At 64.7% G+C, this 915,130-nt stretch carries 862 protein-coding genes, 22 tRNA genes, 3 rRNA genes, 1 other RNA gene, 3 pseudogenes, 1 CRISPR repeat array and 4 riboswitches (2 of these 896 only partly in view); of the genes and pseudogenes, 355 read left to right on the top strand and 536 right to left on the bottom strand.

Annotation, left to right across the window (positions count from 1 at the left end; all coding sequences use genetic code 11):
- The 8 genes from OLW90_RS04700 to OLW90_RS04735 form a co-directional block, all read left to right on the top strand.
- Positions 1-414, top strand: partial view of an ABC transporter ATP-binding protein gene (locus OLW90_RS04700; RefSeq protein WP_319651596.1) — the 3' end only. Its footprint begins 420 nt before the window's first position; 414 of the gene's 834 nt are visible here — the last part of the coding sequence; the start codon falls outside the window, past its left edge; it ends in the stop codon at positions 412-414.
- 25 nt (positions 415-439) lie between these two features.
- Complete coding sequence (locus tag OLW90_RS04705) at positions 440-1,219, top strand: NUDIX hydrolase (protein WP_319651597.1); 780 nt, start codon at positions 440-442, stop codon at positions 1,217-1,219.
- Positions 1,220-1,225: 6 nt separating this feature from the next.
- The gene (locus tag OLW90_RS04710; RefSeq protein WP_319651598.1) at positions 1,226-2,380 is read left to right on the top strand and encodes a THUMP-like domain-containing protein; all 1,155 of its coding nucleotides are present in this window, start codon (positions 1,226-1,228) and stop codon (positions 2,378-2,380) included.
- A gap of 64 nt (positions 2,381-2,444) precedes the next feature.
- Entirely contained in the window at positions 2,445-3,233 is a 789-nt protein-coding gene (locus tag OLW90_RS04715) for an electron transfer flavoprotein subunit beta/FixA family protein (RefSeq protein WP_319651599.1), read from the top strand.
- Positions 3,234-3,264: 31 nt separating this feature from the next.
- Complete coding sequence (locus OLW90_RS04720) at positions 3,265-4,200, top strand: electron transfer flavoprotein subunit alpha/FixB family protein (RefSeq protein WP_319651600.1); 936 nt, start codon at positions 3,265-3,267, stop codon at positions 4,198-4,200.
- On the top strand, positions 4,197-5,321 hold the full coding sequence (locus OLW90_RS04725; protein ID WP_319651601.1) for a cysteine desulfurase family protein: 1,125 nt from the start codon (positions 4,197-4,199) through the stop codon (positions 5,319-5,321). Before OLW90_RS04720 ends, OLW90_RS04725 begins: the two co-directional genes overlap by 4 nt.
- An 80-nt stretch (positions 5,322-5,401) precedes the next feature.
- Positions 5,402-6,589 (top strand): alpha/beta hydrolase, encoded by a 1,188-nt coding sequence (locus tag OLW90_RS04730; RefSeq protein ID WP_319651602.1) that lies wholly within the window; start codon positions 5,402-5,404, stop codon positions 6,587-6,589.
- Positions 6,586-9,015: a DUF2156 domain-containing protein gene (locus OLW90_RS04735; protein ID WP_319651603.1), complete on the top strand. Its 2,430-nt coding sequence runs from the start codon at positions 6,586-6,588 to the stop codon at positions 9,013-9,015. Before OLW90_RS04730 ends, OLW90_RS04735 begins: the two co-directional genes overlap by 4 nt.
- Here OLW90_RS04735 and OLW90_RS04740 read toward each other — a convergent pair.
- Together OLW90_RS04740 and OLW90_RS04745 are read right to left on the bottom strand one after the other, a co-directional pair.
- On the bottom strand, positions 8,972-10,993 hold the full coding sequence (locus tag OLW90_RS04740; protein WP_319651604.1) for a glucose PTS transporter subunit IIA: 2,022 nt from the start codon (positions 10,991-10,993) through the stop codon (positions 8,972-8,974). The genes OLW90_RS04735 and OLW90_RS04740 overlap by 44 nt on opposite strands.
- 73 nt (positions 10,994-11,066) lie before the next feature.
- Positions 11,067-11,900, bottom strand: coding sequence for a fused MFS/spermidine synthase (locus OLW90_RS04745; protein WP_319651605.1), 834 nt, complete (start codon positions 11,898-11,900; stop codon positions 11,067-11,069).
- A 137-nt stretch (positions 11,901-12,037) separates the two neighbouring features.
- Here OLW90_RS04745 and mnmA point away from each other — a divergent pair, with 137 nt between their 5' ends.
- Both mnmA and OLW90_RS04755 read left to right on the top strand, forming a co-directional pair.
- Positions 12,038-13,120, top strand: a complete 1,083-nt coding sequence (mnmA, locus tag OLW90_RS04750) for a tRNA 2-thiouridine(34) synthase MnmA (protein ID WP_319651606.1) — start codon at positions 12,038-12,040, stop codon at positions 13,118-13,120.
- On the top strand, positions 13,120-14,013 hold the full coding sequence (locus OLW90_RS04755) for a hypothetical protein (protein WP_319651607.1): 894 nt from the start codon (positions 13,120-13,122) through the stop codon (positions 14,011-14,013). Before mnmA ends, OLW90_RS04755 begins: the two co-directional genes overlap by 1 nt.
- Here the strand turns inward: OLW90_RS04755 and OLW90_RS04760 are convergent.
- The 3 genes from OLW90_RS04760 to OLW90_RS04770 all read right to left on the bottom strand — a co-directional run bounded on the left by OLW90_RS04760 (position 13,983) and on the right by OLW90_RS04770 (position 15,611).
- Positions 13,983-14,207: a heavy-metal-associated domain-containing protein gene (locus OLW90_RS04760; protein ID WP_319651608.1), complete on the bottom strand. Its 225-nt coding sequence runs from the start codon at positions 14,205-14,207 to the stop codon at positions 13,983-13,985. The two genes, OLW90_RS04755 and OLW90_RS04760, sit on opposite strands and share 31 nt — an antisense overlap.
- Positions 14,208-14,366: 159 nt before the next feature.
- On the bottom strand, positions 14,367-14,783 hold the full coding sequence (locus OLW90_RS04765) for a hypothetical protein (protein ID WP_319651609.1): 417 nt from the start codon (positions 14,781-14,783) through the stop codon (positions 14,367-14,369).
- 153 nt (positions 14,784-14,936) lie between these two features.
- Positions 14,937-15,611: a 3'-5' exonuclease gene (locus OLW90_RS04770; RefSeq protein WP_319651610.1), complete on the bottom strand. Its 675-nt coding sequence runs from the start codon at positions 15,609-15,611 to the stop codon at positions 14,937-14,939.
- A gap of 44 nt (positions 15,612-15,655) precedes the next feature.
- Between OLW90_RS04770 and ligA the strand changes: the two genes are divergently transcribed.
- On the top strand, positions 15,656-17,710 hold the full coding sequence (ligA, locus tag OLW90_RS04775) for an NAD-dependent DNA ligase LigA (protein ID WP_319651611.1): 2,055 nt from the start codon (positions 15,656-15,658) through the stop codon (positions 17,708-17,710).
- Between the two features lie 38 nt (positions 17,711-17,748).
- On the opposite strand, the gene OLW90_RS04780 is transcribed toward ligA, so the two are convergent.
- A complete protein-coding gene (locus tag OLW90_RS04780; protein ID WP_319651612.1) occupies positions 17,749-18,726 on the bottom strand; it encodes an alpha/beta hydrolase in 978 nt (325 codons plus the stop codon).
- A gap of 264 nt (positions 18,727-18,990) precedes the next feature.
- Here OLW90_RS04780 and OLW90_RS04785 point away from each other — a divergent pair, with 264 nt between their 5' ends.
- A complete protein-coding gene (locus OLW90_RS04785; RefSeq protein ID WP_319651613.1) occupies positions 18,991-19,596 on the top strand; it encodes a DUF4956 domain-containing protein in 606 nt (201 codons plus the stop codon).
- A complete protein-coding gene (locus OLW90_RS04790) occupies positions 19,593-20,366 on the top strand; it encodes a polyphosphate polymerase domain-containing protein (protein WP_319651614.1) in 774 nt (257 codons plus the stop codon). Before OLW90_RS04785 ends, OLW90_RS04790 begins: the two co-directional genes overlap by 4 nt.
- Before the next feature lie 59 nt (positions 20,367-20,425).
- On the opposite strand, the gene OLW90_RS04795 is transcribed toward OLW90_RS04790, so the two are convergent.
- Positions 20,426-21,094, bottom strand: a complete 669-nt coding sequence (locus OLW90_RS04795; protein WP_319651615.1) for an amino acid-binding ACT domain protein — start codon at positions 21,092-21,094, stop codon at positions 20,426-20,428.
- A gap of 136 nt (positions 21,095-21,230) precedes the next feature.
- Here OLW90_RS04795 and gatC point away from each other — a divergent pair, with 136 nt between their 5' ends.
- Together gatC and gatA are read left to right on the top strand one after the other, a co-directional pair.
- A complete protein-coding gene (gene gatC / locus OLW90_RS04800) occupies positions 21,231-21,524 on the top strand; it encodes an Asp-tRNA(Asn)/Glu-tRNA(Gln) amidotransferase subunit GatC (RefSeq protein ID WP_319651616.1) in 294 nt (97 codons plus the stop codon).
- 5 nt (positions 21,525-21,529) lie between these two features.
- The gene (gatA, locus tag OLW90_RS04805) at positions 21,530-23,017 is read left to right on the top strand and encodes an Asp-tRNA(Asn)/Glu-tRNA(Gln) amidotransferase subunit GatA (protein WP_319651617.1); all 1,488 of its coding nucleotides are present in this window, start codon (positions 21,530-21,532) and stop codon (positions 23,015-23,017) included.
- Positions 23,018-23,086: 69 nt separating this feature from the next.
- Here gatA and OLW90_RS04810 read toward each other — a convergent pair.
- Positions 23,087-23,410, bottom strand: a pseudogene (locus OLW90_RS04810) (hypothetical protein).
- 97 nt (positions 23,411-23,507) lie between these two features.
- On the opposite strand from OLW90_RS04810, the gene OLW90_RS04815 reads away from it, so the two are divergent.
- From OLW90_RS04815 to mgrA, 5 genes are all read left to right on the top strand, one after another.
- Positions 23,508-24,539, top strand: a complete 1,032-nt coding sequence (locus OLW90_RS04815) for a 6-phosphofructokinase (RefSeq protein WP_319651618.1) — start codon at positions 23,508-23,510, stop codon at positions 24,537-24,539.
- Positions 24,540-24,676: 137 nt separating this feature from the next.
- Complete coding sequence (locus OLW90_RS04820; RefSeq protein WP_319651619.1) at positions 24,677-25,717, top strand: bile acid:sodium symporter family protein; 1,041 nt, start codon at positions 24,677-24,679, stop codon at positions 25,715-25,717.
- Positions 25,718-25,816: 99 nt separating this feature from the next.
- A complete protein-coding gene (gene gatB, locus OLW90_RS04825; protein WP_319651620.1) occupies positions 25,817-27,325 on the top strand; it encodes an Asp-tRNA(Asn)/Glu-tRNA(Gln) amidotransferase subunit GatB in 1,509 nt (502 codons plus the stop codon).
- 150 nt (positions 27,326-27,475) lie between these two features.
- Positions 27,476-28,771 carry a hypothetical protein gene (locus OLW90_RS04830; RefSeq protein ID WP_319651621.1) on the top strand — a complete coding sequence of 432 codons (1,296 nt, stop codon included), beginning with the start codon at positions 27,476-27,478 and terminating at the stop codon, positions 28,769-28,771.
- 19 nt (positions 28,772-28,790) lie between these two features.
- Positions 28,791-29,858 carry an L-glyceraldehyde 3-phosphate reductase gene (mgrA, locus tag OLW90_RS04835; protein ID WP_319651622.1) on the top strand — a complete coding sequence of 356 codons (1,068 nt, stop codon included), beginning with the start codon at positions 28,791-28,793 and terminating at the stop codon, positions 29,856-29,858.
- 28 nt (positions 29,859-29,886) lie between these two features.
- On the opposite strand, the gene OLW90_RS04840 is transcribed toward mgrA, so the two are convergent.
- Entirely contained in the window at positions 29,887-30,579 is a 693-nt protein-coding gene (locus OLW90_RS04840; RefSeq protein WP_319651623.1) for a LysE/ArgO family amino acid transporter, read from the bottom strand.
- 133 nt (positions 30,580-30,712) lie between these two features.
- Here OLW90_RS04840 and OLW90_RS04845 point away from each other — a divergent pair, with 133 nt between their 5' ends.
- The 3 genes from OLW90_RS04845 (at position 30,713) to OLW90_RS04855 (ending at position 33,502) form a co-directional block, all read left to right on the top strand.
- The gene (locus OLW90_RS04845; RefSeq protein WP_319651624.1) at positions 30,713-31,585 is read left to right on the top strand and encodes a LysR family transcriptional regulator ArgP; all 873 of its coding nucleotides are present in this window, start codon (positions 30,713-30,715) and stop codon (positions 31,583-31,585) included.
- A gap of 43 nt (positions 31,586-31,628) precedes the next feature.
- Positions 31,629-32,306: an HNH endonuclease family protein gene (locus OLW90_RS04850; RefSeq protein ID WP_319651625.1), complete on the top strand. Its 678-nt coding sequence runs from the start codon at positions 31,629-31,631 to the stop codon at positions 32,304-32,306.
- A 71-nt stretch (positions 32,307-32,377) separates the two neighbouring features.
- On the top strand, positions 32,378-33,502 hold the full coding sequence (locus OLW90_RS04855; protein ID WP_319651626.1) for a DoxX family membrane protein: 1,125 nt from the start codon (positions 32,378-32,380) through the stop codon (positions 33,500-33,502).
- Here OLW90_RS04855 and OLW90_RS04860 read toward each other — a convergent pair.
- The 3 genes from OLW90_RS04860 to OLW90_RS04870 all read right to left on the bottom strand — a co-directional run bounded on the left by OLW90_RS04860 (position 33,486) and on the right by OLW90_RS04870 (position 37,210).
- The gene (locus OLW90_RS04860) at positions 33,486-34,751 is read right to left on the bottom strand and encodes a glycosyltransferase family 87 protein (RefSeq protein WP_319651627.1); all 1,266 of its coding nucleotides are present in this window, start codon (positions 34,749-34,751) and stop codon (positions 33,486-33,488) included. The genes OLW90_RS04855 and OLW90_RS04860 overlap by 17 nt on opposite strands.
- Positions 34,752-34,777: 26 nt before the next feature.
- Positions 34,778-36,619: a dihydroxy-acid dehydratase gene (ilvD, locus tag OLW90_RS04865; RefSeq protein ID WP_319651628.1), complete on the bottom strand. Its 1,842-nt coding sequence runs from the start codon at positions 36,617-36,619 to the stop codon at positions 34,778-34,780.
- Positions 36,620-36,703: 84 nt separating this feature from the next.
- The gene (locus OLW90_RS04870) at positions 36,704-37,210 is read right to left on the bottom strand and encodes a PH domain-containing protein (RefSeq protein ID WP_319651629.1); all 507 of its coding nucleotides are present in this window, start codon (positions 37,208-37,210) and stop codon (positions 36,704-36,706) included.
- A 413-nt stretch (positions 37,211-37,623) separates the two neighbouring features.
- On the opposite strand from OLW90_RS04870, the gene OLW90_RS04875 reads away from it, so the two are divergent.
- The 11 genes from OLW90_RS04875 to OLW90_RS04925 all read left to right on the top strand — a co-directional run bounded on the left by OLW90_RS04875 (position 37,624) and on the right by OLW90_RS04925 (position 52,949).
- Positions 37,624-39,450, top strand: a complete 1,827-nt coding sequence (locus tag OLW90_RS04875; protein WP_319651630.1) for an acetolactate synthase large subunit — start codon at positions 37,624-37,626, stop codon at positions 39,448-39,450.
- On the top strand, positions 39,450-39,974 hold the full coding sequence (gene ilvN / locus OLW90_RS04880) for an acetolactate synthase small subunit (RefSeq protein ID WP_319651631.1): 525 nt from the start codon (positions 39,450-39,452) through the stop codon (positions 39,972-39,974). Before OLW90_RS04875 ends, ilvN begins: the two co-directional genes overlap by 1 nt.
- Positions 39,975-40,121: 147 nt before the next feature.
- Positions 40,122-41,135 carry a ketol-acid reductoisomerase gene (ilvC, locus tag OLW90_RS04885; protein ID WP_319651632.1) on the top strand — a complete coding sequence of 338 codons (1,014 nt, stop codon included), beginning with the start codon at positions 40,122-40,124 and terminating at the stop codon, positions 41,133-41,135.
- A gap of 54 nt (positions 41,136-41,189) precedes the next feature.
- On the top strand, positions 41,190-42,089 hold the full coding sequence (locus OLW90_RS04890; protein ID WP_319651633.1) for a cation diffusion facilitator family transporter: 900 nt from the start codon (positions 41,190-41,192) through the stop codon (positions 42,087-42,089).
- A gap of 24 nt (positions 42,090-42,113) precedes the next feature.
- The gene (locus tag OLW90_RS04895; protein WP_319651634.1) at positions 42,114-43,889 is read left to right on the top strand and encodes a DUF262 domain-containing protein; all 1,776 of its coding nucleotides are present in this window, start codon (positions 42,114-42,116) and stop codon (positions 43,887-43,889) included.
- Between the two features lie 19 nt (positions 43,890-43,908).
- A complete protein-coding gene (locus OLW90_RS04900) occupies positions 43,909-45,687 on the top strand; it encodes an MBL fold metallo-hydrolase (protein ID WP_319651635.1) in 1,779 nt (592 codons plus the stop codon).
- 83 nt (positions 45,688-45,770) lie between these two features.
- A complete protein-coding gene (gene serA / locus OLW90_RS04905) occupies positions 45,771-47,357 on the top strand; it encodes a phosphoglycerate dehydrogenase (RefSeq protein WP_319651636.1) in 1,587 nt (528 codons plus the stop codon).
- A gap of 60 nt (positions 47,358-47,417) precedes the next feature.
- On the top strand, positions 47,418-48,428 hold the full coding sequence (locus OLW90_RS04910) for a 3-isopropylmalate dehydrogenase (RefSeq protein WP_319651637.1): 1,011 nt from the start codon (positions 47,418-47,420) through the stop codon (positions 48,426-48,428).
- Between the two features lie 58 nt (positions 48,429-48,486).
- A CRISPR array of direct repeats spans positions 48,487-51,077; the repeat unit is 28 nt; unit sequence GTGTTCCCCGCGCTAGCGGGGATGAGCC.
- A 219-nt stretch (positions 51,078-51,296) separates the two neighbouring features.
- Positions 51,297-51,605: a hypothetical protein gene (locus tag OLW90_RS04915; RefSeq protein WP_319651638.1), complete on the top strand. Its 309-nt coding sequence runs from the start codon at positions 51,297-51,299 to the stop codon at positions 51,603-51,605.
- A gap of 276 nt (positions 51,606-51,881) precedes the next feature.
- A complete protein-coding gene (locus OLW90_RS04920; protein ID WP_319651639.1) occupies positions 51,882-52,460 on the top strand; it encodes a hypothetical protein in 579 nt (192 codons plus the stop codon).
- A 279-nt stretch (positions 52,461-52,739) separates the two neighbouring features.
- Entirely contained in the window at positions 52,740-52,949 is a 210-nt protein-coding gene (locus tag OLW90_RS04925; protein ID WP_413464536.1) for a helix-turn-helix transcriptional regulator, read from the top strand.
- A gap of 47 nt (positions 52,950-52,996) precedes the next feature.
- On the opposite strand, the gene OLW90_RS04930 is transcribed toward OLW90_RS04925, so the two are convergent.
- Positions 52,997-53,731, bottom strand: a complete 735-nt coding sequence (locus OLW90_RS04930) for a hypothetical protein (RefSeq protein ID WP_319651641.1) — start codon at positions 53,729-53,731, stop codon at positions 52,997-52,999.
- Positions 53,732-53,830: 99 nt separating this feature from the next.
- Complete coding sequence (locus tag OLW90_RS04935) at positions 53,831-55,369, bottom strand: sodium:proton antiporter (protein ID WP_319651642.1); 1,539 nt, start codon at positions 55,367-55,369, stop codon at positions 53,831-53,833.
- Between the two features lie 92 nt (positions 55,370-55,461).
- On the opposite strand from OLW90_RS04935, the gene OLW90_RS04940 reads away from it, so the two are divergent.
- Entirely contained in the window at positions 55,462-56,247 is a 786-nt protein-coding gene (locus tag OLW90_RS04940) for a fumarylacetoacetate hydrolase family protein (RefSeq protein WP_319651643.1), read from the top strand.
- Between the two features lie 23 nt (positions 56,248-56,270).
- Here OLW90_RS04940 and OLW90_RS04945 read toward each other — a convergent pair whose 3' ends face one another.
- Positions 56,271-57,455 carry an alpha/beta fold hydrolase gene (locus OLW90_RS04945; protein ID WP_319651644.1) on the bottom strand — a complete coding sequence of 395 codons (1,185 nt, stop codon included), beginning with the start codon at positions 57,453-57,455 and terminating at the stop codon, positions 56,271-56,273.
- Positions 57,456-57,554: 99 nt separating this feature from the next.
- Here OLW90_RS04945 and gltX point away from each other — a divergent pair, with 99 nt between their 5' ends.
- The 6 genes from gltX (at position 57,555) to OLW90_RS04975 (ending at position 61,024) form a co-directional block, all read left to right on the top strand.
- Positions 57,555-59,030, top strand: a complete 1,476-nt coding sequence (gene gltX, locus OLW90_RS04950) for a glutamate--tRNA ligase (RefSeq protein ID WP_413464489.1) — start codon at positions 57,555-57,557, stop codon at positions 59,028-59,030.
- A 93-nt stretch (positions 59,031-59,123) separates the two neighbouring features.
- Positions 59,124-59,195: transfer RNA gene (locus OLW90_RS04955), tRNA-Gln, on the top strand.
- Positions 59,196-59,213: 18 nt separating this feature from the next.
- A tRNA-Glu gene (locus OLW90_RS04960) sits at positions 59,214-59,286 on the top strand.
- A 61-nt stretch (positions 59,287-59,347) separates the two neighbouring features.
- Positions 59,348-59,884, top strand: a complete 537-nt coding sequence (locus tag OLW90_RS04965; RefSeq protein WP_319651645.1) for a YagU family protein — start codon at positions 59,348-59,350, stop codon at positions 59,882-59,884.
- Between the two features lie 67 nt (positions 59,885-59,951).
- A tRNA-Glu gene (locus tag OLW90_RS04970) sits at positions 59,952-60,024 on the top strand.
- Between the two features lie 115 nt (positions 60,025-60,139).
- On the top strand, positions 60,140-61,024 hold the full coding sequence (locus OLW90_RS04975) for an alpha/beta hydrolase family esterase (protein ID WP_319651646.1): 885 nt from the start codon (positions 60,140-60,142) through the stop codon (positions 61,022-61,024).
- Between the two features lie 6 nt (positions 61,025-61,030).
- Here the strand turns inward: OLW90_RS04975 and OLW90_RS04980 are convergent, their stop codons facing one another.
- Complete coding sequence (locus OLW90_RS04980; RefSeq protein WP_319651647.1) at positions 61,031-61,738, bottom strand: IclR family transcriptional regulator; 708 nt, start codon at positions 61,736-61,738, stop codon at positions 61,031-61,033.
- Positions 61,739-61,864: 126 nt separating this feature from the next.
- Here OLW90_RS04980 and leuC point away from each other — a divergent pair, with 126 nt between their 5' ends.
- Both leuC and leuD read left to right on the top strand, forming a co-directional pair.
- Positions 61,865-63,286 carry a 3-isopropylmalate dehydratase large subunit gene (gene leuC / locus OLW90_RS04985; protein ID WP_319651648.1) on the top strand — a complete coding sequence of 474 codons (1,422 nt, stop codon included), beginning with the start codon at positions 61,865-61,867 and terminating at the stop codon, positions 63,284-63,286.
- 30 nt (positions 63,287-63,316) lie between these two features.
- Positions 63,317-63,922: a 3-isopropylmalate dehydratase small subunit gene (leuD, locus tag OLW90_RS04990; protein ID WP_319651649.1), complete on the top strand. Its 606-nt coding sequence runs from the start codon at positions 63,317-63,319 to the stop codon at positions 63,920-63,922.
- Here the strand turns inward: leuD and OLW90_RS04995 are convergent.
- Positions 63,900-64,865 (bottom strand): NUDIX hydrolase, encoded by a 966-nt coding sequence (locus OLW90_RS04995; RefSeq protein WP_319651650.1) that lies wholly within the window; start codon positions 64,863-64,865, stop codon positions 63,900-63,902. The genes leuD and OLW90_RS04995 overlap by 23 nt on opposite strands.
- Before the next feature lie 293 nt (positions 64,866-65,158).
- Here OLW90_RS04995 and OLW90_RS05000 point away from each other — a divergent pair, with 293 nt between their 5' ends.
- Together OLW90_RS05000 and OLW90_RS05005 are read left to right on the top strand one after the other, a co-directional pair.
- The gene (locus OLW90_RS05000) at positions 65,159-66,157 is read left to right on the top strand and encodes an NAD(P)H-dependent glycerol-3-phosphate dehydrogenase (RefSeq protein ID WP_319651651.1); all 999 of its coding nucleotides are present in this window, start codon (positions 65,159-65,161) and stop codon (positions 66,155-66,157) included.
- A 6-nt stretch (positions 66,158-66,163) separates the two neighbouring features.
- Positions 66,164-67,234 (top strand): D-alanine--D-alanine ligase family protein, encoded by a 1,071-nt coding sequence (locus tag OLW90_RS05005; RefSeq protein ID WP_319651830.1) that lies wholly within the window; start codon positions 66,164-66,166, stop codon positions 67,232-67,234.
- A gap of 15 nt (positions 67,235-67,249) precedes the next feature.
- On the opposite strand, the gene OLW90_RS05010 is transcribed toward OLW90_RS05005, so the two are convergent.
- Positions 67,250-68,134: a DUF3515 domain-containing protein gene (locus OLW90_RS05010; RefSeq protein ID WP_319651652.1), complete on the bottom strand. Its 885-nt coding sequence runs from the start codon at positions 68,132-68,134 to the stop codon at positions 67,250-67,252.
- Positions 68,135-68,164: 30 nt separating this feature from the next.
- On the opposite strand from OLW90_RS05010, the gene OLW90_RS05015 reads away from it, so the two are divergent.
- Genes OLW90_RS05015 through coaD form a run of 6 tightly spaced genes read left to right on the top strand, consistent with a single transcriptional unit; the run spans position 68,165 to position 74,205 of the window.
- On the top strand, positions 68,165-69,121 hold the full coding sequence (locus OLW90_RS05015) for a thiamine-phosphate kinase (protein ID WP_319651653.1): 957 nt from the start codon (positions 68,165-68,167) through the stop codon (positions 69,119-69,121).
- A gap of 3 nt (positions 69,122-69,124) precedes the next feature.
- Positions 69,125-69,784 carry a uracil-DNA glycosylase gene (locus OLW90_RS05020; protein WP_319651654.1) on the top strand — a complete coding sequence of 220 codons (660 nt, stop codon included), beginning with the start codon at positions 69,125-69,127 and terminating at the stop codon, positions 69,782-69,784.
- Between the two features lie 10 nt (positions 69,785-69,794).
- Positions 69,795-71,093, top strand: a complete 1,299-nt coding sequence (locus tag OLW90_RS05025) for a DAK2 domain-containing protein (protein WP_319651655.1) — start codon at positions 69,795-69,797, stop codon at positions 71,091-71,093.
- On the top strand, positions 71,094-73,148 hold the full coding sequence (locus OLW90_RS05030) for an ATP-dependent DNA helicase RecG (RefSeq protein WP_319651656.1): 2,055 nt from the start codon (positions 71,094-71,096) through the stop codon (positions 73,146-73,148).
- A gap of 11 nt (positions 73,149-73,159) precedes the next feature.
- Positions 73,160-73,729: an RsmD family RNA methyltransferase gene (locus OLW90_RS05035; protein WP_319651657.1), complete on the top strand. Its 570-nt coding sequence runs from the start codon at positions 73,160-73,162 to the stop codon at positions 73,727-73,729.
- Positions 73,726-74,205, top strand: coding sequence for a pantetheine-phosphate adenylyltransferase (coaD, locus tag OLW90_RS05040; RefSeq protein WP_319651658.1), 480 nt, complete (start codon positions 73,726-73,728; stop codon positions 74,203-74,205). Before OLW90_RS05035 ends, coaD begins: the two co-directional genes overlap by 4 nt.
- Before the next feature lie 189 nt (positions 74,206-74,394).
- On the opposite strand, the gene OLW90_RS05045 is transcribed toward coaD, so the two are convergent.
- The 6 genes from OLW90_RS05045 to OLW90_RS05070 form a co-directional block, all read right to left on the bottom strand.
- Entirely contained in the window at positions 74,395-75,162 is a 768-nt protein-coding gene (locus OLW90_RS05045) for an amino acid ABC transporter ATP-binding protein (RefSeq protein ID WP_319651659.1), read from the bottom strand.
- 2 nt (positions 75,163-75,164) lie between these two features.
- Positions 75,165-76,097: an amino acid ABC transporter permease gene (locus OLW90_RS05050; RefSeq protein WP_319651660.1), complete on the bottom strand. Its 933-nt coding sequence runs from the start codon at positions 76,095-76,097 to the stop codon at positions 75,165-75,167.
- Entirely contained in the window at positions 76,090-76,995 is a 906-nt protein-coding gene (locus OLW90_RS05055; protein WP_319651661.1) for an ABC transporter substrate-binding protein, read from the bottom strand. The genes OLW90_RS05050 and OLW90_RS05055 overlap by 8 nt, the downstream gene beginning before the upstream one ends.
- The gene (locus tag OLW90_RS05060; protein WP_319651662.1) at positions 76,992-77,843 is read right to left on the bottom strand and encodes a DUF368 domain-containing protein; all 852 of its coding nucleotides are present in this window, start codon (positions 77,841-77,843) and stop codon (positions 76,992-76,994) included. The genes OLW90_RS05055 and OLW90_RS05060 overlap by 4 nt, the downstream gene beginning before the upstream one ends.
- Positions 77,844-78,087: 244 nt before the next feature.
- Positions 78,088-78,570, bottom strand: coding sequence for a hypothetical protein (locus OLW90_RS05065; protein ID WP_319651663.1), 483 nt, complete (start codon positions 78,568-78,570; stop codon positions 78,088-78,090).
- Positions 78,571-79,201: 631 nt separating this feature from the next.
- Positions 79,202-79,275, bottom strand: a tRNA-Leu gene (locus OLW90_RS05070).
- 93 nt (positions 79,276-79,368) lie between these two features.
- On the opposite strand from OLW90_RS05070, the gene polA reads away from it, so the two are divergent.
- The 7 genes from polA (at position 79,369) to OLW90_RS05105 (ending at position 89,419) form a co-directional block, all read left to right on the top strand.
- Positions 79,369-81,939, top strand: a complete 2,571-nt coding sequence (gene polA / locus OLW90_RS05075) for a DNA polymerase I (RefSeq protein WP_319651664.1) — start codon at positions 79,369-79,371, stop codon at positions 81,937-81,939.
- Positions 81,940-82,122: 183 nt separating this feature from the next.
- Positions 82,123-83,574 (top strand): 30S ribosomal protein S1, encoded by a 1,452-nt coding sequence (rpsA, locus tag OLW90_RS05080; RefSeq protein WP_152823388.1) that lies wholly within the window; start codon positions 82,123-82,125, stop codon positions 83,572-83,574.
- A gap of 149 nt (positions 83,575-83,723) precedes the next feature.
- On the top strand, positions 83,724-85,748 hold the full coding sequence (locus tag OLW90_RS05085; RefSeq protein ID WP_319651665.1) for a glucose PTS transporter subunit IIA: 2,025 nt from the start codon (positions 83,724-83,726) through the stop codon (positions 85,746-85,748).
- A 3-nt stretch (positions 85,749-85,751) separates the two neighbouring features.
- Positions 85,752-86,348, top strand: a complete 597-nt coding sequence (gene coaE, locus OLW90_RS05090) for a dephospho-CoA kinase (RefSeq protein ID WP_319651666.1) — start codon at positions 85,752-85,754, stop codon at positions 86,346-86,348.
- A 25-nt stretch (positions 86,349-86,373) separates the two neighbouring features.
- The gene (uvrB, locus tag OLW90_RS05095) at positions 86,374-88,458 is read left to right on the top strand and encodes an excinuclease ABC subunit UvrB (RefSeq protein WP_319651667.1); all 2,085 of its coding nucleotides are present in this window, start codon (positions 86,374-86,376) and stop codon (positions 88,456-88,458) included.
- A 29-nt stretch (positions 88,459-88,487) separates the two neighbouring features.
- Entirely contained in the window at positions 88,488-88,937 is a 450-nt protein-coding gene (locus tag OLW90_RS05100; protein WP_319651668.1) for a universal stress protein, read from the top strand.
- A gap of 38 nt (positions 88,938-88,975) precedes the next feature.
- The gene (locus OLW90_RS05105; protein WP_319651669.1) at positions 88,976-89,419 is read left to right on the top strand and encodes a universal stress protein; all 444 of its coding nucleotides are present in this window, start codon (positions 88,976-88,978) and stop codon (positions 89,417-89,419) included.
- On the opposite strand, the gene OLW90_RS05110 is transcribed toward OLW90_RS05105, so the two are convergent.
- The 3 genes from OLW90_RS05110 to OLW90_RS05120 all read right to left on the bottom strand — a co-directional run bounded on the left by OLW90_RS05110 (position 89,416) and on the right by OLW90_RS05120 (position 93,013).
- Complete coding sequence (locus tag OLW90_RS05110; protein ID WP_319651831.1) at positions 89,416-91,557, bottom strand: HelD family protein; 2,142 nt, start codon at positions 91,555-91,557, stop codon at positions 89,416-89,418. The two genes, OLW90_RS05105 and OLW90_RS05110, sit on opposite strands and share 4 nt — an antisense overlap.
- A 104-nt stretch (positions 91,558-91,661) precedes the next feature.
- Complete coding sequence (locus OLW90_RS05115) at positions 91,662-92,354, bottom strand: DoxX family protein (protein ID WP_319651670.1); 693 nt, start codon at positions 92,352-92,354, stop codon at positions 91,662-91,664.
- A gap of 59 nt (positions 92,355-92,413) precedes the next feature.
- Complete coding sequence (locus OLW90_RS05120; RefSeq protein ID WP_319651671.1) at positions 92,414-93,013, bottom strand: MBL fold metallo-hydrolase; 600 nt, start codon at positions 93,011-93,013, stop codon at positions 92,414-92,416.
- A 93-nt stretch (positions 93,014-93,106) separates the two neighbouring features.
- Between OLW90_RS05120 and uvrA the strand changes: the two genes are divergently transcribed.
- From uvrA to xerD, 37 genes and pseudogenes are all read left to right on the top strand, one after another.
- A complete protein-coding gene (gene uvrA / locus OLW90_RS05125; RefSeq protein WP_319651672.1) occupies positions 93,107-95,953 on the top strand; it encodes an excinuclease ABC subunit UvrA in 2,847 nt (948 codons plus the stop codon).
- A gap of 48 nt (positions 95,954-96,001) precedes the next feature.
- Positions 96,002-96,859, top strand: a complete 858-nt coding sequence (locus OLW90_RS05130) for a hypothetical protein (protein ID WP_319651673.1) — start codon at positions 96,002-96,004, stop codon at positions 96,857-96,859.
- A 278-nt stretch (positions 96,860-97,137) separates the two neighbouring features.
- Entirely contained in the window at positions 97,138-97,659 is a 522-nt protein-coding gene (infC, locus tag OLW90_RS05135; protein WP_186337484.1) for a translation initiation factor IF-3, read from the top strand.
- A 36-nt stretch (positions 97,660-97,695) separates the two neighbouring features.
- Positions 97,696-97,890 (top strand): 50S ribosomal protein L35, encoded by a 195-nt coding sequence (rpmI, locus tag OLW90_RS05140; protein ID WP_018118582.1) that lies wholly within the window; start codon positions 97,696-97,698, stop codon positions 97,888-97,890.
- 52 nt (positions 97,891-97,942) lie between these two features.
- Positions 97,943-98,332, top strand: a complete 390-nt coding sequence (rplT, locus tag OLW90_RS05145; protein WP_319651674.1) for a 50S ribosomal protein L20 — start codon at positions 97,943-97,945, stop codon at positions 98,330-98,332.
- A gap of 74 nt (positions 98,333-98,406) precedes the next feature.
- Positions 98,407-98,730, top strand: a complete 324-nt coding sequence (locus OLW90_RS05150) for a TM2 domain-containing protein (protein ID WP_319651675.1) — start codon at positions 98,407-98,409, stop codon at positions 98,728-98,730.
- 20 nt (positions 98,731-98,750) lie between these two features.
- On the top strand, positions 98,751-99,569 hold the full coding sequence (locus tag OLW90_RS05155) for an RNA methyltransferase (RefSeq protein ID WP_319651676.1): 819 nt from the start codon (positions 98,751-98,753) through the stop codon (positions 99,567-99,569).
- A 43-nt stretch (positions 99,570-99,612) separates the two neighbouring features.
- Entirely contained in the window at positions 99,613-100,671 is a 1,059-nt protein-coding gene (gene pheS, locus OLW90_RS05160) for a phenylalanine--tRNA ligase subunit alpha (protein ID WP_319651677.1), read from the top strand.
- Positions 100,672-100,688: 17 nt separating this feature from the next.
- Positions 100,689-103,166, top strand: coding sequence for a phenylalanine--tRNA ligase subunit beta (gene pheT, locus OLW90_RS05165; protein WP_319651678.1), 2,478 nt, complete (start codon positions 100,689-100,691; stop codon positions 103,164-103,166).
- A gap of 128 nt (positions 103,167-103,294) precedes the next feature.
- Complete coding sequence (argC, locus tag OLW90_RS05170; protein ID WP_319651679.1) at positions 103,295-104,323, top strand: N-acetyl-gamma-glutamyl-phosphate reductase; 1,029 nt, start codon at positions 103,295-103,297, stop codon at positions 104,321-104,323.
- A gap of 15 nt (positions 104,324-104,338) precedes the next feature.
- The gene (gene argJ, locus OLW90_RS05175) at positions 104,339-105,490 is read left to right on the top strand and encodes a bifunctional glutamate N-acetyltransferase/amino-acid acetyltransferase ArgJ (protein WP_319651680.1); all 1,152 of its coding nucleotides are present in this window, start codon (positions 104,339-104,341) and stop codon (positions 105,488-105,490) included.
- Positions 105,491-105,504: 14 nt separating this feature from the next.
- On the top strand, positions 105,505-106,404 hold the full coding sequence (argB, locus tag OLW90_RS05180) for an acetylglutamate kinase (RefSeq protein WP_319651681.1): 900 nt from the start codon (positions 105,505-105,507) through the stop codon (positions 106,402-106,404).
- On the top strand, positions 106,397-107,590 hold the full coding sequence (locus OLW90_RS05185) for an acetylornithine transaminase (protein ID WP_319651682.1): 1,194 nt from the start codon (positions 106,397-106,399) through the stop codon (positions 107,588-107,590). Before argB ends, OLW90_RS05185 begins: the two co-directional genes overlap by 8 nt.
- Positions 107,587-108,069 carry an arginine repressor gene (locus OLW90_RS05190; RefSeq protein WP_319651683.1) on the top strand — a complete coding sequence of 161 codons (483 nt, stop codon included), beginning with the start codon at positions 107,587-107,589 and terminating at the stop codon, positions 108,067-108,069. Before OLW90_RS05185 ends, OLW90_RS05190 begins: the two co-directional genes overlap by 4 nt.
- A 20-nt stretch (positions 108,070-108,089) precedes the next feature.
- The gene (locus tag OLW90_RS05195) at positions 108,090-109,286 is read left to right on the top strand and encodes an argininosuccinate synthase (protein ID WP_319651684.1); all 1,197 of its coding nucleotides are present in this window, start codon (positions 108,090-108,092) and stop codon (positions 109,284-109,286) included.
- On the top strand, positions 109,287-110,708 hold the full coding sequence (argH, locus tag OLW90_RS05200) for an argininosuccinate lyase (RefSeq protein WP_319651685.1): 1,422 nt from the start codon (positions 109,287-109,289) through the stop codon (positions 110,706-110,708).
- Positions 110,709-110,719: 11 nt separating this feature from the next.
- A complete protein-coding gene (locus OLW90_RS05205) occupies positions 110,720-110,905 on the top strand; it encodes a Trm112 family protein (RefSeq protein WP_319651686.1) in 186 nt (61 codons plus the stop codon).
- Entirely contained in the window at positions 110,902-112,164 is a 1,263-nt protein-coding gene (gene tyrS / locus OLW90_RS05210) for a tyrosine--tRNA ligase (RefSeq protein ID WP_319651687.1), read from the top strand. The genes OLW90_RS05205 and tyrS overlap by 4 nt, the downstream gene beginning before the upstream one ends.
- Positions 112,161-113,006 (top strand): hypothetical protein, encoded by an 846-nt coding sequence (locus tag OLW90_RS05215; protein ID WP_319651688.1) that lies wholly within the window; start codon positions 112,161-112,163, stop codon positions 113,004-113,006. The genes tyrS and OLW90_RS05215 overlap by 4 nt, the downstream gene beginning before the upstream one ends.
- Positions 113,007-113,015: 9 nt before the next feature.
- Positions 113,016-114,656, top strand: coding sequence for a sodium:solute symporter family protein (locus OLW90_RS05220; protein ID WP_319651689.1), 1,641 nt, complete (start codon positions 113,016-113,018; stop codon positions 114,654-114,656).
- A gap of 14 nt (positions 114,657-114,670) precedes the next feature.
- A complete protein-coding gene (locus OLW90_RS05225; RefSeq protein WP_319651690.1) occupies positions 114,671-114,898 on the top strand; it encodes a cell wall anchor protein in 228 nt (75 codons plus the stop codon).
- Positions 114,891-115,964, top strand: a complete 1,074-nt coding sequence (gene galT / locus OLW90_RS05230) for a galactose-1-phosphate uridylyltransferase (protein ID WP_319651691.1) — start codon at positions 114,891-114,893, stop codon at positions 115,962-115,964. Before OLW90_RS05225 ends, galT begins: the two co-directional genes overlap by 8 nt.
- Positions 115,955-117,085: a galactokinase gene (galK, locus tag OLW90_RS05235; protein WP_319651692.1), complete on the top strand. Its 1,131-nt coding sequence runs from the start codon at positions 115,955-115,957 to the stop codon at positions 117,083-117,085. The genes galT and galK overlap by 10 nt, the downstream gene beginning before the upstream one ends.
- Positions 117,086-117,490: 405 nt before the next feature.
- Positions 117,491-119,014, top strand: a 16S ribosomal RNA gene (locus tag OLW90_RS05240).
- A 249-nt stretch (positions 119,015-119,263) separates the two neighbouring features.
- Positions 119,264-122,336: ribosomal RNA gene (locus OLW90_RS05245) — 23S ribosomal RNA — on the top strand.
- A 94-nt stretch (positions 122,337-122,430) separates the two neighbouring features.
- A 5S ribosomal RNA gene (gene rrf, locus OLW90_RS05250) occupies positions 122,431-122,549 on the top strand.
- Together the 16S, 23S and 5S rRNA genes form the textbook arrangement of a ribosomal RNA operon.
- Positions 122,550-122,635: 86 nt before the next feature.
- Positions 122,636-123,406: pseudogene (locus OLW90_RS05255) on the top strand (hypothetical protein); the annotation flags it as partial.
- On the top strand, positions 123,403-124,305 hold the full coding sequence (locus tag OLW90_RS05260) for an HAD-IIA family hydrolase (protein WP_319651693.1): 903 nt from the start codon (positions 123,403-123,405) through the stop codon (positions 124,303-124,305). The pseudogene OLW90_RS05255 and the gene OLW90_RS05260, both read left to right, overlap by 4 nt.
- Positions 124,302-124,436, top strand: coding sequence for a hypothetical protein (locus tag OLW90_RS05265; protein WP_319651694.1), 135 nt, complete (start codon positions 124,302-124,304; stop codon positions 124,434-124,436). Before OLW90_RS05260 ends, OLW90_RS05265 begins: the two co-directional genes overlap by 4 nt.
- Entirely contained in the window at positions 124,436-125,224 is a 789-nt protein-coding gene (locus OLW90_RS05270; protein WP_319651695.1) for a TlyA family RNA methyltransferase, read from the top strand. The genes OLW90_RS05265 and OLW90_RS05270 overlap by 1 nt, the downstream gene beginning before the upstream one ends.
- Positions 125,224-126,057, top strand: coding sequence for an NAD kinase (locus OLW90_RS05275; protein ID WP_319651696.1), 834 nt, complete (start codon positions 125,224-125,226; stop codon positions 126,055-126,057). The genes OLW90_RS05270 and OLW90_RS05275 overlap by 1 nt, the downstream gene beginning before the upstream one ends.
- Positions 126,047-127,741, top strand: a complete 1,695-nt coding sequence (recN, locus tag OLW90_RS05280; RefSeq protein WP_319651697.1) for a DNA repair protein RecN — start codon at positions 126,047-126,049, stop codon at positions 127,739-127,741. Before OLW90_RS05275 ends, recN begins: the two co-directional genes overlap by 11 nt.
- An 8-nt stretch (positions 127,742-127,749) precedes the next feature.
- The gene (gene steA / locus OLW90_RS05285) at positions 127,750-128,925 is read left to right on the top strand and encodes a putative cytokinetic ring protein SteA (RefSeq protein WP_319651698.1); all 1,176 of its coding nucleotides are present in this window, start codon (positions 127,750-127,752) and stop codon (positions 128,923-128,925) included.
- 3 nt (positions 128,926-128,928) lie between these two features.
- Positions 128,929-129,675 (top strand): copper transporter, encoded by a 747-nt coding sequence (locus tag OLW90_RS05290; RefSeq protein ID WP_319651699.1) that lies wholly within the window; start codon positions 128,929-128,931, stop codon positions 129,673-129,675.
- A 6-nt stretch (positions 129,676-129,681) separates the two neighbouring features.
- Positions 129,682-131,265: a CTP synthase gene (locus OLW90_RS05295; RefSeq protein ID WP_319651700.1), complete on the top strand. Its 1,584-nt coding sequence runs from the start codon at positions 129,682-129,684 to the stop codon at positions 131,263-131,265.
- Positions 131,253-131,861, top strand: a complete 609-nt coding sequence (locus OLW90_RS05300) for an NUDIX hydrolase (protein WP_319651701.1) — start codon at positions 131,253-131,255, stop codon at positions 131,859-131,861. The genes OLW90_RS05295 and OLW90_RS05300 overlap by 13 nt, the downstream gene beginning before the upstream one ends.
- Positions 131,836-132,693 carry a site-specific tyrosine recombinase XerD gene (gene xerD / locus OLW90_RS05305; RefSeq protein ID WP_319651702.1) on the top strand — a complete coding sequence of 286 codons (858 nt, stop codon included), beginning with the start codon at positions 131,836-131,838 and terminating at the stop codon, positions 132,691-132,693. Before OLW90_RS05300 ends, xerD begins: the two co-directional genes overlap by 26 nt.
- On the opposite strand, the gene OLW90_RS05310 is transcribed toward xerD, so the two are convergent.
- The gene (locus OLW90_RS05310) at positions 132,641-133,789 is read right to left on the bottom strand and encodes an HNH endonuclease signature motif containing protein (RefSeq protein ID WP_319651703.1); all 1,149 of its coding nucleotides are present in this window, start codon (positions 133,787-133,789) and stop codon (positions 132,641-132,643) included. The two genes, xerD and OLW90_RS05310, sit on opposite strands and share 53 nt — an antisense overlap.
- Positions 133,790-134,008: 219 nt before the next feature.
- On the opposite strand from OLW90_RS05310, the gene OLW90_RS05315 reads away from it, so the two are divergent.
- The 6 genes from OLW90_RS05315 to der are packed head-to-tail and all read left to right on the top strand — an operon-like array spanning position 134,009 to position 139,594.
- Positions 134,009-134,860 carry a ParA family protein gene (locus OLW90_RS05315; protein WP_319651704.1) on the top strand — a complete coding sequence of 284 codons (852 nt, stop codon included), beginning with the start codon at positions 134,009-134,011 and terminating at the stop codon, positions 134,858-134,860.
- Positions 134,857-135,636, top strand: a complete 780-nt coding sequence (locus tag OLW90_RS05320; protein WP_319651705.1) for a segregation and condensation protein A — start codon at positions 134,857-134,859, stop codon at positions 135,634-135,636. The genes OLW90_RS05315 and OLW90_RS05320 overlap by 4 nt, the downstream gene beginning before the upstream one ends.
- A gap of 16 nt (positions 135,637-135,652) precedes the next feature.
- Positions 135,653-136,231, top strand: a complete 579-nt coding sequence (locus OLW90_RS05325; protein ID WP_319651706.1) for a sulfurtransferase — start codon at positions 135,653-135,655, stop codon at positions 136,229-136,231.
- Positions 136,228-136,755 carry an SMC-Scp complex subunit ScpB gene (scpB, locus tag OLW90_RS05330; RefSeq protein WP_319651707.1) on the top strand — a complete coding sequence of 176 codons (528 nt, stop codon included), beginning with the start codon at positions 136,228-136,230 and terminating at the stop codon, positions 136,753-136,755. Before OLW90_RS05325 ends, scpB begins: the two co-directional genes overlap by 4 nt.
- A gap of 41 nt (positions 136,756-136,796) precedes the next feature.
- A complete protein-coding gene (locus OLW90_RS05335) occupies positions 136,797-137,618 on the top strand; it encodes a pseudouridine synthase (protein ID WP_319651708.1) in 822 nt (273 codons plus the stop codon).
- Complete coding sequence (der, locus tag OLW90_RS05340) at positions 137,615-139,594, top strand: ribosome biogenesis GTPase Der (protein ID WP_319651709.1); 1,980 nt, start codon at positions 137,615-137,617, stop codon at positions 139,592-139,594. The genes OLW90_RS05335 and der overlap by 4 nt, the downstream gene beginning before the upstream one ends.
- Here der and OLW90_RS05345 read toward each other — a convergent pair.
- Positions 139,531-140,310 carry a class I SAM-dependent methyltransferase gene (locus OLW90_RS05345; RefSeq protein ID WP_319651710.1) on the bottom strand — a complete coding sequence of 260 codons (780 nt, stop codon included), beginning with the start codon at positions 140,308-140,310 and terminating at the stop codon, positions 139,531-139,533. The two genes, der and OLW90_RS05345, sit on opposite strands and share 64 nt — an antisense overlap.
- 18 nt (positions 140,311-140,328) lie before the next feature.
- Here OLW90_RS05345 and OLW90_RS05350 point away from each other — a divergent pair, with 18 nt between their 5' ends.
- From OLW90_RS05350 to OLW90_RS05360, 3 genes are read left to right on the top strand one after another with little or no spacing between them, the layout of a single operon-like run.
- Positions 140,329-141,678, top strand: coding sequence for an ABC transporter ATP-binding protein (locus OLW90_RS05350; RefSeq protein WP_319651711.1), 1,350 nt, complete (start codon positions 140,329-140,331; stop codon positions 141,676-141,678).
- Positions 141,666-143,321 (top strand): ABC transporter ATP-binding protein, encoded by a 1,656-nt coding sequence (locus OLW90_RS05355; protein ID WP_319651712.1) that lies wholly within the window; start codon positions 141,666-141,668, stop codon positions 143,319-143,321. The genes OLW90_RS05350 and OLW90_RS05355 overlap by 13 nt, the downstream gene beginning before the upstream one ends.
- The gene (locus tag OLW90_RS05360) at positions 143,318-144,226 is read left to right on the top strand and encodes an alpha/beta hydrolase family esterase (protein WP_319651713.1); all 909 of its coding nucleotides are present in this window, start codon (positions 143,318-143,320) and stop codon (positions 144,224-144,226) included. The genes OLW90_RS05355 and OLW90_RS05360 overlap by 4 nt, the downstream gene beginning before the upstream one ends.
- A 41-nt stretch (positions 144,227-144,267) precedes the next feature.
- Here the strand turns inward: OLW90_RS05360 and OLW90_RS05365 are convergent.
- Positions 144,268-144,344, bottom strand: a tRNA-Pro gene (locus tag OLW90_RS05365).
- 42 nt (positions 144,345-144,386) lie between these two features.
- Complete coding sequence (locus OLW90_RS05370; RefSeq protein ID WP_319651714.1) at positions 144,387-145,073, bottom strand: alpha/beta hydrolase family protein; 687 nt, start codon at positions 145,071-145,073, stop codon at positions 144,387-144,389.
- A 51-nt stretch (positions 145,074-145,124) separates the two neighbouring features.
- Here OLW90_RS05370 and secA2 point away from each other — a divergent pair, with 51 nt between their 5' ends.
- The 5 genes from secA2 (at position 145,125) to OLW90_RS05395 (ending at position 149,832) form a co-directional block, all read left to right on the top strand.
- Positions 145,125-147,380 (top strand): accessory Sec system translocase SecA2, encoded by a 2,256-nt coding sequence (secA2, locus tag OLW90_RS05375; protein ID WP_319651715.1) that lies wholly within the window; start codon positions 145,125-145,127, stop codon positions 147,378-147,380.
- A 73-nt stretch (positions 147,381-147,453) separates the two neighbouring features.
- Positions 147,454-147,876 carry an oxoglutarate dehydrogenase inhibitor Odhl gene (odhI, locus tag OLW90_RS05380; RefSeq protein WP_319651716.1) on the top strand — a complete coding sequence of 141 codons (423 nt, stop codon included), beginning with the start codon at positions 147,454-147,456 and terminating at the stop codon, positions 147,874-147,876.
- A 75-nt stretch (positions 147,877-147,951) separates the two neighbouring features.
- Positions 147,952-148,611 carry a MerR family transcriptional regulator gene (locus tag OLW90_RS05385; protein WP_319651717.1) on the top strand — a complete coding sequence of 220 codons (660 nt, stop codon included), beginning with the start codon at positions 147,952-147,954 and terminating at the stop codon, positions 148,609-148,611.
- Entirely contained in the window at positions 148,608-149,171 is a 564-nt protein-coding gene (locus OLW90_RS05390) for a bifunctional nuclease family protein (protein WP_319651718.1), read from the top strand. Before OLW90_RS05385 ends, OLW90_RS05390 begins: the two co-directional genes overlap by 4 nt.
- A 115-nt stretch (positions 149,172-149,286) precedes the next feature.
- Complete coding sequence (locus OLW90_RS05395; protein ID WP_319651719.1) at positions 149,287-149,832, top strand: MerR family transcriptional regulator; 546 nt, start codon at positions 149,287-149,289, stop codon at positions 149,830-149,832.
- On the opposite strand, the gene OLW90_RS05400 is transcribed toward OLW90_RS05395, so the two are convergent.
- The 6 genes from OLW90_RS05400 to gndA are packed head-to-tail and all read right to left on the bottom strand — an operon-like array spanning position 149,829 to position 156,969.
- Positions 149,829-151,034 (bottom strand): VWA domain-containing protein, encoded by a 1,206-nt coding sequence (locus tag OLW90_RS05400; RefSeq protein ID WP_319651720.1) that lies wholly within the window; start codon positions 151,032-151,034, stop codon positions 149,829-149,831. The genes OLW90_RS05395 and OLW90_RS05400 overlap by 4 nt on opposite strands.
- Positions 151,035-151,050: 16 nt before the next feature.
- Entirely contained in the window at positions 151,051-151,887 is an 837-nt protein-coding gene (locus tag OLW90_RS05405; RefSeq protein WP_319651832.1) for a 3-methyladenine DNA glycosylase, read from the bottom strand.
- 34 nt (positions 151,888-151,921) lie between these two features.
- Positions 151,922-152,971: a hemolysin family protein gene (locus OLW90_RS05410; RefSeq protein ID WP_319651721.1), complete on the bottom strand. Its 1,050-nt coding sequence runs from the start codon at positions 152,969-152,971 to the stop codon at positions 151,922-151,924.
- Positions 152,968-154,311 carry a hemolysin family protein gene (locus OLW90_RS05415; protein ID WP_319651722.1) on the bottom strand — a complete coding sequence of 448 codons (1,344 nt, stop codon included), beginning with the start codon at positions 154,309-154,311 and terminating at the stop codon, positions 152,968-152,970. Before OLW90_RS05415 ends, OLW90_RS05410 begins: the two co-directional genes overlap by 4 nt.
- A gap of 21 nt (positions 154,312-154,332) precedes the next feature.
- A complete protein-coding gene (locus OLW90_RS05420; protein WP_319651723.1) occupies positions 154,333-155,508 on the bottom strand; it encodes a DEAD/DEAH box helicase in 1,176 nt (391 codons plus the stop codon).
- A 12-nt stretch (positions 155,509-155,520) separates the two neighbouring features.
- Positions 155,521-156,969, bottom strand: coding sequence for an NADP-dependent phosphogluconate dehydrogenase (gene gndA, locus OLW90_RS05425; protein ID WP_319651724.1), 1,449 nt, complete (start codon positions 156,967-156,969; stop codon positions 155,521-155,523).
- Between the two features lie 47 nt (positions 156,970-157,016).
- On the opposite strand from gndA, the gene OLW90_RS05430 reads away from it, so the two are divergent.
- Complete coding sequence (locus tag OLW90_RS05430; protein WP_319651725.1) at positions 157,017-157,454, top strand: PaaI family thioesterase; 438 nt, start codon at positions 157,017-157,019, stop codon at positions 157,452-157,454.
- An 18-nt stretch (positions 157,455-157,472) separates the two neighbouring features.
- Here OLW90_RS05430 and OLW90_RS05435 read toward each other — a convergent pair whose 3' ends face one another.
- Entirely contained in the window at positions 157,473-158,414 is a 942-nt protein-coding gene (locus OLW90_RS05435) for a magnesium and cobalt transport protein CorA (protein ID WP_319651726.1), read from the bottom strand.
- Between the two features lie 25 nt (positions 158,415-158,439).
- On the opposite strand from OLW90_RS05435, the gene OLW90_RS05440 reads away from it, so the two are divergent.
- Positions 158,440-159,021 (top strand): class I SAM-dependent methyltransferase, encoded by a 582-nt coding sequence (locus tag OLW90_RS05440; RefSeq protein WP_319651727.1) that lies wholly within the window; start codon positions 158,440-158,442, stop codon positions 159,019-159,021.
- A gap of 5 nt (positions 159,022-159,026) precedes the next feature.
- Here OLW90_RS05440 and OLW90_RS05445 read toward each other — a convergent pair whose 3' ends face one another.
- The 3 genes from OLW90_RS05445 to OLW90_RS05455 form a co-directional block, all read right to left on the bottom strand.
- Positions 159,027-160,268: an HAAAP family serine/threonine permease gene (locus OLW90_RS05445; RefSeq protein ID WP_319651728.1), complete on the bottom strand. Its 1,242-nt coding sequence runs from the start codon at positions 160,266-160,268 to the stop codon at positions 159,027-159,029.
- A gap of 70 nt (positions 160,269-160,338) precedes the next feature.
- Positions 160,339-161,844, bottom strand: coding sequence for a bifunctional hydroxymethylpyrimidine kinase/phosphomethylpyrimidine kinase (locus OLW90_RS05450; protein ID WP_319651833.1), 1,506 nt, complete (start codon positions 161,842-161,844; stop codon positions 160,339-160,341).
- A riboswitch (TPP riboswitch) is annotated at positions 161,835-161,927 on the bottom strand. (Overlaps the previous gene by 10 nt.)
- Positions 161,928-161,958: 31 nt before the next feature.
- A complete protein-coding gene (locus OLW90_RS05455) occupies positions 161,959-163,365 on the bottom strand; it encodes an NAD(P)/FAD-dependent oxidoreductase (RefSeq protein WP_319651729.1) in 1,407 nt (468 codons plus the stop codon).
- 205 nt (positions 163,366-163,570) lie between these two features.
- Here OLW90_RS05455 and OLW90_RS05460 point away from each other — a divergent pair, with 205 nt between their 5' ends.
- Positions 163,571-164,851 carry an SAM-dependent methyltransferase gene (locus OLW90_RS05460; RefSeq protein ID WP_319651730.1) on the top strand — a complete coding sequence of 427 codons (1,281 nt, stop codon included), beginning with the start codon at positions 163,571-163,573 and terminating at the stop codon, positions 164,849-164,851.
- On the opposite strand, the gene OLW90_RS05465 is transcribed toward OLW90_RS05460, so the two are convergent.
- A complete protein-coding gene (locus tag OLW90_RS05465) occupies positions 164,848-166,173 on the bottom strand; it encodes an MFS transporter (RefSeq protein ID WP_319651731.1) in 1,326 nt (441 codons plus the stop codon). The two genes, OLW90_RS05460 and OLW90_RS05465, sit on opposite strands and share 4 nt — an antisense overlap.
- A 101-nt stretch (positions 166,174-166,274) precedes the next feature.
- On the opposite strand from OLW90_RS05465, the gene OLW90_RS05470 reads away from it, so the two are divergent.
- Positions 166,275-167,186 (top strand): tellurite resistance protein, encoded by a 912-nt coding sequence (locus OLW90_RS05470; protein WP_319651732.1) that lies wholly within the window; start codon positions 166,275-166,277, stop codon positions 167,184-167,186.
- A complete protein-coding gene (locus tag OLW90_RS05475; RefSeq protein WP_319651733.1) occupies positions 167,183-168,307 on the top strand; it encodes an alpha/beta fold hydrolase in 1,125 nt (374 codons plus the stop codon). The genes OLW90_RS05470 and OLW90_RS05475 overlap by 4 nt, the downstream gene beginning before the upstream one ends.
- Here OLW90_RS05475 and OLW90_RS05480 read toward each other — a convergent pair.
- From OLW90_RS05480 to OLW90_RS05490, 3 genes are read right to left on the bottom strand one after another with little or no spacing between them, the layout of a single operon-like run.
- A complete protein-coding gene (locus OLW90_RS05480; RefSeq protein ID WP_319651734.1) occupies positions 168,285-169,184 on the bottom strand; it encodes an arsenic resistance protein in 900 nt (299 codons plus the stop codon). The two genes, OLW90_RS05475 and OLW90_RS05480, sit on opposite strands and share 23 nt — an antisense overlap.
- A 2-nt stretch (positions 169,185-169,186) precedes the next feature.
- Entirely contained in the window at positions 169,187-170,011 is an 825-nt protein-coding gene (locus OLW90_RS05485) for a PhzF family phenazine biosynthesis protein (protein ID WP_413464502.1), read from the bottom strand.
- A 5-nt stretch (positions 170,012-170,016) separates the two neighbouring features.
- On the bottom strand, positions 170,017-171,120 hold the full coding sequence (locus OLW90_RS05490; protein WP_319651736.1) for an ATP-binding protein: 1,104 nt from the start codon (positions 171,118-171,120) through the stop codon (positions 170,017-170,019).
- Positions 171,121-171,338: 218 nt separating this feature from the next.
- On the opposite strand from OLW90_RS05490, the gene OLW90_RS05495 reads away from it, so the two are divergent.
- From OLW90_RS05495 to OLW90_RS05510, 4 genes are all read left to right on the top strand, one after another.
- Positions 171,339-171,761 (top strand): ATP-binding protein, encoded by a 423-nt coding sequence (locus OLW90_RS05495; RefSeq protein ID WP_319651737.1) that lies wholly within the window; start codon positions 171,339-171,341, stop codon positions 171,759-171,761.
- A 12-nt stretch (positions 171,762-171,773) separates the two neighbouring features.
- Positions 171,774-172,481, top strand: a complete 708-nt coding sequence (locus tag OLW90_RS05500; protein WP_319651738.1) for a hypothetical protein — start codon at positions 171,774-171,776, stop codon at positions 172,479-172,481.
- A 9-nt stretch (positions 172,482-172,490) separates the two neighbouring features.
- Positions 172,491-172,865, top strand: coding sequence for an MmcQ/YjbR family DNA-binding protein (locus tag OLW90_RS05505; protein ID WP_319651739.1), 375 nt, complete (start codon positions 172,491-172,493; stop codon positions 172,863-172,865).
- 91 nt (positions 172,866-172,956) lie between these two features.
- Positions 172,957-173,331, top strand: coding sequence for a hypothetical protein (locus tag OLW90_RS05510; protein ID WP_319651740.1), 375 nt, complete (start codon positions 172,957-172,959; stop codon positions 173,329-173,331).
- 39 nt (positions 173,332-173,370) lie between these two features.
- Here OLW90_RS05510 and OLW90_RS05515 read toward each other — a convergent pair whose 3' ends face one another.
- From OLW90_RS05515 to OLW90_RS05525, 3 genes are read right to left on the bottom strand one after another with little or no spacing between them, the layout of a single operon-like run.
- Positions 173,371-173,538 (bottom strand): hypothetical protein, encoded by a 168-nt coding sequence (locus tag OLW90_RS05515; protein WP_319651741.1) that lies wholly within the window; start codon positions 173,536-173,538, stop codon positions 173,371-173,373.
- Entirely contained in the window at positions 173,535-174,230 is a 696-nt protein-coding gene (locus OLW90_RS05520; protein ID WP_319651742.1) for a YceI family protein, read from the bottom strand. The genes OLW90_RS05515 and OLW90_RS05520 overlap by 4 nt, the downstream gene beginning before the upstream one ends.
- A 3-nt stretch (positions 174,231-174,233) precedes the next feature.
- Positions 174,234-174,569: a hypothetical protein gene (locus tag OLW90_RS05525; protein WP_319651743.1), complete on the bottom strand. Its 336-nt coding sequence runs from the start codon at positions 174,567-174,569 to the stop codon at positions 174,234-174,236.
- A 98-nt stretch (positions 174,570-174,667) separates the two neighbouring features.
- On the opposite strand from OLW90_RS05525, the gene OLW90_RS05530 reads away from it, so the two are divergent.
- Positions 174,668-175,057, top strand: a complete 390-nt coding sequence (locus OLW90_RS05530; RefSeq protein ID WP_319651744.1) for an RNA polymerase-binding protein RbpA — start codon at positions 174,668-174,670, stop codon at positions 175,055-175,057.
- Between the two features lie 3 nt (positions 175,058-175,060).
- On the opposite strand, the gene OLW90_RS05535 is transcribed toward OLW90_RS05530, so the two are convergent.
- The 21 genes from OLW90_RS05535 to OLW90_RS05635 form a co-directional block, all read right to left on the bottom strand.
- Positions 175,061-176,713, bottom strand: a complete 1,653-nt coding sequence (locus OLW90_RS05535) for an ABC transporter family substrate-binding protein (RefSeq protein ID WP_319651745.1) — start codon at positions 176,711-176,713, stop codon at positions 175,061-175,063.
- Positions 176,710-178,572: an ABC transporter ATP-binding protein gene (locus tag OLW90_RS05540; RefSeq protein WP_319651746.1), complete on the bottom strand. Its 1,863-nt coding sequence runs from the start codon at positions 178,570-178,572 to the stop codon at positions 176,710-176,712. The genes OLW90_RS05535 and OLW90_RS05540 overlap by 4 nt, the downstream gene beginning before the upstream one ends.
- Positions 178,569-179,420: an ABC transporter permease gene (locus OLW90_RS05545; protein ID WP_319651747.1), complete on the bottom strand. Its 852-nt coding sequence runs from the start codon at positions 179,418-179,420 to the stop codon at positions 178,569-178,571. The genes OLW90_RS05540 and OLW90_RS05545 overlap by 4 nt, the downstream gene beginning before the upstream one ends.
- Positions 179,421-180,404, bottom strand: coding sequence for an ABC transporter permease (locus tag OLW90_RS05550; protein ID WP_319651748.1), 984 nt, complete (start codon positions 180,402-180,404; stop codon positions 179,421-179,423).
- A gap of 95 nt (positions 180,405-180,499) precedes the next feature.
- On the bottom strand, positions 180,500-181,303 hold the full coding sequence (locus OLW90_RS05555) for a polyprenol monophosphomannose synthase (protein WP_319651749.1): 804 nt from the start codon (positions 181,301-181,303) through the stop codon (positions 180,500-180,502).
- Between the two features lie 10 nt (positions 181,304-181,313).
- Positions 181,314-182,765 (bottom strand): apolipoprotein N-acyltransferase, encoded by a 1,452-nt coding sequence (lnt, locus tag OLW90_RS05560; protein ID WP_319651750.1) that lies wholly within the window; start codon positions 182,763-182,765, stop codon positions 181,314-181,316.
- Positions 182,766-183,251: an FxsA family protein gene (locus OLW90_RS05565; RefSeq protein WP_319651751.1), complete on the bottom strand. Its 486-nt coding sequence runs from the start codon at positions 183,249-183,251 to the stop codon at positions 182,766-182,768. It abuts the gene before it with no gap.
- A gap of 13 nt (positions 183,252-183,264) precedes the next feature.
- On the bottom strand, positions 183,265-183,921 hold the full coding sequence (locus OLW90_RS05570) for a precorrin-6A/cobalt-precorrin-6A reductase (protein WP_319651752.1): 657 nt from the start codon (positions 183,919-183,921) through the stop codon (positions 183,265-183,267).
- Between the two features lie 20 nt (positions 183,922-183,941).
- Positions 183,942-184,670, bottom strand: coding sequence for an SDR family oxidoreductase (locus tag OLW90_RS05575; protein WP_319651753.1), 729 nt, complete (start codon positions 184,668-184,670; stop codon positions 183,942-183,944).
- The gene (locus tag OLW90_RS05580; RefSeq protein WP_319651754.1) at positions 184,667-185,776 is read right to left on the bottom strand and encodes a Xaa-Pro peptidase family protein; all 1,110 of its coding nucleotides are present in this window, start codon (positions 185,774-185,776) and stop codon (positions 184,667-184,669) included. Before OLW90_RS05580 ends, OLW90_RS05575 begins: the two co-directional genes overlap by 4 nt.
- A 10-nt stretch (positions 185,777-185,786) precedes the next feature.
- The gene (locus tag OLW90_RS05585; protein WP_319651755.1) at positions 185,787-188,408 is read right to left on the bottom strand and encodes a DEAD/DEAH box helicase; all 2,622 of its coding nucleotides are present in this window, start codon (positions 188,406-188,408) and stop codon (positions 185,787-185,789) included.
- The gene (gene tatC, locus OLW90_RS05590) at positions 188,409-189,278 is read right to left on the bottom strand and encodes a twin-arginine translocase subunit TatC (protein WP_319651834.1); all 870 of its coding nucleotides are present in this window, start codon (positions 189,276-189,278) and stop codon (positions 188,409-188,411) included.
- A 30-nt stretch (positions 189,279-189,308) separates the two neighbouring features.
- A complete protein-coding gene (tatA, locus tag OLW90_RS05595; protein WP_319651756.1) occupies positions 189,309-189,554 on the bottom strand; it encodes a Sec-independent protein translocase subunit TatA in 246 nt (81 codons plus the stop codon).
- An 11-nt stretch (positions 189,555-189,565) separates the two neighbouring features.
- Complete coding sequence (locus OLW90_RS05600) at positions 189,566-190,498, bottom strand: WYL domain-containing protein (protein WP_319651757.1); 933 nt, start codon at positions 190,496-190,498, stop codon at positions 189,566-189,568.
- Positions 190,495-191,424 (bottom strand): helix-turn-helix transcriptional regulator, encoded by a 930-nt coding sequence (locus OLW90_RS05605; protein WP_319651758.1) that lies wholly within the window; start codon positions 191,422-191,424, stop codon positions 190,495-190,497. The genes OLW90_RS05600 and OLW90_RS05605 overlap by 4 nt, the downstream gene beginning before the upstream one ends.
- Positions 191,411-192,745, bottom strand: coding sequence for a Pup--protein ligase (pafA, locus tag OLW90_RS05610; RefSeq protein WP_319651759.1), 1,335 nt, complete (start codon positions 192,743-192,745; stop codon positions 191,411-191,413). The genes OLW90_RS05605 and pafA overlap by 14 nt, the downstream gene beginning before the upstream one ends.
- A gap of 5 nt (positions 192,746-192,750) precedes the next feature.
- Positions 192,751-192,942 (bottom strand): ubiquitin-like protein Pup, encoded by a 192-nt coding sequence (locus tag OLW90_RS05615; protein WP_319651760.1) that lies wholly within the window; start codon positions 192,940-192,942, stop codon positions 192,751-192,753.
- A 13-nt stretch (positions 192,943-192,955) separates the two neighbouring features.
- A complete protein-coding gene (gene dop, locus OLW90_RS05620) occupies positions 192,956-194,464 on the bottom strand; it encodes a depupylase/deamidase Dop (RefSeq protein WP_319651761.1) in 1,509 nt (502 codons plus the stop codon).
- On the bottom strand, positions 194,442-196,004 hold the full coding sequence (gene arc, locus OLW90_RS05625; RefSeq protein WP_319651762.1) for a proteasome ATPase: 1,563 nt from the start codon (positions 196,002-196,004) through the stop codon (positions 194,442-194,444). The genes dop and arc overlap by 23 nt, the downstream gene beginning before the upstream one ends.
- Positions 196,005-196,033: 29 nt before the next feature.
- A complete protein-coding gene (locus OLW90_RS05630; RefSeq protein ID WP_319651763.1) occupies positions 196,034-196,870 on the bottom strand; it encodes a tRNA (adenine-N1)-methyltransferase in 837 nt (278 codons plus the stop codon).
- A gap of 30 nt (positions 196,871-196,900) precedes the next feature.
- Positions 196,901-198,121, bottom strand: a complete 1,221-nt coding sequence (locus OLW90_RS05635) for a M18 family aminopeptidase (protein ID WP_319651764.1) — start codon at positions 198,119-198,121, stop codon at positions 196,901-196,903.
- Positions 198,122-198,155: 34 nt separating this feature from the next.
- Here OLW90_RS05635 and OLW90_RS05640 point away from each other — a divergent pair, with 34 nt between their 5' ends.
- Positions 198,156-198,959 (top strand): RecB family exonuclease, encoded by an 804-nt coding sequence (locus tag OLW90_RS05640; protein WP_319651765.1) that lies wholly within the window; start codon positions 198,156-198,158, stop codon positions 198,957-198,959.
- Positions 198,960-198,977: 18 nt separating this feature from the next.
- On the opposite strand, the gene OLW90_RS05645 is transcribed toward OLW90_RS05640, so the two are convergent.
- From OLW90_RS05645 to OLW90_RS05685, 9 genes are all read right to left on the bottom strand, one after another.
- On the bottom strand, positions 198,978-200,624 hold the full coding sequence (locus tag OLW90_RS05645) for a formate--tetrahydrofolate ligase (RefSeq protein ID WP_319651766.1): 1,647 nt from the start codon (positions 200,622-200,624) through the stop codon (positions 198,978-198,980).
- A 42-nt stretch (positions 200,625-200,666) separates the two neighbouring features.
- Positions 200,667-201,974, bottom strand: a complete 1,308-nt coding sequence (locus OLW90_RS05650; protein ID WP_319651767.1) for an anaerobic C4-dicarboxylate transporter — start codon at positions 201,972-201,974, stop codon at positions 200,667-200,669.
- Positions 201,975-202,085: 111 nt separating this feature from the next.
- Positions 202,086-203,564 (bottom strand): aspartate ammonia-lyase, encoded by a 1,479-nt coding sequence (aspA, locus tag OLW90_RS05655; RefSeq protein ID WP_319651768.1) that lies wholly within the window; start codon positions 203,562-203,564, stop codon positions 202,086-202,088.
- 66 nt (positions 203,565-203,630) lie between these two features.
- The gene (gene hisG / locus OLW90_RS05660) at positions 203,631-204,473 is read right to left on the bottom strand and encodes an ATP phosphoribosyltransferase (protein WP_319651769.1); all 843 of its coding nucleotides are present in this window, start codon (positions 204,471-204,473) and stop codon (positions 203,631-203,633) included.
- Positions 204,474-204,483: 10 nt separating this feature from the next.
- Complete coding sequence (locus tag OLW90_RS05665) at positions 204,484-204,747, bottom strand: phosphoribosyl-ATP diphosphatase (protein ID WP_319651770.1); 264 nt, start codon at positions 204,745-204,747, stop codon at positions 204,484-204,486.
- Between the two features lie 13 nt (positions 204,748-204,760).
- On the bottom strand, positions 204,761-205,477 hold the full coding sequence (locus tag OLW90_RS05670; RefSeq protein ID WP_319651771.1) for an HAD family phosphatase: 717 nt from the start codon (positions 205,475-205,477) through the stop codon (positions 204,761-204,763).
- Positions 205,455-205,838: a hypothetical protein gene (locus OLW90_RS05675; RefSeq protein ID WP_319651772.1), complete on the bottom strand. Its 384-nt coding sequence runs from the start codon at positions 205,836-205,838 to the stop codon at positions 205,455-205,457. The genes OLW90_RS05670 and OLW90_RS05675 overlap by 23 nt, the downstream gene beginning before the upstream one ends.
- A 24-nt stretch (positions 205,839-205,862) precedes the next feature.
- Positions 205,863-207,095, bottom strand: a complete 1,233-nt coding sequence (mshC, locus tag OLW90_RS05680) for a cysteine--1-D-myo-inosityl 2-amino-2-deoxy-alpha-D-glucopyranoside ligase (protein ID WP_319651773.1) — start codon at positions 207,093-207,095, stop codon at positions 205,863-205,865.
- An 88-nt stretch (positions 207,096-207,183) separates the two neighbouring features.
- Entirely contained in the window at positions 207,184-208,056 is an 873-nt protein-coding gene (locus OLW90_RS05685; RefSeq protein ID WP_413464490.1) for an undecaprenyl-diphosphate phosphatase, read from the bottom strand.
- Between the two features lie 24 nt (positions 208,057-208,080).
- Between OLW90_RS05685 and OLW90_RS05690 the strand changes: the two genes are divergently transcribed.
- Genes OLW90_RS05690 through OLW90_RS05700 form a run of 3 tightly spaced genes read left to right on the top strand, consistent with a single transcriptional unit; the run spans position 208,081 to position 211,108 of the window.
- Entirely contained in the window at positions 208,081-208,938 is an 858-nt protein-coding gene (locus OLW90_RS05690) for an aldo/keto reductase (protein WP_319651774.1), read from the top strand.
- Between the two features lie 40 nt (positions 208,939-208,978).
- A complete protein-coding gene (locus tag OLW90_RS05695) occupies positions 208,979-210,007 on the top strand; it encodes a hypothetical protein (protein ID WP_319651775.1) in 1,029 nt (342 codons plus the stop codon).
- Between the two features lie 9 nt (positions 210,008-210,016).
- Complete coding sequence (locus OLW90_RS05700) at positions 210,017-211,108, top strand: quinone-dependent dihydroorotate dehydrogenase (protein ID WP_319651776.1); 1,092 nt, start codon at positions 210,017-210,019, stop codon at positions 211,106-211,108.
- Here OLW90_RS05700 and OLW90_RS05705 read toward each other — a convergent pair.
- Entirely contained in the window at positions 211,105-211,653 is a 549-nt protein-coding gene (locus OLW90_RS05705) for a YbhB/YbcL family Raf kinase inhibitor-like protein (RefSeq protein WP_413464491.1), read from the bottom strand. The genes OLW90_RS05700 and OLW90_RS05705 overlap by 4 nt on opposite strands.
- A 98-nt stretch (positions 211,654-211,751) precedes the next feature.
- Between OLW90_RS05705 and OLW90_RS05710 the strand changes: the two genes are divergently transcribed.
- The 4 genes from OLW90_RS05710 to OLW90_RS05725 all read left to right on the top strand — a co-directional run bounded on the left by OLW90_RS05710 (position 211,752) and on the right by OLW90_RS05725 (position 213,750).
- A tRNA-Leu gene (locus tag OLW90_RS05710) sits at positions 211,752-211,837 on the top strand.
- Positions 211,838-211,894: 57 nt separating this feature from the next.
- Positions 211,895-212,506, top strand: a complete 612-nt coding sequence (locus OLW90_RS05715) for a GNAT family N-acetyltransferase (protein WP_319651777.1) — start codon at positions 211,895-211,897, stop codon at positions 212,504-212,506.
- Positions 212,503-213,198 (top strand): TVP38/TMEM64 family protein, encoded by a 696-nt coding sequence (locus OLW90_RS05720; RefSeq protein ID WP_319651778.1) that lies wholly within the window; start codon positions 212,503-212,505, stop codon positions 213,196-213,198. Before OLW90_RS05715 ends, OLW90_RS05720 begins: the two co-directional genes overlap by 4 nt.
- A gap of 9 nt (positions 213,199-213,207) precedes the next feature.
- Positions 213,208-213,750, top strand: a complete 543-nt coding sequence (locus OLW90_RS05725; protein ID WP_319651779.1) for a MarR family transcriptional regulator — start codon at positions 213,208-213,210, stop codon at positions 213,748-213,750.
- On the opposite strand, the gene OLW90_RS05730 is transcribed toward OLW90_RS05725, so the two are convergent.
- From OLW90_RS05730 to OLW90_RS05740, 3 genes are read right to left on the bottom strand one after another with little or no spacing between them, the layout of a single operon-like run.
- Complete coding sequence (locus OLW90_RS05730; RefSeq protein WP_319651780.1) at positions 213,747-214,883, bottom strand: SPFH domain-containing protein; 1,137 nt, start codon at positions 214,881-214,883, stop codon at positions 213,747-213,749. The two genes, OLW90_RS05725 and OLW90_RS05730, sit on opposite strands and share 4 nt — an antisense overlap.
- Positions 214,884-215,315, bottom strand: a complete 432-nt coding sequence (locus OLW90_RS05735) for an NfeD family protein (protein ID WP_319651781.1) — start codon at positions 215,313-215,315, stop codon at positions 214,884-214,886. It abuts the gene before it with no gap.
- A 48-nt stretch (positions 215,316-215,363) separates the two neighbouring features.
- A complete protein-coding gene (locus OLW90_RS05740) occupies positions 215,364-216,203 on the bottom strand; it encodes a DUF3097 domain-containing protein (protein WP_319651782.1) in 840 nt (279 codons plus the stop codon).
- A gap of 22 nt (positions 216,204-216,225) precedes the next feature.
- Here OLW90_RS05740 and OLW90_RS05745 point away from each other — a divergent pair, with 22 nt between their 5' ends.
- A complete protein-coding gene (locus OLW90_RS05745; protein ID WP_319651783.1) occupies positions 216,226-216,936 on the top strand; it encodes a hypothetical protein in 711 nt (236 codons plus the stop codon).
- On the opposite strand, the gene OLW90_RS05750 is transcribed toward OLW90_RS05745, so the two are convergent.
- The 3 genes from OLW90_RS05750 to OLW90_RS05760 all read right to left on the bottom strand — a co-directional run bounded on the left by OLW90_RS05750 (position 216,900) and on the right by OLW90_RS05760 (position 220,748).
- Complete coding sequence (locus OLW90_RS05750; RefSeq protein WP_319651784.1) at positions 216,900-217,973, bottom strand: ferrochelatase; 1,074 nt, start codon at positions 217,971-217,973, stop codon at positions 216,900-216,902. The two genes, OLW90_RS05745 and OLW90_RS05750, sit on opposite strands and share 37 nt — an antisense overlap.
- 39 nt (positions 217,974-218,012) lie before the next feature.
- The gene (locus OLW90_RS05755) at positions 218,013-219,803 is read right to left on the bottom strand and encodes a DIP1281 family NlpC/P60 protein (protein ID WP_413464539.1); all 1,791 of its coding nucleotides are present in this window, start codon (positions 219,801-219,803) and stop codon (positions 218,013-218,015) included.
- 399 nt (positions 219,804-220,202) lie between these two features.
- A complete protein-coding gene (locus OLW90_RS05760; RefSeq protein ID WP_319651786.1) occupies positions 220,203-220,748 on the bottom strand; it encodes a DUF6676 family protein in 546 nt (181 codons plus the stop codon).
- A 227-nt stretch (positions 220,749-220,975) separates the two neighbouring features.
- Between OLW90_RS05760 and can the strand changes: the two genes are divergently transcribed.
- The 5 genes from can to OLW90_RS05785 are packed head-to-tail and all read left to right on the top strand — an operon-like array spanning position 220,976 to position 226,849.
- The gene (gene can / locus OLW90_RS05765; RefSeq protein ID WP_319651787.1) at positions 220,976-223,798 is read left to right on the top strand and encodes an aconitate hydratase; all 2,823 of its coding nucleotides are present in this window, start codon (positions 220,976-220,978) and stop codon (positions 223,796-223,798) included.
- A gap of 9 nt (positions 223,799-223,807) precedes the next feature.
- Entirely contained in the window at positions 223,808-224,368 is a 561-nt protein-coding gene (locus OLW90_RS05770; RefSeq protein ID WP_319651788.1) for a helix-turn-helix domain-containing protein, read from the top strand.
- 50 nt (positions 224,369-224,418) lie between these two features.
- Positions 224,419-225,219 carry a glutamine amidotransferase gene (locus OLW90_RS05775; RefSeq protein WP_319651789.1) on the top strand — a complete coding sequence of 267 codons (801 nt, stop codon included), beginning with the start codon at positions 224,419-224,421 and terminating at the stop codon, positions 225,217-225,219.
- Entirely contained in the window at positions 225,204-225,473 is a 270-nt protein-coding gene (locus tag OLW90_RS05780) for an ACT domain-containing protein (protein WP_319651790.1), read from the top strand. The genes OLW90_RS05775 and OLW90_RS05780 overlap by 16 nt, the downstream gene beginning before the upstream one ends.
- An 11-nt stretch (positions 225,474-225,484) precedes the next feature.
- Positions 225,485-226,849 carry a PFL family protein gene (locus OLW90_RS05785; protein ID WP_319651791.1) on the top strand — a complete coding sequence of 455 codons (1,365 nt, stop codon included), beginning with the start codon at positions 225,485-225,487 and terminating at the stop codon, positions 226,847-226,849.
- On the opposite strand, the gene OLW90_RS05790 is transcribed toward OLW90_RS05785, so the two are convergent.
- Positions 226,846-228,504: an AMP-binding protein gene (locus tag OLW90_RS05790; protein WP_319651792.1), complete on the bottom strand. Its 1,659-nt coding sequence runs from the start codon at positions 228,502-228,504 to the stop codon at positions 226,846-226,848. The two genes, OLW90_RS05785 and OLW90_RS05790, sit on opposite strands and share 4 nt — an antisense overlap.
- A 10-nt stretch (positions 228,505-228,514) precedes the next feature.
- Positions 228,515-229,351: a GDSL-type esterase/lipase family protein gene (locus tag OLW90_RS05795; RefSeq protein ID WP_319651793.1), complete on the bottom strand. Its 837-nt coding sequence runs from the start codon at positions 229,349-229,351 to the stop codon at positions 228,515-228,517.
- Between the two features lie 300 nt (positions 229,352-229,651).
- Positions 229,652-229,743, top strand: a riboswitch (SAM riboswitch).
- A 6-nt stretch (positions 229,744-229,749) separates the two neighbouring features.
- Here OLW90_RS05795 and OLW90_RS05800 point away from each other — a divergent pair.
- The 3 genes from OLW90_RS05800 to OLW90_RS05810 are packed head-to-tail and all read left to right on the top strand — an operon-like array spanning position 229,750 to position 234,583.
- The gene (locus OLW90_RS05800; RefSeq protein WP_319651794.1) at positions 229,750-230,817 is read left to right on the top strand and encodes a methylenetetrahydrofolate reductase; all 1,068 of its coding nucleotides are present in this window, start codon (positions 229,750-229,752) and stop codon (positions 230,815-230,817) included.
- Positions 230,818-230,846: 29 nt separating this feature from the next.
- A complete protein-coding gene (metE, locus tag OLW90_RS05805) occupies positions 230,847-233,195 on the top strand; it encodes a 5-methyltetrahydropteroyltriglutamate--homocysteine S-methyltransferase (protein WP_319651795.1) in 2,349 nt (782 codons plus the stop codon).
- Positions 233,196-233,239: 44 nt separating this feature from the next.
- On the top strand, positions 233,240-234,583 hold the full coding sequence (locus OLW90_RS05810; protein ID WP_319651796.1) for an MFS transporter: 1,344 nt from the start codon (positions 233,240-233,242) through the stop codon (positions 234,581-234,583).
- Positions 234,584-234,738: 155 nt separating this feature from the next.
- Here the strand turns inward: OLW90_RS05810 and OLW90_RS05815 are convergent, their stop codons facing one another.
- A complete protein-coding gene (locus OLW90_RS05815; RefSeq protein WP_319649116.1) occupies positions 234,739-235,596 on the bottom strand; it encodes an EamA family transporter in 858 nt (285 codons plus the stop codon).
- Between the two features lie 97 nt (positions 235,597-235,693).
- On the opposite strand from OLW90_RS05815, the gene OLW90_RS05820 reads away from it, so the two are divergent.
- A complete protein-coding gene (locus tag OLW90_RS05820; RefSeq protein WP_319649117.1) occupies positions 235,694-236,617 on the top strand; it encodes a LysR family transcriptional regulator in 924 nt (307 codons plus the stop codon).
- Here the strand turns inward: OLW90_RS05820 and OLW90_RS05825 are convergent.
- From OLW90_RS05825 to OLW90_RS05865, 9 genes are all read right to left on the bottom strand, one after another.
- A complete protein-coding gene (locus OLW90_RS05825; RefSeq protein WP_319649118.1) occupies positions 236,586-237,728 on the bottom strand; it encodes a hypothetical protein in 1,143 nt (380 codons plus the stop codon). The genes OLW90_RS05820 and OLW90_RS05825 overlap by 32 nt on opposite strands.
- 159 nt (positions 237,729-237,887) lie before the next feature.
- On the bottom strand, positions 237,888-239,519 hold the full coding sequence (locus OLW90_RS05830; protein WP_319649119.1) for an ABC-F family ATP-binding cassette domain-containing protein: 1,632 nt from the start codon (positions 239,517-239,519) through the stop codon (positions 237,888-237,890).
- A 49-nt stretch (positions 239,520-239,568) separates the two neighbouring features.
- On the bottom strand, positions 239,569-239,949 hold the full coding sequence (locus tag OLW90_RS05835) for a metal-sulfur cluster assembly factor (protein WP_319649120.1): 381 nt from the start codon (positions 239,947-239,949) through the stop codon (positions 239,569-239,571).
- Positions 239,942-240,403 carry a Fe-S cluster assembly sulfur transfer protein SufU gene (gene sufU / locus OLW90_RS05840; RefSeq protein WP_319649121.1) on the bottom strand — a complete coding sequence of 154 codons (462 nt, stop codon included), beginning with the start codon at positions 240,401-240,403 and terminating at the stop codon, positions 239,942-239,944. The genes OLW90_RS05835 and sufU overlap by 8 nt, the downstream gene beginning before the upstream one ends.
- Entirely contained in the window at positions 240,400-241,674 is a 1,275-nt protein-coding gene (locus tag OLW90_RS05845) for a cysteine desulfurase (RefSeq protein ID WP_319649122.1), read from the bottom strand. The genes sufU and OLW90_RS05845 overlap by 4 nt, the downstream gene beginning before the upstream one ends.
- Positions 241,674-242,429, bottom strand: coding sequence for a Fe-S cluster assembly ATPase SufC (gene sufC / locus OLW90_RS05850; protein ID WP_055121866.1), 756 nt, complete (start codon positions 242,427-242,429; stop codon positions 241,674-241,676). The genes OLW90_RS05845 and sufC overlap by 1 nt, the downstream gene beginning before the upstream one ends.
- Positions 242,430-242,470: 41 nt before the next feature.
- Entirely contained in the window at positions 242,471-243,640 is a 1,170-nt protein-coding gene (gene sufD, locus OLW90_RS05855) for a Fe-S cluster assembly protein SufD (RefSeq protein ID WP_319649123.1), read from the bottom strand.
- A complete protein-coding gene (gene sufB / locus OLW90_RS05860; RefSeq protein WP_319649124.1) occupies positions 243,641-245,086 on the bottom strand; it encodes a Fe-S cluster assembly protein SufB in 1,446 nt (481 codons plus the stop codon). It abuts the gene before it with no gap.
- Positions 245,083-245,760 (bottom strand): metalloregulator ArsR/SmtB family transcription factor, encoded by a 678-nt coding sequence (locus tag OLW90_RS05865; protein ID WP_319649125.1) that lies wholly within the window; start codon positions 245,758-245,760, stop codon positions 245,083-245,085. The genes sufB and OLW90_RS05865 overlap by 4 nt, the downstream gene beginning before the upstream one ends.
- A 156-nt stretch (positions 245,761-245,916) precedes the next feature.
- Here OLW90_RS05865 and mptB point away from each other — a divergent pair, with 156 nt between their 5' ends.
- The 6 genes from mptB to OLW90_RS05895 all read left to right on the top strand — a co-directional run bounded on the left by mptB (position 245,917) and on the right by OLW90_RS05895 (position 252,375).
- On the top strand, positions 245,917-247,569 hold the full coding sequence (gene mptB, locus OLW90_RS05870) for a polyprenol phosphomannose-dependent alpha 1,6 mannosyltransferase MptB (protein WP_319649126.1): 1,653 nt from the start codon (positions 245,917-245,919) through the stop codon (positions 247,567-247,569).
- 20 nt (positions 247,570-247,589) lie between these two features.
- Positions 247,590-248,516, top strand: a complete 927-nt coding sequence (locus OLW90_RS05875; RefSeq protein ID WP_319649127.1) for an ABC transporter ATP-binding protein — start codon at positions 247,590-247,592, stop codon at positions 248,514-248,516.
- The gene (locus OLW90_RS05880; RefSeq protein WP_319649128.1) at positions 248,517-249,284 is read left to right on the top strand and encodes an ABC transporter permease; all 768 of its coding nucleotides are present in this window, start codon (positions 248,517-248,519) and stop codon (positions 249,282-249,284) included. It begins immediately after the preceding gene.
- A 63-nt stretch (positions 249,285-249,347) separates the two neighbouring features.
- Positions 249,348-250,364, top strand: a complete 1,017-nt coding sequence (locus OLW90_RS05885) for a zinc-dependent alcohol dehydrogenase family protein (RefSeq protein WP_319649129.1) — start codon at positions 249,348-249,350, stop codon at positions 250,362-250,364.
- 120 nt (positions 250,365-250,484) lie between these two features.
- The gene (locus tag OLW90_RS05890) at positions 250,485-251,462 is read left to right on the top strand and encodes a heme A synthase (protein WP_319649130.1); all 978 of its coding nucleotides are present in this window, start codon (positions 250,485-250,487) and stop codon (positions 251,460-251,462) included.
- Positions 251,463-251,475: 13 nt separating this feature from the next.
- The gene (locus OLW90_RS05895) at positions 251,476-252,375 is read left to right on the top strand and encodes a zinc-binding dehydrogenase (protein ID WP_319649131.1); all 900 of its coding nucleotides are present in this window, start codon (positions 251,476-251,478) and stop codon (positions 252,373-252,375) included.
- On the opposite strand, the gene OLW90_RS05900 is transcribed toward OLW90_RS05895, so the two are convergent.
- Positions 252,372-253,304 (bottom strand): heme o synthase, encoded by a 933-nt coding sequence (locus tag OLW90_RS05900; protein ID WP_319649132.1) that lies wholly within the window; start codon positions 253,302-253,304, stop codon positions 252,372-252,374. The two genes, OLW90_RS05895 and OLW90_RS05900, sit on opposite strands and share 4 nt — an antisense overlap.
- Positions 253,305-253,605: 301 nt before the next feature.
- On the opposite strand from OLW90_RS05900, the gene tkt reads away from it, so the two are divergent.
- The 5 genes from tkt to pgl all read left to right on the top strand — a co-directional run bounded on the left by tkt (position 253,606) and on the right by pgl (position 260,087).
- Positions 253,606-255,705: a transketolase gene (gene tkt, locus OLW90_RS05905; RefSeq protein WP_319649133.1), complete on the top strand. Its 2,100-nt coding sequence runs from the start codon at positions 253,606-253,608 to the stop codon at positions 255,703-255,705.
- Between the two features lie 23 nt (positions 255,706-255,728).
- Positions 255,729-256,814, top strand: coding sequence for a transaldolase (tal, locus tag OLW90_RS05910; RefSeq protein WP_319649134.1), 1,086 nt, complete (start codon positions 255,729-255,731; stop codon positions 256,812-256,814).
- Between the two features lie 103 nt (positions 256,815-256,917).
- The gene (gene zwf, locus OLW90_RS05915; protein WP_319649135.1) at positions 256,918-258,435 is read left to right on the top strand and encodes a glucose-6-phosphate dehydrogenase; all 1,518 of its coding nucleotides are present in this window, start codon (positions 256,918-256,920) and stop codon (positions 258,433-258,435) included.
- Between the two features lie 15 nt (positions 258,436-258,450).
- Positions 258,451-259,374, top strand: a complete 924-nt coding sequence (locus tag OLW90_RS05920; RefSeq protein ID WP_319649136.1) for a glucose-6-phosphate dehydrogenase assembly protein OpcA — start codon at positions 258,451-258,453, stop codon at positions 259,372-259,374.
- Positions 259,375-259,376: 2 nt separating this feature from the next.
- A complete protein-coding gene (pgl, locus tag OLW90_RS05925) occupies positions 259,377-260,087 on the top strand; it encodes a 6-phosphogluconolactonase (RefSeq protein WP_319649137.1) in 711 nt (236 codons plus the stop codon).
- A 32-nt stretch (positions 260,088-260,119) separates the two neighbouring features.
- Here the strand turns inward: pgl and secG are convergent, their stop codons facing one another.
- The 27 genes from secG to carA form a co-directional block, all read right to left on the bottom strand.
- Positions 260,120-260,353: a preprotein translocase subunit SecG gene (gene secG, locus OLW90_RS05930; RefSeq protein ID WP_319649138.1), complete on the bottom strand. Its 234-nt coding sequence runs from the start codon at positions 260,351-260,353 to the stop codon at positions 260,120-260,122.
- Between the two features lie 82 nt (positions 260,354-260,435).
- Positions 260,436-263,189 carry a phosphoenolpyruvate carboxylase gene (gene ppc / locus OLW90_RS05935; protein WP_413464524.1) on the bottom strand — a complete coding sequence of 918 codons (2,754 nt, stop codon included), beginning with the start codon at positions 263,187-263,189 and terminating at the stop codon, positions 260,436-260,438.
- 75 nt (positions 263,190-263,264) lie between these two features.
- On the bottom strand, positions 263,265-264,047 hold the full coding sequence (tpiA, locus tag OLW90_RS05940; RefSeq protein WP_319649139.1) for a triose-phosphate isomerase: 783 nt from the start codon (positions 264,045-264,047) through the stop codon (positions 263,265-263,267).
- 44 nt (positions 264,048-264,091) lie between these two features.
- Entirely contained in the window at positions 264,092-265,309 is a 1,218-nt protein-coding gene (locus OLW90_RS05945; RefSeq protein WP_319649140.1) for a phosphoglycerate kinase, read from the bottom strand.
- 119 nt (positions 265,310-265,428) lie between these two features.
- The gene (gene gap, locus OLW90_RS05950) at positions 265,429-266,433 is read right to left on the bottom strand and encodes a type I glyceraldehyde-3-phosphate dehydrogenase (protein ID WP_319649142.1); all 1,005 of its coding nucleotides are present in this window, start codon (positions 266,431-266,433) and stop codon (positions 265,429-265,431) included.
- Between the two features lie 277 nt (positions 266,434-266,710).
- Positions 266,711-267,733 (bottom strand): DNA-binding protein WhiA, encoded by a 1,023-nt coding sequence (whiA, locus tag OLW90_RS05955; RefSeq protein WP_319649144.1) that lies wholly within the window; start codon positions 267,731-267,733, stop codon positions 266,711-266,713.
- A gap of 14 nt (positions 267,734-267,747) precedes the next feature.
- Positions 267,748-268,707, bottom strand: a complete 960-nt coding sequence (locus tag OLW90_RS05960) for a uridine diphosphate-N-acetylglucosamine-binding protein YvcK (protein ID WP_319649146.1) — start codon at positions 268,705-268,707, stop codon at positions 267,748-267,750.
- An 8-nt stretch (positions 268,708-268,715) separates the two neighbouring features.
- Complete coding sequence (gene rapZ / locus OLW90_RS05965) at positions 268,716-269,603, bottom strand: RNase adapter RapZ (protein ID WP_319649147.1); 888 nt, start codon at positions 269,601-269,603, stop codon at positions 268,716-268,718.
- 7 nt (positions 269,604-269,610) lie between these two features.
- Positions 269,611-271,674: an excinuclease ABC subunit UvrC gene (uvrC, locus tag OLW90_RS05970; RefSeq protein WP_319649149.1), complete on the bottom strand. Its 2,064-nt coding sequence runs from the start codon at positions 271,672-271,674 to the stop codon at positions 269,611-269,613.
- Between the two features lie 15 nt (positions 271,675-271,689).
- Positions 271,690-272,223 carry a PH domain-containing protein gene (locus OLW90_RS05975; RefSeq protein WP_319649151.1) on the bottom strand — a complete coding sequence of 178 codons (534 nt, stop codon included), beginning with the start codon at positions 272,221-272,223 and terminating at the stop codon, positions 271,690-271,692.
- A 104-nt stretch (positions 272,224-272,327) separates the two neighbouring features.
- Positions 272,328-272,810, bottom strand: a complete 483-nt coding sequence (gene ribH / locus OLW90_RS05980; RefSeq protein ID WP_319649152.1) for a 6,7-dimethyl-8-ribityllumazine synthase — start codon at positions 272,808-272,810, stop codon at positions 272,328-272,330.
- 6 nt (positions 272,811-272,816) lie between these two features.
- Complete coding sequence (locus tag OLW90_RS05985) at positions 272,817-274,103, bottom strand: bifunctional 3,4-dihydroxy-2-butanone-4-phosphate synthase/GTP cyclohydrolase II (RefSeq protein WP_413464504.1); 1,287 nt, start codon at positions 274,101-274,103, stop codon at positions 272,817-272,819.
- Positions 274,104-274,119: 16 nt separating this feature from the next.
- Positions 274,120-274,734: a riboflavin synthase gene (locus tag OLW90_RS05990; protein ID WP_319649157.1), complete on the bottom strand. Its 615-nt coding sequence runs from the start codon at positions 274,732-274,734 to the stop codon at positions 274,120-274,122.
- Positions 274,734-275,726 (bottom strand): bifunctional diaminohydroxyphosphoribosylaminopyrimidine deaminase/5-amino-6-(5-phosphoribosylamino)uracil reductase RibD, encoded by a 993-nt coding sequence (ribD, locus tag OLW90_RS05995; protein WP_319649159.1) that lies wholly within the window; start codon positions 275,724-275,726, stop codon positions 274,734-274,736. The genes OLW90_RS05990 and ribD overlap by 1 nt, the downstream gene beginning before the upstream one ends.
- Positions 275,723-276,382: a ribulose-phosphate 3-epimerase gene (rpe, locus tag OLW90_RS06000; RefSeq protein WP_319649161.1), complete on the bottom strand. Its 660-nt coding sequence runs from the start codon at positions 276,380-276,382 to the stop codon at positions 275,723-275,725. Before rpe ends, ribD begins: the two co-directional genes overlap by 4 nt.
- Positions 276,383-276,400: 18 nt before the next feature.
- A complete protein-coding gene (locus OLW90_RS06005; protein WP_413464454.1) occupies positions 276,401-277,927 on the bottom strand; it encodes an RsmB/NOP family class I SAM-dependent RNA methyltransferase in 1,527 nt (508 codons plus the stop codon).
- Complete coding sequence (fmt, locus tag OLW90_RS06010; RefSeq protein ID WP_319649163.1) at positions 277,924-278,868, bottom strand: methionyl-tRNA formyltransferase; 945 nt, start codon at positions 278,866-278,868, stop codon at positions 277,924-277,926. Before fmt ends, OLW90_RS06005 begins: the two co-directional genes overlap by 4 nt.
- Positions 278,869-279,387 carry a peptide deformylase gene (gene def / locus OLW90_RS06015; RefSeq protein ID WP_319649165.1) on the bottom strand — a complete coding sequence of 173 codons (519 nt, stop codon included), beginning with the start codon at positions 279,385-279,387 and terminating at the stop codon, positions 278,869-278,871.
- Positions 279,388-279,406: 19 nt separating this feature from the next.
- Positions 279,407-281,443 (bottom strand): primosomal protein N', encoded by a 2,037-nt coding sequence (locus OLW90_RS06020; protein ID WP_319649167.1) that lies wholly within the window; start codon positions 281,441-281,443, stop codon positions 279,407-279,409.
- Between the two features lie 11 nt (positions 281,444-281,454).
- Positions 281,455-282,678, bottom strand: coding sequence for a methionine adenosyltransferase (metK, locus tag OLW90_RS06025; RefSeq protein ID WP_319649169.1), 1,224 nt, complete (start codon positions 282,676-282,678; stop codon positions 281,455-281,457).
- A gap of 59 nt (positions 282,679-282,737) precedes the next feature.
- A complete protein-coding gene (gene coaBC, locus OLW90_RS06030) occupies positions 282,738-284,069 on the bottom strand; it encodes a bifunctional phosphopantothenoylcysteine decarboxylase/phosphopantothenate--cysteine ligase CoaBC (protein ID WP_319649171.1) in 1,332 nt (443 codons plus the stop codon).
- A gap of 115 nt (positions 284,070-284,184) precedes the next feature.
- Positions 284,185-284,475, bottom strand: coding sequence for a DNA-directed RNA polymerase subunit omega (rpoZ, locus tag OLW90_RS06035; protein WP_319649173.1), 291 nt, complete (start codon positions 284,473-284,475; stop codon positions 284,185-284,187).
- Positions 284,476-284,537: 62 nt separating this feature from the next.
- Positions 284,538-285,110 carry a guanylate kinase gene (gmk, locus tag OLW90_RS06040; RefSeq protein WP_319649175.1) on the bottom strand — a complete coding sequence of 191 codons (573 nt, stop codon included), beginning with the start codon at positions 285,108-285,110 and terminating at the stop codon, positions 284,538-284,540.
- Positions 285,111-285,113: 3 nt separating this feature from the next.
- Positions 285,114-285,437, bottom strand: a complete 324-nt coding sequence (gene mihF / locus OLW90_RS06045; protein WP_055121827.1) for an integration host factor, actinobacterial type — start codon at positions 285,435-285,437, stop codon at positions 285,114-285,116.
- Between the two features lie 204 nt (positions 285,438-285,641).
- Positions 285,642-286,463 (bottom strand): orotidine-5'-phosphate decarboxylase, encoded by an 822-nt coding sequence (gene pyrF / locus OLW90_RS06050; RefSeq protein WP_319649179.1) that lies wholly within the window; start codon positions 286,461-286,463, stop codon positions 285,642-285,644.
- A complete protein-coding gene (carB, locus tag OLW90_RS06055) occupies positions 286,460-289,801 on the bottom strand; it encodes a carbamoyl-phosphate synthase large subunit (RefSeq protein ID WP_319649181.1) in 3,342 nt (1,113 codons plus the stop codon). The genes pyrF and carB overlap by 4 nt, the downstream gene beginning before the upstream one ends.
- Before the next feature lie 30 nt (positions 289,802-289,831).
- Positions 289,832-291,025: a glutamine-hydrolyzing carbamoyl-phosphate synthase small subunit gene (gene carA, locus OLW90_RS06060; protein ID WP_319649183.1), complete on the bottom strand. Its 1,194-nt coding sequence runs from the start codon at positions 291,023-291,025 to the stop codon at positions 289,832-289,834.
- Positions 291,026-291,279: 254 nt separating this feature from the next.
- On the opposite strand from carA, the gene OLW90_RS06065 reads away from it, so the two are divergent.
- Together OLW90_RS06065 and OLW90_RS06070 are read left to right on the top strand one after the other, a co-directional pair.
- Positions 291,280-291,804 carry a YbjN domain-containing protein gene (locus OLW90_RS06065; protein ID WP_319649185.1) on the top strand — a complete coding sequence of 175 codons (525 nt, stop codon included), beginning with the start codon at positions 291,280-291,282 and terminating at the stop codon, positions 291,802-291,804.
- On the top strand, positions 291,805-292,263 hold the full coding sequence (locus OLW90_RS06070; protein ID WP_319649187.1) for a YbjN domain-containing protein: 459 nt from the start codon (positions 291,805-291,807) through the stop codon (positions 292,261-292,263).
- Between the two features lie 18 nt (positions 292,264-292,281).
- Here OLW90_RS06070 and nusB read toward each other — a convergent pair whose 3' ends face one another.
- The 15 genes from nusB to aspS all read right to left on the bottom strand — a co-directional run bounded on the left by nusB (position 292,282) and on the right by aspS (position 308,464).
- Positions 292,282-292,881: a transcription antitermination factor NusB gene (gene nusB / locus OLW90_RS06075; protein ID WP_319649189.1), complete on the bottom strand. Its 600-nt coding sequence runs from the start codon at positions 292,879-292,881 to the stop codon at positions 292,282-292,284.
- A 9-nt stretch (positions 292,882-292,890) separates the two neighbouring features.
- Positions 292,891-293,454, bottom strand: a complete 564-nt coding sequence (gene efp / locus OLW90_RS06080; protein WP_319649190.1) for an elongation factor P — start codon at positions 293,452-293,454, stop codon at positions 292,891-292,893.
- Between the two features lie 54 nt (positions 293,455-293,508).
- Positions 293,509-294,600, bottom strand: a complete 1,092-nt coding sequence (locus OLW90_RS06085) for an aminopeptidase P family protein (protein ID WP_319649193.1) — start codon at positions 294,598-294,600, stop codon at positions 293,509-293,511.
- 252 nt (positions 294,601-294,852) lie between these two features.
- Entirely contained in the window at positions 294,853-295,287 is a 435-nt protein-coding gene (aroQ, locus tag OLW90_RS06090; RefSeq protein ID WP_319649194.1) for a type II 3-dehydroquinate dehydratase, read from the bottom strand.
- Positions 295,284-296,363, bottom strand: coding sequence for a 3-dehydroquinate synthase (gene aroB / locus OLW90_RS06095; protein ID WP_319649195.1), 1,080 nt, complete (start codon positions 296,361-296,363; stop codon positions 295,284-295,286). The genes aroQ and aroB overlap by 4 nt, the downstream gene beginning before the upstream one ends.
- A gap of 19 nt (positions 296,364-296,382) precedes the next feature.
- A complete protein-coding gene (locus tag OLW90_RS06100; protein ID WP_319649196.1) occupies positions 296,383-296,892 on the bottom strand; it encodes a shikimate kinase in 510 nt (169 codons plus the stop codon).
- Positions 296,889-298,121 carry a chorismate synthase gene (aroC, locus tag OLW90_RS06105; protein ID WP_319649197.1) on the bottom strand — a complete coding sequence of 411 codons (1,233 nt, stop codon included), beginning with the start codon at positions 298,119-298,121 and terminating at the stop codon, positions 296,889-296,891. The genes OLW90_RS06100 and aroC overlap by 4 nt, the downstream gene beginning before the upstream one ends.
- Before the next feature lie 13 nt (positions 298,122-298,134).
- Complete coding sequence (locus OLW90_RS06110) at positions 298,135-298,536, bottom strand: prepilin peptidase (RefSeq protein ID WP_319649198.1); 402 nt, start codon at positions 298,534-298,536, stop codon at positions 298,135-298,137.
- 10 nt (positions 298,537-298,546) lie between these two features.
- A complete protein-coding gene (locus OLW90_RS06115) occupies positions 298,547-299,368 on the bottom strand; it encodes a shikimate dehydrogenase (protein ID WP_319649199.1) in 822 nt (273 codons plus the stop codon).
- Entirely contained in the window at positions 299,365-300,555 is a 1,191-nt protein-coding gene (gene mltG / locus OLW90_RS06120) for an endolytic transglycosylase MltG (protein WP_319649200.1), read from the bottom strand. Before mltG ends, OLW90_RS06115 begins: the two co-directional genes overlap by 4 nt.
- The gene (ruvX, locus tag OLW90_RS06125) at positions 300,552-301,070 is read right to left on the bottom strand and encodes a Holliday junction resolvase RuvX (RefSeq protein WP_319649201.1); all 519 of its coding nucleotides are present in this window, start codon (positions 301,068-301,070) and stop codon (positions 300,552-300,554) included. Before ruvX ends, mltG begins: the two co-directional genes overlap by 4 nt.
- 199 nt (positions 301,071-301,269) lie before the next feature.
- A complete protein-coding gene (gene alaS / locus OLW90_RS06130) occupies positions 301,270-303,951 on the bottom strand; it encodes an alanine--tRNA ligase (protein ID WP_319649202.1) in 2,682 nt (893 codons plus the stop codon).
- Between the two features lie 75 nt (positions 303,952-304,026).
- Positions 304,027-305,391, bottom strand: coding sequence for a replication-associated recombination protein A (locus tag OLW90_RS06135; RefSeq protein ID WP_319649203.1), 1,365 nt, complete (start codon positions 305,389-305,391; stop codon positions 304,027-304,029).
- A 6-nt stretch (positions 305,392-305,397) separates the two neighbouring features.
- Positions 305,398-306,636, bottom strand: coding sequence for a phosphotransferase (locus OLW90_RS06140; protein ID WP_319649204.1), 1,239 nt, complete (start codon positions 306,634-306,636; stop codon positions 305,398-305,400).
- 31 nt (positions 306,637-306,667) lie between these two features.
- Positions 306,668-308,464, bottom strand: a complete 1,797-nt coding sequence (aspS, locus tag OLW90_RS06145) for an aspartate--tRNA ligase (protein ID WP_319649205.1) — start codon at positions 308,462-308,464, stop codon at positions 306,668-306,670.
- Between the two features lie 145 nt (positions 308,465-308,609).
- On the opposite strand from aspS, the gene OLW90_RS06150 reads away from it, so the two are divergent.
- Entirely contained in the window at positions 308,610-309,494 is an 885-nt protein-coding gene (locus OLW90_RS06150; protein ID WP_319649206.1) for a neutral zinc metallopeptidase, read from the top strand.
- 3 nt (positions 309,495-309,497) lie between these two features.
- Here the strand turns inward: OLW90_RS06150 and OLW90_RS06155 are convergent, their stop codons facing one another.
- Both OLW90_RS06155 and OLW90_RS06160 read right to left on the bottom strand, forming a co-directional pair.
- Positions 309,498-311,594 carry a YhgE/Pip domain-containing protein gene (locus OLW90_RS06155; RefSeq protein WP_319649207.1) on the bottom strand — a complete coding sequence of 699 codons (2,097 nt, stop codon included), beginning with the start codon at positions 311,592-311,594 and terminating at the stop codon, positions 309,498-309,500.
- On the bottom strand, positions 311,594-312,469 hold the full coding sequence (locus tag OLW90_RS06160; RefSeq protein ID WP_319649208.1) for a hypothetical protein: 876 nt from the start codon (positions 312,467-312,469) through the stop codon (positions 311,594-311,596). The genes OLW90_RS06155 and OLW90_RS06160 overlap by 1 nt, the downstream gene beginning before the upstream one ends.
- Positions 312,470-312,620: 151 nt before the next feature.
- On the opposite strand from OLW90_RS06160, the gene OLW90_RS06165 reads away from it, so the two are divergent.
- The 4 genes from OLW90_RS06165 (at position 312,621) to OLW90_RS06180 (ending at position 316,599) form a co-directional block, all read left to right on the top strand.
- On the top strand, positions 312,621-313,223 hold the full coding sequence (locus OLW90_RS06165) for a TetR/AcrR family transcriptional regulator (protein WP_319649209.1): 603 nt from the start codon (positions 312,621-312,623) through the stop codon (positions 313,221-313,223).
- 100 nt (positions 313,224-313,323) lie between these two features.
- Positions 313,324-314,472 carry a CE1758 family FMN-dependent luciferase-like monooxygenase gene (locus OLW90_RS06170; protein WP_319649210.1) on the top strand — a complete coding sequence of 383 codons (1,149 nt, stop codon included), beginning with the start codon at positions 313,324-313,326 and terminating at the stop codon, positions 314,470-314,472.
- A gap of 49 nt (positions 314,473-314,521) precedes the next feature.
- A complete protein-coding gene (locus OLW90_RS06175) occupies positions 314,522-315,127 on the top strand; it encodes an FMN reductase (RefSeq protein WP_319649211.1) in 606 nt (201 codons plus the stop codon).
- A gap of 74 nt (positions 315,128-315,201) precedes the next feature.
- A complete protein-coding gene (locus tag OLW90_RS06180; protein ID WP_319649213.1) occupies positions 315,202-316,599 on the top strand; it encodes an L-serine ammonia-lyase in 1,398 nt (465 codons plus the stop codon).
- On the opposite strand, the gene OLW90_RS06185 is transcribed toward OLW90_RS06180, so the two are convergent.
- The 9 genes from OLW90_RS06185 to OLW90_RS06225 all read right to left on the bottom strand — a co-directional run bounded on the left by OLW90_RS06185 (position 316,596) and on the right by OLW90_RS06225 (position 325,751).
- Entirely contained in the window at positions 316,596-317,135 is a 540-nt protein-coding gene (locus OLW90_RS06185; RefSeq protein WP_319649214.1) for a hypothetical protein, read from the bottom strand. The genes OLW90_RS06180 and OLW90_RS06185 overlap by 4 nt on opposite strands.
- A gap of 33 nt (positions 317,136-317,168) precedes the next feature.
- Positions 317,169-317,594, bottom strand: a complete 426-nt coding sequence (locus tag OLW90_RS06190) for a hypothetical protein (protein ID WP_319649215.1) — start codon at positions 317,592-317,594, stop codon at positions 317,169-317,171.
- Positions 317,595-318,029: 435 nt separating this feature from the next.
- Complete coding sequence (locus OLW90_RS06195; RefSeq protein ID WP_319649216.1) at positions 318,030-318,680, bottom strand: hypothetical protein; 651 nt, start codon at positions 318,678-318,680, stop codon at positions 318,030-318,032.
- A gap of 299 nt (positions 318,681-318,979) precedes the next feature.
- Positions 318,980-319,660 carry a hypothetical protein gene (locus OLW90_RS06200; RefSeq protein WP_319649217.1) on the bottom strand — a complete coding sequence of 227 codons (681 nt, stop codon included), beginning with the start codon at positions 319,658-319,660 and terminating at the stop codon, positions 318,980-318,982.
- Between the two features lie 59 nt (positions 319,661-319,719).
- A complete protein-coding gene (locus OLW90_RS06205; RefSeq protein ID WP_319649218.1) occupies positions 319,720-322,374 on the bottom strand; it encodes a hypothetical protein in 2,655 nt (884 codons plus the stop codon).
- 14 nt (positions 322,375-322,388) lie between these two features.
- Complete coding sequence (locus OLW90_RS06210) at positions 322,389-322,652, bottom strand: hypothetical protein (RefSeq protein ID WP_319649220.1); 264 nt, start codon at positions 322,650-322,652, stop codon at positions 322,389-322,391.
- A 9-nt stretch (positions 322,653-322,661) separates the two neighbouring features.
- Positions 322,662-323,579: an MspA family porin gene (locus tag OLW90_RS06215; protein ID WP_319649221.1), complete on the bottom strand. Its 918-nt coding sequence runs from the start codon at positions 323,577-323,579 to the stop codon at positions 322,662-322,664.
- 260 nt (positions 323,580-323,839) lie between these two features.
- Positions 323,840-325,117 (bottom strand): histidine--tRNA ligase, encoded by a 1,278-nt coding sequence (hisS, locus tag OLW90_RS06220; protein ID WP_319649222.1) that lies wholly within the window; start codon positions 325,115-325,117, stop codon positions 323,840-323,842.
- 10 nt (positions 325,118-325,127) lie between these two features.
- Positions 325,128-325,751 carry an MBL fold metallo-hydrolase gene (locus OLW90_RS06225; RefSeq protein WP_319649223.1) on the bottom strand — a complete coding sequence of 208 codons (624 nt, stop codon included), beginning with the start codon at positions 325,749-325,751 and terminating at the stop codon, positions 325,128-325,130.
- A gap of 66 nt (positions 325,752-325,817) precedes the next feature.
- On the opposite strand from OLW90_RS06225, the gene OLW90_RS06230 reads away from it, so the two are divergent.
- Positions 325,818-326,663 (top strand): peptidylprolyl isomerase, encoded by an 846-nt coding sequence (locus OLW90_RS06230; protein WP_319649224.1) that lies wholly within the window; start codon positions 325,818-325,820, stop codon positions 326,661-326,663.
- Positions 326,664-326,706: 43 nt separating this feature from the next.
- On the opposite strand, the gene OLW90_RS06235 is transcribed toward OLW90_RS06230, so the two are convergent.
- From OLW90_RS06235 to OLW90_RS06335, 21 genes are all read right to left on the bottom strand, one after another.
- Positions 326,707-328,989: a bifunctional (p)ppGpp synthetase/guanosine-3',5'-bis(diphosphate) 3'-pyrophosphohydrolase gene (locus OLW90_RS06235; protein WP_319649225.1), complete on the bottom strand. Its 2,283-nt coding sequence runs from the start codon at positions 328,987-328,989 to the stop codon at positions 326,707-326,709.
- 5 nt (positions 328,990-328,994) lie between these two features.
- Entirely contained in the window at positions 328,995-329,555 is a 561-nt protein-coding gene (locus tag OLW90_RS06240) for an adenine phosphoribosyltransferase (protein ID WP_319649226.1), read from the bottom strand.
- Between the two features lie 2 nt (positions 329,556-329,557).
- Positions 329,558-331,168, bottom strand: a complete 1,611-nt coding sequence (locus OLW90_RS06245) for an ABC transporter substrate-binding protein (protein ID WP_319649227.1) — start codon at positions 331,166-331,168, stop codon at positions 329,558-329,560.
- Between the two features lie 302 nt (positions 331,169-331,470).
- Entirely contained in the window at positions 331,471-332,721 is a 1,251-nt protein-coding gene (gene secF / locus OLW90_RS06250) for a protein translocase subunit SecF (RefSeq protein WP_319649228.1), read from the bottom strand.
- Entirely contained in the window at positions 332,718-334,496 is a 1,779-nt protein-coding gene (gene secD, locus OLW90_RS06255) for a protein translocase subunit SecD (protein WP_319649229.1), read from the bottom strand. Before secD ends, secF begins: the two co-directional genes overlap by 4 nt.
- Positions 334,497-334,664: 168 nt before the next feature.
- Positions 334,665-334,985 carry a preprotein translocase subunit YajC gene (yajC, locus tag OLW90_RS06260; protein ID WP_319649230.1) on the bottom strand — a complete coding sequence of 107 codons (321 nt, stop codon included), beginning with the start codon at positions 334,983-334,985 and terminating at the stop codon, positions 334,665-334,667.
- A 39-nt stretch (positions 334,986-335,024) separates the two neighbouring features.
- Positions 335,025-336,080 carry a Holliday junction branch migration DNA helicase RuvB gene (ruvB, locus tag OLW90_RS06265; protein WP_319649231.1) on the bottom strand — a complete coding sequence of 352 codons (1,056 nt, stop codon included), beginning with the start codon at positions 336,078-336,080 and terminating at the stop codon, positions 335,025-335,027.
- A 9-nt stretch (positions 336,081-336,089) separates the two neighbouring features.
- Positions 336,090-336,704 carry a Holliday junction branch migration protein RuvA gene (ruvA, locus tag OLW90_RS06270; protein ID WP_319649233.1) on the bottom strand — a complete coding sequence of 205 codons (615 nt, stop codon included), beginning with the start codon at positions 336,702-336,704 and terminating at the stop codon, positions 336,090-336,092.
- Positions 336,701-337,240 carry a crossover junction endodeoxyribonuclease RuvC gene (gene ruvC, locus OLW90_RS06275; protein WP_319649235.1) on the bottom strand — a complete coding sequence of 180 codons (540 nt, stop codon included), beginning with the start codon at positions 337,238-337,240 and terminating at the stop codon, positions 336,701-336,703. The genes ruvA and ruvC overlap by 4 nt, the downstream gene beginning before the upstream one ends.
- A 109-nt stretch (positions 337,241-337,349) precedes the next feature.
- Complete coding sequence (locus tag OLW90_RS06280; protein ID WP_319649237.1) at positions 337,350-338,102, bottom strand: YebC/PmpR family DNA-binding transcriptional regulator; 753 nt, start codon at positions 338,100-338,102, stop codon at positions 337,350-337,352.
- A 257-nt stretch (positions 338,103-338,359) separates the two neighbouring features.
- Positions 338,360-339,181 (bottom strand): acyl-CoA thioesterase, encoded by an 822-nt coding sequence (locus OLW90_RS06285; RefSeq protein WP_319649239.1) that lies wholly within the window; start codon positions 339,179-339,181, stop codon positions 338,360-338,362.
- Positions 339,182-339,337: 156 nt separating this feature from the next.
- Positions 339,338-339,793, bottom strand: a complete 456-nt coding sequence (locus tag OLW90_RS06290; RefSeq protein ID WP_319649241.1) for a hypothetical protein — start codon at positions 339,791-339,793, stop codon at positions 339,338-339,340.
- Entirely contained in the window at positions 339,793-341,016 is a 1,224-nt protein-coding gene (locus OLW90_RS06295; protein ID WP_319649243.1) for a glycosyltransferase family 4 protein, read from the bottom strand. The genes OLW90_RS06290 and OLW90_RS06295 overlap by 1 nt, the downstream gene beginning before the upstream one ends.
- Positions 341,017-341,019: 3 nt before the next feature.
- Positions 341,020-342,030, bottom strand: coding sequence for a phosphatidylinositol mannoside acyltransferase (locus OLW90_RS06300; RefSeq protein WP_319649244.1), 1,011 nt, complete (start codon positions 342,028-342,030; stop codon positions 341,020-341,022).
- Positions 342,031-342,118: 88 nt separating this feature from the next.
- Positions 342,119-342,778, bottom strand: coding sequence for a phosphatidylinositol phosphate synthase (pgsA, locus tag OLW90_RS06305; RefSeq protein WP_319649245.1), 660 nt, complete (start codon positions 342,776-342,778; stop codon positions 342,119-342,121).
- Positions 342,771-343,403 carry an HIT domain-containing protein gene (locus tag OLW90_RS06310; RefSeq protein ID WP_319649246.1) on the bottom strand — a complete coding sequence of 211 codons (633 nt, stop codon included), beginning with the start codon at positions 343,401-343,403 and terminating at the stop codon, positions 342,771-342,773. Before OLW90_RS06310 ends, pgsA (OLW90_RS06305) begins: the two co-directional genes overlap by 8 nt.
- Positions 343,375-345,423 carry a threonine--tRNA ligase gene (thrS, locus tag OLW90_RS06315; protein ID WP_319649248.1) on the bottom strand — a complete coding sequence of 683 codons (2,049 nt, stop codon included), beginning with the start codon at positions 345,421-345,423 and terminating at the stop codon, positions 343,375-343,377. The genes OLW90_RS06310 and thrS overlap by 29 nt, the downstream gene beginning before the upstream one ends.
- Positions 345,424-345,653: 230 nt before the next feature.
- Positions 345,654-346,847, bottom strand: a complete 1,194-nt coding sequence (locus OLW90_RS06320) for a Dyp-type peroxidase (protein WP_319649250.1) — start codon at positions 346,845-346,847, stop codon at positions 345,654-345,656.
- A gap of 65 nt (positions 346,848-346,912) precedes the next feature.
- The gene (locus OLW90_RS06325) at positions 346,913-347,536 is read right to left on the bottom strand and encodes a copper chaperone PCu(A)C (protein ID WP_319649251.1); all 624 of its coding nucleotides are present in this window, start codon (positions 347,534-347,536) and stop codon (positions 346,913-346,915) included.
- A gap of 6 nt (positions 347,537-347,542) precedes the next feature.
- A complete protein-coding gene (locus tag OLW90_RS06330) occupies positions 347,543-348,127 on the bottom strand; it encodes a copper resistance protein CopC (RefSeq protein WP_319649252.1) in 585 nt (194 codons plus the stop codon).
- A 199-nt stretch (positions 348,128-348,326) separates the two neighbouring features.
- Positions 348,327-348,398 (bottom strand) — tRNA-Val (locus tag OLW90_RS06335).
- Positions 348,399-348,701: 303 nt separating this feature from the next.
- Between OLW90_RS06335 and OLW90_RS06340 the strand changes: the two genes are divergently transcribed.
- The 9 genes from OLW90_RS06340 to msrB all read left to right on the top strand — a co-directional run bounded on the left by OLW90_RS06340 (position 348,702) and on the right by msrB (position 351,828).
- A tRNA-Gly gene (locus tag OLW90_RS06340) sits at positions 348,702-348,774 on the top strand.
- A gap of 24 nt (positions 348,775-348,798) precedes the next feature.
- Positions 348,799-348,870: transfer RNA gene (locus OLW90_RS06345), tRNA-Val, on the top strand.
- A 23-nt stretch (positions 348,871-348,893) separates the two neighbouring features.
- Positions 348,894-348,966 (top strand) — tRNA-Gly (locus tag OLW90_RS06350).
- Between the two features lie 32 nt (positions 348,967-348,998).
- Positions 348,999-349,069 (top strand) — tRNA-Cys (locus OLW90_RS06355).
- A gap of 9 nt (positions 349,070-349,078) precedes the next feature.
- Positions 349,079-349,150: transfer RNA gene (locus OLW90_RS06360), tRNA-Val, on the top strand.
- A 23-nt stretch (positions 349,151-349,173) separates the two neighbouring features.
- A tRNA-Gly gene (locus tag OLW90_RS06365) sits at positions 349,174-349,249 on the top strand.
- Between the two features lie 38 nt (positions 349,250-349,287).
- Positions 349,288-350,022 (top strand): pyrimidine reductase family protein, encoded by a 735-nt coding sequence (locus OLW90_RS06370; RefSeq protein ID WP_319649254.1) that lies wholly within the window; start codon positions 349,288-349,290, stop codon positions 350,020-350,022.
- Between the two features lie 4 nt (positions 350,023-350,026).
- Positions 350,027-351,421 carry a glycosyltransferase family 87 protein gene (locus OLW90_RS06375; protein WP_319649255.1) on the top strand — a complete coding sequence of 465 codons (1,395 nt, stop codon included), beginning with the start codon at positions 350,027-350,029 and terminating at the stop codon, positions 351,419-351,421.
- On the top strand, positions 351,418-351,828 hold the full coding sequence (msrB, locus tag OLW90_RS06380; RefSeq protein WP_319649256.1) for a peptide-methionine (R)-S-oxide reductase MsrB: 411 nt from the start codon (positions 351,418-351,420) through the stop codon (positions 351,826-351,828). Before OLW90_RS06375 ends, msrB begins: the two co-directional genes overlap by 4 nt.
- Positions 351,829-351,897: 69 nt before the next feature.
- Here msrB and hemQ read toward each other — a convergent pair whose 3' ends face one another.
- A complete protein-coding gene (gene hemQ / locus OLW90_RS06385) occupies positions 351,898-352,599 on the bottom strand; it encodes a hydrogen peroxide-dependent heme synthase (RefSeq protein WP_319649258.1) in 702 nt (233 codons plus the stop codon).
- Between the two features lie 250 nt (positions 352,600-352,849).
- Between hemQ and OLW90_RS06390 the strand changes: the two genes are divergently transcribed.
- The 3 genes from OLW90_RS06390 to rhuM all read left to right on the top strand — a co-directional run bounded on the left by OLW90_RS06390 (position 352,850) and on the right by rhuM (position 356,268).
- Positions 352,850-353,500, top strand: a complete 651-nt coding sequence (locus OLW90_RS06390; RefSeq protein ID WP_319651839.1) for a DUF3000 domain-containing protein — start codon at positions 352,850-352,852, stop codon at positions 353,498-353,500.
- Positions 353,490-354,683, top strand: a complete 1,194-nt coding sequence (locus OLW90_RS06395; RefSeq protein WP_319649259.1) for a ribonuclease D — start codon at positions 353,490-353,492, stop codon at positions 354,681-354,683. The genes OLW90_RS06390 and OLW90_RS06395 overlap by 11 nt, the downstream gene beginning before the upstream one ends.
- A gap of 577 nt (positions 354,684-355,260) precedes the next feature.
- Positions 355,261-356,268, top strand: a complete 1,008-nt coding sequence (gene rhuM / locus OLW90_RS06400) for a RhuM family protein (RefSeq protein ID WP_319649261.1) — start codon at positions 355,261-355,263, stop codon at positions 356,266-356,268.
- Between the two features lie 87 nt (positions 356,269-356,355).
- On the opposite strand, the gene dxs is transcribed toward rhuM, so the two are convergent.
- The 5 genes from dxs to dut form a co-directional block, all read right to left on the bottom strand.
- A complete protein-coding gene (dxs, locus tag OLW90_RS06405; RefSeq protein WP_319649262.1) occupies positions 356,356-358,290 on the bottom strand; it encodes a 1-deoxy-D-xylulose-5-phosphate synthase in 1,935 nt (644 codons plus the stop codon).
- A gap of 47 nt (positions 358,291-358,337) precedes the next feature.
- Positions 358,338-359,582 (bottom strand): class I SAM-dependent RNA methyltransferase, encoded by a 1,245-nt coding sequence (locus OLW90_RS06410; RefSeq protein ID WP_319649263.1) that lies wholly within the window; start codon positions 359,580-359,582, stop codon positions 358,338-358,340.
- A complete protein-coding gene (locus OLW90_RS06415; protein WP_319651840.1) occupies positions 359,572-360,189 on the bottom strand; it encodes a DUF3159 domain-containing protein in 618 nt (205 codons plus the stop codon). Before OLW90_RS06415 ends, OLW90_RS06410 begins: the two co-directional genes overlap by 11 nt.
- Before the next feature lie 75 nt (positions 360,190-360,264).
- A complete protein-coding gene (locus tag OLW90_RS06420) occupies positions 360,265-361,029 on the bottom strand; it encodes a DUF3710 domain-containing protein (RefSeq protein WP_319649264.1) in 765 nt (254 codons plus the stop codon).
- A 129-nt stretch (positions 361,030-361,158) separates the two neighbouring features.
- Positions 361,159-361,605 carry a dUTP diphosphatase gene (gene dut / locus OLW90_RS06425; RefSeq protein WP_319649265.1) on the bottom strand — a complete coding sequence of 149 codons (447 nt, stop codon included), beginning with the start codon at positions 361,603-361,605 and terminating at the stop codon, positions 361,159-361,161.
- Positions 361,606-361,727: 122 nt separating this feature from the next.
- On the opposite strand from dut, the gene OLW90_RS06430 reads away from it, so the two are divergent.
- The 4 genes from OLW90_RS06430 to OLW90_RS06445 all read left to right on the top strand — a co-directional run bounded on the left by OLW90_RS06430 (position 361,728) and on the right by OLW90_RS06445 (position 363,289).
- A complete protein-coding gene (locus OLW90_RS06430; protein WP_319649266.1) occupies positions 361,728-362,213 on the top strand; it encodes a DUF3093 domain-containing protein in 486 nt (161 codons plus the stop codon).
- 64 nt (positions 362,214-362,277) lie between these two features.
- Positions 362,278-362,613, top strand: coding sequence for a class I SAM-dependent methyltransferase (locus tag OLW90_RS06435; protein WP_319649267.1), 336 nt, complete (start codon positions 362,278-362,280; stop codon positions 362,611-362,613).
- Positions 362,614-362,657: 44 nt separating this feature from the next.
- Positions 362,658-362,849, top strand: coding sequence for a hypothetical protein (locus OLW90_RS06440; protein ID WP_319649268.1), 192 nt, complete (start codon positions 362,658-362,660; stop codon positions 362,847-362,849).
- A gap of 2 nt (positions 362,850-362,851) precedes the next feature.
- A complete protein-coding gene (locus OLW90_RS06445) occupies positions 362,852-363,289 on the top strand; it encodes an SdpI family protein (RefSeq protein ID WP_319649269.1) in 438 nt (145 codons plus the stop codon).
- Here OLW90_RS06445 and OLW90_RS06450 read toward each other — a convergent pair.
- Entirely contained in the window at positions 363,286-363,579 is a 294-nt protein-coding gene (locus OLW90_RS06450; protein WP_319649270.1) for a DUF4193 domain-containing protein, read from the bottom strand. The two genes, OLW90_RS06445 and OLW90_RS06450, sit on opposite strands and share 4 nt — an antisense overlap.
- A gap of 192 nt (positions 363,580-363,771) precedes the next feature.
- Positions 363,772-364,608, bottom strand: a complete 837-nt coding sequence (locus OLW90_RS06455) for an inositol monophosphatase family protein (RefSeq protein ID WP_413464505.1) — start codon at positions 364,606-364,608, stop codon at positions 363,772-363,774.
- A 39-nt stretch (positions 364,609-364,647) separates the two neighbouring features.
- Between OLW90_RS06455 and ppgK the strand changes: the two genes are divergently transcribed.
- Both ppgK and OLW90_RS06465 read left to right on the top strand, forming a co-directional pair.
- Positions 364,648-365,400, top strand: coding sequence for a polyphosphate--glucose phosphotransferase (gene ppgK / locus OLW90_RS06460; protein ID WP_319649272.1), 753 nt, complete (start codon positions 364,648-364,650; stop codon positions 365,398-365,400).
- Between the two features lie 160 nt (positions 365,401-365,560).
- Positions 365,561-367,171 carry an RNA polymerase sigma factor gene (locus tag OLW90_RS06465; protein WP_319649273.1) on the top strand — a complete coding sequence of 537 codons (1,611 nt, stop codon included), beginning with the start codon at positions 365,561-365,563 and terminating at the stop codon, positions 367,169-367,171.
- A 100-nt stretch (positions 367,172-367,271) separates the two neighbouring features.
- On the opposite strand, the gene OLW90_RS06470 is transcribed toward OLW90_RS06465, so the two are convergent.
- The 4 genes from OLW90_RS06470 to OLW90_RS06485 all read right to left on the bottom strand — a co-directional run bounded on the left by OLW90_RS06470 (position 367,272) and on the right by OLW90_RS06485 (position 371,432).
- Positions 367,272-368,075, bottom strand: a complete 804-nt coding sequence (locus tag OLW90_RS06470; RefSeq protein ID WP_319649274.1) for a DUF4190 domain-containing protein — start codon at positions 368,073-368,075, stop codon at positions 367,272-367,274.
- Between the two features lie 63 nt (positions 368,076-368,138).
- Positions 368,139-369,377, bottom strand: coding sequence for a DUF418 domain-containing protein (locus tag OLW90_RS06475; RefSeq protein WP_319649275.1), 1,239 nt, complete (start codon positions 369,375-369,377; stop codon positions 368,139-368,141).
- A gap of 97 nt (positions 369,378-369,474) precedes the next feature.
- Complete coding sequence (locus OLW90_RS06480) at positions 369,475-371,196, bottom strand: DEAD/DEAH box helicase (protein WP_319649276.1); 1,722 nt, start codon at positions 371,194-371,196, stop codon at positions 369,475-369,477.
- A complete protein-coding gene (locus tag OLW90_RS06485) occupies positions 371,193-371,432 on the bottom strand; it encodes a DUF3039 domain-containing protein (RefSeq protein WP_082418545.1) in 240 nt (79 codons plus the stop codon). The genes OLW90_RS06480 and OLW90_RS06485 overlap by 4 nt, the downstream gene beginning before the upstream one ends.
- Before the next feature lie 59 nt (positions 371,433-371,491).
- Here OLW90_RS06485 and OLW90_RS06490 point away from each other — a divergent pair, with 59 nt between their 5' ends.
- The 6 genes from OLW90_RS06490 (at position 371,492) to galE (ending at position 376,794) form a co-directional block, all read left to right on the top strand.
- Entirely contained in the window at positions 371,492-371,947 is a 456-nt protein-coding gene (locus tag OLW90_RS06490; RefSeq protein WP_319649277.1) for a DUF3099 domain-containing protein, read from the top strand.
- A 3-nt stretch (positions 371,948-371,950) separates the two neighbouring features.
- Positions 371,951-373,519, top strand: coding sequence for a methyltransferase (locus tag OLW90_RS06495; RefSeq protein WP_319649278.1), 1,569 nt, complete (start codon positions 371,951-371,953; stop codon positions 373,517-373,519).
- Positions 373,516-373,950: a D-aminoacyl-tRNA deacylase gene (gene dtd / locus OLW90_RS06500; protein ID WP_319649279.1), complete on the top strand. Its 435-nt coding sequence runs from the start codon at positions 373,516-373,518 to the stop codon at positions 373,948-373,950. The genes OLW90_RS06495 and dtd overlap by 4 nt, the downstream gene beginning before the upstream one ends.
- A gap of 65 nt (positions 373,951-374,015) precedes the next feature.
- Positions 374,016-375,002 (top strand): sigma-70 family RNA polymerase sigma factor, encoded by a 987-nt coding sequence (locus OLW90_RS06505; RefSeq protein WP_319649281.1) that lies wholly within the window; start codon positions 374,016-374,018, stop codon positions 375,000-375,002.
- A gap of 141 nt (positions 375,003-375,143) precedes the next feature.
- The gene (locus tag OLW90_RS06510; RefSeq protein WP_319649282.1) at positions 375,144-375,830 is read left to right on the top strand and encodes a metal-dependent transcriptional regulator; all 687 of its coding nucleotides are present in this window, start codon (positions 375,144-375,146) and stop codon (positions 375,828-375,830) included.
- A gap of 4 nt (positions 375,831-375,834) precedes the next feature.
- The gene (galE, locus tag OLW90_RS06515) at positions 375,835-376,794 is read left to right on the top strand and encodes a UDP-glucose 4-epimerase GalE (protein WP_319649283.1); all 960 of its coding nucleotides are present in this window, start codon (positions 375,835-375,837) and stop codon (positions 376,792-376,794) included.
- 32 nt (positions 376,795-376,826) lie between these two features.
- Here galE and OLW90_RS06520 read toward each other — a convergent pair whose 3' ends face one another.
- On the bottom strand, positions 376,827-377,783 hold the full coding sequence (locus tag OLW90_RS06520) for a DUF4192 domain-containing protein (RefSeq protein ID WP_319649284.1): 957 nt from the start codon (positions 377,781-377,783) through the stop codon (positions 376,827-376,829).
- A 405-nt stretch (positions 377,784-378,188) separates the two neighbouring features.
- Between OLW90_RS06520 and OLW90_RS06525 the strand changes: the two genes are divergently transcribed.
- The 3 genes from OLW90_RS06525 to OLW90_RS06535 all read left to right on the top strand — a co-directional run bounded on the left by OLW90_RS06525 (position 378,189) and on the right by OLW90_RS06535 (position 382,719).
- Positions 378,189-379,118 (top strand): PAC2 family protein, encoded by a 930-nt coding sequence (locus OLW90_RS06525; RefSeq protein WP_319649285.1) that lies wholly within the window; start codon positions 378,189-378,191, stop codon positions 379,116-379,118.
- A gap of 39 nt (positions 379,119-379,157) precedes the next feature.
- Positions 379,158-381,677: a DEAD/DEAH box helicase gene (locus OLW90_RS06530; RefSeq protein WP_319649286.1), complete on the top strand. Its 2,520-nt coding sequence runs from the start codon at positions 379,158-379,160 to the stop codon at positions 381,675-381,677.
- 91 nt (positions 381,678-381,768) lie between these two features.
- The gene (locus OLW90_RS06535) at positions 381,769-382,719 is read left to right on the top strand and encodes a hydrogen peroxide-inducible genes activator (protein WP_319649287.1); all 951 of its coding nucleotides are present in this window, start codon (positions 381,769-381,771) and stop codon (positions 382,717-382,719) included.
- On the opposite strand, the gene OLW90_RS06540 is transcribed toward OLW90_RS06535, so the two are convergent.
- The 3 genes from OLW90_RS06540 to OLW90_RS06550 are packed head-to-tail and all read right to left on the bottom strand — an operon-like array spanning position 382,716 to position 384,448.
- Entirely contained in the window at positions 382,716-382,904 is a 189-nt protein-coding gene (locus OLW90_RS06540; RefSeq protein WP_319649288.1) for a hypothetical protein, read from the bottom strand. The two genes, OLW90_RS06535 and OLW90_RS06540, sit on opposite strands and share 4 nt — an antisense overlap.
- Positions 382,905-382,943: 39 nt before the next feature.
- Complete coding sequence (locus OLW90_RS06545; RefSeq protein ID WP_319649289.1) at positions 382,944-383,555, bottom strand: hypothetical protein; 612 nt, start codon at positions 383,553-383,555, stop codon at positions 382,944-382,946.
- A 59-nt stretch (positions 383,556-383,614) separates the two neighbouring features.
- Entirely contained in the window at positions 383,615-384,448 is an 834-nt protein-coding gene (locus OLW90_RS06550) for a hypothetical protein (protein ID WP_319649290.1), read from the bottom strand.
- A gap of 95 nt (positions 384,449-384,543) precedes the next feature.
- Here OLW90_RS06550 and hrpA point away from each other — a divergent pair, with 95 nt between their 5' ends.
- Positions 384,544-388,449: an ATP-dependent RNA helicase HrpA gene (gene hrpA, locus OLW90_RS06555; RefSeq protein ID WP_319649291.1), complete on the top strand. Its 3,906-nt coding sequence runs from the start codon at positions 384,544-384,546 to the stop codon at positions 388,447-388,449.
- Here hrpA and nrdR read toward each other — a convergent pair.
- Both nrdR and OLW90_RS06565 read right to left on the bottom strand, forming a co-directional pair.
- A complete protein-coding gene (gene nrdR, locus OLW90_RS06560) occupies positions 388,446-388,928 on the bottom strand; it encodes a transcriptional regulator NrdR (protein ID WP_319649292.1) in 483 nt (160 codons plus the stop codon). The two genes, hrpA and nrdR, sit on opposite strands and share 4 nt — an antisense overlap.
- A gap of 80 nt (positions 388,929-389,008) precedes the next feature.
- On the bottom strand, positions 389,009-389,188 hold the full coding sequence (locus tag OLW90_RS06565) for a hypothetical protein (protein WP_319649293.1): 180 nt from the start codon (positions 389,186-389,188) through the stop codon (positions 389,009-389,011).
- A 425-nt stretch (positions 389,189-389,613) separates the two neighbouring features.
- Here OLW90_RS06565 and lexA point away from each other — a divergent pair, with 425 nt between their 5' ends.
- Together lexA and OLW90_RS06575 are read left to right on the top strand one after the other, a co-directional pair.
- Positions 389,614-390,318, top strand: a complete 705-nt coding sequence (lexA, locus tag OLW90_RS06570; protein ID WP_319649294.1) for a transcriptional repressor LexA — start codon at positions 389,614-389,616, stop codon at positions 390,316-390,318.
- Between the two features lie 276 nt (positions 390,319-390,594).
- Entirely contained in the window at positions 390,595-391,377 is a 783-nt protein-coding gene (locus tag OLW90_RS06575) for a DeoR/GlpR family DNA-binding transcription regulator (RefSeq protein ID WP_319649295.1), read from the top strand.
- Between the two features lie 61 nt (positions 391,378-391,438).
- On the opposite strand, the gene ptsP is transcribed toward OLW90_RS06575, so the two are convergent.
- Positions 391,439-393,139, bottom strand: a complete 1,701-nt coding sequence (ptsP, locus tag OLW90_RS06580) for a phosphoenolpyruvate--protein phosphotransferase (protein WP_319649296.1) — start codon at positions 393,137-393,139, stop codon at positions 391,439-391,441.
- A gap of 215 nt (positions 393,140-393,354) precedes the next feature.
- Here ptsP and OLW90_RS06585 point away from each other — a divergent pair, with 215 nt between their 5' ends.
- From OLW90_RS06585 to OLW90_RS06595, 3 genes are all read left to right on the top strand, one after another.
- Positions 393,355-394,332, top strand: a complete 978-nt coding sequence (locus OLW90_RS06585) for a 1-phosphofructokinase family hexose kinase (protein ID WP_319649297.1) — start codon at positions 393,355-393,357, stop codon at positions 394,330-394,332.
- A gap of 49 nt (positions 394,333-394,381) precedes the next feature.
- Positions 394,382-396,481: a fructose-specific PTS transporter subunit EIIC gene (locus tag OLW90_RS06590; protein WP_319649299.1), complete on the top strand. Its 2,100-nt coding sequence runs from the start codon at positions 394,382-394,384 to the stop codon at positions 396,479-396,481.
- A 138-nt stretch (positions 396,482-396,619) separates the two neighbouring features.
- Positions 396,620-396,889, top strand: a complete 270-nt coding sequence (locus OLW90_RS06595) for an HPr family phosphocarrier protein (RefSeq protein WP_152820840.1) — start codon at positions 396,620-396,622, stop codon at positions 396,887-396,889.
- Positions 396,890-396,989: 100 nt separating this feature from the next.
- Here OLW90_RS06595 and OLW90_RS06600 read toward each other — a convergent pair whose 3' ends face one another.
- Together OLW90_RS06600 and hflX are read right to left on the bottom strand one after the other, a co-directional pair.
- A complete protein-coding gene (locus OLW90_RS06600; RefSeq protein WP_319649300.1) occupies positions 396,990-398,273 on the bottom strand; it encodes a uracil-xanthine permease family protein in 1,284 nt (427 codons plus the stop codon).
- Between the two features lie 132 nt (positions 398,274-398,405).
- On the bottom strand, positions 398,406-399,926 hold the full coding sequence (gene hflX, locus OLW90_RS06605; RefSeq protein WP_319649301.1) for a GTPase HflX: 1,521 nt from the start codon (positions 399,924-399,926) through the stop codon (positions 398,406-398,408).
- A 47-nt stretch (positions 399,927-399,973) separates the two neighbouring features.
- Between hflX and OLW90_RS06610 the strand changes: the two genes are divergently transcribed.
- Positions 399,974-400,720 carry a hypothetical protein gene (locus OLW90_RS06610; protein ID WP_319649302.1) on the top strand — a complete coding sequence of 249 codons (747 nt, stop codon included), beginning with the start codon at positions 399,974-399,976 and terminating at the stop codon, positions 400,718-400,720.
- Positions 400,721-400,724: 4 nt separating this feature from the next.
- Here the strand turns inward: OLW90_RS06610 and dapF are convergent, their stop codons facing one another.
- The 3 genes from dapF to OLW90_RS06625 are packed head-to-tail and all read right to left on the bottom strand — an operon-like array spanning position 400,725 to position 403,065.
- Positions 400,725-401,519, bottom strand: a complete 795-nt coding sequence (dapF, locus tag OLW90_RS06615; RefSeq protein WP_319651841.1) for a diaminopimelate epimerase — start codon at positions 401,517-401,519, stop codon at positions 400,725-400,727.
- A gap of 14 nt (positions 401,520-401,533) precedes the next feature.
- Positions 401,534-402,457, bottom strand: coding sequence for a tRNA (adenosine(37)-N6)-dimethylallyltransferase MiaA (gene miaA / locus OLW90_RS06620; RefSeq protein WP_319649303.1), 924 nt, complete (start codon positions 402,455-402,457; stop codon positions 401,534-401,536).
- Entirely contained in the window at positions 402,454-403,065 is a 612-nt protein-coding gene (locus OLW90_RS06625; RefSeq protein WP_319649304.1) for a hypothetical protein, read from the bottom strand. Before OLW90_RS06625 ends, miaA begins: the two co-directional genes overlap by 4 nt.
- A gap of 115 nt (positions 403,066-403,180) precedes the next feature.
- On the opposite strand from OLW90_RS06625, the gene OLW90_RS06630 reads away from it, so the two are divergent.
- Complete coding sequence (locus tag OLW90_RS06630) at positions 403,181-404,512, top strand: DUF349 domain-containing protein (RefSeq protein WP_413464525.1); 1,332 nt, start codon at positions 403,181-403,183, stop codon at positions 404,510-404,512.
- Between the two features lie 83 nt (positions 404,513-404,595).
- Here OLW90_RS06630 and OLW90_RS06635 read toward each other — a convergent pair whose 3' ends face one another.
- From OLW90_RS06635 to recA, 4 genes are all read right to left on the bottom strand, one after another.
- Positions 404,596-405,303: a hypothetical protein gene (locus tag OLW90_RS06635; protein ID WP_319649306.1), complete on the bottom strand. Its 708-nt coding sequence runs from the start codon at positions 405,301-405,303 to the stop codon at positions 404,596-404,598.
- 83 nt (positions 405,304-405,386) lie between these two features.
- Entirely contained in the window at positions 405,387-406,865 is a 1,479-nt protein-coding gene (miaB, locus tag OLW90_RS06640; RefSeq protein WP_319651842.1) for a tRNA (N6-isopentenyl adenosine(37)-C2)-methylthiotransferase MiaB, read from the bottom strand.
- A gap of 84 nt (positions 406,866-406,949) precedes the next feature.
- The gene (recX, locus tag OLW90_RS06645; RefSeq protein ID WP_319649307.1) at positions 406,950-407,558 is read right to left on the bottom strand and encodes a recombination regulator RecX; all 609 of its coding nucleotides are present in this window, start codon (positions 407,556-407,558) and stop codon (positions 406,950-406,952) included.
- A 7-nt stretch (positions 407,559-407,565) separates the two neighbouring features.
- On the bottom strand, positions 407,566-408,696 hold the full coding sequence (gene recA, locus OLW90_RS06650) for a recombinase RecA (RefSeq protein ID WP_319649308.1): 1,131 nt from the start codon (positions 408,694-408,696) through the stop codon (positions 407,566-407,568).
- A gap of 199 nt (positions 408,697-408,895) precedes the next feature.
- Here recA and OLW90_RS06655 point away from each other — a divergent pair, with 199 nt between their 5' ends.
- The 3 genes from OLW90_RS06655 to OLW90_RS06665 are packed head-to-tail and all read left to right on the top strand — an operon-like array spanning position 408,896 to position 410,797.
- Positions 408,896-409,462: a biotin transporter BioY gene (locus OLW90_RS06655; RefSeq protein WP_319649309.1), complete on the top strand. Its 567-nt coding sequence runs from the start codon at positions 408,896-408,898 to the stop codon at positions 409,460-409,462.
- Positions 409,455-410,147 (top strand): ABC transporter ATP-binding protein, encoded by a 693-nt coding sequence (locus OLW90_RS06660; RefSeq protein WP_319649311.1) that lies wholly within the window; start codon positions 409,455-409,457, stop codon positions 410,145-410,147. The genes OLW90_RS06655 and OLW90_RS06660 overlap by 8 nt, the downstream gene beginning before the upstream one ends.
- Positions 410,144-410,797, top strand: coding sequence for an energy-coupling factor transporter transmembrane protein EcfT (locus OLW90_RS06665; protein WP_319649312.1), 654 nt, complete (start codon positions 410,144-410,146; stop codon positions 410,795-410,797). Before OLW90_RS06660 ends, OLW90_RS06665 begins: the two co-directional genes overlap by 4 nt.
- Before the next feature lie 23 nt (positions 410,798-410,820).
- Here the strand turns inward: OLW90_RS06665 and OLW90_RS06670 are convergent, their stop codons facing one another.
- The gene (locus OLW90_RS06670) at positions 410,821-411,642 is read right to left on the bottom strand and encodes a PspA/IM30 family protein (RefSeq protein ID WP_319649313.1); all 822 of its coding nucleotides are present in this window, start codon (positions 411,640-411,642) and stop codon (positions 410,821-410,823) included.
- Positions 411,643-411,846: 204 nt separating this feature from the next.
- On the opposite strand from OLW90_RS06670, the gene OLW90_RS06675 reads away from it, so the two are divergent.
- Positions 411,847-412,203 (top strand): helix-turn-helix transcriptional regulator, encoded by a 357-nt coding sequence (locus OLW90_RS06675; RefSeq protein WP_319649314.1) that lies wholly within the window; start codon positions 411,847-411,849, stop codon positions 412,201-412,203.
- Positions 412,204-412,362: 159 nt separating this feature from the next.
- Here the strand turns inward: OLW90_RS06675 and OLW90_RS06680 are convergent, their stop codons facing one another.
- From OLW90_RS06680 to OLW90_RS06690, 3 genes are read right to left on the bottom strand one after another with little or no spacing between them, the layout of a single operon-like run.
- A complete protein-coding gene (locus tag OLW90_RS06680) occupies positions 412,363-412,932 on the bottom strand; it encodes a CinA family protein (RefSeq protein WP_319649316.1) in 570 nt (189 codons plus the stop codon).
- A 29-nt stretch (positions 412,933-412,961) separates the two neighbouring features.
- A complete protein-coding gene (gene pgsA / locus OLW90_RS06685; protein WP_319649317.1) occupies positions 412,962-413,549 on the bottom strand; it encodes a CDP-diacylglycerol--glycerol-3-phosphate 3-phosphatidyltransferase in 588 nt (195 codons plus the stop codon).
- 11 nt (positions 413,550-413,560) lie between these two features.
- On the bottom strand, positions 413,561-414,574 hold the full coding sequence (locus tag OLW90_RS06690) for a TerC family protein (RefSeq protein WP_319649318.1): 1,014 nt from the start codon (positions 414,572-414,574) through the stop codon (positions 413,561-413,563).
- A 22-nt stretch (positions 414,575-414,596) separates the two neighbouring features.
- Between OLW90_RS06690 and OLW90_RS06695 the strand changes: the two genes are divergently transcribed.
- Positions 414,597-414,776 (top strand): hypothetical protein, encoded by a 180-nt coding sequence (locus tag OLW90_RS06695; RefSeq protein WP_319649319.1) that lies wholly within the window; start codon positions 414,597-414,599, stop codon positions 414,774-414,776.
- A 2-nt stretch (positions 414,777-414,778) separates the two neighbouring features.
- Here OLW90_RS06695 and OLW90_RS06700 read toward each other — a convergent pair whose 3' ends face one another.
- The 12 genes from OLW90_RS06700 to OLW90_RS06755 form a co-directional block, all read right to left on the bottom strand.
- Complete coding sequence (locus tag OLW90_RS06700; protein WP_413464526.1) at positions 414,779-417,895, bottom strand: DNA translocase FtsK; 3,117 nt, start codon at positions 417,893-417,895, stop codon at positions 414,779-414,781.
- Positions 417,896-417,981: 86 nt separating this feature from the next.
- Positions 417,982-418,608 (bottom strand): TIGR03085 family metal-binding protein, encoded by a 627-nt coding sequence (locus tag OLW90_RS06705; protein WP_319649320.1) that lies wholly within the window; start codon positions 418,606-418,608, stop codon positions 417,982-417,984.
- A 43-nt stretch (positions 418,609-418,651) separates the two neighbouring features.
- A complete protein-coding gene (locus tag OLW90_RS06710; protein ID WP_319649321.1) occupies positions 418,652-420,673 on the bottom strand; it encodes a ribonuclease J in 2,022 nt (673 codons plus the stop codon).
- A gap of 2 nt (positions 420,674-420,675) precedes the next feature.
- Positions 420,676-421,581 (bottom strand): 4-hydroxy-tetrahydrodipicolinate synthase, encoded by a 906-nt coding sequence (gene dapA / locus OLW90_RS06715; RefSeq protein WP_319649322.1) that lies wholly within the window; start codon positions 421,579-421,581, stop codon positions 420,676-420,678.
- Positions 421,582-421,631: 50 nt separating this feature from the next.
- Positions 421,632-422,381, bottom strand: coding sequence for an FAD-dependent thymidylate synthase (locus tag OLW90_RS06720; RefSeq protein WP_319649323.1), 750 nt, complete (start codon positions 422,379-422,381; stop codon positions 421,632-421,634).
- Between the two features lie 2 nt (positions 422,382-422,383).
- The gene (dapB, locus tag OLW90_RS06725) at positions 422,384-423,130 is read right to left on the bottom strand and encodes a 4-hydroxy-tetrahydrodipicolinate reductase (protein WP_319649324.1); all 747 of its coding nucleotides are present in this window, start codon (positions 423,128-423,130) and stop codon (positions 422,384-422,386) included.
- 41 nt (positions 423,131-423,171) lie between these two features.
- Positions 423,172-424,008, bottom strand: coding sequence for a hypothetical protein (locus tag OLW90_RS06730; protein ID WP_319649325.1), 837 nt, complete (start codon positions 424,006-424,008; stop codon positions 423,172-423,174).
- A gap of 14 nt (positions 424,009-424,022) precedes the next feature.
- Positions 424,023-426,290, bottom strand: coding sequence for a polyribonucleotide nucleotidyltransferase (locus OLW90_RS06735; protein ID WP_319651844.1), 2,268 nt, complete (start codon positions 426,288-426,290; stop codon positions 424,023-424,025).
- Positions 426,291-426,531: 241 nt separating this feature from the next.
- On the bottom strand, positions 426,532-426,801 hold the full coding sequence (gene rpsO, locus OLW90_RS06740; RefSeq protein WP_319649326.1) for a 30S ribosomal protein S15: 270 nt from the start codon (positions 426,799-426,801) through the stop codon (positions 426,532-426,534).
- Positions 426,802-426,901: 100 nt separating this feature from the next.
- A complete protein-coding gene (locus tag OLW90_RS06745; protein WP_319649327.1) occupies positions 426,902-428,326 on the bottom strand; it encodes an MFS transporter in 1,425 nt (474 codons plus the stop codon).
- Positions 428,323-429,270: a nucleoside hydrolase gene (locus OLW90_RS06750; protein ID WP_319649328.1), complete on the bottom strand. Its 948-nt coding sequence runs from the start codon at positions 429,268-429,270 to the stop codon at positions 428,323-428,325. The genes OLW90_RS06745 and OLW90_RS06750 overlap by 4 nt, the downstream gene beginning before the upstream one ends.
- A gap of 46 nt (positions 429,271-429,316) precedes the next feature.
- On the bottom strand, positions 429,317-430,279 hold the full coding sequence (locus OLW90_RS06755) for a bifunctional riboflavin kinase/FAD synthetase (RefSeq protein ID WP_319649329.1): 963 nt from the start codon (positions 430,277-430,279) through the stop codon (positions 429,317-429,319).
- A gap of 30 nt (positions 430,280-430,309) precedes the next feature.
- On the opposite strand from OLW90_RS06755, the gene truB reads away from it, so the two are divergent.
- Positions 430,310-431,200, top strand: a complete 891-nt coding sequence (gene truB, locus OLW90_RS06760) for a tRNA pseudouridine(55) synthase TruB (RefSeq protein ID WP_319649330.1) — start codon at positions 430,310-430,312, stop codon at positions 431,198-431,200.
- On the opposite strand, the gene OLW90_RS06765 is transcribed toward truB, so the two are convergent.
- The 8 genes from OLW90_RS06765 to OLW90_RS06800 all read right to left on the bottom strand — a co-directional run bounded on the left by OLW90_RS06765 (position 431,195) and on the right by OLW90_RS06800 (position 439,530).
- Complete coding sequence (locus tag OLW90_RS06765) at positions 431,195-431,845, bottom strand: 4'-phosphopantetheinyl transferase family protein (RefSeq protein WP_319649332.1); 651 nt, start codon at positions 431,843-431,845, stop codon at positions 431,195-431,197. The two genes, truB and OLW90_RS06765, sit on opposite strands and share 6 nt — an antisense overlap.
- The gene (locus OLW90_RS06770) at positions 431,842-432,645 is read right to left on the bottom strand and encodes a metallophosphoesterase (protein ID WP_319649333.1); all 804 of its coding nucleotides are present in this window, start codon (positions 432,643-432,645) and stop codon (positions 431,842-431,844) included. The genes OLW90_RS06765 and OLW90_RS06770 overlap by 4 nt, the downstream gene beginning before the upstream one ends.
- A 1-nt stretch (position 432,646) precedes the next feature.
- The gene (locus OLW90_RS06775) at positions 432,647-433,963 is read right to left on the bottom strand and encodes an MATE family efflux transporter (protein WP_319649334.1); all 1,317 of its coding nucleotides are present in this window, start codon (positions 433,961-433,963) and stop codon (positions 432,647-432,649) included.
- On the bottom strand, positions 433,960-434,925 hold the full coding sequence (locus OLW90_RS06780; RefSeq protein ID WP_319649335.1) for a DHH family phosphoesterase: 966 nt from the start codon (positions 434,923-434,925) through the stop codon (positions 433,960-433,962). Before OLW90_RS06780 ends, OLW90_RS06775 begins: the two co-directional genes overlap by 4 nt.
- Before the next feature lie 6 nt (positions 434,926-434,931).
- On the bottom strand, positions 434,932-435,378 hold the full coding sequence (rbfA, locus tag OLW90_RS06785) for a 30S ribosome-binding factor RbfA (RefSeq protein ID WP_319651845.1): 447 nt from the start codon (positions 435,376-435,378) through the stop codon (positions 434,932-434,934).
- A gap of 212 nt (positions 435,379-435,590) precedes the next feature.
- The gene (gene infB, locus OLW90_RS06790; RefSeq protein ID WP_319649336.1) at positions 435,591-438,575 is read right to left on the bottom strand and encodes a translation initiation factor IF-2; all 2,985 of its coding nucleotides are present in this window, start codon (positions 438,573-438,575) and stop codon (positions 435,591-435,593) included.
- A gap of 118 nt (positions 438,576-438,693) precedes the next feature.
- Positions 438,694-439,056, bottom strand: a complete 363-nt coding sequence (locus OLW90_RS06795) for a YlxR family protein (protein WP_319649337.1) — start codon at positions 439,054-439,056, stop codon at positions 438,694-438,696.
- 162 nt (positions 439,057-439,218) lie between these two features.
- Complete coding sequence (locus OLW90_RS06800) at positions 439,219-439,530, bottom strand: hypothetical protein (RefSeq protein ID WP_319649338.1); 312 nt, start codon at positions 439,528-439,530, stop codon at positions 439,219-439,221.
- A 259-nt stretch (positions 439,531-439,789) separates the two neighbouring features.
- On the opposite strand from OLW90_RS06800, the gene OLW90_RS06805 reads away from it, so the two are divergent.
- Both OLW90_RS06805 and OLW90_RS06810 read left to right on the top strand, forming a co-directional pair.
- A complete protein-coding gene (locus OLW90_RS06805; RefSeq protein ID WP_319649339.1) occupies positions 439,790-440,242 on the top strand; it encodes a hypothetical protein in 453 nt (150 codons plus the stop codon).
- Positions 440,239-440,682: a hypothetical protein gene (locus OLW90_RS06810; RefSeq protein WP_319649340.1), complete on the top strand. Its 444-nt coding sequence runs from the start codon at positions 440,239-440,241 to the stop codon at positions 440,680-440,682. The genes OLW90_RS06805 and OLW90_RS06810 overlap by 4 nt, the downstream gene beginning before the upstream one ends.
- Before the next feature lie 104 nt (positions 440,683-440,786).
- Here OLW90_RS06810 and nusA read toward each other — a convergent pair whose 3' ends face one another.
- Positions 440,787-441,785 carry a transcription termination factor NusA gene (gene nusA, locus OLW90_RS06815; protein WP_319649342.1) on the bottom strand — a complete coding sequence of 333 codons (999 nt, stop codon included), beginning with the start codon at positions 441,783-441,785 and terminating at the stop codon, positions 440,787-440,789.
- On the bottom strand, positions 441,782-442,330 hold the full coding sequence (gene rimP, locus OLW90_RS06820; RefSeq protein ID WP_319649343.1) for a ribosome maturation factor RimP: 549 nt from the start codon (positions 442,328-442,330) through the stop codon (positions 441,782-441,784). Before rimP ends, nusA begins: the two co-directional genes overlap by 4 nt.
- A 38-nt stretch (positions 442,331-442,368) precedes the next feature.
- On the opposite strand from rimP, the gene OLW90_RS06825 reads away from it, so the two are divergent.
- Positions 442,369-443,187, top strand: coding sequence for a hypothetical protein (locus OLW90_RS06825; protein WP_319649344.1), 819 nt, complete (start codon positions 442,369-442,371; stop codon positions 443,185-443,187).
- A gap of 55 nt (positions 443,188-443,242) precedes the next feature.
- Here the strand turns inward: OLW90_RS06825 and OLW90_RS06830 are convergent, their stop codons facing one another.
- Positions 443,243-445,000 (bottom strand): proline--tRNA ligase, encoded by a 1,758-nt coding sequence (locus tag OLW90_RS06830; protein ID WP_319649345.1) that lies wholly within the window; start codon positions 444,998-445,000, stop codon positions 443,243-443,245.
- A gap of 32 nt (positions 445,001-445,032) precedes the next feature.
- Here OLW90_RS06830 and yaaA point away from each other — a divergent pair, with 32 nt between their 5' ends.
- Positions 445,033-445,764, top strand: a complete 732-nt coding sequence (yaaA, locus tag OLW90_RS06835) for a peroxide stress protein YaaA (protein ID WP_319649346.1) — start codon at positions 445,033-445,035, stop codon at positions 445,762-445,764.
- Position 445,765: 1 nt separating this feature from the next.
- Here yaaA and OLW90_RS06840 read toward each other — a convergent pair whose 3' ends face one another.
- The 8 genes from OLW90_RS06840 to mqo all read right to left on the bottom strand — a co-directional run bounded on the left by OLW90_RS06840 (position 445,766) and on the right by mqo (position 454,395).
- The gene (locus OLW90_RS06840; protein ID WP_319649347.1) at positions 445,766-446,977 is read right to left on the bottom strand and encodes a hypothetical protein; all 1,212 of its coding nucleotides are present in this window, start codon (positions 446,975-446,977) and stop codon (positions 445,766-445,768) included.
- Positions 446,977-448,068: a hypothetical protein gene (locus OLW90_RS06845; protein ID WP_319649348.1), complete on the bottom strand. Its 1,092-nt coding sequence runs from the start codon at positions 448,066-448,068 to the stop codon at positions 446,977-446,979. The genes OLW90_RS06840 and OLW90_RS06845 overlap by 1 nt, the downstream gene beginning before the upstream one ends.
- Before the next feature lie 145 nt (positions 448,069-448,213).
- Positions 448,214-448,879: an ABC transporter permease gene (locus OLW90_RS06850; protein ID WP_319649349.1), complete on the bottom strand. Its 666-nt coding sequence runs from the start codon at positions 448,877-448,879 to the stop codon at positions 448,214-448,216.
- 112 nt (positions 448,880-448,991) lie between these two features.
- Positions 448,992-449,897: an ABC transporter ATP-binding protein gene (locus OLW90_RS06855; protein ID WP_319649350.1), complete on the bottom strand. Its 906-nt coding sequence runs from the start codon at positions 449,895-449,897 to the stop codon at positions 448,992-448,994.
- A gap of 61 nt (positions 449,898-449,958) precedes the next feature.
- Positions 449,959-450,579, bottom strand: a complete 621-nt coding sequence (locus OLW90_RS06860; RefSeq protein ID WP_413464506.1) for a response regulator — start codon at positions 450,577-450,579, stop codon at positions 449,959-449,961.
- Between the two features lie 59 nt (positions 450,580-450,638).
- Positions 450,639-451,448 (bottom strand): sensor histidine kinase, encoded by an 810-nt coding sequence (locus tag OLW90_RS06865; RefSeq protein ID WP_319649353.1) that lies wholly within the window; start codon positions 451,446-451,448, stop codon positions 450,639-450,641.
- Positions 451,449-451,811: 363 nt separating this feature from the next.
- Entirely contained in the window at positions 451,812-452,582 is a 771-nt protein-coding gene (gene cobA / locus OLW90_RS06870; protein WP_319649354.1) for a uroporphyrinogen-III C-methyltransferase, read from the bottom strand.
- A gap of 325 nt (positions 452,583-452,907) precedes the next feature.
- Positions 452,908-454,395 (bottom strand): malate dehydrogenase (quinone), encoded by a 1,488-nt coding sequence (gene mqo / locus OLW90_RS06875; RefSeq protein WP_319649355.1) that lies wholly within the window; start codon positions 454,393-454,395, stop codon positions 452,908-452,910.
- 261 nt (positions 454,396-454,656) lie between these two features.
- On the opposite strand from mqo, the gene OLW90_RS06880 reads away from it, so the two are divergent.
- Both OLW90_RS06880 and mtr read left to right on the top strand, forming a co-directional pair.
- A complete protein-coding gene (locus OLW90_RS06880) occupies positions 454,657-455,682 on the top strand; it encodes an alpha/beta hydrolase (protein WP_319649356.1) in 1,026 nt (341 codons plus the stop codon).
- Between the two features lie 28 nt (positions 455,683-455,710).
- Positions 455,711-457,096: a mycothione reductase gene (gene mtr / locus OLW90_RS06885; protein ID WP_319649357.1), complete on the top strand. Its 1,386-nt coding sequence runs from the start codon at positions 455,711-455,713 to the stop codon at positions 457,094-457,096.
- Between the two features lie 6 nt (positions 457,097-457,102).
- Here the strand turns inward: mtr and map are convergent, their stop codons facing one another.
- Positions 457,103-457,984, bottom strand: a complete 882-nt coding sequence (gene map / locus OLW90_RS06890) for a type I methionyl aminopeptidase (RefSeq protein ID WP_319649358.1) — start codon at positions 457,982-457,984, stop codon at positions 457,103-457,105.
- A gap of 90 nt (positions 457,985-458,074) precedes the next feature.
- Between map and OLW90_RS06895 the strand changes: the two genes are divergently transcribed.
- Entirely contained in the window at positions 458,075-459,880 is a 1,806-nt protein-coding gene (locus OLW90_RS06895; protein ID WP_319649359.1) for a LamG-like jellyroll fold domain-containing protein, read from the top strand.
- 220 nt (positions 459,881-460,100) lie between these two features.
- Here OLW90_RS06895 and OLW90_RS06900 read toward each other — a convergent pair whose 3' ends face one another.
- The 7 genes from OLW90_RS06900 to dxr form a co-directional block, all read right to left on the bottom strand.
- A complete protein-coding gene (locus OLW90_RS06900; RefSeq protein WP_319649360.1) occupies positions 460,101-461,111 on the bottom strand; it encodes a poly-gamma-glutamate biosynthesis protein PgsC/CapC in 1,011 nt (336 codons plus the stop codon).
- Positions 461,108-462,397, bottom strand: a complete 1,290-nt coding sequence (pgsB, locus tag OLW90_RS06905; RefSeq protein ID WP_319649361.1) for a poly-gamma-glutamate synthase PgsB — start codon at positions 462,395-462,397, stop codon at positions 461,108-461,110. Before pgsB ends, OLW90_RS06900 begins: the two co-directional genes overlap by 4 nt.
- 48 nt (positions 462,398-462,445) lie before the next feature.
- A complete protein-coding gene (locus tag OLW90_RS06910) occupies positions 462,446-464,188 on the bottom strand; it encodes a gamma-glutamyltransferase (protein ID WP_319649362.1) in 1,743 nt (580 codons plus the stop codon).
- 208 nt (positions 464,189-464,396) lie between these two features.
- Complete coding sequence (locus OLW90_RS06915; protein WP_319649363.1) at positions 464,397-466,241, bottom strand: penicillin-binding transpeptidase domain-containing protein; 1,845 nt, start codon at positions 466,239-466,241, stop codon at positions 464,397-464,399.
- A 33-nt stretch (positions 466,242-466,274) separates the two neighbouring features.
- Complete coding sequence (gene ispG / locus OLW90_RS06920) at positions 466,275-467,429, bottom strand: flavodoxin-dependent (E)-4-hydroxy-3-methylbut-2-enyl-diphosphate synthase (protein WP_319651846.1); 1,155 nt, start codon at positions 467,427-467,429, stop codon at positions 466,275-466,277.
- 140 nt (positions 467,430-467,569) lie between these two features.
- Positions 467,570-468,712, bottom strand: coding sequence for a site-2 protease family protein (locus tag OLW90_RS06925; RefSeq protein WP_319649364.1), 1,143 nt, complete (start codon positions 468,710-468,712; stop codon positions 467,570-467,572).
- A 32-nt stretch (positions 468,713-468,744) separates the two neighbouring features.
- Complete coding sequence (dxr, locus tag OLW90_RS06930; protein WP_319649365.1) at positions 468,745-469,929, bottom strand: 1-deoxy-D-xylulose-5-phosphate reductoisomerase; 1,185 nt, start codon at positions 469,927-469,929, stop codon at positions 468,745-468,747.
- Positions 469,930-470,145: 216 nt separating this feature from the next.
- Here dxr and OLW90_RS06935 point away from each other — a divergent pair, with 216 nt between their 5' ends.
- Positions 470,146-470,571, top strand: coding sequence for a DUF2631 domain-containing protein (locus OLW90_RS06935; protein ID WP_319649366.1), 426 nt, complete (start codon positions 470,146-470,148; stop codon positions 470,569-470,571).
- A gap of 395 nt (positions 470,572-470,966) precedes the next feature.
- Here the strand turns inward: OLW90_RS06935 and OLW90_RS06940 are convergent, their stop codons facing one another.
- The 3 genes from OLW90_RS06940 to rlmN form a co-directional block, all read right to left on the bottom strand.
- The gene (locus tag OLW90_RS06940; protein WP_319649367.1) at positions 470,967-472,553 is read right to left on the bottom strand and encodes a hypothetical protein; all 1,587 of its coding nucleotides are present in this window, start codon (positions 472,551-472,553) and stop codon (positions 470,967-470,969) included.
- The gene (locus OLW90_RS06945) at positions 472,550-473,332 is read right to left on the bottom strand and encodes an ABC transporter ATP-binding protein (RefSeq protein WP_319649368.1); all 783 of its coding nucleotides are present in this window, start codon (positions 473,330-473,332) and stop codon (positions 472,550-472,552) included. The genes OLW90_RS06940 and OLW90_RS06945 overlap by 4 nt, the downstream gene beginning before the upstream one ends.
- A 69-nt stretch (positions 473,333-473,401) precedes the next feature.
- On the bottom strand, positions 473,402-474,541 hold the full coding sequence (gene rlmN / locus OLW90_RS06950; RefSeq protein WP_319649369.1) for a 23S rRNA (adenine(2503)-C(2))-methyltransferase RlmN: 1,140 nt from the start codon (positions 474,539-474,541) through the stop codon (positions 473,402-473,404).
- Positions 474,542-474,625: 84 nt separating this feature from the next.
- Here rlmN and OLW90_RS06955 point away from each other — a divergent pair, with 84 nt between their 5' ends.
- Positions 474,626-474,994 carry a lipopolysaccharide assembly LapA domain-containing protein gene (locus tag OLW90_RS06955; protein ID WP_319649370.1) on the top strand — a complete coding sequence of 123 codons (369 nt, stop codon included), beginning with the start codon at positions 474,626-474,628 and terminating at the stop codon, positions 474,992-474,994.
- 6 nt (positions 474,995-475,000) lie between these two features.
- Here OLW90_RS06955 and OLW90_RS06960 read toward each other — a convergent pair whose 3' ends face one another.
- From OLW90_RS06960 to rpsB, 5 genes are all read right to left on the bottom strand, one after another.
- A complete protein-coding gene (locus OLW90_RS06960; protein WP_319649371.1) occupies positions 475,001-475,879 on the bottom strand; it encodes a phosphatidate cytidylyltransferase in 879 nt (292 codons plus the stop codon).
- A 38-nt stretch (positions 475,880-475,917) separates the two neighbouring features.
- Positions 475,918-476,475, bottom strand: coding sequence for a ribosome recycling factor (frr, locus tag OLW90_RS06965; protein WP_319649372.1), 558 nt, complete (start codon positions 476,473-476,475; stop codon positions 475,918-475,920).
- A 162-nt stretch (positions 476,476-476,637) separates the two neighbouring features.
- Positions 476,638-477,324, bottom strand: a complete 687-nt coding sequence (gene pyrH, locus OLW90_RS06970; protein WP_413464507.1) for a UMP kinase — start codon at positions 477,322-477,324, stop codon at positions 476,638-476,640.
- Positions 477,325-477,562: 238 nt separating this feature from the next.
- Positions 477,563-478,381, bottom strand: a complete 819-nt coding sequence (gene tsf, locus OLW90_RS06975) for a translation elongation factor Ts (RefSeq protein ID WP_319649374.1) — start codon at positions 478,379-478,381, stop codon at positions 477,563-477,565.
- Positions 478,382-478,594: 213 nt separating this feature from the next.
- Positions 478,595-479,398 carry a 30S ribosomal protein S2 gene (rpsB, locus tag OLW90_RS06980; protein ID WP_319649375.1) on the bottom strand — a complete coding sequence of 268 codons (804 nt, stop codon included), beginning with the start codon at positions 479,396-479,398 and terminating at the stop codon, positions 478,595-478,597.
- Between the two features lie 332 nt (positions 479,399-479,730).
- Here rpsB and OLW90_RS06985 point away from each other — a divergent pair, with 332 nt between their 5' ends.
- Positions 479,731-480,315: a M23 family metallopeptidase gene (locus OLW90_RS06985; protein WP_319649376.1), complete on the top strand. Its 585-nt coding sequence runs from the start codon at positions 479,731-479,733 to the stop codon at positions 480,313-480,315.
- Positions 480,316-480,328: 13 nt separating this feature from the next.
- On the opposite strand, the gene OLW90_RS06990 is transcribed toward OLW90_RS06985, so the two are convergent.
- The 8 genes from OLW90_RS06990 to rplS form a co-directional block, all read right to left on the bottom strand.
- Positions 480,329-481,294 (bottom strand): tyrosine recombinase XerC, encoded by a 966-nt coding sequence (locus OLW90_RS06990; RefSeq protein ID WP_319649377.1) that lies wholly within the window; start codon positions 481,292-481,294, stop codon positions 480,329-480,331.
- Between the two features lie 69 nt (positions 481,295-481,363).
- Positions 481,364-482,548: a DNA-processing protein DprA gene (dprA, locus tag OLW90_RS06995; protein ID WP_319649378.1), complete on the bottom strand. Its 1,185-nt coding sequence runs from the start codon at positions 482,546-482,548 to the stop codon at positions 481,364-481,366.
- Positions 482,549-482,553: 5 nt separating this feature from the next.
- Positions 482,554-484,053, bottom strand: a complete 1,500-nt coding sequence (locus OLW90_RS07000; RefSeq protein ID WP_319649379.1) for a YifB family Mg chelatase-like AAA ATPase — start codon at positions 484,051-484,053, stop codon at positions 482,554-482,556.
- A 10-nt stretch (positions 484,054-484,063) separates the two neighbouring features.
- Entirely contained in the window at positions 484,064-484,483 is a 420-nt protein-coding gene (locus OLW90_RS07005) for a YraN family protein (RefSeq protein WP_319649380.1), read from the bottom strand.
- Between the two features lie 95 nt (positions 484,484-484,578).
- Positions 484,579-484,884: a DUF2469 domain-containing protein gene (locus OLW90_RS07010; RefSeq protein WP_319649381.1), complete on the bottom strand. Its 306-nt coding sequence runs from the start codon at positions 484,882-484,884 to the stop codon at positions 484,579-484,581.
- Positions 484,885-484,955: 71 nt separating this feature from the next.
- Positions 484,956-485,606, bottom strand: coding sequence for a ribonuclease HII (locus OLW90_RS07015; RefSeq protein WP_319649382.1), 651 nt, complete (start codon positions 485,604-485,606; stop codon positions 484,956-484,958).
- 2 nt (positions 485,607-485,608) lie between these two features.
- On the bottom strand, positions 485,609-486,424 hold the full coding sequence (gene lepB, locus OLW90_RS07020; protein WP_413464458.1) for a signal peptidase I: 816 nt from the start codon (positions 486,422-486,424) through the stop codon (positions 485,609-485,611).
- 171 nt (positions 486,425-486,595) lie between these two features.
- On the bottom strand, positions 486,596-486,937 hold the full coding sequence (gene rplS / locus OLW90_RS07025; RefSeq protein WP_055121671.1) for a 50S ribosomal protein L19: 342 nt from the start codon (positions 486,935-486,937) through the stop codon (positions 486,596-486,598).
- A 192-nt stretch (positions 486,938-487,129) separates the two neighbouring features.
- Positions 487,130-487,242, top strand: a riboswitch (TPP riboswitch).
- On the opposite strand from rplS, the gene OLW90_RS07030 reads away from it, so the two are divergent.
- From OLW90_RS07030 to OLW90_RS07055, 6 genes are all read left to right on the top strand, one after another.
- Positions 487,237-487,881, top strand: coding sequence for a thiamine phosphate synthase (locus OLW90_RS07030; RefSeq protein ID WP_319651848.1), 645 nt, complete (start codon positions 487,237-487,239; stop codon positions 487,879-487,881). (Overlaps the previous riboswitch by 6 nt.)
- Entirely contained in the window at positions 487,878-489,008 is a 1,131-nt protein-coding gene (thiO, locus tag OLW90_RS07035; RefSeq protein ID WP_319649383.1) for a glycine oxidase ThiO, read from the top strand. The genes OLW90_RS07030 and thiO overlap by 4 nt, the downstream gene beginning before the upstream one ends.
- Entirely contained in the window at positions 489,008-489,202 is a 195-nt protein-coding gene (thiS, locus tag OLW90_RS07040) for a sulfur carrier protein ThiS (RefSeq protein WP_319649384.1), read from the top strand. The genes thiO and thiS overlap by 1 nt, the downstream gene beginning before the upstream one ends.
- 2 nt (positions 489,203-489,204) lie before the next feature.
- The gene (locus tag OLW90_RS07045) at positions 489,205-489,990 is read left to right on the top strand and encodes a thiazole synthase (RefSeq protein ID WP_319649385.1); all 786 of its coding nucleotides are present in this window, start codon (positions 489,205-489,207) and stop codon (positions 489,988-489,990) included.
- A gap of 6 nt (positions 489,991-489,996) precedes the next feature.
- On the top strand, positions 489,997-491,106 hold the full coding sequence (locus OLW90_RS07050) for a ThiF family adenylyltransferase (RefSeq protein ID WP_319649386.1): 1,110 nt from the start codon (positions 489,997-489,999) through the stop codon (positions 491,104-491,106).
- A 41-nt stretch (positions 491,107-491,147) separates the two neighbouring features.
- The gene (locus OLW90_RS07055) at positions 491,148-491,660 is read left to right on the top strand and encodes a hypothetical protein (RefSeq protein ID WP_319649387.1); all 513 of its coding nucleotides are present in this window, start codon (positions 491,148-491,150) and stop codon (positions 491,658-491,660) included.
- 110 nt (positions 491,661-491,770) lie between these two features.
- On the opposite strand, the gene OLW90_RS07060 is transcribed toward OLW90_RS07055, so the two are convergent.
- A complete protein-coding gene (locus OLW90_RS07060; RefSeq protein ID WP_413464528.1) occupies positions 491,771-494,098 on the bottom strand; it encodes a Tex family protein in 2,328 nt (775 codons plus the stop codon).
- A gap of 54 nt (positions 494,099-494,152) precedes the next feature.
- On the opposite strand from OLW90_RS07060, the gene OLW90_RS07065 reads away from it, so the two are divergent.
- Entirely contained in the window at positions 494,153-494,512 is a 360-nt protein-coding gene (locus OLW90_RS07065; protein ID WP_319649389.1) for a GntR family transcriptional regulator, read from the top strand.
- On the top strand, positions 494,509-495,465 hold the full coding sequence (locus OLW90_RS07070; protein WP_319649390.1) for a hypothetical protein: 957 nt from the start codon (positions 494,509-494,511) through the stop codon (positions 495,463-495,465). The genes OLW90_RS07065 and OLW90_RS07070 overlap by 4 nt, the downstream gene beginning before the upstream one ends.
- Here OLW90_RS07070 and OLW90_RS07075 read toward each other — a convergent pair.
- Genes OLW90_RS07075 through rimM form a run of 3 tightly spaced genes read right to left on the bottom strand, consistent with a single transcriptional unit; the run spans position 495,401 to position 497,134 of the window.
- Entirely contained in the window at positions 495,401-495,790 is a 390-nt protein-coding gene (locus OLW90_RS07075) for a hypothetical protein (RefSeq protein WP_319649391.1), read from the bottom strand. The two genes, OLW90_RS07070 and OLW90_RS07075, sit on opposite strands and share 65 nt — an antisense overlap.
- A complete protein-coding gene (gene trmD / locus OLW90_RS07080; protein ID WP_319649392.1) occupies positions 495,783-496,634 on the bottom strand; it encodes a tRNA (guanosine(37)-N1)-methyltransferase TrmD in 852 nt (283 codons plus the stop codon). The genes OLW90_RS07075 and trmD overlap by 8 nt, the downstream gene beginning before the upstream one ends.
- A complete protein-coding gene (rimM, locus tag OLW90_RS07085) occupies positions 496,634-497,134 on the bottom strand; it encodes a ribosome maturation factor RimM (protein WP_319649393.1) in 501 nt (166 codons plus the stop codon). The genes trmD and rimM overlap by 1 nt, the downstream gene beginning before the upstream one ends.
- Before the next feature lie 111 nt (positions 497,135-497,245).
- Here rimM and deoD point away from each other — a divergent pair, with 111 nt between their 5' ends.
- Positions 497,246-497,962, top strand: a complete 717-nt coding sequence (deoD, locus tag OLW90_RS07090; RefSeq protein WP_319649394.1) for a purine-nucleoside phosphorylase — start codon at positions 497,246-497,248, stop codon at positions 497,960-497,962.
- Positions 497,963-498,033: 71 nt separating this feature from the next.
- On the opposite strand, the gene OLW90_RS07095 is transcribed toward deoD, so the two are convergent.
- From OLW90_RS07095 to OLW90_RS07105, 3 genes are read right to left on the bottom strand one after another with little or no spacing between them, the layout of a single operon-like run.
- On the bottom strand, positions 498,034-499,866 hold the full coding sequence (locus tag OLW90_RS07095) for a phospho-sugar mutase (RefSeq protein ID WP_319649395.1): 1,833 nt from the start codon (positions 499,864-499,866) through the stop codon (positions 498,034-498,036).
- Positions 499,867-500,508, bottom strand: a complete 642-nt coding sequence (gene deoC, locus OLW90_RS07100; RefSeq protein ID WP_319649396.1) for a deoxyribose-phosphate aldolase — start codon at positions 500,506-500,508, stop codon at positions 499,867-499,869.
- 20 nt (positions 500,509-500,528) lie between these two features.
- A complete protein-coding gene (locus tag OLW90_RS07105; RefSeq protein WP_319649397.1) occupies positions 500,529-501,818 on the bottom strand; it encodes a thymidine phosphorylase in 1,290 nt (429 codons plus the stop codon).
- Between the two features lie 193 nt (positions 501,819-502,011).
- On the opposite strand from OLW90_RS07105, the gene OLW90_RS07110 reads away from it, so the two are divergent.
- Entirely contained in the window at positions 502,012-502,479 is a 468-nt protein-coding gene (locus OLW90_RS07110; protein ID WP_319649398.1) for a cytidine deaminase, read from the top strand.
- 3 nt (positions 502,480-502,482) lie between these two features.
- A complete protein-coding gene (locus OLW90_RS07115) occupies positions 502,483-503,700 on the top strand; it encodes a NupC/NupG family nucleoside CNT transporter (protein ID WP_319649399.1) in 1,218 nt (405 codons plus the stop codon).
- Positions 503,701-503,743: 43 nt separating this feature from the next.
- On the opposite strand, the gene OLW90_RS07120 is transcribed toward OLW90_RS07115, so the two are convergent.
- The 3 genes from OLW90_RS07120 to OLW90_RS07130 form a co-directional block, all read right to left on the bottom strand.
- The gene (locus OLW90_RS07120; protein ID WP_319649401.1) at positions 503,744-504,043 is read right to left on the bottom strand and encodes a hypothetical protein; all 300 of its coding nucleotides are present in this window, start codon (positions 504,041-504,043) and stop codon (positions 503,744-503,746) included.
- A 23-nt stretch (positions 504,044-504,066) separates the two neighbouring features.
- Complete coding sequence (locus OLW90_RS07125; protein ID WP_319649402.1) at positions 504,067-504,759, bottom strand: hypothetical protein; 693 nt, start codon at positions 504,757-504,759, stop codon at positions 504,067-504,069.
- 176 nt (positions 504,760-504,935) lie between these two features.
- Positions 504,936-506,252, bottom strand: a complete 1,317-nt coding sequence (locus tag OLW90_RS07130) for a hypothetical protein (protein WP_319649403.1) — start codon at positions 506,250-506,252, stop codon at positions 504,936-504,938.
- Between the two features lie 89 nt (positions 506,253-506,341).
- Here OLW90_RS07130 and OLW90_RS07135 point away from each other — a divergent pair, with 89 nt between their 5' ends.
- On the top strand, positions 506,342-507,916 hold the full coding sequence (locus tag OLW90_RS07135; protein ID WP_319649404.1) for an alkaline phosphatase D family protein: 1,575 nt from the start codon (positions 506,342-506,344) through the stop codon (positions 507,914-507,916).
- Between the two features lie 97 nt (positions 507,917-508,013).
- On the opposite strand, the gene rpsP is transcribed toward OLW90_RS07135, so the two are convergent.
- The 10 genes from rpsP to OLW90_RS07185 all read right to left on the bottom strand — a co-directional run bounded on the left by rpsP (position 508,014) and on the right by OLW90_RS07185 (position 525,621).
- The gene (rpsP, locus tag OLW90_RS07140) at positions 508,014-508,502 is read right to left on the bottom strand and encodes a 30S ribosomal protein S16 (protein WP_319649405.1); all 489 of its coding nucleotides are present in this window, start codon (positions 508,500-508,502) and stop codon (positions 508,014-508,016) included.
- A 207-nt stretch (positions 508,503-508,709) separates the two neighbouring features.
- Positions 508,710-510,362, bottom strand: coding sequence for a signal recognition particle protein (ffh, locus tag OLW90_RS07145; protein ID WP_319649406.1), 1,653 nt, complete (start codon positions 510,360-510,362; stop codon positions 508,710-508,712).
- A 46-nt stretch (positions 510,363-510,408) separates the two neighbouring features.
- The gene (locus OLW90_RS07150) at positions 510,409-512,451 is read right to left on the bottom strand and encodes a [protein-PII] uridylyltransferase (protein ID WP_319649407.1); all 2,043 of its coding nucleotides are present in this window, start codon (positions 512,449-512,451) and stop codon (positions 510,409-510,411) included.
- Complete coding sequence (locus OLW90_RS07155) at positions 512,448-512,786, bottom strand: P-II family nitrogen regulator (RefSeq protein WP_319649408.1); 339 nt, start codon at positions 512,784-512,786, stop codon at positions 512,448-512,450. Before OLW90_RS07155 ends, OLW90_RS07150 begins: the two co-directional genes overlap by 4 nt.
- Before the next feature lie 46 nt (positions 512,787-512,832).
- Positions 512,833-514,089: an ammonium transporter gene (locus OLW90_RS07160; RefSeq protein ID WP_319649409.1), complete on the bottom strand. Its 1,257-nt coding sequence runs from the start codon at positions 514,087-514,089 to the stop codon at positions 512,833-512,835.
- Between the two features lie 132 nt (positions 514,090-514,221).
- Complete coding sequence (ftsY, locus tag OLW90_RS07165) at positions 514,222-516,309, bottom strand: signal recognition particle-docking protein FtsY (RefSeq protein WP_319649410.1); 2,088 nt, start codon at positions 516,307-516,309, stop codon at positions 514,222-514,224.
- Between the two features lie 380 nt (positions 516,310-516,689).
- On the bottom strand, positions 516,690-520,169 hold the full coding sequence (locus tag OLW90_RS07170; protein WP_319649411.1) for a hypothetical protein: 3,480 nt from the start codon (positions 520,167-520,169) through the stop codon (positions 516,690-516,692).
- A 60-nt stretch (positions 520,170-520,229) separates the two neighbouring features.
- Entirely contained in the window at positions 520,230-523,805 is a 3,576-nt protein-coding gene (locus OLW90_RS07175; RefSeq protein WP_319649412.1) for an AAA family ATPase, read from the bottom strand.
- A gap of 50 nt (positions 523,806-523,855) precedes the next feature.
- Positions 523,856-524,140 (bottom strand): acylphosphatase, encoded by a 285-nt coding sequence (locus OLW90_RS07180; RefSeq protein WP_319649414.1) that lies wholly within the window; start codon positions 524,138-524,140, stop codon positions 523,856-523,858.
- The gene (locus OLW90_RS07185; RefSeq protein WP_319649415.1) at positions 524,128-525,621 is read right to left on the bottom strand and encodes an alanine/glycine:cation symporter family protein; all 1,494 of its coding nucleotides are present in this window, start codon (positions 525,619-525,621) and stop codon (positions 524,128-524,130) included. The genes OLW90_RS07180 and OLW90_RS07185 overlap by 13 nt, the downstream gene beginning before the upstream one ends.
- A 101-nt stretch (positions 525,622-525,722) precedes the next feature.
- Here OLW90_RS07185 and OLW90_RS07190 point away from each other — a divergent pair, with 101 nt between their 5' ends.
- The gene (locus tag OLW90_RS07190) at positions 525,723-526,814 is read left to right on the top strand and encodes a hypothetical protein (protein ID WP_319649416.1); all 1,092 of its coding nucleotides are present in this window, start codon (positions 525,723-525,725) and stop codon (positions 526,812-526,814) included.
- Here OLW90_RS07190 and mutM read toward each other — a convergent pair.
- The 12 genes from mutM to gdhA all read right to left on the bottom strand — a co-directional run bounded on the left by mutM (position 526,765) and on the right by gdhA (position 537,290).
- On the bottom strand, positions 526,765-527,658 hold the full coding sequence (mutM, locus tag OLW90_RS07195) for a bifunctional DNA-formamidopyrimidine glycosylase/DNA-(apurinic or apyrimidinic site) lyase (RefSeq protein ID WP_319649417.1): 894 nt from the start codon (positions 527,656-527,658) through the stop codon (positions 526,765-526,767). The two genes, OLW90_RS07190 and mutM, sit on opposite strands and share 50 nt — an antisense overlap.
- On the bottom strand, positions 527,651-528,448 hold the full coding sequence (gene rnc / locus OLW90_RS07200) for a ribonuclease III (protein ID WP_319649418.1): 798 nt from the start codon (positions 528,446-528,448) through the stop codon (positions 527,651-527,653). The genes mutM and rnc overlap by 8 nt, the downstream gene beginning before the upstream one ends.
- Positions 528,448-528,978: a YceD family protein gene (locus OLW90_RS07205; RefSeq protein WP_319649419.1), complete on the bottom strand. Its 531-nt coding sequence runs from the start codon at positions 528,976-528,978 to the stop codon at positions 528,448-528,450. The genes rnc and OLW90_RS07205 overlap by 1 nt, the downstream gene beginning before the upstream one ends.
- 27 nt (positions 528,979-529,005) lie before the next feature.
- Positions 529,006-529,746, bottom strand: coding sequence for a DivIVA domain-containing protein (locus OLW90_RS07210; protein WP_319649420.1), 741 nt, complete (start codon positions 529,744-529,746; stop codon positions 529,006-529,008).
- A 46-nt stretch (positions 529,747-529,792) separates the two neighbouring features.
- A complete protein-coding gene (locus OLW90_RS07215) occupies positions 529,793-531,328 on the bottom strand; it encodes a polyamine aminopropyltransferase (RefSeq protein WP_319649421.1) in 1,536 nt (511 codons plus the stop codon).
- On the bottom strand, positions 531,325-531,741 hold the full coding sequence (locus OLW90_RS07220; RefSeq protein ID WP_319651849.1) for a DUF350 domain-containing protein: 417 nt from the start codon (positions 531,739-531,741) through the stop codon (positions 531,325-531,327). The genes OLW90_RS07215 and OLW90_RS07220 overlap by 4 nt, the downstream gene beginning before the upstream one ends.
- 32 nt (positions 531,742-531,773) lie before the next feature.
- Positions 531,774-532,199 (bottom strand): DUF4247 domain-containing protein, encoded by a 426-nt coding sequence (locus OLW90_RS07225; protein ID WP_319649422.1) that lies wholly within the window; start codon positions 532,197-532,199, stop codon positions 531,774-531,776.
- The gene (locus OLW90_RS07230) at positions 532,196-532,672 is read right to left on the bottom strand and encodes a DUF2617 family protein (protein ID WP_319649423.1); all 477 of its coding nucleotides are present in this window, start codon (positions 532,670-532,672) and stop codon (positions 532,196-532,198) included. Before OLW90_RS07230 ends, OLW90_RS07225 begins: the two co-directional genes overlap by 4 nt.
- 5 nt (positions 532,673-532,677) lie before the next feature.
- A complete protein-coding gene (locus OLW90_RS07235; protein WP_319649424.1) occupies positions 532,678-533,286 on the bottom strand; it encodes a DUF4178 domain-containing protein in 609 nt (202 codons plus the stop codon).
- 177 nt (positions 533,287-533,463) lie between these two features.
- Entirely contained in the window at positions 533,464-535,086 is a 1,623-nt protein-coding gene (locus OLW90_RS07240; RefSeq protein WP_319649425.1) for a DUF6114 domain-containing protein, read from the bottom strand.
- Positions 535,076-535,645 carry a DUF6230 family protein gene (locus tag OLW90_RS07245; RefSeq protein WP_319649426.1) on the bottom strand — a complete coding sequence of 190 codons (570 nt, stop codon included), beginning with the start codon at positions 535,643-535,645 and terminating at the stop codon, positions 535,076-535,078. The genes OLW90_RS07240 and OLW90_RS07245 overlap by 11 nt, the downstream gene beginning before the upstream one ends.
- Positions 535,646-535,946: 301 nt before the next feature.
- On the bottom strand, positions 535,947-537,290 hold the full coding sequence (gdhA, locus tag OLW90_RS07250) for an NADP-specific glutamate dehydrogenase (protein ID WP_319649427.1): 1,344 nt from the start codon (positions 537,288-537,290) through the stop codon (positions 535,947-535,949).
- 170 nt (positions 537,291-537,460) lie between these two features.
- On the opposite strand from gdhA, the gene OLW90_RS07255 reads away from it, so the two are divergent.
- On the top strand, positions 537,461-538,621 hold the full coding sequence (locus tag OLW90_RS07255; RefSeq protein ID WP_319649428.1) for a glycerate kinase: 1,161 nt from the start codon (positions 537,461-537,463) through the stop codon (positions 538,619-538,621).
- On the opposite strand, the gene OLW90_RS07260 is transcribed toward OLW90_RS07255, so the two are convergent.
- Positions 538,591-538,989: a hypothetical protein gene (locus OLW90_RS07260; RefSeq protein WP_319649429.1), complete on the bottom strand. Its 399-nt coding sequence runs from the start codon at positions 538,987-538,989 to the stop codon at positions 538,591-538,593. The genes OLW90_RS07255 and OLW90_RS07260 overlap by 31 nt on opposite strands.
- A gap of 83 nt (positions 538,990-539,072) precedes the next feature.
- Here OLW90_RS07260 and OLW90_RS07265 point away from each other — a divergent pair, with 83 nt between their 5' ends.
- Positions 539,073-540,326 carry an amidohydrolase gene (locus tag OLW90_RS07265; RefSeq protein WP_319649430.1) on the top strand — a complete coding sequence of 418 codons (1,254 nt, stop codon included), beginning with the start codon at positions 539,073-539,075 and terminating at the stop codon, positions 540,324-540,326.
- A 180-nt stretch (positions 540,327-540,506) separates the two neighbouring features.
- Here the strand turns inward: OLW90_RS07265 and OLW90_RS07270 are convergent, their stop codons facing one another.
- The 17 genes from OLW90_RS07270 to OLW90_RS07350 form a co-directional block, all read right to left on the bottom strand.
- Positions 540,507-541,415, bottom strand: a complete 909-nt coding sequence (locus tag OLW90_RS07270; RefSeq protein ID WP_319649431.1) for an NAD(P)/FAD-dependent oxidoreductase — start codon at positions 541,413-541,415, stop codon at positions 540,507-540,509.
- A gap of 63 nt (positions 541,416-541,478) precedes the next feature.
- On the bottom strand, positions 541,479-542,927 hold the full coding sequence (gene pyk / locus OLW90_RS07275; protein WP_319649432.1) for a pyruvate kinase: 1,449 nt from the start codon (positions 542,925-542,927) through the stop codon (positions 541,479-541,481).
- 108 nt (positions 542,928-543,035) lie between these two features.
- Complete coding sequence (gene lgt, locus OLW90_RS07280; RefSeq protein ID WP_319649433.1) at positions 543,036-543,926, bottom strand: prolipoprotein diacylglyceryl transferase; 891 nt, start codon at positions 543,924-543,926, stop codon at positions 543,036-543,038.
- 38 nt (positions 543,927-543,964) lie between these two features.
- Positions 543,965-544,858, bottom strand: a complete 894-nt coding sequence (locus OLW90_RS07285; protein ID WP_413464460.1) for an indole-3-glycerol phosphate synthase TrpC — start codon at positions 544,856-544,858, stop codon at positions 543,965-543,967.
- 75 nt (positions 544,859-544,933) lie between these two features.
- Positions 544,934-545,617: a TIGR02234 family membrane protein gene (locus OLW90_RS07290; RefSeq protein ID WP_319649434.1), complete on the bottom strand. Its 684-nt coding sequence runs from the start codon at positions 545,615-545,617 to the stop codon at positions 544,934-544,936.
- A complete protein-coding gene (gene hisI / locus OLW90_RS07295; protein ID WP_319649435.1) occupies positions 545,614-545,982 on the bottom strand; it encodes a phosphoribosyl-AMP cyclohydrolase in 369 nt (122 codons plus the stop codon). The genes OLW90_RS07290 and hisI overlap by 4 nt, the downstream gene beginning before the upstream one ends.
- Positions 545,979-546,743 carry an imidazole glycerol phosphate synthase subunit HisF gene (gene hisF / locus OLW90_RS07300; protein ID WP_319649436.1) on the bottom strand — a complete coding sequence of 255 codons (765 nt, stop codon included), beginning with the start codon at positions 546,741-546,743 and terminating at the stop codon, positions 545,979-545,981. Before hisF ends, hisI begins: the two co-directional genes overlap by 4 nt.
- Positions 546,744-546,746: 3 nt before the next feature.
- Entirely contained in the window at positions 546,747-547,670 is a 924-nt protein-coding gene (locus OLW90_RS07305) for an inositol monophosphatase family protein (protein WP_319649437.1), read from the bottom strand.
- A gap of 64 nt (positions 547,671-547,734) precedes the next feature.
- A complete protein-coding gene (priA, locus tag OLW90_RS07310; protein WP_319649438.1) occupies positions 547,735-548,508 on the bottom strand; it encodes a bifunctional 1-(5-phosphoribosyl)-5-((5-phosphoribosylamino)methylideneamino)imidazole-4-carboxamide isomerase/phosphoribosylanthranilate isomerase PriA in 774 nt (257 codons plus the stop codon).
- Positions 548,509-548,543: 35 nt separating this feature from the next.
- Positions 548,544-549,179, bottom strand: coding sequence for an imidazole glycerol phosphate synthase subunit HisH (hisH, locus tag OLW90_RS07315; RefSeq protein WP_319649439.1), 636 nt, complete (start codon positions 549,177-549,179; stop codon positions 548,544-548,546).
- A 29-nt stretch (positions 549,180-549,208) separates the two neighbouring features.
- Complete coding sequence (locus OLW90_RS07320; protein WP_413464461.1) at positions 549,209-550,576, bottom strand: MFS transporter; 1,368 nt, start codon at positions 550,574-550,576, stop codon at positions 549,209-549,211.
- Entirely contained in the window at positions 550,573-550,782 is a 210-nt protein-coding gene (locus OLW90_RS07325) for a hypothetical protein (protein ID WP_319649440.1), read from the bottom strand. Before OLW90_RS07325 ends, OLW90_RS07320 begins: the two co-directional genes overlap by 4 nt.
- 1 nt (position 550,783) lies before the next feature.
- A complete protein-coding gene (gene hisB, locus OLW90_RS07330; RefSeq protein ID WP_319649441.1) occupies positions 550,784-551,386 on the bottom strand; it encodes an imidazoleglycerol-phosphate dehydratase HisB in 603 nt (200 codons plus the stop codon).
- A gap of 53 nt (positions 551,387-551,439) precedes the next feature.
- A complete protein-coding gene (locus OLW90_RS07335; RefSeq protein WP_319649442.1) occupies positions 551,440-552,567 on the bottom strand; it encodes a histidinol-phosphate transaminase in 1,128 nt (375 codons plus the stop codon).
- Positions 552,568-552,574: 7 nt separating this feature from the next.
- Positions 552,575-553,891, bottom strand: a complete 1,317-nt coding sequence (hisD, locus tag OLW90_RS07340; protein WP_319649443.1) for a histidinol dehydrogenase — start codon at positions 553,889-553,891, stop codon at positions 552,575-552,577.
- Positions 553,892-553,912: 21 nt separating this feature from the next.
- Positions 553,913-554,572 (bottom strand): hypothetical protein, encoded by a 660-nt coding sequence (locus tag OLW90_RS07345; protein WP_319649444.1) that lies wholly within the window; start codon positions 554,570-554,572, stop codon positions 553,913-553,915.
- Positions 554,573-555,304 (bottom strand): hypothetical protein, encoded by a 732-nt coding sequence (locus OLW90_RS07350; protein ID WP_319649445.1) that lies wholly within the window; start codon positions 555,302-555,304, stop codon positions 554,573-554,575.
- A 200-nt stretch (positions 555,305-555,504) separates the two neighbouring features.
- Here OLW90_RS07350 and OLW90_RS07355 point away from each other — a divergent pair, with 200 nt between their 5' ends.
- From OLW90_RS07355 to OLW90_RS07370, 4 genes are all read left to right on the top strand, one after another.
- Positions 555,505-556,686 (top strand): NAD(P)H-binding protein, encoded by a 1,182-nt coding sequence (locus OLW90_RS07355; RefSeq protein ID WP_319649446.1) that lies wholly within the window; start codon positions 555,505-555,507, stop codon positions 556,684-556,686.
- A gap of 65 nt (positions 556,687-556,751) precedes the next feature.
- Positions 556,752-558,140 (top strand): exonuclease domain-containing protein, encoded by a 1,389-nt coding sequence (locus OLW90_RS07360; RefSeq protein ID WP_319649447.1) that lies wholly within the window; start codon positions 556,752-556,754, stop codon positions 558,138-558,140.
- Between the two features lie 102 nt (positions 558,141-558,242).
- Positions 558,243-558,848 carry a hypothetical protein gene (locus OLW90_RS07365; protein WP_319649448.1) on the top strand — a complete coding sequence of 202 codons (606 nt, stop codon included), beginning with the start codon at positions 558,243-558,245 and terminating at the stop codon, positions 558,846-558,848.
- 13 nt (positions 558,849-558,861) lie between these two features.
- Positions 558,862-559,851, top strand: coding sequence for a GTP pyrophosphokinase family protein (locus tag OLW90_RS07370; RefSeq protein WP_319651852.1), 990 nt, complete (start codon positions 558,862-558,864; stop codon positions 559,849-559,851).
- A 167-nt stretch (positions 559,852-560,018) separates the two neighbouring features.
- Here the strand turns inward: OLW90_RS07370 and OLW90_RS07375 are convergent, their stop codons facing one another.
- The 4 genes from OLW90_RS07375 to ilvA form a co-directional block, all read right to left on the bottom strand.
- Positions 560,019-560,411: an RNA-binding S4 domain-containing protein gene (locus OLW90_RS07375; protein ID WP_319649449.1), complete on the bottom strand. Its 393-nt coding sequence runs from the start codon at positions 560,409-560,411 to the stop codon at positions 560,019-560,021.
- Positions 560,411-560,647: a hypothetical protein gene (locus OLW90_RS07380; RefSeq protein ID WP_319649450.1), complete on the bottom strand. Its 237-nt coding sequence runs from the start codon at positions 560,645-560,647 to the stop codon at positions 560,411-560,413. Before OLW90_RS07380 ends, OLW90_RS07375 begins: the two co-directional genes overlap by 1 nt.
- A 71-nt stretch (positions 560,648-560,718) precedes the next feature.
- Complete coding sequence (locus OLW90_RS07385) at positions 560,719-561,345, bottom strand: YigZ family protein (RefSeq protein ID WP_319649451.1); 627 nt, start codon at positions 561,343-561,345, stop codon at positions 560,719-560,721.
- 5 nt (positions 561,346-561,350) lie between these two features.
- Positions 561,351-562,616 (bottom strand): threonine ammonia-lyase IlvA, encoded by a 1,266-nt coding sequence (gene ilvA / locus OLW90_RS07390; protein ID WP_319649452.1) that lies wholly within the window; start codon positions 562,614-562,616, stop codon positions 561,351-561,353.
- Between the two features lie 118 nt (positions 562,617-562,734).
- Here ilvA and OLW90_RS07395 point away from each other — a divergent pair, with 118 nt between their 5' ends.
- On the top strand, positions 562,735-563,814 hold the full coding sequence (locus OLW90_RS07395) for an alpha/beta hydrolase (protein WP_319649453.1): 1,080 nt from the start codon (positions 562,735-562,737) through the stop codon (positions 563,812-563,814).
- A gap of 46 nt (positions 563,815-563,860) precedes the next feature.
- Here the strand turns inward: OLW90_RS07395 and OLW90_RS07400 are convergent, their stop codons facing one another.
- Entirely contained in the window at positions 563,861-565,072 is a 1,212-nt protein-coding gene (locus OLW90_RS07400) for an MFS transporter (protein ID WP_319649454.1), read from the bottom strand.
- Positions 565,073-565,173: 101 nt separating this feature from the next.
- Here OLW90_RS07400 and OLW90_RS07405 point away from each other — a divergent pair, with 101 nt between their 5' ends.
- Entirely contained in the window at positions 565,174-565,542 is a 369-nt protein-coding gene (locus OLW90_RS07405) for a MerR family DNA-binding transcriptional regulator (RefSeq protein WP_319649455.1), read from the top strand.
- Here OLW90_RS07405 and OLW90_RS07410 read toward each other — a convergent pair whose 3' ends face one another.
- The 3 genes from OLW90_RS07410 to dnaE are packed head-to-tail and all read right to left on the bottom strand — an operon-like array spanning position 565,543 to position 570,744.
- Positions 565,543-565,809: a hypothetical protein gene (locus OLW90_RS07410; protein ID WP_319649456.1), complete on the bottom strand. Its 267-nt coding sequence runs from the start codon at positions 565,807-565,809 to the stop codon at positions 565,543-565,545. It lies immediately after the preceding gene.
- A complete protein-coding gene (locus OLW90_RS07415; protein ID WP_319649457.1) occupies positions 565,806-567,143 on the bottom strand; it encodes an MFS transporter in 1,338 nt (445 codons plus the stop codon). Before OLW90_RS07415 ends, OLW90_RS07410 begins: the two co-directional genes overlap by 4 nt.
- 40 nt (positions 567,144-567,183) lie before the next feature.
- Entirely contained in the window at positions 567,184-570,744 is a 3,561-nt protein-coding gene (gene dnaE, locus OLW90_RS07420) for a DNA polymerase III subunit alpha (protein ID WP_319649458.1), read from the bottom strand.
- A gap of 107 nt (positions 570,745-570,851) precedes the next feature.
- On the opposite strand from dnaE, the gene rarD reads away from it, so the two are divergent.
- Positions 570,852-571,730, top strand: coding sequence for an EamA family transporter RarD (gene rarD / locus OLW90_RS07425; RefSeq protein WP_319649459.1), 879 nt, complete (start codon positions 570,852-570,854; stop codon positions 571,728-571,730).
- On the opposite strand, the gene OLW90_RS07430 is transcribed toward rarD, so the two are convergent.
- The 3 genes from OLW90_RS07430 to lspA are packed head-to-tail and all read right to left on the bottom strand — an operon-like array spanning position 571,699 to position 573,712.
- Positions 571,699-572,277, bottom strand: coding sequence for a hypothetical protein (locus tag OLW90_RS07430; protein WP_319649460.1), 579 nt, complete (start codon positions 572,275-572,277; stop codon positions 571,699-571,701). The two genes, rarD and OLW90_RS07430, sit on opposite strands and share 32 nt — an antisense overlap.
- On the bottom strand, positions 572,274-573,200 hold the full coding sequence (locus tag OLW90_RS07435; RefSeq protein WP_319649461.1) for an RluA family pseudouridine synthase: 927 nt from the start codon (positions 573,198-573,200) through the stop codon (positions 572,274-572,276). Before OLW90_RS07435 ends, OLW90_RS07430 begins: the two co-directional genes overlap by 4 nt.
- Positions 573,200-573,712 carry a signal peptidase II gene (gene lspA / locus OLW90_RS07440; protein WP_319649462.1) on the bottom strand — a complete coding sequence of 171 codons (513 nt, stop codon included), beginning with the start codon at positions 573,710-573,712 and terminating at the stop codon, positions 573,200-573,202. The genes OLW90_RS07435 and lspA overlap by 1 nt, the downstream gene beginning before the upstream one ends.
- A 77-nt stretch (positions 573,713-573,789) precedes the next feature.
- Here lspA and OLW90_RS07445 point away from each other — a divergent pair, with 77 nt between their 5' ends.
- Positions 573,790-574,941 (top strand): hypothetical protein, encoded by a 1,152-nt coding sequence (locus OLW90_RS07445; protein ID WP_319649463.1) that lies wholly within the window; start codon positions 573,790-573,792, stop codon positions 574,939-574,941.
- A gap of 998 nt (positions 574,942-575,939) precedes the next feature.
- Here OLW90_RS07445 and OLW90_RS07450 read toward each other — a convergent pair.
- The 5 genes from OLW90_RS07450 to OLW90_RS07470 all read right to left on the bottom strand — a co-directional run bounded on the left by OLW90_RS07450 (position 575,940) and on the right by OLW90_RS07470 (position 579,988).
- Entirely contained in the window at positions 575,940-576,701 is a 762-nt protein-coding gene (locus OLW90_RS07450; protein ID WP_319649464.1) for a hypothetical protein, read from the bottom strand.
- A 15-nt stretch (positions 576,702-576,716) separates the two neighbouring features.
- Positions 576,717-577,022: a TNT domain-containing protein gene (locus OLW90_RS07455; RefSeq protein WP_319649465.1), complete on the bottom strand. Its 306-nt coding sequence runs from the start codon at positions 577,020-577,022 to the stop codon at positions 576,717-576,719.
- A 142-nt stretch (positions 577,023-577,164) separates the two neighbouring features.
- On the bottom strand, positions 577,165-577,878 hold the full coding sequence (locus tag OLW90_RS07460; protein ID WP_319649466.1) for a hypothetical protein: 714 nt from the start codon (positions 577,876-577,878) through the stop codon (positions 577,165-577,167).
- Positions 577,879-577,880: 2 nt separating this feature from the next.
- Positions 577,881-578,291: a TNT domain-containing protein gene (locus OLW90_RS07465; protein ID WP_319649467.1), complete on the bottom strand. Its 411-nt coding sequence runs from the start codon at positions 578,289-578,291 to the stop codon at positions 577,881-577,883.
- The gene (locus tag OLW90_RS07470; RefSeq protein ID WP_319649468.1) at positions 578,207-579,988 is read right to left on the bottom strand and encodes a hypothetical protein; all 1,782 of its coding nucleotides are present in this window, start codon (positions 579,986-579,988) and stop codon (positions 578,207-578,209) included. Before OLW90_RS07470 ends, OLW90_RS07465 begins: the two co-directional genes overlap by 85 nt.
- Before the next feature lie 75 nt (positions 579,989-580,063).
- Between OLW90_RS07470 and OLW90_RS07475 the strand changes: the two genes are divergently transcribed.
- Positions 580,064-580,291 (top strand): hypothetical protein, encoded by a 228-nt coding sequence (locus OLW90_RS07475; RefSeq protein ID WP_319649469.1) that lies wholly within the window; start codon positions 580,064-580,066, stop codon positions 580,289-580,291.
- A gap of 17 nt (positions 580,292-580,308) precedes the next feature.
- Here the strand turns inward: OLW90_RS07475 and OLW90_RS07480 are convergent, their stop codons facing one another.
- From OLW90_RS07480 to OLW90_RS07495, 4 genes are all read right to left on the bottom strand, one after another.
- The gene (locus OLW90_RS07480; protein WP_319649470.1) at positions 580,309-581,091 is read right to left on the bottom strand and encodes a hypothetical protein; all 783 of its coding nucleotides are present in this window, start codon (positions 581,089-581,091) and stop codon (positions 580,309-580,311) included.
- Positions 581,088-581,459, bottom strand: coding sequence for a hypothetical protein (locus tag OLW90_RS07485; RefSeq protein ID WP_319649471.1), 372 nt, complete (start codon positions 581,457-581,459; stop codon positions 581,088-581,090). The genes OLW90_RS07480 and OLW90_RS07485 overlap by 4 nt, the downstream gene beginning before the upstream one ends.
- Before the next feature lie 35 nt (positions 581,460-581,494).
- A complete protein-coding gene (locus tag OLW90_RS07490; RefSeq protein WP_319649472.1) occupies positions 581,495-582,340 on the bottom strand; it encodes an MspA family porin in 846 nt (281 codons plus the stop codon).
- A gap of 483 nt (positions 582,341-582,823) precedes the next feature.
- Positions 582,824-583,531 carry a hypothetical protein gene (locus tag OLW90_RS07495; protein WP_319649473.1) on the bottom strand — a complete coding sequence of 236 codons (708 nt, stop codon included), beginning with the start codon at positions 583,529-583,531 and terminating at the stop codon, positions 582,824-582,826.
- A 142-nt stretch (positions 583,532-583,673) separates the two neighbouring features.
- Between OLW90_RS07495 and OLW90_RS07500 the strand changes: the two genes are divergently transcribed.
- From OLW90_RS07500 to OLW90_RS07505, 3 genes are read left to right on the top strand one after another with little or no spacing between them, the layout of a single operon-like run.
- Positions 583,674-584,609, top strand: coding sequence for an asparaginase (locus tag OLW90_RS07500; protein WP_319651853.1), 936 nt, complete (start codon positions 583,674-583,676; stop codon positions 584,607-584,609).
- 25 nt (positions 584,610-584,634) lie between these two features.
- Positions 584,635-585,024, top strand: a complete 390-nt coding sequence (locus tag OLW90_RS11645) for a Fic family protein (protein WP_413464462.1) — start codon at positions 584,635-584,637, stop codon at positions 585,022-585,024.
- The gene (locus OLW90_RS07505) at positions 584,916-585,158 is read left to right on the top strand and encodes a hypothetical protein (protein WP_319649474.1); all 243 of its coding nucleotides are present in this window, start codon (positions 584,916-584,918) and stop codon (positions 585,156-585,158) included. Before OLW90_RS11645 ends, OLW90_RS07505 begins: the two co-directional genes overlap by 109 nt.
- Here OLW90_RS07505 and OLW90_RS07510 read toward each other — a convergent pair.
- From OLW90_RS07510 to OLW90_RS07520, 3 genes are all read right to left on the bottom strand, one after another.
- Positions 585,153-586,541 carry a DNA polymerase IV gene (locus OLW90_RS07510; RefSeq protein ID WP_319649475.1) on the bottom strand — a complete coding sequence of 463 codons (1,389 nt, stop codon included), beginning with the start codon at positions 586,539-586,541 and terminating at the stop codon, positions 585,153-585,155. The two genes, OLW90_RS07505 and OLW90_RS07510, sit on opposite strands and share 6 nt — an antisense overlap.
- A gap of 148 nt (positions 586,542-586,689) precedes the next feature.
- A complete protein-coding gene (xylB, locus tag OLW90_RS07515) occupies positions 586,690-588,078 on the bottom strand; it encodes a xylulokinase (protein ID WP_319649476.1) in 1,389 nt (462 codons plus the stop codon).
- A complete protein-coding gene (locus OLW90_RS07520; protein ID WP_319649477.1) occupies positions 588,075-588,905 on the bottom strand; it encodes a DeoR/GlpR family DNA-binding transcription regulator in 831 nt (276 codons plus the stop codon). Before OLW90_RS07520 ends, xylB begins: the two co-directional genes overlap by 4 nt.
- A gap of 132 nt (positions 588,906-589,037) precedes the next feature.
- Here OLW90_RS07520 and OLW90_RS07525 point away from each other — a divergent pair, with 132 nt between their 5' ends.
- Positions 589,038-590,372: an RbtT/DalT/CsbX family MFS transporter gene (locus OLW90_RS07525; protein ID WP_319649478.1), complete on the top strand. Its 1,335-nt coding sequence runs from the start codon at positions 589,038-589,040 to the stop codon at positions 590,370-590,372.
- A 17-nt stretch (positions 590,373-590,389) separates the two neighbouring features.
- Positions 590,390-591,856 (top strand): mannitol dehydrogenase family protein, encoded by a 1,467-nt coding sequence (locus OLW90_RS07530; RefSeq protein WP_319649479.1) that lies wholly within the window; start codon positions 590,390-590,392, stop codon positions 591,854-591,856.
- Here OLW90_RS07530 and OLW90_RS07535 read toward each other — a convergent pair.
- The 23 genes from OLW90_RS07535 to OLW90_RS07645 all read right to left on the bottom strand — a co-directional run bounded on the left by OLW90_RS07535 (position 591,853) and on the right by OLW90_RS07645 (position 618,425).
- Positions 591,853-593,214: an FAD-dependent oxidoreductase gene (locus tag OLW90_RS07535; RefSeq protein ID WP_319649480.1), complete on the bottom strand. Its 1,362-nt coding sequence runs from the start codon at positions 593,212-593,214 to the stop codon at positions 591,853-591,855. The genes OLW90_RS07530 and OLW90_RS07535 overlap by 4 nt on opposite strands.
- A gap of 39 nt (positions 593,215-593,253) precedes the next feature.
- Entirely contained in the window at positions 593,254-596,469 is a 3,216-nt protein-coding gene (gene ileS / locus OLW90_RS07540; RefSeq protein WP_319649481.1) for an isoleucine--tRNA ligase, read from the bottom strand.
- Positions 596,470-596,706: 237 nt separating this feature from the next.
- Entirely contained in the window at positions 596,707-597,000 is a 294-nt protein-coding gene (locus OLW90_RS07545; RefSeq protein ID WP_319649482.1) for a hypothetical protein, read from the bottom strand.
- Positions 597,001-597,045: 45 nt separating this feature from the next.
- Positions 597,046-597,951: a DivIVA domain-containing protein gene (locus OLW90_RS07550; protein ID WP_319649483.1), complete on the bottom strand. Its 906-nt coding sequence runs from the start codon at positions 597,949-597,951 to the stop codon at positions 597,046-597,048.
- A 213-nt stretch (positions 597,952-598,164) separates the two neighbouring features.
- Positions 598,165-598,455: a YggT family protein gene (locus OLW90_RS07555; RefSeq protein ID WP_319649484.1), complete on the bottom strand. Its 291-nt coding sequence runs from the start codon at positions 598,453-598,455 to the stop codon at positions 598,165-598,167.
- 72 nt (positions 598,456-598,527) lie between these two features.
- On the bottom strand, positions 598,528-599,055 hold the full coding sequence (locus tag OLW90_RS07560) for a cell division protein SepF (RefSeq protein ID WP_319649485.1): 528 nt from the start codon (positions 599,053-599,055) through the stop codon (positions 598,528-598,530).
- Positions 599,056-599,118: 63 nt separating this feature from the next.
- Entirely contained in the window at positions 599,119-599,817 is a 699-nt protein-coding gene (locus tag OLW90_RS07565) for a YggS family pyridoxal phosphate-dependent enzyme (RefSeq protein ID WP_319649486.1), read from the bottom strand.
- Complete coding sequence (gene pgeF, locus OLW90_RS07570; RefSeq protein ID WP_319649487.1) at positions 599,814-600,548, bottom strand: peptidoglycan editing factor PgeF; 735 nt, start codon at positions 600,546-600,548, stop codon at positions 599,814-599,816. Before pgeF ends, OLW90_RS07565 begins: the two co-directional genes overlap by 4 nt.
- 11 nt (positions 600,549-600,559) lie before the next feature.
- Positions 600,560-601,807 (bottom strand): cell division protein FtsZ, encoded by a 1,248-nt coding sequence (gene ftsZ, locus OLW90_RS07575; RefSeq protein WP_319649488.1) that lies wholly within the window; start codon positions 601,805-601,807, stop codon positions 600,560-600,562.
- A gap of 146 nt (positions 601,808-601,953) precedes the next feature.
- Positions 601,954-602,676 (bottom strand): cell division protein FtsQ/DivIB, encoded by a 723-nt coding sequence (locus OLW90_RS07580; RefSeq protein ID WP_319649489.1) that lies wholly within the window; start codon positions 602,674-602,676, stop codon positions 601,954-601,956.
- A 10-nt stretch (positions 602,677-602,686) separates the two neighbouring features.
- Complete coding sequence (murC, locus tag OLW90_RS07585; RefSeq protein WP_319649490.1) at positions 602,687-604,129, bottom strand: UDP-N-acetylmuramate--L-alanine ligase; 1,443 nt, start codon at positions 604,127-604,129, stop codon at positions 602,687-602,689.
- A 33-nt stretch (positions 604,130-604,162) separates the two neighbouring features.
- Positions 604,163-605,242 carry an undecaprenyldiphospho-muramoylpentapeptide beta-N-acetylglucosaminyltransferase gene (gene murG / locus OLW90_RS07590; protein WP_319649492.1) on the bottom strand — a complete coding sequence of 360 codons (1,080 nt, stop codon included), beginning with the start codon at positions 605,240-605,242 and terminating at the stop codon, positions 604,163-604,165.
- 3 nt (positions 605,243-605,245) lie between these two features.
- On the bottom strand, positions 605,246-606,823 hold the full coding sequence (locus tag OLW90_RS07595) for an FtsW/RodA/SpoVE family cell cycle protein (protein ID WP_319649493.1): 1,578 nt from the start codon (positions 606,821-606,823) through the stop codon (positions 605,246-605,248).
- Positions 606,824-606,839: 16 nt separating this feature from the next.
- Entirely contained in the window at positions 606,840-608,339 is a 1,500-nt protein-coding gene (murD, locus tag OLW90_RS07600; protein WP_319649494.1) for a UDP-N-acetylmuramoyl-L-alanine--D-glutamate ligase, read from the bottom strand.
- 3 nt (positions 608,340-608,342) lie between these two features.
- Positions 608,343-609,482, bottom strand: a complete 1,140-nt coding sequence (gene mraY, locus OLW90_RS07605; RefSeq protein WP_319649495.1) for a phospho-N-acetylmuramoyl-pentapeptide-transferase — start codon at positions 609,480-609,482, stop codon at positions 608,343-608,345.
- A gap of 20 nt (positions 609,483-609,502) precedes the next feature.
- Positions 609,503-610,993, bottom strand: a complete 1,491-nt coding sequence (locus OLW90_RS07610; RefSeq protein ID WP_319649496.1) for a UDP-N-acetylmuramoyl-tripeptide--D-alanyl-D-alanine ligase — start codon at positions 610,991-610,993, stop codon at positions 609,503-609,505.
- 14 nt (positions 610,994-611,007) lie between these two features.
- The gene (locus OLW90_RS07615) at positions 611,008-612,522 is read right to left on the bottom strand and encodes a UDP-N-acetylmuramoyl-L-alanyl-D-glutamate--2,6-diaminopimelate ligase (RefSeq protein WP_319649497.1); all 1,515 of its coding nucleotides are present in this window, start codon (positions 612,520-612,522) and stop codon (positions 611,008-611,010) included.
- A 54-nt stretch (positions 612,523-612,576) separates the two neighbouring features.
- Positions 612,577-614,448 (bottom strand): penicillin-binding protein 2, encoded by a 1,872-nt coding sequence (locus OLW90_RS07620; protein WP_319651854.1) that lies wholly within the window; start codon positions 614,446-614,448, stop codon positions 612,577-612,579.
- Positions 614,449-614,598: 150 nt separating this feature from the next.
- On the bottom strand, positions 614,599-615,348 hold the full coding sequence (locus OLW90_RS07625; RefSeq protein WP_319649498.1) for a hypothetical protein: 750 nt from the start codon (positions 615,346-615,348) through the stop codon (positions 614,599-614,601).
- Complete coding sequence (gene rsmH, locus OLW90_RS07630; RefSeq protein WP_319649499.1) at positions 615,345-616,397, bottom strand: 16S rRNA (cytosine(1402)-N(4))-methyltransferase RsmH; 1,053 nt, start codon at positions 616,395-616,397, stop codon at positions 615,345-615,347. Before rsmH ends, OLW90_RS07625 begins: the two co-directional genes overlap by 4 nt.
- 194 nt (positions 616,398-616,591) lie before the next feature.
- Positions 616,592-617,026: a division/cell wall cluster transcriptional repressor MraZ gene (gene mraZ, locus OLW90_RS07635; protein ID WP_319649500.1), complete on the bottom strand. Its 435-nt coding sequence runs from the start codon at positions 617,024-617,026 to the stop codon at positions 616,592-616,594.
- A gap of 543 nt (positions 617,027-617,569) precedes the next feature.
- Entirely contained in the window at positions 617,570-617,968 is a 399-nt protein-coding gene (locus OLW90_RS07640; RefSeq protein WP_319649501.1) for a DUF3040 domain-containing protein, read from the bottom strand.
- Between the two features lie 94 nt (positions 617,969-618,062).
- Positions 618,063-618,425, bottom strand: coding sequence for an SAV_6107 family HEPN domain-containing protein (locus OLW90_RS07645; RefSeq protein WP_319649502.1), 363 nt, complete (start codon positions 618,423-618,425; stop codon positions 618,063-618,065).
- 299 nt (positions 618,426-618,724) lie between these two features.
- Between OLW90_RS07645 and OLW90_RS07650 the strand changes: the two genes are divergently transcribed.
- Genes OLW90_RS07650 through OLW90_RS07660 form a run of 3 tightly spaced genes read left to right on the top strand, consistent with a single transcriptional unit; the run spans position 618,725 to position 622,058 of the window.
- Positions 618,725-619,411: an N-acetyltransferase gene (locus OLW90_RS07650; protein WP_319649503.1), complete on the top strand. Its 687-nt coding sequence runs from the start codon at positions 618,725-618,727 to the stop codon at positions 619,409-619,411.
- Between the two features lie 27 nt (positions 619,412-619,438).
- A complete protein-coding gene (locus tag OLW90_RS07655; RefSeq protein WP_319649504.1) occupies positions 619,439-620,584 on the top strand; it encodes a polyprenyl synthetase family protein in 1,146 nt (381 codons plus the stop codon).
- Between the two features lie 16 nt (positions 620,585-620,600).
- Positions 620,601-622,058, top strand: coding sequence for an alpha-(1->6)-mannopyranosyltransferase A (locus OLW90_RS07660; RefSeq protein WP_319649505.1), 1,458 nt, complete (start codon positions 620,601-620,603; stop codon positions 622,056-622,058).
- Here the strand turns inward: OLW90_RS07660 and OLW90_RS07665 are convergent.
- Positions 622,027-622,395 (bottom strand): Rv2175c family DNA-binding protein, encoded by a 369-nt coding sequence (locus OLW90_RS07665; protein WP_319649506.1) that lies wholly within the window; start codon positions 622,393-622,395, stop codon positions 622,027-622,029. The genes OLW90_RS07660 and OLW90_RS07665 overlap by 32 nt on opposite strands.
- A 61-nt stretch (positions 622,396-622,456) precedes the next feature.
- Here OLW90_RS07665 and pknB point away from each other — a divergent pair, with 61 nt between their 5' ends.
- The gene (gene pknB, locus OLW90_RS07670; protein ID WP_319649507.1) at positions 622,457-624,679 is read left to right on the top strand and encodes a Stk1 family PASTA domain-containing Ser/Thr kinase; all 2,223 of its coding nucleotides are present in this window, start codon (positions 622,457-622,459) and stop codon (positions 624,677-624,679) included.
- A 24-nt stretch (positions 624,680-624,703) separates the two neighbouring features.
- On the opposite strand, the gene OLW90_RS07675 is transcribed toward pknB, so the two are convergent.
- Together OLW90_RS07675 and OLW90_RS07680 are read right to left on the bottom strand one after the other, a co-directional pair.
- Entirely contained in the window at positions 624,704-626,092 is a 1,389-nt protein-coding gene (locus OLW90_RS07675; RefSeq protein ID WP_319649508.1) for a class II 3-deoxy-7-phosphoheptulonate synthase, read from the bottom strand.
- 52 nt (positions 626,093-626,144) lie between these two features.
- Complete coding sequence (locus tag OLW90_RS07680) at positions 626,145-626,660, bottom strand: polyadenylate-specific 3'-exoribonuclease AS (RefSeq protein ID WP_319649509.1); 516 nt, start codon at positions 626,658-626,660, stop codon at positions 626,145-626,147.
- Between the two features lie 261 nt (positions 626,661-626,921).
- On the opposite strand from OLW90_RS07680, the gene OLW90_RS07685 reads away from it, so the two are divergent.
- Positions 626,922-628,097, top strand: a complete 1,176-nt coding sequence (locus OLW90_RS07685) for a glycosyltransferase 87 family protein (RefSeq protein WP_319649510.1) — start codon at positions 626,922-626,924, stop codon at positions 628,095-628,097.
- Between the two features lie 24 nt (positions 628,098-628,121).
- Here the strand turns inward: OLW90_RS07685 and OLW90_RS07690 are convergent, their stop codons facing one another.
- The 13 genes from OLW90_RS07690 to OLW90_RS07750 all read right to left on the bottom strand — a co-directional run bounded on the left by OLW90_RS07690 (position 628,122) and on the right by OLW90_RS07750 (position 642,457).
- Entirely contained in the window at positions 628,122-628,328 is a 207-nt protein-coding gene (locus tag OLW90_RS07690; RefSeq protein ID WP_319649511.1) for a hypothetical protein, read from the bottom strand.
- 91 nt (positions 628,329-628,419) lie between these two features.
- Positions 628,420-629,643: an acyltransferase family protein gene (locus OLW90_RS07695; protein ID WP_319649512.1), complete on the bottom strand. Its 1,224-nt coding sequence runs from the start codon at positions 629,641-629,643 to the stop codon at positions 628,420-628,422.
- A 221-nt stretch (positions 629,644-629,864) separates the two neighbouring features.
- A complete protein-coding gene (locus OLW90_RS07700; protein ID WP_319649513.1) occupies positions 629,865-630,605 on the bottom strand; it encodes a lysophospholipid acyltransferase family protein in 741 nt (246 codons plus the stop codon).
- A gap of 39 nt (positions 630,606-630,644) precedes the next feature.
- Entirely contained in the window at positions 630,645-631,610 is a 966-nt protein-coding gene (locus OLW90_RS07705; protein WP_319649514.1) for an ROK family protein, read from the bottom strand.
- Positions 631,611-631,654: 44 nt separating this feature from the next.
- Positions 631,655-632,797, bottom strand: coding sequence for a glycosyltransferase family 4 protein (locus OLW90_RS07710; protein ID WP_319649515.1), 1,143 nt, complete (start codon positions 632,795-632,797; stop codon positions 631,655-631,657).
- Between the two features lie 21 nt (positions 632,798-632,818).
- Positions 632,819-634,015, bottom strand: a complete 1,197-nt coding sequence (locus OLW90_RS07715; protein WP_319649516.1) for an NlpC/P60 family protein — start codon at positions 634,013-634,015, stop codon at positions 632,819-632,821.
- Between the two features lie 438 nt (positions 634,016-634,453).
- Entirely contained in the window at positions 634,454-635,107 is a 654-nt protein-coding gene (locus tag OLW90_RS07720; protein WP_319649517.1) for a C40 family peptidase, read from the bottom strand.
- 11 nt (positions 635,108-635,118) lie between these two features.
- Positions 635,119-635,304, bottom strand: a riboswitch (cyclic di-AMP (ydaO/yuaA leader).
- Between the two features lie 780 nt (positions 635,305-636,084).
- Positions 636,085-637,704, bottom strand: coding sequence for a cytochrome bc complex cytochrome b subunit (locus tag OLW90_RS07725; RefSeq protein WP_319649518.1), 1,620 nt, complete (start codon positions 637,702-637,704; stop codon positions 636,085-636,087).
- Entirely contained in the window at positions 637,704-638,924 is a 1,221-nt protein-coding gene (locus OLW90_RS07730; protein ID WP_319649519.1) for a ubiquinol-cytochrome c reductase iron-sulfur subunit, read from the bottom strand. Before OLW90_RS07730 ends, OLW90_RS07725 begins: the two co-directional genes overlap by 1 nt.
- Positions 638,921-639,808: a cytochrome c gene (locus OLW90_RS07735; protein ID WP_319649520.1), complete on the bottom strand. Its 888-nt coding sequence runs from the start codon at positions 639,806-639,808 to the stop codon at positions 638,921-638,923. The genes OLW90_RS07730 and OLW90_RS07735 overlap by 4 nt, the downstream gene beginning before the upstream one ends.
- Before the next feature lie 72 nt (positions 639,809-639,880).
- Positions 639,881-640,495 carry a heme-copper oxidase subunit III gene (locus OLW90_RS07740; protein WP_319649521.1) on the bottom strand — a complete coding sequence of 205 codons (615 nt, stop codon included), beginning with the start codon at positions 640,493-640,495 and terminating at the stop codon, positions 639,881-639,883.
- A gap of 436 nt (positions 640,496-640,931) precedes the next feature.
- Complete coding sequence (locus tag OLW90_RS07745; protein ID WP_319649522.1) at positions 640,932-641,363, bottom strand: cytochrome c oxidase subunit 4; 432 nt, start codon at positions 641,361-641,363, stop codon at positions 640,932-640,934.
- A 17-nt stretch (positions 641,364-641,380) separates the two neighbouring features.
- Positions 641,381-642,457 carry a cytochrome c oxidase subunit II gene (locus tag OLW90_RS07750; protein WP_319649523.1) on the bottom strand — a complete coding sequence of 359 codons (1,077 nt, stop codon included), beginning with the start codon at positions 642,455-642,457 and terminating at the stop codon, positions 641,381-641,383.
- A gap of 467 nt (positions 642,458-642,924) precedes the next feature.
- Here OLW90_RS07750 and asnB point away from each other — a divergent pair, with 467 nt between their 5' ends.
- Positions 642,925-644,847 (top strand): asparagine synthase (glutamine-hydrolyzing), encoded by a 1,923-nt coding sequence (gene asnB, locus OLW90_RS07755; protein WP_319649524.1) that lies wholly within the window; start codon positions 642,925-642,927, stop codon positions 644,845-644,847.
- Positions 644,848-644,904: 57 nt separating this feature from the next.
- Here the strand turns inward: asnB and OLW90_RS07760 are convergent, their stop codons facing one another.
- Positions 644,905-645,246 carry an iron-sulfur cluster assembly accessory protein gene (locus tag OLW90_RS07760; RefSeq protein ID WP_319649525.1) on the bottom strand — a complete coding sequence of 114 codons (342 nt, stop codon included), beginning with the start codon at positions 645,244-645,246 and terminating at the stop codon, positions 644,905-644,907.
- Positions 645,247-645,425: 179 nt separating this feature from the next.
- Here OLW90_RS07760 and OLW90_RS07765 point away from each other — a divergent pair, with 179 nt between their 5' ends.
- Entirely contained in the window at positions 645,426-646,127 is a 702-nt protein-coding gene (locus tag OLW90_RS07765) for a DUF3043 domain-containing protein (protein ID WP_319649526.1), read from the top strand.
- Positions 646,128-646,164: 37 nt separating this feature from the next.
- Positions 646,165-647,106 (top strand): nicotinate-nucleotide--dimethylbenzimidazole phosphoribosyltransferase, encoded by a 942-nt coding sequence (locus OLW90_RS07770; RefSeq protein ID WP_319649527.1) that lies wholly within the window; start codon positions 646,165-646,167, stop codon positions 647,104-647,106.
- Positions 647,107-647,339: 233 nt separating this feature from the next.
- Here OLW90_RS07770 and OLW90_RS07775 read toward each other — a convergent pair whose 3' ends face one another.
- The gene (locus OLW90_RS07775) at positions 647,340-648,467 is read right to left on the bottom strand and encodes a branched-chain amino acid aminotransferase (RefSeq protein WP_319649528.1); all 1,128 of its coding nucleotides are present in this window, start codon (positions 648,465-648,467) and stop codon (positions 647,340-647,342) included.
- Between the two features lie 83 nt (positions 648,468-648,550).
- On the opposite strand from OLW90_RS07775, the gene OLW90_RS07780 reads away from it, so the two are divergent.
- Positions 648,551-650,131, top strand: a complete 1,581-nt coding sequence (locus tag OLW90_RS07780; RefSeq protein ID WP_319649529.1) for a leucyl aminopeptidase — start codon at positions 648,551-648,553, stop codon at positions 650,129-650,131.
- A gap of 1 nt (position 650,132) precedes the next feature.
- Here the strand turns inward: OLW90_RS07780 and OLW90_RS07785 are convergent, their stop codons facing one another.
- On the bottom strand, positions 650,133-650,522 hold the full coding sequence (locus OLW90_RS07785) for an oxidoreductase (RefSeq protein WP_319649530.1): 390 nt from the start codon (positions 650,520-650,522) through the stop codon (positions 650,133-650,135).
- Between the two features lie 149 nt (positions 650,523-650,671).
- Between OLW90_RS07785 and sucB the strand changes: the two genes are divergently transcribed.
- The 7 genes from sucB to OLW90_RS07820 all read left to right on the top strand — a co-directional run bounded on the left by sucB (position 650,672) and on the right by OLW90_RS07820 (position 659,813).
- Positions 650,672-652,384 carry a 2-oxoglutarate dehydrogenase, E2 component, dihydrolipoamide succinyltransferase gene (gene sucB / locus OLW90_RS07790; RefSeq protein WP_319649531.1) on the top strand — a complete coding sequence of 571 codons (1,713 nt, stop codon included), beginning with the start codon at positions 650,672-650,674 and terminating at the stop codon, positions 652,382-652,384.
- Positions 652,385-652,534: 150 nt separating this feature from the next.
- A complete protein-coding gene (gene gcvP / locus OLW90_RS07795; protein ID WP_319649532.1) occupies positions 652,535-655,534 on the top strand; it encodes an aminomethyl-transferring glycine dehydrogenase in 3,000 nt (999 codons plus the stop codon).
- Positions 655,527-656,648: a glycine cleavage system aminomethyltransferase GcvT gene (gene gcvT / locus OLW90_RS07800; RefSeq protein WP_319649533.1), complete on the top strand. Its 1,122-nt coding sequence runs from the start codon at positions 655,527-655,529 to the stop codon at positions 656,646-656,648. The genes gcvP and gcvT overlap by 8 nt, the downstream gene beginning before the upstream one ends.
- 39 nt (positions 656,649-656,687) lie before the next feature.
- Positions 656,688-657,080, top strand: coding sequence for a glycine cleavage system protein GcvH (gcvH, locus tag OLW90_RS07805; RefSeq protein ID WP_319649534.1), 393 nt, complete (start codon positions 656,688-656,690; stop codon positions 657,078-657,080).
- A gap of 29 nt (positions 657,081-657,109) precedes the next feature.
- On the top strand, positions 657,110-657,865 hold the full coding sequence (lipB, locus tag OLW90_RS07810; protein WP_319649535.1) for a lipoyl(octanoyl) transferase LipB: 756 nt from the start codon (positions 657,110-657,112) through the stop codon (positions 657,863-657,865).
- Between the two features lie 63 nt (positions 657,866-657,928).
- Positions 657,929-658,981: a lipoyl synthase gene (gene lipA, locus OLW90_RS07815; protein WP_319649536.1), complete on the top strand. Its 1,053-nt coding sequence runs from the start codon at positions 657,929-657,931 to the stop codon at positions 658,979-658,981.
- A gap of 46 nt (positions 658,982-659,027) precedes the next feature.
- Positions 659,028-659,813, top strand: coding sequence for a DUF4191 domain-containing protein (locus OLW90_RS07820; RefSeq protein WP_319649537.1), 786 nt, complete (start codon positions 659,028-659,030; stop codon positions 659,811-659,813).
- Positions 659,814-659,819: 6 nt separating this feature from the next.
- Here the strand turns inward: OLW90_RS07820 and OLW90_RS07825 are convergent, their stop codons facing one another.
- The gene (locus OLW90_RS07825) at positions 659,820-660,293 is read right to left on the bottom strand and encodes an RDD family protein (RefSeq protein WP_319649538.1); all 474 of its coding nucleotides are present in this window, start codon (positions 660,291-660,293) and stop codon (positions 659,820-659,822) included.
- Positions 660,294-660,423: 130 nt separating this feature from the next.
- Here OLW90_RS07825 and glnA point away from each other — a divergent pair, with 130 nt between their 5' ends.
- Positions 660,424-661,860: a type I glutamate--ammonia ligase gene (glnA, locus tag OLW90_RS07830; RefSeq protein WP_319649539.1), complete on the top strand. Its 1,437-nt coding sequence runs from the start codon at positions 660,424-660,426 to the stop codon at positions 661,858-661,860.
- A gap of 157 nt (positions 661,861-662,017) precedes the next feature.
- Here the strand turns inward: glnA and OLW90_RS07835 are convergent, their stop codons facing one another.
- Entirely contained in the window at positions 662,018-663,205 is a 1,188-nt protein-coding gene (locus tag OLW90_RS07835) for an MFS transporter (protein ID WP_319649540.1), read from the bottom strand.
- A 108-nt stretch (positions 663,206-663,313) separates the two neighbouring features.
- Between OLW90_RS07835 and OLW90_RS07840 the strand changes: the two genes are divergently transcribed.
- Positions 663,314-663,850: an N-acetyltransferase gene (locus tag OLW90_RS07840; RefSeq protein ID WP_319649541.1), complete on the top strand. Its 537-nt coding sequence runs from the start codon at positions 663,314-663,316 to the stop codon at positions 663,848-663,850.
- A gap of 85 nt (positions 663,851-663,935) precedes the next feature.
- Here OLW90_RS07840 and OLW90_RS07845 read toward each other — a convergent pair whose 3' ends face one another.
- Together OLW90_RS07845 and OLW90_RS07850 are read right to left on the bottom strand one after the other, a co-directional pair.
- Positions 663,936-665,111, bottom strand: coding sequence for a trypsin-like serine peptidase (locus tag OLW90_RS07845; RefSeq protein ID WP_319649542.1), 1,176 nt, complete (start codon positions 665,109-665,111; stop codon positions 663,936-663,938).
- 101 nt (positions 665,112-665,212) lie between these two features.
- Positions 665,213-665,887, bottom strand: a complete 675-nt coding sequence (locus OLW90_RS07850) for an SDR family oxidoreductase (RefSeq protein WP_319649543.1) — start codon at positions 665,885-665,887, stop codon at positions 665,213-665,215.
- Between the two features lie 213 nt (positions 665,888-666,100).
- Between OLW90_RS07850 and OLW90_RS07855 the strand changes: the two genes are divergently transcribed.
- Positions 666,101-666,373 (top strand): hypothetical protein, encoded by a 273-nt coding sequence (locus tag OLW90_RS07855; RefSeq protein WP_319649544.1) that lies wholly within the window; start codon positions 666,101-666,103, stop codon positions 666,371-666,373.
- A 57-nt stretch (positions 666,374-666,430) separates the two neighbouring features.
- Here OLW90_RS07855 and OLW90_RS07860 read toward each other — a convergent pair whose 3' ends face one another.
- From OLW90_RS07860 to OLW90_RS07870, 3 genes are all read right to left on the bottom strand, one after another.
- On the bottom strand, positions 666,431-666,973 hold the full coding sequence (locus OLW90_RS07860; RefSeq protein ID WP_319649545.1) for an NUDIX domain-containing protein: 543 nt from the start codon (positions 666,971-666,973) through the stop codon (positions 666,431-666,433).
- Between the two features lie 103 nt (positions 666,974-667,076).
- The gene (locus OLW90_RS07865; RefSeq protein WP_319649546.1) at positions 667,077-667,511 is read right to left on the bottom strand and encodes a hypothetical protein; all 435 of its coding nucleotides are present in this window, start codon (positions 667,509-667,511) and stop codon (positions 667,077-667,079) included.
- A 102-nt stretch (positions 667,512-667,613) separates the two neighbouring features.
- Positions 667,614-667,985 (bottom strand): hypothetical protein, encoded by a 372-nt coding sequence (locus OLW90_RS07870; protein ID WP_319649547.1) that lies wholly within the window; start codon positions 667,983-667,985, stop codon positions 667,614-667,616.
- Positions 667,986-668,260: 275 nt separating this feature from the next.
- On the opposite strand from OLW90_RS07870, the gene OLW90_RS07875 reads away from it, so the two are divergent.
- Together OLW90_RS07875 and OLW90_RS07880 are read left to right on the top strand one after the other, a co-directional pair.
- Positions 668,261-668,887 carry a hypothetical protein gene (locus tag OLW90_RS07875; protein WP_319649548.1) on the top strand — a complete coding sequence of 209 codons (627 nt, stop codon included), beginning with the start codon at positions 668,261-668,263 and terminating at the stop codon, positions 668,885-668,887.
- A complete protein-coding gene (locus tag OLW90_RS07880) occupies positions 668,884-669,324 on the top strand; it encodes a hypothetical protein (protein WP_319649549.1) in 441 nt (146 codons plus the stop codon). The genes OLW90_RS07875 and OLW90_RS07880 overlap by 4 nt, the downstream gene beginning before the upstream one ends.
- 122 nt (positions 669,325-669,446) lie before the next feature.
- Here the strand turns inward: OLW90_RS07880 and OLW90_RS07885 are convergent, their stop codons facing one another.
- The 7 genes from OLW90_RS07885 to OLW90_RS07915 all read right to left on the bottom strand — a co-directional run bounded on the left by OLW90_RS07885 (position 669,447) and on the right by OLW90_RS07915 (position 677,555).
- On the bottom strand, positions 669,447-669,842 hold the full coding sequence (locus OLW90_RS07885) for a VOC family protein (protein ID WP_319649550.1): 396 nt from the start codon (positions 669,840-669,842) through the stop codon (positions 669,447-669,449).
- 67 nt (positions 669,843-669,909) lie between these two features.
- Complete coding sequence (thrC, locus tag OLW90_RS07890) at positions 669,910-671,349, bottom strand: threonine synthase (protein WP_319649552.1); 1,440 nt, start codon at positions 671,347-671,349, stop codon at positions 669,910-669,912.
- 88 nt (positions 671,350-671,437) lie between these two features.
- Positions 671,438-671,683 carry a hypothetical protein gene (locus OLW90_RS07895; RefSeq protein ID WP_319649553.1) on the bottom strand — a complete coding sequence of 82 codons (246 nt, stop codon included), beginning with the start codon at positions 671,681-671,683 and terminating at the stop codon, positions 671,438-671,440.
- A 107-nt stretch (positions 671,684-671,790) separates the two neighbouring features.
- The gene (locus OLW90_RS07900) at positions 671,791-672,054 is read right to left on the bottom strand and encodes a hypothetical protein (RefSeq protein ID WP_319649554.1); all 264 of its coding nucleotides are present in this window, start codon (positions 672,052-672,054) and stop codon (positions 671,791-671,793) included.
- 52 nt (positions 672,055-672,106) lie between these two features.
- On the bottom strand, positions 672,107-672,781 hold the full coding sequence (locus tag OLW90_RS07905) for a biliverdin-producing heme oxygenase (protein ID WP_319649555.1): 675 nt from the start codon (positions 672,779-672,781) through the stop codon (positions 672,107-672,109).
- A 182-nt stretch (positions 672,782-672,963) separates the two neighbouring features.
- Positions 672,964-676,158 carry a bifunctional [glutamine synthetase] adenylyltransferase/[glutamine synthetase]-adenylyl-L-tyrosine phosphorylase gene (locus OLW90_RS07910; protein WP_319649556.1) on the bottom strand — a complete coding sequence of 1,065 codons (3,195 nt, stop codon included), beginning with the start codon at positions 676,156-676,158 and terminating at the stop codon, positions 672,964-672,966.
- A 53-nt stretch (positions 676,159-676,211) separates the two neighbouring features.
- Positions 676,212-677,555, bottom strand: coding sequence for a glutamine synthetase family protein (locus OLW90_RS07915; protein ID WP_319649557.1), 1,344 nt, complete (start codon positions 677,553-677,555; stop codon positions 676,212-676,214).
- Positions 677,556-678,616: 1,061 nt separating this feature from the next.
- On the opposite strand from OLW90_RS07915, the gene OLW90_RS07920 reads away from it, so the two are divergent.
- The gene (locus tag OLW90_RS07920) at positions 678,617-680,269 is read left to right on the top strand and encodes a CYTH and CHAD domain-containing protein (RefSeq protein ID WP_319649558.1); all 1,653 of its coding nucleotides are present in this window, start codon (positions 678,617-678,619) and stop codon (positions 680,267-680,269) included.
- Positions 680,270-680,276: 7 nt separating this feature from the next.
- Here the strand turns inward: OLW90_RS07920 and OLW90_RS07925 are convergent, their stop codons facing one another.
- Positions 680,277-680,459, bottom strand: coding sequence for an SPOR domain-containing protein (locus tag OLW90_RS07925; RefSeq protein WP_319649559.1), 183 nt, complete (start codon positions 680,457-680,459; stop codon positions 680,277-680,279).
- Positions 680,460-680,652: 193 nt separating this feature from the next.
- Here OLW90_RS07925 and OLW90_RS07930 point away from each other — a divergent pair, with 193 nt between their 5' ends.
- Positions 680,653-682,170 (top strand): galactokinase family protein, encoded by a 1,518-nt coding sequence (locus OLW90_RS07930; protein WP_319649560.1) that lies wholly within the window; start codon positions 680,653-680,655, stop codon positions 682,168-682,170.
- A gap of 44 nt (positions 682,171-682,214) precedes the next feature.
- On the opposite strand, the gene rnpB is transcribed toward OLW90_RS07930, so the two are convergent.
- The 4 genes from rnpB to OLW90_RS07950 form a co-directional block, all read right to left on the bottom strand.
- Positions 682,215-682,634: RNase P RNA component class A (rnpB, locus tag OLW90_RS07935), an RNA gene on the bottom strand.
- Between the two features lie 49 nt (positions 682,635-682,683).
- A complete protein-coding gene (locus OLW90_RS07940; RefSeq protein WP_319649561.1) occupies positions 682,684-683,880 on the bottom strand; it encodes a bifunctional RNase H/acid phosphatase in 1,197 nt (398 codons plus the stop codon).
- Positions 683,877-684,602, bottom strand: a complete 726-nt coding sequence (locus OLW90_RS07945) for a zinc ribbon domain-containing protein (protein WP_319649562.1) — start codon at positions 684,600-684,602, stop codon at positions 683,877-683,879. Before OLW90_RS07945 ends, OLW90_RS07940 begins: the two co-directional genes overlap by 4 nt.
- An 11-nt stretch (positions 684,603-684,613) precedes the next feature.
- Positions 684,614-685,477: a Nif3-like dinuclear metal center hexameric protein gene (locus OLW90_RS07950; RefSeq protein ID WP_319649563.1), complete on the bottom strand. Its 864-nt coding sequence runs from the start codon at positions 685,475-685,477 to the stop codon at positions 684,614-684,616.
- Between the two features lie 109 nt (positions 685,478-685,586).
- On the opposite strand from OLW90_RS07950, the gene OLW90_RS07955 reads away from it, so the two are divergent.
- Entirely contained in the window at positions 685,587-686,069 is a 483-nt protein-coding gene (locus tag OLW90_RS07955; RefSeq protein WP_319649564.1) for a low molecular weight protein-tyrosine-phosphatase, read from the top strand.
- Between the two features lie 33 nt (positions 686,070-686,102).
- Complete coding sequence (locus tag OLW90_RS07960) at positions 686,103-687,071, top strand: SURF1 family protein (protein WP_319649565.1); 969 nt, start codon at positions 686,103-686,105, stop codon at positions 687,069-687,071.
- Between the two features lie 20 nt (positions 687,072-687,091).
- Here the strand turns inward: OLW90_RS07960 and OLW90_RS07965 are convergent, their stop codons facing one another.
- Complete coding sequence (locus OLW90_RS07965) at positions 687,092-687,742, bottom strand: response regulator transcription factor (RefSeq protein ID WP_319649566.1); 651 nt, start codon at positions 687,740-687,742, stop codon at positions 687,092-687,094.
- Positions 687,739-688,464 (bottom strand): sensor histidine kinase, encoded by a 726-nt coding sequence (locus OLW90_RS07970; RefSeq protein WP_319649567.1) that lies wholly within the window; start codon positions 688,462-688,464, stop codon positions 687,739-687,741. The genes OLW90_RS07965 and OLW90_RS07970 overlap by 4 nt, the downstream gene beginning before the upstream one ends.
- Before the next feature lie 142 nt (positions 688,465-688,606).
- Here OLW90_RS07970 and OLW90_RS07975 point away from each other — a divergent pair, with 142 nt between their 5' ends.
- The gene (locus tag OLW90_RS07975; RefSeq protein WP_319649568.1) at positions 688,607-689,293 is read left to right on the top strand and encodes an ABC transporter ATP-binding protein; all 687 of its coding nucleotides are present in this window, start codon (positions 688,607-688,609) and stop codon (positions 689,291-689,293) included.
- The gene (locus OLW90_RS07980; RefSeq protein WP_319649569.1) at positions 689,290-690,696 is read left to right on the top strand and encodes an FtsX-like permease family protein; all 1,407 of its coding nucleotides are present in this window, start codon (positions 689,290-689,292) and stop codon (positions 690,694-690,696) included. The genes OLW90_RS07975 and OLW90_RS07980 overlap by 4 nt, the downstream gene beginning before the upstream one ends.
- A 149-nt stretch (positions 690,697-690,845) precedes the next feature.
- Here the strand turns inward: OLW90_RS07980 and OLW90_RS07985 are convergent, their stop codons facing one another.
- The 3 genes from OLW90_RS07985 to OLW90_RS07995 all read right to left on the bottom strand — a co-directional run bounded on the left by OLW90_RS07985 (position 690,846) and on the right by OLW90_RS07995 (position 692,129).
- Positions 690,846-691,088 (bottom strand): hypothetical protein, encoded by a 243-nt coding sequence (locus OLW90_RS07985; RefSeq protein ID WP_319649570.1) that lies wholly within the window; start codon positions 691,086-691,088, stop codon positions 690,846-690,848.
- A 485-nt stretch (positions 691,089-691,573) separates the two neighbouring features.
- A tRNA-Val gene (locus OLW90_RS07990) sits at positions 691,574-691,646 on the bottom strand.
- A 72-nt stretch (positions 691,647-691,718) separates the two neighbouring features.
- Positions 691,719-692,129 (bottom strand): DUF3052 domain-containing protein, encoded by a 411-nt coding sequence (locus tag OLW90_RS07995; protein WP_319651855.1) that lies wholly within the window; start codon positions 692,127-692,129, stop codon positions 691,719-691,721.
- Between the two features lie 285 nt (positions 692,130-692,414).
- Here OLW90_RS07995 and aceE point away from each other — a divergent pair, with 285 nt between their 5' ends.
- From aceE to OLW90_RS08015, 4 genes are all read left to right on the top strand, one after another.
- The gene (aceE, locus tag OLW90_RS08000) at positions 692,415-695,153 is read left to right on the top strand and encodes a pyruvate dehydrogenase (acetyl-transferring), homodimeric type (protein ID WP_319649571.1); all 2,739 of its coding nucleotides are present in this window, start codon (positions 692,415-692,417) and stop codon (positions 695,151-695,153) included.
- A gap of 68 nt (positions 695,154-695,221) precedes the next feature.
- A complete protein-coding gene (locus OLW90_RS08005) occupies positions 695,222-695,521 on the top strand; it encodes an acyl carrier protein (RefSeq protein WP_319649572.1) in 300 nt (99 codons plus the stop codon).
- A 2-nt stretch (positions 695,522-695,523) separates the two neighbouring features.
- Positions 695,524-695,961, top strand: a complete 438-nt coding sequence (locus OLW90_RS08010) for a hypothetical protein (protein ID WP_319649573.1) — start codon at positions 695,524-695,526, stop codon at positions 695,959-695,961.
- Positions 695,962-696,000: 39 nt separating this feature from the next.
- Complete coding sequence (locus OLW90_RS08015; RefSeq protein WP_319649574.1) at positions 696,001-696,846, top strand: HAD-IIA family hydrolase; 846 nt, start codon at positions 696,001-696,003, stop codon at positions 696,844-696,846.
- On the opposite strand, the gene OLW90_RS08020 is transcribed toward OLW90_RS08015, so the two are convergent.
- The 4 genes from OLW90_RS08020 to OLW90_RS08035 form a co-directional block, all read right to left on the bottom strand.
- Positions 696,795-697,145 carry a hypothetical protein gene (locus tag OLW90_RS08020; protein WP_319649575.1) on the bottom strand — a complete coding sequence of 117 codons (351 nt, stop codon included), beginning with the start codon at positions 697,143-697,145 and terminating at the stop codon, positions 696,795-696,797. The genes OLW90_RS08015 and OLW90_RS08020 overlap by 52 nt on opposite strands.
- Positions 697,146-697,338: 193 nt before the next feature.
- Positions 697,339-698,166: a serine hydrolase domain-containing protein gene (locus OLW90_RS08025; RefSeq protein WP_319649576.1), complete on the bottom strand. Its 828-nt coding sequence runs from the start codon at positions 698,164-698,166 to the stop codon at positions 697,339-697,341.
- A 46-nt stretch (positions 698,167-698,212) separates the two neighbouring features.
- The gene (locus OLW90_RS08030; protein ID WP_319649577.1) at positions 698,213-699,478 is read right to left on the bottom strand and encodes a phosphatase PAP2 family protein; all 1,266 of its coding nucleotides are present in this window, start codon (positions 699,476-699,478) and stop codon (positions 698,213-698,215) included.
- A gap of 217 nt (positions 699,479-699,695) precedes the next feature.
- Positions 699,696-699,768, bottom strand: a tRNA-Asn gene (locus OLW90_RS08035).
- Positions 699,769-699,957: 189 nt separating this feature from the next.
- Between OLW90_RS08035 and OLW90_RS08040 the strand changes: the two genes are divergently transcribed.
- Positions 699,958-700,034 (top strand) — tRNA-Ile (locus OLW90_RS08040).
- Between the two features lie 172 nt (positions 700,035-700,206).
- A complete protein-coding gene (locus OLW90_RS08045; protein ID WP_319649578.1) occupies positions 700,207-700,449 on the top strand; it encodes a hypothetical protein in 243 nt (80 codons plus the stop codon).
- Here the strand turns inward: OLW90_RS08045 and dnaG are convergent.
- Positions 700,446-702,341, bottom strand: coding sequence for a DNA primase (gene dnaG / locus OLW90_RS08050; protein WP_319649579.1), 1,896 nt, complete (start codon positions 702,339-702,341; stop codon positions 700,446-700,448). The genes OLW90_RS08045 and dnaG overlap by 4 nt on opposite strands.
- 75 nt (positions 702,342-702,416) lie before the next feature.
- On the opposite strand from dnaG, the gene OLW90_RS08055 reads away from it, so the two are divergent.
- Positions 702,417-702,881: a ribonuclease domain-containing protein gene (locus OLW90_RS08055; RefSeq protein ID WP_319649580.1), complete on the top strand. Its 465-nt coding sequence runs from the start codon at positions 702,417-702,419 to the stop codon at positions 702,879-702,881.
- 5 nt (positions 702,882-702,886) lie between these two features.
- Positions 702,887-703,129 (top strand): hypothetical protein, encoded by a 243-nt coding sequence (locus OLW90_RS08060; RefSeq protein WP_319649581.1) that lies wholly within the window; start codon positions 702,887-702,889, stop codon positions 703,127-703,129.
- Positions 703,130-703,151: 22 nt separating this feature from the next.
- Here OLW90_RS08060 and OLW90_RS08065 read toward each other — a convergent pair whose 3' ends face one another.
- On the bottom strand, positions 703,152-704,447 hold the full coding sequence (locus OLW90_RS08065) for a deoxyguanosinetriphosphate triphosphohydrolase (RefSeq protein WP_319649582.1): 1,296 nt from the start codon (positions 704,445-704,447) through the stop codon (positions 703,152-703,154).
- A 35-nt stretch (positions 704,448-704,482) separates the two neighbouring features.
- On the opposite strand from OLW90_RS08065, the gene OLW90_RS08070 reads away from it, so the two are divergent.
- Positions 704,483-706,471 (top strand): TPM domain-containing protein, encoded by a 1,989-nt coding sequence (locus OLW90_RS08070; protein WP_319649583.1) that lies wholly within the window; start codon positions 704,483-704,485, stop codon positions 706,469-706,471.
- On the opposite strand, the gene OLW90_RS08075 is transcribed toward OLW90_RS08070, so the two are convergent.
- The 3 genes from OLW90_RS08075 to OLW90_RS08085 are packed head-to-tail and all read right to left on the bottom strand — an operon-like array spanning position 706,468 to position 708,842.
- Positions 706,468-706,932, bottom strand: coding sequence for a hypothetical protein (locus tag OLW90_RS08075; RefSeq protein WP_319649584.1), 465 nt, complete (start codon positions 706,930-706,932; stop codon positions 706,468-706,470). The two genes, OLW90_RS08070 and OLW90_RS08075, sit on opposite strands and share 4 nt — an antisense overlap.
- Before the next feature lie 10 nt (positions 706,933-706,942).
- Positions 706,943-707,455 (bottom strand): hypothetical protein, encoded by a 513-nt coding sequence (locus tag OLW90_RS08080; RefSeq protein WP_319649585.1) that lies wholly within the window; start codon positions 707,453-707,455, stop codon positions 706,943-706,945.
- 1 nt (position 707,456) lies between these two features.
- On the bottom strand, positions 707,457-708,842 hold the full coding sequence (locus OLW90_RS08085; RefSeq protein ID WP_319649586.1) for a glycine--tRNA ligase: 1,386 nt from the start codon (positions 708,840-708,842) through the stop codon (positions 707,457-707,459).
- Between the two features lie 482 nt (positions 708,843-709,324).
- Between OLW90_RS08085 and OLW90_RS08090 the strand changes: the two genes are divergently transcribed.
- The 3 genes from OLW90_RS08090 to phoA all read left to right on the top strand — a co-directional run bounded on the left by OLW90_RS08090 (position 709,325) and on the right by phoA (position 711,926).
- Positions 709,325-709,672 (top strand): metalloregulator ArsR/SmtB family transcription factor, encoded by a 348-nt coding sequence (locus tag OLW90_RS08090; RefSeq protein WP_319649587.1) that lies wholly within the window; start codon positions 709,325-709,327, stop codon positions 709,670-709,672.
- 59 nt (positions 709,673-709,731) lie between these two features.
- Positions 709,732-710,184 carry a Fur family transcriptional regulator gene (locus tag OLW90_RS08095; protein ID WP_319649588.1) on the top strand — a complete coding sequence of 151 codons (453 nt, stop codon included), beginning with the start codon at positions 709,732-709,734 and terminating at the stop codon, positions 710,182-710,184.
- 239 nt (positions 710,185-710,423) lie between these two features.
- Positions 710,424-711,926: an alkaline phosphatase gene (gene phoA, locus OLW90_RS08100; protein WP_319649589.1), complete on the top strand. Its 1,503-nt coding sequence runs from the start codon at positions 710,424-710,426 to the stop codon at positions 711,924-711,926.
- An 18-nt stretch (positions 711,927-711,944) separates the two neighbouring features.
- Here the strand turns inward: phoA and OLW90_RS08105 are convergent, their stop codons facing one another.
- The 18 genes from OLW90_RS08105 to OLW90_RS08190 form a co-directional block, all read right to left on the bottom strand.
- Positions 711,945-712,532, bottom strand: a complete 588-nt coding sequence (locus tag OLW90_RS08105; RefSeq protein WP_319649591.1) for a maltokinase N-terminal cap-like domain-containing protein — start codon at positions 712,530-712,532, stop codon at positions 711,945-711,947.
- A 44-nt stretch (positions 712,533-712,576) separates the two neighbouring features.
- On the bottom strand, positions 712,577-713,653 hold the full coding sequence (locus OLW90_RS08110; protein WP_319649592.1) for a VIT1/CCC1 transporter family protein: 1,077 nt from the start codon (positions 713,651-713,653) through the stop codon (positions 712,577-712,579).
- Between the two features lie 84 nt (positions 713,654-713,737).
- On the bottom strand, positions 713,738-714,484 hold the full coding sequence (locus tag OLW90_RS08115; protein WP_319649593.1) for an isoprenyl transferase: 747 nt from the start codon (positions 714,482-714,484) through the stop codon (positions 713,738-713,740).
- Between the two features lie 79 nt (positions 714,485-714,563).
- On the bottom strand, positions 714,564-715,298 hold the full coding sequence (gene recO, locus OLW90_RS08120; protein WP_319649594.1) for a DNA repair protein RecO: 735 nt from the start codon (positions 715,296-715,298) through the stop codon (positions 714,564-714,566).
- Positions 715,299-716,216, bottom strand: coding sequence for a GTPase Era (gene era / locus OLW90_RS08125; protein WP_319649595.1), 918 nt, complete (start codon positions 716,214-716,216; stop codon positions 715,299-715,301). It abuts the gene before it with no gap.
- Between the two features lie 67 nt (positions 716,217-716,283).
- A complete protein-coding gene (pdxY, locus tag OLW90_RS08130; protein WP_319649596.1) occupies positions 716,284-717,132 on the bottom strand; it encodes a pyridoxal kinase PdxY in 849 nt (282 codons plus the stop codon).
- A 5-nt stretch (positions 717,133-717,137) separates the two neighbouring features.
- Positions 717,138-718,499, bottom strand: coding sequence for a hemolysin family protein (locus OLW90_RS08135; RefSeq protein WP_319649597.1), 1,362 nt, complete (start codon positions 718,497-718,499; stop codon positions 717,138-717,140).
- Positions 718,496-719,098 (bottom strand): rRNA maturation RNase YbeY, encoded by a 603-nt coding sequence (gene ybeY / locus OLW90_RS08140; RefSeq protein ID WP_319649598.1) that lies wholly within the window; start codon positions 719,096-719,098, stop codon positions 718,496-718,498. The genes OLW90_RS08135 and ybeY overlap by 4 nt, the downstream gene beginning before the upstream one ends.
- A complete protein-coding gene (locus OLW90_RS08145; protein ID WP_413464509.1) occupies positions 719,095-720,015 on the bottom strand; it encodes a PhoH family protein in 921 nt (306 codons plus the stop codon). The genes ybeY and OLW90_RS08145 overlap by 4 nt, the downstream gene beginning before the upstream one ends.
- Positions 720,016-720,098: 83 nt before the next feature.
- On the bottom strand, positions 720,099-720,845 hold the full coding sequence (locus tag OLW90_RS08150) for a 16S rRNA (uracil(1498)-N(3))-methyltransferase (RefSeq protein WP_319649599.1): 747 nt from the start codon (positions 720,843-720,845) through the stop codon (positions 720,099-720,101).
- A 36-nt stretch (positions 720,846-720,881) separates the two neighbouring features.
- Positions 720,882-722,018: a molecular chaperone DnaJ gene (gene dnaJ / locus OLW90_RS08155; protein WP_319649600.1), complete on the bottom strand. Its 1,137-nt coding sequence runs from the start codon at positions 722,016-722,018 to the stop codon at positions 720,882-720,884.
- A gap of 59 nt (positions 722,019-722,077) precedes the next feature.
- Positions 722,078-723,106 (bottom strand): heat-inducible transcriptional repressor HrcA, encoded by a 1,029-nt coding sequence (gene hrcA, locus OLW90_RS08160; RefSeq protein WP_319649601.1) that lies wholly within the window; start codon positions 723,104-723,106, stop codon positions 722,078-722,080.
- A gap of 210 nt (positions 723,107-723,316) precedes the next feature.
- Positions 723,317-724,597 (bottom strand): radical SAM family heme chaperone HemW, encoded by a 1,281-nt coding sequence (hemW, locus tag OLW90_RS08165; RefSeq protein WP_319649602.1) that lies wholly within the window; start codon positions 724,595-724,597, stop codon positions 723,317-723,319.
- A gap of 24 nt (positions 724,598-724,621) precedes the next feature.
- Positions 724,622-725,305: a hypothetical protein gene (locus OLW90_RS08170; protein WP_319649603.1), complete on the bottom strand. Its 684-nt coding sequence runs from the start codon at positions 725,303-725,305 to the stop codon at positions 724,622-724,624.
- A 181-nt stretch (positions 725,306-725,486) separates the two neighbouring features.
- Positions 725,487-726,797 carry a replication-associated recombination protein A gene (locus tag OLW90_RS08175; RefSeq protein ID WP_319649604.1) on the bottom strand — a complete coding sequence of 437 codons (1,311 nt, stop codon included), beginning with the start codon at positions 726,795-726,797 and terminating at the stop codon, positions 725,487-725,489.
- Positions 726,798-726,998: 201 nt separating this feature from the next.
- Positions 726,999-728,846, bottom strand: coding sequence for a long-chain fatty acid--CoA ligase (locus tag OLW90_RS08180; RefSeq protein WP_319649605.1), 1,848 nt, complete (start codon positions 728,844-728,846; stop codon positions 726,999-727,001).
- A gap of 267 nt (positions 728,847-729,113) precedes the next feature.
- Positions 729,114-729,254 carry a hypothetical protein gene (locus tag OLW90_RS08185; RefSeq protein ID WP_319649606.1) on the bottom strand — a complete coding sequence of 47 codons (141 nt, stop codon included), beginning with the start codon at positions 729,252-729,254 and terminating at the stop codon, positions 729,114-729,116.
- Positions 729,247-729,483 carry a hypothetical protein gene (locus tag OLW90_RS08190; protein WP_319649607.1) on the bottom strand — a complete coding sequence of 79 codons (237 nt, stop codon included), beginning with the start codon at positions 729,481-729,483 and terminating at the stop codon, positions 729,247-729,249. Before OLW90_RS08190 ends, OLW90_RS08185 begins: the two co-directional genes overlap by 8 nt.
- A gap of 40 nt (positions 729,484-729,523) precedes the next feature.
- Between OLW90_RS08190 and OLW90_RS08195 the strand changes: the two genes are divergently transcribed.
- Positions 729,524-730,852 carry a carboxylesterase family protein gene (locus tag OLW90_RS08195; RefSeq protein WP_319649608.1) on the top strand — a complete coding sequence of 443 codons (1,329 nt, stop codon included), beginning with the start codon at positions 729,524-729,526 and terminating at the stop codon, positions 730,850-730,852.
- A gap of 33 nt (positions 730,853-730,885) precedes the next feature.
- On the opposite strand, the gene idi is transcribed toward OLW90_RS08195, so the two are convergent.
- From idi to OLW90_RS08215, 4 genes are all read right to left on the bottom strand, one after another.
- Entirely contained in the window at positions 730,886-731,461 is a 576-nt protein-coding gene (gene idi / locus OLW90_RS08200; protein WP_319649609.1) for an isopentenyl-diphosphate Delta-isomerase, read from the bottom strand.
- 31 nt (positions 731,462-731,492) lie between these two features.
- Complete coding sequence (locus OLW90_RS08205; protein WP_319649610.1) at positions 731,493-732,938, bottom strand: hypothetical protein; 1,446 nt, start codon at positions 732,936-732,938, stop codon at positions 731,493-731,495.
- 370 nt (positions 732,939-733,308) lie between these two features.
- On the bottom strand, positions 733,309-734,001 hold the full coding sequence (locus OLW90_RS08210) for a DUF3558 family protein (RefSeq protein WP_319649611.1): 693 nt from the start codon (positions 733,999-734,001) through the stop codon (positions 733,309-733,311).
- 273 nt (positions 734,002-734,274) lie between these two features.
- Positions 734,275-734,799: a hypothetical protein gene (locus OLW90_RS08215; RefSeq protein ID WP_319649612.1), complete on the bottom strand. Its 525-nt coding sequence runs from the start codon at positions 734,797-734,799 to the stop codon at positions 734,275-734,277.
- A 150-nt stretch (positions 734,800-734,949) separates the two neighbouring features.
- Here OLW90_RS08215 and OLW90_RS08220 point away from each other — a divergent pair, with 150 nt between their 5' ends.
- From OLW90_RS08220 to OLW90_RS08235, 4 genes are read left to right on the top strand one after another with little or no spacing between them, the layout of a single operon-like run.
- Entirely contained in the window at positions 734,950-736,875 is a 1,926-nt protein-coding gene (locus OLW90_RS08220; protein WP_319649613.1) for an ABC transporter ATP-binding protein, read from the top strand.
- A 47-nt stretch (positions 736,876-736,922) separates the two neighbouring features.
- Positions 736,923-738,059 carry a MalY/PatB family protein gene (locus tag OLW90_RS08225; RefSeq protein WP_319651857.1) on the top strand — a complete coding sequence of 379 codons (1,137 nt, stop codon included), beginning with the start codon at positions 736,923-736,925 and terminating at the stop codon, positions 738,057-738,059.
- Between the two features lie 46 nt (positions 738,060-738,105).
- A complete protein-coding gene (gene brnQ / locus OLW90_RS08230) occupies positions 738,106-739,446 on the top strand; it encodes a branched-chain amino acid transport system II carrier protein (RefSeq protein ID WP_319649614.1) in 1,341 nt (446 codons plus the stop codon).
- A gap of 58 nt (positions 739,447-739,504) precedes the next feature.
- On the top strand, positions 739,505-740,518 hold the full coding sequence (locus OLW90_RS08235; protein WP_319649615.1) for an LLM class flavin-dependent oxidoreductase: 1,014 nt from the start codon (positions 739,505-739,507) through the stop codon (positions 740,516-740,518).
- A gap of 4 nt (positions 740,519-740,522) precedes the next feature.
- On the opposite strand, the gene OLW90_RS08240 is transcribed toward OLW90_RS08235, so the two are convergent.
- Both OLW90_RS08240 and OLW90_RS08245 read right to left on the bottom strand, forming a co-directional pair.
- Positions 740,523-742,376 (bottom strand): BCCT family transporter, encoded by a 1,854-nt coding sequence (locus OLW90_RS08240; RefSeq protein ID WP_319649616.1) that lies wholly within the window; start codon positions 742,374-742,376, stop codon positions 740,523-740,525.
- Positions 742,377-742,570: 194 nt separating this feature from the next.
- On the bottom strand, positions 742,571-742,879 hold the full coding sequence (locus OLW90_RS08245) for a hypothetical protein (RefSeq protein ID WP_319649617.1): 309 nt from the start codon (positions 742,877-742,879) through the stop codon (positions 742,571-742,573).
- A gap of 149 nt (positions 742,880-743,028) precedes the next feature.
- On the opposite strand from OLW90_RS08245, the gene OLW90_RS08250 reads away from it, so the two are divergent.
- The 6 genes from OLW90_RS08250 to OLW90_RS08275 all read left to right on the top strand — a co-directional run bounded on the left by OLW90_RS08250 (position 743,029) and on the right by OLW90_RS08275 (position 750,472).
- Positions 743,029-744,585, top strand: coding sequence for an ABC transporter substrate-binding protein (locus OLW90_RS08250; protein WP_319649618.1), 1,557 nt, complete (start codon positions 743,029-743,031; stop codon positions 744,583-744,585).
- Complete coding sequence (locus OLW90_RS08255; protein WP_319649619.1) at positions 744,585-745,628, top strand: ABC transporter permease; 1,044 nt, start codon at positions 744,585-744,587, stop codon at positions 745,626-745,628. Before OLW90_RS08250 ends, OLW90_RS08255 begins: the two co-directional genes overlap by 1 nt.
- Positions 745,625-746,440, top strand: coding sequence for an ABC transporter permease (locus OLW90_RS08260; protein ID WP_319649620.1), 816 nt, complete (start codon positions 745,625-745,627; stop codon positions 746,438-746,440). Before OLW90_RS08255 ends, OLW90_RS08260 begins: the two co-directional genes overlap by 4 nt.
- Positions 746,441-746,442: 2 nt before the next feature.
- Complete coding sequence (locus OLW90_RS08265; protein WP_319649621.1) at positions 746,443-747,921, top strand: ABC transporter ATP-binding protein; 1,479 nt, start codon at positions 746,443-746,445, stop codon at positions 747,919-747,921.
- A 101-nt stretch (positions 747,922-748,022) separates the two neighbouring features.
- Entirely contained in the window at positions 748,023-749,300 is a 1,278-nt protein-coding gene (locus tag OLW90_RS08270) for an alpha-hydroxy acid oxidase (protein ID WP_319649622.1), read from the top strand.
- A gap of 263 nt (positions 749,301-749,563) precedes the next feature.
- Complete coding sequence (locus tag OLW90_RS08275; RefSeq protein ID WP_319649623.1) at positions 749,564-750,472, top strand: ribokinase; 909 nt, start codon at positions 749,564-749,566, stop codon at positions 750,470-750,472.
- Here the strand turns inward: OLW90_RS08275 and OLW90_RS08280 are convergent.
- A complete protein-coding gene (locus tag OLW90_RS08280; RefSeq protein ID WP_319649624.1) occupies positions 750,469-751,737 on the bottom strand; it encodes an ATP-binding protein in 1,269 nt (422 codons plus the stop codon). The genes OLW90_RS08275 and OLW90_RS08280 overlap by 4 nt on opposite strands.
- Positions 751,738-751,983: 246 nt before the next feature.
- Between OLW90_RS08280 and OLW90_RS08285 the strand changes: the two genes are divergently transcribed.
- On the top strand, positions 751,984-753,513 hold the full coding sequence (locus OLW90_RS08285; RefSeq protein WP_319649625.1) for a metallophosphoesterase: 1,530 nt from the start codon (positions 751,984-751,986) through the stop codon (positions 753,511-753,513).
- A gap of 5 nt (positions 753,514-753,518) precedes the next feature.
- Here OLW90_RS08285 and OLW90_RS08290 read toward each other — a convergent pair whose 3' ends face one another.
- Genes OLW90_RS08290 through OLW90_RS08305 form a run of 4 tightly spaced genes read right to left on the bottom strand, consistent with a single transcriptional unit; the run spans position 753,519 to position 756,850 of the window.
- Positions 753,519-754,337: a hypothetical protein gene (locus OLW90_RS08290; protein WP_319649626.1), complete on the bottom strand. Its 819-nt coding sequence runs from the start codon at positions 754,335-754,337 to the stop codon at positions 753,519-753,521.
- 59 nt (positions 754,338-754,396) lie between these two features.
- Complete coding sequence (locus OLW90_RS08295; RefSeq protein ID WP_319649627.1) at positions 754,397-755,338, bottom strand: nucleoside hydrolase; 942 nt, start codon at positions 755,336-755,338, stop codon at positions 754,397-754,399.
- A 2-nt stretch (positions 755,339-755,340) separates the two neighbouring features.
- A complete protein-coding gene (locus OLW90_RS08300) occupies positions 755,341-755,481 on the bottom strand; it encodes a hypothetical protein (RefSeq protein WP_319649628.1) in 141 nt (46 codons plus the stop codon).
- Positions 755,482-755,509: 28 nt separating this feature from the next.
- Positions 755,510-756,850, bottom strand: coding sequence for a YeeE/YedE thiosulfate transporter family protein (locus OLW90_RS08305; RefSeq protein WP_319649629.1), 1,341 nt, complete (start codon positions 756,848-756,850; stop codon positions 755,510-755,512).
- Positions 756,851-757,118: 268 nt separating this feature from the next.
- Here OLW90_RS08305 and OLW90_RS08310 point away from each other — a divergent pair, with 268 nt between their 5' ends.
- The 5 genes from OLW90_RS08310 (at position 757,119) to OLW90_RS08330 (ending at position 762,805) form a co-directional block, all read left to right on the top strand.
- Entirely contained in the window at positions 757,119-758,909 is a 1,791-nt protein-coding gene (locus OLW90_RS08310; RefSeq protein WP_319651858.1) for a BCCT family transporter, read from the top strand.
- Positions 758,910-758,943: 34 nt separating this feature from the next.
- Positions 758,944-760,104, top strand: coding sequence for a hypothetical protein (locus tag OLW90_RS08315; RefSeq protein WP_319649630.1), 1,161 nt, complete (start codon positions 758,944-758,946; stop codon positions 760,102-760,104).
- A 74-nt stretch (positions 760,105-760,178) separates the two neighbouring features.
- Positions 760,179-761,276, top strand: coding sequence for a PTS sugar transporter subunit IIC (locus OLW90_RS08320; RefSeq protein WP_319649631.1), 1,098 nt, complete (start codon positions 760,179-760,181; stop codon positions 761,274-761,276).
- Positions 761,277-761,450: 174 nt separating this feature from the next.
- The gene (locus OLW90_RS08325) at positions 761,451-762,557 is read left to right on the top strand and encodes an ATP-binding protein (protein WP_319649632.1); all 1,107 of its coding nucleotides are present in this window, start codon (positions 761,451-761,453) and stop codon (positions 762,555-762,557) included.
- A gap of 11 nt (positions 762,558-762,568) precedes the next feature.
- Positions 762,569-762,805, top strand: a complete 237-nt coding sequence (locus OLW90_RS08330; protein WP_319649633.1) for a hypothetical protein — start codon at positions 762,569-762,571, stop codon at positions 762,803-762,805.
- Here OLW90_RS08330 and lepA read toward each other — a convergent pair whose 3' ends face one another.
- Positions 762,806-764,662 (bottom strand): translation elongation factor 4, encoded by a 1,857-nt coding sequence (gene lepA, locus OLW90_RS08335; RefSeq protein ID WP_319649634.1) that lies wholly within the window; start codon positions 764,660-764,662, stop codon positions 762,806-762,808.
- A 157-nt stretch (positions 764,663-764,819) separates the two neighbouring features.
- Between lepA and OLW90_RS08340 the strand changes: the two genes are divergently transcribed.
- The gene (locus OLW90_RS08340; RefSeq protein ID WP_319649635.1) at positions 764,820-765,371 is read left to right on the top strand and encodes a hypothetical protein; all 552 of its coding nucleotides are present in this window, start codon (positions 764,820-764,822) and stop codon (positions 765,369-765,371) included.
- A gap of 188 nt (positions 765,372-765,559) precedes the next feature.
- Positions 765,560-765,823 carry a 30S ribosomal protein S20 gene (gene rpsT / locus OLW90_RS08345; RefSeq protein WP_319649636.1) on the top strand — a complete coding sequence of 88 codons (264 nt, stop codon included), beginning with the start codon at positions 765,560-765,562 and terminating at the stop codon, positions 765,821-765,823.
- Between the two features lie 67 nt (positions 765,824-765,890).
- Here rpsT and OLW90_RS08350 read toward each other — a convergent pair whose 3' ends face one another.
- From OLW90_RS08350 to OLW90_RS08405, 12 genes are all read right to left on the bottom strand, one after another.
- Positions 765,891-766,532 (bottom strand): LysE family translocator, encoded by a 642-nt coding sequence (locus OLW90_RS08350; protein WP_319649637.1) that lies wholly within the window; start codon positions 766,530-766,532, stop codon positions 765,891-765,893.
- Complete coding sequence (locus tag OLW90_RS08355; protein WP_319649638.1) at positions 766,529-766,945, bottom strand: ankyrin repeat domain-containing protein; 417 nt, start codon at positions 766,943-766,945, stop codon at positions 766,529-766,531. The genes OLW90_RS08350 and OLW90_RS08355 overlap by 4 nt, the downstream gene beginning before the upstream one ends.
- Positions 766,946-766,955: 10 nt before the next feature.
- Positions 766,956-767,900 (bottom strand): DNA polymerase III subunit delta, encoded by a 945-nt coding sequence (gene holA, locus OLW90_RS08360; protein WP_319649639.1) that lies wholly within the window; start codon positions 767,898-767,900, stop codon positions 766,956-766,958.
- A 19-nt stretch (positions 767,901-767,919) separates the two neighbouring features.
- Positions 767,920-769,593 (bottom strand): ComEC/Rec2 family competence protein, encoded by a 1,674-nt coding sequence (locus OLW90_RS08365; RefSeq protein WP_319649640.1) that lies wholly within the window; start codon positions 769,591-769,593, stop codon positions 767,920-767,922.
- On the bottom strand, positions 769,590-770,291 hold the full coding sequence (locus OLW90_RS08370) for a ComEA family DNA-binding protein (protein ID WP_319649641.1): 702 nt from the start codon (positions 770,289-770,291) through the stop codon (positions 769,590-769,592). Before OLW90_RS08370 ends, OLW90_RS08365 begins: the two co-directional genes overlap by 4 nt.
- A 65-nt stretch (positions 770,292-770,356) precedes the next feature.
- Positions 770,357-771,124, bottom strand: coding sequence for a DegV family protein (locus OLW90_RS08375; protein WP_319649642.1), 768 nt, complete (start codon positions 771,122-771,124; stop codon positions 770,357-770,359).
- Between the two features lies 1 nt (position 771,125).
- Complete coding sequence (locus tag OLW90_RS08380; protein WP_319649643.1) at positions 771,126-771,818, bottom strand: histidine phosphatase family protein; 693 nt, start codon at positions 771,816-771,818, stop codon at positions 771,126-771,128.
- 4 nt (positions 771,819-771,822) lie between these two features.
- On the bottom strand, positions 771,823-772,290 hold the full coding sequence (gene rsfS / locus OLW90_RS08385) for a ribosome silencing factor (RefSeq protein ID WP_319649644.1): 468 nt from the start codon (positions 772,288-772,290) through the stop codon (positions 771,823-771,825).
- A gap of 176 nt (positions 772,291-772,466) precedes the next feature.
- Positions 772,467-773,087 (bottom strand): nicotinate-nucleotide adenylyltransferase, encoded by a 621-nt coding sequence (gene nadD, locus OLW90_RS08390; RefSeq protein ID WP_319649645.1) that lies wholly within the window; start codon positions 773,085-773,087, stop codon positions 772,467-772,469.
- Between the two features lie 81 nt (positions 773,088-773,168).
- On the bottom strand, positions 773,169-774,878 hold the full coding sequence (locus OLW90_RS08395) for a hypothetical protein (protein WP_319649646.1): 1,710 nt from the start codon (positions 774,876-774,878) through the stop codon (positions 773,169-773,171).
- Positions 774,879-775,016: 138 nt separating this feature from the next.
- The gene (locus OLW90_RS08400) at positions 775,017-776,003 is read right to left on the bottom strand and encodes a hypothetical protein (protein ID WP_319649647.1); all 987 of its coding nucleotides are present in this window, start codon (positions 776,001-776,003) and stop codon (positions 775,017-775,019) included.
- A gap of 50 nt (positions 776,004-776,053) precedes the next feature.
- On the bottom strand, positions 776,054-776,491 hold the full coding sequence (locus tag OLW90_RS08405) for a hypothetical protein (RefSeq protein ID WP_319649648.1): 438 nt from the start codon (positions 776,489-776,491) through the stop codon (positions 776,054-776,056).
- Positions 776,492-776,581: 90 nt separating this feature from the next.
- On the opposite strand from OLW90_RS08405, the gene OLW90_RS08410 reads away from it, so the two are divergent.
- A complete protein-coding gene (locus tag OLW90_RS08410; RefSeq protein ID WP_319649649.1) occupies positions 776,582-777,640 on the top strand; it encodes an asparaginase in 1,059 nt (352 codons plus the stop codon).
- Here OLW90_RS08410 and OLW90_RS08415 read toward each other — a convergent pair.
- The 5 genes from OLW90_RS08415 to obgE are packed head-to-tail and all read right to left on the bottom strand — an operon-like array spanning position 777,637 to position 783,624.
- Positions 777,637-778,902 (bottom strand): glutamate-5-semialdehyde dehydrogenase, encoded by a 1,266-nt coding sequence (locus OLW90_RS08415; RefSeq protein ID WP_319649650.1) that lies wholly within the window; start codon positions 778,900-778,902, stop codon positions 777,637-777,639. The genes OLW90_RS08410 and OLW90_RS08415 overlap by 4 nt on opposite strands.
- A 26-nt stretch (positions 778,903-778,928) precedes the next feature.
- A complete protein-coding gene (locus OLW90_RS08420) occupies positions 778,929-779,960 on the bottom strand; it encodes a hypothetical protein (protein ID WP_319649651.1) in 1,032 nt (343 codons plus the stop codon).
- 20 nt (positions 779,961-779,980) lie between these two features.
- The gene (locus OLW90_RS08425) at positions 779,981-780,901 is read right to left on the bottom strand and encodes a D-isomer specific 2-hydroxyacid dehydrogenase family protein (protein ID WP_319649652.1); all 921 of its coding nucleotides are present in this window, start codon (positions 780,899-780,901) and stop codon (positions 779,981-779,983) included.
- A 36-nt stretch (positions 780,902-780,937) separates the two neighbouring features.
- Positions 780,938-782,041, bottom strand: a complete 1,104-nt coding sequence (gene proB, locus OLW90_RS08430) for a glutamate 5-kinase (protein WP_319649653.1) — start codon at positions 782,039-782,041, stop codon at positions 780,938-780,940.
- Between the two features lie 59 nt (positions 782,042-782,100).
- The gene (gene obgE / locus OLW90_RS08435) at positions 782,101-783,624 is read right to left on the bottom strand and encodes a GTPase ObgE (protein WP_319649654.1); all 1,524 of its coding nucleotides are present in this window, start codon (positions 783,622-783,624) and stop codon (positions 782,101-782,103) included.
- A gap of 245 nt (positions 783,625-783,869) precedes the next feature.
- Between obgE and OLW90_RS08440 the strand changes: the two genes are divergently transcribed.
- Positions 783,870-784,208, top strand: coding sequence for a hypothetical protein (locus OLW90_RS08440; protein WP_319649655.1), 339 nt, complete (start codon positions 783,870-783,872; stop codon positions 784,206-784,208).
- Between the two features lie 140 nt (positions 784,209-784,348).
- On the opposite strand, the gene rpmA is transcribed toward OLW90_RS08440, so the two are convergent.
- From rpmA to OLW90_RS08455, 3 genes are all read right to left on the bottom strand, one after another.
- Positions 784,349-784,624, bottom strand: a complete 276-nt coding sequence (gene rpmA, locus OLW90_RS08445) for a 50S ribosomal protein L27 (RefSeq protein WP_319649656.1) — start codon at positions 784,622-784,624, stop codon at positions 784,349-784,351.
- A 30-nt stretch (positions 784,625-784,654) separates the two neighbouring features.
- On the bottom strand, positions 784,655-784,960 hold the full coding sequence (gene rplU / locus OLW90_RS08450; protein WP_319649657.1) for a 50S ribosomal protein L21: 306 nt from the start codon (positions 784,958-784,960) through the stop codon (positions 784,655-784,657).
- 167 nt (positions 784,961-785,127) lie between these two features.
- Positions 785,128-788,184, bottom strand: a complete 3,057-nt coding sequence (locus OLW90_RS08455; RefSeq protein ID WP_413464463.1) for a translation initiation factor IF-2 N-terminal domain-containing protein — start codon at positions 788,182-788,184, stop codon at positions 785,128-785,130.
- Positions 788,185-788,618: 434 nt separating this feature from the next.
- Between OLW90_RS08455 and OLW90_RS08460 the strand changes: the two genes are divergently transcribed.
- Positions 788,619-789,035 carry a hypothetical protein gene (locus OLW90_RS08460; RefSeq protein WP_319649658.1) on the top strand — a complete coding sequence of 139 codons (417 nt, stop codon included), beginning with the start codon at positions 788,619-788,621 and terminating at the stop codon, positions 789,033-789,035.
- A gap of 91 nt (positions 789,036-789,126) precedes the next feature.
- On the opposite strand, the gene ndk is transcribed toward OLW90_RS08460, so the two are convergent.
- The 5 genes from ndk to OLW90_RS08485 form a co-directional block, all read right to left on the bottom strand.
- Positions 789,127-789,537, bottom strand: coding sequence for a nucleoside-diphosphate kinase (ndk, locus tag OLW90_RS08465; protein WP_055121424.1), 411 nt, complete (start codon positions 789,535-789,537; stop codon positions 789,127-789,129).
- 77 nt (positions 789,538-789,614) lie between these two features.
- Entirely contained in the window at positions 789,615-790,058 is a 444-nt protein-coding gene (locus tag OLW90_RS08470) for a DUF4233 domain-containing protein (protein ID WP_319649659.1), read from the bottom strand.
- Positions 790,055-791,473, bottom strand: a complete 1,419-nt coding sequence (gene folC / locus OLW90_RS08475) for a bifunctional tetrahydrofolate synthase/dihydrofolate synthase (RefSeq protein ID WP_319651860.1) — start codon at positions 791,471-791,473, stop codon at positions 790,055-790,057. Before folC ends, OLW90_RS08470 begins: the two co-directional genes overlap by 4 nt.
- 53 nt (positions 791,474-791,526) lie before the next feature.
- Positions 791,527-794,145, bottom strand: coding sequence for a valine--tRNA ligase (locus OLW90_RS08480; protein ID WP_319651861.1), 2,619 nt, complete (start codon positions 794,143-794,145; stop codon positions 791,527-791,529).
- Positions 794,146-794,171: 26 nt separating this feature from the next.
- A complete protein-coding gene (locus OLW90_RS08485) occupies positions 794,172-795,152 on the bottom strand; it encodes a malate dehydrogenase (protein WP_319651862.1) in 981 nt (326 codons plus the stop codon).
- Between the two features lie 317 nt (positions 795,153-795,469).
- Between OLW90_RS08485 and OLW90_RS08490 the strand changes: the two genes are divergently transcribed.
- Positions 795,470-796,201 carry a TetR/AcrR family transcriptional regulator gene (locus OLW90_RS08490; protein WP_319649660.1) on the top strand — a complete coding sequence of 244 codons (732 nt, stop codon included), beginning with the start codon at positions 795,470-795,472 and terminating at the stop codon, positions 796,199-796,201.
- An 88-nt stretch (positions 796,202-796,289) separates the two neighbouring features.
- On the opposite strand, the gene clpX is transcribed toward OLW90_RS08490, so the two are convergent.
- From clpX to OLW90_RS08505, 3 genes are read right to left on the bottom strand one after another with little or no spacing between them, the layout of a single operon-like run.
- Positions 796,290-797,564 (bottom strand): ATP-dependent Clp protease ATP-binding subunit ClpX, encoded by a 1,275-nt coding sequence (clpX, locus tag OLW90_RS08495; RefSeq protein ID WP_319649661.1) that lies wholly within the window; start codon positions 797,562-797,564, stop codon positions 796,290-796,292.
- A 37-nt stretch (positions 797,565-797,601) separates the two neighbouring features.
- Positions 797,602-798,975: a PLP-dependent aminotransferase family protein gene (locus OLW90_RS08500; protein WP_319649663.1), complete on the bottom strand. Its 1,374-nt coding sequence runs from the start codon at positions 798,973-798,975 to the stop codon at positions 797,602-797,604.
- A complete protein-coding gene (locus tag OLW90_RS08505) occupies positions 798,972-799,544 on the bottom strand; it encodes a TetR/AcrR family transcriptional regulator (protein WP_319649664.1) in 573 nt (190 codons plus the stop codon). The genes OLW90_RS08500 and OLW90_RS08505 overlap by 4 nt, the downstream gene beginning before the upstream one ends.
- Before the next feature lie 123 nt (positions 799,545-799,667).
- Between OLW90_RS08505 and OLW90_RS08510 the strand changes: the two genes are divergently transcribed.
- The 3 genes from OLW90_RS08510 to OLW90_RS08520 all read left to right on the top strand — a co-directional run bounded on the left by OLW90_RS08510 (position 799,668) and on the right by OLW90_RS08520 (position 803,444).
- On the top strand, positions 799,668-800,843 hold the full coding sequence (locus OLW90_RS08510) for an acyl-CoA dehydrogenase family protein (protein ID WP_319649665.1): 1,176 nt from the start codon (positions 799,668-799,670) through the stop codon (positions 800,841-800,843).
- A gap of 122 nt (positions 800,844-800,965) precedes the next feature.
- Positions 800,966-801,820, top strand: a complete 855-nt coding sequence (gene hchA, locus OLW90_RS08515; protein ID WP_319649666.1) for a glyoxalase III HchA — start codon at positions 800,966-800,968, stop codon at positions 801,818-801,820.
- Between the two features lie 118 nt (positions 801,821-801,938).
- Entirely contained in the window at positions 801,939-803,444 is a 1,506-nt protein-coding gene (locus OLW90_RS08520) for an AMP-binding protein (RefSeq protein ID WP_319649667.1), read from the top strand.
- An 83-nt stretch (positions 803,445-803,527) separates the two neighbouring features.
- On the opposite strand, the gene OLW90_RS08525 is transcribed toward OLW90_RS08520, so the two are convergent.
- A complete protein-coding gene (locus OLW90_RS08525; RefSeq protein ID WP_319649668.1) occupies positions 803,528-805,717 on the bottom strand; it encodes a 3-hydroxyacyl-CoA dehydrogenase/enoyl-CoA hydratase family protein in 2,190 nt (729 codons plus the stop codon).
- 4 nt (positions 805,718-805,721) lie between these two features.
- Positions 805,722-806,885 (bottom strand): acetyl-CoA C-acyltransferase, encoded by a 1,164-nt coding sequence (locus tag OLW90_RS08530; protein ID WP_319649669.1) that lies wholly within the window; start codon positions 806,883-806,885, stop codon positions 805,722-805,724.
- Positions 806,886-807,213: 328 nt separating this feature from the next.
- Here OLW90_RS08530 and pdxS point away from each other — a divergent pair, with 328 nt between their 5' ends.
- Positions 807,214-808,104, top strand: a complete 891-nt coding sequence (pdxS, locus tag OLW90_RS08535; protein ID WP_319649670.1) for a pyridoxal 5'-phosphate synthase lyase subunit PdxS — start codon at positions 807,214-807,216, stop codon at positions 808,102-808,104.
- Positions 808,105-808,106: 2 nt separating this feature from the next.
- On the top strand, positions 808,107-808,640 hold the full coding sequence (pdxT, locus tag OLW90_RS08540; RefSeq protein ID WP_319649671.1) for a pyridoxal 5'-phosphate synthase glutaminase subunit PdxT: 534 nt from the start codon (positions 808,107-808,109) through the stop codon (positions 808,638-808,640).
- A 46-nt stretch (positions 808,641-808,686) separates the two neighbouring features.
- Here the strand turns inward: pdxT and OLW90_RS08545 are convergent, their stop codons facing one another.
- From OLW90_RS08545 to OLW90_RS08570, 6 genes are all read right to left on the bottom strand, one after another.
- The gene (locus OLW90_RS08545; RefSeq protein ID WP_319649672.1) at positions 808,687-809,313 is read right to left on the bottom strand and encodes an ATP-dependent Clp protease proteolytic subunit; all 627 of its coding nucleotides are present in this window, start codon (positions 809,311-809,313) and stop codon (positions 808,687-808,689) included.
- 21 nt (positions 809,314-809,334) lie between these two features.
- Entirely contained in the window at positions 809,335-809,934 is a 600-nt protein-coding gene (locus tag OLW90_RS08550; protein WP_319649673.1) for an ATP-dependent Clp protease proteolytic subunit, read from the bottom strand.
- A 196-nt stretch (positions 809,935-810,130) separates the two neighbouring features.
- A complete protein-coding gene (tig, locus tag OLW90_RS08555; RefSeq protein WP_319649674.1) occupies positions 810,131-811,477 on the bottom strand; it encodes a trigger factor in 1,347 nt (448 codons plus the stop codon).
- Positions 811,478-811,514: 37 nt separating this feature from the next.
- Positions 811,515-811,588: transfer RNA gene (locus OLW90_RS08560), tRNA-Pro, on the bottom strand.
- 90 nt (positions 811,589-811,678) lie between these two features.
- A tRNA-Gly gene (locus OLW90_RS08565) sits at positions 811,679-811,753 on the bottom strand.
- Positions 811,754-811,883: 130 nt separating this feature from the next.
- Positions 811,884-812,348, bottom strand: a complete 465-nt coding sequence (locus OLW90_RS08570) for a ribose-5-phosphate isomerase (RefSeq protein WP_319649675.1) — start codon at positions 812,346-812,348, stop codon at positions 811,884-811,886.
- A gap of 126 nt (positions 812,349-812,474) precedes the next feature.
- On the opposite strand from OLW90_RS08570, the gene OLW90_RS08575 reads away from it, so the two are divergent.
- From OLW90_RS08575 to OLW90_RS08585, 3 genes are all read left to right on the top strand, one after another.
- Positions 812,475-813,032 (top strand): CAP domain-containing protein, encoded by a 558-nt coding sequence (locus OLW90_RS08575; RefSeq protein ID WP_319649676.1) that lies wholly within the window; start codon positions 812,475-812,477, stop codon positions 813,030-813,032.
- A gap of 356 nt (positions 813,033-813,388) precedes the next feature.
- A complete protein-coding gene (locus OLW90_RS08580; RefSeq protein ID WP_319649678.1) occupies positions 813,389-813,667 on the top strand; it encodes a hypothetical protein in 279 nt (92 codons plus the stop codon).
- A gap of 228 nt (positions 813,668-813,895) precedes the next feature.
- Positions 813,896-814,456, top strand: a complete 561-nt coding sequence (locus OLW90_RS08585) for an excalibur calcium-binding domain-containing protein (protein ID WP_319649679.1) — start codon at positions 813,896-813,898, stop codon at positions 814,454-814,456.
- 163 nt (positions 814,457-814,619) lie between these two features.
- Here the strand turns inward: OLW90_RS08585 and OLW90_RS08590 are convergent, their stop codons facing one another.
- Genes OLW90_RS08590 through OLW90_RS08600 form a run of 3 tightly spaced genes read right to left on the bottom strand, consistent with a single transcriptional unit; the run spans position 814,620 to position 815,903 of the window.
- The gene (locus OLW90_RS08590; RefSeq protein ID WP_319649680.1) at positions 814,620-815,114 is read right to left on the bottom strand and encodes a hypothetical protein; all 495 of its coding nucleotides are present in this window, start codon (positions 815,112-815,114) and stop codon (positions 814,620-814,622) included.
- Positions 815,115-815,159: 45 nt separating this feature from the next.
- Complete coding sequence (locus OLW90_RS08595) at positions 815,160-815,282, bottom strand: hypothetical protein (RefSeq protein ID WP_319649681.1); 123 nt, start codon at positions 815,280-815,282, stop codon at positions 815,160-815,162.
- A 6-nt stretch (positions 815,283-815,288) separates the two neighbouring features.
- Positions 815,289-815,903, bottom strand: a complete 615-nt coding sequence (locus tag OLW90_RS08600) for a DsbA family protein (protein WP_319649682.1) — start codon at positions 815,901-815,903, stop codon at positions 815,289-815,291.
- A 258-nt stretch (positions 815,904-816,161) separates the two neighbouring features.
- Here OLW90_RS08600 and pepN point away from each other — a divergent pair, with 258 nt between their 5' ends.
- A complete protein-coding gene (gene pepN, locus OLW90_RS08605; RefSeq protein ID WP_319649683.1) occupies positions 816,162-818,741 on the top strand; it encodes an aminopeptidase N in 2,580 nt (859 codons plus the stop codon).
- A 27-nt stretch (positions 818,742-818,768) separates the two neighbouring features.
- On the opposite strand, the gene OLW90_RS08610 is transcribed toward pepN, so the two are convergent.
- Both OLW90_RS08610 and crtI read right to left on the bottom strand, forming a co-directional pair.
- Positions 818,769-819,446 carry a GntR family transcriptional regulator gene (locus tag OLW90_RS08610; RefSeq protein ID WP_413464464.1) on the bottom strand — a complete coding sequence of 226 codons (678 nt, stop codon included), beginning with the start codon at positions 819,444-819,446 and terminating at the stop codon, positions 818,769-818,771.
- Between the two features lie 259 nt (positions 819,447-819,705).
- The gene (gene crtI, locus OLW90_RS08615; RefSeq protein WP_319649685.1) at positions 819,706-821,193 is read right to left on the bottom strand and encodes a phytoene desaturase family protein; all 1,488 of its coding nucleotides are present in this window, start codon (positions 821,191-821,193) and stop codon (positions 819,706-819,708) included.
- 25 nt (positions 821,194-821,218) lie between these two features.
- On the opposite strand from crtI, the gene OLW90_RS08620 reads away from it, so the two are divergent.
- The gene (locus OLW90_RS08620) at positions 821,219-822,202 is read left to right on the top strand and encodes an NADP-dependent oxidoreductase (RefSeq protein ID WP_319649686.1); all 984 of its coding nucleotides are present in this window, start codon (positions 821,219-821,221) and stop codon (positions 822,200-822,202) included.
- On the opposite strand, the gene OLW90_RS08625 is transcribed toward OLW90_RS08620, so the two are convergent.
- Genes OLW90_RS08625 through OLW90_RS08650 form a run of 6 tightly spaced genes read right to left on the bottom strand, consistent with a single transcriptional unit; the run spans position 822,199 to position 829,293 of the window.
- Positions 822,199-823,071 (bottom strand): phytoene/squalene synthase family protein, encoded by an 873-nt coding sequence (locus OLW90_RS08625; protein ID WP_319649687.1) that lies wholly within the window; start codon positions 823,069-823,071, stop codon positions 822,199-822,201. The genes OLW90_RS08620 and OLW90_RS08625 overlap by 4 nt on opposite strands.
- Before the next feature lie 11 nt (positions 823,072-823,082).
- On the bottom strand, positions 823,083-824,153 hold the full coding sequence (locus tag OLW90_RS08630) for an alkylhydroperoxidase domain protein (RefSeq protein WP_319649688.1): 1,071 nt from the start codon (positions 824,151-824,153) through the stop codon (positions 823,083-823,085).
- 11 nt (positions 824,154-824,164) lie between these two features.
- Positions 824,165-825,775 (bottom strand): ABC transporter ATP-binding protein, encoded by a 1,611-nt coding sequence (locus tag OLW90_RS08635; RefSeq protein ID WP_319649689.1) that lies wholly within the window; start codon positions 825,773-825,775, stop codon positions 824,165-824,167.
- Position 825,776: 1 nt separating this feature from the next.
- Complete coding sequence (locus OLW90_RS08640) at positions 825,777-826,589, bottom strand: ABC transporter permease (RefSeq protein WP_319649690.1); 813 nt, start codon at positions 826,587-826,589, stop codon at positions 825,777-825,779.
- Entirely contained in the window at positions 826,586-827,554 is a 969-nt protein-coding gene (locus OLW90_RS08645) for an ABC transporter permease (RefSeq protein ID WP_319649691.1), read from the bottom strand. The genes OLW90_RS08640 and OLW90_RS08645 overlap by 4 nt, the downstream gene beginning before the upstream one ends.
- Positions 827,551-829,293 carry a TIGR04028 family ABC transporter substrate-binding protein gene (locus OLW90_RS08650; RefSeq protein WP_319649692.1) on the bottom strand — a complete coding sequence of 581 codons (1,743 nt, stop codon included), beginning with the start codon at positions 829,291-829,293 and terminating at the stop codon, positions 827,551-827,553. The genes OLW90_RS08645 and OLW90_RS08650 overlap by 4 nt, the downstream gene beginning before the upstream one ends.
- Positions 829,294-829,444: 151 nt before the next feature.
- On the opposite strand from OLW90_RS08650, the gene OLW90_RS08655 reads away from it, so the two are divergent.
- Both OLW90_RS08655 and OLW90_RS08660 read left to right on the top strand, forming a co-directional pair.
- Complete coding sequence (locus OLW90_RS08655; RefSeq protein WP_319649693.1) at positions 829,445-831,178, top strand: FAD/NAD(P)-binding protein; 1,734 nt, start codon at positions 829,445-829,447, stop codon at positions 831,176-831,178.
- A 148-nt stretch (positions 831,179-831,326) separates the two neighbouring features.
- Positions 831,327-831,635, top strand: coding sequence for a hypothetical protein (locus OLW90_RS08660; RefSeq protein WP_319649694.1), 309 nt, complete (start codon positions 831,327-831,329; stop codon positions 831,633-831,635).
- A gap of 51 nt (positions 831,636-831,686) precedes the next feature.
- Here the strand turns inward: OLW90_RS08660 and hutI are convergent, their stop codons facing one another.
- The 6 genes from hutI to OLW90_RS08690 all read right to left on the bottom strand — a co-directional run bounded on the left by hutI (position 831,687) and on the right by OLW90_RS08690 (position 840,061).
- On the bottom strand, positions 831,687-832,865 hold the full coding sequence (hutI, locus tag OLW90_RS08665) for an imidazolonepropionase (RefSeq protein ID WP_319649695.1): 1,179 nt from the start codon (positions 832,863-832,865) through the stop codon (positions 831,687-831,689).
- A gap of 5 nt (positions 832,866-832,870) precedes the next feature.
- Positions 832,871-834,556: a urocanate hydratase gene (gene hutU / locus OLW90_RS08670; RefSeq protein WP_319649696.1), complete on the bottom strand. Its 1,686-nt coding sequence runs from the start codon at positions 834,554-834,556 to the stop codon at positions 832,871-832,873.
- Between the two features lie 203 nt (positions 834,557-834,759).
- Positions 834,760-836,058, bottom strand: a complete 1,299-nt coding sequence (locus OLW90_RS08675; RefSeq protein ID WP_319649697.1) for a YjiH family protein — start codon at positions 836,056-836,058, stop codon at positions 834,760-834,762.
- Between the two features lie 3 nt (positions 836,059-836,061).
- Positions 836,062-837,690 carry a histidine ammonia-lyase gene (gene hutH, locus OLW90_RS08680; RefSeq protein ID WP_319649698.1) on the bottom strand — a complete coding sequence of 543 codons (1,629 nt, stop codon included), beginning with the start codon at positions 837,688-837,690 and terminating at the stop codon, positions 836,062-836,064.
- Positions 837,691-837,815: 125 nt separating this feature from the next.
- Positions 837,816-838,559: an IclR family transcriptional regulator gene (locus tag OLW90_RS08685; RefSeq protein WP_319649699.1), complete on the bottom strand. Its 744-nt coding sequence runs from the start codon at positions 838,557-838,559 to the stop codon at positions 837,816-837,818.
- 158 nt (positions 838,560-838,717) lie between these two features.
- Complete coding sequence (locus OLW90_RS08690; protein ID WP_319649700.1) at positions 838,718-840,061, bottom strand: IS256 family transposase; 1,344 nt, start codon at positions 840,059-840,061, stop codon at positions 838,718-838,720.
- Between the two features lie 381 nt (positions 840,062-840,442).
- On the opposite strand from OLW90_RS08690, the gene OLW90_RS08695 reads away from it, so the two are divergent.
- The 3 genes from OLW90_RS08695 to OLW90_RS08705 all read left to right on the top strand — a co-directional run bounded on the left by OLW90_RS08695 (position 840,443) and on the right by OLW90_RS08705 (position 844,064).
- A complete protein-coding gene (locus tag OLW90_RS08695) occupies positions 840,443-841,768 on the top strand; it encodes an amino acid permease (RefSeq protein WP_319651863.1) in 1,326 nt (441 codons plus the stop codon).
- 10 nt (positions 841,769-841,778) lie between these two features.
- Positions 841,779-842,705 carry a formimidoylglutamase gene (gene hutG, locus OLW90_RS08700; protein WP_319649701.1) on the top strand — a complete coding sequence of 309 codons (927 nt, stop codon included), beginning with the start codon at positions 841,779-841,781 and terminating at the stop codon, positions 842,703-842,705.
- Positions 842,706-842,789: 84 nt separating this feature from the next.
- Positions 842,790-844,064 (top strand): hypothetical protein, encoded by a 1,275-nt coding sequence (locus tag OLW90_RS08705; RefSeq protein WP_319649702.1) that lies wholly within the window; start codon positions 842,790-842,792, stop codon positions 844,062-844,064.
- Here the strand turns inward: OLW90_RS08705 and OLW90_RS08710 are convergent.
- The 3 genes from OLW90_RS08710 to OLW90_RS08720 all read right to left on the bottom strand — a co-directional run bounded on the left by OLW90_RS08710 (position 844,012) and on the right by OLW90_RS08720 (position 846,340).
- The gene (locus OLW90_RS08710) at positions 844,012-844,635 is read right to left on the bottom strand and encodes a PIN domain-containing protein (protein WP_319649703.1); all 624 of its coding nucleotides are present in this window, start codon (positions 844,633-844,635) and stop codon (positions 844,012-844,014) included. The genes OLW90_RS08705 and OLW90_RS08710 overlap by 53 nt on opposite strands.
- A gap of 21 nt (positions 844,636-844,656) precedes the next feature.
- Positions 844,657-844,995, bottom strand: coding sequence for a hypothetical protein (locus tag OLW90_RS08715; RefSeq protein WP_319649704.1), 339 nt, complete (start codon positions 844,993-844,995; stop codon positions 844,657-844,659).
- 127 nt (positions 844,996-845,122) lie between these two features.
- Entirely contained in the window at positions 845,123-846,340 is a 1,218-nt protein-coding gene (locus OLW90_RS08720; protein WP_319649705.1) for a cystathionine gamma-synthase, read from the bottom strand.
- A gap of 118 nt (positions 846,341-846,458) precedes the next feature.
- Between OLW90_RS08720 and OLW90_RS08725 the strand changes: the two genes are divergently transcribed.
- Positions 846,459-847,481: a mechanosensitive ion channel family protein gene (locus OLW90_RS08725; protein ID WP_319649706.1), complete on the top strand. Its 1,023-nt coding sequence runs from the start codon at positions 846,459-846,461 to the stop codon at positions 847,479-847,481.
- A 20-nt stretch (positions 847,482-847,501) separates the two neighbouring features.
- Positions 847,502-847,891 (top strand): globin, encoded by a 390-nt coding sequence (locus tag OLW90_RS08730; protein WP_319649707.1) that lies wholly within the window; start codon positions 847,502-847,504, stop codon positions 847,889-847,891.
- Between the two features lie 3 nt (positions 847,892-847,894).
- Here OLW90_RS08730 and OLW90_RS08735 read toward each other — a convergent pair whose 3' ends face one another.
- From OLW90_RS08735 to OLW90_RS08750, 4 genes are read right to left on the bottom strand one after another with little or no spacing between them, the layout of a single operon-like run.
- On the bottom strand, positions 847,895-848,527 hold the full coding sequence (locus OLW90_RS08735; protein WP_319649708.1) for a hypothetical protein: 633 nt from the start codon (positions 848,525-848,527) through the stop codon (positions 847,895-847,897).
- Positions 848,524-848,973, bottom strand: coding sequence for an acyl-CoA thioesterase (locus OLW90_RS08740; RefSeq protein WP_319649709.1), 450 nt, complete (start codon positions 848,971-848,973; stop codon positions 848,524-848,526). Before OLW90_RS08740 ends, OLW90_RS08735 begins: the two co-directional genes overlap by 4 nt.
- Before the next feature lie 24 nt (positions 848,974-848,997).
- Positions 848,998-850,668 carry an energy-dependent translational throttle protein EttA gene (gene ettA, locus OLW90_RS08745; RefSeq protein ID WP_319651864.1) on the bottom strand — a complete coding sequence of 557 codons (1,671 nt, stop codon included), beginning with the start codon at positions 850,666-850,668 and terminating at the stop codon, positions 848,998-849,000.
- Positions 850,669-850,728: 60 nt separating this feature from the next.
- Positions 850,729-851,274, bottom strand: coding sequence for a single-stranded DNA-binding protein (locus OLW90_RS08750; RefSeq protein ID WP_319649710.1), 546 nt, complete (start codon positions 851,272-851,274; stop codon positions 850,729-850,731).
- A 174-nt stretch (positions 851,275-851,448) separates the two neighbouring features.
- On the opposite strand from OLW90_RS08750, the gene OLW90_RS08755 reads away from it, so the two are divergent.
- Complete coding sequence (locus tag OLW90_RS08755; protein WP_319649712.1) at positions 851,449-852,090, top strand: TetR-like C-terminal domain-containing protein; 642 nt, start codon at positions 851,449-851,451, stop codon at positions 852,088-852,090.
- Positions 852,091-852,116: 26 nt separating this feature from the next.
- On the opposite strand, the gene OLW90_RS08760 is transcribed toward OLW90_RS08755, so the two are convergent.
- Positions 852,117-854,198: a cytochrome c oxidase assembly protein gene (locus tag OLW90_RS08760; RefSeq protein WP_319649713.1), complete on the bottom strand. Its 2,082-nt coding sequence runs from the start codon at positions 854,196-854,198 to the stop codon at positions 852,117-852,119.
- 82 nt (positions 854,199-854,280) lie between these two features.
- Here OLW90_RS08760 and nrdI point away from each other — a divergent pair, with 82 nt between their 5' ends.
- The 3 genes from nrdI to OLW90_RS08775 all read left to right on the top strand — a co-directional run bounded on the left by nrdI (position 854,281) and on the right by OLW90_RS08775 (position 855,862).
- Positions 854,281-854,706: a class Ib ribonucleoside-diphosphate reductase assembly flavoprotein NrdI gene (gene nrdI, locus OLW90_RS08765; RefSeq protein ID WP_319649714.1), complete on the top strand. Its 426-nt coding sequence runs from the start codon at positions 854,281-854,283 to the stop codon at positions 854,704-854,706.
- The gene (nrdF, locus tag OLW90_RS08770) at positions 854,707-855,714 is read left to right on the top strand and encodes a class 1b ribonucleoside-diphosphate reductase subunit beta (protein ID WP_319649715.1); all 1,008 of its coding nucleotides are present in this window, start codon (positions 854,707-854,709) and stop codon (positions 855,712-855,714) included.
- A gap of 74 nt (positions 855,715-855,788) precedes the next feature.
- Positions 855,789-855,862, top strand: a tRNA-Arg gene (locus OLW90_RS08775).
- A 3-nt stretch (positions 855,863-855,865) separates the two neighbouring features.
- Here OLW90_RS08775 and OLW90_RS08780 read toward each other — a convergent pair.
- Positions 855,866-856,564 (bottom strand): hypothetical protein, encoded by a 699-nt coding sequence (locus OLW90_RS08780; RefSeq protein ID WP_319649716.1) that lies wholly within the window; start codon positions 856,562-856,564, stop codon positions 855,866-855,868.
- A 9-nt stretch (positions 856,565-856,573) separates the two neighbouring features.
- Positions 856,574-856,795, bottom strand: a complete 222-nt coding sequence (locus tag OLW90_RS08785) for a hypothetical protein (RefSeq protein WP_319649717.1) — start codon at positions 856,793-856,795, stop codon at positions 856,574-856,576.
- Positions 856,796-857,032: 237 nt separating this feature from the next.
- Between OLW90_RS08785 and OLW90_RS08790 the strand changes: the two genes are divergently transcribed.
- The 3 genes from OLW90_RS08790 (at position 857,033) to OLW90_RS08800 (ending at position 858,533) form a co-directional block, all read left to right on the top strand.
- On the top strand, positions 857,033-857,272 hold the full coding sequence (locus OLW90_RS08790; RefSeq protein ID WP_319649718.1) for a hypothetical protein: 240 nt from the start codon (positions 857,033-857,035) through the stop codon (positions 857,270-857,272).
- Positions 857,273-857,335: 63 nt separating this feature from the next.
- A complete protein-coding gene (cmrA, locus tag OLW90_RS08795) occupies positions 857,336-858,136 on the top strand; it encodes a mycolate reductase (RefSeq protein ID WP_319649719.1) in 801 nt (266 codons plus the stop codon).
- 112 nt (positions 858,137-858,248) lie between these two features.
- Complete coding sequence (locus tag OLW90_RS08800; RefSeq protein ID WP_319649720.1) at positions 858,249-858,533, top strand: DUF6968 family protein; 285 nt, start codon at positions 858,249-858,251, stop codon at positions 858,531-858,533.
- A 43-nt stretch (positions 858,534-858,576) separates the two neighbouring features.
- On the opposite strand, the gene OLW90_RS08805 is transcribed toward OLW90_RS08800, so the two are convergent.
- From OLW90_RS08805 to OLW90_RS08825, 5 genes are all read right to left on the bottom strand, one after another.
- Entirely contained in the window at positions 858,577-859,359 is a 783-nt protein-coding gene (locus OLW90_RS08805; RefSeq protein WP_319649721.1) for an ABC transporter ATP-binding protein, read from the bottom strand.
- Complete coding sequence (locus tag OLW90_RS08810; RefSeq protein WP_319649722.1) at positions 859,356-860,405, bottom strand: iron ABC transporter permease; 1,050 nt, start codon at positions 860,403-860,405, stop codon at positions 859,356-859,358. The genes OLW90_RS08805 and OLW90_RS08810 overlap by 4 nt, the downstream gene beginning before the upstream one ends.
- Positions 860,402-861,400 carry an iron ABC transporter permease gene (locus tag OLW90_RS08815; RefSeq protein ID WP_319649723.1) on the bottom strand — a complete coding sequence of 333 codons (999 nt, stop codon included), beginning with the start codon at positions 861,398-861,400 and terminating at the stop codon, positions 860,402-860,404. Before OLW90_RS08815 ends, OLW90_RS08810 begins: the two co-directional genes overlap by 4 nt.
- Positions 861,397-862,335 (bottom strand): ABC transporter substrate-binding protein, encoded by a 939-nt coding sequence (locus tag OLW90_RS08820; protein ID WP_319649724.1) that lies wholly within the window; start codon positions 862,333-862,335, stop codon positions 861,397-861,399. The genes OLW90_RS08815 and OLW90_RS08820 overlap by 4 nt, the downstream gene beginning before the upstream one ends.
- A 145-nt stretch (positions 862,336-862,480) precedes the next feature.
- Entirely contained in the window at positions 862,481-863,278 is a 798-nt protein-coding gene (locus tag OLW90_RS08825) for an SDR family oxidoreductase (RefSeq protein ID WP_319649725.1), read from the bottom strand.
- Positions 863,279-863,350: 72 nt separating this feature from the next.
- On the opposite strand from OLW90_RS08825, the gene orn reads away from it, so the two are divergent.
- The 3 genes from orn to OLW90_RS08840 all read left to right on the top strand — a co-directional run bounded on the left by orn (position 863,351) and on the right by OLW90_RS08840 (position 865,063).
- Positions 863,351-864,004, top strand: coding sequence for an oligoribonuclease (gene orn / locus OLW90_RS08830; RefSeq protein WP_319649727.1), 654 nt, complete (start codon positions 863,351-863,353; stop codon positions 864,002-864,004).
- Positions 864,005-864,054: 50 nt separating this feature from the next.
- A tRNA-His gene (locus OLW90_RS08835) sits at positions 864,055-864,127 on the top strand.
- A 219-nt stretch (positions 864,128-864,346) separates the two neighbouring features.
- Complete coding sequence (locus OLW90_RS08840) at positions 864,347-865,063, top strand: hypothetical protein (protein WP_319649728.1); 717 nt, start codon at positions 864,347-864,349, stop codon at positions 865,061-865,063.
- A gap of 58 nt (positions 865,064-865,121) precedes the next feature.
- On the opposite strand, the gene OLW90_RS08845 is transcribed toward OLW90_RS08840, so the two are convergent.
- The 4 genes from OLW90_RS08845 to OLW90_RS08860 are packed head-to-tail and all read right to left on the bottom strand — an operon-like array spanning position 865,122 to position 868,282.
- Complete coding sequence (locus tag OLW90_RS08845; RefSeq protein WP_319649729.1) at positions 865,122-865,826, bottom strand: ABC transporter permease; 705 nt, start codon at positions 865,824-865,826, stop codon at positions 865,122-865,124.
- Positions 865,823-866,557 (bottom strand): ABC transporter ATP-binding protein, encoded by a 735-nt coding sequence (locus OLW90_RS08850; RefSeq protein ID WP_319649730.1) that lies wholly within the window; start codon positions 866,555-866,557, stop codon positions 865,823-865,825. Before OLW90_RS08850 ends, OLW90_RS08845 begins: the two co-directional genes overlap by 4 nt.
- 2 nt (positions 866,558-866,559) lie before the next feature.
- Positions 866,560-867,351: an ABC transporter permease gene (locus tag OLW90_RS08855; protein WP_319649731.1), complete on the bottom strand. Its 792-nt coding sequence runs from the start codon at positions 867,349-867,351 to the stop codon at positions 866,560-866,562.
- Positions 867,341-868,282, bottom strand: coding sequence for an ABC transporter ATP-binding protein (locus OLW90_RS08860; RefSeq protein ID WP_319649732.1), 942 nt, complete (start codon positions 868,280-868,282; stop codon positions 867,341-867,343). The genes OLW90_RS08855 and OLW90_RS08860 overlap by 11 nt, the downstream gene beginning before the upstream one ends.
- Positions 868,283-868,373: 91 nt before the next feature.
- Here OLW90_RS08860 and OLW90_RS08865 point away from each other — a divergent pair, with 91 nt between their 5' ends.
- Positions 868,374-868,985, top strand: a complete 612-nt coding sequence (locus tag OLW90_RS08865) for a TetR/AcrR family transcriptional regulator (RefSeq protein ID WP_319649733.1) — start codon at positions 868,374-868,376, stop codon at positions 868,983-868,985.
- A 115-nt stretch (positions 868,986-869,100) separates the two neighbouring features.
- Here OLW90_RS08865 and OLW90_RS08870 read toward each other — a convergent pair whose 3' ends face one another.
- A complete protein-coding gene (locus tag OLW90_RS08870) occupies positions 869,101-869,649 on the bottom strand; it encodes a TetR/AcrR family transcriptional regulator (protein WP_319649734.1) in 549 nt (182 codons plus the stop codon).
- Between the two features lie 145 nt (positions 869,650-869,794).
- On the opposite strand from OLW90_RS08870, the gene OLW90_RS08875 reads away from it, so the two are divergent.
- The 3 genes from OLW90_RS08875 to OLW90_RS08885 are packed head-to-tail and all read left to right on the top strand — an operon-like array spanning position 869,795 to position 872,979.
- Positions 869,795-870,277: a flavin reductase family protein gene (locus OLW90_RS08875; RefSeq protein WP_319649736.1), complete on the top strand. Its 483-nt coding sequence runs from the start codon at positions 869,795-869,797 to the stop codon at positions 870,275-870,277.
- Between the two features lie 26 nt (positions 870,278-870,303).
- A complete protein-coding gene (locus OLW90_RS08880) occupies positions 870,304-871,638 on the top strand; it encodes an NtaA/DmoA family FMN-dependent monooxygenase (protein ID WP_319649737.1) in 1,335 nt (444 codons plus the stop codon).
- 6 nt (positions 871,639-871,644) lie between these two features.
- Positions 871,645-872,979: an NtaA/DmoA family FMN-dependent monooxygenase gene (locus OLW90_RS08885; RefSeq protein ID WP_319649739.1), complete on the top strand. Its 1,335-nt coding sequence runs from the start codon at positions 871,645-871,647 to the stop codon at positions 872,977-872,979.
- Positions 872,980-872,982: 3 nt separating this feature from the next.
- Here the strand turns inward: OLW90_RS08885 and OLW90_RS08890 are convergent, their stop codons facing one another.
- Entirely contained in the window at positions 872,983-873,372 is a 390-nt protein-coding gene (locus OLW90_RS08890; RefSeq protein ID WP_319649740.1) for a BRCT domain-containing protein, read from the bottom strand.
- Between the two features lie 104 nt (positions 873,373-873,476).
- Positions 873,477-873,632 (bottom strand): annotated as a pseudogene (locus OLW90_RS11650) (DNA polymerase III subunit epsilon); the annotation flags it as partial.
- Between the two features lie 425 nt (positions 873,633-874,057).
- Between OLW90_RS11650 and OLW90_RS08895 the strand changes: the two are divergent.
- Positions 874,058-875,227: an LppP/LprE family lipoprotein gene (locus tag OLW90_RS08895; protein ID WP_319649741.1), complete on the top strand. Its 1,170-nt coding sequence runs from the start codon at positions 874,058-874,060 to the stop codon at positions 875,225-875,227.
- Here OLW90_RS08895 and OLW90_RS08900 read toward each other — a convergent pair.
- Positions 875,224-876,393, bottom strand: coding sequence for a L,D-transpeptidase (locus tag OLW90_RS08900; protein ID WP_413464466.1), 1,170 nt, complete (start codon positions 876,391-876,393; stop codon positions 875,224-875,226). The two genes, OLW90_RS08895 and OLW90_RS08900, sit on opposite strands and share 4 nt — an antisense overlap.
- Positions 876,394-876,725: 332 nt before the next feature.
- Between OLW90_RS08900 and OLW90_RS08905 the strand changes: the two genes are divergently transcribed.
- Positions 876,726-876,798, top strand: a tRNA-Lys gene (locus tag OLW90_RS08905).
- Between the two features lie 59 nt (positions 876,799-876,857).
- On the opposite strand, the gene OLW90_RS08910 is transcribed toward OLW90_RS08905, so the two are convergent.
- Entirely contained in the window at positions 876,858-878,111 is a 1,254-nt protein-coding gene (locus OLW90_RS08910) for a glutaminase (RefSeq protein ID WP_319651866.1), read from the bottom strand.
- Between the two features lie 134 nt (positions 878,112-878,245).
- Between OLW90_RS08910 and OLW90_RS08915 the strand changes: the two genes are divergently transcribed.
- On the top strand, positions 878,246-878,827 hold the full coding sequence (locus OLW90_RS08915) for an isochorismatase family protein (RefSeq protein ID WP_319649742.1): 582 nt from the start codon (positions 878,246-878,248) through the stop codon (positions 878,825-878,827).
- 60 nt (positions 878,828-878,887) lie between these two features.
- Here OLW90_RS08915 and OLW90_RS08920 read toward each other — a convergent pair whose 3' ends face one another.
- From OLW90_RS08920 to OLW90_RS08940, 5 genes are all read right to left on the bottom strand, one after another.
- Positions 878,888-879,763, bottom strand: coding sequence for a hypothetical protein (locus OLW90_RS08920; RefSeq protein WP_319649743.1), 876 nt, complete (start codon positions 879,761-879,763; stop codon positions 878,888-878,890).
- Positions 879,760-880,674, bottom strand: coding sequence for a hypothetical protein (locus OLW90_RS08925; RefSeq protein WP_319649744.1), 915 nt, complete (start codon positions 880,672-880,674; stop codon positions 879,760-879,762). Before OLW90_RS08925 ends, OLW90_RS08920 begins: the two co-directional genes overlap by 4 nt.
- A 113-nt stretch (positions 880,675-880,787) precedes the next feature.
- Positions 880,788-881,066, bottom strand: a complete 279-nt coding sequence (locus OLW90_RS08930; RefSeq protein ID WP_319649745.1) for a DUF3618 domain-containing protein — start codon at positions 881,064-881,066, stop codon at positions 880,788-880,790.
- 190 nt (positions 881,067-881,256) lie between these two features.
- On the bottom strand, positions 881,257-882,090 hold the full coding sequence (locus tag OLW90_RS08935; protein WP_319649746.1) for a cytochrome c biogenesis CcdA family protein: 834 nt from the start codon (positions 882,088-882,090) through the stop codon (positions 881,257-881,259).
- A gap of 3 nt (positions 882,091-882,093) precedes the next feature.
- A complete protein-coding gene (locus OLW90_RS08940; protein ID WP_319649747.1) occupies positions 882,094-882,852 on the bottom strand; it encodes a DsbA family protein in 759 nt (252 codons plus the stop codon).
- A 43-nt stretch (positions 882,853-882,895) separates the two neighbouring features.
- Here OLW90_RS08940 and bcp point away from each other — a divergent pair, with 43 nt between their 5' ends.
- Positions 882,896-883,354 (top strand): thioredoxin-dependent thiol peroxidase, encoded by a 459-nt coding sequence (bcp, locus tag OLW90_RS08945; protein WP_319649749.1) that lies wholly within the window; start codon positions 882,896-882,898, stop codon positions 883,352-883,354.
- 4 nt (positions 883,355-883,358) lie between these two features.
- Here bcp and OLW90_RS08950 read toward each other — a convergent pair whose 3' ends face one another.
- From OLW90_RS08950 to OLW90_RS08965, 4 genes are read right to left on the bottom strand one after another with little or no spacing between them, the layout of a single operon-like run.
- Positions 883,359-884,432, bottom strand: a complete 1,074-nt coding sequence (locus OLW90_RS08950) for a sn-glycerol-3-phosphate ABC transporter ATP-binding protein UgpC (protein WP_319649751.1) — start codon at positions 884,430-884,432, stop codon at positions 883,359-883,361.
- 12 nt (positions 884,433-884,444) lie between these two features.
- Entirely contained in the window at positions 884,445-885,776 is a 1,332-nt protein-coding gene (locus OLW90_RS08955; protein ID WP_319649753.1) for an ABC transporter substrate-binding protein, read from the bottom strand.
- A 20-nt stretch (positions 885,777-885,796) separates the two neighbouring features.
- Positions 885,797-886,639 (bottom strand): carbohydrate ABC transporter permease, encoded by an 843-nt coding sequence (locus OLW90_RS08960; RefSeq protein WP_319649754.1) that lies wholly within the window; start codon positions 886,637-886,639, stop codon positions 885,797-885,799.
- Entirely contained in the window at positions 886,639-887,562 is a 924-nt protein-coding gene (locus OLW90_RS08965; RefSeq protein WP_319651867.1) for a sugar ABC transporter permease, read from the bottom strand. The genes OLW90_RS08960 and OLW90_RS08965 overlap by 1 nt, the downstream gene beginning before the upstream one ends.
- Positions 887,563-887,986: 424 nt before the next feature.
- On the opposite strand from OLW90_RS08965, the gene OLW90_RS08970 reads away from it, so the two are divergent.
- From OLW90_RS08970 to OLW90_RS09000, 7 genes are all read left to right on the top strand, one after another.
- Positions 887,987-888,502 (top strand): CAP domain-containing protein, encoded by a 516-nt coding sequence (locus OLW90_RS08970; protein ID WP_319649755.1) that lies wholly within the window; start codon positions 887,987-887,989, stop codon positions 888,500-888,502.
- 235 nt (positions 888,503-888,737) lie between these two features.
- Positions 888,738-889,286 carry an OsmC family protein gene (locus OLW90_RS08975; RefSeq protein ID WP_319649756.1) on the top strand — a complete coding sequence of 183 codons (549 nt, stop codon included), beginning with the start codon at positions 888,738-888,740 and terminating at the stop codon, positions 889,284-889,286.
- Positions 889,283-890,326 (top strand): acyl-CoA dehydrogenase family protein, encoded by a 1,044-nt coding sequence (locus OLW90_RS08980; RefSeq protein WP_319649757.1) that lies wholly within the window; start codon positions 889,283-889,285, stop codon positions 890,324-890,326. Before OLW90_RS08975 ends, OLW90_RS08980 begins: the two co-directional genes overlap by 4 nt.
- An 85-nt stretch (positions 890,327-890,411) precedes the next feature.
- Positions 890,412-891,200 carry a HipA family kinase gene (locus tag OLW90_RS08985; RefSeq protein WP_319649758.1) on the top strand — a complete coding sequence of 263 codons (789 nt, stop codon included), beginning with the start codon at positions 890,412-890,414 and terminating at the stop codon, positions 891,198-891,200.
- A gap of 6 nt (positions 891,201-891,206) precedes the next feature.
- Positions 891,207-892,067 (top strand): hypothetical protein, encoded by an 861-nt coding sequence (locus tag OLW90_RS08990; protein ID WP_319649759.1) that lies wholly within the window; start codon positions 891,207-891,209, stop codon positions 892,065-892,067.
- 48 nt (positions 892,068-892,115) lie between these two features.
- Complete coding sequence (locus OLW90_RS08995; protein WP_319649760.1) at positions 892,116-892,325, top strand: PLDc N-terminal domain-containing protein; 210 nt, start codon at positions 892,116-892,118, stop codon at positions 892,323-892,325.
- Positions 892,326-892,346: 21 nt separating this feature from the next.
- On the top strand, positions 892,347-892,568 hold the full coding sequence (locus OLW90_RS09000; protein ID WP_319649761.1) for a PLD nuclease N-terminal domain-containing protein: 222 nt from the start codon (positions 892,347-892,349) through the stop codon (positions 892,566-892,568).
- 1 nt (position 892,569) lies between these two features.
- Here the strand turns inward: OLW90_RS09000 and OLW90_RS09005 are convergent.
- Positions 892,570-892,654 (bottom strand) — tRNA-Leu (locus tag OLW90_RS09005).
- A gap of 89 nt (positions 892,655-892,743) precedes the next feature.
- On the opposite strand from OLW90_RS09005, the gene OLW90_RS09010 reads away from it, so the two are divergent.
- Positions 892,744-893,172, top strand: a complete 429-nt coding sequence (locus OLW90_RS09010) for a hypothetical protein (RefSeq protein WP_319649762.1) — start codon at positions 892,744-892,746, stop codon at positions 893,170-893,172.
- A gap of 18 nt (positions 893,173-893,190) precedes the next feature.
- On the top strand, positions 893,191-893,577 hold the full coding sequence (locus OLW90_RS09015) for a DUF3817 domain-containing protein (protein ID WP_319649763.1): 387 nt from the start codon (positions 893,191-893,193) through the stop codon (positions 893,575-893,577).
- Here OLW90_RS09015 and rdgB read toward each other — a convergent pair.
- Genes rdgB through OLW90_RS09030 form a run of 3 tightly spaced genes read right to left on the bottom strand, consistent with a single transcriptional unit; the run spans position 893,574 to position 895,709 of the window.
- The gene (gene rdgB / locus OLW90_RS09020) at positions 893,574-894,182 is read right to left on the bottom strand and encodes an RdgB/HAM1 family non-canonical purine NTP pyrophosphatase (RefSeq protein WP_319649764.1); all 609 of its coding nucleotides are present in this window, start codon (positions 894,180-894,182) and stop codon (positions 893,574-893,576) included. The genes OLW90_RS09015 and rdgB overlap by 4 nt on opposite strands.
- Positions 894,183-894,184: 2 nt before the next feature.
- Positions 894,185-894,919, bottom strand: coding sequence for a ribonuclease PH (gene rph / locus OLW90_RS09025; RefSeq protein WP_319649765.1), 735 nt, complete (start codon positions 894,917-894,919; stop codon positions 894,185-894,187).
- 22 nt (positions 894,920-894,941) lie between these two features.
- Positions 894,942-895,709: an MBL fold metallo-hydrolase gene (locus OLW90_RS09030; RefSeq protein WP_319649766.1), complete on the bottom strand. Its 768-nt coding sequence runs from the start codon at positions 895,707-895,709 to the stop codon at positions 894,942-894,944.
- Positions 895,710-895,851: 142 nt separating this feature from the next.
- Here OLW90_RS09030 and OLW90_RS09035 point away from each other — a divergent pair, with 142 nt between their 5' ends.
- The 8 genes from OLW90_RS09035 to OLW90_RS09070 all read left to right on the top strand — a co-directional run bounded on the left by OLW90_RS09035 (position 895,852) and on the right by OLW90_RS09070 (position 901,993).
- Positions 895,852-896,109, top strand: coding sequence for a helix-turn-helix transcriptional regulator (locus OLW90_RS09035; RefSeq protein WP_319649767.1), 258 nt, complete (start codon positions 895,852-895,854; stop codon positions 896,107-896,109).
- Positions 896,110-896,120: 11 nt separating this feature from the next.
- Positions 896,121-896,612, top strand: a complete 492-nt coding sequence (locus OLW90_RS09040; protein ID WP_319649769.1) for a hypothetical protein — start codon at positions 896,121-896,123, stop codon at positions 896,610-896,612.
- 243 nt (positions 896,613-896,855) lie between these two features.
- On the top strand, positions 896,856-897,173 hold the full coding sequence (locus tag OLW90_RS09045; RefSeq protein ID WP_319649770.1) for a hypothetical protein: 318 nt from the start codon (positions 896,856-896,858) through the stop codon (positions 897,171-897,173).
- A 4-nt stretch (positions 897,174-897,177) separates the two neighbouring features.
- Positions 897,178-897,726: a hypothetical protein gene (locus OLW90_RS09050; protein ID WP_319649771.1), complete on the top strand. Its 549-nt coding sequence runs from the start codon at positions 897,178-897,180 to the stop codon at positions 897,724-897,726.
- A gap of 5 nt (positions 897,727-897,731) precedes the next feature.
- Complete coding sequence (locus tag OLW90_RS09055; protein ID WP_319649772.1) at positions 897,732-898,613, top strand: ATP-binding cassette domain-containing protein; 882 nt, start codon at positions 897,732-897,734, stop codon at positions 898,611-898,613.
- A complete protein-coding gene (locus OLW90_RS09060) occupies positions 898,610-899,773 on the top strand; it encodes an ABC transporter permease (protein ID WP_319649773.1) in 1,164 nt (387 codons plus the stop codon). Before OLW90_RS09055 ends, OLW90_RS09060 begins: the two co-directional genes overlap by 4 nt.
- A gap of 225 nt (positions 899,774-899,998) precedes the next feature.
- A complete protein-coding gene (locus tag OLW90_RS09065; protein WP_319651868.1) occupies positions 899,999-900,352 on the top strand; it encodes a DUF485 domain-containing protein in 354 nt (117 codons plus the stop codon).
- A 27-nt stretch (positions 900,353-900,379) separates the two neighbouring features.
- Complete coding sequence (locus OLW90_RS09070) at positions 900,380-901,993, top strand: cation acetate symporter (RefSeq protein ID WP_319649774.1); 1,614 nt, start codon at positions 900,380-900,382, stop codon at positions 901,991-901,993.
- 94 nt (positions 901,994-902,087) lie between these two features.
- On the opposite strand, the gene OLW90_RS09075 is transcribed toward OLW90_RS09070, so the two are convergent.
- The 3 genes from OLW90_RS09075 to OLW90_RS11655 are packed head-to-tail and all read right to left on the bottom strand — an operon-like array spanning position 902,088 to position 903,294.
- Positions 902,088-902,417 carry a hypothetical protein gene (locus OLW90_RS09075; RefSeq protein ID WP_319649776.1) on the bottom strand — a complete coding sequence of 110 codons (330 nt, stop codon included), beginning with the start codon at positions 902,415-902,417 and terminating at the stop codon, positions 902,088-902,090.
- Entirely contained in the window at positions 902,414-902,884 is a 471-nt protein-coding gene (locus OLW90_RS09080) for a hypothetical protein (RefSeq protein ID WP_319649777.1), read from the bottom strand. Before OLW90_RS09080 ends, OLW90_RS09075 begins: the two co-directional genes overlap by 4 nt.
- The gene (locus tag OLW90_RS11655; RefSeq protein WP_413464510.1) at positions 902,878-903,294 is read right to left on the bottom strand and encodes a hypothetical protein; all 417 of its coding nucleotides are present in this window, start codon (positions 903,292-903,294) and stop codon (positions 902,878-902,880) included. Before OLW90_RS11655 ends, OLW90_RS09080 begins: the two co-directional genes overlap by 7 nt.
- A 377-nt stretch (positions 903,295-903,671) precedes the next feature.
- On the opposite strand from OLW90_RS11655, the gene OLW90_RS09085 reads away from it, so the two are divergent.
- Positions 903,672-904,829, top strand: coding sequence for an MFS transporter (locus OLW90_RS09085; protein ID WP_319649778.1), 1,158 nt, complete (start codon positions 903,672-903,674; stop codon positions 904,827-904,829).
- Here OLW90_RS09085 and murI read toward each other — a convergent pair.
- Positions 904,800-905,633 carry a glutamate racemase gene (gene murI, locus OLW90_RS09090; RefSeq protein ID WP_319651869.1) on the bottom strand — a complete coding sequence of 278 codons (834 nt, stop codon included), beginning with the start codon at positions 905,631-905,633 and terminating at the stop codon, positions 904,800-904,802. The two genes, OLW90_RS09085 and murI, sit on opposite strands and share 30 nt — an antisense overlap.
- A gap of 129 nt (positions 905,634-905,762) precedes the next feature.
- Here murI and OLW90_RS09095 point away from each other — a divergent pair, with 129 nt between their 5' ends.
- Complete coding sequence (locus tag OLW90_RS09095) at positions 905,763-906,716, top strand: aldo/keto reductase (protein ID WP_319649780.1); 954 nt, start codon at positions 905,763-905,765, stop codon at positions 906,714-906,716.
- A 36-nt stretch (positions 906,717-906,752) separates the two neighbouring features.
- On the opposite strand, the gene OLW90_RS09100 is transcribed toward OLW90_RS09095, so the two are convergent.
- The 4 genes from OLW90_RS09100 to clpS are packed head-to-tail and all read right to left on the bottom strand — an operon-like array spanning position 906,753 to position 909,193.
- A complete protein-coding gene (locus tag OLW90_RS09100; protein WP_319649781.1) occupies positions 906,753-907,349 on the bottom strand; it encodes a rhomboid family intramembrane serine protease in 597 nt (198 codons plus the stop codon).
- Complete coding sequence (locus OLW90_RS09105; protein WP_319649782.1) at positions 907,346-908,287, bottom strand: P1 family peptidase; 942 nt, start codon at positions 908,285-908,287, stop codon at positions 907,346-907,348. Before OLW90_RS09105 ends, OLW90_RS09100 begins: the two co-directional genes overlap by 4 nt.
- Positions 908,284-908,859, bottom strand: a complete 576-nt coding sequence (locus OLW90_RS09110) for a DUF2017 domain-containing protein (protein WP_319649783.1) — start codon at positions 908,857-908,859, stop codon at positions 908,284-908,286. Before OLW90_RS09110 ends, OLW90_RS09105 begins: the two co-directional genes overlap by 4 nt.
- A gap of 34 nt (positions 908,860-908,893) precedes the next feature.
- Positions 908,894-909,193 carry an ATP-dependent Clp protease adapter ClpS gene (gene clpS, locus OLW90_RS09115; RefSeq protein WP_082422080.1) on the bottom strand — a complete coding sequence of 100 codons (300 nt, stop codon included), beginning with the start codon at positions 909,191-909,193 and terminating at the stop codon, positions 908,894-908,896.
- A 230-nt stretch (positions 909,194-909,423) separates the two neighbouring features.
- Between clpS and OLW90_RS09120 the strand changes: the two genes are divergently transcribed.
- The 3 genes from OLW90_RS09120 to OLW90_RS09130 all read left to right on the top strand — a co-directional run bounded on the left by OLW90_RS09120 (position 909,424) and on the right by OLW90_RS09130 (position 914,374).
- Complete coding sequence (locus OLW90_RS09120; protein ID WP_413464467.1) at positions 909,424-910,782, top strand: nicotinate phosphoribosyltransferase; 1,359 nt, start codon at positions 909,424-909,426, stop codon at positions 910,780-910,782.
- Positions 910,783-910,927: 145 nt separating this feature from the next.
- On the top strand, positions 910,928-912,394 hold the full coding sequence (locus OLW90_RS09125; protein ID WP_319649785.1) for a PepSY domain-containing protein: 1,467 nt from the start codon (positions 910,928-910,930) through the stop codon (positions 912,392-912,394).
- Positions 912,395-912,400: 6 nt separating this feature from the next.
- On the top strand, positions 912,401-914,374 hold the full coding sequence (locus OLW90_RS09130) for an ATP-dependent DNA helicase (protein ID WP_319649786.1): 1,974 nt from the start codon (positions 912,401-912,403) through the stop codon (positions 914,372-914,374).
- Here the strand turns inward: OLW90_RS09130 and serB are convergent.
- On the bottom strand, positions 914,371-915,130 hold the 3' portion of the coding sequence (gene serB / locus OLW90_RS09135; RefSeq protein ID WP_319649787.1) for a phosphoserine phosphatase SerB. Its footprint extends 509 nt past the window's final position; only the last 760 of its 1,269 coding nucleotides appear in the window; its start codon lies off the right edge, out of view; its stop codon occupies positions 914,371-914,373. The two genes, OLW90_RS09130 and serB, sit on opposite strands and share 4 nt — an antisense overlap.

Raw genomic sequence — 915,130 nt, forward strand, 5'->3', positions numbered from 1 at the left:
GCCATGCACCTCATCGAGCGCCGCTGGGGCACGCTGTCCGAGGGGGAGCGCAAGCGCGTGCTTTTGGCCCGCGCGCTCATGATCGACCCCGAGATCCTGATCCTTGATGAGCCCACCGCCGCGATGGATCTCGGCGGGCGCGAGGACCTGGTGGCGCACCTCAGCGAACTGGCGGAGGACCCCACCTCCCCGGCCACGGTGATGATCACGCACCACGTGGAGGAGATTCCGCAGGGCTTTACCCACTCCATGCTTCTCGACGAAGGCGCGGTGGTCGCCCAGGGCCCCATCGAACAGGTGCTCACCAGCGAGAACCTGACGCGGACGTTCCACCAGTCCATTGAACTCACCGAGGTGGAGGGTCGGTACTTCGCCCGCCGGACGCGCCGGGGCGGCTCCCACCGCCACGCCTGACCCGCAGCGTAAGAGAAAGACCAGCATGGAAGAACCGACGCTGCTCTCCGCCACGGTGCTCCTGGTGCGCGATGGCGCCCAGGGGCTTGAAGTGTGGGTGCAGGAGCGCGTGTCCACCATGCCGGACTACCCTGGCATGACGGTCTTTCCGGGCGGCCGGGTGGACGAGCGAGATCGCATAGGCGAGCACAGCGGAGACCGAGACGTGTGGGCGGGGAGTTCCGCCGATAACGCCGCGCGGGTATTGGGCACGGATACCCACGCCGCGCGCGGGCTGGTCTTTGCTGCGGTGCGCGAACTCTTTGAGGAAACCGGCACGCTGCTGGCCGTGCACCCCAACGGGGCCACGGTGGGGGATGCCTCGCCATATCACGGGGAGCGCCTGGCCCTGGAATCTCACCGGCTCTCGCTCACGGACGTGCTCGCCACCAACGATCTGCGCGTTCACTCGGGCCTGCTGCACCCCTGGGCGCGCTGGGTGGGAACCTCGGAGAAGGGCAGGGTCTTTGATACTTATTCCTTCCTGGCGGTGCACCCCGTGGGGCAGGAACCCGATGGTGCCTCCCCGGAGGCGGATTCCGCCGGATGGTTCTCGCCGCGCCTGCTCATCGAGGGGTGGCGGCACGGCCTGGTGCGTCTGGTGATTCCCACCTGGGCGCAACTCATGCGGCTATCCCGGTGCGCCACGGTGGCCGAAGCCGTGGCGGAGGCGGAAACCTCGGATATGACTCCGGTGGTGGGCGCGCCCCGGCACGATCCCCAGTACCACGAGTTCTATGCCACCACCTTCCACGAGCGAATCTAAACTTTTATGTCTCTTTCTCTGACCGAGGTGGAGTTCATTCACCGCCACCGCGAGGAGATCGCCGCGCTGAGCGCCCGGGTGGGCCTGAGCAAGGCCACCGCGCTCAGCGACGCCGAGTATGCCCGTACGGCGCTGGGTGAATACGGCCGCGCCGCCCTGGAGGTGATCCAGGCCCGCCGCGCCGGGGCAGGCAAGTTCCCGGATACCTGGTTGGCGGATCACGACGCCGCCCAGCAGGCCACCCCGGCCCCGGTGGCGGCGGAGCGGGCGCGCAGGCTGGCGCGCCACGCCGGGGTGGTGCACGACGTCACCTGCTCCATCGGCACCGAGGGGCATGCCTACCACCGGGCGGGCCTGGACTATCTGGGTTCCGACGTGGACGCGGCGCGGGCCCGCATGGCTGCGCACAACCTGCCTGGGGCACTGATCCTGCGGGCCGATGCCCTGGCCCCCAGCAGCAGCGCGGACGTGATCGTGGCGGACCCGGCCCGGCGAGCGGGAGGGCGTCGCATTAGCGATCCCGCCCGGTTGCTGCCACCGCTGCCCGCCCTGGTGGCGGCGTACCCGGGGCGCAATCTGGCGGTGAAGTGCGCGCCGGGCATTGACTACTCCGAGTGGGAGGGGCTGGTGAGCGTATCGAGCGTGGCCGGTGCGGTGAAAGAGGCCTGCCTGTATAGCCCCGGCCTGGCGGAAGGGGTGCGCAGGGAGGCCGTGATGGTGGGCCCACGGGGCATAGATCGTCTCACCGATGAGGGTGTGGTGGGCCGGGACACCAGCGAGGTGGGGGCGGACGCGCCGGGGCGCTACATCATCGACCCCGATGGCGCGGTGGTGCGCGCGGGCCTGGTGCGCCACTACGCGGCGCGGGAGGGGCTGTGGATGCTCGACGAGCGCATCGCCTACCTTACCGGGGATCGCCTCCCGAGGGGCCGCAGCGGATTTCAGTTCAGGGAGATGGTGCCGCTAAAAAAGGCGCGGGCGGCCCTGAAAAAGCACGACGCGGGCGCGGTGGAGATCCTGGTGCGCGGGGTGGACGTGGACCCGGACGCGCTGCGCAAGCAATGGAAGCTCAAGGGGGCTAACCCGATGGCGGTGGTGTGCACGCGCATCGGACGGCAGGGGGTGGCCCTGATCTGCGGGCCACGGACAACTGAGGCTTGACTACCTTGACTACACTGGCAGCGGCAACCCAATGATGGATACTTAAGGAAGAGAGGGGATTGCGATGCCCGCAATCGTGGTGCTGGTCAAGAGCGTGCCGGATACGTGGTCGGAAAAGACGCTGGAGGCGGATTACACCATTGATCGCGTCAATGCGGATACCGTGATTGATGAGATCAACGAGTACGCGGTGGAGCAGGCGCTGCGCCTGTGCGAGGCCCACCCGGAGGGGAATTATCGGGTGATCGCGCTGAGCGCGGGCCCGGATTCCGCGGACGCGGCGCTGCGCAAGGCCATCGCGATGGGCGCGGATGACGCGGTGCACGTGGTGGACGAGGCGCTGGCGGGCTCCGACGTGCTGGGCACCACCTGGGCGCTGACCAACGCGATTAATACCATCGAGGACGTGGCCCTGGTGATCGCCGGCGATGCCTCCTCGGACGGCGCGAGCGGCGCGCTGCCGGGAATCGTGGCGGAGTACCGCCAGGTACCGGCCCTGACCTACCTGCGCGAGGTGCGCCTGGAGGGCAACTCCGTGGTGGGCGTGCGCGAGGATCACCGGGGCACCTGGGAGTTGCGCGCCGGGCTGCCCGCCGTGATCTCGGTGACCGATAAGGCCGATAAGCCGCGCTTTGCCAACTTCAAGGGGATCATGGCGGCCAAGAAGCACCAGATCACCACCCTGGATCTGGCCGGAATCGGGGTATCCCCGGAGCAGGTGGGGCTGGCACACTCGGCCACGGCCGTCACCGGTGCCACGCCGCGCCCGCCCAGGGCTGCGGGGCGCACGGTGCGCGGCGAGGAGGCCGCCGCCGAGGTGGCGCAGTTCCTGGCCGACGAGAACCTTCTGTAACTCGACCTTTTCTTTATCCAAGGAGATCATCATGACGAATGCTTATGTTCTGGTCGAGCACCACGGCGCGACCCTCGACCCGATCACTGGGGAACTCATCACCGCAGCCCGCGTTTTTGGCGAGGTTACCGCCGTGGTGGTGGGCGGCGAGGTGGACGTCCTGGCCCCGCAGTTGGCGGAGTTGGGCGCGTACACCGTGGCCGCCGCCCCGCAGGGGGCCCAGCGCCTGCTGCTGGCGGAGGTGCAGGCGGTGCAGTCGCTCGCGTCGGCCGCTCCCGCGCCCATCGTGGTGGCGGCGAACCCGGCGGGCAACGAGATCGGCGGGCGCTTGGCCGCGCGCCTGGCCTCCGGCTTCCTGCGCGACGTGGTGGGCATTAATGCCGATCGCACCGCCAATCAGTCCATCTTTGGCGATACCATCCAGGTCAGCGCGGCGGTGGGCGGCACCAGCCCGGTGTACACGCTGCGCCCCGGAGCCATCGAGGCGGTACCCCAGGCGGCACCGGGCACCGTGACCGCCCTGCCGGAGCTTCCCGCCGGACCCACGGACGTGGAGGTGGTGTCCTTCCAGCCCGCCGAGCGCGGGGAGCGCCCGGAACTCACCCAGGCCAAGATCGTGGTGGCCGGCGGGCGCGGCGTGGGGGACAAGTTCCCCGAGATCGTGGAGAAGCTTGCCGACGCTCTGGGCGGTGCCGTGGGAGCCACCCGCGACGCCGTGGATCTGGGCCACTACGAGGCCCAGTATCAGATCGGGCAGACCGGCGTGACCGTGGCCCCCGACCTGTACATCGGCCTGGGTGTTTCCGGTGCCATTCAGCATCTTTCGGGAATGCAGACGGCCAAGAAGATCGTGGTGGTCAATAACGATGAGGACGCGCCGATCTTCCAGGTGGCCGACCTCGGTGTGGTGGGTGACCTCTTCGAGGTGGTACCGGCTCTGATCGAGGAGATCGCCAAGCGCCGATGAGCCACTACTTCGACCACGCCGCCACCACCCCCATGCGCAGCGAGGCGCAGGAGGCGTGGTTGCGGCACGCGGGGGCGCTCAACCCGGGCGGTCAGTATGCCTCCGGGCGCGCGGCGCGCGGCGCACTGGAGAGCGCCCGAGAGGAGATCGCGGGGCTGCTGGGCGCCGATCCGGTGGAGGTCATCTTCACTGGCTCGGGCACGGAGGCCGATAACCTGGCGATCCAGGGGCTATACCGGGCGAGTTCGCTGCCGAGGCTGCTCAGTAGCCCGGTGGAGCACCCGGCGGTGCGCGAGGTGATCGCGCACCTGGCCGCCCAGGGCGCGGAGGTGGAGTGGTTGCCGGTGGATGCGGGCGGCCACGTGAAGGACCTTGGCCCGGTAGCGCACCCGGCGGCGCTGGTGGCGTGCATGTACGCCAATAATGAGACGGGAGCCCTCCAGCCGGTGGAGCCCCTGATCGAGCGGGCGCGGGAGGCGGGCACGCCGGTGCATATCGACGCCGTCCAGGCATTAGGCCACCGCGCCATCGACTTCCACGGACTGGGCGCTACCACGCTGGCCGGTAGCGCCCATAAGTTCGGCGGGCCTCGGGGAGTGGGCCTGCTGCTCGCGCGGCGCTCACCGGCCCCGCAGCCGGTGTTCTTTGGCGGTGGCCAGGAGCGCGGGATACGCCCCGGCACCAACGATGTGGCCGGGGCGGCGGCCACGGCGGCGGCGCTGCGCGCGGTGCTCGCGGAGCGGGAGGCGGAGGAGGCGCGGTTGCGCGTGCTGCGCGATGACCTGCTGCGCCGCGTGCTCCACGAGATCGACGAGGTGCGGGTGAACACCGTGGAACCAGCGCTGCCGGGGCACCTGAGCCTCTCCTTTCCCGGGGCCGAGGGCGATAGCCTCATCATGCTGCTGGATTCCCTGGGGATCGAGGCCGCCACGGGCTCGGCCTGCCACAGTGGGGTCAATCGGGCCTCGGAGGTGCTCCTGGCGATGGGCGTGCCGGAGGGGGAGGCGCGCGGCACGGTGCGCTTTACCCTGGGGCGCACCACCACCGAGGAGGACGTGGATTATCTGGTGGCGCACCTGCCCGAGGTGGTGCGGCGCGCCCGGCTGGCGGGCATGGCCTAGCGGTGGGCCCCGGAAATAGCCGGGAAGTAAGCGGGAAAGACTCAGGTTGATAGCAGCAACCGGGAGTACAACAAGCAGATATGAATTGGTTGTGGTCCCTTTCCCTCACCGGGGTGGTGGCGCAGGCGGTGATCCTCGCTAGTTGGGTTCTGGGCGTGGCCCTGGCGGCCTGGGGGAAGTACCGTCTGCGGGCGGCGGGGGCGTCGATAGTCCTCGTGGTGGCGGCCTGGTGGGTGCTGGAGATCTGGTGGCGACCCTTCCCGGATCGGGTGGACTGGCGGGTGTATCTGGCGGGGGTGGGAATAATTTTTAGCCTCATGTGCCTGATGCAGCGCCGCAAGGTGGTTATTATTTCTGTAGTACTTACTACTTTTGCCACCCTGGGGACGCTCAATCTGGTGTTCCAGGAGTACCCCACGGTGCGCTCCTTCGATCCGAAGCCGGTGGCGGTGTCCATGTCCTATGCGCAATTTCAGCACACCCAGCGGCCACCGCGGCTTGATGGCCGCGAGGTGGGCGCGCTGGTCACCGTGGATATTCCTGGTTCGGGCTTTCGGCCCCGCCCCGCGGTGGCCTATGTGCCCCCGGTCTACTGGAGCGGGGAGATCCTGCCGGTGATGGTGCTCATGGCCGGTAATCCCGGCAGCCCCGATCAGTGGTTCCACAACGGGGAGGCGGCGCAGACCGCCGACGAGTACCAGGCCACGCACGGGGGCGCGGGGCCGATCGTGGTGAGCGTGGATGCCACCGGCTCCTTCACCGGCAATCCGCTGTGCGTGGACGGCCCGGAACAGCAGGTGATGACGTATCTGAGTCGGGACGTCCCGGAGGGGATCCATCGGTTATTCCGCGTAGTGGAGGATCGGGCGCGCTGGGTGATCGGAGGACTGAGTTATGGCGGAACGTGCGCCTTGCAGGTGGTGACCTCCCACCCGGAATCCTATGGCACCTTCCTTGACTTCTCCGGGCAGGCCGAGCCCACGGTGGGCGATCACGGGCAGACGGTGGCGCGCTTCTTCGGCGGAAGCGAGGAGGCCTTTGCCGCACACAATCCCGCCGATCTCCTGGCCACCCGCTCCTATCCGAACACGCGGGGGCGCTTTGTGGCCGGGGAGCGGGATAAGGATTCCGTGGCGGCGCTGACGCACCTCAATGAGCTGGCTCGCGCGGCGGGCATGGAGACGAGCATGGATACGGTGCCGGGCGGGCATTCCTTCGAGGTCTGGCGGGTGGCCCTGGCCGAGACGTTTGAATGGGCGGTGCAATGAGTACCACGCATACCACGCAATCCCCACGGAGCCTCCTTAGTCGAGCGGCGGCGGTGCGCCGCGTGCCCTTTTCCCTGAGCGCCCTCATCGTCATGTGGGTTTTACACTGGGCGGTGTCCCGGCACTCCCTCGCCCTGAGCATGGACTATGCGGCGGATCGTTGGCACCTGCTGAGCGCGGGGCTGACCTCGGGCTCGCGGGTGGGGTTGATCTTCGCCTCACTGGCGGTGATCGCCATGATTATTCCGGCGGAGCGCACCCTGGGTACGGCCCGCACGATGGCGGTGGCGGCGGTGACGCACCTGTGCTCGACGGCGGCAGGGCTGCTCGCGGTGCGCCTGGTGGCGGAGACGGGCTTCCACCGCTGGGGGAGCGATCTCCTGCATGCCTCCTTTCTCTCCCCGGTGTCCTGGCTCTTTGGCACGGCGGCCTACGCCAGCACGGCCATGCCGCTGCTGTGGCGGCGTCGATTAGCGGTGTGGCTGGTGGCGCTGTGCAGCACCCTGGTGCTGTTTTCCGGGAGCGTGTCCGACGTGGTGGGCCTGGTGAGCGCGCTCCTAGGCCTGGTGGCGGGCACGGTGCGGCACGGCCGCCCGCGCCTGCGCGTGGGGTCGGTGCAGGAGGCCCGGGTGCTGGTGAGCACCTTCTTGGCGGCGGTGTCCTTTGGACCGTTGGTGGCTAGCACGCACCCGGGGTCGGGGAGTCCCCTGGCCTTTGTGGGCGCGCTGACCTGGCTGCCTGCGCGCCGAAGTTATGAGGCGGCGCTGGTGTGCCAGGGGAACGTGGGCACGCAGCGGTGCCACGAGGCGGTGCTGCTGGCCCAGCAGTCCGGGGTGGAGCCCTCGGTGGCTAATCTCATGCCCCTGGTGCTGAATCTGGTGATCATCGCGGGGCTGCTCAAGGGACGCCGCGCCGCCTGGTGGCTGGCGCTGGTGGCGCAGTCGATGGTGGTGGTGGCGCTGTGCGCGCAGGTGTGGGCCAACTATCGCGCGGAATCCGTGGCGGTGCTGGCCTGGTATGCGCTGCCCATGGCGCTGCCGTGGCTGGGTGGAATCGTCCTGTTGCTGGGAACCCGCAGGCACTTCCAGGTCACCATCGCCGCGCGGAATATCCGGCGGTGCCTGGGAGTGATCGCCGCTGCCCTGGCGCTGACCTCGGTGGCGTGGTTGCTGGGGGCCTCCCTGATGGGTGTCTCCTGGCCGGTGGTGTTGCGGGAGTGGCCGTTGCGGTATCTTCCACCCTCGCTGGCTCCGCTGTTTCCCATGAGTCTGGTGCCCGAGCACCCGGCGGCCTGGGTGCTGTACTCCTGGCTGGGCGCCATATTTAACCTGGTCGCGGCGCTCGCGCTGTATCGGCTGCTGATGAGCGTGCCGGACGAGCACGCGGAGGAGGAACGCGCCCGGGCGCGCGGCCTGCTGCGGCATGGCGATCACCTCCAGGCGATGACGCTGTGGGAGGGTAATCGCTATTGGTTTGGGGAGCACGAGGGGGTAGCCGGATACGTGGCGTATCGGGTGCGCCGGGGCATAGCGGTGACCGTGGGGGAGCCGGTGGGGACCCCGGGCCTGGCGGCGGGCTTCGAGGCCTTTGCCGCCAGCCAGGGGTGGACGGTGGCCTGGTATTCCGTGCGTGAGGGTTTTGCCGATACCCTCCCCGGCTATCAGCGGATTCACGTGGCCGAGGAGTCGGTGCTGAGCACCGAGAAGGTGGAGTTTAGGGGAAAGAAGTTCCAAAACGTGCGCACCGCCCGTAACCGCGCGGAGAAAGAGGGGATCACGGCCCGGTGGACCACCTGGGCGGAGGCGGACGTGGTGCTGCGCCAGCGCATCGTGGAACTATCCGAGGAGTGGCTGGCGGATAAGCCGCTGCCGGAGATGGGTTTTACCCTGGGCACCATCACCGAGCTGGGGGCGCCCGGCACGCGGCTGCTGGTGGTGGAGGGGGAATCCGGGCACCTGCACGCGGTGACCAGCTGGCTCCCCGTGTACGAGCACGGCGCGCTGGTGGGGCTGACACTGGATTTCATGCGGCGCGATACCGGGGGCTTTAAATCCGCCATGGAGTTCGCGCTCTCGCAGGCGCTTCTCGACGCCGCCGCCGAGGGCCTCAAGTGGGTTTCCCTCTCCGGCGCGCCGCTGGCGCGCAGCACCCCGGCGGAGGGTTTTGTGGATCAGGCCCTCGACCGAGTGGGGGCCTCGATGGAGCCCTTTTATGGCTTCCGCTCGTTGGCGGCTTCCAAGTATAAGTTCCACCCCGAGTACCACCCCTGGTATGTGGCCTGCCGCGATGAGTTGGCGCTGCCCAAGGTGGCCCTGGCGGTCTCGCAGTGTTACCTGCCCCAGCTCAGGGCCACGGAGGCCGCCCGGCTGCTGCGCGTATGGCTTAGCGCTGCACTGGTTCGCGGCGGCCGAGGCGAATCTTCTTGACCTCGCGGGCATTTTCCACGTCGGAGTCGTTAAAGCCAAAGAGATAGGTGAGCACAAAGGCCACCGCGGCGGCCGTGCCCGAGGCGATCCAGAATCCCCAGAAGCTAAAGTCCAGACCTTCGGGGTTAATAAAGGAGGTAAAGCCGATGAGGGAGCCGGTGAAACCCCACATGTTCACATTGAACAACCCGGTGAGCAGGCCGCCGCAGGCACCACCAATGGAGGCCATGAGGAAGATGCGGCCGTACTTGAGGTTCACGCCGTACATGGCGGGCTCGGTGATCCCGCAGAAGGCTGCGATGGCGGCGGAGCCGGAGAGTTCCTTGACCTTCATCACGCGGGACTTCACAAATACCGCCAGCACCGCGCCGCCCTGGGCCACCATCGTGGCGGAGATGATGGCATTGAGCGGGGACTGCCCGGTCAGGGCGATGTCCTGGGCCACCAGCGGGATCACGGCCCAGTGCAGGCCAAAGATCACCAGGGTCTGATACAGGCCGCCAATGAACAGCCCGGAGATGGAGGGGGAGAGATCATAAAGCCCCTGGATACCGTTGGCGATGCCGGTGGAGAGGAAGGTCACGGCGGGGCCGAGGATCAGCAGAATGGTCAGGGAGACCACCACCACTTCCACCAGGGGGAGGAAGATCATGCGCACGGTGGCCGGAATCATCTTCTTCAACCAGGGCTCGATCAGGGAGGCCAGCCAGGCGGCCACGATGATGGGGAAGATGCTGTAGCTATAGCTGGCCATGTGATATGGCAGCCCGAAGAAGTCCGCGTTGAGGGACATACCCAGAATACTGCTGGAGCCCTCCTTGCCGGAGAGTTCCACGATCTGCGGGTAGGTGAGCACCCCACCCACGATGGCCACGATGATGGGGTCCGCCCCCAGCCGCTTGGCGGCAGTAAAGCCCACGAAGATGGGCAGGAAGAAGAACACCGCGTCGCTGAGTGCGTTGATGAGCAGGTAGGTGTCCGAGGTGGTGGTCACCAGATCAAAGGTGGTGAGCAGGGAGAGGATTCCCTTGATGATGCCCGAGGCCGCCAGCAGGCCGATCACCGGGATCATGGAGCCGGTGATCACCCCGATGAGGGAAGAGAAACCGCGACCAATCCAGCCCAGCGCGGTGGTAGGGCGGGGTTGCTCCTCACCGGCCCCCACCGCCACCTCGCCGCCGGCTGCCCGATCGCCCAGCACGCCAATGACCTCCTCGTACACGTCCTCCACGCCGGGGCCGATCACGATCTGGTATTGGCCCCCGGCGCGGATCACGTCGATCACACCGCTCAGTTCGCGCACGGCGTCATCTTGGGGGACGTCGTTGTTGTGCAGGTAGAAGCGCAGGCGGGTGATGCAGTGGGTGACGCTGCGGATATTTTCCGCGCCGCCCACCGCGGCCACCAGGGCCTCGGCACCCTGGGCCTCGGGGCCCTGCGGGGCGGGGTCGGTGGCGGGCTTGACGGCGGGGTCGGCGGGCCGAGCGGCGGCGCTAGAAAGCGGCTGCGCCACCTCCTCGGCGGCCCGGGCGGCTCCCGTGCGCACGCGCACCCCGGAGGTGGCGGCGGCGGAGTTGGTCACGGCCACGATGGTGCAGGTGGACTTCCCGGCCTCGGTGATGGCGGCGGCATCCATGCTGCCCAGGGCCTCACCCCGGGTGATCTCCTGGCCCTTGGTTACCTGGATCTCAAAGGGATCGCCGCCCAGCTCCACGGTGTCAATGCCCAGGTGAATGAGCACCTCCAACCCCTCAGGGGTGCGGATTCCCAGGGCGTGTTTGGTTTTGGCGATCATGGTGATGGTGCCGGATACGGGGGCGTACACCACCCCTCCGGGGGTATCGGTGATACCGAACCCCTCGCCCAGGTTGCCCTTGGCAAAGACCGGGTCCGGCACCTGGCTCATGGGAATGATCGTGCCGGAAAGCGGCGCGAGCAGGGGCGGGAAGTCCGCGCCCGAGTGATCTTTGGTGTGCATGGAGAAGCTCCTCACAGGCGGATAATCTTCGGTTCAGATTAACACCGCCTGTCCGTTTTCCCCGTGGGCCTCCTCACCCGTGGGGGTGATCGCGGCGGGGCCGGATACCGGAGGCTAGGGCGGTGGTCCAGGAGCGATCGCGCGACTGCGCGGGCGCGGCCCCACCCAGGAGGTGGCGGTGCAGGCCAGCGCGGTCGGGAGTCTCCGCGTGGCTGGCGGTGAGAATGATGTTCCCGTAGCGCTTTCCCTTGAGCATGGGCGGGTCCGCGATGGCCTCCACGTGGGCAAAGACCTCCTTAAGCCCCGCGATCTCGGCGCGCGCCTCTGCGAGGTCGGCCCGCGTGCCGCAGTTGAGCACCAGTAGCCCTTGGGGCGAGAGCGCCTGGGAGCAGCGCTGATAGAACTCCACCGTGCTCAGCGGGCGCGGGGTGGTGGTGCCGGAAAAGACGTCGCGGATGAGAATATCGCGGGAGTCCTGAACAAAGCTATCGGTGACGGCCCTGGCCTCGCCCACGCGAATCTTCACGGTGGGGGAACGTGGAATGTCGAACCACTGGCGCACATACGTAGCCAGGGCGCTATCAATCTCCACCACCGTGTTGCGGGAGCGCGGGTAGACGGCCGCGAAGTACCGCGCCAGGGTGCAGGCCCCGCCGCCGAGGTGGGTGATTCGCAGGCGCTGCGGGTCAAGGCGGTGTTCCACCGCGTGCTCGATCGCGGCGGCGGCCCAGCGCATGTAATCAAAGGAGAGCAGGCGCGGATTCCCCAGGGCGATGTGGCTGGAAATGGCGCCATTGACCAGGAGCGTCCAGGAATCCTGAGCGCCCTGATCGCGCTCCAGGGTGGCGGTGCCGGTGCTGATCTCGTAGGTGCCCGCCTGCGGGGCGGGATGGTGCTGGCGGGCCATGCGGATCATCTTAGGCGGTGGCGTACACTGGCCCCGGATTAGGCTGTGCCCCCGCTGCGGCGCGCCGGATTGCCGGACGCCCCCGTGGCGGCGTCGATAAGCGGGGTAGGAATGGATAAAGAAAGGGGCACGGGGATATGCGGGTATTGGCCGCGATGAGCGGAGGGGTGGACTCCTCCGTGGCCGCTGCGCGGGCCTTGGCCGCCGGGCACGAGGTGGTGGGGGTGCATCTGGCGCTCTCCCAGGACCCGCAGACGGTGCGGGAATCCTCCCGGGGCTGCTGTTCCCTGGAGGATTCCGCAGACGCGCGCCGAGTGTGCGATAAGCTCGGTATTCCGTTTTATGTGTGGGACTTCTCCGACCGCTTCAAGGAGGAGGTGATGGAGGACTTCGTAGATTCCTACGTGCGCGGGGAAACCCCCAACCCCTGCCTGCGCTGCAACGAAAAGATCAAGTTTGCGGCGTTGCTGGAACGCGGGATCGCCCTGGGCTTTGACGCGGTGGTCACCGGGCATTACGCCCGGATCACCCCCGATGGGTATCTGCGCCGCGCCATCGACCCGCGCAAGGATCAGTCCTACGTGCTGGGCGTGCTGGGCGCGCACGAGATCGAGCACTGCCTGTTCCCGGTGGGCGATACCCCCAAGCCGCAGATCCGGCAGGAGGCCGCCGAGCACGGCTTCTCCACGGCCACCAAGCCTGATTCCTATGACATCTGCTTCATCCCGGATGGCAATACCACGGCCTTTTTGGGCTCGCATATCGGCGTGTGCCCCGGCATGATCGTGGACGGCGAGGGTACGCAGTTGCGCCAGCACGACGGCGTGTATGGCTTTACTATCGGCCAGCGCAAGGGGCTAGACATTAAGACCCCGGCCGCCGACGGCCGCCCCCGCTACGTCACCGATATTGACGCCGCCACCGGCACCGTCACCGTGGGTTCGCACGAGGACCTCAGCGTGAGCGAGATCGAGGCGGATCGTCTCAAGTACCTGCACCCGGGCATGACGGGCACTCTGGACTGCCAGGTGCAGGTGCGTGCCCACGGCGGGGTGGTGGACTGCCGGGCGCACATCGACCGCGAGGTCGATCGCATGGTGCTGGAACTGCGCGAGCCGCTTTATGGCGTGGCGCGCGGGCAGGCCGCCGTGCTGTACCTGCCCGATGAATTGGGAGACATCGTGCTGGGTTCGGGCACCATCTGCGGGACGCGGCGCTAATGCGGGCCTACGGCCTGGGCTCGCTGCCCGGAACCTCCGCGCGGGAGGCCGCGCGCATGGTGTTGGGGGAGACGGGCGATCTGGTGCACCTGCCGATCCTGCCCCAGCGCGGGTTGGACTCGCACCCGGTGGGGCGCACCGCCTCCCTGCTGCCGGGGATTCCGGTGGATCGCGGCCCGCGCGGCTGGGTGCTGCGCCCCGGTAACCTCCGCCTTTCCGACCGCCTGCGCCGCGACCTCGACGTCTGCGAGGAGGAGTGGGCGGGCGCGCCGGGCGCGGTTAAGGTGCAGGTCTTAGGCCCGTGGACCCTGGCGGCCAGCCTGGAAACCCCGCGCGGGCACCGGGCGGTCACGGATACCGGGGCGCTGCGCGATCTCACCGAGGCCCTGATCGAGGGCATCGCGCAGCACGCCGCCGAGGTCTCCCGGCGCATGGGGGCCGAGGTAATCGTGCAACTCGACGAGCCCTGGGCCGCGCGGCTTGTGGCCGGGGAGGTTCCCGGCACGCACGATTTTGACCGGATCGCCCCGGTGCCCCCGGAGGAATTGGGCGCGCGCCTGCACACGGTGATCGAGGCCGTGCGGGAGGAAACGCTGCTCAACCTGTGCGGCCAGATCCCGCCCTGGGCCGCCGCGCGCCGCAGCCAGGCCCGCACGGTGCTCGTCTCCGCCGATCAGGTGCGTACCACCGCGCTTATCGACGCCCTGGGCGAGCACCTCGACTCCGGCCTGCGGCTGGGCGTGGGGATCGGCCCGCAGCACCGCGATCTGCATGCGATCCTGCGGGAGTACTCACCCAGCGAGGAGGCCATCGACGTGGTGGCCGAGGGGCCGTTTTCCACCTTTGCCCAGGCCACGCAGACCTATCGCGCGGCGGCGCGGCTGGCGGAGTAGCCGGCCTCTGCCACGGCCTCGCGCACGGCGGCGTCGGCGGACTCATCGAGGGGAGCGGCGCTCTCAATGACCAGGGTGCCCTGTTCGGCGGAAACCTGTGTGACGCTTAAGTTCGGGAGGGCGGAAACCTCCTCGCGCACGGCGTTTTCGCAGTGGGAGCAGGTCATTCCGGTGACGTCATAGGTGGTGATCATTCCACCACTATATACCCGCTGAGCATATACCCACCGGGGGTATGGGGCGGGTCGGTGCAGGCGTGGGGTCAGGGGATCGAGGAAAGACAAAAGGCGGCGGGTGGGGTACCACCGCGCCGCCTTAGTGCATGCTGGAATGCGTGCTGGATCGAGTGTGTTTTACTCGGCCACCAGCGGGGGAGCCATCATGGCGATCTGATCGTAGCCGTTGATCTTCAGCACCTCCACGATCCGGTCGAAGGCGGCGGCGTCCTTCTCATAGTCAAAAGTCTCGGCCTGCTGGAGGGTCACGGAGTGATCGCCGGTGAAGGACACGGTGAGCAGCTTGTGGCCCGCGGCCTGCTCCTCCTCGAACACGGCGCGGTTCACGGCCAGCTGGCCGCCGTGGATGAAGAAGCCGGGGTCAATATCCTCGGTAGCCTCGGCGGCCTCGGATGTCTCCTTGGCCGGGGAGGCGGCGGCCACATCGCTGGCGGTGGAACCGGAGGCGATGTCCGGGATGTGATCGGCCGGGGAGATAAAGGGATTCAGGGCGAGCAGACCCGCGAGTGCGGAGGAAAGCAGAGTGCCAAGCATGGGCTTGTCTCCTTATATATGAAGCGAAATCGGAGGGTGGGCCTAGTATGCGGCCGGGGCACTGCCGCCGAGGCGGCAGGCCGGGGGAACTTAAGGCCCATCCGGGAACAAGGGAAACCCTACTCCTCAGACGTGTGCAATGCTCGTTGGCGCTCATTGACCGCGCATGGGCCAGGCCGTGTGGACATCGCTGGCGTCCCGATCGCGGTTTTCCAGATACCTACGGAACTCCGTCTGCATGTCGTAATACCCCACGGCCTGGAACTCCATCAGTTCCTCGCCGGACATTTCCAGCAGCTCAGGATAGATTTTCGTCTGCTTCCAGGCGATCCGGGCGGCCGCCAGGGCGTCCGAGGTGGCCTCGTGGGCGTTATCAATGCGCACCCCGTAGTGTGACGCCATATCGCTGAGCGTTCTTTTGCCTTTTCGGTAACGATCCTTGAGTTTGTCGATGACAAAGGGGTCATACACCGTGCCGGTGACGGTGAAATTCCCGGTCAAGTGCCGCAGCACCGTGAGGTCGTAGGCGGCGTTAAACACGATGAGGTTAAGCCCATCGGCCCACCCCTTGTGGATGCTCTCCACCGTGGAGCGCAGCACCTCCTCGTGGGGCTTGCCGTGCTCGCGGGCATACTCCGTGCTGATTCCGTGCACCTTCTGCGCGGCCTCGGGAATCTCCACCCCGGGGTCCGCCAGCAGCTCCGTGGGATTCGCGCCGGAGGAATCAATGCGCACCATCGCAGCGGTGACAATGCGGGCCTGCGTGGGGTCCGCAGAGGTGGTCTCCAGGTCAAAGGAGAGCATCGCGCCGGGATTGAAGTTGCTCATGCCCACCACAGTACGTGGGGAGGGCATAGATACAATCGGTGAGCGTGAGTGAGAACACCGGGACGAGTGCCAGCACCCAGGAAAACCAAGCCCACCTGCGCCGCAAGTGGGAGGATTTGGCCCAGGAGATCCGCCATCACCGCAGGCTCTATGACAACGAGCAACCGGTGATCCCCGATGCTGACTATGACGCCCTGTTCCAGCGGCTGCTCGAACTAGAGCGCGAGCACCCCGAGCTGGCGGTGCCGGAATCACCAACCCAGCAGGTGGGCTCCCCGGTGCTGGATTCCACCCAGTTTGAGGACGTGGAGCACCCGCAGCGCATGTACTCCTTGGATAACGCCTTTTCCACGGAGGAATTAGGGGAGTGGTTTGCCCGCACTCCCGCCAGTGCGTACCTCACGGAGCTAAAAATCGACGGCCTCTCCATCGATCTCATCTACGAGCGTGGAAAACTCGTGCGCGCCGCCACCCGCGGCGATGGTGCCGTGGGGGAGAACATCACGGCCAACGCCCGGGTGATCGAGGATATTCCCCACGAACTGCGCGGGGAGGACGTGCCCGAGATGGTGGAGATCCGCGGCGAGGTATTCATCGCGGTGGAGGACTTCTCCGAGGTCAATGCCCAGCGCATCGCCTCCGGGGGCAAGCCCTTTGCTAATCCTCGCAACGCGGCGGCCGGATCGCTGCGGCAGAAGAACGTGGAGGACGTGCGCACCCGCCGCCTGCGCATGATCTGCCACGGGATCGGCGCGCGCGAGGGCTTCGAGCCGGGAAGCCAGTACGAGGCATACGAGGCTTTGCGACGCTGGGGCCTGCCCGTCTCCCCCTACACCCGCCTGGTGCGCAGCCAGCAGGAGGTGTACGAACAGGTGGCGTACTGGGAGGAGCACCGCCACGACGCCCTGCACGAGATGGACGGCCTGGTGATCAAGGTGGACGCCCTATCCCAGCAGCGCCAATACGGGTTCACCAGCAGGGCCCCGCGCTGGGCGATCGCCTATAAGTACCCCCCGGAGGAGGTGACCACGCGGCTGCTGGACATTCGCGTGGGCGTGGGCCGCACCGGGCGGGTGACGCCCTTTGCCGTGATGGAGCCGGTGCAGGTGGCGGGCTCCACCGTGGCGATGGCCACCCTGCATAACCAGACCGAGGTCAAGCGCAAGGGCGTGCTGATCGGGGACACGGTGGTGATCCGCAAGGCGGGTGAGGTGATCCCGGAGGTCCTGGGGCCGGTGGTCGAGCGTCGCGACGGCACCGAGCGCGCCTTCATCTTCCCCACCCTCTGCCCGGTATGCGGCACGCGGCTGGCCCCGCAAAAGGAGGAGGACGCGGATTGGCGCTGCCCCAATCACCGCAGTTGCCCGGCGCAGTTATCCGCGCGCCTGACCTACCTCGCCGGGCGCGGGGGATTCGACATCGAGGCCCTGGGGGAAAAGGGCGCGGAGGATTTGATCCGCACCGGAGTTCTGCGGGACGAGTCCACCCTCTTTGATCTCACGGAGGAGGACCTGCGGGCCTCGGCGGTGTACACCACCACCAAGGGGGCGGTGAATGCCTCCGGACGCAAGCTCATCGCGAACCTGGAACGGGCCCGCCACGCCGATCTCTGGCGGGTGCTGGTGGCCCTCTCGATCAGGCACGTGGGCCCCACCGCCGCGCGGGCGCTGGCGCAGCGCTATCACGACGTGCAGGCGATCCTCAGCGCCCCGGTGGAGGAACTGGCCGAGATTGAGGGGGTGGGCCCGGCGATCGCGGCCTCCGTGGTGGCCTGGGGCGAGGTGGACTGGCACCGGCAGATCGTGGAGCGCTGGGCCGCCGCCGGGGTGACCATGAGCGAGGACACCAGCGATCAGCCCGCGCAGGTGCTAGAGGGCATGACCGTGGTGGTCACCGGCACCCTGGAGGGAATGAGCCGCGACGAGGCCAAGGAGGCCATCATCGCCAGGGGTGGCAAGGCGGCGGGATCGGTGTCCAAGAAAACCACCTACGTGGTGGCGGGAGAGAACGCCGGTTCCAAGGAAACCAAGGCACGGCAATTAGGCGTGCCGGTATTGGACGAGGAGGGCTTTGCGGAGCTACTGCGGGGAGAACTGTAGGGGAGCATTGCGGCGAGGAATGCTAAGCGACGCTTTTATTATCTCCTTATTATCTCCACGATGTGGTCCTGTGCCTCCTTAGCCTCTGGGATTGGCATGGCCACGTACACGTGGTTCATGGCGGGGGCGACGGTGTAGTTATGCTCAATTCCCGCCGCCTCTAATTTTTCGTGGAACAGTTGATTATCGGGATAGAATATCTCGTGGGTGCCCACGAAGATGGATATTTTCCCTAAGCCGTTGAGATCCCCGTGTAATGGGCTGACGTAAGGGAGCGTCATGGCCTCTTTGCTCCCGGCCCATAGGCGGCCCAATTTATTCAGACCCCATGCGGAGAGCATGGGGTCCACGCCCTCGTATCGGGGGATCTCGGGATTCGTGGTGGCAACATCGAGCCAGGGGGATAGCAGGATGATGTTCTTGGGCTGCGGTAGATCTTTATCCCGAAGGTGCATGGCAAACCCGAGGGCAAAGCCTCCTCCGGCGGAGTCGCCCATGAGGGTGATCTGTTCGGGGGAGGAGACGCCCTCTATAACGGCGCGGTAGAGGGAATCCATGAGGGGAAAATCTTGCGCATAGCCATTGTCCGGCAGCTTTGGGTAGATGGGGAAAATGACCTTGGCGTCAAGCGAGCGCGCTATGCGGGCGAGCATCTTGTAGTGGAAAGGGGAGGGCTGGTGCAGGTATGCGCCGCCGTGGATATACAAGATTACTCGCTGCCGGTCATCCTTCCTATCGTTCCAGGTGAAAACCTGCATTCCGCTTTGGTGAGTCTCGGTGACGGCCATTCCCACGTATTTCTGGGGGTTGGGTAGGGGCTTGCCGTTTTCCGTCCTCATGGAATCGAGTAATTTATTAAAAGAATCTTCGGAATCCTGTTGGAATGTCTTTTTTGATGTGCTGATCCACAGTACTTTTTCGACTAATATGCTGCGGAGGGAGCGCTGGACTTTCGGGTGATTCTTTGCGTTGGGGGCGATGGAAACCTTGGATGCTGCCCAGGAGAGAGGATTCATGGATATGGTGTTTTCAGTCCTTGTTGGTAGATAAATGCCTCCATTACGATATTGTGATCGTTATCATTCTGTCAATTTTTGCACACAGGCGCATATTGATTGGGGTTCATTTATGTCATGCCTGTTGCGCTGGTGGCTTGCGGGGTAGAAGCGCCTGTCCGTGGCCTCGTGCTGGTGAGAAGTTGCTCCTGCTGCTGCGGTCGGTAGTGTAGGAAAAATAAATGCCAGCAGCGTCACCGACTCTCCGCGAAAGGTCAGCCTCTGATGCCTCCCATTCCGCCAGCCCTCATCATGCCCGCTCTTGATGTGCTGGCCATCTCCGTGCTCGTCTTTGCCATTTACTTTCCCCGCCATCGGCGTACCGATCTCGTGGTGGCCTTTCTGGGAGTCAATATCGGCGTGTTCGGCGTAGCCACCACGTTGGCCTCTCACGAGGTGGGCATGGGGCTGGGAATGGGGCTCTTTGGCGTGCTGTCCATCATTCGCCTGCGCTCCTCGCAGATCTCGCAGACGGAGGTGGCCTATTACTTTGCCGCGTTGGCGATTGGCCTGGTGGCGGGGCTGAGCAGCACTCCCTCCGTCACGGATGTGGCGGTGATCGTGGCGATCGTGGCGGTGCTGGCCCTGGCCGATTCCCGGTGGTTCACCGGCCGCTCCACCTCCCAGGAGGTGATGGTGGAGCGCGCAATCGCGGACAGGGCCGAGTTGGTGGAGCACCTGGAGCAAACCCTGGGCGCGCGGGTGCTGGGGGTCAAGGTCATCCGCCTGGACTGCGTGAATGACACCACATGGGTATCCGTGAATCTGGATACCCGCCCCGCTCGGGTTCCGGCAAGTACGGTGGCCGCGGGAGCGGGCGACCCGGCGTGAGGACCGTTGATGCCCTAACCCCCATCGGCCTCGATGAGATCAACGCCGAGGCCGCCATGCTCACCCGCGTGGATCGCAAGTACGTGCTGCACCGAGAACAACTCGATGAGGTGCTGCGCCACATACCGGGGGATACCCGCGTGCTGGAGATCGCCGGGGTGCGCCAGCAGCGCTACCGCACCATGTACTTTGACACCGCTGATCTGCTTAGCTATCGCATGACGGCACAGCAGAGGCGACGCCGGTTCAAGGTACGCACCCGGGTGTATCAGGACACTGAGGCTTCCTTCTGCGAGATCAAGACCGCAGGCCCGCGCGGCTTGACGGTGAAGCAGCGCGTGCCGATCGAGGTGGCGGAGGCCCTGGATAACGTGCTGCCCCAGCACGCCGCCCCGTGGGTGGACTCCGTCTTGAGTGCGGCCCGGGTGCCCGCCCGGCACCGAACCCTGCGCCCGGCGCTGCTCAACGAGTATCGGCGCATCACTCTGCGTCCGAGCGATATGGGGCGGGTCACCATTGATACGGACATTGCCTTTGGTCCCGGCGGGGATCAACCGGCCGGGGTGGCGGCGGATGCCGTACAAGGCTTTGGGATCGTGTACATCGAGACGAAATCCGGCAGCAGGCCCGGCCGCCTGGATCGCGTGCTGTGGTCGCTTGGTCATCGCCCCGCGCGCGTCTCCAAGTTCGGCACCGGCATGGCGGCGTTAAATCCCACCCTCGCGCACAATAGATGGACGCCCATCATGCGCGAATATTATTCCCTTTAATAAGGGATCCTATGCGGTCGCCCCGGCCCTGGCGGGACGCGGCACCAACCCCCGTGCGGTTAGCGCCGCTGGAGGATCGCCCCGCACACCGTGGCGAGGTTGCCCAGGTGGGCGACCTCGCTGGCCAGGAAGTCCGGACCGCCGGGGCGACCCACGATCACCACGAGGTCGGTTCCGGGGAGGGGAGCGGCCGCCAGGGCGGAATCGAGGAGGGACCAGGACTCGGGAACCCAGGCCTCCGCCTCCGGTTGCAGGGTGCGCGCGGAGGTCACGGGAATGGCCTCCGGGTTGGTGTGATTATCCTCCGGGGCGGCGGAGGAGGCGGCCACTCGGGTCACCGGGGCGCGGGTATCGAGCACGATGGCCCAGGAGGAGGTCATGGAGCGAGGCAGCACCCGCACGAGTTCCTCCATCGCCGGGGCCACGTCCTCGGCGTGGCGGGCGACGTCGGCAAGCATCTCGATCTGCCCGCGCCGGTCCACCCGGCCGGAAAATGGCCTGATGGAGTCCACCAGCACGCCGTCCACGGATTGCGCGGCGGAGATGAGGCTATCGGCCAGGGTGCCGGTGGGCAGGCTGATGACGAGGTCGTCCATCACGGTGCCATCGGGGAAGGCCTCCACCACGTCCACGGATTGAATGTTGGCGTCGATGGCCCCGAAGGCCTGGGTGAGCAGGCTGAGGCTACCGGGGGCGTCCGGGAGGAGAACACGAATGAGATAGGGCACGGCACTTAATGGTAGCGGGCAATGCCGGTGCGGGGAGGCTTTCCCGGTCAGGCGCGGGTGAGGGGTCGCCTGCGCGCAGGGGTGGATTATCATGGGCGGGAGTCTGGAATGAACGAGCCGAAGAAGGATGGGAAGCGTGCCTAAGATTTCGCGCGATGAGGTGGCCCACCTCGCAGAACTAGCCCGCCTTGCGCTGAGCGAGGAAGAATTAGAGCAGTATGCCGAGCAGATCGACGGCATCATCGCCAACGTCTCCGGCGTGCAGCAGGTCGCCGCGCAGGGCGTGGAGCCCATGAGTCACCCGCACTCTATTAGCACCACCATGCGGGCCGACGTCCAGGAGACCACCCTCACCGCTGAGCAGGCCCTGGACCAGGCTCCCGAGGTGGAGCAGCAGCGTTTCGTCGTACCGCAGATCCTGGGGGAGTAATACCAATGAGCACCTATATCAAGCCCCAAGACGGCCTGACCTCCCTGAGCGCCGCAGAGCTGGCCGCCAAGATTCATTCCCGCGAGGTCACCTCCCGCGAGGTCACCCAGGCCCACCTCGACCGCATCGAGGCCACCGATTCCGCCCTGCACGCCTTCCTGCATGTGGGCGCACAGGAAGCGCTTGAGGCCGCCGACGCCGTGGACGCCTCCCTCGATCGAGGCGAGGCCCCGGCCTCGGCACTCGCGGGCGTGCCGCTGGCCCTCAAGGACATCTTCACCACTACCGACGCCCCGACCACGGCGGCGTCGAAAATGCTGGAGGGTTACCGTGCCCCCTATGACGCCACGGTGACCCGGAAGATCCGCGAGGCCGGTATCCCGATCCTGGGCAAGACCAACCTGGACGAGTTTGCGATGGGTTCCTCTACGGAGAACTCCGCCTTCGGCCCCACGCACAACCCCTACGATCTCGACCGCACCGCCGGCGGCTCGGGCGGCGGCACCTCGGCGGCCCTGGCGGCCGGCCAGGCTCCCCTGGGCATTGGTACCGATACCGGCGGCTCGATCCGCCAGCCCGCGGCCCTGACCAACACCGTGGGCGTGAAGCCCACCTACGGCACCGTCTCGCGCTATGGCCTGATCGCGTGCGCCTCCTCCCTGGATCAGGGCGGGCCGTGCGCGCGCACGGTGCTGGATACCGCTCTGCTGCACGAGGTCATCGCCGGGCACGATCGCTTTGACGCCACCTCGGTGGATAAGCTGGTGGCTCCCGTGGTGGCGGCCGCGCGCGAGGGGGCCTCGGGCGACCTCAACGGGGTTAAGGTGGGTGTGATCAAGCAGTTTGACCGCGAGGGCTGGCAGCCGGGCGTGATGGAGAACTATCACGCGGCCCTGCGCCAGATGGAATCCCAGGGCGCGGAACTGGTGGAGGTGGACTGCCCCCACTTTGATGATGCCCTCAATGCGTATTACCTGATCCTGCCTTGCGAGGTCTCCTCCAACCTTGCCCGCTTCGACGGCATGCGCTACGGCAAGCGGGTGGGCGATGATGGCAGCCATTCCGCCAACGAGGTCATGGCGCTTACCCGCGCCGAGGGCTTCGGCCCGGAGGTCAAGCGCCGCATTATCCTGGGCACCTATGCGCTGTCCGTGGGTTACTACGATGCCTACTACTTGCAGGCCCAGCGCGTGCGCACCCTGATCGCCCAGGACTTTGCCAAGGCCTACGAGCAGGTGGACATTCTGGCCTCGCCCACCACGCCCACCACGGCGTTCAAGCTGGGGGAGAAGGCGGCGGACCCGCTGGCGATGTATAACTTCGACCTGTGCACCCTGCCGCTGAACCTGGCCGGGCTGTGCGGCATGTCCGTGCCCTCCGGCTTTGCCGAGGACACGAATCTCCCCGTGGGACTGCAACTCATGGCCCCGGCCTTTGCCGATGATCGCCTCTACCGCGTGGGCGCGGCCTTCGAGGCCGGGCGGGCCGCCTAGCTGTTATGTCCCGGACACGTTGCCCCGGCCTGCCGCACCGGCCGGGACAAACGGGAAGAAAGGCGGGGCCTAGCGGGCGTCAGAGAGCAGGTGCGCGGCACCGGCGGTCACGGCGGTGACGGTGAGCACCGCGGGCCAGGAGCCGATCTTCTTGGCCAGCGGGTGGCTGGCCCCAAAGCCCGCCACGTACGTGGTGGCCAGCACGGCGGTGGTGGCCGGGTTAGTCTTGGCCAGCCAACTGCGCCCGGCCCACACCCCGGCGGCCGCCAGCAGCGCGCCTCCCAGCGGTCAGATTCCCGTCTCGCGGGCGGAGAGCCATCCGCCGAGGAGGCCGGTGGCCACCACGGCGGCGGTATTGACGTCTTGGGGCTTCTTTATTTCCATCATTCCCATGCCCGCTGATCTTAGCGCCGCAGCGGCGATGGAGGGCGGTTTTTGGCGATGTGCCAGAGCGCGGACGCAAGGCCGCAGGGCTATTAGAATGGTCGCCATGCGTATTGCGACCCTCACCTCCGGTGGTGACTGCCCTGGCCTCAACGCTGTGATCCGTGGCATCGTGCGCACGGCCAGCTCCGAGTTTGGATCGACGGTTGTCGGTTACGAGGACGGCTGGGTGGGCCTGATGGAAGATCGCCGCGTGCAGCTCTACGACGACGAGCGCATTGACAAGATCCTGCTGCGTGGCGGCACGATCCTGGGCACCGGACGCCTCCACCCCGATAAGTTCAAGGCGGGCCTGGATCAGATCAAGGCCAACCTGGCGGACGCCGGGGTGGACGCGCTGATCCCCATCGGCGGCGAGGGCACGCTCAAGGGGGCCAAGTGGCTCTCCGATAACGGTATTCCCGTGGTGGGGGTGCCCAAGACCATCGACAATGACGTCAATGGCACCGATTACACCTTTGGCTTTGACACCGCCGTTTCCGTGGCCACCGATGCCATCGACCGCCTGCACACCACCGCCGAATCCCACAATCGCGTGATGATCGTGGAGGTGATGGGCCGCCACGTGGGGTGGATCGCCCTGCATGCGGGCATGGCCGGGGGCGCGCACTACACCGTGATCCCCGAGGTGCCCTTTGACATCGCGGACATCTGCAAGGCGATGGAACGCCGCTTCCAGATGGGCGAGAAGTACGGGATCATCGTGGTGGCTGAGGGTGCCCTGCCCGCCGAGGGCACGATGGAACTGCGCGAGGGGGAGGTGGATCAGTTTGGCCACAAGACCTTCACCGGGATCGGGCAGCAGATCGCGGACGAGGTCCACGCCCGGCTGGGCCATGACGTGCGCACCACCGTGCTCGGGCACATTCAGCGCGGCGGCACGCCAACCTCCTTTGATCGCGTGCTGGCCACCCGCTACGGCGTGCGCGCGGCGCGGGCCTGCCACGAGGGGCACTTTGGCAAGACGGTGGCCCTGCACGGCGAGAATATCGAGATGATTCCCCTGGCCGAGGCCGTGGGCACACTCAAGGAGGTACCGCTGCGCCGCTACGAAACCGCCCAGGCGATGTTTGGTTAAACACGATCGCGGGATACAGTGGCCTCCATCGCTTTATGCGATGGGGGTCGTTCTCATATGACCTGTATGGCCGGGTTGGTGGAACCCGCTGCGGGAATGAAGCGGCTGCATCGCACCCTGAGAAAAGGAGGGGCACCATGCCCGATCATCACGCCTCACCCACGGGTGCCTCCGGGAGGGCGGCGACGCCACCTCGGCAGGCCGAACCCCGGCAGGCCGATAAGCAGCGTCGCGCCTACTTCCTCGCCGCTGTGGGCTTTCCCCTCTTGGTGGTCCTCGGCGGGCTCGTGGGATTTGCGGCCCCCGGAGCCGTTTCCGAGCTTTCCGGGGCCACCACCTGGCTTCTGGGCCTGGTGATGTTTGCCATGGGCCTAAGCCTGCGTCCGGCGGATTTCCTCCTCGTGGCGGCGCGCCCCTGGCCGGTGCTGCTGGGTGTGGTGGCCCAATACGTCATCATGCCGCTGGCGGCGGTGCTGGTGGTGTGGCTGTTGCGCCTGCCCCCGGAGATCGCGGCGGGGGTGATCCTGGTGGGCTGCGCTCCGGGTGGCACGAGTTCTAACGTGGTGTGCCTGCTCGCGCGCGGGGACGTGGCGCTTTCGGTGGCCATGACCTCCATTTCCACGCTGCTCGCCCCGGTGTTTACCCCGTTGCTCACGCTGTGGTTGGCGGGGGAGTACATGCCGCTTCAGGCCTCCTCGATGGCGCTATCCATCGTGCAGATGGTGCTCATACCCGTGGTGGGCGGGCTGGTGGTGCGCTGGCTCTTCCACGCGGCGGTGGAGCGAATCCTGCCCGCGTTGCCCTGGGTCTCGGTGGGGGCCATCGCGGTGATTGTGGCGATCGTGGTGGCGGGCTCGCGGGATAAGATCCTCAGCGCGGGCCTGGTGGTGCTGGTGGCGGTGATCCTGCATAACGCCCTGGGCTTCCTCCTGGGCTACGGCGCGGCAAAGGTCACGGGCCAGTCCGTGACGGTGCGCCGCACCATGAGCATCGAGGTGGGAATGCAGAACTCCGGCTTAGCAGCGGGGCTGGCGGCCAAGTACCTCGATCCGCTGTCCGCTCTGCCGGGTGCGGTGTTCTCCGTGTGGCACAACATCTCCGGGGCGATCTTTGCGGCCGCCTGCGGGGTGGCGGATCGGCGCAGGGAGGCCTCCGGCGATGCGGGAACGCGCGCGTAGCGGGGAAGGAAAGCCGCGGGGGCGTCGATAAGCAAAACCCGCAAGAAAAGCCCCGCCCGCCGTGTGCCGTAGCGCGGCTGAGCACTAGACTGTGGGGCTATGACTGCCGCGAGCTATGACCTGATGGATTTTGATGAGGTTCTGGAGAAGTTTGACCCGGTAATGGGCCTTGAGGTGCACGTGGAACTGGCCACGGAAACCAAGATGTTCTCCTCCTCCTCCGCGCACTTTGGCGCGGAGCCCAATACTAACGTCGATCCGGTCTCCCTGGGCCTGCCGGGCGCGCTGCCCGTGGTCAATGCCAAGGGCGTGGAGTGGGCCATCAAGATCGGCCTGGCGCTGAACTGCTCGATCGCGGAATCCTCCCGCTTTGCGCGCAAGAATTACTTTTATCCCGACCAGCCCAAGAACTACCAGATCTCCCAGTACGATGAGCCGATCGCCTACGACGGCTATCTGGACGTGGTGCTCGACGACGGCACCGAGTGGCGCGTGGAGATCGAGCGCGCGCACATGGAGGAGGACACCGGCAAGCTCACCCACCTGGGTGGGGCCGATGGCCGTATTCACGGCGCCACCGCCTCCCTGGTGGACTGCAACCGCGCGGGTATTCCGCTCATCGAGATCGTGACCAAGCCCATCGAGGGAGCGGGGGAGCGCGCGCCGGAGGTGGCGCGCGCCTACGTGTCCGCGCTGCGCGACCTGGTCAAGGCCCTGGGCGTCTCGGACGTGCGCATGGACCAGGGTTCCATGCGCGTGGATTCCAACCTCTCCCTGCGCCCGGTGGGCACCACGGAGTTTGGCACCCGTACGGAGACCAAGAACATCAACTCGCTGAAGTCCGTGGAGCAGGCCGTGCGCTTTGAGATGCAGCGCCAGGCCGCCGCTATCGAGGCGGGCGAGGAGATCGTGCAGGAAACCCGCCATTATCAGGAGTCCGATGGCTCCACTTCCAAGGGGCGGCCCAAGGAGACGGCGGAGGATTACCGCTACTTCAATGACCCCGACCTTCCCCCCGTGATCGCCCCGCGCGAGTGGGTGGAGGAGATCCGCGCTACGCTGCCGGAGTTGCCGTGGGTGCGCCGCGCGCGGATTCAGCAGGAATGGGGACTTTCCGACGCCGAGATGCGCGACCTCGTCAATGCCGGTGCGCTCGACCTCATCGTGGAGACCACGCAGGCCGGGGCCACCGCCGAGGAGGCCCGCGCCTGGTGGGTCTCCTACCTTTCCCAGAAGGCTAACGAGGCGGGCGTGGAGCTGGACTCCGTGGCCGTGACCCCGCAGCAGGTGGCGCGCGTAGCGGAGTTGGTGCGCGAGGGCAAGCTCACCAATAAGTTGGGCCGCCAGGCTATCGACGGCGTGCTGGCCGGCGAGGGCGACGTGGACGCGGTGGTGGCCGCGCGCGGCCTGGAGGTCGTGCGCGACGATGGAGCCATCGAGGCCGCCGTGGAGGAGGCCCTAGCGGCCAACCCGGACATCGTGGAGAAGTACAAGGCGGGCAACACCAAGGTCACCGGAGCCATCGTGGGCGCGGTGATGAAGGCCACCCGCGGCAAGGCCGATCCCAAGCAGGTCAATGAGTTGATAGCGCGGAAACTTCAGTCATAACTGTCGCTTTCGTACAGAAGCAGCTACCCTGGTACCTCGTTCATACCCCGGCGTCGTGGCGGCGGGTGCGCCTGGGGGAGGCGCGCCTGCCCCGGTTGGGGCCCGGTGGCGCGGGGACGTCGATGAGGCTTAAAGGAGCTGTTTCTTGCTGTGAGGAAGTCAATTTCCATCGCTCTATCGTTCGTGGGATTGCTGGTGGGAGCCGGTTTTGCCACGGGCGCGGAGGTCATTCAGTACTTCATTTCTTTCGGTAGCGTCGGCATCCTCGGCGCGGTGATCTCGGGCATTATCATGACCGTCGCCGGGGCCGTGATCCTGGGCTTAGGCAGTTACTTCATGGCCGATGAGCACAACATGGTGTTCCGCAACGTGGCTCACCCGGTGATGTCCAAGATCCTGGATATTGGTGTGACGGCCACCCTCTTTGCCATCGGCTTTGTCATGCTGGCCGGTGCCGGGGCGAATCTGGAACAGCAGTTTGATATTCCGGCCTGGATCGGCTCGGGCATCATGACGGTGATCGTCATGGCGGTGGGCCTGCTGGATGTGGATAAGGTATCCAAGATCATCGGTGGAATCACCCCGTTGATCATCGTGGCGGTGCTCGGCGTGTTTATTTACACCATGATGAACCTCCCGGAGAGCACCGAGGGGATCAGCGAACTCGCCCAGCAGACGGATTCCCCGGTGAGCCCGTGGTGGCTGTCCGCCCTGAACTATAACGGCCTGGCCCTGTTGCTGGGTGTGTCCATGTGCCTGGTCATCGGCGGCAACCACTCCGATCCCCGCGCCGTGGTTCGCGGCGGCGTGATGGGCGGCCTGACGTACATGGTGCTGCTGGTGGTGGCGGCTGTGGTGCTCTTCCTGAACTTCCGCGAGGTGGGCAGCGCGAGCGTGCCCATGCTCTCGCTCTATGAGAGCATTTCCCCGGTGCTGGCGTTCATCATGGCGCTGATCATCTTTGCCATGATCTTCAACACTGCCATCGGCATGTTTTACGCCCTGGGTCGCCGCATGACGGCCAATAACCCCAGCCGCTATAAGCCGGTGTACCTGGTGCTCTGCCTGATCGGGTACGGCATTAGCTTCTTTGGCTTCGAGGCCCTGATGAATTACGTGTACCCGGCCATTGGCTACACCGGCATCGTCATGGTGGGCATGCTGGTGTACTGGTGGGTGAAGAACCGCTCCACGATCAAGGAGGAGATCGCCCGCCGCGATCGTATCCGCGAGCTGACCTATAACCGCGAGCACCCGGACGAGGACTTTTCGCGTGCCGACGCCCGCGAGTTGCAGCACCACACCCAGGCCTCCAACGTCACCGACGAGGTGCTCACCACCTCCATCGAGGAGGAGGTGACCACCGAACTCATGGAGGATGACTCCGTGGATTACGAGGGCCCGGAGGGCACCGAGCAGGACTCGGAAACCGGAGCGGCCCGATAGCCTCGCTGAAAGGCGTAGGGTGGCGGGCATGACGTATCAGCCCGCATCGCAACGCTACGAGGACATGCCCTACCGCCGGGTGGGTCGCTCGGGATTGAAACTCCCGGCGATCTCCCTGGGGCTGTGGCACAACTTTGGTGAGGATAAGCCGCTGGAGACCCAGCGGGCGATCCTGCACCGTGCTTTTGATCGGGGGGTCACCCACTTTGATCTGGCCAATAACTACGGCCCGCCCGCGGGCAGCGCGGAGGAGAACTTCGGCCGGATTCTGCGCGAGGACTTCGCCGGATACCGCGATGAGATGATCATTTCCTCCAAGGCCGGGTGGTACATGCACCCCGGCCCCTATGGCTTTGGCGGCTCGCGCAAGTACCTGATGAGTTCCTTGGATCAGTCGCTGCGCCGCCTGGGCGTGGATTACGTGGACATCTTCTATCACCACCGCCCCGATCCCGATACTCCCCTGGAGGAGACGATGTACGCGCTGCGCGACATCGTGGCCTCCGGCAAGGCCCTCTACGTGGGCATTTCCTCCTATGGGCCGGAACTTACCGAGCGCGCCGCCGAGATCATGGAGGAGGAGGGCTGCCCGCTGCTGATTCATCAGCCTAGTTATTCCATGCTGAACCGTTGGGTGGAGGAGCCGGGCGCGGAAAGCGGGGAATCCTTGTTAGAGACGGCGGCGGATAACGGCCTGGGCGTGATCGCTTTCTCACCCCTGGCCCAGGGCCTGCTCACCGATCGCTACCTCAACGGCGTGCCCGAGGGCTCCCGCGCGGCGGCCGGGAAAAAGTCCTTCCAGGAATCCATGCTCTCGGAGGAGAACCTGACGATGGTGCGCGGCCTCAATGAGATCGCGCGCGAGCGCGGGCAGAGCCTGGCACAGATGGCCATCTCCTGGGTGCTGCGCCGCCCCGAGGTCACCTCCGCGCTGCTGGGAGCCTCCTCCGTGGAGCAGCTTGACGCGAACCTGGACGCGCTGGGCAACCTGGAGTTCTCGGAGGAGGAACTGGCGGCCATCGACGCCACCGCCCGCGACGCCGGCATCAACATCTGGGCCGGGGCCACGGCCTCCAAGCGGGGCTAGGCTGGCTGGTTAGCGGCCTTTTAGCCGGTTAGAGCAGGGCGAGCTTGACGCACAGGGCGATCAGAATGATCCCGAAGGCGGCGTTGAGCCATCGCCACACGATGGGCCTAGAGAGCGGCCCGGAGAGTTTCCCGGCCCCGTATCCCACGGCGGTGAACCACAGGACGCTGGCGGCGAGAGCCCCGGCGATGAAGGCCCAGCGTCCCGTGGTGCCGTACTGCATGGAATACCCGCCGATCATCACCATGCCGTCGAGGTAGGCGCCGGGATTAAGCCAGGTCAGCGCCAGGGCGGCCAGGGCCGGGCGCACCCAGGTTTTTGTACCGGTGCGCTGTGCGGTGTGCGTCGTGGTACGGGTTTTCAGCGCGACGTCGCCAGTACCCTCCTCGGGGAGGGTTGTGGGTTGTGCCTCCTCGACCACCTGAACGCCCTGGTTGCTGCGGGGAAAGAGGGCGTCGCGCAGCGAGAGGAACGCGAACCACGCGAGGTAGATCACCCCCACCACCTTGAGAATATCCAGGGCCAGGGGATAGCGGGTGGTAATCGCCCCCATACCAAAGGCCCCGGTGGTGTACAGGATGACGTCGGAGACGATACACACCAGGATCACCGCAGTAATGCCCTCTTTACGGATCCCCTGCTTGATGAGCAGGATATTTTGCGGCCCCATCGCCACGATGAGGGAGATACCGAGCAGGAAACCAGCGAGCACAATGGACATGACAACAAGTGTCCGGGAATAGGTCTATGAAGTAAATCTTGTTCTTCTTCACCTGGTGTAGATATGCTTCATATATGCCTTTTTTGCGCCGTCCCGCCGTGTTTTATCGTGATGAATCTCATGGTGATTCCCGGTGAATCCCACGCACATGCTCACGCTCCTGGCCATTCTCGACGGCGGGAGTTTTGAGGCCGCCGCCGCGGAACTGGGCATTTCTCCCTCGGCGGTGAGCCAAAGGATCAAGGCCCTAGAGCGCGAGGTGGGCCGCGTGCTCATTCGCCGCACCACCCCGGTGGGGCCTACTGACGCCGGGGAGGTGCTCGCCCAGGCCGCGCGCCGCATGGCCTTGCTTCAGGAGGAGGCCAATGCCCAACTGGGTAGGCGCATTGGCCGGGTTCCGCTTGCCGTGGCGGTCAATGCGGATTCCCTGGCCACCTGGTTCCGGCCGGTGCTGGCGCGCGCCGCAGAGTGGAGGAGCGTGGCCCTGCAATTGCGCCTGGAGGACGAGGCCCATACTCTCACCCTGCTGCGTCGCGGGGACGTATTGGGGGCCATCACCCGCGAGGAAACCCCGGTATCGGGGTGCCACGTGGTTCCCCTGGGTGTGATGAAATACCGGGCGGTGGCCACCGCGGAATTGCGCAGCAGATATAGCACCGCCGAGGGGGTCGATTGGGCGCACATGCCGGTTCTGCGCTTTGGGCCCAATGACGTCCTCCAGGACGCCGATCTGGACGGTCGGCTCGACCCCGGGGCGCGGCGGCGACGCCGCGTGAACCACATTCCCTCCTCGGAGGCGTTCGTGGAGGCCGCCAGGGTGGGGCTGGGGTGGGCGCTTTTGCCGCAGCAACAGGCCCGGCCACTGCTGCGCACCGGGGAACTGGTGGCCCTGGACGGTCGGGTGCACGAGGTGCCCCTGTTTTGGCAGCGCTGGCGGCTGGAATCCCTCTCCCTGACGCACCTCACCGAGGCGGTGGTGGAAGCCTCCGCTGAGCTGCGAAAATAGCGTTCGATACGTCCTGTCCCACCCACTTGTTAGCGTGAACGCCATGATGAAGAAAATGCTCACCGCCGCCGTGGTGTGCTTCCTATGCCTGATGGGGGTCACCTATTACGAATCCGGGGAGGCGATCCCGGGCGGCGAGCCTCCGGCGCTGGAGGGTGGCGATGAAGTCCAGCTTGAATCCTTGACGGTGAAGGGGCGTGCGCCCATGACGGGCTATTCCCGCGAGGCCTTTGGGCAGGCCTGGTCCGATGATGTGGAGGTAGAGGGCGGCCACAATGGCTGCGATACCCGCAACGATATTCTGCGCCGGGACTTAGCCGAGGTGGTGCTCAAACCGGGCACGCATGGGTGCGTGGTGGCCTCGGGAGTGCTGCATGATCCCTATTCCGGGGAGGCGATTGACTTTGTGCGCGGGGTGGATACCTCCCGGGTAGTACAGATTGATCACGTGGTGGCCCTGGCGGACGCCTGGGTCAAGGGCGCGCAGCAGTTAGACGAGGCCACCCGGCGCAACCTGGCCAATGATCCGCTGAACCTCATGGCGGTGGATGGGGGACTCAATGCGCAGAAGGGTGCGGGGGACGCGGCGACGTGGTTGCCGCCGAACGTGGGCTTCCGATGTGATTATGCCCGGCGGCAGGTGGCGGTGAAGCACCGTTATGGCTTGTGGGTGACCCAGGCGGAAAAGGACGCCCTGCGCGGGTTGCTCGCGCAGTGTTAGCGCGCTCGCACCGGGCCGTCATCGGCGCGCCAGGGTGGGGAACGCCCTGCGCTCTGGCTATCCTGGCAAACATGAGCCAAGATTCCGCTACCCCAGACCGGGCCGATAAGGCCGACGCAGACGATCTGGATATTCCCACCTTCAACCCCGCCACCGATGGCCCCACCGATCCCTACAAGAAGGTGGGGCGCGCGGCTCCCCAGGAGATCCCCCCGCGCGGGGCCGCGGAGGCCCCTCGGGGCGAGGAGAAGCCAAAGAAGCCCGCGGCGCCGGAGAAGAAGGCGCCCGAGCCCGCTAAGGAAGATAAGGAAAAGGATCGCAGCGCCCCGCTGCTTTCCGACGCCCCGACCACCACCATGGAGCGTCCCGCCGCCAAGCCCGTAGCGAACAAGTCCGCAGCGAAGAATGAGAAGAAGGAAAGAGAGACGGAGAAAAAGCCCCCGAAGGCCGCTCCGGTTCCCTCCGAGACTCTCACCGAGGACAAGGCCATGCCCACCCCGGCGGCCGCTTCTGCCGCGTCTGTTGCCGCATCCGCCTCCTCCACCACGCGCGTGGAGCGACCGCAGCAACCGGAGACGCGGGCTCAGGAGGCTCCTGCTTCTTCCCCCTCCGCACCCGCCTACGCCGGGGCGGCGGCCCCCGTGGTGGATAACGCGGAAGAGGAGGAGACCCCCGAGGTGCGGCGCGGCACCCTCGACTTCGGCCTGCTGATCCTGCGCCTTGGCCTGGGCGGCTGGTTGATCCTGCATTCCCTGAGCGTGTTCTTCCACCTGGGTGGTTCCGCAGGGCTTTCCGGGCTTGAGGCCCAGTACGCGGCCTATACTCAGCCCCAGGCGCTTGCCGTGGCGATCCCCGCCGCGAGCCTGGCCGCCGGTGTGTTCGTGCTTTTGGGCCTGATCACTCCGCTCTTTGCGGCGGCCGCCACCGTGGTCACGGGCTTCATGGCCGCCGATGCCCTGGCTCATTCCCATAGCGGCCTGGACGTGTTCTCCTGGCCGGATAACGTGTGGCTGTACATGGTTCTGGGCGCGGCCGCGATTGCCCTGCAATTCACCGGCCCCGGCCGGTACGCGCTGGACTTCTCGCGCGGCTGGGCGCGCCGCCCGCTGGCGAGCGCCTGGCTGGGCCTGGTTCTGGCCGCCGCGGGCCTGGGAGCCCTGTGGTGGTTCGGGGCCGGAATTAACCCGCTGGTGTAGCGGCGGGGGCCGTGGCCTTGGGCTGCGCCAGGGCCACGGCGCACAGAAAGAGCAGCGCCAGCCATACGAAGTCGGATACCAGGAAGCGCTGCCACAGGGAAAGATCGGCATAACTCACGCCATCGCCAAACCACCACTTGGGGGGATTGGTGACCACCATCAGCGTCCAGGTTCCCGTGACGATCCCCAGGAACCAGCGGTGGCGCAGGGGAGTGGCGCATAGGTGCCAGGTGGCCACCGGGAGGATCATGGCCAACCACACCCAGTGGTGGGACCAGGAGACGGGGGAGATCAGTAGCATGATGAGGGAGCCGATCAACCAGGCCTCGGTGGGGTGCTGCGCCTTGATGAGCCGCAGCATGATCCGGGAACCGGCCAGAATCACCAGGAGGGAGCCGCCCGCCCACAGCGCGGTGAGCAGCCCGTGGTGCTCCTGGGCCCAGGCCTCGGTGGGGGACCAGCGGGTGAGCATAGCCTGGATGGAGCTATTAGAGGTGTAGGTGGGGTCCACGCCAAAGTCCTCCCCAGACCCCATGCCCAGGAGCACGGAGCCAAAGTACTCTGTGGTGGAATCCCAGCGCACCAGTGCGCCTAGCCCCGTGGCAGCCACGGCGGAAAGGGCGGCGGTGATAATCGGGCGAATCTTCTTGCGCAGCAGGAAGTACAGCAGCATGGCCGCAGGGGTGATCTTGATGGCGATGGCAAGACCGATGAGCCAGCCCTGGGGCAGGCGACGCCGCCGGGGTACTAGGTCAAGCACCACCAGGGCCATGACGATGATGTTGATTTGGGCAAAGCCGTTATTGAGTTCCACCGGCTCGAAGCCCAGCACCGCGCCCCAGGCCACGGCGCTGAGCGGGAACACCCAGGAGGCGAGCGTGGTGGGCAGGATAGCGCGGAGCACCAGGTAGAGGCAGAGCAGCAGGAGCCCGTTGGAGAGGGCCATCATGATGTCCCCGGCGAGGTTATGGCTGAGCACGGGGAGGGAAAAGGGGGAGAGAGCCAGCGCCCCGAACGGGGGATAGATGAAGGGCAGCGCGGTATCGCCCGCCATCATGGGCACCGAGTACACCTCGCGCCCCTGGAGGAAGGCCCACACTCCCTCCCGGTAGATCACCATGTCCACGGGGAAGTCCGTGGCGGCGAACTGGCGGAACGTGGTGCCCACCCCCGCCGCGAGGCCAAGAACGATGAGCAGGGGGCGGAGAAAGGCGGGAAGCGGTGATGGCGGCGAGGGCAGCGAAGGCATAGTGGCGGCCATCTTACCGCTTATGATTAATCCACCTGACGTACAGCTCCCTTATCCGCGGAGGTGGCCATCGCGGCGTAGGCGCGCAGGGCCTTGGATACGGTGCGCTTGCGATCCACCGGGGTCCACGGCTTCTCCCGGGCCTCCATCGCGGCGCGGCGCTGCTCGATCACCTCGTCCGGGACGTCCAGGGTGAGCCTGCGCTTATGGACGTCGATGGTGATGATGTCTCCGTCCTCCACCAGGGCGATCAATCCGCCGTGGGCGGCCTCGGGGGACATGTGTCCCACGGAGAGGCCCGAGGTGCCGCCGGAGAAGCGGCCATCCGTGATCAGCGCGCACTTTTTACCCAGGCCCGCGCCCTTGAGGAAGGAGGTGGGGTGCAGCATCTCCTGCATTCCCGGCCCGCCGGAGGGGCCCTCGTAGCGGATCACCACCACCTCCCCGGCCTGTACCTGGCGGGTCAGGATGGTGGATACCGCCTGTTCCTGGCTTTCCACCACGCGGGCGGGCCCGGAGAAGTGCCAGAGTTCCTCATCAATACCGGCGGACTTGATCACCGCGCCATCGGGTGCGAGGTTGCCGCGCAGGATCACCAGGCCGCCGTCGGCGGTGTAGGCGTGGGGGACATCGCGGATACAGCCGTTTTCCGCGTCCATGTCTAGGGTGTCCCAGCGGTTGGACTGGGAGAACGCCTCGGTGGTGCGCACCCCGCCGGGGGCGGCGTGGAAGAGTTCCACGGCGGCGTCGATGGCCTTGCCGCCGCGCACGTCCCAGTCATCGAGCCATTCGTCCACGGATCCGTAGAGGGCGGTGTGGACGTCCTTTTCCAGCAGTCCCGCGCGGTGCAGTTCTCCCAGGATGGCGGGGATACCGCCGGCGCGGTGGACGTCCTCGATGTGGTAATCGGAGTTGGGGGACACCTTGGACACGCACGGGATCCGGTAGGAGAGTTCGTCGATGTCATCGAGGGTGAAGTCCACCTCGCCTTCCTGGGCGGCGGCCAGGGTGTGCAGCACGGTGTTGGTGGAGCCGCCCATCGCCATGTCCAGCGCCATCGCGTTATTAAAGGCCTGCTTGGTGGCGATGTTGCGCGGCAGCACGGAATCATCGCCTTCCCCGTAATAGCGGCGGCACATGTCCACGATCATGGCCCCGGCCTTTTCAAAGAGATCGCGGCGCGCGGTATGGGTGGCCAGGGTGGTGCCGTTGCCGGGCAGGGAAAGGCCCAGGGCCTCGGTGAGGCAGTTCATGGAGTTGGCGGTGAACATGCCGGAGCAGGAACCGCAGGTGGGGCAGGCGATGCTTTCGATCTTGCTCAGGTTGGCGTCGGAAACGTTTTCATCGGCGGAGGCGGTGATCGTGCTGATCAGGTCCGTGGGCGGGTGGGCCACGCCGTCGATCACCACGGCCTTACCGGCCTCCATCGGGCCGCCGGAGACAAAGATCGCCGGGATATTCAAGCGCATGGCGGCGTTGAGCATGCCGGGGGTGATCTTATCGCAGTTGGAAATGCACACCATCGCGTCCGCGGTGTGGGCATTGACCATGTACTCCACGGAATCCGCGATGATCTCGCGGCTGGGCAGGGAATACAGCATTCCGCCGTGGCCCATGGCGATGCCATCATCGACGGCGATGGTGTTGAACTCCTTGGGCACGCCTCCGGCGGCGCGCACCGCGTCCGCCACCACGTCGCCCACGTTCTTCAGGTGCACGTGGCCGGGCACAAACTGGGTGTAGGAGTTCACGATGGCCACGATGGGTTTGCCAAACTCGTGTTCCTTGGTGCCGGTGGCGCGCCAAAGGGCGCGGGCGCCGGAGGCATTGCGGCCGACGGTGGTGACTTTGGATCGCAGCGGGATCACGGGAAACTCCTCTTATGCGGAAACTGCGTGCTCACTGAATTCTTAACCCGGGGCCCGGTAGGGCGGGCGATGATATTTCAAGGGTCAGTGCTCAGATTGCTCTAGGCCTTCTTTGTTCATGGCGGCGTATTCCTCGCGGGTGATGAGGACGCGCTCGCCGTTGCGACGAACAATGGCTACCTTGTCGTCTACCGCCTCCCGGCCCACGGTGAGGGCGTCGGGAATGCGCCCGCCCGAGGCCTGTGCCAGCGCCGGGAGGGAATTGAAGCTCACCGCGGGGAGGGGAAACTGCTCCCCCTTGCGGGAGCGGGCAAAACTGGTGGAGCCCTTGAATCCAATGCCCTCGAAGTCCTCCCAGGCCACCGTGCGCGCGCCGCGGAAAGCATAGCGGGCGGTGATCCCCGAGGAATCCACGATGGTTCGGGCCCGCACCAGCCACCACAGATACAGGGCCGGGAGGATCAGGAACCCACCGAGGAGGGCGGGGGCGTGGCTGATGGGAATGAGCATCATGAGGGCCATGAAAATCACCACCGCCACATGAAAACGCTCCGGGCGGAACTGCGTGGCTGGTGGTGCTTCAGGACTCATGCCCCACATGGTAGCCAACGGCTGTGACATTGCTCAAAAAGGCCCAGGGCGGCTGCGGGGGCGTCGAAAAGCGCCTGCTTGACGACGTCCCCGTGGGGTCCTGCGGGGCAGCGCGCCTCACGGCACCCTGGGGCGGGGCGTAGAGGGCAGGCACAGTGAATAAAAAGAATGGCCTTGGTCACGTCATGGTGTATAGTGCTCACCATGCTGATTATTCGACCGATTCTTGTACCCGAGCGGCGCGTGCCGTAACGGCTGTTTTAGGTCGAAGAGCAGGCGCCCTCCGCAACACCCACCCACGGTGGATGCGCGAGGGCGTTTCGCATAATCGGCGGCACCCCACCCACGGGAGCCGCGCCACACTGCATAACCATTTTTGATTGAACCACTGATACACAAGGAGCCTGACACTCGTGAATGCGGAAGCAAAGCAACCTCCGCTGCCGTCCACGCTTGCTCGCAAGGCCGCAGCCGATCACTCGGCCCCGGAACGCATGAGCGGGGCCCAGGCGGTGGTGCGCTCGCTGGAAGAACTGGGGGCCGACGTGGTCTTTGGCCTTCCCGGCGGGGCCGTGTTGCCCCTGTATGACCCGCTGTATTCCTCCACCAAGGTGCGCCACGTGCTCATGCGCCACGAACAGGGCGCGGGCCATGCGGCGGAGGGATACGCACAGGTAACGGGCCGCGTGGGGGTGTGCATTGCCACTTCGGGGCCGGGGGCCACTAACCTGGTGACCCCGATCGCGGACGCCAATCTTGATTCCGTCCCCCTCGTGGCCATCACGGGCCAGGTGGGCAGCGGCCTGCTGGGCACGGACGCCTTCCAGGAGGCGGATATTCGCGGTATCACCATGCCGGTGACCAAGCACAACTTCATGGTCACCGATCCCCAGGACATCCCGCAGGCGCTCGCGGAGGCCTTTCACCTGGCCTCCACCGGCCGTCCGGGCCCGGTGTTGGTGGATATTCCCAAGGACGTGCAGGACGCACAGATGGACTTCTCCTGGCCGCCCACGATTGACCTGCCGGGTTACCGCCCGGTGACCAGCCCGCATTCCCGCCAGATCGCGCAGGCCGTGGAGCTGATCGCGCGCGCGGAAAAGCCGGTGCTCTACATCGGCGGCGGCGTGATCAAGGCAAATGCGGCAGCCGAGCTGCGCGAGTTCGCGGAGGCCGCCAATATCCCGGTGGTCACCACGCTCATGGCCCTGGGCTCCTTCCCGGAATCGCACCGCCTGCACATGGGTATGCCCGGCATGCACGGATCGGTGCCCGCCGTGGGGGCCTTGCAGCGCTCGGACCTGCTCATTGCCATCGGCACGCGCTTCGACGATCGCGTGACCGGCAAGGTGGATGCCTTTGCCCCCGAGGCCAAGGTGATTCACGCGGATATTGATCCGGCCGAGATCGGCAAGATCCGGGCCGTGGACGTGCCCATCGTGGGCGACGCCAAGGAGGTCCTGGCCGGACTTGTACGCGAGTACCGCTCCGCCGTGGATGGTGGGCTGGAGGGGCCGGATACTGCCTCGTGGCTGGCGTACCTGGACGATCTGTGCGAGCGCTTCCCGCGCGGCTACGAGGAGCCCTCGGACGGCCTGCTGGCGCCGCAGCGGGTGCTGGAGGCGCTGTCCAAGGAGGCCGGGCCGGAGGCTATTTATGCCGCCGGTGTGGGGCAGCACCAGATGTGGTCCGCGCAGTTCCTGGACTTTGAAAATCCCCGCACCTGGCTCAACTCCGGTGGCCTGGGCACGATGGGCTATGCGGTTCCGGCGGCCTTGGGAGCCAAGGCCGGTGCCCCGGAGGCGGAGGTGTGGGCCATCGACGGCGATGGCTGTTTCCAGATGACCAATCAGGAACTCACCACCGCGGCGGTGGAGGGCATGCCGATCAAGGTGGCTCTTATTAATAACGGCAACCTCGGCATGGTGCGCCAGTGGCAAACGCTCTTTTATGGCGGACGCTACTCCAACACCAAGTTGCGCGAGCAGAACGAGTACGTGCCGGACTTTGTGGCCCTGGCCGAGGCCCTGGGCTGTGCGGCGCGCCGGGTGACCACGGAGGAGGAGATTGTTCCGGCTATCCAGTGGGCGCGGGAGATCAATGATCGCCCCGTGGTGCTGGACTTCATCGTCGGCCAGGACGCGCAGGTCTGGCCGATGATCGCCTCGGGTTCCTCCAATTCGGAGATCCGCTATGCCCATGACCTGCGGCCGCTATTTGTTGAGGAGGAACAGGCGTAATGGCTCAACCGGATAAGACTCGCCATATCTTGAGCGTCCTGGTGCAGGACGTGGACGGTATCATCTCCCGCGTTTCGGGCATGTTTACCCGCCGCGGCTTCAACCTGGTATCCCTCGTCTCGGCTAAGACCTCCACGCCCGGAATCAACCGCATCACCATCGTGGTGGACGCGGACGAGGTGCGCATCGAGCAGATCTCCAAGCAGCTCAACAAGATCATTCAGGTGATCAAGGTGGTGCGCCTGGAGGAGGACGCCACGGTGGCCCGAGCCCTGCTGCTGGTCAAGGTGGACGTGACCAACCACACCCGCCCGCAGGTGGTGGACGCCGCCACGATCTTTAGGGCCCGCGTGGTGGACGTGGCCCCGGAATCCGTGGTCATCGAGGCCACGGGTATGCCGGGGAAGTTGCAGGCGCTTCTCGACGTCCTGGAGCCCTTTGGTATCCGGGAGATGCTGCAATCCGGGCAGATCGCGCTCAATCGCGGCCCGCGCACGCTCTCGCCCACGCCCTCCCGCTCCTGAGCTTGGGGCCGAGGCGAAAACCCTCACGCGTTTCACCTTGTGAGACGTGAGGGGAGGGTTCGTCTCATATAATGAAACAAAAATCGGGTAAGGTGACAAGAGGAACCTCCCGGTACTCCTTGAAGAAGAAAGGTGAGAGTCACTCTCATGGCTATTGAAGTTCTCTACGATGCTGATGCCGATCTGTCCATCATTCAGGGGCGCAAGGTGGCCGTTATCGGCTACGGCTCCCAGGGGCACGCGCACGCACAGAACCTGCGCGATTCCGGCGTGGAGGTGGTGATTGGCCTGCGCGAGGGCTCCCGCTCCGCGGACAAGGCCAGCGAGGCGGGCTTTGAGGTGAAGTCCAACGCCGAGGCCGCCGCCTGGGCGGACGTCATCATGATCCTGGCCCCCGATACCACGCAGGCCAGCCTGTTCACCGAGGAGATCGAGCCGAACCTCAAGGATGGGGACTCCATCTTCTTCGGCCACGGCCTGAACATTCACTTCAAGCTGATCGAGCCCCCGGCCAACGTCACCGTGGGTATGGTCGCCCCCAAGGGGCCGGGCCACCTGGTGCGCCGCACCTACGTGGACGGCAAGGGCGTGCCCTGCCTCATCGCGGTGGAGCAGGATCCCAAGGGTGAGGGGCGGGAGTTGGCGCTTTCCTATGCCGCGGCCATCGGTGGCGCTCGCGCGGGCGTCATTCCCACCACCTTCCGCGAGGAGACGGAGACGGATCTCTTTGGCGAGCAGGCCGTGCTCTGCGGTGGCGTGGAATCCCTCATTACCAGCGGATTCGAGGTGCTCACCGAGGCCGGTTACGCCCCGGAGATGGCATACTTCGAGTGCCTGCACGAGATGAAGCTCATCGTGGATCTCATCTACGAGGGCGGCCTGAAGAACATGAATTACTCCGTCTCCGATACCGCCGAGTACGGCGGCTACCTCTCCGGCCCGCGCGTGGTGGACGAGGGTGCCAAGGAGCGCATGCGCGAGGTGCTCAAGGACATTCAAGATGGCACCTTTGTCAAGGCCTTGATCGCCAACGTGGAGGGCGGTAACAAGGATCTGGAGGCCCGCCGCGAGAAGATCGCCCAGCACCCGATCGAGGAGACGGGCGCCAAGCTGCGCGACCTGATGAGCTGGGTCAAGACCCCGCTGAATGAGACTGCCTAAAAAGTATTCTCAAAAGGCTTTCAATAAGCCTCCCGGGGCGCTATGCTCGTGGTCATGAGCGATCATGGCCACGATCACAGCCACAGTCACGCCCCCACCTCGTTGAAGTCCCTGTTGGGGGTCATTGCCCTCACGGGGACTATCTTTTTTGCGGAACTCATCGCCGGTTTTATCTCCGGCTCGCTGGCGCTGCTATCGGATGCCATGCACATGCTCTCCGACTCCACCGGGCTGATCCTGGCCCTGCTGGCCATGCTGGTGGGGCGTCGCCCACCAAGCAACCGCGCCACCTTTGGTCACCGTCGAGTGGAGGTGCTGGCTGCGGCAATCAACGCGGTGGCGGTCACCCTCATCTCCGTGTGGATCGTGGTGGAGGCCCTGCGCCGTTTTGGTCAGGGCACGGAGATCGATACCTCCACGATGCTCGTGGTGGCGGTCATAGGCCTGATAGCCAACGGCATCTCCGCCATGATCCTCACCCGCCGCCAGCACGATAGCCTCAACATGAAGGGCGCGTACCTGCACGTGCTTTCCGATCTCCTGGGCTCGGTGGCGGTGATCGTGGCGGGCCTGATCATCAAGTTCACCGGCTTCGTGGCGGCCGATACCATCGCCTCCCTCATCATCGCGGCGCTGGTCATACCGCGCTCGGTGGCGCTTGCCCGAACCTCGGTGCGGGTGCTGCTCAACCAGGTGCCGGAGGGCGTCGATACGCAGGAGGTGGAGCGACGCCTGCGTGCGGTGCCGGGGGTGTGCGAGGTACACGACCTGCACCTGTGGTCCACGGACGGCAATGAGGCGCTGGTGACCTGTCACCTGGTGGTGCGCCGGGGAAGTTACTCCCAGGTGCTGGACGCGGCGCAGGCCACGCTGCGGGAGATGGGTATTGAGCACTCCACGATTCAGGTCGAAGAGCCTGGTCACAAGGGTCATGAGCAGGTATGCGGGCACTAGGATTGGCGCAGTACCATGGGCGGCATGGGATTTTCCACGCCGAGCTATGGCCTCACCGACCTCTTCGCCCGCATTGATCGCGGGGACATTCAGCTTCCCGATTTTCAGCGCGATTACGCCTGGGACGTAGATCGAATCCGATCGCTCATCGTCACCGTCCTGCGCGGTTACCCGGTGGGCTGCTTTATGGCGTTGGATACCCGCAATACCCCCATGCGCTTCCGCCCGCGTCCGATCGAGGGCGCACCGGACACCGGGAACGCGCCGGGAATGTTGCTTCTCGACGGCCAGCAGCGCCTGACCACCCTCTACCACAGCCTCCAGGGGGAGGGCTTTGTGCGCGGCGTGGACTTCCGTGGCCGCCCGGTGCGCAGGGCTTTTTATGTGGACGTGGACAAGGCCACCTCCGGGGATGTGCTGCCCGACGAGGCGGTGTTCGCGGTGGCGGAGGATGGCACCATCTGCTCGCACTTCGCCCCGGAGGAGGTGGGCGAGCAGTGCATTCCCGTGTCCACCCTGCTGGGCGCGGGGGCCACCGATAAACTCTTTGACCTCATTGATGGCGCGGACGAGTCCACCCGCGCGGCCGTCAAGGCCTTTTATCAGAAGATCGTCTACCCGCTCGCGGCGTACTCGGTGCCCATGATCCGCCTTTCGCGGGAAACCGCGCGCGCCGGGGTGGGCTCGATCTTCGCCCAGGCTAATTCCGCGGGCCTGCAAATGGACGTCTTTGAGCTGCTCACCGCCGTCTTTGCCACGGAGGACGAGCACTTTTCCCTGGCCCAGGACTGGGCGGATACGGAAAAGACCCTGCGCAAGTATCCGGCGCTCGATGGGATCGACCGCACGGCCTTCCTCACCGCCGTCTCGCTCCTGGCCACGGCGCGGCGCGGACACGCGGCGGGCAACCGCGAGGACATCCTGGCCCTCAACCTGGAGGAATACCGCAAGGCCGCGCACGATATTCGCATTACCCTGCGCGAGGCCGCCGAGTTTTTGATCCAGCGCTGCATTTTTGACCTCACCCAGGTGCCCTACGTGGCGCAGATCGTGCCGCTCTCGGTGATCCTCGCCCTGCTTTCCGATACCCCCGCCGCGCTGACCACCTCCAAGGCCTGGGATCGCCTGGATCGTTGGTTCTGGTCGGGCGTGCTGGGTGAACTGTACGGTTCCGCAGCCGTGATTAATCGCATGGCGCATGACGTGGATCAGGTCACCGCCTGGATTAGGGAGGAAACCACCCAGGAACCCAAGACGGTGCGCGATGCCGTGTTCCACGAGGAGCGGCTCTACACCGTGGGGGAGGATTCCGGCGTGTTCCATGGGATTTACGCCCTGTTGATGAGCCGGGGCGCGCGGGATTGGCGCACCTCGGCGCCCTTTGATCGCTGGACGTTCCGTGACCTCAATCCCACCTACGCGCAAATCTTCCCCGCGCAGTGGTGCCGGGATAACGGCGTGGCCGCACACCTGGCCGGTGGCGTGATTAACCGAACCCCCATGGGCAAGCGCACGGAGGTGGTGCTCGATGGCTTTAGTCCCGCGCGCTACCTGCCCCGGGTGCAGTCCAAGTCCCTGATGGAGGACGAGGAGTTCGATGCCGTCTTGGCCACCCACCACCTTGACCCGGAGCTGCTGTACGCGGGCCGTGCCCAGGAGTTCCTGGCCGATCGCGCCGAGCGCCTGCTGGGGTTGATTGCTCAGGCGATGGGCAAGGAGGTGCTCCGAGGCGAGGTGTTCCGAGACGGGGAAACGGAATTGGCTACGATGAGCGGGGAAGAGCGCTCGGAAGAAAACTAAGGAAAAAGGGGTTAGTTGAGTGAAGTTTCGTGGGACGCTAGGAATCCTCACCGCGGTGGGAATGAGCGCCGGATTATTGGTGGCCTGCTCCTCCGGTGAGGAGGAGCCTCCCGCCGAGCAGTCAAGCGCCGTGGATAGCGCGGCCGCGCCCGCGGACACCGTGGAGGCTGCCAAGGCGGAAAACCGCAACCGCCGCGTGGACGAGCGCTTTGGCGATCGCCCCCAGGTGCTCGCCGGGGAGGATCGCTCCGGGCTAGAGTCCTCACAACTTTTCTTTGATAAGTCCGAAACCGCCGTGGTGGTGGGTGGCGCGGAACCGCAGCGGCTTCGCGCGGTGTCCCTGGGCATGGCGGCGCACGCCCCGGTGCTCGGCCTGACCGAGGACAACGCGGAGCAGGTGAAAAAGGAGCTTTCGCGCCTGGGGGCCGTCACGGTGCTCACGGTGGGGGACGTGCGGCTTGACGACGCCCCGGAGGGCATCGAGTTCGTGCACGATCCCGGTGGAGCCGAGGCGCTGAGCGCCCTGACCTCCCTGCACTTCGAGCAATCGGCGGTGGCCGCCCCGCAGGACATGGCCAAGGCTGTGGCGGACTTCAACCCCTCGGAGCCCGCCGAGCTGGTGGCCGAGTGGTTGGTGGCCCAAAAGGGCGCTGAGAGCTCTGAGGATGAGGCCGCCGAGGCTGTCGAGGGAGAAGCGGCCGCGTCGACCGAGTCAGAGGCACAGGACAAGGAGATCGGCAGTTTCCCCGTGCAGAGCGCCCGCGACGGTGCTACCGCGCCCGTGGTGGTGGCTTCCCCGCAATCCCCGATCCTGGACGTGGCCAATGCTCGCGCCTACGGCGCGCAGGTGCGCATGATGGATTATCCCGATCCGCGCGTGAGCGAGGAGGCCACCAAGATGGTGGCGGGCCTGGAGGATCGTTCCGTGGTGGCTCTGGGAGCCGGGTTTGGCACCGGGGAGCAATTCGCGGAGAAGATCAACCTGGCCCAGACCGTGACCACGGAACTACCCGGCGGCGGCACGATGGTGTTCCCCGGTCGCCGCATGATCGCGCTGTACGGGCACCCCTCCGGGGGCGCGCTGGGCGTGATGGGGGAGCAGGACCCCGAGGGGTCGGTGGCCTACGTGCGGGACCTGGTGGCGCAGTACCAGGAACTCAATCCCGCCGAGCCGGTGATCCCGGCCTTTGAGATCATCGCCACCGTGGCCTCGGAGTTCCCCGGCGAGGACGGGGATTACTCCAATGAGGCCACTCCGGAGGAACTGCTGCCCTACATCGACGCCATCGTGGACGCCGGGGGGTACGCCGTGCTGGACCTGCAACCCGGGCGGGCGAACTTCCTGGATCAGGCCAAGCGCTACGAGGAACTGCTCAAGCGCCCCAACGTGGGCCTGGCGCTGGACCCCGAGTGGCGGATTGGCCAGGACGAGCAGCCGCTGACTCGCGTGGGCAGCGTGGAGGCGGAGGAGGTCAATGAGGTGGCCGATTGGTTGGCCGATCTGACCAAGGAAAATAACCTGCCGCAGAAGGCCCTGGTGCTCCACCAGTTCCAGCTCCAAATGCTGCGCGATCGGGAGAACATTCGCACCGATCACCCGGAATTGGCCTATGTTCTGCACGCGGACGGTCACGGGGTATCGGAGGAGAAGTTCGATACCTGGAACGTCATGCGCCAGGATCTTGGCCCCGGCTGGTTCATGGCGTGGAAGAACTTTTTTGATGAGGACACCCCCATGTTCACCCCGGAGCAGACCTACGCGGTGGACCCGCGCCCCTGGTTCGTTTCCTACCAGTGAATAGAAAATAGGACACGGTGATGGGCGCGTCGTAGAATAAGCAAAAGGTATTCACCGCGACCATGCAAGGAGAGTAAATCCCCGTGTCCCGTCCTGTTGTTCTTATTGCCGATAAGTTGTCCCAGTCCACCGTCAATGCTCTCGGGGACGCCGTGGAGGTGCGCTGGGTCGATGGCCCCAATCGCGCCGAACTCCTTGCCGCCGTGCCGGAGGCGGACGCCCTGCTGGTGCGTTCCGCCACCACCGTGGATCGAGAGGTTCTGGAGGCCGCGCCGAAACTCCAGATCGTGGGCCGCGCCGGAGTGGGCCTGGATAATGTGGACGTGGAGGCCGCCACGGAGCGCGGCGTGATGGTGGCCAATGCCCCCACCTCTAATATCCACTCCGCCTGCGAGCACGCCATCGCGCTCCTGCTGGCCACCGCGAGGCAGATCCCGGCGGCCGATCGCACGCTGCGCGAGGCCACCTGGAAGCGTTCGGACTTCAAGGGCGTGGAGATCTTTGGCAAGACCGTGGGCATCGTGGGCTTTGGGCACATCGGCCAACTTTTTGCCCAGCGCCTCCGGGCCTTCGACGTCGCGGAGATCATCGCTTATGATCCCTACGCCAACCCGGCCCGCGCGGCCCAGTTGGGCGTGGAACTGACCGATCTTGAGGATCTGATGGGCCGCAGCGACTTTGTGACCATTCACCTGCCCAAGACCAAGGAAACCGCGGGCATGTTCGGCACGGAATTGCTCTCCAAGGCTAAGGAGGGGCAGATCCTGATTAACGCCGCGCGCGGCGGTTTGGTGGATGAGCAGGCCCTGGCGGAAGCCATTACCGCCGGGAAGATCCGGGGCGCGGGCTTTGACGTGTACGCCACGGAGCCGTGCACCGATTCCCCGCTCTTTGCCCTCGACGAAGTGGTGGTCACCCCGCACCTGGGTGCGTCCACGGTGGAGGCGCAGGATCGCGCGGGCACGGACGTGGCAGCCTCGGTGCTCAAGGCGCTGGCCGGGGAGTTCGTGCCGGACGCCGTGAACGTCTCCGGTGGCCGCGTGGGCGAGGAGGTCGCCGCCTGGATGGAACTCACCCGCAAGCTCGGCGCGTTGGCGAGTTCCCTGCTTGGGGCGGCCCCGGATACCGTGATCGTCTCCGCTCGCGGCGAACTTTCCACGGAAAAGGTCGAGGGGCTGGGTCTTTCCGCCCTGCGCGGGCTCTTCTCCGAGATCTCTCAGGTGCCGGTGACCTTTGTGAACGCCCCGCGTATCGCGGAGGAGCGCGGCGTGGAGTTGAAGGTGGAAACGCACACGGAGTCCGCCTTCCACCGCTCCGTGGTGGAGGTCAAGGTCATCGGTGCCGATGGTGCCCAGGCCAGCGTGATCGGCGCGCTCCCGGGGCTGGAGCGCGTGGAGAAGATCGTGCGGATCAATGGGCGCGGCGTGGACATGCGCGCCACGGGTCTCAACATCTTCCTGCGCTACACCGATGCCCCTGGTGCCCTGGGCACGGTGGGCTCCATGCTGGGCGAGCGCGGCATTAACATCGAGGCCGCCGCGCTGACCCAGGCCAGCAGCGGCGACGAGGCCATGCTGATCCTGCGCGTGCAGCAGGAGGTGCCGGAGGAGTTGCTGGATTCCATCGCCGGTGCCCTCGACGCCACGGCGTTCCAGCTTTCGCTGAATTAACGGGACGGTCGCGGTAGACTGACCTCACGTGTCCATCATGTGAGAAAGGAATCCCGCGACATGAAAATCGCCGTGATTGCCGGAGACGGCATCGGCCCCGAGGTCACTGCCGAGGCCCTCAAGGTGCTGCGCGCCGTGCGCTCCGACGTCGAAACCACCGAGTTCGACCTCGGCGCACGCCGCTACCTGCGCACCGGGGAATTGCTAAGCGACGCCGACCTCACCGCCCTCCGCGAGCACGACGCCATCCTGCTCGGTGCCATCGGCGCCCCCGGCGACGTACCTCCCGGTGTGTTGGAGCGCGGGTTGCTTCTCAAAATGCGCTTTGCGTTGGATCACCACGTGAACCTCCGACCCTCCGTGCTGTACCCCACGGCGGCGTCGCCCCTGGCTAATCCAGGGGAAATCGACTTCATCGTGGTCCGCGAGGGCACCGAGGGCCTCTACTGCGGTAACGGCGGCACCCTCCGCGAGGGCACGCCCCACGAGGTAGCCTCCGAGGTCTCACAAAACACCCGCTTCGGCGTGGAGCGCGTGGTCCGCGACGCTTTCCAGCGCGCCGCGCAGCGTCGCAAGCACCTCACCCTCGTGCATAAAACGAACGTGCTGGTCAATGCCGGTGGGCTCTGGCAGCGCACCGTGGACGAGGTGGCGCAGGAATACCCCGATGTGACCGTGGAATACAACCATATCGACGCCGCGACTATTTATATGGTCACCGACCCGCAGCGCTACGACGTGATCGTGACCGACAATCTCTTTGGCGACATCCTCACCGACCTGGCGGGAGCCATTACCGGCGGAATTGGCCTGGCGGCCTCCGGCAACATCGACGCCTCCGGGGAGAACCCCTCCATGTTTGAACCCGTGCATGGCTCCGCACCCGACATTGCGGGGAAGGGGATTGCCGACCCGACGGCGGCGATTCTTTCCGTGGCGCTCATGCTGCGACACCTGGGAGACGAACAAGGGGCGGAGCGCATTGAGAAGGCTGTGGCGCAGGATGTGGCAGGACGAGATGGGGCGGTGGTGACTGCCGAGGTGGGAGATCGGATCGCGGCGGCGGTGTGAGGCAGGAAAGTTATACGTAATTCCGGGTATAGTGTTGTGTTGCCGCAGGTAATTAAGTGTGTTCCCCGCGCTAGCGGGGATGAGCCCCTGAGCAGGTTTTGCTTGACGCATACCAGCGGGTGTTCCCCGCGCTAGCGGGGATGAGCCTGAAACTCTATTTCCCCAAGACTCTGTTCCTCAGTGTTCCCCGCGCTAGCGGGGATGAGCCCCATACTCCATATCCAGTGGGGTTGAGGAAACTGTGTTCCCCGCGCTAGCGGGGATGAGCCTACTCTTCCCAGCCGCATACGCTGATATCAAGTGTGTTCCCCGCGCTAGCGGGGATGAGCCCCAAGAAGAACAACACTAGATCCCTTAGTGAAAGTGTTCCCCGCGCTAGCGGGGATGAGCCCTGTGCGCAGAACTCACACATCTTCGCGCAGATGTGTTCCCCGCGCTAGCGGGGATGAGCCCAAGAAATCGTCCGGCTCATAGGGAACACGACGGTGTTCCCCGCGCTAGCGGGGATGAGCCGAGCATGGAGGTGTCAAGCATGGCGAAGCTTTTGTGTTCCCCGCGCTAGCGGGGATGAGCCCTCCCCCCTGGTGGCCTACCTAAAGATCGGGGTGTGTTCCCCGCGCTAGCGGGGATGAGCCCTACTTGGAGCGCACATTTTCTCACCACGGCACGTGTTCCCCGCGCTAGCGGGGATGAGCCCCCACTGACACCAAGGAAACCGAACCAGGTAAGGTGTTCCCCGCGCTAGCGGGGATGAGCCTTTTTGGCTAATGATAGATTTAGACAGGTGCTTGTGTTCCCCGCGCTAGCGGGGATGAGCCCAAGGAACCCTGTTGCGCGACAGCGACAACCGGGTGTTCCCCGCGCTAGCGGGGATGAGCCGGACGGAGAGATGGTCTCCGAACTCTACGCCGAGTGTTCCCCGCGCTAGCGGGGATGAGCCGGTAGCCCCCTTGGGGGAGCCTGGTTGGTCTTTGTGTTCCCCGCGCTAGCGGGGATGAGCCCATCTACCAGCACATGCACATGGTTAGGCATGAGTGTTCCCCGCGCTAGCGGGGATGAGCCGGACGAAAAGACAGGGGTGGAACACGACTCCGTGTGTTCCCCGCGCTAGCGGGGATGAGCCGGTCAGCGCGGGCCTGGGAAAGGTCTTGGGAGAGTGTTCCCCGCGCTAGCGGGGATGAGCCGCTTCCAGGAATTGTTGGCTACCCCTTTAGCTTGTGTTCCCCGCGCTAGCGGGGATGAGCCCTTCACCTTCAACCTCCTCGTTAAGGTCTGGCAGTGTTCCCCGCGCTAGCGGGGATGAGCCTTGCCTCAATGCTGTAATTTTAATATAATTCCCGTGTTCCCCGCGCTAGCGGGGATGAGCCTACTTGCGTGGCTTCGTCCTCGACTCCGGCACCGTGTTCCCCGCGCTAGCGGGGATGAGCCCCCCCACCACCCCACGACATAAGGAGAACCACCGTGTTCCCCGCGCTAGCGGGGATGAGCCGCTCGCTGTCGTTGCGGGATTTTCTTCTGTGCGGTGTTCCCCGCGCTAGCGGGGATGAGCCTACGGGAGGAGGTTTTGTATACGCTCCGCATCGGTGTTCCCCGCGCTAGCGGGGATGAGCCGTCTGGGCCGGGTGGTTCTTCTGCGATGGAGGAGTGTTCCCCGCGCTAGCGGGGATGAGCCGAACCTATCGCCATCTCCGCTACCGCAAGACCTGTGTTCCCCGCGCTAGCGGGGATGAGCCGACGTCCACAGGAAACATTCTCCACCAGAAGGAGTGTTCCCCGCGCTAGCGGGGATGAGCCCTGCCTACCCCATTTCACCAGTACCTCCCGCGCGTGTTCCCCGCGCTAGCGGGGATGAGCCGACGGAACCGTCACCGCCGCCGGACCCGCTTCCGTGTTCCCCGCGCTAGCGGGGATGAGCCCTCATCGAGGTTCTCCCCGTCGCGCGGAACCCAGTGTTCCCCGCGCTAGCGGGGATGAGCCGATCGACTACCGCACCACCGGCGGGTATGTAGTGTGTTCCCCGCGCTAGCGGGGATGAGCCCCCCGGAGATGATCGCTGATACCTGGCTGCTACGTGTTCCCCGCGCTAGCGGGGATGAGCCGCCTGGGGCCGTAAGCGCGACGAACCGATGATTGTGTTCCCCGCGCTAGCGGGGATGAGCCCTCGGTCGTGACCAGGGGAAACTCCCGCCTGATGTGTTCCCCGCGCTAGCGGGGATGAGCCGGTCGTTCAGCCCAAGCGCTATTGATTGCAGTGGTGTTCCCCGCGCTAGCGGGGATGAGCCGCGGCAGCCAGGCGGGTGAGCATGATCTCCATCGTGTTCCCCGCGCTAGCGGGGATGAGCCCTCCGCCCAGGGTCTATCCACCCTGACCAGTTTGTGTTCCCCGCGCTAGCGGGGATGAGCCCTCGCGCACGCCGCACACCACGCCACCCTGCTGGTGTTCCCTGCGCTAGCGGGGATGAGCCTATCGTGGCTGCTGGAAAGCCTAAGAGTTTCAAGTGTTCCCCGCGTTAGCGGGGATGAGCCGAGACCATGCATGTACGCTCCGCCACGATCATGGTGTTCCCCGCGCTAGCGGGGATGAGCCACCTCGCAGAGGAATTGCCCTGCGTGCGTGTCGAGTGTTCCCCGCGCTAGCGGGGATGAGCCCAATGGGGACTGCCCAGTCCTTGTCAGTACGTCTTGGGTGCTGTGTATCTATCGCGGATCGACGGTGATTGTTGGAGTGTAGTAACATACTTCAAGTGATGGGTGTCACGTGTTCTGTGTTGAGAGATTTTGTGTTGAGTAGCGGGAATGTGAAATCAAGGGAATGGCGATGTGAAAAAGAATTATAGTCTTTGTTGAGAAGTGTATGGAGAATTTGCAATGAGAGTTCCGGTCACTCGGGAAAGTATGGAACATGAATATGATTACGATCCAATTCCATTTAAGGTAGTTTCGTTTTTGTGGGACGAGCTTCCCCGTGATGTGCAAGCGCAAATTATTGATGATGGTCTGGTTGGGGAATGTTGGCCAGGCATGGATTATGCCTTGTGGTATGCTGCACATCATGATTTGATTGTCCCTGGCTATCTTCTTGATATGGTTGAGGAGGAAATGAATAAGACTGGAGACTATTGCGGTCTTATTTCCAGCATTGCAACGCTGCGTGCTACAAATTCAAAAATGGCATAGCTTAATGACTGTGCATGTTTTGGTAATTGTTCTTGCTTTTAGGGTTGGGTAATGTACTAGTTGCATCATGCATGAAGTGTAGATTGTTGCTATTTGTATAAATTTAATTCTGTAATCGTCTTTATGTTAGGGGTGCACCGTGTAAAAATTTATGCAGTGAACACATTTCTAATTGTCTATAATTGGAAAGGTGTGATTTTAGCACAAATCTTATATGGTCCGTGTAAAAATATATTGCTTAAATAGTAGCATTTTAACAATTAAAGGGAGGGGTATATGATTTATTATAGTGACGTCGAGCAACATCTCCAGGCGCTTAATCCGGAGGTTGCTAGTGAGGAGATTAGTGCAACCTATCGGTATATGTGTCAGCTATGCGCTTCTCAAGCGGAAGAACTGGCTAGGAAGGTGTGCGAGCAATGGGAAACTATATTGGGGGTCTGGCCAAGTTCTGCGGAATGGGAGCAGATTAATCATCGCGCTCAGATTGTCGCAGCGAGCCGCGTCTATCAGGATTTTCTCTCGCCGATTACTGAGGAGATTATAAATCGGGAGCTGGAGGAAGAAGAGGAGGAGATTGCTAGGATTCAGTCGGAATTACTTAATGATCCTATAGGTTGGATTACGGACTCTCATCTCGTCCATGTGGAACCCTGGATCAATGATCTTACGATTAAGGTCTGGCCCGAGGCTTCGCCCAGATGGCTGATGTACGCGGCAACGTACTGCCAGCGCCAGTATTATCTTCAATTGGCTCTGCCGGCAATTGACGCTCCTGAGATTAATAGTGTTCTAGCGGCTGATATTACTAATCATCTACGTGCTCAAAAAGTGGATATGCCGGAAACGAGGTAATCGCTGGTATTTATCTTGTCTAGGCCACTTTGGGATGAAAGGTTACGGGGGGGGGGATTCTCTTGCTGGATAATTTTCCGATGTTTCCGCCTATGTTTCCTCTTGTATAAATTTTAGGAAAGTGTATGGATGGAAAGGACCTCATCATGGCAAAAACTGTGATATATTCATGTCGCTCTCTGGTTCGAATGGCTGGCGGGGAGCGTTCAATAATGGCTGTCGAATTTTTCGACGCCGGATACGAATTTCAAGGGCGAAACGAGGATGATAATGCTAGCCGTGACTGACCTAGAGACGGGCCGGGTGTACTGGACGGCTACTCAATCCGCTGAGTATGTAGGAATTTCCCGTGCTACATGGGCTTCCTACGCCTCCCGTGGCCAGTGTCCCGCCCCCGTGGAGCGTTTTGAGGGCCTACGCCTCTGGGCCGCCGATGAGGTGCGAGCCTGGCACACCCAGCGCCCGTCGCAACGCCGAGGCCGGGATTGACCAAACCAGGGGAGCAGCCCCTACGCGGTGTCTCCTCTTAATCCCGCTTACTTCTCCTCGCAGATCATGCCGTCGGGCCCTTCCTTGCAGTTCACGTAGTGCTGCGTGGTTTCGCCGGGCTCGGCCCCCGGCTCAGATTCCACCAGTTCGCCCGGCACCACCTCTTCGTAGATCGTCTCCTCGATGTAGGTGATTTCCCTCGGCCCCTGGTGTTCCTCCTCCACGCGCTGAGGGGTCTGCGCGTCCTTCGGGGTTACGCTCACTCGCGCGGGCTCGTATTCTTCCTGTACCGGCGGGTGATTCTCGCGGGGCTTGCGTTCCTGATGATTCTCGGGTTTAGGCGATCCCTGCGAAGCCTCCGTGGGCCGTGTGGCTTCGGGCTGGGGGCTCTCAGGTCGCGCGGTCTCCGCGACCGCAGCCGGAGAAGCACTAGGCGAGGAATCCACCGCACTCGGAGTAGCGGTGGTGATCGTGACGGTGCTGGTGGCCGGGGTGTCTCCACCCGCAGCACCGCCTTTTTCTGCTGCTGGGGTGAGCAGTACCCCGAGTAGCAGCATGAGGGCACTCAGTATGACGATGAGGGGCCACCGGCGCGCCCGCGTCGAGGAGGCGGAGCGCTTCTCGCTGTAGAGCCACCACACACCGGGCAGGAGAATCGCGGCTCCTAGGAAGAGGTCGCGCAGGAAGAGATGGGAGGAAAAGGCCCCGCTGATGATGGTGATACCGCCGATGGCGGTGGCGGTCCAGGCGAGGACGTGCTTCCAGGTGGCGTGCTGGGTCATGGCAAAAAGAACGTGTCCTTTCCGCGCGGGAGGGAAGATACAGAAAGAACAATAGCGCCGCCCCATGAGTGCGGCGCTACGAAGCCCCCATACAGCGACTTAGCGCTTGGCAGCCACCAGCATTCTGTCGATGGAGGCGAGCACCTCATCGACGTGAGCGGGGTTGGCGCCGCGCTCCGAGCGCGCGGTGAGGAGTTCTGCCTGCGCGGCTTGAAGGGCTCCCAGACGAACCTTCCCGGCGGCCTCGCGCCATCGGCTGAGTTCCTCGCGGCGATCCTCGTCCTTATCAAACTGCCGCTCCAACCATCCGCTCATGGCCTCGGTGGCCTCCGGCGGCAGGTGCTGGGCCTCCTGCCGCATGTACCCATACGCGGCCTGCCAGGCGCGGCGTCGCAAAGCCTCCAGCGCTTCATCGCCGGCGGCGTCGGGCCCGGCCTCCAGGTTGAGCCTGCCCATGAGCCAGGGGAGGGTTAGCCCGGGAATAACCATGGTGCACAGCAGAACCACCAGCGCGATCACGGCGGCCTCGTGATGCAGGGTGGCGGAGATGCTGGCGGGAATGGAGAGCACCAGGGCGAGGGTGACCAACCCGTGCATACCCGCCCAGGTCATCAGCAGGACTTCCTGACGGCGCAGGGGCGCGGCGAACTCCCGGTTCTTGCGGGTGTTGTTGCGCAGGGCCAAAGAAAGCCACGCGAAGCGCACGATCATCGCCACGGCGGAGAGGGCCAATCCCACCCACACGGCGTGCCATATATCGGCCCCCACCTCGTCGATGGCGGCGCGCACGTTGAGGCCGATGAGCCCAAAGGCCACGCCGGTAAAGAGCATTTCCACGGGTTCCCAGAAGGCCTCGCCGCTGAGGCGATCTTCTGCGCCCAGGGAGGCCCGCGAGTTCATTTCCACGGCGGCGATCACGATGGCGATGACGCCGGAGGTCGCCACCTCCTCGGCCAGGATATACACGGCGAAGGGGAGCACCCAGGTAAAGGCGTTGCGGGCGGCGGTGTTGTCCACGTGGTCGGTAAACCAGGCCGCGCCGCGCCCCACCGCCAGGCCGATGATCACGGCACCCGCCACGGACCAGGCGAAACTCCCCAGCCCGTGCAGCCAGGAAAGCTCGGAACCGGCCAGGGCTGCGCCCAGGGCCACATGAAAGGCCACGATGGAGGCGGCGTCGTTAAAAAGCCCCTCGGTTTGCAGCGAGGTGGTGATCCGCTTGGGGATTCCCACGGGCTCGGCCACGGCGTCCACGGCCACGGGGTCGGGTGGGGCGAGTGCTGCGGCCAGGACGATGGCTCCGGCCACGCCCACGCTGGGGAGCAGGAGGAGAATCGAGCCGGTCAGGGCGGCGATGGTGGCAAAGACCAGGAGCACGGACATCCACACGATGGTGGAGAACTGCGTTTTAATCACCGACCACGAGGTGCGCCGCGCCAGCGCCCAGAGCAGTGGCGGCAGGAAGATCGGCAGCATGAGTTCGGCGGGAATATCGAGTTCCACCGGCACCGGCAGGAACACCCCGCCTGCGGCCACGAGGGTGAGCAGCACGGGCCAGGGCAATCCCAGGCGCTCGCCCAGGGCCACCACGATCACCGTGGCCAGGAGCAGGCCGCAGAGCATGAGGAGGATGGTCATAGTAGACATTTATACGCCGGGGCTTATCGACGCCCCGCTTGTTGTCCCGCTCACCGTACCCTGCGCTCACGCCGTGCAGTACGATATTCCCCATGCGTTTTGGTCGAATTGCAACTCCCGAGGGCATGTGCTTTTGCGTCGTGGATGACGAGGGCACCACTGCTAAACAAATTGAGGGCACGCCCTTTACCCCGCCGGTGTACACCGGCAAGGAATGGCCGCTGAGCGAGGTGCGCCTGCTGGCCCCGATGCTGCCGAGCAAGGTGGTGGCCATCGGCCGCAACTACGCCGATCACGTGGCCGAGGTGTTTAAGAAGTCCGCGGAAACCCTGCCGCCCACGCTCTTTCTCAAGCCGCCCACAGCGGTAGTGGGCCCCGGCGCGCCCATTAAGATCCCGGAGTTTGCCACCCGCGTGGAGTTCGAGGGCGAGTTGGCCCTGGTGATCGGCAAGCCGTGCAAGAACGTCAAGGCGCAGGACTGGCGCTCCGTGGTGTTGGGATTCACGGTGGTCAATGACGTTTCCTCTCGTGACCTGCAATTTGCCGATGGCCAGTGGGCGCGCGCCAAGGGCATTGATACGTTCTGCCCGCTGGGCCCCTGGATTGAGACGCACCTGGAGAACGTGGACGAGCTGCCGATCAAGGCCCGCCTCACCCACGACGGGGTGACGGAGATCAAGCAGGATTCCAACTCCAACCAGATGATCATGAACCTGGGCGAGATCATCGAGTTCATCACCGCCTCGATGACGCTGCTGCCCGGCGATATTATCTGCACAGGTTCCCCGGCGGGCACGGCGGCGATGGCACCGGGGGACTTCATCGAGATCGAGATTCCCGGCGTGGGCAAGCTGGGGAACCCGGTGGAGCGCGCCTAACCGGCCAGTCTTTGACGCGGGCCTCAGCGCAGCCGCGCGCCTTCGCTGAGGTCAAAGAGGTGGCGCAGAATCTCCCCGCCGCTGGCGCGCAGGCCGTTGTGCTCGTGCTCGCTGGTTACTAGCGTGCGCAGCGCGGGCATATGCCGCGCGGTATCCAGGGAGAACTCCAGGGGGACATAGGCGTCATAGGCGTAGATCGCGGCGGCCCCGCGCGCCTCCCGGATCGCCTCGGGGTCATAAAGGCGCGGCCAGGGGGTCGCCGCGATCTCCTTGGCGATGTTCCTCCAGGGGCGGAAGGCGGGAACGGTGTCGAGCCATTCGGGGTGGACGTGCTCCCCGGTGAGGAGGGTGGGGTCCTCGCGGTAATCCCGGGGCAGGGCGCGGTGGGCGGCCCAGTCGGTGGTGGCGCCGTTGGCGTAGCAGGATTCGTGCAGCACGAAGTACAGCGGGTTGCGGCCGTTGAAGGGGAGGGCGGCGGCGAGGTCGTGGGCAAAGGCGGGGGAGTCCCAGGGCAGGTCGAGCAACCCGTGGAGTTGAATCCAGCCGTCGTTGGTGCCCAGCAGATGGCCCACGCTGCGCAGGCGCGAGGGAGTGACCACCTCGGCGTCGGGAAGCACCAGTTCGCCCTGGGCCGCGCGCTCCATGAGTTCGGCCATGCGGGCGCGGTGCTCGGGGAAGCGCCGATAGTAGTCCTCGGTGTGCTGGCGCATGGAGGAATAGGTGGCGGCATAGATCTCCTCGGGGCTGTGGGTGAGCGAGGGCAGGCCGCCGGTGAAGAATGCCCGCTCGATAGATTCTGGATGCGCGCTGAGGTAGCGCAGCGCGCTGAACCCGCCGAAGGATTGCCCCAGCACGGACCACGTGCGCACGCCTAGGTGCTCGCGCAGGTCCTCGGCGTCCGCCACGATGGCGTCGGCACGCAGGTGACGCAGGTAGTCCGCGTCTTGGGGGCTGCCCACCGGCGCGGAGCGCCCCGTGCCGCGCTGATCGAGCAGCACCACCTGGTAGCGCTCCAGGGCCACGGGTGCCCAGGCGGGCCAGAGCCTGGGGGCCTCGCAGCCGGGGCCGCCCTGCAAGTAGAGCAGGTAGGGCAGGTGTGGATCGCGGCTGAGCACGCGGGCAAAGATCTCCACGCGGCGCGGGTCCTGCGGGTCGGCACGGTTGAGCGCAACGGTGAGGGTGTGTTCGGAGACGGTGATGTTCTTCATTGTTCTATGCCTACAGCGCCGAGTGGGCGCGCACAACTGCGCACAACTGTGCATAACCGGGCACAACGTCGGCGCGGCGGGTGTGGTGAAATAGGGGGCATGAGTGACATTCGCGTGAGATTCTGCCCCTCGCCCACCGGAACCCCGCACGTGGGCATGGTGCGCACCGCCCTGTTCAACTGGGCCTACGCCCGCCACACCGGCGGCCGCATGGTTTTCCGCATCGAGGACACGGACGCCGCGCGCGATTCCGAGGAGTCCTACCAGGCCATCATCGAGTCCCTGCGCTGGCTGGGGCTGGACTGGGACGAGGGCATTGACGTGGGCGGCCCGCAGGAGCCCTACCGGCAGTCGCAGCGTATGGACATCTACGCGGACGTGTTGAACAAGCTTATCGACGCCGGGGAGGTCTACCCCGCGTATTCCACCGCCGAGGAGGTCAAGGAACGCCACATCGCCGCCGGGCGCGACCCGCAGTTGGGCTACGACAACTTCGACCGCGACCTCACCCAGGAGCAGATCGACGCCTTCGAGGCCGAGGGACGTAAGCCCGTGTGGCGGCTGCGCATGCCGGATCACGACTGGTCCTGGCACGACCTGGTGCGCGGGGATATGACCTTCAAGGCGGAGACTCAGCCCGATTACGTGGTGGCCCGCTCCAACGGGCAGCCGCTGTACACCCTGGTCAATCCCGTGGATGACGCCCTCATGGGGATCACGCACGTGCTGCGAGGCGAGGATCTGCTCTCCTCCACGCCCCGCCAGCTGGCCCTGTATGAGGCCCTGATCCGCATTGGGGTGGCCACCAAGGTGCCGGAGTTTGCGCACCTGCCCTTTGTGATGGGGGAGGGGAATAAGAAGCTTTCCAAGCGCGATCCCGAGTCCAACCTTTTTAATCACGTAGAGGCGGGCATCATTCCGGAGGGCATGCTCAACTACCTGGCGCTGCTGGGGTGGTCCCTGTCCGCGGATAAGGACATCTTCTCCCGCGAGGAGATGGTGGCGGCCTTTGACGTGGCCGACGTACTGGGCAACCCCGCCCGTTTCGACCAGAAGAAGCTGGAGGCCATCAACGCCGATCAGATCCGTCTGCTCGATCCGGCGGATTTCCGCGAGCGCCTGCGCTCCTACCTCAGCGAGCACACGGACTTTCCAGCCGATTACCCGGAGGAGAAGTTCACCTTTGCCGCGGACCTGGTGCACACCCGGATCAAGGTGCTGGGCGATGCCTACGGCCTGCTGAAGTTCCTGGTGGTGGGGGATGAGGCCCTGGTGCTTGATGAGAAGGCCGCGCGCAAGAACCTCAAGGAGGACGCCGTGGCGGTGCTAGATACCTCCATCGAGCGCCTGGAGGCGCTGGGGGAGTGGACCCACCCGGAGATTGAACGGGTGCTTTCCACGGCGCTCATCGAGGAGATGGAACTCAAGCCCCGCAAGGCCTATGGCGCGTTGCGCGTGGGGATCACGGGCGCGGCGGTCTCCCCGCCGCTGTTCGAGTCGATGGAACTCCTGGGCAAGGAGTCCACCCTGGCTCGCCTGCGGGCCGCACGCGAAAACACTCCGTTTAGCGCCTAAATGCCCCGCGACCTGGCGGTTTGTGGGTACTCCGGGGTTATGGTTATAGTATTCCCCGTTGCACAGCGCGGAAACGCCGCTGGGAAGCAGCAATGGCCTATGGTGTAATTGGCAACACTACGGTTTCTGGTACCGTCATTCTAGGTTCGAGTCCTGGTAGGCCAGCAGCGATTTTATCGCCGCGCCCCGTTCGTCTAGTGGCCTAGGACGTCGGCCTCTCACGCCGGTAACACGGGTTCAAATCCCGTACGGGGTACTTCAAGTCCCCTCACCGAGATTATTCGGTGAGGGGACTTTTTATATTTCAAGGAGAAAAATTGCACACCTTCACCGACCCGGCCCGTCGCCGCCTGGGCACCGCCCTGTGGGTGGGAATCATCGCCGGGTTCTTCTCGGGAATCGTCAAGTTTGGTTGGGAGGTGCCCTTCCCGCCCCGCACCCCCGAGCGCAACGCCACCAATCCGCCCCAGGCGCTGCTGGAAATGCTCGGCATGAGTCCGGAGGCCACCCACGCCACCTACTCCTATCTGGGCAACGATCTGCCCTACGTGAGCTTCATTCTGCACTTTGCCTTTGCCATCTCCTTCGCGGTGTTCTATTGCCTGGTGGCGGAGTACTGGCCCGCCATCAAGATGTGGCAGGGGGCGGTATTCGGCGTGGTGGTCTTTGTGGCCTTTCACGTGGTGTTCATGCCGCTTGTGGGGGTGGTGCCCGCCCCGTGGGATCAACCGGCGGGGGAGCACCTCTCCGAGTTCTTTGGACACATCGTGTGGATGTGGAGCATTGAGATCGTGCGCCGCGATCTACGCAACCGTGCCACGGGAGAACCGGACGCCGAGGTTGCGTTGAATTAGCCTTGTGAGCAGGCAATTTGTCTGTTTCTTTGTGCTTACACTACTGTAATCCGAGTCAGCACGACGAGCCCCGTTCGTCTAGTGGCCTAGGACGCCGGCCTCTCACGCCGGTAACACGGGTTCAAATCCCGTACGGGGTACTTTTACTCCCTTTCGTGTATTGTGCGTGAAAGGGAGTTTTCCTATTCTGACCAGCCGTTCAGCCTATTCCCAGGCTTGCGCGGCGGACTCCTCTTTCGTCTAAAGTAGTGCGATGTGAAGCTCCTCAAAACCACCGTCGCCGCGATCGCGGCCAGTGTTTCCCTGCTCGCCGCTGGTAGTGCGGCCGCCGCACCGGCTTCGGCCTTTGACCTTCCCGCAGAACTCAGTTCCCTCTCGCAGCGCATCTTTGGCGGCGATCTCCGGGAGATCACCATTCCGGTGCCCAACGGGCCGGATCGCAGCTACCTGGTGAGCGTGAGCCGCAATTACGATCCCGTCAAGCCCCACCCCGTGCTGCTGGCCTTTGGTGGCTGGGGCGATAGCCCGGAGAAGTTCCGGGGCTACTCCAATTACGCCTCCTCCGGGGTGGCCGATGAAGCCATCGTGATCTATCCGCGCGGCATTGAGAACGCCTGGGCTGGCGGCCCCTACGCCAAGACCACTGCGGAGCAGGACATCACGGCGGTGCGCCAGATGGTGGATCAGGTATCCACGGTGCTGAACGTGGATCGCAGCCGCGTGTATGCGGCGGGCATGTCCAATGGCGGCGGCATGGCTGCCACCCTGGCCTGCAAGGCCCCGGATCTGGTGGCGGGTGTGGCCGTGGTTTCCGGCGCGTACTACCTGCCCACCAATGAGGACTGCTCCTCCGCGGCGGTGCCGTTCATGGATATTCACGGTGATGCCGATAGCACCGTGCCCTACGAGGGTGGGTCGCGCCACGGCGCCGCGGTGGCGGCTACCCGGGACGTGGTGGCCTCCTATGCCTCCCGCAATGGCTGCACGGGAGAGACTCAGAACGGCACGGCGACCTCGCACACGGGGTGCGCCCGCCCGGTGGAAGAGGTGCTGGTGCCGGGTGGCGGGCACGAGTGGTACTCCACCCCGAACGTGGCGGAGATGACCTGGAACTTCCTCAAGGGGCAGCGCAAGGCCTAACAGGGCCTAGAGCGCCTGGGAGAGGTGCCGCGCGGAATCGAGGATCGCGGCCCCCCAGAGTTCGCCGGGGCTGGGGCGCAGCCGCTCGGATACCCCGGAGAGGGAGAGCACGGCCAGGAACTCCCCGGCGGAGTTGCTGATGGGCGCGGAGAGGCTGGAAAGGCCCACCTCGCGCTCCCCGATGGAATCGGCCCAGCCGCGCTCTCTGACCTCGGAGAGCGCGGCGGCGTCAAAGGAGGCCTGGGGGAGAATGCTGTCGCGCAGATCGGGGGAGGCGTAGGCCAGGAATACCTTGGCCGCCGAGCCTGCCGTGAGCGGCATGCGGGAGCCGATGGGCACGGTGTTTTGCAGGCCGGAGGAGGGCTCTAGCGCGGCGATGCAGGTGCGGGAGGTGCCGGTGAGCTGGTAGAGCTGCACGGATTCCCCGGTGCGCTCCATCAGCGCAGTCATGGTGGGGGTGGCGGCGTCGATAAGCTGGTTTTTGGAGCGTGCCCCGATGGTGGTGAGCGTGGGACCGATGGTCCACTTGCCCTCGCTGGTGCGGGCGAGGATGCGGTGGGCTTCCAGGGCGGTGGCCAGCCGATGAGCGGTGGCGCGGGGGAGTTCGGTGGCCTCGCAGAGTTCCGTGAGGCTGCGGGGTTGATGCGCCACCGTCACCATGATGGAGACGGCGCGGTCGAGCACCTTGATCCCGGAGGCGTCGTAATGTCCCATACCGTGATCCTAGCATTCCGTGAGGTGGGAAGTTAGGGCAAGGTAAGGTGTGTGTGGCGATTGAATGGCGTATGGTGTCTCACATAGTGACATGCAGGTTCCACATACTGAAACAGGAGCGCCATCATGAGTGAGAAGCTGACGCTGGCCGAGAAGGTCTGGCGGGATCACATCGTCTCCCCCGGCAAGGACGGGGAGCCCGATCTCATCTACATTGACCTGCAACTCCTCCACGAGGTCACCTCCCCGCAGGCTTTCGACGGCCTGCGCATGACCGGCCGTAAGATCCGCCGCCCCGACCTGCACCTGGCCACCGAGGATCACAACGTGCCCACGGAGGGCGTGATCGGCGGCAACCTGCTGGACATCGCGGATCAGACCTCTCGCACGCAGGTGGCCACCCTGCGCAAGAACTGCGCGGAGTTTGGTATTCGCCTGCACCCCATGGGCGATGTTCGCCAGGGAATCGTGCACACCGTGGGGCCGCAGCTGGGGGCCACCCAGCCCGGTATGACCATTGTGTGCGGGGATTCGCATACCTCCACCCACGGGGCCTTCGGCTCGATCGCCATGGGCATTGGCACCTCCGAGGTGGAGCACGTGATGGCCACCCAGACGCTCTCGCTCAAGCCCTTTAAGACGATGGCCATCGAGGTATCCGGAACCCTGCAACCGGGGGTGACGGCCAAGGACTTGATCCTGGCCATCATCGCCAAGATCGGCACCGGCGGCGGACAGGGCCACATCATCGAGTATCGCGGGGAGGCGATCCGCCAACTCTCGATGGAGGCCCGCATGACCATCTGCAACATGTCCATCGAGGCGGGCGCCCGCGCGGGCATGATCGCGCCGGACGAGACCACCTTCGAGTACGTCAAGGGCCGCGAACTCGCCCCCACGGGCGCGGATTGGGACGCCGCCGTGGAGTATTGGCGCACCCTCCCCACGGACGAGGGTGCCACCTTTGACACCGTGGTACACATCGACGGCGATGCCCTCACCCCCTTTGTCACCTGGGGTACTAACCCCGGCCAGGGCCTGCCGCTTTCCGCCGCCGTGCCGGACCCGGAGGACTTCACCAACGAGGCGGACAAGGCCGCCGCGGCCAAGGCTCTGGACTACATGGACCTCACCCCCGGCACCCCGCTGCGCGATATTGCCATTGACACGGTGTTCCTCGGCTCCTGCACCAATGCCCGCATCGAGGACCTGCGCGCCGCCGCCGATATTCTGCGCGGCCGCCGCATCGCCCAGGGCCTGCGCATGATGGTGGTGCCCTCCTCCACGATGGTCAAGCAGCAGGCGGAAAAGGAGGGCCTGGATCGGGTGTTCCTGGAGGCCGGGGCGGAGTGGCGCACGGCGGGCTGCTCCATGTGCCTGGGCATGAACCCGGATCAGCTCAAGCCGGGGGAGCGCTCGGCGTCCACCTCCAACCGTAACTTCGAGGGACGCCAGGGCCCCGGCGGACGCACCCACCTTGTTTCGCCCCCGGTGGCGGCCGCCACCGCCATCGCCGGGCACCTGGCCAGCCCCGCGGACCTGGTATAAGCCAGCCCAAAAAGAGAGAGGATAAGGATCATGGAAAAGTTCACCACCCACACCGGCGTGGGCGTGCCGCTTCAGCGCAGCAACGTGGACACGGATCAGATCATTCCCGCCGTGTACCTCAAGCGGGTTACCCGCACCGGCTTCGAGGACGGCCTCTTTGCCAACTGGCGGGGCAACGATCCCGGCTTTGTGCTCAACCAGGACACCTACCGCCACGGCTCCGTGCTGGTGGCCGGCCCTGACTTTGGCACCGGCTCCTCCCGTGAGCACGCCGTGTGGGCGCTGATGGACTATGGCTTCCGGGTGGTGCTCTCTCCGCGCTTCGCGGACATCTTCCGGGGTAATGCGGGCAAGGCTGGTTTGCTGGCCGGGCGCATGGAGGAGAGCGATATTGAGTTGCTGTGGAAGCAGATGGAGCAGGAACCGGGCCTGGAACTCACCGTGAACCTGGATAATCGCACGGTGAGCGCGGGAGAGAACGTCTATCCCTTTGAGGTGGACGATTACACTCGCTGGCGGCTCATGGAGGGCCTGGACGATATTGGACTGACCCTGCGCAAGGAGGATCAGATCGCGGCCTTCGAGGGCACCCGCGCGGGCTTTAAGCCCAGGGTTACTTCACCGGCAGCGGACTAGCCAGGTATTCCGCCGCCACCAGGGCACCCTCGCGGAAGGAGAGTACCCAGCAACTGGCCTTCTTCGCTTGGGTGTCCTCGATGTTCAAGGCCCCCTTGGCGGCCAGGTGGGCCACCGCCTCGGGGATATACAGCCCCTGGCTAAACACCACGGAGGTGCCCCCGGCGGCGATGATCTCCTCCAACTTCCGCTGGGCCTGCGCCATATCGCTCACCCAACCCTGATCCCCATAGGCGGGGTTCACGGTGACGTCGAGGCTCAGCTCATCGGCCAGGGGGGCGGCGGTGAGTTGGCAGCGGTCGGGCCGGGCGCTATAGAGGGCGTCCGGTTGATAGGGCAGCAGCATGGGCACCAGCATTTCCGCCTGGCGGCGACCCTTTTTATCCAGGGGACGGCGATCATCGTCCCCGCCCCAGTTGCGCCGCTGGTGTGCGCGGCCGTGGCGCACCAGGATCACCCGCGAGGTGGCGCGCTCGTTGAGGTGGGCGGCGGCCGCGCGCACCACCTCCACGTCCACGTCGTAGCTGAGTAGGGTCTGGGCGGCGTCGATAGTCACCCAGCGCAGCTCGTCCACCTCGTCATTGGCCTGGAACTCCCCCTCGGTGACGTGCGCGGCCCAGTAGTACACCACCTTGGTGCGCTCGCCCACGGGATAGGTGACCTTGCCCAGCAGGTGATCCAGGGTGGGGCGGTAGCCGGTCTCCTCGTAGATTTCGCGGGCGGCGGTGGTGGGCAGGGATTCCCCGGGATCTACCTTGCCCTTGGGCAGGGACCAGTCATCGTAGTGCGGGCGGTGCACCACGGCCACCTGGAGCGTGTTCTTTTTCTCTTGCCACAGCACGGCACCGGCGGCCAGGGTGGTCTTGGGGAACTCGCTGGCGGGGTCCTTGGGGATACTGTGGTGCCTGCCGCTGAGGTAGATGGCGGCGGAGTGTGTGCTCACGAGAACGGTTCCTTCCCTTCCAGGCTGACGTGCTGCGCACTATTCTCCACGCCTTACCCCGCCCGCGCCACTGCGCTCGTGGCGCCGCCGTGCTCATGGCGCCACCGCGCCGTCATGCTCATGGTGTTCCGTGCCGGTATACCGCCGCCTTGCCGCGTCACGCGGCGGCGCCGGGGGAAACACTATGCTCTAGGGGGAAGTTATCCCGGGCACACCGGCGCGGGGTATGCGGGCCGGGCGGAACACCGAAAAGCCCGGTCGGGCAGTGTACGGCGGAGAAAAGGAGCGCACAGATGGTGGCGGTAGCGGTGATGGGGGCGGGGTCCTGGGGCACCACCCTGGCTAAGGTCTTTGCGGACGCGGGCAACACCGTGCGCCTGTGGGCCCGGCGCGAGGAGGTGGCCCAAGGCATCAACGCCGAGCACCGCAACCGCGATTACCTGCCCGAGATCGTGCTTCCAGAGCGGGTGCGTGCCAGCGCCGATCCACAGTGGGCCCTGAATCACGCCGAGATCGTGGTGCTGGGCGTGCCCAGCCAGACCCTGCGCGCCAATTTGGCGCAGTGGGGCGAGGCGATTCCGCAGCGCGCCACGGTGGTGAGCATCTCCAAGGGGGTGGAGATGGGCACCGGCAAGTTGATGAATCAGGTGATCGAGGATTCCGGAATCGAGCACGGCCGCATTGCCGTGCTCACCGGACCGAACCTGGCCAAGGAGGTGGCCCAGGAACAGGTGGCGGCCACCGTGATCGCCTGCGCGGATACCCAGCGGGCGGTGGCGGTGCAGCACGCGGTGTCCACGGATTACCTGCGCCCGTACACCAACGCGGACGTGATCGGCTGCGAGGTGGGCGGGGCGTGCAAGAACGTGATCGCCGTGGCCTGCGGCATCGCCACCGGGCTGGGGCTGGGGTATAACACGCTGGCTACCGTGATCACCCGGGGCCTGGCGGAGATCACCAGGTTGGGTCAGGCGCTGGGTGCGCAGCCGCGCACCCTGGCCGGGCTGGCGGGCCTGGGTGATCTGGTGGCCACGTGTTCCTCCTCTCTTTCCCGCAATCACCGCTTTGGCGTGCGCCTGGGGGAGGGCGGCAGCATGGAGGAGGCGCGTGCGGCCACGGGCGGGCAGGTGGCGGAGGGGGTGGTGTCCTCCACCTCCATCGCGCAGTTGGCCCGCGAGCACGGCGTGGATATGCCTATTACTCAGGCGGTTCATGCGGTGTGCCACGATGGAATGTCGGTGGAGGCGATGATGACCTCGCTGATGGAACGATCAAAGAAAGCAGAGTACTAAGTAATGATGGCGGAGAAAGTCCGTGTGGCCGTGATCTATGGCGGCAATTCCCCCGAGCATTCCATCTCCTGTATCTCCGCTGCGGCGGTGATGAGCCACCTGGATACGCAGCGCTACGAGGTCATTCCGGTGGGTGTGACGCGCCGGGGCCGATGGGTGGTGGGCACCACCGATCCTGCGGGAGACGCGGAGTTGCCCGAGGTGGCCGAGGCCGAGGAGATCGCCCTGAGCCTCGACCCGGAGCACCGGGGGGCGCTGCGCTTTACCGACGGCCGAGGCACCTACGCCACCGCCGATGTGTTCTTCCCGGTGCTGCACGGCCCCTGCGGGGAGGACGGCACCATTCAGGGGCTCTTCGAGCTGGCCGGGGTGCCTTATGTGGGGCCGGGGGTGCTGGCCTCGGCCTGCGGCATGGATAAGGAATATACCAAGAAACTCGTGGTGGCGGCGGGCCTGCCGGTCACCGCCGAGGTGGTGCTGCGCGGGGAGGAGACCCTCACGGAGGAGCAGCAGGGGCACCTGGGCCTGCCGGTGTTTGTCAAGCCCGCGCGCGGCGGCTCGTCCATCGGCATCTCCAAGGTGGAGCGCTGGGAGGATCTGGCGGCGGCCGTGGAACTGGCCCGGCGGCAGGATACCAAGGTGATCGTGGAGGCGGAGATCACCGGGGCGGAGGTGGAGGTGGGCGTGCTGGAATACCCGGATGGCACGCTGGTGGCCTCGGAGCCCGCGCGGTTGATCGGTACGGAGGATTCGGAGGAGGGCTTCTACGGCTTTGACACCAAGTATCTGGATAACGTGGTCTCGGCGGAGATCCCGGCCCAGCTTCCGGCGCAGACCATCGCGCAACTCAAGGACATGGCCTTGACGGCCTTTAGGGCCCTGAACTGCAAGGGCCTGGCCCGCGTGGACTTCTTTGCCACGGAATCCGGCCCCATGCTCAATGAGATCAACACGCTGCCGGGCTTTACCCCCATCTCCATGTACCCCAAGGTCTTTGCCGCCAGCGGGGTGGAGTATCAGGATCTGCTCGGCGTGATGGTGGATACGGCCCTGGCCAGCGGCCAGCCCACCAAATAACGGAAAGCAGCGGATCTACTCAGCCGCCGCCAGGTTCGCGGTCATGGCGGCGCTGAGTTCCACCAGGGGGGTGTTACCCACCGAGGGGGGAATGGAGGCCGCCACGATGGCCTCGCGGCCCAGGCCGTAGAACACGCCGTTATCGTTGAGCCACGGGATTTCGTCGATCTGCGTGAGTTGCTCCCCGGCCTCGTAGGCGGCGGGCATGTCCACCCCGCAGGCGAGGTCAATGGGGTCACCACCGGGGGCGGTCCACACGGCCTTGGCATCGGTTTTTTCGTGCAGCGCGTGATCGCCCAGTTTCTCGGGCAGGTTGTTCATCAATCGGGCGCAGCGCGCGCCCTCGGGGGTGGCGGTGTCATCGAGGGGCAGCGGGCGTGGTTCGCGCCGCTGCTCCGGGAGGTCGGCCACGGCGGCGGAGACGGCCTCGGTGGGGTTGAAGCCCTCGGCGGTGATCGCCACCGTGGGGCCGCGATCCACGGCGTACCAGGTGCTCAGGTCCGTCTCGGAATCGGAGACCTGAAGCCACCGCACGCCGTCGATCGTCTCCGTGGTGGAGACCCTGGTGTACTGCTCGGGGGAATGAACCCCGCAGCGCAGCGTCACCCGATCCTGCGAGGTGCGCGCCCAGGCCACGGCCCCGGCGGGGGCGGGGTCCGCGAGGTCGGCGCGGCTATAGTCCCCGATCTCGCCGGGCAGGCGCTCCAGCAGCGCGGTGCAGGCGGCGGAGGTGGCCTCGGGGGCGTCGATAGTAGAAAGCGTCACCGGCTGATTGGCGGCGCGCTCAAACACCACCCGCGCCCCCACGATGGCGCCGAGCACGGCCACCACGGCCAGGATCAGCGCCAGATAAATGGGGGTGCGGTTAAACTCAGATGCTGTGTTATCGAGGCTATCCACGCTACGAGAGTCTAATGAAAGGACCCAGTGATGCCGACCTCCCCGTCAGGGCCCACCATCGCGGACGTCGGTGAGCACCAGGTCATCCGGGAGATTATGGCGGCCGCCCCCTCCCACGTCAATGGCGATGACGCCGCCGTGCTGGTGAGCGCCCAGCCCAATTCCCGCGTGGTGGTCAGCACGGACATGCTGGTGGAGCGCCGCCACTTCCGCCTGGACTGGTCCACCCCGCAGGAGGTGGGCAGCAAGGCGATCCTGCAAAACTTCGCGGACATTGAGGCGATGGGGGCGCGCCCGATCAGCGCCCTGCTCGCGCTCTCCGCCCCGCCCACCACCCCGGTGAGCCTGGTGCGCGGCCTGGCGGAGGGCATCGAGCAGCAGGTGGAGCGCTTCTCCGCGGAACTGGTGGGCGGCGATCTCACCTCCGGGGAGCACCTGGTGCTCTCCGTGACCGCCGTGGGTTCGCTCGGCGGGGATCGTCGCCCGCTGACTATCGACGCCGCCCGCCCCGGCCAGATCCTCGTGGCCGCCGGGGCCATCGGGGACTCTGCCGCCGGGCTGGCACTCTTGGAACGATACGGCCGCGCGGTGCCCGAGGAGTTTAAGGACTTCCGGGACGCCCACACCAACCCCCACCTTCCCCCCGGGCGCGGCATGATCGCGCGCGCCACCGGGGCCACCGCCGCCACCGATAACTCCGATGGGCTCATCGCGGACCTCACCACGATGGCCCGGCGCTCCGGGGTGAGCATCGACCTCGACCCCCAGGCCATCGCCCCCGGTGAAGCCATGCGCAAGGTGGGGGAGCACCTGGGCAGGGACCCCTGGGGTTGGGTGCTCGGTGGGGGGGAGGATCACACCATCCTGGCCACCACTCCCGGCAATATCCCCTCGGGTTTTCGCCGTATCGGCACGGTGCAGCGCGGTAGCGGCGTGACCGTGGGGGGATCGGAACCCGCCTATCGGTCCGGGTGGCTAAGCTTTTAAACCATGAGCCTTCCCGTGCATGAAAGCTGGCAGCCCATCCTTGACCCGGTGGCCGATCAGATTCACCGGATGGGGGACTTCCTGCGCTCGGAGAACTCCGCCGGGCGCGGCTATCTGCCCGCGGGCAGCGATGTCCTGCGGGTGTTCCAATACCCCTTCGATGAGGTCAAGGTGCTCATCATCGGCCAGGATCCCTATCCCACCCCCGGGCATGCGATGGGACTTTCCTTTTCCACCCAGCCCGGCGTGCGCCCCCTGCCCAAGAGCCTCATCAATATCTTCAAGGAACTCTCCCAGGACCTCGGCATAGAGCAACCCCAGGACGGAGATCTCACCGCCTGGTCGCGCCAGGGCGTGGCCCTATTCAACCGGGTGCTCACCGTGCGGCCCGGCGCGCCCGCCTCCCACCGGGGCAAGGGCTGGGAGCAGATCACCGAGGCCGCGATGACCGCCCTGGCGCGCCGGGAGAGTCCCCTGGTGGCAATCCTTTGGGGGCGCGATGCCCAAACCGCCCGCGCCTTCTTAGGCGATACCCCCACCATCGAGTCCCCGCACCCCTCGCCGCTCTCGGCCTCGCGGGGGTTCTTTGGCTCCCACCCGTTTAGCCGCGCCAACGCCCTTTTGGAACAGCGGGGAGCCGCCCCGGTGGACTGGCGCTTGTAAGGTATCGCTCATGGCGTATCTCCCCGAGCTTGATGGCCCCACCCTCGCCGCCTGGGCCCGGCGCGCGGCCAACCACCTAGAGGCGCGCAGCCCGGAGATCAACCGCCTCAACGTCTTTCCGATCCCCGATTCGGATACCGGCTCCAACATGGCGCACACCATGCAGTCGGCCGTCTCCGCTTTGGCGAACCTCCCGGAGCGGGCCACGGCGGCGCAGGTGACCACCGCGCTGACCAGGGGAGCGGTGGCCGGGGCACGCGGTAACTCCGGCATGGTGCTTTCCCAGGTGCTGCGCAGCCTGGCGGAGGAGTCCGGCGATACCCTGGGCGCGCCGGAGATCACCGCCGCGCTGCACCGCGCCCTAGAACTCGTGCGCGGTGCCATCGCCCGGCCCGTGGAGGGCACCGTGCTCAGCGTGTTGCGCGCCGCCGCCGAGGCCGCCTCCCGGCACCGGGAACTACATGGGGTGGTCACCGCCGCCGCGGAGGCCGCCCACCGCGCCCTGGCCAAGACCCCGGCGCAACTCCCCGCGCTCAAGGGGGTGGTGGACGCGGGTGGGCAGGGGCTGGTGGTGCTTATCGACGCTTTGCGCGATAGCCTCACCCCGCCCACGGCCGAGCCGCACCTGGAGGTCATGTTCGCCTATCGGGGCGATAAGGACGCGCTCCGGGAGGCGCTGGAGCCGCTGGGCACCAGCCTCATCATCGCCCCGGACGGCACCGGCAGCGCCAGCGTCCACATTCACTCCCGCCGCAGCGGGGAACTCATTGAGCGGGCCTTTGGCCTGGGGGAGGTGAACAATCTGCGCCTGGAGGCCCTGCCGGAACCCCCCGAGGAGGAGGCCCCCGGGGTGATCGCCGTGGTACCCACCGGCAGCATGGAACGCCTTTTCCGGGACGCCGGGGCCGAGGTCATCTCCCCGGGCTCGCGCCCGCAGCGGGAGGCGATCGTGCTGCCCAACGGGCTCAGCGAGATCGGATCGGTGGGCGGCGCGCACGTGGTGCCCACCACCCGGCTGGTGGAGGGCATCGCGGCGTTGGCCGTGTACGACCCCGAGGTGCCGCGCGGCGAGGCCGTGCAGATCATGCGGGAGACCGTGGCGGCCATGCGCACCGCCGAGGTACACGACCCCGCAGCGCTGGCGGAGACCTGCCGCGAACTCCTGCGCCCCGGCGGGGAACTGGTCACCCTCCTGGTGCGCCCAGACGTGCACATCGACGCCCCGGGCTTAAGCGCGCAACTAGGCGTGGAACTGATGGCCTACCGCGCCGATAACCTCACCGCCGCCGTGGAAATAGGGGTGGAATAAATGCTGGGGTGGAGCGATACGCGCCCGCTTACACAGGTGCTCCCCGCCAAGGCGGCGCGCGCGCTGACCAAGCACCTCGGCGTGCACACCGTGGAGGAACTCCTCGAATATTATCCCCGCATGTACTCCCGCCACGGCTCCGGCGTGAGCGTGGAGGGGGCCGAGGACGGCGAGCACGTCACCTGCGTGGGCGAGGTGCAGAAGGTAGAGGAGAGCTATACCCGCACCGGGAAACTGCTCACCCGCGTCATGCTTAGCGACGGCACCCACACCCTCGTGGCCACCTTCTTCCAATCCCGCTGGATCAGCCAGCAGCTCACCCCCGGCACCAGGGGAATGTTCTCCGGCAAGCTGCGCTACTTCCGCGACCTTCCCCAACTACAGCACCCCACCTACGTGCTCATCGGCCCCACCGCGCGCCAAGGCACCAGCGATATGGTGGAGGTACTTGCGGAGCGCGATTACCTCCCCGTTTACCCGGCGAAAAAGAGCCTCACCTCCTGGCGGATCATGGGGGCCATAGAACACGTGCTCCACGGCCTGCCCCCGGCGCCGGAACCCCTCGACGAGGTCCCCGCCGACCTCGTGGGCTTCGACGAGGCCCTGCGCGGCATCCATCAACCTGGCCCCGAGGGGCCAGACCCGCACCGACTGCGCCTCAAATACAACGAGGCCCTGGCTCTGGCCTGCGTCATGGCGCTGCGCCGGGCCGATTCCGCCCAGCGCGAGGCCCCACCCAGCCCCCCGCACGACCACGGCCTGCAGCACACCCTGCGCGCGGCGCTTCCCTTCGACCTCACTCCCGGTCAGCACAGCGTGGTGGCGGAGATCTCCCGCGACCTCAGTGGCGCGGAACCCATGTCCCGCCTGCTCCAGGGAGAGGTGGGCTCGGGCAAAACCATCGTGGCCCTGCTGGCCATGCTTCAGGCGGTGGATAACGGCCATCAATGCGCCATGCTGGCCCCCACGGAGGTCCTGGCCACTCAGCATGCGCGCTCGCTCACGGAGACGCTCCTGCGCGCCGGGGTGGCGGCCTCGGTGGTGCTGCTCACCGGCTCCATGAACACCGCCGCGCGCAAGGAGGCGCTGTTGGCCATCGTCTCAGGTCAGGCGGACATCGTGGTGGGCACCCATGCGATCATTCAGGACACGGTGGAGTTCTTTCGGCTGGGCCTGGTGGTGGTGGATGAGCAGCACCGCTTTGGCGTGGAGCAGCGTGATCGCCTGCGGCTCAAGGGCAGCAACCCGCACCTGCTGGTGATGACGGCCACCCCGATTCCCCGCACCATCGCCATGACGGTCTTTGGCGATCTAGAGGTGTCCACCCTGCGTGAACTCCCCGGTGGCCGCCGCCCCATTCGCACCTGGGTGGTGCCGGAATCCAAGCCCGCGTGGGTGCAGCGCGCCTGGGAGCGAATCCGGGAGGAGGTGGCCGCTGGGCGGCAGGCCTACGTGGTGTGCCCCCGCATCGAGGGCGAGGGCGGCGTGATCGAGGTGGCGGGCCGAATCCTGCCGGAACTGCGCGTGGAGGTGCTGCACGGCAGGCTCCCTGCGGCGGAGAAGGATGAGGTCATGCGGCGCTTTGCGGCCGGTGAGATTGACGTGCTGGTGTCCACCACCGTGGTGGAGGTGGGCGTGGATGTGCCCAATGCCACGGTGATGATGATTATGGAGGCCGAGCGCTTTGGTATCTCCCAGCTCCACCAGCTGCGCGGCCGCGTGGGGCGCGGCGGCTTTGATTCCCTCTGCCTGCTGGCCACGGCCAGCACCCCGGAGGATAGCGGTTGGGCAAGGCTGGAGGCCGTGGCGGCAACTACGGATGGCTTCGTGCTGGCGGAGCAGGATCTGCTCCTGCGGCAGGAGGGCGACGTGCTGGGGGAGGCGCAGTCCGGCCGCAACCGCCAGATTCGGCTGCTGGATCTCTTTCACGATCAGGATTTGATCGAGCGGGTAAACCGGGACGCCGTGGCGCTGGTGGAGCGCAATCGCCCGGTGGCGGAGGCCATTGCCGCCGATATTGCCCCGGATAGCCAGGAGTTTTTGGAAAAAAGTTAGAGTGGTGGGTTATGGCACGCATTATTTCTGGGCAGGCACGGGGGAGAACCCTCAAGGTTCCCCCGCAGGGCACCCGTCCCACCTCGGATAGGGCCAAGGAGGGGCTGTTTTCCTCCCTCCAGGTGCGCTTTGGTTTTGAGGGAAAGAGAGTGGCGGATCTCTTTGCCGGCAGCGGCGCGCTGGGCCTGGAGGCCGCCTCGCGCGGGGCTGCCCAGGTGGTGCTGGTGGAATCCCACGCCCCGGCGGCCAAGATCATCAGGGAGAACGCGCTCAAGGTGGGCCACCCGGATATTCAGGTGGAGGAGGCCAAGGTCTCCACGTACCTGGCGCGCGCCCCGCGCGAGTTCTTTGACATGGTGTTGGCCGATCCCCCTTATGACCTCGCGGATGAGTCCGTGCGCGCCATGCTTGAGGCGCTCATTCCGGCTCTGGCCCCCGGCGCGGCCGTGGTGGTGGAGCGCCATAGTGCCTCCCCGGAAACGGATTGGCCCGAGGGCTTTACCCCGACGGGGCAGAAATTGAAAAAGCGCACTTATGGCATTGCGCGCATGGATATGGCCGTGTGGAGGGAAGAAGAATGAAAGCGGTATGTCCCGGTTCCTTTGATCCGATGACGATGGGCCACCTGGATATTTTCGAGCGCGCCGCCGCGCAGTTCGAGGAGGTGATCGTGCTGGTCACCGCCAATCCGCATAAAAATAGCGGCTTGTTTAGCGTGGCGGAGCGCAAGGGGCTCATCGAGGAATCGGTGGCGCACCTGGGCAACGTGCGCGTGGATCATTGGTCCGGCCTGCTGGTGGATTACACCACGGCGCATAAGGTAACGGCCCTGGTCAAAGGGCTGCGCTCCTCCTTGGACTATGAGTACGAGTTGCCGATGGCGCAGATGAACCGCAGGCTCTCCGGGGTGGACACCTTTTTCCTGCTCACCGATGAGAAGTACGGGTACGTCTCCTCCACGCTGTGCAAGGAGGTGGCCCGCTTTGGCGGGGATATTTCCGGGCTCATGCCCCCGCATGTGGTGGAGGCGGTGCGCGCCAAGTACGCTCAGCGGTGATGAGAGCGGAAAGGAGGTGGCGCTTGTCCCATGAATCCTCGTGATCGCAGCGTGTGGAAGATGAGCCCGGAGCGGCTTCAGGAGCACTTAAAGCTCAAGACCCGCGCGAGGAGAATCCCGGATAAGAAGAAGCAAGCAAATAAAAGGGCCTGCCGTAAGGCGGGCCCTTGTCCCTTTCTGGGCCCCTTATTATTTGAGCAGGGTGGACAGGAAACTCCTGGTGCGATCCTGCTGCGGATTGTCCAGCACCTGCTCGGGCGGGCCCGCCTCCACCACGGTGCCGTCGGCCATGAACACCACCTGATCGGCCACCTCGCGGGCAAAGCCCATCTCGTGCGTGACCACCATCATGGTCATACCCTGGCGGGCTAGGTCCTTCATCACGCGCAGCACCTCGCCCACCAGTTCCGGGTCGAGGGCGGAGGTGGGTTCGTCGAAAAGCATCAGCTTGGGTTCCATCGCCACGGCGCGCGCGATGGCCACGCGCTGCTGCTGCCCGCCGGAGAGTTGCGCGGGGAAGGCCTCGGCCTTGTGCGCCAGGCCCACCTGATCGAGCAGGCTGAGGGCCTTTTCCTTGGCCTCCTCGGGGTTCATGCCCTTGACGTGGACGGGGGCCTCGATGATGTTTTCTAACACCGTGCGGTGGGGAAAGAGGTTGAACTGCTGGAACACCATGCCGATCCCGGAGCGCTGGCGGGCGGCCTGGCGCTCGGTGATCTCGTAGAGCACCCCCTTGCGTTCCTCGTAGCCGATGAGTTGGCCATCCACGTAGAGCCGCCCCGCCGTGATCTTTTCCAGGTGGTTCACGCAGCGCAGCAGGGTAGATTTACCGGAGCCGGAGGGACCGATGAGGCAGGTGACGGAGCCCCGGGGGACGGTGAGGTCAATGCCCTTGAGCACGTTGAGGCGGCCAAAGGACTTCCACACCTGCTTGGCCTCGATCATGGGGGTACTCATTGCTATTTCCTCCGGGTTTCTGCTTGGTTGATCACGCTGATATTGCGGGGCAGCGCGCCCTCGGCGTCCGCGAGGGCGGCGAGTTGCCGACCGGTGAGTTCCCGGGTGGAGCCGCGCTCGTAATACTTTTCCAGGTAGTGCTGCCCGATCATCAGCAGCGAGGTGATCACCAGGTACCAGGTGGCGGCCACCATCAGCATGGGCACGGGGGCAAAGAGGGCATTGGAGATGTCGATGGAGCGGCCATAAAGTTCCTGGGTGTAGGGAATGGCCACCACCAGAGAGGTGGTTTTGAGCAGGGAGATGAACTCGTTGCCGGTGGGCGGAATGATAATCCGCATGGCCTGGGGCAGCACGGTGCGCCGCATGGTCAGCCACCAGCCCATACCCAGGGCTTTCGACGCCTCGAACTGCCCCTCCGGCACGGCCTGAATACCGGAGCGCACGATCTCCGCCATGTAGGCGGCCTCATTGAGGCCCAGGCCGATCACCGCCAGCAGGAAGGCATTGCCCAGCAGGCGTTCCAGGCTCACCTCGGCCGGGCCCACCCGAATGACCTCGTACAGCGAGCCCATGAGGCCCCAGAACACCAACTGCACGTAGATGGGGGTGCCGCGGAATATCCACAGGAAGATCCAGGCCACCGCTCCGAGCACTGGGTTGGGCGACATGCGCATGACGGCCAGTGCCACGCCGCCCACTAGCCCGATCACCATGCTGAGCACGGTGATGAGCAGGGTGTGCAGGGCAGCGGTGGCAATGCGGGTGTCAAAGAGATAAGAGCGGTAAATATCCCACCCGTAGGCCTCATTGGTGGCGGCTCCGATGACGGCCCAGGCGGCCAGCGCCAGCACGATGACGGCGGTGACCCAGCGGCCGGGGTGCTTGAGTGGCACGGCCTTGATGGGGGCGGGCTGAGAGGTGGAGTTAGGCATGATGAACCGGCTCCTCGTTGATCGTGGCCTGGGTGAGCAGGCCGTCCGTGATGTTCCACTGGCCAAGGATCTTCTGATAGTCCCCGGTGTCGATGAGGTGCTGCATGGCGGCGGCCACGGCCAGGCTCAGCTCGGAGCCCTTGGGCGTGGCAAAACCATAGGGGGCGGCAGACACCATCGGGCCGGTCTTTTCGATGCTGCCCCCGGCCTTCTCTATCGCCCAGGCCGTGACCGGGGAATCGGCGGAGAGGGCGTCCGCCCGGCCTACGACGAGCGCGGTGGCCGCGGAATCCGAGGTATCGTAAGCCAGCACCTCGATGGGCCTTTCCCCGCGCGCGATGCACTCCTCGTTCTTGGGGCGCACGTCGTCCGTCTCGGAGACGGTGGTGCGCTGTACGGCCACGGTCAGCCCGCAGGGGTGCGCGGGGTCGATGGGGTCCCCGCCGGTTTGCTGCGCCCACTGAATACCGGCGTAGAGGGTATTCACAAAGTCATAGTTTTCCCGGCGCTGCGGGGTATCGGTAAAACCGGTGGCCCCCATGTCAATGGTGCCGGCGTCCACGGCGGGCAGGATCTTGGAAAAGTCCTGCTGCACGATGCGCAGATCCAGGCCCATCACGGCGGCCACCCCGCGCGCCAGATCCATTTCCATGCCGATGATACTGCCCTGGGAATCCTTGAACTCAAAGGGCGGAAAGGGCGGGTTGGTGGCGATGATGAGCTCGCCGCGCTCCCGTATCTCCGCGGGGACTAAGGCCTCCACCTCCGGGGCGACCGGGGGCGCGATGGGCGCCCAGCCCTCGGGGGTGCCGGGTTCCTCGTTGGTCACGCAGCCGGAGAGCAGCGCCACGGCGGTGAGGAGCGCGCCGACCTTGATCATCGCGGAGGCCGATCTCATGCGGTTTTCCTCTTATCCAGGAAGAGAATCCCGGCCACGATGGCCGCTCCCAGGGCGATCGCGCCCCACACGGACGCCTCGGCACCGGGAACGGGGCCCTCCCAGGGCCACAGGGCGCGCAGGGAACCGAGCATGAGCCCGGCCATGACGGTGAGCGTCATGGTGTGGTGATCGCGCATCATCTTGTCCAGGACCTTGACAAAGGCCACCACGCCCACCAGGGCGCCCAGGGCAAAGACCACGATCACGCTCCACTCGCGGTCGCTCAACGAGCCCATGATGGGCTGGTAGAGGCCCATCGCCAGCAGCAGGAAGGAACCGGAGAGGCCGGGCAGCACGAGGGCGCACACCGCGATCATGGCAGCAAAGAAGATCACCACCAGGGAAGGATTGCTCACCGGCTCCGAGGTGAAGCCGGTGGCAAAGAAACTTAAGGCGGCGCACAGGAGAAAGACCGGGATAAGAATGGGGGCGCGGCGCTGAATCTCCGCGCGCCCGATCATGCGCAGCGGCACGCTCAGGGAGACGGCCACCATGCCCAAAAACAGGCCCTTGGCCACGCTGGGGTGGCCCTCCACAAAGGAGTGGATCACGCCGGAGAGCAGGAAGATCGCCCCCACCATGCCCACACCGATGGCGATGAGGAAGGGCCAATCGACGGCGCGGAGGGACTGGCGGGATCGGGTACGGGCGGCGTCGATAAGCGTATTGCCGGTGTGCAGGGCCTTTTCATAGATGCCCACGATGAGGGCTACGGTGCCGCCGGAGATACCCGGAACAAGCTCGGCCATGCCGATGCAGGCACCCTTGATAATATTCGTTGCCACCGCAAGGGGGGAGGGTGTCATAGGGGAGTAATTGCCTTCCTGACCTCGTTGGTCACGGTTATTGCTGCGCGGTCCGGCGCGTGGAGGCCGGGAATGGAAAATGGATAAACATGGACCCATGCATAATATCCATTGTGGGGCGTGGGGCCAATTCTTTGGCCACAAACCATAACGGGCCATTGTAGCCGTGGTGCTGGCTACAATGGCCCGAATCGCGCCGCTTGGGCCGCGCTCTGGCGGCTCAGGCGAGAGGAAGGCGGGAAGATCAGGGGAAGGGAATGAAGATCTTGCGTACGATGCGCAGCACCTTCATCACGCCCTTGACCAGCGGCTGCACGGTCTTGTACCCCTCGATGGAACCCTGCACCTGCTCCTTGAGCTTTTCCTTATCAATATCGCCCAGGGGGGACTTCTTGGCAGGCTTGGCGGGGTCCTGCTTCTCCGGGGCGGGCTTCTCGCTGGGCTCGCTCGGTGCGGTGGTCTCCGCCTCCTCGCTGGGCTTCGCGGCCTCGCTCGTGCTGGACGGCTTCTCCTTGGGCTTCTTCTCCTGCTTGGTGCACTTATCGAAGATGCTCTGCTTCTTGCCCAGGAACTCGTTCTCGCTCTTAGCGGTGCTCGGGCACTGGGCGTCATCGAATACGGTGCGGCCCTCGTCCAAGAACTGGCTGGTTTGCGCGGAGGCGGCGGGGGCAAGGGCCCCGGCGGTCAGGCTCATGGCGATGGTGGCGGCGGCGAAAGTGCGCTTCATGGGGGAGGGATCCTCTCGGCGGGACGGGGCCAGAATACGCCGATAAGAGTAGGGGGTTTGCGGGAATATGCAACCGGATACCCCCAAATGGGTTTCTCCCTTTGGGCATGGGGGAGGGTACTTTGGTGGATTTTGGTGGGGAGGGGAAGCGGACGACGGCCGTTCTGAGTGGTGGGGTCTTGTCCGTGGGGGTATGGCGCACCCTGAAAGGGGAAAGCACCTAGCGCGAGCTCGTAGATTCGCGCGCCAGGTGCTTGCCCGATCAGTAGCCAACATAATCTTGAACGCTGTTCGGGATTGGATCGACCGGCTATCTGATTAGCCTCACGAAGAGCCTCACTTGGATTGGGCCCCGGGTGGGGCTCTTCGCCTTTATATTGCGACAGTCTGGGGTGGCTGTCACTGTCTAGTATCCCGGTGAGGAGTGAATGGAGCAATCCTGATACGAGTGTGAGATGGGTGTGGGCAGTGTCCCGGATGGGGTAGGGCGCGCGGGCCTGGGGTGGCGCGGCAATGTGACTACGATGTGACTGCAAGCGTGACAGTTTTGCTGTATCCATCCTGTGGGCAGAAGATGAGAAAGCCCCAGGCTATCGGGTGGTTTCCCGGTGAGATCCTGGGGTGAAAAATGTGCCCCCGGTGAGACTCGAACTCACACTGAACGGGTTTTGAATCCGTTGCCTCTGCCAATTGGGCTACGGGGGCGCTCGCCTGAGTAATCCTAGACCACCGCGCCTGTGCGAAGGAAATCGCGTGCCGCCCGGCCCGCCTCCCACGCGCGCCTCTACACTCGTGGGCATGTCCCAACGCCTCTTGCTGATCGACGGCCACTCGATGGCCTTCCGTGCCTTTTATGCCCTCCCGGTGGAGAAGTTCTCCACCGCGGGTGGCCAGCACACCAACGCCGTGTATGGCTTTTTGTCCATGCTGGCCAACCTGGTTAAGGAGGAGCAGCCCACGCACCTGGGCGTGGCTTTCGACGTCGGGCGTTCCACGTTCCGCACGGAGATGTTCCCGGAGTATAAGGCGCAGCGTGAGTCCGCCCCGGAGGCGTTTAGGGGGCAGGTGGCCCTGATTCAAAAGGTGCTCAATACCTTGGGTATTGTCACCATGACCAAGAAGAATTATGAGGCCGATGACATCATCGCCACCCTGGTCACAGCCACCCCGGAGGGCTTTGATACCCGCATCGTTACCGGGGATCGGGATTATTACCAGTTGGTCACGGATTCGGTGACGGTGCTGTATCCGCGCAAGGGCGTTTCCGAGTTGGATCGCTTTAGCCCCCAGGCCATCGAGGATAAATACGGCCTGACCCCGGAGCAGTACCCCGATTTTGCGGCCCTGCGGGGCGATCCTTCTGATAATCTGCCCAATATCCCCGGCGTGGGGGAAAAGACGGCGCAGAAGTGGATACGCGAGTACGGCACTCTGGCTAATCTGCTGGAACACGCGGACGAGATTAAGGGCAAGGCCGGTAATAACTTCCGGGAGCGCCTGGATCAGGTGCGCATGAACCGGGAATTAACGCAGATGGTGCGTGATGTTTCCCTGGACGTTACGGTGGAGCAGTTGCAGTTAAACCCGGTGGACGTGACGCGCGCGGTGGAGATCTTCGATGAATTGGAGTTCGGCGCGCAATTGCGCGGTCGGGTGCTGGCGGCCCTGCCCACGAAGGGCGGCGAGCCGGTGCCGCAGGACGATACCCCCCAGGTCACCCTGGTTGCGGCGGGAGTGGAATGGCTGAGTGAGCGCTCGGGTGTGGCCCTGGCCTTTGACGGGGAGGAAAACCTCGCCTGCGTGAGCCCGGAGTATGAGGCGATTGCGCTGGATCTCGCGGAATTGTCCCCGGAGCAGGAAAGTGCCCTGGCGAGGTGGCTGGATTCCGATTCCGCCAAGTATGTTCACGGCGTCAAGGAGATCACGCGGCAGTTGCATGAGCGCGGTTTCCGCCTGCGCGGCGTGGTGCATGACACCCTCCTGGCGGCGTACCTGCTGCGGCCGGGCCAGCGCACCTATGCCCTCGATGAGATCTATCAGCGCCATGCCAAGCGCAGCCTGGAGGAGGGGCCGGTGAATGCGGCCCTGGCGGTGCTGGAATTGGCGGCACTCCTTACCGAGGAATTGCAGGATATTCAGGGCTACGAGTTGTATGCGGATTTGGAGGTGCCGCTCACCGGCATTTTGGAGCGCATGGAGCGCGCGGGTGTGGCCGTGGATACCGCCACGCTCAATGAGCAGCTCGCGGATTTTGTGGAGCAGGTGGACGCGGAGGTGGCCGCCGCTCGGGAATTGGCGGGGGACCCTGAGTTAAATCTTTCCAGCCCCAAGCAATTGCAGGTGGTGCTCTTTGACACCCTGGGCCTGCCCAAGACCAAAAAGACCAAGACGGGCTATTCCACCGCCGCCAAGGAAATCGAGCAACTTGCCGTCAATCACCCGCATGCCTTCTTAGATCATTTGCTGGCGCACCGCGAGTATCAAAAGCTCAAGACCACCCTGGAGGGTCTGATTAAGGCGGTGGAATCGGATGGCAGGATTCACACCACCTTTAATCAAACGGTGGCCTCCACGGGCAGGCTCAGTTCCACGGATCCGAACCTGCAAAATATCCCGGTGCGCACGGACGCCGGGCGCAAGATTCGCTCCGCGTTTAGGGTGGGCGAGGGCTATGAGACGCTTCTCACTGCCGATTACTCGCAGATTGAAATGCGCGTGATGGCGCACCTTTCCCAGGATCCCGGCCTGATCGAGGCCTATAGCAAGGGGGAGGATCTGCATAATTACGTGGGTTCCAAGGTCTTTGATGTGCCCATCGACGGCGTGACGCCGGAACTGCGGCGCAGGGTCAAGGCCATGTCCTACGGCCTGGTCTATGGGTTGTCCGCCTACGGCCTTTCCCAGCAATTGGGTATTCCGGCGGGGGAGGCCAAGCGGATCATGGAGGCGTATTTTGAGCGCTTTGGCGGGGTGAAGCGCTACCTTGACGAGGTGGTGGAGCAGGCCCGCCGCGATGGTTATACCTCTACGCTGTTTGGGCGGCGTCGATACCTGCCGGAGTTGTCCTCCACCAACCGGGTGGCGCGGGAAAACGCCGAGCGCGCGGCGCTGAACGCGCCGATTCAGGGCACGGCGGCGGACATTATCAAGGTGGCCATGATCCGGGTGGATCGCTCCCTGGCGCAGGCGGGCGTGGCCTCGCGGGTGTTGCTGCAAGTACACGATGAATTGGTGGTGGAGGTGGCCCCCGGGGAACTCGATCAGGTGCGCGAGATCGTGGAGCGGGAGATGGGCCGGGCCATCAACCTGCGGGTGCCGCTGGAGGTCTCGGTGGGAGTGGGGCAGAACTGGGAGGAGGCGGCGCACTAGCGCTGTTTGATTGTTCTGTGCTATGGCGGTATGGTGGCAAGAGCGTGTCTAAGTTCTGGCGTGTGCTCGTCGTGATAGGAGGGCGGGAACATGCCGGATACGGGATTAAAAGTGCGTCTTTTAAGAGACATGCGCACCTGTCCGCTTTCTAGTTCCTATCTTACTTTCGGAGCACAAGAACATATGCCCAACACCAACGTCCCTCAGGTAGCCATCAACGACATTGGCTCTGCTGAGGATTTCCTCGCCGCGGTCGATCAGACCATCAAGTACTTCAACGATGGCGACATCGTGGAAGGCACCGTGGTGAAGGTCGATCACGATGAGGTCCTGCTTGACATCGGATACAAGACCGAGGGCGTCATTCCCTCGCGCGAGCTGTCCATCAAGCACGACGTCGATCCCGATGAGGTCGTGCAGATCGGCGATGAGATCGACGCCCTGGTCCTCACCAAGGAGGACAAGGAAGGTCGCCTGATCCTGTCCAAGAAGCGCGCCCAGTACGAGCGCGCCTGGGGCACCATCGAGCAGCTCAAGGAGAACGACGAGCCGGTTACCGGTACCGTCATCGAGGTCGTCAAGGGTGGCCTCATCCTGGACATCGGCCTGCGTGGCTTCCTGCCCGCCTCCCTGGTGGAGATGCGCCGCGTGCGCGACCTGGAGCCCTACATCGGCAGCGAGATCGAGGCCAAGATCATCGAGCTGGACAAGCACCGCAACAACGTGGTGCTCTCCCGCCGCGCTTGGCTGGAGCAGACCCAGTCCGAGGTTCGCTCCGAGTTCCTGCACCAGCTCCAGAAGGGCCAGGTGCGCAAGGGTGTGGTGTCCTCCATCGTCAATTTCGGTGCCTTCGTGGACCTTGGCGGTGTAGACGGCCTGGTGCACGTCTCCGAGCTGTCCTGGAAGCACATCGATCACCCCTCCGAGGTGGTCACGGTGGGCGACGAGGTCACCGTCGAGGTGCTGGACGTGGATCTGGACCGCGAGCGCGTGTCCCTCTCCCTCAAGGCCACCCAGGAAGATCCGTGGCGCGTGTTCGCCCGAACCCACGCCGTGGGCCAGATTGTCCCCGGCAAGGTCACCAAGCTGGTGCCCTTCGGTGCTTTCGTCCGCGTGGACGAGGGGATCGAGGGCCTGGTGCACATCTCCGAGCTGGCCCAGCGCCACGTGGACGTGCCCGACCAGGTGGTCAATGTGGGCGAGGAGGCGATGGTCAAGGTCATCGACATCGACCTGGAGCGTCGTCGTATTTCCCTCTCGCTCAAGCAGGCGGACGAGGACTTCACCGAGGACTTCGATCCCTCGAAGTACGGTATGGCCGACTCCTACGACGAGCAGGGCAACTACATCTTCCCCGAGGGCTTCGACCCGGAGACCAACGAGTGGCTTGAGGGCTACGACGAGCAGCGTCAGGCCTGGGAGGCCCGCTACGCCGAGTCCGAGCGCCGCTTCCAGCTGCACTCCGCGCAGATCGAGCGTCACCGCGCCGCTGCCGCCGAGGCCGCCGAGCAGGATGCCACCAACTACTCCTCCGAGTCCCAGGACGCAGCTCCGGCGTCCCAGGACGCCGAGGCCGGTTCCCTGGCTTCCGATGAGCAGCTCGCCGCCCTGCGCGAGAAGCTCGCTGGCAACTAAGGCTCGCTGAGCCGCGCTCAAGCGCGGTTCCAGTGCCGTTGCCGCCCCTGAAACCGCCCGGTTATTACCGGGCGGTTTTGCTATGCGCTCAATCAAACGTTCTATGATGTGGACATACTTGTGTCGTTTTGTGGAAAGGTGACCACCTTATGTCCTCGAATACGGCGACGACGTCCCAGCGCATCATCACGGAAATCGGTGGTGCCGCGAACGTCTCGTCTCTCACGCACTGCGCCACGCGCCTGCGCTTCCAATTGCACGATCAAAGCCGGGTGAACGTGGCCGCCCTGGAAAAGGACCCCGCCGTGCTCGGCGTGGTCAAGCAGGGCAGCACCGGCCTCCAGGTCATCATGGGGGGAGGCGTGGCGGATTATTACGCGGAGATCATGCGCGACCCCGCGATGGCCACCCTGGGGGATAGCGAGGGCAAGAAGCCCGCCGCCAAGGAATACGGGGGAGTGCGCGGCAAGTATTCCTGGATTGACTATAGCTTTGAATTTCTCTCGGACACCTTCCGCCCCGTGCTGTGGGCGCTGCTAGGAGCCTCGCTGATCATCACCATGCTGGTGCTGGCGGATAATGCCCTGGGTTGGCAGGACTTCCGCGCTCCCATGAGTGAGCAGCCGCCCACCTATCAGTTCCTGCATGCCATGTGGCGCTCGGTGTTCTACTTCCTGCCGATCATGGTGGGGGCCACGGCGGCCCGCAAGCTGGGGGCCAATGAGTGGGTGGGCGCGGCGATCCCCGCGGCCCTGTTCACCCCGGAGTTCATGGGGCTCAAGGACGTGGCCCGGGAGATCCCCACCGCCGTGGAGGGAGCCGTTCAGTACCAGGTGGACGTGTTCGGCCTGCCCATGACCATCCAGGATTATGGCGGACAGGTATTCCCGCCGTTGCTGGCGGCCATCGCGCTGTTCTTTGTGGAAAAGGGGTTGAAGAAGATCATCCCGGCCGCCGTGCAGATGGTGTTCGTGCCCTTCATCTCCCTGCTGGTTCTCATTCCCGCCACGGCCTTCATCATGGGCCCGGTGGGCATTGGCCTGGGCAACGCGATCGCCCAGGGTCTGTTCTGGCTCAACGATCTCTCCTCGTTCATTCTGGCGGTGGTGATCCCGCTGCTGTATCCCTTCCTGGTGCCGCTGGGCCTGCACTGGCCGCTCAACGCCATCATGATTGTGAACATCAACACCCTGGGCTATGACTTCATCCAGGGTCCGATGGGCGCGTGGAACTTCGCCTGCTTCGGCGTGATCACCGGCGTGCTGATCCTCTCGATCAAGGAGCGCAACAAGCCCATGCGCCAGGTCTCCGCCGGTGGCATGTTCGCCGGCCTGCTGGGCGGTATCTCGGAGCCAAGCCTGTACGGCGTGCTGCTGCGCTTCCGCAAGTCCTACTGGCGCCTGCTGCCGGGCTGCCTCGTGGGCGGCATCATCGTGGGCATCTTCAACGTCAAGGCCTACGCCTTTGTGTTCACCTCCCTGCTCACCATCTCCGCGATGGATCCGATGCCGGGATACGCGCTGGGAATCGGCGCGGCCTTCATCACGTCCCTGCTGCTTACCCTGGCCCTGGATTACCGCACCAAGCAGGAGCGCGAGGACATGCGCGCCCAGATCGCCGCGGAACTCGACGCCGCCAATGCCGCCGAGGAGGAGCGCATCGCCGCGGTGACCCCGCAGGCGCAGGGGGCGTCGATAAGCGTTGCCGCACCGCTGGCGGGGCGCGTGCTTCCGCTTGGCGACGTCCCGGACGCCGCCTTTGCCGCCGGTGCGGTGGGGCAGGGCGTGGCGATCGACCCCACGGGGGATACGGTGGTGGCCCCGGCGGACGCGAAGGTCATGGCGGCCTTCCCCACGGGCCACGCCATTGGCCTGAAGCTGGACGGGGGCGCGCAGGTGCTCATTCACATTGGCGTGGACACCGTGAACATGGAAGGCAAGGGCTTTGAGCTGCTGGTGGCCAAGGGCGATCGGGTGAGCGCCGGGCAGCCGCTGGTACGCTTTGATCGAGCGGCCATCGAGGCCGCGGGGTATAGCCCGATCACCCCGGTGCTGGTGACCAACCACAAGAAGTTCGGCGCGGTAGAGGCGCGGCAGTCCGGCGGCGATGTGCAGCCCGGTGCGGAACTGCTGGTGGTTATGCCCAAGGAAGCAGAGACGGCGGGGACGGTATAGGCGATGAAGAAGGTGGGACTCACCGGGGGCATCGGTAGCGGAAAGTCCACGGTGGCGGCGCTTTTGTCCAAGGCGGGTTTTCCGGTGGTGGACGCGGATCAGATCGCGCGCGACATCGTGGAGCCCGGCCAACCGGCCCTGAACGCGTTGGCCGAGGCCTTTGGGCAGGATATTCTCCACCCCGATGGGTCCCTGCACCGCGCGGCGCTGGCGCAGCGGGCCTTCGCGGACTCCCAGCACACGGAACTGCTTAATTCCATCATGCACCCGCGCATCGAGGCGGAAACCGCCCGGCGTTTCGACGCCGCCGAGCGTGCCGGGGAGTCGGTGGTGATCTACGATATGCCGCTGTTGGTGGACAAGGGCCTGCACCGAGGCATGGATCTGACCGTGGTGGTGGACGTGGCGCCGGATACCCGTGTGGAGCGCCTGCGTGGCCGGGGCCTCACGGAGGAGGACGCGCGCCGCCGCATGGCCGCGCAGATCGACGACGCCGCGCGCCGTGACGCCGCCGATGTGCTGCTGGATAATAACGGCACGCTGGCGGAATTGGAGGAGCAGGTGGCGGCTCTGGTGGCGAGGTTATCCGCCCTGAGTTAGCGGTGCCGGGGGTAGCATTGCGGGCATGGCTTTTGCTGCTGAACACCCCGTCCTGTCCCACACCGAGTTTCGCCCCGTGGGCGATATTGAGCGTTCGGATAAGCCCTTTGAGGTGGTATCCGAATACCAGCCCGCGGGCGATCAGCCCACCGCGATTAAGGAACTCGATGAGCGCCTGCGCAAGGGGGAGCGCGACGTGGTGCTCATGGGTGCCACGGGCACGGGTAAGTCTGCCACGGCGGCCTGGCTCATTGAAAAGCAGCAGCGCCCCACCCTGGTGATGGCGCCGAATAAGACGCTGGCCGCGCAGTTGGCCAATGAGTTGCGCCAATTACTGCCCAATAACGCGGTGGAATACTTTGTGAGTTATTACGATTACTATCAGCCGGAGGCGTATATCGCGCAGACGGATACGTATATTGAAAAGGATTCCTCTATTAACGAGGACGTGGAGCGCCTGCGCCACCGCGCCACCTCCTCTCTGCTCTCCCGCCGCGACGTGGTGGTGGTTTCCTCCGTGTCCTGCATCTACGGCCTGGGCACCCCGCAGTCCTATTTGGATCGCTCCGCCGTGCTCAAGGTGGGCGAGGAGATCGAGCGGGATCGCTTTCTGCGCCTCCTGGTGGATATTCAGTATGACCGCAATGACGTAGCCCTGGCGCGCGGTTCCTTCCGTGTGAAGGGCGATACCGTGGACATCATTCCGGCCTATGAGGAGGTGGCCGTGCGGGTGGAGTTCTTTGGCGACGAGGTGGATTCCCTGTATTACATCCACCCGGTGACGGGCGAGGAACTCCGCCGCGTGGATCAACTGCGAATCTTCCCCGCCACGCATTACGTGGCGGGTCCGGAGCGCATGGAAAAGGCCGTCTCGGAGATCAAGATCGAGCTTTCGGAGCGCCTGGCGGATCTGGAAAATCGCGGCAAACTCCTCGAGGCCCAGCGCCTGCGCATGCGCACGGAGTATGACCTGGAAATGATCGAGCAGGTGGGTTTCTGCTCTGGCATTGAGAATTATTCGCGCCACATCGATGGCCGTGAGGCCGGTTCCGCCCCGGCCACGCTCATCGATTACTTCCCGGAGGACTTCCTCACCATCATCGATGAGTCCCACGTGACCGTGCCGCAGATCGGCGGCATGTACGAGGGCGATATGTCGCGCAAGCGTAACCTTGTGGAGTTTGGTTTTCGTCTGCCCTCGGCGGTGGATAATCGCCCCCTGACCTTTGATGAGTTCGAGGACCGGGTGGGGCAGACGGTCTACCTTTCCGCCACCCCCGGCGATTATGAGATGGCGGCATCCGGGGGGGAGTTCGTGGAGCAGGTGATTCGCCCCACCGGCCTGGTGGACCCGACTATCGACGTCCGCCCCACCCGGGGGCAGATTGATGACCTCATGGAGGAGATCCGCACCCGCACCCGTAAGGACGAGCGCGTGCTGGTGACCACCCTGACCAAGAAGATGGCCGAGGATCTCACGGATTACTTCCTGGAAAACGGTATTCGGGTGCGGTACCTGCATTCCGATATTGATACCTTGCAGCGCGTGGAATTGCTGCGCCAATTGCGCCTGGGCGAATATGACGTTCTGGTGGGCATTAACCTCCTGCGCGAGGGCCTGGATTTGCCGGAGGTCTCCCTGGTGGCCATCTTGGACGCGGATAAGGAGGGCTTCCTGCGCTCCGAGCGTTCCCTGATCCAGACTATCGGGCGCGCCGCCCGTAACGTCTCCGGCGCGGTGATCATGTACGCGGATTCCGTGACGGATTCCATGCAGTACGCCCTCGATGAGACGGAGCGCCGCCGCGCCAAGCAGATCGCTTACAACAAGGAACACGGCATTGATCCGCAGCCCCTGCGCAAGAAGATCGCGGACATCCTGGATCAGGTGTACGAGCGCGAGGAGGGCGATGGTGGCTCCGCAGCCACGGTGGAGCGCCCGCGCACCAAGGACATGCCCGCCCAGGAAGTGCAGAAACTCATCGATGACCTCACCGCACAGATGGGCGCGGCGGCTAGGGAGTTAAAGTTTGAGTTGGCCGGGCGGCTGCGCGATGAGATCGCGGACCTGAAAAAGGAGTTGCGTGGTATCAAAGAAATGGGAATGTAATCCTCAAGCAAGGATGTGAGTGAAGCAGCATGGTTAGTTACACCACCGTGGCAGCGGGCACGGACGGCTCGGAGACCGCCCTCGTGGCCGTGCGCAAGGCGGCCAGCCTGGCCCGCGTGTACGAGGCAAAACTGGTGCTCATCTGCGCGTACTACGAGGCCTCCGGCTCGGTTTTGAACTCCCCGGGTTCTGAGGCCACCTCGGTGCCCGTGGTCAGCGAGCAGCGCGCGGACGAGTACCTGGAGGAGGCGCGCGCCGTGGCCGAGGAGGAGGGCGCGCGGGACATCGAGGTGTTCAAGACCTCCGGCGCGCCCATCGTGGCGCTCACCGAGGCCGCCAAGGAGAAGGAGGCGGACCTGCTGGTGCTGGGTAACAAGGGCATGCACAGCCTCTCCGGGAGGATCTTTGGCAATATCCCCACCGGCGTGGCCCGGAAGTCCCCGGTGGACGTGATGATCGTCAATACCGAGCAGGCGTAAGCTAGACCCCGAGTGACATCGAACGTGAGGGAAGGTTCATGAGCGAGAATTACCAGAAGATCGTGGTGGGTACGGATGGCTCCAAGTCCTCCATGCTGGCCGTGGAGCGCGCCGCCAAGATCGCGGCGGCTTTCGACGCCACGCTGATCATCGGCTGCGCCTACTACGAGAACAAGGAAGAAGCCTCGCAGACGCTGCGCCAGGATTCCGTGACCATTCTGGGTGATGACCCCGCCCAGAAGAACCTGGACGCCGCCGCAAAGTATGCCCGCGAGACCGGCGCGCAGAAGGTAGAGACGGCCATTCGCCGGGGTACCCCGGTGCAGGCTCTCATGGAGATCGTCAATGAGCACCACGCCGATCTGCTCATCGTGGGCAACCGTGGCATTAACTCGCTCACCGGCCGCCTCCTGGGTTCCGTTCCGGCGGACGTGGCCCGCCAGTCCGATTGCGACGTGATGATCGTGCACACCGTGAACTAAACCGTGGGATCTTCTCCCACGATGGTGAGCGTCTGGGTGGCCCTGGTGATGGCCACGTAGAGGTTCTGCCATCCCTGGGGGGAAGCGTCCACAATGGCCTGGGGATTGACCACCACCACGTGGTCATACTCCAGGCCTTTGCTTTCTGATACGTTCTCCGGGGTAATCACGACCCAGGAGCGGCCGTCCTCGGGGCGTTCGGGCACCTCTGCGGTGTGGCGTACCGGGAACCCGGATTCCCGGATCGCCGTGGCGGGGGTGGCCTCTGGGGCAATGCGGCGCAGCACCCGGGCGGCCACCTCCATGATCTCCACGGGGGTGCGGTAATTCACGCTGAGGCCGTGGTGGCGGAAGCGTCCGCCCACAAAGGGCTCCAGGGTTTCCGCCCAGGAGTCCACCCCGGCGGGGGAGCCGGTTTGGGCGATGTCGCCCACCAGCGTCATCCACCGCGAGGGGCAGCGGCGGAATACCATGCGCCATTCCATCGGGGTGAGTTCCTGGGCCTCGTCCACGATCACGTGGCCAAAGGCCCATTGGCGGTCGGCCGCCGCGCGCTGGGCGGTGGTGCGCACGTCGCGTTCCTCCTGGCGGGAGGCCAGGGTCTCGGCGTCGATCACGTCGTAGGCGCCCAGGTATTCCGCCTCAAAGACCTCATCGTTATCGGTCACCGCGGAGCCCTGAAGAATATCCAGGGCCTCCTGGGCCTCCTCGATGCGCTGCTGCTGCGCCTCGTCGGTGCTCTCCACCGGGGCTTGCCCGAGTCGGTGGGCGAGTTCGTCGAGGAGGGCGGCGTCGGAGGGTGCCCAGCCAGGTTCCGCGCGCAGGAGCGCGGCGCGGGTTTCCTCGTCGTAGTCGCGGGCCACGCGCGCGATGGTCTCGGCGGAATCGAGGAGGCCGCCCAGCACGCCCTCCGGGGTGAGCACCGGCCAGAACTCGTCGATGAGCCGGGCCACGCCGGGTTCCTCGGTGAGGTCATCGTGGAGTTGATCCACGTCCGCGCGGGAGAGCAGGTTGCTCCCGCCCAGGGGGTCGGCTCCGATGCGCTGCGCCATCTGCTGCGCGAGTTGTTCGATGAGGTGCTCGCGGAAGATCGCGCGGGCCTCGTTATGGGGGCGTCGGGAGCGGCGGGCGCGTGTGCGGGACTTCTTTACCATCGCCGGGGTGACGTCGAGCAGTAGGGAATCGATCCGCAGTTCCACCGTGGATTCGGGGAGGCGCTGATGATCCTTGATGGCTTCTGCGAGGATCACGGCCATTTCCTCCGAGCCCTTGATCTCCTGGGAAAGGGCGTCCTCGGTGCGGGTGGGGATCACGCCGGGATAGAGTTCGCTCACGGTGGAGAGCACCACGCCAGTCTCGCCCAGCTCGGGCAGCACGTGGGAGATGTAATCCAAAAAGGCGCGGTTGGGGCCTACGATGAGCACGCCGGTGCGCGCCAGATGCTCGCGCCAGGTGTAGAGGAGGTAGGCCACTCGGTGCAGCGCCACGGCGGTTTTCCCGGTGCCGGGCCCGCCCTCCACCACGAGCACTCCACGGGTGTCATCGCGGATAATGCGGTCCTGTTCCCGCTGAATGGTCTCCACGATATTGCGCATTTTTCCGGTGCGGGCGCGTTGCATGGCGTGCAGCAGGGCGGCCTCACCCGCCACGCCGTCGCGGGTTTCCTGCGCCCGGTTCGCCTCACTCGCCCCGTCCGCCCCGCCTGCCTCGCCGTGCAGGCGCTCGTCATCGACGGCCACCACCTCGCGGCCCTTGGTGCGGATATGGCGGCGCAGGTGAACCCCCTCGGGGTGGGCGGTGGTGGCGAGGTAAAAGGGGCGGGCCATCGGGGCGCGCCAGTCGAGCAGCAGGGTGCGGTAGTGATCGTCCCGATCGTCGAGGCCCATGCGGCCGATATAGCGGCGATCCATGCCGGGGCCGATGGGATTGTCCCCCTCGCCCTCGATGTCGATGCGCCCAAAGACCAGGCCCATCTGGGCCAGGTTGAGGCGGTCTATCTTGGCGTTGAGCGAGTGATATTCGGTCTCGCGCTGAACCAGGGCCTCCGCCTTGGGGTGGGCGGGGTCAATATTGAGTGCGATGTCCCGCAGGCGTTGTTGGGCCTGGGCCACCTCGGCGTCGAGGCGCGCGAACAGCATGTCCACGTACTGCTGCTCGCGGCGGATCTCTTCGCTTTCGTGCACGCGTGTCCTCCTTGCTCGGTGATGGAACCGTCAAGGGTACACCGGGCGCGCGGGGCGGCTTAAAACTCGAAGTTCTTGAGCTTCTTCTGCGCCTTCTTCAGGGCCTTGGTGGCGCGCTTTTGGAACTTAGCGGCCTTCTTGCTGTTGGCGGCGGCCTCGGCCTTGTCCTGCGCCTTGGCGGCGGCCTTCACCACCTTCTTCTTGGCGGCCTCGGCGTTCTCCCGCGCGGTGGCCAGCCAATCGTCCTTGTTCTCCTCCACGTACTCCTTGAGCGCGGAGCCGCTCTCGTTGGCGGAGGTGGTGGCGGACTTCACGGCCTCGGAGGCGCGGTAGGTCAGGCCGGGCTTGCCACCGTTATCCAGGCTGGTGATACCCAGCCCGCCGAGCAGCGCCACGTCGGTGAGGAAGCCCTTGCGGCGGGCGTTCTTCTCCTGGGGATCCTGGGTCTCCCAGAAGGCGTGGCGACCCACGATGGTGGGCATGGCCAACAGAGCCAGGGTGGTGGCCGAGAGGCGGGGGAGCTTGCCCAGGGCCAGGAGGGAACCGGCACCCACCTTGGCGCCGCCCACGGCGCGGGCCACCAGCTCGGGGTCCTGGGGCACCTGGCGCGCGTACTTGCGCGGCAGCAGGGACCGGGTGCGGTTGAGCACGGATTCGGTGGCCTCCACGTGCTTCGCGGTGTTCATCAGGGTATCGGCGCCATCAGCGATGTACACCGAGGCCAGGGCGGGGCGGGCGAGTTTACGAATCATGGCACGCACTCCTTATGTTTCATATGCGATAGGTACAAACAGTCAGTCTAGCGCTTCGCTTACCAGCGGCGTTCCCACCACACGGCAAGGTGCGGGCGTTCCTCGCCCAGGGTGGTGGCCGCGCCGTGGCCGGGGTGTACCAGGGTGCTATCCGGGTAGACGTCAAAGATCCTGGTGGTGACGTCCTTGTAGAGCCGGGCAAAGTCGCTTTCCGACGTCGTCTTGCCCAGCCCACCGGGGAAGAGGCTATCGCCCACGAAGAGGTGGGTGATCCCGCCGAACTCGGCGGAGACGGCCGCGCCGCCGGGAGTGTGGCCGCGCAGGATAAGCACGGGAAGATCGTGCCCGGCGTGCGAGATCACGTCGCCGTGATGCAGTTCCACGTCCACCGGGCGAGGCAACGCGGGGGCGTCGAGGAAGGGGGCGTAATGGGTGGCTCCCGTGGCGTCGAGCACCTCCGCCAGGGCGCGGGTGTGATCCCGGTGCCGGTGGGTGCTGAGCACCTTGGTGATGGTGACCCCGGCCTCCTCCGCCATGCGCAGGATCGCCGGGGCGTTAGCGGCGGCGTCGATAAGCAGCCCCTCGCCCTCGGCGGAGAGCAGGTAGCAGTTGTTGTCCATGTCGGACACGGAGATGTGGTGCAGTTGTAATTCGCTCATGCCTGTTAAGCGTATATGGTGCTGGCGCTTCCGAGCGTATCGTTGGTATGTTCGAGTCTTGTTACTGCAATGGTGGAAGGGATGGAACACGCTGTGGCTGATCGCCTGGTAGTGCGGGGTGCGCGCGAACACAATCTCAAGGGCGTGGACGTGGATCTACCCAGGGAGGCGATGGTGGTTTTCACCGGGCTCTCCGGCTCGGGGAAGTCCTCCCTTGCCTTTGACACGATCTTTGCAGAGGGGCAGCGCAGGTACATTGAGTCCCTGTCCAGCTATGCCCGCATGTTCCTGGGGCAGATGGATAAGCCGGACGTGGACTTCATCGAGGGCCTTTCCCCGGCGGTGTCCATCGATCAAAAGTCCACCAACCGCAACCCGCGCTCCACGGTGGGCACCATCACGGAAATCTACGATTACCTGCGCCTGCTGTTCTCCCGCGCGGGCACGGCGCACTGTCCCACGTGCGACGCCCCCATTCAGCGCCAGACCCCGCAGCAGATCGTGGATCAGATTCTGGCCCTGGAGGAGGGGCTTAAGTTTCAGGTTCTGGCCCCGGTGATGCGGCGGCGCAAGGGGGAGTTCGTGGACCTCTTTGAGGACATCGCCGCCCAGGGCTATTCCCGCGTGCGGGTGGACGGGGAGGTCTATCCGCTGAGCGATCCGCCCAAGCTGAAAAAGCAGATCAAGCACGATATTGACGTGGTGGTGGATCGCTTGCAGGTCAAGGCCTCGCAGAAGCAGCGCCTCACCGAGTCCGTGGAGACCGCCCTGGGCCTGGCCGAGGGCGTGGTGGCGATGGAGTTTGTGAGCCTGCCGGAGGACGATCCCCAGCGGGTGCGCCGATTCTCGGAAAAACTCGCCTGCCCCAACGGGCACGCCCTGCACGTGGAGGAACTGGAGCCCCGCGCCTTTTCCTTCAACAGCCCCTTCGGCGCCTGCCCGGAGTGTGATGGCCTGGGCACCACCATCGAGATCGACGAGGATCTGTTGATCCCCGATCCCGAGGCCCCCGTGGATCAGGCCGTGCAGCCCTGGCACACCAGCCCCAACCACAAGTACTTTGAAAAACTCGTGGCGGGTCTGGCCGGGACGATGGGCTTCCACCCCAAGGACCCCTATTCCGCCCTCACCAAGGAACAGCGTACCGCGCTCGTCCACGGCACCGAGACCGAGGTGACAGTGCGGTATAAGAACCGCTACGGCCGCGTGCGCCAGTGGACGGCACCCTTTGAGGGCGTGGTGGGCTACCTCAAGCGCAAGATGGATCAGGCGGAGACGGAAAACCAAAAGGAACGCCTCCTGGCCTATACCCGGGAGATCGCCTGCCCGGCCTGCAAGGGCACCCGCCTGCGCCCGGAGATCCTGGCGGTGCGCCTGGCCTCTCAGTCCGGGGAACTTTCCATTGCCGGGCTCACGGAACTGAGCATCGAGGAGGCCTTTACGTTCCTGGACACCCTGGTGCTGGGTAAGCGCGAGGAGATGATCGCCGGGGCGGTGCTCAAGGAGATTCAGGCCCGGCTGCGCTTCCTGCTGGACGTGGGCCTCAATTACCTCACGCTCAACCGTTCCGCGGGCACGCTCTCTGGCGGCGAGGCCCAGCGCATCCGCCTGGCCACCCAGATCGGCTCCGGGCTGGCCGGGGTGCTCTACGTCCTCGATGAGCCCTCCATCGGCCTGCACCAGCGGGATAACCAGCGGTTGATCGGCACCCTGGAACGGCTGCGCGACCTGGGCAACACCCTGATCGTGGTGGAGCACGACGAGGATACGATCCGCGCGGCGGACTGGCTGGTGGACGTGGGCCCGCGCGCGGGCGAATACGGCGGCGAGGTGGTCTACCAGGGCACCCCCGAGGGAGTCTTAGAATCCGAGGAATCGCTCACCGGCGCGTACCTTTCCGGCCGCCGCGCGATTGGGGTGCCGGAGCAACGCCGGGCCATTGATCGCTCCCGCATGCTCAAGGTGGTGGGAGCGCGGGAGAATAACCTCAAGGGAATCAACGTGGAGATTCCCCTGGGGGTGCTGGCCTGCGTGACGGGCGTATCCGGTTCCGGCAAGTCCACCCTGGTCAATCAGATCCTGGCCAAGGTGCTGGCCAATGAACTCAACCGTGCCCGCCAGGTGCCGGGCCGGGCGCGCCGCGTGGAGGGGCTGGAGCACTTGGACAAGTTGGTGCAGGTGGATCAATCGCCCATCGGGCGCACTCCGCGCTCGAACCCGGCCACCTACACCGGGGTATTCGATAAGATCCGCACGCTCTTTGCGGAGACCCCGGAGGCCAAGGTGCGCGGCTATAAGGCGGGGCGCTTCTCCTTTAATATCAAGGGCGGGCGCTGCGAGGCCTGCCAGGGCGACGGCACGATCAAGATTGAGATGAACTTTCTGCCCGACGTGTACGTGCCCTGCGAGACCTGCGGTGGGGCGCGCTATAACCGCGAGACCCTGGAGGTCACGTACAAGGGCAAGAACATCGCGGAGGTTCTGGACATGCCGATCTCCGAGGCGGCGGTGTTCTTTGAATCCATCACCTCGATCCACCGCTACCTCAACACCCTGGTGGAGGTGGGGTTGGGGTACGTGCGCCTGGGACAATCCGCCACCACGCTCTCCGGTGGCGAGGCCCAGCGCGTGAAGCTGGCCAGCGAGCTGCAAAAGCGCTCCAACGGCCGCACCGTATATATCCTGGACGAGCCCACCACGGGCCTGCACTTTGAGGACATCCGCAAACTCCTCCTGGTGATCCAGGGCCTGGTGGACAAGGGCAACTCCGTGATCGTGATCGAGCACAACCTGGACGTGATTAAGTCCGCGGATTGGATCGTGGACATGGGCCCGGAGGGCGGCGATGGCGGCGGCCGCGTGGTGGCGCAGGGAACCCCGGAGCAGGTGGCCGAGGTGGAGGGCACGCACACTGGGCATTTCCTCAAGGCGCTGCTCTGAGGATAGGATGGGGCGTCCTAAAAACCAGCCCCTGGGAGGCCCTAGATCGTGAGTCGGTGCCAGATCATCGGTGCGTCCATCATGGTGAGTGTCCTGTGTGCCTCCTGCACCACCGTGACCGAACCGGAGCACATGGCTCACGTGGAGCAGGCCACGACCACGAGTGCGCCCCCGAGTGCGCGGAGCGTTCGCGCAGAATCCGCGCTGGGAAAGGAATTGCGCCGCGTGGTAGACGGCGCGGTGGCTCATCACGGTGGGCGCGCGGGCCTGGCGGTGGTCTCGGAGGGGCAGGTGTATTCCGCCGGGGACCCCGCGCAGGGAGCGGCGTGGTCCACGATCAAAGTACCCATCGCCATCGCGGCCTATCGGGCCGGTACTGCGGAGGATGACACCGCTCGGGCGGCCATCACTTATTCCGATAATGATGCCTCCGTGGAGTTGTGGAACTCCCTGGGCAAGAGCGCGGAGGCGAGCGCGGCGGTGCAGGAGGTGTTATCGCTCACCGGCGACCCCACCGACGTGGCCCGGCAGTGGGGGCACAGCGGCGCGCGGGTTTCCTTTGGCGAGGTGTCCTGGCCGCTGAGCGGGCAGGCGCTCTTTGCCTCCAAGGTGCAGTGCGTGGAGGGGGCCGAGCCCGTGGTGGAACTGATGGGGGAGATCTCCGAGGAACATAAGTACGGGTTGGGTTTGTTCCCGGGTGCGGTGTTCAAGGGCGGCTGGGGGCCCGATGATGATGGCGTGTTCACCATGCGCCAGTTGGGCGTGGTGGATGGCGTGGGCATAGCCATGTACGTACACCCGGAGGATGAGACGGAGTCCGAGGGGCGCGCCATGCTCGATGACATGGCGCGAGGGCTGCGGGAATTGCTGGCCAAGGGGGATATTCGGGCCTCGCGCGGGTGCTGATCCCGAGGCTGATTCTGGTGCCGATTTGCGCGGTGGAAGTGCGCCTGATATATTTTTAGGCACTACCGCCCAGAGCGTTATGCTTGGGACGCAAGAGGAGATCATCCCACCTTACGCCGCCTTATGGGCAGGCCACAGGTTAAGCCGCGCGGTATAGCGTGGCCGTAATGTTCTCCTGCATGCATGGAAAGTGTATGCAGGTTTTTCATTGGGTATGTATATCTGAATGTGGTGCGGTACGAAAGAACACTATTTACCCTGCTACTTGAGGAGTACACATCAGCGCTGAAGCTCGCATTAATGAGCGAATCCGAGTTCCCGAGGTTCGCCTCGTTGGCCCCGGTGGGGAACAGGTAGGCATTGTCCGTACTGATGACGCCCGCAAGTTGGCCTATGAGGCAGACCTGGATCTCGTCGAGGTCGCCCCGAAGGCTAAGCCCCCGGTCTGTAAGATCATGGACTACGGCAAGTACCGGTATGAGCAGGACCAAAAGGCCCGCGAGGCACGCCGGAACCAGCAGCAGACTGTAGTCAAAGAGCAGAAGTTTCGTCCCAAGATCGACGATCACGATTATGAGACGAAGAAGGGTAACGTAGTCCGGTTCCTGGAGAAGGGCTCCAAGGTCAAGGTAACCATCATGTTCCGTGGCCGCGAGCAGTCCCGACCGGAACTAGGGTTCCGCTTGCTGGATCGGTTGGCCCAGGACGTCGCAGAGGTGGGCGTCGTGGAGATGAAGCCCAAGCAGGACGGCCGGAACATGACGATGGTTCTGGGGCCGGTCCGCAAGGGTAAGAAGTAAGACACACGTTAATCAGGGATTGTGAAGGATCGAGCCATGAAGCAAAAGACCCACAAGGGCACCGCTAAGCGCATCAAGAAGACCGGCACCGGCAAGCTGCGCCGCGAGCAGGCTGGTCGTCGTCACCTGTTGGAGGGAAAGCCCTCCACCCGCACCCGTCGCCTCAAGGGCACGGTTGATGTGGCAAAGCCGGATACCAAGCGCGTCAAGCGTCTCCTCGGCCAGGCCTAATCAGGCCACCTGTCCCCACACCACCAACGAGATTTGAAAGAAGAGTATTACCGTGGCACGTGTTAAGCGGTCAGTGAACGCCAAGAAGAAGCGTCGCGAGATTCTCAAGTCCGCCAAGGGATACCGCGGTCAGCGTTCCCGCCTTTACCGCAAGGCCAAGGAGCAGTGGCTGCACTCCATGACCTACTCTTACCGGGATCGTCGCGCCCGCAAGCGCGAGTTCCGTAAGTTGTGGATTCAGCGCATCAACGCCGCCGCCCGCATGAACGGGATCACCTACAACCGCCTGATCCAGGGCCTCAAGCTGGCCGAGATCGAGGTGGATCGTAAGATCCTGGCGGAGCTGGCCGTGAATGACTTTGCTACCTTCTCCGCTATCTGCGAGAAGGCCAAGGCCGCCCTGCCGGAGGACGTGAACGCCCCCAAGGCTCAGGCCGCCTAAGGCGCCGTAGAAGGCAACCATAAGAAGCCCGCCGATAATGCACCTCGGCGGGCTTTTGCCTACCCTGGATACCTATGACCACGCCGCAGTTCCACCAGCAATACTCCAACTATGACAGCTATCACGCGGAAACCTTCGTCCCACCGCGTTCCTATATTCTCTCCGCCCTGCTGGCGTTTTTCCTGGGTCACTTTGGGGTGCATAACTTTTACCTGGGCTATCGCTCGCGGGCCATTACCCAGCTGAGCCTGTACATCGTGGGCTGGCTTTTATCCTTCGTGATCGTCGGCATCCCCATCGTGATCGCCGTGCGCATCTGGGCCTTCGTGGACTTCGTGCTGATCCTGCTGCGCGCCGGTACCTACACCACCGATCCCTATGGCCGGGAATTGACCTAAGCCCAGGTACGGTGGGGTTCATGCCTCTTGATTTTTCCGCTCCGTTCACGGAGCGCACCCCCAGGATTGTTGCGGCGGCCAAGCTTCACCGGGCGGCGGCGCGTCGGAAAGCACGAGCCTTCCTGGTGGAGGGGGAGAACGCGGTGGAAGCGGCGGTGACCACCGGGGCCGCCACGGACGTGTACGTCACCGAGCACGCGGCGCAGCGCTGTACGGAGATCGTGAAGTCCGCGCAGTACCTCAACGTGTACGTGCACCCGATCAGCGATAAGGCGGCTCGTTCGCTCACGGACATGGTGACCACCACCGGAATCTTTGCGGTCTGTGCCCCGGCGCTGTGGCCCATGCAGCGGGCCCTGGCGGGCAAGCCCACGCTGGTGTCCGTGCCGGTGGCCACCGCCGATCCCGGTAACGCGGGAACCCTGATTCGGGTCTCGGACGCGATGGGCGCGGACGCCGTGGTTTTTGCCGGGGAGACGGTGGACCCACAGGGTAATAAGGTGGTGCGAGCCTCGGCGGGTTCCCTGTTCCATCTTCCGGTGGCCCGCGAGGTCAAGGTGGAGTCCGTCCTGGATTCCCTGCGCAGCCGGGGCTTGCAGATCCTGGCCACCGCCGCGGACGGCGAGGTGGAATTGGATGGTGCGGGTGACCTGCTCCAGGCGCCCACCGCGTGGCTCTTTGGCAACGAGGCACACGGCCTGGGGGAGGAGTTGCTGGCGCAGGCGGATCACCGGGTGCGTATTCCCATTCGGGGCCGGGCGGAATCGCTGAACCTGGCCACGGCGGCGTCGATATGCCTTTATGAGTCCGCCCGCACGCAGGCCCAGGCAGCCGGATAAACTGAGTTGGTCAATCGGAGAGAGAAAGCAGGAAGAGGACACGGTGGCTGAGCACAATACTGAGCACTCTGTGCCGGAGATCGCGGAGGAAACCCTCCACCGCGCCGCGCAGGTGGCCCTTGACGCCCTGGAATCGGTGCGGGACCTAGAGGAACTGGCCCAGGCGCGGAAGGAGCACCTTTCCGACGCCGCCCCTATCTTGCAGGCGCGCCGAGCCCTGGGCTCCCTGCCCAAGGCCATGCGCAAGGACGCCGGACGCTGGGTGAACCAGGCGCGCGGGCGGGTGGAAAAGCGTTATTCCGAGGTCAAGGAGATCCTGGAGCGCAAGCACGCCGAGGAAATGTTGCGCCGCGAGGCCGTGGACGTCACAGTGCCCACCACTCGGCGGCAGGTGGGGGCCCTGCACCCGATCACCACCCTGAGCGAAACCATTGGGGACATCTTCGTGGGCATGGGCTGGGAGATCGCGGAGGGCCCCGAGGCGGAGGCGGAGTACTTTAACTTCGACGCACTCAACTTCATTCCCGACCATCCCGCCCGCACGTTGCAGGATACCTTTTACGTGGGCGCGGAGGACTCCGGCCAGGTCATGCGCACTCACACCTCTCCGGTGCAGGTGCGCACCATGCTTGACCGGGAGGTGCCGCTGTACATCGCCTGCCCGGGCCGCGTGTTCCGCACCGATGAGCTCGACGCCACCCACACCCCGGTGTTCCACCAGGTAGAGGGCCTGGCGGTGGATCGGGGCCTGACGATGGCACACCTGCGCGGAACCTTAGATCACCTGGCAAAGGAACTCTTTGGCCCGGAAACCCGCACCCGCATGCGCACCAATTACTTCCCGTTCACGGAGCCCTCGGCTGAGGTGGACGTGTGGTTCCCCAATAAGAAGGGCGGCGCGGGCTGGATCGAGTGGGGCGGCTGCGGCATGGTGAACCCTAACGTGCTGCGCGCGGTGGGTGTGGACCCCCAGGAGTACTCCGGCTTTGCCTTTGGCATGGGCCTGGAGCGCACCTTGCAGTTCCGCAACGGACTTTCGGATATGCGCGACATGGTTGAAGGCGATATCCGTTTCACCCTGCCCTTTGGTATTCAGGCCTAACGCGCGAAGGAGATACCGTGCTTATTTCACAGAACCTCATTACCCGGCACCTCGCGCGGAAGAACACCGGTTGGTCGGTGAGTCCCGAGGACCTCGATTCCGGCTTCGTGCGGGTGGGCTTTGAGACGGAGGGCTACGCCCCCTATCCGGAAACCACCGGCTCGCTCGTGGTGGGGCGCGTGGAGGAGATCGAGGAATTGACGGGCTTTAAAAAGCCCATTCGGTACTGCCAGGTGAACGTGGGCCAGGCCAATGGCACCGGGGAATTGCAGGGCATTATCTGTGGTGCCCGCAACTTCCGAGAGGGCTCCCTGGTGGTGGTGTCCCTGCCGGGGGCGGAACTTCCCGGCGGCTTCAAGATCGCCGCGCGCAAGACCTACGATCACATCTCCAACGGCATGATTTGCTCGGCCACGGAACTGGGGCTGACGGATAAGGCTACCGACGGCATCATCATCCTGGACGAGGGCGAGCCGGGGGAGGACGCCCGCCCCCTCGTGGGACTCGATGACGTGATCTTTGACGTGAACGTGACCCCGGATCGCGGTTATGCGTTGAGTCTGCGTGGCCTGACCAGGGAACTCGCCTCCGCCTTTGATCTCCACTATGAGGACCCCGCCGAGGCAGCTCCGGGCCAGGAGCCCGGCGGCGAGTGCCTGGCGGTGACCGTGGCGGAGGAGACCAAGACGCGGCGCTTTGGCCTGCGCAAGGTCAGCGGCATCGACCCCACGGCGGTGTCCCCGTTCTGGTTGCAGCGGGAACTCATGGCCTTTGGCGCGCGCCCGGTCAATGCGGCCACGGACGTGACCAATTACGTCATGTTCATCCTGGGCCAGCCCATGCATGCCTTCGACGCTAGCGTGATCGCGGGGGACCTCACGGTGCGTTGCGCCACGGCGGGGGAGAAACTCACCACTCTCGATCACGTGGAGCGCACGCTCGACCCGCAGGACGTGGTGATCTGCGATGAGGCCGGGATTCAGTCGCTCGCCGGGGTGATGGGCGGAAGCATCTCGGAGATCAGCGAGTCCACCACCGAGGTGTACTTTGAGGCCGCCACCTGGGACCCGCTCACGGTGGCACGCACCAGCCGCCGCCACAAGCTCAGCTCGGAGGCCTCGCGCCGCTTTGAGCGCGGCGTGGATCCGGCCCTGGTGGAGGTTGCCCTGGACATGGCCTGCGATCTGCTGGTGAGCATCGCTGGAGGCCGGGCCGAGCCCACCCGCACGCTGGTGGGGGAGATCCCCGCCATGCCGCAGATTCGCATGGCGGTCGGCCGCCCCGCGCAGGTGGCGGGCGTGGAGTACGGTGCGGAGACGGTGATCAACCGCCTGCGCGAGGTGGGTTGCTCCGTGGAGCAGGACGCCGAGGACCTCCTGGTCACCCCGGCTACTTGGCGCGGCGACCTCACGATGGATGCCGACCTGGTGGAGGAGGTGCTGCGCCTAGAGGGGTTGGAGGACATCCCCTCGATCCTGCCCACGCCCAAGGGCGGGCGTGGCCTGAGCCCGGTGCAGCGGCGTCGGCGCGCCGTCGGCCATGCCCTGGCTTACCACGGTTACGCGGAGATTCTTCCCTCGCCCTTTACCGCCACGGATATTTTCGATACCTGGGAGTTGGAGCAGGATGACGCCCGCCGCCGCACCGTGGCCGTGCGCAATCCGCTGGAGGCGGATCACGCCGTGCTCGCCACCACCCTCCTGCCCGCCATGCTGGAGGCCGTGGGCCGCAACGCGGCCAGGGGGCGCGCGGACTTAAGCCTCTTTGGTATCCAGCAGGTGTTCTTCCGGCGCGGCGAGCGCACCCCCATGCCCTCGGTGGCGGCGCGTCCCTCGGAGGAGGAGGTGCGCGCGGTGATGGACTCCCTGCCGGAGCAGCCTCTGCATGTGGCCACCGTGGGTGGCGGCAACATCGAGTACGCCGGTCCCTGGGGCGAGGGCCGCGCCTATACCTACGCGGACGCCATCGAATCCGCCCGCGTGGTGGCGCGCGCGGCGGGCGTGGAATTAGAGGTGCGCCAGGCCCAGGAGCGTCCTTGGCACCCCGGCCGGTGCGCGGCATTGCTTATCGACGGTCACGTGGTGGGCCACGCCGGTGAACTCCACCCACAGGTACTGGAGGCCATGAACCTCCCGGCCCGGCTGTGCGCGATGGAACTCGATCTCACGGCCCTGCCCTTCTCCCAGGAGGCTCCGGCCCCGGTGCTCTCCGCGTTCCCGGCCCTGCACCAGGACATCGCCCTGGTGGTGGACGAGGCCGTGGCGGTGCAGGATATTCGCGCCGCCCTGGTGGAGGGGGCCGGTGAATTGCTGGAGGACGTGCAGCTCTTTGATATTTACCGTGCTGACGCGGTGGGCGAGGGCAAGAAATCCCTGACGTTCTCCCTGCTCTTCCGCGCGGCGGATCGCACGCTCACGGACGCGGAGGCAAACGAGGCTCGCCTGGCGGCGGCGCGGTGCGCCGAGGAACGCTGGGGGGCGCATCTGCGCGGATAGCTGCGTGTGAGTGCATGAGGCCCGGTGCTGCCCCAGGTGAGGGGTGGTGCCGGGTTTCTTTGTGGGCTGTCCATGCAGTACCAAATGCATAATTTGCATAAACACGTATATATGCTATCTTGATCGTTATGTCGATCACAGTAGCCATCGCCGGAGCCACCGGGTACGCCGGTGGTGAACTCCTCCGCCTGCTCCTCGGGCACCCCGCCTATGGGGCGGGTGACCTTATCATCGGGGCGCTCACCGGAAACTCCTCGGCGGGAAGCCGCAACGCCTTTCCCTTCGCCCCGGAGTTGGCGGATCGGGTGATTCAGCAGACAACCCCGGAAACCCTGGCCGGGCATGACGTGGTGTTCCTCTGCCTTCCGCACGGTCACTCTGCGGAGTTGGCAGCCAACCTTTCCCCGGAGACCCTGGTGATTGATTGCGCGGCGGATTTCCGTCTTAAGGACGCCGCGCAGTGGGAGCGCTATTACGGCTCCGCTCACGCGGGCACCTGGCCCTATGGGCTACCGGAAATACCCGGCCAGCGGGAGGCGCTGTGCGGGGCGCGTCGGATAGCGGTGCCGGGTTGTTTCCCCACCGGTGCCACCCTGGCCCTGCTGCCCGCGGTGGCGGCGGGGCTGATCGGCCCGGAGATTACGCTGACCTCCATCACGGGAGTTTCGGGCGCAGGGAAGAAGGCCACCACGGCGCTGCTGGGTGCGGAGACGATGGGCGGGGTGCGCCCCTATAACACCGCGGGCAAGCACCGGCACACCCCGGAGATCGTGCAGAATCTTCAGGCATTCTCGGATAAATCGCTGAGCCTTTCCTTTACCCCGGTGCTTGCACCCATAACGCGCGGGATTCTCAGCACCGCCGTCGCGCCGTGGCGGGGAACCCGGGATCCCCGTGAGGTGTACGCGGAGTTCTATCGCGATGAGCCCTTTGTGCACCTGCTTCCCGAGGGGGAGCTGCCCAATACCAAGAATATTCAGGGCACTAACATGTGCCACCTGGCGGTGGAGATCAATGAGGAGGCGGGCACCCTGCTGATTACCGGGGCCATTGACAACCTCACCAAGGGCACGGCCGGTGGCGCGGTGCAGTGCATGAACCTGGCCCTGGGCTGGGCAGAAACCTCCGGTCTGCCCATGGTGGCGCTGGCGCCTTAACAAGGAGAAAGAATAATGAGTATTACTGCCCCCAAGGGGTTTCAGGCGGCGGCCACCACGGCCGGAATCAAGCCCTCCGGTGCACCCGATATGGCGCTCGTGGTCAATACGGGTCGCCAGCGCAGCGCCGCGGCGGTGTTTACCCGCAATAAGGTCTGCGCCGCCCCGGTGACGCTTAGCAGGCAGGCGGTGGCCGATGGGCGGCTCGATGCCGTGGTGTACAACGCCGGTAACGCGAATGCCTGCACCGGCAGGCAGGGGTTCGTGGACGCCCAGGAGATTCAGCAGGCCGTGGCGCGCGAGTTGGGCACGGAGGCGCAGGCGGTGGCCTGCTGCTCCACAGGGCTCATCGGTGAGCCCTTGCCTATGCCCCTGCTGCGCGCGGGGGTGGCGGGGCTCGTCGATAAGCTGGGGCCGCACGGCAGCGCGGCGGCCGAGGCGATCATGACCACCGATACCGTGCCCAAGGAAACCCTGGTGGAGGGGCCGGGCTTTGTGCTCGGCGGCATGGGCAAGGGGGTGGGCATGATGGCCCCCTCCCTGGCCACGATGCTGGTGTGCCTGACCACGGACGCGCAGGCCACGCCGCAGGCCCTGGATACCGCCCTGCGCCGGGCCACGGCGAGCACCTTCGACGTGCTGGACATTGATGGCTCCACCTCTACTAACGATACGGTGATCCTCCTGGCCTCCGGAGAGTCCGGGGTGCAACCCACCCAGGAGGAACTGGACGCGGCGGTGCTGCGCGCCTGCGATGATCTGGCCAAGGCCATGCAGGCGGACGCGGAGGGCGTGACCAAGCGGGTGAGCATTACCGTGCGCGGCGCGGCGGATAACCGGGAAGCGCTGCTGGCCGCGCGCACCGTAGGGCGCGATAACCTGGTCAAATGCGCGATGTTTGGTTCCGATCCCAACTGGGGCCGGGTGCTCGCCGCCGTGGGCATGGCCCCGGTGGAGATGAACCCGGAGAATATCGCGGTGAGTTTTAACGGCCACGCCGTGTGCAAGGAATCCACCGCCGTGCCCGGCGCGCGCGAGGTAGACCTTAGTGGCGCGGACATCGCTGTGACCATTGACCTCGGCACGGGGAAAGCGGGCACCGCCACGGTGTACACCACGGATCTTTCCCATGCCTACGTGGAAATCAACTCGGCTTACACCACCTAAAGGAGAGAGAAGCGATGTCACAACTTCACGCGCTGAGCGCGGCGGATCGTGCGGCCGTCCTGGCGGAGGCGTTGCCCTGGTTGCAGCATTTCCGGGATCGGATCGTGGTGGTCAAGTACGGCGGCAACGCGATGGTCGATGAGGAACTCAAGGCCGCCTTTGCCGCGGACATGGTGCTGCTGCGCACCATCGGGGCCCGCCCGGTGGTGGTTCACGGCGGTGGGCCGCAGATCTCCACCATGCTGGCCCGCCTGGGCCTGGAAGGAGAGTTTCGCGGCGGCTTCCGCGTGACCACCCCGAAGGTGATGGAGGTGGTGCGCATGGTGCTCTTCGGACAGGTGGGCCGCGACCTGGTGGGGCTGATCAACTCCCACGGCCCCTATGCGGTGGGCACCTCCGGGGAGGATGCGGGCCTGTTTACCGCGCAGCGCAGGCTGGTGAACATCGATGGCACACCCACGGACATCGGCCTGGTGGGAGACATCGTGGATGTGGACGCCACCGCGCTCATGGATCTCATCGAGGCCGGGCGGATTCCGGTGGTGTCCACCATCGCCCCGGGCGCAGACGGGCAGGTGTATAACATCAACGCGGATACCGCCGCCGGGGCGCTGGCCGCAGCGATCGGCGCGGAACGCCTGCTCGTGCTCACCAACGTGGAGGGCCTGTACACGCAGTGGCCGGATCGCTCCTCCCTGGTGAGCACCATTAGCACGGATCGGCTGCGCACTCTGCTGCCTAGCCTGGACAGCGGCATGATCCCCAAGATGGAGTCCTGCCTGCACGCGGTGGAGTCCGGGGTGCGGGCCGCGCACGTCATCGACGGGCGGCTGAGCCACTCCGTGATCCTGGAACTACTCACCGAGGGCGGTATCGGCACGATGGTGCTGCCGGAAGGAGCGCAGCATGACTGACACACTTGCCACCTGGCCCACCGTGCTCATGGGCACCTATCCCACCCCCGTCCTTGAGGTGGTGGAGGGGCGCGGCGCGCGGCTTTTCGACGCCCAGGGCCGCGACTACATCGACCTCCTCTCCGGCATTGCGGTGGCCTCCCTGGGATACGGAAACGAGGAATTGGCCCGGGCCGTGGGGGAGCAGGCGCTGCGCCTTACCCACGCCTCGAACCTCGTGGCCTCGCGCCCCGTGGTGGAGGTGGGGGCGGCGCTGTGCTCGCGCTTTCCGGCGCCGGACGCCCGGGTGTTCTTCTGCAATTCCGGTGCGGAGGCCAATGAGGCGGCGCTGAAGCTCTCTCGGCGCACGGGGCGGCGTCGGGTGCTGGCGGCGGTCAATGGCTTTCATGGACGCACGATGGGGGCGCTCGCGCTGACGGGGCAGCCCGCCAAGCGCGCCGCCTTTGAGCCGCTGCCGGGTGGGGTGGAGTTTTTCCCCTACGGGGACGCTGAGTATTTGCGCACCCTGGTGGAGACGAACCCCGCCGAGGTGGCGGCGATCTTCCTCGAACCCATCCAAGGGGAGACCGGGGTGATCCCGGCCCCGGCGGGATTCCTGAGCGCGGTGCGGGACCTGTGCGATGAGCACGGGATCCTCATGGTGCTCGATGAGGTGCAAACCGGGGTGGGGCGCACCGGAGAATTCTTTGCCTTCGAGCACGAGGGCGTGATACCGGACGTGGTGACCCTGGCCAAGGGCCTGGGCGCGGGCCTGCCCATCGGAGCCTGCTTGGCGCATGGTGAGGCCGCGCGCCTGTTGGGCTTGGGCGATCACGGCACCACCTTTGGTGGAAACCCGGTGGCCTGCGCCGCCGCCCGCGTGGTGCTGGGCACGGTCGATGCGGATTTCTTGGCCCGGGTGCGGCAGGCCGGTGAGCGGCTGCGCGCGGGCCTTGAGGCACTGCCGCAGGTGGAATACGTGCGTGGCCGGGGGCTCATGTTGGGGGCGGTGCTGCGCTCCCCGGTGGCCGCCCAGGCGGTGCGGGCGGGCCGCGATCACGGGTTGATCCTCAACGCCCCCTCGGAGTCGGTGCTGCGGTTGGTGCCGCCGCTGGTGATCACGGACAATGAGATTGATGAGGCGCTGCTCCGCATGGGCGCAGTACTCGACGGACTCGATGTACCCACTGAGGCGAAAGGATCATGACGGTGACCACCCGCACCGCGCGTCAAGGCAAAATCCTTGACATTTTGGCGGCGACCCGAGTGTACAGCCAGGTGCAGCTCTCCGAGCTGCTGCTGGACGAGGGGATCGATGCCACCCAGGCCACCCTCTCCCGCGATCTGGATGAATTGGGGGCGCGCAAGGTGCGCCGCGAGGGCTCGCGCTCCTTCTACGCTGTGGGCCCGGAGGAGAGTTCCCCGCCGGATGCCCTCTCCGGCCCGCGCGAGAAACTCCGCCGCATGCTGGAGGAACTGGTGGTTTCCGTGGATTCCTCCGCCAGCATCGCCGTGCTGCGCACCCCGCCGGGGGCGGCGCAGTACCTGGCCAGTTTCATCGACCGCGTGGGCATGACGGAGGTCGTGGGCTGCATCGCCGGTGATGATACCATTTTTGTTTTGGCGCGTGACCCGATGACGGGGGCGGAATTGGCCTCTTTGTTGCGCACCTGGACTAACGAATAGATATTTAAGGAGAAATAATCATGACTAACCGCATTGTTCTTGCGTATTCCGGTGGCCTGGATACCTCCGTGGCCATTCCTTACCTGGCCAAGATGATCGAGGGTGAGGTCGTGGCCGTATCCCTCGACCTGGGCCAGGGCGGCGAGGATATGGAATCCGTGCGGCAGCGCGCCCTGGACTGCGGCGCGGTGGAGTCCGTGGTGGTGGACGCCAAGGACGAGTTCGCGGAGGAATACTGCCTTCCCGCGGTCAAGGCTAACGCCTTGTATATGAAGCAGTACCCCCTGGTATCCGCGCTTTCCCGGCCGTTGATCGTCAAGCACCTGGTGGAGGCCGCCAAGGAGCACGGCGGCACCCACGTGGCGCACGGCTGCACCGGCAAGGGCAACGATCAGGTGCGCTTCGAGGTGGGCTTCATGAGCACGGACCCGAGCCTGGAGATCGTGGCCCCGGCCCGGGACTTCGCCTGGACGCGCGATAAGGCCATTCAGTTTGCCGAGGAGATCAACCTGCCCATCGAGCAGTCCGCCTCCTCGCCGTTTTCCATCGACCAAAACGTGTGGGGGCGCGCGGTGGAAACGGGCTTCCTGGAGGATCTGTGGAACCCGCCCACCAAGGATCTCTACGCCTACACGGAGGACCCGGCCCTGGGCAACGCTCCCGATGAGTTGATCATCTCCTTCAAGAGCGGCGTGCCGGTGGCCATCGACGGCCGCCCCGTCAGCGTCCTGGAGGCCATCGAGGAACTCAACCGCCGGGCCGGAGCGCAGGGCGTGGGTCGTCTGGACATGGTGGAGGATCGCCTGGTGGGTATCAAGTCCCGCGAGGTTTACGAGGCCCCCGGCGCGATGGTGCTCATCAAGGCGCACGAGGCGCTGGAGGACGTCACCGTGGAGCGCGAGCTGGCGCGCTACAAGCGCCTGGTTGAGGCGCGCTGGTCCGAGGAGGTCTACGACGGCCTGTGGTTCAGCCCGCTCAAGCGCTCCCTGGACGCCTTCATCGAGTCCACCCAGGAGCACGTCACCGGCGATATTCGCCTGGTGCTGCACGCGGGCTCCGTCACCGTCAATGGGCGACGCTCCGAGCAATCGCTCTATGACTTCAACCTGGCCACCTATGACACCGGCGATACCTTCGATCAGACCCTGGCCAAGGGTTTTGTGCAGTTGCACGGCCTGTCCTCCAAGATCGCCAACAAGCGGGATCGGGAGGCCTAAATGCAGCAGCACGGCACCAACGAGGGAGCACTGTGGGGCGGCCGGTTCTCCGGTGGGCCCTCGGAGGCGATGTTTGCGCTGAGCGTGTCCACGCACTTCGATTGGGTTCTAGCACCCTATGACGTGCTGGCCTCCAAGGCCCACGCCAGGGTATTGCACCGCGCGGGCCTGCTCAGCGCGGAGGACCTGGACGCCATGCTGGAGGGACTCGACCGCTTAGGCGCGGACGTGGCCTCCGGGGAATTTCGCCCCGCGCCCACGGACGAGGACGTCCACGGGGCGATGGAGCGCGGCCTGATCGAGCGCGTGGGCCCGGAACTGGGCGGCCGACTGCGCGCGGGGCGCTCCCGCAACGATCAGGTGGCCACGCTGTTTCGCATGTGGCTGCGCGACGCCCTGCGCGACATCGCGGTGTCCGTGACGGATCTGGTGGACGCCCTGGTGGAGCAGGCGGAGGCGCACCCGCAGGCGATCATGCCGGGCAAGACGCACTTCCAGGCGGCCCAGCCGGTTCTGCTGGCGCACCAGTTGCTGGCCCACGCGCAGCCCCTGTTGCGCGATGGGCAGCGGATCCGGGATCTGGATCGTCGCCTGGCGGTGTCTCCCTACGGCTCCGGCGCGCTGGCGGGTTCCTCCCTGCGCTTGGATCCGGAGGCGATCGCGGCGGAATTGGGCTTTGATTCCGCGGCGGATAACTCACTGGACGCCACCTCCTCGCGGGACTTTGCCGCCGAGGCAGCCTTTGTGCTCGCGCAGATCGCGGTGGATATGTCCCGCCTGGCGGAGGAGATCATCGCCTGGTGTACCCCGGAGTTTGGGTACGTGACCCTGCACGATGCCTGGTCCACCGGCAGTTCGATTATGCCGCAGAAGAAGAACCCGGACGTCCCGGAACTCACGCGAGGCAAGACTGGCCGGTTGATCGGTAATCTCTCCGGCCTCATGTCCACGCTCAAGGCGCAGCCCCTGGCCTATAACCGGGATCTTCAGGAGGATAAGGAGCCGGTGATTGACTCGGTGGCGCAGCTCAACCTGCTGCTCCCGGCGATGACGGGCCTGGTGCGCACCCTGGTGTTCCACGAGGATCGCATGCGCGAACTCGCGCCGCGCGGTTATACGCTGGCCACCGACCTCGCGGAGTGGATGGTGCGCCAGGGTGTGCCCTTCCGCGAGGCGCACGAGGCCTCGGGCGCGTGCGTGCGCCTGGCGGAATCGCGCGGGGTGGATCTGGTGGAACTCACCGATGAAGAACTCGCCGGTGTGGACGAGCGCCTGCGCCCGGAGGTGCGTGAGGTCTTGACTATCGACGGCGCCGTGGCCTCCCGCGATACCCGTGGCGGCACCGCCGGGGTGCGGGTGGCCGAACAGCGGGAACGGGTGCGCGAGGCCGCCCAGGCGCAGCGGGAATGGGCCAGGGGCTAGAGTAAAGAGCCATGAGCCTTAACCCGCAGTTGCTGGACGTTCTGGTGTGTCCCAAGGATAAGGGGCCACTGGTGTACCGCGAGGAGGAACAGGTGCTGGTCAATGAGCGCCTGGGCATTGCCTATCGCATTGACCAAGGCATACCAGTATTGCTGATGGAGGAGGCCGTGGAGTGGCCGGGAGGACAAGCACAGTGAATATCATCGAGGAATTGCAGTGGCGCGGGCTGATCAATCAGTCCACGGACCTTGAGGCCCTGCGCGAGGCCACGGAGAAGGAGCCCATCACACTGTACTGCGGTTTTGATCCCACCGGCCCCTCCCTGCACGCGGGCCACCTGGTGCCGTTGCTGATGCTGGCCCGGTTCCAGCGGGCGGGTCACAACCCCATCGTGCTGGCCGGCGGTGCCACCGGCATGATCGGCGACCCGCGCGACGTGGGAGAGCGCTCCATGAATGACGCCGGGACAGTCTCCGACTGGGCCGAGCGCATTTCCGGGCAGTTGCGTCGCTTTGTCACCTTCGAGGGTGAGCACGCCGCGCAGTTGGTGAACAATAACGAGTGGACGAAGGACATGACCGTCATTTCCTTCCTCCGCGACGTGGGCAAGCACTTTTCCCTCAACACCATGCTGGCGCGCGATACGGTCAAGCGCCGCCTAGAAAACGACGGCATTTCCTACACCGAGTTTTCCTACATGCTCCTCCAGGCCCATGATTACGTGCAGTTGCACGCCACCAGGGGAGTCAATCTCCAGGTGGGCGGCGGCGATCAGTGGGGCAACCTGGTGGCCGGTGTGGACCTGGTGCGCCGCGTGAGCGGTGACCAGGTGCACGCGCTCACGGTGCCCCTGGTCACGGACTCCGAGGGCAAGAAGTTTGGCAAATCCACCGGCGGCGGCAGCCTGTGGCTCGACCCGGAGATGACCAGCCCGTACACCTGGTACCAGTACTTCATTAACGCCGCCGACGCGGACGTTGTGCGCTACCTGCGTTGGTTTACCTTCCTGGACAAGGAGGAGCTGGATCGCCTGGAACAGGAGGTTGCCGAGCGCCCGCATGCCCGCGAGGCGCAGCGCACCCTGGCCCGGGAGATGACCACCCTGGTGCACGGGGAGCAGGCCACGGCCGCCGTGGAGCTGGCCTCCCAGGCGCTCTTTGGCCGTGCCGACCTCGCCGATTTGGACGAGGCCACGCTGACCTCGGCGGTCTCGGAGACGCAGGTGCTGCACCTCGATCAGGGCGCGCCGCGCGGCATCGTGGACCTCCTGGTGGGCACCGGCCTGGTGGACTCCAAGGGCGCGGCCCGCCGCGCGATCAAGGAGGGCGGCGTGTACGTGAATAACGCCCGCGTGAGCGCGGAGGACTGGGAGCCCCAGGAACAGGACTTCCTGCACGGGACCTGGCTGGTGCTGCGCCGCGGCAAGAAGAACTTTGCGGGGGTTTCCCGGGGGTGAGCATCCCGGAGGCACGGCTGCGCTGCGGTGAGACGGTGGCGGTGGTCTCTGCCTCCGGGGCGTCGATACGCTCCCTGCGCTGGGCGGGTAGGCCGCTGCTGCGGGAGTTTCCTGAGGGAGCGCATCCGCCGGAGGCCACGAATATCACGCTGGCCCCGTGGCCGAACCGGGTGGCGGGGGCCGCCTTTGAGTTCGCGGGGCGTAAGCACCGCCTGGCCGTCACCGAGCCGGAGCGCGGTCATGCCCTCCACGGTTTTAGCCCCGGAACGATCTTTGATCTTGAGGCGGGCACCGCGAACGCGGAACTGCGCGCCGTGCTGGGGCCACGGGAGGGCTGGCCCTGGCCGATCGAGGTGCGGGTGAAATACACGGCGCGTGAGTGGGGGATTAAGGCGGAGATCGTCGCGCGCAATCTTGCCGATCGCCCCGCCCCCTGCGCCCTGGGTGCGCACCCGTATCTCGACCCGCTGGGCTGGCCCCTCGATGAGTGCATCATGCACCTCGGCGCGGCGCGCAGGTTGCCCCTCAACGCCGCGATGATTCCCGATTCCGCCCTGGAGCCTAACTGGCCGCAGCCCAGCGTTCCCATGCGCGGGCGGTGCTTTGACGACGTGTTTTATCAGGGCAATTCCCCGCACGAGGTGCGCCTGGTACACCCCTCGGGGGAGGGGGTGTGCCTGCGTTCCTCGTTACCGTGGACGCAGATTTATACTTCACCTCGGCGCTGGTTGGCGGTGGAACCCATGACGGCCCCACCCAATGCCCTCAATAGCCGCGTGGACCTTCGCGTGCTGGCCCCCGGCGAGAGCCTGAGCGCGCATTATTCTATTGCACGGATATAAGGAACCAATGTGAATACCTTAAGGCTTGACGCCACCTGGGTAGATTACTCCCTGGTGGCCCTCTACTTCGTCTTTGTCTTGGGAATTGGGTGGGCGGCCAAGCGTCGCGTTTCCTCCTCCATTGACTTTTTCCTCTCCGGTAGGGGCCTGCCCTCCTGGGTCACCGGACTGGCCTTTGTGGCAGCCAATCTCGGCGCGGTGGAGATTATCGGTATGTCCGCCAATGGCGTGGAATACGGAATGCAGACCATGCACTATTTCTGGATCGGTGCGGTTCCGGCCATGGTCTTTTTGGGCATCGTGATGATGCCCTTTTATTACGGCTCCAAGGTGCGCTCGGTGCCGGAATTCATGCGCCGCCGCTTTGGCCCGGGCGCGCACCTGGTCAATGCCCTTTCCTTTGCCATCGCGCAATTGCTCATCGCCGGGGTGAACCTGATCCTGCTGGCCACGGTGGTGGAGGCGCTGCTGGGATGGCCGCGCTGGGCCACCCTGCTCATCGCGGCGGTGATTGTGCTTTCCTATATCACCCTGGGTGGGCTATCCGCCGCGATTTATAACGAGGTGCTGCAATTCTTTGTCATCGTGGCGGGTCTGGCCCCACTGACGGTGATCGGCCTGCGCCATGTGGGCGGCTGGGAGGGCCTGAAGGAAAAGGTGGGGGACGCGAGCCACTTTTCCACCTGGCCGGGAACGGAACTCTCAGGCTTTGAGCACCCGGTGTGGTCGGTGGTGGGCATCGTCTTTGGCCTGGGCTTTGTGCTCTCCTTTGGATACTGGACCACCAACTTCGTGGAGGTGCAGCGCGCGATGGCCTCGGATTCCCTTTCCGCGGCGCGCAAGACCCCCATCATCGGGGCCTTTCCCAAGATGTTTATTCCCTTCCTCGTGGTCATTCCCGGCATGATCGCGGGAACCATCGTCACCCCCATCGCTGAGGGCAACGCCGCACCCAATGAGGCCGTGCTGTACCTCATGCGCGATTTGCTGCCCAATGGCCTGCTTGGCGTGGGAATAGCGGGCCTGCTGGCGGCCTTTATGGCCGGTATGGCGGCCAATATCTCCTCCTTTAACACGGTGGTGAGTTATGACCTCTGGCAGACCTACGTGGTCAAGGACAGGGAGGATGATTACTACCTCAAGTTTGGCCGCATAGCCACCGTTTTTGCCACCATCATCGCGGTATTTACCGCTTTGCTGGCCGCGAACTTTGGCAACATCATGGATTACCTCCAAACGCTCTTTGGCTTCTTTAATGCCCCGCTCTTCACCACGTTCATCCTGGGTATGTTTTGGAAGCGCATGACCCCGCACGCGGGTTGGGCGGGCCTGGTGGCCGGAACGGCCTCGGCGGTGGCATTCTGGGCGCTCTCCCTGGGAGATGATCCCGTGGTGTCCCTGCCGGGGCAGGGCACGGCGTTTGTGGCGGCGTCGTTAGCCTTCGTGGTGGACATTGCGGTTTCCGTGGCGGTGACGATGTTCACCCGGCCCAAGCCGGATCACGAGCTGGTGGGCTTTGTTCGCTCGGTGACCCCGCGCGAGCAGCTTTCCGACGCCGTCGAGGCCACCCTGCCCTGGTATCGCCGCACGGTTCCGCTGGGCATCCTGTGCCTGGTTCTGGTGACGGCCCTGAACCTCATCTTCCTCTAAGGAGCACACGTCTTATGTCTACCTTTGATATTCGCAACGTCATCGGGGCGCTCATCGGCCTGTACGGCATCGTGCTGTGCCTGTGCTTTTTCCTGCTCGATCCCGGTGTGAATCCCGAGGACATGGCACCCAAGCAGGCCACGGATAACCTCTGGACGGGACTGGCCATGGTGGGGGTTGCCGCGGTGTTCTTCGCGTGGGCGCGCTTCAAGCCGATCCGCATGGAGGGCGATCATGCTTAGGGTGACCCGCTCCCGGCTTTCCGACGGCCGCGAGATCCTCTACTTTGACACCCCCGACACCCCGCCCAGAATGGCCACGGACGAGCGCGCGCTGCCGGTGGTGCGCACGGAATCCACCATGCGCCGCGATCCGCTGACGGGGCAGTGGAGCCTTTTTGCCGCGCACCGCCAAAACCGCACCTTCCTGCCCCCGGCCAACGAGGACCCGCTGGCCCCCACCCGTCCGGGCGGTTATCCCAGCGAGATTCCCGAGGCGGATTATCAGGTGGCGGTGTTTGAAAATCGCTTTCCCTCGCTCACCCTGCACGGCGTGGGCGGGACAGTGGGCGGGGCGCTCGACGATGCCCAGCGTCCGGCCCTGGGCCGCTGCGAGGTGGTGTGCTTTACCCCGGAGCCGGAGGGATCCTTCGCAGACCTCCCCTTAGAACGCAAGCGTGCGCTCATCGAGGTCTGGGCGCACCGCACGGAGGAACTTTCCCGGATCGAGGGGATAAGGGCCGTCTTTCCCTTTGAAAACCGGGGCGAGGAAATTGGCGTGACCCTCCCGCATCCCCACGGGCAGATTTATTCCTACCCCTTTGTTCCCCCGCGCATGGCCTCGATCGCGGAGCAGGTGCGGTTGCGCCCGAATCTCTTTGACGAGGTCATCGAGGCGGAATTGCGCGCCGAGGAGCGCATTATCCACACCACCCCCAGCTTTGTGGTTTATACGCCCCTGGCGGCCAAATGGCCGGTGGAGGTGATGGTGATGCCGCGCAGGGCGGTACCCGATTTCCCCGCCTTAAATACCGAGGAGAGGGAGGAACTAGCAGGTATCCTGCACAGCCTTTTCCCCGCCGTGGATCGGTTCTTCGAGGGGGTGGAACGCACCCCCTATATCGCGGCGTGGAACCAGGCCCCGGTGGGGCAACCGGAGGCGGGCCGATTGCACCTCCAGCTCTTTTCCCTCATGCGTTCCCCGCACCGCATGAAATACCTCGCGGGGTCAGAATCCGGCATGGGTGCCTGGATCAATGACACCACCCCGGAAACCATCGCGGAAACATTCAGGAGGATATGGCAATGAAGGTGCGCAACCCGGAAACGCTGGGCCGCGACGCGGCCGATCTTTATCGTCGCCATTACGGGGATACGCCCGCGGGACTGTGGTTTTCCCCCGGGCGGGTAAATCTCATCGGAGATCACGTGGATTACGCCTTTGGCCTGTGCCTGCCGGTGGCCACCACGATGGGAACGGCGGTGGCCGCGAGCCCTCGTTCCGATAGCCGGGTGCGCATGATCTCCGTGGATCCCACCGGGCACCGCTGGGTGGGGGAGGCCGATCTCCGGGATCTATCCGGTGTGAGCGATTGGCGCGGCTACATAGCCGGGACGCTCTGGGCGCTGGACACCCCCGGCATGGACCTTGCGGTGGTCTCCGATGTCCCCCTGGGCTCCGGGCTATCCAGCTCCGCCGCCCTGGAATGCGCGGTGGCCGTGGCCGCTCGCGATCTCTACAACCTCGATGCCGACCTCGCGGCGGCGGCCATGCGCGCGGAGAACGAGGTGGTGGGGGCCAATACCGGTGGACTCGATCAGCGCGCCTGCCTGTATTCCCGCCCCGATCACGCGCTGGCGCTGGACTTCCTGGACGGAAGCATGGAGCACGTGCCCTGCGACCTTTCCTTCCTCTCCTTCCTCGTGGCCAACACCAATGCCGCGCATTCCCACGCCACCAGGGGATACGGCTCCCGCCGGGGGCTTATCGACGCCCTCCTGGCCGACCTTTCTTGCACCTTCCGGGAGGAATCGATGGTGGAAGAGGCCGTGAAGTGGGCGGAGTCCACGGGCCGCGACCCCGAGGTGGTGCGCCGCCGCGTGCGCCACGTGGTGAGCGAGACGCAGCGGACACGGCGGGCTATCGCGGCTTTGCGAGCCGGGGACGCGGAGCGATTCGGTGCCTTGATGAACGCCAGCCATGATTCCCTCCGAGATGATTACGAGGTGGTGACTCCCGAACTGGAGGCCGCAGTGCGAGCCGCGAGGGAGGCCGGTGCGGTGGGGGCGCGCATGACCGGGGGAGGCTTTGGTGGCAGCATCGTGGCCCTGAGCCCGGATACCGAGGAAGCGACGCGGCGAATCAAGGAGGCGGTACCGCGAGCCGATGTGTACGTGATGAGTCCACAAGGCGGCGCAAAGGCGCTCTGACCTGGTTGTTTGTGTGTTGTGGGGTGGGTGTGTAGATTTATCGGAGTCGCCGCGACACCCCCGGGGAAGCATTCACTAGAGAATCTACCCCGTAGGTTATATGGGTTTGTGGCGTGTGTTGTGTGAGAACTCGATAGCGTACCAATGCACAATTACTGAGACAGGACTGTGTGGTTTTGTTTCGGTAGATAGTGTTGTGTTCATCAAGGAACACCCCCCTATTTTTCGCACCCATGTGTTGGGTGTGGGGTGTGTGCCAGTCATGGTCGGCAGGCCATGGGAATATAATCATGTGATGATATTGCTACCACGTCCTTGTGTGGTGTGGTGGTTGGCTGATGAATAGTTTTTGAATCTTTTGTCAGTTTATTTGTTTTGCTAGGTTTGGGCTTTTCACGAGCCTTTTTTGTGGAGAGTTTGATCCTGGCTCAGGACGAACGCTGGCGGCGTGCTTAACACATGCAAGTCGAACGGAAAGGCCCCTTCGGGGGTACTCGAGTGGCGAACGGGTGAGTAACACGTGGGTGATCTGCCCTCAACTTCGGGATAAGCTTGGGAAACTGGGTCTAATACCGGATAGGACCCCTCTTTAGTGTGAGGGGTGGAAAGTTTTTTCGGTTGGGGATGAGCTCGCGGCCTATCAGCTTGTTGGTGGGGTAATGGCCTACCAAGGCGTCGACGGGTAGCCGGCCTGAGAGGGTGTACGGCCACATTGGGACTGAGATACGGCCCAGACTCCTACGGGAGGCAGCAGTGGGGAATATTGCACAATGGGCGCAAGCCTGATGCAGCGACGCCGCGTGGGGGATGAAGGCCTTCGGGTTGTAAACTCCTTTCGCTACCGACGAAGCCCTTTGGGGTGACGGTAGGTGGAGAAGAAGCACCGGCTAACTACGTGCCAGCAGCCGCGGTAATACGTAGGGTGCGAGCGTTGTCCGGATTTACTGGGCGTAAAGAGCTCGTAGGTGGTTTGTCGCGTCGTCTGTGAAATTCCGGGGCTTAACTCCGGGCGTGCAGGCGATACGGGCATAACTTGAGTGCTGTAGGGGTAACTGGAATTCCTGGTGTAGCGGTGGAATGCGCAGATATCAGGAGGAACACCGATGGCGAAGGCAGGTTACTGGGCAGTTACTGACGCTGAGGAGCGAAAGCATGGGTAGCGAACAGGATTAGATACCCTGGTAGTCCATGCTGTAAACGGTGGGCGCTAGGTGTGAGCCTCTTCCACGGGGTTTGTGCCGTAGCTAACGCATTAAGCGCCCCGCCTGGGGAGTACGGCCGCAAGGCTAAAACTCAAAGGAATTGACGGGGGCCCGCACAAGCGGCGGAGCATGTGGATTAATTCGATGCAACGCGAAGAACCTTACCTGGGCTTGACATACACCGGACCGGCGCAGAGATGCGTTTTCCCTTTGTGGCTGGTGTACAGGTGGTGCATGGTTGTCGTCAGCTCGTGTCGTGAGATGTTGGGTTAAGTCCCGCAACGAGCGCAACCCTTGTCTTATGTTGCCAGCACGTGGTGGTGGGGACTCATGAGAGACTGCCGGGGTTAACTCGGAGGAAGGTGGGGATGACGTCAAATCATCATGCCCCTTATGTCCAGGGCTTCACACATGCTACAATGGTCGGTACAGTAGGTTGCGATACCGTGAGGTGGAGCTAATCCTTGTAAAGTCGGCCTTAGTTCGGATTGGGGTCTGCAACTCGACCCCATGAAGTCGGAGTCGCTAGTAATCGCAGATCAGCAACGCTGCGGTGAATACGTTCCCGGGCCTTGTACACACCGCCCGTCACGTCATGAAAGTTGGTAACACCCGAAAACCATGGCCTAACCCTTATGGGAGGGAGTGGTTGAAGGTGGGATTGGCGATTGGGACGAAGTCGTAACAAGGTAGCCGTACCGGAAGGTGCGGCTGGATCACCTCCTTTCTATGGAGTTTTTGTTTTTGGAATCTGGGTGGAGGCACGCCTTTTTTTGTTGTGGGTGGGTGTGGTGGACATGGTTGTTTGGTTGTGTGTTGGTGCGTTGTTGGGTGTCTGGCGCAGCATGTTTGTTGTGTCTTGTGCCCCACTAGCCGGATGGTAGGCCTGTGTGTTTGCTGTTGTGGTGGTGGGGGTGTGTTGTGTGAGAACTGTATAGTGGACGTGAGCATCTTTATTTTTCTGTGTGTTGTGTTTTTGTTGCTTGTAAGGGCGCATGGTGGATGCCTTGGCATGCTGAGCCGATGAAGGACGTGGAAGGCCGCGATAGGCCTCGGGGAGTTGTCAATCGAGCGTTGATCCGAGGGTGTCCGAATGGGGAAACCTGGCCAGTGTCATTGCTGGTTACCCACTGCTGAATGTATAGGTGGTGTGGGGGTTTACGCGGGGAAGTGAAACATCTCAGTACCCGTAGGAGAAGAAAACAATTGTGATTCCGCTAGTAGTGGCGAGCGAACGTGGATTTTTGGCTAAACCTGGTGCGTGTGATACCTGGCAGGGGTTGCGTGTTAGGGGTTGTGGGATGCATGCGTGTCGTATCTGCCTAGTGCGACGCAGAACATCATTGATTAGCGGAAGTGGTTTGGAATGGCCTGCCGGAGTGGGTGAGAGTCCCGTACGTGAAGGTTGGTGGTGTTGTGTGGTGTGTGTTCCCGAGTAGCAGCGGGCTCGTGGAATCTGCTGTGAATCTGCCGGGACCACCCGGTAAGCCTGAATACTCAGTGTGACCGATAGCGGATAGTACCGTGAGGGAATGGTGAAAAGTACCCCGGGAGGGGAGTGAAATAGTGCCTGAAACCGTGTGTCTACAATCCGTCAGAGCCTTTTTGTGGGGTGATGGCGTGCCTTTTGAAGAATGAGCCTGCGAGTCAGCGGCATGTCGCGAGGTTAACCCGTGTGGGGTAGTCGTAGCGAAAGCGAATCCTAATGGGGTGTTGTTAGTGGCATGTTCTGGACCCGAAGCGGGGTGATCTACCCATGGCCAGTGTGAAGCAGCTGTAAGAGGTTGTGGAGGCGCGAACCCACGTAGGTTGAAAACTGCGGGGATGAGCTGTGGGTAGGGGTGAAAGGCTAATCAAACTCCGTGATAGCTGGTTCTCCCCGAAATGCATTTAGGTGCAGCGTCACATAAGCTTGCTGGAGGTAGAGCTACTGGTTGGTTGAGCGGGACTATCATCTTAGCAATGTCAGCCAAACTCCGAATGCTGGTTTAAGTGTTGTGTGGCAGTGAGACTGTGGGGGATAAGCTCCATTGGTCGAGAGGGAAACAGCCCAGATCGTCGGCTAAGGCCCCTAAGGGTGTGCTAAGTGGAAAAGGATGTGGGATCGCGAAGACAGCCAGGAGGTTGGCTTAGAAGCAGCCATCCTTGAAAGAGTGCGTAATAGCTCACTGGTCGAGTGGTTCTGCGCCGACAATGTAGTGGGGCTTAAGTACACCGCCGAAGCCGCGGCAAACATTTTTGTTTGGGTAGGGGAGCGTCGTGCATGTGTGGAAGCATGGGGGTGACCCTGTGTGGAGTGTGTGCGAGTGAGAATGCAGGCATGAGTAACGTTTGGCAAGTGAGAATCTTGTCCGCCGTATAACTAAGGGTTCCTGGGTCAAGTTCGTCTTCCCAGGGTGAGTCGGGGCCTAAGGCGAGGCCGACAGGCGTAGTCGATGGATAACCGGTTGATATTCCGGTACCCGTGTGTGTGCGAAAAGTGGTGAATCGGTGATACTAACCGCCCACCGGCATGCTGTTAATCTCTTTGAGGTTGTGGTGTTGTTGGTGCGTGGGGCCTGAGCTGGTAGTAGCCAAGTGATGGGGTGACGCAGGGAGGTAGCTGGGCCACTTATTGGATTGTGGTGTAAGCGTGTGGCACAGGGTATTGGTAAATCCGTATCTGTTTGTGTGAGGCGTGATGCGTAGCCCTTTTTTGGGTGATGTTGGTGATCCTGTACTGTCGAGAAAAGCCTCTAGCGAGTGCATGTGCGGCCCGTACCCTAAACCGACACTGGTGGTTTGGTAGAGTATACTAAGGCGTTCGGGTGAACTGTGGTTAAGGAATTCGGCAAATTGTCCCCGTAACTTCGGGAGAAGGGGACCCCTACGTGTTGCATCATCTTTGCGGTGGTGTGGTGTGTGGGGGCGCAGAGGATAGAGGGAAGCGACTGTTTATTAAAAACACAGGTCCGTGCGAAGACGTGAAGTTGATGTATACGGACTGACGCCTGCCCGGTGCTGGAAGGTTAAGAGGACCTGTTAGAGCTTTTGTGTTCGAAGCGGAGAATTTAAGCCCCAGTAAACGGCGGTGGTAACTATAACCATCCTAAGGTAGCGAAATTCCTTGTCGGGTAAGTTCCGACCTGCACGAATGGCGTAACGACTTCCCTGCTGTCTCAACCACAGGCCCGGTGAAATTGCAGTACGAGTAAAGATGCTCGTTACGCGCGGCAGGACGAAAAGACCCCGGGACCTTCACTATAGCTTGGTATTGTTGTTTGGTTCGGTTTGTGTAGGATAGGTGGGAGACTGTGAGGCATTCACGCTAGTGGGTGTGGAGTCGTTGGTGAAATACCACTCTGGTCGGATTGAGCATCTTAACCTTGGCCCATGATCTGGGTTGGGGACAGTGCCTGGTGGGTAGTTTAACTGGGGCGGTTGCCTCCTAAATGGTAACGGAGGCGCCCAAAGGTTCCCTCAGCTTGGTTGGTAATCAGGTGTTGAGTGTAAGTGTATAAGGGAGCTTGACTGTGAGAGTGACGGCTCGAGCAGGGACGAAAGTCGGGACTAGTGATCCGGCACCTACTTGTGGTTGTGGTGTCGCTCAACGGATAAAAGGTACCCCGGGGATAACAGGCTGATCTTCCCCAAGAGTCCATATCGACGGGATGGTTTGGCACCTCGATGTCGGCTCGTCGCATCCTGGGGCTGGAGTAGGTCCCAAGGGTTGGGCTGTTCGCCCATTAAAGCGGCACGCGAGCTGGGTTTAGAACGTCGTGAGACAGTTCGGTCTCTATCCGCCGCGCGCGTGGAAACTTGAAGAAGGCTGACCCTAGTACGAGAGGACCGGGTTGGACGTACCTCTGGTGTGCCAGTTATTCTGCCAAGGGTAGGGCTGGTTGGCTACGTACGGGAGGGATAACCGCTGAAAGCATCTAAGCGGGAAGCCTGTTTTGAGATGAGGTTTCGTGTGAGGTTCCCTGTAGATGATGGGGTTGATAGGCTAGGTCTGTAAGCCATGTGAGTGGTGTGGTGACTGGTACTAATTGGCCGAAGTTTTAACAAAAAACATGCGTTGTGTAACGAGCACACAGTTTGTGTGGTGTTTGCGTCTGCTGTGCAGTGTCTGGCATGACACGCCCCTGTGGGGTGGTTGGTTGTGTTGGTGGTTGATGGTGGTGGGGAAACGCCCGGTCCCTTTTCGAACCCGGTAGCTAAGCCCATTTCATGCTGATGGTACTGCATTCGTTGGGGTGTGGGAGAGTAGGTTGCCGCCAACACTAAAAATTTAATGTTGTGGGAGGGGTTTGTGCACCGTTGTTGGGTGGGCAGGCCCCTCCCACACGCATATACAGGTACAGTCAGATACGTGGAAAGGCAGCACATGAATCGGGAGCGTCGGCATTCTCAGCGCGCTGGAAGCCGTAATCGGACTAATCCTCAGCGCCAGGGGTTCCGTGAGGAGCGGGCCAAGAATCGTGAAGATGAGCCGACCCTGCCCGAGGATATTAACGTCCGCGATCTCGATCCCATGGTGTTGCAAGACCTGCGGGTGCTCTCCAAGCAGAACGCGGAGAGCGTCGCCAAGCACATGATCATGGCGGCCACCCTCATGGATGAGGACCCGGAGCTTGCCCTGCGCCATGCCCGCGCGGCCAAGAACCGTGCGGGGCGCGTCGCGGTGGCCCGGGAGACCAATGGCATTGCCGCATATCGCGCGGGGGAGTGGAAGGAAGCGCTCTCGGAGTTGCGGGCGGCACGTCGCATGAGCGGTGGCCCGGGCCTCTTGGCGTTGATGGCGGACTGCGAGCGTGGCCTTGGTCGCCCGAATAAGGCTCTGGATATTGGTCGCTCGGAGGAGGCGGCGCAGTTGGACAAGGAATCCGCTATCGAGCTGGGAATTGTCCTGGCCGGGGCGCGGCAGGACCTGGAGCAGTATGACGCCGCCGTTCTGACGTTGGAGCGCCTGGAGCCCTCGATGACGGACACGGGCCTCACGGCCCTGCGTCTGGCCTATGCCTATGCCGATGCCCTGGAGGCGGCGGGCCGGAAAGAGGAGGCGCGTCCCTGGTTTGAGCGGGTGGCGGCCGTGGACGAGGAGGGCTTCTTTGATGCCCAGGAGCGCTTAGAACAATGATGCTGGATAAGCATGACGCGCTGCTTTTTGATCTCGATGGCACCGTGTGGCACGGGGATACCCCGATCCCGGAGGCCGTCGAGGCCTTGCGCGGCCTCGATCCCATCTATTTGACGAATAATGCCTCCAAGTCCCCGGCGGAGGTGCAGAAGAAACTGCGCGGCATGGGGCTGCCCACCGGAACGGTGCTGACCTCCGCGCAGGCGGCGATTGGTCTGGCCGTAGAACTGGAACCGGGCGCGCGGGTATTGATCCTCGGGGCACCGTCCTTCCGGGACTTGGCGCGGGAGGCGGGCCTGCGGGTCGTCGATAGTGCGGATGAGGAACCCCAGGTGGTGCTGCACGGACACGACCCGGAAACTGGCTGGGCGCAGCTTTCTGAGGCCGCCTTGGCTATTCGGCGCGGGGCGCGATACATCGCCTCCAATCGGGATACCTCGTTGCCCTCGGAGCGGGGTTTGTTGGTGGGCAATGGCTCGATGGTGGCGGCGGTGGAGTCGGCCACCGGGATACGGGCGATCGCGGCCGGGAAACCGGAGACGCGCATGTTTGAGCAGGCCGCGCGGCACGCCAAGAGCCCCCTGGTGATCGGGGATCGCCTGGATACCGATATTGCAGGGGGCAACGCGGCGGGCATGGCCACGCTGCACGTGCTCACCGGGGTTTCGGGCGTATCCGATCTCCTGGCCGCCCCGCCGGAGCAGCGCCCCACCTATGTGGCGGAGGATATGAGTGCCTTGCACAGCGACGCCAACCTGCGTCCGGGACCTCGGGAAGGTGCCACTGCCTACCGCCAGGGTGACGTTGTGGTGGTAGAAGGCGAAACCGCCCATCAGCGCCTCCTGGCGGCCCTGCCGGTGGCGTGGGAGGGGCCGTTCTCGGAGATCAGGGGACTATGACCCCGGAGGAATTGCAGGGGGAACTGCACGAGGCATTGCGCCAACCCGCCGCTACCCTGGAGGCGGAGGCCGATATTTTGGAGCGGGCTCATGAGATTTTGCAGGGCGCTCTGAAGGGAAAGGAAGGCTAATGCGCAGGAGGTTGGACGCGGAACTTGTGCGCCGCAAGATCGCGCGCTCGCGGGAGCAGGCGGTGGAGATGATTCGCTCCGGCCGCGTGGTGGTGGGGGGATTCCCTGCGCACAAACCGGCCACCGTGGTGGAGGAGGGAGCCTCCATTCGCGTGGAGGGGAGCGAGGAGGATACCTGGGCCTCGCGCGGGGCGCACAAACTCATCGGGGCCCTGGATGCCTTTGGCGTGGACCCCACCGGAAAGCGCGTACTTGATGCGGGAGCCTCCACGGGGGGATTCACCGACGTGCTGCTGCGCCGGGGCGCGCGCGAGGTGGTGGCCGTGGACGTGGGATACGGGCAACTAATCTGGCGGCTGCAAAACGATCCCAGGGTGCGGGTGCATGACCGCACCAACGTGCGCTCCCTAACACCCGAGCAGATCGGCGGCCCCTGCGAGATGATGGTGGGCGATCTCTCCTTTATCTCTCTGCGCCTGGTGCTTCCGGCCCTGGCGCAGTGCGTCACCGGCGATCTCTTTCCCATGGTCAAGCCGCAGTTTGAGGTGGGCAAGGAGCGCCTGGGCAGCGGCGGGGTGGTGCGCAGCGCGGCCCTGCGGGCGGAGGTAACCGAGCAGGTGGCCCGGGAGGCGCAGGAATTGGGGCTGGGTCTGCGGCAGGTGGTGGCCTCGCCGCTGCCGGGCCCGCAGGGCAACGTGGAGTTCTTCCTATGGCTGACCAAGGGGGCTCCCCCGGCGAAGAACGTGACGGAGATGGTGGCGCAAGCCGTAGCGGAAGGGCCGCAATAATGCGTGAGGTAGTGCTGGTTCCCCCGATGGGCAATAACGCCGAGGCCGCGCAGCGCGCGGCGGAGCTGCTTTCCACGGGAAATATCAGGGTGCGGTCCCCCCGCGCGGGAGTGAGCGCGGACGTGGAGCTGGTGCTGGTTCTCGGCGGCGATGGCACGTTTTTGCGCGCCGCCGACCTGGCCCATGAGGCGGATGTGCCGGTCTTGGGCATCAACCTCGGGCACGTGGGATTCCTGGCGGAGTGGGAGGCCGAATCCCTAGAGGAGGCCGTGGGGAAGGTGATCGACCGCGACTATCGGGTGGAGGATCGCATGACCATCGACGCCACCGTGCTCTCCGAATCGCTCGCCCCCATCGCCCACGGCTGGGCGCTCAACGAGGTGAGCATTGAGAACGTGCACCGCCACGGGGTGTTGGACGCCAGCCTAGAGGTGGACGGCCGCCCGGTGAGTTCCTTTGGCTGCGATGGCATCCTGATCTCCACCCCCACGGGGTCCACGGCCTATGCCTTTTCCGCCGGGGGGCCGGTGCTGTGGCCGGAACTGGACGCGATCCTGGTGGTGCCCAATAACGCCCACGCGCTTTTTACCAAGCCCCTGGTGATGAGTCCCCATTCCACGGCGGCGGTGGAATCGCTGTCCTCGGCGCGGGTGGTCATGGACGGGTTCCGCGAGGTCACCATGCCCGCTGGCTCACGGGTGGAGGTGGCGCGCGGGGCGCGCCCCGTGCGCTGGGTGCGGCTGGATGATTCCCCCTTTGCGGATCGGCTGGTATCCAAATTAGATCTTCCGGTGCAGGGCTGGCGTGGTAGGAAGGATAACCATGCTGGCTGAACTGACCATCGAAAATCTCGGCGTGATTCCGCGCGCCACCACGGAACTCAGTCCCGGCCTGACGGTGCTCACGGGTGAGACGGGAGCGGGTAAAACAATGGTGGTCACCGGGTTGCGCCTGCTCACGGGGGGTCGGGCGGATGCCTCCCGAATCCGCAACGGCGCCAAGAAGGCCGTGGTGGAGGGGCGTTTTATCGCGGGCGCGGAGGGCGCGGCCGTGGTGGAGGAGGCCGGAGGGGAACCGGATGAGAACGGGGAGTTCATCGCCTCGCGCACCGTCTCCGGCAGCCGCTCCCGTGCTCATCTGGGCGGGCGTTCCGTTCCGGCGGCCACGCTCACGGCCTTTACCCAAGGATTACTGACCATCCACGGGCAGAACGATCAGTTGCGCCTGCGCGCCCCCGAACAGCAGCGGGAGGCCCTGGACAGGTACGCGCACATCGACCTTGGGGACTATCACCGCGCCTATCAGAGGTGGAAAGAACTAGAACGCGATCTGCGCAGGCGCACGCAGTCGCGCCGCGAGTTGGCGCAGGAATCGGATCGCCTGCAATTTGCGCTCAAGGAGATTGACGCCGTGGACCCCCAGCCGGGGGAGGAGGCGGAATTGCTGGCCCTGGTGCGTCGCTTGCAGGACGTCGATAGCCTGCGCGAGCAGGCCACCCTGGCGCTGGCGGCTATCGACGGCGCGGAGGCCTTCGGGGAGACGGACGAATCCGACCCCGCCTCCACGCTCCTGGGGCGCGCCGCGAGCGCGCTGACCGGCGACCCCGTTCTGGAGGAACTGGGGGAGCGTCTTTCCGGGATTACCGCGGCGCTGGGAGAGATCACGGCGGAATTGGGGGCCTTTCTCTCCGAGTTGCCCACCGATCCCGAGGCGCTAGAGACAGCCTTGCAGCGTCAGTATCAGTTGAAGTCGCTCACCCGGAAGTACGCCCCGGACATTGAGGGGGTGATCGCCTGGCAGGATAAGGCCCGGGAGAGGCTTTCCCGCATGGATACCTCCATGGAGGCGTTGGAGGAATTGAAAAAGAGCACCCGCGAGGCATACGAGGCGGTGCTTGAGGAGGGCAAAAAGATCAGCGCGGTGCGATACCGGGCGGCGCGCAACCTCGGCCGGAACGTCTCCACCGAACTGCACGGTTTGGCCATGCCCAAGGCGCAACTCATCGTGGACATTCGCACCGGGGAGCCCGGCCCCCAGGGGCTGGATGAGGTGGCGCTCTTTCTGGCCGCCAACCCGGAGGCCCCGCCTCGCCCCTTGGACGCCGCGGCCTCCGGCGGTGAGTTGTCCCGCGTGATGTTGGCCCTTGAGGTGGTGCTGGCGGGGGTATCGCCGGGCACCACCCTGGTATTCGATGAGGTCGATGCCGGCGTGGGCGGGCGCGCGGCGATGGAAATTGGGCGTCGATTAGCCCGCCTGGCGCAGCACAATCAGGTGATCGCGGTGACCCACCTGCCCCAGGTCGCGGCCTACGCCGATACCCACCTGCACGTGGCCAAGGACGATACCGTTACCTCCGGGGTGGAAACGCTCACCGGGCAGCGGCGAGTGGAGGAACTCGCGCGTATGCTCGCCGGGCTGGTGGACGCCACGGGCCTGGCGCACGCGGCGGAACTATTGGAACGAGCACAGGAATTTTCCCGCGCGCCTTCACCACTTGAGGGCGGCAACGCGCAATGATGTGACGCATGAGTCTGTTCTCCCGCAAAGACGATCTCCCCGGTCAGCACGGGGTAGTGCGCGATTGCACCCCCCAGGGCAAGGGCCTCAAGCGCTTCTCCCCGGGGGACATCGCGGTGATCGATGCCTCGGACATCTCGCGCCGCCTTGCGCAGGACCTCATCGACCTTCAGCCCTCCGTGGTCATCAATAAGGCCGCCTTTAGCACCGGGGCCGTGCCCAACTTTGGCCCCACCATGCTGCTGGACGCCTCCATCACCCTGATTGATTCCGCCGGTTCCCTGGGCGGCTTGCGCGATGGTAAAAAAGCTCGGGTATCGGATGAGGGCGGGATCTACCACGGGGACAAGCACCTTGGCGATGGCCACGTGGTCACCCGCGCGGAGGCGGAAAAGTCCTTCAACGAGGCTCAGCAATCCCTGGTGGAGCGCATGGAGGCCTACTTTGGCAACACCGTGGAGTTCCTGAACACGGAGGCCCCGCTTCTGGTGGACGGGCTGGGTATTCCCGATACCGGCGAGGAGATTCGCGGGCGCAAGACCCTGGTGGTCAGCCCCGGTGCGCGCCATCGGGAGCAGATCGAGGCGCTGCGCTACTTCATCCGCGAGTACGAGCCGTACATCGTGGGTGTGGAGGGCGCGGCCGATACCCTGGTGGAGATGGGATACCGCCCGCACCTCATCGTGGGCAATCCCGTGAACGTGGGAGCGGAGACGCTGCGCAGCGGCGCGCGGGTGGTGCTGCCCGCCGATGCCGATGGCCACGCCTCCGGTCTGGAGCGCATCCAGGACCTGGGCATCGGCGCGATGACCTTCCCCGCGGCCACGGATTCCGCCACTGACCTTGCCCTGCTCCTGGTGGAGTACCACGGCGCGGAGTTGATCGTGAACGCCGGTGCGCCGCTGAGCCTGGACGGCATGTTTGCCGGGAAGCACAACCCTGCGGCCCTGGTCACGCGGGCCAAGGTGGGCACCAAGTTGGTGGACGCCGAGGCCGTGGCGAACCTCTACATCGTGCCCGCCAGCGGGGGAATCGCCTGGCTGTGGGCGATCCTCGGCGTGCTCGTGGCGTGCGCGGCCATCGTGCTGATCGCGGGCATGGGCGGGGCGGGGACCTTTAGCGATAACCTCATCGACACCTGGAATAACCTGGCGCTGACCGTCCAGGGCTGGTTTAAGGAGTAACGCATGGCAAAGGCAGGACTGGTTATTGCGGGGCTGGGCTTTGGCGTGGCCCTGGGGTCCGCCCTGGGCGCCTATGTGCTCGCCCCGGTGGATCACACGGACGATAAGGCGGTGGCGGCCGCGGAAGCCGATGCCCAGCGCAGCGCGGAAGAGGCGCGAGCGTCCAACGATGTGGTGGGGTCCCTCGCGCCCGCCGCGTTGGCAGGTTCCCTGGACCAGCGCCCCGTGCTCATCTTCGCCACCAACGACGCTGCGGAGCGGGCCGTGGCGGTGCGGGATTGGCTGAATCAAGCGGGGGCTATCGACGCCGGTCAGATCAATCTGGAGTCCCGGTTCACGGATCAGGAGGGGGCGGATAGCCTCAAGACCATCGTGACCAACACGCTCCCGGCCGGGGCACAACTCTCCGAGAACAGCCTCGATCCCGGCACCCACGCCGGCGAGGCACTGGGCTCGGCGCTCATGCTCAACCCGGAAACGGGCGAGCCGCAGTCCACCGTGGACGAGCGTGCCGATCTGCTCACCGCTTTGCGCGACGCGGGCTTCCTTTCCTACGCCAGCGGCACGATTCTTCCCGCCCAGGGGATCGTGGTGCTCAGCGGGCACGAGGAGGGCTTTGCGGAACACAGCCTGGAAAGCTTCGCCGCAGCACTGCACACGCGCGGCAATGCGGTGACTCGCGCCTCCGACCCGGATAGCGTGTCTGAGCAGGTCAGCGTGGTATTGAGGCTGCGCGATATGTTAAGCTGAAACTCCGTGAAAACGGCCACCAAATACATTTTTGTCACCGGGGGCGTCGTCTCCTCTCTGGGGAAGGGCCTGACGGCCGCCAGCCTGGGACAACTCCTCACTGCCCGCGGGCTTTCGGTCACCATGCAGAAGCTGGATCCGTACCTCAACGTCGATCCGGGCACGATGAATCCCTTTGAACACGGTGAGGTCTTTGTCACCGAGGACGGCGCGGAGACGGACCTCGACCTGGGGCACTACGAGCGCTTCCTGGACCGGGCCCTGACCGCCAAGGCGAACGTGACCACCGGCAAGGTGTACTCCACGGTGATTGCTAAGGAACGCCGGGGGGAATACCTGGGTAAGACCGTGCAGGTGATCCCGCACATCACCGATGAGATCAAGTCCCGAATCCTGGCGATGGGCGAGGACGCCGACGTGGTGATCTCCGAGATCGGCGGCACGGTGGGCGATATTGAATCCCAGCCCTTCCTGGAGGCCGTGCGGCAGGTACGCCACGAGGTGGGCCGGGAGAACATCTTTTTCATTCACGTATCCCTGGTGCCGTACCTGGCCCCCTCCGGGGAGCTAAAGACCAAGCCCACGCAGCACTCCGTGGCGGAGTTGCGCTCCATCGGTATCGTCCCGGACGCCCTGGTCCTGCGCTGCGATAGGGAGGTTCCGGCCCCCCTGAAGCGCAAGATCGCGCTGATGTGCGACGTGGAGGAGGAGGGCGTGATCTCGTGCGCGGATTCCGCCTCCATCTACAACATTCCCGAGGTGCTCTACCGCGAGCACCTGGATACCTTCCTGATTCGCCGCCTGGGTCTGCCCTTCCGGGACGTCGATTGGAGTTCCTGGGCCGATCTGCTTGACCGCGTGCACAATCCGCGCGGCGAGGTCACCGTGGGGATCGTCGGAAAGTATATCGACCTGCCGGACGCCTACCTTTCCGTGGTGGAAGCTGTGCGCGCGGCGGCCTTTGCTCATCACCTGCGCGCCAAGATCGTATGGATCTCCGCGGAGGACCTGTCCGCCCTGGAACAGTGCGATGGGGTGGTGATTCCCGGCGGCTTTGGCGCGCGGGGCATCGAGGGCAAGATCGCCGCCGTGCGCTACGCCCGGGAGAATAAACTGCCGCTGCTGGGTATCTGCCTGGGCCTGCAATGCGTGGTGATCGAGGCCGCTCGCAGCGTGGGCATTGAGGCCTCCTCCACGGAGTTTGATCCCGATACGCCCTTCCCGGTGATCTCCACGATGGCGGAGCAGGAGGCGGCTGTGGCGGGCACCGCAGACCTGGGCGGCACCATGCGCCTGGGGGCCTACCCGGCGCGTTTGCAGGAGGGTTCCGTGGTGGCCGGACTGTATGGCGCCACGGAGGTATCCGAGCGACACCGGCACCGCTTTGAGGTCAATAACGCCTACCGCGAGGAGATCGAGAAGTCCGGGCTGGTATTCTCCGGCACCTCCCCGGACGGTAACCTCGTGGAGTTCGTGGAATATCCCGACCACCCCTTCCTGGTGGCCACGCAGGCACACCCGGAATATAAGTCTCGCCCCACAAAGGCACACCCGCTGTTTGAAGGACTCATCGCGGCATGTATGAAGTAACCGAATCCACGCTGCTTATCGACGCCCCGATCATCGCCGTGCGCCGCGACGCCGTGACCATGCCCGGTGGGCGCAGCGCCAACCGGGAGATCGTGGAGCACTTCGGTGCGGTGGCCGTGGTGGCCCGCGACGGTGAGAACATCGCCCTCGTGCAGCAATACCGGCATGCCGTGGGACGGCGATTGTGGGAACTACCCGCAGGTCTGCTCGACGTGCCCGGGGAGGACGCGCTTTCGGCCGCCCGCCGCGAACTCATGGAGGAGACGGGATTGCGCGCGGAGAAGTGGGCCATGCTCCTTGACGTTGCCACTAGTCCGGGCTTTAGCGATGAGGTCACGCGCGTGTACCTGGCCGCGGATCTTAGCCCCACGGATCGGCCCGAGCCCCAGGACGAGGAGGCCGATATGCGGCTGGCCTGGGTGAGCCTGGCGGAGGCCAAAGCAATGGTGCTGCGCGGGGAGATCATCAACTCGATCGCGGTGGCCGGTATCTTTGCCGCCGCCGAAGGAACCACGCGCCCCACGGATATCCCCTTTGATCTGCGGCCGCAGGCCCTGGCGAGGAGGCGCGATGGATCTGGCGCAGACCTGGCTTAACCACCTGGCGGTGGAGCGTGGGCTAAGCCAGAACACGCTGAGCAATTATCGGCGTGATGTGCAGCGCTACCTGGATTGGCTGGATAAACCCCTGTCCGAGGTGACCAAGACGGATGTGGAGGCCTACGTGGCCGATCTTCAGCGCGGCGGACTTTCCACGGCGTCCGCGGGGAGGGCCCTGGTGGTGGCCCGAGGCCTGCACCGCTTTGGGGTAGAGGAAGGCGTGCTGGACGTGGATGTGGCCAGGGAGGTCTCTCCGCCGGCCACCGGGCAGCACCTGCCGGATACCTGGACGATCGAGGAGGTGGGAAAACTCCTCGACTCTATCCCGCATGAGACTCCGGTGGATCTGCGGGATCGGGCGTTGCTGGAATTGCTTTATGCCACGGGTGCGCGCATCTCCGAGGTGGTGGCCCTGGACGTAGACGATATAGACGAGATGCTGGTGCTCACCGGCAAGGGTTCTAAACAACGCATGGTGCCCGTGGGGGGCGTGGCCCTGCGCGCGGTGGAGGCATACCTGGTGCGAGGCCGTGCGGCTTTTCAACCGCGCGTCCATGCGCTGCTGCTGAACCGGCGCGGTGGGCGGTTATCGCGCCAGAGCAGTTGGGCGGTGCTCAAAGGGCGCGCGGAAGCCGCGGGGATGAAGAAGCATATTTCCCCGCATACCCTGCGGCATAGCTTTGCCACGCACCTCCTCGAAGGCGGTGCGGACGTGCGCGTGGTGCAGGAACTCCTCGGTCATTCCTCCGTGACTACCACTCAGATTTACACCCACGTCACCGCGGATAGCCTGCGGTCTGCCTGGCGGCAAGCGCACCCTCGCGCCTAGCCTTTCGCCACTGGGCTATGCTGCGCGCCCAGCGGGCACCGGGAGCGGAAAGCGGGCCGCTGGGGGCGCTGACCTGCCAGCGACCGTTGGGCAGTATCCACACGATGATTCCGGTGGACTCATCGAGCAGGTAGCGCACGATGCCATCGGTTTTCATGTTGTGGTGGTGCTGGCAGAGGGAAGCGAGATTCCCGGCGGAGGTGGGGCCGCCATCCTCCCAATTCACCCGGTGGTCTAGTTGGCAGGCGCGGGCTTGGCAACCGGGGAAGCGGCAGCGCCCATCGCGGCCCTGGACGTATCGCTTGAGGGCGGCGGTGGCGTTGTGGGCGCGGGTGGATTCGCGCCTGGCCTGAGTGGGGCGGGCCTGATTCTTCCAGAATCCCTCGCGGTGGGTGGGGAGCCAATCTGCCGTGGCGCTCGACCAGACGGGGGCGTTTTCGATGTCCGTGGCCTGATAGAGATTCACCGTGACCGTGGTGGTGATGCTGCCCCGGAGGAGGCCGGTGAAGGCCTCCACGGGGGAACAACCGGTGGTGGAGGTGACGTTGGTGATGGCCTTTTCCACCCACATGCCAAGATCCTTGGGCAGGTAGGCGGTGATCCGGGTGCCCTCGTTGAGCATGTGCTCGATGCTGAAGTCTCCGGGATCGGCGGCTGTGGGGAAGCCGAGGAGTTCATCGAGGATACGGCGCAGGCGCTTCCTGATTTCCGTGGTGGTGGGCATGGCCTGCGCCGGTGCGGTAGGGGTGAGCAGGGAGGTGAGGGCGGCGTCGATAAGCGGGTAGTGCTCGGGCGAGGCTATGAGGAGCTCGTTGCCGATGGCGGTGATTCGTTCCCTGTCCAAGTGGAAGAGCTGGTTTTGGAGGGCGTGCAGGCGGGGGAGTCTGCGCAGGGTGTAGATGCCTACGAAAAGTGAATCCCGGAGCGTGGAGGGTGCCTTGCCGGTGGAGCGGCTGAGGGTGCTGAGCGCTATGCGGGTGTCCTGATCCTCCGGCGGGAGTAGGTCCTCCCAGAGGAGGTATTCCTCCTTGCGGATGCGTGCGTAGGCGCGGGCTACTGGGTCGGTGTGATCGCAGGTAGAGAAGTAATACTCCATGATGGTCCCCCTAGTCTTTGCTTCCCATTCTAACCAAGCCCATGTATTAGGTCAAGTGTTCGATTTTCGGCAGTGTTTGAGCAGGTTGAATGTGAAATTAGGAACTGGTGTTCTATCTATAGGTCAAGTCCATGGACTTGTTTCTGTATCGCCGAGGTAAAGCCTGTACTCTTTAGATCAGAAATGACACGTGTGTAGTTTCCGGTCGAGGAAGTGGGTATGACTGTGGGTGATGTTGAGTCCGTTGGGCTGACTGGTCGGCCGTTGCGTGACTTGCCCGAACCTGCCCCCCTGGAAAGTCACGGCCCCGCCACCATCGTGGCCATGTGTAACCAAAAGGGGGGCGTGGGAAAAACCACCTCCACCATCAACCTCGGGGCGTGCCTGGCGGAATTGGGGCGCAAGGTTCTCCTGGTAGACCTTGATCCCCAGGGGGCGCTATCGGCTGGGCTGGGCGTGGCGCACGAGGAACTAGACGTCACGGTCTATAACCTCCTGGTGGATAATCGCTCCAGTATCCACAGCGCCCTGCACCGCACCAGCGTGCCGGGGCTGGACCTGGTACCGGCCAATATTGATCTCTCCGCCGCGGAGATCCAGCTGGTTAATGAGGTGGGCCGGGAGCAGACCCTAGCCCGTGTGCTGCGCCCGGTGATGAAGGAATATGACTTCATCATCCTGGATTGCCAGCCCTCCCTGGGCCTGCTCACCGTCAATGCCCTGGCCTGCGCACATGGGGTAATTATTCCGATGGAGTGCGAGTATTTCTCCCTGCGCGGCCTGGCCCTGCTGACCGATACCGTGGAAAAGGTGCGCGATCGCCTCAACTTCGATCTGGACATCATGGGGATCCTGGTCACTATGTTCGACCGGCGCACCAGTCACGCCCGCGAGGTGATGTCGCGCGTGGTGGAGGTATTTGGGGACAAGGTGTTTGATTCCGTGATTACCCGCACGGTGCGCTTCCCGGAAACCTCGGTGGCGGGCGAGCCGATCATTTCCTGGGCACCGCGCTCCCAGGGGGCGGAGCAGTATCGGGATCTGGCCAAGGAGGTCATTGAGCGGGCGTGAGCGAGTTCCGCGTGGCCCTAGATAACTTTGAGGGCCCCTTTGATCTTTTGCTCCAGCTCATCTCCTCCAAGAAGTTGAACGTTACTGAGGTGGCCCTGGCGGAGGTCACCGATGAGTTCATCGCCTATACCCGCGCGCTGGGCGAGCAGGCGGAGTTGGAGGAGACCACCGAGTTCCTGGTGGTGGCCGCCACCCTCCTGGATCTCAAGGCCGCGCGCCTGGTGCCCCGGGGTGAAGTGGACGATGAGGCGGATATGGAATTGCTCTCCGCTAGGGATCTGCTTTTTGCTCGTCTCTTGCAGTATCGGGCCTATAAAAAGGTGGCCGATCTGCTGGGCCAATGGCAGCGGGCGGCACAGCGCCGGTATCCGAGGGCGGTGGCGATGGAGGAACGCTTTGCCCAGTTGCTGCCTCCGGTGACCCTGCCGGAAAAAGAGCGCTTTGCGGAGATCGCCGCCGGGGTGTTTAGGCCTAAGCCCCCCGAGGAGGTGGGCACGGATCACCTGCACCAGGTGGCGGTCTCCGTGCCGGAGCAGGCGGGGCGGATCATGGATATGCTGCGCATAGCGGGGGTGGAGCGGTGGCTGACCTTCGCGGTGCTCACGGGTGATTGCGGGGTATCCATGCAGGTGGTGGGGCGCTTCCTGGCGCTGCTGGAGTTGTATAAGGCCAAGGCGGTGGAGGTCCATCAACCAGACCCCCTGGGGGAATTGAGCGTGTCCTGGACGGGCCTGGACGTGGACCCCGCGGTGGTGGCCGCAGCTAATTGGGATTAGCCGTATCGTGGTGCGCATGGCAGCGATTATTGATGTGGAGCAGTGCGCGAGTTTACGCGGCAAGGCGGTATTGCTCTATGCCACCAGGAATCCCGGCGAGGCGATTCCCGGTTCCCTGGTGATGGACGCGCAGGATCAAGTAGACGATCCCCGGGAATACTTTGAGCGCGTGGGCGTGAGCGACGATACCCCGGTGGTGATATACGGGGAATTAGCGGCCTATGTGTGGTGGCTGGCCAAGGTGGCGGGCCTCAATAACGTGGCCGTGCTCGACGGAGGCATGGCGGCCTGGGTGGCCTCGGGGCGGAAGCCGGGAGAACTAGGGCAGCCGAAGCGACGCGGCACGATCAAGGCGGAGGTGGCCTGGGAGAGGATCGCGGAAAGGCCTGAGTCCGATGGTTACGTGACCACGGTGGAGGTGGACGATCCCGAGGCCCTAGTGAACGCGGAGGGCTACTATTCCGAGGATCCGCGCGCGGAAATAGAGAAGCGCGCGGGGGACGCGCGGGCGTTGATCTTTAGCGGGGAGCATGCCTGCGTGGGGGCGCTGGCCGCCACGGTGGCGGGGTACGGGGACGTGCGGGTGCTGCTGTGAACGAGGTGCGTTCGCAGATCGAGTCCATCCTGCTGGTGGTGGATTCCCCGGTGACTCCCACGGCCCTGGCCCGCGCGGTGGAGGCGGAGGAAAGCGTGGTCCTGGATACCCTGCGGGCTATCGCTGCGGAGTTCAACGAGCGAGGCTCGGGATTTGATCTGCGGGAGAACGCCGAGGGCTGGCGGCTTTATACCCGGCAGGCCAACGCCCCGGCGGTGGAGGCGTTCGTGCTCGATGGCACGCAGACGCGCCTCTCGCGCGCGGCGCTGGAAACCCTCGCGGTGGTGGCGTATCGCCAGCCGGTGACCAGGGCACAGGTCTCCGCAGTGCGCGGGGTGAACGTCGATGGCGTGATGCGCACCCTGCAACTGCGCGGGCTCATCAAGGAGGCGGAGGCCCCCTATACCTATGCCACCACGGACTTGTTCCTGGAACTCATGGGCATGGACTCGCTGGATCGCCTGCCGGATCTCGCCCCGCTCTTACCGGAACTCGATCATATTGATGAGGAGTATTCGGGGTAGTATGACGGGCGCACAGTAAGCACATCAGGAAGGACGCATCTGTGAAGGACGAGCCCATCGAGCTCTCTTTTGCCCGCCCCGCGCGGCACCAAAACGTGAGCCTCAACGAGCGCCGCGAGAATCCCTCGGCGGGCGGAGTTCGCCTTCAAAAGGTCCTCGCCCAGGCCGGGGTGGCCTCGCGGCGGCACTCGGAGATCCTGATCGACGCCGGGCGCGTGGAGGTCAATGGCAAGGTCGTGGACCGCCAGGGCATGCGCGTGGACCCCAACGTGGACATCATTCGCGTCGATGGCGTGCGCGTGAACGTCAATGAGGACACCGTGTACTTTGTGCTGAACAAGCCGCGCGGAATGCAGTCCACCATGCACGATGACATGGGTCGCCCCTGCATCGGAGACATCGTGGGCGAGCGCGTGGCCGCAGGCAAGCGGCTCTTCCACGTGGGCCGCCTGGACGCGGACACGGAGGGCCTGATCATGCTCACCAACGATGGGGAACTGGCCAATCGCCTCATGCACCCCAAGTATGAGATCGCCAAGACGTACATGGCCACCGTGCTGGGCGAGGCGGATCGCGCCCTGATTTCTTCTTTGCGCAAGGGCATGGAGCTTGACGACGGTCCCGCCAAGGTGGACTACGCCCAGGTGATCGACACGCACAACGGCCAATCCATCATTCGGGTGGAATTGCACGAGGGACGCAAGCACATCGTGCGTCGATTGCTTAAGGCGGCGGGCTACCCGGTGCAGCGCCTGGTGCGCACCAAGATCCACACGGTGCAACTGGGCGAGCAAAAGCCCGGCTCCATGCGCGCGCTCAATAGCTCGGAATTGACCAGTCTGTATAAGGCGGTGGGAATGTGAATGCCTTGATCGTGGCCGTGGACGGCCCGGCGGGAACCGGAAAATCCAGCACGTGCCGCGCGCTCGCGGAGCGCCTGGATGCCAAGTATGTGGACACCGGGGCCATGTACCGCGTGGCCACCTGGGCCGTGCTGGAGGCCGGAGTGGATCCGCAGGATACCGAGGCGGTGGTGAGAATCACCGCGCAGCTGCCCACGGAGTTCGATGAGGAGGCCATTCGCGGCCCCGAGGTGACCAAGCACGTCTCGGCGGTCTCTGCGATTCCCGAGGTGCGCCGCAACCTCGTGGAGTTGCAGCGCAGGATCGCCACGGAGGCGGGCCGCGCGATCGTCGAGGGCCGGGACATCGGCACCGTGGTCTTTCCCGAGGCCCCGGTGAAGATCTACCTCACGGCGGACGCGGAGGTGCGCGCGCGGCGTCGATACGAGCAGGACCTCGCTGCTGGCCGTGAGGCGGACTTCGAGGCGGTGCTGGCGGACGTGCAGCGCCGCGACGAGGCCGATTCCACGCGGGAGGATTCCCCGCTGCGCCCCGCCGAGGATGCCATCGTGGTGGACACCTCCGAGATGAGCCTGGACGAGGTGATTGATAACCTGACGGGCCTGATCCTGGATAGTGAAATGGCCCTGGAATACGAGGAGGATCACGAGAAGGAGGCCCTGTGCACGGTGGCCATCGTGGGCCGCCCGAACGTGGGCAAGTCCTCCCTGGTCAATCGCTTCCTGGGGCGCCGCGAGGCCGTGGTGGAGGATACCCCCGGCGTGACGCGCGACCGCGTGAGTTACCTCTCGGACTGGGCCGGGCAGCGCTTCTGGGTGCAGGATACCGGCGGCTGGGACCCCAACGTTAAGGGGATTCACGCCGCGATCGCCCGCCAGGCCGAGGCCGCGATGGAGACGGCGGACGTGATCGTGCTCGTGGTGGACTCCAAGGTGGGTATCACCGCCACCGATGAGATCATGGCGCGGCGGTTGCAGCGCTCCACGGTGCCGGTGATCCTGGTGGCCAATAAGTTTGACTCGGACGCCCAGTATGCGGACGTCGCGGAGCTGTACTCCCTGGGTCTGGGCGATCCGTACCCGGTCTCCGCGCAGCATGGACGCGGCGGCGCGGACGTGCTGGACAAGATCATCGCCTCCTTCCCGGAGGAGCCCCGGGCGGCGTCGATAGTCTCCGGGCCGCGCCGGGTGGCCCTGGTGGGGCGGCCCAACGTGGGCAAGTCCTCCCTGCTCAACAAGTTCAGCGGCGAGGAGCGCTCGGTGGTGGACAACGTGGCCGGAACCACCGTGGATCCCGTGGATTCCCTGGTGCAGTTGGATCAGCACCTGTGGAAGTTCGTGGACACCGCGGGCCTGCGCAAGAAGGTGAAAAATGCGCAGGGCCACGAGTATTACGCCTCCCTGCGCACCCGGGGCGTGATCGACGCCGCCGAGGTGTGCGTCATGCTTATCGACGCCTCCGAGCCCATCTCCGAGCAGGATCAGCGCGTGCTGGGCATGGTGCTCGACGCGGGCAAGGCCCTGGTGATCGGCATGAATAAGTGGGACCTCATGGACGAAGACCGCCGCTGGGAGCTGGATCGGGAACTGGACCTGCAACTCGCGCACCTGCCCTGGGTGAGCCGCATCAATATCTCGGCCAAGACGGGGCGCGCCTTGCAGAAGCTGGAGCCCGCCATGCTGGAGGCCCTGGAGAGCTGGGACCAGCGTATTTCCACTGGGCGTTTGAATAACTGGCTGCGCGAGACCATCGCCAAGAACCCGCCGCCGATGAAGAACAACCGCCTGCCCAAGGTGCTCTTTGCCACCCAGGCCAGCACCCGCCCACCCACCATCGTGCTCTTTACCACCGGCTTCCTCGACGCCGGGTATCGCCGCTACCTAGAGCGCAAGTTGCGCGAGGAGTTCGGTTTTCACGGCAGTCCGGTGCGCATCGCGGTGCGCGTGCGGGAGAGGACGAAGGCGTCGCAGCGGTAGGGCAGCGAGACGGTATCGCCTGGGCCGTATCCAGAGTGCTCGTAGAGGTACCACTCTAGGTTGGCCTCCACCCGTCGCCGGATGTGCGCGGGGGAGCGCAGCCAGTAGGAGCGGGTGCGGGCCAGGGCGATGATCTCCGGGGGCGTGAGGGGATCTACCCAGGTGGTGCGCAGTTCCTCCGCGATGATCCAGGGGGAGGCCACGGGGGGAAGAAAGCCGGGGCGCAGCACGTCGCCGGCGTGCATGATCCGGCTCAAACGGAGCACCCAGGGGTCGGAGACGTCCAGGGTGTTCCAGGCCAGAAGTACGTGTCCGCCGGGGCGAATGATCCGGTCGAGTTCCGCGCAGGCCTGCTCGGTGTCCACCCAGTGCCAGGTCTGGGCGCAGGCGGCGGCGTCTACGGAGTTATCGGCCAGGCCGGTGTGCTCCGCCGTGGCCCGCCAGGCCGGGGCGTGGTGGGCCGCCAGGTGAATCATCTCCGCGCTGGGATCGAGCGCGAACACCTCGTGGTATCGGGCCAGCGCGGCGGTGAGTTTTCCGGTTCCCGCCCCGATGTCCACCACGGTGTGCGCCCCGCGCAGCAGGGCGATGATTTCTTCCGGGTAGCCGGGGCGGGCGTCGTGGTACGCCCGCGCGCCGGTCTCAAAGGCGCGCGCGGCGGCTCGGCGCTGCTGGGGGGTGCGGAAGTGCGGCTGCTCCGCCCTGGAGGGATACACGGATTAGGATGGTACCCCGTGCCCTTTTTGCTCCGCACCATTGTTTCGCGTGATTCCCTGCTGGCCGGGGCGCTGATCTCCCTGGCCTTTGTGTGTAACGGCCTCACCCCCGTGGTGGTGGGGCAGGCTATCGACCACGCTATTGCCCAGCGCGGCAGCATCGCGCCGTGGTTGGGAGGGCTGGCTGTGCTCTTTGCGGCCAATGCAGTATGCGGGGCCGCCGGGCGCTGGCTGGGCATACGCGCCGTGCAGCGCAAGGACCACGAACTGCGCATGCGGGTCACCGAGCGGATTCCCCAGGTAACGCTCGCGCCCGGCGCGCTGCTCTCCATCGCCAGCGTGGACACCCGCCGCGTGGCCGATGCCGTGATGCTCACCATCTTCCCGATGGCCGAGGTGACCTCGGTGATCTACGCCGCCGTGGTGCTGATGAACGTCTCCGTGCCGCTGGGCCTAGCGGTGCTGTGCGGTGGGCCGCTGATCGTGTGGGTCTCCCTGCACAGCGCGCGCCCTCTGCGCCGCGCCGCCCTGCACCGGCAGGAGAGCGTGGGGCGGGCCTCCGCCCTGGCCGCGCACATCGTGCAGGGGCTGCGCACGCTCAAGGGAATTGGCGCGGTGGGAACCGTGGGGCAGCGCTACCGCGCGGCCTCGGACGAGGCGTATCGGCGCACCGTGGCGGCCAATGCGGCCCACGCCAGGCTCAATGCCACCACCGACACTGTGGGCTCCCTCTACGTGGTGATCCTGGCCGTGGCCGCCGCCGCGCTGGCGCAGCGGGGGACGATCAGCGTGGGGGAACTCATCACGGTGGTGGGGATCACGCAGTTCATCATTCACCCCATGACCATGCTGGGCAAAAACATCGCGTCGCGCTGGGCGGCCGCCCAGGCCAGCGCCCACCGGATCGCGGGGGTGCTGGAGGCCCCTGATCGCGCCGTGACGGGCGAGGTTCCCGAGGTAAGCGGCTTTGAGGTGCGCACGGGGCAGTGCCCCTACTCCTCCGCGCCGGGGGTGATCGTGGCCCCGCACCGCGCCGATCTCTTTGCCGGAACGGTATATGAGAACGTGCACCCCGATGAGGCCACGGCCCGGCGCGCGCTCTGGGTGGCGGCGGCCTCGGACATACCGAACAAGGACGTGGGCGAGGGCGGCGTGGCGCTCTCCGGCGGACAACGGCAGCGCGTGGCCCTGGCGAGGGCGATTGCCACCGAGACCCCCGTGCTGGTGCTCAACGAGCCCACCACAGCCGTGGATTCCGTGACCGAATACACCATCGCGCACCGGGTGGCCGAGCAGCGCGCGGGATTGCGCACCCTGGTGTACAGCACCGCGCCCGCCTGGCGGGAGGTGGCGGCGTGTTCCCGGTAGCAACCTGGGCGCAAATACGCGCGGTATTAAGGCTCCGGCCGCGCGCCGTGGCGGCCCTGGTGTTCCTCTTTTGCGGTTCCGCCATGAGCGTGGCGATACCGCACCTCATGGGCCTGATGGTGGACGCGGTGATCGGCGGCCAATCCCTCCTGCGGCTGGTCGGGCTCATGGTGGGTGCGGCGTTGTGCTCGGCGCTACTGAGCGCGGTGGGCTTCTACCTCATCTCCACCAGCGCGGAGCGCGGCATCGCCGGGCTGCGCGCCACGCTGGTGATCACCGCCCTGGCGCTGCCGGTACACCGGGTGGAGGAGGCGGGATCGGGGGACCTCGTGAGCCGTTCCACCGATGATGTCTCCGAGCTTTCCTCTGCGGTAACGGAGACGGTGCCCATCCTTTCTAGCTCCGTATTCACCATTGCGGCCACCGTGGTGGCCCTGGTGACCGTGGACGCCCAGTTCGCCCTCGTGCTGCTCGTGGCCCCGCTGTATTACCTGGGCGCTCGCCGTTATCTGCGCGTGGCACCCGCCAGGTATGCGCGGGAGCGCGCGCTGCGCAGCGATCGCGCGCGCAGGGTGCTAGAAGCCGTGCACGGCGCGGAGACGATCCGGGCCTACGGAATGGAGGAAAAGATCCAGGAGGGGATACGGGAATCCTCCCTCAAGGTGCGCGATACCGGCATCGCCGCGCGCACCACGATGGTGGTGCTCCAGGGCTGGGTCACGGTGTGCGAGTTCCTCACCCTTGCCCTGGCCCTGCTCATCGGGTACACGCTCGACCTCAGCGTGGGGGCCGTGACTGGGGCGCTGCTCATGCTCATCAGGCTGCGCGGCCCCATCATGATGTTCATGCGGGTGCTCGATACCGTGCAGTCCGCCTACGCCTCCCTCGCCCGTATCGTGGGCGTGCCGCAGGTCGAACCTCAACCGGACTCCGGGGCGGGTGCGCCGCGCGGCGTCGCGGAATTGCGCGGGGTTTCTTTCAGCTACGGCACCGGCTGGGCGGTGCGCGAGATGAACCTGCGGATCGACCCCGGCCAGAGCGTGGCGCTCGTGGGAGCCTCCGGGGCTGGGAAGAGCACCGTGGCGGCCCTTCTCGCCGGGCTGCGGGTGCCCACTCGCGGCGAGGCGCTTATCGACGCCGTGGCGGTGTCCACGCTTTCCGACGCCGAGCGCGCTGGGAGGGTGGCCCTTATCTCCCAGGAGATCAACGTTTTTGGCACACCCCGCGAGGATCTGGCTCTGGCCTGCCCCGAGGCCACCGGGGAGGATATGCGCGCGGCGCTGCGCCGCGTGGGGGCGGAGTTTGACCTGGATACCGAGGAGGCGCTGGAACCCGTGGCGGCCCAGCAACTGGCGCTGGCGCGCATACTCTTGATGGACCCGGCGCTGGTGATCATGGACGAGGCCACTGCGGAGGCCGGTTCCGCGCACGCTGGCTTGCTGGAAAAGGCGGCGGCGGAGGTTTTACGAGGGCGATCTTCCTTGGTGGTGGCCCACCGTCTTGACCACGTGGCCCTAGCAGATAGAGTTTTGGTCATGGATAACGGCGAGGTGATAGAGGCGGGCAGCCATGAGGAACTGCTCGCTCGCGGCGGGCGGTACGCGCAACTCTGGCAGGCCTGGGTGAGGGGCCGCCGCGGATGAAGCGCCTCCGCGCCGTAATTGCGTTTGTTATCGTCGGCATCATCGCCGGGCTTTCCCTGGTGGGATTCATCTCTGCGGGGCATGACGAGGAAGTGGCGGACCTCTCTCCCTTCGAGGAAACGCTGCCCGGGGAAAGTTCCGTGTTCGACATGACCTCGGCGGGAATGAAGCGTTCCCTCATTGTGTCCATGCCCACCCAGCCCGCGCCTGAGGCGGGGTATCCGGTGCTCTTTATGTTCCACGGGTGGCAGGAAAACGCGGCCCTCATGCAGGAATACACGCAGATGGATGACGCCCAGGCCATTCTGGTGTACCCGGATGGGGTTGAGCGCGCCTGGGGCGGCGGGCCGTATGCGCAGACCAATGAGAACAAGGGCGATGAGACCCTGGTGCGGGATATCATGAGCCGCCTGGAGATCACGTATCCCATCGACAGCGAGCGCGTGTTTGCCGCAGGAATGTCCAATGGCGGCGGCTTTGCCACGCTGCTGGGCTGCCGTGTCGATGACGTGATCAGGGGAGTGGCCTCGGTGTCTTCCGCCAATTACAACGGTATCCGCGATGGCTGCTCGGAGTCTCCCATTCCTATCCTGGCCATTCACGGCACCGCCGATCAGGCGATGCAGTACGAGGGCGGTACCCGGCACGGTGCCCGGTATTACTCCATCGAGGAGGCGCGCAATGCGGACGTGGATCGTAATAAGTGCCGCGAGCCGGTGAGCAAGTACGTGACTGACGTCATCGAGCGCACCGTGTGGCAGGGCTGCGATGCCCCCACGGAGTTCTACCGTATTGATGGTGGCCTGCACATCTGGGACGGCGATCCCGATGACCTCAATTCCTCCGTGCCAAAAAACTTTGCCAGCGATACGGTCCTGGAGTTCTTCGGGATCGAGCGGGGGTAGGATGGCATAGCAAAAAGGCGCGGTTTCCCGCGCCTTTTCAGTGGTCGGACTGACAGGATTTGAACCTGCGACCCCTACACCCCCAGTGTAGTGCGCTGCCAAACTGCGCCACAGTCCGCTGTGCATTATCTGCAACGAGGAAGAGATTACAGCAGTGTGCTTATTTTATTAAATCGCCAGCGCAGGAGCCGGAAATGGACTCAAACCAGGCGTGGATCAGATCGGCCGCGCGCTGGGTGGCGCCGGGAGTGGTCAGCATGTGGTTGGAGCCCGCAAGGCTGAGAAGGGATTTGGGATAGGCGGCGTGGTGGAAAATGTCCTCGGCCTCCGTCACGGGAACCACCTCGTCCTCGGGCGCGTGGAGGACGAGCAGCGGGGCCGAGGGCGGGGTGTGGGGGGAGTGTGCGGAGAGATCCGCTAAGAAGCCCTCGGGAAGCTCGACGGTGTGCCCCGCGATGGTGGCGCTGCTGCCCTGAACGTAGGGCAGAATGCTGCGGTGTGGGTCGTGCGGGCTGCCGATGGTGACGCTGGGGGCGTCGATAGCCGCCCTGAGCACGGCCGCCCCGCCGAGGGAATGGCCGATGAGCAGGCTCGGGGCCTGGTAGTGCTGCGAAAGCCAGGCGTGAGCGAGGCGCAGGTGCTCGATGTGATCGCCGAGCATGAGGGTGGGGAAGTCAAAGCGCAGGGTGGCGATCCCGTGGTGGGCCAGGCGCTTGCTGATCCGCGCTGTGGCGAGGTTATGGCGCGAACCGGCGAAGCAGTGCGCGATCAGTGCGTAGGCACGCGGGTGTTCGGGGGCGTCGAGGGTGCCCTTGGCGAAGGGGAGGGCGACGTGATGAGAGCGCATTGCCCTAGGATATGGGGGTTGTAACCCCACACGCTACGGAAGGCAGCACTCATGGGCGCATTCGACTGGTTCTGGAAGGCTATGGGCTCGGGCGCGAGCCGGAACCAGAAGCGCAGCATTGCGATCACGGAAGCCGCGGCCCAACGCGCAGAGGAATTGGCGCAGCTTGGTCGGGAGGAACTCAACGAGCGGGCGCGCACCGCGCTGGCGGGCGGCGAGCTGAAGGACCCCGCGGAGTTCCTGGCGGTGCTGGGGGAGGCCTCGCGGCGCACACTCGGCATGAGCCCGTTCAAGGTGCAATCCCAGGCGGTGCTGCGCCTGCTGGAGGGCGACGTGGTGCATATGGCCACCGGTGAGGGAAAGACCCTGGTGGGGGCGATGGCCGCCACCGGCTTTGGGCTGATGGGCAAGCGCGTGCACGTGATCACGGTGAACGATTACCTGGCGGCGCGCGACGCGGAGTGGATGAGCCCCCTGGTGGAGTTCTTTGGGGTGAGCGTGGGGGCGATCACGGAGGCGCTGTCCCCGGAGCAGCGCCGGGAGGCCTACGCGCGCGACGTGGTGTACGGGCCGGTCAATGAGATCGGCTTTGACGTGTTGCGCGATCAACAGATCACGCGGCGCTCGGAGGCGGTGCAGGCACCGGCGGACGTGGCGCTGGTGGACGAGGCGGACTCGGTGCTGGTGGATGAGGCCCTGGTGCCCCTGGTGCTGGCGGGAAGCCAGCCCGGCACCGCACCCACCGGGCAGATCATGGACGTGGTGCGCGGCTTGCGAGAAAAGGAGGACTACACCACCGATGACGATAAGCGCAATGTGTTCCTCACCGAGCAGGGCGCACACAAGGTGGAGCGCGCGCTGGGCATTGACAGCCTGTACGACGACGAGCACGTGGGCAGCACCCTGGTGCAGGTGAACCTTGCGCTGCACGCCAGGGCGCTGCTGCACCGCGACGTGCACTACATCGTGCGCGAGGGCAAGGTGCAGCTTATCGACGCCTCCCGCGGCCGCGTGGCCGACCTCCAGCGCTGGCCCGACGGCTTGCAGGCCGCCGTGGAGGCCAAGGAGGGGCTCTTGGTGACCGAGGGCGGCAAGATCCTCGACACCATTACTCTCCAGGCGCTGATGGGCCGGTATCCCCTGGTGTGCGGCATGACCGGCACGGCGGTGGAGGCCACCGATCAGTTGCGGCAGTTCTATGACCTGCGCGTCTCCGTGATCGAGAGGGAAAAGCCGCTGCGCCGCTTTGATGAGGCCGATCGCATTTATGCCACGATGGCGGAGAAGAACGACGCGATCGTGGCGGAGATCGAGTTGTTACACGGCACCGGGCAGCCGGTGCTGGTGGGCACGCAGGACGTGGCGGAGTCAGAAGCCCTGGCGGAGGCTCTGCACCGGCGCGGGATCGAGGTGGCCGTGCTCAACGCCAAGAACGACGCCGAGGAGGCCGGGATCATCGCCCAGGCCGGGCAGCCGGGGCGGGTGACCGTATCCACGCAGATGGCCGGGCGCGGCACGGATATTCGCCTCGGTGAGGGCGTGACGGAGGGGCTGGCGGTGATCGGCACCTCGCGGCACCGCTCCTCGCGCCTGGATAACCAATTGCGCGGGCGCGCGGGCCGCCAGGGCGATCCGGGCCTATCCCTGTTCTTTGTGTCCCTGGAGGATGATGTGGTGGTCACCGGCGGCGCGGGGGAGGAGATCACCGCGCAGCCGGACGCTCAGGGGCGCATTGAGCAGAAGAAGGTGCAGGACTTTGTGGATCACTGCCAGCGGGTGACCGAGGGGCAATTGCTGGAAATCCACGCGCAGACCTGGAAGTACAACAAACTTCTGGCCGATCAGCGCGAGATCATCGACGCCCGCCGGGCCCGCCTGTTGGATACCGATCAAGCCTGGGCGGAACTCTCCGAGCGCGCCCCGCAGCGCGCCGCCGAGGTGGCCGGGCTGGAATCGCGGGAGCAGGCCGCGCGGCAGATCATGCTGTATCACCTAGATAGCGCCTGGGCCGATCACCTGGCCCTGATGGATGACGTGCGCGAATCCATCCACCTGCGTGCGATCGCCCGGGAGACGCCGCTGGACGAGTATCACCGCATTGCCGTGCGCGAGTTCAAGGAATTAGCGCAGCGGGCCGTGGCGGCGGCGGTGGAGACGTTCCACGAGGTGACTATTGATGAAAAGGGCGCGCATCTGGAGGATTACGGCCTGGCCCGGCCCTCGGCCACGTGGACGTATATGGTCTCAGATAATCCGCTCGCCGGAGGTAATTCCGTTGTGCGAGGCATAGGCAGTATCTTCCGGTAACATCGTCGGAAGATGGACATATCGCTATGATGTGTAGTTAGCGTTTACCCCTAACAAGTGGAGGATTAGAAGAATGAGCGAGAACACCGGAACCGGACAGCAGCAGGTGGAAACCACCTCGGTTTTCCGCGCTGACCTGCTCAAGGAGATGGAGTCGAGTGCTCCGGCAGCCGTGAGCGCGGAGAATCTGCCGGAGGGTTCCGCTCTCCTCGTGGTCAAGCGCGGCCCCAACGCCGGTGCCCGGTTCCTGCTTGACCAGGCCACCACCACTGCGGGCCGCCACCCGGAGTCGGACATCTTCCTGGATGACGTCACCGTTTCCCGCCGCCACGCGGAGTTCCGCCTGACCGATGAGGGGGAGTACGAGGTAGTGGACGTGGGATCCCTCAACGGCACCTACGTGAACCGCGAACCGCGCAATGCGGAGACCCTGTCCACCGGCGATGAAATCCAGATCGGTAAGTTCCGCCTGGTGTATCTTTCCGCTTCAAAGTAAATCCTCCTTTCAATCCTTACCTAATCTATGAGCGCTGTAAGTAAAGCTGCGGCTACGCCAAAGCCAAAAAAGACGATGTCCATTGGGGTGGTCCTGGAGCGGTTGCGCCAGGAATTCCCCGATGTCACCGTGTCCAAGATTCGCTTTCTGGAATCTGAGGGGTTGGTGACCCCCCAACGCACCTCCTCGGGATACCGTCGGTTTACGGATCAGGACGTGGAGCGGTTGCGCTACATCCTGACCACGCAGCGCGATAATTACCTCCCGCTCAAGGTGATCCGCGAGCAGTTGGAGGCGATGGATTCCGGCCAGGTCACCGCCATCTCTCACGCTCTGGTGGCCCCGGAGAACTTCCGCACCTCGCCGCTGCGTCTCACCGACGTGGAGGTGGCGCAGAAGGCGGGGGTGGAGGCCTCCGCAGTGCAGGAGTGCATTGCCGCGAAGTTGATCAGCCCGGACGCCGCCGGGTTGTTTAGTGCCGATGACGTTACCGTGGTGAGCAACGCGGAGGCCCTGCGCGGCTTCGGCTTCGATGAGCGGCACCTGCGCTCGCTGCGCAATGCGGCCCGCCGCCAGGCTGATCTGATCGGGCAGGTGGCCGGCCCCGTGGCTAAGTCGCGCTCGCAGAGCGCCAAGCAGCAGGCGGAGGAGATGAGCCAGCAGATGAGCGCCCTGGTGGTATCCCTGCATGCCTCGTTGTTTAAAAAGGCCCTGCGGGATGAGTTGGATCTATGATTCCCATTGAATTTCATGGCGTGCACAGCACCGGCCCGGAGAACTTCTTTTGTGTGGTGTTGCGCTGGGCTCAGCGCAACAGGGTGCTGCCCCTGTGGGTATCGTCCCTGGCCGCGGCGGAGATAGAGGCCCGCGCGGCGGGCTACGAGCCGCGCCGCCCCGGCACGGTCGATCTGCTCGCGGAGACGCTTCAGGCCACCGGGGTGGCGGAAATAGGCATCACCAGTGCCTTTGAGGGCGTCTTTGTGGCCACCATCACCCTTAACGATGGCACGGAGTTGGACGCCCGCCCCTCGGACGCCCTCATGGTGGCGCAGGCATTGGAACTGCCCTTTGGGGTGGCCGAGGAGGTGCTCACGCAGTTTTCCTTCTTCGCCGCCGATGATGCGCTGAGTGAGTACTTGCACGTGACCTTCGGGGAGGCGGAGGAGCCGGTTTCGGCCTCCGGGGACGCGCAGGCGGATGCGGATTTTGAGCGCATGATGCGGGAGTTGGGGGTCTCCGAGGAGGATCTTTCGGGTGACACGGATGTGACGCGGGATGACAATGATGGAACTTAGCCCTAAACTTCAAGTTGAGGTTTAAGTTTGGGGCGTGTCGCGCGTGATTCCTGTGTCCTTGGGATAATCTTGGCCATGAGAAAAGCGACACCAATACATCATGGGAGTACCGAGCGTGAGCAATATCCAGGATCGTCCTGTGCAGGAATCACTCTTTGACTTAGGTCCGGGTGAGGAGGTGGGCTACCGTGTGCCCATCGCCTGCCAGGTCGCGGGGATTACGTACCGCCAGTTGGATTACTGGGCCCGCACGAACCTGGTGAAGCCCTCCATTCGCGGCGCGCAGGGCTCCGGCTCGCAGCGTCTTTATTCCTTCCGCGACATCCTGGTGCTCAAGATCGTTAAACGCCTGCTGGATACCGGCATTTCCCTCCAGAACATCCGCCTGGCGGTGGAGCGCCTGCGCGATCGCGGCGTGGACGATATTGCGGAGATCACCCTGGTTTCCGATGGCACCACCGTGTACGAGTGCCACTCCGCCAACGAGGTGATCGACCTCCTGGGCGGCGGTCAGGGCGTGTTTGGTATCGCGGTGCCGGGGATCGTCAAGGAACTCTCCGGCACCATCGCCGCCTTCCCCTCCGAGCGAATCGCGGAGGTAGGCAACGTGATTGCCGTTGATGAACTTGCGGCCCGTCGCCGGGCCCGCAAGACCTCTTAAAGATTCCGGGTGGCGTCCGCCTGCTCGCTCAGAACCTGATCCACCTGATCTCCCACCTGCACAACCTCCAGGGAAACCTGGGGGTTTTCTAATGCGCTGGCCAACTGGCGGCCAAAGGCGGCATCATCCAGATCCTCCGGGGCGGTACCCGAGGTGAAAAGCACCACGCGAGTGGGTTGGCCGGTGGCCTGGGCTTGCTCGGCGGCGGTGCGTAGGGCCGCAAGCACGGAGGTGCGGGTCAGCGGGATACCGTCGGTGCCAAAGCCCTGGAGCACCGGGGTGATCTCCTCGGCGGGGCCGAAGGGAACGTTATCGCGCCAGGGGCGGGTCACGCCCGGATTAAGCGGGGAGGAGTAGTTCCACAGCGCCACGGGCTGGCCGGTGGCCTGGGCCTCGGCGGTCAGGGCGGCGCGGGCGGCGTCGATCTGCGGGGCCATTCGCTCGGAGGTATCCAAGAGGAAGAGGGTTTGTGCCGCCGCTTCCTGCTGCTCGGCCTGCTCCGGCGCCGCCGGGTAGGCGGCGGCCGTGGCGGCGTCGATAGCCTCCTGGGAGATTCCCTCCTGGGGGCTAAGAGCGATGGCGGCAAAGGTGAGTTCGGCGTCGGGCAGCGGGGTGAAGGAGCGGCCCTCCGGGTTGGTGGTGGCGGTCACGGCCAGGGGCACGGCGGGATCCTCCGGGGCGGGTGCCTGGGCGTCGCGGGAGGTGAGGGCCTGGGCGGCCGCGGGATCCTGGGTAAGCGCCAGGGCCGCGGCGTGGGCCACGGCGGGGTCGGGGCCGTAGAACACGGCCTGCGGATCGACCTCGGTGGTATCCGGCTGCGGGGTGCTCAGGCCCACGGGGGTAGAACCCACGGTCTGGGCCTGGCCGGGAATGCGGCTGCGGCCCTGCTCCGCCAGGAGGGCGTCCGTGGCGGGGGTATCCATGCCCACGTACAGGGCGGCCTGGGCGGGGGAGTCCACGAGCTCGGGGGTGACGCACTCCGCGGAGAAATCGCGCAGGAACATGTCCGCCGCACCGGGATACTGCTCCGCGACGGGGAGGACCACGGTGTTCTCGCAGCCCTCGGCCTGGGTGGTCTCGGCGGAGTCATCCTTGTGATAGAACAGCCACCACACGATGGCGGCTATGACGAGAATGATGACGATGATCGTGGTGATCGTCGCGCCATAGCTCTTGCTTTCTGATCTATGTTGGCCCGGCACCCGGAAACCCTCCCTTTTAGGTAGTCTCACTTTTAGCTAGAAGTTTAGCGTCTTTGACTCTATCAACAATCTCCACCAGGGCCTTCCGGATCGGCTGCGCGCTGCGCGCGAGATCGCGCTGGCGGCGCACGTACTCGGCCTTTCCCTCCGTGGTCTCGATGGCCACCACCCCGAAGCCCAGGTCGCGCACGTCGTAGGGGGAAGCCTCCATGTCCAGGACGCGGGCGCGGCGGGCGAGCACGAAGGCGTCGAGAAGCAGGTGCCCGGGAACGAGGGGGCCGAGCTTGTGCGCCCACTTGTAGAGGTCCATCGTGGCGTGCACGCAGCCGCACTGATCGTGGTTCACCTGCTCCGTGCGGCTGAGCACCGTGAGGTTGAGGGGGCGTGCGGGCGGGGTGAAAAAGCGGAAAGCGTCATAATGCGTGCAGCGCAACTGGTGCCGCTCCACCACCTCGTTGGTGGCGGCGGCACCCAGGCGCAGCGGAAGATCGTGGCGCGGGGTGCCGTGATAGACCATCGCCCACTCGTGCAGCCCAAAGCAATCAAAGTGCGCTGGGCGCTGCCCGGAACGGGAGAGCAATTCCCCGATTTTGGCCACGCCCTCGCCGCGCCGCCGCAGGAAGGATTGCGTATCGACGCCCACCGCGTCCACCCCGCAGTAATCCTTCCATTGGGCGTGGGGAGCGGGGCCCTCAAGCACGGTGCCCAGGCCAGGGTGCCAGCGGCGCAACTGGCCAGGGCGCACCTGGTAGTAATCGAAGAGGAAGTCAAAGACCGGGTGCTTTTCCTGCCGCTGGCGCCGCCGCCGGTGCTCCTCGGTGAGAGAATCGGCGCGGCGCTCGTGGGCGGCCATGAGGGGCCGCCATTGCTCGGGGGTGAGTAGCACTTTATTCCTCGTGCGTCCAGTCCGTCACCGTGCCCACGTATTCCTCGATGAGATCCTCCAGGGCCACGATGCCGATCAACTCCCCGCGGTCGCGCACCTGGGCCATGTGGGCGGAGTGCACGTGCAGGGTGTGCAAGGCCTCATCGAGGGGTTCCTGGCCATCGACGAAGATCAGCGGGCGCAGTTCCGTGCGGGGGATCACGGTCTGCGCGGAGGAGGCGGACATCCAGCCCAGGACGTCCTTGACGTGGATGTAGCCCAGGTAGGAGCCATCGCGCCCGGTGACGGGGAAGCGGGAGAAGCCGGTCTCGCGGACGAGATCCTCCAGATCCCCGATGGTGGGCCCGGTGCGGCCATAATCCAGGCTGCGCACCTCATCCAGGGGGATCATCACCTCCTTGAGGCTGCGGTTCTCCGAGCGCAGCGCCTTGCTCAGGCGGGCGTGTTCTTCCGCATCGAGGTATCCCTCGGCCCGGGATTCCGCGATCATGGAGGCCAGCTGCGTTTGATCCACCGTGGAATCCAGCTCGTCCTTCTGCTCGATCCCAAAGAGGCGCAGGGTGATGCGGGCTACCCAGTTCAGGAACGCGATGATGGGGTTGGTCAGCCGTACCCAGGCGATGATGCCGGGGGCCAGCCACAGCGCCAGGGTCTCCGGGCCCGCGATGGCGATGTTCTTGGGCACCATCTCACCGAAGAGGATGTGCAGGAACGTGATGATCGCCAGGGCGATGACAAAGGAGATCGGGTGAATGAGGTCGGTGGGCACCCCGAGCGCGCTAAACGGTTCCTCCACAAAATGCGCCACGGCGGGCTCGGCCACCTTACCCAGAACCAGGGAGCACAGGGTGATGCCAAACTGCGCGCCGGCCAGCATGAGGGAGAGGTGCTCGGTGGCGTAGAGCACTCGCTGGGCGCCGGGGCGACCCTGGGCGATCAACGCCTCGATGCGATCCCTGCGGGAGGAGATCAGGGCAAACTCGCTGGCCACAAAGAAGGCATTAGCCAGCAGCAGGGCCGCGATCAGGGCAATGGTGGTCAGAATACTCATTGCTGATACTCCTTTGCCTCTTCCTCCGTGACGGGGGTGAGAATCACCCGATCAATGCGGCGATCGTCCATACCCGATACCCGGGCGATCCACCGATCCTCGCCGGGGAGCAGCACCACGTCGCCCACCGCAGGGATACGGCCCATCTGGGCCATGATCAGTCCGCCGAGAGTCTCATAGGGGCCCTCGGGGGCCTGGTAGCCGATCTCCTCGAATAACTCGGCGGTGCGCACCAGGCCGGCGACTTCCCAGTTCGTACCAAAGCGCTGGAAGTCCCGCTCGGCCACCTGATCGTCGTGCTCGTCATACACATCGCCCAGGATCTCCTCCACCACGTCCTCGATGGTGATGATCCCGGCGGTGCCGCCGTATTCATCGGCCACCAGCACCATCTGCGATCCCGCCGAGCGCACGGCCTTGAGCACCGCGTCACCGCCCAGGGATTCCGGGATGGCGGGGATCTTGCGGGCGATGGAGCCCACGGTTACTTGGTTGCGCCTCTCGGCGGGGACGGAGAAGGCGTCCTTGACGTGGACCACGCCGAGGGTCTCGTCGAGATCCCCATTGACCACGGGGAAGCGGGAATGGCCGGTATCCAGGCTTAACGCGATGAGGTGATGAATGGTCTCCTCCGCCTGAAGCAGATCCACCGTGGAGCGCGGCGTCATCAGATCCTCGGCGGTGGTTTCCCCGAACTTGAGGGAGGCCTCAAGAACCTCGGCCGTGGCGGCGTCGATACCGCCCACGCCCACGGAGTTGCGCACCAGGGAGCCAAGCTCCTGGGGGGAGCGCGCGGAAGCCAGTTCATCGGCGGGTTCGATTCCCATCTTGCGCACCGTCCAGTTGGCGGCGACGTTGAGGAAGTTGATGAACCACTTGAAGGCGGTATTAAAGACGTGCACCGGGTGTACCACGAAGCGCGCCACCGGCAGCGGCATGGTGATCGCCAGGTTCTTGGGCACGAGTTCTCCGAACACCATGGAGAGCACCGTGGCCACGATCATCGCCAGCACCAGCGCCACCGTGGAGGAGGAACCCTCCGGCAGCCCCAGCCACTCCAAGAGCGGGGTGAAATACTGCGCCAGGATGGGCTCCGCCAAAAAACCCGTGGCCAGGGTGGTCACGGTGATGCCCAACTGGGCCCCGGAGAGCACAAAGGAAAGATTGCGGAAGTCCCGCTGCACGGCGTGGGCGGAGGCGTCACCACGCTCCTTGACGTGATTATCCACGGTGGAGCGCTCCACCCCGGTGAGCGCGAACTCGATGGCCACGAACAGGCCCGTGCTGGCCGTAAGCACCACGAAGCCGAGGAGGGAGAGAATACTGATCAATATGTCCATGGTGGTAGACCCGGCGGGGTCTTAGGCACCAGCCTTCTTCTTGGGGATACGTGCACCCGTGATCTTAGCCAAAGCGGGGGAATCCGGGGAGACTTTTTCCTCCCTGGCGGTGACCCCGGCCTTGCGCAGGAGCTTTGCCACCTCGTCCTCCTGGTTCTCCATCACCAGAGTGACCACGGTGCCCTCGCTCCCGGCGCGCGCGGTGCGCCCGGCGCGGTGCAGGTAGGCCTTATGCTCGGCGGGCGGATCCACGTGCACCACCAGGGAGACTTCCCCGATGTCGATGCCGCGCGCGGCGATGTCCGTGGCCACTAGCACGGGAATGGAGCCATCGGAAAAGCCCGCGATGGCCTTGGTGCGGGTGGACTGGCCCTTATCCCCGTGGAGGCCTGCGGCCTTGATCCCGGCGCGCTGGAGCTTTTTCACCTGGCGATCCACCCCGTGCTTGGTGCGCATGAACATGATGGTGCGGCCCTTGCGCGCCCCGATGCGCAGCACGATCTCGTTGCGGGCCTCGCGGGTGCCCACCAGGAACTTGTGGTGGGTCATGGTGCTCACGGCGGCCTTGACCGGGGCGGTGGAGTGCTCCGCGGGGTCGGTGAGGTAGCGCTTGACCAGGGTGGTCACCTGACCGTCCAGGGTGGCGGAAAAGAGCAGGCGTTGGCCGGGGGGAGTGAGATCGAGCAGCCTGCGCACCTGGGGTAAAAAGCCCATGTCCGCCATCTGATCGGCCTCGTCCAGCGCGGTGATCTGCACGGAGTCGAGGAAGAGGGCGCGCTGGTTGATGAGGTCCTGGGCGCGCCCGGGGGTGGCCACCAGCAGGTCCACCGGGGCGGCCAGGGCGGTCTTGTGCCGCTTGATGTTGATGCCGCCCACCACGTCGAGCACGCGCAGCCCCAGGGCGGCGGCGGGATCGGCCAGGCGCTCCTTGATCTGAGCGGCGAGTTCCCTGGTGGGAACCAGCACCAATCCGCGCGGGTGACCGGGGCGCGAGGGGGCCCCGGAGAGCCGGGCGAGCATGGGCAGACCAAAGGCAAAGGTTTTCCCCGAACCCGTGGGGCCTCGCCCCAGGAGATCGCGCCCGGAGAGAATATCCGGGATCGTGGCCTCCTGAATGGGGAAGGCGGTGGTGATCCCCTGGGCGCGCAGGGCGCGTTGAAGGGGATCGGGGAGGCCGAGGTCTGCGAAAGAAGTCACCCGGTGAGTCTACTAGGCCTCCACCTCGGAGCGATCCTCAGACCACAGGGTGTGGAAGTGGCCGGGGCGATCGGTGCGCTCGTAGGTGTGGGCACCGAAGAAATCGCGCTGGCCCTGAATGAGGGCGGCGGGCAGGCGCTCGGCGCGCAGGCTGTCGTAATAGGACAGGGAGGAGGCAAAGACCGGAATGGGCAGGCCCAGTTGGGTGGCGGTGACCACCACGCGGCGCCAGGAATCCAGCGAGTGGGAAACTTCCTCGGTGAAGTAGGGGGCCAGCAGGAGGGACTCCACCTGGGGGTTATCGTTATAGGCGTCCACGATCCGGTTGAGGAACTTGGCCCGGATGATGCAGCCGCCGCGCCAGATGGTGGCCAGATCGCGGGGATCCACGTTCCAGTTATTTTCCGCCGAGCCCGCCTGAATCTCATCGAAGCCCTGGGCGTAGGCCACCATCTTGGAGGCGTACAGCGCGCGGCGTATGTCCTCGATGAAGTCTTGGGTGCTGATCCCGAGGTCGGCCAGGGTGGTGAGCGTGCCGGTGGGCAGCCCCTGGGCGGCGGCGCGTTGGGTGCGGGCCCCGGACAGCGCGCGGGCAAACACGGCCTCGCCGATGCCGGTGACGGGAATCCCTAGATCCAGGGCGGCCTTAACCGTCCAGCGGCCGGTGCCCTTTTGGCCCGCGGAGTCCACGATGACGTCGATAAGCGGCGCGCCGGTGGCGGCGTCCACCTGGGCGAGCACCTCGGCGGTGATCTCGATGAGGTAGGAGTTAAGGTCGCCCTTGTTCCACTCGGTGAAGATCTCCGCGATCTGGGCGGGCTCTAGGTCTGCGGCGTAGCGCAGCAGGTGGTAGGCCTCGCCGATCACCTGCATGTCGGCGTACTCGATGCCGTTGTGCACCATCTTGACAAAGTGCCCCGCGCCGTCCGGGCCGATGTGGGTGCAGCACGGCGTGCCGTCCACCTTGGCGGAAATATCCTCCAGCAGGGGGCCCAGGGAGGCGTAGGACTCCGCCGTACCGCCCGGCATGATCGAAGGGCCGTTGAGTGCGCCCTCCTCGCCGCCGGAAATGCCGGTGCCCACAAAGTGCAGGCCGCGCGCGGAAATTTCCTTTTCCCGGCGCACGGTATCGGTGTAGAGGGCGTTGCCACCATCGACGATGATGTCTCCCTCCTCCATCGCGTCCGCGAGCTGGTTAATCACGGCATCCGTGGCGGCACCGGCCTGCACCATGATGATGGCGCGGCGCGGGCGCTCCAGGGAGGCCACGAACTCCTCGATGGTCTCGGCGGGCAGGAAGGTGCCCTCCGAGGCGTACCGGCCCATGAAGTCCTGGGTCTTGGCGGCGGTGCGGTTATACACGGCCACGGTGTGCCCGTGATGAGCAAAATTACGGGCGAGGTTGGAGCCCATCACCGCGAGCCCGATGACGCCGATCTGTGCCTGCGAAGTATTAGTCATGCCCAAAACACTACCCTGTGAGCCAAGAAAAGTGCTTGGATAGAGAGATGGACTTCACAGAGATGATGCAATTGGCCGCGCGCGAACCCCTGCCCCAGGAGATACTCGACCGGATCAACGCCGCCGAGCAGGGGGCCGAGGCGGCCCTGGGGATTCGCTTCACCGCCGTGGGCCCGGACGGGGTGCGCGCGGAGATGGACGTGGACGGCCGCCACAAGCAGCCGATGGGGCTGGTCCACGGGGGCATGTACTGCGTTCTCACCGAGGGGGTGGCCTCGCTCGCGGCGCTGGTGGCCTCCGAGGGCAGGCCGATCGTGGGCGTCAATAACACCACGGACTTCCTGCGCCCGGTGTCCTCCGGGACGGTGACGGCCCAGGCCACGGCCATTCAACAGGGGCGGCGCACCCAACTGTGGGAGGTACGCATGGAGCACGAGGGTAAGTTGGTGGCCCTGGGGCGGCTGCGCACCATGCTGGCGAGCTAAGGCTGTATTAGAGCTAGGTTAGATCCAGCCGCGCCTGCGGCACACCCACCACACCAACGCCATCGAGAGCGCCATGAGCCCCAGGGCAAAGGGATAGCCCAGCGCCCAGTGGAGTTCCGGCATGTCCTCAAAGTTCATGCCGTAAATCCCGGCGATGAGGGTGGGCAGCACCACCATGCCCGCTAACACGGAGAGTTTGCGCATGTCCTGGTTTTGTTGCAGGGAAACCTTGGCGGCCCCGGCGTCGATGAGGGCGCTGAGGCGATCGTCGAGGTTAATCACTCGATCCCGCGCAATGGTGGCATTATCGGCCACGTCGCGGAAATAGGAATGAACCTCCTTGCTGAGCAGGTCCCCGTGCCGGGTGATCAGGCTGGTTAGGGCGGTGGGCAGGGAGGCAATGCTGTGTCGCATTTCCAGCACCTCGCGCTTGAGCTGATAAATCTCGTCGATGTGGAAATCCGCGCTGGGATCAAACACATCTTCCTCTAATTCATCGAGATCCTGCTCCAATTCATCGGCAATGCGCAGGTGCTTCGTCACGATGATGTCCGCCGTGGCCCAGGCCAGGGAAAAGGGGCCGTGATCCGCCAGTTCCAGCGGCCTATCCAACCGCTCAAGCAGCCCCGGCACCTGCGCCCCGTGCCGCACGCTGAGCACAAAGCGCGGCCCTATCGCCAGGTGCACCTCGCCGGTGCGGATGATCTGGCGCGGATCGCTCGGGCCCTCGGTATAGGCCACCGTGCGCATGACCAGAAAAAGATGGGAATCATAGCGCTCCACCTTGGGGCGCTGCCTGGCCGTGACCGCATCCTCCACGATGAGTTCATCGAGTTCGTAGTGCCGAGCCACCTCTTCCATGCGCGTGCTGGTGGGGGAGTGCAGGTCCAACCAGGTGAAATCCCCAGGGGCGTCGCACGGGCCGGGAACACCATCGCGGAAAGAACGGCATAAATCCATGGTTGAGCAGGATACACTGGCGCTCATGCCCACCTGGAAAGAAATCATCGCCCGCAATCCCCACCACTCCGAGGAATACGCCGCGCGCTGGCGTCGCATTGCCGCTAGCGGCAAGGATATCTTCGGTGAGGCCCGGCTTATCGACGCCCTGGTGCCCCGCCAGGCACGTATCCTCGACGCTGGCTGCGGCACCGGGAGGATCGGCGGCTGGCTTTCCCGGCGCGGCCACCGGGTTGATGGGATAGACCTCGATCCGGTGCTCATCGAACACGCGCGCCAGGACTACCCCGAGGCCACCTGGGAGGTGGGGGACCTGGGAATAGACCCGCTGCCGCAGGGACGGTACGACGCGGTGGTCTGCGCCGGGAACGTCATGGGCTTCATCGAGGCCGATCGACGCGCGGCGGCGGTGAAAAACATCGCCCGGTCGCTTGCCCCGGGAGGACGCGCCGCGGTGGGCTTTGGGGCCGGGCGCGGCTGGGAGTTCCCCGATTTTTTGGATACCTGCCGCAGCGCCGGGCTAGAGGTGGAGCACCAATACTCCACCTGGGACATGCGGCCCTTCACCCGGGAATCGGACTTCCTGGTGGCGGTGCTGCGGTCCTAGTGGCCCTAAGCCACGATCTTGAACACGATGGCGCTGATGGCCACCAGCCCGGAGATCACGATAAAGACGTTCGAGGCCTGCTTGCGATACGGCGCGAGCGCCGGAACCTTGGCGATGGCGTACATGGGCATGAGGTAGAGCAGGGCGGCGATCACGGGGCCGGAAAGAGTCTCAATGAGATCCAGCACGCTGGGATTGATGATGGCCGCCAGCCACGTGGTGAGGAAGATGAAGGCGTACACGCCTAATTCCAGGGGCCGCTGCGGAAGATCGCGCTTGACCACACCGCGCACAATGCTCTGCGCGCCCTCCGCCGCGCCGAGCACGTGGCCGAAGTACGAGGACACGATGGCCGCGATGGCGATGATCGGCGCGAGGTAGGAAAGCACCGGGTTATCAAACACATTGGCCATATAAGACAGCACCGGGAGATTGGCCTCGCGGGCGGCGGCCAGGCCCTCCGTGCCCAGGGCGAGGGAGCACGACCACACAAAGAACATGGTGAACACGGTGAGCAGGATCGCGGTGTACGCCAGCACCACGGAGGCGCGCCGGGTGGCATTCTCCCCGTGATTGCGCTGCATGGCCAGGGAGAACTGGGAGATGGCCGGGGAGTGGTTAAAGGCAAAGACCAGCACCGGGATCACCAACCACACCGCCGCCACGGTGGCCCACACGCCCTTGCCGGGAGCGCCGAAGAACCCCTCGAAGTCCCAGGAGGGGATCAGGTACAGGGAGATGGCTCCCAGCAGGAAGATCAGGGGGTACACCAACACCTGGGTGACCGCCAGCATGATCTTTTGGCCGAACACCAGGATCAAGGTCATGCCGCCCACCAGCAGGCCGGAGAGCAGCGCGCGGGGAATCTGCGGGCCGTTGAGCTGATTGACGATCAAACTATCCACCGTATTGGTGATGCTCACCCCGTAGATGAGCACGATGGGATAGATCGCGGCGAAGTACAGCAGGGTGATGACCCAACCGATCTTCTCCCCAAAATAGTCGCGGGCCACCACGGTGATGTCCTCGCCCTTGCGCGGAGAGACGCACACCATGCGGGCCAGGGCCCGGTGCGAGAAGTACGTCATCGGGCCGATGAGCAGCGTGGCGATCAGCAGCGGCCACACGCCGGAACTGCCGGCATTGATGGGCAGGAAGAGGATACCGGCGCCCACGGCGGTACCAAATAATGAGATGGTCCAACTGGCGTCGAGGCCGCGCGGCGGGCGCTGTGTGGTAGTAGCCATAGGAAGCGTCCTTGCTTATTGAGGGGTAATTCCTATGACACTGTAGAGCCTGGGGTGAGGGCACGCACAATCAGCGGCAGGAGGCCTGTGCGAAGAAGTCCCGCTCGAAGTAACAGGCCGCCACGAAGGCCCGCGCCGCACGCAGTCGTTCGGCCGGGGAAGCCTGCTCTAAGGCGTATTCCACGCGCGCGATGGCCTGGCGGGTGCCGTCGAGGAAGTCCGAGTCGCCGTAGGTGCTCAACCACGGGGCGTAGGGGTGATCCGGGGTGATCCCCTCGCTGAGGCGCAGCCCAATGTGGGCGTAGAGCCAGTAACAGGGCAGCACCGCGGCGGCGGCCTCCGCGTAACTCCCGGAATCGGCGGCGGCGGAGAGAAAGGAGGTATAGGCCAGCGTGGTGGGGGAGACCTCCTCGGTGAGGGCACCCAACTCCGAGCGGTGCAGCTGGGCCTCCTCCTCGAGGCATGCGGCGGCGTCCTGGGCCCACCGGGTGGAGTGCTCGGGGTGATCGCAGCGCGAGGACACCCGGGCCAGGGTGCGGGAATAGGAAAGCAGGTAGTGGGAATCCTGGGCGAGGTAGAAGAGGAAGTCCCCACGATCCAGGCTGCCGTGGCCCAGTTGCCGGATAAAGTCCAGCGCGTAGGTTTCCGCCAGGGGAGTCTGCGCCAGTTCCCACAGCGCGCGGGTCCAGGGCCCGGCGGCCCAGGAATCATCGGGCGTGGGCTGCGGCGCGAACTCCGTGGGCCACGGCCAGGGCGCGGTGGAGGCCTGGGCGCTGAGGCGTCGGCTGCGATGGGAATGATCCACCGGCCCGTTGCCCCGACCCACGTGGAGATCCCCGCCGTGCGAGATCGCCTCGGCCAACCAGCGGGTGGACCAGGTGAGGGCGGCGTGGGGCGTGGCGTCGATAAGCAGGCGCGTGGCCAGGCTGGAGGAAAGGGAGCAGCCGGTGCCGTGGGTGTGCGGGGTGTTAATCCGGGGACAGGGCACCCGGTGGACGGAGCCATCGGGGGTGACCAGGGCGTTATCCGCGCTGCCGGTGAGATGTCCGCCCTTGACCACCACGCTGGTTTCCCAGTTTTGGGCCAGCGGTAGTGCCTGGGAGATGGCCTCCTCCAGGTCACGGGCGGGTGTGGTGTGGGCGAGCACCGCCAGTTCGCGCAGGTTGGGGGTGATAACGTCCGCCTGGGCGCACAGTTCCGCGATGGCGGATTCGGCGTCGCGGTCAAGCAGGCGATCCCCGCTGGTGGCCACCATGACCGGATCGAGCACGATGGGGCCCACGGGGTGCTCGCGCAGGTACCTTGCCACGGTGGCGATGGTCTGCGCCCCGCCCAGCATGCCGATCTTGAGGGAATCCACCTGGACATCCTCAAAGACGGCGTCCAACTGGGCCAGCAGGAAATCCTGGGGCGGGGTGTGAATAGAACGCACACCCTGGGTATTCTGCGCCACCAGGGCGGTGACGATGGAAAGGGGGAAACCCCCGGCCTCGGAAATGGCCTTGATGTCCGCCTGGATACCGGCACCCCCGGTGGGGTCGGTTCCGGCGATGGTCAATACGCGCGGTATCACGATGTGACAAATCCCTTCGCTAGTCCGAACTAGAGCAGGTTCCACGGGTATAATCTCAGCGCTTAAGCGCACCCCGTTGCCTGCGGCCAGACTAGCAGAAGGGACGGTGGAGAGGGGTTACTTCTCTCCGAAGCGGCGGGTATCGCGTACCTCGATGGGGAAGTCCGCGTCCGAACCCACTAGGCCGTTGAGCTTGTTCAGGCCGTTGCGGCCGTGAAGCTGCTGGCGGGTGGTGGCCAGGTTCCAGCGCTTGCGGGAAAGCGCGTTGAGGCCCCAGGCAAAGGCCGCTACCAGGCGATTACGGAAGCCCACCAGGTACATCACGTGCACGGCCAGCCAGAGCACCCAGCCGATGAAGCCGGTGACCTCCACCTTGCCCATCTTCACCACGGCGGAGAAGCGGGAGATGGTGGCCATCGAACCCTTGTCAAAGTACTCGAAAGGCACGCGATCCTCGGGCTTTTGCTCCCCCTCGGTCTCCGCGGCGATCTGCTCCGCCACATACTGGCCGGTCTGAATGGCCACCTGGGCCACGCCTGGCAGGCGGTTGAGCCCCATCATGTCACCGATGACAAAGACGTTCTTGTGCTCGCCCACGGAGAGATCGGGATTGACCTGCACGCGTCCGGCGCGGTCCACCTCCACGCCCGCCTGCTCGGCCACGAGCTTGCCCAGCGGGGAGGCGGCCACACCGGCGGACCAGATCTTGGTGTAACTCTCGATGGTGTGTTCCTCCTCCCCGGCCTTGTAGGTCACGGAGGTCTCGTCCACGTTGGTCACCATCGCGCCGAGTTTGACCTCCACGCCGAGTTTTTCCAACTGGCGCTGCGCCTTGCGGCCCAGGCGCTTGCCAAAGGGCGGGAGCACCTGGGGGGCGCCGTCGAGAAGCAAAATCTTGGCGGAGTCGGTGGAGAAGTTGCGGTATTCCCCGGAGAGGGTGCGGTGCGCCATCTCGGCCAACTGCCCGGCCAGTTCCACGCCGGTGGGGCCCGCGCCGACGATGACGAAGGTGAGCAGGCGCTCGCGCTCGGCGGGGTCGGTGGTCAGTTCGGCGCGCTCGAAGGCGCCGATGATCCGGGCGCGGATCTCCAGGGCATCGTCCAGCGTCTTCATACCGGGGGCGTACTGGGCAAAGTGATCGTTGCCAAAGTAGGACTGCCCGGCACCGGCGGCGACGATGAGGGAATCGTATTCGTAGCTGCGCTCGTAATTGCCCAGGTGGGTGGTCACGGTCTTGGTCTCCACGTCAATGTCGGTGACCTCGCCCTTGACCACGGAGGCGTTCTCCTGCCCGGCCAGGATCTGGCGGGTGGAGGGAGCGATCTCCCCGGAGGACAGGATGCCCGTGGCCACCTGGTAGAGCAGCGGCTGGAAGAGGTGGTGGTTGCCGCGATCAATCAGGGTGACATCGACGTCAGCGTCCTTGAGATCCTTGGTGGCAAAGAGGCCGCCAAAGCCGGAGCCGATCACCACGACGTGATGGCGACCACCGGCGGGGCGATAGGCTTTCTTAGCAGATGACATGGGGTTTTCGCGCTCCTGTAACCTTCTTGTTTATTCAGTGGTGATGATGATAGTCGCCCGGCTCACGTTTGGCAGGGCAGGGGCCACAGGAATCCACCCATTCGGGCCGAAACACAGAAGCCCGTGCGCGACGATGTTGGTTTTAGCGCGCCTCGGTGTGGTCTAGGTATCGTTGGGCTGCGGTATTGATGGGTACGGAGGCACAATGACAGACCAGCATCTCACCGCCATCGACGTCCACGCATGGCCCGGTTTAAGGGCCGTGCCACGGGACTGGCGGCTGCGCAGGCGCGCCCGCCGCGCGGAGGCGGAGTTTGCGCACGCCTGCGCGGAGGCGGAGTTGGATCTGGAATCGGAGCGCCCCGACCTGGTGGTGGAGCACGACGAACTTTTTTATCGCATCGCCTCCTCCGGGTGGCTGGGCCTGGCGGAGTCCTACATGGCCGGGGAGTGGCACGCTGCCGATCTCCACGAGGTGCTCACCGCCCTGCTGCGAGTGGGCTACAAACCCCCGCGCGGCGAGGTGGTTCCCCGTACGTACGACGGCGGCGCGCTGCCCGCCGACCTCGTGGAGTTCTCCTCCGCCGATGGCATGAGCCTCATGGGCGGGCTCTTTGAATCGGGCGTGCCCACCACGGTGCGGGAATCCATGCCCAGTTATGTCTCCGGTGCCGGCCACGGCAGCGAGCCCGCCACGCACTTCGTGGACATCACCCGCGTGGCCCCACCCGTGGCCGTGGAACGCGCCGATCTGGGCACCGCGCAGGCGGGGGTGATCCGGGCGCTTCTCGACGCCGCCGAGGCCCGGCGCGGCACCGACGTGCTGGAATACCCCGCTACGGGCGGCGCGGTGGCCATCGCGGCCGAGGAACGCGGCGCGCACCCCAGCGCGGTGACCGCCGATAGCGCGTGCGCCGGGGCGATGGAGGAACGGCTCACCCTGGCCGGTGTGACCACGGCGCGCACGGTGACGATGCCGCAGCCGATCGCGCCGGGGGGAGTGCAGCCCGCCGCCGAGGCCGTGGTGAGCGTGGAATACCTGGAACTCCTGGCCCCCGGGCAGCGCGCGGAGTTCATGGCCAGCCTGGATCGCTCGCTGCGCCCCGGCGGGTACTGCGCGGTGCAGACCCTGGCGGCCACCCCGGAGTTTGATGCTGCGGCGCAGCGCAGCCTGGATGTGCTGCGCGCCTATATCTGGCCGGGGCTGGAATACCCCACGGTGGAGGAGGTGCACCGGCTTGCGGATCAGTCCAGCAGGCTGCGGGTGGTGGGGCAGCGGCACTTTGCCGAGCACTACTGCCTGGCGTTGAAGATGCAATCGGAGTGCTTTGAGGGGCACTCCCGCGAGGCCGCCGCGGCGGGATTTGACCCGGTGTTTCGTCGGTTGTGGCGCTTCCAGTTCGCGCTGCGGCGGGCGCTGCTGGACCTCGGCCGGATCGAGGCCGTGCAGTTCACGCTGACCCACCGCCGCAGGCGGGGGCGCTAGATGGTGGTCATGTCCTGCTCGCGGGTCTCGCGCATGACCAGGATGGCCACCAAGGAGACAGCGGAAACCACGCCGAGGTAGAGGCCCACGTAGGTCACGCCATAGTTGGCGGCCAGGGCGGTGGCGATGAAGGGGGCGATGGCCGCGCCCAGGATCGAGGCGACGTTATAGGAAATGCCGGAGCCGGTGTAGCGCACATTGGTGGGGAAGAGTTCCGGCAGCACCGCGGACATGGGGCCAAAGATCAGACCCATGAGGAACATGCCGATGGTGAGGAAGGCTAGGACGCTGCCGGTGGTGGCGGTCTGCTGGTGCAGGAACAGGGAGAAACTGGCGCTGAACACGATCATGGCCACCGTGACCCACAGCAGGGTGGGCCTGCGGCCAAACTTATCGGCCAGCCAGCCGGACAGCGGCACTCCGGCGATGAACGCGAAGATGGAGATGAGCTGGAGTTTGAGGAAGGCCGTGTACTCAAATTGCAGGCCGTGCTCATTGATGCCGTAGGAAAGAATCCACGTGGTGACCAGGTAGAAGAGGGTATAGCAGCCCACCATTACAAAGGTGCCGATCACCAGCGGCCGCGCGGCGGTGCGGAATACCTCCTTCAGCGGGGAGGACACGCGCTTGTTCTGGTCGATGGCCTGTTGGAACACCGGCGTCTCCTCTAGGCGCAGGCGCACGTAGAGCCCCACGGCCACCATGACCGCGGAGGCCAGGAAGGGAATGCGCCAACCCCACACCATAAAAGCGTTATCCATATCCCCGTTGGTGTAATCAAAGGCCGTGACCAGGATCAAAAAGAGGCCGTTGGCCAGAAGGAACCCAAAGGGCGCGCCCAATTGCGGCCACATGGCGGCCCAGGCGCGCTTGCCCTCCTCGGCGGTCTCGGTGGCGAGCAGGGCCGCGCCGGACCACTCGCCGCCCAGGCCGAGGCCCTGACAAAAGCGCATCAGCGCCAGCAGTGCCGGGGCCGCGATGCCGATCTGGTGATACGTGGGCAGCAGGCCGATGAGGAAGGTGGCAATGCCCATGGTTAAAAGGGCAAAGACCAGCGTGGCCTTGCGGCCAATCACATCGCCAAAGTGGCCGAAAACGATGGAGCCCAGCGGCCGGGCCAAGAATGCCAGGCCAAAGGTGGCAAAGGAGGCCAGCAGCCCGATGGTGGGGTTCTCCGACTTGGGGAAGAAGAGGTAGGGAAAGACCGCGACGGTGGCGGTGGCATAGATATAGAAGTCATAGAACTCGATGGTGGTGCCCACGGTGGAGGCGGTGACAACGCGGGCCCGATCGCGCCGGGTGAGGGTAGGGGGAGTGGTCATGGCCACACGATAGTTTCCCGTATTATGGGATGGCAAATCCTGTATTGTGAGATGAAAATAATTGCGTGCCCGCCGCCGCGCCTCGCGTTGGATAGAGGACTATGAAAAAAGGAAACCTCCCACCCCTCGGCCCCGCCTGGGCCGGTGCCGCCCTGGGCACCGGGGGATTGGCCACGCTCAGCCGCCTGCACGGCTGGAATGTCGTGTCCGCCCTCGCCCTGATTCTGGCCGCCGCCCTGATCCTTGCCATTCTCGCAGGCTGGGCGCGCCACCGAATACCCCCGCTTCAGCGCGTGGCCATGCCCGCCTGGGCGTTATTAGGAATGTCCATCACCACCGTGGGCACCGCCCAGACCGCGCTCACCCACCAGTGGTGGCTGCACGCGGCACTGGTGGTCCTCGGTGCGATCATCTGTGTGAGCGCCAATATCTCCTACTGGCCGGTGCTGCGGAAGGAACCAAACTTCCTCTCGCTCTTTCCCGTCATGTCCCCCGTGGTGCCCGCCGTGGGGTTTGCTCAGTGGGCGGCCTCGGGGGAGTTAGCGGGGGCGTCGATAGCCAGGGCCGTGGGCTGGGCGCTGTGCGCGCTCGCCATCACCGGGGCCATTCCCGCCTTTATCCTGGTGTACCGCCGCATGCTGCCGCTCGGCCCGCCCGCGCCCCTGGCGGCCACCTGCTGGATACCCCTGGGCATCGTGGGGCAATCCGTGGTGGCCGTGCTCACCCTGGGCGGGCCGCGCGCCTACGGCTGGGTGGTGCTGGGCATAGGCGTGCCCCTGGCCTGTTGGGCGGCGTGGCGGCACTGGAGCAGTATCCCGCAGTGGGCGCCCTATAACCCCACGTGGTGGGCCTCCACCTTCCCCGTGGCCACCTGCGGCGCCGGTGCCTTTGTACTCAGCGGCGGCAGCGGGGCTCTCCACGCGGTCAGCCTCGGGCTGCTGTGCCTCCTCGTGGTGCACTGGCTGCTGGCGGCCAGCCGCGCCGCGAGCCATCTGCTACAAAGAACATCGTGATAAGCATTGATACCGCCCACGCCGTGATCGACCGTCCTGAGGGGGCGGTGCGCGGATACGCCCTCTTCGCCCACTGCTTTGCCTGCTCCGCCAAGTCTCCCGCCGCCGTGCGCATCTCCCGCCGCCTCACCGAGGTGGGCTACACGGTGCTGCGCCTGGACTTCTCCGAGATGGACTTCACCTCCAACGTCCACGACCTGCGCCAGGCCGCGGAATGGATGAGGGAGAACGTCGGCGCCCCGGACCTGCTCATCGGGCACTCCCTCGGCGGGGCGGCCGCGCTCGCCGCCGCCGGTGACATCGAGGGGCTGAGCGCCGTGGTGAGCATCGCCGCGCCCTTCGACCCCGGGCACGTGGCCGACCTCTTTGCCGGGGACGTGGACGCGATCCGCCAGCGGGGCCGCGCCGAGGTGACCATCGGCGGCAAGACCCTGGAACTAAGCAGCGAGTTCATCGAGGACATCTGTGGCCAGCAACAACGCGATCGCCTCCGCGACCTGCGCGTGCCCCTGCTGGTCATGCACTCCCCGGAGGACGAGGTGGTGAATATCGGCAACGCCCAATCCATCTACCGCGCCGCCCACCAACCCAAGAGCTTCATCAGCCTCGACGGGGCCGATCACCTCCTCGTGGGCGCGGGGCAGGCGGCCTACGCCGCCGACGTCATCGCCGCCTGGGCCGGGCGCTACATCACCGAGAAAACCACCACGGCAGCCACGGCCGCCCCCGCTCCGGGATCGGACTTCACCACGAATATCCGTGCGGGCCGCCACGTTATTCTGGCGGATGAACCCACCACCGTGGCCGGGGCCGCAGACCTCGGCCCCAACCCCTTTGACCTGCTCAAGGCCTCGCTCGTGGCCTGCACCTCCATGACCATGGGCATGTATGCCCGCCGCAAGGGCTTCGACCAGGGCACCACCCGCGTGGAGGTGGACCTCAAGCAGCGCCGTTGGGAGGAGGGTCTTTTTACCACCATGTACCGAGTGATCCACTTCGACCCCGCGCTGACCGAGGAGCAGCGCGCCGGGCTGCTACGAGTGGCGGATAAGTGCCCGGTGCACCGCCTGCTGGAGGGCACCGTGAGCATTGAGACCGCTACCGCAGCCACCGGGGAATAAGACGGATATAGGCCACCATTCCCACTAACTCCACCAGGGTTTGGGCGACCACCACGGCCGCCGCCCCCGGCACGGTCAGCGCCAGGGGAAGGACCACGAGGGAATTGCGGGTGGCCCCGGAGAACACCAGCGCGCGGGTGGTGGGAATATCCTGGCGGAACACCCTGCCCACGAGCGCCCCGATCGGGGCCATGAGGAGCAGAAACGCGACGTAGAGAGGGATCACCCGCAGCGGAAAGGAAGCGGGTATCTGCGTGGCCACCGCCGCGAGAGTGAGCACCATCAGCGGCACCATGCAGGCCTCCGACGCCACCCGCGCTCGAGCGGCAGCGGGAGTGCGCTGAGTGAGCGCGGCGGCCAGGAGGGGAAGAACGATGAGAAGCAGGAATGCCTGGGCGAAGGGGCCGGGGCGGATCACCTCTTGGGCCTGTGGGGCGAAAACCCGCAGGTACACCGGCAGGAGCAGCATTTGCAGGGCCATGAGAAGGGGAGTGGCCGCCAAGAGTTTTTCCCTGGCCGCACCGGCCAGCCCGGAAAAGACGAGCACGTAGTCCACGCACGGGGCCAGCAGGACCAGGAGCACGCCCACGAGCGTGGGGTGATCCTGCGCGATGGGGCGGCTGAGCGCATACACCACGGCGGGAACCAGCACGAAGTTGAGCACCGACAGCGCGGCGAGGAACCGGGTATCCGGGCGGTGTAGGCCGGTCAGCGGCAGCCCCAGGAAGGTGGCGTACATGAGCGCCACGAGCAGGGGATTGAGGACGGATTCCGGCACCGCGCCGGGGCGGGAAAGCCCCAGGGCCGCGCCGCAGAGGATGGCCAGGAGATACAGCGGCACCTGGTGGCGATCCCACCACGCGATAGCGGCATTCATCTCTATATATGCGCCGTGCCCTGGAAACCGATGGAGGTGGCACCACCCACCCACACTCGCGAGCCCTCCTGCCGGATGGATATTTCCCCGCGCCGGTGTACTCGCGCGCCCTGGGAAACGGTATAGCGCTGCGGGGCGAGTCCCTCCCGCAGCAGCCATTGCGCGGTGGAGGCATTGAGGCTGCCGCACACGGGATCCTCCGGCACGCCCACGCCGGGGGCGAAGGCACGGATTTCAAAGGCGTGTTCGGCACCTGCGGGATAGGGGCCGATGGCTCCCACCTTGGCCTCGGGGATCACGGAGAAGTCCGGTTCCAGATCGAGCACCGCCTGTGCGCTTTCCAGGCGGACCACGGCCCAACCGGGGCCATTATCCACCCACTGATGCTCCACGATCTCGGCCGGATCGAGGCGGAAGGCCCGCGCGATGCGCTCCACATACTCCGGCTCCAGGGGGCCGGAGCGCAGCGTGGGCGGGGCGGCGAAGGAAAAGACCTCGCCCTCCCGGCGCACGGGGATCAACCCACCGGCACATTCCTGCACCAGCCTGGGCTTATCGACGCCGCGAAGCTGCGCCCAGGCCCGCGCCGACCCCAGGGTGGGGTGACCGGCGAAGGGGAGTTCCTGCGTGGGGGTAAAGATGCGTAGCCGATAATCCGCCTCCGGGGTGGTGGGCGGGAGAACAAAGGTGGTCTCCGAGAGATTGGTCCACCGGGCAATGGCGCGCATGCGATCCTCGCTAAGCCCCTGGGCATCGAGGATCACGGCCACGGGATTGCCGCTATAGGGGTGGCGGGAAAACACATCGACCTGGGCAAAGGGACGCATGGTGATCATGCTACCTCCAGCGGTCCGCCGGGGCCGAGCAAAAATTCGCGGAAATAGGGGAGGCGGAACCGGAGCGTTCCCCAGGCCGGGGCGTGCAGCAGGTCGGCGTCGATAAGCGCCCTCCGTGCCGTGGACAGGGAGGTGACGGAGGCAGACATGGCGGCGGCGACCTCGCTGATCCGCGCGGTGCCCTCCCTATCGGCCACATGGGCCATCGCGCGGAGAAAGTCCACCTGGCGGTGGGAGAGCGCCGCCACCTCCGGGAGGTGAACCTGGTTGCCCAGGATGGGAATGGCCTGGTTGGTGGCCTCCTCAACCTCCTGCTCCGTGATGGTGGTGCCGGCGAGATCCCAGGCGAGCGCCCCGATGAGCTGAATGAGATAGGGGTAGCCGTGCGCCCGCGCGGCGAGGGTTTCCGCGGCGTGTGGGGTGATGGCCTTATCCGAGGACTCCACGGTTTTATTTGTCAAACGAATGGAATCAGGGAGAGTGAGGGGAGCGAGCTGATAGCGCAGGCTGCGGCGCAAGAAGGTGGTTCCGGGGTGATCGAGTAGCGCGGAAACCCCGGCGGTGAGGCCCGCCCCGGCAAAGGCCACGGGGAGATCATCGCGGATGGCGTCCTGCATGGAGGTGGCGAGGTGCTGGAGATTGCTCGGGTGGGCGGCCTGCACCTCATCGACGGTGATGAGCACGCCCGGGACGGCTTGGGCGAGGCGACGCAGCAGGGACGTAAGGGTCTGGGTGATCTGCGGCGGTTGGGCGGGCTGCGTGGTCACCGATCCTATGGCGGCGACGGAGATGCCGGTGATCTGGCGGCCGGGGCTCTCCGTGCGCTTGGCCAGGGCGGCGGGCAAGGAATGATCGACCAACTCGGTGAGCATGGCGGCGTGGCTGGGGGCACGCAGAACGATCCACCCGCGCGTGGCGGCGATGTCCTCTAACTCATTGAGCAAGGCCGTCTTGCCGATGCCGCGCGAGCCGTTGATGAGCACGGTGCGCCCCGTGGCGCCGGGCGTCTCGACGGCGCGGGCGAAGTTGTCCAGGATGGGTGCGCGCCCGGCCCACACGGTGGGTGACTCTCCGAAGCCGGGCCGGAAGGGGTTGGTCATGGGATCAGTCTACGCCGGTGGATAAAGTGGATAAATCTGGTGGCTTGGATAATTTGGATAAATCTGGGGTCGGGGTGTGGCGTGGTGTCTGAGCCCGATCTAAAATGACATAATGTACATTATCGGACAAGAGGGGTGGTGCTGGCGTTTATGCGGCAGGAACCCATTTATGCGGTTTATGCGCCTCGATCCGGTTTATGCGGTTTATGCTAGGTCGCATGGACGAGCACGTGGCGCGTAATCCCTTTCATCCGACCTTCGGGCGTTCTCCGGCTGTGGTCAAGGGGCGTGAGCCCGAGGTTTCGCAGTTTGCCCTCGCTCTCGCGGAGGGTGCGGGCAATCCGTGGCGCACGGCGCTGATCTCCGGCACCCGAGGAATTGGCAAAACCGTGTTGCTCAATGAACTGGAGGTGGAGGCCAAGGCCCAAGGGTGGGTGGTTGTGCGTGCGCATGTGGGTGACAACATGCTGAGGGATCTCGTTGAGGTCACCATCCCTCGTCTTTATAAGTCACTTGACGCATCTCCATCGCAGCGACGAACGCGGATTGCTGGGGCGTCGATAAGCCCCGTGGGGTCCTTATCCTTGGAAACGGAAAAGACGCGACCGGAGCCCCGGCGTAATCTTTTAAGCGAGTTGTAGGATCTCGCGGCGGTGACCATGCCCCGTGGCGCGGGAATGATGATTACGGTGGACGAGGTGCAAAGCGCGCTGCCGGAGCACCTGCACGAATTGGCGGTGGCCATTCAGGATCTTCACCGCGATGAGGTGGATATTGCCTTTGTGGCTGCGGGTTTGCCCAGCGGTGTGGAGGATTTATTGCAGTTGGCGGGCACCACCTTTTTGCGCCGCGCAGAGCGTATTCAGTTAAACCGCCTTGATGAGCAGACCACCTCTGCCCTGCTGCGCGATACCGCGGAATTGGGCGGACGTCCCATGAGCCAGGAGGCCATTGATCTGGCCACAAAGATAAGTCAGGGATACCCATACCTCATTCAGGTGGTGGGTTCCGTGTCCTGGGCCAGGGCCAAGCTCGATCATTCCGCTCAGATCGCGGCGAAGCATGTGGCGGCTTCTATTGATGATGCGGTGGCGCGCATAGGCACGCAGATTCATGCCCCGGCTCTGCATGCCGTTCCTCCTCGGCAGCGCGATTTTCTGCACGCGATGGCGCGCTTGAGTGGCAATAATGAGGCCGTCTCGGTGGTCGATATTGCTCAGTCCCTGGGCTCGACCACCACGGGGGTGTCGCGCCTGCGGCACGAGTTGATTTATCGGGAGTTAATCGCGGCGCACTCCCAGGGAAAGGTGGAGTTTAGCCTTCCCTATATGGCGGAGTACCTTAACGGGTTGATCAGATAGCGGAATGCGATGGATCGCGCAGAACTGATACGGCACATTGAGCAGCGGTACGAGGTGTCGCCGGAATATCTCTGGCCCGAGTTGCACCCCGACGCCGCGGTGTTCCGGTGTCCCGGTAACGGCAAGTGGTTCGGGCTGATGATGAGGGTCCGTGGGGAGAAAATTGGTCTTAGTGGCCCGGAGGCCGGGCAATACTTTGACCTCCTGGTGGTGAAAAACGACCCCGATGTGATCGGCCTCTTGCTGGGCAAAAACGGCTATTACCCTGCGTATCACATGAATAAGCGGCACTGGATTTCCGTTCACCTGGGCGGGCCGATCTCGGCGCGAGAAGTGTGCGATCTGATGGCGGATAGTTCGCTTATGGTCTGTAATAGTAAATAGTCACTCGTGACATTTCATTTGTTCACGCATTATGAAAATCATGTACGGTGGATGGCGTTGGTTTCCACCGATTGAAAGGAATCGAGGAATTATGAACAAGAAACTGCGTCTGCTCCCCCTCCTGGCCGTGGCTCCCCTGGCTCTGGCAGCCTGCTCCTCCGACGAGGGAGATAGCAACGAGGCCACCACCGAGGCCGTGGTGACCACCGCTCCCGCTACCACCGCACCGGCCCCGGCCGATGCCGTTTCCTCCGAGGTTTCCGACGCCTCCGAGAAGGTGTCCGAGAACGCCAACGAGGCCGTGGATAGCCTCAACGAGAAGAAGGACGAGGTGGCTAACGACCTCTCCGACGCCAAGGATGACGCCGCCAATAAGGTGGACGAGGTGACCGACGACGCCGCGAACAGCCTGTCCGACGCCGCCGATACCGTCTCCGATAAGCTGGACGAGCAGGCCAACAACTAAGTGACCTGTGTGGGCGGTGCCGTTACGGCACCGCCTTTTTTATTTTCGCTGCCGATAGGCGGCGACGAGCTGGGCGACGGTGATTCCGCCTAGGAGCACGGCGATCATGCCGATCACCCACATCTGCTGGATCAACACCCACGCGGCAAAGGCTATGATCACCGCGAGGCGCAGCCATAGCGCCGGAATCATGCGATCCGGGCTCATGCGGCCTTCTCCAGGGCCAGGCGGATATTGATGTGCCCCTCCTCATCAATGGAGGCCGCCACAAAGTCCGGCGTTTCCACCTGATAATCGGCCCGGTTGAGGGGAATGTCGGTGGAGACCACCACGGAGTCGTCGCTACGCAAAACCTTCATCGTGGGGCTGACATCCTTGGTGTGCCCGTGCAACGTGAGTTTGCCGGGCACGGTGACCTCCCCCATGGTGCCGTCGTCAGGCACCCCGGAGAGGTCCACGGGCGCGGTAACCTCGAAGTCCGCGGTGGGGTACTTATCCGTTTCCAGGATCTTGGTGCGCACGTTGATGTCGCGCCGCTCGTTATCGGAGGCCACCTCCGTCATGTCCACCGTGATGAGGCCGCCGGTGAGTGTGTCATTATCCACGTTGAGGGAACCCTCCACCTTGGTGGTGGAACCGGAGGTAACGCGCTTATCGCCGGGCAGGATCTCGTGGAAGGTGTACCCGGCCGAGGTGGTGTTCTCCCCCGCTCGCGCGGTGACCTTCCAGTGTCCATTCATGCTTATCGACGCCGCCTTGGCGCCCTGCGGGTTGAGCCCTTCCGTTTTCACCCCGGGTCCGTTCATCGCGCTGATCACCGTGGGCAGGATGGAGAGCACGGCGATGAGCGTGATGGCGATGATGAAGATGGTGATGATGAGCTTGCGGTTACGCAGCATGATCTACCTCAGCTTTTCTATGGTTCGCGCTAGATTCACGAGTTCGGTGCAGAGTTCTTCTAGTTCCTCTCCCCTGGCTCCCTCGCGGGCGGCGGTGGCGATGTCCTCCGCCGAGCAGCGCAACTCGAAGAGGGAATCTTGCAGGCGCTCCGCGCGGTCGGCCGTCATGATCACGGCGTTTTCGGGGATGCGGGTGCCGGTGATGTTGTGCCGCTGCTCGTAGGCGCGTTGCTTGCAGGAGGGGCTGCAATACTTCTTGGGGCGCCCACGGGTGGAGGGATCCATTTCCTTGCCGCACCAGGCGCATCGTTGTTGCTTCTTATGCGTCACGTGACTCATCCTAGACCATCGTGGCCGGATGGGAACAAACCGCACGCGGGATTCGTTATACTCGCGTAGTTGGTACTAATCGCGGGATGTAAAGGATTGATGCTGCAATGGCAGATCGGGTGCTTCGAGGCAGCCGCATGGGTGCGGTCAGCTACGAGACGGATCGGGATCACGACCTGGCCCCCCGCCAGATGGTGAAGTACCGCACGGAATCCGGGGAGATCTACGAGGTTCCCTTTGCGGACGACGCCGAGATCCCCGGCGAGTGGATGTGCAAGAACGGCCAGTTGGGCATTCTCATCGAGGGCGAGGGCGTGGACGCCAAGCCCGTGAAGCCCCCGCGCACCCACTGGGACATGCTGCGGGAGCGCCGCAGCATCGAGGAACTGGATGAACTGCTAGAGGAGCGCATTGAGGCGCTGCGCAAGCGCCGCCGCAACGCCGCCAAGCTCCTTAAGCAGCAGAAGGAAGAGGAAGCGGCCAAGGCCGGGAAGTAAAAATTACTTCACCCACCCGATATTCTCCTTGGGTATGAGCCCAAAGGTCAGGGAACCAACGTTGGCCAGCCCCGGTTTGACGGCCACCGTGAGGGGGCCGTTGGCGTAGGGCATGAGGCCAAATTGGCCCAGGGCCACCCGCTCTATCTCCACGGCCCTGGCATTTTGTTCCTCCGCCGTGGGGAGTTTTTCCAATTCATCAATCATCGCGTCAATCTCCGCCGTGCCGGTGCTGGACAAATTGAGCGTGGAATCGGAGTAGTACTGCTGGCGGAAATACGTGGTGCCATTGGGATCATTTTTGACAACGGCGGAACCGATGAGATCAAAGTCCTTTTCTTCCAGGACCTTGGCGAAGTCCGCCGAGGGGCGGGACTGTATCTTTAACTCCACCCCGATATTGCGCAGCATCTTTTGCAGCGCGGTGGAGATGGCCTTCTGGGCGGCACTATCGCCAAAGAGGGGGTACCGCAGGGTCAGCCGCTCCCCTTCCTTCACGCGGATACCGTCGCCCGATTCCACCCACCCTGCCCGGTCGAGGAGGTCGCGGGCGTAATCGGGATCAAAGGAGATGAGTTCGCCCAGGATGTCCGCGTAGCCCTCTTGGTTTTGCAGGAAGGTCATGGAACCGGGTAGATCCTCCGTGTACCCCATGCCGGTGAACTGGATCGTGGCCAGCAGGGAGCGATCAATGCCGGACATCACGGCCTCGCGCACGGCGATGTCCGAGAGAACGGGTGACTCCGCGTTGAGGCTCAGCAGAATGACGATGGTATCTAAGGCCGTGTGGAGTTCCGCCTGCTTGCCCATGCCCAGGACGGCGGCCAGGTGATTCTTATTGGAAATATTTACGGAATCTATTTCCCCGGCGCGGAAGGCGTTGAGGGAGGCCTGTGATTCCATCTGCCGGAATATCACCTTGTCTAACTTCGGGGTGCTCCCCCACCACTTCTCATTGGGCACAAAGGTAACGGTGCCGCCGGGATAATCCACCGATTCCACCCGGTACGGCCCGGCACCCCACTCGTTGGGCAGGTGGTGGAGGAAGCCCTCGTTGAAGTCCTCGGCCGTGGTAACGCTCGGGTGAAGGAGTTGGCCAAAGAGCCCCCTCCACCAGGGATAGGTGTGGCGATAGGTCACCACCGCCTGCTTCTCGTCCGCGCCGGGGCGCACGGACTCGATCTGGTTATAGCCGTCCGAGGAGGAAAGTTGATAGGCATCGTCGTCTCCCCGGTTAATGCGCCAGGTGTTTTCAAAGGTGCGCCAGTCTAGCGCCGTGCCGTCGTTGAAGGTGGCCTGGGGATTGAGGGTATAGGTCACCACGGTTTTGCCCTCGCGGACCTCTTCGCTCACATCGAGGAGGTAATGGGAGTTGGGCGAGAGGTTCCCCTCGCTATCGCTGGACATCATCTGTGGCATATACCAGCCCCACAGCGTGGACACGGGGGCCGTGGCATTGGCGTGTAGGGGGTTTTGCTGCTCCGGGATCTCGCTGATGGGCAGCGTAAGAGTGCCACCCTGGCGCAACTCTCCCGGGTCCTTTTTATTGGCGGCTCCGTTGGGCGATACCGCTAGTTCCACCTCCTGCATGGAGTTACAGGAGGCCAGGCCCAGGGTCGCGGCGATGAGCAGGGCGATGAGCGATATTTTCTTCATGATTGCTCCTCCCGGGAGGCCGGATCGGGAATGGGAATGGCGTCAATCAGCGCGCGGGTATAGGGGTGCGTGGGGCGGGTAAAAATCTCCTCGGTATCCCCTACCTCCACGAACTGCCCGGCGCGCATCACGGCCACCCGATCGGAGATGTGCCGCACCACGGAGAGATCGTGGGAGACGAAGATGTAGGAGAGGCCGAGTTGGCGGCGCAGATCATCGAGCAGGTTGAGGATCCCGGCCTGCACGGAGACGTCGAGCGCGGAGACGGGCTCATCGAGCACGATGAGGGAGGGATTGGTGGCGAGGGCGCGGGCCAGGCCGATGCGCTGGCGTTGTCCGCCGGAAAAATGGCTGGGGAACCTGTCCTGCTGGTGCTCGCCCAGGTGCACCAGCGCCATGAGTTCGCGCACCCGCTCGGGGATGTCGCCGGAATACCCCAGCGCGACGAGGGGTTCCGCGATGATTTCCCTGACCGTCATGCGGGGATTGAGGGAACTCAAGGGATCCTGGAACACGATCTGGATGTCCCGCCGCGCGTCCTTGCGCTCCCGGGAAGTCAGGGTGGAGACGTCCTTTCCCTGGAGTTTGATCGTTGAGCCCGGCGCGGGCTTGAGGTTCATGATTTCCGTGAGCGTGGTGGTTTTGCCCGAGCCGGACTCCCCCACGATGGCAAAGCATTCGCCCTGCCTGACCTCAAAGGAGATGTTTTCGATGGCCTGCTTGGTGCCCACCTGCCGCTTGAGCACCGCGCCCTTGATGATGGGATAGCTCTTGGCGAGGTTGTGTACCTCCAGCACCGTTGCGCGCTGCTCGCGGGGGACGTCGCGCAGAATATCGTCTGCCCGTGTGGGGACGGGATACATGGGTTTGCCCTCGATGGTGCCGTTCGTGATCTCCGGCGAACGCAGGCAGGCCGCCCGGTGGCCGTCCGCAACGTGGGTGAGTTCCGGCTCGGCGTCGGAGCACTCCGGGAGCGCCACGGGGCAGCGCGGCGCAAACTGGCAGCGGGTGGGGAGGTCGATGAGGGTGGGCGGGGAACCCTGGATGGGGGTGAGTGGCTCGTGCTTAGCGACGTCGATACGCGGGGTGGAACCCAGCAGCCCCACCGTGTAGGGCATGCGGGGCTGGCGGAAGATGCGTTCCGCGCTGCCGTGTTCCACGGGCGCGCCGGCGTACATGACCAGGACCTCGTCCGCCATCTGGGCCACCACGCCCATGTCATGGGTGATCATGATGGTGGCGGCCCCGGTTTCCCGCTGGGCCACCTTGAGGACGTCGAGGATCTGCGCCTGAATGGTGACGTCGAGTGCCGTGGTGGGCTCATCGGCGATGAGCACGGCGGGATTATTGGCGATGGCCATGGCGATGACCACGCGCTGGCGCATACCGCCGGAGAACTGGTGCGGGAAGAAGCCGATGTGCTTGTGCGGCTCGGGGATTCCCACCAGATCGAGCAGCTCGATGGCTTGGGCGCGGGCCTGCTTGGCGCTGACCTGCTGGTGAATCCTGATGGCCTCCACGAGTTGCGCGCCCACGGTAAACACCGGGGTGAGTGCGGAGAGCGGGTCCTGGAATACCATGCCGATTCCCCGGCCCCGGATCGCGGACATCTCCTTGTCCGTCTTGCCCAGGAGCTCTTCCCCTTGAAAGCGTACCGAGCCGGTGACGGCGGCATAATCCGGCAACAGCCCCATGATGGACATAGAGGTCACGGACTTGCCGGAGCCGGACTCCCCCACGATCCCCAGGGTGCGCCCGGCGGTGAGATCGAAGGAGACGCCGCGCACCGCGTGGACCGGCCCCGATTCCGAGGGAAAGGTGACGCGAAGATCGGATACGGATAAAACGGGGTGATTCATGCTCGGCCTCCAGACTGGGAATGAGGATCGAGGGCATCGCGCAGGCCGTCTGCGATAAAGGCCATGGATACGGTCAGCAGCGTGAGGGTGAGTGCGGGGACGTAGAACTGCCAGGGGGCGGATTCGAGGCCCGCCGCGCCCACGGAGAGCAGCGTGCCCAGGGAGACGTCCGGGGGCTGCACGCCCAGACCCAGGAAGGACAGCGCGGTCTCCGAGCCGATGGTGGCCACGATCCCCAGGGTGAACTGAATGATCAGGAGGGAACCGATATTGGGAATGATGTGCCTTATCACGGTGCGGGCGCGGGAGACCCCCATGTACTTAGCGGCCCGCACGTAATCATTCTCCTTCACGCTCAGCGCCAGCGACCAGATCACCCGGGCCGGATACATCCAGCCGAAGGCGATCAGCACCACGATGAGCACCTTCCAATCCCCACCGGAATCGGAGACGAGCAGGGCGATGAGCAGGAAGGTGGGAATAGCCAGCAGGAAGTGAATGAGAATCAGCACGAACCGCTCGGCCGCGCCGCCGTAGAGGGCGGCACCCGCCCCGATGAACGCCGATAGCACCGAGGTGGCGGTGGAGACGCTCACCGCGATGATGAGGGAGCGGCCCAGGCCGTGCACCGTCTGGGCGAAGAGATCGTGGCCGGCGTCATCGGTGCCAAACCAGTGCAGCCCGCTGGGCGGGGAGGAAAGATGGTGGAAATCGGGATCGTCGTAGGCCCACTGCGCCACGAAGGGGCCGAGGGCGGCGAGCGCGATCAGTGCGGCAAAGATGAGCAGGCCCAGCACCGCCATGCGGTTGCGGAAGTACCGTCGGGTGTATAAACGCAGCTTATTCATTTAACTCACCCGCACCCGGGGATCGAGGAGCACCACAAAAATATCCGCGAGGATGGCGGAGATCCCCACCATCAAAGCGCTAAAGGCCGCCACGGCGGTGGCCCCATGCACGTCATTGCGGCTGATGGTCTGGATGAAGTATTGGCCCATGCCGTTCCAGGCAAAGATTTGTTCCGTCATCACCGCGCCCGTGAAAATGCCGGGTATGGAAAACGCCACCGAGGTGGCCACCGGAATGATGGAGGTGCGCAGCGCGTGGCGACGCACCGCCTGATTGCGGGTGAGCCCCTTGGCCCGGGCCGTGCGCACATAATCGGCGGAGATATTATCCAGCAGGAGGCTGCGCTGCATCATGTGGTAACCGGCATAGGAGATGGCCACCAGGGCGATGGTGGGCAGCAGAAGGTGCTGCCCGGCATTGAGCAACCTGGGAAAGAACCCCACGATGTCCGGCGAGGTCGCCCCCGTGACGTAGAATATGCGCAGGCCGGTGACCCTATTGATCCACAGTCCTGCGGCGACCACCACCAGGGAGGCCACCACCACGTGCGTGTTCATGAGGATGATGGAAATGCCCTGCCAGGCCCGGTCGCCGCGCCGGTACTGGCGCGACGCCGTGTACACGCCCACGGCCACGCCCATCACCACGGAGAGGATCGTGGCCAGCAGCAGTAGTTGCGCGGAGACCAACATGCGGTGGCCGATCTGATCCTGGACGGCATCCCCCACCGGGGAGACTCCCCAATCCCAGTGCAGGATCACGCCCTGAAACCACGTCCACCAGCGCTGCACGAGGGAGACATCGGGATTGAGGTTGAACGGGGTGAGAATATCCGCGATCTGCTCGGAGGAGAGCGGCGGCCTCCTGCCCGCATAGTTTGAGCGCGGATCAAGGAACGTGGCCGCCATGAGGTAGGCCAGGTTGGTGGCGAGGAAGATCACGACCAACCAACTGAGCGTTTTGCGGAAGAGATACCGAACCATAGCCCTCCACCTATCTGTAGAAATCTATCTAACAAGTTGTGTGATAGACCTAATGATAGTGTGATCCAGGTATCTCGTGGGCTATTTTGTGCAGATTAAATTCGGTGCTTGCGCCGGAAGCGCTTGACCTCGTGGCCGATGATCTTGCTGGATTCCGCATACAGGTTGCGCACCTGCTCGCCACGGTGCGCCAAACCCCACTTGGTCACCTGCACCAGGCTGTCCTTGACAAAGCTGCCGTCCAGCTTGGATTCCCCGATCTCCCGCTCGGTGAAGGTGATGGGCACCTCGCGCACGTCGTGCCCCTCCTCCACCGCGCGCCAGGCCAGATCCACCTGGAAGATGTACCCGGCCTGGGCCAGTTCCTCCAGATCCATCGCCTCTAGCACCTCGCGGCGATACGCCCGATACCCGGCCGTCATATCGGAGAGCCCTGCGCCCAGGGCCACGGAGATGTACATGTTGCCCGCCTTGGAGAGCAACCAGCGCTTCATCGGCCAGTTCACCACGCGGCCGCCGGTGATGTAGCGCGAGCCGATTACCAGGTCAGCCCCGGCGTCAATCTCCTGCAAGAGCAGGCGCAATTGCTCCGGGGCGTGGGAACCATCCGCGTCCATCTCGCACAGAACCGTATAGCCCCGCTCCAGGCCCCAGCCGAATCCCGCCACGTAGGCCCCGCACAGGCCGCCCTTGCCCTCGCGGTGCAGCACGTGAACCTGGGAATCCTCGGCCGCCAGGGCGTCGGCCCGCTGGCCGGTGCCGTCGGGGCTGTTATCGTCCACGATGAGCACGTCCACCTCGGGGGCCGCGGTGCGCACCCGCCCGACGATGAGCGGAAGATTCTCCAACTCGTTATAGGTGGGAATGATCACGAGAGTTGCATCGCTGGGACGAGGCACAGATGACTCCTTATGAACGGGGTGAGGATGAGCGTCGGCGCCACAAGGCAACGAGCATACTGAGTGTACCCAGTGCTCCCATGATAGCGATGCCGGCTTGCACCCAGAAACCGAATCGCACGGCGGGAGTCACGGTATCGCGCAGGGGCAGGGTGTCGATGAGCGTGGCGGCCTCGAAGATTCCCGTCTCCGAACGCACCTCACCGTCCGGGGCCACGATGGCCGACACCCCGGAGGTGGCGGCCACCACCACCGCGCGATCCGTTTCTATCGCGCGCAGGCGGCTCATGGCCAACTGCTGGTAGGTCATGTCCGTAAACCCAAAGGTGGCGTTATTGGTGGGCGTGGTCAAAAGCTGCGCCCCGTGGTCGATCGCGGAGCGGTACGCCTCATCAAAAATCACCTCATAGCAGGTGGCCACGCCCAGGGCTATGCCCCCCATGTGCACCACCCCGGTGCCGGTGCCGGGTTGGAAGTCCCCGGCGCGATCCACGTAGGGGGACACGTGCCGCAGCAGGCTCCGCAGCGGCATGGTCTCCCCAAAGGGTTGGAGGAACTTCTTGTGGTGATATTCCCCCGGCCCCGTGGCGGGATCGAACACCATCATGGTGTTGCGGGGCCCCTGCTCATCGGAGGTGAGCGTGCCCACTAACACGGGGGCCTGGGCAGCCGTGACTGCTCGACCCACCAGGTCTCGGGCGCGGGGATCGGTGAGCGGATTAACGTCCGCCGCGTTCTCCGGCCAGATCACCAGGTCCACGGGTTCGGAGAGTTTTTCCGTCTCCCGCACGTGATTAGTTAGCACGGCGCGGCGCTGGGCATTGAAGTCCAGCCCCATGCGGGGCACGTTGCCCTGAATGGCGGCCACCCGAACCTCCCCGGAGTCCGCGGGCTTGGGCCACTGCGCAAGGCCTATGCCCAGCCCCAGCGGAATCAGGGCGCACAAGGCGGCGAGGCGGGGCTGGGTGCGCAGGCGATAGAGCGCGCAGCCCACCAGGGCCGCGCCGAAGGTCACCAGCGCCGGGCCGCCCAAAAAGGCCAGGTGAGCCAGCGGCCCATCGACCTGCCCCCAGGCCAGGCGCACCCAGGCGAACCCGCCGAAGGGCCAGGATGAACGCGCGTATTCCACCGCAACCCACCAGGCGGGAAAGAGAATAAGGCCACCGCGCCGCAGCGCCACCCCGCCCACGCCGGTGAGGATGCCGAAGAACGCGAGCAGCACGCTCAGGGCGATATAGGGCGTGGCCCCCACGAACTCCCCCACCCACGGCAGCAGGAGCAAAAAGAGGCTGAGTGCCTGCACGAAGCCCAGCAGCGCCCCCTCGCGCAGGCTGCGGGTGGATTGGAGGGCGTGATATATAAGCCCCAGGCCAATGATCCCCGCGGGCCACCACCCCAGTGGCTCATAGGAGGCAAAAACCAGCAGCCCCGAGGCCGCCGCGGCGGCCAGGCGCCACCACATTTAGCGGAAGTCCTCCGGCTTCACGTCGCGGCTCCACCGCTGGACCTCTTCCTCATCAATGACCTCTCCCCCGGCAAAGGAACCATAGCTGGTGCGCTGGCGATAAGCGCTCACGCGCTCGAAGCTGCGCATGCCGGCCTCCTCGATCCGGGCGCGCAGCTTCCGGGCCAGGCTGCGCCGAATAAGGGAGCGCGTGGGCGGAAGGATCAGCAACAGGCCTAAGAAGGCCGTGGCGAAGCCGGGCAGGGCCATTAACACGGCACCCGTGGCGATCAGGCCGTAATTTCCCATGGCCTCCCCCGGGCGCTGTCGCCCGCTCGCGGCGGACACCGCGATGGAGCGCATTTGGTGGGTGGCCAGGAAAAGACCGCCAAAGAACACCAGGCTCAGAGCCAGCAGGGCCCAGCCCACGCCGATGAGGCGGGCCACGGCCCAAAAGGTGAGGGCCTCGGTGAGGATATAAGGTACGGCAAGAAAAAGTGGCACCCCACCAACCTACCTATATTGCCGCCACCACGCCCTGCGGGGTATCCGCCACCACCGCCGATTCCACGGCGGGGCGGGTAATCAGGGCCACCGGGATCCCCAGGGCCGCGGCCGCCGCCACGGTGGTGGCAAGGTCGGGGCGGCCGGTATCGCTGAGAATGATGCCGTCGATCTGGTGATCGCGCATGAGCTTTTTCTCCGCCGCCAGATCGCCCACCCGTGGCGGCAGCACCCGGTGTCGGGCGGGGGCCTCGCCGCGCCGGGGACGGTGCTCCTGGCGCAGCACGTAGAGGTTATCGGAATCCCCGGCGAGCGCGGGGGCGGCCTCCACCCCTTCCGTATCCACCAAGATGTGGTGCCAGTGCCGCCGGGCCCAGGCGGCGGCCTCCTGCGCGGAGGTGGCCTCTAACACCGGGGTAATATCCCAGCGCCGGGGGGAATACACCACCAGGGTCACGCCGGTGGCGTGCGCGGCCTCGGCTATATCGGCGTGTGCGGGGTCAAAGGGGTGCGTGGCGTCCACCAGCGCCTCGATCCGCTCGCGCACCACCAGGGAGGCCAACTCCGCCGGGCTGGCGGGCAGCGCGGTGGTGACCTCCCAGCCCGCGGAGTTCAGGGCCTGCACCACCCCGGAAAATCCCGCGGCACCGCCGATGACTAAGACGCGCATACGCATTATCTGACCTCCTTTTATCGGGGCATTCTACGCCACAGGGGGCGCGGTACCAGCCGCATGATGTACGCCAGGAAGCGCAGCCTACCGGGGATCCACAGGGTGCGGCTACCGCTCCCGCCCGTGACCTCGCTGGCCACCGCCTCGGCCACCTGGTGCGGGTACACGGACATCGGCGCCGGGCTCATGCCCTCGGTCATACGCCCGATGACAAAGCCCGGCCGGGCCGTGATCAACCGCAGCGGGCCGCCGTGCAGGCGATCCGCCAGCCCCTGGCAGAAGGCATCCAGCCCGGCCTTGGTGGAGCCGTAGACGTAGTTGGCGCGCCGGGCCCGCCACCCCGCGATCGAGGAGAAGGCCACCATGCTGCCGCGCTCCATCACCTCCGCGAGCACGGTGAGCGCCACCACCTGTGCGGTGTAATCCACGGTGGCAATCTGCGCGGCGTGGTGCTCGTCGGTTTCCGCGCGGGACTGCTCCCCGAGGATCCCAAAGCACACCAGGGCGATCTCGGGCGGTCCAGCCAGGCGGGCGGCCTCCTCGATCACGGCGCGGTGGGAGGGGAGGTCGGTGGCGTCGAAAAAGAGCGTGTCCACGCCTCGGGCTCCGGCGTCGATAAGCCGCTGGGTGTCCAGGGCCTCGGGGCGGCGGGCGGCCAAGATTACGCGGCGGCCCCGGCATAGGCGCACGGCGAGTTCCCCGCCGATCTCGCTGGTGGCTCCCAGGACAAGGAGCGGCCCGCTCATCGCAGGGTCCTCGGCTGGGTGTTCAGCCGCTCGCATCCTTCGGAGGTGACCACCACGATGTCCTCGATCCGCGCGCCGCATTCGCCGTCCAGGTAGATCCCCGGCTCCACGGAAAAGGCCATGCCCTCCTCTATCACCAGGTCATTGCCCGCCATGATGAAGGGCTCCTCGTGGATGGATAGGCCAATGCCGTGGCCGGTGCGGTGGAAGAACTGCTCGCCGTAGCCCGCCGCCTCGATGACCTCGCGGGCGGCGGCGTCGATCTGCGCGGCCGTCACACCGGGGCGCACCGCCCGGCAGGCGGCCTCCTGCGCCTGGCGCAGCACCCGGTACATCTCCGGCTCCTCTCCCGGGCCACCCACGATGTAGGTACGGGTGCAATCGGAGTGATACCCCACCCCGTAGGTGCCGCCGATGTCAATGACCACCATCTCCCCGGCGCGCAGCACCCGGTCGGAATAGGAATGGTGTGGGTTGGCACCGTGGGGGCCGGAACCCACGATGATGAAGTCCACGGTGGTGTGCTCGCGGAGGATTAGTTCGCGCAGGTCGGCGGCCACCTCCGCCTCGGTGCGCCCCGGCCGGAGGAGGTCCGGTACGCGGGCGTGGACGGCGTCGATGGCCTGGGCGGCGGCGCGCAGTTGCTCCACCTCGGCGGCGTCCTTGCTCATCACGAGGCCGCGCAGGGCTGAGGCGGCGAGGATCATGGGTGAGGAGGGGAAGCGCTCCTGGACGGCCAGAATGTGCGCGGTGGTGAGCGACTCCCCCAACCCGATGGTGCCCTCCTGCGGGAGGGAAACCAGCGCATAGGGATTCTCGCCATCGGCCCAGCCGCGCGCGGTGATACCCAGTTCCGTGAGCAGATCGGGGTGGAAATCCGCGATGTCTGCCTTGGGTGCGATGAGCGCGGGGGCGCCCTGGGCGGGAATGACCAGGGCGCTGAATCGCTCGTGGGTGCTGGCCCAGGAGCCCAGGAAGTAGGCCATCTCCGCACCGGTGCCGATGATGACCCCGGCCAGGTCCTGCTGCGCGCATATCTCGGCGGCGCGGCGCAGCCGGGCGGCATACACGGTGGAATCGAAACGCTCGGTAGACATATCGGTCATGGTAGCGGGGTCAGATGCCCACGGCGACCACGCCGCGTCGGATCGCCTGGGCGGCCCGACGCGCCTGGGCGCGGGTGAGATCCTGATAGGCGGTGAGCGCCACCTGTTCGAGGAGATCGACCACCTGGCGGCACCAGCGCACAAAGTCCCCGGCGGTGAGTTCCGCCCCGCACTGCGCGGCCGCGGCCAGGCAGTATCCCAGCGGGGCCCCGGCCGTCCACTGGTGCATGGCCAGGGCAAACGCCCCCTCGGGCGCGGGGGTCAGCGGCAGGCGGTGGCGCTGCTCATCGTGGACGAGTTCCGACCACACCCGCTCGGTGGCGCTCATGGCGGCGGCCATTGGCTCGGTGGCGGCCGTGACCTCGCCCTGGGTGGTCTTGCGGTTTTCAAAGACGCACAGGGATACCACCCCGGCGAGTTCCGCGGGGTCGAGATCGTCCCAGATCCCCCGACGCAGGCACTGGGCGATGAGTAGATCGGAGGCGGAGTGAATCCGGGCCAGGCGCTCCCCCTCCTCGGTGAGGGTATAGCCGGGGGCCACGTAATCCATCTCCGTGAGCAGATCCAGGATCCGGCGGAAGGTGTGCGCCAGGGTATCGCTATTGGTGGCGGCGGCCTCCTGGCGGCGCTCCTGCTCGCGGGTACGCAGGATATTCTCCGCGAATCGAGCGAGGTATTCCCTATCGCCGGGCGGCCACTGGTGGACGGGGTGGGCGCGTACCTGCTCGCGCAGGCGCGCCACCTCCTTGGAGGGACGCAGCCGCGCTTTGGTTTTGAGCTTGGCCGGGCCGGTGAAGCGGTGCAGGTTGCGCACGATGATCCGGGAGTTCTTGCGGTGGTGGCCGGGGATTCGCATGTGGCCCAGGCGCACGGGGGCGTTGCCCAGCGTGCGGGCCTCGACGCGCCCCGTCCAGCCGTTCTGAGACACCACCAGGGGGCGGGGATCGCGCGCGCTGCGGGCGGGTTCCACCACCACGGCGATCACGGGGCGCTTCTTGCCCGGCAGGGCCAGCACCTCGCCGCGCGTGGCGGTGGCCAGTATCCGGGTGATCTCCTTGTCCCGCTGCTGCACGGCCTGGGTGCGGTGGCGCTTCTCCTCGGCGGAGAGCCGCTGGCGCAGCGCGATGTAATCGAGCAGGTCCTCCGGGGTGCCGGGCGGGGCGAGGGTGCTAAAGCCCTGGGCCAGTTCCTCCTCCTGGGTGCGCAGCCGGGAACGGGTGCGCTCTAGGGTGCGGGCCTCATCCACCACGGAGGCGTCCGCCTGGAACTGAGCAAAGGACATCTCCAGCAACTCCACGGCGTGATCGTAGCCATCGCGGCCCAGGAGATTAACGGACATGTTATAGCCGGGCTGGAAGGTGGATACCAGCGGATAGGTGCGGGTGGCGGCCAGGCCCGCCACGGCGCGGGGATCGAGGTCCGGGCTCCACTGCACCACGGCGTGGCCCACGACGTCGATTCCGCGCCGCCCGGCGCGCCCGGTGAGTTGGGTGTATTGGGCCGGGGTGAGATCCACGTGGGCCTCACCGTTGAACTTGACTAGGCGCTCTAGCACCACGGTGCGGGCGGGCATGTTGATGCCCAGGGCCAGGGTCTCGGTGGCAAAGACGGCGCGCACGAGCCCCCGGGTGAAAAGATCCTCCACGATGTGCCGGAAGGCGGGCAGCATACCGGCGTGGTGGGCGGCAAAGCCGCGCATGAGGGCGGCGCGCCACTGCCTAAAGCGCAGAACCTCCAGGTCCTCGGCGGGAATATCGGCCACGGCGGCGTCGATGCTCTCCCGTATTTGCCGGGCCTCCTCCTCGGTGGTGAGGGTGAGTTTGGAGCGCAGGCATTGAAACAGGGCGGCATCGCAACCGGCGCGGGAGAAGATGAAGGTAATGGCCGGGAGCATGTCCCGGTGGCGCAGGGCCGCGATGACCTCGGGGCGCGCGGGCGGACGGAAGCGGGAGTCCTGAAAGCGCCCGATGTGCTGTAGCAGCGCGGGCGAGACGCGCTGAGGGTCCTGGGGATCGAACAGGGAGTGAGCCTTGGTGCCCACCATCATCCACTGGTGCAGGGGCACCGGGCGGTGCTCGGAGACGATCACGCGGGTATCCCCGCGCACGGTGCCAAGCCAGTGTCCGAACTCCTCAGAGTTGGAGACGGTGGCGGAAAGCCCGATGATCCGCACGGACTCATCGAGTCCCAGGATCACCTCCTCCCACACGGCTCCCCGGGAGGCATCGGCCAGGAAGTGAATCTCATCCATCACCACGTGGCTGAGCAGGCGCAGGGCGGAGGAATCCGCGTAGATCATGTTGCGCAGCACCTCGGTGGTCATCACCACGATGGGGGCGTCGCGGTTAATGCTCTGATCGCCGGTGAGCAGGCCCACCCGCTCGGGGCCGTAGCTGCGCACGAGGTCGTGATACTTTTGATTGCTCAGCGCCTTGATGGGGGTGGTGTAAAAGCAGGTGGTGTGCTGGGAGAGCGCCAGGGAGACGGCGAACTCCCCCACGATGGTTTTGCCCGAGCCGGTGGGGGCGCACACCAGCACGCCCTGGCCGGATTCCACCGCCGCGCAGGCCTCCCGCTGGAAATCATCGAGGGGAAAAACAAGGTGGGCGGTGAACTCTGCAAGGTGCGTCATTTAGAGAATATCGTCGTAGTCGGCGGTGCGGAGGGAGGCGGCCGGGGTGACCGGGGCCGGGGCGGCGATGGCGGTGGATTCCTCATCGCCTGTGTCCAGCCAATCCGGGCGCTCGCGCTTGCGGCGCTTATCGTGCCAGCGGCAAAATTGCAGGGCCAATTCCACCAGGGCGGTCAGTGCCAGGGTGAGGATCACCATGGAGATGGGATCCTGGCCGGGGGTCATAAAGGCCGCGAAGATGGCCAGGCCCACGATGATGTAGCGGCGCTTGTCCTTGACCTGATCGTAGGTGAGCACGCCCGCGATATTGAGCACGGCGATGACCAGCGGCACCTCAAAGCTCACCCCGAAGATGAGCAGGAGGCTGAGCATGAAGTTGAAGTACAGCTGGCCGGATAGCAGGACCTCCTGGGCCTCATCACCGATGCCGAGCAGGAACTCCAGGCCGTAGGAGAGCACGAAGTACGCCAGCACCGCGCCGGAGACAAAAAGAATCACCGCGATGGAGACGAAGGAGGCCGTCCAGCGCCGCTCGTTCTTGAGCAGGCCGGGGGTGATAAAACCCCAGATCTGGGCCAGCCACACCGGGGAAGCCAGCACCGACCCCACCAGCGCGCCCACCTTGAGGCGCAGCATGAACATCTCAAAGGGGCCGGTGGCCAGCAGACGGCACTCCCCCGAGGACCCCAGGTCCACGCGCCTGCTGGGATCGACCGAGCAATAGGGCGCGCGCAGGATCTCACCCAAGGAGGGGATTCCGAAGAAGGAATGTTGATACCAGATAAAACCCGCGATGGTGCCCACGGCCAGGGCTAACAGCGAGATGATGAGGCGCCGCCGCAGTTCCTGAATGTGCTCGACGATGGACATGGTGCCATCGGGGTTCTTCTTACTCACGGGTTAGAGGGTATCGCGGTAATCGGTGGTGCTCTGCGTGGGGCGCGGCTGAGCGGGTGCGGCCTGGGGATTGTGCTGTTCGATGGACTTCTGCGCCTCATCGTCCTTGCCCATCTCCTTGACCTCGGACTTGAAGATGCGCATGGAACGGCCGAGGGAACGGGCGGCGTCGGGAAGCCGCCGCGCGCCAAAGAGCAGCACGAGGAGAAGCGCGATAATGAGAAGTTCGGTGGCGCCTAGGCTAGGCATGAGGGACCTTTCTAATCGAACGTGGTGGTCTGCGAGCCATCATAGGCCGCGATGGCCCGTGCCGCCCGGAGAGACACCTGTGAACTTACCTGGGAGGGGCTGATAATACGCAGCCTGTCCGCATTGCTGAGCGCAAAGCGCACCAGCCACTCCGTGGAACCATAGGGCATGGTGGCCGCGATCCACTCCCCTTGCGGGTTCCCCTCCAGGCTAATGGGGTAATACTCGGCTAGCCAAGCGGCGTCGCGGTGCACCTCAAGGCGGGCCTGCCGATCCAGGTCAAAGGAAAAGCCCACGTCCGCCGGTGCCGCGCCGGGCTTATCGACGACCTCCGGGCCGCTCATTCGATCCAGGCGGAAGGTGCGGTGCCCCTCCTCCCAGGCGCTGAGGTACTGGTGCCCGGAATCCATCACCACCCGCAAGGGCGTGACCTCGCGCAGCCGCTCGGTATCGCTGCTGGCGGAGGCGTACATGAAGCGCAGCTGCTTGTTATCCTCAATGGCCCGGCGGATCGCCTCCCCCACCTGGGAATCCTCCTGCTGCGGGGTGGAATCGAAGATCGCGCTGGCCCCCGTGATCGCTCGCAGCTTGGTCGCCGCCGAGCGCACCGAGGCGGCGTCCACGAGGCCGGGCTGATTTTCCAGGGATTCCAGCATCATCAGTAGCACGGAGGCCTCGGCAGCGCTGAGCCGCAGGGCGCGATCCAGGCCCTGATTATTGGTGATCCGCACGGAGGTATAGCTATGCACCATATCCACCAGGTTGTCCGGCATGAGTCCCGGCAGCCCGCAGCAGAACAGGCGGTTGAGATCCGCCATGATCTCCGGGGGCGTGCGGCCCAGGTCGCGCGCGGCCTCGAACACGGAGCGGCCGGGGTGGGCCTCAAAGTACGGAATGAGGTTGAGCACGCGGGCCAGTTCCTCCACCCGCCCGAGGTTACTCATGCGGCCTCCCTCAGCAGCGCCAGCACCTCCGCGCGCAGGGGCGTATTATCCAGCAGGATCGCGTCCGGGCCGTAGGCCGCCACGGTGCGCACCAGCCAGTCCCGATCCACCCCGCGCAGCGTGACCGTATCCCCCACCATCTCCCCGGCCTCGCGCAGTTCCAGCGCGCGCCCCGGGCGCAGCCGCACTCGCGCGTCCACCCGCTGCCCGTGGCGCTCCAGGGCGGAGACCACGATCGCTTGCAAATCCCGATCCCCCGCCTCGTGCTCACGGCTGCCCACCTCGCGGAAATCGGCCGTGCGCAGGAGCCGGAAGGAACGCGGTTGGGCACGCTCAATGTCAAAGCCCACCAGGTAGAGGCGATCCCGGTGATTAACGATGCCCCAGGGATCCATCACCCGCGTGGCCTCGCCCCGATACCGGAACTCCAGGCGGCGGCCCCGCGTGATCGCCGCGACGATGGTGGTGAGCGCGCGGGCGGATAACTTATCCCAGTCCCCGCCCCCGGTGAGTTCGGGCGGCGTGATCCCGAGGTCGCGCTGCGCGCCCCCGGCGGCGATCTTTGTCCACCCGGACCTGGCAAAGGCCCCCAGTTGCCCACCGCGCCCCATCTGCCCGGCCACCCCCAGCACGGCGGCCTCCTCGGCGCTAAACTCCACTGGCTCTAGTTCATAATCCTCCTCGCGCAGGCGGTAGGCGGGCAGGCTCCCGTTCTTGCGCACCTCCAGGGGTACCCCGGCCTGGGCCAGAGTGCGCAGATCGCGCTGGAGTCGCTTGCGGGCGGTGTCCTCGCTGACCCCACCGTATCCGGCCACGTGCTCGCGCAGCCACTGGGAGGTGAGGTAGGGCCGCCCGCTGCGGGAGGCCTCAAGAAAGGCAAAGGTGAGGTTCACCAGGCGCTCCACGTTCCCGTCACGCGTGGCCATGATGTTCCTCCATATAGGCGATCAGTTCCTCCACCCGGGGATCTGCGGCGGCAAAGGGATCGCCCAGCTCGATGAACTGCGGCTCGGGGCGATTGACCTTGAGCCGCAGCCAGTCCGCGGTGACGGGGGCCTCTAGTTCCCGCGCCCGGGAAAGGAACTCCCCGCGTAACTTTGCCCTGGTGCTCTGCGGCGGGGTGTCCTGGGCCAGGCGCACCTCCTCCTCGGTGCTCCACCGCCTGATGAGCCCCTTGGCCTCCAGCACGCGGGCCAGGCCCCGGCCGGGGCGAATATCGTGATAGGCCAGGTTGATCTGGGCCAGGCGCGGGTGCTCCCAGCCGCAATCCAAGCGCTGGCGGTAGCGCTGAAGCAGGGAGTACTTGATGGCCCAGTCGATCTCCCGATCAATGCCGGAGTAATCCCCGGTTTCCAGGGCCTCAAGGGTGCGCTGCCATAGATCCACCACCGCGCGCAGGTGCTGATCCTCGGGGCGCTGCCCCAACCATTCCTCGGCGGCCCCGCACAGCGCCGATTGCAGTTCCAGCGCGGTGAGCGTGGAGCCATCGGTGAGCGTGAGTGGGGCGCGGGCGCTCTTATTCACCGCGCGGATTGCGGCGATGGGATCGGCCAACTCCCAATCCGGCAGCGGGTACCCCTCCTCCATCATTTCCAGCACCAGGAGGGCTGAGCCCACCTTGAGCGCGAGGGTGGGCTCGGCCATCGCGGAATCCCCCACGATCACGTGCAGACGGCGATACCGCGTGGAATCCGCGTGCGGCTCATCGCGGGTATTGATGATGGGCCGCGAGCGCGTGGTGGCCGAGGAAACCCCCTCCCACACCTGCTCGGCGCGCTGGGAGAAGCGAAAGCCGCCGTCGATATTCCCGGCCCCGCAGATGATCTGCCGGGTGACCATGAAGGCCAGCAGTTGGCGACCCAGAGTTTTGAGCACCGTGCCCCGGCTAATCAGGTAGTTCTCGTGGCAGCCATAGGAATTGCCCACGGAATCCAGATTGTTCTTGAAAAGGTAGATCGGGGTGCCCAGGGATTCCTCCGCGCGGCGGGCGAGATTATCCACCACAGCGTCTCCGGCGCGCTCGTGGGCGATGAGTTGCGGGAGGCTATCGCATTCCGCCGTGGCGATCTCCGGGTGCGCCCCCACGTCGAGGTAGAGGCGCGAGGCGTTGCGCAGGAACACGTTAGAACTGGAATATTCCTCCACCACGGGGCGGAAGAGTTCTCGGGCCAAGTCCTCGGGGCTTAATCCCCGCTGGCCGGTGCTGAGCCCGTATTCCGTTTCTATGCCAAAGATCCTGCGGAGCATGGGCGCTACTGGCCCCCCTTCTGAACGTAGGAGTTCACGAACTCCTCGGCATTATCCTCCAGGAGGCCGTCGATCTCATGGAGGAGATCGTCGGTGCCCTGGGTGTTGATCTGCACCTGGGCGGCCGCAAAGGCATCGTCGCCCGGCTCGCCCTGGTTGCCGCCGGAGTTGCGGTGAAGATGAGTGTGCTCGGACAAGGAAAACTCTCCTTTACTGGTAGTGATGGACGGGGTATCCGCGATCGCGGAGGGCAGAAAGGACCTCGGCCGCGCTGGTGGCCCGGGCCAGGAGATCGCTCACCTCGGCCTCGGTGAGGGTGTGCACCTCCGGCATGGAAAGGCGCTGGTCATCCAGGGCTAAGGATTGCCAACTCGCGGCGGCGATCTCCTCCGGGAAGCGGCTCAATACCTGCCCGCGCAGCCAGGCTCGCGATTCCGGCGGCGGCGCGGTGGTGGCGCGGGTGATATCCCGGGGATCAAGCAGGGTGCGCATACGCCCCTTGCGCACCAGGGCGCTATACAGGCTGCGCTGGGGATCGACGTCGCTGTATTGCAGGTCGATCAGGCGCAGCCGGGGATCGTGGGGCGCCGCCCCGCGCTGTTGGTAGGAGCGAATCAGCGCGTACTTGGCCACCCAATCCAGCAGGTGCGCGGCCGCCATGGGATCGCGGCCAAGCAGGGCTGCTGCCTCGTCCCAGGCTTTGAGAACGCGATTATCCACCTCGGTGCGGGGACGCACGCGCTCCCGGTAGTGGCCCAGGATTTCCAGCGCGGTGAGTTCCCGGCCGTCCTTGAGCGCCAGGCGGGTGCTCAGGGTGAGGTCCTGGGAGACGCGGGTGAGATCCCCCACGGGATCGCACAGGCGCAGGTCGTGGAAGTCCACTCCTGCCTCGATAGCGTCGATCACCAGGGAGGTCATGCCCAGTTTCAGCAGGGTGGAGGTGTGCGAGCGGTTGGCGTCGCCCACGATCACGTGCAGGCGGCCGTAGCGCTCGGCGTCCGCGTGGGGCTCGTCGCGGGTGTTGATGATCCCGCGATTGAGCGTGGTTTCCAGGGAAACCTCCTGGCGGAAGTAATCGGCGCGCTGGGAGATCTGAAAGCGATCCTCCTGGCTCTCCTCGCCCACCCCCATGCGCCCGGCCCCTACCAGCACCTGGCGGGTGACAAAGAAGGGAATGAGGGCCTGGCTGAGTTCCTCGAAGTCCGTGACGCGGGAATAAAGATAGTTCTCATGGGCCCCGTAGGAGGCACCCTTGCCGTCCACGTTGTTCTTGTAGATCTTCAGCGGTGGGCAGGGCTCGTGGCCCTGGAGCACGGAGTCCCCTTGATCGGTGAACCCTTGCACGTCTTGGATCGCTTGGTGGATGATGGCGTCTCCGGCGGCGTCGTAGAGCATGGCCTGCCAGGCGTTGGCGCACTCCGGGGAGGAATACTCCGGGTGGGCGTGATCGACGTAGAGCCGCGCGCCATTGCCCAGCATGACGTTGGCCACGCCCACCGCGTCCGGGTCCACCACGGGCACGGTGTGATAGCGGCGCAGGTCAAAGCCCCTGGTATCGCGCAGGGGGGATTCGTCCTGATAATCCCAGCGGGAGCGGGCCCCCGTGTGCAGCGCGGCGTAGGCCACCACCGCGTGCGTGGAGGTGATGATGGGACTCAGCCCGGGATCGCTGGGCGTGGCGATCCCGTATTCCGTCTCAGTTCCCAGGAATCGTGCCATGACTCTCACCATATCGGAGAGCGCGGGCCTCGATCACGCGGGCGTCCTTGCGCCCGATGATCCGCGACCACTCCTCCGGGTTGGAGGTATTGGGCAGGTCCTCGCTCTCGCGCTGCTCCGTGGCCACCGCTTCCCGCATGTGCGCGGCGGTGATACCCGCCTGGGAGGCACCCGCCAGGTGCTCCTTGATGGCGATCTTCTTGGCCCGATCCACCACGTTGGAGATCATCGCCCCGGAGGTAAAGTCACCGTAATGCAGCACCGCCGTGCCGCCATCGCTCAAGGTCAGTTCCACATAGGGGCGCGGGGCGAACATCTCTGCCACTGCGGCCTCGATGAGTTCCTCCGGGGGCTGGGCCACGGGAATATCCCCGGTTACGTAGCGGCGGAAAATATCGCGGGCGGCATCGGGGCCGGGGCGCTCGATGCGGATCTTCACGTCCAGGCGGCCGGGGCGCAGGATCGCGGGATCAATTAACTCCTCCCGGTTGGTGGCCCCGATGACGATCACGTTGTGCAGGCTCTCCACCCCGTCCAGTTCCGTGAGCAACTGCGGGACGATGGTGGTCTCCACGTCCGAGCTGCGCCCGGAGCCACGGGTGCGGAACAGCGATTCCATCTCATCGAAGAAGATGATCACCGGCCTACCCCCGGAGGCCAACTCCCGGGCGCGCTCGAAGATCGTGCGGATCTGCCGCTCCGTCTCGCCCACGTATTTATTGAGCAGTTCCGGGCCCTTGACGTTAAAGAAGTACGCGGCCGAGCCGCCGCGCCGGGAAAGGGAATGGGCCACGGCCTTGGCGATCAGCGTCTTGCCGCAGCCGGGCGGGCCGTAGAGCAGCACGCCCTTGGGTGGGCGCAGATCGTAGGCGGCATAGAGTTCCGGGTGGCTAAAGGGCAGTTCCACGGCGTCGTGAATCTGCTCGATCTGGGCGTCGAGCCCCCCGATGTCCTGGTAGGTGACGTCGGGCACCTCCTCTAGGGAGAGTTGCGCCACCTCGGAGCGAGGCACCACCTCGAAGCCATAGGCGGACTTGGGATCGTAGATCAGCGTATCGCCCACCTTGGGCGGGTGCTCCAGCAGCGGGCTGGCTAGGCGGATCACCTGCTGATCCCCGGTGGAATCCTCCACCACCGCCCGGTGGCGGCCCAGCAGTTGCACGATGGTGGCTAACTCGCCGGTGCTGCGGAAGTCCGTGGCCTCTAGCAGTTGGTGCCCCTGCCCCAGGCGCACCTCCACGCCGGGCATGAGATCGGCCAGACACACCATCGGGGACATCGGCACCCGCAGCCGCCGCCCCTGGCTCATGATCTCCGCCGAGGAGCCATCGTCCGAGCGGCCCAGGAACGTCCCGTAGGTGGACGGCGGGGCGGCCATCTCCTCGATCTGCTGGTACAGGTTGGAGAGCTTATCCCTGGAGGACTTCAGCATCTCCGCCAGTTTGGCGTTGCGCTCCCCCAGGTATTTGTTATTGCGCTTGAGCTCCTTGACCTCATCGGCAAGATCAATCAACCGGGCGTCGGGACGTGGGCTGCTCATGTGTCTAGCCTAGCCTAAGCAAAAAATGCCTATCGACGCGCCTTGCGTTGCGGTCTGGGGGGCGTGACCCCATCGGCCAGGCGACGCGCGCTCACCAGGAACGCCGTGTGCGCATTCATGCGGTGCTCGGGCCGGGTGGCCAGGCCCTCCACCCGCCAATCGCGCACCAGGGATTCCCAGGCGCGCGGCTCGGCAAAGCACTTGAGTTCCCGGATCGTCTCCATCGTGTTCATTAACTGCGGCACGGTGGCCACGTACGTCATCAGCACGCCGCCGGGAATCAGGAGGTCACGGGCGGTACCCAAAAAGTGCCAGGGCTCCACCATGTCCAGGATGATCCGATCCACCGGTCCACCCAGGTCCTCGGTGCGCACCTCTCCAAAGTCCCCCAGGCGCGGGTGCCAGTTGGCCGGGCGCTGGCCAAAGTACTCGTCCACGTTGTTCTCGGCGTACTCTAGGTGATCCTTGCGGATCTCGTAGGAGAACACCTCCCCCTTCTCCCCCACGGCCCGCAGCAGGGCCATCGAGAGCGCCCCGGAGCCCGCCCCGGCCTCCAGCACCCGCGCGCCGGGGAAAATATCGCCCTCCACCAAGATCTGGGCGGCGTCCTTGGGATAAATCACCGCCGCGCCGCGCGGCATGGAGAGCACGTGATCCACCAGCAGGTGCCGGAAGAGCAGGAACTCGCTGCCCTGCACCGAGCGCACCACGCTGCCCTCGTCAAGGCCGATGATGTCATCGTGGAAGATCTGCCCCTTGTGGGTGTGGAACACCCCGCCTTGGGTGAGCACGATGGTAAAGTGCCGCCGCTTGGCGTCGGTAAGCTGAACGCGATCACCGGGCTGGAAAGGGCCGGAATAGGCCATGAGGGGTGCTCCTCCTTGAAGGCTGGGTACTTAACTGTTGATCAAGTATGCCTCAAGGGCCTCGCGGAACCACACCATGTCCTGCGCCCCGCACACCTCGCGGGCCGAGTGCATGGACAGCAGCGGTACGCCCACATCCACCGTGTCAATGCCCAGGCGGGTGGCGGAGATGGGGCCGATGGTGGAGCCGCAGGGCACCGCGTTATTGCCCGCGAATACTTGCGACGGCACCCCGGCGGCCTCGCAGCAACGCCGCCACATCGCCGTGGTGGTGGCAGTGGAGGCATAGCGCTGATTGGCGTTGATCTTGGTCACCGGGCCGTGACCCAGCAGGGGGTGGTGCTCGGAATCGTGCTTCTCCGGGTAATTGGGGTGTACCGCGTGCGCGGCATCGGCGGAGACCATCGTGGAGCGCGCATACATCGGGCGGGGATCAAGCCCGCAGGCCTCCGCAATGCGATCGAGCACCTCGCCCAGCAGCGGCCCGGCCGCCCCGCGCGTGCTCGCGCTGCCCACCTCCTCGTGGTCGAAGGCAGCCAGCAGCCAGATGTCGGTGCCCGCCTCCCCGGAGGCCACTGCCCCCTGGAGCGCGCGCATACCCGCGTACACCGAGGTCAGGTTGTCCAGCCTGCTCGCCGCCAGCAGATCCCCGCTGAGGCGGCCCGGCTGGGCGTCGGCAAGTATAAGCCAGTGCCCAAAAATGTCGTGGGGCTCCACCCCTGCAGCCTGGGCGATGACCTCGCTGACCGTGGCGTCCTCCACCGTGAGTATGGGCTGCACGTGGGTTTGACGGTTGATCTCCGCGTCCCGGTCGAGGTGAATGGCCAGGCGGGGAATCCGCAGCACCGGCTCCGTGTGGATCAGGGTGCTGGAACCATCGGCCAGCACCACCTCCCCGGCCAGGAATAGTTCCCGATCAAACCAAGAGGAGAGCAGCGGTCCGCCGTAGACCTCCACCCCGGCCTGGGGCCACCCCGCCGAGCGGCGCTCCGGCTGGGGCTTGAGCACAAAGCCGGGAGAATCCGTGTGCGCCCCGATGATCCGCACCCCGGAATCCGGGCCCACCTCCTCGGGAATCCACCAGGCCAACACCGCCCCGCCCCGGCGCAGCACGTAACCCCCGGCGGGCAACTCCCAGGTGGTGGCCGGGTCTACCGGGCTAAAGCCCAGGCGGCGCTCCACCTCCCTGGCCGCGTGGGCCGCGCTCGGGGAGGCGGCGAGGAAATCCAGGAAATCTGCGCTCTCATTCATGCCCTCTAGTCAATCATGATTAGGCTGATAACCCATGAGTTCTCCGGCCCTCTCCCCCTCGCGCGCCAACGATTATCAGCAATGCCCGCTGCTCTATCGCTTCCGGGCCATTGATAAACTCCCCGAACCCTCCACGGTGGCCCAGGTCAAGGGGACCCTCGTGCATGCGGTGCTGGAGGAGATGCACGCCTGGCCCCGCGAGGAACGCTCCTACCCGGCGGCCGTCAAGCGGCTCAAGCCGCACTGGGAGCGCATGTGCGCCGAGGACGCGGAACTCACCGAACTCGTGCCCGAGGAATACCCCTTCCTGGTGGAGTGCCGCACCCTGCTCAAGGGCTACTTCATGATGGAAAACCCCCAAGGCTTTGACGCGCACGCCTGCGAGCAGTACGTGGGAACCACCCTGCCCAACGGGGTGCCGGTGCGAGGCTTCATCGACCGCATCGACATCGCCCCCACCGGGCAGGTGCGCGTGGTGGACTATAAGACCGGCAAGAAGCCCCTGCCGCGCTACGCTCAGAGCGCGCAGTTCCAGATGCGCTTTTATGCCCTGGTGTACTGGCGGCTGCACGGGCGTATCCCCGATCAACTGCGCCTGATGTACCTCAAGGTGCACGATGACATGCTGCTCTCCCCCTCCAAGGAGGAACTGGAGTACTTTGAGCGCGACCTCGCCCGCCTGTGGGAGGCCATCCTCCGCGACGGGCAGGACGGCACCTTTGCGCCTAAGACCTCCAAGCTCTGCGGCTGGTGTTCCTTCCAGGAATACTGCCCCGCCTTCGGCGGCACCCCGCCGGAGTACCCCGGTTGGCCCTCCGGGGCTAGTTCGGCCTCCTGAGCAGCCCCGAGCGGCGGCCTAGAACAACCCGCTGATGGTGCCATCCGGTGCCATGTCGATGGCATTAGCCGCGGGCTTCTTGGGCAACCCCGGCATGGTCATCACGTCTCCGGTGAGCACCACCACGAAGCCCGCCCCGGTGCGCGGCAGCAACTCACGCACGTGCAGCGTGTGCCCCTCCGGGGCCCCGAGAGCGGCGGGATCATCGCTGAAGGAGTACTGGGTCTTGGAGATGCACACCGGCATTCGATCCCACCCGTGGCGGCGCAGGCGCTCAAGGTCCTTCTTGGCGCGCGGCGAGAACTCCACCGCGCTGGCCCCGTAGATCTCCCGGGCGATGGTGGCGATGGATTCCGCCACCCCCTCCTGGGGATCGTAGAGCGGGTGGGAGCCCTCGCCGAGGGTATCCATCACCGCGCTGGCGAGGTCGGCGGCACCCGCCCCGCCCTTGGCCCACACCTCCACCTCGGAGAGTCGCACGCCCTGCTCGGCGGCCCACTGCGCCATCACCTCGCGCTCCGCCGGGGAATCCGCGCTAAAGAGATTCAGCGCCACCACCGGCTCCACGCCAAACTTGCGCACGTTACGCACGTGGCGCTCCAAGTTCACCAGGCCGCTTCGCAGCGCCTCGGTGTCCTCCACGGAGTAATCCTTGGCCCCGCCGTTGAACTTCAGGGAGCGAATGGTGGACACGATCACCGTGCCCGCCACATCCAGGCCGTAACGGGCCTTGATGTCAAAGAACTTCTCCGCGCCCAGGTCGGAGCCAAAACCGGCCTCCGTGACCACCACGTCCCCGCACTGCAAGGCGGTGCGGGTGGCCAGCAGCGTATTGCAGCCGTGGGCGATATTGGCAAAGGGGCCGCCGTGCACCAGGGCCGGGGTACCGCCCAGGGTTTGCACCAGGTTCGGGTGCAGGGCGTCCTTGAGCAGCACCGCGAGCGCGCCCTGGGCCTGCACGTCCGAGGCCGTCACCGGCTCCCCGGAGTAGGTATAACCCACGGTGATCCGGCCCAGGCGCTCCTTGAGGTCCGCGGCGTCCGTGGCCAGGCCGAGCACCGCCATGATCTCGCTGGCGGCGGTGATGGTAAAGCCCGTCTCCGTCGGAACGCCGTGGGCGCGGCCGCCCAGGCCCGTGATGACCCCGCGCAGGGAGCGATCATTGACGTCCAGGCAGCGCTGCCAGGTCACCTGGCGGGGATCAATGCCCAGGGCGTTGCCCTGGTGGATGTGATTATCAATCAGGGCGGCCAGCGTATTGGTGGCCGCCGCGATAGCGTGAAAATCCCCCGTGAAGTGGAGGTTAATATCCTCCATCGGCACCACCTGGGAGTATCCCCCGCCCGCGGCACCGCCTTTGATGCCCATGACCGGCCCCTGGGAGGGTTCGCGCAGCGCGGCGATGGAGTTGTATCCGGCCTGGCGCAGGGCGTCGGCAAGCCCGATGAGCACGGTGGACTTCCCCTCCCCCGCCGGGGTGGGCGACATGCCCGTGACCAGGACGAGCTTGCCGGGTTCGCGCTGCGGCAGGGCGCTCACGTCCACCTTGGCCTTGGTGGTGCCATAGGGAATCAGCGCGGCATCGGGAATCCCCGCGCGCCGGGCGATCTCCGTGATCGGTTCGAGTTGGTGCGCCTGGGCAATATCAACATCGGTGAGAGTCATAATCTTTAGCCTAGCCGCGCGGGGGCGCGGAATGGGTGCTTTTTAGAGCAGAACCGAGCCAAAGAGGTATCCCAGTGCCACCGCGATCACCGTGTACACCACCCCCGGAATGAGGAAGGGATGATTAAACACGGCCTTGCCGATGCGCGTGGAGCCGGTATCGTCCATCTCCACCGCCGCCAGCAGCGTGGGATAGGTGGGCAGCACGAACAATGCGGAGACCGCCGGGAAGGCGGCCACGGCCGTCAGCGGGCTCACCCCCATGGCCAGCGCGGCGGGCATGAGAGCCTGCGTGGTGGCCGCCTGGGAGTACAGCAGCGCGGCGGCGAAGAAGAGCACCACCGCCAGCAGCCAGGGGCTAGATTGCAGCACGGAACCGGCGAGGGATTCGATCCCCTCCATGTTGTGCTTGATGATGGTGGTGCCCAGCCAGGCCACGCCCAGCACGCAGATGCAGGCAGACATGCCGGAGCGGAACACCTGGGTATTGAGGATGTCCCCCGCCGGGATCCTGGTGACCATGACGATGACCGTGGCCGCGCTGAGCATGAGCGCCATGATCGCCTCATTGCGCGGCAGGGTGGGCTCCGCGATCAATCCCACCTGCGAGGAGGTCAGCGTGGCGTACAGCACCACCAGCACGATGGCACCCAGGAAGATCCCCACGGAGGTCGTAGCCGCGCGGGTGGGGGTATAGGTAGAGCTTATCGACGGCTCCTTGACCAGCCCCTGCTCAATGCGCTCAAGGTAGACGGAATCGTGCTCTAAATCCTTACCCAGCCGATTGCACAGCCAGGCCGTGGGGAAGATCGCCAGGAACGTGGCCGGAATGACCACCGCGAGCAGCCCCAGGTAGGACACCCCCAGTGGCTCCAAGATCGAGGCCAAAAAGACCACCGCCGCGGAGATCGGGGAGGCCACGATGCCCATCTGCGCGGCCACCACCGCCACCGAGAGCGGGCGGGAGGGGCGCACCTTGCCCTCCTTGGCCACCTCCACGATCACCGGCAGCGTGGAAAAGGAGGTGTGCCCGGTACCGGCAAAGACCGTCATGAGGTAGGTGACCACCGGGGCCCAGAAGGTGATCTGGCGGGGATTACGGCGCAAAAAGCGCTCCGCCCAGTACACCAAAAGATCCATGCCCCCGGCGCGCTGCATGGCGGCAATGGCGGCGATCACCGCCATGATGATGCCGATGACGTCGAAGGGAATGTCCTCCCGACTCACCGGAACGCCGGTGAGTCCGAGGAGTAAAACGCCCAGGCCACCGGCGAAGCCGATGGCGATGGAACCAAGCCGGGCGCCCAGCACGATCGCCGCGAGGACGATCGCAATATGCAGGATAAGCATCGGAGAAAGCCCCTTCCGATATGCGGTTATGTAGCACCGTTAATTATCCTGCGCGGGCCCCGGGCCAGGCAACTAATGTGATATTGCTTAATGGGGCTTTACTGGGCGGGATTAATCGTCCAGATAGATGGTGCCCCGGAACTCCGGGTGCATGAGGTTCTCCTTGGACAGCACCCGATCCAGGGTCTCCTTATCCATCAGGCCCTTGTCCAGCACCAGATCGCGCACCTTGGCCCCGGTGGCGGCGGCCTCCTTGGCGATGAGATCGCCGTTGTGGTGGCCGATGAAGGGGTTGAGGTAGGTGACGATGCCGATGGAGTTTTCTACGTAGGCGCGGCAGACCTCCGCATTGGCGGTGATGCCCGTGACGCACTTGGTGCGCAGCGTATCCGCGGCATTACGCAGGATGCGCAGGGACTCAAACAGGGCCTCCCCGATCACCGGCTCCATCACGTTGAGCTGCAACTGCCCGGCCTCGGCGGCCATCGCCACGGTGAGGTCATTGCCAAAGACCTTGAAGCACACCTGATTGACCACCTCCGGGATCACCGGATTGACCTTGCCCGGCATGATGGAGGAGCCGGCCTGGCGCGGAGGCAGGTTGATCTCGTGGAGGCCGGCCGTGGGGCCGGAGGAAAGCAGGCGCAGATCGTTGCAGATCTTAGAGAGCTTCATCGCGGCGCGCTTGATAGCGGAGTGTGCCAGCACGTAGGCGCCGGTATCGGAGGTGGCCTCGATGAGGTCCTTGGCGGACTTGATTTCCAGGCCGGTGGTCTCGCTGAGCGCGGCCACCACCTGGTGCCGGTAGCCCGCCGGGGTGTTCACCCCGGTGCCGATGGCGGTGGCCCCGAGGTTTACCTCCAGGAGGCGATCGGCGGCCGTGCGCATGACGGACTGCTCCTCGCTGAGGTTGGAGGCAAAGGCCCGGAACTCGTCGCCCAGGGTCATGGGCACGGCGTCTTGAAGCTGCGTGCGGCCCATCTTGAGGATGTCCTCGAACTCCGCGCCCTTGGCTTGGAAGGCGACCTGGAGGGCGTCGTAGGCCTCGATCAGGCGCATCAACTCGTTGTACACGCCCAGGCGGAAGCCGGTGGGGTATGCGTCGTTGGTGGACTGGGACATATTCACATCGTCATTGGGGTTGATGATGTTATAGGAACCCTTGGGCTCGCCCAGGTGCTCCAGGGCGAGGTTGGCGATCACCTCGTTGGTGTTCATGTTGAGGCTGGTGCCGGCCCCACCCTGGAAGAGGTCGATGGGGAACTGATCCATGCACCGGCCCTTGTCCAGGATCTGATCGCAGGCCCAGATGATGGCCTCGGCTTTCTTGCGGGGCAGGGTGTGCAGGCGGCGGTTGGCCATGGCGGTGGCCTTTTTCACCTGAACCATTCCACGGATGAAGGCGGGCACCTGGTTGATGGTGTTGCGAGAGATCTGGAAGTTCTCCACGGCGCGCAGGGTGTGAATGCCGTAGTAGGCGGAGGCGGGAACCTCCATGGTTCCCAGCAGATCTTCCTCCGTCCGAGTACCCGGGGTGGGGGTGCTCGCTTCCTGAGTCTTAGCCTTGGCAGTCTTTTTCGACGTGGCCATGTGGAAACGGCGTCCTTTCTAGTGGGTGAATTGACGCCTCCATACTAGCGAGGATGTGGGTTTTGCCTAGATCCTGGCTATCCGCAGATCCGTGGCCAGGATCGCCTCCGCGCCCACCCCAGCGAGGGCGTCCATGACGTCATTGGCCTCCGAGCGCGGGATCATGGCGCGCACCGCCACCCAATCGGGCCTGGTCAGGGGCGAAACCGTGGGGCCGGAGAGTCCCGGTGTGATGGAGGTGGCCTCCTCCAGGCGCTCGCGGGAGACGTTGTAATCCAGCATGACGTAGTGGTGTGCGTGCACGATTCCCTCAAACCTGCGTAACATCACACGTTGCTCGGGGGTGATTTCGGGGGTACGGCCCACCACCACGGCCTCCGAGCGGCAGATCGGCTCCCCAAAGGGCTCCAGCCCCTGCTGGCGCAGCGTGGCCCCGGTGGAGACCACGTCCGCGATCACGTCCGCCACACCGAGTTTGATGGAGATCTCCACCGCGCCGTCCAGGCGGATCACGGTGGCCTTGATCCCCCGCTCGGCCAGGTAAGCGCGCACCAGGTTTGGGTAGGCGGTGGCCACGCGGCGGCCAGCCAAGGCCTCCACCGTCCACTCCTGCCCCGCCGGGGCCGCGAAGCGGAATGTGGAGGCCCCAAAGCCCAGGGAGAGCACCTCGGTGACCTCCGCCTGGGAGTCCGCGGCGAGGTCGCGCCCGGTGATACCCAGGTCTAGTTCGCCCGAGGCCACGTAGATGGCGATGTCCTTGGGTCGCAGAAAAAAGAACTCCACGTTATTGGTGCGGTCGATCACGTTGAGGGCCTTGGAATCCCTCCGGGTGGCGTAGCCCGCCTCCTTGAGGATCGTGGCGGCGACTTCCGCCAGGGCACCTTTGTTGGGTACGGCAATGCGCATCATGGGGATTCTCCTAGAGGTAGCGGTAAATATCGTCGGGAGTCAGGCCGCGTGAAAGCATGATGACCTGCGCCCAATACATGAGCTGGGAGACTTCCTCCGCCAACTCCTCCTTGGACTGGTATTCCGCCGCCATCCACACCTCGGCGGCCTCCTCGACCACCTTCTTGCCGATGCCATGCACGCCGGAGGCCAGCGCTGCGGCGGTGGCGGAATCCTCCGGGCTGGCCTGCGCGCGGGACTGCAATTCCTGATAGAGGGAGTCAAAGTTCTTCACGGGGAAGATTATTTCATGCCGGGGCGATCTGGGTGAACCATCTCTCAATATCCTCGGCCCGCACCCCGGCAAAGGAGCGCGAACCGTCCCGCACCTCCTGCATGAGCAGCGTGCCGGGCACGGCGTCGTGGGGATCCTCCGGCAGGCCAATCACCCGGCATCCGGCGGCCACGGCGGCGCTCATGCCCGCCGGGGAATCCTCAAAGACCAGGCACTCCCCCGGCGGCACCCCCACCCGGCGGGCGGCCTCCAGATACATGTCCGGGGCGGGCTTGAAGCGCGGTACCTCGTCCCCGGCCACGGAATCGCGGAAAAACTCCGTCCCCACCGCCTCGATGGCCCTATCGGCCAGGCTACGCTCGGTATTCGTGGTCACCAGCATGGGAATGCCGCGTTGGTGCAGGGCGGCGAGGAGTTCGCGCACGCCGGGCCTGGGGGCTAGTGATTGCGCAAAGAGTTCGCCCACGCGGGCAAACATGGCGTCGTGAAGCACCCGCGCCTCCTGCTCGGTGACGGTGACCCCGGCGTGCTCGGCGCAGACCCGCAGGGTGTTGCCAAAGGAACCGCCCACGGTGGCCGCGCGCAGCTCCGGGGTCAGGCGGCGGCCCAGGCGCTCGCTGAGCTCATAGGTGGCTATTCCCCACAGCGGCTCGGAGTCCACCAGGGTGCCGTCCATGTCCCAGAAGATGGCGCGGGGTGCGGCGGGGCTATTCCAGGACGGGGAGGTCATGTAGGGCCTCTTCCTCCACTCCGGTGGCTCGGGCGATGGCGCGGAAGAGGTCGTTGAGTTCGGCGTACTCCTCCGGTTCCAGGACCGCGCCGTGGTGCTTCTCATTAAACGTGTGCAGTTCCGCGATGGTGGCGCGCAGGAACACGGGCACGGCCTCCGGGGGCTCCCCCTCCACCCGATCGAGCAGGGTGTGCAGGATGGCTCGCAACTCCTCCAGGGCTGCGGGATCGAAGGGCTGATCCCAGCGATCCTTCTCCTCCTCTTGCAGGTACGCCCCGGAGACGAAGGTGGTGAGGTCGGTGAGGAACTGATCGACGGCCGGTTGGAACTCGCTGCGAATGGCGGCGGAGGGAGTACTCATGGAATCCATTGTGGGGTATGCCGCCTACAAACGCACGCCCAGCAGGGCGTCCACGGCTGCCACCACCGCACTGCCCTGCCCCTCATCGGAGCAGGTGCGCGCCCACTCGTCCAGGGCCGCCAGCGCACCGGGGGTATCGAGGTCATCGGCTAGCCGCTCGCGCACCTCGGTGACCACCGCCTGCGCGTGGTCGATGGAACCACCCCGGCGGGCGGCCTCGCGCCAGTAGGCCAGGCGCCGCTCGGCGGCGGTGAGCACCTCCTGCGACCAATCGCGGTCGCTGCGGTAGTGCCCGGAGAACACGCCCAGGCGAATGGCGCTGGGATCGTGCCCCGCGCGCACCAGGTCGGAGACGAACACCAGGTTGCCCAGGGACTTGGACATCTTCGTGCCGTCCAGGGCCATCATGCCGGCGTGGACGTAGTGCCCCGCCATGCGCTCGACCCCCAGCGCGGACTCCGCGTGCGCGGCGGAAAACTCGTGGTGCGGGAAGATGAGGTCGCTGCCCCCGCCCTGCACCGCAAAGTGCGCCCCCAGGCGATTGGTGGCGATGGCGGAGCACTCGATGTGCCAGCCGGGGCGACCGGGCCCAAAGGGGGAATCCCAGGCGGGCTCGCCGGGGCGCTGCGCGCGCCACACCAGGGCGTCGAGGCTGTGCGCCTTGCCCGGGCGCTCGGGATCGCCGCCGCGCTCGGCAAAGAACTCCTCCATCTGCGCCCAGGAATAGCGGGATTCGTAGCCAAACTGCTCGGTGGCATCCACGGAGGCATACACGTCCGGGTACTCCGCGTCATCCACGGTATAGGCCGCTCCGCTGTCCAGCAGCGCGGAAACCATCGCGATGACCTCGTCCACGGATTCCATCGCGCCCACGTAATCCCGCGGCGGAATCACGCTCAGCGCCTCCATATCCCCGCGGAACTTATCAATCTGCGAGGTCCCCAGTTCGCGCCAGTCCACCCCATCCCGCGCCGCGCGCTCAAAAAGCGGATCGTCCACGTCCGTGATGTTTTGCACGTAATGTACCGCGTGCCCATTATCCAGGAGCACCCGGTTTACCAGGTCAAAGGCCAAGTAAGTGGCGGCGTGGCCGAGGTGTGTGGAGTCATAGGGAGTAATCCCGCAGACGTAGATTCCCACCGGGCCGTCCTCCGGGATCTCCACCTCGCGCACGGCCCGATCGGCGGTGTCATAGAGGCGCAGCGCGACGGGGCTGCCGGGGACGGAGGGAACGGAGGGTGAGGGCCAAGAACGCATGGCTTACACCCTAACCTTTTTGCCCCGGGAGCGGTGGGCGGCGGGGTGCTTATCGACGCCACCGGGCCCACACGGCTACGGCGGCCCCTTAGAGTAGCCCCACGGCCAGCAGGATCATCACGAGGATGCCCAGCGGAATGCGGTAGGCCGCGAACCACACGAAGGAGTGGTTGGCCACGAACTTCAGCAGCCAGGCGATGCAGGCATAGCCCAGCACGAAGCAGATCGCCGTGCCCACCAGCAGTTGCCCGCCCGAGGCCGCCTGCCCCACGGCGGGATCAAAGACGTCCTTGAGGGAGAACAAACCGGAGGCCATGACGGCGGGAATGGCCAGCAGGAAGGAAAATCTCGTGGCCACCTCGCGCTCCAACCCAAGGAAGAGGCCACCGGAGATGGTGCCGCCGGAGCGCGAGACCCCGGGGATCAGCGCCAGGCACTGGCACAAGCCCATCACCACGGCGTCCTTCATGGTCAGTTGCTCGAAGGAGCGATCCTTGCGGCCGATCTTTTCCGCGAGGATGAACACAAAGGAAAACAGGATCAGCACGGTGGCCGTGATCCAGAGGTTGCGCAGGGTATCGCGGATGGCGTCCTGGAACAGCACGCCCACCACGCCGATGGGCACGGAACCGGCAATCACCATCCAGCCCATGCGGTAATCGAATCCCCGCAGGTCCTTGTTGAACAGGCCCCGGAACCACGCGGTGACGATCTTCCAAATATCGCGGGCAAAGTACACCACCACCGCGAGTTCGGTGCCCAACTGCACCACGGCGGTAAAGGAGGCACCGGCGTCGGCGCCCCAGAACAGCTCGGAGACGATACGCAGGTGCCCGGAGGAACTCACCGGCAGGAACTCGGTGAGGCCCTGGACAATGGAGAGCACGATCACCTGGATCCAGGACATCTGCCCGGTATCGGCGGCAGCGGAAGCAAGCACGGTCATATCAGTCACCCGCATGACCCTACTACTAGGCTAGGTCCGGTGGACTTAAGAACACTGGGGCAATCCGGGTTACGGGTATCCGCGCTGGGGCTGGGCACCGCGCACTGGGGGCAGCGCGTGGCTCTCGACGCCACCCCCGCCCTCCTGCGCGCCTTCCTCGACGCCGGGGGCAACCTGGTGGACATCTCCTCCGTGGCGGCGATGGCGGGCCTGGGGCGCGATCTGCGCCAGCCCGAACTGGTGCTTTCCGCGGCCTCCGGGGTCAATCCCGATTCCCCTGCGGGGCGCCGCGTGGATTGCTCCCGGCGCTCCCTGCTCAATGACCTGGATCGGATACTTCAAGGATTAGGCCTAGAGCACCTGGATTTGTGGAGCGTGGCCTACTGGGACCCGCACACCCCGGTGGAGGAAATAGCCGGGGCCATAGAGCACGCGGTGGACACCGGCAGGGTGCGCTACGCCGGGGTGCGCGGTTATTCGGGCTGGCAGGTGGCCGTGACCCACGCGCGCCGGGGCCTGGTGGCCGCGCAGGTGCCCTATTCCCTGCTCATGCGCGAGGCGGAACTGGAGGTCATGCCCGCAGCCGAGTACCTGGGGGTGGGGATCATCGCCGCCGATCCCCTCGCCCACGGGGTGCTCACGGGCGAGATTGCCCCCGAGGATCCCCACGCGCCCCGGTTGCGGGGGCAGCGCGCCGGAAAGATCGCGGAGGCCCTGCGCACCGCGGCGGAGGGGCTGGGCATTTCCGCCGGGACGGCGGCGGTGGCGTGGGTGCGCCAGCGCGAGGCCGTGGCTTCCACTCTGGTGGAGGCCCACGTCCCGGAGGATATTGCGCGGTGTGCCCGGGCTACCCTGCCGGGGCCGATTCACAAGGCGCTTGACGATATATCTCGGTGAGGGCACTGCTAGAGTTCCTAGTGTGAAAACGGGTGTGAAGATGGCGAAAAGGGCGAAGTACACGGCCGCGCTCGCGCTGGCGGGCACGGCGCTGCTGGCGGCGGGCTGCCAATCGCAGATTCCCTCGGACCTCGGGGACGATATGGGCAATGCCACCGCCGTGGCCTCGCCCCCCAGCGATAATCCCGCCGGTGAGATCATCTCCCTGCCGGGGCAGGCGGCCCAGGTACAGGCGCTGGAGAGCGTGGGCGAGGTTCTTGCGGTGCGCTCGGCGGACTCCTTGAGCGTGGGTACCGTGGCGGATTTCCGGGATAACTCCGCCACCACGATCAATCTTGCCCCCGAGTGCGGGGAACTCACGGCCACGGATTCCGCCTTCGTGGTGGCCTGCGGGCAGGAGGTGCGCCTGTATCCGGCGGATAACCCGGATAACGAGCAGGTGCGCGCGGTGGAACACCCGGCCACCGCCGCCACGGTGCTCAGCAGCGGCGAGCTGGTTACGGCCAACGACGTCGATAGCGAGGTGGTGATCTACCCCGAGGAGGGTGATCCCACGACCATCGGGGTGGCCGCCCCCACCACGCAGTTGCTCTCGCTCCCCATCGAGGGTGCCCCCGACGCGATCGTGCGCACCTGGGCGCAGGACACCACCATTCAGGACGTGGACTGGGCCAATGACCGCGAGGGGGGGCGCCTGCGCGTGGGCCTGGGCGTGGGGCGGATCAGCGCGGGTTCCGGGGGGTTGCTGCTGGCCTCCGATACCACCGGTAACCAATTGGCGGTGTACACCACGGACGAGGTGATTCGCCTGCACCAGACGGCGCCGGTGCCGGAATCCCCCTGGGCCGTGGCCTGGGACGATCAGCACAAGGTGGCCTGGGTGGCCTCCACGGCGGGCAATCTGCTCACCGGCTGGGATATTTCCCAGGGCGTGCCGCAGCAGCGCTATGATCTTCCCACCATCGCGCAGGCCACCTCCCTCGTGGCCCTCGATTCGGGAACCCTCGTGCTGGCCTCCGCCAGCGGCGAGGGCCTCCAAGTGATTCCTAACCCCACCTCTTCCACGTAAGGATTCCTTATGGGTGCTATCCGTAATACCGCTTACCGCCTGATCCTCAAGGGGCTCTTCACCATGGAGCCGGAGCGCGTTCATAACATGGTGAACGATGTTTTGGGCGCGTTGCAGTTTGTGGGGCCGCTCAATCGCCTGATCGGCCGCGTCATGCCCGTGCGCGATCCGATCCTGGAACAGGAGGTCTTTGGGGTGGTATTCCCCCGGCCCCTGGGCTTGGCGGCCGGCTTTGATAAGTCCGCCAACTCCCCCGACCTGTGGACCCCCCTGGGCTTTGGTTACGCGGAGATCGGCACCGTGACCGCCTCCCCGCAGCCGGGCAATCCCGCCCCGCGCCTGTTCCGCCTCAAGGCGGACCGGGGAATCCTCAACCGCATGGGCTTTAATAATCCCGGTGCCGCCCAGGTGGCCACCAACCTGTATCGCCGCCGCTATGAGGACATCGTGGGCGTGAACATCGGCAAGACCAAGGTGGTGCCCCTGGAGGGAGCGGTGGAGGATTACCGCCGCTCCGCCAACCTCGTGGAGCACCTGGCCACCTACCTGGTGGTCAATGTCTCCTCCCCCAATACCCCCGGGCTGCGGGACTTGCAGGCGGTGGAGTCCCTGCGGCCGATCTTGCAGGCGGTGCAGGAGACTACCGACGCCCCCGTGCTGGTAAAGATCGCCCCGGATCTGTCCGACGAGGACGTGGATGCCGTGGCGGATCTGGCCCTGGAACTGGGCCTGGCGGGGATCGTGGCCACCAATACCACCATCTCGCGGGAGGGCCTGGCCACCCGCAAGGTGGAGGAACTGGGCCCCGGCGGGGTATCCGGCCCCCCGGTGGCGGCGCGCTCCCTGGAGGTTCTTTCCCGGCTGCGCGGCCGGGTGGGCGATCGGTTGGTGCTGATCTCCGTGGGCGGCATCGAGACCCCGCAGCAGGCCTGGGAGCGGATCGCCGCCGGGGCCACCCTGCTTCAGGGCTACACCGGCTTGATCTACGGCGGCCCCGATTGGATCAGGGATATTCACCGGGGCCTGGCCGATCAGATCCGCGCCCAGGGCTTTACCAATATCTCCGAGGCCGTGGGCTGCGGGCGTCCCTGGGTGGATTAGTTCTCGTACCAGCCCCACAGCACGGCGCGGCCCAGGGAGTGGAAGTAGAGCTGGAAGCCCAGCACGGTGGGGCTGGCGTTCGCGTCAATGTCGAGTTTTTCCACGTCCACGGCGTGCACCGCAAAGAGGTAGCGGTGCGGCCCGTGGCCCTCGGGTGGCTGCGGTCCGTAGTAGGCGCGCTGCCCGCTATCGCCGATGAGGGTGAGGGCGGCGTCGATAGTTTCCTCGCTGCCGATCTCGGTGACGTTGGCGGGAATGTTGCACACCGCCCAGTGCCAGAAGCCGGCGGCGGTGGGAGCATCCGGGTCAAAGCAGGTGATGGCGAGGGACTTGGTGCCCTCGGGGAGGTCGGACCAGGCGAGGTGTGGTGCGCGGGAACGCGGCGCGGCGAGGTCCTCGGGAAGGCGCTGCCCGTCCTCGAAGTCGCGGGAATGAAGCGGGAACTCGGGGAGATCCTTGAGCGGGGCGTAGGGATCGGGGCCGGGGAATCGGGAATCGTTAGCGTAGGAATAACTCATGCCCTCCACTACTACACGAACTTTCATCCGTGTTATTCCCAATCCGGGAAAATGCGCCGTGAACTGCGGATTTGTGGCTAAATGTGGGGGTGGGTTAAGGTAAACGTCGTTCGCATGAACCACCTGCCCGGGTGGCGGAATGGCAGACGCGCTAGCTTGAGGTGCTAGTGTCCTATTAACGGACGTGGGGGTTCAAGTCCCCCTCCGGGCACAGATTCGGTAAAGACCCGCCAGATGGCGGGTCTTTTTTCCTTTGTAGGATGGCCCTATGCTTATTCGCTCATACCAGCCCAGTGACCGAGACGCAGCCGTGGAGGTTCTTGCCCGCGCCTTCCACGGCGACCCCTCCTTTGGTCGGGTGGCCAAGTTGGCCACCTCCTCCGATACCTGGGGCGTGATCAAGGAGATCTTTAGCCTCCAGATCACCCACGAGTACGAGCCCACCGGGGTCATCGACATCGCGGAGGAGGACGGGGAAATCCTTGGCGTGGCGCTGTGGAACGCCCCGGAGGAGCCGAAAGCGAGGCTCTCCGATCAGGCGCAGGCGCTGAAGCGATACGCCAAGATCTTTGGCCGCAACCTGCCCACCATGTATCTCCGGGAGCGGGAGTTGGCGGCCCACCACCCCAAGTTCCCCCACTGGTACCTCTACGCCCTGGCGGTCTCTCCCGCGGCCCAGGGCAAGGGCGTGGGTTCGCAACTGCTGAAAACCGGCATGGAGCGGGCCGGGGACCAGGCCGTGTACCTGGAATCCTCCACGCGGCGCTCGGCCAAACTCTATGCCTCGCTGGGGTTCGCCCCGCTGGGTGAACTGCCTCTTCACGGCGAGGGCCCCACGGAGTTGGCCATGTGGCTGCCGCCGAGCATTCCCGAAGCGTGAGGGACTTCCTCAGCGGCCTCCTCCGCGATGCCTGGCGGGCCGTGCGCGCGTGGTCGTGGGGGCGTCGCCTCGCGGTGATCGCGGCCCTGGCCTGCTTCTGCGCGATCACCCTGTGGGCGGAGGTTCCGGGGCTTTCCACCCTACGCCAGTGGGCGGAGCACACGGGGGCGTGGTTCCCGGTGCTTTTTTGGTTCCTCTACGTGGGCATCACGCAGTTTCCCATTCCCCGAACCCTGCTCACCCTGGCCTCCGGCGTGCTCTTTGGCCCCTGGTGGGGCGTGGCACTAGCGTTGAGCGCCACCACGGCCTCCGCGGTGGTATCCCTCCTGCTGGTGCGCGGGCTGCTGGGCGAGTGGATTCGTCCACGGTTGCGCCACCCCGCCGTGGCGGGGCTGAGCGAGAGATTGGCGCAGCGCGGCTGGTTGGCCGTGGGCTCCCTGCGGCTGATCGCGGGTATTCCCTTCAGCGTGCTCAACTATGCGGCGGCGCTCTCCCCCGTTCCCGCGCTCCCCTTTGCGCTGGCCACGGCGGTGGGATCGGCACCGGGCACCCTGGCCGTGGTGCTGCTGGGCGATTCCCTCACCGGCACGCCTAATTCCTCCCTCATCGCGGTGATGGTGTGTCTGGCCGCGGTGGGTGTGGCGGGGCTGGTGGCGGATCGCCGCCTGCCGGTGCGGGCGGGAGGGGGTTAAACTAAAGGAATGTTTGCCCTCCATGCTCGGTATCGTGGGCGCGCCACGCGGCGCGCTGATCTGGTGGAACGCTCCGCGCAGGCGCTGAGCACCGTGGCCGGGGTGGGTGCCTTTGAATCCCTGGGGGTGGAGGATATTCGCGCCCGGATTAGCACCCCAGAGGCGCTGTGCAACGTGGTCATGGCGCTGCTTTCCGACGGCGACTGGGCCATCGGCATTGGGCTTGGCGACGCCGCCCTAACCGAGGCCACCGGCAGCCTCAGCCGCGCGGCTCGCCCTGGCACGGTGAGCGTGGGGGCCACGGAGGGGGTGCGTGGGGCCGAGGACATCGCGGCGGTCTTTGCCCTGCTGGGCCAGGTGTTGGCCAAGCGCACGGTGGAGGGCCGGGAGGCCACCTCCCTGGTGCGCGGGGGCCTGAGCCAGAACGAGGCCGCCGCCGAGTTGGGTATTTCTAAGCAGGCGATGTCCCAACGCCTGCAAGCCGCCGGCTGGCACGCGGAAAATGCTGGCTGGCGGCTTGCGGTGAATCTGCTGCGCGGGGCGGCGGGTTAGCCCCCCTGCTCCTCCTTGACCAACTCGGCCAGGGAGGGATCAACGGGCTTGTTGGCCACGGCGTTGGCGGCCGCCACGGCGGCGGCGATCTCGGGGTCGGATTCCGTGGAGAACCAGCTATCGGTATTTTCCGGCTCGGCCATCTCCTTGGTTTCCGCGTCCACGGCCTGTGGCTCGTAGCGGAACACGCCCTCCTCGTCCTTCTTGGCCATAGCGCGGGCGAATTGTTCGAGGGAGTCACCGAACTGCGAGGGCACCATCCACATGGTGGAGGCCTTACCCTCGGCCATCTTGGGCAGCTTCTCTAGGTACTGATAGGCCAGCACCTCGGGGGTAAGCTTGGCGGACTTGATGGCGGCATTGACCTTTTGAATGGCGCGGGCCTCACCCTGGGCCTCCAGGTAGCGCGCGGCGCGGCGGCCCTCGGCGCGCAGAATCTCGGCCTGACGGTCCGCTTCGGCGGCCAGAATCGCGGCGTGCTTCTCGCCCTCGGCCGCCAGGATACGAGCCTGCTTCTCACCCTCGGCGGTCTTAATATCGGATTCCCGCTGACCCTCGGCGCTGAGGATCGTGGCGCGCTTTTCCCGATCCGCCTTCATCTGCATTTCCATGGACTGCTGAATGGAGGGCGGCGGATCGATGGCCTTGAGTTCCACGCGGCTAATGCGCAGCCCCCACTTGGTGGTGGCGGCGTCCAGTTCCCCGCGCAGGCGGCGGTTGATGACCTCGCGGGAGGTGAGAGTCTCCTCCAGGGTCATGCCGCCCACCACGTCGCGCAGCGTGGCCACGGAGATCTGCTCCACACCCACGATGTAGTTATCCACGCCGTAGATGGCGCGGGCGGGATCGTTGATCTGGAAGGTCACCACCGTGTCAATGGCTACGGTGAGGTTATCCTGCGTGATCACGGCCTGGGGCGGGAAGGAAACCACACGCTCGCGGGTATCCACGCGGGCGCGCACCCGGTCGAGGAACGGCACGAGGAAGGTCAGGCCGCCCTCCACCGTGCGGGTATAGCGACCCAGCCGCTCGATCACGGCGGCTTGCCCCTGCGGGATCAGCGCTATGGCCTTGATCACCAGCAGGGCGATAAAGAGGATTAGGACGATGAGGACAAGGAACCCTGGTTCCATTTAGTTTTCCTTCCAGACGATGGCTGTGGGGCCGTCGATACGCACGACGGTGACGTGCTCGCCCTCGCTGTACGAGGTGTGGGGATCAACGGTGATGGCAGACCAGATGCTGCCATCGAGCCTGATTTGTCCGCCCGCGCCCGAGTGCACGGTTTCCAGGACTTCCGCGCTGTGCCCCACCAATGCCTCGGAGGAGGTATCGAGGGCCAGGGGAACCTGCATCTTGCGGCGCAAAATGGGTTTGACAAAGAACAGCAGTCCGAGGGAGATGAGGGCAAAGGCCAGAACCTGAGCCCAAAGCGGCGCCCCGGTGAGAGCGACACCGCTGGCGGCGAGTGCCCCGCCGCCGAGCATGAGAAGGGTAAACTCCCCCACCGCTAGTTCCAGTCCCGCCAAAACGAGTGCTGCGATGAACCAAGCGATGATTTCCACCCCATCAAGCCTACCGAAAACACCGGGCTTAGGTAGCCCTGGCCAAACCTAGAGGAGATCGGACTTGCTGAGTTCCGGGGTGGTCACAAAGTCCACCAGGCGCTCCACCGCGCCGATGAGGGTGGAATCCACATCGCGGAAGGAACCCACGGCGTTGTACACGCGGCTCCACCCCTCCTTGGGGTCGGACCAGCCGAGCCTGCGGCACACCCCCGTTTTCCAATCCTCACCGTAGGGCACCTCCGGCCAGGCGCGCATGCCCAGGCGCTCCGGTTTTACCGCCGCCCAGATGTCAATGTAGGGGTGGCCGGTCACCAATACGTGCGGGCCCACCTGCTGCGTAAGCCGCGTCTCCTTGGAGCCCTCCACCAGGTGATCGGCCAGCACGCCCACGCGGCGCTGCGGACCGGGGCCAAACTCAGCCAGGCGCTCGGGAAGATGATCGAGGCCCTCAAGGTATTCCACCACCACGCCCTCCACGCGCAGGTCGTGGCCCCAAATCTTTTCCACGATGGCGGCGTCATGCACGCCCTCCACCCAAATGCGCGAGGGGGCGGCCACCTTGGCCTGTACGTTGCGTACCCGGCGGGAACCGGAATTGGAGCGCTGCGGGGCCTGTACTGGGACGTAGCGCGTGAGCGTCACCCGCTGCCCCTCGTAGAGGAAGGCCCCAGGACGCAGATGAAAGAGCCTCTGGGTGCCGCGGCGATCCTCCAAGCGCACAAAATCGCCATCGTAGGTGCGCTCGGTGCCGATGATCGCCCCCACGAAGTCCTGGGCGGCCACCTCCACCACCTCGCCCGGGGTAGCGGGCATGGTGGGATAGGTGGGGCGCTGGTTGCGGGAATGGCCGGAAAAAATGTCGCCATAGGGATCGTTTCTTGCCATGATGTCCTACACTACTGGGATCATGTCTATCCGCCCTCATGTGTATTCCCCGCTTCAACATAGCGCCCTGTGGCTGGGGGCATGGCTCCACGGCCACGAGTCCACGGACGCGCTGATCGATGCCCTGCTGGATCTCCACCAGCCGCACTCCGTGGAGATCCTGCACCGATTGCGCGCCACCGCGCTTCTTCATGGGGAGGAACCCGCCGTGCGCCTCGTGCTGGCCGGGCCGGCGCAGCCCACCGGGTTGCCCGCGCCCGCCGACGAGTACGGTGCGCTGCTTATTCCCGACGGCGATGGGCGCCACCACCACGTGCTCGTCGCGGTGCCGGACGCGGAGGAATGGCAGTGGCGGATCATCGAGGACCCACCCGCGCCCCTCTATCTTTCCCCCGGTGAGGCCGATCTGCGCCTGGCCGATGCCACCCGCGCGGCGGCAACCCTGATCGAGGAGCAGGGTTATCGAAGCAGCGATCTCACCCACCCGCGCCTGAGCGTGGGGCGGCTGAGCGATTTCTACGAAACCCCCGGCGTGCCCCGATCCACCCCACCCCGGGCCGCCAAGTTAATCGCGCGGGCGGATCGGGTGGCGGCGATCACGGAGACGCTGCTCGACCAGGTGGGCGACCACAGCCTCGATCCTGAACTGCTGAGGCTGGCCCGCTATATCCGCGAGGCCAGAATGATCGCGGTGGACTATGCAGTGCGGGACATGGGCCGCTTGGCGGGCTGACAGCACCCCTCGTGGCAGGCGGCACCATTGACGGTGCAGCCATTGACCGTGACGGCCCCCAGCCCCTCGGGCGTGCGGCCCGAGGTGTGCTCCTCCACCAGGTCCACCACCATCTGGGTAAACAGCGCGGTGGGCCCGGCGGTGCGGGTGCGCTCCATGTGCATACCGCGTTCGTCGGTGGCCTGGCGCAGCTCGGTATCGAGGTCCCACACCACCTCCATGTGATCGGAGATGAAACCGATGGGACACACCACCAGGTTCTTGATCCCCTGCTCATCGTGGAGGGCGGAGGCGTGATCCACGATGTCCGGCTCCAACCAGGGGATCGCGGGGCTGCCGGAGCGGGACTGCCACACCAGGTCGTACTCCTTAATCCCGGCCTCCTGGGCCACCAGGCGGGAGGCCTCGGCTACCTGGCGCTCGTAGAGCTGGGCGTCCTCGGGGCCCCCGGCGGCGTCGTTGGCGCTGAGCGGGACGGAGTGTGCGGTGAAGATCATGCGGGGGGAATCCTCGGCGGAGAACTGCGCGTAGGACTCGGTGACGGCCTGCGCCATCGCGGTGATGAACTTGGGGTGATCGTAGAACTGCCGCAACTTGGTAAAGGTGATCTCCGGGAGGCCCTTATCCGCGAGGTGCTGGCGAATCCGCTGAATGTCCTCGTCGTACTGGCGGCACCCGGAATAACCTCCCCAGGCGGAGGTGCTAAAGACGAGCGCGTTGCGCACGCCGTCGGCAGCCATCTTTTCTGCGGTCTCCTCCCCAAAGGGGTGCCAATTCCTATTGCCAAAGTAGATAGGGAGGTGGAGATCGCGGCGGAGCAATTCCTGCTCTACGTTGGCGATGATCTCCTTGTTGAGTCGATTGAGCGGGCTTATGCCGTCAAAGTGAAAGTAATGCTCCCCCACCACCTTGAGGCGCTCGCGCGGGATACCCCGCCCCCGCGTGACGTTTTCCAAAAATGGAACGACCTCCTCGGGTCCCTCGGGGCCGCCGAAGGAGAGAACGAGGAGGGCATCGTAGTGCTGCTCAAGGCTCATGGCACCAAGCCTACGACGTGGGCAAGAAGCAGAGCAAAGTTACACCATGCGCACGGCGTAGGGGCTCATTCCCGCCCAGCGCACCGGGGAGATCTGGACGTAGGAGCCGGACTGTGGCGCCTCGATCATCTGCCCATCGCCCAGGTAGATCGCCACGTGGTTATTGCCTGCCGGGCCATAGAAGATGAGGTCGCCGCGCTGCATGTTGCTGGGATCAATCTGGGTGCCGCGCTGGTACTGGTAGCCCGTGTAGTGCGGCAGGGAGATACCGGCACCGGCGAAGGCGTAGAGGGTGAGGCCGGAGCAATCAAAGCCCACCTTGTTGTAGTCCCCGTAGGAATCGGCCACGCCGCCGTCGCGGATACCCTGGCTGGGGCCGCTGGCGGTGCCGCCGCCCCAGGCATAGGGCTGGCCCACCTGCGACATCGCGCGGGCGATCACCGTCTCGATGATCTCGGAGCGTGCGCCGCTGACCACGGAGCTGGACAGTTCAGAGGAACTACTGGACCCCAGCGCGCCGACGCCGATCTCCTCGGCTTCTCCGCTGCCCACCGCGGGTTCCTCTTCCACGGTTTCCTCAACCACGGACTCTTCGGTCACCGGCTCCTCGGTCGCGCTGGCCTCGGGCGTGCTCTCATAGGTCACCTCCGCCTCGGGGGTGGGCTCCCAGGAGGGGGTTTCCTCCTCGGCGGTGGGCAGTGCTTCTACTGCTTCTACTGCCTCTACTGCTTCTTCCGTGACCACGGGCTCGCTGGTGGCGGGGGTGGCCTCTTCCGTGCTTTCGACGACGGGAGCCTCCGTCGCGGTGGGGGTTTCCTCGGGGGTTACTTCCTCCGTGGTAGCACCCGGGTTTTGGATCTCCGCGACCTCGGCGGCCTGAGCGTCCTCATCCTGGGGATAGGGATTATCCAGACGGGTGTGCTCGGGTTGGCGGCTCTCCACCACGGCCGCAGCCGCCGCTGCGGCAGCCCGCTGGCGCTCGTTCTGTTTCGCGGCTTCCTCGGCCTTTTTACGCGCCTCCGCCGCTTGACGTTCCTGCTCCTTGGCGCGGCGTTCCTTCTCCTGCGCCTGATACTTGTCAAACTCCTCGCGCTGATTTAACAGGCTTTGGGCATTGCCCTTGGCGGCGTCGAGCTGGTGCTGCGCCCACCGCTGCTCGGTGAGGAGCCGTTCGTGTTCCTGCGTGCTTTCGGCCAGTGCACGAGAATTTTCATCGATGGCGGCCTGCGCGGAGTCCTGGGCCTGCTGGGCCTCCGCCTCGCGTTGCTCGGCGATATTGCGCGCCTCGCGCAGCTCGGATTCCTTGTTGGCCGTGATGGTGCGGGCGCGATCCAATTCCTCGATGGCCTGCCGCTGCTTCTCCGAGTTCGTGCGCAGATAGGTGTTGCGATCAAGGGCCTCCTCCGAGGTGGATTCCCCGGACACCGCGCCCAGGGGGCTCGAGGCTCCGCGACGGTACGCGGTGCGCGAGATCTCGTTGAGGGTGCCCTGGGCCTTTTCCAGCTCCTTTTGGCTGTTCCCCAGCTCCGTTTTGGCCGCAGCGGCGGCCTGGCGCGCCTGCTCGGCGGTGCCCTGTGCATCGTGGAGATCCACGAGGGACTTGTTCACCGCCTCGCGCAACTCACCCATGGAAAGTTCCAGGCGGGCGAGGCGTTCCTGGGCGGAACTAACCTGCCCGGCGAGATCCGCTACGGAGGCGGCACCGGATTCCAGGGCCCGGTGTGCGCGCTCTAGATCATCGTCACTGGGGTTGGTGGGAGCGGCCGCAACCGGCATGATTGCGGAGAGCGAGGAGGCGCACACGACCGTGGCGACGCTAACTCGCACCATGTGTTTCAAAGAGGCGTTCTTGGACTTCCTAGACGCAGTGGTTCCCACAAAAGTCTCCCTTCGGAGCCAGTAGTAAAGCCTAAAGGCTTTACCGGCTTCCGTGAAGCGTGCTGACACGGAGGTGGCGCACGGGTCGCGCGAGCCTGCCGACGGGTGGCGAGCGGCACCGGAGGATCAGGGGCAAGCTTCCCCACGTGCCCATATCTTTCCGTTGTGCCACTCACGGTTACCCGTACACCTCAAGTCTCATAACTTGAAGAACGCCTCGTGCAACTCGTGCGCCAATAGAAAAACAATATGCCACCCTTTTCTCATAAGTCCCATCCGATGTGCGCGCTGGGGTGCAGCGAGAGGGGTGCTCACGCTGAGTTGGGCGATTATCCAGCGGAAACGGTGCGGTTAGTATTTTTTGTGATTTGAACCACTATTTGAAACTCTCGCGTGTCGGTGCTTGACAGTCAAGTTTTCTCTCTTGACCTTCAGGTAGGTGGCGGCGAGGGTGAATAAGCAGACGACGAGCGCGGTGAGGGAAAGGGGCGTCCAGGGAATCGGTGCGGTGGAAAGGTGGGCCGGATACTCCCGCACGGCGGTGGCATAGTTAGCGGTGCTGAGGAAATCATCCTGGGCACGCTCGATGTCGTCCCGGGAGTAAACCGAGCTGACCGTGGCGCCCGATCCCGGGGCGCGCACGATCACCGTGTCAAGGTCTGTTCCTTGATGAAGTTCCTGCGCGAGGTCGCGGAGATCGGCGGTGTGAGTGGGAGTGAAATCGAGGACTGCGATGCCGAAGCTCCCCTGCCCGGACTCCTCGGCGGCGTCGATAGCCGCGATCAGTTTGTCGCGGTAGGTGGTATCGGTGCTGCCCTTGCCGTGGATCGCCACGCCTTGATCGCTGATCTGGGTACGCAGGGTGTCGAAGTCAATCTTTTCCGGGATCACCGTCATTCTCCTCCTGGCGCGTGGGGGTGCTTCCCTATTTATATATGCCGGGCCGAGGGCGGGGTGCCGCGGCGTGGGATTCACCAACAGAACGCACGTACTGTTATGATGCTGTGAAACGAGGAGCCGGTGTGAGCCGGATAGTAAACTCGTGGATAAGCCTCGTGGAAACGCTGGACTCCGGCTCCGGCGACGAGTCTTAACTCTCAACCCGTTAGGAAATGGAGCTCACTGTGATAGAAAGCAAGAACTCCTTTGACGCCAAGCGGAAGCTGAAGGTTGGCGACAAGGAATACGACTACTTTGCTCTCGATGCCGTGGACGGCATGGACAAGCTGCCCTATTCCCTGAAGGTGCTCGGCGAGAACCTGCTGCGCACCGAGGACGGCAAGAACGTCACCGAGGATCACATTCGCGCCATTGCGAACTGGGATCCCAAGGCCGAGCCCTCCACGGAAATTCAGTTCACCCCGGCTCGCGTGCTCATGCAGGACTTCACCGGCGTGCCCTGCGTGGTGGACCTTGCCACCATGCGCGAGGCCGTGACCGCTCTGGGTGGGGACCCGGACCAGGTGAACCCCCTGAACCCGGCGGAGATGGTGATTGACCACTCCGTGATCGTGGAGGCCTTCGGTGGCCCGGAGGCCCTGGCCAAGAACGTGGAGATCGAGTACCAGCGCAACGAGGAGCGCTACCAGTTCCTGCGCTGGGGCTCGGAGAACTTCTCCAACTTCCGCGTGGTGCCCCCCGGAACCGGCATCGTGCACCAGGTGAACATCGAGTACCTCTCCCGCGTGGTCTTTGACAACGAGGGCGTGGCCTACCCGGACACCTGTATTGGCACGGACTCCCACACCACCATGGAAAACGGCCTGGGCATCCTGGGCTGGGGAGTGGGTGGCATCGAGGCCGAGGCCGCCATGCTGGGCCAGCCCGTGTCCATGCTGATCCCCAAGGTGGTGGGCTTCAAGCTCACCGGCGAGATCCCGGTGGGTGTGACCGCCACGGATGTGGTGCTCACCATCACCGATATGCTGCGCAAGCACGGCGTGGTGCAGAAGTTCGTGGAGTTCTACGGCAACGGCGTGAAGTCCGTGCCGCTGGCTAACCGCGCCACTATCGGCAATATGTCCCCCGAGTTCGGTTCCACCTGCGCGATCTTCCCGATCGACGAGGAGACCGTCAATTACCTGCGCTTGACCGGCCGCCCAGAGGAGCAGGTGGAGCGCGTGGAGGCCTACGCCAAGGCGCAGGGCATGTGGCTGGAGCAGGACGCCCCCGAGGCCGAGTACTCCGAGTACCTGGAGCTGGACCTCTCCACCGTGGTGCCCTCCATCGCCGGGCCGAAGCGCCCGCAGGACCGCATCCTGCTCACGGACTCCAAAAAGACCTTCCGCGAGCAGCTCGGTACCTTCACCAACGATCCGATCTGCGAGGATGACTCCCCCGCCGGTGCCCGCATGGAGGCCGAGGGCGAGGCCGAGGATTCCGCCGAGGCTCTGGTGGCCGGCTACAACTCCTCCCCCCGCGGTCACGGCGAGTCCGCCGCCGAGGGCGCCAAGGGCCGCCAGTCCAAGCCCGTGGTGGTGAAGTCCCCCAACGGTGGTCACTACACCCTGGATCACGGCATGGTGGCCATCGCCTCCATCACCTCGTGCACCAACACCTCCAACCCCTCGGTGATGGTGGGCGCGGGCCTGATTGCCCGCAAGGCCGCCGCCAAGGGTCTGAAGTCCAAGCCGTGGGTCAAGACGATCTGCGCCCCCGGTTCCCAGGTGGTGGACGGCTACTTCAAGCGCGCCGATCTGTGGAAGGACCTGGAGGCCCTGGGCTTCTACCTCTCCGGCTTCGGCTGCACCTCCTGCATCGGTAACTCCGGCCCCCTGCCGGAGGAGGTTTCCGAGGCCATTAACGATAATGACCTCACCGCCACCGCCGTGCTCTCCGGTAACCGTAACTTCGAGGGCCGCATCTCCCCCGATGTGAAGATGAACTACCTGGCCTCCCCGATCATGGTCATCGCCTACGCCATCACCGGCACGATGGACTTTGACTTTGAGACCCAGCCGCTGGGCCAGGACCAGGACGGCAACGACGTATTCCTCAAGGACATCTGGCCCTCCACGGAGGAGATCGAGTCCACCATCGCGGAGTGCATCACCCGCGAGATGTACGTGGAGGACTATGCCGACGTGTTCAAGGGCGATGAGCAGTGGCAGAACCTGGACGTGCCCACCGGCAAGACCTTCGAGTGGGACGAGGAATCCACCTACATCCGCAAGGCCCCGTACTTCGAGGGCATGCCCATCGAGCCCGCCCCGGTGGAGGATATCCACGGCGCTCGCGTGCTGGCCAAGCTGGGTGACTCCGTGACCACGGATCACATCTCCCCCGCCTCCGCCATCAAGCCGGGCACCCCGGCCGCGCAGTACCTGGATTCCCGAGGCGTGGAGCGCCAGGATTACAACTCCCTGGGTTCGCGTCGTGGTAACCACGAGGTGATGATGCGCGGTACCTTCGCCAACATTCGCTTGCAGAATCAGCTGGTGGACGTGCAGGGCGGTTACACCCGGGACTTCACCCAGGAGGGCGGCCCGCAGTCCTTCATCTTCGATGCCTGCCAGAACTACAAGGCCGCCGGCACCCCGCTCGTGGTGATCGCCGGCAAGGAGTACGGCACGGGCTCCTCCCGTGACTGGGCCGCCAAGGGCACCAACCTGCTGGGCGTGCGCGCGGTGATCACGGAGTCCTTCGAGCGTATTCACCGCTCCAACCTCATCGGCATGGGCGTGATTCCGCTTCAGTTCCCCGAGGGCTCCTCGCACGAGTCCCTGGGCCTGGACGGCACGGAGGTCTTTGATCTCACGGGTATTACCGCCCTGAATGATGAGGCCGTCGGTATCCCGGAGACGGTGCACGTCACCGCCACCAAGGACAACGGCGAGAAGATCGAGTTTGACGCCAAGGTGCGCATCGATACCCCCGGTGAGGCGGATTACTACCGTCACGGCGGCATCTTGCAGTACGTGCTGCGCTCGATGGCCAAGGCTCAGTAGCGTCGAACCGTGCCCGTCGTTAGCGAAGCGGAGCTGGAACGGCGCCGCCACGACATCCTCGAGGGAGCACGCAGGTGCTTTGGGGAGTTCGGCTACGAGGGCGCGACGGTGCGACGCCTTGAGGCGGCGACGGGAAAGTCGCGGGGGGCGATCTTTCATCATTTCGGTGATAAGGAATCGCTCTTCCTCGCCATCGCTCGGCAGGACGCGGAGCGCCAGGCCGATGTGGTGGCCGCCGAGGGCCTCGTGGAGGTGATGCGGGACATTCTGGATCACCCGGAGCGCCATGATTGGCTGGCCACCCGGTTGGAGATCGCCAGAATGTTGCGCACCGATGCGTCCTTTCGGGCCCGCTGGCAGCAGCACCAGGAGGTGTTGGATCGGGCGGTGCGCACGCGCCTGGAGCGTAATGCGAAGCAGGATCGTATGCGTACCGACGTCCCGGTGGACGTGCTCATCATCTACCTGGAAACGGTGATGGAGGGGCTCATTACCCAACTCGCCTCCGGGCAGCCGGTGGAGGGCCTGAATCGTATGCTTGACGTGGTGGAAGCCTCGGTCAGGAAGTAAGGTAGACCGCTTAGTTCATATTTTCCCCGGATTAATATAGACTAAGCGGTATGTCTTTATTTCTACTGCTCTCCCTGCGCGAGAACGAGGCCGTGGCGGCCTCGGAATATCGGGACTTTGTGCAGGCTACCGGCCTGAATCGCGAGCAGTTAGAACAACGAATATTTGATTCCGCGGACTTTCGGGTGGGAGACGTATCGGAATACTCCGGGGTATTCGTGGGCGGCAGTTCCCTGAACATGAGCAATGCCCAGTACAGCGACTGGCAGCGGGCCGTGGTGCGCGAACTCACCGAGCTCATTGACTCCCCCACCCCGGTATTTTTCACCTGTTTTGGCACCGGGCTCATCGCCCAGGTGCTCGGGGGCAGCATCGGGCACGAACACGCGGAGGAAACCAGCGCCAGCCGGGTGGAGATCACCGCCGCGGGAAGCACGGACCCAGTGTTTGGGGCGCTACCGGGTTCCTTCGCGGCCTTTACCGGCCACACGGAGTGCGTGGCCTCGCTCCCGGAGGGGGTCACCGTGGTGGCCAGCGGCCCCACCTGCCCGGTGCAGGCGCTGCGGGTTGGGCAGCACACCTGGTCCACGCAGTTCCACCCGGAGGTGAATATCGAGGGCATGGCGCGCCGCATGAACTTTTATCGCGATCACGGTTACTTCCGGGATGAGGAATACGAGCAGATCGTAGAATCGCTGCGGGGCGTGGATACAGCCCCGGCGCACCAGATTCTGCGGAACTTCGTGGGCTACTGCGAGGCGCGGCGGGGGGCGCGGGCGCTGAGCACAGTGAACACAGCCAGCACCGAGGGGGAAGCCGATTACACTATCAAGGCATGTACGCGATCATGACCGTCACGGGCCAGGATCACACCGGCATCATCGCCGCGGTGACCTCCGCCCTGGCCCGCCAGAACATCAATATCCTCGACGTCTCCCAAACCCTCATGGATCAGTGGTTCACCATGATCCTGCGGGTGGAGTTTGATGAGGCGGAGCACGGGATCGCCGCCATTCAGAGGCAGATGGTGGCGGTGGAGGAGGAACAAAACCTCACCATTCGCCTGCAATCGGAGGCGCTGTTTAGCGCGGTCAATGAGGTATAGGGGGCAGGGCTGTGAGTTTGAGCTTCAATCCCGGTTCGGTGCTCGATACCATCGAGATGATTCAGAAGTACCGGCTGGATATTCGCACCGTCACGATGGGCATTTCCCTGCTCGAGTGCCGCCGTTCCAGCATGGCCGATACCGCCCAGGCCATCTATGATCGCGTGACCACCCAGGCCGCTCGTCTGGTGGAGGTATGCGAGGGAATCGAGGCGGAACTGGGCATTCCCATCGTGAACAAGCGGATCAGCGTCACCCCCGTGGCCCTGCTCTGCGGCGGATTGGAGGGAAACCCAGCCGACCTGGCCCGCGCGCTCAATCGCGCCGCCACCGAGGTGGGCGTGAACTTCATCGGCGGCTACTCCGCCCTGGTGGACAAGGGAGCCACGGCGGCGGATTCCCGCCTGATCGCCTCCCTGCCGGAGGCGCTGAGCCAGACGCAGGTGGTGTGCTCCTCGGTGAACGTGGCTTCCTCCCGCGCGGGTATCAACATGGACGCGGTGCGGGATCTGGGCGTGGCCATCAAAGATGCCGCCCAGGCCACGGCGGAGGAGGCGGCGATCGCCTGCGCCAAGCTGGTGGTGTTTGCCAACGCCGTGGGTGATAACCCCTTCATGGCGGGGGCCTTCCACGGCGTGGAGGAGCCGGATTGCGTGGTCTCCGTGGGCGTCTCCGGCCCCGGCGTGGTGGGCCGCGCCCTGGGTTCCCTGGAGGGGGCCAGCCTGGACCAGGTGGCCGAGGAGATCAAAAAGGCCGCCTTCAAGATCACCCGCACGGGCCAATTGGTGGGCAGCATGGCCGCGCAGCGTCTGGGCGTGCCCTTTGGAATCGTGGATCTTTCCCTGGCGCCCACGGCGGAACTCGGGGATTCCGTGGCGCACATTCTGGAGAATATGGGCCTGGATCAGGTGGGCACGCACGGAACCACGGCGGCCCTGGCCCTGCTTAACGACGCCGTGAAGAAGGGCGGCATGATGGCCTGCTCCCGGGTGGGCGGGCTATCCGGTTCCTTTATCCCGGTCTCCGAGGATAAGGGCATGATCGACGCGGTGCGCTCGGGGGCCATCTCCATCGACAAGTTAGAGGCCATGACCGCGATCTGCTCGGTGGGCCTGGACATGATTGCGATTCCCGGCGATACCTCGGCGGAGACGATCTCCGCGATGATCGCGGACGAGGCGGCCATCGGAGTGATGAACCATAAGACCACCGCCGTGCGGGTGATCCCCGTGCCGGGCACGGTTCCCGGGGACGAGGTGAACTTTGGTGGACTCCTGGGCTACGCCCCGGTGATTGACGTGAATAAGGTTTCCGCGGCGGAGTTTATCCGGCGCGGGGGCTTTATTCCCGCGCCGGTGCACGGCTTCCGCAACTAGCTCGGCTGGGGCAACTTGCGGGGTACGACCTTGCCGGCGTCGTTGCGCGGCAGGGCGTCCAGCCAGCAGATGTAGTCCGGGATATTGTGCTGGGCGAGGTTGGTGCGCACGAGGTCGCGCACGGCGTCGTCGGTAAGCGCTTTGCCCTGCTCGGTGTCCTCGCGCACGATGTAGGCATCGAGGCGGGCCACGATGTCGTTGCGCACGCCGCGGACAAAGACGTCATCGATCCCCTCCTGGCGCAGGAGGAAGTCCTCCACCTCGCGGGGGTAGACGTTCTCGCCGCCCTTGATCACCATGTCATCGCAGCGTCCATGAACGTGCAGGAAGCCCTCGGAATCAAAGTGGCCGTAGTCCCCGGTGCTGAGCATGTGATCGCGCACCTCGATGCTGTCGCGCTTGGAGAGGTAGCCGATCATGGACTCGGAGTTGGCGCTGTAGATGATGCCGCGCTCCCCCGGCGCCGCCAGCGTGCCGTCCTCCTTGTACAGGGCAATGCGCACGCCGGGGGCCACGGTGCCGGTGCGGGTGGGATCCGCCGCGAGTTCCGGGCCGCTGGCAGAGGCCACGGGGCCGTGCTCGGTGGATCCGTAGAAGTTGCACACCACCGGGCCGAAGCGCGCGTGCAGGGCTTGGATCAGGGTGGGTGGAATGGCGTTGCCGGAGGAGGCGATGAACTCCGGGGGCCGCAGGGCTCGTAGGGTCTCCTCGGGCTGCTTGGCCAGGGTCTTTTCAAAGTCGCGCAGGAATACCGCGGCGGAGAGAATCCCGGTCACGCCGTAGCGCAGGCAATCATCCACGGCCTGCTGGGGGACAAAGACGCGCCGCAGGATCGTGGTGGATTTGGTGGCAAAGGTGAGATTGACGTTGAGCCAGCCCCAGGCGTGGTAGGTGGAGCAGGTCATTTGGATCACGCCCTCGCGCCGCCACGGGATCTTGGGCAGCAGGCTGGCCGCCACCGCGGGAGACTTGGGCACGCCGCGCACCACTCCCTTGGGGGTGCCGGTGGTGCCGGAGGACATGATCACCGTGGGGCCGGGGGTGGGGCGGAACTTTAACTTTGGCGCCGGTGCCTGGGCGATGGCCTCGCGGAAGCTCACCACGCCGGGGTGCTCGCCGTACCCGGCGATGAGCGGGAGATCGCCTACCTCCAGGGTGGGAATGAACTCCGCGTCCGCGATAACGATGGCTGCGCCGTAATCGGTAATGGTGCGGGAGATCTGCTGCGGGGAGGAACCCGGATTGATGATCATGGGAACCGCGCCCAGGTAATTGCAGGCGGCCAGGGTCATGGGGGTCACGCGGCTATTGCGCGCGATGATCGCCACCTGGGAGCCCTGCTCCACTCCCCTGCTTTGCAGGGCGGAGGCCAGGCGGAGGGCCTGACGATGCAGCTCGGCGTAGGAGATGGTGCCGATGTCATCGATGATGGCGGTGCGCTCGGGGCAATACTGCGCTGCCGTGTTGAGGAAGGTGCCCACGGAGAAGCCCCAGCGGGCGTAGGACCGTGCCCAGTTGGTGAGGTCCTTGGGCCCGTGGAGGCTTAAGATTCCCGCCCGCAGAATGTGCGGGACCGCGTGAGCGAAGGATCGTGCCTGCTCTCCCACCGGAATGGGCAGAGCAACGGGTTGTTCCATGTGGAAGAGCGAGGACATGCGTACCTCCTTAGCTAGCAGCGATGATTTCCGAGGTCTTGGCCACGCCCAGGTCCGTCATGTGGATGGGTACGTTGCGGGGCTGGCCGAAGTCGATGGCGGCGCCGTACCAGCGCTCGCCGTCGGGGGCGCACATGCCGTGGCCCATCGAGGCGGAGCGCAGGTCGATGTACTGCACCCCGGCCTGGGCGGCGGCGTCGCGGTTCATCGCCTCGGCCATGTTCTCAAGATCGGTGGACAGTGGAATCCCCTCGAAGGAATGGATATTGTTGCCCAGCTGGATCAGGCAGGTGCCCTTGTTATCGGAGATGGAGGGGTACCCCACCACCTTGATGGCGGCGTTGGGGGCGGCCTGGCGGATACGGCCGATCTGTGCCGTCATGGCGGCCACGTAGTTGCGGTGAATCTCCTCCGGGCTCTTGCGGTCCGCGAGGTTGAGGTAAGTGTCATTAAAGCCGATCTGAATGAGCACCTCGCGGGTCTGATTATCCAGGGCGCCCTGCGCGATGGCGTCGTTGATCTGCGCGTCAATGCGCTTGCCACCGGTGGACACGGAGGCTCCGGGGCAGGAGTAATCCTTGGCTTCCATTCCCTTGATCCGGGCCACCTGCTTGACCATGCCGTTGGGGTCGGTGGCGCAGTTGTTATGCACGTTGGGCTTCTGCTCCTCCGGGATGGGCAGTCCGGCGGAGAGGTGATCGAGTGCGCGCGGGTTGGCCATCACGGAATCACCAAAGCCCACCAGGGCGTTGGGGGAAGCGGTGGCGGGCACGGCTGCCACTCCCAGCGCGACGGTGGCGGAGGCGGCCAGGATCGTGGCGCGCTGACACAGGGAACGGATACTCATGGATGCTTTCCTCTGGGGTACGGCGTGATATGTACGGGGTAGATGTTACTGCTGTTAATCAAAAGGGCTCAAGGGGCCATCCTAGCGCGGTGTTATTTTGCTTCCAAAATGGCGAGTGGCCTGGGTGGTCAACGGCGTGTGAGTCACACCGAAGACATCGCGCAGCGGGACCTATCCGTTACTCAGGGCGTTTAAAACGCTACGGAAGAGCGATTTATTTTCACGGCCTGAACTGGGAAAATAGTAGAAGTTTGCCAAAAGTGTACCGCACGGTCTGTCTTGTGCTCTAGGCTGAGCAGCAACCTATTCAGAGCGGCCGAGAGACCCGGCTCTACGACGCCGCAGCAACCCCCAGAGCCCTGGAAGGGTGCTACAGCCAGGTTCGATAGGGAGCAGCCATGTCTACCGCACACTTGTACATCGGGTACCGCCCCGGTGTTCGATCGGATACCCCCACGGTGTCCTTCGAGCTTTACCCGCCTCGTAGCCCCTCCCGGGGGTCCGGGGTGTGGGCCGGAATCGGGAGGCTCATTGACACCGCCCCCGATTACGTCTCCGTCACCTATGGCGCGGCGGGTAAGAGCACCGATACCCGCGACCGCTCTGTTCAGGTACTCCTCAACGTCCTCGATCGGCACCGGGACCTCCCGGCCGTGGCGCACCTGACCTGCCTGGGCTCCACGCGAGAGGAACTCACCCTGCTGGTGCGTCTGCTCCTGCGAGCCGGAATCCGAGATTTCTTGGCGCTGCGTGGCGATCCCCCTGGTGGTGACCCCCACTATCAGCCCCCGGCGGGTGGCCCCACCCGCGCGGTGGAGTTGGTGCGGTTGATTCGGGAGATCGCCGCCGAGGAACTGCCCCTGGGCGTGGGGCGAGGATACAACGGGGCCGGTGCCGCCAGCGCCGCGCGCCCGGAGGATTATGTGTCCATCGCGGTGGCGGCCTATCCCGCCACCGGCGGCCAGGCCCGCGCCAATGACATCGCGGCGTTGGCGGAAAAGGAGCAGGCCGGGGCCGATTATGCCATCACGCAGGTGTTCTACTCCCCCGAGGAATACGCCTCGATGGTGCGCGAACTCAGCATGGTGGGATCGAGGTTGCCCATTGTGCCGGGGATCATGCCGCTGCACGATCTCAAGCGTCTGCGCACGATGGAAAAACTGGCCGGGATTCCGGTACCCAAGCACATCGAGCGCATCTTCTCCCAGACCACCAGCCCGGAACGTTTGGTGCGAGATACCTTGAGCGCCACCGTGGAACTCATCGGTGGTGTGCTGGACGCCGGTGCCCCGGGAATCCACCTCTATACCTTCAACCGTCCTCGGCCCACGCTGGACATTCTGGAATATCTCCGAGCCTCGGGGTATCTGGGCAGGAACACGGGGGTACGCACCCCCAGCGACCCACACGTGGATACGGAATTGGTATCCCTCGCCCTGCGCCGCATGACCCCTAGTTACTACTGATTATTTCCGCACACAGAAAGGCAACGATCATGACCCGTTTTCCCTCCGCCACCGTGCTGGGCTACCCCCGCATTGGGGCTAACCGCGAACTCAAGCGTGCCCTGGAATCCTTCTGGTCCGGGCGCGGAGGCAACCCGGCCGAGACCGCCGAGGAACTGCGCACCACCCGCACGCAGCGCCTGGTGGACCTGGGACTGAGCGATAGCGCCGGGGTGCCCGAGGACTTCAGCTATTACGATCAGGTCCTGGACATCACCATCGCCACCGGCGCGCTGCCCAGCCGCTTCGCCCCGGAGCGCGAGGTGCTGGAGGCGCAGGCCGCCACCCCGGAGTCGGAGGAGGCCCTGCGCGCGCAGTTCACGGTGGCGCGCGGCCAGGGAGACCGCCCGGCGCTGGAACTGACCAAGTGGTTTGACTCCAATTACCACTACCTCGTGCCGGAGATCGGCCCGGAAACGGCCTTTGCCTGGTTGGGTTCCCCCCGCGTGCACACCGCGCAGCGCCTGGGTGGCCAGGTTCGCCCCGTGCTGGTGGGCCCGGTGACCTTCCTCGCCCTGGCCAAGGCCAGCGAGGAAGCCCCTGAGGGATATAACCCCCTGGATCGCCTCGATGATCTGCTGGCGGTGTACGCCCAGTACCTCGGCGCGCTCAAGGAGGCCGGCGTGGAGTGGGTGCAGCTCGACGAGCCCGCGCTGGTCACCGACCGCCACCGCACCCCTCAGGAGCGCGCCGCCCTCTTGGACGCGCTGCGCCGGGCCTACGCGACCCTGGCCACGGCGCAGGCCCCGCAGTTGGCGGTGGCGCTGACCTACGGGCACGCCTTCGACGCCGTGGATGCCCTGGCCGAGACTAACGTGCAGGTCGTGATCATCGACGTCGTGCGCGGTGCCGTCCCCGGTGCCGCCGAGTTGGAGCGCTGGGCCACGAGCCTGGCGGGCAAGACGCTGGGCGTGGGTGTGGTCTCCGGCCGCAACATCTGGCGCGCCGACCTCGACGAGGCCCTGAGCACCCTGCGCACCGTCAAGGCTGGTCTGGGCGAGCACGTGGAGGTGGCGGTGACCACGTCCACCTCCCTGCAACACGTGCCGCACGACGCCGAGCGGGAGACCCAGCTCGACGAGCAGTTGCGCTCCTGGCTTGCCTTCGCGGATCAGAAGGTCCGCGAGGTCGCGGTGCTGGCGCGCGGCCTGGCCGAGGGCGACGAGGCCATCGCGGAGGATCTCACGGCTGCCCGCGCGGCGGCGGCCTCCCGCGCGGCGCACCCGGGCGTCGAAAAGCAGGAGGTGCGGCAGGCGACGGCCGCAGTGACCGAGGAGCAGCGCACGCGCGGCGACGCCACCGAGCGCCACGAGGCGCAGGCCGCGGCGTTGGGCCTGCCGGTGCTACCCACCACCACCATCGGTTCCTTCCCGCAGACCGACGAGATTCGCCGCGCCCGCGCCGCGCACCGCAGCGGCAAGATCGACGATCAGGCCTATGAGGAGGCCATGAAGAAGGAGATCGCAGAGGTCATCGCGGCGCAGGAGGAGATCGGGCTGGACGTGCTGGTGCACGGCGAGGCCGAGCGCAACGACATGGTGCAGTACTTTGCGGAGAACTTCGAGGGCTTTGCCACGACCACCCACGGCTGGGTGCAGTCCTACGGCTCCCGCTGCACGCGCCCCTCGATCCTGTGGGGCGATGTGACCCGTCCGCAGGCGATCACCGTGGAGTGGTCCCGCTACGCGCAGTCGCTGAGCGAGCGCCCCGTCAAGGGCATGCTCACCGGCCCGGTGACCATCATGGCGTGGTCCTTTGTGCGCGAGGATATTCCCTGGGGCGAGGTGGCGGACCAACTTGGCCTGGCGCTGCGCGCCGAGGTGAGCGACCTGGAGGCCGCCGGGATCAAGGTGATCCAGGTGGATGAGCCCGCGATCCGCGAGCTGCTCCCCCTCCGCGAGGAGGACCGCGAGGAATACCTGGAGTGGTCGGTGGGTTCCTTCCGCCTGGCCACCGCCGGGGCCGCCCCGGCCACCAGCATTCACACGCACCTGTGCTACTCGGACTTTGCCACCATCGTCGATGCCATCGACCGCCTGGACGCGGACGTGACCTCCATCGAGGCCTCCCGTTCCAAGCTCAAGGTGCTGCCCGCCGTGGCCGAGCACGGATTCCACCGGGGCCTGGGCCCCGGCGTGTGGGACATTCACTCCGCGCGCGTGCCCTCCACTGAGGAGATCGTGGAACTGCTGCGCGTGGCCGTGGGTGCGTTGAACCCGCAGCAGGTGTGGGTGAACCCGGACTGCGGGCTCAAGACCCGTGGCTGGGAGGAAACCTCCGCTACCCTGCGCAACCTGGTCGAGGCCACCACCATCGTTCGGGGTGACCTGAACAACTAGGGGGATTATGCTCATGGTCACATCTTCTGGGAGGGAGCGTGACCATGAGCATCGGTTCCGATACGTCTGTTTCATCTGGGCACAAGCCCACGATGAGCACCGCTCGCACCATCGTTGCCGCCTCCAGCGGCAACCTGGTGGAGTGGTTCGACTTTTATATCTACGCCTTTTTCAGCGTGTACTTTGCCGATAAGTTCTTCACCGGCACTGGGGAAACGGGCGCACTGCTGAAATCCGCCGCCGTGTTCTTTGTGGGTTTCCTCATGCGGCCCCTGGGTGGTTATATCTTTGGCCGGATCGCGGATAGGCACGGCCGGAAGAACTCCATGCTCATCGCCATCATCATGATGTGCACCGGCTCCCTGCTCATGGCGATCCTGCCCACCGCGGAAACAGTGGGCGTCCTGGCCCCGGTTCTGCTGCTCCTGGTGCGCTGCCTCCAAGGTATCTCCGTGGGCGGGGAATACGGCTCCACAGCCACCTACATGTCCGAGGTGGCCGCCGAGAACCGGCGCGGTTTTTATTCCAGCTTCCAGTACGTCACGCTCATCGGCGGGCAATTATTGGCCAGCCTGCTGGCGGTGGTCATGACGTTCTTCCTTACGGAGGAGGAGATCGCTAATGGCTGGTGGCGGCTGCCCTTTGTGATCGGGGCCTGCGCCGCCGTGGTGGCGTTGTGGTTGCGCTCCCACCTGCACGAGACGGCCTCGGCGGAAAGCCGCAACGCCTCCTCCGCGGGGAGTTTCCGCGAGGTGCTGGCCCACCCCCGCGCCTTCTGGGTGGTGTTGGGGATTACGGCGGCGGGATCGCTTTCCTTTTATACCTTCACCACGTATATGCAGAAGTATCTGATTAACACGGGTGGTTTTGCCAAGGCCGACGTAGCCCAGGCGATGACGCTGTGTCTCTTCCTTTTCATGCTCCTGCAACCGGCCATCGGCGCGTTTTCGGACAGGATCGGCCGCAAGAACTCCATGCTGATCTTTGTTGTGGGAATGGTGCTGATTCCGGTGCCGCTCTTTGCTTTCCTCGGCGGCCAGGAATCCCTCGTGGCCTGCATGGCGGGGATCATGGTGGCGATGTTCTTCTTAAGTTTTTATACCTCGGTATCCGGGATCGTAAAGGCGGAGATGTTCCCGGCCCACATTCGGGGCCTGGGCGTGGGCTTTACCTACGCGATCGCCAATTCCCTCTTTGGCGGCTCGGCGGAGTCCATTGCCCTGGGGCTCAAGGATATGGGTTGGGCCTGGGCCTTCCCCTGGTATGTGGTGGCGATCTGCGTTCTGGGTCTGATTGCGGTGTGCTTCATGCGGGATAACCGGCAACACTCCACCATTGATGGCAAGGGGGAGGCGTGGGAAAACCGGCACGATCGTGCGGGTTTGTAGGAGGGGTGCCTCCATATGATCGGAGCATTATGCTCCGATCATATGGAGTATTTTTCTGCATTTTAGTATATTAATAATGCTTTGGTTTGCGATGGAAGAATCCGGGTATGTGTGGCCGGTGATGAGCAGCGTATTCAAGTGGAAATGCTGCATCTTTACCCGGCTCGCCGCGATCCCACGGTGGTGCCAATGCTCGCGCTAATCACCAGGGCCACGGCTAACCATTGCCCCGCTCCCAATCCCTGGCCCAGCACCAGCCACCCCACGATGGCGGCAAAGGCGGGTTCGAGGCTCAATAAGATGCCAAAGACCCCGCGCGGCATTCTCCGCAGCGCCCCCATTTCCAGGGCGTAGGGAATTACGGAGCCCAAAAGCCCGGTAAGCAGCGCGAGCACTAAGAGCGTGGGGCTGCTCAGCAGGGTTGCGGCACCCTCAATTCCAAACGGCAGGGGTACGAGCGCTCCCACCGCCATCGCCACGGCCAGTCCGCCTAGCCCCGGCACCTTTGCCCCCACGGTGGAACTGGCCAGGATATAGCACACCCAGAATCCTCCCGCGATGAGCGCGAGGATAATCCCGGTCACGCTCAGGCTTCCCGAGGCGAGAAAGGCATCCTTGCCGAGCAGGCCAATGCCGATCAGGGCGATGAATACCCACGCGAGGTCGAGGACACGCCGGGACAGCGCGGCCGCGAGAAGAAGCGGGCCTAAGAACTCCACGGTGACGGCGATGCCGAGGGGAATGTGCTCCAGAGAGGCGTAGAAAAAACTATTCATCGCCCCCAGCGAGAGGCCGAGGAAGATCACGCTGCGCCAGGTGCTGGCCGTCCAGGTTCCCACCGAGGGGCGGGCGATGAGGAGCAGGATCAGGGCGGCAAAGGTCAGGCGCACCGTGGTGGTGCCCCAGGCCCCGGCGTGCGGGAAGAGCCGCGTGGCGATGGCCGCGCCCCATTGCAGGGATAGGCATGAGCCCATCACCATGAGGATGCCTAGGGGTTGGGTTTTATGGTTCATGTCTCCGAGTATGCGCCGCGCCATAATGTAACTTCTAGCGATAGTTTCTTAAGATTTAGTGCAAGAAAATCTGCGAGGTTTGTTGATGGAGATGAGTATGGCCCGCTTGCGCATGCTGGTGGAACTCCGCAGGCAGGGCACCATCACCAAGGTGGCGCAAACGCTCCACTACACCCATTCCGCCGTTTCGCAGCAGTTGCAGAAACTAGAGCGAGAGGCCGGATACCCCCTCCTGGAAAAGGTGGGGCGCAACGTGCGGTTCACGCAGCAGGGAGAAATCCTCGCGGATTATGCGGAGAAAATCCTCCTGCTTGCCGACGACGCCTCGGTGGCCCTCGCCACCGCCACCGACCAGGTGCGCGGCACCCTGCGCGTGGCCTCCTTTCAAACGGCCCTGGCCACCCTGGCGCCGAGGGCGCTCAATGCCCTGGCCGAGGATTACCCCGACCTCGGCGTGGAGATATATCAGCGCGAGGTAGAAAGCGCGATCGAGGGACTCCTGCGTGGGGAGTTCGACGTGATTCTGGGAGAGACGTATGAGAACATCGACGTCCCCCTCCCCCAGGCACTGCACCGCGAGGAGATATTTTCCGATCCCCTCCGCCTGATCTTGCCGCGCTCCGGCCCGCTGGGAACTGCGGTGGAGACGATGAGCGATCTCGCGCAGTATCCCTGGGCTATTGATCCCGCCCATCTTATCTTTGGCCGCTGGGCGCGGGAATACTGCCGTGGGTATGGCTTCGAGCCGCGCGTGCTTTTTGAAACCCCCGATCCGTTCTTGCAGATATACCTCGCCCGCGAGGGGCACGCCGTGACCATTGTGCCCGCACTCCTTGCCGCGCACTTTCGCAAGGAGGTGCAGGTGCTCCCCCTGGCGGGAAAACCCTCTCGCACCCTCTACTCCGCGGTGCGCAATGGGCACGAAAATAGCCCCGCGATCAGGGTCTTTCGGGCGGCCGTTGCCGAGGCCGCCCGCGACCTCAGCCCGCTTACTTCCGCCTACGGATCTCCCCGTAATTGATTCCGCCGTGCGTCATACCGGGAATGAGCGGCCACTGACGCTTCCAGTTCGCGCACTCCGAGGAGGGCAGGATCTGCTTCCACCGGGGGTCCTTCTTGCAGTAGGAGGCCATCTCAAACTCCTTGATCATGGAGTCGTATTGATCCAGGGAGTCCTCCAGGGTGTTGCCGTTGAGCACCACCTCGCGCTCGTAGAACCGGGCCTGGGCGCGCACGCCGGGAATCTTGGAGAGCTCCGGCTGCCAGGAATCAGCGGCCATGCCGTTCTCCGAGGAAATCCACACGCCATCGGGGGTGTTCACGCACAGGGAGTGGTTGCCATCGGTGTGGCCGGGCGTCCACAGCAGGGAGACGCCCACGCCGATCTCCACGTCGCCCTGGAAGGTGGAGAGGGCCTCGCGCTCCACCCCGTCCAGGCCCTCCTTGACGTACCAGGCGCGCTGCATGGGGTGCTGGGCCTCGAAGGTGCCCAGCTCCGCCTCGTGCACGATGAGCCGCGCATGCGGGAAGATCGGGCGGTACGGGGTGTTCTTGGCCCCCAGGATCATGCGCCCATCCTGCACGTGCAGGTGATCAAAGGAGACGTAATCCACGTCCTCGTTGCTCATGCCCAGCATGGGCAGGATTTCATCGGGGTCGTTGTAGTACTTGGCCAGTAGTTTCTCCCCGCCCCACTTGGCGCCAAAGCGCGCGAGTTTGTTGTAGAAGGGGGAGTTCTTGGAGCCGGTGGGTACGGTGGGCTCCCACACCAGGGTGCGCTCCACCCCGTTGAAGTCCTGGTACTGAATGATGATCATCCGGTTGATGATGCTGATGAAGGGGTTGAGGTTCACCGAGTATCCCTGGAAGGCAAACCTCGCGGGGTACGGCGCGGCGGCGATGTTGAAGGAACGCACCCCCAGCACCGTTCCCTGCTGGATGAAGCGCTCCCGGTACTTGCGGGCGGCCTGGCGCACGGCTTCGAGCCGGTCGCCGCGCGGCCAAATATCGTGTACTCCCTCGAACTCCGGGATAGCGCGGAAGGTGGGCTGATCCACCAACCCCTGAGTCTCGGCATAGCCGGGGGTGTAGCTGTACGGGGCCTTGTGCTCCGTGTAGGCAGCAGTCATCATGTTCTCCTTCTCAGCGGAACGTGTCGTGCCTAACACCATAGAGGTTTCCCGAAAGAAATACTTGGGTTTGGGGAAACTTTTTTAGACGAATTTCGCGTTCGGGTGGGAAGGAGCGGTAACCGCGCAGGTCAGCGCGGTGCGACGGGGGTAAACAAAGGGTTAGGCTAGTTCCACGATCTCCATGTACTCGTCCCCCCAGAGGTCCTCGGTACCGTCGGGAAGCACGATCACGCGCTCGGGCTCCAGGGCGCGCACCGCACCGGGATCGTGGGTCACCAGCACCACCGCCCCCGTGTAGGAGCGCAGGGCGTCGAGCACCTGCTCGCGGGAGATGGGGTCGAGGTTGTTGGTGGGTTCGTCGAGAAGCAAAACGTTGGCGCGGGAGGATACCAGCGTGGCCAGGGCCAGGCGGGTTTTCTCGCCGCCGGAGAGGGTGCCCGCGGGCTGGTCGAGTTTTTCCCCGGCGAACATGAAGGCACCGAGCAGACCGCGCAGGTCCTGCTCCCCCGCCTCCGGGCAGGCGTCGATGGTGTTCTGCCACACGGACTTATCCGGGTCGATGGTGTCATGCTCCTGGGCAAAGTACCCCACCTTGAGGCCGTGTCCGGTGACGATTCCGCCTTCGCCGTCGGTGCGCTCCACCCCCGCCAGGAGTTTGAGCAGGGTGGTTTTGCCCGCGCCGTTGAAGCCCAGCACCACCACGCGGGAGCCCTTATCGATGGCCAGGTCGATCCCGGCGAATACCTCCAGGGAGCCGTACATCTTGGTCAGGCCCTTGGCAAACATGGGGGTTTTGCCGCAGGGGGCGGGCTCGGGGAAGGAAATGTGCGCCACCTTATCGGCCACGCGCACCTCATCGAGGGCGTTCATCATGCGATCGGCGCGGGCGGCCATCTGCTTGGCGGCCTTGGCCTTGGTGGCCTTGGCCCCGAGTTTTTCGGCCTGGGTACGCAGGGCGGAGGCGCGCTTCTCCGCGTTGGCGCGCTCGCGGCGTCGGCGGGCCTCATCGAGCGCGCGGGCGTCCTTGTACTTGCTAAAGCCCATGTTGTACACGTCCGCCTCGGCGCGCACGGCGTCCAAGTACCAGATCTTATTGCACACGTCGTCGAGCAACTCTACGTCGTGGGAGATCATGATGAGCCCGCCCTCGTGCTTGCGCAGGAAGCCACGCAGCCAGGTGATCGAGTCTGCGTCGAGGTGGTTGGTGGGCTCGTCCAGGAGCAGTGTGGTGGCGGACTTGCCCGATCCGGCCGTGGCGGCAAAGAGAATCTGCGCCAGTTCCACGCGGCGGCGCTGCCCGCCGGAAAGGGTGCTGAGCTTTTGATCCAGGATACGGGCGGGAAGCCCCAGATTATCGCAGATCTGTGCGGCCTCGGAGTCCGCCTCGTAGCCACCCAGGGAGTGATAGCGCTCCTCCAGGCGGGAGTATTTGCGGATGGCCTTATCGCGGGCGGAGTCATCCGCCGTATTCTCCATAATCTCCTGCTGGCGCGTCATGGAGGCGCGAATACTATCCAGTCCCCGTGCGGAGAGCACGCGATCGCGGGCGGTCTGCTCGATATTGCCCTCGCGGGAATCCTGGGGCAGGTAGCCCACCTCCCCGGAGACCGTCACCGAGCCGCCGTAGGGCTGCGTCTCCCCCGCCAGAATTCTCATGGTGGTGGTCTTGCCCGCGCCATTGCGGCCCACCAAACCAATGCGATCCCCGGCCTGCGCCCGAAGGTGCTGACCGGGGGCCGTCAAAAGGGTGCGGGCGCCGACGCGAACTTCCAGATCATTGGTGACAATCACAAGGAAGCAGTGTATCAACCCCGCTACTTGGAAAATCCAGCGGAGAAACCTATACGGAGAAGCCCAGGGCGCGGAGTTGTTCGCGCCCCTCCTCCGTAATCATGTGCGGGCCCCACGGGGGCATCCACACCCAGTTGAGCTGGAGTTCATCGGCCGCGCCATTGCCCACCACGGCCGCCTCGGACTGATCCTCCAGCATGTCCGTGAGCGGGCAGGCCGGGGAGGTCAGGGTCATGTTCACCACGGCCCGCTTGACCCCCTCGGTGGAGTGGTCCATGTAGATGTCATACACCAGCCCCAGATCCACCACGTTGATCCCCAGCTCCGGGTCGATCACGTCGCGCATATACTCCTCGACGGTCGAGGCATCCGCGGCGTCCTGCTCCGTCTGCTCGGGGCGGTCGGCGGGTTGTTCCATTGGTTCAGTCATTGTGGGCCTCCTGTGCCTCTAGTGCTTCCGCGGTGGCGGCCTCAAAGGCCTTCCAGCCTAAAAGAGCGCACTTTACCCGCGCGGGATACTGCGAGACCCCGGCGAAGGCAATGCCATCCCCGATCAACTCGGGATCGCCCTCGCGTTGTCCGCGGGAGGTAATCATCGCCTCGAACTCCGCGAGTTTGGTGCGCGCCTCCGCCACGGGCCTGCCGATGATCTCCTGGGCCATCACGGAGGTGGAGGCCTGGCTGATCGAGCAGCCCTCGGCGTCGTAGGAGACATCCTCCACCACGCTGCCGTCGGCGGAGAGATGCACGCGCAGCGTGAGTTCGTCCCCGCAGGAGGGGTTCACGTGGTGCACCTCCGCCTCAAAGGGATCGCGCAGGCCCGCGTGCTCGGGGTTCTTATAGTGATCCAGGATCACCTCTTGGTACATGGATTCCAGATTCATGCGCTCACCCCAAAGAACTTCTTGGCGGATTCGATGGCCTCCACCAGGCGATCCACCTCGTCCCTGGTGTTGTACAGGTAAAAGGAGGCTCGCGCGGTGGATTGCACGCCCAGGCAGCGGTGCACCGGCCAGGCGCAGTGGTGCCCCACGCGGATGCACACGCCGTGATCGTCCAGTACCTGCCCCAGATCGTGCGGATGCACCCCTTCTACCACAAAGGAGATCGCGGCGCCGCGAGCCTCCGGGGTGGTGGGACCCACGATGCGCAGCTTATCGACGCCCCCCAGCCGCTCCAGCGCATAGGCGGTGAGGTCGTGCTCGTGGGCGGCGATCGCCTCCATGCCGATGGAATCCAGGAACTCCACGGCCGCACCCAGCCCCACCACCTGGCTGGTCATCTGGGTTCCGGCCTCGAAGCGCTGCGGCGGAGGAGCAAAGGTCGTGCCCTCCATCTTCACCACCTCGATCATGGAACCGCCGGTGAGGAAGGGCGGCAACTGCTTAAGGAGTTCCGCGCGCCCATAGAGGGCACCCACTCCCGCGGGCCCGCACATTTTGTGCCCGGAGAAGGCCGCGAAGTTCACGCCGAGGTCGTGGAAGTTCACCGGCTGGTGCGGCACCGATTGGCAGGCGTCCAGCACGGTGAGCGCGCCCACCTCGCGGGCGCGCCGCACCATCTCGGGCACATCCGCCACCGCGCCGGTCACGTTGGACTGGTGGGTAAAGGCAATTACCTTGACGGACTCATCTAGTTCCAGGGAATCCAGGTCGATCCGGCCCTCGGGAGTGGTGGAGTACCACTTCAGCGTGGCCCCCGTGCGCGCGCAGAGTTCCTGCCAGGGCACCAGATTGGCGTGGTGCTCCAGTTCCGTGACCACCACGGTATCCCCCGGCCCCACCCGGAGGTCACCCGCGCGGGGATCGCCCAGGGTAAAGGCCACGAGGTTGAGCGCCTCCGTGGCGTTCTTGGTAAAGGCGATCTCCTCGCCCTCGGCGCCCACGAAGCGCGCGATGGCCGCGCGCGCGTGCTCGTAGGCGTCGGTGGCCTCCTCCGCGAGTTGGTACGCGCCCCGGTGTACCGGGGCGTTGGTGTGGAGCACAAAGTGCTCCTCCGCCCGCCACACCCGCTCGGGCCGCTGCGAGGTCGCCCCGGAATCCAGGTACGCCAGGGGCTTATCCCCGCGAACGGTGCGCGAGAGAATGGGAAACTCCGCGCGCACCACCTCCACGTCGAGGGTGCCGTCCGAGGAAAGGAAATCCGCGCGTGCCATTACAGGAACTGCTCGTAGCCATCGGCCTCAAGCTGATCGGCTAGCTCGGGCCCGCCGGTGGTCACGATCTGCCCGTTGGCAAACACGTGGATCACGTCCGGCTTCACGTACTCCAAGATGCGCTTGTAGTGCGTGATCATGAGGATGCCGCCGTTGGTATCGCGCTGGTAGCGGTTGATCCCCTCGGAGACCACGCGCAGGGCGTCCACGTCCAGGCCGGAGTCCGTCTCATCCATCACGGCGAACTTGGGCTTCATCAGATCCAGTTGGAGCACCTCGTGGCGCTTCTTCTCACCGCCGGAAAAGCCCTCGTTCACGGAGCGCTCGCTGAAGGACTTGTCGATCTTGAGGTTCTCGCGGGCCTCATTGACCTCCTTGACCCACTCACGCAGCTTGGGGGCCTCGCCGCGCACGGCGGTCACGGCGGTGCGCATGAAGTTGGACATGGAGACACCCGGAACCTCGGTGGGATACTGCATGGCCAGGAAGAGGCCCGCGCGGGCGCGCTCGTCCACGGACATCTCCAGGATGTTCTCGCCGTCGAGCAGCACCTCGCCATCGGTGATCTCGTAGCGGGGGTGACCGGCCAGGGTGTAGGCCAGGGTGGACTTGCCGGAGCCGTTGGGGCCCATGATGGCGTGAATCTCGCCGGAGTTGAGGGTGAGGTTCACGCCCTTGAGGATAGGCTTGGGCTCGGCGGATTCATCGGAGGGAAGAACCTGGGCGTGGAGGTTCTTGATTTCCAGGGTAGACATCGTTTTTCTCCTGATCTTAAAACGTGCAGTGTGTTCGGCTCTTAGGCGGTCACGCGCTCTAGCTCATTGACCACGCGGGATTCCAGTTCCTCCCGGATGGCCTCCACCGGAATGTGGTTGATGACCTCGGTGAAGAATCCGCGAATGATGAGGCGGCGGGCCTCCGCCTCGGAGATGCCGCGGCTCATCAGGTAGAAGAGCTGCTCATCATCGAAGCGCCCCACCGTGGCGGCGTGGCCGGCACCGGCGATCTCGCCGGTCTCAATCTCCAGGTTCGGGATCGCGTCCGCGCGGGCGGCCTCGCTGAGCACCAGGTTGCGGTTGGTCTCGTAGGTATCGGTGCCCTGCGCGTTGGCGCGGATCAGCACGTCGCCCACCCAGGTGGTGCGGGTATCCGGCTTGTTCGTGCTGGGATCGCCCTGGAGGGCGCCCTTGTACAGCACGTTGGAGCGGCAGTTGGGCTGGGCGTGATCCACCAGCAGGCGGTTCTCAAAGTACTGGCCGTCATCGGCAAAGTATACGCCCAGCATCTCGGCATCGCCGCCCTGATCCTCGAACTTCACGCGCGGCACCAGGCGGACTACCTCGCCGCCAAACACAGCCACGTTGTGGCGCAGCACGGCGTCGCGGCCCACCAGGGCGGACTGGTTGGAGAGGTGTACGGCGTCATCCTCCCAATCCGCGTCCACGATCACGGTCAGGCGGGAATTCGGGCCCAGCACGAACTGGACGTTATCCGCGTGGGTGCCGCTGCCCCGGTAGTTCAGGGCCACGGTGGCCTCCGCGCCCTGCTCCAGTTCCACTACCACGGCGCCAAAGGAGGTTACTCCCTCCCCCTTGCCGGTGACGGTGATGGTCACGGGCTCGGCGGTGGCGGAATCCTTGGCAAAGCTCACCAGGGTGGCGTCCTGCATGGAGGTCCAGGCCTGGGCGCCCACGCGATCCGAGGGCGCACCGGCGCGGGTGGCGCGGGCGTCGTCCTTGGCAATGTTCTCGCTGCGCACCTGGGCGCCCTCGGGGATTTCCACGGCGATGTCCGGGGCCACGGCCTCGGCAAAGGAGCCGTTGTGCAGGCCACGCAGGCGGCGCAGGGAGATGAAGCGCCACTCCTCGTCCTTGCCGCGGGGAACCTCAAAGTCCTCCACGTTAAAGGAGGTGAGCACGTCACCCTTGTTGTTGTGCGTGGTGGCGTTCTTGAGCGTCTCGGCCATTTATCCCACCGATCCTTCCATCTGTAGCTCGATCAGCCGGTTGAGTTCGAGGGCGTACTCCATGGGCAGCTCCTTGGCGATGGGCTCCACGAATCCGCGAACGATCATCGCCATCGCGTCGGCCTCGTCGATACCGCGGCTCATAAGGTAGAAGAGCTGTTCCTCGGAGACCTGGGAGACGGTGGCCTCGTGCCCCAGGGTCACGTGGTCATTGCGGATGTCGTTGTAGGGGTATGTGTCCGAGCGGGAGATGTTGTCCACCAGGAGGGCATCGCACTCCACGTTGGCGGTGCAGTGGTGCGCGTTGGCGTTGATCTGCACCAGGCCACGGTAGGCGGCGCGGCCCCCGGAGCGGGCCACGGACTTGGACACGATGTTGGAGGAGGTGTACGGGGCCATGTGCACCATCTTGGCGCCGGTGTCCTGGAACTGGCCCTCGCCCGCGAAGGCGGCGGAGAGCACCTCGCCCTTGGCGTAGGGGCCGGTCATCCACACGGCCGGGTACTTCATGTTCACCTTGGAGCCGATGTTGCCGTCGATCCACTCCATCGTGGCGCCCTCTTCCGCCTTGGCGCGCTGGGTGACCAGGTTGTACACGTTGTTCGACCAGTTCTGGATGGTGGTGTAGCGGCAGCGGCCGCCCTTCTTCACCACGATCTCCACCACGGCGGCGTGCAGGGAATCGGACTTATAGATGGGGGCGGTGCAGCCCTCTACGTAGTGCACGTAGGCGTCCTCGTCCACCACGATGAGGGTGCGCTCGAACTGCCCCATGTTCTCCGTGTTAATGCGGAAGTATGCCTGGAGCGGAATATCTACGTGCACGCCCTTGGGCACGTAGATGAAGGAACCACCGGACCACACGGCGGCGTTTAGGGCGGAGAACTTGTTATCCCCGGCCGGTACCACGGTGCCAAAGTATTCCTTGAACAGTTCCGGGTACTTTTGCAGGGCGGTGTCCGTGTCCACGAAGATCACGCCCTGCTCCTCCAGGTCCTCGCGGATCTGGTGGTAGACCACCTCGGACTCGTACTGGGCGGCCACGCCGGCCACCAGGCGCTGCTTCTCGGCCTCGGGAATGCCCAGGCGGTCGTAGGTATTGCGAATATCGTCGGGGAGATCGTCCCAGGACTTTGCCTGCTCCTCGGTGGAGCGCACAAAGTACTTAATGCTATCGAAGTCGATATTGCTCAAATCCGCGCCCCAGGTGGGCACGGGCTTCTTATCAAAGATATTGAGGGCCTTGAGGCGCTGTTCCAGCATCCATTCGGGCTCGTTCTTCTGCGCGGAGATGTCGCGAACGACCTCCTCGCTCAGCCCGCGGCGGGCGACGGAGCCCGCGGCGTCGGAATCGTGCCAGCCGTAGTTATAACCGCCCATGGACTCGATGATCTCGTCATCGTTCATGGGGCGCTGCGCGTCAAGGTTTTGCGTCGCCTGGGTCATGAACCGCTCCTTTCTTCAGGAGAATTGGTGGGATAAAGAGGAATGTTTGTGGTGCAGATACCGTGCCCCTCGGCAATGGAGGCCAAGGGTTGCACGTGGGTGCCCAGTAACTCGGAGATCACCTCGTGCTCTGCCTCGCATAATTCCGGGTATTGCGCTGCCACCTGGGAAACCGGGCAGTGGTGTTGGCAGATTTGGATGCCGCCGCCCGCGCGCTGCACGGTGGCGGCATAGCCGTGTTCGTCGAACGCCCGTGCCAGGGCGCGCGCCGTCTCCTCGATGGATTCGGTGGAGCTCTCCCGCACCTTTGCCACGATGGATTCCGTGCGGGCGCGCGCGAGATCGCGCACGGCCTGCGGCCCTCCGGTCTGGCTCAGGGCGGCCAGGGCCAGGGCGGCCAGGGAATCATAATCGTGGCCAAAGTGCTCGCGGCCGCGCTGGGTAAGCCGGAAGTGCTTGGCCGGGCGACCGCGAGTAGCCGGTGCGGGGGGACGGCGGGACTCGGCATAGGCCAGCCCCTCCTCCAGGAGAATGTCCAGGTGCCTTCTCACGCCTGCGGCGGAGAGGCCAAGGCGCTCGCCCAGAGCCGCAGCGGTAAGCGGGCCGTGGGTGAGCAGGCTGCGCATGATGGCGTTGCGGGTATCCCCGTCGGTGGAACTGGCCTTGCGCACCATGCGTATCACCTCCTGCACACCTCGGTGGACCTCGCGCACCGCCACACAAGCGATCGCCTCTTTTTAGACAACACTAGTGTTACTAAAATTGTTCCCCGGCGCAAAAAGGTTGCCGTTCTTTCTTTCCCCCGGGGTCATTCTGGCTACGATGAGCCTGTGCGACAACAACCCTCTGCGCTCTGGCAGGCGCTTCTGCGAGATCTTCCGCGCCTGGGCGTGGCGGGTTCCCGTTCGGCCGGTCTGCACCGCGATAGCGACGCCACCCCGGCGGCCTCCGCCACCGCGCGCCACGCCGGGCTCGTGCGCTTTGCCCTCCTGCGCTGGATCGGCACCACGGGCGCGCTGCTGCTGGCGCTGGGGGCGCTGGGCGGCGGGGCCCTGCCGGTGGTGGATAACCCCTATCAATCCTTCCCCGGGGGCACCACCCTGGGGCAGATGTTGCAGGCCTCGTCGTCGATAGTCCTCGTGGGCGTGGCGCTGGTGGTGCTGGCCTGGATCGGCATGGCCCCCCTGGTGGGGGTATCGCTGTGGGGGCGACAGCGCGCGCTGCGGGTGGTGAGCACGCGGGATCTCTGGCTCACCTGGATCGCCTGGCTGCTGCCGCTGCTGCTGAGCGCGCCGATCTTCACCCAGGACATTTATTCCTACCTCGCCCAGGGCGCCATCGTGCGCGAGGGCATGGATCCCTATTCCGCAGGTCCCATCGATCTTCTGGGCACGGATCACCACCTGGCGCGCTCCGTGCCGTTTATCTGGGCGCACTCCCCTTCCCCCTATGGGCCAGTGGCGATGGGCTTTTCCGCCCTCATCAGCGCGCTGACCGGGGATTCCATCGTGCTCGGCGTGCTGGCGCACCGTATTCTTAGCGTGCTCATGCTAGCAGCAGCGGGTTGGGCGATCCTCCACATCGCCCGGCGCTGCCGGGTCTATCCCCCCGCCGCGCTGTGGCTCGGGATTCTCAACCCCCTGGTGCTTTTGCACCTGGTGGGCGGAATCCACAACGAGGCCCTCATGCTCGGCCTCATGCTGGTGGGCCTGGAACTGGGCCTGCGCGCCTTAGATCGGGCGGATAGGTGGACGCTTCCCCTGCTGGCGGCCTCCGGGGCGCTTCTCTCCTGCGCCGGAATGGTCAAGGTCACGGCCTTTTTATCCCTGGGGTTCATCGGCATGGCCTACGCGCGCTATCTCCATCAGCGCGGGCGGCGCGCCTGGTGGGCCATCGCGGTGGCCGGTGCCTTTTTCCTCGCGGTGCTGCTGGCCACCATCGCGGTGGTCTCCGCGTTGAGCGGAATCGGCCTGGGATGGGTCACCGGGCAGGGCGGGGCCACCACGATCCGCAGTTGGATGTCCATGACTACCGACGTCGGCGTGATCGCCGGGGGCATCGGAATGTTGCTGGGCCTGGGCGATCACAGCACCGCGATCCTCGTGGTCACCCGGTTGGCGGGCCTGGCGGTGGCGGGAATCTTTAGCCTCCGTATGCTTCTGGCCACGTTTTTGGGCAGGATTCACCCGGTGGGCGCGCTGGGGGTGGCCACCTTTGTGCTCGTGGTGCTCTTCCCCGTGGTGCACCCCTGGTACGTGCTGTGGGCGGTGGTGCCGCTGGCGGCCTGGGCCAATCGCCCCTTCTTCCGCCTGGCCGTGGTGGGGTACTCCGCAGCCTTTAGCTTCTTTGTTCTCCCGCGCGGCTTGGCGCTGCCCCCCGGCACGGTGGTGAGCATCTACGTGGGTGCGGCGGTATCCCTGGCGGTGATTCTTTCCGTGGGCTGGTGGTGGCTCAGGCGCTCGGGGTTGGTTGGCCTCAACTGAAAGTTCTAGACTGAACAGCCGTGGCTGTCCAAAACGCTCTCGAACTGCGCGGTGTGTGCAAATCTTTCCGCACGACCACCGCCGTCAATGAGCTATCGCTGTCCGCGCGCCGTGGTGAAATACTCGCTCTCCTGGGGCCCAACGGGGCGGGAAAGACCACCACGATTGACATGTGCGTGGGTTTTCTCAAGCCCACCGCCGGGCAGATCAGCGTCCTGGGCCTTGACCCCGCTACCCAGCCGGAGCGGGTGCGCGAGCGCATCGGCATTATGTTGCAGGGCGGTGGCTCCTACTCGGGGATCAAGGTGGAGGAAATGCTGCGGCTTACCGCCGCGTATAGCGCCAATCCCCTCGACCCGGGCTGGCTCATGGAGGTGGTGGGGCTCACCGGGGCGCGGAAGAATACGTATCGGCGCCTCTCCGGGGGCCAGCAGCAGCGCCTTTCCCTGGCGCTGGCGCTCATCGGCCGCCCGGAACTGGTGTTCCTTGACGAACCCACCGCGGGCATGGACGCGCAATCGCGCCTGGCGGTATGGGATCTCATGCGGGTGCTGCGTCGCGACGGCGTGACGGTGGTGCTGACCACGCACCTGATGGACGAGGCCGAGGCCCTGGCCGATCAGGTGGTCATTATGGATCGCGGCCGCGCGGTGGCCAGCGGCACGCCCGCGGAACTGACCACGGATACCCAACCCCAATTGCGGTTGAGCACGGCCAGCGAACTCGATACCGCCGCCGTGGAGCGCCAGGCGCACCTGCCGGAGGGCTCCTGCGTGGCGGTGCGCCCCCTGCACTACGCATTGCAGATCGCTCCCACCCCGCAGGCCGTGGCCCAGGTGGTTTCCGCCGTGGCGGCCCAGGGGGTGCTAGTGCGCAGCCTGGACGTGGCGCGGTGCAGCCTGGAGGACGTCTTTTTGGACATCACCGGCCGAGAACTGAGGAGTTAAATGGTGAGCGATTATCCCGCCGGTACCTTTGCCCCCGCCCCCCAGCGCGCGCCCAAGGCCGCGCTGATCGCCGCGCAGGGGCGCATCGAGACGCTGCTTTTCCTCCGCCACGGCGAGCAGCAGTTGCTCAGCCTCATCATTCCGCTGGGGCTGCTCATCGGCATCTCGCAGGTACCCATTCTGGACGATCCCGATCCCCTGCGTCAGGGGTTTCCCATGATGCTGGCTATCGCGGCCACCTCCTCCGGCTTCACCGGACAGGCCATTTCCCTGGCCTTTGATCGCCGTTACGGTGCGCTCAAGCGCACGGGTGCCTCCGGGGTGCCCGCCTGGGTCATCATCGTGGGCAAGATCATCGCGGTGGCCGCGATGGTGCTCCTGCAAACCCTGGTGCTGGGCGCCACCGCAGCCTTTTTGGGTTGGCAGGTAAGCGTGGGAGGGCTGCTGGTGGGCCTGATAACCCTCATCCTGGGCGCGGCCACCTTCACCTCCATGGGGCTGCTCATGGGCGGCACCCTGAGTTCCGAGGTGGTGCTGGCCCTGGCCAATCTCATTTGGGTGCTCATGGTGGGAATCGTGGGGCTGGTGCTCTATCACTACGGGCTCGACGGCAGCAGTTGGTGGGATGTCATCCCCTCGGTGGCCCTGGCCAGCGGGCTTACCGATGCCTTCGCTGGGACGATCCCCTGGGTGCAGTGGCTCAGCCTGGTGGTGTGGCTCGTGGCAGTCTCCGCTGCGACCCGGCGCTGGTTCCGGTTTAGCAGTTAGGGCGCTTTTTAAGGTGTAGGGTGGGCGAGGCAAAAGTTGTTTGACCTCGTAGAAGGAGCACCCATGAAGGCCACTTTTATCCACGGCACCGGAGACGTCCGCGTGGCCGAGGTGGATAAACCCACCATCGTCGAGCCCACCGACGCCATCATCAAGATCGCGGCCACCTGCGTGTGCGGTTCCGACCTCTGGCCCTATCGCGGCGCCGATGAGATCACCGAACCCCGCCGCATGGGCCACGAATACGTAGGCGTGGTGGAGGAGGTGGGATCCGCGGTGAGCACCGTCAAGCCGGGCGACTTCGTGGTGGGCTCCTTCTGCCTCTCCGATAACACCTGCGAGATCTGCACCGATGGCTACCCCTCCCGCTGCGCCAACGGCGGCTTTGTGGGCGAGGCCCAGTCCGAGTACCTGCGGGTTCCGCTTGCCGACGGCACCCTCGTCCCCACCCCCGCCACCCCGGACGAGGACCTTATTCCTTCCCTGCTCGCCGCCTCCGACGTGCTCGGCACCGGCTGGTTCGCTGCCGACGAGGCCCAGGCGGGCCCCGGCAAGACGGTCGTGGTGGTGGGCGACGGCGCGGTGGGCCTGCTGGCGATTCTCTCCGCCAAGCAGATGGGGGCCGAGCGGATCATCGCCATGAGCCGCCACGCCGATCGCCAGGCCCTGGCGCGAGAGTTCGGGGCCACGGACATCGTGGAGGAACGCGGTGAGGAGGGCGTGGCCAAGGTCAAGGAACTCACCGGCGGATTGGGTGCGCACAGCGTGATCGAGGCCGTGGGAACCCAGGAATCCATGAAGCAGGCCATCGCTTCCTGCCGCCCCGGCGGATACGTGGGATACGTGGGAGTCTCGCACGGGGTTTCCCTGCCGGGCGAGGAACTCTTTGCTTCCGAGGTGCACCTCATGGGCGGGCCCGCCCCCGTGCGCAAGTACCTGCCGGAGTTGATCCGCCTGATCTTTGATCGCGCCATCGAGCCCGGCAAGGTGTTCACCAAGGAGGTGGCCCTGGCGGATATTGCGGAGGGATACCGCGCGATGGATCAGCGCGAGGCCATCAAGGTTCTGGTGCGGCCCTAGCGCGGAGGCGTCGGATAGCGGGCGCGGTAAGTTCCGCCGCGCCCGCGTGTTTCTTTTAACGCCTTAGCCAGCCCGCGCCGTGTGGTGTTTCCCCACGGCGGCGCATTAGGCTAGGGGTTTGTGAGTACCCTGCCGCAGACCGTGAAAAACTTTGTGCCCTCCGTGCGCCTGCAACGCATCCTGGCGCTGATTCTGCTGATCTGCCAGGGCGGCATCACGGTGACCGGCTCCATCGTCCGCGTGACCGGCTCCGGCCTGGGCTGCAATACCTGGCCGCAGTGTCACGAGGGCTCGCTGGTTCCCGTGCAGGGAGCCGCCCCCCTGGTGCACCAGGTCATCGAGTTCGGTAATCGCCTGCTCACCTTCGTGGTGGTGGCATCCGTGGTGGCCGTGTTTGTGGCTCTGCTCCAGGCTGGACGCCGCACGGAATTGATGAACTATGCGCTCATCTCCGGTTTTGGCGTGATCCTCCAGGCCGTGATCGGCGGGATCTCCGTGCTCATGGACCTCAAGTGGTGGTCCGTGGCCCTGCACTTTTTGCCCTCAATGGTGCTGGTGTGGGTGGCGGCATTGCTGTTTATCCGGGTAGCCGAGCCCGATGACGTGGAACCCGTGCGCACCTATCCGCGCGCGGTGCGCATCAGCGCGGTGGTGGCCGTCTGCGCGCTGGTGGTGGTGCTGGTCACGGGCACGATGGTCACCGGCGCGGGCCCCCACGCGGGCGACGCCGAGGCGGGCATGGAGGGACGCCTGGAGGTGGATATTGACCTCATGGCGCATATTCACGGCTACCTCATGTACGTGTACCTCTTTTTCACCTTCATCACCGTGGTGCTGCTGTATCAGCGCAAGGCCTCGGCGGAAGCCAAGCGCACCGGCCTGATTCTCCTGGCCATGATCGTGGTGCAGGGGGTTATCGGGATCATGCAGTACCGGCTGGGTGTTCCCCGCTGGTCCGTGCCCATGCACATCGCCATGTCCTCGGTGGTGGTGGCCTTCACCTCCTTCTTGTACGCCCTGGGGTGGCGCCGGTATTCGCCGGAGGGCGCGGAAACCGAGGATACCGCCGATACCGTGACCGCCCGCGTGGGGCACTGATGGCCGGGCAATCATGAGGGCGCTGATCTGGGGAGCGGCCGGTACCCCCGAGGTGGTAACCGGGGAGGCACCGCAGCCGGAGGAACACCAGGTGCTGGTGGCCGTGCAGGCGGCCGAGGTGGCGGTGCCCCCGGGGGCGTCGATAGGCGATGTCCTGGGCACCCAGGGCACCGGAACAATCGTGCGCGATCCCCAGGGGCTGTTGCCCGAGGGCACCCTGGTGGCCTGGGCCGGGGTGCCCGGTTCCTGCGCCGAGGCCGCCTGCGTGCCCCGGGACCGCATGGTGGCGGTGCCCGGAGGCATCGCCCCCGAGATAGCCGCCACCATGCTCGGCCCGGCCATGATGGCCCACGTGCTGCTGTTTTCCCTCAGCCCCGTGGAGGCGGGCAGCACGGTGCTGATTAATCCCGCCGACGATCCCGTGGGCCTCATCAGCGCCCAGTGGGCCAGCTCCCTGGGCGCGCGGGTCATCGCGGTCTCCCCCTCCGGGGAGGCTTCGCCGCACCTCGATCACGCTATCGTGGTGCAGCGCGCGCACGTGGCTCCCCGCCGCGCCGCCGAGGCCGGTGGGGCCGACATCGCCCTGCACGGCGCGGGTAAGCAGGGCCTCGATCACTCGCTATCGAGCCTGCGGCCGCGCGGCACGCTGTGCCTGCACGGGAACCCCGCTCAGCCCGTCAAACGCATCTCGCCCCTGGACCTTGCGGCCCAGGGCTCGTTGAACCTCGCCTGCCCCGTGCTGGAAGATTACGTGCGGGAGCCGGAGGGCTTTCGCACCCGCTCCCAGGCCGTCACCCAGGCGATAACGGAAGGCCACATCACCATTCCGCACGTGCGCGTCCACTCCCCCGAGGAGGCCGCGGATATTCCCCTAGACGAGCTGGCGGGTGGCCTCACCGCCGTGCGGTTCTAAAACGCCGCCGCGCTCCAGCCCGCCATCTGCCCGAACGTCTCCCAGCCCAGGATCGCGTCCACGGACAGGGCCACAAAGAGCACCGCGAGGTAGTTATTGGAAAGGATAAAGAGCTTCAGTGGTTTCACCGGCTGGCCATCGCGCACCCCACGGTGCAGTTGGGTGGCCATGATCAGGAATGCCGCGCCGGAGATCACCGCTCCGGCCAGGTAAATCCAGGAGGTGGCGGGAACCAGGAGCAGGGATACGCCCACGGTGGCCCAGCTGTACCAGAGGATCTGGCGGGTGACCTCCACCGGCGTGCGTACCACGGGGAGCATGGGCACGCCCGCGCGCTCGTAATCATCGCGGTACTTCATGGCCAGCGCCCAGGTGTGCGGGGGCGTCCAGAAGAAGATGATGAGCCAGAGCACTAGGGCCTGCCACCAGCCCCAAAGGGAGGCGTCGGGGGTGTTATCCGTGATCACAGCCCAGCCCACGGCCACGGGCATGCAACCGGCGGCACCGCCCCACACGATGTTCATGTGGGTGCGGCGCTTGAGGTACTTGGTGTACACCACGATGTAGAACCAGATGGTGAACATGACAAAGACCGCCGCTAGCAGCGAGCCGCAGAGCAGCCACAACCAGAGGAAACTGACTACCGTGAGCGTCCAGGCGAAGATGGTGGCGTTGCGGTTGGACACCGTGTGCCGCACCAGGGGGCGGGCGCGGGTGCGGCCCATCTTCTGATCAATATCGGAGTCCGCCACCATGTTGAAGGTGTTGGCGGCCGCCGCTCCCATCCAGCCGCCGATGAGGGTGAGCAGGATGAGCACGATATTGTTTTCGCCACGATCGGCTTGAAGCATCGCGGGGATCGTGGCCACGAGGAGAAGTTCAATCACCCGTGGCTTCGTCAGCGCGATGTATGCCTTGATCGTGTTCAAGGAAGATGCCTCCAGCAATCTCGTGGTGTTGTCAGCCGCCCCACACTAGTCGAGCCGGGATACGCGATAGTTCCCGTAGCGATCATATATCTCATCTGAGGGTACGGGCGCGCACAATCTTTTTCACTCTATCGCGCGGGGGCTGCGGCGCGAACACTGCCTCCAGGCTGGGTTGGTTGTGTTGGTTGCAGCGGTTAAACCGGGGGTACCAGGATTGCGCGCGGCTGTGGCTGTGCGCGAGGGAAAAACACTAAGGTGGTGTCTACGCCATTTTGCTGATACGAACGTGAGGATCATTACCGTGCCGCTTTCCCCCGAACTACAGGCTCTCACCACGCGCCGTTACCCCGAGGACTGGACGGAGGTGGATACCCAGGCCGTGGACACCGCCCGCGTTCTGGCTGCCGACGCCGTGCAGAACTGCGGCAGCGGCCACCCCGGCACCGCCATGAGCCTGGCTCCCCTGGCCTATACCCTCTACCAGCGCGTGCTGCGCCATGATCCGGCCGATACCGCCTGGGTGGGCCGCGATCGCTTTGTGCTTTCCGCCGGGCACTCCTCCCTTACCCAGTACATTCAGCTCTACCTGGGCGGCTTCGGCCTGGAGCTGGAGGATCTCAAGGCCCTGCGCACCTGGGGTTCGCTCACCCCCGGCCACCCGGAGTACGGGCACACCAAGGGCGTGGAGATGACCACCGGGCCGCTGGGCCAGGGCCTGGCCTCCGCCGTGGGCATGGCGATGGCCGCCCGCCGCGAGCGCGGCCTCTTCGACCCCGAGGCCGCACCGGGGCAGTCCCCCTTCGACCACCACATTTACGTGATCGCCTCCGATGGTGACCTGGAGGAGGGCGTGACGGCCGAGGCGAGTTCGTTGGCCGGCACCCAGCAACTGGGCAACCTCATCGTGTTCTGGGACGATAACCGCATTTCCATCGAGGACGATACCCAGATCGCCTTCACCGAGGACGTGGTGGCGCGCTACCAGGCCTACGGCTGGCAGACCCTGGAGATCGAGGGCGGCGAGGACGTGGTGGCTCTGGAGGAGGCCATCGCCAAGGCCAAGGCGGAGACGAACCGCCCCACCTTTATCCGCGTGCGCACCGTGATCGGCTACCCCGCCCCCACCCTGGCCAATACCGGCAAGGTGCACGGCGCGGCCCTGGGCGAGGAGGAGGTGGCCGGGGTGAAAACGGCCCTGGACTTTGATCCCGAGGCTCACTTTGCCGTTTCCGCCGAGGTCATCGAGCACACCCGGGGCCTGATCGAGCGCGGCGCACGCGCTCACGAGCAGTGGAACGAGGGCTTCGCCCGCTGGGCGGAGGCCAACCCGGAGCGGCACGCGCTCTTCGATCGCCTCTTCTCCGGTGATCTCCCCCAGGGCTGGGACGCGGAACTTCCCACCTGGGAGCCGGACACCAAGGGCGTGGCCACGCGCAAGGCCTCGGAGGCCGTGTTGCAGGCGCTCGGTGCCACCCTGCCGGAACTGTGGGGCGGCTCCGCCGACCTGGCCGGTTCCAATAACACCGTGATCAAGGCGGACGCTTCCTTTGGCCCGGAGACCATCTCCACGGGGGCCTTCCAGGCCAATCCCTATGGGCGGAACCTGCACTTTGGTATCCGCGAGCACGCGATGGGTTCCATTCTCAACGGCATCGCCCTGCACGGCCCCACCCGTCCCTATGGCGGTACCTTCCTCATCTTCTCCGATTACATGCGTCCCGCCGTGCGCCTGGCGGCCCTGATGGGCACCGATGTGTACTACGTGTGGACCCACGATTCCATCGGCCTGGGCGAGGACGGCCCCACCCACCAGCCGGTGGAGTCCCTGGCCGCGCTGCGCGCGATCCCGAACCTCGCGGTGCTGCGCCCGGCGGACGCCAACGAGACCGCCGCCGCGTGGCGCGCGGCCCTGCTCACCGAGGAACACGGCCCCAAGGCCTTCGCCCTGACCCGCCAGAATGTGCCGGTGCTGGAGGGCACCAAGGAACGCGCCGCCGAGGGCGTGGCGCGCGGTGCCTACGTGCTGGTGGAGGGCTCCAAGGACACCCCGGACGTGATCCTGATGGGCTCCGGCTCCGAGGTGCAGTTGGCCGTGGAGGCTGCCGCCGAGCTGGAGGAACAAGGCATTGCGGCCCGCGTGGTCTCCGTGCCCTGCCTGGATTGGTTTGCCCAGCAGGACCAGGCGTACATCGACGAGGTGCTGCCCCCCGAGGTCACGGCCCGCGTTTCCGTGGAGGCGGCCATCGCCATGCCGTGGCACCGCTTCCTGGGCACCCAGGGCCGCGCGGTGTCCCTGGAGCACTATGGTGCCTCCGCGGATTACCAGCGTCTGTACCAGGAGTTTGGCATCACGGCGCAGGCCGTGGTGACCGCCGCCAAGGAATCCCTCGCCGGGGCTTAAATCGAACACAAGGAGTACCCACCATGAGCACCACCATTGAATCCCTGGCCCAGATCGGCACGATGACCTGGCTCGATGATCTCTCCCGCGAGCGGATCACCTCGGGCAACCTGGAGGAGATGATCGCCTCCGACGGCATCGTCGGCGTGACCACCAACCCGGCGATCTTTGCCGCTGCGATGTCCAAGGGCACCGCCTATGACGAGCAGATCGCGCAACTGCGTGAGGCTGGTGCCGACGCGGACACCGCCGTCTACGCCATGAGCGTGGCGGACGTGCGCTCCGCCTGCGATATTTTTGCCGAGGTTTTCCGTGCCACGAACGGCCGCGATGGCCGCGTGTCCATCGAGGTCGATCCCCGCATCTCCGATGACGCCCAGGCCACGCTGGCCCAAGCCCGCGAACTGTGGCGGCAGGTGGATCGCTCCAACGCCATGATTAAGATCCCGGCCACCGAGGGCTCCCTGCCCGCCATTGCCGACGCCCTCGCGGACGGGATCAGCGTGAACGTCACCCTGATTTTCTCCGTGGAGCGCTACGCCCGCGTGATCGAGGCGTACAAGGAGGGTATCCGCCGCGCGGCGGATAACGGCCACGATGTGTCCGCGATTTTCTCCGTGGCCTCCTTCTTTGTCTCCCGCATGGACACCGAGGTGGATAAGCGGCTGGAAGCCATTGGCACCGAGGAGGCCCTGGCCCTGCGGGGCAAGGCCGGTGTGGCCAACGCGCGCCGCGCCTACGCGCTATTTAGCCAGGCCTTTGCCGATTCCACCCATCTCCCGGAGAACGCCCAGGTGCAGCGCCCGCTGTGGGCCTCCACCGGGGTGAAGAACCCGGACTATCCGGCCACGTTGTACGTGGCGGAACTAGCCGGGCCGCAGACCGTGAACACCATGCCCCAGGCCACGATCGACGCGGTTTTAGGCAGCGATGATCTGCGCGGCGATACCCTCACCGGAACCGAGGAGGAGGCGGAGCGGCTCTTTGCCGCCCTGGAGCGCGTGGGCATTGACCTTGACGATGTGTTTGCGGTGCTGGAAAAGGAGGGCGTGGATAAGTTCGTCACCGCCTGGGAGGAACTGCTAGCTTCCATGAGCGAGCGCCTGTAGGCCATTACCTCATGGGCATTGGGCCGGGGTCGGGATAATATTTCGGAATAATATTATCGCCGCCCCCGGCCAGTGCTATTCATTCTGCGAAAGGGAGAAGAACGTGACAAACCCGCTCCGCGATCCGCGGGATAAGCGATTGCCCCTCATTGCGGGCCCCTCGGGCATGGTGATCTTTGGGGTCACCGGCGACCTCGCCCGTAAAAAACTCCTTCCGGCCATTTATGACCTCGCCAATAGGGGGCTTCTCCCGGCCGGGTTTACCCTGGTGGGGTATGGCCGCAGGCAGTGGAGCAAGCAGGACTTTGAGGATTACGTGCTGGCCGCCGTGAAGGAAAAGGCCCGCACCGAGTTTCACCAAAACGTGTGGGATCGCCTGGCGGAGGGAATGCACTTTGTCACCGGCGATTTCGATGACGATTCCGCCTTTGATCACCTGGCCGAGACCCTGGCGCAGATGGACGCCACACGCGGCACCTCCGGGAACTGGGCGCTGTATCTCTCCGTGCCCCCGGACTTCTTTGCCACGGTGTGCCATCAGTTAGAGCGCAGCGGCGTGGCCGAGGCCCCGGCGGGCTCCTGGCGGCGGGTGATTATTGAAAAGCCCTTTGGCCACGATCAGGAATCCGCCGAGGAACTCAATGGCATCGTCAATGCGGTGTTCCCGGAATCCTCGGTATTCCGCATCGATCATTACCTGGGCAAGGAAACGGTGCAGAACATCATGGCGCTGCGCTTTGCCAATCAGCTCTTTGAGCCGTTCTGGAATGCCCATTACATCGACCACGTGCAGATCACGATGGCCGAGGACATCGGCGTGGGCGGCCGCGCGGGCTATTACGATACGATCGGCGCGGCCCGCGACGTGATCCAGAACCACCTCATTCAGTTGCTTGCACTGGTGGCCATGGAGGAACCCATCTCGTTTTCCCCCAACCAATTGCGCGCGGAGAAGATCAAGGTGCTGCGCGCCACCCAGCCGGTGTATCCGCTGGATCAGACCACCGCGCGCGGGCAGTACACCGCCGGTTGGCAGGGCTCCACCTACGTGAAGGGGCTGCGCGAGGAGGAGGGCTTTGACCCCGATTCCACCACGGAAACCTATGCCGCCTGCACCCTGGAGATCGCCTCGCGCCGCTGGGCGGGCGTGCCGTTTTACCTGCGCACCGGCAAGCGCCTGGGCAGGCGCGTCACGGAGATCGCCCTGGTGTTCAAGTCCGCCCCGCACCACCTCTTTGGGGATCAGGGCACTCATGCCTTGGAACACAACGCCGTGGTGATCCGTATTCAGCCGGACGAGGGCGTGCTCATGCGCTTTGGCTCCAAGGTTCCCGGCTCCGCGATGGAGGTGCGCGATGTGAACATGGACTTCTCCTACGCGGAGGCCTTTACCGAGGAATCTCCCGAGGCCTATGAGCGCCTGATCCTGGACGCCCTGCGCGATGAGTCCAGCCTCTTCCCCACCAACTCCGAGGTGGAGTTGAGCTGGAAGATCCTCGACCCCGTGCTGGAACACTGGGCGGCCTCCGGCAAGCCGGACGAGTACCGGGCCGGTACCTGGGGCCCCGAGTCCGCCGATCACATGCTCACCCGAACCGGCCGCGCCTGGCGGCGCCCTTAAAGAAAGGCACAGGACGTGATAATTGATCTTCCCAATACCACGACCCGTGATATTGCCGCGTCATTGCAGCATATCCACGAAACCACGGCGCAGACCACGGGGCGCGTGCTCACCCTCATCGTCATGGCCACCAGCGGCGATGATCTCCCCGAGATCATCCGAGTGACCACGGATGCCTCCTGGGAGCACCCCTCCCGCGTGCTGGTGCTTATCGACGGCGGCCCGCAGCGCCCGGCGCAACACTCCGGGGTGGACGCGGAGATCCGCGTGGGCGGCACCGTGGGTGCCAGCGAATTCGTCATCATGACCCTGCGTGGGGAGGTGGCCGCCCACGCCGATTCCGTGGTCACTCCCCTGCTCCTGCCGGATACCCCCATCGTGGTGTGGTGGCCGTCGGAAGCCCCGGAGGTGCCCGCCGAGCACCCGGTGGGTCGCTTGGCGCAGCGCCGCATCACGGACGGCTACCTGCGCCCGGAGAGCTACTCCCCCGGTGACTCCGACCTTGCCTGGGCGCGGATCACCCAGTGGCGTGGGGTGGTGGCCTCCTCCCTGGATTCCCACCCGGAGGAGGGCGTGGTGTCCGTGAGCGTGAAGGGGCCGGAGAATAACCCCAGCATTGATCTGGCCGCCGGGTGGCTGGCCAGCCGCCTGGGAGTGCCGGTGCGCCGGGGCGTGGCCACCCATCAGATCAAGGGCGATCTGGAGCCCTGCGAGCTGCGCGTGGAGTTTCCCAGCGGCCCGGTGACCATTCATAACCGCAGCCACTCCACCATTTCCGTGCGGATGCCCCAGCGGCCGGAGTCCCTGGTGGCCATGAATCCCCGTTCCACGGCGGATTGCCTGGCGGAGGAACTGCGCCACCTTGACCCGGACGTGATTTACGCGGAGGCACTGAGTGGGATCGGCGCGGTGGACTTTGAGAAAGGCGAGGAAAACTAACGATGGCGGATATTCAACGGTATAAGGATCTTCCCGCGCTCGTGGCCGCGGCCGCCGAGGGTGTGGCCGAGGTGGTGCGGGAGGCTCAAGGCCGAGGCGACGGCACCGCCCGGCTCGTGCTCACCGGCGGCGGGGCTGGGATAGCGCTCCTGGAGAGCCTGCGCGAGCGCGAGGACATCGCCTGGGAGCGCGTACACGTGTTCTTTGGCGACGAGCGCAACGTCCCCGTGAACGATCCCGAATCCAATGAGGGGCAGGCCCGAGCCGCGCTGCTGGGCTCCGTGGCGATTCCCCCCGAGAATGTTCACGGCATGGGGTTGAGCGGAGAGGCCTCCCTGGAGGAGGCCGCGCGGCGCTACGAGCAGATAGTGGAGCGCTACGCGCCGGAGGGCTTTGATCTGCACCTGCTAGGTATGGGCGGCGAGGGGCACATCAACTCGCTGTTCCCCCACTCCGAGGCCACCGCGGAAAAGCGGCGGCTGGTGGTGGCGGTGCACGATTCCCCCAAACCCCCGGCCCAGCGCCTCAGCCTTACGCTCCCCGCGATTGGCCGGGCGCGGCGGGTGTGGCTCCTAGTTTCCGGTGCCGCCAAGGCGGAGGCCGCTGCGGCGGTGGCGAATAACGAAAGCGCCATGCTCTGGCCCGCAGCGGGGGCACGGGGCGTGGCGGAAACGATCCTCTTCCTGGATGAGGAGGCGGCCAGCCTCCTCTAGGAGATAGGCCTAAGCCTGCCGCTCGGGCGGGTTTAGGCATATGCCTGGATCAGGTTCAGGGCGATAATGCAGACAACCCAGATCAGCGCCACCACGATGGTATAGCGATCAAGGTTCTTCTCCACCACGGTGGAACCAGAGAGGTTGGACTGCACGCCGCCGCCAAAGAGGCTGGACAGGCCGCCGCCCTTACCCTTGTGCAGCAGCACCAGCGCCGTCATGAGCACGGCGGTCAGCACAAGGATGATCTCAAACGCAAGAACCATGTCATTCCTTTTCAAGAATAAATCGGGGACTTTCCCCACCCTACACCACGGGCGGGGATATGACGGTGAAGGCACCGGCTAATTAACCAGAATTGCGCAGCGCCGTGGCGAGGCCATTCATGGTGAGTTGGATACCGGCGGCCACGCTATCGCGGTGATCGCCCGCGCGGTAGCGGCGCAGCAACTCCACCTGAATGATATTCAGCGGCAGGAGGTAGGGATAGCGCGAGCGCACAGAGCGCGCCAGGGAGGGATTATCCTCCAGAAGATGCGCGCGCCCGGTGATGCGCTCGAACATCTCCAGGGTGAGATCGTATTCCTCCTTGATCGTGCGGTAAATGCGCTCGGCCACCTCGGGATCAGCGATGAGATCGGCGTAGAGCCGAGCCAGGTTCATCTCCGCCTTGCTCATCACCTGCGCCATATTGGACAGCACGGAATTGAAGAAGGGCCAGGACTCGTTGAGCGCCCGCAACTCCTCCACCCGCTCCCCCTGCTCCAACCACTGGTGCAGGGCGGTACCCACCCCGAACCAGCCGGGCAGCATGACGCGAGATTGGGACCAGGAGAGCACCCAGGGGATGGCGCGCAGATCGCCCAGCGATTCCGTCTGCTTGCGGGAGGAGGGGCGCGAGCCGATGTTGAGCGCGCCGATCTCCTGCAAGGGGGTGGACTCCGTGAAGTACTGGATAAACCCGGGGTCCTGGTGCGCCAGCTCGGAATACTTGCGCTGGCTGGCCGCCGAGAGCCAGGCCATGATCTCGTAGGCGCGCTGGGGATCATCCAGGTCGTTCACGTCCAGCACGCTGGCCTCCAGCGTGGCGGAGACTAAGGCCTCCAGGTTCCGGCGCGCGGTATCCCGCGAGCCGTACTTGGCGGAGATGATCTCGCCCTGCTCGGTGATCCGCACGGAACCCGCCACCGCGCCCTGCGGCTGGGCCAGGATCGCCTCGTAGGAGGGGCCACCGCCGCGGCCCACCGTGCCGCCGCGCCCGTGAAAGAGGCGCAGCCGCAGGCCGCGCTCGCGGCACACCCGCACCAAGTCCATCTCGCCGCTGTACAGGGCCCAATTGGCGGCAAAGTAGCCGCCATCCTTATTGGAATCGGAGTAGCCCAGCATGACCTCCTGGACGTCACCACGCTGGCGCAGATACTCGCGATAGAGGGGAAGATCCCAGAGTTGTTCCAGGATCCCGGCCCCGGCGTTGAGGTCGTCGATCGTCTCAAAGAGCGGAATAATATCCACGGTGCCGGTGGGCCGCTCCCCGCCCGCCTGGATCAGGCCCACCTCCTTGAGCAGTACCATCGGCTCCAGGATGTCGCTGACGGACTCCGCCATGGAGATAATGCAGTGCGGCACCGTCTCCGGGCCAAAGCGCTCCACGGAGGCGGCCGCCTGGCGGAAGATACCCAGTTCGCGGCGGGTCTCCTCGCTATAGCCCGCATAGCCGGTGGGCACGAGGGGTCGTGGGGTTTCCAGCTCGCGCACCAAAAGCGCGATCTTCTCCTCCTCGCTGAGGCCCCGGTAGTTCTCCGTCACGCGCGCCACGTCCAGGATCTCGGTGAGCACGTCCTCGTAACTCTCGGAGTTCTGGCGAATATCCATCGAGTACAGGTGGAAGCCAAAGCTCTGCACCGCCGCGCGCAGGCGCGCCAGGCGATCATCGGCGATGATGTCATCCTTGCTGGCGCGCAGGGAGGCGTCGATAATGCTCAGGTCGGCGGCGAACTCCTCGGCGGAGCCATAAGCCTCGTGGGCGCGATGCCACTGCCCCTCCACGGCGTCCTCCCCGATGAGCGCGGTGATGGTGGCCAGCATGCGCCCGCGCACGCCGTGAATGGCGCGGCGATAAGGCTCATCGACGCGGCTGGGGACGTCATTATGGCCGCGCTCGGCCAGCGCGTAGAGATCCACGCTGACCTCGCTCATGCGGTCCGAAATGCTCAGTTCGTGTTCCAGCCGGTGTAGTTCCGAGCAATAATATTGCAGGGCCGTGTGCGCGGCGCGGCGGGTGGCGTAATCCAGGGTCTGGGCGGTGACGTAGGGGTTGCCGTCGTGATCGCCGCCGATCCAGGAACCGGGCCGAATAATCGCATGCGGGGTGACCTCGCGGCCCAGGGCCTCGCGTAGCCGGGCGAGCACGTCCAGGTTGATCCGCGGGATCTCCTCCAGCAGGCTCAACTTGTAATAGCGCAGTCCCACCTCGATCTCGTCCTCGATGCGGGGACGGGCCACGCGGATCAGCGCGGTCTGCCACAGCACGGTGAGGCGGCGACGAATGTCGGTGTCGATAGCCTCCAGGTCCCGCTGCGCGTATACGTTCTGCGGGGCTCCCAGCAGCGCGTGCCGACGCCGCATGGCCTTGGCGATGTGCTTTTGAGCATCGAATACGGTGCGCCGCCGCGTCTCCGTGGGGTGGGCGGTGAGTACCGGGGCCACCAGCGTGTGCGGAAGTTCCTCGGCCAGGGACTCCGGGGGCACCTCGGCCTCCTGGAACTTGGCCCAGGTGGCCTCCAGCGTGGAGTCCGGGGCGGGCGCGCCGCTGCGCTGGTGCTCCAGGCGAGCGCGCTCATCGTGAATATCCTCCGCGAGGTTGGCCATGAGCGCGAAGTGGCTAAAGGCGCGGATCACCGGCTCGGCGCGGTCGGGGTCGATGTCCCGGAACATGTCCACCAGTGCAGACATGTCTGCCTCCTGCCCGGCCACGTCGAAGGCCTTGCGGCGGGAGGATTCCACGAGGTCGAATACCTCCGGGCCCTCCTGCTGGGCGATCACCTCACCGAGGATGCGGCCGAGGTAACGAATATCGTCTTGGAGATTGATCGTATTCTCCACGGGTGTCCTTCCTCATAACGCCGCGACACCGCCCAGGCGAGTGCTCTGGGGGCGTCGCGGCGTTGTTGTGGGTGCTTAGTTCAGCGGGCCTGCGGCGTTAGCGGCCAGCTTGGCAAAGGCCTGCCCGTCCAGGGAGGCCCCGCCCACCAGGCCGCCGTCCACGTCCGGCTGGCCGACGATCTCGGCCACCGTCTCCGCCTTCACGGAGCCTCCGTAGAGGATACGGATTCCCGCGGCAACCTCCTCGCCGGCGATCTCCCGGATGAGATTGCGCAGCGCGTGGCATACCTCCTGGGCATCAGCGGCCGAGGCCACCTTGCCGGTGCCGATGGCCCACACCGGCTCGTAGGCGATCACGGTGCGGGAGAGTTCCTCCGCGCTCAGGCCCTCCAGGGAGGCCTTGGTCTGTTCCACCACGTACTCCACGTGGGTGCCCTTTTCCCGGATCTCCAGGGGTTCGCCCACGCACACGATGGGCGAGATTCCCTTGTCCAGGGCGGCCTTGGACTTGGCGGCCACTTGGGCGTCGGTCTCGTGGTGGTACTGGCGGCGCTCGGAGTGGCCGGTGACCACCCAGGAGCAGCCCAGTTTGGCCAGCATGGCGGCGGAAATCTCGCCGGTGTAGGCCCCGGACTCGTGCTCGGAGACGTCCTGCGCGCCGTAGGTGACCGAGAGTTTATCGCCCTCCACCAGGGTCTGCACCGAGCGCAGATCGGTGAACGGAACGGTCACCGCCACATCGACCTTCTCGTAGTATTCCTTGGGCAGGGCAAAAGCGAGTTTCTGCACGGTGGCGATGGCCTCAAGGTGATCGAGGTTCATCTTCCAGTTACCGGCAATCAAGGGGGTACGTGCCATGAGCAAAAGCCTTTCTTGGTTGAACGGGGATCGGGGGCGGCAGATTAGGCGTTGAGTACGGCCACGCCGGGGAGTTCCTTGCCCTCAAGGAACTCCAGGGAGGCTCCGCCGCCGGTGGAGATGTGGGAGAAGCCCTCCTCGTCAAGGCCCAGGGCGCGCACGGAAGCGGCGGAATCCCCACCGCCCACCACGGTAAAGGAACCGTTCTGCGCGGTCGCGTCGATGATGGCCTGCGCCACCCCGGCGGTGCCCTTGGCAAAGGCCTCGAACTCGAATACGCCCATCGGGCCGTTCCAGAACACGGTCTTGGACTTTGCCAGCACCTCGGCAAAGGCAGTGACGGAGTCCGGCCCGATGTCCAGGGACTGCCAACCCTCCGGGATACCGTCCAGGGATACCACGGTGTTCTCCGCGTCGGCGGCAAACTCCGTGGCGGCCACCAGGTCCACGGGCAGCACGATCTTCTCCCCAAAGCGCTCCAGCAGATCGGCGCAGGTCTGTACCATCTCCTCCTGGAGGAGGGACTTTTGCACGTTATAGCCCTGGGCGGCCAGGAACGTGTAGCACATGCCACCGCCGATGATGAGGTGATCGGCCTTCTGCGCCAGGGCCTCGATCACGCCGAGCTTATCGGAGACCTTGGAGCCGCCGAGCACCACCACGTAGGGGTGCTCGGGCTTGGCGGCCACCTTCTCCAGCACATCGACTTCCTTGTTCACCAGGTAGCCCGCGTAGGCCGGGAGGCGCTTGGCCACGTCATACACGGATGCCTGGGCGCGGTGGACCACGCCGAAGCCATCGGAGATGAAGGCGCCGTTATCGGCGGCCAGCGCCACCAATTCATCGGCAAAGGCACCGCGCTCGGCCTCGTCCTTGGAGGTCTCGCGGGGATCAAAGCGCACGTTTTCCACCAACAGTACGTCGCCCTCGTTGAGGCCGTTGGCGCGCTCGTGGGCGTCCTCCCCCACTACGTCGCTGGCCAGGGCCACGTACTGGCCCAGGGCCTCGGAGAGAGCCTCGGCCACCGGGGCGAGGGAGAACTTCGGGTTCACCTCTCCCTTGGGGCGGCCCAGGTGTGCGGTCACGATCACCTTGGCACCGCCCTCCACCAGCGCCTTCAGGGTGGGCAGGGAGGCGTGGATACGGCCGGGATCGGTGATCTCACCGGCATCATTAAGCGGAACGTTGAAGTCTGAGCGCACCAGAATGTGGCGGCCCTCCACGCCCTCGCGCAGCAGATCGTCAATGGTCTTGATAGCCATGATTGTGTCTATGTCCTTTCGGGGCTAAGCCAGGTTCAGCCAAGTTCAGTCAAGCCAAGAAAAATGCGGCCCCGGTGTGCCGAGGCACACCCCGGGCCGCAGGGTACAAGCACCAAGTATTAGAGCTTGGAGGCCACGTGCTCCGTCAGGCGCAGCAACTGGCAGGTGTAGCCCCACTCGTTGTCGTACCAGGAGACCACCTTGACCTGCTTGCCGATGACCTTGGTCAGGCCGGCGTCAAAGATGGAACCGTGGGAATCCGTCACGATGTCCTGGGAGACGATCGGATCCTCGGTGTAGGCCAGGGTATCGGCCATAGCGCCCTCGGCGGCGGCCTTGATAGCGGCGTTCACGGCCTCCACGCTGACCTCTTCCTTGGCGGTGAAGGTCAGATCCGTGGCGGAGCCGGTGATCACGGGCACGCGCAGGGCGTAGCCGTCCAGCTTGCCCTTAAGCTCCGGGAGCACCAGGGACACGGCCTTGGCGGCGCCGGTGGAGGTGGGCACGATGTTCACGGCGGCGGCGCGGGCGCGACGCAGGTCCTTGTGCGGGGCGTCGTGCAGGCGCTGATCGCCGGTGTAGGCGTGCACGGTGGTCATCAGGCCCTCCTCGATACCGAAGGTATCGTTGAGCACCTTGGCCATCGGAGCCAGGCAGTTGGTGGTGCAGGAGGCACCGGAGATCACGGTGTGCTTCTCCGGGTCATAATCCTCGTGGTTCACGTTGTACACAAAGGTGGCGTCCTCGTTCTTCGCCGGAGCGGAGATGATGACCTTCTTTGCACCACCCTCAAGGTGAGCCTTGGCGGCCTCGGCGTCGGTGAAGAAGCCGGTGGACTCGATCACGATGTCCACGTTGTGCGCGGCCCAGTCCAGGTTCTTCGGATCGCGCTCGGCGGAAACGGCGATGCGCTTGCCACCCACGGTGATGGAATCATCATCGAACTCGACGTCCTGCTCCAGCTTGCCCAGGATCGAGTCATACTTCAGCAGCGTGGACAGGGTCTGGTTATCGGTCAGATCGTTCACGGCGACGACCTCCAGGGCCTCGCTGCGCTGAAGAACGGCACGGAAGAAGTTGCGGCCAATGCGGCCAAAGCCGTTGATACCAACACGAATGGTCACTATAAAACTCCTCTAGGTTTGAGAGTGGTGTCCAAAGCGCCCAGGGCGCTTTGCCTCACAGGGACGAGTGTACCGACCTCTCCCCGCGCCCGCAGGCAAATAACCAAACTTGATCCCACAGATACAGAAGGTGTAAAGCGCAACCAAGGGGGATTTTTCGCCCGTTCGGGCGCTAACCCCACATGACCGGCGGAAAATCACCCCCGCTTGGGGGCGTCCACCCCCTCGCCCGCCGCGCCTCATCCCCCGACCCCAGAAAAGTGATACTCACCACTTTTTAATCCTCGCCGTCGAGCATATCCTCCGTGAGCGCGGAACGAGTATCCTCCAGCCCCTCCTCCTCGGCCTTCTTATCCGCCATGGAGAGCAGACGGCGGATCCGGCCGGCGATGGCGTCCTTGGTCATGGGGGGATCCGCCAGGCGGCCCAACTCCTCCAGGGAGGCCTGGCGGTGCTCCACCCGCAGGTATCCGGCCTCCGCGAGGTGCTCGGGCACGTCATCGCCCAAAATCTCCATCGCCCGCTCCACCCGCGCGGCGGCGGCCACGGCGGCGCGGGCCGAGCGGCGCAGGTTGGCGTCATCGAAGTTCACCAGCCTATTGGTGCCCAGGAGTTCCTCGCGGGCCTGGCGCAGCACGTCCCACTCCAGGCGTGTGTGCTGGGCCCCCATGCGGGTGAGCAGCGCACCAATCGCGTCCGCCTCGCGGATCACCACCTTGTGCACCCCACGGGTCTCCTTGGTCTTGGCCGTCATACCCAGGCGGCGGGCGCAGCCCACCAGCGCCAAGCCGGTCTCCTCGCGCGGGCAGGTGACCTCCAGGGAAACGGCCCGCCCCGGTGCGGCGAGCCGCCCCCGGGCTAAGAACGCTCCCCGCCAGGCCGCCTCCACGTCGCTGATGGTGCCGGACACCACCTGGGGCGGCAGACCCACGATGATCACCCCGGTGGGTCCCACCAGGCCGGTGCGCCGCACCACCTCCATCGCGCCCTCGCTCAGAGTGAGCAGGTGCCGGGGTGGCTTGCGGCCCTGGCCGGGATTACCCGGCCGCACCGTGCGCACCCGCGCAGAAACCCCAAAGAGGTCTGCGAGTTCCGCGCGCAGGCGCTTGATGGCGGCCAGGGAGTCCAACTCCGCCTCCACCAGCAGGTTTCCCCCGTCGTTCACCATGGTGGAACTGCACCGCAGCATGGCCGCGACCTCCGCGATCCGGGCCGCAGTACCACGTGTTTCCACCGCGGCGAGTTCCGCTTTCGCCTTGGCGGTGAGTTCCGCCCCGCCGGGTTCCTTCTGCCTTTCCATAATGCCGAGCCAGTTTAGTAGGCGGCGGCAAGGGAGCGTAATGCGGCGGCGAGTTTGGCGGGATCGTGCCGGTTGCTGCGGCGGCCATCCTCCGCCACGGCCTCCACGTCCGCGAACTCCACCGTGGCCCCCAGGCGGGCGGCGGCGCGCTCCACGTGGGCCCGCTCCCCGGAGGTGGGAATGGAGTAGGCATCGATGAGAATCCGATCCACCCGCAGCGCCGGGGCGTGCTGGGAGAGCATGTGCAGGTGGCGCTCCGAGGAGAATCCCTGAGTCTCCCCCGGCTCGGCGGAGAGGTTGAGCACCACGACCTTCTGCGCCGAGGTGGCGTTGAGAGCCTCCACGATGCCGGGCACGAGCAGGTGCGGGATCACGCTGGAAAACCACGAACCCGGCCCCAGCGTGACCACGTCCGCCTGAGTGATGGCCTCCTGGGCCTCGGGGTTGGCGGCGGGTTCCTCCGGGAGGAGGCGCACCCGCCGCACCGAGCCGGGGGTGGAGGCCACGGCCACCTGGCCGCGCACGGGGCGCATGATCCGGGGGTCGTCGTCAAGCCCGGACACATCGGCCTCGATGTCCAGGGGCTGAAGGCACATGGGAAGCACCCGCCCGCGCGAGCCGGTGAGCCGCGCGACGGTATCCAGGGCCTGCTGGGTGCTGCCCAGCACCTCTTCCAGGCCGGAGATGAGCAGGTTGCCCACGGCGTGCCCGGCCAGCGCCCCGTTGCCGCCAAAGCGGTGTTGCAGGGCGGTGGCCCACATCTGATCCTCGGGGCTATCCCCCGCCAGGGCCGCGAGGGCCATGCGCAGGTCACCCGGGGGGATCATTTGCAGTTCGCGCCGGATCCGGCCGGAGGAACCGCCATCATCGGCCACGGTTACGATCGCGGTGATCGTCTCGGGATCACACAGGCGATCGGCGCGCAGCGTCTGAAAAAGGCCGTGTCCGCCGCCCAGGCTCACAATATGCCGCATGGTTCCCCCTAATCCCGAGCGATGTCGCGGTGCACGATGTTCACGCTGAGGTCCTCGCGTTCCCGCAGCCGCCGTCCGATTTCTTCCGAAACCGCCACGGAGCGGTGATGCCCGCCCGTGCAGCCGATGGAGACGGTGACGAAGTTCTTGCCCTCGTGGCGGTAGCCCTGCTGCATGGAATCGAACATCTGCAAGAAGTTGCGCACGAAGGGCTCCGCGTCCTGCTGCTCCAGCACGTACTGGGCCACGGCGGCGTCGGTACCGCGATACGCCCGCAATTCTGGCTGCCAGTAGGGATTGGGGAGGAAGCGCACGTCCACGGTGATGTCCGAATCGCGGGGCACGCCGTGCTTAAAGCCAAAGGACTGCACGGTGACGTGGCGGCGCTTATCGACGCTGCGGCCAAAGGTCTCCTCGATCCTGCGGCGCAGATCGTGCACGGAAAGATCGGAGGTATCCAGGGTGACGTCCGCGTCCTCCTTGATCTCGCTGAGCACCTCGCGCTCGCGGGCGATCCCCTCCAGGAGGGTGTCCTCCCCCTGCAAAGGGTGGGTGCGGCGCACGCTATCGAAGCGCTTAATCAGTACGTCATCGCGGGCATCGAGGAACAAGATGATGGGGGCCAGGCCCCGGGCGCGCAGTTCCTCAAGGGTTTGGAGCATATTGCCCCGGAACATGCGGGCGCGCACGTCGGTGACCATCGCCACCTTGCTCACCGGGGAATCCTCGGCATCGCACAGGGAGGCCAGTTGCAGGATCAACTCCGGGGGGAGGTTATGCGCCACGTACCAATCCCGATCCTCAAAGACCTTGGCGGCCGTGGAAAGGCCGGCCCCGGACATTCCCGTGATCAGCATGGGAGGTTGAACAAGATGGTGCAGCGTCATGGCGGCCATTGTAGCGCTAGGCGGGCGGGTGCAGCCCCTCATAGACCGCCTGGGCCAAGGCCGGGCCAAAGCCCTTGACGGCCTCGATCTCCGCCACGCTGGCCTCTTTGAGCTTTTTCAGGGAGCCAAAGTGCCGCACCAACTCCGTGCGCCGCGCCTGGCCCAGCCCCTTAATATCGTCCAGCTCGGAGCGGCGCATCCTCTTGGAGCGTTGCTGCCGGTGATAGGTGATGGCAAAGCGGTGGGCCTCATCGCGGATCTGTTGCAGCAGGTACAGGCCCTGGGAATTGCGCGGCAGGATCACCGGGTCCTCCTCCCCCGGCACCCACAGTTCCTCCAGACGCTTGGCCAGGCCCACCAGGGTGACGTCGATAATACCCAGGTCATCAAAGACCTTCTGGGCCGCCGCCACTTGGGGCGCACCGCCGTCCACGATGAAAAGTTGCGGCGGATAGGCAAAGCGCTTGGCGTCCGCGCTCATCTCCTCCACCTTTTCATCGCTGAACGTGGAGCCATCGAATTCCTCCGCCTCCGGCACCTCGGAGCGCTGCTCGTGGTGACGCAGGAAGCGACGCCGCGTGATCTCCGCGATGGAGGCCACGTCATCGCTGCGGCCGTCCCCGGCGGCCTCCTTGATCCGGTACCGGCGATAATCGGACTTCTTGGGCAGGCCGTCCTCAAAGACCACCAGCGAGGCCACCACGTCGGTGCCCTGGAGGTGGGAAATATCCGTGCACTCGATGCGCAGCGGGGCCACCTCCATGCCCAGGGCGTCCTGAATATCCTGGATCGCGGCGGAGCGCGCGGTCAGGTCACCCACGCGCTTGAGCTTGTGCTGCCGCAGGGCCTCCTTGGCATTGCGCTCCACCGTCTCCGCCAGGGCGCGCTTATCGCCGCGCTGGGGCACACGGATCTCCACCGGGCCACCGCGCATATCTTGAAGCGCGCGGGTGGTCTCCTCCGGGTCCTGCGGCAGGGCTTGCACCAGGATCGTCCGGGGAATGACCTGGCTGCGCCGCTGCGGCTGGTGGGACATCTGATCCACGCCCCGGCGGCGCACCCACTCCGCGTCCTCCCTATCCTCCTGATCGGCGCGCTCGGCGGCGTCACCATAAAACTGCACCAGGAAGTTCTGCATAAGGGAGGGCAGGGCGGGATCGGGCTGCCCCTCCGTCAAGGGCTCGCTGCCCCCGGCCTGATCCCCGGATTTTTCCACCACCCAGCCGCGCTGGCCGCGCACCCGGCCGCTGCGCACGTGGAAAATCTGCACGGCGGCCTCCAACTCATCGGTGGAAAAGGCGATGATGTCCGCGTCCGTGCCATCGCCCAGTACCACGGATTGCTGCTCCGTGAGTTTCTCGATGGCCCCCAGATCATCGCGCAGCCGCGCCGCGCGCTCGAACTCCAGGGCCTCGGCGGCGGCCTCCATCTGCTCGGTGAGGCGCTTGCGCACGGCGTCCGTGTGCCCCTGCATGAACGAACAGAAGCCCTCCGAGATCTCCCGGTGTTCCTCCTCGCTCACCCGGCCTATGCAGGGCGCGGCGCACTTGTCGATGTACCCCAGCAGGCAGGGGCGGCCCAACTGCTCGTGGCGGTTGAACACGCCCTTGGTGCAGGTGCGCATGGGGAAAATCCGGGTGAGCAGATCCAGGGTCTCGCGCACCGCCCAGGCGTGGGAATAGGGGCCAAAGTAACGCACGCCCTTGCGGCGCGGGCCGCGATAGAAAAAGGCGCGGGGGAAGCGCTCGCTCATGGATACCGCGAGCATGGGATAGGTTTTATCGTCCCGATACTTCACGTTAAAGCGCGGATCGAAGCGCTTGATCCAGGTGTATTCCAGTTGCAGGGCCTCCACCTCGCTGCCCACCACCGTCCACTCCACGGAGGAGGCGGTGAGCACCATCTGGCGGGTGCGCGGGTGCAGCTGGGTGATGTCCTGGAAATAGTTGGACAGGCGAGAACGCAGGTTCTTCGCCTTGCCCACGTAGATCACCCGACGATCGTCCCCCCGGAACTTGTACACCCCGGGATCCGTGGGAATGGTGCCGGGGGCGGGGCGATAGGTGGTGGGATCGGCCATGCCTTCCTTCCCCCGCTAGTCCTGTGGCATGTACTGGGATTCCAGGGCGCGGAAGTCCGCCACGTCCTTGACGATGCTGGCGCGGTCGGCGGACTGCATGGCCCACATGGGCACGTACTCAAAGTCTGGTAGTTCCAGGCGGGCCATGCGGGAACCACGGGGGAAGGCCAGGCCATAGATCACCGACCAGTGATAGAACCGGGTGCCAATGAAGTTACGCACCTCCACGCCGTCCTCGTTCACGCGTACCCGGGGGCGGGTCAGGCCGATGAACACCGCGATGGAGATCACCACGCCCACGCCAAAGAAGGCAAAGCGATCAATGGTGGTCAGGGCCGCGCCGGTATCCCCCACTCCCACCACGGCGGACATGAAGATGTGCACCGCCATGATGACGGCCACCGCCACCCAGGCGAGCAGGCGCATGCGCGGGGAGGTAATCACCAGTTCCCAGGGCTTGGTGGAGACCATCGCGGTGGGATCTGCGGCGTTATACCGCTGGAGGTCGGCCTCGCTGAGGGCCTCGCTCGGTTGCTTGCTCGTATCCACCCTTGTACTACCTCTGCCTCGTATCTGGCTGTAATTACTGGCTTTATCTATGGTGCTGCACGGCAGCATAGAGCGCTATAAAGCGCCGCCTCATCTGGATAATTCTAGCCCGTGATCCCGCGCAAGACCAGGGCGGTGTGCAGGGCCGCGATGGCGGCCTCCGCGCCCTTATCCTCCACCGCGCCCTCCCCGCCGGAGCGCTCCACCGCCTGCTCATAGGTGTGGGTGGTCAGCACGCCATTGCCCACGGGGGTGCCCTCCGCCAGCGCGATCTGGGCCAGGCCCTCCATCACGGAATCGCAGACGTACTTGAAGTGCGGAGTGCCGCCCTCGATCACACAGCCCAGGGCCACCACGGCGTCATAGCGGCGGGCCAGTTCCTGGGCCACCACGGGGATCTCCAGGGCGCCGATCACTCGGAACTCTTCCACGCTGGCCCCGGCCTCCTTGGCGGTGGCCACCGCGTGCTCGTGGAGGCGATCGCAGATTTCCTCGTTCCAGGTGGAGGTGAGCACGGCCACCGTCAGTCCGGTGGCGTCCAGGGAGTCCGTGGAGGTGCCCGCAGCGGGCAGGCCTTCTTTTGCCATGATCGTTTATTCTCCTTCCGGGTGGCCGCTGTGGGCCACCCCGTGTTCGGCCTCCCACCGGGCGAGGTCGGGCAGTTCGTGGCCCATGCGATCCCGCTTGGTGGTGAGGTAGCGCGCGTTATCGTCGTTGATCTCCACCGGCACGGCCACCCGGCCGGTGATCCCCAGGCCGTGTTCCTTTAATACCTCGCACTTGTGGGGGTTATTGCTCATGAGGGACAGGGAGCGCACGCCCAGGTCGCGCAGGATCTGCGCGCCGGTATCGTACTCGCGGGCGTCTGCGGGCTGCCCCAGGGCCAGGTTGGCGTCGATAGTATCCATCCCCTCGTCCTGCAAGGCGTAGGCCTTGAGTTTTTCGATGAGCCCGATTCCCCGGCCCTCCTGGCCGCGCAGGTACACGATGATTCCGCGCCCTTTTTCCTGCACCATGCGCATGGAGTTGTGCAGTTGCTGGCCACAGTCGCAGCGTCGAGAGCCAAAGACGTCCCCGGTGAGGCACTCGGAATGAATCCGCACCAGCACCTCCTCGCCGCCATCGCGGTCCGGTTCCCCGGCGATGAGCGCCACGTGCTCCTGCCCGCTGAGGGTATTGACAAAGCCGACGGCGCGGAAAAAACCGTGATCGGTGGGCATGGCGGTTTCCACGGTGCGCTCGATGAGGTGATCGCGGCGGCGGCGCCAGGCGATGAGCTGGTCGATGGAGATCATGTGCAGGCCGTGCTGATCGGCAAAGCGGCGCAGCTCCGGGCCGCGCGCCATATCCGTGGGGTCCTCCTCGGAGACGATCTCGCACAGCACGCCCGCCGGGTATAGCCCCGCGGCCCGGGCGAGGTCGATGGCGGCCTCGGTGTGCCCATCGCGCACCAGCACTCCGCCGTCGCGGGCGCGCAGGGGCACCACGTGGCCGGGGCGGGTGAACTCCGCCGGGGTGGAATGCGGGTCCGCGAGGCGGCGAATGGTCTCCGCCCGGGAGGTCGCGGAGATCCCGGTGGTGCCGGTGGCGGCGTCCACCGTCACGGTGTAGGCGGTGCCGCGCGCGTCCTCGTTGCGGCTGACCATCGGCGGCAGGCCGAGGCGATCGGCGTCCGCGTTGGTCAGCGGAGCGCAGATATATCCCGAGGTGTAGCGCACCATGAAGCCCAGCAGCTCGGGCGTGGCCTTCTCGGCGGCAAAGATGAGGTCGCCCTCGTTCTCCCGGTCCTCGTTGTCCACCACCACCACGGCCTTACCCGCCGCGATGTCCGCTATGGCCTCATCGACGCTATCCAGGGGGATATTCTGCTCCGCATTCACAGTCACGTCGATCACTTTAGCCCTCCCGTGCCGCCGTCCCCTCGCCGGGGGCCAGCAACTTTTCCACGTACTTGGCCAAAACGTCCACCTCAATGTTCACGGGATCGCCGGGGGCCAGCGCGCCGTGGGTGGTATCTCGCAGGGTGGTGGGAATGAGCGATACCTCGAACCAGTCCGAGCCCAGCGCGGAGACGGTCAGCGAGGTGCCGTTGAGCGTGATCGAGCCCTTTTCCACCACGTAGCGCGCTATCTGCTCCGGGAGCCTAAAGCGCAGCACGTCCCAGTGTTCGGAGTGCTCGCGGCTAAGCAGGGTGGCGGTGGCGTCCACGTGCCCCTGCACGATGTGCCCGCCCAGGCGCTCCCCCACGGCCATCGCGCGTTCCAGGTTCACCCGCGAGCCCTCGCGCAGGTCGCCTAGGTTACTGCGGTTGAGGGATTCCCTCATGACGTCGGCGGCAAAAGTTCCCTCACCTTGCTCCGCCACCGTGAGGCACACGCCATTGACACTAATGGAATCCCCCAGGCGGGTGCCATCCAGCACGGTCTGCGCCTTAATGGTCAGGCGCAGCGCGTCACCCTGCTCCGCCACGGCCACCACCGCGCCCATTTCCTCTACGATCCCGGTAAACATCACTCGCCTCTTTCCATTTCTATGCAGGTATCCGGCCCCAGGCGGCGCACCTCGCGGGTGCGCCAGCGCCGCGCCGCGCCTAGCGTTTCCACCAGGGGCTTATCGACGACCCCCCGGCCCCCGCCCAGCAGGACGGGGGCGAGGTAGGCCTGAAGGGTATCCACCACGTCCTCGTGCAGCGCGGAACGAGCCAACCTCGCCCCGCCCTCGATGAGCACGTCGCGGTCTCCTTTCTCCCATAACGCAGCCAGGGCTTGGGAGATTCCGGGGTATTGTTCAAAGCCTTGTTCCGCCATGTACTCGGGCAACGCCCTCTGTCCAATGACCACGCGGCGCGGCTGGTGCGGGTACAACCCGTCCCCCCTGCGCGCGGTCAGCGCCGGACGATCCGCCCAGGCCGTTCCCGTGCCGATGATGATGGCGTCCCGCCGGGAGCGATCCAGATGTACCTGAGCGCGGGCCTCCTCCCCGGTGATCCACTGGCTCGTGCCATCGAGCGCGGCGGTAAACCCATCGAGGGTCTGGGCGAATTTCAGCGTGACGTGCGGGCGCTGCCTGTACGTGGCGATCAGCCACGGCCGCAGCGGGGCCACCTCCGCAGGAATACGGTGCACCTCTACTCCCTGGCTGCGTAGCGCCTCGGCCCCGCCGCCCTCGCGCTCGCCGGGATCCGGGTGCGCGTAATACACCCGGGCGATGCCCGCCCGCAGCAGCGCCTGGGTGCATGGGCCGGTGCGCCCGGTGTGATTGCAGGGCTCCAGCGTGACCACGGCGGTGCCACCCCGTGCCGCCGCTCCGGCCCGAGCCAGGGCCATGACCTCGGCGTGCGCCCCGCCGGGGGGCTGGGTGGCGCCCACCCCGGCGATGTTTCCGGTGGCGTCGATAATCGCCGCGCCCACGGGAGGATTAGGGCTGGTGGTGCCCTTGACCTCCCAGGAGGCTTGAATGGCGAGGTCGAGGGCGTGGGTGATCGTGGCGTCGCTTGGGCTCATCGCTGGGCAAGCGCGCGCAGGGAGTCCACCATCGCGGCCGGGTCCTCGGCCTTGTACACCGCCGAGCCCGCCACGAAGGCGTCGCAGCCCGCCTCGGCGGCCTGCGCGATGGTGGACTCGGAGATGCCACCATCGATCTCGATGAGGGTGCTCAGGCCGCGCGCGTCGATCTCCCGGCGCAGGGTGCGCACCTTATCCAACTGCTCCGGCATGAAGGACTGCCCGCCAAAGCCCGGCTCCACGGACATCACCAGCACCTCGTCGAAGTGCTCTAGATCCTCAAGGTACGGCTCGATGGGAGTTCCCGGCTTGACCGAAAACGCCGCGCGCACGCCCAATTCCCTTATCTTCTTGGCCAGGGCCACGTGATCCCGCGTGGCCTCCACGTGGAAGATGATGGTGTGCGCGCCCGCCTCCGCGTAGCGCTCCACCCAGCGCTCGGGCTCCTCGATCATCAGGTGCACGTCCAGGGGCTTATCCGTGAGGCGGCGGACGGTGGCGGTGATGTCCGGGCCAAAGGAAAGGTTGGGCACGAAGTGGCCGTCCATGATGTCCACGTGCACCCAATCGGCCGTGGAAATCCGAGCGATCTCCTCGCCCAGGCGGGAGAAGTCCGCGGCGAGGATGGAGGGGGCGATGATCGGAGCGTGTTGCATGAGGGCCAGTGTAACCGCCTACGCAGGTCGCCGGAGCACCGCAAAGAACATCGCGTCCGTGCCGTGGCGGTGCGGCCACATCTGCACGGAGGCGTGTTCCCCAAGATTCTCCATGCCGGAGACAAGCCCGTGGGCGTTCATCTCCACCGCGCCCAGTTCCGCCACCGCCTTATCCACGATCCCCCGGGTCTCCCGCAGATCCGGCGAACAGGTGGAATACACCACCACCCCGCCGGGGCGGGCCAGATCCAGCGCGGAGCGCAGCAGCTCGTATTGCAGCACCGTGAGTTCCGCGATGTCGGATTCCTGCTTGCGCCAGCGGGCCTCGGGGCGGCGTCGCAAAGCACCTAAGCCGGAGCACGGCGCGTCCACGAGCACGCGATCATACACCGGCTCCAGGCCCGGCTCGCGGCCATCGGCCACGTGCACCGTCACCGGGAGTCCGCGCACCGCCGAGCGCACCAGTTCCGCGCGGTGGGCGGCGGGCTCCACGGCGTCCACGCGGGCCTCCTCGATCCTGGCCAGGGCACCCAGCAGGGCCGCCTTGCCGCCGGGGCCCGCGCAGAGATCCAGCCAGCGCCCCTGGTCCGCGCCTTCCACCGGGGCCTCCGCCACGGCGCGGGCGATCAGTTGGCTGCCCTCGTCCTGCACGGCGGCCAGGCCATTGCGCACCGGCTCCAATTGCGCGGGGGCACCGGAATCCAGATACACCGCGTACGGGGAGTACCTGCCCTGCTCCCCGCCCACCACCAGGGCCAGTTCCTCCGCGCTCATCTCGCCGGGGCGGGCCACCAGGTGCACGATGGGGCGCTGAGAGTCCGCCTCCAGGGCGGCCTCCAACTCCGCGTTGGGCTCCTCACCCAAAGCACCCAGCGCCGTGGCAAAGGATCTGGCGATCCACTCCGGGTGCGCGTGGCGGAAGGCCGCCCCCGCGATCTCCCCGTGCGGGGTGAGGCGAGTGATCCACTCCTGCGCCGGGGTGCGCGCGATGGTGCGCAGGATGGCATTGGCAAAGCCCTTGGCCTTCTCCTGGCCCGCCTCCTCCACCAATTGCACGCTGGTATCCACGGCGGCGTGCGGCTCCACCCTGGTATAAAGCACCTGGTAAGCCCCCAGGCGCAGGGCATCGAGCACCTCGGGTGCGATCGCGGAGAGTTCCCTGGAGGAGCACTCCGCGATCACCGCGTCGAGCACCCCCTGGGTGCGCAGGGTGCCGTAGGTGATCTCCGTGGCAAAGGCGGCGTCCCGGCCGCGCACCTTGTGTTCCTTGAGCGCCTTGGGCAGAACGAGGTTGGCGTAGGCATCTTGGCCGCGCACCGCGCCGATCACCTGGTAGGCCACGCGCCGAGGGGTATCCACGCGCGAGACGGCCGGGGCGGGGCGCTGGGCGCGCTGCCTTCCCCGCTGCGGGGTGTGCCCCCGGCCCCCACCCGTTTTGTTCCTTTGCCGAGAGGGCTTGGGTGCGGCGGCCTCCGCCTCGGCGCGGCGCGCCTCCTGCGCGGCGGACTTGGAGCGGGAGCGGAAGCCCCCGGATTGCTTGCTCACTGGAATCGTGCCCCTTCCTCCGGCTGCGCGCCGCGCGCCCAATCGGCCGCCGCCATCATCTTCTTACCCGGCGGTTGCAGGCGAGTCAGGCGCACCGGGTGGGTGCCCGTGCCCACCAGCACCTCCTTCTTCCCGGCGGCGATCCGCCCGGGTTCCAGGCCCCGCACCTGGGTATCCAGGGGAATCTCCACCGGGGCGATCTTAAAGCGCTGTTCTCCCCCCATCGTCCACGCACCGGGGCCCGGGGTATAGGCGCGAATGGCCCTGGCGATCTCCTCGGCGGGGGCCTCCCAATTCACGCGGGCGTCCTCCGTGGTGATCTTGGGTGCATAGGTGGCCGGGCCCTCCTGGGGCTCAGGGCGCAGGGTTCCGGCCTCCAGGCCGGTCATGGTATCCACCAGGAGGTCCGCGCCCAGGTGGGCCAGGCGGGTAAGCAGATCGTCCGCGGTATCGTGCGCGCGGATCTCCTCGTTGCGGCTGGCCAGGATCTCCCCGGTGTCCAGCCCCTCATCAATGCGGAACGTGGTGGCACCCGTGGCGCGATCCCCCGCGCGGATCGCCGCCTGAACCGGGGCCGCGCCCCGCCACTGCGGGAGCAGGGAAAAGTGCAGATTGATCCAGCCGTGCGGGGCCGCGTCCAGCAAATCGGGGGTGATTAGGTTGCCGTAGGCCACCACCGGGATCGCCTCGGGGGCCAGTTCGCGTAGCCGCTCCCGCAGCGCCGCGCCGTCCTCGGTGCCCGGCTTCAACGTGGCCGGGGTGAGCACCTCGATGCCGTGCTCCAGGGCAAGCTCCTTGACCGGGGAGGGGTGCAGGGTGCGCCCGCGCCCACGCGGGGCGTCCGGCCGGGTGAGCACCGCCACCACCTCGTGCGGGGAATCCAGCAGCGCCTGAAGCGCCACCACGGCGGGTTCCGGGGTACCGGCAAAAACGAGCCTCATCTACTTTTCTCCCTTCCCAAACCACTCGGAGGTGCGGATCTCCGCCATCGCGGCCTTGCGATCCTCCGCCGCCGCCCGCTTGAGGTACAGCACCCCGTCTAAGTGATCCGTCTCGTGTTGAATACACCGCGCCAGCAGGCCCGAGGCGGTGATGCTCAGCGGCTTGCCCTCCACGTCCGTGCCCTGGAGCCGCACCTGGCGATAGCGCGGGATGGACAGGGAAATATCCGGGATGGAAAGGCAGCCCTCCGTCCCCTGCTCCATCTCCTCGCCCACCGGCTCCCACACCGGGTTAATCACGTGCCCGCGCAATCCCCCGGTCACGTGCGAGCAATCAAACACAAACACGCGCCGCAGCACGCCCACCTGGTTGGCGGCCAGGCCCACGCCCCCCGCGTCGGCCATCGTCTCTGTCATATCCTCCACGAGGGTGCGCAGCGCGGCGTTATACTCCGTGACCTCGCTGGCGCGAGTGGTGAGCACCGGATCGCCAAAAAGGCGGATGGGCAAAACAGTCATGGTGCCTCATTGTATCCGCTTAGCCAATGTGTACCGGGTCCACCCGCACCCGCAGCGGTAAATCCTCCCGCCGCGCGATCCTCGCCACCATCGCACTTTTCAGCGCCGCGCCCAGCTCCCCACGCGGCCCCAGCGGCGTGCGCACCAGAATCCGCTGCGCGGGGCCGAACCGACGCTCGTCGTACTCCCCCGGCAGGTGCTCGCCGGGGGGCAGGTCCACCGGGCCGAGCACGTCCGCGTTCTTCGGCAGGCGTGCCTCCTTGAGCAGGCTATCGACGGCCGCCGCTGCGCCGTCGATAGCCGCCATGTGCACCGCCGGGGGAAAACCGACCTCGCGGCGCTGCGCCAACTCCCGCGCGGCGGCCCCCGGCATGTCCCAGCGAATCAGGTGCTGCACCACCGCCAGGGAGGGATCGGCCACCACCACCACCTGCCCGCCCTTACGGTGCGGCTCCACCAGGGTGGCCACCGCCACCCACTTGGCCAGGGCCTCCTCCGTGGCGCGCAGATCCTGCCGCCCCAGCAGCGCCCAGGTATCCAGCAGCACCGCAGCGCCGTAGCGTCCCCCCTCGGCCACGCGCGGCTCCGCCCCCGGCGTGGCCACCACCAGGGCTGGGGCGTGGGGAATCTCCCGGTGCTGCTGGTTTCCTCCCGAGGAAATCACCCGCACCGAGGGAAAGGCCCGGCCCAGTTCCTCGGCCGTGCGCTGATTGCCCAGCACCACCGCCCGCAGGGAGGCAGAACCGCACTGCGGGCAGCGATAACGCGCGTCCGGCCGCCCGCACCATCGGCACGTGGGCACGGTGGCCTCGTTCCCTCCCTGCTGGTGCGTGGGCAGCCCTACGGGGCCGTTGCAGTGGCGACACCGCGCCGGGGCTCGGCACTGGCGACAGGCCAGGGTGGGGATATAGCCCTTGCGCGGGGTGTGTACCAGCACCGGCTTGCCTGCCGCCAATCCCTCACGCAGCGCGCGAAAGGCCACGGCGGGAATCCGCGCGGAGCGCGCCAGGGGATCCTTGGCCAGCTCAAAATCGGAATCCGCCACCGCCTGCACCCTGGGCATGCGCACGCGCAGGGTCTCCCGGCCCGCCACCAGATCGTGCGCCCAGCCCGATTCCACCAACAACTGTGCCTCGGCGGTGCGCGCGTGCCCCGCGATGATCAACGACGCCTCCGTGGCCGCCACCCTGGTGGTGAGCACCTCCCGGGAGTGCGCGTAGGGGGCGCGGGGGTCCACGTGGTTTTCATCCCCATCAAAGAGAACCACCGCCAACTGGAGGTTGGCCACCGGGGCAAAGGCCGCCGAGCGCGTGCCGATGACCAACCGGCCCTGGCCGTGCAGGATGGAAAGAAAGCGCCGATACCGCGCCTGCGGCCCCAGGGAGGCCCCCAGCGCGGTGATCTGCTTGGGCCCCACGTATTCCCGCAGCGCCGCCTCAAGGGCATCCACGTCGCTTTGATCGGGCACCACGATGAGCACCCCGCCGCCGCCCAGGGCCACCTTGGCGGCCAGGCAGGCCAGGGCTGCGGCCCAATCATCGCCGGGGGCGATCTGCCAGGCCACCCGCGCGCGCTGGCGCGCCAGCACCGCGTCCACAAAGGACTCCCCATGCTCGTAGGCCGACCACGCGGAAAGATCGGGCTCCTGGGCCTGGCCCAGTTCCTCCCAGGGGGTGTGCGTATCGGTGGCCTCGGCGGCGGCGTGGCGGGCGGGGATCGCCGCCCGAATGAGATCCGAACGCGTTCCCGCGTACCGGGCGCACAGGGAATCCACCAGGCGGCGCGTCTGCTCCGGGTACACCACCTCCGGGGAGATCACGCGCTCGATGTAGCGCAACTGCCCCGCGTGATCGGTCTCCTCCGATCGCTCGATGAGCAGCGCATCCACGAGCCTCCCGGCAAAGCGAATCCGCACCCGCACCCCCGGCTGGGCCTGCGCGGATTGTTCCTCGGAGACCTGATAATCAAAGAGCCGATCCAGGTGCGCCAGGCCCAGGAGCGGCAAAACCCGCGCCACCGGCTGCTGTGCTGCGGGAACGCGGGGTGAGGTGGCCATGCTGGCCGATTTTACAGGCCTGCGGCCTGCCGCAGGAGGGGGGCTCGCTGGGTGCTCTCCCAGGGGAAATCCACGTCCGTGCGGCCAAAGTGACCATAGGCCGCCGTGGGCGCATAGATGGGGCGGAGAAGATCCAACTCGCGGATAATCGCGGCGGGGCGCAGATCAAAGACCTCGCTCACCGCGCGCTGAATATCCACATCGCTTAGGCCCTCCTTGGCGGTGCCGAAGGTCTCCACGTACAGCCCCACCGGGGTGGCCCGGCCAATGGCGTAGGCCACCTGCACCTCCGCGCGATCCGCCAGGCCCGCCGCCACGATGTTCTTGGCCACCCACCGCATAGCGTAGGCCCCGGAACGATCCACCTTGCTGGGATCCTTGCCGGAGAAGGCTCCGCCGCCGTGGCGCGCCATGCCGCCGTAGGTATCCACGATGATCTTGCGCCCGGTCAGGCCCGCGTCCCCCATCGGCCCGCCCAGGGTAAACGAACCCGAGGGATTGATGAGCAGGGTGAGGTCCTCGGTGAGGAAGTTCGCCAGACCGGCGTCATTGATCACCCAGTCCAGCACGTGCGGGCGCAACTGCGCCTCCAACCAGGCGGAATCCACCTCGGGATCGTGCTGGGTAGAGATCACCACGGTGTCCAGGTAAAGGGGCTGGCCGGAATCGTCGTAGGCGAAGGTCACCTGGGTCTTGCCATCGGGGCGCAGGTGCGGGACGATCCCCTCCTTGCGCACCTGGGAGAGCCGCCGGGAAAGGCGGTGCGCCAGGGCGATGGGCAGCGGCATGTATTCGGCGGTCTCGTTGCTGGCGTAGCCAAACATGAGGCCCTGGTCACCGGCACCGGCCTGATCATCATCCTCGTAGTGCCCCCCGGAGCGCATCTCCTGGGAGGTATCCACCCCGTGCCCGATCTCCGCGGACTGCTCCCCGATGGCGATATTCACCCCGCAGGTGGTGCCGTCAAAGCCCACGTCGGAGGAGGTAAAGCCAATGCGCACCAGGGTGCTGCGCACCAGGCTGGGTATATCCACGTAGCCGGTGGTGCGTACCTCCCCCACCACGTGCACCTGCCCGGTGGTCACCAGCGTCTCCACCGCCACGTGGGCGTGGGCGTCCTCCCGCAAGATGGCGTCCAAGATGGTGTCAGAGACGGCGTCGCAGATTTTATCGGGATGCCCCTCGGTGACGGACTCGCTGGTAAAAAGCCGCACGGAGCGCGGGGTAGGTGCCACGGATTGTTCCTTTACTGCCCGGAAATGAACTATTACGTCAGATTAGACCAAGCGGTCTATTACTGCAAGACCCTCGCCTGAACTGCCACGTTGAGCGTATCAAGGTACGCCCCGGCGATCTCATGCTTGCTGCCATCGGCCAACTCGGTGACTTCTGGGGTGGCCGTCTCCCCTTCCCCGCTCCCGGTGCTCCGGGAGCGCAGCAGCCAGCCGCGATTCCGCCGCTCCCCAAAGACCTTGCCCACGCCCACCTCGTTGCACATGAGCATGTCGCAGCCCTTGCGCTCCAACTTGGCCAGGCCGTAATCCAGGGCGGAATGGGTATCATCGCCGGTCTCCGCCGCAAACCCGGCGATCACCACGTGCGCGGGTATCTCGCCGCGCTCCCGGGCCTGCACCGCGCTGCGTAGAATATCAGGGTTCTCCACCAGGCGCAGCGCGCTCAGGGCCTCATCGTCGCCGCCCTTTTTCATCTTCGCCCCGGCCTGCTCGGCCGGACGGAAATCGGCCACCGCCGCCGCCATGATGATCGCGTCGGCGTGCGGGGCGTGCTCCGCCACCGCCTGTGCCATCTCCCTGGTGGATACCACGCGCTGCACCCGGGCGCCGATCGGCGCGGGCATATCCTCCGTGGCCCCGGCGATCAGGTGCACCTGTGCCCCGCGCTGCGCCGCCACCTCCGCGAGCGCAAAGCCCTGCCGCCCGGAGGACCTATTGCCCAGGTAACGCACGGGGTCAAGATTCTCTTGGGTGCCGCCGGCGGTAATCAGCACGCGCCTTCCCTCCATATCGCGCGGCAACCGCGCCCCGGCGATCACCATGCGCGCCAGATCCGCGATCTGTTCCGGCTCCGGCAGCCGCCCCGGGCCGCTATCTACCCCCGTGAGGCGGCCGGAGGCCGGTTCCAGCACCGTGATTCCCCGGCTGCGCAGCGTGGCGACGTTCGCCTGGGTTGCGGCGTTCAACCACATCTCCGTGTGCATGGCCGGGGCCACGATCACCGGGCAGGTGGCCACCAGCACCGTGGCGCTCAGCAGATCATCGGAGCGCCCCCCGGCCAGCCTGGCCAGAAGATCGGCGGTGGCGGGCGCGATCACCACGGCGTCCGCCTCCTGGCCCAGCCGCACATGCTGTACCTCATCGACCGCCTCGAACACGGAGGTGCTCACCGGGTTACCGGATAACGCCTCAAACGTCGCCGCGCCCACGAAGTTCAGCGCGCTGGGGGTGGGAATAACGCGCACCTCATCGCCGGATTCCTTGAAGTTACGCACCAGGTGGCAGGCCTTATAGGCCGCGATCCCCCCGGCCACTCCCACGATGATCTTCACGCTGCTCGTGTCCTTTCCGCATGATCCTTCAGTCGCCGCCAGGCCGGGCCCGCCGCGCATATCCGCCTCGACTCTACAGGCGTTACCGCCACCTGCCACCGCCCGACGATGGGCAACGCAAAAGGCCGCCACCCGGTGCGGGTAAGCGGCCTTGATGCGGGGAGAGCCGGAAAGCCTAACGGCCTTCCTCGTGCTCCAGGAGATCGCCGTCAATCTCACGCAGGGCGATAGACAGCGGCTTCTCCCCGGCCTCCGGGGTCACGAGCGGGCCGATGAACTCAAAGACGCCCTCATCGGCCTGCTGGTAGTAGCTGTTGATCTGGCGCGCGCGCTTGGCGGCGTAGATCACGAGGGCATACTTGGAGGAGACCTTTTCCAAAAGGCTGTCAATCGGCGGATCGGTAATACCCACCGGCGGGTCAAAAACCGGCTGCTTCTTCTCGGTCCCGTTACTCACGTTTGTCACTTACACCTTATTCATCAGTAGAAAAAGATTCCTCGGGGTATGCGCCACGGCGCCACCCCACACTACTCGCCCCGCAGGATACCACCGATGGCGGCCACGGCGGTATCAATGTCATCATTGACCACCACCTGATCGAACTCGTCCATCGCGGCCAACTCCCCGCGCGCCGTATCCAGGCGGCGGGCAATCACGTCCTCCGGCTCCGTACCCCGCCCCGTGAGGCGCTCCACGAGCACCTCCCAGGACGGCGGGGCCAGAAACACGGTGGTGGCCTCGGGCATCATCGCCTTGACGTTACGGGCACCCACCAGGTCCACCTCAACGAGGACGGGACGGCCCTCGGACAGCGCCTGCTCCACCGGAGCCGCCGGGGTGCCGGAGCGTTGCAGGCCGCCATGAATATCGGCCCACTCCAGCATTTCACCCTTATCAATGCGCTCCTGGAACTCCTCCGGGGTGACATAAAAGTAGTCCACCCCGTCCACCTCGCCCGGACGCGGGCTGCGGGTGGTCATGGAGACGCTGAAGTACAGATCGCTGACGCTCCCGCGGAGGCGATGAACCACCGTGGACTTGCCCACGGCAGAGGGGCCAGCCAACACGACTAACTGGCCCCGGGGGTTCTCGCCGACCATGAATTATTCCTCGGTGTAGCCGAAGCGATCCAACAGCGCGCGACGCTGGCGCTCGCCCAGGCCGCGCAGGCGGCGGGTGGGGGCGATCTCCAGCTCCTCCATGATCTCCTTGGCCTTGACCTTGCCCACCTTCGGCAGCGCCTCCAGGAGCGCAGACACCTTGGTCTTACCCACGATCTCATCGTCCTGGGCCTTATCCAGAACTTCCTTCAGGGTCATGTCACCGCGCTTGAGCTTTTCCTTCAGCTCAGCACGGGCCTTGCGGGCTTCGGCAGCCTTAGCAAGGGCTTCCTTGCGCTGCTCATCGGTCAGCTTCGGAAGGGCCACGGGGTTCCTCCAGTTCGTTTTTGTTTCTTTCTTTTCGGCGGTGTGCCTGGAATACCATCGCTACCTCACGCCGATGTTCGATCAGTGTAACACCGCTGGGGGCGGGCCACCGCAATCGGCGCAGGGCAGACGGGGTATCGAGCGGGAGATTCCGGCACAACTTCCCCTAAAGTAGCAGGGCAAACGCACCGGACTGACACGCGGTTAGCAATTAAGGTCAGAACCAAAAGATTCCGCGGCTTTACGCAGGTCAGAAACCTCCGGCCCCGCGCCAAGCACGGCGCGAGACACATTGGGATAGGCCAAATCCGTGCGCGCTCCCATGATTTGCGCCACGTCGCTGGCACTACCGCCCTGCGCCCCCACGCCTGGCATGAGCACCGGGCCGCCAAGCCGCTGACAATCCGGTGCCTGCGTCACCGTCGCGCCCACCACCACGCCGAGGTTGCCCAGGGCGGTATGGGCGGCGTTACGCCGCGCCACCTCGTCTACCACCTGCTGCGCAATGCTGCGCCCCTCCGCGTCCGTGTGCCCCTGCAAGGCGCGGGCCTCCGGGTTGGAGGTGGCCGCGAGGACAAAGACTCCCCTGCCGGTGGCCTCCGCGCGCTCAAAAGCGGGCTCCAAGGCCCCCACGCCCAGGTAGGGAGAGACAGTCACGGCATCGCTGCACAGGGGTGAGGCATCGTCCAGCCAGGCAGAGGCGTACCCCGCCATGGTGGAGCCGATGTCCCCGCGCTTGGCGTCCGCCACCACGAGCGCTCCCTGGGCCCTAAGCCCGGCAATGGTCTCCTCCAACACCGCAAAGCCAGCGGCCCCAAAGCGCTCATAAAACGCCACCTGGGGCTTGACCAGGCAGACCGTGGAGCCAAAGGCCTCCACGCAGCGGCGGGAAAACTCCGCCAGGCCCGCTACGGTATCGCCCAGCCCCCAGGACTCCAGGAGCCCCGGGTGGGGGTCAATGCCCACGCACAGGCGGCCGCGCTGCTCGGCAAGCTGGGCGAGGCGATCGCCAAAGGTCGGGATCACTTCTCCGCCGCCTTTGCCGCCGGGGTGTGCTCCAATTCCTGGAGAGCGCGCACGGCAAAGCCCTCGCCGCGCAGCGCCTCGATGCCCTGCACGGCGGCGGTCACGCCCTGCACGGTGGTCACCGCGGGTACGCCCACGTTCACAGCGGCCGCGCGGATGTCGTATCCATCGTGGCGTGCACCGGAGGAACCAGCGGGGGTATTGAGGATGAGGTCCATCTCACCCGCGCGGATTCGATCCAGGATGGAGCGGCCTTCCGCGCCGGCGCGAATATCGGAGCCCTTGAGCACCTCCTCGCACTCGATGCCGTTGCGGCGCAACATGCTCGCCGTACCGGCGGTGGCCAGGATCTTGAAGCCCAGGGAGGCCAGTCGCTGAATGGGGAAGATCAGGGTGCGCTTATCCCGGTTGGCCACGGAGACGAACACCGTGCCCTCGGTGGGCAGGCCGCCGAAGGCCGCGGCCTCCGCCTTGGCATAGGCGGCGCCGAAGTTCGTGGCCACGCCCATGACCTCGCCGGTGGACTTCATCTCCGGGCTGAGCAGGGTGTCCAGCATGGTGCCGTCCGGGCGACGGAAGCGGTTGAACGGCAGCACCGCCTCCTTGACGGCGATGGGGGCGTCGATAGGCAAGGAGCCGCCATCGTACTCGGTGGGGATCATGCCCTCGGCGCGCAGTTCCGCGAGGGTGGCCCCCATCATGATCCGGGAAGCCGCCTTGGCCAGGTGCACGCCGGTGGCCTTGGACACAAAGGGCACGGTGCGGGAGGCACGCGGATTGGCCTCGATGACGTACAAAATATCGTCCTTGAGGGCGTACTGCACGTTCATCAGGCCCTTCACGCCGATCCCCTGCGCCAGGGCCGCCGTGGAACGGCGCACCTTCTCGATGTCCTCCGGGCCCAGAGTCATGGGCGGCAGCGCACAGGCGGAATCGCCGGAGTGGATACCGGCCTCCTCGATGTGCTCCATCACACCGGCCAGGTACACCTCGGTGCCATCGGAGAGCGCGTCCACGTCAATCTCGATGGCGTTGTCCAGGAAGCGATCCACCAGCACCGGGTGATCGGAGGTGAGTTCCGTGGCGCGCTCGATGTAACTGCTCAAGGAGGACTCGTCGTAGACGATCTCCATGCCGCGCCCGCCCAGCACGTAGGAGGGACGCACGAGCACCGGGTAGCCGATGGTGGCGGCGACCTCGCGGGCCTCGCTAAACGACGTCGCGGTGCCAAAGGCCGGGGCCGGAAGCTCGGCGCGGCGCAGCACCTCACCGAACTCGCCGCGATCCTCGGCCAGGTTGATGGACTCCGGCGTGGTGCCCACCACCGGCACCCCCGCGGCCTCCAGGCGCTCGGCCAGGCCCAGGGGCGTTTGCCCGCCGAGCTGCACGATTACGCCCGCCACCGTGCCGGACTGGCTCTCCGCGTGGTACACCTCCATGACGTCCTCGAAGGTCAGCGGCTCGAAGTAGAGGCGATCGGCGGTGTCATAGTCCGTGGACACGGTCTCCGGGTTGCAATTGACCATCACCGTCTCATACCCCACCCGGGACAGTTCCAGGGCCGCGTGCACGCAGGAATAATCGAACTCGATGCCCTGCCCGATGCGGTTGGGCCCGGAGCCCAGGATGATGACCTTCTCCTTATCCCGCTGCGGGGTCACCTCGGACTCCGCGGCCGGGTCCAACTCATAGGCGGAGTAGTGATATGGGGTGCGAGCCTCGAACTCCGCGGCGCAGGTATCCACCGTCTTGTACACCGGGCGAATACCCAGCGACCAGCGCAGGCGGCGCACGCCCTCCTCCCCGGCGAACTCGGGACGCAGGCGGGCAATCTGGGCGTCGGAAAGCCCAAAGACCTTGGCGCGGCGCAGCAGATCCTCGGTGAGCACCTGAGCCTGGGTGAGTTCCTCGCGGAAGGACACCAGTTCCGCCAGTTCCGCCAGGAACCAGGGGTCGATGCCGGAGGCCTCGTGAATCTGCTCGATGCTGGCTCCCCAGCGCAGCGCCAGTTCCACGTCATACATGCGCCCCTCGGTGGGCCGCCGCAGGTCCGCCAGCACCTCCTCCACGGAACCGAACTCCGGGTCGGGTGCGGTCCAGAAACCGGCCTGCTTCTGCTCCAGGGAGCGCATGACCTTGTTCAGACCCGCGATGTAATTACGGCCGATGCCCATCGCCTCGCCCACGGACTTCATGGTGGTGGTCAAGGTGTCATCGGAACCCACGAACTTCTCAAAGGCAAAGCGCGGGGCCTTGACGATCACGTAGTCCAGGGTGGGCTCAAAAGCCGCCGGGGTGACTCCCGTGATGTCATTGGTGATCTCATCGAGGGTGTAGCCGATGGCGAGCTTGGCGGCGATCTTGGCGATGGGGAAGCCCGTGGCCTTGGAGGCCAGCGCCGAGGAACGCGATACGCGCGGGTTCATCTCAATGGTGATCAGGCGACCATCGCGGGGATTGAGGGCGAACTGAATGTTGCAGCCGCCGGTGTCCACGCCCACCTCGCGGATGATCGCGATGCCCTGATCGCGCATCTTCTGGTACTCGCGGTCCGTGAGCGTCATCGCCGGGGCCACCGTCACGGAATCGCCGGTGTGCACGCCCAGGGCGTCCACGTTCTCGATGGAGGCGATAACCACCACGTTATCGTCCCCATCGCGCATGAGTTCTAGCTCGTATTCCTTCCAGCCGAGGATGGATTCCTCGATGAGCACGTTGGCCTCCGGGGAGGCCGCAAGGCCGCCACCGGCGATGCGCTCCAGGTCCTCCTCATCAAAGGCTAGGCCGGAACCCAGGCCGCCCATCGTGAAACTGGGGCGCACCACCACCGGCAGGCCCAGCTCCGCCACCGTCTCGTGCACCTCCTCCATGCTGTGGCACACGCGCGAGCGCGCGGACTCGCCACCGATGGAGGCCACGATGTCCTTAAACTTCTGGCGATCCTCGCCGCGCTCGATGGCCTCAATATCGGCGCCGATGAGTTCCACGCCGTACTTCTCCAGGATGCCCTGGCGATCCAACTGAATGGCGGCGTTCAGCGCCGTCTGCCCACCCAGGGTGGCCAGCACCGCGTCGATGGGGTGGCCCTGCTCGGCCTCCTTGGCAAAGATCTTGTCGATGTACTCCGGGGTGATCGGCTCCACGTAGGTGTGATCCGCGAACTCCGGGTCCGTCATGATCGTGGCCGGGTTGGAGTTAATCAGGGTGACCCGCAGGCCCTCCTCCTTGAGCACGCGGCAGGCCTGGGTGCCGGAATAATCGAACTCGCAGGCCTGGCCGATCACGATGGGCCCGGAGCCGATGACCAGGACGTGATTAATATCGTTGCGCTTGGGCATGAGATTCCTTAACTTACCTTCCTGGTCTGCTTACTTCTGGGCGTGCTCGGCCATGAGATCAATGAACTGATCGAACAGCGGGCTGGCATCATGCGGGCCGGCGGCGGCCTCCGGGTGGTATTGCACCGAATACGCCAGGCCGTTTTCCAGGGCTACGCCCTCCACCACGTCATCGTTGAGGCACACGTGGGTGACCTTGGCCGGGCCAAAGTCCGTGTCAAAGACCTCCCCCGCCTTGCCCTTGAGCGCAAAGCCGTGGTTCTGGGAGGTGATGTCAATCTTTCCGGTGACCACGTTGAGCACCGGGACGTTAATCCCCCGGTGCCCAAACTTCATCTTGTACGTCTCCATGCCCAGGGCGCGACCCAGGATCTGGTTGCCAAAGCAGATGCCAAAGAACGGGATCTTCTTTCCCAGCACCTCGCGCACCACGGCCACCATGTCATCGGCGGTGGCGGGATCGCCGGGGCCGTTGGACACAAAGACCCCGTCTGGGCGGTACTGCTCGATGTCCGCCCAGGTGGCGGTGGAGGGCACCACCACGGTGCGCACGCCGCGAGCGGCGAAGTTGCGCGGGGTATTGGTCTTGATGCCCATATCAAAGGCCACCACCGTGTAGCGGTGCTCGCCCTCCGGCTCCACCACGTAGGGCTCCTGGGTGCTCACCTGCGCGGAAAGATCCGCACCCTCCATCGCGTCCTGCCCCGCCACCAGGCGCACCAGTTCCTCCACCGGGCGCTCGGCCTCCGCGCCGGAGAAGATACCGGCGGCTACCGAACCCTTATCGCGCAGGTGGCGCACCACGGTGCGAGTGTCCACGCCGCGAATACCCACGATCCCCTGCTTCTCCATCTCCTCGCTCAGACTGCGGGAGGCCCGCCAGTTGGATACCCGAGCGGAGAGATCGCGGATCACCAGGCCCGCCACCCAGATGCCGCGATCACGGGATTCATCGTCCTCATCGTTCCAGCCGGTGTTGCCGATCTGCGGGGCCGTGGCCACCACGATCTGCCGGTGGTAGGAGGGGTCGGTCATGGTCTCCTGGTAGCCGGTCATGCCGGTGGTGAACACGGCCTCGCCCAAGGTGGAACCCACCTTGCCCAGGCTGTATCCGCGGAAGGAGCGGCCGTCGGCAAGCACCAAAACGGCGGGAACGGGCGGTGTAGACGTCACAGTATTGACCTTTCGGTTATGCGTGCTGGGCTGCTGCTTCTTATCCCCCATTATGCTAACCCTCCCCCATGATGTACCGCTGCCTTCACGCAGCTGGTGTGCCGGTGCGCGATGGGCACGACGACGCCTTGCGCGCGCGTCTGACTCATCGTGACCTCCTTTCCCGCCTCTCTGTGCGGCCCTTAAAGGATGTCCAGTGATTAACCATGATGACCCTCGCCAAAAAGGATCCCCGCAAGCATATCACCGCGACTTGGCTACAGTGGTGCCCAGACCGTTTCTTAAGCCATACCCCAAGGAGATGCGTGACTCACCCCGAACACGACACCCCCATCGCCCCCGTATCCGAGCAGTCCGTGGTGGACATCTTGGAGGCGGAAAACCTCGATTACCGGCTGCAACAGGACCCCGCGCCGATGGTGCGCACCGGCTTTACCAACGCCGCCGTATCCTTTGCCATCGAGGGCGATTACCTGCTGTGCGACTCCATGTGGCGCGGCCAGGTGGACGCCCAGCGCGCCGCCACGGCCCTGGCCGCCGTCAATGAATGGAACCTCACGCAACTCGCCCCCACCCTGCGCTTCTTCGAGTCCGCCCCCGGCACGCTCGCCTTTTCTGCTTGCCGACGCCTCCACATCGCCCACGGCCTCAGCCGCAACCAGACGGGGGCCTTTGTGATGTCCACCCTGGACTCCATCGTGGCCTGCTTCCAGTGGCTTGAGGCCCAGTTCCCCGAGGCGATCACCTGGGATCAGCCGCACGAAAACCACGGCACAAACAGCACGGAGGGCACAGGCCACAGCAACGAGGACATCGAGGAGGAGAAGTAAATGACCGAGCAAATTCCCGCCCTGACCTTCGAGCGCGTGACGGAAGCCATGAAGGGCTTTAATATCACGCTGTGGCCCACCGAGGATCCCAACGTGGGCACGGCCAACCTCAACGGCTTCCGGGTGACCTTTGCCCTGCTGAACTCGGTGCTCATCGTGCGCGCCGATAACCCCACCGACCTCGCCTCCGACTCCGGTATTCCCACCCTGCACCTGGCGGCCAACCAGGTGAACTGCTCGGGCTTTGGGGTCAAGGCCGTGGTGGCCGACCGGGAGGAAAACCTGGTGGTGCGCACCGAGTGCGATCTTCCCATTGCCGCAGGTATCTCCGATGAACAACTCACCGCCGCCCTGCGCGGGGCCGTGGACGAGGTTCTTGCGGGCCAGGATCGCGTGGCCCAGGCCGCCGAGGGTTTGCTCACCCAGCAGGACCAGAGCACGGAAAACCAGGCGGATTAGGCTCCGCCTGCTTCCCGCCTACTCGGCCTCCTGGGCTCCGTTCGCGGTGCCCTCGGTGCCCCCGATGGTCTCGACATCCTCGGTGGGAGGCTCCGGGGTTGCGTCGGGGTCCTCGGCCGTTTCGGCGGCGGTGTCAGCCGCAGCATCATCGCGGACCGAGGCCCGGACCTCATCGAGGTTCTCGGCTACGTCATCCAGCACGGCGTGGATATACGGCGCGCCCTGCTCGCCGGAATATTCGCTGGCGATCTCCACGCCCTCCACCACGGCGGTGGCCGTGGGGACGTCCGGGTTGAAGATTAACTCCCACACCGACATGCGCAAGATGGCGCGATCCACCGCAGGCAGGCGACCTAGTTCCCATTGATCGCTGAGGAAGCGCACAATCACGCTGTCTAGCGCGTCTAGTTCCTCCGCCGCACCCAGCACGATCTGCCTGGTGTACTGAGCGATGGGAGCCACCTGATTCTCCGGCACCCGCGCCAACTCCGTGCGATCCTCCACGATGCGCATGGGATCAATATCGCGGGCCTCCGCCTCAAAGAGGACGTCCACCGCGCGGCGGCGGGCCTTATAGCGAGCGCCGTGACGGCGCCACTTTTCCTGGCGTTTGGTCACGGTGGCCACTTAGTTGTTCACGCGGGAAAGGTACTCGCCAGAGCGGGTATCCACCTTGAGCACGTTGCCCGTCTCGATGAACAGCGGCACCTGGATCTCCGCGCCGGTCTCCAGGGTGGCGGGCTTGGTGCCGCCGGTGGAGCGATCGCCCTGCAAACCGGGATCGGTGTGCTCCACCTTGAGGTCCACGGACACGGGCAGCTCGGCAAAGAGCGGCTCCTCGTCGTGGAAGGACACCTGCACGCGCATGTTCTCCAGCAGGAAGCGAGCGGCGTCACCAAACTTCTCCGCGTCCAGTTCCACCTGGTCAAAGGTCTTATCGTCCATGACCACGTAGTTGGTGCCATCGTGGTACAGGTACGTCATATCGCGGCGATCCACGTTGGCGGTCTCCACCTTGACGCCGGCGTTCCAGGTCTTATCCACCGTCTTGCCGGAGACAACGTCCTTGAGCTTGGTGCGCACAAAGGCCGGGCCCTTACCCGGCTTCACGTGCTGGAACTCAATGATCTGTTGCAGCTTGCCGTCGATCTTGAGCACAAGACCGTTCTTGAAATCAGCGGTGGTTGCCACTTAGCGGTTCTCCCTCGTGTGATCTGGTGTGATCCGGTATCTAACTGTGCCAGTCTACAACACCGTCAGGTCCTTGCTCACCCTGGTGATCACTTCCGGGGCACCCGGCGTGATGATGAGCGTATCCTCGATGCGCACCCCGCCCCGGCCCGGAACGTAGATACCCGGCTCGATGGTCAGCGTCATGCCCTCGCGCAGTTCTCCCTCCCCCGCCGAGGAGGCATAGGGCCCCTCGTGGACCTCAAGGCCCACGCCGTGCCCGGTGGAGTGAACGTAATACTCCCCGTACCCGGCCTCCTCGATGATCTCCCTGGTGGCGCGATCGACGTCGGCAAGCGCCGTGCCCACCGTGGCGGCCTCCACACCGGCGGCCTGCGCCCGCTTGACCACCTCGTAGATCTCCGTGGAAAACTCATCGGCCTTGCCCATCACCACGGTGCGGGTCATATCGGAGTTAAAGCCCCCCAGGAAGGCACCAAAGTCCAGGGTCACCAGATCGCCCGATTGCAGCAGGCGATCCCCGGCCCCGTGATGAGGCTTGGCGGAATTGGGCCCGGAGGCAATGATGGTGTCAAAGCTCGTGCGCTCCGCTCCCGCCTTGCGCATCCGATATTCCAGATCGGCGGCAATATCGCGCTCCGAGCGCCCCACCGCCAACTCCCCGGCCGCAAGCAGATCGCGGTACGCCTGGGAGGCCAGTTCCGCCACCTCCCGCAGGCTCTCCAACTCGCGGTGATCCTTAATCAGGCGTAGTTCCTCCACCACACCACGCACGGGTACCAGGGTGACATCCTCCCCGGCGGCCTTTTTCAGGGCCTCCCACTGCGCCACGCTTATCTCATCGGCCTCGATCCCCACGCGGCGCGGCCCCTCCACGCGGGAAAGCAGGGCCTCGGCGCAGGGGCGCGCGATGAGCGCCTCAATATCGGGCACCTCCTCGGCCACCTGCGTGGTGTAGCGCCCGTCCGTGGAAATCTGTGGGTTGAGGTCCTTGGAAAGCATGAGCGCGGCATTGGACCCGGTGAAACCGGAAAGATACTGCACGTGAATGAGGTTGGTCACCAGCATCATGTCAATGCGCTGCCCCGCCAGGCGCGCCGAAAGGGTGCGGCGACGCTGGGAATAACGGGTATCGGCTAAGGCCATCGTGTCCTCCTTGTATGAACCTTGGATTCTCCGGGTAAATGATCGTTGTCGGTGATCCTCAACGCTTAGTCTAGGCTTTCCCACCGCTGGCCTCAGTGATTTTGTGGCGTTGCGCGCACCACCTGCCCCCGGCAGCCACCCCCGCCCCCGAGGCTCCGCACCGCCGGGGCGTCGGGGCGCCACCAGCGTGCGCCTTATCACCGCATCAGCGCGGGGCGGAGCTGATACAGAGCTAGCGCAGGTTAGCGCACGTTAGCGCCGGGCAAAGTACCCCAGGGCCGCTCGGTATCCCTCCACCCCCAGGCCCGCGATCACCGCGAGCGCGATGGGAGAGAGATAACTGTGGTGCCGGAACTCCTCGCGCGCATGCACATTGGAGATGTGCACCTCTATGAAGCCGGGGCCGTCGGTGACCTCCGCGAGGGCGTCGCGTAGCGCCACCGAGGTATGCGTCAAGCCTCCTGGGTTGATGATCACGGCCCAGCCCTCGTCGGCGGCCTCGTGTACCCACTCGATGAGCACGTGCTCCGCGTTGGATTGGCGGCATTCCACCTCAAGGCCCAGCCCGTGGGCCTCCGCCGCGATCATCTCCTCCACCTGCGCCAGCGTGGTGGAGCCGTAGATGTGCGGCTGGCGCTTACCCAGGCGGTTGAGGTTGGGGCCGTTGAGCACCAGAATCTTGGTCATGCCGTGGTCTCCTCGAAGCGGTCGTCACCGCCGAGCGCCCGATAGGCCGCCCGAAGTTCTTCCTCGCTGGGGCCCTCCAGGCGAGTCACGTCCCCCGGCTCCCCGTGGAGAACCACAAACCGTATGGTGCCCTCGCGGTTCTTCTTATCCTTGGTCATTGCGGAGTGCAGGGCCGCAAAATGCCCCTGCTCATAGGTGGTGGGCAACCCCACGGACTGAAGAATATCGCGGTGCCTGCGCACCAGGGAGGCGCTGATCAGGCCGCGAGAATGGGCGAGGTGCGCCACGAACATCATGCCCACGGACACCGCCGCGCCGTGCCGCCAGCGGTAATCCTCGCGCAATTCCACCGCATGACCAAAGGTATGGCCGTAGTTGAGGATTTCCCGCAGGCCGGACTCCTTCAAATCCTCCCCCACCACCTGGGCCTTCACCCGCACGGAGCGCTCGATGAGTTCCGGCAGGAGGCCCTCGGGGTCCAGGGCCGCGGCGGGATCGGATTCATAGCGTTCCAGGATCACCGGATCCGCGATGAACCCCGTCTTGATGATTTCCGCGGAGCCCGCCACGATCTCCTCCTTGGGGAGGGTACGCAGGTAATCGAGGTCGATGAGCACCGCTGTGGGCTCGTGGAAGGCCCCCACCAGGTTCTTACCCAGGGCGGTATTGATGCCCGTCTTTCCGCCCACGGCGGCGTCCACCATCGCCAGCAGCGTGGTGGGCACCTGCACCACGCAAATACCCCGCATCCATGTGGCCGCCGCAAAGCCCGCCACGTCCGTGACGGCCCCGCCGCCCAGGCCCACCACGGTGTCGCGGCGCGTCCATCCGGCCTCTCCCAGGCGATCCCAGATCATGCCCAGGGTGTCCAGGCTCTTACCGGCCTCCGCGTCCGGCACCTCGATAAGGATGCTCTCCGGCCCGCACACCTTAGCCAGTTCTTCCGCCGCCGGGCGCATGACTGGTTGGTGAATAATCGCGGCGCGGCCACGAACCTCGTCGCTCACCCGCCGCCCCAACCCGGAGCCGATGGTCACGGTATAGGGCTGGGGGCCTCGTACCTCAATGCTGGGCATGGTTTTCTCTCCGATCGCCTTATTGCTCTACATCAAGAATCGCCAGGATTCGGGACACCACCTGGGCGGGGGTACGACCATCGGTGCGCACCCGGTGGGTGGACACCTCCTGGTACCACGGCTCGCGCTGCTCTAGGAGGTTGCGATAGCGCTCGGCGGGGTCCTCGGCCTCCAATACCGGGCGGGTACCCTCCGCGAGGGTGCGCCGCACCCCCTCCTCCGCACTCACGTCCACCCACACCACCACGTGTTCCCGCAGGGCCTCGCGGCTCTCGGGGTGGGTCACCGCCCCGCCGCCCAGGCTCACCACGCCGCCGTGATCGAGAGCCCGGGCCACGTGCCGGGCCTCCACCTCGCGGAAAGCGGGCTCCCCCAGGTCCACAAAGGCCTCGCCGCAGGGCTTGCCACATTCCTGCGCGATGAGTTCATCGGTATCCAGCACCGGCAGGTTCAGGGCGTTACCCAGGCGGCGGGCCACCGTGGACTTCCCCGCACCCGGGGGGCCCACCAGGATCACTGCGGGGCTCATCGAACCTCCCCCTCGGTAGCATCATCGCCTGCAAAGGCCAGCCTGCGCCGCACGCCCGCCAGATACTCCTGGGCGTTACGGCGCGTCTCCGGGAGGGAATCGCCGCCGAACTTGTGCAACACCGCGCGCGCCAGCACCAGGGCCACCATCGCCTCGGCCACCACAGCCCCGGCGGGAACAGCGCACACGTCGGAGCGCTGATGAATAGCGGAGGCCGCCTCCCCGGTGGCCATGTCCACCGTGCGCAGGGCGCGCGGCACGGTGGAGATCGGCTTCATCGCGGCGCGCAGGCGCAGCACCTGGCCATTGGTCATGCCGCCCTCCAGGCCACCGGCCCGGTTGGTGGTGCGTTCCACGCCGTCCTCGGTGCGCACCATCTCATCGTGGGCCTCGCTGCCCCGGCGGCGCGCCTCCTCAAAGCCATCGCCCACTTCCACGCCCTTGACGGATTGAATCCCCATCAGGGCGGAAGCCAGTTGGGCATCGAGGCGATCGTCCCCGGAGACGTGGGAACCCAGGCCGATCGGCAGGCCGTGCACCACCACCTCCACGATCCCGCCGAGGGTATCGCCGGACTTCTTGGCTGCCTCAATCTCCGCGATCATGGAGGCCTCCGCTTCCGCATCGCAGGCGCGCACCGGGGAGGCGTCGATAGCCTCCAGGTCGCTCGGCTGCGGCTGCCCCTGGGAGGGCTGCGAGGCGCCGATGGAGATCACGTGGGAGATCACCTCCACGCCCAGCACCTCGCGGAGGAAGTTGCGCGCCAGGGTGGCGGCGGCCACGCGAGCGGCGGTCTCCCGCGCGGAGGAGCGCTCCAGCACCGGGCGAGCCTCCTCGAACCCATACTTGACCATGCCTGAAAAATCCGCGTGGCCGGGGCGCGGGCGCGTCAGGGCAGCGCCGCGGCCGGAGTTCATCGCCGCAGCAACCTCGGGATCGGAGGTATCCACCGGGTCGGCGGACATGATGGTAGTCCACTTGGGCCACTCGGTGTTACCGATCATCACGGATACCGGGCTGCCCAGCGTCAGCCCGTGGCGCACACCGCCCAAGATCGTGACCTCGTCCGCCTCGAACTTCATGCGCGCGCCCCGGCCGTATCCGAGGCGGCGGCGCGCCAACTGGCTAGCAATATCCTCACGAGTGAGCGGGACACCGGCCGGCATGTGCTCCACCAGCGCGATCAGCGCCTGGCCGTGTGATTCCCCAGAGGTAGTCCAACGAAGCATGCTCACCATTCTTTCACATCGCCGCGCCACACAGCGCAGATACAACCATCGACGGCCCGTGCGGCACCCTGCCGCGTCGCAACACCGCCATCAGGAGCAGGGAGGCTATCGACGCCCCCACCACCGCCACGCACCACCCCGGTACCCCGCTTCCCGCGCAGACCAGCACGCCCAGGCTGGCCGCCAGCTTCACATCTCCCCCGCCGACGCCGCGCACCACCCACCCCACCAGGAGGTACAACGCGGCCCACGCCACCCCGCCGCCGATCCACCACGGCTGGTGACAAAACAGCGCCCAGGCCCAGGACACCGCGACGCCCGGCAGCGTCAGCACATTGGGTAATATCCCCTGGCGCGCGTCCCACCAGATGAGCGCGCCGAGCCATAATCCCACCCCGATAGAAAACCCCCACATGGTCGCCAGCCTAGCCGATGTGCTCCTCCAGGGCGCGACGCATGGCGGTGCGGGGGGCACTAACCCCCGTGAACTGCTCAAATTGGCTATAGGCCTGGTGCGCCAGCATGACGTGTCCGCCCACCGTGCGGAAGCCATTGGCGGCCGCCTGGGTGCACAGGGCGGTGGGCCAGGGATCGTAGATCACGTCCAGCACCCGGCTATGGGCCAAATCCTGCACGTAGTCCGCAATAGCCGCGCTCGGCACGGTGGAGACGATCACCTCGGCGCCGCGCGCGAGATCGGCAATATTCACCGACTCATCGCCCAGCACGTGCCCCACCACTTCGCAGGAGGTGCCCGCCGTCAAGGGACGCAGTTCCGCAAGCCGATCGCTGCGGTTGAGCACGTCCACGCGCTGCACGCCTCGCTGTGCCAGGGCATAGAGCGCGGGCCGAGCCGTGCCGCCGGAGCCCACGAGCAGCGCTCGCTTGGGTGAGCGCACCCCCAATTCACCCAGGGCCCCGAGGATTCCCTCCACGTCCGTGTTATCGGCGCGCCAGCCGCCGTCCACGCGCACCAAGGTGTTGGCCGCGCCGATGGCGCGGGCGCGCTCCGTGGCCTCGGTGGCATATTCCAAGGCGGCAAACTTCCCCGGCATGGTCACCGAGAATCCGGCGTACTCCGGGCCCGCCTGCCCCACCACCTCGGGCAGTTCCTCCGCGCCGCACTCCAGGCGGAGGTATTCCCAATCCGCGAGGTCCGCCGCCGCATAACCCGCCTGGTGCAGCACCGGGGAGAGCGAGTGGGCGATGGGGCTGCCAAGCACCGCCGCGCGCCGAGGGGTGCTCATCGGTTGCTATCGAGGATTCCGCTGTTCAGGGCCTCGTCCACGGAGCGCTGGTGGGAATCGAAGTCATCGTTGAACACGGTGGTGCCCTGTTGATCCACGGTGACAAAGAAGAGCCAGTTGCCCTCCGCCGGATTTTCCATTGCCTCGATGGCGTCATCGGAGGGGGCCGCGATGGGCGTCTCCGGGAGCCCGTCCTTGGCGTAGGTATTCCACGGGGTGACCCGGGCGCGGTCGGCGTCCGTGGTGGCCACCTCCTGCTCGGAGAGGCCGTAGTTCACCGTGGAGTCAAACTCCAGGCGCATGGGCTCGTGCAGGCGGTTGAGGATCACTCGCGCCACCTTGTCAAAGTCCCCGGCCGGGGCCTCGCGCTCCACCAAGGAAGCGGCGGTAAGCAACTCGTACGGGGTCAGGCCGATGGCCTGGGCGCGCTGCTCGATGCTCGTGGATTCGTAGTAATCCGCAGAGCGGGTGATGAGGTCCGTCAGGATGGCCTTGGCATCCATCCCGGGGTCAATCACGTACTGGCCCGGGCGGATCAGGCCCTCGATACGACGGGGGTCATCGCCACGCTCCAGCACCGAGGCCACCGCCCAATCGGGCACGCCCAGTTCCTGCGGGGCGGTCTTGGCCGCCACCTGCTGAAGTTGCTCCACCGTCACGCAATTGCCATTCCCGGATTCCGCGCAGGATACCTCGGAGATCATGGTGTAAATGCCCTTGCGGGTATCACCGGCCACCACCGTGACGTCCATGAGGGTGGAGCCGCCCTGCACGTCCAGCATCTCCACCTTGTTGGCGGGGTTGAGCAGCGCCGCCACGGCGGAGGCCGCGCTCATCTCCTCCTGGAGGCGGTAGAAGCCCGGCTGAATGCTGCCCGCATTGGGGTTGCTAAAGGCTGCGCTCTGGTAGGCGGCGTCCGTCTTAACGATGCCGCGTTCCTCTAGTTCCACGCCCAGCTCGGACACGGAGGAACCCTCCGGCACCTGCACCAGTTGCACCACGCCGTTGCCCTCGCCCTCGTAATCGTTGCCACCCACGGCTCCCACCACGTTCAAGGCGATCCAGCCCAGGGCGCCAACAATCAAGATGATGGCGGCCACGAGCACCGCAGCGCCGCGCTGACGGCGCTTCACGTACTTGGGGTCCATCCGACGCCCCTTGGGCGAGCGGCGCGGTTTCTTGGTCATTGAGACTTCTCCTCGTCGTCGGCAATGGCGTAAGCGCGGCCATCAAGCCAGGTTTGCAGGATCTCCACCGCTGCGGCCTGGTCGATAAATGCTCGCCCTTTCTTGGCGCTGACCCCCGAGGCCTGGAGGGCCTGGGTGGCGGCGACGGTGGTCAGGCGCTCATCGGCAAGGCGCACGGGCACCTTGTTCTTGGCCTCACGCAGCCGCCGTCTGATACGGAACGCAATATCTTTAGCGTGCTTGACGCTGATTGACCCATTCCCCTTGAGGTCGCGGGGTAGCCCCACGATGACCTCCACGGCCTCGTAGGACTCGATGATCTCCATGAGACGATCGATGTCGCCCTGGTCGTATTCCCCCAGCCCCGTCTCGCGGGGCACGGTCTCCACCGGCGTGGCCAGCATGGCGGCGCGGTCGCTCACGGCCACGCCGATGCGGACGGTTCCCACGTCAATGCCCACGCGCCGACCGGCACCCGGATCATTGGCACCGGGGGTGTCCACTCTGACCGCCATGAAAGACCACATACCTCCTGGGATGGATAACAATAGAAAATGGCCGCAAAAACCGTACCTACCAGGCAATACTGATACTCCGGCGCACCAAGATCACACACAGTGTAACGAAATGGTCACAGAACACCTAATGGTCGTGACCTTTTCGCAATATACTTATACGGTAATTCCCCCGACTATGCGAGCGGTGCGAGGAAGATTACAGCGATTCCAGCTCCCGCTTAACCGCCTCAAAGCCCTCTACCAGGCCTTCTTCCTTAGCACCGGAGCCCTGCGCCATATCCGCCTTGCCGCCGCCGCGACCCGCCACGTACTGCCCCAGGAGCTTCACCAGCGCACCGGAGTTGATCCCGCGATCCACCGCAGACTTGGTGGCGGCCACGATGAAGGGCACGTTGCCCTTCTCCTCATTCTCCGCGGCGAGGATAACCACCGCATCCTCCGAGCCAAAGCGCTGACGGGCCTCGGTGGCCAGCACGCGGAGATCTCCCGCCGCCGTGTTCTTGGGCAGGCGGGCGGTGACCACGCGGAAGCCATTGATGGTGGCTGCCGCAGCGGCAAACTCCGCAGACTGGGCCGCCAACTGCGCCCGGTGCAGGCGCTCCACGGTCTTTTCCGTCTCCTTGAGCTTGGCCGTGAGTTGCGCAATGCGCTCCGGGAGATCGGCGCTGGGGGCCTTGAGCATGGTGGCCAGGCCCGAGGCCAGGGCCGTCTCCTTGGACATGTGGGTGAAGGCCTCCATGCCGGAGTAGGCCTCGATGCGCCGCGCCCCGGAGCCCACGGAGGACTCCCCCAGCACGGAGATCGGGCCGATCTGGGAGGAATGAGCCACGTGGGTGCCGCCGCAGAGTTCCATGGAGAACGGGCCGCCGATCTCCACCACGCGCACCACGTCCCCGTAGTTCTCGCCAAAGAGGGCCATGGCCCCCATCTTCTTGGCCTGCTCCAGGGAGGTTTCGGTGGTGTTCACCTGCCAATCGGCGTCCACGGCCTGGTTGGCAATGCGCTCGATCTCGCGCACCTGCTCCGGGGTCAACTGATCGGTGTAGTTGAAGTCAAAGCGCAGGTAGCCGGGGCGGTTCAAGGAACCCGCCTGTACCGCCGTGGGGCCGAGCACCTGGCGCAGCGCGGCGTGAATGAGGTGCGTGGCCGAGTGCGCCTGGCGCGCACCGTGGCGCCACGCGCCGTCCACGGAGGTAGTCACGGCGCTACCCACGTCGAGCCCGCCCTTGGTCACGGTGGCCTTGTGTACCCAGAGCTTCTTGCCGATCTTCTGCACGTCGTGGACGTCCAGGAGGGCGTCGCCGGTACTGATCTGACCGCGATCGCCCATCTGGCCACCGGACTCCGCGTACATGGGGGTGGAGTCCAGGATGACCTCCACCTCTTGGCCCTCGCGGGCCTCCCCCACCAGGGAGCCCTGGCTGAGCAGGCCCAGCACGGTACCGGGGGCCTCCAGGGCGGAATAACCCACGAACTCCGTGGGATGGTTGTCCACGAACTCGCGGTACATGGAGAGATCCGCGTGGCCGTGCTTCTTGGCCTGGCTATCGGCCTTGGCGCGGGACTTCTGCTGCGCCATCGCGGCTTCAAAGCCCGCCATGTCCACCTCCAGGCCGGCCTCGGTGGCCATTTCCAGGGTGAGGTCGATGGGGAAGCCATAGGTATCGTGCAGTACAAAGGCCTGGTCGCCGGTGACGGTGCTGGCCTTGTCCTTCTTGAGCGTCTCCACGGTCTGCTCAAAGAGGTGCGTGCCGGATTCCAGCGTCTTGAGGAAGGCCGTCTCCTCGGCCACGGCCACCTTGAGAATGCGCTCGCGGTTCTCCGCGATCTCCGGGTAGGAGGGCGTCATGGTGTCCATGATGGTGTTCATGAAGGTCTCCATGGTGGTGCCCGTGGCCCCCAGCAGGCGCGCCGAGCGCACGATGCGGCGCAGCAGGCGGCGCAGGATATAGCCGCGCCCCTCGTTGGAGGGGGTCACGCCGTCCAGAATGATCATCATGGCGGTGCGCGAGTGATCCGCGATCACGCGGAAGCGAATGTCCTGGGCGCGATCGCTCTGGGGATCCTCGTAGGCGGTGCCGGTGATCTTCTCCGCAGCCTCGATCACCGGGCGCAGCAGATCCGTCTCATAGACGTTATCCACGCCCTGCAAGATGCAGGCCACGCGCTCCACGCCCAGGCCGGTATCAATGTTCTTCTTGGGCAGGGGGCCCAGGATCTCAAAGTTGCCCTTGCCGGTGCCCTCCCCGCGCTCATTCTCCATGAACACGAGGTTCCAGATCTCCATGTAGCGGTTATCGTCCGCGATGGGTCCGCCCTCTTTGCCGTGCTCCGGGCCACGGTCGTAATAAATCTCCGAGGAGGGGCCGCAAGGGCCGGGAATACCCATCGACCAGTAATTATCCTCCATGCCCAGGCGCTGAATCCGCTCGCGCGGCACGCCCATCTTCTCGTGCCAAATATCGGCGGCCTCGTCATCATCGAGGTACACGGTCACCCACAGGCGCTCCGGGTCCAGGCCGTAGCCGCCCTCCTCCACGGAGCCGGTGAGCAGCGTCCAGGCGTGGCGGATGGCACCCTCCTTGAAGTACTGGCCAAAGGAGAAGTTGCCTGCCATCTGGAAGAACGTGTTGTGCCGGGTGGTAATGCCCACCTCATCAATATCGAGGGTGCGCACGCACTTTTGAATCGAGGTGGCCGTGCCCTGAGCAAAGGGCGGGTTCTGCTGCCCCAGGAAGTAGGGCTTGAACGGCACCATGCCGGCATTGACGAACAACAGGTTCGGATCGTCCAGGATCAGCGAGGCGCTGGGTACCTCGGTGTGACCGGCGGCCACGAAGTGCTGGGTAAACCTCTCCCGGATCTCATGAGTCTGCACGAGCGTCTCTTCCTTACTATTCGTCCATTACTACGGGTGGTTACTTTACCTCAGAGGGGGCACCGCCACGTCCCCCTACCGTCGCTTGGTTCCCCGCACCATGCGGCGCAGCCGCCCCAGGTAATCGCTGATCCGCTTTTCCCCGCCGTGCTCGGTGGGCTGGTAATACACCGCGTCGTCTAATTCCTCGGGGATATAGCGCTGCTGCACCACCCCGCGCGGGTCATCGTGGGGGTATCGGTACCCCACCGCGTTGCCCAGGTCCTTGGCCCCGGAGTAGTGCCCATCGCGCAGGTGCGGGGGCACGTGCCCGATCCTGCCCGCGCGGATGTCGGCCTGGGCGGCGTCGATAGCCCGCACCACGGCGTTGGACTTGGGCGCGGTGGCCAGGTGAATGGTGGCCTGGGCCAGCACGATCCGCCCCTCCGGGAAGCCGATCTTTTGCACGGCCTCGGCCGCCGCCACCGCCGTGGGGAGGGCCGTCGGATCGGCCATACCCACGTCCTCGCTGGCGTGAATGATCAGCCTGCGGGCGATGAAGCGGGGATCCTCCCCCGCCTCGATCATGCGGGCCAGGTAGTGCAGGGCGGCGTCTACGTCGGAGCCGCGAATGGACTTGATGAAGGCACTGATCACGTCATAGTGCTGGTCACCATCGCGGTCATAGCGCACCACCGCGCGGTTCACGTTGGCCTGCACCGTCTCCGCCGTGAGTTCCTCGCCGTCCGCCACGGCCTCGGCCGCCGCCTCCACGTAGGTGAGCACGCGGCGGGCGTCTCCCCCGGCCAGGCGCACCAGATGATCCACGGCTTCCTCGGAAACCGTGATCCGCCCGTCCAGGCCGCGCGGGTCCGCCACCGCCCGGCGCACGAGCACCCGCAGGTCCTCTTCCGTGAGCGGCTGCAATTGCAGTAGCAGGGAACGCGAGAGCAGCGGAGCGACCACGGAAAAGGAGGGATTTTCCGTGGTGGCCGCCACCAGAAGCACCGTGCGGTTTTCCACCGCCGCCAGCAGGGCGTCCTGCTGTGTCTTGGAAAAGCGGTGCACCTCATCGATGAAGAGCACGGTGCGCTGGCCGCGCGCCAGATCCCGGCGGGCCTGCGTAATCACCTCGCGCACTTGCTTCACGCCCGCGCTGAGCGCGGAGAGCCCCACGAAGTTCTGGCCGGTGGCCGCGCTGATCAGGGAGGCCACGGTGGTTTTCCCCGTGCCCGGCGGGCCGTAGAGGATCACCGAGGCCTCGCCGGAGCCCTGAATGAGGCGGCGCAGCGGGGTGCCTGGCCCCAACACGTGCTGCTGGCCCACCATCTCCTCCAGGCTGCGCGGCCTCATCCGCGCCGCCAGCGGGGCGGAGGGGGAAACCTCGAAGTAATCGGCCGCATTGTGTACGGCGGCGCCCGCGGCGGGTTCCTCCGGCCCAAAAAGCGATTCCTGTGCCACTGGTGCTTAGGCTTTCGACGTCCCGGCGGCCCGGTCGGGGGCATCGTCGAGGCGAAGAACCACCTCCCGGGCGAAGTCCGTCACCGGCCCGCCATCGCGGGCGGCGTAGCGGTGCAGCGCGTCAAAGGTCTCGTAGAGATCCCGGCGGATCATCTTCTCCTCCTCGCTAAAATCATCCTGCTGCGCCGGGCGCAGCAGCCGCTCCACCGGCAAGACCTGTTCCTCCTCCAGGCCGATGGAGGAATCCCCGGCGGCCTCCGCCACCGCGTGCACCAGGTTATGCGAGGTGCCCAGGTGCATGGAGGTGACCTCCCCCAGCGCCAGCCCCACCAGGGCGGTAACCAGGCGGGAGCGCAGGGCATTCTCATCGCGCACCTCAGGCCAGAGGTCGGCCACCTCCCGGGCCCAGGCATCGATGAAGGCATCCGCCTCATCATCGCTGATGGTGCGGGCGAAGAGGAACTGCGGGAAGCCCGCCACCACGCTGGCGAGGTCAAAGGCGGTATCGCGGAAATCGGCCCACTCGTAATCCAAAAAGTGTGTGCGCTCGGCCACGATGATGTTGTCCGGGGAGAGATCAAAGGTGGTAAAGGCCCGCTGCCCTCCGCGCAGGCGGCGAATAGCCTCGCGCGCCACCCGCTCCACCGCGTCCGGGACGGCGATCCCCGCCTGGCGCACCAGGTCAAGACCGTGGCGGATACCGTATTCCTGGGCCGCCACCCGGTAGCGATTGATCTGCGCAGCGCGGGGGTGCGAGCGCGCCATGCGCGAGCGCAGGGAGAGGAAGTCCTGCTCCCGCTGGGCGGTGGCGGCGTGCATGAGGCCCAGGGCCTGACCGAGGTTACGCAGAATGTTGATCCGGCGCTCCTCGTCCCCGCTGGTGAGCAGGTCCGCAAAGGTATCCCCATCGCCGGAGTCCGTGATCACGATGATCCGCTCCGCGATGTCATAGGCCAGCAGCACCGGCCCGGGGCGCACGTCCTCCCCCAGCGAGGTGGTGAACTGATAGGCCACCACCTCGCGCACCAGGGCAGCATCGTCCAGGGTGTCATCGGTGACGGGAATGTACTTCACCACCGCCGAGCGCTCCTGAAGGAAAGGATTGGGGCTCAGTTTCACCCGGTGCACCACGGCGTTGCCGCCCCCGGTGAGCAACTCCGCATCCACGCAGCGCTGGGTTCCGCCAAAGCGCTTGGATAATAAGGCCTCGGCGCGATCCAGAATCTCCTGGTTACTGAGCAGCAAATCGCCACATCCCTCGTGCTCTCACGGGCTGTTAGCCCTGGTTGTCCGCCTTCTTCGCGGACTTAGCGTCAATGCCGGATTCCTTGCGCTGCTGCGCGGTGATCGCCGCCGGGGCGTCGGTTAGCGGATCGACGCCGCCGCCGGACTTGGGGAAGGCAATGACGTCACGTATGGAATCAAAGCCACCCAGCAGGGAGACGATGCGATCCCAGCCAAAGGCGATGCCGCCGTGCGGCGGGGCACCAAAGGCAAAGGCGTCCAGCAGGAAGCCAAACTTCTCGCGGGCCTCCTCCTCCGCAATGCCCATCACCTTGAACACGCGCTCCTGCACGTCGCGGCGGTGGATACGGATCGAGCCGCCGCCGATCTCGTTGCCATTGCACACGATGTCATAGGCGTAGGCCGTGGCCTCACCGGGGTTCTCATCAAAGGTGTCCAGCCACTCCGGCTTGGGCGAGGTAAAGGCGTGGTGCACGGCCGTCCAGGAGGAGTTGCCCAGGGCCACGTCGCCGGAGGCGGTGGCATCGGCAGCGGGCTCGAACAAGGGAGCATCCACCACCCAGGTAAAGGCCCAGTCGCCCTCCTTGATCAGGCCCAACTTGGCCGCGATCTCCCCGCGCGCGGCACCCAGCAGGGCGCGGGAGGACTTGGTATCACCTGCCGCAAAGAAAATGCAGTCGCCTGGCTGCGCGCCCACGTGCTGGGCGATGCCCGCGCGCTCCTGCTCGGTGATGTTCTTGGCCACCGGCCCAGAGAGTTCGCCGTCCTCGCCCACCAGAATGTAGGCCAGGCCCTTGGCCCCGCGCTGCTTGGCCCATTCCTGCCAGGCATCGAGTTGGCGGCGCGGCTGGGAGGCCCCGCCGGACATCACCACGGCACCCACGTACTCGTTTTGGAATACGCGGAAGGTGGTGTCCTTGAAGAACTCCGTGCACTCGGTGATCTGAATATCAAAGCGCAGGTCCGGCTTGTCCGAGCCGTACTTCTCCATCGCCTCCGCATAGGTCATGCGCGGAATGGGGGTGGGGATCTCATAGCCAATGAGCTTCCACAGTTCCACCAGAATTTCCTCGGCCAGGGAGATCACGTCCTCCTGGTCCACAAAACTCATCTCCACGTCCAGCTGCGTGAACTCCGGCTGGCGGTCCGCGCGGAAATCCTCATCGCGGTAGCAGCGCGCGATCTGGTAGTACCGCTCCATTCCCGCCACCATGAGCAACTGCTTGAACAACTGCGGGGACTGCGGCAGGGCGTAGAACGTGCCCGGCTTCAATCGCGCCGGAACCAGGAAGTCGCGCGCGCCCTCCGGGGTGGAGCGGGTGAGCGTGGGGGTTTCAATCTCGGTGAACTCGTGCGCGTCGAGCACCGCGCGGGCGGCGCGGTTAGCGCGGGAACGCAGGCGCAGCGCCTCGCCCTGCTCCTTGCGGCGCAGGTCCAGATAGCGGTAGCGCAGGCGGGTCTCCTCGCCCACCTCGCCGCTAGCGGAGGGGTCGTCGATCTGGAAGGGCAACGCGGCGGACTCGTTGAGCACCTCCAGCGCGGTGACGTTCACCTCGATCTCGCCGGAGGGCAGGTTGGGGTTCTCCGAGCCTGCGGGGCGGGCCTCCACCACTCCGGTGACCTTGACCACGTACTCGCTGCGCAGGTCGTGCGCGCGGGTGGCCACCTCGGAATCGCGGAATACCACCTGGGCAACGCCGGAGCGATCGCGCAGATCAATAAAGATCACGCCACCGTGATCGCGCCGCCGGGCCACCCAGCCCGTGAGGGTGATAGTTTGACCGGCATGTTCTTTGCGGAGTTCCCCCGCAAGGTGAGTACGCAGCACGGAGCCTCGGATCCTTCCCCTAGATACTTCTGGTAAATAGTACAACCGCGTAGTTTACCTCCCCGGGGCCTTTCCGGGCGCGAGGCCCCCGCGCGCGCCTCGCTCACCTCCTGCTCAGGCCACCGCCTGTGGCAGCATAGTCAGCATGACTTTCCGCAAAGACGCCTCCTATAACACCGGCCGTGCCTCCTCCTCGGGCGGCGGGCGCGGGGGCCTCATCGCCGGAGGCGGCGTGGGCACCCTGGTGATCGTGGGGCTGTATCTTTTCCTCGGCGGCAACCCCTCCGATCTCGGCAGCCTGCTCAGCCAGGGCGGTGGACTTTCCACCGACCGCAACTCCGGGAACTACAGCCTGGAGCACTGCCAGGGCGCCGCCGAGGACGCCAATGCTCACGACGACTGCCGCATGATCGCCACGGCACAGACGCTCGACGAGGTGTGGGAGACGCTCCTGCCGGAGCAGGCGGGGCTCGCCTATACCCAGCCCGGCCTGAATCTCTTTCAATCCTCCGTGAACACCGGCTGCGGGGCAGCCAGTTCCGCCACCGGGCCGTTTTACTGCCCCGGAGATGAGACCGTGTACCTAGACGTCTCCTTCTTCGAGCAACTGGCCACCCTGGGCGGCTCCGCCGGCCCGCTGGCGCAAATGTACATCGAGGCCCACGAGTTTGGTCACCACATTCAGAACCTGGAGGGAACCCTGGGGCTGAGCGATTATCGCAATCCCGGCGCGGACTCCAACGCCGTGAAGATCGAACTTCAGGCGGACTGCTACGGCGGGCTGTGGGCGCACTACGCCAATAACAATCACGGCCTGGAGGCCTTCAGCGAGGAACAACTCAACCAGGCCATCGAGACGGCCGGGGCCGTGGGCGACGATAATATCCAGCGCCGCTCCGGGGGCGAGGTCAATCCCGAAGGCTTTACCCACGGCACCTCCCAGGAGCGAAAGGAGGCCTTCCTCCGCGGCTATGACACCGGGAAGATGGCCTCCTGCGACACCCTAGAGCGCGGCGTTTACCAGGGATAAAACCTAGACCTGCAACTCAGGGTGCAGATCCTTGTGCTTGAGCACCCGCTGCTGCCGCGCCGCCATCGAGGAGATCAGCAGCGCGAGCACGCCCACAAAGAGCAGCACGCCCACGGCGGTGATCGCGCGGTGATCCCCGGGCTCCGCCCCCAGGATGGAATAGCGGAAGAGATTGACGCTATAGGTCATGGGGTCCACGGGGTGTACCCACCTAAAGAACGCGGGCTGCGTTTCCACCGGGTAGAGCCCGCCGGAGGAGGTGAGTTGCACCGCCATGAAGATCATGCAGAACACGCGCCCGGCGGTGGCCCCCACCACGGCATTGATCATCTGGCTCACCGCCACGAATACCGCCGATACGCCCCACATGCAGCCCAGCATGAGCAGGGGGTGCTCGGAGTTCAGGCCGATGAGGAACTCCAGCACCGCCCACACGATGGTGGCCTGGGATACGCCCACGATCACACCGGGCAGGTAACTGGCCAGCACCGCGCGCAGCGGGCTGGTGCCGGAATCCACGGCCCGCAATTGCAGGGGGCGCATGACCATCCACATGGCAAAGGATCCCATGAACAGCGCCATGCTCATGAAGAAGGGGGCCAGGCCCACGCCGAACTTGGTCACGTCCTGATCCACCAGTTCCCGCTGCACGGGCTGCCCGGCGGCGGTGGCGGCGTCGCTCAGGCGCTGCCCCTCCCAGGTGGGCACCTGTGAGGCTCCCTGGCCCAGGCGCAGGCTGAGTTCTCCGGCCCCGTCTCCGAGGCGGCCCAGGCCGCTGGCGAGGTCACCCGCCCCGGTATCGAGGGTCACCAGGCCGTCACGCAGGGCGGTGGCCCCCACGGTGAGTTGTCGGCTGCCCTCCACGAGTTGGCTGGTGCCGTCGGCAAGCGTGTTCGCTCCCACCCGCAACTGCGCGGAGCCGTCCTTGAGTTGGGATATTCCGGCGGCGAGTTCCCGGGAGGCGCTGGCGGCGCGGTTCATGCCGGAGCGGTACTCGGAGACGGGGTTGCCCAGTTGATCCGCGATCTGCTGGGCTCCGCCCTGGAGTTGCAGCAATTGGTCAATCTTTTCCGGGCCCAGCCCGGCCTCCCGAATGCTGGCGGCCAGGCCCTCCACATCCGCGGCCAGACCGTTGGTGGGCGGCAGGTTGGCCTCGCGCAGCATGGCGGCGGCGTTATCCAGGCGGCCCACGAGGTCCTGCTGCACCCCGGCCACGGCGTTGAGGCTATCCACCACCTGATTCACCCCGCCGGAGACCTGCCCCGCGCCGTCGGCCAGGCGCTCGGTGCCCTCGTTGAGTTGGCTCAGCCCATCAGCTAGTTGCTGGGAGCCATCCTTGGCGCGGGCGAGGCCGTCGTCAAGCTGCCCGGCGCCGTCTGCGAGTTTATGCGCACCGGCATCGGCCTCCCCGAGTTTCTCGGTGAGGGTGCCGGAGCCATCGGTAAGTTGCTGGGAGCCGTCGGTGAGTTGCCCGGCGCCGTCGAGGAGTTGCTGGGAACCATCGCGGGCGGAGGTGGAGCCATCGGCCAATTGCTGGGAGCCGTCCACGGCCTGCCCCATCTTCTCCCCGATGGTGTTGAAGCCCACCAGGAGTTGGTTGCTGATCTGCTTGCCCAACTCCGCGTCAATGGCTTGAAGCATGATGAGGGTGGCCTGATTGCCCACCATCGTGGGAATGAAGCCGTTGTTGTTGTACAGGGCCACGTTGAGTTTGGCGCTGTGGGGGTGCTCCGAGTTCACGCTGACGGCGGCCTGGGAGAAATCCGTGGGCAGTTCCACCGCAAAGTAATAGTCTCCCTGCGCCACTCCCTTTTTGGCCTCCTCGGCGGAGACGAGGTGAAAGTCCAGCTCATCGGATTGGAGCATGTTCTCCGCCACCTGCTGCCCGGCGTTGAGGGTGGTGCCCTCGCGCTGCGCACCCTGATCGGAGTTCACCAGGGCCACGGGGAGTTTATTCATGTGGCCGATCGGATCGTAATAGGCCCACACAAATAGCCCGCCGAATACCAGCGGCAGGCAGGTGACCACGAGGATCGCCAGGCGCGGGAGGAGCCCGTGCCCAAAGCGGCGGAACTCGGAACCAATATGGAACAGAGACATCAGTTTTCCTCCGAAAGCGTGGGGATCTGATCCTGGTTGGCCGGAATCTGCGCCGTGGGCGCTGCGGATGCGGTGGGCACCGCGCCGGAGGTTCCCGCGGCCAAGGAAGCCGCGTCACCGTCGGTAGCCTCGGTAAGCTCAGTAGGCTCAGTAGACGTGACTGCGCGACGCCCCCCGCCCTCGTGCTCCTCCCCCATAGTGCGCAGGTCGATCACCCGGGTGGCGATGCCGGAGAAGTCCGGGTTCACCGTGGAGGCCACCACGGGCAGGCTCAGCGAGAGTTCGCGCAGTTCCGTCAGGATCTCATCGCGCAACTCCATATCTCGCACCTGGTCAATATCGTCCACGATGAGCACGGCGGCGTCGGCACGCGAGACGAGCGCCAGCAGCACGCGCAGCCGGAAGCGATCGTGGGGATCGATCTCCCCCACCTTGGTGCGCAGATCAATGTCCAGCCCCAGGGGCTGCAACCAGGGGCGCACGAGGTCGTGATCGAGCAGGTCCTTGCCCACCCGCTTCCACCAGGGGCTGGCCCAGTTCACCTGCTCGCGCAGCACCGCGCGCACGGGCACGATGCGGTCGAGGGAATCCACCTCCGCCGCGCCCGCCAGGGCCACCATGCGGAAGAGGTCGGTGTGCTTCTGCACCGTTTTTCCCCGGTGTTCCAGGGTGACGGAGCCCGCGCTGGGGCGTCGCCTGCCCGCCAGCGTGAGGCTGAGCGCGGTGTGGTAGTTCTCGCGGCTATTGCGCAGCAACGTGAGCCCGGTTCCCACGGAAAAACTCCAACCGGGTTCCGGCTGATCGGCCTGCACGCGCACCTGGTTAGCCGCCAAGGTAAAAGCCGAGCGGTGCCGGGCCCTTCTCCCATCGTTCATGGTGATACCTCTGTTCACAGTCAAGTGGAGGATAAACTATCACTTGCTAACGCCTCATACTTCATTCATGGACGCACGGTGTCAAGCCGCGCACAGTACCCCACCAGCCACACCAGCCCCACGGGCCCCAGGAAAGGAAGGTTCCCGCGCCGTGCGTATCGACGCCCGCGAGCGCAGGCAACGCATTATCGACGCCGCCTGCGACCTCTTCCGCACCCATCACCCCGCCGAGGTCACGATGGAGCGCGTGGCCGAGCGCGCTCAGGTGGGCATCGCCACCGTGTACCGCAACTTTCCCGACCGCGAGGCCCTCAAACTCACCTGCGCGCTCTATCTCCTAGAAGTAGTAGAGACGATCGAACTCGATACCCTCACCCACCTTGCCGCCGACCCCGCCCGCGCGGAGCACACGTGGCGTCGATTCGTGTTTTCCCTCGTGGACCTCGGCACCGGAGCCCTCGTGCCCGCTCTCGCCCCGGCCTCCCTGAGCGACCTCGGCCCGGAGGGTGCCAAGCATCGCACCCTGGTGCGTCAGCACACGCAAGCGATCCTGGACGCGGCCGCCCGGCACGGCCTGGTTTCCCCCGCGCTGCGCGCCCATGAGTTCGTCACCCAACTCACCGTGCTCACCCGCCCGCCCGTTCCCGGCGTGCACAGCCTCAACCCCGAGGTGACCTCGCAGTTGGTGGAGTCGTATCTGGACCATCAGCGCACCCTGGGTACGCCGGATACGCCGGGGCACGGCGTCGATTAGCGCGCCCCCTTCGCCCGGGAATAGGTTAGGCTCAAAGTTGTTGATATGTCACAGAAAGGCCGCAAGGGCGGCTCCAGAAATAGTTATTAAGGAGAAGATCATGCAGTTTGGCATCATGAGCGTGGGCGACGTCACCCAAGACCCCACCACCGGCCGCACCCCCAGCGAGGCCGAGCGCATCGAGGCGATCACTGCCATAGCCCTCAAGGCCGAGGAAGTGGGCCTGGACGTATTTGCCACCGGCGAGCACCACAACCCGCCCTTCGTACCCTCCTCGCCCACCACGCACCTGGCCTACATCGCCGCCAAGACCACCCGGCTGCGGCTTTCCACCTCCACCACGCTGATCACCACCAATGACCCCGTGAAGATCGCGGAGGATTACGCCTTCCTTCAGCATCTCTCCGGCGGCCGCAATGACCTCATGCTCGGTCGTGGCAATAGCGGGCCGGTGTACCCGTGGTTTGGCAAGGACATCCGTCAGGGTATCCCGCTGGCCGTGGAAAACTACCACCTGCTGCGCCGCCTGTGGCGCGAGCGCACCGTGAACTGGGAAGGCAAGTTCCGCACCCCGCTGCACGGGTACACCTCTACCCCGTGGCCGCTGGACGACGTCCCGCCCTTTGTGTGGCACGGCTCGATCCGCTCCCCGCAGATCGCGGAGCAGGCGGCCTTTTATGGCGACGGCTTCTTCCACAACAACATCTTCTGGAACAAGGAACACACCGCCTCCATGGTGAACCTGTACCGCCGCCGCTTCGAGGCCTTCGGGCACGGCCGCGCCGATCAGGCCATCGTGGGCCTGGGCGGGCACGTATTCCTGGCCGATTCCGAGGCCGAGGCAAAAAAGCAGTTCCGCCCCTACTTTGATAACGCCCCCGTGTACGGCCACGGCCCCTCCCTGGAGGAGTTCAGCGAGATGACGCCCCTGACCGTGGGCACCGCCGAGCAGGCGATTGAGCGCACCATGCAGTTTGCGGACTGGGTGGGCGATTATCAGCGCCAGCTCTTCCTGGTGGATCACGCCGGACTGCCGCTGGAGGTGGTGCTGGATCAGATCGAGCGCCTGGGCCGAGACGTGGTGCCGGAGGTGCGCCGCCGCATGGAGGAACGCCGCCCCGAGCACGTTCCCTCCGATCCGCCCACCCACACCAGCCTGCTGGCGGATACCACCCGCAGCAACCCGCACTTCCAGGTCAGCCCCGGTGCGGCCGCACAGGAGAAAGAAAACAAGGGCACCCAGGCCTAACTCGCCTACACTGGCACGGCAATACGCCACTGAGGAGGAATAGCACACCATGTACACACTCACCGCCATTACCGCCGGGCTCTCCACCCCCTCGACCACCCGGCAGATAGCGGAGCAGATCGCCCAGGCCGCCTCCGAACAACTGGGGCAGGCGGGCCACGAGGTAGAGATCATCACCATCGAACTGCGCGACCTCGCCTCCGACCTCGCCAGCGCCATGACCAGCGGCGGACTGCTCACCCCCGCGCTGCAAAAGGCCATCGACCACACCACCGGGGCCGATGGGCTCATCGTGGTCACCCCCGTGTTCAAGGCGAGTTACTCCGGGCTGTTCAAGATGTTCTTCGACGCCCTCGATACCCAAGCCATCGTGGGCAAACCCACCGTGATCGCGGCCACGGCCGGTTCCCCCCGACACTCCCTCGTCCTGGATTATTCCCTGCGTCCGCTGCTGAGTTACCTGCGCGCCACCATCATGCCCACCGGAATCTTCGCCGCTACGGAGGACTTCGGAGGTGCTCAATCCGGGGCGCTCACCCAGCGCATTGACAAGGCCGGCGGGGAACTCGCCCAGGCCGTGGCGGGATCCGCCCCCGCCCAGGCCACACAGGAGGAATCCTTCCTTGGTCTACTCCACCAGCACGATGGGGCCTAAGCCACACATGCGAAGATAACCATGTAACGTCGTGGAGGATCTTTTTCACCTCAACCTGATTTGAAGGGTTCTCCATGACCATTAGCGTTGTCGATCTCTTCAGCATCGGCATTGGCCCCTCCTCCTCCCACACCGTGGGCCCCATGCGCGCCGCCCTGGCGTTCACCGAAAGGCTTAACGACGCCCCCGCCACCATCCGCGTGGAACTGCGCGGCTCGCTGGCCGCCACCGGGCGCGGCCACGGCACCGACCGCGCCGTGATCCTCGGCCTCGCCGGATACGACCCCGTGACCGTGCCCGCCGACGTCTCCCCCGCCCCCGGCGAGGCCGTGGCCGTGGTGGGCACCGCCACCGGGCCCGCGGGCGAATACCCCTACGAGATCGACTTCAACCCCGTGGCCCTGGAACTCCACCCCAACGGCATGATCTTCACCGCCCTGGACGCCTCCGGGCAACCAATCATCACCCAGGACTACTACTCCGTGGGCGGCGGATTCATCCTCACCGGCGCAGAACTACGCGAACAGATCGACAGCGAGGGCGGGCTCGGCTCCGGCGCGGCCACCCAGGCCACCGAGACCCCCGTGCCCTACCCCTTTGACACCGCCGAGGAACTGCTCACCCAGTGCCAGACCAGCGGAAAGAGCGTGGCGGAGGTCATGGCCGCCAACGAGGCGGCCCTGCACGGGGACATCGCCGTGGTCAATGATCACCTCGACCACGTGTGGCGCACCATGCGCCAATGCGTCACCGCCGGCATCTCCACCCGAGGAATCCTCCCCGGCGGACTCTCCGTGGTGCGCCGCGCCCCCGAGGTGTACGAGCACCTGCTCCAGGAGCAGGAAAAGAACGCCGCCGGCTTCGGCGCGATGGAATGGTCCAACCTCTACGCCCTGGCCGTGAACGAGGAAAACGCCGCCGGGGGGCGCGTGGTCACCGCCCCCACCAACGGGGCCGCCGGGATCATCCCCGCCGTCATGCACTACGCCCGCGACTTCCTCGATAACTTCACCGCCTCCAAGGCCCGGGAATTCCTACTCAGCGCCGGGGCCGTGGGGGCGATCATCAAGGAAAACGCCTCCATCTCCGGGGCCGAGGTGGGCTGCCAGGGCGAGGTGGGCTCCGCCTCCGCCATGGCCGCCGCCGGGCTATGCGCCGTGCTTGGCGGCACCCCGCAGCAGGTGACCTGCGCGGCGGAGATCGGCCTGGAACACAACCTCGGGCTCACCTGCGACCCCGTGGGCGGGCTCGTGCAGATCCCCTGCATTGAGCGCAACGCCATCGGCGCCGTGAAGTCCATCAACGCCGCCCGACTGGCCAAACTGGGCAACGGCACCCACCGGGTGAGCCTGGACGAGGTGGTGAGCACCATGGCAGAGACGGGGCGCGACATGCTCACCAAGTACAAGGAAACCGCCGCCGGTGGGCTGGCCGTGACGCTGGGGCTGCCGGTGAGTTTTACGGAGTGTTAGGGGGCGTGCTGTAAGATCCACCGGCCCCGGTCACCATCACTGGGACAGGCAGCCCACACCGAGGCATAAACATTTTTGGTTCGATCGCTGCGCTGATTCTTCCGCTCAAACCAAACAGTTCCTTTGCATTGCTCCTCCTCTCCCCTAGGAGAGGCATTGAAAGTAAAAGCATAGGTTTTTGTGCGGCCGCTATAGGGAAGATCAACCACTGATCCGCCGGTTTCCTCCTCCACGTTCTCAAGCCGGTAGGGAGTGTCAAGCGTATTCAGGTATTCACCGAGATCCACGGTGTCAATATTATCCTCCGGCGTAAGGGACAACACCCATATACCGAACGCAAACACTGCGGGCATACCTAAGAGAAGGATGATGCGTCTGATCACTTTAGATAGCTTCAACGGGTTTCCATACGCCAGCCACGGGGGAACGAAAAGTAGAAATGTTAGCCCGAATATGGCAAGCGTAGTCCAATCCGTTGGACCGTTTACGGTCATACCCACGACCGGGACGTTTTCTATTTGCATAGGTTTCTCCATTACTATATGGTTAAATAATTTCCACACCCACACCTAATTAGGGGAAAGTAAATTTCCAGACTCCACCAAACGAACAACCTCCTCAGAATCGAAAGTGCCGCACATATTCGCGTTAATGTGCTGAGTTATAATCTTACTAACAACGTCACGCTCTTTAAAAAAGAGAATTCGAGATTTTTCCATCTCCCACTCCCCCGATAGGGTGAAACTTTTAATAAATAGAGCATCTTCATTCTTATTCAAAGTTGCTGTACCTGGTACCAGTTCATATCTATTAAACGTATGGACAGAGAACAAATCCTTCCTCACATGGAAATAGGTGATGCCAAAATCCGGCGCAGCTAATAAAGACCACAAGCCCCAAACCCAAAAAGAAAGTGAAGCAAGGAACACTAAAACTAATCCAATGTTGATTCCACTTTCCATATAAGTATTTACACAAAGTTCCACAATACCCATTACGAGAGATAGTAGGAGTAGAGCCAGCACCCTAACAGAATAAGACTTAGCAACGAGCTCTTCCCCCGGCTCCCATCTTACGACTTTAGCTATAATCCAACCGAATAATCGAGGAAGCATAAGGGGAACATAGAAAAGTACAAATGAAAGGAGTAGCAACAAGAAAGGAAGTAGGGATAGAAATATCACCTCCCTTCCATATCGAAGATAGGCAACAGTAAATACAGCCGGGGCAAAGAAATATCCACACACAAGAGATACTTGAATTATCCTCATCATTACCTTCACTGGGAACTAGATACACCGAGGTTTATTCACAGGGTTGCAGAGGTGAAACCTCTACCAACCTTAACCCTGGTCAAACGACTACGGAGAGACTGCATCACTGGAAGGTGAGATCCTGTGAATAAACCTCATAATATCTAGATCCCATTACTAAGTCCGTAAATTTTCTAGCGCTCCTGCTGACTCCATCAGCCTAATCAAATCATTTCGATGTAATCCTCCAATAATGTGGGAACCTAAATGTATCGATTTATATTTTCTACACTCCACCCCCTCTTTAATGGATGAAGTTTTTCTCACCTCCCACTCGCCTCTCAACGCAAAATAATCCAGAATTTCCCCCAAGAATCCAACGCTCGCAACCACTCCAGTTCCCGGAACAAGACTATAAGTTCGCGAACCTTGTTGAAAAGTTACACCAGAGTTATCAACTAGGAATATACTTCTCCAACCTCCAAACGGAATGGTTTTACAAAAATACCATACCGAACAACATATAGAACATGTAATAAAAAAGTACTCAACTATCCCCAGTTCAGCGCTGAATTCAACTACCGCAAGAGAATTTAAAAATGAAGCCGTCAGTACCGATAGGAAAATATAAACCGTATGTATTGAAATAAACTTAGCACCATTTTCCAAAATCGATACCTCTACTACCGAAGTCCATCCCAGAAATTTGGGGCATATCGCTGGCGCCATAACCAGGAACGTGAAAAAAGAGAGCGCCGACATTACATACCACACCAAATCATTGTCCTTATTTACAATAATAGGAACAACCACACCAAGGGAAAACATGACAAAATATAGTAAAGATACTACATAGAACAGCATCTTTGACTTATACTCATTCTCCATATTCATCATTCCAGTATTTCTGTATAAGTTTCGTAGCGCCGATACCTGACCCTATAAATCGTCATGTAGGAACGCATCGTCACTGGTTCAACGAGCCTATAGGTCTGCTGCAGACCCACTGCATCAACCATTAGAACTTCTTCAGGCACAGTTACCCACCGACCACCAAAGTACCCGCACTTCCGAAGCCATCAATCATAAATTCACAAAGTGGAATCACCCAAAATAAAAACAAACTCTTAAGAATTAACCTCTATCATTTTTCTTACCCTTTCCGGGTCACTACTTCCAATGTATATAGAATTAATGAAGATAGATTTTTTAACTACGGATCTAGTATTTTTACGGAAAAGATATTTTTTCTCCACACTCCACTCACCTATAATAGTAAAACCATCGCCCATATCCCCATCCCTCTTGTCCATCACTCTAAATTTTTCTGGCACTAGAGTAAATCTAAGTGCTCCATCAATAACCATCCCACCATGGTAAACGTAAACGCGACCCGTCCCAAATCCCGGGTTTAATATCCCATAATATATCAATACGATAAGCATGGTAACTAGCGTAGCCAGAGTTATTATATATGTTTCATATTTTGAATCGCCGGAAAAGAATATAACAAATATGGCGCACATTACCATTCCTGGAATTATGGAGGCCATCCCCAGCCATACATGATGGGTTACAAAAGTTAAGCTCTCACCGGAGGTTTTCCTAGCGAAGACCCACCCCATCCTCCTCCCAAAGACGATAGATATAATAGCGAGAAATAAAACAGAAGAAAAAAGTAGGAAACATAGCGATGCTATCGCCATTATATACGCTTCGCGATTCAGAAATATTCCAAAGGAAATTCCAGAAAATAAAACGAGAGAGAACATGCTGGCCACATGTCCGTATCCACTTTTTTTACCCACCTATATCCCCTTTCAGAGATTGAAAAATGACATAATGGTAAATATGCGATTATCGAAAATTAATCCCACATAGCTTGAAGAAGTTTGGTGGTGCCAACTCCGGCAACCATTGAAAGTGCAAGTGGAATCCCCACACCAGCTATTAGAGGTGCTGTGACTGGAATGGCGGCGGCAGCCAGGCTTCCCGCTACCAAACCAGCTGCCCCACCAACCCCATTAGTAACCCATGCCTCAGTATGGTCCATGCCTCCTTCAATGTCCATCAACGCCCCCGCAACAACGCCTGCACCTCCAAAAACGTAACTGCTACGTCCTGCGGATTTTGCCCACCTATCAAATTCCCTCGCGGATTTTTCTGCCCCTTCTTCGGCTGCTTCTTTAGCGGACTTTTGAGCAGTTCTCTCAGCAAGACCTCGTGGGGTTTCCGTAAATACAGAATAAGTAGTACCTATGAAATCAGACCTACCCAAGGAGGGGCCTTTAACCTCACCATATTTATCAATATATTCTTTCTTGGTAAGGTAATCGTCTTGCTTATTTATTTTCGGGTCGCCATTTTCATCCCAATCTAATTCCCGAACTACAGATCGGTCTCCATTCGGTTTTTCATTGATCCAATCAGTATGGTTGAATATATCATCTTTCCCATACAAGAAAGTCCCATCATCCATCCGATACACAGGAGTATCCGCGCCCTCAACGTTTTTCGCGCCGTCGTGCCAGCGCCCCTGTTCGTCTTGGAACATGCCGTCATAAGGGTCTTGGGTGACCGTGCCGTTGTACCAGGTCTGGTCGTTCTCCCCCGTCTCGGGAGGAGATTCCACCAGCGTGTTATCAATCATCTGGGCTTGCTCTAGCCCACCCTCGTCCTTCCACTCCAGGGACGCAACGGCCTCTTGCTGTCCCTCGGTATTGTTGTGCGTCCAATCCGAGGTACCGTCCCCGTTGGGGTGCTCGGTGATATAGCCACCATTACCATCGGCAAAGGAGCGCTTATCCAATTCCCGGTTGTAATACCCGGGAACGGTCGTCCCCTGTGTGGGATCGGAGAATGTGCCATCTCCGTTGTTGAACGGGTGGTTATCAATGTTAGAACCCTTGCTGGTTCCCGTGCGATTTGCCCAGTCTTGGCGATCTTGCTGCGGCAGATCCACCGCAGAGTTATTGATCGTCTTGAGGTTCGTGGGGCTTCCGTCCTCGTCCCACTGAACCTGGGAGAGGGATTCCTGCTTGGTGCCCTCCTTATTCGTCAGCGTCCAATCCGTGCGCCCGGAACCATCTTGGCGGGGGTGCTCCGTGATGATTCTCCCGTCGTTCAGTTCCCAGGAGCGCTGCCCGGTCACCGGGTTCTTGCTCATGTTTTCCGGGTTCTTGGCCGGTTTATCGCTGGCGGGCTTGGTGGCGTCGTACTTATCCGGATCGGCCAGAATCGGTAGCGCCGTGGTGCGCTCCGGGTCCACCACCTGTATGAGTTCCCCGGTTTCAGGATCTATCTCAAAGTACGTGGGTACCTCTCTACCCAGTGCGTCATAGGCCCACGGGGCCTTCACATGTTTCGTCACATTACCCTGGGCGTCGAGCACGTCCACGGAACCATCAGGGTTTTCCACCACGAGCCCGCCCGGAGGAACCTCAAGATCATAGCGATACTCGCGGGGAGATTCCGGGCCCTCCAGCAGGATCAGGGATTGCTCCCGCCCATTGCCCCAGTCCAGGTCTCCCTGCCAGGAACGGTTACGGCGGCGTCGCTCCAGCACGCCTATGCCACCGATGGCCGCACCCACTGCACCCAGCGGAGCCACCGGAAGTTCATTCGTCTCTTCCTCGGCCTCGGGTTCTGCGGCCGGTTCGTCCTGCGATGGGACTGAGGGAGGCACAGCAGGCGCAGTGGTCTCGGTTTCCGTCGGAACAGCGCTTTCCTCGGCGGCATTCTCCGGCTCCGGGGTCAGCACCCTGCCGCGCAGGTCCTCCTGTACCTCCACGATCTTTTCCCCGGTTGCCGGGTTCGTCCGCACCACCTCGCCGGTGGCGCGACCGTCCTCGCCCACCACGGCCTGCGTTCCGTTGCCAATATCGGCCACCTGCACCGTGCGCGGCTGACCATCATCACCGCGTACTTCCTCCTGCCAGAGAGGAATCGTGGGGATATTGGAGCGAGCGCTATCTGCGGCGGAGGGCCCCTCGGGCTGCGTGTTTCCTAGTTCGCTTCCGCCCCTGCGCGATTCACCCAACGGCCCCAGGCGCATGTCTTGCTCATACTGCGAGGGGGTGCGCCCGGAATCGTCCCAACGGTGAGTCCGCTCGTGCCCGGTTGCACCCTCGTCCCAGCGATGAGTGCGTTGGTGCCCTTGGCTTGCCCCATCGTCCCAGCGGTGCTCGCGCCCGTACATGGGGCCGGAATCCTCCTGGCCGGTGGCCCCGTTTGTTCCGGGTTGTTCGGCAGCGGGCGGGGTGACGTTCTGCTGACCGCCATTGTCGGGGCCGCTGGGCCCGCCCACGCACACGTAGGGCGGCCACGCTCCCGGCCCGGGTTCCTGACCCGGGTGGGAGGCCCGCCATAGTGCCTCCATCGTGGCATTATGGGCTGCGGTTTCCCGAGCGCAGCGTTCCTCCGGGGTCTCCGCGTGGGCATATGGCGTTCCCAGCGCCAAGCCCGCTCCTAACGCTAGAAGAATAGCGCCGCGCAACGGCGCGCTCTCTACCTGTTTCCTCATCGCTGATCCCCTTTTTACTTGGCCGTCGCCCGAGTCCAGAGCGTGGTAAAGCCTGACACCATGAGCCCGCCGCCAATAATCATGAGAACCACGTAGAAGAACATCACCTGCACGTATCCGTGCTCCTTAATAGGGCCGTCGAGGTACTGCGACCACGTCAGGGTGGCAATCATCATCGCCACACCCAGGCACAGATTGGCAATGGGAATCCATAGCGGCGTGCGCTGCGGTTTGCGCGCGGTAGCCTTGGTTACTTCGATGGGGTATTCACTCATCATTGCCCTCCTTTACCTAATGCGCTGCGGATCGCCGTACACGTTCACCGCATCAATAGAGGTGGGGCTGACCGTGGAAATCGTCACGTAAGAGCGCACCGTCACCGGCCCAGCGCACCCATTGACCTGAAGATGAGCACCGGTGAAGCCACCGGCGGCGCGCTTGTATTCCTTATCAATGGGCATAGAAACCAAGGCCACGTTGGTGATCTTGCCGGGCTGCAAGTGCCCCTTGATTGCGGGCGAGACCTCCGCCTTAGCGTCTACTCCCCCTTCGAGTTTTCCGGTGGCATCCGCGCCTGCCTCCAATTTGCCGGTGGCATCGGCCCCACCCTCAACCTTGGCCGTGGCATCCGCTCCCGCTTCGGTTTTTACCTTGCCGTCCGCCCCCACCTGAACATTCCCCTCCGGCAGGTTCACCGATACGCTCGGCCCAGCCTCTCCACCGACACCCACATTCGGGCCACCCTCCAGGCCACCGGAAACGCTAGGACCACCCTCGATACCGCCGGATATACTGGGTCCACCCTCCACACCACCGCTCACTCGCGGGGCAACGCCCACTGTCCCGGCAACCTCATAGTCCACGCCCGTGGAAATATCCACGCCGCAACCCACCTGGTACCCGGCCTCAAAAACCGCGCCTTGCAGCTCCGGTTCCCCCTGTCCGGTGATCCACACCTTGGCCTTGAGGCTGCCAAAGCTCTCCCCCGTGGTGGCCGCCGAATCCAGCGGCGGGGCCACGTTGATGACCTCATCCTTCTTTTCCGCGTGGAGCACCCAGCCGTCCTCGGTGGTCTTTTCCACGTAGCGGTTCTCCAGGGCTTTCTCACCACCAAAGGGAGCTGCGGGCCAGGGCACCACGTCCACCACGGGTGCGGCATGAACCGCCCCGGCACTCATCGAGGTAAGCACGCCAGTGATCTCCATGCACGCGATCTTCCATGCCCCATATTCACAACCTCCAGCCGATGCGAGCCCTGAATACTATGTCTTGCAACACTAATCACATGAGGCCACACAAGTAAAGGGTTTCCGTATATTTATTTTCATCATCGGCACTAATAGCCAACTGTGTTGTGCAGCCCCGAGCCCCAGGCAGCGCCCCAGCACCACGTCTCAACACCCCCAAGCACACAAAAGGCGGTGCCACCCGGCACCGCCCCGCGCTCACAAACCCCCAGAAAAACCTACTCCCCCAAAACCTCCCGCACGGCCCCCACCACGGCTTCCAGCGCCACGTCCTTCTGCTCGTGCGCCGCCAGGTTCTTCACCGCCACGGTTCCGGCCTCGATCTCCTGATCCCCCAGCACCAGGGCCACCTTGGCCCCCGCCCGGTCGGCCCCCTTCATCGCGCCCTTCAATCCGCGATCCCCATAGGCCATATCGGCCCGCACCCCGGCCACGCGCAGGTCATTGATCATCCGAGCCATCACCCGCTTAGCCGAGGCCCCTAGTGCCACGCCGTACACCTCCACGCGCGGAGCGCTCAGGTCGATCCCCTCGGCTTCCAGGGCCAGCACGGTGCGATCCACGCCCAGCCCGTACCCAATGCCGGAGAGGTCTTGGCCGCCCAGTTGAGCCAGCAGGCCGTCGTAACGCCCACCCCCGCCGATGCCGGACTGCGCGCCCAGGCCATCGTGAACGAACTCAAAGCAGGTCTTGGTGTAATAGTCCAGGCCGCGCACCAGGCGCGGGTTCACCACGTACTCCACGCCCATGTCGTCGAGGAGCCCGGTCACGGTCTCAAAGTGCTCGCGGCTCTCGGCGGAGAGGTGATCGAGCATGAGCGGGGCGTTCTCCACCATCTCGCGTACCTCGGGGCGCTTATCGTCGAGCACGCGCAGGGGGTTGATCTCCGCGCGGCGGCGGGTTTCCTCATCGAGCGGCAGGTCAAAGAGGAACTGTTGAAGTTTCTCCCGGTACTGCGGGCGGCAGGTGTTATCCCCGAGGCTGGTGAGTTCCAGACGGAAGCCGCTGAGTCCCAGGGCGCGGTAACTGCGGTCGGCCAGGGCGATGATCTCGGCGTCGAGGGCCGGATCGTCCACGCCGATAGCCTCCACGCCCACCTGCTGCAACTGGCGGTAGCGCCCCGCCTGGGGGCGCTCGTAGCGGAAGAAGGGCCCGGCGTAGCAGAGTTTGGCGGGGAGTTGGCCGCGATCCAGGTGGTGCTCGATCACCGCGCGCATGACCCCCGCTGTGCCCTCGGGCCGCAGGCTCACCGAGCGCCCGCCGCGATCGGCAAAGGTGTACATCTCCTTGGTCACCACGTCGGTGGACTCGCCTACGCCGCGGGCAAAAAGTTCCGTTTCCTCAAAGACCGGCAGTTCGATGTGCTCGAACCCGGCGGTGCGGGCCTGCTGCACAAAGGTATCGCGCACCCGCACGAATCCCGCCGAGGTCGGGGGGACGTAATCGGGCACGCCCTTGGGGGCCTTATGGGCTTGGTACTTCTTCTTTTCGCTCACCCCCCATACTCTAGCCTCCCAGGCGCAGCAGATAGGGGTTGGTGGCCCGCTCGTGGCTCACGGTGGTCTCCGAGCCGTGCCCGGGCAGCACCCGCAGGTGCTCCGGCAGGTCGGCCACCGGCCCGCGCAGGGTGTTCAGCATGGCCTCGGGATCGGACCCCGGCAGGTCGATGCGCCCGATTCCGCCGCGAAAGAGCACGTCCCCGCTCCAGCACACCTCCTTACCCACCAGCAGCACGCTGCCGGGGGAATGTCCGGGCGCGGGCACCACCCGGTAATTTTCTCCCGCAATGCGCACCTCCTCGCCCAGCTTTTCGACGTCCCGAATGGGCACCATCGAGGCGACGTCGAAAAGCTCCCGCAGCAGCGGGCCGCCGTCCAGCATGGGCTCATCGGCCGGGTGAACGTGCACGGGCACGCCGAACTCCTGGGAGAGTTCACCGGCATCGCGCAGGTGGTCGATGTGGCCGTGGGTGAGCACGATGGAGGTGATCGGCACGCCCGCGCGCTCTATCTCCCGGCGCACCAGGGCGGCCGCGCCCATGCCGGGGTCGATCACCGTGGCCTCCGCCTCCCCGAGGGCGAGGTAGCAGTTTGTTTCCAGGGGACCACAGGTGAGCGTGAGAATCTTCATGCCTCAACGCTACAATATGACCGATACCCAGTCCCCCAACCGAGGAATCCGAGGTCATACACCGGGATGAATAATCAACAGCGAGGCCAAGAGGCCCTCCAACAACTCGATCGAGCCCTGCGCGGCCGCGATCGCGCCGAAAAGACCAAGCCGCTCATGGTGGTGCTCATGGCCGCCGTGGCAATCCTGGTGCTGGTGGGCGGCATCGTCTACGCCGCCACCCGCGACGGCGGCGATACCTCCGCCGAGGGCTCCACCGATACCAGCGTGGATGAACTGCCCACCCCGGAGATTCTGGCGATGTCCCGCGAAACCCCGCTGGAGAATACCGTGACCTGCGAGTACCCGGACTCCGGCGAGGCCGCCAAGCAGGTGAGCAAGCCGCAGACCAAGGACGTGCCCACCACCGGCACCGCCACGGTAACGCTGAACACCAGCCAGGGCGAGATCGGCCTGGAACTGGATCGCTCCGTGTCCCCCTGCACCGTCAATGCCATCACGCACCTGGCCAAGGAAAAGTATTACGATGACACCGTGTGCCACCGCATGACCAACGATGGCATCTACGTGCTGCAATGCGGCGATCCCTCCGGCTCCGGCGCAGGCGGCCCCGGCTTTAGCTTTGCCGACGAATACCCCACGGATTCCCCCGAGGGCGAGGAAACCCGCGTGACCTACCCCCGTGGCTCCCTGGCGATGGCCAATTCCGGCCCGGACACCAACGGCTCCCAGTTCTTCCTGAACTACCAGGATTCCCCGCTCCCACCCGCCTACACCTACTTCGGACAGATCAATGACAAGGGCCTGGAGACCCTGGATAAGATCGCGGAGAACGGTATTACCCCCGGTGCGAGCCCGAACGACGGCGCCCCGGCCGAGGAGGTCAAGATCACCAGCGCCACGGTTTCTTAAAAACCAGATTATCCCCGCCGAACGGCGGGGATTTCTTTATGCCCTAATTGGTCACCCGGTACACATCAAACACGCCCTCGGTATTGCGCAGCGTGGTCACCAACGCACCAAGCTGCTTGGTGTCCGAGACCGCAAAGGTAAACCGAATGGTGGCAATATGATCCTCGGAGGCCTGGGAGTTCATGGCCATCACGGAAAGTTTCTGCTCCGTGATGGAGCGGGTGAGGTCCATGAGCAGCCCCTCCCTATCCAGGGCCTCCACCTGCAAGGTGGCGCTGAACACGGAGCCCTTTTGCTCCCCGGCCCAGGCCACGGTGATCAGCCTTTGGGTCTCGGCTCGCAGTTTCTCCGCGTTGGTGCAGTCCGTGCGATGCACCGATACCCCGCCTCCACGGGTGACAAAGCCAAAGATGTCATCGCCAGGCACCGGCTGGCAGCACTTGGCCAGTTTGGCCATCACATCCGGGCTGCCCTCCACCAGGATTCCCGAATTATCCACCGTGGCGGTGGGCTTGGCATTGACAATCTCGGAGAAGGGGGTGCGATTGACCAGCTCGTCCTCGGCGGCCTCCTGATCCCCGAACACCGCCATGAGGCGGTGCGCCACCTGCTGCGCGGAGATGGTGCCCGCGCCGATGGCGGTATAGAGGGCGTCCACGTCCGGGTAGTGCAGTTCCGCCGCCACCGTTTTCATGGACTGGGCGGTAAAGAGCCGGTGCAGGGGCAGGCCGCCGCGCTGCACCTCGGCGGCCAGGGCGTCGCGCCCGGCCTCCAGGTGTTCCTCGCGGCGCTCCTTGCTGAACCACTGGCGAATCTTGGCCTTGGCCCGGCCGGAGACCACAAAGTCCTGCCAGTCCCGGGAGGGCCCGGCGTTTTCATCCTTGGAGGTGAAGATCTCCACCCGATCGCCGGACTTGAGCTTGGTTTCCAGGGCCACCAGTTTGCCGTTGATCTTGGCCCCGATGCAGCGGTGCCCCACCTCCGTGTGTACTGCGTAGGCAAAGTCGATGGGGGTGGAGTCCACCGGCAGGTTCACCACGTCCCCCTTGGGGGTAAAGGCAAAGATCTGCTTGGTGGTGAGGTCATAGCGCAGGGAGTCAAGGAACTCGTTGGGGTCTGCGGCCTCCTTTTGCCAGTCGAGGAGTTGGCGCATCCAGGCCATCTGATCCACCTCGGCCTGATCGCCCTTGTGGGAACCCTTGGTCTCCTTGTAGCGCCAGTGCGCGGCAATGCCAAACTCGGCGTTGTAGTGCATCTCATGGGTGCGCACCTGCACCTCCAGGGGCCGCCCGGAGTTGGTCATCACGGTGGTGTGCAGGGACTGATACACCCCGAAGCGCGGGGCGGAGATATAGTCCTTGAACCGCCCCGGCATGGCGGAAAATAGCGCGTGTACCACGCCGATGGCGGCATAGCAGTTATGCACGTTATCCACCAGCACGCGCACGCCCACCAGGTCAAAGATCTCATCGAAGCTATGACCGCGCACGATCATCTTCTGGTAAATGGACCAGTAGTGCTTGGGACGGCCCATCACCTCCGCCTCGATGTTGTTCTCCCGCAGCGACTCCTCTAACTGCTCCTTGATCTCGGCCAGGGCACGGTCGCGCTGCGGGGCGCGATCGGCCACCAGGCGCACGATCTCGTCATACTTCTTGGGATAAAGGATGGCAAAGGAAAGATCCTCCAGCTCCCATTTCACGCTGGCCATGCCCAGGCGATGTGCCAGGGGCGCGATCACGTCGAGCGTCTGCTTGGCCTTCTTGGCCTGCTTCTCCGGGGGCAAAAAGCGCATGGTGCGCATGTTGTGCAGGCGATCCGCCACCTTAATCACCAGCACGCGGGGATCCTGGGACATCGCCACGATCATCTTGCGGATCGTCTCCGCCTCCGCCGCAGCGCCCAGGGCCACCTTGTCGAGCTTGGTCACCCCATCGACCAGGCGGGCCACCTCCTCGCCAAAGTCCCCGGTGAGATCCTCCAGGCTGTACTCGGTGTCCTCCACCGTATCGTGCAGCAGCGCGGCCACCAGGGTGGTGGTATCCATGCCCATCTCGGCGGCGATGGTGGCCACCGCCAGGGGGTGCGTGATGTACGGCTCCCCGGACTTGCGGTACACCCCCTCGTGCAGGCGCTCCGCGGTGGCATAGGCGCGATCAAGCAGTTCCCCGTCCGCCTTGGGGTGAAACTGCCGGTGAATACTCAGCAGCGGGTCCAACACTGGATTGACCTTGGTGCGGTTGCCGGTGAGGCTGCGGGCCAAACGCGCGGACATGCCGCGCACTCCCACGGCGGCACGGGGTTTATTGGGGCGATCCTGCGTCATGGAGATCAGCGCTCCTTAGCCGAGGGCGGGTAGATCACGCTCAGGGGGCTATCCCCCAGTTTTTCCCGGCCCCCCAGGCCCGGCACCTCTAGCACCACGGCGTGCCCGGCCACCACGGCGCCCACCCGGCGCAGCAGGGAACCCGCCGCAACGAGCGTACCGCCGGTGGCCAGGACGTCGTCGATAAGCACCACCTTGCGTCCACCTAAGTCCATGCCCTCGGCGGGAATCTCCAGGCAGGCCGAGCCGTATTCCAGGGTGTACTCCTCCCGCACCACCGGCGGGGGGAGTTTGCCCTTCTTGCGGATCGCCACCACACCCAGGCCCAGCTCATATGCCACGGCGGAGCCAAGCAGGAAACCGCGCGCGTCCAACCCGCCGATGAGTTCCGCCCCGCACTCGTGGGCGACCCGCGCTAAGGCCACCACGATCTCGTGGAACGCCTCCGCGTTAGCCAGGGCCGGGGTGAGATCCTGAAAAATCACCCCCGGCTCGGGAAAATCCTTGACGTAGCGCATGGTGCGGTCCAATGCCGCCACGGCCTCCGGGAATTGCGGTGTACCCACGCTTAATCCTTACTCATCTGCCAGCGATCCAGGTTCCAGCCAATGCCGGTGAGCCCGGTGTACACGTTTACGTTACTCACCGTGGGGTCTACCACAAAGGTGCGGGGTTGTGCGGCAAGAGGAATGGCCGTGACCTCGTCCCACAGTTGGCTCTCCGCGTTGCGCAGCGCGGGGGTCTCGGTGTTCTCCAACTCCATCTCCCCGTACTCCGCCGCCGGATCCACCGCGCGCAGCACGGCGTCCATCGTCTCCGTACCCGGGGCCGCCGTGCCCACCAGCGTTCCCATATCGCCGCCCTCGGCGGAAGCATCCACCACGGTGATTCCCGCCGGTTCGCAGGAGAGCCGAATGGCCTCCACCATGTCCGCCTTGCGCTGATCCGGCCCCATGTATCCAATGCGCACCGTGGAGCCTCTCAAGGCCTCCGCTATCCCGACGTCCACCCCCAGATGCGGATCGGCAATATCGGCCAACTGATGCCGCACGGGGTCCGTGGCACCCACCACGTGCGCCGCCGTGGGCGGCACCTCCACCCCGCTGGCGTGGGAGGATGCCTGGGCCACCGCCGCCTGATCCACGCAGGCCGCAAACTGCCCCCGGGCCTCCTTGGTGGCAAAGATCCCATCGCTGCCCAGCACCAGGGTGTCGGTGAGCGCCCCGGCCTCGGAATACACGTCGTAGGGATCGGCCTCAATCCCCTGGGCCGTACCGCCGATCTCGTGGCTAGCCCCATTGCTCACGTCGGCCACCCGCAGCGTGGTCTGATCGCGCAGTTCCTGCACGTCGCTCGTGCCCGGCCACACCGTGAGGCGCTCCAGGCTCGCGGGATCACCGTAGTAAGACTCGTTGCGCGCCAGCACCACCTCGCCGCGCTCGCCCACCTTTTCAATGAGGTAAGGCCCAGCGGAAACCTGCAACTCCGGGTCAAAGGCGCCCAGGTCATAACCCTCGCGCCACACCCCCGCCAAGTCCACCAGGGCGGCACGATCATCATTGACCAGCGCACTGGTGAGTTGCTGCTGGGACATGTCCGCCTTGCGCGCGATGGAGTGCGCGGGTAGCACCTCGCCCGGGCCAAAGAGGTTGCGCCAGCGCCCTCCCATCTTCTGCTCGAATACCACCGTGAAGGTCTTAGCCCCCGGCGTACATTCCAGGCTCTGCACCTGCCGCATCAGCGGGAGGTAGGAGCCAAAAAGCTCGGACATCTCCCCCGCCTTGTACGTCAAAAAGAAGTCCGTGCAGGTGATCTCCACGCCATCGGAGAACTTAGCGTCCTCGGCAATGGTGTACACCACCTGGCGGTTCTCCCCTGGCAGCACCTGGGCGGTGGCCAGATCCGTATTGGGAATCATCTGGCCGGAAGGGCCGGGCGTGTACACCCCCGGGTACACGCGGCCGGAGAGCACCTGCGCGTTGGTGGAAGCACCGAGGTTGCTTCCCGCGTTGGAGGTCAGCAGCGGGGTGGACACCAGGTAGCCCGGATAATCCAGGGTGGACTCCTCCGGGGCGGCCTCCTCCTTCGTATCCGAGCAGGCCGCAAGCCCGCAGGCCATCGCCGCAGCGAGGAAGCCGCCCGCGAGCCGAGTCGCCGTTTGTCGGGCTGTGCGCATCATGCCGTCCCTCTCAAGCCTTTCTCCGCCTACCGGCGATCTCTTCATCTTTCCGCCTCGCCCGAGCGCCCCTATCCGAGCGCTTCGCCTGGCAGCCTCGGGCAGGCTGCTGTACCCCGCGATAGCGGCCGACGCCCACCCCACCCGGGGCAGCCGTGCTACGCCCTCAGCCGCCTTAACAGATGAAAGCGCGCCGGCCGCTGGCAAGCCAGGCGACCGGCGTGACGGGAATCATCTACCGCGAGTGTATCGCTTGGGGCGCGCGGCGCAGGTATCCCACGCCTTAACGCCCGCTGTTCTCGCCGCTATGCCGAGGGCCGCCAGGTCACGTTGCGGCCCTCCGGTTCCTCGGGCTCTTGGGCGTTCGGGGAACGCACCACGCGCGTGCCCTGCCCCAGCTTCGCCTCATGCTCCTCAGCATGTTCCTCATGGGAAACCGCCGAGGCCGACGACACCGACGCCGCCAGGGCCCCGCCCTGCGCGCCCGCCGCACCGATAACGCTGGCCGCACCGCCAGCACTGACCGCGCCCGCCCCAGGGTTACTAGCGCGGTACTGCGCCACCGCCTCATTGTGCGCCCGCACCTCCTCGGTTCGGTTAGCAATGCTTACCAGGATCGGGGTGGCCAGGAAGATCGAGGAGAACACGCCCTCGATCACGCCGATGAGCTGGATCAGGGCCAGATCCTTCAGATCGCCCACGCCCAGCATCTGCACCGCCACCACCATCAGCGCCACGATGGGTAGCGCGGAGATCACGGAGGTGGAGATGGAACGCATGACCGTCTGGTTTACCGCGGCATTGGCGGCCTCACCGTAAGTTTGGGTGCGCGATCCCATAATTCCGGCGGTATTCTCCCGCACCTTGTCAAACACAATCACCGTGTCATAGATGGAGAAGGAAAGCACCGTGAGCAGGCCGATGATGGCGGCCGGGGAAACCTCAAAGCCAAAGAGGGCGTAAATACCGGCGATCACCACGGCGTCAATAACCAGGGCGATCATGGCGGCGGCGGCCATCTCCCGCTTGAGTCGCACGGCGATGTAGAGGAACGCCAGCACCAGGAACGCCACCATCGAGATCACCATGCGCTTGGTGATGGTGGAGCCCCAGGACTCGGAGACCGTGGAATCGCCCACGGCGTCCGGGGTTGCCTTGCCGGTGGCGTCCTTGGGCTGGTAAGCCTCAAAAATCGCCAGGCGGGCCTGTTGAATCTGCTCCTCGCTGAGGCGCTGGGAGCTGATCTCCAAGGTGGCGGTGGAACCGGAGCCCACCACCTGCGCCAGTTCCGGCTCCACGCCGGTGGCCTCCTCGAAGGTCTGCGCCACCTCCTCGGTGTTCAACTCCGCGGCGGGCAGGCTCATCTTGGTGCCGCCCTCAAAGTCAATGCTCATGTCGAAGCCGCGCAGGCCCACCGCCGCAACGCTCAGCGCCAGCAGCGCCGCGGTGATCCAGTACCACAGGCGGGAACGGCTGATGAAGTCAATGCCACCCTCACCGGTGTAGAGCCGGTCAAAAAAGTTCAGCCGGGGGGCTGTGGTGTTTATGGTGCTCATCGTTGTTCCTCCTCGGAAACCACGGGTGCGGCGGAGTGCTGCGCCGGAGTCCGGGCGGCTTCCGCTTGGCGACGCGCCCGCGCCAGCGCAAAGACCTTGCCCATGCCATTGACGGCGGGCTTGGACCAGAACGGCTTATCCGCGGCGAGCTTCATCAGCGGGGCGGTAATCAGGAAGGTCACCACCAGGTCAAAGACGGTGGTCATACCGAGGGTAAAGGCAAAGCCCTTGACCTCGCCCACGGCCAGGAAGTAAATGACCACGGAGCCGATCAGCGTCACCATGTTGCCGGTGATCACCGTGCGCTTGGCGCGATCCCAACCACGGTGAGTAGCGGAGCGGAAGGTATGCCCCTCACGCACCTCGTCCTTGATGCGCTCGTAGATCACCACGAAGGAGTCCGCCGTGGCACCCAGGCCAATGATCAAACCGGCGATACCAGAGAGATCCAGGGAGTAATCCACCCAGCGGCCCAGCAGCACCAGCACGCCGTACAGAACGATACCGGCGCAGAACAGGGTGAACAGGGAGATCAGGCCGTAGAGGCGGTAGTACGCAAAGACGAAGATGGCGATGGCGATGATGCCCACGATGCCCGCGATGAGCCCGGCCTTGAGCGAGGCCTCGCCCAGGGAGGCCGGGATCGTCTCCGTGGTGCCGCCGGACTCGCCGTTCTCACCGGCAAAGGAGAGCGGCAGCGCGCCGTAGCGGAGGTTATTGGCCAGGGTCTGGGCCTCCTCCTGGGTGAAGTTGCCCGTGATTGAGGTGGCGCTGCCCACCGGGGTGGCGGACTGAATCACCGGGGCAGAGATCACCTGGGAGTCCAGGGTGATGGCCACCTGCCGCTGCAAGTAATCCTGGGTGAGCTTGGCCCAGGTCTCCGTACCACCGCCGCTGGCAAAGGCAAAGTTAATCACCATCTGCCCCTGCTGGGAATCGTAGCCGCCAAAGATCTGCTGGCCGGTATCAATCTGCGCGCCGGAAAGCCGGGTGCCGTCTTGGCCCGCCGGGCCCTCCAACACCGGGGCGGGATCGAGCAGGATGACTCCCGATGCCCCGGCGGTCCCGCCCGCGCTCGGATCGCAGGTAACCAGCGGCTTGGCGGGGTCATCGGTGCCCTGCAAGGGGTCGATGGAGCCATCGCAGGTCAGCAGCGTGCTCGCCGCCAACTGCGTGGTGGGATCCTCCGACTGCCGATCCTTGCGCAGCATCTCCGTGAGTTCCTGGCGGCGCTCGGTGGCTTCGATGGAGTTGGCGGGTTCCGGCTTGGCCGTGGCCGTGATCTCCGGGGCCTTCGTCTCCTCCTCCCCCTCGGGCAGGGCGGAATTGACGCTATTCACCATCTCCTCGATCGCGGAGGCGGCGTTTTCCTTGGTCAGCACGCCATATTCCACCCAGCGATTGGCCATATCCCGAACGACCTCGGGGTAGGCCGCCAGATCCGGGGTGCCACCCTGGGCCACCGGACGGAAGAGCAACTTGGAGGTCTGGCCCAGCGCGCGGGCCTGGGAGGTGTCCTCGCCCGGCACGGTGATCACCAGGGTATTGCCATCGGTGATCACCGAGGCCCCACTCACACCCATGCCATTGACGCGGTTCTCCATGATCGTGCGGGCCTGAGCCAACTGCTCCTGGGTTGGCTCATCGCCCTGGGGCACCAGGGTTACGCGCGTTCCACCCTGGAGATCAATGCCCAACTTGGGGGTGGCGTGGCGATCCCCGGTGAAAAAGATGAGGGCATAGACCACCAGGACGAGGAGGAGAAATCCCCCCATCGCTTTTTGTGGCCAGGTGCGGCTTGCCTTTGTGGCAGCCCGTGTTCTGGGTTGTGACACTACTTATTCTCCTCATTGGCTCGCGCCACGAGCGCGCAGCAGATGCTTCTTTTAGGAATCCAAGCCCACATGGTACGTCATGGCCGTGGCGATGGGAATGTGCAGGTTCTAAGAGTTTTCTGGGTGCTCCCGCTCCGTCACCTGGCTATCCGCCTGGGCCGCAGCGACCTGCTCCTCATCCAGGTTGCGCACCACGGCCAGAAGTTCCCAGGTGGTGACCATGCCGGGGGCCAGTTCCAGTTCCACCACGTCCCCCTGCACCGCGCGCACCGTGCCGTGCACACCCGAGGCGGTGACCACCCGGGTACCGGGGGTCAGGGAGCGCTGTGTGTTCATGATCTCCTGCTGGCGCTTGCGTTGCTTGCTAATCAGCAGCATTTGCGGGACCAGGAACACCATGAGCAAACCAATAATAAAAATCCATTCCATGCTCCTTACTATCCCACGAGCACCGGGCTCCCCGCGATCTCAGATCCCGATGGCCCCCTTCGGCGGCTCCAATCCCAGGTGCCGCCAGGCACTCACCGTGGCCACCCGGCCCCGGCCCGTGCGCGCGATCAACCCCGCGCGCACCAGGTAGGGCTCGCACACCTCCTCCACCGTGGTGGATTCCTCCCCCACCGCGATGGCCAGGGTATTCACCCCCACCGGGCCACCGCCGTGCCCGCGCACCAGGGCGCTGAGCACGGCGCGGTCAAGGCGATCAAGGCCCAGTTCGTCCACGTCAAAAATCTCCAGCGCGCCCTGCGCCGCCGCCAAATCCACGGAGCCATCGGAGTTCACCTCCGCGAAGTCCCGCACCCTACGCAGAAGCCTATTGGCGATGCGCGGCGTGCCTCGGGAGCGCGAGGCGATCTCCGTGGCGGCCTCCGGGGTGATGCGCACATCGAGGATCTGGGCCGCGCGGGTGACCACGCGGGTGAGATCGGGCACATCATAAAACTCCATCTGCGCGGTAAACCCAAAGCGATCGCGCAGCGGGCCGGTGAGCATACCGGAGCGAGTGGTGGCCCCCACCAGGGTAAAGGGCGGAAGATCCAGCGGGATGGAGGTGGCACCCGGCCCTTTACCCACGATCACGTCAATGCGGAAATCCTCCATCGCCATGTAGAGCATTTCCTCCGCCGGGCGGGCAATGCGGTGAATCTCATCAATGAAGAGAACATCGCCCTCCATCAGATTAGAGAGCATGGCCGCCAAATCGCCCGCGCGTTCCAGGGCCGGGCCGGAGGTCATGCGCAGCGAGGTGCCCAATTCCTGCGCCACGATCATGGCCATCGTGGTCTTGCCCAATCCGGGGGGACCGGAAAGCAGCACGTGATCCGGCACCACGCCCCGATTCTTAGCGCCCTTGAGCACGAGGGAGAGTTGTTCGCGCACCTTGCGCTGGCCAATGAACTCCCCCAGGGACTTGGGCCGCAGGTTCTTTTCAATGTCCTGCTCCCCCGCGTTCAGGCGCGGGTTTACCTCCTGGGAGGGCGCCGGGGGCTGCACCTGGAACTCGGTGCGCTCAATATCGGACATCGCCCGCCCTTACTTCTTGCCCAGGCTGGCCAGGGCGGCGCGCAGCGCCTCCGCCGTGCCCATATCCGGCTGGTGTTCCAATACTCGATCCACGGCGGTCTGCGCCTGCTTCTCATTAAAGCCCAGCCCCATCAGGGCCTCCACCACTTGCGCACCGTGCGCGCCCGAGGGTTGAGCAAGGTTGAGGTCAAGGCCCTCGCTCTCACCTGCGGCCTGCCCGGCAAACTGCGCCACCTTATCCTTTAGCTCCACCACCATGCGCTCGGCCATGCGCTTGCCCACGCCGGGGATTCTCTGCAAGGCCTTGGTATCTCCACCGGCAATGGCCTGGGAGAGTTCCACCGGGCTCAGCACGGACTCCGCCGCCAAGGCCAGGCGCGGCCCCAGGCCGGAAACGCTCTGAAGCACCCCAAACATCTCCCGGCTGACGGCATCCGCAAAGCCGTAGAGCACCATCGTGTCATCCTTGACCGCCAGCGTGGTCATCACCATGGCCTCCTCACCCCGGCGCAGGGTGCCCAGGGTGGCGGGGGTGGCACGGAAGAAGTATCCCACGCCCGCACATTCGATCACGGCACCGTGCAGTTCCACGCTCGCCACGGTGCCTCGCAGTGAAGCAATCAACGGGTTCCTCCTTGGGAAACGGTAGAAGCAGCGCGGGTGCGCGCTAGAAGCGGTGCCCGCCAGCAATGGCAGACCGCCAGCGCGAGGGCATCGGCGGCGTCGGCGGGCTTGGGGGGCTCGCTGAGCCCTAAGATCCGGGTAATCATGGTGGTCATCTGGCGCTTATCGGCGCGCCCGTTACCGGAAACGGCCTTTTTTACCTCGCTGGGCGTGTACATGTGTACCGGAATCCCGCGCTCGGCGGCGGCGAGAATCAGCACGCCCACGGCGTGAGCGGTGTGCATGACCGTGGAGACGTTGCCGCGTTCAAACACGCGCTCGATGGCCACCACGTCCGGGCGATATTCCTCTATCCACTCCGTCACCGCGCGGGAAAGGCGCAGCAGGCGTTCGGATAACTCCGCCCCGGCGGGAGTGCGCACCACCCCCACCGCGATAGGGACCACCGCGCGGCCTCGGCCCGCCTCCACCATGGAGAGCCCGCAGCGCGTCAGGCCGGGGTCAATCCCCATCACCCGCAATCCCTCTAGGTTCACGCCGCCTCCTCGCCGGTACACTCGCCCTATATTTTTAGCACATAATTACGAAAACCCCGGCGACCGGATCTCTCCGGGGCCACCGGGGCGTCGATAAGCGGGACGGCCCTTAGTCCTCCAAGGCCGCCATGACCTCGGGGCTCAGGCTCATGTTCGTGTACACATTCTGCACGTCATCGGAATCTTCGAGGGCGTCGATGAGCTTCAGGATCTTCTTGGCATCACCGGCTTCCAGGGGCACCTCCAGATCGGCGCGGAAGTCCTGCTCATAGTCCTCCACCGCGATCTCCGCCTGCACCAGGGCCTCGCGGACGGCGGTGGTGTCCTCGGGGGCGCTGACCACCTCAAAGACCTCGCCCACGGTATTGACCTCCTCCGCGCCCGCGTCGAGCACGGCCATGAGCACGTCATCCTCGGTGAGATCGCCCTTGAGCACCTGCACCACGCCCTTGCGATTGAACATGTAGGACACCGCGCCGGAATCCGCCATGTTGCCGCCATTCTTGGTCATGGCGGTGCGCACCTCGGTGGCGGCGCGGTTACGGTTATCCGTCAGGCACTCGATAAGCATGGCCACGCCGTTGGGCCCGTAACCCTCGTACATGATGGTCTGCCAATCCGCGCCACCGGCCTCCTCGCCGGAGCCGCGCTTACGGGCGCGCTCGATGTTGTCGTTGGGAACGGAGGCCTTCTTGGCCTTCTTAATCATGTCATCCAGCGTGGGATTGGCCGCCGGATCGCCGCCGCCGGTGCGGGCCGCCACCTCGATATTCTTGATGAGCTTGGCAAATTCCTTGCCGCGCTTGGCGTCATTAGCCGCCTTTTTATGCTTGGTGGTCGCCCATTTAGAGTGTCCTGACATCTCGTGGGTCCTTTCTACGGCCGAGCGGCCACGGGCCTAACAACCCACCCTCTTTGCGCGGGCAGGGAGGCAACCATAGCGCGTACGCGGCCTTCTCCGGGTACGGTTTTCCAGCCTGCCCGATTATACGCAGTGCTTTTCCCTCACGCGCACATCGGTCGCCTCCGGTGGAACCATGCGGCCCACGCAGACCACACAACCCACGCGGCCCTCCCGGGGGGGCGAGCACAGCCCTCAGCCCCCGTGCCTCAACCGCCTCAACTCTTTTTCAGCGTGCGCGTCAGCCCCTCCTGCGCCACCGAGGCCACCAACTGCCCATCCTGGGTATAGATCCGCCCGGTGCACAGGGCGCGCCCCTCGCTGGCGCTGGGAGAAACCTGATCGTAGAGCAGCCACTGATCCACCCGCACCGGGTGATGGAACCACACCGCGTGATCCAGGCTGGCCATCTGCACGGGATGATTCCGGTGCGGGGCCATCGCGCCGTACAGGATGGTCATATCGGTCATGTAGGCCAGGGCCGCCGCGTGGAAATCGGGATCATCCGGCAGCGGCCTGCTGGCCCTAAACCACAGTCGCTGGTGCCCATACCCCTCAGCCGCATGATTTTCCACCATGCGGAACTCCCAGTCCTCCCATTCCGCAAAGAGCAGCAGGTTCTTCTGCGGAAGGTACTCGCGGCCGTCGCTTAGCCCCTCCGGCGGGGGTACCTGCGGCATGGGCACGCTGTGGGTGGGGCCGGGATCGCCGGGGCGTCGAAAGTTCACGTTGCCCACGAAAAGCGCGCGCTCCCCCTGAGCGGCACGCACCGCGAGGTTGGTATAACTGCGGCCCCGGCGCACGGGCGTGACCTCCACGCTCATTCCCTCGGCGGCGTCACCCCCGGATACGAAGTAACCGTGGAGGGAGTCCACCACCTTGTCCTCGGATTCCTCCCGCAGGGCCGCGATGGCCGCCGCCAGGCTCTGACCCACCACCTGCCCGCCGAATGTCCGCTTCTGCTGCGTACCGGAAGCAATACCCTCCCACACTCCCGGTTCCCCGGGCGTGACGCTCAGAATCTTCTCCACGCTCTCCATGCGCCGCTCCTTGAGATCGCCATAAAAACATTAATTATAAGCCAACTCACACCGTAGCGTCTTTATGCGCGCAGCAACAGTCCCGGGTGCTTTTACACCACCTCGGGCACCGGCCGGACTGGCGAATCCACATCCTCACGGATACCGCGCGCCCCATCACGCCTCCGGGCTGTGCACCAACTCAAAGTACACCGGCAGCGGAGCCGTACCCCCCAGCCGCAGCGCCCTGACCAGCGGCCGGGTGCGCAGCGCGCGGGTATCGGTCACCGCATCGTTATAAAAACGCCGGGCCAACTCCACGCGCGCAGAGGCGTCCACCACCTGCGCGGGCAGGTGTTCCATCGTGCCCAGCGATTCCTCCAGGCGAGCCTCCGCCAGCGCCCGACGATCCAATGCCCGCACCGAGTAATCCGCGCCAAGGAGTTCCCGCGCCTGTGGAGCCGCCGCCGGCACCAACGCCTCCACCAGGCTCGCCCGGCGATCCAGGCTGGCTTGAAGATTCTGCAAGGCGGAATCGGTGCGAATATGCAGCCGGTTGAGGCGCTGGGCCGTAAAATACGCCCAGGCCAGGATCAGAGTGAGCAGCACCGCCAGCGCAATCCAGCCGCCCATCAGCGCGTACCCACCCTCGTGCCATCGGCCACCGTCTCATACACCGCAAACACGTCGTCGGCCACGGTGGCCCAGTCATAGCGGTGCGCGCGCCGGATTCCGGCCTCCTGCAATTGCTGCCGACGCCCCCCGTCCCGCACCAGGAGCCGCAACTTCTCCCGCAGGTCCGCCGCCGAGCCATTTCGGAAAAGCAACCCAGCGGGTTCCTCTCCCTCCGCATCGCACACCGCCGCGAAGGCCTCAAGGTCGCTGGCCACCACCGCGCAGCCCGCCGCCATGGCCTCCACCAGGACGATGCCAAAGCTCTCGCCGCCGGTATTGGGGGCCACGTAAATATCCGCGCGCCCGAGGATCTCCGCCTTTTCCTCATCGCTCACCCGCCCCACAAAGTCCACTCCCGGCACCGCGCGCGGTTTTCCGCCGCCGATCACGGTCACCCGCACCCGCTCTCCCAGCCCCTCTAAGGCGCGCAACAAAATATCCAGGCCCTTGCGGGATTCATCAATGCGGCCCAAAAAGACGATCTCCGGTATCCGGTTATGCGCCCCGGTTTCCTCGGAATGCCCGGCGCCTCCGCCCTGCCCCTCGCTGTGAGCTGGGCCCTCGTGGTAGGCCTGGCCCTCAAGGTGCGCTTGCCCCTCTCCGTGGCCTTGCTCCTCGCCCCGGATCGGCCGCCCGTACCGCCGACGCGCCTGGCGATACACCTTGGTATCCACGCCATTGGGAATCAGCACCGGGTCCCCGCCCAATTGCTCCACCTGCCAGCGCCGCGCCATTTCCGATACCGCGATGCCACCGCGAATCTTCTCCAAATAAGGGCGCAGCACCGGAAGCGCGATTTTCAGCAACTTCGAACCCGCAGCGGAGGCGTGATACGTGGCCACCAGGGGCCCGGAGGCATAGATCATGGCGGCCATGGAATAACTGGGGGAATTGGGCTCGTGAATGTGCAAAACATCAAAGCGCCCGCGCTCCACAAAGGCGCGCACGTTCCTAAACACCTGCGGGCCAAAGGCCAGGCGCGCCACCGAGCCATTATAGGGAATAGGGATGGAGCCGCCTCCGCGCATCACATAGCCCGGTAGCGGCGTGGACTCCGCCGCTGGTCCCAGCACCTCTACCTGGTGCCCTCGCTCCCCCAGAATCCGCGCGAGGTCAAGGATATGGGCTTGAACTCCGCCCGGCTCGTCAAAGGAATAGGGGCAGATAATACCGATGCGCATGGGTTATCTCTGCCCCCTTGCCGCGCGCCCACGCGCCCGCTCCCGCTGGACTTGTCCAAGACGCCCGGGCCGCCCAAGCCGCGCCAGTGGATTCCGCCGCCCCTGCCGCTCCCGCGAAGCCGCTCCCCGCTGCTCCCGCGCGCGCCGCTCATCGCGTAGGGCAACATCGCCGGGCCACAGAGGTTGCAGCATGTGCCAGTCCTCCGGGTGCGCGGCGATATTCTCGGCAAAACGATCCGCCACCCGCTGCATGGTGGGCTGTATCTCCCCCACCTCTATTTCCTCGGAAATAGAAAAGCCCCAGGTGCTCTTCCCCTCAAACCAGCAATGCACCACGTGCAGAGGTGCCCCGGTCTGGCGGCACAGTTCCACCGCGCCCACCGGCATGGTGGTGTTTTCCCCAAAGAACTCCACTTCCACGCCCTTGCGCTTAATATCGCGCTCGCCCAGCAAACACACCACTTTCCCCTCGCCCAGCGCCTCCTTGAGGTGCGGGAAGGGGGGCGCGCCGCCGGAGAGAGCGGAAATATCAAAGCCCAGGCTTTCCCGGTATTCCACAAAGGCATCAAAAAGAGCCTCGGGCCGCAGCCGCTCCGCCACCGTGACCACGGAGCCAAAGGTACTCACCGCGTACACCCCGGCCATATCCCAATTGCCCGAGTGCGGCAGCACCACCACCGCGCCCCTGCCCTTGTTCACGGAGGCCTCCAGGTGCTCGCCTCCTCGCGCAAAGCGGCGCAGGCGCACGCCGAGGCTGGCATCTCGGGCCTGGGTGGGGAGCCTAAACGCTTCCAGCCAATACCGCGCATACGAGCGCGAGGCCTCCCGCACGAGTTCCCGGGTGACGTTCTCCTGCCCCACCACGCGCGCGAGATTCCGGCGTAGTTGTTCCATGCCGCGACCATGATCGCTGGCGATGTCCGCTCCTCGCTCAAAGAGCCACCGCGCCCATGATTCCGGGAGAAAGCGCACCGCGCGCCAACCCGCGAGGTAGCCCATCGTGCTGAGGTCCATACACCGCCCTTTCATTAAGGCCATTAATTATATGCGGTCACTCTATAGTGCGTCGGTGCGTCACCGAGAATCTTTACTTTTTCTTTCCTTATTTCCGCGCGGCGCGCGCTTCCTTAGAGCCCGCCGGGGGCGCGGAAAGTTCCTCCGCCAGCGGGGATTGGGAGGCAATGCGCAGGCGCTGGATCACCGTGAATACCGAGCCTACCGCCAGGATCCAGATGGCAATGTCTATCGCGTAGGGTACTCCCATGCCCTGCAAACCAATGCCCACCAGGCCGATGATCAATCGCTCCGGGCGCTCGATCAACCCGCCCACCATGCGGAAACCGCTGGCCTCGCCCCGGGCCTTGACGTATGAGATCACCTGCGAGCACACCAGCACCACCAGCGCGGCGGCAACCAGGGGCTGCGGGGCGTCGTAGGTGTACACCAGCCACCAGATGATGGCGGCAAAAAGCGCGCCGTCGGTAATGCGATCGCAGGTGGCGTCGAGGGTGGCACCGTACTTGGTACCGCCGCCGCGCATGCGCGCCATCGTGCCGTCGATCATATCCGTGGCGGCAAAAACCCCGGAGAGCGCGGCCGCCCACACCAGGTGTCCGCTGGGGATGAGCACCACGGCCACCGCGATGGTGAGCACCGCGCCCACGATGGTGATCGCGTTGGGGGAAAGGCCCGTGCGCAGCAGCGCCGAGGCCACCGGCTCCACCACCACGGCCGCGGGGCGTCGTCCGTACACGCTAAGCATGGGAATCCTCCTGTGCGATCTCTGCCCATCCTTGAGCCAGCAGCGCTCGGGTCTGCCTCAAGGTCTGCGGGAGCACCTTGGTTCCCGCCAGCACCGTCATGAAGTTGGCGTCACCGGCCCAGCGCGGCACCACGTGCATGTGCAGGTGATCGCGCACCGAGCCCCCCGAGCCGTGCCCGAGGTTGAGCCCCACGTTGATCCCCTGCGGGCGGGACACCCGCTTGAGGGTGCGCACCGCCATCTGGGCAAAGGCCATCAGCTCGGCACTCTCCTCGGCCGTGAGCGCCTCTAAGTCCGCCACCTTGCGGTACGGCACCACCATCATGTGCCCAGCGTTATAGGGAAAGAGGTTGAGCAGGCAGTACACGCGCTCGCCCCTCGCCACGATGAGGCCGTCCTCATCGCTGCCCTGGGGTGCGGCCACAAAGGGATCGGTGGGCTTGGTAGCGCTTTGCGACGCCCCCTCGGGCCCCTCCGCGGGCTGCGACCCCGTGGAGGTCACAGAGGCCACAGAAGCAACGTAGTTCATGCGGTAGGGAGCCCAGAGGCGCTGAAGCCTGTCCGGCTCCCCCGCCCCGGTATCTGCCCAGGTGTCCTTAGCGTCGTGCGGCAAGGCGTTCCTCATTCGGTTGTTCGTTCCTGCGCTCGCCCACCCACGCGGCGATCAGTTCCACCGCCTCGGCCACCGGCACGCCGTTGATCTGGGAGCCGTCCAGGAAGCGGAAACTCACGGCCCCGGCCTCCACGTCGCGGCCACCGGCCAGCAGCATGAACGGAATCTTGCCGGTGGTGTGGTTGCGGATCTTCTTCTGCATACGGTCATCGGAGGAATCCACCTCCGCGCGGATACCGCGCTTGCGCAGCGCCTCGGTGACCTCGCGCAGGTGCGGCACGAACTCATCGGCCACCGGGATACCCACCACCTGCCGGGGGGCAAGCCAGGCAGGGAAGGCACCGGCGTAGTGCTCTAGGAGCACGCCAAAGAATCGTTCGATGGAGCCAAAGAGCGCGCGGTGAATCATGATCGGGCGCTTCTTGGAACCATCCGGGGCGGTGTATTCCAGGTCAAAGCGCTCGGGGAGGTTGAAGTCCAGCTGCACCGTGGACATCTGCCAGGTGCGACCGATCGCGTCGCGCGCCTGCACCGAGATCTTTGGCCCGTAGAAGGCCGCGCCAGCGGGGTCCGGCACCAGTTCCAGGCCGGACTTGGTGGCCACGTCGCTCAGGATGGTGGTGGCCCGCTCCCACACCTCATCGTCACCCACGTACTTATTGGGGTCCTTGGTGGAGAGTTCCAGGTAGAAATCGTCCAGGCCGTAATCGCGCAGCAGGGAGATGATGAACTCCAGCACATCGGTGAGTTCCTGCTCCAACTGCTCCTCGGTGCAGTAGATGTGCGCGTCATCCTGGGTGAAGCCACGGGCGCGAGTCAGGCCGTGTACCACGCCGGACTTCTCGTAGCGGTACACGGTGCCAAACTCAAAGAGGCGCAGCGGCAACTCGCGGTAGGAGCGACCTCGGGAGGCAAAGACCAGGTTGTGCATGGGGCAGTTCATGGGCTTGACGTAGTAGTCCTGCCCCGGCTTGGTTTCCTCGCCCTCCGCATTGTGCTCGGCGTCGAGTTGCATGGGCGGGAACATGCCCTCGGCGTACCAGTCCAGGTGGCCGGACTTCTTAAACAGATCGCCCTTGGTCACGTGCGGGGTGTTCACAAAGGAGTAACCCGCCGCCAGGTGCCGCTGCCGGGAGTGCTCCTCCATGGCAAAGCGCACGATCCCGCCGTCCGGGTGGAACACCGGGAAGCCGGAGCCGATCTCATCGGGGAAGCTAAACAGGTCCAGTTCCGCGCCCAGGCGGCGGTGGTCACGCTTCTCCGCCTCCTCCAGCATGGTGCGATACTCGTCCAGGGCCTCCTTGGACTCCCATGCGGTGCCGTAAATGCGCTGCAAACCGGCGTTGTTTTGATCGCCGCGCCAATAGGCGGCGGAGGTCCGCATAAGGGCAAAGGCCGGAATGTACTTGGTGGTGGGCACGTGCGGGCCACGGCAGAGATCGAACCACTCCACCTCGCCGGTGCGAGGGTTCACGTTGTCATAGGCGGTGAGTTCCCCGGCCCCCACCTCAGCGGCCTCGTCCGAGTTGGGGCCCACGTTGCCCTTGTCCTCGATGAGTTCGAGCTTGTAGGGCTCGTCCGCCAGGGCCTCGCGGGCCTCGTCCTGGGACTCCCACACGCGGCGCGCGAACTTCTGCCCGGACTTGATGATCTTCTTCATCCGCTTTTCCAGCGTGCGCAGGTCCTCCGGGGTGAAGGGCTCGGCGGCGTCGAAGTCATAGTAAAAGCCGTTTTCAATGGCCGGACCAATGCCCAACTTGGTGCCGGGAAACTCGATCTGCACGGCCTGCGCCAGCACGTGAGCGGCGGAGTGGCGGATCACAAAGCGCCCCTCCTCCGTGTTGGCCGGAACCAGGAAGAACTCCTCGTCCGCCTCCGGGGTGTGGGAAAGATCGCGGAGGTTACCCTGCCGATCCTGCGCGCAGACGATGGCGTCCGGCCCCTTGGTGGGAAGATCGAGTTCCCGCATCGCCTTGCCCACCGGCTCCCCGGCGGGGACAAGCAGGGCCTTTTTCTCGGCAGAGTTCACCATGTATTCCGCGCTCCTTCTTGCGCTCGCGCAGGAGACGGCATACCGGGCCGCCCCCGCTTTCTTTTTGCTCGCTGCTGCCGTGCCACGCTCACCCACGGGCGAGGGCGGGCACGGCAGTAATCCGTCCACAGCATACCCCGGCGGGGATCAAAGGCCGGAATGAATCACCGGGGCCACGGGCTGTGGGAAAACCGTGGGAATAACGCCAACCAACCCAACGCCCCAGCGCCTCACCCTAAGAGTTCGGCCCCCCAAAAGTCTCCCCTCCCCGCCCCGGTGCCCGGGGGAAGGAAGTACACGGCGGAACCGATGTGGGTGATCCACTGGTTGAGGCGATCCGCCTCGTCCAGGCGCCGCTGAATGGGGGTGAACTGCACCGTGGGATCCTTTTGAAAGCAGATAAACACCTGCCCGGAGTTGGAGCGATCCTCCGCCCCCGGCTCCGGGGCGATGTCCCAGTTATAGGGGCGGCGCAGGATCCGCTGCTCCGGGTGGTCGCGCGGCGGCACCGCGCGCGCCATGTGGCTATTCGGGTCAATGGTGGGCAGGCCGTACTCATCGCGCGCCTGAAAATCGGCGGCGGTGTGTTCCTCACCCCCGGAAAGCGGGGCACCGCTTTCCAGCGTCCGCCCCACCACCTCCTCGCGGGAGGTGCGGTCTAGTTTCTCCCATTCGTCCATGTGCATCTGGATCCGGCGCACCACCATAGCGGTGCCGCCGTGCGCCCACTGCGGCCCCTCATCGATCCACACCTGGTCGCCCAGTTCCTCCTCGCCTCGGGGATTGATGGTGCCGTCCTTTTGACCAAAGAGGTTCCGCTTTGTCTCCTCCGGCTTCCCGGGGGAGACAAAGCCCTGCTGCAACCAGGCCACCTCGGCGTAATCGGAACCGGAACGCACCATGTTGCGCATGGCGTGGGCGGTGGTGAGCGGATCATCGCTACAGATTTGGAGCACCAGATCCGTCTGCCCCCACCGCTCCTCCAGGCGATCCTGCGAAAACTCCGGGATCGGGGTGAGCCAGGCGGGGCGTCGATCCCCCAGGCCCGTGCGCTCAAAGGCACCGGGCCCCAGGCCGCAGGTGATGGTCAGGCGATCGGGCCGGGAGGTGAGTTCCGGTTCCAGGCTGCCGCGCGGGGTGCGCCCGGAACACAGTTCGCGGGCGTCCTGCGTCCAGAGGGTGAGCAGGCGGCGCAGGTCGCGCTGATCCGCTCCCTCGCGCAGGTTAAAGGCCACCAGGTTCAGGTGAGCCTGTTCGGGCGTGGCGATGCCCGCCTGGTGGGGGGCGTCGAAAGCCACCGTCTCCGCGCCGCCCTCCGGATGCTGGGGCTCCTCCGCCTCCGTGCTGCGACACCCGGCCAGGGCCAATCCACCAGCGGATAGGGATAGGCCGGACAGGAATCCCCTGCGGCTCACCGAACTCATCGGCTGTTACTCCTCCTCGTATGCACTCGGGAGCGCGGCTCCCCAGCGCCCCTTTCTAACTCGCCCTAGTGCTCGTGTCCGCCGTGCCCATCGTGGCCCTCGTGACCTCCCTGGTCACCCTGGCCATCAATGTCACCGTAGTTCTCATCACCCGCGCCGATGGTGCGCACCGGAATGGGCTCTAACTCCACCTCGGAGCCGTCGCTAAGCTTCAGGGTCACGGTGATCTCATCGCCTGCGGCCACGGGGTGCTCGTAGCCCATCACCATCATGTGATCCCCGCCGGGCTTGAGTTCGTGGCTGCCGTGTGCGGGAACGTCGAAGCCCCCGGACTTCTCCCGCATCACGCCGTCCACCACCTCGTGTAGTTGATACTGCGCCTCGCCCAGGGAGGTGGTGAAGGACTCCACGGTGATGTCCTCATCCGTGCCATTGGTCAGGGTGCCAAAGATACTGGTCATATCGTTGTCCTCGCCCTTGGCCCGCACCACGGCATCATCGAGGCGCACGCTCGCGGTGGAATCCGCCGCGGCGGTCGTGGCAGTAGTTGTGGCGGTGCCCTCGGTGACCCCAGTGGCCTCAGCGCTCTCCGTGGTGCCGGTGGTCTGCTCATCGCTGCTGGAGCAGCCCGCCGCGAACAGTCCCAGGGCCAGCGCCGCAGCGCCCGCACCAATCTTTACAGCCTTCATCTTGTGTTACTCCTTATCAGGAAAATGACGATTACGGGCCACGGCAACCACCACAACCGCCGCCATAGCCAGCACTCCCAGGGCCCCCACGATCCACGCCAGGGGCCCGGAGAGCACGGAAGAGTTCTCATTCTGTTCGGTTTCGCTTTGCGACGCCCCCTCGGCTCCCTCCTCGGCGGGCTGCGCACCGGCCACGCTAAACGTGGTCTTACCCCGGGTGGCATGCCCATCGGAGGAGGTGATCTGGAAGCCCACGGTGTACTCCCCCGGCCCTGGATTCACGTCCTCCGGCACGGTCACACTGACCTCCTGGCCGTCAAGGTTCGGTTCCTGGGAAAACAGCACCTCGCCGCTATCGCTATCGCTCACGGCCAGGGTGTTAAAGGTGTCCTTGGGGATACCGGAGAAGGTCAAAACGATCTCCTGAGGGAACTCCTCCACTGTGCCACCGTCCTCCGGGATGGCCGCGATCACGCTATCGTGTGCGCGCGCGGGCTCCGGGTGCAGCACACCCACCGCAGTCCAGGAGAGCACTCCCGCCGCCGCAGCCAAAGCCGCAGTACGGGAAACGCGGGAACGAGCAATTCGCACCAATACTCACCTCATATTGTTGTGCCGATACGGAATGGAGAACAGGATACTCGCGCCGCCAGTAGCGCCGCAGCACCCTGTATGAGGAGTCGGTATCCCACACCGGATAGTTCCACCCCGTTCCGTGGGCTGCGTCACCTCGGGCGAGTACACAAAAAGAGTCCGCACAGTAATTACTGCACGAACTCTTTTTATTCTGTGGTCCCAGCTGGGATCGAACCAGCGACCTTTCCGGTGTGAACGGAACGCTCTTCCACTGAGCCATGGGACCTTGCTGCCGTGTGGCTTGCGAGAAATAAATTAACACGCAGCCGATCACTCCACCTAATTTGCAGGTCACGGGGCATTTTTCGATTTCCCACCTCGCTACACCAGCCACACCGGCCCGATTTCCCCCTGGCAATGCCCGAACGTAAAGAGAGTCAAAGAAGGACGCGGAACGGTACCCAAAAGCCCAAGCGGCCAAAGCGCCCCACCCCACCCGCAAACAGGCGATTTGCCTCCCGGCCACCCGCTGGATAAAGTGTGTCATCGCACCACAGCGGAGCCTGTACGGAAACGCAAAAGGTGCAATGCGGATGTAGCGCAGTTGGTAGCGCATCACCTTGCCAAGGTGAGGGTCGCGAGTTCGAGTCTCGTCATCCGCTCCGGGTTATTCCCCCTTATTGCTTGCGCGTTTAGCTCAGCGGGAGAGCGCTTCCCTGACACGGAAGAGGTCACTGGTTCGATCCCAGTATCGCGCACGAAGAGGATACAACCTCTTTACGCGGATGTAGCGCAGTTGGTAGCGCATCACCTTGCCAAGGTGAGGGTCGCGAGTTCGAGTCTCGTCATCCGCTCCGGTACCACGTACCTGAGGCGGTCACGCCACGGTGGAATGGCCGAGTGGTGAGGCAACGGTCTGCAAAACCGTGCACACGGGTTCGATTCCCGTTTCCACCTCAAGAGTTAGCGCGTTTAGCTCAGCGGGAGAGCGCTTCCCTGACACGGAAGAGGTCACTGGTTCGATCCCAGTATCGCGCACGAAGAGGATACAACCTCTTTACGCGGATGTAGCGCAGTTGGTAGCGCATCACCTTGCCAAGGTGAGGGTCGCGAGTTCGAGTCTCGTCATCCGCTCCATTTTCTTTTTAGGGGTGCCTCGGGGGAGGCTAAAGGGCATGGTGAACATGGAATCCCTCCTTGGGCCACTCAATCCCCTTTCCTCCCCGGAAACCCGGGCCATTGCCATCAGCACCCCCACCGGCAGTTGCACCCTGCACGGCACCTCGGGCCCGCTGGGCAATCCCACGGACGCCGCGCTGCTCATGCGCCTACGCCAGTGGTCGGACGCGGTTTTCTGCGGCGCGGCCACCATTCGCAGCGAGGACTACGCCGGGGTGGAACTCTCCCCAGAGGCCTCCGCCCAGCGCCACGCGGAAGGACGCACCACGCTTCCACCCATCGCCACGCTCAGCGCCTCCCTGGACTTCGATCCCGCCAGCAGGTTTTTCACTCAAACCTCCACCCCGCCGCTCATCTTCACCTCGCCGGATCATCGCGGCACGTCGCGCGCCCGCACCCTCGACCGCGCCGGTGCGCGCCTTTTCTTCCTCACGGATCTTCACCCCACCCGGGTGATCGCGGAACTACGTCGCCTGGGCTATCCCCGTATCGTCTGCGAGGGTGGCCCCGGCGTCTACGGGGAGTTGCTCCGCGAGCAGCTTATCGACGTCTTTCATCTCACCCTCGCCCCCTTCCTCACCTCCCGCGTGGAGCGCGGGCTCGTCGATAGTGGCTCCGCCGAGGCACAGCGCTGGCACCTGGAGCATACCTTTGCGCACCAGGATTCCACCCTCTTTCTGCGCTATCGCCGCGCGGCGCCCACAGGGCCTGGCCCGGAATCGGTACCATGAGCGGGTGTTTGTCCTTTCGCGCGATCGCCTTTCCACCACCTGGGTGGCGTTCTCCCCGCTGACCTCGGAGCGCGTGAACACCCCCTCGCACCGGGAACCGCACCTGGATCGCCTGCTGCGCCCCATACTGTGGCCGCTTGCCGTGCTCTCCATGCTGCACCTGGTGTGTTTCCCCGCCGCCGCGGGCACGGAAACGGACGATTTCACCACGGTGTACCGCGCGGTCTCGCGCTTCCTCGACGGCACCGTGGTGTACAACGAGGTATATTCCCACGTCGATCCCCACTATCTCTATAATCCCGGTGCCACGCTACTTCTCTCGCCCCTGGGCATATCCAGCGATCTTTCCACCTCCCGCATGGTGTTCATCGTGGCCAATGCCCTGGCCATCATCTCCGCGCTCGGTTTGCTCACCAGGCTTTTTGGCCATTCCCTGCGCGGTTGGCTCTTTCCCGCCGCAGTCCTAGCCGCCTCCGCCACGGAGGCCGTGCGCAGCACCCTGATCTTCTCCAATATCAATGGGCTTCTTTTCCTCGCCCTGGTGGCGTTCATGGCGCTGCTGCTCCGCAACCGCCTGTGGTGGGCCGGGATCGTGCTGGGGCTGGCCATCGTGGTCAAGCCCTTCTTCGCCCCGCTGCTCCTCCTGCCCCTGGTCAAGGCCCAATGGCCCACCATCATCGCCGCCACCGGGCTTCCCGTGGCCTTGAACCTGGCTGCCTGGCCCCTGATGAATCAGCCGGAGCGCTACTTCACGGAGGTTACCCCGTACCTAAGCCAGGTCCGCGATTACGCCAATGCCTCCCTCAGCGGCCAGGCGGTGTACTTTGCCATGCCGGGCGGCCTGCACGCCGCCGCCTTTCTGCTCATCGCCGCCTGCGTGGTCATCAGCGTGGTGGTACTGCTGCGGTGGCGCTATAGCGATCCCCTGCTGTGGGTGGTCACCACCTCCACCGTGCTCCTCGCCGGGGTATTCCTGCTCTCCTCCCTGGGGCAGAAGTACTATTCCCTGCTGCTCATTCCCCTCTTTTTCACCGCCACGCAGGCGCGCAGCGTGGCCCATCACTGGCTCACCTGGGTAGCGGCCTACCTCTTTTTAACCCCGCAGCCCTTCGTCTCCGATGGCTGGCACCGCGAATACGTACTCACCACCCTCACCGCTCCCCTGGGCTGGGCGCTACTGATCTTTGCCGTCACCGGCACCGTGGTGGGCTGGTGGCGCTACGCCGAACGCGGCACCCCACCCGCCCCCAGGCCACGGCGGCACCGCGCTCACCCAGAGGCTCGCCCTGAGCACGTCGAGCACGCCGGACGCCATAACCCACGCAATAAACGCCGACCCCGGCGAGTTGTACCAAGGGAGCAATCCTCCCCCACCCCGCAAAGGAGACTTCACTCATGACCGATTTCAAGCTCATCACGGACGCCCAGTGGCGCGAGCGCCTGAGTGCGGAGGAATACCGCGTGCTGCGCCAGGCGGGCACGGAGGCCCCCCACGTGGGTGAATACACCTCCACCACCACGGAGGGCGTGTATTCCTGCAAGGCCTGTGGGGAGGAATTATTCCGCTCCACGGAAAAGTTCGATTCCCACTGCGGCTGGCCCTCGTTCTTCTCCCCCAAGGATTCCGATCGCGTGATCGAGCGCGAGGACCACTCGTTCGGCATGACCCGCACCGAGGTATTATGCGCCTCCTGCGGCTCCCACCTCGGCCACGTCTTTGCCGGTGAGGGATACCAGACCCCCACCGACCTGCGCTACTGCATTAACTCCATCTGCCTCACCCTGGAAGAAAAGCCGGTGGAATAGGCTCCCCCTGCTTGCCGACGCCGCGAGGGCGGGCGGTGCGCCAGGTGGCGTCGGCAAGCATTCCCCTCGCTAGGCCAGGGCCTCCACCAGTTCCGCCGCGCTATCCACGCGCCGCCCGCTGTAGAAGGGCACCTCCTCACGCACGTGCAGGCGCGCCTCCGTGTAGCGCATCTTGTGCATGAGGTCCACGATGCGGTCCATCGAGCCCGCCTCAAAGGCCAGCATCCACTCGTAATCGCCCAGGGCAAAGGCTGCGGTGGTGTTCGCGCGCACGTCCTTGAAGCCCGCGGCGGCGCGGCCGTGCTCGGCCAAGATACGGCGGCGATCGGCGGGATCGAGAATGTACCAGTCATAGGAGCGCACGAAGGGGTACACCGTCATCCAGCGCTCCGCCTCCTCCCCCATGATGAAGGAGGGCAGGTGGGACTTGTTGAACTCCGAGGGGCGGTGCAGGCCATTGCCGCACCACACCAGTTCGGAGACCTGCCCCAGGGTGGTCTCGCGGCGGAAGGTATTGAGTGCGGCCTGGAGATCCTCGAACTCCTCGGCGTGCCACCAGATCACAAAGTCCGCGTCCGCCTTGAACCCGGAGGCCAGGTACACGCCGCGGACGGTCACCTTCCCCTCAGTGGACAGGCGATCCAGAAATTCCTGCACCTGGGCTGCGGTCTGGGTGCGCTCGCTGCCCAGCGCGCCGGGGGCGGTGCTAAACACCGCCCACTGGGTGTACCTCTGTACTTTGTTCAGTTCCTCCAGGTCAAGTTCTGCCATGATCCTGTGGCCTTCCTTCCTGTATTCGGCCCTCTATTGCGGCTCAACGACACGTACCACCCCATCATAAGTTGTAAGAGCGAGCGCGTGGTGCCCGCCCCGTCCACGCGCTCCTCCCCGGAACGGTCCCCGCGTTTCTCCTCGGCGCGCCTCCACGGCAAGTGCCCGCGCTGTGTCTACCTTGGTGAGCGTGACCGATTCCGATTCCCCCTCGACGCCGCAATCGCAGCAGTCTGCGCAGCCTCGCGCGCTGCGTTCACCAGGTACCGCGAGTTCCCCCAACTCCGCGAATCCCGCCAACGCGCAGCCTGACTCCGAGGCCTGGCCCGCCGCTTTTTCCGCCGCGGTGGAATCCATGCACGCCGCACGGCTGCGCCCGGAGTTATCCCTGGGCACCATTCGTCCCCCGCAGCGCCTCGCGCCCTATAGCCACGCCATCGGGTTAGAGGTGGAACACAATAAGACCGATGTGGTTCCCCGCGACTCCGAGGGCGATGCCTTTGGTCGTCTGATTGTTCTCCACGACCCCAAGGCCGAGGACACCTGGGAGGGCTCCATGCGGCTGGTGGCCTATATCCAGGCGGACATGGACGACGAGGTGGCCGCCGATCCCCTCCTGCCCGAGGTCGCCTGGCAGTGGCTCACCGAGGGCCTGGGGAGCCAGGACGCCCAGCACAGCAACCTGGGCGGCACCGTGACCTCCACCTCCTCCGTGCGCTATGGGGACATCGGCGGGCCACCGCGCGCCTACCAGTTGGAATTGCGCGCCTCCTGGACGGCCAGCTCGGAGAACCTGGCCCCGCACGTGCAGGCTTTTGCCGAGGTCCTAGCCCACGTGGCCGGGCTGCCCCCGGAGGGGGTCACCGAGCTGTCTCGCTCGCGCGCCGCCGATGAGCGCTAGGCCCCTGCTCGCCCCGCGCGAGGGCACCCCACCACTGCTGCGCACGCCGGAGGAATTTCGCCACGCCGCTCATGCGCTGGCGCGAGGTCGCGGCCCCTTCGCCGTGGACACCGAGCGGGCCTCCGCGTACCGCTACGACGATCGCGTTTTTCTGCTTCAGGTGCGCCGCCGGGGTGCGGGCACCTTTCTTTTTGCCCCCGAGGGGCACCGCGCGGAACTCCGCGAGGCCTTATCCCCGGTGTTAGACGGGGCGCAGTGGGTACTCCACGCCGCCCCCTCCGACCTCCCGAGCCTGCTCGCCCTGGGGCTTCGCCCGGGATCGCTCTTTGATACCGAACTCGCCAGCCGCCTCGCCGGTTTCGAGCGGGTGAACCTGGCCTCCATGACGGAGGAACTCTGTGGTTATACCCTCGCCAAGGGACACGGCGCGGAGGACTGGTCCACCACGCCCCTGCCCCAGGAATGGCTCGCCTACGCCGCGCTCGACGTCGAAACCCTCCTCGACCTCGCGGAGACCCTCACCGAAATCCTCGATCAACAGGGGAAACTCTCCTGGTTGGAGCAGGATTGCGCCGCCCTCATCGCCACCACGGCACTCCCGCAGCGGCGTTGGACGGCGCTCAAGGGGCTGGGCCGCCTGCACCATCCGGCCGATCGGGCCCGCGCCCGCGCCCTGTGGCGGGCCCGCGAGGAACTCGCCAAGCGTACCGACGCCGCCCCCGGCACCCTCCTGCCGGATAAGGTGCTGCTAGCGATTGCCACCGACCCGCCTACCCATGCGGGCCACCTGTGGAAGGTCCCCGGATATTCCCGCCGCTACGACGAGCACAACCACACCTGGATGGAGGCCCTGCGCCAGGCTCGCGCGCTCGACCCCGCCGAATATCCCCCGGCACCCGCGCCTCCCCGGATTCCCGGTCATTCCCGCTGGGCCCAGGTGGCGCCTGCGGCGGCCGCTGTCTTGGACGAGGCCAAGGAGGCGTTCCGCCTTCACTCGGAGGAACTGGGGACCCCAATGGAAAATCTCCTGCGCCCCAAGATCATGCGCGCCGTGATCTGGGAGGCCGTGGAGGAACAGAGATTGCATGATTCCGCCGATCTCCGCGCCGCACTTGGCAAGCGTGGGGCGCGCCCCTGGCAGCAGGACCTCGCGGCTGCGGTACTGGGGCCGCTGCTGTGGTAGCGGGGAGTTGCTTGGTTGTTTCTGCGTGCTCCACTTGCTTGCGCTGTCTTAACTATGCGCTATTCTGACCAACTCGGAGTTTTCTACAAAAGCGAGTTATAGCGCTCAACAATATCCGCTGAGTACACCAATACCATACAGACAGTGTTCTGAAGGACACCCCGATGCCTTGGCTCACTCCTGTACTGCCACTACACCTCATCCACAGATCAATTGAGGTAGAAGCATAGAGGGCCCCTAGACTCATAAACTGATGGGTATGATCGGAGCCAAGGGAGTCAAAGTGGGCTGGTGTCCCAGCGTACACATGGAGAATACTAGAAAGCCGTGTGGTGGCACGCCGCGCATCTGCTCATATCCAGGGCCAGGCTACGCCGCTGCAAAGGAAATCTACGGGCATGCCCCCAGATCATTACTAACAAGCGTGGCGTACCCCAGCGCCTAGTAAGAACGTAGGGGAGAAATGTAGGATATTAAACAAATAATAACCGTGCGAACTCTTTGATTTTCCAAGGACTTAACCCGCCCAGCATAGGCTCTCACATCTTACACAATCCCTATCAGAAAGAAATATGACATGGACAAACCAGATGAAGTAATCATCTACAATACCAATGATGGCCTAGCAAAAGTTGCCCTTCAAGTAAAAAATGGGCAAGCATGGCTAACCCAAAAGCAAATGGCAAACTTGTTTTCCACAAGCCCCGCAACAATCAGCAAACACCTAAGCAACGCCTACAATGAGGGTGAGATTTCACGCGAGGCAACTGTTTCCAAAATGGAAAAAGTACGCTCTGAGCAGGGAAGGAGCGTGACCAGGAGACTAGATCACTACAATCTAGAGGCGATTCTCGCTGTCGGATACCGGGTCAAAGGTGAGCGCGGAATACAGTTCCGCAAGTGGGCCACCACGATCCTTAGCGAGTATCTTCACAGGGGCTTTGCCCTCGATGATCAGCGATTGAAAAACGATGGCGCTAACACCCACTTCGATGAGCTACTGGAACGTATCCGGGACATTCGAGCTTCGGAAAAGCAATTCTTCCGCAAGATCTGCGATGTCATCGCCACCTCCAGCCAAGACTACAACGGTAGTTACCCGGAAGTACAAAGATATTTCGCTAACTTGCAAAACAAGATTCATCATGCCGTCCATGGCCACACCGCAGCAGAACTGCTCCTAGAACGTGCTAACGCCGCACTCCCCTACATGGGCATGACTAACTGGAGTGGGGAGAACGGCCCACGCCACCAGGACGTTTACATAGCCAAAAACTATCTCACGGACTCCGAATTGAAGGAGGCCAACAGACTTGTCACGATGTACCTAGACTACGCCGAAGATAGAGCCTCGAAGCGACAAGGGATGATCCTCGCAGATTGGGTTCAACTTACCGATAGGTGGCTGGAGTTCAACGAACGTGAGGTGCTTGAAGGGGCTGGTAAGCGCTCAGCCCAGCAAGCAAAAAACCATGCTAAAGAACAGTGGAGGCTCTATCAACAGCGCCACGATGAAGAAGTAAACGAGGTAGACATGCAAGAGCTTGAGAACCAGGTGAAGGAATTACGCAGCAAAAGGGTATGAATGACCTAAATTTGTCCACGATACCCCGCTACCCGGGATAGAAATTGTTTCATAGCAACCCAATGTCTACCCCAAAAAGAAGATTCCTTATTCCTCCTCGGTGACCGGGAACAATCCCGCCAGCCATTCCTCCGTGCTCGCAGCGATGGAGTCCGCGTCCAGGCCCACCTCGCGGAGGAGTTCACCGCGCGAGGCGTGGGCCGGGAACACATCGGGGAAGGCCAGGTGCCGCACCGGGGTATCCACCTCGGCGGCCGCAAGGACCTCGCTGATCTGCGCGCCGATTCCGCCCCGGATCACGCCGTCCTCCACGGTGACCACCAGATCATGATCCGCCGCCAGCGCAATAATCGAGCTGGGAATCGGAGAGACCCAGCGGGGATCAATCACCGTCACTCCCACCCCGGCTTCCGCCAGGTTCTCCGCCGCGGCGAGGGCTTCCCCGGCGAGCGCGCCGATGCTCACGATGAGCACGTCCACGCCCTCGTGTTCCTCGGTATCGGTGGTGTCTGCGGCGGCGTCGCTATAGCGCAGCACCTCCACCCCATCGGCCAGCGTCCCTACCGCGGGAATCGGCTCCGGTACCTCTCCCTTGGGGAAGCGCACCACCGTGGGGCCGTCCTCCACGGCCAGGGCCTCGTGGAAGAGCATTGCCAGTTGCTCCCCATCGCGCGGGGCCGCTACCGCTAGGCCCGGAACGATGGAGGCAATGGCCAGGTCCCACACGCCGTTATGGCTGGGGCCATCGGAGCCGGTTACGCCGGAGCGATCCAGCACCAGCGTGACCGGCTGGTGTAGGAGGCCCACGTCCATGAGCAACTGGTCGAAGGCGCGGTTAAGAAAGGTGGAATATAGGGCCACCACCGGGTGCAGGCCACCCAGTGCCAGGCCTGCCGCCGAGGTCAAGGCGTGCTGCTCCGCGATGCCCACGTCAAAGAAGCGCTCCGGGTACCTTTCTCCAAAGGGGGCCAGGCCGGTAGGGCCCGCCATCGCGGCGGTAATGGCCACGATGTCCTCACGTTGCGCGCCCGCCTTGAGCAGTTCTCGGGAAAACACGGAGGTCCAGCTCGGCCCCTTGGCCGCCCCCACCGCCCGGCCGGTGGCCGGGTCAATCACTCCGGTGGAATGCATGAGGTCGGCCGATTCCGTGGCCGCCGGGGCGTAGCCACGCCCCTTTTCCGTGACCACGTGCACGATGATCGGCCCCTCATAATCCCTGGCGTACTCCAGGACATTGCTCAACGCCTTGAGGTTATGGCCGTTTACCGGGCCCACGTACTTCATTCCCAATTCCGGGAACATCTCCGTGGGAATCACGGAGGACTTCACACCCTCCTTAAAGGCGTGCAGCGCCTCGAAGGCACGCTCGCCCACCCAGCCCAGGGACTTTAGGGTGCTCTTGCCCTGCTCCATCACGCGGTCATAGGTGCGCATCATGCGCAGCTCCGCGAGGTTTTCCGCAAAGCCGCCGATGGTGGGTGAATAGCTGCGCCCGTTATCGTTTACCACGATCACCACGTTGCGGGTCTTATCGGCGGCGATATTATTCAGCGCCTCCCAGCACATGCCGCCGGTCATCGCGCCGTCGCCCACCACGGCTACCACGCTGCGCTGCGCCTCACTCTTAAGTTGAAAGGCCTTGGATAGACCATCGGCGTAAGAGAGCGCCGCCGAGGCGTGCGAGGATTCCGTCCAATCGTGTTCGCTCTCCCCCCGGTCCGTGTACCCGGACAGGCCCCCCTTTTTACGCAGCGTGTCAAACTCGTTGAGGCGGCCCGTGATCATCTTGTGCACGTAGGACTGGTGCGAGGTATCAAAGATGAGGGGGTCGCGGGGGGAATCAAACACCCGGTGCAGGGCAACGGTGAGTTCCACCACTCCCAGGTTGGGGCCGAGGTGCCCACCCGTGGCGGAAACCTTGGTGACCAGGAAATCCCTCATTTCCTGGCAGAGTTGCTCTAATTGATCGGCTTCCAGCGCCTTTAGGTCTGCGGGCGACGATATTTCACGGAGAATATCCATCAGTCTGCTCGGCTCCTTCTGCCTCACACCGGCGATTAGCGTTTGTTCTACTTTACCCCCGGTTGCTCCCCTGGAACGATCAGGGCCAGTACTTCACTGTGATGGGTTCCGGGGAAGGCATTGATGAGTTCCATCCTCTCCACCCGGTAACCGCTTTCCACCCAGGCACGCAGATCGCGGGCAAAGGTCGCCGGATCGCAGCCGATGTGAATGACCGCTCGCGGAGCCGCCTGAGCGATGCCGCGTACCACCTCGGCCCCGGCCCCGGTGCGCGGCGGATCGAGCACCACCGCCTGCGGGGCGGGGAGGGTGCCTAGGCATCGCTCCACTCGGGAACCACGCACCACCACGTCATAGGGTTCCAGGCATCGCTGCGCGGTAGCCGTGGCGGAGTGCGAGGCATCGACGGAATAGATCCGCGCCCGCTCCCCCAGGGCCGCCGCCAGCGGGGGCACGAACAGCCCCACGCCGCCATAGAGATCCCAGGCCACCGGGGCCTCCGAGCCACCGGGCTGGCCATCGAGAGCCTGGCTCAGCCACTGCTCGATCCTGGCGCTATACACCTCCGGGGCGCGGCGGTGGGCCTGCCAAAAGGCGGTCACCGGAAACTCGAACGTGTGCCCCGCCACGGTGTGCCGCACCTCGGGTGCTCCCTCAAGGGTCTTTTCTATGCGCTCCGTGCGTCGCCCACGGGAGGCGCGCCGCGTTTCCACCACGTGCCGCTGGCCATCGTCGCCCATCACGGCCACCACCTCCGCTTCCGGGCGGAACTGGCGTGCTCCCTCCCCCACCAGGCCGTCGATCAGGCCCGGAACCGGCTGGGAGCAGGGTACCTCGGTGATGAGGTCGTGGGAGGCCAAGCGCCGTACCCCGGCCCGCCCCTGTGCGTCCACGCCGAGCCGGGTGCGGGTGCGCCACTGGGTTTCGGGCTCCAAGGCGGTGGTGGTGATGTCCCCCACTTGTATTCCGCCGATGCGCGAGAGTTGATCGCGCAGCACGGATTCCTTGATCTCCATTTCCGCCTGCGAGGTCAGCGGGGCGAAGTCGCAGCAGCCCGCGCCGTGCTCGGCGGCCTGGCACCGCGAGGTCCCGCGCAGCGGGGAGGCCTCCACCATGGTGTCCACGTGCCCGCGCAGGAAGGAACGCTTGGCCTTGGTAATGCGCGAGTCCACGGTATCCCCGGGGAAAGCCCCGGCCACGAACACGATGCGCCCATCGACGGTACCGATGCCTTCCCCGCCGTGTGCCATGCGGTCAATGCGCACGCGCACGGTTGATTCCTTATCGGTCATGTTCCGGGGACTCCTTGTGATCGGGGTGAGCGGGCGGGTGTGCGGCCACGGCGGCATCGGCACGGCGAACCATGAAGATCGTCAGCACAGTAACCACCCCCGTGAGCGGCCAGCCCATGAGCATTCTGGCCACGGCCAGGTCCGTGGTGGAAAAGTCCTCATACAGCACCTTTTGCACCACGAATCGGGAAAAGAACACCACGGCCCAGCCCGCGGTAGCCAGGGCATAGGCGCGGCGGGCCTTAGCCACGGAGCGCCAGGCCATGCCCTCGCCGTTGAGGCCCTTCCACATCAGGCCCACCAGCGGCCACCGCACCACGATGGAGATAAGCGCAGCGATACCAAATACCAATGAGGCCCAGATTCCATAGAGGAAGTACCCCTTGGCGTCCCCCATCCACCAGGCGATCGCCGCGCAGATCCCCACCCCGATGAGCCCGGAGATGGCCGGTTGCAGCGATTCCTTGCGCAGCAGGCGCCACACAAAGATAAGCAGGGCCACGCCCAGGGCCGCCAGCAGCGCCGGGGTCAGCCCCCACAGGGCATTCACCGGCACCAGCACCAGCACCGGCAGCGTGGAGGACACCAGCCCGGTGAGCCCTCCCATCTGTTCGAGGAGGGTGGGTTCCTTCTCCGGGGCGGGGGTGGTTATCGTCTGATCTTCCACGAACGTCCAGGCCTTCTACTGGTTTTCCTGCTCTGCGCGCTGCTTCATGGCCTGATTGACCTGATCCACCAGTTGCTTGGGCAGCGCCACCGGCAGGGAGTTACCCGCCAGGATGGGCTGCTCGCCGCGATACACAAAGGTACGGGCGGCCAGTTCACGGCCCAGGGTGGCGAGGTCATCGGCGGCCTCCAGCGGCCCGGCGAGGGTAAAGCGCAGCATCCAGCGCGGGCCGTCCACGCCGATGAGGCGGATCACGCCCGCGGAGCCACGGGTGACCACCTCGCGGCCCCAGGGACCGTCCTCCACCTCGGGTTCGAGGCCGTCGCCACGCATCTGATCCACGATCTCCGTCACGGCCTGACGCCACTGGCTGCCGGTGCGCGGGGCGGCAAAGGCCACGGGCGTAATCCGGCCGTAGCGGGTGACCACGTGGAGCATACGGGGACCCTGCTCGCCCATTTCCACCTGCACCTGGGATTCGCTAGGCAGCGGGAGTTTGAGGGAACCGAGGTTGAGAATACCCCCGGCGAAGTCAGAGAAATCAAAGTCCTCGATGTTCACGGAATCACCGTCAAAGGGGCCGGTATCGCCATTGATGGCGTCGTGCCAGGAGGTAGAAAGGCCCTCCTGCTCCGCGGAATCATCGTTCGGAGTGGCCTCCGTGGAGGCGGGAACGTGCTGTACCTCGGGATTGTTGCTGGACGCGGCCACGGAGTTTCCGGCCTGCTCCTCTTCCTTGGGGGTGTCCTTATCCTTCTTGCCAAACGGCCACAGAGCCATGTGGGGGTCACGTCCTTTCTTCACGGTTTTTACAGAGGCGATCTCGGGAGATCGGAAAATCAGGGATATCGCTTTTTCAGTCCCAGGATAGCGATACCGGCAGCGTGGGGCGCTATGGGGAGAGCATTTTTATTGAATACCCGTGGAACCGTACCCGCCCGCCCCACGATCCGTCTCGTCCAGGTCCGTTACTTCCTGGAACTCCGGCAACTCCACGCGCTGTACTAGAAGTTGCGCGATCCTGGTTCCGCGCTGAATATGGATCGTCTCGCGCGGGTCGAGATTAATCAGGCACACCTTGACCTCGCCGCGATAGGCGGCGTCGATAGTCCCCGGGGCATTAACTATGCTCAGGCCCTGTTTTGCCGCCAACCCGGAACGCGGGTGCACCAGGCCAACGGTGCCGTGCGGCAGCGCCAGCGCGATACCCGTGCCCACGGTGGCACGCTCCCCCGGAGCCAAGTCCACGGACTCCGCGGCGTAGAGATCCGCACCGGCATCGCTGGGAAAGGCCCGCGCGGGCAGCGGAAGTTCCGGGTCAAGGCGTTTGACTTTAATCGCTTCAATCGGATTCACACGCCCTACCCTACGGCCTCGCCTCTACCATCGCTTATCGACGCCCCGGTGCCCACACCGATCCGGTAATCCGCACGGCACCGAGGCAGCGGACCCAGGGCCATGACGTAGGATGGGAAGCCGTGACTGACTCCGCTTCCCCCGCACGCACTGTTCTCTACCGGGAACGCCAGTGGGTGCCGCTTTATTGGTGGCTCCTCGCGTTCGGCTTAGTGGCGCTCTTGACCGCCCAGTTAGCGCATAATCGCTCCACCGTGTGGCTGGTGGCCCCCGCGATTATCCTTTCCCTTCTGGCGGTGTGGCTGCTGCTGTGGCTCTCCTCCACGGTGGTTCAGGTGGAGCGGGATTCCCAGGGAGTGCGCTGGCTACTCGCGGGCGGGGCGATCCTGCCCCAGCACGCGGTGGATCGCAGCCTCGCGGTGCCCGCCACCGCCAAGCGCAACGCGATGGGGCATCAACTTGACCCGGCGGCCTTTGTGGTCTCCCACGGGTGGGTGCCGGAGATGGTGATGATCGTGCTGGACGACCCCGAGGACCCCACACCCTATTGGCTCATCGGCTCCAAGAACCCCGAGGCCCTACTGGCGGCCTTTACCCAGGGTAAGTAATTCCGCCTACCCCACCGCGCCCGTGGCGGCATACGCGCGCCGAGCCCAGGAATATATCGAGGCCATGGGCCACATTGAGGCCACCGCCACCCCTGATCGTGATTTCCTTTCCCAGTGGGCCGCGCAGGTTCCCGGCCCCCTCATTGACCTGGGCTGCGGCCCTGGACACTGGACGGCGTTCCTCCAGAGCCTGGATCCCCGGCGCCCGGTGCGGGGAATAGATCCCGTGCCGGAGTTCATCGCTCATGCCCGCCACGCCTATCCGGGGATTGACTATTCCCAGGGAGATCTTTCCTCCCTGGGAACTCCCCCTGCGGCGGGCGTAGTGACCTGGTACAGCCTCATTCATCTTGACCCCTCCCTGCTCGCCTCCGCCTTTTCCACTCTTTTAACGCGCTGATCCCGGGTGGCTCGGTGGCCCTGGGCTTCTTCGAGGGCCCACGCATGGTTTCCTTCCCCCACGCCATTTCCTCCGCCTGGTGGTGGCCGCTCCCCGAGGTCACCGCCTTGCTCGCCTCCGCTGGCTTCCGAGTGGAGCACACCGAGCGACGGCAGGATTCCGGTGCCCGTCCTCATGCCGCGCTCATCGCCCGCAGGCCAGGCAGCGCCATTCACTCCAGTGAAAATAGCCTGTAGGCATGGATCTCCTCGCCGCGCTCTCCCCGCTCCTCGGCGTCCTCACGCTCATCACCGTACTCCGGGCAACGTGCTCGGCCATCGAGCGCGGCGACCTGCCCCGCCAATCGCTCGTGGGGTTGCGCACCAGGGCCACGCAGGCCTCCGATGAGGCCTGGGAGGCAGGCCACCGGGCGGCGCTTCCCGCCCTCCGCGCCTCCATCGCCAGCGGGTACGTCACACTCGCCCTATCTGCCGTGGGCGCGGTGTTCTTCCTCACCGTAGGCCAGAATCTTTCCCCCAATTATCTTCTCATCGTCACCCTGAGCGGCCTATTCGTTCCCGCCGTGGTGCTCATGCGCGCGGCCCGCGTGGCCGATCGAGCAGCGCGGAAAATCATCAATCATCACCGCCCCGATTCCCCCTCGCTCTTCCCCGAGCCCCCTTCTTCACGCTCTTAGGCGCAGTCCTGGCAAATGATGGAGCCATCATCCTCCACGTGGGAGATGCGGTTCTTGCGCTGCACCAGGAAGCAACTAGAACAGGTGAACTCATCGGACTGGCGCGGAACCACGGTCACGTTGAGTTCCTCGCCGCTGAGGTCCATCGTGGGCGGCTCGAAGGAGTCGATGATCTCTCCGTCCTCGTTCATAGAGGAGTTCTCCGCCTCTGCGGCCTTGATTCCCTCCAGGGAATCGGTCTCAAGATCATCTTCGGCCCTGCGTCGCGGGGCATCATAATCGGTTGCCATGCGGTTCACCTCTGGCGTCGTCGTTGTGCCACGCCAGTTCGCCCCTGCCCGCGCACAGCGTGGAGGCGGAAAACTCCCGCACACACCCGCGCATCAAAGCGGCCAAACTGGCATTGTGTTCTTGGAGGCGCATATTAAACCACGCAACAAGCCCTGTCATATCCGCAGGTAAAAGAGGATTTCCCGTGGTGCCTACGCGCTCAGGCGCACACCGGCCCCGGAGGCGTCGAGAAGCCCCCTGATCTCCGCCGCGATTCCGGGCGCTGCAGCCAGCGTGCGGTGGAACTCCTCCCCCGGCACGGAAAGCGCCGGGGCCTCCACCACCGCGCCCGCTTCCTGCGCGATGAGTGAGCCCGCCGCGTAATCCCAGCAGTGGATGCCGTGTTCGTAATAGGCATCCAGGTGTCCCTCGGCTACCGCGCAGAGTTCCAGTGCCGCAGAGCCCAGGCAACGAATATCGCGCACTCGCGGCAGGATGGTGCCGAGCGCCGTGGCCTGCTGCTCACGGCGCGGGGCGTGATAGGAAAATCCCGTGGCCACCAGCGCCCGTGCCGCCTCCGAGGCACCGGAGACGCGCAATTCCTCCTCCCCATCGCCCCGCAGCACCAGCGCCCCCTGCCCCCGCGCCGCATGATAAAGGGAACCATCGGCCACGTTGATCACCGCCCCGGCCACCACCTGGCCGTCGATAGCCGCCGCAAGGGAAACCGCATAGCGCGGGATGCCGTAGAGGAAGTTCACGGTGCCGTCGATGGGATCGATGATCCAGGAAACCCCGGTGGTGGAGCGCTGCGCGGAACCCTCCTCCGCGATGATGCCGTCACCCGGCCGCCGCTCCGCGATTCGATCCACCAGGAGTTCCTCCGCCATCGTGTCCACCACGGTCACCGGGTCCACGGCGGAACTCTTGGTCAGGGTATAGGGGCGCAGATCACCCAATTCCGCTTTCCGCTCCCTGATGGCGCTGGCGGCCTCGCTCACCCACCCCTGAGCGAGGTTACGCAGCGAGGCCAATTCCTGTTGATCCATCATGCACACCATTGTGCCGCTTTTGTACACTGCAATGCTATGAGCAGCATCGGTTTTGGCATTGACGTGGGCGGTTCCGGGGTCAAGGGGGCCCGCGTGAATTTGGATAGCGGCGAGTTCGCCTCCGAGCGCATCAAGATCCTCACCCCGCAGCCCGCCACGCCCGAGGCGGTGGCCAAGGTGGCCGCGAAGATCGTCGAGCAGGCCGAGTGGACGGGCCCGGTGGGGGTGACCGTGCCGGGCATCGTGCGCAATCAGGTGGTGGAAAGCGCCGCCAATATTGATTCCTCCTGGGTGGGCACCAACGCCCAGGAGCTTTTCTCCCGCCACTTGGGCGGGCGAGCCGTGACCGTGCTCAATGACGCCGACGCCGCCGGCCTCGCCGAGGTCACCTACGGTATCCCCGAGGCCGCTACCGGGCCCGTCATCTTCCTCACCCTGGGCACGGGGATCGGTTCCGCCATACTTATCGACGGCCACCTTTACCCCAACAGCGAACTAGGGCACCTGGAAGTGGACGGCAAGGAGGCCGAGCACCGTGCCTCCTCCGCAGTGAAGGAACGCAAGGATCTGAGTTATAAGCAATGGGCCAAGCGGGTGGACAAGGTGCTGCACGCCTACGAGGCGCTGTTTTCCCCCTCCCTGTTCATCGTGGGTGGGGGTATCTCCCGCAAGTCCGAGAAATGGATTCCGCTCCTTACCTGCCGCACGGAGGTGGTTCCCGCCCGTCTGCTCAATACCGCGGGTATCGTGGGGGCGGCCATGGCCGTGGAGCGGGTATCCACCCCGTAGCGCATTACCTGCTACACTGTGCGGTTGTCTATCGTGGCCCGGTGTTGTAAATAGGGCCGCGCACCCAGTACAGCGAGGGCATACGGAATCCATGCCGGGCCCCTCGCGGGTATCATCCTTGGATGGTTGAGGAAGCATTAAGCAAGTCGAAAGGGCGTACGTGGTAGCCACCACTACTTCAGGAAACTCCGGTGCGGGAGAAAACGAGGCTCATCAGCCCGTATCCTCCGCCGCTACCGCGAAAAAGACTGCAAAAAAGACCGCGCGTAAAGCTGCCCGCAAGGCCGCTCCCCGCAAAGCAGTAGCCGCCACCCCGGAGGCCTCCGTGGCTCCGGCGACGCCGGAGAAGTCCCCCGCCGCCACCACCGCGAGCGCTGCGGATTCCGCCGAGGCCACCGAGGCGGCCGCCGCCCCGGTGAAGAAGGCCACCAAAAAGACGGCGAAGAAAACGGCCAAAAAGACCGCGCGCAAGGCCACCAAGAGCACCGCGAAAAAGACCGCCAAGAAAACCACGCGCAAGACCGCCGCTAAGAAGAGCACGTCCCGCGCCAAGAAGGTCAAGGAAGAAGCCCCCGCTCCCGTGGAGGAGGATGAGACTCTCACTGAAGAGGAACTCACCCCCCAGGACGAGGATCAGGACTTTGACCCCGCCCTCGACGATGAGGACGAGGACTTCGCGGACGTCGATGACGTAGACGACGTGGAGGATACCGACGTCTCCGAGGAGGGCGAGGAGTCCACGGACGAGGAGGAAGAGGACGAGGGTTCCTCCGTCTGGGACGAGGACGAATCCGCCGCCCTGCGTCAGGCCCGCAAGGACGCCGAACTCACGGCCTCCGCTGACTCCGTGCGCGCCTATCTCAAGCAGATCGGCAAGGTCGCCCTGCTCAACGCCGAGCAGGAGGTTTCCCTGGCCAAGCGGATCGAGGCGGGCCTATACGCCACCTACCGCATGGAACAGATGGACGAGGCCTTTGCCGCCGGAGATAAAGACGCCAAACTCACCCCCGCCGTCAAGCGCGACCTGCGCTCCATCGCCCGCGATGGCCGCAAGGCCAAGAACCACCTGCTGGAGGCCAACCTGCGCCTGGTGGTCTCCCTGGCCAAGCGCTACACCGGGCGCGGCATGGCCTTCCTCGACCTCATCCAGGAGGGTAACCTCGGCCTGATCCGCGCGGTGGAGAAGTTCGATTACACCAAGGGCTATAAGTTCTCCACGTATGCCACCTGGTGGATCCGCCAGGCCATCACCCGCGCCATGGCCGATCAAGCCCGCACCATTCGTATCCCGGTGCACATGGTGGAGGTCATTAACAAGCTCGGACGCATCCAGCGCGAGTTGTTGCAGGATCTGGGCCGCGAGCCCACCCCGCAGGAACTGGCCAAGGAAATGGACATCACCGAGGAAAAGGTGCTGGAAATCCAACAGTACGCCCGCGAGCCCATCTCCCTGGATCAGACCATCGGTGATGAGGGCGATAGCCAGTTGGGTGACTTCATCGAGGACTCCGAGGCCGTGATCGCCGTCGATGCCGTCTCCTTCACCCTGCTTCAGGATCAGCTCCAGGACGTGCTGCACACCCTCTCCGACCGCGAGGCCGGCGTGGTCAAGCTGCGCTTTGGGCTTACCGACGGCATGCCGCGCACTTTAGACGAGATCGGCCAGGTGTACGGGGTGACCCGGGAGCGCATCCGCCAGATCGAGTCCAAGACCATGTCCAAGTTGCGTCACCCCTCGCGCTCCCAGGTGCTGCGCGATTACCTGGACTGAGGCTTTCTAGGCTTTCTTTTCCGAGACGCAGTAAAAGGGCTCCCGCCGCACCGAGAACTTCTCCGATGTGACGGGAGCCCTTTTGCGGGCGACGTGGCTTTTAATTTCCGCCGCTGATCGCTCTGTCGATAACCTCCGCCACGCACTGATCGCGTTCATCGGAGCCCTCTGGGTACTGGTTACCACAGGCAACAATATCCGGGCTATAACGCTGGAACAGCACCAACATCACGATGCCGAATACCACGCTGATGATGAACACCACTACGGACATCACCAGGCCCGCCACGGATACGCCCATGCGGCGCCCCTCCGTGGTGTTCTTCTTAGCCTTGCGCACGGCCAACACGCCCACGATGATGCCCGCCAGGCTCACCAAGAGGGGCGGCACAACAAAGATCAGCAAGAGAAGCAACGCGACCACGGAAGCAATACCCAGTCCCAGCGACCACCCGGCCAGGGGGTTACGCTCCACGGCTGCGGCCGTCCAGCCCTCGTCCGGCTCCGTGGAGGAGTGCGGCACCTGCACCAGGGCGGGGTTGTTCGCCTCCTCCCCCGGCTTCGCTCCGGCTGCGGGCTTGGCAGCCTTAACCTCGGTCTTAGCGGCGGACTTCTGCGCGGCCGCTTTCTCCGCCGCGGCCTTTTCCTCGGGGGTGGGAATCCTCGGGGCCTTTTCCACCGCCGTCTTGCCCTCGGCGGCGGCCTGCTCCAGGCCGGGCCACGCGGCCGGGGCGGCCTGCTTCTTCTTATCGCCGGGCTTCCGGCCATCAGCGGCATCACCCATCGGCACGGCGATCAAGGGTGCCGAATCATCCCCGGACTTTGTGGCCGGGGTGGCCGGGGCCTCCGGCTTCTCAGGGTTCTCCGGCTTCTTGGCGTAGGGGTTCTTCCCCGAGGAGGTCATCTACGTAATCCTTTCGCAGGCTATCCGTATTTATATGGAAAGACCTTAACACTCCCGTGGTACTTACTCACCACGTCCGGGCTCCGGCTGCCACTGCTTCTGCAAGCCCTCCTTGCCATAGCTCAGCCTCCGGTGCAGGGACTCCAGGGGGCCGGGCTTCCCGGCGCGCTCCAGGGCCACGGCGGCGAGCAGCGTGAGCAGCCATACCCCCACCGCGATGAGAGATTTCCCGGCCGCACCCATGCCCTCCGCGAGGTGGAGGGTAAAGGGCAAAACGAGGGGGAAGAACAACACGGATTGCGCCACGTAGCCGGACATGGAGCGCTTGCCCAGCGCCACGAGGGCGTACATCATGGGGTTCATGGTGCCGTCCTGGTTCATGCGGCGCTGCGCGGGCTGGACGAGCAGCGCGATGGCCGCCACCAGACCGGGGCCGGTGAGGTATCCGGCGGCCTGGTTCAGGGCGTAGAGCAGCGGTGCCCAGGAGGCGGGCAGCACGCCGATCTCCGCCAACCCCCAGGGCAGGCCCACGAGGAGGATGAAAGCCACGGCGATCCCGGCCCAGATGGTGAGCCCGCGGCGGTGTGCGGGGACGTCGTGCAGCATGAGCATGCGGGCCATGAGCAGGCCGACGATCATGGGCGGGAGAAGGGAGATAAGAAGGAGCGGGCTGGCAAAGAGCATTCCCAGTAGCATGGCCGCACCGTAGCCGAGGTAGCCCAGGTAGGTGCTAGCCGCCTCCATGAGGGGTGTTCCGGCCATATTCAGGAGGAAGGTGACGATCGCCCCCACGATCCACAGTCCCCCGGCTATCCATTTGAGGTGCTTGTTCCCCACCGCGATGAGCCCGGCCAGCACCAGGCCGCAGAGTCCATAGGTAAACATGATGTCTCCGAAGAAGAGGAACACCATGTGAATGGCCCCAAAGAACATCAACCAACCGTAGCGGCGCAGAAGCACCGCCTGGGCCTTGGGGCGCGGATAGCCACGCCGCAGTAGGCTGAGCGAGATCATGCCCACGCCGAATCCCAGCAGGGTAGCAAACATCGGTAGGCCGCGCACGTGCACGAACATCGCCCCAAAGACCACCACGATCTTGTCCAGCAGGGAATCCTCGCGCACTCCGCCGATGCTTTGCGCCATCATGCCCTCCTGCGCGGGTGCCCAGGCGGTCACCACATTGGCCAGGGCGATGAAGAGGAGCATGAGCCCGCGAGCGACGTCGGGGGCGATGAATCTGGTGGGCACCGCGTGGGTATTTCTGTGCTGGGTGGGTGGAGCGGGTGGATTCGGCTGCGTCATGGTGTCCTTTCTTCCCCTCGGGTGGGGGCGCTCGCGGGGCGGATAGTCCCCCAATATAACGCCCCTGCGCCCCCGTTCTCCCCCGAAGCCACCGCCTTTACCACTTGCGCAGGTAGGCGATCCGATCGCGCAGTTGCTCCGCCGAGCACATCGCCGTGGGCGGCCCGCCGCATACCCGGCGCGCCTCGTTGTGGATCGAGCCGTGTGGCCTGCCGGTGCGCGCCGCCGTGATGGACACGATCGCGTTGAGTTCCTTACGCAGCGTGGGGAGTTCCTCGCTGGCCACCCTGTCCCGGGCGGCCTGCGCCCCGGCGGAGGCCTGCGCCTGGGCCTGGCGTTCCTTTTCCCGCTCGGCCTCGGCGCTGCGGGCGTCCAGTTGCTCCTTTTCCCGCTTGCGCAGCAGGGCGCGCATTTGCTCGGCGTCGAGCAGCCCCGGCAGTCCCAGGTAGTCCGCCTCCTCCTCGGAGCCGCTAAGCGCCCCGGTGCCGTAGGTGGAGCCGTCGTAGATGAGGGATTGCAGTTCCGCCTCGGCACCGAGGGATTGGTAACTGCGGTCGAGGTCGGGCTCGGTCTTTTCCTTGTTGGCCTCCGCCAGGAGGTCATCATCGAGGCCATCGGAGGGACGATCGGGCTTGCCCAGCACGTGATCGCGGGACTTTTCCAGCTTGGAGGCCAGGTCGAGCAGCACGGGAACCGAGGGCAGGAACACCGAGGCCGTCTCGCCCGGGATACGCGAGCGCACGAAGCGCCCAATGGCCTGAGCGAAGAACAACGGCGTGGAGGCGGAGGTGGCGTACACCCCCACCGCCAGGCGCGGCACGTCCACGCCCTCGGAGACCATGCGCACGGCCACCATCCATTCGTCGGTGGAGGCGGAAAACTCCGCGATCCGCTCGGAGGCCCCGGCCTCGTCGGAAAGCACCACCGTCACCGGGGTGCGGGAGATTCTTTCCAGGATCTTGGCGTAGGCGCGGGCGGTCTTGGTGTCGGAGGCGATCACCAGTCCCCCGGCGTCCGGCATGTTCTGCCGCAGTTGGAGCAGGCGGGTGTGCGCGGCGGAGAGCACCGCCGGTATCCACTCGCCCTTGGGGTCGAGCGCGGTGCGCCAGGCGCGCGCGGTCTGCTCGGCGTTGAGGGGTTCGCCCAGGCGGGCGGCGTATTCCTCGCCCGCGCTATCGCGCCAGCGGGCCTCGCCGGAGTAGGCCAGAAAGACCACGGGGCGCACCACGCCGTCGGCAAGCGCGTCGGAATAGGCGTAGGTGTGGTCGGCCTGGCTCACCAGGTGCCCCTCGCCGTCCTCCACGTAGCGCACAAAGGGAATGGCGGAATCGTCCGAGCGGAAGGGGGTACCCGTGAGCGCCAGGCGGTGCGTGGCGTCGGCATAGGCCTCGCGGATACCGTCGCCCCAGCTCTTGGCGTCGCCGCCGTGGTGGATCTCGTCGAGGATCACCAGGGTGCGCCGCGCGGTGGACACGGAATAATGCTTAAACGGGTGCAGCGCCACCTGGGCGTAGGTGACCACGATGCCGTCGTGGGCGGCATTGACGGCATCGGAGTTGCGGAAGTTCGGATCCAGCGAGATCCCCACGCGCGCGGCGGCGCTGGCCCACTGAACCTTGAGGTGCTCGGTGGGCACCACCACGATCACGCGGTCCACGGTGCGGTTATCTAACAGTTCGGTGGCCACGCGCAGGGCAAAGGTGGTTTTACCCGCGCCGGGGGTGGCCACCGCGAGGAAGTCCTTGGGCTTTTTTACCAGGTAGGCGGTCAGCGCCTTGCGCTGCCACTCGCGGAGTTGCCCCTTAACGCGCCCCGTCACTTTTTCCGCAGGCCCTTGTACACCCGCTCGCAGTCGGGGCACACCGGGGAGCCCGGCTTGGCTTGCTTGGTCACGGGGAAAGTCTCTCCGCACAGGGCCACCACCATGTTACCGCTCACGGCGGATTCCACGATCTGGTTCTTCTTCACGTAGTGGAAGAACTTAGGGGTGTCATTATCGGTGGTGGTTTCTTCCCTGATCTCGGGGCGATCGATGGTCGTCGTGCTCGTACTCACCTCACCCATCATGCCCCACTCGTGCCGGTGCGGGCCACATGTGCGGTTACCCTGGGAGCATGGCTTCTCACGGTGCGGTTCCCGACCCCGGGACTATCGACGCCCCCGCCAGTCCCGCTCCCGCTTCCCGACGGCGTCGACAAGCACTACCGAGGGCGCTGGGGCGGCGTCGAGTAGCACTCATCACGGACGCCCACCGCACCCCGGAGCAGGATCTGCGCCACCGGGAGCGCCTGTATGGGATCATGCAGGGGGTGCGCCTGCCCCTCATTTTTCTCGCCCTGCTCGCTCTGGTGACCTGGGAGAATTGGTGGGTGGCCGGTGTACTCTTTTGTGTTTCCGTTCCCATGCCGTGGCTGGCCGTGGTGATCGCCAACGGGCGCGGCGAGCCCCGCGACCCGCGCGCCCAGCAGGTGTATAAGCCCGCGCTGGCGCGCCAGCAGCAGGCCGCAGCCCTGGAGGCCCGCACCACCCGGCCAGAATTGCCCTCCCCCGACCCCACAAAGGACGTTTAATCCATGCCGCTTTCCCGCCTCGCGGACGTCTCCGGCGCCCTGGTGGCGCTGCTGCGTCGCGCCCAGTTCACCGCCTCGGGCATCCGCCACCACCTCGGGGATTCCGCCACCGGTGCCCTCTATCGCGGCGAGCCCGCCGCCGTGCGCCGCGCCGCAACGGACGATTCCCCGCTCTCCTTCCTCATTCGCTTCTTCCTCCTCCACGATGAGGTGCCGTGGGCACGCTGCCGGGAGGTTCTGGGCGAGGAGGTGGCCCAGGGTTTGCTGCGCGCCTCGGCCCTCACCGTGAGTAATGACCGCGCGCGCATGCTCATCGACGTCCGCCCGCACGTTCTCTCCGGGCTGGATCAGTGGGTGTTCTCCGATACGGACGCCTCTGTGACTCAACACGTGCCCGGCCCCGATCACGTCCTGGGCGTGGGCTCGGCCAGCGTTTCCCTGCTCGATTCCGTGCCCGCCTCCCCGGTGAGCCGCGTGCTGGATCTGGGAACCGGCTCCGGGGTGCAGGCCCTGGGGCAGGTGCCGTGCGCGGAGCACCTCACGGTCACCGACGTCCACCCTCGCGCCCTGGACTTCGCCCGCGCCACGTTCCGGGGCGCTGCTGCTTCTACGGCTGCGGGGCAAGCAGCGGGGGCGGCGTTCCCCGAGGTTGAGGTGCTTCAGGGCTCCTGGTTCGAGCCCGTGGCGGGCCGGCTTTTTGACCGAATCATCACCAATCCGCCCTTTGTGGTAGGCCCGCCCGCCGTGGGGCACGTGTACCGCGATTCCGGCCTGGCTCTCGACGCCGCCTCGCGCCTGGTGCTCTCCCAGGCCCCGCAGCACCTGCTCCCCGGCGGAACCGCGCATGCGGTGGCCGCCTGGGTACACCGCGAGGGGGAATCCTGGCAATCCCGGGTGGCCTCCTGGTTGCCCTCCCACGGCGTGCAGGCCTGGGTATTGCAGCGCGACGTGGCCGATCCCGCCCTCTACGTGGGCACCTGGCTGCGCGATGAATCCCTCGATCCCCGCTCCTCGGAGGCCGCCCGCCGCACCGAGGAATGGCTGGACTTCTTCGCCCGGGAGGGCGTGACCGGCGTGGGCTTTGGCTTCGTGGCGCTCCAACGCTTAGCCGATGAGGAGCCCACCGAGGTGGTGGCCGAGGAACTCCACCACGAGTTTCAGGATCCCCTGGGCCCGGAGGTGGAGGAATACTTTGTGCGCACCAACTGGCTGCGCTCCCTCCGGGGTACCGATGAGGTGCTCTCCTGCCGCTTTAGCCTGCGCCCCAGCGTGGCCCGCGAGCGGGTGAGCGTGGCCGATACCGCCACCGGCATGGGGTTTAGGCCCGCCGTGCAGCGGCTCAGCCGCATGGACGGGCCGCGCTTTAGCCACGAGGTAGACGAGCACATCGCGGCCATCGTCTCCGGATTGCACCCCGAGGGCTTGAGCCTGGGCGAGGTGGTACACCTGTACTGCGCCGCCCAGGATCTCGACGCCGATAGCGTGCTGCCCGAGGTCAGCGCCGCCGTGGTGGACCTAGTGCGCCACGGACTGCTGCTGCCCGCCGATCTCGTGGAGGAGGAATCCCGATGAAGGCCGTGCTCAGCCGAGTGACCCGAGCTCGGGTAACCGTAAACGGAACCACCGTGGGGGCTATCGACGGCCCCGGGGTGCTCGCGCTGATGGGCGCGCACCGGGAGGATACCGCCGAGGACGCCGCCCTCATGGCGCGCAAGATCGCGGAGTTGCGGCTCCTCGATGGCGAGGTCAATGCGGTAGACGCGGGCGCGCCGGTGCTAGTGGTGAGCCAATTTACCTTGCAGGGGCGCACCGCCAAGGGGCGGCGGCCCTCCTGGGCCCAGGCTGCACCCGCCGACCTCGCCCAACCCCTCATCGAGGCCGTGGTGGCCGCGCTGCGCGACCAGGGCCTCACCGTGGAGCAAGGGCAATTTGGGGCCATGATGCAGGTGGAATCCGTCAATGACGGCCCCTTTACCCTCCTGGTGGACACCCGGGAAAAATAAGCGGGAACTAATGCGAGGGGCCGGGCGTTGTACTTGGCAGCATCGGTGAGAACGAGGAGGCTTTCATGACAGCGTCGGTGACCGAGTTTGACTCTGAGGAACAGGATCGCGGCAGCCGCCGTAATCAGACCAACGATAATCCCTCCGCAGACCTGGTCCGCGTGTACCTCAACGGCATCGGTAAGACTGCACTGCTCACCGCCGAGGACGAGGTGGAACTGGCCCAGCAGATCGAGGTGGGGCTCTATGCCGAGCACCTCCTGATCCACTCCGAGGAACCCCTCACCCGCGCCAAGAAGCGCGACCTCAAGGTCCTGGCCCGCGAGGGGAAAAAGGCCCGCAGCCACCTGCTGGAGGCCAACCTGCGCCTGGTGGTCTCCCTCGCCAAGCGCTACACCGGGCGCGGCATGCCGCTGCTGGACCTCATCCAGGAGGGTAACCTCGGCCTGATCCGCGCCATGGAGAAATTCGATTACTCTAAGGGCTTTAAGTTCTCCACGTATGCCACCTGGTGGATCCGCCAGGCCATCACCCGCGGCATGGCCGATCAATCCCGCACCATTCGCCTCCCCGTGCACCTGGTGGAGCAGGTCAATAAGCTCTCCCGCATCAAGCGCGAGCTGTACCAGCACCTGGGGCGTGAGGCCACCAACGAGGAACTAGCCGAGGAATCCGGCATCGACGAGTCCAAGATCGAAATGCTGCTGCGCCAGTCCCGCGACCCGGTGAGCCTGGACATGCCCGTGGGTGCGGACGAGGAGGCCCCCCTGGGCGACTTCATCGAGGACGCCGAGGCTGCCGACGCCGAGAGCGCCGTGGTGGCCTCCCTGCGCCACTCCGATATTCGCTCCGTGCTCTCTACCCTGGAGGAGCGCGAGCAGGACGTGATCCGGCTGCGCTATGGGCTTGACGACGGCGTGCCGCGCACCCTCGATCAGATCGGCCGTCGCTTTGGGCTTTCCCGGGAGCGGGTGCGCCAGATCGAGCGCGAGGTCATGAGCAAGCTGCGCGACGGCGAGCGCGCCGACCGGCTCCGCGATTACGCCCAGTAAGGTTTTTCTTCTCCCGGCCCTGGCTGGCTTCGGTTGGTCTTGGACTCCCCTTGACCGGCCTCATGGCGGCAAGGGGCCGGGAGTGCGGGTATTGTGATGGTCACTTCCTTAGCGCGAAAGAACACAACAAAGAGGTAAACAGTGAAGGATCTCGTCGATACCACCGAGATGTATCTGCGCACCATTTACGAGCTTGAAGAAGAGGGCATTGTGCCCCTGCGCGCCCGTATCGTGGAGCGCCTGGAGCAATCCGGCCCCACGGTGAGCCAGACGGTAGCCCGCATGGAACGCGATGGTCTGCTGCACGTGCGCCAAGATCGCAGCCTGCAACTGACCGAGGAAGGCCGCGAACGCGCCACCGCCGTTATGCGCAAGCACCGCCTCGCGGAACGCCTGCTCACCGACATTCTCCACCTTGATTTAGAGCAGGTACACGATGAGGCCTGCCGCTGGGAACACGTGATGAGCGATGAGGTGGAGCGCCGCGTGGTGGACGTTCTGGGCGATGCCGCCTACTCCCCCTTTGGCAATCCCATCCCGGGTCTCAAGGACCTCGGCATCGACCGGGAATCCGCCAGCGAGCGCGGCGTGCGCCCCGTGGATCTTCCCGAAGGCCAGGACATTCCGGCGCTGCTGCTCCAGGTCAATGAGATCGTGCAGATGGAGACCCGCCTGCTGCGGGCCTTTGCCGACGCCAACATTAGCGTGGGGTCCGAGGTCATGGTGCGCAATGAGAGCGGACTGGTGACCATCTCCAAGGACGGCAAGACCATCGAACTTGCCGATGACCTGGGCCACGCCGTGCGCGTGGAGCCCGTGGAGGGATAATTCCATGAAGTTGCTGGTGACCGGCGGTGCCGGATACGTGGGCAGCGTGTGTTCCCAGGTACTCATCGAGTCCGGCCATGACGTGACCATCGTGGATGACTTTTCCACCGGCAACCGTGACGCGGTTCCCCACGGCGCGCGCCTGGTGGAAGGCCGGGTGGACGAGGTTGTCGATGCCGTGCTCTCCGAGGGAGGCTTTGAGGGCGTGCTGCACTTTGCCGCCCGCTCCCTGGTGGGCGAATCCATGGAAGAGCCCGATGAGTACTGGCGCGATAACATGGGCACCTCGCTGAACCTGCTGGAGGCCATGCGCCGACACCAGGTGAACAACCTCGTCTTTTCCTCCACCGCCGCCACCTATGGCGAGCCGAATACCGTGCCGATCACAGAGGACTTCCCCACCGCGCCCACCAACACGTATGGGGCCACCAAACTCGCCATTGATTACGCCATCACCTCCTACGCGCAGGCATATGGTCTAGCCGCCACGAGCCTGCGGTACTTCAACGTGGCCGGCGCCTACGGGGGTTTGGGCGAACACCGAGAGATAGAAACGCACCTCATTCCGCTTGTATTGCAGGTGGCCCTGGGTCAGCGCGATAAAATCCTCATCTTCGGTGAGGATTGGCCCACCGCGGACGGCACGGCGGTGCGCGATTACATTCACATCCGCGACCTCGCCCAGGCCCACGTGCTGGCCCTGGAATCCAACCACCCCGGGACCCACCGCATCTATAACCTCGGTTCTGGTGCCGGGAACTCCGTGCGCGAGGTCATCGAGGCCTGCCGGGAGGTCACCGGCCACCCGATCCCCGCGGAACTCGCACCCCGGCGCGCGGGCGATCCCGCCGTACTCATCGCCTCCTCCGAGCGGATCATGGCGGAATTAGGGTGGCGGCCCGAGCGCACCGATATTCGCACCATCGTCTCCGACGCCTGGGAGTACACCCGGAACCGGGATTAGATTCCCGCCCTTGGACCGGGCGCGCTCATGCTTCACCCGGAATCGGTGGAGCCGGGAATATTGCTCCTCCCGCTTGCCTCGCTTGATTCCCGCACCGCACACAGCATGGCCTCTGTTCCGCGCTGGCTGCATACCGCGTGGAGGAGCCTGCCGAGCGTGTGCCCCGGTGCCTCCTCCACCGCCGTGTGGAGCGCAAGCGCTGCCCGCCACGGCCGCCCGCAGGCAGCGGCCGCCACAGCGTGGAGGCACAGCGCGTTGGCCCGGGCTTCTCCCCTGGTGTGGTGTACGACGCGGCGTAACGTGCAGTATGCCTGCTCCGGGTGCTCCAGCACCGGGGGTATGAGGAGATCACGCAGCATGTGGTGGCTCAGCAAGATGGCCAGGTGAGTGGTATCCCCGTTGCCTCGCAACAGGTCCTCCGCCTCGGCCTCTACCTCCTTCCGCAAACCCGGTGTGTGCCGCATCGTGTGTACCAGACGATATGCATCCTGGTGATCCACGAACCAGGGCTTACCCCGCACCTGAAAGTGCGCGCAGGCCTCCGCCCTGGTGAGTTCCGGCAACTCCCCACATTCCACCAGAGCCTGCATGGCGGGGGTCTGCGATACCGCCGGAATCACGCCGCCGGGCCACCGGCCATGCTCCTCCTCCCACAGGCACCCATAACGCTCCCCGGTGACGATCCTCTCGCACCACCATCCGCCCCATAGGCGCAGGGCGGGGTGTTGTACTTCTTCTCGCAGGGAACGCACCGCCGAGTCGGAGGGTACGGCGCCGATGAGAAAGACCATCACCGAGGTACTCCCCGCACCCGCGACGGTATCCAGGCCCTCCGCTAGGGCTTCTGGCGGCAACGGATAATCGGCTCGCAGCACCGGGCCCATGTGGTAGGTATTGCCCCGGTGCCGATCCAACCCCACGAGGACCAGGGAGTCCTGGGGATAAAACCCCAAAACCGCCGGAACATTGGCCAGAAGATAACCGGGCACGTTACCCGTGTGCCTTCCCCGGAGATGCTGTGGCTGCTCCGATTTCTCTGCCTGCTCTGAGGCGTGTGTGGGCCGCCCGGTGCTATGCCGCTGCGGGGGATGATCGTATTCGCGTGGAGTCATGCCCCTGAGCATCCCCGCAACGGGCTCTCCCGCTCATCTGCTTGCGGAGCGCCCTGTGCATAACCGGGGTTTTCCACACCATCGCGTTCGGCGCGTAGCGCTGATTCCGGGGAAAAGGTTGGCTAGACTGGCTGGACACTACCGCGAGGCTCCTGCGGTATGGCCCCATCGCAAAGGGGTGGTACCGCACCACGGCGCAATCGGAAGCATACGGTCTATCCGGGAATGAATCCACGGGGTGCTTCGTTGCACGAGGTAGACCAACGACCAAGGAGGACGATCATGCCGGAAGAGCACCGTCACATGTACGAGTTAGAGTACCCATCGCCAGAAGTTTCCTCGGACGGGGCTTCCGGCCCCACCCTTATCGTCGCTCTCCAGGGTTATGCGGATGCGGGGCAAGCCGTGAGTGCCAGCGCGGATCACCTGTTGGCGGCATTAGAAAATCGCCTCGTGGCCTCCTTTAACACCGATGAATTAATTGATTACCGCTCCCGCCGCCCCACGGTCACCATGGAAAACCATGAGGTCACCAAGGTGGAAAAACTATCCCTGGAAATGCGCGTGCTGCGCGATATTCAAGGCCAACATTTTCTGCTGCTCTCCGGCCCCGAGCCGGACTTACGCTGGGATTCCTTTACCCAGGCCGTGGCGGACCTGGTGCGCAAGTACAACGTCAGCCAGGTGATCTGCCTGTACTCCGCGCCCATGACGGTTCCGCACACCCGCCCTCTGGTGGTGTCCGCTCACGGCAATAGCCCCGAACTCATGCAGGATCTTTTCCGCTTCGATGGCTCCGTGATGCTGCCGGGTTCCGCGGCGCTGCAATTAGAGTCCGTTTTGGGTAAGCAGCGCACGGCGGTAGCCGGATTTACCGCGCATGTGCCGCATTACGTGTCCTCCTCGCCCTACCCGGAGGCCACCTTAAAGCTGCTGCGTTCCGTGGGGCATAACGCCAACCTTGAATTACCGCTGCAAACGCTGGAGCGAGATTGGGAGCGCGTGGCTCAGCAATTAACCGAACAGATGGAGGATTCCTCCGAGATTCAGCACGTGGTGGGTGCCCTGGAGCAGCAGTATGACGAGGAGGTAGAGCAATACCGCGCTCGGCACCCCAAGGCCGCGTTACCCGGCGAGGAGGATCTACCCAGCGGCGAGGAGATCGGCCAGGAATTTGAGCGCTTCCTGGCTGACCTCGACGAGGAGGAATAGCCCCGACCCCGCTGGGGTTGGTCTACTAGGGTGGGGTGAATGAACCTCTCCCAGATGTTGCCCGACCTCAGCGAGGTACCGGAATCGCTCTTTGATGAGTCGATTTTTGATTCCTTCCTGGCTTGGACCCGCGAGCGCGGCATAAGTCTCTACCCCGCCCAGGAAGAGGCGGCCCTGGGGATCCTGGCCGGGGATAACGTCATTCTGGCCACCCCCACGGGATCGGGAAAGTCCATGGTGGCCATCGCGGCGCATTTTATCGCGATGGCGCGCGGGCAGCGGAGTTTTTATACCGCCCCCATCAAGGCCCTGGTGAGCGAGAAGTTCTTTGCCCTCTGCGAGATATTCGGCCCGGATAACGTGGGCATGATGACGGGCGACGCCACCGTGAACGGCAACGCCCCCATTATTTGTGCCACCGCGGAGATCGTGGCCAATATCGCGCTGCGCGACGGTGCTCGGGCGCGCATGAACCAGGTGATTATGGATGAGTTCCATTACTATTCCGATCCCGAGCGCGGCTGGGCCTGGCAGGTGCCCCTGCTGGAATTACCGCAGACCCAATTCCTCCTGATGTCCGCCACCCTGGGGGATACGGAGTTTCTGCAACGGGACCTCAGCGAACGCACCGGGCGCACCACCTCCCTGGTGGCCGGGGCCACCAGGCCCGTCCCCCTGGATTTCTCCTACGTTTATACCCCGGTGCACGAGACCATCGAGGAACTCCTTTCCCAGGGGAAGTCCCCCATTTACGTGGTGCACTTTACCCAGCGCGAGGCCGCCGAGCGCGCCCAGGCCCTTACCTCCCTAGCGATGGTCACCCCGGAGGATAAAGAGGCCATCGCCGCAGAGATCGGGGCTTTCCGCTTCAGCACGGCTTTTGGCACCCAACTCTCCCGCCTCCTGCGCAAGGGCATCGGCGTGCACCACGCCGGAATGTTGCCCAAGTATCGGCGCTTGGTGGAAAGGCTCGCGCAAAAGGGATTGCTCAAGGTAATTTGCGGCACCGATACCCTAGGGGTGGGGATTAACGTGCCCATTCGCACCGTGGTCATGACGGGCCTGGCCAAGTTTGATGGCACCAGGCAGCGCATTATGAAGTCCCGCGAGTTTCACCAGATTGCGGGCCGCGCGGGACGCGCGGGCTTTGACACGGAGGGCACCGTGGTGGTGGAGGCTCCCGAGCACGAGATTGAAAACTGGCGCCTGCGCCAGCGCGCGGGCAGCGATCCGAAGAAACTCAAGAAGTTGCGCAAAAAGCACGCCCGCGATGGGGAGGTGAGTTGGAGCGAACGCACCTTTGAGAAATTGACGCAGGCTGAGCCGGAGCACATGGCCTCCCAATTTAAGGTTTCTAATTCCATGGTGATCAACCTGGTATCGCGCCCGGGAAATACCTACGAGCACTTTGAGCACCTGCTGCGCACCAATCACGATCCCCGCGCCAAGCAGAATAAGGATATTCTCACCACCGTGGAATTGGGCCGTGGCTTATTGCGCGCCGGGATCGTGGAAAAGCATGAGGAGGGCTACCGCCTCACCCAGGAGATGCAGCGGGACTTCGCCCTTAACCAGCCGCTTTCCCCCTTTGCTCTGGCCGCGCTCACGCTGCTGGACCCGGAATCGGAGAGTTATACCCTGGACGTGATTAGCACCTTTGAGGCCATTTTGGACGATCCCCGCCCCATTCTGGTAGCCCAGCAAAAGGCCGCGCGGGGGGATCGCATTGCGGAGCTTAAGGCCGATGGTGTGGATTACACCGAACGCATGGCGATCATCGAGGAAATCACCTGGCCCATGCCCCTGAGCGAAGAATTGGAGGACGCCTTTGAGACCTTCTCCCAGGGCGCTCCCTGGGCGCGCGAGTTTCGGTTGAGCCCCAAATCCGTGTTGCGCGACATGATCGAACACGCCATGACCTTCTCCGACCTGGTGGCCACCTATTCCCTCGCCCGCTCCGAGGGCGTGGTGCTGCGGTATCTCACCGATGCCTGGCGCACGCTTCAGCACTCTATTCCCGCGGAATATCGCACGGAGGAATTAGAGGACATCATCGTGTGGCTGGGCGAATTAATTAGGCAGGTGGATTCCTCCCTCGTGGACGAATGGGCACACATGGCCGATCCCGATGCCCCCATTTCTCAGGCCGTGGTGGAACAGGAATTGGCCTTTGGGGTGGAGGATCCCACGGCGCTCACCGCCAACCGCCGGGCCTTTACCATCATGGTGCGCAATGCCATGTTCCGCCTGGTGGAACTCTTTGCCTGGGAAAAGGAGGATCGCCTGGCGGAATTGACCGATTACATCGAGGACGCACCGGACTTCCCCGCCGCCATGGACGAATACTTCGACCAGTATTCCGACCTCGATACCGGCCCCCAGGCGCGCGGCCCGGAGTATTTCCGGCTGGACACCACGGGGCGCGCCTGGCGGGTGCGGCAGATCTTCAAGGACCCGGAGGGGGATAACTCCTTTGCCTATGAGGCCGTGGTGGACCTGGACGCCTCCGATGAAGCCGGGGAGGTGCGCTTCTCCTCGCTGCGGATCGACGCGCACTGAGCGCTCTCCCGGGTCCGTTCGGGGCGTCGATAAGCAAAACAAGGAGTTATTAATGGCTCCCCGCCGGTGTCATAGGTTAAGGTGATGGACTATGCACAATAAAGAGTACCGGCCAACTCTTGCCCAGCTCCGCACCTTTGTCACCATCGCTGACAACAAGCACTTTGGCACCGCCGCAGCCAAGCTCAACATCTCCCAGCCCTCCCTCTCCCAGGCGCTCTCCGCCCTGGAAAACGGGATCGGAGTGCAACTCATCGAGCGCTCCACGCGCAAGGTCATCGTCACCCCCATCGGTGAGCGCCTGCTGCCCTACGCCAAGGCGACCCTGGACGCCACCGACATCTTCGTGGCGCACTCGCGCGGCTCCTACGGGCAACTCGCCGGCCCGCTCACTCTCGGGGTGATCCCCACCATCGCCCCGTATCTGCTGCCCACGCTGCTTCCACTGCTGCAACAGGAATACCCCGAGCTAGAGCCGCGCATCGTGGAGGATCGCACCACCCACCTGGTATCCATGTTGCGCGATGGGCGTATCGACGCCGCCCTGCTCGCCCTCCCCTCCGAGGCCCCCGGGCTCGTGGATATCCCCCTCTACCAGGAGGACTTCGTGGTGGTGGTGCCCTCCGCGCACCACCTCGCCGGGCGACACGACCTCACGCTTCAGGCGCTGGAGGAACTGCGGCTTCTTTTGCTTAACGACGGCCACTGCCTCCACGATCAAATCGTGGATCTCTGCCGCAAGGCCGACCTCAACCCCGGCGAGGCCGCCAGCGCCGTCACCCGGGCTTCCTCGCTGACCACCATCGTGCAACTGGTGGCCGGGGGTCTGGGTTCCACGCTGGTGCCCATCAGCGCGGTGGAGACGGAGTGCCAGCGCCCGGGCTTAAGCATCGCCACCTTTGCCCCCGGTGTGAGCGCGGAGCGGCACGTGGGGCTGGCGTACCGGGCCTCTAGTTCCCGCGCGGCGGAGTTCACCAAACTGGGAACCATCATCACCCGCGCGTATCGCACCGCCGTGCCGCTGCGGCCGAACGCACACTAGGCGGTGGGCAGCGCGCCCTGGCTGGCCTGGCGGAAGATGTGCGCGTACATCAGGTAATACGCGGGCAGGAAGATCAAAAAGCCGAGAGTCAGGGTGAAAACACCACCCACTGTGAGCGCGATACCGCCCACAATGCTAAAGAGCAGCAGCATGCCGTAATTACGCTTGCCCGCCTGAAAGCCCAAAACGATGGATTCCTTGAAGCCATATCCATCGGCGGCGTACTAATCCCAGAGCACAAAGAACGGACTCACCAGGACGCTCAGAAGGAGCGCCGCGCCCGTGATCACCAGGATAAAGACGCTATTAGTGACCGTGTTCATCACCAGCGCCACCAGGGGCAACACGATGAGAACAACGCCAATGAGCCCCAGGAGCGACTGCACGAGGGACAGCCCCAACACCTGGAAGTACCGCACATTCCGGAAGAAGTCCCCCAGGCCCACGCGCTTCTTATCCACCTGGGCCAACATTCCGGTGAGAATAAAGGGCATGATGAGAAGTTGCGCCAGGCTCAGGGCGTATTGCCCCCAGCCCGCGTTCATCGCGTCCACGGCGGCATCGGGGTTGGTCTCCATCAGCTCCATGTTCGGCAGAATCATTAGCACCGCGTAGAGCGCCATGGCCACAAAGCCCAGGACGAGGGTGCCAAGAATCCAGATGTACCAACTAGAAAACGTCGCCTTGAAACCCCAGGGCACTGCCGCCCCCAGGTTCACCTTGCCCGTGCCCTGCACGGACTTTTCCTGCGCCCACTCGGGAGTTTCCTGGCTATACTGCGGATACTTATCAAAGCCCGGAGAATCCTCCGGGTGCGGGGTAGAGGGATAGGTCATTGCTATTTCCCTTCCTTTCTTTATTTACACGGGTGTGCAACCCAGGCTATCGCAACACTCTATGTGCGCGCAGGCACAACGCCGCCCGAGGCCTGCCTGGCGATATGCGCGTTGGACAAAAGGTACACGGCCGGAAAAACAAGCAGCCCCAATCCCAGGGTGGACAGGCACAAAATCCCCACGACTATGGGGGCAAGCAGGCCGTACAGCAGCAACTGCCAATAGTTCCATTTACCGGCCTCAATCCCCTTGCGAATAGCGGATTTTACGTCTTGGCCATCGGCGGCAAACCAATCCCACAGGTAAATCAGGGGCGCCAGGAAAATACCCAGGATACCGCCGATGAGCGCACCAATACCGGCCAGGGCCGCTTCCCCGGTTTCTCCCATAAGGCTGCCGAGGAGACCGAAGATCCCCGATACCGCATAGCTAAGGGAATAATTGATCGCGGTGGCCAGCAGCGCCGTGATGGCAACGGAACCATAGTTCAGGTTCTCAAAGAAGTAACTCCACCGCCCCTTTTCCTTATCCACCTGCGCCAGGGCACCGGAATAAAGAAAGGGCGTTACGAGAACAGTGGATACTGCACCCAGAATGGTCATTGTCAAGTTACCGGCTATTCCCGAAGTGGCGAAAAGATCCACCCCACTCTTGGCCAGATACACCCCCAGCGATGCACCCACCACACCCAGCACCAATAACAGCAGGAAGGAACCGAGTATCCACACGCGCTTATTGCTAAATACCGCGCGAAAAGCCCACTTCACCGCCGCAAAAACATCCACAACGCCCGATCCCTGGGTGGGAGCATCCGGGGTGTTATCCGGCGTATAGGCGGGATATGCCCCAAACCCCGGAGCATCCTCCGGGTGCGGAACAGAAGGATACGTCATTGATCTCCCTTTCCTCATTCTTCGGACATAAATCACAGTCCATGCTACCTAACCGTTGGTGCGCGGCCCCGGATCGCCTAAAATCTGCCGATAGCATGAATACTTCCAACCTCAAAGAGCACATCGCCGCCCGGCTCCCCCACGTCCCCCTCGCTCAGGAGCGTTCCCTTCGCCGCCGCCTCCGCGAGGCCACCACCGCCGAGGACTGGGAGGCCCTGGCGCGGGACGTCGATAGTGGTTGCGCCGAGGTAGAGCGCCGCGCCGCGCTGATCCCGGAGATTACCTACCCCGAGGAACTCCCCGTGAGCGCGCGGCACGAGGATATTGCTCAGGCGATCAAGGAGCACCAGGTAGTGATCATCGCCGGTGAGACGGGTTCGGGTAAGACCACTCAGATTCCTAAGATTTGCCTGGAACTGGGCTTTGGCCGTCGAGGCATGATCGGCCACACCCAGCCACGACGCCTGGCCGCGCGCACCGTGGCCGAGCGCATAGCCCAGGAACTCGGACAGGATATTGGGCAATCCGTGGGATATGCCATTCGCTTTGATGATCGCGTGAGCCCGCACACCGCCGTGAAACTCATGACGGACGGTATTCTCCTCGCGGAAATGCAACGCGATCGCTTTTTCAACGCCTACGACGTCATCATTATCGACGAGGCCCACGAGCGCTCGCTCAACATCGACTTCCTCCTGGGTTATCTCAAACGACTGCTCCCCAAGCGGCCCGATCTTAAGATCATTATCACCTCGGCCACCATTGATCCCGAACGCTTTGCCCAGCACTTCGCGGACTCCCAGGGCAATCCCGCGCCCATCGTCGAGGTATCCGGGCGCACCTATCCAGTGGAAATTCGATACCGCCCCGATGACGATGACCCGGACGCCCTCGTCCACGCCATCGAGGAACTCATGGCCGAGGGGCCCGGCGATATTCTCTGCTTCTTTCCCAGCGAGCGCGATATTAGGGACGCCATGGAACTCCTAGAATCCCGGCGCTGGCGCGGAACGCACATTCTGCCGCTTTTTGGCCGCCTCTCCAACCAGGAGCAACACCGGGTATTCTCCCCCCACTCGGGACGGCGCATTGTGCTTTCCACCAATATCGCAGAAACCTCCCTGACGGTTCCCGGTATTCACTACGTGGTGGACACCGGCACCGCGCGCATTTCCCGTTATTCCACCCGCACCAAGGTGCAAAGGCTGCCCATCGAGCCCATTTCCCAGGCCAGTGCCAATCAGCGCTCCGGGCGCTGCGGGCGCGTGGCCGAGGGCGTGGCCATTCGACTGTATTCTGAAGAGGATTTTCTCTCCCGCCCGGAATTCACCGACCCGGAGATTCTGCGCACAAATCTCGCCAGCGTCATCTTACAAATGGCCTCGCTCCGCCTGGGCGATGTTGCTCGTTTCCCCTTCGTGCAGCCCCCGGAAGCCCGCCATATCCGCGATGGACTCACCCTCCTGCACGAACTCGGCGCTATCTCTCAGCCGCGCCCCGAAGGGTTGCCCAAACTCACCCGGATCGGCCGCGACCTTGCCCGCATTCCGGTCGATCCTCGGTTGGCCCGCATGTTGGTAGAGGCCCAGCGCCTGGGGTGCCTCCACGAGGTCATCGTGATCGTGGCGGCCCTGACCACCCAGGATATTCGGGAGCGCCCCCTGGATCACCAAGCCCAGGCGGATCAACTGCACGCCCGGTTCCGCGATAAAAAGAGCGACTTCCTCAGCTACCTCAAACTCTGGGATTACCTTGGACAAAAGCGGGAGGAGCTCAGCGGCAACGGGCTGCGCCGGTTGATGAAGGCCGAGTTCCTGCACTACATGCGCTCGCGCGAGTGGCGCGATCTGGTGCGCCAACTGCGCGATGTGGCCAAGCAATTGGGGTGGAATATCCCCCGTCCCGCAGACGATACCTCGGCTCCGGCTGCGCGTACGTCGGCAAGCGGCGCACCCACCGCCCACACTGCCCCAGGCAATGCGGAGGCCATTCATTCCAGCCTGCTGGCCGGGCTGCTCATGAATATCGGCCAGCGCGACGGCAACTCCAAGGAGTTCCACGGCACCCGGAACACTCGGTTCATGGTGTTCCCCGGCTCCGCCCTGGCCAAAAAGCCCCCGGAGTTCGTCATGGCTGCCGAGCTGGTGGAGACCTCCCGCCTGTGGGCCCGGGACGTCGCCGCCATTGATCCCGCCTGGGTGGAACGCCTGGCCGGAAACCTACTCAAGCGGCAGTATTCCGATCCCGTGTGGTCACGCTCCAAGGCGGCCGCGGTGGTGCGGGAAAAGGCCACCCTCTACGGGGTGACCATCTACGCGGATCGCACCGTGCCCTATCACCGGGTGGACCCCGAGGCCGCGCGATCCCTGTTTATCCGGCACGCCCTCATCGAGGGCGATTGGGCCACCCGCCATCACTTTTTCCACGATAATGCCGCCAAGTTGGCCGAGGCCGCAGAGATCGAGGAAAAGGCCCGCCGCCGTGGCCTGGTGGCCGATGAGGACGTGCTCTACGAGTTCTACGATCAGCGCATACCCCGCACCGTTACCACGGGCGCGCACTTTGATTCCTGGTGGAAGAAAAAGCGCCGCGAGAATCCCGCCGCGCTGGATTTCTCCCCCGAGGCTCTGCTGCACGATGATGCCCAGGAGATTACCCAGGATCTCTTTCCCGATCACTGGGATCAATTCCGCCTGGAATACTCCTTTACCCCCGGCAGCAAGGATGACGGCGTGCGTGTGCTCATCCCCGTGCCCATGCTCGCCAGCATCGATCCCGCCCCGTTCCAGTGGCTGGTGCCCGGCCTGCGCGTGGAATTGGTCACGGAACTCATCCGCAGCCTGCCCAAGGGGCTGCGCCGCAGCGTGGTGCCCGCCCCCGATTTCGCGGAGAAGGTCACCCCCCTGCTCAATCCCGGCGAGGACCTGCGGGAATCCCTCGCCGCCGGGCTCCGCAGACTGGGTGGCACCGGCATCGACGCCACGGATTTCTCCCTTGCTGCCCTGCCCGCCCACCTGCGCATGACCTTTGCCGCAGTGAATAAGCGAGGCAAGATCATCGACGCGGACAAGGACGTCCAGGCCCTGCGCCAGCGCCAGGCCACGCAGATTCGCTCCTCGATGGATCGCCTGGGAAGTTACTCCGAGACCACCTCCGCTAAGGAGTGGACGGCAGAAACCCTGGGCACCATCCCGGAAACCGTGCAGACCACCGTGGACGGACACTCCGTGACCGCCTACCCCGCCCTCCGGCTTAACGAGGGAGCCATTTCCGTGGTGGTGCTGCCCACCAAGACCGCTGCGGATCAATCCATGCTCACCACCACGCTCACCCTGCTCATGCGGGCTGTCACGGTCAATGCCAAGCAGATGACCAAGGGGCTCCCGCTGCAACAGCGCGTGGCCTTAGAGCACTATCCGCACGGCGGCGTCGAGGGAATCGTGGAGGAGGCCCGCGTGGCCGCCATCAGGGATCTTCTGCTTGCCGCCGGAGGCCCCGTGCGCAGCCCCGAGGAGTTCGCCGGGCTGCGCGACACCCTCGTGCCCAAGGTGGCGGGCGAGGTTCGCCGCAGCATCGTGGCCATTGCCCCGGCGCTGGTCTCCTACGAGCGCGTGGCCGATGAGTTAAACGAGTGGGAGGGCCCGGCCATCGACGACATGCGGGCGGAACTCAACTTTCTCCTCCCTCCCAAGGCCCTCATTGTGCACGGGATCAATCACCTCAAGCACCTCCCGCGTTATCTCCAGGCGATGAATCTGCGCCTGGAGGAGATGAACCGCGATCCCGATAAGGACGCCGCCCGGCAAGACGAGGTGGACACGGTGCTCACGCACCTGCGCAAGGTGCTCGCCGCCAAGCCCAAGGGAGCGGAAAAAACCAGGCCGGTCAAGGAAATCTACTGGATGATCGAGGAATTCCGCGTGAGCCTCTTTGCACAGCGGCTGGGCACCGCGCAACCTGTCTCGCGCAAGCGGATCATGCGGGCGATAGACAAACTCTAAATCTCATGGGTGGCTATGTCGCCGCGTCCCTCCCGGGCACGGCGACGCATGAGCCGGATCTCCTTTTCAAAGTCCTCCGCGCAGTCAAAGGATTTATACACGGAGGCAAAGCGCAGATAGGCCACCTCGTCCAATTCGCGCAGCGGCTCCAGGATCGCCAGGCCAATGGCATTGGCGTTGATCTGGGAACTGCCGTGGCTGCGCACCGTCTCCTCTACCTGCTGAGCCAGGCGCTTGAGGGAGTCATCGGAGACGTCGCGCCCCTGGCAGGCGCGGCGCACGCCGGTGATCACCTTCTCACGGCTAAACGGCTCCGTGACCCCATTGCGCTTGACCACCAGGAGGATCGCCTTCTCCACGGTGGTAAAGCGTCCAGAGCAACTACTACATTCCCGGCGGCGTCGAATGGCCGCACCGGCGTCAATCACTCTGGAATCAATCACCCTGGAATGGGTGTGGTGGCAAAAGGGGCAGTACACGGAAAACCATGCCTCCTTGTGGCAAAATCTTGCGGTGCAACGATGAAATAGATACCGGCCCGATTCTATTACCTCTCCCCTTAACGCGCGGCGGACACCGCTCCGGCGTGAATATCCATTCCCATCTCCACGGCGGGATCGGGCCCCTCATCCGTGAGGAATACCGCTCCCAGCACCACACTCAGCCCAAAGACTCCGCCCACCAGGTACGTGGTGATCCGATCGGTGGGGCTGCGTCGCGGACGTGTTCCATCCGACATGCCATCGCTGCGCTCGAATATCGGGGCATCACCCCTCACTCCATCTAATCCCCTATTCGAATGAGTGAGCGTTCGAACGCCCCTTAAGTCTCCCACCGCAGCAAACCCCTCACCCGGCTCCCACACCGCCGCAGGGGGGAACGGGGCGAGCGGAGAGATCACCGTGGTTAATCGGAGCAAATGAGGTAGTCATGGCACTATCCTTCCTAGGGCCTGTTCCTGCACAACATCAGTCAATACCCATCGAACAAACCAACCCATACGGTAGATCAGGTGTTCGATAAAGCGTTCGATACCCGTTATAGCACCCATCCGCACCCCTGTCTAGCCCCAGGGCAAAAATCTTCGAACACCCGTCCCAAACAGCCCCCGGCATTGTGTACAGTGAAGGGCATTGGAATCGCACCGGCGAAGGAGTACCGCACATGCCCCGCACCCCCAGTGGCCCCAGCGCAGACAAGGACGCCCCTGATCTCTCCACGTTGTCCCCACGGCAGCGTCGAATCCTTGAGGTGATCCGGGACGCCGTGGTCCTACGCGGATACCCGCCGAGCATCCGAGAGATTGGCGATGCGGCAGGCCTCCAATCCACCTCCTCGGTGGCGTACCAGCTCAAGGAGCTAGAGAAAAAGGGCTTTCTGCGCCGCGATCCCAACAAGCCCCGCGCGGTAGACGTGCGGCACCTCCCGGGTGACCCCGCCCCCGCCAAGAAGCAAACCGCCGCACCGGAGACATCGGCTCCGCCCGAGGCCGCAGCCACCTCCTACGTTCCGCTCCTGGGCAATATCGCCGCAGGTTCCCCGATCCTGGCGGAGGAAAACGTCGATGACTATTTCCCTCTGCCCAGCGATGTGGTGGGAGACGGGGAACTCTACATGCTGAAGGTATCCGGGGAATCCATGCGCGATGCCGGTATTTTGCACGGCGATTGGATCGTGGTGCGCTCTCAGCCGGTGGCAGAGGAGGGCGAGTTCGTGGCCGCCCTCATCGACGGGGAGGCCACCGTCAAGGAGTTCCACCGAGATTCCACTGGGGTGTGGCTCCTACCTCACAATGAGGCCTTTGACCCCATCGACGGCTCCCAGGGGCAGATCATGGGCAAGGTGGTATCTGTCATGCGGAAACTATAGTTACTCACCCCCGAAAAGGGGGTATTCTCTCCTCCACTCTCCGCCTTTCTCACTTTCTGACCTCCACATTTGGCCCGAGCCAACACGAGGTCAATCAATCCCACAAGGCAAATGTGGTTTTTATGGAACAATGGGGTCATCTTGAGGGGTTCACGCCCCGGCTGCCGCCAAGGTGCGACCAAGAGCAGCCCCAATGGTTCCGGGAAACCGACCCGGATAATCCGATTGGAGTCTGAGCAGACCCCGAGTGGACCCAAGTGGAAAGGAATGACCGCCATGTATGCAGAGGAGCGTCGGCGTCAGATCGCCGCCCAGACTGCCGTCGAGGGCAGGGTGAACGTGACGGAACTCTCCCGGAAGTTTGACGTCACCGCCGAGACCATCCGCCGCGACCTCGCCGTGCTCGACCGCGATGGGATCGTGCACCGCGTTCACGGCGGTGCCGTGGCCACGCAGTCCTTTCAAACCACGGAGCTCTCCCTGGACGCTCGCCTGCGCTCCGCGCCCAACGCCAAGTCCGCCATCGCCCGGGCCGCACTCAACTTCCTCCCGGATTCCCCCGGTGGTGGACTTTTCCTCGATGCCGGCACCACCGTCACCGCCCTGGCCGACCTCATTGCGGATACTCCCCAGGCAAATCAGTGGTCGATCGTGACCAATAGCCTGCCCATCGCGCTGACGATGGCCAATAAGGGGCTCAGCGAGATTCAACTGCTGGGCGGCTCCGTCCGGGCGATCACGCAGGCCGTGGTGGGCGATACCGCCCTGCGCACCCTGGCCCTCATGCGGGCGGACGTGGCCTTCATCGGCACGAACGCCCTCACCCTCGATCACGGCCTTTCCACCGCCGATGCCCAGGAGGCCGCGATCAAGTCCGCAATGGTCACCAACGCCCGCCGGGTGGTGGTGCTGTGCGATTCCAGCAAGATCGGCAACGATTACCTGGTGAGCTTCGCCGCCATCGAGAATATTGACGTTGTGATCACCGATAGCAACGCGCCCGAGTCCTATGTGCAGAGCCTGCGCGACCGCGACATAGAGGTGGTGCTGGCCTCCTAGAGCCAGCGCAAAGGCGGTGGGCCAAGATATTTCGTCTCGCCCACCGCCCTGTATGGCGGTTCTATACCGCCAGGATCGCGCGCACGGCGTCGCGCGCCTCCGAGGCCCCCTCGGAGGCCAGGGCCGCCGCTGCGGCGGCCTCGCACTCCTCCAGGGTTACCTCCGCGAGTTGCGCGCCCACTCCCGCCACGGCTGTGGAGGCGGCAGAAAGCGAGTTCACGCCCAGGCCGGTGAGCACGCAGGCCAGGAGCGGATCGGCGGCGGCCTCGCCGCACACACCCACGGCAGTATTCGTATCGCGCCCCACCACGCAGGTGTGCTGGATAAGGCGCAGCACGGCGGGTTGCCAGGGATCGGTCAAATACGCCAACTGGGAAGAAAGGCGATCGGCAGCCATCGTGTACTGGGTGAGGTCATTGGTGCCGATGGAGACGAAGTCCAGGTGCGGCATGATCTTATCCGCCATGAGCGCGGCGGCGGGCACCTCGATCATCGCGCCCGGGGTGAGCCCGCGCTCCTTGCACAGGGAGGCAAACCACTCGGCCTCCCGCGCCGTGGAGACCATCGGCGCCATGACCCAGGTGGGGGCCTGATCGCCGCGCCCCTGCGCGGCCTGGGCGATGGCATCGAGCTGGCGGGTAAGCAGGGCCTCGTTATCCCGGGCAATGCGCAGGCCGCGCACGCCCAGGGCCGGGTTCTCCTCCTCGCTCATATTGGCGTAGGCGATGGGCTTATCCGAGCCCGCGTCCAGGGTGCGCACCACGACCTTGGACTCCGGGAAGGCGGCAAAGACCTTGCCGTACAGGGCCGCCTGCTCGTCCACCGAGGGTTCCTCCGTGGCGGAGAGGAAACTCATCTCCGTACGGTAGAGGCCAATGCCCTCCGCCTGGGTATCGGCGGCAATGCGCGCGGCGTTGGCGTCTTGGACGTTGGCGAGCAATTGCACCCGGTGCTCGTCCTTGGTGCTGGCGGGGCCCGTCCACTGGGCGATCTTGGCGGCGCGCTCCTGGGATTCCTGCACCATGCGCGCCGCCTCCTCCGGGTCCGCGCCGCTGCTCACGGTGCCCACGGAGCCGTCGATAAGCACCTTGGTGCCCGCGGCAAAGTCGCGGATCGAGGTCCCGGCGGCCACGATGCAGGGCAGATTGAGCTGGCGGGCGATGATCGCCGTGTGGCTGGTGGGCCCGCCGAGTTCCGTAACCAGTCCGCGATAATGCTCGATATCCAGGGCGGCGGTATCGGCCGGGGAAAGATCATCGGCAAAGAGAATAACCTCACCCTCGATGGCGGGCAGGCCGGGCTCCTCCTCGCCGCGCAACTGCGCGATCACGCGATCTCGAATATCGCGCAGGTCGGTGGTGCGCTCCGCCATCACGCCGCCCGCCGCGTTGAACATGGCCACGAACTTGGCGGTGGCCTCCACCGTGGCAAAGGCGGCGTCCATGCCCGATCGGATATTTTTACGCACGGTCTTGCGCCAACCCCGATCGCGCACCATTCCGGCGGTAGCCCCCAACACCTCGGCGGCGGGGCCCTCGGCGCTGTTAGCGCGGGCGTCGAGACGCTCCGCCACGGCGTCGGCCGCCGCGACAAACTTCTCGTACTCCGCCTCCCGTTCTTCCTCGGGAATCGTGGTGCCGCCGGTGGGAAGTTCGGGGCGGGGACGCACCCACACCACGTCCGCGTAGGCGATACCCGCAACCACGCCGGTGCCCTTTGCGGTGAGGTGAGCAGAAGCATTGTTTCCAGAGCCTTCGGTCATGCGCACCACTCTAGCCGGGGTTACGGACACCACGCCACAGCAACCTGCCCGAAACTTGCCCGAGCAAACATCGCATAAGCCACATATCTCCCCCAACCAGACATAAGACCTCTTGACTTTTCGGGCACCAAGCGAAAGGATTAAGACATAATCAGACATCAATAGTGACGTTCATCTCCCAATGGCCCGGCCCAACGATAGACCCAAGGAACCCCGTGATACTCACGCTCACCCCCAACCCCAGCGTCGATGCCACCCTGACGCTCCCCGAACCCCTCTCCCCCGGCTCCGTTCACCGGCTCAGCGCCCTCGATCACGTAGCCGGCGGCAAGGGCGTCAATGTGGCCCACGCCATCCACCTCGCGCAGCGGCCCACCCTCGCTCTCTTTCCGGCGGCAAGCACCGATCCTTTCGTCGAACTCGCCACTCAGGAGTCCATTCCGCACCTCGCCATTGCCATGCAGGAGCGGGTGCGCACCAATACCACCATCACCCAGCCCGATGGCACCACCACCAAGCTCAACGGCCCCGGCCCGCTCATCAGCGCGGAGGTGCGCGATCTCCTGCTCGATACCCTCGTGCGCACCGCCCGGCAGCACAACGCCGCGTGGATCGCTCTTTCCGGCTCCCTGCCCCCGGGTCTGCCCACCGGCTGGTACGGGGAACTGGTGGCCCACCTGCGCGCGGAGGTTCCCGGGGCCCGCGTGGCCGTGGATACCTCGGACGCCGCCATGATCGCCCTGGGAGAAAGCTTTGAGCGCGCCGCTCCCCACCTCATCAAGCCCAATGGGCTGGAATTGGGGCAGTTGGTGGGCTGCGATGGCCTGCACCTGGAGCACCAGGCCGAGGCCGGAGACTATCTGCCCGTGGTGGAGGCCGCCCGTTCCATCGTGGCGCGCGGGGTGGAGTCCGTGCTGGTCACCCTGGGCGGCGCCGGTGCCGTCCTCGTCACCGCCCAGGGCGCGTGGAAGGCCACGCCCCCGCCCACCACGGTGGTATCCACCGTGGGCGCCGGGGATAGTTCCCTGGCCGGCTATCTCCTGGCCGCCACGAACGGGAACGCTCCCGAGCAGTGCCTGCGCCAGGCCGTGGCCTACGGCAGCGCCGCCGCAGCCCTACCCGGCACTACCCTGCCCCGCCCCGAGCAGGTAGACATGGAAAAGACTCAGATTAGCGCCATCGACCACGCTTGAGCCGCGCTGGAAAGCAGCACTCGGTATAGCAAGAAAGAAAGGAAAACCGATGTCCTCTCCCATCATCACCGCCGACCTCGTCGGCCTCGACGTGGATTACGGCGGTGAACCCGCCGCCGTCATCGAAAACCTGGCGGGGCTCGTGGCCGCCGCCGGGCGGGCTACCGACGCCGCCCTGCTCGCCAGCGACGCCCGCGCCCGCGAGGAGAAATCCGGCACGGGCGTTCCCGGCGGCGTGGCCATTCCGCACTGCCGCTCCGCAGCGGTCACCGAACCCACCCTCGCCTTTGCTCGCCTCCGCCGCCCGGTGGACTTCTCCGGCCCGGACGGGGATGCCTCCCTGGTGTTCCTCATCGCCGCCCCGGAGGGCGGGGGCAAGGAACACCTCAAGATCCTCTCCAAGCTCGCCCGAGCCCTGGTGCGCAAGGACTTCCTGGAGGGGCTGCGCGGGGCCACCACTCCCGAGGAGATCGTGGAACTGGTCACCGGCGTGGTCAATGCCGCGCCGAAGAAAAAGAAGCCCGCCCCGGAGGCTACCCCCGCAGCCGAGGCAACCGCCGCTGCCAATAAGGCCGATGAGGAGGCCAAGGTCACCCGCGTGGTGGCCATCACCGCCTGCCCCACCGGCATCGCGCACACCTACATGGCGGCCGACGCCCTCACCCAGACCGCCGAGGCCCGCCCGGACATCGAGTTCGCCGTGGAACCCCAGGGCTCCTCCGCCGTCACCCCGCTGCCCGCCGCCACCATCGAGGCGGCCGACGCCGTTATCTTTGCCACCGACGTCGGTGTCAAGGACCGCGAGCGCTTTGCGGGCAAACCGGTGATTGAGTCCGGCGTAAAGCGCGCGATCAACGAGCCGGGCACCATGCTCGACGAGGCGGTGGCCGCCGCGGCGAATCCCCGCGCGCGGCGAGTGGCCGGAGGCGAAGCGCCTGCAAGCGACTCCGAAGCCCCGGTGGAGGGCTCGGGCCTGAGCTGGGGCAAGCGCATCCAGCAGGCCGTGATGACCGGCGTTTCCTACATGGTGCCCTTCGTGGCCGCCGGTGGGCTGCTGCTGGCGCTGGGGTACCTGCTTGGCGGCCGCCAGGTGGGCGATTACTGGCAGGTGCTGGTCACCCACTATTCCCTGAGCAACCTGCCCGAGGACGTCGCCGTGATCGGCGGACAGTTGGTGGCCTTTGACCGCTCAGGCCTAGGGCTTTACCTGGCGGCCATCCTCTTTGCCACCGGCCAGGCGGCAATGAGCTTCGTGGTGGCCGCACTGTCCGGTTACATCGCCTACGCCCTGGCCAATCGCCCCGGTATCGCCCCCGGCTTTGTGGGCGGCGCGCTGTCCGTGATGCTTGGCGCGGGCTTCATCGGTGGCCTGGTCACGGGTATCCTCGCCGGATTCATCGCCATGTGGCTCGGCTCCTTGAAGGTGCCGCGTTGGGTGGCCTCGCTCATGCCGGTGGTGATTATTCCGCTGCTGACCTCCATGATCGTGGGCCTGGCGATGTTCCTGGTGCTGGGCAAGCCCCTGGAGGCCGTCATGACCGGCTTGCAGAACTGGCTGAACTCCATGTCCGGTTCCTCCGCCGTGCTGCTCGGCGTGATCCTTGGCCTGATGATGTGCTTTGACCTCGGCGGCCCGGTGAACAAGGCGGCCTACCTCTTTGCCACCGCAGGCCTTTCCACCGGCGACGATTCCTCCATGAAGATCATGGCCGCCGTGATGGCCGCCGGCATGGTGCCGCCCATCGCGCTTTCCCTGGCCACCTTTATCCGCGGTCGCCTATTTACCCCCGCCGAGCGGGAAAACGGCAAGTCCTCCTGGCTGCTGGGACTCTCCTTCGTCTCCGAGGGCGCGATCCCCTTCGCCGCCGCCGATCCGCTGCGCGTGATCCCCTCCATGATGGCCGGTGGCGCGGTCACCGGCGCGCTGAGCATGGCCCTCGGCGTGACCGCCAGCGCCCCGCACGGCGGTATCTTTGTGCTTCCGGTTATCTCCCCGGCCCTGGCCTGGGTGCTTTCCCTGGCCGCCGGTATCGCGGTGTCCACCCTGGCGGTACTCGCCCTGAAGCAACTGTGGCCCAACAAGGCCGTGCAGGCGGCCACCACGGAAGCATCCGAGGCGCCAGCGGCAGCAGCCGCGCCCTCCGCGTAGAACGCCCCCTGGCTTTCCGACGAGGACAGCCGGGGAATAGGCCGCGAACCTGGCACCGCCGCCTCAGCGCGCCTAAAATACAAGATCGAGCATTTTTACTATTCCCACCACGCCACCGGCGTGGAAGAAAGGACAATCATGGCCTCTAAGACCGTCACCGTTGGTTCCGCTGTGGGTCTGCACGCCCGCCCGGCCTCCATCATTGCCGATGCCGCTGGCGATTACGACGAGGACATCTTCCTCACCCTGGTGGGCGGCGACGAGGACGACGAGACCGACGCCGCCTCCTCCCTGATGATTATGGCCCTGGGCGCGGAAAAGGGCGATCAGGTGACCGTGACCTCGGAGAACGCCGAGGCCGTGGAGAAGATCGCGGCCCTCATCGAGAAGGACCTGGATTCCGAGTAATCCCCCTCTGCTCCTGGCATAAAGCTAGGGGAAAGAACAAGCGCCCGTCGGCGGTGAATACCGGCCACGGGCGTTTTTCGAGTTCTCGGCTATTTTCCGGCTAGTTTCTAGCCGCCGCACCGCTTCCGTCGCCCTCGCCCACGCGACGATACAGCCACATCAGCACCGGGTACCCCACCATGATTCCGGCCGAACCCCAGGCGATACCTTCCAGTTCCACCGGGCCCACGTGCAGGGTGAGGTTGCCGACCCCCGCCACCAGGGCCACCGCCGCAGCGGTGAGATTCACCGGGTGGTTGAAGTTCACCTTATTGTCCTGCCAGATCCGCACGCCCAGCATGCCGATCAGCCCGTAGAGCACCAGGGTTGCCCCGCCCAGGACCCCGGCGGGGATACTGAAGATCAGCGCGCCAAACTTAGGAATGAAGGCCAACGCCACGGCCGTGAGCGCCGCCACCCAGTAGGCCGCGGTGGAATACACCCTGGTGGCGGCCATCACGCCCACGTTTTCCGCGTAGGTGGTGGTGCCCGAGCCGCCGAAGCCCCCGGCGAGGGTGGTGGCGAGGCCGTCGGCAAGCAGGGCGTCCCCGGCGCGATCGTCGAGGTTGCGTCCCGTCATGGCGGAGACGGCCTTGACGTGGCCCACGTTCTCCGCGATGAGGACGATCACCACCGGCAGGGTCACCAGGATCGCGGAGAGCCTAAATTCCGGGGTATGAAACTGCGGCACGCCCACCCAGGCGGCCTGCGCAATAGCCTCGCGCGCTCCCTCGGTGAGGTTGCCTGTGATGGCGGCAAAGATCCAACCGATGAGCACCCCACCGAGGATTCCCAGGCGCGCCACCATGCCCCGGCCCGCCACGGTGAGCAGCAGAATGCTCACCAGGGTCACGGCGGCCACGAGCGGCTGGGACTCAAAGTTGCGCGCGGCGGTGGGCGCGAGGTTCAGGCCGATGAGCGCCACAATCGCTCCGGTGACGGCGGGCGGCATGGCGGCGTCGAGCACGCCGCGCCCGGCGGCCTTGACCACCAGCCCCACCACCACGAGCGCCAGACCCGCCACCACCACGCCGCCGAGTTGCACCGAGATTCCCTCGCCCTGGGTGGCCGCCAGCGGGGCGATGAAAGCAAAGGAACTGCCCAGATAACTGGGCAGCCGATTGGCGGTGATGAGGAGAAAGAGCATGGTGCCCAGCCCGGAAAAGAGCAGGGTGGTGTTCACGGGGAAGCCCGTGAGGGTGGGCACCAGCAGGGTGGCCCCGAACATGGCGATGACGTGCTGCATGCCTATGCCGATGGTGCGCGGCCAATCCAGGCGTTCCTCGGGCGCCACCACCTGCCCGGGGAGAATCTTCTTGCCGTCGCCGTGGACGGCCCACCTCATCACGGTTGTTCCTTAACGGAGAGCATGAGCGGAACCTATCTGCCAGAAATGCTGTACGTAGGGATTATACGAGGCTTAAGCCCCGGAATAATTCACCTCAGCGACTGTTCCTGCGCCGACCGTTCTACGCGTCTACCCCTCGGAGGCACCCTCCACCGCGAACTCCCCCAGTTCCTCGGCCAGGCGGCGCGGCAGGCGCACGTCGATCCGGGTGCCGGTATCCGTGTATTGCTCGTCAAGCACCGTGCCAAACTCGTGTACTCGGGAGACCACCTCGCCCCGGGTAAAGGGGATCTCCAAGATCACGTGCTTATCCAGGGTGTTAAGGAAGAGTTCGATGCGCGATTCCAGCTCGCCTATCCCCTCCCCGGTGGCGGCGGAGACGAACACTACGTCCTCGATCACGTGCCGCAGCTCCGCCAGCGCCAGGGGGTCCGCGATGTCCGTCTTGTTCACCACGATCACCTCGGGCGGGGCCTGCGCCCCGGTTTCCCGCACGATGTCCGCGATCACGTGATTGACGGCCTGGATCTGCTTGAGGGGAAAGGGATCGGAGCCGTCCACCACGTGCAGCATGAGGTCTGCCTCTAGCACCTCCTCCAGGGTGGATTTGAAGGCCTCCACCAATTGCGTGGGCAGGTGCCGCACGAAGCCCACGGTGTCGGTGAAGATGATGGAGCGGCCGTCGGCCAGTTGCGCCTTGCGGGTGGTGGGGTCCAGGGTGGCAAAAAGCGCGTCCTCCACCAGCACGCCCGCGCCGGTGAGCGCGTTGATGAGGGAGGACTTTCCGGCGTTGGTGTACCCCGCGATGGCGATCTTCGGCGTGAGCGAGGCGCTGCGGCGCGAGCGCTTGACCTCGCGCGAGGTTTTCATCGCCGCGAGTTCCTTGCGCAGGCGCGCCATGTCCGCGCGCAGGCGGCGTCGATCCGCCTCGATCTTGGTTTCACCGGGGCCGCGCAGGCCCACGCCGCCGTTGGACCCGGCGCGCCCGCCCGCCTGGCGGGAGAGGTTGCCACCCCAACCGCGCACGCGGGTGATGAGGTATTCCATCTGTGCCAGGGATACCTGCGCCTTGCCTTCCTTGGACTTGGCGTGCTGGGCAAAGATGTCCAGGATCAGCATGGTGCGGTCGATGACCTTGGTGTTCAGGGCGTTTTCCAGGGCCACGAGCTGCCCCGGATTGAGTTCACCATCGCAGATCACGGTGTCCGCCCCGGTGGCGGCCACAATATCGCGCAGTTCCTCCACCTTGCCGGAGCCCACGTAGGTGCCGGAATCCGGCTTATCGCGGCGCTGATAGAGCATGTCCACCACCTCGGCGCCGGCGGTTTCCGCGAGCGCCGCCAGCTCGTTCATGGTGGCCTCCACCTCCGCGAGGGTGCCCTGCGTCCACACCCCCACCAGGATCACCCGTTCCAGGCGCAGTTTGCGGTACTCCACCTCGTAGCCATCGGCCTGTTCCTCGGCGTGAATGGTGGTCTGGCGGTTCACCCGGCGCAGGGAGTTGCGCTCGGAGAGGTCAAGGTCACCCACCGTGGGTTCATCGGTGCTTACCGACGCCCCCTCCGGGGTCACGCTACCGCGAAAGGCCTGGGCCAGGAGTTCCTCGTGGGACTCGGGGCAAGAATCGGTGGAATCCATTGGGTTGTTCATCGCCGCCCATTGTCCCACACTCCGGGAGGGGGACTAGAGTTTGTGCCATGAGCACGGATCTCAAAAGCATCGGCCTGGGTTTTTCAACGTGGCAGGACGCGGTGGAGGCGGCCATCGCCTCCAATGCGCTCTCGGTAACCGGGGAGGTGCGCGGGGGCCAATTGATTCAGTTCGCGGATCGCTCCGGGGCCCAGATCAATATCCTCGCGGTGGAGCCCTTTGCCACCTTCGCGGGCTTTGAGTCCGTCACCCAGACCTACGCCCACGTGGACATGCTGACGGACGTGGTGGCGCTCTGCGAGATCGTCGATCCGCTGGGCAACGCCCTGACCACCGTCACCTGCAACCTCGCCCAGGGGCCGCTGCTGGCAGAAGATGGCCAGCAGCAGTTCCAGCCGCTCGCCGTGACCGCCCTGGGCATTGATACCACCGTGTACCCCTCAGCGGTGGAGTATGAGAACGCCACCGGCAACGTCCTGGGCATGATCCTCTCCGAAGGGGCACAAAGCGTGGCCGCGGGCACCGGCACCACGGCTCCCGACGCCTCCGCGGAGTTCTCCGCGCGGGTACTAGAGGCGGAATACCGCACGGCGGAACTCACCGGGCAGCGCTTTATCCACGCCACTGTGGACGGCCCCTTCCCCTTTGACGTCTGCCTACCGGACGCCCCCGAGTTGCCCCAACGCGATGAGGTCATCGCCGGGACGATCATGCTGGTGGCCTCCATCAAAGCCCCCATCGGCGGGGGTTGCTGCGGCGGGGGCGGGGGCTCCTGCGGCTGCGGCGGCCACTAACCGCCTAGAGCCAGGTGGTTCCCGTGGCCACGATCTCCGAGGGGCCGGTGAGCGTGGCGGTATCCTCTCCGATGGTCACGGTCACCTCGCCGCCGGGAACCCGCACGGTGACCTCCCCGGTGGCGTGTCCGGCGTCGGCAAGCGCCGCGGTGGCCGCCGCCACGGTGCCGGTGCCGCAGGAAAGGGTCTCCCCCACTCCGCGCTCCCACACGCGCATGTCCACCGCGCCCTCGGCCAGCGGCGTGAGCACCTCCACATTGACGCCCTGGGGGAAGAACTCCCGATCCCACTCCGGCTGGCGCAGCGGCCAGGCGGCGAGGCCCTGCGCGTCCAGGCCGGGGATCACGGCCGCCAGGTGCGGGTTGCCCACGTTGATGCCCAGTCCGGCAAAGGACTGCTCCCCCATGCGCGCGGTGGAAAGCCCCTCCACGCGCACCGGCCCCATGTCCACAGAGACTATTGCGCGCCGATCGGTGGCCTCGTGTACCTCCACCGCGCGGTGCCCGGCCCGGGTATCCACCGTGAACGCGGCGGAATCCACCAGGCCCCGGGAATAGAGCCAGTGGGCAAACACCCGCACGCCGTTGCCGCACATCTCCGCTATGGAGCCGTCCGCGTTGCGATAATCCATAAACCACAGGCTCTCCCGACGCACCACCCGCAGGATTCCATCCGCCCCCAGCCCCTTGTGCCTATCCGCCAGGCGAGCCACGCGCTCCGGGGTGAGATCTCTCTCCCCGTGCTCATCGGGAATGATGAGGAAGTCATTGCCCGTTCCGTGGCCCTTGGCGTACAACAGTTCCGTTTCCGTGTTCACTCCAGCCACTCTAGCGCCTGGGCGCGGGTATCACCGGCGGCGTCAATCCAATGGATCCGGGGATCGCGGCGGAACCAGGCTCGTTGCCTGCGTACGTAGCGCCGCGTGCCCGTGGTGGTGCGCTCCCGAGCCTCCTCCCAGCTCATCTCCCCAGCCAGGGCGGCCAGCACCTGCGCGTATCCGATGGCCCGGCCCGCCGTGGAATCGCGCCGCAGCCCGTTGCTAGCCACCAGTTCCTCCACCTCAGCCACCAGGCCCGCCTCAAACATCGCCTCGGTGCGCCGCGCAATGCGCGGGTTGAGCCACTCAGGCGTGGTTTCCAGTCCGATGATTCGAGTATTCCAGCGCGGCGGCGCGCCGATCGGCGGCTGGCTGGCCTGGTAGGGCTTGCCCGTGATTTCGATGACCTCCAGGGCGCGCACGGTGCGGCGGGGATCCTGGTCCTCGATGATCTCCGCCGCCTGGGGATCGCGCCGCGCTAACTCCGCGTGCAGGGCCGCCACGCCGACGGCGTCCAGGCGATCCTGCCATTTCTGCCGCACCTCGGGGTCGGTGGGGGGAAACTGCCAATCATCGAGCAGGGACTGCGCATACAGCATGGAGCCCCCCACCAGAATCGGGGTGACGCCCCGCTCGCGCAGGGCCTCCACATCGGCCACCGCCGCGCGCTGATACCGCGCCACCGAGGCCGTTTCCGTTACCTCCCACACGTCTAATTGGTGGTGCGGTATTCCCTCGCGCTCCGTCACGCTGAGTTTGGCCGTGCCAATATCCATGCCCCTATACAACTGCATGGAATCCACATTCACGATCTCCCCGCCCAGGTGGTGCGCCAGCGCCAGCCCCAGGGCGGACTTTCCCGACGCCGTGGGCCCCACCACCGCGATCGGGGTAGGAGCGATCGAGGCAGGGGCGATCACGCCTCCCACTCCCACTCGGCCACGTAGCGGCCCACCCCGGCGGTGGCGTCCACGTCCACCAGGTGCGCGCGAGTGGGGCGCAGGGCCGCGAGTTCGCACCACAGTTCCTGCTCGATCACCCCGGCCCCGCCCAACCAGGAGGCGAGATCGGGGTCGGGCTCGCCTCCCTCCAGGCGGCCCGCCAGCAGGTCACGGCACCATTGATCGGCCTGGGAAGCGGCGTCGATAAGCGAAAGCGGGGCACGCGGGGTGAGCCCGGCCGAGCCGTCCACCGCCACCACCGTGAGCACGCCCTCCTCCGGGGCGTGGATTCGATCCCGCACCTGCACCACGTTCGCCCGGGGGCCCAGCACATGCCGCATCACCAGCTCCGGGAGGTAATGCCCCTCGCTCACCCGCTCCTGCGGCGCACCCCAGGCACGGAGGCTCCCCGCGTGGGCGGTAAACCACCGCTTATCGCGGCTGCCCACCAGGTGAATGGGCATGCCTGCGTACTTCTCCGCGCTGCGCTGGGCCAGGGCGCGCAGCCGTTGGCCCGCCTCATCGCGGGGGGCCAACGCAGCGATGAGGGCTGGGCTTCCGGGCATCACCAAGAGTTGAGCAGTCACGGGGAATAAGGTTAATGGGTACATCATGACGCGCAAGGCGCGGGCCTGTACATTTGATAGGTGCGATGTGCGACGGTCGCGCTCAGCGCGGCGTGAGAACTCAACCGATAAGGATGTGCTTTCTGATATGACCCCCCAACCCGCCCCCAGCCCGGCGCAATTGGCAAGGAAAAAGCCAACCCCCGGCCCCAAGGCCGCGGCCAAGGCTCCCGCCGCCCAGCCCGCGCCCAATAATCCCGCGCAGTGGGGGCGCGTGGAAGCCGATGGCACCGCCTGGGTGCGCACCGGCGACGGGGAACGCCGCATTAGTCAGTACAAGGCCGGTACCCCCGAGGAGGGCCTGGCCCACTTCGGTGCCCGCTTTGATGACCTCTCCACCGAGGTCTCCCTGCTGGAATCGCGCCTGCGCCTCCACCCCGAGGACGCCGAGGCGATCCGCACCCAGGCCAAGGAGGTGCGCGCCCAGCTCGACACCGCCGCCGTGATCGGTGACCTCGATTCCCTCGATACCCGCCTGGTGGGCATCATCGCGGATACCGATACCGCCCAGGCCCAGGTGGCCCAGGAGAAGCAGCGACGCCGCGCTGAGGCCATCGCCGCCAAGGAAAAACTGGCCGCCGAGGCCGAGGAGATCGCCGCGAACTCCACCGAGTGGAAGGCGGCCGGGGATCGGATTCACGCCATCCTGGAGGAATGGAAGACCATTCACGGGGTGGACCGCAAAACCGACGATAAGTTGTGGAAGCGCTACTCGCGCGCCCGCGATTCCTTTAACCGCCGCCGCGGCTCCCACTTTGCCGACCTCGACCGCGCCCGCGCCCAGGCCAAGCGTGCCAAGGAGGAACTGGTGGAGCGCGCCCAGGCCTTGCAGGATTCCACCGACTGGGGCGAGACGGCCCGCGCCTTCCGCGACCTAATGAAGGAATGGAAGACCATCGGCCGCGCCCCCCGCGAGGCGGACGACGCCCTCTGGGAGCAGTTCCGCGGCGCCCAGGATCACTTCTTTGACGCCCGCACCGCCGCCAACAACGCCCGCGACCGCGAATACGCCGATAACGCCGCCGCCAAGGACGCCCTGTTGGACGAGTACCGGCCCCTGATTAAGCCCGAGGAGAACCTGGAGGCCGCCCGCGACAAACTGGCCGAGTTGCAGGAAAAGTGGGAGCAGATCGGCTACGTGCCCCGGGGCAAGGTGCGCGAGTATGAGGATAAGATCGCCTCTCTGGAGCGCTCCGTGAAGGAGGCCGCCGAAAGCAAGTGGCGGCGCACCGATCCCGCCGCCCAGGCCCGCGCCGCGCAGTTCCAAGCCAAGGTGGACGAGTTCACCGCCCAAGCCGAGCAGGCGGAGGCCAAGGGCAACGCCAAGCAGGCCGAAAAACTGCGCGCCCAGGCCGCACAGTGGGCCGAGTGGGCCAACACCGCAGCGCAGGCCGTGGAAAACCGCTAAGGTCGGCTCCCGGCCCCAATGATAAAACCCGATCCCCTTGAACAGGGATCGGGTTTCATTCTTTGCTCTCGACGGCCCGGATTCTAAGGGTTCTCGGTGCCCTTGTCCTCCGGCTGCGGCCGAACCTCACGGGAAGCTCGGGCCGCCCTCTCGGTGGCCCGGCTGCGCCGATCATCCACCAACAGGGGATTCTCCTGCTCACCGCGCTGCTGCTGCTTTACCAGGGCCGCGCGCTGGGCATAGCCCACCTCGTCCAGGTCGCTGGCCTGGGCGCGAGCCTGAGCAATGCGCTCCTGCTCCGGCGAGCGGCGCAGCGCGATGAGCGAATACACCACCACGGCCACCACCACGGCACCGATCGCCAGGTAGGCCCCGACACCGGCACTAGTGGCCTCCTCGCTACCCGGGCGGGTCTGGCGCAGCCACATCGCCAACAGCGCCTCCACCGCCGCGATGGTGCACAGCATCCAGGCCAGCAACGCCCACACCGTGCGGCGCAGCGTCAGGGCCAGCCCCGTGAACACACCCAGGCCGAGGAAAGCGCACACGGCAAAGATGTACTCGGTGACCTTCACCCCGGCCTCGGAGGCGGCGTCGCTAAAAAGCAAGACCTGATACCCCGCCACGCCGGTGACCTGGGGTAAAAACAGCGACACCATGTAGAACACATACGCGCCCAGCAGCACGTACCCCGGCGTGCCCAGCCACAACCGCGAGGCCGCCTTGCGCTCTAGGGCGGCCAACTGCGCCGCCGAGTGTTCTTCCTTGCGTGCTTCTGCCGCTTCTGCCATGAGATTCCTGCCTCGGTGCTTCTGTTGATTCCCGCCCGGTGTGACGGGCATGTCAGGGTGGAATGGGCGTGGTGCTGGTGGCGCTAGGAGCGCGGGCGCAGGCTCGGCATGCCCAGGTCCACGCCCACGGGGGCGGTGGTGGGCGTGCGACCGATCTCCGCCATATCGCCCGCCTTGGTGCGGCGGTGGCGCGCCACCCCGGAATCCGCGATGAGGAAGAACGGCGTGGAATCCGTCACGGTCACCTCCACCACATCGCCGGGGCGAATGGCCTCGGTGGCTCCGGAGGGATCAAAGTGCACCAGGCGGCCATCGCGGGCGCGGCCAGACATGCGCTGGGTGCGGTGGTTCTTGCGCCCGGCCTGATCCTGAACGATCAATTCCACCGGGGTACCCACCAGAGCGGCATTATCCTCCGCGCTGATCCGCTCTTGCAGGGCAATCAAACGCTCGTAACGCTCCTGCACCACCTCCTTGGGCACCTGATTATCCATCTCCGCGGCCGGGGTTCCGGGCCGGGGCGAGTACTGGAAGGTAAACGCGGAGGTAAACCGGGCCTTTTCCACCACATCGAGGGTGGCCTGGAAGTCCTCCTCCGTCTCACCGGGGAAGCCCACGATGATGTCCGTGGTGATCGCCGCGTGCGGGATCTTGGCGCGCACCTCCTCCAGGATTCCTAAAAACTTCCTGGTGCGGTAGGAGCGCCGCATGGCCTTAAGCACCGCGTCCGAACCCGATTGCAGGGGCATGTGCAACTGGGGGCACACGTTGGGGGTTTCCGCCATCGCGTCGATCACATCCGAGGTGAACTCCGCCGGGTGCGGGCTAGTAAACCGCACGCGCTCTAGCCCCTCGATCGTGCCGCAGGCGCGCAGCAGTTTGGAAAAGGCCGAGCGATCGCGCTCTAACTCGGGATCCGCAAAGTGCACGCCATAGGCATTCACGTTCTGCCCCAGCAGCGTCACCTCCGTGACGCCCTGATCCACCAGGGCCTGCACCTCCGCAAGAATATCGCCGGGGCGGCGATCCGCCTCCTTGCCGCGCAGCGAGGGAACAATGCAGAACGTGCAGGTGTTATTGCAGCCCACGGAGATGGAGACCCACCCGGCATAGGCCGATTCCCGCTTGGCGGGTAGCACCGAGGGGAACTCCTCTAGGGCCTCCACGATCTCCACCTCAGCGCGGTCATTGTGCTGGGCGCGATCCAGCAGCGCCGGAAGCGAGCCGATGTTGTGCGTGCCAAACACCACGTCCACCCAGGGGGCCTTGTCCACCACCGTGGAGCGATCTTTTTGCGCAAGGCACCCACCCACGGCGATCTGCATTCCGGGATGCTGATCCTTCACCTTTTTCAACTGGCCCAGGGAGCCATAAAGGCGATTATCCGCGTTCTCCCGCACCGCGCAGGTGTTATACACCACCAGGTCCGCCTGGGCATCGGTATCGGCCGGAACGTATCCGGCCTCCTCCAAAAGGCCAGCCAGACGCTCGGAATCGTGCACGTTCATCTGGCACCCAAAGGTCTTGACCTCGTAGGTACGGGGGTGGGTCGCTTGCTCTATCACGGGCCACATTCTAGTGGTCTGAACCAACCAGAACCCAAACCCCACGCCCGCGCTGCCCGAGCATCATGCTGACACCACGCCCTAGCCGCCGAGTTCCCGGTAGCGCTCCTCCACCGCCTCGCGCGCCAGCGCCAGGGACATTCCCTCGGGGAAACCACGCCGCGCCAGAACCCCCACCACCCTGCGAAGATCCTTTTGCTTACCGGGATAATCCGCAGGCACCTCCTTGATGCTGCGCGCCTTCTTGCACGCGCAGGCCCAGGCGGTGGCGCGTTCCTCCTCCTGGCTGATCTGCGCGAGCGCCTCCTGACGATCCTGCGCCTCCACGCCCTTCTCCCGCAGTTCCTGGGCGAGCACACGGGTGGACTTGCCACGCCTGCGGGAGCGCTGGCGCACCCACTCCTGGGCAAAGGCGGCATCATCGATCAGGCCCGCCTCCTGCAAGTCATCGAGCACGGCGGTCACCACGGCGGGGTCGTATTCCTTATCCAGCAATCGCCCCTGTAGTTCGTGCCGGGATCGCGCCCGATAATCCAGCAGGCTCAGCGCGCTCTCGCGCACCGTGGCCTTGGCCTGTTCTTCCTCCTCGTCGAAGAAACCTCCCGGCTGGTAATTCTCTATGGCGTTACGCAGCCGCGCGAGTTTTTCCTCCTTGGCCTCCCGCTTTGTGCCCTCCACACCGCTGGACATGCCGGGGCTAGTCCTCGTCGTCAAAGTCCACGTTGGGCACCACGTCCACCGGATCGTCGCTCAGACCCTCCTCCGCGCCGTTCTCCGCGTCCTCCGGCTTTGGCTCCGGGTTCTCCCCCATGCCGAGCTTGGCCAGGATCTTCTGCTCGATCTCATCGGCCAGAGCGGTGTTCTCCTTGAGGTTCAGGCGCACCTTTTCCTTGCCCTGGCCCAGTTGATCGCCCTCGTAGGTAAACCAGGACCCGGACTTTTTAATCACGCCGTTTTCCACACCCATGTCAATGAGGGAGGATTCGCGCGAAATGCCCTCGCCGTAAATGATGTCAAACTCCGCCACCTTGAAGGGCGGAGATACCTTATTCTTCACCACCTTGATCTTGGTGCGGTTACCGATGGCATCCTGACCGTCCTTCAGGGTTTGGATACGGCGCACATCGCAACGCACGGAGGCGTAGAACTTCAGCGCCTTACCGCCCGTGGTGGTCTCCGGGGAGCCGAACATCACACCGATCTTCTCGCGCAGCTGGTTAATAAAGATCGCGGTGGTGCCGGAGTTATACAGGGCACCCGTCATCTTACGCAGCGCCTGGCTCATCAGGCGGGCCTGGAGGCCCACGTGGCTATCGCCCATCTCGCCCTCGATCTCCGCCTTGGGTGTCAGCGCCGCCACGGAGTCCACCACGATGATGTCGATGGCACCGGAACGCACCAGCATGTCCGCGATCTCCAGGGCCTGCTCGCCGGTATCCGGCTGGGAAACCAGCAGGGCGTCCGTGTCCACGCCGAGTTTGCGGGCGTATTCGGGATCGAGGGCGTGCTCGGCGTCGATAAAGGCGGCGATGCCGCCATCTTTCTGCGCGGAGGCAATTGCGTGCAGCGCCACGGTGGTCTTACCCGAGGATTCCGGGCCATAAATCTCCACGATGCGACCTCGGGGGAACCCACCCACGCCCAGGGCGACGTCGATAGCCGTGTTGCCGGAGGAAATGGCGCGCACCGGGGGGCGCTTATCCTCGCCCAGGCGCATAACGGCGCCCTTTCCGAAGTCCTTTTCAATCATCGCCAGGGCGGCGTCGAGAGCCTTTTGCCGATCCTCGCCGGTACTCTTTGCGTTGGTGGTCTTTTTCTTCGCAGCCATAATCCCTCAGTCCTTGCACTAACACGGAACCCTCATAGTTTAGACCGCCATGAAACCGCAATGGTTCCCTCGCTGGTCTGGCCCTCACCCTAGACGGTGCGCGGGACAGTTCCCGAACATACACGCACGCATGTTCGAATAGCAAGCCTCACCCGCGCCGGTTGCCCTATTAAACGGTGTTCAAGGTAAGTTCTCTAGCATGAATTCTTCGCTTCGCTCCCTCACCGACCTCGCGCTGGCCGCGGTCTTTGCCGCGCTCATCATCGTGCTGGCCTTTGTGTCCATCCCCGTGGGCACCGCGGGCGTGCCCATCGTGCTGCAAAACGCCGCATTCATCCTCACCGGCCTCGTGCTTGGCGCGCGGCGCGGCCTGGTCACGGTGGCCATCTTCTTCGTCCTCGGCCTCGTACTCCCCGTGCTCGCCGGCGGCCGCAGCATCACCGCAGCCCTCGCCGGCCCCACGGTGGGCTACATCATCGGTTATATCGTCTCCACCGTCCTCGCCGGTCTTATCGCCTACCACCTGCGCGGTAACCGCTACCTCACCCTAACCATCGCCGCCATCGTCGCGCTGCTCTCCCAGTACCTCTGCGGGGCCATCGGCCTCGTGCTGCGCGCGGACATGACCGTGGGGGCAGCCCTCGCGGCGCAGGGTTCCTTCGTGCTTATCGACGCCCTCAAGCTCATCGTGGTCATCGCCGCCGCCGCCACGATCCACACCGCCCTGCCCCACCTGCTGCGTCCCACCGCCTCCTCCCATGCCTGAGATTCGCTTCCGCGACGTCACACTCGATTACGGCACCGGCCCAATCCTCCGCAGCGTGACCACCACGCTGCGCGAACACCGCATTGGGATCATCGGAGCCAATGGCTCCGGGAAATCCACCTTTGCCCGCATGATCAACGGCCTGGCCACCCCCACCAGCGGCGAGGTACACATTGATGACCTCAGCGTGCGCAAGCAAGGCAAAGAGGTGCGCAAGCGCGTGGGATTCATCTTCTCCGACGCCGATAACCAGATCATCATGCCCAACGTGCGCGATGACGTGGCCTTTTCCCTGCGCCAGCACAAGGAACTCAGCAAGGCGCAGCGCCTAGAGCGTGCCGACGCCGCCCTAGCAGAGATGGGCCTGGCCGCCCACGCGGACAAGTCCCCCCACGTGCTCTCCGGGGGACAAAAGCAACTCCTCGCACTGACCGCCGTGCTCATCGCGCAACCCAGTCTCATCGTGGCCGACGAACCCACCACACTGCTCGACCTGCGCAATCGACGCCGTATCCAGCGGCGCTTTGCCACCCTCGATCAGCAACTCATCGTGGTCACCCACGACCTCGACCTCCTCACCGACTTCGACCGCGTGCTCTGCATCGACGGGGGCGAGATCATCGATGACGGCTCCCCCCTGCCGGTAATCGCGGCCTACAAGAACCGCATCGAGGCCGAGCAATGATCCCACGCGCCGCCATGACGCCCCTGGGTACCTACATCCCCGGACACTCCCCGGTGCACCGCGCGGGGGTGGGACTCAAACTTCTCGCGGTGCTGGGGTACGTGCTCGTGGGTGTTTTTGCGGTCCCCTCCGTACCCGCCGCAGCGCTCTACGTCCTGCCCTGCGCCCTGTGCTATGCGCTGGCCCGGATCCCCCTGTCCGTGGCGTGGTCGCAGCTGTGGCCGCCGCTGCCGATCCTGCTCTTTCTGGGCGCCTTTCAGTGGTGGCAACGGGATCTAGAACACGCCGCCGTCCTCGTGATCACCCTGAGCGCCTCCCTCATGGCGGCCTCCCTGCTCACGCTCACCACCACCATCGCTGACCTCATGGAGGGCTTAGAACGCGGCCTCGCACCGCTGGCGCGCCTGGGGTTCCCCGCCGAGCGTTTTTCCCTCGCGCTCTCGCTCACCCTGCGCATGATCCCGGTGCAGATGGGCACGGTGGGAGAGGTATTGGAGGCCCGCAAGGCGCGCGGGGCCTCCTGGAGCGCGCAGGCCTTCATCACCCCCGTGCTCATCCGCTCCCTCAACCGCGCCCAGGCCATCGCGGAGGCCCTGTGGGCGCGCGGGGCTGGCGACCAAACCCACGACGAAACCCGCGCCGAACGCTAACGCGCCAGCGCTAGTTCTATGCGCTAAATCTCGCCGCGCAGTTCCCTCATGCGCCGCGCCACGGCGTCGTCCGCCGCCGAGGGCGCCGTGCCACCGGCCTCGATCTGCTTAGGGGGCTGCTGATTCCCGGCGTTCATCTCCCGACGAATCTGCTCCAGGCGGGAATGACCGGCCATCTGAATCCCGGCCTGCTGCACCTCCGCCATGCGGGCCTCCACGGAGTTCTCCGCGAGTTCCGCCTGACCCAGGGCGTGCGCGTAGCGGCGCTCGATCTTATCGCGCACCTGATCCAGGTTCGGCACGGAACCGGAGGTCAGTGCGTTCATCGACTTCACCGACTCCGCCACCTTCTCCTGCATCTTCGCCTGCTCCAACTGGCTGAGCAGCTTGGAGCGCTCGGCCACCTGCTGCTGCAACTTCGCGGAGTTGCGCTCCACCGCCTGCTTGGCCTGCTGGGCCTGCTTGATGGCTTGATCGTGAAGCTGCTTGGTGTCCTCCACGGACTGCTCGGCGGTGACCAACTGCGCGGCAAAGGCCTCCGCGGCGTTTTCATACTCCACGGCCTTCTTCTCATCGCCCTGGGAGCGGGCCTGATCCGCCAGTTGCAGGGCCTGCTTGGTATTGGCCTGAAGCTTCTCAATCTCCTCCAGGCGGCGATTAAGCTGCATTTCTAACTGACGCTGATTACCAATCACCGCCGCCGCCTGGCGGGAGAGTTCCTGGTGCTGCTTCTGCGCCTCCGCCATCGCCTGCTCAATCTGCACCTTGGGATCGGCGTTCTCCTCGATCTTGCTGTCAAAGAGCGCCATGAGGTACTTCCACGCCTTGCTGAACGGATTAGCCATAATTCTTCGTGTTCCTCCTGTAATGCGTATCCAGTGTGAATGGTACCGCGTTTACTTCTCCTCGCCCCTCAAGCCCCGTTCCGGCTCGCCTCCCGGAGCACTGGTATCTGCCATACTCACCGTCTCACCCTTCGCCCGCCCGAGCGCACGGTGACCACGCCCCGGCCGGGAACAAAAACCCGGTGCAGAGAGTTGAATAACGTGATGGGTACACAAACCGCTACTTTGACCACGCGCCCCGCCGCACCGCACCGCAGGCGTCCCCGCCCGGAACCCCTGCTCCGCGAGGCCCTGGGAGACGCCCTGCGCGCTTTCCGCGCGGAGCAACGCATCACTCTGCGGGAATTGGCCGAGTCCGCCCGCGTCTCGCCCGGATACATCTCCGAATTGGAGCGCGGGCGCAAGGAGGTATCCTCCGAGCTCCTGGCCTCCGTGTGTCACGCCCTGGGCGTGACCGTGGCCGACGTGCTCATCGAGGCCGCTGGATCGATGGCCCTCGGTGACGTCGCAGAGGAACTCGCCACCGGCGATCTCAGCGAGGCGGCTCCCCGGGAGGCCTAACCCCTCCCCGGCCCCGCGCTAAGGGCGCCCACACAATCGTTCTGCGCGGGGCACCGCTTTCTCAGCTCGGGTTTCTCAGCACGGGTTTTCCTAGCTCAACGACCCCGCGCAGCGCTGAAAGCACCGCAACCCGAGCGTCCTGCGCTCGGATCACACCGATCACTCCGCGCCCAGCAGCCCCAGGAGATCCCCCAGTGCCACGCGCACGGACTCCTGGCGGATGGCGGCGCGATCACCCATCAGTTCCAGGCGTCGCGCCCGCCACAGGTTCGGGCCATAAACCCCAAGCCATACCTCCCCCACCGGGTGCCCGTCCTGGGGCTGCGGGCCCGCCACTCCGGTGAGCGACACCACCCAGGTCGCCCCCAGTTTTTCCGCGCAGCCGCGCGCCATGTGCAGGGCGGTTTCCTTGGCCACCGGCCCCCACGCGGCTAATACCTCACCGGGAACCCCGGCCAGGGTTTCCTTGAGGTCGGTGGCGTACACAACCAGGCCCCCGCGCAGCACTGCGGAGGCACCAGGGATCTCGGCCACGGTGGCACTAGCCAGCCCGGCCGTGAGGGATTCGCACCAAGCCAGGGTCTCCCCGCGTTCCCGCAGCGCGGCCACCACTGCTGCCGCAAGGTCGTGCGCGTTGCCCCGTGGCGGGTTCTCCGGGCAGATCCTCTCCCGAGGAGTTCGACCTCCCGGTGTTCCGGCTTCGCGCTCGCCCCGCGTCTCATCGGACATGGCACAGCCCCTCCACGTACCCGGCGCTCTTAGGCCTTTTGGCGCTGCGCGTCCACGATGTACTGCACGCCGGTGACCACCGTGACGGCCACGGCCACCAGCATGACGCCGTAGGTGGGCCAATCCATCCACCCCGGCAGGGGGCAGAGGTAGAGGGCCACGCCCAGGGATTGCAGCACGGTTTTAAGCTTGCCGCCCTTGCTGGCCGGCACCACCTTGCCCCGGCGCAGCAGCACCATGCGCCACAGCGTGATGCCCAATTCCCGCACCACGATCACCACGGTGATCCACACCGGCATGGCCCCGGTGAGGTTGAGGCACACCAACGCGGTGATCATCAGGGCCTTATCCGCGATGGGATCGGCGATCTTGCCAAAGTCCGTGACTATTCCGCGGGATCGGGCAATATCCCCGTCCAATTTATCGGTGATCATCAACGCGGCAAAGAGGCCAAAGGCCGCCCACATCCACCCCGTGTGGGCGTTATCCGCGCGCAGCGTGAGCCACGCGAACACGGGGACAAAAACGATGCGCAGGCAGGTCAATACGTTTGGCAGGTTCCAGTTGGATGGAGCCTGCGCGGACCCGCCGCTCGTCGTTGCTGCATTCACGCCCATCACTGTACCCGCTAGGGCTTAGCGGGTGCCCCCGAGGTCTGATCTTTCTGCTTATCCCGCTTGTTCTTCCACAACGAGGCAAGCACGGTGACCACCAGCACGCCCACGATCACCACCAGGGAGGCCTCCGTGGTGATCTCCGGGACGCCGTGCACGGACTCGCCGCCGTTGATGAAGGGCAGGTTGTTCTCGTGCAGAGCGTGGAAGATCAGCTTGATGCCGATGAAGCCCAGGATGATCGAAAGGCCGTAGGAGAGGTAACCCAGGCGATCGAGCAGGCCATCGAGCAGGAAGTAAAGCTGGCGCAGGCCCAGCAGAGAGAAGGCGTTGGTGGTGAACACCAGGTACGGCTCCTGGGTCACGCCGTAGATGGCGGGAATGGAGTCCAGGGCGAACATCACGTCCACCATGCCGATGGCCACCAGGGCCACCATGAGCGGGGTGAAGTAGCGCTTGCCGTTCTTCTTCAGGGTGAGGTGATCGGACTCATAGGTCTCCGTCACCGGCACCACCTTGCGCACCAACTTGATGATCAGCATGTCCTGCGGATCGGTGGGCGGGGTATCGCGCACCTCGTCCAGCAGCATCTTTACGGCGGTGAAGAGCAGGAAGATACCAAAGAGGTAGAACACGTCCGACCATGCGTTGATGATCGAGGCACCCAGGAGGATGAACACCAGGCGGAAGATCAACGCCAGGGCAATGCCGATGAGCAGCACCTTCTGCTGGTACTTCCGGGGAATCTGGAACGCCCCCATGATGAGGGCGAACACAAAGAGGTTATCCACGGAAAGCGCCTTTTCCGTGACGTAACCCGTGAGGTATTCCATGCCGTGCTGGCCATCCCACACCGCATACACCACGCCGCCAAAGGCCAGGGCCAGGAGAATGTAGATCACCGACCACCACGCGGATTCCTTGATGGTGGGCTCGTGCGGGGTGCGCACGTGGGAATAGAAGTCAAAGATGAAAAGGCCCAGGATCACCAGAATGGTGATCCCCCAGACCCATAGGGGGACAGTCATAATGCTGCTAACCTCCGGTTCGATGGAAAAGGTAACCGGAGGTCTCCCCCACTCGCCACTGAGCCGAGCCAGCATGACCGGGGACTACGCCGCCGTGTTCCCCACCGCCACGCGGCGGTCAGGGAATAACGAGGGAATGAGTCCCGTGCTGACGATCCATGCTGTGGGCGGGGTACTCCCCTCCAATGCCGATTTAGTCTAACACTAGAACGCCCCGCCTGTTGGGTTATAGGTGGCGGTAACGCTGCGCGGCTCCTCGTTGCCGCTACCCGGGGCACCGGCAGCACCGGCGCCTGCCCCACCCGAGCCACCAACGCCCGCACCACCGGCCGCGCCACCGGCCTCGGCCGGGGCGGCGTCGAAAGCCTCTTCCTTAGGGGCCTCGGCGGGATCGGCACCCTTGATCATCCACACAATGGTGTCTAATTCCTCGGGCTTGACCAGCACCTCGCGGGCCTTGGAGCCCTCAGAGGGGCCCACCACTCCGCGCGATTCCATGAGGTCCATCAGGCGGCCCGCCTTGGCAAAACCAATGCGCAGTTTGCGCTGCAACATGGAGGTGGAACCCAACTGGGAGGTCACCACCAGTTCCACGGCTTCAAGGAGGTCGTCCATGTCCTTTCCGATGTCCTCGTCGATCTCCCTTTTCTCGGCGGCCTTCTCCTCGGTCACGCCCTCGGTGTAATCCGGCTCCGCCTGGTCCTTGGCGGCCTCCACCACGCGCTGGATTTCCTCATCGGTAACAAAGGAGCCCTGCAAGCGCTGCGGCTTGCCCGCCCCCTGGGGAATAAAGAGGGCGTCGCCCATGCCGATGAGTTTTTCCGCCCCGCCCTGGTCCAAGATCACGCGCGAGTCCGTGAGCGAGGAGGTGGCAAAGGCCAGGCGGGAGGGAACGTTGGTCTTAATCAGGCCGGTCACCACGTCCACGGAGGGGCGCTGGGTGGCCAGCACCAGGTGAATACCCGCCGCGCGTGCCTTTTGGGTGATGCGCACGATGGATTCCTCGATCTCCTTCGGGGCCGTCATCATGAGGTCCGCCAGCTCGTCCACCACGCACACGATGAAGGGGTAGGGTCGGTACTCGCGCTGCGATCCCGCCGGGGCCTGGATCTCCCCGGAGCGCACCTTGCGGTTGAAGTCCTTGATGTGCCGCACGCGGGCGGCCTTCATGTCCATGTACCGCTGTTCCATCTCCTCCACCAGCCATTGCAGGGCCGCGGAGGCCTTCTTTGGCTGCGTGATGATCGGAGTGATCAGGTGCGGGATTCCCTCGTAAGGGGTCAGCTCCACCATCTTCGGATCCACCAGGATCAGGCGCACCTCATCCGGGGTGGCGCGGGTGAGCAGGGAAACCAGCATGGAGTTCACAAAGGCGGACTTACCCGATCCTGTGGAACCCGCCACCAGCAGGTGCGGCATCTTCTGCACGGAGGCGGAGATGAAGTCGCCCTCGATGTCCTTACCCAGGCCGATGAGCATGGGGTCCTTATTTTCCACCGTGGCCGGGGCATTGAGCACATCGGCCAGGCGCACCATCTCACGGTCCGTGTTGGGCACCTCGATGCCCACGGCGGACTTGCCCGGAATGGGGGTAAGCAGGCGCACGTTATCCGTGGCCACCGCGTAGGCCAGGTTGGATTGCAGGTTGGTGATCTTGGAAACCTTCACACCCGGGCCCAGTTCCACCTCGTAGCGCGTCACCGTGGGCCCGCGCGAAAAGCCGGTCACCGCCGCATTGACCTTGAACTCCTCGAATACCGCCGTGATCGCCTCGATCATCCGATCATTGGCCTCGGAGTGCTGGCGCGGGGGCTCCCCGGCGATCAGCAGTCCGGTGGAGGGCAGGGCATATTCGCTTTCCGACGCCCCCGTGGTCACCGTCGGCGCAAAATCTTCCTCGTCCTCCTCGGGCTGGGTCGCCGTGGGTGCGGGCGCCGGGGCAGGAGCGGGGGCGGGCTCGGGCTCGCGGCGCGGAGCGCGGGGCGCGGCTGCCGCCGCGTCCACGCCGGAACGGGCGATAATCGCCTGCCGGATGGATTCGCGGCTGGTGGAAACCGCATCGCGGGAGGGCTCGGGGATCTCCTCCACCTCCGCCTCTAGCGGCTCGTTGTCATCCTCGTAACCCGCATAGTCCTCATGGTCCTCGTACTCTTCCGCCTCCAGGGCCGGGAACTCATCGGTATCGGCCATCGAGGGAGCCGCCGCCTCAGGCTTGGACTTCCTCTTTTTCTTGCCAAAGAGCCCCTCGGGATCGGACTCGCGCTCCTCTGCGGGCAGGTCATAGCCGCGCGGCGCGGGCCGCTTGGCCGGGCGAGGTTCGCGGGACTCACGGGGTTCACGGGGGGCGCGCGGTTCCCGCGCGGACGGGCGCGCGCGGCGCTCCAATTCCTCGTCCACGTGGGCGTAGACGTCCTCGGACTCTACCTCCTCCCTATCCGCGTTGGCGGAACTGCGGATCAGATCCACCACGTAGTCATAGCCCTCCCGCACGGTAATGCCGGTGACCTTGAGCGCGCCGTAGAAGATCACCAGCACCAGGATGGGAATGGCCAGGTAGCGGCTAAAGCCCAGGGCCAGTACCCCGCCGGTATAGGCCCCCACCAACCCCCCGGCGGCATCGCGCGCAGCAGAGTCTGCGGGATCCCCGGCCAGCAGGTGAATAAGGCCCAGCATCGCCACGGCAATGAGCGCGGTGCCACCGGCCGCACGCATCATTACCTCCTTGGGCTGGCGGATACCCATCATCAGGGCCACCGCCAGCGCCACCAGGGCCACCGGGAGCACAAAGGCCCCCGCACCGATCACGGCGTGCACTCCCCTGGCGATGAACTCTCCGATCGGTCCGGCCACGTCGAACCACACCGAGGCTCCTAACACCACGGCCACGCCGATGAGGCTCAGCCCAATGCCATCGGAGTGCTCGCGCACGCTATCCGCCAGGCCCACGGGCGCGGGAGGGCCTTCCTCCGGTGTTTCCTCGTAGTTCTCCCTGGCGGCGGCCGCCTTTTTCTTGGGCTTTGCGGGTTTCCTGCTCATATCCTCCGATTTCTGTTCCTGATCGCGCACCCCGCCCAGGCGGCGGGTGAGTTTACCCACCCCACCGGCGGCCGCGCCAAAGAGAGACTTCACTCCGCTGCTCACGGCTCCCACCGCGCTCCCGGTGCGCTCCTGCGAGGTTTCGGCGGCGCGGAAGGCCGCGGTGGGCGGAACAGCACCCCGATCGCGGGAGAGCACCGCGGTGCGCTCCTCGGCGCGGCGGGATTCCCCCGGGCGGGTGCCGGAACGGCGCGGTTTCCAGCTCGATGAACTCGTGGCAGACATGCGCACAAGGATAGTTGCTCTAGCCCCACGATTCACATGCGCCACACCAGGGCGCTAAAAAACTTTTATGTATCCCTAAGTCACCCCTAGAGACTTGACTTCACCACATCCGCCTCATTCCCGGATACCGTGACCTCCACCGCCGAGCGCCCATAACACCACAGCAGTATCTCCCCGGGGTCCCCCTGCACACGCACCACCGCGTCCCCCTTCTCCACCACACCCCGTTTATCCGCCGCCACGATGGGCCTCATTCCCCGCCCCTCCAACACCACCGGGCGGGCGCTGCGGCGCAACATCATCGGTGCTATCCGCCCGCAGTATCCCCACAACAATTCATTGACCCGCTGCGAGAAATCTCGGGGGTTCACCTCTCCCCCACCCCGGCGCACATCCTCGTGGTGGATGAAGTGTTCGACGGTGTTCAGGGGGGCGTCGATAAGCCGCACCGGGGAAAACCTGCCGGGGCCGGAGGCCCACTCGCGCACCACGGCCTCATAGGGACGATTTTTCTGCTTCCGGGTGAGGTCGTTCAGGTGTCCAGCGAGGGGGTTGAAGAACATACCCGCCATCGCGTCCGGGCGGCGCTCCCGCAGCCACAGGTGCACCGCCATATCCCGGGTCATCCACCCTTCGCACAGCGTGGGGGCGTTCGGCCCCACCTCCAGCAATAGATCGCGCAATTTGGCCCGCTCGGCGCTTGCAAAAGACATGCGCCCCAGCATAGGCCGGGGCGCATGGGGGTGCTAGCGGAGCTTAGAGGGACTCGCGGGTGGAAACCACATCCTCATCGGCCACCGGGCCACCGAGATCCGAACTCATGGGGATCACGGTGGGCATGATCATCGGCTCGCGGCGCCACTTCTGCTCCACAAAGCGCGAGACCTTGCGGCGCAGTTGCTGCACCATGCGGTAGGGATCGTTCTCCCCCTCCGCGGCGAGATCGTCGAGGGTCTTTTTAGAAAGATCGCGCACCTCGGGAACCATGGAGCGATCGTCCTCCGCAAAGCCCTTGGTCTGCACCGTGGGCACCTCCAGGAGGCGGCCGGTACGGTTATCAATCACCGCGGTGATGCTGATGATGCCACCTTCGCCCAGGGAGGTGCGATCGGCCAGCACGTCCGAATCCACCTCGCCCATGGTCACGCCATCGACGTAGAGGTGACCCACCGGCACCTGGCCCACCACCTTGGCGTGACCGTTCACCAGGTCCACCACCACGCCGTTTTGGGCGAGCACCGTGTGATCCTCGCGCACGCCGGTGGCGATGGCCAGTTCCTTATTGGCGCGCAGGTGACGCCACTCGCCGTGCACCGGCATGGCGTTGCGGGGGCGCGCGGCGTTCCAGAGGAAGAGCAACTCGCCCGCGTAGCCGTGACCGGAGGTGTGCACCTTGGCATCGCGCCCGGTGACCACCGTGGCCCCGATCTGGGAGAGCATGTTGATCACGCCAAACACCGCCTCCTCATTGCCCGGAACCAGGGAGGAGGAAAGGATAATCAGGTCACCATCGCGCACGGTGATCTGACGGTGCTCGCGGCGGGCCATGCGCGAAAGCGCCGCCATCGGCTCGCCCTGCGTGCCCGTGGTGATGAGCAGCACCTTATGCGGGGCCATCTTGGCGGCATCGTCCATAGAAACAATGGTGCCGCGCGGGGCCTTGAGGTAACCGAGCTTCTCCGCGATCTCCATGTTGCGGATCATCGAGCGGCCATTGAAGGCCACCTTGCGGCCCGCGGCCACCGCCGCGTCCACGGCGGCCTGCACGCGATACACGTTCGAGGCAAAGGAGGCCAGGATCACGCGCTGCTTGGCCTCGCCCACCAGGCGCTTGAGCGTGGGTGCGATCTCCGCCTCCGAGCCGGAAACACCGGGGGTGGTGGCATTGGTGGAATCGCACAGCATGAGGTCCACGCCCTCATCGCCAAAGCGGGACAGGGCGGGAAGGTCCGTGGGACGGCCATCGGTGGGGGTCTGATCCACCTTGATGTCGCCGGTGTGGATCACCAGGCCCGCGCCGGTCTTAATGGCAATGCCCAGGCAGTCCGGCACGGAGTGGTTCACGTGCCAGAAGCGCAGGTTGAAGGGGCCGCGATTCTCATTGGAATCCTCATTGACCTCGATCAGCTTCGGGCGCTGGCGGTGCTCCTTACACTTGGCGGCGATCAGGGCCACCGTGAAGCGGGAGGCCAGGATGGGAATATCCGGGCGCAGCTTCAACAGCCACGGAATAGCGCCGATGTGATCCTCGTGTCCGTGGGTGATCACCAGGGCGTCCACGCGATCCAGGTGCTTCTCGATGGGCCCGAAGTCCGGCAGGATCAGGTCCACGCCCGGCTCGCTGGACGTGGGGAACAACACACCGCAGTCCACGATGAGGAGGCGGTTGTTGTACTCGAACACCGTCATGTTACGGCCGATCTCGGAGATACCACCGAGGGCGTAAATGCGCAGGCCGTTCTTGGGGGCCTTGGGTGGGGCGGGCAGGCGCTTGGTGAGGTCCGCGCCCTGCATGGACTTCACCACGTTGCGGCGATTGCCGCCCTGGCCACCGTTGCCGCCGTTATTGTTACGGCCGCCACGACGACCCCGGCCACCGCGCTTATTGCCGTTGTTACCACCGTTTCCGCCGTTTCCACCCTGGGAACGCGGGGCGGACTCATTCTTTGCGCCGTTGCCGTTCCCCTCGTTCTTCTCCGGGGCCTGGAACACCGGGGCTTCCTCCGGGGGGCCGGCCTTGCGGGTTACCTTGCGGGAGCGGTTTCGGTTTTCGCTCATATTTATAGGACTCCAGCTTTCTGCATGTCACGGCGGAGTTCCTCCACCTGCTGCGGGGTCGGAGCGACCACCGGCAGGCGGGGATCCCCCACCTCGATGCCCTGCAAGCGCAGGGCAGCCTTAGCGAGGCTGACCCCGCCCAGGCGAGCCTGGGCACGGACCAGCGGATTGAGTGCGGCGTTGATTTCTCTAGCTCGAACGAGGTCGCCTTCCTCGAAACTGGTGTGCAGCAAGCGAAGTTGCGGGGCCGCCACGTGCCCAATCACGGAGATGAAGCCGCTCGCGCCCAGGGAAAGCCAGGGCAGGTTCAGCGGATCATCGCCGGAGTACCAGGCCAAGCCGGTCTCCCGGATCAGGGGGGCCGCTTCAGCCATATTCCCCTTGGCGTCCTTGACCGCCATCACGGTGGGAAGTTCCGCCAGGCGGCGGATGGTATCCGCCTCGATGGGAATACTGCTGCGGCCGGGAATGTCATACAGGCAGATGGGGAGGTCAGTGGCCTGAGCCACGGCCTCGAAGTGCCGGTACACCCCCTCCTGGCTGGGCTTGGAGTAATACGGGGTGACCACGAGCAGGGAATCCGCGCCCGCCTCGGCCGAGGCCTGGGCGAGGCTCATCGACGCCCGCGTGTCATACGTACCCGCGCCCGCGACGATGCGCGCGCGGTCGCCCACTTCCTGCTTTACTGCGGTGAGCAGGCGCAGCTTTTCTTCCACGGACACCGTGGGGGATTCCCCGGTGGTGCCGCCGAGAACGAGGGAGTCGCAACCACTGTCCACCAAGTGGGCGGCCAGCCGGCGGCCAGCATCAACATCAAGGTCACCCTCCTTGGTCAAGGGGGTGACCATCGCAACGCTGACTGTGCCGAAGTGCTCGACTCCCGCCTTCGCTGTCAATCCTGTGCTCATGCCCCTAAACACTACAGTCTCGGCGGGAATAACGGCACAACGCCCCGCGTTTAATCCACCCCGTAGGCGCTTTCCACCCCCGGCGGGCCATCAACGGCGGGAACCTCCGCGACGTCGATAAACAGCGCGGGAGCCACCGGCCGCAGGGCCGTGAGCAACGCCGTGGCCAGGCTGCGCCACTCGGAATCCGCGTGCTCGGCACCAAAGCTCAGCATGACCGCGCGCCACGCCTGCATGGAGGCCGTGACCACCAGGGAGGTCGCCACCGCCACCGGCACCACCGCGTGCGCGGCCTGGTGCGCCTGGCGCGCGGCCCAGACGGCGTCGTGCTGCTGCGCGGGGTCTTTGAGCCCCTCCGCAAACTGTTCGTAGGCAAAGCGGGCCTCGTCCATCGTGCGTAGAAACAGCGTGCGCAGGGCCTCGTCTTGCTCGATAGCCGGGGGAATCACCACCTCCACCTGCTCCGCGCCCATCGGCGGGGTGGCGCGGGTGACGGTGAGATCCTCCCGGCAGGACAAAGTATCCACGCACCGGCGCGAAAGGCCCGTGATGTACACCGTGGCCGTGGCATGGGCCATGAGATCCCAGCGCGCCACCTCCTGAAGATGCCGCAGGTAGGCCTCCGTGCCCTGGGTACGCGGCCGGGGGTGATCCAGGCTCCCCGATTCCAGCCTGCCCGCGAACTCCACCACGGCCTCGGCCGCTGTGGCCTGCTCCCCCGGGTGCCACGAGGTATCGGCGGGCACGGTAAACGTGGGGGCGCTGAGCACCTGCACCCGCAGCCGGGCCTGACGCACCACGCTTAGAGCCCCAGGTAGGAATCCAGGCCCACCGTCAGGCCACGATGCTCGGCCACCTTGCGCACCCCGAGCACCACGCCGGGCACAAAGGAAGTGCGGTCATAGGAGTCCTGGCGGATCGTGAGCGTCTGCCCCTGGGTACCAAAGATGATTTCCTCGTGGGCATTCATCCCTTGCATGCGCACCGCGTGCACCGGGATACCGTCCACGGTGGCCCCCCGGGAGCCGTCGAGAGCCTGCTGCGTGGCGTCCGGCGCGGGAGCCATGCCCGCTTCCCGACGCGCCCGCGCGATCCCCTGCGCGGTATGCACGGCCGTGCCGGAGGGAGCATCCAACTTATTCGGGTGGTGGTACTCCACCACCTCCGCCGACTCAAAGTAGGTGGCGGCCTGGCGGGCAAAGGCCATCGCCAGCACCGCAGAAATGGCAAAGTTCGGGGCGATGAGCACTCCAACCTCCGGGTTCTGCGCGCACCAGGCGCGCACCTGCTCCAGGCGCTGCTCATCAAAGCCAGTGGTGCCTACCACGCAGTGAATCCCCCGCTGAATGCAGAACTCCAGGTTGTCCATCACCTGATCGGGAACGGTGAAGTCCACGATCACCTCTACCCCGGCGTCCACGAGTTCCTGCTTATCGTCCCCCTGGTCCAGGGCCGCGGCCAGTTCCAAGCCCTCGGTGTCCTTGATACCGGACACGATGGTGGAACCCACGCGGCCCTTGGCCCCCAGAACGCCAACCTTGATCGCCATTGCCTTGCCTCCTCGGAAGATGTGTTTATGCTCCCACCACGCTAGCGCAGGCGCTCGGCATATACCTCGCTGGGATATTCCTCGTACTCTTCCTCGTCCCGAACACCACCAAGGCACAAGGCCCGACGTGGAGTGGACGTGGTCACCTCCATGACCACGCGGCCGCGATACATGTTCTTGGCCAAGGGATAGCTGGACTTGTGCCCAGCCGCCTGCGCGATCATATCGCGGAGAGCAAGCGGCCCAAAGATATTGGGATCATCGCTCATGGTCTCCACGGTTAGTTCCTCCGAGCACGTTAATACCCGCTCCCCCATGCTCCCTTTCCACTGGTGAAAAGCCTTATTCACCTCCTGCGCTTTGTCCTCCTCCGCCAAGGCATAAAACGTCAGCAACCAGATTCCGGGCTCAATGACCTCCGGCAGACGCGGATCGGGGGTGTACTCAGGTTCCCGCGATCGCACCGCGGCAGTTTCGTTTTCTTCCCACTCCTCCTCATTGACCGGGAAAGAAGCCATGATCCAGGGCGCGGGCAACGCGGAGGCATACACCGTCGGCTCAAATTCATCCTCAAAGAAAAACTTGTTCGATACCTCCTCCTCGTTCTCCGGATTCTCCCGGATAAGAGCAAGAATCTCATACACCTGCATGTCCATCGGGTCGCCCAGACGAGGCTCAAAGGCCACCTGATTCCGCAGGTCCCACAGGCGATACACATCCGCCGAATCCGCTACTCCCGCAGAGATAGCAAGAACCTCGCCATGCTCCGGGGGAATCATGGCGAGGCGATCACAGAAAAGCCGATAGGCGGAATCCAGGTCCTGCGGCCTACAAACAAAAACGGTTTTGCGTAATAGCAATTCCCAGTTATCTCCCATGCCTGGGGAGAATACTACTTCTCCGCCACCGGCACCAGGGAAAGTTTGCCGCGGTTATCAATATCCGCAATTTCCACCTCCACCTTGTCACCGACGTTAATCACGTCCTCCACCTTGTCAATGCGCTTATTGCCACCAAGGTTGGAGATGTGGATCAGGCCATCGCGGCCCGGGGCGATGGACACAAACGCACCAAAGGCCACGGTCTTGACCACGGTGCCCAGGAAGCGCTCGCCCACCTTGGGCAACTGCGGGTTGGCAATGCCGTTGATCTTCTCCACGGCGGCGTCGGCAGCCTCCCCGCTGGTGGCGGAGACGTACACGGTGCCGTCCTCCTCGATGGACACCTCCGCGCCGGTCTCCTCGGTGATCGCGTTGATGGTCTTGCCCTTGGGGCCGATCAGTTCACCGATCTTGTTCACCGGCACGCTGACGGTGACGATCTTGGGCGCGAGGCCGCTCATCTCGTCGGGGCTGTCGATGACCTCCATCATGGTATCCAGGATGGTCAGGCGCGCCTCGCGGGCCTGATCCAGGGCGGAGGCCAGCACCTTGGAGGGGATGCCGTCAAGCTTGGTATCCAGTTGCAGGGCAGTAATGAACTCGCCGGTACCGGCCACCTTGAAGTCCATGTCCCCAAAGGCGTCCTCGGCCCCCAGGATGTCCGTCAGGGCCACGTACTCGGTCTTGCCCTCGACCTCGCCGGAGACCAGACCCATAGCGATACCCGCCACCGGGGCCTTGAGCGGCACGCCGGCGTTGTACAGGGAGAGTACAGAGGCGCACACCGAGCCCATCGAGGTGGAACCGTTGGAACCCAGGGCCTCGGAAACCTGGCGAATGGTGTAGGGGAACTCCTCGCGGGAGGGGATCACCGGGGACACCGCGCGCTCGGCCAACGCGCCGTGGCCGATCTCGCGGCGCTTGGGCGAGCCCACGCGGCCCGTCTCGCCCGTGGAATAGGGCGGGAAATTGTAGTGGTGAATGTAGCGCTTGGACTTCACCGGGGTCAGCGAGTCAATCTGCTGCTCCATCTTGAGCATGTCCAGGGTGGTCACGCCCAGGATCTGTGTCTCGCCGCGCTCGAACAGGGAAGAACCGTGGGCACGGGGCACCAGATCCACCTCCACGCCGAGGTCACGAATATCGGTGAGTCCGCGGCCGTCGATGCGGAAGCCATCGGTGAGGATCATCTCCCGCACGATGTCCTTCATCACCGCGCCGTAGGCGGCGCGAATCTGCTTGGCGGCCTCCTCCGGGGCCTCGTCCTCGGCAAAGCGATCCAACAGGCCCTCTTCCACCTCGGCGTAGTAGGCGTCGGTAGCCTCGTCGCGCTCCTGCTTGCCCGCGATGGTGAGCAGCTTGCGCAGCTTCTTGGCGGCCTTCTTCTCCACGGCCGCGTGGATCTCCTCGGAGTAGGAGGGGAAGAGCGGGAACTCGCGCTCTTCCTTGGCGGCGCGCTCGGCCAGGCCCTCCTGGGCGCGGCAGAGCGTGGCCAGGAAGGGCTTGGCGGCCTCCAGCCCCTCGGCCACCACGGACTCCGTGGGGGCGGGAGCGCCCTGGGAAATGCGCTCCACCACGGTCTCGCCCGCACCGGCCTCCACCATCATGATCGCCACGTCCTCCACCGTGCGGCGACCCTGGCGGCGCTTGACGATGCGCCCGGCCACCACCAGCTCAAAGAGGGCCTCCTCGTGCTGCTGCGCGGTGGGGAACGCCACCCACTGCCCCTTGGGGTGGGCTTCATCGGCGATTAGCGCCATGCGCACGCCCGCCACCGCGCCGGAAACCGGCAGGCCGGAAAGCTGGGTGGCGGCGGAAGCGCCGTTGATGGCCACCACGTCGTAGAAGTCCTCGGGGGCCTGGGACATCACGGTGATCACGATCTGCACCTCGTTGCGCAGCCCCTTGGTAAAGGTGGGGCGCAGCGGGCGGTCGATCAGGCGGCAGGCCAGCACGGCGTCCGTGCTGGGGCGGCCCTCGCGGCGGAAGAAGGAACCGGGAATCCGCCCGGCGGCGTACATGCGCTCCTCCACGTCCACGGTGAGGGGGAAGAAGTCCAGCCCCTCGCGCGGCTTGCTCGACGCCGTGGTGGTGGCCAGCAGCATGGTGTCCTCGTCCAGGTACGTGGTTACCGAGCCGTCGGCCTGGCGGGCCAACTGGCCGGTTTCAAAGCGCACCTCGCGGGTGCCAAAATCACCATTATCTATGGTGGCCACGGCCTCGGTAATGCCGTATTCCTCGTCAAAGTTAAATTCGAGGTTCTTTTCCACGTTCTTCAGCGGATTATTCTCGTTCTTCCTGCCGGGGTTCGGCTTCCCGGAGTGAGACTTCCTAGGCAAAGGTGTGCCCTCCTATAGGCATACATAGCATGATGGCGATCGTCGGTGCCGCCTTGAGTCCTCGTGTGTGCTATGAACAGCGCCCACCCTAACACGCCCAGGCACAAGCACGCACCCCGCCACACCGCGAAAAACACGGTGCGACGGGGTGCGCTTTGCTTATCGACGGCCTCTCAGCAGCCTATCGACGCAGACCCAGACGGGAGATCAGATCGCGGTAACGATCGATGTTCGTCTCCGCCAGGTAGTTGAGCAGACCACGACGACGACCCACCATCAGCAGCAGACCGCGGCGAGAGTGGTGATCGTGCTTGTGGCTCTTCAGGTGCTCGGTGAGGTTGGAGATACGCTCGGTGAGCAGCGCCACCTGCGCCTCGGGGGAGCCGGTATCGGTCTCGTGGAGGCCGTACTCGGACAGGATTTCCTTCTTCTTCTCAGTGCCCAGGGACATTGAGACATCACCTCATTAGTTATTTCAGTCCACACGAAAAAACAATCCGGGCAACTACTGTGGACCGCAGTTGCCAGACCGCGCTATAGGATAGCAGGTTTTATGCCTGCGCCGAAACCCTGCCCCAGGAATCCGGGTACAGGTTCTTCTTCATGGCCAGGAACCACACCATGCCCGCGATGAATACCGCGCCCAGGAGCAGGAAGATCACCGAATAATTGGCGGCCTCCCCCGCCGTGGCGCCCGTCAGCGTCACGCCACCGAACACCACACCGTTCATCAGGCTGCTCACCAGCGCCACGCCGATGGAGGGGGAAACGTTCATGGCGAGGTCATTGAGCCCCACCGCGCGCCCGGACTCGGAGACGTCCACGGTACCCACCACCGTGTCCACCACCGGGGAATACAGCATGGATATGCCGCCAAAGAACAGCACCGCGCACAGGCCCACCGCCCAGATTCCCGATTCCAGGGTGAAAGCCGCGAGCAGGCAGCTCAACGCCATCAGGCTGGCGGCCAGCATGATTCCCGGTCCGCGCCCGATCCACCCCACGATCTTGCCGGACATCATGCCGGCGATCCCGCCGATCAGGCTGGCCCAGATGAGCACAAAGACCATCGCGGCGGCGTCGTAGCCGTACAGCTGCGCGCCAACCTCCTTGAACAGCGGGTTCATCGCGTATTGCGCCACGTAGAAGATCAAGATGAGCGAGACCGCCACCAGGTAGGCCCGGTTGCGGAAGAACTCCGGGGTGATAAAGGCGTGCGGCACCAGGTGGATATACGCCACAAAGGCCACGGACAGCACGGTAAAGGCCAGAGCCCACGCCCAGGTTCCCTCGGACAACAGCATCACCAGGCTGCCCACCGCCAGGGAAACAAGCACGAATCCCGCAATATCAATGCGGCGGCCCTCGCCACGCACGTCGGGCAAGTGCCGGTACAGGGAGGGAATGAAGAACACGGAAAGCAGCGGAATGGCAAAGAGCCACACCCAACTGATCTTGCTCAATTGGCCCGCGGCCACCAGGCCAATGGCCGTGGAGAACTGATAGGCCGCGGTGAAGATACCAAAATACACCACCTTTTTCGGCCCCGGCACGTACTTGGTGGCCACCACCAGGAACACCGAACCCGCCACCTGGCACCCGGCGGTTTGAATCACGCGCGCGATAATCACCAACCAGATGGAGGCCGTGGAGAATAACCCCAGCACGGAGCCCACCACGATGAGCGCTATGCCCACCATCATCATGCGGCGCAGGGAAACGAAGTCCCCCAGGGAGCCATAAATCACGCTCACCACGCCGAGCACCACGCCGGGCAGGGAGGTAATCAGCGCGGCCCGCGCCGGAGCGCCGAGCTCCTGGCCGATGTCCGTGAACACGAAGTTGAAGGAATGCAGGCACAGAATGCCAAAGACGAAGATCGCCAGCAGGCCGGGCATGGCCTTCATCGCGCCACGCTGCACCTGGGGATCAATCTGTGGGGCCGCACCGGGCCCCTGGGCCTCGGTGGCGCTCACCGGAGCACCGAACCAATGCGGGTCATGAACTCCTGGAGGAAGCGCGGGGCGTCCACCGCCACGGCGGCCCGCGAGGTGCGCTCGGCGTCGTTAAGCCGCTTTTCGTCCCCGATGGTGCGCCCGCGCGTGGGCCCCTCCACGTCCACCTTGAGGTTGATCGGGAGCAGGGTCACCAGGGTGGGGTCCACCGCCACAGCCACCGCCAGGGGATCGTGCAGGCCGCAACCACCCAGGTAGGGCGCGGTGGTCTCGTAGGCCTTGATGTAGTAATCCGTGATGTCCGCCAGCGCGCGCCCGGCCTCCGTGCCCAGCTCGCGCCACTGGCGAGTCTCCTCGTAAGTGAGCAGAGTTTGCAGGGTCACATCCAGGCCAATCATGGTCACGTCCGCCCCGGAACGCAGCAGCGTATCCGCCGCCTCCGGATCCTGGCTGATATTGGCCTCCGTCCAGGCATTGACGTTGCCGGGCACGGTGAGCGCGCCGCCCATAATCACGATGTGGGCGTTGCGGGCGAACTCAGGATCGGCGGCGATGGCGGCGGCAAGGTTGGTCATGGGGCCGGTGGCCACGATCACTAGATCGTCGCCGTGCTCGCGCACGGAATCCACGAGGAAGTCCACCGCGCCGCGCTCCTCCACCGAGCGCGGGGAGGCCGGGATCTCCACCTCGCCAATGCCGTTCTTGCCGTGAATAAAGGCGGAGATCTCCAGAACCTCAAAGCCCTCCTTGGTCTGCGCGTGCGGCTCGCCTAGGAAAACCGGCACCTCGGAGTGGCCCAGCAGGTCCAACAGCGCGAGGTCATTAGCTGCGCCCTGCTCAATGAGCACGTTGCCGTAGGTGCAGGTCACGCCAATGAGGTCTAGCTCTGGGGAGCCCAGGGCATACGCCAAAGCCAGGGCGTCATCGACGCCGGTGTCCAGGTCAAGGATGATTTTACGGGCCACGGGGTGCTCCTCGTACTTTCCTAGTGCGGGCAGATCACCCCATACTCTATCCCGCCAGAATCTCCCGGGCACGGCTTACGTCTCGCCCCATCGCCTCTAGCAATTCCTCTACCCCGTGGAACTTCACCATCGGGCGCAGGTGGGCCACAAACTCCACGGTGGCGGTGTGCCCGTAAAGGTCCGCCTCCTGGTCGATCACAAAGGATTCCACGCTGCGCGGCTCGTCGCCAAAAGTGGGGTTCGTGCCCACGGAGATCGCCGCCGGGTAGCGTCGCTCGGCCACCATGTCCCCCTTGATCGGGCCGGAATCCACCACGGTAAGCCAGCCCGCATACACACCGTCGGCGGGCAGGGCCATGGACTCGGAAAAGTACTGGTTGGCCGTGGGATAGCCCAGTTCCTTGCCGCCGCGCCCCGCACCGTGCACCACCTTGCCGGTGACCCGGAAGGAGCGCCCCAGCGCCCAGTTGGCTCCCTCAATATCGCCCTCGCTGAGGTAGCGGCGCACCAGGGAGGAGCACAGCCGCTGCCCGCCGTCGTGATACAGACCCACGATGATGGGCTCAATGCCGTACTGCTCACCCAGTTCCCGCAGCGTATCCACGGTGCCCGCGGCGTCCTTGCCAAAGGTGAAGTTCTCCCCCACCAGCACGGCGGCGGCCTTGAGGGTATCCACCAGCAGCGAGGTGAAGTAATGGCGCGGGCTCAGGCCCGCGAGTTCGCAGGTGAAGTTCACCACCAGCACGGCGTCCACGCCCAGTTCCCCGGCCAGGCGCAGGCGATCATCGAGGGAGGTCAGGCGCGCCGGGGTCTTTTCCGGGAGGAACACGGAAACGGGGTGGGGATCAAAGGTCACCATCACGCAGGGCAACCCGCGCTCGCGGGCCTCCGCCACCGCGCGCCCGAGCAGGTGTTGGTGCCCCCGGTGCACACCGTCGAATACCCCGATGGTGACCACCGATCCAGAGAGATCCGAGGGAACGGCTGCAAGCCCGTGCCAAATATTCACGCACCCAGACTACGGCATACACTACGGGGCATGGTTGATCCCCTCGCACGCTCAGGAATAGTAGTGGTGGACAAGCCCCAGGGGCTTACCTCCCATGACGTTGTTTCCCGGCTACGCAGGGCTTTAGGCACCAAAAAGGTGGGCCACGCCGGCACGCTGGACCCGATGGCCACCGGCGTGCTGGTGGCGGGGGTGGAGCGCGGCACCAAGTTTCTAGCCCACATGACCGCCGCCACCAAGGCCTACCGCGCCACCATCCGCCTGGGCCAGTCCACCACCACCGACGACGCCGAGGGCGAGATCATCGCGCAGGTACCCACCGAGCAGGTGCATAACCTCGACCCCGCGCTTATCGACGCCGCCCTCGCCTCCCTCACCGGGGACATCATGCAGCGCCCCTCCACGTTCTCCGCGATCAAGATCGACGGCCAGCGCGCCTACGCCCGTGCCAGGGCCGGTGAGCAGGTGGAGATTCCCCCGCGCCCCGTCACCGTCTCCCGCTTTGACCTCCTCGATCGCCGGGGAACCGACCTCGACGTGGAGGTGGACTGCTCCTCGGGCACCTATATCCGCGCCCTGGCCCGCGATCTGGGCGAGCACCTCGGCGTGGGCGGGCACCTGACCATGCTGCGCCGCACCGAGGTGGGCCCGTTTAGGCTCACGGATTCGGTGCTTCTCGACACCCTCGCGGAACACCCGCGCCTCAGCCTCACCCTGGACGAGGCCCTGCGGCGCTGCTACCCCACCGTGGCGGTGACCGCCGCCGAGGCCGAGGCCCTGGCCAAGGGGCAGTGGCTGGAGCCGCGCGGGCTGCGCGGGGTACACGCCGCCGTGGATCCCGAGGGCCACAGCATCGCCCTGATCAAGGAACAGGGCAAGCGGCTCTCCACCGTCTTTGTGGCCAGGCCATCCACCCTATAGCGGCACCGTGATCGCCGCGCAGCAATAGCCCTCGCGCACGAGCCACCGCCCCGAAAAGAAGGGCAGCGGCGCGGTATCCGGCAGCAGGCGCGAGGTAAAGGTGCCGTCCGGGTGCAGCGCGATCTCCGCCTGATCAAAGTCCAGCCAGCGCCGCGTGAGCGGGAACCACGCCTTGTAGGTGGCCTCCTTGGCGCAAAAAAGCAGCCGATCGGCCCACTGCATTCCGGCAGCCCACCACCGCCGCACCATGTATTCCTCGGAATCCAGGGCGATGCTCCCCAGCACCCCCTTCGGGAGCGCGGCAGCCGGTTCCACGTCCAGCCCCACCGCGCGTACCTCGGAGCGGGGGGCCACCGCCGCCGCCCGCAGACCCTCCGTGTGGGTGAGCGAGCCCGTAAAACCCTGCGGCCACACCGGCATGCCCCTGACCCCGCGCAGAATCGGGGTGCTCGGCGGCACCCCATAGTGAGCCAGGGCCTGATGGGCGCACCAGCGGGCATCGCCAAACTCCGCCTTGCGCTTATCCACCGCGCGCGCCACCAGTTCCCGCTCCTCAGCGGGGAGTTCTTGGTAGCGCAGCAGGGAGGAATCCGGTGCCCGCAGTATCCGCCACTGCACCTGCGGGGGAAAAAGCGAATCCATCATCGTGCGTGTCCTCCCAACACCGGATAGGGCCACGGGCGCTCGGGGAGTTCAGGGCGCTCGCGCCACTCCCTCGGATAGCCCAGGGAGGCCTCGATGTGAGGCACCCCGTGCACCCGGGTCACCCCAGGCAAGTGCAGGTGGCCGTAGACCACCGCGCGGGCGCGATAGCGCTGCGGCCACCGCCGCGTGTGCTCGGTACCGCACCACAGGGATAACTCCGGTATCCCCATGCGCTGCACCGGCTCGCGCACCAACGGCCAGTGATTCACCAGCACCGTGGGCATTCCCGCCAGCGCGGCGAGCCTGCCCGCGCTATAGGCTAGACGCTCCCTACACCAAGCCGGCACGTTCGCGAAGGGTTCGAGGGCGAAGGCGTCGATAAGCATTTTCCCGGCAGCCCGCGCGCCCTCGTAGGTGATCCCGGCGGGGGCAAAGCTGTAATCGTAGAGGGTACACAGCGGGGCTATCGCCGTGCCCTGAAAAATCGGGTACTCGTCCTCCGGGGTGTGCACGCCGATCTCCCGGCAGCGGCGCACCAGTTCCGCATACCGCGCCCGCCCCCGGAACCGATCGCTCGCCCGACTGAGCAGCTCGTGGTTCCCCGGTGCCCAGATCACCCGGGGAAATCTCTCCCGCAGCCGCCCCAGGGTGGCGATCACCAAGTCCACGTTCTCCGCCACGTCCCCGGCCACGATGAGCCAATCCCCGGGGTTCCGAGGCCGCAGGCGCTCCACGTGCTCCCGGTTGGCGGGAACCGCCGCGTGCAGGTCGGAAACCGCCCACAGCGTCGGGGCGGTCACCTCACACCGCCCACTTCATCGAGCGGAACCGCCACACCACCGCCACCAGGCGCAACCCGATGAATGCCAGCAGGCCGCACCACACGCCCATGAGGCCGCCGTCGAAGGCATAGGCCAGCCACACGCCGGGCAGGAAGCCGCAGAGCACGGATACCACCGTGGCGTTGCGCAGGAAGGCGGCGTCGGCGGCCCCCAGCAGCACACCGTCGAGGGCAAAGAGCACCCCACCCATCACGATCATGGCGATCATCAGCCACCACGGGCCGCCCACCTCCCTCAGCACCGCCTCGTCCGAGCTAAACAACCGGGGAATGACCCCCGCCCCGGCCGCAAAGCACGCGGCGAGCGCGCAGGAAAAGATCACGGAGTAGCGCGTAATGGCCACTCCCACCGCGCGCGCCTGCCGCACCGTGCCCTTGCCCAGGGCCGCGCCGGTTAAGGTCTGGGCCGCAATGGCCAGGGAGTCCAGCACCAGGGCCAGGAAGTTCCACAGTTGCAGCATGATCTGGTGTGCGGCCAGAGCCGCCACCCCAAAGCGCCCCGCCACCCCGGCCGCGGATAAAAAGGCCACCTGGAAAGAAGCAGAGCGCACAATGAGATCCCGCCCCAGCACCAATTGCTTACGGATCACGCTCCACTGCGGCCGCCACGGGCCTCGGTGTTCCCGAATCAACGCTCCCAAAAATAGCAGGGCCGCAATGCTCACCCCCACCAGGTTAGCCACGGCCGAGCCCACCAGCCCCATGCGCGCCACCAGTAGCGGCACCAGGATCGCGCCGGGAATCACCCCGGCCAGGGTGAAGTATAGGGGGCGGCGGGTATCCTGCACCCCGCGCAACCAGCCATTACCGGCCATGATGATGAGGGTGAGCGGAATACCCAGCGCCGCCACACGCATCCACGCGGCGGCCTCCTGGGCCACCTCCGCGTTGCCGCCCAGCCACCCCGCAAACAGGGGTGCCCCGGCGATGACCGCCAGGGCCAACGCCACACCAACGCCCAGCGCCACCCAGGTGGCCTGCACTCCCTCGGCCACCGCCGCTGCTCTCCTGCCCTGGCCAAAAAGCCGGGAGGAGCGCGCGGTGGTGCCGTAGGAAAGAAAGGTCAGTTGGGTGGTCACCTGGGATTGAATGGTCGCCCCCACCGCCAGGGCCGCCTGCTCCAAACCACCCAGACGCCCCACCACGGCGGTATCCAGCAAAAGGTACAGCGGGGTGGCGGCCAGCACGCCCAGGGCGGGCAGCGCCAGGCCAAAAATATCCCGCGCCGTGACCTTGGCGGAAGCCTCCGCAACGTCCTGCCGCTGCGCGCCGCTCATGCGGCCTCGTTCTGCTCGCGCAGCACGGCGATCAGGGCATCGATCACCTCTTGGCGCTCCCCCACGGCGGTATAACCCGCCGCCGGCCGGTGTCCCCCACCGCCCAGGGCCACCGCAATCTGGGAGACGTCGATCGTCTCTGAGCGCAGGGATACCGCCCACGTTCCCGGAGAGGTGGCCTTGAACACCACCCCTAATTGGCAACCCTGAATGGAGTGAACAAAGTCCACCAGGGACTCCACCGCCGAGGCGGAGTGCCCCACCACATCCCTGTGCTCCGCCACCAGGAGGGCCAGGGAAAGGCCATCAATGTTGAGCACGTCGATCCCCGCGAGCACCGTACCCACCATCTTCAAATCGTGGGCGGAGACGTGATCGAGGAGATCGGCGGCGATCTGCCGGGCGTTTACGCCTCGGCTCATCAGGGTCGCCGCAACGGTGTGCATGCGGTTGCTGCCCCAACGGAAACTACCGGTATCCGTGACCAGGCCCGCGTACAGGCTGTGCGCGATCTGTGGGGTGAGTTCCACCCCCATGAGGTGAAAGAGATCGTAGAGGATCATAGTGGTGGACTCCGCCTCCACCGCGATGTGATTGAGCGCCCCAAAGCCGGGGTTAGAGGCGTGGTGATCCAGCACGATCACCCGCTCCCTGCGCTCGTGCACCTGCGCGCTCAGCAGTCCGGTGCGATCTAGGGAACCACAATCCACCGCCACGTACACGTCCGCCTCGGGCAGCTTATCGCCACGCAAGACTTCCGACGCCCCGGGAATGGTGTAAAGGTTTTCCGCAAAGCGCTGTTCCTGCCCGATGATTCCCTGGGCCGCTATTCCCCGCCGCCGCAGGGCCGCCACCAGTGCGGTTACGGAGCCAATCGCGTCCGCGTCCGGGCGCAGGTGGCCGATCACCACCGCGCTGCGCGCGGTTTTCAGCCACGCGGCTACCTGCTCTAACTCTGCCACTGGCGTTTAGCGCCCTTCCTCAGCGTCGCTCGTCTTATAGGGATTGGCCTCCCCCGCCGGGGTGGCGTTGGCCTTGAGCCGGGCCAATTCCTCGTCCCGGGCCTTGGCCCGCGCCAGCACCTCTTCCATGTGCGCGGAGGTCTCCGGAACGGTGTCCAGAGCAAAGCTCAGAGTGGGGGTAAAGCGCACTCCCAGTTCATCGCCCACGATCTTGCGCAGCTGGCCCCGGATGCGCTCCAGGGTCTCGGCGGCGGCCTCCTCGTCCGGGGCCTGCCCGATGTTCTCCCCGCGCACGGTGTAGTACACGGTGGCGTCGTGCAGATCGCCGGTGACGCGGGCGTCGGTAATGGTAATCAGCTCCACCCGAGGGGCCTTAATCTGGCGCTCCAATGCGGTGGCAACGATGGTTTGGATGCGCTTGGCCATCCGCCCGGCACGTGCCTGATCGGCCATCATGTTCCCCTTTCGATTGCTCTTTTGATTCCTCTTTCGCGCAGTCTCGTGCGTTCTCATGCAGTCTCCTGCGATCTCGCACCGCTGCACAGTCAATTCCACGGCATTGTACCCCGTGCGGCAAGGTAAAAGCAGTAGGCCCGCCGTGGGCACGGAGCTCACGGCGGGCCTACTTTGGGTAGTATTCCTACGCGGTGTTCAAGCGTCGCGCGCTATGCCTCGCGCGGCACCTCCACCATCTCGTAGACCTGGATCTGATCGCCCACCGCGATGTCCGGGTACGAGAGCACCATACCGCACTCGTAACCAGCAGACACCTCGGTGGCGTCGTCCTTGCCACGACGCAGCGAGTCGATGGTGGCGTTCTCGGTGACCACGTTGCCGTCGCGCACCAGGCGCACCTTGGCGTTGCGGCGCACCTTGCCGGACTCCACCATGCAGCCCGCGATGAGGCCCACGGCAGATGCCTTGAAGATCTGACGGATCTCCGCGGAACCAACCTCGCGCTCCTCGTAGATGGGCTTGAGCATGCCCTTGAGCGCGGACTCCACCTCGTCGATGGCCTGGTAGATCACCGTGTAGTAACGGATGTCCACGCCCTCGGCGTTGGCCTCCTCCGTGGCCTTGCCCTCGGAACGCACGTTGAACGCAATGATGATGGCGTCCGACGCCGCCGCCAGGGTCACGTTCGTCTGCGTCACCGCGCCCACGCCGCGATCGATGATGTTGAGCTGAACCTCATCATCCACCTCGATCTTGAGCAGGGCGTCCTCCAGGGCCTCCACCGAACCGGCGTTATCGCCCTTGAGGATGAGGTTAAGGGTGGAGTGCTCCTTGAGCACCTCATCCAGATCCTCCAGGGAGACGCGCTTGCGGTTGCGGGCCGCCTCCGCGCTGCGGCGGCGGGCATCGCGCTGGTTGGCAATCTGCCGCGCCACGCGATCGTCCTCCACCACCAGCAGGTTATCGCCCGCACCGGGCACGCCGTTGAGGCCCTGCACCTGCACCGGGCGGGAGGGCCCGGCCTCCTCGACGTCCTGGCCGTACTCGTCCACCATGCGGCGCACGCGACCATAGGTATCGCCCACCACAATGGAATCGCCCACGCGGAGGGTACCGCGCTGCACGATCACGGAGGCCACCGGGCCACGTCCGCGATCCAGGTGCGCCTCGATGGAGGTACCCTGCGCGTCCATCTCCGGGTTTGCCCGCAGATCCAGGGCAGCATCGGCCGTGAGCAGCACCGCTTCCAACAGGGACTCGATGTTCTGGCCCTGCTTGGCGGAGATGTCCACGAACATGGTGTCACCACCATATTCCTCGGGCACCAGACCGTACTCCGTGAGCTGGCCGCGGATCTTATCCGGCTGCGCCTCCGGCTTATCAATCTTGTTCACCGCAACCACGATCGGCACGTCAGCCGCCTTGGCGTGGTTGATGGCCTCCACCGTCTGCGGCATCACGCCGTCATCGGCGGCCACCACCAGAATGGCGATGTCCGTGGACTTCGCACCACGCGCACGCATGGCGGTAAAGGCCTCGTGACCAGGGGTATCAATGAAGGTGATGGTGCGATCGCCGCCCTCGGCCTCCACATTGACCTGGTAGGCACCGATACCCTGCGTAATGCCACCGGCCTCGCGGCCGCCCACATTCGCGTTACGGATGGTGTCCAACAGACGGGTCTTACCGTGGTCCACGTGACCCATCACGGTGACCACCGGAGGACGCTGCGCGAGGTCCTCCTCGCCGCCCTCGTCCTCACCGAACTGAAGGTCAAAGGACTCCAGCAGCTCGCGGTCCTCGTCCTCGGGGGAAACCACCTCGACGGCGTAGTTCATCTCCTCGCCCAGCAGCTTCAGCGTCTCCTCGGAGACGGAAGCCGTGGCGGTGACCATCTCACCCAGGTTGAACAGGGCCTGCACCAGCGAGGAGGCATCGGTGCCGATCTTCTCCGCGAAATCGGACAGCGAGGCACCGCGACGCAGGCGCAGCTTCTTGCCGCCACCATCGGGCAGGTGCACGCCACCGATCACGTTCGGGGCCTTCATTGCCTCGAACTCATTGCGCTTCTGCCGCTTGGACTTGCGCCCCTTGCGCGGAGCGCCACCCGGACGCCCAAAGGCACCCGCCGTGCCGCCACGACGCCCGCCGCGACCACCACGGAAACCGCCACCGGCGGGCCCGCTGCCACGGTTGTTGCCGCCGCGACCACCGCGACCGCGATTGGCCGAGGTAGCGGGCATCTGATTCGGGTTCGGGTGCGCCGGCATCATCGCCGGCGTGGGGGCCTTGCCCGAGCCACCCGGACGCGGGGAACCACCGGGGCGCTTGCCCTGCTGGCCGGGGCGCGGAGCGCCGCCGCGATTACCGCCGGTGCCACCGGGACGCGGTGCCGGACGATCGCTACCGCCCGTGGAGAACGGGTTATTGGCCACGCGCGGGGCGCGACCACCCGGCTTGGGGCCGGGCTTAGGCATGGAACGCGGGGTGGGGCGGTCGCCCCCGCCCTGCTTGGCGCGCTGCTGGCCGGGCTTGGGCATGTCCTGCCCACCCTGGCCCGGCTTGGGAGCGGGCTTCCCCTGCTTGGCAGCGTTGGCTGGGTTTGCGGCGGGGCCCGGCTTCGGGCCAGGCTTAGCGCCAGGTCGGGGAACACCCTGGCCTGCCGCAGGGTTCTGCGCGCTGCGCGCGCTCTGGAATGTCGGGCCGGGCTTGGCTGCACCGGCGGCACCGGTACCCGGCTTGGGGGCGGCGGGCTTCTTATCCGCCTTGTTCGCGGCTGCTTTATTGGCACCCACGCTTGCGGCGGGGCCCGGCTTCGGGCCGGGCTTGGTCACGCCAGCACCGGGCTTCGGCGCGCCTGCTTGAGCGGCCGGGCCGGGCTTAGCGGTACCAGCCGCACCGGGCTTGGGGGCGGCGGGCTTCTTATCCGCCTTGTTCGCGGCTGCGGCGGGGCCCGGCTTCGGACCGGGCTTAGCGCCAGCACCGGGCTTCGGCGCGGCCGCATTACCGGCAGCCTTTTCTCCCTCGCCGGAGGACGCCTCATAATGCGCACGCATCTTCTTCACCACCGGGGGTTCGATGGTGGAAGAGGCAGTCTTAACGAACTCACCCTGCTCCTTGAGCGTGGCGAGCAGTTCCTTACTGGTAATACCGAGTTGCTTGGCCAGCTCGTGTACACGTAGCTTTCCGGGCACTTCTCTCCTTAGCGTTGTGCTAGGAACCGAGAAGTACCCGTAAAAGTCTTTTTAAGGATACTTCCAGTCCCTAGTCCTGGTTCTTGACGTTCATCGCTGATGCTTCATCGTGTGCTCATCAGTGTTCGGTCTTCTTTCCTTGTATCCGTTCCGTTCCCCGAACCGTGGAGGTGCCCGGCATCGCCAGACGGCCCTCCAGGTAGGCATGAACTTCACTCGTGTCCGTGTCCACGGGCACCTTCAGCGCGCGCTGGATTGCGCGGCGCTTTTGCGCAAGCTCCAACGCCTCAAGGTCTGGGATAATCCACGCCCCGCGCCCAGGGAGAACACACTGCGGATCGGGAACGATCCTCCGGTTTCCCTGTGGGGCTATCACCATGCGCAGAAGATCAGTATGGGGGCGGCGCTGCCGAGTGGCAACGCAGGTGCGGATTGGCTTTGCTTGCGACAACCTGCCCCATGCCTCCTTATAATCTGCCATGACGAACCAGACCCTGTGACGACCAGGGCCGCAGTACAGTGTACGCGACGAGGCCCGGAAGTTGTAGTTAGGTACTCCCCCGCTTATCGACGCCCCCGCACAGCACGATTCCCCGCGCACAGGCTGGCAATAACCGCGCGCGGGGAATCGGTAGAACTACTTTTACTTAACGACGGCGTCCTGCTTCACCCAGAAGCGGCCCTGATCGTCCTTGTACACGGTATCGCCAGCCTCGGCGGTCTCGTGCTCATTGACCTTCAGGCTGCGCAGATCGCGGGTCTCATACTCCGGCTGCACAAACTCACCACCGGCGAACCAGTTTTCAAAGGCGGCCACGGAGGTGGAGGAGCCAGAGAACAGGTGCTCCTCATAGCCAGGGTGCGGCTCGCTCACGGCGGAGGCCACGGCGGTGGAGCCGAGGGCCAGAACGGAGGCAGCGGCTGCGGCAACGCCGCGACGCAAAGACTTAGACATAACGAATTCTCCTTCACGATTGTGGCGGAACACTAACAATTTTCCACCGTAAGGCACGCGGGGAGGCTCGTCAATGGGTGGAGCCACAGCCTCAGCAATCCGCTACACGATGAAAATGGAGTTGCATGCTAACAGTGGTCAGTCCTTGACCGGCCAAACAGGATAACGGAGTGCATCGACACGGGGCGAGCCCGTATCCCCAGGATAATGACCTGCAAAACACCCCCACGCTTCATCAACCGTGCCCTATCATCTCTCTATGGGCCTCAATCCAAATCCTAAGCACCGCAATCTTGCCGATATGTCCACCCCACCACCCACATTCATCTACACTCCGCAGGAAGCCGATACCACCGTGACCACACCCATCGACCTTTCCGATGGGTGTGAACTATCCATGCGAGAGTCCTACTTCCAAGGACGCATCATCGACTTCTCCCTCAACGAACACATCAACCATCATCACCCCCGTTACCCTTACGTCCAAAACCATGACGTTGCCAGGATCGACTGCTGTCACTCTGAAGTCCACAGGCATCAGTTCTATGCCAACGGCGACGAGGATCCCAAGTACTACGTCATCCGTTCCCTCAAGAATTCCCCCGACCAGCAAAGCGCAGAAAAGATCATCGACGAGTGCTACGATCACTGCTACGCCCTGATCATGTCAAACTGGGAAGCATACCTCGAAAGGTGGGATTCGTGGTCATGATTAAACGCTCCATGGAGCGCAAACTTCGCACAAAGTTACGCCTCCTCACAGCCCGTAGGCTCACCCTAGAACTGCGCAATCCTACCTACCGCACCCATCTGGAAGAAGACGGCTGGACCCCCGGCAGCGCCATCATTCCCTGTGAATGGGATACCCCTTTCCACGAAGTTCTCACAACCGTCCATCGCCGTAAGGAAGCCGGTGAGACGAGCTTCCTCATACCCGTGTTGATTCATGCCCAAGGCGAGATGAAGATTCAGGTTCTCCTGGCCACCGGCAGCCCCACAGATACATTCTGGGAGGTCAACGCCGATGAGATTCATCCTGATGTACCTATGAAAGACGTAGCCGATGTGCTACGCCGGGATCGAGATTGGTCTACTGAGCTACTCAGCCTGGAAGGGATCGCCGGGGCTGCGGAGTTACTTGATCTCTGTTAAGTAGATAATAACTTCGCAGCCGCTGATCTATTCCCGGGAGAGGGATTTTTGCGGGATCGCAGACCCCCGAGGCCACTTCTATTCCCACAGGTCAAACGGCAGATCTACTCCGCGTCCGAGTGGATGTCGATCTTCCAGCCGGTCAGGCGCGCCGCCAGGCGGGCGTTCTGCCCCTCCTTGCCAATGGCCAGGGAGAGCTGATAGTCCGGCACCACCACGCGCGCGGCCTGCTCCTCGGCATTGGTGATCTCCACGCGCACCACCTTGGAGGGGGAAAGCGCGTTGGCCACGAACTTCTTGGGGTCCTTGGAGTAATCAATGATGTCGATCTTCTCCCCGCCCAGGGCCTCCATGATGTTGCGCACGCGCTGGCCGCGCGGCCCGATGCAGGCGCCCTTGGCGTTGAGTCCCTTGGAGCGGGCCTTCACGGCCACCTTGGAGCGGTGTCCGGCCTCGCGGGCAATGCCCACGATCTCCACGGAGCCCTCTACGATCTCAGGCACCTCCAGCTCAAAGAGGCCGCGCACCAGTTCCGGGTGGGTGCGCGAGAGGTTGATCTGGAGGCGCTGGCCGCCGCGATTCACGCCCACCACATAGGCCTTCACGCGATCGCCGTGGCTGAGTTTTTCGCCCGGGAGCTGCTCGGCGGGCAGCAGGATTCCGTCCTGGTGCTCTATTTCCGTGCCCAGTTCCACTACCACGATGCCCTTTTGGTTGGCGTAGGCGTCGCGCTGCACCACGCCGGAGACGACCTTGCCTTGGAGTTCCTGGTAGTTGTCATAGGCCACGCCCGTCTCGGCCTCGCGCAGGCGCTTGATCAGGGCGGTGCGCACGGCGGGGGCGGCCACTCCGGCGAAGCCCTCGGGGGTGTCGTCGTACTCGGAGGAGACGGCGCCATCCTCCTCGTACTCGGTCACAATCACGCTGACCGCGCCGGTGATGGAGTCAATATCCACGCGGGCGCGCTCGGTCTCGGTGGGTTCGGTGCCCCGGTAGCCGCGATAGGCAAAAAGCAGAGCCTTGGCGACGGTCTGGAGGAGGTCATCGACGGGAATGCCTCGGTCGTTCTCGATCGCCTGAAGCGCGCCCAGATCAATATTCACTTGTGCTCCTCCTGCCACCGCGTGGCTTCTTCGTATGTGAGGCCGGTGAGCGCAATCTGCTCCTCCGGCGGCTTTGCGAACTCAATTTGTACCACTGCGGTGAGTTCCTGATCCAATCGCAGGGCCTCCAACCCCACGCTCTTGCCCTTGCCGCGCACGAGGATCACGGCGGATTCGTCGTCCGCCAGCGCCCCAATGCGCCCGGTCATGGGCTTATCCTCCCCGGCGAGAGTGACGGATACCAGGCGATGCCGGTTGCGTCGCCAGCGCCGGGGGGCGCTCAGCGGGGTATCCACGCCGGGCGTGCTCACCTCCAGCGTGTAGCCGGGGCCAAAGCTGCACTCGCCTGCGGCCTCGGCGGCGTCGAAAAGCCCCGATAGTTCGTTGGAGATCGCCTCAAGGGTGTCCGAGTCCGCGTCCACCATGATGGCTACCAGGGATTTCTTGCCGGCGCGGTTGATGCGCACCCCCTCGATGGGATGGCCGTGGGCCTCCACCACGGGGCGGGCGAGGGCGGTAATTTCTTCCGAAGTGGGGAATGGCATGAGCCAAGCCTAGCGCGGAGCCGGTATGGTCAATGCACGTGTCTGTTTCCCGCGCCAGCCTCGCTCTTGCCCTCAGCCTCGCCGCCGCACCACTGCTCAGCGGCTGCGAGGTGGATCGCTTCTTTGGCCCTCGGCCCAACGCCGCGGTGAGCGAGTTAGCCGCCGGGGCCCGCGCGGACGCGGATCGGCTTTCCATCGACGATCCCCACCTCGCCGCGCTGCGGGAGGAACAGGCCCGGACTTTCGACGCCGAGGTCGCCCGGCTCTGCGGCACGCAGGAGGACGGCAGCACCCCGGCCTCCTGCACCACCGACCAGGCGGAGCAAACCGAACCCCTAGAACACACCGGCCTAGAACAAATCCTGTTGAGCTTTGCTTCCCTCCCGGAGGAGTCGCGCCCCCTGGCCGCCCAGCAGGCGATCATTCTGGCTGAGGCCACCGACACCACCGACGTTGCCGAGGCCGCCGAAAAGGCCGACCTCACCGCCAGCCCCACGGCCGCCGACGCCGCCCGCGAGGTGCTGCGCCGGGAGCACGCCCTGGCCTACGGGGTGGGGGTGGCCAAGGCCTTTGGCGCGAGCGACCTTGCCGATCTCACCTCCGCGATCAACGAGCGCATCGCGGCCCTGACCACCGCGCTCGAACCCACCGGGGACGTCCCCGTGGCCGAAGCCGGATACCTCATCACCGGGGTTCCCTCCCCCACAGACGCCGCCTCCGCCCAGGAGTTCGTCTCCGCCGCCATCAATCAGGCTGCGGATTCCTGGGAGGCCGCCGCGGCCGCCGCCCCCAGCGATGAAGCCGGGTGGCTGGAACTCGCGGTGACCGGAGCCGCCCACGCGGGGCGCTTCCGCTAATCCCGAGCTCCACCCCGCCCCGGAGCCTAAAGAGGCCCAGGAAAGGCTCAGCCACTCAGCCGCGCACCCATTCCAGGAGGGTCTGCGCGGCCTCCTCAGCCGGTACCTCCACGGATTCCCCGCCGCGCACGCGCAGTTCGATCTTGCCCTCGGCGTAACCCCGGCCCAGGATCGCGGCAAAGGGCATACCCAGCAGTTCGGCGTCCTTGAACTTCACGCCGGGGCGCACCTTGGGGCGATCATCAAAGAGCACCTCGATTCCCGCCCGGGAGAGTTCCTCCGCCAGGGCACCAGCGGCCTCCACGGCGGCGGTATCCTTGTTCGCTGCCACCACGTGCACCTGGTAGGGGGCCACCGCCACCGGCCAGCGCAGGCCCTTGTCATCGTGCATCTGCTCGGCCAGCACCGCCATCACGCGGGAAACGCCAATGCCATAGGAGCCCATCGTGGGCACGGAGCGCTTGCCGTTCACGTCCAGGATCTGCACGTCAAAGGCCTCGGTGTACTTGCGCCCCAGTTGGAAGATGTGGCCGATCTCGATGCCGCGCTCCAGGGTCAGGGTGCCCTGGCCCTCCGGGGCGGGGTCGCCCTCCTTGATCTGGGCGGCCTCCACGTATCCGTCCGGGGTGAAGTCGCGCCCGCACACCAGGTTCACCACGTGGCGGTTCTTCTCATCGGCCCCGGTGACCCAGCGGGTACCGCGCACCACGCGGGGATCGGCCAGCACGGTGATCCCGTTGGCCGCCAGGCCGCGCGGGCCGATGTACCCCTTGACCAGGAAGGGATTGTTCTTAAAGTCCGCCTCCTCCGCCAGGGCCACCTCGGCGGGCTCAAAGGAGGCCTCCAGACGCTTCATGTCCGCCTCGCGGTCGCCCGGAATGAGGATTCCCATCAATTCCGCCTCCTCGGCTCCCGGCTGGGTGACCTTGACCATGAGGCACTTGAGGGTATCGCTGAGCTGCACCGGGCGGTCGTCGATAGTCAGCCCCTCGGCGCGTGCCCAGTCCAGCAGGGTCTCCATCGTGGGGGCGTCCGGGGTTTCGTAGGTGCGGGCCTCCGGCTGCCCCTCGATCTCGCGCTCCTGGCCAGGCTGGGTCACCACGGCCTCCACGTTGGCGGCGTAATCGCCCTGCGTGGCGCGCACAAAGGTGTCCTCGCCGTTGGGGGAAATGGCCAGGAACTCCTCGGAGGCCGAGCCACCCATCGCCCCGGAGGTGGCCGCGCAGATCACGTATTCCAGACCCAGGCGATCAAACACGCGCTGGTACGCGCCGCGATGGCGCTGGTAGGACTCCGCCAGCCCGGCATCGTCCATGTCGAAGGAATAGGAATCCTTCATCACAAACTCCCGGCCACGCAGGATACCGGCGCGGGGGCGCTCCTCATCTCGGTACTTGGTCTGCACCTGGTAGAGGGTGACGGGGAAGTCCTTGTACGAGGAATAGAGGTCCTTGACCGCCGTGGTAAACATCTCCTCATGCGTGGGGCCAAGCAGCATATCTGCCCCCTTGCGGTCCTTGAGCCGCAGCAGGGAGGAGCCATACTCCGTCCAGCGTTGAGAAGTCTCGTAGGGCTCGCGCGGCAGCAGCGCGGGGAAGAGCAGTTCCTGCGCGCCGATGCCGTCCATCTCCTCGCGCACCACGGTTTCGATCTTGCGCAGGGTGCGCAGGCCCAGCGGGAGCCAGGAGTAAATACCGGGGGCGACGCGGCGAATGTATCCGGCGCGAACGAGCAGCTTATGGCTGGGCACCTCGGCGTCGGCGGGGTCCTCACGCAGAGTGCGCAAAAAGAGCGTGGACAAGCGAGTAATCATGACCTCAGACTCTACCCGTTAGGCTAGAGCACATGTTGATCGTCCTACCCCCATCGGAGACCAAGGCCCACGGGGGCGATGGCGCACCGTTGAACTGGGATTCCCTTTCCTTTGCCTCCCTCGCCGCCCAGCGGCGCAGCATCGCCGCCGACCTCGCCGGATTACCCGTGGACGAGGCGCTGGGAATCCTCGGAATCTCGGAGAAACTGCGCCCCGAGGCCGAGGAAAACACTCGCCTGTTCTCCGGGCCCACCATGCCCGCCATCGAGCGCTACACGGGGGTGCTTTACGACGCCCTCGATGCCCCCTCCCTCCCGCCCGCCGCACGCGAGCGCCTGGCGGTGGGCTCCGCGCTTTTCGGGGTGGTGCGCGCCGGGGACATGATCCCTCACTACCGCCTCTCCGCCGGCACCAAACTCCCCGACGCCGACGGCAACCTCCCCACCATGAAGTCCCGCTGGGGCAAGACCATCACCCGGGCCCTCAGCGAGGTGGACGGGCTGGTGATCGACCTGCGCTCCGGCGGCTACCAGCAACTAGGCCCCTGCCCCGGCGCGCTTACCGTGCGCGTGGAATCCGTGCGCGAGGATGGCAGCCGCAAGGTAGTCAGCCACTTTAATAAGCACTACAAGGGGGAATTGGCCCGCGTGCTGGCGCTTAGCGACGCCGCGCCTACCGACGCCGCCTCAGTGGCCGAGGTGGCGCGGGAAGCGGGCATGACGGTGGAGGAAAACTCTCCCACCCAACTCACCCTGGTGGTGTGAGTTATTCAGTTACTTCTTCCGCGAGGAGGTTATCCAGAGCCTCACCATAGGCCTGGGCCGTCTCCTCCACCAAGCCACCCACATACTCGGCAGTCTCCACGGCGTTATTCACCACCGTGTCCACCTGAATGGGATCCTCGGAAAGAAGGTTCACGGCATCTGCGGTTTGCAGGGTCACCTCACCCACACCGGCGGACCAATTGGCCTGGGCCACGTCACCAGCCTCCTCCAGCGTCTGCGGCGCTGGCTCCTCGATTTCCCCGGGGAAGTTCTCCTCCCACCACTGCTCCTGGTAGGTCACCTCCTCATCCAAGGTTCGCATGGGGGTGTGCGGCTGGGTGGATTCCGGCAACGCAAAGTGCTCGTTTACCTGCCCATCAGGAATGTCGTAGGCCTCCTCCAGGGCGGCGTCGATAGGCTGAGCACGGACGAACAACCCCAGCCCGGCGGTAGAGGAAACACCCAGGGCTTCCCCGGTGACGGGGTCAAAGTTCACCCCGCCGGAATCGCCCGGTAGCGCCAGCCCCACGTACCACAGGCCGTTACGCGTGCGCAGGTACTGCACCCCGCAGGTGCGGCCCGTGGTCTGGCCGTCCTTGCAGATGAGCTGGCCAAAGTTATCAAAGGAGACCTCCCCCTCCACAAGAGTGCGGTAATCGCGCACCCCCGTGAGCACCACTGGGTCCCCGTGGCGGCGGCCATACTGATCCACCGAGTCCGCCACTCGCGTCATCTCCACCCCCTCGACCAATTCCGCCGTGGCCCAGTCCTGGGGATCATTCTTTATCGGATCCCAGTTATCCGGATCGAAGAATTCCCGCTGCGTACCGTCATAATCAAACTCTTCCCCATGATCGCGAGTACCGATCACCTTGCGCCCCTCCTCCAGGGGAATGTACACCTCCGGGGCCAGATCAACCTCGTCTCCGGTTTCCCCATACAAGCAGTGCGCCGCGCTCACCATCACGTTTTTCTGGGAGCCATCGGGCAGGGTCACCGTGCCGGACACGCCCTGGGAGCACGAAGCGGGCGAGGCGATCTCCAGGGGAATCTCGACGGGGACCTCATCAAAGTTCTCTACCTTGGTCCGCATGGGTGCGCCCGGCGCGACCTCGGCAGCGGTGGCCGACGCAGCGGTGGTAACGGGCGCGACCATGCCAGTGGCAATTCCCACCAGACACACCGCCACAGAGCCATAACGAATACGCGACATTACTCTTCCTCTTTTCCTTCTTCTGCCAGAAGATTCTCAAAGGCCGAGCCATAGGCCTGGGCCGTCTCCTCCACCAAGCCACCCACATACTCGGCAGTCTCCACGGCGTTATTCACCACCGTGTCCACCTGAGTGGGGTCCTCGGAAAGACGGTTCATGGTGTCCTGGGTTTGAATCCGCGCCTCGCCCACTCCAGCCTCCAGATTGCTCCAAGCCTGATCATGCGCGTCCTCCAAGGTCAGAGGTTCTTCCGGTGCAAACATGTCCTCGGGAATGTTCTGTTCTACCCATTCACGGGTCTGCTCCGTATCCTCTTCCAGGGTGTACGTCGGGGAGTGCTCCTGCGTAGATTCCGGCAAAGTAAAGCGCTCATTGACCTGCCCATCGGGAATACCACAGGCCTGTTCCAAGGCCACGTCGATAGGCTGAGCACGGCCCCCGAGCCCAAAGAAACCCATCGAAGTAACGCCCAGTGCTTCGCCCGTAACGGGATCAAAGTTCACGCCACCGGAATCACCTGATAGGGAGAGATTCGTGTGCCAGATACCATTACTCGTGCGCATGAGTTGAATCCCGCAAGTACGCCCAGAGGTTTGCCCGTCCTTGCAGATGGGTTGGCCAAAGTCATCAAAGTCCACCTCCCACTGCCCAAGATCGCGGTAGTCACGCACCCCGGTGAGCACCACGGGTTCACCGTGCCTGCGCCCGTATTGATCCACGGAATCAGCCACGCGGCTCATTTCTACGTCATGAGCCACTTCAGCGGTAGACCAGTCCGGCCCATCAAACTGCCGGATCACCGCGTCTACTCCCCCTCCCTCCGAGACCGGGTACACCTTATCTCCGTGCTCGCGCTGGGCAATGAGCTTCCGGCCATCGGGCAGCGGGGCATACACCTCGGGATACGTTTCTTCCGCTTCTCCTGCAATACCGTAGAGACAGTGCCCAGCGCTCACCAACACATTCTTCTGGGAACCATCTTCAAGCGTTACTGTCCCCGGTATTCCCTGGGAGCATGAAGCCGTGGTGGCGATTTCCAGGGGAACCTCCCCGATCTCCTCCTGAATACTGTCAAGGCCATCCGTGGCCATGCGCATAGGCGCCCCCGGAGCTACCTCGGCAGCGTTAGCCTGAACCGCAAGTACAATGGTTGAGCAAGCCACAGAGGCTACGAGAGCCAAGCGAGTCATCCTTTTCATAGTTATTCTTCCTTTCCGAGAGTGTGAATGAGGAGTATTAGTTCACCGCACGGCGATTGATCGCCCTGGCCGCAAGAGCCAACAGCAGAGCCACGGTGACCACCAAAATCAGCATGGCACCCAGATGCCCGTTCTGCGCCGCCGCAAAAGCCGAGTCATCGCCCAGCGTCATCGCCTGCACATTCGCCAGCGGCAGAATACGCGCCAGGAACTGCCCCCAGGAGGGATCAAAGCCCAGCAGGGCGGTCTCCACCAAGAACGTATCCACCATCAAAATCATGGCCGCGTACACGCCTCGCCCCAGCGCATAGGTAAGCAAAACCGCCAGCACCGTGAAAATCACCCAGGTGCCGTACACGGAAGCCACCCCCAGCAAGGTGTCTTTTTCCCAAAGGTTGCCCAGGTCAAGCCGGTATCCCAGCGCCGCCAGGATCAAGGTACCCAACACCGCGCCCACGGTGGCAGCGAGGGCAAAAGCCACCACCAACAAAACCATGCGCGCCACTACAAGCAATACCCTGCGATTGGTGGAAAGGTAGAGCCACCCGATACTGCCCTTGGCCAACTCCGCACCACCGATCATGGCTCCACCGAAGATCATGACGATGAGTGCAAGTTGATGAGGAACCCCCAGAATATCGCTCAGACCTATCGTGTGTTCCTTGCCCATCGCTAACGCCATGAGCACGTCCGTCAGCGTCATACCCAAAGCGATGATAGTGAGGTATATCCACGTAGCCCGCAAGGAAAAAAGGGCGCGAGACTGGCTAAGAAAAAGTGACATTGCGGTATGTACTCCTTTACGGATTAAGGGGCTAGGCCGCCCGGTATTCGGCGGAATCAGCGGTGGCAGCCAAGAATGCTTCTTCCAGGGAGGGGGTGCGGCGCTGGAGGCCCGACACCGTGAGGTCGAGCGCCCGGCACATCGCTCCGACCTCCACCGGGTCCTCCACACCAAAGACGTTCAATTGGTTCTCTGGGCCGCGTTCCACCCGGATTCCGTTGCTGGTCAGGGCGTCCTCCAACTCATCGGGGCGATCCACCCGCACCTCCACGAGTGATTCCCCGCTGGTGCCCACGAACTCCGCCACGGTGCCCTCGCGCACCATTTGGCCACGCCCGATCACCACCAGGCGATCTGCCGTCAGCGACATCTCGGAGAGCAAATGAGAGGACACCAGCACGGAACGCCCCTCGGCAGCCAATTCCCGAATACGATCGCGCATCCAATGCACGCCCTCGGGGTCGAGGCCATTGACGGGTTCGTCGAGAAGCAAATGCTTCGGATCACCCAGCAGCGCACAGGCCAGGCCAAAGCGCTGCTTCATGCCCAGGGAATATCCGCCCACCTTTTTCTGCGCCACGTTGATGATTCCCACGCGCTCTAGCACGTCGTCCACGCGGCTCATGGGGACGTTTTGCAGCGCCGCCATCATGCCCAGGTGCGCGCGGGCGCTGCGGCCGGGGTGGAACCAGGTGGCGTCGAGCAGCGTGCCCACGACCTTGGCCGGGTGGGTAAGTTTGCGGAACTCCGTGCCGTCAAAGATGGCGGTGCCGGCGGTGGGACGCTCTAGCCCCACGGCCATGCGCATGGTGGTGGACTTTCCCGCGCCATTGGGCCCGAGAAACCCGGTGACGAGCCCATCGGGAACGGTGAACGAGAGATCGTCCACGGCCCTTTTATTCTTATACGTTTTGGTCAGATTCTTTACTTCGAGCATGTACCCCATCGTGCTGCACCCACGTTCTCAGCACATCGCCCCCAGGGGTGAAAAAACCAGATCAGCCGTGGGGATGATTGAGCAATTCCTCCGGGGTCACCACCCCACGCCGGTACGCAAAAAGCACCGCCTGCACCCGATCCCTGGAACAGGTTTTCATCAGGATATGCCGAACATGCGTTTTCACCGTGGCCATAGAGACAAACTCATGCTCCGCGATCTCCTGATTATTCAGCCCCAGGGCCATCAGGCGCAGCACGTGCGTTTCCCGTTGGGTCAGTTCCTCCACCGTACTCACCGTGGCGCTTATCGACGCCCCAGAGGTCACCGCAGCTACATCGCGCAGGATATTCGCGGTCACCTTGGGCGCTAAAATCGCCTCCCCGGAATGAACCACCCGCACGGCGCGCAACAATTCCTCCGGCTGGGCGTCCTTGAGCAGGAACCCGCTGGCCCCCGCGTCAATGGCCCCACGCACGAACTCGTGATCGTCAAAGGTGGTGAGCATGATGACCTTGGTGGATGGTTGTTCCCGCAGCAGGTTTTCCGTGGCGGTAATGCCATCCACCCTGGCCATTTGCACGTCCATGAGCACCACGTCCACGGGCTCTTGGCCTGGGACCTGGTCACCGTCATTAACGTCCCAGCAGACCTCCATGTCCTCCTGGGAGTTCACCAGCATGGCAAAACCCGTGCGCACCAGGGGTTGATCGTCCACCAGGCCCACCGTGATCTTCTCACTCACCACGTCACCCTTGCTTCCACTAGGAACTCGCCGTCTTTCCTTTTCACATCCAGGGTGCCACCTTGGGCGCGCACACGCTCCCCCATACCGATGAGGCCATAACCGCTCTCACCTTTATTCTCCTGCATAGGATTACGCGAATGAATTACCACCGCACGGTTTTCTATTTTCACCGTGAGACCGCCCGTAGCGGTACTGGAATACTTCAACATATTGGTCAGCAACTCTTGCACGGTGCGATAAATGATGAACTGCGTAAGCACAGGAAGATCCTCGGGAATATCTTTTAGCCCCATCACCGTGAGTTCCAAACCATTACGGCGAGCCTCCCTCACCAGCGTAGAAAGATCCGCCACACCGGGAGCCGACCTCGTATCGCGTTGTCCGTCCTCCCGCAGTACAGAAAGCAAACCTCGCATCTGAGTTAAGGCTTCCCGGGAAGTCTCCGCGATGGTTTCTAGAGTTTTCACCGCTACCTTTGGTTCCTTGGCCGCGCTATAGCGCGCACCATCGGCCAAAGCGATCACCCCGGAGAGACTGTGTGCCACAATATCGTGCATCTCCCGCGCGATACGAGTGCGCTCCAAGGTGCCCGCAAGGGCAGCCTTCTCTTGAAGGATCTGCCGCTGCACTTTCACGGTTCTCTTGTTGCTTCCGGAAATCCAGAAAAATAAAATGAACACATCCACCAACACAAACGCCCCCATAATGTGCTCTGCGATAATCCGAACACTCCCCCACCAAGCATCTCCCCCATCCAGCTCAACGAGGCTGCGGAGTATCCCACAACCATAATGATCAACCACATTTTTGGAGAAATCTTTTGAGATCTCTCCCCAGCCAGGTAGGCCATGTAGAAAATCACCGCATAACCGAACGATATGGCAGAATACTCATAATATACCCAGTACAGAACAAAAGATATGAGGGTAGCCACTCCTAAAAATAAATCTGGCGACCTGGGCACTATCAATAACACTACCCCTAGCGCAACGATCATGACCGAAGTAGAAACCCTCGCATCGACGAGGCTCAGATAGGAAAATACCGTCCACGCACTGAGAGCTATGACTCACCACAGATTCCCCACCCAGCTGACATCAGGCCACGCTATCCACTTCAGTAATCCCATAACCTCCTCACCGTAGCGCGTTGATCCCATCGCGGCCTCAACCCCAGGGTTGATCTATCCCCAACCCGGCCACCTCACCAATCACATATACCGCAGGAGACTGCACCTGATTATTGCGCATCGTCTCCTCTAGTTCCCCCAGCGTGCAACGGAACACTTGTTCTCGCTCCGTGCTCCCCTCCTGCACGATGGCGCAGGGCGTGGTGGGGGCCAGGGTGGCGTCGATAAGCGCTTCCGCGATAGCACCCGCCTGCCGCACCCCCATGATCACCACGATGGTACCGCCGCTGCGGGCCAGGGCAGACCAATCCACCCGGGAGCGCGGGTGCCCCGGCGGAAGATGCCCGGAGACCACATGAAAAGAATGAACGAGTCCGCGCTGCGTAAGCGGTATGCCCGCCAACTCCGGCACCGCCACCGCCGAGGTCACTCCGGGAATGACCTCGCAATCAATCCCGTGACGCAGGCAATGCTCGTATTCCTCGAAGCCACGGCCAAACACATAGGGATCGCCGCCCTTGAGGCGAGCCACCACCGCCCCGGCGTGAGCGTGCTCCACCAACAGATCGTTGATTTTTTCCTGAGCGGTCTGCTTTCCGTAGGGCAATTTGGAGACGTCAATGATCGTCTTGGCGGAGGTATCGCAGAGTTTGTCCAGTTCCGCCGTGGGGCCGAGGTGATCGGTGAGGATGACCTCGGCGCTTTGCAGGGCCCGCATGCCTCGCACGGTGATGAGGTCCCAGGCACCCGGGCCACCGCCCACCAGGTACACGTGGCCGGGGGTGGATTGCTGGTGCGCTGCGGTCATGGGCACTGAGTGTACCCCGCGCGGGGCGGCGATCCGGGATTTTTCACCACCTCCCTGGGGTTGTGTGGCTGGTGTGGTTCTCACCCATCACACAGTGGCAGGAAAAGGTACTTTCTTTGCGCTGTGGTTCCGGTGTTCGTCCCACCAGTCACACACCGGCAAGGAAAAGTACCACCTCGCCGCTAAGTAACACCACGGATTCACTTCCGTCACACACCGGCGGGAAAACAACACCGCCCGAACACTTCACCCACACAAAACCGCCGCCCCTCTCACCTCGTGAGAAGGAGCGGCGGCGCTGGCACGCACCAAGCGGCTAAAGAACCTAGTCCTCCAGTTGCAGGGTGCGCTGGGTGCTCTCCCACGCCTCGGCAAACATGTCCGGCTCACCGGCCAACTTGTGCCCGTAGGAGGGGATCATCTCGATGAGCTTGTCGCCCCAGTCGATCATGCGCTCACCAAAGCAGCGCTCCAGCAGTTCCACCATCGCCGCCGGGGCGATGGAGGCTCCCGGGGAGGCACCGAGCAGACCGGCGATGGAGCCGTCGGTGTCATTGACCAGGGCGGTGCCAAACTCCAGGGAGCCGAAGCGCGGGGCGGCCGTCGGCTGAATCACCTGCACGCGCTGCCCGGCGATCACGGTCTCCCAGTCCTTACCCTCGGCCAGGGGCATGTACTCGCGCAGGGTATCCACGCGGCTATCAAAGTTCTTCAGCACCTCGGTGACCAGGTACTTGGTCAGGCCGAACTCCTGCACGGCCACGCCCAGGTAGGAAGGGATGTTATCCGGGCGGATGGACTTGAACAGATCCAGGTAGGAGCCCTTCTTGAGGAACTTGGGCGTCCACCCGGCGAAGGGGCCAAAGAGCAGGCCGCGCTTGCCGTCGATCACGCGAGTGTCCAGGTGTGGCACGGACATCGGCGGGGCGCCCACGCGGGCCTTGCCGTACACCTTGGCCTGGTGCTGTTCGATTAGTTCCTCGTTGGTGCAGCGCAGCCACATGCCGGAGATCGGGAAGCCTGCGATGCCGCGCACGTCGGCCACGCCGGCCTTGCGCAGGAGATCCAGCGCGTAACCGCCCGCGCCCACGAACACAAAGTTCGCCCGCACCACGGAGAGGTCACCCGTGTGCACGTTCTTGACGGTAATGCGCCACTTCTTGCCCTCGCGTTTGAGGCCCTTGACCTCGTGGCCGTAGCGGAACTGCGTCCCGGCGCGCTGCCCGGCCTCGAAGAACTGGCGGGTCAGGGAGCCGTAGTTGATGTCCGTTCCGGCGTCCGTCCAGGAGATCGCCACGTCCTCGGAGTAGTCGCGCCCGGCGGCCATGAGGGGCAGTTTCTCTGCGAACTCATCGCGGTTATCGGTGAACTTCATGTCCGGGAAGAGGGTGTGCTTGGACAGCACCTCGTAGCGGCGTCGCAAGTAGCCCACCTGGTCCTCGCCCTGGGCCAGGGATACGTGGGGGACGGGGTTAATGAAGTCCCTCGGGGAGGGCAGCACGCCGCTGGTGACCTGGTGGGCCCAGAACTGGCGGGATACCTGGAACTTCTCGTTGATCGCCACGGCCTTGGTGACGTCGATCTTGCCGTTCTTCTCCGGCGTGTAGTTCAGTTCGCACAGCGCGGAGTGGCCGGTACCGGCGTTATTCCAGGGGGAAGAGGATTCCATTGCGGCACCGTCGAGGCGCTCGAACACCATCTGCGTCCATGTGGGCTCCAGCTCTCGCAGCATGGCCCCCAGGGTGGCGCTCATGATCCCCGCGCCGATGAGTGCGACATCCACCTCGTCGCTGATCTTTGCATTCTCAGACACTTGCTCTTTACCTCTTTTTCTTTGCGCTGGCGGCTGCCTCGCTTGACTCCTGCAACCCCGCGACACCGCTATCTGCTCAACACGGGCCGCAGTCAGTGACCTACACCTTACGCCCCCGGGGAGGAAAGTCCCGCACTATGGCACGCCTTTTCTTTCCCAATCGGGTGTTCTGCCACGCCACGGCTACCGGATGGTACCCCCGCCACCTCCCCCGCCACGGGGGATAGAACGGAGAGATGGAACTGTCTACACTGGCTCGACATGGATCACATCGCCGACGAAGAGCTGCATTGGGATAAGGACATACTGGGAGAGGGCTTTTCCGCCGCGACGCTGAGCCTGGGGCGCGACCCCGATGGAGAGGGTGAGGCGGTGGCCACCCTCGTGCGTGCCGACGCCCCCACGGCCCCCGCTCCCGAGGGCAAGGCAGCGAAAAAACCCGCCGTGTTGTGGATTCACGGCATGACGGATTATTTCTTTCACAAGCACGTGGCGGAGCGCTTCACCGCGCAGGGCTACGCCTTTTACGCCCTCGACCTGCGCAAGTGCGGGCGCTCCCACCGCGAGGGCCAGCACTGGCATTACACCAGCGATCTGCGCCACTACTACCCCGAACTCACCGCGGCGGCCCGGTTCCTCAGCGCGCAGCACGGCGGCGTGATCCCCCTGGCGCACTCCACCGGCGGTCTGGTTACCGTGCTCTGGCTGGATCACCTGCGTAGCACCGACCCCACATTATTAAGGAGCGTTCCCGCGGCGATTCTCAATAGCCCCTGGCTGGATATGCCCTTCCCCAAGGCCGTGGTGGCCGCAACCAAGGCGCTCACCAGCACCATCGGCAAGGTGCGCCCCTTGCTCTCCCTCCCCCAAAAGGAAATCAGCGCCTACGGGCAGTCCCTACACCGCAGCATGGGCGGGGAATGGGACTATGACACCACGTTCAAGCCCCTGGGCGGGCACCGAAAATACTATGGGTGGATCGAGGCGATCTTTGCCGGGCAGGCCGCCGCGTGTTCCCAACGAAGGCTACCCATGCCCCTGCTCACCCTGTGCTCCGCCAAGTCCTGGCTGGGACACGAGTACTCGGCGGCCTCCGATAGCGCCGATACCGTCTTGGACGTGGAGCAGATTCAGCGCCTGGCTCCGGCCCTGGCGGAGGATTCCACGGTGATTCCCCTGGATTCCGCCCGCCATGATGTGTTCCTCTCCACCCCGATGGTGCGCGAGGAGGCCTTTGAGGTGACCCTCTCGTGGCTAGATGAGTCTCTCAACCAGGCCCGGAAATAATCCCCACCCCCAGGAGGTTATAACCCACATGAGTTCCCCCACCAAGCATTATGATCTCATCGTCATCGGCTCGGGTTCCGGCAATACCCTGCCGCCCGAGTTCGACGATCTCTCCATCGCCCTCGTGGAGGAGGCCCGCTTTGGCGGCACCTGCCTCAACGTAGGCTGTATTCCCACCAAGATGTACGTCTACGCGGCCGACGTAGCCCTGGAAACCCGCCAGGCCGCCCGGCTCGGCATAGACGCGCAGGTTAATTCCGTGGACTGGCCCAGCATCGTCTCCCGCGTGTTTGACAAGCGCATTGATCGCTTTGCCAAGGCCGGGGAGGAATACCGGCGCGGCCCCCGCACCCCCAACATCGACGTCTACGATCAGCACGCCGTGTTCGTGGGCGAGCGTACCCTGCGCACCGGACAGGGTGATCAGGAGGCCATCATCTCCGCCGATAACGTGGTGCTGGCGGCGGGTTCGCGCCCCATGATCCCGGACGCGATCGCGGAATCCGGGGTGGAATACCAGACCAATGAGACGATCATGCGGCTGCCCGAGCAGCCGGAATCCCTCATCATCGTGGGCGGCGGGTACATCGCCATGGAGTTCGCCCACGTGTTTGAGGCCCTGGGTACCAAGGTGACCATTGTGAATCGCTCCGATTCCCTGCTGCGCCACCTGGATAAGGAAATCAGCCAAAAGTTCACCGCGCTGGCCGCCGAGCGCTACGACGTCCGCTTCAACGCCGAGATCACGGAACTCACTCAGGCCGAGGGCACCATCACCGCCACGCTCAGCGACGGCTCCACCGCCCAGGCCACGCACCTGCTGGTGGCCACCGGCCGCGTGCCCAACGGCGATCGCCTCGATGCCCAGGCGGGCAACGTCTCCGTGACCAAGGGCAGCGTGGATGTGGACGAGTACGGCCGCTCCACCACCGCCCCCGGCGTGTGGGCGCTGGGCGACGTCTCCTCCCCCTACCTGCTCAAGCACGTGGCCAACGCGGAGGCCCGCGCCATCTGGCACAACCTGCGCCACCCGGAGGATCTGCGCCCGCTGCCGCACAAGCACGTTCCGGCGGCGGTGTTCACCCACCCGCAGATCGCCACCGTGGGGCTCACGGAGGAACAGGCCCGCGAGACGGGTGCCGAGGTCACCGTTAAGGTACAAGAATACGGCCACGTGGCTTATGGCTGGGCGATGGAGGACACCACCGGCCTGGTGAAGCTCATCGCGGATCGCTCCACCGGAAAACTCCTGGGCGCGCACCTGATGGGCCCCCAGGCCTCCACCCTGATCCAGCAGCTCATCACGCTCATGGCCTTTGATATTGACGTTCGTGAGGCGGCGCGCGGGCAATACTGGATTCACCCCGCGCTGCCCGAGGTGGTGGAAAACGCCCTGCTGGGGCTGGAGTTCTAGGCGGCTCTAGCCCTCGGTGGGCAGGGTGAGGATCTCGTTGCCGTCCTCGGTAATCACGATGGTGTGCTCGAACTGCGCGGTGAACTTGCCGTCGCGGTTTTGCACCGTCCAGCCGTCCTCCCAGATGTCATAGTCCAACCCGCCGAGGTTAATCATCGGCTCCACCGTGAGCGTCATGCCGGGTTCTAGCACGTCGCGGTAGGAATCGGAATCGTAGTGGAGCACGATGAGCCCGTTGTGGAACGTGGTGCCCACCCCGTGCCCGGTGAAGTCCGTGACCACGTTGTACCCAAAGCGCTTGGCATAGGACTCGATCACCCGGCCGATCACGTTGATCTCCCGGCCCGGCTTGGCGGCCTTAATGCCGCGCATGGTGGCCTCGCGGGTGCGCTCCACCAGCAGGCGGTGCTCCTCGGAGACGTCGCCGGCGAGGAACGTGGCGTTGGTATCCCCGTGTACGCCGTTCTTAAAGGCCGTGACGTCGATGTTCACGATGTCCCCGTCCTGGATCACCGTGCTATCGGGGATACCGTGGCACACGATCTCGTTGAGGGAGACGCAGCAGGACTTGGGAAAGTGCATGTACCCCAGGGTGGAGGGGTACGCGCCGTGGTCGATCATGTACTCGTGGGCCACCCGATCAATCTCATCGGTGGTCACGCCCGGCTTCACGGCGGCACCGGCGGCGGCCAACGCATTCGCGGCGATGGTGGAGGCCTCGCGCATGGCCTCGATGGTCTCGGGGGTCTGCACAAAGGGCTCCCCGATATTTTCTTGTACCTCGTCCTTCCAGGCGTATTCCGGGCGAGCGATGTGCTCGGGCACGGCGCGAATGGGGGTGGGCTTTCCGGGGGTCAGCTTGGCGCGGGTAACAGACATGCTGCCCATGCTAGTCCCCGGGCCACTCCCCGGCGCTGTTTACCCGGAGGTAACCCACCCGTCACGCCACCGACACCTCGCCGCTCTACCCTGCCGACCATGAGCACCGTGCAGCGTCGTCAGTTTCTCCGGCTCAGCGCCCTGGGCGCGCTGGCCCTCCACCCCGCTTTGGCCCGGGCCCAAGCGAGCGCGCAGGCGGGATCGGGATTCACCATCGGGGTGCTGCCGGATACGCAGTTCTACTCCCGCTACGCCACCCCGGACACCGGAAACCTCTACCGCGCCCGCTACGGCGTGGAGCCGTACCTGGAACAAACCCGCTGGCTGGCCCGCCACCGCGAGGAACTGGGCATCGCCTTTGTCACCCACCTGGGAGACATCGTGGATCAGGCGGACGTGGCCCAGGAGTGGGAGGTGGCCAGCGCCGCCATGAGTGTGCTTGACGACGCCGCCCTGCCCTACTCCGTCCTGCCCGGCAACCACGACATCTCCGAGCAGCGCCCCACGCCCTTCTCGGCGCACTTCCCGGCGTCGAGAAGCACCTGCCGGGAACGCTACCCCGCAGCCAATAATGAGTGCGAGTACCACCTCTTCCGCGCCGCCGGGCGGGACTTCCTGGTGCTCGCCCTCGCCTGGCGTGCGGACGATGCCGCCCTAGACTGGGCGCAGGGTGTGCTTGACGCGCACCCCGGCGTGCCCACCATTCTCACCTCGCACGAGATTACCGGAATCACCCCGCAGGGCGAGGTATTCCTCACCGAGGAATACGGCGAACACCTGTGGGAACGGCTCATCGCGCCCAACGATCAGATCTTTCTCACCCTGGCCGGGCACCACCACGGCGCGGGATACACCGTGCTGCGCAACACCCACGGCCACGAGGTGATCCACGTTTTGCAGGACTATCAGATGGCCTACCAGGGCGGAAACGGGCTGCTCGGCATGCTGCACTGCGACCTCGCCGCCGGTACCCTCACCATGACCGCGCTCTCTCCCTGGGTGTCCGCCAAGCCCGCCGACACCCTCAACCAATTCGATGAGGTGCTCCTGGGCGAGCCCGACTCCTGGACGCTCCCGCTGCGGCTGCCCCAGCAGCCGGGTTCCGCCCCGGACTACACCGCGCGTACCCGCTCCCTCATCACCACCGGGTACACCGCCCCGGCGATCGACCCCGGCCTGCTCCCCCACTCCGCCGAGGATTATCCGCACGTGCCCGCCGCCGCGCACTGGCGGCCCAGCGCCTCCACTCCGGGAAGGCTTATCGACGTCTCCGGCAACAACAATCACGCCACCACCCCCGAGCCCGGTGGCCTGAGCGTGATCCCCCAATCCCACCCGCTCTCCGCCGACGGCATGGCGCTTTCCTGGACGCACCCACACCGCAGCTGGCTGCGCACCGCCCCCGACGCCCCGCTGAACTCCCTCACCTTCGAGGAGGGCTACACCCTAGAGACCTTCCTCTACCTCGATCCCTCCTTTGGCGAGGAGAACTTTTGGATGGGTGCCCTGGGCCGCATGGGCGAGCGCGGCGGGGAGGAACCAGAGGAACCCCCGGCGCTGCTGGCCGTATCCTCCCTGCGCGAGGTGCAATGGTCCGCCGTGGCTACTCGCGGGGATACCTCCGGCACCTCTAATTGGTCGCATGAGGTTCCCGTGGGGACATGGCTACACGTGGCGGTGGTCAATGATCCCGTGCGGAACACCGTGGAGATGTTTGTGGATCACGCCCCCATTCTGCGCGACGTGCTCGGGGCTAGTGGGCTGGCTACCGCCCACCAACCGTGGTTGATCGGGGCCTCCATCTGGGCCGGGAAGCCCGATACCCCCTGGGTGGGCGGTATCGGGGAAACGCGCCTGGTGGCCCGGCCCTTGGGGCCGGGCGAGTGGCTGACCGCACGGGGGTGAGTTCTTGGGGGTGGTTTCTTGGGGGGGTGGTGTGGGACGGGTGGGAGTCACTCCTGTCACACGGTGGTGGGGAAGGGTTCTTGTGGGGCGCTGTGTGGCTGGTGGGAGTCACTTTTTCCTCACAGCGGTAGGAAAAGATCCCCTCATTGCGTTGTGGGACGCGAGTGAATCACACCAGTCACACAGCGGCGCGAAAAATTCCGCCCCGAGGCAAGCGCCGTTAAGAGGACAGCGCCGCCACCGGCGCGGCAATCGCCGCGCACACCACCACGGCCAGGGCCAATCCCCCGCCCGTGCGCTTCCAGCCGTGCTGCACCAGGTCATTGGCCACGATCGCCGGGAGGATACAAAACACGATGTTCTCCGCCCCGCCCACGCGGTGCCCCGTGAGCACCACCACCAGGGCCTCCAGGGCGATCACGGTGAGAATGGAAAGCGCGCACAAAACGATGAAGCGGTCCTTGCCAAACAACGGCACCCGGCGCGCATACAGGCTATAGATCGCCCAGACCACCACGGCGGAGGCCGCCAGCACGGCGATGTAGCGGGGGTGAATGGAGCTGGCCACCAGCAGGCCGGCGGTAATGTAACCGCCGGTGCGCAACTTGAGGTTTTTGAGGAAGCCGTCCTGGATCAAAATGGCGCACAGCACGGAGGCGGCTGCAATGCCAAAGAACTTGGGCTCGGAGCGCGGTATCTGCTCAAAGAGCGCGCTGGAGAAGGAAAGCGGCAGCACCACGCTGGTGAGCCAGGTGATGGCCAGGCCGATCACCCCGGAGAGCGGCACCATCCAGGCCAGCGGAACCAGGGTGCGGCGTGGCCCCTGCTTGACCAGGGAGTTGCACAGCATACCGGGCACGATCACGCCGATGAGCGCAAACTCCATGCCGTGTACTTGGGTGCCAAAGAGGTATTCGCTGCCAATCACCCACAGCGCCCCACAGAGCACACCCACAAAGAGCCCGATGGCAAAGATTTGTCGGGGGCGCGGCAACCAGATCTTAAGGATCACGTACTTGATGAGCAGCCAGGCCACCACGGAGACAACCACCGTGAAGATCACGTTCCACGGCATGTACAGGGAGGCCGCGAGGTAGCCCACGGTGAGCGAGCCACCCACGGAGATTTGCCGGGAGCGGAAGTAGAGGTAACTCACCACCAGGCCCACCAGGAAGGTGATGTGAATGAGGTCTACCAGGAAGTAGTAGGAGCCAAAGTCCACGCTGATCACTGGGCTGCGGCCTCACTTTCCGCCTCGGTGGTGGATGAGGAGGTGGACGCAGAGGATAGGGCGGGCTCGTGCTCTACCACGTCGGAGATGTAGCGGCGCATGGCCGTGACGTGATCGGTGTGGATATTCACCATGCCAAAGATCGCCACGTCGTGTCCCTCGAAGCCGCGCCTGGCGCGAGCCACTAGTTCCTTACCATCCTCGGTCTCGTCCTCCACCTCGCAGTCAGCGGTGGTGATGATCCCGGCCTCGGGAAAGCCCTGGTCGATCAGGCGCTGGCGCACCACCTCTTGTAAATCTCCGTAGAGCACCACGCGGTCAATCTCCGCGCGCAGGTCGGTGGAAACGAGGTCGATGAACATCGCGGCGCGGTCGGTGCGATCGGAGCGATTATTGAGGGCCACCACGCGGCGGCAGGAGTCCGGGAGGAAGGTCTCGGAGACGCTATCGAATACCCTCACGGTGGATTCCCAGTCATTCACGGCGAACATGGGTACCCAGAACATCGAGTCCTCGCCCTGGTGAATCTCCGTGACGGAGGTGGTGCCGGGATCCGGAGCGGCCTTGATCATTCCGCGCACGGCGGTCTGAGTATCAATGCCCAATTCCTCCGCCACGGCCAGGGCCACCGCGATGTTTTCCTCGAACTGCTGATAACTAAAGCGCGGCACCAGGCTGTGGGAAAGCTCGGTTTCCTCGGCCACAATCAGGCGGCTGCCGCGTTCCTCGGCGTGGCGGCGGATGATCTCCACCAACTTGGGGGATCGTTCCCCGGTGATCACCACGCCGTTCTCCGGAACGGTATTGCACAGGGAGGCCGCGATCTCCTCCAAGGTATCGCCCATGTCCTCCTGGTGATCCAGGCGCACGTTAGTGATCACGGTGATGGGCGAGCGCAGGATGGTGTCCTGGCAAATGCGCTGGTATTTGGGCTTGACCGCCATGCACTCCACCACCAGGGCATCAATCTCCGGGGTAATCCATTCCTTGACAAAGCGATATTGCTCGTTGATATTGGCCGGGCCGGTGCGGCGGATGGGGTGTTCCTCCGCCTGGCCGTCGATCACGCAGGCGTAGGTGCCGGTGGTCTTGGAGATGGTGTTGTGCCCGGCCTCCCGCAGCACGCCGCCGATCATACGGGTGAGCGTGGATTTCCCGCGGATTCCATTGACGTGGACGTGGTAACGCAGGCCATCGAGCCGGGCGCGGTGCTCGCGCTCGTGGCGGTGAAAGTAGGTCATGGACGCACCGGCGAGGGCGCCGGACATCGCGAGGAAAGCAAGCATGTATCTGAGATTCCTGATTCTTGAGAGGAGTAAAAGATCGTGCTGTGTTTATCCGCCAGCCACGGCACCACCGCGTCGTGAGTCCGCACCGCCCTCCCATCCGTCGGGAGTGCTGCGCACGATTCCGGCACCGCTATCGGCCTCGCCCACGCTGAGCGGCTGGCCCCATTCCCGCAGCAGCCTTTGCAGCGAGCCCTGGTGCGAGAGCGTCTCCTCGCCGTACATGGTCTCCGCGTAGGCCCCGTTGCGGTTATCGGCGCCAAAGTTCGGCATGGCGATCGCCTCGGCGGGGCTTAGCCCCCACTGATTCATGGCCACGAGGTTTTTGAGATTGTAGGAGGGAATCTTGCGTCCACCGGGGGAACCCAGCCCCAGCACGGAGTCCCCCGTGCGTGCGATCAGCGGGGCCATCATCGTCCTGGGCTGGGCGGCGTTTCGACGCCCATTCGGGGCCTCGGGGGCGGCGTCGGCAGCAAAGTTGTCCAGGGAGTTGTTGAGGAAGAAGCCCTGCGTCATCAGCCCGCTGCCGAAGTTGCGTTGCAGCGTGGTGGTCATGGAGGCCACATTGCCCTGGCTGTCCGCCACCGTGATCTGGGCGGTGCCCTCCTCCTGGGAATCCTCATATCCGTGGTGGTTAAAGCCCTCAAGGTCGGCGGGCTGGGGATCGTCCACGCTGGCCTTTTGCTTGATCTCTTCGGCCTTGGATCGAAGATAATCCTCGTTGGTCACCACCTGGCTCAGGTAGGCCTGGGCGCGCTCGGGATAAAAGTGAGGATCGTCCATCCAGGTGTTCGCGTCCGTGAAGGCCAGGCGCTCGGCTTCCGTCATCAGGTGCGCCGCCGTGGCGCGGGCCACCTGTGTGTCCTCCTCGGAATAGGGATCGAGCCTGCCCAGGTCGAGGTGCCGCATGATCCCCAGTGCCTGCGCCACCACCATCATGCCGGTGGCGGTGGAGGGATTACCGCACACGCTGGACTCGGCAAAGTCCGTACACAGGGCGTCGCGCGATCCCACCGGGGCTAACGTCTCCCGCTGCCACTCGGACAGTAGGGAGTCCACGTATTCCTCTCCCCCGGCCTGATCGAGCAGCTCGGCACGCATGTCCGCCACCATCTCCTCGCTCAGTCCCCCCTCGTGAGCCCACCCGCGCAGGAACTCCGCGTAGGGCTTATTGCTCAATTCATCGCCCTCGGCGGGGCGATCGCCGCTGGCGTTGCGCAGCACCGCCCCCGGTTGGGAAAGCCGAAAGGGGCGTTGATTGCCGTCGATCGCGCCGGAGAGCCGAGCGCTGGCGGAAAACCCCGAGGTACCCAGCCGATAGGCGGGGTCTACCAGGTCCGCCAGCGGCATGGTGGCGTGATCCTCGTGGAGCTGGCGCAGCAGGCGCAGGGTCTGCGGCACGCCGATGCTGCGCACGGATTCCTCGGCCCCGGCGGCGGCCTCGTCATCGTTGCCCAGGCTGTGCACCGTCGCATCATAGGCGCGGGTCTTTCCCGTGGCGGCGTCGTGGTAGAGCGCGATGGCTCCGCCGCCCGGCCCCGAGGACTGCGGCTCCACCAGACCCAATACCGCCTGGGCGGCGATCAGGGCGTCGGCGGCGCTGCCGCCCTCGGCCAGCACATCGCAGGCCGCGCGGGTGGCCTCGGGGTGCGTGGTGGCGGCCATGTAATCGGCGGCCTGGGCGGCGGTATCGGCGTCCGTGACCTCGCACTGGGAGTGGTGCGCGATGGCCGCCGCATCATCCCCCGTGGAACACGCGCTTAGCCCCGCGCCAAGCAGGGTGGTGCTCAATGCGAGCCCGAGGACGCCTCGCCCGCTGTGGCGCACAACCATCTCTCCCTTTTCCCGTTGGCAATAGTGGTAACAAAGCACAACGCGGCAGTTCGCCGCGCTAACAGTTACCCGAAGATAGCAATGCCCCGCAGGTCTGACAACCCCCATTATGAGGTTACCCTGGGCTTTCTCCCGGACCGGCCCCTATAACACGGAAAATACGGTACTAAAGTAGATTCTCCTCCGGCTCCGGGTTTTTGTACTTATCCAGCGTGGTCAGGAAGTGATCGGTAATCTGCACCGAGACTTCGGAGCCGCCACCCAAAACCACAAGTGTGGCAAAGGCAATATCATCGCGGTATCCGGCGAACCAGGCATGCGAGCCCTCATTGATCTCCGCCTCACCCGTCTTGCCGTAAATATCTCCCTCGGACTTCATGCCGCGCGCGGTGCCCTGAGTGACCACGCTGCGCATGGAACGGCGCAGATACTCGATGGCCTCCGGGGCGGGCGGGGCCACCTTCTCGCTCACCGTGGTCTCGTGCCCGGTGATCAGGGTGGGGGTGGGAGTGTGCCCGGCGGCGGCCGTGGCGGCGCTGAGCGCCAGACCAAAGGGGCTGGCCAGATCCAGGCCCTGGCCGTATCCGGCCTCCGTGCGATCCAGCGCGCTCTCCCCCTCCGGCACGGAACCCGTGATGGTATCCAGGCCGGGAATCTCATAATCCAGCCCCACGCCAAATTGCTTGGCGGTGTCCTTTAATTGGCCGGGCTCTAGCTTGGTGGAAATATCGGCAAAACTGGTGTTGCAGGACTGCGCAAAGGCCTGCTCCAAAGGCACGCTACCCAGGGAGAACTGGTTGTAATTGGTCACCGTGCGACCATAAATATCCATCGTTCCGGGGCACGGCACTATGGAATCCGCGCTCAGCCCCTGCTTTTCAAAGCCCGCGGTGGCCGTGATCATCTTGAACACCGAGCCGGGCGGGTACTGGCCGCTAAGGGCAATATCGCCATCCTTATCCGCCTCGGCGGTCTGGGCCACCGCCAGGATCTCCCCGCTGGAGGGCCTAATGGCCACGAGCATGGCCTTATCCCCCGCGCGGGTATTCACCGCCTCCTCGGCGGCGCGCTGCACGTCATAATCAATGCTCACACCCACCGCCGGGGCCACCTGGGCGTCGTGATACTCCACATCGTCAAGGGAAGATCCTTGTTCATTGACCACGGATACGCGCCACCCCGCCGCGCCGTCGAGGTCATCCTCCACGATGCTGCGCACGCGCGACATAATATCGGGGGCGAAATCCGGCTTGGGGGTGACCATCGCGGCCTCCGGGTTAAGCCGCACCGCGGGCTCACCGGCCAGGGCCTCGGTGACCTGCTGGGTCACGGCGTCGGGAAGCGTGGTCACGGAATACTCCCCGCGCGCGCCGCGCAGCGTCCCCGCCAATTCGGAGGCCGCCACGGTGCGCACGGTGGGATCGGCCTCCTTGGCCTTGTTCAACGCCGCCTCGATGGTGCGCGCGGTGCGCGCGGGATCGGTGACCTCATCGGCATTGACCAGCAGGCGCTGCGTGACCCCCGGGCTCAGCAGCGCCACGCCATCGGAACTGACCACGCTGGCGCGCTCTGCGGGCACCGGGCGCAGCTCCAGGTGCTGGTGCGCGCCGAGGGTGGGGTGCATGATGGTGGGCTGCCAGCGCACCGACCACTCCGCATCCGCCCTGTCCTGGCGGGTGAGCAGCATGGAGGATTCATAACTGAGCGTGCGCTCCCTGGGTAGGTGCCACTCCATGCGATAGCGGGCGGTGGCGGACTGCTCGCTCAAGTCCACCTCGTCCACCGTGGCCGTGAGCCCCTCGGCTTGCAGCCCCTCCACGCTGGCCTTAATCAGCGGCAACGCGGCCGTGGGATCGTCCAGGTACTGCCCCACGGCATCCCAATCCTGCCCGGCGATCGCGTCGAGGAAGTCCTGGGCCACGGGGCGCGCATCCGCCGGCTTCGGCGTGCAGGCCACGAGGCTTATCGACGCCGTGACCAGCGCCAAGAGCAAAGCGGGCAACCTTTTCATAGCGCCCAAGACTAGCAGCGCCAGCCCCTCCGCTTACTGAGTGACGCGCACCTTAGAACCCACGCCCGCGGCCTGCGCGGCGGCCAGTTCCTCCGGGTCCATCTGCTCCATGATGCGCATGGCCTCCTCGATCAGCGTCTCCACGATCTGGGATTCCGGCACGGTCTTAATCACCTCGCCCTTGACGAAGATCTGCCCCTTGCCGTTGCCCGAGGCCACGCCGAGGTCGGCGTCGCGCGCCTCGCCGGGACCATTGACCACGCACCCCATTACCGCCACGCGCAGCGGCGCGTCCATGCCTTCCAGGGCGGCGGTGACCTCCTCGGCCAGGGTGTACACGTCCACCTGGGCGCGCCCGCACGAGGGGCAGGACACGATCTCCAATCCCCGGGGGCGCAGGTTGAGCGACTGCAAGATCTGATCGCCCACCTTCACCTCCTCCTTGGGATCGGCGGAGAGGGAGACGCGAATGGTATCCCCGATGCCCGAGCCCAGCAGCCAGCCAAAGGCCACGGAGGACTTGATAGTGCCCTGGAAGGCCGGGCCGGCCTCCGTCACGCCCAGGTGCAGCGGGTAATCCGTCTTGGCCGCCAGTTGGCGATACGCCTCCACCATCACCACGGGATCATTGTGCTTCACGGAAATGGCGATGTCCCCATAGCCATATTCCTCGAAGAGGCTGGCCTCCCAGATCGCGGATTCCACCAGGGCCTCCGGGGTGGCCTTGCCGTACTTCTCCAGCATGCGCTTATCCAGGGAACCGGCGTTCACGCCAATGCGGATGGGAATACCCGCATCGCCCGCGGCCTTGGCCACCTCCTTGACGCGGCCATCGAACTCGCGGATATTGCCGGGGTTCACGCGCACGGCAGCGCAGCCGGCGTCGATAGCCGCGAAGATGTACTTGGGCTGGAAATGAATGTCCGCGATCACCGGGATCGGGGACTTCTTGGCGATGGCCGGGAGGGCCTCTGCGTCAATGGTCTTGGGACAGGCCACGCGGACGATGTCACAGCCGGAGGCGGTGAGCTGCGCGATCTGTTGCAAGGTGGCATTGACGTCGTGCGTCTTGGTGGTGGTCATCGACTGCACCGAGATCGGATAATCCGACCCCACGCCCACCGAACCCACCATGAGTTGGCGCGTTTTGCGGCGCGGCGCCAGGGTGGCTGGCGGGGCTTCAGGCATACCTAGTCCGACGGGAATGGACAAGTTCTCATACTCCTTGCAAGGCAGTACGCAGCATGACCTCCTCGGCCCGCGCGCACCGCCCTCGAATCAACACTCTCAGGCTCTCTGCCAACACCACGAGCATACACGCGCCACCACTAGGGGAAGAGCCGCACCGGATTGACCACATCGGCCACCACAAACACCAAACCCAGGGTCAGCAGCGCCGCACCTATCGCGTAGGTCAGCGGCATGAGCCGGGTGTAATCTGCCGGGCCCGCAGGCGCCAGGCCCCGCAGCCGACGCAGCGCATCGCGCACCTTTTCATAGAGCACCACCGCCACGTGCCCGCCGTCGAAGGGCGGCAGCGGAATCAGATTGAATACTGCGAGGAAAAAGTTGAGGCTGGCCAGCAGCATCCAGAACATGCCCCAGTAGGAGCGCTCCACGAATTCCCCGCCCGCGCGCGAGGCTCCCACCACGCTCATCGGACTATCCGCCGCGCGCTCCGCGCCGAAGATGGAGGCCACCACGCCCGGAATCTTGGCGGGGAGTTGGCCCAGGGCCTGCACCGTGGACACCATGAGATCCTTGGCATAGGTAGCCGCCACGCCCACGGCCTCCACCGGGCCGAAGGTGGCAATGGCATTTTCCACCGGGGCGGAGGCCACGCCGATCACTCCCTGCCCCCGCTCGCCGGTGGCGGCCACCACCTCTACCTGGCTGCGCTGCCCCTCCCGGTCAATGGTCAGGGTGAGGGTTTCCCCCGGGCGTTGGCGAATATCCTCGGCCAGTTGCCCAAAGTTCTGCGTGGCCTGCCCATTGAGTTCCACGATCCGATCTCCCGGGCGCACTCCCGCCTCCTGGGCCGGGCCAGCGTGTACTTCCGCCACGGTGGGGGTGAGATCCGCCTTGGGATTGGGCAGGCCGGAGGTCATGGCCACGCCGTAGAGAATGAGCAGCCCCACGATGAGATTCATGGTGATGCCGCCGAGCAGCACGGCAATGCGCTTCCACCACGCCTTTTTGTACATGGCGTGGGGCTCCTCCTCCGGGGTCAGGGCCGGATCCTGGGCCGTCATGCCAGCAATATCGCAAAACCCGCCAAAGGGCAGGGCCTTGAGCCCGTACTCCGTTCCGCCGCGCCGGAAGGAAAAGACCTTGGGCCCAAAACCAATGAAGTAGCGCCGCACCCTCATGCCGCAGGCGCGCGCCACCGCCAGGTGCCCCCATTCGTGCAGGGCGATGGTCACCGCAATGCCCAGGGCAAAGAGCACCATTCCCATGAGGTATCCCGCCATAAAGCCTCTCCTTTATTCCTATCGCCTGCGCCTCAGCGCGCCAGGGTAGCCACGATCTCCTGCGCACGACGCCGCGCCTGCGCCTCCACCTCCAGCACCTCCGTCACCGTGGTAGGGCGGATCGCCCAGCCATCGGCCTGGCTCAGCACCCGTTCCACCACGTCCACGATCTGCGGGAAACGGATTCCGCCGTGGAGGAACGAGGCCGCGGCCTCCTCATTGGCGGCGTTATAGATCGCCGGGTGGCTGCCTCCCTGCTCTACCGCCGCGCGCGCCAACTCCACGGCTGGGAAAACCGCATTATCCACCGGCTCGAAGTCCCAGGAAAAGGCCTGGCTGAAGTCCAGCGCGGCCTCCGCTCCCGGCGCCCGATCCGGCCAGCCCAGGGCCAGGGCGATGGGGAGCTTCATCGACGGCGGCGAGGCCTGGGCGATGGTGGCTCCATCGCTAAACGTAACCATCGAGTGCACGATGGACTGCGGGTGCACGGTGACATCGATGGCGCTGGGCTCCACGCCAAAAAGCAGGGCGGCCTCGATGAGTTCCAGGCCCTTGTTCACCAGCGTGGCAGAGTTCAGGGTATTCATCTGCCCCATCGACCAGGTGGGATGCGCGGCCGCCTGCTCCGGGGTGACCTCCCACATCTGCTCGCGGCTGCGGCCCCGGAAGGGCCCGCCCGAGGCAGTGAGCACCAGGCGCTCCACCTCCCCGCGCGTGCCGGAGCGCAAGCACTGCGCCATCGCGGAGTGCTCGGAATCCACGGGAACCAGTTGGCCCTCCGCCGCGCTGCCAAGCACCACCTCCCCGCCAGCCACCAGGGATTCCTTGTTCGCCAGTGCCAGGCGCACCCCGGCGTGCAGACTGGCCATCGTGGCCTGTAACCCCATCGAGCCCACCAGGGCGTTGAGCACCACGTCCATGCCCCGGGCGGCGTCGAGAGCCTGCACGAGGTCGCGAGCGGCGTCCGGCCCGTCGAGCACCGTGCCGCCAAGGGTCTCAGATACCTCCCGCGCGGACTCCGGGCGGGCCACGGCCACCCGGCTCGGCGGGAGCCCCAGGCTGCGTGCCTGCTCGATGATCTGCCGGGCCGAGGAACCCGCGGCGGCGATGCCTACCACCTCGAAGAGATGGGGGTTCTCCGCGATGACTTCCAAAGCCTGCGTGCCGATGGACCCCGTGGAGCCGAGAATAAGAATGCGCTGTGCCACGAGCACCATTGTTCACCATCGCCGGGACGGCTTGGCATTATCCCCTCCCCCGCAGGCGTTCCAGGGGCAACCAAAAGATGGATATGCGGGCCTCACCAGGGGCGGCGCGCGGCAATGAGTTCTCCCCACGCTCGCCCCTGTGGCACAATAATGAACAGTGTTCCAGCGCTATCTACGCGCTGTTCCAGCGTTCAAGCCCGAAGCACGTTTATAAGGAGAGATACCGTGGCTGGTTCCCACCACATCGAGCCCGAGATCCACAATGGTGTGTCCACCCTGGATGAGCCCTCGGCCGCCTGGGGCTGGCACAACATCGGATTCCGCGCCACCCAACTCGCCGGCTGGATCTCCGTCATCTTCCTGCTGGGCTACAACTTTGGTAACCACCAGGGCCACGTGGAAACCATCTGGCTGTTCACCTGCGCCGCGCTCATCGCCGTGGGACTGCTCTTCCACGCCTTCCGCCCCAAGCTCAGCCAGGTACGCACTCTGAGTTCCCACAACAAGCCGGTGGGCCACCAGGAGCCGGAGTGGGCCTACCTCCAGGCCACCCTCCAGGGCCCCTACGCCGAGTTGAGCGATAGCGAGCTGCGCGCCCTCAACATCGAGCCCTCTCGCGTCGAGCACCTGCGCGCTCTCCCCCAGAACTAAGCTTTCCCATCGCGGTGGCGGCCCCTTGGTGAAGAGGGGCCGCCACTTTTGTCTTGTCCGGCTGCGTTGTCCGGTTGCGGTTGGGCTGTAGGTTTAGGTCTGCGCTCTGAGGGTTGTGCGGTTGCGCCCCGGCCCCGGGTTGGGTTGTACCCCGAGATGACGGCGCAGGGATAGGACTGCGAGCGTTTTTATCTATGCGGCAGCCTCGCTCGGCCAAGGAGCAAGACCTGGGGGAATGAATGGTGTCCTTATATCGCGACGTCCTCACCCCTATCCCCTATATCCCCTAAGACAACCCGACCCCCTTGGGCGTTGCCTTGCCCCCCCAAAAAAAAGCAGGCGCCCCGGTGTTATTACATTCACCGGGGCGCCACCCTCCTATCCCCCATTCATCGCTAATTCACCCAGGAACGCACCTTGCCGTAAATCTCCGGCCAATTCTTTTCCAATTTACCCACGCACCGGCGAATCACCACGATGTAGATCACCAGCGGAATCACCACCGCGGCTATTCCGCCCAGCACCGTCACCCACGGCATATCTTGAGTCCTGCCCATGCCCAGGCCCACAATTCCCGGAATCAGGGGAATCCAGCCGGTAAGCAGGAACATAAAACCGCTCAGCATCGCCGCGGAGGAATACCCGGAGCGGTCGGACCAGGGATTAGTACCCGGCCGGGACGTGGGAAAGGGGTTATACACGGTCAAGTACAAACTGGTGGCCGCCCCCGTGATGGCATAGCCCAGTACCGCGGGCAGAATCGTGAGAGTAAGACCCCGATCAGGCAAGATAAGCAGCAAAACCACGTAGTACAGCACCATTAGCACGGCCATAATAGCCAGCGTTCCCGCATGACGCGCCAGCAAAAGCGTGCGGGCGCGCACGCCGCTCACGATGTGCAACCAACCGCCGGGGCCGTCATAACCGATGTCATTGGCGGCGCTGGCGGAGAGGACAAAGGACAAAATAAACGCACCCATATACCCGCTCATACCGCCATCTTCATAGGCGCGGTATAGGAAGAACACCAGGACAAAAGGCAGCGGCAGCAGGCTTCCCATCATGCGGCTATCCCTGCGCATATATCGCAGCGCGCGGGAGAAAATAGCGGCACCCGCAGTGTGCTTGAGGCCGGGCAAAAAGATGGTGGGCAGCCCCTCTTTCCCCGTGCGCTCTTTCTTCTTCTTTTTCTTCGCCGCCGCGCTGTGAATCTGCGGCTCGCGCATATCCTGCGCCACTCCCCGATTCCATAGCCACAGCACCGCGCCCAGGGTCACCAGGGCGATTACCCCCTGCGCCACGGCAATGGCCCACTGCCCGCTTATCGACGCCCCCACGGCTCCACCCACCGCGCCGAAAGGCGTCCAGGCAAGCACCTTGCCCAGGGTATCCAGGGGAACCTCGTTACCGTTGTTCACCACGACGTTAAAGCCCAGGATGAGGCCCACCAAGCCCAGGGTGCCCAATGCGGCCAGGCGATCCTTGCCCGTGGCCCCTCGGCCCAAAAATCGCCCCACGACCTCGCCACCCAGAATCGTGGTGAGAAGCGAAACAACAAAGAACGGAATGCCCACGAGCACGGCGGTTATCGAGCCCGCCGCCAGGCACACCACAAGCGCCGTGACCACCGTGCAGAACACCGCCATGAACGCGCGACTATGCAGGAATAGCGTCCACCACAGCCCAGAGGTCACCTGCTTGGGGGTAATCGGCAGAATAGCCAGATCGCGGGCGGTCACCTGCTGCTCCCCGGAGGGCATCATCGCAGTGAGGAGAACGTAGGTGAAGATCCCGGTGGCGATGGCCACGGGGATCACAAAGGTATTCCCCTCCTGTACCTCGAAGAACATGAGCAATCCCAGCGAAGCCATGCCAAGGACGACGTACAGACCCATGACCAGCGCCATGATGAGCACTGAAGGGTTTGATTTGATCGTGCGGCCCCACAGCGTGGTGTGGAGTTTAATGATCGTCTTGGTCATGCGGTGGGCTCACCTCCCAACCAGGTAAGCCCCTCGCCACCGCGTTCCCCACCCACGGCGTCCACAAAGACATCCGTGAGGGAGCGCCCGCCGCGCACCTCTTCCACGCTCCCGGAGGCCTGCACCCGGCCCTGATTGATGATGGCCACGTGGCTGCACAGGCCCTCCACCAATTCCATCACGTGCGAGCTGATCACCACGGTCCCGCCGGAGGCGGCGTAACTGCGCAGGAGATTTTGGATGGTGCGCCCGGAAACCGGGTCCACGGCCTCCAGGGGCTCATCGAGGATCAATACCTTGGGATTATGCAGCAATGCCAAAGCCAGCAGGATCTTCTTGGTCATGCCGGCGGAATAATCCACCACCCGCTTATCCCCGGCCTCCTCAAGCCCCAGGGCGGAGAGGAGTTCCTGGCTGCGTTCCTGCACCGTGGCCGTGTCCATGCCGCGCAGCGCGCCGATATAACTGAGTAGTTCCGGGCCACTGAGGCGATCAAAAACCGGCACGCCATCGGCCAAAAGCCCCATGGCTCTTTTGACCTCCAGGGGTTCTTTCCAGGTGTGATACCCCGCCACCCAGGTATCGCCGCGATCGGGACGCAAAAGGCCCGCGATCATGGAGATCATGGTGGTTTTACCCGCGCCGTTGGGGCCCACGATGCCGTAAATGGAACCCCGGGGAATGTTCAGATCAATCTCATTGACGGCTACCTTGCCGCTAAACGCCTTGCACAGCCCCCGCACCGCGAGGGCCTGCGTGGTGGGATCTTCCTGTAACACGTAGAGACACGTCCTTTCCTTAAAGAAGTATCGTGCCTCTCACCCTATAGAAGAAAAGTGAACAAACGATTAAGCAGTGATCATTTTCTCCTTATCGGCCCCTGTATCCCCCTCGCGTTCCTCCGCCGCCAACTGCCCACAGGCCGCCGCGATTTCCGAGCCCTTGGTATCGCGCACCGTACACGGCACGCCCTGGGCAATCACCCTGCGCACAAACTCATTCTGGCGTTCCTTGGGCGAGGCATCCCATTCCGAACCCGGGGTGGGATTCAGCGGAATCACATTCACGTGCACCTTAGACCCCAGAGCCGCGTGCAGCTTTTTGCCCAGCATATCCGCGCGCCAATCCTGATCGTTTTTGTCCCTAATCAGCGCGTATTCCACCGAAACCCGGCGCCCGGATTTATCCGCGTAATACCGCGCGGCGTCCAAGACCTCCGCCACCGGCCAGCGGTTATTCACCGGCACCAGGATATCGCGCAATTCATCATCGGGGGTGTGCAGGGAAATCGCCAGGGTCACGGACATGTCCTCGTCCGCGAGTTTCCGAATCGCCGGGGCCAGCCCCACGGTGGATACCGTGACATTGCGCTGGGAAATACCAAAGCCCTCGGGCACCGGGCTGGTGATCTGCCGCACCGCAGAGACCACGCGCTTGTAATTGGCCAGCGGCTCGCCCATGCCCATGAACACCACGTTGGATAGGCGCCCGCCCTCGGCCTCCATCGTGGCCGCTGCGTTGCGCACCTGATCCACGATCTCACCCGTGGAGAGATTGCGATCCAACCCACCCTGGCCCGTGGCACAGAACGGGCAATTCATGCCACAACCCGCCTGCGAGGAAATACACAGCGTGGCGCGATCCGGGTAACGCATGAGCACGGATTCCAGCAGGGTGCCGTCATGGAGCCGCCACAGCGTCTTTTGAGTCTCGCCCTCATCGGTGGCGGTCTGCGTGACCGGGCGCATGAGCGGCGGGAAAAGGGCCTCGCGCACCTTTTCGCGCGCGGGGGCCGGGAGGTCCGTCATCGTGCTCGGGTCGGCCTCGTATCGCCCGTAATAGTGCCGCGCGATCTGGTTGGCGCGGAAGCGCGGTAACCCGAGGTCGGTCACCGCCGCGACGCGGGCCTCGGCGTCGAGATCCGCAAAGTGCTTGGGGGGCATACCGCGCTTGGGCGCGGCGAACTGGAGCTTGATTGGTTCAGCCATGATGAGCACCATTGTTCCACCTAAGACACGGTGAATCTAATCCTCGGGTGGACTCCCCACCCATGCACACGATTGAATAGAGGAATGGCTACACATACCGACCCCACCGATAACACTTTCGACGCCCCCGCCGAGGCCACCAAGAACACAGAAACCACCGCCCCCGCCGCTCCCCCGAAGGCGTCGCAAAGCGCCTCCGCCAAGCCGCAACGCACCTTTGCCGCCACCACCTGGGCAGCCCTCATCGTGGGCGCGCTGCTGCTGATTCTGCTGCTCGTTTTTATTATGCAGAATCAGCAGTCCGTGGAACTCACGCTCTTTGCGTGGAAGTTTAGTTTCCCCGCCGGGGTGGGATTCCTGCTCGCCGCCATTGCCGGCGCGCTCATCATGGCCCTGGTGGGTGGCGTGCGCATGTTGGAGCTGCGGCGCATTGCTAAGAAGAACTCGCGCTAACGCTTTTTAGGAAAGCCCCTGGGTGACCAGGCTGAGCAAAAGCCAGGTCACCATCGCCGCGGGCAGGAGGCCATCGAGGCGATCCATCATGCCGCCGTGGCCCGGGAGCAGGGCGGACATGTCCTTGATCCCCAGATCCCGCTTGAACTGGGATTCCACCAGATCGCCCAGGGTGGCGCACACGGCCATGAGCAGGCCCATCGCCACGCCCAACCACCACGGCTGCTCTAGCAAAAACACCACGCACAGCAGCCCCACGAGCGCCCCGCCGATCAGCGAACCGGCAAAGCCCTCCCAGGACTTCTTGGGGCTCACCGCGGGGGCCATGGGGTGCGAGCCAAAGCACACCCCGGCGATATAGCCGCCCGTATCCGAGGCCACCACGCAGGCCATAAAGGTGACGATGAAAAACGGCGCCGCGGCAAAATCGGAATCGATCCGCGAAATTAAGGCCGCAAAGGCACCGAACATGGGAATCCAGGTGAGCACAAAAAGCGAGATCGCCACATCACGCACGTAATTACGCGCCCGCGCGCTATCCACCTGCACAAAGAGCCTGCCGTACATCACCACCAGGGCCACGGCCACATAGGAGGCCGCCATGCCCCCCACCCCCCACGGCCAGGTAAGCCACACCAGGAACTGTCCACCGATGATCAGCACCGGGCGACTAATCAGATAATCCGCCTCCATCAGGCGGGTGGTGACCTCCCAGGTGGCCAGGCCCACCGCCGCGCTCACCAGTAAATACCAACCCAGCGGCCCGGAAAGCACCGCCGCGATCACCAGGGCTCCCAGGCCCACCCCCACGGCCACCGCGACCGGGAGGTTACGCCCCGCGCTATTTTTGGGTTTAAACCGCTCGGCGCTGAGGGTTCCGGCCACGATAAGCTCCTTTCGACGGTGATCAGGGACCTGCTTAATTAAACCTCCATCAGCTCCGTTTCCTTATTGGACACAACCTCGTCCACCTTGGCCACGTATTCCTGCGTGGTCTTATCCAGTTCCTTCTCGGCTGCGATTACCTCGTCCTCACCGGCATCGCCATCCTTTTGCAGCTTCTTCAGCTGCTCCATGCCCTTGCGGCGCACATTGCGGATAGCGATCTTGCCGTCCTCGCCCTTGGACTTGGCCAGCTTCACCATTTCCTTGCGGCGCTCCTCCGTAAGCTGGGGCACCGTCACGCGCAGCACGTGGCCATCGTTGGTGGGGTTCACGCCGAGGTCGGAGTTACGGATTGCGTCCTCGATCTCGCCCATGATGGAGGGCTCGTAGGGCTTGATGAGCAGCATGCGCGGCTCCGGCACCGAGATGGAGGCCATCTGGGTAATGGGGGTGGGCACTCCGTAGTACTCGGCCATCACGCCGTTGAACATGGAGGGGTTGGCGCGCCCGGTGCGGATCGTGGTGAGATCCTCGCGGGTGTGCTCCACGGTGTTACCCATGCGTTCTTCGGCTTCCATCAAAATCTCATCAATCATGGTTCATCCTTTTCTCTTTGAATAACTATCTATTAGGGGCACGGCGTCGCGCTCCCATGATGAGGGCACGGGCGCAAAGTAGCTTCGGCTTATCGACGAGCGACGGCCGCGCTATATCAGGATCAAATCTATCAGCACAGCGCCCCGTCCAGCACGGAAATTTTAGGACTTCACCAGGGTTCCGATGCGCTCCCCGGCCACCGCGCGGGCGATATTGCCCTGGGTGAGCAGGTTGAACACCAAAATCGGCATGTCATTGTCCATGCACAGGCTAAACGCCGTGGCATCCGCCACCTTGAGGTTCTTCTCAATGACCTCACGCGGGGTGATCTCATCGTAGAGGGTGGCCTCCGGGTTGGTGCGCGGATCGTCCGAGTACACGCCGTCCACGGCCTTGGCCATGAGCAGCACCTCGCAGCCGATCTCCAGGGCGCGCTGCGCTGCGGTGGTATCCGTGGAGAAATACGGCATACCCATGCCCGCACCAAAAATCACCACGCGCCCCTTATCCAGGTGGCGCGCGGCGCGCAGCGGAAGATACGGCTCCGAGATCTGGGCCATGTTAATGGCCGTTTGCACGCGGCACTCCACACCCTCTTGCAGCAGGAAATCCTGCAAGGCCAGGCAGTTCATCACGGTGCCGAGCATTCCCATGTAATCGGAACGCGCGCGATCCATGCCGCGCTGCTGCAACTGCGCCCCGCGGAAGAAGTTGCCGCCGCCAATCACCACGGCGATCTCCGCCCCTGTTCGGGCCACCTCCGCGATCTGGCGGGCCACGTTCTCCACCACATCGGGATCAATGCCCACCTGACCGCCGCCAAACATCTCACCGCCGAGCTTTAGCATGACGCGGCGGTATCCTTCGCTTCTGGCGTTATCCTGCGGAGAGGTCACCGGGAGACTCCTTCTCTTTCACGTGATGGCTGTATTCCTCCGGCTAGTCTACCGTGCCGCGCGAGCCGCATAGCGCTGCGCCACAGGCTGCGGGATTGCACTACCGACGCCACCCCTCGGCGTCGCTTAGCATAAAGCAAAAGACCTGCGCTCGGTACGTGCTACCGGGCGCAGGTCTGCTGCGGGAAAATTACTGCTGGCCAACCTCGAAGCGGGCGAAGCCGGTGATGGTCACGCCGGCCTCCTTGGCCACGTCGCCCACGGACTTCTTGCCATCGGCCACGGAAGCCTGCTCCAGCAGCACGACGTCCTTGTAGAAGCCGTTGAGGCGACCCTCCACGATCTTCGGGATAGCCTGCTCCGGCTTGCCCTCCTCGCGGGTGATCTGCTCAGCGATGGAGCGCTCCTTCTCCACCACCTCGGCGGGAACGGACTCGCGGTTGAGGTAACGCGCCTTCAGCGCGGCCACCTGCATGGCCACCGCGTGCGCGGCCTTCTCGTCCTCACCCTCGTAAGCCACGAGCACGCCCACGGCCGGGGGCAGATCAGCGGAACGCTGGTGCAGGTACACGGAGATCTTCTCGCCCTCCAGGGTGACGGCGCGGCGCAGCTCCAGCTTCTCACCGATCTTGGCGGAAAGCTCCTGCAAAACCTCGGAAGCGGGCTTGCCATCGACGTCCACGGCGGCCAGCTCCTCGGCGGAGTTAGCCTTGACAGCGGCGGCGGCCTCGGCGATCTTGGCGGCAAGGTCCTTGAACTCGGCGTTCTTGGCCACGAAGTCCGTCTCCGAGTTCACCTCGATCATGGTGTTGCCGGAAACGGCGATCAGGCCCTCCAGAGCGTTGCGCTCGGCGCGCTTACCGACGTCCTTGGCGCCCTTGATGCGCAGGTTCTCCACGGCCTTCTCAAAGTCACCGTCGGTCTCATCGAGAGCCTTCTTGCAGTCGAGCATCCCGGAGCCGGTCATCTCGCGCAGCTTCTTCACATCAGCAGCAGTGTAGTTCGCCATTGTTGGGGCGATCCTCCTTGTGTAGAAACAGTTACCGTTAGAAATCGTAGCGGAGAAATACCGAGCGCGTTGAGCCACGACAACTCGCAGCGCGCACGGCCACCGATACGATTCCTCACGGCGGGGTTATATAAAGAGAAAACAAAACGAGAGGCCCCTGGGTGTATCCACCTGGGGCCTACGCTTGTGCGGGCACAATACCCGGAGAGAGGATTAAGCCTCCTGGATTGCCTCGGCGGCGTCGGCCTCCTGGGCCTTCTGCGCGTCCTGGGCTTCCTTCTCCTGGGTATCCCCAGCGGCTTCCTTAGCGGCGGCCAACTGGCGCTCCTCGCGGGACTTCTTGCCCTCGATCACGGCCTCGCTCACCACGTGGGTGAGGATGTTCACGGAACGAATGGCGTCATCATTGCCCGGAATCGGGTAAGCCACATCATCGGGATCGCAGTTGGTGTCCAGGATGGCCACCACCGGGATGTTGAGCTTGTGCGCCTCGTGGACGGCGATGTGCTCCTTGTTGGTGTCCACGATCCACAGGGCGGAGGGCACCTTGGTCATCTCAGCGATACCGCCCAGAACGCGCTCCAACTTCACGCGCTCGCGGGTGAGCATGAGAACTTCCTTCTTGGTGCGGCCCTTGTAGCCGTCCTCGGCAGCGTCCATGGCCTGAAGTTCCTTCATGCGGGACAGGCGCTTGGACACGGTCTGGAAGTTGGTGAGCATACCGCCGAGCCAGCGGTGATTGACGTAGGGCATGCCCACGCGCTCAGCCTCGGTCTGAATGGCCTCCTGGGCCTGCTTCTTGGTGCCCACAAAGAGGATGTTGCCGCCGTGCGCGACGGTCTCCTTGATGAACTCGTAGGCCTCATCGATGTAGGTCAGCGTCTGCTGAAGATCAATGATGTAAATGCCGTTGCGATCGGTGAAGATGAAGCGACGCATCTTCGGGTTCCAGCGACGGGTCTGGTGGCCAAAGTGAACACCAGAGTCCAGAAGCTCGCGCATGGTCACGACTGCCATGGTGTGCTTCCTTTCTTATATTGTCTTTCGGTTTTGAAACTGCAACAGGTTTTGTTGTTTTGTCCTGCGCCCTGGCGGGTACGCCTCATCACTCCAACACCCGGCTTAGCCGGGACCACGTCGGGGTACATTGCGTATTCCGCGCGTAGTCAGCAGCCCATCGCGGGGATAGACACACTGCTGCATGCCATACTATCCCCCTCTAGCCCGCACATCAAACCCACCGCCGGACTTTTCCACAGGTAAATCACCCCTTTCACTCCCGTACCGTTATCCACAGTCCGCACCGATGCGGCTTCCACGCCTATGCCACGCACCGGCACGATGGGGCCATGAATCCACACCGCATCTACTTGCTTCTCTGCTTCTTCTGCGTTCTGATCCTCCTCTTCTCCTCCATTGCTCCCCCACACGCCTTTGCCTGGGTTTCCCCCACCACTCATGGGCCCTCCCCCGGCGTGGTACACCAGGCCTATAATCCGCCCCAACACAACTGGCTCAGCGGGCACCGAGGGGTGGACCTCGCGGCGACACCCGGCTCCCCCATCTACGCGGCGGGCGATGGCACGGTGGCCTTTATCGGCGTGGTGGCCGGAAGCCCCACCGTCTCCATCGACCACGAGGAGCCGCTGCCTGCGGCTGCGACTGCATCCGATGCCCCAGCCGTGGGGCAAGAAATCACCATCCGCACCACCTACCAACCAGTGATCCCCCACGTGGAAAAGGGGCAAAGGGTACGCGAGGGTGAGATGATCGGACACATGGGAGGCCAACCCGCTCCACGCCATCAGGTGACGAGCGGCTTGCATTGGGGAGCGCGCATTCTGCCCACCGATGACCGCTACATCAATCCGCTCATTCTCCTCCCCACCCCCACGATTCGGCTCAAGCCGCTCTCCCCCGATCGGAGCGCCTAGTAAGAGCAGCGGATCACGCACGCGGGTGCGCCTGCTCATACACCCTTTTCAGGCGTTGCGTGCTCACGTGGGTATAAATCTGCGTGGTCTGCATGGAGGAATGTCCCAATAGTTCCTGCACCTCCCTAAGATCCGCCCCGCCCTCTAAGAGATGAGTGGCGGCACTATGCCGCAGACCATGCGGGGTAAGCCCCTCCGCCCCCACTCCCCGGGCGGCCACCTCCACTATCCGGCGCACCTGGCGGGGATTGATCCTTCCGCCCCTGCTGCCCAGGAAGAGCGCCTCGGAATCCTTCCCACCCGCGCCAACCCTGGTATTTTTACGCTCCAACTCCGGGCGCCCCTCCGCCAGCCACCTTTCTAATGCGGCTCGGGCGGGCTGCCCAAAGGGAACCACGCGCTCCTTATTTCCCTTGCCCAACACGCGCACAGTGCCCCCTCGGAGATCAAGCCGGGGCACGTCTAAACCACACAATTCCGATACTCGGATACCCGTGGCATAGAGCAATTCCACCATCGCTCGGTTACGCAGGCCCTCGGGCGTTTCTGGTAACTCGGAAGCGTCCGAGGCGGATTCCCCATGTGCCGCGCCCGAAAGATAATTCCCCTCCACCAGGTCCTGGGCCTGATCGGTGCTCAGCACCCTGGGCAAGGTGCGGTGAATCTTCGGTGTCTTTAACCGCACGGACACGTCTGCTTCCACGTGTCCCTGATCAAAAGCCCAGCGGGAAAAGGCCCGCGCGGCTGCCGTTCGCCGCGCAATGGTGGATCGGCTCATGCCCTTCTCCACGGCGATCCCCAGCCACGTGCGCAAAAGATTGAGGTCTAATTGCGCAAAAGTGGGCGCTAATTCCGCAAGATCTAGGAGGTCGTTGCGATAAGCACGGATAGTTGCCTCCGCTCGGCCCAACACCAAGCGCTGGTATTCGGCAAAGTCCTCCACTGCCTCACGCACCTGAGTCGCCACAGCCTCGCTCATGGGTGCTTATTTTAGGTTCCCTCGGCTTTTCCTTCCATACAACGCCTGCCTCAAAGCCTGCCCGACCCCTCAATCAGTGTTTCCCCCGCCTCCCATCACGCGGCACCACTGATTTCCGGTCAAGGTCACCAGGTTTTTGGTGCTCAACTCCACCAATAGATGAACGGTAAGCGGCAGGGAGAGCCCTGCCTGCCGGGCAATCTCCTGTGTCTCCTCGCCACCAGATACGGGGAGGGCATCAAAAACGCGCAGTTCGTTCCTGCTGAGGGCTTGAATGGAATCGGGCGCATAACTCAACTCGTATTGCTCGGCCACGTCCACGGCCCCCACGGCGCTTAATAGCCCTCGAATATCATCCGCGCTGGTGACCAACTGCGCTCGACCCTCTCTAATGCGCTCGTGGCAGCCCAAAGAACCCACGCCCGTAATCGGGCCCGGCACCGCCATGGCAATCCGCCCCAGGCCCTCCGCCCAGCTCAGCGTGTTCAGGGCCCCAGAGCGCCAGGCCGCCTCCACCACCACGGTTCCTTGGCTTAAGGCCGCCACCAGCCTGTTGCGGGTAAGAAAGCGGTGACGCTGCGGAGGAACCTCCGGCGGATACTCCGTGACCACCGCACCGGTCTGCGCGATGGCGTCGAAAAGCCTGGCGTGCCGGGCTGGATAGGTCCGGTCTATCCCGCAAGCGGCAATCACCACCGTGGCTCCCCCGCAACGCAACGCCGTCTGGTGTGCCTCGGCGTCAATGCCCAGGGCCCCGCCGGAGATCACCGTCCATTTGTGCTGGGCCAGCCCCTGTACCAGGTGGGCCGTGGCCTGCGCGCCATAACGCGATTGTGCCCTGGTGCCCACCACGGCCACGGCCTGCGCGCAGAGGTGGCTGAGGTTCCCACCCCGCACCCACAAGGCATGGGGAGCCACGGCGTCGGATTGGTAGGTGCGCAGGTGGGTGCTTACCCCACTGCGGGCAAAGCCAAAGGCATGATCGAGTTGTTGCTCGGGCCATTCCGGGTGTCCGGGATGAATCAAGCGAGCACCGCGCTCGCGCGCCAAAATGAGATCCTGCTCCGCCCTATCCCAGTCATAGCGCGTGGCGGTCTGGCCCAAAAGATCCCCCACCCACCTCTTGCGCCTGCGTATCCCCTCCGCGATGGCCGGGGCCTCGCGCCCCTGGGCCAAGAGGTCGGTGAGTTCCCGGGAGGGACCCTCCACCACGCGGGAAAGATAGGCAAAGGCCAGTTCCTGCTCAGAAAACATCGTGATTATTCCTTTAACGATCCGTGGAGGTCTATTGCCTCCGAGACTTCCGTTATCCCCGGCTGGGCTCCCCCGGACAGATCGCTAAGCGTCCAGGCCACGGCCAGGGCGCGATCTACCGCGCGCTGGCTCAGCGTTCCCTGAGCCAGGTATGCCTCCAGAAGCAACATGGCCTCCTCCGTGGCCGGAAAATGCCGCCGCAGCACCGGAGGAGGGACCTCGGACGTGCACCGCTCGTCTCTCCCGGCGGCGCGCCACCGCGCGCGGGAACGCTGCCTGGCCTGGGCTACATTTGCCGCTAACTCCGCGCTGCTGCGGGAGGAATCGGTGCGCAGATGCGCACCCACGGCGCTGGTGCGCACGATGATGTCCAGGCGATCGCGCAGCGGGCCGGAAAGGTTATCCAGGTAGGTGGCTCGCTGCCGGGGCAGGCATCGGCACGCCTGGGGATCATTGGCCGCGCACCGGCAGGGATTGGCGGCCAGCACCAGTTGGAATCGTGCGGGAAAAAGATATTCGCGGTGGGCGCGGATCAACCGCACCTGGGCGTTATCCAAGGGGGTACGCAGCCCGTCGAGCACCGCGGCGGGGATCTCGGATACCTCGTCGAGGAAGAGAATCCCGTGATGGGCCAGGGTCACCGCACCCGGGCGGGGTATCCCGCTGCCGCCGCCCAGCAGCCCCGCCCTGCTGATGGAGTGGTGCGGGGCGATAAACGGCGGGTAAGACACCGGCCCGCTAAAGGAGGGCGCGGCCACCGAATGCACCGCCGTGGCCTCTAGCGTTTGGCGTTGCGTCAAGGCCGGAAGAATCGTGGGTAATCTTTGGGCAATCATGGATTTTCCCGAACCGGGCGGCCCGATGAGCATGAAGTGGTGCCCACCGGCGGCGGCCACCTCGGCGGCGCGCACCGCTCGGTGTTGGCCCGCGATCTCGGAAAAGTCACCGAGGTTCTGCGCCGCAGGGCCACCGCTTTCCCGCCGCGCACGCGGTAATTCCCGCTCGCCGCGCGCCCATTCCACCACCGCCATCAGGCTCGGGGCCACCAACACCTCCGTGGCGCCCACCAAGGCGGCCTCCGCCTCATTGCCCGGCGGCACCACCGCGCGCCTAAGCCCCTGGCGCTGCGCTCCTAGTAGCGCGGGTAACGCCCCGGAGACGGGCCGCAGGGTACCATCGAGCGCCACCTCGCCCAGTAAGAGCGTGGAACCAAGGCGTCGGCGCGCCTCCTCCGCCTGCTCTCCCACCATCATCGCGCTGAGAACGGCCAGGGTGATCGAGAGGTCAAAGTGCCCTCCCGATTTAGGTAGGGAGGCCGGGGAAAGGGAGACGATGATCTTGGTGCGCGGCCAGGCCAGGCCGCTGTTCGCTACCGCCGTGCGGATACGGTCGCGCGATTCGCGCACGGAGGCGTCGCCAAGCCCCACCATGTACATTCCCGGCAGACCGGGACCGATATTTGCCTCCACGGTCACGGGGTGGGCCCGCACGCCGTGCAGGGCCATCGTGTGCGTTCTACCCAGGCGGCAGGGACTCAGCAGACCAGCGGGCACCGGAATCCACCCCCTCGTAGCACTGGGCGTCAAAGACCAGGCGCTCGCAGCGCGAATCCCGGTGCCGCCCCACCACGGTGAGCGCGAGGACGTCGAAACGCACCTGCGCCCAGGGCTTATCGCGCAACCACTCGGCGGCGGCACGGCGCATGCGCGATAATTTGCGGCGATCCACCGCCTCTGCAGCACCGAAATCGCGCCCGCTGCGGGTTTTGACCTCCACGAACACCACGGTTCCCCCGGGCTCGCGCGCGATGAGGTCAATCTCCCCCGAGGCGCACCGCACGTTCATGTTCAGTACGCGCGCCCCGCGCTCGCGGTAATACGCCGCGGCGAAGGCCTCCCCCTGCTGGCCCAATGTCATTGCTGTTGTCTTTGCCATGACCGCCAGCCTGCCCCGCCGCACCGGTCCTCACCGCAGGACGCAAAAAGGTGTGTGGATAACCCCGGTTATCCACACACCCTGGACGCTCGGTTTTACTCCGGCACCACCAGGTCTGGCTTATCCAGTTCCTCGATGTTCACGTCCTTGAACGTAATGACCCGCACGTACCGCACGAATCGGGCGGGCCGGTACATGTCCCACACCCAGGCGTCGGACATGCGCACCTCGTAATACACATCCGCGCCGTTGCCGTGCGGAATTAACTCCACGGCATTGGCCAGGTAAAAGCGGCGCTCCGTTTCCACCACGTAGGAGAACTGGCTGACCACATCGCGGTACTCGCGGTAAAGGGACAACTCCGCCTCGGCCTCATAGTTTTCCAGCTCTTCGGCACTCATCGCTCTCCTGTTCCTTCCTCATCTCAACGCTCACCCCTTGTCCCGCAGAAGCACCACGGAACTCGATGCGCTCAGCGCGCGCCCTGGGCGTGGAGCCACTGGGAGTGAGCGGCGCTCACATTGGAGTAAGTGTATCTATGCTCCGGGCTCGCCCCGTGGCGGCGCACCGCGTCCATGTGCGCCTTTGTGCCATATCCCTTGTGCCCCGCAAAGCCATACCCCGGATAGCGCTCGTCCAGTTCCGCCATCATGCGATCCCTGGTGACCTTGGCCAACACGCTCGCCGCCGCAATACACCGGGCGGCGGCGTCCCCGCCGATGATCGGCAGGTGCGGCTGGCGCATGCCGGGAATCTTCACGGCATCGCTGAGCACGTATCCGGGCACGGTATCCAGGGCCACCACCGCGCGGCGCATACCGGAAACATTGGCGTGCTGGATACCGTAGGAATCAATGTCCTGGGCGCTGACCACCACCACGGCCCAGGCAAGCGCGTGGTGCTTGATTAAGGGGAAAAGGCGCTCGCGCGCGGCCGGGGTGAGCTTTTTGGAATCGGTGAGGCGGTCCAACTCCGCGATGGTGCCCGGCGGGAGCACGCAGGCGCCGATGGTCAGGGGCCCGGCGCAAGCGCCGCGCCCGGCCTCGTCCACCCCCGCCACCGGGCCCAGGCCCGCGCGATCCAGCGCCACCTCTAGCGTGCGCAATTGCGTCAGGCGACGCATGATTAGGCGGCTGCCTCCTGCGCGGCGGCGTCATTGTGAATATCCGGGGAATCCACCAGGCCAATGCGGTTCAGGGGCCAGATCCGCGCCACCGTCTTGCCGCGAATATTCTCCACCGGAATGGTGCCCTGGTACTGGTCGCCCATATGGGCGCGGGAATCGCCGGAATTAGTGCGGTTATCGCCCATCACCCACACGTTGCCCTCCGGCACCGTCACGGGGCCAAAGTACGAGCCGCCGCAGGCCTCGGAGCCACCTTCGCGCTCACCGACCGGGAACTGCGGCGGGTCAAGGGTAAAGGTTTGATCAGTGGGCTCGCCGTCCACCATCACGGCCGGATCGCCCTCCTGGCAGGAAACCGTCTGACCTTCGGTGGCGATCACGCGCTTGACCAGGTTGTTCTCATCGGGGGCCACCAGCCCCACGTAGGAACCGAGTTCCTGGAAGCCGCGCACCACGGGGTTATCCGAGCGCGGGGATACGTACTGCTCGTTCCAGGAGGGGGTACCGGCAAAGACCACCACGTCGCCGGGCTTGGGCTCGGAGAAGTAGTAGGAAACCTTCTCTACCGCGATACGATCCCCCGCGCAGCCATCACAGCCATGCAGGGTGGGCTCCATCGAGCCGCTGGGAATCATGTACACGCGCCCCACGAAAGTCTGCACCAAAAAGACGATCAGGAAGGTCACGCCGATAATCAGCGGAATCTCCAAATACCAGGGCAGTTCCTTTTTCTCTTTCTTGGCCTTAGCCTCATCCGAGGTGTTCGCGGAATCCGCAGAATCGGCGGAGAGAGAAGCACGAGAAGAATCAGTCACGGTTTTCGACTTTAGCAGGCGGCACCCGAGGCTTCCCGATGCCCAACCGCGCGGCCCGTGTATCAGCGCCAAGAGTCACCACCGGGGCGTCGATAAGCCCCTACTATGCACGACGCCCCCGCTGCCCAGGAAGAAAACCAGGAGCAGCGGGGGCGCGTGGGCAATAAGAAACTAGCGGCGTTCCTTAATGCGGGCTGCCTTACCGCGCAGGTTGCGCAGGTAGTACAGCTTGGCGCGGCGCACGCGACCACGGCGGGTGACCTCGATGGAGGCGATGTTCGGGGAGTGCACCGGGAAGGTACGCTCCACACCAATACCAAAGGACACCTTGCGCACGGTGAAGGTCTCGCGGATACCGGAACCCTGGCGGCGAATGACCACGCCGGTGAAGAGCTGGGTACGCTCGTTGGAGCCCTCGATCACCTTGACGTTCACGCCGAGGGTGTCACCGGGGCGGAAGTCCGGAATATCATCGCGGAGCTGTGCTGCATCGACCTTGTCGAGAATGTTCATGGAAAAACAATCCTTACATTTCGGGAAAGAGGACCCTGGCGGCGCTTCCCATGACGGGCGCTCGGCCGGTTCATATCCGTGACATATCTTCGCCGCGTGCTCAAAGCAGAGCAAGCAACCCGCTCATTATTCCACTATGCCCCGGCGATCGCCAAACTCACCCGCCGCGCCCCGCCGCCGCGCTACACTGGCCACAGCCTCACGGGAGCCCGCGGCCAAGCGGGCTGAGAACGCGCCTCACTGCCGCGCGGACCGTCGAACCTGCCCGGATCATGCCGGCGAAGGAAGCAAGGAGAATCATGCTGGATCTACGGTGTTACCTGGTCACCGGCCCGGGGGATGCCGCGTGGGTGGCCACCGCTGCCGCGCGCGGCGGGGCCGGGGTGGTGCAGGTGCGCAGCAAGCCCATCAATCCCCGCGACCTCCTGGATCTGGCCACCGAGGTGGCTCGCGCCGTGGCCCAGGCCAACCCCGCCACCAGGGTGCTCATCGACGACCGCGTGGACATCGCCGCCGCGCTCATGCACCGGGGCGAACACGTCCACGGGGTGCACCTGGGCCAGGAGGACCTGCCCGTGCGGGACGCCCGCGCGATCCTCGGCCCCCGGGCCATCATCGGGCTGACCACCGGCACCCTGCCCCTGGTGGAGGCGGCCAACGAGGTAGCCGAGGTCATTGATTACATCGGCGCCGGGCCGTATCGCCCCACCCCCACCAAGGATTCCGGCCGCCCGCCCCTGGGCGTGGCGGGATACGAGCCGCTGGTGCGCGCCTCCCGGGTGCCCGTGGTGGCCATCGGGGATGTCACCGCCGCCGATGCCCCGGCCCTGGCCGCCACGGGGGTGGCCGGGGTGGCGCTGAGCCGGGGCCTCATGCGGGCGGATAATCCCGAGGCCACGGCCCGTGAAGTCGTTGGAGCCTTTCACCCCGGGGCCCGGTCATGAACGCACACCGACCGGAACGGGTGATCGTGGTGGGGGCCGGGATCGTGGGCCTGTGCACCGCCTTTGAGCTCACGGAGATCGCCGGAAAGGATCTCTCCCTCACCGTCATCGACCCCCACCCCGTCGGCGCAGCCTCCCACTACGCCGGGGGCATGCTCGCCCCGGTGGCCGAGGTGCAGTATCGCCAGGAGGCCTTATATCCCCTCATGCTGGAATCTGCCCGGCTGTACCCCAGCCTGATCCGCCGGGTGTCCGCCGCCACCGATCTGCCCACCGGCTACCGCGAGGAGGGAACCCTGGTGGTGGCCGCCGACCGCGCCGACGCGCACCACCTGCGCAATCTCACCGCCCACCAGCAGGCGCACGGCATGGCGGTGAAGCCGCTGACCGTGCGGGAAGCGCGCAAGGTAGAACCCGCGCTCTCCCCCGCCCTGGCCGGGGCGGTGTCCATTCCCGGCGATACCCAGGTGGCCCCGAGGCTGTTCGCGGCGGCGCTCATGGACGCGCTGCGCCGCCGGGGCGTGACGTTCCTGCCTGCCACCGTCACCAGGATGGGTGAGAATGAAGTGCGCACGGATCGCGGGGGCGTCGATACGCGGGGCGCGCGGGTGGTGCTCTCCGCAGGATTGGGGGCCGCCCGCCTCACCGAGGGCTTGGCCCTGCGCCCGGTGTACGGGGATATTCTCATCGCCCGCGCCCCCGGCCTGATAGAGCGGGTGGTGCGGGGTTTCGTGGAGGATCGTCCCGTCTACCTCATTCCCCGGGGCGAGACGGTGGCCATCGGAGCGACCTCGCGGGAGGATCACCGCGCCGGTACTCCGCTGGGCTCGGTGCGCGATCTGCTGCGGGATTCCTGCCGGATCGTGCCCGCCCTGGAGGAGGCCGATCTGTTGGAATGGGGCACGGGCGCGCGCCCCGGCACCCCGGACGATCTGCCGTACCTGGGGCGGGTGGGTAATACCGTGATCTCCACCGGCTATTTCCGCCACGGAATCCTGCTGGCTGCCCTCGGCGGGCTGGCGGGCGCGCGCCTGGCGCTGGGCGAGTCCCCCGGCTTTGACCTCGGCGCCTGCGATCCACGGCGGCACCGCGCGCACCATCACTCGCAACCACACAAGGAGCAATAATGCAGTACACCGTCAATGGCACCGCGCGCACGGGCGAAGCCCTCAGCGTGGCGGAACTAGTAGACGCGGAGGTGGGCTCGCGCGAGGGCGTCGCCGTGGCGATCAACGCCCAGGTGATCCCCGCCTCCCGCTGGGATCAAGCCCTTTCCGAGGGCGATGTGGTGGATATTCTCACCGCCGTGCAGGGAGGCTAGCCGTGCTCACCATCGCGGATCGTTCCTTTGATTCCCGGCTCATCATGGGCACCGGCGGGGCTACCTCGCAAAGCATCATGGAGGAATCGCTGGTGGCCTCCGGCACGCGGCTGACCACCGTGGCCATGCGCCGCCACTCCGCGCGCACCCCCGGCGGCGGGGAATCCATCTTTGACCTGCTGCGCCGCCTGGGCATCGACCCTTTGCCCAATACCGCCGGCTGCCGCACCGCGCGCGACGCGCTGCTCACCGCCCAACTCGCCCGCGAGGCGCTGAGAACCTCCTGGGTCAAGGCGGAGGTCATCGCGGACGAGCACACCCTGCTGCCCGACACCGCGGAGCTTATCGACGCCTGCGAACTCCTCATCGCAGACGGCTTCACGGTGCTGGCCTATACCTCGGACGATCCCGTGACCGCGCAGCGCCTAGAGGACATCGGCGTGGCGGCCGTCATGCCCCTGGGCTCGCCCATCGGCACCGGGCTGGGCATCCTCAACCCACACAACATCGAACTCATCTGCCAGCGCGCCACGGTTCCGGTAATCCTCGACGCCGGGGTGGGCACGGCTTCCGACGCCACCCTGGCGATGGAACTGGGTTGCTCCGGGGTGCTGCTGGCCAGCGCGATCAACCGCTGCCAAGATCCCGTGGGCATGGCGCGCGCCATGCGACTGGCCGTAGAGGCCGGGTACCTGGCGCGGCAATCCGGGCGAATCCCCCAGCGCCGCCACGCCCAGGCCTCCTCCACCTTCGAGGGCCTGGCCGAGTGGGCGGATCAGGTGCTCTAACAAGCCATGAATAAACAGGAACTGCGCCGCGTGGCCCGCCAGCTGGCCCTGCCCGGCTTTGGTATGGAACAACAAGAACGCCTCCACCGCTCCCGCGTGCTGGTCATCGGCGCGGGTGGCCTGGGGTGCCCGCTGCTGCAATCCCTCGCCGGAGCCGGGGTGGGGCGGTTGAGCATTATCGACGACGACGTGGTGGACCTCAGCAATATCCACCGCCAGATCCTCTTTGGGGCCTCCGACGAGGGAAAACCCAAGGTGGAGGTGGCCGCCGCCCGGCTGCGGGAACTGCAATCGGGTATCTCCGTGTCCGCGCTGCGCACGCGCCTTGACGTCCATAACGCCCTTGACCTGGTTCGTGCCGCCGACCTGGTGATCGATGGTTCCGATACCTTTGCCACCAAATACCTCAGCGCCGACGCCGCCGAGGTCACCGGCACTCCCCTGCTCTGGGGAACGGTGCTGCGCTTTGCCGGGCAGGTGGCCCTGTGGCACTCCGGGCCGGGCACCCCGGGAGGCGGCGTGGGGCTGCGCGATCTCTTTCCCACCCAACCCGGCCCCGACTTCACCCCCGACTGCGCCACCGCGGGCGTGCTCGGGGCCACCACGGCGGTGGTGGGCAACCTCATGGCCACCGAGGCCATCAAGTACCTCAGCGGCCTGCACCCCGTGGAACCGGGGCGCATGACCTCCTACAATGCCCTGAACACCACGCTGCGCACCGTGACCGTCTCCGCCGATCCCGCCCGGCCCCGCGCGCGGGAATTACGGGATTCCTACGAGGAGGCCTGCGCCCTGCCCGCCCCTGCGGACAATCACGCACTCCTTGAGGAACTCCGGGCGGGCACCGCCACCGCGCTAGACGTGCGCGAACCACACGAATCCCTGCTGGCCGACCTCCCCGCCCCGATACTCCCCCGGCGGCTGCCGCTGAGCACCCTCGACGATGCCGAGGAGGAGAAGGTTCGCGCCGCCCTGGGCGCGCTGCCCACCCGGCGCGTGGTGGTGTACTGCGCCTCCGGGAGGCGCAGCGCGGAGTTCGTGCGTAACTATTCCGCCCTGGCGCAGAAACTGGGGTATGACCTCCTCAACCTGCCCGGCGGAGTGCCGCGCCCCTGATTGGGGCATAATCGGGGAAAAACTTATCGGGGGTAGGGACAATGCTGGAGCATGGGGAAGCGCTCATCGGCGCGGTTCATAGTTACACGGCGGACTGGAACTGGGATCTGGTCTGGCGCGGGGCACAGGTGGCGGTGTCCGTCCTGGGGTTCATCGCGGTGGTGTGGACGATCCGGTTGAACACCAAGGCGCATATTCAAAAGGTGCTAGCGGATAATCGCGCCGAGTGGTGGCAGCGGTTCATCTGGGCGGTGGATAAAACCCAGGACCCTTCCACATTGCTCCGGGAAATGGGATGGAACGCGCTGGAGGAACTCAGCGGCAGTGCTCTGCTGACGCCCACGGAATTATATTGGGTACGGTCCGGTACCCAGGTGCTCCATCCCCGTCCTGTTCTTTGGTTACCCATCGACGGCCAATGGACGCCCTGCTCCGTGGAAAAGTACGATGGCCATAGCTCTAAGAGAAAGGAACCAGATCATGGTGTATCCGCTGTCACCCAGGTCCGAACTCTCATACGCCCGTATCCAAACAAACATCGCCGATCGCATTGATGTCGAGGTTCCCGACGAGTATTACTACATGGTCGGCCGCACACCCCCGAGGCTCCTGCCGAAACCCCGGAAACTCTGGGGCTTCATTCCGCTACCACGGAAGAAAGCACCTAAGCACCAAACCCGGCGCGCTTAAGGGCCTCGGCCATCGAGCCTCCGGCAGAAGAACCGGCACCGCCACGCTGGCGGCCCCCGCGCCCGCGTTGATTCCGCCCGGGCCGTGCGGGCTTATCGCCGCCGCGCTTGTTATCGCCGCGCCCGTTTTTCCCGCCGTCCTTTTCCCCGCGCGCGGCACCGGGTTCGTCATCGAGCCGCAGGGTGAGCGATATGCGCTTGCGTTCCACGTCCACGTCTAGGACTTTCACGCGCACCACTTCCCCGGAGCGCACCACGTCGCGGGGATTAGAGACGAAGTTCTTGGACATGGCCGAAACATGCACCAGCCCGTCCTGGTGCACTCCGATGTCCACGAAGGCCCCAAAGGCCGCCACGTTGGAAACGGTGCCCTCTAGGATCATGCCGGGTTGAAGATCGGAGACCTTTTCCACGCCCTCCTTGAAGGTGGCGGTGGTGAACTCCGGGCGGGGGTCACGCCCCGGCTTATCTAGTTCCGCAATGATGCCCGTGACGGTGGGGATACCAAAGGTCTCGTCGGCGTAGTCTCCGGGGCGCAGGCCCCCGAGCAGGCGGGAATTACCAATGAGGTCAGCCACCGCGCAGCCCTGGGAGGCGGCGATGCGTTCCACCACGGGATAGGCCTCGGGGTGCACGGCGGAGGCGTCGAGGGGTTCCGTGCCCCCGTTGATGCGCAGGAAGCCCGCGCACTGCTCAAAGGCCTTGGGCCCCAGGCGCGGCACCTTTCCTAGTTCCTTACGGGTGGAAAAGGCCCCGTGCTCGTCGCGGTAGGCCACGATGTTATCCGCCACGGTGGCGGACACCCCGGCCACCCTGGTGAGCAGGGGCGCGGAGGCGGAGTTGAGGTCCACGCCCACGCCATTGACGGCGTCCTCCACCACGCCGTCGAGGGTACGGGCCAGGGCGGTTTGATTGACGTCGTGCTGGTATTGACCCACGCCGATGGCCTTGGGGTCGATCTTGACCAGTTCCGCCAGGGGGTCCTGGAGGCGGCGGGCGATGGAGACCGCGCCGCGCAGAGAGACGTCCATCTGGGGGAACTCCTGGGCGGCGAGTTCCGAGGCCGAGTACACCGAGGCCCCGGACTCGGAGACCACCACGGGGGTGGGGCGCACCCCACCGGCGGTGGCGGCGGCCTCGGCCACCTCGCGGGCAAGTTTTTCCGATTCGCGCGAGGCGGTGCCATTGCCCACCGCGAGCAGTTCCACCCCGTGCTTGGTACACAGGGTAGTAAGTTCCGTTAAGGCCTGGGACCAGCGGTTCTGCGGCTGGTGGGGGTAGACGATGGCGGTATCGAGAACCTTGCCGGTGGCGTCCACCACCGCGCACTTCACGCCGTTGCGGTATCCGGGGTCGAGCCCGAGTACGGCCTTGGGCCCGGCGGGGGCGGCGAGCAGCACGTCGCGCAGGTTGGCGGCAAAGACCTCCAACGCGCCTTGTTCTGCGCGTTCCTTGAGCCGGGTGCGGGCGTCGAGGCCGGAGGATACCTCTAGTTTGGTGCGCCAGCCCCAGTGCACGGCGTCGGCAAGCCAGCGCGAGGCGTGGGTGTCCAGATCGAAGGCGCGGGCGATCATGCCCTCGTAGAGTTCGTCCTCGCCGGCGTCAAGATCGAGGCGCAGCACTCCCTCGGCTTCCCCGCGCAGCAGGGCGAGGATTCGGTGGCTGGGCAGGGCGCGCAAGGGCTCGGAGAACTCGAAGTAATCCTTGTACTTGGCACCCTCGGCCTCCTTGCCCTCGATCACCCCGGAGCGCAGTTCGCCGCGCCGGAATACCTCCTCGCGCACCTCGCCCACGAGGTCGGCATTGAGGGAGAAGCGGTCGATGAGGATGGCCCGCGCGCCGTCGAGCGCGGCCTTGGTATCGGCATAGCCCTCGGTGAGGTACGTCGCGGCGGCCTCCTCCGGATCCAGGGAGGTATCGGAAATCAGGGCGTCGGTCAGCGGTTCCAGCCCTGCCTCGCGGGCCTTGTCCGCCTTGGTCTTGCGGCGCTTTTTAAAGGGCGCGTAGAGGTCCTCCAGGCGGGCCTTGGTGGTGCACTCCGCGATCAGGGCTCGCAGGGTGTCATCGAGTTTGCCCTGTTCCTCGATGGCGGCCAGTACCGTTTCCTTGCGGTCTTGGAGTTCGCGCAGGTAGGTGGCGCGCTCCTCGATGGCGCGCAGGGCGGTGTCGTCGAGGCCTCCGGTGGCCTCCTTGCGGTAGCGCGCGATGAAGGGGACGGTGTTGCCCTCCCCGAGCAGGCGCAGGACGGCCTCGACCTGCTCCTGCCCCGCGCCGATCTCCTGAGCGATGGTGGCTGCGATCATTCGGTTCATTGTAGCGGTAGCCCCCTCGACGCCATTGTGCTAGTTTTACTAGTTGTGCTAGTTCTTATCGATCCCCACGATCCCCAACCCATCTACGAACAAATCGTCACGCAGATCGAGCACCAGATCCGCTCGGGTCAGATCGCCCCCGCTCAGCGCCTCCCCGCCGCCACGGAACTAGCCGCCTCGCTGGAACTCAACCGCAACACCGTGCTTCAGGCCTACCGCCTGCTGCGCGATCGCGGCCTGGTGGAACTGCGCCGGGGCCGTGGCGCCGTGGCCCTGGCTCCACCCAAACCCGCCATCGATCAGGAGGTACAACGCAGCGTTCAAGCGCTTATCGACGTCGCCCAGCGTCACCGCCTCTCCCTCGATGCCGTGACCAAGCTACTTTCCCAAGGAGGTCTGCAATGACTCGCTTTCTACTCAGCACCGCCCTACCCACCGGCCTCATCAGCGCCGCCCTGCTGGGGTGGTCGCTTCTCCTCCTCGGTGAGGCACCCAATCCCCTCGCCGTGCACTTCTCTGGCTCCTCCCCCGATGGCTTCGCCTCCCCGTGGACGCTCTGGTCCTGCTCCCTCGCTCTGGTGATCGTCATTTTGGGGTTCTTCTGCCGGGCCGCCTCGCGTGGGCTGGCCTATGGCGCCGCCGCCCGCGTCCACGCCGCGAGCATGGCCTTTGGCTGCTTCCTCGTCTCCGGGACGGTGCTCACGCTCCTGCGCCTTGAGCCAGGCACTCCCCTCACCGCCGCCCCGATCCTCATTCTCCTGGGCGGCGCCGTGGCCGGAGGAACCCTCATCGCCCTGATCGCCCGGCCCATTTCGCCCCGCGTCGATTCCCCGGTGATACCCGGCGCGCTGGAGATTCCCACCGGCGGGGCCACCGCCTGGATCGGCACCGCCTCCCTGCCCCTGCCGCTGCTCCTGTTACTGGGTCTTGCCGCCGCCACTCTGCTCCTGTGCGGGGTGCTCTTTGAGCCGTGGCTTCTGCCCGCCGGGCTGCTCGTGTTTCTGCTCACCCTGAGCACCGCCGCCTGGCAGGTGCGCGCCGATTCCCGGGGGCTCGCTCTCCGCTCTCTCCTCGGCTGGCCGCGCCTAAACATAGCCATCGACGAGATCGAGCACGCGGAGGTCGCCAATCTCAATCCCGCCGACTGGGGCGGCTGGGGGTGGCGTATCTCCTCGCGCGGGCGCGCCCTCATGCTGCGCGGCGGCACCGGACTGCGGGTGCGCCTGCGCACCGGAAAAGTGATCGAGGTCAGCTGCACGGACACTGAGCACGCCGAGTATGCCGCCGCCGTGCTTAACTCCTACGCTGCGGCTCCCGTGGGTGCTGCCACGCGCACGCCGCAACCCCGCCGGGATTAAGGTGCCCCGCCACGGAGGTGCCATACCAGTACGCGCCCTCCGGCAGACAGGCCACCACGGCGGCGGTGGCCTGGCGCAGGTCAAGTTCGCTGCTCCCGTTGATCACGATGTGGTGCAGCACCTCCGCTATCGGCGGGTGCCCCTCCACCTGGGCGTACTGGGTGGCCAGCATGTTATCCGGCTCGCAGGTCAGATCCACCTCCTGCGCCCATATCCCGGACACCTCATAACCGCGCCGTCCTAATTCCTCCGGCATCTGCTCGGCACACCGCCGCCACTCGGCAGGAAGCAGGAGCGCCTGAAGATCGGTGGCGATCTCACTCACCGGCCCACCCCTGTTCTTGGAGAAAGGCGCGGTCGGCCGCGCTCAACTCCGCAGTGCGAAGAAGCTCCGGGCGCACGCGCAGGGTGCGCAGCAGGGATTGCTCCCTGCGCCACCGATCCACGCGCGCATGATTCCCGGAAAACAGCACCTCCGGTATCTCCAATTCCCGCCACTGCCGGGGCTTGGTATAGCAGGGCCCCTCTAAAAGCCCGTCGGAGAAACTATCCTCCTCGTGGCTGCGCCTATTGCCCAGCACGCCGGGGATCAACCGCACGATCGCCTCCGCGATCACCAGGGCCGCCACCTCCCCGCCGATGAGCACGTAATCCCCGATGGACACCTCGCGCACGCGGTAGCGGCGGGTGGCGTCGATGAGCACCCGCTGGTCAATGCCCTCGTAGCGCCCGCAGGCAAAAACCACGTGCTCCTCGTGCGACCAGGCGCGCGCGTCCGCCTGCGTGAACGGCTTTCCGGCGGGCGTGGGCACGATCAGCAGCGGCAGGTCGCTATCCTCCTCCCGCTCCTCGTAGCGGTGCTCGGCCACGCCCTCCAACTCGTCGTGACGGGCGCGATCCAGGTGCGGCAGCGCGCTTTCCAGGATGGGGGTGGCGGCGGTGCCGGTGGCGACGTCGTCCAGCGCCGGGCCCCACACCTGGGGCTTCATCACCATGCCGGGCCCGCCGCCGGCCGGGGAGGAATCCACGGACTTATGCCCGTCCGTGGCCCAGGCGCGCAGATCGTGCACGCCCACCTCCAGGCGGCCCTGCTCGATGGCCTTGCCCAGTAGCGCGTGGCGCAAGGGGTCGAGGTACTCGGGGAAGATCGTGATGACGTCCAGGCGCATTAGAGTTCCAGCAATCCCTCGGGCGGGGTGATCGTCACGGTACCAGCGCTCAAGTCCACCTCGGGCACGATCGCCTCCACAAAGGGCACCAGCGCCTCCTTGCCCGATTCCAGGGTGACCTCCAAGAGGTTGCGGTGCGGGCCGTGCATGACCCCCGTGACGGTGCCGATCTCCGCGCCGGAGTGCAGCACGCGCAGGCCCTCCAACTCGTGATCATAAAAGCCCTCATCATCGCCGTCCTCGCGGGGCTCGGCAAAAAACTGCATTCCGCGCAGGGAGTCCGCCGCCGTGCGGTCGGGCACCTCCTCAAACATCAGCAGCAGCCGCCCCTTGTGCGGGCGCATGGCTCTGACGGTGAGTTCCCGATCCTTCTTGTTCTGCCTCCCGGTGAGCACCTGCCCCACGGCAAAGCGCTCCTCCGGCTCGTCCGTGGTGGCCTCCACGGACACCTCCCCCCGGATACCGTGGGACTTGATTACCCTTCCGATCATCAGCTCCATGACCTAGCAGTCTAGCCAGAGCGCACAACACAGACCCCAGCGCCCGGGGGACGGTAATCTGTACACGTCTGTTTTTATCCCACTTTCATCCCACTGCTATAAGGAAAACGCATGTCCACCACCTCCACCCCGCACATCCAGCCCCACGGCGCGCCCATCGCGGAAACCGTCCTGCTGCCCGGCGACCCGCTGCGCGCCAAGTTCATCGCGGATACCTACCTCAAGGACGTGGTGCAGTTCAATTCCGTGCGCAACATGCTCGGCTTTACCGGCACCTACCGGGGCCTGGAGGTCTCCGTGATGGGCTCCGGCATGGGAATCCCCTCCATCTCCCTCTACGCGTACGAGTTAATCCACTTCTTTGGCGCCAAGAAACTCATCCGCGTGGGCTCCTGCGGGGCGCTGCAAAAGCACCTGGATACCTACGAGATCATCGTGGCCCAGGGGGCCTGCACGGACTCCCGCTTCCTGGAGCAGTACAAGGTACCCGGCACCTTTGCCCCCATCGCCTCCTGGCGGCTGCTCTCCGCGATCCAGGAGGAGGCCGCCAGAAAGGGGATCACCACGCACGTGGGCAATATCCTTTCCAGCGATACCTTCTACGGCGACGACGACACCGCCGTGGAGCGGTGGTCGCGCATGGGGGTGCTCGGCGTGGAGATGGAATCGGCCGGGCTCTACGCCGTGGCGGCCCGCGCCGGGGTGGAGGCCCTGGGGTTGTTTACCGTCTCCGATAACATCCTCACCGGGGCCTCCACCACCCCGGAGGAGCGCCAGACCTCCTTTACCGCCATGATGGAACTGGCCCTGCCCCTGGTGGCTCTCTAATCAGACGGCGCTCTGATCGGGCAAGATAAGCGCAGGGCGCCCCCGGTGGGGCGTCCCGGCTCGGTTACGGCTCAGCCCCGGCCGACTCCTGCGATTGCTCCCACCGCTACCTCCAGATCACCGAGGAGCGCCGCCATGCGCTCCTGCGCCTGGGAGCGCTCCTGCGCGATCACCTCCGCGTAGCACTTGAGCTTGGGCTCCGTGCCGGAGGGGCGCAGAATCACCCGATCATCGGCCTTCGTGAATAACACCACCCCGGGAGTGGCGGGCAGGCCCCGGTACCCCGCGCCGAGGTCATGGACGGCGGTGACTTTGGTTCCGTCCAGCGCGTCCGGCGGGGCAGCCAGGAATCGCTCCACCGCCGCTGCGGCCTGCTCCGGGGAATCCATGCGCACCGTGAGCGGCCGGGTGAGGTACACCCCGTAGGCGGCGTCAATACGCTGGCCGTACTCCCGCAGGCTCTCACCCTGGCCAGCGCACCGCGCCGCTAAGAGCGCCACGCGCAGGCAGGCGGCGATGCCATCCTTATCCCGCACCGCCTGGGGATCGGGGCAATAACCAATGGCCTCCTCGTACCCGAACACCAGCCCCGGTACCCGGCCGATCCACTTGAAGCCGGTAAGCGTGGGCGCAAAGCCCAGGCCGTGGCGCTGCGCGATCCGCTCCAGGAGCCGAGAACTCACGATCGAGCAGGCCAGCACCCCCGCAGCACCCTCCCCGGCGGCACCGCTGGCGGCCTCCTCCCCCAGCAGCGCCCCCACGCGATCCCCGCTGAGTTGTTCCCAGCAGGGTTGTTCCCTGCCCGCCTTACCCGCCGCGCTACCCGAGCCGTCTGCCCCCTCCGGGCTATCCGAGCCGTCCGCCCCACAGCCGACATCTACCGGAATGGCCACCGCACACCGATCGGCGTCCGGGTCCAGCGCCAGGATCAACCTCGCGCCCGTGGCCTTGGCGGTAGCGTAGGCGAGGTCGAGGGCACCGGGCTCCTCCGGGTTGGGGAAGTCCACGGTAGGAAAATCCGGGTCGGGCCGCTGCTGCTCCGCCACCGGGGTCACCGCGCTAAACCCGGCCTCGCGCAGCACGCGCACCAGGATCTCCCCGCCCACCCCGTGCAGGGCGGTGACCACGATGGGCAGATCGCAGGCAACGGGGTTGCCGCCGGGCAGCGCACCGCGGAGTACCCGCCGCACGTAGGCCTCCACGATCTCCTCGCCCACCGGCACCGGGTATTCGCTCCGCTCAGCCCCCGCGCTCCCCGCACGTCCCTCATGTTCCTCAATCCCCCGGCGCGGCACCTCGTCGGCGGGTTCGGCGGCCGCGATCGCGGCGGCGATCTCGCTATCGTTCGGGGCGATGAGTTGAACGCCCCGGGCGGCGTCGGCAGATACCGCGCGGCCGCCCAGGTACACCTTGTAACCGTTATCCTGCGGGGGATTGTGCGAGGCGGTGACCATCACTCCCGCCTCGCAATCCAGGTGGCGCACCGCAAAGGCCGTCACGGGGGTGGGGAGTTCACCTGGAAGCAGCAGCACCTCGCACCCGGCGGCGGCCAGCACCTCCGCCGTGGCGCGGTGAAACTCGCGGGAGCCGTGCCGGGCATCGCAGCCCACCACCACGCGCGGGCGCGTTTCCCAGCCCTCGCGCTCCCCGCGCTCGCTCAGCCAGCGGCCCAGGCCCCGGCTCGCTCGAATCACGGTGGCCAGGTTCATGCGGCTCTCCCCCGCGCCCAGCCGCCCGCGCAGCCCGGCGGTGCCAAAGGTCAGCGGCCCGGCAAAGCGCCGCGCTAATTCCGGGTCGCGCCGGGCAATCAGCGCGTCCAGTTCCGCCCTGGTGTGCGGGTCGGGATCGTGATCGCGCCAGCGGCGGGCACGATCAAGCACCTCCTGCTGCAAAGTCGAGGTCACTTAGCCCTCCACCACGTCGCGGCTCGACGAGCAACCCAGCCGGGTGGCTCCGGCCTCGATCATGGCGCGAGCGGTGGCGGTGTCGCGAATACCGCCGGAGGCCTTGACCCCCAGGCGCTCGCCCACCGTCTCACGCATGAGGCGCACGGCGTGCTCGGTGGCCCCGCCCGCCGGGTGGAATCCGGTGGAGGTTTTCACAAAGTCCGCCCCGGCGGCCTCGGCGGCGCGGCAGGACAGCACGATCTGCTCGTCGCTCAGCGCGGCGGCCTCGATGATCACCTTGAGCACCACGCCGGGGGCGGCCTCGCGCACCGCGCGAATATCGCTTTCCACCGCCTGTGCGTCATTATTCTTGGCGGCGGCGATGTTGATCACCATGTCAATCTCCTCGGCACCGTGGGCGGCGGCCAGGGCGGCCTCGGCGGCCTTGATGGAACTGTGGTGCGCCCCGGAGGGGAAGCCGCACACCACCGCCAGGTGCAGGCCCTCGGGGAGGTCGGCGGTCAGCGGCAGGTGCGAGGGGGATACGCACACGGAATAACAGCCCAGGTCGGCGGCCTCGGTGATGAGTTCCGCGATGTCCTGCGCGGTGGCCTCGGGCTTGAGCAGGGTGTGGTCGATCATGCGGGCGATGGTGCTCATGGGGTTTCCTCCTAGTGGTTTTAAGAAATAACGTCGTGTACGAGCGTGCGCGGGGCGGGCGGCCGCTCCCCGATGTGGATACCGGGGGTGATGGATTCCAGCGCGCGTTCCAGGCGCTCCGGGGTATCGGTGTGCAGCGTCGCAATCGGTTGCCCCGGTGCCACCCGTTGCCCGTAATCCACGTGCAATTCTATGCCCGCACCGGCCTGCACCGCGTCCTCCTTGCGCGCCCGTCCCGCGCCCAGTCGCCAGGAACCCACGCCCAGGGCCAGGGCGTCGAGCTTATCGACGAACCCCGTCCCTTCCGCGCGCACCTCGTGCGTGTGCCGCGCGGTGGGCAGCGGGGCGTCAGGGTCGCCGCCCTGGGCGGTGACCATGCGCCGCCAGGTATCCATGGCGCGGCCGCTATCGAGGGCCGATTCCACGTCGGCGTCGGGGACGTCGGCAAGCTCCAGCATGGCGCGCGCTAGGGCGCAGGTGAGTTCGCGCACGTCGGCCGGCCCGCCGCCGCTGAGCACCTCCACGGCCTCGCGCACCTCTAGGGCGTTGCCGATGGTGCGCCCCAGGGGCACCTCCATGTCCGTGAGCAAGGCGCGCGTGGCCACGCCCGCGTCCGCACCGAGGTCCACCATCGTGCGCGCCAACTCCCGCGCGGAGTCCACGTCCCGCATAAAGGCCCCGGAGCCTACCTTGACGTCCAGCACCAGCCCGGAGGTGCCCTCCGCGATCTTCTTGCTCATGATGGAACTGGCGATCAGGGGTATGCAATCCACGGTGGCCGTGACGTCCCGCAGGGCATACAGTTTCCGATCCGCCGGGGCAAGATCACCATTGGCGGCCGCCACCACCGCGCCCACGTCCTCCAGAATCTCCCGCATGCGCCCGGTGCTCATCTCCGGGGACCAGCCGGAGATGGACTCCAACTTATCCAGCGTGCCGCCGGTATGCCCCAGGCCGCGCCCGGAAAGTTGCGGCACCGCCACCCCAAAGCTCGCCACCAGCGGGCCCAGCGGCAGCGTCACCTTATCCCCCACGCCGCCCGTGGAATGCTTATCAACGGTCCTCTTGCTCAAGGTGCGCAGGTCAAGGGTGCTTCCGCTGGCGATCATCGCGCGCGTCCACTGCGCAATCTCGCGGCGATTCATACCCCGCAGGAAGATCGCCATGGCCAGGGCCGCCATCTGCTCCTCGCCCACCACCCCGCGCGTATAGGCGTCTACCACCCAGGCGATCTGAGGTTCCGTCCACTGGCCACCATCGCGCTTGGCGCGGATAATATCCACCACATCAAACTGCTCGGTGCTGCTCATGATCGTGCCTGGCCCCTTCCCGGTGTTTCCTCGCGGCTTCTTTTCTCGCGGTTGCCTACCGTGCCTCGCGCTCATTCGGCGCGGATTAAGTTGGCCGGTTGCCGTATTGAAGTTTATCATCTTTATCAAAACGTAATCCTTGGCTTTTATGGTGACTTTCACCCACCTCCGCACGCGCTGACCAGGAGAAACCATGACCTCCCCGCCCTCCCCCGATACCGCCCGGCGGCTCCTACACGCCGCGCGCGACGCAGCCCGCCGCGCCTGGGTTCCCTACAGCCACTTCCCCGTGGGCACGGCGGTGCTCACCGCCGAGGATCGGGTGATCTCCGGCTGCAACGTAGAAAACGCCGCCTACGGCGAGGCCATCTGCGCCGAGCGCAACGCCGTGACCAGCATGGTCGCCACCACCGAGCGCCCCGAGGGGGCCGCTCCCCCGGCCATTGCCGCCGTGGCTGTGGTGGGCCTGCGCGCCGCGCCCTGCTGGCCCTGCGGGGCCTGCCGCCAGGTGCTGCGCGAGTTCCACTGCCGCTACGTGATCGTGGAGGACGCCTCCGGCGAACCCATCATCGTGGACTTTGAGGAGATCCTGCCCCATTCCTTTGGCCCCGAGGCATTAAGTTCCGCTCCGAAGAATCCCCCGCAGAATCAGGGAGAATAAACAATGGATCGCTTTCAAGGACTCATCGGCATTGCCTGCATCTTTGCTATCATCGTAGCCTTTTCCAGCAGCCGCCGCGATATTAAATGGCGCACCCTGGGCGTGGGCTTTGCCCTCCAGGCGATCTTTGCCCTCCTGGTGCTCAAGTGGGAACCCGGATTCCAGGCCCTCAAGGCCACCGCCAACGGAATATCCAAACTCATCGACTTCACCAACGAGGGCACCAGCTTTGTATTCGGCTCCCTCTTTGACACCGAGGGCAATTCCTTTGTGTTCGCCCTCAACGTGCTGCCCATCATCGTATTCCTGGGCGCGATCATCGGCGGGCTGTACTACCTGCGCGTTTTGCAGTGGTTCGTGGAGATCGTGGGCACCGCACTGAACAAGATCCTGGGCACCTCCAAACTCGAATCCGTGTGGGCCTCCACCGTGATCTTCCTCGGCCAATCCGAGGCACCCCTAGTCATCAAGCCCTGGCTACCCAAACTCACCCGCTCCGAACTCTTCGCCTGCATGGCCGGTGGCTTCGCCTCCGTGGCCGGTTCCACCCTCATCGGCTACTCCCTGCTGGGCGCGCCCCTGGAATACCTGCTGGCCGCCTCCATCATGAACGCCCCCGGCTCCCTCATCGTGGCCAAGGGACTCATGCCGGAGACGGAACAATCCGTGGCCAGCGCCAACGTGCGCGACATTCGGGACACCGAGAACCGCAACCTCATCGACGCCCTGGGGGCCGGGGCGCTCTCCGGCGGGCGCATCGCCGTGACCGTGGCCTGCCTGCTGGTGGCCTTCATCGCGCTCATCGCCATGGCCTCGGCGGCGCTGGGTGGAATCGGGAACCTCTTTGGACAGGAAAACTGGTCCCTCGACGGTCTCTTCGGAATCCTCTTTAGCCCCGTGGCCTGGGCCATCGGCGTGCCCTGGGACGAGGCCTCCCTGGTGGGCAACTTCATCGGGCAAAAGACCATCCTGAACGAGTTTGTGGGCTACACCAGCTTCTCCGAGCACGTGGACACCATGAGCGACAAGGCGATTATGCTCAGCACCTTCGCCCTGGCGGGCTTTGCCAACCTCGCCTCCATCGCCATTCAGATCGGCTCATTCGGGGCGCTCTGCCCGGAGCGGCGTTCCGACGTCGCGGAACTAGGGCTGCGTGCGCTCTTCGCCGGGTTCCTCACCAACATGCTCAACGCGGCGATTGTGGGGGTGGTGGTGTCTTAAAGGAGGGGTGAGCCCTTTGCTCACCCCTCCTTTCTCCGGGAGGCTAATCCTCTAACACATCAATGAAGTAGGCCATCATGGAGTATGTCCGGTCATACGAATCCACCTCCTCGATCACCTCCTCCACATCGACCTCTCCCGGGAGAAACACCTTTTTGATCCCCGGGTCCACCAGCATCATCTTCAGCTTTCCCGTGTCGAATATCGCGTTGATGGACGCGGCGATTTGCTCCCGGGTTGGCTCAAAGGGATCATAGTCAAAGAAACGATATACATCGTACAGGGAGGGCCAGTCCCCGTCCGCTATATATTCTTTTACCCAAGAGTAAAAGTCTTTGCGCATATCCGCTAGCCCTCCATCAACCGCTAAATCAAAGCCGCCTGCACGTAAAACTCCTCCCACGGAGATTCCGTCTCCGCTGGTGTAAGGAGTTCAAAGTTCTCCACCAGCCGCAGGGGCGTGAACTGCTTGCATCTCGCCATGGTAGTGTCTCCCTCCGAGTTCGTCACCCGGCACAGCACATGCGCATCATCGTCCGAAATATCCTGAAAGATCAGATCTGGTTCCTTATCCTGATAGGCATGGGAGCGGATCAGATACTCCGGCCTATAGGGCTGCCAATCACCACCATCCTTGCTACCAATGCTCATGGTGAGGGACATGGGAGTCACCGGGGTAATGGAGGAAAGAACAAGCGACCACACCGCAAACAAGGGCCGGAGGGGTAGACGATCCCCCGTCACCGCCACGGTGAGAAGAAAAGTGGCCCACTCCCTATCCTCCGGGGCCTCGCCCAACATCGCCGGGCGATTGTGATAATCGTGCACCTCCCACAGCGCCGCCGAGCCTACGGGAGCAACGCTTATCTTCCACTCGCACTCCCCGGTGCACGAAAATCCCAGGATTTTCTCGAAATCCCGGAAATCCCGCAGCGGGTCAATATCCTCGTTCAGAACGGTTCCCTGCGGGTAGGAGGCAGCCAACTCCATATTCACCGAAAGACTATCCCCGCCAATCAGCAGGGGTTTCCTTATCCCAAAGTATTCTTCATCGTACATATATCACCGAATAAATATCATAATTGCAGAATGCCAATCACATATCCAAAACAATGAGGTTCATTCACAGCCCCCACTTGCCGGTAATGCAGCATCTTCACAGTCGCTTGACCAGGGTTAAGATCGGTGGAAGTTTCACCTTAGCAGTCCTGTGAATAAACATCAATAATCGATCTTTAATTTCTATAATTTACAATCACCTCATCATACCTTCCATGAATACTCCTCCACAAACGAGGGACAATAAAACAGAAGATCCAATAAGATCCACGGCTGGGATCGTTTAATTCTGCATGGCAGAAAATAATAATCATAGAAATCGCTCTCCTAAACGATTCAAGGAATGCCCACCCAATGACAGTATAGAATAATATTGACAATACCATAAAATAGCGTGTTTCATATTTAAATATGTCGGATATAGGAATTAGCGAGAATAGTAATAGTAGTGACGTAAATGAGGCAAGTGTTGCAAATATAGATAAAATATAGGATAATGTTAGCAAAAATGGCCTGTCGACCTCAATTTGGTTAGATTTTGAGACTGGAATGTACCATAAGTATACTCCGAAAACCTTTTTTGGCACATACAATATATTGCAGGTAGGTCGGAAGGGGTCCGTGAAAAATAAAATTACATCTACCAAAACAATTGGAAATGCCAGTATCACCGATATGGAAATGCAGTCCTTGATGGTTTCATCTAATTTAAAAAATTTAGTCACAGCCAGGCCGATCAAGCAAACCGATATTACAAAAATTCGAACAGCAATACTCCAAAAATTTATTTTTTTATAAGCTGATATCATAGATAACCCCGCCAGGGGGAACCGGATATATTTAAACCATAAAAAGCATGACTGATTGCAGAATGCCCGGAAAATATTACTCAACTTTTTCCATAGAGAATTTTTGCTATTTATATCTTGGACAGCCTCTAAGAGATTAGATCCGATCTCCCCCCTTTCCACAACCTCCATAGCTTCATTAAGGTCACGGGGATAAGGACAGGACAATGAAAGAAATATGGAGAATATATAAAATATAATTGAGTAAAATATTATAATCATATCATCATTACGGATCCCGAATAATACAATCGTCATCCATAATATCAAATACATAAGAATAGATAACGATATAGCTGATGACCTTAGATGTTTGACAAGAAAAAATTTTCTTACATTTTCCTGACTTAACCCCCCTCTCGCGCCCGTCGATGCTTTAAAATAAATAACAAGATTTATAGATATAGTAGTTGCCAGCGTTGCTACCGGAATTTCCATATAGAATACTTTACCCAGATCAAAGCCAGACCCAAATATTCCACCATGTCGAGTCCAAATATATCTCCCGTTAGTTATATCTTTTGTAAATAAAAATGGAAAAAATGCAACGGGAGACAATATTGAAATTAAAAATGTTGCCCACTTACTACCTTTAATATTTCTATTTTCCATATGCAGTATGGTTGATTCTTTACGATTCTCCATAAATTGATAGTATCATACTGAAGTTTTATGGTAAAGCTGTTCACGCACTGTCCACCCACCATTCACCTCCACCCCCTACCATCACCCCCATGACTGTTTCCCGTCGTCTCTTCCTGGCTTCCTCTGGCCTCGCCACCGCCAGCACTCTCCTCCCCCACACACCCACCGCAGCCTCCTCTAATCCACAAGCCGTCTCCCCGCTCTCCTCCTCTTTCGGTGGCCTTATCCCCGAACGCCCCTCCCTCACGCACGGCGTGGCCTCGGGCGATATTCGCCCCGATGGTGCCCTGATCTGGACTCGTGCCGATCGCCCCAGCCGCCTCATCGTGGAGGTCTCCCCCACCGATTCCTTTCATAATCCCCGCCGCTTCACCGGCATGACCATGACCCCGCAGTCCGATCACACCGGCAAACTCCGCCTGGTGGGCCTCAATACCGATTCCGATGTTCATTACCGGGTGTTCGCCCAGGACCTCGATACCGGCCTGCTCTCCGAGCCGGTGCAGGGGACGTTTCGCACCGCGCCGTCGAAAAGCAGGAATATCCGCTTCCAGTGGTCGGGCGATGTGGCTGGCCAGGGCTACGGTATCAATCCCGATCTTGGGGGTTGGACGGCGTGGTCAAAGATGGCGGAGCGCAACCCGGACTTTTTTATTCATTCCGGGGATACCATCTATGCGGATAATAAGATCGAGGAATCGGTGACGCTGCCCGACGGTCGCCTGTGGCGCAATATCCTCACGGAGGCGAAGTCCCGCGTGGCGCAGAGCCTGGACGATTATCGCGGTAATTACGCCTATAACCTCATGGACGCGCATTATCGCCATTTCAATTCCCACGTGCCGCAGATCGTGCAGTGGGACGATCATGAGACGGTGAATAACTGGTATCCGGGCGAGGTGCTCGATCTCCCGGAGTATCAGGTAAAGGACGTGAATACCCTGGCCGGGTGGGCGCACCAGGCTTTCCACGAGTGGCAGCCCACCGATCAGAGCATGGCGGTGGACGGGCGCATTTATCGCAAGATTTCCTATGGGCCGCTGCTGGATATTTTTGTGCTGGACATGCGTTCCTATAAGGACGATAACGAACTGAATCATCGCGGTACCAAGGCCGATGGCGCAATCCTGGGCGAGCAGCAGGAGAAGTGGCTGATCCAAGGCCTGCAATCCTCCACCGCCACTTGGAAAGTGGTGGCGAACGATCTTCCGCTGGGAATCATCGTGCCGGACGGCAAGAGCGGCAATCAGGAGGGCGTGGCCAGTGGCGGGCCGGGTGTTCCGGTGGGGCGTGAATCGGAGATCGCCCGCGTGCTGCACGCGATCAGGCAGGTGCGCAACGTCGTGTGGCTGACCGCCGATGTGCATTACACCGCCGCGCACCACTATCACCCGGATCGTGCGGCATTCCAGGAGTTCTCGCCGTTCTGGGAGTTTGTGTCCGGCCCGCTGCAAGCCGGGGCCTTTGGTCCGAATGAGATGGATTCCACCTTTGGCCCGGAGGTGATGTACGTGCATGCCCCGGAGGAGCCCAATCAATCACCCCTGGACGATTTCCAGCACTTTGGTGAGGTGGATATTGACGGCCAGAGCAAAGAAATGACGGTCAAACTGCTCACCACCCAGGGCACGGAACTCTACCGGATAACCCTGCCCGCGGAGTAAGTCCCCCTACTTCAAGGCAAACACAAGAAAGCCGCCCCGGCACAAAGTTCCTTAAAGAACTCCCGGAGCGGCTTTCCCCGTTTCCACGGGAAAGAAATTACTCGGCGGACTCGGCCTCGGCGTCCTGCTCGCCAGCCTCGGCGGCGGCCTTCTCCGCAGCCAGCTTCTCGGCTGCGGCCTTGGCCTCCTTCTCCTCCTTGGCCTTGCGCTTCTTCTCCACCACATCGTCCACGGAGGGGCCGTTGTTGGCCTCGGCCAGGGCCTCGTTGAACAGGTCCAGCTTGGACTTCTTCTCCGGGGCCACCTTCAGGGTACCCTCGGCACCCTCAATGCCCTTGAACTTCTGCCAGTCGCCGGTGACCTTGAGCAGGGCCAGCACGGGCTCGGTGGGCTGAGCGCCCACGCCCAGCCAGTACTGGGCGCGCTCGGAGTCGATCTTGATGACGGAGGGGTTCTCCTTGGGCTCGTAGATGCCGATGTTCTCGATCACCTTGCCGTCGCGGCGGGTGCGAGCGTCCGCGATCACCACGCGGTAGTGCGGGGTGCGGATCTTGCCGAGGCGCTGGAGCTTGATCTTGACAGCCATGCTGGTGTGTCCTTTTCTGTTGGTCACTGGGCAGTTCAGGCACCCACCCAGGTGGGGCGGGCCGGTTCAACCCTTGGATTAGCCTGCGCGTGATCCTGCTGGTCGGCCGTGGCCGGGAACAGCGTCACGCAGGAATGTTCTCGCGCTGCCCACGCGGGGCAACCTGAAAGATACTACTACAGCGGACGCGCCCAGCGCTACTTGGCCTTACTTACCCTTGCCCTGCCCAAAGTCCAGGTTGTTGAGGTCGATGTTCTCCATGCCCTTGGGCATCTTGGGCATTCCCTTGGCTAGTTTGCCCAGGCCACCCAGTCCGGGCATACCGCCCCCGGCCTCCATCTGCTGCTGCAACTGCTGGAGTTGCGCCATATCCGGCATTCCGGCACCCATTCCCCCCATGCCGGGCATGCCACCGGGCATCTTGGGCGGGGTGGGCCCCTTCTTGGCGGGCTTGCGCTTGCCATTCTTGCCCTTGCGCCCCTTGGGCTTCTTCTTGGTGGCCGAGCGCATGCCGCCGCCCATGCCAAACTGTCCGGCCATCTTGCCCATCATCTTCTTGGCCTCAAAGAACCGCTCTACCAGTTGGTTCACGTCGGAGACCTCCACGCCGGAACCCGCGGCGATGCGCTTGCGGCGCGAGGCGTTAAGGATCTTGGGATTCTCCCGCTCCTGCGGGGTCATACCGCGAATGATGGCCTGGATACGGTCGAGTTGCTTCTCATCGACCATGTCCGCCATCTGGTTCATCTGCTTGCCGCCGGGCAGCATTTTCAGCAGGTTGCCGATGGGCCCCATGCGGCGGATCATCAGCATTTGATCCAGGAAGTCCTCCAGGGTGAGTTCCCCGGTGCCAATCTTCTGGGCGGTGGCCTCCGCCTGCTGCTGGTCAAAGACGGTCTCCGCCTGCTCAATCAGGGAGAGCATATCGCCCATGCCCAGGATTCGGCTGGCCATGCGCTCGGGGTGGAATACGTCAAAGTCCTCTAGCTTCTCACCCGTGGAGGCAAAGAGAATGGGCTTGCCGGTGACCTCGCGGATGGACAGCGCGGCACCGCCGCGCGCGTCGCCGTCGAGCTTGGTGAGCACCACGCCGGTGAAGTCCACGCCGTCGCGGAAAGCCTCGGCGGTGCTCACGGCGTCCTGGCCGATCATGGAGTCGATGACAAAGAGCACCTCATCGGGCTGCACGGCGTCGCGGATATTGCGGGCCTGGGTCATCAATTCCTCGTCGATACCCAGGCGGCCTGCGGTATCCACGATCACCACGTCGTGCTGGGCGCGGCGGGCCTCCTGAATACCGGCCTGGGCCACGGCCACGGGATCGCCGTGGGAGGTGCCCATCTCATGCTCCGAGGAGTCGATGGAGGTGCCGGGATCGGGGGCAAAGGTGGGCACGCCCGCGCGCTCGCCCACGATCTGCAACTGCTGCACGGCACCGGGGCGCTGGAGATCGCAGGCCACCAGCATGGGGGTGTGGCCCTGCTTTTCCAGGTGCTTGGCTAACTTTCCGGCCAGGGTGGTCTTACCCGCACCCTGCAAACCCGCGAGCATGATCACGGTGGGTGGGTTCTTGGCCAGGTTGAGCCTGCGGGTCTCCCCGCCGAGGATCCCGGTGAGTTCCTCATTGACGATCTTGATGACCTGCTGCGCGGGATTAAGCGCCTGGGAGACCTCCGCCCCGCCCGCGCGTTCCTTGATTCTCTTGATAAAGCCCCGCACCACGGGGAGGGAGACGTCCGCCTCTAGCAGTGCCAGGCGGATTTCCCGCGCGGTGGCGTTAATATCGGCGTCGGTGAGTTTGCCCTTTCCACGGATACCGCTGAGCGCTCCGGAAAGGCGATCGGACAAAGACTCAAACACGTTGGTGCTGCTCCCTCGGAGAAATACGGGTTATTCACTGCTTGGTTTAGTCTACGTTACCGCCCATAGCGCGGGCGATCTCGCGTTCCACCGCCCCGTGATCGGCGCGCTCGCGCCCCAGCCTCGCCTGCACGATCATGGTGCCACCCACGTTGCGCATGGTCAGCCACTGCGCCGGGGCCAGCGCCGCGGCCACCGCGCCGAGCGCACCCACGCTATCGGTGGTGCGCACCTCCACCACCGCGCCGTACCAGTACGTATCCGTGTGCGGGGAGGTCACCTCGGGCAGGTCGCGGTAGACCCCAGATTGATAGGCATGCACGAAGTCCCCGGTATCCAGGGTGGCGTGCACGGTGGAACGCACCTCAAACTCCGCGTGTACCTGGCCGGTGTCCTGGGTGAGGATGCGGGCGGCGTCGATAGTCCAGGCCTTGGCCGCGATCACGGCGAGCACGTCGCTTAGGCCCTTGCCCTCGGTGGAGCGCCAGTACACGGTGCGGTCCCGGATACCGATGTTTGCGGGCGCGCTGACCAGCGGCGGGGTGGGCGAAAGCGCGGTGAGATGGCGGCGCGCCCGCCCGCTGAGTTCCGCGATGCCGTGGGCCAAGCGGCGGTTCCACACCCCCGGCCCCGTGGCCTGCGCGTCTGCCGGGGCCAGGGCGGTGAGGAGTTCCAGGGTGAGCAGGTCATAATGCACGGCGCGCAGCAGTTCATCGACCGTCTCCTCCGCGCCGGTATCGCGGGTGGCCACCAGCCGGGCCAGGGTCGTGTGCTCGGCCACGAGGGTCTGCACGCAACTGCGCTCCCGGAGGTTGAGTCCCAGGCGGGTGCCCATGCGCGCCACGAGTTCCGCGCCCACGAGTTCGTGCGGGCGGGAGCGCCCCTTGCCGATGTCGTGGTACAGCGCGGCGAGCAGCAGCAGGTCGGGGCGAGCCACCGTGGTCTTGGCCGAGGCGCACCGCGCCAACACCCCCAGGGTGTGCTCGTCGATGGTGTGGCTGTGGCTGGGCTCGGCGGGCATGCGGCCGCGAATGTGCGCCCACTCCGGCACCACCCTCTCCCACAGGCCGCGCGCGTCCATCTGGCGGATCACCGGGGCGCTATGCTCCGGGGAGTTCAGCAAGGAAAGAAAGTCCAGGGCCGCCTGGCGGGTGAGGCGCTCCGGCAGCGGGGGCAGGACCGCCAACTGCGCCCAGGTGCGCGGGGCCACGGGCAATCCGGTGCGGGCTGCCGACGCCCCCACCCGCAGCAACAGCGCGGGATCGTCCAGGCGGGGCTGGCGGGCCAGCACGATCTCCCCGCTATCCTCCACCACATCCACATCCAGGGGGCGACGGATACGCTTGCGGGTGCGGGTGACCAGGAGGTCCCGCGCCTGGGCCAGGGCGGCGGTGAGTTCCTCCTCCACCCGGCGGGCCCCCGCCGCCAGGGCGCGGCCCAGGGCGTAGCGATCCGCAAAGCCCAGGTCGAGCGCGATCTCGGCGGCAAACTCGGGGTCGAGCACGTCCCGACGCCGCCGGGCCTGCCGATGCAGGTGCGCGCGGACGTCGAGAAGCAAGGCCCGCTCCGCGCTGAGGTCGGGCATATCGCACACGTTGCCCAGAGCCAGGGCGCGCAACAGTTCTATGTCCCGCAGGCCGCCGCGCCCGTGTTTGAGATCGGGGCGGGTCATGGTGACCAGGGAGCCGGAGCGACGCCACCGCGCGATCGCGGTATCTACCACGGCGGTGAAGTTGCGGCTGAGTTCCCGCCGCCAGGTGCGCAGCACCCGCTCCCGGCACCGCGCGCTCAGGGCCTCCTCCCCGCGCAGGTGGCGCAGATCGAGCAGCGCCAGGGCGGCGGTGACCTCCTGGGTGATGAGTTCCGCGCAGTCGGTGGGACTGCGCACCGAATGATCCAGGCGCTGGCCCGCGTCCCAGATGGGATACCACAGGCGCTCCACCTGTTCCCGGCTGGGCGAGCTGCCCTCCGGGTGCAGCAGAATCAGATCAATATCGGAGTACTCCGTGGCCTCTCCCCTGGCCACGGAGCCGGTGGCCGCCAGCGCGCAGCCCTCCGGCACCTCCAGGCTCTCCAGCAGGTGCTTCACAGGGCCTCGTGATCGCGCTCCCCGGTGCGCACCCGCACCACCTGCTCCACCGGGCTCACCCACACCTTGCCATCTCCCACCTTGCCGGTGTGCGCCGCCTCGGTGATCGCGGTGACCACCTCGTCGAGGGATTCATCCTCGATGAGCACCTCCACCTTCACCTTGGGCACGAACTCCGTGGCGTACTCCGCGCCCCGGTAGAGTTCCGTGTGCCCGCGCTGCTGACCAAAGCCCTGGGTCTCGGTGACGGTCATGCCGTAAATGCCCAGTGCGTCCAGGCTCTCCCGAATATCGGACAAGGTAAAGGGCTTGACCACTGCGGTAACGAGTTTCATTCCTGCTCTCCTTCGCGCTTGAGCGGTGTGTCCACGCTGCACAATCCTACTTTGTTCCGGCGATGTCATAGGCGGATTCCGCGTGCTCGGCGTAATCCACGCCGTTGTATTCCTCTTCCTTGCCCACGCGCCAACCCATCGTGGCCTCCAAGACCAGGGCGATCACGGCGGTGAGCAGGCCGGAGAACAGCACTGCCACCACGGCAATGACGATCTGCACCACGGTGAGCTTGAGGTCCCCCAGCAGGATTCCTATGCCCACCGTGCCCCACAGCCCGGCCACCAGGTGCACGCCCACCACGTCAAGGGAATCGTCATACCCAAAGCGGAACTTCAGGCTCACCGCCAGGCAGGCCAGCACGCCGCCCACCGCACCCAGCACCAGGGAGGTCATGGGGTTGAGCGCGCCCGCCGCCGGGGTGATGGCCACCAGGCCCGCCACGATTCCCGACGCCGCGCCCAGCGACGTCGCGTGCCCGTAGCGCACCCGCTCCGTGGCCAGCCAGGCCAGCAGGCCCGCCGCCGCTGCGGCGGCGGTATTCACCCAAGCCAGGGCCGCCGTGGCGTCGGGAGCCAGGGCGGAACCGGCGTTGAAGCCACACCACCCGAACCACAGCAGCGCCGCACCCAGCATGACCATCGGCAGGTTGTGCGGGCGGGTGACCCGGCGCGGGAAACCCTGGCGCTTGCCCACCACGAGCGCCAGCACAAAGGCCGCCGCACCGGCGGAGATGTGCACCACGGTGCCGCCCGCGAAGTCGATGGGCGCCACCAGGGCCTCCCCCTCCTCCGTGGTGCCAAAAATCCAGGCGGCAAGCGAGGTGCCGCTTTCCGAGAGCAATCCCCCACCCCACACCATGTGCGCCAGCGGGAAGTACACCAGGGTGGGCCAGGCGGCGGTGAACACCAGCCAGGTGGAGAACTTCACGCGCCCAGCCAGGGCACCGGAGATGATCGCGGTGGAGATCACGGCGAAGGTGAGCTGAAAGGCGACGTCGATGAGCACGGGGTAGCCATTATCCCCCTGGGTGGTGGCGTCGATCCCGCGCAGACCAAAGAACTCGGTGGGATCGGCCACCACGCCGCCGAGGGAGCGGGTGCCGTAGGACATCGACCACCCCCACAGCAGGTACACCACGGTGACCACACCCAAGGCGGCAAAACTCATCATCATCATGTTCAGCACGGCGCGACGCCCCGCCATGCCGCCGTAGAACAGGGCGAGGGCGGGGGTCATCAACAAGACGAGGGAGGCTGCCACCAACACCCACGCGGCGTTGACGAAGAGAACTTCTGAGGCCATCGTGCACCTACTTTTCAGGTTTCTATCGTTATATAGATAAGGTAGCCCGGAAGCGGGGTTTTTGAGTGGCCTATAGAAAAGAATGTGGCGCAGATCATGCAATCTGCGCCACAATGTTGGAGTCAGTAGACCTTAAGCGGACTCCCCCAGCAAGGCATCCACGAAGCCCTCTACCTCAAAGGGAGCCAGATCGTCCGAGCCCTCACCCAGACCCACCAACTTCACCGGCACGCCCAACTCCTCCTGCACCTTGAACACGATGCCGCCCTTGGCAGTGCCATCGAGCTTGGTGAGCACCACGCCGCTGATGTCCACCACCTCCCTAAAGGTGCGGGCCTGCATAAGGCCGTTCTGGCCCACCGTGGCGTCCAGCACCAGCAGCACCTCGTCCACCTTGGCCTTCTTCTCCACCACGCGCTTAACCTTGCCCAACTGATCCATCAGGCCCACCGAGGTGTGCAGGCGGCCAGCGGTATCCACCAGCACTACATCGGCCTGGGAGGCCACGCCCTGCGCGACGGCGTCGAAAGCCACCGAGGCCGGGTCCGCGCCCTCCTCGCCGCGCACCGTCTGCGCGCCCACCCGACGCCCCCACGTCTCCAACTGATCGGCCGCCGCCGCGCGGAAGGTATCCGCCGCGCCCAGCACCACCTTGTGGCCCATCGAAACGAGCACGCGGGCCAATTTGCCCGTGGTGGTGGTCTTACCCGTGCCATTGACACCCACCACCAGCACCACGGCGGGCTTGCCCTCGTAGGGCATGGCCTTGATCGAGCGATCCATCTCCGGCTGGCAGGCCTCGATCAGCGTCTCGCGCAGCATGCCTCGGGCCTCGGCCTCCGAGGACACGCCCCGCTCCGCGATCTTCACGCGCAGATCCTCCACCACCTTGGTGGTCACGGTGGTGCCCAGATCGGCCATCACCAGGGTGTCCTCGATCTCCTCCCAGGCATCCTCATCGAGGTCACCGGCGGAGAGAATACCCAGCACGGACTTGCCGATCACGTTCTGCGAGCGAGACAGCCGCCCGCGCAAGCGACCAATGCGGCCCGCCGCCGGGGCGATCTCCTCCTGCGGCTCCGCCGCCGCTACCGGCTGTGCGCTCGGGGTCTGGGCCTCTTGGATTTCCTCCACCGGCTCCGGGGCGGGGGTGCTTGCCAACGCCTCCTCCGCCGCGCGCGCGGTGGCAGCCGCAGCAGCGGCGGCCTCCTCGGCCTTGATCTCCTCGGCCGGCTGGGCGGGCTCGGTGGGCTGGCTCTCCACAGGGGCGGCGGGCTTAGTAGGCTCTGCGGACTCGATGGACTCGGCCGCAGGAGCCGCCTCCTGCTCAGCAGGCTCCTCCGCAACCGTAGGTTCTGCGGTTGCGGCCGCTTCCGGCTCCTCGATTGCCGGTGCAGGCTCCACGACCTCTACTGTCCTTACCGCTTCTGCGGCTTCGCGGCTCTCATTCGCCTCGGCTGCCTCGGCCGCCTCAGCCTCGATCAGCTCCGGCTGCTCCTGCTCCGCACTCCGGGCGGGTTCCTCCACGGCCTTCTCCGGCCGCACGCTCTCCTTCGGAGCCTCCTCGACCACCGGCTTCGGCGGCTCGGGAGATTCGGAGGAGGTGGCCTTCGGGACAACCGGGGCGGGAGCCACCGGGGCCTGCTGCTTCTGCTGGGGCTTTTCGATCTTTTCTGCTGCGGGCTGCGCTGGTGCTACGGGTTGCGCGGCCGGTTCTTCCGGCTTCACCGGCTGCGGGCTCTGCTGCTGGGCCTGCGGCTTCGGTGCCACGGGCTTCTGCATGGATTCCGGTTGCACCCGCTCCTCTCGCTTGATCGGCTTTGCCGGTTCGGCGGGCTTCACCCGCTTTGCCGGTGCCGAGGGGCGCGGGTCCGCGCGACGCACCGGAGGCTCGGGATTACTCTGGTTGCGCTGCGGAACCTGCTGGTCGGCGCGCAGCACCGGCTCCTTTTCCTTATCCTCGGCGGCCGGGGTGTTCTTGGTAAAGGCCGCCACGCTAGCGTCCGCCGCGCCACCGGAGGCAAAATTAAAGCCCCCCTTGGCCTGATAATTACCGGATTTTTGCTGCTGGGTGAGTTCCTTGGGCTCCTCTTCCTCCTTTTTCTCAAAGGTCACGGTCTTAGAGGCCGCGTTCTTGCGGCCAATGAGTACCAAAACCGCCGCCAAAAGGAGAATGACAAGGAGCGCTATGCCAGCAATGATCCAAAAATCCGTAGTCATGCCCTCCATCATGGCAGCACACCCCCTCTATTGACCACCGCGCCACACCATACGGCTCCTCCCCGTCACTCTTCCCCACCGCAATGTGACGCATGTGATTCACACCCGTCACACACCGGCAAGGAAAGGTACCACCCCGCCACCAAGGGACGCCCCGGATTCACACCCGTCACACACCACCCCGGAAAAGTACCACCCACCACCAAGGGACACCCGGGAGTCACACCCGTCACACACCGGCAACGTCAACCACGGCAACACCTTTCTAAGGGGCAGTGTTGCAACGACCCCCTGAACCCCCGCGCGCCCCCACTCAAAAAATAAACCGACCCTCGGGAACACCCCGAGTGTCGGCCCTTACACCCCTTAAAACTACGCCACTACCCCTTCGCTGCGGAGGCCGCCAGCGCCATCGCCTCGGCGGAGATCACATCGCCGGTGACCAAATCCGGCACCACATCGGCCAACTGCGACCACCCCTGCGCGGCGGCGTCCAGGGTCTTGGACTTCCCCATCAACCCGTGGGCGTGCATGCGGGCCGAAAGGGCAAATACCAGGGACACCACCGGGGCCAGGGCCCAGGCGTTGTCCTTGTCCTCGGTGTTCACGCCGTCGAGTTTGTCAAAGCGCACGCGCGCCGCCGAGTACAGGGCGCGGTGGGTGCTGCGCAGCGCCCGCAGCAGGGAAACGGCGGGCTTGACCAGCCCTTCCGAGGTGAGCAGCCGGTTGAGTTCCTCGCGCTTACGGAAGGTCTCAAAGACCGCCATCAGGCGCGGGCCGTCCTCCATGATGGGGCCGGGAACGATGTCCTCGTTGGCAAAGAACATGCTCATCAACTGCTCCTGCTGCGCGGAGTCCATGCGCGCAATGCGCACGGTGGAGGCGTCAATGCAGGCGGAGTCCAGGGTGGAATCGCGCCCCGTGAGCAGGGTGTTTACCAGGGTGGGACCGGCGGTCTTTTTCAATTGCGCCAACAGGGCCTTGAGTTCCTTGGTGCTCTCGGGCCGCCCCAGAGCACCGCCCACCTCGCCCAGTTGCATCATGATGGTGATCCACGGGCTGCGGTGGTCCTCCCGTTCCGCAGGGGCCTCCTCCGCGAGGTTAAAGGAATGATTGACCAGCCCGGTGACGATCATGCGGCCCGGTTGCAGGTGCGCGGGCACCAGGGAGCCGGAGAGTCCGCGCAGGGCGGCGCGGGGGGATTCCTCGAAGATCGCGTGTGCCACGTCGCGCTCCCGGGTGGTGGAACCAAAGTGATCCCAGATCACCGGCAGCACCTGATCGCTGGCGGGCGGGGTTTCCTCTTCCCCGGAGAGGAAGGCGGAAAGCCGGGCCAGTTCCTCCGGCTGGTCGGCCAGGTAGCCGGGCTGCTCCACGCGGAAGGCCGTCTCCCCGGGGTGGTGCGGGGCGCGCAGGGTGCCAAAGGGATCGCCGGCATAGAGCTGCACGATGAGATCACCGGCGTCGATAAGCGATTCCGGCAGGGGCGTGACCTCGGTGACCTGGCGCAGGTGCCGGGCCACCGACCACGGCGCGGTGGCGGGCCAAACCCAGGCAGCGAGGTTGCGCGATTCCATGAGGTCGGTGAAGCGCAGCGCGCCGTCCTCCACGCTCACGGCGGTGGCGTGCGGGGTGGAACTCATCACCGCCAGCGTCACGGAGACGCGATTATTGCTGCTGGGGTCCGTCCACTCGAACTCCAAGCGGCCCTCCGGCATCACCGCCACGGACTGCGCGATGGCATTCACCGGGGCGGAATAGGTCACCGCGTCCTCCCTGGTCAGGGCCACGGTGTGCACGGGGGAACCGTGCTGATTGCGCACGCTCACCCGGGGTCGCCCCAATTCCCCGGTGGCGCGCACGCGAATCCGCCCGGCGGGGTCGATGTGCCGGGTGCCCAGGTAGAGGCGGCTGGTGCGCCACATCGGCTGATAGGTGGTCATGCCCAACTCGAAGGAGAGCGCCGGGGGGCTAAATCGCAGCGGGAGGCTATCGCCCTCGTCCGTGGTCACCGCAAAGTCCGCACCGGCCTCGTGGGAGGCCACCGCGATGCGGCGCGGGGAAACGGAAAAGTCCTTCTCCCCGTGGCCCACCGCCAGCGAGGCCGGGGAGAGCCCGCCCTGGGCGGGGATACGCACGCTGTGCGCGGCGGCGTCGATAGTGGTCTCGCAGACCATGCCCTCCACGATGGCGTAGCGGTGCCGGAAGGACTCGTTGCGTGGGCCGCGCAGGCGCACCAGGTACTCGCCCACCCAGGGGGCATCGTAGGCCTCGGGGTCAAAGATCTGGAAAGCCCCGCCCTCGGCGGGCACCTCCAGCGGCTCCGGCTCCGCGATCTCCTCGGCGGTCTCCCCCACCCCGGAGTAGGCGGAGATGGAGAGGTACCAGATCTCCTCGCGCCCGGACAGGGTGGCCGGGAAGTCCGCCACCAGGGATTCCGCGTGAACCGGCAGGCGATTGAGCGTGCGCACGTTGGCCACCGGCTCCACCGGGTGCACAAAGCGCACGCGCTGGCGGGGGTCCACGCTGCGCAGGTGGGACATCGCGGACGGCGCCTGCCCCACGCGCACCACCTGGAGGGAGGCTATCGACGCCGCCTCCACCCGCCGACACTCCCAGCCCGACCACCCCAGGATCGGCTGGGTACCCAGCACCGGCACCTGTTGCCCGGAGACGGCGTCCACCAACTGCGCGTCATCGGGCACCACCACGAAGAGTTCCGAGTGGTGCAGGGAAACCTTATCAGTGAGGTTTTGCCCATTGGCGGCGAAGATGAGCACGGGATCCTCCGCGTCCACCACCGGCACCACCCAGGTGATTCCGTTGGTGGTATCGAGCACCGTGGCCTCGCGCACCTGGCTTTCCACCGCCACGTCCAGAGCCTCGGCGTAGGTGGGCTCGCCCCAGGGGCGGCCGGTACGGAAGATGCGGGTGGTACCCGCCACGCTCACCCGCCAGGAAACCTCGGCGTGTGCGTCATCGCCCACGTACTCGGTGGATACCCGCTGCTCCGGCAGACGCAGACACACCCGCCCGCGCTGAGTATCGAGCACCAGGCGGGGGCGAACCTCGCGGGGGGCCACACCCACCGCCGTGGCGCGCTCTGGGGTGCCCACGGGGCGCTCGCGCAGCTCCGCCACCACGGCTTCATCGACGAGCCGAGGCAAGGCGGGCTCAAGATGAGAGCGATCCCGATCCAACCAGGAGGTGGGGTGCTGGGTGGAAAAGGCCCGCACCGCCTGTATCCCGCTAAGGAGGCGGCCCATGCGCTCCGGGGCCTGGGCCACCTCCAGGGCGGCGGAGGCGAGGTCGCTGCCTGCCACGGCGGCCAGGGCCTCTTCCTCGCCCGGCGTGCCCTCCTCATCGAGGTGATCGAGCAGTTCCAGCAGGCCCGCCACCTCGCTATAGATCACCCCGGCGTGATAGCACAGCAGGTCCACGCTGCCCATGCCCTCCGGGGTATCCAGGCCCGCCCGCTCCAGCAGGCCGGGCACCTCCCGATCCAGGGCCGCCACCCATTCCTCGGTGGCACGCAGGCCCAGGCCCGCAAAGTATTCGGTGTAGAACTCCGCGCGATCCACCAGGCGGCTGGCGCGGAAGATCAGTGTCACGGAGGTCATCACGGGGGTGACCTCCCACAATCCCGGCAGGTCCGCCCCGGCGGTGACCTGGCGGGAAAGGAAGAGACCAAAGAGCCTGTCATAGCGCTCCATCTCATCACTGCTGAGGCCCGCCTCCGGGAAATACGGGTGCTGCGCGAAAGTCTCCGCCAGCCGCAGCTCCCCCTGCGAGGCCCAGCCCAACAGGGAATCCGTCATATCGGCAAAAGGAGTACCCGCCCCCGTACCGTGCTCGCTCATCACCGTGTTTTCGTCCCCTTCACTGTGTCCTTGGTGTCCCTAAGAATCTGGCAACCCCGTTTAGCCTAGAGCAGGCTCACCCGCCGAGGTATCGTCGGGCTGCATACGCTGGCTGAGTACCCTCGTGATACCGTCGCCGCGCATAGTCACACCATAGAGCACGTTGGCTACGTCCATCGTGGGTTTCTGGTGCGTGATCACGATGAGCTGGGAATCCCGGCGCAACTCCTTGAACAGGTTAATCAGGCGGCGCAGGTTCACATCATCCAGCGCGGCCTCCACCTCGTCCATGACGTAGAACGGGCTGGGCCGGGCGCGGAAGATCGCCACCAGGAGCGCCAGGGCAGTCAGGGACTTCTCCCCGCCGGAGAGCAGGGAGAGCCGCTTGACCTTTTTCCCCGGCGGACGGGCCTCCAACTCGATTCCCGTGCTGAGCATGTCCTCCGGCTCGGTGAGCACCAGGCGGCCCTGCCCACCGGGGAAAAGAGTGTGAAAGACCTTGGGGAACTCCGCCTCCACGTCCTGCCAGGCCTCGGTGAACAACTGCAAAATGCGGGCGTCCACCTCCTCGATCACGCCCTCTAGGTCCTCCCTGGCCTCCTCCACGTCCGCCAACTGGGTGGACAGGAACTGGTAGCGCTCCTCTAGCGCCTTGTACTCCTCCAGGGCCAGGGGATTGACCTTGCCCAGGGCGCTTAAATCCTTCTCCGCCTGCTTCAGGCGCGCCTGCTCGGCCCGACGATCAAAGTCCGGCTCCGGGGTATAGTCCGCCAACAGATCCGCGATGGCCAGGCCTAGTTGTTCCACGGTCTTGGCCTCGGCCTCGTCGATGCGCACCTGCGCCTGGCTGGCGGCGATCTCGGAGGCGTGCGCGGTATCGCTCAGCCGCCCCAATTGCTGGCGCACCGCGCTCACCGCGTCCTTGGCCTGGGAAAGCCGGGCGGTAATCTGCCCCTTGTTCCGCCGCACCTCGTCGCGCCGCACGGCGGCGCGCTCCACGGCCTCATCCACCCGGCGCGCCACCTCCCCGGCCCCGTCCGCCACGGCGCGCGCCAGGGCGGCCTCGGCCTTGCGCTTGGCCATCGCCTGCTCGTGGCGGGCCTTGGCCTTGCGCTCGTGGGCGGCCTGGCGGCGCAACTGCTGGGCCTTGCCGCGCGCCTGCTCCACGCGGTCGTCGGCACTGCGGGAGCTGAGTTTGGCCTCCATCTCCATCGCCCGGATCTGGTTGAGGGCCTCCTTGGCGCTATCGCGGGCCTGGGTGGAGGGCTCCTCGGCGGTGGCGTCCTGGGTATCCACGTGGGTCAGGCGCTCGCGCACGGCGGCCAACTCCGCGCGGGCCTGGGCCAGGCGCTGTTCCACGTCCTCCCCGCGCCGGTGCGTCTTATCCCGCGCCGCCTCGTGCTCCGCCACGGTGCGTTCCAGGCGGCGTGCCTCCCGCTCCCAACCCTGGGCCTGGGCGTCGTGCTCGCGCAGCGCGGCGGTGGCAGAGGCCGCCTCTACTCGGGCCTCCTGGGCCGCGAGCGTGGCCCCCTCCACCGTGCCGGAGAGTTCCGCCAGTCGGCCCTGCGCGGCGGCAAGTTCCTCCTCGGCCTGGGCGATCTGCCCCTCCACCTCCACGGAACTCGCGGCGGACTGGCCCACCTGCACCCAGCCCTGGCCCACGAGTTCGCCCTCGCGGGTCACCGCGCGCACGCGGGGATCGGCCAGCACCGTTTCCCGGGCGGTGTCCCAATCCGGGGCCAGCGCCACGTCCGCCAACAGGCGATTGACGGTGGCGGCCACGGCGGGGCTTAAGTGCACCCGGTCGAGCAGCCATTCGGTGCCCTCGGGGAGGTCGGCGTCAAGCCGCCAGGGCGCGTGTTCCGGCACGTGCTCCGGCGGGTATTCCGGCGCGTTTTCCGCACCGCCCGGGCGGGCGTCCGGGGCTTCCGAGGGCGTCGTGGCCGGTCCGGGCACCTCCCCCATCAGCACCGTGCGCTCGATTCCCTCCCCCCGCAGGGTATCCAGCACCTCGTCCCGCACCGGCCCCACCAGGGCCTCCCCGTAGACCCCCAGGGCGGCGGCCAGGGCCTTCTCCATTCCGGCCTGCGGGCGCACCTCCTGGCTCAGCGCCCGCCACTGATCCCCGTTCAAGAACTCGGTCGCGCTCGCCTTGGGGAGGGTGTGGCGCAGCGTCTCGATCCGGGCGGTGAGCGTGTACACCTCGCGCTCGTGCTCGCGCTGGGTGGCGCGCACCTGCTCCAGGCGTTCCTCCGCCGCCTGGGCCTCGGCGGCGGCGCGGTCGCTGGCCTCCGCCAGGGGTTCGCGCTGCCGCTGGGCGTGATCGTGCTTCTCGCGCGCGGCCTCCCACTCCTCGCGGGACTGCCGCAGCCGCGCCTGCGCCTCCTCCCCGGCCGTACGGTGGCGCTCTAGTTCCTCCTCCGCGCTGCGCACCCGGGCGGCGTGATTCTCCTCGGCGGCCAGCAGGCGCACCACGCCCTCGCGGTGATCGGCCAGGGCCTTGATCTGCGCTAGGTGCTCGCGCTCCGCCTCGCGGGCGATCTCCTCCCGCTGCGCGGCCTCCTCCTCGATCACCTCCAGGCGTTCCCGCGCGATCTCTGCGGCCTCCTCCAGGCGCGCGAACTCCTCGTCCGCCTCCTGGGCGCGGCGTTCCAGAGCCTCTGGGTCCATGCCGGAATAGGGCACCTCGTGGCCCGCTCCCCGGGCACGCTCGGCGGCGATGCGCGCGGTGGCGCTCACCCGCTCGGTCAGGGTGGAAAGACGGAACCAAAGTTGCTGGGCGGCCTCCTCCTGGGGCAGCACCTCGGAGAGGCGTTCCTCCCATTCCACCTGCTCCTCGGTGCGTTCCTCTAGTTCCTCGGTCAGGGCGGCCACCCGCTCCTTGAGCACCTCGGCCTGGCGGGCGGCGTCGCTTAGTTCCGCGCGCAGGGTGATAATGCGATCCCCGGCCAGGCGCAGGCGGGCGTCGCGCACCGTGGCCTGCACGGTGGCGGCGCGCTGCGCGGCCTCGGCCTGGCGGGCCAGGGGCTTGAGTTGGCGGCTGAGTTCCTCAGTGAGATCGCGCAGCCGATCCAGGTTTCCCTGCATTCCGGCGAGTTTGCGCTGCGCTTTTTCCTTGCGCCTGCGGTGTTTGAGCACGCCCGCGGCTTCCTCGATGTAGGCGCGACGCTCCTCCGGGCGGGATTCCAGGATCTCGGAGAGTTTCCCCTGCCCCACGATGATGTGCATTTCCCGGCCGATGCCGGAATCGGACAGCAATTCCTGAATGTCCATCAGCCGGGCTTTTGAGCCATTAATCTCGTATTCGCTGGCGCCGTCGCGGAACATGCGGCGGGTCACCGATACCTCGGAATACTCGATGGGTAGTTTGCCATCGGCATTATCAATGGTGAGGGTGACCTCCGCGCGGCCCAGGGGCTTGCGATCCCCCGCCCCGGCAAAGATCACGTCCTGCATCTTGCCGCCGCGCAGCGTCTTGGCCCCCTGCTCCCCCATCACCCAGGCCAGGGCGTCCACCACATTGGACTTCCCCGAGCCATTAGGCCCCACCACGGCGCAAATCCCAGGCTCGAACTTCAGGGTGGTCGCGGACGCAAAGGATTTAAAGCCTTTGAGCGTCAGCGATTTCAGGTGCATGGTGGCAAGATTTTAGCTTATCGACGCCCCCACACCCCACGCGGCCACCCCTAGCGCTCCGCGAAGCCGTGCTCCCCCTTGGGCAGCGCCCACTGCTCCACCACCACGTCTACTCGGCCCGGCGTTTCCCCGCCGCGCAGCAGAGCGAGCAGTTCCTCGCACTGGGCGCGGCTGCCCTCGGCCACCACGCACACGCGGCCGTCGCTTAAGTTCGTGGCGGATCCGCGCAATCCGATCTCCAGGGCACGGCTGCGCGTCCACCAACGAAACCCCACGCCCTGCACGTGCCCGTGAACAAAGGCGGTGAGGCGGGTATCCGGGGTTACTTGCGCCATTGGTAATCCAGGTTCGCGTAGCGCTCGTCGCGCACCGTGATGGGATCGGCCCCGTCCCAGGCCTCCATGTGCTTCCAGCCCAGGGTGGAGCGCGGCATGTCCTCCCGGTGGAACACCGGATTCAGCCCGGCGCGGCGCTGCACGGAGTAATGGCGCAGCACCGCCACGGCCACCCCGCTCAGCGGCACCAAAGCAATGAGGTTGATGGAGGCCATCAGGCCGCTAAACACGTCCGCCAGCGCCCACACCAGGGGCACCGAGCCGATGGCTCCGCCAAACACGCACACGGCCACGAGCACGCGGAATGCCCGCAGCCACTGCTTGCTGCGGCGCTTGCCCGCCAGGTATTCGATATTGGACTCGCCGTAATAGTAATTGCCTATGATGGAGGAATACGCCAGGAAGATAATGATGAACGTGAGGAAGTGAATACCCCACTCGCCCACGGAGGCCGCCAGGGCGTTCTGGGTGAGTTCCATGCCGCCGGTCTCCTGGCTGAGGTCCTGCCCGGCCAGCAGAATGATGAAGGCCGTCATGGAGCACACCACCAGGGTGTCAAAGTACACGCCCAGGGTCTGAATCAGACCCTGCTTGGCGGGGTGGGATACGGAGGCCGTGGCCGCCGCATTGGGCACCGAGCCCATGCCCGCCTCGTTGGAGAACAGCCCGCGCCGCACGCCCTGGATAAACACCGTGGCCAGGGTCGCGCCGGCGAACTCACGGAAGCCAAAGGCGTGGGCCACGATGTCCACGATCATGCCGGGCACCTTATCAATGTTCAGGCCAATCACGATGAAGGCCAGCACGATGTACAGCACCGCCATCACCGGCACCACGGTCTGTGTGAAGGAGGCGATGCGCTGCACGCCGCCGAACACGATCACCAGGGTCACCGCCGCGAGCACCAGGCCAATCACGGCGTTGGTGCCGGTATCATCGCTGCCCATCGAGGTGGAGATCGCCGCGCTGATGGAGTTGGACTGCACCGCGTTAAACACAAAGCCATAGGTCACGCAGATCACCACGGCAAAGACCACGGCCAGGGGCTTCCAGCCCAGGGCGCGCGTCATGTAATAGGCCGGGCCGCCACGATAGGAGTCCTTATCGCGCACCTTGTACACCTGCGCCAGGGTGGACTCGATGAAGGAGGTGGCACCGCCGACGATCGCCAGGCACCACATCCAAAACACCGCGCCCGGCCCGCCCACGGCCACCGCCAGGGCCACGCCCGCCACGTTGCCGGTGCCCACGCGGGAGGCCGCGGACATGGTAAAGGCCTTAAAGGCGGAGATTCCCTTGGTGCCCTCGGAAATCTCGGAGGGCTTTTCCACCACGGAGCGGAACATATCCGGCAGGAAGCGGATCTGCACCAGGGCGGTGCGGAAGCAGTAGGCCAGGCCGGAGAGGATCAGAACCGGGACGACCCATACCGCCCAAAAAATATTATTGATTGCCTCCACGGCATCAACCAAGAAATCCATGCGCAAGAGATTACCGTTCCCCCAGGGCGGAGTAATAACTCCGCCCACGTTGAGCCGCCATTATTACCCCCGTTATAGATATGGTTCCTAACATGACCGCCATGAATACGGATTCCGCTTTCCCCTCCCGGCTTCTTGACGGCCCCCGAGGCCGCAGGTTCGCCCTGGAGTATGCCTTGGCGTCGGAAGCCACCACGGGTGCCTCCACGCACTCTCTCTTTTCCCTGGCCCACGGGTTTACCCCTTTCACCCCGGAGTCCGGGGAACTAGCCGCCGATATTCTCGCGCTCCTGCCCCTCGCACCCGTGACTCCCGAGTTACTGCGCCGATGCCTGATCTCCACCACGGAGGCGGCCGCCTATTGGCAGGAACCGGACACCCCGGATCTCCTGGCCGCTACCGCCCCGGTGCGCCGCGCCCTAGAAAGAGTGGCCCGGCACCTGGGGGATTCGCCGCATTTTCGGTCCTGGTGGGCACCGCGCGACGTGCGCTCCCAGGAACAATGGGTGGTGGATTGGGAGGACCGCGGCTTCCCACCCCCGCTCCCGGAGAACCTCTCCCCGCTGGTAGCCTGGCGCGCCACCACCTTAGAAAGGGAAGAACGCGCCGCGCGGGAGAAACCCCGCGATCCCCGCGCCTCTTATGGCGATTGCTGGTGGTCTATCCCTCACTTCGATACCCCGGCCACCATGCCGCCGTGTTTCGACGGCACCCCCTCCGGGCTGTACTACGTGGAGGATTCCCTGGGCTGGGCGCGTGCCCGCACCCGCCGCGCCGTCTATCCGCCTGTGTCCTCGCCCCTGAACCTGTACCGCATTGATTCCGCCGAGGACTGGGCCTCGCTGTGCTCGCGCTTTCCCCTTGAGGTCACCGCCATTACTCGGCACGACTGGTACCGCACCACCGGCCGTGACGGGCGCTGGGTGATCCCCGATTGGGCCCAGGTGGCGCGGCATTACCACGCCGTGCGCCTCACGCTCGCGGGCTACCTCAGCGGCGCGGGAACCGCGATTCCCGTGGAGAAAGATACCGCCAGCGTGATCGCGGGCTGGCACCCCGATCAGACGTACTGGTTCACCCCGCTCCTGCGCTATCACGGCAAGGCCGTGAGCTGGGAAAGCAACGATTCCGGCTGGACGGCCCTCAGCGGGGACGCTGGCACTCCGGACAAAAGTGGCTCGAACGGTTCATAAACGCCTCGCGCCGCATCTCCGCGCCGCAGCGATGGCAGGGCTGGCCGTGACGACCATAGGCGTGCAGGCTCACGTCAAAGTATCCCGATTCCCCATTGACGTTCACGTACAGCGAGTCAAAGGAGGTGCCGCCCTGCTCCAGGGCCCTCTCCATTACCTCGCGCCCGGCCCACAGCAGTTCCTCCAGACGAGCCAGGCTCACCCGCGAGGCCCGCTGCCGCCCATGCAGGCGCGCCGCCCACAGCATTTCATCGGCGTAGATATTGCCGATACCGGAGACCACCTCCTGATTCAACAGCAGCCTCTTGATCTCCGTGGGGCGGGCCTTGATCCGCCGCGCGAGCGCCGGAATATCCAGCACGGGGTCGAGCAGATCCCGCGCGATGTGGGCCACGGGCAACGGCACACCCTGCTCATCAGCAGGGGTAGCGCGCCAGTAGCCGAAGGTGCGCTGATCAATGAAATAGAGCCAGGTGGCTTGCTCCTGCCCGGCCTCCTCATTCGGGCCGGTGCTGTCCACGCCGCTGCTTCCCACCGGGGATAACCGCGCGCTCGCCCGCAGATGCGGGTGTGATTCCGGGTGATTCTTAATGAGCATTTGTCCGCTCATGCCCAGGTGCACCAGCAGGTGTTCCTGGCGGTCCGTGCTCAGCCACAGGAACTTACCGCGCCGGTGCGCCCCGGTGAGCGTGGCCCCCTCCAGGGCTTGTTCTAGTGCCGCGCCGCCGCCGGGTTGGTTGCGCGCCGCGCGCGGGTGCCACACCTGCACCCGGTTGAGGTGACGCCCCACCGCGTGGCGTTCCAGCCCACGGCGCACCACCTCCACCTCGGGCAGTTCAGGCATGATCGGGGGTGGTATCCGGCGGGGTCGGCTCTGAGGCAACGCTCACCGCGAGCCGCACCTGGGGGTCCACGAGGGCCTGGTGCGCACGGTGCGCCGCCTCCTGCTCCGCGACCTTCTTGTTTGGACCCGTACCCGAGCCCACCACGTGCCCGTTCACGGCGGCGTGGGCCCGGAAAACCAGCTCGTGCTCCGGGCCGGTGGAGGTGGCGGAGTAGGTGGCCATGGGGAGTTTGAGTTCCGCCAGGCGCTCCTGGAGCACCGTTTTCCAGTCCTCGTGACGGCCCTTGGCGGTGGCGGTGTCAATCTTGTGACCAAAGAGCCTCAAGATCACCTCGCGGGCCACCTCAAAGCCGTGCTCGCGGTAGATCACGCCGAGGATCGCCTCGGTGGTATCGGCCAGGATGGATTCCTTCTTCCTGCCGCCGGTGGCCAACTCCCCCTTGCCCAAAAGAATGTGATCGCCCAGACGAATGTCCCGCGCGATGTCCGCGCAGCCATAACGAGAGACGATTCCCGCGCGCATCTTGGAGATGTCCGACTCCGGGCTGGAGGGATACTGCGCATAGAGTTGCGTGGCCACCGAAAGCCCCAGGACCGCGTCTCCCAGGAACTCCAGGCGCTCGTTATTGGGCAGCATGCCGTTCTCATTGGCAAAGGAGCGGTGCGTGAGCGCCAGGCGCAGGCCCTCCTCGCTGATCTCCACGCCGAGTTTATCCAGCAGCGGGCGGTGATTGATCGCCCCAAAGGCGGCGTCTAAGGCCTCCTGCCCGCTGAGTCGCTTCTTCTTCATCACAGAAACTTCTCCAGGCCTGCCCAGCGGGGATCGGGCAGGGAGCCCTCGTCCTCCCCGGATACGCCGTCGGGAGCGGGTGCGGCCGCCTCGTCCTGGGCGCAGCCGCCCGGGCAGGTGGGATTAAACGGCAGGGTCAGGCCCACCTCGTCGGTCACCGCCTGCTGAATATCCACGCGCTCCTCCACGATCACGGGAGTCTCCTCCCCCTCGTCATCGTCCTCATCGCCTTCGTGGACAATGACCTCGGCGGAATCCGCGAAGAACTGGTTGATGTGGAAATTACCTTCCTGGTGCAACTCCGCCAGGCAGCGCACGCACTGCCCGCGCAGCGGGGCCTGCACCTGGGCGTCCACGAGCACCCCGGTGCCCAGGGGCGTCACCATCGCCTCCACGGTGACCTGCTCCCCCTCCTCGATGGCGATCATCGCCGCGCCGATCCGCGCCGGAGAGGGACCGGTGAGGGTACGGCGTTCCGCCGTGGAGGAGTGCACGAGGCCCGAGACATCAAAAACAAAAGGTGAGTTCATAGCGTGCCCAGCCTACCCGTGTGTGCGTTAATCCTCGTACCCGTAGGCCTCGCGGGGCTCGCGGCTGGTACCCGCAGTGCCCGCCGCGCCCGCGCCGCGTCGCAAAGCAGCGCGATCCCTGGATACGGTGCGCAGCACGCCGGAGAGCGTCTCCTCGAAGTCCGCGAGCTTGCTATCCACAAACTGATCGCACTCGCTGCGCAGCTTCTTGGAATCGGCGTGAGCGGCGTCCACCACGCGGTGCGCCTCCTCGTTCGCGCGGCGCACCACCTCGGACTCGGAGACCAGGCGGTTCTGTTCCGCCAGGCCCTCGTCCACGCTGCGCTGGTAGGAATCGTTGCCGTCCGCGATCAGGCGATCGGCCTCCGCCTGCGCGCGGGAGAGCGTGTCATCCGCCTCGGCGCGGGCGCGGCTAATGGTCTGGTGCGCGTCCTCCTCCGCGCGGGCCACCACGGTGGTGGCGCGGTGCTGCGCATCCGCCACCATCTCGTCCGCCTCGCGCTGCGCGCCGTCCACGATGTCCGTGGCCTGGGCGTCGGCATCGCTCACGATGGTGCTGGCGCGCTCCTCCGCGCCGCGCAGGATCTCGTCCTGCTTGTCCAGGACGTCCTGGGCATCGTCGATCTCGATGGGCAGGGCGTTGCGCAGATCGTCGAGGAGCGCCAGTACGTCGTTGCGCGGCACCATGCAGTTGGAGGTCATGGGCACGCCGTAAGCCTGCTCCACTGTTTGAACCAGTTCATCCAGGGCTTCGAATACGCGGTACATGGCAAAAATGCTACCTGGCTCCCCGCAAACACATCATTAGCGCTGGTCAGCGATACCCCTTGCGCATGTCCTCCACGATAAAGGGCCTATCCAGCGTGGATGGTTCCATCCGCCTCGGGCCATTATCCTGGCCGAAAACGCTCGCCGCAGCCAGCACCTCCGGGCTCATGTACCGCAGCGGCGGGGCATCCTGCGGCAGGCTTAACGACGCCCCCTTGGGCGCGCACAGGTGAAAGCCCCAGTCGCCAAAGGTGGGCACCATGACGTGATAGGGGAACACCTCCCCGCACCCGGCGGCTTGCAGGGTGGAGTGAACCCGCCAAAACACCTCCGGGGTGGAGTACGCCGAGGAGGCCTGCACCGTCATGCGTCCCTCCGGGGCCAAAACGGAGCGCGCCAGGGTATAAAACTCCTCGGAATATAGCCGCGCCATCGTCTCATTATCCGGATCCGGCAGATCAATAATCACGGAACCAAAGGCGGTGCCGTCCCCGCCTCGGCGCAGCCAGGTAAAGGCATCATCCACGATAACCTCCACGTTCCTGTTCTCCAGTGAGCCACCGTTATCCTCGCGCAGGACGGTATTGGCCACCTGAATGACCTCCGGGTCCAATTCCACCTGCACCACCTGGGCATCCATGCGGCTTAATTCCCGCGCCGCCAAACCATCTCCGCCCCCGATGACCAGCACCCGCTCCCCCTTTTCCCGCAGCGCGGGATACACCAGGGATTCCGTGTATCGGTATTCATCGCGGGTGGAATACTGCAATCCCCCATTGAGATATAGCCTGCGATCCTTTCCCCGCTGGGTGACCACGATGTCCTGGTATTGGGATTGATGCGCGTACACCACGGGGTCGGAATAAAGCTGCTGGCGCGCGGTGACCACCCACGCCGGGGAGAGGAAGATCAGCCCCAGGATCATCGCGCAACCCACCAGCAACCCCAGGGTGGCCGCCCACAGCCTGCGCCGCGATAGCCGGGAGCGCAGCACCACGCAGGCCAAAAAGAGCGCCGCCACGAGATTCAGTAGCCCCGCCGCCGCGGTTCCCCGAATCAACCCCAGCCACGGAAGCAGGAGAAAGGGCCAGGCCAATCCACCCAGGAGCGCTCCCGCGTAATCGGCCACGTTCAGGGTGGCCACCACCCGCCCGGCCCCACGGGCATCCACGCTCTTACCCTGCTGCACCAGGGTGAGCAGGAGCGGCAATTCCGCGCCAACCAGCATGCCGATCACGGCGGTGGCCAGTACCAGAAGCAGCAGCGATTGCCCCACCAAGGCAAAGGCCGCGTACAGCGCCATCGCGGAGAAGCCACCCACCACGCCCAAGATGGCCTCCACCGCGAGGAAGGATTCCGCGGGCCAGCGCAGCAGCGGCCGCACCGCAAAGGCCCCCAGGCCCAGGGCCGCCACGTACCCGGCCACGATGAGGGAGGTCTCCACGATCCCCCCGCCCCCGGTGGAGGTGGCCAGGGAGATCAGCGCGAGCTCATACACCAAACCGCAGGCGGCGCATACCGCCACGGAAAAAAGAAGCAGGAAGCGCCAGAGGCGCTGCCTGCCCATATTTCCAGAACTCATGACATGCACGCGGCATTAATCGCCGCCACCACGACGAGCGCCACCGCTACCACCACCGTGCCCGCGCGCAGCCGGGGATCCTCCACCAGACCCCGAATCCGCACGGGGATCAGCGCCTCCATCGCTATCAGGGCCAGGGCTTGCAGCACCAACCCCACCCCGGCATACGCGGCCGTGGTGGCCAGGCCGGGAAGTAAATCGGACGGGGAATGCAGGATAGCGGAACAGATAATGATGCCCAGGGAAACCTGCTGCGCGCTGGCGATCAGCGCCGCATTGGGCAGATGGTGAGCAAAGATCAACCGCACCAACTTTCCCGGGGTCAGCAGATCAAGCAGCCCAAATCCCACCAGGAGAATCAGTACGGAAAGCGCAAAATAAGCAATGGTGCCCAGCACGGCGCTCATCAACATTGTCACGGCCCTTTCTTAGGAATTAACCGAATCTACTTCACGGAACCAACACCGGAACCCGATCCCGAGGAACCCCCGGAGGAATTACTCGGCGAACCGGGACTAAAGCCGGGGCCCAGATACACAAAGGCACCACTATTCATGCGCCCCAAATCCTCCACATTGATCCGGCAGTCCTCGCCCGATCCGGTGATCTCCACCACGTTATTCTTGTAGCGCAGATATACCGCTCCGGTGGCCTCATCCGTGGCCCGGGAGCGCGCCGAACCGGCGTGGCGCTCTATCTCATCGGCCACCGCGTTGGGATCATCGTGGCAATAGAACGTATTGCCCTGGGCGCGCTCAAAGTGCTGGGGAACCGCGTCCCCCACCGCCGTATCGGAGGAACGCACCACAAGCAAAATCACCGCCAGCAGGGCGCAGCACACGGCGGCCACGTAATAGTGAAAGGGTTTCACGCTCGCACCTCACTCCGCGTCCTCACAATTGCTTTCTGCCCAGGGTAACAATGCCTGGTCTCCCACCACAGCGCTTCACCCGTCACCCCGGCACGCAAAGCGGTGAGGTGGTGCGGGCCCACCCCTGGGAAACGCACCACGAACCACTCCGGTGCGATCCCCAGCGCATAAGCCTCGTGCTCAAAGTCCGCGCCGCGATCAATGCGCACGTCAAGGCGATAACCCTTGCGTTTCCACGCATCCGGCAGCGGCCTCATACCCTGGGGTGCGGTGGTGGAAATCTCCTCGCGCACGTACAGCCCCTCCCGGGTGTACGCGCTGACGATATGCGAGGCCCCCAGCACCGCGAGGTGGAGGCGGTATTTCCCCCATCGCTGCCAGCGCTGGGCCAATACCTCCGGCAGCGGCCCGTTAAGGCGCAGCGCAAGATCCTCCGCGCGGACGTCGGCAGGCTCTACCTGTGCGTCAATCATGCGGCTCACTCTCGCGGGGCCGGGTAGACGGTGACTTCCCCCGGGGCAATGGTCTCCCCCACGGAGGCCTCCCATGCGCCGGAACCAAACTTCTCCAGCCCCAGGAGTTTCGCCCCGGAGCGATCGGCGTAATCGTAGAACTCCACCTCGCCCGTTGCCGGGAGCCCGGTGTTGCCCTCGCTACTGAACTGCGCCATGCCGCTTTCCTGGTAGGCGTATTCCACGCCCTCCACGCTCTGATTCTTACCCGGGCTCAGGGCAAAATCCTCGCGGGTGCGCCACCAGGAAAGTTTGAGCTGGCCCTCGTCCACCTCCGTGGAGAGCCACTCCCCGCCCCTGCCGCCATCGAGCAGGTGCTCGTGCCAGGTGTAATAGCCCTGGCGCACGGTGATAGTGCCGCGCACCACGTAATCCACGCCGCCGCGCGCCACGATGGCCCCCGGCCCCAGGTTCTCCGGGCCGAACTTCTGCTCGTCCTCCCGAGCCATGTGGGCAAAGGGGTCCTGGCGCGGTTGCGTCCGGGCCACCTGTTCCTGAGACTTTTTCCACCCCTGGTAGGCCAAGACCACCGCGGCAATCACGAGCACCACAATGATGATGAGAGGAATCTCCATGAGCGCATACCGTCCTTTTACCTCATTAACTTAAGGAACCTCCCCAGGGTATCCGATATGCACTACTCCCCGTGGGATGGACCGAAAATCAAGGTCCGCCCCACGGGGAGCGAGTCACTACCGGGAAAACTACGCCACGGTTCTTGCCATTACTGCTTCACCGCATCGCGCGGAGAATTACTCCGCCCGGAAGGTGGTAACGGGAGAGGCGATCAAATCATCGGAGGAAATGTAATACGTATCCATCGTTCCGTTGAGCATGACCATCTGATCGGAGAGAACATCTGGCACGCCCACGCCCAGGGTTTGCAGGGCGGACTTGAGTTCCTCCGGAGGCATATCCGCACTGAGGTTCAGGGACAAGGGCAGCGTCACTCCGGCCACCTGCGGGGTGACCTCCACCGCGTGCACGATGATGTGGAAGTTCCCGTTCAGGGTGGTGATGGCACCGGGCTCACTGCGCTTCCACACCGGGGGCACCCCGGAGGCATCGCCGGGGAAGCGCACCGAGAGGTTATCCAGGATCGCGTGATCCGCGTCGATCCTGATTGCCTGGCGCGGTCCCTGAGCGGTGTCGATGGTGACGTAGGAGAATTTCACGTTCCCCACCAGGGAGGTCTTATCCGTCATCACGGTGTAGCGGTTGCCGCTGGGCGGCACCGTCCACGCGATGGGCTCCGGCGGGGCGAGGTCCAGTCCCGGGATCTGCGGCAGCGGGGCCGCGTTGATCTTCTCCATGATGTCCCCGTTGAGGATCTCCTCGCCGCGCTCCCGGAGTTCCTCCGGGGTGGGCAGCGGGGGCAGTTCCGGCAGGCCGGGCAGGCCCGGAATGCCGGGAATGGCCGGGGGCGCGGCGGGGACATTGGCATTACTGTCCCCGGGAGGAGTTTGCGGCTGCTCCCCCGCCGGGGGCTGCGGGGAGTTCTCCTCCTCCTGGGGCAGGAAGGGGATCACATCCTGAATCCGGGGCAGCAGGGCCTGGTTTGCCTCGGCGGCGGGCTGCTCCATCATGGATACGCCCAGGGCCGTGGCCACCACGGCAGCCGCAGCCCCGCTCCCGGCGGCCCGCCGACGCTTCTTCTTACGCTCCTTGGGTGCCTTATCCGCCTCCGTCCAGGACAGCGCCAACGCACCTCCGATGAGGGCCAGCAGGGTTCCCACGCCAAAGCCACCGAAGTTCGAGGTGGGCAGGGCCACCACGCCCAGAATGAGGGAAACAACGCCGGTGAGGATTCGTCCCTCGCCCCGGAACCAGGTGAGGAAGCCGGAGACGATGAGCAGCGCTCCGATGATGAGGGTGGACACCCCGGAGATGGTGGATACCTGCACCTGGATATTGGAGATCTCAAAGGAGAGGTATGCGGGGGTCATAATCACGGCCCCGGCAAAGATCATCACCAGCCCGGCGCCGAAGGGGCGCTGCTTGCGCCAAGCAGTAAAGCGCCTGTTATTCTTCTCCAGCTTTTCCGTGGTGCTCTCCGAGGGAGCATTGTTCTCGGCACCCGTGCGAGCGACACCCGAGGAAGCCTGAGCGGCCGCCACAGGAGCGGGCCGCTCCCCCGGCGCCTCAGATTCCGCTGCCGTCGCCACAGCAGACCCCTCGGAGGCGGAGTCCTCCCACGCGGAGTAATCCGCAGCGGGCTTTACCCGCCCCTCCGTATCCTCCGTACCGGAAGCGTCCGCAGCGTCCACGGTTTCCCCTGGCCCTGCGGGATCGTCGGAAGCGATGCCTCCCACCACGGGGCCGAGGTCGCGCGTGATCTCGCTTTCCTCTTCCTCGTGCGGGTGCTTAGCAGACACTCTTGTCCACCTCTTCAATGGTGATCTTCGCACCCGCCGCAGTGAGTTTATCGGCGGCCACGGAGGCGGCCTTGATCTTCTGATCGCTGGCCACCAGGCCCTGGGCCACGATGGCGCTCGCGCCCGGCTCCGCCTTATCGGAGAGCTGCTGGGCATCCACGCCGATCTGCGGCTTGATCATCGTGAGGGAGCCGTCAAGGTTCTTGGCGCCGATCACCAGGTTCGAGGCCGTGGTGTTCGGGCCGTTGGCGATCATCTGGAACTTGCGCTCCCCCAGGCCCGGAACGTTGATGGGCATGGACATACACATGTCGCTGATGGTGGCCTCTTCGAGGCGCAGGCGCGTCACGCCCGTGTTGCCGTCACGCATTTGCTCGTTGTCCACAAAGAGATTCATTCCCTGGGAGTCGAGGCTGCCCACCTGCATGGAAAAGATGGTGTTGGACAGAGCCAGGTTGGCGGACAGGCCACCCTGGGCCATCGCCACTCCCATGCCCGCGGTAACCAGTCCACTGCCAGCCATGATGGCTGCGAATCGAATCTTCCTAATGTGCCCCACGGCTTTCTCCTAACCAGGCCTGAAGTGATAGCAACCTCAAGGTATATCACAGGTGAGGGGTACCACTTTATTGTTTCCTGTCACTACGAAAAGGGATACTAACACCTTCCCCGCTACTCCGCGCAACTTTTTCCATAAAATTTTCACCCGACTAACCTCCCCCACGCCACCCCCGCGCGCAGCGGCATACCCCCGCGAGAGTCAGGCCCACACCAGAGAGTATTCCCCGATGCGGGCCTTCCCGCCGGACACCGCAGCCCCGTCAGCACCACGAGCGCCCGCCCCCATCATCAAGGATGAATTAGATGATCCCCTGGGCCAGCATGGCGTCGGCCACCTTCTTGAAGCCGGCAATGTTCGCGCCCACCACGTAGTCACCCTCGTGTCCGTACTCCTTGGCAGTGCGATCGGTCGCCTTGAAGATGTTGGACATGATCTTGTGCAGGCGCTCGTCGGTGTACTCGAAGCTCCAGGAATCGCGGGAGGCGTTCTGCTGCATTTCCAGCGCGGAGGTGGCCACGCCACCGGCGTTGGCGGCCTTGCCCGGGGCAAAGTGCACGCCCTCCTTGCGGAATACCTCGATGGCCTCGGCCGTGGAGGGCATGTTAGCACCCTCGGCCACGTAGCGGCAGCCATTGGCGGCAAGCGTGCGGGCGTGCTCGCCGTCCAGCTCGTTCTGGGTGGCGCACGGCAGGGCGACGTCGCAAGTCAGATCCCAGAGGCTGCCCTCGGTGTGCAGCACGGCCCCCTCGGCCTCCGCCACGTACTCGTTCACACGGGCGCGGCGCACCTCCTTGATTTCCTTGAGCAGTTCCACGTCCACGCCGTTGGGGGTTTCCACCCAGGCGGAGGAATCGGAGAACGCGATCACGGTGGCGCCGAGTTCCTGGGCCTTTTCGATGGCGTAGATGGCCACGTTGCCGGAACCAGAAACCACTACCTTGGCACCGTCAAGCTTCTTGCCGTGGGCCTTCATCATTTCCTCGGTGAGGTACACCGCGCCGTAGCCGGTGGCCTCGGTGCGCACCAGGGAGCCCCCCCAGGTCAGGCCCTTGCCGGTGAGCACGCCGGACTCGTGCTGGTTGGCCAGGCGGCGGTACTGCCCAAAGAGGTAGCCGATCTCGCGGCCGCCCACGCCGATGTCACCGGCGGGGACGTCGCGGTATTCACCGATGTGACGGTGCAGTTCCGTCATGAAGGACTGGCAGAAGCGCATGATCTCTCCGTCGCTCTTGCCCTTGGGGTCGAAGTCGGAGCCGCCCTTACCGCCGCCGATGGGCAGGCCGGTGAGGGAGTTCTTGAAGATTTGCTCGAAGCCCAGGAACTTGATGATGCCCAGGTTCACCGAGGGATGGAAGCGCAGGCCGCCCTTGTAGGGCCCGAGCGCGGAGTTGAACTGCACGCGGAAACCGCGATTGACCTGCACCACGCCCTCGTCGTCCACCCAGGGCACCCGGAAGATGAGCTGGCGCTCCGGCTCGCACAGGCGCTGGATCAGGCCGTAGTCCGCGTAGTGGGGGTCCTTTTCCAGCACGATCTTGAGGGAGTCCAGCACCTCGGCCACGGCCTGGTGGAACTCCGGCTCTCCGGCGTTGCGCTTGAGCAACATGTCGTAGTAGCTGGATACCTGCTCTTCAATGGACACGGGGGTTCCTTTCTCTCGCGGCACCCGCCGCCTACCCTCTGGCGGTGCGGCGCGCGCCGGTGTGTGATCGAGACATTTCAATTAAAGCACAGGTATTGCCCGAACGGAACAGCTTTTCTTTCACAACCAGACATTTCCCATGCTCAGAGCGGGTAAGTACCATTGGTCGAGTGACCGGAAATACGAGCCCCCGCACCGCAAACCCGTCCGTTAAAGCAACCTCCCCCACCCCGCACATCGTCATCGCCCCCGATTCTTTCAAGGGTCGCGCCAGCGCCCAGGAGGCCGCCGCCTACCTCGGGGAGGGCGTGCGCGCAGTGCTTCCCGACGCCGAGATCACCCTGGCCCCGATGGCCGACGGCGGGGAGGGCACCTCCGCCGCCTTTAGCGGCCGCACCATCACCCTGCCCACCACCGACGCCGCCGGACGACTCACCGAGGCCAGTTACCGCTACGACGACGCCTCCGCCACCGCCTACATCGACGTGGCAGCCGCCTCCGGGCTGCCCGCCGTGAGCGACCGCCCCGTGCCGCTGACCGGCGATACCTACGGCACCGGCGTGCTCATCGCGGACGCGCAGACGCGCGGGGCGCGCACCATCACCCTGGCTCTTGGCGGCACCGCCACCATCGACGGCGGCACGGGAATCCTCGTGGCCCTCGGCGCCACCCCCCTTGACCCGCGTGGCTACGCCGTACCCAAGGGCGGCGGCTACCTCAGCGCGATCCGCGACATCGACACCGCGCAGCTCAATATCCCCGCCGCCGCCAGCGAATGGGTACTGCTGTGTGACGTCCGCTCCCCCGCCACCGGCCCCGAGGGCGCGGCCGCCGTGTTCGGCCCGCAGAAGGGAGCCGAGCCGGAGGACGTGGAGATCCTCGACCAGGGCCTGACACACCTCTGCGAACTCCTGGAGGTCGATCCCACCACCCCCGGCATGGGGGCCGCCGGGGGCCTGGGCATCGGCCTGACCTGGCTCTCGCGCACCCTACACGGGGACGATTCCCACGTGCGCCTGCTCCCCGGCGCCCCCGTGGTGGCCGCCTCCCTGGGCCTGCCGGAACTCATCGAGCAGGCGGATCTGGCCATCACCGGGGAGGGCCGCCTCGATGAGCAGTCCACCCGGGGCAAGGTGGTGGGCACCATACTCGACCTCGCCCGCCCGCACCGCACCCCCGTGGCGGTGGCCACCGGCTCCGTGGCCGGGGAGGTGCCGCCCGGGGCGTCGCTAACACTCCTTGCGGATAACCCGGACGATCGCACCCAGCTTATCGACGCCGGGCGTCGCATAGCCCAGGACTACCTGCGTACCTCCACCGTCCAGGGGTAGTGCGCGGGCTGCTCGTGGGCGGCCTCATTGGCCAGCAGCACCGGGTCCTGCGGGAGATCGGCCTGCGGGGTGAGCATGCGAGACAGGCTCATGGTCAGCTCGTTGATGGAGCCCTGCACCCCGTCCACGTCGAGGGTGTAACGGTGCACGCTGGCGTCATCGAGGTCGCGGCCCTCGTGCTCGGTGCGGAAGATCTCCCGGAGTTGCTCCTCCACCCCCGCCGCCACCCGCGGGCTGGAGTCAAAGGAGAGTTCCGCGTGGCTCGCCTTGCCCGTGGAGCGCAGCCGCTCGCTGGCCGTGGTGAAGCCGGAACGCAGTTGTTCGGCCTGGTCACTGGGGATCAACACATCAAACTGAATCTGAGGCATGAGGCAAGCCTAACTAGAAATGCGCGAGAATGGTTCTATGATGGTGGCAACCCACATTTTTTCATAGGAGTGAAACGTCACCGATGGGCACCATTGCTCAGTTCTTGCAGACCAATTCTGTCGATCTGTCCTTCCAGCGCGCCTTCTACGAGGATCTTCACGAGCACCCGGAACTCTCCGGTCTAGAGCGCGCCACCGCGCAGCGCATCGAGACCATGCTGGAGCGCTTCCGCTGCGAGGTCATCACCCAGATCGGCGGCTTCGGGATCGTCGCCATCTTCCGCAACGGCGAGGGCCCCACCGCCCTCATGCGCGCGGACTTCGACGCCCTCCCCGTCAAGGAGGACACCGGCGTTTCTTATGCCTCCACCCGCGTCCAGGCCCGCCCCGACGGCTCCACCACCCCCGTCATGCACGCCTGCGGGCATGACATGCACACCACCGCCCTGATGGGCGTGTGCGCGCTTCTCGACGCCTCCCGCGAACACTGGAAGGGCACCTTCATCGCGCTCTTCCAGCCCGCCGAGGAGACCGGCACCGGCGCGGACGCGATGGTGGCCGACGGGCTTGCCCGCCACATTCCCAAGCCCGACGTCTGCTTTGGCCAGCACGTCATGCCGGGGCGCGCCGGCGAGGTGCAGACCATGCCCGGCCCCCAACTGGCCGCCGCCAACTCCATCAAGATCACCGTCACCGGGCGCAGCGCCCACGGCTCCATGCCGCACCGCTCCATCGACCCCACCTACCTGGCCGCCATGATCGTGGTGCGCCTGCAAGGAATCGTGGGCCGCGAGGTAGACCCCAACGAGTTTGCCGTGGTCACCGTGGGCTCCCTGCGCTCCGGCAGCACCAATAACATCATTCCCGATACCGCCGAGATCGTGCTCAACTGCCGGTTCTACAACGAGGAGGTCAAGCGCCACGTGCTGCGCGCCATTCGCCGCGTGGTCACCGCCGAGTGCGAGGCCTCCGGATCACCCGCGCCGCCGCAGTTTGAGTTCTTCTCACACGGGGAACTCACGGATAACTCCTCGGCTGTGTTTGACCGCGTGCGGCCCGTTTTTGACGATGTGTTTGGGTGTAACTCCGTGGACTCCGCCCGCTCCACCGTTTCCGAGGATTTCTCACACGTGCCCCGCGCGCTCGGCGTGCCCTACCTCTTTTGGCTGGTGGGCTGCACCCCGCGCGAGGTGTGGGACAAGGCCGTGGCCAATAACAGCGTGGGCCAGGACGTTCCCGTCAATCACATGCCCACCTTCCTCCCGGACTACGAACCCACCGTGGAGGCCGCCACCCGCGCGGGGGCGGCGGCGGTGTTGGCGTATTTGGGGAAGTAGGAACCTGAAACCGAACGGGGTTCGCCCATGCGTGCTGTCAAAGCAGAGGCAACGGAGCGAACCCCACCGCGTAGCCAGAAAGCCAGAGACGGTATATGCGGAAATGATACTGCCTATCCGTATCTTGTAATTTTCCGGCTCAGTTCCCCTCGACCCGGATAAACTCAATCAGTACTAACCTCATCCCATATCCTCCTCCACCAACATCGCATTCACCACGGCGGCGGCCTGGGAACCCGCCCCCGCGGCCACGGAGACGATCGCCCCGGGATTGCACACGTTGCCCGCCGCATACACGAGCGGGTGGGAGGTCTGCCCCATCTGGTTCACCTCTAAGGCCTCTCCCATCGGGGTCTGCGTCGTGGCCAGGTTCAATTCCTTGGCAAAGCCGAGGTCTAGGCGCAGCGTGGTGCCCACAAATACCGCGTCTACCGGATATTCACCGCCTGTGGTACGCACTGCGGTGAGCGAGCCCGGCTCCCCCACCAATTCCGTCACTGGCTCCGGGACAATGCTCACCCCATGAGCACGCAGCCGCTCCATGGCCTCCCACTCCCCGCCCTGCGTGAACCAGGTGAGGTCGCTCGTCCACTGAGTGAGCAGTTTCGCCTGATGATCGCTCATGGGCGAGGTGGCGATCACGCCTAAGCGCTTGTGCGCCACCTCGTAGCCGTGGCAATAGGGGCAGTGCAGAGCACCGCTGCCCCAATGCTGTTCTATGCCGGGGATCTCCGGCAGCACGTCCACTGCGCCGGTGGCCAGCAGCACGCGACGGACACGATGGGTGACGGCACCGGAGTCCGTGGAGAAGGTCACCTCCATGCCGCCCTCGCTCTCCGCGAGGCGAGTGACCGTTCCGCTCACAAACTCCACCCCGTAGGCCTGGGCCTCGACCCGGCCCGCCGCCACGAACTCCACCGGTTCCTTGCCATCAAAGCCCACTACGTTGTGCATGTGGGCGGCATAGCGGTTGCGCGGGGCACCCGCGTCTATCACAAGGGTGCGGCGCAAGGAGCGCCCGGAGGTCAAGGCCGCAGCCACGCCCGCAGCGGAGCCGCCGATGATGATGAGATCCCAATGGTGCGTCATGACGCCCCACCTTAATGAAAAAGACTCCCACTTGCAGTGGGAGTCTTAAGCGGTAAGAAGGCTCTACTCGTCCCCGCGCGCGGACTGCGCCTCAGCCTTGCTAAAGCTATCGCCCAGCAGGTGCACGTGGATCATGTTGGTATTGCCCTGGATTCCGGGAGGCGTACCAGCAACTACCACCACCATGTCATCGCGGGAGTATTCCTTCATCTCCAGCAGTTCCGCATTGACCTCTTCCATCATGCGGTCGGTGGAGTCCACGTCGTCCACCAGGAAGGCCTGGGTGCCCCAACTCAGCGCCAGCTGGGAGCGCACGGACTCATCGGGGGTGAACACCAGCAGCGGCAGATGGGAGTGCAGGCGCGCCACGCGGCGGGCGGTATCGCCGGAGGTGGTGAACGCCACCAGAGCCTTGGCCCCCAGGCGCTCGGCGATGTCGCGGGCCGAGTAGGAGATCACGCCGCGCTTGGTGCGCGGAATGTGGGAAAGGGGCGGCACCACGCCGCCATCCTCAGCTTGGCGCACAATGCGGGCCATCGTGCGCACCACGTTGTGCGGGTCCACGCCCACGGAGGTCTCGCCGGACAGCATGACGGCGTCGGCACCATCAAGCACGGCATTAGCGACGTCGGAGGCCTCGGCGCGGGTGGGGCGCGAGTTCTGAATCATGGAGTCCAGCATCTGGGTGGCCACGATCACGGGCTTGGCGTTCTCGCGGGCCACCTGGATCGCGCGCTTCTGGAAGAGCGGCACCTGCTCCAGGGGCACCTCCACGCCGAGGTCGCCGCGAGCGATCATGATGCCGTCGAAAGCAAGCACGATGGATTCCAGGGCATCCACGGCCTCCGGCTTCTCCAACTTGGCCACCACAGGCACGCGACGGCCCACCTCGTCCATCACCTGATGAACCAGGTCTACGTCCCCAGGGGAACGCACAAAGGACAGCGCGATGATGTCTACGCCCAGTTCCAGGGCAAAGCGGAGATCGCGGATGTCCTTCTCGGACAGCGCGGGGACGGAGACGTCCATGCCGGGCAGGGAAACGCCCTTGTGATCGGAGACGGGGCCGCCCTCTACAACCTTGCACACCACGTCGTTGCCGTCCACCTCAAGGCACACCAGGCCCACCTTGCCGTCGTCCACCAGCAGGCGGTCGCCTGCCTTGGCGTCGTTAGCCAGGCCCTTGTAGGTGGTGGAGACGCGATCGTGCGTGCCCTCCACGTCCTCGGTGGTAATGCGGATGATCTCGCCGTTCTCCCAGCGGGTGGCGCCCTCAGCAAAGGTACCCAGGCGGATCTTGGGGCCCTGGAGATCGGCCAGGATACCCACGGCCTTGCCGGTCTGCTTGGCGGCCTGGCGTACCCAGGCGTAATTCTTCGCATGATCCTCGTGCGAGCCGTGCGAGAAGTTCATGCGCGCGACGTTCATGCCGTCATTGACCAAGTCCAAGATGGCGGTCTCGCTCGCCACGGCCGGGCCGAGAGTACAAACAATCTTTGTTCTTCTATCCACGTTATTCCACCCTACTGCTAATCGCGTCCGATCTCCACGGATATGCGCCCGATTATGCCCACTCGTGTGGCATTGCCCGGGTTCGCTCCGTATGCCAATGTACCCGTCTTAGCGCTCGCTCGCCGCGCCCTCGGGCGCGGTCTCGGCGGCGTCGATAGTCCCGGTAGTCCCCCGCCTGCGTAGCGCAAAGAACGCGGCCACCGCCCCGGCGCACACCACCGCGGAAACGATGGTGTTGATCCGCAGGCCCCCCACCAGGGTGGCGGGATCATCGCGCATGAGTTCAATCCAGAAGCGGCCCACCGTGTACCCCGCCACGTAGAGGGCAAAGAGCTGCCCGCCGCGCAGCGTAAAGCGGCGATCAATCCACAGCAGCAACCCAAAGATCGCCAGGTTCCACAGCATCTCATACAGGAACGTGGGGTGCACCGAGGTCAAAACCTCCCCCGTGGAGGTACCCGTGACCGGGGCGTAGCGGCCCTGATCGTCCACCCTGCGGTAAATGTCCAGCGCCCAGGGAACATCGGTGGGGCGGCCATAGAGTTCCTGGTTAAACCAGTTGCCCAGCCGCCCGATGGCCTGGGCCAGGATCACGCCGGGGGCCACCGCGTCCGCGAAGGGGCCCAGCGCCACCTTTTTGCGCCGCAAATACCACCACACCGCCAGCCCGCCCAGGGCCACGGCCCCCCAAATACCCAGGCCGCCATTGGTGATCTTCAGCGCGTCCGCCGGGTTGGCTCCCTCCCCGAAGTACTTGGGCCAGTCCGTGAACACGTGATAGAGCCGCCCACCGATGATTCCGGCGGGAATGGCCACGATGGCCACATCCAGGACCACGTTGGGATCGCCGCCGCGCGCCGCATAGCGCCGGGTGGTCAGCCACAGGGCCACCACGATTCCGGCGATAATGCATATCGCGTAGGCGCGGATGGGCACCGGACCGAGGTACCACACGCCCTGCGGGGGTGAAGGGATATTGGCTAAGTAATCAACACGCACGCCTATCAGTGTGCCTTATCCCTCCGGCGGCCGGGTATCTAGTGGCTCGGTGCCCCCGTATTCTCCACACCCTCCGCGAAGCCCTCCCCGCCCCGGCGCGCCGCGCAGGCCGGGTGCTGGCCCGCCGCCGTGAGCGCGCGCAAACTGCCCCGGCTGCCGGGCCCCTGGCTCACCACCCGTCCCACCACCACGGCGTCCGCGCCATTGGCGGCATAGGAGAGCAGGTCGGCGGAGTCCTCCACCCCGGCCAAGCCCACGCACAGGGCGGATTCCGGCAGCCCGGCGGCGATCTCCGCAAAGAGTTCCTTATCCGCCGCCCCGGTGAACCGATCGCTGGTGTTAATGCCCAACACCCGCAGCCCGGCGTCGAGGGCGCGCCCGGCCTCCTCCGGGGTGCGCACCTCCGCCAGGGCCGTCATGCCGAGGGATTCCGCCCTATCGGCCAGGGCCGCCAGGCGGTACTCGTCCAGGTACTTCACGTGGAGGGGAATCACATCGGCGCCAAATACCCGGGCCTCGTGGATTTGGTAGGGGTCAAAGAATAACCCCCGAGCCATCACCGGCACGCTCACCGCCGCGCGCACCTGCACCATCGTGGCCAGAGCGCCCAAAAAGCGCTGCGGCTCCGAGTGGCAGGCGATCAGGTGTGCGCCCTCCTCCTCGTATCCGCTAGCCACCTCCTGGATACCATTCCCCCTGGCGTCCACGGAGGTCAGTCCCTGTAATTCCGGGATCACCCCGCAGCCGCTGCGCAGCAGCGCCCCAATGACGTCCCGGGCCGGGGCCACCGCGCGGGAGCGGGCCTTGATCTCCTGGAACGGCAGCCGAGCCTCGCGCAGGGCCAGGTGGTGGCGAGCAAGGGCGGGAATGGGATCAACAACCGCCGATAGCCCCATGATCGCCTCCTCCGTTATGTCCCGGACGTGACTCATACCACCTGTGGATTCCCCACACAGGATAATCGCTGCGCAGAACAGAGAAAAATCAGGCGGGTTCCCCGCGCCCGCTCACTTCCGCGCGGAACCGTCCGAATCCTCCGTGGGATCAATATCCGCGTCCAGCGCGTCCCACATCACCCGGCCGGAGTCCGGGGCCGTCTGAAGATCATCGCGCAGGCGTTGCTGGCGGCTCTGCTTGCGCTCGTAGCGATTCATCGTGGCCGCGTCCAGGCCGGGACGCAGGGCCAGAATCACCCCGCACACCAGGGCGATCGCCGCCCCAACCAGGCTCAGCGCCGGACCGGCGTAATGCAACGTCACCGAGGAGATTTCCGCCCACTCGGAGAGCGTCACCGGGCCCGTTTGGGTTCCGGTGGCCGTCTGTGCCCCGCCCTCCGCGCTGCTGCTGAGCAGGCTGTGCACGCGCTGGGTATCAATCTCCTGGGTCAGGGTGCGCACGGGAATCCAGGCGATCCCGGCTCCGGCCAGGGCGCACACGATGCCGACGACGCGGCGGCCGAGGCGTCGTAAAGCCAGCCCCGCCACGCAGCCCGCCGCCAGGAGCAGGGCCACGGCGGTGAGTTCCGTGGCCCAGGCAGCCCCGGTCAGGGAGGCGGAGGTGGCCCCGGATTTATCGTCAAAGGCGGCCACATCCAGCCAGGTCATGCGCGAGGCCGCCCAGTGCAATCCCGCCGCCATCGCCAGACCCAGGGCGGCCAGGCGGCCTGGTTTACGCGAGGCCGCGATGCTCATGAGCGCTCCCCCAGCAGCAAATCCGCGTCAAAGCAGGTGCGATCGCCCGTGTGGCAGGCTGCGCCCTCCTGCTCCACGGTGAGCAGCACGGTATCGCCATCGCAATCCAGGCGCACCTCGCGCACGCGCTGGGTGTGCCCGGAGGTGGCCCCCTTGATCCAGTATTCCCCGCGCGAACGCGACCAATAGGTGCCCTGCCGGGTGGCCAGGGTATGCGCCAGGGCCGCAGCGTCCATCCAGGCCAGCATGAGCACGACCCCGCTTTCCGCGTCCTGCGCCACGGCGGGCACCAGTCCGTCCGCATTGAAGCGCACCCGGCGCGCGATCTCCTCGTCCAGGGTATAGCGTTGCACCGCCGCGCTCATCGCCGCACCTCCTGGCCTGCCCGCTCCATGCCCTCCTTGACCTCCGCGATGGAGGTCACACCGAAGTGGAAGATCGAGGCCGCCAGCACGGCATCGGCCCCGGCCTCCACGGCGGGCGGGAAGTCCGCCGCGCTGCCCGCCCCGCCGGAGGCGATCACGGGAATGGTCACCGCCGCGCGCACCGCCCGGATCAATTCCAGGTCAAAGCCATCGCGGGTGCCATCGGCGTCCATCGAGTTCAGCAGGATCTCCCCCACCCCCAGGTCCTGCGCCTGGCGGGCCCACCGCACGGCATCCACGCCCGCGGAACGACGTCCCCCGTGCGTGGTCACCTCGAAGCCGGAGGGCTGCTCCGCGCTGCGGCGGGCATCCACGGAGAGCACAATGCACTGGGCGCCGAACTGCTGGGAGAGTTCCCGCAGCAACTCCGGGCGCGCCAGCGCGGCGGTATTGACCGAGACCTTATCCGCTCCGGCGCGCAGCAGGGCGCGCACGTCCTCGGCGCTGCGCACCCCGCCGCCCACGGTGAGCGGGATAAACAGGGCCTCGGCGGTGCGGCGCACCACCTCGATCATGGTGCCCCGCCCGGCGGCGGAGGCGCTCACGTCCAGGAAGGTCACCTCGTCGGCCCCCTCCCGCCCGTAGCGCGTGGCCAGTTCCACTGGGTCGCCCGCGTCCTTGAGGTCGGCAAAGTTAATGCCCTTGACCACGCGGCCTTCGTCCACATCCAGGCAGGGGATCACCCGTACCGCTAACGCCATCGGTTACCTTTCCGCTGTTTCCTTCGGGTGCTGTTGTCCCGCGTGCTGCTCCTCGTGGTATTCCACATACTGCTCCTCGTGCTGTTCCGCAGCGCACGGAGCACCCGATGATAATGCAGTCCTCATGGTACTCAGCAGCAGCGCGTGGGTGACGTGATCTCCCACCACCAGGCCGGAGGAATCCGGCGTCCAGGGCTGGCCCTCGGTATCCGTGACCACGCCCCCGGCCTCGCCCACCAGCAGGGCACCGGCGGCGTTATCCCAGGCGTGGGGGGAAAAGGAGATCGCCCCGGCAAAGATCCCCTGCGCGGCAAAGGAGAGGTCCACCCCCACCGAGCCGGTCACGCGCGGGCGCAAGTGCGTGCGGGAGAGATCAGCCAAGAGCCGGTGCCGGGCCTCGGTGGAGTATTCGCACCGCGTTTGGGAGGAGAGGGAGGAAAAACCCACCTGGGCTATGTCTTTACTGCTGTCTTTATCAGCACCGTTATCAGCGCCCTTATCCTGGGCCGCCAGCCGGGCCACGGGCGCACCATTGATCATCAGCCCGCCGCCTTCCACCGCGGTGAGCCTGCGCCCCAAAAGCGGCAGCGAACTCACCGCCAGCACCGGGCGCCGATCCACCAGCAGGCTCAACAAGATGGAGCACAGGGGGTTGCCTACCGCGTAATTGGCGGTGCCGTCGATGGGATCGATCACCCACACCGGCTCCGCGCCCAGGCTTCCGCCGCGCTCCTCCCCGTACACGGGAATCCCGGTGAGCTGAATGAGCATGGTGCGTGCGTATTCCTCAATGCGCACGTCCACGTCGGTGACGTACTCCCCCGGTGCCTTCTCGTGCCGCTCCCGCGTGCCCACGCCGCGCACAAAGAGCGCCTCGGCCTCGTCCACCACCGCCTGGGCTATGGCCAGTAGTTCTTGGGTATCCATGCGCCCTCCCTTGCGGCACCTAGAGTGTGTACAACCTTATGCGGCCTGCAAGGCCAGCGGGACGCTAATCCCCGAAAGCCTCCCCAGGCCTCTTGGCCCCATCAATCGCAGCCAACGCCGCCAGCGCCTCGCGCAGGCTAAAGGCCCCCTCGTATAGAGCCTTACCCACGATCGCGGAATCAATGCCCTCCCCGGACACCCCGGCCAGGGCGGTAATATCCGCCACCGTGGAGATGCCGCCGGAGGCGGTCACGGCGGCGTCGGTGGCCGCCGCCACCTCCCTCAGCAAGTCCACGTTCGGGCCGGTCAGCGTGCCGTCCCGGGATACGTCCGTGACCACAAAGCGCTGGCACCCCGCGGCGTCGAGGCGCTCCAGCACCTCCCAGAGATCCCCGGCGTCGGCCGCCCAACCCCGGGTCTTGGCTCGCCATTCGCCCTCGACTTCCTGGGCGGCGAGGTCGATGGCGATGAGGTCTCCGTGGCGCTCAAGCACGCGCGCGATCCACTCCGGGTTTTCTATCGCCGCCGTGCCGATGTTAATCCGCGAGGCCCCGGTGGCCAGGGCGCGCTCCAGGGAGGCATCGTCGCGGATTCCCCCGGCGAGGTCCACGGCGATGTCCAGGGTTCCGGCGATCTCCGCCAGAACCTCGTGGTTGCTGCCGCGCCCAAAGGCGGCGTCGATGTCCACCAGGTGCACCCACTGCGCGCCCTGCTCCTGCCAGGCCAGGGCGGCCTCCACCGGGCTGCCGTAGGATTTCTCCGTTCCGGCCGCCCCCTGGTGCAGGCGCACCGCCTTGCCATCGGAAATGTCTACTGCGGGCAGGAGTGTCAGGGTCATAACCACACAGTCTAACCGCGCGCTTGCGCCCCTGGCTATAACTGCTCCACCCAGTTCCGCAGCAGGCGCAGGCCCGCCTCACCGGATTTCTCCGGGTGGAACTGCGTGGCCCACAGCGGGCCGTTTTCCACCGCCGCCACAAAGCGATCCCCGCCGTGCTCCGCCCAGGTCACCGCCGGGGGCTCGGTGAGGTCATCTCCCTCAAACTCCCAGGTGCGCACGCCAAAGGAATGAACAAAGTAAAAGCGCTCCTGCGGGTCAATCCCCGCAAACATTGCGGAGTCCTGGGGCTGCTGCACGGTATTCCACCCCACGTGCGGCAGCACCGGGGCCTGCAACTGCTCCACCACACCCGGCCACTGCCCGCAACCCGGCGTATCCACCCCGTGCTCCACTCCCCGATCGAAGAGGATCTGGTGCCCCACGCAGATCCCCAGCACCGGCCGCCCACCGGCCAGGCGCTGCCCGATGATGCGCGGCCCATAAATGGCCTGCAGCCCCTCCATGCAGTAGGAAAAGGCCCCCACGCCCGGCACCACCAGGCCATCGGCCTGCGTGGCCACCTCCGCGTCCGCCGTCACGCTCACCCGAGCACCCACGTGCTCCAGGGCGCGCTGCGCCGAGCGTAAATTACCAGCACCATAATCCAAGAGAGCCACATGCGCAGACATGCGGATCATTCTACTGCGCTCATCGACGCTTATCGACGCCGCCGCACCAGCCGCCACGCCCGCCGCGCCGCCGGAATCTGCCGCAGGCGCGCGCGGGTGTTGTGATACTCCACGAGGCGGTGCCGCCCGGCGATCGCGTCCGCCGCCGTGAGCGCGATCCCCACCGCGATCAGCGCCGCCGCCGTGGCAAAGGCCCCGGAATACGCCGCGCGCGCCGCCACCGCGCCGAGCAAGAAGGAACCCGCCCCGGTGCCGGAATCATAGGCGATATTCCAGATCGCGGAGGCCTCGGAAACCTTAGACCTCGGCAGGCGCAGGAACATGGAAAGCAGCGCCTCGTTTTGCACCACCCCAAAACCGCCGCCAAAGGCCACGGCCCCCAGCACCAGCCACCACACCGAGCCCTCCGCCATGAGCACGGCGGCGGTGAGCGCCACGCCCAGACCCGCCAGAATCTGGCCCGGGATCATTAGATCCCCCGGGGTACCGCGCCGATCCGCGATCATGCCGGAGAAGTATCGGAATATCATCGAGGCCCCGCCCACGATGGAGAGCATGAACCCCGCCAGCAGCGCCCCCAGTTCCGCGTCCAGGGCCTTAACGGCGGCGGGCAAGAAGGAGGACACCGCCCCGAAGCTCATGGAGATGCTCGTGACGGCCAGGGCGGGCACCGTGACCAGCTTCCAGGTGGATACCGCGGGCAGCGGGCGGGTTTGTTGCTCCTCTCGGGCCTCCTTTCCGGCCTCCGAGGGCTCCGCCGGGGCCGCGCCCGACGCCTTGATCCTGGGAATACGCAGGCACATCACCCCCGCCAACACGCCCACCACGGCCGCGATCACGTACACGCCCGGATACCCCAGCGACGTGTGCGCCAGGGCGAGGCCCAAGGGAAGAAAAACCATCTGCGCTAAGCCGATGAACACTCCCAACATGCCCGAGGCCTTGCCCAGGAAGCGCACCGGAACCAACTCCGCCACCAGGGCCGATTCCGCCACCGTGAGCGCCCCAAAGCCCACCCCGCGCAGGGCGGAGAACAGCAGGGCGGGCACGGCGTCCATGCCCATCACGTATCCCAGGGAGGGCACCCCCAGCATGAGCGCGGAGGCCACCATCACGGGGTTATAGCCCACGCGCCGCAGCAACGCCGGGGTACACATCTGGGTGAGCACCGTGGCCGCCATGAAGATGCCGGTGGTGGCCCCGGCCAGCAGATCGCCACCGCCAGAATCCAACACCGCCGAGGGCACCACGGGGAGCAGCAGCGACCACGAGCCAAAGGCACAGGCCACCGCCACGAGGGTGGGAATATATCCAGGGGCCTGCCATACGCTGGTGAGCGGGGTTTTCTCCGTGTTCTTCCGCTGCTCGGTGCGATGGTCACGCCCCTGGTACGTCACTTAGTCATTCCTCCAATCAGCCACAGTATCGCTCCCGCGAGTGCGAGAGCTGCGAGGATACCACACACGATGGTGAGTTTCTTAGCCCCGTTTTGGTAGGCCGACCACGTCCCGCCCACCAGCACGCCCGCCACCGCAAACATGAGGTAGATGAACCAGTTATTCGTGCCTCCCGCCTCCTGTGCGGCGGCCATCCACGTCTCCATGCTAGAGCGCCCCCTTGGTGGAGGGAATGTCCGTCACCCTGGGATCGGGCTCCCAGGCCTGGCGCAGGGCGCGGGCGGCGGCCTTGTACTCGGCCTCCGTAATGTGGTGCGGATCGCGCCCGTAGTGGCACACCAGGTGCAGAGTGATCTGGGAATGGAAGGCCAGGGTTTCAAAGAAGTGCCGGTTGATCACCGTGGCGTAATGTCCGCCAATGATCTGGTGCACCATGTGCTCCGGCTCTCCGCGCATCTCAAAATACGGGCGGCCGGAAATATCCACCACGGCCTCCACCAGGGCCTCGTCCATCGGCAACTGTTGGGAGCCAAAGCGGCGGATTCCCGCCTTGGTGCCCAGGGCCTGGGCGATGGCCTTGCCCATCACGATGGCGGTGTCCTCCACCGTGTGATGGGCATCCACCTCAATATCACCCTTGGCCTGCACCGTAAGGTCCACGCAGCCGTGGGTGGCAAAGGCGGTGAGCATGTGGTCGAAGAAGGGCAGGCCGGTACTGATCCGGGAGGTGCCGGTGCCGTCGAGGTTGATCTCCACGGAAATCTGGGATTCGCTGGTGGCGCGCTCGGCGCGGCCGATTCGCTGGGACATAACTGTGTTGGTCCTTTCTGATGAGGTGGGCGCTCTCATGGGGTGGCGCAGCCTTAGCCACCAAAGATCTCCCGCGCCGCTTGCAGGAAGGCGTCGTTTTCCTCCGGGGTGCCGATGGTCACCCGCAGGTGCCCGGCGATGCCCACGTCCCTAATCAGCACTCCCCTATCCAGGAACTGCTGCCAGGTGGACGCCGCTTCCGCCACCCCGCCAAAGAGCAGGAAGTTCGATTCGCTCGGCACCACCACGGCCCCCATCTTTGCCAGCGCGGCCGCCACGCGCTCGCGCTCCGCCACGATCTTGCGCACCGTGGCCAGGGTCTCCTCGGCGTGCTCCAGGGCCGCCACGGCGGCCACCTGGCTCAGCGTGGAGAGGTGATACGGCAAGCGCACCAGCATGATCGCCTCAATCATCGCGGGGGCGGCCACCAGGTAGCCCAAGCGGCCCCCGGCAAAGTCAAAGGCCTTGGACATGGTGCGGGAAACCACCACCTTGGTGGGGTACTCCGCCACCAGGCTCACCGCCGAGGGGGACTCGGAGAACTCCATGTACGCCTCGTCCACGATGACGATGCCGGGTGCCTGCTCCACCAGGCGGCGCACATCGGCCAGCGGCAGCACCGAGCCGGTGGGATTATTCGGGGTGGTGATAAACACCACCTCCGGGCGGCGCTCCCGCAACACCTCTAGGGCCGCGTCCATGTCGATCTGGAATTGAGCGTCGCGCGGCACGCTCAACCAGGTGGTTTGCGTGCCCTCGCTGAGGATCGGGTGCATGGAATAACTGGGGCTAAAGCTCAACGCGGTGCGCCCCGGCCCGCCAAAGGCCTGAAGCAACTGTTGCAACACCTCATTGGAACCATTGGCCGCCCACAGGTTATCCACGCTGACCTCCGTGCCGGTCTGGGCGCTGACGTAGGCGGCTAGGGCGCGGCGCAACTGGGTGGCATCACGATCCGGGTATCGGTTGAGGCTCCCCGAAAGATCGCGCACGCGCCGGGTGATCTCCTCGACCAGCGCCGGGGAGGGCGGATAGGGGTTCTCATTGGTGTTCAACTGCACCGGCACGTTCAACTGCGGCGCGCCGTAGGCGTGCTTGCCGCGCAATTCCTCGCGCAGCGGCACATCCGCCAGGGTCACCTCGGGGGCCACCGTCGCCGCGTCATAATCGCGTGTGGTCATGGGGTCCTCACTTTCCCTCGGAATCGAAGCGGGCGCGGATCGCCTCACCGTGGGCCGGAAGCAGTTCCGCGTCGGCCAGGGTGATGATCGTGGGGGCAATCTGCTCCAGCGCCGCGCGGTCATACACGATGGTGTTCACCGGGCGCAGGAAGGTGTGGGTGGACAGCCCCGGATTAAACCGCGCGGTGCCCGAGGTGGGCAAGACGTGATTGGAGCCCGCCGCATAATCGCCCAGCGGCACCGGGGAATAGGGCCCCACGAAGATCGCCCCGGCGTGGCGGATACGCTCGGCATCGGCCTCCGCCTGGCGGGTGTGAATCTCCAGGTGCTCCGCGGCATAGGCATCGGCGGTGCGCAGGGCCACCTCAAGGGAATCCACCAAGACGATCCCGGATTGCTCCCCGCGCAGGGCCTCCGCCACGCGCTCGGCATTGGCGGTGACGGTGTAGCGCTGCTCCACCTCCCTTTCCACCGCGTCCGCCAGGGCCGGGGAATCGGTGATCAACACGCTGGCGGCCAGGGGATCGTGCTCCGCCTGGCTGATCAGGTCATAGGCCAAATACACCGGGTCCGCGCTCTCATCGGCCACAATGGCGATCTCGGTGGGGCCGGCCTCCGCATCCGTGCCCACCACCCCGCGCACCAGGCGCTTGGCGGCGGTGACAAAGATATTGCCGGGGCCGGTAATCATGTCCACCGGCACCAGGCCCGCCTCATCGTCCCCGTAGGCCATGAGAGCCACGGCCTGCGCGCCGCCCACGGCCCACACCTCTTCCACGCCCAGCAACGCGCAGGCAGCCAGGATCGTGGGGTGCGGCCAGCCGCCGTGCTCGGCCTGCGGCGGGGAGACCACCACCAGGGATTCCGCCCCGGCCTCCTGGGCCGGAACCACATTCATAATCACGCTGGAGGGGTACACGGCCTTGCCGCCGGGCACGTACAACCCCACCCGCTCGATGGGCAGGAATCGCTCGATTACCCGCGCGCCGGGGCCGAGTTCCGTGGTGTGCGGGGAGGGAATCTGATCCGCGTGTACCCGGCGCACCCGCGCAATGGCCTCGGTGAGCGCCGCCTGCACCTCCTCCGTGGTGGCGGCCACGGCGGCGTCGATCGCCTCCTGCGGAACGCGCACCGCCTGCGGGCGCACGCCGTCAAAGCGCTCGCCGTAATCCAGGGCGGCCTGCGCGCCGCGCTCCCTGATCTCCGCGATGATGGGGGCTACCGTCTCGGAGACCGCCGCGACATCGGTCCGCCCCCGGGGCAACCGGCGGCGCAGTTCTGAGATGGTGGGTTGGCCGCCAGTGAGATCAATACGTTGCATCATGGGAGGGCGCTCTGCTTTCCGTCAGGGGCGTTTTTCTGCCCCCTGATTGTAATATCCCGCCGTGGCCGATGTTTCCGAGGCTGTGTCCTGGGACTCCGCGCTCCGGGACACAGCACTCCAGGACTCAGCACTTCCGCCCGCCTCGCCCCGAGCCGCCATCTCCTGCCCCGCTGGGCCCGGAGCGCCGTCGGGGCTCACCACCATGCAGCTCCAATAGGCCAGCACCGCCATAAAGGCCGGGAATACCAGGGAGATGGGAGCACCCAGCCCCACCATGCTCAGGATCTCCACCTCCGCGCCGGGACTCAGCGCGGCGGGATCGGGCATCGGCACGCGCCACCGGGCCAGCGATACCCCCACCGCATAAGCACCCACAGTTCCGGCACCGGCCATAAGCCCCAACCAGATCTGCATGAGCAATCCCCTGCTGCGCGGCGAGCGCAGGAATACCCCCACGGCCAGCACGCTGGCGAGCAATCCCGAGCCCAGCACCAGCCACAGCCAGGAGCGAAACTCCACGCCCTGAGCCGGTTCCACGGCCACGGCGCCGCCCTCCACCAGCGTTCCGCGATGGCTGGGGTAAATCATTCCCCACAGCAGGCCCGCGATAAGAAATAGAAGCGCGCTCAGCGCCAGCACGCCGCTGGCCGCGCTGAGCGCCTCGCGCATTCGCACCGGCATTTAGTTACAGAACGTCCACGCGCCGTTCTCGCGGGTAAAGCGCTGCGTGGCCTCCGAGGGCGCGCCGTTAGAAGTGGCCACCACGGTGGCGGAGGCTTGATCGCCGTCCACCATGATGTCACGCACCTCGGTCACGGAGGAGTCGTACTGCTCACCACCGGGCATGTCGTTGAGGTTCACGTCCGGGATCGCGGAGAAGTCAAAGGCCTCGGGCCCGCCGTTTTCCTGGATCACGCGGGAGCAGGTGTGCTGCGGCAGGTACTCCATCTTGCGGCGCATGGAGGTCTCATTGTTGAAGCCGGTGACCAGCGTGCGGATCGCCTCCGCGTCCTGGCCATTGGCGGGCTGACCGCCGGGAATGGGGGCCACGGTGGCAATGGGCAGGCCATTATCACCGGCCGGGGCGGGCTGGGGGGCCTGCTCCGGGGCGGGTTGCGCCTGGTTCTGCTGCTCACCCTGGGCGTTATTCTGCGCCTGCACCCCCGCCGGAGGGGCGGTTTGCGGCACCGGGGTGATCTGGTCGGGTGCCTGGGTGGCGGGAGCGGTGCTGGCCGGGGCGGGTTCCCCGCTGGGGGCCTGCGAGGGAGCCGCCGTGCCCGAGGCCGCCACGCTGCTGGCCGCCGCGGACGTCTCCGTGGAATCCTCCGAATCCTTGCTGCACCCGCTGAGCACGAGCGGGGTGGCCACGAGGGCGGCAATCAGGACTTTGGTGGAAGCGGAAAAGTTCACCACGGGGTTCCATCTCCTTATGTGGTTTCAAGCGGCTGTGTTCTCAGCAATCTCAGCGGCAGTAATGCCGTCTCACTGCTGTCACTCTACCAAGCATTATCGCTAGGCCCTCGGCCCGGCGTTACAGGCCGCGCGCCGCGCACCCGCCAAAGGCTTCTGACACCACCGGGGCGTCGATAAGCAGATACGCCTAGGCTGACAGGGTGCACCTTCACCGCGAAGCCCTCATCACCGCCAGCCTGGACATCGTGGATCGCTATGGCCTCGCGGATCTTTCCATGCGCCGTCTGGCCCGGCACCTGAGCGTCACGCCCGGCGCGCTGTACTGGCACGTGGAGAGCAAGCAGCGCCTGCTGGAGATGCTGGCCAGGCACATTCTTGCCCCCGCGATAGAAACCGCCCGCGCCGACCCCGTGGAGTACGCGCGGTTGGTGCGCTCCTGCCTGTTGGCCCACCGCGACGGCGCGGAGATCGTCACGGCGGGGCTTTCCATGCCCGCCCTGCACGCGGAGGTGGTGGCGGCGGGGCGCCGCGTGCTCGGCGGGGACGCGGTGACCTCGCGGACGTTTCTGGCCTTTGTGCTCGGCTCGGCCACCCTGGAGCAGGCGCAGCGGCAGTTGCGGGAGATCACCGGGGACCCAGCGCAGGAGCGCCCCGAGGCCAGCGCGGAGGAATTTTTTGTCCAGGGAATAACGGCCGTGCTGCATGGTTTACAAGAAGTACAACTGTCCCCTGAGTTTTCCCAAGGAGATCCTATGTCTCGCATCGTCATCATGGGCGCCACCGGCATGGTCGGTTCCGCCGTGGCCGCCGAGGCCCGTTCCCGAGGCCACGAGGTCATCGGCCTGTCCCGCAGCGTGCCCGCCCCGGAGAAGCAGATCGACGGCGTGGAGTACCGCGCGGGGGATGTCAGCGATACGCAGGCGCTGCTTAACGCCGCGCAGGGTGCCGACGCCCTGGTGGTCACCGTCCCGATCAACCGCGAAACCGGGGAGGCGGACTTCATCGTGGAGGCCCACCGCAACCTGATCGCCGCCGCCCCGGCCACCCGCATCGTCGCGGTTGGCGGCGCGGGCGGCCTCTCTACTCCGGAGGGAACGCTGCTGGTGGATACCCCGGAGTTCCCCGAGGATTACAAGGCGGAGGCCCGCGCCTTCGTGCAGATCCTGGATCTGTACCGCCAGGCCCCGGAGAACCTGGACTGGACCATGCTGGCCCCCTCCCCGGAGATCGCCCCCGGCCCCGCCGCCGCTTCCTACCTCACCTCCACCACCACTCCCGCCGGGGGCTTCGTCAGCGCCGGTACCTTTGCGGTGGCTCTGCTCGATGAGGTGGAAAACCCCCAGTACCGGCGCGCTCGTCTGACCGTGGCGGACGCCGAGTAGGCTATCCCGCATGGGCCGCACCGGCCCGCCCCGCAGGTCTGGTCTGAAAGGATAGGTTTCCCCACGTGATTCCGGCTCATGGCGCCCAGGTAACTGTCACCCAGGACGAGGTACTCATTACCTACTCCGACCTCGCGGCCGCCTTATCCGGGACTGCGCAGCGCGCGATACCGCTTGACCAGATCGAATCCGTGGACCTGCACTCCCCCACCGCCTACCTGGGCGGCTGGGTGGATCTGCGCGGGCCGCAGCCGGAGGTACGGGTGCGCTTTGCCCCGCACCAGGAGACCCAGGCTCGGCTGTGCGAGCAGACCCTCTCCGCCGCCCTGCGCGGCGAGAACCCCGCCACGGAGGGGCTGCGCGTCCCCGGCCTGGACTTCGTGGCCCTGGACGTGGAAACCGCCAACGCCGACTGGGGTTCCATCTGCCAGGTGGGCGCGGTGCGCTTTATCGACGGCGCGGAGGTCGCCGCCCAGACCTGGTTGTGCCAGCCCCCCGTGCCCGGCTTTCACCCCACCAACGTGGGCGTGCACGGCATCACCGAGCGGGACGTGGCCCAGGCACCTACCTTTGCCGAATGTCTCCCGCAGATCGCAGAGTTCCTGGGTGATCTGCCCTTCATCGCGCATAACGCGCAGTTCGACGCCACCGCGCTGCACCGCGCCTGCGCCGCCGCCGGGATCAGTGCCCCCACGCTGCACTTTGGCTGCACCCTGGCACTCTCCCGAGCACAGGGCCGCCGCGAACTCTCCGTGGTCAATCATCGCCTGCCCACCGTGGCCGCCGCCCTGGGGGTGCCGCTGGATCAGCACCACGACGCCCTAGCCGACGCCCGCGCCTGCGGGGCCATCGCGGTAGCCCTGGCCGCGCGCCACGGGTGGGCCGGTTCCGCCCTGGGCTTTATCCACTCCCAGGGCTTTACCCTGGGAACCGTGGATTCCCAGCGGGTATTCCCCGTACTCAAGGACCGCACCGGGGCGGGCATTGCCCTGCAACAGCGCGATCTGGGTTCCCCCGAGAAGGTGCGCGAGGCTTTGGAGGCCCAGCGGGCGGAGACGGAGTCTGCTGGTGCGGATACCCGCAAGGGCGACTCGAAGAAGAACTCCGGCAAGCGCCGGGCCAACTGGCAGGCGGTATCCACCCCGGAGGTCATTCCCGAGCCCAATCCGAACGCCGCACCGGACGGCCTACTCTTTGGCCACCACGTCACCCTCTCCGGGGAGTTTGAGCCCTTTGATAAGGGCACGCTGTGGCAGCGGATAGCGGATCAGGGCGCGCGCATCGGCAAGAACGTGACTAAGAAAACCACGGTGCTGGTCACCGGGGCATGGACCACCAAGACCTCCAAGCACAAGCGCGCCGAGGAACTTCAGGCCCAGGGCCAGCCCATAGAGATCTGGTCGCAGGAGGAATTGTTGGCGGCCCTGGGGCTCAACGAGCAGCCGCCGTTTTAAGGGACTTTCCCACGCGGGGAAGCAGGGGAACCGCAGGGCCGGTGGGCGGAGTCTAAGGGAGAAACACAGCACATCTCCCACCCCGGAAAGGCTGGCCTCGCCATGACCATCGCTCTTGCCTCCCCGCCCCTGCTCCTGCGCCCCTCCCTCCTGCTGCGGCAGAGCGAGGAGGGGCCGCTGCTCGATGAGGCCTATGGCCGCGCCCCGGCGGCCATCATGCTCTCCCGGGACTTTGCCTCCGGGTTATTCCTGGGAGAACAGCCCGCCGCTCACGATGACATCGCCGCCCTGGGCATGAGCCTGCACCAGGCGTGGGATAGATCGGCGGCGCAATTGCTCTCCACCGCGCAGCGCACCCAGGGCACGCAATTTCGCACCAGGGCGGCCTCCGCCCTGCACCCGCATTTCCGGGGGCAGCCGGTATGGCAGGTGGACTGCCCCGGCTCCCCCGCCACCGCCTGGCTGGCTCACCCCTATCCCTTCACCGTCTTGCACCGTCACCTCACCTCCCTCGGCAGCGGGGCGCAGCCCTGGTACTTCGCCCCACGCCCGGATATTCTGCTCGCCGCCCCGCAGGGCACCGAGGTGGATCTCTCGGTAATCCCGGTGCGCCTGTGCGCCCACCCCATTGGGTATCGGCATGGCTTTCCCACCTTGTTCCCCGGTTCTGTGGGAAGAAGCGTGGGTCATTCCCGCCCGCAGGGGTAGCATGAGCAGCACCATGCCCGATACCGTCATCGCCCGCCTGGGCACCACGTACCACGAGTGGGTTCGCTCCCACCCCGACGCCGCCGATCGTTTCATCGACACCATCGAGGAACTGCTCTCCGACGCCGGCGTGACCTATGACCGCGTGGTAGCCCGCATCAAGTCCTGGCCCTCCCTCAAGGCCAAGGCCCGCAAGCGCACCGCCGGTGGCAAGCCCCTCTACCCGGAGCCGTGGCAGAATATCCACGACCTCATCGGGGTGCGGATCACCACCTTCCACTCCACGGAGATCCCGGTGGCCATCAACGTACTGGGGCAGTCCTTTGAGGTGCTGCGCTCCGTGGACAAGGCCGCCGAGACCAAGGTGGCCGGGGACTTTGGCTACGGCTCCCATCACCTGGTGCTGCGGGTGGAGGAGGACTCCGATGAATTGGAGGACTATCGCGGCATGGTCTTTGAGGTGCAGGTGCGCACGGTGCTCCAACACGCCTGGGCGGAATTTGAGCACGATATTCGCTATAAGAGCGGCACCGATCATCTCGACCCCCAGGTGGATCGCGCCTTTACCCTGGCGGCGGGATTAATCGAGCTGGCGGATCAGCAGTTTGACCAGATCGCCGCCCTCAAGGGCAGCCAGGTAGAGGCCGGGGACGAGGTGGAACTCACCGCGGAGACCCTGCCCGGCGTGCTGGCGGTGCTGGTGGAATCGCGTTTCCCGCGCTCGCGCTCCGATCACTACCGCTGGTTGCAGGAATTGCTCAGCGCCCACGGCATCACCAAGGTGGCGCAGTTGCGGGAGTTATTGCAGGAGTCCGATATTCAGGCCGTGCGCGCGGCCATGAAGTACCGCTACCGGCCCAGCCAGGTGCGCATCATCGACGATCTGCTGCTGTACCGCTACGGGCGGGAGCACATCGAACTAACCGGAAACAGCGGTAACCGGGCCGAACAGCGCCCGCAAAGGCTCGCCCGCAGGCTCAAGGCCCTGCGTGGCGCTCAATAGCCTCCCGATAAACCACTACGATGGTGGTGGATTCCCCTCATATCCATATACAGAAAGGCACTACCATGACCGCTCTTTTTACCACCTCCGAGCGCATCTCCGACTTCATCCACGTGTGGGGCCTGAGCCTCACCGAGCTGCTGCGCCAGTTTGGCCTCTAATTTCGCCTAATTCCGCCCCCGCAGCCGGTCAAGCTGGCGGCGCTCCTTTTTGGTGGGCCGCCCGCTGCCGCGATCGCGCTGCGGCAGGCGGATAAATGCCTCCTTGGGTGGGGGCGGCGGAGTGTGATCCACATAGCACTGTGTGGCCACCGCCGCCCCCACCCGTTTGCGCACGGTGGCGGTGACCTCCACGTCCACCTCCCGGTGATGCGCCCACACGCGCACCCGATCCCCGGACACCACCTGCTGAGAGGGCTTCACGCTCTCCCCGTTGATCTTGACGTGCCCGGCGCGGCAGGCGGTGGCCGCCTCCGAGCGGGTTTTGAGCAGCCGCACGGCCCACACCCAGGCGTCGATACGCACGGGCCCGGCCTCGGGCACGGTTCCCGGCTGCGGCATTAGTCCGCGTCCTTGTAATTCACGATCTCCCGGATCTTCTTCCGGTGATACAGCGAGGCCACCAGGGTGATCCCCATAATCACCACCATCAGCCACCACATCTGCGTGGCAAAGACGATCACGCCGAGGCTCGCCACCGCGCCGCCGCTGGCCCACACGAGCATGCTGCGCAGGTGGTGGCGGACGTCCTGTTTGCGGGCCTCGATGGGGTTATCCGGGCGGGGCTGCATAGTCATGGCGGCCAGTTTACCGTTCCCCCATCCCGCAGCCGCCGCGCATCGCGGCCAACGCACCGAGCCGAGCGCTCCTACTCCTCCACCCAGGTGCTGCCCGCCTCCTGCGGGGACGCCTGCCCGGAGGTCACCGCGCTGATCGTGTGCGCCAGTTCCTCCCCGGCCCCGGGGTCGGTGGCCAGGGTCAGGCGCACCTGCTCCCCGTATTCCACGTCGGTGACGGTGATTCCCCTGGCACGCAATTCCGCCTCGTAGCGCCCGGCCTGGGCGTGGGGCAGGTCGAGCCGCCAGAGTTCCTTACGCGCCCGCCGGGTGCGGGTGACCAGGGGCAGGGCCTCGCCCACGGAGTTGGAGTAGGCGTGCACCAGGCCCCCGGCTCCGAGCTTGATTCCGCCGAAGTACCGCACCACCACGGCGGCGATGTCGAGCATGCCCGAGCCGCGCAGTTGTTCCAGCATGGGGGTTCCGGCGGTGCCGGAGGGCTCGCCGTCGTCGGAGGAGCGCTCCACCGGGTTGGCCCCCTCCACGTGGTAGAGGTAGGCGCTGCAATGGTGGCGGGCGTCGGGAAAGGCCGCGCGCACGGAGTCCACAAAGGCGCGGGCCGAGGCCTCATCGGTGACCCTGGCGATGTGGGTGATAAAGCGGGAGCGCTTGATTTCCATCGTGTGCGTGATGGTCTGATCGGCGGGACGGAGGTACATGGCGCTTAGATCAGGAACTCGTATTCCGGGCTGCCGGGGTGGAGTTGGCGGCAATCCAGGCGGGAGGTATCCATGCGCCCCAGCAGGGGCTCCAGATCGGCGGCGGCGCTGAGTTGCAGGCCCACCAGGGCGGTGCCGGTTTCCCTATTGTTGCGCTTGAGGTATTCAAAGCGGGTGATGTCATCGCCCTCGCCCAGCACCTCCTCCAAAAAGTGCCGCAACTGCCCCGGTTCCTGGGGGAAGTTCACCAGGAAGTAGTGCTTGAGCCCCCGGTGCACCAGGGAGCGCTCCATCACCTCGTTATAGCGCAGCACGTCGTTATTGCCCCCGGAGATAATGCACACCACCACCTCGCCGGGCTGGAGGTTTAGTTCCCGCAGCGCCGCCACGGAAAGCGCCCCGGCGGGTTCCGCAATGATCCCCTCGTTTTGGTAGAGGTCCAGCATCTCCGTGCACACGGAGCCCTCGGAAACGTCCATCGCGTGCAGGCGGGAGAGATTGGCCTCCACGACCTCCCAGTTCAAATCGCCCAGGCGTTTGACGGCCGCGCCGTCCACAAAGGGGTCCACGGCGTCCAGGGTCACCGGGGCGTCGTTACGTATGGCCGCTTGCAGGGAGGCCGCGCCGCGCGGCTCCACCCCCATCACGGCGGTGCGCGGGGCCATGTCCGCCACGTAACTGAGCACCCCGGAGAGCAGCCCCGCCCCGCCCACGGGCACCACGATGGTGTCTAAGGACTTCCCCTCCGCTGTGAGTTGAGAGAGCACCTCGGCGGCCACCGTGCCCTGCCCGATGATGGTGGAACGGTTGTCAAAGGGCTCGACCACGGTGGCCCCGCGCGCGGCGGCGTCGGCACGCGCGGCCTGGGCCGCCTCGTCGAAGCTATCCCCGGTGACCACGAGTTCCACGGCGTCGCCACCGTGCACCCGAATCCGATCCCGCTTCTGCTTAGGCGTTTGGTTGGGCACAAAGATCTTGCCCTGGATGCCAAAGGTCTTGCAGGCATAGGCCACGCCCTGCGCATGATTGCCTGCCGACGCCGCGACGATCCCCGCCGCGCGCTCCTGCGGGCTTAATTGGCTAATGGCGTTCATCGCGCCGCGAATCTTGTAGGAGCGCACGTCCTGCAAGTCCTCCCGCTTGAGGTACACCTGCGCGCCCGTGGCCTCGGAGAGGCGGGGGCAGTATTGCAGCGGGGTGTGTGCGATCGCGGAGGAAATCCTCGCCTGGGCCAACTGAATATCCGAGGCATGGATCGGCGTGCTACTCATGCACACGGATTCTAGCCGCTTGCATGCCACCTCCATACGGGTGGTCACTTTAGTATCTTCGCCTACCCCTCACTTATATTGTTTTAGTCAATCCTTTATCAGGAAAGGTTATATGTCCATGAAGCGCACCGCACTGGGCACGCTGGGCCTTGCCCTCGCCGCCACCCTCGTCACCCCTGGCATTGCTCAGGCCGCCCCCTCCTCCAGCGATATTCCCAACCTGGAACGCAACATCACCCTGCCCGTGCCGGAGGACCTCGCCGCCCAGGGCAGCACCGGCATCGTCGCCACCGCCCCCTACAACGAGCCCGCCGGGGCCATCCGCACCACCTTCGGCCAGCGCGGCCCGCACCCGGTGGCGGCTACCGACGAAACCCACGAGTGCACCGACCTGGTGTTCTCCGTGTACAACCAGATCCTGCGCTTCCAGCACGGCGTGCCCGGCGGTGCCCCCTGCTACGACACCTTCCCGGCTGGCGAGGAATCCCCCGTGGGCAGCAAGTTCATCTACCCCGCCGACATCGCCGCGATGGACAAGGCTCCCCTGGTGATCCTCAGCCCCGGCATCGGTGCCGAGCCGGGCCTGGTTTCCCGCCAGGCCGAACTCTATGCCTCCCACGGCTACGTGGTGGCCCTGGGCTACTCCTTTGTGAACTGGTTTGGCTACCAGGTGGAGCGCGCCGCCGCGGAGACCATCGCCGCCAACCAGGATGCCTCCTCCCCGCTCTTCGGCAAGATCGACACCTCCCAGACCACCCTGGTGGGCCACTCCGCCGGTGGCGGGGCCGTGGTGCGCGTTTCCGAGACCCTGGAGCAGGGCGCGCACGCCGCCGGAGACAATAACTTCCACGTCACCGGCGTGGTGGCCGTGAACCCCGGCCCGGCGGACTTTGGCCTGGCCTCCCCCGCCACCACCAAGCCGGTGCTCTTTGCTCTGGCGGAGAACGAGTCCCTGGTGCCCCACCCGCTCTCCCGCATGCTCTACGACCGCGCCACCGGACCCAAGTGGTGGGCCGTGGTGAACGGCGCTTATCACGGCACCTTCACCGGCGAGCCCTCCGACTCCGTGCTCGGTGGCCTGGTGCTCTCCTTCGCGGAGTACACCACCACCCACAGCCCGCGCAGCACCGAGGTGTACCAGGGCGAGGGCCTGGCGCAGGACTCCGAGCTGCACGGCGTGGAGCGCGCGGGGGTGTAAAAGCAGGGTTCCCACCGCTCCCGTGATCGCCCGCCGCCACCTTGAACTACGAGCGGCGGCGGGTTTTCTTTTCCAACGAAAAACTCGCAGTTGCCATGAGGCCACCCGCGATGGCGAGCGCCACCCCCACCCAGGCCGGTGACGTGTAGCCCAGCCCAGCGGAGACGGCCGCGCCGCCCAAAAGCGCCCCCATGCTATTGCCCATGTTGATGGCGCCCTGGTTGAGCGATCCGGCGAGAGCTTGCCCCTGCGGCATCACATCGACCATGCGGGTTTGGGTTGTGGGTGATAATGACATCGCGGCAGCACCCACGAGGAAGAAAGATACAAAGAGCCCCACGGGATTCGACGCCACCAGAAGCATCACGAGCAAAGCACAAATCACGGCCCCAAAACCCCCGTACATGGCCACCGGCACGCTTTTATCCGCAATAAAACCGCCCAGAAGGTTCCCCACGAACATTCCCACCCCCAGGGTTGCCAGTGCCCAGGGCACCGCCGGTGCCGATAAGCCCGCCACCTCAGTGGTGAACGTCGAGGCATAGGTATAGATGGCAAACAATGCGCCAAAGCCAATCGCGCTAATCGCAAGTGTTACCCACACAAGACCATTTTTTAGATGCGCAAACTCACTCCGAACGGAAAAATTCGGATTTCCGGCTTGCCGAGGAACGACGATCAGCGCCAAAGCTGCGGTGACCACCAGGAGAATCCCCACCAAGGCCACCGCATTGCGCCAACCTATGGCCTGCCCAAGAGCCGTGGCACCGGGCACTCCCGCGAGCGTGGCCAAGGTGAGGCCGGAAAGAACGAGGGAAATACCTGCGGAACGGCGACCAGGCCCCATCACCTCTGCCGCCACCACAGAGGCCACGCCAAAATACGCCCCGTGCGGAAGCCCCGAGAGGAATCTTGCGGCTAAGACCAATTCAATATGCGGGAGAAAGGCCGTGGCCACCGCCGCCAGGGAGATCACCAGGAGTAAGCCAACCAGAGCCGTTCTCCGCTCCCAGCGATTCGCCCACATCGAGACCGTCACCGTGCCCAGCACAACGCCCAGCGCGTAGCTAGTGGCCAGGTAACCGGCCCTGGCAAGAGCGGCCTCAGTGGATTCCTCATATAACCCAGGAACGAGGTCCTGCGCTATCTCAGGCAGCAGACCAAGGGTGATAAATTCCAGGCACCCGATGGCAAACCCACCAAGAGCCAGCACCGCCAGCACGGGATATGGGTTAGGGACGCTCCTCGCCTTTGACATAGCCGGTTCCTTTCATCGTCCGCCCGGTGATTGACAGCCCAGAGCATAAACCTTTACATTGATGTCAATGTCAAGTTCACTCCCAATCCCTGGAGCCGCCCGTGAAAATTGGAGAACTCTCAGAAGCCAGCAGCGTGCCCACGCGGATGCTGCGCTACTACGAGGAAAAGGGGCTCATCTCCTCATCCCGCCTCCCCAACGGCTACCGAGACTATGAGACCGACCAGATTCAGAGAGCAATCCGTGCGCGCAGCCTCATCAAATCGGGGCTGTCCACCCGCATCGCCCGGCTTGTCTTAGAGTTTGAAAGAAACGAGCGCGTTGAATCTTATACAGAAGCATTTGGCCAAGAGCTAAAAACGGAATTGACGGCAATAGAGGAACGGATCGACTGCCTCAAGAACACCCGAGTGGTGATCGAGCAATATCTCCGCGATCACATAACACCCACCGAGGGACACCACCGATAATCAGCGAATATCCTCGAGAGCACCCTCTCCGGGTTCCCCGGCAATCCCCAACATCTCATCTATCTCCTCGACACTAAAAGTTTTCTGCTCTCCGCTGCGTATCTGGCGCACTTGTTCCAGTATGTGTACTTCCCACTCTGCACGGTCTAACCCATATTCCACTGCCCTCCGGATAATCTCATCGGAAGAACAATCCGCTATCCGCGCGATGCCCACCACACGCTCCCGCATATCCTCCGGCAAATGCACCGTCATCGGTTCGGTCACCCCAGCACCCTCCCCCGCTGCTCCGGCAGCGTCCAGGCTGCCAACGCCGCGACCACAAAGGCCGCGCCAAAGAGCCCAAAGAGCGCCCCGGTGCCCCACCTGGCCACGATCGGCGGCACGATGAGCGGCGCGATGATCGAGGCGATGCGCCCAAAACCGGCCGCCGCCCCGGTGCCCGCCCCGCGCACCGCCGTGGGATAGAGTTCCGGCCCAATGGCATAGAGCGCTCCCCAGGCCCCGAGGTTAAAGAAGCTCAGCAGGCACCCGGCCAGGATAATCAGCGCCACGGAATCCGCGTAACCATATAACCCAGCAGAAAGCGCCGAGCCCACCAGAAAGACCGTGAGCGTGGCCCGCCGTCCCCACACCTCGATGAGCCAGGCCGCCACCGCGTAACCGGGCAATTGGGCCAGGGTGATAATCAGGGTGAATTGAAAGGACTTCACCAGGCTAAAACCATCGGCCACCAGCAGGGAGGGAATCCAGATAAACGCGCCGTAGTAACTGAGGTTAATGCAGAACCACACCACCCACAGCGCCGCCGTGCGTCCGCGCAGGGCCGGGGCCCATATGCTGCGTGCGCCCGCAGCCGTCTCGTCATAACGCTCTTCTTCTCCGCTCACCGGAGCGGCGTCGATAAGCGCCGCCTCACGCTCGAACTCCGCCACGATCTTCTCCGCTTCCTCGTGCCGCCCCCGCGATTCGAGGAAGCGCACCGATTCCGGTAGCCGCAGCCGCACGTACAGCGCGTAGATCGCGGGCACGCACCCCAGGGCCAGCGCCCAGCGCCAGCCGCTCTCCGAGGCCGAAACCACAAAGGCCCCGATGGCCGCCGCCACGATCCACCCCAGCGCCCAGAAGGCTTCCAGGAGCACCACCAGACGGCCGCGCAGGCGGCGCGGGGCGAACTCCGAGATCAGCGTGGAGGCCACGGGGAGTTCCGCGCCGAGACCCAGGCCCACGATGAAGCGCAGCGCCATGAGTGCGACAAGCGACGTCGCTAAGGCGGAGGTCCCCGTGGCCAGCCCGTAGACGAGCAGGGTGGCGGCAAAGACCTGCCTGCGGCCTAGCCTATCCGCGAGCAGCCCGCCCAAGGTCGCGCCCAGGGCCATGCCGATGAAGCCGATGGAGGCCAGCCAGGAGGTTTGGGTGTGGCTCAGGCCCCAGTGGGTGGCCAGGGCCGCCATGATGAAGGAGATGAGGCCCACGTCCATGGCGTCGAGCGCCCAGCCGATGCCGGAGCCCCACAGCATCTTCTTGTGTTTAGGGGTAAGCGGCAGGTGATCCAGGCGCTCGTTGCGGCTAAGGTTTTCCCCGGAAACATTGCGCTGCATAGCCACACTGTAATCGCAGCGGCCATGCGCGCACGGGATTTTAACCCAGGATTCCAGTACCCATCGTGGCCTTGAGATCACCCATCAGGGAGGCGGAACGATCCACCCGCAGGTGCTCACCCAGGATCATGAGGGTGGATTCCTCCCCATTGACCAGTTTGAGGTACACGTCCGATTCTCCCCTGTTGGCCACCAGCACGTCCTTGAGCTTCTTGATGTTGATGGGGGTGCATTGATCGGTGCGCATGGTCAGGCGCAGCGGCACGCCGCTGCCGTTGCCCGCGCCGAGTTCCGGCACCTTGAGGTCATCGCAGAACAGGCTGGTGCGCTCGTCGCGGATGGACACGTGCGCCTTGGCCAGAATGATGTTGTCCTCCACGATCTGCGAACTCACCAGGGCGTAGACCTTGTTAAATACCAGCAGGTCCGTCTGCGCGCCGTTGTGATCCTCCACCGTGACGATGGCCCAGGGGGAGCCGTCCTTTTTGGAAAAACGCCGATCCACCCCGGAGATGATGCCGCCGATGGTCACCTCCTGGCCGTGGCGCAGTTCCCCGCCCAGAATGGTGGTGATCGCGGTGTCCGTCTGCGCGGCCAGGGCCTCCTCGAAGCCGTCCAGGGGGTGCCCGGAGACGTATAGGCCCAGCATTTCCCGCTCCAGGGCCAGTTTGTGCTTGCGGTCCCATTCCGCGTCCGGCACCTCGATGGCAAAGACGTTATCCATCGCCTCGTCCTGGCCGCCCAGCCCGGCAAAGAGATCAAACTGGCCCTTGTCTGCGGCCTTCTTGGTGGCCGTCACGGCGTCCACCGCGTCCTCGTGGATCAGGGTCAGGCCCTTGCGCGGCAGGCCCAGGGAGTCAAAGGCCCCGGCGCGGATCAGCGATTCCGTGATGCGCTTATTGCAGGGCAAAAGCTCGATCTTTTCTAGGTAATCGCCAAAGTCCTTGTACGCGCCCTTGGCCTCGCGGGTGCGCACGATGGAATCCACCACGTCCTTGCCCACGTTGCGGATCGCGCCCAGGCCAAAGCGAATGTCCTCGCCCACGGCCATGAAGTCATTGTGGGACTCGTTCACGTCCGGGGAGAGCACCCTAATGCCCAGGTGACGGCAGTCCGCCAGGTAAATGGCGGATTTATCCTTTTTATCCGCCACGGAGGAAAGCAGGGCCGCCATGTATTCCGGGGCAAAGTGGGCCTTGAGGTAGGCCGTCCAGAAGGACACCAGCCCGTAGCCTGCGGCGTGGGACTTGTTAAACGCATAGGAGGCAAAGGGCTCGATGGTGCCCCAGAGCGCGTCCACGGCGGCCTTGGAGTAACCGTTCTCCTTCATGCCTCCGGCGAACTTCTCGTACTGTTTGGCCAGCACCTCGGGCTTCTTTTTACCCATCGCCTTGCGGAAGTTATCGGCCTCACCGGCGGTGTAATTGGCCACCTTCTGGGAGATACGCATGATCTGCTCCTGGTACACGATCAAGCCATACGTCTCATCCAGGATCTCGCGCAGCGGCTCCTCCAATTCCGGGTGAATGGGGGTGATGGGCTTGCGGCCGTTCTTGCGATCCGCGTAGTCCCAGTGGGCGTTCACGCCCATCGGGCCGGGGCGGTACAGGGCCAGGGAGGCCACGATGTCCTTGAATCCGGTGGGCTGCATACGCTTGAGCAGTTCCTGCATGCCGCCGCTATCGAGCTGGAACACGCCCAGGGTATCGCCCCGGCTGAGCAGTTTGTACACCTCCTCGTCCTCAGTCTCCAGGGTTTCCAGCAGCACCTCTTCCCCGCGATTGGCCTTGATGTTCTCGATGGCGTCACCGATCACTGTGAGGTTGCGCAGGCCCAGGAAGTCCATCTTCAGCAGGCCGATGGCCTCGCAGGCAGGATAGTCCCAGCCGGTGATCAGGGCGCCATCGGCCGCGCGCTTCCACATGGGAATGTGATCCAGCAGCGGCACGGAGGCCATGATCACCGCGCAGGCGTGCACGCCCGCCTGGCGCACCACGCCCTCCAGCCCGCGCGCGGTCTCGTAGATCTGCTTGACATCCGGGTCGGATTCGATGAGCGAGCGCACCTCCCCGGCCTCGGCATAGCGCTCGTGCTCGGGGTCAGTGATCCCGGCCAGGGGAATGTCCTTGGCCATGATCGCCGGCGGCAGGGCCTTGGTGATGCGATCCGCGATCTGGTAGCCGGGCTGGCCAAACTGCACGCGGGCGGAGTCCTTGATGGCCTGCTTGGTTTTCACCGTGCCAAAGGTGATCACCTGGGCGATCTTGTCCTCGCCCCAGCGGTCCGAGGCGTAGCGGATCATCTCGCCACGGCGGCGATCGTCAAAGTCAATATCAATATCGGGGGCAGAGGGGCGCTCCGGATTGAGGAATCGCTCAAAGAGGAGGTCGTGCTCGATGGGGTCGATATTGGTGATCGTCAGGGCGTAGGCCACCAGGGCACCGGCGGCCGAGCCACGGCCCGGCCCCACGCGGATCCCCACGGAGCGGGCGTGCTTGATCAGTTCCGCCACGATGAGGAAGTACGAGGGGTAGCCCTTCATGTCGATCACGCTGATCTCGTACTTGGCGCGCTCGATGTATTCCTGCGGCACCTCCTGGTTGGGGAAGCGCTCTTGCAGGCCCGCCATCACCTCGTGGGTGAGCCAGGAGGTGGGCGTCTCCCCCTCCGGCACGTCCGCGATCGGCATGCGATCGTGCGGGTGATCCTCCCAGAGTTCGCCGTAGTCCCCCACGCGCTCCGCGATCCACAGGGTGTTATCGCAGCCATCGGGCACCATCTCATCCCAGATCTCGCGCATCTGGGCGGCGGACTTGATGTAATAGCCATCGCCGCCGAACTTGAAGCGATCCGGGTCGTGGAGGGTCTTGCCCGTTTGCACGCACAGCATGGCCTCGTGCGGCTGGGACTGGGATTGCAGCACGTAGTGGCAGTCATTGGTCACCAGGGGCGGCAGGCCGAGCTTGCGGCCGATCTCCAGGAGTTCGGAGCGCACCCTGGTCTCAATGTCCAGGCCGTGATCCATGAGTTCCAGGAAGTAATTGTCCTTGCCATAGATGTCCTGCCACATCGCGGCGGCCTCCAGGGCCTTATCAAATTGCCCCAGGCGCAGGCGGGTTTGCACGTCCCCCGAGGGGCAGCCGGTGGTGGCGATGATGCCGTCGGCGTGCTCCGCGATGAGGTCGGCATCCATGCGCGGCCACTTGCCCAGTTGGCCCTCGTAGGAAGCCATCGAGGAGAGGTAGAAGAGGTTGCGCAGGCCGGTGGCGTTTTCCGCCAGCATGGTCTGGTGCAGGTACGCGCCGGAGGCGGAGACGTCATCGGACTTCTGGTGGGGCTCGCCCCAGCGCACGCGGTTCTTATTGAAGCGCGATTCCGGGGCCATGTACGCCTCGATGCCGATGATCGGCTTGATCCCGGCCTCCACCATCTTGCGATAAAAGGCGTTGGAGCCAAACATGTTGCCGTGATCGGTGATCCCCACCGCCGGCATTCCCTGGCGGGACACCTCCTCGGCCAGCATGTCCACCTTGGCCATTCCGTCGAGCATGGAGTATTCCGTGTGGTTATGCAGGTGCACAAAGGAGGAGTTCTTGGCCATGCCGCTCAGTCTATCCGCTAGGGCAAATCCCCCTCCTCCCGCAGGCACGGGGCAGGTTTAAGGCTTCCCGACGCGCCCCCGCCCCACCCAGGGACTACAGTAACCGCATGATCTACGGTGTCCTGGCGTATCTGTTGTGGGGGCTGTTCCCCGCGTTCTTCCCCCTCCTGGAACCGGCCGGCGCGGTGGAGATCCTGGCCCACCGGATCATCTGGGCGGCCGCGCTCATGGCCCTGGTACTCGGTGTTACCAGGGGCTGGGGCGAGTTGCGCGGCGCCGGGCGCACCACCTGGCTGCGCATGGGGGCGGCGGGGCTGCTCATTGCCGCCAACTGGCTGATTTACATCGTGGCGGTCAATTCCGGGCACGTGGCAGACGCCGCCCTGGGGTACTTCATCAACCCCCTGGTGAGCGTACTCCTGGGCGTGTTCATTCTGGGCGAGCGGCTGCGCCGCCTCCAACTCATCGCAGTGCTGCTGGCCGGGGTGGCGGTGCTGTGGCTGACCTTCGTGGGCGGCCAGCCCCCGGTGCTGGCGCTGGGCCTGGCCCTGACCTTTGGGTTCTATGGGCTGCTGAAAAAGCAGATTCCCGTCTCCGGGGCGGCGGGCCTAGCCGCCGAGACCTTAGTGCTGGCTCCCCTGGCGCTGGGGTACCTGGGGTGGTTGGAGGCCACCGGCCGGGGCACCGCGCTAAGCAACGGCCCCGGTCACCTGGCGCTCCTGGTGCTCTCCGGGGTGATCACGGTGATTCCGCTGCTGCTCTTTGCGCGCGCCACCAAGGTGATCACGCTTTCCACCATCGGCATGTTGCAGTACCTCACCCCCACCATGCAGATGCTCTGGGCGTTGTTTGTGGTAAACGAGCACGTCTCCCCGCAACGCTGGGTGGGCTTTGTGCTCATCTGGGTGGCGGTAGCGGTGTTTCTCACCGACGCCACCCGCACCCGCCGCGCCGCTACTCCCCGCCGTGGTCCATCGGCAGGGTAAACGTGATGCCAAAGAAGCCCCACACGGCGTCGGCAGGCAGCACGTCCACTGCGGTGAGAGATTCCTCGTGTTCCGCCGCCCACTCCCGCAGCGCGTCCCCGGTATCGCGCACCACCACCGCGCTCAGGCGCGGCTCGGCGTTCCTGTGCTCGGCCAGGGTGCGCTCCATGCCCAGGTTTAAGACCTCGGCGCGGGTGGCCCCAGCCACCGGCTCCGGCAGCGGGGCGATGTGGGCCGCGTCCACCACCTCCGCGCTCACCCGGGCCAGGGGTTCTACCAGGTCACCGGCCTGCTCGGGGTCGAGCCAATCGCGGAACACCACCAGAGCATAACTGGGTTCTTCCGCTGAGGCCGCCTTGAGGCTGGCCGCCGCGCGGGCCTGATAATCCGCGTAGGATTCCTCCTCCTCTATTCCCACGGAGTCCCCGTTCAACGGCGGGGCAGCCTCCCCGCGCGATTGCGCCCAGGAGCCCAGGAGGAGCACGCCGCCTAAAAAGAGCACGAGCACCAGGGAGGGCAGCAGCGTGCGCGCCACCCGGGCGCTCATGCGCGCACCCTTTCCAGGGCGGCTTCCAGGTCAGCCGGGTACGGGGCCTCGATCTCCATCCAGCGCCCGTCGGCGGGGTGATGAAAGCCCAGGCGCACTGCGTGCAGCCACTGGCGGATCAGCCCCAGGCGGCGGGCCAGATCCGGGTCCGAGCCGTACATCGGATCGCCGCAGCAGGGGTGATGAATGGCGGACATGTGCACGCGGATCTGGTGGGTGCGCCCGGTTTCCAGGTGTACTTCCAGCAGCGTGGCCTCGGGGAATGCCTCGATAGTCTCGTAGTGCGTCACCGCCGGTTTGCCGTCCGTGGTCACCGCAAAGCGCCAACCGGAGGAGGGGTGGCGGCCGATGGGGGCGTCGATAGTCCCGGTGAAGGGATCGGGGTGGCCCTGCACCAGCGCGTGATAGGTCTTGGTTACCGTGCGCTCCTTAAAGGCGCGCTTGAGCACGGAATAGCCCCGCTCGGAGGCCGCCACCACCATCACCCCGGAGGTACCCACGTCCAGGCGCTGCACGATGCCCTGCCGCTCGGGCGGGCCGGAGGTGGAGATGCGGAATCCCGCCCCGGCCAGGCCACCCACCACGGTGGGGCCGTCCCAGCCCACCGTGGGGTGCGCGGCCACCCCCACCGGCTTGTGCACGGCGATCACATCGGAGTCGTAATACAGAATGTCCATGCCCTCCACGTGCTCGGGCGTGGGCTCCGCCGAGGTCGCGGGCTCCGGCAGGGTCACCGTCAGCAGGCTGCCCGCGTGCAGCCGCGCGGACTTCCCCACCGCCGCGCCATCCACGAGCACGTCCCCCGCCTCCGCGAGGTCGGCCGCCGCGCTGCGGGAGAGGCCAAGGAGTTTGGATAAGGCGGCGTCGATACGCATACCCACCAGCCCCTCGGGGACGGGGAGGCTACGAACTTCCCTGGACATCAGCCCACCTCCTTGGCGCGTCGCTCCTCCGAGAGCATACCGATGATAAAGATCACCACACCGACGCTAATACAGGCATCCGCGATATTAAATACCGCAAAGCCCCCCACGGAGATGTAATCCACCACGTGCCCAAGGAAAAACTGCGGCTCCCGGAAAAGACGATCAATGAGGTTGCCCAGGGCACCGCCGCCCACCAGCGCCAGGCCCAGGGCCGTCCAGCGATCCCGCACCCTGGGTGCCGCCACCGCCACGCCGATGAGAAAGGCGATCTGGAAGCAGGTGAACAACCACGTGGAGTTCTGGCCCATCGAAAAAGCCGCCCCGGGATTAAAAAGCAGCAGGAACCGGAACCAATCCCCGATCACCGGCTGCGGCACCCCCGGCTCCAGCCAGGCCAGCATGATCGCCTTGACCACCTGATCCACCGCCCCCACCAGGACCACCGTGGCGGCCATAAACACCACAAAGGGCCGTTTCTTCTCCGTTGCGCGCTGCGTCACGGCCTCCATTGTTCCCCATCGCCACCGCCGGGCACCACTGGGCACCACTGGACCCCGCCCGGGAGCCAAAAGGTAAGTTAGACACCGTGCGTGTACTTGGCTTCCCCTCCCCCACCCGCCCGCGTATCGACGCCCCCCGCTACCGCCGCGCCCTGCTGAGCGCCGCGCTCGGCGCGACCCTGGTGCTCAGCGCCTGCTCCACCGAGGACACCCCGGAGAACGTGGAAGCACCCGTGGCCCTCCAGGTCGATCCCGCCCGCGTGCTGCTGCACAACCCCGGCACGGCCCCGCACCGCACCCTCGAATACGCCGCCGAGCGCCCCGAACAGCAGGTCAGCGTGGCCGTTACCTCCGGCTTCGAGCAGCAGGTGATGCGTGCCGACGCCGTGCAGGTCCAGGCCCCCGAGGCCGCCCAGGACGCTCCCCTCATGCAGGACGCGGAAACCCTCACCCTGCCGCTGCAAGCGGTGGGCAGCGCGGCTTCTTCTGACTCTCGTGACGCCGCTGGCGATGGTGGTGACGCTGGCAGTGGCGCTGGCGAGGGAGCCACGCGGCGCGTGGACACCACCCTGGGCAAGCCCACCTCCTTTGATCCCTCGGCCAACGCCGCCCTGGAAAGCACCCAGGGCTTCACCCTCGGCTGGCAGGGCGACGCCAACGGGCGAATAAGCACCGTGGACCTCGCCGCCCCCACCGAGGCCGATGACGATAACCGCGCGCTCATCGAAAAGGCCATGATGAAACTTCTCTCCCTCCCGGTGATCTTCCCCGACGAGCCCGTGGGCGTGGGGGCCGTGTGGAGCGTGGACTCACGCGTAACCGGGGAGGCCACCCTGCTCCAAACCACCACGTACACGCTCACCGCGCTCGACGGCGACGCCGTGGAACTGAACGTGAGTGTGCAGCAGCGGCCCGCGCAGGGGGCGCTGGTGATGTCCGGTGATGAGGGGACCCCTGAGACTGCGGGGGCTTTGGGGGACTCGGAGGCGGAAGGCTCTGCTGGCACCTCTGATAGCACTGATAGCGAGGCCGAGGGACAACCGGAAACCGCTGCGGGAGATCAAACGCTGGACGTGATGAACGCCAATACCAGCAGCACCGGCACCCTGCGGCTTAATCTCAACGAGGCCCTACCCCACGAGGGCACCGTGGCTTTGACCACCCGCGTGGTGTACGGGCAGCAGGAATCCGACGTGCGCGTGGTGCAGGATACCGCCACGCGGCTGAGGTTTTATTAGCGTTTTTCTTGCACCCGACGCTCCGGGCCTTGCCAAATTAACCGACAATGATCGGCTTTGCTGCCATATAGGATCGTTACGGGTATGGAAAATTTTGCTCGTTGGAAACTATGAGAGATGGCGTCAGCTATATTCATCGCATGGCCGATATCCCACATTGCATGGCCACACACCGGCGTGTTCTATAAATAATATCAAACAATTTCATCATCAGGAATCCCACTGGCTTATACTACCTCCTTCTCCTATTCCTTCCATCAATCAACTCCACGTGATCCCGGTAGTAAAATTTATATTCCTCCACAATCCATTCACAGCTCTCCAGATCCGCATACTTACACTCCTTGGAGAGTTCAGAAAGTTTAACCCATCGCGCCTGAGCAGATGCCGATCTCACATACCCCCTCCCCCTCCCCCTCAAAAACATCATGCACCTACCAATCCTATCCAACGGAACGATACATAACGACAATAAGCACAGGCGGATAAATTTAGGCTCGAACATTCTTCCCAGAGGGAAGTCCGCTCGCAGTAAACCGGACAAGAAAAATAACCAAATCCCCAAAGTAGAAACGAAAATGAAAAATAATGACTTCAGAAAATCGGTGGACGGATTAAAGACCGCGCGGAAAAATGCTACTACAGCACAGGGGGCTGGGTAAATTATCGCCAACCCACATATAGTCAATATCCAATCAGCCCTAAACCTGTATAGAAAATAAGCAGTAACGTAATTTAATAAAAATAACCCAGAGGAATATACCATAAAAAGAGCATGCATTCAATAATCCTCAAAGTCGCCGCACCTACACGGGACATTTTGATTACATGACGCAGTTTTTATATTTAGCGCAATATAATCTCATACTTAACAACGGCCAGAGAATGCTCTGCACAGTCCCTAGTCATAAAAAACTATTCACCAAGCCTCGCCCAGCAATGATATACCATGCATACAGCCCATCGCTGACATCAATCCTTCATAATTCATGAAGAAATTAAATCATACCCTCAATTTCACCGAGAGACTTCATAGCACCCACAGTAAAGAGCAAAGAAACATACTCCTCTATGTCTACATCAAATCCCCAAGAAAGATCAGCGCCACCCGGCCAGACATTCTTATACCAATCAGAAGGATTATCCGTAGAAAAGAACACGAAGCCCGGGCCAGGAGAAAGTTTTTCTGGGCTTCCCTGCACTAAAATTTCTCGATATTCCTCCCACCATTCATCACCCCGAGGAAACTCATGTGCGTGATGGTTAGGTGTACCATCGGTATTTACCTGCAAGTAACTAGCGTTCTTCACCATCTTATTCCCAAAGAAAGAGTGCCTGCCCAGGCTACTCCATAGCTCCGAATCAATAAAATGATCCAATACGCAGTTACGCATGACATATTTCCAGGCAAGATCAAACGAACTCGTTTGGTCTATTCCACCAGATCCCTCTTGGTTCCGATCGCACAAGGAAGTGACACACCACCCCGAGGGCAGTTGGTTCCGGCGACGAACGCCCAAGTACCGTCCGCCTAACTCCAGTGGAGAATCTGTGCCATACATGAGGTAGTTATCCCCCAACCACAAACCTCGTGCTACTTTTTCACCAAAGTATTCCTCAACCTTTTCCTCGTAGCGCTGAACTCCCCGTACCGCCAAAGCCCAGTCCTCATTATCCAGAGGAGATATAGGAAGATCCCAAGGACGAAGATCGCTATTTGCGTTAGCAATCTTATGCGAACCATACTCCATTACCTGCATGACTATTCCTTCCTTTTACTCTACTTCCCGTAGGATTCCATGAGCAATGAGTTCCTCTACAGACAAGAACTCCACTCCCACCGGCTCGCTATTACGATAAAGCACTTTTTCAAACAGGTATTGCGTTCCGCCACCAGGTTGCTCAAACGCGGGCGCAATCTCTCCATACCGTACCTGCACCCCCTCTGGAAGAGGGACTTCCGTTCGCTCAAACTTCGCATAGTACTTCACCTCGATCCACGGGGGAAGCGAACGCATAGGGAACGAATCTGTAGCATTCCATAGGTAGTTTCCTTTTTTACTACCAAGTCTATCAATCATCAGAGCTCCTTAAAGAATATTTACCCTATGAGACACTAATTTCAAATTACCACTAGAGCATATCTAAATAATTTACACCCCTCATTGAAAGTGATTGCTGGAAAATTATTTTTAGGTTTTAGATATATGGAAAATATTGACACTAAGTCGTGGCAGTCTTGAACAATAACTCAATGTACTCCACAATATCAATACCCAAACCCCAGGAAAGGTCTGTAGCTAATTCATTTGCCGCATGATACCATTCCGAAGGATCATCTCGTCGATAAAAAATAAATCCAGGGCCGGGGAAAAGAAAATGCTGACCTAGCGATTCCCTTGACTCCCGAAGCAAATCGTTCCACAAAAAACCATCCTTTTCGGGATCTCCATCCTCAATATCACCATACTTCGATATACGGAAAGTTTCTACATAGTCAGGAATCCTCCTTCTGAAAACCGTATGCCGTGACTCCAATCGCCATCTATCCCAAAACGTGTCATAGGCGCAAGAACGCATAACATCTTTCCATACTACATTGAAAGAACTCCGTTGCCAGCCGGTAGTTTCGTCTCCGCGATCTGAAAGGGATGCTCGTATCCATCCGGAAGGTATCGCCCGGCTATGTCGCGCGCCCGAATATCCTTCACCGTTTTCTAAGAGTCCTTGAGTTCCATATGCTAGGTATTCATCACCCAACCATAACCCTTTACTCTCTTCTTTTCCAAAATAGCGCCACATGCATTTCTCATATGCTTCGACACCTCGAATAGCCGTATCCCAGTCAGAATCAGATAGAGGGGAAATCTTCAATGCATATTTTCCACCACTGTTCTGCTCGGCAAAATCCAGACTGGCATAATCCATAACAATCATAATCAAATCACCTTCCTAAACACTCCAAGTTCCATTAATTCCTTTAAGCTAACCAGCGTCACTTTTGGAACACCATTTTCCATGTCGATAATCCTTTCAAATAGGTACTGCGTTCCACCTCCTGGTTGTTCAAAAGCTGGAGCAATCTCACCAAAGCGTACCCGTATGTTGTCAGGCAAGGGTTTATCAGTTCTGATAACCTTCGTGTACTGCTCAAAGGGCCTGTCCGGGTGCATGGACCTCATTGGGAACGAGTCTCCGGCATCACCCAAGAATTTTCCTTCCAAGTTCCCAATCCTATCAAGAACCGTCCCCTCAGGAATATCGTTTACCAGAGTCGTGATCGGATTCCCCTCAGAGTCAAGGACAAATCCATTCTTTGGAGGCCACTTAGGATTATCGCCTGGCCCCATTTCTCAACAAATTCTGGGTGTGTGAGATCCCCATACGGGCGATACTGATCAGGGAAGAACTCTTCATTCCGAATGGCAGGAAGAACAGTATCAGCGTTCTGACCCTCCGCACGATACCATGCGGGAGTGGGATCAACTTTAGCCACCTCTTTCGGCATTGGAACCTGCTGCGGAGGAACAACGCGCGGAGATACCGGCCTCGGATTGACAATCTGTGACGTTTTAGGTGTATCGGCTACAGGTTTTATCGGTTTTTGCTCTTGAACACGCGGAGTGCTCTGCGAAGGCTTCGGTGTCGCCTTAGGTTGCGGAACCGGCTGAGCCGGTTTCTTAGGCTTGATACCCCTGCCAACCTTATCTATCCCTTTTAGCCCAATGAGGTTTGTCGCCGTGAGTGCAACCGCCTCTGGGTATTCTTTGTTCTTCCACTCATCGTAAGCAATTGCCTCTTTACCGACAGTTTTCCACGCCTCTTTAGGTGATACTTCATCACTAGCACCAACCAGAGCCCCTGGCCCATCGCGCCATGATTCCTTTACTCCAGGGCCACCATCTTTCCCAAGACCTACTAAAGGAGCGCTTGCAGCAATCCCGTCACCCACCGACTCATAAACAGCCTTTGTTCCACGGTGAATTATTCGTTCACCCTTGGCTAGACCTCTTTTTACTCTACTATCAGAGTTCTCTCGCTTTTCAATACTCTTATCGCTATCCTCAAATTTATCACGACCCCAGTCATTAATTCTTTTCGCTCCACTGCGGATCTTATCCTTGGTTCCCTTACGGAACCCCTTGCCCTCCTCCTTACCCTTAGCAACCGAGGCTTTATTTACCTTCTGATTCGGGGTAGTGTTATTACTCTTTCCACTGCGCTCCTGCGCATATGGGTCAGGCTGAGGCCCACCCACTGCCGTGATCTTCCGGCGCGGAGCCTTAGGAGGCAAGGGTTTGCCCACCTTACTGTAGTCCGGCGGCAATGGATCCTTCCCAGGACGCACATGTTTTCCAGTACCATCATTTTCCCTTGGAACATCAACTATCTTTGGGAAATCACGGTAATAATTAGGATTGACAGTTCCGTCCGGATTATGCATACGCACTGGCTTGAACTGTCCTTCAGGAACTGCCGATGCCTTATTCGGGTCGGCTGGCGGAGAGTTCAGTAGGTTCCTGCCACTCACCAACGGATCTTCCGTAGGTTGCTGCGGTGGGTGCCCAACCGCAGTGATCTTCCGTCGCGGGCTCCCCGGAGGTAGCGTTTTCACCTCGGGCTGCTTCACCGGCTGCTGCGGCTTCGGGCTGGGCTTAGCACTCGTGCTTGGTTTAGGCGCACTCGTCGTCTTTGGCGCGCTCGGTTTAGGAGCAGTAGACGTGGGCTTTCCACTCCCCTTTTGGGAGGAGGGTGGCTGACCAATCCCCTTAATCTTCTGTCGTGGTGGCTTCTGGCTTCCCTTTGTGCTCTTGCTCTTATAGGGGCTTGCTGTGGCTTTCTTCTTCCTATCCGGATCCGCCACCACCGGCAACGCGGTGGTGCGCTGAGGATCTACTACCTGGACAAGTCGGTTGTCCTCACCCACCTCATACCAGGTGGGCACCTTGCGGCCGGAAACATCGTAAGCCCAGGGTGCCTGGACGTGTTCCACCACGTTTCCCTGAGCGTCCAGAATATCCACGGAACCATCGGCGTTCTTATTCATACGCCCGCCCGGAGGCACGTCCATCTCAAATACGTGCTCACGCGGTGAGTCCGGCCCCTCTAGGAGCACCAGCGATTGTTTGCGTCCACCACCCCAGTCAATATCGGCACGATGGGAACCGTCGCGGCGTCGTACCCGCCTAGCCATGACGGCCGCCGCGCCCGCAACGGCACCGGCGGTACCCAGGAGCCCTTCTCCGGGTACGCCAGCAGCGGGCCGGTTTACCTGCTCAGATGGTTCTTCCCTATTCTCCGCGTTCTCCGCGCGCGGTGCCACAGGGGTTTCGCTGGGCTGGGTTTCTGATTCCCCACCCTCGTTTCTCACGGGCGCGCCCGCCTCATCAAGTAACTCAAAGACCTGCCCGGCCACGGATCATCGCGCACCACGGCAGCATTGTTCCCGGTGGCGGGATCGCTCACAATCACTTCTCCGGTGGCACGCCCGGCATTATCCACCACCACCGTGCGGCCCTGGGGATCCTCCACCACGCGCACTCGACGCGATTCCGCTCCCGTTGCTTCATGAGTACCCGCCGGTTCCGGGACGGTGATTTCCCAGGAGGGCACCTGGGGCACATTGGAACGCGCACCACCGGGGCCCATCGTTCCGTCACCCGGAGCGGTCTGCGCGGGAGCAGGAGGAACACCGCCTTGGTTGCCTCGGCTCGTTTCTCCCAGACCGCCCAGCCGCATGTCCTGAGAATACTCGGATTCGCGCGGGCCAAAGCCCTCATACCTGTGCACCCGCCCCGGCGGAGTACCGTCATCCTCCCAGCGGTGTACCCGCTGGTGCCCGGTACCGGAGTCCTGTCCCGCTGGGCTTGGTGCCCCGCCCAGATCGCCCGACGCCCCGTTACCCTGACCGGTATCGCCAGAGGGCCCAGGGATATTCGGCCCACCCACGCACACGTATCCGGGCCACGCCCCCGGGCCTGGTTCCTGGCCGGGGTGAGTGGCTCGCCACAGCGCTTCCTGGGTGGAGTTCCAGGCTGCGGTCTCGCGCTGGCACCGTTGCTCCGGTGTTTCCGCCTGCACCACCGGGGCGCACACGAGGTGTACCGCCCCTGCGGCAAGCAACACCCGGAAAAGCGCTTTGTTCCTCATGCGCGCTCCCCGGATCGCTTGCTCTTCACCGTTGCCCATATCCCCATCGCACCCGCCGTGAGCAGAGCACCGGCGCACATCATGGCCACCATGTACACGAGCATGACCGGCACGTATCCCCAGCGCTCTATGTATGCGCCCATGTCCTGCCCCATGGCCAGCACACCGATCATCGCAATGAGTCCCACCACGGCCTTACCGATACCTGCCCACACCTCAGCAGAAACAGGCTCATGATCCTGCGGCGATGGCCCGGTTACCGGGTACACACCCTCCTCGGTCGCCTGCTCCCGATAGTCCGCTTCCGGGTAGTCCATCCCCACCAAGGTATCGGTGCCTTCCGCGTCATACCGCTCATGCTGTCCCATAGCGCTCCCCTGTTATCCCTGTTCAAACCCGCTTGTTATCGGATACGCTGTGCGTCCCCATACACGCTCACCGCGTCCATCGAGGTGGCGGACATCGCCGAGATGGTCACATAGGAGCGCACCGTCACCGGGCCAGCACACCCATTGACCTGCAAGTGTGCTCCGGTGAAACCGCCCCCGGCCCGCTGGAAACGCGGGTCAATAGGCATGGATACCAGGGCCACATTGGTCACCTTGCCCGGGTGCAGGTGTCCACGAATGGTGGGAGTGACCTCCGCCTTAGCATCCACCCCGAACTCACCCTTGGCGGTGGCATCACCGCCCATTTCCAGTTTACCGGTGGCGTCGGCACCCACCTCCGGCTTCACCTTGGCGTCCGCGCCTGCGGTCAGGGAGCCGTCGGGAAGCGTCACCTTAACCTCGGGGCCTGCCTCCCCACCGAGGCTGGCGCTCGGGCCGCCCTCTATCCCACCGTTGATGTGCGGGCCACCCTCCATGCCCACGGTGCCGTGCGGTGCCACTCCCACCGTTCCGGTCACGTCGTAGTCCACTCCACCGGAGACGTCCACACCGCAGCCGATCTGGTATCCCGACTCGAAAACCGCCCCGGTGATCTCGGGGTTCCCCTGTCCGTCGATCCATACCCGGCCTGTCACAGTGCCAAAACTCTCCCCCGTGGTGGCTGAGGAATCCAGCGGCGGAGCAACGTTGATCTTCTCCCCCTCCTTGAGTGCATGGAGCACCCAACCGTCTGCGGTGACCCGCTCCGCATACCGATCCGGCAGTTGCTTCTCTCCACCAAAGGGTGCTGCCGGGTAAGGAAGAAAATCAATGATCGGCGCGGCCGAAGCCACCCCCAACGAGACCGCAGAGGAGACCACACACCCACACGCCACCATCGCGCTTCCTATACGTCGCAACATAACTCACCCTCGATTCCAAGCAATACATTCCTACAAGAAACTGCAATAAAGCTGAAGATACTCCCAGCGGCAGCCCCGTGCATAGAGTTTCAATCGAGAAAAAATATGACATGTTTCACATATCAAAACCGTCCCCCCGTCACTGAGAGAAGGTCTATAATCTCACCCTCCCCCACAGGGAACTCCGATAAAACAACAGCTCACAGCCACATTCACCATCACCCACAACCCGCTAACCCCAAGGGGCCACCCAGCCTCAAGCACCCCTAGAATCCACCACGACCTCGCACATAAAAAATGCCGTGGCCCCCGCCACGGCATTACCCCCACCAATTACCCCCGCAAAATTATCTTGTGTTTGGCATTGCACTCATGCCGCGCCACCAAGCAATCACGGCAACTACCCATGCCAAGCAATCTCACCAAGCACCCAACCCCGCGCTACTGCGCCGGGGCCACCGGCGCGGCCTCATCAGCCGGGGCCGGAGCAGCAGGAGCCGGAGCCTCGGCAGGAGCCGGCACGCCACCCTCCGGCGCCACACCCTCGGGAGCCGCCGGTGCCCCCTCCCCTGCGGGAGCAGGGGCCTCGGGTGCGGGGGCGTCGCCAGCAGGCGCGGGTGCCGGAACATTGGAGGGCACCTGATCCGCGCACATCGCCGGGGCCTGGTCCGGCACCACGCGCGTAATCAGAGTGCAGGCCCAGTCCTTAGAGAGCTTCCAGGTGCCGTTTTCATACACAAAGGTCACGTTATCGGCCATTTGCTCCGGCTGATCGGGGCGAATGAACTGCACGCTGGTGAGCACCTCGTTGGCGGCATAGCCCGCCAACACGGGGTCTACCACCTGGAAGTCCGCGCCGGACTCCTCCTTGGAGCGGGCCATGACCTCAAAGAGTTCCGGCGCGGTTTCCCCACCCTGCACGGTGACGATCTTCTGCTCAATAGGCAGGTTGGAGTCGGTGGCGGCGGCCAGAACCCGGTTGAGGTCCGCCGCAGTGGGCAGCGCGGGGGCAACCTCGGCGGCCGTAGTGGTGGCCGGTGCACTCGTGGTGGCTTCCGCGTTATCGCTCTTCTCCTCACTGGAACAAGCGGCCAGGCCCAGCCCCAGGCTGAGCACGGCGGTAGCGGCGGCAATCTTGTGCAACTTCACGGTTTCTCCTCGCAGAACATCGGCTTCTCGCGCGGCATGAGGATGGCCGCGCGAGCGCTCAACAGTTACGTCTGGGAAAGATGTTACACCTGTTATTTGCCAAAACCCTACGCGCCCAGCGCACGCCGCCTACAATGGCGGGATCATGAGCAGCACACAGACCCTCTCCATCCTCACCACCGGCGGCACCATCGCCTGCACCTCCGACGCCTCCGGAGCACTCATCCCCACCCTCTCCGGGGAGGATCTGGTCGCCCCGCTGCGCTCCCGACTCAACCCCGAGCGCGTCCGCCTGCGTGTGCGCGAACTCGGTCGCCTGGACTCCTCCTCCCTGCGCCTCGACGAGGTGGATTCGATCATCGCCGCCGTCCACCAGGAACTCCGCGATCCCGCCGTGGCCGGGGTGATTATCACCCACGGCACCGATTCCTTAGAGGAGACTGCCCTGGCCCTCGATTCTTTCCATACCGACGAGCGCCCCGTAATCCTCACCGGGGCCATGCTGCCCAGCGATGCCCCCTCCCCGGACGGCCCCGATAACCTCTTTGCCGCCTGTACCATCGCGCTCGATCCCACCGCGCGCGGCATGGGCGCCCTCATCGTCATGGGGAATAAGGTGCTGCCCGCGCGCGCCACCATCAAGGTGGATACCTCCGCCCTGGAGGCCTTCGCCTACCTCGGCCCCGCCGAGCCCCAGCGCCCCGCTCCCCTCCCGGTGGCCCCGCTAAGCGAGCACCGGGTAGACATCATCGCGGCCTATCCCGGTGCTCCCAGGGCGCTTATCGACGCCCCCGTGGCCGCAGGCACCCACGGCCTGGTGATCGAGGCGATGGGGGCCGGGAACATCGGCACCGACCTCGCCCGTGGCGTGGAGGACGCGCTTGACCAAGGGCTCCCCGTGGTGGTGACCACCCGCGCCCACCACGGGGAGGTGCGTTTTGATTATGGCGGCCAGGGCGGCGGGGCCTCCCTGGGGGCGCGCGGCGCCGTGGGGGCCGGATACCTGCGGGCCGGGCAGGCCCGCATGGCGCTGCTGGTGGCCCTGGCGGCGGGGGTACCACCGCAAGATGTGTTCTGAGGAATTATTATCCAAAACCCAGGCCATGCGGATTATTGATGAGGATCTTCTCCGCCACCACCCCGCAGGAGCGTTTTCCACCTTAAGATTTATTCACACCATTCTTTTCCAGGATATTTATGACTTTGCCGGAAAAATCCGCACGGTCAATATCGCCAAAAACGATTACCGCTTTGCCTCCGCTTTATATCTCCCCGAGGCCGTGCGCGCCATCGAGGCCATGCCTCACACCACCCTCCGCGAGATCGTGGATAAATACGCGGAAATGAACGTGGCCCATCCCTTCCGCGAGGGCAATGGCGCTCCATGCGCATCTGGCTGGATCACCTGCTCTCTCGCCAGCAGGGCCTGGTGGTGCAGTGGCACCTCATCGGTGCGGAGGAATACCTTTCCGCCATGCTGCGCAGCCCCTTAAGCACCCTGGAACTCTATGACCTCGTGCAGCACCACACCACCCCCGATCGTGGCGATCGCACCCTCTTTGCCCGGGGAATCAACGCCAGTTATGCCTACGAGGGGTACCGACAGTTTGATGCCAACGATCTATAGTTCCTCCTGCCGAGTCAGCCAGTCACCCCAGTCCAGGCTGTCCACCGGGTCGGCGGGGCGCAGGTCGGGATCGTCGTGGGCAAAGGTGCGGGTGCGCCCCGCCTTGGTAGTGCGGGTTTCAAAGCGCACGGTCACAATCCCATGCCCGCTGCCCTGCACCCAGCCGTGCCCGTATTCGGGGTGGTAGACGTCCTCGGTGGCGTACCACCCGGCGGGCGGGGCCTCGACGCTCACCGCCTGGGGTTCCGTCTCCCCCGGTATCGCGGCCACGCCCACCTCGTAATCGTTATCGGCGCGCTCCGGCACGGAGATGTGCTGTTCCAATTCCGGGAAGAGCACGTCCTGGCGCGCGGTTTCCAGCCCGGAGTACCCCACCCCCACCAGGCGAATGGGCCCCACCTCGTCTGGGTAGCGCACCAGCCTCTTGGCGGTGGCGTGCAGGGTCTCGGGGTTATCGGTGGCATAGGGCAGGGTGGCCGAGCGCGATTCGATGTGAAAGTCCGCCATGCGCAGTTTCACGGTGACGGTGCGAGCCCCACGGCCGTCGTTAAGCAACCTGCGGTGCGCCCCCTGGGCCGCGCGCTCAATGGCTGCATCGACCTCCACGCGGGTGAGTAAATCCCGGGGGTAGGTGTGCTCGGCGGATATTTGCTTGGCCTCGGCGCGCGGCTGCACCGGGCGGTCATCGTGCCCGCGCGCGAGGTGCCATAGTTGCAGGCCCAGGGTGGAACCCAGGGTGATCTCCACCTCGCGCTGGGTTAGCGCGGCGAGATCACCGATGGTGTTCACGCCCACGGCCCGCAGTTTGTTCTGGGTCACCGGCCCGGCACCCCAGAGTTTTCCCACGTCCAGGGGGTGCAGCATCTCGATCTGACGCTCCACCGGGATCACATACATGCCGTCCGGCTTGGCCTCCCCGGAGCCGATCTTGGCGTACTGCTTGCCCGAACCCGCGCCGATGGAGGAGGGCAGGCCGGTTTCCTCGCGGATCGCCTCGCGCAGGCGGTTGCCCCATTCCTCCACCTCCGCCGCGCTGGCTCCCACCAGTTCCTCGGGTTCGAGGAATGCCTCGTCCACGGAGAGCTGTTCGATTACCCCCGCGTAGCGCCGAACGATCTGGAACACCCGGCGCGAGGCGGTGGCATACACCGCCCGGCGCGGCTTGACCAACACGGCGCGATAGCCCACCAGGGCGGCGGCGCGGTGGGTGGGCATGGCGGAGTGCGCGCCAAAGCGACGGGCCTCGTAGGAGGCACCGGCCACCACGCCGCGCCCGTCCACGCCCGCCACGAGCACGGGACGCCCCCGCAGCGTGGGGCGGGTGAGTTGCTCGCAGGAAGCGTAAAAGGCGTCCATATCAATATGAAGAACCCAACGCTGCATACCTGTGAGGATACGGCACCCGCCGACATTTGTCGATCATATGTGCGAAAGCGTCTCGCCGCCCCAGCTCGGGCACCCGCGCGGCACATCTACGCGGCGCACCCGCGCGCCCGACCCCCAGCACCCGGATACCGCCCGCCCCTCTCGCCTAAGCGCCCCACCCCTCCGTGGCATCGCGCACCTCGCCGTAGCGCTCCACCACCTCGGGGCAAAACTCCCCCTCATATACCCGGTGCTCCCCGCCCGCCCACCTCGGCGGGGCCTCCCCTCCGGCCAGCGCCCAGGCCGCCTGACGGGCCGCACCCAGGGCCACGTACTCGCGCGGCTCGGGCACCACCACCGGCACCCCAAAGATCGCGGGTGCCACCGCGCGGATCGCCCCCGAGCGCGCCGCACCGCCAATCAGCAGCAGGCGGCGCGTGCGCACCCCGGTCGCCCGTTCCAGGGCACTCACGGCGTCGCGCAGGGAGCACAGCAGCCCCTCCACCACGGCGCGGGCCATGTCCTCGCGGCGGGTGTTCGTGGTGATCCCCTTAAATACCCCGGTGGCCTGCGGACGGTTGGGGGTGCGCTCCCCGTCCAGGTACGGCAGCAGGCTCACGCCACGTGCCCCGGGTTCCGCCGCCAGCGCCAGGCGGGATAGTTCTGCGTGATCCACGCCCATGAGGGTGGCGGCGAAGTCCAGCACCCGCGCCCCGTTGAGCGTGCAGGCCAGGGGCAGGTAGCGGCCGGTGGCGTCGCAAAAGCCTGCCACCAGGCCGGTGCCATCGCTGACCGCCGCATCCACCACGGCGCTGGCCACCCCGGAGGTGCCCAGGGAGACGCACACGTCACCCGATTGCAGGTCAAGTCCCAGGGCGGCGGCCATGTTATCCCCGGTTCCCGGCGCGATCACCGCGCCGGAGGCGGTGCGCCCCACGACCTCGGCGGGGTCCGCGAGGTGCGGCAGGTCCACCTCCCGCCCCAGGTAGCCCCCCGCGAGGTCGGGTAGCCAGCGGCGGCGCTCCGGGGAGTAGTAACCGGTGCCGGAGGCGTCGCCGTGGTCGGTGGCATAACCGCTGCGCCGCTCGCCCAGGTGCCAGGTGAGGTAATCGTGCGGAAGCAGCACCGCCCGGGTGCGCCGCGCGTTTTCCGGTTCGTGCTCGCGCAGCCAGCGCAGTTTCGCCCCAGTAAAGGAGGCCACCATGACGCTGCCCACCGCGTGGGCGCAGTCCTGCGGGCCGCCGAGTTCCGCCACGATCTTTTCCGCCTGGGGCGCAGCAGCGGTGTCATTCCATAACATCGCAGGCCGCACCGGCTCGCCGGAACCGTCCAAGGCCACCATGCCGTGCTGCTGCCCCGCCACGGCCACGGCCTCGGCGCGATCCAGGAGCCCCTCGGTGGCGCGGCGCAGGGCGCTCAACCATTCCCAGGGATCCACCTGGGTGCCTGCGGGGTGGCTGGCGCGCCCCTCGTCGATCACCCGGCCCGTTTCCGCCTCCACCAGCAGGGCCTTGCAGGATTGGGTGGAGGAATCTATGCCTAGCACCAGCGTCATGGGGTTGTCCTTTCTCGGGTTTCCGCCGCCACCGGCCGGGGTGCGGCCACCAGGTGCAGGCGCGCCCCGCTGGCCTCCATGCGGGCCAGGGTCTCATCATCAACGTGGGAGTCCACCACGATCTCATCAAATTCTGTCAAATCCGCCACGCGATGCACGCCGGGGGCACCGGCCTTGGTGGAGTCGCACACCAGTATCCGCCGTTGCCCCACCCGCACGCAGGCAGTTTTGGTGCGCGCGGCCTCCTCATCGGGGTGATAGAGCGCCCCCGAGCGCACGCTGGTGGTGGAGATAAGGGATACGTCCGCGCTCAGCCCGGCCATCTGCTGGCAGGTGGCGGTGCCCAGGAAGGAATCAGTGGTGGGCACGTACCTCCCGCCCAGCCCGATGAGCGCGGTGCCCGGCATGGTGCGCGAGAACACGCCGAGCAGGGAGAGGGAGTGCGTGATGATCGCCGCCGGATTCACCGCCGGTAGCAGCGGGGCTATCGCCCCCACCGTGGTCGAGTCATCGAGCGCCAGTACCTCGCCGGGGCTCAGCAGTTCCCGCACTCGCCGCGCCAGCGCGGTCTTGGTCTCCGCGTTGGCGGCGCGTCGCACCGCCACATCGCGCTCCACCAGGGGCATTGCTAATCGACGCACCCCGCCGCGCACCCTTTCCACGCTCCCCTGCTGCGCCAGGGCGTCGAGGTCGCGGTGCATGGTCATGGCGCTGACCTCGAAGCGCTCGGCCAGGGCATCCAGCCTGGCGGTGCCCGTGGCGGTGGCGGCCAGGTATTCCAGGATCGCCGCCTGCCGGGCCTCGGGCCCTCCTACGGGGTGCTCCATGCTCTCCATCCTCCCTGACACTTACCCGCACAAGAACTCACATTTTTCATCATACCAATGTTGATTTTTGTGAGATTGATGTTAGGTTATGAGAATCTGGTAACCCACCTCACGTCAAGAAAGGTGCCCTCCATGCCACCTTCCCCCACGCCACCCACTCCCCCCGCACCACAGCCCCAGGGCCTCCTGGAACGCCTGCACATTCCCCGGCCCCTGATCTGGGGCTTTGTGGGCCTGACCATCTTCATGATCGGTGACGGCGTAGAAACCAATATCCTGGAGCCCTTCCTCAGCGATGAGCACGGCTTCAACGTCAGTTCCGCCGGAAAACTGGTCACGGTGTACGGCGTGGCGGTGGCCATCGCCGCGTTCTTCGCCGCCGCGCTCTCCGATCTCCTGGGGCCGCGCAAGGTCATGATCCTCGGCGCGGTCACCTGGGTGGTATTCCAACTGGGCTTCCTCTGCCTGGCGCTCACCACGGATAACACCGCCTTGATCTACCTCTTCTACGGCCTGCGCGGCTTCGGCTACCCACTCTTTGCCTATGGCTTCCTGGTGTGGATCACCGCCACCGCGCCCGCCCATCAGCTGGCCAGCGGCGTCGGCTGGTTCTACGTGGCCTTTTCCGCCGGCCTGCCCACCCTGGGCGCGCTTACCGCCACGATCTCCATGAGCCTCTTCGATCTCACCTATTACCAAACGCTCTGGGTCTCCCTAGTGCTCGTGCTCATCGGCTCCCTCGTGGTCTTTCTCGGCGTGCAGGAGCAGCGCGGGCGCGGCCCCCTGGTGGAGAACGCCTCCGACGTCGGTGCCACCCTCTCCCGGGGATTCGCCCTGCTCTTCCGCGACCGTCGGGCGCGATTCGTGGCCTATATCCGCACGATCAATTCCATTCCCACCTACGCGATGGCGGTGTTCTTCCCCGCCTACTTCCACGATGATCTGAACTGGCCCCGCTCCTGGTTCCTCATTCTCACCGCCGTGATCTACGCGGTGAACCTCCCCTTCAACCCCATCTACGGCCGCGTGGGCGATCGCTTTGGCTGGTGGCGCACCATGATCTGGGCCGGGCCGGTGTGCTGCACCATCACCCTGGGGCTGGTGTACTTCACCCCGATGATCGCCCTCAATAGCGGCCTGGACGATCGCACCGCCTTTGGCCTCACCCTGGTGGCGGGCGCGCTCTTTGGCATCGCGCTGGCCGGGTACGTGCCGCTCTCCCCCATCGCCGTGGCCCTTGATCCCAAGCACCCCGGCGCGGCCATGTCCGCCTATAACCTCGGCGTGGGCGGCGCGGTGGCAATGGGCCCGCTGCTGGTGGCCATCTTCCACCCGCTGATCGGGGCCACCGGCCTGATCCTGCTCATGATGGGCCTCTTTGTGCTGGCAGGCCTCATGTGCCTGGCGTTCAAGGGCCTGCAACCCGGCTTCGATGGCGTTCCCGCCACGGCCTCCCTGACCGATTAATACTTAAGGAGAAAACCATGTCCCTCCCGCACCTTGGCACCGCCACCCTGGATAGCCTCGATTCCCCCGAGGTCACCCTGCCCGCCTATGACCGCTCCCGGGTCACCCCCGGGATCGTGCACATCGGCGTGGGTGGCTTTCACCGCGCCCACCAGGCCCGGTACCTCGATGACCTCATGAACACCGGCCAGGCCCTGGACTTTGGCATCGTGGGCATGGGCGTCATGCCCTCCGATTCCCGCATGCGCGACGCCCTGGCCAGCCAGGATTACCTGTACACCCTGGTGGAAAAGGCCCCCTCGGGCAAGCAGCACGCCCGCGTGATCGGCTCCATCATCGACTACGTCTTTGCCCCCGAGGACCCCCGCGCCGCCGTGGCCCGCCTGGTGGACCCCGCCATTCGCATCGTCTCCCTCACCGTCACCGAGGGCGGCTACGCCCTGGATACCAATCCTCACGTGGCGGCGGACGTGGCCGCCCTGCGCGCCGGAAATACGGAGGAACTGCGCACGTTCTTTGGCCTCATCACCGCCGCGCTGATGGAGCACCGCCGCCGGGAAAACACCCCTTTTACCATCATGAGCTGCGATAATATCCAGGGCAACGGGGAGATGGCGCGGGAGATGTTCCTGCGCTTTGCCGCCCAGGTGGACGAGGACCTAGCCGATTGGATCAAACAGCGCGTGGCCTTCCCCAACTCGATGGTGGATCGCATTACCCCGGAGACCACGGAGGCCGACCACGCCGAGGTGGCCGAGCGCTATGGCTATACCGACGCCTGGCCCGTGGTGTGCGAGGACTTCACCCAGTGGGTGCTGGAGGATTCCTTCAGCGCCGAGCGCCCCGCCTATGAGGAGGCCGGGGTGCAGGTGGTGGCGGACGTGGTGCCCTATGAGTTGATGAAGCTGCGCCTGCTCAACGCCTCCCACCAGGGCCTGTGTTACTTCGGCTACCTCGCCGGGCACCGGCTGGTGCATGACGTGGTGCGCGATGAAGCCTTTTCCCGCTTCCTGCTCGCCTACATGGAACAGGAGGCCACCCCCTCGCTGCGTCCGCTGCCGGGCGTGGACCTAGAGGCGTACCGCCACCGGCTGATCGCCCGCTTTGGCAACGAGGCCGTCAAGGACACCGTGGCGCGCCTGTGCGCGGAGTCCTCCGATCGCATTCCCAAGTGGCTGATCCCGGTGATCCGGGAAAACCTCGCCGCGGGCCGCCCGGTGGAACTCAGCGCCGCCATCGTGGCCAGTTGGGCGCGCTACGCCGAGGGTACCGACGAGCAGGGCCAACCGATCACCGTGGTGGATCGTCTGGCGGAGCCGCTTCAGGAGCACGCCGCGAAGAACCGTGAGGATATTCTGGCATTCCTGCGCTATAGCGAGGTCTTTGGCGATCTCATCGACCAGCCCGCCTTCACCGAACCCTACGCCGCCACGCTGCGCTCCCTGCACGAGCGCGGCGCGCAGGCCACCGTGGAGGCCCTTTAGCCCAGCAGGGCGTTCAACACCTCGGAGCTGCTGGGGTGGGTATAGATCCCCGCCCCCAGCTCCGAGGCCGCCACGCCGTGCCGCATGGCCACCGCCACGGTGTTGATGAGTTCCTGGGAGTCCACGCAGTACAGGGTAGCGCCCAGGATACGATCATCCTCCTTATCCACCAGGAACTTCGCCCGTCCCTGCGGCTGGCCCAGGATCTTGGGCCGGGGCATGATCGCAATGTCCTTAATATCTTGTGCCTTCACCTCCAGGGTATGACCCCGGCGCTGGGTATCCTCGCGGGCCTCGTCCTCCCCCATGCCGATCTGCGCCAGGGGCGGCTGCACAAAGGTGGTGGTGGGATATACCCTGCCCTGAGTGCTGCGCTCACCGTCACCCCAGCGATGATCCAGGATCACCCGGTGATCGTCATAGGAGATGTACGTAAACTGCGGGCCACCCGTCACATCACCCACCGCGTACACACCCGGAACGCTGGTACGCAGGTGCTCGTCCACCTCGATCGCGCCGCGCTCGGTGGTGGCAATCCCGGCCTTATCCAGGCCCAGCCCCTCGGTGGCCGGACGGCGGCCGATGGCCACCAGGGCGTAATCCGCCTCCACCTCGCCGCCGCCATGCCGCACGATCACGCTCGCGGACCCGGCGCGGAACTCCTCCACCCGCGCCCCGCTGATGATCTGGATCCCCTGCTCCTCCAGATCCCCCCGCACGGCTTGGGCAATGTCCCGGTCGTAGCGGCCCAGGAAGGTCTGCGCCCCGTCGAGCACCGTTACCTGGGTGCCAAACTGCGCAAACATCGTGGCAAACTCCAGGCCGATCGGCCCGCCGCCCACCACCGCCAGGCGCTGCGGGTACTCGGGCACCCGCTGCACCTGGGTGGAGTCCAGCACTCGTCCCAGGTCTATGCCGGGGATTCCCGGCCGCACCGGCACCGCGCCGGTATTGATCACCACGGTCTCCGCCGTGATGGTCAGGTGTTCCTCCCCGCCGGTGACCTCCACGGTGCGCTCCCCGGTGAAGGTCGCGTGGCCGTCGATAAGCATGACGTCGCTGCCCAGGGCTAGTTGCTTGTTTGCCTCGTTGAGCCGGGCGGTAAGATCGTTCCGGCGCCGCTGCGCCTGCCCCAGGGCCGCCGCGTGATCGGTGTCCCCGGAGCGGTGGTGGCGGTGGGCGTCGGTCAGCAGCGCCTTGGTGGGCACGCACCCGATGTTGATGCAGGTGCCGCCGTACATCTGCGGCGATTGCTCCACGATGGCCACGCGATCTCCCGCCTGGCCTCGCTTCATGGCAATGGTCTTTCCGGCCTTGCCAAAGCCGATAATCACAACGTCCAGATCAAGAGTGCTCATACCAGGTATGAAACCACACCGAGCACCCTTTATTCCTGCCTAGTTGTTCAACATCACCGTGGCGCGGACGCCCTTGACCACCTCGTGCGCGCCCTCGCCCAGGGCCTCGGTGGTGATGTCCAGGGCCGTGGCCAGCACCTCGCCCGCGATGAGGTCGCGGTGCCGGGCGGCCCACTCCCGCTTCTCCTCCGGCACGCTGAGCACCACGGAGATCCGATCGGACACCGCAAAGTCCTCCGCCTTGCGGGCGTCTTGCAGCCCACGAATCACATCGGCGGCCCAGCCCTCGGCCTCTAGTTCCTCGGTGACCTCCATGTCCAGGGACACCAACCCGCCCAGGCCGTCGATCCGCGCCGTGGACTCCGGGTGCGCGGCCACCAGGCGCTCCGTGAACTCCTCGGCGGTGAGTTCCACGCCATCGGCCACCACCGTCTCGCCCACGCGCTCGTAGCTCCCGGCCTTCACGGCCTTGATCACCCGCTGCACGTCGCGCCCCAGGCGCGGCCCCGCCACCTTGGCATTGACCACCACCTCGAAGCGCCCCACCGCGTCCACGTCATCGCTGAGGATCACATCCTTGACGTTCACCTCGTCGCGGATAATCGCGGCGAACTCCGCCAGGGAATCCGCCCCCGGCATCGCCACCGTCAGCGAGGGCAGCGGCAGGCGGTTGCGCAGCTTATGCGCCTTGCGTACCGACGACGCCGCCGAGCACACCCCGCGCACCGCGTCCATCGCGGCCACCAGATCGGCGTTAGCCGGGAAATCCGCCGCCTGCGGGTAATCCGTGAGGTGCACCGAGCGCTCCCCCGTCAGCCCGCGCCAGATGACCTCGCTGGCATAGGGCAGCAGGGGGGCCGCCACGCGGGTGATGGTCTCCAGCACCGTGTACAGGGTATTGAAGGCCTCCGGGTGGGCATCATCGCCAGCCCAGAAGCGCTCGCGGGAGCGGCGCACGTACCAGTTGGTCAGAGCATCGCAGAACCAGCGCACCTGGTCGCAGGCAGAGGCGATGTCCGTGGCGTCCAGGGCGCTTTCCACCCCGGCCACCACATCGTGCAACTTGGCCAGAATGTACCGATCCAGCACGTCCGTGGACTCCACCGACCACTGCGCGGGCCGCGAGGAATACAGTTGCAGGAAGGAATAGGCGTTCCACAGCGGCAGCAGCGCCTGGCGCACGCCCTCGCGGATACCACGCTCGGTGACGATGAGGTTGCCGCCGCGCAGGATGGGCGAACTCATCAGGAACCACCGCATGGCGTCCGAGCCGTCGCGGTCAAAGACCTCATTGACGTCCGGGTAATTGCCCTTGGACTTGGACATCTTCAGCCCGTCATCACCCAGCACGATGCCGTGCGCCACCACCTTCTTGAAGGCCGGGCGATCAAAAAGCCCCGTGGACAACACATGCAGGAGGTAAAACCAGCCGCGCGTCTGCCCGATGTACTCCACGATGAAGTCCGCCGGGGCGTGGGATTCAAACCATTCCTTGTTCTCAAAGGGGTAGTGGAACTGGGCAAAGGGCATGGAGCCGGAATCAAACCACACGTCGAGCACGTCCGGCACGCGACGCATGGTGGACTTCCCCGTGGGATCGTCCGGGTTGGGCCGGGTCAGCTCGTCGATGTAGGGGCGGTGCAGGGAGGTGGGCCGCACGCCGAAGTCTCGCTCCAACTCGTCCAGGGAGCCGTACACGTCCACGCGCGGGTACTCGTCGCTATCGGAGACCCACACCGGAATGGGCGAGCCCCAGTAGCGCGAGCGCGAGATATTCCAATCGCGCGCCCCCTCCAACCACTTACCAAATTGCCCGTCGCGCACGTGCTCCGGCATCCACTCGATGCCCTCGTGGTTGAGTTCCACCATGCGCTCGCGGATCTTGGTCACGGACACAAACCAACTGGGCAGCGCCATGTAGATCAGCGGCTCACCGGAGCGCCAGGAGTGCGGATAGGAGTGAACGATGGTCTGGTGGCGCAGCACCCGGCCGGTGGCCTTGAGATCCTTGATGATGTTCTTATTGGCGTCAAACACCAACTGCCCCTCATACTCCGGCACCAGGGAGGTGAACTTGCCGTCCATGTCCACCGGGAGCACCATCGGGATATTCTCCGCCTGGCAGGTATTCATATCGTCCTCACCAAAGGCCGGGGCCTGGTGGACGATGCCCGTGCCGTCCTCCGTGGTCACGTACTCCGCCGCCAGAATGCGGAACGCCCCCTCATCGGCCTTATCCGCAAAGTGCTCAAAGATCGGCTTATAGGTCAGCCCCACCAGATCCGCACCGGCGTAGGTGCCCAGCACCTCGGCGTCCTCGCCCAATTCCTTGGCATAGGCGCCCTGGAGGTTTTCCGCCAGCAGCAGCGCGGCCCCGGCAAAGCCCTCCGCACCCTGCTCCCCCACGCGCACCAGCACGTAATTCACCGTGGGATTCACCGCCAGCGCCATGTTCGAGGGCAGCGTCCAGGGGGTGGTGGTCCAGGCGATCGCGGCGGCCTCGCGCAGGTGCGGGTGCGCCTCCAGGGTGGCCTCGCCCCGGGTGCCGGGCTTGGCCCCGATGATCGGCATGGTCACCGTGAGGGTGGGGTCCTGGCGCTCCTTATAGGAATCGTCCAGGCGCGTCTCCTGATTGGACAGCGGGGTATGCTCCGCCCAGGAATACGGCAGCACGCGGAAGCCCTGGTACACCAGGCCCTTGTCATAGAGCTGCTTGAAGGCCCAGATCACGGACTCCATGTAGGAGAGGTCCATCGTCTTGTAGCCATTATCAAAGTCCACCCAGCGCGCCTGGCGGGTGACGTACTGCTTCCATTCCTCCGTGTAGCGCAGTACCGAGGAGGCGCAGTACTCGTTGAACTTGGCCAGGCCCATCGCCTCGATCTCGCCCTTATCCTTGATTCCCAGCTGCTTTTCCGCCTCCAACTCGGCGGGCAGGCCATGGGTATCCCAGCCGAACACGCGGGGCACGTGGTAGCCGCGCATGGTCTTAAAACGGGGCACGATGTCCTTCACGTAACCGGTGAGCAGGTGGCCGTAGTGCGGCAGGCCGTTGGCAAAGGGAGGGCCATCGTAAAAGACGTACTCCGGGCAGCCCTCGCGGCGGCGCAGCGATTCCTGAAAGGTGTCATCTTCCTTCCAATAGGCCAGCACCTGCTGCTCCATATCGGGGAAGCGGGTAGAGCCCCCCGTGAGGTCCACCTTGGGGTACACCGACCCCACCTTGTTCTGCTGATTCTCGGCGCTCTCGGCCACGGGCATACTCCTTCACTCGTGCGTTCCTTAGAGTGCAGGGACGCAGATCAACCACGCGGTACCACCCTGCTTGCCCCACCCCGCGGCCGTCCACCGCGCGGCAAGGCCGCTTCATTGAACTTTAAGTGAAGGCACTGACGGGCCTTAGCCGTTCGGTTCTACTAAGCGGTACCCCGCCGTTCTTCCGAATACTCCCCGGTGATGGCCGGATCAACGCATATGAATCACAGTATAGCGCTACTGCTTCTCCGCCGAATGTCGCCCCGTGGGGTGCCGCTTGGCGCTGATGTCAATCACCAGCAGCGAGGCCGCCACCGCCACCAACAGGAACATCACCACCAGGCCCAGGGTGTACCCCGTGACGATCACGATGATGAAACTCGCCAGGGCGAGGGCGGTACAAATCAGGCTGCGACGAGCATGACCCCCAGTGTAACCGCCGCGCACGCACACCCCGGCGCGGCGCACGGCAACCCGGGCTCTCTTACCTGTGCTCCCCTTACCCGTGCCTCCACCAGCAACGGCCCCCACCGCGAAGAAAATACGCGATGGGGGCCGTTGCGTTGTGGGAGATTTTTAGCTCTCCGAGTTGGTCACCGTGGAACCACGGGACTCCAACTCCTCCAACTGGCTCTGGAGCATGGTCTTGAGGCGGGTGCGGTACTCGCGCTCAAAGGTGCGCAGCTCCGCGATGCGGGATTCCAGGGCGGTCTGCTGCTGCTTGACCGTGGACATGATCTCGGAGTGCTTGCGCTCCGCGTCCTGCTTGAGGGCGGTGGCCTTCTCCTCGGCCTGGCGCACCTGGGTTTCCGCGCGGGAGTGGGCAGCGGCGAGGGTCTCCTCGGACTTCTTCTCCGCGTCCGCCACCAGGGTCCGGGCCTTGCGGTCGGCCTCGCTGATCTGCTTCTCGGCGGCCTGGCGGGCCTCGTCCAGCATAGACTTGGACTCCATCTGAGCCTCGGTGGTCAGGCGATCTGCCATCTCCTGAGCCATGCCCAGCACCTTGGCCGCCTGCACGTTGGAGTCCGTGGAGGTCTCCACCGCAGCGGAGGCCTGGGCCTGCTGGGAGGAAGCGGCGGAAGCGCGCTTGGCCTCGGCGGCTTCCTTCTTGGCGCGGTCGGCCTCCTCGCGAGCGGCCTTGATGTCAGCCTCCGCCTTCTGGGTGGCCTTCTTAGCCTGGGTGAGCTGATCCTCGTACTCGGAACGCAGCTTGGACTCGATCTCGCGGCGCAGCGCGGCCTCGTCCACGGAGGAGGAAGAGGAGGTGGAGCGGGAAGCCGCAGCCCCGGCAGAAGCGGAGGAGGAAGAATCCTTCAGTTCGCCCACGCGCTGGCGCAGGTCCTCGTTTTCTTCCTGCAACTGAGCGAGGGTGTCCTCCACCAGATCGAGGAACTGATCCACCTCGTCCTCGTTGTAGCCCCGCTTGCCGATCGGCGGCTTGCTAAAGGCTACGTTGTGCACATCTGCTGGTGTCAGCGGCATTGGAGATCCCTTCGAGTTCGTCGCCCCGATGGGGCTAGGCGTAAGGCCGCTCAAGCCCTACGGTTGCGTTCGTTAAATTACATTGCGGTTCTTCGCAGCCAGTGTAGTTCAATCCACACTGGCACTCAGTATAGTACCTAAGTTAATTCTTTAGTTGATCTTGAGTGTTTCCGCTACTCACGGCGGGTTTTGGTTTCCCATCTCACCGAGATGTCAGATGAAAGTCATCCAAATCAGCTGCCACAGCAGCGAGCAGATCAAGAACAACACGATCACCGAGAGATCCAGGGCCACCCCACCCATATTCAGCGGCGGAATCAACCGCCGCAGAAACTTCAGGGGAGGATCGGTAACCCGGAAGATCGGCTCCGCCACCAGGTAAAAGGCCCGTGGCGGGCGGAAACTCCGGGAGAAGGACTGGATCATTTCAATCACGATGCGCACGATGAGCAACAGGATAAAGATCCGCAGCAGGATCAAGAGTATGAAGCCAAGGTCAGTCACGGTGATCCAGCCTAATGGAGTTTCCGCCTCGCGGAAGCGCCAGGGGTACCACCCGGGCTTCCGCCGATCCCGCTAGCGCAGGCGGGCGGCGTCCTCCAACTCCCGGGTGGAGATGGAGGCACCATCGGGGACGATGGCAAAGACGCGGGGAACCAGCTTCTTCATCTGACCCCGCAACGCAAAGCACAGGCCCGAGGCGAAGTCGAGCACGCGCTTAGCCTCGTCGATGTCCATTCCGCTGAGATCAAACACCACGGCATCGCCATCGCGGAAGGGCTCCCCCACCTCGGCGGACTGGGTGAAGGAGGTCAGCCGCACCGGCACCACGGCCGGCACATACGGCCCCGCCGCCACGCTGCCCGCGCGCTCCACGTTCCCCCGGCTGACCGGCTCGTGGCGGCTGGGCGCGGGGGCCGGGGCAGCAGCGCCCCGCTCGCGGCCGTAGTCCGGACCGTACTCGTAGCCCGGCTCGCGGCGGGGCTGGTAGGCGGTGCTGCCCTGCGACTCGTAGTGGACGTCCTCACCGTAGTAGGCGTCGTCGTGGTAGGCGTCCGCCGGCGCCAGGCCGAAGAACTCCTTGGCATTCTTGATGATCGACATCTCTCACGTCCCCTTTGCTCGCGGCGCGCCAATGAGCACCGCGGTGGCTAACTTGATCGGTACTCAGGCTAACGGGCGCGCGCCCATGATCCCCGTTCCGACACGCACAATATCCGTTCCCGCCGCAATGGCCTCGCTCATGTCCCCGGACATTCCGGCGGATAGGAGCAGACCACTCCCCAGGCGCTCCTGCTGCTCCGCGCGGAGGCGCTGCGCGCGGGCGAATACCTCGGCGGGGTCGCTGCCCACCGGCGGCACGCACATGATTCCCGCAGGTCGCAGGTGCTCGGCGGCCACCAGGGCGTCGATAAGCGGCCCCACCTCCGTGGCCCCTCCGCGCTGGGTGTCCCCGTCCGCGCTCCACTGCACAAAGCAGTCCAGCGGCCGCGCGCGCTCGCCGCGTTCCAAGGCCCGCCCCGCGCCGCGATCCAGGGCGGCCACGAGTTTGAGGGAATCCACCGAGTGCACGCTCGTGGCCCAGCGCGCCACGGAATTGGCCTTTTTTGTCTGCACCTGCCCGATCATGTGAAATTGCACACTCGGCAATTCCTCCGCCTTGGCGCGAGCCTCCTGCTCCCGGTTTTCGCCCACCTCGCGCACGCCCAACTCCGCGAGCAGCGCAATATCGCTGGCCGGGTGGAACTTGGTCACCGGCAGCAGGGTGATGTCCTCCGGGGTACGCCCGGCGGCCTCCACGGCCCGGGTGATCCGCTCGCGCACCCGCCGCAGGTTTTGCTGTAATTCCTCGCTGCGTTCCCTCACGCCTCACTCCCCTCCAGCCACACCAGGCCGACCTGGCGCCCCGTGCGTCCCTCGCGGCGATGGGAAAAGAACTGTTCATCGGCGATGGTATCGCGCGGGTCCACGTCCACCGCCCGCACGCCCAGGCCCCGCAACTGCCGCACCAATCCCGCGCGCAGATCCAGGCCCGGCGTTCCCGCCTGCGTCCGGGTATAGGAGCCCGGCAGGCGGACCTCCACGTCCCGCGCCATCGCCTCGGGCACCTCGTAGGATTCCCCGGCGGCGGCAGGCCCCAACAGGGCGTGCACATTCTCCGGGCGCGCCCCGCAACGCGCCATCGCCTCGATCGTGCGCGGCAGGATTCCGTTGCGTGCGCCCAGACGGCCCGCGTGCACGGCCGCCACCACCCCGGCCTCCGTGTCGGAGAGCAGCACCGGCACGCAATCGGCCACCAGCACCGCCAGCACCAGATTCGGGGTGGTGGTCACCAGGGCGTCCGTGGCCGCCACCGGCTCGCTCTCGGGCTGCGTCACCACCGTCACCGTGTTGGTGTGTAACTGCTCCATCCACACAAAACGCTCGGCGGGCACGCCCACCACCTGCGCTAATCGACGCCGATTGGCCAGCACGTCCTGCGGATCGTCATCCACGTGCAGGGCCAGGTTAAAGGAGGAATAGGGGGCAGCAGAAACCCCGCCCGCGCGGCTCGTAAAAACCTTGCGGACGGGGCGGGGGCTATCGGTCAGTGGCATACCACCGGAATCTAGCGCAGGAAATCCGGCACGTCGAGTTCATCGCCGTCATCATCGCGGCGTCGCCACTCACGCTCCTCCTCGCGGTGGGTGAACAAGCCGCTGCCGCCCTCGCGGCGTCGCGGCGAGTCCAGGCGGTGCCGGGCGGGGGCCTCCTCCTCGCGGTGACGATCCCGCTCCGCAAAGAGCGAGCCGCGCTCACCACTCGGGGCCGGGGTGGGATCCTCCGCCGGGGCCGCCGGAGCGGCCGGGGTTGCCGGTGCCGCGGGGGCCGCCTGCGCCTGCTCACGGGAGGAATCGCCCACGGCGTTGGTGGCGGCATCGAAGCCGGTGGCCACGATGGTCACGCGCACCTCGTCACCCAGGTTATCGTCGATGATCGTGCCCCAAATGAGGTTCACATCCTCATCGGCCTTGTCCTCCACCATCGAGTTCGCCTCGTAGACCTCGTGCAGGCCGAGGTCGGAGCCACCCGCCACGGAGAGCAGCACGCCGGTGGCACCCTCCATCGTGGATTCCAGCAGCGGGGAGTTAATGGCCTGCTCGGCGGCGTTCATCACGCGGTTATCGCCGCGCGCGGAACCCACGCCCATGAGGGCGGAGCCGGCGTCGGCCATCACGGAGCGTACGTCCGCGAAGTCCACGTTGATCACACCGGGGGTGGTAATCAGGTTCGTGATGCCCTGCACGCCGTTGTGCAGCACCTCATCGGCCGCACGGAAGGCCTCCATCATGGAAAGGGTGGCATCGCCCAACTCCATCAAGCGATCGTTCGGGATCACGATGACGGTATCGCAGACCTCCTTGAGGGCGTCAATGCCCTCCAGCGCCTGGCGGGTGCGGCGCTTGCCCTCGAACTTAAAGGGGCGGGTGACCACGCCGATGGTCAGCGCGCCCATCTTCTTGGCGATCCCGGCTACCACGGGGGCCGCTCCGGTGCCCGTGCCGCCGCCCTCGCCCGCAGTCACGAACACCATGTCCGCGCCCTTGAGGGATTCCTCAATCTCCGACTTATGATCCTCCGCCGAGGCCCGGCCCACCTCCGGGTTCGCCCCGGCACCCAGGCCGCGAGTGGCCTCACGCCCGATGTCCAACTTCACGTCCGCGTCGGAGAACATCAGAGCCTGGGAATCGGTATTTACCGCAATGAACTCAACACCCTTGAGTCCCTCCTCGATCATGCGGTTCACGGCATTAACGCCACCGCCGCCGACGCCGACGACCTTGATGACGGCGAGGTAATTATTCGGAGAGGTCATGAGATGCGGCTCGCCTTTCAGAAGAGTTGAGGGTTCTATAAAAATCTACGTTGTCCATCATGAGGGAAAAACCCGCCGGAGTGGCGGACATTTGCGGCGGCGTGTCGTAACCCTCAAGTGTTCCTTGAGAGTCCCGAGAGACACGGCTACCGCACCGTGACCAACCGGGGATTAGACACATCCCACCGCTGCCCCTCGCGGGTGAGCACCGTGCGCATGGCCAGGGCCTTATCCTGATAATCCTCCAGGGAACCCCAGTACACCACGCGCCCATCGGCAAGGCGGAACTCTATCTCCCATTGGTTGGGCACGGACACCGAGGCTACCTGCGCGCGCACGCCGGGATCAACGGCATTAACGGCCTCCACCAGAGTTTTCATCGTAGCCTCATCGTTCACGCCCTCGCCGGTGGCCTCCACCGTGCCCTCCGGGGGCTCGCCATAGGCAAAGGCCTGACCGTGGGTATCAATGAGCAGGCTCTGATCCCCCTCCCGCTTAAACAGCACGGGAGCGTGCTCCGTGACCGCGATGTGCACCGTGGACGGCAGGGAGCGCGAGACCGTCACGCTATCCACCCATTCCAGTTGCGCCACCGCCGTGGCCGCCGCAGACTCGTTCACCCGCACCAGGTTCTGTCCCTCCGCCACGCCGCTGATCTCCCGCACCTGCTCAACCGGCAGGTGATGAGTACCCGTGACCTCCACGGCGGAGACTTTCAGCACCGGCTGCGTCCACAACACCGCCGCCGCGCCCGCCAGGAGCACCACTATCGACGCCGCTATGATCAGCCACACCCGCAGGGAGAGCCTTCGCCGCGCCGCCTCCGCCTGCTGTGCTTTCTGTGTTTTCCGCCAAGGAAAAGAAGCCATGCGAATAACCTCAGAGCCCCAGCTCGTCGAGCACACGCGGGCCCAGGTGCGTCACCGAACCCGCGCCCATCGTCAGCACCATATCCCCCGGCCGCGCCCACCGGGCGATCCGGGCGGGTGCGGCATCAAAGTCCGGCTCCCGCACCGCCACCCCGGGATCCATCTCCCGGGAGATCAGCCCGGAATCCACGCCCTCGCGGGGCTGCTCGCGGGCACCGAAAATATCCAGGAGCACCACGTGATCGGCCAGGCTCAGCGCGCGAGCGAACTCCCCGGCAAACTCCACGGTGCGGGAATAAAGGTGCGGCTGGAACACCACGCCCACGCGCCCGCCTTCTCCGGCGGCCTCCTGCGCCGCGCGCGCGGCGCTGAGCACGGCCTCCACCTCCGTGGGGTGATGGGCGTAATCGTCGTACACCTCCACTCCGGCGGCCTCGCCCTTGCGCTCAAAGCGGCGTCGCACGCCATCAAAGCTGGAGACCCCCTCGGCCAAGGCCTGCGGGGAGCCACCGGCGAGGTATCCCGCGCTGATCGCCGCCGTGGCATTGAGCGCCATGTGGCGCCCGGGGATACCCAGGTCGATCCGCACCTGCGTGCCGTCCAGGTTCACCTCCGCGCGGGTGCCGGAGGCGGTGGCCTCCATCGCCGTCACGGTGGCCAGCATCGTGATCTCCGGGTGCCGCGCGGCGGCCTCGGCCGTGCCATAACCGCGCACGCTGACCCCGCGCGCCTGGGCCCGCAGGGCCACGCCCACCGCGTGCTCGTCCTCCACGCACACCACCATGTGCCCACCGGGAGCGATCCTGGCGGCAAAGTCCTCGAATACCTGGAAATACGCCTCCGCGCTGCCAAAGTAATCCAGGTGATCCGGTTCCACGTTGGTCACCACCGCCACCTGCGGGCGATACCGCAGCAGGGAGGCATCGGATTCATCTGCCTCGGCCACAAAGGCCGTGCCGCCGCCGTGATGCGCGCCCAGGCCATCGCGGTTGAGCTGCCCGCCAATCGCATAACTGGGGTCCAACCCCGCCTCGCGCATGGCCACCACCGTCATGGAGGTGGTGGAGGTCTTGCCGTGGGTTCCTGCGATGAGCACCTGCTGTAAGCCCTCCATCAGGAGGGCCAGGAGGTCGGAGCGGCGGATCACCTCAATGCCGTGCGCGCGGGCGGCCATAAGTTCCGGGTTATCCTGCGGGATCGCGGCAAAGGAGGTCACCACGGCCGTGGGCAGGTGGCCGGATAGCGTGAGGTTCTCCTCCGCGTGGCCCACCGCAATCACGGCCCCGGCCTGGCGCAGGGAGTCCACCACGGCGGAATCGGACATATCGGAGCCGGTGACCGTCATTCCCCTATCCAGCAGGATCCGCGCGAGCCCGGACATTCCCGCACCGCCAATGCCCACGAGGTGCACTCGCTCTAAGGAGAGCGCCGGAGTGGTTTCAGGGGAGGTCATGGGGGTCCTTTCTCGGTGGGGTATGAGTGCTGGTCAGGCCAGGGCGGCGGCCACGCGATCCGCGATGACCTCCGCCGCGTTATTACCGGCGCGGGCCGCGGCGGCCCGGCGCATCTTCTGGTGCTCGTGGGGGTTGGACAAAATGCTCAGTACCTCGCTGGCCAGGCAATCCCCGCTGAGATCTCCGTCCGAGATGGTGCGCGCGGCCCCGGCCTTGATCACGTCCTTGGCATTAAGCCCTTGCTCCCCGTTGCCGTGCGGCAGCGGCACGTAGATCGCCGGGAGATGCGCGGCCGTCACCTCCGCCACCGTCATGGCCCCGGAGCGGCACACAATCAGATCCGCCACGGCATAGGCCGCCGCCATATCCGTGATAAAGGGCAGGGGCACGTAGTGTTCGCGCGGCTGCGGGGCCTCGTTCTTCTTGCCGTAGGCGTGCAGCACCTGGATTCCCGCCCCGGTGATCTCGTCCAGGGCCTTGGCCAGGGCCTTGTTCAGGCTCATCGCCCCCTGGGAACCGCCGGTGACCAGCACCGTGGAACGATCCACGTCCAGCCCCCACTCGGCGCGGCCGCGCTCGGCGGCCACCCCCTCGCGGTCATGGGAGAGCGAGGAGCGAATGGGAATCCCCACCACGTCACCCTTCATTCCGGAACCGGAAACGGCATTAAAGCCCGTGCCGCCCAGGCGCACGCCCAGTTTATTGGCCAGCCCGGCCTTGGCATTGGCCTCATGCACATAAAAGGGCAGACCTAGGCTGGCCGCCGCCAGATACGCCGGGGCGGCCACGTATCCGCCAAAGCCCACCAGGGCGTCGGCGGAGACCTCGCGCAGGATCTTCTTGGTCTCCTGAACCGCGCCGCGCACCCGCAGCGGGAGGCGCATCAGATCGGCGTTGAGTTTGCGCGGCACGGGCACCGGCGGAATCATCTTGAGGTCAAAGCCCCGCGCGGGCACCAGATCCTTTTCCAGGCCGCGCTCGGTTCCCAGAGCCGTGACCCTCATGCCGTGCCGATCCCGCAGAGCCTCGGCCACCGCCAAGGCCGGTTCGATGTGCCCCGCCGTGCCGCCGCCAGCGACCACGATGGACGGGCTCTGAGATTGTTGCGCCATGTCTTACTTGCTTCTCCTTGTTCGTGGCTGCCGGGACGCCCTGGGCTGACCCCCGGAAGCAGATCCTCGGGGCCGAGGATTGCGCGTAGGAACACTATCGTAATCCCGGCGAGGACGCGGCGAATCCACAGGGGCACCCGTGCCAGCCACCGGGCGCGCAGGCCGCTTCGGTGGTTGGCCCGCAGGCCGCTCCGCCTGGGCCGACCGCCTGGGCCGCCCCGTCACCGGCTGCCCAAATCTGGCCTGCCGCTCCTCCTCGGTGCTGCCGCGCCGCACGCCCTGGGGGCGTCGGGAGTTCTCCGGGTGCTCGTCCGCGTCCGGCTCCGCGATCAGCAACAGCCGATCGAACATCGGGCGGCCGTAGGACTTCACCGCGGACACCGCCTCCGGCTCGTGGCGCGCCACGTTGGCCAGCAAGCCCATGGAGGTCAGGGTGATGATCGCGGAGGTACCGCCGGCGGAAATCATGGGCAGCTGAATACCCGTCACCGGAAGCAAGCCCACAACGTACCCGATATTGATGAATGCCTGGGACACAATGCCCGCCGTAAGCGTGGCCGCCAGGAGAGACTGATAATTATCCCGCGCGCGCAGGGCAGTGCGGAAGCCAAAAAAGCCCAACACGCCAAAGAGCGCGATGACCACTACCCCGCCCCACAGGCCCAATTCCTCACCGATGATGGCAAAGATAAAGTCATTGCGGGCCTCGGGGAGGTAGAACCATTTGGCGCGGGACTGCCCCAGCCCCACCCCACCCACGGAGCCATCGGCCAGGGATAAAAAGCCCTGGTAGGACTGGAAGGCGGTGCCCCGGGTGTCATCGAAGTGCCCAAAGAGCGCGTCAAAGTACACGTGGAAGCGGTGCGAGCGGAAACCGCCCACCGCCAGCACCGCCGCCATGCCGATAAAACCAAAGGCCAGCGCCGCCACGATCCAGCGGTGCGATACCCCGGCAAAAAGCAGCACAAAGAGCACCACGATGGCAAAGGAAATGGCCATGCCCAGGTCGCCCTCCGCCATAATCAGCAGCATGAGTGCAATAGCAATACCCGTAAAAACCGTGTAGGGACTGCGCAGACCGGAACTCTCCACCCGTCGATTAGCCAAAAAGTGCGAACCGAAAATGGCAATCGCCACCTTGGCAAACTCCGAGGGCTGCAAGCGCAGCGGCCCCAGCACGATCCAGGACTGGGAGCCCACCTCCTCGCGGCCGGTACCAATGCCTGGAATCAACACCGCGATGAGCAGCACCACGGCCACCAGCAAGATCCCGGTGGCCCACTTGCGCACCGTCTGCGGCGGGATCTTCAGGCACACCCAGAACATCAGCAGGCCCGCCGCCACCATGCTGCCCTGGCGCAGCGCGGTGCTCCACACCGTGGCTCCCTCGATGATGGACCAGGTCATGGAGGAGGACATCACCATCACCAGGCCAATGCCGGTGAGCAGGAAAACGGTGATGCGCAGCATCAGGTAATCCAGGCCGGGCTGCCCGTCCATCGCGCGATTGAGCCGACGAATCGCCTGGGTAATCCTTGAGGGTGGCTCGGTGGGGGCCGTCGGTGCGGTGGTGGTGCTCATCTGGGTTCTCCCTGTCCTACCTCGACGGTGGTTCCGGTTCTGCTGTGACCTGCTTATCGACGCCGCCGCTATCGACGCCCTGTGTGCCCTGCTCGGCCGCCGCCCGCAGCGCCGCCGCAGCGAACATATCGCCGCGCTGCCCCATGCCGGTGTACATATCCAGGGAGGCCGCCGCCGGGGCCAGCAGCACCGTGTCCCCCGGCCTCGCCACCCGCTGCGCGATCTTGCCCACCGCCATCATGGCCGCGCGCGGGTCCGTTTCCGCCACGCTGTGTACCTCCACCTGGGGAGCATGGGCGCGCAAGGCCTCCTCGATGAGGCCGCGATCCTGCCCCAGCACGATCGCCGCGCGCATGCGGGAACCATAGCCGCGCACCAGGTCGGTGACGTCCGCGCCCTTGAGTTGGCCGCCGGCCACCCACACCACGGATTCCTCGGCGGCCAGGGCCGCCTCGGCAGCGTGGGGGTTGGTGGCCTTGGAGTTGTCCACCCAGCGCACGCCGCCGTGCTCGCTCACCACGTGCCCGCGGTGCCCGGCCACGTGGAAATCGCGCAACGCCTCCGCGATGGCCTCCGGGCTCACGCCCTGGCTGCGCGCCACGGCCGCCGCCGCCAGGGCGTCGAGCACCCCGGCGGGGCCAGCGGGCTCGATCCCCTCGACCGGGGCCAGCGCAATCGGTGCCGCCTGTGCATCGGGGTTTTCTTCCCCACCGCGCAGGGTCATCGCATCCACCAGGTGCCCGCCCAATACACCCACGCCACCGGGAGCGGGTTTACTCAGGCCGAAGGGAATGATCTTTTCTTCCAGTCCCTCGGCCCGCACGAGGTCGCGCACCTCGGGGCTATCCATGCCCGCCACCGCCACGGGGCCACGCAGGGCCTTGGCCTTGGCGGCGGCGTAGGCCGCGTAGGAGCCGTGCCAGTCCAGGTGATCCTCCGCGAGGTTAAGCAATACCCCGGCGTCGGGAGTAAAGCGCTGCGACCAGTAAAGCTGGAAGCTGGAGAGTTCCGCCACCAGCACGTCCACGCGGGCCTCGCCCGCCTCGGACAACACATCGCCCACCGCCGTGCCGATATTGCCCACGGCCTGCGCGCGGAATCCTCCGCGCTGCATCATGGCCGCCAGCATGGCGGTGGTGGTGGTCTTGCCGTTCGTGCCCGTGACCGCCAGCCAGGTGCGGCGCGGTCCAAACACCCCAGCCTGGTCGAGCCGCCAGGCCAACTCCACGTCACCCAGCACCGGGATCTCGCGCAGCCGGGCCTGCTCAAACAGTTCCGTCTCCGGCCGCCACCCCGGCGAGGTCACCACCAGGGAGTAATGCTCCAGCCGCGCCAGGGCCGTCTGCGTGTCCAGGGCGCCCTGCGCCCTATCGTCCACCAGGGAGTATTCCACGCCAATCGCTTCGCACATGCGCGCGGTGGCCGTGCCGGATACCCCGGCGCCCGCGATCAGGACGGGGCCACGCAGGTCGGCGGGGATGTTCTCTCGAAGCACAGAGTTATTCGTATTATTCATGTCTTAGGCCCCCATGCCCTCGGCCAGGGCCACCACGGTGTATTCATCGGTGGCACCCACCCACTCGCCGTAGAACAGGGCCATGCCCACGGCCACTGCCAGCGCCGCGATGATCCAGAAGCGGATCACCACCGTGGTTTCCGCCCAGCCGCCGTTTTCAAAGTGGTGGTGAATGGGGGCCATGCGGAAGAAGCGCTTGCCGGTGGCCTTGAACACCGCCACCTGGATCACCACGGAGGAAACCTCCATCACAAAGAGGATGCCAAAGAGGATCATCAGCAGCTCCGTGTGCGAGACCACGGAGAGGCCCGCCACCAGGCCACCGAGCGCCAGGGAGCCGGTATCGCCCATGAAGATCTTGGCCGGGGCCGCGTTCCACCACAAAAAGCCCAGGCAGGCGCCCAGGGCCGCCGCGGCGATCACCGCGAGGTCCAGCGGATCGCGCACCGAGTAGCAGCCGGGGCCCACCTGCTCTGAGCAGGAATTGCGGTACTGCCAGAAGGTGAGAACCATGTACCCGCCCATCACCAGGGAGGTCACGCCCGCCGCCAGGCCGTCCAGCCCGTCGGTGAGATTCACGGCGTTTGACCACGCGCTGATCAGAATCACCATGAACGCGATGAAAAAGATCAGGCCGATTCCCCCGCCCAGGGCCAGATCCACGGTGGGAATATCGCGGATAAAGGAGAGATTGGTGGAGCCGGGGGTGATGCCCTTATCGTTGGGGAATTGCAGCACCAACACCGCAAAGGCGATGCCCAGCACCAATTGGCCCACCAGTTTCCCGGTCTTATTCAGGCCCAGGTTGCGGGATTTAAAAAGCTTGATGGAATCATCGGCAAAGCCCAGGGCGCCCAGCCCCAGGGTGAGCCCGAGGACGAGGAGACCGGAGGCCGTAAAGCCCCGCGATCCCGTCTCCGTAATGAGGGCATACAGGCCGGTGACGACGTAGCCCATCACGATGCCCGCGATGATGGCAATGCCACCCATCGTGGGAGTGCCGCGCTTGCGCAGGTGGGATTTGGGGCCATCCTCCCGAATCTCCTGGCCCAGCCCCTCGCTGCTGAATCTCTTGATCAGAATGGGGGTGGTCACGATGGAGACGAGGAAACTAACGATTCCTGCGATGATGATGTGGGTCACGGGGATTCCTTCGCCTGCTTTTACCTAGAAACGTCTCGGGTGTCATCTTGCGCGCTCGCCAGGCGCTCGGCCACTCGCCAGAGCCCCTGGGAATTGGAGGCCTTCACCAGCACGGCGTCGCCGGGGCTCAGGAGGCCTTGAAGCTGCGCCACGGCGGCGTCGATAGTGTCCACCACGCTCGTGCGCACGCCGCCGGCCGCGGCCTCCTCGGCCGTCGCCCGGCAGGCCTCGCTCGCACCCACCATCACCAGGTCCGCGATGTGGTAGCGCGCTACCTCCCGGCCGAGTTCCCGGTGAGCGGCCACCGCCTCGGCGCCGAGTTCGCTCATCTCGCCCAGCACCGCCACGGAGCGCGCCTCCGTGCGTGCCGATGCCGTGTAGGCCAGCGCCGCGATGCCCGCGCGCATGGAGTCAGGATTGGCATTATAGGCATCGTTGATCACCGTCACGCCATCGGCTCGGGTATGCACGTCCATGCGGTGCGCGGACGCCGTGACGTGCTGCGATAGCGCCGCAGCCACCTGCTCCAGGGTCAGGCCGCTTTCCAGGCCCACCGCCGCGGCCGCCAGGGCGTTGGAGACCTGGTGCGCGCCAAAGACCTGGAGTTTCACCCGCACGCTCTCCCCCCGATGGTTCAGGGTAAAGGCGGCGCGGGCCACGTCGTCGAGGTCGATCTGCGTGGCACGCAGGTCCGCCTCCCGCCTGTCCTCGGCGGAAAAGGTGAGCACCCGCGCCTGGGTGCGCCGGGCCATGGGCAGCACGTAATCATCGTCGGCGTTGAGGATCGCCACGCCCTCGCGCGGCAGCGCCTCCACGAGTTCGCCCTTGGCCTGGGCGATGTTCTCCCGGGAGCCAAACTCCCCCAGGTGTGCGCTGCCCACGTTGAGTTCCACGCCCAGGTGCGGCGGGGCGATCTGAGCCAGGTGGGCGATGTGCCCCAGGCCGCGCGCGCTCATCTCCGCCACGAGGAACCTCGTGTCCGGCTCGCACCGCAGGGCGGTATAGGGGTGCCCGATCTCGTTATTAAAGGAACCGGGGGGCGCCACCGTGGGCCCCAGGTGCCGCAGCACCGAGGCGATCAGATCCTTCGTGGAGGTCTTGCCCGCCGAGCCCGTCACGCCGATCACCCGCAACCCGTGTTCCCGGCTGAGTTCCCGCACCACCGCGCGCGCCAGGTCAGAGAGCGCCGTCACCACGGCCGCCGCCGAGCCATCGGCATCGTGGCGGAAAAGTTCCGCGTTGCTGTCCGTCTTGCCCTGGGGCTTAACGACGATCGCGGGTACCCCCACCGGGCGCGCCGCCAGCACCGCGACCGCCCCGGCCTCCACGGCGGTGCGGGCATAATCGTGCCCGTCCACGCGGGCACCGGGCAGGGCCACGAATAAACCGCCGGGGGTGACCTTGCGGGAATCAAACTCCACAAATCCCGTCACCTGGGCCTGCGGATCGGGAACATCGTGCAATTCCCCGCCGACAATATCGGCTATCTGTGCGAGTGAAAGCGGTATCATGGGCTTTTAAAGATTTACCTTTCTGTTCCCGCAGTTTTTTCTACCGCGCGGCGCAATTCTTCCCGATCATCAAAGGGGTGGTTCACGCCCCGAACGAGCTGGCCGTTCTCATGGCCCTTACCCGCCACCACGATGGCGTCGCCAGGCCGAGCCCAGCCCGCCAGCGCGGCGATGGCTTGCCGACGATCCCCCACCTCCACGATCTCCGGGGCGGGCTCGCGCTCCTGGGCCGCCTCCCTGGCCCCATCGAGCACGGCGGCGCGGATCGGGGCGGGATCCTCATCGCGGGGGTTATCGTCCGTGATCACCACGAAGTCCGCGCGGCGGGCGGCCTCCGCGCCCATGATCGGGCGCTTGGAGTGATCGCGGTTTCCGCCCGCGCCCACCGCGATGCCGATGCGGCCCGCCACCTGCCCGCGTAGGGTATCCAGAACCTCCGCGATGGCGGCCGGCTTGTGTGCATAGTCCACCACCGCGATGTATTCCTGGCCCGCGTCCACACGCTCCATGCGGCCCGGCACCGCCACCGTGGCCAGGGCCCGGGCGAATACCTCCACGTCCACCCCGGCGGCGTGGGCTATGGCCACGGCCACCGCCGCGTTGGCCACGTTGAAGCGGCCCGGGAGCGGCAACCGCACGTCCAAAGAGGCGCCCTCCAGATCGAGGCGGAAGGTTTGTACGCCCTGGGAATCCACCTCGACGTCATGAGCCTGCACCAGAGCTTGGTGGCCCCGGGTGGACACCGTCAGGGGATACTCGCCCGCCACCTGAGCCATGCGCTGGCCCCAGTCATCGTCCACGCACACCACGACCTTCTCCGCGCGCAGGGAGGAATCCGGGCGGAAAAAGAGCGCCTTGGTATCAAAGTAATCCTGCATGGTGGGGTGGAAATCCAGGTGATCCTGGGAAAGGTTGCTAAAGGCCCCCACCGCAAACCGCGTGCCCTGCACGCGGCGCAGGGCCAGGGCGTGGCTGGACACCTCCATCACCACGTGCGTGACGCCCTCGGCCACCATGCGGGCAAAAAGCGCCTGAAGCATGGGGGCCTCCGGCGTGGTGAGGGAGGTGGGCACCGGCTGCCCGTTGATCCGGGTGCCAGTGGTACCGATCAACCCCACCGAATACCCCGCGGCCAATAACCCGGCCTCCACCAGGTAACTCGTGGTGGTTTTCCCCGAGGTACCCGTGATTCCCAGGACGGTGAGTTTCTCGCTGGGGTGCTCATATACCTCGGCCGCCGCATAGCCCAGCACGTCGCGGACGTCGGCCACCTCGATCACCGGGCGAGTCTCCCCCGCAGCCTTAAGGATCTCCACGCCGTGCTCATCGGTGAGGATCGCCCCGGCCTCGGTGTTTTCTGCAAAGGAGGCCCCGTGGACCCGCGTGCCCGGCAGGGCGGCAAAAAGTCCACCCGGCTCCACCGCCGCGGAATCCAGGCTCATGGAACTAAAGGCCTGGGCGGCATCCGCCTGCCCCAGCGCTATCCGGCCCTTGGTCACGCGCACCACCGCGTCCAGCGTTGCTGTCATCTTTCCTCTTCTCGCTTCTCGTCGTTTTCTGCCTTATTCCTTGAAATTAAAGATCTAGCCCGCCTGAAGGGTAAGCAACCCCTCCATCGGCGCCGAGGTGGGCACGTTATCCCGATCCAGCAGCCAGGAGGCCACGTCGCGGAAGATCGGGGCCGCCGATTGTCCGCCCTGCCCGCCGGGCTCCACGCCGCGATCGGGATCGTCCAGCATCACGGCGATCACATACCGGGGATCATCCGCCGGGGCCACACCGGCAAAGGTAATCCAGAAATCGCTCATGGAATACGCCCCGGTGTTGGGGTCCACCTGCTGCGCGGTGCCGGTCTTGCCAGAGGTCTGGTATCCCTCGATCGCGCCACCCGGGCCGGTACCGGACTGCACGCCGGTGGGATCGGACTGCGTTACCGCGCGGAACATATCCACCACGGTGCGGGCGGTCTCCGGGCGCACCACCCGGGTGCGCTTGGGCTCGGGTAGTTCCTCCTCGGTGCCATCGGGGTTGGTCACGGACTTGATAATGCGCGGCTCCACGCGCTCGCCGCCATTGGCCAGGGCCTGATACACGCTGGCCATCTGCAAGGTAGTCCAGGACATCCCCTGGCCGATGGGGAGGTTGGCAAAGGTACCGCCCGACCACTGCTCGGGAGAGGGCAGCAGGCCCGCAGACTCATTGGGTAGTTCCACGCCCGTGGTTTGCCCAATGCCAAACTTTTCCAGGTACTGCGCAAACTTTTCCTCGCCCAGGCGCTGGGCCAGCATGAGCGTGCCCACGTTGGAGGACTTACCAAAAATACCCGTGGTGGTGTACGGGGCGGTTCCGTGCGCCCAGGCGTCATTCACGGTAACGCCGGACATGCTGATCGCGCCCGGCACCTGCAATACCTCGTCCGGGGTGGTCAGCCCCTCCTCGATCACGCCGGCGGCGGTGATGATCTTGGCCACCGAACCCGGCTCGTAGGGAGCGCTAATGGAGGGATTATCAAAGTCCTTGCCGCGCTCCAATTGCTTTTCAATGTCCCCATTGGGATCAATGGTGCCGGTATTGGCCATCGCCACCACCTCGCCCGTGTGCGCGTCCAGCACCACGGCCTCGGCATCCTTGGCCCCGGAATTGGCGCGGGCCTGCTCTACCTTCTGCTGAAGATAATTCTGCACGTCCACGTCCACGGTGAGGCTCACGTTTTTGCCGTCGATAGCCGGAACCTGATCGCGCAGGGTGCCCGGAATCACCTGGCCGTCGGTGGATACGTCCTCCGTCATGCGGCCATTGATGCCGGATAGCAGGGCGTCGCCGGAGGCCTCAAAGCCAAATTGCCCCTGCCCGTCCATGGATACCTTGCCCAGGATATTCTCCCCTACCGCGCCGTTGGGGTATTGGCGAATGTCCTGGTGATCGGCGGCCACGCCGTGGAAGGTCTCCGCGATCTGGGCGGCTACGTCCGGGTCCACGTTGCGCACCAACACCTCGTAATGGCTATCGGCGCGCAGTTTCTCCTCGATCTCCTTGGAATCCACGTCCTCGGTGGAGGCCCCGGAATCCTTAATCATCTGCGGAATGCGCTCGGCCATATCCTTTAAGGTGGCCTCTACCTGCTCATCAAGGTAGGCATCACGATCCTGGGGCGCTGCCGCGCCCTCCGATACCTCCATGCGTAGTTCTAGGTCCTTCTGCTCGCGCAGTTCCTTGCGCAAAAGATCGGGAGAGACGGTCAGCGAGCGCGCCTGCATGGTGTAGGACATTTCCCGGCCATCGCGATCCGTAATATCGCCACGGCGCGCCGGTTCCACGTAAATACGCGCGCGCTGTTCCTCGGCCTTAGCGGAGAGTTCCGGCCCCCAGATCACCTGCACCCAGGCCAATCGGGTGGCCAGCACCAATACCGCCACCACGAGGAAGGCCAGGACCAGGCTGAGCCGACGCCGCATGACCTGCTGCTGGGTACGCTGCTGAGGCCGGGGGCGCGCGGCCGGTGCCGGGCGATACGACGCCCCGGTGGAGTACCGGGGCGTCGCCGGGGTGCGACGATCACGAGGGGGATTCACTGCCCAATGCCACCTTCCCTAGTGCTCGTATCGTTAATTCAGATAGGGCGGCTGCGCCTGCCCGCCAGCCGGGGGTTGCGGCGCCGGTGCCGTCTGGCCCGCCTGCGGGGCTTGCTGCCCCTGCGGCAGGGCCTCCAGGTTCTCACCCATTCCCTCGGTCTTGTCCGGGTTACTCGATGCTGCGTTGGCGCGCGTCGGTGCCCCATTGACGTCCACGATCGGGCGCGAGTCTCCCTCTGCCGGACGGCGCTCGGTCACCTCACCGTTTTCTTCCACGGCCAGGATACCGGGCTGCTGCGGAACCACCATGCGGTTGTCATTGGCGTGGCGGACAAACTCTGAGGAACTCCGCGCGGTCTCCACGTCGCGATTGAGCGTCTCAATCTGGTTATCCAGCTGCTTTTCCTGCGCGGTGAGTTGCTGCAAGCGGAACGTCTGCTGGGTAGAAATGCCCGAGAGCGCCATAGCCAGTGCCACGCCCCCCACCAAAAGCACGATGGCCACCAGGCTAATCCGCGTCAGCCGGGAGGACTGCCGCGCCGTGGCCACCCTGCGCCCGCGCACGGAAACCACCTGACGAGAGCCCAACCGACCCACGGCGGGCTTGGGCACCACGCGGCGCACGGGGTTGCGCAGAGTGCGGCGCGGAGCGGCGGGAGCGGTGCGCGTGCCATTCGCGTTGCGACGTCCGTCGCGCTCCAGCAGAGCAGTGGCCGAACCTGTCGTGGCCTCCATGCTCATGTCTCGGCTACGACGAGCGCTCGTTTCGCTGTGGGAGTTCATCGGTATCCTCCGGGGATCGTGCTCTCGGCGTCTGTTCGGGTTCTCTCAATGGCGCGCACTCGCACCGGTGCGGCGCGCGGATTATCGTCAATTTCCTGTTTCGTGGCCTTTTCCGCGCCACGGGTTAGCAGCCGGAAACTCGGCTGCGTGCCCGGCAAATCCACGGGCAGACCCTGCGGCGTGGTGGAGGCGGTGATCTCGGAAAAATACCTCTTGACCAGGCGATCCTCATGGGATTGATAGCTCATGAACACCGCTCGGCCGCCCACACCCAGGCTGCCGGTGATGGCGGGTAACGCCGCCTCCAGGGAGGCCAATTCCGCATTCACCTCCACTCGCAGCGCCTGAAAGGTGCGCTTGGCGGGGTGCCCTCCGGTGCGCCGGGCCGCGGCCGGAATCGTCGCATACAGGAGTTCCACCAGTCTGCCGGAAGTATGAAAAGGCTCTTTTTCTCGCTCCCGCAGCACGGCGGAGGCGATCTTTCCGGCAAAGCGCTCGTCCCCGTAGGTCTTGAGCACCTTGGCCAATTCCCCATGGCTATAGGTATTGAGCACGTCGGCCGCCGTCCGGCCCGAGGTGGGATCCATGCGCATGTCCAGGGGCGCGTCTACCCGGTAGGCAAAACCCCGCTCCACCTGGTCGAGCTGCATGGAGGAAACGCCGAGGTCATACAGCGCCCCCGCGATCCCGTGAGAGCGAGCACGATCAATGATCGGCCCCTCGCCCCCGTCCAGGACCTCCGCCACCTGGTCATACCGGGCGTGAACGGGGTAAAATCGCTCGCCAAAACCCGCCTCGGTGATTCTCCGGGTGGCGTTTTCCAGGGAAACCGGATCGCGGTCAAAGCCAAGAAGCACCGCCTGGGGGAAGGTCCGCAAAAAATGCTCGGCATGGCCTCCGGCGCCAAGAGTGCCATCGACGATCACCGCGTGATCGCTCGCGGCCTCCACCGCAGGAGCAAGGAGGGCCGTGACGCGATCGCGTAGCACGGGCACGTGCCCGTGGTTCTCCGAAAGCCGCTCGCCGTATTCCTGCTTGTGCTCGTTCATCGTTACCGCTATCCCCCTTTCCTGCCGGTGTCCTCTGTGTCTCCCGGGCAGCCATTCGCCCGCCGTGTGTGAGCGAGTGCGTGCAGGGCCCCACCCGGATCATCCGAGGGCTCTGATGTCGGGGAAGTACACCAGAACACTCGGTATCGGGCAGAGTCCTCCGCGCACTCCGCCGCGATGCTCTCAACCGGCCTCTACAGCAAACCTCCGAGGACATCGTCGGCGTCCGCCGAGGAAAATGCCTCTTCCGTTTCTTGCTGATACTGAGACCAAGCCTCCGCATCCCAAATCTCCAGGAAGTCCACCGAGCCGATCACCACGCACTCCTTGGTCAGACCCGCGTAGTTTCGGTGCGCCGCAGAGAGCGTGATCCGGCCGTGGCCGTCTGGACGCTGCTCATCGGCGCTCGCCGCTAAGTTACGGATAAACGCGCGAGCCTCCGGGTTGGTGCGAGAGACCGCCGCAGCCTTGCGCGCCCTCTGCGCGAACTCCTCGCGCGGATAGACCGCCAGGCTGTGATCCTGTCCCTTGGTAACCATCAATCCACCCGCCAGTTCCTCGCGGAACTTGGCGGGGAGAGTGAGACGCCCCTTGTCATCGAGCTTCGGAGTATAGGTACCGAGAAACATCCCGGAACCACCTTCCTTCACTCTTTGCCACGGGACCGGCTTCCCTTCCCCTAGCCGGTGCCGGAGAGTTCTCACTCCCCAACATCAACCAGTGCGCCCCACTCTACCCCACTTCCCCCCACCAGAACTAGCCATAAGGCCACTTTAGTCACACAAGACACCAGAAAACACAGGTCATGGCTCTATTTTTCCCGTGGGGGATATTTCCACACCCTCCCCACACCCCAATCACACTAACAACATCAGCAACATCCATCACATTATGTACACGTTCCAGACATAAGAAAAAGGCATCACCCCACAGCCACACCCCGCCGATACTCACAGCATCCTTTTACACTCTGAACTGGCATTTTCCCAGAAATACCTGGTTCCACACCGCTCCCCCACGGCCCATTCCCACCCACCAAGACCCCACCGAGGGATCTCGGTGGGGAAAGTGGGGGAACACATGATGCTCCCACCCCAAACACACGATGGCCCTGCGCCCACCCCATCCAAGGGGCGAGCACAGGGCCCTCAATTAGTTATTTCCGCCACGACCTACTCAAAGCGGCGCCGGAAGTCCTCCTCCATGCGACTCGCCATCGTGGAACCACCCGCGGGCTTTCCCTGAACCCCGGCGCGCCCACCGGCCGCCCGACCGGAAGAAATTACCGCGTCCCCGGAACCCCTAAGCGCCCACACACCAGCACCGAACATCAAGAGGAATCCCGCCACACTCAAAGCGATAAACCACAGCGAGTTCTGCGCTAAGGCCACACCACCGATGAGCATGACCAGCCCCAGCACCCCCAAGGCAATACCACGGAATACTCGCCCCGGAGCAGCACCAACCACACCGCGCGCCCCGGTCACCGAGGACCCAAAGGTGGGGTCCTCCGCCAAGAGGGATTGCTCAATCTCCCGAAGCGCTCGTTGCTCCTGCTCTGATAGCGACACGATTCCTCCCAATATATTCCGGCCGTTCGCTGCTCACTATGTTCTCAACGACGTGGAGCGCAGATGTGTTCCCGGCACCTGATGCCCACCGCCACTAGGCGGCAGCCGCAAGAGCCACGGGTTCCGCCTCCACCTCGGCAAGAAAGGCAGAGGCCAGATCCAGCAGCTGATGCGCCACCTGCTCCTCTATCCGCGATTCTAGCCCGGAGTTCCACCGAGAGCGCAGGCGCGAAAACGCCTCAAACCGATCCGCCCAATAACCTCCTCGCCCGTCTACCAACCGCAACCGAGCCCACGCCCCGCCGGGAGCGCGGCGGCGACGCGCCACCGGGGCACCCGCCTGCACCGCACCCGCCACGCGCAGGGCGCAGCGGTACGCGGATTCAAAGGCCTCGCCGTATTGACCGGCCTCATTCTCCGCCAGGGCCTGAGCCAGCAATCCCCTCGCCTTATCCATAAAGTCCTCTCGCCCCACCCCCCACGGAGTGCGCGGCGCGATAACGTCCACGATATGCCCCCAACGCCGTAGCAGAAATTACCTGCGCCATTTCCTCTCTCCTTTACCTCAATCGCACACCGCGGCGGAATCATTCACAGCCATGAGCACCCAGCCCAGGCGTGCCATGCCCTCATTGACACCGCTCACCCTAAACACCGCGCGGGACAACCCCACCCGCATTATAGAACACATTTTCGATTTTGGCTTCATACTTCCTGCCTCGGCACCGCGCACACCAACGTGGTTGCATAGACACCATGCCCCTGTCTATCCATGCCCTCACGCCCACCGAGTTCGTCGCCGCCGCACCCCTCCTCGTGGACGTCTATCTCCATGCCATGAAATACCCCGCCCGCCTCCGCGAAAGCCGGATCGCCGCGTGGGAGCAGGACAGCACCTTGCCGGGGTTCCGCGCCTTCTGCGCACTGCACACCCCCGTGCTCAGCCCGCCCCGCGCCTCTCGGACGCAGGTCGCCCCCTCGGAGCCAGCGGGGGCGTCGCCAAGCGCCCCGCGCACACCCCCGATCCACCAAGCAGATCCCGCGCACATCGCGGGGGTTGTTTACGGTTTTCACGGCTCGGCGGATACGTGGTGGCATCAACAAGTGCAGCGGGGCCTGCTATATCGCCACCATTCCGCCACTCTCTTAGACGATTACTTTGAGGTCACGGAGGTGCATGTGGCACCGGCTTATCAGGGGCGCGGGGTAGGCCGGAATCTTCTTGCCCGCCTCCTCGACGGCCTCCCTGAGCCCACGGCACTTCTCTCCACCCCAGAGGTTCCGGGGGAGGCGAACCGCGCGTTTCGCCTCTATCGCTCCTTTGGCTTCCGCGACGTGCTGCGATCCTTCTATTTTCCCGGCGATTCCCGCCCATTTGCCGTGCTGGGGGCGCCCCTACCCCTCGCATCGCCCCTGCCAGCACGGGAAAGTCCCACCGGCTAGGTATCGTGTGTATATCACCCCGCGCTCTTGTCGGAAAGGACTATCCTCATCGTGGCTCATGACGCCCGCTCGCTTACGCTCAGCGATATTCCCGCCGCAACCCAGGAAATCCTCACCGAATACCTCGATTCCCGGCTGCCGGAGGTCAAGGCCATCGGCGCGCCCGTGGCCGAGGCGGCGGAGAGCCTGCGGGATTTTGTGCTCGGCGGCGGTAAACGCATTCGCCCGCTCTACGGGTGGGCGGGGTTCCTGGGGGCACACGGCCCGCACGGCCCGCACAGCCTAGCCCAGGGCGAGGGGGCGGAGAACCCCCGCGCCGTGCTTCAGGCAGTCAGCGCGCTCGAACTCATCCAGGCCTGCGCCCTCATTCACGATGACATCATTGACGCCTCCGATACCCGGCGCGGCGCCCCCACCGTGCACCGCCGCATGGAACGCCACCACCGCAATTCCGGCTGGCAGGGTGCGAGCGCGCACTTTGGCCAGTCCGTAGCCACCCTCGTCGGGGACCTCGCCTTGACCTGGGCCGATGACATGCTGCATGACGCCGGCCTTTCCCACACCGCCCTACTCCGCGCGCGCGAGCCGTGGCGCGGTATGCGCACGGAGGTCATCGGCGGCCAGTTGCTGGACATCACCCTAGAGGCCACGGCCAGCGAGGATATTGGCCTGGCGGAATCGGTCAATCGCTTCAAAACGGCCGCCTATACCATCGAGCGCCCGCTGCACCTGGGGGCCGCCCTTGGCGGGGCCACCCCCGAGGTTATCCAGGCCTTTCGGAGCTATGGGCGCGACGTGGGAATCGCCTTCCAGCTCCGCGATGACGTGCTGGGGGTCTTTGGCGACCCCGCCGTCACCGGCAAGCCCGCCGGAGACGATCTGCGGGAGGGCAAACGCACGGTGTTGCTGGCGCTCGCCCTCGCCGCCACGGATGAGCGCAATCCGGCGGCCGCCGAGGAACTGCGGCGCGGCGTCGGCTCACCGCTCGATGCTCCCGCCCTCGCCCGGCTCTCGGAGATCATCACCGAATCCGGGGCGCTCGCAGAGGTGGAGCGCCGCATCTCCTCCCTCGTGGATTCCGGGGTGGCACATCTCCAGGTGGAGGCAATCTCCCCCGAGGTGCGTTCGGCTCTGCGGGATCTGGCTATCCGCTCCACGGAGCGTCGGAAGTAAAACGGAAAGTACAGCCATGTCCGCGCCTTCTCTCCGCCCACTGCCGCTGGGGGCCCTCGGTACCGCGCTCATCGCCCTGGGGTCCTTTGGCGGTGGGGCCACTCGCAATCGGGGCGGCGTGCTGCACGCCCTGGGTCTTGATTTCTTTTCTTACGGGCACGGCGCGGGCCTGGCCAATACTATTTTGTGGGTCGGCATCCTTCTGCTCGTGGCCGCGTGGGTGCTCCTGGGCAGGCGCGTGCTCGCCGCACCCGCCGAGCGGCTTCACGAGGTGCGCCGGAGCCTCATCGCCTGGGTGCTTCCCCTGGTTTTTGCCGCCCCCATTCTTTCTCGGGACGTGTACTCCTACCTCATGCAGGGGGCCATGCTCCGCGATGGCTTTGACCCCTATACCCAGGGCGCAGCCATCAACCCCGGCCCCATGCTGCTGGAAGTATCCCACGATTGGCGCAATACCACCACGCCGTATGGCCCGCTTCACCTCTGGATCGGTGAGGGAATCACGCGCCTGGTGGGCGATAACATCACCGCGGGCATCGTCTTATACAAGCTGCTCTCCATCGCGGGCTTCGCCGCCATCGCCTGGTCCATTCCCCGCCTCGCTCGGGCCTTTCATGCTCCCCCCGCCACCGCCTTGTGGATCGGCGCGGCCAATCCGGTGATGATCCTGCACCTGGTGGGGGGGATGCACAACGAGTCCATCATGGTGGGGCTCGTGAGCCTCGGCCTCGTCTGCGCCGTGTATCACCGCTACGCCACCGCGATCGTTCTCATCGCGGTGGCGGTGGCGCTCAAGGCCACCGCGGCCTTCGCCCTGCCCTTCGTCGTCTGGATGGCATTGCGGCATTACACCTCGCCACACACCCCCCTGCTCAAGCGCTGCGCGGCTTTCCTCGGAATCGCGGCGGGAGGTGCCGCGCTCACCCTCGGCGTGGTGGCGGCGATCACCTGGGCCTCCCAGTCCTCCTGGGGCTGGCTGGCGGAAATATCCGGCAATTCCAAGGTGATTAATCCCCTGGCGCTTCCCTCCCTTCTCGCCGGGGTGGCCACGGATTTTCTTTTGCTTTTCGACGCCTCCCTCACCTTCAACGTCCCCCTGGAGTTCCTGCGCCGGGCTTCCGTGGTGCTCATGGGGCTCGGGCTGGTGGCGGCCTGGTGGTTCTTCCGTTCCTCCGCCATCCAGGCCCTGCGCGGTATCGCCGTGGCGTACTGCGTGGCCTTTGTGTTTAATTCCGTCACCCTGCCCTGGTACTACGCCAGCCTCATTTCCCTCGTGGCCGTCACCCCTGTGCCGCGCTGGGTCCTGCCCTGGACCACGGCGGCCTCCATCGTGGTCACCCTGGCCTTTACCGGCTCGGGCAATCACCAGTTGTATAACCCCCTGTGGATGCTTTCGACCACGCTGGTGGCCTGGGGCCTAACCACCTGGCTGTTTCGTCGGCCTACAGCGCCATCGCCTGCGCCCGGCGCATAACCTCACGGGCCAGGTGCCCGTGCAGCGCGTCGATGGGCCTGCCAGGGAGGGAATCATCCTCGGTAAAGAGGTAGCGGATAATCTCCTCGTCGCTATAGCCGCCGTCGGAAAGCAGCGCGATCACGCCGGGCACAAAGCGCTGCACCGTTCCTTTATCTCCCAGGAAAATCTCGGGAATCATGCGCACGCCCTCGTGCCTGATGGCGATGATCTTGTGGTCCCGGATCATGTCAATCACGCGGGTGACCAGGATTCCCAGCCGCTCGGAGGTTTCCTCCAGGGTCAGGAGGGATTCAGATGCGGGAAGAACGGCAGAGGACACACTTTGAACACTCACGGCACCCGAGTTTAGACGATGTGGCTACCACTCCCCCTGTGCCTTCGGCCATACTGGGGCCATGGCTCAACTTCAGGTGGGAGATGTCCTTGAGGGCAGGTACCAGATAGATCAACCGATCGCTCGTGGCGGCATGTCCACGGTGTATCGCTGCGTGGATCTCCGCCTGGGCCGCGCCGTGGCCGTCAAGGTCATGGACGATCGCTACATCGATGACCCCGTGTTCCGCCAGCGATTCCGCCGCGAGGCCCGCGCGATGGCCCGAATCAATCACCCGCACATCGTGGGGGTATATGACTTCGGTTCCGATGGCAACCACGTCTTTTTGGTCATGGAACTCATCACCGGCGGCACCCTGCGGGAACTCGTGGCCGAGCGCGGCCCCATGCCGCCGCACGCCGCCCTCTCCGTCATGCGCGCCGTGCTCACCGGCCTGGCCGAGGCACATCGCGGCGGTCTGATTCACCGGGACATCAAGCCCGATAACGTGCTCATCAGCGCCGATCACGCCGTCAAACTGGCGGACTTTGGACTGGTTCGCGCCACGGACTCCGAGCAGCACACCACCACGCACATCGTGGGAACGGCCGCCTACCTCTCCCCGGAGCAGGTGCGTGGCTCGGAACTCGGCCCCGCCAGCGATGTCTACTCCGCGGGCATCGTCCTCTTTGAGTTGCTCACCGGGGAAACCCCCTTCCAGGGCAGCACCGATCTGGAACGCGCCTACCAGCGCCTCGACCGGGACGTTCCCCCGCCCTCCGAGATCATCGAGGGCATTCCCCCGGAGATTGACGCCCTGGTGGCCCAGGCCACCCGGCGCGATCCCGCCCAGCGCTACGCGGACGCGCCCGCGTTCCTCACCGCCACCGAACAGATCGTGAAGGGCCTGCGCCTACCCCCCTTTACGGTGCCGTTGCCGCGTAATTCCGCCGCTCACCGCGCCGCGGAGATTCCCACGGATACCAGCTCGCTACCCACGGAGATGATGGCCACGGGAGTGATCGCCCCGCCGGACCCCGCGCCCGCCGACGAGCCGCCGCAGGATAACCCGGAGCAGACCGCCCTTTTGCTTCCCGACGTCCCCCCTGCCGCTCCTCCCACCCCGGAGCCCGCCCCGGCACCCTCCCCGTTGCCCCAGGCCGAGTACGCCCCCGAACCACCGCCGCGCCCTGCGGCTCCCCCCGCCACTCCCACGACTCGCCCCTACACCAATCGCTCCCCCATCGGGCTCGCCGCCTGGCTCACTGTCCTCGCGGTCATCCTCGGGGCGGTGGCCCTGGGCGGATGGTGGCTCGGCTCCGGGCGCTACGGCGAGATTCCCGAGGTCATCGGCACGGAGAGAGTCTATGGCCTCGCCGCCGTGCAAGAGGCAGGCTTTGAGGCCACCGCCCGCGAGGTCTACGACGATGAGATAGATCAGGGCCATATCATCGGCACCGATCCCGCCGGGGAGAAAGCAGTGCGGGGCTCCGAGGTCACGGTCTTGGTGTCCCAGGGCAGGCCCACGGTTCCCGCCATTCCCGAGGGGGCCGATGCGGAGCGATACCAGCAACTCCTCGAGGAGCGCACGTTATCCTCGCAGGTGGCAGGCCGAAAATACTCCGATGATATTCCCGCCGGTGGTGTGCTTTCCGCCTCCCCCGCAGTCGGGGAGGCCGTGCCCACCCACAGCACCGTCGAACTGACGATCAGCAAGGGGCCTGCCCCCGTGCACGTGCCCGACCTCGACGGCATGGACGAGGCGGAGGCCACCAAGGCCCTAGAGAAGGTTGGGCTCAAGGTCAGCGCGGTGGATTGGGCCTTTGATTCCCAGAATGACTACGGGGAGGTCAGCAGCACCGTGCCGGAAAGCGGCGCCGAGGCCACCCGTGGAGACGGGGTTCGCCTGGTGCTTTCTACCGCCCGCACGGTGCCAAACCTCTCCGGCATGAGCACCGAGGAGGCCGCCGCCCGCCTCGCGGAGGAGGGCCTGAGCCTGGGCGAGGTCACCACTGATCCCGAGGCAACAGGCACGTATGGCGAGGTGGAGAGCACCACGCCGAACTCCGGTAGCCGCGTCAATCCCGCGGAAACAGCCGTGGACGTGGTTCTGCCCGGTCAGGTGCGCGCTCCCCTGCTACTGGGCAAGACCGTCTCCGAGGCCAGGAAGATCGCCCAGGAACAGGGCCTGACCCTGGACACGGGCCGCTCCGTTTCCGATCAAGCCCGGATCATCACCCAATCCCCCCGCCCCGGCAAGAGCCTTTCCGTGGATTCCCCCGTGGTGGTCACCGCCCTGGGCTAAGGCCCGGGGCGAGCGCCACCGGCATTATCGGCGCAGCATCTCCGCCACCAGGAACGCCAGCTCCAGGGACTGTTGGGTGTTCAGGCGCGGGTCCACGGCGGACTCGTAGCGCCCCGGAAGATCCACGTCCGTGATGTCCTGGGCTCCGCCCAGGCACTCGGTGACATCCTCGCCGGTGAGTTCGATGTGCAGGCCACCGGGGTGAGTACCCAGGGCGCGGTGCACCTCGAAGAAGCCCTGCACCTCGTCGATGATCTTGTCAAAGTGGCGGGTCTTGTACCCGTTGGAGGCGGTGAAGGTATTGCCGTGCATGGGATCGCACTGCCACACCACCTTGTGCCCGGCGTTCTCCACGGCGCGCACCACGCCCGGAAGCACCTCGCGCACCTTGCCGTACCCCATGCGGGAAACAAAGGTCAGGCGGCCCGGCTCGCGCTCCGGGTCGAGCTTGGCGGCGTAGGCCACCGCCTCCTCCGGGGTCACCGAGGGGCCGATCTTCAGGCCCACGGGGTTGGCGATCATCGCGGCGAAGTTGATGTGGAAGTCATCAATGCCACGGGTGCGCTCACCAATCCACAATTGGTGCGCGGAGAGATCGTAAATCCGGGTGGTATCGCTCTCATCCTTGGCCAGGCGCAGCATGCCGCGCTCGTAATCCGCCAGGAGGGCCTCGTGCGAGCAGTACACCGTGGCGCTGCTGAGAGAATCATCGCGCACCTGGCAGGCCTCCATGAACTTCAAGCCGCGCTCTATCTCCTTGGCCAGGGCCTCGTAGCGGGCACCGGCGGCCGAGGTGGCCACGAAGTCTCGGTTCCACTGGGTCACGCGGTGCAGGTCTGCGGTGCCCGAGGAAGTTAGGGCGCGCACCAGGTTCATGGCGGCGGAGGAGTTCGCGTAAGCCCGGATCATGCGGGCGGGATCGTGCTCGCGGGCCTTCTCCGTGGGCTCCACACCATTGACGATGTCCCCTCGGTAATTCAGCAGGCCGTTTTCGTCCCGATCCGCGGAACGCGGCTTGGCGTACTGGCCCGCGATGCGGGCGAGCTTCACCACGGGGGTAGAGGCGCCGTAGGTCAGCACCACGGCCATCTGAAGGAGGGTCTTAATGTTAGCGCGGATATGCGGCTCATTATTCGATTCAAATGTCTCCGCGCAGTCACCTCCCTGGAGGAGGAAGGCTTTGCCCAGGGCGACGTCGGCAAGCTGCTGCTTGAGGTCGCGCACCTCGGGAGCCACCACCACCGGAGGCACGGATTCGAGGAGTTTGCGCACGTTATCGGCGCTCACGCGGTCCCAGGTGGGCTGCTGATGAGCGGGACGCGCGATGACGTCCTCAAACACCTCTTGGATACCGTCCGGCAACGGGGGAAGATCAGGCAGGGCTTCTTTGGGAATATCTACGGTCCAACTCACACTCCCAGTGTAGTCAAGACGCCCCTCATCATGTGGCTTTTCACTCACATGGCTAACTCACGCCGCGCACCCGGTTATCCTCCCCCAGGAAAAGCCGCTCCTGGCAGGCGCGGAACTTCACCACGTTATAGCGCGCATCCGCCAGGGCGTCGTGAGCGTTGGCCGGGGGCGCGGGCAACTCCGGGCGGCCCGCCATCTCCCAGAGTTGCTTGAGTTCCCTGGTATAGCGCGGGATCTCCCTGGGTAGCCCCGCCATATCTCCCCAGAGTTGGGCCAGCACCACGTGATCATAGGCCCCCACCCAGGCCCACAGTTCCGGGCGGCCCGCCCCCGCGAGGAGGAACTCGTAGACCTCGTTTCTAATCTGCTGCTGGGGCTTCCATTCCTTGGCGTGCGGGCTGGGAAGTTTGCTGAGCACGTTCTCGCGGACCCAGGGATTAGCACGCCGCTCATCAAAGTCCGTGGACACCGCATAGTATTCGCGCCCGTCCTCGGCCACCATGCCGATGGACACGAGTTCTATCGTGCGGCCGTCCTCCACAAACTCGGTGTCATAGAAATACCGCACGGGCGGTCCTCATTCCCTTTCCGTCCGGGGCTTTGGAATCATGTGAGGTTTCCCTCCCCACCGAGAGTAGCGCGTGCCTCTCGACGCCCGAACCTCGCCCTCGCACTCCCCCCCACCCATCGACCGGGAAGCAGCGCGATGGTTCGCCCGGCAGCGCTGCCCGCCCCGTGGGGGTGAGCCGAAGGATTTTTGGTCAAACCGCCACGGCAATGTGCCTATAATACGCAGGTGCGCGACGATAAAACACAGGGATCATTCAGGTTGATCTCACCTCCCCGGTGGGCGCTGTATGCCGGGGCGGCCCTGTTCCTCCTTGTCACGGCCTTCATGCTTTTCCAAGGCCCATTCCACCTGCGGTACTTCCTGGACTTTGAGGTGTACCGCGCCGGCGCGCAGGCCTTTCTCCACGGGGAATCCATTTATGAGCGGGATTATGACATGGGCATCGTCACCCTCCCGTTTACCTATCCCCCGTTTGCCGCCCTGCTCTTTGCCCCGCTGGCCTGGCTGCCCTCGGCGCTGGGCGCGGTGCTCCTCTTCGCCATTAACACCGCCTGCCTCTGGTGGGTCATGGTGCTCACCCTGCGCTGGTGCGCGCCGCAACTCCACTCCCTAGCCTGGGCAGCCTGCGCGCTTCCGGTAATGCTCGTCTCCGAGCCTGTGCGCGAAACCCTCTTTTTCGGCCAGATCAATCTGATCCTCATGGCCATCGTGTCCACGGATATTCTGGGCAAGCGGCTGCCTATTCCCCGAGGAGTGCTGGTGGGCCTGGCCGCCGCCATCAAACTCACCCCCGCAGTATTTGGCCTGTACTTCCTGGTCAAGCGCGATTGGAAGGCTGCGGCATGGGCCGTGGGCTCCGGCCTAGGCTTCACCGTCCTCGCCGCGCTCATCAGCCCCCATAATTCCCTGGTGTATTGGCTGCACACCTTGTCCAACACCGGCCGCATTGGCTCCCCGTTCTACGCCTCCAACCAGTCTCTCCAGGGTTTCCTCTATCGCCTAGAGGTTCCTCCCGCCACGCTTTCTACGCTGTGGATCATCGGGAGCGTGCTGTGTGTGGCTGCCGTGGCCTGGACCATGCACCGCCTGCTGAGCGTCGGCGCGGTGCCCGCCGCTCTCGTTCTCAACTCCCTGATCGCGCTCATCTGTTCTCCCATCTCCTGGTCACACCACTGGGTCTGGTTGATTCCCGCGCTCATCGTCACCGGGGCGGCCGCACGTAGAAGCCGCGCGATGATGGCGCTCACGGCCGCCATCGCCGCAGCGATCCTCGCTGCGCCGCACTGGCTCCTGCCCACTAACGACGCCCGCGAACTCGAATGGCCACTCTGGGCGCTCCCCCTGGGCAACGCCTATCTGGTTCTCGCGCTCCTTATCCTCGCCTACGCCGCATTCTTCCCCCGGACATTCCGCCCCCTTGAGGCACGGCGCTAACCATTTCTGCCCGGGTTAGCGCTGCTACGCGACTTTCCGCTCCGTGTTTTCCTCGATTCCCTGGGGTTTTTGTGCCTTAGCCCCCGGCAACGGCACAAACATCACGAGCGCCACGAGTACAAAGAACACCGGCCCGGCCTCTAGGTGATGGAACTCCAGCCCCGCCATCACCAGGTACGCCACAATGAGTATCACCGCGGCCACCATGCGGCCCACCAGAATCTTCTTCATCTCAGGTTTCCTGCCCTTCCTGTTCTGCACCCCATGTATCGGCTTTTATCGGCGCAGTCTACTCCCCTGCTCCCGCGCCGACACACACGGATCAGCGTCTAGGTCTTGTCCTGATGGGATCTTCCTCCCGGGAAGCTCTCCCCGGTTGGTGCTCTTCACGCCCCTCTCGGGAAAAGAACGCGCGCACCGCTCCCGGCACCGGAGCCAGGGCGGGCGGCTTAAGCGTCCACCCGATCACCGGGATACGCTGCAAGGCCCACATCATCACACCCCCGGCAAAGCCCAGGAAAATGCACGCCACTACCCAAAATTGGGTGCTGTGCGTCCACCGCTCGGCCTCCAGGGAGATCTCCACCCCGCCCAATCGCGCCAGAGGCACGTGGAAAAAGATCGTCAGCGCAATGGGATGGCCCAGATAGATGGGCAGCGTATGCCTGCCCAGGAATTGCAGCGCGGGGGAAAGATAAGGCACCTTGGATAATCCCACGGCCGCGAGGATGGCGATGGGCAGCATGAGGAACTGCCCCACCGTGCGCACCAGGGTCCATACGTCATTCGCCTCCACCACGGTTCCCGGCCACAACGGCCAATCCATGAGCGCGGGACCGTCTGCGGAGACGAGGTACCACATGGCGTACACCGCAAAGCCCGCCACATACGCCGTGGTAGCGCCCACGATCTTGGGCGGGGTCATCGCGCTGCTGGCAAAGTCGCGCACGGTGCGGGAAAGGTGCGCCCCCACCATAAAGATCGGCAGGTACATGATGAACTTGCCCACCGTATCGCAATGGGTGTTGAGCGGAAGCGCCAACACCGTGGTGAAGGACAGCGCCACCGCCACCCACGGACGCAACCTCCTGGTGGCCCACAGCACAAGGTTAAAGGCCACCAGGACGTATAAGAACCAATACATGTTCTGGGCCGTGAGCAGCGTCTCCGCATAAAAATGCACGTCGGCCAGTTCGGAGCCGTAGTAGGAGGCCCGGTGCCAGTCCATAAGCCCCACCTCGATGGGGGTCCACAGCACATAGGGCACCAGGAAGAACCACAGCCTGCGGCTGAACAATTCCCATAGGCTCATGCACAGCACCTTGGTGGAAAAGACCCCGCTCACCAGGAAAAAGAGCGGCATACGCAGCGGGTCAAGGAGGTGATTGACCTGCGCGGCAAAGGTATCCATGCCAAAGGGCACCGCCAGGCATACGTGCAGCAGCACCACCCCCAGGATGGAAACCCCCTTGGCCACATCCGGCCAGGCCACGCGCCCCTGCTCTCCGGCTTTTACCGGGGCGGTGCTGGCAAGGTGCGGGGCCATAAGCATGAGAAAGTGCGCAACGTCCTATCCGTGAGGCGGGAAACTGAGAGGAAACTTATGGGTTTAACCCTACAATGGATAGTACCTGGGAAGGAACTTCCCAGGTACCCAGCCGCACCCATCCCGTGCCCCTCCTAACAGCCCCACGTCACCACACGGATACCTCCGGCACGCCAGTGCCCCGCCGCGCCGATTAGGCAACTCTGATTAGGCAACGCCGATTAGGAAAAACGCGGTTCCGCCCCGCGCGGATAACCGTGGCCCGCCTCCAGGGACTTCTTCACCTCGGAGGCATACACGTCCACGTAGTCATAGCCGGTGAGTTCCACCAGAGTGCTCATCACGTGATCGGTCAGCGCGCGCACCGCCTGCTGGGAATCCGGGTCCAGGCCCTGTGACTTCACATAGGCGTGCGGATCGATCGGCTTGCCCACCTTCATGCTCACCTTGCGCGGGCGCAGCAGCCACGAACCAATGGGATTGGCCTCCCGCGTCCCGATCATGCCCACCGGAATGATCTTTTCCCCGGTGGCCAAGGCAATGCGCGCCACCCCGGTGCGTCCACGGTAAATACGGCCATCGGGAGAGCGCGTGCCCTCCGGGTAAATGCCAAAGAGGTCGCCGCGATCAAAGACCTTCTGCGCGGCCTTCTGCACGGCCTCGGCCGCACCGGCCTCGTTGCGGTTCACCGGCACCTGCCCCACGGTGCTAAAGAACCAGCTCTGTGCTCGGCCTACCAGGCCGGGGGTGGTGAAGTATTCGGACTTCGCCGGGAAGGTGATCTGGCGGGGACACATCAGAGGGAAGAAAAAGGAATCCATCACGGACTGATGGGAGGAGGCCAACAGGGCCGAGCCCTTCTTGGGGATATTCTCTACCCCCTCGATCTTCGGGCGATTCCACACGCGCAAAAACGGCCCCACCAGGATGTATTTGAAAGTCCAGTACCATTTATTGTGCATTGCTCGTCCTCCGTGACGGGTTGAGTCTCTTTTGGCGGGCTATCCGGCCACAAGCCCCCGCGCCAGATCGGCTACGCCAATCATACCCGCATCCGCTCCCAACTCCGCCGTGGCTACGCGGGCCAGCGGGCGGTACCCCGTTCCCACGATCTGCGAGGAGAACTGCTCCGTGGCCTGGTCCAGGTAAAGGTCCGCGTCCCTGGAAACACCGCCACCCAGCAAAATCAGCTCCGGGTCCAGAATATCCGCCACGATGGAAAGGCCCGTGCCCAGCCAGGAGGCGAACTCCTCCACCACCGCCATGCCCGCCGCGTCTCCCCGGCGAGCGGCCTGCATGATGTGCAGCCCGTCCACGGAATTCGGGTCGCGCCGCACCTGAGCGGCCAGGGTCGAGCCGGAAAAGCGGCGCTTATGCACCAGCTCAATGGCGGAATCCATCAGCGCGGTACCCGAGCAATAGCGTTCCAGGCAGCCGAGTTTTCCGCAGGGGCAGGGCCTGCCCCCCGGCACCACCGTGAGGTGCCCGAATTCCGGGGCCGTGCCGTAGGCTCCTCGGAAGATCTCACCGCGCGTCATCAGCGTCGCCCCGATGCCGGTGCCCACGGCAAAGAGCACCCAAGTTTCCACGCCCTGCGCCGCACCAAAGCGGTACTCGCCCCAGGCCGCGGAGTTCGCATCGTGCTCTAACTTCACCGGTAGGCCCAGGCGTTCCTCCAGCATGGAGCGCACCGGGGCGTCGCGCCACGGCAGGTGCGGGGCAAAGCGCACGACCTCGCAATCGGGGTCGAGGAAACCCGCCACGGCCACGCCCACGGCGGCGATCTCGTGATCCCTACGCAGCAGATCCACCAGGTGCGCGATCCCTCGGCTCATGCCCTCGGCGTCGCGCGGCGAGGGAAGCGAGCGGGCGTCGATAATGCGCCCCCCGGCGTCCACCACTCCGGCGCGCATGTTGGTACCGCCGATGTCGAAGCCCACGGTGAGGCTGCTCGACGTATCGGTCATGGCTCTCTCGCCTCCGTCAGAACGGCTGATAGGTAACCGTCTCATTATAGGGGACGATCGGACACATCCAGAAGCCGCCGCAGGCGAGCAGACATGATCTCCCACGTCCAGTTCTGTTCTACGTATCGACGCCCCGCCGCACCCATCTCCGCGCGCTGCTGCGGGGAGCCCAGGACGTCCACGAGGGCGTCGCTAAGCTCCTCGACGTCGCCTCCCCGCACCACGTAGCCGGTGTCCGGCTGCACCGTCTCCGGGGCTCCACCGGAATCCCCGGCGATCACCGGAACCCCGCAGGCCTGCGCCTCCAGATAAACGATGCCCAAGCCCTCCACGTCCAGGCCCTTCCCCCTGGTTCGAGCGGGTACGGCCGCCACGTCCGCAGTGGCGACGATCTCCACCATCTCCGCAAAGGGCAGGCTGCCGGTGAAGATCGCGGTGGGATCGTAACGTCGGGCGAGGGTGCGCAGCGTGCTCTCATACCGCCCCTGCCCCACGATCATCAGTTGCGCCTCGCCTATCGACGCCCGCACCCGAGGCATGGCCCGCAACAATTGATCCTGCCCCTTGCGCGGGACCAGCCGAGAGACGCAGACGATCAGGGGCGTATCCGGCGCAATCCCCCACCGCGCGCGCACGCGCTCTTGCGCGGAGGTATCAATCGGCTTAAACACCTCCACGTCCACCCCCGAGGGCAAATGCTCAAAGCGCGGCCCCGACCCAAAGGCCCGCCGGAACCTCCTCAGGGTGTAATCCGAGATGTAGGTGACCACGTCCGCGTGGCGACCAATCATGCGCAGCACCTGCCGCGCGCCAGGAAGCATGGACCATCCCACCTCGTGCCCGTGCGTGGTGGCAATGACCCTCCGCGCCCCCGCTCGCTTGGCCGCCCCACCCATGACCGCCAGGGGGGCCGCCGCGCCAAACCACACGGTGGTGATCTGGTGTTCTCGGATTAACTCGCACATGCGACGCACCGTAGCCGGTGTGGGAAGCATCACCGCGCGCGGCCATCGCACCACCTCGTAGGGCACCTCCGCGTCGTGCTTGCGCGCGGCCTCTGCGTCCTGCGTGGAGGCAAAGACCACGATGTCCTGCGGGTCGAGGCGAGAAACAAAGTCCCTCAGATATGACTGAATCCCGCCCACGCGGGGCGGGAAATCATTGGTAACCAGGAGCGTGGTGGGCATGCACCCACTCTAGCCCGCAGCTTAGAAGCGTACCGCTCCCGCCCACGGCATGGAATCCACGTCCACGATCTGCACCGGAATGCCGTAGTCGGAGGCGTGCACCAGTTTGCCATCGCCAATGTACATGCCCACGTGGGTCACGCCGGGGTAATAGCCCACCACGTCGCCGGGCTGAAGCTGATCGCGGCTCACCGGGGTGCCGCCCGCCAGCTGCGACTGCGAGGTGCGCGGCACAGTCATGCCCTGCTGCTGGTAGGCCCAGTAGATCAGGCCGGAGCAGTCGAAGGCGTCCGGGCCGGTAGCGCCCCAGCTATAGGGTGCCCCCAGCTTGGACAGCGCCGCCTGCACGGCCCCGGCGGCCTTGCTCGAACCCGCAGGAACGGAAGGAGCGGATTCCGACGACCCGCTGGAACTCCCGGTGCTACCCGTGCTCGGGGGCGTTGCCGGGGCCGGAGAGGGCGGACCCTGCACCGGCGCGGCTTCCTCGGGGGCCGCCTCTTCCTCGGGAGCGGAAGGAGTACTGAGTTCCTCGGTGATCTCCGTGATCGTGGTGGTGGAAAGTTCCTCCTCGGTGACCTCCGGGGTCACCTCCTCCACGGTCTCAATGATCGTCTCGCGCAGGCGCGCCGTGAACTCATCGAGGTTCACCACCTGCGGGTTGTTCTTCAACTCCCAGCGCTCGCGCTCGTCCTCGGTGAGTGCGTCAATGCGCTCCTTCACCTCGGCCACCTGGGCCTCAAGTTCCTCTTTTTCCTCGCGCAGGACGTCGAGGGCCTCTTCCAGCTTCGCCTGCTCGTACTTGGCCGTGGCCGCCTCTTCCTCGGCGTCCTCCTGCGCATCCAGGGCCTCCTGGGCGGTGTCGCGGAGGTTCCGCATCACGGTATCCGCCTTCCGGGACAGGGTGCCCAGGTAGGAGGCGCGATCAATGGCGTGCTGAGGATCATCCGCGCCCAGGGTGCTGACCTCGCGGTTCAGGTTGGACAGGCGGTACCGAGAACCCGCTAACTTTTCAAAGTCCTCCTTGGCCTTCTCCCACTTTTCCTTGGCCTCGTCCGCTAATTCCTGGGCCTTATCCGCGGCCTCCTGGAGTTTCTCGACCTCCTCGGTCTCCTTATCCAGGTCCTCCTCGTGCTGCTTCACCTCCTCATTCTTGGCGGCAGCATCGCGGGAAAGCTGTTCCATCGAGGAGATAAGGTCATCGGTTTCATCGGCTTGCACTACCGACGCTCCCCCCACGGTGAGGGCGAGAACCGTGCCAGTACCAATGAGTAAACGTTGGGTGTAACTAGCAGCGCGACGTGGGTTGAACACTCGTGTACTCCAGGCTATGAGAGGAGGGATAAATATAACGAAAAGAACTATAGCGGTAAAAGTGGCTTCTTGCCTAGTGGAGCGATCAAAAAATTTTATTGGTTCTCTCCGAACAGTGCCTCACCGTTATCTTTTGCCCGCTCTCCCCGCCCACAGAGATGGACCAGAGCGATTTCCCACGGACCGCCCGCGCAAGATGACCTCCCCGCTTACCCCTCAATGAGGCCTCTACCGCCCCGAGCACCCCGCCCCCGTTTCTGCGGGAGTATGAGAAAAGCCCCGGCCCCACACACAGGGTAGGACCGAGGCTAAGTTCCTGGCATATGCGCCTAAGGAGAGCGCCGCCTAGAAGCGCACCGCCGAGTGGAAGGGCATCATATCCAGCGGGCGCTCCGCCACCGGGGAACCGGAGTTCAGGGCATCAATGATCATGCCGTTGCCCACGTAGATACCAACGTGGGAAGCACCACCGTAGAAGGCCACGATGTCACCGGGCTGAAGATCACCATAGGCAACCGGGGTTCCCGCAGAGGCCTGGGCCTGAGAGGTACGCGGGATGGCCTTGCCCACCTGGGAGTACACCCAGGAGGTGAAACCGGAGCAGTCGAAGGCGTTGGGGCCGGCCGCGCCGTACACGTAGGGGGAACCGATCTTGCCGCGCGCGATGTCCACGATGCTCTGCCCCACGGAAGCGGAGGCGGAACCGGGCACGCCAAAGCTCTGATCTTGCCCCACCGGAGGAGTGGACAGCTCGGAAACCGCAGCCGGGGTGAACTCCGTGCTCTGGGCGGGCTGCTCGAAAAAACCGAAGTTCTGCACGAAGTCATAGCCCGGAACGTTGCCGAAGTCCGGGATGTCCACGGAGAAGTCGGTGTTAGGAACGGTGAAGGTGGCGGCGTTAGCCACACCGGGGGTCACCACGGTGGCACCCACAGCGAGGGCAGAAGCGGCGGCAAAACGGCGAGCGGTGGTGTTCTCCTGCCGACGGTGCTTAGTCACGAATGAATCTCCAAATCTTCCTGTCATGCCTACCGGGTTAGCTGTCGAGTGAGGAAACGGAAGGCTCCTCCCCTCGGTCCATCTGAGCAAGAGGCTTCTTAACTCAGACTCTTCCAAGGGGTAAACCCCAGAAGCGAGTGGTTCCCCGGCTCCCAACGAGAACCTGTGTTCCCGCCGAGACTCGGCTTTAGTTTTCAGTTCATGTACTTGCCCCAGGGCTGCGCCCCGCTGCAATGTCTCAATTAGGTTACGAAACGGCCACAAACCTTGTCCAACCGCCGCCACCATCCAGCACCGTTACCGAACCGTTATCAAAAAGATACTGAAAGTTTCCCTAGCGTTTTCTTGACGGCAACCTGCCCCCTCAAACCGTCGCCGCAAACCATCTTTTCCCAGGTCATCACCACCATATAGGAAATCCACGGCAGAATCATCCCCTCGGCGGCCCACGCATTTCCCAGGAATAATTAAGCCAAAGATCCCCCGATGTGACCTTTGACACATGCGAGTTTCGCTCGCCACACAGACCCCTCAGACCACACCGGCAAACGGTTTAACGCACCCCATGACTCCATTCCCTGCGCACTCCGTCCGCTTCGTCCCCTTGGCACGAGGACTGACCCACCAGGCATTCAGAAGCTCGTGCCTCGCGCCCCCAGCAGGATTGTCCCCCTACCCGTCGTCCTACTCTCCTCCGCGCGGCGGGGAATGGCCTGCTTCAGTAGCAATTGTCCCCCTACCCGTCCTGCTCTCCTTTTCAGCCCCTCAGCCTCAACTGCTCTCTTCGGCCCCCTACCGCCTCTCACCACCCCACTTCCCCGCTTCTCCACTCCCGCTGCTTTCCCGCCCGGACTCCTTGCCGCCCCGCTGCCCGGGGGCTACCTCGGACGCAGCGCAAAACAACGCGGTACATAAGCAAGAGCACCACCCCTGCGTAGGGATGGTGCTCTACAAAGAAAGCCTAGGACTCCACGCGATTAGCGATCAGAATCCCGATCGCGCTCCTCATTAGCCTTGTTCAGATTCTCAAACATCTGGGCTTCCTCGTGGTGATTCTCGCGGGCGATCTGGCGCTTACGCTCCTGAATGTGCTCAGGATCTGCGGAGAACACACCATAAGACTCCGAATCGGCAAAGCCAAGTTCGTTGAGCTGCTTGGGCACCTTGGCACCCGAGTACTTCAACGGAATCGCATGTCCGTGATCGTCCACGCCACCAAGCGGCTGGTGAACCTCGATGAAGGCACCGTTGGGCATTTGCTTGATGATGCCCGTCTCAATGCCGTGCTCCAGAACCTCGCGGTCAGAACGCTGCAAACCAATGCAGATGCGGTACGTGATGAAGTACGCCAGCGGAGGCAGCACCAGCAGACCAATACGGCCAACCCAGGTCATGGCATTCAGCGAGATCTGGAAGTGGTAGGCGATGAGGTCATTACCACCGGAGAGCGTGAGCAGGATAAAGAAGGTCAAGCCCATCGCGCCCAGGCCGGATCGCACCGGCACATCGCGGGGACGCTGGAGGAGATTGTGGTGGGCGTCATCGCCGGTAATCGCCTTCTCGATGAAGGGGTAGGCGAAGAGCAGGATCACCATGAGCCCCGCCAGCAGGGCCACCCAGAACACACCCGGGATCGTGTAATTACCGAGGTACAGCTCCCAAGCGGGCATAACACGGGCCGCACCGTCCGTCCACAGCATGTAAATATCGGGCTGAGAACCAGCGGAAACCTGCGAGGGGTTGTAGGGGCCGAGCAGCCAGATCGCGTTGATGGTGGTCAGACCCGCCATGAGCGCGAGCACACCCGCGGTCAGCAGGCCAAAGGCCACTGCCTTCACCGCGAACACCGGCATAATGCGCACGCCCACCACGTTCTGCTCCGTGCGACCGGCGCCGGGGAACTGGGTGTGCTTCTGGTACCACACCAGGGCCAGGTGTGCCGCGATCAGGCCCAGGAGGATACCCGGGATGATGAGCACGTGAGCGATGTAGAAGCGATCAAGCATGATCTCGGAGGGGAAATCGCCGCCGAAGATCAGCCAGTGCAGCCAGGTACCAACGATCGGCAGACCCACGATGATCGCGGACATAATGCGCAGACCCACGCCGGAGAGGAGGTCATCCGGCAGGGAGTAACCGAGGAAGCCCTCGGCCATGCCCAAAACGAGCAGGGTGCAGCCGATGATCCAGTTGGCCTCACGGGGGCGTCGGAAAGCACCCGTGAAGAAGATGCGCAGCATGTGCGCCACCATCGAGAACATGAACATCAGGGCGGCCCAGTGGTGCATCTGGCGCACAAACAGGCCGCCGCGCACCTCAAAGGAGATGTTCAGCGCAGTTTCATAGGCGCGAGACATCTCCACGCCCTTGAGCGGAAGGTAAGCGCCGTCGTAGATCACTTTCGTGATCGAGGGATCAAAGAACAGTGTGAGGTACACACCGGTCAGCAGCAGGATGATGAAGCTATAGAGAGCAATCTCACCGAGCATGAAGGACCAGTGGGTCGGAAAGACCTTGTTGATCTGCGGGCGAAGCAGGCCCGAGACTGTGTACCGCTCATCAACGTTATTGCCAATGTGGGCAAGTTTATTACTCATTATGACTTACGCTCCCAGAATGCCGGGCCAACGGGCTCAACAAAGTTGTCCTTGGCGATGAGGTAGCCTTCCTCGTCCACCGTGATCGGCAGCTGCGGCAAAGCACGGGCGGCCGGGCCGAACACCGGCTTGCCGTAGTGCAGCGCATCAAACTGCGACTGGTGGCAGGGGCACAGAATGCGGTTGGTCTGAGCCTCATACAGAGAGGTGGGGCAACCAATGTGCGTGCAAATCTTCGAGTAGGCGTAGTAGTCACCGTAATGGAACTCCTCCTGCCCCTCGCGCTCGACCACCTTGGTGGCGTCGGCGGAACGCAGGCGAATCAACATCACGGCATTACGCGGACCGTGGATGGAGTGCATGTGGTTGGTGTACACATCGCGCTTGGGGTCGTAACGATCACCATCGTTCACATCCTCCTCCGCCAGCGGGAACACCGTCTCCATCGCGGCGGCGTCCAGATCCTCGGGACGCATGCGCACCAGGCGGGAAACACCCTCCGTGGTCATGTGCGTTCCCGTCTGCCCCTTGTGCTCCTCGGCCACCGCACCGGTGTCACGGCCGAGGTACAACTTCACCCCATTCTCGTGCAGGGTCCAACCAGAGGTCCACAGAGTTCCGTCACCGTTATAGTTCAGCTCGTGGCGCTTCCAGGGGTTCTTCACCATGCCCCCCAGCGGGAGGGCCACCGTGAGACCAGCGAAAACGGCACCCAGCCCCAGCAGGCCTTGGATTGCCTTACGACGCCCCAGGGTGGAGGTCGTCCAGGCATCGTTCAGCAGTGCGGTAACGGTGCGACGATCAATCTCATCGGAAGGGCCGTCGTGGCGCTTCTGCACGGAAATCTCTTCGGGAATAAAGGACTTCACGTACTGAACCACAAAGATACCCAGGCTCAGAATGGTCAGGCCTGCGGTCAGACCAAGCATGGGGGTGTAGAACGTGTACATCCACATGCCCTCGTCCCCCAGGCCCTTGTACTCCCACGGCCAGAAGAGGTACGTGGCCAAGAAGCCGATACCAGAGACGATAGCCAGAATGAGCCACACGGCAAGAACGCGCTCGGAGCGCTTTTCCGCGGGGTCGTTGGGCACCGGGAAGCGTTCCTTGCGGTACGCCACAGTGACGCCATCAAGCTCAGTGCCCAGGCGAGCAAGTTCCTCATTGCTCATGGACTTGAGCTGCTGTTCCGTATATTCGTGATGCTTTGCGTTACTCATGAGCGCGTTCCAATCCAGATAGCGGCGGCGATGAGCGCCACGATGCCGACGAACCACACAAAGAAGCCCTCTGACACCGGGCCGAGACCACCCAGCGACCAACCACCGGGGCTGGGCGTCTCCTTGGCGGACTTAATGAAGGCGATAATGTCCTTCTTCTCGTCCGCAGAAAGCTGACGATCGGAGAACTTCGGCATGTTCTGCGGACCGGTCAGCATGGCCTGATAGATCTCCTGCTCATTGGCAGGGTCAAGCACTGGAGCGTACTTACCGGAGGAGAGCGCGCCGCCACGGCCGGTGAAGTTGTGGCAGGAGGCGCAGTTCAGGCGGAAGAGTTCCGAGCCGCGAGCCACATCGGCAGGATCGATCTTCCCGTCATAGTTAGCCCCGCGCAGCTCCTCCATGGCGATGGAGCCGTCCTCGTTGTACACGATCTCCGGACCACCGCCGTTTGCCGCCACGTATGCAGCCATAGCGAGCGCCTGCTGCTCCGTGTAACGCGGACGCTTACGCTCCGCCTGGGCGTCATTGGACATCATCGGCATGCGGCCGGAATGCACCTGGAAGTACACCGAGCCTTCACCCACGCCGATGAGGGAGGGGCCGCGATCCTTTACGCCCTGCAAGTTCGCGCCGTGGCACGTGATACAAGCAACGTCGTAGAGGTCCTTACCCTCCTGAATCAAGGCTTGATCATCGCGGCTGGCGGAGGCCGTCTGGGCGTCGGGAGTGAGTGCGCTGGCCAACACACCAGCGCTCGTGAGCCCGAGGGTAAGAGCCAGCGCACCGCCAGCGGTCCGACGCATCTTGCGACGGTTGCGGACCTTCTTACCCGAGGCGGCGGAATCCTGCCGCTCGGTGTTCTTTGGGTTGGTATCCATCATTTCCCTTTATTCTTTGTGCGGGTCGTGAACACACGGGGCGATCCAGGTGCAGTGAGACTGGATCGAATTCCCCTACTGAATCACGTACACGACCACGAACAGACCGATCCAGACGACATCGACGAAGTGCCAGTAGTAGGACACCACCATGGCTGCCGTTGCCTGCGCCGGCGTGAACTTGGACTTAGCCACGCGCAGCAGGATCACCACAAAGGCCAACACGCCAGCCAACACGTGGGCGGCGTGGAAGCCCGTGGTGATGTAAAAGACGGAAGCGAACACGCTGTTCGAGATGGTTACCCCATCCATGATGAGGTGCGCGTACTCGTACCCCTGAAGGCAGAGGAAGATTACGCCCAGCAAGATCGTCAGCGAGTACCACTTGCGCAGCCCATATACGTCACCCCTTTCCGCTGCAAACACGCCGAACTGCGAGGTCACAGAGGAGGTCACCAGAACCACGGTGATCATCAACGCGTACCACACGCTGAGATGCCCGGCCTGGTGTGCCCAGTCCCCAGACTGGCCGTTAGCCCGCGACGTAAAGTACATCGCGAAGAGTCCGGCGAAGAACATCAATTCCTGCGACAGAAACACGATGGTGCCAACGCTGACCATATTGGGGCGGTTCAGCGTCGGAACACGCTGCGGTGCTGCCGTACCTGAGTTTGAAATTGCGCTCGTCACGCCTATTAGTATGACTGCTCAAAGCCGGGAAGTCACTTCGTCTCCCCCGCCGCTTTTCAGCACGGCTTTAGCAAAAGGCCAGCCGGTGCAGGGACCCACGCCACACCCACCCCACCTCTCCCCGCCACAGCCCCGACGCCCGCAGTCATTCGCGCAGGTCACGGCGGCAGCAAATCGCCACCCGGGAAACAGCAGGTAAAACCAGGCATTACAACCCCCGGGAAGCGCCGTCGCACGGCGGTTTCCCACAGTTCCCCAGAGAGACATAACTCACAAAAAGGGACTCCCCCACCCCGCCATGATCAAACTTTCGGATAACCCCCGCCGCTCATCCTTTTTATCGACCGCCACCGAATCGCAGAGCCATGTCACGAAAATGATAAAAGAAATACCCCACCATTAAAACATAATGGTGGGGTATTTTAAAATACGATATTTAGTGCTTTTCCTTCGGCTGACCATACTGAAGGTTCAGCTTGGTGGTGGTGTAAATCAACAACACCGCGCCGAGAGCAATCATCCACCAGTGCAGGTAAACAATGCCCAGACCCAGCACGAGGATCGCACCGGACATAGCCGCCGGCCAGATGGAGCTGGGGCTAAAGAAGCCCAGGGTTCCGGCCTTATCCGCAACCTCGGCCTCCTCCCAATCCTCGGGGAGGATGTCCATGCGACGCTCGGTGAAGTGTAGGTAACCACCGAGCATGAGGGTCAAGGCAGCGGCCAGAACCAGGCCCACCACTCCGGCCCACTCGGTGCCGTATCGGTAGCCATCGTCTTGCACGTGCGTGGTTCCCAGAATGTAGATGACCGCCATGACAACCAGGAATACGGTCATCGAGTACATGATCTTGGTACTTGATTTCATGATGCAGCTCCTACGCCTTAGGCGTTATTGTTCACGAAGTTATCGCCGTCGCTGGTATTGCGATCAGAGTTGAACGGGTGCGTGCTGGTGGCGTAGGGCTCCTCGCCGATGGCCTTGAGTGCGTCGGAGTTCGGAGCACCAGGGTTAGCGGTGCGGAACGCCATGTAGTCGCGGAACTGATCCGGGGTGACCACACGCAGCTCGAAGTTCATCATCGCATGGTAGGTGCCGCACATCTCCGCGCAGCGGCCCACGAAGGCGCCTTCCTTCTCGATCTTTTCCACCTGGAAAGCACGCTGCTGCTGGTTAGCCTCCGGGTGAGCGTAGGCATCGCGCTTGAACAGGAACTCGGGGATCCAGAAGGAGTGGGCAACGTCGCCGGAAGCAAGGCGGAACTCCACCGGCGTCTGGCTCGGCAGGACCAAAACCGGAACCTCCTCGGTGGTGCCCAAGGTCTCCACCGTGTTGTAGTTCAGGTAGGACATGTCGCGCTTGGACTTACCGTGAATCGGGTTATCCCCGTTGGGGTTCACCCGAGTCTCATCGGCCAGGCGCTGGCTCTCCTCATCGGTACCCACATAGTCCTGGCCATTCGGCATCAGGGAACCATCCACCTCGGCGTAGCCGAACTTCCAGTTCCACTGGAAGGCCGTGACGTCCACGGTGACTTCCGGGTTCTTATCCAGCGCGGTGACCTTTTGCTGGGTCTGCACCGTGAAGAAGAAGATCACCATGACGATCACGATGGGCAGGGTGGTCAGCACAAGCTCCACGGGAATGTTGTACTGCGTCTGGCGGGGGAACTCACCAGCGCCCTTCTTTTCCGCGCGCTTTGCCCCCCACCGGAAGATAGCGGTGAGGAACAGACCCCACATGATGAGGCCAATGATCCACGCCGCAACCCAGACCCAGACCCAGAAGTTGCCCATGGCGGTGGCCTCCGGGGTGATTCCCTCGGGCCAACCCATGCGCAGCAACCGATCCACGGCCTCCGGCGGAGCGACGTCACAGCCAGACAAGGCAAGACCCGCAGCGGCAACGATGCCCCCCAGGGCTACCGTCCGGCCGCGGCCTGCTCGATTTCGCTGTTCCACGTGTGTCTGCCTTTCCTTCCACACAGCTTCCAAGAACCAAGATCAACCAAAGAGGACTGTGGTTCATTCCTAACCAGCAGGATAGCCGATAAGAGTCCTGAAACCACGCTGAACCCCTCTACCCCAACTCTCAGGATCACCACAGATTATCCCTACTTGAGGCGAATCTTACTGGCCTAGCCCCTTTTCCTCCCCCACCACCCCATCAGGACTGTGGCATAACCCTCACCAAAGATCCATCGAAAGTTGTCACCCATTCGGGGAGAGTAATAAGGCCATTCCCGGCACAGTCCCCGAAGAATCTCGGGTTCCGCGCGTACTCAAACACCTACTTCGCGCCCGCTCAGTAGCCTATGCCCACCCCACGTAGCGGGGAGCGCCATGTGCGGCACGTCCCCGCGTCATGCCATCATTACTTATAATATTTCTTCACCCTCCCCCACCTGTTTAAGGAGTAGACAAAGAATATGTGCGGGCTTCTTGGCTTCCTGTCCGCTGACGGGAACGCCGCTGGTTTTGTCGATACCGTAACCCACGCTCTCGTCTGCCAGCGTCACCGCGGCCCTGACGATTCCGAGTCATGGTCAGACGATGACATCGTCTTAGGCTTCAATCGCCTCTCCATTGTCGATCTAGAGCACTCGCACCAGCCGTTGCGCTGGGGCCCCCAGGACAACCCCGAGCGCTACACGCTGACCTTTAATGGTGAGATCTACAACTACGTGGAACTGCGCGAGGAACTCCAACAGGCTGGCTACGCCTTCCACACCACGGGCGATTCCGAGACCATCGTGGTGGGCTATCACCACTGGGGCGAGGCCGTGGTGGAGCACCTGCGCGGCATGTTCGGCTTTGCCGTGTGGGATTCCCAGGAGCGCACGCTTTTCCTGGCCAGGGATCAGTTTGGCATCAAGCCGCTCTTTATGGCCACCACCACCCAGGGAACCGTCTTTTCCTCGGAAAAGAAGTCCATCATGGACATGGCCTCCGCACTGGATCTAGACCTCAGCCTTGACCGGCGCGCCATCGAGCACTACGTGGATCTCCAGTACGTCCCGGAGCCGGAGACCCTGCACGCGGGAATCCAGCGCCTCGAATCCGGCTGCCACGCCACCATTACCCCCGGTAAGAAGCCTGAGGTCAAGCGCTATTTCCGTCCCGAGTTCCGCACCTCCCCCGTACCCCAGGGCCAGGAGCAGGCGCTCTTTGACCGGATCGCTCGCGTTCTGGAAGATAGCGTGGAAAAGCACATGCGCGCCGATGTCACGGTGGGGTCCTTCCTCTCCGGCGGCATTGATTCCACCGCCATCGCCACCCTGGCCAAGCGGCACAACCCTGACCTCCTTACCTTCACCACCGGCTTTGAACGCGAGGGGTATTCCGAGGTCGATGTGGCGGCGGAGTCTGCGGCGGCCATCGGGGCCAAGCACATCGTGAAAATCGTTTCCCCCGAGGAATACGCCAATGCCCTCCCCAAGATCATGTGGTACCTCGATGATCCGGTGGCCGATCCCTCCCTGGTGCCCCTCTACTTCGTGGCGGCCGAGGCTCGCAAGCACGTCAAGGTGGTGCTCTCCGGCGAGGGCGCCGATGAGCTTTTTGGCGGATACACCATCTACAAGGAACCCCTCTCCCTGGCTCCCTTTGAAAAGATCCCCTCCCCCCTGCTCAAGGGTCTACGCCACCTGGGTTCCGTTCTGCCCGAGGGCATGAAGGGGAAGTCTCTGCTGGAGCGCGGCACCATGAGCATGGAAGAGCGCTACTACGGCAACGCCCGCTCCTTTAACTTCGAGCAAATGCAGCGGGTGATTCCCTGGGCCACCCGGGACTGGGATCACCGGGAGGTCACGGCCCCCATCTATGCGCAGTCCCGGCACATGGACCCCGTGGCCCGCATGCAGCACCTGGACCTGTTCACCTGGATGCGCGGCGATATTTTGGTCAAGGCGGATAAAATCAACATGGCCAATTCCCTGGAATTGCGCGTGCCCTTCCTGGACAAGGAGGTGTTCCGCGTGGCGGAGTCCATCCCGCACGAACTCAAGATCGCGCACGGCACCACCAAGTATGCGCTGCGCAAGGCGATGGAGCAGATCGTTCCCCCGCACGTGCTGCACCGTAAGAAGTTGGGCTTCCCCGTTCCCATGCGGCATTGGCTGGCCGGTGAGGAACTGCACGGCTGGGCGCAGGATACGATCCGCGAATCCCAGACCGAGGACATCTTTGATAAGCAGGCCGTTCTGGAAATGCTCAAGGAACACCGCGATGGGATTTCCGATCACTCCCGGCGGTTGTGGACCGTCCTGGCCTTTATGATCTGGCACGGGATCTTTGTGGAAAAGCGCATTGATCCCCAGATCGAGCACAAGGATTATCCCGTGGACATCTAGGAACCACTAAAAGGAGGGCGACCCACATCGGGCCGCCCTCCCTATGTAAGCAGGCGCTTAGTGGAAAGAATCTCCGCAGGCGCAGGAACCCCCGGCGTTGGGGTTATCGATGGTAAAACCCTGCTGCTCGATGGTATCCGCGAAGTCGATCTTGGCCCCCATCAGGTAAGGGACGGACATCTTATCGATCACCAGGCGCACGCCACCGAACTCATCGGCCTTGTCCCCATCCAGGGTGCGGTCGTCAAAGTAAAGCTGGTAGCGCAGCCCCGCGCAGCCACCGGGCTGCACGGCAATGCGCAGGGAGAGATCATCGCGGCCTTCCTGATCTAAGAGCGCCTTCGCCTTGGCCGCAGCGGCGTCGGAAAGCGTTACTCCGGTGCTGGTGGGTGCAGTCATCTCGATAAACTCCTTGCTGCGTGAACTGTCATGCTGGGGTTTCTCATCACCCTACCCTCGGTGCCGCTGCTGCGTCATCAAGGTCACGCGCAAGGCACGGCGGGCGACGTCGCCAAGTGTAACGCGGGAACCTCCGCCGATATTCCCGCCGGACACGGTGGGCTTGTACAGTTGTAGCCGTGAAATTACCGTGGCAGAACAGTAACGATTCCGCCTCCCCGGAGGCCCCGGCCGAGGCTCCCGCGCCGCAGCAGGAGGAAAGCACTCCGCTTCCCAAGGGATATACCGCCCCCAAGGGTCGCCCCACGCCCAAGCGCAAGGACGTGGAGTTGGAGCGCGGGGTGATTCGCGGGACGTCGATGGCCCCCACGACCCCGCAGCAGCAGCGCCAAAAGCGCAAGGAACTCAAGGCCTCCATGTCCAAGCAGGAATGGAAGGACTACAAGCGCAAGGAGCGCGAGGAATCCCGGCGCAGGCAACGGGCAATGGATCGTGGCGAGGAGCGCTATCTGCTGCCCAGGGATAAGGGCCCCGAGCGCGCCTTTGCCCGCGATTGGGTGGATTCCCGCCGCTTCCTCAACAACTGGGTCATGCCCTTTGCCTTGGTGCTCTTCGCCTCCATGTTTGTGACCAACGGCTTCCCCGAGGCCGCGGGCATCGTGTCGCTGGTTTCCATGGCCATCATCCTTCTCTTCGCCGTGGAGGGCATTATCCTCGCCCGGCGCGCCAACCGAGCCGTGCGCGCGGAGTTCCCCGAGACCACGCAGGCCGGAATCGGCTTTGGTTTTTACGTCTACTCCCGTGCCTCTCAGCCCCGGCGCTGGCGCAGTCCCAAGCCGCGCGTGGAACTGGGGGCCACGGTGGGCCGCATAAACCAGTAAGCAATAGCCATACTCACAGCGATCAGCGGAGGTCACCGTGAACTTATTCAACACCGTTGCACCCCCCACCGGCGGCGCCGAGCACCTGCCCACCCCCATCCCGGTGGAAGCCGCTGGACGGTTGCGCGATGTTGCCGCGTTCTTCGCCTCCGTGCAGGGAGTCACCGCCGACGCCCCCCTGCGTCCCATCGTGGAGCCTCGACTCGTCCTGGTCAGCGGAGGTAGAGCCGAGGCGGACACCGCAGGCACCACGGAAATCACTGACGACGCCGCGAGCACCGCCACGGGCCCACGGGACGTCGCTGCGCAATTGCTGGAACAATTCCACGCCGGTACCGGCCCCACCCTCGCTTTTGCCGAGGCCACCGGGATCGCCACGGAACTGGTGGAATCTCCTTCCCCATCCTCCTTTGAGGAGGCACTATCCCTAGGAATCCGCACCGCCGATGCTCACGCTGATCGCGGCGTGGATCTGGTTTTACCCGCCTCCCTAGGGCACGGCGACGAAGAGGAAGCGCTGGCGCTCCTGGGGCTGCTGTGCTCGGAGGAGCCCGTGGCTGTGGTGGGCTTCCACGGCACCTCGGATAAGCGCTGGAGCCAGCGCGTAAGCCGCGTCCGCGACCTCATGTTTAGCGCCCGCGATCACCGAGGTTCCGCCGCCGATATTCTGCGGCACCTCGCCAACCCCGCCATGATCACCCTCGTGGGCTTCCTGGCGCAATCCGCGTCACGGCGCACCCCGATTCTGCTCGATACCACGGTGACCTGCGTGGCCGCGTGCTACGCGCAGGCTCTCGCCCCCGGTGCAAGGGATTGGATGCTGGCCGGGCAACTAACGCCCCAGGCCGGGCACCTCCTCGCCGTGCGGCACCTTGGACTAACTCCTTTGTTCGCTCTCAACATGCCGCTGGGCATGGGCACCGGTGCTGCGAGCGCCATGCCCCTCATTCGGGCCGCCACCACGCTCTACGCGCGATAGCGCAAGCAATCACGGCGGCGCGATAACGCCGCCTGGCCATCCCCCTCCCAATCAGCAATGGCTGAGCACGGGGCTTCGGCCGCCCCCACCCCGTGCTCCGGTGCCTCCGCCGAGGGTTTCCCGGCTACCGATAGAGCCCTGCTGCGCCCCGGCGCAGCCACACGGCCAGCCACAGCCACACGGCCAGCCACAGCCACACGGCCGGACACGCCGCATAGGCTCGGCCCCGCTGGCTACCCCTCCGCTGCCGCAGGCACCAAACCGTACACCCAACCGTGGGTATCTTCTGCCACCCCGCGCTGAATATCAGTGAGCCTCCGGCGCAGCTTCATCGTCACCGATCCCGGCTCATTATTCCCCACGGTAAACTCCCCCTCCGCGGACTTCACCACGCCCACCGGGGTGAGCACCGCCGCGGTGCCGCACGCCAGGGTTTCCGTCATCGCTCCGGATTCCGCGTCCCTGCGCCACTCCCCCTTGGAGATGCGCCGCTGCTCGGTAACGTATCCCAGGTCGCGGGCCACGTGCAGCAGGGAGTCTCGGGTTACGCCGGGCAGGAACGATCCGCTCAGTTCCGGGGTCACCAGGGTGACGCCCTCGGGAGAATCCTCGGAACCATACACAAACATAAGGTTCATGCCGCCCATTTCCTCGATGTACTCCCGCTCCACCGCATCGAGCCACACCACCTGGTCGCAGCCCTTCTCGCTCGCCTGGGCCTGGGCCAGCAGGGAGGCCGCGTAGTTGCCCGCGAACTTCGCGGATCCCGTTCCCCCGGGGGCCGCGCGCACGTAGTCCTCCGAGATCCACACGCTCACCGGGTTCACCCCGCCCTTAAAGTATGCCCCCGAGGGAGAGGCCATGAGCAAGAATGTGTAAGAGGCCGAGGGGTGCACGCCCAGGGTTGCCTCCGTGGCATACATCAAGGGCCGCAGGTACAAGGCGGCCTCGCCGCCCGCCTCCGGCACCCATTGCTGATCCACCTCTACGAGGACCCGCAGCGCCTCAAGAAAATCCTCCACCGGCAGTTCCGGCATGGCCATGCGCCGCGCGGAGTCCTGCATACGCTGCGCGTTGCGCTCGGGACGGAAGGTGGCGATGGAGCCGTCCGGCATGCGGTAGGCCTTGATTCCCTCAAAAATAGCCTGCCCGTAGTGCAGCACCGAGGAGGCCGGGGATAACTCAATGGGGCCAAAGGGCACCACCTGTGCGTCGTGCCAGCCTAATTCTTGGTTCCACTCAATGCGCACCATGTGATCGGTAAACTGCTGCCCAAAAGCGGGGTTAGCCAGGATCTCCGCGCGGCGCTCATCGGAGGTGGGGTGGGAGTTGCGATGCACGTCAAAGGTGAGAGAAGTCATGCACCTCACCATACATGGATCGCCCCAGGCGATAGGCTTAATTGCGTCTACCCGACCGCACTACTTTTCCTCCAGGAGGTTTCATGCTCAGCGGCCTGCCCGTTCGAGGTACTCTCGCTTCCGCCACGTTGGCTAAGACTGCCCCCGATCACGCCCCGGTGATCCTCATTCCGGCTTTCTCCGGAGAGGACGGCCCGGAGTTTCCGCTCACCGATCTCCTCACCGCCAAAGCCGCTCGCGGCGTGGTGGCCTCGGCCGAGGCCGTGGGCTTCAGCGGCACCACCGGCGAGGTTGCCGTGCTGCCCGCCCCCGCCAAGATCTCGGCGCAGGCGGTGGCGCTGCTGGGGCTCGGGGAGGCCAGCGAGTTCGATAACGAGGTCCTGCGCCGCGCCATGGGAACCGCCGCGCGCAGGCTCCGCGCACACGGCGATGTCATCACCGCCTTGGGCAACCTGGGCGACGGTGCCCTCGGAGCCGCCGCGGAGGGCTATCTTTTAGGCTCTTATCTCTATCCCGGTCAGCGCTCCCCCGAACGTTCCACTGATAAGACGGGCAAGACGGACAAGCCCGCTAAGGGCACGGCCGCTCATGGCACTGCTCCCGGCACGATCACGTTCATAGGCGGCGGCAAGCGCGATAAGGAGGCGTTGCGCCACGCAACGATCACCGCCGAGGCCGTGGCCCTGGCCCGCGACCTCACCAATACCTCCGCCCGCGATCTCTACCCGGCTTCTTATGCCGATACCCTCGCGGATCTCGCCGCCGAGTACGGGGTGGAGGCCGAGATTTATGATGCGTATCGACTCTCCGCCGAGGGTTTCGGCGGAATCCTAGCGGTGGGGGCGGGTTCTCAACGCGCGCCCCGCCTGGTGCGGCTGCACTGGAAGCCCTCCGAGGAGGCTGCGGCTACGTCTACTGCGGCCCCGGCGCACGTGGCCCTGGTGGGCAAGGGAATCACCTTTGATACCGGGGGAATCTCCCTGAAGCCCCCGGCCAACATGGAGATCATGATCTCCGATATGGGTGGCTCCGCCGCGATGGCCGCCAGCATTTTCGCCGCCGCGCGCCTGGGTCTCCCCGTGGAGATCACCGCGTGGCTGCCGCTCGCGGAAAACATGCCCTCGGGTTCCGCCACCAGGCCCGGCGATGTTATTACGCACTACGGGGGCCTCACCTCCGAGGTCATCAACACCGACGCGGAGGGCCGCCTGGTGCTTGCCGACGCCCTCGCGCGCGCCAGCGAGGATCGCCCCGACGTCATCCTAGAAGCCGCCACGCTCACCGGCGGACAGCTCGTGGCACTGGGCACCCGCACCGCGGGCGTGATGGGTTCGGAGGATCTGCGCGACCTCGTGGCCCAGGCGGGTCAAGAGGTGGGCGAATCCGCCTGGTCCATGCCGCTCCTGGAGGAGCACTCAGAGGCCCTGTCCTCCCCGGTGGCGGACGTGCGCAACACCCATAACTCCCGCAACGGCCAGATGCTTTTTGCCGGGGCATATCTCTCGCGCTTCATCGCGGAGGGAATCGAGTGGGCGCACCTCGACGTGGCCGGCCCGGCCTGGAACGAGGGAGCCGCCTACGGCTATACCCCACAGCGGGCCACCGGCGCCCCGGTGCGCACCGTCGTGCGCATGCTAGAGCACCTGGCCAACCAGGAGGATTAGGTTAATTGCCCTCGCTGCGCTCCCAGTGGGCGCGGCGCTGTTGCTGCTCCTCGCGCTTACGCAGGATGCGATCACGCTCGATCCTGTCCCGCATGCGCTGCGGGTATCCGGTTTCCTCCACATCATAAACGGGGCAGTCCAGAAGTTTCGCCAGGGCATCAATGCCCTTGGGGCCACCAATACGGCGGCGGATAAAGTCCCCGGATTCGTCCACCACCACGGCGGACATTTCATTGACAAAGGTTTCCGGCTCCACAAAGGCCTCCACGAAGGCCCGGCCCCGCGCCCACTGCCGTAGGTCCTCGGCGTCATCGGGGCGGATCGTCGCACCGGGGGCTCGGGGTGGGCGCGTCCCCTGTTTATTCTTCCGGCGACCAAAAAGTTTGAACACGGCCTACAATTGTAGGGGTACTCACTGTTATCCCGCGATGATCCTCCCGCCGTGCTCTTGGAGGCACCTCCGGTGCGCACCGTTCACTGCGGGCAGGTACGGTTAATGTATTAGATCCACCTACACGACTATCGAGGAGTCTGACACACATGGCGTTCTCAGTAGAGATGCCCGAACTGGGCGAGTCCGTCACCGAAGGAACCATCACCCAGTGGCTCAAGTCCGTCGGAGACACCGTTGAAGCCGACGAGCCCTTGCTGGAGGTCTCTACCGACAAGGTGGACACCGAGGTCCCCTCCCCGACCTCCGGCGTTCTCCTCGAAATCAAGGCCGAGGAGGATGACACCGTGGACGTGGGTTCCGTCATCGCCGTGATCGGTGACGCCGATGAGGCCCCCACCGAGGATTCTCCGGCCCCCGCCGAGCCCCAGGAACCCGAGGACGCTCCCGCCGAGGCCAAGGAGGAGCCCCAGACCGCCGCCGAGGAGCAGGCCCCCGATGCCTCCGGCGAGGCTACCGACGTCGCCATGCCCGAGCTTGGCGAGTCCGTCACCGAGGGCACCATCACCCAGTGGCTCAAGTCCGTAGGCGATAGCGTTGAGGTGGACGAGCCCCTGCTGGAGGTTTCTACCGACAAGGTGGACACCGAGGTGCCCTCCCCGGTGGCCGGAACCCTGCTGGAAATCCTCGCGGAGGAGGATGACACGGTAGACGTGGGTGCCACCATCGCCCGCATTGGCGATAAGAGCGCCGCTCCCGCAAAGAAGCAACCGGAGGAGGAGAAGGCGCCCGAACCCGCCGCGGAGACCCCCGCCAAGGAGGAGCCGAAGCAGGAGGAGGCTCCGAAGGAAGAGCCGAAGGCCCAGCCTGAGGAAAAGAAGGAAGAGGCCCCCAAGCCCTCCGCAACCTCGGGCAACCTCCCCTACGTCACCCCCCTGGTGCGCAAGTTGGCGGAGAAGCACTCCGTGGACCTCAGCACCGTGAAGGGCACCGGCGTGGGCGGCCGCATCCGTAAGCAGGACGTCCTCGACGCCGCCGAGGGCACCTCCACCGCCCCCGAGGCTGCTGGGGCGGCGTCGGCAAGCGAGCCGAAGGCCCCGGGCGCGGCCTCCACCAAGTCCGTGGACCCGGAGAAGGCCAAGCTGCGTGGCACGGTGCAGAAGGCCAACCGCATCCGCCAGATCACCGCAACCAAGACGGTGGAGGCCTTGCAGACTTCCGCGCAGCTCACCCAGGTACAGGAGGTGGACATGACCAAGGTCGCGCAACTGCGCAAGGCCAATAAGCCCGCCTTTGCGGAGAAGCACGGCGCGAACCTCACCTACCTGCCGTTCTTCGCCAAGGCCGTGGTGGAGGCCCTGGTCTCCCACCCGAACGTGAACGCCTCCTACAACAAGGAGACCAAGGAGATCACCTACCACGAGAGCGTGAACCTCTCCATCGCCGTGGATACCCCGGCTGGTCTGCTTACCCCGGTGATCCACAACGCGCAGGATAAGACCCTGCCGGAGCTGGCTCAGGCGATCGCGGAGTTGGCCGATCGTGCCCGCAATAACAAGCTCAAGCCGAATGATCTGGTGGGCGGCACGTTCACCATCACGAACATCGGCTCCGAGGGCGCACTGACCGATACCCCGATTTTGGTTCCGCCGCAGGCCGGTATTTTGGGCACCGGCGTGATTACCAAGCGCCCCGTGGTGGTCACCCGTGATGGCCTGGATTCCATCGCTATCCGCCAGATGGTATTCCTGCCGCTGACCTACGATCACCAGTTGGTGGACGGCGCGGACGCCGGGCGCTTCCTCACCACCGTGAAGGATCGTCTGGAGACCGCCGACTTCGAGGGTGATCTGCTTCTCTAAGCCCACCCCCGGTTCTCCTCGCCCGAGGTAGTCCAGGTCATACGAGGCCCTAGCCCCATTTGGGGTTAGGGCCTCGTTGTTATGCACCTCGCAGCGTTTATAATGCGGCTAGATATATCACTCACCCTGTGGTTAAAGGAGACACCTCACTTGACTCACCTCACCCCCGTGACCGATCCCTCGTCTTACCCCGCGCGGCACCTTGGCCCGGATCAAGCTGAGTCCAGCGCAATGCTTGCCACTCTTGGTTTTTCCTCGATGGAGGAACTCCTAGATTCCGCCCTTCCCCCGGCGATCCGCGCCACGGAGGCCCCCGCACTCCCCTCCCCCCTTTCCGAGCACCAGGCTCAAGCCCGCCTGCGGGAACTAGCCGCCAAGAATGTAGTGCCCACCTCCCTCTACGGCCAGGGCTACTATGACACCATCACTCCGCCCGTGATTCGCCGCGGAGTGCTGGAAGATCCGGGCTGGTACACGGCCTATACCCCCTACCAGCCGGAGATCTCGCAGGGTCGTCTGGAGGCCCTGCTGAACTTCCAGACCCTCATCTCCGAGCTCACCGGCCTGCCCATCGCCGGGGCCTCCCTGCTCGACGAGGCCAGCGCCGTGGCGGAGGCCGTGGGGCTCATGTCCCGCGCCAAGAAGAAGGGCCGCCGCGTGCTCCTCGACTCCCGCCTGCACCCCCAGGTGCTGGCCGTGGCCGCCGAGCGCGCCCGCGCAATCGAACTTGAGGTGGAGGTGGAAAATCTCAGCGGGCCCATCGTGGGCGAGGACTACGTGGGCGTGGTCATCGCCTACCCCGGCACCGAGGGTGACATCGTCGATCCCCGTCCCATCATCGAGGACATGCACACCCGTGGTGGCCTGGCCGCCGTGGCCTGTGACCTCATGGCTTTGCAGGTTCTGGAGTCCCCCGGCGCGCTCGGCGCGGACATCGCCGTGGGTTCCTCTCAGCGCTTTGGCGTTCCGCTCTTCTTCGGTGGCCCCCACGCCGCCTTCATCTCGGTGACGGACAAGCTCAAGCGCCAGCTTCCCGGCCGCGTGGTGGGTGTGTCCAAGGACGCCGCCGGAGCGCCCGCCTACCGCCTGGCCTTGCAGACCCGCGAGCAGCACATTCGACGGGAAAAGGCTACCTCGAATATCTGCACTGCACAGGCGCTGCTGGCGGTCACCGCCTCCATGTACGCGGTGTATCACGGCCCCGAGGGCCTCAAGCGCATCGCTCGCGCTATCCATCGCAAGGCCGCTCTCCTGGCCGAGGCCGTATCCCAGGCTTCCGGCCTCAACCTGGTGCACGATACGTTCTTTGACACCCTGGCGATCCGCACCGCGCAGGCGGCCACAGACATCGCCCGGCACCTGTCCGAGGCCGGGTACCTGGTGCGCGTACTCAATCAGGAAACCGTCTCCATCGCCTTCGGTGAGTCCACCACGGAGGAGGATGTTCGCGCTATCGCGCAGGCCCTCGGGGCCACCGTTCCCACGGAAGCCACCACCGCCGAGGATTCCACCACCGAGCGCCTGGATCAGCAAGGCCTGCCCGAGTCCCTGCTGCGCCACACGGAGACCCTCACTCACCCGATCTTCTCCCGCGTGCACTCGGAGACTCACATGCTGCGCTACCTGCGAGAACTTTCGGATAAGGACCTCGCGCTCGATCGCACCATGATCCCCCTGGGCTCCTGCACCATGAAGCTCAACCCCACCGCGGGCATGGAGCCGATCAGCTGGCCGGAGTTCGCCAATATTCACCCCTACGCCCCGGAGGAGCACACGCGCGGTTGGCGGGAGTTGATCGAGGAGATTGAGGGCTGGCTCGCCGCGATCACCGGCTATGCCAAGGTATCCGTGCAACCCAATGCCGGCTCCCAGGGCGAACTCGCGGGCCTCTTGGCCATCCGCCGCTATCACGTGGCACGCGGGGATCACGCCCGCGATATTTGCCTCATTCCGCAGTCCGCTCACGGTACCAACGCGGCCTCGGCCACCCTGGCTCACCTGCGTGTGGTCGTGGTGGCCACCGCCGAGGACGGTTCCATCGACCTGGCGGACCTGGACGCCAAGCTCGCCCAGCACGCCGATCACGTGGCCGCGATCATGATCACGTACCCCTCCACCCACGGCGTCTTTGAGCCCCAGGTGCGCGAGGTGTGCGAGAAGGTTCACGCGGTGGGCGGCCAGGTGTACATCGACGGCGCAAACATGAACGCCCTGGCGGGGTTGGCCCAGCCCGGTGAGTTTGGCGGCGATGTGAGCCACCTGAATCTGCATAAGACCTTCACCATTCCGCATGGCGGCGGTGGCCCCGGCGTCGGCCCGGTGGCGGTGCGCGAGCACCTCGTTCCTTTCCTGCCCACCGATCCCAATGCGGCCGATCCCCTCCACCCCGCGCCCGAGGGCAGCGGCGTGCCCATCGCCGCCACGCGCTACGGTTCAGCGGGCGTGCTGCCGATCTCCTGGTCGTACCTCGCCATGATGGGTGGGGCTGGCTTGCAGCAGGCCACCGCGCACGCCATCTTGGGCGCTAATTATGTTGCGGCTCGCCTGCGCGAGGATTTCCCCATTCTCTATACCGGCGCGACCGGTTTGGTCGCCCACGAGTGCATTGTGGATCTGCGCGCGCTCACCGATGCCTCCGGCGTCACCGCCGCGGACGTGTGCAAGCGACTCGTGGATTACGGCTTCCACGCCCCCACCCTGGCCTTCCCCGTGGCGGGAACCCTCATGGTGGAGCCCACGGAGTCCGAGAGCCAAGAGGAGCTGGATCGCTTCATCGCCGCCATGCGGTCGATCCGCCGGGAGATTCAGGCCATCATTGATGGCTCGGTGGCCTACGAGGACTCCGTGCTCCATCACGCGCCGTTCACCGCGGCCAGCGTGTCCGGCACCCACTGGCCCTATGCGTTTAGCCGGGAGGAGGCCGCCTGGCCGGTGGCGTCCCTCTACCGGGCCAAGTATTTCCCACCGGTGCGCCGCATTGATGAGGCATACGGGGATCGCAATCTCGTGTGCTCCTGCCCCGCCCCGGAGGCCTTCGATATTTCCCTCGATGGCGCTCACGCGGCCGCCACGGATACCGCTACCGCCGGTACCGATTCTCCCGCCGATTCCCACACCGATACCCCCCGAAACGGAGGAACCGATGTCTAATTCCGATTCGTTGCGTCACTCCCCGCTGCACGCCGAGCACGAGGCCCTGGGTGCCTCATTCACCTCCTTTGGGGACTGGTCCATGCCGCTGAAGTACGGCAAGGAACTAGACGAGCACCGCGCGGTGCGCACCAGCGCCGGGCTCTTTGATCTCTCCCACATGGGCGAGGTGCGCGTGACCGGCCCACAGGCGGCGGAGTTCCTGGATTACGCGCTGGTATCGCACCTTTCGGCGCTCGCCGTGGGGCGGGCAAAGTATTCCATGATCGTGCGCCCCGATGGCGGAATCCTCGATGACCTCATCACCTATCGCCTGCGCGATGATGAGTTCCTGGTGGTGCCCAACGCCTCCAACACCACCACGGTGGTGACCGCGCTGCGCGAGCGCGCCGAGGGCTTCGACGTCACCCTGGCCGACGAGTCCACGCAAACCGCTCTAATCGCCGTGCAGGGGCCGCGCGCCCAGGAGATCGTCCTGGATCTGCTCTCACCGGAGGATCATGAGGCGCTGCGCTCCCTGAAGTATTACGCGGCCTTCTCCGCCACGGTGGCGGGGATCCCGGACGTGCTCGTGGCCCGCACTGGCTACACGGGAGAGGACGGCTTCGAGCTTTTTACTCCCAACGCCACCGCCTCTGCCCTGTGGGAGGCCGCCTTCCGGGCGGGGCAGCCGCATGAGATCCGCCCCTCTGGCCTGGCCGCCCGCGATTCCCTCCGCCTAGAGGCCGCTATGCCCCTCTACGGCAACGAACTCTCCGTGGACATCACGCCTATCGACGCCGGTCTGGGCGTCCTGGTGTCGAAGAAAAAGGAGGGAGACTTCGTGGGGCGCGCGGCTCTCAGCGCCGTGGAGCAACCCTCCCGCCTCCTCGTGGGGTTAGTCTCCGAGGGCAAGCGCGCCGCGCGGGCGGGCGCCCCGGTGCTCTCCCCCGAGGGCACGGAGATCGGCACGGTCACCTCCGGCCAGCCCTCTCCCACCCTCGGATACCCCATCGCCCTAGCCTATGTGGATCGCACTCTGGCTACCCCCGGCACGGAACTCACCGTGGATATTCGCGGTAAGCACTACCCCTTCCGTGTGGTGGAGACCCCGTTTTACCGGCGCTCCCGATAAAATCACTATCCCATCACTCACTGCATGAAAGGAGCCCCCATGGCTACCCTTCCCGATTCTTTCTCCTACTCCGACGAGCACGAGTGGATCAACGCCGCCGCCGACGAGGCGGTGGGCAAGACCGTGCGCGTGGGCATCACCTCCGTGGCCACGGAGCGCCTCGGCGAGGTCGTGTTCGCGGAACTGCCCGAGGTAGGCGATACCGTCACCGCCGGTGAGCCCTGCGGCGAGGTGGAGTCCACCAAGTCCGTCTCCGATCTCTACGCTCCCGTGAGCGGCACCGTCACCGCCATCAACGAGGACATCGAGGATAACTACGAGGTCATCAACGAGGATCCCTTTGGTGCCGGCTGGCTCTACGAGGTGGAGGTCACCGAGGTGGGCGAGTTGCTCACCGCGGCGGATTACGCGGCCGCCAACGGCGTGGAATAACGCGCCCAGGGGGCTATGATGTAGCCACTATGACTGCACCCCGAGCCCCCTTTTTCCCCGCACACCGTTCTATTCGCGCCACCGAGGACCCCCTGGATATTCGCCATCTTGGGGTGATGGATTACCAGGAGGCCTGGGATCTCCAGGCGGACCTCGCCGCACGGCGCTATCGGGGGGAGGTGGGCGATACCGTCCTGGTACTGGAGCACCCCAACGTGTACACGGCGGGCAAGCGCACGCAACCGGAGGATCGCCCACAGAACGATCTGCCGGTGATCGACGTGGATCGGGGCGGGCGGATCACCTGGCACGGTCGCGGCCAACTAGTGCTCTACCCCATCATTCAGCTCGCCGATCCGGTGGACGTGGTGGATTACGTGCGCCGCCTGGAGGAGGCCATCATTCAGACGGTACAGCAGGCGGGCATTGACGGTGCGGGGCGTATCGACGGCCGCTCCGGGGTGTGGGTACCCGCCTCCGGGGTGCAACCGGATCGCAAGGTCGCGGCCATTGGCATCCGCATTACCCACGGCGTGACCATGCACGGTATCTCGCTGAATTGCTCAAACACCCTGGATTACTACCACCACATCATTCCCTGCGGGATCACCGATGCCGGGGTGACCACCATGTCCAGGGAGTTGGGCCGCGAGGTGAGCACCAAGGAGATGGCCACGCCACTGCTTAGTGCCCTCGACGCCGCCCTATCCGGCCGCCTCACCGTGGCCGATCATTCCTTTGGTTCCGCGCCCGATCCCACCAAGGGCCTGCCCCGCCAGCGCTGAGATTTTATCCCGTTTTTACCGCAGTTTTACCTCCCGGTGGGCAACAACGGTAAGGTGACGCTTGTGACTATCGCACCTGAAGGCCGTAAGTTACTGCGCATTGAAAAGCGCAATGCGCAGACTCCCATCGAGCACAAACCGCGCTGGATCCGGAACCAGGTGAAAAATGGCCCGGAATACCAGGACATGAAGAAGCGCGTTTCCGGTGCTTCCCTCCACACCGTGTGTCAGGAGGCCGGTTGCCCCAATATCCACGAGTGCTGGGAATCCCGTGAGGCCACCTTCCTCATCGGCGGTGCCAATTGCTCGCGCCGGTGTGACTTCTGTCAGATCAACTCCGCCCGCCCGGAGCCCCTCGACGTGGACGAGCCGCGCCGCGTGGCGGAGTCCGTGCGCGAGATGGGTCTTAATTACTCCACCATCACCGGCGTGACCCGCGATGACCTCGACGATGAGGGCGCGTGGCTTTATGCCGAGGTGGTTCGCCAGATTCACCAACTCAACCCGCACACCGGCGTGGAGAACCTGGTGCCGGACTTTTCCGGCAAGGCTGACCTGCTCCAGGAAGTCTTTGAATCCCGCCCCGAGGTGTTCGCGCACAACGTGGAGACGGTTCCGCGCATTTTCCGGCGCATCCGCCCGGCATTCCGCTATGACCGCTCCCTGGATGTGATTCGCCAGGCCCGCGATTTCGGGCTCATCACCAAGTCCAACCTCATTCTCGGCATGGGCGAGACCCGCGAGGAGGTGCTTGAGGCCCTGGCCGATCTACACGAGGCTGGCTGTGACATCATCACGATCACCCAGTACCTGCGCCCCGGCCCCATGTACCACCCCATCGACCGCTGGGTGAAGCCCGAGGAGTTCGTAGAGTACGCCACCGCCGCCGAGGAAATGGGCTTTGGGGCCGTCATGTCCGGTCCCTTGGTGCGCTCCTCCTACCGCGCCGGCCGCCTTTACGCTCAGGCAATGGAGGCGCGCGGCATGGAGCTGCCGGAGAATCTTGCGCACCTGGCGGAGACCTCCCAGGGTTCTACCGCTCAGGAGGCCTCCACGCTGCTGTCCAAGTACGGCCCCTCCAAGGAAACCCCGGTGGTATCGGCGCTGGCCCGATAGCGCTGCGCTTATCCCTTTGTCCCGGCTATCCCCTATCATGAGGGGCATGGCTGATCCGAAGAAGCAGGCCGCGAAGGCGGCCAAGAAGGAAGAACGCGCGGCTAAGCGTGCCAAGCGGAAGCAGAATTACTCGCAGATCTGGCAGGCCTTTAATCTCCAGCGCAAGCAGGATAAGGCCCTCATTCCGCTCATGCTTGCCGCCGTGCTGGGTATGGCCCTGGCGTTCTTCCTCATCGGCCTGATCTTTAATGGCCAGTGGTTCATGCTTCCCATTGGTCTCCTGCTGGGCATCGTCCTGGCGATGTGGATTTTCTCCCGCCGCATTGAATCCTCCATGTACGAGCGTGCCGGGGATACCCCCGGTGCCGCTGGATGGGCCCTGGAGAACATGCGCAACACGGTGGGTGTCGTGTGGTTTACCAAGACCGCCGTGGGGGCCACCACGCAGATGGATGCCGTGCACCGCGTGGTGGGCGTGCCCGGCATCGTGCTGGTGGGCGAGGGTGCCAAGCACCGCGTGCGCCCCATCATGGAGCAGCAGAAGAAGCGGCTCAATCGCCTGGTGGGCGGGGTGCCGATTTATGAGATCTATGCCGGTGACGGCGAGGGCGAGGTTCCCCTCAAGCGCTTGCAACGCGAGTTGCTGAAGCTTCCGCGCAACTACAAGAAGAATGACGTCTACCCCATCAACGCCAAGATCGAGGCGATGGATAACACCATGGCTGGCGCCCCGGCGGGTATGCCCAAGGGACCGATGCCCAAGGGCGCCAAGGTTTCCGGGCTGAATCGACGCGCCCGCCGCTCCGCCGAGCGATCCAACAAGGGGCAGTAAGAAGAATTAGCCCCGGATCACGGCGGTGCCGGTGGCGCGGTCGTGCATTCCGCGGCCATCGGAGTCCACGAGGGCCGCGGGGAAAATCAGGCAGGTCAGCAGGGTGCGCACCACGGCGCGCCACAGGCCAACACGCTCGGGGGCGTCGATACGCGCAATGCCCATGCCCAGCACCGCCTGGCCGGGCGTGCGGGCAAAGAGCCAGCCGGTGAGGATACCGAGGATCGCGTAGAAAAGGTACGTCATGGTGCTCACCCCGCCGAGGACGTCGGTGAACATGTGGATGAACCCCGCGACGATCCAGGCGATCACCCAGTCGATGAGAACCCCGCCCGCGCGCCGCGCCACCGTGGCCAGCGATCCCGGCCCGCTGCGGGGAAGCCCCAGGTTGGCCCCGGGATAGGCGCCCGGCCCCTCCGGGCCGTCGAACTGCGAGGGAATCTGGGGGCCGTCAAGCCAGCTTCTCTTGGGATTCTCCATACGCTCAATCTATCGCACGGAACGCGGTACACTACAAGGTGTTTGGTGGCACGTACTTTTGGTAGCCCTATAGTTATTACGTTACACTTATGTGCCATACCCCTAGCCGCGAGGATTCCAGGAGCAAACCATGGCTTTCACCTCTCACGAGGACCTACTCAAGTACATCAAAGATGAGGGGGTGGAGTTCATTGACGTGCGCTTTACCGACGTCCCCGGCACCGAGCAGCACTTTTCCATTCCCGCCAGCGCGCTGGATGCGGACGCCCTAGAGGAGGGCCTCGCCTTCGACGGTTCCTCCATTCGCGGCTTCACCACCATCGACGAATCGGACATGAACCTTTTGCCCGATCTCGCCACCGCCAAGATCGACCCCTTCCGCCGCACCAAGACCCTCAACATGAAGTTCTTTGTGCACGATCCCTTTACCCGCGAGCCCTTCTCCCGCGACCCGCGCAACGTGGCCCGCAAGGCGGAAGAATACCTCGCCTCCACCGGCATCGCGGATACCTGTAGCTTTGGCCTGGAGGCCGAGTTTTATGTGTTTGACTCCGTGCGCTACAGCGCTGAAACCAACCACGCCTTCTACGAGCTGGACTCCAACGAGGGCTGGTGGAACCGGGGCGAGCTGGAGAACTTCGACGGCTCCCCCAACACCGGCTACAAGAACCGCCTCAAAGGCGGCTACTTCCCCGTGGCCCCCTACGATCAAACCGTGGAACTGCGCGACCGCATGGTGCACACCCTCGCGGAGTCCGGCTTTGAGATCGAGCGCTTCCACCACGAGGTAGGCACCGGCGGCCAACAGGAGATCAACTACAAGTTCAACACGCTGCTTCACGCCGCGGATGATCTTCAGACCTTCAAGTACATCATCAAGAACACCGCCGCCCTGGAGGGCAAAAGCGTGACCTTCATGCCCAAGCCCCTGGCCGGGGATAATGGTTCCGGCATGCACGCCCACCAGTCCCTGTGGAAGGACGGCAAGCCCCTCTTCCACGACGAGTCCGGCTACGCGGGGCTTTCCGACGTCGCCCGCTACTACATCGGCGGCATCCTCCACCACGCGGGCGCGGTGCTGGCCTTTACCAACCCCACCCTGAACTCCTACCACCGCCTGGTGCCCGGCTTTGAGGCCCCGATCAACCTGGTGTACTCCCAGCGCAACCGCTCCGCCGCGGTGCGCATCCCAATCACCGGCTCCAACCCCAAGGCCAAGCGCATCGAGTTCCGTGCCCCGGATCCCAGCGGCAACCCCTACCTGGGTCTGGCTGCTATGATGCTGGCCGGCCTGGACGGCATCAAGAACCGCATCGAGCCCCACGCTCCCGTGGACAAGGATCTCTACGAGCTGCCCCCGGAGGAGGCCGCCTCCATTCCGCAGGCCCCCACCTCCCTGGATGCCTCCCTGCGCGCCCTGGAGGCGGATAACGAGTTCCTCACCGAGGGCGACGTGTTCACCGAGGATCTCATCGAGACGTACATCCAGTACAAGTACGACAACGAGATCGCTCCCGCCCGCCTGCGGCCCACGCCGCTGGAGTTCGAGATGTACTATGACTGCTAATTTCTAGCGCTTACGCCTCACCTGCGGGTGAGGCGTTTTTGCTGTTCAGAGCGTTATGGTCCGGTATGGTGGGCATGGCAAAATGAGCGCTGGAGCGGCCCAGGCGGGATTTTTGAGGGATCGTCGCATAGCCCGCGCACAGGTCGCCCCCGTCGCCTCAGCCCCGTACCCCCTGCCCACGCCACGCCCACGTCCCCAGCGCTAGGCCCCACCCCACCACCAGCACCAGCAACACCGCCACCGCGTTCCACCCATGAGCCAGATACAGGCCCACCGGGGCCACCGCGCCAAGCGCACCACCCAGATAATAACCGGATAGGTACCACCCCACCGCCGTCGAGCGCGCGTGCGGAGCAAGCCTCCCCGCCATCGCCGTCCCCACCGCCTGCCCGGCAAAAACTCCCACACAGGAAAGCATGAGTCCCACCGTCATCGCGGGCAGCGTGGGAATGAGGCTGATCGCCATGCCCGCCGCGCTCACGGTCTGCGAAAGCACGAATACACGTAAGTTTCCCCAGCGCTGCATGAGTCGGCCGCTGAGCGGCGTGCTGATCATGGGCACCAGAAAAATAACAAAGATCAGGCCCACCGCACCCGTGGAGAGGGAAAAGGGCGGCTGCGTCAGGGTCAGGGAGGCAAAGGTGAATGAGGCCACCTGCTGGAAGAGCAGGGTGGCGCCGAGGAGGATCGTCGCTAGCAGGCGCGGATTTCTGTATAAGGCCGTGGTTTCTCCGTCTGCGTCTACTGGCTGCCTCCTATTTCCCCCAAACCTGCGCTCTTGGGGCAGGAACCCGCGCGCCACCGCCCACGCAACCGCAATGAGCACCGCATTGCCCAGGAAGGAAAGCCGCCACTGCCCCGTCGCCTCAACGATCACGGCCGCCACCATCCGTCCCAGGAAACCACCCAGGGCGGTCCCTGCCACGTAGAGGGCGTTGAGCCGCGCCGCCACCGGAGCGGCGTATTCCTCCCCCACGTAGGCCACCACCACGGCGAAGATAAAGGGGCAGCACATGCCCTGCGCCGCGCGCAGCGTCAGGAGCATGGGCAGATTCCACGCGAGAAGTCCCCCGAGGCTCAATGCAGCCATGCAGAGCAGCGCCGCCAAGATAACCCTGCGGCGTCCCCAACGATCCGAGATCATGCCCGCCCAGGGAGCGGTGAGCGCCACGCCTATCGTGGTGGCGCTCACCGTCCAGGTGGCTCCGCGTATATCGGTGTCTGCCCACCGGGCCACGTCCTCCAGGATCGGCTGCGTGGAGTACATGTTGAGCAGCGCGCTCATGCCGAGCAGGACGAGCGCTACCTTCTCCCCCAGCCCCAAGATGTTTCTTGGTTCACTCATCTGCCGCCTCCTCATGGGAATCCACAATATCCCTAGCACGGGGAGAGAGGGACGGTAGAATGACAAAGGTCACTCTCCCCACGATAAAGCAGGACGGAAAGAATCTTCATGCCCCACCTCATTACCCCGGTTACAGATTCTCAAGTAAAAGAACTCCAGGAGATCAGCCGCACCACGTTTTCCGAGACCTTTGATCGCTACAACACCGCAGAAAACATGCGCGCTCACCTCGATAGCGCCTATCACCTGGATAAGTTGCGCACGGAGATAAATAATCCCGAATCGCAGTTCTTCTTCATTTACGCCGATGCCGATGCTGCCGATGCCGAGCCACCGGCCGGATACCTCAAGCTCAACACCGGCGCCGCGCAATCCGAGCCGATGGGCGACGAGCGCCTGGAGTTAGAACGCATTTATATCCGAGCCTCCCACAAGCGTCAGGGCCTAGGCAAGGCCCTCTACGATCTCACCGAGCGCTGCGCGCGGGAAAAGAACAAGCGCTACATCTGGCTGGGGGTGTGGGAGCACAATACGCCCGCCAAGAACTTCTATTCCTCCCTGGGGTTCCGGGAGATAGGCGATCATATCTTCCCCGTGGGGGACGATCCGCAGCGGGATATTTTGATGGAAAAGGATACGCGATAGCCGTTACCCGGACACTCCATCTGGATACCCCGAGATACAAAAATCCCGACACCGGAAAATACCGGGCCGGGATCATCAAGATACCTTAGACCATCGCGGGGGCAATGCCCTTCACGGGTGCCTGGGGCTGCTGCTCGAACTGAGCGGGATCAATCCCCTTGACCGGGGCCTTCGGCTCGGCGGGGCGCTCCGGCTTGGCTTCCTCGGTCGGCTGTGCGGGCGGCTCCGGCTTCGGGGCCTCTTCCTTGTCGTTGGGGGCAGTGGGGTTAGCCCCCTCCGGCTTCTGCTCGGGCGTCGGCTGCTCCGGCTTTTCCTGAGTAGGATCGGCGGGCTTCTCAGCGGGCTTGGCCTCCTCGGTCGGCTGCTCCGGCTTCGGAGCCTCGGTGGTCTCCTCCTGCGGGAGTTCGCCCTCAATGTTGCCCATGAGTTCGCGCACCACGGGGCCGATATTGCCGCCACCATTGGAGTTCAGCACGGTGATGATCTCACCGGCCAGGGCCGGGTTCGTGCTGGTGGTGGCGTAGGGGCCACCGCTGGCGCCGCCGCCCACCCAGCACTCGCGCTCGCCGTCCACGCGGCGGATCTGGCTGTTTCCGCCACCCTCGTGCTTGGTGTAATTACCCACGCACACGGACTGGGACTGCCCGTTGAACGGGGCCGGGCCGGGGTAGCCGATCAGGGAGGCCTGCACGGTCTCGCCCTGCTGGAGTTCCTTGACACCGAAGGCCCCGGTTACTTCCTGGATCGTGCGTCCCTGGGCGTCGGGAGCGATCTCCAGCACCGCCACGTCCACGCCGGAGGTCTCGGAGACGTGCGCGTTGGTCACCTTCCAGCTCCCCAGCGGGGTGCGCTGCTCGGGGGTGCCAGCGGTGCCGTCGAAAGCCGGGGTAAAGGTGGTGTTGCCCGCAGCGATGGAATCGCGGGTGGCCTGGGAGATCTGCCACGAGCCATCCTTGAAGTCACCCAGGCAGTGAGCCGCGGTCACCACCAGGGTTCCCGAGGGGCTGTCGATCACGGAACCCGTGCACATGAAGCCCGCGTTGAGCAATTGCCCCACGGCGCGGGAGGCAGCCTGCTCGGTGTAGGGCTTATCCGCAAAGTAAGCACCCTTGTCATTGATCTCGGAGAGGTGCCCGTCCAACACGGAACCGGCCGGATTCGGCTGCGGCAGACGGGAATCCTCGTCGGCCAGAGCCGTGGGGGCCAGGTGGGCGGTGGCAATGCACGCGGCGCTCACGGCCGCGAGGAGGGACTTCTTCACTATCCCAGGTCCTTTCCGTCAAGGATGAACTGTGTCGCAGAGGTCGAGCATACAGGTTTTTGCTTGCCGACGCCCTCCCTGCCGCACGTTCCGTACCCCCGTCACCGTGCCGCGCGCAGGGCCTCCTCCAGGGGCACCGAGCCGTCGTTAAAACGCACAAACTTGTGCAGCGCGGCCCCGTGAAGCGTCTCCACGATGGCCCTGGCCACGTTCTCCCGAGAGGCCACGCCGCCCTTTTCCCGCCAGTCATCCTCCGGTTCAAGCAGCTCGATGTGTCCGTCTCCTGGTTCGGCGCTCAGCGTGCTGGGTCCCAGAATCGTCCAATCCAGATCGGTCTGACGCAGATAGTCATCGGCTTGTAATTTGGCGTCCGCGTAGGAGAAAAAGTCCTGACCCTCCGGCACACCATGCCCGGGTACCGATCCCACCCAACTCACCATCACGTACCGCTTCACTCCCGCCTGGGCGGCCGCCTTCATGCTGCGAATCGCGGCATCCCGATCCACGGCATAGGTACGCTCGGGATCTCCCCCACCGGCTCCCGCCGACCACACAATCGCGTCGTTTCCCGCGAATAGGTCCGAGAGTTCGTCCACGCTCATCTCCTGCACGTCGGCCACCACCGGATTGGCCTGCGCCGCGCGCACGTCATCCGCCTGTTCTTCCTTGCGGATCACCGAGTTCACCGCATAACCGGCCTGGGCCAATAAGGGAGCCGCCAGCAGGGCAACCTTGCCGTGACCGCCTACGATGAGTACCTTCTTGTTTCCTGTCATTTCCCTACTCCTTCCTTCCAGTACGCATAACGCCCACGCCCGCCCCTTCATTCCGGGATCGGATAAAAGCCCAGCTCAAAAGCCCGCAAAGAATTATTTACTGCTCTTTCCAAGAAAAATGCCGCTTGCTCTTCCCCTCCGGCCAAAGGGCTGCTATCTTTAACCCTTGTAGCTAGCGCGTACCCCGCCGTGGCTACTGACATGTCAATACTAGTGAGAGGACAGAGCATGAAGCTCTCCCGCAAGCTGGCCGTTTCCGTTGCCGCTGTTTCCATCGCCACCACCACCGCTGTTGCTCCGGCTATGGCTGCTACCCCCGCTGCTCCGAAGGCTCCCAAGTCCTACGAGGAGCAGGTTCAGCAGGCTGAGCTGACCGGCAAGCGTCTCGACAACGCCAAGAAGGGCGTGGACACCGCTAAGGGCATCGTGGACACCCTGGGTGGCCTCGGCGGCCTGTTCGGCATCAACGGTGGCGGCCAGAAGTAATTTCTGCCCCTTATTATCCTGCCTCGGGCTTCGGCCCGGAGCAGGATTTTTTATCTTCTAAACGCGGGGTCGCTTGTGATACCCCATGCGCGGCCGGAACCCTGCGGGATGGCGGAGTTGCGCCACCGCGTCCGCGCACAAAAGACGGAATCGCGGCTGCATGGGCGGCAGTTGAGCCACCTCAAACCACCCCACATTGATCGACTCATCATCACCAATCACCGGCGGGGTCTGCGCCGCCTCCTCGGAAACGGAAAGCCGCACGGCGGTATCCACGTAACTCACCACGTCCCCATTCGGGTACGTCACCGGCCCCACGGCCCCCACACCCAGCAGAGCCTCCACGGAGGCCTCAATGCCGGTCTCTTCCTTGACCTCCCGCACGGCGGCATCGTGCGGCTGCTCCCCCGGATCCACGATCCCCGTGACCGGCGTCCATTCCTCATTATCCGCGCGCTGCACCAGCAGCACCGAGGGAGTGGCCCAGGCGGGTGCATTAGCGGGAATATCTCGGACAACAATCGCCGTGACCCCGGGGAGCCAAAGGGGATCGTGACCGATCTTCTTTCTCAATTCCACGATGAAATCCGGGGTCGCCATGCTCTATCCTCACGTCAATTCTCTTTTAACAATCATGCTGGATATACCGCGAGGCACTCCCCATCTCAATCAGATAGAGAGTGCCTCATGGATCCCGCAGTAATTAATCCCGCTCTTGGCTTTCCCGCCAGGAGCGAAGCCAATCACTGAACTTAAAGCCTTCCGGGTCCTCCACCGGTCGAGCCAAGGGATCGGGATTGATCACCTTGGCGCCGCTGGAGCCCTTGTCCTGCGGACGGGCAGCCACCTGCTTAGGCCCGGTGACGGGCTTGCCGCTGGGGGCAGCCTGCCGCTGAGCCGGTTTAGGCGAGCTGGGCGCAGAATAACGCTGCTCCGGCTTCTTCACCGGCGGAGCGTATCCAGCGGGCTTGGGTTTCACCGCCTCGGAGGGCTTAGCATAAAACCGCTGATCCGGCTTTACCCCTCCGCTCGGCTTGGCCGCCTGCTTGGGCTGTGGTTCAGCGCGGCGTACCGCCGGCCCCGGAAACGAGGCCGCCTGGTTCTTCGTCGCGTTGTTCTGGGCCCGTCCCGCTTGCACCTTCACAGATCCCGGTGCGGACGTGCTGGTTTGTGACGAACCCGAGGGTGCGCTTATCTGTTCTTTGCTGAGACGATTAGCGCCCTCGTCCCGCCGCGCCCTTCAATTCTGGAGAGCGATTACGTAGCGGTTCACCACAGAACGCAGCATGGCCAGGTTGGTGCCCTGACGGGACACGGCCACGTAGATGAACTCGGTGTTGCTCAGCATGCGGATAAGGTGAAGCTGATCGGAGAGGGTCAGCAGCATATCCTCCAGGCCGGTGTCCAGGTTCAGAGCGGCGATGGTCTTGAACTTTGCCTTCACCATCTCGCTGTTGTAGGCGGAAGCGACGTCGAGGTCAAAGTTATTGATACGAGAAATGCTGGCCAGCGACATACCGGTGTCAAGGTCCACCACGGAAGCACCGTAGAAACCATCGAGCTCATTGGCGATGTCATTGAGCATATCGTTCAGGTCAGTTTGGCGAGACATATAAAAGAGAACCTTTCTCACACTTTAGGAATATGCCGACCTCGCCCGCGGGGCGCGGAGGAGGCGTCCAGGTGCCACAACATTCATCGTTCGTCCAGACGTTGCAACATCACTATATGTACCAGAATTAGCCGGAAGAATCATGCTAACCTTCCCCCACCACCCCCTCAGAGCACATATCCGAGGGTTTCCCTATACAATGCCCATGCACAGCCCATACCTATGGGCGCACGCCTCGCGCTGGTGTCCCAACGATAGGAAGGATTTATAAGCCCATGACTCCTCGCCATCGGCTCACGAAGAAGGGCTCTGTCATGGCCGACACCGCGCAGCATACCGATAACTTTTTTGTCGGCTCCCCCACCTCCACCGAGGTGGTCTTTATCGGCCCCGTGGGTGTAGGAAAAACAACGGCCGTGCGAACGCTCTCCAGCATTCCCACGATCAACACGGAGGCTCAACTCTCCTCCCAGGCCGATCTCTCCCCCGAGCACACCCCCACCAAGCAATCCACCACCGTAGGGCTGGATATTGGCTTGTGGGAGCGTCCCGACGGCACCCTCGTGGGCCTCTACGGTACGCCTGGCCAGGATCGCTTTGTCGCCTGCCGCACCCCCATGCTCAACCCCCAGGCAGGCATCGTCATCTGGCTGTACGGCAATTCGCCCGAGCTGCTTGACGATCTATACCATTGGATTGACGTTGCCGGGGGCAAGGACAGCGCTCACCGCCTCACGGTGGCGCTCAACTACGCCAGCACCGCGAACCTCTCCGATGTCCAGAAGAGCCTGAAAAAGAAGGGCTACAAGGGCATACCCGTGCACCTGGTTGATCCTCGCCGTGAAGAAGAAGTACGTCAGCTTGTGACCACCGCTATTACCCGCCAAGGACTCCCCGCATGATGACTCCCCATTCCCGTATCCGCACCACGGATCTCGATTCCAATCCCCTTGCCCAGGCCGCCATGCCGATCCTCAGCAATATCTTTGAGGCCCTCGAAGGCGCGCGCTCCATTGTCCTGGGCACTGGCGACGGCCTGCACATCTGCTCCATGGGCCTTTCCAACACCGTAGAGGGCGCTCAACTCGCCGCGCTCAATGCCTCCATGGCGGGAGTATCAACCGCGCAATCCGTTTTGCTTGGCCACAAGGACGAGGACAGCGCGGGCACCATCGTGGCCATGACGCTGCCCGATGAGAACCTCGTGATCGTCAGCGTGCCGTTCCCCGAGGTTCACGACCTCCTCCTTGGGGTCTCCGCCAAGGACGCCCAGATCGGCGTGGTGATTCAGCAGACGCGGAAGGCCGCCAAGCGCCTTTCCGAGTGGCTGAACAAGTAAGAGATCTCCAATGAGGCCCACCCTTTAATTAAAGGGTGGGCCTCATGCTCGAAAACTAGGGCCACACGGGGGTAGCGTGGTGGCCGTTGGATGTTTACCGCGCAGTGGGATTGAGACGGAATTTAGGCCTTCGGTCCCACGAGCTGAATGAGGTTGCCGCACGTATCGTCCAACACTGCGATCACGGCGCCTTCCACTGGCATCGGATCCTGGGTGAAGCCAACCCCCGCGTCCTTAAGCCTTTGGTATTCCCCCTCCAGGTTGTCCACATCAAACTGCGTGAACGGGATGCCGTCCTTGTACAGGGCGTCACGGAACTCCTTGGCCGCCGGGTGCGCGGCGGGCTCCAGCAGGAGTTCCGGCCCCTGGGGACGCTCCGGGGAAACCAGCGCCAGCCACCTGTTCCCCGCCTCATCGACCGTGATGTCCTTGGATACCTCAAAGCCCAAAGTATCGCGGTAAAACTCTAGCGCCCGAGCCTGATCGTCCACAAAAATACTCATGATGTTAATGCGCATAGCGTGCATCCTCCTAGCGTTGAGCGGCTCGTTTCCCGTGCTTTATTCCATTTCTGCGCGGTACGGCTTAGGCCCCGCCCTCCACATGAGAAACGATGATGTTCTTTACCTCGTCCACACTATTCGATACCGTGCGCACGCGCCGCGGGGCTTCCATGATTGCCGCAAAGCGCTCCGGGATCGGAGGCTCCTTACCCGTGGCCTCCCGGATGGTATCGGAGAACTTCACCGGCAAAGCCGTCTCCAGGCACACAATGGGCCCCTCGATCGTCTCGCTCAGACGCCGCGCGACCACCAGGCCATCGGCCGTGTGCGGATCAACCAAGACGCCCAGGCGGGCATATAGATCCCCGATCTCCCGGACTCGATCCTCATGCCGGGAAGAACCCGAGGCGAAACCGAATTCGCTCGATAGGCGAGGGAATACCGCATCCCCTGCCAGGGAGAAGCCACCGCCCTTCACCTGCATCCCAAAGAGTTCCTTTGTGCGGTCGGCGTCGCGCCCCACGGCATCAAAGATGAATCGCTCAAAGTTCGAGGCGCGGGAAATATCCATCGAGGGGCTGGAGGTTTCCCAGGTCTCCGCGGCAGAACGTACCCGATACTCGCCGGTGCGGAAGAACTCGTCGAGGACATTATTCTCATTGGTGGCCACGATGAGACGATCAATGGGCAACCCCATTTGGCGCGCGATGTGCCCGGCACAAATATCACCAAAGTTCCCGGTGGGAACGCTAAAACTCACCTTCTGCGAGTTATCCGTGGTCACACGGATCCAGCAGGAAATGTAGTAGACCACCTGTGCCATCAGCCTCGCCCAGTTGATCGAATTAACCGCCCCTACATGGTACTTCTCCTTAAACTCGGAGTCCCCGGAAATGGCCTTCACCACGTCCTGGCAATCATCGAATACCCCGTTGAGGGCCATATTCACGATGTTTTCATCATCCAAGCCGAACATCTGCGCCTGCTGGAAGGGCGTCATCCTCCCGGCCGGCGTGAGCATGAAAACGCTAATGCGATCGCGCCCGCGCATGGCGTATTCCGCAGCCGAACCCGTATCACCGGAGGTGGCTCCCAGGATATTGAGCGGTTGATCCCTCCTGACTAGTTCGTACTCAAAGAGTTCCCCCAGCAATTGCATGGCCATGTCCTTAAAGGCCGCCGTGGGTCCTTGAGAAAGGTGCCCAATGTAGAGGTTCCCCTCCACATGGGAAACGGGTACGATCTGCTCATCGTCGAACACCGGGTAGCGATATGCTCGCGCCGCGATGGCCTCAATATCGGCCTCGGGAATATCGTCGATAAAAAGCTTCAATACCTCTGCCGCCAAGGCGGCATAGCCCTGCTCCGTCAGGGTCTCCCGCAGGCGAGTAAGGGCGGCCTCGTCCAGGCTCGGGTATTCCTCCGGCAAATACAGGCCGCCATCGGGAGCCAGGCCTCCCAGCAAAATATCGGTGAAGTGAGCGGGCGTTGCGGCGGCGTCGCGAGTAGAGATGTAGCGCATAGCAGATAAGTTTAGCCTGCTGTGCCGCACTCAGGGCACCCTAAAATTCCGCTTCATGATGTGCGCTCCGCAGGTACCGGGCAACGACCTAATCCAGCACCGCTGTCACGGTATTTTCCGTAGCCTCCGTGGCGGCGACCGGAACCATGCCTAAGTCCTCCGTCAGTTGCTGCCACACGGCCATCTGCTTGAGAAACGGCCCCGAGTACTCCTGATGCCACTGCTCCACCGTCAGGGGAGATTCCTTAGACTTCTCCTGGCTCTCCACCACGATCAGCGTCCCGGTCACCAAAGCCACCGCGATCCCCCCGCTCACCACCATTCGCGTCTGCATACGCCGCATTTACCTCGCCGCCTTCCCGTGCGCTTTTCCCATGATCCTAAGGACCAAACCTCCCCGCGAGGTGGCTGCTTCCTGAGACAAAGATGAGAATCTCCCCGTTAGCGCCGTGGCGGTTCCTGGCGGCCAGTCAAAATATCAATCACGCTGCGCACAGCAGCCTCTCCCACCCCACTGATCTCCTCGCGCGGAGCACTCGGCGGGGTGCGTCGGGGGGCTTGCGCCCGCACGGAAAGCACACCGTTATGCGTATCGACGTCGATTGCGCTGCTGCCCTGCGCCCCGGCGCTGCGTGCCGCCGCAACAAGCGCCTCAAGGTCACTCAGCGTGGCGCCGTGGAGATCAAGAGAAAGCTGAAGAGCCATGCGTACTCCTTAATCCAAACGTGAATGACAATGCCGGGCCGAGTATAGCCGCCTAGTGCCCACGCTCTAGATCGGCAAAAACATTCATGTTCAGCACAAAGGCGTGAGCGGCCTCCTCCAGCAACGCGCGCCGCTCCTCCTCGTTAAAATCCATCGCATCGAGGTGCGCGCGGTAAGCATCTTTGTACGGCTTGAGCTTGTCAATCTCCTCGAAACGATAAAAGCTCAGCCCCTCCTGAGCGATGCCGTAGTGTCGAGACATCATCGTGGCAATCACCTGCCCACCAGACATATCCCCCAGATAACGCACATAGTGATGCGCAACCAACCGAGCCTCATCGCGATCCTCGTACACCTGTTGCAGCCGCTCCACATAGGCCGCCGTCGCGGGGGTCGGCTTCACCCGTTCCTTCCACCCCTGGGCATGCTCCGTCTCCACCGTGCCATGCAGGTACGCAAGATCCCGTTCGAGAGACGCCGCCCGATCCAGCCGCGTATCGACGATCCTCCCCGCCCGATCCGTATCCGACACCGCATGGGCGGCCTTTTCCAATGCCGAGTAAAAAAGCCACGCCTGCTCCTGGAGACGCAGGAAGTCAGCCGCACTCAGCTTCCCACCCATCAGATCCGCCATGAACGTAGAGGACTCTGCCTCCTCATGGGCTGCCGCCGTAAACACCTTCAACTCAGCCGACAGGCTCTGGTTATGGAGAACTACATTCGTCATGCTCGGTTCCCCCTCTCTTGACTCAGAATGGTTATCCGCTCCCGGGGCGCTAGCGCACTGCCTCCTATCCACCGAGCCGTTAGGCTGACGCTGAGAGGCAACCACGCAAGCACCGTGGAATACCACTGAGATTAAATTAGGTTACCCATACCTACCATCGTCCTTTTGGTTGATCTTTCCCACTACCTCATGGACGGCTCTCCCCAGAACACCTGGTCCACCACCCTGCGAGCACGCCGAGTCTTTTTCAGATAATCCTCCAAGAACACCTGGTACTGCGCGGGCTCCCACCCCGCCGCGCCTGCCACCTGCACCAACTGCGGCCCTGGTTCTGGAATCTGATCCGTCCGCTTGCCCCGCACCAGTACCAGCGCGTTACGCACATTCGTGGCCTCTAACCACGCCTCACGCAATACCCGCACCTGATCCGAGGGAAGAATGGACTGATCTTCCAAGACGTCAAGGACCTCCAGGGTGGAAGTGTTGTGTAAGGCGGGATAGTCATGAGCATGCATCATGGTGAGCAACTGCACGGTCCACTCAATATCCGTCAGCGCACCTCGCCCCAGCTTCGTATGCGTATTCCTATCCGCACCCCGAGGCAGCCTCTCCTCATCGACGCGCGCTTTCATGCGGCGCACCTCTCGAATAGCCGCCGCAGAGATCCCATCCTTCGGATAACGGAATTCATCAATCATGTGTAGGAACTCCGTCCCCACCTCCCTATCCCCAGCCACCACCGTGGCCCGCAAGAGCGCCTGCGTCTCCCACACTTCACCCCACGAGGAGTAATAACGGTGATACGAGGAAATAGATCGCACGACTGCACCGCTACGCCCTTCTGGTCGCAGACCCAAGTCCACTTCCAGAGGAGGGTCGCCCGAGGGCTTCGCCAACCGCGAGCGCATGGATTCACACACGCTTGCCGCCCACCGCAACGCCTCATGCTCGTCCTGCCCCGGTTGAGGTTCCGCCACAAACATCACATCGGCGTCAGAGCCAAAGCCTAGTTCGGCCCCACCCAAACGCCCCATACCAATCACGGCAATACGGGCCGGTGCCTCCACCAAACCTGGCGTGCCACCCCCCGACCGCCCCTCACCCTCGGGTTCGGTTTTTCCTAGACCTGTTACCTCTTTAGTGCCCCCTTGTGCCTCCGGCAACCTGCTGCGAATCTCAGCCTGAAGAGCCGCCTCTAACACCGCATTCCAGACCATTGACAACCCCCGGCACACCGAACGCACGTCCATCATTCCCAGCAGATCCGCCGAGGCCAATCGCGCCAACTCTGTCCGGCGCAAGGAACGCGCAACCGCAATGGCCTTATCGGGATCGCGGTGGCGACCGGCAGCCGAAACTAGGGAAGAAGAGACCGTTCCCGGTGCCTTATCCAGAATCTTCGGTCCGCCAGCACCATCACCCAGCGTCTTAACAAAGTCAGGGGAAGAGATAATAAGTGCAGCCGTATAAGGCGAGGACCCCAAGATCATCATCAAACGCTGCCCCACCACACCCTCATCTCTCAGAAGGCGCAGGAACCAACTGCGATCATAGGCGGCGTCCGAAAGTTTACGATAATTAAGCAAACCAGCATCAGGATCGGCAGTCTGAGAAAGCCAATCCATCAGCGTGGGCAATAGCATCGCCTGAATCTTTGACTTGCGGCTTGTTCCAGAAGCCAACGCCGTCAAATGTTCAAAGGCCCTGTCCGGGAACCTATACCCCAGCGCCGCAAGTTGCAGCTTAGCCGCGTCAGGGGAAAGTTTGAGGGTATCCACTGACATATTGACCACGGAATTAAGCAGTGGACGATAAAACAACTTCGAGTGCAGTTCGGAGATGAGGAAACGCACCCGCCGCAACGTGGTGCGCAAATTATCCACCGAGGATTTCCCCTCCGCAGCCCCGTAACCAGACGTGAGCGCCAGGCGGTTCATCGCAGGGCGATCACCTTCCTCCGGCAAGGTATGAGTACGGCGCAGCCGATATAACTGCAAACGATGCTCCAGGAGGCGCAAAAACTCATACGCCTGGATAAGCCCTTGGCCATCCTCCCGCCCGATAGCCCCAGCATCCACCAGCGCACGCAGAGCCGCCACGGTGGCCGGGACGCGCAAGGATTCATCGGACCTTCCGTGCACCAGTTGCAGGAGTTGCACCGCAAACTCCACATCGCGCAATCCGCCGCGACCGAGTTTCAACTCTCTATCGCGCATATCCGCAGGCACATTCTCCAGCACCCTGCGCCGCATAGCCTGCACGTCCTCAACAAAGGAATCACGCTGGCTCGCCGCCCACACTAAAGGCGCTAATTCCTCGCGGTATTTCTCACCCAAGGGCACATAGCCGGTCTGCGCGCGCGCCTTAAGCAAAGCCTGAAACTCCCAGGTCTCTGCCCATCGGTGATAATAAGCAAGGTGAGATTCCAGGGTGCGCACCAGGGAACCCGACCGCCCCTCGGGTCGCAGGTTAGCATCTACTTCAAAGAAATGCCGTGAACCGATCCGGGCACATTCTCCCGCTAAGCGAGTAATACGAGGCGTCACTTCACTGCCGACGAATATGACATCAACATCCGAAATATAATTCAGCTCCCCCGCCCCGCACTTGCCCAAGGCAATGATCGCAAGGCGAGCATCCAGCGGAGAATCGCCATATACGTTCTCCACGGCAAGGGCCAAACTCGCGGTCAAGGCCGCATCGGCCAAATCAGAAAGCAAAGCCGTAGTCTTTTCAAAGGGAACCGGATCTAGCCCCTCTTGCCGCTTAGTGGAAGGATAGGTACCGGCAAGATCATGAGCGGCGATCCTCATAAGGAAAAGGCGATACCGTTCCTTTAGCCGCCGCTGCGCCGCCATATCCGCCGAACGCGCCCGGTACGTCCCCACCGTACTGAGATCGTCACGAGCAGGATCGAACCACCCAGCCTCTTCGACTCCCTCAGCATCTGCCTCCTGAGCAGACAAGGCGTAACTTGCTGGAATCGCATCTACCGCATCAAGCAAGCCTCGGATCATTTCTTCTCTGCTCGGCAACGGCGCAATCAGTTCCCTCCAGGACTCCGGATGCGCTGCCAGATCATCACCCAGAGCCACCGATCCCCCCACTAACGCCATGAGTCGAATACGGAAAGAATGGTTCTCTCTCAGCGTTTGCTGGAACGCCTCCGCCTCACCAGCCTCCTCCAAGGCCGCTACCAAGCGAACGAGAATGTTGAGGGCTTGATCTGGGTCTCCCGATCCGGCTAGAGCCCATAGGACATCGAGGGATTCTGGATTATCCCACCCCAAATCACGTATATCTTCCGCCGCACGTCCACCGCCTAACCCTAAAACAGCGGGAGTAGGTATGGAGACCCGAGACTTAGATACCGCCATTATATTTCCTTCTTCCCAAAGATCGGTTCACCAGAACGACAGCAGAACCCTGATTAGTAGTTAAAATTGCTCCGCAGTTCCCACGGAGTAATCTGCTCTTGGTAATCCCGCCATTCGCGCCACTTGGAACGCAGGAAAAATTCATACACCCGTTCCCCAAGAATCTCAGCCATAAGCTCCGATTCCTCCAAACGGTGCAAGGCGTGATCCAGGCTGGATGGCAAATCCACGTACCCCATCGCTCGGCGCTCCCGCCGAGTCAATTGAGAGATATTATCCTCAGCCGGATCGCCTAATTCATAACCTTCCCGTATCCCCTTAAGCCCGGCACCGAGAAGCGCAGCATAGGCAAGGTACGGGTTACATCCGGTATCGATACTGCGAACCTCCACCCGGCGCGATTCCGCCTTGGTGAGCCGATAGGTAGGAACCCGCACCATCGCGGAGCGGTTAGATACCCCCCACGTGGCCGCCGTGGGCGCTTCATCGCCAAAGATGATTCGCTTGTATGAATTCACCCACTGATTTGTGACCGCAGATATTTCCGGCGCGTGCCGCAAAATACCGGCGATGAATTGCTTGGCGGTATGCGATAGAGAGTATTCCGCATCAGGATCATGGAAGGCATTACTGTCTCCCTCAAAGAGAGAGATGTGACTGTGCATGGCCGAACCAGCCCACTGCTGGAACGGCTTGGGCATAAAGGTGGCCTGCGCATCATTACGCAGCGCCACCTGCTTCATGAGGTAACGGAATGTCATGACGTTATCTGCCATCGTGAGCGCTTCCGCATGGCGCAGGTCAATCTCCTGTTGTCCGGGAGCCGTCTCGTGGTGCGAAAACTCCGTGGCAATGCCCACCGCTTCCAGGGCGAGCATGGCTTGCCTGCGGAACTTGGGCGTGGCATTTCGGGTCGATTGATCGAAGTACCCGCCGTTATCCGTGGGTTTGGGCTGTGGATCAGCGTCCTCCTGAGCGGTATTCGTGCACAGGTAAAACTCAATCTCCGGGGAGATCATGCAGGTAAATCCCTCATCAGCAGCCTGCTGCACCTGCCTGCGGAGCACCTGGCGGGGATCATTCCAGGAGGGTTGGCCGTCCGGCATAGAAATATCACAGAACATTCGTGCCGTTTGCACTTCCGCCCCTTCATCAAAGGGCAGAATCTGGAACGTGGAGGGGTCGGGCAGCGCAATGGTGTCCGCCTCAGAGATTCGCGAGAATCCCTCAATGGCGGAGCCATCAAAGCCCACGCCCTCCTCAAAGGCACTCTCCAGCTCGGAGGGGGCCATCATCACGGACTTGAGGTACCCCAAAATATCCGTGAACCACAGGCGGATGAACTTGATGTCGCGTTCCTCAACGGTACGCAGCACGAACTCTTGTTGGCTGTTCATGCCACCACCTTAGCCACCACCCACACCTCCTCACACGTCCTTCCCTGTGAGGGGGTATCCACCGTCCACAATCCGCCCCGCTCAGCAGCACTATGAGAATATATTTTCGAACAGATGGGGGTACCACCGCCCCGACACCCCCTTACCGTGAGACATACCAAAGCAGTTAAACAGCAACAAGGCCCATGCCAAGCATCACCACCCCTCTAGTAAGGCGACCACACAAAACCAGAAAGACAAACACATGATCGATACAATCACCTCCTCGCCACAAGTCGCTTCCTACGGTTGGATCTCCTGCGATTCTCTTCTCCTCGGTTACACAAGCCCACTCATGCCCCAGGGGATCCGGCGTGATACCGCTATCTCGCGCGGTAGCACAACGCAACGGTATTCCCCGTTCGCTAACGCTTCTTGTCCCTTGCCACAGCGCTCTACCGCCGGAGGATCCATGCGCCATTACCCCTCCTCCGGCCACAGGGCTCCTGCTTCGCCCCACCACGCTCCATGCTGTTGCCCCACGTGCTCCCTGCACAGAACTTCCTTTCGTATCCACCTCCGCGCCCCGTGGATACGGCAGCAGTTTTTCCTCTTGCGCGTGGTAGCACAGGCCCACCAAGGGCAGGCCTTGCTCCTCACCGCTCATGGCCTCGTGGCCCTTGTGATACCCACCAGCGAGCACCACAATGTGGTGGCGCTGTTTCAGCACCTGAACAATTATCAGCGCCACCTCTTATCCCGGATAAAGCCAAAGGAGATCCTCCCCGTATCGCTCCGTGTTTATAAGCCAAACTTCATGCTCGGATACGCCCAGGCCCTCGCCCAGATTCTCCCGCTCGCCCACCCCTGCCTCTTGCCCACGCGCACCGCGCGCGACAGCGGGTACCTAGATGGAATGAGAGCCGCAGGGCGGGCTTTGGCGGAATACCCAGCTACCCTGGAACGGGAAAATCGTTACGCGGCATAGCCTGGCGGCCCACGTTCCACTGTAGAACGAGTCAGGGGGGCCACACGACATGCGCTTCCTATACACCACACTTTGCCCTTGGAGGATGATTCCTATGAGCACCACTCAGTTTCTCGAGGTAGAAGCCAAGTACGCCGTGAGCGCGGACGATTCTGTTCCAGATCTCACCAAGATCCTCAATGTCCATTCCATTGAGGCCGCGCAGCAGTACGAACTCTCTGCCATTTACTACGACACCCGTGATCTTCGCCTTACTCGTTCGAAGATCACGCTGCGGCGCAGAATCGGCGGAAAAGACGATGGTTGGCACCTCAAACTCCCCGACACCGGCAGCGGACGCCTAGAAATCAGCGCCGCCCTCAACCCGGAAATCACTCCCGGGGAGGCCGCACCACGCCTTACTCGCGGCACAACTGATTCTGTCCCGGAAGAACTCCTCGGCCATGTGCGCGCTGTGGTCCGTGGCCACAAACTCATCCCTATAGCCCAGGTGGATAATCTGCGTGTGGAATCTGCCCTCAAAGCCGAAAACGGCAGTACCGTGGCGGACTTCTGCGATGATCGCGTGACGGCCTGGTCCCTTCTTCCCGATGCCTCCCCGGAACCGCGCCACTGGCGCGAATGGGAGTTCGAGTTAGCGGAATCCCTCGCCACCACAAAGTTAGGCAGGCAGATCCTCGAATCCGCCGATGAGCAACTCACCACCGTGGGTGCCGTGGACTCCCATTCCCCATCGAAATTGCTCACGGCCCTTGGGGAGAGTTTCAACCTTGCCCCCACGCCTCCCACGCCACTCGTTTTCCGAAAGTACGATGACCGCGATGAAGCCTTCGCGGGTGTTCTCCACGCCCTCATCGCCACCCGGGACTCTTTGGTGGAACAGGATCCCGGTGCCCGCCGGGGCGACCGACGCTCAGTAAGCACCATGCTGAATGCCATCCGCGATCTGCGCAGCGTCCTCAGCATGTTTATTGAGCTTTTCGATCATGAGCGCTGGGATAACCGCATTGCCACCGCCTCCGATATTGAGGCGGAGTTGAAGCAACTCACCGTGGTATTGCACCGCGCCTGCGATGCCGATGCCGTGGCGCATCAGGTTCACGCATTGCTGGACGCAGACGCTACCGAACTCATCGATCAGCAGGCTCGGCAGCGCCTAGAGCACGATGTAGATTCCAGGAATAAGAGGGCCTATTACCGCGTGGGGGCGGCACTGGACTCGGAACGTTACCTCACCATGCTCGATACTCTTGATGAGTTCCTTGCCGATCCCCCGCTGCCGGGGCGAATGGAACGTCGCAAAGCCACCGCCATCATCGTGCGCGCGGTCAAGCGCGGCTACGTGGATTTCAAGAATCTCCGCAGTTCCGCTCTGGAGGTTTTTGATGATCCCGAGGTCACCGAGTCCGAGTATGAGGCCCACCTTTCCCAGATGCACAAGGTGGCGGAGCGGCTGCGCACGGTATCGCGCGTGTCCTTGGAGTTCACCCCCTATGATTCCGGCAGGTTGTCCAAGGAATCAAAGAAACTCGTAGACACATTGCTCGATGCCCAATATTCCGTGTCCGTGTGCGAGTTGATTCTCAAGCGCGCCCGCCAGGCGGCCGGACGCGGCGAGGATACCTTCGCCTACGGGCTGCTGTATCAGGCGGAGCGGGAACGCTCTCGGAAGATTCTCCGGGCGATCGATCAGCGTCATCGCTCGGTGAAATCCAGTTATAAGCGCTTTAAGCGTTCCATCGCTTGAGTCCGGGTTAATCCCAGTCGTCGTCCTGAGCGTCGTAAGCGTCATTGCGCTGTGCGGCTTTTTCCAGGGCTTGTTCGGCTTCCTCCCGCGTGGCGTAGGGCCCCATGCGGTCCGTCCAGGATCCGCCGAGTCCCTGCGTCACCTCACCCGTGGTGGGGTGGTAGAACCATTGCGCTTCTTTTTCCTGCATAGTGGTGCCCTCCGTGTTCTTCTCGCGTATGGCGTCTGCGATGTATGGACAAACCCCGTCCCTTTCCCTTGGGCCGGGGAAGCCCACTGCGCCCGAGGCCATGACTCCGACGCTATTAGAATATCGGTGTTCCCGTACACAACTATCCCCTGCCCGCCCTCTATCCCCGTATCACCAGGAGCCACCGCACACTATGCTGCCATCCACCTCCGTCATGGATCGCGCCAAAGCACATCACCTCAAGGAAATCGAGGTTCTCCCCACGCTGGGTGCTCAGGCACCCGGCACCTGGTGCGTTATTGGCGAGCACACCGATGAGTTCGGAGGAACCGTGGTGGTGTCTCCCCTGGATCTCGCCACCGCGGTGGTCCTCAGCCCTCGGCACGATGGCGTTCTCTCCCTGCGCGGCGAGTTCGCCGGAACTAACATTCCCTCCGTCACGGTCCGGATCCGTCACGCCGCCACCAATTCCGCGGTGCTTCAGCGCGCAGCCCGCCTCATCACCACCCTGATTCAGCGCCAAATCCTCAGCAGAGATACCGCCGGTTTTGACATCACCGTGTGCTCCGACGTTCCCCTGGGCTCTGGATTGGGCGCGCTTCATTCCTTCGATGCGGCACTGGGCCTGGCCTTGTACCCGGAGGCTCACTCCCCGGCGGAGGCCCCCCTGCGCGCGCGCCTAGCCTCGATATGCTCCCAGGCGGTGCGCTCCCTTCCCGGAACGCAGGTGCTGCGGGCCCGGCACATCGCGGCACTGCGGGGAATATCCGGCCGCCCCTGCGTGGTGAATTATTCCGATGGGTCTGTCACGGATAGCCTCCCCTTGCACTCCTCGCGCATGGTAGCGCTAGCGATCGGTGCACCGCATAGTGGTATGGAGCCAGCCCGAGGCAATGCGGAGAACCCCGTGAGCAGTAAAGCCAACGCAACCGGCACCACCGCACAGCCCACAATCCCCGCTGATCAGTCCTCCACCGCAGAGCCTCCCACGGACCACTCCACAGTGCCCACCCAGCCCACCACCAGGCCTGCCGCACCCACATCGTCCACAGCACCCACAGCGTCCACTGCCCCCGGCCTCCCCGAGCACGCTTCCCCCGGGAACACCGCTAGCCGCAGCACCCCCGCCTCCACGCAGCGGCGCTTCATCGAGGACGCCGCCCACGCCTTTGGCACGGAGTACCTGCGCCTGCTTCCCGATTCCACGCCTCGGGTCCTGGATTGGCTCAAGGCCGTGTATGCCGTACACGATCCCCAGGGATATCCCTCCGTTGAGGAGGCCTCCGGCCTCCTCCGCTTCTGGGAGGAGGAGACGCAGCGGAGCCATCACCTTGTTTCCCTGCTTCGTGGGCGGCGCGGTGGTGAGGTTCCCGCTTTGCTCAACGAGTCCCGCCTCGCCACCGTTGCGGCATACGGGACTGCCTCCCCGGCCCTCACCAACCTCACCCAAGCGTGCCTGGAACTAAGCGCCGCCAGCGTGCGTCCCACTCGCTCCGGCGTATCCGAGTGGGTCGCGGTGCTGGTGGAGGAGGACAAGGCTGCCGCATTCCGGCAAAACATAACCCAGCAGGACATATCCCGGGAGAACATCGTGGAGAAAGACGGCGCAACGAGCACACCCCAAACAACAAACTCACAGCCGGTCTCCCCGGTGAGCGTCATTCCGCTGCACCCCGGCGAGACGGCCCGCGCATACGAGTTCCCGGCTTAGAATCCGCAGAATCACGCGGCAGAATAATCCCCCTCCAAAAAAGGCGAATGAGTCGATCTATGAGCCGGATTCTGTCTCCGCTCACGCTATAAGCCTGAGCGGCGGCGAACATCCATCTGGGTCGATCATCGCTGATCGCCTCAAGCAGCTACCTGCGAACTCGGGCGGGCAGCCCTCTATCATTCGCTCCCGGCGCACCATCACGGTGCACCTCGTTGCCTTGCTCCCGGTGGGGTTTACCTGGCCGGGGCAGTCACCTGCCCCGCCGGTGCGCTCTTACCGCACCCTTTCACCCTCACTCGCGCTCAAAGTGCGAGCGGTCTCCTTTCTGTGGCACTTTCCCGCGGGTCGCCCCGGGTTGCCGTTAGCAACCACCGTGCCCTGTGGAGTCCGGACTTTCCTCGGCGGCGCGCCTGCTCACATCCGTGGGTGGTTCGCTCCGCCGCGTTCGCCCGATCGGCTCATTCGCGGCTTTTAAGGATACTCCCTGAATCCACTGAGGCTAAAAAGCCGTTACGGAGCAGCGGACTCGCCGCCCCTGCCGATGTTGATTCCCCGGATCAACCCACGCTCGCCTATGAATTCCACCACGGAGACGGAGGCTACGTCCACGAAAACCCGGTGGAAGAACTCCGGCCCGCCCCCCAGAGCCTGGCGGAGCAGGGACTTGATGGGATTGACGTGGCTCACCAGCACCACCGTGGAGCCCTCGTGCTCTTGAAGCAGCCTCCGGCACAGCGCGGTAATCCGCCGGTGCAGATCGTCCAGGGATTCTCCGCCCGGGGGCGCAACGGAGGTGTCTTTGAGCCAGGCGGAGTGGAGCCGGGGGTTTTCCGTTTGCGCCCTGGCGATCTCCTTGCCGTCCCAATCGCCAAAGTCCACCTCGATGAGCCCCTCCTCCACCGTCACCGATCCCGCCACCGCCTGGGCCACCTTCTGCGCGGTGCGGCGGGTTCGGGTCAGGGGCGAGGAAAGGATCGTGGGCGTGACGTCTCCCACGAGCGAGCGCACCACCCGCGCGGCACGCTCCGCCTGCGCGGTGCCTTTTTGCGTGAGGTCGGGATCGCTCTGCCCTGAATAGCAACCACGCACGGTGTGCTCGGTCTCCCCGTGGCGTACCAGAATGAGCCTGGTGATGGGCTTTTCCTCCGGGTTGAGCCACTGCGCTGCGGTGGTCATGCCCTCGGAGGCCGATACCACGGCGGAGGAATCGGACCTCGCCCGCGCACCGCCCTCGGGGCGAGCCGAGCCGACTTCCGCAAACACCGCCCCGGTATCCTTCACCATTCCCGGTTTCGCCCCCCGCGCGGCGGCATCCATCGCCACGTTGGAGAGGGCATCGGCCTTTTTGTTCTTTTCGCGCGGCACCCACTGGAAGGTCACGGAGTCAAAGGTGCTCATCACCTGCTTGGCTCTCCGCGCCAACTTCTGCATATCGGGGTGCTTGATCTTCCAGCGGCCGGACATCTGCTCCACCACGAGCTTGGAGTCCATGTACACCGCCACCTCGGTTGCCCCGTAATCCCGGGCAGCCTCCAGGCCGATGAGCAGACCATAGTATTCCGCCACGTTATTCGTGGCGGACTTCCCCACCACGTAGGCCTGTTCGCGCAGGACCGTGGCACGGGGGGCGTCGTAAAGCACGCTGCCGGACCCGGCAATGCCGGGGTTGCCGCGGGAGCCACCATCGGCTTCTATGCATACCTTCACGAGGAACTCCCCTGGCGGATCAGGTAGGAGCCGCAGTTGGGGCACTGCGGAACCTCATCGGCCGGGGTGCGCGCGATCTCGGAACGGTCGGCGGCGGGAAGCACGATGAAGCACCCGCCGCAGGAGCGCCCGTTGAAGGCCGCGGCCCCCACGCCATTTTCCTCGCGCTGGCGCTGGAACTCCGCCACCGCGTCCTCACCCAGCGCCGCCTCGATCTCCCGGATCCGAGCCTCGGAGTCGTCCTGAGGAGCCTGAGCGCCGTGCTCCGCGGCGGCCCGCTCGGCGGCCTCAAGCCTCCCGGCCAGGTCCTTGAGTTTGTCCTCGTGCAGATCCCGGTTTCCACGCAGGGCATGAACCTCGTTGTGGGCCTCTTGTAGTTCGCTCATCAGATCGGCGATGCGGGACTTGGCGGAGTAAAGATCGTGCTTGAGATCCCGGCGGCGTTCCTCGTCCTCGGTGGCCCCGAGTTCCCTCTTATCCTCGCGCTCCCGCTTGCGCAGTTTGCGTTCGTCCTCCTGGATGCGCAGGATCTCCGCCTCCATGTCCTCCACGGCCATGCGCGCGCTGGCGGCGGCGGTGGAAAGGCGCTGGCGCTCAGCACGCAGCCGCTCCACCTCCTCTTCCTCCGCGCTGCGCTGCGGGCGGGTACCCACCACGGAGGCCGAGCGGAGCAAGGTGGATAGTTCCAGGAGGTCGCGTTGTTCAGAGTTGCTGAGCTTCATATCTGTCCTTTTTACCCCTGCGGGTGCGCGGAGAGTGTCCACGGGTCGGTGCGAATATCAATGACCTCGGTGCGCAGACCGGTTTGTTCCGCCACGATCTGCGCGGCCTGCTGCGTCCACGGGAACTCGCTGGCCCAGTGCGCGGTGTCGATCACGGCGGGCCCTCCCGCGCGCAGGTACTCATCCACCGGGTGATGACGCAGATCGGAGGTGACGTACACGTCCACCCCCAGGTCGCGCACGGCGTCGAGGAAGCTATCCCCGGCCCCGGAGGATACCGCCACGGTGCGCACCATCTGCTCCGGGTCCCCGGCGGCGCGCACGCCCCATTCCGTCTTCGGCAGGGCGTCGGCCACCCGCTGCACAAAGTCCCGCAGCGGCATGGGTTTAGGCAGCACCCCCACCCGCCCCAGTCCGGTGGCGGTATCGAGGTCCTCGGCGGCGGGATCGGTGGGCTTGATGGGCCTACCCGGCGTGATCCCCACCAGTTCCGCCAGGCGATCGTTTACGCCGGGGCGGGCGGAATCGGCATTGGTGTGGGCAGCCATGAGCGCCACGCCCCCGGTGATCAGGGTGTGCAGCACCTTGCCCTTGGGAGTATCGGCGGCCACACTGTGCGCGCCGCGCAGCAGGAGCGGGTGATGGACCACCAACATCTGCGCGCCCATCTCCACGGCGCGCTCGGCCACCGCCTGGGTGCAATCCAGGGCAAAAGCCACGGTGCGCACCCGTGCCTGCGGATCGCCACAGATCAGCCCCACGTGATCCCAGCTCTCCGCCAGTTCGGGCGGATAGGCTGCCTCGATCACCTCGCGCACGCTTCCCACCGTGCTCGCGGCGGCGCTCACGGCCCCCGGAGACTGTTCCTCGCTCATTTTCCTGTCCTTTCTCCTCGTGCCCTCAATTCTTCACAGTCTAGGTATTCTTCTGCCACACTGGTGAGCGTAAAAGAGCCCCGCCCTACACAAATGGGAAAAGAGAACCATGACCCTTCACATTGACTTTGTGTGCACCGGAAATATCTGCCGTTCCCCGATGGCGGAAGTCATGCTTCGCGACGCCGCCGCGCAGGCAGGATTGAGCACCGCCCTCACCGTCACCTCGTGCGGCCTCGGCGGCTGGCACGAGGGCGAACCCGCGGATTCGCGCACCCTGAGCGAACTCGCCGCCCGTGGACACGACGGCTCCACCTTGCGCGCCAGCCAGTTTTCCCCGGATGACGCCCAGGCCGATCTCCTCGTGGCCCTGGACACCGGGCATCGCTCCCGCCTGATCGTGGAGCACGGTATCCCCGCCGAGCGGGTGCGCCTGCTGCGCAGCTTCGACCCGGATTCCCCCGAGGAGGCCTCCGTGGCCGATCCCTATTACGGCGGCCAGGAGGGCTTTCGCGCCTGCTACGAGCAGATCGACGCCGCGCTACCCGGATTGCTCGATTGGGTACGCGCGCACCGCGAGGCCGAGCGCTAAACTCCATAACCCGCCTGGACTAGGCTGTACCGCGTGAGCACAACCGTGAAGGACCGTTACGGAGCACAACGCCGCCGCCCGGCATGGCGGGTGTTTTTCAAGCCGGGGTGGATTATTTCCGCCCTGTTCATCGTGGTGTTTTCCTACTTCGCCTTTACCTTTTTAGCCCCCTGGCAGCTCGGCAAGGACTCGGAGATCGTCGAGCGCAACGAGCGCATTGCCGAGGCCTTTGAGCACGATCCGCTTCCCGTTTCCGAGGTCTTTTCCCACGGGAGCATCGACCCCGCCGATGAATGGCGGCGCGTCACCCTCACCGGGCAATACCTCCCCGATTCCGAGGTGGTGCTGCGCATGCGGGCCAGCGATTCCGGCCCCGCCGTGCAGGTGCTTACCCCCTTCCGCGCCACCGATGGCACCACCTACCTCATCCATCGCGGCTTCGAGCCCACCACCGGGGCCGGGGTGCCCGAATATCAGGCCGCCCCCACCACGGAGGTCAGCATCGTGGGTGTGGCGCGCCGCAACGAGGTCGCTCCGGAGCGCCAGCCCTTTGAGGAATCCGGCCACATGCAGGTGTACGGCATTAACACGGAGCAGATACACCAGGCCACGGGGCAGGAATTGGCCCGCGATTATATTCAGCTCACCGAGGGGGAACCCGGCGAGATCACCGCCATGCCCATTCCCAAACTCGATCGCGGCTCGCACCTCTCCTACGGCCTGCAATGGATCGCCTTTGGCGTAATGGCACCCCTGGGACTCGGATACTTCATCTACGCCGAGATACGGGAGCGCCGCCGCGCCAAGCAGGAGGAGGCGGAGATGAACGCGGGGGCGGAGGCCGCTGGAACGCCCAAGGGCCCAGAATCACTGGAGTCCACCCGCGGTGAGGCCTCACAGCCGCTCTCCCGGCGCGAACGCCGCAAGCGCTTCCAGGAGCAGTTGTGGGACGAGGGCGCGGATTCACCGACCCCGGCCCGTCCCGATCGCTACGGAAAGTAACGGCACCCCTCTATCCGCCCCTATCCGCGCGCGGCGAGATATTCCAGAATCGCCTTGACCCTGCGGTTTTCCTCCGTGGGGTCAAGGCGCAATTTACTGAAGATATTGGATATATGCTTTGCCACCGCCGCGCCCGAGATCACCAGGTTCTGCGCAATATCGCGGTTGGATTGCCCACGCGACATCAACTCTAAGACCTCCCGCTCCCGGGGAGTGAGTTCGCCCAGGCCACTGCGCCCGGAGGCCATGAGCGCGCTGGCCACCGTGGGATCAATGACGGTGCCTCCCTGGGCCACCACCCCAAGCGAGGTGAGGAAGTCCGCGACGTCGGAAACGCGATCCTTGAGCAAATACCCCGTTCCGCTGGTGGCGTGGGCAAAGAGTTCCACGGCATAGGCCGGGGCCACGTACTGGCTGAGCACCATCACCGCCATCTCCGGGTAAATCGAGCGCAGAGACACCGCAGCCTTGAGCCCATCATCGGCCATGTTGGGCGGCATGCGCACGTCGGTGATGAGAATGTCCGGGGTGGGAATATCCGCCAGCACCTCCGCTATTTGCGGCCCGGTGGCGGCCTGGCCCACGATGCGGTGCCCGCGGCGCTCCAAAAGGCCCGCCACCCCCTCCCGCAGGAGGGCGGAATCATCGGCAAGAACAATGCGCAGGCTCATGCGGGATCACCCACCCCACTTTGGCCGCGCTCCAGCAGCAGGGGGATGGCGCAGCTCACTTGGGTGGGGCCGCCCTGGGGCGAGACGAGGGTGAGCGTGCCGCCAAAGGCCGCCAGCCGCTCCCGCATTCCGGCAAGGCCGTGTCCCTCGTGCACACTCGCCCCTCCGGGTCCCTGATCGACCACGCTGATGCGCAGGTGGGCGTCGGAAGCCAACAGCACGCTCACCTGGGCGCCGGGGGCATGCTTGGCGGCGTTGGTGAGTGCCTCCGCCACAAAAAAGTATCCCGCGGCCACCACGCTGGGGGAAAGGTCAGGGAGTTCGTGCGGGGTATGCACGCTCACGTGGGGCCCGTAATTAGCGGCAATATCCCGCACGGCGGCGCTCAGGCCGAAATCGCTGAGCACCTGGGGGTGTATACCCCGCACCGTCGCGCGCAGAGAGGCAAGGCCGGCATCGAGGTCGGCCTTGGCCGCGCGCACCAGGTTCAGGGTCTCGCCGCGCGCGTCCAGGGTGGCCTCCCCCAGCTTGATCGCGGCCGCCACCAGGTATTGCTGCGTGCCGTCGTGGAGGTCGCGCTCAATGCGCTGCCGTTCGACCTCGTAGGCGTCGGCAATAGCTCTCCGCGAGGCCGTGAGTTCCGCGATCTTTGCGGCCTGCCGTTCCTCATGGCTTCCCTCCGCGCGCGGTCTCTTCGCGCGCCTGCCCCAGCACCACGGCATGTTTTACCTCTTTATGATCATCTCGTACAGTTTCCAGTCCCACAGTAATGCGAGGGTAAAAATGGGGGTATTGCCAGCACTACCCGCATAATCATTGCCAGCACTCTGGTTTATTCCCGCGTCACCGAATGAAATGGCAGCCATGACACATTCACTGAGAGTTTCTGACATCACCAAGGATTACGGCGGCCATGACGTTCTCACCGGCATTTCGCTGACCATCAATGCCGGGGAAACCGTGGCCATCATGGGGCCCTCCGGCTCCGGCAAATCCACCCTCCTGCACTGCATGTCCGGGGTGCTCACCCCCACGCACGGCCACGTGTATTTTGGTGACACCCGCCTTTCCGCGCTCCCGGATCACCAGCGCTCGCGCCTGCGCCTGAAGCACTTCGGCTTTGTATTCCAGGACGGCCAACTGCTGCCGGAACTCTCCAACCTGGAAAACATCGCCCTCCCCGCCCTGCTCACCGGGCTGAGCAGAAAGGCCGCCCGCCAGCGCGCCCAACACCTCCTCGACCAACTGGGCCTTGGTGATATTGCCGAGCGCCGCCCCGCCGAAATCTCCGGCGGGCAGGCCCAGCGCGTGGCCATCGCCCGCGCCCTGGCACCCGAGCCCGCCATCGTCTTTGCCGATGAGCCCACCGGCGCGCTGGATCAGGGTACCGGCCACGAGGTCATGCAACTCCTCACGGCCCTGGTGCAGCGCTCCGGCACGAGCCTCATCATGGTGACCCATGATGTTCAGGTGGCCCAGTGGTTGGAGCGCCGGGTGGAAATCCGCGATGGCATCATCCACGACGATCGTCTGCTGCGGGGTGCGCGATGAACACTTCCCTGCTAACGAGGCTCGTTATTGATCTACACAAGGCCAGCCTCCGTTCCCACGCCGGGGTATGGCTGATCCACGCCCTGGCGATTCTCTCCCTCACCGTGAGCGCCACCGTGGCCTTCCTCGTGGCCGGAGGAACCTGGATGTTCTGGCAGCACACGCAGCACCCCGAGGAGGCCACCGCGATTGTGCGCGAGGAACTGGATCTTAGTAACTGGCTCGTCTTGGTGCTCTTTGCCTGCGCTTTTATCCTGCCCGCGCTCTTCAATCTCATCACCCAGGCCGCCGTGCTCGGGGCCTCGGGGCGCGAGCGCCGCCTGGCTACTCTCCGCTTGCTCGGGCTCTCCGCCCGGGACATCACCCGCATGTCCGTGCTGGAAACCGGGTTCCAGGCGCTGGTGGGAATCGCCCTGGGCCTGGCTCTGAGCTTCCTGAGCGCGCCATTATTTACCGGCCTGAGTTTTCAGCAGCGCCCCATCGCCCTCCACGAGATTCTGCTCCCGTGGTGGGGATACCTCGCGGTATCCGCGCTGCTGCTCCTCCTCGCCCTTGGCGCGGCCTTCATGGGCATGCAGCGCGTGCGGGTCACCCCGCTGGGCGTGGCCCGCCAGGAAATGCCCGCGGCGATGAAGCGCTGGCGCCTCATCATCTTTCTCATCGTGCTGGCCCTCACCGTCCTGGTATTGAATAACCTGGACGTGGCCTCCCAGGATCTCAACGTCATGCTCAGCGCCCTCGCGTTTCTGTTTGTCCTGCTCCTATGCGTGAATCTCGTTTCCCCCTATATTCTCCAAGCGCTTGGCAAAGCGCTGGCGCTCCTCCCCGGCACCGCTCATCTGGTGGCGTGCAGGCGCATATCTAGTAATGCTCGGGTGGCCTGGAAGCGCAGTTCCGCCATCGCGTTCTTTGGTTTTCTGGCGGGATACCTCATCATCTCTCCCCTGGTGGAGGATGAATTGACGCGGGTCTACCGCGAGGACCCCCGGATCAACCTCCTTTTTAGCGACATCAGCACCGGCGCGATCCTCACCCTCTGCTTTGGCTTCCTCATCACCAGCACCTCCGTATTTCTGACCCAGGCCAGTGAGGTCTTTGAGACGGCCTCGCTTTCCCGCGCCCTGCACCTCATGGGGGTGCGGCGCGGCTTCCTCTCCCGGGTAAGCCTCACGGAGATCATGCTGCCGGTGGTGGTGCTCGGAATCTTCTACTTCTGCTGTGGGGCTGGCCTGGGAAACATCATGCTGACCATGTCCGAATACGCCAATATGCCGGCGAGAATCGGGTATTCTTTCTGTTTCCTGCTGGCGGGCTGGGCGGTCACGTTCCTCGCCGTCATCGCCACCGAGCCGCTGCGCCGGCGGGTGCTCGCCGCCCAGACTCAGACGCGAAAGAACGATTAGCCTCACCCGGCAAATACGGTGGCTTTGGTGGTTCCGGTGGTTTTCTGCTTCTGCGAGCGCGAAAACCACTTACCATGCAATGCGTAAAGCCTCCCCGCACCCGTGCGTTCATACACGGCGAAGGGAGGCTTTATGCGATCGCGGGAAAATTAGCCCACGAAGCGAGCAACGGTGTCCGCGATGGTCTTAACGACCTTAGCGAAGATGTCCACGCCCTTCTCGGCGTTAGCCAGACGCTGCTCATCGGTGGTCTGGGTAGCCACAACGTCCTGCTGGCCGGTGGCCGGACGATCCTGGCCCACCACGGTCTCGGCGGTGGCCGGAGCGATAGCGGCGGTGGCAGCGATGGCAACGGTGGCGGCGGAGATAGCAAACTTGCGCTTCAGGTTCATGGAGAGTCCTTTCTCAAGAGGTTCAACAAGCGTGTGACCACAACCTCTATGGCGTGGCCCACCATGCGCGGATAAGAATAACCGAACTTCAGCGGAAGCAAAAGGGTTGCGCGGGCGGGCACTGCACCGAATGGGAGAACCACGCGGGGTCAAGGTACGAATGGCCCCACCCGCTTTTACTATCGACGCCCCCGTGGTTCCGGTATGCACAAGCCCGCACGGCGGCAGCAACGAGGGTAATGACCACGCAATTCCCGCTTTATCGTCTGACGTCTGGCGCTGGGGAAGCCTGCCACGGCAACCGGAAGAAGCGCCTAGAGGTAAATGACCCATAAAAACAAAAATGAGATTGATAACATATTTTCCAGAGGAGCACCCAGGGGCCCGATACAGGCAAAACCAGTGCGAAACTAGTGTGAAACCAGCAAAGCAAAAGGGCGGCTCCCTTTTCCGGGAAACCGCCCTTGAACTGGTATTTTATCCAGTGCGTCCTGACGGGCTCGAACCGCCGACCTGCTGGGTGTAAACCAGCTGCTCTCCCAACTGAGCTAAAGACGCAGAACCTGAGTATCGCATGCAGAACCGCATATCACGGCGCTCAGGCAACTCGAATGAGTATAGCACAGTCGTTTACTTACGCGTAGAACCGCGCTGCACCAGGCACGATCCCTGCCATTGCCCCAGGCGCTCCGCCTTTGTTTGCACCAGCCCGGACAGTTGAGCAGATTCCGCGATCAGTCCCGGCTCCACGGTGCCGGGACGACCCGCGCCCGGGGTGAGCAGCCACACGCGCCCGTTATCGGAGAGCGGACGCACCGCGTCCACCAGGCCGTCCACGAGGTCACCATCCTCTTCGCGCCACCACAGCAGCACCACGTCGCAGATCTCATCGGTGTCCTCGTCCAGCAGCGCGTCCCCCAGGAAATCCTCGATGGATTCGGAGATGGCGCTATCGCAATCCTCGTCCCAGCCCACTTCCTGAACAACGGTGCCCTGCTGAATGCCAAGGCGCTGAGCATAGTCCTGGACGTCTTTGTTCATAACGTCCGGAGCGTCCACCACTGTGATATTCCTCCCGTTCCTGTTCCCCGGTGGTGCCGCCGCTCACGGGGTGAGGGGCGCGTCGCCGGGCACAATCTACTTCTTTGCAAGCAGGATACAGGCTTCGACCGATTTTCTCCCTATTTTCAGCCCCGTCCCCATGCGGCACGCGCCACGGCTTATCACTACACTTTATTAAGGTGTGCGTGGCCATTCACATGCGAGGGAACCCCGAGCGTGAAGCCCCGCCTGTATATAGACCTGAACAACCCAGGAGGTTTACCTATGGCTGAGGGCAATCTCAGCGGAAATCCGACGGAGGACACCAACTTCGCCCTCATCCGCGATGGCGTGGCGTCCTACCTGAATGACTCCGATCCTGAGGAGACCCGCGAGTGGATGGATTCCCTCGACGGACTGCTGGATAGCTCCAGCCCCGACCGCGCGCGGTACCTCATGCTCCGCCTCCTGGAGCGGGCGTCGGCAAAGCGCGTTCAGCTCCCCCCGCTGCTGTCCACGGATTTTGTGAACACCATCCCCACCTCCTCCGAGCCGGACTTCCCCGGCGACGAGGAAATTGAGAAGCGTTACCGGCGCTGGATCCGCTGGAACGCCGCCATCATGGTGCACCGCGCGCAGCGCCCGGAGATCGGCGTGGGCGGCCACATTTCCACCTACGCCGGTGCCGCCCCGCTCTACGAGGTGGGCTTTAACCACTTCTTCCGCGGTAAGGATCACCCCGGCGGCGGTGACCAGGTGTTCTTCCAGGGACACGCCTCCCCCGGCATGTACGCCCGCGCCTTCCTGGAGGGCCGCCTCAGCGAGGATGATCTCGATGGCTTCCGCCAGGAGGTTTCCCGCGAGCAGGGCGGCCTGCCCAGTTACCCGCACCCGCACGGAATGAAGGACTTTTGGGAGTTCCCCACCGTGTCGATGGGTCTGGGCCCGATGGACGCGATCTACCAGGCTCGATTCAACCGCTACCTGCATAACCGAGGCATCAAGGACACCTCGCAGCAGCACGTATGGGCCTTCCTCGGCGACGGCGAGATGGACGAGCCGGAGTCCCGTGGCCTCTTGCAGCAGGCAGCCCTGAACAATCTGGACAACCTGACGTTCGTGGTGAACTGCAACTTGCAGCGCCTCGACGGCCCCGTGCGCGGCAATACCCAGATCATTCAGGAGCTGGAATCCTTCTTCCGTGGCGCCGGTTGGTCCGTCATCAAGGTCGTGTGGGGCCGCGAGTGGGACGAACTGCTGGAAAAGGATAAAGACGGCGCGCTCGTGGAGATCATGAACAACACGCCGGACGGTGATTACCAGACGTTCAAGGCGAACGACGGCGCGTACGTGCGCGAGCACTTCTTTGGCCGCGATCCGCGCACCCTCAAGCTCGTCGAGGACATGACGGACGATCAGATCTGGGCCCTGCGCCGCGGTGGTCACGATTACCGCAAGATCTACGCCGCCTACAAGCGCGCCCTGGAGACCAAAGATCGCCCCACCGTGATCCTGGCCCACACCATCAAGGGCTACGGGCTGGGCCACAACTTCGAGGGCCGCAACGCCACCCACCAGATGAAGAAGCTCACGCTGGATGACCTCAAGCTCTTCCGAGATAAGCAGGGCATTCCCATCTCCGATGAGGAATTGGAGAAGGATCCCAAGCTGCCCCCGTACTTCCACCCCGGCGAGGATTCCCCGGAGATCAAGTACATGAAGGAGCGCCGCCGCGAACTCGGCGGCTACCTCCCGGAGCGCCGCGAGTCCTACGAGCCCCTTGCGGTTCCACCGATTGATAAGTTGCGCTCGGTGCGTAAGGGCTCCGGCAAGCAGGCCGTGGCCACCACGATGGCCCTGGTCCGCACCTTCAAGGAACTCATGCGGGATAAGGGACTCAAGGATCGCCTGGTGCCCATCATTCCCGATGAGGCCCGCACCTTTGGCATGGATTCCTGGTTCCCCACCATGAAGATCTACAACCCGCACGGGCAGAACTACGTGCCGGTGGATCATGACCTCATGCTCTCCTACCGCGAGGCTACCGACGGCCACATTCTGCACGAGGGCATTAATGAGGCGGGTTCCATGGCCTCCTTCATCGCGGCCGGTACCAGTTACGCCACCCAGGGCGTGGCCATGATCCCGCTGTACATCTTCTACTCGATGTTCGGCTTCCAGCGCACCGGCGATTCCATATGGGCCGCCGCGGATCAGATGGCCCGCGGCTTCCTCCTCGGCGCCACCGCCGGGCGCACCACGCTCACCGGCGAGGGCCTGCAACACATGGACGGCCACTCCCAGATCCTGGCCTCCACCAACCCCGGCGTGATCTCCTACGATCCCGCCTTTGCCTACGAGGTCGCGCACCTGGTGCGCGAGGGCATCGACCGCATGTACGGCCCCGGCCGTGGCGAGGACGTGATCTACTACCTCACCATCTACAACGAGCCGATCCCGCAGCCCGCCGAGCCGGAGAACCTAGATGTGGAGGGCCTGCACAAGGGCGTGTACCTTTACGATCGCGGCAACAAGGGCTCGCTGGACGCCTCCATCCTGGCCTCCGGTGTGGGCATGCAGGCCGCCCTGAAGGCGCAGGAGATCCTGGCCGAGGACTTTGACGTCAAGGCCTCCATCTTCTCCGTGACCTCCTGGGTGGAGTTGGCCCGCGACGGCGCCAAGATCAACAAGGAGACCCTGCGCCACCCCGCGGGCGATCACCCTGAGCCCTTTGCCACCAAGCAGCTCAAGCAGGGTTCCGGGCCGTACGTGGCGGTGTCCGACTTTGCCACGGACTTGCAGGAGCAGATCCGCGCCTACGTGCCCGGCGAGTACCTCGTCTTGGGTGCCGATGGCTTTGGCTTCTCCGATACCCGCCCTGCCGCCCGCCGTCACTTCAACATTGACGCGGAATCCGTGGTGGTGGCCGTGCTCATCGGCCTGGCCCGCGAGGGGAAGATTGACATGCAGGTGGCTGCCGACGCCGCCGAGCGCTTCCACCTGGACGATCCCACGCGCGCGTAATATCCGCGTGACGCCCAGGTAGCGGGGAGACTCTTTAAGTAGAGTCTCCCCGCTATACTTATGGAGATATGGGAAACCTTGCTGACCAATTAGCGGCCAAGTTCGGGGCGGAAACGCAGGAAAAGGAAAAACCCGAGGGCACCCTGGCGCGGCTGGCCCTCATCGTAGCCGAGGCAACCGGCCGCGATGTTCAGGAGATCCAACCCCACACCCGGCTGCGCGACGATACCGGGGCCACCTCCCTCGATCTCGTGGAGATCACCGTTAAAACGGAAGAGGCCTTTGGGGTGAGGTTAGAGGGGCATACCGTGGCGGATTTTGACACCGTGGGGGACGTGGTCCAGTTCCTCGATAGCGCCGCCCGGTAACGATGTTTGGTTATACCCCGGAGTACATCGACGAAGAACTCGATTACATGCGGCAGGGCCCCATCACCAGGACAAAGCAGCGCACTTATATCATCGCCGTGTGGTCCGGGTGGGGTGGCGGCCACAATTACTTCCTCGGCCAGCACGTTCGCGGGCTCGCCCGTAGCGTCCTCCTCATGCTCACCCTCGATGCCGCTTTTCGGCTCCAATCGGTGTGGCTCACGCTCCTGTACCTCGCGGTGATCGTGGTGCTGGCCTTTCTGAGCATTTTCTTTGTGGCCAAAAGCGATCCCGATTCCCACCCCTACCACACCAAAACGGATCCGTTTTTCTATGCCTGGGTGGCATTATTCATCTGGAACGTGCTCTGGGGCTGGAACTATTGGAAAGTTCCCACAAAGCCGCGCCCTAAAGAAATAGACGAATCTAACGGTGAGTAATCCCCCTGCCGCCCCACGCAGTAGAGCACAATGGAGCGTATGACTGCCCATATTTCCTACCTCTCCGACATGGACGGCGTGCTCATCAAGGAGGGAGAGATGATCCCCGGCGCGGATCGCTTCCTCCGGGCCCTCTATGACCATGACATCAACTTCATGGTGCTCACCAATAACTCGATCCACACCCCGCGCGATCTCTCCGCGCGGCTGCGCAACACCGGCCTGGATATTCCCGCCGAGCGCATTTGGACCTCCGCCACGGCCACCGCGCACTTCTTGAAGAGCCAGGAGGAGGAAAGCACCGCCTACGTGATCGGGGAATCCGGGCTGACCACCGGGCTGCACGAGGCCGGGTGGATTCTCACGGACAACGATCCCGAGTTTGTGGTGCTGGGCGAGACGCGCACGTATTCCTTTGAGGCGATCACCACGGCGATCAACCTGATTCTGGGCGGCGCGCGCTTCATCTGCACCAATCCCGATGTCACCGGCCCCGCCCCTCAAGGCCTGCTCCCGGCGGCGGGTTCCGTGGCCGCGCTGATCACGGCGGCCACCGGGCAGGAGCCCTATTACGTGGGCAAACCCAACCCCGTAATGATGCGTTCGGCGCTCAACACCATCGGTGCCCACTCCGAGCGCACGGTGATGATCGGGGATCGCATGGACACGGATATGCGCTCCGGATTGGAGGCCGGCATGCGCACGATCCTGGTGCTCTCCGGGATCTCCGATGACGCGGAGATTAACCGCTACCCCTACCGCCCCACCAGGGTGCTGGATTCCGTGGCGGATCTGGCGGAGTGCTGGGACGATCCCTTTGGGGACGGCAGCTTTTATTCCTCCTCGGAGGGTTCCTCCACCGAGGCATCGAAGCCCTCGGCCTGAGCCAGAACCGCCAGGGCGCGCTCAAAGCACGCGAACTCCTCCCGGGTGGCGGTGAGCGGTTCGCGGCAGCACAGGGCACCCCAGGCATCGTGGTGCCACCGGGTGTACCAGTGAGCCTCCAGGGGATCGGTACCCGGCAGCGCGGCCAGGGGCTGGCTGCGCAGGCATTCCACCATGAGGGCCTCCACCCGGGGCCGCAGGGCCCTGGGCATGCCCTCGATGGCAAGAACGCCGTAGCAAACCTCCGTGGAGCCCTCTGCCAAGGACTCCACCGGGGGATCAAGCAAAAGTGTGGTCATTGTGTGGGTTCCTTCGGCACAATCCATGCCGCCCATGTGGGCGGCACCAGACGAGTTTCGTCTTCCCCAACGATCTCGCGGTGGCTTTCTACCATTCACATTGACGCTGCGTTCGAGTTTCCACCGGATAGCAATAAAGCGGCAACTCTCAAGTGCCGCTTTATCCCCCGATTATTCAAGTTCTAGTTCAGGCTTATCCCGTCACGGCGGCCCATACCCGATCGTTCGTCTCCGCCCAGCGCTCCGCCGCCCAGGGGCCAAAGTCCCGGTCAGTGAGCGCCACCATCGCGCAGTTGTGCTCCGGGGCCACCCATAGGTACGTGCCGGTCATGCCAAAGTGCCCCACCACGTCTCCCGGCATGGACTCCCCCACCCAGTGCGGCCGCTTTTCCCCATGAATCTCAAAGCCCAGGCCCCAGGAGCATGGTTTATGCATTCCATAGCCGGGAACTATTCCCCGCAGCTCGGGGAACTGCGGGGAGAACGCCTCGCGCACCGTCTGCGGGTGCAGGAGCGTCGGGGAGAGAAGTTCGCGGGCAAAGAGCAGGAGATCGGCGGCCGTCGATACTCCGCCGTGCCCAGCCGAGCCCTCCAGGAAGGTGGACTCCATGCCCAGCGGCGCGCACACTCCCTCGCGCAGGTACTCCGGGAAGGGAATCTCGGTGAGGTCCGTCAGGGCGTCGGCAAGCAATTCGTAGCCCGCCGAGGAATAAATCCTGCGCTGCCCCACCGGCTTGACCTGCTCGCGAGAATCAAAGGCCACCCCGGAGGCGTGCGCGAGCAGATGGCGCACCGTGGACCCGGGCGGGCCCATCGGGTCGTCGAGGCCCACCGCCCCCTCCTCCACGGCTAGCAGTGCGGCATAGGCGGAAAGCAGCTTGGTCACGCTGGCCAGGGGAAACGAGCGGTGCATATCCCCCACCGCGTGCTCTCGGCCCCCGGTGAGCACGGCGGCGGCCACGTGATCGGCCGGCCAATCCTGGGTTTCCTGGAGTACCTGGTGCAGCGCGGGAGCAGTCATGCCCCACATGCTACCCGCGCGACCTTAAGCCACGATCGGCCCGCAATTACCCCAGAGTAACGGTGCCGTCCGGCTGTACCACGGGCTGAGCGTTCCACGCCGCCACCAGATTCAGCCGCTGCCAGGAGCCCTCGGGGCCGGTCTTATCCAGGGGGTACCCGGAATCCTGCGCCGTCAGGGCCAAAACCTGCGCGCGCTGCTGCGGGGTGAGATCGGGGAACCTGGCCTCCAAAAGCACCTCCGCGCCCTGCGGCACCACCATCGGTGCGCCCGCCTGCCCCACCTGCTCAAAGCCATAGTTCATGCGCTGTGTGAACGCCTCCTGGGCTCCCTGCGCGCTCAGGTACTGCTGCCCGCGCTGCGCGCACTCGGCTATCGACGCCCCGCAGCGCCACTCCAACTCCGCGCGCACCTCCGCCGCCGCCTCCCGGATCAGGGAGCGGAACTCCGGATCATTCAGGCGATCGGCCGCCGCCGCCATGCCGGACATGCGCCCACCGATCACGTCCAGGGGATAATGCACGCCCATCACCAGGCGGTGATAGCCCACCTCGGAGCCGCGCGCCAGCATCTGTGCCCCCAGCTCCGGCACCAGAGCCGCCATCACGGCGGACCTCCACGTGGCCATGTTCGTGTGCCCCGAGGGATAGGAGGGCGTGGTGGAATACTCATCGTCCCCGCCCTCGCGGTGATAGCGGGTAATGCGATCCGGGGCCACCACAAAGGGACGGTCATAGCCAAACCAGTACTTCTCCGCGAATGTGGAGGAAGCCAGGCCCCCGCCGCGCGCCAGGGTGCCGGAAAGCAACTGCGAGGTCTTGGGCAACCGATTCTCCGCCACCGCCTGGCTGAATGCCCGGCCTAACTCCGTGCCCCAGGCCTCGGACATGGTGAGCATGAGATCATCGTGATCGTCCGCCAGGGCGCGCTCCACCAACTGAGGATCGGCCGCAGCGGCATTATTAATGCGCACCACCTCCTCTAGATTGTGGTGCATCACCTCGGGGTGCTCGCTGCGCAACTGGTCGAAGGCATCCACCACCGGGAAATAAAAGCCGCCGTGGGAGGAAGCATCGGATTGATACCAGCGCAGCACGCGCTCCGGGGCAAACTGCTGCGGCACCGGTGCGCCCTCATGCTGCACCGGGGCGGGCACCAACACCGGGTTCGCGGGCAGGTGCTCCGCGGCGCTTGCCGACGCCGAGGACAACTCCTGCGGCATCTCCTGCGCCGGAGCGGCGGGGACCCCCACACCCAGCGCCACCACTACCCCCGAGGCCACCGCCGCCCGCGTCATCGCCCTGTACTTCATGCTGTGCTCTCTTTGCTTTCCGTATTTCTGGTGCCCCGGTGCTGGCTTCTTCCGCACTCCGAACTCACCATACCCAGGGCCGCGATTGCTCTACCGCGATATAACCTGCCGCACCCAGATGAACGCACGGTTACGGCTCCGTAAACGCTGGGGCAATTTTCCATAGGATACTCAAAACCCCTTGGGAGAAAACGATCTCTCCCAAGGGGTTATTCTGCTCCTCCAACTGGGCTCGAACCAGTGACCCTTCGATTAACAGTCGAATGCTCTGCCAACTGAGCTATGGAGGATTATCTTGCGCCGATCACCTCGGCGGCAACGAGGACTTACTATAGTTCCACCCGGAAGAAAGGGACAAATCGCCTGGTCACTGCGGATATTCCCGGGCGCGATCCCGCGGCACGTAGGGCCGCCTTTGGCGGAGCATGGGGGCTGTATATACTCAGTACCGATGAAAAGCGCCCCGCTTCATTCTCCGTGGGGCTATAGCTCAGTCGGTTAGAGCTACGGACTCATAATCCGTTGGTCCCGGGTTCGAGCCCCGGTGGCCCCACCATTTAATAGTGGAGGCGTTCTTCATCACGGCAGCCCAGCCATCATTGGTTCCTGGGCTGCCTTTTCCATATCCCCTGCTCCCCGGCAATCCCTGTAGGATGTACCCCAAGCGTGGCTCCCCCAACGGAGTCCCCTGCCCTGTCCCCGCGATCAGTTAGGACGTTGAGCACTCCATGATCCAACTCGTCATCGGCGCCGCCGCCGGTTATGTCCTTGGCACCAAGGCTGGGCGCAAACGCTACCACCAGATCAAAAAAGGCTACCAGGCCGCCGTGAACTCCGAGGTCACCCAAAACGCCCTCAAGGCGGGCCGCAAGGCCCTAGCCGATCGCCTTGACCCCCAGCCCCGCATGAAGGAAGTAAAAAACCTGCGCCGGGAGGATTCCAGCACGATCCTGGAGCCGGACGAGGATTAACCCCCCAGCGCCCTTTGCTGAAGATCCCGCCGTGCCTTTTCCAGGGCCACCAGATCCTCAAAGAGGGAATTATAGGCCACCTCATCATCGGAGGGGCGCATGCGCTGCAACTGCCCCTTTAATTCCGCTATCTGATTGCCCACCTGCACCTCTTGCAGGCGCGAAAGCACCGAATCCGTGTATCCGCTCATCTGCGATTCCTCCATGCGCAGATCCTCCACCGCCAACTCCGAAACCAGGGAACGCCCGGTGAGATCGGCCATGTGATCGGCAACCTGGGCGATCCACTGCGCACCCGTCTGCGCGGAGGCACAACCCCCGGCGTCCGCAATGGCGGTGCGCACCGCGCGATAGGCCGGGTGGGTATAGGCCTCCTTGCCCATGCCATCAAAGTAACCGCCGGTGAGTTCCGGGTATTGCAAAGCCAGTTTCAGCGATTCCCGCTCCGGCCACAGCGCGGGATTGCGGGGATTGGGCATGACTATCGACGCCGCCTGCGGCACCGGATCGCTGGTGGCGGCGTCGAAACGCCGGGCTCGGCGCGGCTCCGCCCGCTTGGGGCGCGCGGCCTCCTGACGCACCTGCCGGAGAACCTCGTTGGGATCGGACCAGCCGATCCACCCGGAAAGCAGGCGGGCGTATTCGCTTTGCAGCACCCGATCGCGGATCCCCGCCACCACGGGCACGGTACGGCGCAGCGCTTGGAGGCGACCCTCCACCGTGTCCAGGGAATACTGCGAGAGCATGGAACGCACCACGAACTCGAACATGGGCACGCGATCCGCCACCAGGTCGCGCACCGCGCTATCCCCCTTTTCCAGGCGCAGATCGCAGGGATCCATGCCGTCGGGAGCAATGGAGACAAAGGACTGTCCGGTGAACTTCTGATCGCCCTCAAAGGCACGCATGGCGGCCTTTTGCCCGGCCTCATCACCGTCAAAGGTGTAAATGAGTTCCCCGCGGAAGTAATGATCGTCCAGCATGAGGCGGCGCAGCATTTGCAGGTGTTCATCGCCAAAGGCCGTGCCGCAGGAGGCCACGGCGGTGGTCACCCCGGCGGCGTGCATGGCCATCACGTCCGTGTATCCCTCCACCACCACGGCCTGGTGGCCCGCAGCGATGCTCTTTTTCGCCTGATCCAGGCCAAAGAGCACCTTGGATTTGTGATACAGCAGGGTCTCCGGGGTGTTCATGTATTTGCCCAGCTTGTCATCCTCAAAGAGTTTGCGGGCACCAAAGCCGATCACGTCCCCGGACATATTCTTGATGGGCCACAGCAGGCGGCGGTGAAATTGATCAATGGGGCCGCGCTTTCCCATCTTGGTGACCCCGGCCGCCTCTAATTCCTTAAAGCTAAAGCCCTTGGCCAAAAGCACCTTGGTGAGGGTATCCCAGCCCTCGGGGGCATAACCGCACTCAAAGGCATAGATATGCTCCTGGGAAAATCCCCTGTCCAGCAGGAACTGCCGCGCGGGCGCGGCCTGATCCGTCTCCAACTGCTCGCGGTAAAACTGGTGCGCGGCCTTATTCACGGCAATGAGCCGCTGCCGGGTTCCCGGTTCCTCCCGCCTGCCGGGCCCACCACCCTGATAATTGATCTGGTAGCCGATCTTCTCCGCGCAGTATTCCACCGCCTCGGGGAACGTAATGTGCTCCATCTCCATGAGGAAGGAGAACACATCGCCGCCCTTGCCCGTGGAAAAGCAGTGATAATAACCACGATTGGGGCGCACGTGGAAGGATGGCGTTTTCTCATCCTTAAATGGGGAAAGGCCCTTGAGCGAATCCGATCCTCCCGGTTTGAGCTGCACGTATTCCCCCACGATCTCCTCGATGGGCGTGCGCTCGCGGATCGCCTGAATATCGCTCTCCGGTATGCGTCCCTTAGCCATGCCTCCAACTTACCGGCGCGGTCAAACCACGGGGCCTGTTCCGCGCGGGATTCTCGGCGTGCCAAGATACATGGCATGACTGCTCAACCCCGCACCCGGCTGCGCACCGTCCTCGCCTCCCTCGGAGGCATAGCCGTGGCCGGGGTGGCGGCCTGGTTCGGGCTGGATCTAGGCGATTCATCTTCCACCACCACTACCACTGCGAGCAGCACCACCGCCTCCCCTGCTTCGGACCCCACCGGGGAAACCTGCTCCCTGGACAGCCTGCCCCAGGAGGCCGATGAGGTCATCGACGCAATCGTGACCGGTGGCCCCTTTGACTACCCCGATAATGACGGCACCCGCTTTGGCAACTACGAGGGCATCCTGCCCCAGCAGGATCGCAATTATTACCGCGAGTACACCGTGGGAACCCCCGGCCTTAACCATCGCGGCCCACGCCGCATCGTCACCGGCGGCACCCAGCCCACCGATCCCGAGGTGTGGTACTACACCTCGGACCACTACGAATCCTTCTGCGAAATCCCCGACGCCGAGTAATCCCCATGACGCATAATCCCCTGCTTCTCACCTGCCCGCTGACCTCACGCCACGATCTTTATCAGGCCCTGGGGTGCTGCCTCTGCCAGGAGGGGCGCCCCGCCCCCACCAACCTGGACGGCATGGCCGACCTTCTGCGCGAGGCCAAGGTGCACACCATCATCTCCGCGCAGTGGAACCTCCCCGAGGAGGAGGATCGCGCCGTGCGCACCGTCCTTGACGATCTGGGGATCACCCTTCAGCGCTAACCGCCGCCTCGCTTATCCCCGCTCATCCCCAAAAGTCCGCCAGGTTCGCCGCCCGGCGCGCCAGGCGTTCCAGGCGTGATTCCGTCATCGAGGCGATCTGGTCGATCACCACGCGCTGGCGCCCCGCCTCGCTAGAGGCCTCGTGCCACCACTGCCTCATCATGGGGTCCAGGGCGCCGGGGCCGCCCGCGCAGAGGTAATCGAACACCCGATAGATGCGATCGCGCTGCTGATCCTGGCGCACCAGGTGCCGGTGCTCATCCATCACGTAGAGCACGGCGATCGTTTTGAGCAGCATGACCTCCGCGCGCGCCTGATCGGGTACCACGAGCCTGCCCTGGGTTCGGCCCAGCCACCCCATCCCCCGGGGGTGCTCCGCTAGGGTCGCCTGAATCGTGGAGGAGACGTACCTACCCACCAACTCACTGGTGAGTTTTTTCAGCGTGGCGTGCGCCCGCAGGCTGGCATTAAACTCCGCGCACTGCGCCACCAGGGGTAGCCTGCGCAGGCCATCGGCCGCCTCCACCAGTTCCTCCTGGGTGCCGCCAAAGGCTCGCGCTCCTTTTTCTGCGAGTTTGGCCAGTTCCACAAAGTCCCACAGCACGCCCAGGGAGATGCGCCCGGAGACGATGCCGTCCTCCACATCGTGCACGGAATAGGCCACGTCATCTGCCCAGTCCATCACCTGCGCCTCCATCGAGGGAGTCTCATCGCCGTGGCCTTTGCGCACCCAGTCCAGCACCGCGGCGTCCTCGTCGTAGCAGCCGTACTTGCGGTTGCGGGAACCATCGGGATTGGTGCGCAGGCGAGGATACTTGCAGGTGGCGTCCAAGGCCGCGCGGGTAAGATTCAGGCCAAAACTCTGCCCCCGCTCATCGAGCACCTTGGGCTCCAGGCGGGTGAGTATCCGCAGCGTCTGCGCATTGCCCTCGAATCCCCCGCAGTCCTGGGCGACGTCGTTAAGCGCCCGTTCGCCGTTGTGGCCGTAAGGAGGGTGCCCAATATCGTGGGTGAGCCCGGCCAGCTCCGCCAGGTGCGGGTCCAGCCCCAGGCCGGTGCCCATGCCCCGGGCAATCTGCGCCACCTCCAGGGAGTGCGTGAGCCGGGTGCGCGGGGTATCGCCATCGCGGGGCCGCACCACCTGAGTTTTATCCGCTAATCGACGCAACGCCGCCGAGTGCAGCACCCGGTCCCGATCGCGGGAGAACGCGCTGCGCTGCTCCTGGGAATAACTCCCCAGGCCACTGCCCTTGGGGGCCTCGGAAAATCGGCGTTCGCCGTCCTCAGCGGTGTAATGGTGCGTGTGCCTCGTGCTCATCGCCCCTATCTTATCCAGTTGAGTATCCTGGCCCCATGATGGCAAGTATCCCGTTAAAACGAACCTTGGCCGCAGCCGCGGCCTGCACCATTGCTCTTATACCCGCCGCCGCTACGGCGCAGGAAATCGCCTCCGAACATGTGCTTGCCGCCGCGCCGGAAGCCTTTGGCGAGGCGATTTACGATCAATCCGGGGTGCTCAGCGACGAGCAGATTACGGAATTAGAGCAACGCATTTCCCAGTTCCTCAAATCCCATCAACGCAACCTCAAGATCGCCTTTGTGGATAGCTTTGATGGAGTTTCTGGGGAAACCTGGTCCACGCAATTCCTCAAGGCGAATGGTGGCGGCAACTTAGCGGTTCTGGTCATCAATACCACCACTAATCAATACGGAACCGATGGCGGCCAATCATGGTCCCGATCGGAGATAGGCTCCCTGTATAACGCGGTCATCCCCGCGCTGGCCGAGCGAGATTATCATGCCGCAGCCTCCACCTTCATCGACACCGCCGAATCCAGCGGCCAGGTCTCCGGGGATTCCGTGGCCTGGCTCGGTGCCGGTGCCGTGGCCGTGGTGGGCGCCGGGGGCGGGATCTGGTATCTGGGACGCAAGCGGCGCAAGGAAGAAAAGAAGCAGGTGGTGGAAAGCGCGCGGCGCATGGACCCCACCGATACCACCTCACTGAGGCAACTCCCCATCCCCGCCCTGGGCCAGGTGGCCGATGATTACTTTGTGGCCACAGACGAGTCCATTCGCCGGGGCGAGGAGGAACTGGCCGTGGCCACCTCAGAGTTTGGCACCGCGCGCACCCGCCCGTTTAGGCGCGCCCTGGATAAGGCGCAATCCGCATTGCGGCGCGCCTACGACATTCACGATCAACTCCACGACGCCATCCCGGAAACGGATGAGGAAAAGCGCACCCTGCTCACGGAGGTGATTACCTCCTGCTCCGCCGCGCAAAAGGAATTGGACAAGCAGGCCAAGGATTTTGCCGATATGCGGAATCTTCTGCTTAATGCGGATAATAAGATCGCGGAGGTCACCCAGCGCACCGTGGATATTCGCGCGCGCCTGCCCAAGGTGACCGAGACCCTGGATAACCTCACCAAGCGCTACCCGGAGACCACCCTGACCTCCGTGCGGGATAACCCGGAGTTGGCGGCCGCCAGCCTGGACGCTGCGGAGAACTCCCTGAGCGCTGCGCGGTCCCTCGCGCAAAAGCCCGCCGGACAGCAGGGCGGACTGGTGATGGTGCTGCGCGAGGCCGAGCACGCCGTGGAGGTGGCCGATCGCATGCTCTCCGCCGTGGAACACGCCGATGAGAATATCGCCACCGCGCGGGCCTCCTTGGAATCCCTGGTGGAGGAGGTCCAGGAGGAGATCGCGGAAGCCGAGGATCTGCGCGCTCGCGGCACCGCCAACGGGGCTCAGGCAGATTGGGCTGCCCTCGATGACCTGGTGGCGGAGGCTCGCGGGCTCGTCGATAAGGCGAAGCGCCAGGGCACAGAGGATCCCCTGGGGATCTATACCGACCTCAATGACCTGGATGCCCGCCTCGACGAGCGGCTGGACGCACTGCGGGAAACCACCTCAACCCAAGACCGCCTGGTGCGCATGTACCGCCAGCACCGCGATGCCGCCCACACCACCATTCAGGCGGCGGAGGATCTTATTTCCTCGCGTGGTCGGCTCGTGGGCGCGCAGGCCCGCACCTACCTTTCCGAGGCTCGGCAGCTCCTCCAGCGCGCGGAGTCCCTGGAGGCACAGGATCTGCGTCAGGCCGTGGAGGCCGCACGCCAGGCCACGCAGCGAGCCCAGGTGGCCATGCGGGCCGCGCAAAGCGATATTGATGAGCACTACCGGCAGCAGCGCCGCCAGGACTTTAGCTCCGGCGCCGGAAGCCTGATCACCGGCATGGTGATCGGCAATATCCTCGGCGGCGGGGGCAACCACGGGGGCTTTGGCGGTGGCTTCGGTGACGGCTACGAGGATGGCGATAACGCCTTTGGCGGGAGTTTCTAACCCCGGCTGAGCCGGGGGCGGCGTACCGGGGAATCCACGAGCACGCAGCCCCAGGATAAAAACACCGCGTCAAGCGTGATAATGGAGCGGGGGGCCTCGGGGGCTTTTTCGATTTCCACGCGCCCACTGATAAGCGGACGCACCACCACCAGCGGCGTGCCCTCGCTGGTGATTATTCTTTGCTTGCGCCATAGGCTGCTGCGCACGAGTTCGTATTCCCGCTCCATGCAGCGCGCCTGCAACCGCTGCACGGTAAAGCCCGCCTGGGTGATGGTGAATACCCCGCCACTCATGGAGGTGGCGCGGGCACGGAAGCGCGGCCCCTCGGAAGCGCTCTCGATGAGCAGGCGATCCTCCCCGCAGTAGAGCACGTCCGAGCGCACGGAGGCGATGGTCTGGCCGTTGGCGTCGATAAGCTCATTTCCCTGCCAGACCCACACTCCCTCCGCTGCCTTGGCCACGTGATTCTCCTTAGAGCAGGATCGCCAACACCGCGATGAGCGTGGCGGCCACCAGCGTGATGATGAGCACCGTAGAGGAGGCGCGCAACCGGGCCTCCAGGATCAGGCGCACGAACCAACTCAGCGCCACCACCTCCGTGGTGGACACCTGCGCGCCCTCCTCTACTTCCAGCACGCAGCGCCGCACACCGTTATTTCCGCCGGAGAACTGGGCGATCTTGGCTCCGTGAGCGTCCTCGATCACCCAATCCTGGCGCGACTCGTTAAGGAAGGTCACGGTCCTGCCACCAAGATCCGCGGTGAGATTCTTAGCCCTGGCACGGTTGCCCGCGAGCGCAAACGTTTCTCCCGCCTCGGTGGTGGCGGTGGCCTGATCCTTAGTGGCGTGGAGTATCCAGGACTGCTCGCCCACGGTGGCGCGCTCCACCCCAAAGGTGCCCAGTTCCTCTGGCCCCTCCTCCATCAGCAGGGGCGTGGCGGAGCCGCGCTGGCCCCAGGAGGTGTAGCGTGCCGGGAACGTCATCTCAGCACCCCAGCAGGCGCTGTGCCAGGTAGGCCTCAAGATCGGCGATCTTCACGCGCTCCTGTTCCATCGTGTCGCGCTCACGCACCGTCACCGCATCGTCCTCAAGGGTGTCAAAGTCCACCGTCACGCAGAACGGCGTGCCGATCTCGTCCTGGCGACGGTAGCGGCGGCCGATGGCACCGGAGGTGTCGTAATCAATGTTCCAGTACGCGCGCAGCGTATCGGCCAGTTCCTTGGCCTTACCCGCCAGCGGTTCCTTCTTGGACAGGGGTAGCACGGCTACCTTGACCGGGGAAAGGCGGTAATCCAGTTTGAGCACCACGCGCTTGTCCACCCCGCCCTTGGCATTGGGGGCCTCGTCCTCCGTGTAGGCGTCCACCAGGAAGGCCATCATGGAGCGCCCCAGGCCGGCGGCCGGCTCGATGCAATACGGGATCCAGCGCTCGTCGGCCTCCTGGTCATAGAAGCTCAGGTCCTCGCCGGAGCTTTCCGCGTGTACGCGCAGGTCATAATCCGTGCGGTTGGCCACGCCCTCCAGCTCGCCCCAGCGGGAACCGGCAAAGCCAAAGGCGTACTCCACGTCCACGGTGCGCTTGGAATAGTGTGAGAGCTTTTCCTGCGGGTGCTCGTACAGGCGCAGGTTCTCCGGGTTAATGCCCAGATCCACGTACCACTGGTAGCGGTTATCAATCCAGTACTGGTGCCACTGCTCGTCCTCGCCGGGTTTGACAAAGAACTCCATCTCCATCTGCTCGAACTCGCGGGTGCGGAAGATGAAGTTACCCGGCGTGATCTCGTTGCGGAAGGACTTGCCGATGTTGGCGATGCCGAACGGGGGCTTCATGCGCGCGGAGTTCATCACGTTCTTGAAGTTGATGAAGATACCCTGGGCGGTCTCCGGGCGCAGGTAGTGCAGCCCCTCCTCATCGTCCACCGGGCCGAGGAAGGTCTTGAGCAGGCCGGAAAAGGCGCGCGGCTCCGTCCAGTTACCCGGCTGACCGGTCTCGGGATCGTTAATGTCCGCCAGGCCGTTCTCCGGCGGGTGCCCGTGCTTTTCCTCATACGCCTCGATGAGGTGATCCGCGCGGTAGCGCTTGTGCGTGTACAGGGATTCCACGAGGGGGTCGGTGAATACCTCCACGTGACCGGAGGCCACCCACACCTGGCGCGGCTGAATCACGGAGGTATCCACGCCCACCACGTCCGCGCGGGAGGTCACCATGTGCCGCCACCACTGGCGCTTGATGTTCTCCTTGAGTTCCACGCCCAGCGGGCCGTAGTCCCAGGCGGAGCGGGTACCACCGTAAATCTCGCCCGCCGGATAGACCAGACCGCGCCGCTTACACAGATTGACCACGGTTTCGATGACGGACTGCTGCGCCATAAGGGGAGATTCCTCCTAGTAGTAATCGCCAATGTATCCCTCCCGGCCGCCCGCGGCGGGCTGGCGCGTCCGCTCGCGGGGGCTTTGCGACGTCGCTACGCACCCGCGAGGGCTTTATGCCTAGTCCTTAAATATCGCCGCATGCGGCGGAAGGGAAGTTCCTCGCTATTCTAACCTCAGCCCACCGACGCCGCGTGGACACCCACCTGCCCCCTCCCCTGGGCACCCCCGCTTCCCCTCCCCTCGCCCCAGTCCCGGCCGCTTATCACCAGAGTGACAGGCAGAAGCGAAGAATATATCGCCAAGCTGACAGTGTTGTGACTAGAATCATTCAGGAAAATCTTACCCGTAACACAAACCTCCACCTTTTGGTCTATCATCTTTGGTTACTAGTTACTGGACGATTTATAGACGAGAACGATATGGCAGGACACACCGAAGAAACACGCCCACTCCTTGCTCGCAGCCACGCTGCCAGCTCAGTGATTAGCGCGATCGACTCGGAAATCCGCGTCAGTATCCTCTCCCTCCTGGTGGAACGCGAATACCTGGTCAGCGAGATCGTGACGCAACTGGGGCGCCCCCAGCCCCTGATCAGCCAGCACCTGCGGGTACTCAAAAACGCCGGAATCGTGGTCTCCCACCCCCAGGGGCGCAGCCGCTGCTACAAACTCAGCACCCCGGAATTACACGACTTCTTCCGCGACATCATCACCCTCTCCGCCACCGCCCATGCGCACCTGCTCAAACCCGTGGCCGAGATTGACCTCGCGGATACCGCCCAGCAAGACCTCGACACCGCGCCTCCGGCCCCGGCCACGCCCGTGTAGTACCCTGCGTTGCAGAACCCAAGGACGCCACGGGGATATACGGGGAAGGACACGGACGCATGAATAAAGGCCCCGCAGCACGGGCACCCAAACTCGGCGCGCGCAACACAAAGCAGCGCGCCGCGGTGATCGACGCGCTCGTTGCACTGAATAACTTTGCCTCGGCCAAAACCATTCACCACGAACTCACCCAGCGCGGCACCCCCGTGGGCCTTTCCACCGTGTACCGCACCCTGCAATCGCTGGCCGACGTCCACGCCGTGGACGTGCTCAGCGTGGCCGGGGGTGAAAGCCTCTACCGTCACTGCCTCAGCGAGGACCACCATCACCACCTGGTGTGCACCGAGTGCGGCTCCACCAAGGAGATCGACGGCGGCCCCGTGGAGCACTGGGCCAAGGAGGTGGCCGCCCACTACGGCTTCAGCCTCACCGGGCATGACGCCGAGATCTACGGGCTGTGCCCCGAGTGCTGCGCCCGCCAGGAGCAGGCGAGCAACAACGCGGAGGACTAAGGAAGGCCAAGGGCCCGTTTGCCCCGGCGCGCCACACCGATGAGCCGCGCCCTCCCCGGGCATCCCACCCACCCAGCACCCCGATAACTAAGCACAGACTAAGCTACGTCACTTTCCGTTCACCAGGTTTTCACCTGAGGGGTTTCTTTTGGCTACGTGGTGTTCACAAAGACCCCCTACCTTTTCTCCTGAGCAGTGCTCGTTTTGTTCCTGGTTCATCACCTTTTGGAAGAGTAGCTATGTCTTATACCCGTCGTATTCTCCCCACCGCAGCCGTCCTGACCAGCCTCGCGCTCATCGCCGGATGCTCCAGCGCCGATAACTCCGATACCGCCGCGCAGCAGGATACCGAGCGTCAGGCCAGCGAGTCCATTGCTCCGGTGTCCCAGGCCGAGGCCGCCTACGACCGCTCGGCGGCAGGCAACGTTGCCGAGCACGGCGGCGCACGCCGCCTCCGCGAGGACCAGGCGGCCAGCCTCCAGGAGGCCGTCAGCAAGACCGGGGCCAAGAACGTGATCCTCCTGATCGGTGACGGCATGGGCGACTCCGAGATCACCTCCGCCCGCAACTACTCCGAGGGGGCGGGCGGCTCCTTCAAGGGCCTGGACGCGCTCCCGGTGACCGGCCAGTACACCCACTACTCCGTGGACAAGGACGGCAAGCCGGACTACGTCACCGATTCCGCCGCCTCCGGCTCCGCCTGGGCCACCGGCACCAAGACTTATAACGGCGCCATCTCCGTGGACAAGGACGGCAAGGACCAGGAAAGCATCTTGGAGCGCGCCAAGAAGGCCGGGCTGGCCACCGGCAACGTCTCCACCGCCGAGATTCAGGATGCCACCCCCGCCGTCCAGGCCGCTCACGTGAGCGACCGCTCCTGCTATGACCCGGAATCCACGGCGGAGGAGTGCCCGGAGAACGCCCTGGAAAACGGCGGACGCGGCTCCATCTCCGAGCAGATTCTGGAAACCCGCGCGGACGTCACCCTGGGTGGCGGGGCGGAGAGCTTTGAGGCAAAGGCTCGGGCCGGAGAGTACAAGGACAAGACGCTGCTGGAGCAGGCCCGCGAGCGCGGCTACCAGTTGCCCACCAACGCCGAGGAACTGAGCAAGATCACCGAGGCTAACCAGGATAAGCCCGTGCTGGGGCTCTTCTCCGAGGGGAACATGCCGGTACGCTGGGAGGGCCCCAAGGCCGCCAAAGGCGGCTACCTGGAGGAGGCCGCCACCTGCACCGATAACCCCGAGCGCACCTCCGAGGTGCCGCTGCTGGCGGACATGACTTCCAAGGCCATCGACCTGCTCAAGGACAAGGAGGAGGGCTTCTTCCTCCAGGTGGAAGGGGCCTCCATCGATAAGCAGGATCACGCCGCCAACCCCTGTGGGCAGATCGGTGAGACCGTGGACCTGGACGAGGCCGTGCAAAAGGCCCTGGAGTTTGCCAAGGCCGACGGCGAGACCCTGGTGGTGGTCACCGCCGATCACGCGCACAGCAGCCAGATCGTGCCCAACGAGGATGAGGAGGAAGAGGGCCTTTACCCCGGCCTGACCCGCAAGCTGCGCACCAAGGAGGGCGCGGAGATGACCCTGAGCTACGCCACCTCCGACGACATCGAGGAGTCTCAGCAGCACACGGGTACCCAGTTGCGGATCGCAGCCTTTGGCCCGAACTCCGCCAACGTGGCCGGCCTGAGCGATCAGACCGACCTCTTCTTCACCGTGACCGAGGCTCTCGGGATTTAACTAGTTCTTAAGCCCCTGTTAAGCCCTCGGCCTGGCCAGCACCGCGCTGCGGTGCTGGCCCTCTTCGTCCCAGGTGCCCACGATGGTGCCCGGGATCGCGGCTAGGGTGGCGTCGTCGAAAGCCTCCTCCACCCGCACCGCTACCTCGGTGTGCTCACCTGGGGTGATCTGGAACCGTACCGGCGAGGGGATAATCTCCCCGGTTTTCACGTTCTGCTTTGCCACCGGTTGCCCGCCCGCGCGCACCACCTCCCGCAGCGCGGCCGCAAAGACGGGGTCGCGGCGGGCGTCGTAAATATAGCGGGTACCCAGCACCGAGTGCGCCATCTCCCCCAGCAACCCCTCCGTGTCCGGGAGCGGGCCCGGGCGATACGTCAGCGGCACCTGCACCAGGCCGTCGTTGAGCGCTATCACGGCCACCTCCATACCCACCTGCCCCTCGGGGTCGATGAGCCGCCAGGCGGCCAGCGCGGTGAAGGTATCCCCCGGGTTCAATAGTCCCTCGCGCTCTAGGAAGCGACGCTGGAAATCCTCCTTGCCGGGCTCCAACTGCGCGTCCGCGTAGACCTCCGCATAAACCTCTGCCGCGTTCTGGTTATCGCTCATGCCCACCAGAATGCCACAGCCCGGCGCGCCGCACCCGCTAAAGATCAGCCAATGACCTGACCAAAGAGCACGCCCAGCACGTAGGTGACTGCCGTGGCCCCCATGCCCACCAACCACTGCCGCAGCGCGCGCGGTACCGGGGGCTTGCCGGAGAGAATGCCGGTGAACGCTCCCGTACACAGCAAGGCCACGGAGACCAGGGCGATGGCCACCACCCCGCCCACCAGGGCCGAGGCCCCAAAGAGGAAGGGAAGCACCGGAATGAGCGCCCCGGCGGCAAAGCACAGGAAACTCGACATCGCGGCCGACCATGCCCCATCCTTGACATCCTCCGCCTCGGACTCACCCGCCGCCGCCTCGGACGCCGCTGCGTGCGCCTGAGAAAAGGCCTCCCGGGCGCGCTCCTCGGCCTCCTCCTCGCTGTATCCGCGCGCCCGGAACACCAGGGCTAGCTCATTGGCATTCACGTCCAGCTCCGGCAGCAGCGTGGCGGTATCCTCCTGCGGGGTGGAGGCCTCCAGGAGTTCCGCCTGGGACTTCACGGAGATGTATTCCCCCACCGCCATGGACAACGCGCCGGCCAGCAGGCCGGAGACTCCCGTAATCAGGATCATCGAGGAAGATACCCCCGAGCCCATCACGCCGATCACCAGAGCGAGGTTGGACACCAGGCCATCGTTGGCCCCAAAGATCGCGGCCCGGAAGTCCCCGGACATGCGCTCGCGGCTGCGCGCCGCCAGCCCCTTGACCACCTCGGAATGTACGTGCTCGTCCGCCGCGATCTGCCCGGGGGCATCATCATCGCTGCTATAGGGATTGCGCGCCTCCGCGCTCTGCATCATCGCCAGTACAAACACGGAGCCAAAGCGGCGGGCCAGCCACCCGATGAAGCGGGTTTTCAGCCCCGGGCGCTGCGGCATGCCCACCTCGTCCCCGAGTTTCTCGCGCCAGTATTCCTCGTGCCGGGATTCCGCCTCCGCGAGTTTGAGCAGGATCTCGCGCTCCTCCCTCGTTTTCTTGCGGGCAAGTTCGCGGTACACGGCGGCCTCGGCACGCTCGTCCGCGAGGTACTGCCGCCAGCGCTGAATCTGCTTGCGGGTGGGAGGGGGTGACGTGTTCACTCGTGATTCTCCGGGTGGGTGGGCATAATCCTGGGTTATGCTACGCCCCCGCCGCGCGCGGGGGAAGAGCGGACGCAAGAAAAATCAGGCGGTTCCGCCAAAACGACGATCCCGGCGCGCGTATTCCTCCACCGCTGCAAAGAGATCCTGCGCGCCAAAGTCCGGAAAGAGTTTGTCCTGATAGATCATCTCCGCATAGGCCGATTCCCACAGCAGGAAATTCGAGGTGCGCTTTTCCCCCGAGGGGCGCAAGAAGAGATCCACGTCCGGCATGGCCGGATCGTAGAGCCACTGCTGAAAGCTCTTTTCCGTGATCTGCTCCGGGCGCAGCCTACCCGCCGCGACCTCGGTGGCGATGCGTCGGGTGGCGTCGATGATCTCCGCGCGTCCGCCGTAATTCACGCACATCACCAGGGTCATGCGGGTGTTATGGCGGGTGAGTTCCTCCGCCGCCTCTAACTCCTTAATCACCGAGCGCCACAGGCGCGGGCGGCGCCCCGCCCACACCACGCGCACGCCCTTGTCATGCAGAATGTCCCGCTGGCGGTGCAGGACATCGCGGGAAAACCCCATGAGGAAGCGCACCTCCTCCGCGCTGCGCCGCCAGTTCTCCGTGGAAAAGGCGTAGGCGGAGAGGTAGGACACGCCCATTGCCAAGCAGGCGTCCACGGCTTCCATGAGCACGGCCTCGCCGCGCCGGTGCCCCTCCGTGCGCTTCATGCCGCGCTGTTGCGCCCACCGGCCATTACCGTCCATGACCAGGGCGATGTGCCGGGGCAGGAATTGCGCCGGGATCTGCGGGGGTTGAAGATTCTGGTTCTCAGCGGTCACCCGGCCATTCTACGCAGCGGGTGCTGCTTACCGACGCCCCGGCGGTATCACCCTGCGACATCGGGCGGGTTAGGCCTGCTTAGCCCGAGGGCAAAAGCGTGGTGATCCGTTGTTCCAGGTGATATTGCAGGTGCACGCTGGTGAGCCGGTGCACCCGCTCGTGGAGGTCGTGGCGCTCCATGATCTCCTCTGCCGCCTGGCGGTGCCCCTGTTGCAAGAGCCACATGGCGTGGAGGGTTTCGGCGGGAATATCCGCCGAGCCGGGCGGGCGACAGCGCACGCACACCGCCCCGCCGGCGCGGGGGTGAAAGGCGTGATGGGGGCCGGCCTCGCCGCACTGGGCGCAGGCAAAGAGGCTGGGTGCCCACCCGGAATGGCCCATCGCGCGCAGCAGAAAGGCATCCAGGCAGGTCTCGGGCTTGGGGTCCTGCTGCATGGCGGCGAGGGTTTCCACCACCGCATCAAAGAGGAAGGGGTCCTCCCCTGTTTCCGCCACGCACAGCCGCTCCGCGCAATTGACCACCGCGCAGGCGGCGGTGTAGCGGGCGTAATCCTCGATGATCCCGGAGGCGTAATAGGCCACCGTGTCCGCGCCGGTGAGCGTGGCGAGGTTGCGGCCGGGATACAGGTGCACGTCCAGGTGAACAAAGAGCTGCACCCGGGAGCCAAAGCGGGACTTGGAGCGGCGCACCCCCTTGGCCACGGCACGCACCAGGCCGTGGCCCCTGGTCAGCAGCACCACCACACGGTCGGCCTCACCGAAGTCATAGGTGCGCACCACCACGGCGTGATCGCGGTAACTGGGCCTGCGCACCTAGAAGCCCAACCTCCCCAGGGCCTTGGGGTCGGACTGCCAGTTCTTGAGCACCTTGATCCGCAGATCCAGGTAGATGTTCTGGCCCAGCAACTCCATGATGGACTTGCGGGAGTTATGGATAATCCGGCCCATGCGGCGGCCCTTATAGCCGGTGATGATGTCCTTTTGCCCAGGGCGCTCCACGTAGATGATGGCGTGCACGTCCAGCACGCCCTCGCGCTCCTCGTTGGGCAGAATCTCATCGACCTCCACGGCCACGGAGTGCGGCAATTCATCCTTGAGGCCAGAAAGCGCGGCCTCTCGGATGAGTTCCGCGATGCGGGTATCGCGGTCATCGTCGGTGACGTGATCGTCCGGGTACAGCTTGGGGCCCTCCGGCAGGTAGGAGGTGATGACCTCACTGAGCACATCGAGTTGCAGGCCGTCGGTGGCGGAAACGGGCACCACCTCGGAGTCCTCGCCCAACAGTTCGTGCAGGGCCAGCAACTGCGCGCCCACCTGGTCCTTGGACACCGCATCGATCTTGGTCACCACCCCCACGATCGGGGTGCGCGGAGCCACGGAGCGCACGTTGTCGAGGATCCAGCGATCACCGGGGCCAATCTTCTCATTCGCCGGGACGGTCAGGCCGATCACGTCCACGTCCGCGTAGGTGTCCTTCACCGCCGCATTGAGGCGCTCGCCCAGCAGGGTGCGCGGGCGGTGCAGGCCGGGGGTGTCCACCACCACGATCTGCGCATCCTCGCGATGCACGATTCCCCTGATGGGGTGGCGCGTGGTTTCCGGCTGATCGGCGGTAATGGCGATCTTCTCCCCCACCAGCGCATTGGTCAGGGTGGACTTGCCCGTGTTGGGCCGTCCCACAAAACTCAAGAACCCGGAGCGAAAGCCCTCGGGGGTATCTGCAAAGCTCACCTATCTCCTTCAAGCATCACCCGGCGGCGGTCACCTGCATAACAATTCTGCATAACAATATAGGCCGCTAGAGCGCCCGCACCTCGAACTGACACCGGGGCTGGGCATAGTAATCCTGCGCGGCCACCAGTTCCAATTCCTGGCTCTGCGCCTCATAGGTCACCCGCAGCAGGTCGAACACGCTCGACGCTGTAGCCTCCAGCGCCTGGCGCGCGTCCCCGGAAGCCGCGTAGTGCCCGGTGAACAGGGCGGCCGCCACATCGCCCGAGCCGTTGCGCTTAAACGGCAGATGCGGGGTCTGCACCAGCCACGCGCCGCGATCGTCCACCGCCATCATCTCAATGGTGTCCTGCGGTCGATCCGGGCGCTCCACGGAGGTCACCAGCACAGTGCGCGGGCCCATCGCGCGGGCGGCGGCCACCGCCGCGAGGGTGGAATCGAGGTCATGGGCCTCGCGCCCGGTGAGGTAGCCCAACTCAAACTGATTGGGGGTGATGATGTCCGCCGCCGGTACCACCAGATCCCGCAGCAGCGGCGGGATGGCATCATCCACGTGGCAGCCGGACTTGGCGTTACCCATCACGGGATCGCAGGCATACACCGCCTGGGGATTGGCCTCCTTGACCCTGGCCACCGCGTCCACGATCACCTGGGCAATATCCGCCCCGCCCTGGTAGCCGGACAGCACCGCGTCCACCCGGCTCAGGGCCCCGCGCTCCGCCATGCCCTCGATCACCTCGGCCACCTGCTCGGCCGGGATCACCGGGCCGCGCCAGGAGCCGTAGCCGGTGTGGTTGGAAAAGTTCACGGTGTACACCGGCCAGACCTCGTGGCCCAGGCGTTGCAGAGGAAAGACCGCTGCGGAGTTACCCACGTGCCCATAGGCCACGGCGGACTGGATAGAGAGGATATTCATGCCCTCTATCGTGCGGTATGGCCGCCCTCGGTGCCAACCTCGCCCCCGGTATCCGGGCTGGCCTCCGCCTCGGGGTCGGGCACCTCCACCACCACGTGCCGCACCCTCACGCGGCCCCGACGGTCGTGCCCGCCCTCGGTGCGCAGCCGCAGGCCCGATACCTCCACGGTGGAACCGGGCAGCGGTACCCGGCCCATGCCGTAGGCCACCAGGCCCGCGATGGTATCCACCTGATCGCGGGTTTCCTCGTCAAAGTCCAGCTTCTCGCCCAACTGCTCGTGCACCTCCTCTTCGAGGTCATCGAGGGATACGCGCGCCACCACGCGGAAGGTGCGCGGGCCGATCTTCTCGATGGGCACCTCCTCGGTGCCGTCATACTCATCGGTGATCTCGCCCACGATCTCCTCCAGCACATCCTCCATGGAAATCATGCCGGCTATGCCGCCGTACTCGTCCACCAGCATTGCCAGGTGATTGTGGTCGCGCTGCATGTCGTGCAGGGTGGCGTCCAGCGGCTTGGAGTCCGGGATAAACACCGCATCGCGCATGACATCCGCCACCTTCACCGAGCGGCCCCCATCGCTCATGTGATAGGTCCGCGCCACCAGGTCCTTGAGGTAGACCACGCCCACGATGTCATCAATGTTCTCTCCCACCACGGGAATCCGGGAATGGCCCGAGCGCACGCACAGGGTGGTGGCCTGCCCGGCGGTTTTTGTCCCCTCAATCCAGATCATCTCCGGGCGGGGAACCATTACCTGCCGCGCGGTGGTGGAGGCCAGGTCAAAGATGTTCTGAATCATGCGGCGTTCTTCCACCTCCACCACGCCGTGTTCCTGGGCCATGTCCACCATCTCGCGCAGTTCCACCTCGGTGGCATAAGGGCCATCGCGGAAACCGCGCCCGGGGGCCAGGGCGTTGCCCATCGCAATGAGCAGGCGCGTCACCGGGCCGAGCACCGTGCCCACCGCACCCAGTAACACCGCCGCCCGCAGGGAAATGGAATACGGGTTCTGCCGCCCGGCCGTGCGGGAAAACACCCCCACCACCACGAAGCTCACCAGGGTGACCCCTCCGATGGCAGCGGCAAAGGCCCAGGCCTGCGAGTCGATGAGGCTAAAGGCAAGCGACGCCGCGAATACCGCCGCAGCGGCGTCGAGAAGCGTGTGCAGCAGCACCAGGAGGTTGATGTGATCTGCCCGGCGTTCCAGCACGGCGAGCAATCGACGCGCCCCCGGCCGCTCCTCCTGCACCAGTTGTTCCACCCGTGCGCGGGAGATGGAGGAAACGGCGGACTCGACGGTGCCCAGCAATCCCGCGAAGATCAGGGAGACTAGGGTGGCGCAGGCAAGAAAGAGCGGGGTCATGGGTTCTTGGGCTCCCCGATCGCGGGAATCCCGCCGCCCGGCACCTGCTCGTCCAGGGCGGCCCTATCGGCGGCCGTGGGAAAGGCCCCCGCGCCGCTGGGCTTGGGCTGGTATTCCACCCCGCGCGCGGAGACATCATCGTACCAGTCCGCGAGCAGATCATTTTGGAGGGCGAACATCTCGCGCTCCTCGGCCGCCGTGGCGTGATCGTAACCCAGCAGGTGCAGGCAGCCGTGCGTGGTGAGCAGGGCGAGTTCGTGATCCAGGCCGTGCCCGGCCACCTCCGCCTGGCGCAGCGCAAACTCCGGGCACAGGACAATATCACCCAGCATCTGCGGGCCGGGATCGGTGGCGTCCGGGCGCTGCCCGCGCTGTCCGGGGGTGAGTTCGTCCATCGGGAAACTCATCACGTCGGTGGGGCCTTCCAGGTCCATCCACCGCACGTGCAGATCCGCGATGGTCTCTAGATCCACGATCGTGATGGTGAGTTCCGCGTCCGGGTGAATGTCCATGCGCCCCAGGGTGAAGGAGGCGACGTCGATAAGCATCTCCTCATTGACCCCCGGATAGCCGGACTCGTTGAATACCTCAATGCTCATCGCTGCCCTTCCTCATACTCCTGATATGCCTCCACGATCTTGCCCACCAGGGCGTGCCGCACCACGTCCGCGCTGCCGAGTTCCGCGAAGTACACGTCCGGCACCCCGCGCAGAATCTCGCGCACCCCGCGCAGGCCGGAACGCTGCCCGCCGGGAAGATCCACCTGGGTGACGTCGCCGGTGACCACCATCGTGGAACCAAAGCCCAGGCGGGTGAGAAACATCTTCATCTGCTCGCGGGTGGTGTTCTGCGCCTCGTCCAGGATCACAAAGGAATTGCTCAGCGTGCGCCCGCGCATGTACGCCAGCGGGGCTACCTCGATGATCCCGGCCTCCATGAGCTTGGGGATCGTCTCCGGCTCCACCATGTCCCGCAGCGCGTCGTGCAAGGGCCGCAGGTACGGGTCGATCTTCTCCCCCAGCGTGCCGGGCAGAAAGCCCAACTTCTCCCCGGCCTCCACCGCAGGCCGGGTCAGGATGATGCGATTGACCTCCTTGGCTTGCAGCGCCTGCACGGCCTTGGCCATCGCCAAATAGGTCTTGCCGGAACCCGCGGGGCCGATACCAAAGGTGATGGTGTGGGCGTCAATCGCGTCCACGTAGGCTTTCTGCCCCAGGGTCTTGGGGCGAATCACCTTGCCCCGGCGCGCCACGATCTCCGCGCCCGCCAACTGCGCCGCGGACTCCGGGGCCTCGGCGGACACGATCGCCACCGTATGCCGCACGCTATCGGGGGTAATCACCACCCCGCGCCGCGCGGTGGCCTGCAACTCCGCCAGGGCGCGCTTGGCGCGCTGCACCTCGGGCCCGGGGCCGGTAAGGCTCACCTCGTTGCCGCGCGCAAAGAAATCGCAGTCGATCAGATCGCTGAGCACCCGTATGTGTTGATCGTTGATCCCCAGCACGTACGGAGCCACGGCGTCATCCAGGCTGATCCTTGCCGTGACCACGGCCACGGGTTGCCTCTGCTTCTGCGTAGTTCCTGCCACGGCGCACTAGCCTACCAGCGGGAGGTGAGCACCCCGAGGGCGGCAAGACCCACCATCGCCGCGCTCGCCGTGCGCAAGACCTCCGGCCCCAGCCGCACGGGCACCGCCCCGGCCCGGCGCAATCGCTCGGCCTCCTCCTCACCGATACCGCCCTCCGGGCCCACGATGAGGTAAAGGTGCTCGGCGTCAAGATCGCACTCGGCCAGCGGGCTAGCGGCCGCCTCGTGCAGCAGCAACGCCCTCGCCTCCGGCTCGGCGCGCAGCAGGTCGATCAGCCCCGCCGTGTCCACCGGGGCGGCCACCTCGGGAACCCGCGCGCGGCGCGCCTGCTTGGCCGCCTCCCGGGCGGCGGCCTGCCACTTCTCCCGGCCCTTCTTCTCCTTGGTCCCCGCCCACCGGGCCACGCAGCGCTCCGCCTGCCAGGGCACAAAGGCATCGGCCCCGGCCTGGGTGGCAAGGTCGATCGCCAACTCCGAGCGCTCGGCCTTGGGCAGCGCCTGCACCACCGTGACCCTGGGGCGCGGTGGCTCCTCCACCGCGAGGCTTTCCACCTCCGCGCGCAGGCTGGTCTTGCCCTCCACGGCGCGCACCACCGCCACGGCGCGTACCCCACGGGTATCCACCAGTTCCACGCGCTCACCTACGCGGATGCGCTTCACGGTCACCGCGTGGCGGCCCTCGGGGCCATCGAGCCCCAACGTGGTGCCGGGCAGGGTCTCGGCGCTCAGCGCCTCGCAGAGGAAAACGGGAAGGGACATCTGCTGCTTCGCCTATATCTCGTGTGTCCTACTGCTCTACTTGCGGAACTTATTGCGCAGGCGGCTGAACAAGCTCTCCTCCGCGTCATCGCTGCGCTGCACCGAGGCGGAATCGCGGCAATGATCGCGCATCTCCGTGAGCAGGGAGCGGGTGCGCTCATCGAGGTCGGTGGGCACCACCACGTCGATGTGCGCCAGCATGTCCCCGTGGCCCTCGCGGCGCAGGTGCGGCATACCGGCCTCATCAATGCGCAGGCGGGCGGCGGGCTGGGTACCGGGCTCGATGGTGAGTTCCCGCTCCTGTCCGTCAAGGCCTTGGATATTCACGGTGGTGCCCAGGGCCGCATCGACCATGGGCACTCTCAGCGTCAGGTGTAGGTCATCGCCCTCGCGCTCGAACACGGGGTGCTCGCGGGTGGCCACCTCCACGTATAGGTCACCGGCCGGGCCACCGCCGTGGCCCACCTCGCCCGCCCCAGACATGCGGATACGCATACCGCTGGAGATACCGGCGGGCACCGCCACCGTCAGATCCCGGCGCGAACGCACCCGTCCCTCCCCATCGCACTTGTGGCAGGGATCCTGAATAATCTCGCCGTAGCCGTGGCAGGTAGAACACTCGCGGGTGGTCATCACGTTGCCCAGGAAGGAGCGCTGCACCTCCTGTACCTCGCCCATGCCGTGACACCGCTCGCAGGTCACGGCCTGAGCCTTGGACTCCGAGCCGGACCCCTCGCAGCGATCGCACAGGATGGCGGTATCCACCGTGACCTCGCGGCGCACGCCCGCGTAGGCATCCTCCAGGCTAATATCCATGCGCAGCAGGGCATCATTGCCCGGCTGCACGCGCGAACGCGGGCCCCGGGAGGCGGCCCCGCCGCCAAAGAATGCCTCGAAAATATCGCCCAGGCCGCCACCGGCAAAACCGCCCGCACCGGGGCCGGGCTGCCCGCCCTGGGCCAGGGGATCCCCGCCCATGTCCACGATCCGCCGCTTTTCTGGATCCGTTAATACCTCATAGGCGGTGGAGACCTCCTTGAACTTCTCCGCCGCCTCCTCCGAGGGATTCACATCCGGGTGATACTTCCTAGCGAGGGAACGATAGGCCTTTTTAATCTCCTGATCCGTCGCGGAGGAACTTACGCCCAAAATGCCGTAGTAATCACGAGCCACAGTTATACGGTGCTTCCTAGTCGGTGCCAGTACATACCCGAGACAGTGTAATAGCGCCCCTACTTGACCGCGAGCACCCTGCTGACGTACCTCGCCACCGCCGAGACCTTGGACATCGTGCCCGTGTAATCCATGTACGTGGGCCCCACCACGCCCAGGCCACCCAGGGAGGCGCCGTCCGCACCGTAGGCGGTGGTGACTACCGACGCCCCGTGGAACTCCTCGTTCTCATTCTCCCCGCCAATGCGCACATTGACGTAGCCGAGTTCGGGGGCATCGGCAAGCAGGCGCAGCACCACCACCTGCTCCTCCAAGGCGTCCAGCACCATCGGCAGGTTCTCCGGGAGGTCATAGGACATGCGGGTCAGGTGCGAAGTGCCAGCCAGGATGAGGCGATCGGTGGGCTGTTCCACCAGCGTTTCAATGAGCACGGTGCAGGTGCGGGTGAGCACCCCGCGCAGATCGTCCGGGCCCTGAAGCATGAGGTCGCTCAACCGCACGGAGGCCTCCGCGAACTTCTGCCCCTCCAGCACAGCATTGAGCGTGTGCCGCAAACGCGCCACCTGATCCTCGCTCACCGGCTCGTCTAGGGCCACGTTGCGCTGCTCCACCCGCCCGGTATCGGTGATGAGCACCAACAGCAGCCGCACCGGGGAGAGCGCCACCACCTCGCAGTGCTTGATCTTGGACACCGTGAGCGTGGGTAACTGCACCATCGCCACCTGGCGGGTGAGTTGGCTGAGCAACTGCACGGAGCGTCGCAGCACATCCTCCAGATCAATGCCCGCTTCCAGGAAGTTCAAGATGGCGCGGCGCTCCGGGGCGGAGAGGGGCGCGAGTTCATGAATGGAATCCACAAACTTCCGGTACCCCTTTTCCGTGGGAATACGCCCGGAACTGGCGTGCTGCTGCTGGATATAACCCTCCGATTCCAGCACCGCCATGTCATTACGAATGGTGGCGGAGGAGACGTTGAGTTTGTGGCGTTCCAGCAGTGCCTTGGAGCCCACCGGCTCCTGCGAGGCAATGTAATCCGCCACGATGGCGCGCAGCACCTCGCGGCGGCGCTGATCGGTGGCACCGGCCATGTTCTTCGCACCTCCGTGATCGCTTCCGCTGCGGTTTTCTCCCCGCGTGGGGTTCTTCCGGAAAATAGTCTACGTAATGACCGGGAGGTTCTTCCAGGAGTTTCCCGCCAGCGGCTTCCGGTTCATGGCCGAGGGTTTTGCGGTGTTCGCCGCCACCGGGGCCGCCCTCTCCCCTCGGCTTACCAACACCTCGGCCTCGCCCCGGCCTGCTTACCTCGCCGTCTCCTCCGCCACCAGCAGGTCCGCCACGATTCCATCGGCAAAGAGCCGCCCGGCCTCGGTCACCGCCACGCGCCGCTGGGACCGCACCGTGGCGAGTGCCGCGCCGTCGGCCGCTGCGTCCTCCGGGCTGGCGCTGGCGGGGCCAGATAGCGGCGTCGCCAGTCGCTCGCCCAGCCCGTCCTCGCCCTCCTCCGGGAGGAGCCGCAACAGGCCGCGCCGCAAATAATCCTCCGCCACCGGCCACGCCTGGGGCGCGATCCACCCGGCGGGCACTCCCCGGCGCATGCGTAGTCCCAGCATGAGGCGCTCGGTGCGCTGATCCTGCTCGGTCAGCCGCTCGCTTTCTTTCAGGGGCAGCCGCCCCTCCGCCACCGCGCGCGCATAGGTGGCCGGGTGCTTGAGGTGATAAAAACGCTCGCCGTCGATATGGGAGTGCGCCCCCGGCCCCGCCCCCCACCACTGGCCGTTGAGCCAGTAGATCTCGTTGTGGCGGCACTCCCCGCCAGGGCGCGCCCAGTTGGAAACCTCGTACCATTCCATGCCCGCCTCGCGCAGGTAGGAGTCGATCATCTCGTAGCGGGTGGCCAGTACGTCATCCTGCGGGGCGGGCAGTTCGCCCCGGCGCACCTTGCGCGCCATGCGGGTGCCGTCCTCCACGATGAGGGAATAGGCGGAAACGTGATCCACCCCTGCCCCCACGATGGCCTCCAGGGTGGCCCGCACGTCCGCGTCCGTCTCCGTGGGGGTGCCGTAGATCATGTCCAGGTTCACGTGCTCGAAGCCCGCCGCCAGTGCCTCACGCGCCGCCTGCACCGCGCGCCCCGGGGTATGACGCCGCTCCAGGATGGCCAGCACGTGCGGGGCGGCGGACTGCATTCCCAAAGACACCCTGGTAAAACCCGCCTCCAGCAGCCCCGCAAAGAACTCCGGGGAGGTGGATTCCGGGTTGGATTCCGTGGTGACCTCCGCCCCGGCCTCGATGCCAAAGGAACCCCGCACCGCCGCGAGCAGGCGGCTAAGCCCCTCCGCCCCCAGCAGGGAGGGGGTGCCGCCACCCACGAACACCGTCTGCGCCGGGCGCGCCAGTCCGCGCTCCGCAAGGGAGCGCGCGGCAAGGTCTAGTTCCTTTTCCAGGGCGTCCAGGTAACTCTCCGGGGAGGCCGAGGTGCCCAGCTCCCCGGGGGTGTAGGTGTTGAAGTCGCAGTAGCCGCAGCGCGTGGCGCAAAAGGGCACGTGCACGTACACGCCAAAGGGATCGTCCTGGTTCATGGGCACTACCCTAGGCCAGGGCGTTTAACTCGCCGCTCCCGACCCCGCAGCTTGCTGCCTGCGCTGGGCCACCCGCGCCACCACGGCGCTAATCCGGGCCCGCTCGGCCAGGAACTCGGGGGGATTATTGCCCCGCTTGGCCCGCGCATAGGCCGGGTGCGCGTGGGCCACGCACTCCAGCCAGCCCTCGGTGGCGGCCAAAACCAATCGGCGCACGCGGGAGTAAAAGTGCGGGAGACTCAGCGCCTCAAGATCGTTGGCGGCCACGTCGGTGCTTTCCAGCACCCAGTCCACCACCTCCGCCAGGGCAGTCTGGACGGACTCCGTGCGGGAATCGAGCGCACCGGCCAGTTCCGCCACGATCACCGGGGAGGATTCCAGCGGGTGCAGGGCGCGCAGGACGGAGGCATCGATGTGCGCGGGCTCGGCACCCGGCTGCGGCTGCGGGCGAGCGCTGAGCCTCCCGGAGCGCAGGCCCGAGGTGAGCGCCTGGCGCAGGCCGGTGAGTTCCCCCAGCGCCACGCGCGAATCTAGCCGCGCGTCCGCCACGATCTCCTCAAACTCCGCGAGGCAATCCTGCACCAGTTCCGCGTCCCAGTCCGCGATGGCCTGCGCGATGTGCTCGATGTATTCCGCCACCTCATCGCCGATGTCATAGAGTTCCTGGGTGAGTTCGCGGTGGCGCAGCTCAGCGGCAATGCGATGCATGGTGGTGGGCTACTCCTTCCGCACGATTCTCAGGACTCAAGGGCTACTTGAGGGTTGGCAACGGGAATGACTCTAGGCCACGAATCCCCCCTTGCTCGCGCGGCACGCCGTGCGCGGGTGCCTTCCGCTTTCCGGGCCTTACCGCGACGCTTTTCGACGCCCTCCCTACCGCAGGCATGCGCTACCGCTCGGGGTTATCCTGGCTCTCGGCGCGCAGTTGCGCCCAGTATTCAAGCCGCTTTCCGATCGTGCGTTCATATCCAAGGTCGGCTGGCTCATAGAATGTCTCCCGCTCCATGCCCTCGGGAAAGTAATTCGCCCCGGAGAAGCCCCGCTCGGTATCGGGATCGTACTGGTATCCCTTGCCGTATCCGAGGTCCTTCATCAAGCGGGTGGGGGCATTAAGAATATGCGCCGGGGGCATGAGAGAGCCCGTGCGTTGGGCAACCTTCCACGCCTTATTAAAGGCCGAGTACACACCGATGGATTTAGGTGCCGTGGCCAGATACACCACCGCCTGAGCAAGGGCGATCTCCCCATCCGGGGAGCCGAGGCGCTCATATACGTCCCAGGCGGCCAGGGCCTGTTGCACCGCGTGCGGGTCCGCCAGCCCAATATCCTCGTTGGCAAAGCGAGTGATGCGCCGAGCGATAAATAAGGGGTCCTCTCCCCCGAGGAGCATTCGGGAAAGCCAATACAAGGCGGCGTCGGGATCGGAGCCGCGCATTGCTTTGTGCAGCGCCGAGATGAGGTTGTAATGCCCCTCCTGGGATTTGTCATACAGCGGAGCGCGCTTTTGCACCGCCGCCGCGAGCGCGGCCCTATCGACGGGACGCGGCAAGGCTTGCACCTGCTCGATCATGTTGAGCAGATACCGGCCATCACCATCCGCCATTGCCACGAGCAGTTCCCGGGCGTCCTCGTCGAGCGGAAGAGGCCCGCCTAAGAGACTCTCGGCGCGCTCGATGAGCGTGGCAAAGGCCTCCTCGCCAAGGCGCTTGAGCACGAATACCTGGCACCGCGATAGCAATGCGCCATTGAGTTCAAAACTCGGGTTCTCCGTGGTGGCGCCCACGAGGACGATGGTGCCGTTTTCCACATAGGGCAAGAACAGGTCCTGCTGCGCGCGGTTGAAACGGTGTATCTCATCGACAAAGAGCAGGGTGCCCTGCCCCATCTCTTTACGCCTCAAGGCCGCCTGAAATACCTTGCGCAAATCCGCCGCCCCGGTAGACATCGCGGAGAGAGACTCAAACGCTAGGTCCGTTTGCTTAGCGAGCAGCCGAGAGATCGTGGTCTTGCCGCACCCGGGCGGCCCCCACAGCACCATCGAGACGAGCCGACGCTGCGCGATCATTCGCCCGATCGGGGCATCGCCGGCAAGAAGATGATCCTGCCCCACCACCTCGCTAAGCGCGCTCGGCCGGAGGCGATCCGCCAGTGGACGCGACCGATCATCTTCCTCAAACAGCGATTGCTGATCTGCGTTCATCACCAGTGCTCCTCCGCCGGGTTCCTGCGCGTGGTTTAAGGCATCCACGCTACCTCCGAAACCCGCGCGCCGGGGCTCTCGCGCCGGGGTCCTCGTGTCAGCTCCTCGCGTCGCCCCACGGGCGCAAGCCGGTAAAGGGCGGCGTCCCGGTGCTCTCCATGCCTCACCGGGCCGCCGCCCTTATCCCCCGTCTATCCCCGCCTATCGCCGGTAGATGCGATCAATCTCCTCGGCGTAGCGCTCCGTCACCACATTGCGCTTCACCTTCATCGTGGGGGTCAGCTCGTTAGCCTCCTCGGTGAGGTCGCGGTCAAGAATGTAGAACTTCTTGATCCCCTCCGCGTGGGACACCGTGGCATTGGCGGTATTGATCGCATCCTGAATCTCCGCGCGCAGCACCGGATCGGTGGACACCTCACGGATCGAGCGGGACTCAGGAATGTTGCGCCCGTGCTTCCAGCGGGACAGTTCCTCCTCGTCAAGAGTGAGCAGCACGCCGATGAAGGGCTTGCCGTCACCCACCACCATCGCCTGGCTAATCAGCGGGTGCGAGCGCAGCAGATCCTCCATCGGGGCCGGGGAGACGTTCTTGCCACCCGCGGTAACGATGAGGTCCTTCTTACGCCCGGTGATACGAACATGTCCGGTGGAGTCCAGCTCACCCAGATCGCCGGTGTTGTACCAGCCCTCCTCATCGAAGGCCTGTCGCGTGGCTTCCTCGTTATTCCAGTAGCCGGAAAACAGCGTGCTACCACGGAACAGGATCTCGCCGTCCTCGCTGATCTTCACGGCCATGCCGCCCACGGGTTTACCCACCGTGCCGATCTTTTGATCCTCAAAGTCCACGGCAGCGGCGGCACAGGTCTCGGTCAGGCCATAGCCCTCGTACACCGGCACGCCCACGCCCCGGAAGAAGTGCAGCAGATCGTGGCTCATCGGGGAACCACCCGTGATGCAGTAGCCCACCTCGCCGCCGATGGCCGCCTTGAGCTTGGAGTACACCAAACGCTCATAAAGGCGGCGCTGGGTATCCAGGAAGCGCGTGGGCCCCTCCGGGGTATCCAGAGCCCGGGAGTACTCAATGGCAACCTTTTCCGCGCGGCGGAAGATCGCCGAACCCACGGCGCCCTTGGCCGCGGCCTGGCTTGCAGCGGCGTTGCGTACCTTTTCAAACACGCGCGGCACGCCCAACAGGAGATTGGGGCGGGAACGCTGCAACTCCACGGTGAGCGTGGAGGGATCGGGCCAATGCGATTGGGTGGCACCGGCGATGGACACCGCCAGGCTCACCGCACGAGCCAGCACGTGCGCGAGTGGCAGGTAGGTGAGCACTCGGCGGCCGGGCGCGGCAAATGCTCCGATGGGGTTGGTGAGCAGGGCACGTACCTCGCTCAACCAGGCGTAGTGAGTATGAATGCAGCCCTTGGGGCGGCCCGTGGTGCCGGAGGTGTACACCAGGGAGGCAAGGTCGCTGCTCTTGGTGTTCTTGATGCGCTCCCACACCTGCTCATCGGTGATGTCGCGCCCCTCAAAGCGCAGTGTCTCCACGGCGGAGGCGTTGATCTCCAGCACGCGGGTGAGCCTGGAGGTAGAGCCGGACAGCATGGGGTTGCCGTCCTCGTCCAGCACCAGGTGGTTCATCATCTCCGTGTGCGACTGGGTTTCCGTGATGGCAAGCACCGCGCCGGAGTCCTCCACAATCCACTCCACCTGGCTCATGGAGGAGGAGGGATAGATGGGAACGGAGGCCGCGCCCGCCGCCCAGATGGCGTAATCAAAGAGCGTCCACTCGTAGCGCGTGCTAGAGAGCAGGATCACGCGGTCGCCCTTTTCCACCCCCGCCGCGATCAAGCCCTTGGCCACCTCAAAGACCTGCTCGATGAACTCCGTGGCGGTGACATTGACCCACTCGTAGTTAGCGGGGCGGGAAAAGAGCACGCTGTAAGGGCGGGAACGCGCCTGGTCGATGAGCGCGGTCAAACAGGTTTCCCCCTCCTTGACCTCGTACTTCGCCGGTACGGTGTACTCCTTGAGTTCCTGCGTTTCCATCTCACTCTCCTCGCTCTATGACGCCATTCATAATGCTACGGCGCCGCTACCGGATAGCCTCGTCCGCGCGTCCGCCTTCGCGTTCCCCCAAACTTACCTGCTCACCGGGGATCGCGCGGCCAACACGACCGTTTTTGTTTTTCCACCAGGAAATATCGGGCTTCACAGCACTCCCATATCCAGTGATGTTCCACACACAATACCCTAACCCGGGACTTCCGACACCTCGCAGGGGTGGTTTATCTCCACCCCGGCCACCCCGCAGGCCTACACCAAGGAGATCAACCAGGCCACCAGCACCAATGCCAGCAGCACCCACAGCGATTGCGTGACCCACGAGGTGGGATACCGCCGCTTGGACTTGGGCAATTTCCGATCTTGCTTACGCAATTCCTCTGGGTTAGGCATCGCGGGGAGGCTCCTTCTCACTGTGTTCCTCTGGCTGGTCTACCTGCACCGTCCGACCCCCGCGCGAAACCAGCCGACACGCGACGTCGCTAAGCAAATCCACGGCACGCTGCAAGAATAATGCCGCCACCGCGCACGCCGGCAACGCAACCCCCAGCACCACTGCGATTTGCAGCGCCAGCGGTGACGCCACCAGGCTTTGCACAAGCCAGTCATACAACGCAGTCATGTCCACCATCGTAGAGCGCCGAAGTTGCTATGGTTCAACCATGTCTACCGCGCCCTCCACCGTGACGATCCGCACCCCTGAAGGCCGCTTCCGTGGGATCGCCCACCGCACCCATGCCGAGTTCAGCTCGATTCAGTTCTGCACTATCCCCGGCCCCTTCGAGGATTCCCGGCCCAAGCGCGGCACGCCGGAGCAGCTTATCGACGCCACCGTGCCCCACCCCAAGCGCATAGCCTTAAGCATTACCGCCCCGCCGGGTGCCACCTTTGGCGATGATCTCCCCGTGATGGTGTACATTCACGGCGGCTCCTACGATTCCGGCAACCACGAGGAGCAGGACTCCAAGGGCACCGCCATGGCCCAGGCCGGAATCATCGTGGTGCGGCTGGGGTACCGCACCGGGCTACCCGGCTTCGCGCACTTCAGCGATGACGAGGACCACCACTACCGCGGGGTGGCCGACTGCCAATGGGGCTTGGAGTGGGTACAGCGCTGCATTGAATACTTTGGCGGCGACCCCACCAACGTCACCCTGGTGGGGCAATCCGCCGGCGCGGGCATTGCCCTCTGGCTCAGCCGCCGCGACCACTACCAGGGCGCTTTCCGACGCCTCATCGCCATGTCCCCCGCCTACCCGCGCACCACCTTTGACAAGCGCAAGGGAACACTACGCCGCCTGATCTTCACCCCCATCACCCGCAGGCACCTCACCGAGCTGCACTCCAAGAACCCCGCCGCGCTGCGCCGGGGCTACCGACGCTTTCGGAGCAGGTTCTTCTATGACCTCACCCTGGGGCCCGGCCCCTTCGCTCCCAACGAACTGGTCAATATACCCATGCTGGTGACGTGCACCAGGGAGGAGTGCTTTAACTTCGTTCCCGCCGTCAAGCGCCTCGACCAGCGCGGGCGCGGTGGCATTGCCGTGCGGGTGATGGCCAAGGCGATGGGGCTGGAAATACCCGCCTCCTCCTACCTGGAATCCGCGCGCAAGGTATATCCGCACCGCGAGATGTCGCAGCTCATTAGCGATTCCGCCATCCGGCGCTGGGTCTCCGACACCGCCGAAAATGCCCCCGCGCAGTGCTGGGTGCTCCAATACGAGGGCGACGAGGAACACCCCATGCTGCACTGCGACGATCTTCGCCTCGTATTCCGCCCCGACCCCGCACGGCGCTCCATTCACCGGATCATGGTGGACTTTGCCCGGGGCGACACCCCCGCCTGGCCGCGTTATCAACGCACCGACGGGCGCAAAGTGAAAATCTACGACGCCCCCACCGGCCAACTCCACACCACAGAGGACCCGCTTAAGCCCGTTCGCCTTGCCTTCCACCACCACATTCCGTGGAAATCGGCAGGAGCGCGGTAGGTATTTATTGTGCTGTTTGCCTAGTGCACTTACCTAGTGCACGCCCAACAGTTCCGCTTGAAGCACTGAGTGCGCAAGTTGTTCCACCAGCCACGGAGAAAACACCACAGGTGCCGCCTCCACCGCGCGCACGAGGGCCGAGGGCCTCAGCCATTCCCAGGAATCCACCTCCGCGGGCGACGGCCGGAGGTCACTCCCCGCGGCGAGCCGAACCACAAACACCGGGCATATCTCATTTTCCACCACACCCGAGGAATCGCGCGCCCAATAGCGAAAATCCGGGAGCACCCTACTCAACTGCATGATCTGTGCGGCAGAAACTCCCAGCTCCTGTTCCAGGCGGCGACGCACGGCGTCCTCCGTGGCCTCACCCGGAGCGGGGTGCCCACAAAAACTATTTGTCCATACCCCGGGCCACGTCTTTTTTGATAACGCCCGACGAGTGAGCAACACCCTCCCCTCCGGGTCCACGAGATAGGCGGAAAACGCCAGGTGCAGGGGGGTATCCTCCGTATGCACGCTCTCCTTGGGAACCGTGCCCGTGGGATTGCCCTCCTCATCGCTCAATATCACCAGTTCCCGGCCCTCAGCACTACCCGTGGAAATCATGCGCTCACCCTACCGCACCTGCCCGCTTCGCCTAACCGCGCGCCCAGTGGCCAATCACCCCCGGGACCACGGCGGGGCGTTCCCCCAACAAAGCCCGCAGATTCTCATTCTCCTCCACCGAGGACGTAATGGTCTTGATCTTCTTACTGCGCGAGCCTTGTCCCCCGCCGCCATGCGCGGCACCGGCCATCGGCCCCATCAAGGTCTGAGAGCGCGTCACCTGACCATTCGCTGCGGGCGTGGAACCCAGACCCGCACGAGAACTCATCGTGGCAGGTGTGCCTGCCATATTCTGCGCATGAGCACTCTGCGCATGAGCGAGGGAGGCCGTTCCGAGGCCCATACCCGCAGGGAGGATACTGCCGGTATGCCCCGTGGGACTACCGACGGCACCGCCCACGCCGCTCATCGTAGTAGAGGGAGTGGTTCCGGCAAGCGGCGGCATCATTCCCCGGCCCGCTATCGCTCCACCCATGGGGGTGCTAGCCGACCATGACGACGCCATAGTGGCAACATCGCCCGCCTTGAGCTGGGGAACAGAAGAATCACGATATGCTCCCCCATGTTTCACCTGAGAGGACTCGCCAAAGCGCCCGGCACCCGCCGTGCCCATTGCGCCTGTTCCGCCCAATCCCGGGGTGCCCATCACCACGGGGGAAGCAGTTGCACTGCCCCCTTGGGGAAGAGACGGCGCAGCCGAACCCGCAGGACTCGATACCGCCGAGCCACCCGGCACCGTAGACACCGGCGACATGGATGCCTCGGCGGTACCTGCCGCCGCACTCACGGTACCCACCGCCTCCGATTCGAGTTCTCCCACCACGGGGGTACGAGAAAGAACCTCCGCGAACGTTTCCTTTCCACTCTCCCCCACGCGCTGAGCCGCCTGGATGATTCTGCGCAATTCCCGCTCTCCCTCGGGACGCAAACCAGCGGCATTATGTTTATGCCCCCTACCGGGGGTCACGCCCATACCCGTGGGAATGATGCTCCCCAAAGACAACGTGAACGCAGGATCAGTCAAAGACCTCACCACCGGCACACCCGGCAACAGCATAGGAGTATAGGCCGCCGGGAACGCCTGAAGAAAAGCAGCCTCCGCCGCCTGCCTTTCCTGCGGCTCCGGTATGGCATTAATGGCGCTTTGCATAGAAGAAACCAATTGCGCACCCTGCTGCTGCGCGGGAGCGAGATTCATGGTGCTACTCACCATCAAGGCCGCATTACGAGCAAAGGCCTTGCCGGTATCCGCCACCTCTATCACTTGCTTAATAGCGGAATCCACCACATCACCGTAATTATGCACCCGCAGATCAGCGGCGACCGCCGCCAAACCCGCCGCCACCGAGCCAATACCGGCGGCCATCTTTCCCCACAACGCCGCCGCGTGATGCGCCTGCCCTACTTGAGTAGCACCAAAGGCCGCAGCCAACTGGTGAATCGACCCCGACGGCCCCACCACGGGAGGCGGGAACACAAATGGCTCATACCGAGGAACCGGGCGGGGCGGGAAAACCACGCCGCTCACGCTGCCCAAACTGCCCTCATCAGCGCGATCAAGGCTACGGGCAAACGCCTCATTCTGTTCGGTCAGAGCCTGAACGCTGGCCCGGAGAGCGTTTTTCAACCACTCCACCTGCTCCGCGTAAGACTCCAACACACTCCGCGCCGAACCAGGGCCACCCATGAGAACTATTCCGTGATGGTTACCCAGCTGGTCGAGGCCGGATACTGCGGAGAAACTGCCGTTGAGTGCGGGACGGGTTGCAATTCGTGCAGCCTCAGAAGCGCTACGAGCGAGCAACTCCAGCTTAGAAACAGCCGAGTTTAAACTACCAATCTTTACACTAAGCATTTCCATGATCCATATTCCTTAATATTTTAAAGTGGATTCCGCGGGCCTCACTACATCCATCCTCCATACCCGACTCCCCTATAGAGAAAACTTCAACACCCCATCTACCACGATCAGTCACCATTGACGTAGAACATGATTCCCCTTTCATATCACGCTCTTCAATCAACTCCACACCATCAGAATCAGATCCGGAAATTACTGAAATTCCAGCAAACTCATATTCCTTACGCGGAACCAGATCGGAATAAACCATTGCATAATCTCCAGAAACCTCATCGTCAGATTTCGAGATACGGAATCGGCATGTAGAATAACTCCCCTCCACCAACATGGGTTCTTCCGTCATCTCCCCCAACCCCGCCGCCGCAAACACATGCGCAGGTATCTCGGTACACGGGTCAAAGAATCGGAAGTTGGGATCATTTACATCCCACTCCCCAACCTCAAAGGGCAGCCTCTTCCCCGAGGCCCCCTCGCCTCCCCGAGCACTTTCCGCAATCGCTGTCTCCCCGGCCGACGCGTTCCCAAGAGCCTTTCCCGTCGCCGGAGCGACGTCGGAAGCCTCCATCGCTTCCTGCTCCCCAGAGGAACACGCGGCTAACGCCCCTCCCCCGAGAACACACACGCACAGCCAGGAAAATAGGCGGAGCACCATAGGCCACCTCATCACGGGCACCTCCATCGCAGTCAAAGATCAGCAACGCCGTGGGCGCCACGCTCCTTGCGGCACCCACGTTTCACTTAGACTTCACCACGCGCCATTCGGTTCCCGTAGATATTTTTTCACCGCGCAAAATAACCTGTCGGCCCCGCCCCACACCGCAGCCCCGCCCCATAGCTCTAGCCAACACCCCCAGGCACCACAGCCCACAGACCAGTACAATCCACAGGCACAAAAAAGGGCACCGCCGGTCACCCAGCAGCACCCGCACTCCCGCTCAGAACAAGCAGCCGCCTAGAGGCTCCCCTCAAACTTCACGTTGCCGATCTCAAACTCCGCGTCATAAAGGTTGCCCGGAGCCACGTCAAAGGCGTAGCGCAGATTGGTGGTGGAGTGCGCACCCAGGGGGCGGTCCAGCCCGTCCTGCCCCGCCACCCCGGAGGCTTCCGCGTCCAGCCGATCCACGGTGGTTCCGCCGTTGATGGTCAGGATCGGGTCACCGATGGCGTCCTGGGGCACGGCTACGTCGTTGAGGTTGGTCACCTCCACGGTGATGATGGATCCACCAGCATTGCCGCCCACGGTGCCTTGCATGTGCCAGCGCACGTTCAGGCCGGTGTCCACCACGGGTTCCCACTTGCTTTCCGCCACGATGGTGTCCACGTCCTGCGGCTGGTAGGCGGGGGTTTCGGAGGTGGTCACCTCGATGGACCCCTCGGGGTCGCCCACCTGCTCCTCGCTGCCTTGGGAGCAGGCCGTAAGTGCGAGGGTGCAGCCCAAAGCCAGCCCCCCGAGGGCGATGATTCGGTTCTTGTTCACTTCGGCCCGTGCGCCTTCCTGACGTTGAGGTATTGCCTTATCGACGTTCGATTGTAACCAGGTATCGGGCACTCGCGGCAAGTGATGGCATAATGGTCGCCCTGGTGCGGCCCCGCACTGGTTCCCCGTTTTCTCTCCGGAGGCTTTTGCGTGCAGTCTTTGTCCCGTCTCCTGCGCAGCACCTCGGCGTTATGGCCGTATTATCTGGGCATTATCCTCACCGCCGTTATTCACGCAGCGTTATCCCTGGTGTTTCCGTTCATCCTCAAGCACGCCACGGATACCATCGTGGCGGCGGTCAATGGGGAGGGTGCTACACCCACCGTGGTACAGACGATCCTGTGGCTGGCGCTCGCCCTGTTCGTGGCGGAACTGGGCTATACGCTGATGAATAATATCGGCGGATATATCGGTGACGTGATGGCCTCCCGCATGCGGCAAATCCTTTCCACCCGGTATTTTTCCAAGTTGCTAGCCATGCCGCAGAGTTACTTTGATACGCAGGCCACGGGCGCGATCATCGCTCGGTTGGATCGCTCCATCTCCTCCATCACGCAGTTCTTGCAGTCCTTTTCCAATAATTTCTTCCCCATGCTGGTCACGGTGGCGGCGGTTTTGACCATCTGCGGCTGGTATTACTGGCCGCTGGCCATTTTGCTGGCCGCGCTCTTTCCTATTTATATGTGGCTCACGGCCTTGACCAGCGCCCGCTGGCAGCGGATTGAAAGCGCCAAGAATGAGCATGTGGATCAGGCCGGTGGCCGCTTTGCGGAGGTGATCGGCCAGGTCAAGGTGGCCAAGTCCTTTGTCTCCGAGCCGCGCGAGTTGGATTCCTTCGCCCGGCACTATGGCAGCACCATCGCGCTCACGCGCACGCAATCCCGGTTCTGGCATTCGATGGATACGCTGCGCGGCGCGGCGATGAACGCCATCTTCCTGGCCATTTACCTGTTGATTTTCTATCGCACCCTGCACGGCATGTTCTCCCTGGGTGACATGGTGATGTTGATTCAACTGGTGAATATGGCCCGGCAGCCGGTGTTCATGATGAGCTGGATCGTAGATACCGCCCAGCGCGCCATTGCCGGGTCTCGGGATTACTTCGCGGTGATGGCCCATGAGCCGGAGGCCACGGCTAATAAGGAGATCGTGGCCGCCACCTCCGCCAACGATGTTCCGCAATTGGATCTCGCCCCGGCGCGCGCCCTCAACCCCATCGCACACAAGCCCATGATCGAGTTCCGGGACGTCTCCTTTGCCTACGAGGAGAATAAACCGGTGCTGGAATCCATGTCCTTTTCCCTGGCACCCGGTGAAAGGGTCGCGCTGGTGGGTGAATCCGGCGGCGGAAAATCCACCATCGTGAATCTTCTTTTGGGCCTGTACCGTCCCACCCGGGGAACGCTATCGGTGGGTGGATATAGCATCGCGGATATTAGCGGCGAGGCGCTGAGGGCGTCGGTAGGCGTGGTATTCCAGGAGCCTAATCTCTTTTCCGGGACGATCAAGGAAAATATCGCCTATTCCCGCCCGGATGCGAGCACTCAGGAGATCATCGAGGTGGCCCGGCGCGCCAATGCGCACGAGTTCATCATGGCGTTCCCCGATGGCTATGACACCGTGATTGGCGAGCGGGGCCTGCGCCTTTCCGGCGGGCAGAAGCAGCGTATCGCGGTGGCGCGCGCCATGCTCAAGGACGCCCCGATCCTGGTGCTCGATGAGGCCACCTCGGCGCTGGATACCAAGGCGGAGCGCGCGGTGCAGGCGGGCCTGGATGAACTCATGGCGGGGCGCACCACGTTGATGATCGCGCACCGGCTCTCCACCATCGCGGACGTGGATACCATCATCACCATTGATCAGGGCCGCATTGATGAGATCGGATCGCCCGCGCAGTTGGCGGTCTCGGGCGGCATTTATAGCCAACTTCTGGCGCTGACCTCCTCCGATTCGGAGGCCAATCGCAAGCGCCTGGCGCGCTTTGGGTTCCGGGAGCACTCTGCGGCCCACGCAGAGAGCACGGAGAACATGGAGAGCGCAGAAAGTGCAGAGAGCACAGAAGAATCCAAAGAATAAGCGGCCCCGGGAAACTACTACCCTGGGGCACCATGAGCACACCTGATCTGCACGTCCCCCACCTCGATACCCTCCGCGCGCGCCGCACCCGCAAGTGGACGGCCTACCCCGATGATGTCCTGCCCGCGTGGATCGCGGAGTCGGACTTTATCACCTGCCCCGCCGTCAAGGAGGCCATCGCGCAGCACGTCGAGGCAGAGTCCTTTGGTTATACCCCGGCCACCTCGGATCTGCCGGAGGCCCTGGCGGACTTCTCGCGGCGTCGTTATGGCTGGCGGCCAGACCCGGGGAGCATCGTGGAGGTTCCGGATGTGGTGCGTGGCCTCACCCTGGCCGTGCAGTTTTTCACCCGCCCGGACTCCGCCGTGGTGGTTCCGGTGCCGGCGTACCCGCCCTTCCTCAACATTCCCGGGGCCGCCGGGCGCGAGCGGATTCTCGTGGGTGCGCAGGGCGGCTTAGACCTCAACGAGATCGAGCAGGCCTTTGCCCAGGGCGCGGGCTCCATTTTGTTGTGTTCCCCCTATAACCCCCTGGGATACACTCTGAGCGAGGAGTTCCTGCGTAGCCTCATTGACCTCGCGCAGCGCTACCAGGTCAGGGTGCTGGTGGATGAGATTCACGCGCCGCTGGTGCTTGAGGGGCGGCACATCGCCGCCGCCGGGCTGTCCGAGGAGGCTGCCGAGGCGTGCGTGACCGTCACCGCCACCTCCAAGGCCTGGAATATCGCAGGCCTCAAGTGCGCGCAGATGATCCTGAGCAACCCGGAGGATCTGCGCACGTGGCGCGGCCTCAACCCGGTGATCAAGGACGGCGTGGGCACCCTGGGGGTATTTGCCGCCGCCGCGTGTTACCGCCACGGCGAGGAGTTCTTGGATCAGCAGGTGGCCTATCTGCGCGATAACCGCGATTGGTTGGTGCGGGAACTGCCCCAGCGCGTGCCGGGTTTGCGCGTCTCCCGCCCCCAGGCCACGTACCTGATGTGGTTGGATTTCCGCGATACCGCGCTCGGCGGAGCGGAGGATCCCGCGGGCCATCTGCTGCGCCACGGCAAGGTGGCGCTGAACGACGGCCGCTTCTTCGGCCCCGGCGGCGAAGGGCACGCGCGGCTGAACTTTGCCACCTCACGGGAGAACCTGGAAGAAATTGTGCACCGGATTGCGTTGGGAGCGCAGCAACACGGGTAGTGTGTTCTCTATTCTTTTGTTTCCTGCTTAAGGCACAGGTGACCTCATGACTAGAGATCAATCTTCCCCGATGACCCTCATCGTGACGGCGTTCATGCTGTTCTCGATGTTCTTTGGGGCGGGCAACCTCATCTTCCCGGCCATGCTGGGCGTGGAGGCTGGCACCAGCTTCACCCCCGCTATCCTCGGCTTCCTGGCCACCAGCGTGGTTCTGCCGGTGCTGGCCATCATTGCAATCGCCATTTCCGGGCGCAACGTCCGGGACCTCGCTAATCGCGGCGGCGCGGTTTTTGGTTTGGTTTTCTCCATTCTGGCGTACCTTTCCATCGGCGCTTTCTATGCGCTTCCCCGCACGGGTGCGGTGAGTTATTCCACCGCCATTCAGCCACTCACGGGCTGGGATTCCCTGGCCTCCTCCGCGATCTTCAACGCCATCTTCTTTGGCATCGCGCTGGCGCTGGCCTATAAGCCCGGAAAGATCGTGGACAACCTGGGCAAATACCTCACCCCCGTCCTCCTGATCCTGCTGGTGGTGCTGGTGGTGCTCTCCCTGACCTCCTTCCACGGGGAGGAACTGGCCCCGGCGGAAAAGTACTCCTCCTCCCCCGCCACCACGGGCCTATTGGAGGGCTACCTCACGATGGACTCCATCGCCGCCCTGGCCTTTGGCATCGTGGTGATCTCCGCCCTGCGCTACAAGGGCGTGGGCGAGGGCTCTCCCCTCGTGCGCGGCACCATCATCGCTGGCCTGGGCGCGGGCGGGCTGCTCGCGGCCATCTACATCGGCCTGGGCCTCATCGGACACAATATCCCCGATCCCGCCTCCTACACCGACGGCGCGGGGTTACTTTCCGATGCCGCCCGCCTCACCATGGGCACGCCCGGTCAGGTGCTCTTCGGGGCCATCGTGCTGCTTGCCTGCATGACCACCGCCGTGGGGCTCATCGCCGCCACCAGCGAGTTCTTTGAATTCCTCCTGCCCGGCATTAGTTACCGCATGTGGGCCGTAATCTTTGCCCTGATGTCCTTTGGCATGGCCACGATGGGCCTGGACACCGTGCTCAGCGTGGCCGCGCCCATCATCACGTTCATCTATCCCCCGGCCATCACCCTGATTCTGCTCACGCTCATCGAGCCGCTGGTGCGTCGCCGCGTGCACCTGGTGCGCACCTTCCTCATCGCCATTTGGGTCTCGGTGGTGTGGTCGGCGCTGACCACCCTCTCCGATCTGGGCCTCACCGCGCTGGCCCCGCTGGTGAACTGGGCCCCGCTTTCCGATCAGAGCCTGGGGTGGGTGCTACCCACCCTGGCGGGCGCGCTGATCGGCGCGCTTATCGACGTCGCTAAGCCCCAGCGCGCCACCTGGCTGGAGCCAGTAGCGGAATGATCCGCCCCGGGTGGGTGTTATAGGAAGCAACCCGTGACCAACACGAAAGAAGCTTCCCATGACACCCACCATTCCCCTCTCCCTCATTGATTTTTGCACCGTGCACGAGGGCGAACGCCCCGGCGTATCCATGGCGCGCTCCGTGGAACTAGCCCAGAAGGCCGAGGCCCTGGGCTTTCATCGCATGTGGTACGCCGAGCACCACAACATGCCGGGGATCTCCTCCTCCGCCCCGGCCGTACTCATCTCCCACGTGGGCGCGCATACCTCCACTATCCGGCTGGGTGCCGGTGGGGTCATGCTGCCCAACCACTCCCCCTACGTGGTGGCCGAGCAATTTGGTATGTTGGCGGAACTTTATCCTGACCGCATTGATCTTGGCCTGGGGCGCGCACCCGGCACCGATATGAATACGCTCGGCCGGGCCCTGCGCCGGGACGCCCACGCGGCGGAGAACTTCCCCCAGGACGTGCAGGAACTAGCCGGATACTTCTCCGAGGAGTCCCCCATTCCCGGCGTGCAAGCGGTACCCGGCCGAGGCACCCACGTGCCCCTCTATATCCTGGGTTCCTCCATGTTCGGTGCCTCGCTAGCCGCCAAATTGGGCCTGCCCTACGCCTTTGCCTCGCACTTCGCGCCCACGCACCTGGTGCAGGCCATCACGTATTACCGGGAGAACTTCCAGCCCTCGGAAAACCTCAGCGAGCCGTACGCGATCGCGGCGGTCAATGTTCTGGCCTCCGATACCCACGAGGACGCACAACGGCAAAAGAACCTAGTAATCCGCGAGCGCGTGCGCGCCCTCGCCGCGCGCGGCAACCGGGATATAAGCGATGCCAACCTCGATCAACTCGTTGCCTCCCCCTCCGGGCAGCAGATCGCGGGAATGATGCATTACAGCGCCATCGGCACCCGCGAGGAGGTGCGCGATTACCTCACGGATTTCTCCGAGCTCGCCCAGGCCGATGAACTCATGATCTCCGTGCTCGCCCCCACGGGGGAGGAAAACCACCGCTCGATGGAGATCCTGGCTCAGGCATGGGGCCTGCCGGGGGCTGCCGAAACGAAATAGAAACCTAGTTCTCCTCCCACTCCCGGGCGCTCTGCGGGCGGGACTGCTCGATCACCTTAAACCTCGGTGCCTCGTCCCCCTCGCCGGGTTCCTCGGTCATCTCGCCCTTCACGCCCAGATCGCCGCCGATCACCACGTTGCCCGGCAGCACGATGTTCCCCTCATCATCGTGTTCCAGCACCGGCGCGGGCAGCGCGTTGCCCTCCTCGTCATAGCCGGGGGCCGGGCGGTTTTCATGCTCCTCTAGTTTCTCCGCGCTATCGGTGCGCTCCCAGCGGCGAGTACGCACCAAGCGGGTGGCCGCGGCATCATCGCTCATGCCCTTCAACAGGGAATACATCATCACAAACTGCATGAGGAAGAAGGGGAAGGCCACGATAATCACCACCTCTTGCAGGGAGGCAATGCCGGTTTCCGGGGAGATGAGCAACAGCGCCGTACACACCGCGCCGATCATCGTGGCCCAGAACACGCGGTACCACGTGGGGGTCTTTTCCTCCTCCCCGGTGGCAAACATGTCATTAACCAGGGCCGCAGAATCAATCGAGGTGATAAAGAAGATCACGATGATCACCAGGGCAAAGGCGGAAACGATCCCCGCCAGCGGATACTGCGCCAGGAAATTAAAGAGCGCGGCGGGCACATCGCCCTTCTCCACCGCGGGAACGGTGAGGTAACCGGGATTCTCCAGCTCCAATTCCATGCCCGCGCGGCCAAAGATACTGAACCAGATCACCACAAAGATCGTGGGTAGCGCCAGCACACCGGCGATGTACTCGCGCACCGTGCGGCCCCGGGAAATGCGCGCGACGAACATGCCCACATAAGGCGACCAGCAAATAGTCCAGGCCCAATAGAACACCGTCCACTTGCCCTGCCAGCCGGGATTGCTCTGGTATGAATCCGCCCAAAACATGATGTCCGGCAGCCAGGCGGCGTAAATGCCAAAGGCCTCCACCGTGTGCCGCAGCAGCGTCAGGGTGGGGCCGGTGAAGAGGATAAAGGCCATGAGCGCCACGGCCACGCCGATGTTCAGGTTGGAGAGCAGTTTGATTCCCTTTTCCAACCCAGAGGCCACCGAGACACAGGCCACGGCGGTAATCACCACGATGATGAGCAACTGCACCCAACTGATAATCGGGGTGCCCCACAGGGCATTCATTCCCGCGTTGATTTGGAGCACGCCCAGACCCACGGAAACCGCGATACCAAAGGTGGTGCCCACGATGGCCAGGACGTCAATGAGTTTGCCCGGCGTGGAATAAATCCGCCCACCCAGCACGGGCGCGAATACGGAAGAGAGCCGGGGCGGGAGTTTGCGCTTGTAGATGAAGTACCCCAAGGCCAGGCCCGGCAGGGCCATGATCACCCACATGTGAATGCCAAAGTGATAAAAGGTAAAGGCAAAGGCCTCCGTGATGGCACCGGGAGACATGCTCTCATGGTCCGCCATCGGAACGTTATAGGCGTGGTTAATCGGCTCGGCCACGCCCCAGAACATCAGCACCGCGCCCACGCCACCGGCAAAGAGCATGCAGAACCAGGCCACCAGGCTGTGCTCCGGTTCCTCGTCATCGTCGCCCAAACGCACCCGACCGTAGCGCGAGGCAAAGATCCCCAGCAGGAAGATGAGCATGAGGGAGACTCCGCCGATGTACATCCACCCGAGGTTTTCCAGCAGCCAACCCGCGGTGGAGGAGAAGGCATCGCGGGCCGTGGGACCCAGAACAATGGTCAGCAAAACGAAGGCGACGATGATCCCGGCGGAGGTGAGAAAGATCAGGGGATCGGATTGAAGCCTTGGTCTGCGTTTGGTGGGTTTCTTCAGCGTCTCGGTGCTGGTGTGCGGCGGGGCCACGGGATAAGACCTCTTTTCCTTATCTAGGAGAAACTTCCTCACAGGCTACCCAGCCGCATCGCTTTGCGCAGGCATAAGGCTCGCCTCCACCGCCCTATGAGCGCCTCATGAGTGCTCCACGAGTGCCGGTAAACACAAAAACCCGGCCACCGCTTCCTGCGGCTGCCGGGCCTGCATCTTCAAGCTCCGAAGAATTAACGGATGGAGAACTCCCCGTTGGCGTCCTTCACGATCACGTCGCCGCCACGGGCCACCTGGCCGTTGGGCAGCTCCAGGAACTGGTAGTCCTTGGTCTCTCCATCGGGTGCCACGAACTCCTCGCCTGCAAACCACTTCTGGAAGGACTCGACGGCGGTGCCGGAGCCGGAGAAGCGGTGAGCCTCGCCCTCGGCCTCGGGGGTGGCGGCCTCCTGCTGAGCCACAATCGGCTCGGGGAGGATGGGCTGCTGGTACACGGGGGCGTCCAACGGGACGGCGGACAGGAGCAGGGTGCTCAGGAACATGGGATCTCCTTATGAAACAAGAGGTAAAACGGCAAAAGGATTTTATCAGGGCCGCGCCTCCCCGTCACCTGCTGCGCGCGGCCGTCGGGGCGTCGTTAGTACCCCCGTTTTACCCCCGTGCGTCCACCCCTCTTTGCTACTCTCTCCCCATGTTTTCGCGGCACCCCGGCTGTCCCCTCGCGGCCCTGCTCCTCGCACTGTTTCCCCTGGTGGCGGGGTGCAGCGCGGGTTCCACCGCGCTCAGCGGCACTCCCCGGGGAGGCGATGCCCACGCCACCGTGGTGCTCGCCGCCAATGCCGCACCGGCCTCCCTGGACTTCACCACCACCTCGGGCGCGGCCATTCCCCAGGCGCTCATGGGCAACGTGTATGAAACATTGGTGACCATTGATTCCTCCGGGCAGATCCAGCCCGGCCTGGCGCACGAGTGGGAAGTCTCCCCAGACGGCACCTCCTACACCTTCCATCTGCGCCCCGGAGTGCGCTTTAGCAATGGCGATGCCTTTGACGCGCACACCGCCAAGTTCTCCCTCGATCGGGTGCTCAGCCCGGCCTGGACCAACGGCCTCAAGGCACAGATGAATCCGGTGGCATCCGCCGTGGCCCTCGACGATCTCACCCTGCGGGTACGCCTCCACCACCCCTCCGCCGCCTGGCTGTGGAATATGGGCACCCTGGTAGGAGCCATGATGAGCCCGCGAGGAGTGGAAAACCTGGCCACCGAGCCCGTGGGCACCGGCCCCTACGCGGTAGAAAATTGGGCCGTGGGCAGCGCCCTGCGGTTGCGCGCTCGGGAGGATTACTGGGGCGAGGCACCCGCCAATACCACCGCTGAGATCAGATATTTTCCCGATGCCATCTCCGCCACCAATGCCCTGGAATCGGGCGACGTGGACGTGCTGTGGGGTCTGCAAAACCCGGAACTGCTCGATCCGCTCCGGGCACGCGGACAGTGGAATATCGACGTCGGCACCACCAACGGCGAGGTGCTGCTCTCCATGAATAACCGCCGCGCGCCCTTTGATCGAGTGGAGGTGCGCCAGGCCGTCATGCACGCGATTGATCGCCAGGCGGTGATTAATACCGTGTGGGACGGCTACGGCACCGATACCGGCGGTATTCCCGTGCCGCCCACCGACCCCTGGTACGACCCCTCGCGGCGCTATCCCTTCGATCCCGAGCGCGCCCGCGAACTGCTGCGTGCGGCCGGATACACCACCGACGGCCACGACCCCCGCCTCGCTGTCACCATCACCGTACCGGCCCTCCCCTACGCCCAGACCACCTCGGAACTGCTCTATTCCCAGCTGCGCGACGTGGGCTTCCAGGTGACCCTGGAATCGGCGGAGTTTCCGGCGGTGTGGTTGGCCCAGGTGCTCAAGGGCCACGATTACGATATGTCGCTCATCGCGCACGTTGAGCCTCGCGATATTCCCACGCTCTTTGGCAACCCAGACTATTACCTCGGCTTTGATTCGCCACGCACCAGGGCGCTTATCGACGCCGCCGAGGCCAGCGGGGACGATCCCGAGGAAGGCACCCGCCTGATGACCCAGGCCGTGGATTCCCTCATGGAGGAGGCCGCCGCCGATACCCTCATGAACTTCCCCAACATCGTGGTCTCTCACCCCGGTATCGGTGGAATTGACCCCACCACGGTGGTGGATTCCCTCCCGCTTTCGCACCTGTCCAAGGAGGCCCGCTGATGTGGCGCATCATCGGCAGATACGTTCTGCGTTTTCTCCTCCTGCTATTCCTTGGCAGCCTGAGTATCTTCGCGCTGCTGCGCGTCATGCCCGGTAACCCCGCCGAGGTGGCACTCGGCATCACCGCCACGGAGGAGAACGTGGCGGAACTCTCCGCGCAGTGGGGCACGGATAGGCCCTTACATCAGCAGTACCTGAACTGGATCTCCGGCATGGCTCGGGGAGACTTTGGCACCTCCCTGAGCAGCGGGCAAGAGATCGCGCCCCTGCTGCTTGATCGCGGTGCCGTATCCCTCATTCTGTGCATGAGCGCCCTGGTGCTTTCCCTGCTCATCGCCATTCCCCTGGGCATGGTGGCCACCCGCAGGCACACCGGCACCGTTATTTCCAGCCTGAGCCAGGTGGGCATCGCGGTACCGAGTTTCCTCGCCGCGATCCTGCTCGTCTCTGTATTCTCCCTGCGCCTGGGCTGGCTTCCCGCCAACGGCTGGGTACCACCGGGCGAGGACTTCTGGGAGTTCCTCTCCCGCCTGATTCTCCCGGTGCTCTCCCTGGCCGCCGTGCAGGCGGCGATCCTCACTAGGTACGTGCGCTCCGCGCTACTAGAGGTGCTCAACCAGGACTTCATGCGCACCGCCTACGCCACCGGCCAGGGGCGCGGGGTAACGCTTTTTACCCACGCCCTGCGCAACGCCGCTATTCCCGTGCTCACCGTGGCGGGCGTCCAACTCACCTCACTGGTGGTGGGGGCCGTGGTGATCGAGCAGGTCTTTGTGATTCCCGGTCTGGGGTCGCTGCTGCTCAGCGCGGTAAGCACCAGGGATCTGCTCATGGTGCAGGGAATCGTGATGGTGCTGGTGCTTTTTACCCTGCTGGTGAACCTCGCGGTGGACGTCACCACCACGCTGCTTGATCCCCGACTGCGCGCGCCGCACCGGGGGTCTGCGGGGTATAGTTGCGCTCCCGGTTCTGCTTCCGCCCAGGCCTCCCAGGGGGCTCCGGTTTCTCAGGAGGCTCCGACTGCTCAGGGGGTGCAGGCGTGAACAGACGATTCCCCTTCTCCGGCTGGCTGGGCCTCGTGCTAGTCTCCGCCGTCATCATCCTGGCCTGCGTCTCCGCGCTGTGGGTACCCCACGATCCGTTTGCGGTCTCCCCGGAACATCGCCTGGAGGGCCCCTCACCCCAACACCTCCTGGGCACCGATCGTTTTGGCCGCGATGTGCTCTCCCGGCTCATGATCGGCTCCCAGATCACGCTGCTGGTGGGGCTGGTTTCCGTAGGCATTTCCGCGCTCATCGGCATACCCCTGGGGCTGTGGGCCACCCTGCGCGGCGGGATCCCGGAAGCCGCCATGATGCGCGGGGCCAATCTGCTCCTCGCCTTTCCCGCCCTGCTCCTGGCAATCCTCACCGGGGCGGTATTTGGAGCCTCCACGTGGTCGGCCATGATCGCCATTGGCGTGGCGGGGATCCCCAGTTTCCTCCGCGTGACCCGCGCCGGTGCGCTCCAGGTACTCAGCCAGGATTACGTGGCCGCCGCGCGCCTGGCGGGGCGCAGCCGCCCCGCCATTGCCGTGATACACGTGCTGCCCAATATCTCGGCCACCCTCATCGTGCAGGCCTCCGTTTCCTTTGCCCTCGCGGTCCTCGCGGAGGCCGCCCTTAGTTTCCTGGGGTTGGGCACCCCTCCCCCGGAGCCCTCGTGGGGGCGCATGCTTGGCGACGCCCAGGCCTACCTCGCCACCGCTCCCCACCTGGCCCTGTGGCCGGGACTCGCCATCGCCGCCACCGTCTTAGGCTTCAATCTCTTAGGCGATGGCCTGCGCGATACTTTCGATCCCCGAGGGAGGCGCTAGACGTGCTGCACGTCAAGGATCTCAACATCTCCAACGGCCGCTCCGACCTAGTGGCGGGACTCTCCTTTGATCTACACCCCGGCGAACGCGTGGGCCTCATCGGGGAATCCGGTTCCGGCAAGACCCTCACGGCCCTGGCGCTCATGGGGTTATGCCCCCTGCCGGTGCGCGGCAGCATTGCCTTGGGAGAACAGGAATTGGTGGGCCTGCCGGAAAAGCACCTGCGCCGGGTGCGAGGGCGGCGCATAGCCATGGTCTTCCAGGAACCCATGACGGCCCTGAACCCGCTCATGGTGGTGGGCAAGCAACTGACCAAGGCCATGCCGGGACGCCGTTCCGGGGAACGGAAGCGGCAGGCCGCCGCCCTTTTCCAAGACGTGGGCCTTTCCCCAGAGCACCTGGGGGCCTACCCGCACCAACTCTCCGGCGGTCAGCGCCAGCGCGTGCTCATCGCCCTAGCCCTGGCGCAAGACCCCGAGGTTTTAATCTGCGATGAACCCACCACCGCCCTCGATGCCACCGTGCAGCGTCAGATCATGGAACTCATCCAGCGGATTACCGAGCAACGCCACATCGCGGTGCTCTTTATCAGCCACGATCTCTCCCTCGTATCCAACCTGTGCGATCGGCTGCTGGTGATGGAGGCCGGGCGCGTCATCGAGCGCGGCGAGACTCACCAGGTGTTAAGCCAACCAAGCGCTCCCCGCACTCGCGCGCTTATAAGCGCCACCGCTCTTAGCCCACGAGAAGCCACAAGCGTGCCTGATTCCGCTCCCCTTTCCGTATCAGTCACCGGGGTTTCCCATACCTTCCATTCCTCCGGGCGCTCCGTCCCCGCCCTGCGCGACATCAACCTTGAGGTGCCCCGTGGCACCCGACTGGGGATCGTGGGTGGCTCCGGCTCCGGCAAGACCACGCTGCTGAAGATGATCGCGGGACTCACCGCACCCGATTCCGGCACGATACGGGTAAGCGGGCGGGCCCAGATGGTATTCCAGGATCCATTTTCCTCTTTCAATCCGCGCATGAGGGTGGGCGCGGCCATCACGGAGGGGCTTGGGGTGCTCACCCGCAAGCAGCGCCAGCAGCGCGCCGCCGACCTCATGGCGGAGGTGGGCCTTGATCCCCAGGCCGCTCGGCGCTTCCCTCACGAGTTCTCCGGCGGGCAACGCCAGCGCCTTTCCATCGCCCGCGCTCTGGCCGCCGATCCCGAGGTGATTCTGGCTGATGAGGCCGTGTCCGCCCTGGATGTCACCGTGCGAGCCACGGTGCTCGACGTGCTCGATCGCGCGATCACCCCGCAGCGCACCTTGATCTTTGTCTCCCATGACCTCGGCGTGATCCGACACCTGTGTACGCACGTGGTGGTGATGCACCAGGGTGAGGTCGTGGAACGGGGAAGCGTGGAGCAGGTATGGTCTGAGCCGAAGCATCCCTATACTCAGGAACTCCTGGCTGCGGCAACTTCCCCCACGGTGTGATAGTTCACAGCCATGCGTATGTTTTAGCCCGCAGCCACTGGGATAAAATGCGTAAAGAAGATTATTCCCAACAAGGCCAACAAGGAGCGCCGCTCAGAATCATGGCTAAAATCCCACGCCAAGTACCCAATCCCACCGAGATCTTTGATCTGCTCAAGTTCAAGACCCCGGACCTCAACTTCAAGCGCGCTCGACTGAGCAAGGCTCAGACCATTGATGATCTGCGCATCATCGCCAAGCGCCGCACCCCCGCAGCCGCCTTCGACTACACCGACGGCGCCGCCGACGATGAAATCTCCATGAACCGCGCCCGCCAGGCGTTCAAGGACGTGGAGTTCCACCCCTCCATCCTCAAGGACGTCTCCCACCTGGACACCACTGCCGAGATCTTCGGTGGCCCATCCTCCCTGCCCTTCGGCATCGCCCCCACCGGCTTCACCCGCCTCATGCAGACCGAGGGCGAGGTTGCCGGTGCCAGCGCCGCAGGTCGCGCCGGTATCCCCTTCGCGCTGTCCACCCTGGGCACCACCTCCATCGAGGACGTGAAGAAGGCCAACCCGCACGGCCGCAACATGTTCCAGCTCTACGTCATGCGGGATCGCTCCATCTCCTATGGCCTGGTGGAGCGCGCCGCCAAGGCGGGCTTTGACACCCTCTTCTTCACCGTGGACACCCCGGTGGCCGGTGCCCGCCTGCGTGATGCCCGCAACGGCTTCTCCATTCCGCCGCAGATTTCCCTGGGTACCGTGCTCAACGCCATTCCGCGCCCCTGGTGGTGGTGGGACTTCCTGACCACCCCGCCGCTGGAGTTCGCCTCACTGACCACCACGGGCGGCACCGTGGGTGAACTACTCAACAACGCGATGGACCCCACCATCAAGTTCGATGATCTCGATGAGATCCGCGCCCTGTGGCCCGGCAAACTCGTGGTCAAGGGCGTGCAGAACCTGGAGGATTCCAAGAAGCTCGCGGACCTGGGCGTGGACGGCATCATCCTGTCCAACCACGGCGGCCGCCAGCTCGATCGCGCACCCGTGCCCTTCCACCTCCTTCCCGAGGTCTCGCGCGAGGTGGGCAAGGACCTCGACGTGGCCATGGATACCGGCATCATGCACGGCGCGGACATCGTGGCCGCCCTGGCAATGGGCGCCAAGTTCACCTTCATCGGCCGTGCTTACCTCTACGGCCTTATGGCCGGTGGCGAGGCCGGTGTGGATCGCACCATCGAGATTCTGGCCAGCCAGGTGCGTCGCACCATGCAGCTCTTGCAGGTTTCCTCCATCGAGGAACTGGGCCCGCAGCACGTCACCCAGCTCAACCGGCTGAACCCGCGTCAGATCGACTTTGACATTCGTGAGGATCGCGGCGGCTTCGTTTAAGCCCTAGATTTCCCGCAGGAACCGGCTGCGCCCCTTTTGGGGGCACGGCCGGTTTTTTGGTGTGTGGGGTGTGGCACCTGGGGTCAGGGTGGGGCTGGTGGTGGCCCCACCCGTCACACAGTGGCAGGGAAAAATCCCCTCCTTGCGCTGCGGTACGGCTGGGATTCACATGCGTCACACACCGGCAGGGAAAGTAACCACTCCAGAACCGCAGGAACCACACCGGACTAAGCTTGAACCGGTATCCGAGGGAAGGAAAACACATGCCCCGCAAGGTCGTGGTGGTCGGCTCCATTAATGCCGACCTCACCGTTCACGTTCACCGTCACCCCCAACCCGGCGAGACCCTGGCCGGTTCCGGCGGCACTATTTCCGCAGGTGGCAAGGGGGCCAACCAGGCGGTGGCAGCAGCGTTGCAGGGGGCGGACGTCGCCTTGGTAGGCGCGGTGGGCCGCGACCCTTACGCCGCTCCCGCGACCGAGCGCCTGCGTTCCTCCGGGGTGGACATGCGCGGCGTCGCCGAGGTGGATGGCCCCACCGGATTAGCGGTGATTACTGTCTCCGAGGACGGGGAAAACACCATTATCGTGGTGCCGGGAGCCAACGGCACGGTAAAAAGCGCTGAGGTGAGCCGTCACGCGGCGCTGCTGCGCGAGGCCTCGGTGCTGCTGCTTCAGGGCGAGATTCCTGCCGAGGGTTTCGCGCAAGCGGTGGCGGAGGCCGGGCCGCACACGCGGGTGCTCATCAACTTAGCCCCCGTGGTGCCCGTGCCCAGAGAGACGCTGCTGCGCGCCCACCCCCTGATCGCCAACGAGCACGAGGCCGGACTAATCCTCGATCAACTAGGCCAGCCCCTCGATTCCACCGACCCCACCGCCCTCGCCCAGGCGCTGCGTCAGATGGGCTTTGAATCCGTGGTGCTCACACTGGGCAAACGCGGCGCGCTCGTGGCGGAGGGTGAGCAAGTCACCCCCATTCCCACGCCCACCATCACCGCCGTGGACACCACCGGGGCGGGCGACGCCTTCGCCGGTGCCCTCGCCGCGCGCCTGGCCGCCGGGGATTCGCTTATCGACGCCGCCCATCACGCCGCGCGCGTGGGAGCCTACGCCGCCACGGGCCACGGCGCGCAGGCCTCGTATCCGGGGCCTGGAGATGAGTTGCCGGGTTAGGGGGCGAGGCAAGCCAGCGGTATGACCAGGACTCCGTCGGGGCGTCGATACGCCGCACGTCCACCCGTAATAACAGCGAGGAAGGAGGGCGGTCCCATGCGAGAAGTATCCACGCGCTCGGCCAGTTTGCGTAAATTAGCCGCCGCCTCGTCCACCTGCCGCTCCCCCAGTTTCACCTCGATGGGGGCCCAGCGGCCATCGGCAAGAACTATCACCGCGTCCGCCTCCAAGCCGGTTTTATCCCGATAATGGAAAAGAGCACCATCCATCGCCTCTGCGTACACCCGCAGATCGCGCACGCAGATCGATTCAAAGAGGAGCCCGTATGCTTCCATATCCCGCAATAGATCCGCGGCATTGGCGCGCATAATGGCAGTTCCCACAGAGGGATCAACAAAATGTCGAGTGGGACTGGTGCGCACCACCGTCTTGGAACGCAAAACCGGGTTCCAGGCTTCCAATTCATCAATAATATAAGCGCGCGCCAGCGCATCCAGGTAATCGCTCACAGTATTGGGAGACATAACCTCATCATTCACAGCCAGGTCCGCCGCGATAGTCGCCTGGGAAGCCTGGGTGGACACGTGCCGAGCGTAAGAACGCATAAGCGCGCGTACCCGCATGGCATTGCGATTGACACCATCAATGCGGGAAATATCGGATTCGATGAGGCCGTCCACATAGGCGCGAGCGAGATCAGGCCTCGGGTGATTCTTTTTATTTACAATTGCCGCTGGCCAGCCACCCCGACACAGAATATGCGCTATGTCCTCTACATCAAGCAAGGAAATACCTGCTACCTCTGCATCATGGTTCTGAAAGAGGGTACTCAAGGACACATCGCCGGTAGATTCTTGGGACTCATGCAACGTCATTGGCCGCATAACAAAGCTGGTAATCCGCCCCACTCCTGAGTGCGCAGGATCCACCGTGGGAGTGCTCGATCCGGTGAGAATAAACTGCCCCGGCTCGCCTCGACGATCCACAGCAAACCTCACCGCGTCCCAGAGTCGTTCCGCCATCTGCCATTCGTCAATCAGCCTCGGAGTATCGCCCTCCAGGAGTTTTGAAGGCTTAGTATCCGCCAGAGCCAAGTACGAGGCAGAGTAATCAGGATCCTGCATGTACAGCACGCTTTGAGCCTGCTGCAAGGCCGTGGCCGTCTTGCCACACCACTTTGGCCCCTTCACCTGCACGGCCCCGCTCACCTCCAGGGCTCGCTTCAACCGCGCATCGGCAATCCTCGGCAGATACTCACGCGCCACAAGGGTCTCCTCTCACCATGTTTTCCCTGTTCACAGTAGCACAATGAGTGATATGGCTGGTTTCTACTGAGTCATATGGCCCGTTTTTATTGAGTGATTTGGCCGGTTTCTACTGAATGATTTGGCCACCCCGTTCACCCAGTGTTTCCCCACCGCTCATCTCCGCCTCCCCCTGCGTTCACCGGAATTTTCCCTCTCGCTGCCATAATGCGTGCCGTCCCCAGACGCACTCTCAAAGGAGTTCCGGTGAAGCGCCGCACCCTCCTCAAGGCCGCCGCAGCGGCCAGTTGGCTCCCCGTTCTTGGTTCAACCGCCTCTGCTACCGCAACTGGGTCCGCTACCAGGCCCGGAACGCTCTTTTACGAGGGTTTCGATGAGGTCTCCAACCCCGCCTCCTTTACCCACCGCCTCCCCGAGGGCTGGACCAGCAGCCTGGAGGGCGTCACCTCCGGGGAGAAGCGCTGGGAGGGTTGGACGCTGACCACCATTCGAGATTGGACCTGGGCCTGCGGCACAAAGAAGCGCCACTGGTTCACACGGGGTTATCGGCAGGTATGCGTGGTAGATTCCAAGCAGCAGCGCCTCAATTCCACCGATCGAATGAATGCGCACCTATTTTCCCCGGCGATTGACGTCACCGGACACCGCGCCATAACGGTGGAGTTTGATTCTCACTATCGGCAGGGGCGCAAGGGACAAAGCGCCGAGGTGACCGCGCACCTGGGCGATCAGGAGATCACGCTCCTCCGCCTCACGGAAGATCGTTTTTCCTCCCACGAGGCCCTGCATTTGGAGATTCCCACCGGCGTGAGCACCCTGCGCCTGGGTTTCCATTACCTCGGCGGCAACGATGACTGGTTCTGGGCCATTGATAACGTAGCGGTCACTACTCCCCTCCCGGAGGTCACGGGGCCACCAATCGCCATTATCGACGTCCTCTCGGACATTCAGGGAGCCATCACCGATTACGAGGACGCGGTGCGGCAACTCAACGCCATGCCAGAACCCGCGCACGCCCTGGTGATTAATGGCGACGCGGTGGATAACGGCAGCACGGAATTGTGGGAGGAGTTTGCTGCCGCCACCGCGCGCACCCCGCACGCTTCCGGGAAAACCATCATGACAGCCGGAAACCATGAAATGTACGGCGATGAGGGATCTCACGCCTATATAGAACGATTCCTGCATTATTCCCGCTGCCAGGAATTATGGCGAGAGGTGATCATCAACGGAATACCGATTATCACCCTGAACTCGGAGTACTACTCCGACGTGGACAGGGACGGCAAGGAGCCCTTTGTTCGACTCTCCCCCGATCAACTCGCCTGGCTCGATGAGCGCCTACTTCGTTGGCAGCAACACGGCGTGACCGTGCTTCTCTTTGCCCATTATCTGCTGCCCGGCACCGTCTCCATGTCCCACAGCGCCTGGTATCAGAACGATTACGAGGATCTGGAGGCACTCTCCAATGTGCTAAGCAAGTACTCCCACCACATCATGTTCACCTCCCACAGCCACTCCTCCCTGCTCCACCAACACGATTGGTGGGGAATACGGCGTTATCCCGGCACCGGGGAGGCCGGAGCCATTGGCTTCCCCGTGGTAAACACCGGGGCGATCCTCAACGCCTATATGCCCGAGGGAGATCACGATGAGGTAATCCTTGACGAACCGGCGGCCTCCGGGTTGCGCGTGCATGTGTACGACGATCGCGTGCGCGTGGAAGCATGGGATTTTGTAGAAAGAAAACAGGTGAAAGGGTGGGATTTCCGATAGGGGAATTAGGGAAACAACTTATCTACGATAGAATCAAACGTTCCTTTTCCGTTCTGAAAATCTAGAGAACCTTTAGTGAAAGAAATGGCCTGCGGCGGCGTGTATCTAATAAAGTTAGACATTTCCCCAAACTTATCACCCAAAGAAGGAACATTACAGAACCAATGCTCCCTAGGGCGAATAACAACAATAAAAGCTTCCCCCCTTTCCACCTTCTTAACAGCCTCGCCAACAAGACCAAACTGCCACTTCTGACTAGGAACAATACCCCCAGCCCTACACGATCCTCGAGAGTCCCGGCATTTTCCATCCCCCTTAATACTATTATGAGAACTCTTTGAGTGGTATGGAAAGAAGTCGATATGCATGATACTTTCATACATAACATCCAGAATCTTGCCCTGTCCCCCTTTTTTCAGAGCATCAAAAGAAGCAGACCCTGGGAAAAGTTTAGCACTGCCCGCGTTCATAATCTGATTATAAACCCGCCTAGCCCACACCCCACCAGGGAGATTTACCGTTTCTGGAGTAAAGTAGTAGAACCCCCCATCATACCCTCCAGAATGAATACACTTCTCATACTCATGATGGAATACAGGACACTTGAATACATCCTTGTCCGCCTCAGAAAAACCCGGATTTCCCAACAAGACTATCAGTTTGGCCGTATCAATGTTGCCAATAAACGGTTCCGGAGGAAGGTCCAAATGAAGTTGAGCATCCCCCTTCCATAAGTCCTTAAGATTAACACCCCCATCGGATTTCGAGATAAAAACCCCGTCCTGAAAATTAATATTACTCCAGGGATTATCCATAATTTTCATAACCTACCCCTATAAAGAGCCGGAATTAATTACGCTCTCAACACTTGGCAAACCCCCTGCTAATGGAGCCTTTCCACCGCCCCCACCACCAGATCCCAAAATCCCTGATGGTCCAGCTTCACTGCCACGGAGGTGGTGCAATCCGGGGGCGCGGGTGCCCTAAAATCGGCCACCGTCATGCCCGCGGTGAGTTCCCCGCGCAGTTCCACATCGAGGGGAACCGGCACGGTGCTCACCACGTCCGGGTCGATGAGGTAAGCAATCGTGCAGGGGTCGTGTACCGGGGGATCGTCGAAGCCTTGGGCCTCGCGGTAGGCCTCCCGGAAGAATCCACAGAGACCCACCACAAAGTCCCCCGCCCGAGTACCCAGGGCGGCAAAGCGCTCCTCGACTTCCCTGGTGGCCAGCGCTTGGTGGGTGAGATCAAGGCCCACCATCACCAGGGGCCAGGCCTCGTTGAACACGATGTGCGCGGCCTCGGGATCGGTGGCGATGTTGAATTCCGCCGTGGCGGTCTTATTCCCCTCGTGGTAACCGCCGCCCATGAGCACCACCTCGCGCACCCGCTCGGCAATGCGCGGTTCCTTGCGCACCGCCATAGCGATGTTGGTGAGCGGCCCGGTGGGCACCAGGGTGATCTCTCCCGGTTTGTGGGCCATGATGGTGTCGATGATGTAGTCCACCGCGTGCCCGGGCTCCACCGCCACAGCGGGCTCGGGCAGTTCAAAGCCGTGGAGTTCCATGCCGCTCTCGCCGTGGACGTCGGCGGCGGCCTCCGCCCGGCGCACCAGAGGGCGGGCGCAACCGGCATGAAGGGGGACGTCGATAAGCCCGGCGATGGTCATGACCTGCCGGGCGTTATAGGTGACCTTGCTCAGGGTTTGGTTGCCGCCCACGGTGGTAATACCGAGCAGGTCGATCTCGGGGCTGCCTGCGGCGAGCAGGATCGCCACGGCGTCGTCGTGGCCGGGGTCGCAATCCAGGATGATTTTGCGCGCCATGCTTACCCCGCGTAGACCCGCAGCATGACGGAGGCGTCAAGCAGGTGTTCCTCGGGAACCTCGAAGATTCCCATCATGTGATCGAACTCGTGCGCTTCCGCGCCGGAGAGCAGCACCTGCTCCCGATCCATCCAGGGCTCCATAGCACCAGAGTCTAACCCACCGGGAGGCTCACGCGCCCTTGCGCACGGTAATGCTCCACCCTGCCGCGCCGCGCTCGCTGAAGTCCACCACCTCGTGCCCGTCCTCGGCGGCCCAGCGCGGCAGGGTGTCGGTGGCCTGGGTGCAGTCGAAGTCAATCACCAACTCCTCCCCCACCTCCAGCCGCTTCATGGCCTCCTTGGCCTCGATCAACGGGAAGGGGCACACCGCGCCAAAGGTGTCCAGGCGGTAGCGCCCCGGCGCGAGCGTGGCCACCCCGCCGCCCTGCGTGCTTTGCGACGCCCCCAGGCTCACCAACCCGCTCACGCTCGGCAGGGCACCGAGCCCACCGCGTTCCTCGCTAAGCGACGGCGCGGCGGAAGGCTTGAGCCACAGCCGCGCACCCAGGGCCACGCCCAGGGCGATAAAGAGCAGCGCCAACCAGCCCTGATAGGTGAACAGGGAGGTCTGCACCATGCCGTTGCCCACGGTGCAGCCGCCCGCCAGCGAGGCACCCACGCCCATCGCCACCCCGCCGATCACGGCCCGGCGCGCGGCGGTGGCGTCGGGGACGCGCACGCGGAACTCCCCGGTGGCCTTGGCCGCCGCAAAGGCTCCCAGCAGCAACCCCAAAACCAGCATGACGCCCCAGTCCACGCGCTGGGTATCGCCCGTGACCACGTAGCGCAGGATATTGGAGGTGGGCGTGGTGATGCCCAGGCCATCGTTGCGCCCGGTGGCGGCGGAAAGCGGCCAGGCCAGCACGCCCAGCAGACCGATGAGTACCGCCGCCGCATACAGGTGCAGGGGGCGCCTCCACAGCGGCTGGCGGGTGCGCGACACCGGCAGGCTCCGCTCCGCTTCAAGATAACGCCGCGCCAGCACCACGGTGCCCGCGCTGAGCGCCAGGGCAAAGAGCCACGGGGATAACCCCAGGGTTTCCGGGAGGCTGCGCAGCGGCACGGTGTGGGATTGCAGGGCGTCGTTAAACCCACTCAGCGCGCCGCTCTTCATCGCGGCGGCGGAGGCCGCGTAGGTGCCCAGCGCGATCCAGGAACCCACCAGCCCCTCGGCGGAGCGATACCAGGTGCCGGACGCGCACCCGCCCGCCAGGACGATCCCCAGGCCAAAGATCAGCCCGCCCACGATCACCGCGATGGGCGCGATCTCCTCATACTCCGGGGCGATCACGCCCAGGCTGGTGAGCGCGGCCAGGCCCACCGCGTGTACGGAGATCACGATGAGCAGGCCAGTGAATCCCCGCCAGGAGCCTTGCAGGAAAATATCGCGCAGCATGCCGGTGACGCAGAAGCGCCCGCGCTGCATGACCGCGCCCAGCACTATCCCCAGGGCCAATCCCGTTATCACCATGATCCCGCCTTTCTTCCCGGCGCCTCCCGGTCTTTCCGGTGCCTCGCCGCACGATCCACCGCCGCGAGCACACCACCCAGTAGACATATCTGTCTATCAGAACCATACAGTACCGTCTGAGATGTGCAAGTACCGGGCACGCCGCACAAATTGGCATACCCATCCGCATGGTGAATAATGAGCCACTTCCGCATATTTCATACCCCTGGGAGGGGATCTTTCCGTGCCTTATTCGCACGATTCACCCGATAACGCCTATCCCCACAACATGCACCCCGGCCTGGTTCCGGGCATTGGTGTGGACGAACAACGCAATAGATTTGGGCTCGATCGCTGGGTATTCGGCGCCACCGCCGCGCTCATTCTCGGCTTTATCACCTGGGGCGTGCTCGCCCCCGAGGCCGTTTCCCGCACCGCCGGTACCGCCTTCTCCTGGGCGATGGAAAATACCGGCTGGCTGCTCAATCTCATCATGATCGCCGGTATCGCCGTGATGGGCTACCTGGCGTTTTCCCGCTTCGGCGTTATTCGCCTGGGCCGCGATGACGAGGAGCCGGAGTTCTCTCGTTTTTCCTGGGTGGCCATGATGTTCGGCGCAGGCATTGGCGTGGGTATTTTCTTCTTCGGCCCCTCCGAGCCGCTATCGCATTACCTTTCTCCCCCACCGCACACCGTGAACCCCGGTACAGCCGAGGCCATTCATCAGGGCATGGCGCAATCACATTTCCATTGGGGGCTCTCCGCCTGGGCGCTCTATGCCATGGTGGGCGGCGCGCTGGCCTATTCCTCCTATCGACGCGGCCGCGTCTCCCTCTTCTCCTCCGCCTTCCACGCCCTGCTCGGCCCCCGCACCGAGGGGCTTGCGGGCAGGCTTATCGACGTCACGGCGATCATCGCCACCGTCTTTGGCACCGCCGCCACGCTCGGATTATCCGCCATTCAGATCGGCCAAGGCGTGAGCATCGTGTCCGGCTGGGGACAATTGGGCAATTCCGCCCTCATTATCATCATGGCGATCCTCACGGTGGGCTTTATTATCTCCGCCGTCTCCGGGGTGGCGCGCGGGGTGCGCTATCTCTCCAATATCAATATCTCGCTCACCCTGGGCCTGGTGCTCTTTGTGTTCCTCACCGGCCCCACCCTGTTCCTGCTGAACCTGCTCCCCTCGGGGCTGCTCCATTATGGCGACCAATTGCTGGTAATGATGGGCAAATCGCTCTCTTGGGGGCAGGAGACGGTGGACTTCCAGGCCAGTTGGACGGCCTTTTACTGGGCCTGGTGGATCTCCTGGACTCCCTTTGTGGGCATGTTCATCGCCCGTATCTCTCGCGGGCGCACCCTGCGCGAGTTCGCGCTCGTGGCAATGGCCGTCCCCACCCTGATTCTGGCCTGTGCCTTTACCGTCTTTGGTGGCACAGCCATCGTCTTTTCCCAGGAGGGCCGCCCCGGCTTTGACGGTTCCGCCACCCCGGAACAGGTGCTTTTCTCCCTCTTTAGCGATCTTCCCCTGGCGCAGATCACCCCCTTCATCATCATCGGTGTGCTCGCCGTTTTCTTTGTCACCTCGGCGGATTCCGCCTCTGTGGTCATGGGCACCCTTTCCTCTCGCGGTAATCCCGCGCCGCCGCGCGCGGTGGTGGTGTTCTGGGGGCTCTGCATGATGGGCATCGCGGTGGTCATGCTGCTCGCCGGTGGGCAGGACGCCCTCTCCGGCCTGCAATCGCTCACCGTGCTGATCGCTCTCCCGTTCTCCCTGGTGCTTCTGCTGCTGGTGGTGGCCTTCCTGCGTGACCTGCACACCGACCCCGCCGCCATTCGTCGCACCTACGCCAAGGCCGCTCTGCGCAACGCTGTGTATCGCGGCCTGGAGGAACACGGCGATGACTTTGAGCTGGCCGTCACCCGCGCGGAGACCGGCCAGGGTGCCGGTGCGGACTTTGATTCCACCGCAGACAACGTCACCCAGTGGTATCAGCGCACCGATGAGGACGGCAATAACGTGGACTATGACTTTGATTCCGACACCTGGGGCGACGGTTGGGAGAACCCCGCAAAGTAGCGCCGCACACACATTCGTGACACCCTAGGTCACCATGTCCCCCACCCGTATTCATGGCTTCGACCTTGCCCGCGCGCTCGCCATCATCGGCATGATGACCTCCCACCTGGGCCCCTCCCAGGACTGGGTCGGTGCCCTGAGCAATGGCTTTCCCTCCGCCCTCTTTGCGGTACTTGCCGGCGTATCGCTCAGCCTCATGCACGCCAAGGCCGATGCCACCGGCGGCCCGGAGCTGGCCGCCACCCGGCACCGCACTCTGATCCGGGGCGTGATCCTGGTGGCCCTGGGCATGGTGCTTTCCAGCGTGCAATCCGTGATCGCCGTGGTGCTGGCCTCCATCGGCGCGATCTACCTGGTCTTAGGGCCGTGTACCCGGTGGCGCACCCGCTACCTGGTGGCCGGGGCCGTGATCCTGCCGCTGGTGGGAATAGGCTTGAGCTTCTATCAGGTGCAGGGCACGCCCATGGCGCAGAGTCCCCTGTTAGAGGGGGCCTATCCCATCATCAACTGGCTGGCCTACGGGATCTTTGGCATGGTGCTCCACCGCGCGTTCTTTGCTAAGCCGCTCATCCCCGTGGCGGTCACCTGCCTGGGGCTGCTCGTGGGCGGCTACGCCGTGTGGCAGCGCCACCTCACCGGGGAGATGGGCCACGGGGAAAATCCCTTAGACGTGGTGTACTCCTATGGCTTTAGCGCGGGCGTGATCGGCCTGTGCCTGCTCATCACCCGCCCCCGCGCGCTCACCACGGCGCTTTATCCCCTGCGCAGCCTGGGCGTAATGGCGCTGACCGTGTACGTGGCGCACGTGCTCACCGCCGCCATTCCGCTTCAGGGCTACCCCAGCTTTGGCAGCGAGTCCTCCTCCGCGGCCGCCTATGGCGAGTCAATGGACGAACTCTTTGCCGGGGTGGACTTTGAGCAGTTCCGCGAGGACATCGCCGCCACCGAGAACTGGGAAGAATATATGGCGGTGGAATCGGAAACGCTCTTCCCCGCCGCGGGTTCCGGCGCAGCGGGATCAGACTCGGACGCCCTGCCCACCGAGCAGGATCACACCGCCTGGTGGCTGGGTTCCATCGGCGTGGCGCTGGTGCTGTGTTCGCTGTGGCGCGCCTTCCGCCCGCGCGGCCCCCTGGAGGCCGCCCTGCGCTGGGCCACCTACCGGGGCAGCACACCAGAGTTGGCCGCGCGGTAATTATTTTGTTTAACTCCCCAGGGCGACGGGTATCGTCCTAATATCCTCCGTGTTTTCGTCTAGCAAGGATTATCGTGTCTGAATCATCCCCCGCGCCTGCGGCCTCCACGGCCCCGGCGCCCTACGCCACGTCCGCAGGTGATTTTGCGCTCAAGGTGCTCAACGGCATTTCCATCGCCGTGGTGGTATCGCTGGTTCCCCAGGCGCTCCTGGGCGAACTCTTCAAGGCCCTGCTCCCGGTATTCCCCCAGGGAATCAACATCATCAACATGGTGAGCCTCACCGCCTCCATGATGCCGCTGATCATCGGCGTGATGGTGGCCATGCAGTTCAAACTCACCCCCATCCAAACCGCCGCCGTGGGCATCGCCGCCATGCTCGGCTCCGGGGTGGCCACCCCCGATCCCGAGGGCGGATTCCATGTGCAGGGCACCGGGCTGGTGATTAACTCCGGCCTCACCGCAGCCCTGGCCGTGGGCGTGGTGGCCGTGATCGGGCACAGATTGAAGAATTACACGATCCTCCTGCTCCCCATGATCGTGATTCTGATTGCCGGTGGCATTGGCTCCATGGTCACCTACCCCGCGGTCAAGGTGCTCACCCAGTGGCTGGGCTCCGTGGTCAATGGCGCCACCGGCTTCCAGCCCGTGCTCATGGGCTTGGTGCTGGCCGTGCTCTTCTCCGTGATGATCGTCTCCCCCATCTCCACGGTGGGCATCGCCACCGCCATCTTCATGGAGGGCATCTCCTCCGGTACCGCCAACCTCGGCGTGACCGCCGCCGGGTTCGGACTCATGGTGGCCGGTTGGAAGGTCAATGGCTTTGGCACCTCGATCCTGCACGTGCTCGGCTCCCCCAAGGTGCAGATGGCTAACCTGTGGTCGCGCCCCATCACCATGCTGCCCATGATCTGTAGCGCGGCGATCGTTGGTGCCCTCGGCGGAATGTTGGGGATCTCCGGCACCCCGATCTCGGCGGGCTTTGGTGTGTCCGGCCTCATGGGGCCGCTGGCCGCCCTGAACTACGAGGGCTGGGGCTGGACGGCCGCCAACATGCTCATCGTGGGCGGGCTCTTCTTTATCCTGCCCCTGGTGCTCGCCATCGTATTCACCAAGGTATTTGAAAAGATCGGCTGGGTGCGCCCGGAGCATTACAAGCTGGACTTTGAGTAGGTCCTTGGCTTGCGGGCGGGGTGCGGTGGCACCCCGCTTTTTCTTTTTGCTTATCGACGCCCCGATAAAAGAGGGACACGGCGGGGCGTCGATAAGCAAGTTCGTACAGATCGTACAGCGGAGGGAAGTTCGTACAGGGTGCTATAGTTCGTACAGATCGTACAAGGAGCGAACATGGCAGCACGCAACCCCTTCCGCCCCACCTTTGGCATCGTGCCCGAGGTGGTGGCGGGGCGCACCGGCACCGTCGCCCAGGTGTCCCTGGCGTTAGACGAAGGACCGGGCTCACCCTACCGCTTCACCCTCATCAGCGGGGCTCGCGGTTCCGGCAAGACCGTGCTGCTCAACCTCCTGGAAAAGGAGGCGCGCGCACGCGGCTGGACTCCCCTGCGCGTCACCGCGTCCGGCACCATGCTGGACAAACTCACCCAGACCGACCTCCCCAAACTCCTTGCGGAGCAAAGCCCCAACGCGCACCGCACGCAGATCACCGGCGGCTCGCTTCCCGGTGTAGGTTCGCTCAACGTCACCCGCACGCAGCGCTACCCTTACCAGGAATCGCTCCACAGCCTCCTGCGCGAGGCCGTGACCACGCTCGATACTCGCGGCGGCGGCTTATTTCTCTCCCTCGACGAGCTGCAATCCGCCTCGCCCGAGCACCTGCATACCCTCACCGACGCCATTCAGGACGTGGTGCGCGATGAACTCCCCATCGCCCTCACCGTGGCGGGCCTGCCCTTTGAGATCGCCGAACTCCTCGACCACCCCGGCACCACGTTTCTACGCCGCGCCGTCCCCGTGCCGCTCACCGCGCTACCCCAGGACGAGGTGGAGGCCACCCTGCGCGATACCGCCCTGCGCGGCACCAAGCGCTTTCATGACGCCGCCGCGCGCACCGCCGCCGAGGCCACCCAGGGCTACCCCTACCTGGTGCAACTGCTCGGTTCCGTGGCGTGGGCGCTCGCGGATAAGGAGATCACGCCCGCTACTATCCGCGCCGCCCTGCCCCTCGTGATCGAGCGCATGGGCCTACAGGTACACGCCCCGGCGCTGCGCGGGGTGCCCGAGCGGGAACGCGAATACCTGCTGCACATGGCGAGTGGCACGCGCCCCATGCCCACCGGGGAGATCGCTGCGGCCATGCGGATTCCGGCGAACCAGCAGTCCACCTATCGACGCCGCCTCATCGAACGCGGGCTCATCGCGCCTGCCGGGTACGGGCGCGTGGACTTTGCGCTGCCGTACCTGGAGGAGTATTTGCGTGGGGTAGAGAGGGAATAACATTACTCCGCATGAGCGATACCACATCACCGTGGAACGAAGAAGAAATCCAGTCCCTCGTCGCCGAAGCAGAGGCTGGGCTTGACCTCTCCCAAGCACGACGCGAACCCAACCCGCACTACACGGGTCCGCGATTGAGCGAAGAAACCTGGGAGCACCTTAATAACCGAGCTTTGGCGGAGGGACGGCACCCGGACGAGATTCTGGAAGAAATCGTCAGTGATTTCTTCCACGCGGCACAAACGTAATTAAGCCTCGTCCGTAGACAACGCCGCCACGAAAGCCTCCTGCGGCACGTTCACCGATCCGATGGACTTCATGCGCTTCTTGCCTTCCTTCTGCTTCTCCAGCAGTTTGCGCTTACGCGAGATGTCGCCACCATAACACTTGGAAAGCACGTCCTTGCGCAGGGCCTTAATGTTCTCGCGCGAGATGATCTTGGCCCCGATGGCTGCCTGCACGGGCACCTCGAACTGCTGGCGGGGAATGATCTCCTTGAGCTTCTTGGTCATCTTATTGCCGTACCACTGGGCGTTGTCCCGGTGCACGATGGCGCTAAAGGCATCCACGGGATCGCCCTGAAGCAGGATGTCCACCTTGACCAGGTCCGCCTCCTGTTCCCCGGCGTCCTCGTAGTTGAGGGAGGCGTATCCCTTGGTGCGGGATTTGAGCATGTCAAAGAAGTCAAAGATGATCTCGCCCAGGGGCATCACGTAGCGCAGTTCCACGCGATCCTCGGAGAGGTAATCCATGTTCTTCATCTGCCCGCGCCTGCTCTGGCACAGTTCCATCGTGGGGCCCACGTAGTCGGAGGGCACGATGATGGTCATGTCCACGATGGGCTCATAGACCTCGCGGAGTTTGCCGCCGGGCCAGTCGGCGGGATTGTGCACCACGTGCTCCTCGCCGTCCTCGGCCACCACCCGGTAGGTCACCGACGGCGCGGTGGAAATGAGGTTGAGGTCAAACTCGCGCTCCAGGCGGGCGCGGGTGATCTCCATGTGCAGCAGGCCGAGGAAGCCGCAACGGAAGCCAAATCCCAGGGCTACCGACGTCTCGGGCTCGAAGGTCAGGGAGGCGTCGTTAAGCTGCAACTTGTCCAGGGCGTCGCGCAGCGCGGGGAAGTCCTCCTGGGAAATGGGGAACAGACCGGAGTACACCATCGGGGAGGGGTCCTCGTATCCCTGCAAGGGGGTTTCCGCCCCCTTGGTAGCCCAGGTGACGGTATCGCCCACCTTGGTCTCGCGCACGTCCTTCACGCCGGTAATCAGGTACCCCACCTCGCCGGGACCCAGACCCTCACACTTCTTGGGCGTGGGGGACACGATGCCGATTTCGAGCAGTTCGTGCAGCGCGCCGGTGGACATCATGCGCACCTTTTGACGCGGGGTGAGTTTGCCGTCCACCATGCGGATATAGGTGACCACGCCGCGATAGGTGTCGTAAACGGAGTCGAAGATCATGGCGCGCGCGGGGGCCTCTGCGGGGGCGTCGGTACGCGGGGGCGGAACCATCTCGCACACGCGATCCAGCAACGCCTCCACACCCTCGCCGGTCTTGCCGGAAACGCGCAACACATCGTCCGGCTCGCAGCCGATGATGTTGGCGATCTCCAGGGCGTACTTCTCCGGATCGGCGGCAGGCAGGTCGATCTTGTTGAGAACCGGAATGATCTCCAGGTCCTTTTCCATCGCCAGGTACAGGTTGGCGAGGGTCTGCGCCTCGATTCCCTGAGCGGCGTCCACCAGCAGGATCGCCCCCTCGCAGGCGGCGAGCGCGCGCGAGACCTCGTAAGTGAAGTCTACGTGGCCGGGGGTGTCGATCATCTGGAGCACGATCTCCTGCCCCTCGGCGGAGCCGGAGCGCGGCACCCACGGCAGGCGCACGTTCTGGGCCTTGATGGTGATGCCGCGCTCGCGCTCGATGTCCATGTTGTCCAGGTACTGATCGCGCATGTCGCGCTCCTCCACCACCTTGGACAATTGCAAAATGCGGTCCGCCAGCGTGGATTTGCCGTGGTCAATGTGCGCAATAATGCAGAAGTTCCGAATCCTCTCTAGATCCGTGAACGTGGTTTCTGCGAAGTTACCTGGCGTGCTGGCCATGAACGTGGAGACCCCTTCCGTCGAGCTAACCCCTGACACTCTACCGAACAAAGCGGTATATTCTAAGCCATGTAACAGCGGTGACGGGTGAGGCGATACTCCCAGCAAGTACCACCCCTCCCCCACCTCCGACGCTCGCAGTACCGGGATGATGTGCATGAGTAAGTCCAGCACGGCGCACGACCTCGCCACCTTGTGTAAGAAACTCCTGCCCGGCAGCAAAGTACCGCCGCTGCAAGCCGGGCTCGACCGCATCAGTTCCCGCCTGGGCTTTTGCGACGCCCCCACTGCCGCCACGCAGCACCACCACAGCACCATCAACGTGGCCACCACCGCCTCCAAGGCGCGCAGCATTTACTACGCCCCGGACATGGACGGTCAGCCCGAGCCCGGCGAGGTGGTTCGGGTATGGGCGCCTTCCGACGGCCCCGATCGCCCCCTGCGCGACCGCGCCGTGCTCGTGATCGGGCACGGGCGCGATTCGGTGCTGGGCCTGCTCATCTCCCCCAACCCCCGCCACGCCAACGAAAGCGAGTGGCTAGACATCGGCTCCGGGGAATGGGACGAGAAAGGTCGGCAGTGCTGGGTGCGCCTGGATCGGGTGCTAGAGGTTTCCCACCTGGGGATTCGCCGCCAGGGCGTGCTCTTTCCCCGGAGGCGCTTCGAGCGCATTGCCGCTAAGTTGCGCAACCGATACGGGTGGACATAACGCGCGTTTGGGGATAGCACCTCCCACCTGCTAACATCTTTCAGGTTATTCTTTGTGCGTCGCACCGGACACGGCGGGCAGGACCTTGGGTTCGCCAGAGCCGGTGCCAAGGGTGGCTTCACCCGGAAAAGCCCACGGGAATGAGCAACCAGTCTGTTCAGTAACTAAAGACCAAGAGGTAACTTTTCATGGCTAATATCAAGTCCAAGAAGAAGCGCATTCTCACCAACGAGAAGAGCCGTCAGCGCAACCAGGCCGTGCGTTCCCGCGTGCGCACCGAGATCCGCAAGTTCCGCGAGTTGGTGGCCGAGGGGGACAAGGCCGCCGCCGAGACCCAGCTGCGCGCCGCCTCCCGCATCTTGGACAAGGCCGTGTCCAAGGGCGTGCTGCACCGCAACAACGCCGCCAACAAGAAGTCCAGCATGGCGCTGAACTTCAACAAGATGGACTAGTCCTCCCTCTTAAGCACTAAAGGGTTCCCCACTGCTGTGGGGAACCCTTTTTGCATACCGGGTCCTCTTAGCCCAGAATCTCCCCCACCCCGCGCAACACCAGCACCACTCCAAAGACCATGAACAAAGCACCAGCGGCCATATCAATGAATGGCCCCGCGCGCAGGGCCTGCCGCTGCACCGCCCGCGTGGAAAGAAGAGTGGCGATGAGCCCAAAATACGCCGCCGAGCTCAGCCACAGGCACGCGATAATCGTTACCGCCGTGGCCCAGGAGGGATTGGCCGGCATGACCGGGGCGATGATGGCGGTCAAAAAGAGAACAATCTTGGGATTAGAGAGGTTGGTCCATAGCCCCTGGCGCGCGCACTGGGCAGCGCTCGCGCTGGTGGTTCCGGGCACATCGGCGGCCCCATAGCCGCGCAGCCGCCACCCGGCGCGCGCCATCTGGCTCCCCATGTAGCCCAAATAGGCCCCGCCTGCGAGTTGAATGATCCCGATGAGCACGGGATACCGGCCCAGCACTGCGGCCGCGCCGCATACCGTGAGCACCATCCACAGCAGCACGCCCACGTGCATTCCCGCCACCGTGGCATAGGCATGGCGGCGCGATTTTGTGGCAGCGCGCATCACCAGCAGGGTATCCGGGCCGGGAGCCGCCACCCCCATAAGGTTCAGGGCGGTGAGGGAAAGGAGTCCGCCCGGGGTCATCGCAGACGTTCCAGAAGGTCCTCCCGGCCAAACATCTGGGCGGTCTCCACCGCCGTGGGCTGACCGCGATGAGGGTCGGCCTGGGCGGCAATGAGCGCCTCCACCACGGCATCTTCCTTTTTAAAGATCGCCCCGGCCAGGGGTGATTGGCCGCGATCGTTGAGTTTATTGACGTCCGCCCCGCGTTCCACCAGGGCTGCCACCAGATCCGCATGGCCCGCATAGGCGGCGAGCATGAGGAAACTATTGCCCTCCTGGTTCACCATGTCCACCGCCACGCCGTGATCGATGTATTCCACTAATTGCTGATCGCCCTTGCGGGCCATGTCAAAGAGGCGGGTGGCTAATTCCTGCACGTCCTGGGGAAGATCGGGCTGGGATTCATCGGTCTGGGGTGTATTGGCGGAAGTCATGGTGAGTAGTTTAACCAGCCAGGTGTGCCACGCGCTGCACGGCCGATTCAATGGCAAAGAGCGGGTCACCGCCCTGGCCCTTCACGGCGGCGTCCAGATCCGCCATGAGAATGACCGCCCGGCTCACCGAATCGCTGGACCAGCGCCGGGCTACCTTGGAGGTCTTTTCAATCACAAAGGGGTGCGCGCCCAGTTGCCCGGCCAGTCGGCGGGAATCCACCCGCCCCGTGCTGGAATACAGCCGCGCGATCATGCCCACCTTGGAACTTAGGGCCGCCGCGATCACCACCGGGCTCATGCCCAGTTGCAGGGCCCGCCGCGTGGCGGCCACCGCGCGGGCGGATTGGCCCGTGACCGCCCAGTCCGCAATATCAAAGGCGGATACCTCCGCCACCCCGGAGTAATAGGCCCGCACGGTGGCCACCGTGATGTCCCCCTGCGCGTCCGCCACCAATTGGCTCACCGCCGAGGCGAGTTCGCGCAGATCGGAGCCCACTCCCTCCAGCAGAGCGTGTACCACGTCCGGGGTAATGCGCACCCCGTGTCCACGAAACTCCTGGGTAACCCAGCCGGGAAGTTCGCGCTGCTTAACCTCATCGGCGCGGTGCACCGAGGCGATCTTTTCGAGCTTGGGCACCAGCGCCTTGGTGCGACCACCCCCGGAGTGCTCCACGATGAGATAAATGCCCGGCCCCGGGTCCACGGCGGCCTGCAAGAGCAGGTCGGCGGGTTCCTTTCCCGCAGCCTCGGTGTTTTTTATCACCGCCACCCTATCCTCCCCGAACAGGGAGGGGGAAAGCACCTCCAGCACTTCCGAGGCCGTGAGTTCCCCGGCGTTCATGGAGGTTACGGTCACCTCCGGGCGGCCCCCGCGAATCTGCTCGACGATCGCCTCGCGGTGCCGCTCTGCAAGAAACGACTCCGTGCCAACGATGAGGTGCACCTGGGATTCCATGCACCCTATGGTGCCACAGTCAAAAGCGGCCATCGGCGGCGTGCTGGGTGCCGTCGCCGTGCAGCGTCACCTGCCCATCGCGTTCGGGAAAGAGCACCGGGATTCCCTCCGCCGTTTGGGTGGGATAGTCCGCCGGTTGGCCGGAGCCATCGCGCACCACGATCATCTGAGGGCGCGATCCTTCCCCGCGTGACGCGACGCTCAATGCGGCGGCCTCTTCCTCGGTATCCACCACCGCGACGCGCAGGGAGGCCATGTCCACCGGCGGGGCCCGCCGCCCCGACCACGCCCCCAGCGCAAGCCCCAGGCACAGCACCCCCACCACCTTTCTTCCATGGCCCAGCACCACCAGATAGGCGATCCAGGCATAGGCCACCACCACCCACGCGGGGGTGGCTTCCACGGTGGAAAGCGGCAGGGCGGCGCAGCGCTGCGCCGCGTGGTGTATCCACCACGCACAGGGCTCGATCACCCACAGCGCTATTGCCTCTCCCCTGCCGGGAAGCAACAGCGCCGCCACCGCCATCAACCCGCCGATGGTGATGGGGGCCACCGCCGGGCTAACCATGAGATTGGCCAGCACCGATACCAGCGATACCCTCCCGCTCATCGCCGCTACCAGGGGCGCGGTGGTGACGTCCGCGGCCACGGCCACCGCCAGGGCGCGCACCAGCACATCGGGTAACCGCACCCCGCCGCACTCCAACCCCGCGATCCAGCGATAAAGCAGGGGATACAGCACCACTATTCCCGCCGTGGCCGCCACCGAGAGCACAAACCCCCACTGGGTGGCCAAAGAGGCGTCGTAAAGCAGAAGAACGATCACCGCCACGCTCAATCCATGCAGGGGCGGAAAGGTGGCGGAGTGTGCCACCGCGAGCAGGCCCACCAGCCCGGTGAGCGTGGCGCGTAATACCGAGGGCTCCGGGCCCACGAGGACAAAGAACACCACCACTGCCAGCACCGCCGCCGATAGTTGAAGCCGTGGCCCCAGGGAACACAGGCGGCAGAGGAGGAACACGCAGGTGGCCACGATGGTGACATTGGTTCCGCTGACCGCAGAAAGATGCGAAAGCCCCGTGGAGAGGTAGAGTTCCCGCTCCGCCTCCCCCTGCGCGGTGGTATTGCCCAGCACCATGCCGGGGATCAGGCCCTGGCTCGCCTCCCCCACCTGTTCCCGCACCGCCACGATAAACCGCTCGTGCACGTCGGCCACCCACGCATCAATCCCACGCGGAGTGCCCGTCTGCCATTCGCGTACCGTGCCCACCCAACGGCTCAACCCCGGCTTATCACTCGGATTCCAGTGCACGCGCGCCATCACGAGGCTGCCTCTGCTCAGTGTGATCGGCTGTTCCGATTCCACAAAGAGCGGAACCTGCGCCGGATAATCCTCCACCCGCACCGGAACCAACCACCGCTTCCCGCCCACACCGCGCGGTTCGCCCGCCACCCGCGCGCGTATCTCCTCCGGGATTTCCGCCCGAGCGAGGCGCACCCGCCACCGGCCCAGCACGCAGGCCGCCAATCCCACTGGCCCCATCACCAGGGCTTGCCCCGGGGAACGCAGCACCAGGGCGATCACCACGGCACCACCCACCAAGGCCCACGCCACCGGCTCGTGGAAAAGCACCACGGCCAGGGTCACCGCCCACACCAGCGCGGCGGCGGGGATAAGGCGTAGTTCCCTCATGGCACCACGTTCTCCTTGATCGCCGCATACTTGGCCGGGCCGATTCCCCGCACCTCCTGTAATTGGCTCACATCGCTAAACCCACCGTGGGTCTCCCGGTAGTCCACGATCGCCTGCGCGGTCACCTGGCCCACGCCATTCAGCGTCATCAGTTCTTCCAGGCTGGCCCTGCTCAGCGAGATCTTTCCGGCCTCCACCGCCGCACCCGGTTCCCCTGCCGCGCCCGGTGGCCCCGCACCCGCCTCTCCTTGCACGGGAACGTAGATCTGTTCGCCATCCTGAAGCCGCCGCGCGATGTTGAGCGCCCAGGTATCCGCCTCTTGTTTGGGCACCGCCTGCGCCAGGGCCTCCGAGACGCGCGCCTGCGCGGGCAGGTGAACCAGGCCGGGGTTTTCCACCGCGCCCACCACCGCCACCACGATCTCCCCCGGCGACTCCGGTACCGCTCCCGAGGTCGGGGCCAGGGCGGATACCTCGCTCGAACCGGCCAGCAGTTCCGGGGCCACATCGGGAGCCTGCGGCCGGGGCCATAGCCACCACACCGCCAGAATCGCCAACATCGCGCACGCCACGGCGATCCCCTGGCGCGGGGTGATCTGCCAGCGGCGCGCGCTGGGATATTCCACGCGCAGGAGATCCTCCTCGCCGGTGGGGCGAGTGAGATCCTTAAGCCGGTGAAGCACCTTGTCTGCCTGCATGAATCACAGGCTAAGCGGAGCGCCGCACCCTAACGACCCCCGTTAAACCCCGGCTGTGGATAACCCTAGTTACGCACAACCGAGACGGCGATGGCCCCCGGCCCCGCGTGCACCGCTAGTACCTCTGAGAGCGGGTAAGTGTGTACCTGTGAGCCCCCGGGAAGCGCCTCTCCCAACATTCCGGAGAGTTTCCGCGCGGCCTCCCTGGCCTCATGCTCCTGCAAGAAAACCCGCACCGGCTTATCCCCCGCCGCCTCGACCACCAGGGCGCTGAGGCGCTCAAAGGCGCGCGATTGCGTGCGGGACTTCACCGCAAGTTCCACTCGTCCCTCCGCGATCCGCATGATCGGCTTGGTAGCCAGCGCGGTGGAGATCATCACCGTTCCCGCCGAAACCCGCCCGGAACGGCGCAGTTCATCGAGGCGGTGGAGGTATAAGAACGTGGATTCGGTGTCGAGAACCTCCACGGCGGCGGCATAACACTCCTCCAGTGATTCTCCGCGCTCGGCGGCGCGGGCGGCGGCCATCGCGGCAGCCCCCAACCCCATGCCCACGGTGCCGGTATCCACCACGCGCACCGTATCGGAAAAAACGGCAGCGGCCTCCACCGCAGAGGACCAGGTGGAGGAGAACTCCTTGGGCGCGTGGAGCGCCACCACCCCGGCGTCCCCACCGCGCTCTAGCTGCCGGGCATAGCAGGCGCAGAGCTCCAGCGCGCTCAACCCGGCCGTTCCGGCCCCGGTGAGGTGCATGGGAATGACCTCAATGCCGTGCTCCCGCGCCATATCGGCGGGCAAACCGGCAGATGAATCCACCACCACGCGAACCGCCACCCTAAGCCCCCATGTTCCAGGCGTCCAGATACCACTGCGCCTGGGCCACGGTGTCCGCCGCAAAGCGGGGCGCGGTGCCCGGGGTACCCGGATCGAGGGCGTCGGTGCTGCCGGGGGTATAGCGCGGCCGGGCCGTCAATTGCGCCCAGTGCGCGTTGCTCAGCCCCGAGAGCAGCGGGTATTGATCCTTGTTCAGGCCCAGCAGCGAGCCCGTCAGCGCGGCGATCGTGCCGCCGTGGGCCACGAGCAGCACGGTGGCATCGTCCCACTCCGCATAGTCCGCCATGATCTCCTCGATCACGGGACGAGCCCGGCGCGCCACCCCCAGGCGGGACTCACCGCCGGGCGGGGCCCAGGAGGCGTCATGCCGCCACACCGCACGAGCGCCCGGGTGCGCGCCATCGACCTCCTCATGCGTCTTGCCCTGCCACTGGCCCAGGTGCGTCTCGCGCAGGCGGGCGTCGGTAGTCACGGGCAGGCCAAGGTGCTCCGCGATGATCCGCGCGGTGTTGGCGGCGCGCTCCAGGTCGGAGGCCACGATCCGGGCTATGCCGCGCCCCTCCAGCAGACGCGCGGCCTCGTGCGCCTGGGCCACGCCGACGTCGGAAAGCGCGGTATCGAGCTGGCCCTGCATGCGCCGGGTGGCGTTGTACACCGTCTGCCCGTGCCGGGCCATGATGAGGCGTCGCGTCATGGGATTAGTATTCGTCCTCGCCGGGGGCCTGCGCCGCCAGCGGAATATCCTCGATGGACTGCACCTGCCGCAGGTCCACCTCCTCGGCCCACTCGCCGGGGCGCTGCGGGGTGTCAATGCCCTCCACCTCGATCAGCGGGCAATCGCGGTAGAGGCGATCCAGGCCGTAGAACTCGCGCTCCGGCTCGCGCTGCACGTGCACCACCAGGGAGCCGTAATCCAGGAGCACCCAGCGGTTCTCCCGGTGTCCCTCGCGGCGCAGCGGCTCCTTGTTCTCCTGGGTCAGTGCGTCCTCCACCTCTTCGACGATGGAGCGCACCTGGCGCTCATTATCGGCCGAGGCAATAACAAAAACGTCACTGATGGCCATGACGTCGGAGACATCAATGACCGCGATATTGCTGGCCTGCTTTTCCTCCGCCGCGCGGGCCGCGATACCGGCCAGGTGGCGGGATTGTTCAGATACAGTCACGCAAGTCCTTCGTTGCTCGTATCAAGGGGTACATACCAGCACCCATCATTCCACGAAATGCAGGTCACAGGCCAATGCTTAGCGACGCCGCGTTCCCGTGCGGTGATCGTGGTGCGGCTTCTTGGGTGCGGAATTGCTCGGCGCGCTTGCCTCGCCGCTCCTTAGCCCGCGTAGCCTTAACCCGCGTAAAGCCCGTTCTGCTCGATATACCGCGCCACCGCCCCGGGCACCAGGTATCTAATAGGTCGCCCCTGCTGGCGGCGGCGACGGCACTGCGTGGAGGAAATATCCAACCCCGGTGCCTGCACCAGCGTTATTCGATCGCCATATTTTGAGTATTCCAAGGGCAGATCGTCGCGCGTTAATTCATATCCCGGCCGCGTGACCCCAATAAACCGAGCAAGCGATAATACTTCCTGCCAATTCCGCCAGGAGGTAATACCGGAGAGCGCGTCCGCCCCGGCGATAAAGAACAATTCCGCCTGTGGAAACTGCGCGCGGAGATCGCGCAGGGTGTCGATGGTATAGGTATTTCCGCCGCGTTCAATATCCACTCGGCTCACGGAAAACCGCTCATCCTCGGCGGTGGCCAGGGCCGTCATGAGGTACCGATCCTCCGCCGCCGATACCTTTTTATCCACCTTTTGCCAGGGCTGCCCGGTGGGCACAAAAACCACCCCGTCCAGCCCGCATTGATCGGCGGCCTCGCTCGCCGCCGCCAAATGCCCGTGATGAATGGGATCGAAAGTCCCCCCCATCACGCCAATGCGGGGTGCGGTCGCCTCACGGTTATTCATGGCTTCAGGATTCTACTGCTTATCGGACGCCCCGGTGGCTCCTCCTGGTGCTCCCGGCTACTGCTCCCCGCTGGCTGGGCGCTATCCGGCCTCCGCTTCCCCGGTGTGTTCCAGGCGTGCCACCTCACTGATCAACGGCACCGCCATGTTTTCCACCGGGGAGTTCCACACCTCCATCGTCTGCGGGGTGACCTTCAAATACACCTGGTGATAGCGCTCGCCGCCTATGTATTCCTCCAGGAAGCGCGCCAGGGCGGGATTATGCGCAGCGTCTTGCCCCACTTGGCCTCGCGTATCCTCCGGCATTTCCAGGGCCGCCATATAATTGCGCGGCACTTCCTGCGCCAATCCCGCCGGGCGGGAACCAAACTCCCCCTCCACCGGGAGCATGCGCATGGAAAGCGGAGTGCCCAACCGCCCATCAATGCTGTGCAGCACAAAGCGATAATCGCGCCCACCGGCGGTGATGGTCACGTCCCGCTTGGGTGAGGCATAGGCGAACTCGGAAACGGTCATGGTCACACCGGGGTGCAATTCCCCGCGATAGGAAAAGGGTGAGGGGGCCGCCAGGGTTTCGGCGCTGCGATCCTGCGGGGAGTTCTCCAATTCCACGCCTGCAAGGGGCGTTCCGGTGGGCACGAAGTCCCAGTGATCCCCGGTTAATTCCTTGCGCCAGAATCCCGTGGTGCCCTGGGCGTCGATCCCCTCCACCCGCAATTCCCGGTTATTCGAGCCCGGCGCGGTGGAATGAATGGAAAGCCGGTTGGTGATGCGCCCGGGAATCTTGGGTTGCTGGTGCCAATCATCGGCGGGCAGGCCGATGGGAGCCGTGGATTCATCAAGGCGGTGCTGCGCGGCGTCGGTCGCGGCGGGGCGCTGATCCTCTCCCCAGCCGTATCGGAATTGCGCGGGATCGGAACCATTAATATCAAAGTCCGAAAGGCGCGTGTACATATCGCCGTACTTATTGGTGATAAATATCATCGAACCGGAGGCGGAGATCGCCTCCGCCTGAAAACGGGAGTTCCACGGTGTGCCCACCTCATAGGAATAATCGCGCGCCAGCCAGGGGTCGAGGGAATAAATACGCGAGCCGTCCTCGCTCAGCGCCACCACCTGCGTGACCTTGGCCAGAGAAACCGGCTGCTGCTTCCCATCCGGGGTGTCATATACCCGATCCGTGTACGTGCCGATCAAACTCAACGCCCACCGCCCCGGCTGCGTGGTGGGAGATTGCAGCCCCTTGCCCAACCACACCGGCCCGCCCCAGGCCCTGATCCAGCCCCAGCGATCCGGGCTAGATTGCAGGTTAGAAAGGGTGTACATCCAGCCATCACCGTCGAGGGCCACCAGAGCATCATCGTTGAGGGATATGCTCACGATCTCGCCACGCAGGCAGTCCGGGGTGGGAAGATCGCGCCACTGCTGCTCGCCCACGCGGCGCGCAAACAGCGCGCCCTGGTGCAAAGCCACCTCGATCTGCGCGTTAAACCCCTGGGTATTATCCCGCAGATCCACCCGCTGCGGAAGTTCCCCCTGCGGCGCGCTCACCGGCAGATCCGCGTAACCCCGAGTCCCATAATCCGGCGGCACGAGGCCCAGGGGAAATTGCCCGTTTCCCTTAAGGAGATCACCCAGATACGGCACGCACTCCTTGGGGCCTGCGGAAGCGGGGATCACCGGCTGCGGGGAGTCCGCAAGCGTGGCCTGCGGTTCTGCCGTGGTTGCTGTGATCGCTGCGGCGGCGCTCGGCGTACTGGGGTTTGGCCCAGGGAGCAACCCGACGCCCATCAAAGCGAGGGAAGAAATAGCAACGGCGGAGGCTCGTAGAAGCCGAGACTTACGACGATTATTTGGTACAGAAAGCACGGGTCATCCTTCCTCTTTTACGCTCAGAATCAGCATAGACCCGCGTCCGCCGCCCATGTTTTACTTAATCCGTGATTCCTCCACCCACCGGGCAAAGGAATCCGCCATAGCGATCTCCGCCGGGGAGGCCTGCTCCGGGTTTTCTGCGGCGTCCAGGAAGTACAGCGCGTGCGTACCCCCACCCCCGGAAAACGCCTTGGAGGAGGACTCCAACCCGGCATCACACACAAAATCATCGCGCAGGCAATAATTCACCCGGTGCTGCTCGTCCACCGCGGAAAGGGTGCGCGAGTTCAGCGGGGCAAGCCCCAGCAGTCCTATCCCGTTCTTCGGATCGCCCACCAGCGAGGTATCGCCCCACGCCAACATGGGGTTGCCGATGTATAAGGTTCCCACAAGCCGCCCCTGCAAGGAGCGCTGCATATCCCGCTCCCGCGCGGAAAGCAGGATCGCCCCCTGGGAATATCCAAAGAACACGTACTGGGGCTTACACCCCGATTCCGCCTCATAATCCGCTATCACGTTATCCACGCTCAACGTGCCATTGACCAGCGAATCCGCAAAGCCTCGCACCGCGTTCCAGGCGATCTCATGCGCGGGGGTCTCGCGCAGCAATTGCCCCAGGCGCCGCATGGTTTCCAGCGCGGTCATGTTCTCTCCCACCTCCGCCAGGCGCGGCAGGTGCAGGGAAGCCGGATACACGGAGGCATCGAGGGGAAGCACCTGCACGTCCCGCATGAGCGACTGCCCGGTGCGCTCCCGGTACCGCTGCTCGGAAAATTGGAAGAAGGCCCGGATATTTTCTTCCTCGTAGCCATTGCTCACCCAGGGAGCCTCCGGGCTATAGCGCGTGGGCTCCAGATTCTCATTCTGCTCCGAACCGCGCGCCGCGATCACCGTGACCGCCGGACATTGGGCGTGCGTTGCCCCCGCCTCCGGTACGTTCCGCGTGGCCTGGGCCGCTGCGGGGGCGCTCAACGACGCCGCCGCGACGGCAAGAGACGCCAAGACCACCGCGAGACGGAAGGAATACCTGGATCGAACCATAGCCTTACACCTTTCTAAAAAACTATGGATACCCTACCCCAAAGGGAGGGTTATGACGGCTCAGAACCATTCATCGGCCAACAGTTAAGGTTGATTGCCTTAGAAGCAATCTCCGCAACCCTATGCCCATCAGGATGCTCAACCAGTAAACCCAAGTATCTACACAATTCTTGAGGGTTCGCATTCTGACAACGGTTCCAATACACCACCAAGGACTCAGCGGCCAGGTCGATAGAATGAGGAAGATGCACAAGTGCGAGAATATAGTTCTCGACAAGGCTCTGCACCTTTTCAAAGGTCACATCATCAGGCAATACAGAAACAACTTCCTGGATAAATCTACTTACCCGTTCAGCATTATCCTCTTTCCATTCATAAAGATCGCCTACCCATTCCTCCCCCGAATGTCGTCGAAAACTATCGATAACCGAATCAACGTCTCCTCGATCTAAGGCTTGGATCGCTCCCTCAAAGTCAGAAATATCCATGCGATAAACAATACTCCCACAAGAAATCTCTTTGAGGGGTACTCGTCACATTCCCCTCTCCCCTGCCCCACCCCGCCATATACTCAAACCATGAGACTGCTGATCCGCACGATGGTGGCTCTCCTGGCCACCATCGGCCTCCTCACCGCATGCTCCGCCTCCGACCGCAGCGCCGGTACCAGCACCAATCCCACCACGGAATCTTCGCTCCGCGATCTCCACGGCCGCGTGGTGGTGCTCACCACCGGCGGCACCATCGCCAGCACCGCCGATTCCTCCGGTGCCCTGGTCCCCACCCTCACCGGGGAGCAGTTGCTCGATACCGTGCGCGATCGCTTTGGCCCCAACCTCGATCTCCAGGTGCGTCAGGTGGCGCAGCTGGATTCCTCCGCCATGACATTCCGCGACACAGATACCATTCTCTCCGCCATTCGGGAAGCCATGGGCGATCCTGAGATCACCGGCGTGGTGGTCACCCACGGCACCGACTCCATGGAGGAAACCGCCGTGGCAGCGGATACTTTCCGCCCGGATTCCCGGCCCATCGTGCTCACCGGCGCGATGAAGCCCGCCGATGATCCCCACCCCGATGGGCCCGATAACCTCGCCCAGGCCATTGCCATGGCGGCGGATACAAACACCCCCGAGGGCGCGTTTATTGCCTTTGGTGGTTCCACGTTCCCGGCGCGCGGCACGTATAAGGCCCACACCACCGAGGTAGACGGCTTTGCCAATAATGCCCCTGAGGAAAGCCCACACCCCGCCCCGCTGCGGCTCAGTCCCTTGGAGAGCACCTCCGTGGAGATCATCACCGCCTATCCCGGCGCGCCCCGCGCGCTTATCGACGCCGCCCTGGCCCGTAACGCTCGCGGCCTGGTGATCGAGGGCATGGGCGCGGGAAACGTGGGCGGGGAGATGGCCACCGCCATCGAGAAGGCCCTTGACCAGGGCGTGCCCGTGGTGATGAGCACCCGCGTGCCCACCGGCAGCGTGGAGGCCGCCTACGGCGGTGCCGGTGGCGGAGCCACCCTGCGCGAGCGGGGTGTGATTAGTTCCGGCTATTTCCGCGCGGCGCAGGCGCGGGTGCTGCTCGCGGCGGCGCTGGCCACCGGCACGGACCCGGCCGCGCTCTTTGCCCCTCGCGCTTAGGGCCGTACCTGTCCGGTGCCCTCCAGGATCCACTTGGTGCTGGTGAGTTCCGGCAGGGCCATCGGCCCGCGCGCGTGGAGTTTCTGGGTGGAAATGCCGATCTCCGCACCCATGCCATAGACCTCGCCGTCGGTAAAGGCGGTGGAGGCGTTGATCATCACGGCTGCGGAGTCCACCTCGCGGGCGAAGCGCTGCGCGGTGGCGTGATTGCGGGTGGCAATGGCCTCGGTGTGCCCGGAGGACCACCGGGCGATGTGAGCGATTGCCCCGTCCACGCCGTCTACCACGGCGGCGGCGATGTCCATGCTCAGGTATTCCTCGGCCCAGTCCTCGTCGGTGGCGGGAACCACGCCGTCGAGGTGGGCGGGATCGCCATGCACGGTCACGCCCGCCTCCTGGAAGGCCGCGACGATGCGCTGCTGCGCGGTAGAGGGCAGGGCGGCGTCGATAAGCACCGTCTCAGTGGAGTTGCATACCGAGGGGCGGCGCACCTTGCCGTTGAGGGCCATCTCAATGGCGGAATCGAGATCCGCCTCGGCGTCAATGTAGAAGTGGCAGTTGCCACTGCCCGTCTCGATGGTGGGCACGGTGGCCCCGGTGACCACCGCCTGAATCAGGCGGGCGGAGCCTCGCGGAATCACCACGTCCACCAGACCCCGCGCGGTGATGAGGTCCTGGACGGAATCGTGCGTCTCGCAGGGAAGCAATTGCACCGCCTCCTGTGGGAGGTCGTGCGCCCGCAGCACCTCCTGCAATACCTCCACCAGGGCGGCGTTGGAGTTACGGGCGGACTTGGAGCCGCGCAGCAACGCCACGTTGCCGGATTTGAGCGCCAGCCCAAAGGCATCCACGGTGACATTAGGCCGGGCCTCGTACACCATGCCCATCACGCCCAGGGGCACACGCACCTGGCGCATCTGGATTCCGTTGGGCATGGTGCTGCCGCGCACCACCTCCCCCACGGGATCGGGCAGAGCCGCCACCTGGCGCAATCCCCCGGCGATCCCCTCGATCCGGGCGGTATCCAACCGCAGGCGATCCACCAGGGAATCGTCCATTCCGGCGTCCTGACCAGCCTGAACATCGCGCTCATTGGCCTGAAGTATGTTCTCCGCGTTCTCCACCAGCGCCTGCGCGGCGGCGTGGAGAACCTCGTTCTTCTGCGCGGAGGTCAGCCTGGCGATCTGCGGTGACGCCTCCTTGGCTGCCCGGGCGAGGGCAAGGACCTCGGCGCGTTCTGACTCACGAGTATGAGATTCCATACCCCGCCAGTGTACGCGAGGTCACGCTACTTCTCTTCCGGTTTCTCCTCCCCAGGTTCTTCCGACTCATACGCAACCGAATCTCCCTCGGCGCCACTCCACCGCTGCCGGGTGCTGCGTGCCTTGCGCGCGCGGCGCAGCGAGATCACCCCCACCACCAGGCCCACGAGCAGCGGGAGCCAGATCTTTTCATGCTCCACAATGACCTTGACCCACTCCGGCACCGTGATCGAGGGCAAGGAAATATCGGGCCAGGGTATATCCAGCCACGGGATACTCGGCAGCGAGATACTGGGGAGGGAAATAGAGGGAAGGGAAATATCCGGCATGGGAATCGAGGGCAGGGATACATCCGGGAATAGGCTCAGCAGCCAGGAGATGAGCCGGGAAATCAGCGGGCCAAGCACCAGCACGCCCACGGCCCACCCGGCCTTGCCCATGCCGCCCAGCAGCGGATATACCAGGCGCTTCCACGGGGATTGCTCCATCGCCCGGTAATACTTCTGTGCGCGGGAGCCCTCGGGCGGAATAATATCCACGGTGCCACCGTGGGCGTCCTGCACGTAGATGGACTTCACCCACCCGTCCCAAAAGCCGGTATCCATCACCAAGCGCGGGCGTGAGGGAGTGGTGATATTCAGGGTGTAACTGCCCTCCTCTAGTTTTTCCGCAGCCTTCTTATCCAGGGGAATCTTGCGCTCATCAAGCTGCGCGTACCGCGCCACCACCGCCTCGTCGCGGGTGACCAGCACGGCGGGGGTGCCCTCGCTGATCCCCGCCAGGAAATTGAGCAGGCGGGCCTGTTTTCCCTTGCCCTTCTTCTCCGCCTCGGCGGCTATTTTTCTTGCGGCGGCGGCATTATCGGTGCTGTCCTCCTCGGAGCCGCCCTCGCTGTCTTCACTTTCCTCGTTGTCCTCCGTCGGAAAGCCGGGGTCGATCTCCCGCAGCCGCTCGGCGCGTCCCATGCACACCCGCAGTTGGCCCAGCTCCGGGTGATCTATCTCCCATACCTCCACGTCCTCCGGCATCCGGGGTTCTTCCGTTGGTTCCTCACCCATGCGATTCTCCCCTTCCACCGCTAGTACCCTGCCGCCGGATCGAACTCCGTTTCCATGCGCTCCCCCGCCGCAAACAATTCCGCATTGCGCACGGCCAGAGCACCCAGGCGCTTCTTCATGATCGGAATGGTGTTGGTGGTGTGCGGGGTGATCAGGCAGTTTTCCAGTTCCCACAGCGGGTGCCCATCCGGCAGGGGTTCCGGTTCCATCACGTCCAGTCCTGCGCCCGCGATAGTTCCCGCGCGCAGGGCCGCCACCAGGTCATCGGTGATCACCAGGCCGCCGCGCCCGGCGTTGATGAGGAAGGCCGAATCCCGCATGTGGCCCAGCACATCCGCGTTCATCAGGCCCTGGGTTTCCTCGGTCAGGGGTGCCAGTAGCACCACAAAATCCGCTCGGCCCCACAATTCCGGCTCGCTTTGCAGCCGCTCCATCGGGTACGTTGCCGCCGCCCCCGCCACAGGCCGCCCCGACTTATTCACCGCAATCACCTCGCAGCCAAAGGGCGCCAGCAGCTCCATCAGCCGCCGCCCGATCCCCCCGGCCCCCACGATCATCACGGTCTTATCCTCGTAGAGGAACTGGGATTCATACTGGATCTTCCTGGCCACCTCCCATGAGGCCCGAGCGGTGACCAGTTTGTACATGTGCGCGGCCCCCAGCATAAGCCCCAGGGTTCCCTCCGCCACGGAGTCCGCGTACAGCCCCGCCGCGTTGGCCCAGCGCACCCGCTGGCTCAGGTGGCCCGCCTCGCGCAGGCCGTCCACCCCGGCAATGGCCGTCTGCACGTAGCCCAACCCCTCGGGAAGTTCGGGGAAGTCCTCGGCGCCGCCGTTGAACACCAGGAACTCCGCCCGGTCCAGGGAGGTCTGCTCGTGCCCCGCCTCCTCCAGGGCGGAGACCACGGCGGGCCAGGCCTTGGGCAGCATGGCAAAGCGCATCGTTTTTCTCCTCCTTATTTATCAGCGGTGCGGGTATTAACGGCGCGAGGCAAAGTAGGAAAGATAATCCGTGTGTACCACGGCTCGGCGTTGTTCCTCCGCCAATTCGGAAGTCTTTTTCCCCTTCATTCCCTGCAAGGTCGCAGCGGAATAGGCCACCTCGCCGCGCCCTACTATTTCATCGTCCTCGTCCACGATGTCCACGATCTGCCCGGCCTCAAAGTCACCCAGCACCTCGGTAATTCCCACCGCCAGCAGCGAGGTCCCGCCGGAGCGCACGGCCTGGGCCGCCCCGGCGTCGATACGCAATTTGCCCGCAATATCCGCCGCGTACAGCGCCCAGAACTTCCACGCGGACAGGCGATTGTCCTTGGGGTAAAACACCGTGCCCACATCCGCGGTATCCAGCGCACGGCCTATCGACGCCGCCGAGGCCATCAGCACCGGCACCCCGCCCTGAGAGGCCAGGCGCGCCGCCGAGATCTTCGAGGCCATGCCCCCGGTGCCCACGGCCCCGCCATCGCCTGCGGCCACCCCGCGCAGATCCTCATCGCCGCGCACCTCGGAAATGAACTTGGCGCCCGGCTCCGCCGGGTTGCGGTCATAGAGGCCATCGACATCCGAGAGCAGCACCAGGGCGTCCGCCCAGGCCAGGTGCGCCACCAGGGCGGAGAGGCGATCATTATCGCCGAAGTGGAACTCCGAGGTGGCCACCGTGTCATTCTCATTGATGATCGGCACCGTGCCCATCTGGCGCAGCCGATCAATGGTGCGCTGGGCGTTGCGGGCACGGTCGCGCACCCCCGTATCGCCAGCGGTGAGGAGCACCTGGGCCACCGTCCTGTTGTAACGAGCAAAGGACTTGCCCCATTCGTGCGCCAACTCCACCTGGCCCACGGCCGCCGCCGCCTGCTTGGTGGCCAGATCCGTGGGGCGCTGCTTGAGGCCCAGCGGCCCCATTCCGGCGGCCACCGCACCGGAGGACACCACGATCACATCCGTGCCGCGCTCCATGCGCGCCGTGAGTGCGTCCACGATCTCATCGAGCCGGGACGTGTCCACGGTGTGGGCCTCATTGGTGAGGGAAGAAGACCCGATCTTGACTACGATCCGCTTTGCGTGAGCAAGATATTGTCTCATGCTCACTACATGGTACACACCTGATGGTGGCCCAGCAGCGGGCCAGGAAACCACCGGTGCTAGCCCTGCCAGCGCTCCCGATCCGAGGGGCCCTCGTCCTCATAGTGGTACTCATCAATGAGGCCACGGCGCGCCTGGGAGGCGCGCTTGCGCTCCGCAGCGGAGGCGCGCTGGGAACGGGCCAGGCGCGGATCGGTACCGCGCGCGGTCATCACCATCTCATCACCGGCGGTAGTCAGCGGCTCCCACTCAAAGCTCACCTCACCGATGGTCACGGTGGCCCCCTCCTGGGCACCGGCCTTAAACAGGGCCTCCTCCACCCCGGCCCGCGCCAGGCGGTCAGCCAGATAGCCCACGGCCTCATCGTTGTCAAAGTCCGTCTGGGTGATCCAGCGCTCCGGCTTGCGCCCGCGCACCAGGTAAGCCCCCGGCTCCTCCGGGTCGGGCAGCACCTCGAAGTCCCGGCCGGCCTTAGCATTGCGGCCCCCGGCGTCCACCGCGCGCGGGCGGATAATCGTGTTCTCCTGTTTCTTCTCCTTGGGGCGGCGCTTGCGGTCCTCCTCCACGATCTCCAGCAGGGCGTACTTCAAGGGCTCCAGGCCCCGGCGCGCCACGGCGGAGATGATAAAAACGGGCCAGCCAAAACGTTCCTCCAGCTCCGGTTTAACGAACTCCGCGAGTTCCTCCGCCTCCGGCACATCGGCCTTATTCAGCACGATGATGCGGGGACGCTCGCGCAGGTCACCCAGGCCGGTATCCTGATCCAGCGCGGATTGATAAGCGGCCAGCTCGCTTTCCAGGGCCTCAATATCGGAAACCGGATCACGCCCCGATTCCAGGGTGGCGGTATCCACCACGTGCACCAGCACCGCCGTGCGCTCGATGTGCCGCAAGAAGTCCAGGCCCAGCCCCTTGCCCTCGCTCGCTCCCGGAATCAGGCCGGGAACATCGGCCATCGTAAAGGTCTGGTTGCTCACGTTCACCACCCCGAGGTTGGGCTGCAAGGTGGTAAAGGGGTAATCCCCGATCTTGGGGCGTGCCGCGGAAAGCACCGAGATCAGCGAGGACTTCCCCGCCGAGGGAAAGCCCACCAGGCCCACGTCCGCCACGGACTTCAGCTCCAGGATCAGATCAAGTTCCTCACCCGGCTCCCCCTTCAGTGCAAAGCCGGGGGCCTTACGGTTGCGGCTGGCCAGGGCGGCGTTGCCCAGGCCGCCATACCCGCCGGTGGCGGCGATGAAGCGCGAACCCGGCACCGTGAGATCGGCCAGGGGCTCGCCGGACTCGTCCAACACCACGGTGCCCACCGGCACCTGGAGCACCAGATCCTCCCCGCGTGCGCCGTTGCGATGATCGCCCGCGCCATTGGCCCCGCGCTTGGCCTTGAGATGCGGGTGGAAGTGGAAGTCCAACAGCGTGTGTACCTGGTTGGACACCTCTAACACGATGTCCCCGCCGTGGCCGCCATTGCCGCCATCGGGGCCGCCCAGCGGCTTGAACTTTTCCCGGTGCACCGAGGCCGCACCGTGGCCGCCATCGCCGGCGGAACAATGCAGGACCACGCGGTCAATGAAGCGAGCCATATCAGCAATACCCCTTATATATATGTGCAGTCTAAGCACTCAGAATGGTACCACCCGGATACGTCGGGGCCGTTCGACGCGGTGCGCACTCCTTATGCGTCTTGCTCGAACCTTAACGGAACCTGCCTTGGCCACTTCCCTAAGTAACGTCCCCTGACAATCCCGGCCGTCCCCTTGTCCGCGCCCCACCCCGCCCCTAGCCTGGGGCACGCACTGATCGCTTCCGCTTCAGAAAGGTATTGAACATGAAGAAGATGACGCGCCTCTTTGCCTCCGCCACCGCTGCGGCCGCCCTGACCGGCGGCGCGCTGGCCACCACCGCCATCGCAGCGGAGGGGACGGATACCACTGCCGACGCCGCCGCTGCGACCGAGTCCACCACCGCGACCGTGCAGGAGGCTGCCCAGGAGACCAAGCCCTCCACTGCCACCAAGCCCTCCCCCGAGGAGCAGGCCGATCTGACCGGCAAGCGCCTGGACAACGCCAAGAAGGGCGTGGACACCGCCAAGGGCATCACCGACACCCTCGGTGGTCTGAAGGACCTCGCCTTCGGCGGTGCCGCCGAGGAGGACGAGGAGGCATAAGCCTCGCGTTCCGGCCGATCCCCTCATGGCCCCGGGCCTGTGGTTTTCCCCGCAGGCCCGGGGTTTTGCTTTTCCTCCGCCCATAACCAAACCCCCGCCGCTCCTCTACGAGGAACAACGGGGGTTCGAGGCCAAAGATATTAGGCGGACGCGGCGACCGGTTGCTCGGCCTCCACGATGTTCACCATGCGGCGGTTGCGCTTGATGGAGAACTGCACTGCACCCTCCTTGAGGGCGAAGAGCGTGTCATCGCCGCCACGGCCAACGTTCTCACCGGGGTGGAACTTGGTGCCGCGCTGGCGCACCAGGATCTCACCGGCGTTCACCTTCTGGCCGCCAAAGCGCTTCACGCCGAGGCGCTTGGCATTTGAATCGCGACCGTTACTAGAGCTAGATGCACCCTTCTTGTGTGCCATTGGGTTTTGCCTCCCTCGCTAAAAGCTAAATTACTTGACGCCAGTGACCTTGATGACGGTCAGCTTCTGACGGTGACCCTGACGAACCTTGTAGCCCGTCTTGTTCTTGTACTTCAGAATCTTGATCTTCGGGCCCTTGGTCTGCTCGACGATCTCCGCGGAGACCTTCACACCCTCAAGCTCGGAAGCGGTGGACTTAATATCAGCGCCATCGACGAGCAGAATCGGGGTGAGAGCCACGGACGAACCCGGCTCACCCTCGATCTTCTCGACCTTGACGAGGTCACCTTCGGCAACCTTGTACTGCTTTCCGCCGGTCTTGACGATCGCGTACATCGGAGGGCTACCCCTTATCTGTTATCTCGACTCAGACCCTCACAGGCCTGACATGGACAGGTACTCAATTGCTTCGGAGCGCTGACATCACACAGATAGGTGGAATTCGCCCCAAAACAGCGACTGTCAAAGGTTACCCTGTCACAGCCGCTGAACACAAACCGCCCTTAACCTCGCCGGCGCGTAGCGCGGCGACGCCCACGGCGTCGGGAAGCCACGGAATCGGCAGACTCCGGCTCCCGGCGCACAATCTCCGGCTTGCGACGCACCGCCGCCGAGGCCTCGGCTGCCTCCTTAGCCGCTCCTCGGCGCACCACACGGCGGCGGTGGCGGCGTCGAATAGCGCTTTCCTCCTCCTGCTGCTGCTTGGCGGTGAAATCCTCCGGCTGGGGGCGGTGATCAGAGCGGGAATTGCCGCGCGTGCGGCGCTGGCGGCGCGGGGAGGCCTCGAACTCCGCCACGGCCTGCTCATAGTGCGCGCCGTTGGGCTCGTGCGGATCGAGTTCATCGGCGGTTTCCACCGCCGCCGCGGCGATCTTTTCCACCTCGGACATCTCGCCCGGCTCGGCCACCACCACGGCGGAGGCCAGTTCCTCGATGGAACGCTGCGGCTCCTTCGGCGCGGAACCCCCAGAAACCGCCGACGCTTCGGAAACCGCAGAAACCGGGGACTGCTCCTGAGCGGACTTCTTGGCGCTCTTGCGCTTGCGATCCGCCTCGGCGTACTTCTCTGCCTTCTCCCCCGCGCCGTGCTCCACAGGGTCCTCGTGCACCAGGATTCCGCGCCCCTCGCAGGTGGGACACTCGGTGGAGAACGTTTCCAGCAGGCCGGTGCCCAGGCGCTTGCGGGTGAGCTGCACCAGCCCCAGGGAGGTGACCTCGGAAACCTGGTGACGGGTGCGATCCCGGCCCAGGGCTTCCTTGAGGCGGCGCAACACCAGGTCACGGTTCTCTGGGAGCACCATGTCGATGAAGTCGATCACGATCATGCCGCCCAGATCGCGCAGGCGCAGTTGGCGCACGATCTCCTCGGCGGCCTCAAGGTTATTGCGGGTAACCGTCTCCTCCAGGTTGCCCCCGGAGCCGGTGAAGCGCCCGGTGTTCACGTCAATCACCGTCATCGCCTCGGTGCGATCAATCACCAGGGAACCGCCCGAGGGCAGCCACACCATGCGGGCCAGCGCCTTGTGCAACTGCTCGTCCACGCGGTACGTCTCAAAGGCATCCACGCCGCCATGCTCCGCACGCTCGTAGTACGTGAGGCGATCCTCCAGATCCGGGGCCACCGAATGTACGTAGGCGTGCACCACGTTCCACGCGCGGCGCCCCTCCACCACCAGGGAGCCGAAGTCCTCATTGAAGAGGTCGCGCACCACCTTAACCAGCATGTCCGGCTCCTCGTAGAGGGTCACCGGGGTGGCTCCACGCGATCCCTTCTCCTCCTCGGCCCGAGCCTGAATGTCCTCCCACAGATCGTGGAGGCGGCGGACGTCGGCGGCAATGGCCTCCTCCGAAACACCCTCGGCGGCGGTGCGGATAATCGCGCCGCCCTGGTTGGGCACCACTTCCTTCAGAATGTCCTTGAGGCGCTTGCGCTCCGGGCCGGGAAGTTTGCGCGAGATACCCGCGCTGCGTCCACCGGGCACGTACACCAGGAAACGCCCAGCCAGGGAAATCTGCGTGGTCAGCCGCGCACCCTTGTGCCCCACCGGGTCCTTGGTCACCTGCACCAACACCTGATCGCCCGCGCGCAGCGCCTGCTCGATCTTGCGGGAACGCCCGCCCAGGCCTGCGGCCTTCCAATCCACCTCACCGGCATAGAGCACCCCGTTGCGCCCCTTGCCAATATCAATGAACGCCGCCTCCATCGAGGGCAGCACGTTTTGCACCCGGCCCAGATAGATATTGCCGATCATGGAGGTCTGCTGATCCGAGGTGACAAAGTGCTCCACCAGCAGATCGTCTTCCAGCACGCCCACCTGCGTGACCACGCCGTGATGATCCTGCCGATCGCGCTCGCGCACCACCATCGTGCGCGCCACGGATTCCCGGCGCGCCAGGAACTCCGCCTGGGAGATCACGTGGCGCTTCCGGCGCGCCTCGTCGCTACGCTCGCTGCGCCGACGCCGCTGCGCCTCCAACCGGGTGGAGCCCTTGAGCGCCACCGGCTCCTGAATCTCCTCAGCCTCGGGCTCCTCCGCTTCCTCTTGCGGATCCGGGTCCTGGCTAGCCTCCTGCTCGCCACGTCCACGGCGGGTGCCCCGGCGTCCACGTCGGCGCTTGGTGCTTTCCGACGCCCCCTTCTCCTCCTCCGGCTGGGTTTCTTCCGGTTGCTGGGGTTCCTCCTCGGCCTCGGGTTCCGGTGCTGGCTCCGCCTGGGCGGTGCTCGTGCGCCGGGTCACGCGGCGGTGCCGACGCCGCGAACGTCCTGCGGAGTGCTCTTCCTCCGGCTGTTCTTGTTGCTCTGCTTGTTCTGTCTGTTCCTCGGGAGCCTCTTGCTCCGTATTCGGCTCTTCTTCCGGTTCCGCCTCGGGAGCCCTCTTGGCGGTCTTTTTGGTGGCCCTGCGAGAGCGCTCACGCTTGGCAGCCTTGGGCTTCTCCGGTTCCTCGTCCTCTTGTTTCGGCTCTTGTTCTGGCTCTACCTCGGCCTCTACCGGGGTGTTTTCTTCCTGTTCTTCCTCGGAAACCGGCTGCGCGTCCGCCTCATTTTCCTCGGCCGCGCGCTCCTTCTCCTGAGCCACCTCAGCCTGAGCCACCTGCTCAGAAAGGTCCTTTTCTACCTTCTCCTCAATCTGGTGGATCTCATTGGCCACGTTCTTTTCCACGCGGTGCCGGATCTTTTCCTCCGATTCCGCAGGCTGCTCGGCGTCCTTGTCCTTGTTGTCCTTGTCCTTCTTGGCCCTCTTGCTCGGCTTGCCCTCCGGCTCAGCCTTTGCGGTGGACTCGGCGGGCCGCTCCGCCTTGTCCTTGCGCTTATCCCCCGTATCCGCCGCACCGGCCAGGTGATCCAGCAGCGCAGTGACTTCCTCCGGGCTCAACGTGGACTGCGCCACCTTGTTCCACCCCAGGCCCTTCAGCGCCCCCACCAGTTCCTTGGAGGTTCCCCCCATCATCTTCGCCAGGGCGTGCACCCTGGTCTTTGCCCCGAGCTGACTGCGATCAAAGCCCTTGGCCGATTCCGCCAGTGTGGACTCGGCGGCCTTCTTCTTCCGGCTTTCTGCCACGTTTATTCACTCCTTGAAGTTATAAGTCTCCCCGGGCGCTGAGCCCCCCCTCCTCGTTCTCATTGAAACGAAAGGTCAGGGACATACCGCCGCCACACGGGGTTGGTAAGCATTCTCCCCCATCTTTGCATACCCTGAGTGCTATGACACTCACACGCGCTTTCGACCGTCTCGCCCTCCCGTGGTCGCTCTCGATCCTTCTCGGAGTAGGAATGGGCATTGGTAGTTTTCTCAGCATCATAGACCAAGAATTCTGGGCGTTAATCCTCTACGCCATCATCCTCATCTATTTTGTGTTGTCCACCAGCCGCTTGCCTATTAACTCCTCGGATAATTGGGATCACCGAGAAATATATTCTAGTGACAAGTCGTGGCTTCCATTAGCTGTCATACTAGTCTGGTCGTCTATCTCAACCTGGCTTGGCAGCAGCATCATGATCGGTCTGATCGCTGCGCTTTTTGTTTCCATCTTTTTCACCCTCCTCAATCGTTACTCCCACCGCCTTGTGGCCCACAACGGCCGTAAGCACGCCCGCGAGGTATTAGAAAAGGAAATAGAGGTCAGCGAGGAACAGATCAAGGCCTCCCAGCAGCACCGCGAACTCCTATCCACGCTCTACACCCTCGGCGCGGTAGAGGGTGTCCGGGTACGCACCCGCCTGGTAGCCCATGCTTTAAATACCAACGCCACGATGGTCCTACGCACCGCCCGGGAGCCCCAGGCTGCGGGGCTGCTCTATACCAGCGCCGTGGACGCCGGAAACGATGAGGAAAAGATTTTCATGGCGCTCACCGCCGAGGGGGTTCACGCCCTTTCCCGCGCCACCCAGGCCACGCCCCAGCGTGCCTAACCTCCTGCCCCTGCACAATGCCACGGTAGGGCAGGGCGTCGATAAGCAAAAGAAAAGCCGGAGCACACGCCCCGGCTTTTCTCCTACCCCTTTACAGGTTGGGGAACCAAATGCCGATCTCGCGCTCGGCGGACTCGGGGGAATCGGAACCGTGCACCACGTTCTCCGCCACGGAAAGGCCAAAGTCACCGCGAATGGTGCCGGGGGTGGCCTTGGAAACCGGGTCGGTGCCGCCGGCGAGCTGGCGCCATGCCTCGATGGCACGCTCGCCCTCCACCACGCCCGCGATCAGCGGCGCGGAGGTGATGAAGTCCACCAGTTCCCCAAAGAAGGGCTTGTCCTGGTGCTCGGCGTAGTGCTTCTCGGCGGTCTCGCGGTCAGCCACGCGCAGGTCAAGGGCGGTGAACTTCAGGCCCTTGGCCTCAATGCGGGAGAGAATGTTGCCCACCACGCCGCGAGCCACGCCGTCCGGCTTAATCAGAATCAAAGTGCGTTCAGTCATGCCCGTTACTGTACCGGACTCCTATCCCCCGAGCAGGCCCCGCCCCACACCCTCATTCGGGGGCAGGAGCCCACGGCCTACATGTGCTGGGTGGTGAGCAGGCCGCGCTTCATGCGGGCGATCAGACTGGACCGCAGGTGCAGCACATACCACCACACCGCAATGAACACGCAGGCCACAATGCCCAGGGAGGGGTGGAAGAAGAATCCACCCAGGGCCACTACTTGCAGGGCGAGGTTCACGGGAATGGACCAGCGATACCGCTGGAGGAAGGACACGATGAGCATAATGGTGGCCATCGCGGTGACGTAGATGGCGGACACGGGCGTCCAATGGGCCCCGCCGTCCACCCGGGCGATCACGGTGAGCGCCAAGTAAAAGGTGATCGCCTCCATGCACATGGTGGCGGACATCACCCCCACGATTCCCTTCATAGGGTCCTTTTCCGGGGCGTGCCCCGGCCCCAGCGGGCCGTACTGAGAATCCTGAGCCGATTCTTGCGGTTCCTGCGGTTGCGTCATGCGGGGTCCTTTCCAAAGAGGGTGCGGGCTTCCCCGGCGGTGACCACCGATCCGGTGATAATCAGCCCGGCTCCCGACTGCACCTCGGCCTCCTCCGCCAGTTCCACGGCCAGTTCCACCGCGCCCGGCAGGGTATCCATCACGTGTACGCGCTCCTCCCCAAAGATCTCGCGCGCGTACTCCGCCAGTTCCTCGGGTTCCAGGCAGCGGGGTGAGGAGTTCCGGGTGCACACCACCTCCGCCACGTGCGGTTCCAGTTCCCGCAGCACGCCGGGGGCGTCCTTATCCCCCAGCACCGCCACCACGCCGATGAGGCGCTCAAAGGTGAAGTCCCGGTCCAGGGCCCGCCCCAGGGCGCGCATGCCGTGGGGATTGTGGGCGGAGTCGATAAAAGTGGTCGGGGCCGAGCGCACTCGTTCCAGGCGACCGGGCGAGGCCACCTCCGCGAAGCCACGGCGCACGGTGTCCTCGTCTAGTTGGCGGCCCGCACCCGCGCCAAAGAACGCCTCCACGGCCGCCAGGGCCACGGCGGCGTTGCGCGCCTGGTGCTCGCCGGAAAGCGGCAGGAAAATATCGGTGTACTCCCCACCCAGGCCCCGGATACTCAGGCGCTGCCCACCCACGGCCACCGTGGATTCCAGCACCCCAAACTCCACCCCGGCGCGCGCCACGGCGGCGTCCACCTCCACGGCGCGGCGCAGGATCACCTCGGCGGCCTCCGGCTCCTGCTCGGCCACGATCGCCACGTTATCCGGCGGGGTGAGCAAGTCATCCTTGTCCCAGCGCGAGGTGATGATCCCGGCCTTTTCCCCGGCGATCTCCGCCAGGGTGGAGCCCAAATAATCAGTGTGATCCAGGCCCACGGGGGTCACCACGGCCACCTGCGCGCCGATCACGTTGGTGGCGTCCCAGCGCCCGCCCAGGCCCACCTCCACCACGGCCACGTCCACCGGGGCGTCGGCAAAGGCCACGAAGGCCATCGCGGTGAGCACCTCGAACTTGGACATGGGGGTGCCGTAGCGCTCGTCCACCATCGCCACGTAGGGCTCGATCTCCCGCCAGGTGCGCACGTAGTCGCTGGGGTGGATCGGCAGGCCGTCGATAGCAATGCGCTCGGTGACCAGTTGCAGATGCGGGGAGGTAGTGCGTCCGGTGCGGCGATGGAAGGCACGCAGCAGGGATTCGATCATGCGCACGGTGGAGGTCTTGCCGTTGGTGCCCGCCACGTGAATGGCGGGGTACGTCCGCTGGGGGGTGCCCAGCAGATCCATCAGGGCCTCCATACGCTCGGTGCTGGGGTCGATCTTGGTTTCCGGCCAGCGCTGATCCAGTTCCGCCTCCACCTCAGCGAGGGCGCGCAGATCCTCCGGGGTGATCGGGCGGGCCTGCGGTTCCTCGGGCTTATCCCCAGCCATGTCAATGGGCAGGGTCAGGCCCGTCTCATCCAGGTGAACGCCGCTTCCCTCGCTCACCGCAGCCCCTCCAGGCGCGCGGTGATCCGCTCCACCTCCTCGGTGGCAATCCGCTGACGCTCCTTGATCTTCTCCACCACCTCGGCCGGGGCCTTATCCACAAAGTTCGGGTTATTCAGCTTCTTGCCCGTGGTATCCAATTCCTTATTGGCCGCCGCGAGTTCCTTTTCCAGGCGCTTGCGCTCGGCCTCCTTGTCCACGGTGCCCGAGGTATCCAGGGCGATCTCCACCGTGGCCTGGGAGAGCCGCACCTCGATGCTTGCCGACGCCGTGAATCCCTCCTCCGGGTAAGTGGCCCGCGCCATCGAGCGCACCAGTTCCTCCTGCCCGGTCAGATCAACGATGGAGCAATCAATGCGGGCCGGAACCGGCTGCGAGGGCTTCACCCCCTGATCCGAGCGGAAGCGGCGCAACTCCGTGATGAGTTTGATGGAATCCTCGATGCGGCGCGCGGCCACCTCATCGGGCTGCGCGCCCTCGTTGGTATCCGCGGCGGTGGGCCAGGGCGCGATCACGATGGATTCCTCCTCCGTGAGCGCCGTCCACAGCACCTCGGTGACAAAGGGCATGGCCGGGTGCAGCAGGCGCAGCACCACGTCCAGCACGCGCCCGAGCACGAAGCGGGTGGGCTCGGGTTCCTGGGTCTTGGCTATCTCCAGGTACCAGTCGCAGAACTCGTCCCAGGTGAAGTGGTACAACTCCTCGTTGGCCTTGGCGAACTGGTAGTCCTCCAGGTAGGCATCCACGCTGGTGCGCACCTGCTCCAGGCGATCGAGGATCCACCGATCGGCGTCCGTGAGTTCCTCGCGCACCACCGGCCCCACCTGCGCGCCCTTCATCAGGGCAAAGCGGGTGGCGTTAAAGAGTTTGGTGGCAAAGTTGCGGGAACTCTGCGCGTGATCCTCGCCCACCGGCAAATCCACACCGGGGTTCGCGCCGCGCGCCAGGGTAAAGCGCAGGGCGTCCGCGCCGAAGCGCTCCACCCATTCCATCGGGTCGATGCCGTTACCCAGGGACTTGGACATCTTGCGGCCCTTTTCATCGCGCACCAGGCCGTGCAGGAAGAGGTCCTTGAACGGAACGGTGTTCTCCAGCTCCGGGGTGATGGTGGCGGCAAAGGTACCGAACATCATCATGCGCGCCACCCAGAAGAAAAGGATGTCATAGGCGGTGACCAGCACGGAGGTGGGATAGAACTTGGCCAACTCCGGGGTGGATTCCGGCCAGCCCATCGTAGAAAACGGCCACAGCGCGGAACTGAACCAGGTATCCAGCACATCCGGGTCCTGCTCGTAGCCCGCCGGAGGCTCCTCGTCCGGGCCCACGCACACCACGTCGCCCTCGGGGCCGTACCAGATGGGAATGCGGTGACCCCACCACAGTTGGCGAGAAATGCACCAATCGTGCATGTCATCCACCCAGTCAAAGTAGCGCGGCTCCAGGGCGGCCGGGTGCAGGGTGGTATCGCCCTCCCTGATAGCATCGCCCGCCATCTGCGCCAGGCTCTCCACCTTCACCCACCATTGCAGGGAAAGGCGCGGCTCGATGGCCTCGCCGGAGCGCTCCGAGTGGCCCACGGAGTGCACGTAGGGGCGCACCTCCTTGACGATGCGCCCCTGCTCGCGCAGGGCCTCGCGCAGGGCCTCGCGGGCCTCCTCGCGGCTAAGCCCGTCGAAGCGGGTGCCGGTGCCCGCGATATAGCCGGACTCGTCCATGATGGTGGGCATGTCCAGGCCGTGACGCTGGCCCATCGCGTAATCGTTGGGATCGTGCGCCGGGGTAATCTTCACCGCGCCGGTGCCAAACTCCGGGTCCACGTAACTGTCCGCGATGACCTTGATGCTCAGGTCCTCGCGGAAGGGGTGCGGGAGCACCTTGCCCACCATGTGTGCGTAGCGCTCGTCCTCGGGGTGGACGGCAATGGCGACGTCACCAAGCATGGTCTCCACGCGCGTGGTGGCCACCACCAGGGAATCCTCGCCATCGCCGTAGCGGAAGCTCACCAGCTCGCCCTCGACGTCCTTGTACACCACCTCGATGTCCGAGACTGCCGTGCGCAGCGCGGGCGACCAATTGACCAGGCGGTTGGCGCGGTAAATCAGGCCGCGATCAAAGAGTTCCTTAAATATGGTCTGCACGGCGCGCGAAAGCCCCTCGTCCAGGGTGAAGCGCTCGCGCGACCAATCCACGGAATCACCAATGGCGCGCATCTGATTTAGGATCGTGCCGCCATACTGCTTCTTCCATTCCCAAACCCGCTCCACGAACTCCTCGCGGCTGAGGTCATAGCGCGATATGCCCTCTTTTTCCTTGAGCTGCGCCTCCACCTTGGTCTGGGTGGCGATACCCGCGTGATCCATGCCCGGCAGCCACAGCACCTCGTAGCCCTGCATGCGCTTGCGGCGCACGATGGCGTCGATCAGCGTGTGATCCAGGGCGTGCCCCATGTGAAGCTGGCCGGTGACGTTGGGCGGCGGCAGCACCACGGAGAAAGCCGGCTTGGCGCTGGCGGGATCGGCCTGGAAGTATCCCCGATCTATCCAGCGCTGGTACAGCTCGGCCTCGACGGCGTGGGGGTCCCAACTCTTAGGCAGTTTCTCGGCGCGGTTCTCAATCACGCCGCCTATCTTAGCGCCCCCGGCTAACCCGCCAGCAGGTGCGCCACCGCGCGACGCTCCTCCTCCAATTCCGCCACATTGGCGGCGATGCGCTCGCGCTGAAAATCGCTGATTTCCAGGCCCTGCACGACCTCCCAGTGCCCCTCACGGGCGATGGTGGGGAAGCCAAAGATCAACCCCTCCGGCACCCCATAGGAGCCGTCCGAGGGAATCGCCGCCGTGGCCCAGCCCTGAGAACCCTGAATCCAATCGCGCATGTGATCCACGGCCGCCGAGGCTGCCGACGCCGCCGAGGAACGCCCGCGCACCGCGATGATCTCCGCGCCGCGCTTGGCCACCGTGGGCATGAACTCCTCGTGGTACCACCGCTGCTCGATCGAGGGGGCCACCGGCTCCCCGGCGGCGGTGGCGTAGGAGAGATCGGGGAACTGGGTAGCGGAGTGATTGCCCCACACCACCATCTTTTCTAGATCGGTACTGGGCACCGCCAGCCGCTGCGCGAGTTGCGCCAGGGCGCGGTTATGGTCCAGGCGCATGAGCGCGCTGAATCGCTCCGCGGGCACGTCCGGGGCGAACCGCTGCGCGATCAAGGCGTTGGTGTTAGCGGGGTTACCCACCACCACCACGCGCACGTCCTCGGCGGCGTGCTCGTTGAGCGCCGCGCCCTGGGGCCCAAAGATCGTGCCGTTGGCGGCCAACAGATCGGCCCGCTCCTGCCCCTTCCCGCGCGGCTTGGCCCCCACCAAAAAGGCTGCCGAGGTGCCGTCAAAGGCCGTGGCGGGATCGTCGGTCACCGTGATACCGCGCAGCAGCGGGAAGGCGGAATCGAGCAGTTCCATCGCCACGCCCTCGGCCGCCTGCCGGGCCTCCGGGATCTCCAGCAGATGCAGGGCCACCGGGGTGTGCGGGCCGTAGACCTCGCCGCTGGCGATGCGCCACAGCAGCGAATAGGCGATGTTCCCCGCTGCGCCGGTGACGGCGATCTTCTTCACGGTTGAGTTCACGTCCTGCGTGGCGGCATGTGCCATGATGAGAGTCCTTTCGGCCTGGTTTTCAGCCCTGCGGCGGCGAAAACAAAAGAAACAACACCTCCAGGATACCCCCATGAGGTGTTCAGATAATACCCCCAAAAGTGTCGAAAATACCCCGCTTCACCTGGACGTTCATGTGTCTTTGCCGCGCCGCGATCACCCCCTCTCCGAGCGGCGTCGTACTCTAAGTAATGATATTTTCGCGAGCGGCCCGCGCCTCACCGCACCGGGCTACACCGGGCCGCACCGAAGCCACGTGAGCACACCAAAAACACCACGGAGGGAACCGAATGGCGCGCGACGACCTCGACCTGGCACTCGACCCCCAATCTCCCGAGGCCCAGTCCATGGGCAAGGTCATTGACGTTGCGATGGAACGCTTCTGCGTCAAGCCTTTCTCCGACGCCAAACTAGATGCCATCGCCAAGGAAGCGGGGGTATCCAAGCGGATGATTCATTACCACTTTGGTAATAAGAAGGGCCTGTACCAGGCCGTCCTCTCCCGGGCCATCGAACTCCTCCAGCCCCCCGCTCATCGCCTGGTCATTGATTCCGCCATTCCCGTGGACGGGATCCGCACCGTGGTGGACGCCATGTACGTGCAGATCACGCGGCACCCCGTGGCGGCGCACATGCTGCACATGGAATCCCTCCAGCACATCCTGCACCTCACGGAGATCGCCCCCCTGTTCAGCCAGGCCGAGGTGATTCTGCACCTGGACAAACTGCTCATGCTCGGTCAGGACGCCGGCGTATTCCGCCCCGGCATCTCCGCCTATGACGTGTTCTATATGGTCTCCGCGCTGTCCTGCTATCGCTCCCAGCAGCGCGACCTGGCCGTCAATATGTTCGGGATAGACCTCACCGATGAGGCCAACACCGAGGGCATACGCCGCATGACCATCGACACCGTCCTGGCCTTCCTCACCTCGAATATCCCCCACTCCGGGCACAACTCGTACCTAACTACCACGCAGTCCGTGGACGAGGAGCCGGAATCCGCGCAGGCTATTTACGAATAACCCCAAAAACCGGCGAGGGCGGCCTTCCGCCGCCCATTCCCCTGCCCGGCCTCTCGGACCTCTCAGCCCCTTAGACCGCCCGGCCCGTCTACGCGGAGCGCTCCTCCGCGCAATCCGCCACCAGCATGTCCTGCTCCCCGCGCACCATCTCCGCGGTGATCGTCAGTTCGCCCTCTCCCTCGCGGTCGGGGATCTCATACATCACGGGCACCAACAGATCCTCCATGATCGCCCGCAGGCCGCGCGCCCCGGTGCCGCGCTCGATCGCCTTATCCGCGATGGCCTCCAGGGCCTCGGCCTCAAAACGCAGGTCCACGCCGTCGATGTCAAAGAGCCGCTGATACTGGCGCACCAGCGCGTTCTTGGGTTCCGTAAGCACCCGCACCAGCGAATCCTGATCGAGGTCCCCCACCGTGGCCACCACCGGCAGGCGGCCGATGAACTCCGGGATCAGACCAAAGCGCACCAGGTCCTCCGGCTGCACCTCCGCAAAGAGGTCCTGCTTCTCGCGGTCGTGCAGGCTCTCCACCCGGGAGCCAAAGCCCAGGCCGCGCTTGCCCACGCGCTCCTGGATCACCCGATCCAGCCCGGCGAAGGCCCCGGCCACGATGAACAGGATATTGGAGGTATCCAACTGGATGAGGTCTTGATTGGGGTGCTTGCGTCCCCCTTGGGGCGGGATGGAGGCGGTGGTGCCCTCCAGGATCTTCAGCAGGGCCTGCTGTACGCCCTCACCGGAGACGTCGCGAGTGATGGAGGGGTTCTCCGACTTCCGCGAGATCTTATCCACCTCGTCCACGTAGATGATGCCGCGCTGGGCGCGCTGCACGTCAAAGTCGGCGGCGTGGAGGAGTTTGAGCAGGATATTCTCCACGTCCTCGCCCACGTACCCGGCCTCGGTGAGGCTGGTGGCGTCCGCGATGGCAAAGGGGACGTCGAGAAGCCTAGCCAGGGTCTGCGCCAGGTAGGTCTTGCCGGAGCCGGTGGGGCCAAGCAGGAGGATATTGGACTTGGCGATCTCCACGTCCTCCCCATGCTTGCGGAAGGAGGCCGATTCCGCCTCCCGGATGCGCTTGTAATGGTTGTACACGGCCACGGCCAGCACGCGCTTGGCGTCCTCCTGGCCGATCACGTACTCGTCCAGGAAGGAGCGAATCTCCGAGGGCTTGGGCAGCCTGCCCGTTTGCTCCTGGCTGGCGGCCTTGGCCGCGCCCATCTCCTCCTCGATGATCTCGTTACACAGTTCAATGCACTCGTCGCAGATGTACACCCCGCCACCGGCGATGAGTTTTTTCACCTGCTTTTGGGACTTCCCGCAGAAGGAGCATTTGAGCAGGTCCGCACTTTCTTGCATACGTGCCATGAGCTGGTTCGATCTCATTTCTGGTTGGGGCCGGGGTTCACCTTCCCTCCACTTTAGCGCGTGGGTCAATCCACCCCTCGCGGCGTATCACCTCGCGCACCTCTCCCAGCAGTTCGCGTGTGCGAGAGTAACCATAAGCCCCGATTCCCAGCACGATCCCGCTGCGCTGTGAGCTGCTCCAATACTCGGAGAGCGCCTGCACCGTCAGGCCCCGGCGCGCGCACTCGGCCACCACGCTCTCCTCCGCCCGCGCGTCATCGAGGTAAACCACGGCGTGCAGCCCGCCGTCCATCGGCTCGGCGCGCTCCCGGGCAAAGACCTCCACAAAGAGATCGCGGCGGCGCTTATACTCCCGTCTCATGCGCGCGAGGTGGTGGCGCAGCCCCTCGGCCTCCATGAAGTACGTCATGGCGTCTTGCACCATGCCGGACGCCGGGGTGGCACGCGCGCGCATGTCCGCGCGCAGGACCTGCGGCATGAGCACAAAGCCCAGGCCGAGGCCCGGGGTGACGGTCTTAGAAAAGGAGCCCAGGGTGGCCACCCGCCCGGCGGTGTCCACGGCGGCCAGGGCGGGGTGCGGCTGGCCCACGTAGCGCAGCTCGGAATCGTAATCATCCTCCACCACGATCACCCCGCGCTCGGCGGCGTAATCGAGGAGCTGGTGGCGGCGCGGCGCGCTCATCGCGGCCCCCAGGGGGTACTGGTGAGAGGGGGTAATCAGCACCACCTGCGGCTGCACCCGCGCCAGGGCGGCGATCTCCATGCCCTCCCCGTCCACGGGCACCGGCACCACCCGATGCCCGTGGTCGCGCAGCACCGCGCGCAGGGAGGGGTAGCCGGGGTCCTCCACCGCCACCACGCTGGCCGCCCCCACCGCGCTGAGCAGCGTGCGCAGCCCATCGCGGGCCCCCGAGGTCACCAGGATGTCCTCGGGTGCGGCGGGCACGGAGCGAGTTATGCGCAGGTGCTCCGCGATGAGTTCGCGCAGCCGGGGCGCACCCGGCACCGGGTATCCCCGGCTGGGATTGGCGGCGGCCTGCCGCCAGGCCGCGCGCCAGGCGGTGCCGGTGAGCGCCTCCGTATTAGGGATTCCCGGGCGCAGGTCGGCGCGCCGCCGCGCCTCTTTGGCTATCGACGCCGCCGGGGCCCGCCTTCGCACGTGCGTGGGGGGCAAGTCGGGGTTTACCCTCGTGCCCCCGCGCCCGGTGGCGAGGTACCCCTCCCCCATTAGTTGCTCGTAGGCCGCCACCACGGTGCCCCGGGAAACTCCGAGGTCGGTGGCCAACGCCCGGGTGGAAGGCACGGGATCGCCGGGGGTGAGCCGGCCGGCGTCGATAAGCCCGCGCAGGTGGCGGGTGATCTGGTGCGGGAGGTTGCCTGCGCCCCGATCCAGGGGTTCCAGCGGGATCATCGGGTGATGCCGCGCAGCGCCATGTCCGCGTACATGGTGCCTAGTTCCTCGGCGCTGTACCTGGCCTGCGGGTCGAACCACAGGCATACCCCCAGGCCCATGTCGATGAGCGCGTAGACGCTCACCTTCACGTCCCCCACGGCAAACTCCCCGGTCTCCACCCCGGCGGCGATGATCCTTTGCCAGCAGCGCACGTATTCGCGGCGCAGCTCAGTGGCCTGGGCCCGGGAGGGGGCATCCAGGTGCGCGATCTCGTTATTGACCACCCTGGTGGCCTGGGCGTGGAGAGCGTGATAGCGCACGTGCAGGCGCATGGCGGTGTGCAGTTGGGCGCTGGGGGTAACAATTCCCCGCAGGCCCTGGCGGTGATCCTCCAGCAAACCGCGCAGGGTGGAAAGAATAACCTCGGTGAGCAATTCCCGCTTGGAACCCACGTGGTTGTACAGACTGGAGGTGGCTATGCCTACGTGACCTGCGATGTCCTCCATTCCCGTGGCGTTGTACCCGCGCTGGCTAAAGAGCGCCAGTGCCGCGGCGGCGATCTGCGATCTCCGTTGCTGATTTGCCATGTGAATAACATTACTTGCCCGCAACCACCCCCTCACTTGACGCAGACTGCGTTACACATCACACTGGTTTAACGAACGGCAATTCGTTCGCGGATAGCCCTAGTTGAAAGGTAGGTCACCCTCATGTCCACCCCCCTGAGCGACAGCACCGCAGACTTCTATCAGATCTTTGCCGACGTAGACGGCGCAGACCTGGACTACTGGAACGCCACCCGCGCCTACGCGGACGAGGTGCGCGACCAGGTCAATGACGCCTGGGAAAAGGCCGAGTACCGGATTCCCCTGGTCAAGCTCGCCGCCGATCGCGGCCTGGTGCGCGACGGCATCGACATTCCCGGCTTCGAGCCGATGAGCATTCGCGCCAACCGCCTCGTCACCATGGAGCTGGGACGCCTGGACGGTTCCATCGGCACCGCCGTGGTGGTGCAGTCCGGCCTGGCCATGCGCTCGATCGCCGCCTGCGGCTCCGAGGAGCAGAAGGAAAAGTATCTGGCGCCCATGGCCCGCTGCGAGGTGCTCGGCGCCTTCGCCCTAACCGAGCCCGATCACGGTTCCGACTCCATCGGCCTGGAGACCACCGCCGTGCGCGACGGTGACGAGTGGGTCATCAACGGCGCGAAGAAGTGGATCGGCCAGGGCAGCGTGGGCCACATCACGATCGTGTGGGCCCGCATGGAGGACGGCCAGGTGGGCGGCTTCATCGTCCCTCAGGACACCCCCGGCTACAACGCCACCACCATCACCGGCAAGGCCTCCCTGCGTGCCATCTTCCAGGCCGAGATCCAGCTAGATAACGTGCGTATTCCGCTGGAAAACCGCCTGCCCCACGCCCACACCTTCCGCGATACCGCGGAGATCCTGGCCGGCACCCGCATCGCCGTGGCCTGGGCCGCCCTGGGCCTGGGCATCGCCTGCTATGAAAAGGCTCTCTCCTACGCCAAGGAGCGCGTGCAGTTTGGTAAGCCCCTGGTGAGCTTCCAGATCATCCAGCAGCGCCTCTCGGACATGCTGCAAGACGTGGTCTCGATGGGCCTGTACTGCCGCCGCCTGCTGGAGATGGAGGAGGCGGGCACGCTCTCCGACAAGCAGGCCGCCCTGGCCAAGGTACACAACACCCGCAAGGCCCGCGCCATCGCTGCCAATGCGCGCGATATGCTCGGCGGCGTGGGAATCCTGCTGGAAAACGACGTGATCCGGCACATGATGGACATTGAGGCCCTGCACACCTACGAGGGCACGGACACCATGCAGTCCCTCATCGTGGGCAAGACCATCACGGGGGTCAGCGCCTACCGCTAATCGACGCCCCTCGCGCCGCCTCGACGCCCCGGCGACCCCGCCCACGCGGCTGGTCGCCGGGGCGTCGAAAAGCATGGGCGTACACTCGGTGCCGCATAAGCGGCCCCGCAGAAAGGACCTCGATGAGCACGCCCGACCGCACCCCCACCCCGGATCCCAGCGAGGATCACGCCTTTTACCCCTCCCCGTATTCCCTGAGCCAGTACACCGCACCCACCACCAACTTCGACGGCCTGGCCACCGAGGAAAAGTACACCGGCGGCCGGTGGAAGGTGCTGGTGATCGCGGCCGACGAGCGCTACATGCTCATGCGCAACGGCACGTTCTTCTCCACCGGCAATCACCCCGTGGAAACCCTGCTCCCCCTCCACCACATGCTGGAGGCCGGTTATCGGGTGGATGTGGCCACCCTCAGCGGCGGCCCCGGCAAGTTCGAGTGGTGGGCCTATCCCCGGCAGGACGAGGCCGTGGCCTCCGCGTGGGAGGCCACCAGGGAATCGTTCAAGGCACCACACCGCCTCTCCGATCTCCTGGCCTCCGGCCTGGACGATTACGCCGCGATCTTCATTCCCGGCGGGCACGCCGCCATGAACGGCCTGCCCTTTAGCACCGATCTTCGCGCGGCCCTGGATTACTTCCTCCGCGAGGATCGCCTCATCATCACGCTCTGCCACGGCCCCGCCGCGCTCCTGGCCTCCGGCGTGGGTCGGGAGCTCAACCCGCTGGCGGGGTACCGGATCACGGTGTTCCCGGACAGCCTGGACTTCGGGGCGAACCTGGAGATCGGCTACCTGCCCGGCGAGATGCCCTGGAGGCTCGGGGAGAAACTGCGCGAGGCGGGAATAGAGATCGCCAACGAGGACATCACCGGCGCCACCCTGCGCGATCGCAACCTGCTCACCGGCGATAGCCCCCTGGCCGCGCACCAGTTGGGCAAGGATTCCGCCTTGGCCCTGTTGGAAAAGTTCGGCTCCTAGCCCCTCCCCCCTGCCCCATCACCCACCCCCGGTGATGGGGATTTCTTTTTGACTTTCATAGAGACTTGCGACACACTTATCCCTTGAGTCATTTCTTTGAGGAATCTAAGGAGGTTCCATGTCTCTCCCCACCCCGCCCTCGCGCTCCCTCTACGACCGCATCTTTGCCGATCTCTCCCCCTCCGACGCCCAACGCCCCGCCATCACCGAGGTGGACTCCGGCCAGCACATCACCTACGGCGAGCTGCGCACCAGGATCGACGCCTTCGCCGGATACCTCGCCGCGCGGGGAATCGGGCCGGGCGACGTGGTGGCCGTACAACTGCCCAGTTCCATCGACTTCGCAGTGGCCTTTTACGGTGTGCTGCGGGCCGGGGCCACCGCCACCCCGATGGGCATGCTCCTCAATGAGAAGGACACCATGAACATCGTGGCCAACTCCGGCGCGGTACTCCTGCTCAGCGCCCTCGATCACAGCGCCGCCCCCACGGAGGCCCTGTTTCTCCCTGCCTCCGCGCTTCCCGGCATTTACCGCGACGCCCTCCCCGCCCCCGATATTTCCCTGGACCCCGACCGCACCCTGGCCTGCATTCCTTTCTCCTCCGGCACCACCGGCGCACCCAAGGGCGTGAAACTCAGCCACCGCAACCTGGTGTCCAATATCTTCCAGGTGCGCGAGGCCATCGAGGCTCTGGGGCTCAACAGCGATGCCCGCGTCCTCGCGCCCCTGCCGTTTAGCCACATCTACGGTCTGACCATTCTGCTCGCTATTCCCCTCGTGCAGCGCGCGCACATCTTCACCATGGCGCGCTTTGATCTCCCGCTCTTCCTGCGCAGCCACGAGGAACACTGCATTACCTTCACCTTCATCGCCCCGCCCATCGCGGTGGCCCTGGCCAAGCACCCGTCCGTGGCGGAGGTAGACATGTCCTCCCTGCGCGTGCTCATCTCGGCTGCCGCCTCCCTGGATTCCCAGCTCGCCCTCGCGGTGGAAGAGCGGCTGGACGCCCGCGTGATTCAGGGCTACGGCATGACGGAGGCTAGCCCCATCGTCACCCTGGGGGACTTTGATACCGCCGATCGCGGCTCCATCGGCTATCCCCTTCCCCTCACGGAATGCAGGCTCGTCAATCCCGAGACCCTGGAGGATCACCCCACCCGGGGAGAGCTGCTCATTCGCGGCCCCCAGGTCATGCAGGGATACCTCAACAACCCGGAGGCCACCGCCGCCACGATCCTCCCCGAGGGGTGGCTGCGCACCGGCGACATCGTGGAAAAGGGAGAATCCGGGGAACTCTACGTGGTGGACAGGGCCAAGGAGGTCATCAAATACAAGGGGTACCAGGTGGCTCCCTCGGAATTGGAGGCCCTGCTGCTCACCCGCAGCGATATTGACGATGCCGCCGTGGTGGGCGCGTACCGCGAGGGCCTGGAGATCCCACGCGCCTTTGTGGTTCCCGCCCCCGGGTGCCTCCTTGACCCGGAGGAGATCATGGCGTGGGTGGCCGAGCGCGTCACCCCGTACAAGAAGATCCGGCACGTGGACGTGGTGAAGTCCGTGCCCAAGTCCGCCACGGGGAAGATCCTACGCCGCGAACTGCGCGAGGTTCCCCTCGCCGCATAGGACGCATGAAAGAGAGGGGGTTTCCGGTAACCCGGAAACCCCCTCTCTTTCTCTCGGCTAGGCCGTAGCTAGGGCAGCCGGGGCTAGTTATTCAGCGGCTTGCGCGTCTTGGCCATGTGCATGGCGCGCTCGGCGTTCTTCGGCTGCACCAGCACCGCGGAGGCCTCCCGGCTCTCCCGTAGGCCCAGCTCGTGGGCATCAATCTCGCCCTCACCGGCGTACTCGCGGGCCAGCGCCGCACCGATGGCCTGATCCGTCTCGGTGCCCTCTGTGTAGGCCAGCTCGCCGGAGTACAGCGGCAGTTTCCCGGAGACCGGAGCCTGGTACCCCTCGGCCAGTTCCTCGGCCAGGGCCACGGCGTCCGCGATCACGTGATCCGGGGAGAGCACCACGCGATCGCCCTCCCGCAGCAGCGGGAGATTAACCGCCGGAATGGGCTTGGTATTCAGCAGCATGGAGAAGGCCTTTTCATGCGGGTTCTCCACCCCCATCTCCACCAGGCGTTCCAGCGCGCGCACGGTGCCGCCCCAGCCGGGGAAGAGTCCCACCGAGCGCTCCGGGAAGCCCACGCGGGTTTCCGCGTGAATCACGGAGGCGTCCGTGTGCAGCAGCAGTTCCAGGCCGCCGCCCAGGGCCACACCGCGCACCGCGCCCACCACGGGGAAGGCGGCGTCGCGCAGCGCCTGGAGGGATACCGCACCGGCCCGCACTACCTCGTAGGCGGCCTCGGCCTTGCCCGTGGCCGCCAGGCTGGCGATGGTGGGCAGATCAGCACCCGCGCAGAAGGACGTCGGGTTATCCGAGGCGATCACCAGGGCGCGAATATCGATGCGCTCGGCCACCTCGCGCATGATGTCCAGGGCCGGAACGCTACAGGCGTTCATCGGGGTGGTGAAGGTGTACAGGGCGATGCCATCGGCGCGCTTGTACACGGTGGCGGCGTCATTCTGCGCGATGATCTCCGCGCCCTCCACCAGATCGGCTACCTTGACCACGCCCTCGCGCTCGCGGGGAGCCTGCGGGGTGCCGTCGCTGCCCAGCACCTTGCCCTCCGCGTAGAAGCCGCCGGCCTTGACCGCGGCGGTCAGCAGGGCCGGGGCCTCGCCCTCGTACAGGGAGGCCAGCCACTCCACGCCCAGGGAATCCGCCAGGGCAAAGGGGCCCTTCTTCCAGCCGTAGCCCAGGGCCATAGCGGCGTCGATGGCGTCTACCGCGTCGCAGATCTCCGGTGCGGTCTCGCAGCAGTAGGTCAGCGTGGTCAGCAGCACGTCCTTGGCGTAGCGCCCCTCGGGGGTATCCGCCGTGAGGAGTTCGCGGGCGTCGCTGGGCACCGTGTACTTCTCGCGCGGGCGGTAATCGCCCGTCTCAAAGTCAAAGACCTCGTCGCGGCCCCGGTAGAAGCCGGACTGCGCGGTGCGCCCGGTGAAGCCCTTGTCCAGCAGCGTGGTGAACTCGGGGCGCTGCGTGATGTCAAAGCGATGATAAGCATCCTTCTCCGGCAGCGCGGAAAGCAGCGAACCCCAGATGGCGGGCACCAGTTGCAGGCCCACGTAATCAAAGAGGCCAAAGATTCCGGTGCGCGGAATACCAAAGGCGCGGCCAAAGGCGGTATCCGCCTGCTCCGGAGCGATCCCCTGCTCGAAGGCGATGTGGGCACCGGCAGCCATCCAGAAGTTACCAATGCGGTTGGCGATGAAGCCGGGGGTATCGCGGCAGTCCACGATCACCTTGCCCATCTGGCGCTCCAGCACGTGCGTGAGTGCCTCGATGACCTCCGGGCGGGTATCCGGCCCCGCCACCAACTCCACCAGGCGCATGACGCGCGGCGGGTTGAAGAAGTGCGTGATGGCAAAGTCCTTGCGGAAGGACTCGTCCAGGCCGCCGAGGAGTTCCGCGAGCGGAATGGTGGAGGTATTAGAACTAACCGGGGTACCGGGGGCGCGGTGGGCGTCGATGCGGCGGAAGGTGTCCTGCTTGACCTTGAGGTCCTCAAAGACGGCCTCCACGATCCACTCCGCCTCGCCCAGTCGATCCAGGTGATCCTCCACGTTGCCGGGAATCACGTTCTCCGCGTATTCCGGGCGCATGAAGCCGTGGCGCTTGAGCTGAAGTTCGATGCCCTTCTTGGCGCGGGCGTCCCGGTCCTCTCCCTCGGCGGGAATATCCAGCAGGTGAACCTTGACCCCGGCGTTAGCCAGGTGGGCGGCGATACCCGCGCCCATCGAACCCGCGCCGAATACGGCGGCGGTGCGAATGGTGTGTGCGTCAGACATGTGCTTAAACCTCCAGAATCAGAGCGATACCCTGGCCGCCGCCGATGCACAGCGTGACCAGGCCGTAGCGACCGCCGGTGGCGCGCAGGCGGGCGATGAGCTTGGTGGTGAGGATCACGCCGGTGGCACCGATCGGGTGCCCCAGGGCGATGGCGCCGCCATCGACGTTGGTCTTGGCCGGGTCAAAGCCCAGCTGATCGGACACCGCCAGGCACTGCGCGGCGAAGGCCTCATTGGACTCGATGAGGTCGATGTCCTCCAGCTTCAGACCGGCCTTCTTCAGGGCCTTGGGCACGGCGGCCACCGGGCCCAGGCCCATGTACTTGGGATCGCAACCGGCGATGCCCCAGCTGACCACGCGGGCCTGGGGGTTCAGGCCGTGCTCGTCCACGGCCGCCTGGCTGGCCATGACGGTGACGGCGGCGGCGTCGTTAATGCCCGAGGCGTTACCGGCGGTGACGGTGCCCTCCTTGCGGAAGGTGGGGCGTAACTTGGCCAGGCCCTCCAGGGAGGTTTCGCGGGGGTGCTCATCGGTGGTGAACTCGCCACCGCGCACCGGGACGGGCACGATCTGATCCTTAAAGCGGCCCTCGTCGATCGCGGCGCGGGCGCGGCGCTGGGATTCCAGGGCGTACTCGTCCTGGCGCTCGCGGCTGATACCAAACTTCTCCGCGATGTTCTCCGCCGTGATGCCCATGATTCCGTTGCCCATCGGGTCGGTGAGCGCGCCAGTGAGCCAGTCATCCAGGGTGCCATCGCCCATCTTGATTCCCTTGCGCATGCCCGGAATGGAGTACGGGGCGGCGCTCATCACCTCGGTGCCGCCGACGAGCGCGAGGCTGCTATCGCCGGTGATCATCTGCTGCGCGGCGCTGACGATGGCCTGCACGCCGGAACCGCAGAGGCGATTGACAGCGTAGGCGTGGCTGGACTGCGGCAGTCCCGCCTCCAGGGCCACCGCGCGGGGGGTGTAGACGTCGCGCGGGCGGGAGGTCACCACGTTGGCAAAAACGGAGGCGTCGAAGGCATCGGCGGGGGCGCCGGAGCGCTCGATCACGGCCTTGGCCACGTGAGCGCCGAGGTCGATGGGGGTGTAGGAGGACAGGGAGCCCAGGAAGGTACCGATGGGCGATCGGGCGGATTCGACGATGTACACGGATTCCGTCATGTTCTTGCTCCTTATTTTTCGGGTACCACTCGCGTTCACGCTTCCGGGCAGTGCTTCTGATAAGAAGCCACCGGACAGCCGCGTAGGCGAATGGTGATTCGCAGCAACCTCCCCCACTGTAATGGCGGTCACCCCATGCTGCAATACCCCGCCAGGGCACAGGTGATGCCGGGTGCGGCGACGGCGCGGCGGCTGGAGCAGCAGCCGATGCGATGGCCGGTGCAGCAACCTGCGCGGCAACCGATGCAGCAGAGGAGCGGCGTGGTATAAAAAAACAGTTCATAATTGGCACTGGCGGTGTACCAGCACCACGCCCATAATGGCCCCCATGACTCAATCCACCACTGGTTCTCCCCTGGTCAAGCGCGGCTTGGCCGATATGCTCAAAGGCGGCGTCATCATGGACGTGGTCACTCCCGGGCAGGCAAAAATCGCCGAGGAGGCGGGCGCCGTGGCCGTTATGGCCCTAGAGCGCGTGCCCGCCGACATTCGCGCCCAGGGCGGCGTGGCCCGCATGTCCGACCCCGACCTCATCGAGGGAATCATCGAGGCCGTGAGCATTCCCGTGATGGCCAAGGCCCGCATCGGGCACTTCGTGGAGGCCCAGGTGCTGGAATCCCTCAAGGTGGACTTCATCGACGAGTCCGAAGTGCTCTCCCCCGCCGATTACACCCATCACATCAACAAGCAACCCTTCACCGTTCCCTTTGTCTGCGGAGCCACCAACCTGGGCGAGGCGCTGCGCCGAATCACCGAGGGCGCGGCCATGATCCGCTCCAAGGGTGAGGCCGGTACCGGCGACGTCTCCGAGGCCACCCGGCACATTCGCACCATCACCGAGGAGATCGCCGCCCTGCGGCACCTGCGCGAGGAGGAACTCTACGCCGCCGCCAAGGAACTGGCCGCACCCTATGACCTAGTGGCCGAGGTGGCCCGCACCGGCAAACTGCCCGTGGTGATGTTCACCGCCGGCGGGGTAGCCACCCCCGCCGACGCCGCGATGATGATGCAGCTGGGGGCCGACGGCGTCTTTGTGGGCTCCGGCATCTTCAAGTCCGGCGATCCCGCCGCCCGCGCCGCTGCCATCGTGCGCGCCACCGCCGCCTACGATGACCCCGCCGTGATCGCGGAGGTCTCGCGCGGGCTGGGCGAGGCCATGGTGGGGATCAACGTCGGCGACCTGCCCGCGCCGCACCGCCTGGCGGAACGAGGCTGGTAATCATGGTGTGCGTGGGCGTTCTAGCCCTTCAGGGCGGCGTGGCCGAACACGCCGAGATGCTCACGGACCTGGGCGCGCAGGTACGCCTGGTGCGCCGACCCGAGGACGTCACCGGCGTGGACGCCTTTGTACTCCCCGGCGGCGAGTCCGGCCCCATCGACCGCCTGGCCGGTATCTTCCGGGTGCGCGAGCCGCTCATCCAGGCCATCAAGCAGGGCGCGCCCGTGCTGGGTACCTGCGCCGGACTGATTCTGCTCAGCCGCTGGGGGCTGCTGGACGTGAAGGTGGAGCGCAACGCCTTTGGCCCCCAGGTTTCCTCCGTTCACACCCGGGTGGACTGGGAGGGCACCGCGCTCGACGTCGCCTTTATCCGCGGCCCCAAGATCACCGCCGTGGGACCCGCCGCCACCGCGTGCGCCTACTACGAGGGCGCGATCGTGGGCGCGCGCCAGGGAAACCGGCTGGGGTGTTCCTTTCACCCGGAACTCACCGGGGATACCACCCTGCACCGCCGCCTGCTCGCCGCGGTGCGCTAAAGGGTGCTTATCGACATCCCGGTCGATAAGCACCCCTGTAGTTCCGCTAGTCGTTGAGCTTGCGGTATTGGAACACCTGGTCCGCAATGCCGTACTCCACGGCCTCCTCCGCCGTGAGGATCTTATCGCGGTCGGTGTCAATGCGGATCTGCTCTGCGCTGCGGCCGGTGTGGGCGGCCAGCGTCTTTTCCATCAGCGTGCGCATACGCTCGATCTCCGCCGCCTGAATCTCCAGGTCAGAAACCTGACCCTGGGTGCCTTGGGTGGCGGGCTGGTGGATCAGCACGCGGGAGTTAGGAAGCACGGCGCGCTTGCCCTTGGCCCCGGCCGCGAGCAGCACGGCGGCGGCGGAGGCTGCCTGACCCAGGCAGACCGTCTGCACGTCCGGGCGCACGTACTGCATGGTGTCATAGATCGCCATGAGTGCGGTGAAGGAACCGCCAGGGGAATTGATGTACATGGTGATGTCCCGGTCCGGGTCCAACCCCTCTAGCACCAGGAGTTGCGCCATGATGTCATTCGCGGAGGTATCGTCCACCTGGGTACCCAGGAAGATAATGCGCTCCTCAAAGAGCTTGGCATAAGGATTAGTTTCCTTGGTCCCGTAGGCCGACTGCTCGATAAAGGAGGGCAGCACGTAACGAGCCGAGGGCATCTGGAAAGCGTTATTCATGGATATTCTCCTCTTTTCCTCTTAGTTGCTCACGGAACCCTGGGCGGTGGTAATCACGTGATCCACCAGGCCGTATTCCTTTGCCTGCTGCGCGGTAAACCAGCGATCACGATCGGAATCCTTGGTGATCTGCTCGAAGCTCTGCCCGGAGTGCTCCGCGATCAGCTGCGCCATCTCCTTCTTGGTAGCGGCGAACTGCTCGGCCTGAATGGCGATGTCGGCGGCGGTGCCACCCACACCCGCCGAGGGCTGGTGCATCATGATCCGCGCGTGCGGCAGCGCAAAGCGCTTGCCCGGGGTGCCGGCGGTGAGCAGGAACTGCCCCATCGACGCCGCCAGCCCCATGCCATAGGTAGCCACATCGCAGGGGGAGTACTTCATCGTGTCATAAATGGCCATGCCCGCGGTGACGGAACCACCGGGGGAATTAATGTACAGGGAAATATCCCTGGTGGGATCCTCCGCGGAAAGCAGCAGAATCTGGGCGCACAACTTATTGGCGATCTCATCGTCCACCTGGCTCCCCAGGAAGATAATGCGCTCACGCAGCAGCCGCTCGTACACAGAATCGCTCAGGTTCAGCCCCTGAGCCTCCGCGGCCATCGTGGTAGAAGCGTTCATGGTCTTATCCATCTCCTTGTATCTCTTCTCGGTTGCTTGATACTTCCCACAGGCTACCCGCGCCGTGGGGCGAGACGGGAGAAAAATCGGCCTTGTTCGCTCACAGCGTTGGGGGTTGCCCTGCGCGCACGAAAAAGGCCCGGCCACCGGGGCCGGACCTTATCTCATGCGGGCCTATGCAGGCGCGGGAAAAGGATTACTCCTTGTCCTCTGCCTCATCCTCTTCCTCACCGAAGTAATCCGTGGGATCCACGGCATTGCCCTCATCGTCCTTCACCGTGGTGCGGCAGATAGCGGAGGCCAGGGCCTTACCGCGACGCACATCGGAGAACAGGTTAGCGATCTGCCCGGACTGGGAGAGCTGCTGCACGAACTGGTTGGGATCCATGCCATAAGCCTGAGCGGTAAACATGATGTGATCCGTCAGCTCCTGCTGGGAAACCTCCGGGGCCTCCTGCTCAGCCAGGGCATCCAGGAAGAGCTGCGTGCGCACGGCCTCCTCGGCGCTGGTGCGCTGCTCCTTATCAAACTCCTCGCGGGTGGTGCCCTGCTGCTCCAGGGCGGAGTTCAAGGCGGCCTCATCGTGCGCGAGCTGACCCAGCAACTGGTGGAGCTGGTTGTGCACCTGCTCGTTCACCACGCCCTCCGGCAGCGGGAAGTCCGCGTCGGCCAGGGCCTTCTCCAGCACGGCATCGCGGATAGCGGTGGCCTGCTCCGCCTTCTTGGACTCCTCCACCTGGCTCTTGGTGGACTCGCGCAGCTCCTCCACGGTGTCGAACTCGGAGGCCATCTGCACGAACTCCTCGTCCAGATCCGGCAGCTTGCGCTCCTTGGTCTGCTGGACGTGCACCGCGATGGTGGCTTCCTCGTCCTTGTGCTCGCCGCTGCGAATCTTGGCGGTGAACTCGTTATCCTCGCCGGTCTTCATGCCGCGCAGAGCGGTATCCAGGCCGTCAATGAGGTCACCCTGGCCGATCTCGTAGGACAGGCCCTCGGTGGTGGCCTCGTCCACGACCTCGCCGTCGATGGTGGCCTTGAGATCAATGATCGCGTAATCGCCGGTCTTAAGCTTGCGCCTGGTGTCCTTCAGTTCTGCGAAGCGACCGCGCAGCTGGTCGATGGCCTCGTCCACGGCCTCATCGTCCACCTTGAGGGCGGGAACGGTGACCTCGATGGCGGAGAAGTCCGGCACCTCAAACTCGGGGCGCACGTCCACCTCGGCGGTGAACTCCACGTACTCCTTGTCCTTGATCTCCGTGACGTCCACGTCCGGCTGGCCCAACGGGTTCAGCTCGTTCTCCCCCAGCGCGGCCTCGTAACGGGAGGGCAGCATGTCATTGACCACCTGCTCCAGGATCGGGCCGCGGCCAAAGCGGGCGTCGATAAGCTGGCGCGGAGCCTTCCCCTTGCGGAAACCGGGGATGGAAACCTGCTGCGCAATGGCGGCATAAGCCTGGTCGAGCTCGCCCTTCAGCTCATCGAAGGGAACGTTCACAGTGAGCTTGACACGGGTGTCGCTCAGCTTCTCGACGGAACTCTTCACGAGTCACTCTCCTGGATTCGGTGAATAGATGTGTACGTCGGGGCGACAGGATTTGAACCTGCGACCCCCTGCTCCCAAAGCAGGTGCGCTACCAAGCTGCGCCACGCCCCGTACAGGCCGCCACTTTACCGGCTCCGCAAAAACTCCCCTCACACCGGGGTAGGTTAAAGGCCCCGCCGCGAGTGCGACAGGGCCCAGACCTGGAGGGAACGACGGGAATCGAACCCGCGTCTTCAGCTTGGAAGGCTGAGGTATTAGCCACTATACGACGTTCCCCTGGCGTGATTGGCAGTGTATCGCACCAGGTGTGCGATACCAAACGCCCTGCCCCCACCCGCTCCTCGGCTGTCCCGAATGTCCTGGGACGATCCCTAGCCTCCCGGGCGGCAGGGAGGGGCCGCCGCCGCTAGGCCGTGGGGGCAATACCCGTGCGCTCATAATCGGCCAGAATGTCAATGCGGCGCTGGTGGCGCTCCGCCTGCGACCACTCCTGATCCAGGAAGGCGTCCACGATCTTCAACGCCTCCTCCGGGGAGTGCATGCGCCCGCCGATGCCGATGAGCTGTGCATTATTGTGCTCGCGAGCCAGGCGGGCCGTCTCCTCCGACCACGCCAGGGCGCACCGCGCACCCTTAACCTTGTTCGCGGCGATCTGCTCGCCGTTGCCGGAACCGCCCAGCACGATTCCCAGGGAACCGGGGTCATTCACCGTCCGCTGCGCCGCCTCGATACAAAAGGCCGGATAATCGTCCTCGGCATCGTATTCATGGGCACCACAGTCAATGACCTCGCGCCCGGCACCCTTGAGATGCTCCGCAATGGTGTTCTTCAGCTCAAAACCGGCGTGGTCCGCCCCTAGATATACGCGCATGGTGACAATTCTATAGAAAGACTCCGGGCAAGCGCTCCTGCGGAGCTGCACGACGATCGTTACACTCGGACCGCGTCAAGCAAGATACTTGAACGCCTCTAATAGTTCGTCACGAAAGGTACCTCCATGACCGTCTCTCCTCAAAGCAGCGCCAACACCGCCACCAAGGTGGCCGGTACCGCCGCCCTCGCAGCAACCCCCGCCGCGCTCGGCGCGCTCAGTGACGCCCCGGGGGCCGACGCCGCCGACGCCACCATCCTGCACGAGGAAACCGGACCCGCCGAGGAAGTGCAGGAGGAGACGGTTTCCACCTCCGATCCCAACTCCGACCCCGCCGGGGCCGCCACTGCCGAAGAAATCACCGCCGAAGAGATCAATACCCTCACCAACGAGGTACGCGAGGAACACGGCCTCCCACCCTTAAGCCTGGACGCGACGCTCAATGACGAAGCCGCACAATGGGCCAAGACCATGAGCACCACCGGGATCTTTGAGCACGCCGAGGGAGATTTTTCCGAGAATATTCACTTCCACGGAGCCACAATCAGCGCGCAGAATGTGATGCAGGACTGGTTGGACTCCGAGGGGCACCGGGCCAACCTGCTCGACCCCGAGGCCACGCGCATGGGAGCTGGAGTCTCTCACGATGAAAACGGCACCTACTCCGTACAGCGCTTTATCTAAAAGGTTTTTGTTTAGCGACGTCGCGGGCCAGGGGGTAAGCAAACTTTCGCACCGAATTACCTATACCTTAAATGCTCCTGCATGGTACGACCCTACCTTTCTTCCCATGCCATTCACACCGAGCACCAGGGGGAACATCAAAAATTGACCAAAGCGAAATGGAAAAGTTGCCATACTGTAACCATTTTCCCTTAGCGCCAGTACCCCTTTCCCGTTATGCTGGTCCACCGTGGCGCGAGAGTACAAAACCGTATCCAGGATTTGTTTCGCGCCACACGACATGTCAGAAACACACGAAAGGGAACGTGAGAGATGAAGCTGTCTCGTAAGTTCGCCGTCAGCGCAGCCACCCTGGTGTGGCCGCTTCCGCCACCATCGCCCCCGCGATGGCCGATGAGCGCCCCTCCTTCATCCCCGGCCAGACCCTCTCCCCCGAGGCAGCCGCCGCACAGAAGGATGCCAAGAAGCCCTCCGACATGGAGAAGGCCGAGCTGACCGGCAAGCGCCTGGACAACGCCAAGAAGGGCGTGGACACCGCCAAGGGCATCGTGGACACCCTGGGTGGCCTGGGTGGCCTGTTCGGCGGCGGCCAGGCCGCCGGTGGCGACGACGCCTCCGGCGAGGCCGACTGCTAATTCTTAACCTTTAAGGATTGAGCACTCAAGAGTGAGGCCGCTTTCCTCTGCCCCGGCATGAGGAAGGTGGCCTCACCTCGTATTTTCTCATGGTCTTGCCGCGATGCAGCGAGGAGCAAGGCAGGACGTCCACAGCAGTGACAGATGCCGGAGTCGCAGAGGAGTGTAACGGCCATCGCCCACATTCCTATATGATAGGTACAGAGTTCCAAACAGAAGGGAGAAACCGTGCCTACCGCACCCAAGCTTCACGCCCTCACTGCCATCTGCGGCAGCGCCCTGTTGGTCACCGCCTGTGGCAGCAGTGAGGCGCAAACCGCATCTGTCGGCACCACCTCGGCGATAGCTTCTACAACCGCAGAGCCAACCACCACCCCCGGCAGCGCAAGCGCTAGCGAGACGCCGGAGGACGCTTCCTCTTCCGAGGCCTCTCAGCCTCAGGAAACGCAAGACGATAATCCCGATGGGGGCCACAGCCTGTACGATCCCAACCCTATGGATGCCCAGTCCGTGGCTCTCGGAGAAACGTATTACTCCAACTGCGGACAAGCAGAAGCGGCACTCGCGCTCCCCCTCCATGAGGGACAACCGGGCTATCGCCCCGCGCTGGATCGCGACGGTGACGGGATCGCCTGCGAACCAGAAAATTGGTCAGAGCCGGGAGTCTGGCCCAGCCCCACTCAGGTGCCCAAGGCATTCGGGATGGAAGACCTGGAACGTCTGAAAAACGATCCCAATATCGACTACGACCCCAACGAATATCCTGGGTACAACCCCGAATATGACTAAAGTACTCTAAGGCCGTTCCAGGCTTTTCAGATTAGCGTGCACCGCTATCAAAAAGAGTACTGATCAAGGCATCTATATCGCCCCGCTAGCGAGGCGATATAGAGTGGGGCAGCATTTTCCACTGCCCCACTCAATCAGCTGCGATCCCACAACCTCATGCAGATTACTGCGCGGCTATGCGCTTAATATCCTTCTCTCCATAGGCCTGCTCTCCCGGCCCCTGGTTATGAATCGCCCAGGCCAAGACCTTTGCCATATCGGAGGCCTTCACCCCTTTAAATCCACCCCAGGTAAAAAGAAATTCGCTGAGGCGGAACCCCTGTTCCCTGGACACCCAGGCAGGATAAAGCATGGCAATGCGATCAAATCCCATTCCGCGCACGTTACGGATAAAATCTCGTTTGGCCGGGCGCGAATAATCCTTGCCAAAGTCCCGATCAGAATCGGCTCCCGCTACCGCGATAGCACCAAGAAACCGCGCTCCCCTGGCATGCGCAAAACGCGCAAACTCGGTGGCAATTTCCACATCAACCTTGCGGTACGCCTCTTCTCCCTTGAAGGCGTCTTGCAGCGGGGTGGCCACGAGGTCAAAAGCAATATCGACCTCCTCCACCTGAGCAAGATCAATCCCGCTGAGGTCCTCCATGTCCGCCACCACGATCTGCTGAACCTTGGGGGAGGAATCGAGGGCCTCTACGCGGCGTCATCCCACGGCGATAATGCGCTTCATCGCATCATCCTCCGCAAGGCGATCCACCAAAAATGATCCCGTGGCCCCGGTGTGCCCGCTGATCAGCACCGTCAATTCATTGTTCGTTACGCTCAATCCCCCTTAGAACCTCGGCCCCTCCGTCCGTGTGCGCTTTAGTTCGAAGAAATGCGGATAGCCCGCGAGCGTGACGGCGGCGTCGAAAAGCTCTCCGGCCTGATCACCCTGCGGAACCCGGGTGATCACGGGGCCAAAGAAGGCCGTCTCCCCCAGTTTCACCACGGGGGTGCCCACCTCGTCGCCCACGGCGTCCATCGCGCCCTGGTGGTACTCGCGCAGGCGCGCGTCCCATTCGGTGGTGTTCGCCACCTCGGCGTAGGCCGAGTCAAGGCCCACCTCGGCCAGCGCCTGGGCGATCACCTCGTTGTACGCGCCGTAGTCCTTCTTGCCGCCCTGGCGGCCGGGGTGAATGATGGTGCCCATCGCAGTGTAGAGGGCGTCGATTTTCTCCGGCTCCTGGGCCTTGACCGCCGCGAATACGCGCGCGGGGCCCCAGTTGGCCTTCATCTTTTCCATGTAATCGGGATCGAGGTCGCGCCCCTCGTTGAGCACGGAGAGGGACATGGGCACCCAATCCACCTCGATGTCGCGGACTTTTTCTACCTCTTTGATCCACCGGGAGGTCTGCCAGCAGAACGGGCAGGAGGCATCAAACCAAAAGGTCACGGGGGTAGCCATTATTACTCCTTGTATCGCTGTGTCTTGTGACTCTCTCCACGATAGCCACCCCTGCCCGCGCGCGCCGGTGGTGCGTACTACGGTGGTAGGAAGAAACTGGTAGGGAGCAGCCCATTCTTGGGTTCCACCCATGACCCTGAGCACATCCCAAGCCCCATGTCCCCGATCCCTCAGCAGTATCCGCAGCAACCGCCCACCCCGAGTTCGCGTTCCGTCCCACCCACCCAACCGCACGTTAGATTAAGGCAAGGTACCACCATGACCTCCATTAACCTCACCCAGCAGGAAGCCCAAGCCCGCGCCGCCCTGCTGGACGTTCACCACTATGACGTCACTCTGGACCTCACCGACCCCGATTCCGGGGAATTTAGCTCCATTACCACCATCAAATTTGCGGTAAAGCAGGCCGGCGATACGTTCTTAGACCTGCGTGCCTCCCGGGTGGAGGGCGTGCGTCTCAACGGCAACGATATTCGCCCCAGCGCCCACCCCGATGGGAGCTATCACGAGGAAAACGGCATCGCGCTCACCGGCCTAGAGCCCGGCGAGCACAGCCTGCGCGTGGTGGCCACCTGCGCGTATTCCCGCACCGGGGAGGGCCTGCACCGCTTTGTGGACCCCGCCGATGGCCGCACCTACCTGTACACCCAATTTGAGACGGCGGACGCCAAGCGCATGTTCGCCTGCTTCGATCAGCCCGATCTCAAGGCCACCTATTCCTTTACTATTCACACTCCTGACGATTGGCGCGTGATCGGTAACTCCGAGCAGCACACCGTCCGGCGCGACGAGGGTACCCTCACCCACACCTCCGCCGTGGATTACCCGCTTTCCACGTATCTGGTGGCGGTGTGCGCCGGCCCCTACACGGAGGTGCGCAGCACGTGGACGGGCACGCTCACCCATCACCCGGAGACCCCGGAGGGCCAGCCGCAGGAGGTCACGGTGCCGCTGGGCCTGTACTGCCGTAAGTCACTCGCCCCGCACCTGGACGCGCAGCGCCTGTTTAAGGAGACCAAGCAGGGCTTTGACTTTTACCACCGGAACTTTGGCTTTGCCTATCCCTTTGGCAAGTACGATCAGATTTTTGTGCCGGAGTTTAACGCCGGGGCAATGGAAAACGCCGGTTGCGTGACCATTCGCGATGAATACGTGTTTACCTCCCAGGCCACGCATTATCGCTACGAGCGCCGCGCCGATACGATTTTGCACGAGCTGGCGCACATGTGGTTTGGCGATCTGGTCACCATGCGCTGGTGGGACGATCTATGGCTCAACGAGTCCTTTGCCACCTGGGCCTCGGCCATTTCCCAGGCGGAGGAAACGGAATATGACACCGCATGGGTAACCTTTGCCGCCGTGGAAAAGGCCTGGGCATATAGCCAGGATCAGTTGCCCACCACGCACCCGATTTCTACGGACGCCTCCGATATTGAGACGGTGGATCAGAACTTCGATGGCATCACCTATGCCAAGGGCGCTTCCGTGCTCAAGCAACTCCAGGCCTACGTGGGACGGGAGAACTTCTTTGCCGGGGTGCGGCGTCACTTTGCCGCCCACGCCTGGGGCAACGCCACCTTTGATGATTTGCTCGGCGCCCTGGAGGAGGCCTCCGGCCGGGACCTCAGCAGCTGGGCCGCGCAGTGGCTCAAGACCACCGGCATCTCCCGCTTGCGCCCGCGCTTTGAGGTATCCAACGGCACCTATTCCTCCTTCGAGGTGGTGCAGGAGGAGCGTCCGCGCACGCACCGCGTGGCCGTGGGCTTGTATTCGCTTATCGACACCTCCGTGGTGCGCACGCACCGCGTGGAGATCGACCTCACGGGAGAGCGCACCGAAGTTCCCGAGCTGGTGGGTCTGCCCGCCGCCGATCTGGTGCTGGTCAATGACGATGACCTCACCTACTGCCTCATGGGACTCGATGAGGGCTCCACGGAGTTCCTCATGAAGAACATCGAGCGGATCAGCGATCCGATGGCGCGCACGCTGTGCTGGTCGGCCGCCTGGGAGGCCATGCGCGATGGGAACATGCGCCCCCGCGATTACGCGGCCCTGGTGGCCCGGGGCGCGGTGCAGGAAACGGAACTCGCAGTGCTCGAAAAGATCCTTGCCCAGGCCACGGCGGCCGTCACGCTCTACGCCGATCCCACCTGGGCGGATACCGAGGGCCGGGAACTGCTTTCCTCCCTGTTCATGGAGGGCGCACGGCAGGAAAACCGGGCCGCCGCGCTGATCTTTAACCACCAGCTCACCTCCGCCCCGCTCACCGAGGAAGCCGCACAGTATCTGCGCCGACGCTACGCGGACCCAGAGACGGAAACCGACCTGCGCTGGCTGGCGCTCACCGCCGTGATCGCGCACGGGGGCTTCGAGACCTCCGAGGCGGCCCGCACGGCGATCGCGGAACTCAGCGCGGTGGATCGCACCTCCTCCGGCGCGCAGGCAGCCCTGCGCGCGCACGCCGCCGTGCCGGAGGCAGGCATAAAGCGCGAGGTATTTGCCGAGTTGGTAGCCGGGGAGATGTCCAACCTAGATTCTCGTTCCAAGATGGCGGGTTTGACCTGGGCGGATTCCGCCCCGCTGCTCGCCCAGTTCAACAAGGAGTACTTTGAGGTGGCCCCGCAGGTGTGGGAGCGACTGAGTTCTGAGATGGCGCAGCGCACCCTCATCGGGTTGTACCCGTTCTGGGACGTCACCCCGGAGGCCTTGCAGCGCGCGGATGCGCTGCTGGAATCCATGGCCTCGGCGGGTCTGCGCCGTCTGATCCTGGAGAACCGGGATCGGGTGGCCCGCATGCTGCGGCTGCGCAAGGTGGACGCGGAGGCCGCGCTGGGCTAAGCGCCCGGTAAGAGGAAAGGACGGAGGTTACTCCTCCGTCACCACCTTGATCTTGGCGATGTCCGAGCGCACCGCGTCATCGGAATACTCCACATAACTGCCGTCCCGGGACTGCGCCACGCGCTGAATCCGCATAATGGGAACGTTGCGGGGAATATTGAGGTGGGTTTGCTCCGATTGGGAGGGGATTCCGGGGCTGATGATCTCCCATTTGCGGGTGGGGGCCATATCCCAGCGCTTCTGCATGAGTTCATACAGGGAGCCGGTGAGGTCCTCCTCTAACATGCCCGGCACCAGATCCGCCGGGTAATAACTGTTCTCAATGAGCAGCGGAGTGGTATCCACCGAGCGCAGGCGCACGATATTGAGCACCGGGGCATGCGGCGGAAGGTGGAGGGACTGCGATATGCGCACGGTGGCCTCCATCATGGTGGCGCTGAGCACCTTGGAGTACACGGAAAGACCACGCTGGCGGAGCTGGATCATCAGACCCTCCAGGCAGGTCAGCTCCACCGTGGGCGGCACTCCCTTAACAAAGGTGCCGCCCGTGCGGCCGCGCCGTCTGTCAATGAGCGCTTCCATTTGAAGAATGTCTAAGGCATGGCGAACTGTCATGCGGGCCACCCCAAACTCCTCAACAAGCTGCCGCTCATTGGGCAGCTTGTCGCCTGGGGCGTAATCGCCGCGTTCAATCCAGGTTCTCATTTCATCTGCGATGATGACGTACGCAGGACTCTTTCTCGGCATCCGTTCAGGCACCCGTATCACGCTACCAATACATGAACAATTTTGCATATGACGTCTGAGCACCTCAGACAGGTGGGATTTATAGGCATTTTTCGCCTCTCCCACGTCAGAACGCCCTCACCGAGGGTTCACGCCATAACCTTTTTATTTCCACCTCCCCGGTACGTGTTACATGTATTGCACACGACACAGGAATTTCACCCCCTTTCGGGGGTATCTAGAACCACTGAAGGATGTTCTCCGCGGAGATGAGACACATGGGAACCCCCACCCCGGGCAGGGTGGTGGCACCGGCATGGAAAAGCCCCTTGACCTTGTGAGATACCTGTGAACCCCGGAAAAATGCTGACTGTTTTAGGGTATGCGAGGGCCCAATAGCCCCACCCCGCCAAGCGTGATAGCGGCCCACAAAATCCCCCGGCCCCAATGTCCGACGCACCACAATCCGATCCGCCAGATCGGGAGCACCCGCCGCCCGCGCCACCTGTTCCACGGCGCGATCCGCGATCGCCTCCACCGCCGTGCTCCCCTCCCCGTAAGCACTCCCCCGCCCCAGTGATTCCTGCGCCGGGGCTGGAACGAGCACAAAGAGATTTTCATGCCCCTCCGGCGCCACGTGGGGATCGGTGGCTGAGGGCTTGCACACGTACAGGGAATGAGACGCCCCGGTGCCACCAAACACCGCATCAAAGTCCGGCCGCCAATCCGGGGAGAACACCAAATTATGGTGCTGCAATCCCGGCAATTCCCCGCGCACGCCCAACAAAGCCAACACCACCGAGGGGCCAGGCTCACGCCCCCGCCACCACCGCGTCGAATAGGAGCGGCAGGCCGGAGGCAGCAGCGAGTGCTCCGTGTGGTGGAAATCCGCGGCGCTCACCACGGCGTCGGCAGCATAAAAGCCCTGGGTGGTGCGCACTCCCCGCACCCGGCCCGCGCGCACCTCGATCCCGGTAACCTCGCACCCCAGATTCAGGCGCACCCCCACCTGCTCGGCCAGGCGGGCGATGGATTCCACAATGGCATAAAAACCGCCCGTGGGATACCACACCCCCTGGCGCAGATCGGTGTGGCTCATCAGGTGATAAAGAGAAGGAATACGCTCCGGGCGGGAGGAAAGGAACATCGCCGGGTATTCCAGAATGTGGCGCAGCAGGGGATCGCGCGCCACCCGCGCGGTTTTCGTGGATAGCGGTCGCGCGAGCAAACCGGCCAGGCGCGGAATCTGCCCGCGCACCTCCGGGGTGAGCAGCCGTGCGGGGTGCTCAAAAGTGGTGTAAAGGAAAGTCTCTAGGGCAATGCGGTAGGCGTCGGAAGCGCTATCAAGGTAGCCCCGCAGGCGCGCGCCGGAGCCGGGCTCGATGGCGTCGAAAAGCGCCTCCGCCTCCCCCGTGCGCACCGCCACGCGACGCTCCCCCTGAAACACCTGGTAGGCGGGGTCGAGGCGGGTGAGGCCGTACTCGCGCTCCGGGGTGGTGCCAAAGTGGGCGAAAAAGCGCTCGTAGGCCTCCGGCATGAGGTACCAGCTGGGGCCGGTGTCAAAGCGGAACCCCGCCACGGAAAGGGAACCGGCGCGCCCGCCGATCTCCTCGTTCTTCTCGCACAGCGTGACCGCATAGCCCCTGCGCCCCAGCAGCGCCGCCGTGGCCAGGCCCGCCACGCCCGCGCCGATCACCACTATCCGCCCGCTTGCCATGCTCACCATTCTAAGCCGCCTAAGATCGTGCCCCATGCACAGCAATCAGATTCACCTTGCCTCCCGCCCCACCGGCTGGCCGCAGCCGGCAAACTTCCGCGCGGTGCGCGCCGAACTCCCCGCGCTGGCACCGGGCGAGGTGCGGGTGCGCAACGAATACATCTCCGTAGACCCCTACATGCGCGGGCGCATGAGCGACGCCCCCAGCTACATCCCGCCCTTTGCTCTCGACGCCCCCATGACCGGTTCCGCCGTGGGGCGCGTGGTGGCCTCCCAGGCCAAGGATCTCCCCGAGGGCACCCTGGTCACCCACCAGCAGGGCTGGCGCGACGTGGCCCAGGGCCCAGCCACAGAGTTCCGCGCCGTGGATGACGCCCTCTCCCCCTCCGCCTACCTCGGAATCCTGGGGATTACCGGCATGACCGCCTACGCCGGGCTCACCCGGATCGGCCGGCTGCAACCGGGCGAGACGGTGTTCGTCTCCGGGGCGGCCGGGGCCGTGGGCAGCGCCGTGGGGCAGATCGCCCGCCTGCTCGGTGCCGGAACCGTGATCGGCTCCGCCGGAGGCCCGGAGAAAACCGCCCTGCTCACCGAGCGCTACGGCTTTGACGTGGCGCTGGATTACAAGGCCGCGCCCATCGCGGAGCAACTCCCCGCCGGGATCGACCTGTACTTTGACAACGTGGGCGGGGACCACCTGGAGGCCGCCATCGGGGCCATGAACCGCTTTGGCCGCCTGGTGGAATGCGGCATGATCAGCCAATACAACCTGGAAAGGCCCGAGGCCGGGCCGCGCAACATGACGGAGATCGTGAAGAAGTCTCTGCGCATGGAGGGCTTTACCCTGGGCGATCACCTGGACATCGCGCCCGAGTTCCTGGGCAAGGTCGTCCCCTGGCTCAAGGAGGGGAAGTTGGTGTACGAGGAGACCGTGGCGGAGGGGTTAGACAATGCCGTGGAGGCGTTCTTGACCATGATGCGCGGGGGCAACAAGGGGAAGATGGTGGTGCGGATCTAACCTCGCCACTGTGTGACTGGTGAGGTCATCCCCCGCCCCGCCAGCCACCACTTGCGGCGGGCTGGCACCCGCACGCGCCGCCGGGTAATCTCCGCTGCCGGGGTACGTTCCAGGGCGACCAGCAATTCCGCATACACGTCACGGGCCAGGCGCACCGCCCGGCGCGCACCGCCCGGCAAGAGCGCCAGGCCCGGTTCCGCGGCGTCCAGGTCGGCGCGAATATCTCGCACAATCTCCGCCTTGTCCCCCTCGCTCAACGGCACGGGATAGTAGCGCCGCCCCAGCCGGGCGGTATCGTCCCCGAGGTCGCGCAGGAAGTTCACCTTTTGAAAGGCCGCGCCCAGCCTGCGGGCAGAGTGTTGCATGATCTGATAATCGCTCGGTAATACCTCCACGCCACGGATAAAAACCGCCACGCACATCAGCCCGATCACCTCGGCGGAGCCGTACACGTATCGCTCGAACTCCGCCTTACTCATGAGGTGCGGCTTCATAGAACGGGGCGCAATATCGGCCCGCATGGAGGAGAAAAAGGCCCGCACCCATTCCTCCTCGAATCCGCACCGGCGGGCGGTGAGCCCAAAGGCGTGGAGCACGGGGTCGGGGGAAAAGCGGCTGCGCATGGCTGCCAGCGCCGCCTGTTCGTAGGAATCGAGGCAGGCGGCCACGTCTATTCCGGCCTCCGCGCCCACCCCGTCCACGATCTCATCGGCCACGCGCACCATCGCGTAGAGGGCGCGAATATCGGCGCGCTCGCGGTGGCCCAAAAGCCGGGTGGAGAGCGAGAAACTAGAGGAGTATGCCGCCAGCACCCGCGCGCTGGCGCGGGTGGCGAGGGAGTCGAAGAACTCTAGGCGGCTGGTGCTCACTCGTCCGTATTTTAACGGAAGCGGCGCGGGAGTTCCGGCTCGCCCAGCCCCAGCATAAGGCGGTTGGCCCACTGGAAAAAGGCGGTGGAGTTAATCGCGTCCACCACCGCGAGGTCGCCAAAGCCCACCGCGCGCAGGGCAGCCACGTGCCCCGAATCAAAGGAAACCGGGGTGTTGGTGAGCGCCCGGGCGGCGTCGCGCAGCGCGTTCCATTGGGGCGAGCCGAGGTCGGCGGCCACGCCCTCGTCCAGCAGGCGGTGAATATCGGCCTCGCGTTGGGATTCCTGGATCGCGCGGCCCGCGTGCACGGAGGCGCAGTACACGCAGCCGTTGAGCCGGGAGGCCACGGTGGCGGCCAGTTCGCGCTCTGCGCGGCCCAGGCCGCCCTCGGTGTTATAGAAGATGTCCAGGTCCGTCAGGGTGCGGGCGCGCAGCGCGCGGGGGTCGCGGGCCAGGAGCCGGAAGTACTCGGACTTCTCCCGCTCCGGCTTAATCAGAGCGGCACGTTGTTCCTCGGTGAGGTTCTCCGCCGGGGGCACCCAGGGCCGCCACCCCAGGGAGTGCGCCACGAAGTGCGCCGGGCGGTGCATGCCGGGATAGGTGGGCACGGTAAAGGTCGGCTCCACGGCGGGCTCCCCGGAGCCCTCAGAATCAGAAGCACCCGCCAGCACCCGCAGCCCGTGAATCACACGCACCTGAAAGGCCACGAAGCCGATCAGTTGCGCCATCGCCACCACCTGATCCGGGGTCCACCCCTGCCGGGCAAGGTCGGCCACGTCGAGCGCGTTGGCGGACGCCGGGCGCGTGGCCAATTGCCAGGCCCACTGCCGCGCCGCGCGCAGGGCCGGATTCTCCACGGCGGGTTCCTCCACCGCGAGGTCGGCATAGAACTCCACGGCCTTATCCACCCCGGCGCTGCGCGCCACAATCAGCGCCAGATCATAGCCCACGCCGGGCGGCAGAATCTCCCCCTCCACGAGCGCCTCGAAGGCCTCCTGGGCGTTATCCCTGGCCTGGGGGCGCGCGGCGCGCAGTGTCTCGGCCGAGGGTGCGTCGATAAGCATGGTGATGATGTCCGTCATGGTGTCCTTTCCTATAGTCCCAGGTTGAGCGCGCCGTCCCGGTAGCGCTGGCCGGGAATAGCGCGCAGCAGGGCCTGGGTGTATTCCGAGGCGGGGTGATCAAAGACCTCCGCCGTGTTGCCCCATTCCACCTGCTCGCCCCGGTGAATCACGCTCACCGTGTGGGCGATCTGGCGTACCACGGCGAGGTCGTGCGAGATGAACACATAAGTTAAGCCTAATTCCTCCTGGAGGCGGCGCAGCAGGGCAATGATCTGCGCCTGCACGCTCACGTCCAGGGCGGACACCGCCTCATCGAGCACCACCAACTCCGGTTCCACGATCAGGGCGCGGGCCAGGGCCACCCGCTGGCGCTGCCCGCCGGATAACTCGGCGGGTCTGCGGGAGGCCAGCGCGGGATCCAGGGCCACCAGATCGAGGTATTCCTCCACCTTGCGGCGCAGGCCGCGTGGGGCGAGCCCGCCGATATTGCGCAGGGGTTCGCCCACCGAATAGCCCACGCTGCGGCGCGGGTCCAGTGAGGAATAGGGGTTCTGGTACACCAACTGCACCCTGCGCCGCAGCCCACGCAGGCCCCGCACCCCCAGTCCCTCCACGCGGGTATCCCCGAGCCGCACCGAACCGGCGGTGGGGCGCTGGAAACCAGCGATAATCCGCCCGGTGGTGGTCTTGCCGGAACCGGACTCCCCCACGATCGCATGCGTGCTGCCACGCGGCACGGAGAAACTCACGTCGCGCACCGCGGGCACACCGCCAAAGCGCTGTTCTAGGCGCTGCACCTCCAGCAGGGGCGGCTCCTCCGGCTCCACTGCCGACACCGCCCGCACCATCTCCTGGGGCGCGGAGCTAAGCGAGGGGGCGTCGGCAAGCAGGCGGCGGGTGTACTCGGAGCGGGGATCGGTGAGCACGGTGACCGCCAACCCCTCCTCGCGCACCTGTCCGCGCTGCATGACCACCACGCGATCGGCGCGATCGCCCGCCACCGCGAGGTCGTGGGTGATAAAGAGAATCCCGATGCCGCGCTCGCGGCGCACGGAATCTAGGAGATCGAGAATGATCTTCTGCACCGTGACATCGAGCGCCGAGGTGGGCTCGTCCGCGATGAGCAGTTCCGGTTCCAGGGCCAGGGCAGCGGCGATCAGCGCGCGCTGCTTGAGGCCCCCGGAGAGTTCGTGCGGGTACTGGCGGGCGCGGCGGGCGGGATCGTCGATGCCTACGGCGGCGAGCAGGTCGATCACCCCGGAGGTATCCCGGCCGCGCATGGCCAGCGGCTCGGCCACGGAGGCGCCGATAGTTTTCAGCGGGTTCAGGGAATTGTGCGGGTCCTGGGGCACTAGCCCCACCGTGGTTCCGCGCAGGACGCGCCACTGCTTTTCCGTATAGCCGGTGACCTCCCGACCGTCCAACCGAATACTGCCCGCGTCAATGCGGGCCTGCGGCGGCAGCAACCCCATGCTGGCCAGGGCCGTGGTGGACTTGCCGGAGCCGGACTCCCCCACCACGCAGGTCATGCTGCCGGGGTGAACGTCCAGGCTCACGCCGCGCACCGCCGGTATCGGCGCACCGCCGCGCGGGGAACGGTAGGACACACTGAGGTCGCGCACCGAGAGTAATGCGGACACGCTACACCGCCTTTCTCAGAATGTGGGCCAGGTGATTGGCCGCCAGCACCACCGCGATCACCACGGCACCGGGCAGCAGCGCCAGCCACCCAGCGGTGGCGATGTAATCCCGGCTCTCCGCGATCAGCAGCCCCCACTCCGGGGTGGGCGGCGGCGCACCGTACCCCAGAAAGCCCAGGGTGGCCAGTTGCAGCATGGCGGAACCAAACTGCACCGCCGCCAGCGCCACCACGGGGGTCAGGGAATTGGGCAGCACGTGCCGGTACACCACCTGCGCGCGCGTGCCCCCGGAGCCGTAGCCCGCCTCCACGTAATCCTGCTCCATCACGGAAAGCACCTGCGAGCGCGCCAGCCGGGCAAAGGTGGCTATCGACGTCACCCCTACCGCCAGCGCCGCGTGCACCGTACCCTGCCCCAGAGCGATGATGACGGACAGGCTCAGCAGCAGACTGGGAATGGAGAGCAGCACGTCTACCACCCGCATGATGATCGTCTCCACGAAGCCGCGCAGCACCCCGGCTACCACACCGAGCACGGTGCCCACGCTCAGCCCCAGGGCCACGGCCAACAGGGCACCCGCAAGGGACTGCCGCGCCCCAAAGATCACCCTGGTGTACAGATCCCGGCCCACCTCATCGGTGCCAAACCAGTGCTGCGTGCTCGGGGCCAGCAGCGCCTGGGTATCCCCGCCGGAAATGGGATTGTGGCTCGTCCACAGTCCCGGTGCCACCGCCCAGGCCACGGCGATCATCAGGACGGCGGCGGAGGAGATCACGCCGGGTCGCGCCCATACTGCCCATACTCGCGCGTTCATGCGGATACCTCCTGGTGATTCTGAGCTGGGGCCGCTTCTTGCTTGTTCACCCGCAGGCGCGGATCGAGCAACGGATACAGCAGATCCACCACCAGGTTGATGAGCACAAAGGCCGCCGCCGCGATCACCACCACCGCCATGAGCACGGCGGTATCGCGCTCCGCCACGGCCGTCAGGGTGAGCGCCCCGATGCCATTGCGGGCAAAGACCTGCTCCGTGACCACGGAGCCGCCCACCAACTCGCCAAAGAGCACGCCCGCCATCGTCACCGTGGGCACCATCGCGTTGCGCAGCACCGTGCGCCACAGCAACCAATGAGTGCTGGCCCCACGCGCCCGCGCCGTCTGCACAAAGGGCTGCTCTAATACGTCGTCCAGGCTGCGCACCAGCACCTGCGCCAGCGGGGCCGCCACCGGCACCGCCAGCGTGAGCGCCGGAAGAATCAGCGCCTGGGTGGCGGAGGCCTCGATCACCGGAACCCAGCCCAATTGAAAGGAAAAGACCTGGATCAGCAGGATTCCCAGCCAGAAGCTCGGCAGCGATACCAGCAGCGGCGGAGCGGCGCGAAAGAGCGTGCGCAACCAGGCCCACGGGCCAAAACTCGCCAGCACCGCCACGCAGGCGGCCAGCACCACCCCGAGGAAAAAGGCCGTGAGCGCCAGCGCCAGGGTGGAGGGCAGAGCCTGGGCCAGGAGTTCCGCGACCGCCGTGCCCGAGGACACGGAATACCCAAAGTCCCCGGTGAGAAAGCCACTCAGGGAACGCGCGTAGCGCTCCCATAGGGGCGTGTCCTGTCCAAAGACCTCCCTCATCTGGGCGATCTGCTCCGGGGTGAGCCCCAGGGCCGGGTCCTCGTAGCGGGCCTGGACGGCATCGCCGGGCAGGGCGGAAAGCAGCAGAAAGGCCAGGCTAAAGGCCGCCCACAGGACGATCACCGCCTGCCCTATGCGGCGCGCAATGCTCATTGCTCCTCCTTGGGGGTGGCTGCGGGGCCTGCCTTGGTGGCTTCACCGGTATCTGCCTCGGTACCTGCTTCCAGGCCTGCCTTGCCTGCCTTGCCTACCGCAACATCTGCCAGGCTCACGGCATAAAAGGAGGGGCGACCAATCGCCTCCGTGCTAAAGCCCATCACGCGGGGGTTAAGCCCATACACCTGGGGCTCCTCAAAGAGCGGCAGCACGTAGGCCTGCTCGGAGAGGTAATCCTGCACGTCCCCCACCGCGCGTTCCCGCGCGGCCGGGTCCACCAGGGTGGAGAACTCCTCCACCCTGGCCTGAAGCACCGGATCGCCCACGGGGGCATCGTCAGTGCCGCCAGCCGTGTTGAGTAGGGAGTTGCGCCCAGCGCCGTCCACCCAGTTGGGCAACACGTCCAGGCTGGCCCGCCCCACCATCGAGTGCCGTACCTGCACCACGTCCTGATCCTTCATTGCGGCCTGCTGAGCGGCCCGATCGCCGGGGTGCAGATGTATTTCCACGCCCAGGTCGCGCAGCATTTCCTGCGCCTTGGTCACCAACTGCTTGGAGCGCGGCTGCGGCACCGCCTCGTTAAAGGTCAGGGAGAGGCGCTGGCCGTCCTTGACCCGAATCCCATCCTCGCCGGGCACCCAACCCGCCTCGTCCAGCAGCCTCCGGGAAAGCTCGGGATCGTAAACGTAGTGCTCGGACTGATCCCGGTATCCCTGGGCGGAGGCGGCCAGCGGCGAGGTGGCCTCCGGGTAAGAATCGGAGAAGAGAGTGCGCAAGATCAGGCTGCGATCAATGCCGTGAATGAGGGCCTGGCGCACCCGCCTATCGGAAAGCAGCGGGTGGCGGAAGTGGAAATAAAAGGCATTGTTCACTCCATTGGTGGGCGCGGAATACACCTCTAATCCCCGGGCGTGGAGGTGCCGCTCGTCCGGGGCCTCCACCTGGCGGATGATCTCCGCCTGGCCGGAGGTCAAAGCCCCGGTGCGCACGGAGTCCTCGGCAGCCAGGGTGATGTGTACGCGCTCGATCTCCGCCGGACCCTGGTGATCGGCGCGGGCGGGTGGGGCCCAGGCGTAATCCTCGCGGGCACGCAGCACCAGATCCGTGCCCAGTTCCTCCTCCTCGACGCTAAAGGGGCCGGAACCGGAGATCGCGGTGGCGTTGCCGGGGCCAAAGCCAGTGGAATCGAGGTCCAGGGTGTCGCTGGAAAGCAGAGCCTGGTTCATGGTGGAGGTGGCCTGGGGGAAGTCCGGGGCGGGGGAATCGAAGCGGAAGCGCACGGTGAGGTCGTCCACGGCCTCGGCGGAGAGGAAGCCGGAGAGTTGCTCGGAGGGGGCGAGCTTGCGTGCCGGGTCGCCCTGGGCATAGAGGGTGTAATTCTTTACCACGTTGTGTGCGTCCAGGGCGGAACCATCGGAATAGGTGATTCCGGGGCGCAGGCGGAAGGTGAACTCCGTGGCCTGCTCATTGATCTCCGGCAACTCCGCCGCCACCCAGGGGTGGAGTTCCAGGGTCTGCGGGTCCTGCCAGAGCAGGCGATCCGCGATGTTATTGAGCACCCCGCCGTTGGGGTAATAGCCCGCCAGCGGCGGGTACAGGCTGTTGAACATGCCCGATTCCACGTAGGTGAGGCTGGTGGTGGAGCGCGCGGGCACGCAGGCGGTGACCAAAAGCAGCGCCAGCGTGGTCGCGAGCGCACCCACCAGCGTGCCCACCGTGCGCACGGATCTTCTCATGTACCCTACCCTCACCTTGCAGACAGAACTGTCTATTTAACTCTCGGCCATTTCCAGCATGTTTATCACACCCACCACCACCTAGACAATATCTAGCAGACAATCCTGTCTATAAAGAGCGGAACGGGGCACCTGTGCCACAATGGTCAGCATGAACACCCCCGCCATCGCCATCGTGGGTATGGGGCCGCGCGGCATCTCCGTGGTCGAGCGCCTCGCCGCCCTGCGGCCCACCACGCCGCTGACCCTCCACCTCATCGACGACGCCCCCTTAGGCACCGGCCGCATCTGGGACACCGCTCAATCCCGCGTGCTGTGCATGAACACGCTAGCGGCCAAGGTCACCCTCTTTACCGAACCCGGGGCCTCCGTGGGCGCTCCCGTGGTGGCGGGCCCCACGCTGTACGAGTGGATCCAACTCCTGCGTGGAGAGGAGGATGTCCCCGAGGCCGCACTCAGCGCCTGGCGGGAATACCCCGCCGATCCCACCACGCGGGAATCCTTTGCCGAGGAGGCCCAGGCCACGCTGCCCTGGTCGCACCCCAGCCGCGCGCTCTACGGCGCGTATCTGCACTGGTGCTACCAGTTGGCGCTGCGCCGCCTGCCCGCCACGGTGGAGGCGGTGGAGCACCGCAGCCGCGCCGTAGGTATTCGGGAGATCGGAGGGCAGGACGAGATCGCTCTCGCTAACGGCACCTCGATCACCGCCCCCGCCACCGTCCTGGCCCTGGGCTGGCAGGTACCCGCACCAAACGAGGAGGAACGTCGCCTCGCGCGCACCGCCGAGGAAAACGGCCTGCTCTGGGTGCGCCCCGATAACCCCCTGGAACAGAACCTCGACGGTATTCGCCCCGGCGAGGAGGTGCTGGTGCGCGGCCTGGGCATGGGATTCTTCGACGTCATGGCCATGCTCACCCTGGGCCGAGGCGGGCGCTTCGAGCAGGCCCCCACCCGCTCCGGGCTGCGCTATATCCCCTCCGGGAAGGAACCACACCTCACGGTAGGTTCCCGGCGCGGCTATCCCTTCCTCCCCAAGTCCGATTACCAGGCGCTTCCGCCCACAGCCCGGTTGGCCAACCTCAAGGGGGCCATCGCGCGGCTTGCCCCCGGCCACAATCCCATCGACTTCCGCGAGGTCTGGCCTGCCATTATCCGCGACGCCCAGGCGGCCGACCCCACCTTTGATCCCGCCGCCTGGCAATACCCCCTGACCGAGGTCAGCGGCACGTCCGCCGAGGTCACCGAGCACATCGCCGGGCGGTTGGGCGAGGATATTCGCGCGGCGGCCGCCGGAAGCAGTCACGCCACCAAAGCCGCGCTCTGGGAGATCAGCGCGGCGCGCAAGCCTGTGTCCATTCTGGGCGCGCAGGGCCGCTACACCCCGGAATCGCGCCCGCTGCTGCGCGAGTTCATGGCGCTGGGCCAGATGGCGGGCTCCGGGCCGCCGCTGTTCCGCAGCAGGCAACTCCTCGCGCTTATCGACGCCCACCTGGTCACCATGATCGGCGCGCACGCCCAGGTGGAGGTGGGTGAGAGGTTCACCCTGCGCTCTCAGAGCAGCACCGAAGCGCGCTCGGCGCGGGTGCTCATCGACGCCTGGATGCATAAGTTCGATGTCCACGCCTCCGCCGATCCCCTAGCCCAATCCCTGGAGGGGCGCTGGCGCTCCTTTGCGGGCAGCGGCTCCCCGGAGACGGACGCAGAAAGCCGGGTCCTGATTAATCCCGAGGGCGCCCCCGATCCCCGCCTGCACCTGATCGGCATACCAACCTACGCCCAGATGCCGGATACCACCATCTCCCCCATTCCCGGTTCCAATCCGCTCATGCTTCAGGAGACGGACAAGGCCGCCCGGCACGCACTGCGCGTGGCGCTGGGGGACTAAAGCCGCCACTTTCCATGCCAGTGTGTGACTGATGTGGTTCACCCGGGCACCGCAGCGCAAGGACAGGACACTTCCCTTGTGCTGTGTGACGGGTGGGATTCCCACCCGTCACACAACACGGCTCATATACCCAAGGAGTGATCTACCCATGAGCCATAACCGGGATGAATTCATCAGATGGGCAGAATATCGAATTGAGGGCGTAAAAGACTGGATCACGCTCTTCGAGTTCTTGCAGTATTTCGATTACGACCCCGACCACCCCACCACGGAGCAGATCCGCGAAGTCATCAATGCGATCTTTGACACCGGAAAACTCAAGGTCATTCTCGCGGAGGACAGCAATCCCACCCACTATCTCCCCGGGGAATGTGATGTGGAGGCCCTGGTGCAAGACATCGCGGCACGCGATCCGCTGAACGCCATGATGGCCTACGTCGTGTACACCATCGAGTAATCCTTTGCCTGTGGCCCCTCAGACAAAGCCGAGGGGCCACTTTTCTATTTCTTAAGCCACCCGCTCCCCCGCCACGTAGGTGCGCCAGGTCAGCGGCATACCGGGCCGGTACGCGAGGTCGATCGCGTGCGGAGTATCCAGCACGTGTAGGTCGGCGGCCGCCCCCACCGCCAGGGTGCCCTTGGCCGGGCGGCCCTGCGCGTCACGCCCGCCGCCGACGTCGTGGCGTCGCAAAGCGCGCGCTCCCCCGCTGGTGGCCGCAGCAATGGCCTCGTCGAGGGAGAGGTGCTGTTGCAGCACGGCGGTGGCCACACAGAACGTCATGGCCGAGGTATAAGAGGTGCCGGGGTTGAGATTGGAGGCGATGGCCACCTGCGCGCCCGCATCGAGCAGGCGACGCGCCGGGGCCAGGGGCTGGCGGGTGGAGAGATCGCAGGCGGGAAGCACCGTGGCCACCGTCTCGGAGGCGGCCAGGGCTTCCACGTCACCATCGCTGAGGTAGTTCGCGTGATCCACGCTGGCGGCACCCAGTTCCACCGCGAGCGCCACACCCGGCCCCTCACCCAACTGGTTTCCGTGCACCCGCAGGCCCAGGCCCACGGCGCGCCCGGCCTCCAACACCCGGCGCGACTGCTCCTCGTTGAAGGCCCCGCGCTCGCAGAACACGTCGATCCAGCCCACGTGCGGGGCCACCGCGTCCAGCATGTCGCCGCACACCAGGTTCACGTAGTCCTCGGCGTCCGCGCCCGGGGGCACCACGTGCGCGCCCAGGAAAGTCACCTCATCGACCACCTCGGCGGCGATCTGCGCTGCCACCTTTTCCGAGTCCACGTCCAGCCCGTAGCCAGTCTTGGTCTCCATGCAGGTGGTGCCCCCGGCCTGGGCGGCCCGCACGCGCCCGCGCAGCAAATCGCGCAGGCGCTCCACGCTGGCGGCGCGGGTGGCCTCCATCGTCACGGCGATGCCACCCGCCGCGTACTCCTGCCCCGCCATGCGGGCCTCAAACTCGGCGGCGCGGTCGCCGTCGAAGATCATGTGGCTGTGCGAGTCCACCCAGCCGGGAAGCACGGCGCGCCCGCCCAGATCCACGGCCTCATCGCAAGCGGGGGCCTGCGCGGCGGGGCCGATCCAGGTTACCGCTCCGCCCTCGGCCACCAGGGCGGCGTCGTGCAGCGTGCCCGCCTCGGAGACGGTGCGCAGTTCGGAGATTCCGGTAAAGAGCGTCGCCATATGCGTTATGCCTCCTCGCGGGAGTGGAAGGGCATGGGGATCTCCACCCCGCGCTCCTCGGCCACCTCGCGGGCGCGCTCGTATCCGGCATCGAAGTGGCGGATCACGCCCATCGCGGGGTCGTTGCTGAGCACGCGGTCGAGCTTGCGGGCGGCGAGTTCGGTGCCGTCGGCCACGGAGACCTGGCCCGCGTGGATGGAGCGGCCGATGCCCACGCCGCCGCCGTGGTGGAGGGATACCCAGGTGGCACCGGAGGAGGTGGCGGTCAGGGCGTTGAGCAGCGGCCAGTCCGCGATGGCGTCGGAGCCGTCGAGCATGCCCTCGGTCTCGCGGTAGGGGCTGGCCACGGAGCCGGAGTCCAGGTGATCACGCCCGATCACGATGGGCGCCTTGACCTTGCCCTCGGCCACCAAGCGGTTAAACAGCAACCCGGCCTGGTGGCGCTCGCCGTAGCCCAGCCAGCAGATGCGTGCGGGCAGGCCCTCGAACTCCACGTATTCCTCGGCGGCGTCCAGCCAGCGGTGCAGGTGCTCGTTGTCCGGGAAGAGTTCCTTGAGCGCCTGGTCAGTCACGCGAATGTCCTCCGGGTCGCCGGAGAGCGCCACCCAGCGGAACGGGCCCAGGCCCTCGCAGAACAGCGGGCGGATATAGGCGGGCACGAAGCCGGGGAACTCGAAGGCACGGGAGTAACCGGCGTGGCGGGCCTCGTCGCGGATGGAGTTGCCGTAGTCGAACACCTCCGCGCCCTCGTCCTGGAACTCCACCATCGCCTGCACCTGGGCGGCCATCGCCTCGCGGGCCTTCTTGGTAAAGGTCTCCGGGTCGTCGGCGGCCTCGCGCTGCCAGTCCGCCACGGATACCTCCGTGGGGAGGTAACTCAGCGGATCGTGCGCGGAGGTCTGGTCGGTGACCACGTCCACGGTGATCTCGCCCGCGCGGTGGCGTCGCAGCATCTCCGGGAATACCTCGGCGGCGTTACCAACGATGCCGATGGACACCGCCTCGCCCGCCTCCTTGGCCTGGGCGGCGCGCGCCACGGCGGCGTCCAGATCCTCGTACACCTCGTCCAGGTAGCGCTTGGACTGGCGGCGCTTGAGACGGGTGACGTCCACGTCCGCGATCAGGCACACGCCGCCGTTGAGGGTGACGGCCAGCGGCTGGGCTCCGCCCATGCCGCCGCAGCCGCCGGTGAGCGTGAGGGTGCCCTTGAGGCTGCCGCCAAAGCGCTTGGCGGCCACGGCGGCGAAGGTCTCAAAGGTGCCCTGCAAGATGCCCTGGGTGGCGATGTAGATCCAGGAACCGGCCGTCATCTGGCCGTACATCATCAGGCCCTCGGCCTCCAGGCGGCGGAACTCCGGCCAGGTGGCCCAGTCCCCCACCAGGTTGGAGTTGGCAATCAGCACGCGCGGTGCCCACTCGTTGGTGCGCAGCACGGCCACGGGCTTGCCGGACTGCACCAGCAGCGTCTCATCGTCGCCCAGGTCCTTGAGCGTATCGACGATCGCGTCAAAGGCCTCCCAGCTCCGCGCGGCGCGCCCGGTGCCGCCGTAGACCACCAGGTCCTCGGGGCGCTCGGCCACCTCGGGGTCAAGGTTATTCATCAGCATGCGCAGCGGGGCCTCGGTCTGCCAGGACTTGGCGCTGAGTTCCGTGCCCCGGGGGGCGCGCACGGTACGGGGTTGGGATACCACGATTCTCCTCCAAAAACATCGCGCGCCGGTGGCCATTGCGGCGGGAATCCGGCCTCTGAGGTAAAAGGCCAGAGGGCCGGGGCTGTCATTCCCGCTACGCCGGCACCGGCACTGTGGTGCTCAAGAATGACGAACCCGATCGTAAGACAGGACACATACGAGTTTCCAGGGCGCGCACGGGCGGAGTGTCTGGGATACCAGACTCAGGGGAGCAGGAGGTACGCCAGCGGGGTGGCCAGCAGGATACTCAGCGCCACTCGCTCGAACCAGATCACCACCAACTGCCACACCCTCAGCGGCACGGAGGTGGCCATGATGCAGGGCACCAGACCGGAGAAGAAGATCACCGCGCTCACCGAGACCACGCCGATGACAAAGCGCAGCACCAGGGAATCCGAGTCCGCCACCACCGTGGCGGGCAGCAACATCTCCGCGATCCCCAGGGCCGCAGCCTTACCCGCCAGCAGCGGCTCCGGCAGGCGCGCCAGCCAGGCAAAGGGATAGAAGAGGTAGCCCAGCAGATCGAACACGCGGGTATAAGTAGCCAGCACCAGGCCCAGCACGCCCACGGACAGGATGGAGGGCACCACGGCGGCGCTCATGCGCAGGCCGTCCAGGAAGTTCTCCCCCACCGCGCGCCACAGGCTGGGAGCCTTATTCAGGGCCTCCTTGGCCGCCGACCAGGCCGCCGCTAGGCGCCCGGTGGTGATCTGCGGCTCCGGGTCCGGGGTGGCACCCGGGTAGTAATCGTTGGGAATCATGCTCAGCGGCGGAATCCACACGGTGATCGCCGTGACGGCAAAGGTCACCAGCAGGCTCACCGCAAAGTACTGGCCCCAGTAATCCATCAGGCCCAGGGTTCCGGCCACCACCACCATGAAGGCCGCCGAGACCGTGGAGAAGCCGGTGGCGATGATCGCCGCCTCCCGCGCGGTGTAGCGGCCCTGGCGGTACACCCGATCGGTGATCAGCATGCCCAGGGAGTAACTGCCTACAAAGCTCGTCACGGCGTCGATAGCCGAACGCCCCGGCGTGCGCCACAGCGGCCGCATGATCGGCTGCATGAGCACGCCCACGAACTCCATGAGGCCAAAACTCACCAGCAGAGCCAAAAACGCCGAGCCCACGGGGATAATCAGAGCCACCGGAATGGCGATCTTCTCCCACAGGAAGGGCACCAGATCCGGGCGGGCAAGCGCGGCGGGCAGCGTATCCGTGAGGATCAGCGCCGCCACGCCCAGGCCCGCCACGGAGAGCAGGGCAAAGATCGCCTGCGTGGGATTGCGCCAGGAGGTATGGCGCAACTTGCGCACGGTGCCATAGAGCACCAGCGCGCCCACCACCCAGCCCACCGCCGGACCGAGCAGTTCGCGCAGGAGGGTGACCATGTGATCGAGGAGAATGGTGCTCTTGCCCCGGAACGTGACCGGGAGGAAGAACACGATGATGCCAATGGCGCTGTACACGAACAGCCGCCACAGGCCGGGGGTCTTGGTAGTCATGGCTTAGTTCAACTCCCCTACCACTCGCTCCACCGCCGCCACCAGCGCACCGGAGCGCACGAGGTCCACCGCGTACTCGATCTCCGGGGCCAGGAAGCGATCCGTCCCCGCCCCCGGCACGCCCGCGCGCAGCGCCTCGATGGCTGCCGACGTCCCCCGCGCCGGTTCCCCCTCCCGCATCTGCGTGGCGCGGGCGGCGGTGAGCACCTCCACCGCCAACACCCTGGTCAGCCCGTCCACCACGCGGCGCAACTTCCGCGCGGCCGCCCAGCCCATCGAGACGTGATCCTCCTGCATGGCCGAGGAGGGAATGGAATCCACGCTGGCCGGAGCCGCCAGGCGCTTGAGTTCGGAGACGATGCCCGCCTGGGTGTACTGCGCGATCATATGCCCAGAATCCACGCCCGGATCCCCCGCGAGGAAGGCCGGAAGCCCCCGGTTGCGCGCGGTATCCAGGAAGCGATCCGTGCGGCGCTCGGAAATGCTCGCCAGATCCGCCGCCACGATCGCCAGGAAGTCCAGCGCGTAGGCCACCGGCGCACCGTGGAAATTACCATTCGAGGTGACCCGACCGTCCAGCGCCACCACCGGGTTATCCACCGCAGCCGCCAACTCCCGCTGCGCCACCGCGCGGGCGTGCTCCAGGGTGTCCCGGAACCCGCCCGCCACCTGCGGGGCGCACCGCACCGAGTAAGCATCCTGCACCTGGTTCTGGCTAAACTCCGCCGCAGCCGCCGCCAGCAGCGGGGAATCCGCCGCCACCGCGCGCACATTGGCTGCCGACGCCGCCTGCCCCGGGTGCGGACGCAGGTCTTGCAGGTCCGCGTCAAACACGCCCAGGGTGCCCAGCAGGCCCTCCAGCGTCATGGCCACCGCGATGTCCGAGGTGGTGGCCAGCGTTTCCAGATCCGCCAAGGCCAGGCACAACTGGCCCAACATGCCGTCCGTGCCATTAATCAGCGCCAGGCCCTCCTTCTCCCGGAGTTCCAGGGGTTCAATACCGGCCTCGGCCAGGGCCTCGGGCACGCTCACCTCCTCCCCCTGCGCATTGCGGGCGCGCCCCTCCCCCATGAGCACCAGGGCGCAGTGCGCCAACGGCGCAAGATCGCCCGAACACCCCAGGGAGCCGTACTCGTGGACGATGGGCGTGATACCGGAGTTCAGCAGCGCCGCATAGGTTTCCACCACCACCGGGCGCACGCCGGTACGCCCCGTACACAGGGTGGACAGGCGCAGCAGCATGAGGGCGCGGATCACCTCGCGCTCCACCTCCGGGCCCGAACCCGCCGCATGGGAACGCACCAGACTGCGCTGCAACTGCGCGCGGGACTCGGCGGGAATATGGCGGCGAGCCAACGCGCCGAAGCCCGTGGAAATGCCGTAGACGGGGGTGGGATCGGCCGCCAGCTCCTCCACCCGCTGCCGGGTGGCGGCCACGGCCTCTAGGGCCTCCTTGGCGATGGTGACCGGCACGCCGTGGCGGGCGACGGCCACCACCTCCGCTGGTGTCAAGGGGCCGGGGCGGAGAGTGATTGTTTGGTTTTGTTCTGGTTGCCCTGGTTGTTCTGCGTGCTCCGGGCTGGTGAGGTGCCCGTGGGCGAGATTGCGCGCGCTGGCCGCGATGGACGCCATGATTGTTGTGCTCCTTTGGGGTCGGCGGCCCCGAGCGAACGACGGGCGCGGCAGACCGCGCCGACGCCCTCACGGGAACCGCAGGGATACATCAGCAAGTGGTCTGCGCGACAGCCAAGCGCAGTTTATGGTGAATCTAGCACGATCCCGTAGAGGTGACTAGCCACCTTGTTAGCTTGCTGCTTGAGACTTTGAATGGTGTGGCTTTTATCGCGCTCCGTCAGGGTGCCCACCGGGAAGGTCACCGCCAGGGAGGCCGCCGGGCGGCCCACGTGATCCAACACCGCCACCGCCAGGCTGTGCTGACCACGGCTCACCTCCTCCACCTCTTCCTCCCAACCGCGCTGACGGATAAGGGGAAGGGTGTTCTGGGATTCGCGGGTGGCGTGTTCATTACTTGCCAGAGCCGCCCTTAACTCGGCCTCCGGCAGGTGCGCCAACATCACCCGCCCCGAGGCTGTTTTCAAGGCCTCCAGGCGCACCCCCTCCTGGGTAACCAGGGAGACCGCCCGGGGGCCACGCACCTCCAACAGGTACAGAACCTCCGAACCGGCCAGGCGAGACAGGTGCGCCGAGCCACCCACCGACTCCGCCAGGGATTGCAACGGGCGACGCGCCAAACGCACCAAGGGCTGCTGGGTGACATAGGCATTGGCCATCGAATAGGCCACCAGGCCCAGGCCCCAGGTGTGGGTCTCCGGGATACGCACCACATAACCGGCCCGCTCCATCTCCGCGAGCAGGTGATAGGTGGTGGAACGCGGCAGATCCAACTCCGCGCGGATACGGGCGGCGGAGATGGGGACATCAATGGAGGAGAGCAGCGTGAGGATACGCAGCGTGTTCCGGGCGGCGGGGACGTGGGTCATGGAAACTCCTGCTCTTCATGAGTATCAGCGGAGACTATCCCAAAATCCTCCGCGTAGTTGAAGCAACGATTCGTAACACCACATAGAACACATACCCAGCATCGCCCTCACAACTGTGACCAGAGCGTGTCAAGTTGTTTGTGTGTGGGGCGGTTTTCTTAGAGGTATTGGTCGAAGCGGTCGGGGTAGGCCACGGCCATCTGGTTGATGGCTTGCTTCCAGCCTGAGACTTTCGCTCCTTCCACAAGCCTCCCGGCGGTAGCCGCGGCCTTTTTACCTTCCTTGGCCCTGCGAGCAGCGCGTTTGTCTTCAATATTGCAGATCATCAACCACAAGGTCTTCAACGCGGATTCGTCGTTCGTAAACTGCACGCGGTTGCGGGTGGCTTTGCGCAACTCGTTGTTAAACGACTCGATGGAATTGGTGGTGTAGATGACTTTGCGCGCTGCCGGAGGGAACTGCAAAAACGGCACGAACCTCTCCCATGCGTCCTGCCACACCTTGACTGACCTGGGATATTTCTGGCCAAGACCCGAAGAAGCAAACTCCTCGAGTGCAATGGCAGCACTGGAGCCATCAGGGGCGGTATAGACCTTCTTCAAGGCCGCTGAAACCGCCTTACGGTCCCCGTAGGCAACCCACCTGTTAGCAGCACGAATCAAGTGCACAACACAGGTTTGTACCATCGATCCCGGCCAGGATGCCTCCACAGCCTCAGGCAGGCCTTTGAGCCCGTCACAGCAGACAATGAAGACATCTTTGACCCCGCGATTAGCCAGATTCGAGCACACATGGGCCCAAAACGACGCGCCTTCTTCCCTCGCGATCCATAGCCCCAAGATGTGTTTGATGCCGTCGAGATCCACCCCAATGGCCATATACGCGGACTTGTTGACCACGCGCCCGCCCTCACGGACTTTAATGCGCAGCGCATCAAGGAAAATGACGGGGTAGAACTCATCTAACTGGCGGTTCTGCCACACCATGACCTCATCAAGGACAGCGTCAGTCACCGCAGAAATCGTCTCGTGGGAGATATCAACACGCATGGCAGTAGCCATATGGTGTTGGATATCGCGCACTGTCATGCCCCCGGCATACAAGCTCACAATCATGTCGTCAACATCGGTCAAACGCCGCGAGCCTTTCGGGACCATGGTCGGAACAAACGTCCCGGCCCGGTCCCTGGGAACCTCGACAGTTACCGGACCGTAGTGAGAATCCACGGTCTTTGGATACGCCCCGTTGCGGTGGTTGTCTGTGCCTAGTGCTGCTTTAGCGTCTCTATCCCCTGGCCGGTAGCCCAGGTGGGCATCCATCTCGGCGTTTAAACCCCTGGTAATCGAGGCTTGCAACATCCCACGCACCAAATCGTTGGCGTCGGTGGTTGAGGTGCCTAAATCATCAATGAGCTTCGCGATCTCAGGGTTTGCAAGCAGCTTTTTCTCAATCGCGTCAATCTTGGCCTTATCAGCCGGATCTCGTCGTGTCACAGTAGTCATTCTGGCTTGTCTCCTTATGCGGGATGGAATCCCACACACAAACCATCAGACACTCTCCCATCACACTCTCTCTGACCACATCGTCACACTCCTCCCACCCCACCCACTACCCCTCCCCTACCCCCGCACCCTAGTATCACACTGAGAAAGATTCCGTGGCCCGCACCATAGGGTTCGCACCCTGGACTGCGCCTCGTGAACCTCATAGAGCCCAACCGTCCAAGGAGGATCACCGTGCCCCAGCCCGCACCGTCTCCGCAGAACCCGCCGCGCGGCACCTCCGCCGCCCGCAGCACGGGTGCCCCAGCAAGCACCCACGCCACCCCACAAGCACCACAGCCCACGCCCAAAACACCCACCAAGGGCCTCCGCGCCCGCCACATCCACTTCATCGCCTTGGGCTCCGCCATCGGCACGGGCCTGTTCTACGGCTCCGCCGGCGCCATTCAGGCCGCCGGCCCCTCGGTGCTCTTGGTGTATCTCATCGCGGGCGCGGTGGTGTACTTCATGCTGCGCGCCCTGGGCGAGATGGCCGTCGCCAGCCCCATCACGGGTTCCTTCGCGGAGTACACGCGCCGTTACCTCGGCCCCTGGGCTGGGTATATCACCGGCTGGATGTACGCCTTTGAGATGCTGATCGTGTGCCTGGCCGACCTCACCGCCATTGCGATTTATATGCGCTTTTGGTTCCCAGATACCCCGCAGTGGGTGTGGGTGGCGGTCACGCTTTGCGTGGTGGGGGCCGCAAACCTCACCAGTGTGCGGCTCTTTGGTGAGTTGGAGTTCGCTTTTACCCTCATCAAGGTGGGGGCGGTGATCGCCATGATCCTGGGCGGCGCGGCGATCCTTGCCTTTGGCCTGGGTTCCAGCCCGGAAACCAGCAGTATTTCCCACCTGTGGGCGGATGGCGGCTTCTTCCCCAACGGCATCGGCGGCATGATTTCCGCCTTTATCCTGGTGCTCTTTGCCTTTGGCGGCACGGAGATCATCGGCGTGGCGGGCGCGGAAGCGGAGGAGCCGGAAAAGACGATCCCCAAGGCCGTGAATACCGTCCCGGTGCGCATTTTGCTCTTTTACGTGCTGGCCATTTTGGTGATTCTGGTGCTCAATCCGTGGACGTCCATCACGGGCGAGGAGTCTCCTTTTGTACAGATCTTCTCCACCTTGGGCGTGAATTGGGCTGCCGCGCTGCTCAACGTAGTGGTGATTACCGCCGCGCTTTCGGCCATTAATTCCGATCTCTTCGGCGCGGGCCGCGTGATCACCGGCATGGCGCGCACCAGGCTCGCCCCCGCCGCCCTGGCGCGCACGAATCACCGCGGCGTGCCCATCGTGACCACCCTGTCCCTGGTGGCGGTGCTCACCGTGGGCGTGGTGCTCAACGCGGTGCTCCCGGAGCGGATCTTCACCATCGTCGCGGCCCTGGCCACCTTTGCCACCATTTATGTCTGGCTCATGATCCTGCTCGCGCACGTCGCCTCGCGGCGTCGCCTCAGCCCCGCCGAGGCACAAAGCCTCTCTTTCCCTGTTCCTTTCTGGCCCTGGGGCCAGTACTTCGCCATCGGCTTCATTCTCTTCGCTTTTGGCATCATGGTGTGGCAATCGGAATACTGGCTGGCCCTGGGCGTGGGCGTGGGCTTCCTGATCCTTATGACCGCCCTGTACTACGCCACGGGCCGCCACCGGCACTCCGCCGACGTCGCCTAAAGGAGGAATCATGTCCCTGCCCGGTATCGACACCGCACCCGCCCCCTGGTCCGGCCGTAACGACGGCCCCGGCCCCGAGCACGCCCGCTGGCACAGCGTCGTGCAGCCCCTCCCCGACAAAGACGCCGCCCCCGGCGTCGCGCTGCTGGGTTTCTGCTCCGACGAGGGCGTGCGTCGCAACGGCGGGCGGCAGGGCGCGGCCACGGCCCCTAAGGCGCTCCGCACCGCCCTAGGCAGCCTCGCCGTCCACGACGAGCGCCCCCGCTACGACGTGGGCGACGTGGTCACCGCCGGTACCGACCTGGAATCGGCGCAGGAGAGGGTGAGCGACGTCGTGGCGTCGTTAAGCAAAGCCGGGCACACCGTGATCGCCCTGGGCGGCGGGCATGAAACCGCCTGGGCCACCCATCGGGGGCTGCGCCGCACGCACCCGAGCAGCGTGCAGATCGTGAACCTGGACGCGCATTTTGACCTGCGCCGCGCGGAGCACGCCACCTCCGGCACGCCCTTCCTCCAGATCGCGGAGCACGTGGCGGATTTCCGCTACACGGTGCTGGGGATTTCCACGCCCAATAACACCCGCGTGCTCTTTGATACCGCGCGTGACCTCGGCGTGGAGGTGCATACCGACGATGACCTCGCCGCCCTCGGCCCCGAGCGCGCCGCCGAGATCGTCACCCGCGCCGCTGAAAAAGCCGATCACCTGCACTTGAGCATCGACCTCGACGGCCTACCCGCCGCCGTGGCCCCCGGCGTGAGCGCGCCTGCCGCCGTGGGCGTTTCCCTGGCCGCCTACCGTGCGATGGCGCGCGCGGCGGCCGCCTCCGGGAAACTGCGCCTGGTGGACGTGGTGGAACTCAACCCCCGCTTCGACGTGGACGCGCGCACGGCCAAGGTTGCAGCGCGGCTTATCGATGACATCGTGGCGGCATTATAAACTTGCCTCGGAGCCCCGGTGGAGCGCTATCGACCAGTCTGACTGGTGGGTATTCTCGCCGGGGCATAGGTCTATCCTTATCCCGTGAGCATCAAGCAAACGTTGAGCGATCACGCGGGCATGACCCCCGCGGAGGCCACCGCTTATCTCCGGATCAAGGAACGCGGCCGCAACCTCTGGTGGTACGCGGCGCTGCTTTCCCTCGGCCCCTCGCTGATCGTCTTTCTGCTCGCCCTGCTCATCGGCCTGCAACCCACCGATAAGCCCATCGTGCAAACCGCCGAGGTAGCCAATAGCCGCCTCTTTTATAATGCGGCCGATCCCGCCTGGGCGGGCATTATTCTCACCTTTACCGTCTCCCTGCTCATCGCGTCCTCCATTTCCCTACGCGGTACTCGATTCCAGGGCCGCACCCACCGCACCCTGACCATCACCGATAGTGAGGGCAAGGCCACGCATATCGACGACGTGGATACCATCGACCTCCGCAGCCAACTCACCCTTTTCATCGCCTGCGTTCTCCCCATCGCGCACGCCTTCCTCACCGTCCTGGCCCTGCTCTGGTGGTTCACCCCCGCGCGGAGCAGCGATTACAGCCTGGCCGAGGTGAATATCCGGCTGGGAGTTTGCTGGTTCCTCCTCATTCTCGGTTCCGTGGCGGCCACCATCATGTACCAGGCCGATACCCTGGATAACCTGCGCCGCAAGGGAGCCACGGCGGAACTTGCCTCCGCCATTAAAACCCAGCATGGCGGCGATATGCAGGCTGTGTTACAGGCGGGTGAGCGCGATCAGACCGCGCCACAGAAAATATCCCGATGGCTCATCATTGCAGTGGTTCTCGGGTACGCGGCGCTGGTATCCGTGCTCTATATCCTCACCGGCCGGGGATGGAAATATGGCACTTTCTGGGCGGTGGTATTTTGCGTCCTCGGTGTGCTTATCGCCGTCATGGGAATCCTCTGCGCACTATGGATTGAGTTTGCCCTGGGGCTCCGCCAAGGCAATCTTCTTCTGTACGCACCCCGCTCCCCCATCGGCCCCATTTTCCGGCTAGCGCATATCCCTGGTAAACAACCCTCTTCCCTCCGCGAGGCCCTGGCCAGACATCTCTTCTGGTTCCCCGGCATTATGACGGGCTTTCTCTTCGCCTTTACGCTCTCCGATTCCGAGTGGGTGGCGGTAGTCAGCATTGCCACCGCCCTGGCCTGTTCCTTTATCCTTTACCTCAAACTCGGTGCCGCGATGGTCCGACCTTACGGCGGCCTCCTGGTATTTCGCCGCTGGGTTCCCGGGGCCGCGCGCCTCACTCAGGCGAATGCTCAGAATACGGCGGCGTTTCTAGGGGAAGTGGGGTGAGATACTGCAATCTTTCTCCCACATAGTAAGAGAATTCTGGGCACCCAGCGGCAGAAAGCCTGACTTGAAGATCAGCACGCCTTCCCACACGCTCCCAATATGAGCACTGATCCAGTATTACTTTATCCACTAGAGCTGAAGCACATTCCACAGCCTTCATCAACCACTCATCTGCCGTATAAACAACGTAGGATGGAAGTACGCGATCAGAGTAGATTCCCCGAAAATCATCAACATTATTGGTAACAATCTCATGGATTCCGGCAAACACAGCAGCGGAATGGACATGGGCATCCCCAGGGTCAGGATATTCCCACACAGAATCATCATGCGGATAGTTGGATATCCTATTCTCTTCCAGGATAGGAAGAAGCCTATCTCGAAGATCTTCGATCTGTTTACTAGACGACCGGGGAAATCTACGGCGACGCGCCCTCACCGCCTCAGCCATGATGTCTTCCGTCCAATAAAACGACCACATATTTTGTGATTGCGCTGCAATCAGCGCAAACCAACTGTGTAAGGTAGCCGATGCCCAGATATTAGAATCTGGCAAAACTCGCGTTTCCATGTCCCCCTCCCCGAAAGATATCTAATTCCCGAAAGCCGCCTCTTGCGCTTCCAACTCTCGTTCCAAGTCCATCAGGTCGAACACCGCCTGCACTGCCTGTTCCACTCGTTCTTCCCTCAGAGTCACCACATCCGAGGCGAGCAATCGTGAATGTTCCCCCAGCCTGCTCACAGAAATGCGCCCGTCGGCCACGTATTCCATCACCGCAAGCTGCGAGATACCCAGAATCTCCGACGCCATCGCGGCGGTGAGCACATGAGGTATAGCCTCCACACTGGAAAGCGGACGCTGCTCACATACCGCTTGACGAATCTCAACCAGAGCCGCAGCTTCCGCAGAGGTTTTCTGTGAACCAAACATATTTTCCCTTGTTGCTCCCTCACAGAAAAGAAGCCCTTTTCCACTCCGTACAGCGCTCATGATCTTGCCCTCCCTATCTACAAGCACCTTTCTTCAAAGTTAGACATTTTCTCATACCAGTGCAACCTCATACCTCCCCCAACGCCCTCTCCACGTCCGCCAACAGATCCGCCTCGTCCTCGATCCCGATGGAAATGCGCACCAGATCGTCCGGCACCTCCAACTGGGAACCGGCGGCGGACTGGTGCGTCATGGTGGCCGGGTGCTCCAACAGAGACTCCACCCCGCCCAGCGATTCCGCCAAACAGATCAGCCGCGTGGCCCGGCAGAACGCCAGCGCGGCCTCGCGCCCTCCGGCAAAGCGCACGGAGATCATGCCGCCCGGCCCGCGCATTTGCCGCTGCGCCACCTCGTATCCTGGGTGATCCGGCAATCCAGGGAAGAGCACCTGGGAGACCTTGGGGCTTTCCTTAAGCAACCGTGCCACCGCGAGCGCGTTGGCGCAGTGCTTCTCCATGCGCAGCGGGAGGGTTTTCACCCCTCGGTAGGCCAGGTAGGCGTCGAAGGCGCTGGGCACGGCCCCCACCCCTCCCTGGAGGAATAGCAACTCGGAATCCAGGTCGGCGTCGTTGGTCACCACCACCCCGCCCACCACATCGGAGTGCCCGCCGATGTACTTGGTGGTGGAGTGCAGCACCGCGTCCGCGCCCAGTTCCAGCGGGCGTTGGAGGTAGGGGCTGGCAAAGGTGTTGTCCACCACCAGGCGGGCGGGGTGGGCGTCGATAGCCTGGGCCACGGCGGCGATGTCGGTGATACTCAGCAGCGGGTTGGTGGGGCTTTCCACCCACACCAGGCGGGTGTTGTCCCGCAGGGCGGCGCGCACCTGCTCAGGGTCGGTCATGTCCACCACCGTGTGCTGCACGCCCCAGTCCTTCAGGGAGGTGTCGATGAGCCGGAAGGTGCCGCCGTAGGCGTCGTTGCCGAGGATGAGGTGGTCACCGGGGCGCAGCAGGGCGCGGATCACGGTGTCGGTGGCGGCCATGCCGGAGGCAAAGGCACGGCCATACGCGCCGCCCTCAAGCGCGGCCACCACGTTTTCTAGGGCCGTGACGGTGGGGTTGCCCACGCGGGAGTATTCGTAGCCTCCGCGCAGGGTGGCCACGTCATCCTGGGCAAAGGTGGTGGAGGCGTAGATGGGCACGTTGATCGCCCCGGTGTGGGTATCGGGCCGGTAGCCGCCGTGAATGGCGGTGGTGGCAAAGCCTCGGGGTTCCTGAGTAGCAGCGGCTCCCTGAGCGAGGCGGGCGGCGGTTCCGGCGTCGGCGCGGCTGGTGTGGTTGCTCATAGCGGGCGATCCCTCCTGTGGTTTTAAGAGCACATGGTAGACCAAGCTGTTCAGATCGCGCATACTTTATTGCACAGCACCGGCACCTGCGGGCCAGCCTCGCTAGGCTGGTGGGCATATGTTCAACGAACTGACACTTGCCGCAACCAAAGAACCCCTACCCGGCGCCGAAACCGCTCAGCAGACGGTGGAAACCGTGAGCAACTGGTGGGACAGCGAACTCGCCCGCACCTGGCTCATTGATAATCCCATCTCCATCGGCATCACGCTGCTGGTGGCGGTGGTGGCGCACTGGGTGCTGCGCAGGCTCATCGATAAGTTTGCCCAGCACAACATGAATAACTCCGCCCCGCTGAACCGCCTGGGCCGCAAGACCCGCGCGGAACAGCCGGAGGAGGTGCCCGCGCGGGTGGCCGCCATGAATAAGGTGCAGGAAAAGCGCCGCCAGTCCCGCGTGAAAACCCTCGCCCAGGTGGGCAAATCCGCCGTGGCGATCGTGGTGTGGGTATTCGCCGTCCTCTCCATTCTGGACACTCTGGGCGTGAACATCGCCCCACTGATCGCCTCGGCCGGTGTGATCGGTGTGGCCATTGGTTTTGGCGCGCAGTCCCTGGTCAAGGACTTCCTCTCCGGCATCTTCATGCTGCTGGAGGATCAGTACGGCGTGGGCGATACCATCGACGTCGGCGAGGGCATCATCGGTGACGTGGAGGACATCTCCCTGCGCCTGACCACCATTCGGGACATCGACGGCACCCTCTGGTACGTGCGCAACGGCGAGATCCTGCGCGTGGGTAACTTCTCCGACGAGTACGCCATCGCCCGCATTCAGGTTCCGGTGGGCCTCTCCAACGATTCCACCAAGGCCTGGGAGGTCATTCAAAGGGCCACCGAAGAAGCCTGCGCCGACCCCACCACCAGGGATTGGGTGCTCGACGAGCCCGAGATGAAGGGCGTATCCGACTTCGAGGTGGATCACCTCTCCTACCGCATTTCCATCAAGACCATGCCCGGCATGCAGTGGGACGTGCAGCGCCTGGTGCAGGGCCGCATCCTGGACGCAATGCGGGAAAACAACATCACGGTGCCCTACCCCCACGGCATCGGCATTACCCGTCCCGGCTCCGATCAGGAGGCCTAACGCCCCTACAATGGGAGGCCATGACGTCTCCCAGCAGCCTGTACGACGCCCTCGGCGGCGAGGTGTTCGAGCGCCTCGTCGCCGGTTTTTATCGCCGCGTGCGTACCGACGACATCCTCGGCCCCATGTATCCACAGGACGATTGGGAGGGTGCCGAGGCCCGGCTGCGCATGTTCCTCGCCCAATACTGGGGCGGCCCGGCCGATTACCAGGCCCAGCGCGGGCACCCGCGCCTGCGCATGCGGCACATGCCCTTTCCCATTGATCGCGCGGCCGCCCAGCGCTGGCTGGACCTCATGGAGGCCTCCCTGGACGAACTCGACGAACAAGAACTCCCGCCCGCCTACCGGCACGCACTGTGGGATCACATGACGCGGGTGGCGGCCATGCTGATTAATCGGCCGGACTAACCCCTAGAACAGCGAAAGCCGCGTGGAGTGATACACCGTGCCAAAGGGGGCGTCCACCCGCACCCACCGGCCCAGTGCCGATACCCGCAGGTGACGCGGCACCTCCATGGGCGCGGCAAAACCCGGAATGAGCCCCAGGGCCGTGCAGGTAAAGATCATGCGCATGGGCACCTCCACGCTGCCGCTCTCCCCGCTGACCTCTAGAACGGCCTGATTAAGCAGGCTCGCCGGGGGACCCAACGGCCCGGAGAACTGCCGGGCCAGGGCCTGCCCCTGATCCGCCAGGCCCCGAACCACGGAAACCGGCACCTCATCGAGGAGCTGGAACCCCTCCGCCGGAGGCAAGGCACCCGGCCAATTGGGATCGCGCGCCACCCCGATGTCCTGGGCGCTCGTCTGCGCCGCCACCGCGTTATAGAGATCGTGGGCGCTCACCACCGAGCCCTCCCGGGAGGCCTCCCCCTCCACCCGGCGCGTGGCCACCACCTCAAAGGGGGTGGTCACAAATACATCCACGTGGGTGCCATCGGGAGTAGATCGCAATCGCGCCAGCGCGGAGGCGTCCAGGCCCGTTGCCCGGGCCAGGAGGGATTCCAGGCCCGGGGCACCGGCGCGAATGTGGAGCGACTCTCTCATGGTTGCGGTGCCGTTGCGGCCTTCCTCATGGTGAGGATCTCCACTTCCTCCGAGGTGATCTCCCTGGGTTGCAGAGTCTCCTGATCCAGGGCCACCTGCACGCAGTGAATCACGCAGGCCGTGCGCCCCTTCTCATCCTTGATTTCCTGGCGGGTGTTAAAGGAGGAACGCCCCACCTTGATCACGGTGCTCTCCACCAGCACCTTTTTGGAGCGCCCCGGAACGATGGGAATGCGGTAATCCGCCTCCAGGTGGCGCACCACGAACATCGGCGCGGGCAGACCACGGGACACGAAGTTATCCAGGCTGAACTGCACCCTGGATTCCTGCACGATCTCCACGTACTGGGCATTATTCATGTGCCCAAAGCGGTCAAAGTCAGACCACCGCAGTTCCACGTAGGCCTGGTGCACCGCACCCGCTTGTTCCGTCTGCTCCGCGCTCATCGTCGTGGGGTTTCTCCTTGAGCCTTAGCGACTGAGCTTGCGATGCGTCACGCGCGAGGGGCGCGCGGCATCCGCGCCCAGGCGCTGGATCTTGTTCTTCTCGTAATCCTCGAAGTTACCCTCGAACCAGAACCATTGCCCCTCGGCCACATTGCCCTCCCAGGCCAGGATGTGGGTGCAGGTGCGATCCAGGAACCAGCGATCGTGGGAGATCACCACGGCGCAGCCGGGGAACTTGGTCAGCGCGTTTTCCAAGGAACCCAGGGTTTCCACGTCGAGGTCGTTGGTGGGCTCATCGAGCAGGATCAAGTTTCCGCCCTGCTTGAGCGTGAGCGCGAGGTTCAGACGGTTGCGCTCACCACCGGAGAGCACCTTGGAGGGCTTTTGCTGATCCGGGCCCTTGAAACCAAAGGCGGAGAGGTAGGCGCGGGAGGGCATTTCATTCTGGCCCACCTGGATGTAATCCAGGCCATCGGAGACCACCTGCCACACAGTCTGCTCGGGGTCGATGTTCTCGCGGTTCTGATCCACGTAGCTCAACTGCACGGTCTCGCCCACGTCCACCGAGCCATCATCGGGGGATTCCAGCCCCACGATGGTCTTGAACAGGGTGGTCTTACCCACACCGTTGGGGCCGATCACACCCACGATGCCGTTGCGGGGCAGGGTGAAGGAGAGGTCCTTGATCAGGGTGCGGCCGTCAAAGCCCTTCACCAGGTCATTGGCCTCCACCACCTTGTTACCCAGGCGCGGCGGGGTGGGAATCTGGATCTCCTCAAAGTCCAGCTTCTTGTACTTCTCCGCCTCGGCGGCCATCTCCTCGTAGCGCTCCAGGCGAGCCTTGTTCTTGGCCTGGCGGGCCTTAGCACCGGAGCGTACCCACTCCAGCTCGTCCTTCAGGCGCTTGCGCAGCTTGGCGTCCTTCTTACCGGCCACCTCCAGGCGCTGGGCCTTGGTGTCCAGGTAGGTGGAGTAATTGCCCTCATAGGGGTAGAGCTTGCCGCGATCCACCTCGCAGATCCAGCCGGCCACATGATCGAGGAAGTAGCGGTCGTGGGTCACGGCGAGCACCGCACCCTTGTAATCCTGCAAGTGCTTTTCCAGCCACTGCACGCTCTCCGCGTCCAGGTGGTTGGTGGGCTCGTCGAGCAGCAGCAGGTCCGGCTCGGAAAGCAGCAACTTGGCCAGGGCCACGCGGCGGCGCTCACCACCGGAGAGGTGGGTTACCGGCTCGTCACCGGGCGGGCAGCGCAGGGCCTCCATCGCCTGCTCGATCTTGGAGTCCATCTCCCAGGCATCGGCGGCGTCGATCTTGTCCTGGAGGGTGGTCATCTCCTCCATGAGCTCATCGGTGTAGTTGGTGGCCATTTCCTCCGCGATGGCCTCGTAGCGCTTCTTGATCTCAAAGATCTCGCCCAGGCCCTCCTCTACGTTCTCGCGGACGGTCTTGTCCTCATTCAGGGGCGGCTCCTGGAGGAGGATTCCCACCGTGGCGCCCGGGTCGAGGAAGGCCTCGCCGTTGGAGGGCTGATCCAGGCCCGCCATGATCTTCAGAATCGAGGACTTACCGGCACCGTTAGGCCCCACCACGCCGATCTTGGCGCCTGGGTAGAAAGCCATGGTGACGTTATCCAAAATCACCTTGTCACCGATGGCTTTACGCACGTTTTTCATCGTGTAGATGAACTCGCCCATGTTTCCCCTCATGTCGTGGTTATTTTCAGTCACCTGAGAGGCTACCCTACCCGCGCGAACCTAGGCTGCCATCGGGTGATCTTCCTCCTCCGGTTCCGGCGGCAGCGGCACGGCCTGCGGAGCCTGGGCAAAGCCCTCCTCCTCCACCGGCACGGAAGCCTCCGGGTTCTTATCCTCGTCCAGGTACGTCGGATCAATATCGTCGGCCACCAGGGCGCCATTATCGGAGTGCTGGGCGGTCACGCGGCACTTGCGCCACCGCACCTGGTATTTGCTCAGATCCACGCCCACGTGCCGCGCCCGCAGGAGAATACGGGAGCGCTTCTCCCCGGTGGCGGGGTCCGTCCACTCGGTGGTCACCAGGTGTCCGCTGACGATCACCGGCATCCCCTTGGCCACCGAGCAGCGGGTGTTATAGGCAAGGTCGCCCCACATTTCTACGTCGATGAACAGGCTGTCCAGGCTCGTCCAGCCGGTGCCATTGGTGGCCGGAACACGGCGATCCGCGCCCAGGCGTATCCGGCACACCAGCGCCCCGCTTTCCGTGCGTTTGAGCGTGGGATCTTGAGTGAGGTTTCCCGTGATGGTGATGGGTGTGTTGGCCATGATGATCCTCCCCGAGGTATCTGCGACCCCTCGGGGCCGCGGTCGATGTACTTGGCACCTACCAGCATGGGGCGGGGCGTCGATAAGCACCACCGGGGAGCCGCTGAGTTGTGGATAACTCTTTTATTTTCACAGTGCGGTATCTGACACTTGAAATACTGTAAGTTCATCTGTATGGCCGTGAGAAGATACGGGAAAACCCTGCAATCCGCGCTGCTCAACGCCGCCTGGGCGGAGCTAGAGGCCTCGGGATACACCGGCATGACGATGGATGCCGTGGCCACCCGCGCACAGACGAGCCGCGCCGTGCTCTACCGCCGCTGGGCGGACAAAGCGGAACTCACCCGCGACGCCGTGCGGCACTACTTTGAAACGAACCGCCTACACCTGCCCGATACCGGGTGCCTGCGCGGCGATCTCATCGCGCTGCTCTCCGAAGTGAATAACACCTACCCGAACATGATTACCCTGGTGCGCCTGCACCTTTCAGGTTTCCGCGCGGAGGATTCCAGCGGCTCCAATCCCCTGATGAGCATGATCCCAGAGGATCGCTTTGAGGTGGTTGATGAGATTTACCGGCGCGCGGCCCAGCGCGGGGAGATCGACTTTGCCATCACCACCCGCATGACCCGCACCGCCGCTCTTTCCGTGCTCCGGGAAATGCTCATCACGCAGGCACATTCCGTGCCGCTGCGGGCCATCGAGGAGATGGTGGATAGCATCGCGCTGCCGCTGGCCGGGGCCGCGCCGAGTTCTGCCCCCGGTAGCAGGCCAGATCCCACTCCCCCGCACGCGCCCACCGCACCAACGGTCTAGCGATGCCAGCGGTCTAGCGGTTCCGGCTAGCTCTTCTTCCCCTCCCCGAACTCCTCGGTGTAATAGGCCTGATCCTCTGGTTGCTCGCCCGCGTTCATGCGGGCCAGCATGGCGTTATAGCTATCCATGTCTACGTCGCCCTGTTCTTCTGCGCGGTCATCGTAATCGCGCGCCTTTTTCTCGTCCTCACGCCGCCACTGCATAAAGAGCACGCTGAACACGATCACCAGGGGGAAGGCCCCCGAGGCCCAGGCAATCCCGCCCCCGGCGCGCTGATCCGCCAGCAGGTCCGGCTCCCAGGGCAGGCCCAGCGAGGAATAAAAGTCTCCCGCCAGGATCTGCGTGAGTTGCATGAGATACACGCCAAAGTACAGGTGAAACGGCATGGAGAAGATCAACCAGCCGATCCGCGCCACGGGAGTTCCCCGGCGCGGGACGGGATCGGGGCCGATCATGTCCCAGAAGTAGAGGTACCCGGAGATCAGGAAGATCACATTCATGCCCACGTGCCCGCCGTGCTCGGAAACCAAGACGTCATAGAGCGGCGTGAGATAGAGCAGGTAGAAGATCACGATGAACTGCACCGTGTTAAAGCCCGGCGCGGTGATGAACCCGATGAAGCGGTTATTGCACAGCGCCCATACCCACTCGTGCAGGCCGGGGGCCTCCCCCGCCTCCACGTCCGCGGGCGGCACCGCCTCCATGATGAGGGTGAGCGGCGCACCCAGCACCAGGAACACCGGCACCACCATGGAAAGCCCCATGTGCACCACCATGTGCATGGAAAAGAGCGCCATCATGTTCATCCCCATGCCGGAACTCATCATCACGGCCAGAATGAGGCAGCCAAGCAGGAACCAGGTGGTGCGCCACCACGGCCAGGTCTTGCCCGCTCGGCGCAGGCGTAGCACTCCCCAGAGGTAGGCCACCGCGAGCATGATGGCGATGGTGCCGAACATGAGGTCAAAGCGCCACATGCCCCATACGTTCCAGAAGGTGGGGCTTTCATGCAGGTCAAAGCCGATGGCGATGGCCATGGGGGAAAGGTTGGGATCGCGCGGCGGGGGCGGCGGGGTGCGGCCCATCGTGATGGCGATGCCGGTGATCGCCGCCATCACCACCACCTCGGCTATGGCCACGCGCAGGAAGACGGCGGAACGGGTGGCGTCGTTGCGCAACTGCGGGATGGTGAGCTGGCGGTGCAGGAAGCCAAAGAAGGCCAGCACCACCACGCCCACAGTCTTGGCCACGATGATCAGGCCGTAGGTGGTGGTGAACCACTCGGAGAACTCGATGCGGATGGCGGCGTTGATCACCCCGGAGACCGCCATGAACAGCACGGAGACCAAAGCGATGGTGGAATAGCGCCGCACCGCCACGTCCAGGTGCGGGCCTAAGCGACGCCCGTGTGCGATCAGCGCCATGAGGCCGCCCACCCACAGCACCAGGAAGATGAGGTGCCAGAGGTAAGAGTTCGTGCCGTAATCGTGATCGCCACCGGCCGCGGAGTGCCCCTCCATGCCCAGCGGAATCACGGTGAGAATGGCGCCCAGCAGGAGCCAGGGTTGGCTCGTCCACTTATGCGAGAACAGCCCCAGGCCACCGACGACGCCGCTGATCAGCGCCACCCACAGCCACGCGAGGGCGGTGGAGACCTGACCGATCGCCACGCCCCAGGCCTCCGGGCGCAGGGTCTGAGCAAAGGGCGTGCCGGAGACGTCGGAAAGCGTCAGCGGAATCATCAGCAGCGCGACGAGCCCGAAGCACAGGAGGCTCAGCGAGCCGGTGCGGGCGGCAATGTGCCCGTCCACGCTCAGCCGGGCGTGCAGGATCGGTTCCGGGCGCGGGGCGATGAGAAAGGCAGATGCTAGGAAAGAGCCCACCCCCAGCGAGGCCAGCAACCACCCCACCGCGCGGAAGAACGGCAGGCCTGCGGTGGTGAAGCGCCCGGGGTCCGGGATACCCAGCGCCGCGAGGGATTCCCCGAGGAAGCCCCAGGAAATCGCGGTGCCCACGCTACCCGCCACGAGGAAAAAGAGCAGGTACAGGGGCCAGGAGATGCGCGCCTGGCTCCGGCGCGGCGCTTCGGGTGCGGCGGGGGTCGTCATGGAGTCCACCCTACTTCCCCGCCGTGCCTGGGCCCCACCAGGCCATTGGAGTTCAACCTATTGAACTCTTAATATCAATTACATGGCTACTCGCTCGCCCGACATCGTGTACTTCTCCTCCGCCTCAGAAAACACGCGGCGCTTCGTGGACAAACTGGCCCACCCGGCGCTGCGAATTCCCCTGCGCCGTGGCGACTCCCCCATTCACCCCACCCGCCCCTTCATCCTCATCACTCCCAGTTACGGCGGGGGCGACCCCACCCGCGCCGTACCCAAGCAGGTGATCCGCTTCCTCAACGACCCCACCCACCGCAGCCTCCTGCGCGGCGTGATCACCAGCGGAAACACCAACTTCGGCAGCGCCTATTGCTGCGCCGGGCCGCTCATCGCCTTCAAGTGCCAAGTGCCGGAACTCTACCGCTTCGAGCTACTGGGCACCTCCCGCGACGTCGCCCGCGTCCAACGCCTCCTCACCGAACCCACTGACCACACCGAAAGGATCGCATAAATGCACTACATCGAACGCTCCCTCCTGCCCAGCCGCTGGCGCACCCCGCAGGACGGCCCCATTCGCCCCATCAACTGGAACCTCCTCCAAGACCCCAAGGACACCGAGGTCTGGAAGCGGCTGACCAGCAACTTCTGGCTCCCGGAAAAGGTGCCGCTCTCCAATGACCTCCCCTCCTGGCAAGGGCTCGACCCGGAGCACCGTACCCTCACCGTGCGCGTCTTTACCGGGCTCACGCTCCTCGACACCGTGCAGGCCACCGTGGGCGAACCCGCCCAGATTCCCGACGCCCGCACCGAACAAGAACAGGCCGTGTACACCAACATCGCGTTCATGCAATCCGTACACGCGCGCTCCTACAGTTCCGTCTTTTCCACCCTCTGCTCCACCCGCGAGATCACCGAGGCCTACACCTGGGCCACCCAGAACCCCCTCCTGCAACGCCGCGCCACCGCCGTGCTGCGCCACTACCACGGCACCGACCCCCTCAAGCGCAAGGCCTCGGCCACCGTCCTGTCCTCGCTGCTCCTCTACGCCGGGTTCTACCTACCGCTGTGGTTCTCCACCCGCGCCGTCATGCTCAACACCGCAGACATGATCCGACTCATTCTGCGCGACAAGGCCGTGCACGGCTACTACTCCGGGTATAAGTACCAGCGCGGGCTCGACGCCCACCCCCAACGCAGGGAGGAAATGCGCGACTTCACCCACAATCTCGTGGCCAACCTCCTTGACCTGGAGCGCGAATACTCCGCCGAACTCTACGACCTCGTGCCCGCCCCCGGCATCGACGGAGTGATGGCCTTTGTGTACTACAACGCCAACAAAGCGCTGATGAATCTAGGCTACGCGCCCGCCTACGAGGAGGAGGCCGAGGCCGTAGAGCCGGAGATCCTCGCCGCCTTGACTCCCGATGCCTCCGAAACGCACGACTTCTTCAGTGGTTCCGGCTCCAGCTACATCATCGGAGCCACCGAACCCACGGAGGAATCGGACTGGGATTTTTAAGGAGGCACTCGCCTCTTGTCCCGGCGCGGCCATGCGCTAAAATCTTGATGGCGGTTTCCGTTGGAAGCCGCCATGCCTCCGTAGCTCAGTGGATTAGAGCAGTGGGTTTCTACCCCATTGGTCGCGGGTTCGAATCCTGCCGGAGGCGCTTTTACCAGCCAGAATGGTAGGCCATCTGCGGGTGGCCACCTTCCGGCGGAATCACGGCATACCCTAGATCGCTTAAAATATGCGCGGCCTCCCGTGGATCATCACGGACCGCCGCTCCAAGCTGAATACGCAACCACCGCGCACGGCTATCGGCAAGAATATCCCGCCACCCGCTTCTCCCCTCAAAGCCGCACTCGTGGATCAGAAAATAAAGGAATTCCTCCACGCTAGGGCGGAATCGGTGCCCACCCACGGGGATATGCAGCGCTTCCAGCTTTCCCTGCCGGGCCTCTTGATTGGGCCGATTAATCATCAAGGCGGGACTCAACCATGTTCCTGAACCGGAAATATGAAGGTGAGCGGCAGGGTGATAATCCTTGACCTTTTCATAATCAAAGCGCAGCACGGGTGCGCTCCCCACCAGCAACGCAAAGCTCGATTGCATAACAGCCAGGTACTCGCCGCTGCGGCTGAGCCCCATTCCCAGCCTTATCCTCGCAGCATAGAGGCCGGACTCACGCGAAGGCTCCCTCGGCGGGTTAAACCTGAGAGGAAATTCTGCTTCTATATTTGTTTTCCACGGGATCTCCTCACCGTAAACATCAAAATATCCACCGTTTCCCGGAAGAACCCCGCTTAAAACCCCTCTCAGCAGCCTCGTAAAATCAGAAATCTGAGTATGATACTCCTCAATATTCACACTCCCCCCTTAATCTTCCAGCAGGAATTCAAGCCCTTCCATTTTATCGTAGCGTCTACGATCCGCCATCGTGAGCGCTCCCCTAGCCGCGAGGTCATCGAGTTCTCTCCGCCTGAGAGGCCCATCCCCATCCACGAGGTAATCCAGGTTCAGCAGGTGCTGCTCCAGCCAGGCATGACGCTCTTTGACCTCTTCCCGGGTAAACCACTCAGTTTTAACAGTAAATTCCATGTTTCATCTCTCCCCCTGACATACAATTATTTTTCTTTCCGGGAAAACCGCACCCTCACGCGCTCTTCACCGGTTTCGTGGAAGCCTCCGCCGTTTGTAACGGCCTCGACCATCGCGGCGTGATCCACCACCGTCCAGTATCCCTCAGGAGCGGATAAGCGTCAAGGGTCCCGCCCCGTCATATACCCTCGCTTCATACCCCGTCCCCTCCTCAACAAAGCCTCCCTCTCGCTCTCCTTGCTCACCGTCCTCGGCACCCTCATCGCCGCATTCATCGGTGATCGGTATATCACCGATTACTTCATCGTCACCCTTCCCCTGGGCGGAATCGCTCTCATCCTGGCGCTCTTCGCCCGTTCCGGCACGGCGATAGCGGCGGCCCTCGTCACGGCCGCCGCGCCCTTTTTCTTCCTACCGCTCAGCCATATGATCGCATTCCTGCTCTACATCGTCAGTTTCGGCCACATCACCCCATAAACCGCACGCCCCGCTTGTACGATGGGCGGGACGTCGATAAGCCCCTACCCCAAGGATCACCTGATGGCTCTGCCCGCCCCCTCCCCCGCTTCCTATGCCCTCATCACTGGCGCGAGCCAGGGAATCGGTGAGGCTCTGGCCCGTGACCTCGCCGCGCGGGGCCATAACCTCATTCTGGTGGCCCGGCGCGAGTCCGTGCTCGCCTCCCTCGCGGAGGAACTCAGCGCGCACCACCGCGTCACCGCGGAGGTCTTTGCCTGCGATCTAGCCAAGGACGATGAGGTCACCCGGCTCATCGAGCACATCGGTACCAAGCGCATCCACATCGCCATTAATTCCGCCGGAATTGCCTCCTTTGGTCCCTTTATGAAGCAGGACTGGGATTATGAGACTAACCAATTCCACCTCAACGCCACGGCGGTATTCCGTTTGAGCCGCGCGGTACTCGGCCCCATGATCGAGCGCAACGAAGGGGCGCTGTGCAACGTGGGGTCGGCGGCCGGGAATATCCCCATTCCCAATAACGCCACCTACGTGTTCACCAAAGCGGGCGTGAATGCCTTTACGGAGGCGCTGCATTACGAACTCAAGGGCACCGGAGTGCATTGCACCCTGCTGGCCCCCGGCCCGGTGCGCGACGCGCACATTGATCCCGCCGAGGCCAGCATCGTGGACAAGGTGGTGCCGGACTTCCTGTGGACCACCTATGAGTCCTGTGCCCACGAAACCCTGGAGGCGCTGGCAAATAATAAGCGCCGCGTGGTGCCCGGCCCGCTCTCCAAGGCCATGAATACCCTGTCCGCGATCACGCCCACGGCACTCATCTCCCCGCTCATCGGGAAATTCTATTCAAAGATGGGCTAAGGGTTCCGCGCTGCCGACGCCCCGGCAGCCGAGGAACGGTCACCGGGGAGCAACAACCATCAGCCAGGCAGCCACCGCGCGTACCCCCGGAATTGCCACTACCCTGTTCCCTATGATCGTGAGAGAACTCACCCGCTCCGACGGCCGCCCCGTGGTTCTGCGCATGGAGGCTCCCACGCAGGAGGGCGGGGATTGGTTTACTCGGTGGAGCATCGAGGGGTTAAGCGAGAAAGAACCCCTCATCACCGTTTCCTCCGGTGGGATCGATCCCCTGCAATCCCTGCTGTGCGCCCTGGCCGGGCTGGGCGATCGGGTGCACAGCAGCGGGATTGATCTGAGATTCCTGGGCTCGGAGCAGCTGCAACTCCTGCGGGCAAGGGATCTGCCCGAGGGATAACTTCCCAAGCCGCGTAACAAGAGCGCTCCCGCTATGCCAAACCCTATCCCTCGCTCACGCCCCTCGGCACGATCACCGGCGCGTTCCCCCGAGGATCGGGCCATACCTCGGCCCGGAGCCCATAGGCTCGCTCCATCACCTCCGGCGTGAGCGCCTCGGTGGGCGTGCCGGAGGCCAGCACCTGCCCCTCGCGCATAATCACCATTGTGTCCGAGTACGCCCCGGCCAGCATGAGGTCGTGGAGCACCATCACCACGGTGCGCCCCTCCCGCGCCAGTTCCCGGCACAGGTGCAGGGTGGCCAGCGCGTGAGCGGGATCGAGGTAGGTGGTGGGCTCGTCCAGCAAAAGCACGGGCGTTTCCTGAGCCAGAGCGAGAGCCAGCCACACGCGCTGGCGCTGGCCGCCGGAGAGTTCCGCCACGTCCCTATCCACGAGCGCGGCGGTATCGGTGCGCTCCAGGGCGGCCTCCACGGCCGCGCGGTCGGCGGCGCTGGGGCCGCCGATCCACCCACGGTGCGGGTGGCGGCCACGGGCCACCAGTTCCCCCACGCGCAGGCCCGCCGGGGCCACCGGGTGCTGCGGGAGCAGCGCCACGGTGCGGGCGGCGGCCTTGGCCTCAAGGGCGTGGACGTTGCTCCCGCCCACCTGCACCTCTCCCGCGCGCGGGCTCAGCAGCCGGGACATCGTTTTGAGCAGGGTGGATTTGCCGCAGCCATTGGGGCCGAGCAGGGTGGTCACCTTGCCCTCCTCCGCGCGCAAGCTCACCCCGCGCACAATATCGCGGTCTGGCTGGTAGCCCGCGTACACATCTTGAACGGTAATCATCCCACTACGGCCTTTCTCATGCGGGTGGCGGCGGTAATAACGAGGACCACGAGCGTCACACCGCCCAGCGCGGAGGTCACGAGGCCCACCGGAATGCTCACGGGGAGCCGGGTGGCGATCACGGAGCACAGCAGGAGCAGGGCCGCCCCCACGGCCGCCGAGTTCCACGGCGGCGGGGTGGGAGCCCCGCTGATCAGGCGGGCCACCTGGGGCGCGATGAGCGCCACGAAGCCGATGGGCCCCACCACGGAGACCACCACGGCCACGATGCCGGTGGCGGCGATGAGCAGGCAGGCGCGCACGCGCGGCACGCGCACCCCTAGGGAAGTGGCGAGGGCGTCGTCGTGAGCGAGCAGCGGGACGTCGCGGTGCTGCCAGAGCCCCAGGGCCAAGAAGGGCACCAGTCCGGCGCACATGGGGGCGATGGCCTCCCAGCGCACGAAGCCGGTGGAGCACGCCAGCCATGTTTGGGCGTCGGCGGCGTGAGAGAGATCGGCGCGCACGATGAAGTAGGAGACGAGCGCCTGGCAGAGCAGGGAAAGCGCAAAGCCGATGAGCACCACCCGGTGCGAGGTGCCGAAGCCGCCGAGGGTGAGCAGTAATACCACGATCACCAGCGCGCCGATCAACGCGAGCCCCGCGCGCCACCAGAAGGTATCTATTTCCGCCGACCAGGCGGGGCGGGCCAGCACGGTTCCGGCCACCACCGCCACGGCCGCGCCCCCGGAAACACCCAGGATGTCCGGGGAAGCCAGCGGGTTACGGGACATCGTTTGCGTCCAGGCACCGGCGATTCCCAGCGCCGCACCCACCACGGCGGTGGCGATGGCCACCGGCAGGCGAATATCCCACACCACGGTGGTAGCAGACGAGGTGCCGCCCCCGGTGAGCGCCGCGATGACCTCGGCGGGAGTCAGCGGCAGCGGCCCGGAGCCGAGCAGCAGCACGTAGGAGACCGCAGCCACGAGCACCGCGCCGAGGAGGGTGAGGGCGCCGCGGCGTCGCCGGGCGCGCTGGGCGGTTTCTACCGCGTGAAAGGCACTCATTGTCCCACCCCCAGGGAGCGATAATGGCGCACCGCCCAGACGATCATGGGGGCACCCACCACCGCCATCACGATGGACATTTCCAGTTCACCGGGGCGCATGATCAGGCGGCCGATGATGTCCGCCGCCAGCGCCAGCCCGCCGCCCATCAGGGCCGTGGGAAATAGCGTGGTGGACAGGCTCGGCCCCAGTAGGGTGCGCACGATGTGCGGGGCGGCGAAGCCCACGAACACCATCGGCCCCACGGCGGCGGTGGCGGTTCCGGCCAGAATCACCACCACGGCCACCGCGCCCAGGCGGATCCGATCGGGCGAGGCCCCCAGCGCGGTGGAGGCCTCCTCCCCCATCGAGAGCAGGTCCATCGGGCGCGCGAGCAGCGCGGCGAGCAGGCCACCCAGGAGCAGGCCACCCCAGGCCACCGCGATATCCTCGCCGCCACGCCCCATCGTGGAGCCCACCGTCCACTGGCGCATGCCATCGAGCACGCCGCGCGAGGACAGTGCCAGGGCCGTGGTCACCGCTTGCAGGGCCGCGCTCACGCCCACGCCCACCAGAATCACGGTGAGCGGATCGAGGGAGACGCGGGAGACCATGAGCACGATGAAGGAGGCCAGCGCGGCCCCCACCAGGGCGAGGGTGATTCTGCCGCCCAGCGCGCCCCACCCCAGGAACATACCCAGGGCCACCGCAAAGGCCGCCCCGGAGGTCACGCCGATGAATCCGGGATCGGCCAGGGGATTGCGCGTCCAGGCCTGGGCGAACGCGCCCGCCATGCCTAGCGACGCCCCCACGGCCACCGCCAGCACCGTGCGCGGCACCCGGAGGTTCCACACCACGTGCTCGGTGCCGGTGCCCTCCACGGCGGCTGGCCCGGCCAGGATCGCCTGCACCACCTCCCCGAGGGGAATGGTGCGAGAGCCCAAAAGCAAAGAAAGCACCATCAGGGCCACCAGGATGACGGCCCCCAGGGTGCTCAGTCGAAGGGTACGGCTCACAGCTGGTCGGAGAACTTCTCAATCGCCCACGGGATGGTCACCGGGTTGGGCATGCTCATGGCGGTGCCGGTGTCGCTGTCCAGGTAGCGCACGCGGCCGTCGCGCGTGACGTCGAGGTTCTTGAAGGTCTCGTCGTTCTTCAGCGCCTCGGCGGAGCCGTTGTAATCCAACACAAAGAGGTAATCCACCTCATTGAGTTCGTCGTAGTTCTCCGGGGCAATGGCGCGGTAGAAGGTGTCGCCGTCACCCTCCAGGGAGTCGGGGATCTCAAAGCCCATGTCCTCCACCATCTGACCGCGCCCGTCGCCGGAGGTGTACAGACCGATCTGGCCGTCATAGGGCAGCACGATGGCGGCGGTCTTGCCCTGCACCTCCGGGTGCTCCTTCTTGAAGTCCTCAAAGGCCTTCTCGGTCTTTTCGATGAGTTCCTTGCCCTCATCGCCCTTATCCACGGCACCGGCGATGGTGGTCACCTGAGTGTCCCAGGGAATCTGCCAGTTGGTGGCATCCTCCGGCTTCAGGGTGGTGGGGGCGATCTTTTCCAGGGCCTCCACGGCCTGATCGTCCATGGCGGTGTTCACCGCGATGATCTTGCTGGGATCGGCGGCGGTGACCTGCTCGATGATCTCCGCGCTGAACCCGGCCGAGGTGTTATAGATGACGGTGGGCTTGGCATCGCCAAGCAGGTCCTTCGCCCACGGGCCCACGCCGGAAGGGTCTACCTCGCCCTCGGAGCCAAAGGGAGCCACCACCGAGGGGGTCACGCCCAGGGCCAGGAGGGTATCGGAATCGCCCAGGCCGAGGGCGGCCACGCGATCATTGCTGCCCTCGGAGGCCGAGGAGCCGGACTCGGAATCGGAGGCGCGGGAGCAGCCGGTGATCGCCAGCGCGGAAACCATCAATACCGCACCGAGGCGACGCAAGGGAAGAGCCATGAAATTTTATCCTTTCGGTCCACACCCACCCTACGAAAGTATAAAGCGGGGTTCCCTCACACTACGGGAGTCGGACAAAATATAGCAAGGCTTACCTATTTACTTCCCGCTGCGTGCGGGAGGGGCGGCGTCGATAAGCAAAAATCTAGGCGTGCAGGGTCGCGCCGCCGTCCACGTAGAGTTCCTGCAACGTCACATGCCGGGCGCGCTCGGAGGCCAGGAAATCCACCGTGTGCGCCACGTCCTCCGGCCGCGCGATGCGCCCGAGCGGAATCCCCAGGCGGTGAGTGCCCAGGTCACCCTCCAGCGAACGGCGCCGCCCCGCCTCCGGGTCACTGCCCCAGAAATCCCGCTGCATGGCGGTATCGGTGGAGCCGGGGCACACCACGTTACAGCGCACCCCCACCCCGGCCAGCTCCAGGCCCAGGCAGCGCGTGAGCGCCGAGGCCGCGGCCTTCGACGCCGCGTACGCCCCCATGCCCACCCTGGGCACGCCCGCCGCGTTCGAGGCGACCACCACGATCCCGCGATCATGCGCCGCCTCCTCCCGCTCCATCGCTCGAGCCGCCGCGCGCAGCAGGTAGAACGTGCCGTGGGCATTGACGTCCATCATGCGGGAGAACTCCTCCGCGCTGGTCTGCGTCACGGGGCGATCCACAAACACCCCGGCGGCGTGAATCAGGTAGCGCAGGGCCCCGTGATCGCGCACGGCCCGCTCCACCAGCGCCGTCACCGCCTCCTCGGAGGCCAGGTCGCAGGGCTCGGCGCACACCCGCGTCCCCTCGGCGGCGCAATCCTGCACCTCACGCGCCGCGCGGTCCAACGCGGCCTCCTCGCGGTCCGTCAGCAGCAGGGTCACGCCGGGGCGCTGCGCGCATTGCTTGGCGACGGCCGCGCCGATCCCGCCCGCCGCACCCGTCACGATGATGAGATCTGTAGCCATGCTCCCCTAAGTTACCCTTGCCTTATCCTCCCCTCTCCGTACTCCCCCACCCCACGGCCTATCCTGGTGAGCATGACTCAGCCCGCGACCCCTCCCGCTACACCGCCCGCCAAAGACGACCGCCTCGTATGGATCGACCTGGAAATGACCGGCCTAGACCCGCACCAACACGTGATCGTGGAAGTGGCGGCCCTGGTCACCGACGCCAACCTCACCATCCTGGGCGAGGGGGTGGACCTGGTGGTTCACGCCACCGAGGAGGAACTGGCCCGTATGGACGATTACGTGACCACCATGCACAGCGAGAACGGACTGCTCAATGAGATCCGCGCCTCCACCGTGAGCCTGCGCGAGGCCGAGGACGCCGTGCTCGCTCTCATCGAGGAACACTGCCACCCCGAGCACCCCGCGCCGCTGGCGGGCAACTCCATCGCCACCGACCGCACCTTCATCAGGGAATACATGCCGCGCCTGGACGCCGCCCTGCACTACCGCATGGTGGACGTCTCCACCATCAAGGAACTGAGCAAGCGGTGGTTCCCCCGCGCCTATTACCACCAGCCGGAAAAGGGCATGGCGCACCGGGCACTGGCGGACATCGTGGAGTCCGTGCGGGAACTGGACTACTACCGACGCAGCGTATTCGCCCCCGAGCCCGGGCCCACCTCCGAGGAGGCCGCCGAGGCCCAAAGCCAGGCCACCGAGGCCTACCAGCGATTTTTGTAAAAATAACTCGGTAGGCTATGGTTGTTCTCGCTGCTTATACAGCGGCGATGGTGGCTGTAGTTCAGCTGGTAGAGCACCAGGTTGTGATCCTGGGTGTCGCGGGTTCGAGCCCCGTCAGCCACCCCTAGAGAAAGTCCCCCACCCAAGTTTTTGGGGTGGGGGACTTCTTTGCTGGGCAGGTTAAAGATCAAGGGGCTACTGTGGGGATCTATCGGCGAGATGGAGTCAGCGACGTTGCGGCGGGTGCATTGCGAAACAATCAGTGGATAACGCCACACCGATTCATTCTTCATAACCCTCAAGATATTAACCCCAATTAATTAGTTAAAATGAGGTAAGCAAATGGAATCAGAAACAGACCAGATGCCAATCGCAATCTCTCGGCTAGATACAAGCGTCGAAACTTCTCGAGAACCGCAAAACGCACGCGCTATTGCATGGCTACTTCAACAAATTGGCGGTCCAATCACCGTTGTCACACCACGGAAGGATGTCGATAGCAGCGTCATCAAAAAACTAATCAGGCAGCGCGGAGTAGTTCATCTAAGTTGGAGAGGACTATCCACACAAGCCTTACATGGGCGGGTCTTATTCGCCTGGCCGGATCGTCAGCGCCTCAACGACCTCTGGGGAATCGAAGCTGACGCGCTCGCGGTGATCGAGTGGAATACCGACGAGACACAGAAGTGGATCGAAGACAACAAGCCGATCCTACTTCTCCATGACCGCACCGAACGTTATGTGCCGGATGAATCCAAAAATCTCCACGCCACTCCCGTACCGGATAGCATCGACTTTATTTTAAGGCATGTCGCAGAAATGGCAGCTGGTTACTCTAACGGATTGAAATGGAATGAAGAAGAAAAACTAAAGGCGGACATGATGAACCGCCCCCAGCGGTGGGCCTCAGTCACGGTTGATCAAGTCCGAGCAAGGTGCAAAGACCTTGGCATGCGCCCTAACGACGTGGATACAGTCACAGGACTTCTACAACGCCGCAAGGAGGGACACTCCTTTAGAAGGACAGGCCCCTACCGAGATTTTCATTTCACAGACTAGGTTCCAACTGAAGCATCCTTGACCCCCAGGGGCGCCTAGCTGTGTGCAAGGTTTCGTCTTAAAGGACTTCGTCAGTGCGGATCTTTCCGGCTTGACCCACAAGGAGAATCAAGGCCACTGCTATGCCGGCAGCGGTGATGAGCCAGGTGAGCCAAACTGCACTGTTGAGTGATGAAGCGACACCATTGCCGAGAACCGCAATGACAACGATGACACTGACGATCGCGGTGATGACCGATTGCCGCCATATACCGATGGCCCCGGCTATGAGGGCGACACTGACAGCGAGAATGACGACCGATACACCCGACGCAAGCACGTTAGCCCAGGAGATACCTTCTGTACTGTCGACGATCGGAGCGATGGTTTCGCTAAGGAAGAAGATCGTGACGGCGAGGAGGAGCCCGGCGGCGGAGGCCGATGCAATGGTAAGGGTGTAGGCAGCGTTCTTTGCGAGGAAGAGCTGGCGTCGCCCGCCAGGGTAGCTGTAGAGCTGGATACGGTGGTTGCCGATGTAGTCGGCGACGATGAATCGTGCGTAGATGACGGAACCGTGGATAGCGATGACGCACAACGCCACGGTGAGGGCAAGTGAGAACACGGCGTTGTATTGACGGAACATGGCACTACCAGGGCTGTGGTCGAAGCGTCCGATTATGGCGAAGAAGTAGAGCGCGGCCAGCAGCGAGACCGTGGCGGTTACAGCAACATAGATCGCGGTGCGCTGGTATCGGGTAAGTTCACACTGGAGGAAATGGCTCATGCTGCTGCTCCCTTAACGCTGGCATTGTAGAAGGCCTCCAGGCTGCCGTCATACTGGGCAAGGACGGTTTGGACGCTGTGCTTGTCGCCGAGTTGTCCCTCTACCATCACGGCGACGGTATAGGCGGTACGTTCCAGCTCGGTGAGGACGTGACTGGCGATGAGAATGGTGACGCCATGTGCGGCGAGGTCGGTCAGAATCTGCCGGAGGTCTGCGATGCCGGTCGGATCGAGCCCGTTGGTGGGTTCGTCGAGAATGAGAAGTTTAGGCTGGTGAGCGATTGCGCGGGCCAGAGCGAGCCGTTGTTTCATTCCAAGCGAGAAGGACGCAACGGGCTCCTGCGCGGAGTTCGCAAGCCCGACCTGGGCAAGAAGCTCAGCGATCGGGGGGTGCGTCGTCATACCAAGCATGTCGAAGTGCAGCTGTAGCACATCGTGCGCGGTCGTCCCCGCGCGGAATTCCGGGTTCTCGATGATCACACCGATGTCAGGCAGCAGTCCGTCACGAGACGTGTGATCGAAGGACTGTCCGAAGATGGTAATGGTGCCGGAGGTAGGAAAGGCCAGTCCGGCGATGAGCTTGAACAGGGTCGTCTTTCCTGCTCCGTTGGGGCCGACGATCGCGCAGATCTCTCCTCGTGCCACACTTAGCGTGCTGGGAGAAAGGATCTCACCTCCGGCGATGGTCTTGGTGAGCGCGGTGATCTGAAGTGTCAGGGCAGACTCGGGCATGATCAACTCCTTCTTTGCAGTGCGCGGTAGGCGATGAGATAAGTAGCAGCGGCCCAAGCTGCGACGACGATGATGTTCCGAAGCTGGTCTGCTCCGGTGCGGAAGGCAGCCTCGCGGATGATGTCTCCGAGTGGAGCGAAAGGGAGGAATTGGTGCAGGGCTACGGCCCACTCCGGCAGTCGCTCAGCGGGGAACGTGATCGGTGAAAATAGCAAACCGCCGATCATGATGACTTGGGTGACCAGCGCGGTCGTGTTGACTGGGAGCCAGAACGCGATGGCGTAACCAATACTGACAGTAGTGAACTGTGCTGCGAGGATAGCGGCCACGGTGATCAGGTCGAGGTGGATGTCAAGTTCGAACCGCAAGGTGGCAGCGAGGATCCCAATGGCGATGCCGGGGAGGGCTGCGAGGCTCCAGATGACGGCATCGGCGAGGAAGATCGCCGAACGCGGTACCGGCAGGGTCTTCTGGTAGTCGAGCAGTCCCTCCTGTTTGGAGGTGCTCATGATCTGCGGCGCGAGAACACAGCCAACAGCGATGATCCCGAGCGTCCATGCGCCCGAGGAAAGGTAGCGCACGGCCTCAGCGCTGACCTCAGTGTCGACATCGGGGATAAGCAGCGCGAGACCGTACACGATTGCGAAGGCGAACAGTGCCTGCACGGCCGTGAATACCGGCAGGAGGTGTTTGTGGCGGATCAGGCTCCACCGGATCAGACCCCACCACGTTGGAAACCACCCGCGTTTGCGAGGCGTAGAAGGCGTGCGAATAGAGACAGTATTAGTGACCATTGGTGATCCCTTCGTAGAGGGTTTCAAGTGATGCCGGGGCGAGCGTATAACTATCGGCGGTGCCTGTGTTGACCAAGTCGAGCACCCACGCCACCGCGTCGGGAATCTGCGCCGGTTCGAGATGGAGCCGCAGCTGTCCGTCCTCGTCGACCGTGTGGACGACGATGGCGGGAGGGATCTGATTGATCTCGGCTCCCGGGTGGATCCCGACGGTCAGGATGGTGGTGCGCGCCTGGTCCGCAAGCTGGCGGGGCGTGCTGTCGATGAGAACCTCGCCGTTGTGGAGGAGCACGTAGCGGTCAGCGGTGCGCTCCACTTCAAGGAGGTTATGGGTAACGACGATCACGGTATGGCCGGCGTCGGCAAGGCGTCGCAGGTGACACCAGATCAGCGGTCGACGCACCGGATCGACGTCGTTAGTTGGTTCATCAATGAGTAGCACGGGAGGCGGCGCGACGACAGCCATCGCATAGGAGGTGAGCCGCCGCAGGCCACCGGAGAGTTTCTCGCCGCCTACCCTTGCCCACTCTGTAATGTCCAGGGTTCCGATGAGTTCCTGTGTGGCTGCTGTAGCCTCACCGGCCGTGAGACCACGGAGGCGTGCGATCGAGTTGATCGCCTGTTGAGGGGTCACCCCGGTCAGTGGTGCGTAGATCTGCGGCATGATCGCGGCTACCTGTCGAGCGAAATCAGGGTTCACCACGAGGGAGCGCTCCCCGAAACGGATGTCTCCGCTGGTTGGCTTCGCAACCCCGATGATCTGGTTCAGCAGTGTTGTCTTGCCAGCGCCGTTATGGCCAAGCAAGGCGACTAATTCACCAGGGTGGAAGGTCAGACTGATGTTTCGATTCGCCGGAGTGTTCTGCCCCCGGTAGGTTTTCGTGACCCCCTCCAGCGAGAGCATCGGTTGATGTTGGTGCACGCCCATCATAGTTTCAAATACTAGCGGTATCTGAAACTGTCGTCAATGCCTCGCACGCCCCCAAAGGGCAGCTGATCGGGGCTGTTTTATACTGCGATTCATGATCCGAATGACCCGCGAGCAGCAACAGCAGCACAATAGAACGCTCTTGCTCGAGGCGGCCGAACGCATTTTCGCCACCCGTGGAGTCGAAGGCGCGTCCCTCGATGACGTTGCCCTGGAGGCGGGGTTGACCAAGGGAGCGGTGTACTCGAACTTCCAGGGCAAGGGCGAGCTGATCCTTGAGGTTATTCGTTACCGACAGACCAGCTCCCAGGAAGCGCAGGAGTTCCGGGAGATCCTGGCGCGTGCGACCAACGACTATGAGAGGCTTGAAGCCTGGTGTGACGCCTGGATTCTCAGCGCCCGCAGTGGTGACCGTGCTGGGTACGCGCGGCTCTTGTTCAACTTCATTCCCTATGCGCTTCGGGATGAGGAACTCACGGCTCGCTTCTTGGAGTTCATTACACCAGGGGATGTTTCTGCCGAAGCCTCCCTGATCCCCGGCGATAGTCTGTTCGCGCAGATTCCGGTCGAGGATCAGTTCCGCATCCTCACCGCGCTGGATCTCGGGCTTGCGGCGCTGACGCTATTCGACCCGGACAATGTCAAGCCGGAACTGTACAAGACCACAGTGCTCTCGCTGGCGCACACGCTCTACGATGAACGCTGATGCGGCCGCATCAGCGCACGCCCACCAGACGTAGCGGAGCGTATCAAATTGTTTGTGTGTGGGAGGTCTTAAAGGTACTCCCTGAAGCGCTTTAGGTAAGCCACCGCCGCCAGGTTCAGGATATTGAGCGCTGTGCCCACCCCCGCTCCAGCACAGCCAGATAGTTTTCCGGCTGCGGCTCCCCCCAACTCGCCCAGGCCAAGCCCAGTACGGCGCGATAAAGAACGGCGCCATCGAGATCGGGCCGCACGGAGCCCTCCTCCCTTGCCGCCGCCACAAGCCGTTCCACAGAAGTAATAACGGCGGAGCAATGCAGCCCCAGCGGTGTACTATATTCCCGCGAACTGGCCTCCAACAGGGGCTGGGCGAGGTTATTAAAACTGTGCACCCAGTTCAGCTGCGCTCCAATCCAGAACCGCAAGGCTTCATAGGCAGAGTCACTGCGCGCCAAAAGCGCCTCGGGGTCGGGCAGTTCGATCTGGCGCGCCTCCAACACCGCCGCCAGCAAGTAATCCTTATCCGGGAAGTGTCGGTAGAGCGTCCCCGCCCCCACTCCGGCCCGCTTGGCCAGGGCGTCCATAGAGAAGTCAGCACCCACTTCCTGCAATACCTCCTCCGCCACCGCCACGATCTTCTCTCGGTTCCGCAGCGCGTCTGCCCGCATGTTTAGCCCCTTTTCCTTGATCGACATAGCGTCTACACAACATCTACACAGCCACCGTGCCACGGCAGCCTTGCCATACGGAGACAATCTCCATATACTGACTCCCATAAATGGAGACACTATCCGATTGTATGCGAAGGACCTCATGCATAAAAGCACCGATCCCCTAGAAGTCAGACGCACCTTCGGGGCCTACCCCACCGGTATAGCTCTCACCGCCGGCATCTCAGGCGCCGCCCCCGCAGGCCTGCTCACCAATTCCTTTACCAGCATCTCCCTTGACCCACCCCTGGTGGCCGTGAGTTTTGATCACGGCTCCACCTCCTGGCCGCGTCTGCGGAACATCACCACGCTGGGTATCAGCATCTTCAGCTCGGAGAATCTCGACGCAGCACACCTCCTGCGCCGCCCCACCGACGTGCGCTTTGACGGGGTGGATTATCACATCGCCCAGGAGACCGCCCTGCTCATTCCCCGCGCCGCGGCCCACCTGATCGTCACCCCAGAACGCACCATCGAGGCCGGTGATCACACGCTTGTGCTCTTCCGGGTTCTGGAACACGAACACACGCCGGAAGCCACGCCCCTGGTGTTCCACGATTCCACGATTTTTCCCCTCCCCCATTAAAACTCTAAAACCAAGGAAATAGAAAAATGACCAAGAACATGATTATCGGTATAGGAGCCTTCGCCGCCGCAGGAGCCCAGGCTCGCGCCTGGCAGTTACCAGAGGTTTCCTCAAAAACCTACCCCGATTTTGAGGGCCAAAACCGCGTTGCCCAAATAGCGGAAAAGGGCAAGTTCCACTTCCTCTTTTATGGCGACTTCCCCGGATCCGTGCCCACCAGCAATGAAGACGCTCCTCAAATGACCGTGGATCCCCTCATCTCCATCGCGTCCGCCGCCGCACACACCTCGCATGTAGGTTTTGCCGCCACCATGGCCACCGAATGGCACACTCCTTTCACCATCGCCCGCCAATTCAAGGCGCTCGATGCCTTAACCGGTGGCCGGACCGCCTGGAACGCGGTCACCGGCTCCAGCCCACAGGCCGCATCGCTCTATGGCAAGACCATTCCGTCTAGCCCGGAACGCTACGGTCGGGCGCAGGAATTCGTGCAGATCGTGCAATCTTTCTGGGGCTCCTGGGGCAAGGACGCTTTCGACGCCGCCGATGGCAAGCGTATTTTTGCGGACTATTCCAAGGTAGAGCGTCTGTCTCTCCATGGGCAGTATCTCTCCGCCCAGGGTTCCCTCCCCATTCCGCCCACCCCGCAAGGCCAGCCGGTGATGTTCCACTCCGGTGGTTCCCCGAACAGCATTGCCTTTGCCGGACGCTACGCCGACGTGTACATCACCGAGGTTTGGGATCCCGCACAGGCCGCCGAGCAGCGTCGTCAGTTGCGCGAGGCCGCCGTCGCGGCGGGGCGCGAGGCCGATGATGTGAAGTTCATCGTGGGCCTCATGCCCACCATCGCGGATAGTAAGCGGGAGGCGCTGGATCAGCACGCCTACTTCATGGAGCCCAAGTACCGCCAGCAGGTGCGCTACCTGAGCATGTTCTTTAACACTCCCCTGACCGAGGCTGACCTCGATAAGCCTCTCTCCGCCGAGGCCCTGGAGCAGGCTAAACACGCGCAGGTGGGAGATCCGCGCCAGGGCATTGCCCTCAAGGTGGCCCAGGAGGGGTGGAGCATACGGGACATCATCAACCATTCCGTCATTGATTATCACCCCGGCGTTCAGGGCACAGCACAGGACGTGGTGGATCACATGGTTCAGTGGTACGAGGCCGAGGCTGCCGACGGCTTCTGGCTGCTGCCGGATACCCACGACGTAGCGCTCACCCGTTTTGTGGACGAGGTTGTTCCCCTGCTCCAGAAAAAGGGTCTTTTCCACCAGGACTACGAGGGCACCACTCTGCGCGAAAACCTAGGATTACGCGAGCAGTACGGCGTGGACCCCCGTATCCTTCAAGAAGGAAAGTAACACGCTATGACGCAGAATTTTATGGCTCTTGGCCTCGGTGCCGGGGAGTTTTATGGAGTACACCCCGGAGCCTGGCGTTCCGAGGGCGTGGACCCCAAGGCATACCTGGATATACAGGCGCAGATCACCTATGCCCAGCAGGCGGAAAGCGGCGGTTTCGATTTCCTTTTCATGCAAGATCGCGTTTTCTTGCACCAGGGTTTTCCCACCGCCGCCTCGATGTTCCCGCTCGATCCCCTCGTGCAACTTTCCGCCATCGCCGCAGCCACCTCAAAGATCGGCCTGATTGGTTCCGCCTCTACGTCCTTTAGCGAGCCCTATACCCTTGCCCGCCAGTTCCGCGCCCTGGATTTGATTAGTAAGGGGCGAGCCGGGTGGAACGTGGTTCCGAGCTTTGAGCCGGAAGCCTTTGCCAATCATGGTCGGCCGGTTCCCGCCAAGGCGGAGAAGTACGAGCGCCTGAATGAGGTGGTGCAGATTTCCCAGGCGCTGTGGGGCAGTTGGAAACCAGAGGCCGGGGATCCCGATCCGGTGACGGGAATCTTTATGAATGATGAGCATATTCAGCCCATCAATATGCAGGGACGGCACGTGGGTTCGCGCGGCCCTTTGCAAATTCCACCGTCGCCCCAGGGGCAGCCGGTATTGGTCATGCCCGCCGCCAGCAGATCGGGTATTCAACCGGCGGGCATGTATGCGGGTGGCATTATCGCCATGCCCTCCACCATCGAGGAGGGGCGGCAACAGCGCGAACTCTTCCGTACTGCGGCGGAGCAGGCCGGAAGAAACGCCGATGAGGTGAAACTCATGTCCTTTTTCACTTTCGGTTTGGGTGCCACCCGCCGCGAGGCGCTTGATCGACGCCGGGAATTGGAACGGTACACAGACCTTCCCCAGCGACTCAATCAGCTCTCCATACTATTAGGCATTCCGCTCACCGAGGCCCAGGCGGACACTCCCCTGAGCCTGACCCAGGTGCATCAGTTGCGGGTTCACCCACGAGCACCAAGATCCGCGCAGGCGGTGGCTCTGGCCAAGGAGGGCTTCTCTCCGCTGGACATCATCGCGCACGGTGTCCTGGATATGAGCCCCGGAGTGGTGGGCACGGCGGAGGACGCCGCCGATTACCTCCAGGAGTGGTTTGAGGCCGGGGCTACCGATGGCGCGGTGCTGGTGGCAGACCGGCTCAGCGATAACCTTGGGGACTTTGTGGAGCAGGTGGTGCCGATCCTGCGCAAGCGCGGTTTGCGTCCCGACGACTACGTGGGTTCCACCCTGCGGGAGAATCTGGGCTTGCCCTATGAGTTAGGAATTGATCCGCGCATCATAGGTAGGCAATAAAAATCACTCCTGCCCGTCACGGAGGAACTGCACAAACTCCTCCTCGCTCATCACGGTGATGGGTGAACCCGCCTCGCGTAGTTTCGTTGCCTTTTGGAGTTTCTTCGATCCCTCCGCTCCCTCGGCCCAGGAGCGGGGGTTAGACATCCCCACCACCAGGATCGTGGTTTTCTTGGTGGTGGATTTCTCCGCCACCCCGCCCAGCGCCCCCACGAGCGCTTGGAGCGTCGCGCGGGGTGCGATGGTGAGAGCGCCGGTAAAGGCCACCCGGTGCCCGCGCAGGGCCTCGGTTCCCGCAAACTCCTCCAGCAGGGAGGAAATATCGGGCTCCCCCTCACGACCGAGGAACGCGAACTCCGCCGCGCGGAACCTCCCGGCCCGGTGGGCGGACACAACTCGGCTAACTGGTCAATCCCATGCTCCCGCTGCATGCGCGCGAAGATCCTGCCGCAGGCCCGGGCATCCGCCTCGGCTCGGTGATGGATAAAGAACTCTCCCGGAAAATAATGGTCAAAAACATCGTCGAGCCTCCGAGATTCCAGATCGGGAAGAATACGCCGCGCCAGGCGCACCGTGCAGTAGCGCCGATTGGTCAGTGACTCTTTGCCATAAAGCCGGTCAAGATCGGTGAGCACGTACCCATCAAAGGCCATGTTATGAGCCACGATGGGTAGATCACCGATGAATTCAATAACCTGGCGGTGCACGGCGTCTCAGGAGGGGGAATTGGCCACGTCCGCAGCCGTTATGCCGTGAATCCACGTATTGATGGGACTGAAATAATCCAGGGACTCATGAGACCGGAGCAGGGTGTTCCACCGAGCGACCTCGGCGCCCTCCTCGTCAAACCTCACCAGGGGCCACCGAGCACGCCGAGCCGCGCTTCTCGTTGGCGGTTTCAAAGTCCAAAGCCACGAATGCCTGCACGCTGATCTCACTTTCTGCCCGGCCACCCGAGCATAAGGACTAATCTACCGTTCGCCCTGCGCGCATGGGCCCAAGCGATCGTCGATAAGCCCCGCGCCACACCCCTCCCCCAGCCGGACAACTGGCTCCTCACAGCCTAATCTTAGAAACCATGAGATTACGCCCCCGCTACCCCGTGGCCCTGGCGAGCACCGCGTGCATCGCCGCGCTCACCCTGAGTGCCTGCGGCAGCCCCCAGGAGGATACCGAGTCCGCCCCAGCCGCGCCCACGTCCCTGGCCCGCGCGGCTAAGCCCAGCGCGGTCACGAGCACCGTCACCACCACGGAGACCACCACCACGAGCGCTCCGCGGAAGGAACCCAAGAAGAACTGCCGGGAGATTCTGCTCAGCGATACCGCGCTGCGCCCGATCCTGGGCGTGCCCATCGTGCCGACCTTTGCCGAGGGCTCGGAAAGCCCCGGCCTGGGCGCCGCAACCTGGGGCTATCTGGGCCAGGTGGCGGATAATCACTTCGATCCGTGCAAGGAACTCAGCTGGGTTACCTTCCCCGGCGTGGAGGGTGATCTGGAAAACCCCAACGCGGAGAGCGCCTTTGCCACCATCATGTTCTTCCACAAGGATGAACTCATCACCGCGCCCATGCCCGCGCAGGTGGGAGCCGTGGTGGATGTGAATCGTCGCTCCGATTCCGAGCTGGAGGTAACCACCACCCGGCGCGACGCGGAGGGCGAGTCCACAGCGCTCGTGCGCTACCGGGAGGGTAAGCTCCAGGTCACCTCGGATAATCCCGAGGACGCCCTGGCCCACCCCACCACGCGCCTGGACGTCAGCGGCACCACCCCGCCGATTGCCTCGCGCCTCTACAACGTGGGCAGCGTACACAAGAACGGCTACGACCAGGAGATCACGTCCGCGGAGGGTGCAGCGCGGGACGCGGTGCTTATCGACGTCGATCGTTCCCTTGAGGTTTCCTGTGTGGTGGACGAGGTACCGCTGTGTCAGGCCACCGACCCGGAGAAGGCGGACTGGATTCCCGGCACCACCGACCCCGCCTCCGGGGTGGCGATCTATAACCAGGACGCGGAGTACCACGCCAACCAGGTTCGGATGATCTCCACCGATCCGGTGCGGGTGCAGGCCTTGGAGGAAGAGGTGGAGGAAGCCACCACCGTGGCCGACGTGAGCCGGGGCGAGCGGGTGCTCTTTGACGGCTATATCTTTGACACCACGCACGAGGGCGAGGTGCGGATCTATGCCAGCGAGGACGCCGAATCCGCCGCGTGGCTGAGCGCCAAGGATTACGGCGTGACCAAGCGCTAACCTTCCGCGTTACCGGCCTTCCACTGCTCCCAGGGGATGTTCCAATCCCCCAGGCCGTCGAGGCCGTTGAGCTCCCCGCCCACGGTGTTGCTCACCTTCACGATGTCCCCGCGCTTGACGGTGTTCTGGAACCACAGCGCGGCCTCGTCGGTGACGTTGATGCACCCGTGGGAGGTGTTCGTGTTGCCCTGCGCCCACACCGACCACGGCGCGGCGTGCACGTAAATGCCGGAGTAGGACATCTGCGTGGCGTACTTCACGGTGGTCTTATAGCCGCCATCCTCCTGGGATAGGCCAAAGGTCTCGGAGTTCATCAACAGGGAATCGTGCAGGTCACCGATGATGTACGTTCCGTTGGGCGTGGGCCAGCGATTCGATCCCAGGGATACCGGAATGGAGCGCAGTTCCTCCCCGTTGCGGTACACCGTCATGGTCTTGGTGGCGTCATCGACCTCGGTGATCACCTCATCGCCGATGCTCACCTCGATCTCATTATCCTCCGCGCCGTAGATCCCGCCGCCCAGATCCTTGCCGTAGATATTGGCCTTGGCGGTGATCTGCGTGCCCGGCTCCCAAAAGTTCTCCGGGCGCCACCGCACCTCCTGGTTATTCACCCAGTAAAAGGCCCCTTCCACCTTGGGCTCCGTGGTCACCTCCAGGACCTCCTGGGCAGCGGTGCGATCCTCAATCGCCTGGGAGAACCTAAAGGCCAGCGGCTGGCCCACGCCCACCTCGCCCACACCATAGGGAGAAAGCGTGACCGAGGCCGTACCCGCCGGGGCAATCGTGGAGAACACCGAGGTGGCGGTCTCGCCATTCCTATCGCGGGCCTCCACGGTGTACGTGCGGGAGTAGCCCAGTACCTCGTCGGTGCTCCAGGTCTTGCCATCGGTGGACAAGGTGGCTTCCACCTCGCGGCCCTCCTCGTTGGTCATGGTGACCTCCTCCAGGCCACCCTCCTGAGAGGTCACCGTCACCTGCTCCGTGGGATCCACATCCTCAGCCTCATCCTCCACGGAGATAGTCGGAGGCTCGTGCTTCTCCTCCGTCTGCTCCTGTTCCGGCTCATCGGAGCCCGGTTCAATGGTGCAGGAAACCAATCCCCCACCGACGGCCACCACCATGAAGGCCGCCGTGATCACCCGCAACCTGGAACGCACCCGCACGTCCACCTCCTGTTTTCGCCCACAACACATAATTCCCATCCACCCTAGTTCCCCGCCGTGTCCGCGCCCGCGCTAAAAAGCTCATTTTCGAAAACCTTTACCAAAGTGAGACACAGCGCGGCGCGGCACCCGGGATAACGCTCAAAGTTCTCATCGCCCCAACGCTCCTTTTCGTTTCACTTGGATGCGCCCGGCCTAGCACCGAGCCTCGCCCACGCCAGATACACACCGAAGGCACGCAGAAATACCCGTTGAACAGGCGATTTTGCGGGAAACGCGGGGAGACAGTAAAGTAAACGGACGTCGCCAGGGAGCACCTGAGAGACAAAAAAGCGCCATTAGCTCAATTGGTAGAGCAACTGACTCTTAATCAGTGGGTTCGGGGTTCGAGTCCCTGATGGCGCACAATATCAACCTTATAGTTACCCCCGCTGGGCCCACGGTCCAGCGGGGGTTTCCTCATTCTACCTCACGGATTCGTCCAGGCGCGGGGGCTGGGTGCCGTCGGAAAGCACGAGGCCCAGCAGGCGCTGCTCCGGGTCGTACACGGCGATGTCGTAGCCCGCGCGGCGCATGCGCAGCAGCGTGGAACCCAGCATTCTCTTACCCACCTTTTCCACCTGCACCACCCGAGTCACGTCCAGCACCAGGCGTCGAGCGCTAAAATCGCGCGTGGTGATCTCGTGGATGATGGATTCCGCGGCGGAGAAGTTAATCATGCCCTGGAGCACGATCACGGTGTCATCGCCGCGCTCCTCGATGGCACGCACGGCGTGCACACCCACGGGCAGCGGATTCATCAGGTGCAGGCCCATCTGCTGAGAGAGTTTTTCAAAGAGCATGGTGCCGCGCACGCTGTTGCCCTCCGCGTCCAGGCGCGGGGAGAAGGTGGCCAGGCCCAGTTGCCCGGGCAGAGTGCCGATCAGCCCGCCGGACACCCCGGACTTTGCGGGTATGCCCACGCGCGCCATCCAGCGTCCGGCGCCGTCGTACATGCCCGCGGAACTCATCACGGACATGGTGAGGCGGCACACGTCAGGGTCGAGCACGCGCTTGCCGGTGAGCGGCTGCACGCCTCCGTTGCCCAGGGTGGCCACCATCGCGGCGAGGTCGCTGGCGGTGGCCTCGATGGCGCACTGGCGGGTGTAACTGAGCACGGCGTCATGCGCCGTATCCTTAATCACCCCGTAGCTGCGCAGCATGTGCGCGATGGAGAGGTTGCGATCCGCATGATCCAGCTCGGAGTAGCACAGGGACTCATTAAAACCGAGTTCCCGGCCCGCGAGGTCGCTCATGAGGGTGCGAATGACCTCCACGCGATCCTCCACCGTGGATTCCTCGCCATTGATGAGTTGATTCACGGCTATGGCCCCGGCGTTAATCATGGGGTTCATGGGGAGGTTGGATTCCTCGTCCACGGAGAGTTCGTTGAAGGCCTCGCCGGAGGGTTCCATGCCCACGGTGGCCATGACGGTGTCGATTCCGCGCTCCTGGAGGGCGAGCGCGTAGGCAAAGGGCTTGGAGATGGATTGCAGGGTGAAGGGAATATCGCAGTCCCCGGCCGAGTAAATGCGGCCGGAAACGGTGCACATGGCGATACCGAGGGGGTTGGGGTCGGCGCTGGCGAGTTCCGGGATGTAGTCGGCCACGTTCCCGGATTTCTCATCACGCACCGCGTCGAGGAGGGTGGAAAGGTACTGCGGAATGGGAGAGGTGATTTCTTGCACCGCCCCAGGCTACCCATTCCGACGCTCCCGCGATTGTTCTCACCGGACGGGATATGTGGCCTGAAAAGATAGATTCGCCACACTGAACACGATTTTTCAGCCAAAATGTGCCATAATGCTTATCCGTGAAGGCCTTGGTTATTGTAGACGTTCAAAATGATTTCTGTGCCCTCGGCCCGCTTGCCACCGCCGATGGCGACCTCGCGGCCGATAGCATCCGCACCCTCCTTGAGTGCGAGGAGACCATGCGCGATTACGCCCACGTGGTGGCCACCCAGGATTGGCACATTGATCCCGGCAAGCACTTCTCCGACTCCCCGGACTTCATCGACACCTGGCCCCCGCATTGCCGCGCGGGCACCCCCGGCGCGGCCCTCCACCCCGCCGTGCCCCTCAAACACATCGAGGCGTTCTTCCTCAAGGGAAATTACAGCGCGGCCTATTCCGGCTTCGAGGGTTTTGCCGAGGGCGTCTCCCTCGCCCAGTGGCTTCGGGAGCGCGAGGTCACGGCCATCGACGTCGTGGGCATCGCTACCGACTACTGCGTGCGCGAGACGGCTCTCGACGGCGTGAAGGAGGGCTTCGACGTCCGCGTACTCTCCTACTACTGCTCCCCGGTAGACCCCAACCGTGGGCAGGCGGCCCTGGACGAGATCCAGCGGGCGGGGGCCAGCGTGGTGAACACCCCGCTGCGCAACTGCTCCTAGAACCTCTATCTCGGCCACAATTCCGGCCACGAGCGGGGCGGCGGGATTCCTTCACACCTCTTATTCACACCGCAGCGCCGCGCTCACGCTCTGGGTCGCCTCGGTGAGTAATTCCTGCGCCGTTTCATACGTCCCATCCGGCGCCTGGGCCGCGATGGCCACTCCCCTGACTCCGCACGGGGTATCCAGCACCCCCAGTTGCCGCACCGTGTAGCGGCCCTCGGTATCCGGGCCCCAGCCGCCCTTAAACCTCATGCCCTCCACCGTGCCCAAACCATAGGACTGCTCCGGGATCACCCGGCCCATCGCATCGAGGACGGCCGGGGCGGCGTCGAGAGTGGGCAGCGCCACGGCAAAGGCCGCCTGATCCGAGAGCGCCCACGCGGTCTGACCAAAGCTAGAAAACTCCGGGCGCACCTTGCGCGTTTCCACCCGGGTGTGATCATCGCCCGCCTCGCGCAGGATCGCCTGCACCGCAGCCCCCGCCTCCTCCGGGGTGCCCAGGGATTCCCATAGCCGCATTGCGGCCGCATTATCCGAGGCCGTGAGCGCGGCCTCCACGTCCGCCAAGACCTCCGGCGACGGCTCCCCCGAAGAGGCCGTCGAAGCCATCGAGGCCCGCAACGCCGCCAAGGAAAGCGGTACCTTGCTGGTGGACCAGGCCGGGCCCTCGTCGATCTCCCCCGCGGTGCTCACCCCGGCGGAGTCCGCCACCGCAATCTTGGTTCCGGGGAGAGCGGTGAGCACCGGAACAGAGGACACCGCCGTACTCCGGCCAGTCGCTCCCGGTGCCGTAGTCTCCCGTGGTCCCAGCACCCCGGTGTTTTCCGAGGTGCGCCCCGGGGCCGCCTGCTCAACCTCCCCGATGGTGCAGGCCGAAAGCCCCACCGCTCCCACCATCACGAGCGCCACCACGCGCTTATGCAAGACATTCATCCGATGTACACATTCGCGTTATCTCCCCCGGTGCAATGCACGTACTGCCCGGCATCGCGGCAGGTCATCGTGTAATTCCTCCCCGTGGCGGAACTGTACGCCTGCACCGTGTTATTCATCCGCCCGGTGTCTCGGTACTCCGCGAGCCACTGCCGGTGCACCACCTGGGCAAAGTCCTCACTGGTGGCACCGGAGGCCCACACCCGCTGGTATTCCCCGCCAGTGCTGTTATTGCGCGCGGCGCTATTGACGGGCGTGGCCTCCCCCGGCACGGGTGGAGCCGGAGCGGTGGTTTCCGGCGTGGCGCTGCGCGAGGCGCGGGAATCGCGCGGTGTGCTCGGTATGGAGGCACGCGGGGTCACGGGTTCCGCAATATCCGCCGTGGGGCGCTCCGTCCGTTCGGGGCGGGGCGGCGAGGTGCTCTCGGAGGTGCTGCGGGGCGCGCTGCTGGGGCTCGGCGCCGTGCTGCGCGCGGGATTCTGGCGAGGGCTCGTCGAGGTGGGCGAGGCCGCCGTGCTCGTGGCCCGAGCGGCGGACGTGGTGCTCCCCACCGCGTCCTGCTCCTCCGCAGCGGAGGTATCTGCCGCCACCGCCGCGCCATCGTTCCCCCCGCCATCGGAGGAGGAGAAAAGGAAAATCCAGGTGCCCGCCCCCACCAGCACGAGCACAAAGAACATCGCCGCGAGCGCCACGATCATGCTCGAATTGCTGCTCTCGAAGCGCGGCTTGCGGGGGCCGGGTTCCGGGCCGCCGGAGGCCTGGTAAGTCCCCACCGCCTCCGGCCCGGCCTTGGCGGAGACACGAGGAAACTCCGCATAGTCCCCCTGGGCGTTCTGCCCCGACTGCGCGCTCTGCGCGGGGAAACTCCGCGTTGCCGGCTCGCGGTCCTCACCACCGTGTTGGCTCGTCATGATCGCCTATGGTGCCACACCGAGGGCGGGGAGGGCATCCCTCTCCCCTCTCCTCACCTGGCCTTTACCTAGTCCGGGAGGAACAGGCGTGGCGCTAAAGGTTCGGTTCCGGCTTAGTCTCGTCCGGCCAGCAGGCGCTGCAATTCCTTGATGTCCTTGTTCTTCTTGCGGTTGCGCGCCATCGTCATCACGATGGCGACGGCAAAGACGGCCCCCACGGCCGCCAAAATCTTCTGGGTCTGCGGGTCCTGGAGCTTTGCCGTGGCCTCACGCTTGGCATCGTTCACGAGGTTCTGCGGCTTGCTGCGATCCGCGAGCTGATCCAGGGTGCTCGCCAACTGGCGACGAGTACGCTCGATGTCCCGCTCAATGTCCTCAATACTGCGTGCCACGTTTAATCTCCCAACAAATGTGAGTCAATATTCCTTGTGCGACGTCCCTTATGCAGCCACTGCCGCACGTGCCCACCGCGCCCGTGGAGTTTACCCCCGCCGGGCGGATGAAGCGGCGGAAACGCGCCGACGCTGCTTCAAGCAACAACTCTCCTGGTCGCTCATGCAGCCAGCGGTTTCTCTCTGGGCGTCATTCTAGCCTGTCCGGGGAATCCGCCGCAGGAGACTTCCGCCACCGGCGCGCCACCAGCAGGCCCACCGCGCTCAGCAGTAGCACTCCCGCCAGTATCGCCACATCGGGTACCTGCGAGGTCACGCGGATCACCCAATTTTCCATCTGCGCCTGCTGGCTCACCCCCACGAAGCCCCCCAGGCTGGTGGTGCCGCTGGTCACCCACATCATCACCCCCACCGCAATGGTGAGAATACCGCCCACGATGTTGTTCCAGGAGTTCGTCCAGCGCCCCACCCGCACCCCGCGCGGGCGCACCAGGCGCTGCACCGCAGGCAGGCGCGACCACAGCAGGCTCAACACCAAGAGCGGCACGGCCATGCCCAGGGCAAAGATCAACATGGTGATTCCACCCATCACGGCGTTGCCGCTCACCGCCGCCATCGTGAGCACCATGCCCAGCAGCGGCCCGGCGCACACCCCGGCCAGGCCATAGATCGTGCCCAGCACGTACACCGCGGCCAGGGAACTTCCGCCCGCCGCCCCGGCGTTGCCCGGCAGCGGAATCTCGATCCCTGCCAGCATGATGAGCCCCAGGGCGATCACCACGATGGAACCGCCGATCACAAAGGCCTCGCGGTGCTCGCTCACCAGAGCGCCCACGGAACCGGCCAGCACGCCCATCGGCAACAAGGTGGTAATCAGCCCCACGTAAAACACGCCCGTACTGGTGATCAGCGAGGTAGGACGGGAAAAGGCATAGGAGAAAAAGGCCGGTAGCAGCATGGCCGAACAGGGGCTCAGCAGCGTGAGCACGCCGCCGAGGAAGGCTCCAAGCAGGCTTAACTCCACGGTTTAGCTGGCCTCCTCAATCGCCTGATCCAGGAAGCCCCGGAAATTATCCAGCGGCTGCGCACCTGTGAGCACGGTGCTGCCCACGGCAAAGAAGGGCACGCCCTGCACACCCAACCGGCGGGCCTCGTTGCTCTCCTCCTCCGCCTCAGCCACCAACTGCGGGTCCTTCATGTCCTCCTTGAAGCGCGCCATATCCGGCACGCTCACTTCCTCCGCTACCTCGATCAGTTCCGATTCGGGCAGGTCCGGGTGACCGCTCTCCGGCGCGCGCGCATAGATGGCTTGCAGGTACTCCACATACTTATCCTGCTTGGCCGCAGCGCGGGCCGCCGCCGAGGCGGAGGCGGAGCGCTCCCCAAAGTACGCCACGTCGCGGAACTCAATGCGCACCTTGCCGGTGTCCACGTATTCCTCCTTCAACACGGGCAGGATCTCCCGGGAGAACAGCCCGCAGAAGGGACAGCGCAGGTCCGTCCACTCCACCATCACCACCGGGGCGTCCACGTCACCGATGGCGCGCGGATCGTCCGCGTCACGCCGCTCGATCAGCGCCTTAATCTGGGCATCGGGATCGTCGCTGGCGGTAGCGCCCGCCGCGCTCTGGCTGGCGGCTGGCTCCGGGCCGGACTCCTTGCCGGTGAACTGCGCGATCAGCACCACCACCAGGAAAATCACCAGCACGGCCAGCACAATATAAAACGGCGCGGTTCGGTACCACGGGCGCTGGGGATTGACGTAGGTATCGAATCGAGTTTTCACACCACGCAGGATACAGAACCCCCGGGACGGCTATGGTGGTGCCATGACACTGAACACAGGAGACACCGCGCCCGAGTTTTCGCTTATCGACGACCACGGGGCCACCGTATCGCTCAAGGATTACGCCGGGCAGCGGGTGATCGTGTACTTCTACCCGCGCGCCAACACCCCCGGCTGCACCAAGGAGGCCTGCGACTTCCGCGATAGCCTCAGCGAACTGAACGGCATGAACATCGCCGTGGTGGGCATCTCCCCCGATACCCCGGAAAAACTCGCGGAGTTCCGCGAGGATCACGAGCTCACCTTCCCGCTGCTCTCTGATCCCGATAAGACCGTGATGAAGGCCTACGGGGCCTTTGGCGAGAAGAAAAACTACGGCCGCATCGTGGAGGGCGTAATCCGCTCCACCTTCCTCATCGAGCCGGACGGCACCATCGGCGTGGCCAAATACAACGTCAAGGCCACCGGGCACGTGGCGCGGTTTATCCGGGATTTGGGCTAGGAAATTAGCCCACCCGGTGCCCCTCCCCGTCAAAGATGTGGATCACGGGGGCGTCGTTAAGCACCAGGGAGTACTCCTCGCCGGGGGTGAGGTTCACGCGGCCCTCCATGCGCACCGCCACCGGCTCCGCCGCGCCCTCCACGCGGAAGAACCCGTAGGACTCGTAGCCCAGCTGCTCCACATGCTGCACTCGGCCATCCAGCCCCGCGCCCGGCGCGGCCAGGGCGAGGTGCTCGGGGCGGATTCCCAGCCGCACCTTGCCGCCTGCGGCGGCGTCGCGCTGGCTCGGCGTCAGCGGCACCGAGAGTTCGCCCAGCAGGGCACCCCGCTCGGTTACCTGCGCCTCAAAGAAGTTCATTGCGGGCGAGCCGATGAATCCAGCCACAAAGGCGTTGGCCGGGCGCTCGTAAATCTCCTGCGGGGAGGCCACCTGTTGCAGTTTTCCGTCCTTGAGCACCGCCACCCGATCGCCCATCGTCATGGCCTCCACCTGGTCGTGCGTGACGTACACGGTGGTGGTTCCCAGCCGCTTTTGCAGGGCTGAGATCTGCCCGCGGGTGGACACGCGGAGTTTGGCGTCCAGGTTAGAAAGGGGCTCATCCATGCAGAACACCGCCGGGTTGCGCACGATGGCGCGGCCCATCGCCACGCGCTGGCGCTGTCCGCCGGACAGATTGGCGGGCTTGCGCTCCAGCAGGGATTCTAATTGCAAAATACGCGCAGCCTCGTTTACCTTGCTGGCGATGGTGGCCTTATCCACTCCCTGATTCCGCAGGGCAAAGCCCATGTTCTGGGCCACGGTCATGTTGGGATAAAGGGCGTAATTCTGAAAGACCATCGCCACGTTGCGCTCCGCCGGGGATACGCCGGTGACATCGCGGCCGTCGATGGTAATGCGGCCTCGATCGGTGGGCTCTAGGCCCGCCAACATGCGCAGGCTGGTGGATTTTCCGCAGCCGGAAGGCCCCACGAGCACCAGAAACTCACCGTCCGCAATATCGAGGTTCAGATTTTCCACCGCAGGCGTGGCGGACTTTCCGTATATGCGGCTCACGCCCTCATAAATTACCCGTGCCATGTGTCCTGCCTCCTAAATAAGCGGTTTAACCTGGTTTTCATAAATGCGGCTCATAATGTTATTGAGATTGCTCATCACGGAATCCACGTCCTTGCGGCCCGTGGCCACCATCTCCAGCGAGCCGCCGATGCGGGGATCGGCCCCGGGCAGCGCCACGCGCACGTTATCCTGCGGGCGGGTATGGGCTAGTTGTTCCACGGCCACCCGGAAATTGGGATTCTCCGCCATGAACTTCTGCTGCTCGGGGTCCTCCACCGCCGTGGTGCGCACCGGCATATATCCCACGTTGCGCGACCAATACGCGGTGTTTTCCTTATTAGTAATGAAATCGATGAACTGCGCGGCAGCGATCTTGCGCTTCTCCGGCAAATTCCGAGGGATGGCCAGGCCCGCGCCACCCGTAGGACAACCGCCCTGGCCGAGCGGATTGGGCAGCGGCGCGGTGGCGTACTCGAACGCGGCCTGCTTGCTGATCCCGCTGAGATCGCCCGTGGAGAGCATTCCACTGGCGCAGCGCCCGGAGGAAAAGTCCACGGCCAGGTCCGTGGCGATGTAGGACCACCCGGTATGCGGCTGCGTGGCCTCCTGGAACCAGCGCACCGCCGCCAGCGTCTCCGGGGAGGTCAGGCGCAGATCCCAGCCCTGGGAATAGGCCCCGCCCATCGTCCACAGCGGCCCGGCGAACGTCCAGGAGAGATTATTGGCCGCGTTATACCAGCCAAAGGGGCGCTGCTTGGGGTTCACTCGGGCTAGTTCCTCTCCCCACTGCGCCATTTCCGCCCAGTTCTCCGGGCCGCGTGCGGGCAATCCCGCCTGCGCCCAGGATTGCTTGTTGTAATAAAACAGCGGCGTGGAGCGCGCATAAGGGAAGGCATAATACGCGGAATCGATCCGGTAGTCCTCATACAGGGCCGGAACATAGGTGGTGGGATCGATCCCCGCCCTCTCCACTAGTTCCGATACCGGGGTGATCTGCTGGTTAATGGCAAAGTTGTACCACCATACGTCGGAAAGCACCACCACATCGGGCAGGTCGGTGCCGGTGAGCGCGGCATTGAACTTATTGGCCACCTCGGAGTAATTCTGCCCGGCGTCCACCAGATTGATCCGAATATCCGGGCGCTGCTGTTCCCAGCGGCGGATCAACTCCAGCTCATAGTCCTTGGAGGAACCCGGGTGATTGGACCACCAGGTCAAAGAGGTCACCGGCGAGCCATCATCGGCGGTATTATCCCGCCCCACCATCGAGCTGGTGCCCGCACACGCGCTGAGTCCCCCGGCCGCCCCGCCGAGCACAGCAAGCCCGGCCAGGGAAAGAAAGGAACGCCGCTTTATCATCGTCATTGTTCTTCCACCGCTCCTTACTATCCCTTTACCGCGCCCGTGGTAAGGCCCTTAATCATGTACTTCTGCAAAGCCAAAAAGATCAGCAGAATGGGAATGATGGTGAGCACGGTGGCCGCCATCACCGGGCCCCAGTTGGACACGCCATCGTTGTTTTGCAGCATGGTGAGCCCCACCTGGAGCGGGGCAACCTCCGCCGTATCCGCCATGAGGAACGGCCACAGGTATTGATTCCACTCATTGACCAGCGTGATCACGGAAAATGCCACCAGAGTAGGCATGGAGATGGGCAGGAGAACGCGAGTGAGCAGGCGCACCGGCCCCGCCCCATCCATGCGAGCGGCCTCCACCAGTTCATGCGGCAGGGAAAGAAAATGATTGCGCATGAGGAAGGTGCCAAAGGCCACCCCGGCCAGTGGGAGAATGATCCCCTGGAAGGTATTGCGCCAGCCCAGGGCATTGACCAGGGCGTAATTGGAGATCACCGTGATCTCGCTGGGCACCATGAGCGCGGAGATCACCACCAGGAATACCAGGTTGCGCCCCGGAAAACGCAGAATGGCCAACGCGTAGGCGGAGAGAACCCCGAGCACGATCTTGAGCAGGCACAAAAAGAACGTGATGATCACGGAATTGCGCAGGTACTGCCAAAACGGCACGCGGGTGGTGGCCTCCCGGTAATTCTCCGGGTACCAGGTAGGCGGCAGCCACGTCACCGGATCGGTATAAATATCGGCGCGGTGCTTCAACGAGGTCATCAGAATCCAAAACAGCGGTACGCCGATGAGAATGAGCACCGCGATAATCCCCACGTAACCGCCCAGGACTTTCCACCAGGGGGCGGAATCCGATTGCGCCGCCATTACTTACTCCTCCCCTTATCCATGTACCGCACCTGCACCAGGGTGATACCCAGCAAGATGAGGAACAAGATGGTCGCCGCCGTGGCTCCATAACCCGCGCGGAAATTCACAAACGTTTCCTGATACACCTGGTACACCAGCGTGGTGGTGCCCTCGATCTGGGGGCCACCTCGCGTCATCACGTTGATGATGTCAAAGACCTGCACGGAGTTCAGCGTCACCATAATAGAAAGGAAAAAGGTGGTGGGCCGCAGTTGCGGCAGGGTGACCTTGGTCAGGCGCGTCCACCAGCCCGCACCATCAATAGCCGCCGCCTCATCGAGGTCCTTGCTCAAACCTTGCAGGGCAGCCAGGTAAATCACAAACGTATAGCCCAGGTTCTTCCACACGAAGGTGACGGTGACCATAAAGAGCGCCCAGCCCGGAACCTGGTAGAAGTCCGGGCTTTCCACGCCAAACCAGCCGAGCACCGACTGAATCAGGCCAAAGGAGGGATCAAAGATGAATTGAAAGGCCACGCCAATGGCCGCGCCGGAAATGGCAAAGGGAGCAAATACCACGGAGCGGGCGAAGTTTCGCCCCCGCAGCTTTTGATCTAGCAGCATCGCCAGCACCAGGCCCAGCACCATCGAGCCGATCACGGCGCAGACGGTGAAGATGAGGGTATTGGAAAGGATCGTGCGGGTGTCCTCGCGGGTAAACCACTCCACATAATTATCCAGGCCGATGAACTGCGCGGTGGGGCTGGAGATATTCCAGGCATAGAACGATAGTCGGATGTTATCCACCAGCGGCCGATACGTGAAGATGCCCAGCAGGAGGAGGTTGGGGGCAAGAAACGCCAGCGCCAGGAGGGCTTCCTTGCCTCTCGACGCCGCGCCCCGGCCCCTCGCCGTGTTTCCGTGCCTCGCGGCCCCATCCATCCCGCGATCGGGTGGGGGATCAACGTATGTGTGTGTCACAAGGATTCATGCTGACCCAGGAAAGTGAACGCAAAGTATCCACCACGTGAACAGCAGCCGTCGATTAGGCAAACTTTCCACGGCATAGAGTTTCCGGTTCGGGGGTGAGATCAGAGCATAGACCGTGAACGAAACCCCCTCCGACAACAGTCATCATACGCCCAAACCTTATTTTCAGTCCCCTGCTTAAGGGCACCCATAGTACGTCCGATGAGAAGCCAAAAGGCGTCCAATCCCCTTCCTGGCCACCTAAACCAAAAACCTTTTTACCGCCCCGGGGGAAGGTAAGGCAGCCAAAGTTCTCACCTCTCATGCCGATTGTGGACACGTCAAAATAACTCCCCTATTCTTAGCTCAGATACAACAACACCCCGAGGAGAAAACAATGGACCAAAAGGATTCCAGCCTAGAGAAAACCGCCGGTATCAGCGCCCTGGCCGCCGCCGGAGTAGCCGCTGCCGCAGCCCCCGCCGCAGCGATGGAAGCGGAAGAGGCAACCACGGAAATCATCGCCAGCGAGGGTGTGGAAATTATTTCCACCGAAATCCCGGAAACTTCCGTGGCCGCCGAGGAGCGGAATGCTCAAGAAATTGTCGATAAGGCCAATGAAATCCGTGCGGCCCACGGCTTGCAGGAACTCACCGTCAGCGAGGAACTCTCCGAGGGATCCCGCCAGTGGGCACAAACCCTCAGCGCCACCGGCACGGTGGAGCACGCCGAGGGCGACTTTGGTGAGAATCTGCACTGGGTGAGTCAAAAGACCTCCACGGACGAGGTGATGCAGGACTGGATGGATTCCGAGCACCATCGCGTGAATATCCTCGACCCGGAAAGCACCGAGATCGGTACGGCCGTGGTGCACGATGAAAACGGTATGCACTCCGTGCAGCGCTTTTTCTGACCTCACCCTCCCTCACCGCAAAGGCGGAGCAGGCCAAGACCAAGCGGTCTAGAAGGAAAGCGCTGCTCAGGACGGTATTAACGCGGCACTCCCCCGGGCGAGTGAAATAAAATCACAGACAGACTTGTTCACTCTTTATATGGTGTGTAGTCTTGGGCGACAACACCGCGAGGGCCACCCGTCCTCGCGGGCTGAGCAACTACGTAACCAAGCAAGAATCAACAAGGAGAAAGCAATGTCTGACCTCACCCCGAACCACAAGGACGGCGAAGCCCTGGAGCCCATCGACGCCCAGAAGCTCTCCGAACTAGCCCAGAAGAACATCAATAACCCCGAGGGCGGCCGCAAGAAGATCCGCACCCACACGGAGGCCGACGGCCTGTTCCGCAATTACACCCAGATCCGCGACCTCGCCCCGGTGCTCGTCTCCGAGCCGCCGCAGCTGCTGGGCGATAACTCCGCCCCCAACCCCACCGAGGTCGCCCAGGCCGCCCTGGCCGCCTGCATCTCCGTGGGTATCCAGGCCATCGCCACCAACCGTGGCGTGACGCTGACCAAGATCGCCATTGATATTGAGTCCGATATTGACATCTCCCCCACCTGGGGCACCGGCGACCTAGGCGATCACAAGCGCCCCGGCGTCTCCGACGTCCACGTGAAGATCGACCTCGATGGCGACGCCGACCGCGAGACCCTCGACCAGATCCAAAAGGACGCCATCACCTGGTCTCCCGTGGTGAACACCTACACCCGCCCCGCCAACCTCACCTCGGAGTTGGTATGAGCACGCTGACCTTTACCCCCCTGCCGGACGCCCTCCGCGAGACCGTCGCCAGTAACGCCAAGGACGTCGATAAGGGCAACCGGGACGCCCGCTACGTGCTTCCGCTGCTGGCCGAGCACCGCCTGATCGGCACCGGAGTGCGGGACACCGCGCGCACCATTCGGGCGCTATCCAGCGAGGATCTCTCCACCGGGTTCACCCTCTGGGCCACCCGCTGCGCGCTGCTATACCTGGAGACTGCGGGCACCGAGTACGCGCTCTCGCTCACCGAGCAGCTCCGCTCCGGCGAGCGCCCCGGCGTTTCCGGCATGGCCGGGCCGTTCAAGGACTTCACCGGCGCGGGAGAAATTACCCTGCGCGCGGAGAAGGCGGACGGCGGCTACCGCATTAACGGCAAGCTGAACTGGGCCTCTAACCTCTACGAGGACGCCATCGCCGTCACCGGCGCCAAGACCGCCGAGGGGCATCGTTTCCTCTTCGCCTTCGAGGCCGGGCACGAGGGCATTACCTTCGGCGCACCCTTTGGTCTGCTGGGACTCAACGCCACCGCCTCCGCGTGGGTGGAGTTTAAGGACGTATTCATTCCGCAGGAACAGGTGCTCACCGAGGACTTTGCGGACTTCATGCCCAAGGTGCGCCCCGCCTTTGTGCTCTTCCAGATCGCGGAGTGCCTGGGCGTGGCCGAGGCCGCCGTGGAGGCCGCCGCCGAGCGCCTCACCGGCCTCAACGCCACCTTTGCCGAGGATCACGCCGCCGCGCAGGAAAAGGTACGCGAGGCCATCGAACGCCACGAGGACATCCTTGACCGCGTGGAGGCGGGCGAGAAAGTGCTGCCGGTGGAACTGCTGGAGTTGCGTCTCGACGCCGCCCAGGCCGCCGTGGAGGCCGCCAACATCGAGGTGCGCGTGGCCGGGGGCGCGGGGTACGCCAAGAACTCCCCCACCTCCCGCCGCTACCGCGAGGCCTCCTTCATTCCCGTGCAATCCCCCTCCGAGGCGCAACTGCGCTGGGAGTTGGCGCGGGCCAAGAAGGCTGCGTGACGCTGTAGTTTTCCTAGATTCATGCCGCCGGGATCGCTATCCTGGCGGCATTGGTCTATCTCTTTCCAGCTCAGAGGTCACGTTCATGGACGCTTCTATCAATAACGTTGTTCCATTTCCCACACGCCGCCCACAAGTGCGAACGGTGATCAAGGTGGCACAGCACACTGGCACCCGACCATTTTTATGCTATGCCTCCGATGAAAACCATTACTGGTGCAAGATTTTTCATGGCCCGCACGGCTGGGAGGGAATTCTCAACGAGATCGTGGCCTCGGTAATCGGGGAACAAATCAACGCGCCCGTACGCCCCTGGACAATTCTGGATATACCAGAGAGCCTGGTTTCCACGCAGGTAGGGGAAGGAACTCAGCGCTACCGCCTGCCCGACGCCCCCGTTTTCGCCTCCCTCGCCTTACACACCGCGGACGTCACCGATCAGCTAAGCGACATCAACCGTGATGGCAACTACGACCGCGTCCCCCTCCTCATCGCTCTGTGGTACCTCTGCAACGCTGATGACCTACAGGTCTTATATGACGATGACGCAGATCGACAGATTTGGTCTATCGATCACGGCCTCTGGTTTGGCTCACAGGAAATCCCCTGGCACCTCGCGCCCATGACGGAATGGGCTGGGCGTCCCTCCATACCCCGCATACCCACCACCATTCCACCGGTGCACTGGGATCGTGCGATCAACGCCGTGGATAACCTCAGCGTCGACGTCGCGGAAACCATCACGCGATTGCTGCCAGAGGCATGGGCTGTCCCACCAGAGGTTCCTGCTAGATTAGTGCGATACGCTTGCGAACGTAAGGAATCCACCAAGGAAAAACTCCGCGAACTCCGCAATCGGACCGAAAGGAGATGAATAATCATGCGTTACACTTATTGGACTATTCAAGCGCACCCCGATCCCACCCTCCTTCTCTCCTTCGGCGTGGGTGTGATCCTCATGGAGGAACAAACACATCGCTGCGTGGTACGCACCGTAGAGCGCGCCAGCGAACTTCCACTAAAAACGGATTTAGGGCACCAGATCATAAGGTCGCTCAACCGTATCCAAGCAATGATTCAAACAGCCTCCACACGCAACGGTGGAATAGAATTTCACCCTCAAGATTCCCCTATGGAAATAATTAACACCTTAGTGGAACGCTGGAACAACTACATCACGGTAGATCAGCCACGCTATGCGGACGCAAAGGATATGGAGTCTGCCGCGCAATTGATCTTTGACCTCTACATACCGCTGCACGCGGCAGGCAAGCGCAATAATGCCACGACGGAACTGCGCCAGCGCGTCATCGGACACTACAAGTCAAAAGCCAATCTCAAAAAAGCGGTTTACCAGAACCCGGAGTTCGTTTCTGAAACCAGGAATGGAAGATTTGACCTCGCCGTCATCCCCACAAATAATCAACCCCGCGAACTCACTTCCGTTTTTTCTTTTAGCGGAACCAACTACCGCGACCTACAGAACAGAATAGAAGCCTGGAACTATCGCATAGACGGACTGCAGAAAGAGGGAGGGATCCTCCAGATAAATAAGCAGCGCCTCACCATCACAAGGGAAACCCCCATCGTGGCCGTCTATCACGTGCCCGAAGAAGAAAAATACCAAGAACTCTTTGCACAGACAGAAAAGCAATGGGAACTCATCAACGTGCACCCCATTCCCGAGGATAGGCTGAACGATCATGCCGCCAGCATGGAAAAAGCACTCCTGAGTGCATAGTTGCGCTTCACGCGACATATTTTCCTCATTATTGTTACCCTGGACACTATGGGCCTATCAATCATCATTGCGTTCCTTTTCATTGGCCTGCCCCTGGCCGCGATCATCGCGCTGCTCATGGATAAGCGCCCTGGCGCGGAAACCGCCACATGGGCGCTGGCGATCGTGGCCGCCCCATTCTTAGGAGCCGCCGTGTATCTCATCTGGCGGATAGTGGAAAAGCGCCAATCCTCTCGCCCCACCGCAGACATAGGTTAAGGAATAACTTAAGGAGTCCCCATGCCGAACATTGGCGTTGCAGAATTAGTCATAGCCGCCCCGCTGCTTATCCTGCCCATCGTGGCCATCGTCTTTCTCCTGCGCGATCGCCGCCCCGGCACGGAAACCGCCGTGTGGGTTCTGGTGATTGTTCTTGCCCCGTTCCTCGGCCCCATCGTGTATTTGGTGCGGCGCGCCGTGGAAAAGAGGAGCCACACGCCCCCAGCACCGCGTAATACCTAAATGGTGCGCCCGGGGGGACTTGAACCCCCACGTCCTAAGACACTGGAACCTAAATCCAGCGCGTCTGCCAATTCCGCCACGGGCGCGCGCAAGGGGAACTATACCACGGCACCCCTCGCGCCCAGCGCACCGCGCCCGCTAGGCTCGCACCACCAAGCGGGGTACCCTAGACCCCATGAGTGCGCAGAAGCAGGGCCGCGCGCGTAAAAAGGTACGCGCCTCACACGTCATCTTCCTCGCCCTCGCCGTGGTGGCCACGCTGGCACTGGCCTGGTGGCAGTGGACGCGATTCCGTTCCGGCTCCGGCACCTTTCAGAACCTCGGCTACGCCATGCAGTGGCCGGTATTCGGTGCCTTTTTTGTGTACGCCTACCGCAAGTTCATGGAGTATGAGAACGAGCGGATTGACGCGGAGAACGCCACCGATGATCCCGATTTCCTCTACGAACGCGATGTCGAGCGCTTTGGTGCCGCCCCCACCGCCATTGATGAGGACTTCCTGCCACAGCGCCCCACTATTGACGTCGCGGAGTTCAACGAGCGCCATAAACCCCGGCGTGGCGGCAACGCCATCGACGGCGTGCCCGTGGATAAAGATCGATAACGCATAAGGATAAACACCATGACCCAGCCCTCTTTCCAGAACACGCAGCCGAAGATTCACCCCGAGCGCCAGCGGCGGGTGCGCAATGCCCTGACGTTTTTCTCCGTTTCCGCCTGGGTCACGGGCGTATTCCTCATCGCTCTCTGCGTGGTCATGGTGTTGAAGTACCTCACCTCCGCGGACGTGCCAGACGCCGCAAAGTACGTGGCCATTTTCCACGGTTGGGTGTACATCGTCTTTGTGCTTTCCGCCTTTAACCTCGGCCTTAAGGCCCGGTGGGAGCCCAAGACCTGGGTTATCACCGCGCTATGTGGCGTGGTGCCTTTCCTCTCCTTTTACGTGGAGAAGAAGCGGCGCGAGGAGACCATCGAGCGGTTCCAGCTCAACGGCCCCCAGCCCCTCTAATTCCCCACCAACCCCGCGATCTTCTCCGCCAGCCCCGCCAGCGCCCGCGCGCGGTGGGAGCTGGCATCTTTTTCTTCCGGGCTCAGTTGCGCGGAAGAACGCCCATCGCCATCGACGGGAGCAAAGAGGGGATCGTAGCCAAAGCCGTTCTCCCCCACCGGCTCGCGCAGGAGGCGCCCCTCCCAGCGCCCCTCGGAGACGTACTCCTCGCCGCCGGGCAGCGCCAGGGCGCACACGGACACAAAGGCCGCCGCGCGGCGCTCGTCGGGCACGTCTTTCATCTGCCCCAGCAGCAGGCGGTTATTGGCCTCGTCGTCGCCGTGGCCGCCGGACCACCTCGCAGAGAGCACCCCCGGCATACCGTTCATCTCCTCCACGGCCAGGCCGGAATCGTCAGCCACGGTGGGCAGCCCCGTGTGCGCGGCCCCGGCGCGGGCCTTGATGAGGGCATTATCCGCAAAGGTGCGGCCGTCCTCCACCGGCTCGGGGTAGGGAGCCGCCTCGGAGAGGGAGACCAGTTCCACCCCGGCCACGCCGGCGGCATCGAGAATGCGGCGCAGTTCGCGCAGTTTCTTGGGGTTATTGGAGGCAACGAGCAGTTTCATGGTTATCCCTCCAGGGCGGCGCGCTGGGCCTCGATGAGTTGTGCGCACCCGGCTGCGGCGACGTCGAGAAGCTCCCCTAGTTGCGCGCGGTCGAAGGTGCCGTCCTCGCCGGTGCCCTGGATCTCCACGAAGCGCCCGGAGCCGGTCATCACCACGTTCATGTCCACCTCGGCGCGGGAATCCTCCTCGTAGGGGAGGTCGAGGCTCACGCGGCCGTCGATGATGCCCACGGAGACCGCCGCGATGGGTTCGCGCAGCGGGGAACCCGTGACGGCGCCGCGCTCGCGGAGGGTGGCCACGGCGTCGGCAAGCGCCACGTAGGCCCCGGTGATCGCGGCGGTGCGGGTGCCACCATCGGCCTGGAGCACGTCGCAGTCGATCTGGATGGTGTTCTCGCCCAGTTCGCGCAGGTCCACGGCGGCGCGCAGGGAGCGGCCGATCAGGCGGGAAATCTCGTGGGTGCGGCCCTTGACCTTGCCCTTCATGGATTCGCGCGGCATGCGCTCGGAGGGGGCGGCGGGCAGCATGGCGTACTCGGCGGTGAGCCAGCCCTCGCCGGAGTCGCGCTTGAAGCGGGGCACGCCCTCCTCAGCGGTGGCGGTGCACAGCACCTTGGTGTTGCCGAACTCCACGAGCACGCTGCCCGCGGGGTTGGTGGTAAAGCGGCGGGTGATGCGCACCGGGCGCATCTCGTTGAGCGCGCGGCCATCGGCACGAGTGAAATCCTGAGAACTCATGCCTGCGAGGGTACCCGCCGCACTACACCTCGTACACGGTGCCCGGCCAACCGAACTCCACGGGGCCGTCAAACTCCTTCTTTGCCGCCGCCACGGCCTCCTCGGGGTCGAGCCACGGCGGAACATGCACGATCACCAGCCTTTTCGCCCCAGCCAGACGCGCCGCACGCCCCGCCTCCCCGCCGCTGAGGTGCATGGCGGGGGCCTTGTTATCCGTGCTGGTGCCCCAGTTGGCCTCGCAGAGGAAGAGATCCACGTCCCGGGCAGCGTCGATAAGGCTGCGCGTCCAGGCGGTATCCCCCGAGAAGGCTATCGACGCCCCCGTGCGCGAGGTCACCCGCAGGGCATAGGCCTCCACAGGGTGCACCACTTTGAACGGGGTGACGCTGAGCCGATCAATAGTCTCCTCCTGGCGATCCTGCCAGGGGCTAAAGGCGAAGGTATCGGAGAAATCGTCCACGCCATCGGGCTGATCGTCCGCGAAGAGACGGCCCAGGTGAACCGGGGCATACCCGGGAGCCATGAGGTGATGGCGGCGCTGCGCGGACAGCGTGGGGTGATAGCGCCGCCACACCAGCAGGGAGGGGAAATCCAGGCAGTGATCCGCGTGGAGGTGGGAGAAGATGACGTGCGCCTCCGAGGGGTTGCTCAGCGCCTGAAGATTGGCCAGGGTGCCCGGGCCTAGATCCATGATGACCCCCGGCATACCTGGGGCCTCGATGAAATATCCAGAAGCCGGGTTGCCGGGGGCACCGAGGCTTCCTGAACTACCGAGGATGGTCAGCTTCATGGGTTTTACAGTGCCATGAATCGCATGTTTTTACTAACCCTGGGTTGTTCCTGGGAGCGGAGCGCAGGGCAAATGTAGGGCACACTCAGGGCAGATGCGGAAACTCTTGACAGATCGTTGTGTTTATACAACACTCTATGGCATGTCCCCAAAGAAAAAGCCGAAGAACCCCATCTTTAACCGGATCAGGGTTCTGCGCGCGGAACGGGACATGTCGCGCGCACAACTTGCGGAACTCATCGACGTCAATCCCCAGACCATCGGAGCGCTAGAGCGCGGGGACCACTCCCCCAGCCTCGACCTGGCGTTTCGCATCTGCGAGGTCTTTGACCTCCCCGTGGAAGCCGTGTTCAGCCGCAGCGAGTTCGCCCCCATGTCCACCGCGATGTATCAGAAATGAGAGTTATCGCTATGTCCTCCCTTCTTGCGCCCCCAGCCAGCGTCAGCTCCCGACGCCGCTACCTCCTGGGCGCCTATGCCAGCCTGGGAATCGCGGCAGCGGCCATACCCCTCCTCTTTGTTTCTCTTACCCCATCCATGATCCTCTGGACACTCGGCCTGGGAGGGTACGTCGGTTGGGGATTCTCCCTAGTGAAAGCAACAGGCGGTCAATCCCAATCTCGCCTCGACAACCTCGACGAATACCAATTAGAGCGGGTCCTCCTCGCCAGAAGCCGCGCCATGACCATTCTGCTGTGCGGTCTACTGACCGTGATGATCGTGCTGCTCGTCCTGCCCGCGTTCATCACCACGCTTCAACCCAGCCCGGAGGAAACAGCCACGTGGGTTCGGGCAACAGGCATGTCCGTCGGAATCATCGCCCTGGGTTCCTCCGTCGCCGTGCTCAGAGACATCGCCACCGGCATGAACCGCGACGAAACCCTCTCCCCGGGTTCCGACTAGCCCTCTCACAACGAAACCTCAAGGAGAATCATGTCCCTCACCGACTTCATCATGGGCTACGACGAGCGCTAGGCCCGGCGCTGGTACGCCCGTCAAGAACGCCGAGGCACGCCCTTGGCCACGTGGCGCACCCCGCAGCGCCAGCGGTTGCTCATCCGCGCGTATTTCGGCGGCCTCTCCCTAGGTCTAGTTATCGCCGTGGGTTGCTTCTTTTGGCCTCCCTTTGCTCTGGCGTGGCTTCCCATGACTGCCATAGTTCTGGGGTCATGGTTCATGCTCCGCACCACCATCGACGCCAAGGACACCGCTCCCGCCGCCGTACTGGATGAATACGAGAACCAGGTACTCAACACCTCGCGTTCCCTGGCCTACGGCCTGACCTGCTGGATTCTTCCCATCGTGGCCGGTTTCCTGATCGTGCTCGGTGTTCATAATCCCGCCAACCTAGAACGGTGGGCTTATTCCCTGGGCCTCTTCACCATCATCGTCCATCTCGCCATCGTCGCCTTCCCCACCGTGGGCTACAGTCTCGCCTTCCACACCTCTGACGCAAAGGATTAAAACCATGCTTTCCCTCGATACCCTGTACCGCAATCACGAGGAAGCCAAGGCCCGGCGCTGGGAAAAGAATCAGGCGCAAAGTGGTGCCTGGCTTACCTCCTGGCGCAACCGCACCGTCACCCTGCGGCTCGTTTTCTCCCTGTGGGGCCTGGGCGCACTCGCTCTTGTCCTCGCGGTAATTGGACTGTGGTGGATGCCTGCATTTATTGCCTGCCTCATTGCCATATTCCTTATCTGCGTGCCATGGACGCTGCTGCGGATCACTATTAATTCCAAAGACGATGCCCCCGCCACGGTGCTCGATGAGTATGAAAACTCCGTGGTGAACTTCTGGAATCGCATTACCTTGCGCCTGCTCAGCGCGTGGGGCTTTGTCTTTTTCCTTATTCTCATGTTCACCAATTCTTTCTCCCTCTATGCGGCAACCGATATTTCCTCGACCTGGTGGAACGCCATTCTCGGAGAGATCTTCCTCATTGTTTCCCTCCTGATCACCACGCTCCCCGCCGTGGGCTACGCCCTGACCTTTCACACCGATACCGATAAGGAGTAATAACCATGCCTGATCTCCACATACGCGGCCTCAATAAATCCTATGGCGATCACCGCGTGCTCACCGACATGACCTTTTCCGTGCACGAGGGCGAGGTCTATGGCTTCGTCGGCTCCAACGGCGCGGGCAAGTCCACCACCATGCGCATCGCTCTGGGCGTGCTGGCCGCCGATTCCGGCGAGGTGTTGCTGGGCGATACCCCGCTCAACGACGATCTGCGCCGCCGCATCGGCTACATGCCGGAGGAGCGCGGCCTCTATAACAAGGAGCCCATCGCGGGCCAACTGATCTTCCTGGGGCGCCTGCACGGCATGACCAAGGTCGCCGCCACCCGCAGCGCACACGACCTCCTGGAGCAACTGGGGCTGGCCGAGCGCGCCAAGGACCCGCTCAACGACCTTTCCCTGGGTAATCAACAGCGCGTGCAGTTGGCCGCCTCCCTGATCCATGACCCCAGCGTGCTCATTCTCGATGAGCCCTTTTCCGGGCTCGATCCCGTGGCCGTATCCGTGATGAGCACCCTGCTCCTGGAAAAAGCCGCCGCCGGGGTGCCGGTGCTCTTCTCCTCCCATCAGCTCGACCTGGTGCAGCGGCTGTGTGATCGCGTAGGCATTATCGCCGGTGGCTCCATGCGCGCCGAGGGCACCGTGGCCGAACTGCGCCAGCGCGGCCCCCGCCGCTACGAGGTGCACACCCCGGCGCGCGGCTGGTGCCCGCCGGAGGCCACGGTGATCGAGGAGACGTCGGAAGCCATCATCGTGGAACTCCCCGAGGCAGCCGATGAGCAACAGGTGCTCCGCGCCGCGCTGGCCGCCGGGCCCGTTTATTCCTTCACCCCGCACGTTCCCGATCTCACCGACCTGTTTCAGGAGGTTGTGCAAGCATGAGTTATTCCCGCGTGAACGCCATTGGTACCGTGGCCGCCCAGGAGGTGCGCATTGCCTCGCGCAATAAGGCCATTAAGTTTTCCCTCGCCACCATCGTGGTGGTCATCGTCGCCGCCTGCGGCGTGATCAGTTGGCTGCAAAACCGCGATTCCGATCAACCGCACCTGGTGGTAGCGGGCATGGAGGCCGCCGAGTTCCAGAAACTCTCCGGCGCCCCCGGCATCGAGGTATCCACCGCCGAGGCACAGTCCGCGCGCCAGCAGGTAGAAGATACTGCCGACGCCGCCCTCATCGTCTCTCCGCAAGGTTGGGAATTGCTTGCCGACGGCACCCCCGATTCCACCCTCGCCGCCGCCACCGAGACGGCCGCGCAGGCCTGGACACACCAGCGTGCCCTTGATTCCCTGGGAATTAACACCACCGATTACGCGCAGGCCGCCGCTCCCGTGAATATCACCCATACCAATATCGGGGAGGAGGCGGACTTTGGGGCCGTATTCTCCATTGTGATCGGATTAATGGTGGTGATGTACTTCGTCCTCCTTTTTGCCGCAAATATCGGCGGGCGCGTCACGGAGGAAAAGTCCTCGCGCGTGATCGAGTTGATCCTGGCTAGCACCCGGCCCCTGGACTTCCTGGCGGGCAAGATTCTGGGCAATCTCGCCATCGGGTTCATCAATACCCTGATCGTCAGCACCGTGGGCGTGGTGGCCCTCAACGTCACCGGCCTGGCGGAGAGTATCAACTTTGATTTCTCCCTGCTGCCCCTTTTCTTGGTGGTATTCGTCCTAGGCATGTTGTTCTTCGGCACACTGTGGGCGGCGGCGGGTTCGATGGTCAGCCGCAGCGAGGACCTGGCCTCCACCCAGGCACCCATCATGTTGTTGATCGTGGCCACCATCTACGCGGCCTCCTTCGGAATGAGCGCCACGGGCTCCACCGTCATGCACGTGCTCGCCTGGATCCCGCCCTTCTCCCTCACGGTGGCTCCCACTCAGTACGCCGCCGGGGAGATGAGCGCCCTACACCTGGAGCTGAGTTATGGGATATTTGCCCTCGCCGTGTTGGCGGCGCTGGCGCTCACCGCCCGAATCTATCGCCGCTCCATTCTACGCAATGGTCAAAAGGTCACCTGGCGCGCGGCACTGAGCCGAGCATAGGGCAGGGCGCAGCGGAGTAAAACTACCGCATACCCCCATCGCTTACCCCCACACCGAGAACATCAACGCTGGTCACAGCAACTCCCCCGGCCATATAGTTGGCTGGGGGAAAATTATTTCCCGCTGTTTTTCGGTAGAACGCAACCTTTATGTACACTATCCGACAATCTCATCAAATCAGTGAGGCAACTCACTTATCACGGACTACGGATAGGCAGGCTGCGCATGACCAACGCCACCTCCGGGGCCGCGCCCCACACCCCCACGAGCGAGGAGTTCCGCCGGGCCCAACAGAGCCCGGAGTTCCAGGAACTGCACTCCAAGATTCGTTCTTTCACCTTCCCCATCACCATCGCGGGCCTGGTGTGGTTCGCGCTCTACATCGTCCTGGCCATGTACGCCCCCGGCCTCTACGCCACCCCCGTGGTGGGCAATATCAACCTGGGCATCGTGCTGGGACTGCTGCAATTTGTCACCACGTTCCTCATCACCTGGGCCTACGTGCGCTACGCGGACCAACACATCGAGCCGCGCTCCTCCGCCCTGCGCGAAAGCCTCGAAAACCCGCAGGCTGCATAAAACGTTTCCCGCTTCAAGGAGTTTTCCATGAACCACACCTACGTTCTCGCCCAGGGTGATACCGGCAATCCCCTGCTCAATATCGGCGTGTTCGTTGCCTTCATCGTTGCCACCATGACCATCGTCATGCGCGTGGGCCGCACCACCACCAAGGCCACGGACTTCTACACCGGCGGGGCCAGCTTCTCCGGTAGGCAAAACGGCCTGGCCATCGCCGGCGATTACCTCTCCGCTGCGTCCTTCCTGGGTATCGTCGGAGCCATCGCCCTGACCGGGTACGACGGATTCCTGTACTCCATCGGGTTCTTCGTGGCCTGGCTGGTAGCCCTGCTGCTGGTGGCCGAGCCGCTGCGCAACACCGGCAAGTTCACGATGGCGGACGTCCTTTCCTTCCGCCTCAAGCAACGCCCGGTGCGCATCGCCGCCGCGATGGCCACGCTCTTTGTCTCCCTCTTCTATCTCATCGCCCAGATGGCGGGCGCGGGCGCGCTGGTCTCCGTGCTGCTGGATATTCACGAGAAGTCCGCCCAGGCCCTGGTGATCGCCGTGGTGGGTGTAATCATGACGGCCTACGTACTCATCGGCGGCATGAAGGGCACCACGTATGTGCAGATGATTAAGGCCGTGCTGCTATGCGGCGGCGTGATCGTGATGACGGGCATCATCCTCGTAATCGTCCGGGGCAACTTCTCCGAACTCTTGCAGATGGCCGTGGACAAGCACGGCGGCAACACCGCGATCCTGGAGCCAGGCATGAAGTACGGCGCCTCCAATACCTCCAAGCTGGACTTCATCTCCCTGGGCCTGGCCCTGGTGCTCGGCGTGGCGGGCCTACCGCACGTGCTCATGCGCTTTTACACTGTGCCCACCGCCCGCGAAGCCCGCAAGTCCGTGACCTGGGCCATCGTGCTCATCGGCGGGTTCTACCTGCTCACCCTATTCCTGGGTTACGCCGCCGCCGCGCTGGTGGGCCCGGACGCCATTAAGGACGCCCCCGGCGGGGCCAACGCCGCAGCGCCCCTGCTGGCCCTAGCCCTGGCCGGGCCGATCTTCATGGCCCTGATCTCCGCGGTAGCCTTTGCCACGGTGCTGGCCGTGGTGGCGGGCCTGGCCATCACCGCCTCCGCCTCCATCGCGCACGATATTTATGACGCCGTGCTGCGCGATGGCAAGTCCACCCCGGAGGAGCAGGTGAAGGTCTCCCGTATCACCGTGATCGTCATCGGTATCGTCTCTACCGTTCTGGGAATCGCCGCCATGGATCAAAACGTCGCCTTCCTGGTTTCCCTGGCCTTCTGCATCGCGGCCTCGGCCAACGTGCCCACCATCTTGTTCTCCCTGTACTGGAAGCGCTTTAACACCACCGGCGCGGTGGCCTCCATGTACACCGGCCTGATCGCCTCCCTGGTGTTCATCATCTTCTCCCCGGCGGTCTCGGGCTCGCCCACCTCGGTGATCCCTGGCGCGGACTTCGCGTTCTTCCCGCTGAATAACCCCGGCCTCATCTCCATTCCGCTGGGATTCCTGGCCGCGATCATCGGCACCTACGTGGGTCGCCCGGATAACCTCGATCATCTCCAAGCGGAGATGGAGGTGCGCTCGCTCACCGGCGTGGGCGTGGAGGCCCCGGTGGATCACTAGCAGCGCAATTCTCTACACAGAGCACGCTTATCCTCCAAGCACAAACCGGGTGCCCTGAACACAGGTTCAGGGCACCCGGTTTTTCATAACTCCATTATGCACTCACCCCGGGAATAGTATCCACGACGCAAGAAAACATATTCAACACCACATTTCCATCATTCGCTTCCAATATATCGCGGGCGATCTCCTCCGGAGGAGTGTCCAGCGGATACCAATCATAGGGAAATGTCGGTTTCATTGTTTGCAACCTCAACCTGCCAGTGGAGAGAACTTGCCGCACTGCCCCCTCCAACTCCCCTAGAGTGGGAGAGTTACTATGACAGCCAAGAAAAATCATTACCTCATGAAAACTAACCCATTCCCCGGTACCCTTTACCCTCTCTTCAATCAAATCCGAAAGAGCATTAGAATCTTGACTCATACTTTCAAATGAACCTTATAGATATCCTTTTTATTTTTAATAATCTTTACAACATCGATAGTCATTCCTCCGGACTTACTTTCCGTACGAAAATATGCAGTATTTCCATCTTCCGGGAAAGTGATTAACTGGTCCCCCACCAGAAAAATGTTTTCCCCATCGCTCTCTAGCTGCCCTGAGGAAGCACTGGCCGCACACCAAGCATCCCAGATATCATCTTCACTCGGAGCCTGCCAAACATTACCCTCGAGCTCAAACTTTCCGTCAAGAAATTCCTTAGCCTCATCAAAGTTATCCCAACAATCATAGGAGGTTCCCCTGCAGTCGCGCAACACTCCAGGCTCTGGCACTACCACTTCTTCTGCCGCGTCCTCCGCCATTGCAGCAGGGGCACCAGCCAATAGTCCAAAGCAGACAAGACTAGATGCCAACCCCTTCACTTTCATACCGAGATCCCTCTTTAGCATTTGGTCACCTTATCTACAGTTCGGCGCGCAGGACCATATCCAGCAAAACCCACATTTTTTCGCGTTCCCTTTTCAATACTATGACACCCTGCGTCATTAACGATCCCACCCTTATACGTGACTCGAACCCTCACGTCTGTCTTACATTCGTTAGTCACCTGAGTGAAACCCTTTTCATCCCTCCATGTCACACACGTAGAAGCGGGCGCCTCATCTTCCGCCGAATAGAAAGAAAGAGTAGGAGCCGGTGAGGGATAGTCCGCTTCAATAACAGTTCCCCCTTCACCATCAGAAATACGGATCGATTCACCCGGAGCTACATTCCGAACAGTTTCTGCAGAAATAGTCTCCACAGAGGAAGCGGCGTTAGCCACTAGTGATACATTGAAATTTCCCAAAAGGGCAACCACAATTGCAGTACCCAATACCTTACATCTCTTTTTGCCATAACCCGACCATACCCCACAAAGAAGAAGCCCGCAAGGATCCCACCATAAATCTCACCTCAACCTGCACATACCACCCACCCAAAACAAAATAAGATGGCGCAAATTCCCCCTCACACACCCCCACGCCATAAATCTCGGAGAAATGTGAACCAACATAATCAAACAAATTACCATACTACTATATGGTTTCATGTTGGAGAAATACTGCATTTATGTGGGATCGTATTTCTTTTTTGATCACACGTCGCACCCCACACCCGAAAGGCAGCGTCCGTCACCACACAGCGCCACCATGTAGACTTTTCTATAAATCGAAAGAAAACCCACAAAGGAGGGCCATGCGCCAGCGCACCTGGATTCTGCTGCTCATCGTCATGGCCCCGCAGTTGGGGCTCTCCCTGCTCAACCCGGCCAATTCCGCCATCGCCGCCGACCTCGGCGCAACATTGAACCAGGTGGAGTTCACGCTCACCCTGTACATGGCGGGTTACGCGCTGAGCATGTTCCTCGCTGGCACGCTGGCGGATCGCTTTGACGCGCGTCGGCTGCAATCCCTCGGGCTGGCGCTCTTCGCCCTGGGCGGTTTGATCTGCGCGGTGGCCCCGCACATCGCCGTGCTGGGGGCGGGCCGTTTTCTCCAGGCTCTCGGCGGCACCTCAGCCACGGTGCTGTGCCGGATTATCGTGCAACGCCACTATCCCACCGAGGCCCGCGTGGGGGTGCTGGCCTCCATGTCCATGATGATCTCGCTCACCCCGGCGCTCTCTCCCCTACTCGGCGGGGTACTTTCCCAAGTCGCGCCCTGGCGCGTGCTCTTTCTCCTCACCGCGATCTTCGCAGTCGCGCTGATCCCCTTGCTGGAATTGTTGCTGGCGCCCGCCGCGCCCATGCACCCCCGGTTCCCCACCCCCGGGGAATACGCCCGGGCTCTCGGGCAGGCGCTGGGCAACAAACAATTCCGCTGGTACGCCTGCTGCATTTGCCTAGTGTGGATGACATACTTTGGCTTCATTCATTCCTCTAGCACCCTGCTGCAATCCATGCTCGGCCAATCTTCCCTGGCATACGGGGCGCTGGTGGCCATTCCCGCGCTGGGGTATCTGTGCGGGAGCATGATGGTCAAGCGATCCTCCTCGCTGGGCCGGGCGGTCACCCGGGCCGTGGCCTGCGGGGCAATCGGGTTGTTGCTCAGCGCCGGGGCGGGGCTGCTCGCTCAACCGCTCGCCCTGGTGGCGAGCCTGGCGGTGGCCTTTATCGGGGTGGGCGCGGTGATCCCCTATGCCCAGGCTGGGCTGCTCGGGGTGGCGTTCACCTACCCAGGGCTTAGCACCGGCTTCTTCTTTTTCCTGCAAATGGCCAGCGGGGCGCTCTACGGAGCGGTCTTAAGCACCCTGGCTCCCGCCACGGTGGCGGCCTTGATCGCGGTGATTCTTCTGCCGCAGGCGATCTTGACCGCCCTCTTTCTTTCAGCTCGCCTGCGTGGTTCCGGCGTCTAGGTCGGCCACGCCGGGACCAAGGAAGCGGCTGGCCAACTGAGCAAAAAGCGCGGGGTCGCCGGTGGTTTCAAAGCGGCGCACGGGCTGCGTCGCCGCGGAATCACCGCCGGAGGCGGCACCGGGGGCGCTAGCAAGCAAATCCCGCTGGGAGAGCGCCTTGAGCACGTCCTTGGTGGCCTCCTCGGCGGAGGAAACCAACGCCACGTTATCCCCGATCGCCAACTGAATCACCGCAGAAAGCAGCGGATAGTGCGTACAGCCCAGCACCAGGGTATCCACCTCCTGCTCCCGGAGCGGAGCCAGGTATTCCCGCGCCACCTCCAGGATCTCCGGCCCGGAGGTCACGCCTCTTTCCACAAAGGGCACAAACTGCGGGCAGGCCTGGGCGGTTACCCGCACGCCGGGATTGATGGAAAAGAGATCCTGATACGCACCGGAGTTGATGGTGCCCTGCGTGCCGATCACCCCGATGCGTCCGTTGCGGGTGGTGGCCATCGCGCGCCGCACGGCGGGGTGGATCACCTCGATCACCGGGACGTCGTAACGCTCCCGCGCGTCGTGGAGGAAGGAGGCGGAGGCGGTGTTGCAGGCGATCACTAGCATCTTGCAGCCGCGCTCCACCAGTTCATCGGCAATGCGGGTGGCGTGGCTGCGCACCTCCGCGATGGGCAGGGGGCCGTAGGGGCCGTGCGCGGTGTCCCCAATGTAGATCAGCGACTCATTGGGCAACTGATCCATCATGGTGCGCACCACGGTGAGGCCACCGAGGCCGGAATCAAAAACGCCAATGGGGGCACTGCTCATTGAGGTATCCGTATCCACGGTTGCCTATCCTACGCCCCCGCCTATGCCTATCACCCCACACTCAGCGCGCCGCGCGGGAAACGCCTACCATCGCTCAAGAGACATATTCGTCGCTCGGAAAGGCACCCCATGAGGCCCACCGTTGCTCTCCCCGGCACCGACCTCCGCGTATTCCCCCTCAACCTGGGCGGAAATACCTTTGGCTGGACGGCCGATGAGGCCACCAGCTTTGATATTCTGCGCGCCTACGCCCAGGCCGGAGGCAATTTCATCGACACCGCCGATGTCTATTCCGCCTGGGTGCCCGGCAATAAGGGCGGGGAATCGGAGACCATCATCGGCTCCTGGCTGCACACACTGAGCGCGTCGGAACGCGAGGACATGGTGATTGCCACCAAGGTGGGTCGCCTGGCACCTCATGCCTCCGTGGGAGCGGAGGATATTCTCGCCGCCACCTGCGCCAGCCTGGATCGCCTGCGCATCGACACCATCGACCTGCTCTACCTGCACTTTGATGATGATTCCACCCCCATCGAGGAGCAGATTCAGGCCTGCTGCGACCTCATCAAGCGCGGGCACGCCCGCTACATCGGGCTTTCCAATTACTCGCCGCAGCGCATGCGCGCCTTCCTCGACCTTTCGCGCGGCACCGAGACCGCGCCCGTGGCCCTGCAACCGCACTACAACCTGCTGCACCGCCGCGATTACGAACGCACGCTGCGCCCGCTGGCCCAGGAACATCGCACCGCCGTGTTCCCCTATTACTCCCTAGCCTCCGGCGTGCTCACCGGGAAGTTCCGCCGCCGCGAGGACACCTCCGGCACCGCGCGCGAGCACAGCACCGCCGCGCTGATGACCGAGGAAACCGAGGCCGTGCTGAGCACTCTCGATCGCCTGGCCTCGCTTCACGACGCCTCCCCCGCCACCATCGCGTTGTCCTGGCTGCGCGCCAAGGGGGCCACCGCGCCCATCGCCTCCGTGTCCCGGCCGGAGCAACTCCCCGACCTCATGGCGGTGGCCACCACTCCGCTCTCCCCCTCCGAGGTCACACAGCTCGACGCCGCCTCGCAGCCCTTCGCCTGACACCCACGGTCAGATCCTGCCCCGCGCCCCGGTGCCTCAGAGGGGCTGCGGCTCCACCTGCTTGGTGCGCGGCTGGGGGTCGTCGGAAGTAATCACCATCGCCGCCACGAGTCCACCGAGCGCCCCGAAGAAGTGCCCCTGCCAGGACACCCCCTCGGCGGGCAGCACTCCCCAAATGAGGTAGGAATACGCCGAACCCAAGACCAGGCCCAGCAGAATCTGGCGCAGGCTGCGATTAAATAGGCCGCGAATCACCAGGTAGGTGAGCCAGCCGTACACCATGCCGGAGGCCCCCACGTGGGTGGTGCCCACCCCGCCGAAGAGCCACATGCCCATTCCGGCAAAGATCAGCACGATTCCCGTGACCTCCCACCAGGTGCGCGGGCCGGTCACGCCGATGAGGAAGCTAAAGATCGCCCCCGGCACGGTATTAGACATCAGGTGGGCGTAACTCCCGTGCAGCAGCGGCGCGGTGAAAACGCCCCACAGGCTCGATGGGTCGCGGGGGTGTACGCCAAAGGCCACCAACGCACCGCCAAAGATCGTGTCATTGATGATGTGCACGGCCCAGATCACCACCACGTAGGCCGCCGCGAAACTCAGCCCGGAAGCCAGCCGAGCACCGGGGGTCATGAGGCGATCTCCTGGTAGGAGGTCACCGCAAGGTCCTCGCTGACGGCGGCCGAGACCACCGCATCCACGATGGCGCGGGATACCACCTCGGCGGCCCCCGAACACAGGTGCGCCAGCACCGGCGTATCCACACCCAGCGGCTGCCAGGCGGTAGAGAGTGCAAAGAGGGTATCGCCGTCCATCGGCAGGTGCGCCGGGCGCACCGCGCGGGAGAGGCCATCGTGCCCGGACATGGCCAGGCGCTTGGCCTGGGTGCTAGTCAGCGGGGCGTCCGTGGCGATCACGCCGATGGTGGTATTCAGGCTCGCCCCCGTCGCGCTCAGCTTGCCAAAGGACTCCGGGTCCACCTTGTGGGAGGGATCGGCCCAGAACACGCCGTCCTGGGGATTGACCACCTCCCCCATCGGGTTGGCCACCACCAGGGCGGCCACGCAATAATCGCCCACCTTGAGCGCCGCCTGCCCCACCCCGCCGCGCAGGCGACCAGCGGTAGCCCCGCAGCCCGCGCCCACGCTGCCGCGCCGGGGTTCCTGACCCACGCGGTAGGAATCCTTCAGCGCCTCCACGCCCTGCGCGGCACCGGGGAGGGATTGCTTGCCCACCAGGAGATCAAAGATCACCGCGCCGGGAACGATGGGAATACGGATCCCCTGCGTCACCGGGAAGCCCACCTTCTGCTGGGCCAGGCCGCGCATGACGCCGTCGGCGGCCGCCAGCCCAAAGGCGGAACCACCCGCGAGCGTGATGGCGTGCACCCGCTCCACGGTGTTATGAGGTTCGAGCAAATCGGTCTCCCGGGTGCCGGGGCCGCCACCGCGCACGTCCACGGCGGCCAGGGCGCCGTCGCCGTCGGTCACGCGGATCACGGTCACCCCCGTGCTCTCCATGCTGTGATGCCCCACGGCCAGGCCGGGAATGTCTGTTAAGGAACCGCTCATCGCTCTCCCATCATCGCTTCCAGCAGGGAGTCCTGGTGGTAGGCCAACCACTCCACGAGGCGCTCGGATTCCGGTGCCATTCCCGGTGCCTCGCCGTACATGCCGTCGTGGTGCTCTGCACCCCCGGTAACACCCGCCGCCACGTACAGGCGCAGGTCATTGACCGCCGACAACCAGGAATGCACCTGGTTTTCCTCCAGGGTCACGTTCACCGAGCCGTCCGGGCCCAGGGCCTGCACGATCACCTGCAAGTTCTCCAACTTGGCGCGCACGATGTCATTCTCGTGAAAAGAACGCAGCAGGGAATTATCGCCCTCGAACTCCTCGTCGCCCTCGCGCTCGAAGTCGGGCAGCAGGCGCGCCAGGGAGGGGTCCTCCGGAGCGTCCTTGTGTCCGGTGGAGAGTCCGGTCATCTCCGCCAGTTCATCCTTGGGGGCGGAGCGCACGCGCTCAATCAGCGCCTCCGAAACCGCCGAGGCCAGGTTGCCCAGCACCTCCCGCTCCATGGGATCGAGCACCGTCACGTACTTGGGTGCCCGCATGAGGCTTTTCTTTTTTCGCCACTGCTGCATGAGTGTTCCTGTTGCTCCTTATATATAGGTGCGGTTATCCGGCCTGCTGCATGGTCGCCCACAGGCCCGCCACCTGGAGCTTCTTCACGTCGCCCTCCACCTTGTCGCGCTCGCCGGAGGACACGGCGGCCTTACCCTCCGTGTGCACCTGCATCATCAACTCGGTGGCGCGCTTGCGGTCATATCCCAGCACCGTCTGGAACACATAGGCCACATAATTCATCAGGTTCACGGGGTCATCCCAGACCACGCACACCCACGGCAGGTTTTCCGCCGAGGCCACATCCACCTGGACCTCTTCATCCAACTCGGGCATGGCCATCGGGGAACTCATGGCTACGGGGCAATTCATGCCACACAGCCTAGTCACACGTCTCACACCATGCGAGGCCGCACCCGCTTATTCCGGGCGGTACGCCCCATGCCTCTCGACGCCGCCCCGCGCCGTCGCGTGTAGCCCAGCATAGTCCGGCACAGTCCGACACAACCCAGCACAGCCCCGCATCAGCCCGCCACGGCCCCACAGCGCCAGCGACGGGGGTAATCCCCCGAGGTGCTACTAAGATGGTGGCGGTGAACACATCTCGCACCTCCGGTTCCGCCCTCCCGCCACAGCGCTCCACCTCGCTGCTCACGGACAAGTACGAGCTGACCATGCTGCAAGCAGCCCTGCTCGATGGCACCGCGCACCGCCAGTGTACCTTTGAGGTCTTTGCGCGACGCCTCCCCAACGAGCGTCGATACGGCGTGGTAGCGGGTACCGCGCGCGTGCTTGAGGCGGTTTCGGACTTCATCTTCACCGAGGATCAACTAGCCCACCTGGATTTCCTCGACGAGCGCACCCTGGATTATCTGCGCGATTTCCGCTTCTCCGGGCACATCGATGGCTACCGCGAGGGCGAACTCTACTTCCCCTATTCCCCCATTCTCACGCTGCGCGGCACCTTTGGCGAGTGCGTGATCTTAGAGACGGTCATCCTCTCCATCATGAACGCGGACTCCGCCGTGGCCTCGGCCGCCGCCCGCATGGTCACCGCCGCCGATGGCCGCCCCATCATCGAGATGGGCTCGCGCCGCACCCACGAGTACGCGGCGGTATCCGCCTCCCGCGCCGCCTACCTGGGAGGCTTTAGCGCCACCTCCAATCTTGAGGCCTCGCAGCGCTACGGTATCCCCGCCTCGGGCACCTCCGCACACTCCTGGACACTGCTGCACATCGACGCCGACGGCCAGCCCAACGAGGCCGCCGCCTTCCGCGCCCAGGTGGAGGCGCTGGGCACGGACACCGTGCTGCTAGTGGATACCTACGACATCACCCAGGGGGTGCGCACCGCGATCGAGGTGGCGGGCACCGAACTCGGAGCCGTGCGCATTGATTCCGGCGACCTGGGTGTGATGACGCGCCGCGTGCGCAAGCAACTCGACGAGTTGGGGGCCTATAACACCAAGATCGTGGTCTCCTCCGACCTCGATGAGTTCACCATCGCCGGTCTGCGCGGCGATCCGGTGAATTCCTTCGGCGTGGGGACCTCCGTGGTCACCGGCTCCGGTGCTCCCACCCCGGGCATGGTCTACAAACTCGTGGAGGTGGAGGGGCACCCGGTGGCCAAGCGCTCTCGCGGTAAGGCCATGACCGGAGGCACCAAGCGCGCGCTGCGCACGCACCGCTCCACCGGCACCGCCATCGAGGAGATCGTGCTGCCCTTTGATGCCCCCAACCCCGATCTAGGCAACGTTCATTCCCGCGCCCTGACCACCCCGCTCATGCGTGACGGCGAGGTGGTGGCCGATCTGCCCAGCCTGGAGGACTCGCGCACGTTCCTGGCGGAGCAACTGGTCACCCTCCCCTGGGAGGGGCTGGCGCTCTCCCGCGATGAGCCGGTGGTGCCCACCCGCTTCGTGGGGTTTGATTCGCCCCTGTGACCTCCACCCCGACCTCCGCCCCGCTACGCGCGTGTGATTTTTTCCGATTCCGGGAACTCTCACCGGGGGTATAACGGGTGTCTCTACAGGTCACGGCTTTGCGCAAGCGTGGAACCCCCGAGGTATCACGTCCGACTTCTAGGACATGAACACTTCCACCGAGTTTTCCGGGCAGCCAAAGCCGTCCGCTCAGGATGCTTCCCCGGATTCCGCCCGCCCCACGGCGGACGCAGGCAAGGACGCACAAAGGCAGCAGGGTAACCGCCGCACGGCCCCCACCACACGGACGCGCAGGGCCGGAAACCTGCGCGCCACGCTGTACCGCATGCACAGTTGGGCCGGAATCCTGGTGGCACCCTTCCTGGTGCTGGCGGCGCTTACCGGCCTGGCCTATGCCATCGCCCCCACCCTGGAACAGATGGTTTACCGCGATGTGCTCACCACCGAGGCCACCGGGGAGCACATCTCCGCCGCCGAGGCCATCGACATTGCCCGGGAGGTACACCCCGATCTGGAACTCGCCGGGGTACAGGTCAATGACCGCGAGGACGCCACCATGCGCGTGCTCTTCCTCGATCCCGCCCTGCCCAGCAGCAGTTATAAGCAGGCGGTGTTCATCGACCCCGTCAGCGGCGAGGTACTGGGAGACATGCCGCAGTACGGCAGTTCCAGTTCCCTGCCGCTGCGCGCCCTGCTCAGCGAGGGGCACGCGAACCTGTGGCTGGGGGAGCCGGGCCGCTTCTATTCGGAGATGGCGGCCTCCTGGCTGGGGGCGATGACGCTCACCGGGGCCTTCCTCCTCTTCCAGCGCTGGCGGCGTTCCACCAGTAAAAAGAACAAGCCGCGCCGCTGGCACTCCCTGGTGGGCCTGCTGTGTATTCCGGGTTTCCTCTTCCTCACCGTCACCGGGCTTACCTGGTCTAGCACCTCCGGAGGCACGATCGGGGAGATCCGCACGCAGTTGGATTGGCGCCGCCCCACCCCGGACGTCACCGCCACCGCTCCACTGAGCGCCGGGGCGCAATCCGAGGACGCACCCGCAGACGCCGCTGCGGCGGGTGACGCCGGGGCCGACGCCGCCATCGCCGCCGCGCGGGAGGCCGGGCTCACCGGGTTCCTCACCGCCACGGCCCCCACGGAACCGGAGGCCCCCGATGTGTGGACGGTGGCGGAGTCTACCGCGCAGCCCTGGGTGTTCAGCTATGACGCCGTGGCCATCAATGCCGCTACCGGCGAGGTGGTGGATACCGTGCCGTTTTCCTCATGGTCGCTGCCCGCCAAACTCAGCGAGTGGCTGATCCGCGCGCACATGGGAATCCTGCTCGGCCTGCTCAACCAGCTCGTTTTGGTGGGGCTGGCGGTGGGGCTGCTCGCCTCCATCGTGCTGGGATACATCATGTGGTGGCGGCGCGGCAAGGGTTCCTCCTTTGGCCGCCTGCCCGCCCCGAGGAGCTGGGAGAACGTCTCCCGCCCGGCCCTGATCTGCTTCCTGCTCATCTTGGTGGTCTATGGCATTTTCGCCCCCTACTTTGGCCTCAGCGTGCTAGCCTTCGTGGCTATCGACGCCACCTACCGGGCATTCCGGCGGCGTCGCCCCCGCCAGCTACACTGATTGACCATGCCCGACGCTCCCCTTAGCCCCTCCACCGACGATCTCCTAGACGCGGCCGTCTCCGCCCTGGGCGGGGCGCGGCGCGAGGGGCAGGTGCGCATGGCCCAGGCGGTCACCGCCGCGATGGAAAAGGAGCGTCACCTCGCGGTGCAGGCGGGTACGGGTACCGGAAAGTCCCTGGCCTATCTCATTCCCGCGCTGCGGCACGCCCAGGCCACCGGCAACACCGTGATCGTCTCCACCGCCACCATCGCGCTTCAGCGCCAACTGGTGGATCGGGATCTCCCCCGCCTGGCGGACGCCCTGGAGCCCCTGATGGAGCACCGCCCCACCTTTGCCATTCAAAAGGGCCGCTCCAATTACCTCTGCCTCAACAAGATCGCCCGCGAGGAGCCCGAGGAACAGGAGGCCCTGCTCGACGAGGAGGAACTGGGCTGGCTGGGTCGCCATATCCGGCGGGTAACGGACTGGGCACAGGAAACCGAGACTGGGGACCGCGATGACCTCGAACCCGGCGTGCCCGACCAGGTCTGGCGGCACGTCTCCGTCACCTCCAACGAATGCATCGGCGCCAACCGCTGCCCGCACGGCGAGGAATGCTTCGCGGAACTAGCCCGCCAGGCCACCCGCAACGTGGACGTGGTGGTAACCAACCACGCGCTACTTGCCATCGACGCCCTCTCCGACGCCCCCGTGCTCCCCGAACACGAGGTGGTGATCGTGGACGAGGCCCACGAACTCGACGGCCGCATTACCGCCGTGGCCACCGCCCACATCACCGGCACCGCGCTGACCCTGGCCGCCAAGCGCGCGGGCAAACTCGGCGCGGACGGCCAGGACGCCAAGCTTATCGACGCCGCCGATACCTGGGACGCCCACGTCCCCTCCCTGGAGGTGGGCCGCTGGACCAGCGTGGACGATCACACCCGCAGCCTACTGGTGGCCCTGCGCGATGAAATCTGGGGCACCCGCTCCCGCATCGCCAAGGCCCCCGAGGGGGAATCCGCCAACGATCCCGAGACCTTTGCCGAGCGTCACAACCTTTCCGCACACCTGCTGGAACTGCACGACGCCCTGGTGCGCATGCTGGAGGTCTTTGATACCTCCGACCCCAGCCAGCAAAGCGACGTCGTGTGGCTCACCGTGGACGAACGCCGGGGCACCTCCCTGACCGTGGCCCCGCTCTCCGTGGCGGGATTGCTGCACACCCGGCTCTTTGCGGAGAACACCGTGGTGCTCACCTCCGCCACCCTCTCGGTGGGCGGCAACTTCAAGGCCCTCGCGGCCGCTTGGGGGCTACCCAAGGGCACCTGGGACGGCCTCGACGCCGGTACCCCCTTTGATCCCCAGCGCTCCGGGATCATGTACGTACCCACCGCCCTGCCCGATCCCGGCCGCGAGGGCCCCACCCCCGAATCCCTCGATGAGATGGCCGACCTCATCACCGCCGCCGGGGGCCGCACCCTGGGGCTCTTTTCCTCTCGCCGCGCCGCGCAACTGGCCGCGGAGAAACTCCGGGCCCGTCTGCCCTTTGACATTCTGCTTCAGGGCGAGGACAGCACCGGCGCGCTCGTGGACGCCTTTTCCCGCAATGAGAACACCTGCCTCTTTGGCACCCTCACCCTGTGGCAGGGCGTGGACGTACCCGGCCCCTCCTGCTCCCTCGTGCTCATCGACCGCATCCCCTTCCCCCGCCCTGACGATCCCCTGCTCCAGGCCCGCAAGGAGGCCGCCGACGCCGAGGGCCGCAACGGCTTCATGGAGGTGGCCGCCACCCACGCGGCCCTGCTGCTGGCGCAGGGAGCCGGGCGGCTGCTGCGCTCGGTGAACGATCGCGGCGTGGTGGCCGTGCTGGATCGCAGGATCGTGACCAAGCGCTACGGCGGCTTCCTGCGCGCCTCCATGCCGCAGTTCTGGTCCACCACGGACGGGGAGAAGGTGCGCGGCGCGCTGCGCCGCCTGGTGGCCGCCTCTTCCTAATCGGTGCCCAGCGGCACCCGGCGGTAGGTTCCCGCCTCCTTTTCTGCGGCCTCCACCTCATCGCGCGGGATCCCCAGGATATGCAGCACCTCGTCCAGGAAGGGGTGCGTCACCGCGGTATCGGCAACCTCCCGCAGGGCGGGCTTGGCGTTAAACGCAATGCCCAGACCCGCTGCGAAAATCATGTCAATATCATTGGCCCCATCGCCCACCGCCACGGTCTGATCCATGTCGATGTGGTTCTCCTCCGCGAAATCGCGCAGGAAGCGCGCCTTGGCCGCACGATCCACCACCTCACCGATCACCCGTCCGGTGAGCACCCCCTCGTGAATCTCCAGGGTATTGGCGCGCACGTAATCCACCCCCAGTTCCTCGGTGAGATCCTCTAGCACCTGCGTGAACCCCCCGGAGACCACCGCCACCGTGTACCCCATGCGCTTGAGGGTGCGCACCGTGGTGCGCGCACCGGGGGTCAGCACGATGTCCGCCGCCACCTCATCAAGCACCGACTCCGGCAACCCCTTGAGCGCGGCCACCCGCTCGCGCAGCGACTCCTCAAAGTCAATCTCTCCCCGCATAGCCCGCTCCGTGACGCGGGCCACCTCCTCCTCTCGCCCGGCGTGGGCGGCCAGCATCTCAATGACCTCCCCGGTGATCAGGGTGGAATCGCAATCAAAGCACACCAGGCGCTTAGACCTGCGCGCCAGGCCCGCGCGCTCCACGGCGATGTCCACGCCCGCCTCCTGGGTGTGCTCG

This window comes from Corynebacterium sp. 21KM1197 (assembly GCF_033783015.1).
In the GTDB taxonomy this organism is placed as follows: Bacteria; Actinomycetota; Actinomycetes; order Mycobacteriales; family Mycobacteriaceae; genus Corynebacterium.

Excerpts from the sequence above, each read along its gene's own strand:
- OLW90_RS04705 (WP_319651597.1), top strand. The coding sequence starts at position 440 with ATGGAAGAACCGACGCTGCTCTCCGCCACGGTGCTCCTGGTGCGCGAT.
- OLW90_RS04710 (WP_319651598.1), top strand. The coding sequence starts at position 1,226 with ATGTCTCTTTCTCTGACCGAGGTGGAGTTCATTCACCGCCACCGCGAG.
- OLW90_RS04715 (WP_319651599.1), top strand. The coding sequence starts at position 2,445 with ATGCCCGCAATCGTGGTGCTGGTCAAGAGCGTGCCGGATACGTGGTCG.
- OLW90_RS04720 (WP_319651600.1), top strand. The coding sequence starts at position 3,265 with ATGACGAATGCTTATGTTCTGGTCGAGCACCACGGCGCGACCCTCGAC.
- OLW90_RS04725 (WP_319651601.1), top strand. The coding sequence starts at position 4,197 with ATGAGCCACTACTTCGACCACGCCGCCACCACCCCCATGCGCAGCGAG.
- OLW90_RS04730 (WP_319651602.1), top strand. The coding sequence starts at position 5,402 with ATGAATTGGTTGTGGTCCCTTTCCCTCACCGGGGTGGTGGCGCAGGCG.
- OLW90_RS04735 (WP_319651603.1), top strand. The coding sequence starts at position 6,586 with ATGAGTACCACGCATACCACGCAATCCCCACGGAGCCTCCTTAGTCGA.
- OLW90_RS04740 (WP_319651604.1), bottom strand. The coding sequence starts at position 10,993 with ATGCACACCAAAGATCACTCGGGCGCGGACTTCCCGCCCCTGCTCGCG.
- OLW90_RS04745 (WP_319651605.1), bottom strand. The coding sequence starts at position 11,900 with ATGGCCCGCCAGCACCATCCCGCCCCGCAGGCGGGCACCTACGAGATC.
- mnmA (WP_319651606.1), top strand. The coding sequence starts at position 12,038 with ATGCGGGTATTGGCCGCGATGAGCGGAGGGGTGGACTCCTCCGTGGCC.
- OLW90_RS04755 (WP_319651607.1), top strand. The coding sequence starts at position 13,120 with ATGCGGGCCTACGGCCTGGGCTCGCTGCCCGGAACCTCCGCGCGGGAG.
- OLW90_RS04760 (WP_319651608.1), bottom strand. The coding sequence starts at position 14,207 with ATGATCACCACCTATGACGTCACCGGAATGACCTGCTCCCACTGCGAA.
- OLW90_RS04765 (WP_319651609.1), bottom strand. The coding sequence starts at position 14,783 with ATGCTTGGCACTCTGCTTTCCTCCGCACTCGCGGGTCTGCTCGCCCTG.
- OLW90_RS04770 (WP_319651610.1), bottom strand. The coding sequence starts at position 15,611 with ATGAGCAACTTCAATCCCGGCGCGATGCTCTCCTTTGACCTGGAGACC.
- OLW90_RS04780 (WP_319651612.1), bottom strand. The coding sequence starts at position 18,726 with ATGAATCCTCTCTCCTGGGCAGCATCCAAGGTTTCCATCGCCCCCAAC.
- OLW90_RS04785 (WP_319651613.1), top strand. The coding sequence starts at position 18,991 with ATGCCTCCCATTCCGCCAGCCCTCATCATGCCCGCTCTTGATGTGCTG.
- gatA (WP_319651617.1), top strand. The coding sequence starts at position 21,530 with ATGAGCACCTATATCAAGCCCCAAGACGGCCTGACCTCCCTGAGCGCC.
- OLW90_RS04815 (WP_319651618.1), top strand. The coding sequence starts at position 23,508 with ATGCGTATTGCGACCCTCACCTCCGGTGGTGACTGCCCTGGCCTCAAC.
- OLW90_RS04820 (WP_319651619.1), top strand. The coding sequence starts at position 24,677 with ATGCCCGATCATCACGCCTCACCCACGGGTGCCTCCGGGAGGGCGGCG.
- gatB (WP_319651620.1), top strand. The coding sequence starts at position 25,817 with ATGACTGCCGCGAGCTATGACCTGATGGATTTTGATGAGGTTCTGGAG.
- OLW90_RS04840 (WP_319651623.1), bottom strand. The coding sequence starts at position 30,579 with ATGTCCATTGTGCTCGCTGGTTTCCTGCTCGGTATCTCCCTCATCGTG.
- OLW90_RS04850 (WP_319651625.1), top strand. The coding sequence starts at position 31,629 with ATGATGAAGAAAATGCTCACCGCCGCCGTGGTGTGCTTCCTATGCCTG.
- OLW90_RS04855 (WP_319651626.1), top strand. The coding sequence starts at position 32,378 with ATGAGCCAAGATTCCGCTACCCCAGACCGGGCCGATAAGGCCGACGCA.
- OLW90_RS04860 (WP_319651627.1), bottom strand. The coding sequence starts at position 34,751 with ATGCCTTCGCTGCCCTCGCCGCCATCACCGCTTCCCGCCTTTCTCCGC.
- OLW90_RS04870 (WP_319651629.1), bottom strand. The coding sequence starts at position 37,210 with ATGAGTCCTGAAGCACCACCAGCCACGCAGTTCCGCCCGGAGCGTTTT.
- ilvN (WP_319651631.1), top strand. The coding sequence starts at position 39,450 with ATGGCTCAACCGGATAAGACTCGCCATATCTTGAGCGTCCTGGTGCAG.
- ilvC (WP_319651632.1), top strand. The coding sequence starts at position 40,122 with ATGGCTATTGAAGTTCTCTACGATGCTGATGCCGATCTGTCCATCATT.
- OLW90_RS04890 (WP_319651633.1), top strand. The coding sequence starts at position 41,190 with ATGAGCGATCATGGCCACGATCACAGCCACAGTCACGCCCCCACCTCG.
- OLW90_RS04895 (WP_319651634.1), top strand. The coding sequence starts at position 42,114 with ATGGGATTTTCCACGCCGAGCTATGGCCTCACCGACCTCTTCGCCCGC.
- OLW90_RS04910 (WP_319651637.1), top strand. The coding sequence starts at position 47,418 with ATGAAAATCGCCGTGATTGCCGGAGACGGCATCGGCCCCGAGGTCACT.
- OLW90_RS04915 (WP_319651638.1), top strand. The coding sequence starts at position 51,297 with ATGAGAGTTCCGGTCACTCGGGAAAGTATGGAACATGAATATGATTAC.
- OLW90_RS04920 (WP_319651639.1), top strand. The coding sequence starts at position 51,882 with ATGATTTATTATAGTGACGTCGAGCAACATCTCCAGGCGCTTAATCCG.
- OLW90_RS04930 (WP_319651641.1), bottom strand. The coding sequence starts at position 53,731 with ATGACCCAGCACGCCACCTGGAAGCACGTCCTCGCCTGGACCGCCACC.
- OLW90_RS04935 (WP_319651642.1), bottom strand. The coding sequence starts at position 55,369 with ATGACCATCCTCCTCATGCTCTGCGGCCTGCTCCTGGCCACGGTGATC.
- OLW90_RS04940 (WP_319651643.1), top strand. The coding sequence starts at position 55,462 with ATGCGTTTTGGTCGAATTGCAACTCCCGAGGGCATGTGCTTTTGCGTC.
- OLW90_RS04945 (WP_319651644.1), bottom strand. The coding sequence starts at position 57,455 with ATGAAGAACATCACCGTCTCCGAACACACCCTCACCGTTGCGCTCAAC.
- gltX (WP_413464489.1), top strand. The coding sequence starts at position 57,555 with ATGAGTGACATTCGCGTGAGATTCTGCCCCTCGCCCACCGGAACCCCG.
- OLW90_RS04980 (WP_319651647.1), bottom strand. The coding sequence starts at position 61,738 with ATGGGACATTACGACGCCTCCGGGATCAAGGTGCTCGACCGCGCCGTC.
- leuC (WP_319651648.1), top strand. The coding sequence starts at position 61,865 with ATGAGTGAGAAGCTGACGCTGGCCGAGAAGGTCTGGCGGGATCACATC.
- leuD (WP_319651649.1), top strand. The coding sequence starts at position 63,317 with ATGGAAAAGTTCACCACCCACACCGGCGTGGGCGTGCCGCTTCAGCGC.
- OLW90_RS05000 (WP_319651651.1), top strand. The coding sequence starts at position 65,159 with ATGGTGGCGGTAGCGGTGATGGGGGCGGGGTCCTGGGGCACCACCCTG.
- OLW90_RS05005 (WP_319651830.1), top strand. The coding sequence starts at position 66,164 with ATGGCGGAGAAAGTCCGTGTGGCCGTGATCTATGGCGGCAATTCCCCC.
- OLW90_RS05015 (WP_319651653.1), top strand. The coding sequence starts at position 68,165 with ATGCCGACCTCCCCGTCAGGGCCCACCATCGCGGACGTCGGTGAGCAC.
- OLW90_RS05020 (WP_319651654.1), top strand. The coding sequence starts at position 69,125 with ATGAGCCTTCCCGTGCATGAAAGCTGGCAGCCCATCCTTGACCCGGTG.
- OLW90_RS05025 (WP_319651655.1), top strand. The coding sequence starts at position 69,795 with ATGGCGTATCTCCCCGAGCTTGATGGCCCCACCCTCGCCGCCTGGGCC.
- OLW90_RS05030 (WP_319651656.1), top strand. The coding sequence starts at position 71,094 with ATGCTGGGGTGGAGCGATACGCGCCCGCTTACACAGGTGCTCCCCGCC.
- OLW90_RS05035 (WP_319651657.1), top strand. The coding sequence starts at position 73,160 with ATGGCACGCATTATTTCTGGGCAGGCACGGGGGAGAACCCTCAAGGTT.
- coaD (WP_319651658.1), top strand. The coding sequence starts at position 73,726 with ATGAAAGCGGTATGTCCCGGTTCCTTTGATCCGATGACGATGGGCCAC.
- OLW90_RS05045 (WP_319651659.1), bottom strand. The coding sequence starts at position 75,162 with ATGAGTACCCCCATGATCGAGGCCAAGCAGGTGTGGAAGTCCTTTGGC.
- OLW90_RS05050 (WP_319651660.1), bottom strand. The coding sequence starts at position 76,097 with ATGCCTAACTCCACCTCTCAGCCCGCCCCCATCAAGGCCGTGCCACTC.
- OLW90_RS05055 (WP_319651661.1), bottom strand. The coding sequence starts at position 76,995 with ATGAGATCGGCCTCCGCGATGATCAAGGTCGGCGCGCTCCTCACCGCC.
- OLW90_RS05060 (WP_319651662.1), bottom strand. The coding sequence starts at position 77,843 with ATGACACCCTCCCCCCTTGCGGTGGCAACGAATATTATCAAGGGTGCC.
- OLW90_RS05065 (WP_319651663.1), bottom strand. The coding sequence starts at position 78,570 with ATGAAGCGCACTTTCGCCGCCGCCACCATCGCCATGAGCCTGACCGCC.
- polA (WP_319651664.1), top strand. The coding sequence starts at position 79,369 with ATGTCCCAACGCCTCTTGCTGATCGACGGCCACTCGATGGCCTTCCGT.
- rpsA (WP_152823388.1), top strand. The coding sequence starts at position 82,123 with ATGCCCAACACCAACGTCCCTCAGGTAGCCATCAACGACATTGGCTCT.
- OLW90_RS05085 (WP_319651665.1), top strand. The coding sequence starts at position 83,724 with ATGTCCTCGAATACGGCGACGACGTCCCAGCGCATCATCACGGAAATC.
- coaE (WP_319651666.1), top strand. The coding sequence starts at position 85,752 with ATGAAGAAGGTGGGACTCACCGGGGGCATCGGTAGCGGAAAGTCCACG.
- uvrB (WP_319651667.1), top strand. The coding sequence starts at position 86,374 with ATGGCTTTTGCTGCTGAACACCCCGTCCTGTCCCACACCGAGTTTCGC.
- OLW90_RS05100 (WP_319651668.1), top strand. The coding sequence starts at position 88,488 with ATGGTTAGTTACACCACCGTGGCAGCGGGCACGGACGGCTCGGAGACC.
- OLW90_RS05105 (WP_319651669.1), top strand. The coding sequence starts at position 88,976 with ATGAGCGAGAATTACCAGAAGATCGTGGTGGGTACGGATGGCTCCAAG.
- OLW90_RS05110 (WP_319651831.1), bottom strand. The coding sequence starts at position 91,557 with ATGCTGTTCGCGCGCCTCGACGCCGAGGTGGCCCAGGCCCAACAACGC.
- OLW90_RS05115 (WP_319651670.1), bottom strand. The coding sequence starts at position 92,354 with ATGATTCGTAAACTCGCCCGCCCCGCCCTGGCCTCGGTGTACATCGCT.
- OLW90_RS05120 (WP_319651671.1), bottom strand. The coding sequence starts at position 93,013 with ATGAGCGAATTACAACTGCACCACATCTCCGTGTCCGACATGGACAAC.
- rpmI (WP_018118582.1), top strand. The coding sequence starts at position 97,696 with ATGAAGCAAAAGACCCACAAGGGCACCGCTAAGCGCATCAAGAAGACC.
- OLW90_RS05150 (WP_319651675.1), top strand. The coding sequence starts at position 98,407 with ATGACCACGCCGCAGTTCCACCAGCAATACTCCAACTATGACAGCTAT.
- OLW90_RS05155 (WP_319651676.1), top strand. The coding sequence starts at position 98,751 with ATGCCTCTTGATTTTTCCGCTCCGTTCACGGAGCGCACCCCCAGGATT.
- argC (WP_319651679.1), top strand. The coding sequence starts at position 103,295 with ATGTCGATCACAGTAGCCATCGCCGGAGCCACCGGGTACGCCGGTGGT.
- argJ (WP_319651680.1), top strand. The coding sequence starts at position 104,339 with ATGAGTATTACTGCCCCCAAGGGGTTTCAGGCGGCGGCCACCACGGCC.
- argB (WP_319651681.1), top strand. The coding sequence starts at position 105,505 with ATGTCACAACTTCACGCGCTGAGCGCGGCGGATCGTGCGGCCGTCCTG.
- OLW90_RS05185 (WP_319651682.1), top strand. The coding sequence starts at position 106,397 with ATGACTGACACACTTGCCACCTGGCCCACCGTGCTCATGGGCACCTAT.
- OLW90_RS05190 (WP_319651683.1), top strand. The coding sequence starts at position 107,587 with ATGACGGTGACCACCCGCACCGCGCGTCAAGGCAAAATCCTTGACATT.
- OLW90_RS05195 (WP_319651684.1), top strand. The coding sequence starts at position 108,090 with ATGACTAACCGCATTGTTCTTGCGTATTCCGGTGGCCTGGATACCTCC.
- argH (WP_319651685.1), top strand. The coding sequence starts at position 109,287 with ATGCAGCAGCACGGCACCAACGAGGGAGCACTGTGGGGCGGCCGGTTC.
- OLW90_RS05205 (WP_319651686.1), top strand. The coding sequence starts at position 110,720 with ATGAGCCTTAACCCGCAGTTGCTGGACGTTCTGGTGTGTCCCAAGGAT.
- OLW90_RS05225 (WP_319651690.1), top strand. The coding sequence starts at position 114,671 with ATGTCTACCTTTGATATTCGCAACGTCATCGGGGCGCTCATCGGCCTG.
- galT (WP_319651691.1), top strand. The coding sequence starts at position 114,891 with ATGCTTAGGGTGACCCGCTCCCGGCTTTCCGACGGCCGCGAGATCCTC.
- galK (WP_319651692.1), top strand. The coding sequence starts at position 115,955 with ATGGCAATGAAGGTGCGCAACCCGGAAACGCTGGGCCGCGACGCGGCC.
- OLW90_RS05260 (WP_319651693.1), top strand. The coding sequence starts at position 123,403 with ATGATGCTGGATAAGCATGACGCGCTGCTTTTTGATCTCGATGGCACC.
- OLW90_RS05265 (WP_319651694.1), top strand. The coding sequence starts at position 124,302 with ATGACCCCGGAGGAATTGCAGGGGGAACTGCACGAGGCATTGCGCCAA.
- OLW90_RS05270 (WP_319651695.1), top strand. The coding sequence starts at position 124,436 with ATGCGCAGGAGGTTGGACGCGGAACTTGTGCGCCGCAAGATCGCGCGC.
- OLW90_RS05275 (WP_319651696.1), top strand. The coding sequence starts at position 125,224 with ATGCGTGAGGTAGTGCTGGTTCCCCCGATGGGCAATAACGCCGAGGCC.
- recN (WP_319651697.1), top strand. The coding sequence starts at position 126,047 with ATGCTGGCTGAACTGACCATCGAAAATCTCGGCGTGATTCCGCGCGCC.
- steA (WP_319651698.1), top strand. The coding sequence starts at position 127,750 with ATGAGTCTGTTCTCCCGCAAAGACGATCTCCCCGGTCAGCACGGGGTA.
- OLW90_RS05290 (WP_319651699.1), top strand. The coding sequence starts at position 128,929 with ATGGCAAAGGCAGGACTGGTTATTGCGGGGCTGGGCTTTGGCGTGGCC.
- OLW90_RS05300 (WP_319651701.1), top strand. The coding sequence starts at position 131,253 with ATGTATGAAGTAACCGAATCCACGCTGCTTATCGACGCCCCGATCATC.
- xerD (WP_319651702.1), top strand. The coding sequence starts at position 131,836 with ATGGATCTGGCGCAGACCTGGCTTAACCACCTGGCGGTGGAGCGTGGG.
- OLW90_RS05310 (WP_319651703.1), bottom strand. The coding sequence starts at position 133,789 with ATGGAGTATTACTTCTCTACCTGCGATCACACCGACCCAGTAGCCCGC.
- OLW90_RS05315 (WP_319651704.1), top strand. The coding sequence starts at position 134,009 with ATGACTGTGGGTGATGTTGAGTCCGTTGGGCTGACTGGTCGGCCGTTG.
- OLW90_RS05325 (WP_319651706.1), top strand. The coding sequence starts at position 135,653 with ATGGCAGCGATTATTGATGTGGAGCAGTGCGCGAGTTTACGCGGCAAG.
- OLW90_RS05360 (WP_319651713.1), top strand. The coding sequence starts at position 143,318 with ATGAAGCGCCTCCGCGCCGTAATTGCGTTTGTTATCGTCGGCATCATC.
- OLW90_RS05370 (WP_319651714.1), bottom strand. The coding sequence starts at position 145,073 with ATGCGCTCTCATCACGTCGCCCTCCCCTTCGCCAAGGGCACCCTCGAC.
- secA2 (WP_319651715.1), top strand. The coding sequence starts at position 145,125 with ATGGGCGCATTCGACTGGTTCTGGAAGGCTATGGGCTCGGGCGCGAGC.
- odhI (WP_319651716.1), top strand. The coding sequence starts at position 147,454 with ATGAGCGAGAACACCGGAACCGGACAGCAGCAGGTGGAAACCACCTCG.
- OLW90_RS05385 (WP_319651717.1), top strand. The coding sequence starts at position 147,952 with ATGTCCATTGGGGTGGTCCTGGAGCGGTTGCGCCAGGAATTCCCCGAT.
- OLW90_RS05390 (WP_319651718.1), top strand. The coding sequence starts at position 148,608 with ATGATTCCCATTGAATTTCATGGCGTGCACAGCACCGGCCCGGAGAAC.
- OLW90_RS05405 (WP_319651832.1), bottom strand. The coding sequence starts at position 151,887 with ATGGCCGCCCACGAGCGCCGCGCCGATTCTCTCACCGAGGAGCACCGG.
- OLW90_RS05410 (WP_319651721.1), bottom strand. The coding sequence starts at position 152,971 with ATGAGTATTCTGACCACCATTGCCCTGATCGCGGCCCTGCTGCTGGCT.
- OLW90_RS05415 (WP_319651722.1), bottom strand. The coding sequence starts at position 154,311 with ATGGACATATTGATCAGTATTCTCTCCCTCCTCGGCTTCGTGGTGCTT.
- gndA (WP_319651724.1), bottom strand. The coding sequence starts at position 156,969 with ATGACTAATACTTCGCAGGCACAGATCGGCGTCATCGGGCTCGCGGTG.
- OLW90_RS05430 (WP_319651725.1), top strand. The coding sequence starts at position 157,017 with ATGGACTTCACAGAGATGATGCAATTGGCCGCGCGCGAACCCCTGCCC.
- OLW90_RS05435 (WP_319651726.1), bottom strand. The coding sequence starts at position 158,414 with ATGGATTTATGCCGTTCTTTCCGCGATGGTGTTCCCGGCCCGTGCGAC.
- OLW90_RS05440 (WP_319651727.1), top strand. The coding sequence starts at position 158,440 with ATGCCCACCTGGAAAGAAATCATCGCCCGCAATCCCCACCACTCCGAG.
- OLW90_RS05445 (WP_319651728.1), bottom strand. The coding sequence starts at position 160,268 with ATGGCTACTACCACACAGCGCCCGCCGCGCGGCCTCGACGCCAGTTGG.
- OLW90_RS05455 (WP_319651729.1), bottom strand. The coding sequence starts at position 163,365 with ATGTCATCTGCTAAGAAAGCCTATCGCCCCGCCGGTGGTCGCCATCAC.
- OLW90_RS05460 (WP_319651730.1), top strand. The coding sequence starts at position 163,571 with ATGACAGACCAGCATCTCACCGCCATCGACGTCCACGCATGGCCCGGT.
- OLW90_RS05465 (WP_319651731.1), bottom strand. The coding sequence starts at position 166,173 with ATGACCACTCCCCCTACCCTCACCCGGCGCGATCGGGCCCGCGTTGTC.
- OLW90_RS05470 (WP_319651732.1), top strand. The coding sequence starts at position 166,275 with ATGAAAAAAGGAAACCTCCCACCCCTCGGCCCCGCCTGGGCCGGTGCC.
- OLW90_RS05480 (WP_319651734.1), bottom strand. The coding sequence starts at position 169,184 with ATGAATGCCGCTATCGCGTGGTGGGATCGCCACCAGGTGCCGCTGTAT.
- OLW90_RS05485 (WP_413464502.1), bottom strand. The coding sequence starts at position 170,011 with ATGCGTCCCTTTGCCCAGGTCGATGTGTTTTCCCGCCACCCCTATAGC.
- OLW90_RS05490 (WP_319651736.1), bottom strand. The coding sequence starts at position 171,120 with ATGACCAACCCCTTCCGGCCCGGCTTCGGAGAGTCACCCACCGTGTGG.
- OLW90_RS05495 (WP_319651737.1), top strand. The coding sequence starts at position 171,339 with ATGGACGAGCACGTGGCGCGTAATCCCTTTCATCCGACCTTCGGGCGT.
- OLW90_RS05505 (WP_319651739.1), top strand. The coding sequence starts at position 172,491 with ATGGATCGCGCAGAACTGATACGGCACATTGAGCAGCGGTACGAGGTG.
- OLW90_RS05510 (WP_319651740.1), top strand. The coding sequence starts at position 172,957 with ATGAACAAGAAACTGCGTCTGCTCCCCCTCCTGGCCGTGGCTCCCCTG.
- OLW90_RS05515 (WP_319651741.1), bottom strand. The coding sequence starts at position 173,538 with ATGAGCCCGGATCGCATGATTCCGGCGCTATGGCTGCGCCTCGCGGTG.
- OLW90_RS05520 (WP_319651742.1), bottom strand. The coding sequence starts at position 174,230 with ATGCTGCGTAACCGCAAGCTCATCATCACCATCTTCATCATCGCCATC.
- OLW90_RS05525 (WP_319651743.1), bottom strand. The coding sequence starts at position 174,569 with ATGAGTCACGTGACGCATAAGAAGCAACAACGATGCGCCTGGTGCGGC.
- OLW90_RS05530 (WP_319651744.1), top strand. The coding sequence starts at position 174,668 with ATGGCAGATCGGGTGCTTCGAGGCAGCCGCATGGGTGCGGTCAGCTAC.
- OLW90_RS05535 (WP_319651745.1), bottom strand. The coding sequence starts at position 176,713 with ATGAAGAAAATATCGCTCATCGCCCTGCTCATCGCCGCGACCCTGGGC.
- OLW90_RS05540 (WP_319651746.1), bottom strand. The coding sequence starts at position 178,572 with ATGAATCACCCCGTTTTATCCGTATCCGATCTTCGCGTCACCTTTCCC.
- OLW90_RS05545 (WP_319651747.1), bottom strand. The coding sequence starts at position 179,420 with ATGAATAAGCTGCGTTTATACACCCGACGGTACTTCCGCAACCGCATG.
- OLW90_RS05550 (WP_319651748.1), bottom strand. The coding sequence starts at position 180,404 with ATGGTTCGGTATCTCTTCCGCAAAACGCTCAGTTGGTTGGTCGTGATC.
- lnt (WP_319651750.1), bottom strand. The coding sequence starts at position 182,765 with ATGTGGTGGCGCCTGGCCGCCGCGGCGGCCTCGGGGCTGCTGGTTTTT.
- OLW90_RS05570 (WP_319651752.1), bottom strand. The coding sequence starts at position 183,921 with ATGCGCGTCTTAGTCATCGGCGGTGCCGCGGGATTTTCCGGGGTGGTG.
- OLW90_RS05575 (WP_319651753.1), bottom strand. The coding sequence starts at position 184,670 with ATGAGCGGGCCGCTCCTTGTCCTGGGAGCCACCAGCGAGATCGGCGGG.
- OLW90_RS05580 (WP_319651754.1), bottom strand. The coding sequence starts at position 185,776 with ATGACCGATATGTCTACCGAGCGTTTCGATTCCACCGTGTATGCCGCC.
- OLW90_RS05585 (WP_319651755.1), bottom strand. The coding sequence starts at position 188,408 with ATGACGCACCTTGCAGAGTTCACCGCCCACCTTGTTTTTCCCCTCGAT.
- tatC (WP_319651834.1), bottom strand. The coding sequence starts at position 189,278 with ATGTCCATCGTCGAGCACATTCAGGAACTGCGGCGGCGCCTCATCATC.
- tatA (WP_319651756.1), bottom strand. The coding sequence starts at position 189,554 with ATGCCTAGCCTAGGCGCCACCGAACTTCTCATTATCGCGCTTCTCCTC.
- OLW90_RS05600 (WP_319651757.1), bottom strand. The coding sequence starts at position 190,498 with ATGAGTAACCTCGGGCGGGTGGAGGAACTGGCCCGCGTGCTCAACCTC.
- OLW90_RS05605 (WP_319651758.1), bottom strand. The coding sequence starts at position 191,424 with ATGGCCACGCGTGACGGGAACGTGGAGCGCCTGGTGAACCTCACCTTT.
- pafA (WP_319651759.1), bottom strand. The coding sequence starts at position 192,745 with ATGCTCCGCAGGATCTTTGGCATAGAAACGGAATACGGGCTCAGCACC.
- dop (WP_319651761.1), bottom strand. The coding sequence starts at position 194,464 with ATGGCACGATTCCTGGGAACTGAGACGGAATACGGGATCGCCACGCCC.
- arc (WP_319651762.1), bottom strand. The coding sequence starts at position 196,004 with ATGAGCAGCCCACGTCCCGACGCCCGGTTGATTGATCTTGCCGATGAG.
- OLW90_RS05630 (WP_319651763.1), bottom strand. The coding sequence starts at position 196,870 with ATGGCCTATTCCGGCCCTTTCCAGCCCGGTGATCGCGTTCAGCTTACC.
- OLW90_RS05635 (WP_319651764.1), bottom strand. The coding sequence starts at position 198,121 with ATGAATGAGAGCGCAGATTTCCTGGATTTCCTCGCCGCCTCCCCGAGC.
- OLW90_RS05640 (WP_319651765.1), top strand. The coding sequence starts at position 198,156 with ATGAGTTCTCCGGCCCTCTCCCCCTCGCGCGCCAACGATTATCAGCAA.
- OLW90_RS05645 (WP_319651766.1), bottom strand. The coding sequence starts at position 200,624 with ATGACTCTCACCGATGTTGATATTGCCCAGGCGCACCAACTCGAACCG.
- OLW90_RS05650 (WP_319651767.1), bottom strand. The coding sequence starts at position 201,974 with ATGCTTATCCTGCATATTGCGATCGTCCTCGCGGCGATCGTGCTGGGC.
- aspA (WP_319651768.1), bottom strand. The coding sequence starts at position 203,564 with ATGGCCACGTCGAAAAAGACTGCCAAGGCTAAGACTCAGGAAGCGAGC.
- hisG (WP_319651769.1), bottom strand. The coding sequence starts at position 204,473 with ATGATGCGCATTGCCGTACCCAACAAAGGTGCCCTGGCGGAAGTCGCC.
- OLW90_RS05670 (WP_319651771.1), bottom strand. The coding sequence starts at position 205,477 with ATGACCTCCCCGTCCTGGAATAGCCCCGCCGCACCCCGCGCCATCTTC.
- OLW90_RS05675 (WP_319651772.1), bottom strand. The coding sequence starts at position 205,838 with ATGAGTACTCCCTCCGCCGCCATTCGCAGCGAGTTCCAACCGGCCGTC.
- mshC (WP_319651773.1), bottom strand. The coding sequence starts at position 207,095 with ATGCGTTCTTGGCCCTCACCCTCCGTTCCCTCCGTCCCCGGCAGCCCC.
- OLW90_RS05685 (WP_413464490.1), bottom strand. The coding sequence starts at position 208,056 with ATGCGGGTGACTGATATGACCGTGCTTGCTTCCGCTGCCGCCGATACC.
- OLW90_RS05695 (WP_319651775.1), top strand. The coding sequence starts at position 208,979 with ATGGCGAAAAGGGCGAAGTACACGGCCGCGCTCGCGCTGGCGGGCACG.
- OLW90_RS05700 (WP_319651776.1), top strand. The coding sequence starts at position 210,017 with ATGGGTGCTATCCGTAATACCGCTTACCGCCTGATCCTCAAGGGGCTC.
- OLW90_RS05705 (WP_413464491.1), bottom strand. The coding sequence starts at position 211,653 with ATGAAAGTTCGTGTAGTAGTGGAGGGCATGAGTTATTCCTACGCTAAC.
- OLW90_RS05715 (WP_319651777.1), top strand. The coding sequence starts at position 211,895 with ATGCTTATTCGCTCATACCAGCCCAGTGACCGAGACGCAGCCGTGGAG.
- OLW90_RS05725 (WP_319651779.1), top strand. The coding sequence starts at position 213,208 with ATGTTTGCCCTCCATGCTCGGTATCGTGGGCGCGCCACGCGGCGCGCT.
- OLW90_RS05730 (WP_319651780.1), bottom strand. The coding sequence starts at position 214,883 with ATGGAACCAGGGTTCCTTGTCCTCATCGTCCTAATCCTCTTTATCGCC.
- OLW90_RS05740 (WP_319651782.1), bottom strand. The coding sequence starts at position 216,203 with ATGGCAAGAAACGATCCCTATGGCGACATTTTTTCCGGCCATTCCCGC.
- OLW90_RS05745 (WP_319651783.1), top strand. The coding sequence starts at position 216,226 with ATGTCTATCCGCCCTCATGTGTATTCCCCGCTTCAACATAGCGCCCTG.
- OLW90_RS05750 (WP_319651784.1), bottom strand. The coding sequence starts at position 217,973 with ATGAGCCTTGAGCAGCACTACGATGCCCTCCTCGTTCTCTCCTTCGGC.
- OLW90_RS05755 (WP_413464539.1), bottom strand. The coding sequence starts at position 219,803 with ATGGTGCGAGTTAGCGTCGCCACGGTCGTGTGCGCCTCCTCGCTCTCC.
- OLW90_RS05760 (WP_319651786.1), bottom strand. The coding sequence starts at position 220,748 with ATGACGGTGATCCCGGAAAAGATTGACTTCGACACCCTGCGTACCCAG.
- OLW90_RS05775 (WP_319651789.1), top strand. The coding sequence starts at position 224,419 with ATGTCTTTATTTCTACTGCTCTCCCTGCGCGAGAACGAGGCCGTGGCG.
- OLW90_RS05780 (WP_319651790.1), top strand. The coding sequence starts at position 225,204 with ATGTACGCGATCATGACCGTCACGGGCCAGGATCACACCGGCATCATC.
- OLW90_RS05790 (WP_319651792.1), bottom strand. The coding sequence starts at position 228,504 with ATGTCCTCGCTCTTCCACATGGAACAACCCGTTGCTCTGCCCATTCCG.
- OLW90_RS05795 (WP_319651793.1), bottom strand. The coding sequence starts at position 229,351 with ATGAGTATCCGTTCCCTGTGTCAGCGCGCCACGATCCTGGCCGCCTCC.
- OLW90_RS05800 (WP_319651794.1), top strand. The coding sequence starts at position 229,750 with ATGTCTACCGCACACTTGTACATCGGGTACCGCCCCGGTGTTCGATCG.
- metE (WP_319651795.1), top strand. The coding sequence starts at position 230,847 with ATGACCCGTTTTCCCTCCGCCACCGTGCTGGGCTACCCCCGCATTGGG.
- OLW90_RS05810 (WP_319651796.1), top strand. The coding sequence starts at position 233,240 with ATGAGCATCGGTTCCGATACGTCTGTTTCATCTGGGCACAAGCCCACG.
- OLW90_RS05815 (WP_319649116.1), bottom strand. The coding sequence starts at position 235,596 with ATGAACCATAAAACCCAACCCCTAGGCATCCTCATGGTGATGGGCTCA.
- OLW90_RS05820 (WP_319649117.1), top strand. The coding sequence starts at position 235,694 with ATGGCCCGCTTGCGCATGCTGGTGGAACTCCGCAGGCAGGGCACCATC.
- OLW90_RS05825 (WP_319649118.1), bottom strand. The coding sequence starts at position 237,728 with ATGATGACTGCTGCCTACACGGAGCACAAGGCCCCGTACAGCTACACC.
- OLW90_RS05835 (WP_319649120.1), bottom strand. The coding sequence starts at position 239,949 with ATGACTGAACCAATGGAACAACCCGCCGACCGCCCCGAGCAGACGGAG.
- sufU (WP_319649121.1), bottom strand. The coding sequence starts at position 240,403 with ATGAATCTGGAATCCATGTACCAAGAGGTGATCCTGGATCACTATAAG.
- OLW90_RS05845 (WP_319649122.1), bottom strand. The coding sequence starts at position 241,674 with ATGGCACGCGCGGATTTCCTTTCCTCGGACGGCACCCTCGACGTGGAG.
- sufC (WP_055121866.1), bottom strand. The coding sequence starts at position 242,429 with ATGTCTACCCTGGAAATCAAGAACCTCCACGCCCAGGTTCTTCCCTCC.
- sufD (WP_319649123.1), bottom strand. The coding sequence starts at position 243,640 with ATGGCCGAGACGCTCAAGAACGCCACCACGCACAACAACAAGGGTGAC.
- sufB (WP_319649124.1), bottom strand. The coding sequence starts at position 245,086 with ATGACCCAGGCGACGCAAAACCTTGACGCGCAGCGCCCCATGAACGAT.
- OLW90_RS05865 (WP_319649125.1), bottom strand. The coding sequence starts at position 245,760 with ATGGTGCGCAAGGCCAGTTCCACCGACGGGGATACCCGCAACGCCATC.
- OLW90_RS05880 (WP_319649128.1), top strand. The coding sequence starts at position 248,517 with ATGGTGAGCGATTATCCCGCCGGTACCTTTGCCCCCGCCCCCCAGCGC.
- OLW90_RS05885 (WP_319649129.1), top strand. The coding sequence starts at position 249,348 with ATGAAGGCCACTTTTATCCACGGCACCGGAGACGTCCGCGTGGCCGAG.
- OLW90_RS05895 (WP_319649131.1), top strand. The coding sequence starts at position 251,476 with ATGAGGGCGCTGATCTGGGGAGCGGCCGGTACCCCCGAGGTGGTAACC.
- tal (WP_319649134.1), top strand. The coding sequence starts at position 255,729 with ATGAGCACCACCATTGAATCCCTGGCCCAGATCGGCACGATGACCTGG.
- pgl (WP_319649137.1), top strand. The coding sequence starts at position 259,377 with ATGGCGGATATTCAACGGTATAAGGATCTTCCCGCGCTCGTGGCCGCG.
- secG (WP_319649138.1), bottom strand. The coding sequence starts at position 260,353 with ATGGTTCTTGCGTTTGAGATCATCCTTGTGCTGACCGCCGTGCTCATG.
- tpiA (WP_319649139.1), bottom strand. The coding sequence starts at position 264,047 with ATGGCACGTACCCCCTTGATTGCCGGTAACTGGAAGATGAACCTCGAT.
- OLW90_RS05945 (WP_319649140.1), bottom strand. The coding sequence starts at position 265,309 with ATGGCTATCAAGACCATTGACGATCTGCTGCGCGAGGGCGTGGAGGGC.
- whiA (WP_319649144.1), bottom strand. The coding sequence starts at position 267,733 with ATGGAAAGGCAGAAGGAACCCGGCGGGGCGGAACTCACCGCCAAGGCG.
- OLW90_RS05960 (WP_319649146.1), bottom strand. The coding sequence starts at position 268,707 with ATGCGGCATATTGTGAGCCTGGGCGGCGGACACGGCCTTTTTCAGACG.
- rapZ (WP_319649147.1), bottom strand. The coding sequence starts at position 269,603 with ATGGCCGCCATGACGCTGCACCATCTTGTTCAACCTCCCATGCTGATC.
- uvrC (WP_319649149.1), bottom strand. The coding sequence starts at position 271,674 with ATGGCCGATCCCACCACCTATCGCCCCGCCCCCGGCACCATTCCCACG.
- ribH (WP_319649152.1), bottom strand. The coding sequence starts at position 272,810 with ATGGCAAAAGAAGGCCTGCCCGCTGCGGGCACCTCCACGGACTCCCTG.
- OLW90_RS05990 (WP_319649157.1), bottom strand. The coding sequence starts at position 274,734 with ATGTTTACCGGGATCGTAGAGGAAATGGGCGCGGTGGTGGCCGTGGCG.
- ribD (WP_319649159.1), bottom strand. The coding sequence starts at position 275,726 with ATGAGCCCAAGCGACGCCACGATCACCCACGCCCTCGACCTCGCCATT.
- rpe (WP_319649161.1), bottom strand. The coding sequence starts at position 276,382 with ATGCAACACGCTCCGATCATCGCCCCCTCCATCCTCGCCGCGGACTTC.
- fmt (WP_319649163.1), bottom strand. The coding sequence starts at position 278,868 with ATGAGGCTCGTTTTTGCCGGTACCCCGGAACCCGCCGTGGTGGCGCTT.
- def (WP_319649165.1), bottom strand. The coding sequence starts at position 279,387 with ATGACTGTTTTGCCCATCCGCCTTTTTGGCGATCCGGTGCTCACCACT.
- OLW90_RS06020 (WP_319649167.1), bottom strand. The coding sequence starts at position 281,443 with ATGGCCACCTCACCCCGCGTTCCCGCAGCACAGCAGCCGGTGGCGCGG.
- coaBC (WP_319649171.1), bottom strand. The coding sequence starts at position 284,069 with ATGCGCGGCGGGCCCGGCCTGGCGGCGACTGAAGGATCATGCGGAAAG.
- gmk (WP_319649175.1), bottom strand. The coding sequence starts at position 285,110 with ATGGTCGGCGAGAACCCCCGGGGCCAGTTAGTCGTGTTGGCTGGCCCC.
- carB (WP_319649181.1), bottom strand. The coding sequence starts at position 289,801 with ATGCCCAAGCGCAACGATATTAATCACGTCCTGGTCATCGGCTCCGGG.
- carA (WP_319649183.1), bottom strand. The coding sequence starts at position 291,025 with ATGGGGGATAAGAAGCAGCAGCCCAGCACGCATAACCGAAAGGTCAAT.
- OLW90_RS06070 (WP_319649187.1), top strand. The coding sequence starts at position 291,805 with ATGACCGAGCAAATTCCCGCCCTGACCTTCGAGCGCGTGACGGAAGCC.
- OLW90_RS06085 (WP_319649193.1), bottom strand. The coding sequence starts at position 294,600 with ATGGCCTTAGCCGATACCCGTTATTCCCAGCGTCGCCGCACCCTTTCG.
- aroQ (WP_319649194.1), bottom strand. The coding sequence starts at position 295,287 with ATGACCAAGATTCTGGTGCTCAACGGCCCCAACCTCAACCGCCTGGGT.
- aroB (WP_319649195.1), bottom strand. The coding sequence starts at position 296,363 with ATGCCCAGCATTGAGGTACGAGGCCCCCAGCCCTATACCGTGACCATC.
- OLW90_RS06100 (WP_319649196.1), bottom strand. The coding sequence starts at position 296,892 with ATGAGCCCCGCAGTGATCCTGGTGGGCCCCCCGGGTGCGGGGAAGTCC.
- aroC (WP_319649197.1), bottom strand. The coding sequence starts at position 298,121 with ATGCTTCGTTGGACTACCTCTGGGGAATCACACGGCCAGGCGCTGATC.
- OLW90_RS06110 (WP_319649198.1), bottom strand. The coding sequence starts at position 298,536 with ATGTGGGGGTTTTCTATCGGGGTGGGATTATGGCTCGGCGCGCTCATC.
- OLW90_RS06115 (WP_319649199.1), bottom strand. The coding sequence starts at position 299,368 with ATGAGCACCCCTCGGCGCGCGGCGGTGCTTGGCAGCCCCATCGCCCAC.
- mltG (WP_319649200.1), bottom strand. The coding sequence starts at position 300,555 with ATGACCAAGAAACCGCGCCGCTCGCCCAAGGGGCGTCGGATGGACCCC.
- ruvX (WP_319649201.1), bottom strand. The coding sequence starts at position 301,070 with ATGGCGGTCAGAGTGGACACCCCCGGTGCCAATGATCCGGGTGCCGGT.
- OLW90_RS06150 (WP_319649206.1), top strand. The coding sequence starts at position 308,610 with ATGACTTTCCGCAAAGACGCCTCCTATAACACCGGCCGTGCCTCCTCC.
- OLW90_RS06155 (WP_319649207.1), bottom strand. The coding sequence starts at position 311,594 with ATGTCTCTGTTCCATATTGGTTCCGAGTTCCGCCGCTTTGGGCACGGG.
- OLW90_RS06160 (WP_319649208.1), bottom strand. The coding sequence starts at position 312,469 with ATGAACGATGGGAGAAGGGCCCGGCACCGCTCGGCTTTTACCTTGGCG.
- OLW90_RS06170 (WP_319649210.1), top strand. The coding sequence starts at position 313,324 with ATGCAGTTTGGCATCATGAGCGTGGGCGACGTCACCCAAGACCCCACC.
- OLW90_RS06175 (WP_319649211.1), top strand. The coding sequence starts at position 314,522 with ATGTACACACTCACCGCCATTACCGCCGGGCTCTCCACCCCCTCGACC.
- OLW90_RS06180 (WP_319649213.1), top strand. The coding sequence starts at position 315,202 with ATGACCATTAGCGTTGTCGATCTCTTCAGCATCGGCATTGGCCCCTCC.
- OLW90_RS06185 (WP_319649214.1), bottom strand. The coding sequence starts at position 317,135 with ATGGAGAAACCTATGCAAATAGAAAACGTCCCGGTCGTGGGTATGACC.
- OLW90_RS06190 (WP_319649215.1), bottom strand. The coding sequence starts at position 317,594 with ATGGGTATTGTGGAACTTTGTGTAAATACTTATATGGAAAGTGGAATC.
- OLW90_RS06195 (WP_319649216.1), bottom strand. The coding sequence starts at position 318,680 with ATGTTTTCCCTTGGTGTGGTTGTTCCTATTATTGTAAATAAGGACAAT.
- OLW90_RS06205 (WP_319649218.1), bottom strand. The coding sequence starts at position 322,374 with ATGAGGAAACAGGTAGAGAGCGCGCCGTTGCGCGGCGCTATTCTTCTA.
- OLW90_RS06210 (WP_319649220.1), bottom strand. The coding sequence starts at position 322,652 with ATGATGAGTGAATACCCCATCGAAGTAACCAAGGCTACCGCGCGCAAA.
- OLW90_RS06215 (WP_319649221.1), bottom strand. The coding sequence starts at position 323,579 with ATGGAGATCACTGGCGTGCTTACCTCGATGAGTGCCGGGGCGGTTCAT.
- OLW90_RS06225 (WP_319649223.1), bottom strand. The coding sequence starts at position 325,751 with ATGAAGATTCTCACGCTCACCTGTGGTCCCCTGGAAACAAACTGCTAC.
- OLW90_RS06230 (WP_319649224.1), top strand. The coding sequence starts at position 325,818 with ATGAATAATCAACAGCGAGGCCAAGAGGCCCTCCAACAACTCGATCGA.
- OLW90_RS06235 (WP_319649225.1), bottom strand. The coding sequence starts at position 328,989 with ATGACGCAGGATCGCCCCAATAAACCCCGTGCCGCCGTGGGAGTGCGC.
- OLW90_RS06245 (WP_319649227.1), bottom strand. The coding sequence starts at position 331,168 with ATGATGCGCACAGCCCGACAAACGGCGACTCGGCTCGCGGGCGGCTTC.
- secF (WP_319649228.1), bottom strand. The coding sequence starts at position 332,721 with ATGAGCACCATAAACACCACAGCCCCCCGGCTGAACTTTTTTGACCGG.
- secD (WP_319649229.1), bottom strand. The coding sequence starts at position 334,496 with ATGGGGGGATTTCTCCTCCTCGTCCTGGTGGTCTATGCCCTCATCTTT.
- yajC (WP_319649230.1), bottom strand. The coding sequence starts at position 334,985 with ATGGAATGGATTTTTATTATTGGTTTGCTCATGGTGTTCCTGGTCCCG.
- ruvB (WP_319649231.1), bottom strand. The coding sequence starts at position 336,080 with ATGTCCGATATTGAGCGCACCGAGTTCCAGGTGCAGCCCCCGGCGCCC.
- OLW90_RS06280 (WP_319649237.1), bottom strand. The coding sequence starts at position 338,102 with ATGTCAGGACACTCTAAATGGGCGACCACCAAGCATAAAAAGGCGGCT.
- OLW90_RS06285 (WP_319649239.1), bottom strand. The coding sequence starts at position 339,181 with ATGGAGAGCGTGGAGAAGATTCTGAGCGTCACGCCCGGGGAACCGGGA.
- OLW90_RS06290 (WP_319649241.1), bottom strand. The coding sequence starts at position 339,793 with ATGGGCGGCTGGATTGCGCTGGCGGTGCTGCTCACTCTGATCCTGGCC.
- OLW90_RS06295 (WP_319649243.1), bottom strand. The coding sequence starts at position 341,016 with ATGCGCATCGGTATTATCTGCCCCTATTCCTTTGACGAGCCGGGCGGA.
- OLW90_RS06300 (WP_319649244.1), bottom strand. The coding sequence starts at position 342,030 with ATGGACCTCAGCACGATGGGCTACCTCGCGGGTTGGCGCGCGGTGCGC.
- pgsA (WP_319649245.1), bottom strand. The coding sequence starts at position 342,778 with ATGCTTAGCGTGTACGGACGACGCCCCGCGGCCGTGGTGGTGGAGCCG.
- OLW90_RS06310 (WP_319649246.1), bottom strand. The coding sequence starts at position 343,403 with ATGAGGAACGCCTTGCCGCACGACGCTAAGGACACCTGGGCAGATACC.
- thrS (WP_319649248.1), bottom strand. The coding sequence starts at position 345,423 with ATGGTGAACTCTGCCGAGAAAAAGGCCCTGCTTGTCCCCGCCGGGGAG.
- OLW90_RS06320 (WP_319649250.1), bottom strand. The coding sequence starts at position 346,847 with ATGAGTTCGGTGAGCCGCAGGGGATTCCTGTCCGGCCTATCCCTATCC.
- OLW90_RS06325 (WP_319649251.1), bottom strand. The coding sequence starts at position 347,536 with ATGAAGGCTGTAAAGATTGGTGCGGGCGCTGCGGCGCTGGCCCTGGGA.
- OLW90_RS06370 (WP_319649254.1), top strand. The coding sequence starts at position 349,288 with ATGGTGAACATGGAATCCCTCCTTGGGCCACTCAATCCCCTTTCCTCC.
- msrB (WP_319649256.1), top strand. The coding sequence starts at position 351,418 with ATGACCGATTTCAAGCTCATCACGGACGCCCAGTGGCGCGAGCGCCTG.
- hemQ (WP_319649258.1), bottom strand. The coding sequence starts at position 352,599 with ATGGCAGAACTTGACCTGGAGGAACTGAACAAAGTACAGAGGTACACC.
- OLW90_RS06395 (WP_319649259.1), top strand. The coding sequence starts at position 353,490 with ATGAGCGCTAGGCCCCTGCTCGCCCCGCGCGAGGGCACCCCACCACTG.
- rhuM (WP_319649261.1), top strand. The coding sequence starts at position 355,261 with ATGGACAAACCAGATGAAGTAATCATCTACAATACCAATGATGGCCTA.
- dxs (WP_319649262.1), bottom strand. The coding sequence starts at position 358,290 with ATGGATATTCTCCGTGAAATATCGTCGCCCGCAGACCTAAAGGCGCTG.
- OLW90_RS06410 (WP_319649263.1), bottom strand. The coding sequence starts at position 359,582 with ATGACCGATAAGGAATCAACCGTGCGCGTGCGCATTGACCGCATGGCA.
- OLW90_RS06415 (WP_319651840.1), bottom strand. The coding sequence starts at position 360,189 with ATGGGAGGGCTCACCGGGCTGGTGTCCTCCACGCTGCCGGTGCTGGTG.
- OLW90_RS06420 (WP_319649264.1), bottom strand. The coding sequence starts at position 361,029 with ATGGCTCTGTGGCCGTTTGGCAAGAAGGATAAGGACACCCCCAAGGAA.
- OLW90_RS06435 (WP_319649267.1), top strand. The coding sequence starts at position 362,278 with ATGGGCCACATTGAGGCCACCGCCACCCCTGATCGTGATTTCCTTTCC.
- OLW90_RS06440 (WP_319649268.1), top strand. The coding sequence starts at position 362,658 with ATGGTTTCCTTCCCCCACGCCATTTCCTCCGCCTGGTGGTGGCCGCTC.
- OLW90_RS06445 (WP_319649269.1), top strand. The coding sequence starts at position 362,852 with ATGGATCTCCTCGCCGCGCTCTCCCCGCTCCTCGGCGTCCTCACGCTC.
- OLW90_RS06450 (WP_319649270.1), bottom strand. The coding sequence starts at position 363,579 with ATGGCAACCGATTATGATGCCCCGCGACGCAGGGCCGAAGATGATCTT.
- OLW90_RS06455 (WP_413464505.1), bottom strand. The coding sequence starts at position 364,608 with ATGGATCAACAGGAATTGGCCTCGCTGCGTAACCTCGCTCAGGGGTGG.
- ppgK (WP_319649272.1), top strand. The coding sequence starts at position 364,648 with ATGAGCAGCATCGGTTTTGGCATTGACGTGGGCGGTTCCGGGGTCAAG.
- OLW90_RS06470 (WP_319649274.1), bottom strand. The coding sequence starts at position 368,075 with ATGACCTCCTCGGGGAAGAACCCCTACGCCAAGAAGCCGGAGAACCCT.
- OLW90_RS06475 (WP_319649275.1), bottom strand. The coding sequence starts at position 369,377 with ATGACGCAGCCGAATCCACCCGCTCCACCCACCCAGCACAGAAATACC.
- OLW90_RS06490 (WP_319649277.1), top strand. The coding sequence starts at position 371,492 with ATGGCTTCTCACGGTGCGGTTCCCGACCCCGGGACTATCGACGCCCCC.
- OLW90_RS06495 (WP_319649278.1), top strand. The coding sequence starts at position 371,951 with ATGCCGCTTTCCCGCCTCGCGGACGTCTCCGGCGCCCTGGTGGCGCTG.
- dtd (WP_319649279.1), top strand. The coding sequence starts at position 373,516 with ATGAAGGCCGTGCTCAGCCGAGTGACCCGAGCTCGGGTAACCGTAAAC.
- OLW90_RS06505 (WP_319649281.1), top strand. The coding sequence starts at position 374,016 with ATGACAGCGTCGGTGACCGAGTTTGACTCTGAGGAACAGGATCGCGGC.
- galE (WP_319649283.1), top strand. The coding sequence starts at position 375,835 with ATGAAGTTGCTGGTGACCGGCGGTGCCGGATACGTGGGCAGCGTGTGT.
- OLW90_RS06525 (WP_319649285.1), top strand. The coding sequence starts at position 378,189 with ATGCCGGAAGAGCACCGTCACATGTACGAGTTAGAGTACCCATCGCCA.
- OLW90_RS06530 (WP_319649286.1), top strand. The coding sequence starts at position 379,158 with ATGAACCTCTCCCAGATGTTGCCCGACCTCAGCGAGGTACCGGAATCG.
- OLW90_RS06535 (WP_319649287.1), top strand. The coding sequence starts at position 381,769 with ATGCACAATAAAGAGTACCGGCCAACTCTTGCCCAGCTCCGCACCTTT.
- OLW90_RS06545 (WP_319649289.1), bottom strand. The coding sequence starts at position 383,555 with ATGACCTATCCCTCTACCCCGCACCCGGAGGATTCTCCGGGCTTTGAT.
- OLW90_RS06550 (WP_319649290.1), bottom strand. The coding sequence starts at position 384,448 with ATGACGTATCCTTCTGTTCCGCACCCGGAGGATGCTCCGGGGTTTGGG.
- hrpA (WP_319649291.1), top strand. The coding sequence starts at position 384,544 with ATGAATACTTCCAACCTCAAAGAGCACATCGCCGCCCGGCTCCCCCAC.
- OLW90_RS06565 (WP_319649293.1), bottom strand. The coding sequence starts at position 389,188 with ATGTCGGATGGAACACGTCCGCGACGCAGCCCCACCGATCGGATCACC.
- lexA (WP_319649294.1), top strand. The coding sequence starts at position 389,614 with ATGCCCCGCACCCCCAGTGGCCCCAGCGCAGACAAGGACGCCCCTGAT.
- OLW90_RS06575 (WP_319649295.1), top strand. The coding sequence starts at position 390,595 with ATGTATGCAGAGGAGCGTCGGCGTCAGATCGCCGCCCAGACTGCCGTC.
- ptsP (WP_319649296.1), bottom strand. The coding sequence starts at position 393,139 with ATGACCGAAGGCTCTGGAAACAATGCTTCTGCTCACCTCACCGCAAAG.
- OLW90_RS06590 (WP_319649299.1), top strand. The coding sequence starts at position 394,382 with ATGTCCTCTCCCATCATCACCGCCGACCTCGTCGGCCTCGACGTGGAT.
- OLW90_RS06595 (WP_152820840.1), top strand. The coding sequence starts at position 396,620 with ATGGCCTCTAAGACCGTCACCGTTGGTTCCGCTGTGGGTCTGCACGCC.
- OLW90_RS06600 (WP_319649300.1), bottom strand. The coding sequence starts at position 398,273 with ATGAGGTGGGCCGTCCACGGCGACGGCAAGAAGATTCTCCCCGGGCAG.
- hflX (WP_319649301.1), bottom strand. The coding sequence starts at position 399,926 with ATGAACAACCCAATGGATTCCACCGATTCTTGCCCCGAGTCCCACGAG.
- OLW90_RS06610 (WP_319649302.1), top strand. The coding sequence starts at position 399,974 with ATGAGCACGGATCTCAAAAGCATCGGCCTGGGTTTTTCAACGTGGCAG.
- OLW90_RS06635 (WP_319649306.1), bottom strand. The coding sequence starts at position 405,303 with ATGGCAGAAGCGGCAGAAGCACGCAAGGAAGAACACTCGGCGGCGCAG.
- recX (WP_319649307.1), bottom strand. The coding sequence starts at position 407,558 with ATGTCCAGCGGTGTGGAGGGCACAAAGCGGGAGGCCAAGGAGGAAAAA.
- recA (WP_319649308.1), bottom strand. The coding sequence starts at position 408,696 with ATGGCTGCGAAGAAAAAGACCACCAACGCAAAGAGTACCGGCGAGGAT.
- OLW90_RS06655 (WP_319649309.1), top strand. The coding sequence starts at position 408,896 with ATGAATTCTTCGCTTCGCTCCCTCACCGACCTCGCGCTGGCCGCGGTC.
- OLW90_RS06660 (WP_319649311.1), top strand. The coding sequence starts at position 409,455 with ATGCCTGAGATTCGCTTCCGCGACGTCACACTCGATTACGGCACCGGC.
- OLW90_RS06665 (WP_319649312.1), top strand. The coding sequence starts at position 410,144 with ATGATCCCACGCGCCGCCATGACGCCCCTGGGTACCTACATCCCCGGA.
- OLW90_RS06670 (WP_319649313.1), bottom strand. The coding sequence starts at position 411,642 with ATGGCTAATCCGTTCAGCAAGGCGTGGAAGTACCTCATGGCGCTCTTT.
- OLW90_RS06675 (WP_319649314.1), top strand. The coding sequence starts at position 411,847 with ATGGGTACACAAACCGCTACTTTGACCACGCGCCCCGCCGCACCGCAC.
- OLW90_RS06680 (WP_319649316.1), bottom strand. The coding sequence starts at position 412,932 with ATGTCCGATGAGACGCGGGGCGAGCGCGAAGCCGGAACACCGGGAGGT.
- pgsA (WP_319649317.1), bottom strand. The coding sequence starts at position 413,549 with ATGGGCGTGAATGCAGCAACGACGAGCGGCGGGTCCGCGCAGGCTCCA.
- OLW90_RS06690 (WP_319649318.1), bottom strand. The coding sequence starts at position 414,574 with ATGACTGTCCCCCTATGGGTCTGGGGGATCACCATTCTGGTGATCCTG.
- OLW90_RS06695 (WP_319649319.1), top strand. The coding sequence starts at position 414,597 with ATGGAAAAGGTAACCGGAGGTCTCCCCCACTCGCCACTGAGCCGAGCC.
- OLW90_RS06700 (WP_413464526.1), bottom strand. The coding sequence starts at position 417,895 with ATGTCTGCCACGAGTTCATCGAGCTGGAAACCGCGCCGTTCCGGCACC.
- OLW90_RS06705 (WP_319649320.1), bottom strand. The coding sequence starts at position 418,608 with ATGTCTTTTGCAAGCGCCGAGCGGGCCAAATTGCGCGATCTATTGCTG.
- OLW90_RS06710 (WP_319649321.1), bottom strand. The coding sequence starts at position 420,673 with ATGAGCGAAAACCGAAACCGCTCCCGCAAGGTAACCCGCAAGGCCGGC.
- dapA (WP_319649322.1), bottom strand. The coding sequence starts at position 421,581 with ATGAGCACAGGATTGACAGCGAAGGCGGGAGTCGAGCACTTCGGCACA.
- dapB (WP_319649324.1), bottom strand. The coding sequence starts at position 423,130 with ATGGCGATCAAGGTTGGCGTTCTGGGGGCCAAGGGCCGCGTGGGTTCC.
- OLW90_RS06730 (WP_319649325.1), bottom strand. The coding sequence starts at position 424,008 with ATGGGAGATAACTGGGAATTGCTATTACGCAAAACCGTTTTTGTTTGT.
- rpsO (WP_319649326.1), bottom strand. The coding sequence starts at position 426,801 with ATGTCCCTGGGCACTGAGAAGAAGAAGGAAATCCTGTCCGAGTACGGC.
- truB (WP_319649330.1), top strand. The coding sequence starts at position 430,310 with ATGGTTGATCCCCTCGCACGCTCAGGAATAGTAGTGGTGGACAAGCCC.
- OLW90_RS06765 (WP_319649332.1), bottom strand. The coding sequence starts at position 431,845 with ATGATGGATTCGCTTTTTCCCCCGCAGGTGCAGTGGCGGATACTGCGG.
- OLW90_RS06775 (WP_319649334.1), bottom strand. The coding sequence starts at position 433,963 with ATGAGCGGCGCGCAGCGGCAGGACGTTGCGGAGGCTTCCGCCAAGGTC.
- rbfA (WP_319651845.1), bottom strand. The coding sequence starts at position 435,378 with ATGGCCGATCAGGCACGTGCCGGGCGGATGGCCAAGCGCATCCAAACC.
- OLW90_RS06795 (WP_319649337.1), bottom strand. The coding sequence starts at position 439,056 with ATGGCAGATTATAAGGAGGCATGGGGCAGGTTGTCGCAAGCAAAGCCA.
- OLW90_RS06800 (WP_319649338.1), bottom strand. The coding sequence starts at position 439,530 with ATGTCTAAGTCTTTGCGTCGCGGCGTTGCCGCAGCCGCTGCCTCCGTT.
- OLW90_RS06805 (WP_319649339.1), top strand. The coding sequence starts at position 439,790 with ATGGGCCTCAATCCAAATCCTAAGCACCGCAATCTTGCCGATATGTCC.
- OLW90_RS06810 (WP_319649340.1), top strand. The coding sequence starts at position 440,239 with ATGATTAAACGCTCCATGGAGCGCAAACTTCGCACAAAGTTACGCCTC.
- rimP (WP_319649343.1), bottom strand. The coding sequence starts at position 442,330 with ATGCCATTCCCCACTTCGGAAGAAATTACCGCCCTCGCCCGCCCCGTG.
- OLW90_RS06830 (WP_319649345.1), bottom strand. The coding sequence starts at position 445,000 with ATGATTACTCGCTTGTCCACGCTCTTTTTGCGCACTCTGCGTGAGGAC.
- yaaA (WP_319649346.1), top strand. The coding sequence starts at position 445,033 with ATGTTGATCGTCCTACCCCCATCGGAGACCAAGGCCCACGGGGGCGAT.
- OLW90_RS06840 (WP_319649347.1), bottom strand. The coding sequence starts at position 446,977 with ATGTCGCGTATTCGTTATGGCTCTGTGGCGGTGTGTCTGGTGGGAATT.
- OLW90_RS06845 (WP_319649348.1), bottom strand. The coding sequence starts at position 448,068 with ATGGCCACGGATGGCCTTGACAGTATTCAGGAGGAGATCGGGGAGGTT.
- OLW90_RS06850 (WP_319649349.1), bottom strand. The coding sequence starts at position 448,879 with ATGACGCTGACGGACGTGCTCATGGCGTTAGCGATGGGCAAGGAACAC.
- OLW90_RS06855 (WP_319649350.1), bottom strand. The coding sequence starts at position 449,897 with ATGCTCGAAGTAAAGAATCTGACCAAAACGTATAAGAATAAAAGGGCC.
- OLW90_RS06860 (WP_413464506.1), bottom strand. The coding sequence starts at position 450,579 with ATGCTGGTGAACTCCCAGGAGGACATGGAGGTCTGCTGGGACGTTAAT.
- cobA (WP_319649354.1), bottom strand. The coding sequence starts at position 452,582 with ATGACCGCAGCGCACCAGCAATCCACCCCCGGCCACGTGTACCTGGTG.
- OLW90_RS06880 (WP_319649356.1), top strand. The coding sequence starts at position 454,657 with ATGGATCACATCGCCGACGAAGAGCTGCATTGGGATAAGGACATACTG.
- mtr (WP_319649357.1), top strand. The coding sequence starts at position 455,711 with ATGAGTTCCCCCACCAAGCATTATGATCTCATCGTCATCGGCTCGGGT.
- map (WP_319649358.1), bottom strand. The coding sequence starts at position 457,984 with ATGGGCAGCATGTCTGTTACCCGCGCCAAGCTGACCCCCGGAAAGCCC.
- OLW90_RS06895 (WP_319649359.1), top strand. The coding sequence starts at position 458,075 with ATGAGCACCGTGCAGCGTCGTCAGTTTCTCCGGCTCAGCGCCCTGGGC.
- pgsB (WP_319649361.1), bottom strand. The coding sequence starts at position 462,397 with ATGCTTGCTTTCCTCGCGATGTCCGGCGCCCTCGCCGGTGCGTCCATG.
- OLW90_RS06915 (WP_319649363.1), bottom strand. The coding sequence starts at position 466,241 with ATGAAAAGGTTGCCCGCTTTGCTCTTGGCGCTGGTCACGGCGTCGATA.
- ispG (WP_319651846.1), bottom strand. The coding sequence starts at position 467,429 with ATGCCTGAAGCCCCGCCAGCCACCCTGGCGCCGCGCCGCAAAACGCGC.
- OLW90_RS06925 (WP_319649364.1), bottom strand. The coding sequence starts at position 468,712 with ATGGCGGGATACCTCATGGGAATGGTGCTCTTTGCCCTGGGCATTGCG.
- dxr (WP_319649365.1), bottom strand. The coding sequence starts at position 469,929 with ATGGTGCTCGTGGCACAGCGCATTCTTATTCTCGGCTCCACGGGGTCC.
- OLW90_RS06940 (WP_319649367.1), bottom strand. The coding sequence starts at position 472,553 with ATGACCAAGACGATCATTAAACTCCACACCACGCTGTGGGGCCGCACG.
- rlmN (WP_319649369.1), bottom strand. The coding sequence starts at position 474,541 with ATGGCTGAACCAATCAAGCTCCAGTTCGCCGCGCCCAAGCGCGGTATG.
- OLW90_RS06955 (WP_319649370.1), top strand. The coding sequence starts at position 474,626 with ATGGCTACACATACCGACCCCACCGATAACACTTTCGACGCCCCCGCC.
- frr (WP_319649372.1), bottom strand. The coding sequence starts at position 476,475 with ATGATTGATGAGATTTTGATGGAAGCCGAAGAACGCATGGGTAACACC.
- pyrH (WP_413464507.1), bottom strand. The coding sequence starts at position 477,324 with ATGCTAAAGCTCGGCGGTGAGATGTTTGGCGGCGGTCAGGTGGGCATT.
- tsf (WP_319649374.1), bottom strand. The coding sequence starts at position 478,381 with ATGGCGAACTACACTGCTGCTGATGTGAAGAAGCTGCGCGAGATGACC.
- rpsB (WP_319649375.1), bottom strand. The coding sequence starts at position 479,398 with ATGGCAGTCGTGACCATGCGCGAGCTTCTGGACTCTGGTGTTCACTTT.
- OLW90_RS06985 (WP_319649376.1), top strand. The coding sequence starts at position 479,731 with ATGAATCCACACCGCATCTACTTGCTTCTCTGCTTCTTCTGCGTTCTG.
- OLW90_RS06990 (WP_319649377.1), bottom strand. The coding sequence starts at position 481,294 with ATGAGCGAGGCTGTGGCGACTCAGGTGCGTGAGGCAGTGGAGGACTTT.
- dprA (WP_319649378.1), bottom strand. The coding sequence starts at position 482,548 with ATGTTTTCTGAGCAGGAACTGGCCTTTGCCTATCTTTCCCGCGTGGTG.
- OLW90_RS07000 (WP_319649379.1), bottom strand. The coding sequence starts at position 484,053 with ATGGCCCTGCACGGCGTGCGGGCCCACCCCGTGACCGTGGAGGCAAAT.
- OLW90_RS07005 (WP_319649380.1), bottom strand. The coding sequence starts at position 484,483 with ATGGCAAAGACAACAGCAATGACATTGGGCCAGCAGGGGGAGGCCTTC.
- OLW90_RS07010 (WP_319649381.1), bottom strand. The coding sequence starts at position 484,884 with ATGAGTGCCGAAGAGCTGGAAAACTATGAGGCCGAGGCGGAGTTGTCC.
- OLW90_RS07015 (WP_319649382.1), bottom strand. The coding sequence starts at position 485,606 with ATGCGTCGCCTGACGCAATTGCGCACGCTAGAGGTGGCGCTGGATCGC.
- rplS (WP_055121671.1), bottom strand. The coding sequence starts at position 486,937 with ATGAACATTCTCGACAAGGTCGATGCAGCACAGCTCCGCGATGATATT.
- OLW90_RS07030 (WP_319651848.1), top strand. The coding sequence starts at position 487,237 with ATGCTGGATCTACGGTGTTACCTGGTCACCGGCCCGGGGGATGCCGCG.
- thiO (WP_319649383.1), top strand. The coding sequence starts at position 487,878 with ATGAACGCACACCGACCGGAACGGGTGATCGTGGTGGGGGCCGGGATC.
- thiS (WP_319649384.1), top strand. The coding sequence starts at position 489,008 with ATGCAGTACACCGTCAATGGCACCGCGCGCACGGGCGAAGCCCTCAGC.
- OLW90_RS07050 (WP_319649386.1), top strand. The coding sequence starts at position 489,997 with ATGAATAAACAGGAACTGCGCCGCGTGGCCCGCCAGCTGGCCCTGCCC.
- OLW90_RS07055 (WP_319649387.1), top strand. The coding sequence starts at position 491,148 with ATGCTGGAGCATGGGGAAGCGCTCATCGGCGCGGTTCATAGTTACACG.
- OLW90_RS07060 (WP_413464528.1), bottom strand. The coding sequence starts at position 494,098 with ATGATCGCAGCCACCATCGCTCAGGAGATCGGCGCGGGGCAGGAGCAG.
- OLW90_RS07070 (WP_319649390.1), top strand. The coding sequence starts at position 494,509 with ATGACTCGCTTTCTACTCAGCACCGCCCTACCCACCGGCCTCATCAGC.
- trmD (WP_319649392.1), bottom strand. The coding sequence starts at position 496,634 with ATGCGCCTGGACGTCATCACGATCTTCCCCGAGTACCTCGACCCCTTG.
- rimM (WP_319649393.1), bottom strand. The coding sequence starts at position 497,134 with ATGGAGCTGATGATCGGAAGGGTAATCAAGTCCCACGGTATCCGGGGG.
- deoD (WP_319649394.1), top strand. The coding sequence starts at position 497,246 with ATGTCCACCACCTCCACCCCGCACATCCAGCCCCACGGCGCGCCCATC.
- deoC (WP_319649396.1), bottom strand. The coding sequence starts at position 500,508 with ATGAGCACCATCGCCCGCATGATCGACCACACCCTGCTCAAGCCCGAG.
- OLW90_RS07105 (WP_319649397.1), bottom strand. The coding sequence starts at position 501,818 with ATGAGCAGCACCGAGCAGTTTGATGTGGTGGATATTATCCGCGCCAAG.
- OLW90_RS07110 (WP_319649398.1), top strand. The coding sequence starts at position 502,012 with ATGACCTCCCCGCCCTCCCCCGATACCGCCCGGCGGCTCCTACACGCC.
- OLW90_RS07115 (WP_319649399.1), top strand. The coding sequence starts at position 502,483 with ATGGATCGCTTTCAAGGACTCATCGGCATTGCCTGCATCTTTGCTATC.
- OLW90_RS07120 (WP_319649401.1), bottom strand. The coding sequence starts at position 504,043 with ATGCGCAAAGACTTTTACTCTTGGGTAAAAGAATATATAGCGGACGGG.
- OLW90_RS07125 (WP_319649402.1), bottom strand. The coding sequence starts at position 504,759 with ATGTACGATGAAGAATACTTTGGGATAAGGAAACCCCTGCTGATTGGC.
- OLW90_RS07130 (WP_319649403.1), bottom strand. The coding sequence starts at position 506,252 with ATGGAGAATCGTAAAGAATCAACCATACTGCATATGGAAAATAGAAAT.
- OLW90_RS07135 (WP_319649404.1), top strand. The coding sequence starts at position 506,342 with ATGACTGTTTCCCGTCGTCTCTTCCTGGCTTCCTCTGGCCTCGCCACC.
- rpsP (WP_319649405.1), bottom strand. The coding sequence starts at position 508,502 with ATGGCTGTCAAGATCAAGCTCCAGCGCCTCGGCAAGATCCGCACCCCG.
- OLW90_RS07155 (WP_319649408.1), bottom strand. The coding sequence starts at position 512,786 with ATGAAACTCGTTACCGCAGTGGTCAAGCCCTTTACCTTGTCCGATATT.
- OLW90_RS07160 (WP_319649409.1), bottom strand. The coding sequence starts at position 514,089 with ATGGCCTCAGAAGTTCTCTTCGTCAACGCCGCGTGGGTGTTGGTGGCA.
- ftsY (WP_319649410.1), bottom strand. The coding sequence starts at position 516,309 with ATGACTACGGATTTTTGGATCATTGCTGGCATAGCGCTCCTTGTCATT.
- OLW90_RS07170 (WP_319649411.1), bottom strand. The coding sequence starts at position 520,169 with ATGAGCGAGCACGGTACGGGGGCGGGTACTCCTTTTGCCGATATGACG.
- OLW90_RS07175 (WP_319649412.1), bottom strand. The coding sequence starts at position 523,805 with ATGCACCTGAAATCGCTGACGCTCAAAGGCTTTAAATCCTTTGCGTCC.
- OLW90_RS07180 (WP_319649414.1), bottom strand. The coding sequence starts at position 524,140 with ATGGCGCAAGTAACCCCGGATACCCGCCTCACCGCCTTTGTTCACGGG.
- OLW90_RS07185 (WP_319649415.1), bottom strand. The coding sequence starts at position 525,621 with ATGGATTTCTTGGTTGATGCCGTGGAGGCAATCAATAATATTTTTTGG.
- OLW90_RS07190 (WP_319649416.1), top strand. The coding sequence starts at position 525,723 with ATGAATACGGATTCCGCTTTCCCCTCCCGGCTTCTTGACGGCCCCCGA.
- mutM (WP_319649417.1), bottom strand. The coding sequence starts at position 527,658 with ATGCCTGAACTGCCCGAGGTGGAGGTGGTGCGCCGTGGGCTGGAACGC.
- rnc (WP_319649418.1), bottom strand. The coding sequence starts at position 528,448 with ATGAAGAAGAAGCGACTCAGCGGGCAGGAGGCCTTAGACGCCGCCTTT.
- OLW90_RS07205 (WP_319649419.1), bottom strand. The coding sequence starts at position 528,978 with ATGAACTCACCTTTTGTTTTTGATGTCTCGGGCCTCGTGCACTCCTCC.
- OLW90_RS07210 (WP_319649420.1), bottom strand. The coding sequence starts at position 529,746 with ATGTACCGCGTATTCGAAGCCCTGGATGAACTGGTTCAAACAGTGGAG.
- OLW90_RS07215 (WP_319649421.1), bottom strand. The coding sequence starts at position 531,328 with ATGAGTTCTGGAAATATGGGCAGGCAGCGCCTCTGGCGCTTCCTGCTT.
- OLW90_RS07220 (WP_319651849.1), bottom strand. The coding sequence starts at position 531,741 with ATGTTGATGAGCGCCGTGCTGGGCACCATTGCTTATTTTGCGCTTTCC.
- OLW90_RS07230 (WP_319649423.1), bottom strand. The coding sequence starts at position 532,672 with ATGATTGACGCACAGGTAGAGCCTGCCGACGTCCGCGCGGAGGATCTT.
- OLW90_RS07235 (WP_319649424.1), bottom strand. The coding sequence starts at position 533,286 with ATGGAGATTCCTCTCATCATCATTGTGGTGCTCGTGATTGCCGCGGTG.
- OLW90_RS07260 (WP_319649429.1), bottom strand. The coding sequence starts at position 538,989 with ATGCCTCAGATTCAGTTTGATGTGTTGATCCCCAGTGACCAGGCCGAA.
- OLW90_RS07265 (WP_319649430.1), top strand. The coding sequence starts at position 539,073 with ATGGGCACCATTGCTCAGTTCTTGCAGACCAATTCTGTCGATCTGTCC.
- OLW90_RS07270 (WP_319649431.1), bottom strand. The coding sequence starts at position 541,415 with ATGACGCACCATTGGGATCTCATCATCATCGGCGGCTCCGCTGCGGGC.
- OLW90_RS07285 (WP_413464460.1), bottom strand. The coding sequence starts at position 544,858 with ATGAGTCACGTCCGGGACATAACGGAGGAGGCGATCATGGGGCTATCG.
- OLW90_RS07290 (WP_319649434.1), bottom strand. The coding sequence starts at position 545,617 with ATGAGCATCGCGGCCTCGCGTAAACCAGGCCGCCTGGCCGCCCTGGGT.
- hisI (WP_319649435.1), bottom strand. The coding sequence starts at position 545,982 with ATGAGCGCGGCGGTGCAACGCTATACCCTGGACGAGGAGATCGCGCGC.
- hisF (WP_319649436.1), bottom strand. The coding sequence starts at position 546,743 with ATGGCGTTAGCGGTACGGGTGATCCCCTGCCTGGATGTGGACGAAGGC.
- OLW90_RS07305 (WP_319649437.1), bottom strand. The coding sequence starts at position 547,670 with ATGGATACCCAAGAACTACTGGCCATAGCCCAGGCGGTGGTGGACGAG.
- priA (WP_319649438.1), bottom strand. The coding sequence starts at position 548,508 with ATGACCCTGACACTCCTGCCCGCAGTAGACATTTCCGATGGCAAGGCG.
- hisH (WP_319649439.1), bottom strand. The coding sequence starts at position 549,179 with ATGTCTGCGCATGTGGCTCTCTTGGATTATGGTGCTGGTAATTTACGC.
- OLW90_RS07325 (WP_319649440.1), bottom strand. The coding sequence starts at position 550,782 with ATGGAGACGTGGATGGCCGCCGCACAGGAGGCGGGAGGCACGAATAAC.
- hisB (WP_319649441.1), bottom strand. The coding sequence starts at position 551,386 with ATGTCCCAGCGAATCGGCCGCGCCGAGCGCGCCACCAGCGAATCCCAG.
- OLW90_RS07335 (WP_319649442.1), bottom strand. The coding sequence starts at position 552,567 with ATGACCACACGCGATTATGACGCGGCGACGGTGGCCCCCGAGGTGACC.
- hisD (WP_319649443.1), bottom strand. The coding sequence starts at position 553,891 with ATGATGCAACGTATTGATCTCACTGGCGGCCAACCCACCATCTCAGAA.
- OLW90_RS07345 (WP_319649444.1), bottom strand. The coding sequence starts at position 554,572 with ATGCCGGTGCGAATGCGCGAGGCGCTCAGCGCGGCCAGCGGCGTGCTG.
- OLW90_RS07365 (WP_319649448.1), top strand. The coding sequence starts at position 558,243 with ATGACCATCGCTCTTGCCTCCCCGCCCCTGCTCCTGCGCCCCTCCCTC.
- OLW90_RS07370 (WP_319651852.1), top strand. The coding sequence starts at position 558,862 with ATGCCCGATACCGTCATCGCCCGCCTGGGCACCACGTACCACGAGTGG.
- OLW90_RS07375 (WP_319649449.1), bottom strand. The coding sequence starts at position 560,411 with ATGCCGCAGCCGGGAACCGTGCCCGAGGCCGGGCCCGTGCGTATCGAC.
- OLW90_RS07380 (WP_319649450.1), bottom strand. The coding sequence starts at position 560,647 with ATGACTATGCAGCCCCGCCCGGATAACCCCATCGAGGCCCGCAAACAG.
- OLW90_RS07385 (WP_319649451.1), bottom strand. The coding sequence starts at position 561,345 with ATGTACCTCCGTCCCGCCGATCAGACCATCACGCACACGATGGAAATC.
- ilvA (WP_319649452.1), bottom strand. The coding sequence starts at position 562,616 with ATGAGTAGCACGCCGATCCATGCCTCGGATATTCAGTTGGCCCAGGCG.
- OLW90_RS07395 (WP_319649453.1), top strand. The coding sequence starts at position 562,735 with ATGAAGCGCACCGCACTGGGCACGCTGGGCCTTGCCCTCGCCGCCACC.
- OLW90_RS07400 (WP_319649454.1), bottom strand. The coding sequence starts at position 565,072 with ATGTCAAAGGCGAGGAGCGTCCCTAACCCATATCCCGTGCTGGCGGTG.
- OLW90_RS07415 (WP_319649457.1), bottom strand. The coding sequence starts at position 567,143 with ATGCAGCGCAATGTTTCCGGGGAAAACCTTAGCCGCAACGAGCGCCTG.
- dnaE (WP_319649458.1), bottom strand. The coding sequence starts at position 570,744 with ATGGCCAAGAACTCCTCCTTTGTGCACCTGCATAACCACACGGAATAC.
- rarD (WP_319649459.1), top strand. The coding sequence starts at position 570,852 with ATGATCTACGGTGTCCTGGCGTATCTGTTGTGGGGGCTGTTCCCCGCG.
- OLW90_RS07430 (WP_319649460.1), bottom strand. The coding sequence starts at position 572,277 with ATGAGCGCCCGGGTGGCGCGCACGCTGCTGCCCTCCCTGGTGCTCGTG.
- OLW90_RS07435 (WP_319649461.1), bottom strand. The coding sequence starts at position 573,200 with ATGTCCAGGGAAGTTCGTAGCCTCCCCGTCCCCGAGGGGCTGGTGGGT.
- lspA (WP_319649462.1), bottom strand. The coding sequence starts at position 573,712 with ATGGAGGCCGTGACGCAGCGCGCAACGGAGAAGAAACGGCCCTTTGTG.
- OLW90_RS07450 (WP_319649464.1), bottom strand. The coding sequence starts at position 576,701 with ATGCAGGTAATGGAGTATGGTTCGCATAAGATTGCTAACGCAAATAGC.
- OLW90_RS07455 (WP_319649465.1), bottom strand. The coding sequence starts at position 577,022 with ATGATTGATAGACTTGGTAGTAAAAAAGGAAACTACCTATGGAATGCT.
- OLW90_RS07460 (WP_319649466.1), bottom strand. The coding sequence starts at position 577,878 with ATGATTGTTATGGATTATGCCAGTCTGGATTTTGCCGAGCAGAACAGT.
- OLW90_RS07465 (WP_319649467.1), bottom strand. The coding sequence starts at position 578,291 with ATGGGGCCAGGCGATAATCCTAAGTGGCCTCCAAAGAATGGATTTGTC.
- OLW90_RS07470 (WP_319649468.1), bottom strand. The coding sequence starts at position 579,988 with ATGAATAAGAACGCCGATGGTTCCGTGGATATTCTGGACGCTCAGGGA.
- OLW90_RS07480 (WP_319649470.1), bottom strand. The coding sequence starts at position 581,091 with ATGAGGAACAAAGCGCTTTTCCGGGTGTTGCTTGCCGCAGGGGCGGTA.
- OLW90_RS07485 (WP_319649471.1), bottom strand. The coding sequence starts at position 581,459 with ATGGGACAGCATGAGCGGTATGACGCGGAAGGCACCGATACCTTGGTG.
- OLW90_RS11645 (WP_413464462.1), top strand. The coding sequence starts at position 584,635 with ATGCGGATTATTGATGAGGATCTTCTCCGCCACCACCCCGCAGGAGCG.
- OLW90_RS07505 (WP_319649474.1), top strand. The coding sequence starts at position 584,916 with ATGCGCATCTGGCTGGATCACCTGCTCTCTCGCCAGCAGGGCCTGGTG.
- OLW90_RS07510 (WP_319649475.1), bottom strand. The coding sequence starts at position 586,541 with ATGCAGCGTTGGGTTCTTCATATTGATATGGACGCCTTTTACGCTTCC.
- xylB (WP_319649476.1), bottom strand. The coding sequence starts at position 588,078 with ATGACGCTGGTGCTAGGCATAGATTCCTCCACCCAATCCTGCAAGGCC.
- OLW90_RS07520 (WP_319649477.1), bottom strand. The coding sequence starts at position 588,905 with ATGGAGCACCCCGTAGGAGGGCCCGAGGCCCGGCAGGCGGCGATCCTG.
- OLW90_RS07525 (WP_319649478.1), top strand. The coding sequence starts at position 589,038 with ATGCCACCTTCCCCCACGCCACCCACTCCCCCCGCACCACAGCCCCAG.
- OLW90_RS07530 (WP_319649479.1), top strand. The coding sequence starts at position 590,390 with ATGTCCCTCCCGCACCTTGGCACCGCCACCCTGGATAGCCTCGATTCC.
- OLW90_RS07535 (WP_319649480.1), bottom strand. The coding sequence starts at position 593,214 with ATGAGCACTCTTGATCTGGACGTTGTGATTATCGGCTTTGGCAAGGCC.
- OLW90_RS07550 (WP_319649483.1), bottom strand. The coding sequence starts at position 597,951 with ATGCCGCTGACACCAGCAGATGTGCACAACGTAGCCTTTAGCAAGCCG.
- OLW90_RS07560 (WP_319649485.1), bottom strand. The coding sequence starts at position 599,055 with ATGTCGATCATCAAGAATGCCAAGGAGTTCTTCGGCCTGGCGCCGGCG.
- pgeF (WP_319649487.1), bottom strand. The coding sequence starts at position 600,548 with ATGCCACTGACCGATAGCCCCCGCCCCGTCCGCAAGGTTTTTACGAGC.
- ftsZ (WP_319649488.1), bottom strand. The coding sequence starts at position 601,807 with ATGACCTCTCCGAATAATTACCTCGCCGTCATCAAGGTCGTCGGCGTC.
- OLW90_RS07580 (WP_319649489.1), bottom strand. The coding sequence starts at position 602,676 with ATGGCTTCTTTTCCTTGGCGGAAAACACAGAAAGCACAGCAGGCGGAG.
- murC (WP_319649490.1), bottom strand. The coding sequence starts at position 604,129 with ATGACCTCCCCTGAAACCACTCCGGCGCTCTCCTTAGAGCGAGTGCAC.
- murG (WP_319649492.1), bottom strand. The coding sequence starts at position 605,242 with ATGGCGCAACAATCTCAGAGCCCGTCCATCGTGGTCGCTGGCGGCGGC.
- OLW90_RS07595 (WP_319649493.1), bottom strand. The coding sequence starts at position 606,823 with ATGAGCACCACCACCGCACCGACGGCCCCCACCGAGCCACCCTCAAGG.
- murD (WP_319649494.1), bottom strand. The coding sequence starts at position 608,339 with ATGAATAATACGAATAACTCTGTGCTTCGAGAGAACATCCCCGCCGAC.
- OLW90_RS07610 (WP_319649496.1), bottom strand. The coding sequence starts at position 610,993 with ATGATACCGCTTTCACTCGCACAGATAGCCGATATTGTCGGCGGGGAA.
- OLW90_RS07615 (WP_319649497.1), bottom strand. The coding sequence starts at position 612,522 with ATGACAGCAACGCTGGACGCGGTGGTGCGCGTGACCAAGGGCCGGATA.
- OLW90_RS07620 (WP_319651854.1), bottom strand. The coding sequence starts at position 614,448 with ATGCGGCGTCGGCTCAGCCTGGTCCTGGCCTTCCTCGTGGTGGCGGTA.
- OLW90_RS07625 (WP_319649498.1), bottom strand. The coding sequence starts at position 615,348 with ATGAACTCCCACAGCGAAACGAGCGCTCGTCGTAGCCGAGACATGAGC.
- rsmH (WP_319649499.1), bottom strand. The coding sequence starts at position 616,397 with ATGAACGAGCACAAGCAGGAATACGGCGAGCGGCTTTCGGAGAACCAC.
- mraZ (WP_319649500.1), bottom strand. The coding sequence starts at position 617,026 with ATGTTTCTCGGTACCTATACTCCGAAGCTCGATGACAAGGGGCGTCTC.
- OLW90_RS07645 (WP_319649502.1), bottom strand. The coding sequence starts at position 618,425 with ATGGATAAGGCGAGGGGATTGCTGGCTCAGGCCCTGGCGGAGAATGAG.
- OLW90_RS07650 (WP_319649503.1), top strand. The coding sequence starts at position 618,725 with ATGCCCCTGTCTATCCATGCCCTCACGCCCACCGAGTTCGTCGCCGCC.
- OLW90_RS07660 (WP_319649505.1), top strand. The coding sequence starts at position 620,601 with ATGTCCGCGCCTTCTCTCCGCCCACTGCCGCTGGGGGCCCTCGGTACC.
- pknB (WP_319649507.1), top strand. The coding sequence starts at position 622,457 with ATGGCTCAACTTCAGGTGGGAGATGTCCTTGAGGGCAGGTACCAGATA.
- OLW90_RS07690 (WP_319649511.1), bottom strand. The coding sequence starts at position 628,328 with ATGAAGAAGATTCTGGTGGGCCGCATGGTGGCCGCGGTGATACTCATT.
- OLW90_RS07695 (WP_319649512.1), bottom strand. The coding sequence starts at position 629,643 with ATGGCCCCGCACCTTGCCAGCACCGCCCCGGTAAAAGCCGGAGAGCAG.
- OLW90_RS07700 (WP_319649513.1), bottom strand. The coding sequence starts at position 630,605 with ATGCACAATAAATGGTACTGGACTTTCAAATACATCCTGGTGGGGCCG.
- OLW90_RS07705 (WP_319649514.1), bottom strand. The coding sequence starts at position 631,610 with ATGACCGATACGTCGAGCAGCCTCACCGTGGGCTTCGACATCGGCGGT.
- OLW90_RS07710 (WP_319649515.1), bottom strand. The coding sequence starts at position 632,797 with ATGCCCACCACGCTCCTGGTTACCAATGATTTCCCGCCCCGCGTGGGC.
- OLW90_RS07725 (WP_319649518.1), bottom strand. The coding sequence starts at position 637,704 with ATGAGTAATAAACTTGCCCACATTGGCAATAACGTTGATGAGCGGTAC.
- OLW90_RS07730 (WP_319649519.1), bottom strand. The coding sequence starts at position 638,924 with ATGAGTAACGCAAAGCATCACGAATATACGGAACAGCAGCTCAAGTCC.
- OLW90_RS07735 (WP_319649520.1), bottom strand. The coding sequence starts at position 639,808 with ATGATGGATACCAACCCAAAGAACACCGAGCGGCAGGATTCCGCCGCC.
- OLW90_RS07745 (WP_319649522.1), bottom strand. The coding sequence starts at position 641,363 with ATGAAATCAAGTACCAAGATCATGTACTCGATGACCGTATTCCTGGTT.
- asnB (WP_319649524.1), top strand. The coding sequence starts at position 642,925 with ATGTGCGGGCTTCTTGGCTTCCTGTCCGCTGACGGGAACGCCGCTGGT.
- OLW90_RS07760 (WP_319649525.1), bottom strand. The coding sequence starts at position 645,246 with ATGACTGCACCCACCAGCACCGGAGTAACGCTTTCCGACGCCGCTGCG.
- OLW90_RS07775 (WP_319649528.1), bottom strand. The coding sequence starts at position 648,467 with ATGACTTCTCTCACCTTTGACGTGCATCGCAACTCCCACCCCACCTCC.
- OLW90_RS07780 (WP_319649529.1), top strand. The coding sequence starts at position 648,551 with ATGCTCAGCGGCCTGCCCGTTCGAGGTACTCTCGCTTCCGCCACGTTG.
- sucB (WP_319649531.1), top strand. The coding sequence starts at position 650,672 with ATGGCGTTCTCAGTAGAGATGCCCGAACTGGGCGAGTCCGTCACCGAA.
- gcvT (WP_319649533.1), top strand. The coding sequence starts at position 655,527 with ATGTCTAATTCCGATTCGTTGCGTCACTCCCCGCTGCACGCCGAGCAC.
- gcvH (WP_319649534.1), top strand. The coding sequence starts at position 656,688 with ATGGCTACCCTTCCCGATTCTTTCTCCTACTCCGACGAGCACGAGTGG.
- lipB (WP_319649535.1), top strand. The coding sequence starts at position 657,110 with ATGACTGCACCCCGAGCCCCCTTTTTCCCCGCACACCGTTCTATTCGC.
- OLW90_RS07820 (WP_319649537.1), top strand. The coding sequence starts at position 659,028 with ATGGCTGATCCGAAGAAGCAGGCCGCGAAGGCGGCCAAGAAGGAAGAA.
- OLW90_RS07825 (WP_319649538.1), bottom strand. The coding sequence starts at position 660,293 with ATGGAGAATCCCAAGAGAAGCTGGCTTGACGGCCCCCAGATTCCCTCG.
- glnA (WP_319649539.1), top strand. The coding sequence starts at position 660,424 with ATGGCTTTCACCTCTCACGAGGACCTACTCAAGTACATCAAAGATGAG.
- OLW90_RS07835 (WP_319649540.1), bottom strand. The coding sequence starts at position 663,205 with ATGAGTGAACCAAGAAACATCTTGGGGCTGGGGGAGAAGGTAGCGCTC.
- OLW90_RS07840 (WP_319649541.1), top strand. The coding sequence starts at position 663,314 with ATGCCCCACCTCATTACCCCGGTTACAGATTCTCAAGTAAAAGAACTC.
- OLW90_RS07850 (WP_319649543.1), bottom strand. The coding sequence starts at position 665,887 with ATGACAGGAAACAAGAAGGTACTCATCGTAGGCGGTCACGGCAAGGTT.
- OLW90_RS07860 (WP_319649545.1), bottom strand. The coding sequence starts at position 666,973 with ATGGCGACCCCGGATTTCATCGTGGAATTGAGAAAGAAGATCGGTCAC.
- OLW90_RS07870 (WP_319649547.1), bottom strand. The coding sequence starts at position 667,985 with ATGTCTCGCCAAACTGACCTGAACGATATGCTCAATGACATCGCCAAT.
- OLW90_RS07875 (WP_319649548.1), top strand. The coding sequence starts at position 668,261 with ATGACTCCTCGCCATCGGCTCACGAAGAAGGGCTCTGTCATGGCCGAC.
- OLW90_RS07880 (WP_319649549.1), top strand. The coding sequence starts at position 668,884 with ATGATGACTCCCCATTCCCGTATCCGCACCACGGATCTCGATTCCAAT.
- OLW90_RS07885 (WP_319649550.1), bottom strand. The coding sequence starts at position 669,842 with ATGCGCATTAACATCATGAGTATTTTTGTGGACGATCAGGCTCGGGCG.
- thrC (WP_319649552.1), bottom strand. The coding sequence starts at position 671,349 with ATGCGCTACATCTCTACTCGCGACGCCGCCGCAACGCCCGCTCACTTC.
- OLW90_RS07895 (WP_319649553.1), bottom strand. The coding sequence starts at position 671,683 with ATGCAGACGCGAATGGTGGTGAGCGGGGGGATCGCGGTGGCTTTGGTG.
- OLW90_RS07900 (WP_319649554.1), bottom strand. The coding sequence starts at position 672,054 with ATGGCTCTTCAGCTTTCTCTTGATCTCCACGGCGCCACGCTGAGTGAC.
- OLW90_RS07905 (WP_319649555.1), bottom strand. The coding sequence starts at position 672,781 with ATGACGAATGTAGTTCTCCATAACCAGAGCCTGTCGGCTGAGTTGAAG.
- OLW90_RS07910 (WP_319649556.1), bottom strand. The coding sequence starts at position 676,158 with ATGGCGGTATCTAAGTCTCGGGTCTCCATACCTACTCCCGCTGTTTTA.
- OLW90_RS07915 (WP_319649557.1), bottom strand. The coding sequence starts at position 677,555 with ATGAACAGCCAACAAGAGTTCGTGCTGCGTACCGTTGAGGAACGCGAC.
- OLW90_RS07920 (WP_319649558.1), top strand. The coding sequence starts at position 678,617 with ATGAGCACCACTCAGTTTCTCGAGGTAGAAGCCAAGTACGCCGTGAGC.
- OLW90_RS07925 (WP_319649559.1), bottom strand. The coding sequence starts at position 680,459 with ATGCAGGAAAAAGAAGCGCAATGGTTCTACCACCCCACCACGGGTGAG.
- OLW90_RS07930 (WP_319649560.1), top strand. The coding sequence starts at position 680,653 with ATGCTGCCATCCACCTCCGTCATGGATCGCGCCAAAGCACATCACCTC.
- OLW90_RS07945 (WP_319649562.1), bottom strand. The coding sequence starts at position 684,602 with ATGAAGCTCAGCAACTCTGAACAACGCGACCTCCTGGAACTATCCACC.
- OLW90_RS07950 (WP_319649563.1), bottom strand. The coding sequence starts at position 685,477 with ATGAGCGAGGAACAGTCTCCGGGGGCCGTGAGCGCCGCCGCGAGCACG.
- OLW90_RS07955 (WP_319649564.1), top strand. The coding sequence starts at position 685,587 with ATGACCCTTCACATTGACTTTGTGTGCACCGGAAATATCTGCCGTTCC.
- OLW90_RS07965 (WP_319649566.1), bottom strand. The coding sequence starts at position 687,742 with ATGAGCCTGCGCATTGTTCTTGCCGATGATTCCGCCCTCCTGCGGGAG.
- OLW90_RS07970 (WP_319649567.1), bottom strand. The coding sequence starts at position 688,464 with ATGCCGTGGTGCTGGGGCAGGCGCGCGAAGAGACCGCGCGCGGAGGGA.
- OLW90_RS07975 (WP_319649568.1), top strand. The coding sequence starts at position 688,607 with ATGACACATTCACTGAGAGTTTCTGACATCACCAAGGATTACGGCGGC.
- OLW90_RS07980 (WP_319649569.1), top strand. The coding sequence starts at position 689,290 with ATGAACACTTCCCTGCTAACGAGGCTCGTTATTGATCTACACAAGGCC.
- OLW90_RS07985 (WP_319649570.1), bottom strand. The coding sequence starts at position 691,088 with ATGAACCTGAAGCGCAAGTTTGCTATCTCCGCCGCCACCGTTGCCATC.
- OLW90_RS07995 (WP_319651855.1), bottom strand. The coding sequence starts at position 692,129 with ATGAACAAAGACGTCCAGGACTATGCTCAGCGCCTTGGCATTCAGCAG.
- aceE (WP_319649571.1), top strand. The coding sequence starts at position 692,415 with ATGGCTGAGGGCAATCTCAGCGGAAATCCGACGGAGGACACCAACTTC.
- OLW90_RS08005 (WP_319649572.1), top strand. The coding sequence starts at position 695,222 with ATGGGAAACCTTGCTGACCAATTAGCGGCCAAGTTCGGGGCGGAAACG.
- OLW90_RS08010 (WP_319649573.1), top strand. The coding sequence starts at position 695,524 with ATGTTTGGTTATACCCCGGAGTACATCGACGAAGAACTCGATTACATG.
- OLW90_RS08015 (WP_319649574.1), top strand. The coding sequence starts at position 696,001 with ATGACTGCCCATATTTCCTACCTCTCCGACATGGACGGCGTGCTCATC.
- OLW90_RS08020 (WP_319649575.1), bottom strand. The coding sequence starts at position 697,145 with ATGACCACACTTTTGCTTGATCCCCCGGTGGAGTCCTTGGCAGAGGGC.
- OLW90_RS08025 (WP_319649576.1), bottom strand. The coding sequence starts at position 698,166 with ATGACTGCTCCCGCGCTGCACCAGGTACTCCAGGAAACCCAGGATTGG.
- OLW90_RS08030 (WP_319649577.1), bottom strand. The coding sequence starts at position 699,478 with ATGAAGTACAGGGCGATGACGCGGGCGGCGGTGGCCTCGGGGGTAGTG.
- OLW90_RS08045 (WP_319649578.1), top strand. The coding sequence starts at position 700,207 with ATGATCCAACTCGTCATCGGCGCCGCCGCCGGTTATGTCCTTGGCACC.
- dnaG (WP_319649579.1), bottom strand. The coding sequence starts at position 702,341 with ATGGCTAAGGGACGCATACCGGAGAGCGATATTCAGGCGATCCGCGAG.
- OLW90_RS08055 (WP_319649580.1), top strand. The coding sequence starts at position 702,417 with ATGACTGCTCAACCCCGCACCCGGCTGCGCACCGTCCTCGCCTCCCTC.
- OLW90_RS08060 (WP_319649581.1), top strand. The coding sequence starts at position 702,887 with ATGACGCATAATCCCCTGCTTCTCACCTGCCCGCTGACCTCACGCCAC.
- OLW90_RS08065 (WP_319649582.1), bottom strand. The coding sequence starts at position 704,447 with ATGAGCACGAGGCACACGCACCATTACACCGCTGAGGACGGCGAACGC.
- OLW90_RS08070 (WP_319649583.1), top strand. The coding sequence starts at position 704,483 with ATGATGGCAAGTATCCCGTTAAAACGAACCTTGGCCGCAGCCGCGGCC.
- OLW90_RS08080 (WP_319649585.1), bottom strand. The coding sequence starts at position 707,455 with ATGACGTTCCCGGCACGCTACACCTCCTGGGGCCAGCGCGGCTCCGCC.
- OLW90_RS08085 (WP_319649586.1), bottom strand. The coding sequence starts at position 708,842 with ATGGCGCAGCAGTCCGTCATCGAAACCGTGGTCAATCTGTGTAAGCGG.
- OLW90_RS08095 (WP_319649588.1), top strand. The coding sequence starts at position 709,732 with ATGAATAAAGGCCCCGCAGCACGGGCACCCAAACTCGGCGCGCGCAAC.
- phoA (WP_319649589.1), top strand. The coding sequence starts at position 710,424 with ATGTCTTATACCCGTCGTATTCTCCCCACCGCAGCCGTCCTGACCAGC.
- OLW90_RS08105 (WP_319649591.1), bottom strand. The coding sequence starts at position 712,532 with ATGAGCGATAACCAGAACGCGGCAGAGGTTTATGCGGAGGTCTACGCG.
- pdxY (WP_319649596.1), bottom strand. The coding sequence starts at position 717,132 with ATGAATATCCTCTCTATCCAGTCCGCCGTGGCCTATGGGCACGTGGGT.
- OLW90_RS08135 (WP_319649597.1), bottom strand. The coding sequence starts at position 718,499 with ATGACCCCGCTCTTTCTTGCCTGCGCCACCCTAGTCTCCCTGATCTTC.
- ybeY (WP_319649598.1), bottom strand. The coding sequence starts at position 719,098 with ATGAGCATTGAGGTATTCAACGAGTCCGGCTATCCGGGGGTCAATGAG.
- OLW90_RS08150 (WP_319649599.1), bottom strand. The coding sequence starts at position 720,845 with ATGTCCCTTCCCGTTTTCCTCTGCGAGGCGCTGAGCGCCGAGACCCTG.
- hrcA (WP_319649601.1), bottom strand. The coding sequence starts at position 723,106 with ATGGCCGGTGCCACCGATCAGCGCCGCCGCGAGGTGCTGCGCGCCATC.
- hemW (WP_319649602.1), bottom strand. The coding sequence starts at position 724,597 with ATGAACCAGGACGATCCCTTTGGCGTGTACGTGCACGTGCCCTTTTGC.
- OLW90_RS08170 (WP_319649603.1), bottom strand. The coding sequence starts at position 725,305 with ATGCATCGCATTGCCGCTGAGCTGCGCCACCGCGAACTCACCCAGGAA.
- OLW90_RS08175 (WP_319649604.1), bottom strand. The coding sequence starts at position 726,797 with ATGAACGCAGATCAGCAATCGCTGTTTGAGGAAGATGATCGGTCGCGT.
- OLW90_RS08180 (WP_319649605.1), bottom strand. The coding sequence starts at position 728,846 with ATGGAAACGCAGGAACTCAAGGAGTACACCGTACCGGCGAAGTACGAG.
- OLW90_RS08185 (WP_319649606.1), bottom strand. The coding sequence starts at position 729,254 with ATGCCTAACCCAGAGGAATTGCGTAAGCAAGATCGGAAATTGCCCAAG.
- OLW90_RS08190 (WP_319649607.1), bottom strand. The coding sequence starts at position 729,483 with ATGACTGCGTTGTATGACTGGCTTGTGCAAAGCCTGGTGGCGTCACCG.
- OLW90_RS08195 (WP_319649608.1), top strand. The coding sequence starts at position 729,524 with ATGTCTACCGCGCCCTCCACCGTGACGATCCGCACCCCTGAAGGCCGC.
- idi (WP_319649609.1), bottom strand. The coding sequence starts at position 731,461 with ATGATTTCCACGGGTAGTGCTGAGGGCCGGGAACTGGTGATATTGAGC.
- OLW90_RS08210 (WP_319649611.1), bottom strand. The coding sequence starts at position 734,001 with ATGGAGGTGCCCGTGATGAGGTGGCCTATGGTGCTCCGCCTATTTTCC.
- brnQ (WP_319649614.1), top strand. The coding sequence starts at position 738,106 with ATGACTAGAGATCAATCTTCCCCGATGACCCTCATCGTGACGGCGTTC.
- OLW90_RS08235 (WP_319649615.1), top strand. The coding sequence starts at position 739,505 with ATGACACCCACCATTCCCCTCTCCCTCATTGATTTTTGCACCGTGCAC.
- OLW90_RS08245 (WP_319649617.1), bottom strand. The coding sequence starts at position 742,879 with ATGTTCCTGAGCACCCTGCTCCTGTCCGCCGTCCCGTTGGACGCCCCC.
- OLW90_RS08250 (WP_319649618.1), top strand. The coding sequence starts at position 743,029 with ATGTTTTCGCGGCACCCCGGCTGTCCCCTCGCGGCCCTGCTCCTCGCA.
- OLW90_RS08255 (WP_319649619.1), top strand. The coding sequence starts at position 744,585 with ATGTGGCGCATCATCGGCAGATACGTTCTGCGTTTTCTCCTCCTGCTA.
- OLW90_RS08270 (WP_319649622.1), top strand. The coding sequence starts at position 748,023 with ATGGCTAAAATCCCACGCCAAGTACCCAATCCCACCGAGATCTTTGAT.
- OLW90_RS08275 (WP_319649623.1), top strand. The coding sequence starts at position 749,564 with ATGCCCCGCAAGGTCGTGGTGGTCGGCTCCATTAATGCCGACCTCACC.
- OLW90_RS08290 (WP_319649626.1), bottom strand. The coding sequence starts at position 754,337 with ATGAAAATTATGGATAATCCCTGGAGTAATATTAATTTTCAGGACGGG.
- OLW90_RS08295 (WP_319649627.1), bottom strand. The coding sequence starts at position 755,338 with ATGGCGCGCAAAATCATCCTGGATTGCGACCCCGGCCACGACGACGCC.
- OLW90_RS08300 (WP_319649628.1), bottom strand. The coding sequence starts at position 755,481 with ATGGAGCCCTGGATGGATCGGGAGCAGGTGCTGCTCTCCGGCGCGGAA.
- OLW90_RS08305 (WP_319649629.1), bottom strand. The coding sequence starts at position 756,850 with ATGGTGATAACGGGATTGGCCCTGGGGATAGTGCTGGGCGCGGTCATG.
- OLW90_RS08310 (WP_319651858.1), top strand. The coding sequence starts at position 757,119 with ATGCACCCCGGCCTGGTTCCGGGCATTGGTGTGGACGAACAACGCAAT.
- OLW90_RS08315 (WP_319649630.1), top strand. The coding sequence starts at position 758,944 with ATGTCCCCCACCCGTATTCATGGCTTCGACCTTGCCCGCGCGCTCGCC.
- OLW90_RS08325 (WP_319649632.1), top strand. The coding sequence starts at position 761,451 with ATGGCAGCACGCAACCCCTTCCGCCCCACCTTTGGCATCGTGCCCGAG.
- OLW90_RS08330 (WP_319649633.1), top strand. The coding sequence starts at position 762,569 with ATGAGCGATACCACATCACCGTGGAACGAAGAAGAAATCCAGTCCCTC.
- lepA (WP_319649634.1), bottom strand. The coding sequence starts at position 764,662 with ATGGCCAGCACGCCAGGTAACTTCGCAGAAACCACGTTCACGGATCTA.
- OLW90_RS08340 (WP_319649635.1), top strand. The coding sequence starts at position 764,820 with ATGAGTAAGTCCAGCACGGCGCACGACCTCGCCACCTTGTGTAAGAAA.
- rpsT (WP_319649636.1), top strand. The coding sequence starts at position 765,560 with ATGGCTAATATCAAGTCCAAGAAGAAGCGCATTCTCACCAACGAGAAG.
- OLW90_RS08350 (WP_319649637.1), bottom strand. The coding sequence starts at position 766,532 with ATGACCCCGGGCGGACTCCTTTCCCTCACCGCCCTGAACCTTATGGGG.
- OLW90_RS08355 (WP_319649638.1), bottom strand. The coding sequence starts at position 766,945 with ATGACTTCCGCCAATACACCCCAGACCGATGAATCCCAGCCCGATCTT.
- holA (WP_319649639.1), bottom strand. The coding sequence starts at position 767,900 with ATGGAATCCCAGGTGCACCTCATCGTTGGCACGGAGTCGTTTCTTGCA.
- OLW90_RS08365 (WP_319649640.1), bottom strand. The coding sequence starts at position 769,593 with ATGAGGGAACTACGCCTTATCCCCGCCGCCGCGCTGGTGTGGGCGGTG.
- OLW90_RS08370 (WP_319649641.1), bottom strand. The coding sequence starts at position 770,291 with ATGCAGGCAGACAAGGTGCTTCACCGGCTTAAGGATCTCACTCGCCCC.
- OLW90_RS08380 (WP_319649643.1), bottom strand. The coding sequence starts at position 771,818 with ATGACGCGACGCCTCATCATGGCCCGGCACGGGCAGACGGTGTACAAC.
- nadD (WP_319649645.1), bottom strand. The coding sequence starts at position 773,087 with ATGAATAACCGTGAGGCGACCGCACCCCGCATTGGCGTGATGGGGGGG.
- OLW90_RS08395 (WP_319649646.1), bottom strand. The coding sequence starts at position 774,878 with ATGGGCGTCGGGTTGCTCCCTGGGCCAAACCCCAGTACGCCGAGCGCC.
- OLW90_RS08400 (WP_319649647.1), bottom strand. The coding sequence starts at position 776,003 with ATGGTTCGATCCAGGTATTCCTTCCGTCTCGCGGTGGTCTTGGCGTCT.
- OLW90_RS08405 (WP_319649648.1), bottom strand. The coding sequence starts at position 776,491 with ATGGATATTTCTGACTTTGAGGGAGCGATCCAAGCCTTAGATCGAGGA.
- OLW90_RS08410 (WP_319649649.1), top strand. The coding sequence starts at position 776,582 with ATGAGACTGCTGATCCGCACGATGGTGGCTCTCCTGGCCACCATCGGC.
- OLW90_RS08415 (WP_319649650.1), bottom strand. The coding sequence starts at position 778,902 with ATGGAATCTCATACTCGTGAGTCAGAACGCGCCGAGGTCCTTGCCCTC.
- OLW90_RS08420 (WP_319649651.1), bottom strand. The coding sequence starts at position 779,960 with ATGGGTGAGGAACCAACGGAAGAACCCCGGATGCCGGAGGACGTGGAG.
- OLW90_RS08425 (WP_319649652.1), bottom strand. The coding sequence starts at position 780,901 with ATGCGCTTTGCCATGCTGCCCAAGGCCTGGCCCGCCGTGGTCTCCGCC.
- proB (WP_319649653.1), bottom strand. The coding sequence starts at position 782,041 with ATGAGACAATATCTTGCTCACGCAAAGCGGATCGTAGTCAAGATCGGG.
- obgE (WP_319649654.1), bottom strand. The coding sequence starts at position 783,624 with ATGGCTCGCTTCATTGACCGCGTGGTCCTGCATTGTTCCGCCGGCGAT.
- OLW90_RS08440 (WP_319649655.1), top strand. The coding sequence starts at position 783,870 with ATGAAGAAGATGACGCGCCTCTTTGCCTCCGCCACCGCTGCGGCCGCC.
- rpmA (WP_319649656.1), bottom strand. The coding sequence starts at position 784,624 with ATGGCACACAAGAAGGGTGCATCTAGCTCTAGTAACGGTCGCGATTCA.
- rplU (WP_319649657.1), bottom strand. The coding sequence starts at position 784,960 with ATGTACGCGATCGTCAAGACCGGCGGAAAGCAGTACAAGGTTGCCGAA.
- OLW90_RS08460 (WP_319649658.1), top strand. The coding sequence starts at position 788,619 with ATGATCGGTCTGATCGCTGCGCTTTTTGTTTCCATCTTTTTCACCCTC.
- ndk (WP_055121424.1), bottom strand. The coding sequence starts at position 789,537 with ATGACTGAACGCACTTTGATTCTGATTAAGCCGGACGGCGTGGCTCGC.
- OLW90_RS08470 (WP_319649659.1), bottom strand. The coding sequence starts at position 790,058 with ATGACGCAACCGCAGGAACCGCAAGAATCGGCTCAGGATTCTCAGTAC.
- folC (WP_319651860.1), bottom strand. The coding sequence starts at position 791,473 with ATGGCTGGGGATAAGCCCGAGGAACCGCAGGCCCGCCCGATCACCCCG.
- OLW90_RS08490 (WP_319649660.1), top strand. The coding sequence starts at position 795,470 with ATGGCGCGCGACGACCTCGACCTGGCACTCGACCCCCAATCTCCCGAG.
- clpX (WP_319649661.1), bottom strand. The coding sequence starts at position 797,564 with ATGGCACGTATGCAAGAAAGTGCGGACCTGCTCAAATGCTCCTTCTGC.
- OLW90_RS08500 (WP_319649663.1), bottom strand. The coding sequence starts at position 798,975 with ATGATCCCGCTGGAACCCCTGGATCGGGGCGCAGGCAACCTCCCGCAC.
- OLW90_RS08505 (WP_319649664.1), bottom strand. The coding sequence starts at position 799,544 with ATGGCAAATCAGCAACGGAGATCGCAGATCGCCGCCGCGGCACTGGCG.
- OLW90_RS08510 (WP_319649665.1), top strand. The coding sequence starts at position 799,668 with ATGTCCACCCCCCTGAGCGACAGCACCGCAGACTTCTATCAGATCTTT.
- hchA (WP_319649666.1), top strand. The coding sequence starts at position 800,966 with ATGAGCACGCCCGACCGCACCCCCACCCCGGATCCCAGCGAGGATCAC.
- OLW90_RS08520 (WP_319649667.1), top strand. The coding sequence starts at position 801,939 with ATGTCTCTCCCCACCCCGCCCTCGCGCTCCCTCTACGACCGCATCTTT.
- OLW90_RS08525 (WP_319649668.1), bottom strand. The coding sequence starts at position 805,717 with ATGTCTGACGCACACACCATTCGCACCGCCGCCGTATTCGGCGCGGGT.
- OLW90_RS08530 (WP_319649669.1), bottom strand. The coding sequence starts at position 806,885 with ATGACGGAATCCGTGTACATCGTCGAATCCGCCCGATCGCCCATCGGT.
- pdxS (WP_319649670.1), top strand. The coding sequence starts at position 807,214 with ATGACTCAATCCACCACTGGTTCTCCCCTGGTCAAGCGCGGCTTGGCC.
- pdxT (WP_319649671.1), top strand. The coding sequence starts at position 808,107 with ATGGTGTGCGTGGGCGTTCTAGCCCTTCAGGGCGGCGTGGCCGAACAC.
- OLW90_RS08545 (WP_319649672.1), bottom strand. The coding sequence starts at position 809,313 with ATGAATAACGCTTTCCAGATGCCCTCGGCTCGTTACGTGCTGCCCTCC.
- OLW90_RS08550 (WP_319649673.1), bottom strand. The coding sequence starts at position 809,934 with ATGAACGCTTCTACCACGATGGCCGCGGAGGCTCAGGGGCTGAACCTG.
- OLW90_RS08570 (WP_319649675.1), bottom strand. The coding sequence starts at position 812,348 with ATGCGCGTATATCTAGGGGCGGACCACGCCGGTTTTGAGCTGAAGAAC.
- OLW90_RS08575 (WP_319649676.1), top strand. The coding sequence starts at position 812,475 with ATGACCGTCTCTCCTCAAAGCAGCGCCAACACCGCCACCAAGGTGGCC.
- OLW90_RS08600 (WP_319649682.1), bottom strand. The coding sequence starts at position 815,903 with ATGGCTACCCCCGTGACCTTTTGGTTTGATGCCTCCTGCCCGTTCTGC.
- pepN (WP_319649683.1), top strand. The coding sequence starts at position 816,162 with ATGACCTCCATTAACCTCACCCAGCAGGAAGCCCAAGCCCGCGCCGCC.
- OLW90_RS08610 (WP_413464464.1), bottom strand. The coding sequence starts at position 819,446 with ATGAGAACCTGGATTGAACGCGGCGATTACGCCCCAGGCGACAAGCTG.
- crtI (WP_319649685.1), bottom strand. The coding sequence starts at position 821,193 with ATGGTGAGCATGGCAAGCGGGCGGATAGTGGTGATCGGCGCGGGCGTG.
- OLW90_RS08620 (WP_319649686.1), top strand. The coding sequence starts at position 821,219 with ATGCACAGCAATCAGATTCACCTTGCCTCCCGCCCCACCGGCTGGCCG.
- OLW90_RS08630 (WP_319649688.1), bottom strand. The coding sequence starts at position 824,153 with ATGACGGACATCATCACCATGCTTATCGACGCACCCTCGGCCGAGACA.
- OLW90_RS08640 (WP_319649690.1), bottom strand. The coding sequence starts at position 826,589 with ATGAACGCGCGAGTATGGGCAGTATGGGCGCGACCCGGCGTGATCTCC.
- OLW90_RS08645 (WP_319649691.1), bottom strand. The coding sequence starts at position 827,554 with ATGAGCATTGCGCGCCGCATAGGGCAGGCGGTGATCGTCCTGTGGGCG.
- OLW90_RS08650 (WP_319649692.1), bottom strand. The coding sequence starts at position 829,293 with ATGAGAAGATCCGTGCGCACGGTGGGCACGCTGGTGGGTGCGCTCGCG.
- OLW90_RS08655 (WP_319649693.1), top strand. The coding sequence starts at position 829,445 with ATGAACACCCCCGCCATCGCCATCGTGGGTATGGGGCCGCGCGGCATC.
- OLW90_RS08660 (WP_319649694.1), top strand. The coding sequence starts at position 831,327 with ATGAGCCATAACCGGGATGAATTCATCAGATGGGCAGAATATCGAATT.
- hutI (WP_319649695.1), bottom strand. The coding sequence starts at position 832,865 with ATGGCGACGCTCTTTACCGGAATCTCCGAACTGCGCACCGTCTCCGAG.
- OLW90_RS08675 (WP_319649697.1), bottom strand. The coding sequence starts at position 836,058 with ATGACTACCAAGACCCCCGGCCTGTGGCGGCTGTTCGTGTACAGCGCC.
- hutH (WP_319649698.1), bottom strand. The coding sequence starts at position 837,690 with ATGGCGTCCATCGCGGCCAGCGCGCGCAATCTCGCCCACGGGCACCTC.
- OLW90_RS08685 (WP_319649699.1), bottom strand. The coding sequence starts at position 838,559 with ATGACCCACGTCCCCGCCGCCCGGAACACGCTGCGTATCCTCACGCTG.
- OLW90_RS08690 (WP_319649700.1), bottom strand. The coding sequence starts at position 840,061 with ATGACTACTGTGACACGACGAGATCCGGCTGATAAGGCCAAGATTGAC.
- hutG (WP_319649701.1), top strand. The coding sequence starts at position 841,779 with ATGTCCCTGCCCGGTATCGACACCGCACCCGCCCCCTGGTCCGGCCGT.
- OLW90_RS08710 (WP_319649703.1), bottom strand. The coding sequence starts at position 844,635 with ATGGAAACGCGAGTTTTGCCAGATTCTAATATCTGGGCATCGGCTACC.
- OLW90_RS08715 (WP_319649704.1), bottom strand. The coding sequence starts at position 844,995 with ATGTTTGGTTCACAGAAAACCTCTGCGGAAGCTGCGGCTCTGGTTGAG.
- OLW90_RS08720 (WP_319649705.1), bottom strand. The coding sequence starts at position 846,340 with ATGAGCAACCACACCAGCCGCGCCGACGCCGGAACCGCCGCCCGCCTC.
- OLW90_RS08725 (WP_319649706.1), top strand. The coding sequence starts at position 846,459 with ATGTTCAACGAACTGACACTTGCCGCAACCAAAGAACCCCTACCCGGC.
- OLW90_RS08730 (WP_319649707.1), top strand. The coding sequence starts at position 847,502 with ATGACGTCTCCCAGCAGCCTGTACGACGCCCTCGGCGGCGAGGTGTTC.
- OLW90_RS08735 (WP_319649708.1), bottom strand. The coding sequence starts at position 848,527 with ATGAGAGAGTCGCTCCACATTCGCGCCGGTGCCCCGGGCCTGGAATCC.
- OLW90_RS08740 (WP_319649709.1), bottom strand. The coding sequence starts at position 848,973 with ATGAGCGCGGAGCAGACGGAACAAGCGGGTGCGGTGCACCAGGCCTAC.
- ettA (WP_319651864.1), bottom strand. The coding sequence starts at position 850,668 with ATGGGCGAGTTCATCTACACGATGAAAAACGTGCGTAAAGCCATCGGT.
- OLW90_RS08750 (WP_319649710.1), bottom strand. The coding sequence starts at position 851,274 with ATGGCCAACACACCCATCACCATCACGGGAAACCTCACTCAAGATCCC.
- OLW90_RS08755 (WP_319649712.1), top strand. The coding sequence starts at position 851,449 with ATGGCCGTGAGAAGATACGGGAAAACCCTGCAATCCGCGCTGCTCAAC.
- OLW90_RS08760 (WP_319649713.1), bottom strand. The coding sequence starts at position 854,198 with ATGACGACCCCCGCCGCACCCGAAGCGCCGCGCCGGAGCCAGGCGCGC.
- nrdI (WP_319649714.1), top strand. The coding sequence starts at position 854,281 with ATGGCTACTCGCTCGCCCGACATCGTGTACTTCTCCTCCGCCTCAGAA.
- nrdF (WP_319649715.1), top strand. The coding sequence starts at position 854,707 with ATGCACTACATCGAACGCTCCCTCCTGCCCAGCCGCTGGCGCACCCCG.
- OLW90_RS08785 (WP_319649717.1), bottom strand. The coding sequence starts at position 856,795 with ATGGAATTTACTGTTAAAACTGAGTGGTTTACCCGGGAAGAGGTCAAA.
- cmrA (WP_319649719.1), top strand. The coding sequence starts at position 857,336 with ATGGCTCTGCCCGCCCCCTCCCCCGCTTCCTATGCCCTCATCACTGGC.
- OLW90_RS08800 (WP_319649720.1), top strand. The coding sequence starts at position 858,249 with ATGATCGTGAGAGAACTCACCCGCTCCGACGGCCGCCCCGTGGTTCTG.
- OLW90_RS08805 (WP_319649721.1), bottom strand. The coding sequence starts at position 859,359 with ATGATTACCGTTCAAGATGTGTACGCGGGCTACCAGCCAGACCGCGAT.
- OLW90_RS08810 (WP_319649722.1), bottom strand. The coding sequence starts at position 860,405 with ATGAGTGCCTTTCACGCGGTAGAAACCGCCCAGCGCGCCCGGCGACGC.
- OLW90_RS08820 (WP_319649724.1), bottom strand. The coding sequence starts at position 862,335 with ATGGCTCTTCCCTTGCGTCGCCTCGGTGCGGTATTGATGGTTTCCGCG.
- OLW90_RS08825 (WP_319649725.1), bottom strand. The coding sequence starts at position 863,278 with ATGGCTACAGATCTCATCATCGTGACGGGTGCGGCGGGCGGGATCGGC.
- orn (WP_319649727.1), top strand. The coding sequence starts at position 863,351 with ATGACTCAGCCCGCGACCCCTCCCGCTACACCGCCCGCCAAAGACGAC.
- OLW90_RS08840 (WP_319649728.1), top strand. The coding sequence starts at position 864,347 with ATGGAATCAGAAACAGACCAGATGCCAATCGCAATCTCTCGGCTAGAT.
- OLW90_RS08845 (WP_319649729.1), bottom strand. The coding sequence starts at position 865,826 with ATGAGCCATTTCCTCCAGTGTGAACTTACCCGATACCAGCGCACCGCG.
- OLW90_RS08850 (WP_319649730.1), bottom strand. The coding sequence starts at position 866,557 with ATGCCCGAGTCTGCCCTGACACTTCAGATCACCGCGCTCACCAAGACC.
- OLW90_RS08855 (WP_319649731.1), bottom strand. The coding sequence starts at position 867,351 with ATGGTCACTAATACTGTCTCTATTCGCACGCCTTCTACGCCTCGCAAA.
- OLW90_RS08860 (WP_319649732.1), bottom strand. The coding sequence starts at position 868,282 with ATGATGGGCGTGCACCAACATCAACCGATGCTCTCGCTGGAGGGGGTC.
- OLW90_RS08865 (WP_319649733.1), top strand. The coding sequence starts at position 868,374 with ATGATCCGAATGACCCGCGAGCAGCAACAGCAGCACAATAGAACGCTC.
- OLW90_RS08870 (WP_319649734.1), bottom strand. The coding sequence starts at position 869,649 with ATGCGGGCAGACGCGCTGCGGAACCGAGAGAAGATCGTGGCGGTGGCG.
- OLW90_RS08875 (WP_319649736.1), top strand. The coding sequence starts at position 869,795 with ATGCATAAAAGCACCGATCCCCTAGAAGTCAGACGCACCTTCGGGGCC.
- OLW90_RS08880 (WP_319649737.1), top strand. The coding sequence starts at position 870,304 with ATGACCAAGAACATGATTATCGGTATAGGAGCCTTCGCCGCCGCAGGA.
- OLW90_RS08885 (WP_319649739.1), top strand. The coding sequence starts at position 871,645 with ATGACGCAGAATTTTATGGCTCTTGGCCTCGGTGCCGGGGAGTTTTAT.
- OLW90_RS08895 (WP_319649741.1), top strand. The coding sequence starts at position 874,058 with ATGAGATTACGCCCCCGCTACCCCGTGGCCCTGGCGAGCACCGCGTGC.
- OLW90_RS08920 (WP_319649743.1), bottom strand. The coding sequence starts at position 879,763 with ATGAATGTCTTGCATAAGCGCGTGGTGGCGCTCGTGATGGTGGGAGCG.
- OLW90_RS08925 (WP_319649744.1), bottom strand. The coding sequence starts at position 880,674 with ATGACGAGCCAACACGGTGGTGAGGACCGCGAGCCGGCAACGCGGAGT.
- bcp (WP_319649749.1), top strand. The coding sequence starts at position 882,896 with ATGACACTGAACACAGGAGACACCGCGCCCGAGTTTTCGCTTATCGAC.
- OLW90_RS08950 (WP_319649751.1), bottom strand. The coding sequence starts at position 884,432 with ATGGCACGGGTAATTTATGAGGGCGTGAGCCGCATATACGGAAAGTCC.
- OLW90_RS08955 (WP_319649753.1), bottom strand. The coding sequence starts at position 885,776 with ATGACGATGATAAAGCGGCGTTCCTTTCTTTCCCTGGCCGGGCTTGCT.
- OLW90_RS08960 (WP_319649754.1), bottom strand. The coding sequence starts at position 886,639 with ATGGCGGCGCAATCGGATTCCGCCCCCTGGTGGAAAGTCCTGGGCGGT.
- OLW90_RS08965 (WP_319651867.1), bottom strand. The coding sequence starts at position 887,562 with ATGGATGGGGCCGCGAGGCACGGAAACACGGCGAGGGGCCGGGGCGCG.
- OLW90_RS08970 (WP_319649755.1), top strand. The coding sequence starts at position 887,987 with ATGGACCAAAAGGATTCCAGCCTAGAGAAAACCGCCGGTATCAGCGCC.
- OLW90_RS08975 (WP_319649756.1), top strand. The coding sequence starts at position 888,738 with ATGTCTGACCTCACCCCGAACCACAAGGACGGCGAAGCCCTGGAGCCC.
- OLW90_RS08980 (WP_319649757.1), top strand. The coding sequence starts at position 889,283 with ATGAGCACGCTGACCTTTACCCCCCTGCCGGACGCCCTCCGCGAGACC.
- OLW90_RS08985 (WP_319649758.1), top strand. The coding sequence starts at position 890,412 with ATGGACGCTTCTATCAATAACGTTGTTCCATTTCCCACACGCCGCCCA.
- OLW90_RS08990 (WP_319649759.1), top strand. The coding sequence starts at position 891,207 with ATGCGTTACACTTATTGGACTATTCAAGCGCACCCCGATCCCACCCTC.
- OLW90_RS08995 (WP_319649760.1), top strand. The coding sequence starts at position 892,116 with ATGGGCCTATCAATCATCATTGCGTTCCTTTTCATTGGCCTGCCCCTG.
- OLW90_RS09000 (WP_319649761.1), top strand. The coding sequence starts at position 892,347 with ATGCCGAACATTGGCGTTGCAGAATTAGTCATAGCCGCCCCGCTGCTT.
- OLW90_RS09010 (WP_319649762.1), top strand. The coding sequence starts at position 892,744 with ATGAGTGCGCAGAAGCAGGGCCGCGCGCGTAAAAAGGTACGCGCCTCA.
- OLW90_RS09015 (WP_319649763.1), top strand. The coding sequence starts at position 893,191 with ATGACCCAGCCCTCTTTCCAGAACACGCAGCCGAAGATTCACCCCGAG.
- rdgB (WP_319649764.1), bottom strand. The coding sequence starts at position 894,182 with ATGAAACTGCTCGTTGCCTCCAATAACCCCAAGAAACTGCGCGAACTG.
- rph (WP_319649765.1), bottom strand. The coding sequence starts at position 894,919 with ATGAGTTCTCAGGATTTCACTCGTGCCGATGGCCGCGCGCTCAACGAG.
- OLW90_RS09030 (WP_319649766.1), bottom strand. The coding sequence starts at position 895,709 with ATGAAGCTGACCATCCTCGGTAGTTCAGGAAGCCTCGGTGCCCCCGGC.
- OLW90_RS09035 (WP_319649767.1), top strand. The coding sequence starts at position 895,852 with ATGTCCCCAAAGAAAAAGCCGAAGAACCCCATCTTTAACCGGATCAGG.
- OLW90_RS09040 (WP_319649769.1), top strand. The coding sequence starts at position 896,121 with ATGTCCTCCCTTCTTGCGCCCCCAGCCAGCGTCAGCTCCCGACGCCGC.
- OLW90_RS09045 (WP_319649770.1), top strand. The coding sequence starts at position 896,856 with ATGACTGCCATAGTTCTGGGGTCATGGTTCATGCTCCGCACCACCATC.
- OLW90_RS09050 (WP_319649771.1), top strand. The coding sequence starts at position 897,178 with ATGCTTTCCCTCGATACCCTGTACCGCAATCACGAGGAAGCCAAGGCC.
- OLW90_RS09055 (WP_319649772.1), top strand. The coding sequence starts at position 897,732 with ATGCCTGATCTCCACATACGCGGCCTCAATAAATCCTATGGCGATCAC.
- OLW90_RS09060 (WP_319649773.1), top strand. The coding sequence starts at position 898,610 with ATGAGTTATTCCCGCGTGAACGCCATTGGTACCGTGGCCGCCCAGGAG.
- OLW90_RS09065 (WP_319651868.1), top strand. The coding sequence starts at position 899,999 with ATGACCAACGCCACCTCCGGGGCCGCGCCCCACACCCCCACGAGCGAG.
- OLW90_RS09070 (WP_319649774.1), top strand. The coding sequence starts at position 900,380 with ATGAACCACACCTACGTTCTCGCCCAGGGTGATACCGGCAATCCCCTG.
- OLW90_RS09075 (WP_319649776.1), bottom strand. The coding sequence starts at position 902,417 with ATGAGTCAAGATTCTAATGCTCTTTCGGATTTGATTGAAGAGAGGGTA.
- OLW90_RS09080 (WP_319649777.1), bottom strand. The coding sequence starts at position 902,884 with ATGCTAAAGAGGGATCTCGGTATGAAAGTGAAGGGGTTGGCATCTAGT.
- OLW90_RS09085 (WP_319649778.1), top strand. The coding sequence starts at position 903,672 with ATGCGCCAGCGCACCTGGATTCTGCTGCTCATCGTCATGGCCCCGCAG.
- murI (WP_319651869.1), bottom strand. The coding sequence starts at position 905,633 with ATGAGCAGTGCCCCCATTGGCGTTTTTGATTCCGGCCTCGGTGGCCTC.
- OLW90_RS09095 (WP_319649780.1), top strand. The coding sequence starts at position 905,763 with ATGAGGCCCACCGTTGCTCTCCCCGGCACCGACCTCCGCGTATTCCCC.
- OLW90_RS09100 (WP_319649781.1), bottom strand. The coding sequence starts at position 907,349 with ATGACCCCCGGTGCTCGGCTGGCTTCCGGGCTGAGTTTCGCGGCGGCC.
- OLW90_RS09105 (WP_319649782.1), bottom strand. The coding sequence starts at position 908,287 with ATGAGCGGTTCCTTAACAGACATTCCCGGCCTGGCCGTGGGGCATCAC.
- OLW90_RS09110 (WP_319649783.1), bottom strand. The coding sequence starts at position 908,859 with ATGCAGCAGTGGCGAAAAAAGAAAAGCCTCATGCGGGCACCCAAGTAC.
- clpS (WP_082422080.1), bottom strand. The coding sequence starts at position 909,193 with ATGAGTTCCCCGATGGCCATGCCCGAGTTGGATGAAGAGGTCCAGGTG.
- OLW90_RS09120 (WP_413464467.1), top strand. The coding sequence starts at position 909,424 with ATGGTGGCGGTGAACACATCTCGCACCTCCGGTTCCGCCCTCCCGCCA.
- OLW90_RS09125 (WP_319649785.1), top strand. The coding sequence starts at position 910,928 with ATGAACACTTCCACCGAGTTTTCCGGGCAGCCAAAGCCGTCCGCTCAG.
- OLW90_RS09130 (WP_319649786.1), top strand. The coding sequence starts at position 912,401 with ATGCCCGACGCTCCCCTTAGCCCCTCCACCGACGATCTCCTAGACGCG.